We start from the raw sequence: 911717 nt of genomic DNA, 5'->3' as shown, positions 1-911717 counted from the left end.
GACGACGCCTGAGCCCGGACGGCACCGGACGACACCGACACCGACACGCCGCACCGGCTTCCCGAACGAAAGGAACCACGCTCCCTCATGCCCTCCGCACCCACCCGCCCCGTCGACCTGTACCCCACCCGTGGCCCCAAGGAAGAGCTGATCGGCCGCAAGGACCCCGTGGTGTGGTCCGAGCCCGGCATGGCAGGCCCCTTCTGGACGCGCGAACTGGAGGAGTACGACCGCGACGGCTTCCTCACCGTCGACGAGATCGTCACCCCCGACGAGGTCGAGGTGCTCCGGGCGGAGCTGGACCGGCTCGTCTCCGACCCGGTCGTGCGCGCGGACGAGCGCTCCGTCGTCGAGCCCCGCTCGCAGGAGATCCGCTCCGTCTTCGAGGTCCACCGGATGAGCGAGGTCTTCGGCCGGCTCGCCGAGGACCCCCGGATCGTCGGACGCGCCCGCCAGATCCTCGGCTCCGACGTGTACGTCCACCAGTCCCGGGTCAACGTCAAGCCCGGCTTCGGGGCCAGCGGCTTCTACTGGCACTCCGACTTCGAGACCTGGCACGCCGAGGACGGCCTGCCGAGGATGCGGACCGTGTCGGTGTCCATCGCGCTCACGCCGAACCACACCACCAACGGCAGCCTGATGATCATGCCGGGCTCGCACCGGACGTTCCTCGGCTGCGCGGGCGAGACGCCGAAGGACAACTACAAGAAGTCGCTGCAGATGCAGGACGCCGGCACGCCGTCCGACGAGGCGCTGACCACCTTCGCCGAGGCCTGCGGCATCCGCCACTTCACGGGTCCGGCGGGCTCCGCGACCTGGTTCGACTGCAACGCCCTGCACGGGTCGGGCGACAACATCACCCCGTACCCCCGCAGCAACGTGTTCCTCGTCTTCAACAGCGTCGAGAACCAGCCGGAGGCGCCCTTCTCCGCGCCCGTCCGGCGGCCCTCGTACATCGCGGCGCCGTCGTGGGACGGTTCCTGACGCTCCGCGCGCCCCCGAGGGCGACGGCGGACGGCGGTGGAGCCGACCACCGAGGCGTCCGCCACCCCCGTACGGCCCGCTGAGGGGCCGGTGCGGGCCGATTCTCCGGCCCGCACCGGCCCCTCAGCGCGTCCCGCCCTCCTCGGCTCGACCGGTCTTCCGCGGCGCCGTGCGCTCAGGGATCCGGGTTCGCGTACCCCGGCTTCCCGCGGTCACTCCCGGGCCGATCCGGCGGCCCGTTCACGGCAGGGGGGAGGCTTCTTTCCACGCCGACCGGGAAGACGAAACGCATCACCTGATGAGGAAAGCGTCAGAAACAGGAAGAAAGGGATCCGTGATGAAGACCTGGAGCGACACCCTGCCCCCGGCCCTCGGGGCGGACCCGCTCGACGCCGTCGACGAAGGCACGTCGACGGTCCGCACACCCGCCGACGCACGGCAGTTCGTCCGGCACACCCTCGCGGGACTCGGGCCCCTGTGTCCGGCCCAGATCGAGGACCTTCTCCTCGTCACGTCGGAGCTGGTCACCAACGCCCACCTGCACGCCGGCGGCGTCACGGGCTTCGGCATCGGCGTCGAACGCGACCGGGTCACCGTGTCCGTGTCCGACGCCAGCGGGGAGGAGCCCCGGTACCAGCGGGGCGAGCATCTGCACCCCGGCGGCTACGGCTGGCCGATCGTGCTCCGGCTCTGCCGGGAGGTGACCGTGGAGTCGGGACCGGACGGGAAGACCGTCCACGCGGTGGTCACGGTCGACCGCCTGTGACCCCCGCGGCGCGGGCGGGCTGTGGAAGGGTGGACCGATGACCTCACGTTCGTACGACGTCCTCGCCGGCGCCCCGGACTCCCCCGTCCTCCTCCACGTCCCGCACTCCTCCCGCGTCATACCCCCGGACGTGCGCGCGGGCATCCTGCTCGACGACGCGGGCCTGGAGCGGGAACTCGACCACATCACCGACGCGCACACCGCGGAGATCGCCGCGGTCGCCGCGGCCTCGGCGGGCGCGACCCCGTGGCGGTTCGTCAACCGCCTGTCGCGACTGGTGGTCGACCCCGAGCGGTTCCCCGACGAGCGCGAGGAGATGCTGGCCGTGGGGATGGGCGCGGTGTACACGCGCACCACGCACCGCGCCGCGCTCAGGCCCACCGAGTTCGACCCGGCGCCCCTGCTCGACCGCTACTTCACGCCGTACGCCGAGGCGATGGAGGCCGCCGTCGCCGAGCGGCTCGCGGCGACCGGCCGGGCCGTCGTCGTCGACGTCCACTCGTACCCGGCCGACCCGCTCCCGTACGAACTGCACGGCGACGTGGCCCGCCCGCCGATCTGCCTCGGCACCGACGCCTTCCACACGCCGCCCGCCCTGCTCGACGCGGCCCGGAAGGCGTTCGGCGGCTTCGGGGGCCTCGCCTCGGACACCCCGTTCGCCGGGACGTACGTACCGCTGTCCTGCTACGGCAAGGACCCGCGGGTCGCCGCGCTCATGATCGAGATCCGCCGCGACGTCTACCCGAACGGGCCGGGGGGCGGACCGGGCCCCGGGGTCGAGGCGCTCGGGGCGGCCCTCGCGGCCCTCGTCGACGCGGTGCCCTCGCACCCGCCCGCGTAGCGGCTCCCCACCCGGGAGCGGCTGCGCGGGGCCGGTCACGGCGGCCGGTCCGTCAGGCGACCGGCCCAGCTCCACGAGCGCCCGGCCCGAAGGACTGCTGAGCTGTACCGGGACATCTCCGGTGCCGCCCCGTCCGCCCGGAGCGTATGGAGGAGGAATCCGTGCCGGACCCGACGACGTCGTACGCCGACCTGCGCGCCCTGGTGATCAACTGCACCCTGAAGCGCTCCCCGGAGCGCAGCCACACCCAGGGGCTGATCGACCTCAGCACCGGGATCATGGAACGCCAGGGCGTGCGGGTCGACGTGATCAGGGCGGTGGACATCGACATCGCGACCGGTGTCTGGCCGGACATGACGGAGCACGGCTGGGAGACGGACGAATGGCCGGTGGTCTACTCCCAGGTGATGGCCGCCGACATCCTGACCCTGGCGGGGCCCGTCTGGCTCGGGGACAACTCCTCGGTCATGAAGAAGGTGATCGAGCGGCTCTACTCCTGCTCGTCGATCCTCAACGAGCACGGCCAGTACGCCTACTACGGCCGGGTCGGCGGCTGTCTGATCACCGGCAACGAGGACGGCGCCAAGCACTGCGCGATGAACGTCCTCTACAGCCTCCAGCACCTCGGCTACGTCGTTCCGCCCCAGGCGGACGCGGGTTGGGTCGGCCCGGCCGGCCCCGGCCCCTCCTATCTCGACGAGGGCTCGGGCGGGCCGGAGAACGACTTCACGAACCGCAACACGACCTTCATGACCTGGAACCAGCTCCACCTGGCCAGGATGCTCAAGGACGGCGGCGGCATCCCCGCCCACGGCAACCAGCGCGCCGAGTGGGACGCCGGCTGCCGGTTCGACTTCGAGAACCCCGAGCACCGCTGAGCACGGACCGGAGCGGAGGTCCGGAGCGCCGTCGCCCGCGCGTCCCCCGTCAGCCGCGGAGCGCTTCCGCCGGTTGTACGGAGGCGGCGCGGCGCGCGGGGTAGATCCCGGCGACGACCCCGGTCGCGAGGCCGATGAGCGGGGCGGTGGCCGCCGGCGTCTCACAGGATGCCCCCGGCGTACCAGAGCTGGTTGCCACACACCCGCTCCCCGGCCTCCGGCGCCCACCCCCGGTTTTGGATTGTCGGAGGATCATCAATACGATCCGGCGATGATCACGAGAAAACGGCTGGCGACCGGGGCCTGCGCGCTGCTCGCCGCCCTGAGCGTCGCGCTCCTGCCGACGGGCGCGACCGCGGACGCGCCGGCGGAGAAGGAATCCCCCAAGGTCGAGCTGGTCCTCGACGTCAGCGGCTCCATGCGGGCCAAGGACATCGACGGCAAGTCCCGCATGGCCGCGGCCAAGCAGGCCTTCAACGAGGTCCTCGACGCGGTGCCCGAGGAGGTCCGGCTCGGCATCCGGACCCTGGGCGCCGACTATCCGGGCCAGGACCGCAAGCGGGGCTGCAAGGACACCCGGCAGCTCTACCCGGTGGGCCCGCTCGACCGGACCGAGGCGAAGACCGCGGTGGCCACCCTGGCCCCGACGGGCTGGACCCCGATCGGCCCGGCGCTCCTCGGCGCGGCCGAGGACCTGGAGGGCGGTGAGGCCACCCGGCGGATCGTGCTCATCACGGACGGCGAGGACACCTGCGCCCCGCTCGACCCGTGCCAGGTGGCGCGCGAGATCGCGGCGAAGGGCATCCACCTCGTCATCGACACCCTGGGCCTGGTGCCCGACGCCAAGACCCGCCGCCAGCTCACCTGCATCGCGGAGGCCACCGGAGGCACGTACACCTCCGTCCACCGCACCGAGGAGCTCTCGCGCCGCGTCCGGCAGTTGGTCGACCGCGCGGCCGACCCGGTCGTCACCCCCGTGGCCACCGAGGGCGCGCTGCGCTGCGCCGACGCGCCGCAGCTCAAGCCCGGCCTGTACACCGACCGCGAGTCCTTCGGCCAGCACCGCTGGTACCGGGTGGACCTGCTGCCCGGCCAGGAACTCCGGGCCTCCGTCAGCGTGTCGGCCGACCGGGCCGTCAACAACGACTACGGCGTCCTGCTGCGCGCCGTCACCCGGCACGGCCGGGAGATCGTCCGCGGCTCCGAGGCGGGCGACGGGCGCACCGACGTGATCTCGACCGGTCTGCGCTATCCGAAGCCGGAGCTCGACGACCCGGAGGACGGCAAGCCGGCCGCCGAGGCCGTCTGCCTCCAGGTCAGCAACTCGTTCTCCGCTCCCCCGTCGGTCAAGACGACCCCGGGCATGCCCGTCGAGCTGACGGTGGACGTCGTCGACGGCCCGTCGACCGCCTCGGACGTGGCCTCCTTCGGCCTCGGCCGGGGCTGGTGGCTGCTGGGCGCGCTGGTGCTCGTCGGCTTCGTCGCCGGTCTGCTCTGGGGCTGGCTGTCCCGCTGGCGCGTCGCTGTCTGGAGGACCCACTGATGCGTACCGTACGCGCGCTCGCCGCGGCCGCCCTCGCGGGAGCCGCCCTGCTCGGGCCGGTCTCCCCGGCGGCCCTGGCCGACTCGCCGTCCCCCTCGACGTCGTCCGGCGAGGACGGCCGCTCCACGGCGGGGCCGACCGAGGCCGGCACCACGTTCCGCACGGCGGCCCGCTTCCTCCCGGGGCAGCAGGCCACGGCGCAGGCCGCCACGGGTGACTACCTGTACTGGGTGTTCCCCGCGGACACCGGGCAGCGGCCGACGGTGGACGCCACCGTCACCCTGCCCGACTCCGCCCTGCGGCACGGCTCCGCCACCTGGCGGGTCGACGTCTACGACGGGCTGCGGCGCCGTCAGCCCTGCATGTACGGGACCCAGTCCCGTGCCGCGGCGAAGGAGACCGCGACCGTGCGGCTCACCTGCGTGCTGCGGCCGGTCCGCGCCTCCGCCGACGCCTGGTCGGACGATCCGCTGCCCGGCAGCTACTACGTGCGGCTGACCGCGGCCGCGCTGCCGGACGAGGACCTCGGCCAGCCGTTCACGGCGCGGCTCGGCGTCGGCACCGTCGACAAGGGCGGCGCCTACGCGACCGACGGGGCGCTCGCCGCGCCCCTGGTGCCCGGGGCGAAGACGGCCGACCTGGCGGAGGCCGACGAGGAGGCCGGCCGGCCGTCCGCGGTCGAGGCCGCGGCCCCGGAGGACGGCTGGTCCTCCGGCTGGTGGTCCGACCGCTGGCTCTGGACCGCGGCGGGCGGCGTACTCGCGGCCCTCGCCGGCATCGGCGGCTACGTGCTGACGCGCGGCGGAGGCCGCCCGTCGCGGGTCCCGCCGGCTGCCTGACCGGTCGGCCCCGTCCACCCGAAGGCCCCCACCGCATCGGCGCGGTGGGGGCCTTCGGGCCTTCCCCGGGCGCCTCACCGGCGGGCCGGGAAGCCGTGGGCGCGCGCGCCCGCCACGATCGCCACGACGGGGACGAGGAGGACGAGCACGCTCCAGGACAGGGCGCCCGCCCCGAGGGCGTCGAGCAGGACGCCGCCGGCGACGCCGCCCGCCGCCATGGCCGCGTTCCAGAGGCTGACCAGCAGGGTCTGGGCGGTGTCGGCGTGCGCGCCGCCCGCCTCGGCGGCGGCCGTCTGGAGGAGGGTGGGCGCGCCGCCCCAGCCGAGCCCCCAGAGCAGGGCGGCCGCCAGGACGGAAGCGGTGCCGCCGGCCGGGGCGGCGAGCGCGGCGGCCGCCACGGCCACGAGGAGCGTGCCGCCGAGGGTCAGGACCCTGAGCCGGCGGTCGATGTGCCGTCCGGTGAACCAGATCCCGGCGAGCGAGGCCACGCCGAACACCAGCAGGACGAGCCCGGTGGAGCCGGCCAGACCGAGATGGCCGAGGTAGGCGGAGACGTAGGTGTAGAGCACGGTGTGGGCCAGCACGAGGGTGAACGTCACGGCGAGGACGGGGAGGACACCGGGCACCCGCAGCGTCCGGGCGACCGGCGCCCGCCCGCCGCGCTCCCCGCCCGGCAGGTCGGGGACGGCGAGGGCGATCCAGCCGAGGAGTGCGGCGGCGATCACGGTCATGGCGGTGAAGGCGGCCCGCCAGCCCACCGCCTCCCCGAGGAAGGTGCCGGCCGGTACGCCGAGAGAGAGCGCCAGCGGGATGCCGGTCATGGCGACGGCCACGGCGCGGCCCTGGAGGTGCGGCGGGGCGATGCGCCGGGCGTAGCCGGCGAGCAGGGCCCAGGCCACGCCGGCGGCGACCCCGGCGAGGAAGCGGGCGCCCATGGTGAGGACGTACGAGGAGGAGAGCGCCGTGACGGTGTTGGCGGCGGCGAACCCGGCGACGGACGTGAGGAGCAGGCGCTTGCGGCGCCAGGCGGCGGTGCGGGCGGCCAGCGGGACGGCGGTGAGGGCGGTGCCGAGGGCGTAGACGGTGACGGCCTGTCCCATGGCGGCCTCGCCGACCCCGAGGTCGGCGCTCATGGCGGGCAGGACGCCGGCGGGGAGGGTCTCGGTCAGGCTGGTGACGAAGACGGCGGTGGCGAGGGCGAGCAGCGCGAGCAGCGGCAGCCGCCCGGAGGCGGGTGCCGGGGCGGGGGCGATGGTCCGGTCCGCGGCAGCCGGGGCGGGAGCGGTGGTCCGGTCCGCGGCAGCCGGGGCGGGAGCGTCAGAGGGGGCGGCGGGGGCCGGCCCCGCGGCGGGCGGCGCGGCGGGAGTCCGGGCGGCGGGCGCGGCGGAACGGGCCGCCGCTGTCGAGTCGTTGGCCATGGATCTATGCTCGAACCCTCACATCGGTGTGAAGGTCAAGCGAGTCCCTGGAGGGGTGCCCATGCGGATCGGGGAACTGTCGGAACGCACCGGAACACCGCGCCGACTGCTGCGCTACTACGATGAGCAGGGCCTCATCGTCGCGGACCGGCTGCCGAACGGCTACCGGGACTACGACGAGTCGAACCCGGACCGGGTCCTGCAGATCAGGGGCCTCCTGGAAGCCGGTCTGCCGACCCGGATCATCAAGCAGATCCTGCCCTGCCTGGACAAGCCGCGGATCATCCACTTCCCGGACGCCACCCCGGAGATGCTGGCCACCCTGGAGGAGGAGCGGGACCGGATGACCGAGCGGATCCGCTGCCTCACCCGGAACCGGGACGCGGTGGCGGAGTACCTGGACGCGGTACGGGGGAAGGCGGAGGCCCCGGCCTGACCCCCGTCGCGCCGCGGGCGGTCCGTACGCTCCAGCGCCCGCCGTGCCGCTCCAGGGCGAGCGGCAGCCCGAAGCAGGCGCCGACGAGTTCACCGGTGAGCACGTCGCCGACCGGCCCCCGGGCGAGGACCCGCCCGCCGCGGAGGAGCAGGGCGTGGGTGGTGCCGGAGGGGAGTTCCTCCAGGTGGTGGGTCACCGTGACCGTGGCCAGGGAGGGGTGTTCGGCGCCCAGGGCGTCGAGCGCGTCGAGCAGTTGCTCGCGGCCGGGCAGGTCGAGACCGGTGGCCGGTTCGTCCAGGAGGAGGAGCCGGGGCTCGGGCATCAGCGCGCGGGCGATCAGGGCCCGGCCGCGCTCGCCCTGCGACAGGGTGGGCCAGCGGGCGGCCCGCCGGTCGCCGAGTCCGAGGGTGTCGGTCAGCCGGTCGGCCCGTTCCTCCTGGGCGGGCGTCGGCCGCCACCGGGGCGGTCGCTCCACGGAGTTGGTGGCCCCGGTCAGGACGACGTCCCGGACGGCGAGCGCGGAGCGGAGGGGATGCCGGGGCGAGACGTGGCCGATGAGGGTGCGCAGCTCCCGCAGGTCCACCCGGCCCAAGCGCCGGCCGAGGACCTCCACCCGGCCCCGGGTGGGATGGGTCTGGGCGCCGAGGAGCCCGAGCAGGGTGGTCTTCCCGGCGCCGTTGGACCCGAGCAGCGCCCAGTGCTCACCGGGCCGGACGGTGAGCGTGACGTCGTCGAGGATCGGGACGCCGTCCCGTACGACGGTGGTGTTCTCGGCCCGGAGGACCGGCGGAGCGCCCGCGTCCGGGGCGGCCGTCGCCTGGGCCTCGGGGCCGGGCGAAGCGACCGCCGCCGGGAGAGACGGCGGGTTCGTCCGCGCGCCGGGCGGCACCGGCCCGGCCTCGGGTCCAGGGCCGGGCCCGGGGTCGGATCCAGGGCCGGGGCCCAGCTCGGATCCAGGTCCGGACCCGGGGTCGGATCCAGGGCCGGGGTCGGATCCAGGGCCCAGCTCGGATCCAGGGCCGGGGCCCAGCTCGGATCCAGGGCCGGACCCGGGGTCGGGTGCGGGACCGAGGCCGGGGTCGCGCGGGGCGTCCGCGGCGGTCGGCCGCGGGTCTCCCGGTCGCGACGGCTTCGGCGCGAGCCCCGTCATCGGGCGTGCGCCCGGTTCACGGCCGACACCACGGCCTGCACGGAGGCGGTGAGGACGGAGGTGTCCAGGCCCGCTCCCCACGCGGTGCGGGCGCCGACCCGGCACGAGGCGTACGCGGCGGCCTCGCCCCCGCTGCCCTCGCCGACGGCGTGCTGGGTGAAGTCCAGGACGTCCACGGCGATTCCGGCTCCGGCGAGGGCGTCGGTCAGGGCGGACAGCGGGCCGTTGCCCCGGCCCTCCACGGGTGCCCCGCGTCCGTCGACGGTCAGCACCCCCGTGAAGCGGTGCCCGTGCTCCGCGTCGTGGCCGGCGCTCCAGTTCTCCAGCACCACGGGGCCCGCGCCGCGGCCCGGTGCGAGGTAGGAGGCGAGGAAGACCGCGTACAGGTCGTCGGAGGTGGCCTCGCGACCGCTGTCGTCGGTCACGGCCTGGACGGCGCGGGAGACGTCGGGGCGCATCCGCTCCGGCAGGTCGAGGCCGTGGCCGGTGCGCAGGAGGTGGGCCACTCCGCCCTTGCCCGACTGGGAGTTGACGCGGATGACGGCCTCGTAGCCGCGGCCGAGGTCGGCGGGGTCGAGCGGCAGGTAGGGCACGTTCCAGGGGGCGAGCTCGGGTGGGACGCCCGCCTCGGCGGCGTCCTCGGCATGGCGGGCGAGGCCCTTGCTGATGGCGTCCTGGTGGGTGCCCGAGAAGGCGGTGTGCACCAGCTCGCCCGCGTAGGGGTGGCGGGGGTGGACGGGGAGGCGGTTGCAGTACTCGACGACCTCGCGCACGGCGTCGATGTCGGAGAGGTCGAGCATCGGGTCGACGCCCTGCGCGTAGAGGTTCAGGGCGAGGGTCACCAGGTCGACGTTGCCGGTCCGCTCGCCGTTCCCGAACAGGCAGCCCTCGACCCGCTGCGCGCCGGCGAGGACGGCCAGCTCGGCGCAGGCGACGCCGGTGCCGCGGTCGTTGTGCGGGTGGACGGAGAGGATCACCGCGTCGCGGCGGGCGAGGTTCCGGTGCATGTACTCGATCTGGTCGGCGTACACGTTCGGGGTGGCGATCTCGACGGTGGCCGGCAGGTTGTGGGTGACGGGCCGGTCGGGGCTCGCGTCCCAGAGCTCCGTGAGCCCGTCGCAGACCTCCAGGACGTAGTCGGGTTCGGTCAGGTTGAAGGTCTCGGGGGAGAACTGGAAGCGGAGGTCGGCCTCGGGGCGGGCGGCGGCGAGCCGGGCCATGAGGGTCGCCGCCTCCCGTACGGTCCGGTGGACCCCGGCGCGGTCGCGGCCGAGGACCGTGTCGCGCCAGACCGGCGAGGTCGCGATGTAGAGGTGGACGACGGCCCGCGGCAGTCCGTCGATCGCCTCGAAGGTCCGCTCGATCAGTTCGGGACGGGCCGGGGTGAAGACGACGGGCGTGACGTCGTCGGGGACGGCGCCGGAGGCCGTGAGCCGGACGAGGTGGCGGACGAAGTCGAAGTCGGCGCGGCTGGCGGAGGGGTAGCCGACCTCGATCTCCTTGAAGCCGGTGCGCACCAGCAGGTCGAAGAAGCGGTGTTTGCGGTCGGTGTCCATCGGCTCGGCGAGCGCCTGGTTCCCGTCGCGCAGGTCGACGGGCACCCAGAGGGGAGCGCGGTCGATGCGGGCGGCGGGCCACCTCCGGTCGAGCGCGGGCACGTGGACGCGCTCCTGGAAGGGGCGGTAGCGGTGGTACGGCATCGGGCCGGGACGCTGGGGGTTGCGGATCATGGCGGTCACCGTACCCACTCCTCAGCTCCTCAGACAAGTACTCCTCAGACAACTTCCGGGATAGATTCGCGGCAGCGCTCCCCCGCGTTCCCGTGCTTCCGCGATCCGGAGAATCAGGTGACCCCCATGCCGCTCGGCGCCCTGCGTCCCAGCCCCCTCGTCGAGCAGGCCGCCCAGCGGCTGCGCGAGCAGATCACCGGGGGGCACTGGCCCGTCGGCACCCGGCTCCCCGGCGAGACGACCCTCGCCAAGGAACTCGGCGTGGGCCGCTCCACCGTCCGCGAGGCACTGCGCGCGCTCGCGGGCGCCGGTCTCGTCCAGCCGCGGCAGGGCGCGGGGGTCTTCGTGACCGCGACCCGGCCGGCGGAGGACTGGCCGACCCGGCTGCGTGCGGCCGCGGTGACGGACGTGTACGAGGTGCGGATGCTGGTGGAGGTGGAGGCGGCGCGCCTCGCCGCGCTGCGCAGGACCGACGAGGACGTGGCGGCGATGCGGGAGGCCCTCGACGGCCGTCGGAGCGCCGCCGGCGGCGTCGACGACGCGGGGTTCGTGGACGCGGACATCGCCCTGCACGCGGCGATCGTGGCGTCGGCCCGCAACCCCGTCCTCACCGATCTGTTCGCGGAGTTCGCGCCCGTGCTGCGCCAGGGCCTGATCGACCTCCTCGACCTGCTCGACCTGCGGGGGCGGGACCCCCGGCACGGGGAGGAGGCGCACGCGGCGCTGGTCGCCGCGGTGGAGTCGGGCGAGGCGGAGGAGGCCGCCCGGCTCGCCCGTACGGAACTGGAGTCCACGCTGGCCCTGCTCAAGGGCCCCGGCGCGGCTCCGGGCACCCCGGCCTGACCCACCGGTCCGGCGCCGACCCGGCCGGGCCGACCCGGCCGGGTCGGCGTCAGCGAGCGCGTACGGCTGGAGCGTGCGTACGGACACCCCGTCACGCTCGATGTGTACCGCTGGTCACCGGACCGGATCGCCGGCCACCTGGCGGCGGCCGGGTTCGTCGAGTCGGTCCGTCTGGTGCGAGGACCGCACCCCGACGAGAAGACGCCGCAGGGTTTCCTCCTGGCGCGCAAACCGGGGCGCTGACCCGGCCGCCCTGCGGGGGAAACCCGTCGTGCGGGCGGGCCCGGCGAGTGGAGCCGGGTGCGCGACCCGGCGCGGGCGGAGGCCTCCTCGGCCCGCCCGGGCGCGGAGGCGTGCCGCCGAGCGGCGCAGGGCGCTCGGGCGGAGCTGGGCCGGTGCGATCCGCGCACGCTGACCGCCGCCCGCGATCAGTGCGTTGACGGACGCCATCGGGTCGCCGCCCACCGACCGGGCGAGCAACGCGCCGACGACCACCGGGCCGAGGGCGACGGCGAGGGCCGCGCCGGTGGCGGTGGCGCGCTGGAGGGGGCGGTTGCGGCGGACGTCGAAGCTCATGGTCACAGTCCAGCAGGACGCGGGTGGGCGGGGTATCGGTCCGGGTACTCAGACCGGTGCCCCTCGCTACTCAGGCGTGGGTGCGCGGGAACTCCCGCCAGGGCCTCCCGCATACACGCCTCTTCAGCGATGCTCGGGGGTCCGGGCGCACCGCGTGTGCCCGGTGGACGGGTTGAGTCGAGCAGCGGGTCGGGCACCAGGGTGAGCATCGGAGGGGGAGACACCGTGACGACGGAGACGGCAGGGGTTGCGGCGGCAGGGGCGGTGGAAGGGGCCCGCAGGGCACCGGCAGGCGGATCGGCAGCCGAGCACGGGGCCGTGCCTGTGTCCCGGCCCGCCGCCGTCCTCGTCGTGCAGCATGAAGAGGAGGCGGGAGCCGGGATCGTCGGCGAGCGGCTCGCGCGGGGTGGTCTCCGGCTCGACGTCGTGCGCGCCTGGGAGGGCGAGCCACTGCCGGACGACCTCGGCGGCCACGCGGGTCTGCTGATCCTGGGCGGTTCGGTGAACTGCGAGGACGACGCCGCGGCCCCCTGGCTGCCCGGGACCCGGGCGCTCGTCCGCGAGGCCGTCGCCACGGAGGTCCCGCTGCTCGGGATCTGCCTGGGCGGCCAGATCGTCGCCCATGCCCTGGGCGGTTCGGTCGCGCAGCGCCCCCGCGCGCCGGAGGTGGGCGCGGTGCCGCTCCGAAGGCTGCCGGCCGCGACCGGGGACCCCGTGCTCGGCGGGCTGCCGGACGGCGCGCCCGCCGTCCAGTGGCACTGGGACGACGTGGACCGGCTGCCTCCCGGCGGGGTCCCGCTGCTGACCGGCGACGCGTGTGCGCACCAGGCGTTCCGGGTCGGCGCCGCCGCGTGGGCCGTGCAGTTCCATCCGGAGGCGGACGGGGAGACCGTCGCGCGGTGGGCGGCCGAGGACGGCGGTCGGGTCCGGGAGGCCGGCCTCGACCCGGCGGCCGCGGTCGCCTCGGTGCGGGACGCGGAGCCCGTGCTCCGTGCGGTCTGGGGCACGGTGGCGGAGGCCTGGGGCGCGGTGGTCGGAGCCTTCGCGGACCCGCGGCGATAGCACCCGCACCGGGGCACACCCCGCACCACCGCCCCCTCGCCCTCGCCCGCACCCTCGCCCTCGCCCTCGCCCTCGCCGGCGGCTGATCCCCGCCCGTACCAAGGCCGCCCCCGCCCTCTCCGGCGGTTCACCCCAGCCCGTACCAAGGCCGCGCCCCGCACCACCACCCCCGCACGTGCGGCGGCGCGCCCCGGCGGTCGTACCGTACGGGGAGGCACCCCCAACGAAGGAGACCGTCGCCATGGCCGACTACCGGATCGAGACCGTCCGCACCGGGTACCGGAACTGGACCGCCCGGAACGACCGGGGCGCGGAGGTCCGGATGGCCGCCGCGGACGACGCCGACGCGCAGCCCTCGTTCACCCCGGTCGAACTGCTGCTCGCGGCGATGGGCGGCTGCGGCGGGCTCGTCGTCGACCGGACCGCGCGGGCCGTGGACCACGACGACCTGAAGATCGTGGTCGAGTCGGTCTCCGGACCGGAGGACGACGGCCGGATCGGCCGGATCCGGGTCAGCTACGAGTTCGAGCTCCCGGACAGCAACCCGAAGGCGGCGGAGGTCTTCGCCCGCGGAGTGCGGCTGACCCACGAGAAGTTCTGCACGGTCAGCCGCACCGTGGAGCACGGCGCGCGCGTGGAGGCGGTCCTCCCGGACGGCACCGTCGGCTTCGAGGGCTGACCCGCGGGCCGGGGCGGCCGCTTCGCCGAACCCGCCCCGGCGCTCGTCCGTGCTCCCGGCTCACTCCTCGATCGCGCCGCCCGTCGCGCGCAGATGCTGCCGGAAGGTGCGGGCGGGGTCCTCGGCCCGGGCCGCGAGATAGGCGTCGAACCGGGTCTGGGCGCGGAGCGTCTCCCCCGCCCCGATGCGGCGCGCCTGCTCCCGCTCCGTACGCGCCAGGGTGCGCGCCGTCTCCAGCACCTCCCCCACCCGGGCGGCCGACACGAAGAGCACGCCGTCGTCGTCGGCGAGCACGACGTCCTCCGCGGTCACCGTGTGCTCGCCGAAGCGGGCGGCCGTCAGCGCGTCGGCGTCCCGGGGGTCGAGGCGTACCGGGCCGGGCGCGTACCGCCCGTAGGAGAAGACGGGCAGTCCGATGCGAAGCAGGTCGGGGGTGTCCCGGTGCAGGCCCCAGACAGCGACCCCGGCGACGCCCGCGGCTCGTGCCTCCAGGACCGCGAGGTCGCCGATGCAGGCCTCGTCGCGGCGGCCGGCGTTGTCGATGACGAGCACGTCACCGGGTCCGGCCAGGGTGAAGGCCTCCAGGAAGACGTCCACGCTGCCGTAGTGCCGTACCGGCAGGGCCCGCCCGGCGACCCGCTGCCCCGCAGCGATGGGCAGTATCCCGGCGGGAGCGGCGCGCAGCGGTTCCCCGAGGCGCACGCAGGCGTCGGCGACGAGCGGGGTGGAGAGTTCCGTGAAGTCGACCGGATCCTGCGGCATGGGGCGCTCCGTTCGGTGACGCGTGCGGTACGGCGGGCTGCGCGATGCTACCGGGCGCCGTTCCGCGGGCGGCCCGCCGACTCCAGAAGCGCCTCCCGGCCGGGCCGGCCCGCCCACGCCAGGGGCGCCGTTCCGCGGGCGGCCCGCCGGCTCCAGGAGCACCCGGCCGGGACCGGCCCGCCCCGGCCGGGTGCCTCTGGCGTGCAGGCCCGGCGGGGCCTCCCTACGATGAAGTCACCCCTCTCCAGAGCGAGGCACCATGGCCGCAGAGGACGCTTCCCGGCCCGCCGAACGCCCGGCGGGACTGAAGGCGAACGCGATCGGGTTCGTCGACGCCCTCGTCATCGGACTCAACTCCACCTCCCCCGCGTACTCCCTGGCCGCCGTCATCGGCCCGATCGTCGCGCTCGCCGGGATCTACGCGCCCGGCGTGATGTTCGCGTCCTTCGTCCCGATGCTGCTCATCGCGTCCGCGTTCTACTACCTGAACAAGGTCGACCAGGACTGCGGTACGACCTTCTCCTGGGTCACGCGCGCGATGGGGCCGTGGGCCGGATGGCTCGGCGGCTGGGCCATCGCGATGACCGGCGTCCTGGTCGTCGGCTCCCTCGCGGACGTGGCCGTCAGCTTCGCGCTGCTCTCCTTCGGCCTCGACAGCTGGGTGGACAACGACTTCGTACGGCAGTCCCTCACCGTGCTCCTGATCCTGGTGATGACGGCCGTCTGCGTCATCGGCACCGAGCTGTCGGCCCATGTGCAGAACGTCCTCATCCTGGCGCAGGTCGCCTTCCTGCTGGTCTTCGTGGGTGTGGCGCTGTACAAGGTGTACGACGGCACGAGCGCGTACGACTCCGTCGAACCGGCCCTCAGCTGGCTGAACCCCTTCGGCGCCGGAGGCGCGGCGCTGACCGGCGGGCTGCTGCTCGGCGTGTTCATCTACTGGGGCTGGGAGTCCGCGGTCAACCTCACGGAGGAGGTCAAGGACTCCGCGACCGCCCCCGGGAAGGCCGGTCTCTGGTCGACCGTCATCCTGCTCGTCACCTACGTGTCGGTGGGGTTCGCGGTGGTCGCGTACGCCGGTCCGACGTTCCTCGCGGAGAACGCCGGCGAGGAGGAGTTCATCTTCGCCCAGCTCGCCACCGACGTGCTGGGCGGCTGGGACTGGGTCCTGCTGCTGGCCGTCTCCACCTCCGCGATCGCCTCCACGCAGACGACGATCATCCCGGCCTCCCGGACCGCGCTGTCCATGGCCCGCCGGCGCGCGCTGCCCGCGCACTACGGACACATCAGCCCGCGGTTCCGCACCCCCGACGTGAGCACCTGGTGGGTCGCCGGCATCGCCATCGCCTGGTACCTCGTGGTGAACCAGATCAGCACCAACGCCCTCTTCGACTCGCTGACCGCCCTGTCGCTGCTGATCGCCTTCTACTACGCGCTCACCGGCATCGCGTGCGCCGTCTACTACCGGCGCCACCTGTTCGAGAGCGTCCACAACTTCCTGCTGATCGGCCTCGGACCGCTCGTCGGCGCCGGGCTCCTGACCTGGCTCCTGGTGAGGTCGGTCTCCGACATGTCCGATCCCGCGAACTCGTACAGCGGCACCTCGTGGTTCGGCCTCGGGCCGCCGCTCGTCATCGGGATCGGCATCGCCCTCACCGGGGTGGTCATCATGATCGTGTGGCGGCTGCGGTCGCCCGTCTTCTGGGAGGAGCGGCCGGGCGTGGCCGACCCCGACCTGGTGCACGGCAAGGAGCGCTGAGATGTCGGTCGTGCTCGGTTACGACGAGTCCCCCGGTGCGGCCCGCGCGCTGCGCATCGCGGTCGAGGTGGCCGCCGCCTTCGACGAGCGGCTGGTCCTGGTCTACGGCGCGGCGGCGCCCGGTCCGCTGGGCGAGGAGTACCGGTCCCACTACGACGCCATCCGGCAGACCGGTCGCGCGGGCCTGGAGCACGCGGTGACGGAGGCGGACCGCGCGGGTGTCCCGACGGTCGTGGAGGTGCTCGACGAGAACCCGGCCCAGGCCCTCATCGACGCGGCGACCCGTCACGCGGCCCGGGTCATCGTGGTGGGCAGCTGGGGGGAGAGCCCGATGCGCGGCGCGCTGCTGGGCTCCACGCCCCACAAGCTGCTCCACATGTCGACCGTGCCGGTGCTGTGCGTGCCGCCGGAGTCCCGCGCCTGACGGCGCGGGGGCCTCGTCCTCAGTCGAGCCAGAGCGCCCGGACCGGGCCGAGCGGGTCGTCCTCGACGCGGGGTTCCGCGTCCCAGATCCTCGTGGCGCGCCCGCCGGCGGTGTAGCGGGGCCAGTCGGGGCCGGGGTCCTGGTCGGTCACGAACGCGACCCAGGCGCGGTGCATCGCGTCGGCGAGGCCGCGCGGCGGCGCGTCCCCCGCGACGGCCGGGACCCCGTGGGCGTCGAGGAGGTCGAAGGCGAAGGGCAGGTCGACGCAGTGGAAGGCGAGGTTCGCGGCGGGTGAGCGCCAGGCGAACTCGTAGAGCCAGGTGGGCCGGCCGTGGGCGGCGCGGGCCTCGGCGACCGCGAGGTTCGGTGCCCGGAAGGTGGCGTCGGTCAGGGCCTGGCCGAAGAGCCGCTCCGGTCCCGCCTCCGCGTACGCCTCGGCGAAGGCGTCGACCCGGTCCGGGGCGAGGCCGAGTCCGCCGAGCAGGACGGGCAGCGGCGGGCCCTCCGGCCCGGGCGCGGGGAACGGGGTGAACTCGTGCTCGGTGAACCCGAGCATCAGCGGCACGTCCGCACCCGCCCCGCCCGTGGTGAGGGCCTCTTGGACGGGCAGCGGGACGAGCTCGCCGTCGGCGAAGGGGGCGAAGGACAGCATCGGCGGCAGGCCCTCGCGGTCGGGGCCCGGCTCGCCCAGACGGTCCTGGAGCGCGAGGATCTCGTCGTCGGCCAGGTCGCGCAGGGCGGCCGCGGTGGCCGGGACGCCGGTGCGGGCGGTGAGGAGCCGGGCGGCCGCCCGGGCGACCTCGGGGCCGTCGGGCCGCGGGACGGCGCCCGACACCGAGAGGGCGCCGCGGAACAGGCCCCGGGCGGCGGGGACCGCGAGCAGGGTCTGGACCGCGCCGCCGCCCGCCGACTGCCCGGCGACGGTGACCTTTGCGGGGTCCCCGCCGAAGGCCGCGATGTTGTCCCGGACCCAGGAGAGCGCGGCGATCCAGTCGCGCACGCCCCGGTTGTCGGGGGCGTCGTCCAGGTGCAGGAAGCCCTCGATGCCGAGCCGGTAGCCGACCGACACGAGGACGACGCCGTCCCGGTTGAAGGCGGCCCCGTCGTACCAGGGGCTGGCGGCCGATCCGGCGACGTAGCCGCCGCCGTGGATCCAGACGAGGACGGGCAGCCCGGCGGCCGGGTCCGCGCGCGGGGTGAAGACGTTGAGGTTGAGGATCCCGGCGCCCGGCACCGTGGGCTCGGGGATCGTGGTGATCTCCGCGAAGGGCCGGCGCTGGGCCGTCGGGCCGTACGCGGTGGCGTCCAGCGGCTCCGTCCACGGCTCGGGCGGCACGGGCGCCGCGAACCGCAGGTCTCCGACGGGCGGCTGCGCGTACGGGATGCCGAGGAAGCGCAGGCTGCCGTCGGCCCGGCGGGCGCCCCGGACGGGTCCTCGGTCGGTGGTCACGGTGGTGCCGTCGGCGCCGGTGCTCGCGGGAGTGGCAGTGGACGCGGGGGTGCCGGTCGTGGCGGTGCTGCCGGTGCTGCTCATGGGTGCTGCTCCTTCTGCGCGGGGGCACACGAGGCCCGGGCAGGAGCCTGCCATCGTTCAGTTACACGTGTCAACGCCTGTGCTCGCCGCCTGTTCCCGCCGGGGCAGCAGGACAGGCGTCGCGAGCAGCAGGGCACCGGCGAGGCCGATCGCCGCCCGCGGTCCGACCACCGCCGCGAGGAACCCCCAGAGCGCCGTCAGGGCGGCGATCGAGGCCTTCGCCGCGACGGACCAGGCGGTGAGGGTGCGGACGACTCGGTCGGTCGGCGTCAGGTCGAGGCGGTGGGCGGCCAGGACCGGGTTCCACACCCCGATGCAGGTGATCAGCACCAGCTCGACGGCCATCACGAGGACCAGCCCCGTCACCCCCGGGTGCACCAGGACGAGACCGACGGGCCAGCACGCCCGGAGCGCCCCCGAGACCCGCAGGACGCGGTGTCGCCCGTACCGCGCGACGAGCGGCCGGGAGAGCCGCGCGCCCACGAGGCCGCCGAGGCAGGGCACCGCGAAGGCGAGCCCGTACTGCCAGGGGGCGAAGCCGAGCGGACCGAGCATGAGGACGGCGAGCAGCGGCGAGGTCGCCATGATCAGCCCGTTGACCAGGACGGCGTTGAGGAACAGCGGGCGCAGGACGGGCTGGGCGAGGAGGTGCCGCCACCATTCGAGCAGGTCGCCCAGCCCCGCCGCCGGACCCTCCGTGCGGGTGGGGACGGGCTCGTGCGCCCGGATGGCCCGGATGCCCAGCGCCGAGAGCAGATAGCTCACGGCGTCGACGAGCACGGTCGCCACCGGGCCGAGGAGCGCGACCAGCGCTCCCCCGAGCGGCGGGCCGAGGACCGTCGCGGTCCAGGTCGTGGATTCGAGGCGGGCCTGCGCGAGGAGGCGCCCCTCCGCGGGCACGAGGGCCTTGAGGCAGGCGCCGGAGGCCGCGCCGAAGGTGATGTCGGCGGCCGCGACGACGGCGGAGACGAGCAGCAGCTGGGCGAAGCCGAGCCGGCCCAGCGCGTACGCGCCGGCGACGCTCAGGACCGCCGCGCAGCGTACGAGGTCCATGGCGACCATCACCGGGCGCTTGCGGCGGAACTCCACCCAGGGGCCGAGCGGCAGAGCGACCGCCGCACCGACGGCCGCGCCGACGGCGGCGAGCGCGGACACCTCCGCGGAGCCCTCGTGGAGCACGGTGACGGCCAGCAGCGGGAGGGCGTTGAAGGCGACCCAGGTCCCGAGGGTGCCGGCCGCGTACGCCGCCCACAGCCACCCGAAGTCCCGCCCGAGGGACGTTCCGCCCGCCATGCCCGCGCCTCTCCGCCGAAGGTCCGCACCACCGCGCGCCACCGGCCGCCATCAAAGCGAGGGGAGAAGCCGCAGATCAAACAACCGCGGGACGCCTGGGGGACAACCCGTGGTTGTCGGACCGTGCCGGAATGTGTCGCAATGAGGGGAAGCGGGACGTGCGACGTCCGACGGCGGCCCGGGGGGCGTCCTGCCGATCAGGCCGGGCCCCGCGAGCCCGGCCTGATCGACGCGACACCCCTAGGCTGCGGGCATGGACCTCGACGCCGTGCGCACCTTCCTGGCCGTGGTGGACTCGGGGCGGTTCCGCGACGCGGCCGCCGAGCTCGCGGTGACCCAGCAGGCCGTGTCCAAGCGGATCGCCGCGCTGGAGAGGGAGCTGGGCGTGCGCTTGCTCGCCCGTACCGCGCGCGGCGCGGAGGTGACGATCGACGGCCAGGCCTTCCTGCCGCACGCGCGCGCCCTGCTGCACGCCGAGGCGCGGGCGCTGGCCTCGGTGCGGCCCGAGCGGCGGGCGCTGCGGGTCGACGTGATCGGCCGGAGGCTGGCGACGGCGGGTCTGCTGCGGGGGTTCCACCGGGCGCATCCGGAGACCGAGCTGGACGTCGTGACCCTCTTCGACGCCGACGCGGCCGTCGCCGCCCTGGCGGCCGGCACGATCGACGCGTCCTTCCGGGCGGTCACCATGCCGGGCCGGAGCCTGCCCGAGGGCATCGGCGCACGGCCGGTCCTGGACGAGCCGTTGCAGCTCCTGACGGGGCCCGGGCACGCGCTCGCGGGCGCGCGCTCGGTGCCGCTCGCCCGGCTCGCGGGCCATCGGATCTGGATTCCCGGCATCGTCGGGGGGACCGAGTGGGCGGCCTACTACGCGGACCTGGCCGCCGCGTTCGGGCTCACCATCGAGGTGACGGGCCCGGACTTCGGCCCCGAGGCGCTGTTCGACACGATCGCGGACTCCCCCGAGCTGGCGACGTTCGTCGGTGCGGGGACCCGCCTCGTCTGGCCGGCCGGCCACGACCTGCGGCGCGTCCCCGTCCACGGGCCGACTCCGGTCTACCCGCACTCACTTCTGTGGGCCGTGGACAACCCGCACCCCGCGCTCCTCGCCCTCCGCGCGCACCTGGCCGGCTCTCCCGAGGCGCCGGGGGCGACGCCGCCGGACGGAGAGCGGGACGACATCTGGACACCCGACTGGGCGCGGCCCCGCGATCAGCGCTCGGAGCCCTAGGGGGTGTCTTGTCGATCAGGCCGGGCTCGCGGGGGCTGGCACCTCGCCTCGCCGCGTTGTCGTCGGTCGGCATGGTCCCCCGTAGCCCTTCGGGCACGGGAGGTGCCCCCACCGCCATGCCTCCCTCCTCCGCCTTGCGATCCACGGCACCAGCCCCCGCTCCCTGATCCGGCCCGATCGACAAGACACCCCCTAGAATCTCCACGCCCGGGAGAGTCGCGGCGGAGCGGAAGGCGGCCGGTGATGGAGTGGAAGCCCGACGCCGTCGTGGGCGCGCTCGTCTTCCTGCTCGGCGTGGGACTCATCGTGGCCGGAGTGGTCTGGAAGGGGCGCGCGGTGCGGCCGTTCGCCGCCTCGCGGGCGCGATCCGTGGCGCAGCGGGAGTACGCCCGCGACCTGCAGCGGGCCGCGGACCACGTGATCGAGCGGGCCCGCCGGTCCGCCGGCGAGGGCGAACCGGCCATCGTCACCGTGGAGGCGGTCGTGCGCACGACGCAGGACCGCTACGGGTACGCCGAGGTGGAGCGGCGGCACGCGGCGGCCGCGCTGCGCCGGCGGTTCGAGCACGGGCGCTGCGCGGCCGACTGCGTCACGGACGCCTTCGGCTGAACGTCGGCGCCCCGTCAGGGGATCGCTCCGCGGCGGGCGCCGGCGCCTCCGCGGGGTCCCGTCACCGCACGGCAGGGCGCGAACCCGGGCCACCGGGCCACCGGAGCGGCTTCGGGACCGCGGTACCGCCGCGGGCGCCGAGGTGCCGGGACATCGAGGGGCGGCACGGTGCCGGGACGTCGACGGGCGGCACGGTGCCGGGACGTCGACGGGCGGCGCGTGCGCCCGGCTCACTCCCCCGTCGAGCCGTCGAGGCGTTCGCGCAGCAGGTCGGCGTGGCCGTTGTGCCGTGCGTACTCCTCGATCATGTGGGCCAGGACGTAGCGCACGGAGTACGTCTCCTCCTCGTGCGTCCCGGTGACGTCGAGGGAGGGCGCGGCGGCCACGATCGCGCGGGAGTGGTCGCACTCCTTCCGCCAGACGGCGAAGGCCTCGTCCGGGTCGGCACCGTCGACGTCGAACTCGGCCCGGGCGGCGGAGCCGGGCGGGGTCCAATGGCTGGGTATCCCCTCGCCGTTGAGGACGTTGCGGAACCAGCCGCGCTCGACGTCGGCGGCGTGGCGGACGAGTCCGAGAAGCGAGAGTCCGGAGGGGTCGATCGCCCGGCTGCGCAGCTGCTCCGGGGAGAGTCCCCGGCACTTCAGGGCGAGGGTGTCGCGCTGGAAGTCGAGCATGGCGGTGAGCGTGGCGCGCTCGTCGCCCGTGCGGGGCACGGCCGTGCGCTGATCCTGGATGGTCATGCGGGCATTGTGCCGCCGCGATCCTCGCTCCCGCCCGCGGTTTTCGCCGTTCCGGCGACCGGTGCCCCGTCAGCCGCCGCGACGGGTCAGCCGGAGGGCCGGGCGTAGTCGCCGAAGCCCGTCCAGTCCACCGCGACGCACGCCTCGTCGCCGAGGACCCAGGCGTCGTGGCCGGGCTGGACCTCCATGTAGTCCCCCGCGCCGTACTCCGCCGACTCGCCGTCGTCCATGACGACCTTCATCCGGCCGCTGACGACGTACCCGACGTGCGACGCCTGGCAGCTCTCCGTGCCGGCGATCGGCCCGACGTGCTTGGACCACTGCCAGCCCGGCTCGAACACCGCCCGGCCGACCGGGCCGCGTTCCCCGTGGAGCAGGTCGAGCCTGCCCTTGCCGTCCTCGAAGGGGCGGGTCTCGTCCGCTGCGTCGAAGTTCCTTCTGACGATGCCGGTCATCATCGGCTCCCGGCGGTGGAGAGGTCGGGCCCCGAGTCCACCTCCAGGCTACGCCCGGGCTCCGCGGCGCACACGGCCGCGGGAGCGGCCCTTTCGTCTCCTGCCGGGACCTCGCTGAACGGCGGTCGGCCTTTGGTGGATCCACGCATATCCGGAGCTCGAATTCTGTGCATATCCCTTACCGGACAGACCTACACATAAAGGCCAGATAAGAGCACAATGAAGCAGCGGCAGCATTCGCCGCAAGTGCGGTCAGACGTGCATGACGCCAGAAGGAGGCGAGTCGTATGGCCGACGTCTCACACCGTCCCGGCGATATCGCGGGACACCCCGATGCGCCGGAAATGCGGGACCGATATGCCCGTATGCTCCAGACCCGAGGTGTCGCGGCGGTCGAGGAGCTCGTGATCCTCGCCGGCGTCTACGCCGCGATCTCCGCGTGGACGGTCCACTTCTCCGCCACCCAGCCCGCGCTCGCCACCGCGAACCTGGTCGTCGGCATCGCCCTCGCGGTGCTCGGCCTGTGCATGTCGATGGTTCCCGAGCGTTCCCAGGACCTCAACTTCGTCGTCCTGCTGATGGGCGCGTGGCTGATCATCGCTCCGTGGGTGGTCGGGTCGAGCCCCGACACGGGCACCGTCCTCAGCAACGTCATCACCGGCGCGTGCGTCTGCCTGTTCTCCCTCACGGCCGGCGGACTGCTCATGACCAAGCGAAGGACGTGAGGCCGGATCCCCTTCCGGAACGGCGGCCCCTCCTCTCCCGGAGGCGCCGCCGTTCGCTGTTCTCCGCCTCCGGAACGGCCACTGCCCGGTAACGAATTGACCCACGCGGTTTCAGCCACCTAAGTTCTGCGTAAAGCTTGCTCCACAGGGACAGGCTCTCCCGCTCGCATACCCGGTCCTTGGGGGGACAAAGTGAACTGGTACCTCGACGTCATCAAGAAGTACGCCGTCTTCAGCGGCCGGGCACGGCGCAAAGAATTCTGGATGTTCCAGCTGTTCAACATCATCGTCTCGATCGTCCTCGCGATCATCGGCACGGCGATCGACTTCTCGCTGCTGAGCACGCTCTACTCGCTCGCCGTCCTCCTGCCGTCCCTCGGCGTCACCGTCCGCCGTCTGCACGACACCGGCCGCTCGGGCTGGTGGGTCCTCATCGGCCTGGTGCCGCTCGTCGGCTTCATCATCCTCATCGTCTTCACGGCCTCCGAGGGCGAGCAGCAGCAGAACGCCCACGGCCCGAACCCGAAGCTGGCCCCGGCCTACTGACGGTCCCGGCCCCCGACGGGTCCGGGTCGCTCGAAGCCCCGCCCCGCCGAAGGCCACGGTCCGCCGAGGACCCCGGCCCCCTGAAGGCCGCGGTCCTCGGAACGGCCTGCTGAAGGCCCACGTGTACGGCCCCCGGAGAATCCTCCGGGGGCCTTTCCGCGTTCCCTCGCACCCCGGGCCCCGTCACCGTGCGGACCGGTGCCGCATAGAGCCGCCGCGGCGCGTTCGGCCCGGTCCCCTTGTGCAGGATGGCGCACGACCCGGACCGGGCCCCCCGCCTAGCCTCGCCGCAACGGCACCAACGAGGGGCGGTACCACCGGTGAACTGGCACATCCACGACTACCGCGAGAGCGATCTCGCCGCCGTCGTCCATCTGATCGACACGACCGCGGAGCTCGGGCAGGAGTCCGTCTTCTCGCTGGCCGAGTGCATCAGCGCCCTGACCGGTCGCCAGCCGGCCGTGGTGGCCGTCCACCAGGGCGTGCCGATCGGCGCCGCGCTCGCCTCGGTCTCCGGCGAGCGGGCGTGGGTCATGCGCATCGCGATCGCCTCCGCCTGGCGCGGCCGGGGCCTCGCCAGCGCGCTCCTGGTGGAACTGGAGCGGCGGCTGGTCGCGGCCCGGGTCGGGAGGATCGCGTACGTCCTGCCGGAGGAGGAACTCCTCGGCGAGGGCCTCCTCAACGCCGGGTACACCCGCCAGCCGGCCGTGGCGTACTTCGAGAAGGTGGAGCCGCTGCACGGCCCCGCCGCCGGGCTCCTCGACGACCTGGGCGGGCGGCTGCTCCCCGGCGACCTCTGGACCAAGGTCGCCGGCATGGAGCGGGAGAAGGACCTGATCGAACGACGGGTGGTGCTGCCGCTCGCCGAACCGGAGCGGGCCGGCCGGCACGGGGTGCGGCCGCCGCGCGCGATCTGCCTGTTCGGCCCGCCCGGCACCGGCAAGACGACCTTCGCCCGCGCGATCGCCTCCCGGCTCGGCTGGCCGTTCGTGGAGATCCTCCCGTCCCGCCTGGCCGACGAGGGCAACCTCGCCGCCGCGCTGCGGTCGGCGTTCGCCCGGATCGCGGAGCTGGAGCGGGTCCTCGTCTTCATCGACGAGGTCGAGGAGATCGCTCCCGTGCGCTCGGAGCCCGCGCAGCCGGGCGGCATGCACGGGGTGACGAACGAACTCCTCAAGCTGATACCGGGGTTCCGGGAGCGGGACGAACGGCTGCTGGTCTGCGCCACCAACTCGATCCGCTCGCTCGACCCGGCGTTCCTGCGCCCCGGCCGGTTCGACTACCTCATCCCGATCGGCACCCCCGACAAGGCGGCGCGGGCAGCCATCTGGGCCCGGTACACCGACGGCAGGCCGGAGGTCGACATCGACGAACTGGTCCTGGCGAGCGACCTGTTCACCCCGGCCGACATCGAGCACGCCGCCCGGATCGCCGCCCAGGCGTCCTTCGAGCGGGACCTGCTCGCCGTCGGCGCCCGGGGCGGGGACGGTCCGGCACCGGGCGCCAGCACGGCGGACTACCTGGCGGCCATCGGGGAGTGCCGGCCCACGGTGACCCCCGAGATGGTGGAGCAGTTCGCCTCGGACATCACCTCGCACGCCCGGACCTGAGGACGTCCCCCCGGAGCACGGCCTCCAGTTCGGCCCGGTCCGGCGGCTGCGAGCCGGCCCGGGAGACGGTGACCGCCGCCGCGGCCGACGCCCGCCGCAGCAGCGCGTCGAGGTCCTCGGCGCCGAGCGCGCCCAGGGCGTCCCGGCCCCGTCCGGCGAGCCCGTCGAGGACGGCCGACATGAAGGAGTCGCCCGCGCCGACGGTGTCGACGACGACGGCCGGGAGCGCCTCGGCCTCGACCAGGTGCTCCCGGCCGAGGGCGAACGAGCCGGCCGCGCCCCGGGTGACGAGGACGAGGGCGGGCCCGAGGCCCCGCCAGCGGGCGGCGACCGCGCGCGGCTCCTCGTCCGGGTAGAGCCAGGCCAGGTCCTCGTCGCTCGCCTTCACCACGTCGCTCAGCGCGACGCAGCGCTCGACGCGGGCCACGGCCGCCCCGTGCTCGCCCATGAGGGCGGGACGCACGTTGGGGTCGTAGCTGACGGTGGCGTGCGGCCGCAGCCGCTCCGTCTCGGCGAGGACGGCGGCCGCGCCGGGCGCGGTGACGGCGGCGATCGAGCCGATGTGGAGGTGGTCGGGTGCCGGGCCGGCGGGCGCTCCGCCGGTCAGCGTCCAGGCGATGTCGAAGCGGTAGGCGGCCCGGCCGTCCGCGTCGAGCCCGACGACCGCCGAGGGGGTGCGCGGGGGCCGCTCGCCGACCTCCACCCGTACGCCGGCGGCCCTGAGATGGGCCTCGATGAGCCGTCCGGCGTCGTCGTCGGCGAGCTGGGTGAGCAGGGTGACGTCCCGGCCGAGCCGCCCGAGGCCGTGGGCGACGTTGGCGGGGCTGCCGCCCGGGTGGACTCGGTCGGCGGCGCCGGAGCCGGCCGGGGCGGGGACGATGTCGGCGACGCACTCGCCGATCACCAGGAAGGACATGGGTCGCGGCTCCTTGTCGAGGATGCGGTGCCCGTCGAGGCGGACCTCGCCGCGGGCGCCCCTGGCGGACGGTCCGCAGATCGTACGCGGCGGGGGGGCGGGCGCCGCCGGGGCGTCCCCCGCCACGGGCGCCCGACGCCCTATCGTGGTCACCGGCGCTCCCCCGCGGGGTCGGAGCGGCGGCGGGCGGCGCGGAACCGCCACGGCCCGCGCGCGGAACGCGAGGCCGGCGAGGGCCGGCGACGACAGGGGGACCGCTCCGGTGGAGCAGTACGAGGGACTCGACCTGATGACCGTCACCGGGACCGAGGAGCTGGAGGCGTGGCTGGAGGACCACCACGCGGACCGGGCGGGGGTCTGGCTGAGGATCGCGAAGAAGGGCGGGGGCGGTACGTCCCTGACCAATCCGGAGATCCTCGACTGCATGCTCTGCTTCGGCTGGATCGACGGGCAGCGCAGGGGCGGCGACCACGCCTACTACCTCCAGAAGTACACGCCGCGGCGCGCCCGGAGCCTCTGGTCCCAGGTGAACGTCCGCAAGGTCGCGGTGCTCACCTCGGCGGGCCGGATGCGTGAGCCGGGCCTTGCGGAGGTGCGGGCCGCCCAGGCGGACGGCCGGTGGGAGTCCGCCTACCCCTCGCAGGCGGAGGCGACCGTGCCGGACGACCTCGCGGCGGCCCTCGCCGCCGCCCCCGGCGCGAGGGCCTTCTTCGAGGGGCTCGGGAGGACCGATCAGTACCTGGTGATCATGCGGCTCTGGCAGGCCCGTACGGAGAAGGGGCGGGCGCAGCGGCTGGAGCGCATGGTGGCGACGATGGCGGCGGGCGAGAAGGTGCGGTGAGGCGCGCCGGGACGCCTCACCGCAGGCGCCGGTAGAGCACCTGGTGGGCGTCGTGCTCGACGAAGGACGAGACGTGCGTCATGCCGACGGCCTCCAGGAGGCGCCGGGAGCGGACGTTGGCCTCCTGGGTCAGCGCGACCACGCTCGGGGTGTCCCGGAGGGTCGCCTCGACGACGGCGCCGACCGCCTCCCGCGCGTAGCCGTGCCCCCAGTGCTCGGGCAGGAACTGGTACGAGACCTCCGTCTCCCCGTCGCGCGCCGCGGGCTCCACCGTGACGAGGCCGAGCAGGAGGTCGTCGGCCGACCGCACCACCGCGTGGACGCCGGGTGCTCCGACGACCCTCCGCTGCCGGATCCGGACGACCTGCTCGGTGACCGGTCCGCCCAGGTGGCGTCTGACCTCGGGGTCCGTCCACAGCCTGGTGACCGCCGGCACGTCGGCGGTGCGCACCGGGCGCAGCAGGAGCCGCTCCGTGACGAGGGGGGCGGTTCCGGGTGGCGGGGCGGAGGTGGGCGAGGCGGCCATGCCTCCGATCATCTCAGCCCGGGCAGCCGCCCGTCGGCCCCGGTCGTCGACACGGCCCAGGGGGTCTTCCGGACGGGAGAACCGTCGCGGGCTCAGTCCGCCATGCGTCGCGTCAGCGCGGCCAGCGCTCCGGGCCGGCGGCCCGGGACGCGGCGGCGCAGGGCGATGAGCTGGGGGCCGAGGGCGCGGGCCCGCGGCCGGTCGCCGATTCGCTCCCACTGGTGATGGGCGCGGTCCACGGCTCCTTCGACGTCGGTGTCGTCCGTAGGCTGCCCCAGCCCGAGCCGGGCCTCGGCGGCGGAGAGCCACAACTCGCAGCTGCGGGCGGGGTCCCCGGCGAGGCGGGCGAGGTCGGCCCGGACCTCCGTCCAGTGGACGGCCTCCGGGGACCGGGGGCCGTGGCGGCGCAGGGCCTCGCTCTCCCAGGCCGAGGCCACCGCGGACGCCTCGCCGTGGCGTCCCGCCGCCGCGGCGGCCAGGATCGCGGGGTGCGGGTCCTGCTCCACGACCGGCGCGGGGGCGGGAGCCGGCGCGAGGAGGACCGACTCCGGGGAGGCCGCGGCCGTCAGGGCGGCGGACTCCGTGTGGAGGGTGGCGTACGGCAGGCGTGCGCCGGAGCGCCATAGTTCGGCCCAGGCACGCAGATAGGCGGGTGCGAGGGGCTCGCCGCGGCGCGGCGCGGGGACCACCCTCCCGTAGAGAGTCGGTCCGGGTCCCAGCCGCAGGAGACCGGGGTCGGCGGTGAGGCGCTCCCAGACCGCGGGGTCGGCGGCGAGGTCCGCGACGACGGTCGTCGTGCCGGGGGCGCGGACGGCGAGTTCGACGGCGAGCCAGTGCCAGGGCAGGGCGGTGTAGCGGAGGGTGGCCGGGGTGGTCCGGGCCAGGGCGAGGTGGGTCAGCTGCTGTCGGCGGTCGAGATGGAGCTGCCCGGCGAGGCAGACCACCAGCGGGCCGGGGCTCGCCGCCGCGGCCCGCAGACGGGTGAGGACGGTCTGCGGGTCGAGCGGGTCGGCGAGTTCGACGAGGGTCGCGGTGGAGGTTCCGGTGAGGACGCCGGGCGGCACGGCGGCGAGGGCCGGCAGCACGGACGCCGCGTCGATCGCCCGCCCGCGGCCGGCGGGCGCCGCGGCGAGCAGGAACGCGGTGCCGGCGGCCGTCGTCTGCGCCCGGGGCCGGGGCGCCGTTCCCGACGGCGGAGACGCCATGGCCACCGGCGGAGACGGCATGACCACCGGCGTGACACCCGCCACCGGGGCCAGGGGAGCCGCGGGGGTCGCTGCGAGAGTCGTCGGGGCGGGCGGGAGAGTCGTCGGGGTCGCCGGGCCCCCCGGGCCCGTCATCCCCGCCGGTGCCGCCCCACCCTTCGGCACCCCGTTCGCCACACCCGTAACTGCCGTACCGGAGACCCCCGTCGTGCCCGCTCCCGTTCCCGTGCCCGCCCCGCCCGTGGCCGCTGTTCGCGTGCTCACCGTGCCGTTTCCCTCGTCGTTCACCACCCCCGCACCGTAACCCGTCGTCCACCGGCCGAAATTCGCCGGGCCTTTGACATATGCCGGAAGCACCACCGGATCGAGTGTTGCCAAATCCCTTACGGGCCGTCCCGGGCTGTGCAACAGTCGTGTACGGGCCTCACCTTCACACCTGGCCTGGCCGCGCCGCGCCTGTATCGGAGTACGACATGCCGTCCCCACTGTTCGCGGATCACCCCGCCCAGCAGCCGGAGCCGGGCGCGGTGGACGCGCTGATCTCGCAGACCCGCCGCCTGCGCGGCGAGCTCGTCGCCGTGCGCCGTGACGCCGTGGTGAACGACGACGACCCCCAGCAGCGCTGGCAGCGCGCCCTCTGCGACCTGGCCGTCCACCAACTCGACGACCTCGGCGCGCACTTGGGACAGCTCCGGGCGGGCGTTCCCGAACAGACCGGGACCGTGGACACCGAGGATCCCGCGGAGCCGGCCCTCGACACCGCGCGCCCCACCGATCCCGGCACCGCCTACGGCGAGCTGCCCCCGCAGCGCACCGGATCCCTGCTGTCCCGCGTCGGCAGCGCCGAGTGGAACCTCCTGACCGACGAGGTCAGTTGGTCCGAAGAACTGTTCCAGATCTTCGGACGCGCGCGCGAGAACGGCCCCATGTCGCTGGACGAGATGCCCACGATGGTCTTCGTCGAGGACCAGCCCGTCCTCCAGGGCATGGTGACGGACTGCCTGATCGACGGGAGGCCGATCGACGGGGAGTTCCGCATCGTGCGGACCGACGGCTGCGTCCGCACCGTGCACATGACGGGCGAGCCCGTGCTCGACGCCGACGGCTGCACCGCCTCGATGTGGGCCGTGCTGCGCGACGTCAGCGAACTGCGGCGCAGCGAGCGGGCCGTCCGCGAGAGCCGGGACAGCCTGGAGCGCAGCCGCCACATCGAGGAGACCGAACGCCGGGTCGCCGTCGAGCTCCAGGAGGCGGTGCTCCCGCCGTGGCGCGGCTCGCTCCGCTTCGCCCACGACGGCCCCGCGCCCCTCGACGTGGCCGCCCACTACCTCCCCGCCGCCAGCACCGGACTGATCGGCGGCGACTGGTACGACGCCCTGGCCCTGCCCGACGGGGACGCGCTCCTCACCGTCGGCGACCTGACGGGCCACGGGGTCGCCGCGACCTCCTCGATGGCGATGCTGCTCGGCGCCCTGCGCGGGATGGCGGTGGCCGGGATCCGGCCCGGCGCCCTGATGGCCCATCTGAACCAGCTCCTGGAGACCTCCGTCCAGCCCGCTCTCGGCAGCGCGATGTGCTGCCGCTACGACCCGGTCGCCCAGAGGCTGACCTGGGCGCAGGCCGGGCACCCCGCCCCGCTGCTGTTCCGCGACGGGACGGGGCACGTCCTGCGGCGCCCCGAGGGCGTGCTCCTGGGGGCGACGACGGGAACCGTGTACGGCGAGACCGAGACCCCGCTGGTCCCGGGCGACCTCCTCGTCCTGCACACCGACGGGCTCACCCGGGGCAGCGGCCCCGACGACGACACGGGCACCCGACGGCTGCTCGCCCTCGGCGCACGGCTCGTCGGGGCGCGGGACGCCCAGGAGGGCGTCCGCGCGGTGGTCGAGGAGTTCGGCGAGGAGCAGCGCGAGGACGACGCCTGCGTGATGGTGGTCCGGGTAGGCCGCTGAACCACCTCTCCCGCCCGGACACCGACCAGGCGACGACACGGCGCCACGACGACCCGGCAGGCCTCGTCACGGTACGGCGAACCCGCCCGTACAGCGGCGCGGTCCCCGCCGTACCGGCGCGCCACGACGCTGTGGCACGGCAGCACGGATGAGGGCGAGCGCTCCGCCACGGCACTCCTGCCGTCGGGACGTCACACCCGGCGCGGTCCGGCGGGCGGCTTACGGCGGCGGCCCGGCGACGCGCGCGTGCGGCGGCCGCACGAGGGGCCGGCGGCCCGGCACCCGGGCCCTCAGGCCTGCCCCGTCCTCGGCCGGTTGACGGGGGACCGCGGCAGGGCCAGCTCGATCTCCTCGCGCAGGTGCTCGATCCTCGCGTAGCCGGCGTACTGTCCGGTCAGCCGGTACATCTCGCGGAGCCGGTCCCAGGTGCGGTGGGACGAGGTCTCCCCCATGGACATCAGGGCGAGCCGCGCGTACCGGTCCGCCTGCTCGGGGTCGTCGGCGATGAAGCAGGCCGAGGCGAGCGAGATGTGGTCGAAGAGCTTCGAGCGGTCGTGGCCGCCGCGCCGGAGTTCGAGCGCCAGCTTGGCGTGGCGCTGCGCGGGGACGGCGGCGGCGGGATCGTGATCGGCCAGGGTGCGGTAGGCGAGGGCCTGCATGCCGTGCATGTCGGCCTCGTCGAAGTTCTGCATCCAGCTGGGGTTCTCCTCGTCGCGCCGGTCGGACACGAAGAGGTCCTCGGCCTCGCCGAGGGTCCGGCGCATGGCCTGGCCCCGGCCCATCGAGGCCTGCGCCCAGGCCTCGATCGTGTGGAACATGGCCCGGGTCCTGGGCAGGACGCGTTCGCCCGAGCCGTCCTTGGCGAGCTTCATCAGGTCGAGGGCGTCGTCGGGCCGGCCCAGGTGCACCATCTGGCGGGCCGCGCGGGACAGGGCCTCGCCGGCCCTCGGCCGGTCGCCGCCCTCGCGGGCCGCGTGGGCGGCGATGACGAAGTACTTCTGCGCCGTGGGTTCCAGGCCCACGTCGTGGGACATCCAGCCGGCCAGGACGGCCAGGTTGGCCGCGACGCCCCAGAGGCGCCGCTGGAGGTGGTCGGCGTGGCGGTAGGCGAGCATGCCGCCCACCTCGTTGAGCTGGCCCACCACCGCCTTGCGCTGGAGACCGCCGCCCCGGGAGGCGTCCCAGGCACGGAACACCTCCACCGAGTGCTCCAGCGCCTCGATCTCCTCCGACCCGATGGGGGCGGCCTCGTAGCGGTCGAACCCGGCGGGATCGGCGTGGAGGGGATCGGAGGCCCGCTGGGGGACACCCTGGCGAGCGGGGTCGGTCTGCAGCCAGTCGTGCATGGCGTTGCTGAGTACGGAGCCGGCGGCAAGCGCGGCACCCGCGCCCACCAGGCCGCGTCGGTTGAGCATGAGGTCCATTCCCGTGAATTCGGTGAGGACCGCCGCCGTACGATCGGGTGCCCAGGGCAGCCCGTCAGGGTTCTCCGTCTTCCTGACGTCCTGCCGCTTTCCGCTGCGCCCGTGTCGTACGAACCCGAGGTCCTCGATGGTCACGACACGGCCGAGTCGCTCGGTGAACAGTGCTGCCAACACCCGGGGGACCGGATCGCGCGGGGTCTCGCCCCGGTCGATCCACCGCCGCACCCGCGAGGTGTCGGTCGCCAGCTGGGGGTGGCCCATGGCCGCCGCCTGCCGGTTGACCAGTCTCGCGAGTTCGCCCTTGGACCATCCGGCCAGGCCGAACAGGTCTGCCAGGCGGGTGTTGGTTTGTCCGGTCACGTCTAAGCCCCCAGGTTCTCGGCTGAGTTGACAGTAGCCCCCTGTCATAGGCCTGGCGACAATTCGCCAGGCTTCGCCAGGGTGCGCGAGATGTTCCGCCACCCGCGCGCGGGTGTCAGGTAGGAATGCGCCACCCCGCCCCGCCGACCGGCCCTCATTCCCCAGGGTGCGGACCGGGGGCGGGCGGGGCGACGCACGCAACTCGTCGGCACACGAAGGGATCTGTCACCTCCATGTACACAGCATCGTCCTCCGTGTCCGCCCCGCCCCGGCCGCAGCACCGCATCGTCCCGGCCGGCGGCGGACCCTACCTCGCACCCGCCCCGCAGGCCGTACGGCCGCGGCGCTGGGTGGCCGGCACGGGTACCCAGCCGATCAGCGGAAGAATCGATCTGTCAGGCCCCCAGGGGGCGCAGCTGAAGATCGCGATCGCGTCCGTCCACCGCATCTGTCCCGAGTTCAACCCCGTCCAGGTGCTGCGGCGCAGCGGGCGGTCGGTGCTGATCGTCGGGACGACCGGGCGGACGACGGCGGTCGCGAAGTGTTTACTGGACCACTCCCCCGCGTGGGTCGAGCGGTTCCAGCACGAGATAGCGTCCTACCGCTCCTTCGTCCGCCACCGTCCGCCGGTACGGGCGCCACGGCTGATCGCGGCCGACCCGGAGAACTGCACGCTGGTGATCGAGCGGATGCCCGGACGGGCGGCGGCGCTCTCGCGCCACCCCGTCGAGGCGCCGCCCCGGGCCGACGTCCGGGCCGCGCTCGGTGCGATCGCCCGGCTCAACGCCTGGCGCCCGCCGGCGGGGACGTTCGACGCTCCGCTGGACTACGGGGCCCGGATCGCCCGCTACCACGAGCTCGGACTCTTCACCGACCGGGACCGGGACGACCTGCAGAAGCTGCTGCACGGTCTGGCGCACGCGGGCGGACGTCAGGGCATGGGCCAGTTCTGCCACGGTGACGCCCTGCTCTCCAACATCCTCCTCTCCCCCGCCGGACCCGTCCTCGTCGACTGGGAGCACGCCGGCTGGTACCTCCCCGGCTACGACCTGGCGACCCTCTGGGCGGTGCTCGGCGACGCCCCGCTCGCCAGGCGGCAGATCAGCCAGCTCGCCCAGCAGGCGGGAGCGGCGTCCCGGGACGCCTTCCTGGTGAACCTGATGATCGTGCTGACGCGGGAGATCCGGACCTACGAGACGGCGGTGCAGCGCACCATGAAGGAGGCTCCGCCGGCCGGTTCCGTACCGGTGCCCACGGGCGCGCTCGCGCCCGGCGAGGAACAGCGGCTGCTGCTGAGGCGGCTGCACGACGACTGCGCCATGGCACGGCGGGCCGTGCGCGCGGCGGTCGGGACCCGCTGAAGGGCGGCCCGGCCGACGAAACGGGGGGTGCGCCGTGCCCCGGTGCCGACACACCGGGACGCGGCGCACCGGCGTCTCCCGCCCGGCGGGAGACCGGGCCATTGGTCCACGCCACTGACGCGTCCCAGGCCCGGGACCCGTCTCCGCGAAACTCCGCCGGACGGCCTCCATCCCCGCGCTGACGTGGGAACTTCAGCCGTGGGCCACGTGATTGACGGATCGTCCGGGACCCGATACCCCTGTACGGGTTCGGTCCCGCACGCCCCGGTGTCACCCCCCGCCTCTGGAGGCTGCCTTGCCCCGTTCCACGTCCCCGGGTCTCCCGGGATCCGCACCCCGGCGCCGTGCGCCGAGGGCGGCGGGCGTCCTCGCCTGCGCCGCCCTGCTGCTCCCGCTGCTGTCCGCCGCGCCGCCGGCGGGTGCCGAGGCGGCCGAGCCGGGAGCCCTCCAGGACCAGTTCGCGCGGGCGGCCTCGCGGCACGGCGTACCGGAGAGCGTGCTGCTCGCCGTCTCGTACCTCCAGTCGCGGTGGGACGCCCACGGGGGCGCGCCGAGCGTGTCCGGCGGCTACGGGCCGATGCACCTGACGGACGCGGTCACCGCCCTGACCGAGGCTCCGCCGCACCACTCGGAGGGGACGGAGGACGCGCGCGGGGACTCCTCGCGCGGCGTGCGGACCGGCGCGGAGGCGCCCCGGCCCGCCGCCGTCCCGTCGGCCTCCGCCCTGCCCGCGCGGCTGCGCACCCTGGAGCGGGCCTCGGAGCTGTCCGGGATCCCGGCCGAGGAGCTGCGGACCCGCACGGCCGCCAACATCGAGGGCGGGGCGGCGCTGCTCGCCGCCGCCCAGCGGGCGTCGGGCCGACCGGCGAGCACGGACCCGGCCGACTGGTTCGGGGCGGTGGCGGCGTACTCGGGCGCCGACGACTCGGCGACCGCCGCCACGTACGCCGGTGACGTGTTCGACGTGATCCGGTCCGGCGCGTCACGGACCACGGACAGCGGGCAGGTGGTGTCCCTCGCGGCCGCCCCTGCGGTCGCGCCCGACACCGGGCAGCTGGCCGCCCTCGGTCTGCGGCCGCCCGCCGACGGCCCCGTGGAGTGCCCGCGCACGGTGGCCTGCGAATGGATCCCGGCGCCGTACGAGGAGTTCGGCGACGGCGACTACGGCAACCACGACAAGGCGAACCGGCCCGCCTCGCAGTCGATCGACTACATCGTCATCCACGACACCGAGGCCACCTGGGACGTCACCCTGCAGCTGGTGCAGGATCCGACGTACGTCTCGTGGCAGTACTCGCTGCGCTCGTCCGACGGGCACGTCGCGCAGCATCTGGCGCTCAAGGACGTCGGCTGGCACGCGGGCAACTGGTTCGTGAACGCCAAGTCCGTGGGCCTGGAGCACGAAGGGTTCCTCACCGCGCCGGACTCCTGGTACACGGAGGCGATGTACCGCTCGTCGGCCCGGCTCGTGCGCCATCTCGCCGCCCGGTACGGCATCCCGCTCGACCGGCAGCACGTCCTCGGGCACGACAACGTGCCGGGGACGGTGGCGTCCACGATCGCGGGCATGCACACGGACCCGGGGCCGTACTGGGACTGGGCCCACTACTTCGAGCTGCTGGGCCGGCCGATCACGCCGAGCGCCGGTCCCCGGGCCGGCGTGGTGACGATCCGGCCCGACTACGGCGACCACCGGCCGGTCTACACGGGCTGCGTCTCGGCGGGCGAGGCGTGCGCGCCGCACGGCAGCGGGGCGGTGCGACTGCACACCGCCCCGAGCGCCGACGCGCCGCTGGTGAGGGACATCGGTCTGCGGCCGGGCGGGCAGGACTCGACCACCGGGGTCAACGACACGGGGGCCCGCGCCTCGACCGGGCAGAGCTATGCGGTGGCGGAGCGGAGGGGCGACTGGACGGCGATCTGGTACCTCGGGCAGAAGGCGTGGTTCCGCAATCCCGTGAAGGAGCCGACCGCGGTGAACGCGCGGGGGCTCGTCCTGACGCCCCGCGAGGGCCTGGCGTCGGTACCGGTGTACGGGCGGGCGTACCCGGAGGCCTCGGCGTACCCGGCGGGCGTGCCGGTCCAGGCGGTGTCGCCGCTGCCGTACGCGCTGCTCGCCGGCCAGCGGTACGTGGTGGGTGACCGGACCCCGGGCGAGTACTACTTCGCTCCGGTGTTCGACAGCAGCGGGCATACGGTCGTTCGAGGCCAGGAGGAGTACTACCAGATCCAGTTCGGCCATCGCGTGGCCTTCGTCAAGGCTGCTGACGTGCGTGTTTCCCGGGCCTGATCGGGGGCTGGCCGAAAGCGGAGGGGTGGTGCCGGAGGAGCGGTCCGGCACCACCCCTCCGGCGTTCATAGGACTATTCAGGAGATCGCGTGCGCCGTACGGGTCACGGGTAAAGGTGGGCCCGACACACCCCCTGCTCACCGGAAGGCCCACCAGCAGATGCCTCAGCCCTTCGTTATGCCGGATTTCTATGTCCCGTATCCGGCACGGCTCAACCCCCACGTGGAGGCGGCCCGCACCCACACCCGTGACTGGGCGCGGTCGATGGGGATGCTGGAGGGCTCGGGGGTCTGGGAGCAGCACGACCTCGACTCGCACGACTACGCGCTGCTCTGCGCGTACACCCATCCCGACTGCGGCGAGGAGGCCCTGAACCTCGTCACCGACTGGTACACCTGGGTCTTCTTCTTCGACGACCACTTCCTGGAGGTCTTCAAGCGGCCCCAGGACAGGGCGGGCGGCAAGACGTACCTGGACCGGCTGCCGCTGTTCATGCCGGCGGACCCGGCGGCGGGCATGCCCGAGCCGACGAATCCGGTCGAGGCGGGGCTCGCCGACCTCTGGCTCCGGACCGTCCCGTCGATGTCGGAGGGCTGGCGGGTGCGGTTCGCGGAGGCCACCGAGCACCTGCTGAACGAGTCGCTCTGGGAGCTCGACAACATCAACGACGGACGGATCGCCAACCCCGTCGAGTACATCGAGATGCGGCGGAAGGTGGGCGGCGCGCCCTGGTCGGCCGGGCTCGTCGAGTACGCGGCGGGGGCCGAGGTGCCGGCCCGGGTCGCGTACTCCCGCCCGCTGCGGGTTCTCAAGGACGCCTTCTCGGACGCCGTCCACCTGCGCAACGACCTGTTCTCGTACCAGCGCGAGGTGGAGGACGAGGGCGAGAACAGCAACGGCGTCCTCGTGCTGGAGAAGTTCCTCGGCTGTACGACCCAGGAGGCGGCGGACGCCGTCAACGACCTGCTGACCTCACGGCTCCAGCAGTTCGAGAACACGGCCCTCACCGAAGTCCCGCTCCTCGCGGCCGAGAAGGGCCTGGACGCGGCCGAGTGCGCGGCCGTCGCCGCGTACGCGAAGGGGCTGCAGGACTGGCAGTCCGGCGGCCACGAGTGGCACATGCGCTCCAGCCGGTACATGAACGAGGGCATGGTGGGCGGCCCCTCGCACCTCGACGGGGTCCTCGGCACCTCCGCGCTCGACATCCGCACCCTCTTCGGGCGCCCGGCGGCGTCGCGGCTGCGGGCCCTCACCCACGTGCCGCACCAGCGGGTGGGGGCCTCGCTGCTCCCCGAGTTCGACCTGCCCTACCCGCTCGCCCTCAGCCCGCACCACGCCGAGGCGCGCCGGCTGTCCCTCGACTGGGCGGAGCGGTTCGGGCTCCTGGACGACCTCTGGGACCGGCCGACCGCCGAGGGCTTCGACCTGGCGCTCTGCTCGGCGGGGCTCGACCCGGACGCCACCCCGGAGGAGCTGGAACTCAGCGCCGAGTGGCTGACCTGGGGCACCTACGGGGACGACTACTACCCCGCCGTCTTCGGCCGCCCGCGCGACCCGCGGGGCGCGAAGGAGCAGACCGCACGGCTCAAGTCCTGCCTGCCGGTCGAGGATCCGGCCGCGGGCGCCGCGCTCGCCGCCAACCCGCTGGAGCGCTCGCTCGCCGACCTGTGGGCCCGGACCGCGGGTCCGATGACGGCCGGGGCCCGCACGCAGCTCCGCCAGGCGCTCGACGTCATGCTGGACAGCTGGCTGTGGGAGCTGCACAACCAGGCACAGCACCGGGTGCCGGACCCCGTCGACTACATCGAGATGCGCCGCAGCACCTTCGGTTCCGAACTGACCACGCTGATGGCCCGGTTGCGGCACCAGGAGGTGCTGCCGCCGGAGTTGTACCGCTCGGGGACGGTGCGCGCCCTGGAGAACGCGGTGATGGACTACGGCACCCTGATCAACGACCTCTTCTCCTACCAGAAGGAGATCGAGGTCGAGGGCGAGGTCCACAACGGGGTGCTGGTGCTCCAGACGTTCTTCGACTGCGACTACCCGACGGCGGTGGCCATGGTCGACGACCTGATGCGGGGCCGGCTGCGTCAGTACGAGCATCTCAAGGCGCGTGAGGTCCCGGTGATGTACGAGGACTTCGGGCTCGACGCGGCGGGGCGCGCCGCCTTCGAGGCCTACCTGCGGGAGCTGGAGGACTGGCTCGCGGGGATCCTGAACTGGCACCGGAAGGTACGGCGCTACGGGGCGGCGGACGTGCACGCGGGCAGCGGGGCGGCGCTGTTGCGGCGCGGCCCGACCGGGCTCGGCACGTCGGCGGCCCGGATGGCGGACCTGCTGGGCCCGGTGAGGGTCTGAGCGGCGCGGACGGGGTGCGGAGCGGTCCCGTGGACGGCTCCGCCCCCCGGCGGTCAGGAGCTGCGGCCGCGCAGCTCGTCGAGTTCGCGGCGGTCGCGCTTGGTGGGGCGCCCGGCGCCCCGGTCCCGCACGGCGGCCACGGCCACGTGCTCGCGCGGCGGCGGGGGCGGGCTGTTGTCGACGTACGCCTCGACGGCGACCGGCGGGCCGACCCGCTTGGTGTGGAGCTCCTTGACCTCGACGATCCGCTCCCTGCCGCCGTGGAAGACGCGGACCTCGTCGCCGGGCTTCACCGACTGGGCGGGCTTGGCCCGTTCGCCGTTGACCTTGACGTGCCCGGCCCGGCAGGCCGCCGCGGCCTGGGCCCGGGTCTTGGTGAGGCGGACCGCCCAGATCCAGCTGTCGACGCGTGCGCTCATCGGCCCCCGGCCTCCCCGTCAGCCCTGCTGGAACAGCTCGGCGGGCAGCGGCTTGAGCAGCGCGTAGAGGTCGTCGGTGATCGGCCGGTCCCAACTGGCGATCGTCACCAGGACGTTGTCGCTGCGGTCGAACTGGACGCAGGAGATGCGGCTCTCGGAGAGCTTGAGGCGGCGGACGATCAGGAGGTTGTCGCCCTGCATCACGGGGACGTCCTCGGTGTCGAGGACCTCGACCGGCTCGTCGTTCTCCAGGGCGGCGAGGAGCTGGGCCACCTCGAAGGGGACCTGTCCGTCGGCCAGCTCGCGCGCCGGCGAGCCCTCGGGCAGGTTGCCGATGATCATCGCGGGACCGCGGCCGCCGAACAGGTCGTACCGGAGGAAGACGCCCTGGCAGGAGCCGTCGGGCGCGGGCAGCAGGCCGGCGCCGAGATTGCCGGGCCAGTCCCCCGGGTCCATGGCCAGGACATCGAAGTCCGGGCCCGCGGGAGTGGCGGCGCTGCGGCGGCGGAGGAAGGACATACGGCCATGGTACGTGCCCCGGCGCACGATGCGACGCGCCGGGCGGCTCCGGCCGGTCAGCCCTGTCCCGCCGGGTCCCGGGGCTCCCGTCCGGTGTTCCTGAGGGCCTCCGCGAGGCCGGTGCGGTCGGTGCCGAGCTTGCGGTAGACGGCCGAGAGGAGCCGGGCCACGGCAGGGCCGTCGACACCCAGGACGGCGGCCGCGTCCTGGTCGCGGACGGTGAGGTCGGCGGCGGCGCGCTCACGGGCGGTGAGCGTGTCGGTGCCGGCGGGGTGCAGGGCCCGCGGTCGCAGTCCGGCGGCCGCGAGCTCGGCGCGGGCCGTCTCGACGAGCGCGTCGGCCCCGCAGTCCTGGGCGGCCTCCAGCCCCCGGTAGAGGTGCTCGGCGGCCTCCGCCGCCCGCTCGGTGCGCCGCAGGGCCGCGCCGAGGGCGACCAGGGAGCGGGCGAGCTCGTAGGCGGCGGGCGACTGGTCGAGCCAGTCGACGGACTCCTCCAGGAGCTTCACGCGGTCGGCGGGCTCGGACACCTCGGCGGTGACGCGGAGCGCCTGGCCGATCGCGGAGGGCGCGCCGTACTGGCGGGCGCGGGCGACGGCCTCCTGGGCCGTGGCGAGGCCCTTCGCCGGGGAGGTCGCGGCCTCGGCGAGCGCGAGGTGGAGCTGCCAGGGGCAGCAGGAGGGGTTGCGCTTGCCGCGCGGGTCCAGGCGTCGGCCGACGGCGGCCAGCGCCTCGGCCGCCTCCTCGGTGCGGCCCGTGGCGAGCAGCAGTTCGGCGTGGACGGTCTCGCAGTCGGGGATGGTGACCGCGGCGGGGAACGGCTCGCCGAAGTCGTGCTCGCGGGCGACCTCCACGGCCTCGTCGGTGCGGCCGCGGGCGATGAGCACCTCGATCATGACGCCGGTCGCGTACCAGAGCGCCGGGGTGCGGGCGCCGACGCGCTCGGCGAGGCGGAGTCCGGCGCGGGCGAAGTCCTCGGCCTCCATCAGCCGGCCGCGGCGGAAGCGGATGTAGCCGATGAGGGTGTAGGCGAAGGCCAGGTGGGCGCCGCGCCAGCCCTGCTTCTCGAATTCGGCGGTTCCGGCGGCGAACAGCTCCTCCGCGCGGCCGGGCCGGTCGGCGTAGAGGTGGAGGAGGGCGACGAGGACCGGCACCTCGAAGCCGCGGCTCTCGTCGGCCCAGGTGAGGCCGCCTTCGAGGGCGCGCTCCGCCTCCCTGAGGGCGACGGAGGCGGGTTCGGCGCGCAGGGTGGCGTCCCAGGCGCGGAGTCCGATGATGTACCGCTCGGTGACGTCCCGGCCGGTGAGGCGTTCCGCCAGGGCGGCGAGGCGGCGGGACCGGGCGGGCGACTCCGGTTCGTCGGCGCGCAGCGCGTCCCACATGAACTTCTCGGCCTGCATCCGCAGTCGGCTTCGGGCGTCGGTCGCCTTCCGGGCCTCCTCACCGAGGAGCTCGGAGGCCTCGACGAGCCGGTCGCTGTGGGCGAGGACCTGGGCGAGGCGGTAGACGATGCCGTGGCGCAGGGCCGGGTCGGCGACCGGCTCCTCCAGCGCGGCCCGCAGGTGGTTGACGGTGGTGACGGGCTCGGTGAGCAGCGAGGAGCAGCCGAGTTCGTAGAGGACGGCGGCCCGGTCGTCGTAGGCGGGCGGCTCGCGCAGGGCGCGGGCGAGGAAGCGGCGGGCCGCGTCGGGGGCTCCGGCCCGGAGGTTCTCGCCGGCGGCGGCGCGCAGCTGGTTGACGACCCAGGGGTCGCCCTCCGGGTGGGTCTCCAGGAGGTGGCGGGCGGCCGCGGTGGGACCGAGGCCGGCGTCGACGACGGCCCAGGCGGCCTGGCCGTGCAGGGCGACGCGGGTGGCGTCGGGGATGGACCGGTAGACGGTGGTCGCGATGAGGGGGTGGACGAACTGGAGCGGGTCGTCGGCGCCTTCGGCCTCGGCGAGGACGCGTGCCTCGCGGAGGCGGGCGGCGCAGTCGGCGACCGCCTCGCCGCCGAGGGCGGCGACGGCGCCAGCGAGCTGGGGCGAGATCTCGGTGCCGAGGACGGCGCAGGCCCAGGCGAGGCGGACGGTGGCGGGGCCGAGCCGTTCGAGCCGGGTGACGAGTCCGGTGCCCTTGAGGGCGGCGGAGAGGTCACGGAGTTCGTGGGCGCCGTCGGCGGTGGGTTCGAGGCCGCGGTCGCAGACCTTGGCGGCGAGTTCGACCGCCTCGAAGGGGTTGCCCGCGGTGACGGACCAGAAGTCGCGGCAGAAGCTGTCGTCGGCGTGCTCCCCGACCCGGTCGCGGACCAGCTTGGCCACGGCGGACGAGGTCAGCGGGGCGAGTCCGAGGGGGCGCTGCCCGGATCGCCGTCCGGTGAACTCCACTCCCTCCTCGGGGAGTTCGTCGGGCCGGTAGGCGACGACCAGGAGCATGGGCAGCTCCTCGGCGCGCGGGGCGAACGCGGCGAGCCAGCCGAGGGACTCGGGGTCGGCCCAGTGGACGTCGTCCAGGACGACCACGAGGGGCGCCCGTCGTACGGCCAGGTGGGTGAGGACCCAGTCGAGGCCGTCGCGCAGGCCCTGCGGGTCGGGCGGCGAGCCCTCGGCGGAGGCGCGGAGCCCGAGGGCGGGACCGACGATGTCGTACCAGGAGCCGAGGCGTTCGCGCAGTTCGGCGTCGGAGGCGTGGGCCAGCTGGGGCTGGAGGAGCTGCCGGGCGACGTGGAACGCGACCCGCTGCTCCTGGTCGCCGCCGCGCGCGGACAGCACGGTGCAGCCGCGGGCGCCGGCCCGGCGGCGGATCTCGGTGAGCAGGGTGGTCTTGCCGAGTCCGGCGGGGGCGGCGTAGGCGAGGATGCCGCCGCGGCGGACGACCGGGGGTCGGTCGGTGGTCGGGGCGGACGGTCCGGGTACGAGGCCGCCGTCGGGCACGGGCCGGAGGCCGCCCCGGCCGGTGGGGGCCTGGGCGGACTCGGAGTGCGTGCTCCGGGTGCCGGTCGCCGGATCGGGATCCTCGGCGGACGTGCGGTCGGGTACCGCGACCAGGTGCGGGCCGCGCGTCTCGCGCGGCGAGGGTACGGCGACCGGCCACGGCGGCTCGTCCCCGAGACCCGTCAGGAGGTCGAGCGCCTCCTCGGCCGCGGTGAGCGCCGCCTCACGCTCGATCAGGCCGCTTCCCTGCCGGGCCGACCTGCCGTCCTGACGTGCCACGTTCCACCCCCACACAGGGGGCGCGCGCCCGGCGCACGGTCAGGGGCGCCAAGCGGGAAGCCCCGCGAAAGTCCCAGCGTACGCCCGATGGAGTGAGCTGGGACGGTCAAACGGCCAAGCAAAGGCACGCCGTGTCGTCGTCGGCGCGTTCGGCGCGGCGCGCGACGGTGGAGATCACCCGTCCGGCGGCGGTCGCGTTCGCGTCCGCCGTGGTCAGGACGGTGGTGTCGGGCGGGGTGACCTGCCGCTCCCGGCCGGCGGGGGCGGGACGGAACGTCCGATACCCGGCGCGCCGTTCCACGGGCCCGCGCCGGGCCCGAGGGACGTGCCGGTGGCCGAAACGCGACTGCCCCTCGGGGCCGTCGGGGCCGGAGGGGCGTCGGTGCGGTCCTGGCGGGCGCACCGTGCGCCCCCTGCACGCCCAGGGCCTGGCGTCGTGGGGCGGACGGGAGTCGATCCGGCAGAGGGCGGCCTAGGAGTGCCCCCCGTCCGCCGAGAGCCGGTGGAGTACGGCCAAGGCCTGCTGGGCGCGGGCGTGTTCCACGAAGAGGTGGTCGTGGTGGAAGCCCGCCACGACGTTGCAGCTGAGCCCCTCGGCCGCGAGCGCCGCGGCGACGGCGGCGGTCAGGCCGACGGCGTCGAGCGCCGAGTGCACGCGCAGGGTGATCCGCCCCGCCACGTAGTCGTACGGGAGGGCGGTGGCGTCCGCCTCCTCCTGGCGCACCACGAGGGTGAGGCCCTCGTCCTCGGCGACGGTCACCACGGGGGCGACCCCGGCCGGGGCGGGGCCGTCCACCGTGGTGAAGACGTAGCGGGCGGGGTCGAGCTCCGGCCGCATCCCGGCGAGCAGCCGGGTCAGGTCACGTTCCGCGTTCATGGCCGCCAGGGTAGGCGCCCGGAGGCCCGGCGCGGTTCAGCCGGTGGGCGGGGTGTCCCCCACGAGCCACATCGCGAAGAACTGGGCTCCGCCGCCGTAGGCGTGCCCGAGGGCCCGGCGGGCGCCGTCGACCTGGTGCTCGCCCGCCTCTCCACGCACCTGGAGCGCGGCCTCGGCGAAGCGGATCATGCCGGACGCTCCGATGGGGTTGGTGGAGAGCACTCCGCCGGAGGGGTTCACGGGGAGGTCGCCGTCGATCTCGGTGACGCCCGCCTCGGTGAGCTTCCAGCCCTCGCCCTCCTCCGCGAAGCCGAGGTTCTCCAGCCACATGGGCTCGTACCAGGAGAACGGCACGTACATCTCGACCGCGTCGATCTCCCGTCGGGGGTCGGTGATGCCGGCCTGCCGGTAGACGTCGGCCGCGCAGTCGCGGCCCGCCCGCGGCGAGACGAAGTCCTTTCCGGCGAAGAGGGTCGGTTCGCTGCGCATCGCGCCGCCGTGCAGCCAGGCGGGCGGGCGGGGGGAACGGGCCGCGCCCGTCCGGTCGGTGAGGACCATCGCGCAGGCGCCGTCGGACGAGGGGCAGGTCTCGGAGTAGCGGATCGGGTCCCAGAGCATCGGGGAGGCCCGCACCTTCTCCAGGGTGAGGTCGTGCTCGTGGAGGTGGGCGTAGGGGTTCTTGAGCGCGTTGCGCCGGTCCTTGTAGGCGACGAGGGAGCCGATGGCGTCGGGGGCGCCGGTGCGCCGCATGTACGCGCGCACGTGCGGGGCGAAGAAGCCGCCGGCGCCGGCGAGCAGGGGCTGCTGGAAGGGCACGGGCAGCGAGAGGCCCCACATGGCGTTGGACTCCGACTGCTTCTCGAACGCCAGGGTGAGGACGGTCCGGTGGACCCGGGCGGCGACCAGGTTGGCGGCGACGAGCGCGGTGGAGCCGCCGACGGAGCCGGCGGTGTGGACCCGGAGCATGGGCTTGCCGACCGCGCCGAGCGCGTCGGCGAGGGACAGCTCGGGCATCATGACGCCCTCGAAGAAGTCGGGCGCCTTGCCGATGACGACGGCGTCGATGTCCGCCCAGGTCAGTTCGGCGTCCTCCAGGGCGCGGACGGCGGCTTCGCGGACGAGTCCGGCGATGGACACGTCCCGGCGGGCGGCGACGTGCTTGGTCTGGCCGATGCCGACGACGGCCACGGGCTCTTCAGGCATCTGTGTCCCCTTCCAGGACGGCGACCAGGTTCTGCTGGAGGCAGGGCCCGGAGGTGGCGTGGGCGAGGGCGCGGTCGGAGTCGCCCCGGTGGATGCGGGCGGCGGCCTCGCCGAGCCGGATGAGGCCGGCGGCCATGACGGGGTTGGCGGCGAGGGGTCCGCCGGAGGGGTTGATCCGCACCCCGTCGTCGAGGCGGAGGGCCCGGCGGAGGACGACCTCCTGGGAGGTGAAGGGCGCGTGGAGTTCGGCGGTGTCGACGGGTGCCTCGAAGGCTCCGGCGCGTTCGGCGGCGAGGCGGGTGGAGGGCGAGTCGGTGAGGTCGCGGACGCCGAGGGAGTGGGCCTCGATGCGGTGGTCCATGCCGCGGATCCAGGCGGGGCGGGCGCAGAGTTCGCGGGCCAGGTCGCCGGCGGCGAGGATCACGGCGGCGGCTCCGTCGCCGATGGGCGGGCAGTCTCCGGTGCGCAGCGGCCGGACGAGGTAGTCGCCCTGGGGGCGGGCGCCGGGCAGTTGGGCGTGCGGGTTCGCGGTGGCGTCCTCGCGGCTGCGGACGGCGATCGCGGCGAGGGCGGGTTCGTCGGTGGCGCCGGCGTCGAGGAGTGCCTGGGCCTGGAGGGCCGCGAGGGAGACGGAGTCGGGCCAGAGCGGGGCCAGGTAGTAGGGGTCGAGCTGGCGGGTGAGGACATCGCGGACGGAGCCGGGCGAGGCCTTGCCGTAGGAGTAGACGAGAGCGGTGTCGGCCTGGCCGGTGAGCAGCTTCACCCAGGCCTCGTAGAGCGCCCAGGCGCCGTCCGTCTCGACGTGCGACTCGGAGATCGGCGGCCAGGCGCCGACGCCGTCGAGGGCCATGGTGAAGGAGAAGGCGCGGCCGGCCAGGTAGTCGGAGGAGCCCGAGCAGGTGAACCCGATGTCGGAGGTCTTGAGGCCGGTCTGCCGCAGGACCTCGTGGAGGACGGGCATGACCATCTCGACCTCGGAGAGGTCGTCGGTGCGGCGGCGGTGGTCGCTCTGGGCGAAGGCGACGATCGCCACCTCTCGGTCCGGCCGGTGCGGCGTCACAGCAGCTCCTTGTAGGTGTCGTAGTCGGCGTCGGGTTCGCCGGTGGGCCGGTAGTGGTCGGGGTAGCGGCCGTCCTCGCTCCACACTGGCTCGACGCGCAGGCCCATGCGGACCTGGTCGTAGGGGATGCCGCCGATGCGGCCGTGGAGGGCGAGCCCGGCGCCGTCGAGGGCGATGTGGGCGTAGACGTACGGGACCTCGATGTCGAGGTTCGCGGCCTTGATGTTGACGATGCAGTACGTGGTGACGGTGCCGCGGGGTCCGACCTCGACCTGGTCGGTGGTGGCGACTCCGCAGGTGGGGCAGGCGCCGCGGGGCGGGACGTACACCTTGGCGCAGGAGGGGCAGCGCTCGCCGACGGTCCGGCGTTCGGCGAGGGCGCGCAGGTAGCGGGTCTGGGCGCGGCCGGGGCTGTAGGTGTAGTCGAGGCGGGCGGCGGCGACGATGCCGGTGACGGGGTCGGCGAACCGGCCGTCGTGGGGCGCGGGTCCGGCGGCCGGGTCGCCTTCGTACGGCTCGAAGCACGCGATGTCCGTGATGGCGCCGGTCCGTTCGGCGGCCCAGCGGACGCGGACCCGCAGGCCGGTGCGGACCGCTTCGGGGCCGGGGGCGTCGAGGGCGTGCAGGAGTGCGGTGTCGGCGCCGTCGAGGCGGACGAGGGCCCAGGCGAAGGGGGTCGCGAGGGGCTGTCCGGGCCGGGGGGCGGGGTTCCAGGCCCAGGTGGTGACGGTGCCGGTGGTGCCGACCTCGACGAGGTCGCGGAGTTCGGCGGCGGTGGCGGGGTCGTACTCGACGGGCGGGACGAGGACCTCGCCGGTCGCGGTGCGGACGCCGAGGACGGTCCGCTCGCGGAGGCCGGTGAGGAAGGCGGACTGGACGGGGCCCAGGGAGCGGGTGAAGGGGAACTCGACGACGAGGGGGGCGCGGAGGGTCTCCGGCGGGGGTGTCATGGGGACTCCTTGGTGGCGGTCGGTGGTGGGGCGGCCCGGGGCCGCGGTGCGGGGCCCGCGGCCCGTTCACTCGCGCCGGAACCGCGGCGGCCGCTTCTCGGCGAAGGCCCGCGCCCCCTCCTTCGCGTCGGCCGTGTCGAAGACCGGCCAGCCGCGCTTCAGTTCGGCGGCCAGTCCCTCGGCCTCGGTCAGCTCGGCGGTCTCGTACACGGACGCCTTGACCGCCTCGACGGCGAGCGGTCCGCAGGCGTTGATCCGCTCGGCGATGTCGAGGGCCGCGTCGAGCGCGGTGCCGTCGGGGACGACGCGCCCGACGAGGCCGATCGCGGCGGCCTCGGCCGCGGTGTAGGGGCGGCCCGTGAGGAGCATTTCGAGGGCGTGGGTGCGGGCGATCTGCCGGGGCAGGCGGACCGTGGAGCCGCCGATCGGGAAGAGGCCGCGCCGGACCTCGAAGAGGCCGAAGGTGGCCGAGGCGGCGGCGACCCTGATGTCGGTGCCCTGGAGGATCTCGGTGCCGCCGGCGACGCAGTAGCCCTCGACGGCGGCGATCACGGGCTTGCGGGGGCGGTGGTGGCGCAGCATCGCCTTCCAGTGGAGGTCCGGGTCGGCCGTGAGCCGGTCCCGGTACCGCTCGCCCTCCATTCCCTTGCCGGCCAGGGCCTTGAGGTCCATGCCCGCGCAGAAGGAGCCGCCCGCGCCGGTGAGGACGACGGAGCGGATGCCGTCGTCGGCGTCGGCCTCCAGCCAGCCGTCGTGAAGGCCGACGAGCATCGGCAGCGAGAGGGCGTTCTTGGCCTCGGGCCGGTTCAGGGTGAGGACGAGCGTGGCGCCCTCGCGCCGTACGCCGAGGTGTTCGGTGCCGCCAGTGCCACTCATGGGGGTCTCCCGTCTCCAGTTCTGGAACAGGTTGCAGGAGCACGGGGCCCAGTTCAATAGTTTTCTGACACCCAGTCAGATTCTTCTGCGCACCCCCTTCCGCCCTTCGCCGGTCGGCGCTCTAATGACCGCCGAGTCAGTGCGAACCGGGGTCAGGAGGAACGGTGGAGTACAACCTTGCCGACCTGTTCGAATCGGTCGTCGACGCGGTCCCCGACCGCGAGGCGCTGGTGTACGTCGACCATCCGGGGACCGGCGAGGAGCGTCGGCTCACCTACGCCGAGCTCGACGAGGCCGCCAACCGGATCGCGCACCACCTCACCGACGCGGGCATCCGGCCGGGCGAGCACCTCGGGCTCCACCTGTACAACGGCGTCGAGTACCTGCAGACCGTCCTCGCCTGCCTCAAGGCGCGGATCGTGCCGGTCAACGTGAACTACCGGTACGTGGAGGAGGAGCTCGTCTACCTCTACCGGGACGCCGACCTGGCCGCGCTCGTCTTCGACGCCGAGTTCACCGACCGGGTCGCGGCGGCGCTGCCGCAGACGGAGAAGCTGCGGCACCTCGTGCGGGTGGGGACCCCGCCCGAGGGAGCGCCCGCGCTCGACTGCGTCCCGTACGCGGAGGCGGAGGCCGCCGGCTCGCCCGCTCGCGGCTTCGGGCCGCGCTCGGCCGACGACCTGTTCATCATCTACACCGGCGGGACGACCGGGATGCCCAAGGGCGTCCTGTGGCGCCAGGAGGACCTGTTCTTCGCCGGGCTGTTCGGCGGGGACCCCGCGGGCGAGGCCGTGAAGCGCCCCGAGGAGCTGGCCGAGCGGGTCGCGGCCGGCGGCGCCGGCATCACCTTCTTCCCCGCGCCGCCGCTGATGCACGGCACCTCCACACTGACCGCGTTCATCGCCTTCAACTACGGCCAACGGGTCGTCCTGCACCGCAAGTACGTGCCGGAGGAGGTCCTCCGCACCCTGGAGAAGGAGAAGGTCTCCAGCATCTCCCTGGTCGGGGACGCGATGCTGCGACCGCTCGTGGACGCGCTGCGCGGGCCGCTCAAGGGAACGGACCTCTCCGCCCTGTTCAGCCTGTCCTCGTCCGGGGCGATCATGTCCGAGACCGTGCGGGCCCAGCTCCAGGAGCTGATGCCCGACGTGCTGCTGCTCAACAACTTCGGCTCCACCGAGTCCGGTTCCAACGGCCGCGCCACCGACGACTCGGGTCCGGCCAGGGGCTTCCGGCTGCACGTCAACGAACGCACCCGGGTCGTGGACCCGGCGACCCGGACCCCCGTCGCTCCCGGCGAGATCGGCCGGCTGGCCCAGCGGGGCCACGTTCCGCTCGGCTACTACAACGACCCCGGGAAGACGGCCGAGACGTTCTTCGAGGCGGACGGGGTCCGGTGGGTGCTCCTCGGCGACATGGCGACCGTGGACGAGACCGGAGTGGTCACCGTCCTCGGCCGCGGGTCCCAGTGCATCAACACCGGCGGCGAGAAGGTCTACCCGGAGGAGGTGGAGCAGGCGCTCAAGTCCCACCCCGACGTGTACGACGCCCTGGTGGCCGGAGTGCCGGACGCCCGCTGGGGCAACCACGTCGCCGCGGTCGTCCAACTCCGCGCGGACGCGCCCGCGCTCGGCCTGGAGGAGCTCCAGACCCACTGCCGTCCCCGCCTGGCGGGGTACAAGGTCCCGCGCCAGCTGGTGCTCACCGACCACATCCAGCGTTCTCCCAGCGGGAAGGCGGACTACCGCTGGGCCCGCTCCGTGGCCGTGGAGGCGGACCAGGAGGGGGCGTCACCCGCCTGAGGAAGGCCGGCACGGCCGGCCGGCCGCTCCTTGGAGTCGGGCAGGGTGAGAAGCGGCAGGGGCCGGAGCGGGCAAGATCAGGAGCGGATCGGGCCGGCCCCGGACGGAAGGGCCACGGGCCGGCAGGGTCCGCCTCCGGATCCGACCGGCCTCCGGCCCCGGACCGGGACCGGCCCGGCCCCGGACCGGCCCGCCCGGATCAGCCCTGCTCGCTGATGTTCACCATCCACGTGACCCCGAAGCGGTCCGTGCACATGCCGAACACGTCGCCCCACATCTGCCTCTCCAGGGGGACCGACACCGTGCTGCCGGCGGCCAGCCCGTCCCAGTAGCCGCGCAGTTCCCCGGCGTCGTCGCCGCTCAGGCTCACCGCGAAGCCGTTCCCCGGCGTCTGCTCCATGCCGGGCGGGCTGTCCGCGCCCATCAGCGTGAAGCCGCCGGGCGTCTCCAGCATCCCGTGCATGATCTTGTCGGCGTACCCGGGCGGCGCCTCGCCCCCGGCGTCGCCGTAGGTGTTGAGGGTGAGGGTTCCCCCGAGGACCTCCTGGTAGAACTCCATGGCCTGCTTCGCTTCACCGGGGAAGCTGAGGTAGGGGTTGAGACGAGTGGTCACACCTGGCTCCTGTCGTGTCGCGCCGTGGACGGTGCCGGACACACGTCGGGGGCGCCGTCGCTCCGATCCTCCCCCGGCCCCCGCCCGATCGGCCGCGGCGCGCCGCGCGCCTGGCCCGATCGGGCCACGGACCGCCCCGCCGGGCCGCGCGGCGATGCGGTCCGGTGCGGTTCTAGAGGCCGAAGCTCCGCTAGGCGAGGCGGACCCCGTCGACCGTGACGGTGCGGACCTCCGGATCGAGGAAGGCGGCGACGGGCCGGACGAACGCGTCGGCGTCGTCGACCCAGGGGAAGTGCCCGGCGCCGGGCAGGACGACGAGTTCGGCGTTCGGGAAGTAGGCGGCGGCCTCGGCGGCCTTGGCCGGGGTGGGGCCCGGGTCGCGCTCCCCCGCGAGGACGAGGACCGGCGCGGTGAGCGCGGCGAGTGCGCGGCGGGTCGCCTCCGGGGTGTACGCGCCCTCCCCGTGGTAGACGGGGGCGGCCAGGTCGTTCGCCTGCTCGGCCTCGCCGGCGGCGTGCTCCTGGGCGGCCGCGTCCCAGCGGCCGTAGCCGAAGGGGGCGACGATCTCGCGGACGCGGGCCGGCGGGGTGTCCGGGCCGATCGCGTCGAGCGCGGCCCTGGCCCCCGGGTACCAGGGCCGGTCGGCGAAGACCTCGGCGGCCTCGTCCCACTCCTCGTCGGTGGTGAGGACGCCGAGCGCGCGACCGGCGGAGGTGACGACGACGAGCGAGCGGATCCGCTCGGGGTGGGCGGCGGCGTACAGGGTGGCCAGGTTCCCCCCGGCCGAGTGGCCGAGCAGGTCGAGCCGCTCAAGACCGAGATGGCGGCGGAGCGCCTCGACGTCCCCGACCTGCCGGTCGCAGCGGTACGTGCCGGGATCGGCCGGTGCGGCGCTCGCCCCCGTCCCCCGGGCGTCGAGCAGGACCAGGGTGCGGTGCGCGGTGAGCCCGCCCAGGTCCCCGAGGTAGGCGGCGTCGCGCATCGGTCCGCCCGCGAGGCACACCAGGGGTTCGCCCCGTCCCTCGGTCCGGTAGGCGAGTTCGGTTCCGTCGTACGAGGTGAACATCGGCATGCGGCCGATCCTCACCGCCCGCCGACGATCTTCGCAACCGGTTTGGCGGCGGCCGCGATACGGTGGGCGCACCGTCCCCGACCAGCGAAGGAAGCATTCCACGTGCCCGAGACCCGGGAATCCGCGCTGCGGGGCGACTGCGCCTCGTGCTTCGGCCTGTGCTGCGTGGCGCTGCCCTTCGCCAGATCGGCGGACTTCGCCGTGGACAAGGCGCCGGGCGAGCCCTGCCGGAACCTCCGCGAGGACTTCCGCTGCGGCATCCACACCGTGCTGCGGCCGAGCGGTTTCCAGGGCTGCACGGTGTACGACTGCTTCGGCGCCGGGCAGCGGGTCTCCCAGGTGACCTTCGGCGGTGTCTCCTGGCGCGAGGCGCCGGAGACCGCGGGCCTGATGTACGACGTGTTCCAGGTGATGCGCCAGCTCCACGAACTGCTGCGCTACCTCACGGAGGCGCTGGACCGGCCGGCGGCCCGTCCCGTCCACGGCGAGCTGCGCGGGGCGCTGGCCCGGGTCGAGGGTCTCGCCGGAGGCTCGGCGGACGAGCTGGCGGCCCTGGCGGTGCCGGAGGTGCGGGCCGAGGTGAACCGGCTGCTCCTGCGGACGAGCGAGCTGGTCCGCCGCACCGCCGGCGGGAGACCGGGGAGCCGGCGCGGTGCCGATCTGATCGGCAGGCGGCTGCGCGGGGCGAAGCTGCGCGGCACGGATCTGCGCGGGGCGCTGCTGATCGCCGCCGATCTGACGGGTGCCGATCTGTCGCTCACGGATCTGATCGGCGCGGACCTGCGGGACGCCGATCTGTCGGGTGCGGATCTGACCGGTGCGCTCTTCCTGACGCAGCCCCAGGTGAACGCGGCGCGCGGGGACGCCGCCACCCGCCTTCCGGAGGGGTTCGAGCGTCCCGCGCACTGGGCTTCCTGAGCCGCGGCGACCGGTCGGTCAGCCGTACAGGTAGGGGGTCGTGGTGGACAGCGTGCCGAACCCCAGGCGCTCCAGGATGGGGCGGCTCGTGTCGGCCGCGTCGACCTGGACGTAGCGGTGGCCGCGTTCGGCGGCGATGCGGGCGCGGTGGGCGACGAGGGCGCGGTAGAGGCCGCGGCCGCGCCAGCCCTCGACGGTGCCGCCGCCCCAGAGGCCCGCGAAGTCGGTGCCGGGGCAGAGTTCGAGGCGGGCGGCGCTGACGGGTTCGCCGTCGGCGAGGGCGACGACGGCGGTGACGGTGTCGGGGTCGGCAGCGAGCCGGTCCAGGAGCTGTCGTTCGAGCCGGCTGCTGTCGGTGCCGAAGGCGCGCTGGTGGACCTCGGCCACCTGCCGTACCCCCGACGCGTCGGTGACGGCGCGGAGTTCGACGCCGGCGGGCAGCGGTACGGCGTCGGGCAGGGCGGCGGCCTCGGCCGCCATCAGGGTCTCCGGGGGGTCGGCGGTGAAGCCGGCGGCGGCCAGCCGGGCCCCCAGGTCGCCGGGGGTGTCGTGGGCGTACAGCTTCCACTCGAAGGACAGGCCGGCGGCGCGGTAGTGGTCGATCTGAGCGGCGACGGCGCGGTCGGCGTCGGCGGCGGTCAGGCCGGACCAGAGGACGCCGTTCCAGGCGTGCGCGGGTCCCGTCTGGCGGACGACGCCGCCGACGTGCTCGATCCGGCAGCCGGGGCCGTCGGGACGGGCTTCGCGGCGGAGCTGGCGGTCGTACAGGTCACGAAGGTGCTGGGGTTCCATGCCGGTCACTCCAGCACTCCGGTTCAGGCCCGGGCAAAGGGGTTTGGCCGAGTCCTGCGTCTCGCGCCGTCCGCCGTCGGCCGTCCGTCTCCGGTCACCAGGTGACCGGGAGGGCCTCGGGGCCGCGGATGAGGGCCCCGCGCTGCCAGCGGAGCCGGTCCGGGGGCAGGGCGAGCCGCAGGTCGGGGAAGCGGGTCCACAGGGAGTCGACCAGGACCTCGGCCTCGATGCGGGCGAGGGCGGCGCCGGGGCACTGGTGGGGTCCGTGGCCGAAGGCGACGTGCGGGTTGTAGGGGCGGTCGAAGTCGAGGCGTTCGGGGTCGGCGAAGACGGCGGGGTCGCGGTTGGCCGTCAGGTAGGAGACGTAGACCGGGTCGCCGGCCGGGATGGTGACCCCGCCGACCTCGACGTCCTCCAGGGCGATCCGGGAGAGGCCGACGGCATTGCGGTGCGGGATGTAGCGGAGCAGTTCGTCGACGGCGCGCGGGACGAGCGCGGGATCGGCGCGCAGCCGGGCCAGGTGCTCGGGATGGGTGAGCAGCGCGTAGACCATGCCGGCGCTGTTGCCCCGCACGGCGTGGACGCCGCCGATCTGGACGAGGACGGCGAGCCCGACGGCCTCGCGCTCGGTGAGGGTGGCGTCGTCGACGGCGTCCGCGAGGACGGCGGCGAGGGTCTCGCGGCCGGTGCCGTGGCTTCGCCCGATGAGTTCGGTGAAGTAGCGGCCCATGTCGGCCTTGGCCCGCTCGCCCTCCTTGCGGCCGGTGGTGACGGCGGAGCCGATGGTGTCGGACCAGCGGGCCATCAGCGTCTGGTCGCCCTCCGGGACGCCCATCAGGGCGCCGGCGACGGCGAGGGCGAAGGGGCGGTGGACGAGTGCCACCAGGTCGGCGGGGGCTCCGTGCTCGTCGACCCGGTCGAGGAGCCGGTCCATGACCTGCTGGGCGTGGTCCCGGAGGGCCTTCAGCGGCCGGGGGCCGAAGGCGCGGGCGACGACCCGGCGCAGCCGGGTGTGGTCCGGCGGGTCGGCGAAGCCGACGGCGCCCTCCATGGGGACGAAGTGGGGGGCCACCCGGGTGACCGACCGGCCCCGGACGGCCTGGCGGCTGAAGCGGGGGTCTCCGGAGACGAGCTTGACGTCCTCGTACCGGGTGACGAGCCAGGCGTGGCCCTCGCCGTGCGGGAGCCGGACCCGGGTGACCGGGTCCTCGTGCAGCAGCCTGGCCAGCAGCGGGTCGAAGTCGAGTCCGGTGAGGTCGGGGACGGCCCAGAAGTGGGCCTGCGGGGCGTCCGCGTCGTTGGTGGTGGTCACGGGGGCACCCTTCCCCGGCGGGGCCGCCTCCGCTGCCCGGAATGAGGGGAAAGACCCCAAGGTGTGACGGGGACGAGGGCGGGGAACCTCACCCGCGCCTCTTGCCAACCCCCCGGTACCTCCGGTTTTACTGGCCGGGAACGGATCGACCGAATGATCGGTCGTCCGTTTTACGACCGTGGAGGAGTGGCGCGATGACGGAACTGCTGGACAGCGGCGAGCGGCTCGGACGCGAGGAGCTGGCGGCCCTCCAGCTGGAGCGGCTGCGGGCGACCCTGCGGCACGCGTACGAGAAGGTGGACTTCTACCGGCGCTCCTTCGACGCCGCCGGGGTGACCCCCGAGGACTGCCGCACGCTCGCGGACCTGGCCCGCTTCCCCTTCACCGCCAAGACCGACCTCCGCGACCACTACCCCTTCGGGATGTTCGCGGTCGACCAGTCCCGGATCCGGCGGATCCACGCCTCCAGCGGCACCACCGGCCGCCCCACCGTCGTCGGCTACACCGACGGCGACCTCGACCTGTGGGCGGACGTGGTCGCCCGCTCCCTGCGCGCCGCCGGAGCCCGCCCCGGGCACAAGGTGCACGTGGCGTACGGATACGGCCTGTTCACCGGCGGACTCGGCGCGCACTACGGCGCGGAGCGGCTCGGGTGCACGGTGATCCCCGCCTCGGGCGGCATGACGGCCCGGCAGGTCCAGCTCATCCAGGACTTCCGCCCCGAGATCATCATGGTGACCCCCTCCTACATGCTGACCCTGCTCGACGAGTTCGAGCGGCAGGGCGTGGACCCGCGGTCGACCTCCCTGAAGGTCGGCGTCTTCGGCGCCGAGCCCTGGACGGAGGCGATGCGGAAGGAGATCGAGGAGGCCTTCGCGATCGACGCGGTCGACATCTACGGCCTGTCGGAGGTGATCGGCCCCGGCGTGGCGCAGGAGTGCGTGGAGACCAAGGACGGCCTGCACATCTGGGAGGACCACTTCTATCCGGAGATCGTCGACCCCTTCACGGGCGAGGTGCTGCCGGACGGCGCGGAGGGCGAGCTCGTCTTCACCTCGCTCACCAAGGAGGCCATGCCGATCGTCCGCTACCGGACGCGCGACCTGACCCGCCTGCTGCCGGGGACGGCCCGGGTGTTCCGGCGGATGGAGAAGGTCACCGGACGCAGCGACGACATGATCATCCTGCGCGGGGTGAACCTCTTCCCGACCCAGATCGAGGAGATCGTGCTCCGCACCCCGGCGGTGGCCCCGCACTTCCAGCTGCGGCTGACCCGCGAGGGCCGGCTCGACGCCCTGACCGTACGGGCCGAGGCCCGCGCGGACGCGACGTCCGAGCAGCGCGCGGAGGCCGCCCGGTCGATCGCGGCGGCGGTCAAGGACGGGATCGGGGTCTCGGTGGCGGTCGAGGTGGTCGACCCGGAGACGCTGGAGCGCTCGGTGGGCAAGATCAAGCGCATCGTGGACCTGCGGAAGACGCCGTAGCCGGGCCCCGCCGCCCGGTGTGGCGCGGGCGACGGCAGCCTCCCGTACACCGGGACGGCCCGGCGGGAGGACCGGCTCAGCCGGCCCGACCGTCCGCGTACCGGTCGCGGAGGTCCCGCTTGAGGATCTTTCCGCTGGCGTTGCGGGGCAGTTCCGGCAGGAAGTGGACGCGCTTGGGGGCCTTGAAGGCGGCGAGGTGCGCACGCGCGTGGGCGAGGAGTTCCGCCTCGGTGACCTCGCCGCGGGGGACGACCACCGCCGTGACCGCCTCGATCCAGCGGTCGTCGGGGAGGCCGATCACGGCCACCTCGGCGACGCCGGGGTGGGTGTAGAGCGCGTCCTCCACCTGGCGCGAGGCGACCAGCACGCCCCCGGAGTTGATGACGTCCTTCACCCGGTCGACGATCGTGAGGTAGCCCTCGGCGTCGCGGACGGCGAGGTCACCGGAGCGGAACCAGCCGTCCCGGAAGGCCGCCGCCGTCTCCTCGGGCTTGCGCCAGTAGCCGTCGCAGAGCTGCGGGGAGCGGTAGACGATCTCGCCGGGGGTGCCGTCGGGCACGTCGTCGCCCTTCTCGTCGACGACCCTGGCCTCGACGTGCCGGACGGGCCGCCCGCAGGAGTCCATCCGCCCCTCGTGCTCGTCGGGGCCGAGGACGGTGGCGAGGGGGCCGATCTCGGACTGGCCGAAGCAGTTGTAGAAGCGGATTCCGGGGAGCCGGGCGCGCAGCCCTTCCAGGACGGGCACGGGCATGATCGAGGCCCCGTAGTAGGCCTTGCGCAGGGCCGAGAGGTCGCGGTGCGCGAAGTCGGGGTGGCCGGCGAGGCCGATCCACACCGTGGGAGGGGCGAAGAGGCTGTCGGCGAGACCCGCCTCGACCAGGTCGAGGAGCACCGCCGGGTCGGGGCCGTCGACGAGGGTGTTCTCGGCGCCGACCGCCAGGTAGGGCAGCAGGAAGACGTGCATCTGGGCCGAGTGGTAGAGCGGCAGCGCGTGCACCGGCCGGTCGTCCTCGTGGAGGTCCAGCGCCTCGATCGCGCTCGCGTACGCGTGGACGAGGGCGCGGTGGGACATCGCCGCCCCCTTGGGCAGGGCCGTGGTCCCCGAGGTGTAGAGCAGCTGGACGCAGTCCCGGGCGTCGCGGTCGGCGTCGTACTCCTCCGGCTCGGCGAGCGCGTCGAGGAGCGAACCGGGCGCGTCCCGCAGCGCCTTGACCGCGAACCCGTCCGGTACGCGGCCCGCGAGGGCGGGGTCGGCGAGGACCAGGGAGGCCTCGGACTGCTCCAGGAGATACGCCAGGTCCCCGCCCGTCAGGTGGTGGTTGACGGGCACGTGGATCAGCCCTGCCCGGGAGCAGGCGAGGAACGCGATCAGGTAGGCGTCCGAGTTGTGGCCGTAGGTCGCGACCCGGGCGCCCTCCGGCAGGCTCAGCCCGTGGTGCGGCCCGCGCAGGACGGCCGCGGCCGTGGAGACGGCCGCGTCCAGCTCGGCGTACGTCCAGCCCCGGCCGGCGTGGCGGACGGCGACCCGGTCGGGGACGCGCCGGGCGCTCATGCGCAGGACACCGTCGACGGTGCGGCTGAGGAGTCGGTCCATGCCGCGATCCTCCGCGCGCACCCGGCGGAAGGTCAAGTACCGTGCGGCCGCGCCGCACCGGCTCGGACCTCGGATACCGAACGGGATGTTGACACGGGGCCGCGCACCTGCGTGCATGGTCCAACCCGTCCTGCCCGTCCGTCCGTTGGGAGGCACCTTGCACCTCCGCACCCGCCTGAAGCAGTGGGCGCTCACCGCGTCCGCCCTCGCCGTGGTCTCCGCCGCGCTGCCTGGCGCGGCGGTCGCCGACACCGGGGACCGGGGCCACCACCCCTCCGACCGCGGCCTGTCGGCGGTCATCCGGTACACCGAGTACGGCATCCCGCACATCGTGGCCCGCGACTACGCGAACCTCGGGTTCGGGACGGGCTGGGCCCAGGCCGCCGACCAGGTGTGCACGCTCGCCGACGGCTTCCTGACGGTGAACGGGGAGCGCTCCCGGTACTTCGGCACGGACGCCGCCCCGGACGGCTCCCTCTCGTCCGCCGCCACCAACCTCTCCAGCGATCTGTACTTCCGCGGGGTGAAGGACGCCGGGACCGTGGAGGCGCTGCTCGCGACCCCCGCGCCGGCCGGCCCGAGCCGGGACCTGAAGGAGCTCATGCGGGGCTGGGCGGCCGGGTACAACGCCTGGCTGCGCAAGAACCGCGTCTCGGATCCGGCGTGCGCCGGGGCGGACTGGGTCCGCCCGGTGACCGCCCTCGACGTGGCCCGGCGCGGCTTCGCCGTCTCGGTGCTCGGCGGCCAGGGCCGTGCCGTCGACGGCATCACCGCCGCCGCTCCGCCGGCCGCCCCCGCCGCCGGCCGGGCCGGCGCCTCCGGACCGGTCCCCGATCCGGAGCGGGCGGCGGAGGCCGCCCGGGAGCTGTTCGCCGCCGAGAACGCCACGATGGGCTCCAACGCCGTCGCCTTCTCGGGGTCCGCCACCGCGAACGGGCGGGGACTGCTCCTCGGCAACCCGCACTACCCGTGGCAGGGCGGCCGCCGGTTCTGGCAGTCGCAGCAGACCATCCCCGGCGAGCTGAACGTCTCGGGCGCCTCCCTCCTGGGCACGACCGTCGTCAACATCGGCTTCAACGACAAGGTGGCCTGGAGCCACACGGTGGCCACCGGCGTCCCGCTCAACCTGCACCAGCTGACGCTCGTCCCGGGCGACCCGACGGCGTACCTCGTGGACGGGCGGCCGGAGCGGATGACCCCGCGCCGGGTGACCGTCCCGGTCAGGGGCGCGGCCCCGGTCACCCGGACCCAGTGGTGGACCCGGTACGGCCCGGTCGTCGGCGGCCTCGGCGCGCAGCTCCCGCTGCCGTGGACGGCGGGCACGGCGTACGCGCTGAACGACCCCAACGCGAGCAACCTGCGCGGCTCCGACACGGCGCTCGGGTTCGGCCGGGCGCGCTCCACCGCGGACGTCGCCGAGACCCTGCGGCGCACGCAGGGGCTGCCCTGGGTCAACACGATCGCGGCGGACTCCGCGGGCCATTCCTTCTTCAGCCAGTCGCAGGTCCTCCCCCGGATCACCGACGAGCTCGCGGCCCGCTGCTCGACACCGCTCGGCCGGGCCACGTACCCCGCCTCGGGGGTCGCGGTGCTCGACGGCTCGCGGTCGGACTGCGCGCTCGGCTCGGACCCGGACGCGGTGCAGCCGGGTGTCTTCGGTCCGGCGAGGATGCCGGTGCTCCGGGACACCCCGTACGTGGCGAACTCCAACGACAGCGCCTGGCTGACTCACGCGGAGCGGCCCCTCGCGGGCTACGAGCGGATCTTCGGCACGATCGGCACCCCGCGCTCGCTGCGCACGAGGGGCGGGATCGAGGACGTGGCCGCGATGGCCGCGCGGGGCGACCTGACGGTGTCCGACCTCCAGCGCCAGCAGTTCGCCAACCGCGCCCCGGCCGGCGACCTGGCGGCGGCGGACGCCGCGCGGGCCTGCGAGACGGCGCTGCCGGGCGACCCCGAGGCCTGCCGGGTGATCGGGGCCTGGGACCGGACGGTGAACACGGACAGCCGGGGCGCGCTGCTCTTCGACCGGTTCTGGCGGAGGTTCACGGCCACCGTGCCGGCGGCCCGGCAGTGGAAGGTGCCGTTCTCTCCGGCGGATCCGGTCCGCACCCCGAACACCCTCGACACGGACGCCCCGGGCTTCGCGAAGGCCCTGGCGGACGCGGTGGCGGAGCTGCGGGCGGCGGGGATCGCGCTGGACGCGCCGCTGGGCGCCCACCAGTTCGTGGTGCGGAACGGCACGCGCATCCCGGTGAGCGGCGGCACCGAGTCGCTGGGCGTCTGGAACAAGACGGAGCCGGTGTGGAACCCGTCGGGCGGCGGCTACACGGAGGTCGCGCACGGGACCAGCCACGTGCAGGCGGTCGGCTGGGACGGCGGCCGGTGCCCGGTGGCCCGCACCCTGCTCTCGTACGCGCAGTCGTCGGACCCGACGTCGCCGCACTACAGCGACCAGACGCGGCTGTACGCGGGCGGGCGCTGGGTGACCTCCCGGTTCTGCGAGAGGGACATCCTGCGCTCGCCCGCGCTGCGGGTGGTGGTCGTCAGGGGCTGAACGACAGGAACACGAAGGCGGCGAAGATCGAGAGGTGGACGCCGCCCTGGAGGAGATTGGCCCGTCCGGGCACCACGGTCAGGGCGCTCACCACTCCGGTGAGGACGAGCAGGACCATGTGGAGCGGACCCAGGCCCAGGACCAGGGGCCCGGACAGCCAGATCGAGGCGAGCGCGATCGCCGGAATCGTCAGGCCGATGCTGGCGATCGCGGAGCCGTAGGCGAGGTTCAGGCTGGTCTGGACGCGGTCTCTGCGGGCCGCGCGGACGGCGGCGAGGGTCTCGGGCAGCAGCACCATCAGGGCGATGACGACACCGACGACCGCCTTGGGCAGGCCGGCCGACTGGACCCCGTCCTCGATCGTCGGGGAGATCACCTTGGCGTTGCCGACGACGGCGACGAGGGCAACCACGAGGAGCCCGAGGCTGGTCCAGGCGTCGCGCCGGGTCGGCGGGTCCGCGTGGTCGTCCTCCGTGTCCTGGCCGGGACGCGGGACGGGCAGGAAGTAGTCCCGGTGACGGACCGTCTGGACGCCGACGAAGACGCCGTACAGACAGAGGGAGGCGACGGCGGCGAAGGCGAGCTGGACGCCGGAGAACTCGGGACCCGGGTGGCTGGTGGTGAAGGTGGGCAGGACGAGCGTCATCGTGGCCAGGGTGCAGACGGTGGCCAGGGCGCCGCCGGACCCCTCGGCGTTGAACACGGCGATCCGGTTGCGGAGCGCGGCCACGAGGAGGGAGAGGCCGACGATGCCGTTGCAGGTGATCATGACGGCGGCGAACACGGTGTCCCGCGCGTAGGTCGACGTCTTCTCGCCGCCTCCCACCATCAGCGAGACGATGAGCCCGACCTCGATGACGGTGACGGCCACCGCGAGGACGAGCGAGCCGTACGGTTCGCCCACCCGGTGGGCGATGACCTCGGCGTGGTGGACCGCGGCGAGCACGGCGGCGATCAGGCAGAGCGCGATGAACCCGACGGCGAACCCCGGGAGGTCGCGCCCCCAGGCCCCGACAAGCGCAAGTGCGGCCACCACCGGCCCCCAGGTGGTCCACTGCCGTGTCAATGACGCCGTGCTCGAACTCATGATCCGCATCCTGCCACAAAGGGGGCTTTCGCCCGGTTCGGTCAATCCAAGGGGTCGCTGAGGCCGCGCTCGTACGCGGTGAGGGTCTCGAGGAACATCCGCCGCTGCGCCGCGTCGAGCGGCGCGAGGGCGGAGCGCCAGGCGTCGGCGCTCCGGCCGAGCCAGCCGTCGATGGCGGCGGCGTGCGCCGGCGCGATGGAGACGATCTTGCGCCTGCGGTCGGCGGGGTCCTCGACCCGTTCCAGTACGCCCTTCTTCGCCAGGTCGCCCACCATGAGACTCACGGTCGTCGGGGCGATCTCCAGGCGGGCGGCGAGCTCGTTGACGCTCAGCGACCCGTCGAAGAGGAGATAGGCGAGCAGGGACAGGTGACGGGGCGCGAGCGTGAGCGTCTGCAGTTCCTCGGGAATCCTGATGCGCTTCGCCCGCGAGACCATCCGAGGCATGAGCAGCAGCAAGGTGCGCACGGCCTCGTCGAGTTCCGGCCCGGCGGCGGCCTCGTCCCCCTCGTGTGCGGTTGACACCGTGCACCCTCCCTTTTAGCTTTGCTTTCAAAGCAAATAGATCCTTCGGAATCGATGCTACCGGAAGGCACAGCCATGCCTGATCTCAACCGACAGGTCATCGAGGAGTTCCGCGCCAACGGCGGCCGGGTGGGCGGGATGTTCGAGGGCGCGGCCCTGCTCCTGCTCACCACCACGGGCGCCCGCAGCGGACGCCCGCACACCAACCCGGCCGTGTACGCGCGCGATGGGGAGCGGCTGCTCGTCTTCGCGTCGAACGCCGGCGGGCCGAAGCACCCCGCCTGGTTCCACAACCTCGGCGCCCACCCATACGTGACCGTCGAGATCGGCACGCCGGAGGGGACCGTCGAGCGCTTCGGGGCGACGGCGGTGGTGACGGAGGGCGGGGAGCGGGACCGGCTGTACGCGGAGCAGGCCGCCCGCGACCCCGGCTTCGCCGCCTACCAGGCCGCCACGGACCGGATCATCCCGGTCGTCGCCCTGCACCGGGTGGACCTCGGGGACCCGGCCCGGCACCGGGCCATCGCCGACCGCCTGGTCACGGTCCACGCCGAGCTGCGGGCCGAACTGCTGTCGCTGCGGGAGGAGCTGGACTCCGCCGCGGCGGAGGCGGGGAGCCCGGCGGCGCGCGCGGCCTCGGTGGTACGGAGCACCCCGGCGCTCGGCGGGCAGCTCGCCCGCCACTGCCTGACGTTCTGCGGCGCGCTGCACGCCCACCACCACAACGAGGACAGCGCCTTCGACCTCCTGGAGGGCGAGTTCCCCGAGCTGTCCGGGGCGTTGGACCGGATGCGCGAGGAGCACCGGGTGGTCGCCCGCACGGTGGAGGAGCTGGAGGCGCTCCTCGCCTCGGACGCCGCTCCCGCGACCCTCCGGGCGGAGGTGGACCGGCTCGCGGCCCGGCTGGAGGAGCACTTCGCCCACGAGGAGGCGCAGCTGGTGCCGGTGCTGACCCGTACGGGGCCGGTTCCTCGCCCGTAGGTCCGCGGGCGGCGGGCCCGTTCCTCGCCCACAGGTCCGCGGGCGGCGGGCCCGGCCCGGCGCCGGACGCGGGTGCTACCGGGTGCGGAAGCCGCGGAAGGTCACCGGCCGGCGCGTCACGAAGCCCAGCTTCTCGTACAGCGCGATCGCCCCGGTGTTGGCCTCGGCGACGTGGAGGAAGGCCCCCTCGCCCCGCGCCTCGACGCGCGCCGCGAGCGCGCCCACCAGGCGGGCCGCGTGGCCTCGGCCCCGGGCCTCGGGCGCGGTGCAGACCGCGCTGATCTCGGTCCACCCCGGGGGCCGGAGCCGCTCGCCGGCCATGGCCACCAGCTCGCCCCTCTCGCGGATGCCGAGATAGGTGCCGAGCTCGGGTGTGCGGGACCAGAACGGCCCGGGCCTGGTGCGTTCGACGAGTTCCAGCATCTCGGGCACGTCGTCCGCGCCGAGTTCGACCACGGGTCCGTCCGCCTCGTCGCCCGGGGACAGGGCGTCGGCGCCCTCCGGCCGGATCATCTGGCGGCCCTCCAGGACGAAGACGGGCTCCCAGTCGGCCGGCGGAAGGACAGGGCAGCTGAACAGGTCGGCGAACGCGTCCCGGCCGAGGAGTTCCACGAGGTCGGCCCACCGCGCCGGATCCGGGTCCGCGGACACGGCGGCGAAGGTCGAGACGTCCGGCAGATAGGTGGCGGCCCCGCCGACGCGGCGGGCGAGGTGCGCGTGCGGGCCCCGCAGGGACTCCCCCACGGGGTCGTCAAGGACGAAGGGATCGCGATCCGCCATCGTGGGGTGCCTCTCGAACTCCGTGCCGAACGGGAGAGGCGGCCACCCTGGGTGACCCCCTCGCGCACGAAGTCTAGGCCGGACGACCCGGCGGCCCCCGGCCGGGTCGCATGGGGTCCGGTCCGGTCCGGTCGGGTGGGTCGGGTCCCGTACCGCTGTGGCCTCCGTGACCGCGGACGGCCGGAGCGGGCTCCCCCGCGCTTCCGAGCCGCCCCGGCCGCCGTCGTCTAGAGCGGACGCTCCCGCCCCTCCCAGTACGGCTCCCGCAGACGGCGCTTGTACAGCTTTCCGTTGGGGTCCCGGGGCATGGCGGCGACGAAGTCGACCGACTTCGGGCGCTTGAAGCCGGCGAGGCGGTCGGCGCAGTGGGCCAGGATCTCCCCGGCGAGCGCCGCGCCGGGTTCGTGTCCCTCGGCCGGCTCGACGACCGCCTTGACCTCCTCGCCCCAGTCGGGGTGCGGGATGCCGAAGGCGGCGGCGTCGGCGACGGCGGGGTGGGCGAGGAGGGCGGCCTCGATCTCGGCGGGGTAGATGTTGACCCCGCCGGAGATGATCATGTCGATCTTCCGGTCGCGCAGGAAGAGGTACCCGTCCTCGTCGAGGAGGCCGAGGTCCCCGACGGTGAAGAAGTCGCCGATGCGGTTCTTCGCGGTCTTCGCCTCGTCCTTGTGGTACCGGAACCCGCCGGTGTTCATCTTCAGGTAGACGGTGCCGAGTTCGCCGGGCGGCAGCCGGACGCCGTCGTCGTCGAAGACGGCGAGTTCGCTGATGGGCCAGGCCCGGCCGACCGTGCCGGGCTTCTTCAGCCACTCTTCGGCGGTCGCGAAGGCCCCGCCGCCCTCGCTCGCGGCGTAGTACTCCTCCACGCACCGCCCCCACCAGTCGATCATGGCCCGCTTGACGTGCTCGGGGCACGGCGCGGCGCCGTGGATGGCGTGGCGCATCGAGGAGACGTCGTAGCGGTTCCGCACCTCCTCGGGCAGCGCGAGCAGGCGGTGGAACTGGGTGGGGACCATGTGCGTGTGGGTGCAGGCGTGGCGGTCGATCAGACGGAGCATCTCCTCCGGCGTCCACCGGTCCATGAGGACCAGGGGGTGCCCGATGTGCAGGGCCGCGGCGGCGAACTGGAGCACCGCCGTGTGGTAGAGCGGCGAGCAGACGAGGTGGACGTTCCCGTCGGCCGGCCGGATGCCGAAGATGCCGAGGAAGCCGCCGAGGTGGGTCTCCTCGGGGAGCTTCCCGGGGAGGGGGCGGCGGATGCCGCGGGGCCGTCCGGTGGTGCCGGAGGTGTAGTTCATGACCCAGCCGAGGGTGCGGTCGGCGGGCGGCGCCTCGTCCTGGCCGTCGAGCAGGTCGGCGTACGGGCGGAAGCCGGGGATCGCGCCGACGGCGTAGCGGTGGGTGGAGGGGAGCCCGGCCTCGTCGGCGGCGTGGGTCACGGCCTCGGAGAACCGTTCGTGGGCGACGAGGACCTTGGCGCCGGAGTCGGCGACGATCCAGGCGATCTCGGGGGCGACGAAGTGGTGGTTGACCGGGACGAGGTAGAACCCGGCCTGACCGGCCGCGAGATGGGCGGTGAGGAACTCCGGGCCGTTGGGCAGGACGACGGCGAACGCGTCCCCGCGCTCCAGGCCCGCCGCCCGCAGGCCGTGGACCAGCCGGTTGGCCTCGGCGTGGAGCCGGCCCGCGGTCCACTCCTCGCCGTCGGGTGCGACGAGGACCGTGCGGCCGGGGTCGGCGGTGGCCTGCGCCCAGAATCCGGTGGCTGCGGCTGCCTGGCTCATGACTCGCTCCGTCCGGCGATGCGGTTGACGCGGTCGACGGCCTTCTCGAAGCCGCGGGTGAGCTCGTCCACGACCTGCTGGACGCTGCGCTCGGAGTTCATCCGGCCGACGATCTGGCCGACGGGGGTGCCGAGGAGGGGTTCCACCTCGTAGCGCTGGATACGGGAGACGGCCTCGGCGACGAGCAGCCCCTGGAGCGGCATGGGGAGCGGGCCGGGTCCCGCCGGGTCGTCCCAGGCGTCGGTCCATTCGGTGCGGAGCTGGCGGGCCGGCTTCCCGGTCAGCGCGCGGGAGCGGACGGTGTCCCCGGATCCGGCGGCGAGGAGCTTGGCGGTGAGGGCCCGGGAGTGCAGTTCGGCCTCGGTGGTGGTGAGCCAGATCGAGCCGAGCCAGACGCCCTGGGCGCCGAGGGCGAGGCCGGCGGCGATCTGCTCGCCGCTGCCGATGCCGCCGGCGGCGAGGACCGGCAGCGGGGACACGGCGTCGACGACCTCGGGGGTGAGCACCATGGAGGCGATCTCCCCGGTGTGGCCGCCGGCCTCGTAGCCCTGGGCGACGACGACGTCGATGCCGGCGTCGGCGTGGTGCCGGGCGTGCCGGGCGCTGCCGGCGAGGGCGGCGACGAGGACGCCGTGGTCGTGGGCGCGGGCGACGACGTCGGGGGGCGGGGAGCCGAGGGCGTTGGCGAGGAGTCGGATCGGGTAGTCGAAGGCGACGTCGAGCTGGTTGCGGGCGACCTGCTCCATCCAGCCGGTGATGCGCCAGCCGGACTCCTCGCCCTCGGCGAGTTCGGGAACCCCGTGCTTGGCGAGCGTGGCCCGGACGAAGGCCCGGTGCTCCTCCGGGATCATGGCCTCGACCTCGGCCTCCGTGACTCCCTCGACCTTCTTGGCCGGCATCACGACGTCGAGGCCGTAGGGCAGGCCGTCGGTGTGCTCCTGCATCCAGTCGAGGTCGCGGGCGAGGTCGTCGGGGGCGGTGTAGCGGACCGCGCCGAGGACGCCGAACCCGCCGGCTCTGGTCAGTGCGGCGGCCACGGCGGGGAAGGGCGTGAAGCCGAAGATGGCGTGCTCGATCCCCAGGGTGCGACTCAGCTCCGTCTTCATGGGCGGCAGGATGCCGCAGCGGCGCGACGGAGGGAAGAGCTTTTCTGATGGAGCGTCAGATTCTTTGCGGTGCCGCACGCTTCCGCCGTCGCCCCCGACTCCGGTAGGAAAGTTTCAGATCTTTCCGGCGTGGCTGAAGTTTTCTTTCAAGGGACGGTGGGAGAGGGTGGACATGACGGAGGAGTCCGGGTGGGACCGGGGCCCGAGCCGCCGGGCGTTCGGCGGCGGAGTCCTCGCCCTGGGAGGTGCGCTGGTGATCGGAGCGATCCCGGGGGCCGCGGCCGCCTCGCCGGAACCGGGTCCCGGACCGGCACGCGGGGACGGGGCCCGCGAGGGTGCCGCCGGCGCGCGCCGGACCACCCTGCGGCACGGGTCGGCCGCACGGGCGGGGCTGCTGCCGGAGCACCTGGACCGGCTGGTCGCGGACGCCGAGGCCTTCCTCGGCCCCTCCCCCGTCCACCCCTGGTACGCGGGGGCGGTCCTGCTCGCCGGCCGGGGCGGGACGGTGGCCCTGCACCGGCCGATCGGCATGGCCGTCCGGTACGCGGCGTACGACGAGAGGACCGACACCGGCGTGGAACTGCCGGCGGACGAACAGGTCCCGATGGCCGAGGACACCGTCTTCGACCTGGCGTCGGTCTCGAAGCTCTTCACCTCGATCCTCGCCGTGCAGCAGATCGAGCGCGGCACGCTGGAGCTGGAGGCGAGGGTCACCGCGTACCTCCCCGAGTTCGGCGGCGGAGGCAAGCAGGACGTCACGGTCCGTCAGCTCCTCACCCACACCTCCGGGTTCCGGGCCTGGATCCCGCTGTACAAGGCGCCGACGCGGGAGGGGAAGCTGCGGCTGATCTGGGACGAGGAGCCCGCGAACCCGCCGGGTTCGGCGTACCTCTACTCGGATCTGAATCTGATCACGCTCCAGCTGATCCTGGAGGAGATCACGGGTCGCGGTCTGGACTCCCTGCTCCACGACGAGATCACCGCTCCGCTCGGGATGCACCGCACGCGCTTCAACCCACCGCTCTCCTGGCGGCCCGGGATCGCCGCGACCGAGGACGCCCGCCCGCCCTGGTCCGGTCTCGACCGCGGCATGGTGCGGGGCGAGGTCCACGACGAGAACGCCCACAGCCTGGGCGGGGTGGCGGGCCACGCCGGGATCTTCTCCCGCGCCTGGGACCTCGCGATCCTCGCCCGCACCCTGCTCAACGGCGGCGCGTACGGCCGGGCCCGCATCCTCTCCGCCGCCTCGGTGGAGCTGATGTTCACCGACTTCAACACCGGGTTCCCGGGCGACGAGCACGGCCTGGGCTTCGAGCTCTACCAGCACTGGTACATGGGCGCGATGGCCACCCCCCGGACGGCCGGTCACACCGGGTTCACCGGCACCAGCCTGGTCCTCGACCCGACCACCGACTCCTTCCTGATCGTCCTGGGCAACTCCGTGCACCCGGTGCGCTCCTGGCGCTCGGGGTCCGCACCCCGCGTCGCCGCGGCGAACCACCTGGCCCGCGCCGTCCCCGTCCGGCCCGACCGGGGCCGCGCCTCCTGGTTCTCCGGCATGGCGAGCGCCGCGACCGCCACGCTGACCCTCCCGCCCGTGCCGGGCGCCGCCCGCCTGGAGTGCGCGCTGTGGTGGGACACCGAGCCGGGCACCGACCCGGTGGTCCTGGAGGCCTCCGCCGACGGCGGCACCACCTGGCGGCCGGTGCCCTTCACCGCGGACGGCCGCACCGGGCACCCGACGGGCGCCGCGAGCGGCTGGTCGGGGCGCGTCTGGCACACGGTGTCCGCCGCGCTGACCGGGAGCCCGGCCCCGCTGCGCTGGCGGTACACGACGGACCAGCGGTACGTGGGGCGGGGCGTGTACGTGGACCGGTTGCGGCTCCTCGACGCCGCGGGACGCCCGGTGTTCGACGAGGCGCGACCGGCGGACGGAGCCCGGATCGCGGCGGACGGCTGGACCAGGTCCGGCAACTGACCGGCGGGGCCCTCCGTCAGGCGCCGGGACCCGACGCCTCGCCCAGGGCGGTCAGCACCGGGCTGATCAGCGGGTGGTCCTCCGCGCCCCGCCGGACGGCGGCGAAGACCCTGCGGGTCGGGGCGACGCCCTCGATCGGGCGGACCTCCACACCCGCGAGCTCCATGCCGCGGAGTGCCGACCGCGGGACGAGCGCCACCCCGGCCGACGCGGCCGCGAGGGCGACGACGGCCCGGAAGTCGTCGGACGAGTGCTCCGGATTGAGCGTGAACCCGGCGTACTCGCAGGCCAGGACGGTGACGTCGTGGCAGGGGTTGCCCGCGGACTGGCCGATCCAGGCGTCCTTCGCGAGGTCGCCCAGCGCGACCCGCTCCCCCGCCGCCAGCCGATGGCCCGGGGGCAGGACCGCGTCGAAGGGCTCGGCGTAGAGCGGGACGCGGGTGAGGCGGGCGTCGTCCTCGCCCGGCGCGCCCCGGTACTCGACCGCGACGGCCACGTCGACCTGCCGGTCGAGGACCATCATCAGGCTCTCGTCGCCCTCGGCGTCCCGCACCCGGACCCGGATGCCGGGGGCCGTGCCGGCCAGGGCCCTGATGGCCGGGGCCACCACGAGCCCGATGCCGGTGGCGAAGGCGGCCACCGTGACCGTACCGGCCTCGCCGGAGCCGTACGCGGCCAGCTCCGACTCGGCGCGCTCCAGCTGGGCCAGGACGGCGTTGGCGTGGCTGAGCAGGATCTCGCCCGCCGGGGTGAGGCGGGCGCCGCGGGCGCTGCGGTCGACCAGGCGGTGGCCGGTCTCCTGCTCCAGGGCGGCGAGCTGCTGGGAGACGGCGGAGGGGGTGAGATAGAGCGCGGCGGCCGCCGCCGTGACCGTGCGGTGGTCGGCCACCGCACGGAGGATGTGCAACCGCCGCGCTTCGATCATGCCCCCAGTCTCGCAGGCCGGAGGGCCCGCGAGCGCCTCAGCCCCGCAGGGCCGCGCGGGCGTCGACGAAGGCGTCCACGGCCCGGTTCACGTCCTCCGTCGAGTGCGCGGCGGAGAGCTGGACGCGGATCCGCGCCTGGCCCTGCGGCACGACCGGGTAGGAGAAACCGATCACGTACACGCCGCGCTCCAGAAGGAGCTCGGCCATGCGGCCGGCCTCGGACGCGTCGCCGATCATGACGGGGGCGATGGCGTGGTCGCCGGGGAGGATGTCGAAGCCCTCCGCGGTCATCCGGGTCCGGAACAGCTCGGTGTTGGCGCGCAGCCGGTCGCGCAGGTCGCCGGCGGACTCCAGCAGGTCGAGGACCTTGAGGGAGGCGGCGGCGATCACCGGGGCGAGCGTGTTCGAGAAGAGGTACGGGCGCGAGCGCTGGCGCAGCAGGGCGACGATCTCGGCGCGGGCCGCGACGTAGCCGCCGGAGGCGCCGCCGAGGGCCTTGCCGAGGGTGCCGGTGATGATGTCGACGCGGTCCATCACACCGTGCAGCTCGGGGGTGCCGCGGCCGCCGGGGCCGACGAAGCCGACGGCGTGCGAGTCGTCGACCATGACCATGGCGTCGTAGCGCTCGGCGAGGTCGCAGATCTCCTGGAGCGGGGCGACGTAGCCGTCCATGGAGAAGACGCCGTCGGTGACGATCAGCTTGCGGCGGGCGCCGCCCTCCACGGCCTCCTTCAGCCGCTGCTCCAGGTCCGCCATGTCGCGGTTGGCGTAGCGGAAGCGGCGGGCCTTGGAGAGGCGGATGCCGTCGATGATCGACGCGTGGTTGAGGGCGTCGGAGATGACCGCGTCCTCGGGGCCGAGGATCGTCTCGAAGACGCCGCCGTTGGCGTCGAAGCAGGAGGAGTAGAGGATCGTGTCCTCCTGGCCGAGGAACGAGGAGAGGCGCGCCTCCAGCTCCTTGTGCACCTCCTGCGTGCCGCAGATGAAGCGGACGGACGCCATGCCGTAGCCCCAGCGGTCCAGCGCCTCGTGGGCGGCGGCGACGACCTCGGGGTGGTCGGCGAGGCCCAGGTAGTTGTTGGCGCAGAAGTTGAGCACCTCGCCCGGGCGCCCCCCGGACGTCACGGCGACGGTGGCCGACTGGGGGGTGCCGATGACGCGCTCGGGCTTGTGCAGTCCGGCCTTCTCGATCTCGTCGAGGGTGGCGCGGACGTCGTCGCGTACGGAATCGAACATGGGTCAGGCTCCCGCAGTCCAGTCGAGGATGATCTTGCCGCTCTTACCGGAGGCCGCGTCGTCGAAGGCGGCCTCGAAGTCGGTGTACGCATAGCGCCCGGTGACGACGGGCGAGAGGTCGAGCCCGCCCTCCAGGAGCACCGACATGGCGTACCAGGTCTCGAACATCTCGCGGCCGTAGATGCCCTTAATCGTGATCATGGAGGTGACGATCTTCGCCCAGTCGACGGCGAAGTCCTCGCTGGGCAGGCCCAGCATGGCGATCTTGCCGCCATGGGTCATGTTGGCGACCATGTCGCGCATCGCGCGGGGGTTGCCGGACATCTCCAGGCCGACGTCGAAGCCCTCCTTCAGCCCGAGGGTGCGCTGGCCGTCGGCGATGGTGTGCTCCGCGACGTTGAGCGCGAGCGTGACGCCGGTCTTGCGCGCCAGGGCCAGGCGCTCCTCGCTGACGTCGGTGATCACGACGCTGCGGGCACCGGCGTGCTTGGCGACGGCGGCGGCCATGATGCCGATCGGGCCCGCGCCGGTGACGAGCACGTCCTCGCCGACCAGCGGGAAGGACAGCGCCGTGTGCACGGCGTTGCCGAAGGGGTCGAAGATCGCGGCGATGTCCAGGTCGCCGGGGACGCGGTGCACCCACACGTTGGACGCGGGCAGCGCCACGTACTCGGCGAACGCGCCGTCCCGGCCGACGCCGAGGCCGACGGTCGCCCGGCACAGGTGGCGGCGGCCGGCCAGGCAGTTGCGGCACTTGCCGCAGACGAGGTGGCCCTCGCCGCTGACCAGGTCGCCGACGGCGATGTCGGCGACGTCACGGCCGACGGAGACGACCTCGCCGACGAACTCGTGGCCGACGGTCAGCGGCGTGGCGATCGTCTTCTGCGCCCAGCCGTCCCAGGACCGGATGTGCAGGTCGGTCCCGCAGATACCGGTCCGCTGCACCTTGATCAGCACGTCTCCGGGGCCGGTCTCCGGCTCGGGCACGTCCGTGAGCCAGAGTCCCGGCTCCGCCTTCAGCTTGACCAACGCCTTCAATGCCACGGCTCCCGACGTGCGTGTCCTGTGATGTGCGGGTGCGGGCGCGGCAGCGCGCCCAAGATCCCTGGAAGAGAATCTTCCGTACGGAGCGCTCGCGGTCCATCGAGGATTTCTTAACCGCGCTCGCAGATCAGCTTCACACCACAGGCGGGGGCGGGGCGACGTCAACGCGTCCGAACGGAGAGGCCCCCGTCGGGTGGGGCCCCCGGGGCCCTGCGCCCGCCCGTCCCCGGGCGGGCCTCGGCTCGGGGCGGGCGGACGACCGGGGGTCAGTGGCCGAGCGCCGCCATCGCCGCGTTGTGGCCGGGGATGCCGCTGACCCCGCCGCCCCGGACGGCGCCCGCGCCGCACAGCAGGACGTTGGCGTGGCGGGTCCCCACGCCCCACCGGCCCTCGACCGCGTCCCCGTCCTCCTCCGCGTACGGGAAGGACAGGTCGCGGTGGAAGATGTGCCCGCCGGGGAGGCGGAGCTCCCGTTCGAGGTCGAGCGGGGTCTTCGCCTCGATGCAGGGCCGGCCGTCCGCGTCGAGGGCGAGGCAGTCGGCGAGCGGCTCGTCGAGGTGGGCGTCCAGTTGCTCCAGGGTCGCCGCGAGGAGCGTCGCGCGGGTGCCGTCGTTGTCGGCGGCGAACAGCCGGGCCGGGGTGTGCAGGCCGAACAGGGTGAGCGTGTGGTGCCCCGCGGCGGCGAGTCCGGGGCCGAGGATCGTCGGGTCGGTCAGGGAGTGGCAGTAGATCTCGGAGGGCGGCGCGGACGGCAGCCGGCCGGCGGAGGCCTCGGCGTGGGCGGTCGCGAGCTGTCGGTACCCCTCGGCGATGTGGAAGGTGCCGGCGAAGGCCTCGTGCGGGTCGACGGAGCGGTCGCGGAGCTTGGGCAGCCGGGTCAGCAGCATGTTGACCTTGAGCTGGGCGCCCTCGGGGGCGGGCGGCGGCGGGTCGCCGAGGAGCGCGGCGAGGTCGCGGGGCGAGGCGTTCACCAGGACGTGGCCCGCCTCGACGGTGCCCTCGCCGTCGGCGGTGCGGAAGGTGACCGCGGCGCGCCGTCCGTCGGTCTCGATCCGGGTGGCCTCGTGGCCGGTCCGGATCTCCGCGCCGGCGGCGCGGGCGGCGCCGGCCAGCGCGTCGGTGAGGGCGCCCATGCCGCCGACGGGCACGTCCCAGTCGCCGGTGCCGCCGCCGACGACGTGGTAGAGGAAGCAGCGGTTCTGCAGGAGCGTCGGATCGTGGGCGTCGGCGAAGGTGCCGATGAGGGCGTCGGTCAGGACGACGCCGCGGACCAGGTCGTCGGCGAACTCCCGCTCGACGGCGGCTCCCAGGGGCTCCTCGAAGAGCATCCGCCAGGTGTCGGCGTCGTCCACCAGGTCCCGCAGCGCGGCGCGGGTGGGGAGGGGCCCGGTGAGGGTGGGGAAGATCCGGCGGGCGGCTCGGGCGGTGCGGGCGTAGAAGGCCTGCCAGGCCTCGTACTCGCGGTCGGACCCGGTGAGCCGGGCGAAGGAGTCGCGGGTGCGCGCGGCGCCCCCGCCGACGAGGAGGCCCCCGTCGCCTCGGGGGGTGTAGGAGGAGACGGACCGCTTCCGCACGGCGAACCGCAGCCCGAGGTCGCGCACGATCTTCTCGGGGAGGAGCGAGACCAGGTACGAGTATCGGGAGAGGCGCGCGTCGACCCCGGCGAACGGCCGGGTGGACACGGCCGCCCCGCCGGTGGAGCCGAGCCGTTCCAGGAGGAGGACGGAGCGCCCGGCTCGGGCGAGGTAGGCGGCGGAGACGAGGCCGTTGTGTCCCCCGCCGACGACGACGGCGTCGTACGAGCGGGAGGCGGGCCGGCGGTCCGGGAGCGCGTCGGGGGCAGTCATGGCTCATGCTCACACGGGGGCGGCGACCGCGGAAGGGGACGGCGCGGCGGGCCGCCGGGGCCGTGGACGGTGGGGGTTCGGCACGGTCGGTCTCGGCGCCGGGCCCGTGCCGCCGCCCCGGTGCGGTCGGCAGCGGTCGGGGGCCCGTGCTGCCGAGCCGGTGCGTCCGGCCCGGGCCGACGGCCCCTGCCGCAGACGCCCGGGCCCGGCCGGTGCCGTCTGAATCCGTGCTGTCGGCACCACGACCCAGCGCTCTCGCCGGTGCTTCCCGTCGGCCGTGCCCCGGGCGGGGGCGGCCCCGTGCGGCCGACGGGCCGACGGCCCCCGCCGCAGACGCCCGGGCCCGGCCGGTGCCGTCTGGCTCCGTGCTGTCGGCACCACGACCCAGCGCTCTCGCCTCGGTGCTTCCCGTCGGCCCCGGGCGCGGAGCTCAGGACCGCGGTGGGAGGGTGGCCGCTCTCAGGTGGAGGGCGGCGGCCTCCGCGTGGCGGCCCAGGCGCTCCAGGCAGTGCGCCTCGTCGTCCAGGGCGGCGAGGGTGTCGGGATGGGCCGGGCCGAGGAGCCGGGTCCGGGCACCGGCGACCGCGCCGTGCGCGGTGAGCGCCTCCTCCCACCGGCCGAGGCGGCCCAGGGCGACGGCGGTCTCGCGGAGGCTCAGCAGGGTGTCCGGGTGATCCGGCCCGAGGACCCGCCGCCGGTCCGCGTGGACGTCCTCCGAGGCGGTGAGCGCCTCGGGCCAGCGGCCGAGCCGGCCGAGGTTGACGGCGAGCGCGTGCCGGGCGCGGAGCGTCTCGGGCCCGTCGGCGCCCTGGGCGCGGGTGCGGGCGTCGACGAGGTCGCGGCAGACGCCCAGCGCGTCGGCGGCCTGGCCGAGCCGGCCGAGGAGGACGCCGGTCTCGTAGCGGGCGGTGAGGGTGTCCGGGTGGTCGGGTCCGAGGGCGGCGGCGCGCGCGTCGGCGACCGCCCGGTACGCGGCGAGTGCCTCGTCGCCGCGGCCCAGCCGCCCCAGGGTGTGGGCCACTTCGCGGCGCGTCACGAGGGTGTCGGGGTGGTCCTCGCCCAGGAGCCGGGCCCGTGCCTCCGCGACCTCGTGCGCGGCGCGGTAGGACTCCTCCAGGCGGCCCAGGCGGCCCAGGGTGAAGGCCAGGTTGTGCCGGCAGCGCAGGGTGTCCGGGTGGTCGGGGCCCACGGTGCGCTCGCGGGCGGCGAGCACCGTGACGTACAGCTCGTGCGCCTCGGTGTGCCGTCCCAGGCGGCCGAGCGCGTACGCCCGCTCCTGCGTGGCCGCGAGGGTGTCGGGGTGGTCCTCGCCGAGGACGCGCGCGCGGGCGGCGGCGACCGCGCCGAAGACGCGCAGGGCGTCGGCGGGGCGGTCGAGCCGGGCGAGGGCGAAGCCGACCTCGTAGTGGCTGGCCAGGGTGTCCGGGTGGTCCTCGCCGAGGACCTCCGCGCGGTGTTCGGCGACGGACCGGTGCACCGACTCGGCCTCGTCCCAGCGGCCGAGCCGTCCGAGTCCCATGCCCGCCCGGTACCGGCCGGCCAGCACCGCGATCAGCTCGGCGGTGGCGGCGGGGACGGGCGCGGGCAGCGCGCGCGGGGGCGTGCCGGTCCCCGCTCCGGCGGTCGTCCATTCGGTGGTGAGGACGGCCGCGGCGGAGTCGTGCGGGGCCGGGCGAGGGGCGGTGGCCTCGGCCGGGCGGTGTCCGCCGGTGACGGCCCGGAGCCAGGCGGGCATCGGGGCGGTGGCCGCCGGGTCGGCGCCCGGGCCGGGCGGGGGCGTGGACGGGATCCCCGGGCCCGGCACGACGGTCGCCCCGGCGTGCGGGTGCCCTGTCGGACCCGGTCCCGGCAGGGGCGGGGAGATCCGTCCGGTCACGATGCGGCGGCGCAGGTCGCCCGCGTCGGCGGGCCGCTCCGCGGGGGCCTTGGCCAGCAGGTCGACGACGATCCGGTCGAAGTAGTCGGGGAGCTCGGCGCGGTGGGTGCGCGGCGGGCTCGGCACCGTGTCGCGGTGTCCGATGAGGATCGCCCAGGAGTCGCCGAGGTCGAAGGGCGGGACGCCGGTGGCGAGTTCGTACAGCACGCATCCCAGCGAGTAGAGGTCGCTGCGGTGGTCGACCTCGCCGCCGCCGATCTGCTCGGGGGACATGTAGTGGGGCGTGCCCATGGCGATGCCGGTGCCGGTGAGCTTGGACGTGAAGCCCACGTCGGCGCCGAGGCGTGCTATGCCGAAGTCGCAGATCTTCACCGTCCCGTCCCGGAGCCGCATGATGTTGGCGGGCTTGAGGTCGCGGTGCACGACGCCGTGGCGGTGGGTGTACGCGAGGGCGTCGGCGACCTGGTCGGCGATCTCGACGACGTCCTGGACGGGCAGCGGGTGCTGGGCGTTGGCGGCGAGGAGCTGGCTGAGGTTGCGCCCCTCCAGGAGCTCCATGACGAGGAAGAGCACGCCGTCGTACTCGCCGAAGTCGTGCACGACGGTGATGCCCCGGTGCTGGAGCGCGGCGGCCACCCGGGCCTCGCGCCGGAACCGCTCGCGGACCACGGTGAGGACCTGGGGGTCCTGCTGCGGCCCGATCGGCTTGAGGCACTTCACGGCGACCCCGCGGCCGAGCGCCTCGTCGGTGGCGCGCCACACCTCGCCCATGCCCCCGCGGCCGATGACCTCGTGCAGACGGTACCGGCCCTGGATCAGTCTGGAGTCCCCCATCGTGTGCTGCCGCCCCCGTCGATCTCCTACGCCTTCCCCGGCTCTTCCAGTATGGACGGCGGTTCGGACAGTGGGTACGGGGCGGGGTACACGAAGGGGTCGGGCCGGCTGCCCGGGCCGAGGCGGTCCATGGCGCGGAGGATGTGCCGGGGCGGCAGCCGCCAGCGCAGGCGGGCGGGGACGCGGCGCAGCAGGCCCGCCGTGGCGACGAGCCGGCGGGTGACGGTCTCCGGGGGCGGTGCGGGGCGGCCGTAGAGCTCGTGGGCGTAGGGGGGCAGAGTGTCGTACGCGAGGGCGGCGACGCGCCGCCAGATCACCTCGCGCGCCGGTACGAGCACGGGTTTGACGGGCGGCCGGCGCAGGAAGTCCTCGACGGTGCGGGCGTCCTCGGCCGCGGCGAGGCGGGGGCGCGTCCCGTCGAAGTAGGCGGCGAGGGCGGCGGTGGACCCGGGGACGGCGGCGGGGTCGAGTCCGACCAGCCGGGCGGCGGTGCGGTGCTCGTCGACGTACCGGTCGGCCTGCGCGTCGGTGAGGGGGATGCCCGAGCGGCGGGCGACCGAGAGGTAGGAGTCGGTCTCGGCGCAGTGGACCCAGAGCAGCAGCTCCGGGTCGTCCACCCCGAGGCGCCGGTGGATCCCCCGGACTCTCGCCCCGGCCGCCTCGGCGGCCTCGGTGGTCCCGTAGCTCAGGGTCCCGACGAAGTCCGCGGTCCGCATGAGCCGCCCCCAGGGGTCGGTGCGGAAGCTGCTGTTGATCATGACTCCGCGTACGGCGACGGGGTGCAGCGCCTGCAGCCAGAGCGCGCGCACCCCCGCGATCCACATCACCGGGTCGCTGTGCACCTGCCAGGTCACGGAACGGGGTCCGAAGAGCCCCGGGTCGGCACTCATGAAGCGTCCTCGCTCATGCCGTTCAGGCTACGACGGAACCGGCGCGACGGAACCGGTCGTGCACCCGGGCCCGGTGGTTCCGGTCCTGCGGGTCTCCGGTCCTGCCTGGTCAGGGTTCGATGTTCTGGTTGAGGTGGAACAGGTTTCCCGGGTCGTAGGTCCGCTTGGCCTCGACGAGACGGTCGTAGTTCGCCCCGTAGTTGGCCCTGATCCGGCCGCGGTCGTCGTCGGACATGAAGTTGACGTAGCCGCCCTCCTCGGAGTGGGGGGCGGTGGCGGCGTAGTAGTCGCGCACCCAGCCGACGTTGGCCTCGTTGGCGGAGGGGTCCGGCCACATGCCGGCGATGACGGTGGCGAACGACGCGTCCCGGTAGGCGAAGGCCGTGGCGTCCGGGGCGACCCGGTGGCAGGCGCCGTTGATCGGGTAGATGTGGACGGTGGAGTTCACCGCGGGCAGCCCGGCGGCGTGCTCGACGTGGGCCGCGATGGCGGCGTCGGTCAGCTCGGACACGAAGTTGGCCTTCCAGTAGTGCTGGAGGCCGGGCGGCACGAGGGCGTCGAAGGCGCTGTTGAGCGCCGGGTACGGCATGGGCCCGACGTGTTCGGCGACCACCGGCGCGATGTCCCGGAGGGGTCGCAGGGCCTTCTCGCCCTCGTCGAGCGGTCCGGCCCAGCAGGCGACGACGAGGGCGAAGGTGTCGCCGTGGCGGTCCTCCGGGATGAAGGGGAGCGGCGGGGCGATCTGGAAGGCGGGGAATCCGCCCAGTTGCTCCGGGGCGTCGGCGATGTACTCGGCGAAGGAGCGGACGACGGTGGCCGCGTCCTCGAGTTCGAAGAGCATCGGTCCGCCGTAGACGTCCTTGACGGGGGCGAGCCGGTACTCGAACGAGGTCACGGCGCCGAAGTTGCCTCCACCGCCGCGCAGGGCCCAGAACAGGTCGGCGTTCTGCTCCTCGTCGGCGACGAGGAGCCGGCCGTCGGCGGTGACCACGTCGGCGGAGACGAGCGTGTCGCAGCTCAGGCCGAGCCCGCGGGCGAGGTAGCCGATGCCGCCGCCGAGGGTGAGTCCGCCGACGCCGGTGGTGGAGATGATCCCGCCGGTGGTGGCGAGGCCGAAGGGGTACGTGGCGGCGTTGAAGTCGCCCCAGGTCGCCCCGCCCTCCGCGCGGGCCGTGCGTCGCACGGGGTCGACGCGGACGCCCTTCATCCCGGAGAGATCGGCCACCACCCCGTCGTCGCAGGTGCCGAAGCCGGGCACGCTGTGCCCGCCGCCCCGGACCGCGAGGTCGAGCCCGTTCTCGCGGGCGAAGTCGACCGCGGCCATGACGTCGCCCGCGTTGGCGCAGCGCACGACGACGGCGGGCCGTCGGTCGATCATGGCGTTGTGCACCGTGCGCGCCTCGTCGAAGTCCTCGTCGTCGGCCGTGACGACCGTTCCGCGGACCCGTTCGCGCAGCTGGTCGTTCGAGAGCTTGCCCATGGCCACCGCTCCTCGTTCGAATCATCTCCACGCTACGCCGATGGCGCCGGGCCTCAACCGGAGCCCGGGAACCCGGAACGGGGCCGCGCTCGGTCCAGCAGGTGAGACCGGGGCGGTCCGGGATTCGCCGGCTCGCCGCGCGCCCTTACAGTGCCGGTACGCAGGGCCGGAGGCCGCCGCACCCGCGCCCCCGCCGCCCTGTCTGTTCGATTCGTGTGAGGATGCCCATGTTTACGGTCAACGAGTACTTCGACGGCACGGTCACGTCGATCGCGTTCACGCAGGAGCAGGGTCCCGCGACCATCGGCGTCATGGCTCCGGGCGCGTACGAGTTCGGCACCGCCGCCGCGGAGATCATGCACGTGGTCAGCGGCGCGCTCACGGTCCTGCTGCCCGGCGCCGAGGAGTGGGAGACCTTCGCCGCCGGAGACCGCTTCAAGGTCCCCGGCGACAGCCGGTTCCAGCTGCGGGTCGCGGTCGAGACGGCCTACCTCTGCGAGTACCGCTGACGGTCCCGGAGCGCGCGGGCTCCGGTGGACGGCCCCCCGGCGCCTAGCGGGACCCGGGGGCGCCGTTCGGCGCCGGGGTGCCGGCCAGGATCGTCTCCTCCACCGCTTCGTACCGCATGCGCCGGCCGGCCGGGTCGCCTTCGCGGAGCACCGTGCCGAGCCAGCCCGCGAGGAAGCCCAGCGGAGCCGAGAGGATGCCGGACGTGGTGAACGGGAACCAGTTGAAGTCCCGGTGCGGGAAGATCGCCTGGGGCGATCCGGACACCAGGTTGCTGCCCGTCATGAGGAGGAACGCGGAGACGCTGCCCACGATGAGGGTGCAGAGGAGTCCCGTACGGGAGTAGCGGCGCCAGAAGAGGCTGTAGACGAGCGCCGGCGCGACCGCGGACGCGCCGATGCAGAACGACAGCGTGAGCAGTGCCTGAAGGTTCAGGTGCCGTGCGCCGGCGGCGATCGCGATCGCCACGAGTCCCACGCCCGCCGCGGCGACCCGGGCGACGGCCATCTCCGTGGAGCCCTTCAGCCGCGCCTTGCGGCGCAGCCCGTGCGTGATGAGGTCGTGCGCCAGGGTGTTGGCGCAGGCGAGGGTGATCCCGGCGACCGAGGCCAGCAGGGTCAGGAAGACGGCGGTCGCCACGGCCGTGAACAGGAGGGTCTCGACGGTGGTCTGCTCCGCCCCCATGACGGCCTGGCTGACCATGAGGAACGCGGTCTTGCCCTGCGGGTCGCCGGCGACGAGTCCCTGGTGGCCGACGATCGCCGCCGCGCCGAAGCCGATGACGGCGATCAGCAGGCAGGTCACGACGACGGTCGACACGGCCCAGGACATCGAGCGCCGCACGGCTGCCGCGCTGCGCGCGGTGAACATGCGCATGGTGATGTGCGGGAGCACCGCGGCGCCGAGCACGACCGTCAACTGGGTGCTGATCATGTCGAGTCGGTTGCCGCCGAACTGCAGGCCGGAGGCGAGGTAGGCGTCTCCCGCCCCGCTGCCTCGCTTGGCCGCGTCCAGCAGGGAGGGCAGGCTGAAGTCGAACCGGTGGAGGACGAGTGCGGCGATCGCGAGGGACGAGCCGAGCAGGGCGACGGTCTTGACGATCTGGATGAAGGCGGTGCCCTTCATGCCGCCGATGGCCGCGTACGCGATCATCAGCACGCCCAGGAACACGATCGCCCCGGTCTTGAAGCCGTCGGAGTCGAAGCCGAGGACGACCGAGAGGAGGTCTCCGGCGCCCGCGAGCTGGAAGATCACCAGCGGCAGCAGCGCGGTCAGGGTCACCGCGGCCGTGACGATCCGCACGGCCGGTCCGGGCAGGCGCCGGGTGAGGACGTCGCCGATCGTGAACCGGCCCGCGTTGCGCAGGGGTTCGGCGAGCAGGAACATCATCAGGACCAGCGAGAGCACGGTGCTCAGGGCGAGCGTGAGGCCGTCGTAGCCGACGAGCGCGATGATGCCGATGGTGCCGAGCACGGTCCCGGCGGAGATGTAGTCGCCGGCGATCGCGAGGCCGCTCTGCACGGGGGAGAGCGAGCGGTATCCGGTGTAGAAGTCGCCCAGGTCGTCCCGGTCGGGGCCGGTCATCACGCACAGCAGCAGCGTGACGGTGATGACCGCGATGAACGCGATCAGCGACATGGTCTGGGCCTCGGGGCTGAAGCCGGTCATGCGCGGCCACCTCCGGCGGACTGCCATACGGGACGTGCGGATCGGCTCGGGCGTTCCGGCCGGGGCGCGGCCGCCCGTTCGGCGCGTGCGCGGATCGTGGCGGCGAGCGGGTCGACGCGGCGGCGCGCGATCCGCTCGTACACGGCGATCGCGCCGAGTGCCACGGGCAGTTGGAGGAGGCCCAGGACCAGACCGGTGGTGAGGCCGCCGGTGATGCTGCCGGTCATCATCGAGGGGGCGTAGCCGGACAGGAGGAGGAAGACGACGAAGTAGCCGAGCGCGGTGAAGGTGGCGACCCGGCGGAGCCTGCGGTAGGCGGATCGGAGCAGGTACAGATCATCCCGGTCTTCGGCGGCGGGCGGGCGCGGCGGCGGGGGCTCGTCCCAGGGCTGCTGAGCGGAGTCCCAGGCCTGCTGTGCGGAGTCCCGCTGCCGCGCGACGTCCTGGTGGCGCCACGCGGGGTCCCCGTGGTGGGGCGCGTACGCCCAGGCCTGCGGCGCGGGCTCCCCTGCTCGCGCGGACGGCTCCCGGCCTGTCTGCGGATCGGCGTCCCGGGTGGGCGGTCCGCCCTCCCCGAGATGCGGCGCCGCCTCGTGGCGGTGCCGCCCGGCGTTCCGCTGGGGGACGGGCGGTGGGCCGGGGAAAGGCTGGTGGTACGACATCGATCTTGCTCCTTGCCGCCGTGGGGGGCGGGCGGGTGGCGCCGGTGGTCCGCGAACGTTACTCATGGGTATAGCCGTCTCGTAAGGGGATTCCGACCGCTCGGTATGTCGGTTCGGTGACGATCCTGTGCGCGTCGCGACGAAACCGGAGGAAACCCGGCGGTGGATCTTTCCGCAGGTCACGGGCGTGTCTCGGGGCCGTGCCCCGGGTCGGCCCGGGGCCCGGGACGCGACCCGGCCACGGCCCGCCGGCGGAGGCGTGTGCGCGTGCGCGGGCCCCGGGCGCGGCCGCTACCGGCGGACGCGGGGCATGCCCAGGCCGATCCAGGAGATGATCTCGCGCTGGATCTCGTTGTTGCCGCCGCCGAAGGTGAAGATGACGGCGGAGCGGTAGCCGCGTTCCAGTTCACCGTGGAGGACCGCGCCCGCCGAGCCCTCCTTGAGGGCGCCGGCCGCGGCGACGACCTCCATGAGGGCCGCGTACGCGTCGCGGCGGGCCTCGGAGCCGTAGACCTTGACGGCGGAGGCGTCCTGGGGGGTGAGGGTGCCGTTCTGGACGGCGTTCACCATCTGCCAGTTGAGGAGCTTCATCGCGTCGAGCCGGGCATGGGTGCGGGCCAGGGTGCGGCGGACCCAGGGCAGGTCGACGACGCGCCGGCCGTCGGTGAGCGGGGTGACGGCGGCCCAGTGACGGACGTCGTGGAGGGCGCGGATCGCCATGGTGCCGTGGGCGGCGAGGGTCACGCGCTCGTGGTTGAGCTGGTTGGTGATCAGCCGCCAGCCCCTGTTCTCCTCGCCGACCCGGCGGGAGGCGGGGACCTCGACGTCGTCGTAGTAGCTCGCGGTGGTGTCGTGCGAGGCGAGGGTGTTGATGATCGTGCAGGAGTAGCCGGGGTCGCTCGTCGGGACGAGCAGCATCGTGATGCCCTTGTGCGGCGGCGCCTCGGGGTCGGTGCGGACCGCGAGCCAGACCCAGTCGGCGGTGTCGCCGTTGGTCGTCCAGATCTTCTGGCCGTTCACGGTGTACGTGCCGGTGGCCTCGTCGCCCCGCCGGACCGCGCGGGTCTTCAGGGCGGCGAGGTCGGTGCCGGCGTCGGGTTCGCTGTAGCCGATGGCGAAGTCGATCTCGCCGGAGAGGATGCGCGGCAGGAAGTACGCCTTCTGCTCGTCGGTGCCGAAGCGCATGATCGTCGGTCCGACGGTGTTCAGCGCCATGAGCGGCAGCGGGACGCCCGCCTGCGCGGCCTCGTCGAAGAAGATGAACTGCTCCATCGGCGTCAGCCCCCGCCCGCCGAACTCGGCGGGCCAGCCGACCCCGAGCCAGCCGTCGGCGCCGAGCCGCCGCACGGTCTCCCGGTAGAAGCGCTTCTGCGCCGCCGGATCCGCGTAGCGGGTGTGGACGTCCTCGGGGACCAGCGCGGAGAAGTACGCGCGCAGTTCGGCGCGCAGGCTGTTCTGCGCGGGCGTGTATGCGAGGTGCATGGGGCGGGCCTCCCGTGGCGGCTGTCCTGCGGCGGCGGTCCTGCGGGTCCCCGGCGTCACCCGGGTGGTGCGACGCGCGACGGCGGCCACGGTAGAACGTGTTCCATAAATGCGGAAGCCTCGGGGCGGTCCCGGACGGCCCCCGGCCCCGGTTCGCAGCTGCCGAACCGGGGCCGGGGGGGCGGGTCGAGGGGGTGCTTCGGGACCGTCCGCGATCCCGCGGATCGGCGCGGACGGTCGGCGCGGCCTACGGCAGCAGCTCGTCCATGGAGGCGCGACCCTTCTCCGCCATGCGGCGTTCCGCCCAGGCGAGGGTCTTGGGAGTCACGTCACGGCCGGAGGCGAGGACCAGGTCCTCGGCCGTGAACTCGCCCTCCGACCCGGAATGCAGCAGCCGGTCGGGCGTGGGGAAGTCCCCCGGGGACGTCTTGTCGGGCTCAGCGTTCATGCCGCCTCCTACGTGTTCGTCCGGCACTCGCCATTCTCGTGTCCGGCCCGTAGGTCCGCATCCGGGAGCCGTGGGCGCCCCCGCCCGCCCGCGCCGCGCCGGGCGGGCGCCCGGCTGCGGGGTCCCGAGGCCGGGCGGACCGCGGCGGACCCCGCCAGGTAGTCGAACAGGTGATCTAGCATGCTCGGGTGAATCCCCGCCACCGTGCCCGGGCCCTGTCCGTGTTCTGCGTCCTCGCCCTCGTCGCCTTCGGGTGGTACGCCACCCGGTCCGTCCACCCGCCCGACTGCAAGGTCGCCGTCTCCGCGTTCACCGGGAGCGACGGTCAGCCCATCGGCGAGGACGGGGAGCCGACGACCTGGGACGAGCTGAGCGAGGCGGCCTACCGGGACCTGGTCGCCTCGGGGCGCTGCGAGCCGCCCGCGGCCCGCTGGCGCCACTGGCTCGACTGAACCGAGCCGAGCCGGCGTTCGACGGCCACGGGCGGTCCGGGCCCTTCCAGCCGGTCGCGTCTTCGAACGTCCGGTCCGGGTTCTTCCGGCCGACCGGGTCGCTGGACAGCCGGTCCGGGTCGTCCTAGCCGGCCGCCCCGTTGAACGGCTCGTACGGATCGGCCGCCTCGTCCGGCTCGGCCGGGTGGCGGCCCGCCGCCGCCCGGTCCCTGACGAGTTCCGCCGCCGCGCGGAGGGTGAGTCCCCTCCCCTCCCCGTGGCAGTGGGTGTACGCCTCCGGGGCGAGCGTCGCGCGCAGCGTCTCCTCGGCCCGCGCCCTGATCAGGGACTCGGTTCCGGACGTGAAGGGGCGGAAGCCGCCGCCCGTGGACGAGCCGGCGAGGGCGTCGTAGGCGCCCAGGAGCCGCGCCCCGGTCTCCGCGTCGCCCGGCCCGCCCCGCCCGCCGAACGCCCACGCGGCCGTCGCGAACTGGGTGACGAGCAGGTACGGGGCGACCAGATGGGCCAGGGGCGCCACGTCCGCGACGGCGCCGGCCAGCCGCTCCACGGCCCGTCCGTGGGCGCCGTCGAGGCAGTCGAGCCAGGCCGAGGCCCCTCCGGCGAGTCCCAGGAAGAGCGACGGGGTCGACTCCCCGAACTCGCCCGCCAGACGTTCGAGCTGCTCCCGCGCGGGAGCGGTCCGCCCGGTGTGGGCGTAGTGCTGGACGAGCAGCATCCGGGCGGTGCCGGCGGCCTCCGCGCCCCACTCGCCCGCGGCGTCGGCGGCCTCGACGAGCAGCTGCTCGGCCGCCGGGTCCCCCTCCGGGCGGAGCCGCAGCCGTACGGCCGCCAGGCGCGCGGTGGACAGCGGCACCTGGGAGCGCGCATCGGCCCGCTCGGCGGCCTCCGCGGCCCGCCGGTAGTCCTCGGCGGCCTCGGCGAGCCGCCCGGCCCGCTCGTGGGCCTCGCCCCGGGCGGCGAGGGACTCGGCGATGCCCCAGGGGTCGCCCGCGGCCTCGAAGAGGGCGAGCGCCTCGGCCGCGTCGGCGGGGCCGCGCACGACGAGCTTGGCCCGGACGAGCAGGGCGAAGCCCAGGTCCCAGCCGGGGGCGTGGTCGCGGCAGGCGTCGACGACCGCCGTGAGGACCTCGTCGAGGCCGGTGGACTCCCCCGCCATCAGGCGGGCGAAGTGCCACATCGTCCCGGGCTGGCGGCAGGTCTGGGGCAGGCCGGGACGGTACGCGGCGACCACGGCGGCGAGCCGCGCCCGGGTCCCGGGGCGTTCGAAGGCGGCGGCGCCCCGGCCCCCCTCCGTCGCGAGCCCGTAGAGCCGCCCGCCGCGCCGGGCCTCCCGGAGGCGCTCGCCGGTCCACGGCGGCGGAACGTCCGTGCACCGGCCGTCGAACGGCTCGGCCGGGCGCACGGGCTCCCGGAACGGATCGGGTCCGAGCCCGCCCGCCTCCACGGCCCACGCGCGGGCGTCGGCCAGGTGGTGGCGCAGCTGCCAGAACCAGCTGAGGGAGTGGACGAGGCAGAGCACCTCCTGCTCCGCGCCGAGCGCGACGCCCGTCCGCAGGGCGCCGCGCAGGTTGTCGTGCTCCCGTTCCAGGAGGGCGACGGCCTCGGTCTGTCCGGAGCCGCGGAGTGCGGGCTCGGTGGTCCGGGCCAGCTCCCGGTAGTACGTCAGATGCCGCCGCTCGACCTCCGCCTCCTCACCCGACTCCGCCAGCCGCTCCCGCGCGTACTCCCCCACCGTCTCCAGCAACCGGAACCGCATCCCGTCCCCGCCCGGCCGCGCCACCACCAGTGACTTGTCCACCAGGGCACCCAGCAGGTCCAGCACCTCCCCCGCGCCGGCACCCCCGCACACCGCCTCCGCCGCCGCCAGGTCCGCGCCCCCCGTGAACACCGCGAGCCGCCGCAGCACCGTCCGCTCCGGGGCCTCCAGCAACTCCCACGACCAGTCCACCACCGCCCGCAGCGTCTGCTGCCGAGGCAGCACGGTCCGCGCCCCCGACGTCAGCAACCGGAACCGGTCGTCCAACCGCTCCGCGATCTGACCCACCGACAACAACCGCAGCCGCGCCGCCGCCAGCTCGATCGCCAGCGGCAACCCGTCGAGCCGACGGCACACCTCCTCCGCCGCGCCGAGGTCCTCCCCCACCGCGAACCCCGGACGCGCCGCCGCGCCCCGCTCCCCCAGCAGCCGCAACGCCGTCCCCGCCGGCAACGGGCCCAACGGCCGCACCGCCTCCCCCGGCACCCCCAGCGGCTCCCGGCTCGTCGCCAGCACCCGCACCCCCGGACACCGCGCGAGCAGCACGTGCACCAGCTCGGCCGCGGCCGCGACCAGGTGCTCGCAGTTGTCGAGGACGAGCAGCATCCGCCGCCCCGCGCAGTGCTCGACGATCTCGGCGTACGGGTCCTCGGGGTCGGCCGCCACGACCCCCGAGCGGTGCCAGCCGTGCGTACCCCGGGCGCCGATCGCGCCGAGGACGGCCGGGGCGACCCCGGACTCCTCGCGTACGGACGCGAGTTCGGCGAGGTGGACCGCCCCGTCCCGGTACGCCCCGGCCGCTTCGAGGGCGAGCCGCGTCTTGCCGACGCCGCCGGGCCCGGTGAGGGTGACGAGCCGCCGGACGGCCCAGTCCGCGCCGAGGGCGCCCAGCTCCTCCTCACGGCCGATGAACGAGGTGAGCCGGGCGGGAAGACCGGCCGCCGTGCCCGGCCCGGTCGCGAAGGGGCCTCCGGGCCCGCCCGTGGTCGCGCTCCTCGACTGGCACGCCGACGCACCGGCCGACCCACTCACGGCAGCGCCACCCGGCTCACTCGCCGTCGCGCCTCCGGGCCCGCCCGCGGCGGCGCTCGCCCGAACGTCTTCCGCCCCGCCCGCGACAGCGTCCGGGGGAGCGTCTTCCGGCCCGCTCCCGGGCACCCGCGGCGGCCTCGGTGCCGCCTCCGGTGTCGCACCGAGCGCCGTGCGTTCCCCCGCCAGGAGCTCGGCGTACAGGGCGCGCAGTTCGGGTCCCGGGTCCGTGCCCAGCCGGTCCGCGAGCCCCGCGCGGACCTCCTCGTACGCGGCCAGGGCCTCGGCGGGCCTCCCGGCCTCGCGCAGGGCGCGGATCCGCAGCGCCTGGAGGGGTTCGTCGAGCGGTTCTCCGGCCGCCAGGGCGGCGAGCGGCGCGAGGACGTCCGCGGCCCGCCCCAGGGCCAGTGCGGCGGCCAGCCGGTCGCGCCGGGCCTGCGCGTGCCGCAGCTCGACCCGGACGACCAGCGGGTCCGCGTCCCGGCCCGGGAGGTCCGCGAGGGCGGGGCCGCGCCACAGGGCGAGCGCCTCGTCCAGGAGGCGGGCGGCCCGCGCCGGGTCGCCCGCGCCGAGCGCGGCGGCGCCCTCGGCGGCCAGCCGCTCGAAGCGGTGGAGGTCGACCGCGTCCGGCTCCGCGGCCAGCCGGTAGCCGCCGGGGGCGGAGACGACGACGTCGCGGCCCGCCGCCCGGCGCAACCGGCCGACGAGCGCCTGGAGCGCCGCCGTGCGATCCGGCTCCCCGGCGTCGCCGGCACCGCCCCAGACCTGGTCGATCAGCGCGCGGGTGCCCACCGCCCGTCCTCCGGCTGCCGCGAGGGCGGTGAGCAGCGCGCGGAGCCGGGCGCCGCCCAGGACGGCCTCCGTCCCGTCGTCGGTGCGGAGGGCCTGGCACGGACCGAGAACACGGTAGGGCGGCTGCACCGGCCCATTCTGCCCCGGCGGCACGCCGGGGCCCGTGGGGTGCACGTGGTCGCCGGGGCCGGTGCGGCGGGAGCGACCCGCGGGACGCTCCCGCCGCCGGACGCGTGCCGCCTCCGCCGCGAGGAACTCGCGCCACGCCGTGTCATCGCCATGGCGTCGGCGGGGCGCGGGTTCGACAATGGGGAGGATGACCGATGAAGACCGGCGTACGCGCAATGGCGAGATCGGGCCCGCCGAGTGGCTCGCCATGGACCGGACCGGCAGCTTCGACTGGAATCTCGACACGGGCACCATCGATGTCGACGAGGCCGGGCTGCTGGTCTTCGGCGTGGTCCCGGACGCCTACGACGGCCGGCCGGTGACGCTGATCGCCCGGCTCGCGCCCGACGAGCGCGCCCGCCTCGAAGGCGTCGTCCGGCAGGCGGTGACCAGTGGCGAGGTCTCGTACACCGCGCACTTCCCCATCCCCCAGGACGACGGACCACCCCACTGGACGCACGTGCAGGCGCGGATCCTCCGCTCGCCGGACGGGCGGGCCCGGCGGATCGTCGGCGTCGTCCGGGACACGACCGCCGAGCTGACCCGCTTCGCCTTCGTGCAGGAGCTGGAGAAGCGCCGCGAGGTCCAGACGAACATCGTGGAGCGGACCACGGCCGCCCTGTCGCGCGCGGTGACCGTGGACGACGTGACGGCCGCCCTGACCGGCCCGGGCGGGCTCGCCCGGCTCGGCGCGGACGGACTGGCGCTCGGGCTCGTCGAGAACGGCTCGCTGAACATCATCGCGCTCAGCGGCGAGACCCTCGGCGTGCTCGACGACTTCCGGGTCCGCCGGCTCGACCGGGGCATGCCGCTGGCCGAGGCGGTGCTGAGCGGGCGTCCCCGGTTCGCCTCCTCGTTCCCCTCACTCGGGCGCGACTTCCCCGAACTGGCCCCCTACCTGGGCCGGCTCGACTTCCGGGCCGCCTGCTACCTCCCGCTGGTCGCGCAGGCGCGCTCGCTCGGCGGGATGGCCCTGTTCTACCGGGGCCGCACCTCGTTCAACGCCGACGAGCGGAACCTGGCCCTCGGGCTCGCGGCGATCGTCGCCCAGTCGCTCCAGCGGGCGATCCTCTTCGACGAGGAGCGGGAACTCGCCACCGGACTCCAGGCGACGATGCTGCCCCGCCGGATCCCGCAGTTCGCGGGGGGCCAGATCGCCGTGCGCTACCACGCGGCCTGGAGCGGGCGGCAGGTCGGCGGCGACTGGTACGACGTGATCCCGCTGCCCCGCGGCCGGGTCGGGATCGTCGTGGGCGACGTCCAGGGACACGACACGCACGCCGCCGCCATCATGGGGCAGCTCCGCATCGCCCTGCGCGCCTACGCCGGCGAGGGCCACGCCCCCTCGACGGTGCTCGCCCGCGCCTCCCGCTTCCTCGCCGAGCTGGACACCAACCGCTTCGCGACCTGCACGTACGCCCAGGTCGACCTGGGGAGCGGCACGTTGCGCGCCGTACGGGCCGGACACCTGGGGCCGCTGATCCGGCACACCGACGGGCGGGTCGGACGGCCCAAGCTGCGGGGCGGGCTGCCGCTGGGGCTCGCGACGGTCTTCGGCGACGAGGAGTTCCCGGAGACCCGGCTCGACCTCGTGCCCGGCGAGACGCTGGTGCTGTGCACGGACGGCCTCGTGGAACAGCCCGGGTCGGACATCGAGACCGGTCTCGCCGCGCTCTCCGGGGCGATCGGCAGCGGCCCCCCGCAGGCGGAGGCGCTCGCCGACCACCTCTCCGAGCGCCTGTGGGAGCGCTGGGGGTCGGGAGACGACGTGGCGCTCCTCGTGCTGCGCCGCAGCCCGGACCCGGGCACACCCCGTGCGCCGAGGATCCACCAGTACATCCACCAGGCCGACCCGCAGGGCCTGTCGGACGCGCGCGCGGCCGTGGGGCAGGCGCTGCGCGACTGGGGCATGACCGAACTGGCCGACGACGCCGAGCTGCTGACGGGCGAGCTGCTCGTGAACGTGCTGCTGCACACCGAGGGTGGCGCGGTGCTGACGCTGGAGGTGCTCCCCGAACCGGTGCGGCGGGTACGGCTGTCGGTGCAGGACCGGTCGAGCGCCTGGCCCCGTCGGCGTACCCCCGGCGAGGCCGCCACCTCGGGCCGCGGACTGCTGCTGCTCGACGCGCTGGCCTCGCGGTGGGGTGTCGAGCCGCGCGGCGAGGGCAAGGCCGTGTGGTGCGAGATCGGTCCGTCGGAGGTCCCGGCCGACATCGCGAACGGCGTCTGAGGAAGGGAGCAGCACGGTGGATCCCGTGGCCGCCCTGAACCGCATCGCGTTCCTCCTGGAACGCGCCCAGGCACCCGGGTACCGGGCGCGGGCCTTCCGGACGGCCGCCGCCGCGGTCTCCGCCCTGCCGGAGGGAGAGGCGGCCCGGCGCGCGGCGGCGGGCACCCTGCAGTCGGTGAAGGGCCTCGGGCCGAAGACGGCGACGGTGGTGAGCGAGGCGCTGGACGGGCGGGTCCCCGCGTACCTGGCCGGGCTGGAGAAGGAGCTGGAGGAGTCCCTGGGGACCGCCGATCCGGCGGGCGGGGGCCAGGCGCTGCGGGCGGCCCTGCGCGGCGACTGCCATCTGCACTCGGACTGGTCGGACGGCGGCGCCTCGATCGAGGACATGGGACGCGCGGCCGCGTCGCTCGGCCACGCGTGGGCGGTCCTCACCGACCACTCGCCCCGGCTCACGGTGGCGCGGGGGCTCTCGGCCGAGCGGCTGCGGGAGCAACTGGACGTGGTGGCCCGGCTGAACGAGGAGTGGGCGCCGTTCCGTCTGCTCACCGGCATCGAGTGCGACATCCTGGAGGACGGCTCCCTCGACCAGGAGCCGGAGCTGCTCGACCGCCTCGACCTCGTGGTCGGCTCGGTCCACTCGAAGCTCCGGATGGACGCGCGGGCGATGACCCGCCGCCTCGAACGGGCCGTACGCGACCCGCTGATGGACGTGCTCGGGCACTGCACGGGCCGACTGGTGGCGGGCGGGCGGCTGCGGCCGGAGTCGGAGTTCGACGCGGAGCGGGTGTTCGCCGCGTGCGCCGAGTCCGGGACGGCCGTCGAGATCAACAGCCGGCCGGAGCGGCTCGACCCGCCGCGGCGGCTGCTGCGGCTCGCGGTGGCGGCGGGCGCGTACGTCGCGGTGGACACGGACGCGCACGCGCCGGGTCAGCTGGAATGGCAGATCCTCGGCTGCGCACGGGCCGAGGAGTGCGGCGTGCCGGAGGAGCGGGTGATCAACACCTGGTCCGCGGACCGGCTGCTGGAGTGGGCGGGGAGCTGAGCGGCGCCGGTCCTTCGGGCGGTCCGGTGGGCAGGGCGGACAAGCCGGGGCGGACGAGGGGTCGAGCAGGACGCCGGGCCCGGCGGGGTGTCGGGTCCGGGAGGGCGTCGGGTCGGGCGGTGGACGGCGGCGCGCGTGGTCGGGCGGACGGCGCGCGTGGTCGGGCGGACGGCGGGGCGGGGCGGAGCGGCGTCAGGCGCGCTGCCAGACCGTCGTCGCGTTGCAGAACTCGCGGATGCCGTGCCCGGCGAGCTCGCGTCCGTAGCCGGAACGCTTGATGCCGCCGAAGGGGAGGGCGGGGTGCGAGGCCGTCATGCCGTTGACGAACACGCCGCCGGCCTCCAGGTCGCGGACGAAGAAGGCGACGTCCTCCGGGGAGCGGGTCCAGACGCTGGAGCTGAGGCCGAACGGCGAGTCGTTGGCGACGGCCACGGCCTCCTCGATGTCGCCGACCGCGTACACCGTGGCGACCGGCCCGAAGGCCTCCTCCTGGTGGATCCGCATCTCCGGCGTGACGCCGGCCAGGACGGTGGGCCGGTAGTACCAGCCGCGGGCGAGCTCCGGCTCCTCGGGGCGGTGGCCGCCGCAGAGCGCGGTGGCGCCGCGGCGGACGGCGTCGTCCACCAGCTCCTCCAGGTCCGTGCGGCCCTGCTCGGTGGCGAGGGGGCCGACGTCGGTGGACTCGTCGAGGGGGTCGCCGACGGTGAGGGCGTTCATGGCGGCCGTGAAGCGTTCGGAGAAGTCGTCGTAGACGTCCCGGTGGACGATGAACCGCTTGGCGGCGATGCAGGACTGGCCGTTGTTCTGCACGCGCGCGGTGACGGCCGTCTTCACCGCTCCGACGATGTCGGCGGAGGGCATGACGATGAAGGGGTCGCTGCCGCCGAGCTCCAGGACGGTCTTCTTTACCTCGTCGCCCGCGACGGACGCGACGGCCCTGCCGGCGGGCTCGCTGCCGGTGAGGGTGGCGGCGACGACCCTGGGGTCCCGCAGGACGCGTTCCACGTCCCGGGAGCCGATCATCAGGGTCTGGAAGCAGCCCTCGGGGAATCCCGCGCGGCGGAACAGGTCGCCGAGGTAGAGCGCCGTCCGCGGCACGTTGGAGGCGTGCTTGAGGAGGCCGGTGTTGCCCGCCATGAGCGCGGGAGCGGCGAACCGGATGACCTGCCAGAGCGGGAAGTTCCACGGCATGACGGCGAGGATCGGGCCGAGGGGCCGGTAGTGGACCCGCGCGAGGTCGGCGCCGGAGTCCTGGACGTCGCTCTCCGCCGGGTGCTCGTCGGCGAGCAGTTCCTCGGCGTTGCGGGCGTACCAGCGCATCGCCTTGGCGCACTTGGCGGCCTCGGCGCGGGAGGCGGCGATGGGTTTGCCCATCTCGACGGTCATGGTGTGCGCGATGTCCTCGGTGTCCTCGTCGAGGAGACCGGCGGCGGCGCGCAGCAGCCGGGCGCGTTCGGCGAAGGAGGTGGTCCGGTACTGGCGGAAGGCCTCGTGAGCGGCGGCGATGCGCCGCTCGACCTCCTCGGGCCCGTGGGCCTCGTAGACGCGCAGCGTCTCGCCGGTCGCCGGGTTCACGGTGGCGATGGCCATGGCGTGTCTCCTCCTGACATCGGTCCCCGACTGCACGTTTCCGCGAAGCGGCGCCCGGCGCAACAGGGGCGGGGCGGTGGGATGACCGGAAAGCGGCGGCGACCTGCGCGGACACGGCGGTCGAAAGGTGCGGTCCGGGGCGCCCGCCGGGCGCCCTCGGGGATCCTCCGGACGCTGCTCAGGCGGTGAGCCAGGCGAGGGCGCCGGAGAGGTGGGCGCGGAAGGCGGGGTCGCGGTAGGCCTCGGAGGCGTGGCCCAGCGCGGTGAAGAACACCCGCCCGGCGTCGATCTCCCGGCACCAGACGAGCGGGTGGTCGTCCCCGTGGGTGCCGCCCCGGTAGGTGGTCTCGTCGGCTCGGGCGAGGACCCGTGTCCCGGTCCGCCCGGCCCCGTGCGCACCGGGGACGGCGCACCGCCGCGGGTCGGACGTGAAGTTGTACCACTCGTCGGTCCAGGCCCAGCGGGCCGGCAGCGGGGCGGTCGCGGGATGGTCGCGGTCGTCGACGAGGACGAGGCCGGGCTGCACCTCGGGGTGTCCGTCGAAGCGGGTGCCGAGGAGTTCGCCGTAGAAGGGCCAGTCGGGTTCGGCGTTGGCGGCCGCGTGGACGGCGAGCAGGGAACCGCCGCCCCGCAGGTACGCCTCGAAGGCGGTGCGCCCCTCGGGGGTCAGGACGTTCCCGGTGGTGGAGAGCAGGACGACGGCGGAGCACCCGGCCAGCCGCCCGGCGGTGAACACCCCCGGATCCCCGGACACCTCGGCCCCCCGCCCGAGCCCCCGCGCGAGCTCCACGAGCGCGGCGGCCCCGTCGGGGATCGACGCGTGCCGGTAGCCCGCGGTGCGGGTGTAGATCAGGACGTCGGGGCTGGTCACGCGGTGACTCCGGGGCGAGGGTGCGGGAGGGGACGGGGGTGCGGGGCGGGGGTAGTGACCGTGCGGACAGCAAGCGCTTTCTGCTCGTGAGGGTCGACCGTAGCGGCCAAGGCTCCGCAGCCGCAACACCGCCCATCCGCGCATCAGCTGGACCGCCTCGGTACACGTACGGGCGATCCCCCGCCCCCGACGTCGATCCATTGTCGTATCGGATGCGTCTCTGTATCTTCTGGCGCGCCCAGCCCCGTCGGGGCGCGTCCCCGCTTCGGGGTGTCGTCCGGTCATCGAGGAGTCGTCATGAGCACCGTGCCGCCCGCGCTCGCCGCCGCCGTCGGGCCGCTGCCCGAAGGGGTCGTGCTGCCGTTGCCGCCCACCTTCGACTCCGTCGAGGAGGAGCGCAGGTACCGCAAGGAGCAACTCGCCGCCGGTTTCCGGATCTTCGGGAGGTTCGGCGTCTCCGAGGGGGTCGCCGGGCACATCACCGTCCGCGATCCGGGCGACCCGAACGCCTTCTGGGTCAACCCCTTCGGCATGGGCTTCGGCCAGATCAAGGCCTCCGACCTGATCCTGGTGGACCACGAGGGGACCGTCCTGGAAGGGCGCAGGCCCGTGAACCGGGCCGCGTTCGTCATCCACTCGCGGGTCCACGCCGCCCGGCCCGACGCGATCGCCGCGGCGCACTCGCACTCCCTGCACGGCAAGGCGTTCTCCAGCCTCGGGATCCCGCTCGCCCCGATCACCCAGGACGCCTGCGCCTTCTTCGAGGACCACGGCCTCTACGAGGACTACCGCGGCGTCGTCAACGAGACCGAGGAGGGCGAGCGGGTCGCGAAGGCCCTGGGCGGCTTCAAGGCGGTCATCCTCAAGAACCACGGGCTCCTGACCGTCGGGCAGTCCGTCGCCGAGGCCGTGTGGTGGTTCGTCACCATGGAGCGCTCCTGTCAGGCCCAGCTCCTCGCGATGGCCGCGGGCACACCGCAGCACATCGACCGCGAGACGGCCCTGGTCACCCGCGGGCAGATCGGCGGGCATCTCGCCGGCTGGTTCCAGGCGCGCCCGCTGTGGGATCAGATCACGGCGTCGGACCCGGACCTCTTCGACTGACCCCGGTCCCCCGCACCGGTGTCGGCGCCGGGGATCCGTCGCGTCGACGCCTCCAGGAGCGGGACGAGGAACTGACGCTCCAGGCTGCCCGGCGGCAGCTCCGCCGGCTCCACGTAGCTCTGCGCGAGTCCGCCTTCGCGCAGGGCGATGAGGAGCCGTGCGAACCGGTCGGCTTCCACGGTGAGTTCACGCCCTGCCCGGCGCAGGACGAGGGTCAGTCCGCGGGCGATCTCGGCCCGCAGCCGGGCGTCGTGGCGGGCGAGCACCCAGGCGGCCTGCGGGTCTCGGATGGCGTGCAGGGTGAACTCGGTGGTGACGAGGTACCAGTCCCGCTCGTCCGGCTCGACCCGGGCGGCCAGCTCCGCGAGGCGGTCCAGGGTGTACTCGTCGGCGGTCAGCGCGTCGATCGACTCGGCGAGCCGCCGGACGATCCGGTCGCTGTGCTCGTCGAAGAGGGCGAGGAAGAGCTCTTCCTTGCTCGCGAAGTTCGAGTAGTACGCGCCCCGGGTGTACCCGGCCCGCTCGCATACCTGCTCGATCGTCGTGGCGTGGAAGCCGTGCTCGGCGAAGGTCTCCAGGGCGGCCTTCAGCAGCGCCGCGCGGGTACGCGGCCGCCTCCTGGTGACACCTTTCGGCACGGGCGCCTCCTCGTCGTTCCGGGGCCGCGTCCTGCGGCGGACGCCCACCCTACCGGCGGCCCCATCCCGGGCAGGGACGACCACCGGCGGATAAAATTCACGCATGGGAGAGCGGCCCGTCGCGCCCGCGGCGCCCCAGCTGGTCCTCGAGATCGACGGGGACACGACCCGGATGAGTCCGGGCCGTGTCTATCGCATCGGGCGCGACCCCACCAGTGACATCGTGCTCGCCGACGCCCGTGCCTCCTGGCACCACGCGGTGCTCAGCGCGGCCGCCGGACGCTGGACCCTCGTGGACGAGGGCAGCACGAACGGCACCTTCACCGACGGCCTGCGAATGGACGGGCCCCGCGCGGTGGGCCCCGGGACCGTCGTACGGTTCGGGCATCCGGAGGACGGGCCCCGCGCGGTGCTGTCCTCGGGAGCGGCCGAGGCCGCGGCGGGGGCCGCCCCGCAGGATCGGGCCACCGGCGAGACACCGCCCGCCCCGATGGACGTACGCACGCCGGAGGCCGTACCCGCACCGGAGGCGGAGCCCGCCCCACCGCCGCCCGCCGAGCCCCCTCCCGGGCCCGACCCGGACGCGCCGGCCGAGGCGCCCGCAGCCGCGGGACCGGCGCCGGCGGTGCGGCCCGAGCCGGTACGGGCCGCACCGCCGCCCCCCGCTCCGGAGGCCGCCGCACCACCGCCCCCCGTTCCGGAGGCCCCGGAGATCCCGGAGATTCCGGAGGCGACGCCGACTCCGCCGACTCCGCAGGCCCCCGAGGCGCCGGAGCAGGCCTCCGTCCCCATACCGGCGGCCGCCGCCACGCCGGCTCCTCCCCCGGCACCCGCGCCCGCCCCCGGCGTCCTGAGGGACGCGCCCCCGCCCCGCCCCTCCTCCGTCTCCCACCCCGCCGCCACCGGCACCTTCCGGCAGCCGACGTCCGTGCGGCCGCTGCCCGCCCACAGCATCCGGATCGGCCGCGCCCCCGACAACGACGTGGTCGTCCCCGACCTCGTGGTCTCCCGGCGGCACGCCGAACTGCGGGCCCACCCCGACGGCACGTACTGGATCCACGACCTCGGCAGCCACAACGGCACCTACCTCAACGGCGCCCCCGTCGTCGACGCCCGGGTCACCCCCGACGACATCGTCGGCATCGGCCACTGCGCGTTCTGCCTGATCGGCGGCCAGCTGGTCGAGTTCACGGACACCGGCGAGGTCTCCCTCGACGTCCAGTCGCTCGCCGTCACGGTGGACCACGGACGCAAGACGCTTCTCGACGAGGTGTCGTTCCCCGTGGGGCAGAAGTGCCTGCTGGGAGTGGTCGGCCCGTCCGGCGCCGGGAAGTCGACGCTCCTCGGCGCCCTCACCGGGCAGCGCCCCGCCGACCGGGGCACGGTGCTGTACGACGGCCGCGACCTGTACCGGGACTACGCCGAGCTGCGGCAGCGCATCGGGCTCGTCCCGCAGGACGACATCCTGCACCTCCAGCTGAGCGTGCGCCGGGCCCTCGGGTACGCCGCCGAGCTGCGGTTCCCCGAGGACACCGAGCCCGCCGAGCGGCGGGCCCGAGTGGACGAGGTGATCCAGGAGCTGGGTCTCGGCGAGCGCGCGCAGCAGCCGATCCACAGCCTCTCGGGCGGCCAGCGCAAGCGGGTGAGCGTCGCCCTCGAACTGCTCACCAAGCCCTCGCTGCTCTTCCTCGACGAGCCCACGTCCGGCCTCGACCCGGGCATGGACCGGTCGGTGATGCACATGCTGCGGGGCCTCGCGGACGACGGCCGGACGGTCGTCGTCGTCACGCACAGCGTGCTCAGCCTGGACGTCTGCGACCGGCTGCTCGTCCTCGCCCCGGGCGGTCGGGTGGCCTACTACGGGCCGCCCTCGGAGTCCCTGGAGTTCTTCGGCTTCGACCAGTGGCCGGAGGCCTTCGAGGCCTTCGAGAACGACCGGGACCGGGACTGGGCCGGCCTGTACCGGTCCTCCCGCTTCCACCGCCGGTACGTCGCCGACGCCACGGCCCGCCCGAACGTCCCGGTGCCGGGAGCCGCGGCGGAGGAACGCGAGCCCGCCCCGCCGCCCAAGGCGCAGAGCTGGGGCTCCCAGCTGCGGACGCTCGTCCGCCGGTACACGGCCGCGCTCTCCGCCGACCGCACGTTCCTGGCCATCATGATCGCGCTGCCGTTCGTGATGGGCGCGATGGCCCGGGCCCTGTCCGAGGGCGGCTTCAACCAGGAGTCGACGCTCAACGTGCTGCTCATCCTCTGCGTCGGCGGCGTCCTCACCGGCGCGGCGAACGCCGTGCGCGAGCTGGTCAAGGAACGCACGATCTACCGGCGCGAGAGAGCCGTCGGCCTGTCCCGCTCGGCGTACCTCGCCTCCAAGATCGTGGTGCTCGGCACGATCACGGTCGTCCAGGCGGTCGTGCTCACGCTGGTGGCCCTGATCGGGGTCCCGCTGAACGTGCCGGGCGGCAAGGGCGTCCTGATGCCGCCGCTGGTGGAGATCACCCTCGCCGTCGCACTGCTGTCGTTCACGGCGATGATGCTCGGGCTGCTCGTCTCCGCCCTGGTCCGCAAGGAGGAGGTGACGATGCCGCTGCTCGTCCTCCTCGCGATCGTCCAGGTGGTGTTCTGCGGGGCGCTCCTGACCGTGCGGGGGACGCCGGTCCTCGAACAGCTCGCCTGGCTGGTGCCCTCGCGGTGGGCGTTCGCGGCGATGGGTGCCACGGTCGACATCGGGACCGTCTCGCCGAGCGACAAGACGGCGGACCCGCTGATGGACCACACCGCGGCGGCCTGGCTGTTCGACATGGGCATGATGGTGGTGCTCTGTCTCGTCATCGGCCTCCTCGTGGCGCGGCTGCTGCGCCGACACGAGCCGGTCGTCATGCGGAGGTAGGCCCGTGCACGCGGAGGTGGTCAGGTGAGCGTCCCCGTACCCGAGTACGTGCCGGACTTCCGGCCCACCCACGTCGTCCCGCGCGACGGCCTCGAGGCGTGGCAGGCGCCGGACCCGGGGCTGCCGACGACGCCGCTCGACGCGTTCCTGCCGGTGCGCCTGGAGGAGCGGGCCGGCGACTGGGGGCGGGTGCTCTGCTCCAACGGCTGGACCGCCTGGGTCGACGCCCGGCTCCTCGTCACCGTCCCGGACGACCCGCCGGCGGCGGGGCAGCCGACCGCCAGGACCGCCGACCCGCGCCCGCTGATCGCCCGTGCCGAGGACGCGCTCGGCCGCTACCGGCGCGCGGCGGAGGCGCTGGGAGCCGGGCGCCTGGACGGTGAGGACTTCCGGCAGCGGACCCGCGGGCTGCGGGTCGGCATGGTCGTCGACGGCGAGTCGGTGTGGCTGTACGACGCGGAGCACGAGCGGTGGGTCTACTGCGACGGGGTGGGGCTCAGTACGTACGCGGCCTCGTCGGCGCCCTCGATCGCCTCCCCGGCCGTCCCGGGCGACGACGCGACGCGGCCCGGCGGGGCCGACGCAGCGGAGGAGGGCGACGGGGCGGAGGGGGCCGCCGGGGAGGATCGGCCGGCCGACTCCCCGGGGTACGAGCCGACCCAGGTGGTGGTGCTGGGCGACCCGCCGCCGACCCCGGGGAGCGGCCCGCCGGCGGCCCCCACGACCGCCGCGCCGCCGGCCCCCGGCGAGGCCGCCGCGCCGCCGCCCACCCAGGTCGTGGAGCGGCCGCCGCCCCGGAAGGACGGTGAGGGGTGATGGCGGGCGCGGCGGGCGGTGAGCCGGAGCTGCCCGCGGGCCGGGCCTCCGGGCTCCTCGGCAAGGAGATCGCGGGCTACCGCGTGGAGAGCGAGATCGGCCGCGGCGGGATGGCGGTCGTGTACCGGGCGCGGGACCTCCGGCTCGACCGGACGGTCGCGCTGAAGCTGCTCGCCCCCGAACTGGCCCGCAACGACACGTTCCGCAAGAGGTTCGCGCACGAGTCCCGGGTCGCCGCCTCGATCGAACACCCCCACATCGTCCCGGTCTTCGACGCGGGCGAGACGGAGGGCGTGCTCTACATCGCCATGCGGTACGTGGCGGGGCAGGACCTGGTCGCCCTGCTGGACCGCGAGGGACCGCTGCCGCCGGGGAAGGCGGGACGGATCGCCGTACAGGTCGCCTCGGCCCTGGACGCGGCGCACGCCCACGACCTGGTGCACCGGGACGTGAAGCCCGGCAACATCCTGGTCGCCGAGGGCACGGACCGGGACCACCCGGAGCACGTCTACCTCACCGACTTCGGGCTGACGAAGAAGTCCCTGTCCCTGACCGGGTTCACGACGGTGGGCGAGTTCGTCGGCACCCTGGACTACGTGGCCCCCGAGCAGATCTCGGGGAAGCCGGTGGACGGCCGGTGCGACGTGTACAGCCTGGCCTGTGTGGTGTTCGAGACGCTGGTGGGAGCGCCGCCGTTCCGCCGTGACACGGACTGGGCGGTGCTGTGGGCGCAGCAGTACGATCCCCCGCCGCCGCTGTCCGAGGTCCGGCCGGGGCTGCCGGAGGCCGCGGACGCGGTGTTCGCGAAGGCGCTCGCGAAGACCCCGGAGGAGCGGTACGGGACGTGCCTGGAGTTCGTGGCGGAGCTGCGGGGGGCGCTGATCGCGGGGGGTGGCGGGCCGGTCGTGCCGAGGAGCCCCGAGCCGCTGACCCCGCCGCGGGATCCGCCGGTCTGGGCGCGGCCGGTCTTCCGCGGACTGTAGCCGGGCGGTCCGCGGCGATCGGTCGGCCCAGCGCGCGTGCACGAGCCCGCGTGCACCGCCCGCGAGCACCGCCCGCGTGCGTCCCGCGCGTCCGTGCCGCGGCGCCGGGGTCCGGTCGTGGTGGCGGGCCGGTGGCCGGGCGGCGGGCCGGTGGCCGGGCTCCTCTCAGGCCGGGTACGCGGCGCCGCCCCGCCGGTCGTCCCGAGCCGTGCGGCTCCGGGCGGCGGGCGGGGGCGGCTCGCTACGTCGCCGGCGGGGGCGGCGCGCCCTCGGTGTCCTCGATCGCGCCCCTGCGGCGGACGCGGGTGGCGAGCAGGCCGCCCAGGAATCCGAAGAACAGCCCCCAGAGCAGGGCGAAGCCGACCGTCCTCCAGACGTTCGGGCGGAGGATCACCTCGCCGCCGAGGGAGTCCAGTTCGCCGATGCCCAGGACCGAGAGGCCCAGCCGCGCCTCGACCAGGGTCAGGGGTGCCACGACCAGCATGGTCAGGGCGAAGGCGATGCCCAGGTGCAGGGAGTGCTGCCAGAGCCTGATCCTCGCCGGGGAGCGGACCGCGGCGACGAAGGCCGCCGCGAGGACGAGGACGGCGGCCACCGGGAGCAGCCACCACGCGCGCGCGTCCTCCGCGGCCAGCGAGCCCAGGTCGATCGTGGACAGGTCCGTGCGGTCGCCCTGGCGCAGCACCGCGTCCAGGACCTGCGGCATGGGCAGGCCGAACGGGCCGTCGACCCTGCCCTCCCAGGAGCCGCCGATGCCGACGCCGAGGGCGAGCCAGGAGACATTGGGCAGGCCGAGGAGGAGGACCGCGAAGGTCTCCGCCGCGTGGCCCCTCGTCGCGGCGACCACCACCCCGGCGACCAGGCCCACGACCACGTACGCCAGGAGCAGCAGGAGCATCGCGTGCGCCGCGGGCCGTACGGGTTCGTGGAAGCGGACGAGTCGGGGCGGCAGCGGGGTCCTGCGGGAGACGAGGAGCGCGGCCACCAGGACCCCGAGGATCCACAGGACCCCGTAGAAGAGGGTGGGGCCGAGGACGGTACGGAAGCCCACCGTGGGGTTCACCGCGTCGAGCAGCTCCCCGAAGATGTCCGTCAGGGAGCCCTGTTCCTCGCCGCCGCCGAAGGTGAGGGGGAAGTCGTGGCGGGCGACGGCCGAGACCCCCGTCAGGGCGAGGAGCCAGAGGACGACCGTGCTCGCGGCCCGGAGCGCGAGCTCGCGGGTGCCGGCGACGGCGTGGTGGCGCAGGGGCCGCAGGAAGCAGTAGCCGGTGACGAGTGCGCCCACCAGGGTGACGGTCAGCGGCATCGCGGTCAGTTCGGCGCGGGTCCCGGCGAGGGCGCCGGCGTCGCCGGAGAGTTCGACCTGGCCGCCCGAGGCCATGACGACGACGGCGGCGAGGACCGCGGTGAAGCCGCCGGGCAGGTCGGCCGCGCCGGCCGCCCAGAGGCCGAGGGCCGCGGTGACGCCCATGGCGGCGTATCCGGCGACCACCGCGGCCAGGCTCTGCAGGCCGACGCGGGCGAGGGGCCCGGTGCCGGGCTGGGAGGAGGTGGGGAGCCGACTGCTCACCCTGACCACGCTAGTACCGGTCGCGATCGGCCGCTTGCGGGGCGGGGCCGTGCGGGCGGGGCCCCGCCCCGGCGGCGGATCCGGTCGGGTTCCTCCGCTTGCGGGCACCCACCGTTCGGCGCACACAATGGGCCCGGAACGGAAGAAAGGGAAAAAAGTGACGTCCCACCCGCCGTCCGGCCCTCCGTCGGTTCCTCCCGCAGGTCCCCCCTCGGGCCCCCTCTCGGGCCCGGGCGCACGCCCAGGATCCGGCGGTCACCCCCCGCCCCCCGGACCACCCCCCGGCGGCCCGGGCGGCGGTGGTTCCTCGGGCGGACGCCCCGGAGGCCCGTCCGGGGGTTCCGGCGGCGGGAGCGGGTCAGGCGGCACCGGCGGCCCGGGCGGGTCCGGCAACGGCGGCCCCGGCAAGGCCCCGTGGTGGCGGTCCGTACCGAAGGTCGCCTCCGTCACCGCCGTCGTGGTCGCCGCCGTCGCCCTGGTCGTGGTCCTCACCAACAGCCCCGACGACAAGAACGACACGGCGGGCTCCGGGGGCGGCGAGGTCTTCCTCCAGAACGCCGCCGCGACGGGCCCCGACCCGTTCACCAAGTCGACGGCCCGGACGGACACCGCGTCCGCCTCGCCCGCCTCGCTGCCGCCCCGGACCTCGTCGGCGACCACCGAGGTGTCGGGCTCCACCCCCGGCCTCTACGGCGGGACGCGGTCGGTGGCCAGCTGCGACGTGGAACAGCAGGTCCGCTACCTCTCCGCCGAACCGGCCAAGAACGCGGCCTTCGCCTCCACCCTGGGCATCCAGGCGAACCAGGTGCCCGGCTATCTGCGCTCCCTGACGCCGCTCCAGCTCCGGGCCGACACCCGGGTGACGAACCACGGCTACCGGGACGGGGCCGCGACCACCTACCAGTCGGTGCTCCAGGCCGGGACGGCCGTCCTGGTCGACGACCGGGGGGTGCCCCGGGTGCGCTGCGCCTGCGGCAACCCGCTGACCCCGCCGGTGGCGCAGAAGTCGCCGCGGACGACGGGCACGCCCTGGCAGGGCTACAACGCCGACCAGGTGGTCGTGGTGGCGCCCTCGGTGACCGTGGTGAACGTCTTCGTGGTGTACGACGTGCGGGACGACAGCTGGTTCGCGCGGCAGCAGGGGGACCACCGGGGCCGGAAGGACAAGCCGACCGAGCCGCCCAGGCCGCCGTCGACCTCCCCCTCGACCTCGGCCTCGACGTCCCCGTCCGTCTCCCCGTCGTCCCCCGTGCCGTGCGTGACGGTCACGGGCGACGAGACCCCGGCGCCGGTCGATGGCGTGACGCCCTCGCCGTGCCCGGAGACGCTCTCCCCGTCCGTGTCGACGTCCGCGCCGACCTCGCCCTCGGACACGCCCCCGTCGAGCGACACGCCGCCGCCCTCCGAGGACACCACCCCGCCGGACGACACCTCGCCCTCGGCCGACTCGCCGGCTCCGCAGTCGGCGCCGGTCACGGAGAGCTCGGCGGGCCTGTCCAGCGCCTCGACCGGGTCCAGCGCGGCGGGCTCGCCGCCGGCGCCGCCGGGTGCGGACTCCGCCCCGGCCCCCGCGCCCGGTCCGCAGGCCGCGCCGCGGTCCGCCGCCGGGTCGGGCACCCCGTCCGCGGCCTGAGCGGTCGCCCCGGGCCCGCCGCGCGGGCGGGCCCGGGGCCTCCGCGGCCGGCGGCTTATTCGGATGCCCGGCGACCGGGGTCCGTGTACCGTCCATCGAGTGGAACCACTGACCGACAAAGAGATCCGCTCGTCCTTCGTGAACTGCACCAAGGGCGAGGCGGCCCGGCTCAAGCTGCCCCTCGACTTCGGCGAACTCCCGTGGCAGGACCTGGACTTCCTCGGCTGGGTCGACCCCGGTGCGCCGCTCCGCGCCCATCTGGTCGTCCCCCGCGCGGACGGTCCGGTGGGGGTGAGCCTGCGGGTCCCGGCCGCCGGGCGGACCAGCGCCATGAAGTCGAGCATGTGCCAGGTGTGCCTGACCGGGCACGCCTCGTCCGGCGTCACGCTGCTCGTGGCACCCCTCGCCGGCCCGCGCGGCCGCGAGGGGAACACGGTCGGGACCTACCTCTGCGCCGACCTCGCCTGCTCCCTGTACGTGCGGGGCAAGCGGCAGCCGAAGCTGCGCGGCCGGCGCCAGGAGGAGTCCCTGACGGTGGACGAGCAGGTCGCCCGGCTCATGGGCAACCTGGACGCCTTCGTCGACCGCGTGACGGCGGGCTGAATCCTCCCCCCGGGGGCGACCCGCCGGGCCGCCCCCACGGGGCCGGCGGTCAGCGGAAGGCCTGCTCGCCGGTGAGCGCCTTGCCGATGACCAGGGAGTGGACCTCGCTCGTGCCCTCGTAGGTGAGCACCGACTCCAGGTTGTTGGCATGGCGCAGCACCGGGTACTCCAGGGTGATGCCGTTGGCGCCCAGGATCGTCCGGCACTCGCGGGCGATCGCGATGGCCTCGCGCACGTTGTTCAGCTTGCCCACGCTGACCTGCTCGGGGGTGAGGGCGCCCGCGTCCTTGAGCCGCCCCAGGTGGAGGGCGAGGAGCATGCCCTTGCCGAGCTCGACGGACATGTCCGCGAGCTTCTGCTGCGTCAGCTGGTAGGAGGCGAGGGACCGGGCGAAGACGACCCGGTCCCGGGCGTAGGAGACGGCCGTCTCCAGGCAGTCGCGAGCCGCGCCGAGGGCGCCGAAGACGATGCCGAAGCGGGCCTCGTTGAGGCAGCCGAGCGGGCCGGAGAGACCCCGGGCCCCGGGCAGCACGGCGTCGGCCGGGAGGCGGACGTCCTCCATGACCAGTTCGCTGGTGACGCTGGCCCGCAGCGACAGCTTCATCGTGATCTCCGGGGCGCTGAACCCGGGGGTGCCGGCCGGGACGAGGAAGCCACGTACGCCGTCCTCGGTACGGGCCCAGACGACCGCGACGTCGGCCACCGCGCCGTTGGTGATCCACATCTTGGTGCCGTTGAGGATCCAGTCGGACCCGTCACGCTTGGCGTTGGTCCGCATGGCGCCGGGGTCGGAGCCGGCATCGGGCTCGGTGAGGCCGAAGCAGCCGATGTACTCCCCCGCCGCCATCTTCGGCAGCCACCGCTGCTTCTGCTCCTCGGAGCCGTGCTTCCAGATCGCGTACATGGCGAGCGAGCCCTGGACGGAGACGAGGGAGCGCAGGCCCGAGTCGACGGCCTCAAGTTCCAGACAGGCCAGTCCGTACGCGACGGCGTTGGTGCCGGCGCAGCCGTAGCCCTCCAGGTGCATGCCGAGGACGCCGATGCCGCCGAGGGTGCGGGCGAGCTCGCGGGCCGGGATCCGGCCCGTCTCGAACCACTCGGCGACGTGCGGGCGCAGTTCGCGGTCGGCGACGGCGCGCACGGTGCGCCGGATCTCGCGTTCCTCGTCGGTCAGCAGTCCGTCGACGGCGAGCAGGTCGAAGGGGTGGACCGGAGCGGAGCTGGACTGCGACGACGACTGCGGCTGGGACGACTTCACGGACGGCCTCCTGGCGGCTGTGGCAACTCGGCGAGGCGAAGCGTAGCCCCCAGCCGGATATTGGATCCAGTATTGAAAATCCGATATCCCGGCCGTACGGTCCGATCGGATCCGATCGCCAGTGAGGGAGAGCGGGATGCGCGCAGACCAGCCGGGCACGCCGGGGCCGACGCCGGCCGGCGCCCTGTCGGGGATCGTCGTCGCCGACTTCGGCCGGGTCCTCGCGGGGCCGTACATGACGATGCTCCTCGCCGACCTGGGCGCGGACGTGATCAAGATCGAGCGGCCGGGCTCCGGGGACGACACGCGCGCGTGGGGCCCGCCGTTCGCCGGCGGCGAGGCCACCTACTTCCTCGGGGTGAACAGGAACAAGCGCTCCGTCGCACTCGACCTCACCGACCCGGGCGACCTGGCCACGGCGCGCGCGATCGTGGACCGGGCGGACGTCCTGGTGGAGAACTTCCGCCCCGGCACGATGGAGCGGCTCGGGCTCGGCCACGAGGCCGTGCGGGCGACCAACCCGGGGCTCGTCTACTGCTCGGTGACCGGCTTCGGCACCGGCGAGGGCGCCGCGCTGCCCGGCTACGACCTGCTGGTCCAGGCGATGGGCGGGCTGATGAGCGTGACCGGCGAGCCGGACGGTCGGGGGACGAAGGCCGGGGTCGCGCTGGTCGACGTCGTCACCGGGCTGCACGCGGGCATGGAGGTCCTCGCCGCCCTCCGCCACCGCGAGCGCACCGGCGAGGGCCAGCGGATCGAGGTGTCCCTGCTCTCCTCCCTCCTGTCGGCCCTGACGAACCAGGCCGCCGCCCACCTCGGGGCCGGGGTCGTGCCGCGCGCCATGGGCAACCGGCACCCGAGCATCGCCCCGTACGAGGTGTTCGAGGCGCGGGACCGGCCGCTCGTGATCGCCGTGGGCAACGACCGGCAGTTCCGGGTGCTGTGCGAGCGACTCGGCCTGCCCGGGCTCCCCGAGGACCCCCGCTTCGCGACCAACACCGCCCGGGTCGCCCACCGCGACGCGCTGGTGGCCGCGCTCGCCGGGCCGCTCGGGACCCGGACCGCCGACGGCTGGTTCGAGGAGCTGACCGCGGCGGGGGTGCCGTGCGGGCCGATCAACGACCTCGCCGCCGCGTTCGACCTCGCCGACCGGCTGGGGCTCGCCCCGCGGGTGCCGGAGTCCGCGGCCGGCCCCGGCCAGGTCGCCCATCCGATCCGGTTCGGCGCGACCCCGCCGGCGTACCGTGCCGCTCCCCCGCGCCTCGGCGAGCACACGGAGGGGGTGCGCGCCTCCCTCGGGCGGGCCGCGGAGGGGCACGCACCGGAGCGGCCGTGACCACGCGCGCGGGGCGGAGCGAAGGAAGTCCGGGGCCGGCGGGCGGGAACGCGTAGGAAGATGGTCGGCACCGGTGGGGAGATCATCCGGTGCGGTACGAGGAATCGGAAGGTCACAGGCGATGAGCAGCGCGGTGCAGAAGCGGCGGCCGCAGACCGCCCAGCAGTTCGTCCTGGAGGAACTGCGGCGCGCCATCACCAGCGGCGAGCTGCGGCCCGGCGGGCAGATCCGGCAGGACGCGCTCGCCGCCCGGTACGAGGTGAGCCGGGTGCCGCTGCGCGAGGCCCTGAAGGCCCTGGAGGCGGAGGGCCTGGTCGTCCACCACGTCCACCGGGGCTACTTCGTCGCGGAGTTGTCGCTGGCCGACCTGGAGGAGATCTACCGGATCCGCGAACTCCTGGAGACGGAGGCGGTGCGCAGGGCGGTGCGGCTGATGCCGGACGGCATCGTGGCCGCCCTCGAACGGATCCAGCGCGAGGTGGAGCGGGCGGCCGAGGAGGGCGACGTGCCGGCGATGGCCGCGGCGAACCGCCTCTTCCACTTCACTCTCGTGGAGGCGTCGGGGATGCCGCGCCTGGTCCGTCTGATCGCGACCCTCTGGGACTCCACCGACGCCTACCGCTCCCTGTACTACGCCGACGCCCCGCACCGGAAGCAGGCCGTCCGCGAGCACCGCGCCGTCATCTCGGCGCTCCGGCACGGCGACGAGGAGGCCGCGGTCCGCCGGCTGGACGAGCACCGGGCGCACGCGGTGGCGGCCCTGCGCGAGGTCCTGGACCTGGAGCGGGACTGAGCCTCCGGGCCGGGGTGCCGCCGGTGGCGCGGGTGGCGCGGGGCCGCCGGGCGGGCGCCGGACCCGTCCGCGCGGAAACGGCCGGGCGAGCCCGGCCCGACACCCCCTAAGCTCGGTCCATGGAGTACGGGGGACTGGTCAACATCGTGGACGTCGAGGCGACCTGCTGGGACGGGCAGCCGCCGCCCGGCGCCGTCAGCGAGATCATCGAGATCGGACTGACCGTGGTCGATCCCGGTGCGGGCGAGCGGGTCTCGCGGCACCGGATCCTGGTGCGGCCGGTCCGCTCGCGGGTCAGCGCCTTCTGCACCGAACTGACCGGGCTCACCCAGGCGGAGGTCGACACCGGTCTGGACTTCGCCGCCGCCTGCCGGCTCCTCGCGACCACGTACGAGGCGGGGGTGCGGCCGTGGGCGAGCTGGGGCGACTACGACCGCAAGCAGTTCGCCCACCAGTGCCGGGTCTCCGGCACCCCGTACCCGTTCGGGCGCCGCCACACCAACGCCAAGGCGGTGTTCACCGAGGCGTACGGCCTTCCCCGGCGCCCCGGCATGGCACGCGCCCTGGAGGTCGCCGGGCTGCCCCTGGAGGGGCGGCACCACCGGGGCGAGGACGACGCCTGGAACATCGCGGCGCTGGTCCTGCGGCTCGCGGAGCGGGGCGCGTGGCCGGCGGCCGGCGCCGTGGACGTTCCATAGGCGGCTTCGCGGCCTGCGGTTACCCTGGCGCCGGACGCGAGGAGGAACCATGGGGCGGATGCCGTCGGCCGAACGACGCAGGCAGCTGGTCGACGCGGCGATCAGGGCGATGACCAGGGACGGGGTCGCCCGGACCACCACCCGGTCGATCTGCGCGGAGGCGGGGGTGTCGCTGAGCGTCTTCCACTACTGCTTCGACTCCAAGCAGGCCCTGCTCGAAGCGGCGATCGAGACGATCAACAACGACTACGTGGCGCGGGTGATGTCGGCGGTCGAGCCGGGCGCCACCCTGCGCGAGACGGTGCGGGGCGCGCTCCAGACCTACTGGGACCACGTCACGGCCCGTCCCGGTGAGCACATGCTGACGTACGACCTCACCCAGTTCGCCCTGCGGGAGCCGGGGTTCGAGCACCTGGCGCGGGCCCAGTACGAGCAGTACGTGGCGTCGGCGGGCGCGCTCGTCGAGCAGGTCCGCGCGATGCGGGACATCGAACCGGGCGTTCCCGTGGAGACGATCGCCCGGTACCTGGCGGCGGCGATCGACGGCCTCACCCTCCAGTACCTGGTCGTCGGGGACGAGAAGGCGGCGGCGACGCTGCTCGATCTGACGGCGGATCAACTGGTGCTCCTCATCGCGGGGTGACGGTCGGCGTGCCGACCGCGTGGACGTCCCATGACCATCAACAGGTCATCTGTCCCGGACTATTGACTCGGTCCGTCGGCACCGCGATCCTCGGGGCGCCCGGTACTCCCCCACCGTCCGGAGGCATCGCTGACCATGACCCGACCCAATTCGCGCCGGACCGGCGGCAGGCCCGCCCTTCTCGCGCTGTTCCTCGCCCTGGCCGCCGTCCTCTTCGGCTCCGGTCCCGTCCCCGCGGCGGCCGCCGCCGGCGGATGGTGGGAGCCCACGTCACGGCCCGCGGCCGATTCGCAGATCAACGTCACGGGCACGCCGTTCACGGGGACGGACGCGCAGGGCAAGGTGCGCGGCTTCGTCGACGCCCACAACCACCTGATGTCCAACGAGGGGTTCGGCGGCCGGCTCATCTGCGGTCAGACCTTCTCCCCGGCCGGTGCGGCGGAGGCGCTGAAGGACTGTCCCGAGCACTATCCCGACGGTTCGGGGGCGCTCTTCGAGAACATCACCGGCGGGGCCGACGGCCACCACGACCCGGTCGGCTGGCCCACCTTCAAGGACTGGCCCGCGCACAACTCCCTGACGCACCAGCAGAACTACTACGCGTGGGTGGAGCGCGCCTGGCGCGGCGGCCAGCGGGTGCTCGTCAACGACCTGGTGACGAACGGCCTCATCTGCTCGATCCTGCCCCGGGACCGGAGCTGCGACGAGATGACGTCGATCCGCCTCCAGGCCCGCAAGACGTACGAACTCCAGGACTACGTGGACGGGATGTACGGCGGGCCCGGCAAGGGCTGGTTCCGCATCGTCACGTCCGCCGCGCAGGCGCGCTCGGTGGTCGAGCAGGGCAAGCTCGCGGTCGTCCTGGGTGTCGAGACCTCGGAGCCGTTCGGCTGCAAGCAGATCCTCGGCGTGGCCCAGTGCAGCAAGGAGGACATCGACCGCGGCCTCGACGAGCTGTACGGGCTCGGGGTGCGCAGCATGTTCCTGTGCCACAAGTTCGACAACGCGCTGTGCGGTGTCCGCTTCGACTCGGGTGCCATCGGCACCGCGGTCAACATCGGGCAGTTCCTGTCGACGGGCACCTTCTGGGCCACGGAGAAGTGCGCGGGCCCGCAGCACGACAACCCGATCGGGCTGGCGGCCGCGCCGGTGATGGCGGCCAAGCTGCCGCCGGGGGTCACCACGCCCTCGTACGCCGCGGACGCGAAGTGCAACACGCGGGGCCTGACCCGGCTCGGTGAGCACGCCCTGCGGGGCATGATCGACCGCGGCATGATGCTGGAGCTCGACCACATGAGCGTCAAGGCCGCCGGGCGGGCGCTCGACATCCTCGAGTCGGAGGAGTACCCGGGCGTCCTGTCCAGCCACAGCTGGATGGACCTGGACTGGACGGAGCGCCTGTACCGGCTGGGCGGTTTCGTGGCCCAGTACATGCACGGCGCGGAGGGCTTCGTCGGCGAGGCGGGCCAGAAGGCCGCGCTGCGGGCGAAGTACAAGGTCGGCCTCGGCTACGGCACCGACATGAACGGTGTCGGCGGCTGGCCGGCCCCGGTCGGCGACGGGGCGCCGAACGCGGTGAAGTACCCCTTCCGCAGTTTCGACGGCGGCTCGGTGATCGACCGTCAGGTGACGGGCGAGCGCACCTGGGACCTCAACACCGACGGTGCGGCGCACAACGGCCTGGTGCCGGACTGGGTCGAGCAGATCCGGCTCAGCGGCGGGCAGGGCGTCGTCGACGAGCTGGCGCGCGGCGCGGAGTCGTACCTGACCACGTGGAAGGCGACCGAGGACCACGAGCCGGGCGTCAACCTCGCCAGGGGCGCGGCCGGTTCGGCGAGCTCCTCGGAGTGGAACCCGTTCACCAGCTACGCTCCGGGCCGGGCGCTCGACGGCGACACCGGCTCGCGCTGGGCGAGCGACTGGTCGGACGACCAGTGGATCGGCGTGGACCTCGGGGCCGTCCGCCGGGTGGGCAGGGTCACCCTGGACTGGGAGCGCGCGTACGCGCGCCAGTACCGGATCGACGTGTCGGAGAACGGCACGGACTGGCGGACGGTCTGGTCCACGGACGCCGGTGACGGCGGCTACGACACGGCCGCGTTCCCGTCGACGTCCGCCCGTTACGTACGGATCCACGGCGAGCGGCGGGCGACCAAGTGGGGCTACTCGCTCTACGAGGTGGCGGTGCACCGGGCCTGAGCGGTGGGCGGGGCCGGCCGGACCGTCTCCCGGTCCGGCCGGCCCCCGCCGGTTCCCGCCCCCGTCCGTTCTCAGCCCGCGTCCGTTCTCAACGTCCGCTCGGTCCGGCCCAGTCGGCCGGGATGCGGGCGAGCCGTACCCGCTGGGGGTGGTCGCCGACGTCCACGGAGGCCACGCGCAGCCCGGTGGCGAAGTCGATCGCGGTGACCCGGTCGGCGCCGCTCTCGGAGACGACGCAGGAGCGGCCGTCACCGCTCACGGTGGCCCAGTAGGGCTTCGACGCCTCGACGAGCGGGCCCTCCCGGAGGGTGGCGCGGTCGACCACCGTGGCGTAGTCGTCCATCGTCCCCGCGACGCAGAGCCTGCTGCCGTCCGGGCTCATCGAGAGGCCGTGGTGGCGCGAGTCGTTGACCCAGGTGGTGCGGTCGGGGTCGGTCTTCGGGTTGCCGGGGAGGACCTTGGCCCGGGTGATGCGGTCGGTGGTCACGTCGTACTCCAGGAGGCCGTTGTAGAAGGAGACCTGGAGGTAGAGCTTCTTCTCGTCGGGGGTGAAGGCGGCGGGCCGGACGGCGTCGGAGAGGTCCTTGCGGCCGAAGGCGTCGAGCCGCTCGCGCATGTCGATGACGCGGACGGTCCGGAAGGTCGCGGCGTCGACCACCGTGATGCGGCGGTCGCCCTTCGTCCAGTCGAGCCAGGGGGCGTCGAGGGCGGTGGTGACCTCGCCGATGGACATGTTCCACAGGAGTCCGTCGGAGGTGAAGACGTTCTCGTGGGGCTTGTCGCCCGTCGCGAAGGAGCCGACCTGCCGCCCGGTGCCGATGTCGAGGACGTGGACCGTGTTCGCGGTGGACGCGGAGACCGCGACGCGGGTGCCGTCCGGCGAGACGGCCATGTGGTCGGCGCGGTAACCGGCGACGGGGAAGCGCCAGTTGATCCGGCCGGTGCGCAGGTCGAGGGAGACGACGTCGGCGAAGCTGGGCCGGGAGACGACCATGGACGAGCCGTCGGGCGTCGCGTACATGTCGTCGACGAACTGGTCGTGCCCCTCCCCCGGGCCGTTCCGGACCCCGAGGAAGAACGCGAGCTTGACGGGGTTCAGGTAGATCTCGCGGAGCCGCTCCTGCTTGTCGGGGACGACGTCGAGGCGGCCGATCCGGCGGAAGTCGCCCTGGGCCTCGATGACGTCGGCGGTTCCGTCCCAGTTGTTGCCGACGAACATCGCGTCGCGGAGGGCGGCCGCGGGTCCGGGGGCGGCCGGTCCGGGGGCGGCCGCCCCCGTGCCGCCGGCGGTGGCGACGAGGGCGACGGCCGCCGCGAGGGCGGCGGCGAGGCGGCGCCGGCGGCTGGACGGCGTACGGGGAGAGGGCATGCGGTGGTCCTTCTTCCGGTTCGGCGGAACGGCTTCCGGGGAAGCGGCTTACCCGAAGTAACCATGCCCATGACAACACTTGCAAGCCCTTGTCGGCCCCCTCGTCCCGCTCCGGCGTCCGGTAGGAGATCATGGACTCCGGAACGCAGAAGGGACGGAACGGACGATGAGGCACCGCAGTGTCGCCGACCTGATGACGCCGACCGCGGTGGCGGTCCAGCCGGGGACGTCGTTCAAGGAGATCGCGCGGCTCCTCGACGAGTACGGCATCACCGCCGTCCCGGTGGTCGACGACGAGAACCGGCCCGTGGGCGTGGTCTCCGAGGCCGACCTGCTGCGGCGCCACACGGCGAAGGACGGGCCCAGCACCGCGGAGGCGATGATGTCCAGCCCCGTCGTGACGGCCAGGCCCTCCTGGACGGCCGTCGAGGCCGCCCGGCTCATGGAACGGCACCGGGTGAAGCGGCTGCCCGTCGTCGACGCGCAGGGGTGCCTGATCGGGGTGCTGAGCCGCAGCGACCTGCTCCAGCTCTTCCTGCGCCGGGACCGCTCCATCCAGGAGGAGATCCGCGAGGACGTGGTCGTCCGCATCCTGGGGCTCTCCCCGTCGGCCGTCCACATCGACGTCGACGAGGGCCGGGTGACCCTGAGCGGCACCCTGGACCGCGCCGGGATCGGCCCCGTCCTCGTCCGGCTGTGCGAGGCCGTGGACGGGGTGGTGGAGGTCGTGGACCGGCTGGCGTACGAGGACGCGGAGGACGACCTGACGGTGGCGGACACCCCGTAGGAGGGCTCCGCGGGGGCGCGGAGACCGGCCGGGACGCGACGGCCGGGCCGGGCGGCCGGGACGCGGTCGTCCGGGCGCGGCCGGCCGGCCGTCCGGCGGCGGGCCTTCGTGTCGCGGGCCCCGCGGGCTACGCGGGCGGCGGGACGGTCAGGAGACCGCCTCCGGCCAGCCGTAGCCGGGTCCGGTGCGCCGGGGCACCGTGCCGGCGCCGGCCGCCTCCATCTCCCGGTTGGCCTCGCGCATCAGCTTGCCGGCCAGGTCCTTCATCGCCCGGCTCGCCGCCAGCTCGTCACCGATCGCCGGCACGTCGGCGTCCGACGGGTTGCAGCGGGCGGAGCCGTGACCCGTGAGGGTCGAGTTGCCGGTCAGGAGCCGCGCCTCGGCCCTGGTCCTGCCGTCGTCCTCGACCAGCTCCACGCCGACCGTCCATTCCAGGGTGCGGGACATGATCTGCCTCCTCGCACGGCCGGGCCCCTCACGACCGGGCACGGCCCTGCCTCCTCGCACAGCCGGCCCCGCGTGACCGGGGCGCGGCCCCTTCCGATACCTCCAGGATCCACCGGCGCGGGCCGAGCGGCACACCGCGGGACGGGCCGACGCCCCCAGGGGCGTCCTGCCGAGCGGCAGGACGCCTCCTACGGCGCCCGGAAGAGCCGCGGGAATCGGGGGGCGAGCCAGGGCCGGCGCCCCCAGCCGAGCGCCCTGCCCCGGGCGATCACGGGCCAGGGGTCGACCCGGCCCAGCGCGAGAAGCAGGAAGGCCACCGGCTCCGTGAGGATGGTGCAGTCCGGACGGGCGGGCGGCTCGTGGGCGACCTCGACCGCTCCGTCGGCCACGAGGACGCCGAAGGCCGGCCCGCCGCGCAGCCGCACCGCGAAGCGGGCCGTCAGGCCGGCGACGGCGGCCGGGTCGGTCACCCGGGGCATCGCCTCGATCATGAACGGCAGGGTGAGGGCGACCCGGCGCGCGTCCAGCATGTGGGGGCGGCCGACGGCGAGCGCCAGGTCGTAGCCGTGCCCCAGCATGTGCGTCAGGAGGTACGCGCCGAGGACCGCCGGGCGCTGGGCGCCCAGCGGCGTGGCGAGGAGCTGCTCCGGGTCGCGCTCCTCCACGGACGCGAGGAAGGCCTCGGCCCGGTCGGTGATCATCTCGGCGAGCGGGCCGGGTGCCCGCTCCGCGAAACCGGCGAGCGCGCGTTCGTTGGCGGCCGCGAGGCTCCCGGGGGTGCCGTCGCCGTAGGGACGCTCGTGCCCGGCGGCCAGGTCGGCCATCAGCGCGTTGGCCTGGGCCAGGTGCGCGGCGGCCTCCCCCAGGGTCCAGACGGACCGGGGCACGGGACCGTTCCCTCCGGGGGCGGCGCGCAGCACCGCCGCGATGTCCTCGGCCGTCCCCCGTATCGCCTCGGCGAGCCCCTCGGGCAGCACTCCGACCGCCCCCACGCGTTCCACCGTCACCGCACACCCCTCCCGGCCCGGCAGACCCAGGGTGAGCGCCGGTTGGTCAGGGACCGTACCAGTGAGTAGCCCTCTCGGCGCCGGTCGGGGCGGAGGCTTTCCCCCGGTCGTCCCGGGGCCGGGCGCCGTCCGACCCGGCCCCACCGCCCCGTGCCCCGGACGGCCCGGCCCCGGGGCCGCCTACAGGCCGACGTCCCGGGCCCGCAGGTCCTCCGTCGTCTCCCTGCGCACCAGGAGGCGCGCGCGGCCGTCGAGGACGGCGACCACGGGAGGGCGGCCCACGAGGTTGTACGAGGATGCCATCGAGAGGTGGTACGCGCCGGCCACCGGGACCGCGAGCAGGTCGCCCGGGTGGGTGTCGGCGGGCAGCAGCACGTCCTCCGCCAGGACGTCGCCGGCCTCGCAGTGGCGGCCGACGACCGTCACGCGCTCGTCCCCGGCCGGCGAACGGCGGCCGGCCAGGCGGGGCGCGTACCGCACTCCGTACAGCGCGGGGCGCGGGTTGTCGCTCATCCCGCCGTCCACCGCGACGAAGGTCCCGCCGGGGGTGCGCTTGACCGCGAGGACCCGGTAGAGGGCGACCCCGGCCGGGCCGGCGACCGCCCGGCCCGGCTCGATGACGAGACGCGGGACGGGGAGGCCGGCGGCGGCGCAGCTCTCCGCGAGCTCGGCCCGGACCCTGCGGGCCAGGGAGGGGAGGTCGAGGGCCGGCTCGCCGGGGCGGTACGCGATGCCGTGGCCGCCGCCGAGGTCGAGCTCCGGCAGCGTCACCCCGTGGGTGTCCCGGATCCTGGCCATGAGTCCGACGAGCCGCCGGACGGCCAGCAGGTACGGCTTGGCGTCGGTGATCTGGGAGCCCAGGTGGCAGTGCAGGCCCGTGAGTTCGAGCCGCGGCTGCCCCAGGGTCCGGGCGATCGCGTGCCGGGCGTGGCCGTCCCGGAGGGAGAGGCCGAACTTCTGTCCGTCGGCGCCGGTCCGGATCTTGTGGTGGCCGCCCGCGGTGATGCCGGGGGTCACGCGGACCATGACCTTCTGCCGGCCCTCGGGGCCGACCGCCGCGGCGATGCGGGCGATCTCGGCGGGGGTGTCGATGACGATGCGGCCCACCCCGAGACGCAGGGCGGTGGCCAGGTCCTGCGGGGACTTGGCGTTGCCGTGCAGCAGGATCCGGTCGGCCGGGAATCCGGCGGCGACGGCGAGCTCCAGTTCGCCCGCGGAGCACACGTCGAGGCCGAGCCCATCCTCCGCCACCCAGCGTGCCAGGGCGCGGCACAGGAAGGCCTTGGCCGCGTAGTGGACGCCGGCGTCGGGGAAGGCGCCGCGGTAGGCGCGGCAGCGTGCGCGGATCTCGGCCTCGTCCAGGACGTACACGGGGGTGCCGTGGCCCTCGGCGATCTCGGCGAGGGGGACCCCGCCGACGAGGAGGCCGCCGCGGGTGCCCTCGGTGGTGGACGCCGGCCAGACGGAGGGCGCGCCCGGGGCGGTTCCGGCCGCGGCGCGGGGACGGGTGTCGAGCGTGGTCATCTCCGGGTCTCCCGTCAGCTCGCGAGCACGGTCAAGGGCAGGGCCTGCGGCTGCGGCAGGGGTACGCCGGTCGAGCCCGCCCGGGGGGCGGTGAGCACCGGGTCGATCCGCAGTGCGCGTACGTCCAGGGGCGCCACGAGCGCCCGCAGCGCGGGCTCCGCGAGCCCGATCCAGGGCTGGTCGGCGCCCAGGACGGCCCTCAGCCGCGCCGGATCGGTGAACGCGACGGCGGTCCTGCCGCCGACCGGCGTGCGGAACAGACGGGTCACGCAGCCGTGGGCGCCCGGCCGGGAAGGGTTCCCCGGGCTCGGGGTCGTCTCCGTACAGGGCGTCTGCCATGGGTTCCTCCCGAAGAGCGAGAACGGCACCCGGCGCGGTCGCGCCGGGCCGTCTCCGACGCTATGCCCGGCGATCACCACGCCGGAGGCCGTCCTGACGCCCCCCTGACGCCCGGGGGCCGTCTGCATACACCCCGCATACACCCGGGCGGCGCATCCGCGCACCTGTCGTGCTCCGGTTCCCGGCAACCGCGGGCGCGGCCGGGGTCACTCCTCCCGCCCGTCGACGTGCCTGCCGTGCCGGGCCGTCGGGGGGCCGGGGCTCCCCGCGCTTCTCCGCAGGTGGGAGGGGCACACTATTCCCGTCGAGCCATCGGAGTTCCCATGGCAGCCATGGGTTTCCGCATTGGAAAGGTCTCCGGGACGGGGCTACGTTCGAGGACATCGCCGCACCGGCGGCCCGCGAGGGCGCCGGTGCCCCGCTCCTCGGGCCGGAACCCGGCCCGCACCCTCCCGGGAGACCTCATGCCGCAGATCCTCTTCGTGTTGACCGGAACCGACTTCTGGACCCTGGCCGACGGGACGAAGCACCCGACCGGCTTCTGGGCCGAGGAGGCGGCCGCGCCGTACCGGGCGTTCACGGCCGCCGGGTACGAGGTCGTCGTCGCCACCCCCGGCGGCGTCGTCCCGACCGTCGACCGGAGCAGCCTCGCCCCGGAGTTCAACGGCGGCCAGGAGGGCGCCGACGAGGTCGCCGCCGTCCTGGACTCGTTCGCCGCGCTCCGGCACCCGGTCCGTCTGGAGGACGTGGACCTGGCCGACTACGCGGCCGTCTTCTACCCGGGCGGACACGGCCCCATGGAGGACCTCGCGGTCGACGCCGCCTCCGGCCGGCTGCTGGTCGACGCCCTGGACTCCGGCAAGCCGCTGGCCGTCGTCTGCCACGGCCCGGCCGCGCTGCTCGCCGCCGTCAGGGAGGACGGCACCAACGCCTTCGCCGGCTACAAGGTGGCCGCGTTCACCAACGACGAGGAGGCGCAGTCCGGTTTCGCCGACAAGGCGAAGTGGCTGCTGCAGACCCGGCTCGTCGAGGCCGGCGTCGACGTGCAGGTCGGCGAGCCGTGGGCGCCGAAGGTGGTCGTCGACCGCAACCTCGTGACCGGCCAGAACCCGGCGTCCTCGGCCCCGCTGGCGGACCGGGTGCTGAAGGAACTGGGCTGAGACGAACGGCCGCACGGGCCGGCACGGGCCGGGCGGCCCCGGGCGGACCGGCGTTCCGTACCCCGAGGGGTGCGGGGCGTCGGCGTGCTCCCCGCCCGAGAAGGTGCGGGGTGCGGGTGCCTCCGTACCCATAGTGCCGCCGGTAGGCTTCCCATGTGAGGCATACGGATCCTGATGGACGGCCGGGCGGTGCCGCCCGCTCCGGCGCGGCGGCCCACGGAGGCGGCGGCCCGGCCCGCGAAGCCGGTGGCGCGGCCGAGGGAGCCGGTGGCCCCGTTCACGAGGCCGCTGCCCCGGCCCAGGACGCGGGCCGCCCGTCCCACGGCGCGGGTGGGGCGGCGCCGGATCTGAACCTGCTGCGCACCTTCCTCGCGGTCTACCGCTCGGGCTCGTTCACCGCGGCCGCCGGGCTGCTGGGGCTGTCGCAGCCCACGGTGACCACCCAGATCCGCTCCTTGGAGCGGCGGACGGGCCGCGAGCTGTTCGAACGGCTGCCGCGCGGGGCGGCCCCGACCTCCGTGGCCCACGACCTGGCGTCCCGCGTCGCGGCACCCCTCGACGCGCTCGCCGCCGCCACCGGCCAGGACACCGCGCCCGACGAACCGGCCGCGCCCGTGCACCTCGCGGGCCCCGCCGAGCTGCTCTGCACCCGGGTCCTGCCGGCCCTGGCACCCCTGGCGGCGGAGGGCGTGCGGCTCCGGATCACACCGGGCTTGACCGAGCCGCTGCTCGACGAACTCCGCGCGGGGCGCCACGACCTGGTGATCGCGACCTTCCGGCCGCGCGGGCGGGCGCTGACCTCCGTACCCCTGACGGACGAGGAGTTCGTGCTCGTCGCCGCCCCCGTCTGGGCCGACCTCCTGGGGGACCGGGTGGCCGCCGAGGGGCCGGCGGCCCTGCACGCCGTCCCGCTGGTCGCGTACGCCGAGGACCTGCCGATGGCACGCCGGTACTGGCGCCACGTCTTCGGCAGCCGGCTCTCCCGCCCCGCCGCCGTCACCGTGCCCGACCTCCGCGGTGTCCTGGCGGCGGTGGCCGCGGGGGCCGGCTTCACCGTTCTGCCCCACTACCTGTGCGCGGCCGAACTGGCCTCGGGCTCGCTCGTCGCCCTGCACCGGCCGGACGACCCGCCCATCAACACCGCCTACCTCGTCCAGCGTCCGGGACACCCGGCGGCCCCCGGCGTCACCCGCGTCCGCGACCTCCTGATCGAGGCCGGGCGCACCTGGTGACAGTCCGGCAGGGGCCGCAGCGGGCTCGCGCGGGAGGGCGTCAGCAGACCTGGCCGGGGCGTGCCGCCGTCGCCTTCAGGAGGTCGCGCACCAGGTCGTAGTCGATGTGCTCGGGCTTCCTGAAGCGCAGGCACCCCTTCCCCATGTCCTGCCCCGCGAGCCGCTCCGCGAAGGCGTCGCGGACGTCGCCGCGCATCAGGTAGAAGGAGACGTACTGCTTCTGGCCGGCGAAGGCGATCTGGGGGCTGCCGTCCCGCGTGTAGACCGGCATGCCGTACGCCATCGCCTCGGTGAAGCCGTCCAGTTCCCGGCGGCACAGCTCCCGCAGCCGCCGCAGCGCGGCCTGTTGGGGCGCGGGCGCCTCGGCCAGGTACCCGTCGACGTCCTCCGCCTTGCTCTGCACCATGGGACGAGCCTACCGACCGGCGGCCTCCACGGCCCGGCCGGCGAGCACCCCGCATCGTCGCCCGCCCGCCGGCGGGGCACCGCCGGTGGCACGGCACCGCGACGGCGCCCGCACGGGGTGCGGGCGCCGTCGATGACGGTCGCCGTCAGGAGGACGAGTCCGCCGGGGCGGTCCGGGTCAGCCCCGGACGATGTTCTCCGCCTGCGGGCCCTTCTGGCCCTGGGTGATGTCGAAGGTCACGGCTTCGCCCTCGGTCAGCTCGCGGTAGCCGTTGCCCGAGATGTTGGAGTAGTGGGCGAAGACGTCCGGTCCGCCGCCGTCCTGGGCGATGAAGCCGAAGCCCTTCTCGGAGTTGAACCACTTCACGGTGCCGCTGGCCATGCTCGTCCTTCTGGTCAGTCCGGCGACGGTCCGGGGTGGGGCCGTCGCGACGCCCTTCCACGGGCGCCACTCGGGTCTTCCCCCGCCACATCGCCGCCTACACCCACCGATCCGATCTTGTTACATCCGAAGCGGCGGCCGAGGGCCGGCAGGGGTCGGCGGGGGGTCAGCCCGCGGTGCCGCCCGCCGGCGCGGACACGCTCCGCGGGCGGAGCACCATGAGCCCGTCCTCCGGGGTCGCGACCATGGCGAAGGGGAACCGGTCGAGCTCGACGCAGAGGGCGACGTCGTCGGGGTGGGCGCCCTGGCGCACCCCCTGCGTCAGTTCGGCGGCGGCGCGTGACGCGCCCGCCCGGTCGAGGAACGCGGCGGGGTCGGTCGCGGTCCCGGCCGCCCTCCGGGCGATGTACTGCGCGCACGCCAGGTCCTCCTCCGCCCGGCCGCCCTCCCCCGTGACGACGTAGGTGACGCGGTCGTGGCCCCCCGCCCGGAGGACCCGGGCGGTCGCCTCCGCGACGACGAAGCCGGCGCACAGGACCAGGGAGGCGTCCTTGACCGCGAGGGCGCCGACCGTACCGGCGGTGGTCTTCTGCACCACGGTCCGCCCGCCGAGGTCGAGGGTGCGCAGCAGGCCCGGCGAGTTGACGGCGTCGAAGCCGGGCGCGGGCGGGCCGTCCTTGAGCGCCACCCACTCGGGATGGCGGGCCTTGAGGGCGAGCGCGTCGTCGAGCGACTCCGCGAGGACGATCCGCTCCGCCCCTCGCGCGAAGGCCCAGGCGGCCACCGTGTAGGCGCGCATGACGTCGATGACGACCGCCGCCGACGGCACGTCGGCCAGTTCTTCGATCCCGAGGAAGCGAGCGTCCATCCGTCCATGATCGCCCATGCGGACGTCAGCGCGTGCACGGTCCTCGGGACACCGCGCCACGGGCGTACCGCCGGGGTCTCGCGACTGAACGGCCGGTCGGGCGCGACCGCGGCTCACCTGTTCACCTGTTCACGTGTTCACCCGTTCACGATCTTGCGCACGTTCTCGATGTCGCCGCATCCCGAGGCGAGTCGACTGGCGCGCTCCTCCAGGAACGCGGCTGCCAGTTCGGCCCGCCGCTCGTCCGGGACGTTCTCCCGGGCGCCGTTGAGGATCGTGCGCTCCTCCTCGTCGAGGTGGTGTGTGACGGCCTCCACGAGGTCCTCCAGCTTCGCGTCCCACGTCTCGGAGCCGACCTCCTCCACCTCCAGCAGGGCGAGGAGCGCCGCGTTCCCCTCGGCGTGCTCCTCCGAACCGTGCTCCACCTCGTCGTCGTCGATGTCGCGGAAGCGCTTGAGCGCCCCGTACACCTTGGCCTCCTCGGCCTCTCCGTGCGCCACGAGCAGGGCGGAGAACTCCTTCAGCGCGGCGGCGCGGTCGGACTCGACGCTCCGCATGCGGCGGAACAGGTCCTCCATGGTGCGGTGGTCCTCGAGGATGACCGCCACGACATCCTGGGCTTCCTTGCTTCCGTGGCTCACGTCGTTCTCCCTGCTCGTCGGCGATTCCGGTCCCCTCCTGGCGAAGCCATCATGGCCGGGGGTCCTCGGTCCGGCGGTTACCCCCGCGCCTCCGGGTCAATCGCGCCCACCCGTCCGGGTGAGGGGCAGGTGGTAGAGGGCGAAGGCGCGGCCGATCACGGGCTGGGCGACGTTGCGGACGCGGACACCGCCGGCCGTCAGGCCGTGCTCCGTGCCCAGGTGGGCGTGTCCGTGGACGGCGAGGTCGGCGCCGGACGCGTCGATGGCCTCCGCGAGGAGGTAGCTGCCCAGGAAGGGATGGATCTCCGTCGGCTCGCCCGCGAGCGTGTCGGGGACCGGCGCGTAGTGGGTGAGGGCGATCCTGGCCCGGCACCCGTCCGATGCCAGCTCCGCGAGGGCCCGGTGCAGCCCTTCGGCGGCGCGGCGCGCGGTCCGGACGAACTCCTTCATCACGGGTTCGCCGAACTCGCCCGCGCTGCGGCCTGCGAAGCCGCCGCAGAACCCCTTGGCACCGGCGATCCCGACGGTGCCGCCGCCGGCCGGGAGGGTCACGCTCGCGCCCTCCAGCACGCTGACGCCCGCCCCGGTCAGGACGCGGGCCACCTCCTCCTCCTGGTCCGCGTGATAGTCGTGGTTCCCGAGGACCGCGACCACCGGGACACCCAGGTTCCGCACCTCCTCCGCGACCACCTCCGCCTCGGCGACCGTGCCGTGGCGGGTGAGGTCCCCGGCGAGCAGGAGGACGTCGGCGCAGAGCGGCAAGGTCGCGAAGGAGGGCCGCAGCAGCCCCCCGGACTCCTCGCCCAGGTGGATGTCGCCGACGGCCGCCACCCGCACGACGGGCCCCTCGTGCGGCCCGTGGGTTCCGCCGGCCGCCGGTCCTGCGTCCCGTTCGGGCGTACCCGGGTCGCGGGGACTCACCGCAGCTCCTCGAGGCGGTCCGGCGGATCCGCGCCGGCGACCACGAGGTCCTCGTGGCACGGGATCCCCGCCAGCTCGGCCTCCGCGATCCGGAGGATCTCGTCTCGGCGGTCGGCCGTCGGGAGGGTGCCGGTCAGGAGGACCACCTCCCCGCGCACCTCGATACGGACACCGAGTTCCGCCACTTCGCCGTGCGTGAGCCGCTCCCTGAACCGGGCGACCTGGTACCCGTACTCCCCGCCGCTCATCCCGCGCCCCCTTCCCGGGTCGCTCCGGCCTCGCCCGCGCCCCCGGCGCCCACGGTGGCGAACGGCGCCGTACCGAGGTGGTGGAGGAGGTCGGCCGGATCGTCGTACACGGCGACGGCGCCCGCCTCGCGCAGGTCCGCGCGCGGCAGGCCGCCGCACAGGAGGCCGACGGGGACGACACCCGCGTGCCGGGCCGCCTTCATGTCCCAGACGCTGTCCCCGACGAACACCGCCTGCTCCGCCGACGCGCCGACCAGCGAGAGCGCGTGCTCGATCGGGTCGGGCGCGGGTTTGCCCTCCGCCACGTCGTCGGAGGTGGCCGTGGCCGCGATCGCGTCGTCCGCGTCCAGCGCCGCGCGCAGGGCTTTCAGTTCGCGGTCCTTCGCCGAGGTCACCAGGACCACCTGCCAGCCGCCGCCCGCGAGGGTCCGCAGCAGGTCCGCCGCGCCCTCGAAGGCACGGAGCCGCTCGAACCACGTGCCGTACACGGTGTCGTGGGCGGCGCTGAGGCGACCGTCCTCCGACCGGTCCCGGTCGGGGCCGAGCAGGTGGTCCAGCAGCTTCTCGCCGGGCAGTCCGATCGCCCGGTGGACGGCATGCGTGGGGATGCGGTGGCCGCCCTGCCGCAGTCCCTCCCACCAGGCGACGACGTGCAGGGCATTGGAGTCGACGAGGGTTCCGTCGACGTCGAAGAGCGCGGCGCGGTTCATGTCTGCGGCTCCTTGGGGCGGCGGGTGTTCCTGGTCGGCGCGCCCCTCCGGACCGTTCCCGGAGCGGGTACGGGGCACGGGCGGGCCCTTCGTCAGAGCCGGTCGTCGGGCGGGGGCGGCAGCGGCCACGCCTCCTTCGCCTCCTGCGGGGTCGGCCGGACCGGGGTGTCGCCGCCGGTCTCCGGTGCGCTCGCGGGCGCGGCACCGCCGGGGCGGACCGGACCGCGCCGGGCCTCGGGCGCGTGGGCGTGCTCCTCGACATGGCTCTTGAACCGCTTCAGGTCCCCCTTGACGCGGCGGTCCAGCACGCCCATCACATGGGCCGCCTTCTCCGCCATGCCGTGGGGCTCGACCTCCAGGGCGACCCGGACCCGGGTGTGCGCCGCGTCGAGGGACTGGAAGCTGACGACGCCCTCCTGCCGGACGTCTCCGGCCACCGTGCGCCACGCGACGCGTTCGTCGGGGCGCCGGTCGACGATCTCGGTGTCGAACTCGCGGCGCACCCCGGCGACCCTGGTCCGCCAGTGGCAGTGCCGGTCGTCGGTCTGCCGGACCTCCTCGACGCCCTCCATGAACGTCGGGAAGTCCTCGAAACGGGTCCACTGCTCGTACGCGGCCCCGAGCGGGACGTCCACGTCGATCGTCTGCTTCACCGTCGTGCTCATGACCCTTCCTCCTCCGCATGTCACGGGTAGCGGCGGTCACCCCCGCGGCTACCCGTCGCCCCTCCCCTCATGCGTGCCCGCGGGCGGGCGGCGCGCCTGCGGCGATTGGGGACGGGCGATCCGGGAAGTCGCGCGGTGTCGACGCAGTGGCTACGACGGGAGCGGACATGAACCTCGTGGAGGGGCGGACCTCTCAGGGGGAGGGGGGAGCGGGCGACCGCACGGTCGCGCTGCCCGTGGACCACACCCAGGCGATCCTGGAGACGACGAAGGAGGTCGGCGCCGTCCTCAAGGCGTCCGGGCTTCCGTTCGCGCTGGTCGGCAGCGTCGCCGTGTACGCGCACGGCATCCCCGTCCGCCTCCAGCACGACACCGACTTCGCCGTACGGCGAGAGGACGCCGACGCCGTCACCGCGGCCCTGGTCGAGCACGGCGTACGGATCGTCGACCCTCCCGAGGACTGGCTGGTGAAGGCCCGCTCGGGCGGGGAGAACATCGACCTGATCTTCTCCCTCGCGGGTCGGCCGGTCACCGCCGAGCTCCTCGCCAGGGCCGCGACCCTCCCCGTGGACTCCGTCCACATGCCGGTGCTCGACCCCACCGACCTCGTGGTCTCCCGGCTCCTCGCCCTGTCCGAGCACCACTGCGACTTCGGCCCCCTGCTGCCCGTGGCCCGCGGGCTGCGCGAGCGCGTCGCCTGGGCACGCGTACGCGAGGAGACCGACGGCGCGCCCATGGCCGCCGCGTTCCTGTACCTGCTCGAACTCCTCGACGTCCTGCCGCGCCGCGAGGACGCCCCGGAGCACCCGTCCCCCGCACCCCGTCCGCCGGGACCGGTGTTTACGGCGCCGAAAAACGGCTACCCGCGAGACAACGAGACCAGAGAGCGAGGCACACCATGATCCTTCTCGGAGTCATCCTCCTCATCATCGGATTCGCCGCCGGCATCTCGATCCTGTGGACCATCGGCATCGTCCTGGTCGCCATCGGCGCCGTCCTGTGGATCCTCGGAGCCCTCGGACACGCCGTGGGGGGCCGGCGCCACTACTGGTGACCTCCTCCGGCGGGGGCGAGCCCGGTCGGCGGACCGCCGGAGAGTAACCCCGGCCCCGTACAGCCGTTGGGCGTGGCGTGCAGACGTCAGCAGCCCACGCCCCCCAGTCCGTCGCCGCGGTCGGCGAGCCCGCGCCTCCCCCCTTCCTCCTCTCGGAGGAACGGGGGCGGGCGGCCCGCAGACTCCTGGGTCACGTCGCCTCGCTGCCCCTCCCCGGACCCGAGGCCCGGCTCTTCGCCGTCATGGTGACGATCCGGGCCGCGCGGGGCGGCGTGGGCAACGTCACCGGGATGGACCTGAACGCCCTCCGGCTGAGTGATCCGCACGAGGCCGTCACCGCTCTCCGGAGCCTCGGATGGCAGATCGCGGACACGGTCTTCGACAGCGGTCCCGCGGCTCCGCCGACCCCCGTGACCGTCCCCGAACTGTCCACCGAGGACGGGCACCCCCTCCTCCTGGGCCGGGAGAGCCGCTCCCGCGTGTCGGGATGGACGGCGAAGACCATGTCGGCGAAGCCGCTCAAGAAGCTGCCCCCGGCCGCGCGGCTCGCGGCCCTGTACCTCGCAGCCCACGGCACCGCCGGGCGGCTCGCACCCCTTCCCGCGGACCTCCCCGCCGCGTGCCTGCCCACCCTTCCGGCCCTTCTGGAGAAGGGCTTCCTCGCCGAACTCTCCGACGACTCCTACCGCCTCGACCCGCGGGTGGGTCATCTGGCGGGAGTGCGCGTGCCCGCCGAGGACGACGGCGCCGGGGCGGGAGACCGCTCCCCCGCCGCGCGGAGGAGGTTCCGGTTCGACGCGGACGCCTGGGCGGGGTGGAAGGACGCCGCCAGCCCCGCTCTCCGCCGGCACGTCGAGAGCGTGGAGGGCTGCGCCCTGTGCGCGTTCACCGTCCCCGCGGTCGCCCAGGCCTTCACGACGTCCGCCCCGGCCGGACCGGCGGCCCCGCCGGCCCTGGTGCGTCTCCGGCAGTGGCGGGAGGCGCACCCCGACCCGGGCCCGGGGGCCGCCGCGTTCACCGTGGACTTCCGCGCCCGGCACGGGCACGGCCCCTCGTTCCGGCAGCTGGGCAGGGGCATGGACTGGAAGGTGAGCCGCGAGGTCCGCGGCCTCGTCGTCGAGCACCTGGTGCGGGACGGCTGGCTCACGGGTACCGGCAGCGTTCCCTGGACCCTGCGCCCCGGGCACGCCGCCCAGGAGCAGGGCATCACGCTGCCGGCGGCCCGCGCGGCGGAGACCGCGGAGACCCCGGCCTCGCGGCCCTCGTAGCCGCGGGCGGCACGTCCGACGCCCACGGGAGGCTGCGGGCCGGCCGGGCAGGGGCGCGGGGCGGCCGGGGCATGGGTCCGCCGGACCGGGGCAGGCGGAACCCGGGCGGGCGGAGCACCCGCCGCCCACGGAGAAGGGGACGGCGGGCCTCGGCAGCCGGTGTCCCCCGCCGACCGGAGGAGTTGATTGCGCGTGACCGAGAACGTGTGGAGCTACAAGTCCAGCGCGGGCCACCTGTCCGGTATCGATCTGACGGGTTACAAGGTCGAGGCGACCGACGGCAGCATCGGGAAGGTGGACAAGCACTCCGACGAGGTCGACGACGCCTATCTGGTCGTGGACACCGGTGTCTGGATCTTCGGCAAGGAGATCCTCCTGCCGGCCGGCACCGTGGTCCGGATCGACACGGAGGAGCGGAAGATCTTCGTCGACGGGACGAAGGAGCAGATCAAGGACGCGCCCGAGTTCCAGCGCGACCTTCATCTGCACGACCCCGAGTACCGCCGCGAGCTGAGCACGTACTACGTGATGGGCGGTCCGTTCGGCAACCGCCTGGTCTGAGAACGGCGTTCGCCCGGGCGGGTCCGACCCGCGCCGGCCCGATCGCACCGCGGGGCCCGGACTCGTCGAGTCCGGGCCTCCGGCACACCCGCGCCCCCTCCCGCCGTCGTACGGACCCGACGAGATTGGCCTGACAGGTACATGACGGATGGGGTGGTGGCGGCATACCGTCGAGGAGCCCCGGAGGACGGGCGGTCCGACCGCCCCGGGTCGGACGGCACCCGCGCCCGCCTCCCGCACTCCCGGTCCCGCCGGGACCGGGTCCCCCACGAGTGAAGGAGCAGCATGCCGCTCTACACATGGCTGAGGACGGCCACCGCCTCCGTCGCGGTCGTCCTGGCGACGGCGACGGCCACGACGGCGCACGCCGCACCCGTCCCGACGACCGAACCGGCGACGGCGGGCGCCGCCGCCGTGGTGACACTTCGCTACGACGACAGCCGGGCCGGAGGCTGGGAGGCCGCGATCGCCGCGGGCGTCGCCTCGTGGAACGCCAACGTCGACAACGTCAGGCTGGTCGAGGCCGCGCCGGGCACCCGGGCGGAGATCGTGATCGTGGCGACCACCGGATGGCCGCAGGCCCAGCTGGGTCCCGTCCGTCCGGGCCGGCAGGTCCGGGTCGAACTCGGGAGCCAGGCGGTGACCCAGGGGTACGACAGGACCCGCATCGCCGCCCACGAGCTCGGACACAGCCTCGGCCTCCCGGACACCAAGCCCGGCCCGTGCTCGCAGCTCATGTCGGGGTCGAGCGCCGGCACCGCCTGCCTGAACGCCGTCCCCGACGCGACCGAGCAGGCCCGGGTGCAGTCCTTCTACGCGAACGGGGCGGCCGCGCGCTTCGCCGTCGACGGCCGCGTCCTGGTCGACGCCCCGTAGGCCGCAGCCCGTGGTGCGGGGGCGGTGGACCGGCCGGTCCACCGCCCCCGTCCCCCTCCCCCGCCGCCAGGACGCGGGCCGGGAAGCGTCCGGAGGTCCCTAGACGTCCTCGCGCTGCCCCCACGGGGACCCGTAGGCGGTGAGCAGGTCGAGGAAGGGGCGCGGCGGAAGGGCCTCCGGGCCGAGGACGCCCTGCCCGGTCCAGGCTCCGGTGGCCAGCAGCTCCAGGGCGACGACGGGGTTGACGGCCGTCTGCCAGACGACGGCCTGCGAGCCGTACTCCTTCATCGACCACTGGTTGTCGACGACGTGGTACAGGTACGTCTCGCGGGGCGCGCCGTCCTTGGTGCCCTTCACCCAGGTGCCGGCGCAGGTCTTGCCGGTCATCCGCTCCCCCAGCGTCGCGGGGTCGGGGAGGCAGGCCGCGACGACGTCGCGCGGCGAGACCCTCACCGGGCCGTCCCCGCCGGGCACCGTCACCTCGGCGGTGGAGTCGAGGCCGAGTTCGTGGAGGGTCTTGAGCTTGGCGATGAAGTCGTCGCCGAGTCCGTACTTGAAGGTCACGCGGCGCGCGTCGACCCAGCGCGGGACCAGCAGCACCTCCTCGTGCTCCACGTTCACGCACTCCACCGGCCCGATGCCCTCGGGGAAGTCGAACACCTCCGGCTCGCTGAACGGGGCGGTGGTGAACCAGCCCCGCTCCCGCTCGTAGACCACGGGCGGGTTGAGGCACTCCTCGATGGTGGTCCAGATGCTGAAGGACGGGGCGAAGTCGTAGCCCTCGACCGTCAGGTTCGCGCCGTCGCGGATGCCGATCTCCTCGATCTCGTCGAAGAGTTCGTCGGCGGCGTAGCGGGCGAACACGTCGGACAGACCCGGCTCGACGCCCATGCCCACCAGGGCCAGCCGGCCGCTCTCCTCCCAGCGCCCCGCCAGTTCGAACTGCTCGTCGCCGAGCTTCACGCCGCACTCCTCGTACGGGCGGTCCGGATGGGGCGCCGAGAGGGACATGGCCATGTCCAGGTAGTGGGTGCCCGCCTCCAGGGCGGCCCGGAAGAGCGGCATCACGAACCTGGGGTCGGTGGCGTTGAGCAGCACGTCGCAGTCGTGCTCGGCGAGCGCCCGGCGCACCGCCTCCTGGTCGGAGGCGTCCAGGCGGAGCGCGCTGAAGCGGTCGCCGTGACCGCCCAGGGCGGCGACGGCGGCCTCGGCCCGGGCCAGGTCGTAGTCGGCCACCACCATGTGGCCGAGGAAGTCCCTGCGGGCCGCGATGCGGGTGGCGGCGGTGCCGACGCCGCCCGCGCCGACGAGAAGTACGCGCACGTCATTCAACCTTCCTTGCGGGAGGCGGACGCCTCCGGGCAGGGCTGATGCAACGGGAGGAGACAGGTTAAGGTCAATGGCGTTGGCATAAGGCGCGTCGCGGGACGTGTCGCGATCCGGGACCCGCGTTCGGGGGCTCGCGACCGCCGTACGGGTGGCGGGTCCGCCGGGCGGCGGGCGCCCGCGACGGAGGCGAGGGAGAGCGGGCGTGGCGAAGCAGGTGGTACCGGAGGGCGCGCGCCGTCGGCGGCGGCCCACGCACGGCGGGGCCGTACTGTCGGAGGAGATCTACGTGCGGGCGGCCCTGCGCGTGCTGCGCGAGCACGGGGGCGCCGGGTTGACGGCCCGGCGCCTGGGGACGGCGGTCGGCGCCGACCCCAGCACCCTCTACCGGTACTTCGCCGGGATGGACGACCTGACCCGTGCCATCGGCGACGAGCTGATGGGCCGGGCGCTCGACGGCTGGGCGGAGACCGGGGACTGGCGGGCGGACCTGCGGGCCCTCGGGCTGGCCGTCCACGCCTCGTACCTCGCCCATCCGCAGGCGGCGGTGCTCACCGCCAGCCGGGTGAGCGGCCGGCCACGCGAGATCGCGGTCGACGAGGCGGTCCTCGGCATCCTGCGGGGCGCCGGGCTGCCCGACCCGGCGGCGGTCCGCACGTACCACGCGTTCATCGACCAGAGTCTCGCCTTCGCCGCCCTCGACGCGGGTTCACTGGCCCTGACCGACGAGGCGCGCGCCGAGGACGAGGCGATGTGGCGGTCGACGTACGCGCGTCTGCCGGCGGCCTCTCACCCGCACATCGCGGCCACGGCGGAGCACCTCGCCCGGAGCATGCCGCACAGCGCCTACCCGGCGGTCCTGGAGATGCTGCTCGACCACACGGCCGCGCAGCTCGCGCGGGACGGGGCCTGACGTCACGTCCCGGCGCCCGCGGGCGCCAGCGTGTACGTCCGGGAGGACGTGTAGAACCCGAGGGCCGCCCTGCCCTGCTCGCGCGGACCGTGGCCGGACCGCTTCGCCCCGCCGAACGGCAGGTGGAAGTCGACGCCCGTGGTGGGGGCGTTGATCCGGATCATGCCCGTGTCGACGAGGTCCAGCCCGTACAGGACCGCGTCGAGGTCGGCCGTGTGGACCGAGGTGACGAGGCCGTACGGCACGGAGTTGGTGATCCGCACCGCGTGCGCGAGGTCGTCGGCGGGCAGCAGGGCGGCGACGGGGCCGAAGACCTCCTCCTGGAGCAGCCGGTCGCCCGGCGGGACCTTCTCGACCAGGGTCGGGGCCGCGTACCAGCCGGGTCCGTCGGGCACGGTGGCGCCGACGAGGACGGGGAGCCCCTGCCAGGACTCGGCCACCCGGTCCCGCGCGGCCTCGTGCACGAGCGGTCCGCAGACGGTCCCCGGGTCGGCCGGGTCACCGGTCCGGATCGCGCGGAAGGCCTCGGCGAGGGCCTCGCGCAAGGGGTCGAGCGCGGCCCCGACCGCGACGATCCGGCTGGTGGCGGTGCACTTCTGCCCGGCGAACCCGGCGACGGCGGCCGCGATGTGGGCCGCGGCCCGCCCGATGTCCGCGTCTGGCAGGACGATCGCCGCGTTCAGACCGCCCATCTCGGCCTGCGCGGGGACGCCCCGGGCCGTCGCCTCCCGGACGACGGCCCGCCCCACCGGAGTGGAGCCGGTGAAGGAGACGACATCGGCCGTGGAGACGAGGGCGTGGCCCTCGGTGGGTCCGCCGGGCAGCACGGTGAACACCCGCTCCGGCAGGGCCTTCTCGACGATCTCGCCGAGCCGCAGGGCGCACGCGGTGGCCTCGGGCGCCGGCTTGAGGAGGACCGTGTTGCCGACCGCGAGCGCGGGCGCTGCCTTCCAACTCGGGATGGCGAAGGGGAAGTTCCAGGGGGTGACGAGCCCGGCGACACCGTGCGGGCGGCGCCGGTGGAGGAGCAGCCCGGGGCCGGTCGCGGTCTCGTGGACGGACCCGGTGGGCTCGAAGGGCGCCTGGGCGTAGTAGCGCCAGACGGCGATCGTGCGCGCGACCTCGGCGCGGGCCTCGGCGACGGGCTTGCCGACCTCCCGTACGGCGAGGGCGGTGAGTTCGTCGGCGGCGGCCTCCAGCGCGGCGGCGACGGCGCCGAGCCCGGCCGAGCGGGCGGTCGCGCCGGCGCGCAGCCAGCCCGGCTGGGCGGCCCGGGCCCGCTCGACGGCGTCGGCGACGGCGAACGCGCCCGGCGCCGGCAGGCGCAGGAGGACGTCGGCGGGGTCCGACGGATTGCGGGACGTGAGGGTGGACCTGTCGGTGCTCACAGGAGGAAGCCTCCGGGGAAGGGGTCGTCCGGGTCGAGGAAGTACTGGGCGGTGCCGGTGATCCAGGCGCGGCCGGTGACGGTCGGGACGACGGCGGGCAGGCCGCCGACCTCCGTGGCGGCGGTGAGCCGCCCGGTGAACCGGGTGCCGATGAAGGACTCGTTGACGAAGTCGCGGTCGAGCGGGAGTTCGCCGCGGGCGTGGAGCTGGGCCATGCGCGCGCTGGTGCCGGTGCCGCACGGCGAGCGGTCGAACCAGCCGGGGTGGATGGCCATGGCGTGCCGCGAGTGCGTGGCGTCGGAGCCGGGGGCGGTCAGGTAGACGTGCTTGAGCCCGGCGATCTCGGGGCGGACGGGGTGCGCAGGGCGGTCCGGGGAGGCGTTGATCGCGTCCATGACCGCGAGTCCGGCGGCGAGGAGGTCGTCCTTGCGGTCGCGGTCGAAGGGCAGGCCGAGGTCGTCGAGGGGGACGAAGGCGTAGAAGTTGCCGCCGAAGGCGAGGTCGTAGGTGACCTTGCCGTGCCCGGGGACGTCGACCGTGCGGTCCAGGCCGACGCTGAAGGCGGGCACGTTGGTGAAGGTGGCGGACTTCGCCGCGCCGTCCTCGACCCGTACGTCGACGGAGACGAGGCCGGCCGGGGTGTCCAGGCGGACGGTGGTGACCGGTTCGACGACCGGGACCATGCCGGTCTCGACGAGGACGGTGGCGACGCCGATGGTGCCGTGTCCGCACATCGGCAGGAGGCCCGAGACCTCGATGTAGAGGACGCCGTAGTCGGCGTCGGGCCGGGTGGGCGGCTGGAGGATCGCGCCGCTCATCGCCGCGTGGCCGCGCGGCTCGAACATGAGGAGGGTCCGCAGGTGGTCGAGGTGCTCGATGAAGTGGAGCCTGCGCTCGGCCATGGTGGCACCGGGGATCACCCCGACGCCGCCGGTGACGACCCGGGTGGGCATTCCCTCGGTGTGGGAGTCGACTGCGTGGAAGACGTGACGCGTACGCACGGGGTTCCTCTCGGTGGGCGGTCGGGACGGCCGGCGGCCGGGTCTCCCCGACGGGGGCGGCCCGGTCGGGGGCTCCCCGGTGGTCGGCGGGGCCCGCGGGGGTGCCGTCAGCGGTGGCCGTCGGCGACGGCCTTCTCGGTGGCGGTGCGTACGGCGGTCTCGGTCGCGCCGCTGAGCGGGAGGCGCGGGGGGCGGCTGGGACCGCCGCGACGGCCGGCGATGTCCATGGAGAGCTTGATGCACTGGACGAACTCGACCTTGGAGTCCCAGCGCAGCAGGGAGTGCAGCGAGGTGTAGAGCGGTCGGGCGGTGGCCAGGTCGCCGGCCACGGCGGCCCGGTACAGCTCGGCGCAGGTCGCGGGGAGGGCGTTGGGGTAGCCGGCGACCCAGCCGACCGCGCCGGCCGTGGCCAGCTCCAGGAGGACGTCGTCGGCGCCGATCAACAGGTCGAGTTCCGGGACGAGTTCGGCGATCTCGTAGCCCCTGCGGACGTCGCCGCTGAACTCCTTCACGGCGACGATGCTGCCGTCGGCGTGGAGCCCGGCCAGAAGGCTCGGCACGAGGTCGACCTTGGTGTCGATGGGGTTGTTGTAGGCGACGACCGGGATGCCGGCCCCGGCCACCTCCGCGTAGTGGGCGCGCACCGAGGGCTCGTCGGCGCGGTACGCGTTGGGCGGCAGGAGCAGGACGGAGCCGCATCCGGCCGCGGCGGCGTCCTCGGCCCAGCGGCGGGACTCGGCGCTGCCGTAGGCGGCGACGCCCGGCATGACGCGCGCGCCGTCACCCGCGGCCTCGACGGCGGTGCGGACGACGCGGGCGCGCTCGTCGGCGGTGAGGGTCTGGTACTCGCCGAGGGAGCCGTTGGGGACGACGCCGTCGCAGCCGTTGGCGAGGAGCCAGGCGACGTGCTCGGCGTAGGCGTCGTAGTCGACGGAGAGGTCGTCCTTGAAGGGGAGGGTGGTGGCGACCATGATGCCGCGCCAGGGGCGGTCGGCGGTCCAGAGCGTGCTGTTCACGGCGGCGATCCTTTCGATGGGGTGCGAGTGCTGGGGGGTGTCCTGTCGATCAGGGCGGATCAGGGAGCGGGGTCTGGTCGGCACGGCACCCCCTGGCGGGATGAGGGCTCGGCCGGTCCCCCGGCGGGGGCGGGCCGTCGAGCGCGGCCAGCGTCGCCAGGGGGACGGGGACGGCGAACGGGCGCCGTTCGGCCGGTGGTTCGGGGGTGGCGCCGGCGGCCGCGAGGCAGGACACGGCGGTCCCGCACATGCGTCCCTGGCACCAGCCCATGCCGGCGCGGGTGAGGAGTTTGACGGTGCGTGCGTCGCGTGCGCCGAGGTCGGACACGGCCGCCCGGACGGTGCCGGCCGGGACCTCCTCGCAGCGGCAGACGTCCGTGCCGTCGGTCAGCCACTCCGGCCAGCCGGGGCCCGGGGCGTGCGCCGCGGACATGAGGTCGGCGAAGGCCCGCAGGCGGTCCCGGCGCCGCCGGAGCCCCGCGGCCGCCCCGGCTCCGGCGCGGTCGCCGAGGAGCCGGGCGGCGATCGTCCGGCCCGCCAGTTCGCCCTCGGTGCGGGCGAGTTCGGCTCCGCCGACGCCGCCGGTCTCGCCCGCGGCCCACAGGCCCGGCACCGAACTCTCCTGGTGGTCGTCCAGGGCCAGGCCCAGCGTCCCGTCGGGCCGTGCGCGGGTGGCGCAGCCGACGGTCACGGCCAGGTCGATCTGGGGCACCAGGCCGTGCCCGACGGCCAGCGCGTCGCAGGCGATCCGGCGCCCCGTCCCCGGGACGGGGCGCCACGCCCGGTCGACGCGGGCGACCGTGACGGCCTCCACCCGGTGGGTGCCGTGGACCTCGGTCACGGCACTGCCGAGGCGTACGGGGACGCGGTGGCGGACCAGGGCGGCGGTGTGGAGGAGTGCCTCGACCGCCTTGCGCGGGTTGCCGGCGAGCACGCGGGGCGCCCGCCCGTACCGCAGGTACCCCGCCGCCTCGACCAGCGCGGGCACCCGGGCGCCCGCGGCGGCGAGGGAGGAGGCCACGGCGAGCAGCAGCGGTCCGCTGCCGGCCACGACGACGCGCCGGCCGGGCAGGACGAGGCCGGACTTGAGCATGGCCTGCGCTCCCCCGGCGCCGACGACACCGGGCAGGGTCCAGCCGGGGAAGGGCAGGTGGCGTTCGTACGCTCCGGTGGCGAGCAGCAGCGCGCGGGCCCGGATGCGCACGGGGGTGTCCGCGGTGCCGTCGGGGCCGGTGAGGGCGTGGGCCGACCAGGTCCCGTCGGCCTCCCGTACGAGGGACCACACGTGGTGGCCCGCCAGGTGGTCGACGCGGCCGGCCGTGAGGCGGCGGCGCAGATCGGCGAAGGCGGACCAGCCGTGGTGGAGCGCCTCGGGCCGGTTCGCGCCCAGCCCGGGGGCCGGGTGCCGGTAGTACTGGCCGCCCGTCTGCTCGGAGGAGTCCGCGAGGGCGACCGAGAGACCGCGTTCGGCGGCGGTGACGGCGCCGGCGAGCCCGGCGGCGCCCGCGCCGACGACCAGCAGGTCGTAGGGCGCACCCGGGGCGGATGCGGCGGGCGGGGCGGGTGGTGCCCCGCCCTGCGGGTCAGACGCCGAGCCGGTCATGGCCGTGCCCTTCCTGGGTGGTGATCGCGTCGCCGGGGCGGGCCGGTACCAGGCAGGCACGGCGGTTGGGCTCTCCGTTGACGGTGGCGAGGCAGTCGTGGCACTGGCCGATGCCGCAGAACACGCCGCGCGGGCGTGCTCCGTCCCGGGTGGTGCGCCAGGCCAGGATGCCCGCGCCCCACAGGGCCGCGGCGAGGGTCTGGCCCGGCAGGGCGGTGACGGGCCGGCCGTCGAAGGTGATCTCGAACGGCGGGTCGGGCTGTGCCCCGACCAGGCCGACGGGGGTGCGGGCCACGGGCCCTCCTCTCGTGACGGTGGGTGCGGTCCTCAGGGCGCGGCGGTGCCGAACCGCTCGGGGCGGAACGGGTGTGCGTCCAGGGGAGGTCGGGCGCCCGTGAGGGCGGCCGCGACGAGTTGTCCGGTGGCCGGTGCGAGGCCGATCCCGGCGCCCTCGTGGCCGCAGGCGTGCAGCAGTCCGGGGACGCGCGGGTCGGGGCCGATGGCGGGCAGGTGGTCCGGCAGGTAGGGGCGGAAGCCGGGATAGGTCCGGATCGCCCGCACGCCGCCGAGGACCGGGAAGAGCGCGGTGGCACCGGCGGCGAGACGGCGCAGCACCTCGGTGGAGAGCGTCCGGTCGAAGCCGACGCGCTCGCGGCTGGCGCCGATGAGGACGGGTCCCGCGGGAGTGCCCTCGACGACGGCGGAGGTCTGGAGCGCGGCGGAGCCGCTGGCCACGTCGGCGACGTAGTCGGCGGCGTACACCTTGTGCCGGACGACGCGGGGCAGGGGTTCGGTGACGAGCACGAAGCCGCGGCGGGGAAGGACGGGGAGGTGGACCCCGGCGAGGGCGGCGAGGGCGCCGCCCCAGGTCCCCGCGGCGTTCACGACGTGCGGGGCGTGGAGTTCGCGGGTGGCGGTCCGCACCCCTCGGACCCTCCCGCCCGGCTCGGTGAGGAGGCCGGTGACCTCCTCACCGAGCGCGAGGCGGACCCGGTCGCCGGCGGCTCGGAGGAGCTGGGCGGCGGCGTGGGCGGGCATCACCTGGGCGTCCTGGGGGTAGTGGAAGCCGCCGGGGAGGCCCGGTGCGAGGTGGGGCTCCAGGTCGTGGAGCCGGTCACCGGACACCTCGTGGGCGACGACGCCCGCCTTCTCCTGGCGGGCGGCGAACGCGCGCAGGGCGCGCAGTCCCGTGGCGTCGGAGGCGACGACGAGACCGCCCTTGGCCTCGTACTCGACGGACGGCGGGAGCCGCTCGGCGAGTTCGGTCCACAGCGCGGTGGAGAGGAGGGCGAGGTCCAGTTCCGGGCCGGGCTCCTTGTCGGAGACCAGCAGGTTGCCCTCGCCCGCTCCGGTGGTGCCGCCCGCGACGGGACCCCGGTCGACGACGGTGACGGAGAGGCCGGCGAGGGCCGCGTAGTGGGCGCAGGCGGCACCGACGACGCCGGCGCCGATGACGATGACGTCCGAGGTTTCTCTCGTGGGCACGGCAGTAATATTTCACATGGCACTGGCTCTGCCAAGATCCTCGACAGGACTGGTACGGGAGTTCTTCCGTGCGCCGCGCGGCCGGCGACTCCCTTACCGGGGCGGTGCGGGCGACACACCGGGCCGACCCCCTCCCGAGGCGGGGGCCGGCCCGGTCGGGACGGGGCGGGGCGGCTCAGCTGCGGAGGGGGCCCTCACAGCGGTAACTCGACGTGCCGGCGACCCTGTTGGCCCAGATGTCGACGACGCCGAAGGAGCAGTTCATGTCGGCCAGGTTGTTCGAGGCGGCGCCCGCGCGGTCGAGCAGGAAGTAGTCGACCGTCTCGGACATGTCCTTGAAGGTCCGGTCCGCGCTGCCGGCGTCGGACAGGTTGGCGGTGATCCGGCCGGTGCAGACGAAGCGGCGCTTGCCCGGGTCGCCGTTCTCCACGCAGTCGGGGGTGTTGGAGGTGGCGGCGGCGAAGGCGGACCTCACGGAGGCCAGGGCGGAGTCCCTCAGCTGCGCGTTCGGGGTGAACGTGGTGTGGGGGACGAAGAGGCTGTCGACCTGGGCGATCTGGACGTCGAGGAAGCGGTCGTAGGCGCCCTGGAGGCCGGCGTCGCCGCCGAGGCGGGTGCGCCAGGCGTCGTATCCGGCGACGTCGTCGTTCCGCAGGTGGGTGTACATCTCGCGGATCAGCGAGGGCCGTTCGGTCCAGAGGAACTCGAAGAACGTGCCGGCGTAGTTGTAGAAGCGGAAGCCGTCGCCGTCGTAGGTGGCGTTGAGGATCTGCCGGAGGTTCATCCGGGGGCCGCCGCCGGCCGTGTCGCCGATGATGCCGCGGACCAGGGACTTGCGGACCTTGATGCCGTCGTCGCGGGTGGCGCCGTCGAAGAACTCGGCCGTGCCCTCGTCCATGAAGGTGGTCCGGTCGCCCTGGTACCAGGGCCCCTCGCCGAAGAAGCCGGGCACGGCCCAGCGGCCGTTGAGGTAGTGCGTGTACTCGTGGCGGAAGAGCTCCTCGAGCGTCAGGGAGGAGTCCTGCGGGACACGGCGCTGGTAGGTGTAGAAGGTGGCGCCGCGCTCGATGTAGATGCCGCCGTTGTTCGTGTCCATCCCGGTCAGGACGGGGTGGTAGTTCTCGTAGTCGGCACGGGATCCGTACAGGACGATGGTGAGGGTGGTGTTGGGGTCGCCGGCGAGCGGCTGCTCGCTGCCGAGCACGCGGTGGAACTGCGCCTTGACCTGCTTGCTCGCGTAGTACAGCTGGTCGACGGTGGCCCGGTCGAGTCCGGTGCGGACCTTGATCGCACCCTTGTCGTAGGTGTACGTGTACGGGAAGATCTGCGCCTCGATGTCGGCCTTGCAGACGCCGTACGGCTCGCACGCGTCGAAGTAGTTGAGCCAGGAGACGACCTTGGCCCACTGCTGACTGCCCCGGCCGAAGGTGTCGACGACCTGGCCGAGGAGCCCGCCGAGGTCCGCAGTGATGCCGGTCCGCAGGACGGGGATCTCGCCGAAGCGGCCGTACTCCCCCAGTGCGTCGCGGGCGACCCAGTCGTTCGCGGTGCCCTTGAGGTGCGCGTACCCCGCGAAGGCCTTGAAGACGGCGCGGTACGCGGGGTCGGCGGCGGCCGCGGCCTGGAAGGCGGCGTCCTGGTTGCCCGGATAGACCCCCAGGTAGTTGACGGAGAGCGCGGCGAGCGCGGCCCCCGCCCAGGAGGGGTCGAGGTGGGTGGCGGGGTGGGCGGGGTCCATGGTGGCGAGGACCCGCTTGATCAGCCCGAGCTGGTGCTGCCGCAGTCCGGGGGCGCTGGCCGCGTAGAGGGCCTCGCGCAGGGTGAGGGCGTTGCTCTTGGTGACGTCGAAGGTGCGGGCCGCGTCGCCGAAGTCGGCGACGGCCCGGCGGACCGCGTTCACGGTGGGCGCGTCGGTGGTGTCGATCTCGTCGCGCGCGTAGTCGTGGTAGGCGACGGCGTGCAGGTAGGTGAACATCTCCTCCAGGTGGGAGGAGTTGCGGCCGTCGTGGGTCGCGGCCAGGCCTGATATCCGGCGTGCGACGGCCTGGACGTGGGCGTCGGACATGACGGGCGCGAGCCGGGCGTCCCAGGTCCAGACGAGTCCGCGCAGACAGCCGTCGGCGAGGACGGCGGGGTCGGCGAGGAAGTCGGCGAACTGCTCGGGGCCGAGCCCGGTGATCCCGTCGAGGGTGCAGGGGATGCCGGCGGCGGTCGTACGGGGGGCGGCGGTGAGGCTCCGGGCGGCTGTCGCCGCCTCGGCCGGCGCCCGACCCGGCACGCGGCCGGTGGCGAGCATCCCGGGGGCCGGGGCGGGCCCGAAGGTCTTGCGGGGCGCGGTGGCGAGGCGCTCCACCTCGTCGTACGGGTTGCCGCCGTGCTCGGCCCGGGGGCCCGGGGCGCCGGTGGACGCCGCGGGGACGGCGGCGGTACGGGCGTCCGTGTCGACGGCGGACACTCCGCTCTGGCCCGAGGAGGCCAGCAGGGTGACTGCGACGGCGGAGGTGAGCAGGGACGCGCGCACGCGTCTGGGGATGGACAACAGGACTCCATGTGGGGTGGGGGTTCGTCAAGGGGATGTGACGAGAACTGTTGTGGTGCGCACGGTCTTTGACGAGGACTCATCAAACCGTGTGCGGTGTAACATAGTAATGTGAAATTGCACTGACAACCCCTGGGCGCCCATGAGTTACCCGAGGTTCACCGAGGGGGTGTGCGACGCGTCGGAGCTCGGGTCCGCGCCATGGTCCTTTCCGGACGCGGAAAGTGACGATCCGTCGGGTGGCGCCCCGGAGCACGGCACGGGTCATCGGGGCGCGGCCGGAGCACCGCGGGAGGCACCGGGGCGGGGCCGGAGCGTCGTACGACTCACCCGCTCACGGCTCGGGAGGCGTCGCGGGAATCCCTCCCCGGAGAGCGCCCCCGCGGAGCCCTCCCCTCAGAGGACGCCGGCCCTCAGAGGGCGTTGCGCCGCTTCCGTTCGGTCACGGCCGTGTAGTGGTGCGCGAGGGCCCGGGCCATGGCCGTCGACGAGTAGGTGGAGCGGACGAGGCGCTGGGCACGGGCGGCCATCGCCCGGGCCCGGTCGTCCTCGACCTGGACGAGGCGCCGCAGGCCGGCGCCGAGGGAGCCCGCGCCGCCGGTGTCCATCAGGATGCCGTTGTGCCCGTCGACGAGGTAGGCGGGCACACCGCCCCGCAGGGGTCCGGCCACGAGCAGCCCCGCCTCCATCGCCTCCAGGACCGCGAGACCGAACTCCTCCTTGGCGCTCGGGCACACGTACCGGGCGCGGAACCGCCCGGTCGGAGCGGCCAGTGACCGTTCGAGCATGCGCACGTCGGGGTTCGGCAGGGCCGGGAGCAGCAGGAGCCGCTCGCGGGCCTCGTCGCAGGAGGCCAGGGCCTCGTCCATGCGCGCGCGCATGGCGCGTTCGACCGGGTCCGTGGTCGTGGCGCTTCCCCCGACGACCACGAGCAGCGACTCCCGATGGCATCCGGACTCGATCCAGGCGCGGACCAGGAGGTCCTGCTGCTTGACGGAGTGCAGTCGGCCGACGCTGAGCAGCACCACCGGTCTGTCGGCCGGATGCGCCGCCGCCAGGGCGTCGATCCTGCCCAGCACCAGCCCGCTCCGCCGGGCCCGGGCGGCGGACGGCCGGTAGGGGGCGATGCCCTCCGGCGGGGCGCTGAGCACCCCTTCGCGGCCCCGCGCGGCCAGCCGGGGGAAGTACCGCAGGAGCTCCGCCGTGCCCCGGCCCCCGCCGGCGATGCCGACGACCCGGTCGGCCCGCTCGACCAGCCGGTCCGCGACGAACACCCGGTGAAGGTCCTGCCGGAGCGCGACCGGGTCCGGGGCGGCGGTGTCATGACGCTCGGTCACCTGGCGGTGGGGGTCGGGGGTGGCGGTGAAGACCAGGCCGAGTCCCGCCCTCCGCGCGGCCTCGGCGAGGGCGAGGGAGCCGTCGTCGGCGTACCGGACGTGCAGGACGTCGATCGGTCTGCCGATCGACGTGAAGAGCCGCGTCGCCCACCAGGCCATGGCCTCCCGGTGGCGTCCCACCTCGTCGGCCCGCAGGGGGTGGGGGCTGTCCACGGGAATCCTGAGGACCCAGTGGCCGCGGTCGCGCCGGCGCAGGAGGGCGGGGTCCGCCTCCAGGTCCGGAACGCAGGCCGTCACCACCGTGAGGACGCCGCCCACGCGGTCGGTGCGGGCGAGCGCGTCGCCGAGGGAGCCGAGCAGGACGCCGAGCCCTCCGCTCGCCCCCTCGCCGGGCCGGTCGAGGTCGCCCATCAGCATGGACTGCGCGACGAACATCCCGGGGCGGAGGCCGACGGAGCCGGTGAGGCGCAGCGGCGCGTTCCGCAGGGCCTCGTGGAGGAGGCGTTCGTACGCGTCCCCCGGGGCGCCGGTCACGCCCGGTGCCGGGAGGGCCGTGCCGTCGGCGGTGAGCAGCCGCAGGGCCGCGTGCCGTATGCCCCGGTCCCCCGCCGCGCAGAGCGGGAGGAGTTCGGAGGGACGCAGCGGGCGCAGGCCCGTGGCCGCGGCGAGGTCGAGTGCCGGCGCGGTCGCCCGGGATCCGTGCGCCACGAGGAGGCAGCCGCGCAGGGCCCGCGAGGCCCGTTCCGGACCGTGTCGGCGGACGACGTCCGGCCACACGTCGAACACGGCGGCGGCGCCGTGGTCGCAGCCGTCGAGGATCCGGACGCACTCCGCCGGGGACGGGATCCGGCCCGCCCTCACGCGGTGCCGGAAGCGGGCGAGTGCCAGGTCGGCGGCGGTCGCGACCGCGGGAGGGCCGTCGGCTGCACCGTCCGGGCCGTACTCGGCCCGGACGAGTTCGGCGAGCAGGTGGGGCTCGGGGCCGCGCCACGCGGGCGCACCGTGCGCGGCCCCCGTCCGCCCGCCGGCCCGGGCCGCCACGAAGGGGTCGGGCGGCCCCGCCGGGGAACCGGCCGGAGCGCCGCCGGTCACGGCGGGGGCGGAGGGGACTCGTGACATGGGATCTCCTCGACGAGGACGGTCGGCCTGGAGTGATTCGCCGCTGCCCCGCCGCACGGATGCACGAGCGGTGCCCGCGCATGCGCCGCCCGAGGTACGGGCGGGGCGGAGGCGTACGGGGGCCGCGCCGGGTGGGCGGTCGGGGCCCCGCGGGGGTGCCGGGGGGGGTGCGGGGGGGGTGAGAGAGCGCGGGAGCGCGGAAGCGCAGGGGCGCGGAAGCGCAGGGGTGCGGGAGCGCGGAAGCGCAGGGGTGCGGGAGCGCAGGGGTGCATGAGTGCTAGGGGTGCATGAGTGCTGGGGTGCTGGGGTTGCACGGTGCATCCACGGCGTACCGGCGGGCCGAAGGATGCGGCATGAAGCCCTCTCAAGGCGCCGGCGCGGGCCGGGCACCGCGGGTCGCCGTGGTGAGCCCCCCGTTCCTCTCGCACGCGCAGCCGCTGTCGGTCCTGGCCCGTTCGCTCGCCGGGACGGGGGCCGACGTGCTGTTCGTGTCCGCCCCCGCGTTCGCCCCCCTCGCCGAGGCCGCGGGGGTGGGATTCGTACCGCTGACCGTGACGCGCAACGCGAACACCGGAGTCGCGCGGAGCACCCGGCAGGGCGCCCGGGAGGCGGAGCGCCTGGAGGAGTTCCTCGGCTCCACCCGGCAGGGCGCCGTCGCCGCGCTGCTGACCCAGTCGCGCCATCGCGGCGAGGACATGCTGGCGGACCCCGGCGGGGTGCTGGAGGGGATCCGGGAGGTGCAGGAGCGCTGGGCGCCCGACTGGTACGTGGTGGATCAGCTGAGCTACCCCGTGACCCTGGCCCTGCACTGCCTCGGACTCCCGTTCGCCACGTTCTGCCCGGGCCATCCGACGTATCTGCCCCACGCGCCGGAGGCGCTCTTCGGGGTGCCGTACGCCTGGCCGCCGGCGATCCGCCCGACCGAGGACGGTCTCGCCGCACTGCGGCGGGCCGCCCGGGCCAACGACGTGGCGTTCACCCGGCGCTTCGCCGAGGTCGCCCGGACCCACGCCCCGGAACGGCCGCCGGGGCGGGCCTTCGCCCTCGCGTCGCGGCACGCGGTGCTGTTCAACTACCCGAGATTCCCCTGGCTTCCGGAGCGGCCGCGGAGCGGGACCCGCTTCCTCTACGGAGGGCACTGCTCGCCGGTCCGGGAGCCGTCCCCCGGACCGGAGTGGGAGGAGGTGGTGCGGCGGCTGCGGGCGACCCACCGGCACCTGGTGCTGATCGCGCTCGGCACCTTCCTCTCGGCCCGCGCCGACGTGCTGGCCCTGCTCGTCCGGGCGGTCCGCGACCGGGTCCCCGGGTGCGCGGTGGTGGTCGCGGCGGGCGACGGCGCGGCGGACCTCGCGGACCTGTCGGGGCCGGACGTGCACGTCGCGGACGTCGTACCGCAGCGGTGGCTGCTGACCCAGGTCGACGCGATGGTGCACCACGGCGGGAACAACTCCTTCACCGAGTGCCTCGCGTCCGCGACCCCGGCGCTCGTCCTGCCCTTCTCCAGCGACCAGTTCTCGATCGCGCACGACGCCGAACGGGCCGGGCTCGCGCTCGCCCTCGACCCGTCGCGCCTCGACCCGCACACGGTGGGCGCGGCCCTGCGGCGGCTGCTGGCCGAACCCCCCGTCGGCCTGTCGCGCTGGGCGCGGGCGGTGCGGCGCCGGGGACCGGACTGGATGGCCCGGAGCCTGGTGCGGACCATGGCGGGAGCGGGGGTCACGGCCGCCGCGACCGCGGCCCCGGTCCGTCCCGTTCCGTGACGAGCTGGGCGAGGGCCTTCAGCGCGCGGCGGGTGTGGCTCTTCACCGTCCCCAGGGGCAGGCCGAGCCTGCGGGCGATCTCCGGCTGGGTGAGATCCAGGTAGTGAGCGAGGAAGAGGATCTCGCGGCGCCCGGGAGGCAGGGCCGCCGCGGCACCGGTGATGCCGAGCCGTTCGACCGCCCGGGCGCAGTCGTCCACGGGCTCGGCGGGGCGGCCCCGGGCGAGCCGGCGGAACACCTCGTACCGGCGGACGGAGGCGGCGGTCGCGTCGGTCGCCTTGTGGGCGGTGATGCCGTAGAGCCAGGGGCCCAGTTCGCCGCGGCGGGGGCAGTAGCGGGCCGAGTGCAGCCAGGCGTCCGTGAAGACCTGCTGGACGACGTCCTCGGCCTCGTGCGCGTCGGGGCAGCGGCGCCTGGCCCACCGCAGCACCTGCGGGTACCAGTGCGCGTAGATGGCGTCGAAGGCCTCCCGCACGGTGTCGCCGTGCGGTTCCTCCCGGGTGTGTTCTCGGCAGTACCCGCACTCGGGCGGGGGCGGACGTTCGGACACGGGCCGTCTCCGGATGAACCGGGGAAAGGGAACGGGTGCGCGATGCCGCCGGCCGTAGTGGGTCCCTCGGGACGAGGCCGCGGCCCAGGGGTGCCCGCCGGTTCAGCGGACCACGGTCCTCCCGGCCGGCGCCATACGGGCTGGGCCGTTGGTGGGGTGCGCCGGCTTCCGGGGGCGGTACGGGGCGGGGCGCGCATCCGTCGCAGGTCCGCGGGCGGAAAGAGGGATGTCGGCGCCGAGCTCGGCGCCGTCCGCCGGACCTCCGCACGGTGTCCGGAACGGTCTCGACGAAGGGGACAGCCTCATGCACGCGCACATCCTCGACACCTCGGTGCTGGCGGCCGGTGTCTGGCAGTCCGGTCTCGCTCAGGTGCTCGGCGGCCTCATCGTGGTCGCCGTCCTCATCGGCGCCTTCGTGTTCGGCATCAGGGTGAAGAACAAGGAGCTGCCGCCCCCCGACCCCGCGTCCCATCCCCACCGCCCCGACACGGGTGCGCTGCCGGGCGAGGCGACCGAGTACCGCAAGCCCGCGGAGATGCCGCAGACCGACGGCGAGCACCGCCTCATGCCGTACAACCTGAAGAACTCCGGTGAGGCCGACACCGAGCCGCCGAGCGAGGAGAAGCGCAAGTGGCGCGGCATCTCCAGCGGCGGCTTCGGCAGCGGCGGCACGGGGCACGGCGACTGATGCGCGCCCCGCGGAACACGGACGGCAAGACCCCGCGGAACACGGGCGGCCAGACGTCGCCTGCCGGGGAGTGCTGACGGTCGCTCCGTCCCGTGGGGCCGGTACGGGCGGCTGGGCGTCGCGTGCGGCGGAGTACGGGCGGCTGGGCGTCGCCTGCTGGGACGTACGGACGGCCGGGCCGTCACGTGGGACGCGTACGGACGGCCCGGCCGTCGCGTGCGGCGGGTGCCCCCGCGCGCGACGGCCGGTCGAGGTCAGTCCTCCTTCCGTCCGCCTCCGACCGCGACGGGCTCCGGCCGCTCGTCGTCGGTCTCGCGCGCCAGTCGGCTCGGCCACCAGACGGCGGGCCCGATGTCGCGCACCAGGGCGGGCACCAGGAGCGAGCGGACCACGATGGTGTCGAGCAGCACGCCGAAGGCGACGATGAAGGCGATCTGGGCGAGGAAGGCCAGCGGGATGACGATGAGCGCCGCGAACGTGGCGGCCAGCACGACTCCCGCCGACGTGATGACTCCGCCGGTGGCGATCAGCCCGCGGAGCATGCCCTGCCGGGTGCCCAGCTTCAGGGTCTCCTCGCGGACGCGGGACATGAGGAAGATGTTGTAGTCGACGCCGAGGGCGACCAGGAAGACGAATCCGTACAGGGGGACGGAGGCGTCCGTGCCCGAGAAGCCGAACCCGTGCTCGAAGACGATCCCGGCGATGCCGAGGGTCGCGAGGTAGTTGAGGCCCACGGTGGCGACCAGCAGGACGGGCAGGAGCAGCGAGCGGAGCAGCACGATCAGGATCACGAGGATGATCGCGAGGACGACCGGGATGATGAGGTTCTTGTCGTGCTCGGCGGTGCGCTGGGTGTCGTACTGCTGAGCCGTGTAGCCGCCCACCAGGGTGTCCGCGTCGACGGCGTGGACGGCGTCGCGGAGGTCCTGGACCGCCGCCTTCGCGGCGTCGCTGTCCGGGGAGTCGGTGAGGGTCGCGTCGATGCGGACCTTGCCGTCGACGACGAGCGGCTCTCCGCCGGGGGTGCGGGTGACGACCTCGGCGCGGGCCACTCCCGGGGTGCCGGAGGCGGCCTCGCGCACCGCGTCCCGCCGGTCGGCGTCGGCGATGACGACCGCCGGCTGGCCGGAGCCGCCGGGGAAGTGCTTGCCCAGGGTCTGCTGCGCGGCCACGGAGGGGGCGTCGTTGACGAACAGCTCGTCGAGCGGAACGCCCTTGGACTGGAGGGCCGGGAAGAACGCCGCGGCGACGAGGAGGATCGCGGTGGTCACGATCCACAGCTGCCGGGGGCGGGCGTCCACCCGGTGAGCGACGCGCCGCCAGATGCCGTGGCCGCCGGTCTCCGCGTCGGCCGACCTCGGCTTGGCCGGCCAGAACGCGGCCTTGCCCATCAGGGCGAGGACCGCGGGAAGGAACGTGAGGGTCGTGAAGAGGGCGCAGACCACGCCGATCGCGCCGACCGGCCCGAGGGCCCTGTTGTTGGTGAGGTCGCTCAGGAGGAGGGCGAGCAGGCCGAGCGCGACCGTGGCGGCGCTGGCGGTGATGGCCCCGAACGAGCCGCGGGTGGCGGCCCAGGCGGCCGCCGCGCGGTCGCCGGTGGCGGCGAGCTCCTCACGGAAGCGGGCCGTGAGCAGGAGCGCGTAGTCGGTGGCCGCGCCGATCACGAGGATGGACAGGATGCCCTGCACCTGGCCGTCCACCCGGACCACGTCGTGGTCGGCGAGGACGTAGACGATCGCGCTGGCGACGCCGAGGGCGAAGACCGAGCTGATGATGATGAGGAAGGGGAGCAGGATGCTGCGGTACACGAGCAGCAGGATCAGCAGCACCGCCGCCAGCGCCACCCCGAGCAGGATTCCGTCGATGCCGGCGAAGGCGTCGCCGAGGTCTCCCTGGGTGGCGGCCGGGCCCGCGAGCTGGGCCTGGGTGCCGGGCACCTTGTCCGCGGCGGCCCGGATCCCGTCCAGGACGTCGCCGAGTTCCTCGCCGAGGTCGGGTGCGAGCGGCACGACGCCCTGGAGCGCCTCGCCGTCCTCCGAGCGGAAGGCGGGCGAGGGCGGGCCCTCGACGCCCTCCGTGCCCGTGAGCGACCGCAGGGCGGCCGTCGCCGCCTTCTGCTGGGCCGGCGAGACGGCGCCGCCGCCGTCGGCCGTCCAGACCACGATCGCGGGAAGGGTCTCCTGCTGGTTGAAGGCCTTCTGCTGCTCGATCACCCGAGTGGACTCGGCGTTCTGGGGCAAGAAGGCAGCCTGGTCGTTGGTGGAGACCTCGCCGAGCTTTCCTGCGTAGGAGCCGAAGGCTCCTCCGAGGCCGAGCCAGACAACCACCAGGACGAGGGGGACCAGCCATCGGACCGGTCGACGCGCGCTGTTCATCGACTCCCTAACGGGGCGGGTGAGAGAAAACGGGGCGGGGAAGCAAAACCATCTCGACCATAAACTATCTCAATCATTGAGTAACACTATGCTTGAGGTATGCAGCCATCCTCTCCGGATCCGGCCTCTCCGGATCCGCGCGAACAGGCCGACGACCTGTTCGCCTACGCCGTCCTGCTGCGCACGCTCAACCGCGAGCTGAACCGCAGCGCGACGGACTTCGCCCACGCGCACGGGCTGCACGCCACCGACGTCCACGCGCTCGCCGCGATCATGGACCTGTCGGCGGGGCCCGACGGACCCGCGACCCCCTCCCGGCTCCGCGAGGAACTGCGCCTCACCTCCGGAGCGGTGACGGCCTGCCTCGACCGGCTGGAGCGCTCCGGACACGTGCGGCGCGTCCGCGACAGCGCCGACCGCCGAGTCGTCCACCTCGTCTACCCTCCCGAGGCCCGCGCACTCGCCCGCCGGTACTTCGGCCCCCTGGCGCGGGCCACCGAGACGGCGCGCGGCCGCTTCGACGACGAGGAGCTGACGACGATCGCCGCCTTCCTGAGGGCGCTCAACGCCGAACTCGCCGCCCGACACGAGACACCGAACGGGGCGACCTGACCCCCTCGTGCATCCGGAACGGGCCACCGGCCGAAGAACGGGTGAGGCTCACCCCGAGCCGGCGTGCCTACTCCGGGAGGAAGGCCGTGAAACTCCAGGACGAACTCCCCGTGGACCATCACCTGGCCACGGTGTACCGGGCCGGCGCGGCCCTGTGCGGTTGCATCCTGCTCACCTTCGGCGGCCTGGGCTTCGCGAACGCCCTCAGCTCCTTCGACACCTCCGGGGACCGCATCGCGGGCATGACGAGCAACACCGCGCTCAGCGTGATCTCGGTCGTGGTGGGCCTCGCCCTGCTGGCCGGGGCGGTCGTGGGAGGCAACTTCGCCTCCTCCCTGAACATGCTGGTGGGCGGGCTGTTCCTGCTCAGCGGCTTCTACCACCTGTTCGTCCTCGACAAGCCGGCGAACTTCCTCGACTTCGGCATGACCAACGTGGTCTTCAGCTTCGTCATGGGACTGCTCGTCATGACGTTCGGGATGTACGGACGCGTGTCGAGCAAGTTGTCCCACGACAACCCCTACTGGCGCGAGCGGCACGCGCAGGAGGCCGCCCGGGAGACGGGCGTCCGGCACACCGGTCGCGGCCGATGAGACCGACGAGCGGGGGCGCCGCGCCGCCGGCGCGGGACGGCCCCCGTCTGCAAGGGAGAGGGTCATGACGGGCTCCTGGAAACTGGACGGACGCGCCGCGGTGGTCACGGGCGCGGCCCGCGGCCTGGGCGCCGACCTGGCGCGGCAGCTCTCCGACCGGGGCATGCGCGTCGCGCTCCTCGGCAGGGAGGCCTCGACACTGGAAACGGTGGCCGAGACGCTCCGTACGCCGGCCCATGTGGTCGAGGTCGACGTCACCGACGACGTCGCGATGGGATTCGCCGCCGAGAACGTGCAGCGGCACCTGGGCGCCCCGTCGGTCGTCGTCGCCAACGCCGGCGTCGCCGAAGGAGGCCCCTTCGAGACCTCCGACCCGCAGACGTGGCGCCGCGTCGTCGACGTCAACCTCGTGGGGAGCGCCATCACCGCCCGCTCCTACCTGCCCGGCCTGCGCGCGACCCGTGGCTACTTCCTCCAGGTGGCCTCGACCGCGGCCTTCGGGTCGGCCCCAATGATGAGCGCCTACTGCGCGTCCAAGGCCGGCGCGGAGGCCTTCGCACGGTCGCTGCGCGCGGAGGTCGCGCACCTGGGCGTCGGCGTCGGCGTCGCGTACCTCCACTGGACCGACACGGACATGGTCCGCGACGTCGACCGGCACACGGTCCTGCGGGAACTGCGCGGCCACATGCCCGCCCCCGCCCGCCGCGTCTACCCGGTGGCGCAGGTCTCCACCTGGATCGCCCGCGGCATCGACCGCCGCGCCGCCGCCGTCTACGCCCCGCCGTGGCTGCGGCTCGCCCAGCTGGGACGGCCGTTCTTCCCCCTGGCGGTCGACCTGATGTCACGCCGGGAGCTGCCCCGCCTGATGGCCGCCCACCCCTTCGAACAGACCGGTCTCCTCGGCCGCGGCGGCCGGATCGAGGAGGCGTCCCTGGGCCGGCGCACCGCGGAGGACAGCGGCGACGGACGGGAACGCTGAGGGACGGCGGACCGCGGCCTGGCGTGTCGTCGACCGCACGCCGAGCACGGCCTCAGCCCGAAGGGGTGCCCTGCTCGCGTCCGGCGGACCCCTTGTGGAGTTCCGCGGAGAGCTGCGCACCCGTGAGCAGGGCGAGGTTGGACAGCCAGAGCCAGATGAGGAAGACGACGATTCCGGCGAGGGATCCGTACAGGCGGCTGTAGGTGCCCAGCAGGGACGTGTACACGGCGAAGCCGGCGGACACGGTCAGCCACAGCGCGGCCGCGAGGGCGCCGCCGGGCAGGCTGAGGCGGCGGTCCTTGGTCGGAGCGGGCCCCGTGCGGAAGAGGATGACCACCAGGATCGCGACCAGGGCGAGCAGGAGCGGCCACCGCAGGAGGCTCCACACCACGGGAACGGCACTGTCGAGGTGGAGCAGACGCCCGATGGAGGTCACGACGGGTCCGGTCAGGATCAGGATGAGGGCGCTGACGGCGAGGAGCAGCAGCATGGCGAAGGAGGTGACCAGGATGCGGTGGGCCTTGCGCCAGGTGGAGCGCTGATCGGGCACGCGCAGCATGTGGTGCAGAGCGCGCCGGAAGACGGCGACGTAGCTGGAGGCGGACCACAGCGCGCTGGCGGTGCCCGCGGCCAGGAGGGGCCAGGCCGCCGCGTGCCGGTCGAGGGCGCCGACGAGGAGGCCGTGCAGCTCGGTGCCGGATTCGCCGGGTGCGTACTGGGTGACGCCCCCGATGAACTGTTCGGCCGTGTCGGGGCTGAACAGGCCGAAGGCCAGGACGGTGACCAGCAGCGAGGGAAGGATCGCCAGGATCGCGTAGTAGGTGAGAGCGGCCGCGTAGTCGGTGATGTCGTCCTTCCACAGCGTGGCGGGAGTGCGACGCAAGGCCGACCACCAGGTCCGTGAACGGCTGCGGACGGTGTCCGCGGTTCCAGGAGGCGAGGGTCTCGTGTCAGCGGACATGCGGTATCCGATGTGTGGGGTGGATCATGCGTGCACGGGTGTCGATCTTGTGAGGGGACGGTCGCGGGGCTGCGCTCCGACGGCGAGGACCGTGAGCGCTCGGCAGCTGTCGGGCCCCTCGACATCCGGAGCGCAGGTCGAGGATGTGGAGATCAGCCGCTACCGACCCCGTCGATCGTAGCGGCAGCCTGCTCAGCGCGTCCCCGCGCCTCGGCGCCTCCGGCCCTGGAGGCCCTCGGTCGCGGTACCCGCGAGTCCTCCTCGCCGTGGCGAGGGGACCGCCCGGGAACGGGGGCCCGCGGCATTGAGCGACGTCGCCGTGCGGCCGTCCGCCCATGCGGGTGCATCAGGTATCTGTTCGGGTCCTGGGGCGCATGGGCGTTCACGAGGACGGTGCGCGCCGGAGCGGACGGGCATCCAGCCCGCATGGCGGAACACCCTCGCCGCAGTGGAGGCCCGGGGTGTCAGCCCACGGCCGTCACCTCGGGGACGCCGGTGCCCAGGGTGGTGGTGTCGAAGGCGTCGGCGAGCCGCAGCGCCTCCTCGATCAGGGTCTCGACGATCTTCGACTCCGGTACGGTCCTGACGACTTCGCCCTTCACGAAGATCTGGCCCTTGCCGTTGCCGGAGGCGACGCCGAGGTCGGCCTCGCGGGCCTCGCCCGGGCCGTTGACGACGCAGCCCATCACGGCGACGCGCAGGGGCACCTCCATGCCCTCCAGGCCGGCGCTCACCTCGGCGGCGAGCTTGTAGACGTCGACCTGGGCGCGGCCGCAGGACGGGCAGGAGACGATGTCCAGCTTCCGCGGGCGCAGGTTGAGCGACTGGAGGATCTGGTCGGCGACCTTGACCTCCTCGACCGGAGGCGCGGAGAGCGAGACGCGGACGGTGTCGCCGATGCCCTGGCGCAGCAGCGCGCCGAAGGCGACGGCCGACTTGACGGTGCCCTGGAAGGCGGGGCCGGCCTCGGTGACGCCGAGGTGCAGGGGGTAGTCGCAGGCCTCGGCGAGGAGTTCGTAGGCGCGGACCATGACGACGGGGTCGTTGTGCTTCACGGAGATCTTCAGGTCGTGGAAGTCGTGCTCGGCGAAGAGGCCCGCCTCCCACAGCGCGGACTCCACCAGGGCCTCGGGGGTGGCCCTGCCGTGCTTCTTCAGCAGCCGGGCGTCCAGGGAGCCGGCGTTGACGCCGATGCGGATGGGGGTGCCGTGGTCCTTGGCGGCCCGGGCGATGTCCGCGACCCGGTCGTCGAACTTCTTGATGTTGCCGGGGTTGACGCGGACCGCGGCGCAGCCCGCCTCGATGGCGGCGAAGACGTACCGCGGCTGGAAGTGGATGTCCGCGATCACCGGGATCGGCGACTTGGCGGCGATCGCGGGCAGTGCGTCCGCGTCGTCCTGGGAGGGGCAGGCCACCCGGACGATGTCGCAGCCCGCGGCGGTGAGTTCGGCGATCTGCTGGAGTGTGGCGTTGACGTCCGAGGTGAGTGTGGTCGTCATCGACTGCACCGAGATCGGCGACCGGCTGCCCACGCCGACCCTGCCGACCTGGAGCTGGCGGGTGGGGCGGCGGGCGGCGAGTACCGGGGCGGGCATCGACGGGATGCCGAGCGCGACCGTCATGGGGTGTCTCCTGCTCTGGTGGGGGTGGGGGCCGGGCGGTTCACTGGTCGGCGCCGACGGGCTGGGGTGTCAGGTCGCCGACGGAGACGGAGTCGTCGCGGCCGGCGAGGGCCTCGACGACGGCGCGGGCGATGTGGCGGCCGGTCAGTCCGTGGGCGGCGAGGATGTCGTCGCGGCGGCCGTGGTCCAGGAAGCGCTGGGGCAGTCCGAAGGTACGGACGGGTGTGCGGGCGCCCGCGTCGGCGAGGGCCTGTGCGAGGGCGGCCCCGGCGCCGCCGCTGCGGCCGCCGTCCTCGACGGTGGCGACCAGCGAGTGGCCGAGGCCGAGTTCCACGAGGGCGGCGGGGACGGGGGCGATCCAGCGGGGGTCGACGACGGTGACGCCGAAGCCGTGCTCCGCGAGGCGGTCGGCCGCCTCCAGGCACACCCCGGCCATCGCGCCGACGGAGACGAGCAGGACGTCCGGGGCGTCGGAGTCCGCGCGGCGCAGGACGTCCATGCCGTCGAAGGTGGCGACGGCGGGGAGGTCGGGCCCGGTGGAGCCCTTGGGAAAGCGCAGCGCGGTCGGGCCGTCCTGGATCGCGAGGGCCTCGCGCAGGGCGCGGCGCAAGGTGGCGGCGTCGCGGGGGGCGGCCACGCGCAGGCCGGGAACCATCTGGAACAGCGACAGGTCCCACATGCCGTTGTGGGAGGCGCCGTCGTCGCCGGTGACGCCGGCCCGGTCGAGGACGAAGGTGACCGGGGCGCGGTGCAGGGCGACGTCGAGCAGCATCTGGTCGAAGGCCCGGTTGAGGAAGGTGGCGTACACCGCCACGACGGGGTGCAGCCCGCCGAGGGCGAGGCCGGCGGCGGAGGTGACGGCGTGCTGCTCGGCGATGCCGACGTCGAAGGTGCGGTCGGGGAAGCGCTCGGCGAAGGCGGTGAGGCCGGTGGGGGCCAGCATGGCCGCGGTGAGGGCGACCACGTCGGGGCACCGGGCGCCGAGGGCGGCGAGTTCGTCGCCGAAGACGTCGGTCCAGGCGGGTTCCGCGGCGGGGCGGGGCGTGGTGGGGGCCGCGGGGCGGGGGCGTACGGCGTGGAAGCGGTCGGCCTCGTCCTGTTCGGCGGGGGCGTGGCCGCGGCCCTTCTCGGTCAGGCAGTGGACGACGACGGGCCGGCCGAGTCCGGCGGCGTGGCGCAGGGCCGCTTCGAGGGCTTCGATGTCGTGGCCGTCGACGGGGCCGACGTACGCGAGGCCGAGGCTCTCGAAGACGGACCGCGGGGGGCGGTCCTCGGTGCGCAGGCGGGCCAGGTGGGCGGGGATGCCGCCGACGGTCGGGGCGTAGGAGCGGGTGTTGTCGTTGAGGACGACGACGACCGGGCGGTCGGCGCCGTCGGCGAGGTTGTTGAGTGCCTCCCAGGCCATGCCGCCGGTCAGGGCGCCGTCGCCGATGACGGCGACGACGGCGCGGTCGGTGGCACCGGTCAGCCGGTGGGCCTTGGCGAGGCCGTCGGCGTAGGACAGGACGGTGGAGGCGTGGGAGTTCTCGATGAGGTCGTGCGGGGACTCGGTGCGCGAGGGGTAGCCGGAGAGTCAGCCGGGCTGGCGCAGGGTGCCGAAGGCGTCCGCCCGTCCGGTGACGATCTTGTGGGGGTAGGTCTGGTGCCCGGTGTCCCACAGGATGTGGTCGCGCGGGGACTCGAAGACCCGGTGCAGGGCGAGGGTGAGCTCGACGACGCCGAGGCTGGGGCCGAGGTGGCCGCCGGTGCGGGTGACCTCCTCGACGAGGAGGCGCCGGATGTCCGCGGCGAGCTCCTCGGTCTGGGCGGGGGTGAGGGCGCGGAGGTCGTCGGGTCCGTGGACCGATGCGATCGACGTCATGACAGATCCTGTTCTGGTCACAGGGCCTCATCGGCCAGAGGGGTCCGGGGTACCCGGCCGGTGACCGGGTCGGCCAGCCGGGCGGGCATGGAGAAGACGACGTCCTCGGCGATGCCGTCGTCCAGTTCGACGTCGTGCCAGCCGAGTGCGGCGAGCCGGTCGACGAGGCCTCGGACGAGGATCTCCGGGGCGCTGGCGCCGGAGCTGATGCCGATGCTGGACACTCCGGCGAGCCAGGTCTCGTCGAGGTGGCCGGCGTCGGGGACGAGGTGGGCGGCGCTGCCGTGCTCGCGGGCGACCTCGACCATCCGGATCGAGTTGCTGGAGTTGCGGGAGCCGACGACCAGGACGAGGTCGTTGTGGCGGGCGAGGGACTTGACGGCGTTCTGGCGGTTCTGGCTGGCGTAGCAGATGTCGCCGTCGGCGGGGCCGGCGAGGTCGGTGAAGCGAGCGCGCAGGGCGTCGACGACCCGGCGGGTCTCGTCGAAGGAGAGGGTGGTCTGGGTGAGGTAGGCGACGGGTGTGTCGTCCGGGAGGTCGAGGGCGGCGACGTCGTCCTCGTTCTCGACGACGACGGTGCGCTCGGGGGCCTCGCCGCGGACGCCTTCGACCTCCTCGTGCTCGGCGTGGCCGACGAGCAGGATGGTCCGGCCGTCGCGGGCGTAGCGGACGGCGGCCTGGTGGACCTTGGAGACCAGGGGGCAGGTGGCGTCGATGACTTCGAGCCGGCGGTCGGCGGCGCCGCTGCGGACGGCCGGGGAGACTCCGTGGGCGGAGAAGACGCACACGGCGCCCTCGGGCACCTCCTCCTCGCTGTCGACGAAGCGGGCGCCGCGCTTCTCCAGCTCGGCCACGACGTGGTGGTTGTGGACGATCTCCTTGCGGACGTACACCGGGGCGCCGTGGAGGTCGAGGGCGCGTTCCACGATGCCGATGGCACGGCGCACTCCGGCGCAGAAGCCGCGCGGCTGGGCGAGGACGACACGCGGGGGCCGAGGGGCGGCCGGGGCGTCCGGGCCGGCCGGTCGGATGGTGGCGCTCATGAAGCGTTCCGTTCGTAGGAGTCGTGGGTGTCGGTTGCGGGGCGCGGGGCGGGGACCGCCGAGGGTGGCTGCCCCTGCGAGGCACGCCACAGTGCGGCGTAGATCCCGTCCAGGGCGAGGAGTTCGCCGTGGGTGCCGTCCTCCCGGATGCGGCCGTCGTCGACGACGACGATGCGGTCGGCGCGGGAGGCGACGCCGAGGCGGTGGGCGACGATCAGGGCGGTGCGGCCGCTGACGAGGCGTTCGGTCGCCCGGTTGACCAGGGCCTCGGTGGCGAGGTCCAGGGCGGCGGTGGCCTCGTCGAGCAGGAGGACGTCGGGGCGGACGAGTTCCGCGCGGGCCAGCGAGACGAGTTGCCGCTGTCCGGCGGAGAGGTTGTGTCCGCCTTCGGTCACGGGGTGGTCATAGCCGGAGTCGAGGGCACTGAGGGTGTCGTGGGCGCCGACCCGGCGGGCCGCGTCGGTGACCTCGGCGTCGGTGGCGTCGGGCCGGCCGTAGGCGATGGCCTCGCGGACGGTTCCGGCGAAGAGGTAGGGCTCCTGGGGGACGACGCCGAGCCGCTTCCGGTAGGCGGTGAGGTCCAGGTCGCGCAGGTCGGTCCCGTCGACGCGGACGGTTCCGCGGGTCGGGTCGTGGAACCGGGCGGCCAGCTTGACGAGGGTGGACTTGCCGGCGCCGGTGGTGCCGACGAAGGCGACGGTCTGGCCCTGCGGGATGCGCAGCCGGATCCCGGTCAGCGCCCGGCGGCCGTCGCGGTAGTGGAAGTCGACGTCGTCGAAGACCAGTTCGCCGCGCAGGGAGCGGACGGGGCGTGCGTCGGCGGCGTTCGGGGTGGTGCTGCGCAGCCGGAGGAGGTCCCGGATCCGCAGCAGGGACACCTGGGCCTGCTGGTAGCCGTCGAAGAGCTGCGAGAGCTGCTGCACCGGGACGAAGAAGAGGTCCAGGTAGAGGAGGTAGGCGACGAGGGCGCCGACCGTCATGGTGCCCGCGGCCACCCGGTGCGCTCCGACGGCGAGGACGACGGCGGTGACGCAGGCGGCGAGGAGCTGGATGAAGGGGAAGTAGCGGGCGGAGAGGAGCTGGCCGCGGACGCGGGCGCGCCGGTAGGCGTCGCTGTGCCGGGCGAAGGCGGTGACGACGGAGTCCTCGCGGCGGAACGCCTGCACGGTGCGCATGGCGGCCGCGCTCTCCTGGAGGGCTCCGTTGACGACGGCGAGCCGTTCCCGGGCGTCCGCGTAACTGCGGGCGGAGGCCCGGCGGAAGGCGACGGTGGCGAGGGCGATCGGCGGGAGGACGGCGAGGACGACGAGGAGCATCCCGGCGTCGGCGGCGCCGAGCGCGACGAGCACGCCGGCCAGCGTGAGGAGGCTGACGAGGACGCCGATCAGACCGGTCTGGAGGAAGGAGGAGAGCGAGTCGACGTCGGTGGTCATCCGGGTGAGGGTCCGGCCGGACGCCTCGCTCTCGAAGTGGTCGAGCCCCAGGCGGTGCAGGTGCGCGAAGACCCGGATGCGCAGGCCGTACAGCAGCCGCTCCCCCGTGCGTCCGGTGACCCGGACGGCGGCCCACTGGACGGCGTACTGGGCGAGGACGAGCGCCAGCGCGGTGAGGGAGGCCGCGGCGACGACGTCGAGGGCGAGGCGGTGGGCACCGCCCTCGATGCCCTGGCGCAGGACGAGGGGCAGGGTGAGTCCGGCGAGCGCGTCGGCGACGACCAGGGCGAGGCCGAGGGCGAGCGGCAGGCCGTGGCCGCGCAGCAGGTGGCGCAGTCCGAACTCTCCGTCGCCGTGGGTCCGGGGGTCGCGGGCGGCCTCCGCCTCGTCGACGCCGGGGAGGTCGAGGGCCGGCGGCAGCGCCGCGACGCGGGCCTTCATGCGCGCGGCCGCGGAGTGCGGGGCGGTGGCGGTCTTCGGGGTGGTCGGCGCGGGGCGCTTCCGGTGCCCGGCGGGGGCCTGCGGCGGGGCGGCGGCTTCGCCGGCCGGGACCGTGGCCGGATCGTGCTGGAGGATCGTGCGGTAGAGCGGGCAGCGGGCGGTGAGTTCGTGGTCGGTGCCGTGGTCGACGATGCGGCCGTGGTCGAGGACGGCGATCCGGTCGGCGAGGGCGAGGGTGGAGCGGCGGCGGGCGACGATCAGGGTGGTGCGCTCCCCGGCCCGGTCGCGCAGGGCGTCATGGATGCGCTGTTCGACGCGGGCGTCGACGGCGGACGTGGCGTCGTCGAGGACGAGGACGCGGGGGGCGGCGGCGAGGGCGCGGGCGAGGGCGAGGCGCTGGCGCTGGCCGCCGGACAGGGCGCCGCGTTCGCCGAGGACCGTGGCGTAACCGTCGGGCAGGGCGGTGACGAAGGCGTGGGCCTGGGCGGTGCGGGCGGCGGCGTGGATCTCGGCGTCGGTGGCGTCGGGCCGGCCGTAGGCGATGGCCTCGCGGACGGTTCCGGTGAGGAGGGCCGTGTCCTCGGGGACGCCGGCGACGGCGCCGCGCAGGGAGGCGTAGGCCAGGTCGCGGACGTCGGCGCCGCCGATCCGCACGGCTCCCTCGGAGACGTCGTGGAACCGGGAGAGGAGCAGGGCGAGGGTGGACTTGCCCGACCCGGGGGCGCCGACCAGGGCCAGGGTCTCGCCGGGTTCGACGCGGAGGGAGAGGTCGGTGAGGACGGGCCGGCCGGCGCCGTAGGCGAAGGTGACGCGGTCGAACTCGACGCCGAGAGCGCCCTCTTCGGGGAGCCGCGCCGTGCCCTCGGCCAGCAGCGGGCGGGTGTCGATCACTTCGAGGACCCGCTCGATCCCGGCGCCGGCCTGCTGGCCCATGGTGAGCAGCGCGGCGAGGGTCTTGACGGGGCCGACGAGCTGGGCGAGGTAGGAGGAGAAGGCGAGGAGGGCGCCGAGGCTGAGGTCGCCGCGGGCCGCGAGCCAGCCGCCGACGGCGAGGGCGCCGACCTGTCCGAGGGAGGGGACGCACTGGAGGGCGGGCCCGTAGCGGGCGTTGAGCCGTACGGCGCGCATCCGGCCGGCGAAGAGCCGCCGGGCGGCGTCGGCGAGCCGGTCCCTCTCCCGTTGCTCCTGGCCGAATCCCTTGACGACGCGGATGCCGGCGGTGGAGCTGGCGACGACTCCGGCGACGGCGGCGGCCTGGTTCTGGGCGTACCAGGTCGCGGGGTAGAGCCAGGTGCGGCTCCGTCGGCCGATGAACCACAGGGCGGGGACGAGGGCGAGCGCGACAAGGGCGAGGAGCGGGGAGAGCAGGGCGATGAGGACGAGGGAGACGAGCAGGAGGGCCGCGCTGGAGATCGCCGTGGGCAGGGTGGAGACGAGTCCGAAGACCATGTTGAGGTCCCCGGAGGAGCGGCCGAGGAGCTGACCGGTGCTCAGTTCGTCGCGGCGTGTGCCGTCCAGGCGGGAGAGCGAGCGGATCAGGTCGACCCGCAGGTCGTGCTGGACGTCGGCGGCGAGCCGTCCGGCGTGGTGGCGGCGGAGATGGGCGGCGAGGTAGCCGAGCGCGGCGAGGGCGAGCAGGGCTCCGGTCCACAGGGCGGCGGACCGGGCGGGGCGCAGGACGACGTCGTCGACGATCACCATGGTGACGAGGGGGACGAGGGCGCTGGTCGCGGTTCCGAGGAGCGCGGCGAGGACCGCGACGAGCACGCTGCGCCGGTGGCGCAGACAGCGGCGGGCGAGCCGCCCGGTCCAGGAACCCCGGTCGGTGTCGTCGGTGGGGTGCGTCATCCCGGGGCCTCCTCTCGTGAGGGTGGTGGGTGGGGTTGCGGTGGAGGTCATGCCTCGCAGCGGCGCAGGTCGACCGGGGTGCCCGGGGCGCCGAGTCCGGCCACCGCGAGGACGTGCGCGCCGGTGCCGGTGGGCAGGACCGTGCAGGCGGCCCCGGTCGTGCCGGGCAGGGCGCACAGGGCGGGTGGCGTGTCCGCGGCCCGTGGCGGGGGCCAGTGCGCGGGGTGGGGCAGCGGCTGGGTGAGCCCGCCGCGGGCGAGTCCGTGGCCGCGGGCCTTGCCGACGGCCTCCTTCTGGGTCCAGAGCCAGTAGAAGGCGGGGACCCGGTCCGCCGCGGGGAGGCGGCCGACCCAGTCGGCGTCGGCGGGGGCGAGCCAGCGCCGGGCCATGGCGAGGGCGGGTAGCGGCCGTACGGTCTCGATGTCGACGCCGACCGGGGTCCGGGCCAGTGCCACGGCCCGGGCTCCCGGACTGTGGCTCACGCTCACGTGGAGCCGGGCTGCGTCTCCGGTGAGCCGGGGGCGGCCGCCGGGGTCGTGGGCCAACCCGATGCGGTGGAGCGGGCTGCCGGTGAGCTCCGCGGCGGCGCGCAGCAGCGTGGTGTGCGCCGCGCGCCGTTCGCCGGAGGCGACGGGGCCCCAGAGCACCGTGACGGCGTCGGGGCCGGTCACCGGGTCAGGACGCCATCGCGCGGACGAGGCTCTTGGGGCGCATGTCCGTCCAGTGGGCCTCGATGTGGTCGAGGCACGCCTGGCGGTCGCTCTCCCCGAGGGCGACCTCCCAGCCGGCCGGGACCTCGGCGAAGTCCGGCCACAGGGAGTACTGGCCCTCGTCGTTCACGAGGACGAGGTAGCGGCCGTCGGCGTTCTCGAACGGGTTCGTCATTTCTTTTCCCTTTTCCTTTTCCGAAGTGATTTCTTGTTTCCGTCGCCATTCTTTCTAACCAATCACAGAAAGATCGGCAACCCTTTTCAGGGAGAATTCAGCGCATATCCGTGAGGCCGGGTTCCGGCGCGTTCACGAGGACCGCCACGTTGCCGGGCGGCTGCTTGTTCTCGTAGACCATCTGGTGCGCCCGGCCGATCTCGTCGAACGGCAGGGCGAGGCTGAGGCAGGGGTCGATGTGGCCGGCCGCGACGAGCTCGATGATCGCCGCGGTCTGGCGCACGTTGGCGGCGTGCGAGCCCTGCAGCCGCTTCTGGAACATCCAGAGGAACCGCAGGTCGATGTCGCCGTTGTAGCCGCTGGTGCCGGCGCAGGTGACGACCATGCCGGCCCGGTCGCAGACGTAGACCGAGGTGGGGAGGGTGGCCCGGCCCGGGTGCTCCAGGACGATGGCGGGGTCCCTGCGCTCGCCGAGCGCGTCCCAGAAGGCGCGGCCGAAGGAACGGACCCCCGAGAGCCATTCCCGATAGGCGACGGTGTCGCTCGAATCGGGCAGCCGACCCCAGTGGTCGAATTCATTCCGATTGATGACTCCGCGCGCCCCCAGGCGCTTACAGTAGTCGAATTTGTCGTCGTCCGACACCACGGCGACGGGAATTCCGCCGAAGTATTTCACGATCTGTATCGCCATGGAGCCGAGGCCGCCGGCGCCGCCCCAGACGAGGACGGGGTCGCCCGGCCGGACCGTGTGCGGGTGCCAGCCCATGAGCATCCGGTACGAGGTGGAGCCGCCGCCGAGGAAGCAGCCGGCCTCCTCCCAGGTGAGGTGCGGGGGCTTCTTGTGGCACTGGTACTCGTCGGCCACGGTGAACTGGGCGAAGGAGCCGTGGTTCGACTCGTAGCCCCAGGCCCGCTGGGAGCGGGAGGCGGTCGGGTCGGTGCCGAGGCGGATGTCGGGGGCCGACTCGTCCCAGGCGACGCCGCCGACGATGACGTGGTCGCCGACCCGCAGCTGCTTCACCCCCTCGCCGACGGCCCAGACCACCCCGGCTCCCTCGGATCCGGCGATGTGGAAGTCGAGCGGGTCGCCGGCCCGTCGGCGGTCGGCGATGACGTCGGCGGGGGTGCCGAGTCCGGCCCAGACGCCGTTGTAGTTGATGCCTGCGGCCATCACCCAGATGAGGACCTGCCCGCGGCCGACCGGGGGCACCTCCACCGTCTCGACCTGGATCGACTGCTCGGGCGGCCCGTACCGCTCGCGGCGGATCACGCCGGCGTGCATGAAGTGGGGCACCTCGCCCAGGGGCGGTGTCTCCCCCAGCGCGTACAACTCCCGGGTCATCAGATGTCCTTCCGTGTGGTGCGGTTGTTCAGATGGGCGGCGATCGCGCCGCCGACGACGGCCAGCGGTTCGGGCCGCAGCATGTCCTCGTGACGGCAGTCGACCGGGTGGACGGCGATGGTGCCGGCGACGTACGGGCGCCAGCGGTCGGCCTTCTCCGCCGTGGCGGCCGCGGGGAGGGTCTCAGGGCCGGGTCGGGAACCCCGGCCGCCCGCACCGCCGTTCGCGACGAAGAGGATCAGGTCGCCCCCGAAGCGGCGCGGGGCGAAGCCCGCCCGCAGTCCGACGCCGGTGCGGTACGCGTCGACGAGGGCGCCGACTCGGTCGGCGAGCAGCGCCGCGAGCGGTCCGCCGCGGGCCCGCAGGAGCGCGGCGCCCGCCTCGGGGGTGAGCTCCTCGTCGCCTCGGTCCGGGCCGACGCCCGCCGCGTCCAGGAGGGCGCCGAGGACCTGCGGCGCCGGGGGAACGGTCACCGGGTCACCGGTCCGCGCCGGGTAGGAGTCCAGGACCGCGACGGTCGCGACCTCCTCACCCGCCTCCTCCAGGAGGACCGCCGCCGCCTGGGCGACCAGGCCGCCGAGCGACCAGCCCACCAGGTGGTAGGGGCCGGTCGGCCGGACGGCGCGGATCTGCTCCACGTAGTCGGCGGCGGCCTCCTCCAGGCTCGCCGGGCGGTGGCCGGGCTCGGCGAAGGCGCGGGCCTGGAGGCCGTACACCGGGTGGCCGGCCGGCAGGTGCCGCAGCAGGGCCGCGTACCGCCAGCTCAGGCCGCCCGCGGCGTGGAAGCAGAAGACGGGCGGAAGGTCGCCCCGGGTGCGCAGCGGCAGCAGGACGTCGAGTGCTCCGGCGGCGGCCGGGTCCTCGTCGTCGAGGGCGGCGGCGAGTCCGGCGACCGTGGGGGCCAGGAACAGGGCCTGAATGCCGAGTTCGACGCCGAGGACGGCGCGGACGCGGCTGACGAGTCCGGCCGCGAGCAACGAGTTGCCGCCCAGGGCGAAGAAGTCGTCGTCGATGCCGGCCGCGTCGACGCCGAGGACGTCGGCGAACAGGCCGCACAGCAGTTCCTCGCGCGGGGTGCGGGGGCCGCGGCCGGTGCGCGCGGCGCCTTCGGCGGGGGCGGGCAGCGCCGCCCTGTCCAGCTTGCCGTTCGCGGTCAGCGGCAGGACGTCGAGCGGGACGATCCGGGCCGGGACGAGGTAGTCCGGCAGCGTCTCGGCCAGCCGGGCGCGCAGCTCCGCGGGGTCCGGGGCGGGTCCGCCGGGCGCGGGCACGGCATAGGCGACGAGGCGCTTGTCGCCGGGCCGGTCCTCACGGACCAGGGAGACCGCGTGGGCCACGCCGGGCAGGGCCGCGAGGGCGCCGTCGACCTCGGTGAGTTCGATCCGGAACCCGCGGAGCTTCACCTGGTCGTCGGCCCGGCCGACGAACTCCAGGGTGCCGTCCGGGCGGCGGCGGGCCAGGTCTCCGGAACGGTACATCCTCGTCCCCGGGCCGCCGAACGGGTCGGCGACGAAGGAACGGGCGCTGAGCGCGGGGTCGTTCTCGTAGCCGCGGGCGAGCCCGGAGCCGGCGAGGTACAGCTCGCCGACGGCTCCGGCGGGCACCGGCTGCAGTTCCGGGGAGAGCACGTAGGCGGACATCCCGTGCAGCGGGACGCCGATCGGCACGTTGTCCGGGACCCTGTCGCCCGCCCGCATGATGTGGTGGGTGGCGAACACGGTGGTCTCGGTGGGGCCGTAGCCGTTGCTGACGACGGTGCCGGGGCAGGCGGCGAGGACCTTGCGGACGGCGTCGGCGGGGACGACGTCACCGCCGGTGCGCACCTCGCGGACGCCGGCGAAGCAGTCCGGCTCCTCCTCGGCCAGCCAGCGGAACAGGCCGGCCGTCAGCCAGAGTCCGGTGACGCGCTCGTCGACCAGGAGCCGTGCCAGCTCCTTCAGGTCGGTCTCGCCGGGTGGGGCGACGACGACCGTGCCGTGGTTCAGCAGCGGCCCCCACAGCTCCAGCAGGGCGGCGTCCCAGGCGTGCGAGGAGTGGAACAGCATCCGCTCCCGGGCACCCGGGGCCCAGCAGGGCTCGTCGGCGAGCTCGACGACGTCGCGGTGGGTGACCGCCACGCCCTTGGGAACGCCGGTGGAGCCCGAGGTGAACATGACGTACGCCAGCCGCTCCGGCTCGACGGTCACGCCCGGGTCCGTGGGGTCCTGGCGGGACGGACGCGGGTCGGTGTCGACGGCGACGGCCGTCACCCCGTCGTCGGGCGCGCCGGCCCGTTCGGCCGCGCGGGCCGCGTCGGTCAGCAGCAGGCGCGCGCCGGCGCGCTCCAGGACGGTCCGCTGCCGCTGCGCGGGGTGGGCGGGCGCCAGCGGGACGCAGACCGCGCCTGCCTTGAGGACGGCGAGGAAGGCCACGACCAGCAGCGGCGACCGGTCGAGCAGGATGCCGACCCGGTCCTCCGGACCGGTGCCCAGCTCGCGCAGCAGCCGTGCCAGCCGGTTGGCCCGCTCGTCCAGCTCCCGCCAGGTGAGCCGCTCGTCCCCCCGGGAGACCGCCGTGGCGTCCGGGGTGCGGGCGGCGAGGGCGGCGACCCGGCCGTGGATCGTGTCGCCGGGGTCGCCGGGGTCGCCGGCCGCGAGCGGGGTCCGCGTACCGCCGTCGGCGAGCGCGCGCCGCTCCTCCCGGGAGAGCCCCGACACGCGTCCCACCGGCTGCTCGGGATCGGCGGCCACCGACTCCAGGACGCGGGTCAGCCGCTCCAGCAGGGCGGGGGCGGTCGCCTCCCCGAGCACGTCGGGCCGGTGGTCGAGACGGAACCGCAGGCCCTGCGAGCGCAGCGACGCGACGAGCAGCAGCGGGTAGTGGGCGGCGTCGCGGCCCTGCACCGCGGTGGCGCGGAGCCGGGACGGGGAGCGCTCGGTGTCCTCGGGCAGCGGGTAGTTCTCGTAGACGAGGGCGGTGTCGAACAGCGGCCGGAGGCCCGCGATCCGGTGCACGTCGGCGAGGCCGAGGTACTGGTGGGTGCGCAGGGCGGTCTGTTCGTCCTGGACGCGGGCCAGGGCGGCGCTCCAGCGTTCGGAGCGGTCGAAGCGGACCCGTACCGGCAGGGTGTTGATGAACAGGCCGATCATGTTCTCGGCGCCGGGGAGCTCCGGCGGCCGGCCGGAGACGGTGGTGCCGAACAGGACGTCGTCGCGGCCGAGGTGACGGCCGAGGACGAGCGCCCAGGCCGTCTGGACCATGGTGTTCATGGTGACGCCGGCCCGGGCCGCGTGCCCCTGGAGGGTGGCGGTGAGCTCCGGGGACAGGTCGTGCACGAGCTGCTCGGGCAGCGCGGGCCCGGCCGGTCCCCGGCCGGGGGCGAGCAGGGTGGGCTCCTCGACCCCGGCGAGGGTGTCGCGCCAGGCCCGCTCGCTGACCGTGCGGTCCTGCGCGGCGAGCCAGTCGACGTACGCGCGGAACGGGGCGGGGGCGGGCAGGGTGGCCGCGTCGCCGCCGTTCTCGTACAGGGTGACCAGTTCGCGCAGGAACAGCGGCATGGACCAGCCGTCGAGCAGGATGTGGTGCTTGGTGATGACCAGCCGGTGACGCTCGTCTCCGAGGCGGATCAGCAGGAAGCGGACCAGGGGCGGCCGGCTGAGGTCGAACCGGTGGGCACGGGCGGCCTCGGTGAGCGCGACGAGCTCGCTCCGCGCGACGTCGTCGGGCAGCGCGCCGAGGTCCGTCTCGGTCCAGGGCAGGGCCGCGGCGCGCGGCACGACCTGGACGGCCGCGCCGTCCGCGCGGTGGTGGAAGCCCGCCCGCAGGTTGGGGTGCCGGTCCAGGACGGTCTGTCCGGCGGCGCGCAGGGCCGCCGGGTCCAGCGGGCCTTCCAGGTCGAGGACGAGCTGGACGGTGTAGACGTCGGTGCCGCTGTCGTCCGCCTGGAGGGCGTGGAAGAACAGGCCCTCCTGGAGCGGGGTGAGCGCGAAGGCGTCCTCCAGACCGCCGGGGGCGGCGGCGAAGCCGTCGATCTCCGGCTGGGTCAGCCCGGACGTCGGCAGGTCGCCGGGGGTGAACGCGTCGCCGCGCTCGGACTGGCCGGGGTCGGCGAGGGCGCGCAGGGCGGTGAACCACAGCTCGCCGAGCTCCGCCATCTCGGCGCGGTCGAAGAGTCCGGCGGGCCAGGAGTACGTGACGTGGAGCCGCGGCCCGTCGTCGCCGTCCCGGGTGACCGCGTTGATCTCGACGGCGTGGCCGAACGGCATGCCCGGGTCGGCGGGGAGCAGCGGGATGCGCAGGTCGGACGCGCTGGACCAGCCGGCGGGGCCCGCCTCGCCGAGGGTGTCGGCACCGCTGCCGACCCGGCCGAGGTAGTTGAAGCCGATCTGCGGGGTTGCGGCGCCCGCCAGGGCGAGCGCGGTGTCCGCGTTGAGGTAGCGGAGCAGGCCGTAGCCGAGTCCGCTGTCGGGGAAGGCGCGCAGTTGCTCCTTGACCCGTCCGAGGGCGGCGACGGTCGCCGCGCCACCGTCCAGCGCGTCGTCCAGGTCGACGGGGCCGGGGTCGAGCCGCACGGGGAAGCGGCTGGTGAACCAGCCGACCGTGCGGGAGAGGTCGAGGGTCTCGTCGAGCTCCTCGCGGCCGTGGCCCTCCATGTCGACGAGGACCGCGTGGGACGCGTCCTGGGTCCAGCGGCGGCGCCAGCGGGCGACGGCGAGGGTCAGGCCGGTGAGCAGCACGTCGTTGATCTGGGTGCGGAACCGGGCGGGCACGTCGGTGAGCAGCGCCGTCGTCAGGTCCGCGGGCAGGGCTGCCGTCAGGTGCTCGGCGGTCTCCCGGGTGTCGACGGCGGGGTCGAGGCGGCGGGCGCCGAGGAGCGGGTCGTCGCCCTGCGTCTGCTGTCGCCAGAGCGGGAGTTCGGCGATGCGGGCCGGGTTCTGCGCCTCCATGACGAGGGCCTGCGCCCAGCGGCGGAAGGTGGTGCCGACCGGCGCGGGCCGGGGGTCGCGGCCCGCGCGGGCGGCCTGCCAGGCGTCGGCGAGATCGGGCAGCAGGATTCGCCAGGACACGCCGTCGACGACGAGGTGGTGGAGGAGGACGAGGAGGAGGCCCTGCGCGTCCGGGCCGGCGTCGAACCAGACGACCTGGAGCAGGACGCCGTTCTCCGGGTCGAGCCGGCGGCGGGCCTCCTCGCCGTGCGCGGAGACCGCGGCGGCGAGGTCGGCGGCGTCGGCCGCCGCGTCCCGGACGTCGACGCGGGTGACGCAGGTCCGGGCGTCGACGGTGCCGCGCGGGGCGGTCTCCAGGTTCCACGGCAGGCCGAGCGCGGCGCCGGTGAGCCGGGCGCGCAGCACGTCGTGGTGGTCGACGACGGCCTGGACGGCCCGGGTCAGTTCGTCCTGGCCGAGGCCGCCGGGAACCCGGAGCACCACGGACTGGTTGAGGCCCTGGAACGGGCCGCCGAGCTGGTGGAGCCAGCGGACGACCGGGGTGCCGGGGACGGCGCCGACGCCGTCGTCGGCGACGGGCGCGGCTTCCGCGGCGGCGGGACGGATCGCGGTCGCCAGCTCCGCGACGGTCTGGTGCCGGAAGATGTCCCGCGGGGTGAGGACGAGGCCGGCCTGGCGGGCGCGGCCGGCGACCTGGATGGCGTTGATGCTGTCGCCGCCCAGGGCGAAGAAGTTGTCGTCGGCGCCGACGTCGGCCAGGCCGAGGACGTCTCCGACGATCCGGCGGAGCAGGGCCCGCGGGTCGTCGCCGGCGGACGGCTCCGGAGACCCGTTCGCCGCCTGGGCGGCCGGCGCGGTCGCGGGCTGCTCGGGGGCGGGCAGCGCCGCCTTGTCGGTCTTTCCGTTGACGGTCAGCGGAACCCGCTCGATCTCCATGAGGACGGACGGCAGCAGGTGCGCGGGCAGGGTGGCCCGCAGGTGGGTCCGTACCGCTCCGAGGTCGAATCCGGCCCCGGCGTCCGGCACGAGGTAGCCGACGAGCTGACGGACGCCCGGGCGGTCCTCCCGTACGGTCGCCACGGCACGCGCGACACCCGGCGCGGCCGTCAGGGCGGCCTCCACCTCGCCGAGTTCGATGCGGAAGCCGCGCAGCTTCACCTGGCCGTCGGCCCGGCCGACGAACCGCAGCCGGCCGTCGCGCATCCGGCTGACGACGTCGCCGGTGCGGTACATCCGGCTGCCCGCCGTCCCGAACGGGTCGGCGACGAACCGCTCGGCGCTCAGCCCGGGGCGCCGCAGGTAGCCCCGGGCCACGCCGATCCCGGCGACGTACAGCTCGCCGGGGACGCCGACCGGGACCGGACGCAGCCGGTCGTCGAGCACGTACACCCGGGTGTTGGGCAGCGGGCCGCCGATCGGCGGCACACCCGCCTCGGGCGCGAGCGGCCCGGCCATGGTGCAGGAGACCGTGGTCTCCGTGGGGCCGTACGCGTTGAACATACGGCGTCCGGGCGCCCACGTGGCGACCAGGCCGGCCGGGGCGGCCTCGCCGGCCGTCACGAGGGTGCGGACCGTGCGCAGGCTCGCCGGCGTGAGCTGGGCGAGCACCGCGGGCGGCAGGGTCGCGTGGGTGACGCCCTGTTCGCGCAGCAGCGTGGGCAGTTCGGCGACCTGGAGCAGCATGTCGGCCGGACCGAGGACCAGGCACGCGCCGGCGGAGAGGGGGGTGCAGATCTCCGACATCGCGGCGTCGAAGCTGAGCGACGCGAACTGCAGCGCCCTGCTGCCGGGGCCCATGGCGTACGGACCCGTGCGGGCCAGGACGATGTTGGGGATGCCGCCGTGCTCGACGACGACGCCCTTGGGGCGGCCGGTGGAGCCGGAGGTGTAGATGACGTAGGCGGGTGTGCGGGCCGTCAGCGGGGCGGTCCGGTCGGCGTCGACCGGGTTCCGATCCGGCTGGGCGGCGAGCGCGGCCACGGTGTCCGGTGCGTCGACGACGATCCGGCCGGCGGCGGCCGCGGCCGGCACCCGCTCCTCGGCCCGGGTGCCGGTGACGACCAGGCAGGGCCGGGCGTCCTCGAAGAAGTACGCGATGCGGTCGGCGGGGTACTCGGTGTCGACGGGCAGGTAGGCCGCGCCGGACTTCAGCACGGCGAGCACCGCGACGATCATCTCCGGCGAACGCGGCACCGCGATCGCCACGACCGACTCCGGACCCGCACCCCGCCCGATGAGCAGATGCGCCAGGCGGTTCGCCCGCGCGTTGAGCTCCGCGTACGAGAGGGTCACGTCACCCGCGGACAGGGCGGGCGCGTCGGGGGTGCGGGCGACCTGGGCCTCGATCAGTTCGGGGACCAGGAGGTCCGGGAGCGGGCGGGCGGTGTCGTTCCAGCCGTGGAGCAGCAGCTCGCGCTCGGCGGCGCCGAGGATGTCGAGATCCTCGATCCGGCGGTCGGCGTCCGCGACCACGGCCTTCAGGACGGTGACGAACCGCTCCGCCATCGCCTCCACCGTCGACCGGTCGAACAGGTCCGCCGCGTAGGCCACGGTGCCGTGCAGGCCGGCCGGCCCCTCCTCGTCGGAGCGCTGCTCGGAGAGCCGCACCGACAGGTCGAACTTGGCCCGCCCGGCCCCGTCGCCGGACGGCTCACCGACGGCGTCGACGGTCAGCCCGGCGAGGCTCACGTCGGCCCGCGCGACGTTGTCCAGGGAGAGCATGACCTGGAACAGCGGGTGGTGCGCGGCCGACCGGCGCGGCGCGACCGCGTCCACGACCCGCTCGAACGGCATGTCCTGGTGACCGTAGGCGGCGAGGTCGGTCTCCCGGACCCTGGACAGCAGGTCGCGGAAGGACGGGTTGCCGGACGTGTCCGTACGCAGCACCAGTGTGTTGACGAAGAAGCCGACGAGGTCGTCGAGAGCCGCGTCACTCCGCCCGGCCACCGGCGTGCCCAGCGGTACGTCCTCCCCCGCGCCGAGCCGGGTCAGCAGGGTCGCGAGCGCCGCCTGGAGGACCATGAAGACCGTGGTCCGGCTGGAGCGGGCGAGGTCGAGCAGCCCGGCGTGCAGCTCGCCGTCGAGCGTGAGCGGCACGAGTCCGCCCTCGTGGCCCGCCTCCTCCGGGCGGGGCCGGTCGGTGGGCAGCGCCAGCACCTCGGGCAGGCCGGCGAGGGTCCGCGTCCAGTGGGCGAGATGGCGGGCGATCTCGCTGTCGGGGTCGGACTCGTCGCCGAGCACCTCGCGCTGCCACAGCGCGTAGTCCGCGTACTGGACCGGCAGCGGCGCCCACTCCGGCGCGGCGCCCTCGGCACGCGCGGTGTACGCGGTGGCCAGGTCCCGGATCAGGGGCCGCATCGAGGAGGCGTCGCCGGCGATGTGGTGCAGCACCAGGACGAGGACGTGGTCTTCCTTGCCCACCTCCAACAGCTGTGCGCGCAGGGGCAGATCCGTGTCGAGGGCGAAGTCCGTGCGTTGTGCCGCGGCCACGGCCGCCTCGACGTCGGACTCGGCGACCCGGACGACGTGCAGGTACGGCCGCGCCTCGGCCGGGTCGAGCACCACCTGCGTGGGCGTGCCGTCGGACGTCGCGGGGAAGACCGTGCGGAGCGACTCGTGGCGGGTCACCACGTCGGCGAGCGCGGTCTCCAGCGCGACCGCGTCCAGCGGACCGCGGAGCCGGGTGACCATCGGGATGTTGTACGTACCGGCCGTCGCACCGAGCCCGCTCAGGGCCCAGAGGCGCCGCTGCGCGAAGGACAGCGGGACGTCGGCGGGCCGTTGCCGCGCGACGAGGGCGGGCCTGGCCTCCCCTCCCCGCTCCAGGCAGGAAGCGAGGGCGGCGACGGTGGGCGTCTCGAACAGTGCGCGGACGGGGAGTTCGACGCCGAGGACCGTGCGGATGCGGGAGACGAGCCGGGTCGCGAGCAGCGAGTGACCGCCGAGGTCGAAGAATCCGTCGTCGATCCCGACCCGGGACAGACCCAGGATCTCCGCGAACAGACCGCAGAGGATGTCCTCCTGGGCCGAACGCGCCTCACGACTCACGACACCCGAGGCGGTCGGAGCGGGCAGAGCCTTGCGGTCCGTCTTGCCGTTCGGGGTCAGCGGAACCGCGTCCAACACCACCACGGCAGAGGGGACCATGTACTCCGGCAGGAGCCCGGCCACCGCACGACGGACCGACTCCGCCTCCAGCACCGACCCCTCGGCGGGAACCACATAGCCGACGAGCCTGCGATCGTTCGACGTGTCCTCGCGGACCATCGCGACAGCACGGGCGACACCGTCCACCGTCGACAGCGCCGACTCGACCTCACCCAACTCGATGCGGTAGCCCCGCACCTTCACCTGGTCGTCGACACGGCCGACGAACTCCAGCACCCCCGCATCCGTCCAGCGGACCAGGTCACCGGTCCGGTACATCCGGCCACCCGGCTCACCGAACGGATCCACGACGAACCGCTCCGAGGTCAGACTCGGACGACCCAGATAGCCACGGGCCACACCCTCACCCGCGACGTACAACTCACCGGCCACACCAGGCGGAACGAGACGGAGCCGGCCGTCGAGAACATAGACCCGCGTGTTGGCGATCGGCACGCCGATCGGCGTACGACCGTCACCCGTCAACAGAGCGCTGGTCGACCAGATCGTCGTCTCCGTCGGACCGTACATGTTCCACACCGACGCACCGGCCCGCGCCAGCACACCCGCCAGGGCCCCGTCCACGGCCTCGCCACCGACCAGGACCTTGAGCCCCTCCACGGCCTCCGGGTCCGTCTCGGCAAGCGCACGCCACAGGCCGGGCGTCGCCTGCATCACCGCGATGTCCTCGGAACGCACCAGAGCGCCCAGGCGCTGCGGATCACGCACCGCCTCGCGATCCGCGAGGACGACGACGGCGCCGGAGACCAGCGGCAGGAAGACCTCGAGGAGGGAGATGTCGAAGCCGAACGTCGTCACCGCCAGCCACTTCTCCCCCTCCGCCAGACCCACCTGCGAACCCATCGACCACAGGAAGTTCCGCAGCGCGCCGTGCGGCACCACCACACCCTTGGGACGGCCCGTCGAACCCGACGTGTACAGCACGTACGCCGCGTCCTCCGCCGACACCCCGCACCCCACCGCCAGTTCGGCGGCAGGCTCGATGTCGTCCAGCAGCAGTACGGGAACCGCGGACCCTTCCGGCAGCCGGTCGGCAGCCTCGTGGTTCGACAGGATCATCGCGGGCTGGGCGTCGGAGAGGATGTACGCGATGCGGTCCGCCGGGAAGTCCAGGTCCACCGGCAGGAACGCCCCACCCGCAAGACCCACACCCAGCATCGCCACCACCGCATCCACCGAACGCGGCACCGCCAACGCCACCACCGCACCACGACCCACACCACCACGCGTCAACTCATTCGCCACACCCACCGCACGGGACCACAACTCCCCGTACGACAGACGCACCCCCCCACACACCACAGCCGAAGCCCCCGGCACCCGCGCCGCACACTCCGCGAACCACACCGGCAACAACCCCACCGGCACCACCGAACCCGTCCCGTTCACACCACTCACCAACCGCTCACGCTCCACGGCGTCCAGGACGTCGATGTCGCCGATGGAGCGGTCGGGGTGGGCGACGGCGGCGCGGAGCAGGCGCTCCAGGCGGGCGACGACGGTCTCGACGGTGGCGCGGTCGAAGAGGTCGGCGGAGTATTCGGCGACGCCTTCGAGGCCGTTCGGGACACCGTTGGCGGTGTGCCGTTCGCCGAGGCCGAGGGACAGGTCGAAGCGTGCCCAGGAGGACGTGCCGGCCTCGGCGGACACGGTGAGGCCGGGCAGTTCGAGGGCGGCGTCGCGGGAGTTCTGGACGGTGAGCGTCACCTGGAAGAGCGGGTGACGGGTGAGCGAGCGCTGCGGGTTGAGCGCCTCGACGATGCGCTCGAAGGGCAGGTCCTGGTGGGCGTACGCGGCGAGGTCGGTGTCCCGGACGCGGGCGAGCAGCTCACGGAAGGACGGGGCACCGGAGGTGTCGGTGCGCAGGACCAGGGTGTTCAGGAAGAAGCCCACGAGGTCGTCGAGGGCGTCGTCGGTGCGGCCGGCGATCGGGGCGCCGATCGGGATGTCGTCGCCCGCGCCGAGCCGGCTGAGGACGGACGCGAGTCCGGCCTGGAGGACCATGAAGAGGCTGGTGCCCGTCGAGGCGGCGAGGGCCAGGAGCCGGCGGTGCAGCTGGGCGTCGAAGGCGAAGCGCAGCTTCGCTCCCCGCTGGGCGCCGGTCAGCGGCCGGGGCCGGTCGGTGGGCAGGGCGAGCTCCTCGGGCAGACCGGCGAGCACGTCGGTCCAGTGGGCGAGCTGGCGGGCGATCTCGCTGTCCGGGTCGGTCTCGTCGCCGAGCTGTTCGCGCTGCCACAGCGTGTAGTCGGCGTACTGGACGGGGAGCGGCGTCCACTGCGGGGCCTCCCCGCGGAGGCGGGCCCGGTAGGCCGTGGAGAGGTCCGTGGCCAGGGGGGCCAGGGACCAGGCGTCGCCGGCGATGTGGTGGAGGACGAGGACGAGGACGTGCTCGTCCGGGCCGGTGGCGAGCAGCGTGGCCCGCAGCGGGACCTCGCTGGTCAGGTCGAAGCCGTCGCGGAGCAGTGCGGCGATGCGGGCCTGCGGGTCTTCGGGTCCGGCGGAACCGTCGTCCGAGCCGTCCAGGACGGTGAGGCCGACGGGCTGGGCCTCGGCGTCGAGGACCGCCTGGCGGGGTTCGCCGTCGGTGGCCGGGAAGACCGTCCGCAGGCTCTCGTGGCGCTGTGCGAGGTCGGCGAGCGCGGCACCGAGGGCCGCGCGGTCGAGGTCGCCGGACAGGCGCAGGACCATCGGGATGTTGTAGAGCGGGCTCGCCGGGTCCATCTGGTTGACGAACCACAGGCGGCGCTGGGCGAAGGACAGCGGGACGGCGTCGGGCCGCTCGGTCGGGGCGGGGGCCGGGCGGGCCGTGCCGGCTTGGTCGAGGCGCTCGGCGAGGCCGGCGACGGTCGGGGCCTCGAAGAGGGCCCGGATGCCGAGCTGCACGCCCAGGACCGAGCGGATGCGGCTGAGGAGCCGGGTCGCGAGGAGGGAGTGGCCGCCGAGCGCGAAGAACCCGTCGTGGATGCCGATGCGGCCGACGCCGAGGACGTCGGCGAACAGGCCGCACAGGATCGCCTCCTGCGGGGTGCGCGGTTCCCTGCCGCGTACCACCGCGGTCTGCTGCGGTGCGGGCAGGGCCCTGCGGTCGGTCTTGCCGTTCGGGGTGAGCGGCACCGCGTCGAGGGTGACGACCGCCGACGGGACCATGTACTCGGGCAGGGCGGCGGCGACGTGGCGGCGGGCCGTCTCGCCGTCCGGGACGGCGCCCTCCACGGGGACGAGGTAGCCGACCAGGCGGCGGTTGCCGGGGGTGTCCTCGCGGACGGCGGCGACAGCGCGGGCCACACCGGGGACGGTGGCGAGCGCGGCCTCGACCTCGCCGAGTTCGATGCGGTGGCCGCGGACCTTCACCTGGTCGTCGGCGCGGCCGACGAACTCCAGGCTGCCGTCGGCCCGGTGGCGGACCACGTCGCCGGTGCGGTACATCCGCGTGCCGGCCGGGCCGAACGGGTCGGCGACGAAGCGCTGGGCGGTGAGCGCGGTGCGGTTCAGATAGCCGCGGGCCACGCCCTCGCCGGCGAGGTACAGCTCACCGGGGACTCCGGCCGGGACGGGGCCGAGCCGCCGGTCGAGGACGTACGCCTGGGTGTTGCGCAGGGGACGGCCGATGGGCACGGCTCCGTCGGGCAGCTCCTCGCCGGGGGCGGCGCGGTGCTGGACGGCGCTGACGGTGGTCTCGGTGGGGCCGTAGACGTTGAAGACCGCGCCGTCCGGGTGCCGGCGGCGCCAGGGGGCGACCGCGGCGGAGGTGAGGGCCTCGCCGGCGACGAGGAGTTCGGCGCCGGCCTCGGCCGGTCCGACGGAGTCGGCGAGCATGCCGAGGTGGCTGGGCGTCACCTTCACCAGGTGGAAGTCCTGTTCGACGGCCCCTTCGAGGAAGTCGGTGAGCCTGATGCGGCCGCCGACGGTGAGCGGGACGTGCAGCGAGGTCACGGTGGTGTCGAAGGAGACCGAGGAGTGCAGCGGCACGGTGCCGGCGACGCCCCGGTAGTCGGCGCCGGCGCCCGCGACGTAGTCGGCGAGGCCGGCGTGGCGGACGACGACGCCCTTGGGGGTGCCGGTGGAGCCGGAGGTGTAGATCACGTAGGCGGGATGGTCGGCCAGGAGCGGGCCCGTGCGGTCCGCGTCGGCGGGGTCGTCCGCGCGCTGCCCGGCGAGGTCGGCGACGGTCGCCGGAGCGTCGAGTGCGAGGAGGGGCTGGGTGGCGCCCTTGGGCAGGTGCGGCACGACGTCCTGGGCGGTGACCACCAGGGCGGGTGCGGCATCGGCCAGCATGTAGGCGATGCGGTCGGCGGGGTACTCGGTGTCGACGGGCAGGTAGGCCGCGCCGGACTTCAGCACGGCGAGCACCGCGACGATCATCTCCGGCGAACGCGGCACCGCGATCGCCACGACCGACTCCGGACCCGCACCCCGCCCGATGAGCAGATGCGCCAGGCGGTTCGCCCGCGCGTTGAGCTCCGCGTACGAGAGGGTCATGTCGCCGCTGGTCACGGCGGGCGCGTCGGGGGTACGGGCGACCTGGGCCTCGATCATCCGCGGCACGAGCAGGTCGGGCAGCGGGCGGGCGGTGTCGTTCCAGCCGTAGAGCAGCAGCTCGCGCTCGGCGGCGCCGAGGATGTCGAGATCCTCGATCCGGCGGTCGGCGTCCGCGACCACGGCCTTCAGAACGGTGACGAACCGCTCCGCCATCGCCTCCACCGTCGCCCGGTCGAACAGGTCCGTGGCGAACTCGACGAGGGCGTCGAGGCCGGCGGGCGCGCCGTCGGCGGCGAGTCGCTCGTTGAGGCCGAAGGACAGGTCGAAGCGGGCCACACCGCCGCTGCCCGGCTCGGCGCCGATGGTCAGACCCGGCAGCTCAAGGGTGGGCTGCGCGGTGTTCTGCAGGGCGAGGACGATCTGGAACAGGGGGTGGCGGCCGAGGGAGCGGGGCGGGTTCAGGGCCTCGACGAGTCGCTCGAACGGCACGTCCTGGTGGGCGTACGCGGTGAGGTCGGTCTCCCGGACCCGGGCGAGCAGGTCGCGGAAGGACGGGTTGCCGGAGGTGTCCGTGCGCAACACGAGCTCGTTGATGAAGAAGCCGACCAGCTCTTCGACGGCGTCGTCGGTGCGGCCCGCGACCGGGGTGCCGATCGGGATGTCCGTCCCCGCGCCGAGGCGGCTCAGCAGGCTCGCCAGGGCCGCCTGGAGGACCATGAACAGGCTGGTGCCGGACTCCCGCGCGAGGCCCAGGAGCTGTCGGTGCAGCGCGGCGTCCAGCTCGAAGCGGATCCGCTCGCCCCGGTGCGAGGAGGCGTCGGGGCGCGGGCGGTCGGTCGGCAGGGGCAGCTCGTCGGGCAGGCCGGCGAGGGTCCGCGTCCAGTGGGCCAGCTGGCGGGCGATCTCGCTGTCGGGGTCGGACTCGTCGCCGAGCACCTCGCGCTGCCACAGCGCGTAGTCCGCGTACTGGACCGGCAGCGGCGCCCACTGCGGCGCGGCGCCCTCGCACCGGGCGGCGTAGGCGTCGCCCAGGTCGCGGGCGAGCGGTCGCATGGACCAGGCGTCGCCGGCGATGTGGTGCAGCACCAGCACGAGGACGTGCTCGTCCGGTCCGACGGTGAGCAGGGTGGCCCGCAGCGGGGTCTGCTCGGCCAGGTCGAAACCGTGCCGGACCGTCGCGGCGACCTGCGCGGCGACCTCGTCCTCCGTGACGTCGGCGGTGCGCAGGATCCGGCCCGCGACGGTCCCGGCGTCGAGCACGAGCTGCGTGGGCGTGCCCTCAGGAGCGGGGAAGAGGGTGCGGAGCGACTCGTGGCGGGTCACCACGTCGGCGAGCGCGGTCTCCAGCGCGACCACGTCGAGCGGGCCGTGCAGGCGCAGGCCCAGGGAGATGTTGTAGAGCGGGCTGTCGGTGTCGAGCTGGTTGATGAACCACAGGCGGCGCTGCGCGTACGACAGCGGGATCTCGGCCGGCCGCCGCCGGGGCGCGAGGGCGGTGCGGGCGGCCGCCGCGCCGCCGCCGTCGAGGTGACGTGCGAGGGCGGCGACGGTGGGCGTCTCGAACAGTGCGCGGACGGGGAGTTCGACGCCGAGGACCGTGCGGATGCGGGAGACGAGCCGGGTCGCGAGCAGCGAGTGACCGCCGAGGTCGAAGAAACCGTCGTCGATCCCGACCCTGGACAGACCCAGGATCTCCGCGAACAGACCGCAGAGGATGTCCTCCTGGGCCGAACGCGCCTCACGACGCATGACACCCGAAGTGCTGGGAGCAGGAAGGGACTTGCGGTCCGTCTTGCCGTTCGGGGTCAGCGGAACCGCGTCCAACACCACCACGGCAGAGGGGACCATGTACTCCGGCAGGAGCCCGGCCACCGCACGACGGACCGACTCCGCCTCCAGCACCGACCCCTCGGCGGGAACCACATAGCCGACGAGACGACGGTCGTCCGGCGTGTCCTCACGGACCATCGCGACAGCACGGGCGACACCGTCCACCGTCGACAGCGCCGACTCGACCTCACCCAACTCGATGCGGTAGCCCCGCACCTTCACCTGGTCGTCGACACGGCCGACGAACTCCAGCACCCCCGCATCCGTCCAACGGACCAGGTCACCGGTCCGGTACATCCGGCCACCCGGCGCACCGAACGGATCCACGACGAACCGCTCCGAGGTCAGACCCGGACGCCCCAGATAGCCACGGGCCACACCCTCACCCGCGACGTACAACTCACCGGCCACACCAGGCGGAACGAGACGGAGCCGGCCGTCGAGAACATAGACCCGCGTGTTGGCGATCGGCACGCCGATCGGCGTACGACCATCACCCGTCAACAGAGCGCTGGTCGACCAGATCGTCGTCTCCGTCGGACCGTACATGTTCCACACCGACGCACCGGCCTGCGCCAGCACACCCGCCAGGGCCCCGTCCACGGCCTCGCCACCGACCAGGATCCTCAGATTCCGCGCGGCCTCCGGGTCCGTCTCCGTCAGGGCACGCCACAGGCTCGGCGTCGCCTGCATCACCGACACGTCCTCGGAACGCACCAGCTGTCCCAGCTGCGCCGGGTCGCGGACGACGTCGCGATCCGCGATGACGACGACGGCGCCGGAGACCAGCGGCAGGAAGACCTCGAGGAGGGAGATGTCGAAGCCGAAGGTCGTGACCGCCAGCCACTTCTCCCCCTCCGACAGACCCACCTGCGAACCCATCGACCACAGGAAGTTCCGCAGCGCGCCGTGCGGCACCACCACACCCTTGGGACGGCCCGTCGAACCCGACGTGTACAGCACGTACGCCGCGTCCTCCGCCGACACCCCGCACCCCACCGCCAGCTCGGCGCCAGGCTCGACGGAGTCGAGAAGTACCAGCGGGACAGTCGTGTCGGAGGGAAGACGGTCCGCGGTGTCGCGGGTGGACAGGATCATCGCGGGCTGGGCGTCGGAGAGGATGTACGCGATGCGGTCCGCCGGGAAGTCCAGGTCCACCGGCAGGAACGCCCCACCCGCAAGACCCACACCCAGCATCGCCACCACCGCATCCACCGAACGCGGCACCGCCAACGCCACCACCGCACCACGACCCACACCACCACGCGTCAACTCATTCGCCACACCCACCGCACGGGACCACAACTCCCCGTACGACAGACGCACCCCCCCACACACCACAGCCGAAGCCCCCGGCACCCGCGCCGCACACTCCGCGAACCACACCGGCAACAACCCCACCGGCACCACCGAACCCGTCCCGTTCACACCACTCACCAACCGCTCACGCTCCACGGCGTCGAGAACGTCGATGTCGCCGACGGGCCGGTCCGTGTCCATGACCGCGGCACGCAGGACGCGCTCCAGGCGGCGCAGGATCCGTTCGGCCGACGCGTGGTCGAACAGGTCGGGGCGGTAGTCGAGGCGCACCTGCACGCCGGCGGCCGTGCGGGAGACGACGAGGGTGAGGGGGTAGTGGGTGGCGTCACGGCCCTTGGCGCCGACGAGGCGCAGCCCGGAGTCGAGCCGGGTGCCCTCGGCGGCCGGGTCCACGGGATAGTTCTCGACGAGGACGGTGGTGTCGAAGAGTTCGCCGACGCCGGCGAGTGCCTGGATCTCGGCGAGGCCGAGGTGCTGGTGGGGGCCGAGGTCGGCCTGTTCGTTCTGGACGCGGGCGAGGGCCTTCGACCACGGTTCGTCGTGGTCGAGGGCGACGCGCACGGGCACGGTGTTGATGAAGAGGCCGACCATGGACTCGACACCGGGCACCTCGGCCGGACGGCCGGCGACGGTGGTGCCGAAGACGACGTCGTCGCGGCCGGTGAGGCGGCCCAGGACGACGGCCCAGGCGAGCTGGACGACGGTGTTCAGGGTGACCGCGCCGGAGGCGGCGAGTTCAGCGATGCCGTCGCCGAGGTCGGCGGGGAGCAGGGACTCGACGCGCTCCGGCATGCGGGCCTCGCGGCCGGCGTCGGCGGGGGCCAGGCGGGTGGCCTCCTCGACGCCGGCGAGGGTGCGCCGCCAGACCTGCTCGGTCTCCGTGCGGTCCTGGGCGGCCAGCCACCGGAGGTAGTTCTTGTACGGGGTGACGGGGGGCAGGGCCTGCTCGCCCTGCTCGTAGACGGTGAACAGTTCGCGCAGCAGGACCGGCATGGACCAGCCGTCGAGCAGGATGTGGTGGTTGGTGACGACCAGTCGGTGCAGGTCGTCCTCACGGCGGATCAGGAGGCAGCGGATCAGCGGCGGCGCGGCCAGGTCGAAGCGCTCGGCGCGGTCCCGGTCGGCGAGGCGGACGAGTTCGGCCTCCCTCTCCTCCGCCGGCAGTCGGGTGAGGTCGGCCTCGCGCCAGGGCAGGTCGACCTCGCGGAGGAGGAACTGCACCGGCTTCCCGGAGCGTACGGAGCGGAATCCGGCGCGCAGGTTGGCGTGGCGGCGGAGCAGGGCGGCCATCGCGTCCTTGAGGCGGTTCGCGTCGAGCGGTCCCTCCAGGTCGACGGCGAGCTGGACGGCGTAGACGTCGGGGCCTTCGCCGTCGTCGAGCAGGGAGTGGAACAGGAGGCCTTCCTGCAGGGGGGACAGGGGCAGGACGCCCTCGAGTCCGGACGGCTTGCGGGCCGGTCGGCTGGTGTGCGTCACGTCAGATCCTCCAGGTCGGCCAGGTCGGCCTCGAGCTCGTCGATCTCGTCCTGGTCCAGGTCTGCCAGGGAGAGGTCGGATGTCGTCAGACTGCGGGGGGCGCCGCCGGCGGGGGCGGCGTGTGCGGTGCTGTACCGCGTGAGGGCGTCCAGTGCCTCGAACCAGAGGCCGGTGAGGGACTCGACGTCGGCCTCGTCGAAGAGTCCGCCGGGCCAGGTCCAGGTGACGGTCAGTTCGGGTCCGGAGGGACGGTCGTGGGTGACCGCGTTGACCTCCAGGCTGTGGGCGAACGGCAGGTCCGGGTCGGTCGGGGCGATGCGTACGTCCTCGGGCGCGGCGCCCCAGTCGGCCGTGCCGGCGGAGTGGTCGGTGCGGACGCGGCCCAGGTAGTTGAAGCCGATCTGCGGTCCGGCACCGCCCGCGAGGAGCTCGGCGGTGCGCGGGTTGAGGTGGCGGAGCAGGCCGTATCCGGCGCCCTTGGCGGGGACCGCGCGGATCTGGCCGCTCACCCGGCGCAGGGCCTCTCCGGCGGCGGGGGCTCCGCCGCGGACCTCGTGCCATCTGACGCCGGGGTCGAGGCGCAGCGGGTGCATGGTGGTGAACCAGCCGACGGTGCGGGAGAGTTCGGCGCCGTCGTCGTCGCCGCGGCCGTGGCCCTCCACGTCGAGGAGCACGGGTCCGGCGCCGGGCGCGCCGCGCCTGCGGCCGCGCCGCCATTCGGCGAGGGCGAGGGCGAGGGCGGTGAGCAGGATCTCGTCGGGGCTGGTCCCGGTCGCCGTGGGCACCGCGGTGAGCAGGGGCTCGGTGCGGTCGGCGGGGAGGGTGCGGGAGCGGCGGCTGGTGGTGGCGTGGGTGTCGACGGCGGGGTCGAGGGGGCGCCCGGCGAGCAGCGGGTCGGCTTCCGCGGTCATCCGCTCCCACAGCGGGAGTTCGGCCTCGGCGGTGCCGGTGAGGGCGCGGTCGGCGAGGTGGCGGGCCCAGGTGCGGAAGGAGGTGCGGACGGCGGCGACCCGGGTGTCGCGGCCGGCTTCGGCATCGGTCCAGCAGGTCATGAGTTCGGGGACGAGGACGCGCCAGGACACGCCGTCGACGACGAGGTGGTGGGCGAGGATCAGGAGGCGTCCGGCGCGGTCGGGCCCGGCGTCGAACCAGACGGCGCGGAACATGTCCCCGCGGTCGGGGGCGAGGGCCCGGCGGGCCGTCTCGGCGTGGTCGGTGAGGACGGGGGCGAGGGCGTCGTCGGGGACGGCGGTGATGTCGACCCGGGTGACGCGGTCGGCGGCGTCGGTCTTGCCGGCGGGCGGGACTTCCAGGGTCCAGGGGCCGGCCGCGGTCCGGTCGAGGCGGGCGCGGAGCAGGTCGTGTCCGTCGAGGACGGCCTGGGCGGCGGCGATCAGGGCCGGTTCGCCCAGGCCCGCGGGGGTGCGGAGCAGGACGGACTGGTTGAAGCCCTCGACGGGGCCGCCGAGGCCGCGGAGCCACTCCATGATCGGGGTGGCGGGCACGGTGCCGGTGCCGTCGTCGGGGGTGTGCGGGGTGTCGGCGCCCGGGGCGGTCGCGGCGAGGGCGAGGGCCTCGACGGTCTGGTGCTGGAAGATGTCGCGCGGGGTGAGGACGAGTCCGGCCTCGCGGGCCCGGCTGACGAGCTGGATCGAGACGATGCTGTCGCCGCCCATGGCGAAGAAGTTGTCGTCCACGGCGACCTGGGGGACGCCGAGGAGGTCGGCGAAGAGGCCGCAGAGGAGCTGCTCGCGCTCGTTGCGCGGGGCACGGTCGCCGCCGCCCTCGTACCGGGGTGCGGGCAGGGCCCGGCGGTCCAGCTTTCCGGTGCGGGTGAGGGGCAGTTCGGCGAGTTCGACGAACGCGGCGGGCGTCATGTAGTCGGGCAGCAGTGCCGCGACGTGGGTGCGGAGCGCGTCGGGGTCGAGCGGCCGGCCGGTGGCCGGGACGGCGTAGGCGACCAGGCGCTTGTCGCCGGGGCGGTCCTCGCGGACCACGACGACGGTCTGGGCGACGGCCGGGTGGGCGGCGACGGCGGCCTCGACCTCTCCGAGCTCGATGCGGAAGCCGCGGACCTTGACCTGGGCGTCGGCGCGGCCGGCGAACTCCAGGGCGCCGTCGGCCCGCCAGCGGACCCGGTCGCCGGTGCGGTACATGCGTGACCCGGGCGGTCCGTACGGGTCGGCGGTGAAGCGTTCGGCGGTGAGGCCGGGTCGGCCGGTGTAGCCGCGCGCCAGGCCCTCGCCGGCGACGTACAGTTCGCCGGTGACACCGTCGGGGACGGGTCGCAGGGCCGTGTCGAGGACGTAGACGCGGGTGTTGTCGAGCGGGCGGCCGATGGGGAAGGCGTTGCGGGCGACGTCCTCGTCGGTGAGGGCGTGGTGGACGACGCACAGGGTGGTCTCGGTGGGGCCGTAGCTGTTGGTGAGCCGGGCGCCGGTGGTCTGCTCCAGGACCTTGCGGACGGCGGTGGCCGACGCGGTGTCACCGCCGACGTAGATGTCGCGCAGGTCGCGGAAGGCGTCCGCGTGGTTCTCGGCGAGGAGGCGGAAGACGCCCTCGCTGAACAGGCCGACGGTGACGCGGTGCCGGGTCATGGTGGCGGCCAGGGAGGCGATGTCGGTGGCGTCCCCGTCGGTGGCGACGATCCGGGCGCCGTTGAGGAGGGGGCCCCACAGTTCGTAGGTGGAGGCGTCGAAGGACGGCGGGGAGTGCATGAGCACCCGGTCGTCGGCGCCGTGGCCCCAGTAGCGGTCGCGGGCGAGTCCGGCGACGTTGCGGTGGGTGACGGCGACGCCCTTCGGCTCACCGGTGGAGCCGGAGGTGTACATGACGTACGCGAGCCGGTCCGGGTGGATCGCGGGGAGTCCGGCGCCGGGCGCGCCGGCCGGCGGGAGCCCGTCGTCGAGGAGCAGGACGGGCGCGGAGCCGTCCGGGACGCGGCCGGCGGTGGCCGTCTCGGCGAGGACGAGGACGGTCGCGGTGCCGTCGAGGATCCGCCGGGTGCGGGCCTCGGGGCTGCGTGCGTCGAGCGGTACGTACACGCCGCCGGCCTTGGCGACGGCGAGGGTCGCCACGACGTGGGCGGCCCGGTCGGTGAGGAGCAGCGCGATCCGGTCCTCGGGGCGGACGCCCCGGCCGAGCAGGGTGTGGGCGAGCCGGTCGGAGCGCGCGTCGAGTTCGGCGTAGGTGAGGGCGAGGTCGCCGCGGACGAGGGCGACGGCCTCCGGGGTGCGGGCGGCCTGACGGCGGAACAGGTCGGGCAGCGACGCCTCGGGCCGCGGGTGGTCGGTGTCGTTGCGGACGACGAGGAGGTCGTGGAGTTCCGCGTCGTCGAGGACCGCGAGGCCGCTGATCGGCAGCTCGGGAGTGTGGGCGGCGGCGGTGAGGAGCCGCTGGAGCCGGGTGGCGAGGGTTTCCGCGGTGGAGCGGTCGAACAGGTCGAGGGCGTACTCGATCCGGCCGAGGATGCCGTCGGCGGCGCCGTCGGCGGTGTGCCGCTCCCAGAGGCTGACGGACAGGTCGAACTTGGCGACCGGGGCGTCGGCGCCCTCGACCTCGACCCGCAGGCCGGGCAGGTCGATCTCGGCCCGGGCGGTGTTGTGGAGGATCAGCATGATCTGGAAGAGCGGGTGGCGGGCCAGCGACCGCACCGGGTTCAGCTCATCCACCAGCCGCTCGAACGGCAGGTCCTGGTGGGTGTACGCGGCGAGGTCGGTCTCGCGGACCCGGGCGAGCAGGTCGCGGAAGGTCGGGTCGCCGGCGGTGTCGGTGCGCAGGACCAGGGTGTTGACGAAGAAGCCGACGAGTTCGTCGAGGGCGTCGTCGGTGCGTCCGGCGACGGGGGTGCCGATGGGGATGTCGCCGCCGGCGCCGAGCCGGGTCAACAGGGCGGCCAGGCCGGCCTGGAGGACCATGAAGAGGCTGACGCCGTGGGCGCGGGCGAGCGCGGCGAGCGCGGCGTGCGTCTCGGCGTCGAGCTCCAGCGGCACGTTGTCGCCGCGGTAGGTGGCCACTTCGGGCCGGGGCCGGTCGGTGGGCAGGTCGAGCTCCTCGGGGAGGCCGTCGAGGGCGTCCCTCCAGTGGTGGAGCTGGCGGGTGAGCTGGCTGTCGGGGTCGGTCTCGTCGCCCATGACGCCGCGCTGCCACAGGGTGTAGTCGGCGTACTGGACGGGCAGGGGCTCCCACGCGGGCGCGGCGCCGCGGGTCCGGGCGGTGTAGGCCCGGGACAGGTCGGCCAGCAGCGGGGTGAGGGACCAGCCGTCGCTGGCGATGTGGTGGGTGACGAGGACGAGCACGCCGTCGCCGTCGCCGCCGGTGGTGAGCAGGCGGGCCCGCAGCGGCGGCTGGACGGTCAGGTCGAAGCCGCCGAGGACGGTGTCGGTGATCGTCTGCTCCAGCTCGGCGGCCGGGACGGTGTGTTCGTCGAGGACGGCGGCGCCCTCGACGGGGCCGAGGACGTGCTGGCGGGGGACGCCGTCGGTCTCGGGGAAGACGGTGCGCAGGCTCTCGTGGCGGTCGGTGACGTCGCGGAGGGCGGCGCGCAGGGCGGCCCGGTCGGGGGTGCCGGTGAGGCGGAGCACGAGGGGCACGTTGTAGGTGGCGTTGGGGCCTTCGAGCCGGTTGAGGAACCACAGCCGGGTCTGGGCGAAGGAGAGCGGGACGTGGTCGCCCCGGTCGGCGGGGACGAGCGCGGGGCGGGTCTCGCCGGGGGCGGTGAGCCGGGTGGCGACGCCGGCGACGGTGGGGGCGTCGAAGAGCGCCTTGACGCCGACGCGGACGCCGAGGGTGGAGGCGATCCTGCTGAGCAGGCGCATGGCGAGCAGGGAGTGGCCGCCGAGGGCGAAGAAGTCGTCGTCGACGCCGACGCGTGCGACGCCGAGGACGTCGGCGAAGAGGCCGGCGAGGATCTCCTCCTCCGGGGTGCGCGGGGCGCGGGTCACCGGTCCGCCGACGGACTCGGGGGCGGGCAGCGCGGCCCGGTCCACCTTGCCGTTGGCCGTGAGCGGGAGCGCGTCGAGGACGACGACGGCGGTGGGCGTCATGTACTCGGGGAGCACCTCGGCGACGTGGGCGCGGACGCGGTCGGGCACGAGCCGCTCGCCGGGGGCGGGGACGACGTAGGCGGTGAGCCGCTTGTCGTCGGGGTGGTCCTCGCGGACCAGCGGGAGGGCCTGGCGGACGCCGGGGGCGGACAGCAGGGCGGCCTCGACCTCGCCGAGTTCGATCCGGAAGCCGCGGACCTTGACCTGGTGGTCGGCGCGCCCGACGTACTCCAGGACGCCCGCGGAGTTCCAGCGGACCCGGTCGCCGGTGCGGTACATGCGGGCGCCGGCGGGTCCGTAGGGGTCGGCGACGAACCGTTCGGCGGTGCCGGCGGGGCGGCCGAGGTAGCCGCGTGCCAGGCCGGTCCCGGCGATGTAGAGGTCGCCGGTGACGCCGTCGGGCACGGGGAGCAGGGCCGCGTCGAGGACGTAGGCGCGGGTGTTCCACATGGGGCGGCCGAGCGGGACCGGTCCGGCCGCGAGCGGGGCGCCGGCCGGGACTCGGTGGTCGAGGACGCCGACGGTGGTCTCGGTGGGGCCGTAGTGGTTGACGACGGCGACCTGCGGGTGCCGGGCGCGCCAGGCGGCGAGCTGTTCGGCGTGCAGGGCCTCCCCGCCGGTCATCAGCTCGGCGGTCGGGGAGAGGTCGTCGGGCAGGGTGTCGAGGAGGGGCAGGTGGCTGGGCGTGGCCTTGAGGAACGTCAGGCCGCCGGGGACGTCGAGGGTCTCGTCGAGGTCGCCGACGTGGAGGCAGCCGCCGGCGAGGAGGGTGCCGTAGAGCGTGGTGAGGCCGAGGTCGAAGGAGAGCGGCGAGTGGAGCAGGGTGCGTCCGCTCAGGCCGGGGTACTCGGCGGCGCAGCGCACCACGTAGTCCACCAGGGCCCGCTGCTCGACGACGACGCCCTTGGGCGTGCCGGTGGATCCGGAGGTGTAGACGACGTACGCGGCGTCGTGGGGGGTGACGGGCGCGGTGCGGTCGGACGCGGCGGGTGCGTCGGTGCGGGCGCGGTCGAGCGCGTCGACGGTGTCGGAGGCGTCCAGGACGAGGACGCGGGCACCGGCGGCGGCCAGGTGCGGGGCGGCGTCGAGGGTGGCGGCGGTGGTGAGCACGAGGGCGGGCCGGGCGTCCGCGAGGAGCCGGGTGACGCGCTCGCCGGGGTGCTCGGGGTCGAGCGGCAGGTAGGCGGCGCCGGCCTTGCCGACGGCGAGCATGGCCGCGACGGCGTCGGCGGAGCGGGGCAGGGCGAGGGCGACCAGGGTGTCCTGGCCGACGCCGTGTGCCAGGAGCAGGTGGGCGAGGCGGTTGGCACGGGCGTCGAGCCCGGTGTAGCTGAGCCGTTCGTCGCCGCAGACGACGGCGGGGGCGTCCGGGGTGCGGGCGGCCTGCGCCTCGAAGAGCTGCGGGAGGGTGGCGTCGGGGGTGTCGTGGCCGGTGGCGTTGCGGGTGACGAGCAGGTCGTGCCGTTCGCTGCCGTCCATGACGGCGAGCCGGGCGATGGGCCGGTGCGGGTCGCCGAGGGCGGATCGGAGGAGCCGGACGAAGCGGCCGCAAAGGGCCTCGACGGTGGGCCGGTCGAAGAGGTCGGCGGAGTAGCCGGCGGCGGCCTCGACACCCTGCGGTTCACCGTGCTCGTCGTACCGTTCGGCGACGGAGAGGAGCAGGTCGAACTTGGCCATGTCGGGGTCGATCGGCGCGACTTCGGCACGCAGGCCGGGGAAGTCGACCTCGGGGCGGTCCAGGTTCTGCAGCACGAGCTTGATCTGGAACAGCGGGTGGCGGTTGAGCGAGCGGCGCGGGTTGAGCGCCTCCACGAGCCGTTCGAACGGCAGGTCCTGGTGGGCGAAGGCGGCGATGTCCGCGGTGCGGACGCGCTCCAGGAGTTCGGCGAAGGTGGGGTCGCCGGAGGTGTCGGTGCGCAGCACGAGGGAGTTGACGAAGAAGCCGACCACGTCGTCGAGGGCCTCGTCGCCCCGGCCGACGACCGAGCCGCCGATCGGGATGTCGGTGCCGGCGCCGAGGCGGGTGAGGAGGGCGGCGAGCGTGGCGTGCAGCACCATGAAGGGGGTCACGCCGTGGGCGCGGGCGAGGCCGAGCAGGGCGCGGTGGGTCTCGGGGCCGAGCTGGAAGGGCACGAGGCCGCCGCGGTTGCTGGGCAGCGCGGGCCGGGGCCGGTCGGTCGGGAGCGCGAGCTCCTCGGGGAGGCCGGCGAGGGTGTCCTTCCAGTAGGCGATCTGGGCGGAGAGGACGCTGTCCGGGTCGCTCTCGTCGCCGAGCCGTTCGCGCTGCCACAGGGTGTGGTCGGCGTACTGGACGGGCAGCGGGGTCCAGTCGGGCAGGCGGCCTCCGAGGGCGGCGGCGTAGGCCACGCTGAGGTCGCGGGCGAGCGGGGCGGTGGACCAGCCGTCGCCGGCGATGTGGTGGACGACGACGACGAGGACGTGGGTCTCGGGTCCCGTCTCGATGAGGCGGGCGCGGAACGGGGCCTCGCGGGTGATGTCGAAGCCGCGGCCGACGGCTGCGGCGACGAGCGCGTCGGCGTCGGGGCCGGCGGCGGTGACGACGTCGAGGACGGGGCGGGCCCGCTCGGGGTCCAGGACGAGTTGGCGGGGGACGCCGTCGGTCTCGGGGAAGACGGTGCGCAGGCTCTCGTGGCGGGTGGCGACGTCGGCGAGGGCGCGGCGCAGGGCGTCGTGGTCGAGCGGACCGGAGAGCCGCAGCAGCAGGGGGATGTTGTAGGTGCCGTCGGCGGGGTCCATCCGGTTGAGGAACCACAGGCCCCGCTGGGCGTAGGACAGCGGGAGCCGGTCGGGGCGTTCGCGGCGGGCGAGGCCGCCGCGGGCCGGTCCCGCGTCGGCGAGCCGTGCGGCGAGACCCGCGACGGTCGGCGTCTCGAAGATCGCCGCCACCTCCAGGTCCGTGTCCAGGGCGGTGCGGATCCGGGCGACGAGGCGGGTGGCGAGCAGGGAGTGGCCGCCGAGGGCGAAGAAGTCGTCGTCCAGGCCGACCCGGTCGAGGCCGAGCATGTCGGCGAAGACGCCGCACAGGATCTCCTCCTGCGGGGTGCGCGGGGCGCGGCGTTCGGCCGTGGTGAAGTCGGGGGCGGGCAGGGCCTTGCGGTCGGTCTTGCCGTTCGGCGTGAGCGGCATGGCGGGCAGGGCGACGAGGACGGCGGGGACGAGGTGTTCGGGCAGTGCGGCGGCGAGGGCCTCGCGCAGGGCGCGGACGTCGTCGTCGCCGACGACGTAGCCGACGAGGTGGCGGTGTCCGCCGGGTCCGGGGACGACCGCGGCGGCGGCGTCGGTGACGCCGGGCAGGGCCCGCAGGTGGGCCTCGACCTCGCCGAGTTCGATGCGCTGGCCGCGGATCTTGACCTGGGCGTCGCGCCGGCCGATGAACTCCAGCTGTCCGTCGGGGCGGTGGCGGACGAGGTCACCGGTGCGGTACATGAGGCCGCCGCCGGCGGCGAACGGGTCGGGGATGAACGCGGCGGCGGTGCGCTCGGGGTCGCCGAGGTAGCCGAGGCCGACGCCCGCGCCGGCCACGTACAGGTCGCCGGCGGTGCCGGGCGGGACGAGCTGCCGCTCGTCGCTGAGGACGTAGAGGGTGGTGTTGCGGACGGCATGGCCGATGGGGGCGGTGATGCGCCGCTCGTCGAGGGTGTCGGGGGTGAGGACGGCGTGGGTGACGTCGTCGGAGCACTCGGTGGGTCCGTACGCGTTCATCATCGGGATGCCGGGGAAGCGGGCGAACCAGCGGCGGCACAGGTCGGCGGGGAGTTCCTCGCCGGTGACGACGAGCCAGCGCAGGGCGGGCAGGGCGGGGACCTCGGCGCCCTCGTCCCAGGTGTCCAGGGCCGCGCGCAGCAGGGAGGGGACGACCTCCAGGACGGTGACCCCGTCGTGGCCGACGAGGCGGAACAGCCCCAGCGGGTCGGCGGCGAGGAGCCGGCCGACCGCCAGGACGCGGCCGCCGGTGAGCAGCGGGGCGATCATCTGCCAGACGGAGACGTCGAAGGTGAGGGGGGCGTTCTGGACGACGGTGTCGGCGCCGGTGAGGGTGAGGTCCTCGACCTTGGCGAGCAGGTGGTTGTTCATGCCCCGGTGGTGGACCATCGCGCCCTTGGGGCGGCCGGTGGAGCCGGAGGTGAAGATGACGTACGCGAGCTGGTCGGCGGCCGGGGCGGTGGGGTCGGCGGCCGGGGCGGGGCCGGCCGGTTCGTCGACCGCGAGGGCCTGCGTCCCGGTTCCGGCGACGGCGGCGGCGCCGGTCTCCTCGTGGCCGGGGCCGGTGAGCAGCCAGGCGGCGGAGGCGTCGGCGAGCAGGGCGGCGTTCCGTTCGTGCGGCGCGCGGGTGTCCAGCGGGAGGTAGGCGGCGGACGCGGCCTGGATGCCGAGGAAGGCGGTGATCGCGGCGGAGCCGCGGTCGGCGAGGACGGCGACGACGGTGTCCCGGCGGGCGCCGCGGGCGCGCAGCCGGGCGGCGAGCCGGTCGACGCGGTCCATGAGCGCGGCGTAGGTGACGTCGCCGTGGTCGTCGGTGACGGCGACGGCCTCGGGGTGCTCGGCGGCGACGGCGCGGACGCGGCCCACGACGTCGGTCATGGTCTCGGGCGCGGCGGTGTCGTTCCAGGCGACGAGGAGGCGGTGGGTCTCCTCGTCCGAGAGGAGCGGGGCGCTGCCGATGCGGGTGTCGGGGGCGGCCGTGGCGGCGTCGGCGAGCCGGGCGAGGCGGGCCAGGACCGCTTCGGCGGTGGTGCGGTCGAAGAGGTCGGTGCGGAACTCCAGGGCGAGGAACAGCCCGGCCTCGTCGCCGTCGGGGCCGCGGTGCTCGCGGACGTTGAACGACAGGTCGAACTTGGCGGTGCCGGTGGGCACGTCGACCAGGCCGAGGGCGAGTCCGTCGACGGCGGGCAGGGACCGCTCCGAGCTGTCCATGGAGATCATGACCTGGAACAGCGGGTGGTGGGAGGTGGAGCGGGCCGGGTTGAGGACCTCGACCAGCCGCTCGAAGGGGAGCTCCTGGTGGGCGTAGGCGTCCAGGTTGCTCGTGCGGACGCGGGCGAGGAGTTCGGCGAAGGTGGGGTCGCCGGAGGTGTCGGTGCGCAGCACGAGGGTGTTGGTGAAGAAGCCGACGAGGGCGTCGAGGCTGTCCTCGGGGCGGCCCGTGACGGGCGTGCCGAGGGCGATGTCGGTTCCGGCTCCGAGCCGGGTCAGCAGGGTGGCGACGAGGGTCTGGACGACCATGAAGGTGCTGGTGCCGGTGGCGCGGGCGAGCGCGGCGAGGCGGCGGTGGGCGTCCGCGTCGAGGTCGAGGGCGACGAGGTCGGCGGGGGCGGCGGAACCGGCGCCGCGGGGGTGGTCGGCGGGCAGGTCGATGTGGTCGGGCAGGCCGTCGAGCTGCCGCTTCCAGAAGGCGATCTGGCGGGAGGCGGAGCTGTCGGGGTCGTTCTCGTCGCCGAGGGCGCGCCGCTGCCAGGCCGCGTAGTCGGCGTACTGGACGGCGAGCGGGGCCCGGGCGGGGGCGCGGCCGGCGCGGCGGGCCGTGTAGGCGTCGGTGAGGTCGCCGAGCAGCGGGGCGAGGGAGCCGGCGTCGGCGGCGATGTGGTGGAGCAGGAGCAGGAGGACGTGCCGGTCGGGGGCGAGGGCGAACAGGGTGGCCCGCAGCGGGGGTTCGCCGGCGAGGGCGAAGCGGTGGGCGACGGCGGCGGACAGCTCGGCGTCCAGGGTGTCGTCGCGCGCCGTGCGGACGGTGAGCGCGGGCGCGTCGCCGGCGGGCAGGATGTGCTGGGCGGCGACGCCGTCGGTCTCGCGGTAGACGGTGCGCAGGATCTCGTGGCGGTCGGTGAGGTCGCCGAGCGCGGCGTCGAGGGCGGTGCGGTCGAGCGTGCCGTCGAGGGTGAGCACGAGCGGGATGTTGTACGCGGCGCTGGGGCCTTCGAGCTGGTCGAGGAACCACAGGCGCTGCTGGGCGTAGGAGAGGGCGAGGTCTCCGTCGCGGGGCGCGGGGGTGAGCGCGGGGCGCTCGGAGGCCGCTCCTTCGAGGCGGACGGCGAGCCGGCGGACGGTGGGCTCGGCGAAGAGGGCCTCGACGCCGCAGTCCCGGCCGAGCTCGGCCGAGATCCGGCGGGCGAGGCGGGCGGCCATGAGGGAGTGGCCGCCCAGGGCGAAGAAGTCGTCGTCGGCGAGGACGGCGTCCTGGCCGAGGGCGTCGGCGAACAGGGCGGCGAGGGCGTGTTCGAGCGGGGTGCGCGGCTCCCGGCCCGCGCCGGTGGCGGCCGGGCCCGGCTCGGGCAGGGCCTTGTGGTCGACCTTGCCGTTGGGCGTGACGGGGATGGCGTCGACGACGGTGACGGTCGCGGGGACGAGGTAGCCGGGCAGGACCTCGGCGAGCGCGTCGCGGACGGCGGCCGGGTCGGGTCCGGCCGCCGCGCCGGCCGCGGGGACGACGTATCCGGCGAGCGCGGGGGTGCCGTCGGCGGACCGGCGTACGGTCACGGCGGCCTGGGCCACGGAGGGCAGGCGCAGCAGGGCGGCCTCGGCCTCGCCGGGCTCGACGCGGTAGCCGCGGATCTTGGTCTGCTCGTCGGCGCGTCCGACGAACTCAAGTGATCCGTCGATGAGTTGGCGGACGAGGTCGCCGGTACGGTACATGCGCTCGCCGGGCAGGCCGAAGGGGTGGGCGACGAACCGCTCGGCGGTGAGCGCGGAGCGGCCGAGGTATCCGCGGGCGAGGCTGGGGCCGGCGACGTACAGCTCTCCGGTGACGCCGGGCGGCACGGGCAGCAGGGCGCTGTCGAGCACGTACACGCGGGTCTCGGCGATGGGGTCGCCGATGGGGGGCGTGCGGGAGCCGTCGAGGGCCTCGCTCATGGTGGCGCAGACGGTGGTCTCGGTGGGGCCGTAGCCGTTGACGAAGAGCCGGCCGGGCGCCCAGCGGGAGACCAGTTCCTCACCGGCGGCCTCGCCGGCGATGAGGATGGTCATGCCCGGGGGCAGGTCGGCGGCGGGGTCCATGACGGCCAGCGACGACGGCGGCAGGATCGCGTGGGTGATCCCGGCCTCGCGGGCGAACGCGGCCAGCGGGTCGCCGGGCAGCAGCCGGTCGGCGGGGGCGAGGACGAAGGTCGCTCCGGCGAGCAGGCCCATGCACAGCTCGGGCACCATCGCGTCGAAGCCCATGGAGGCGAACTGGAGGACCCTGCTGCCCGGACGGACGTCGAGCCGCCGGACGAAGGTGTCGGCGAGACCCGGCAGTCCGGCGTGGGTGACCACGACGCCCTTGGGGCGGCCGGTGGAGCCGGAGGTGTAGATGACGTACGCGGCGTGCGCGGCGGTCAGCGGGGCGGTGCGGTCCGCGTCGGCGAGGTCGGCGCCGGAGAGCGCCGCCAGCTCGGCGGTGACGGCGGGGTCGTCGAGGGCGAGCGGGGTGCGCCCGGCGGCTTCGGCGACGGCGGCGGTGGAGGCGTCGACGAGCACGCGGACGGGGGCCGCGTCGCCGAGGATGTGCGCGATGCGGGCCTCGGGGTAGCCCGGGTCCACGGGGACGTACGCGGCTCCGGCCTTGAGGACGGCGAGGATCGCGACGACGAACTCGGCGGAGCGCGGCAGCAGCAGGGCGACCCGGTCCTCCGGTCCGACGCCGCGGGCGGCGAGGAGCCGGGCGAGCCGGTTGGCCCGCCGGTTCAGCTCGGCGTAGTCGAGGACGGCGTCCTGGAACGCGAGGGCGGGCGCGTCGGGCGAGGCGAGGACCTGGCGCTCGAACAGGGCGGCGAGCGTGGGGCTGTCGGTCAGGGGCGCGACCGCGGCGGGGCGGCCGAGGGCCGCGTCCCGCTCCTCGTCGCCGAGCAGTCCGATCCGGCCGAGGGGCGTCCCCGGCTCGTCGAGCGCACGGGCGAACCGGCCGACGAACCGCAGGTAGCGGTCCTGGTGGGCGGCGAGCTCGGCAGGGGCGTACAGCTCCGGGTGGGCGTCGAAGTCGACGCGGATGCCGCCGCCGTTGCCCCGGTCGTACACGGAGACGGCGAGGTCCTCGATGAGCCGCAGCGACATGTTGTGGGCGTCGGCGCGCAGACCGGCGAAGCTGAGGTCGTAGTCGAACGGGACGACGTTGAGCAGCGGGCCGAAGAAGCGGCGGTGGTCGTTGGGCAGGCCGAGGTCGCGGCGCAGCTCCTCGCCGCGGTAGCGCTGGTGGGCGACGAGGCCGCGCAGCGCGACCCGGGTGCGCTCCAGGAGTTCGCCGACGGTGGTGGCGTCGTCGACGGCGACGCGCAGCGGGACGACGTTGGCGGCCATGCCGGGCGCGGTGCGGGACCCGGGTCCCGGGCGGGCGGTGACCGGCAGGCCGAGCACGATGTCGGTCAGGCCGGTCATGCGGTGCATGTAGGCGACGGTGGCGGCGATGACGACGCGGGAGCGGGCGGTGCCGGCCTGCTCCGCCGCGCGGACCAGGTCCTCGCGGACGTCCTCGGGCAGCTCGGCGCTGCGCCGGACGAAGTCGGCGGACGGCTTCAGCGGGCGGGTGGAGAGGGCGACCGGCTCGGGCTGGTCGGCGTACCGGCCGCGCCAGAACTCCCGGTCGTCGGCGAGGTCCCCGGACGCGCGGTACGCGGCGTCCTCGGCGAGCAGGGTGCGGACCGAGCCGAAGGGTGTGGGGCCGGCATCGGCTCCGGTGGCGAGCGCGGTGTAGACGTCGGCGACGCGGCGGACCAGGAGGGCGGCTCCGACGCCGTCGAGCAGGATGTGGTGGTAGGCGTGGTACCAGAACCAGCGGTCCTCGGCGGCCTTGAACAGGGCGTAGGTGAACAGCGGTGAGCCGGTCAGGTCGATGCGGCGGCGCAGGTCGCGGCCCATCCACTCCTCGGCGGCGCGGCGGGGGTCGGCCTCGCCGGAGACGTCGACGGTCCGCAGGGTCCAGACGGGCTCGGAGCCGATGATCTGGCGGGGGCCGTCGTCGGTGTCGACGAACCGGATGTGCAGGGCGTCCGCCTCGGCGGTCATCCGGCGCAGCGCCCGCTCGAAGAGCGCGGCGTCCAGCGTGCCGTGGATCTCCAGGTACTCCGCCGCGCGGAAGATCGGGCTGTCGGGTTCGACGGCCTGCGCGAACCACACCCCTGCCTGAGCCCCGGTCAGCGGAAGCCGCTGCTCGCCGTCGGCAAAAGACTGAGACAGGTCCATGATTCCTCGCCATCCACCTATCAGGTGCGCGACAGGCGAGTCCTGGCACACCGCAAGAACAATCAGGTCAGTGGTTTCTCGCAGACGTGGTCTGCACACTGCGCTGAACGGTAGTGCGCGCACCGCCGACCCCTCTGGACAGCGCCTATACGCCAAGCTGCCTCTTTTCGGGGGCGCTCGGGTGTGCGAGAAAGAGCCTGTTGAGGTCTATCCGCCATCAGGAGATCCGTATGTCCATTGCCTTTCCGGTGAGTCCGGAATTCACCGGTGTCGCCGCCCGTGAAACACGCGACCGCGTCCTGGCGCGGGTGGAGCGACGTATTCATGAATTCCTCGCCGAGGAGCGCCGTTCCTGGGCGGCGCTCAACGCGGACTCGGCCGAGCTGATCGACTGCGTGACCCGCATGGTCGGCAGCGGCGGCAAGCGTCTGCGTCCGGCGTTCTGCGTCGCGGGCTATCTCGCAGGCGGCGGCGACCCGGAGGAGCAGGTCGTCGTCGACGTGGCCGCCGCCCTGGAGCTGCTGCACACCTTCGCCCTGCTCCACGACGACGTCATGGACGACTCGGGGCTCCGCCGCAACGAGCCGACCGCGCACATCGTGCACTCGACGCTGCACACCGAGCGGGACTGGCGCGGCGAGCCGCGCCGGTACGGCGAGAGCGTCGCCGTCCTCGCCGGCGACCTCGCGCTGGTGTACGCGGAGCGGCTGCTCGCCGACTGCCCGCCGCACGCCCGCAGGATCTGGGGCGAGCTGTGCACGGAGCTGATGATCGGCCAGTTCCTGGACGTGCGGGCCGCGGCCCGTTTCGTGCCGGACCCGGAACTCTCCAGCTGGATCGCGCTGTTCAAGTCCGGGCGCTACACCGTCTACCGTCCGCTGGCCATGGGGGCGCAGCTCGCCGGCGCGTCGGAGCTGCAGCCCGCGTTCGAGCGGTACGGTCTCGCGCTCGGTGAGGCGTTCCAGCTCCGGGACGACCTGCTCGACGCGTTCGGCAGCTCCGACGTGACCGGCAAGCCCGCCCAGCTCGACTTCAAGCAGCACAAGATGACGCTGCTGATGTCGATCGCGCTGCGCCACGAGGAGGAGGTGCGGGAGCTGGTCGGCGACGACCTCGCCGGCGTCGCCCCCGAGCGGCTGCACGAGGTGCTCGTCCGGACGGGGGTGCGCGACCGGGTGGAGGCGGTGATCGGGGAGCGCATCGAGACCGCGCGGGCCGCGGTGCGCGGAACGCTGGAACCGGACTGGGCCGCCGCGCTCCACACCATGGCGAGGCAGGCCGCCTACCGTGACAAGTGACCTGAGCGTGCCGGCCCCGGCCGCTCCGGTCCGGGCCGGCCAGGGCGCGTCCGCCGACCGCGTGTCCGGAGGCGGCGCGTCCGGAGACGTGGCCGCGTCCGGAGACGTGGCCGCGTCCGGTCGTCGGCGTCCCGCCGTCTCCGGGCGGCTCGCCTCCGAACGGGTCGTCGCGGACTGGGATTTCGCCGTGCCGCCGGGCACGCCGGGATCGTTCTGGGACACGGTCGATCCCGTCGAGGGGCTCGACGTCTTCGCCGGGGCGCTGGCCCGCGGCGCCGGACCGGTCCCCGGCTCCGGGGCGGTCCGGCTGCGGGTGAGGGCGGTGGACGCGTACCGCCCGCCGCCCGGGGAGCCGCCGCCCGCGCGGGGAGGGCCCTGGGCCGCGTACGGCGAGAGCGGGGACGAGCGGTGGATCCACTGGCCGGCCCGGGAGTCCTCGGGCACGGCCGGTCTGCTGACGGCCTCGCCCGACCCCGCCCGCGGGACGGCCGCCGGCGCCCCGCCCGTCGCCGGCCGTGCGCCGGGCACGCTCGTGGAGGTGTCCGCGAGCCACGAGGCGTTCCGGCGCAAGCTGGCGCGGACGGCGTTGATCGCCCCGCTGATGCTGAGCGGCGGAATGGCGCTGATCCACGGTGTGGCCGTCACCCGGGACGACGGGTTCACCGTGCTGCTCGCCGGGGCGTCCGGGTCGGGCAAGTCCACCCTCGGGCTCGCGGCCTTCGCCCACGGCTGGCGGGTCGTCGCGGAGGACCTGGTGTTCGTGACGGCGGACCGGGCCGTCGTCCCGCTGTTCCTGAGCGGCGCGTGGGAGTGCCGGGCGCACCCGGACGACCGGGCCCTCATCGAGCGGGTCACCGGGACGCCGGTCGAGGGGCACGCCTCGGAGCTGCCCGCGGACCACCGGGGGCGGGAGTACCTGTTTCCGGTGCGCCCCGGGGCCGGGCCCCTGCCGGCGCGGCCGCTGCCGGTGGACCTGGTGGTCTTCGTGGACCGGGACGGCGAGGCGCCGGCGTCCGCCGGGGGGCGCGCCGGGCAGGTCCTGGGCGCGGGGCCGCGCAGCACCCTGGGCGCGGTGGCGAAGCTGCTGCGGCTCGACTTCTCCCCGGTCGTCCGGGAGACGGAGGAGACGCTGCGCCGGGTCGTCGAGGGGCTGCCGTCGCGGCGGTTCGCGGCGACCGGCCGGATCGCGCACGACGTGCCGGCGTTCCTGGCCTCCCTCGACCGGTGGGCGTCCTGACGGCCCCTCCCCCACGGTGGACGCCTCGAAGGGCCGGCCCGAGCGGGCCGGCCCTTCGAGGCGTTCCGCGGGTGCGGTCGCGGATCAGGCCATGGCGACCAGGATGCGGCGCTGCCCGGTGAAGGCGCGGCGGCCGTGCGCGACCGCGACGTTGTCGACGAGCAGCAGGTCGCCGACCTCCCAGGCGACGTCCACGGCGGTCTTCATGCCGATCTCCTGGACGTGGGTGATGTGGTCGGCCGGGATGGGGCTGCCGTCGGCGAAGAACGCGTTCTGCGGGAGCTCGTCCTCGGGGATGAGTTCGGCGAGCGCGGCGGCGTCGTCGCCGAGTCCGGCGATGTGCCACTGGTCGGCCTGGTTGAACCAGACCTCCGTGCCGGTGACCGGGTGCTCCAGGGTCGCGCGGCGGAGCTGGGTGACCCGGAGGGTGCCGTCGGGCTGCCAGCTCCACTCGGCCTCCGCCCCGTCGAGGAACGCCTCGACCTCGGCCCTGTCCTCGGTCTCGAAGGTGGCCTGCCAGCTCTTGCCGAAGCCCATGCCGTCATGGAGGTTCTGGGTGTAGCGGACGCCGGGGGCGAAGGCCGCCCGGACCTCGGGGTCGATGGACTCCAGCCACAGGCGGCCGTCGACGAGCGGGGTCGCACCGCCGGTGGCGGCCGCCACGTCGCAGTAGAACAGGATCCGCGAGGGCCAGGTGTGCGCGTACGACATCTCGTTGTGCATGGAGATCTCGAACTCGGCCGGGTACTCGGTGGAGGTGTAGAGGTTGCGGCCGACCTTGGTGCGGGGCGAGTTGCCGTGGACGTACGCGAGCCGGTTGGCCAGCAGCCGGTCGGCGGCGCCGTCGTAGGTGTCGGCGGTGATGCCGAAGCCGCGGAAGTAGACGGCGCGTTCCTCGGCCAGGAGCCGGCCGACGTCGGTGGCCCGCAGGTACTCCTCCAGCCCCTGCGGGGTGGCGTCGGCGCCCACGTCGGCGGGGCGCAGGATCCGGGGCTGCCAGGCGTTCTCGGTGGTCACGCGGGGTTCCTTTCAGGAGGGGGTCGTCGAAGGGACGGCGTCCCCGGCGGGAGGGGGGCTCGTCGGCCGGGCCGCCCCGAAGTCGGGGGCGCGGCGGTCACGGAAGGCGGCGACCGCCTCGTGGACGTCCGGCGAGTGGGCGGCGACGACCTGGACGGGGGCCTCCCGTGCGAGGGCGGCCGCCAGGGAGGGAGCGTCGGTGTTGGCCTGGAGGACCTGCTTGGTGAGGGCCAGCGAGACCGGACTGTGCGCGGCGATCTCGGCGGCGAGGCCGAGTGCCTCGGCGGCGAGTTCGCCGGGGGCGGTCACCCGGCTCACCAGACCGCGGGCGAGGGCCTCGTCGGCGGCCACGAACCGGCCGGTGAGCATCATGTCGGAGGCGAAGCCGAGGCCGGTGAGCCGGGGCAGCAGCCACGAGGCGCCCATGTCGCCGCCGGAGAGCCCCATCTTCACGAAGGAGGCCCGGAAGCGGGCGCCGGGCGCGGCGAGCCGGATGTCGGCGGCGAGCGCCAGGGACAGCCCGGCGCCGACGGCGGAGCCGTCGACGGCGGCGATCACGGTCTGCGGCAGCCCGGTGAGCCCGGTGATCGCCTCGGCCTGCCGGTGCAGCAGGTCGAGCAGGGTGAGCGGGGGCAGCGAGGCGATCCGGCCGACCTCGTCGATGTCGTACCCGGCGCAGAAGGTGTCCCCCGCGCCGGTCAGGACGAGGACCCGGACGGAGGGGTCGGCGCGCAGGGCGGCGCAGAGCTCCGTGAGGCGGGCGAACAGGTCCTCGTTGAGGGCGTTCCTGCGGGCGGGCCGGTTCAGGGAGGCCGTGACGACGCCCGGGAGCGGGCGGGTGACCAGGAGGGAGGGTTCAGATGCGTTCACGGGTCCGCTCCTCCGTGTGGCGGGCGACGAACTCCAGCGAGGCCGGCAGGGCTCCGTCGACGAACCGCCAGTCGTGGCCGCCGGGCCGCTCGTGGTACGTGACCTCGTGGCCGCGTTCGCGCAGCGCGTCGCGGACCCGGCGGTTCATGGCCCGCATCCGGTCGTGGTCCTCGGTGCCGATGTCCAGGTACAGGGCGGGCGGCGGGGTGCCGCTGTCCTGCCCGATGAGGCGGTACGGGTCGTACCGCCGCCGGGTCTCGCTGCCGGGCGGGCCCCAGACCCGCTCGTGGCTCTCCACGGTCGGCATGGCGAAGGCGGGGTCCGAGCGGAAGGCGGCGTACGGGTCCCCGGTCCGCAGCGGCGCCTCGAAGGCCCCGGCGTGCGAGGCGACGGCCCCGAAGGTGTCGGGGTGCCGCAGCCCGAGGAAGAGCGCGGCGGCCCCGCCCATGGAGAAGCCGCCGACGGCCCGTCCCGAGCGGTGGGCGCGGGTGTGGAACCCCGCGTCGATGTCCGGGACCAGTTCGTGGACGAGGTGGTCCTCGTAGCGCAGTCCGGCGTGGTCGTTGACGAACCAGCGGCGACCGCTCTGCGGCAGGACGACGATGGTCCGGCTGTCGCCGACCAGGTCGACGAGGCGGGTGTTGACCAGCCAGGTCTCCTTGCTGCCGCCGTAGCCGTGCAGGAGGTACAGGACGGGGTGGGGCGGTCCGTCCTCGCTGTAGTCGCCGGGCAGGACGACGTTGACGCCCTTGTCGCGGCCGAGGAGCCGGCTGGGCCGGCGCAGGGTGAGCACGCGGGCGGTCACGCGGACTCCCGGAGGGCGGGGGCGGCCAGCGCCCGGCGGTCGACCTTGCCGGTCGAGGTCCGGGGGAAGGAGCCGGCGAGGTGGAAGGCGGCGGGGACCATGTAGCGCGGGAGGGTCGCGGCGCAGTGGGCGCGCAGTTCCGCGGCCTCGGGCACCGCGCCGTCGGCGGGCACCACGTGGGCCCGGAGTTCCTGGTTGCCGTCGGCGTCCGGGACGGCGACGCAGACGGCCTCGTGGACGTCGGGCCGCCGCATCAGCACGGCCTCGATCTCCTCCGGTTCGACCCGGTGACCCCTGATCTTGATCATGTGGTCGCGGCGGCCGAGGTAGAGGTAGCCGCCGCCCTCCAGGGACCTGACGAGGTCGCCCGTCCGGTGGGTCCTGGCCGCTCCCCCGGCCTCGGCGAGCGGGGTGCGGCCCCAGTAGCCGAGCATCACCGAGTCGCCGGTGACGCAGAGTTCGCCCTCGGCGCCGGGGACGTCGGGGACGGCGCGCCCGTCCGGGCCGAGCAGCCGGGTGTCGGCGTAGGGGCAGGGGCGGCCGATGGGCGGGGGCGCGGTGCGTCGGGGCGCGAGGTCGTCGTCGGTGACGCGGTGGTGGGTGCAGACGTTGGTCTCGGTCGGGCCGTAGAGGTTGTGCAGGGACGCTTCCGGCAGCGCCGCGCGCAGCCGCCGCAGGTGCTTCAGGGCGAACGGCTCGCCCGCGAAGAGCACGGTCCGCAGCCGCGACGTCCCCAGCAGGGCGTGGTTCCTGGCGTCGAGCATCCGGATGAGGGCGCCGGGCACCGAGTACCAGACGGTGATGCCCTCCTCGGCGACCAGCCGGTTGAGGGCCGGGCCGAGGGCCCGCTGGTGCTCGGGCACGAGGACGAGGCAGGCGCCGGCGCTCGCGGCGGCGAAGACGTCGAAGACGGACAGGTCGAAGTGGACGGGGGCGTGGGAGGACAGCCGGTCCTCCGCGGTCAGACCGAACTCGGCCACCGTCCAGTCGACGAACGCCGTCGCGTTGCGATGGGACAGCATGACGCCCTTGGGCGTGCCGGTGGATCCGGAGGTGTAGAGGATGTAGGCGAGGTCGTCGGGGCCGACGTCCGCGGGCGTGAACCCTTCCGGCACCGCCCGGTCCACGGCCCGGGCCCAGTTCATCGTGCGGAACGCCGTCCGCTCCGCCCGCGCGGGATCGTCGGCCTGTGCCGGCTCGTCGCCGACGAGGACGGCCGTGCGCAGCGCGGCGGGGAGCCCGTGCTCGTGGAGCAGGGCGAGCCGGGGCGCGTCGGTGACCAGGCAGCGGACGGCGCAGTCGCCGAGGATGTACGCGGCGCGGCCCACGGGCGTGGCCGGGTCGACCGGGACGTACGCGGCCCCGCACTTGAGGATGGCGTGGAGGGTCACGAGGGTCTCGGTCGACTTGCCGAACCACAGGCCCACCCGGTCTCCGGGGCGGACTCCCTGCTCGCGCAGCGTCGCGGCGAGCGCGGTGGCGGCCCGGTCCAGGGCGGCGTAGTCGGTGGAGCGGCCCCGGTGGCGGACGGCCTCGGCGGTGGGCCGGGCGGCCGCGGCGCGGGTCAGCAGCTCATTCAGCGTGCGCATGGAGGGCTCCTGCGGGGCGGGGGGACGCGGCGCGGGCGCGGGTGGTCAGGCCGAGCTTCTCGGCGATGACCAGCCGCTGCATGTCGGAGGTGCCGGAGGAGATCCGGGTGCCGAGCGCGTCGCGCAGATTCCGTTCGACGTCGGTGTCGGTGGTGTAGCCGAGTCCGCCGTACACCTGCAGGGCGTCGAGGAAGGTCTCGACGGCGGACTCGCTGGTGCGGAGCTGGGCGGCCTCGGGGTAGTGCGAGGGGACGTCCCGTCCGAGGTCCCAGGCGGCCCGGTGGGTGAGCAGGCGGGCCTCGTCCAGCCGGATCCGCATCTCGACGACGCGGTGGGAGACGGACTGGAACTTGCCGATGTTCCGGCCGAACTGCTCGCGGGTGCGCGCGTACCGCACGCACTCGTCGATCTGGCGCCCCATGGTGCCGAGCAGCGGGGCGAGGATCAGCGAGCGTTCCCAGGCCATGGTCGCGGAGAGGACGCGGGAGCCCTGCTTCTCCGCGCCGAGCCGGGCCGAGAGCGGGATCCGGCAGCCTTCGAGGGTGATCTCGCCCCAGGGGGCGGTGCGCAGGCCGGCCTTCTCGTAGCGGGTCTCGACGGTGAGCCCCGGCTGGTCGCGGTCGACGAGGAAGGCGGTGACCCCGGTGAATCCGAGGGCCGGGTTGACCGTGGCGTACACGAGGAAGACGTCGGCGAGGGGCGCGTTGGTGACGAAGCGCTTGGCTCCGTCGAGGACGTAGTGGTCGCCGTCGCGGCGGGCCGTGGCCGTCAGGGAGAGGGCGTCGGAGCCGGAGCCGGCCTCGGTGATGGCGTGTGCGCCGATCAGCCGGCCGTCGCAGAGCCCGGGGAGGTAGCGCGTCTTCTGCTCCTCGCTCCCGAAGAGCAGCAACGGGATCTCCGCGGCCCAGATGTGCGCGCCGAGCGCGATCATGAGGCCGTTGTCCCGGCAGCCCTCGCCCAGGCCCTCCAGGGCGAGGGCGCAGGTCAGCGGGTCCAGGCCGAGGCCGCCGTACGCGCGGGGCACGGGGAGGCCGAGGACTCCGGCGTCGGCGCAGCGCTGCCAGTCGCCGGGCTGGAGCGTCCCGGTGCGTTCCCGGGCGGGGAGGTCGGCGCCGAGGTCCCGGCCGAGCAGGCGGAACCGGTCGGCGAGGGCGTTCTGTTCCTCGGTGGGGCTGAGGTTCACGGGTGGCCGCCGACCGCGTCGAGGGTGGGCAGCCCGGCCAGCGAGGCCGCGATGTGGCCGTCGGAGACCACGTGGTCCTCCAGGGTGCCCGCCAGGTACTGGTCGTACGCGGAGAGGTCGAGCAGCCCGTGGCCGCTGACGTTGAAGAGGATGACGCGCGGCCGGTTCTCCTCGCGGGCCCGTACGGCCTCGTCGACGGCGCACTTGACGGCGTGCGCGGACTCGGGGGCGGGGATGAGGTTCTCCGTGCGGGCGAAGAACGCCCCGGCCTCGAACACCTCCTTCTGCCCGTAGGCCACGGCCTCCATGAGGCCGCGGTCGTAGAGGGCGCTCACCAGCGGGGCGGCGCCGTGGTAGCGCAGTCCGCCGGCGTGGACGCCGGGCGCGACGAAGGTGTGGCCGAGGGTGTACATCTTCGTCATGGGGGTGGTGCCGGAGAAGTCGTTGTAGTCCCAGGCGTAGCGGCCCCGGGTCATCTTGGGGCACGCCTCGGGCTCCACGGCGACCAGCCGGGTCCCGGCGCCGGTGCGGAGCTTCTCGCGGTGGAACGGGAAGGCGAGACCGGCGAAGTTGCTGCCGGCGCCCATGGCGCCGATGACGACGTCGGGGAACTCGCCGGCCATCTCCATCTGGAGCAGGGCCTCTTCGCCGATGACCGTCTGGTGCAGCAGGACGTGGTTCTCGCCGCTGCCGACGGAGAAGGCGCCGCGGGTGACGCTCCGGGCGTGTTCGAGGGCCTCGGCGTTCGCGATGGCGACGCTGCCGTCGCCGTCGGGCGAGGCGGCCAGCAGAGCGCGGCCCGCCTCGGTGGTGCCGCTCGGGCTCGGGATGACGCGGGCGCCGTTGAGCTCCATCAGGACCCTGCGGTAGGGCTTCTGCCGGTAGCTGCAGTTGACCATGAAGACGGTGCAGGCGAGGTCGAGGGCGTGGCAGGCCATGGACAGCGCGGTGCCCCACTGGCCGGCGCCCGTGCCGGTGGTGATCTCCTGGACGCCGGCCTTCTTGTAGTAGTGGGCCTGCGCGAGGGCGGAGTTCAGCTTGTGGCTGCCGGAGGCGTTGGCGCCCTCGTACTTGTAGTAGATGTGCGCGGGGGTGTCGAGCGCCTGCTCCAGGCGGTGGGCGCGGATCAGCGGGGTGGGGCGCCAGCGCTGGTACTGCGCGCGCACCGGGTCCGGGATCTTCACGTGGCGCTCGGTGCCGACGCTGCCGCGGTACATGGACAGCGGGATGTTGGCGCCGGTGGAGCCGCGGTCGGCGGTCTGCACGTCGGCGTCCGGTCCCGCGGCGGGCCGGGCCCGGCGGACGTCGGAGGCCGACACGTCGAGGTCGGCGAGGATGTTGTACCAGTGGGTCGGGACGTCGTCCTCGTCGAGCAGGTACTGGTTGCGCACGGCTTTCATGCCGGGGTCTCCGTCCGCAGGCCGGCGACGTGCCGGCGGACGAGCGCGACCAGGTCGCCGACGGTCTCCAGGTCGGCCTCCATGACGTCCTCGTCCTCGATGTGGCCGCCGAACTCGTTCTCCACGGCGAGCAGGAGCTGGAGCAGGTTGAGCGAGTCGAGCTGGATCATCGGCGAGTAGAGCGACACCTGGGGGCCGATGTCCTGGGGGTCGAGGCGGAGATCGAGGGCGTCGACCATGAGCGCGCGGACCTTCGTGGCCACGTCGTCGTCGGGCAGCATGTCGAAAGGCTCCTTGGAACAGGAAATACATCAGGTCGGGGTGACTTCGCGCGGGCCGCGCCGGGACGACACCGGAGGAGAATTCCGTGACGGCCCGGGACCGGGTGCGCGTGGAAGTCGGGGAAAGACGGGAATAGCAGGCGCCGAGGGTCGCCGAGGGTAATCAGCGGGGATCGGCGAGAAGACGGGAGACGTCCGTGACGATCTCGCCCCCCAGTACGAGGGAGAAATGATCTCCGGGGAAGACCCGCAGGGAGAACTCCCCGGACGTCGCGTCCGACCAGGCGGCGGCGTGCGCGACGGGCACGCCCGGGTCGGCGTCCCCCACGTACGCCGTCACCGGCACGGTCACCGGCCGCGCCGCGGTGGGCCGGTAGGTCTCGATCAGCGTCAGGTCGCCGCGGAACGACGGCAGCAGCAGGGCCAGCAGCTCCGGCTCGGCGACCACCGCCGGGTCCATGCCGCCGAGCGCGAGCAGCCCCTCGACCATGGCGTCGTCGTCCTGCAGGTGGAGTGCGCGGCCGCCCCGCGGGCTGAGCGGCGCGCCGTGTCCCGAGACGAACAGGTGGCGCGGACGGGCCCGGTAGAGCGCCTCCAGACGCAGGGTGACCTCGTACGCGAGGGCCGCGCCCATGCTGTGGCCGAGCAGCGCGACCGGCCGGTCGAACAGCGGCAGGAGCTCGCGCGCCACACGGTCGGCGAGCGGCCCCATGGCGCTGACGCACTCCTCCCCGAAGCGGTCCTGCCGCCCCGGGTACTGGACCGCGACGAGTTCCACGTCGTCCGGCAGGGCGTCGGCCCAGCCGTAGAACGCGCCGGCGGTACCGCCCGCGTGGGGCAGGCACACCAGCCGGATCCTCGGCGCGGGCACCGGGCGGGGCCGGCGCAGCCAGCGCCCGTCCGGGCTCGCGGCATGCGGGGCACGTACCGGGCTGGTCATCACTGGCGGCCTGCTTCCCTGGGCTTCTCGAACGGCCTGGAACTCACTCGTCCCGGCATTTCAAGTACCGCACCCTAACGCCATTTCGCGGCTCGTCACCACCCGATTCGGGCGGCAGTTCGCCATACAGAATTCATCCAGTCCGCGGCTGCCCGGACTCCGTACATTGGTCCGCCGTCACGTCGTGAATTCTCTCCCCGCCGCCCGTCGCCGGAGGAATTCAGCTCATTCGATCCTGCCGAAAGAGACCCGTCACGCCATGAATTCCCTCCCTCTGCACCAGGTCTACGTCGGCGGCCGGTGGACCGCCCCGCGCGCCACCGGCACGATCCCCGTGGAGAACCCGGCGACCCTGGGGATCCTCGGGGAGGTCCCGGACTGCGGCAGCGAGGACGTCTGGCACGCGGTGGACGCCGCCCGCCGGGCCCTGCCCGGCTGGTCGGCGACCGGCGTCGAGGAGCGTGCGGCGGCCCTGACGGCGCTGCGCGAGGCCCTGGTGAAGCACCAGGACGAGCTGGCGGAGACCGTCACGCGGGAGATGGGGTCGCCCCTCACGTTCTCCCGGCGCGTCCAGGCGGGCCTGCCCGTGCGGGTGCTCGACGGCTTCACGGCGGAGCTCGCCGCGGCCACCGCCGAGGAGCGGATCGGGCACTCCCTCGTGGTGCGCGAGCCGGTCGGCGTGGTCGGCGCCATCACCCCGTGGAACTACCCGCTGCACCAGGCGGTCGCCAAGATCGGCGCGGCCGTCGCGGCGGGCTGCACGCTCGTGCTCAAGCCGAGCGAACTCGCCCCGCTCTCCTCGTACCTCCTGGCCACGCTCATCGACGGGATCGGGCTGCCGCCGGGCGTCTTCAACCTCGTGCCCGGCAGGGGCGCGACGGCCGGCGCCGCGCTGACCGTCGACGACGGCGTCGACCTGGTGTCCTTCACCGGGTCGCTGGAGGCCGGCCGGAAGGTCGGCGCCGCGGCGGCCCGTACGGTCAAGAAGACCTGTCTGGAGCTGGGCGGCAAGTCCGCCACGGTGGTCCTGCCGGACGCCGACCTGGCCGCCGCCGTCGAGGACGGGGTCCGCAGCGCGCTGCACAACGCGGGGCAGACCTGCACCGCCCGCACCCGGCTGCTGGTGCCGCGGGAGCGGCTGGACGAGGCGCTGGACATCGCCCGTTCGGTCGTCGCCGGCTACGTGCCGGGCGACCCCGAGGACCCATCGACCCTGCTCGGCCCCCTCGCCTCCGCCGGCCAGCGCGAGCGGGTCCTCGGGCATCTGGCGCAGGCCGTCCGCTCGGGTGCCCGCCAGGTCGCCGGCCGGGACGCCGCGGCCGCACTGCCGGCGACCGGGCACTACGTGGCGCCGAGCGTCTGGACGGACGTCGCCCCTTCCTCTCCGCTGGCCCGCGAGGAGGTCTTCGGTCCCGTCCTCGCGGTCATGACGTACGACGGCGACGACGGGGCGGTGTCGCTCGCGAACAGCTCCGAGTACGGCCTCGCCGCCACCGTGTGGTCCGGCGACCAGGACCGCGCGGTCGCCGTGGCCCGGCGGCTGCGGGTGGGCCAGGTCGACGTCAACGGAGCGAAGTTCAACGCCGCCGCTCCGTTCGGGGGCTACAAGCAGTCCGGCATCGGCCGGGAACTCGGCCGACACGGCATCCAGGAGTTCCAGGAGGTCAAGGCGGTCCAACTGCCCTCCTGATCGGAACCGGTGGACTCCGCCGCACCGAGCCCCCCGCCTCCTCCTCCCCCTTCCCTGCACCTCGACTCGAAACGACGGGTGACACCGTGTCCCTGCGCATGCCGCACCTCCAAGCGGAGTTCCCTCCGGAGCTCAGCCCGTTCGCCGACCGGGCGGAGGCGGGAGCCCGGGCCTTCGTGGCCCGCTTCGGCCTCGCCCCCGACGATGCCGCCCGCCGCCATCACGAGCGCTCCCTGCTCGGCACCCTGATGGGCCGGGCGTACCCGCACTCCGGAGCGGAGGAGCTCCAGCTCGTGACCGACTGGATCAGCTGCATGCTGGTCCTGGACGACCAGTTCGACGAGACCTCCCTCGGCACGGAGCCGGAGCGGCTGCGCGAGGTCTGCGACGAGGTGCTCGGCTGGTTCACCGAGGACGGCTCCGTCGACGACGACGCCGGCCCGGCGGCGCACTCCCTCACCGAGGTGTTCCGCCCCGCCTACGCGGACCTGTGGCGCCGCACCGCCCCCCTCACCTCGCCGGCCTGGCGCCGGCGCCTCGCCGCCCACATCGGGGCCTTCTTCGACACCTGCGTGTGGGAGTCGGAGAACCGGCTCACGGGCCGCGTCCCCGGGCTGGACGAGTACATCGCCCACCGCGGCCGCGCACTCATGCCGTACCTCGACCTCATCGAGGTCACCACGCACTTCGAGGTGCCGCAGGAGATCTACGAGCTCCCGGCCTTCGCCGAGATGAACGCGGCGCTGTCCGACGCGGACCTGTGGACCAACGACCTGTTCAGCTGCGAGAAGGAGGCGCTGCTCGGCGACCCGCACAACCTGGTCCTGGTCCACCGGCACGCGCACGGCACGGACCTGCAGACCGCCGCCGACGCCGTCGGGGAGATGGTCCAGGGCCGCTTCGACCGGTTCACCGCGCTCAGCTCCTCCTTCGCGGAGCACCTGACGCCCGCCCAGCGCGCCCTCTTCCCGGCGGACCGCCTGGAGCGCCACCTCGCGGGGCTGCGGAGCTGGCTCACCGGCCAGCTCCAGTGGCGCTTCGAGACCCTGCGGTTCGACCCCACGCGGCCCGAGGTCATCAGCACCGCGGGCTCCACCCCGCTGTAGGCGCGCGTCCTGCACCGACTTCCCCCACCGTGACCCACCGTGAACGGGGTACGCATGCGAGACCGTTACGCGACACTCAGACATCTGGAGACCCTCGACCCCAAGGCGGACCACCAGGAGATCCACCGCACGTCCTCCGACAGCGAGTTCCCCTGGGACTACGGCCGCGGGCTCGAGGTCGCCATCTGGCGCACCTGCTGCGTGCCCGCCATCTCCGACGTCCTGGACGGCAGCGGCGAGTTCGCCCTCCGGGCCCAGAAGCGGTACGACGACACCCGCATCCTGCTCGGCGAACTGGTCCGCGGGGGCTACGACTCCCCGCGGGGGCACCAGGCGATCCGGCAGATCAACCAGGCGCACCGCAGGTTCGACATCGCCAACGAGGACATGCTGTACGTCCTGTCGACCTTCATCTTCGAGCCGGTGCGCTGGATCGACCGCTGGGCCTGGCGGCGCACCTCCGAGACGGAGCGGCTGGCCGCCTTCTACTTCTTCACCGCGGTCGGCAAGCGGATGAACATTCGCGAACTCCCCACCGACTACGCCTCGTTCGAGCAGTTCAACCGCGAGTACGAGCGGGCCCGCTTCCAGCGGGCCGCGAGCAACCACCGCGTCGGCACCAACATCCTGAGCCTGTACGCCTCCTGGTACCGGCGCCCGGTCAGCGACCTGGTCGCGGCCACGCTGCCGTGCCGGCTGGACGCGCCCGCGCTGGACGCCCTCGGCATGTCCGCCCCGCCCCGCTGGGTGCGGGCGGTCCACCGCGCCGGGCTCCGCGGCCACGCGGGGGCCGAGCGCGTCGCGCCGCGGCTGATGGCCCGGCTGATGACCCGGCCGACCGCGCGGACGTACCCGGGCTACCCGCACGGTTACGACCTCGCCGACATCGGTCCCCAGCGGACCGTCCCGCCCGTGCGGCAGCAGCCGACGGCCCGCGTCGACAGCCTCAAGGACTGAGCACCATGACCCACACCACAGTTCCCGCCGCGCCCTTGGCGACGATCGGCGACACGCCCCTGCGGCCGGTCGTCGTCCCGGTCGGCGACCGGACCGTGCGGATCTGGCTGAAGCTGGAGGCCGAGAACCCCTTCGGGTCGATCAAGGCCCGCACGGCGGAGGCCCTGCTGAACGCCCTGGAATCGAGCGGGGCCCTGCGTCCGGGGATGCGGGTGGTCGAGTCGACCTCCGGCAACCTGGGCGTGGCGCTCGCCGGCCTCTGCGCGCAGCGCGGCTACCGGTGCACCCTGGTCGTGGAACCGAGCACGCCGCCGGCCAGCGTCGCGCGGATGCGCGCGTACGGCGCCGACGTCGTGACCGTGCGCGAGGTGCCGGGCGGCCGGACCCTCGGGGCGCGGCTCGACGCCGTCCGCGAGATCGTCTCGGCCGGCTCCGACGCCGTGTGGACCGATCAGTACGCGAGCCCCGCCAACCCCGGGGTGCACGAGTGGCAGACCGCCGCGGAGCTGATGAAGGCCGCGCCCGAGGGCCGGTTCGACGCGGTCGCCGTGGCCGTGTCGACCGGCGGCACGCTGGCGGGCATCGCGCAGTTCTTCCGGGACCACGCCCCGGACACCCAGGTCGTGGCGGTCGACGCGGTGGGCTCCTCGGCGCTCGGCGGCACCCCCGCCGACCGGCCGTTCAAGCTCATGGGCTTCGGCTCCGGACAGGTGTCGGGCTTCGTGGAGCCGCACCACGTCGACCACGTGGTGCGGCTGACGGACCAGGCGGCCGCCGCGGCCTGTGTGCTGATCGCCCGGCGGACCGGGATCTCCCTCGGCGGCAGCGGCGGCGCCGCGGTGCTCGCCGCCGTCTTCCGGGCGCTCGGCGACCCGTCGCTGCGGGAGGTCGCCTGTGTCTGTCCGGACAGCGGGGAGAAGTACCCGCAGTTGCGCGACGCCCCCACCGACGGCGGTCCGGGGTGTGCGGGCGGGATCCGCGCGGCGCTGGACCTGCTGGAACGGGTGCGGGCGGGGGAGCCCGCCGCGCCCGCACCGACGCACCCGCGGAGACTGTCGAACCCCCGGAAGGGAACGCACTGATGACACCGCACGACGACACGCTCACCTATCTGGACAGCGCCGACGTGGCCCGGCTCTGCGACGGGCTGCCCGTCGCCGACCTGGCGCGCGACACGCTCCTCGCCTACCGGCGCAAGGAGGCGGGGCTCACCCCGGAGGCCGCGCTGCGCTGGACCACCCCGTCCGGGGCGTCGGCGCGCAGCCTCGTCCTGCCCGGCTGGGCGGACGGCGCCTACGGCTGCAAGATCATCAACGCCTCGCTGGGCAACCACCTCCTCGGCCGGCCGCGCGCCGCCGGGCTGGTCGTCCTCGACGACCCGGAGACGGCGCGACCGGTCTGCATCATGGAGGGCGGCCGGATCAGCGCGCTGCGCACCGCCGGTGTCTCGATCGCGGCGCTGGGCGCCGTGCGCGACCTGGCGGCCGTCCGGCGGGTGGCCTTCCTCGGCTGCGGCCGGCAGGCGGAGGTCCACCGTGAACTCCTGGCGAGCTCCTGCCCCGGCGTCGAGGAGCTGATCGTCCACGACCGGGACGCGGACCGGGCCGAGGAACTCGCCGCCCGCTGGCGCGCCGCCCACCCGGCGGTCGCCGTCACGGTGACCCCGGACGCCCGCTCCGCCGTCGAGCGCGCCCAGGTGACGGTCGCGGTGACGACGACCACCGAGCCGTACGTGGAGCTGGAGTGGGTGCCGGCGGGCGGCACCTTCGTCAACGTGTCCCTCGACGACGCGGCCGAGAGCCTGCTGCTGGGCTGCGACCACCTGTTCGTCGACGACTGGGACCTGGTCGTCGACGACGACCACCGGCTGCTCGGCAGGCTGGCCCGGGCCGGCCGCGTCTCCGGCCCGGGGACGGCCGCCCCCGCGGGCGGCCGGTCGGTGGACGCCTCCCTGCCGGAGCTGTTCGCCGGCGACTACCCGCGTACGGTCGCCGAGGACGAACGGGTGGTGATCAACCCCTTCGGCATGGGCGTCCAGGACATCGCACTGGCCGCCGCCGTGTACGCGCGCGCCGTCGCGCAGGGTGTCGGCCTCTCCCTGCCGCACTGAACCGGGGCGTACGGCGTCCCCCGCCGTACGGCCCTCCGCCGCTCGCGGTCCCTCACCGCGCCCGGCACCCCCCACGACCGTGGCCCCCGCCGGATCACCGGCGGGGGCCACGGTCGTCCTGCCGCCCTGGATCAGTACGACTTCGGCAGCCCCAGGCTGTGGTGCGAGACGAAGTTGAGGATCATCTCCCGGCTCACCGGGGCGATCCGCGCCACCCGGGAGAGCGTCAGGAGGGAGGCGAGTCCGTACTCGGTCGTCAGACCGTTGCCGCCCAGGGTGTGGATCGCCTGGTCGACGGAGTGGGCGCACGCCTCGGCGGCGGCGTACTTGGCCATGTTGGCGGCCTCGCCGGCGGCCATGTCGTCGCCCGCGTCGTAGAGTTCGGCGGCCCTGCGGGTCATCAGCCGGGCGAGTTCGAGCTCGATGTGGAGCCGGGCGAGCGGGTGGGCGACGGCCTGGTGGGCGCCGATCGGAGCGGACCACACCTGCCGGGTGCGGGCGTAGTCCACGGCCTTGTCCAGGGCGTACCGGCCGAGGCCGGCGGCGAACGCGGCGATCATGATGCGTTCGGGGTTCAGTCCGGCGAAGAGCTGCTGCAGCCCCGCGTCCTCCTCGCCGACCAGCGCGTCGGCGGGCAGCCGCACGTCGTCCAGGACGAGTTCGAACTGCTTCTCCGGGGCGCCGAGTTCCATCGGGATCTCGTGGTGCGCGAAGCCGCGGGCCTCGCGCGGAACCACGAACAGGCAGGGCTTGAGGCGGCCGGTCCGGGCGTCCTCGGTCCGGCCCACGACCAGGGTGGCGTCGGCCTCGTCGACGCCGGAGACGAAGACCTTGCGGCCGGTGAGCAGCCAGTCCGTGCCGTCGCGGCGGGCGGTGGTGGTCAACCGGTGGGAGTTGGACCCGGCGTCCGGCTCCGTGATGCCGAAGGCCATCCGGGAGGAGCCGTCGGCCAGCCCGGGCAGCAGGCGGCGCTTCTGTTCCGGGGTGCCGAAGCGGCTGATGACCGTGCCGCAGATGGCGGGCGACACCACCAGCATGAGCAGCGGGTTGCCGGCCGCGCCGAACTCCTCCATGACGAGGGAGAGTTCGGTGATGCCGCAGCCCCCACCGCCGTACTCCTCCGGGAGGTTGACCCCGAGGTAGCCGAGCCGTCCCGCCGCCGTCCAGAGCTCGCCCGGGGTGCGCGGGTCGGGACCGCCGTCGCCCCGGCCGCGCGCGAACGCGGCGACGGCCGCCCGCAGCGCCCGGTGCTCGGCGCTCTCCGCGAACGTGCCGTGCCCGCTCATCGGACCAGCTCCGCGAGGATCTCGGCGGTGTGCTCGCCGTGCCCGGGGGCAGCGCCGCGCAGCGAGTCCAGTCCCGCGCCGAACAGGACGGGGAAGCGGACCTGTCGGCGCGGCTCCTCGGTCGCCGATCCCGGCAGGGTGCCGACGAGGTCGCGGGCGGCGACGTGCGCGTCGGCGAGGAACGCGTCGGCGGTCTCGTACACCGGCGCCCAGGGCAGGTCCAGGGCGGCGAGTGCGGCGCACCACCAGGCCAGGTCGCGGCGGGCGAAGACACCGGTGAGGAGCTCCCGGATCCGTCCACGGGCGCGGGTGCGCGCCGTACGGCGGTCGTACGCGTCGTCGTCGAGCTCGGGAAACTCGCCGGCGAAGGCCTTGCGGAAGGTCAGCCAGAACTTGTCCTCGAAGGTCGCGAGGGCGATCCGGCCGCCGTCCGCCGCGGTGAACACGTCGTTGTCACCGGTGACCAGAGGGCTCTCGGCCGGGTCGGACAGCGTGCGCAGGGGCAGCGCGAGCGGACCGGCCCAGGCGGCGGCCGCCTCGTGCAGGGACACGTCGAGGTGCTGGCCGTGGCCGGTGGCGCGGGCGGAGGCGACCGCGACCGCGGTGGAGAGGGCCGCGTACATCGCTCCGGCGAGGTCGGCGATCCTGAGGCCCACCCGGTCGACGCGCTCGCCGGGGCGGTGGGGCACGGCGAAGAAGCCGGACAGGGCGAGGAAGTTGAGGTCGTGGCCGGGCCGGGCGGAGTAGGGTCCGTCCTGTCCGAAGCCGGTGACGGAGCAGAGCACCACCTGCGGGTTGGCCTCGCGCAGCCGCGCGTAGCCGAGGCCCATCGCGTCGAGGACGCCGGGACGGTGGCTCTCCACGACGGCGTCGCTGCGCTCCACCAGCCGCAGCAGGGTCTCCCGTTCGGACGGCTCGCGCAGATCCAGGACGAGGGAGCGCTTGTTGCGGTTGAGCGCGGCGAACGTCTCCGGATCGACCAGCCGGCCGTAGTCGCCGCCGTCCGGGCTCTCCACCTTGACCACGTCGGCGCCGAGGTCGGCCATCAGCACCGTGGCGAATCCCCCGGGCAGCAGCCGTGAGAGATCGAGAACCCGTACGCCGTCCAGGGCCGGCCAGCCCGCCGTCACGTCCACCTGCGACTCCTTTCGCTGCCGCGGCCTCCGGTCGAGGGCGGGCACAAGCGGGCGCACGCTACCCGCCACCGGACGGCGGGCCCTGGACGGAATCTGCACGGCTCCTGCCTCCCCCGTGCGGTTCCCTCGCCGGAGGGAACCCCCTCCAGCCGCCGGGGGATCCGGCACCCGGGGCCCGCGGGGTGGGATGGGACCAGCGCCGGACGGACCGGCAGCCCACGCCGAGGAGAGTCACCATGCAGCTCAGCACCGCACCGGCCGCCCCGCGCACCGACATGCCGCTCGACGGGGTTCCGCACCTCGCCGCCCCGCTCGCCGAGTCGCTCCGCCCCGCGGACACCGCGGCGCCGCTCTCGGAGCACACCGTCGGCTCCCTGCTGCGCGCGGTCGCCGCCGACCGCCCGGAGGCGCCGGCCCTGGAGTCGGTCCCCGACGACGGCGCCGCACCGCGCACCTGGACGTACGCCGAGCTGCTCGCCGAGGCCGAGAGCGTGGCGGGCGGGCTGCGGGAGCGCGTCGGACTCGGCGCGCGGGTCGCCCTGTGGGCGCCGAACGTCCCGGAGTGGCCGATCGTGGCGTACGCGGCGGCGCTGGCCGGGGTGACCCTGGTGGCGCTCAACCCGGCGCTGCGGGCCGGCGAGCTCGCCCACGCCCTGCGCACCTCCGAGGCCGAGATGCTGATCCACGCCGACGCCGTCCGGGGCTACGACATGACCGCGACGGTGGCCGCGGTGGCCCCGGACATGCCTGGCCTGCGGCACGTCGTGCCGCTCGCCGCGTGGGAGTCGCTGCGGGGTGCGGCGCCGCTTCCCCCGCAGGAGGAGGTCGCCGCCGTCCCGGCGCAGATCCAGTTCACCTCGGGCACCACCGGCCTTCCGAAGGCGGTGCTGCTCTCCCACCGGTCCGTGGTCAACGTGGCCCGGCTGACCTTCGAGGGTCTCGGCGTCCACGACGGCGCGACCGTGGTCTCCCCGCTGCCGATGTTCCACACCGCGGGCTGTGTCATCTCCTGCCTGGGGCCGCTGTGGAGCGGCGGTGTCTTCACCCTCCTGGAGCGCTTCGACCCCAAGGTCCTCTTCGAGGTGCTGCGCCGCTCTCCCGGCGCGGTGCTCACCAGCGTTCCGACGGTGCTGACCGCCCTGAACGACGTGGCCCGCGCCGCCGACGGCGCGCCGGCCCGGCTCTCCTCCGTCCTCACGGGCGCGGCGCCGGTCCGCCCGCAGCTCATCACCGAGACCGAGGAGCTGTTCTCGACCACGGTGTTCAACCTGTACGGGCAGACCGAGCTGGCGTCCGTGGTCACGCTGACCCGGCCGGACGACACCGCCGAGGACAAGACCAGCACCGTCGGCCGCCCCCTGCCGCACGTCGCGTGCAAGATCGTGGACCCGGACACCGGCCGGGTGCAGCCGCTCGGCGTCCCCGGCGAGATCTGCGCCCGCGGCTACCAGCAGCTCCTCGCCTACTACGGCGACGCGGAGGCCACCGCCCGGAAGGTGGACGCGGACGGCTGGCTGCACACCGGCGACATCGGTTCGATGGACGCGAGCGGCGCGGTCCGGATCGAGGGCCGGCTGAGCGACCTGATCATCCGGGGCGGCGAGAACATCGCGCCCGGCCCCGTCGAGTCCTTCCTCAGCACGCTGCCGGGCGTCCGCGACGCCCTGGTGGTGGGGGTGCCGGACGACCGGTGGGGCGAGATCGTCGCCGCGGTGCTGCTCCCCACCGCCGACCGCCCGCAGGGCCCGGACGTGGAGGAGTGCGTCGCCCACTGCCGCGAGCAGCTCTCCCCGCACAAGATCCCGGTCCGTTGGTACCTCGCGGACGGGCTGCCGCTGACCGCCTCCGGCAAGATCCAGAAGTTCCGGGTCCAGGAGCTGATCGCCGAGGGCTCCCTCCCCCGCCTCGACGCGCCCCGCTCCTGAAGCGCCCCGCGGACCACCTCCCCCGACCTCCCGTCATCCCGCCGACGCACCCGGAGCCCACGCCATGAAGATCTCCATGCAGCTGAAGTACGACACCGACATCGTCGCCGCGGCCGGTCAGGTCGCCGAACTGGAGCGGGCCGGCTTGGACCTGGTCTGGGTGCCGGAGGCGTACGGCTACGACGCCCCCAGCTTCATGGGCTTCCTCGCCGCCCGTACGGAGCGGATCGAGATCGGTTCCGGCATCCTCTCCGTCTTCAGCCGGACGCCCGCCCTGCTGGCGATGACCGCAGCCGGGGTCGACGCCCTGTCCGGCGGACGCTGCCACCTCGGCCTCGGCTCCTCGGGCCCGCAGGTCGTCGAGGGGCTGCACGGGGTGCCGTACGCCGCCCCGGTGACCCGGACCCGCGAGACCATCGAGGTCATGCGCGCCTTCTGGCGACGGGACGAGCCGGTGCGTCACGAGGGGCGCACGGTCACGCTGCCGCTGCCCGAGGGGCAGGGCACCGGCCTCGGCAGGCCGATGCGGCTGCTGACGGCCCCGGTCCGCCCGACCGTCCCGGTGTGGGTGGCGGCGCTGGGCCCGAAGAACGTCCGGATGGTCGCGGAGACCGCCGACGGCTGGCTGCCACTCTTCTTCGTCCCCGAATGGTGCGACCGGGTGTGGGGCACGGCCCTCAAGGAGGGCGCCGCCGCCCGTGGGCCCGAGCTGGGACCGCTCCAGATCTCCGCGGGCGGTCTGCTCGCGATCGGCCCGGACGCCGAGCGGGCCCGGGAGCTGGCCCGCGGCCAGCTCGCGCTGTTCGTCGGCGGCATGGGCGCGCCCGGCCACAACTACTACTACGACCTGGTCAGCCGGTACGGCTATGCCCGTGAGGCGGAGACGATCCAGCGCCTGTTCCGGGCCGGGGACAGGGCCGGGGCCGCGGCCGCCGTGCCCGCCGCGCTGCTCGAGGCCACCACGATCTGCGGTACGGAGAGCTACGTGCGGGACCGTCTGGACGCCTACCGCGAGTCCGGGGTCACCCACCTCCAGGTCGTGCCCGTGCCGCAGGAGGGCGAGTCCGAGGCGACGGTGGTCTCCCGCCTGAAGGACATCACCGGCTGACGGGGCGCCGCCGGCCACGGAGCCCCGAAGCCCCGTCAGGCCCGGAGCACCCTTCCCCCTCGGCCGCCTCAGCCCCCTCGGCCCTGTCGGCCCTGTCGGCTGTCGCCTCCGTCAGCCGACGGCGACGAACCCCGACTCGTACGCAAGGACCACCGCCTGCGTCCGGTCGCGCGCCCCCAGCTTCGCCAGGGTGCCGCTGACATGGGTCTTGACCGTCTGCACCCCCAGGAACAGCCGCTCGGCGATCTCCGCGTTGGACATTCCCTGCGCCATCAGCCGCAGCACCTCCGCCTCCCGCTCGGTGAGCTGGGCGCGGGCCAGCGCGTCCCCGGGCTCCCGGGCCTGACGCCCCCGCACCAGCGAGCGGATCGCGGCGGGGAAGAGCACCGAGTCCCCGGTCGCCACCGTACGGACGGCCTGGACGATCTCGGCGGGCCGGGACCGCTTGAGCAGGAACCCCGACGCCCCTTCCCTGAGCGCCTCGTAGACGTAGTCGTCGCGTTCGAACGTGGTGATCACCAGGACCCTCGGCGGGTCGGGGACGGCGGCCATGAGGTCGCGGGTCGCGGTGATGCCGTCGACGGTGGGCATCCGCACGTCCATGACGACGACGTCCGGGCGCAGCCTGCGGACGAGCGGCACGACCTCGCATCCGTCGGACGCCTCGCCGACCACGGTGATGCCGGGGGCGTTGCCCAGGATGGCGGACATGCCGGCCCGGACGAGCTCCTCGTCGTCGACGAGGAGGACGGAGATTTCCATGATCACGATTCCAAGCGTAGGGGGAGACGGGCGCTGACGGTCCAGCGCCCCGAGGCGGCTCCGGCGCTGGCCCGCCCGCCGAGCAGCGCGGCGCGCTCCCGCAGACTGCGCAGCCCCTTGCCGGTGCCGGAGGCCTGCGGCACCTGCTCGACCAGCCGGTTGGCCACGGTCAGCCTCACCTGTTCGCCGGTGACGGCGAGCTCCACGTCCACGGGTGAACCGGGGGCGTGCTTCATGGCGTTGGTGAGCGCCTCCTGGAGGATGCGGTACGCCTCGCGGGAGACGACGCCCGGCACGGCGTCCACGTCGGCGGCCGTCCGCGAGCGCACCGTGACGCCCGCCGCGCGGCTGGCCTCCAGGAGCTGTCCGATGTCCGCGAGCGTGGGCCGCACGGTGCGGACGCCCTGCTCCTCGTCCTTCAGGTAGCCGAGGGTGCGCTCCAGGTCGTCCATGGCCCGGCGGCCGGTCTCCTCGATCGCCGTCAGCGCCCGGACGACGAAGTCACGGTCGGCGTCGACGAGTTCGCGGGCCGCGCTCGCCTGAAGCACCGTGACGGTGAGGGCGTGGCCGATGGAGTCGTGGAGTTCGCCGGCGAGCCGGTTGCGGGCCAGGAGTTCGTCCGCCCGGCGCTCCGCGACCGCCAGCCGTTCGGCCGTCGAGGGCCCCAGCAGCCTGCGGGCGAGCGCGAGTTGTGCGTTCCCCGCCCACACGATCAGTCCGAACACGGCGACGAGCAGCGGCGGCACGAGGCCCAGGTACCAGATGTGCCGGTGGCCGCCGGGGACGGTGAGGCCGAGGATCGTGCGGGAGCCCTCGACGGCGGGCGCGGACGCCAGCGTTCCGGTGACGGACAGCAGCTGGGCCACGACGCTGGCGACGAGCAGTCCCCACCAGCAGCGCAGCACCAGCCAGACGCTGGTGCGCAGGCGGTCGGAGAGGCTCCGGGCCGGGGCGCGACCGATGTCGTCCTCGTCGTCCGGAACGAGCAGCAGCCGTGCCTGGATCCCCTCCGCCCGCCGCGCCCCGGGCACCAGGCCGAGGAGCAGCAGGGGGACCACCGGCACGAGGGCGCAGGCCGCGAGGGTACGCGCCAGGCTCTCCGTGATGCCGGGCCACATCAGGACGCAGACGGGCCCGACGGCCGCTCCGAGCAGCAGGTGGAGCCCTCGGGCGTACGTACGGCCCTGGCGCAGGGCGTCGTAGAGCGTCGACGGCAGACGTCTCATGGTGGATCAACTCCCTCCCCGGGGGGAGGTGACTCCCGCCGCCGGGGGATCCGTCCGGCACCGCCGCACGGTTGGCTTGAGGACATGAACAGGGACAACGCAACGGCGCACGGTGCGGGCGACGCACCGGCCGTCGACGTACGCGGCCTGGTGAAGGCGTACGGCGACCGGACAGTGGTGAAGGGCCTCACCTTCCAGGTGCGGGCCGGTTCCGTCACCGGCTTCCTCGGCCCGAACGGCGCGGGGAAGTCCACGACCCTGCGGATGATCCTGGGACTGGACCGGCCCACGGCGGGCGAGGTCCTGGTCGCGGGACGGCCGTACGCCCGGCTGGTCGAGCCGCTGCGCCACGTCGGCGCGCTGCTGGACGCGCAGGCGGCGCATCCGGGCAGGACCGCCCGCGACCATCTGCTCTGCGTCGCCCACGCCGGACGCATACCGCCGGGGCGGGTCGACGAGGTGCTGGAGCAGGTCGGCATGGACTCCGCGGCCCGTCGCCGCATCGGCGGCTTCTCGCTGGGGATGCGCCAGCGCCTGGGCATCGCCGCGGCGCTGCTCGGCGACCCCGCGGTGCTGATCCTCGACGAGCCGGTCAACGGCCTGGACCCCGAGGGCATCCGCTGGCTGCGGCACTTCCTGCGGGGACTGGCGGACCGGGGCCGGGCGGTGCTGATCTCCAGTCACCTGATGACGGAGACGGCGCTGCTCGCGGACCGGCTGGTCGTGATCGGCCGGGGCCGGCTGCTGGCGGACGTGTCCATGGCCGAGTTCGCCGCGGAGCACGGCCGGTCCCGGGTGCGGGTGCGGGCCGACGAGCCGGAGCGGCTGCGTGGGGCCCTGGAACGCAAGGGGCTGCGGGTGGTGTCCGGCGACGGCGACGCGCTGGAGGTGTACGCGGCGGAGGCCGCCGACGTCGGCCGCTGCGCGGCTCACGAGGGGGCCGCCGTCCTGGAGCTGGTCCAGGTGGAGGACTCGTTGGAGGAGGCATTCATGCGCATGACCGCCGATTCGGTGGAGTACGGGGGGCGACCCCTCGGAGAGGTGGTCTGACGATGTCTGTCGACGCGGTGCTCCGCTCGGAGTGGACGAAGATCCGCTCGGTGCGTCCGGTCCTGTGGTCGCTGCCGCTGGCCGCGGCCCTGCTCGTCGGCATCGGTGCCGGCGTGACGGGGTCGGTCGGCCCGGAGGAGGCGGACGGCCCCGGCTTCGACCCGGTGCAGCTCGGTTACTACGGCGTCCTGTTCGCCCACGTCGTGGTGATCGCCTTCGCCGTCCTGGTGGTCGGCAACGAGTACCAGAACGGCGCCATCCGGGTGTCGCTGGCGGCGGTGCCCCGGCGCGGTCTGATGTACGCGGCCAAGCTCACCGTCGGGGCGGTGCTGGCCCTGGTGGCCGGCGCGGTCGCCTCCCTGGCGACGTTCCTCCTCTCGCAGCGTCTGCTCGGCGAGCACGGCGCGGCGCTCGGCGACGCCGGCACGGTGCGGGCGGTCGTGGTGGGCGCCCTGTACTTCCCGCTGCTCGCGGTCATGTGCATGGGGTTCACGGCGATGCTGCGCAGTCTGATGCTCTCCATGGGCGTCCTGGTCCCCGTGCTGTTCCTGGTCTCCCCGGTACTGGCGGAGATCCCCGGCCTGCAGGAGCTGGCCTGGTACCTGCCGGACCGGGCGGGCCAGTACGGACTGCGGCTCGACCCCGCCGCCGCCGCGCCCTACGGCCCCATGACCGGGGTGCTGGTCATGGGGGTGTGGGCGGGCGCGGCGGCGGTCGGCGGCTGGCTGACGCTCCGCACACGCGACGCGTGAGCGTCCCGCCGCCGTGAGGGACGCGTGAGGGGACAGGGACGGTGGGCATCGACGACCGTCCCCTCACGCCGTTCACTGTTCCCGGGCGTGCAGGCGCACCAGGGGCGAGAAGGCGTACTCCTCGCCGGTGCCGACCGGGGGTTCGAACAGCTGGTGGTCGACCAGCCGTTCCAGGAGGTCCTCCGCCTGGTGCCCGCCGCACCGCAGCACGGCGGCCGCGCCGTCCGGGGTGAACGCCCGGTCCTCGGACCGGGCGAGGGCGCGCACGGCGTCACGGAGCACGGAATCCAGGCCCTCGTACGCGGACGTCAGCCGTTCCCGCACGGACAGGTCGCCGGCGACCAGCTCCGACAGCCGCCGGTCCTCGTCGGCCAGCCGGTCCGCCAGTCGGGCCAGGGTCCAGTGCGGTCGGGCGGCGAGCCGCATGCCCGCGATCCGCACGGCCAGCGGGATCCCGTCACACAGTTCGGCCAGGGTCTCGGCCGCCGTCCGTTCGGCCAGCACGCGCCGCTCGCCGGCGATCCGGGCGAGCAGGGAGACGGACTGGTCGGCGGTGAAGCGCTCGACGCGGAAGTGCTGGGCGCCCTCCATGCCGGGCAGCGGGGTTCGTCCGGCCAGCAGGGCGGCGCCGCCGGGGCCGGACGGCAGCAACGGGCGGACGGCACGCTCCCCCGGCGCGTCGTCGACGACCACCAGGACCCGGCGGCCGGCCACGGCCTCCTGGTAGAGGGCCGCGAGCTCGGGCAGTCCGGTGGGCAGCCCGGACGCCGGTACGCCGAGGGCCCGGGCGAAGCCGCGCAGCGCCGTACGGACCTCGTCGGGCGCGCCGGAGCGCAGCCGGGCGTGCAGGACGCCGTCGGGGAAGTGGCGGGCGACGGCGGCGGCGATCTGGACGGTCAGGGCGGACTTCCCGACGCCGACCGGCCCGTGGAGGGCGGCGACCGGCGCCGCGCCGAACGCGGCCAGCGGCCCCTGCCCGGTCAGGTACTGACGGACCTGGAAGTGCTCGACGCGGCCCACGAAGTCCCCGACGCTCTGCGGAAGCTGGACGGAGCGCGGGGCGTCGGGAGGGCCGGCGGGCCGCTCCGTGCCCACGGTCCCGGCCCGGGCGTCCTCCCGCAGCACGGCCATCTGGGCCTCGCGGAGTTCGGCGCCGGGCTCGATGCCGCTCTCGGCGCGGAGTCGGCGGGCGACCGCGGCGAACATCTCCAGCGCCTCGGCCCGGCGGCCGGAACCGGCGAGCGCGGCGAGCAGCCGGGCGTGCAGGCCCTCGTGCAGCGTCTCGTGCCGGGCGATCGGCCCGACCTGGGCGAGCACCTCCTCGTGCTGTCCGCGGGCGAGGGCGAGGTCGGCGAGGCGCAGCGCGGAGGCGACGCGCAGCCGGCCGTGCTCGACGGCGGCGGCGTGCCGGGCCAGCCGCGGCGGGGCGCCTTCCAGGAGCCGGCCGCGCCAGAGCCCCAGCGCCTCGGAGAGCAGGGCCTGCTCGTGGACCGGGTCGTCGCCGGCGCGGGCCGACGCGGCCTCGTCCGTCAGCCGGACGAACTCCCGGACGTCGAGCCGGCTGTCCCCCTCGATCCGGAGCTCGTAGCCGCCGCCGTGCCGCACGACCGCGGTGCGGCCGACGTCGGGGAGGGCGTGCGCGTCCAGCGTCAGCCGGATGCGCGAGATGTAGGTGTGGATCAACTGACCGAAGGTGTCGGGCAGTTCGCCGTCCCAGAGGACTTCGATGATCTCGTCGCGTTCGACCACCTGGTGGGCCTTGAGCGCGAGGAGTCCGAGCAGGGTCCGCTGCTTCGGCGTTCCGGTGAGCAGTTCGGCGTCGCCGCGCGTGGCGGACATCCTGCCGAGGATCTTCAGGACCAGCGGGGCGTCCTCGGGGACGTCCTCGTCGGCACCGGTGGTGACTCCGGCCTGCGCCAGCAGGGCGGGTTCGTGCAGGGCTTCGGCGATTCTGCGCAGCGATCCGAATCTCGGGGCCCTGACCCGGCCCCGTTCGATCTCGCGGAGCGTCCGCAGACCGATCCCGGACTTCTCGGCGAGGTCCCGCTGACTGACCCCGTTGCGGGTCCGCGCGGCGCGGACCATGGTGGCGACGTCTCGTTCAGCCAACGCCGTCGCCGGACTACCACCCGTCATGACTCCCCCATGGCATGGTCGTTCGTTTCGCCGTCCGTCCCGTCGTGGGCGACGGACCGCGCCGGCGTGATCAGCCGCGGCTGTCCCACTCGTGGATGTCGTCGATGATCGGACCCTCGGCCGCGACGGTGTTCGTCACGGGCGCCGTGGCCTGGTGCTCGACGACGGCCAGGAGGGAGAGGCCGAGCACCGCGGCGATCGCGACGCAGGCGGTGCGCAGGGCGCGGGTGGTGGGACGGGTGGAGGTGGTGGGACGGGTGGAGGTGGTCGCTCGCATGTGCTCGGTCTTCCGTTCGCTCGTCGTTCGTGCTGGCGAGTCAGACTCTGCCGCCTGCCGATCTACGCTGGATAGATCCTGGATATCCGCTCTGACCTGCGCATATATTCCTGCCGCCGGGGATGCCGGGGCAGGTTCACAGCAGGTCGCCGAGGGCCGTGAGGAGAGCGGCCGCGTGGTCGGCGTCGGGCAGCCCGAGCCGGGTGAAGAGCGTGTGGGCCTGACGGGCGCGGACCACCGCGGCTCCGGTGTCGCCGAGGTCGGCCAGGGTCCGGCCGAGCACCAGAAGGGCGAGCCCCTGGTCGCGTGCCGCACCGCGCTGCTCGCACAGCAGCAGCGCACGCCCCGCCTCCGTGAGGGCCTCCTCCCGGCGTCCCGTGACCCTCAGGGTCTCGGCCAGCCGGTGGCGGGCCTGCGACTCCTGTCCGCGGATCTGCCAGGTCTCGCACAGGTCCAGGCACCGGGTGTAGCTCGCGACCGCCTCGTCGTGCCGGCCCAGTTCGTGCAGGGCCATGGCCTGGACGTACAGCGCGTAGGCGGCGCCGTGGTGGTCCTCGACCTCCCGCAGCGCGGCCAGCGCGTCGTCGCACGCGACGAGCGCCTCCTCCGCACGGCCGCCGCGCAGCCGGGCCTGCGCCGCGTTGAGCCGCGTCACCAGTTCGCCCGAACGGTGCCCGAGCGCGACCGCCAGCTCGATGGCCTGGTCGTAGAAGTGCACCGCGTCCTCGTAGCGGTGCTGGAACTGAGCGATCAGGCCGCGGTCGTTGAGCGTCTGACGCAGGATCACCCGGTCGCCGACCCGCTCGCACGCCTCGGCCGCGAGCCGGGCGAACTGCTCCGCCTCGCCGAGCCGGGCGCTCTGCAGGGCGGCGTTCCCGCAGACGAAGCGGGACCGCCCGGCGACGTGGTCGTCGCCGCGCTGCGCGGCCGTCTCGGCCAGGGCCTGCGCCGCGGAGGCGAGTTGCCCGTACGGGACGTCCTTGCCGAAGGGAGTGAGGGCGATGAGCAGGTCGGCGGCGACCCGCAGGATCCGCGGGGCCGACCCGGCGGGGCTGCGGGCGGCCAGCGTCAGCGCGTGGGTGAGGCATTCGAACTCGGCGGTCACCCAGGCGCGGGCCTCCGCGAGCCCGGCGAAGGGCGGCGCGGGCGCCGGGTCGGAGGTGAGGAAGACGCCGTCCGGGTTGCCGGGCACCATGCACTGGAAGGCGGCGCGGCCGACGGCCAGCAGGTGGTCGAGGAGCGGCGCCAGGACGGGGATGCCGGCCTCGCCGCCGCCGTCGCCGGGCGGCGCGCCGAGCTGGAGCGCGAAGGCCCAGACGAGGTCGTGGTAGCGGTACCGCCCGGGCTGCGGCGCCTCCAGCATGGCGGCGTCGACCAGCGACTCCAGGATCTCCTCGGCGTCGTAGGCGTCGAGGCCGAGGGCCGCGGCGGCCACCTCCAGGCCGATGGTGGGACGGGCCACCGGCGCGAGGAGCCGGAAGACGCACGCCTGTTCCTGCGGGAGCTGGCGGTAGCCGAGTTCGAAGGTCGCCGCGACGGCCAGGTCGCCGGCGCGCAGTTCGCCGATGCGGCGGCGCTCGTCGGCCAGCCGGCGGGTCATGGTGTCCAGCTGCCAGCGCGGCCGGGCGGCGAGGCGGGCGGCCACGATCCGGACGGCGAGCGGGAGATGCCCGCACGCGCTCACCAGTTCGACCGCGGCGTCGGGCTCGGCCTCCACGCGTGCGGCGCCGACGATCGCGGTGAGCAGCTCGATCGCCTCGCCGGTCGCGAAGGCCTCGAGGGCGACGGCGGTCACCGCGCTGGGGATGCCGACGAGCCGGGTCCGGCTGGTGACGATCACGGCGCATCCCGCCGAGCCGGGCAGCAGTGGACCCACCTGCGCGGGGTCCCTGGCGTTGTCGAGGAGCAGCAGCATGCGCCGTCCGTCGAGCAGGGTGCGCAGGAGCCGGGCGCGGTCGTCGGTCATGGCCGGGAGCGCGTGCGGGGCCACGCCCATCGCGGCGAGCATGCTGCCGAGGACGGCCGACGGGTCGGCGGGTTCGAGACCGCTGCCGCGCAGGTCGACGTAGAGCTGCCCGTCGGGGAACTCGTGCTTGATCCGGTGGGCGACCCGCAGGGCGAGGGTGGTCTTGCCGAGGCCGCCCATGCCGCTGATGGACGCGACCGGGAGCGAGGTCCGGTCGGGGGCGGTGAGGACCCGGCTCAGCTCCTCGACCTGTTCGGCGCGTCCGGTGAAGTCGAAGGCGTCGGCGGGGAGCTGGGCGGGGCGGGCGGGGGTCGGCGCGGTGGACTCGGGGTCGGGCGCGGGAGGGGTGCCGGTGGCGGACGGGTCGGCGGCGGGATCGCCGGAGGGGTCCGCGTCGAGGGGCGCCGGGGAGGGTGGTGGATCCTCGGGAGTCGGCGGGCGAGGGGTTTCGGGGACGGCCGCGGCGGGCCGGGTGCCGCGGACCGAGACGTCGAGGAGCGGGTCGCCCGCGAGGACCCGCTCGTGCAGCGCGGTCAGTTCGGGGCCGGGGTCGACGCCGAGCTCCTCGGCGAGGACGCGCCGGGCACGCGCGTAGACCGCCAGCGCGTCCGCCTGCCGTCCGGAGGCGTACAGGGCGCGCATGAGGAAGCCGTACGGCCTCTCCTGGAGCGGGTTCTCCTGGGTGAACACGGTGAGGTCGGGAATGACCGCGCCGTGCCGGCCCGCCTCCAGCTCGTGCGCGAAACGTTTCTCCTCCAGCCCGATCCGCAGCTCCGTGAAGCGGGCCCGTTGCTGCTCGGCGTACGGGCCGGGCACGCCGGCCAGCGGCGCGCCCTGCCAGAGGCCGAGCGCCTCGGCCAGCAGCCGCCCGCAGGCCTCGTCGTCGCCCCCGGCCCGGGCCCGGCCGGCGTCGGCGGCGAGCTGCTCGGCACGGTGCAGGTCCACCGAGAGCGGCGGGGCCACCAAGCGGTAGCCGTCGGGCTGGGAGAGCAGCAGCCGGGGCGCGGTGGAGTCCTCCTCCAGGAGCCGGCGCAGCCGCCACACGTAGGTGCGCAGGCTCGCCAGCGCCGAGTCCGGGGGCTCCTCGCCCCAGACCGAGGCGATCAGTTCCTGGGTGGAGGCGACCCTGCCGCAGCGCAGCAGCAGCGCCACCAGCAGGGCCTGCTGCTGCGGAGAACCGATGGTGACCGGTTTCTCGTCCCGGTACACGGACACGGCTCCGAGCACGCGGAACCGAATCGACCCCCCCATGGATCCTGCCTTCTGCACTCGCGGCTACGCGACCCCCCGTCGCACAGTGACCTGACGCCAGGCGTCAGCCCCGCGATCATTACACGGCCTGCAGGCGAGCGGCACCTGGCATCCGGGATTGTTTCGCAACCCGTGCCCGGCATCGGGCACGAACCGGGCATCAGGGGACGTCAGCCGTCCAGCAGCGTCACATGGACGAGATACGGGAGGAGGCGGACGGCCTGCGGATCGTGGTCGAGCAGCACCGCGACGGGCGTGCGTCCCCGGGCCCGGAGCACCTCGACGAGCCCCGCCCGCCCTGACGCGCCGTCCTCCGCCGGGAGCGGCCCGCCGGCCGTCTCCCTGTCCGGCGTGACGGAGGGGACGGTCGGGACGGCGGGGCCCGAGCCGGTGGGCGGAACGCCCTTCTCCCGGGCGAGCAGGGCTCGTTCGGCTGCGGCAGCGAGGGCCTCGTCCCACGTCGCGGCGACGGCGACGGCGGTGTCGTCCCCGAGCCGGACCGCGCAGGCCGGCACGGAGACCAGCGCGGTCAGGTCGTGGACCACCGGCTCACCCTCCGCGCGCAGCGCGCGGAGGGCGGCGGGGCCTGCGTGGTCGGGAAGCGCGAGCCGGGGGACGCGTACGCCCGGCTGGGCGAGCCGGTGGACCACCAGCGCCTCGCAGTGCGTGGTCAGCGCGGCCTCCACCGCGGCCGCCCAGGTGAGTCCGGCCGCCACGCCCGTCGGCAGCCGGTACGGCGTGCCCGGCGCCGGGGCCGGCGACGCCTCGGCGGCGCGGACCCGGCGCAGCCGGTCCGTGACGAGGTCGAGGCCCCAGACCTCACGACCGCCCCGGGCGTCCGGGGCGGCGGCCAGGGCCCCGTACGCGGCGAGCGCGTCGAGCACCGCCGCGAGGCGGGCGCCGTGCGCGTCCCGTCCGTGACCCCACACCGTGACGCCCGGCGGGTCGGAGGACGGCGGGCCGAACGGGTCGGGCACCGCTACCGCGCACCCCCACAGGCCGGTCGGCCCCGGCGTGGCCTCCGGGACCGGCCCGAGGAGCCCGGTCCTGGCGTCCGCGACCGCCTCGATCCGCTCCAGCAGCCGGGCGGGATCCACGGCCGGACCGCCGATCCGCCCGAGGAACGCGGCCCGCGCCCCCGTCTCGGTGCCCGCGCGGGTGACCGATCGACCGGGCCGGGGGAACGGCACCACGGGGTGCCGGCCACCGGACGACGTCGACAGGTCGGTCCGTACGAGGTAGGGGCCTCCGTCGTCCCCCGGCCCCCCGACGACCCCCGCGTCCGAGGCCCCGGTTCCTCCCGCTCCCGGAGCCGCAGCGCCGCCCGCCCCGGGCCATCCATGGCCTGCCGCGGCTCCGGTGCCCGCCGCCCCCGTGCCGCCGCGGCCCAGCCAGGCGCTCAGGAGCAGGTCGGCGATCCACTCGGCTCGCCCCGGGGCGAGCACGGCGCCGGGGTCGACCGGCGCGGCCCCCGCCGGCGCGGCCGGCCGGACCCGCGGCGGAAGACCGCGCAGGCGCCGCCAGGCCGAGGCCGCCGCGGTGCGGTCCGCGGGACCGAGGGGGCCGGTCCACAGTTCGTCGCCGAGGACCAGCACCTGCCCCAGCCACGCACCGGCGTCGGCGCACCGGTCGGCCGTGGCGGCCAACTCGGCCGTCGACCGCGCGACGTGGAGCACGGCGTCGGCGGCGCCGAGCGTCTCCCCCGCCGTCCACTCGGTGGTGCCGGGCGTCTCCGCGTCGCCCCCGTCCGTCCGGCGGGCCCGGACGTCGCGGCACCCGGCCCGCGTCGCGGCCCCGGCGAGCGCCCGGAGCACCTGGTCCTCGGCGGCGAGCAGCAGCCGCCCGTCCGGCACCGGTCCGGACCCCGCCCCCCTGGCCGGCGGTTCGCCGTGGGCGTCGCCGTCCGCGGCGCCCCGTGGCGCGGCCTCCTCGTGAGGCCTGTCGTCGTCACTCCATCGCGGACGCATGCGTCGGCTCCTGTCCCCTGGATCACTGGCGGTGTCGCGGGGCTGCACGCCCCCGGACTCGATGAAAGGGCACGGGGATAGGCAAACGATCAACGCGGGATATAGCGTGGCCGGTTTCCACCCTGCCGGGGAACACCCGCCGTGCCGGGCGGGGGCCGAGCACCGCACCTCCCCGGCGGGGGCCACAGGGTCGACCCCACCGACGAAGCAGTGGCCGAGGGGGGACCGCGATGCCGGCGAGGGAAACGATGCGCGCCGATCTCGTACAGGGGAGGGCGCAGCAGTTCCGGGTGCCGCTCTACCAGCGGACGTGCTCCTGGACCGAGAAGCAGTTCGGGCAGTCCTCGCCGGGGAGTCCACGGCGACGACTGCATCGCCTGCCGGCTCGTCCGTGACCTGCGCTTCGAGCATGCCTCCCCAAACGGACGCCGGCCATCCGGCCGTTCGCAGGTGAGCCCGGTCCACCGCACGAGGCCTGTCGGCGGAGAACCCGACGTTCACCGAGCCACTCCAACTACCCTGGCCTGCGGGAAGCCTGCTCAGTCACATACCTGCCAGTCCCACCAGGAGGTACCCGTGAGGATGCTCATCAACGTCCCCGAGACCGTCGTCGCCGACGCGCTGCGGGGGATGGCCGCCGCTCATCCCGAGCTCACCGTCGACGTGGAGCGGCGGGTCGTGGTGCGGCGGGACGCGCCCCTGGACGGGAAGGTCGCGCTGGTGTCCGGCGGGGGCTCCGGGCACGAGCCGTTGCACGGGGGGTTCGTGGGGCCCGGCATGCTGGCCGCCGCCTGTCCCGGCGAGGTGTTCACCTCCCCCGTGCCCGACCAGATGGTGCGGGCCGCCGCCGCCGTCGACAGCGGAGCCGGTGTGCTGTTCGTGGTCAAGAACTACACCGGTGACGTGCTCAACTTCGAGATGGCGGCCGAGCTCGCCGAGGACGAGGGCATCCAGGTCGCCAAGGTCCTGGTCGACGACGACGTCGCCGTCACGGACAGTCTGTACACGGCCGGGCGGCGCGGGACCGGCGCCACCCTCTTCGTCGAGAAGATCGCGGGAGCCGCCGCCGAGGAGGGCGCTCCCCTGGAGCGCGTGGAGGCGATCGCACGCCGGGTCAACGAGCGCTCCCGCTCCTTCGGGGTCGCCCTCGGCGCCTGCACGACCCCCGCCAAGGGCAGCCCCACCTTCGACCTCCCCGAGGGCGAGCTGGAGTTGGGCGTCGGGATCCACGGCGAACCCGGTCGCGAGCGGCGCCCGATGATGACCTCCCGGGAGATCGCCGACTTCGCCGTCGACGCCGTCGTCGAGGACCTCCGCCCCTCGGGCCCCGTCATCGCCCTCGTCAACGGCATGGGCGCGACCCCGCTCCTGGAGCTGTACGGGTTCAACGCCGAGGTCCAGCGCGTCCTGGGCGAACGCGGGGTGCCGGTCGCCCGGACCCTCGTCGGCAACTACGTGACCTCGCTCGACATGGCCGGCTGCTCGGTCACCCTGTGCGAGGTGGACGAGGAGCTCCTGCGCCTCTGGGACGCCCCCGTGGCGACGCCCGCGCTGCGCTGGGGCCGGTGAGACGGACGAGGGGACAGGAGCCCGACATGACGCAGACCTTCGACGCCGCCTTCCTCGTGCGCTGGCTGGCCGCCGTGGCCGAGTCCGTGGACCGGGAGGCGGACCGGCTCACCGAGCTCGACTCGGCCATCGGCGACGCCGACCACGGCGCCAACCTGCGGCGCGGTTTCGCCGCCGTGACCACCGCCCTGGGCGAGGACCCGCCCGCGACGCCGGGCGCGGCCCTCACCGCCGCCGGCCGGCAGCTGATCTCCACCGTGGGCGGCGCCTCGGGACCGCTGTACGGCACGCTCCTCCGCCGTACCGGCAAGACCCTCGGGGACGACCCGCGCGTCACCCGGGAGCAGCTGGCGGAGGCGCTCGGTACGGGAGTGACCGCCGTGTCCCAGCTCGGCGGGGCGCAGGTCGGCGACAAGACGATGCTCGACGCGCTCACGCCGGCGGTGGACGGGCTGCGCGATTCGTTCGGCGCCGCGCGCGCGGCCGCCGCGGAGGGCGCCCTGGCGACCGTACCCCTGCGGGCGCGCAAGGGCAGGGCCAGCTATCTGGGCGAGCGGTCGGTGGGGCATCAGGATCCGGGGGCCACGTCCTCGGCGCTGCTCTTCGCCGCCCTCGACGAGGTCGCCCGCGGCGAGGAGCGGCCTGCCGCCGAGGGGACGGCATGAGCGGCGGGAGCGGAACCGGAGGCATGAGCGGCGGGAACAGCACCGGAGGGACGAGCGGCGGGAGCGGGACGGACGGTGTGGGTGGCGTGAGTCGTACCGACGGTGTGCGTGACGTGAGCGGGACCGGCGGCACGGGCCGCGGCCGCCCGGTCGGCATCGTGCTCGTGTCGCACAGCGCGGCCGTCGCGGCCTCCGTCGCCGAGCTGGCCCGCGGGCTCGCCGGGGGCGGCGACCTCGCCCCGATCGTGCCGGCCGGCGGGACCCCCGACGGCGGTCTCGGGACGAGTTCCGAGCTGATCTCCGAGGCGGCGAAGGCCGCCGACCGCGGCGCGGGGGTGGCGCTCCTCGTCGATCTGGGGAGTGCGGTGCTGACCGTGAAGGCCCTCCTCGCCGAGGGCGACGAACTGCCCGAGGGCGCCCGGCTCGTGGACGCGCCGTTCGTCGAGGGGGCGGTCGCCGCCTACGTCACCGCCGGCGCCGGCGGGGACCTGGACGCCGTGGCGGCCGCCGCTGCGGAGGCGTACGCGTACCGCAAGGACTGACGGAGGGAGCGCCCCCGCGGTCGTCCGGTGCCGCCCGGGCCGACTGCGGGGAGTGAGCGCGGGGCCGCGCCCGGTACCGGCCGTGTTGTGATCCAGCAGGTCAACGCACTAATGTCGCAGGGCCTTGGTGTACGGGAAACCGGTGCAGTACCGGTGCGGCCCTCGCCACTGTGATCGGGAGGTCCGGCTCCACCCCCGCGGGGAACGCCCTCGGGGAAGCCACTGGACCACGTCGGGAGACCGTCGTGGTGTGGGAAGGCGGAGTCGGACGGAATGACCGTCAGCCAGGAGACCGGCCAGGGTGCGTTGTCCATCCACGAGGTGCTGGAGAGGGTCTCCCAACCATGCATATAGCCGAGGGGTACCTACCCCCTGTGCACGCGGCCGCCTGGGGCGTCGCGTCCGCGCCGTTCGTCGTCCACGGGGTCCGCGCGCTGACCCGCGAGGTGCGGTCCAACCCGGAGTCCACGCTGCTGCTCGGCGCCGCCGGCGCCTTCACGTTCGTCCTGTCGGCACTCAAGTTGCCCTCGGTGACCGGCAGCTGCTCCCATCCGACCGGTACGGGTCTGGGAGCGATCCTGTTCAGGCCGCCGATCATGGCGGTCCTGGGGACCATCACCCTGCTGTTCCAGGCCCTGCTGCTCGCCCACGGCGGCCTGACCACGCTCGGCGCGAACGTCTTCTCGATGGCGATCGTCGGGCCGTGGGCGGGCTACGGCGCCTACGTGCTGCTGCGCCGGTTCGGCGCGCCGCTGATGGTCGCCGTGTTCTTCGGCGCGTTCGTCGCCGACCTGTCGACCTACTGTGTGACCAGCGTCCAGCTGGCGCTCGCCTTCCCGGACCCGGGCAGCGGCATCCCCGGCGCGCTCGCCAAGTTCGGCGGGATCTTCGCCGTGACGCAGATCCCGCTCGCCGTGAGCGAGGGCCTGCTCACCGTGCTGGTGATGCGCCTGCTCACCCAGTCCAGCAAGGGCGACCTGGTCCGGCTCGGCGTCCTCGCCGGGCGCACGTCGGAGCGACGCGAGGAGGCGGCCGCGCGATGAGCCGGAACGCGAAGATCAACACCCTGCTGCTGCTCGTCGTCGCCGCGCTCGCGGTGCTGCCGCTCGCCCTGGGGCTCGGCGACCACAAGGAGGAGCCCTTCGTCGGGGCGGACGCGGAGGCCGAGACCGCGATCACGGAGCTGCGGCCGGACTACGAACCGTGGTTCAGCCCGCTGTACGAACCCCCGTCCGGGGAGATCGAGTCCGCGCTGTTCGCCCTGCAGGCCGCCCTCGGCGCCGGCGTCCTGGCGTACTACTTCGGCCTGCGCCGCGGCCGTCGGCAGGGGGCGGCGCGAGTCGTCGCGGAGGGGTCCGGAACCGACGTGGCCGACGGGGCCGACGGGGCCGGGGCCGGTGCGGCCGACCTGCCCGGGGCCGGCGCACCCGGAGCCGCCGGAGCCTCCCGGGCCGCCACGACGGCGGCCGAGAGCGGTACCGGCGGAGGGCCGGCCGCCGGTGGAGGATCCGGCCGCGGACCGGGCGCGTAACCGCGGATGCTGCCGATCGACGCGGCGGCGCACAGCAGTCGCTGGCGCCGCCGCCATCCCGCCGAGAAGGCGTTCCTCGGCTTCGGTCTCACCCTGTGCGCGGTCGGCCTGCCGCCGTGGCCGGGCGCGCTGCTCGTGGCGGCGGCCACGCTCGCGGTGCTGCTCGGTCCGGCCGGTGTGCCGGGCCGGGCGCTGTGGCGGGCGTTCCGCATCCCGCTCGGGTTCTGCGTCACCGGCGCGGTTCCGCTGCTCTTCGAGGTGGGCGGCTCCCGCGGGTTCGTCGCCCTCGCTCCCGACGGTCCGGTGCACGCGGGCGAGTTGCTGCTGCGGACGGCCTCGGCGTCGCTCGGCGTGCTCCTCTTCGCCTTCACGACACCGGTGTCCGACGTCCTCCCCCGGCTGGTACGCGCGGGGGTGCCGGCGCCGGTGGTGGACGTGGCGCTGGTGATGTACCGGATCGTCTTCCTGCTGCTCGACGCGATGACCAGGATCCGGGAGGCCCAGGCGGCCCGGCTCGGGCACACCACGCGGGCCGCGACCTGGCGTTCGCTCGCGGGCCTCGGTGCCACCGCGTTCGTGCGGGCCTTCGACCGCGCCCAGCGCCTGCAGTCGGGCCTCGCCGGACGCGGATACGACGGGACCCTGCGGGTCCTGGTGCCCACCCGCGCGGTCTCCCGCCCGTTCCTCGCCGCGACGGGCGGCCTGCTCGCCGGTCTCGTCGCCGCCACCCTCGTACTGGAAAGGCTCCTTCCATGACGTCTCCGACCCCTGTCGTGGAACTGGTGAAGGCCGGCTTCGCCTACGAGGACGGGCCTCCGGTGCTGACCGGTGTGGACTTCGCCGTGGCGGAGGGGCGCGCGGTGGCCCTGCTCGGCCGCAACGGCAGCGGCAAGACGACCCTGCTGCGCCTGCTCAGCGGCGGCCTACGGTGTGCGAGCGGGACCCTGCGTCTGGACGGGGCGGAGGTGGCGTACGACCGGAAGGGGCTGACCCGGCTGCGGACCACCGTCCAGCTGGTGGTGCAGGACCCCGACGACCAGCTGTTCGCCGCGTCCGTGGAACAGGACGTGTCGTTCGGTCCGACGAACCTGGGGCTGCCGGAGGACGAGGTGCGGCGGCGGGTCCGTGAGGCCCTGGCGGCGCTGGACATCACGGCGCTCGCGGACCGGCCGACGCATCTGCTGTCGTACGGGCAGCGCAAGCGGGCGGCGATCGCGGGCGCGGTCGCGATGCGGCCGCGCGTCCTGATCATGGACGAGCCGACGGCGGGCCTCGACCCGCACGGGCAGGAGCGGCTGCTCGACGCGCTCGGGCGGCTGCGGGAGGGCGGCACGACGGTGCTGATGGCCACGCACGACGTGGACCTGGCGCTGCGCTGGGCGGACGAGGCGGCGGTGCTCGCCCCGTCGGGGCTGCGGACCGGACCGGTCGCGGAGCTCCTCGCGGACGACGTGCTGCTCGCCGCGGCCCGGCTGCGCCGCCCCTGGGGCACGGCGGTGGCCCGGCTGCTCCGCGGCCACGGGCTGCTTCCGGAGGGGGCGGCCGAGCCGCGCACCCCGGAGGAACTGGACGCCTGGCTCGGGGCGGCGGCGTCGCGCGGGACGGAGTAGGCCGGGGGCCGCGGCGTCACGCGCCCGCCGCGGCCGGAATCCCGGGGCCGGGCACCGCCCCGTGCTCGACAGGGCGCCCGCCAGGCGCTGCGTACCCGCCCGGCGCCCCGCCCCGGTCCGGTCCGGTCCGGTCCGGTCCGGTCCGGTCCGGTCCGGTCCACCACTGTCCACCCCGCTCCGTCTCGCTCCGCCCCAGTCCCTCCGCCCCGGTCCGGTCACCGCACGGCACCGCGCACACGGCGCCACCCGAGAAAGCTACCGAGTAGTAGAGGTCACATCCCGAATCTTCTGCAACTAGTTGCATAACGAGAGGGGCTCCTCTAGAACTGAGGGCGACGATCCTGCGCGAGGAGGCGCCCGCATGACCCCGTACCCGCACCTGCTGAGCCCGCTCGACCTCGGGTTCACCACCCTGCCCAACCGGGTGATCATGGGATCCATGCACGTCGGGCTCGAGGAGACCGAGCACGGCTTCGAGCGCATGGCGGCCTTCTACGCCGAGCGGGCCCGCGGCGGCGCGGGCCTCATCGTCACCGGCGGCATCGCGCCCAACGACGCCGGTCGCCCCTGGGACGGCGGCGCCAAGCTCACCACCGCGGACGAGGTCGCCGAGCACCGGCTGATCACCGACGCCGTGCACGCCGAAGGCGGCCGGATCGCGATGCAGATCCTGCACTTCGGCCGGTACGCCTACCACCCCGCGCTCGTCGCGCCCAGCGCCCTCAAGGCCCCCATCAGCCCCTTCGTGCCGAACGAGCTGACCGACACCGAGGTCGAGCAGACCGTCGAGGACTACGCCCGCTGCGCCGAGCTCGCCAAGGAGGCCGGATACGACGGCGTCGAGGTGATGGGCTCCGAGGGCTACCTCATCAACGAGTTCATCGCCGCCGCGACCAACCGGCGCACCGACCGCTGGGGCGGCTCCTACGAGAACCGCGTCCGCTTCCCGCTGGAGATCGTCCGCCGGATCCGCGAGCGCGTCGGCGAGGACTTCATCCTGGTCTACCGCCTCTCCATGCTGGACCTCGTGCCCGGCGGCTCCACCCTGGAGGAGGTCGTCCGGCTCGCCAAGGAGATCGAGGCGGCCGGCGCCACCATCATCAACACCGGCATCGGCTGGCACGAGGCGCGCATCCCCACCATCGCCACCTCCGTGCCGCGCGGCGCCTACACCTGGGTCACCAAGAAGCTGATGGGCGAGGTCTCCGTGCCGCTCGTCACCAGCAACCGCATCAACACCCCCGAGGTCGCCGAGGAGATCCTCGCCGACGGCCGCGCCGACCTCGTCTCGCTCGCCCGCCCGTTCCTCGCCGACCCGGACTTCGTCGCCAAGGCCGCGGCCGACCGCGCCGACACCATCAACACCTGCATCGGCTGCAACCAGGCCTGCCTGGACCACACCTTCAACCTGAAGATCACGTCCTGCCTGGTCAACCCGCGCGCCTGCCACGAGACCGAACTGGTCCTCTCCCCCACCCGCCGCACCAAGCGGATCGCCGTCGTCGGCGCGGGCCCGGCGGGGCTGTCCTGCGCGGTCTCGGCGGCCGAGCGCGGGCACTCCGTGACCCTGTTCGACGCGGCCTCCGAGATCGGCGGCCAGCTGAACATCGCGAAGAAGGTCCCCGGCAAGGAGGAGTTCGACGAGACGCTCCGCTACTTCCGCGTCCAGCTCGACGAGCGCGGGGTCGACGTGCGCCTCGGCACCCCGGTCTCGGCCGGCGACCTGGACGACTTCGACGAGGTCGTCGTCGCCACCGGCGTCTCGCCCCGCACCCCCGGCATCGCGGGCGTGGACCACCCGAGCGTCCTCAGCTACCTGGACGTGCTGCGGGACGGCGCGCCCGTCGGCGAGCGGGTCGCGATCATCGGCGCGGGCGGCATCGGCTTCGACGTCGCGGAGTTCCTGACGGACGGCGGGGAGGGCGCGAGCCAGGACCCCGAGACGTACTTCCGCCAGTGGGGCGTCGACACCTCCTACGAGAACCGCGGCGGCCTGCGCACCCCGGAGCGCGCCGCACCGCCGCGCCAGGTGCACCTGCTCCAGCGCAAGGAGTCCAAGGTCGGCGCCGGTCTCGGCAAGACCACCGGGTGGATCCACCGCACCGAGCTCAAGCACCGCGGCGTCGCGATGGTCGCGGGCGTGTCGTACGACCGGATCGACGACGAGGGCCTGCACCTCACGATCGGCGGGGAGCGGCAGCTGCTGCCCGTCGACACCGTCGTGCTCTGCGCGGGCCAGGAGCCGCGCCGCGACCTCTACGAGGAGCTGATCGCGGCGGGCCGCACGGCGCACCTGATCGGCGGGGCCGACGTGGCCGCCGAGCTGGACGCCAAGCGGGCCATCGACCAGGGCACCCGGCTCGCGGCCGGCCTGTGACCGCGGTGGCCGGCCGCTCCTAGGATGCGCTCATGTCCCTCCCGCACGCGATCCTGACCGCCCTGCTCGAGAAGCCGTCCTCCGGTCTCGAACTGACGCGCCGCTTCGACAGGTCGATCGGCTACTTCTGGTCGGCCACGCACCAGCAGATCTACCGCGAGCTGGGCAGGCTGGAGGAGGCGGGGCACATCCGCGCCCTGCCCTCCCCGGTACCGGTGCGGGGGCAGCGCAAGGAGTACGAGGTGCTGCCCGCGGGCCGCGAGGAGCTCGGCGCGTGGGTGGCGAGGTCGGAGGACCCCAAGCCGATGCGGGCCGCGCTGCTGCTCCGGATGCGGGCGGCCGCGGTCGTCGGCGCCTCCGGCCTGCGCGCCGAACTGAACCGCCACCTCGCGCTGCACCGAGAGCAGTTGGACGAGTACCTGGCGATCGAGGTGCGCGACTTCCCGAACGAGCGCCGCCACTCGGAACCCGACCGGCTGCGCCATCTCGTCCTGCGGGGCGGGATCGAGATGGAACGCTTCTGGGTGGAGTGGCTGACGGGGGCGCTGGCGGAGCTGGGCGCGGAGTAGGACCGCCCCCGCGCGGCCGAAACGGTGTGGTGGTGGCGGCCTTCGGCGCGTGGCCCCGTGGATACTGGGACGTGGGAGTTCCACGACACGAAAGGGCGGGTATGGCCGACGACTTGGGGCATCGCGCGACGCGTCACGCGGTGGTCATCGGGGGAAGTCTCGCCGGGCTGCTGGCCGCCCGGGTGCTGGCCGAGCACGCCGAGCGGGTCACGGTCGTCGAGCGCGACCGGTTGCCCGAGGGGCCGGAGGCGCGGGCGGGCGTTCCGCAGGGGCGGCACCTGCACGTCCTGATCGCCGGCGGGCAGCGGGCGCTGGACGAGCTGCTGCCGGGGTTCACGGACGAGCTGGCGGGGCTGGGGGCGCCCGCGGTGGGCGCTCCGGGCGACATGGTCCAGTGGCAGAACGGCAAGTGGTTCCGCCGCACGGCCGCCACCGTCCACCACTACACCGGCTCGCGGCCGCAGCTGGAGTGGCTGGTGCGGCGGCGGGTGCTGGCCGACCCCCGGATCGAACTGATCGAGGGCACCGAGACCGTGGGTCTGACCGGTGACTCCTCGCGGGTCGGGGGCGTACGGCTGCGCGAGCGGGGCAAGGGGGCCGGCGGGGAGACCCGTACGCTCACCGCCGACCTGGTGGTGGACGCCTCCGGGCGGTCCACCAGGGCCGGCGACTGGCTGGCGGGGATCGGCGCGGAGGCGCCGCACGAGGAGACCCTGGACACGGGGCTCGCGTACGGCACGCGGGTGTACCGCGCTCCCGCCGAGGACGGGGGCACCGACGCCCGGGGGTACTACATCGTGCCCAACCCCGCCCAGGTGTACGGCGGTGTGGTGCTTCCCCTGGGCGACGGCCACCACCTGGTGACCCTCTCGGGGCTGCGCGGCGACGAACCGCCCACGGACGAGGTCGCGTTCGAGGAGTTCGCGAAGCGGCTGCCGCACCCGGTGATCAGCGACTGGATGGCGCGGGCCGAGGCGGTGTCCCCGGTGTACGGCTTCCGCAACACCGCGAACGTCCGGCGCCGGTACGACCGTCCGGGCCGCCGTCCGGCCGGCTTCCTGGCCGTCGGCGACGCGCTGTGCTCGTTCAACCCCATCTACGGGCAGGGCATGGCCGTGGCCGCCCTCACCGCGGTCGCGCTGCGCGCGGCGCTCGCGGACCCGAAGCGCACCCCGACGACCCGGAGGGTGCAGCGGGCGCTGCTGGACGCCTCGCGGCAGGCCTGGGACATCTCGGCGGGCGCGGACAAGAAGATGCCCGGGGCGACCGGTGACGCGGCCCGGCCGGGTCCGCTGGACCGGGGCGTCGGCTGGTACCTGGGTCGGGTGGTGGAGCGGGCCGCGGGCGATCCGCAGGTGGGGGCGCCGTACCGTGAGGCGATCACCCTGACGGCTCCGCTGACGCGTCTCTTCGCCCCTTCGGTGGCACGGGCCGTGCTGTTCGGGCCGGCTCCCGGGACGCCTTCGGAGCCGCCCCTGCTGCGGGACGCGTAGCGGCGCGCGGCCGGTCGGGGCCCCTGGTGGGGCCCGGCCGGCGGGCGGCCGCTCCTCAGGCGCCGGGCGCCGCGGTGACCATCCCCGCGGCGATGGCCCCGCCGAGCGCCGCGTAGTCGTCGGCGTTCTGGGTCGCGTAGGAGACGGCGAAGTCGGCGAGCGCGCGGTCGAAGACGTCGGAGCCGCCGAGGTAGGCCGCGATCGCGATGCGGTCTCCGGAGCGGGCGTGGGCGCGGGCGAGGGCGCGTCCGCAGAGCCGCGCGTAGTCCCGCAGCATCGCGGGGGACATGGTCTCGACCTCGGCGGAACCCTTCATGTCGCGGAGCTGGCGCCAGTAGAAGTGGCGTCGCTCGGGGCCGGTCATCCAGCCGAGGAAGATGTCGCTGGCGGCCTGGATGAGGCGCTGCCCGGACACCACGCGGTGCCCCTGGTGGTCGTACGCGCTCGGCTCCAGGTAGGGCTCCAGGACCGACCGGCCGGCCTCCTTGATCTGGAGGATGAGCGGGTCGCCGTCGTCGCGGCCCTCGAGGAGGAGCACGAAGCAGCGGGTGCCGACGCTGCCGACGCCGACGACCTTGCGGGCGGCCTCCAGGAAGCGGAAGCGGTCCAGGAGGACCCGCCGGTCCTCGGCGAGCGAGCTGCGGTAGTCGTTGTAGATCTTGCCGAGGGTGACGCGGTCGACGTCCGTGGTGCGTTCGAGGAGCGGCGGGTCGTCGACGATGTGCCGGGCGCCGGTCGCGTCGGTCTCGGTGAGCTTGGCGAGGGCGTGGAGGCTGGTGCGCCGGCGGGCGCGGGCCAGCCGGTTCTCGAACCGGGCGCGTTCGTCGCGCCGGACCAGCGGGACGAGGTCGTCGGCGGCGATCCGCTCGTACCAGACGGTGAGTTCTCCCAGGTCGGCGAGGCGGCGCATGGTGCTCCGGTACGACTCCACGGCGACGAGCGCCGCGCGGTGCGCCTTGGGCCGGCTGCTGCCGTTCTGGAGGGCGGCGACGGTGACGCTGGCGGCGAGCCTCTTCACGTCCCACTCGAACGGTCCGGGGAGCGTCTCGTCGAAGTCGTTCACGTCGAAGAGGAGCGTCCGTTCGGGTGAGGCGTAGACCCCGAAGTTGAGGAGGTGGGCGTCGCCGCAGAGCTGGACCGTGAGTCCGGTGTGGCGCTGGGCGCCGAGGTCGGCGGCCATGACGGCGGCCGCGCCGCGGAGGAAGGCGAAGGGGGAGGACGCCATCCGCCCGTAGCGGAGGGGTGCCAGCTCGGGCAGCCGGTCGAGGGCCTGGCGTTCGAGCACGTCGACGGGGTCGGGGCGCTGCGAGCTGGGTATCCAGCGGCCGTGGGAGGAGCGGGGGACGCGCTTGCGGGCCGCCCTGCCCCGCTCGGCACGCGCGGACGGTGTCATCATCCGGCCTCACCCGCCTTTCCCGTCGGTCGCGGTCCCACCGCCGTCACCTGGCACCTCATTACAAGGCGACTTGCTCGTTTCGGCCACTCTGCGGGGCGGCACTGGCAAAATGGTTTAGACCAATGATAGGAATTGATCACCCACACGGCCCATGTGGTCACGTTGAGTGAAGAGAGGGTTGAACATGGCCGAGCCCGAATCCGAGGCGGCGGCAGAAGCGCCGCTCTATCTCCGGGTCGCCGCCGCGCTGCGCGAGGACCTCGCCCACCGCCGCATCTCCCCCGGCGCCAGGCTTCCTTCGGAACGATCCCTGTCCCAGCGCTACCACGTCAACCGGCAGACGGTGCGCAGTGCGCTCCAGCTGCTCCGGGACGAGAGACTCGTGGTGACCGACCGGCGCGGCACCTTCGCAGCCTCCGGGACGGAGGGCGGGAGCGAGGCCACCGCCCCGGCCCCCAGCGCCGTCCGGCGGACCTTCCCCGGCGGCCCCCGCGCCGCGGAGGCGCTGGTCCGGGCCTCGCTCACCTGGGAGCCCGCGCCCACGCCGCTGACGGCGCGGCTGATGCTCGCGCCGGGTGAGCCGACGCTGGTCCACCGGCACGTGGTGCTCGGCCCGCAGGGGACGGCGCTCCAGCGGGCGGTGTCCTGGTTCTCCCGGCCGGCACTCACCGAGATCCCGCAGCTCGCCCGCTACCGGCGCGGGCGCGACGGGCGCCGGCAGCCCGATCTCCGGCTGCTCTACCACTGGATGCACCAGGCGGGCCTGCGCGTCACGCACCGGGAGTCGGTCGGCGTGCCGGGCCCGACCGCGACGGCGGCCGGCGGCGCGGCCCGGCTGCTCGTCCACCGGGTGGTGAGCGACCAGCACGGTCACGCGCTGGAGATCACGGACATCGACTTCTCGGCCCAGTCCGCGGCCTGGACGTACGAGTTCAGCGCCTGACGGCGAGCCGGTCCCCGTCCGGTACGGGGACGGGGGCCGGCTCCCCCGACGGCGCGGGTCCGGGCGCGGCCCGGCGCTCCGTCAGATGATGCCCTCGGAGATCTCCGCCTCCTCGCGGGCGTTGCCGTACGTCGTCGGCGTGCCGTACGAGCGGCGTGCGACGTACCACCAGACGCTCGCCAGGACGAGCACGACGGCCAGCGCGATCACGGCGTAGTTCATGGTGTCGACCGTCACCGGGGACTTCTGCGGCAGGCAGAACAGCACGGTCACGCACGCCACCCAGGCGACGGCCGTCCAGCCGATCGGCCTGCTCCAGCGCCCCAGGCTCCACGGGCCGGGGGTGAACCGCTTGCCGGCGCGCAGGCGCAGGTAGATCGGGATGGCGTAGGCGGGCGTGATGCCGATGACGTTGATCGCGGTGACGGCGCCGTACGCGGTGGCGGAGTACAGCGACGGCAGGGCGAGCACCGCCGCGACGGCGACGGAGAGCCAGACGGCCGGGACGGGGGTCTGGGTGCGGCCGCTGACCTTGCGCCAGATCGTCGATCCGGGCAGGGCGTTGTCGCGGCTGAACGCGAAGACCATGCGGCTGGCGGCGGCCACCTCGGCGTTGCCGCAGAAGAGCTGCGCGACGATGACGACAAGGAGCAGGGCGGTGGCGCCGCCGGTGCCGAGCGCGTCCAGGAAGATCTGGGCGGGCGGGACGCCCGTGGCGCTGTTCTGCGTGGCGGAGTAGTCCTGGATGGCGAAGGTCAGCCCGGCGAGGAGGGCGAACCCGGCGAGCCAGGAGACCCAGATCGCCCGCACGATGCCCCGGGAGGCGGCGACGGAGGCGTTCGAGGTCTCCTCGGAGAGGTGCGCCGAGGCGTCGTAGCCGGAGAACGTGTACTGGGCCAGGAGCAGGCCGATCGCGGCCACGTAGAACGGGTTGGCCCAGCCGGTGTCGTTGACGAACTCGGTGAACACGAAGTCGACGGACTGGTGCCGGTCCGGGACGAACGCCAGGGCGCCGACGATGACGGCCACGCCCGCGAGGTGCCACCACACGCTGATCGAGTTGAGCACGCTGACCAGACGGACGCCGAAGAGGTTGAGCACGGCGTGGAGCAGCAGGATCGCGAGGAAGATCAGGAAGGTGGAGCCCGCGGTGGGTTCGAAGCCCCACTGGAGGTTGAGGAAGGCTCCGGTGAAGAGCGCGGCGCCGTAGTCGATGCCCGCGATGGCGCCGAGCAGGCCGAGCAGGTTCAGCCAGCCGGTGTACCAGCCCCAGCGGCGTCCGCCGAGCCGGTCGGCCATGTAGTAGAGGGCGCCCGAGGTCGGGTAGGCGCTGGTGACCTCGGCGAGCGCGAGGCCCACGCACAGCACGAAGAGGCCGACGCCGACCCAGCCCCACAGCATGACGGCGGGGCCCCCGGTGCCCAGACCGAAGCCGTACAGGGTCATGCATCCGGAGAGCACGGAGATGACCGAGAAGCTGATCGCGAAGTTGCCGAAGCCGCCCATGCGGCGGGCGAGGACGGGCTGGTAGCCCAGCTCCCGAAGCCGCGCCTCCTCGTCCTGGGCCGGGGGTGGCTTGCGCAGCGCGTCGGTGGGGTCGGGGGCGGTGCGGGACATGCGTTCCTCCGGGGACGGGGGGTGAGCGGAGTGGGGGCGGTGCGGGGCGGGTGACGGGGGCTCAGCCGCCGAGACAGCGGGCGCGGGCGCGCAGGAAGACCTCTTCCGCGAGCGTGCGGTCGTCCGGACGCGGGGTCCGGTACGCCCACGGGAGGGTCGTGTAGTACGGGCCGAGCGCTTCGAGGACGCGGGCCGCGTCGGCGAAGCGGAGGGCGCCGAAGAGGGCGTGCGCCAGGTGGTTGAGGTCGAGCAGGGAGGCCTCTTCGGTGGCGCAGAAGAGGAACCACGCGTCGAGGGCCCGCTGTGCCTCGCGGACGGCGTCCTCGGCGACCCAGTGCAGGTCGAGGGCGCGTTCGTGGCCGCGCTCGCGCCGGTAGCGCTCGACGCGGACGTACAGCGGGAGCACGTGCAGGGCGGAGCCGACGGGCGCCGAGGAGGCGGCCCAGTGGGCGTAGTTGACGGCCTCGGAGAGGGGGCCGGGCCGTCGGGCGTAGACGAACTGGAGCATCCGGTGGTGCGCCTCGCGGTTGTGCGGGTCGCGCTTCTCGGCCTCGGCGAGCAGGCCCCACGGACCGGGCGGCAGCATGGGGGCCGGCGGGGACAGCCGGTGCTCCTCCATGCGCTGCCGGCCGTCGAGGGCGGCGAGGGCGATCAGGCCGATCCAGGGCACCGGATCGTCGGGGGCCAGGTCGGCGGCCTCCCGGCAGGCGGTCCAGGCCTCCTGCCAGAGCTCCCGGGTGCGGGCGTGGCCGGCGCGGTGGGCCCGGACGGCCCGTTCGACGGTGACGCGGCTGTGCATCACGGTGGCGGCGAGGCTTCCGGGCTGCTCGGTGCGCCACATGTGGACGACGTCGGTGCCGGCGGCGACGGCGGCGAGGACCTGGGTGCGCCGCGTCCAGCCGTCCCAGCCCGTCGTCTCGTCCAGGAGCCGCGCCATCGCCACCCAGCGCCCGGTCCGTAAGTCCTGGACGGCGTTGCGCAGGGCGTGGTCGTGGCCCGCGGGGTGGTAGACGGGTCTGAAGCCGTGACCGGCCATCAGGGGGTGGTGCGTGGTGTGGATGACATGGGTCCTCGGTGGATGGGAGGGGGTGGTCAGTCCCCCGGCGGGCGTCCCGGCCGTTGATCGGCGATCACTATAGAGGGCTCTGGATGCGACCGGTCCACTTTCTTTTGTGACGGTAATTATCAAGCCAACGACTGAATTTGACTTACTGTCAGGTTTGCCGACGGACCTGACGCGGTCGGCCCCCGAGGCTTGACGGGCCGCGGCGAGGACGGCACCCTGACCCTTTTCGGTGACCGGATGATCACCGAACGTCCAGGGACGGGAGCAGCACGATGACGGGCCCGGTACTCGCCGTGGACCAGGGCACCTCGGGCACCAAGGCCCTCGTCCTCTGTCCCCGGCGCGGAGTCCTCGGCAGCGGGACGGCCCCCGTCCGGCCCCGCCATCTGCCGGGCGGCCTGGTCGAGGTCGACCCGCGTGAGCTGTACGACTCCGTGGTCGCCGCGGGGCGTGCCGCACTCGCCGAGGCCGGCACGCCGGTCGTCGCGGTGGGGCTCGCCAACCAGGGGGAGACGGTCCTCGCCTGGGACCCCGCCACCGGCGAACCGCTCACCGACGCCCTGGTGTGGCAGGACCGCAGGGCCGCCTCGGTCTGTGCCGATCTCGCTCCCCACGGGCCCCGGTTGAGGCAGCTGACGGGCCTCCCCCTCGACCCCTACTTCGCCGCGCCCAAGATGGCCTGGATCCGCCGCCACGCCACCGGCGCCGGCGTCGTCACGACGAGCGACTCCTGGCTCGTCCACCGGCTGACCGGCGCCTTCGTGACCGACGCGGCGACCGCGGGCCGCACGGGGCTCCTCGACCTGGACACGGTCGCCTGGTCGGACACCGCACTCGACCTGTACGGCCTCGGCGGCGAGCGTCTTCCCCGGGTCGTGGACTGCGACACCCCGGTCGGCACCACGACCGCCTTCGGCCCGCCGCTGCCGCTGACCGGCCTCCTGGTCGACCAGCAGGCCGCCCTGCTCACGCAGAGCGCCGGCGAACCGGCCGCCGCCAAGTGCACCTACGGCACGGGGGCCTTCCTCCTCGCGCAGACCGGACCCGTGCCCCGGCGCGCGTCCTCGGGCCTGGTGAGCTGTGTCGCCTGGCGGCTCCGCGGGCAGGTCGCCCACTGCCTGGACGGGCAGGTGTACACGGTCGCCTCCGCCGTGCGCTGGCTCACCGACCTCGGTGTCATCGCCGGCGCGGCGGAGATCGACCCGGTGGGCGGCGGGGTCGCGGACTCCGGCGGCGTCGTGTTCGTGCCCGCGCTCGCGGGGCTCGCCGCGCCCTGGTGGCGGGGCGACGTCCGCGGCTCGCTCACCGGCCTCGGCCTCGACACGACACCGGGCCATCTGGTCCGCGCCCTGTGCGAGGGCATCGCCGCCCAGGTCGTGGACCTCGCCTCCGCCGTCGCCGCGGACCGCGGGACCCCGCTGACCTCGCTGCGCGCCGACGGCGGCCTCACCCGGTCCGCGCTGCTCATGCAGACGCAGGCCGACCTCCTCCAACGGCCCGTCGAGGTCTCCTCGCTGCCCGATGCGACGGCGCTCGGGGTCGGCGCCGTCGCCCGGCTCGGACACGACCGGGGACTCGCGATCGGCGAGGCCGTCCCGGAATGGAAGCCCTCGGCGGTCTACGAACCGCGGATCTCCGCCGCGGAGGCGGCCGAACGACTCGGCCGGTTCCGGGCGGAGGTGGCGTCGCTGGTCGAGCGGACGGGCACCGGCGCCGCGTCCGGTGCCGGCGCCGGCACCGGCACAGAAGCCGACGCCGACCCCGGCTCGACGGCCCTCTCCGATGCGGGCCCAGGCTCCGGCTCCGGCTCCTCATGAGCGTCACACGGACCGGCCCCCTCCCCACGGGTGCCGACGCCACGTACGACGTCGTGGTCGTCGGCGCCGGGGTCGTCGGCGCCGCGATCGCGCGGACGCTGGCCCGCCACCCGCTGCGGGTCGCCCTCGTGGAGGCGGCGGACGACGTCGGCGACGGGACCTCCAAGGCGAACACCGCGATCCTGCACACCGGTTTCGACGCCCTCCCTGGCACGCTGGAGGCTCGGCTCGTCCGGGAGGGGCACGGTCTCCTCTCCGCCTACGCGCGGGAGACCGGGATCCCGGTGGAGCCCGTCGGCGCCCTGCTCGTCGCCTGGGACGAGCAGCAGCGCGCCGCCCTCCCCCGGCTCGCGGCGAAGGCCGCGCTCAACGGGCACCGCACCACGGAACCGCTCGGCGCCGCCGAACTCCCCGCCCGCGAGCCGCACCTGGGACCGGGGGCGCTCGCCGCGCTCGCCGTGCCGGGTGAGTCGGTGATCTGCCCGTGGACCACCACGCTCGCGTACGCCACCCAGGCCGTCCGCTCGGGCGTCGACCTGCACCTCGGTTGCCGGGTGGAGGCGGTCCGCACGGGCGATCCGCACCACCGGCTCGTGACACGTCGCGGAGTGCTGCGGACCCGCCATCTCGTCAACGCCTGCGGACTCCACGCCGACTCCTTCGACGCACTGGTCGGCCGCGAGGACTTCGCCGTCACCCCGCGCCGGGGACAGCTCCTGGTCTTCGACAGGTTCGCCCGCGACCTGGTCCGGCACATCCTGCTGCCCGTACCGGGTCCGCTCGGCAAGGGCGTGCTGATCGCGCCGACGGTGTACGGGAACGTCCTCCTCGGGCCCACCGCCGAGGACCTGGACGACAAGACCGCCACCGGCACCACGGCGGAGGGGCTCGCCGGGCTGCGCGCGCAGGGCGGCCGCATCCTCCCCGCCCTGCTCGACGAGGAGGTCACCGCCGTCTACGCGGGGCTGCGCGCCGCCACCGGGCAGGAGGACTACCGGATCGCCGCGCACCCCGGCCTCCGGTACGTCACCGTGGGCGGGATCCGCTCCACCGGACTCACCGCCTCCCTCGCCGTCGCCGAGCACGTCCGCGGGCTGCTCGCCGACTGCGGACTCGACCCCGGCCCCGAGCGGCCGCTCGCCCCGCTCCGGATGCCGAACCTCGGCGAGGCCTTCCCCCGCCCCTACCGGGACGCCGCTCTCATCGCCCGGGACCCGGACTTCGGCGCGGTCGTGTGCCACTGCGAGCGGGTCACCCGCGGGGAGATCCGGTCCGCGCTCGCCTCCACGATCCCGCCGGCCGGCCTCGACGGACTGCGCCGCCGCACGCGCGCGCGTGCGGGCCGCTGCCAGGGCCAGCACTGCGGCGCGGAGGTGCGCGCCCTGTTCGAGGAGCACACGGAGCACCGCCGGGGGACGCGGTGAACCGTACGAGTGAGGCCGCACGGGTACGAGGAGGGTTCCGGTGAACCGCACGGTCGACGTGCTCGTGGTGGGCGCGGGACCCGCCGGACTGGCCGCCGCCGCGCGGCTCGCCGCCGCGGGCGCGGGGCGCGTCGAGGTCCTGGAGCGGGAGCGGGCGGCCGGCGGGGTTCCGCGGCACTGCGCACGCCCGGGGTTCGGCGCGGACGCACGGGGCCGCCCTCTGGACGGTCCCGGATACGCGCGCCGCTCGGTGCGCGCGGCGCTGCGCGCCGGGGCCGCCGTCCGCACGGAGGTGTCCGCCACCGGGTGGGCCGGGCCGCTCACCCTCGACGTCACCGCGCCGACCGGGCTGGAGCGCATCCGGGCCCGCGCGGTCGTGCTGGCCACCGGAGCCCGCGAACGGCCCCGCGCGGCACGGCTGGTGCCCGGCTCACGGCCCGCCGGGGTGCTGACCACCGGCGAGCTCCAGCGGCTGGTGCTCCGCTTCGGGTCCCGGCCCGGACGCATCGGACGGCGGGCGGTGGTCGTCGGCGGCGACCCGGTGGCCCGCAGCGCCGTGCGGACGCTGCGCGCCGCCGGGGTCGAGGTGGTGGCGGTCGTCTGCGAACAGCCGGTGAGGAGGTCGGCGTTCGGGTCCGTGCCGGTGCTCTCCGGTGCGCTCGTGACGGAACTCCTCGGTCGCGGCCGGCTGACCGGGGTCGCGGTGCGGACCGGGGCGGGGCGGGCGGACGGGCACACCCTGCGCTGCGACACGGTGGTCTTCACCGGGGACTGGATCCCGGACCACGAACTGGCCCGGACCGGCGGCCTGCCGCTCGCGCCCGGCACCCGGGGCCCCGCGGTGGACGGCGCCTGTCGGACCGCCGTCCCCGGGGTCTTCGCGGCGGGCAACCTGCTGCGCGGTGCGGAGCCGGCGGTGGCGGCAGCCGCCGAGGGCCGGGCCGCCGCGGCGGCCGTCGCCGAGCTGCTCGCGGGGCGGCCCTGGCCGGAGGGCCGGGTGCCGGTGGGGGTGGTGACGGCGGGTCCGCTGCGGTGGGTGACGCCCGGTCTGCTCGGGCCGGCGGCCTCGCCGCTGCTGGTGCGGCCCGTGCACCGGCTCGTGCGCCCGGTCCTGACCTTCACCCAGGACGGCGGCCCGGTCGGGCGGGTGCGGCTCGACGGTCCGCTCCTCCCCCGGCGCTCGGTGCGGCTGCCGCCCGGGTGGGCGGACGGGGTGGATCCCGCGGGCGGTCCGGTGGTGGTCGGCGCCGAGTGGTGAGGCGCGACCCGCGCCGCGGCGCCCGGTCGGCCAGACTGGACCGCATGTCTGACAAACGCAGTGCGGGCCTGCTGGTCTACCGTCGTACGGCGGACGGTGGCGTCGAGGTGCTGATCGGTCATATGGGCGGGCCCTTGTGGGCTTCGCGCGAGCAGTCGGCCTGGTCGATCCCCAAGGGGGAGTACGAGCCGGACGAGACCCCGGAGGCGGCGGCGAGCCGGGAGTTCGAGGAGGAGCTGGGACTGCCGGCGCCGGAGGGCGAGTGGCTGGACCTCGGCGAGTCCCGGCAGCGCAACGGAAAGCTCGTCACCGTCTGGGCCGTCGAGGGGACGCTCGACCCGGCCGGCATCACCCCCGGCACGTTCACCATGGAGTGGCCGCCCCGGTCCGGTGCGCAGGGGGAGTTCCCGGAGATCGACCGGGTCGGCTGGTTCGCCCCCGAGGTGGCCGCCCCGCTGCTCGTGGAGGGGCAGCGGGTCTTCCTGGAGCGGCTGACGGAGCGGCTCGACGGGCGGGGCTGAGCGCGATTGTCAGACCCGTACGAGAGGGTGGTGAGCGCCGAACTGTCGAGAGGGAGCCCGACATGACCACGACCACGATCACCGCGAGCGAGCGTGCGGCCGCCCAGGCCTACCTGCGGTTGCTCGAATCCACCCAGGCCGTGCTGACCGATCCGCAGCTCGCCCCGTACGCGGGGGTGATGCTCACCCATCCGATGGCCGAGGCGGACGAGGCGCTGCGGGCCGCCGGTCTCGTGGGGAACGAGGCACGTCTGATGCGTCTGGTCTCCTCCCTGCGCACCTCCCCCACGCATGCGCGGGGGAGGGCGGGGTGAGCGGCGCGCGGCGGGCCGGTCCGGTCGCTCGCCGGGCCGTCAGCCGCCCGGCCGGACCGGGAGCGTCCTGACGCTGTTGCCGACGAAGCCGGCGTGGCGGGGCAGCTCGGACTCCGGGACGGCCAGGTCCAGGTCCGGGAAGCGGGTGAAGAGGGCCTCCAGGGCGAGGGTGGCCTCCATCCGGGCGAGCGGGGCGCCCAGGCAGTAGTGGGGGCCGTGCCCGAGCGAGAGGTGCTTCGCCGTCGCCGTGCGGGTCACGTCGAAGCGGTCGGCGTCCGGGCCGTGGGCGCCGGGGTCGCGGCCCGCCGCCGAGTAGCCGGCCAGGACGGGCGTGCCCCGCGGGATCAGGGTGCCGTCGACCGTCAGGTCGCGGGTGGGGTAGCGGAACGGGAAGTAGCTGACGGGGCTGTCCCAGCGGAGGGTCTCCTCCACCACGTCCGCCCAGCTCGCGTGTCCCTCGACGACCAGGGCGAGCTGGTCGCGGTGGGTGCAGAGGGCCCGGACCGCGTTGGTGAGCAGGTTCAGGGTCGTCTCGTGCCCCGCGACGATCAGCAGGAGCAGGGTGCCGATCAGCTCGGCCTGGTCCAGCCGGTCGCCGCCCTCGTCCCGGGCGGCGAGGAGCGCGCTCGTCAGGTCGTCGCCGGGGGCCGCGGCCTTGTCGGCGGCGATGGCGGCGAGGAGTTCGACGAGGTCGCGGTTGGCGGCGACCGCCTGCGCGGGCGTCGTGTCGGTCGCGACGACCAGGGCGGAGAGGCGGTGCAGCCGGTCCTGGTGGGCGGGGTCGACACCCAGCAGTTCGCAGATGACGCCGAGCGGCAGCGGAAGGGCGTAGTGGCGGCGCAGGTCGGCGACGCCGTCGCCGGCGGCGGCCGCTTCGGCGAGCCCGTCGAGGAGCCCGGCGGTGACCGCCTCGACGCGCGGGCGGAGCCGCTCCACCCGGCGGGCCGTGAAGGCGCTGCTCACCAGGGTCCGGAGGCGGCGGTGGTCGGCCCCGTCCGCGGTGATCATGCCCGGCACGGTGGCGAAGGTGCGCAGCGGCCAGCCCTCGGGTATGCGGCCCTCGGCCAGGGCGGTGAAGTGCCGGGGGCCCTTGGCCACGTCGGGGTGGGAGAGGAAGTCCCGGAGGGCGTCGTGGCCGAGGACCGCCATGCCGTCGATCCCGCCGGGCAGGGTCACCGGGGTGACGGCCCCGGCGGCGAGGAGGCGGGCGTTGTCCGCGTGGGGGCAGCCGCCGGCGGGGTCCATGAGGTGGGCCGGGCGCTCGCCCGGGGCGGCGGGGTGCGGGGCGTTCACTGACGAGGTGTCCACGGGCGAGCTCCTGTCGACGGGGGCGCGTGCGGTACGGGAACCAGGGCGCCGCGGTCCCCGGGGACGGGGCCCGCGCGGCGGGAGGGCGGCCTCGCGGACCGCCCCCGGACGCCCCGCGAGGCCGCCCCCGGCGGCGGGCCGGGGTCGGGCGGTCGGTGAAGCCGCATCCTACGGTCAACCCCGCCCCGTTCGTACGGGGTTGACCGGGGGTCGGGGGTCGGGGGACGCGGCGGGGCGGCCGCGGCAGCCCAGGAGTTCGGCCAGGCCCCGGCGGGTGGCCGCCACGACGACCCGGTCCTCGGGTTTCAGGACGCGGCCGGGGTCCAGGCCCCAGTCCCGGCCCGTACCGGGCCTCACGGCCACGCCGTCCAGGGCGATGACGCGCCACTTGCCGGGGTGGAAGGCCTCGGCGACCGTCAGGCCGTCCAGGAGGGGGTGGTCGGCGACGTCCACCGCGGCGAAGAGGAGGACGCGCCGCTCGACGGGGACGGCGCCGAGCACCTGACGGCCCAGCATGGCGCCGGCGAAGGCGGGGGCGGCGAGGTGGGAGACGCTGCGGCTGCGGGTGAGCGCGGCCGGATGGGCGGTGCGGAGGGTGCGGAAGACGGCCGTGGCGAAGTCGTCGTCGTAGAGGCGCAGGACCACCCGGAGTTCGGGGCTGACGGCGCGGGCGGAGAGCGCGGCCTCCAGGTTGGTGATGTCGACGCTGGTCAGGGCGAGCAGGGCGTGGGCGCGGTCGATACGGGCCGCCTCCAGGACACCCTCCTCGGCGACGTCGCCGATGACGGTGGGGACGCGCAGTCGCCGGGCGACCGCGATGCCGCGGGCCTCCGGGTCGGACTCCACGCAGACCACGGGGATGTCCAGCCGGCGGAGCCGGGCGAGGACCCGGGTGCCGACCTTGCCGAGGCCGAGGAGGACGACGTGTCCGGAGAGGCCGCGCGGCGGGCGGCGCAGGGCCGTGGCCGTGCGGAAGGTGCCGAGGCCCTCGATGAGGGCGGCCACGATCACCGGCAGCAGGAGCAGCCCGACGAACCCGGCGAGGATCTGGAGGACCTGGCGGCTGGTCGACTCCCCCACCGCGGGGTCGCCGATGGCGAAGATGTCGAGGAGCGTCAGGTAGGCGGCGTGCAGCGGGTGGTCGCCGGTGGTGACGGTGGAGGCCAGGGCGAGCGCGAGGACGGCGGCGGCCGCCCCGGCGAGCGACCACCTCAGCCGGCGGGAGAAGAGCGAGGCGACCGGGAGCGCGGACGCGGCGATCCGGGCGGCGGCGGGTGCCGGGCCCGCCGCGGTGACCGCTTCGAGGGTGACGGCGGCGCGGCCGGTGGCGGCGGCCACCGTCCGGTCGTCCGGCAGCAGCCGGGGTCCCGCGTCGCCGCTCCGCTCGGACCCCTCGCAGCCCGCCGGGTCGCCGGTGGTGGCGGAGAGCAGGGCCAGCGTGCACCGTCCCGGGTCGGGGGCCGCTCCGGGGGCGGGCAGCCGCTCCACGGCGTGCAGGAGGAGCCCGCCGGCCTGGACCACCTTGCTGGTGCCGGCGACGGCGGCCGCGGCGAGGCCGGGGGCGGCGGTGTCGACGTCCGAGAGGACCGTGGTGGCGGCGTCGAGTTCCTCGGGGTCGAGGCCCGGTTCCGCGACGGCGGCGGCCTGGTCGAGGAGGGTTTCGAGGTGCTGGCCGAGCTTGCGGTTGTAGAGCCGGATGACCAGGCGCAGCCGGGGGTTGAGGCGGCGGGCGGTGAGAGCCGCCCGGATGTTGGTCTCGTCGTCCTCGTGGACGAGGGCCAGGGCGGCGGCCCGCTCCACACCGGCGTCCGTCAGGGCCCGGTCGTCGGCCTCGGCCGACTCGACGACGTGCAGCGCCCCGGCGGGTTCGGCGTCGGCGCCGGGCCCGTGCGGGGCGGCGGTGCCGGGGGTGCCGGTGGTGCGGATGACGGCGGCCGTGACCCGTCCGAAGAGGGCCAGCGCGCGGCCGGTGCGGGCGGCGGGGGTGCGCGGGGCGTCGGGCCGTACCGGGACGAGGAGGGTGACCTGCTCCCCGTACACCTCGTGCAGCTCTCCCGCCAGGCGGTGGGCGAGTGCGTCGTCCCCGCAGACGATCATGTGCCCGGTGCCGGTCGGTGCCGGCGGCCGCTCGGCGCGGACGGCGGGCGCGCCGAAGGGGCCGCCGCCGGAGGCCGGGGGCCCGGCGGGTCCCGGCACGGGCCGGGAGGAGGGTGCGGCGGCGGGCGCTCCGGCGCTCTCGGCCGGAACGGCGTTGCTCTGGTGGGGTGGTGAGGGCACGTCACCAGCATGCCCTGCCCCGCCGACAGCGGGTCACGGCGGGTGGCACCACCCGTGCGGGCGCACGACGCGCCGCCGTCCGCCGCAGCCGCTCCCCCGGTCGGCGCACTTCGATCTGCGGGCGCGGCACCTCCTCCCTACGGTGACTGAATGATCGTCATGTCAGCTGTCCGTCATGCCGCCGCCGGTACCGCGGCGGTGCTGCTCGTGCTGCCCGCTCCCTCGGCCGTGGCGTCTCCCGCCCCGTCGGCCGCGGCTGCCACCTCGACCTCGGCCTTCATGTCCTCCGCGACCGGCGCTCCGCGCGCGGCCTCCGCGGGGGTCCCCTCGTCGCTCCGGTCGCGGGACACCGCCCGTCGGGAGCCCACGCCGCCCGTCCGCCGGCCCGTCGACCGGGCCCGGCTCGACCGGAAGGGCACGCAGGTGCAGCCGCTGCCGGACGCACCGGCCGTGCCCTCGCCGTCCGCGCTGTCCTGGGTCGTCGCGGACGTGTCCACGGGCGAGGTGCTCGCCGCCCGGAACGCGCACCGGAAGCTGCCGCCGGCCAGCACCCTCAAGGCCCTGTTCGCCCTGACGGCGCTGCCCGGACACGAGCCCTCCGAGCAGCACACCGTGGCCGATGCCGAGCTGACCGGGATCGGCGACGGAAGCAGCCTGGTCGGGGTGAAGGAGGGGTACACGTACAAGGTGTCGGACCTGTGGAACGGGGTCTTCCTCAGTTCGGGGAACGACGCGGTGCACGTGCTGGCGGCGATGAACGGCGGCTGGGAGTCGATGGCCCGGCGGATGCAGGAGAAGGCCAGGTCGCTGGGGGCGCTGGACACCCATGTGGTCTCCCCCGACGGGTACGACGCGCCGGGGCAGGTGTCCTCCGCGTACGACCTGGCGGTGTTCGGCAGGGCCGGGCTCCAGGACCCGGCGTTCACCCGGTACTGCTCGACGGCCTACGCCGACTTCCCCGCGGGCAGCTGGTCCTACGGCATCGCCAACACCAACCGGCTCCTGACCGGAGCGGACGGTGTCGCCCGCTACCCGGGGCTCATCGGCATCAAGAACGGCTACACGAGCAACGCGGGCAACACCCTGATCTCGGCGGCCCGGCGCGGCGACCGGACGCTGGTGGTGTCGGTGATGAACCCGCAGGGCGGCGGCGGGCTCGCGGTGTACGAGGAGGCGCGCGAACTCCTCGACTGGGGCTTCGCGGCGGCGGACCGGGTCCGGCCGGTGGGCTCGCTGCTCCCCGAGCAGCCGAAGCCGGCGGCCACCGCGGAGACCCGGCCGGTGTCGGTGGCCCGTGAGGACCGCCCGGCGGGCCCGGAGGGGCGGGCGCCCCGGGCCGGTGCCGAGGCGGTGGCGGTGGCCGCGCCCGCCGAGGCCCCGGCGCAGGGCACGGAGTCCGCGGGCGCGTCGGCCGGCTTCCCGCTGGGCCTGGTGGGCTCGGCCTGCGCGGCCGCGCTGCTCCTGTGGGGGCGGCGGCGCCGGGCGGCCCGGCGGGCGGACTGACCGGTGAACGGCCCACGGTCCCCGTCACCGACGGGGGCCGCGGGCCGTCCGGTCGGTGTCCGGTCGGGCGCCCACGTACGCCGCGAGGTGCTCACCGGTGAGCGTCGAGCGTGCGGCCACCAGCTCCGCGGGGGTGCCCTCGAACACGACCGTGCCGCCGTCGTGGCCGGCCCCGGGGCCGAGGTCGATGATCCAGTCGGCATGGGCCATGACCGCCTGGTGGTGCTCGACGACGATGACCGACTTGCCGGAGTCCACGAGCCGGTCGAGCAGTCCGAGGAGCTGCTCGACGTCGGCGAGGTGCAGCCCGGTGGTCGGCTCGTCGAGGATGTAGACCCCGCCCTTCTCGGCCATGTTCGTGGCCAGCTTCAGCCGCTGGCGCTCGCCGCCCGAGAGCGTGGTGAGGGGCTGGCCGAGACTCAGGTAGCCGAGCCCGACGTCCGCGAGGCGCGCGAGGATGCGCTGGGCGGCCGGGGTGCTCGCCTCGCCGGAGCCGAAGAACTCCACCGCCTCGGACACCGGCATCGCGAGGACCTCGCTGATGTCGCGGCCGCCGAGGAGGTATCCGAGGACCGAGGCCTGGAACCGCTTGCCCTCGCAGTCCTCGCAGGTCGAGGAGACCCCGGCCATCATGCCGAGGTCGGTGTAGATCACGCCCGCGCCGTTGCAGGTGGGGCAGGCGCCCTCGGAGTTCGCGCTGAAGAGCGCCGGCTTCACGCCGTTGGCCTTGGCGAAGGCCTTGCGGATCGGGTCGAGGAGTCCGGTGTACGTCGCCGGGTTGCTGCGGCGCGAGCCGCGGATCGGGCTCTGGTCGATCGACACCACGTCGTCGCTCGCCGGGAGGGAGCCGTGCACCAGCGAGCTCTTGCCGGAGCCCGCGACGCCGGTGACGACGGTGAGGACCCCGAGCGGGATGTCGACGTCGACGTCACGGAGGTTGTGGGTCGTCGCGCCGCGGATCTCCAGGGTGCCGGTGGGTTCCCGCACGGAGTCCTTCACGGAGGCGCGGTCGTCGAAGTGCCGGCCGGTGACGGTGTCGCCGGCCCGCAGCCCGTCGACCGTGCCCTCGAAGCAGACGGTGCCGCCCGCCGTGCCGGCGCCGGGACCGAGGTCGACGACGTGGTCGGCGATCGCGATGGTCTCGGGCTTGTGCTCCACGACGAGCACGGTGTTGCCCTTGTCGCGCAGTTGCAGGAGCAGTTCGTTCATCCGCTGGATGTCGTGGGGGTGCAGGCCGACGGTGGGCTCGTCGAAGACGTAGGTGACGTCGGTGAGCGAGGAGCCGAGGTGGCGGATCATCTTCACGCGCTGCGCCTCGCCGCCGGACAGCGTGCCGGCGGACCGGTCGAGCGAGAGGTAGCCGAGACCGATCTCCACGAAGGAGTCGAGGGTCAGCTGGAGCGCGGTGAGCAGAGGCGCGACCGAGGGCTCCTTGATGCCCCGGACCCACTGGGCGAGGTCGCTGATCTGCAGGGCGCAGGCGTCGGCGATGCTGACGCGCCTGATCTTCGACTCCCTGGCGCCCTCGGCGAGGCGGGTGCCCCCGCACTCGGGGCAGGTGGTGAAGGTGACGGCCCGGTCCACGAAGGCCCGGATGTGGGGCTGCATGCCCTCCTTGTCCTTGGCCAGGAAGGACTTCTGGATCCGGGGGACGAGCCCCTCGTACGTCATGTTGATGCCCGCGATCTTCATGCGGGTGGGCTCGTGGTGGAGGAAGGCCTGGAGTTCCTTCTTCGTGTACTTCCGGATCGGCTTGGCGGGGTCGACGAGTCCGGACTCGCTGTAGAGGCGGTAGTTCCAGCCACCGGGGGTGTAGCCGGGGATGGTGAGCGCGCCCTCGTCGAGTGACTTGGAGTCGTCGTACAGCTGGGTGAGGTCGATGTCGGAGACCGTGCCGCGGCCCTCGCAGTGCGGGCACATGCCGCCGGTGCGGTTGAAGGTGGCCCGGACGGTCTTCTTAGCACCGCGCTCGACGGTGATGGCGCCGCTCGCCCTGACCGAGGGGACGTTGAACGCGTAGGCGCTGGGCGGGCCGATGTGGGGCTTGCCGAGGCGGCTGAAGAGGATGCGGAGCATCGCGTTGGCGTCGGTGGCGGTGCCGACGGTGGAGCGGGGATCGGCGCCCATCCGCTGCTGGTCGACGATGATCGCCGTCGTCAGGCCGTCGAGCACGTCGACCTCGGGCCGGGCCTGGGTCGGCATGAAGCCCTGGACGAAGGCGCTGTACGTCTCGTTGATCAGCCGCTGGGACTCGGCGGCGATGGTGTCGAAGACGAGCGAGCTCTTGCCCGAGCCGGAGACGCCGGTGAAGACGGTGAGCCGGCGCTTCGGGATCTCGATGCTGACGTCCTTGAGGTTGTTCTCCCGCGCGCCGTGGACCCGGATCAGGTCGTGCCGGTCGGCCGGGTGCGGCTGCTTGTCCGCCCTGGGGGCCTTGCTCATCGTCTCTCCAGCTGTCGCGCGGGGCCTGTGGCGGACCGGCGCGGTGCGTCCCGAACGACGGCGGCCGTATCGCGGGGTCCGTGGCAGCCACGCTAGCGGCGGCCGGACGCGGACGCTTCTCGCTTCCTGATCGATGATCCGGTCAGGCTCCCGGGAGTCCCTCCAGCGCCTGGCGCGGCGCCGGGCGGCCGCCCGCCACGAAGCGCTCGGCGGCGTCGGCGGCCTCCCTGGCGGTCCGCTCCCCCATGAGGACGCAGAGCGTGTACGCCGTGTCCTCGAAGCGCCGGCGCGCCGACAGGTCGCACGGCCTGTCCAGCACGGTCCGCTCCTGGGCGCGGTAGTGCCGGAGCAGCCGGTCGACCGTGTTCCTGTCGGGCAGCAGCATGGCGTCCTCCTTCTCCTGAGTCGCTCCATCGTCCCGGTCGTCGGCCACCCCCGCGACCGACACGGACACGCTCCGTGACGGGAGGGGCCGCGGGGTGCCCCCGGAGTGCGGTTCCGGCGCGCATGGCGGAGGGTCGGAGACATGAACCCGAGCGACATCTCGCGGGTGGTCGTCACCGGCGCCACCGGCAACGTGGGAACCAGCCTCGTCCGGCTCCTGGCGCGCGAGCCGCGCGTCGGCTCGGTCCTCGGCCTGGCCCGGCGGCGGCCCGGCCTGGACCTGCCCGGGGTGGAGTGGGCGGAGGTGGACCTGTCGCGGGAGGGCGACGAGCCGCTGCTGGCCCGGCACCTCGCCGACGCGGACGCCGTGGTGCACCTGGTCTGGCGGTTCGGGCCGACCCACGATCCGGTGGAGACCTGGCGGACCAACGTCCTGGGCGCGGTGCGCGTGTTCGACGCGGTCGCGGCGGCGCGGGTGCCGGTCCTGGTGCACGCCTCGTCGGTGGGGGCCTACTCCCCCGGGCCCGCCGACGGCGCCCCGGTGTCCGAGAGCTGGCCGACGCACGGCTGGCCCGGCGCCGCGTACACGCGGGAGAAGGCCTATCTGGAGCGGGTCCTCGACACCTTCGAGCGGGACCATCCGCTGATCCGGGTGGTGCGGATGCGCCCGGCGTTCCTCTTCAAGGAGGAGTCGGCCAGCGGGCAGCGGCGGATCTTCGCCGGGCGCTTCTTCCCGGGGCAGCTGCTGCGGCCCGATCTGCTGCCGGTGCTCCCGGAGTTCGACGGGCTCCGCTTCCAGGTGCTGCACACGGACGACGCGGCCGACGCCTACCGGCGGGCGCTGCTGCGGGACGTCCGCGGCGCGTTCAACCTGGCCGCGGATCCGGTGCTCGACGGCGCGGCCCTGGGCGAACTCTTCGACGCCAGACCGGTGCGGGTGCCGGCGGGCGCCGTGCGGGGCGCCCTGGCGGCGGCCTGGCGGCTGCGCCTCGCCTCGGCGTCGCCCGATCTCTTCGACGCCCTGCGGCACATGCCGCTGCTCGCCACCGACCGGGCCCGCGAGGAGCTGGAGTGGGAGCCGTCGCGCGGTTCCGTGGCGGTGCTGGAGGAGTTCCTGCGCGGGGTCCGCGCGGGGGCGGGCGACGACACGGGTCCGCTGGCGGGTCACCGTATCGGCTGAGCCGGGGGCGCGTCCCCGGCGGCCGGGGTGCGGTGCTAGCGGCGCGCCTCCCGTCGGACGTCCCCGGCGGCGCGACGGGTCAGCCGGTCGCGCCGGACCAGTCGACGAGGCGGATGCCCGCACCGGCGGCCTCGCGGCCCCGGCAGTGGGTGCGGTGGCGGCGGAGGATGCCGTCGATGTCGAGCCGGCGGGCGAACTCGGGTCGGGCGGCGAGGCGTCGGGCGTAGGACCAGAGGGCGGGGTGTCCGGCGACCCGGTCCATGGCGGCGGCGTCGAGGTGCCAGCGGTGGACGGTGTCGAGCTGGACGAGGGTGACCCAGACCTGGACGTCGGCCGCGGTGGGCGCGTCGCCGAGCACGTACGGGTGGTGGGCGAGGCGCCGCTCCAGGGCGGCGAGGGCCGCGAAGAGGACGGTGAGGGGGTCCCGGTGGGCGGCCTCGCCGTCGAGTCCGAGCTCTCCGGCCCGCTGGGCGGCCCGGTTGACGCTGCGCTCGCAGAGGTCGGCGATCGCCTCGATCTCGTCGCGGTGCCGCTCGGGGAGCAGGTCGGGGCCGTCGCCGCGGAAGCGGAGGGCGAGGTCCCGCAGGATGTCGGGGACGTGCGTGCTGACGATCCGTCCGGTCCATCCGTCGCTGAGGACGGGCGCCGCGGCCGGTCCCTCGTAGAGGTGGGCGCTCGCGTCGTACAGCGGGCGGAGGGCGGTGTACCCGCCGTCGGGCGTGTCGGGGGTCTCGGGCAGGACGGACAGCGGGAGCGTGTCGTCGAGGCCGAGCAGGCTGTGGGTCAGGACGATGCTCAGACAGTCGGGGTCGTAGGGGGCGACGTGGAGGCGGTAGCGGTGGGGCACCGCGTAGTGGCCGCTGTGGACGTCGCGGCCGATCCGGCCGCGGAAGGCGGGCACGGCGGAGGCGGGCAGCAGCGAGGACGGGACGACGGACATGCTTCTCCCTTGAGGGTGCTCGGTGCCGGGTCCGGGCGGCGCGCGGTGCGGCGCCGGTCGCGGAGGCGCGACGGCGCCGGCCCCGCGGGGCGCGGAGGCGGCAGAGGTACGGGAAGAGGAGGAGTGGGGCGCGACGCTGCGCCCGCGGGGGCGGCGCCCCTCGGCGGACAGATCCTCAGCCGGCGGGGTGGGCCGTCCGGCGGTGTCGGCGATGCGCCGCGCTGCAGACCCGGAGCAGGTCGATGTGGCGGCGGGACGTGAGGGGCAGGGAGCGCGGGAGGGGTGCGGCGGGTGGCGTGTCGTGTCGCCCGCTGCGTCCCATGGTTTCCTACCTGTTCGCTCGGTTTCCCCGTCCTGAGTGTCCGACCGGCTCCTGGCGGCGTCAAGGGTGCGGTACGGGCCACCTCCGGCGGTGTGCGGAATAATGCGCGCATGCGCATTTCAGCCAGGGCCGACTACGCGGTGCGTGCCGCCCTCCAGCTCGCCGCCGCCCGGGACGCGGGCCCGCTGAAGGCCGAGGCGATCGCCGAGGACCAGGGCATCTCGCACAAGTTCCTCGAAGGGATCCTCGGGGACATGCGCAAGGGCGGTCTCGTGCTGAGCCAGCGGGGTGGCAACGGCGGTTACTGGCTGGCGAGGCCCGCCGAGTCGATCTCGGTCGCGGAGGTCATTCGCTGCGTGGAGGGTCCTCTGGTCTCGGTCCGCGGGGAGCGGCCGCCGGACCTGTCGTACACGGGCCCCGCGGAGTCGCTGCTGACCCTGTGGATCGCGCTGCGGGCCGGTGTCCGCGAGGTCCTCGGGGTCTCGCTGGCGGAGGTCGCGGCGGCCCAGCTGCCGGACACGATCGTCGCGCTCGCGGACGATCCGGAGGCGTGGACCAACCCCTGAGCCCTCGGCCAACCGCCCACGACCTGCGGTGACCTGACTTCTTCTCATCCTCCGAGACGACACTGTCCAGCTTTCGGACGCCCCTTGGGGCGACCACCCCACCTCTGCCACTATCCCTACTGTTCCAGTGGGGATACGGGAAACCATGTGAGGTGACGTGAGTACGCCGAGGAGATCGCCGAAGAGACCAGCGATACGCACCGCCTCCGCACCGGTCGCGGCCCCCGTGCCACGGGCCGCCGAACGGCCGGGTGAGAGCCCGGTCGACCGGCCCGCCGACGACGCCCTGTGGCCCCGCGTCACCCGCGAACTCGCCGACGACCTGGCCGTCGACGCCCTCACCAGGGACCGGGCGGGCAAGGCGCCGTTCGACGAGGTCGCACGGCTCCAGGAGGCCGGGCTCCCCGCCCTCCTGACGGCCCCCGGCCCCAACCGGCGCGGGGCCGAGTGGCAGGCCGCCTGTGCGGTCGTACGGGAGATCTCCGCCTCCGACAGCTCGGTCGGCGAACTCCTCGCCCACCACTACGCGCTGTCCTGGAGCAGCCGCTTCTTCGGCGGCCCGGGACGGGACCCCGGAGCCCTCCTCGGCGACGACCACCCGCTCGACGTGCGGACCACCGAGGGACGCTGGCTGCTCGCCGGGGGCGTCGAGGGGCCGCACTCCGAGGCCGGCACCGGCCTCACGCTCACCCCCGCCGACTCCGGCGGCTGGCTCCTCGACGGGACCCGCGCCTTCGCGTCCGCCGTGACCGTCGCCGACCGGCTCGTCGTCGGGGCCCGCCCCGGCGGGAGCGGCGACCTCTTCGTCGTCCTGGTGGACCCGGCCGAACCCGGGGTGTTCACGGAGCCCGGGGCCGAACGGGTCGGCCAACGGCTCGCCGGCGCGGGCAGCGTCACCTTCGACCGGGTGCCGGTGAGACCGGCGGACGTCCTGGGCGTCCTCCCCCACGACGAGCACGCCGTCGCCCCCTTCTCCACCCTCGCCCCGCTCGCGCTGCGCCTGCTCCTGGTCCACGTCGGGCTCGGCATCGCCGAGGGCGCGCTCGCCGAGGCCCGCGACATCAGCCGCGCCGACCACGCCGGCCCGGCACCGGCGGGCGCGGCCGGGGACGGGACGGCGCCGGGCGCCGGGGACGATCCGTACCTCCTGCTCGCGTACGGGGAGCTGGCGACGGCCGCGCACGCGGCGGCGGCCGTGGTGGAACGCGCGACCGACGCCCTGGCCCACGGGCTGCTCGCCGCGTGGTCGCTCGGGGTGGAGGAACGCGCGGACATCGCCGTCCTGGTGGCGGCCGCCGAGACCGTCACCGGCCGGGCCGCCGTGCACATCACGACGCGCGTCCTCGAACTCGTCGACGGCACGGCGGGCGCCGACGCGCGCTCCGGCGGGCCCGGCTTCGACCGCTTCTGGCGCAACGCCCGGGCGCTCACCGCGCCCACCCAGGCGGCCCACCGGCTCCGCGACATCGGGGACCACTACCTCAACGGCACCCACGCGCGGCTGACCCTGCTGGCCTGACAGGGGCCCGCCCCGCGCCGGCGGGGCGGCGAAGGGACGGACGGACCGGCATGTCGGGACGTCCGGCCCTCTCCCCCGGCGGCCGAAGGGCCCAAGCTGGGAGGTGCGGGTCCGGCCGTCCGGCCGGCCCGGCCCGGCAACCCACGGAGGCAGCCTGATGAGTCGTGAGATCGTCGCAGGAGTGGACGGATCCCCGGAGAGCCTCGCCGCGGCGGACTGGGCCGCCCGGGAGGCGCTCCACCGGGACCTCCCGCTACGGCTCGCGCACGCGTGGCGGTGGGAGCCGCTCGACCTCCCCCTGCTCCAGGACCGCGCCTCGCAGGAGGGCGTCGCGGACGCGCTGCTGAGCGACGCGCGGGAAACCCTGGCCCGCCGCTACCCGGACCTCGCCCTCACGGCCGGGGTGCTCGACGACACGCCGGTCGCCGCGCTCCTCGGCACCGAGGACCGGGCCGAGATGCTCGTGATCGGCTCGCGCGGCCACGGAGCCGTCGCCGGGTTCCTGCTCGGCTCCTACGGGCAGCAGATCATCGCCGGCGCCACCCGTCCCGTGGTGGCCGTCCGGTCCCGCGACGGCGAACCGGCCGAACCGCCCGCCGGCCACGTGCTGGTCGGCCAGCTCGGCAGCCCGGAGGACAGCGCCGCGGCGCTCGGCTTCGCCTTCGCCACCGCCGCCGCCCGCGGGGCGTCCGTACGGGCCGTGCGCGCGTGGAGCCTGCCGACCCTCTACGCGTACAGCCCGGCCTCCATGCGGCTCGCCGACGAGGCGGGCGGGCTCGTCCCGTTCGAGGAGAAGGCGCTGCGGGAGGCCCTGGCCCCTTGGCGCGAGCGCTACCCCGAGGTGCCCGTGACCGAGCACGTCGAGCTGGGCAGCGCCGGACAGGTGCTGCTCTCCTCGGCGGGGGCCGCCCAGCTCCTGGTGGTCGGCCGACGGGCGCGGCGCGGGGCCGTCGGGCCGCGCATCGGCTCCGTGGCGCACGCCGCCCTGCACCTCGCGCCCTGTCCGGTGGCGGTCGTCCCGCAGGGCTGAGAGGGTGCGAAAAGGTTGACGCGCGGGGTTGACGCGTCCTGTTGACGAGGAGTGTCGGGGCGGCCGGGGCCGGACAGTGATACCGCCGTCGCCCCGGTGGCTCTCCCAGCGCCGGCCCGTTCGGCGACCACGGCGAGAGAGCGGAGCTCCATGCGGCACCACGACCGGCCCGGACAGCCCGACCCCGCCCCGCCGCTCGCCGCCGCGGCCGCGCGGGACGGCACGGCGGCGGACGACCGCCCGGGGAGCCGCGCCGGGCGGCACACACCCCCGGCGCGCGAGGTCCCGCCCCGCCAGGTCCAGGCGCGGACCGGCGGGCGGCACCGGAAGGCGGACGGCCACGGGCGGCGGGCCCGGCGCAGGCCCGGCTTCCGGACCGTCGTCACGGTCACCGGGACCGCGGCCGCCGTCCTGACCGTGGCCGCGGGGATGTACGTGGCCACCCTCGGCACCGGCCGGAGCACCGGCGCCCACGCGACGGCCGCGTCCCCCGTGCCGACCCGCTCCTCCGTCGCCGGGGCCGCACACGCCGAGCCGGAGGGCGGACGTCGGGCGGCCGCCGGGGAGACGGGGCCCGGACGGACCGCGGGCGCCGCAGAGCCGGGGGGCGCCCGGACGACGGAGGCCGGCCGACCGGTCCGGACGGCCTCCTCGATCCCGTCCGCGCCCCCGCCCCTCGCCGCACGGACGGTGACCCCGGCCGGCGCCGCGCCCGCGACGCCGGAGACCCCGAAGGCCGAGACGGAGCGGAGGCTCGCTCCACGGGGCGCGCTCCTCCCGGAGCGACCGGGTCCCGAGCCGCCCGGGCTCCCCCGGCCGGCGCCGCAGGGCCCGGCCCCCGTCGCCGCGGCGCCCGCGAAGACGGCCGACCGGTTCGTCAAGGACGTGGTGGCACTGGCCAACGCCGAGCGCGAGAAAGCGGGATGCGGGCCGCTCCGCTCCGAGCGGCACCTGCGGACGGCCGCCCAGCGGCACGCCGACGACATGTCCGCCCGCGACTACTACGAGCACGACGACCCGGAGGGCCGGGACGCGGGCGACCGGATGACCGGCGCCGGGTACGCGTGGTCGACCTGGGGCGAGAACATCCACCGCGGGCCGAAGACCCCGGCGCGCGCGATGGCGGACTGGATGGACAGCCCCGGACACCGGGCGAACATCCTCAACTGCACGTTCGAGGACATCGGCGTCGGGGTGACGCTGACGGCCAACGGCCCCTGGTGGGTGCAGAACTTCGGTGTCCGGCGCTGAGCCGAGCCCGGCGCCGGGCGGTCAGGAGGCGGGAGCGGCGAGCTTCTGCACCCAGACCGTGCCGGCGGGCCCGGGCGCCGACGCCACGCCGGTGTCCCGGTACCGGCAGTCGAGCATGTTCTCCTCGTGCATCGACCCGTCCGTCCAGTCGTCGACGACGGAGGCCGGATCGGTCGTCCCCCGGTCCAGGTTCTCGGCCCAGGCGCTCCAGGAGTAACCGGCGGCCGAGATCCGGGAGTCGGCGTACTCGCCCTCGGGGCTGGCGTGCCCGAAGTAGCCGCGCGCGGCCATGTCGCGGGCGTAGCCGCGGGCCGCCTCGGTGAGGCGGGGGTCGATGCGCAGCGGGGCGCAACCGGCTTCCGCCCGGAGCCGGTTGACGAGGCCGGTGACCCGCTCCTCGCGGCTGGGGGCGGGCGTGGGGCGCGGGGTGCGGCGGGGGGTCGGGGTCGCGGTCGTCGGCGTGGGGGTGGGGGTGGCGGTGCGGGTCGGGCCGGGGGTGGCCGGGGGCGTCGTCGGGGCGGGGGTCGCGGGGGGCGCGGCGACCGGGCTGCCCGGCTCCATGCGCGCGTGCGGCTGGGGTACGAGGAGGGCGACGGCGCCGAGGACGGCCACGGCCGCGGCTCCGGCGACCCCGGCCTTGCGCAGGGGTGTCCAGCGGGTGCCGGTGCCGGTCGCCGCCGGGTCCGGGGCGGACCCGCCGGCCCCGTCGGGGCGGGCGGCGGCCGGGGTCTGCGGGGCGATGGCGGCCGGGTCCGGGGTCCCGAGGCCGGGGGCGGTGGGATCGGGAACGGCGGAGCCGGACGCCGCCGTGTCGTACGCGAGGGCCTCGGGGGCCGACGCCTCGCCGAGCCCGGCGACCAGCGGGGGTACGAGACCGAGGCCGACGAGCAGGCCCTCGACGGGGGCCAGTCCGCTGCGGCCGGACACCCGCGCCGAGCAGGCGGTGCAGTCGCGGACATGGCGGGCGACGCGTTTGCGCCAGAGCGGGGAGGGACGGCCGTCCCAGGCGTCGACGGTGTCCGCGAGGCCCGGGCAGATCGGGACGGCGTCGAGGGCGCGGACGACGGTGCGGCCCGTCTCCAGCCGCTCCTTCATGCGCTGGACGCGGACGGCGGCGTGCTGCGGGGATATCCCGCCGAGGCCCTCGGCGAGCTCGGCGCGGGTCAGCTCGCCGGCGGCCTCCAGCCACCAGAGGGCGAGCAGCTCGCGGTCGTCCTCGTCGAGCCAGCGGGTCGCCCGGGCCACGTCGCGGCGCTGTCCGGACAGACCGAGCCGGAGGATGGTGGCCTCGGTGAAGTCGCCGGCCGCCGGGTCGGCGAGGTCGGCGGCCCGGTCGAGGCCGGGCACGGGAGCCTGCTGGCGTTCGCGCCAGCGGCGGCGGATCCCGTTCATGGCGATGGCGACGAGCCAGGACCGGAAGCGGGCCGGATCGCGGAGGCCGCCGAGGCCGTCGAGGGCGCGGACCATCGTCTCCTGGACGATGTCGTCGGTGTCGGCGTGGCCGTCGAGGGCCCGGCCGACGATGTTGTGGACGAGGGGCAGGTAGGCGCGGACCAGCGCGTCCCTGGCGTGCGCGTCACCGGCCCTCGCGGCCTCCACCAGCACGGTGGTGCGGCGCTCGTCGCTGTGCATGGATCTGCTCCCTCATCCGTGGTGCGAGTCCCCCGTGGTTCGGAGACCCGCGGGCGAGGGAGGGATAACACTTATCGGTGATCGACGCCGGTGTCCGTCAGGCCGGTGGGACGGGCAGGTTCGGGACCGTGGCCCCGTTCCCCTCCCGGACGGCTGCCACGACGGCGTCGTGCAGATCGCGGCTCTCCTCCTCCGACGCGCACGGAACGGGACTGCCCGACATGGTGAACCAGTCGGACGCGCCGCTGTACTGCACGGCCACGCGTGCCTCCCTGTCGGCCCAGGTCGTGTGCACGGTCAGATCTCCCGTGACCACGCCCGCCTCGACGGTCAGCACCCCACCTCGCCCGGTGTAGACACCGGCGGTCGTCCAAGATGCCCAGCTCATCCATCCAGGTTCACACCCGAACGGCGGATGCGCCACCGACGGGACCGCCCCGGTCGGAGGAGTTCCGTCCGGGGCGGCGCCACGCGCGTGCCCACCGGGACGGAGGAGGCGCGGGCCTCCTCCGGCCGGGTCAGACGAGGGCGGCGACGGCCTCGTTGAAGGTGGTGGAGGGGCGCATCACGGCGGCGGCCTTGGCCGGGTCGGGCTGGTAGTAGCCGCCGATCTCGGCCGGGGAGCCCTGGACGGCGTTCAGCTCGTCGACGATCTTCTGCTCGTTGGTCGAGAGGGTCTCGGCCAGCGGGGCGAAGGCCTTGGCGAGCTCCGCGTCCTCGGTCTGGGCGGCCAGCTCCTGGGCCCAGTACAGGGCCAGGTAGAAGTGGCTGCCGCGGTTGTCGATACCACCGAGGCGACGGGTCGGCGACTTGTCCTCGTTGAGGAAGGTGCCGGTGGCGCGGTCGAGGGTGTCGGCGAGGACCTGGGCGCGGGCGTTGCCCGTGGAGGTCGCGAGGTGCTCGAAGCTGGCGGCCAGGGCGAAGAACTCGCCGAGGCTGTCCCAGCGGAGGTAGTTCTCCTTGACGAGCTGCTGGACGTGCTTCGGGGCGGAGCCGCCGGCGCCGGTCTCGAAGAGGCCGCCGCCCGCCATGAGCGGGACGACCGACAGCATCTTGGCGCTGGTGCCCAGCTCCAGGATCGGGAAGAGGTCGGTCAGGTAGTCGCGGAGGACGTTGCCGGTGACGGAGATGGTGTCCTCGCCGCGGCGGATCCGCTCCAGGGAGAAGGCCGTGGCCTCGACCGGGGAGAGGATCTTGATGTCCAGGCCCTCGGTGTCGTGCTCCGGGAGGTACTGCCGGACCTTGGCGATCAGCTGGGCGTCGTGGGCGCGGTTCTCGTCCAGCCAGAAGACGGCCGGGGCGCCGGTGGCGCGGGCGCGGGTGACGGCGAGCTTGACCCAGTCCTGGATGGGCAGGTCCTTGGTCTGGCAGGCGCGGAAGATGTCGCCCGGGGCGACCTCCTGCTCCAGGACGACGTTGCCCTCGGAGTCGACCAGGCGGACGGTGCCGGCCTCGGCGATCTCGAAGGTCTTGTCGTGGGAGCCGTACTCCTCGGCCTTCTGGGCCATGAGGCCGACGTTCGGGACGGAGCCCATGGTCGACGGGTCGAAGGCGCCGTGGGCGCGGCAGTCCTCGATGACCGCCTGGTACACGCCGGAGTAGCTGTGGTCCGGGAGGACGGCGAGGGTGTCGGCCTCCTGGCCGTCCGGGCCCCACATGTGGCCGGAGGTGCGGATCATGGCCGGCATCGAGGCGTCGACGATGACGTCGGACGGCACGTGCAGGTTGGTGATGCCCTTGTCGGAGTCGACCATGGCCAGCGCGGGGCCCGCGGCGAGCTCGGCTTCGAAGGAGGCCTTGATCTCGTCGCCCTGCGGGAGGGACTCCAGGCCCTTCAGGACGCCGCCGAGGCCGTCGTTCGGGGAGAGGCCGGCGCCGGCGAGCACCTCGCCGTACGCGGCGAAGGTCTCGGGGAAGAAGGCGCGGACGACGTGGCCGAAGACGATCGGGTCCGAGACCTTCATCATCGTGGCCTTGAGGTGCACGGAGAAGAGCACGTTCTCGGCCTTGGCGCGGGCGACCTGCTCGCCGAGGAAGGTGCGCAGGGCGGCGGCGCGCATGACGGCGGCGTCGACGACCTCGCCGGCGATGACCTTCAGCGGCTCGCGGAGTTCGCTGGTGGTGCCGTCGGCGGCGGTGAACTCGAAGCGGAGGGTGTCGTCCGCGGTGACGACGACGGACTTCTCGGTGGAGGCGAAGTCGTTGTCGGTCATGGTGGCGACGTTGGTCTTGGACTCGGGGGTCCAGGCGCCCATGCGGTGGGGGTGGTTCTTGGCGTAGTTCTTGACCGAGCCGGGCGCGCGGCGGTCGGAGTTGCCCTCGCGCAGGACCGGGTTGACGGCCGAGCCCTTGATCTTGTCGTAGCGGGCGCGGACGTCCTTGTCCTGGTCCGTCTTCGGGTCGTCCGGGTAGTCCGGGAGGGCGTAGCCCTGGCCCTGGAGCTCGGCGATCGCGGCCTTGAGCTGGGGGATGGACGCCGAGACGTTCGGCAGCTTGATGATGTTGGCGCCGGGGGTCTTGGCCAGGTCGCCGAGCTCGGAGAGGGCGTCGGCGATGCGCTGGCCCTCCTCCAGGAACTCGGGGAAGACGGCGATGATGCGGCCCGCGAGGGAGATGTCCCGCGTCTCGACCGTGACGCCGGCCTGCGAGGCGTACGCCTGGATCACGGGCAGGAACGAGTACGTCGCCAGGGCAGGCGCCTCGTCAGTGTGGGTGTAGATGATGGTCGAGTCAGTCACCGGGTGCTCCGCTCCACGTCTGCGTCTGCGAGATTGCTCGACATCAAGATATCTCGTGATCGAGGTCCTCGGTAAAGGGGCCCACGACCTCGGCGTCGGCGGGTACGCCGGCGGCCTCGGCGTAGGGTCCGCCGAGGCGGTACGGGGTGGGGGCGCCCTCGATGTCGACGCGGCGGAGCAGACCGAGCAGGACGAGGCCGGCTGCGGCGACCACGCCCGCGGCGAGGGCCTGGCCGCAGCGGTGGGCGAGCCTCAGCTCGGCCGGGTCGTAGGGGGCGGTGGCCGGGAGCGTGAGGGTGTCGCCGAGGAGCCAGAGGCCGGCGCCGAGCCCGGCGGCGGCGAGCAGGGCGAGCGGCACGGTGACCGGGAGGCCGGGGGCGGCGGGCCCCCGCCGGGCGCCGGGGCGCACCTTGCCCTTGCGGGCGAGGAGGGCGAGGAGACCGCAGAAGACGGCGAGCACCACCAGGGCGGCGGCGATCACGTCGCCGGGGCGGTGCTGGCCGGCGGCGATGGTGTGGGCGCCGACGGCGACGGCCCAGAGCGTGCCGGCGCCGACGGCGACGCTGCGCAGCCGGTAGGGGACGACGAGGGCCAGACCGAACGCGACGCCGAGGGCGAGGGTGGTCTGGGCGCTGGGGAAGCCGCTGGACAGGAGCCCTCCGGCGTCGGCGGCCCGGGGGCGGGGGGCGTACCGCTGGAGGAGCCCGGTGACGGCGAGGGCGGTGACGACTCCGCCGGCGGCGAGACCGGTGAGGGCGTACCGCCTGCGTATCAGCCCGAGGGCGAGCAGGAGCACGCAGCCGAGGACCAGGGACAGGGTGCCGAGCCCGGTGAGCGAGGGGTGCTCGCGGAGCAGGGTGACGGCGACGCCGTCGGCGCGCCGGCCGGTCATGGCCGCGTCGCCCCAGCGCCGACCGGTCGCGGTGAGGACGAGCCCGGCGTAGACGACGGTGAGGAGGAGCACGGCCCCGAGGCAGCCGCGCCGCGTCCGGGTGCGGACCCGGGTGCTGAACGATCCGGCGGCCTCGCCCGCCACAGCGGCGTACCACCACGTGGCACTGGTCTCCAGCGGCCTCGGGGAGCCGCCCGCGCGGGGCCTGTCGTAGGAAGCCATGCCCCGATTCGAACCCACGCGCGGCGGCCCCGCCCGCTGGACGCACCCGAACGAAGCGGCCCCGGAGCGGGCGGGGTCACGCCACGGCGAGACGGCCCGGACCGGGACGTTCGCGGCGCCGGGTGCCGTACAGCGTGAACGCCGTGTTCACCAGCGCCACGTGGCTCAGCGCCTGCGGCGTGTTGCCGAGCTGACGGCCGGCGACCGGGTCCCACTCCTCGGCGAGCAGGCCGACGTCGTTGCGGACGCCGAGCACCCGCTCGAAGACCGCGCGGGCCTCGTCGGTGCGGCCGGTCATGGCGAGTGCGTCGGCGTACCAGAGCGTGCAGGCGACGAAGGCGCCCTCGGTGCCGCCGAGGTCGTCGAGGTCGTGGGTCCCGCCGTCCCGCACGTCTCCGTAGCGGCGCAGGAAGCCGTGGTCGTCGAGGCGCTCCATCGCCCGGACGGTGCCGAGCACCCGGGGGTCGTCGGCGGGGAGGAAGCCGAGCCGGGGGATCAGCAGGGCGGTGGCGTCGACCTGGTGGCTCCCGTAGTACTGGGTGAAGGACTGCTGCTCGTCGCTCCAGCCGCGGGCGCAGATCTCCGCGCGCAGCTCGTTGCGCAGGGCCTGCCAGCGGCCCAGCGAGCCGCGGAGCCCGGCGACCCGGGCGAGGCGCACGGCGCGGTCGGCGCCGACCCAGGCCATGACCTTGGAGTGCACGAAGTGGCGGCGCGGGCCGCGGACCTCCCAGATGCCCTCGTCCGGTTCCTGCCAGCGCTTGCCGAGGTACTCCAGGAGCGAGGCGACCAGCGACCAGTCGGGGGCGTCCAGCGCGACGCCGGCCCGGACGGCCGAGTAGACGGTGTTGAGGACCTCGCCGTAGATGTCGAGCTGGAACTGGTCGACGGCGGCGTTGCCGAACCTGACGGGGCGTGAACCCTCGTAGCCGGGGAGCCAGTCGGCGTACGTCTCGGGCAACTGCCGCTGGCCCTCGACCCCGTACAGCGGCTGGAGGTCGGCGGGATCGCCCGCGACGGCGCGGACCAGCCAGTCCTTCCAGGCGAGCGCCTCCCTGCGGTATCCGCCGCGCAGCAGGCAGGAGAGGGTGAAGGTGGAGTCGCGCAGCCAGCAGAAGCGGTAGTCCCAGTTGCGCTGCCCGCCCAGGGACTCGGGGAGCGAGGCGGTGGCGGCGGCGACGATTCCGCCCGTGGGGGCGTAGGTGAGGGCCTTCAGGGTGAGCAGGGAGCGGATGACCGCCGCGCGGGCCGGGCCCTCGTAACGGAGCGCGTCGGCCCAGTCGTTCCACAGGGCGAGGGTGCGGGCCAGGGCCGCGTCGAGGTCGGCGGGCGGCGCGGGGGCGGGCACGGGGGCGTGCGAGGGGCGCCAGCCGAGGGAGAAGGCGACGCGCCGGCCGGCCGCGACGGTGAAGTCGGCGGTGGCGCGACCCGGGGTGACGACGGGTTCGACACCGGGCCCGCAGGAGAGGTAGGCGGCGTCGGGTCCGGCGACCCAGGCGACGGTGCGGGGGTCCACCGAGCGGATCCAGGGCACGATGCTCCCGTGGTGGAACCGGACGGTCAGGTCGCTGCGGACGTCGACCCGTCCGGCGATCCCCTCCACCACGCGCACGATGCGCGCCGCTTCCTCGCTCGGGGAGCGCGGGGGCATGAAGTCCGTGACGCGCACGGTTCCGGTGAGGGACTCCCAGACCGTGTCGAGGACGAGCGTGTCGCCCCGGTAACTCCTGCGCGTGCAGCGGGTTCCGCCGACGGGGGCGAGGAGCCAGCGGCCGTGCCCCGGATCCCCGAGCAGGGCCGCCAGGCACGCGGGTGAGTCGAAACGCGGCGCGCACCACCAGTCGACGGACCCGTCGGTCCCCACGAGCGCAGCGGTCTCCAGATCACCGACGAGGGCGTAGTCCTCAATTCGCCCTGCCATGAACGGATTCTATGCCGGAACGCAGGCCGTCGCAGAAGGGCCGCGGGTCATCGATTCGGAGGTCTCCGCATAACCATCCGCGTTTCTTGACGCGGATGGCCGGGCGCAGGATTCTGAAATGCGCGCATTTCTCCGCGCGGAAGGCCGTACCCATGAGTAGAGATCCGCACCCCCTGCGCCGCTCCACCGACCGCGGGCCCGGTTCCGGCACGCGGTCGGTCAGCCTCGTCCTCACGGTCCGGCCCGGCCGCGCGGAGCCCGGGCCCGCGCTCGACCTGCTGCTCGATCAGGTGCCGTCGAGCGTCGGGGACGTGGTCGTCGTCGGCGACCCGCCCGGCGAGCGGCTCGTGCGCCCCGGGCTCACCGTGCGGGGGCTCGGCGCGTGGGACGCGTCCCGCGGCGACGTCCCGCACGCGGGACTGCTCGCGGCGACCGGCGACCTGGTCGTGCTGATGAACGCCGACGGCAGCATGTCGCCGCACGAGATCCCGCACTACCTGCACTACCTGGAGAGCGGCTACGACTTCGTCAAGGGATCCCGCTTCATCGCGGGCGGCGACTTCGCCGACTACCCGCTCTCGCGGCGGCTCGGCCACCGGGCGCTGCTGCGGGTCGCGCACCGGTTGTACGGCCAGCACCTGACCGATCTCTGGTACGGGTTCTGCGCGTTCCGGCGCCCCTTCGTGGATCTGCTCGACCTGCGCGAGGACGGGGTCGAGATGGGGGCGGAACTGGTCGCGCACGCCCTGCACTACGGTCTGCGCGTCGCGGAGGTGCCCAGCCTCGAACGTCCGCGCCCCCACGAGCCGACCCGGCTGAGCACCCTCCGCGACGGGACGCGGATCCTGGGCACGCTGCTGGAGGAGCGGCCGCGCAACGCCCTGTCGCGCCTCGCGCACGGGCGGCGGCCGCGCCCCGCGCGGCCCGCCCCGGGCGGTTCCCCCGGCGGCCGTTCCGGTTGACGAACGTCCTGGGGGGACAGAGGCTGGAAGGTGCAGTGTTTCAGGACAGACCCTCGGCAGGGTCGGTTGCCGGAAGAGGCACGTCGTGACCTCCAGCCAGTTCGACCGGGCGCCGGCGGTCCCCGGGCCGCACCCTCTGCGGCGGGTGACCGACTGGCCGTTCGCGGACGTCCGGCGCGGCCCGCACCAGCGCCGCCGCGCGCCCCGCCCGACCGCCCGTCCGGGCCGCCGGGCCGCCGACCGGATCACCGCCGCCGCCCCGCCGCCGCCCCGGAGCCGTGCGTGCCGACCGCGGGGATCGGCCCGCCGCCGCCGTGCCCGCGCCGTGCGCGCCCGCACGCGCACCGCGCGGCGGAGCCGCGGCCACCGGCCGGCCCGGTCCGAGGACGCGCCGGCCGGCGCACCACGACGAGACGACGCCCTGCCACCGTGCCGTGCTGTCGGCACCGGGAGCGCGGAGTCGTGGTCCGCTGCGGGGGCCGTGCCCGGTTCCCGGGCCGGCAGGGCGGGAGCGGGCGATGCGCCGGGTTGAGCGGCGCCCGCGCGTCCTGCTGCTCACCGCCGGTCCGCTGGACGGGCCGGACGGGGGCGAGGTGCGGCTCGCCGCCGACGTCCTCGACTCCCTCCCCGACGTGGACTTCGTCTGGTTCTCCCAGTGGCCGTCCCGCGGGCTGCTCCGGCCGGAGCGGGGCCGGCCCGTCCGCGTCCTGTCCCGCGACGGGCTGCCGCACCCTCCCGAGCGGGCCCAGGCGGCGCTCGCCTCCACCGTGTGGGCCCGGCGCGTCGACCTGGTGCACGCCTTCCTCGGCGTCGGACGGGCCTTCCCGGCCTTCTCGTGGCTGCGCCCCCTGCTCCTCGGAGGGGGGCCGGTCGTCCACACCGTGCCCGGGGTGCCGGACACCCGCGCCCTGCGGCGCATCCGCCCGCTGGGGACGACGGTCGCCCTGTCGGAGTCGATGGCCCGGCGGCTGAGGGCCTCCCACTTCGGCGACGTACGGGTGATCCCGCCCATGATCGACCTGGCCGAGTGGCCGTACCTCCCCCGCCCCGAGGGGTTCCCGGTCGTGCTGTTCGCGGGACGCCACGAGCCGCGGGGCGGTGCGGAGACGGCCATCGCGGCGGCCGCCGAGGCCCAACGGGCGGGGGCGCGGTTCCGCCTGGTGCTCGCGATGCGCGGCCGGCGGGGGCAGGACAGCGCCATGCTCGACGAGGCCCTGCGGGAACGGGCCGGCGCGGCGGGGCTCAGGGACGTCGAGGTGCGCGGCTACGTCGACGACATGCACGGACTGCTCGCCACCGTCCACGTCCTGCTGTTCCCGCCCACGGCCCTCGGCGGAAAGGTCGACATCCCGCTGACCGTCCTCCAGTCGCTCGCCTCGGGCCGCCCGGCGATCCTCAGCGACCTCCCCCGGTTCGCCGATCTCGGCAACGCGGTGCTCCGGGCGCCGACGGGCGACGACCGCCGCACCGGGCAGCAGTTGGCCTGGCTGCTCGACCGGCCGCGCTCCTGGGAGGTGCTCGCCGAACGGGGCCGGGCGCTCGTCGAGGACCACTTCGGCCCCGAGCGGTTCGCCGCCCGGTACGCGTCCCTCTACCGCGAGCTGCTGTCGTGACCGCCGGGGGCGGCCGGCCGCTCGGCGGTGAGGAGCAGGATGCCGGTGTCCCCGTACTCGGGCAGCGTCGGGTCCTTGGCGACGCGGTCGATCCGCAGTCCGGTGGTACGGGGCGCGAAGACGGCGCGCAGGACGTCCTCGTCGACCGGGCAGGCGGGCCACACCGGACCCGCGCCGATGCGGTAGCTCGGCATGCGTGCCATGAAGGCGGCGAGGAGCCGCCCGCCGGGGCGGACGGCCCGGACGAAGGCGTCGCAGAAGCGGGTGAACTCCTCGAAGTCCTCGGTGACGCTCTCGGCGACGAAGTTCATCGAGGCCAGGTCGTACGTGCCGGGGACCACGTCGTCGACGGAGCCCGGCACCACCCGCACCGGGCGCAGCGCCTCGGCGCAGCTCTCGGGCAGGGCGGGGTCCAGGGAGCGGCACAGGGCGTGGAAGGGCCGCCAGCTGGCGTCCGGGCCCTCGTCGAGCTGCCGGCGCAGATAGCGGAGGTTGGCGGCGCTCGGTTCGAGGGCGTCGATCCGGCGGCTCGCCGCGCCGGCGAGCAGCAGCGGGTACAGGTTGGGGCCGGCGCCGAGTTCGAGGGTGCGGGCCAGGCTGCCGGGGCCGTAGTCCCGGTAGACGGCGGCGTGGTGGTGGATGACGCCGATGTCGCAGGGGTGCAGCAGGCGGTAGTTCTCGGCGAGGTAGTCCGCGACGGGCCAGACGTCCCAGTCGGCGTCCCGGTTCCGGCGCGCCCGGACGGTGCCCATCAGCGCTCCGGGGTCCGGCCGGCCGCGACCGAGGAGGGGTGCGGTGCGTCGGCGCGCTGGAGGGAGAAGCGGCCGGCGAGTTCGGTGAGGGCCGAGCAGAGCACCTCGATCTCCTCGTCGGTGTTGGCGGCGGTGACCTGGACGCGGAAGCCGACCTGGTCGCGCGGGACGAGGGGGTAGGAGGCGAGCGTCACGTAGATGCCGCGCTCCCACAGGAAGGCGGCGACCGCGTCGAGGTCGTCCGCCTCCGCGAGCGGGATCTCCACGATCGGCAGTCCGTCGATGTTGGGGGTGGCGATGCCGAGGGCCCGCACGTGGTCGAGGACGCGGGCCGTCATGCGGTGGAGCGCGGCCCGGATCTCGTCCCCGCGCGCGTCGTTGACGTCGAGGCCGGCGAGGGCGGTGGCGAGCGAGGCCGTCGGCGAGGGCCCGGAGTAGAGGTAGGGGGCCGCCGCCACCTTGAGGTGGTCCTTGAGCCACTTCGGCACGGCGAGGAAGGCGAGCAGCGAGGAGAAGGCCTTGGAGAAGCCGCCGACCAGGACCAGGTCGTCGTAGGTCTCGCCGAGGTGGCGGACGATGCTGTTGCCGCGCGCGCCGTAGGGGCTGGTCTCGTCGGGGCGGCGCTCGCCGATCACGCCGAAGCCGTGGGCGTCGTCGACGTAGAGCAGCGCTCCGTTCTCGCGGGAGATCCGGGCCAGGGTGGGCAGGTCGGGGAAGTTGCCGGTCATGCTGTTGACGCCGTCCATGCAGATGAGCCGGTTCGCGTCACCGGGCGCGCCGCGGAGCAGCGCCTCCAGCTCGTCGGGCCGGTCGGCGTGGAAACGGTGGATCTCGGCGCCCTGGCCGCGGGCGGCGACGCAGCCGTCGTACACCGTGCGGTGGGCCTGTGCCTCCACGAAGACCTGTCCGGTCCCGGCGAGGAGCGGGATGACCGACTGGTGGATGAGGGTGATGGTCGGCAGCAGCAGGGTGTCGGAGGCGCCGAGGAGTTCGGTGAGCCGCTCCTCGATCCGGGGGTAGAGGCGGGGGCTGCCGATGAGCCGGGACCAGCTCGGGTGGGTGCCCCAGCGCCTGACCTCCGGCTCGATCGCGTCCATGACGGCCGGGTCGAGGTCGAGACCGAGGTAGTTGCAGGAGGCGAAGTCGATGAGCCAGTCGTCGCCGACCCTGATGCGGCGTCCGTCGACCTCGTCGATGACGGCGTCGCACATGCGGCTGGTGCGGTGGAGGTGTTCGAGGTCGCGCCAGCGGGACGGGCGCGGCGGGTGGGCCGCCCGGGCGGCGGGCCGGACGGCGGGCCGGGCGGGCGGGCGGGCTCCGGACGGCGGGGCGCGGTGCAGATAGGACTCGGCCTGGTGGGCGGTCATGGGGCGGGCGAAGAGGTAGCCCTGCCCGTAGCGGCAGCCCATGTCGGCGAGCAGGGCCCGCTGTTCCTCGTGCTCGATGCCTTCGGCGACGACCTGGAGGCCGAGGACGTCGGCGATGCGCACGATGCCCTCCACGAGGGCCACCTGCTGCGGGTCGGTGGTGATGTTGTCGATGAACGACTTGTCGACCTTGAGGACGTCGATGGGGAACTCGCGGAGGTAGCTGAGCGAGGAGAACCCGGTGCCGAAGTCGTCGATGGCGATGGAGACGCCCAGGTCCTTCAGGGCGGCCATGGTGGTCCTGATCTGGGCGTCCCTGCGCATCAGGACGCTCTCGGTGAGCTCCAGGACGAGGGAGCCGGGCTCCAGCCCGGAGGAGTGCAGGGTGCGGCGGACGCCTTCGAGGAACCCGGGGTCGCGGAACTGGCGGGCGGAGACGTTGACGCTGGCGTACAGCGGGGACTTCCGCGAGCGGCCGCGCTGCCAGCGGGCGATGTCGAGCGCGGCGTGTTCGAGCACCCAGGCGCCGAGCGGCATGATGTGGCCGCTCTCCTCGGCCAGGGCGATGAACTGGTCCGGCGGGACCATGCCGCGGCGGGCGTGCGGCCAGCGGATGAGCGCTTCGAGGCCGGCCGGTGCGCCGTCCTTGACCTCGACGATCGGCTGGTAGCGCAGGGCGAACGCGTGCTCGGCGATGGCCGTGTCCATGCCTGCCTGGAGTTCGTGGCGGGCGACGAGCCGGGAGTGGAACTCGGGGTGGAAGAGCCGCCAGCGCTTCTTCCCGGCGGCCTTGGCCGCGTACAGCGCGAGGTCGGCGTGGCCGAGGAGTTCCTCGGCGTGGGCGCTGTCGAGGACGGTGGCGACGCCGACGCTGGTGGAGACGGAGACGGCTCCGTCGGCGAGGTGGAACGGCTGGCTCAGGGTGTGCACGATCTCCGCCGCCAGGGCCTCGGCGTCGCGGGGTTCGCGCGCGCCCTCGATGAGGACGGCGAACTCGTCGCCGCCGAGCCGGGCCGCGGTGTCGGTGAGCCGCAGCACGGAGGTGAGGCGGCGGGCGACGGCGACGAGGAGTTCGTCGCCGACGGAGTGCCCCATGGTGTCGTTGACGACCTTGAAGTCGTCGAGGTCGACGAAGAGCATGCAGGTCAGGGTGGATTCGCGGCGGCCCCGGAGCAGGGCGCGCTCGACCCGTTCCAGGAGCAGGACCCGGTTGGGGAGCCCGGTGAGCGAGTCGTGGAACGCCCGGTGGGTCAGCTCGCGTTCCAGTTTCCGCTGCTCGGTCACGTCGCGGAGGGTGAGGACGAGGCCGTGCACGGTGTGCTCGTCACGGAGGTTGCTGACGCGGACCTCCACCTCCAGGTCGGCCGAACCGCCGTGGAGGAGCTTCCAGTCGTCCCGGGCGTCCACCGCGGAGCGGGTACGGGCGTCGGCCAGGACGCGCAGGGCGGCGGCCGTGTCGGCGGGGGCGACGAGGTCGGTGAGGGGGGTGCCGGGGAGCAGGGTGCGGCCGAAGAGGGTCTCGGCGGAGGGGCTGGCGTACCGGACGGTGTCGTCGTCGTCGACGATGAGGATGACGTCCGAGGTGTTGTGCACGAGGGTGCGGAAGTAGGCCTCGCTGGTGCGGCGGTTGACCTCCTCGCTGAGGGCGAAGCGTTCGAGGGCGAGGGCCGCCTGGGAGGCGAGGGACTGGGCGGGGCCGGAGATCTCCGCGAGCTTCTTCTCGGGGCCGGCGATGAGCAGCACGCCGAGCAGCGGTTCGGGGCCTGCCGGGGCCTGGAGTTCCAGGGGGCAGAGGAGGACGTACGGCTCGGGGGCGAGCTCGGCCGCGACGGCCGGGTCGAGCCGGGAGACGGGCAGGAGCCGGGTGCCGTCGGACAGGATCTCGGGCCAGGGGTACCCGGGGTCCTCGGGCGGGGCGCCGGGCGGGTCCGCGGGGTGGTCGCCGGAGCCGTTGCCGGAGGAGGTCCCGGGCCCGCTCGCGCCGTCCGCCGGCCCGGGGTGCGCGGAGGGCGCCGACGGGGTTCCGGGCGGGGGCGGGGCGGCGGACCCGGCGGACGTCGGGGCGGGTCCGGCGGAGGTGGGGCCGGTGCCGGCTCCCGGGGGCACGGGCCCCGCCGGTGGCCGCCGGCGCGGCGCCCCGCGGACCGCGGTCGAGGGCCGGGTCAGCTCGTCCGTCCGGCAGCTCCAGGGGTGGCCGGCGGTGGCCACCCCGGAGAGACCGCCGCGGCGGTCCCGGGTGAGCAGGAGGGTCCGGTGCCCCGTGCCGGGGCCGAAGAGGGTGGCGGACGCGGTCTCCACGGCCCCGGCGACCTCTCGGGGGCTCAGGGCGGCGACGAGGGAGGCGGCGGCCGTGCGGAGGCTGCGCTCGCGCGCCTCGGCCTTGCCGTGGTCGTTCATCATGCCCCAGAGCCGGGCGAGGACCAGCAGGAACATCAGCGCGGAGAAGATCGCGATGACGGCGATGTCCTGGTCACGGTCGTCGCGCAGGGACTGGAAGAGGAGCAGCGCGGGGGCGACCAGCGAGGCTCCCGCGAGCAGGGCCAGGCGCCGCTCGGCCACGTGCGGCGCGGGTTCGGGCGCGCGTTCGGTGAGGCCGGTCATCGACGGGTGGAGGGCCGCGAGGCCCCAGGCGGTGAAGAAGACGACCCAGCCCAGGTCCCAGGGGGTGCCCACCTGCCAGGTGCCGCGCAACTGGAGCGTGCCGTAGATGACGTCGGAGGCGAGGATGCCGCAGGTGCCGAGCGCGAGGAGCTGCACGGACCGGGATCTGAGGCCGCCGGGTACGAGGAGCCGGGCCAGCATCGCCAGCATCAGCACGTCGCCCAGGGGATACGCGATGGAGATGGCCTTCTCGGTCCAGCTCATGTCCTCGCTCCTGGCCAGCGGGGTGATGAGGTTGACCCAGGAGAGCAGGGCGAGGCCCGAGGTGAGGATGAGCGCGTCGAGGACGACGCCGAGGTCGCGGCCGACGGCCCGGTAGCGGATGAAGCCGAACAGACCGATGGCGAAGAGCGGGTAGGTGGCCAGGTACAGGGCGTCGGCGATGGAGGGGAACGGCCTGGTCTGGCCGAAGAAGGCCTCCAGGGCGTTGTACGCGGTGTCGCCGCCCACGAAGGCCAGGTTGGCGGCGGCGAGGACCAGCCAGGGCCAGCGCCGGGAGGGCTTGTGGAGGCGGACGCCGACGAGGATCGCGACGACTCCGCTGAGGCCGATGAGAGCCCACAGGGTGGTGTGCCGTTCCGGGAACTCCAGGTAGGCGACCGTGAGTCCGGCCACGGCCAGGAGGTACAGCAGGGTCCAGCGGCGCAGTGCCCCGGTCGCGGTGTGCGGCCGGTCGGGCTGGCGCAGCGACATCGTCGACCGCCCCCTTGCCGGGTCGGACGGACGCCGTCGGAAGCGCCCTTGTCGTGGGGGGACCCCGTACGGTGTCCATTCTCCGGGGCCCTCGGGGGCCGTGCATCTCGGCGCGGGTCGGGCGGGCCCGGAGGGGGTGCGGGCGGCCGGGGCTCAGGAGGAGGCGCGGACCACGAGCTCCGTGGGGAGCATCCGGCGGGGCTGCTCGGCCGACTCGCCGGGCTCGGCGATCTCCTGGAGGAGCAGCCGGGCCATCGTGCGGCCCATCTCCTCGATGGGCTGGCGGACGCTGGTCAGCGGCGGGTCCATGTGCCGGGCGACGGCCGAGTCGTCGACGCCGACGAGCGCCACGTCCTCGGGGACCCTGCGCCCCGCCTCGCGCAGGACGCCGCGCGCGCCCGCCGCCATGACGTCGGACGCGGCGAAGACGGCGTCCAGGTCCGGTCGGCGCTCCAGCAGCAGCCGCATGGCCTGCCGGCCGCCCTCCTCGGTGAAGTCGCCGGTGGCGACGAGCTCTTCGCCGGCGTCGAGTCCGGCTTCTGCCAGGCCCTCGCGGTAGCCGTCGAGGCGGCAGCGGGCCACGTACATGTCGAGCGGTCCGGTGATCGTGGCGATCGCGCGCCGGCCGCGCCCGGCGAGGTGGGCGACGGCGGCCCGGCCGGCCCCGGTGTTGTCGGAGTCGACGAAGGCGACGGGTTCGTCCTCGGTGCGGCGGCCGTTGAGGACGGCGGGCAGACCGAGGGCGCGGACCTGGTCGGGCAGCGGGTCTGCGGCGTGCACGGAGACGAGCAGGACGCCGTCGACGCGCTGGGCGGCGAGGTACTGCTCGAAGCGCTGCCGCTCCTGCTCGCTGCGGATCAGGGTGAGCAGCAACTGCTTGTCCGCGTCGGCGAGTTCGCTGCTCACGCCGCGGATGATGTCCAGGAAGTACGGCTCCGCGAAGAGCCGTGCCTCGGTTTCGGGGATCACCAGGGCGACGGCGTCGGTCCGGCTGCCGGCGAGGGCGCGGGCGGCCCGGTTGGGGACGTAGCCGAGCTCGGCGACGGCCCGTTCGACGGCGGCCTTGGCCTGCGCGCTCACCCGCGGGGAGCCGTTGATGACCCGGGACACGGTGCCGCGGCCGACGCCCGCCCGGGCCGCGACCTCCTCGAGGGTGGGCCTGCCGGTCTGCCGCCCGCTCACCGCCATGTGCGCTCCCCTCGGGCCGCCCGCCCCGCGTTCGTGTGCACGCGAACCTATCAGGCGGGGCGGGAGTGATCCGTGGGGCGCCGCGGACGCTCGCGGGACGCGTCCACCGGGCGCCGGGGAGGCTCGGGAGCCGGTCCGGCGCGGGGCCGGGCTCCGGGCCGGCCCGGTGGGGGACCCGGCCGGTGCGGGGCTCAGGAAGCGGTCGGGGAAAGCTCCGCCATCGCACCCCAACCCTGCTGCGGCACCTCGACGTTGATGATCTCGGGCGTGGTGGCGATGGCTCCGGCCATGGCGTCGAGGCCGGCCGTGAAGTGCGGGGAGGCGACGTGGGCGGCACCGGCCTCCGCGTCCGCGAAGGCCTCCAGGAGGACGAAGACGTTCGGGTCGTCGACGCTGCGCGACCAGTCGAAGAAGAGGTTGCCGGGCTCCTCGCGGGTGGCGCGGGTGAAGTCGGCCACCAGGTCGAGCCAGCGGTCGGCCTGGTCGGGGCGGGCGGTGAAACGTACGGCGATGAAGATCATGGGGTCAGCCTGCGCCGCCCGGGCCGGGGCGGCCAGTCGGCCCGGTCAGGATTCCGGCAGGGCCGGAAACTCCGGTACCGCCCGGGTGAGGGCGGCCCGGATCCCGCCCTGCAGCCGCGCGAAGTCGGCGGTGGGCAGGGAGACGGAGAGCGCGTGCACGATGCCGTCGCCGCGCTCGGGCAGGGCGACGGCGAGGCAGGTGTACGCGAGGTCCGCCTCGCCCACGGACACGGCGACGCCCTGCTCGCGCACCCGGTCCACCTCGGCCTCGAAGCGGTCGGCCGTGGTGATCGTCCGCTCGGTGAAGCGGGCCATCCCGTGGTCGGCGAGATAGCGGCGGCGGAGCGGCCGCGGCAGGGCGGCCAGCAGCGCCTTGCCGTGGGCGGTGGCGTGGGCGCGCTGCTCGGGGCCCGGCACGAAGGGGTGGGCGGCGTCGGTGACGGGGGCGGTGGTGTCGACCACGGTGATCAGGCCGTCGCGGTAGGCGGTGTGGTAGGCCTCCGCGCCGGTGGCGCGCCGCAGCCGGCCGAGCAGTTCGCCGGTGCCGGCGCCCAGCCCGTGGTGCCGCTGGTGGGAGCGGTGCAGGGCGGGGACGCGGGGCCCTGGGGCGTACCCCTCGGCGGTGCGGACGAGGTAGCCGCGGGCGAGCAGGGGTCCGGCGAGGTGGTAGACGGTCGAGAGGGCGCAGCCGAGCCGTCTGGCCAGCGCCTTCGCCCCGACGGGCCGGTCGGCGTCGGCGACGGCGTCGAGGACGGCGAGGGCCCGGTCGACGGACTGGGGACCGGGACTCGGGGGCGGGGCGGGCATCGCTCCAGCTTAGGCGGGTGGGGCCGGAGGGCGGGACGTCCGGGGCGGCGGCGGTGACTCTCCGCGACTCCGTCGGGCCTCTCGGTATCTCCGCAGGTCAAACCACCCTTATGTGCATAAGACACTCTTTCGGCGTACCGTCGGGTGTTCCCCTGTTCCTCGACGCCACGGGAGAGCGTGTGCCCCGCTCCACGACCCACCATGCCCCGACGCCCCCGCAGGGGCGCCGTCCGCGTCTGCGGACGGCCGCGATCGCGGCGGGCGTCGTCGCCGTCGCGGCGGGCGGCCTGTACGTGGCCGGGCTCGTCGCCACCGGCGACGACATATCCGCCGGCACCCGGGTCGGCGGCGTGGACATCGGCGGCATGAGCCGTGCCGAAGCCCAGGCCAGGCTGGCGGCCGAGGCACCGGCCGCGTGGAGCGCGCCGATACCCGTGCGGGTCGGCGACCGCGCCTCCACGATCGCCCCGGCGTCCGCCGGACTCACCGTGGACGTGGCGAAGACCGCCGAGCTGGCGGCCGACCCGGCCCGCGACCCGTTCACCGTCATCGGGCGGCTCTTCTCGTCCGGTGAGCGCGAGGTCGAGCCGGTCCTCGCGTACGACGCGGACAAGGCGAAGTCCACCGTGGCGGAGCTGGCCCGGAAGAGCGACCGCGCGGTGCGCGAGGGGTCCGTGGCCTTCCGCGCGGGCAAGGCGGTCGAGACCCGGCCCGTGACCGGGCAGAAGCTGGACACCGGGAAGGCGGTCGACGCGCTGCGCGCGGCCTACCCCGCCACCACCGGCGCCGCCCCCGTCGCCCTCCCCGTCGCCGTGACCGAGCCGAAGCTGCCCGCGGCCGAGGTGACCCGCTTCCTCGACACGTACGCGAAGCCGGCCGTCTCCGGCCCGGTGACGCTCACCGCCGGAGCGGACCGGCTGCGGATCTCCGCCGCCACCCTCGGCGACCACCTGACCGTGAAGAACGAGGCCGGCCGGCTCACGGCCGCCCTCGACGCCGAGGCGCTGCTGCGCGACCCGGACGTCGCCGACCCGATCTCCGCCCTGACGGGCGCGCCCGTCGAGGCGACCCTCGGCGTGCGGGACGGCAAGGCGTACGTCGAGTCGGAGGGCAGACCGGGGCACGAGGTGACCGCGAAGGCCCTCGGCGACGCCGTCCGCCCGCTGCTCACCCGCTCCGGCGACGCCGCGCGCACCGCCCCGGTGGCCACGAAGGTCACGCAGCCGGAGCTGACCTCGGAGTCCCTGGCGCGCCTCGGGATCACCGAGCAGATGTCGTCGTTCACGGTGAACTTCCCGACGGCCCCGTACCGGACGACGAACATCGGCCGCGCCGCCGAGCTCATCAACGGTTCGCTCGTGCAACCCGGCGAGGTGTGGAGCTTCAACAAGACGGTCGGCGAGCGCACCCCGGACAACGGCTTCGTCGACGGCACGATGATCCTGGACGGGCAGTACCGCTCCGCGCCCGGCGGCGGCGTCTCGGCGATGGCCACCACCGTCTTCAACGCCATGTTCTTCGCCGGCGTGAAGCCGGTCGAGTACGGCGCCCACTCCTTCTACATCGAGCGCTACCCGGCCGGCCGGGAGGCGACCGTCGCCTGGGGCTCGCTCGACCTCAAGTTCCGCAACGACTCGGGCAAGCCGATCTACATCAAGGCGAACGCGACGGACTCGTCCGTCACCGTGAGCTTCCTCGGGACGAAGAAGTACGACTCCGTGGAGGCGGTCGCCGGAAAGCGCACCAACCTGACGAAGCCCGAGAAGGCCGAGGGCACCGGCAAGGCCTGCGTGCCCCAGCCGCCGCTGGAGGGCTTCGACATCTCGGTGGACCGGGTGTTCAAGAACGACGGCGCCGAGGTCAAGCGCGAGACGTTCAAGACCCACTACACCCCCCGCGACGAGGTCACCTGCAAGCCGGTCGAGGAGCCCGACAAGGAGGCGGACGCCGGGTGACCGGCTGACGTCCGGCGGGAGACGGAGCGCCGGAAGGGTGTCTTCCCGTACCGCCGGGGCATGACTCCGGAGCACGGCCCACCAGGCCAGGGCCGCCCTCAACCGTCCGGAGGCCCGCCTTGGCGCAGCGCAGCGACCCCTTCGAGCGGCTCCTCTCCGACGCCGTGCGCGCGGGCGTCTGCCCGGGCATGGTGTGGGCCGTCGGCGACGCCCGGACGACCCTGTCCGCAGGGGCCGTCGGCCTGCTCGATCCGACGGACCCCGGCGGACCGATGCGGGACGACACCCTCTTCGACGTCGCCAGCCTCACCAAGATCCTCTCGGTGTGGGCCGTCACCGGCGTCCTCGTCGACGCCGGCAAGCTCGACCTGACCGCGCCCCTGGGCGACTACTGGCCCGAGGCCGCGGGCCGGCCGCTCGCGGACGTGACGGCGCACCACCTCCTGACCCACACCGCGGGCCTGCCGCTCCGCGCCAACCTCCGGCACCTGTACGGTTCCGACCCGCAGGACGTGCGGGACGGCGTCCTCGCCGAGCGGCTCCGGCACCGGCCCGGGGAGGCCGTCGCGTACACCGACCGCGCGGCCCTGATCCTCGGCTACCTCGCCGAGCACCTCACCCGCCGCCCGCTCCCCCGGCTCGCACGGGACCTGGTCTGGTCGCCGCTCGGGATGGCGGAGACCCGGTACGGTCCGCTGCCCGCCGACCTCAGGGAGCGGTGCGCGCCCACCGAGTACGACGAGGAGAGCGGCCGGCACCTCAAGGGGACCGTGCACGACTTCTCGACCCGGCTCCTCGGGGGCGCCTGCGGGATCTCCGGGGTGTTCACCACCGCGGGGGACGTCGGCGGCTTCCTCCGCCACCTGCTGGCGCCGCGGCCCGGCACCTTCTCGCCCGAGTGGACGGCGGGATCGCTGCGGGTCCGCACCGGCGGGCTCGAACCGCCCCGCGGCCTGTTCTGGCACCCGGCCCCGTACACGGAGCCCGGGGACGACGTCTGGTCGCACTTCGGCTTCACCGGCACGGGCATGTGGGTCTCGCCGACCCGGGGCCGCTGGGCGGTCCTGCTCACCAACCGCCTCCACCTGACGCGCGACCCCGGTCCGCTGGCGAGGGCCCGCGAGGTGTTCCGGAAGCTGGCCTTCCCGTGACCTTCGCCACCCTCTTGATCGATCAAACGGGCCGGGGGTTAGCATATGAGCGCCGCCTAGCTCGAAAGATAAACTTGTGACTGTCAATGACGACTCGTTCACCAGCTGGAAGAACCGCGAGGAGATCGCGGAGTCGATGATCCCGATCATCGGGAAGCTGCACCGGGAGCAGGACATCACCGTCCTGGTCCACAGCCGCTCCCTGGTGAACAAGTCGGTGGTCAGCATCCTCAAGACCCACCGCTTCGCCCGCCAGATCGCCGGCGAGGAGCTCTCGGTCGTCGAGACGCTGCCCTTCCTCCGGACGCTGACGACCCTCGACCTCGGCCCCTGCCAGATCGACATCGGCGTGCTGGCCGCGGACTACAAGACGGACAACCGCGGTCTCACGGTGGAGGAGTTCACCGCGGAGGCCGTCGCCGGTGCCACCGGTGAGAACAAGATCGAGCGCCGCGACGGACGCGACGTCGTCCTCTACGGCTTCGGCCGTATCGGCCGCCTCGTGGCCCGCCTCCTCATCGAGAAGTCCGGCTCGGGCAACGGTCTGCGCCTGCGCGCGATCGTCGTCCGCGGCGGCGGTGAGCAGGACCTCGTGAAGCGCGCCTCGCTGCTGCGCCGGGACTCCATCCACGGCCAGTTCCAGGGCACGATCACGGTCGACGAGGCGAACAGCACGATCGTCGCCAACGGCAACACGATCAAGGTGATCTACGCCAACGACCCCTCCGAGGTCGACTACACGGCGTACGGCATCGAGAACGCCATCCTCATCGACAACACGGGCAAGTGGCGCGACCGCGAGGGCCTGTCGAAGCACCTGCGCCCCGGCATCGACAAGGTCGTCCTGACCGCGCCCGGCAAGGGCGACGTGCCGAACATCGTGCACGGTGTCAACCACGACACGATCAAGCCGGACGAGCAGATCCTGTCCTGCGCCTCCTGCACCACCAACGCGATCGTGCCGCCGCTGAAGGCGATGGACGACGAGTACGGCGTGCTGCGCGGCCACGTGGAGACGGTCCACTCGTTCACGAACGACCAGAACCTCCTGGACAACTACCACAAGGCGGACCGCCGCGGCCGTTCCGCGCCGCTCAACATGGTGATCACCGAGACCGGTGCCGCCTCGGCCGTCGCCAAGGCGCTGCCGGAGCTCAAGGCCCCGATCACGGGCAGCTCGATCCGCGTCCCCGTCCCGGACGTCTCGATCGCCATCCTGAGCCTGCGCCTGGGCCGCGAGACCACCCGCGACGAGGTGCTGGAGTACCTCCGCGACGTCTCGCTGCACTCGCCGCTGAAGCGCCAGATCGACTTCACCACGGCCCCCGACGCCGTCTCGATGGACTTCGTGGGCTCGCGCCACGCGTCGATCGTGGACGCCGGCGCGACCAAGGTCGACGGCGACAACGCGATCCTCTACCTGTGGTACGACAACGAGTTCGGCTACTCGTGCCAGGTCATCCGGGTGGTCCAGCACGTCTCCGGCGTGGAGTACCCGACCTTCCCGGTCCCGGCGGTCTGATCCCCGGACGCCCCCGGCACCACCGCGCGCCGTACCTCCCCGCGAGGTGCGGCGCGTCGCCGTTCCACCGCCCACGCCGTGGAGGCTCGGCGCCCGGCCCCCGCCCGCACCCCGCCCACACCCCGCTCGCACCCCGCCCACCGGGCGAAACCGTCCGCCGCCGCCCGGCGTCCCTCACCGCATGGACACGTTCACGGCCGGAATGCGCCAGCTGCTGCGGTTCGCGCTGCTGGAGGTGCGGTGCTGCGCCTTCGCCGTCGCGCTCGTCGGGGGGATCGCCGTGTCCTCCGTCCTGCCCGAGCTGCCCGTCGCCCGGTACGACCTCCTGCTGCTGTACGGGATCGCCCTGACCGTCGTCGCCTGGAAGGTCGGATGGGACACCGGGCGGGACATCGCGGTGATCGCCGCCTGCCACGCGACCGGGCTGCTCTTCGAACTGGTCAAGGTGCGGATGGGCTCGTGGAGCTACCCGGAGGAGGCACTGACGAAGATCGGCGGGGTGCCGCTGTACGGCGGATTCCTGTACGCGGCCCTCGGGAGCTACGTCTGCCGGGCCCGGCGCCTGTTCGACCTGCGGCTGACCGGCTACCGCCCGCGGGTGACGGCCGCGCTCGCCGCCGCCGTGTACGTGAACTTCTTCAGCCACCACTGGCTGCCCGACGCCCGCTGGGCCCTGGCCGGACTGCTCCTCGTGGCCACGGCCGGCACCTGGGTGCGGTTCCGGGTGGGCGACCGGGACCACCGCATGCCGCTGGCGCTGTCGTTCGTCCTGATCGGATTCTTCCTCTGGGTCGCGGAGAACGCGGCCACCTATGTCGGCGCCTGGAGCTACCCGCACCAACTGGACGGCTGGCAGCCGGTGTCCCTCGCCAAGTTCGGCGCCTGGGCCCTGCTGATGACCGTCACGTTCGTCCTCGCCATGTCCTCCCGCTCGGTGCGGCAGGAGACGCGACACGAGAATTGAGGAGCAATTCCGTGCACCGGTGCAGGGGCCGTGGTACAGTCGACGACAGTTGCAGTTGTGGTTCCCAAAGAAGCTTACAAGTGCCTTTGACGATTCGACATCGTCAGGCACTTTCTTTGTTTTCGGTGCAGTTTTCCGAACGGGGCAATCATCACGGCGACTCCGGGGTCCGCACAGTGCGGCCCCCTGGGCTACGCCCCGAAGGAGAAATGACATGGCCAACGGCACCGTGAAGTGGTTCAACTCGGAAAAGGGCTTCGGCTTCATCGAGCAGGAGGGTGGCGGCCCGGACGTGTTCGCCCACTACTCCAACATCGCCACCTCGGGCTTCCGTGAGCTCCAGGAAGGCCAGAAGGTGACCTTCGACGTCACGCAGGGCCAGAAGGGCCCCCAGGCGGAGAACATCCTCCCCGCCTGACGTTGACACGTCCGACGCAGCCGGTGTCCTCACCCGTGTGGTGAGGGCCCCGGCTCGTCGCATTTTCCAGGCTTTGCCAACATTTCCCGGGCCATTCACCGACCGGCCGCCGATTTCACCCCCTCGGCACGGCCGGAACCGCACGCCCGAGGCATTCGGTTCGTTCCAGTAATTCATCGGGCCCGCGGCCCCACGCGAATTCCTCGAAGCGCACCGTTTCGAGGAGGACCCATGAACGACACGCACGACACGACGAGCGCCCGGCGGACCGACCGGGCCGGACGCGGCACTCCCGCCGAGGACGCCTGGGCGGCCCTGCCGGCCGGCACCCCCGCCCTGCCGCCCGCCGCGACCTTCGCCGCACTCGACCTGCCGGCCGCGGTCCACGAGGTCCTGGCCCGGCTCGGCGTCGACACGCCATTCCCGATCCAGTCCGCCACCCTGCCCGACGCCCTCGCGGGCCGCGACGTCCTGGGACGCGGACGCACCGGATCCGGCAAGACCCTCGCCTTCGGCCTCCCGCTGCTGGTCCGGCTCGCCGGACGGCGCGCCGAGGCCCGCAAGCCGCTCGGGCTCGTCCTGGTCCCCACCCGCGAACTCGCCCAGCAGGTGACGGACGCGCTCGACCCGTTCGCACGGGCCCTGGGACTGCGACTGGCCACCGTCGTCGGCGGGATGTCGATCGGCCGGCAGGCCACGGCGCTGCGCGACGGGGCCGAGGTCCTCATCGCCACGCCGGGCCGCCTCATGGACCTGGTCGAGCGCAAGGACTGCCGGCTCGACCGGGTGCGCGCCACCGTCCTCGACGAGGCCGACCAGATGGCCGACATGGGGTTCACGGATCAGGTCACCGCGCTCCTCGACCTGGTGCCGGCGGAGGGTCAGCGGCTGCTGTTCTCCGCCACCCTCGACCGCAACGTCGACCTCCTGGTCGAGCGGTACCTCAGCGACCCGGTCGTCCATTCCGTCGACCCCTCGGCGGCGGCCGTCGCCACGATGGACCACCACGTGCTCCACGTGCACGGGCCCGACAAGTTCGCCACCGCCACGGAGATCGCCGCCCGCGACGGGCGGGTCATCATGTTCCTGGCGACGAAGGCGGCCGTCGACCGGTTCACCAAGCACCTCCTCGGCAGCGGCGTGCGCGCCGCCGCCCTGCACGGCGGGAAGTCCCAGCCCCTGCGCACCCGCACCCTGGACCGCTTCCGGTCCGGGGAGGTCCCGGTCCTCGTCGCCACCAACGTGGCGGCGCGGGGCATCCACGTCGACGCGATCGACCTCGTCGTCAACGTCGACCCGCCCGCCGACCACAAGGACTACCTGCACCGCGGCGGGCGCACCGCGCGCGCCGGGGAGTCCGGTCTGGTCGTCACCCTGGTGACCTCCGAGGAGCGGCGCGAGGTGGCCCGGCTGATGGCGGACGCGGGCATCCGCCCCCAGGTCACCCAGGTCCGCTCGGGCGAGGCCGCCCTGAGCCGCATCACCGGCGCCCGGACCCCCTCGGGCGTCCCCGTCGACGGAGCCGCGCCCAGCCAGGAGGGCGTCAGGCGCGGCGGTGCGGCCTTCCGCGGCATGGGCACCGTCCCGGGCCGCCCGGGGCGCGCCAAGAACGAGTCCCGGAAGGCCGCCGAGGCCCGCAAGACGGCCGAGGCGAGGCAGGCCGCGCGCATCCGCCGGGGCAAGTAGGCTCCCCCGGGGCCGGCCCGGGGCCGCGTCCGCCGGCAGCGCAGCAGAGGAGATCCCGTGAGGGAAAACGACCCGTGGGACACGATCCGTTCGCTCGCCGCGCGCTTCTCGGCGCTCGACACCGGGCGGGGCATCTCGGCGGAGGAGCAGTGGTCGCTCCAGGTCCTCAAGCTCGCGGAGGAGGTCGGCGAGGCCGCGCAGGCCGTCATCGGGGTACGGGCGGTGAACCCGCGCAAGGGTCGCAGCCACGACTGGGAGCAGGTGCAGGAGGAGGTCGTCGACGTCGTGGTCACGGGCATGGTGGCCCTCGCGCGGATGCGTCCCGACGACGCACCGGAGTTCTTCGCCTCGGTCCTCGCCCGCAAGTCGGCCAGGTTCCTCCCCGACCCGCCCGAAGGCGGGCCGGTGCCCGCGCCGCGTTGAGCGGCGCCGCCGGGTAGGAGGCGCGGCAGGGTGGCCCGGGCGTCCCGTCAGCTGTCGATCGCCCGGGGGTGACCGCGGCCGTCGGCGACGGTCGCGCCGCTGCGGGACGCGAGGTCGGTGTCGGTCGCGGACGTGCGCGACGCGAGGTCCGCGTCGGTCTCGGTCGCGTCGGGGCAGGAGACGGAATCAGGGTCGGTCTCGGTCAGGCCGGGGCGGGGGACGGAGTCGGGGCCGGCCTCGTCGGGGCGGGGGCCGAGGACGTTCCCGGTCGCGGCCTCGCGCGCCGGTGTCCCGCCGTTGCGCGGTGCGGCCTTGAGCAGATCCAGCAGACCGGTGATCTCGTAGTCGCCCTCCAGGGGGTGACGGAACCGCTTGCCGGGGGCGAGCCGGTAGCGGTTGCGCCGGCCCTCGCGCGCGTGGGTGAGGTACCCGGCGTCCTCCAGATCGGCGACGATCGCCTGCACCGTCCGCTCGGTGACCCCGCACGCCGCGGCCACGTCCCGGAGCCGCACGCCGGGGTCCCGGGCGATCACCACGAGCACCCGGGCGTGGTTCGTCAGGAAGGTCCACGACGGACGCTCACCGGAGCTGCCGCTCATACCCCCATTGTGCGACCCCCCTTTCACGAGCCGCAAGACCGGAAATTCATCTCATGTGATTGTTGACGTGTTATCGGCGAGAAGGGACGATTGATACGAAATGTCGAGTTCAGACTGAGGTTCGGCCGGACGTGGGAGCTCACCATGCACCCCCTTTCCGACAGCTCCACCGCTCCGCGGGCGCTCGCCGACGACACCGGCGTCCTTCCGCCCGCGACCCGCGCGGGCACACGGATGACCGTGGAGACCACACCGGACGGCACCGTCGCCGTCGGCGGCGAGATCGACAGCGCCGGCGCGCCGCGCCTCTACCGGATCCTGCGCGCCGCGCTGGACCGGCACCCCGAGGGCATCAGGCTCGACCTCGGCGACGTCACCTTCTGCGACTGCGCGGGCCTGCGGGCCTTTCTCACCGCCCGGGCCGCGTGGGACGCGCACGCCGCACGGGCCTCCCGGCACCGGCGTCTCGCCGGGCACGCCGCCCCGACCCCCCGGACCCCGTTCATCCTCGGACCCACGAGCCCCAGGATGGCCCGACTCCTCCTGCTCACCGGCACGGGAAGGTCCTTCTCCCCGCCGGAGAGGGGCGGGTCTCAGTGAAGCGGCAGCCGCACCTCGATGATCTTCCCGCCGCCCGGCGGCAGGGTCAGCCTGATCCCGCGGGCGAGCAGCCTGACCAGAGGCCACCCGAAGCCGCCCTCGCCCGGTCCGGAGACCCGCTGGGCCCGCCTCCGGCGCACGTGCGGCAGCTCGCGGCTCGCGTCCGCGACGGTGACCGCCAGCGCGTCCTGGTCGACCTCCACCCGGAATCCGGTGAGGCCGCCCCCGTGCCGCAACGCGTTCGTCACCAGCTCGGACGTCACGAGCAGCGCGTCGCCCACCGCGGTGGCGGACGGCGGACCGCCCGTCGCGGCCGCGGCTCCCGCCAGCGCCTCCGCCACCCGGGCGCGCGCCTGGGAGGCGTCCCGCGGCAGGGTGGGGCGGTCGGTGTCAGGCTTGAGAGGTCCCGCACGATGTCCCATGGCCACTGTGGCACTCCCACTCGCTCGTCGCCCGCCCCTGCCGTCGTCCCACCCCGCCGTTCTGTCCGCCTCTCCCCCGGGCGCATCCCATCGGGCCCCTGCCCCGATGAGCGAGACGCATTCCACACATTTCTCCCTCTTCTCCCGCCAGTCGCACCCGTCACACCGCTTGCGGCCGACGAGAGCGGGTAGAGGCCCATGGGGGCCCTCCGACGAGGAGCCTTGATGACGAACCACCGCACCACCGTCCGTAGCCGCGGCCCGTCGGCCGGCCGGGTCCACCGGGCAGCGCCGAGCGCCCGTGGGTCCGTCCGTCGCGTTCCCGAGCCCCTGGCCGGGCTCCCGGAGATCGCCGACCCGCTGGCGGTGAGCACCGCGGACGCCCGCACGCTGTCGATCGGCCTCTTCGAGCGACTGTGCTCGCTGGAGGAGGGCACGGCGGAGTACTCGTACGTGCGCAACACCCTCGTCGAGCTGAACCTCAGCCTGGTCAAGTACGCCGCGACCCGCTTCCGCCGCTCCAACGAGTCCTGGGAGGACATCGTCCAGGTCGGCACCGTCGGTCTGATCAAGGCCATCAACCGGTTCGACCCCGCGCGGGGCAACGAGTTCATGTCCTTCGCGCTGCCGACCGTGCTCGGCGAGATCAGGCGCCACCTGCGGGACACCGGCTGGAGCGTGCACGTACCGCGGCGGCTCCAGGAGCTGCGGCTCGACCTGGCCAAGGCGGGGGACGCCCTCGAACAGGAGCTGGGACGCCCGCCGACCTCCGCCGAGCTGGGCGACCGCCTGCATCTCACCCAGGCCGAGCTGCGCGAGGGCCGGATCGCCGCGAACGGCTTCACCAGCCGGTCGCTCGACGTTCCCGCGGACGACGACGACAGCGGCCCCGGCATGCTCGCCCGCTCCCTCGGCAGCGACGACGACGCCTTCGAGAAGATCGAGAACCTGGAGGCGCTCAAGCCCCTCGTCGCCGCCCTCGGCGAGCGCGACCGCACGATCCTGGCGCTGCGGTTCGGCGAGGAGCTGACGCAGGCGGAGATCGGTGAACGCCTCGGCCTCTCGCAGATGCACGTGTCGCGCCTGCTCAGCCGCATCCTCGGCGGCCTGCGGACCGAACTGACGGAGGTCTGACGCCGTCCCGGCGGCCCCGGGTGCCCTCCGCACCCGGGGCCGCCGGGCATGTCCGGCCAGGGAGACGGGACCGGGGTCCGGGGCCGCGGAGGTGTCGCGCGCCTCGTCGGGCGGGGTAGCCTCGCGGGCCTCCCCCGGCGGCTCAGCCGGGCTCGGCCCGCGACGCCTCGCCGGCGGGCGGCGGGCCGTTCTCCGGGACCGGGGGCGCCACCTCCATCCAGAAGGCCTTGCCGAGCTCGCCGGTCCCGCCCTCGGCCCGGGGCACGGTCCCCCAGGCCCGGGCGAGCCGGTCGATCACGATCAGGCCGTTGCCGCCGGGCTGGCCCGGCGCACCCCGGGGCCGGAACGCCGGGACCCTGCTGCTCCGGTCGTGCACCTCGATCCGCAGGTTCCCGGCCGAGGGCGCCGCCCCGTCCCCGTCTCCCCGCGGCGGACCGGCGGGGACGAGCCGGACGACGAGCTCCGTGGGACCGCCCGCGTGCAGGCAGGCGTTGGTGACGGCCTCCGAGACGATCAGGAGCACGTCCTCGATCGCGAGGTCCCGCTCCTCCGCCGTAAGCCCGGTGTCCCGCGGTGGGCCGGGCCAGTCCCAGTCGCCGAGCGCCACCCGGCAGAAGTCGCGGCACCGCGCGACCACGGACTCTCCGCTCCGCAGGACGAGCCGCCGGATCTGGCCCCTGGCCCGGACGGGTTCCGTCATGGGTGCCTCCGCCGCGCGCCGCCGTCCTTCGTCACGGCTGCTCCCCCTCGGCCAGCTCCGCGGGCAGCTCGGCGTGCACCGTGAAGACCGCCACGACACCGGTGACGTCGAAGACCCGGTCGACGGGCGGGCGCAGCGCGGCGAGTTCCAGCCGGCTGCCGGCCGCGGTCGCCTCCAGCCGCGTCGTGAGCAGGAGGTTCAGCCCGGTCGAATCGCAGAACGTCAGGAGGGCGCAGTCCACGACGACCCGCTCGGGACGCCGGTCCAGGACCTCGGTGAGCACGGTGTGCAGGAGCGCCTGGGAGTCGCGGTCCAGCTCCCCCGTGACCGTGACGACGGCCGTCTCGCCGCGCCACCGGACCTCGGCCGTCAGGCGGGGTCCCGGGTCGGGCCCGGCCACGTCCGTCCCCGTCGCATCCCTTGGCATCCGGCACCCCGGTTCCCGTCGGCGCAGCTTTCCGAGCTGAGGCCGACGATACGCCGGGGAGTCCGGCCGCGGCGAACGGAGGCCGTCGGCCGTGTGGCGTATCCGCCGCTGCTCGGGCCGGCTCCCGACCGGATTCTTGTACGAACCGACGAAGAGGAGCGCCGGAACGGCTGCGACCGGCCCGATGGGGAACACGCGTGCTACGACCCGGGCCCACACGGGCCCTTCGAACCGGAGGGTGAGACGGATGACGGACCGCGAGCACGGACACGGGGAGACCGTGCGGGTGGAGGAGGACCGGCGTGGAGCCGAGAGATCCTCGCAGGACGGCGGAGGCGCACGTCCCGGAACGGACGACGGCCCCCGCGGGCGCCAGGAGACGCCGGACGAGCGCGCCGACCGCCAGTGGCAGGACCTCCTGCAGGAGATACGCGTCGTGCAGACCGGCGTCCAGATCCTCCTGGGCTTCCTCCTGACGGTCGTGTTCACCCCTCGGTACGCCGAGCTCGGTCCGACCGACGAGGCCATCTACGTCCTGACGGTGGTACTCGGCTTCCTCACCGCCGGCGCGCTGATCGGCCCGGTGTCCTTCCACCGGATCGTCTCGGGGCGGCAGATCAAGCACAAGGCGGTCGACTGGGCCTCCCGGCTGACCTTCACCGGGATCCTGCTGCTGGTCGCCACCCTCACCAGCGCGCTCGTCCTCATCCTCCGGGTCGCCACCGACAACGAATTCGTGCCGTGGCTGGTGGGCGCCGTCCTCGCCTGGTACCTCCTGTGCTGGTTCGCGCTGCCGTTCTGGGCCCGCGCCCGGCACACCGTGGAGCGGGAGGACTGACCCGGCTGCCGGGGGTCCGGTGCGTACGGTCCTCGGCGGCGGGTAGCCGCACGAGTGCCGCCCGGCCACCGGCACGGAGAGCGGTGCACGCGCGACCGGCGCCTACCGGCGGCGGGTCCCACGGGAAGGAGCACGTCATGCCTCGCGGATCGAGCCCCAAGCGGGAGCGGCAGTACGAGCACATCAAGGAGAGTGCCGAGCGGCGCGGCGAGAGCGAGGAGCGCGCCGCGGAGATCGCCGCCCGCACCGTGAACAAGGAGCGCGCCCGGCACGGCGAGTCCGAGACCGCGAGCCGGCTCTCCCTGGAGGACATGTCGTCCGGCGAGCGCGGCGGGCGGCGCTCCCACAGCGGGGCCCGGGGGCGCACCTACGAGCAGCTGTACGAGGAGGCCAGGCGCCGGAACGTCGACGGGCGTTCGAAGATGAACAAGGCGCAGCTGAAGCGGGCCCTCGACGACGCGGGCTGATCGCCCGCGGAACGCGGACCGGCGCGGCCGGGCACCTCGGGGTGCCCGGCCGCGCCGGCCGTGTCAGACGTCCTGGACGCGTCGGAACGGGCGGTCCGCCTCCAGGCCGAACGCGACGTCCAGGAGGGTGCGTTCGCTGCCGGGACGACCGGAGAACATCACCCCGACGGGCAGCCCGTCCTCGGTCGCGGTGGCCGCGGGAACCGAGATCGACGGCGTCCCGACGACGTTGTTGACCGGGGTGAAGGCGACGTAGGCGAGGATCCGCCCCACCAGCGTCGCGTACGGCACGGTCGGGCTGAGGTGGCCGATCCTCGGGGTGGTGTGGGCCAGTACGGGGGTGAGGACGAGGTCGAGTCCGCGGAAGGCCGCCGCGTACGCCTCCTTCGTGCGCCTCAGCCGCCGCAGCACGCCCGGCGTGGTCCGCCAGCCCTTCAGGTACTCCTCGCGCAGCCCCCGGCTGAGGCCGTCCATCCGGCTGCGGTCGAAGCCCTGGCCGAGGGTCCGGCCCGTGACGCCGAGAAGGAACGAGAGCATCCCCCAGTAGGTCAGGAAGTCCTCGGTGAAGCGCGGGTCGAGGCGCAGTTCGACCGGTTCCACGGTGTGGCCGAGCCGTTCGAGCGTGGCGACGGTGTCCAGGACGGCCGCGCGGGTCGCGGCGTCGGCCGGGACGCCGTTCGGCGAGTCGATCAGGTACCCGATGCGCAACCGGCGCCCGGACGGGCCCTCGACGAGCCCCACGGGCGGCAGCTTCGGGTTCCGCCAGTGGGTCTCGGCGGCGGCGAGGAACGCGGCGGTGTCCCGTACGGAGCGGCTGACGATGCCGTCGGAGACGATGTCCAGCGGGAGCCGGCCGCTCTGGGCGTTGGTCACGACCCGGCCGCGGGTCGGCTTGAGGCCGACGAGTCCGCAGCAGGCGGCGGGAATCCGGATCGACCCGCCGCCGTCGTTGGCGTGGGCGATCGGCACCGCTCCCGCGGCGACGAGCGCGGCGCTTCCGCCGGACGAACCGCCCGCCGAGTAGCCGGTGTTCCACGGGTTGCGGACGGGTTCGGCGCCCTCGTACTCGGTGGAGGGGCTGAACCCGAACTCGGGCAGCCGCGTCTTGCCGAGGACCGTGACGCCGCTGCTCAGGAGCTGGCGGGCGAAGGGGGCGTGAGCGCGGGCGGGGCGCGGGGTGAAGGACGCGCTGCCGTGGCCGGTGGGCAGGCCCAGGTAGTCGGTGTTGTCCTTGACGAAGGTCGGCACCCCGGCGAAGGCCCCGGTGGCCGGGGATCCGGCGGGCGAGGGCGCGTCGATGTACGTCTGGACCGCGTGGAGCCGGGATTCGACCTCCCGTACGCGCGCGGCCGCGTCCCGGGCGGCCTCGGCGGCCCCGACCTCGCCGCGGCGGATCGCCGCGGCCAGTCCGACGGCGTCGTGCTCGCCCAGGGCGTCGTCCCGGAACGCGTGCACCGTGGTCTGTTCCTCGAAAGTCGTCACCGCTGCCTCAGCCCCCGGCCGTGTGGATGGTTGGCCGCCAGCATGCCCTACCAACCAGTAACACGCGAGTGGTCGGGGGCGTCCGAGGCGTTCGGGGGACGGGCGCGGCCGGACGGGCGGCACCGCGGGCGGCCGCTCCGGAGGCGCCGGAGGATGAAAAGCAAAAGGGCAAGGAGTTCGAACATCTCCTCGCCACTCTCAAGGTATAGCGCACAGGGGGCCTTGCGGCAAGGCCCCCGTCGTGCTGCAGAATCTGCAGCCGTCGCCGTTGACCTGCGGAGATCGACGGCCCGCGGCCCTCCCGCACGGCAGGGCGCGGGGTGCGCGGGCGACGGCGGCCGAACGGACGCGACCTATCGAAACGGGGCGGTACCCATGTTTGACGTGATCGTTGTGGGCAGCGGTCCGACCGGCTTGATGCTGGCCGGCGAGCTGCGGCTGCACGGCGTCCACGTACTCGTACTGGACAAGGAGGCCGAGCCGACCGTGCAGTCGCGGGCGCAGGGCCTGCACGTGCGCAGCATCGAGGTGATGGCGCAGCGCGGCCTGCTGGAGCGGTTCCTCTCGCTCGGACAGCAGGTCGCGGTCGGCGGCTTCTTCGCCGGGCTGGCGAAGAAGTGGCCGGACGGCCTCGACACCGCCCACTCGTACGTACTGGCCATTCCGCAGCAGGTCACCGAGCGCCTGCTGGCGGAGCACGCCGTGGAGGCCGGCGCGGAGATCCGGCGCGGCCGCGAGGTCGTCGCGCTGAGCCAGGACGCGGACGGCGTGACCGTCGGACTGGCCGGCGGCGAGGAGCTCCGCGCCCGGTACGTCGTCGGCTGCGACGGCGGCCGCAGCACGGTGCGCAGGCTGCTCGGCGTCGCGTTCCCCGGCGAGCCCTCCCGGGTCGAGACACTGCTGGGCGAGATGGAGCTGGACGTCGCGCAGGACGAGCTGACCGCGGTCATGGCGGAGGTCCGCAAGACGCAACTCAGGTTCGGTGCCATGCCCTTGGGCGACGGGGTGTACCGGGTCGTCGTGCCCGCGAGCGGGGTGGCCGAGGACCGCTCGGCCGCGCCGACGCTCGACGAGTTCAAGGAGCAGCTGCGGGCGACCGCGGGGACCGACTTCGGCGCGCACGCACCGCGCTGGCTGTCGCGGTTCGGGGACGCCACCCGGCAGGCCGAGCGGTACCGGGTCGACCGGGTGTTCCTCGCCGGCGACGCGGCGCACATCCACCCGCCGACCGGCGGTCAGGGGCTCAACCTCGGCCTCCAGGACGCGTTCAACCTGGGCTGGAAGCTGGCCGCCGCGGTCGCCGGCTGGGCGCCCGAGGACCTTCTCGACAGCTACCACGCCGAGCGCCACCCGGTGGCCGCGGACGTCCTGGACAACACCCGGGCGCAGATCCAGCTCATGTCGACCGAGCCGGGGGCGCAGGCGGTGCGCCGACTGCTCGCCGAACTCGTGGAGTTCGAGGACGTCAACCGGTACCTGATCGAGAAGATCACGGCGATCTCGGTGCGCTACGACCTCGGCGGGGGCGACGAGCCGGTGGGGAGGCGGCTGCGCGACCTGGAGCTGAAGCAGGGACGGCTCTACGAGCGGATGCACGAGGGCCGCGGCCTCCTCCTCGACCGGACCGGCCTGCTGTCGGCCGGCGGCTGGGCGGACCGGGTCGACGTCGTCGTCGACGCCGACGCGGAACTGGACGCGCCCGCGGTCCTGTTGCGGCCGGACGGGCACGTGGCCTGGGCCGGCGAGGACCAGCAGGAGCTGTTCGCGGGGCTGTCGAGATGGTTCGGCACGCCGACCGGCTGAGGCCTTCGGCCGGTGACAGCTTCGGCAGGTGACCGCTTCGGCCGGCTGCCCGCTCCGGCCCGCCGGCCGCTGCCCGCGCACGCGGGACGGGTCGGGCCGGTCGGCGGCCGGACAGGCCCGGCGGGCCGTGCAGAATGGTGGCATGACCATGGAGACCACCCCCGTACGGGTGCTGCGCGCCGGCGAGGCACCGGAGTCGGCCGTCCTGCCCGTCGCCGACGGAACGGTGGCCCTGTGGCTGCTGCCCATGGCGGAGGACCCCGGCGCACCCGCCCTCCTCGACGCCGAGGAGCACCGCCGGTGGAAGGCCCTGATCCGGGAGGACCACCGGGCCCGCTACCTCGCCGCCCACAGCGGACTCCGGCGGCTGCTCGGGCACTACCTCGGGACCCGGCCGGAGCAGGTGGTGTTCGTCCGGGAGGACTGCCCGGTCTGCGGCGGTCCGCACGGCCGGCCGGCCGTGCGCGGCGGGGGGCTCCACTTCTCGCTGTCGCACAGCGGCGACCTCGCGCTCGTCGGCGTCGCCGCCGCCCCCGTGGGCGTGGACGTCGAGGCGCACCCGGAGGCCGAGGTGTCGACCCTCGTGGCGGACAGCCTCCACCCGAGGGAGCGCGAGGAGTTCGCGCGGCTGCCCGCGGAGGCCCGGCCGGCCGCGTTCGCGCAGTGCTGGGCCCGCAAGGAGGCCTACCTCAAGGGCACCGGGGAGGGACTCGCCGGAGGCCTCGACCGTACGTACACGGGCATGGGCCCCGAGCCGGCCCCGGTACCCGGCTGGTCGCTCACCGACGTGCGGGTCGCCCCCTCGTACGCGGCCGCGGTGGCGCTCGCCCGACCGTAGGTCCCTCACCAGGGGCGGGCCGGCGGCGCCCCGCCGCACCGAGTCGGCGTGGCTCCGCGCTTGACCTTGACACGATGACAAGGTCTTGACTGCGGGCAAGGAGGTGGTCCCCATGACCATGGCCACACACGACACGGGCGTGACACGCGCCCTCCTGGGCCTCGCGGACGACCGCGCGTCGGTGCGGCTCCGGGCGGCGCTCGCGGCCGGTACGGCACCAGACCCGCGGTTCGTCGGCGCCCTCGTCGACCGCTGCGCGGTCGAGCCCGACTTCTCGGTGCGCGAGATGCTCACCTGGGCCCTCACCCGGCACGCGCCGGACCTCACCCTCCCGGGGCTGCTCGGCGAGGTCCGCTCGGAGCGGGCCCAGGCCCGGAGCCAGGCGCTGCACACCCTGTCCAAGATCGGCGACGCGCGCGCGTGGCCGGCGATCACGCACGGGCTGCTGACCGACGCGGACGACGAGGTGGCGCGGAGCGCGTGGCGGGCGGCGGTCGTGCTGGCACCCGAGGAGGAGCGGGCCGCGCTGGCCGGGGCGCTGGCGACGCAGCTGGGGCGCGGTGGGCGGGAGACGCAGCTGAGCCTCAGCAGGGCGCTGATCGCCCTCGGCGAGGCCGCGCTGCCGACGCTGGCGGAGGCGACGGCGCAGGGCTCCCCGGGCGCGCGCCGGCACGCGATCGCCACGGAGCGGCTGCTCCACGACCCGGACGCCGGGTTCGAGTTCGCGATCGAGGAGGCCAAGCGCGTGGCGGTGCTCGGGACGACCGGCCCGGAGGAGCGGTAGCGCATGCGGATCGGCGACGTGGCGCGGCGGTCCGGGGTCAGCGCCCGGATGCTCCGGCACTACGAGTCGCTGGGCCTGGTGCGGCCGACGGGTCGCACCGGGTCGGGCTATCGCGAGTACTCCGGCGAGGACATCCGGCGGATCTTCCACATCGAGAGCCTGCGGTCGCTCGGACTGTCGCTGCGGGAGGTGGGGAGCGCGCTCGACGATCCGGGCTTCGCGCCGGCGGAGCTCGTCGAGGACCTCGTCCGCGGGACGCGGGAGCGCATCGCGGCCGAGACGGCCCTGCTCACCCGGCTGCTCCGGATCGGCGCCGCGGAGCCGTCGGACTGGGAGGAGGTCCTGCAGATCGTGGGCCTCCTGCACGGGCTGGGCTCGGAGAGCGCGGGCCGGCGGCAGCGCGCGGCGCTGTCCTCGGGCGAGGAGAGCGCCGTGCCCGTCGAGGCGCTCGTCGAGGCGGCCCTCACCGAGACGGACCCGCACGTCGCCGGCGCCCTGCGCTGGGCGCTGGCGCAGCCGGGCGGCGGCGCGGCGCTCCCGCTCCTCGCGGAGGGCCTCCGTTCTTCGACGGCCGAGGTGCGGGAGCGTGCGGTGGAGGCCCTGACCGAGATCACCGGCGACGAGGCGACCGCGCTGCTGCACGAGGCCCTCGGGGACACCGACCCCGTGGTCCGCGGGCACGCGGCCGTCGCGCTCGGGGCGCGCGGGGCGGACGAGGCGGTCCCGGCGCTCGTCGACATGGTCGTGGCGGCCACGAACGACGTCGACGCGGCCGACGTGCTCGCCGCGCTGGCGGCGCGCCCCGGGCGGGCGGACGGGATCGCGGCCGGTCTCGTCGCCCGCCTCGCGGCGGCGGGCGACGACCCGGCGGTGCGCCGGCGGCTCGCGCAGGCCCTCGCGGACATCCCGGGGGACACGGCGTCACGCGCCCTGGAGTCCCTGGCGCGCGACGAGGACCGGGCGGTGGCGCTGACGGCGACGTACGTCCGCTCGCTCAGGGAGAGGGCCTAGGGGGTGTCTTGTCGATCAGGCCGGATCAGCGGCGCGGTGCCGGGCTCCGCGAGCCCGGCCCGGTCGGCACGGCACCCCCAGGGCGCCGCGACCGGCTGTCGGTGGCGTGTGCCAGAGTCTGCGCATGCTCGAGATCGTGGTGAAGACGGAGAACGGGGAACGGCACGTCCGCGTGTCCGCCGAGGAACTGGCCGGGCTCGTCCGGCGCATCGGCGAGGAGGGGGACAGGTTCCTGGTGCTCCAGCGGATCCCGGACCTGCCCGACGTCTTCGCCCAGGTCTGGCACCGGACCGGGGGCGACTACACGGTGGAGCACCGGGACGGGGCCGCCGTACGGCACTTCGGGACGACGGCCGAGGAGCCCGCGGACGTCGCCGCGGTGCTGACCCGCTGGGCGCGCGGGGAGAGCGACGCGGTCTCCGGACCGGGATGGTCGCTCCTGGACATGGGACCGGCCCGCGAGGTGCCGCCGCTCGACCTCGGCGAGGCCGAGGCCGTGATGCTGGAGGAGCGCGTCCGGGAGGTGCTGGTCGGCGGCTACGCGGACCGTGCCTTCCTGGCCGAGATCGCCGAGGAGTACCTGGTCGACGAGGGCCGTCGGCCGGTCTCGCGCGAGCAGGCCACGGCGCTGGCCGACCGGATGTGGCTGGAGCGCGTCGCGGAGCAGGCGGACTGGCGGGGCGAGACGGACCCGGAGCGCCTCACCCGGGCCTTCGCGTCCCTCCGGGAGGCCGGCATCACGGCCCGCGAGCACTTCACCTGCTGCCGCACCTGCGGCGAGTCCGAGATCGGGGCGGAGGGTGACCCGGACGCCCGGGGCTTCGTCTACTTCCACACCCAGTGCACGGACTCCGCCGCCGCGGGCCACGGACTGACCCTGCTGTACGGCGGCTTCGACGGCTCCCCCGCGACGACGACCGCCGTGGGGCACGAGGTGGTGACGGCCCTGGAGGCGGTGGGCCTCTCCACCGCGTGGGACCGGACCCCCGGCCGGGCCATCACCGTCACCCCGCTGGACTGGCGCCGCCGGCTGGTCGGCTGAGGTCCGCCGCCCAGGGCCAGCCGGCATGTCGGCCGGATTCGATGAGGGGGATCATCCGGAAGGCCGCGTCCGTCAGCCCGCCGAAGGTGTGGCGGTGCGGACCGGTGGGCGCGTGGGCCGGCCGGTAGCCCGCCAGGTTCCAGGTGTAGACGGGGACCTCCGGCGGGACCGGTTCCGCCGGGCCCCCGGGGAGGCAGGGCGCGGCCTGCTCGTCGGTGACGATCAGGACGCGGTCGTGCCCCCGGTAGTGCTCGCGCACGGCCTTCGTGGTGTGGGTGCCGCCCAGGCGGTGGAAGCGCTTCTGCACGTCCAGGACCGGTTCGCCCCGGGTGAAGGGCACCTCCTTGCTGGACCAGCCGAACTCCACCAGGTCCGCCTGCTCCGCCCGCAGGGCCAGCGCGCTGCCGAACACGGCGGCCGCGGCCGCCCTGGTGAGCTCGGACCGTGCGGAGACGGCGTCCCAGAACATGGAGTCCGAGCGGTCGACCAGGATCAGCGTCCGGCCGGGCAGCGCCGGCACGTTGGCCAGCGAGTGGCCCAGGGCCTCCTCCAGCGCGGCGGCCCAGCGCCGCTTGGGCGCGTTCCTGCGCGCGGCCAGGTAGCGCATGGGGAACTGCCGGGACCTGGCGACCTCGTCGGCGTCCGAGATCCGGGCGGCGACGGAGGCCGCGGCCCCGGCCGAGATCTTCGCGGAGTCGAAGTTGCGCAGGTTCCGCAGGAGGGCCATCGGGCCCATCGCGGGGATCACGGCCTCCCACACGGCGGCGTCGAGCGGGCCGTGCAGCCAGCCCGCCAGGGCCTCCCACGTCATGCCCGCGGCGGCGAGCCGCTCGCTGCCCCCGGGGCCGGTGACCAGGGCGCGCCGCTCGTCCACGGGCAGCTCCATGAGGGCGCGGTGCGCGGTGAGCACGGGGTCCGCCTCCGGCGGCACGGCCGTCTCCGGGTGGTGGCGGCGGTCCAGGGCGTACCGGAAGAGGGCGCCCTGCCAGGGCTTGGCCGGGTCGGGCGCGGCGTGCACCAGGTTGAGCACGTCGCCGAAGCGGAACGCGTGGGACGCGGTGTCGTACTTGACCAGGGACCGCGACGAGTACAGCCTGCGCACGGCGTCGGCGATGCCGCGCTTCACGGGCTGCGGCACGGTCCGCCCGTACGTGGCGGTCCAGTGGGCGAGCAACTCCCCCGGCTCGTCGGCGCGTTGGAGTACGGAGTCGATGACGGACCGGTTGGAGGGGCCGTCGGTCGCCCCGGCCGCCAGCCGGGCCCGTACGTACACGGCGGCGCCCACCAGGGACGCCGTGCGCATGTTGCCCTCGCCGCGCAGCCAGCGCAGCAGTCCGGCGGTCCACGCGGGGTCCGCCACGGCGAGTTCGCCGACGAGCCGCGCGTACCGCCCGTCGCGTTCCGCGCCGCTCTCGTAACCGGCGGGCTGCGAGACGAAGTTCCCGACGGCGAGCAGGAACAGCTCGTCGCGGGGTTCCCTGGTGAAGGTGGGACCGCCCTCGTAGGTGGTCGGGTCCGCGGGGACCGGGGCCGGAGGCGCCGGCCGTACGGGCATCGCGCGGGCGGCCGCCGCGACGTGCGGGGCCACGAGCATCTCGGACCAGGTCTTCGAGACGCGTCGGGTGTAGCGAGGCAGTGAATCCCCCCGGATCCGAGGAAGAGGAAAGGACGGCCCGGGAAGGGTCCACCGGGCCGGGGCGGCCGCGCCGCCGAGATCGGAGGTGGCGGCGGCGTCACTTGGCTTTCGGAAGAAGTAGCCGCAGCCGGGCGCATCGGAGGCGCGGTCGCGGGAACCAACCTAGGCGGGCCGCCGAACCGCACGCCACCGATTATCCCGCCCCCCGGCGAGCCGGCGGCCGCGCACGCGCCTCACGGACCCGTCGCCGTCCCGCCCGCCGCCGTCCCGCCCGCCGCGGATCGGCCGCGGCTTTCGGCGACGTGGCGGCGCAGTCCCGCGACCGAGACCCCTTCCAGGGTCTCCGCGAAGATCCGGCCCGGCCCCCCGGGCACGGGCAGCATGGACGGCACGACGAGGACCGTGCAGCCGGCCGCGTCGGCCGACGCCGTTCCGTCCGGGGAGTCCTCGACGGCCAGGCAGGCCGCCTCCGGGACGCCGAACCGGCGGGCGGCGGCGCGGTAGGGGTCGGGGTGCGGCTTCGTCCGCGCGGTGTCGTCGGCCGAGAGGGTGAAGGCGAAGGGGACGTGCGCGAGCGCACCCCCGACCACCGAGTCGACCACCGGCCGCGGCGAGGCGCTCACCAGGGCGAACGGGACGCCCTCCGCAGCGAGTTCGGCCAGCAGCCGGTCGGCGCCGGGACGCAGCGGCGCTCCCCGGTCGACCCGCTCCTGGAAGGCGGAGGACAGTGCGGCCGCCAGGCCGTCCTCGTCCGTGTGGCCCGTCACGCGGACGAGGTGGGCCGCGGTGTCCGGGACGGCGCGGCCGACGACCTCGGGGGCGTCCGCGTCCGTCAGCCGGTGGCCGATCCGGGCCGCGGTCTCGGCGGTGGCCTCCCACCAGAGAACCTCGGTGTCGACGAGGGTGCCGTCCATGTCGAAGAGGACGGCGGCGAGTTCGGTCACCGCTCCGCCCTCGGCGCGACGAGCGCGGGGTGCGGGGCGAGGCCGAGGGCCGCGCGGGCGCCGGGGACGAGGCCGTCGGCCGTCCGGGAGGAGAGGTCCGCCGTGACGCGCGTACCGGCGTGGTCGAGGTGGACGCGGGTGACGGAGCCGAGGAAGGAGGTGGAGACGACGGTCGCGTCCCCGTCGGCGGCCTCGGTGACGGTGACGTTCTCGGGGCGGACCAGGACGTCGACCTCGCGGAGCCGCGGGGCCTCGCCGTCGACGGGCAGCCGGGTGCCCGCCACCGCCACCTCGCCGGAGTCCGTGAGGAGGCCCGGGAGGCGGTTCATCGTGCCGACGAACTCGGCGACGAAGGGGGTGGCCGGACGGCGGTAGAGCTCGGCCGGGGCGGCGCACTGCTCCAGCCTTCCGGCGTTGAGGACGGCGACGCGGTCGGCCATGGACAGCGCCTCCTCCTGGTCGTGGGTGACGAAGACGGTGGTGATGCCGAGGGAGAGCTGGAGTCGGCGGATCTCCTCACGGAGGCTCAGCCTGACCTTGGCGTCGAGCGCGGAGAGCGGCTCGTCGAGGAGCAGGACGCGGGGGCGGAGGGCGAGCGCCCGGGCGAGCGCGACGCGCTGCTGCTGGCCGCCGGACATCTGGTGCGGGTAGCGGTCGCCGTGCTCGGGCAGGCCGACGAGGTCGAGGAGTTCGGCGGCCCTGGCGCGCCGCTCGGCCGTCCCGGCCTTCCGTACGCGGAGGCCGAAGGCGACGTTCTCGGCGGCCGTCAGGTGGGGGAAGAGGCTGTACGACTGGAACACCATGCCCGCGTCCCGGCGGTTGGCCGGGACGTGGGTGATGTCGGCGCCGTCGACGAGGACGTCGCCGGAGTCGGGGCGCTCGAAGCCGGCCAGGACGCGGAGCGCGGTGGTCTTGCCGCAGCCCGAGGGGCCGAGCAGGGCGAGGAGTTCGCCGGGCTCGACGGTGAGGTCGAGTCCGTCGAGCGCGGTGGTGCCGCCGAACGCGCGGCGCAGGCCCCGGAACTCGACGCGCGCCCCACAGGGGGCGACCGGCTCGGTCCGCTCCGCCGCGGGCGTCGCTGTGGACGAGGACATGGTCAGGACTCCTTGGGCGAGGTGCGGGACGGGTGGGCGGGGCTCGGTGGGCCGGGCGTGCCGGTCGGCGCCGTTCCCGCCCGGGAGAGGACGAGCAGCAGGAGCCAGGTGACGACCAGGCTGAGCAGGGACACGGCGACCGACATGCGGGCGTGGGCCCCCGAGATGGACACGATCCACACGGCGAAGGGCCGGAAGCCGAGCAGCGAGGCGATGGTGAACTCGCCCAGGACGAGGGCCAGGGTGAGGAAGGCGGCGCCCGCGAGGGAGGGCCGGAGGTTGGGCAGGACGACGCGGAGCATCACGTACAGCCGGCCCGCACCGCAGTTGCGCGCGGCCTCCACCAGGGTGGGGACGTCGACGGCGCGCAGTCCGGCGTCGAGGGACCGGTACACGAAGGGCAGGGCCAGCACCGTGTACGCGAGGACCAGGACGAAGGGGAAGCTCTCGTTCTGCACCGCGAGGAACGTCTGGTAGAGCGGCGTCCGGGAGAAGTGGTCGGGACCCCAGCGCAGTACGGTGCTGATGCCGGTGACGAGCGCGATGGGCGGTACCACCAGCGGCAGCATGCACACCACCTCGACGACGGGCCGCAGGCGCGGCGCCCCGAGCCGTACGGCGACCAGGGCGGGCACGACGAGCAGCAGCGCGAGGGCGATCGTCGCGGCCGCAAGGCCGAGGGAGAGCAGGAGGCTCTCCGTGAAGCCGTCGGCGGCGAGCAGTTCGGTGTACGCCTCGAAGGAGACGCCCCGGCCGGGCGTGTGCACGGTGAACACGAACGAGGCGACCAGCGGGACGAGGAAGTAGGCGCCGCCGAGGCCGAGGACGAGTCCGCGCCAGACGCGGGGCCTGCGGCGGGACCGCCCGCGGGCGGGCTGCGGGTCCGCGGGGGCGGCGGGCTGCGGCGCGGCCTCCCGCGCGGTGGGGGTCATCGCAGCCATCGGGCGCTCCTGCGCTGGAGGGGGAGGTGGACGGCCATGACGAGTCCGGCGACGAGGATCATGTCGAGGCCGAGGGCGAGCGCGACGTTCTCCTGGCCGACGAGGACGTTCCCGGAGAGCGCGTCCGCGATCTTGAGGGTGACCAGCGGGACGGAGCCGCCGACGAGGGCGGCCGCGGTGGCGTGCGCGGCGAAGGCGCTGCCGAAGAGCAGTACGAACCCGCCGAGCAGGGACGGCGCGAGGACGGGGATGCCGACGTGGCGCCAGTACTGCCATCCTCCGGCGCCCGCGTTCTGCGCGGCCTCGCGCCACTGGGGGCGCAGGCCGTCGAGCGCGGGGAGGATCACCAGGACCATCAGCGGGACGAGGAAGTACAGGTAGACCACGGCGAGTCCGGTGAACGAGTACAGGTTCCAGCCGAGACGGTCCAGGTCGGCGAGCTGTGTCACGACGCCCGAGATGCCGACGGTCGCGATGAACGCGAACGCGAGGGGGACGCCGCCGAAGTTGGCGAGGACGCCGGAGGCGGTCTGCACGGCGTCGCGCAGGACCCGGGAGCGGGAGGTGACGACCGCCTGGGCGATGAGGACGCCGAGGACGGAGCCGATGAGGGCCGTGAGGGCGGAGAGCTGCACGCTGCCGACGAGCGAGCCCAGGTAGGGGCCCTGGAGGGAGCGGCCGAGGTGCTCGCCGGTCAGGGCGGTGGCGCCGGTGCCGGGGTCGGTGCGGGTCACGGCGCCGTACAGGAGGGCGCCGAGCGGCAGGCCGAAGCAGAGGCAGGTGAAGGCGAGGAGGGGGAGGACGGCGAGCCAGGTGCGCGGGCCGCGCCGCCGGCGGCGGGTGCCGCCGGCGGGTCCCCCGGTGGGGGTGGAGGAGGCGTCGGTCATCAGGAGACGGCCTTGTCCCACTTCTCGGCGAGGGTGGCCTTGGCCTGGTCGAGCTCGGCGGAGGCCGGGAAGGCGGGGGTGCCGGTGACGGCGGGCAGCTTCGCGACGAAGGTCTTGTCGGCGGTGCCGTCGGCGGTCATGGCCGGGAGCAGCACCGGGCGGGCGTAGCCCTTGAGCCAGAGGTTCTGGCCCTCGGTGCTGTAGAGGAACTCCATCCACAGGCGGGCGGCCGCGGGGTGCGGGGCGTCCTTGTTGACGGCCTGCGAGTAGAACTGGGCGTAGACGCCGTCGGTGGGCACGGCCACCTGCCAGTCGACGCCCTTGTCCTTGAACTGGTCGGCGTAGCCGGCGTTCAGGTAGTCCCAGTCGATGCTGATGGGGGTCTCCCCCTTCTCGACCGTGGCCGGGGTGGACTCGACGGGGATGAAGTTGCCGCTCTGCTTGAGCTTGCCGAAGAAGTCGATGCCGGGCTGGATGTCGGCGAAGGAGCCCTTGTTGGCGAGGGCGGCCGCGTAGACGCCGCCGAAGGCGGAGCCGGACTTGGTCGGGTTGCCGTTGAGCGCGACCTTGCCCTTGTACTCGGGCTTGAGCAGGTCGGCGAAGGTCTTGGGGCAGTTCGGGACGCGCTTGGCGTCGCAGCCGATGGAGACGTAGCCGCCGTAGTCGTTGTACCAGCGGCCTGCCTCGTCCTTCTGGGCGGCGGGGATCTTGTCCCAGGCCTCGACCTTGTAGGGGGCGAAGAGTCCTTCGTCGGCGCCGCTGCGGGCGAAGGCGATGCCGAGGTCCAGGACGTCGGGGGCGCGCTTCTGGCCCTTGCGGGACTTGACGGCGGCGATCTCGTCGGCGCTCGCGGCGTCCGGGTTCTCGCTCTCGATCCTGATGCCGTACTTGGCCTCGAAGGTCTTGATGAGTTCGCCGTAGTTGGCCCAGTCCGGCGGCAGCGCGATGACGTGGAGGGCGCCCTCCTTCCTGGCCGCCGCGACGAGGGCGTCCATGCCGCCGAAGTCCTTGGCGGAGGTCGCGGTGGCCGCCTCGGCACCGCCGCCCTCGGCACCGGCCGCGCCCTCGGGTGCGGCGCCGCAGGCGGTGGCGGTGGTCAGGACGGCGGCGCCGAGCAGCACGGCGGCACCGCGGAGAGGGGTTCTGCGCACGGGTTCTCCCAGAGGCGAGTGAAGGAACTTGTCTGAACAAGCCGCCCTCAGTTCGCCTGTGCGCGCTGTCCGCGAAGTGAACGGGGCATGACCGGATCCGGGCGCCTCACGGAAGAGCCGGATGCGGTGAACAGCAGGTGAATGCGGTGCACTTGGGATGATCGGGCGCCTCACGAAAAGACCGTCCGGTCGGGTTAGGCTGATCCCGGGACAGCACATGCCGTGACCGACTGCGCGCAGTCGCGCGAGGGAAGGGGGATGCCGTGACGGCGCTCTACGTGGAGATCGCGGAGGGGCTCCGCCGCTCGATCCTCAGCGGTGAGTACGCCGTCGGGGCCCGGCTGCCGTCCGAGAGCGACCTCGCCGCCCGCTGGGCCGCCTCGCGCGGCACGGTGCGCCAGGCCGTCGCCCTGCTCACCTCGGAGGGCCTCGTCGGTTCCCGCCAGGGCGCCCGCCGCATCGTCCTGCGGCGCGAGCGCCGGCACAGCTTCGCCGAGCTGCACAGCTTCGCCCAGTGGGCCCGGGCCATGGGCTACCGGGCCACCAGCCGCTTCCTGCACCGGGAGCGCCGGCCGGCCGGCCCCGAGGAGGCCCGCCGGCTGGTCCTGCCGGAGGGCGGCGGGGTCCTGGACGTCCTGCGGCTGCGGATGCTGGACGACGAGCCCGTGATGGTGGAGCGCACGGCGTACGCGGGCTGGGTGGCCCCCGTGGTCGAGGCGCTGCCCGTCGACTGCGCCTCGATCATGGACAGCATGGCGGAGGAGGCCGGGATCGTCGCCCACTACGGCGAGCACCTCATCGACGCCGTCCCGGCCGGCAGCGACGACGCCCGGCTCCTCGGGGTCCGTAGGGGAAGCCCGCTGCTGCGCCAGCGGCACCTCACCAGCAACCCGGACGGGCGCCCGATCGAATGGACCGACGACCGCTACCGCGCGGGCAGCGTGACGTTCAACGTGAGCAACTCGGTGGGCACGGCGCCGCTGGTGAGGGACCCGGGCGCGCTGCTGATGTGAGGCGGGCGGGCGGCCGTGCGGCGTGGAGACGGCGAAGCGGTGGCCGGGAGAGCTCCCGGCCACCGCTTCGTACGGCGAACCGTCGTGTCCGAGGGGGGACTTGAACCCCCACGCCCGATAAAGGGCACTAGCACCTCAAGCTAGCGCGTCTGCCATTCCGCCACCCGGACAGGGTGTGCGTCCCGGCGAGTGGTGATCACTCGCGGCGACAAGATGAATATATCAGGGCTCTGACCTGCACTTCACCTTCGTTTCCGGGACGGCCGCGGGGCCCGGCGGGGGCACCCCGCGGCCATGCTCCTCAGCCGCCCGCGAGTTCTCCGCTGAGCCGGCCGTGCAGCGCGGCGCTGGGGTCGTTCAGGCCGGTGATCTCCACCGCCTTGCCGCGCTGCGCGTACTTCGCCTCGATCGCGTCGAGGACGGCGACGGACGAGGCGTCCCAGACGTGGGCCGCCGAGAGGTCGATGACGACCCGGTCCGGATCCGTGGCGTACGCGAACCGGTCCACGAGCCCGTCGACCGACGCGAAGAACAGCGCGCCCGTCACCCGGTAGACCGCGGTCGTGCCGTCGGGACCGGTCACGGCGGTGACCTCGGCGTGGCGGGCCACCCGCCGCGCGAAGATCAGCGCGGCGGTGACCGAGCCGGCGACGACGCCGACGGCGAGGTTGTGCGTGGCGACCACGCACACCACGGTGATCACCATGACGGCGATCTCCCCGGCGGGCATGCGCCGGAGGGTCGCGGGGGCGATCGAGTGCCAGTCGAAGGTCGCGAAGCAGACCATGATCATGACGGCGACGAGCGCGGCCATGGGGATGTCCGAGACGAGCGGCCCGAAGACGAGGCAGAGCACCATCAGGAACGCCCCGGCGAGGAACGTCGACAGCCGGGTCCGGGCGCCGGACACCTTCACGTTGATCATCGTCTGGCCGATCATGGCGCAGCCGCCCATGCCGCCGAAGAAGCCGGTGACGATGTTCGCGACGCCCTGGCCGACGGACTCCCGGGTCTTGTCCGAAGGGGTGTCGGTGATGTCGTCGACGAGCCGCGCGGTCATCAGGGACTCCATCAGACCGACGAGCGCCATCGCGAAGGCGTACGGCGCGATCGTCGTCAGCGTGTCGGCGGTGAACGGCACGTCCGGCAGACCGGGCGTCGGCAGCGCGGACGGCAGCTCGCCCTTGTCCCCCACCGTGGGGACGGCGATCCCGGCGCCCACGGTCACGACGGTGAGGACCACGATGGAGACCAGCGGCGCCGGGACCACCGTGGTGATCCTGGGGAGGAACACCAACAGGAGCAGTCCGGCCGCCAGGAGCGGATAGACCGCCCAGGGGACGTCCGTCAGCTCCGACATCTGGGTGATGAAGATCAGGACGGCCAGCGCGTTCACGAATCCGACCATCACGGAGCGCGGGATGAACCGCATCAGCTTCGCCACCCCGAGCAGGCCGAGCACCACCTGGAAGACGCCGGCCAGGATCACGGCGGCGACCAGGTGACCGAAGCCGTGCTCACGGTTGAGCGGGGCGATGACGAGCGCGACGGCACCGGTCGCGGCGGAGATCATCGCCCGTCGTCCGCCGACGACCGCGATGGTCACGGCCATGGTGAAGGACGCGAAGAGACCGATCGCGGGGTCGACCCCGGCGATGATCGAGAAGGAGATCGCCTCGGGGATCAGCGCGAGGGCGACGACCAGGCCGGCCAGCACCTCGGTGCGCCACACCGCGGGGTCGGCCAGCCAGTCGGGACGCAGGCGCGCGAGGGACGCACGGGCGGGCGAAGAGGACAAGGGAGGGGGAACCTGTCACGCGTGGGCACGCCCCTCGGGGGACGGATCCGGGGCGTGGGGGAACGGGGCCGGGGGCGTCTTCGGCCCCGACATGACGACGGCGGGGCCGCCGTACGCCGCCCACGCCGCGGACGATTCTACGGGACCGGCCCCGGAGACCTCCGGGGCCGGTCCTCGACGGCGGGCCGCTACCGCGCCGTCTCGTACGTCCCCGACAGCGCCTCCACGCGCTGCCAGACCCGGCCCGAGCGGGCCTCGTCGACCACCGGACGGCGGACGGCACCGAGCGCCCAGGCCTGCTGCTGCCCGGTCGCGGAGTCCTTGCCATGCAGTTCCACGGCGTGCGCCGAGAAGTCCCGGACGAGCACGGCGAACAGCTCGTCGAGGACGTCCTCGTCGAGGCCGGTCAGGCGCGCCTGCTCCAGGACCAGCTGGCCGTGGACGACGAGCGCGAAGAGCTGGCCGACGGCGAGCAGGAGGTCGAGGTCGCGGCTCTGCTCCTCGTCGGGCGCGGCGGTGCGCACGAACGCGCAGAGCGCGTCGGCCTGCTCGCGGAAGCGGGCGACGTTCGGCACGGTCGCGTACGCGTCGTACGCTGGCCGCCAGTCGTGGAAGCGGACGGAGCCCAGTCCCCGGGCCGGTCCCTGCCGGAAGAGGAAGGTGTCGTCGGCGGCGTCCAGCCGGGTCGGCACGGGCGCGTACTCGGCCGGGGCGAGGAGGTGGTTCCGCATGAACTTCAGGATCAGCGCCAGGTTGACGTGGACCGTGCCCTCCAGCTTGGGGAGGCCGCGGATCTCGACGGCCGCCTGCGCGAAGTAGGTGTCCTTCTCGAAGCCCTTGGCGGCGATGACGTCCCACATCAGGTCGATGACCTTCTCGCCCTCCGTGGTCACCTTCATCTTCGTCATCGGGTTGAAGAGGAGGTAGCGGCGGTCCTCGGGGCCGGCGGAGCGGAAGTAGTCGACGGCGCGGTCGCTGAACAGCTTCATGCCGACCAGCCGGACGTACGCGTCGGCCAGCTCGCGCCGCACGTGCGGGAAGGCGGTGACCGGGCGGCCGTAGAGGATGCGGTTCTGGGCGTGGGTGACGGCCTCGTACATCGCGTGCTCGCAGATGCCGATCGAGGCGGTGCACAGGTTGAACTTGCCGACGTTGACGGTGTTGAGCGCGGCGTCGAAGGCGGCCCGGCCGGTGTGCAGGACGTCCTCGGCGGCGACCGGGTAGTCCTCCAGGCGGAACTCGCTGACGAACTTGGAGGAGTCGACGACGTTCTTGACCAGGTGGTAGGCCGGGTGGCGGCTGTCGGCGGCGAAGAAGACGTAGCCGTCGGGGCCCTCGACGTCGGTGCGGCGGCCGAAGACGGAGACGAGTCCGGCGGCGTTGCCGTTGCCGATGTAGTACTTGGAACCGGTGGCGCGGAAGCCGCCGTCGGCCTGCGGCTCCAGGAGCATGTCGGTGGAGTAGATGTCGGCGCCGTGGGTCTTCTCGGAGAGGCCGAAGGCGAACACCTCGCCCTGGGCGAGGAGTGCGGCGGCGCGGGCACGGGCGGCGGCGTTGTCGCTCTGCCAGACCGGGCCGAGGCCGAGGATGGTGACCTGCCAGGCGTACCAGTAGTCGAGGCCGTAGAAGCCGAGGATCTCGTTGAGGGCGGCGATCCGGGCGGTGTCCCAGCGCTTGTCCGTCCCGTCCCCGGCGTCGCCGGCCTCGGCGGAGGGCGTCAGGAAGGTCTCGAAGAGTCCCTCCTCGGCGGAGAAGGCGAGGAAGTCGCCGAGCCAGGCGCGGGTGCGGTAGTCCTCGATCAGCCGGCGCTTGCCGCGGGCCTCGAACCAGTCGACGGTGGCGCGGAGCAGCCGCCGGGTCTCCGGGTCGAAGTGCGCCGGGTCGTAGGTGTGCGGGTTGAAGAGCAGCGAGTCGGCCATGGGCTCCGTCTTTCGGTCCGGTGGAGTGCGGTGGGCGTGGCGGTGCGGGGGCGCGCCTCAGCGCGCGGCGGCGAGCCGGTGGAGGGTGGCGAGGACGTCGTCGAGCCAGGCGAGCGTCATCCGCTCGTACGCGATGCCGCCGCGCAGGACGACGTGCTGGAGCTCACGGCCGGCGTCGAGCGGGCCGGTGGCCGCGGGCGCGTCGGGGGCGGGCGGCGCCGGGAAGTCGCGGGCCTCGCCGGCCAGGTAGTGGGCGAGGCGGTCGGTGTGCGCCCGGTGGTGCCGCTCGACCTCCGCGATCAGCGCGGCGGGGTCGTCGAAGGCGGCGCCCCGGATCTTGACCGCGAGGTCGTGCCGGATGCTCTCGGGCTCGATGGGCTCGTGCAGCCAGCTGGACAGGACGGCCTGCCCGAGGTCGGCGACGGTGTACTCCTTCTTGTCCGGACGGCCCTGCTGCGGCACGTCGCGGACGTCGATCCAGCCGTCGTTCTCCATCCGCTTGAGGACGCGGTAGATCTGCTGGTGGCTGGCCGTCCAGAAGTATCCGATGGACCGCTCGAAGCGGCGGGCCAGCTCGTAGCCGGACCCGGGCTTCTCCAGCAGGGACACGAGAATCGCGTGTTCGATCGCCACACCGGAATCCTTCTATGCAACTCGTTGCATAGGCAAGTCCGGGCGCTCCGGTGAGACGCGGCTCACCGCGCACGGGCCCGGTCGCCGCCCCGGGGCACGACGGCTCAGCCCCGCTCGGCGGCCCTGTCCAGTTCCTCGTCGAGGGCCATCGCGGCCGTGATGAGGGCGAGGTGGGTGAACGCCTGCGGGAAGTTCCCGAGCTGTTCGCCGGTGCGGCCGATCTCCTCCGCGAAGAGGCCGACGTGGTTGGCGTAGGTCAGCATCTTGTCCATCGCGAAGCGGGCCTGGTCGAGGCGGCCGGCCCGGGCGAGGGCCTCCACGTAGAGGAAGCTGCAGAGCGAGAAGGTGCCCTCCTCGCCGCGCAGCCCGTCCGGGGACGCCTCGGGGTTGTAGCGGTAGACCAGGCTGTCGGTGACCAGCTCGCGGTCCATGGCGTCGAGCGTGGAGAGCCAGGAGGGCGCCCTCGGCGAGATGAAGCCGACGAGCGGCATGAGCAGCAGGGAGGCGTCGAGCACCTCGCTGTCGTAGTGCTGGACGAAGGCCCGACGCTCGGGGTTCCAGCCTCGCTCCATGACCTGGACCAGGATCGCGTCGCGCTGAGCGGTCCAGCGGACGAGGTCGGCGGGGCGGGCGTACGCGGTGGCGAGCCGGATGCCGCGGTCGAGGGCCACCCAGCACATCATCCGGCTGTACGTGAAGTCCTTGCGCCCGCCCCGTGTCTCCCAGATGCCCTCGTCGGGCCGGTCCCAGTGGTCGCAGAGCCAGTCGAGGAGCGCTGCGAACCCCTTCCACCCCTCGTAGCCGGCGAGCTCGGCCACGTCCGACGAGTGGGTCACGGCGTAGGCGAACTCGCCGTAGATGTCGAGCTGGAGCTGGTCGGCGGCGCCGTTGCCGGCGCGGACGGGGAAGGAGTCGCGGTAGCCGGACAGGTGCTCCAGGACCTCCTCCGAGAGGTGGGGGTCCCCGTCGACCCGGTACATGATCTGCATCGGCTCCCCGCCGGGCGGTCGGGGAGCGCGCCCGCGCCCGCCGAGCCAGCGGCGGAACGCGTCGGCCTCCTCGATGTACCCGAGGTCGAGGAGGACCCGCACCGAGAAGGAGGCGTCGCGGATCCAGGTGTAGCGGTAGTCCCAGTTCCGCTCGCCGCCGATCTGCTCCGGGAGGCCCATGGTGGGGGCGGCGATCGGCGCGCCGGACGGGGCGTAGATGAGCAGTTTGAGGGTGATGGCCGAGCGGTTGACCATGCTCTGCCAGCGTCCCCGGTAGCGGCAGCGGCGCATCCATCCGTGCCAGAAGAGGCGGGTCTCCTCCAGGGCGGCCTCCAGGGCCTCCTCGGTGATCGGCTCGGGGGCGGCGCCTTCCGGTGCGCAGGTCTCCAGGACGATTCCGGCGGTCTCGCCGTGCCGGAGGGTGACGGTGCCGCGGACGTCCCGCCCGTCGGCCTCCAGGGGGATGCTGCTGCGCAGGTGCACGTCGAGGCCGGGGCCGTGGAAGGCGGCGGCGGCGCCGTCGAGGGTGAGGGTGTGCGGCGCGCGGCCGTAGTCGAAGCGCGGCCGGCAGGCGACGTCGAAGGTGAGGGTGCCGCGGACCACCCGCAGGGCCCGCACGAGGCGGTGCCGGTCGGTGGCCGCCTCGGGCCGCGGGCCGACGGGCATGAAGTCGACGACCTCGCCGACGCCCTCCGGGGTGAGGAACCGGGTGATGAGGACGGCGGTGTCGGGCAGGTAGAGCTGGCGGACGGTGACGTCCTCGTGCGCGGGCGCGATGGTGAAGTGGCCGCCGCGCTCCTGGTCGAGCAGCGAGGCGAAGATGCTCGGCGAGTCGAAGCGGGGGGCGCAGAACCAGTCGACGGCGCCGTCGGCGGAGACCAGGGCGGCGGTCTGCAGGTCGCCGATCAGTCCGTGGTTGGCGATCGGAGGGTACTCGGGCACGAGCCACCTCGATTCTCCCGCGGCTCCGGGCCTCCGGTGCCACTGCTCGGATCCACCCAACCCGGCGGGTGGCGGACCGGCAACGCGGAGGGACCGACCGGGCGAACCGCGCCTCGCCGGGGCTTCGGCGTACGCGGCTCCGCGACGACGGGCCAGGGCGCGAACCGGCCATTCGGTCGCCCGGACGGAGGGCACGATTCCGGCATTGAGGGGGCGGTCGCGTCCGGAGCACCGGCGCGGGGACGCCTCTTCGGCACGCGGCGGGAGGTCCGCCCGCGCACCTGGCCCTCGGGTGCCGCGGGGCCCGGCTCTGTGCGGTTGCTACGCCCCCGGCCGGCCGTCGGCGCCCTCACCCGCCCGGCCGCGCCGACGGTGGGCCCCGGGGTGCGGAACCGGCGCGGGGCCGGGGGCTGAACTGGGGCGTCGACATCCGCCCTGCCGCTTCCCGGACGTGTCCTCCCGTCTTCAACCACCGTCCGGAATCGTTCCCCTGAAGGGGTGTCGGCAAGTTTCCGTAAGCACTTGCACACCGCCCCGCGTCCCCCTCCACCGGGACGCCCCCTCCGCCGCGACGACCCCCTCGCGGCGCTCGGGCGCCAGGAACGCGCGTAGATCGGCCGAAAGGAATCCTTGTCGCCGGGCCGCCCGGATTCGAGGATTCCCCTGTCGAGATGACAGGTCCATGGCGAGCTGACTCCCTCGTCCGGGGCCCGCCCGCTCGGCGCCGACGGGACCGCCCACCCAGCGGTTCCCCCCACTCCCCCACCGGAGGATCCAGTGAACCTCAAGCGTCTGTCCCCCCTCGGCGGCGCGGCCAAGGGCGCACGGCTGATCGCCGTGGCCTCGGCCCTGCTCGCCGCCTCGGCGCTTGCAGTCCCCGCCTCGAACGCCGCCACCGCGGTGGAGGGCCGGGCCACCGCCGCCCAACTCGCGGTCGCGGACCAGGCCGTACGCGGAGCCGATGTGCCCGGCACCGCGTGGTACACCGACCAGGCGACCGGGAAGATCGTCCTCACCGCCGACTCCACCGTCTCCGCCGCCGAGATCGCCAAGATCAAGAAGGCGGCGGGCGACCGCGCCGGCAGCCTGGACATCAAGCGGACGCCCGGCACGTTCAACAAGCTCATCGCGGGCGGCCAGGCCATCTACGCGGGCGGCGGACGCTGCTCGCTCGGCTTCAACGTTCGCAGCGGATCCACCTACTACGCCCTCACCGCCGGCCACTGCACCAACATCGGCAGCACCTGGTACACCAACTCGGCCAACACCACGGTGCTCGGCACCCGGGCCGGCTCCAGCTTCCCGACCAACGACTACGGCATCATCCGGCACTCCAACGCCTCGGCGGCGGACGGCCGGGTCTACCTCTACAACGGCAGCTACCGCGACATCACCGGGGCGGGCAACCCCTCCGTCGGCCAGTCGGTGCAGCGCAGCGGCAGCACCACCGGTCTGCGCAGCGGCACGGTCACCGGCCTCAACGCGACCGTCAACTACGGCGGCGGCGACGTCGTCTACGGCCTGATCCAGACCAACGTCTGCGCCGAGCCCGGCGACAGCGGCGGCGCGCTCTTCTCCGGCACCACCGCGCTGGGCCTCACCTCGGGCGGCAGCGGCAACTGCAGCAGCGGCGGCACCACCTTCTTCCAGCCGGTGACCGAGGCGCTGAGCGCGTACGGCGTGAGCGTCTTCTAGCCCCACCCCTCTCGACCGGCGCACCGAGGCCGGCGGTCCCCCACGGACCGCCGGCCTCTCGGCGTCAGCGGTCCAGGTCCCGGTGGGCGGTCTCCGGAAGCCTGAGGTACACCGCCGAGGAGACCAGGCACAGCGCGGCCACGTACCAGGGGAACGCCCCCGGCACGTCCCACTCCTTGAAGAGCGTGCCGACGTACGGCGCCGTGCCGCCGAAGAGCGCCACCGTCAGCGAGTACGGGAAGCCGATCCCGGCCGCCCGCACCCGGGCGGGGAACATCTCCGCGTTGACGGCGGCGGAGATCGAGGTGAAGCCGGTCAGCAGCACCATGCCCGCGCACTGGACGAGGAGCAGCGAGAGGAACGACCCGTCCAGCGAGCGCAGCAGCGGGACGGCGAGCACAGCGAACCCGATGCCGAAGAAGAGCAGCGAGGGCTTGCGGCCGAACCGGTCGGAGAGCAGTCCGCCGACCGGTTGCAACAGAGCGAAGAACGCCAGCGAGAGCGTCCCCGCCAGCAGCGCGTCCGCCTTGTCGATACCGGTGTTGAGCTCGGCGTACGTGGGGAGGTAGGAGGTCCACGTGTAGTACGCGAGCGTGCCGCCGGCCGTGATGCCCCCGATCAGCAGGGAGGCCCGGGGGTGGTGGCGCAGGGCGTCGAAGAGCCCCGGCCGCGGGGCCTCGCGCTGCGCGGCGCTCCGGGTCTCCTCCGCGCCCCGGCGGATCCAGAACCCGGCGAGGCTGAACACCGCGCCGAGCAGGAACGGAATGCGCCAGCCCCAGCCGTTCATCCGGTCCTCGCCGAGCAGGCCGACCAGCAGAGCGGCGATGCCGGAGGCGGCGAGCTGGCCGGCGGAGGTGGAGACGTACTGGAAGGAGGAGAACAGCCCGCGCCGGCCGGGGCCCGCCGACTCGACGAGGAAGGTGGTCGAGGCCGCGAACTCCCCGCCCACCGACAGGCCCTGGAGCAGGCGGGCGATCACGAGCACGACGGGGGCGAGGACCCCGGCCGTCGCGTACGTCGGGGTGAGGCCGACCAGCAGGCTGCTGCCGCCCATGAGCAGGATCGTCGCCGTGAGGGCGGCCCGCCGTCCGCGCCGGTCGGCGAGCGCGCCCATGAGGAGTCCTCCGACGGGGCGCATGAAGAAGCCGACGGCGAAGACGGCGAAGGTCGACAGGAGGGGGACGAGGGAGTTCCCCGAGCTCCGGGGGAAGACCTGGTGCGCGAGGTAGGCGGCGAGGAAGGTGTAGGCGTACCAGTCGTACCACTCCACGGCGTTGCCGACGGAGGCCGCGAGGAGCTGGCGTAACGGACGCCGGGCGGCGGGTGGTCGCGGCGACGGCCCCGCGGTCCCGGGGCCGGGGGCCTCGGCCGGGTACGGCGCGGGGGCGTCGGAGGCGGGGCGGGTGGACGCGTCGGGCGCGGGAGGCGTGTCGGTCATGATCACGCCCTGCCCGCGGTCCCCCCGCCGTACGCCTCAGTCGACCGGCCAGGTGTGGGCCGGCGCGTTCAGGTGCATGAACTCGATGTACTGCTGTGTCATCCGCCGCAGCGCCTCGTGTCGGTCCGCGTGGTCGATGTCGTGGAGGTGATGGAACATCTCGGACTGCCACACCGCTCCGTTGCGACCGCTGACGCACCGCTGCTCGATGACGCCCAGGAGCGGCTCGCGCCGGGACGCCTCCAGGCCCATCCGCTCGAGTCCGCGGTCCGCGAGGGGCAGCAGCCGCCGCAGGACCAGCTCCGTCACCGGCACCTCGCCCATCCCCGGCCAGTACACCTGCGCGTCGATGCCGTGGCGGGCGGCGGTGTGCAGGTTGTCCTCGGCGGTGGCGAAGGACATCCGCGACCAGACCGGCCGGTCCTCGTCGACCAGGGCGCGGACCAGACCGTAGTAGAACGCGCCGTTCGCCAGCGTGTCGGCGACGGTGGGCCCGGCGGGCAGCACCCGGTTCTCCACGCGGAGGTGCGGGACGTCGTCGACCACGTCGTAGACGGGACGGTTCCAGCGGTAGACGGTGCCGTTGTGGAGGGTGAGCTCGGACAGCGTCGGCGCCCCGCCCCGGTCGAGGACCTCCTCCGGGTCCTCCTCGTCGCAGAGGGGCAGCAGCGCCGGGAAGTAGCGCGCGTTCTCCTCGAAGAGGTCGAACACGGAGGTGATCCACCGCTCGCCGAACCACACCCGCGGCCGCACGCCCTGCACCTTGAGCTCGTCCGGCCGGGTGTCGGTGGCCTGCTCGAAGAGGGGGATCCGCGTCTCCCGCCACAACTCCTTGGAGAACAGGAACGGCGAGTTCGCCGCAAGCGCCACCTGCACGCCCGCCACGGCCTGTGCGGCGTTCCAGTAGCCGGCGAACTCGTCCGGGGCCACCTGGAGGTGGAACTGGGTGCTGGTGCAGGCCGCCTCCGGCGTGATCGTCTCCGCGCGGGTGCGCAGCCGCTCCACCCCGTCCACCGAGATCAGCAGGTCCTCGCCGCGGGCGGCGAAGATCTGCTCGTTCAGCAGGTGGTAGCGGGGGTTCTCGGAGAGCGAGGAGGGACCCGCGTCGTCCCGCTCCAGCGTCGGCAGGATGCCGATCATGACCAGGTGCGCGCCGATGCCCGCCGCCTGCTGCTCGGCGTGGTTGAGCGCGTCGCGGATCTCCTGCTCCCAGGAGTCGGGGCCGCCGCCCGCGCTCAGCCGCCGCGGTTCGAGGTTGATCTCCAGGTTGAACCGGCCCAGCTCCGTCGACCAGGCCGGGTCGGCGATCGCGTCGAGCACGTCGGTGCTGCGCATGGCCGGTTCCCCGGTGGCGTCCACCACGTTCAGCTCGATCTCCAGGCCGACCTGCGGCCGCTCGAAGTCGAACCGCGACTCGCGCAGCATCCGCGCGAACACGTCGAGGCACGCGTGCACCTTGTTCCGGAACCGGCGACGGTCTTCCCGGGTGAACTCCTGCGCCGGGACGTCACGTCCCATCGGGCCCTCCCGAGTCTCGTCGGCACGGACCCCCGGCTACCAGCGTCCCACTCCCGGCGCCCGCCAACCACCGAAGCGGCCCGGGGGCCCTTCCCGCGCGGCCCGCGGCGGGCGGTCCGGGCGAAGCCCTCGGTGGGTGTCGGTGCCCGGGCGTAGGCTTCGTCACGCCGCGGGCGAGGCGGGACGGCACGACAGGACGGGGGCGGGGGCGCATGACGCCTGGAACAGCTGGTACGACGGCCGGAGCCGACGGGACGGACGGCACGGCGGGCACGAGCGGGGCGGACGGCACGGCCGGGACCGCGCCGGCGTGGGGATCGGAGCTCGACTCGGTCGTCGTGTACGCGCAGGGGGCGCTCTGCCGCCGCCTGGCGCGGGGCGTCCTGCCCCCGGACGGCCGGGTGCGGGTCACGGGACTGCCGCGCTCGCTCGACCCCGGCTCGCTGCGCGCCCGGGTCCTGGGCGACTCCGGGGTACGGGTCACCGAGGCCCGGCTGCGGATCGAGGCCGAGCCGCTCACCGCCGACCCCGGCGCCTCCGAGAGCCTGCGGCAGGAGGTGGAGCGGCTCACCGAGGCGCACGCGGCGGCCCGGGGGCGGCGGGACCGTCAGCGGGCCCTGATCGCCGAGGTCGCCGGGGTGCGCCCGGTGCCGCCGCCCCGCAAGCGGGACGACCCGCACCGCCGCACCCCGGTCGAGGCCTGGCTGGAGCTCGCCGACTTCGTCGACGAGCGGCTCACCGGGCTGCACGCCCGGCTCGCGGAGCTGGAGGAGGAGCTGGTCCGGGCCGAGCACGCCCGGTCGGTGGCCGCGGACCGGCTCGCCCGTGCCTCCGGCGCCGCCCCTTCGCCCCACGTGGAGACCACCGTGTCCGCCGTCCTCACCCTGGTGGCGGGAACGGGCGGCGCAGCCCCGGCGGACGGCGGGGAGGCCGCGTCGGGGCCGGACGCGCCCGAGGTGCGGCTGGAAGTGGAGTACGGGGTGCCGGGCGCCGTCTGGGTGCCCGCCTACCGGCTCACGCACCGTCAGGGCGACGGCACCGGGCGGCTGGTGCTGCGCGCCTCGGTCGCACAGCGCACCGGCGAGGACTGGAGCGGAGTCCGCATCGCCCTGGCCACGGCCGACCTGCGCCGCCGCACCGACCTGCCGAAGCTCCGCTCGATCCGGATCGGGCGCCGCCAGGAGGCCCCCGCCCCGTCCGGCTGGCGCGAGCCCCCGGCGGGGCTCGCCGACCTCTTCACCGGCTACGCGGCGGCGGGACCGCGCCCCGCCGCGCGGCGCGCACCCCTGGACGGCCCCGCGGTGCCCGTCGCCACCGGAGGAGGGTCCGTCCCCGGTCCGGTCCCGATGCCCCCGGCGGTCTCCGCCGGGCCGCCGGTGCCCCCTCCGGCCCCGCAGCCCTACGGAGCACCGCCTCCGCCCGGGGGGTACGGCTCCGCTCCCGAGGCCTTCGCACGCGCGGCCGCTCCGATGCGGCCGGGCGGCCGGCCGCGGGGCGGCGGTCAGTCGTTCGCGGGCGCTCCGGCCCCCGCCGCCATGGCCCCCGCGGCTCCCGCGCCCCCGGGGGGCGTCCCTGCACCGCCGCCGCCCCCGCCGGGACCGCCGCGCCCGAGCGGCGACGAACTCGACTACGCCGCCCTGGTCCTGTCCGGCCCCGACGAGCCGGCCGCGCGCAGGGGCCGACTGTTCCCCGGCCCGTCCTTCGACGCCGTGGGAGCGGAGTACCGCCGCCGCGCCGACGCCGTGGCCTCGCTGCCGCTGCCCGGCCACGCCGTGCGGCCGCGGGAGTCCGCGGGCTCCTTCGACCACCGCTTCGACGCCGCGGCCCGCGCCGACGTGCCGTCGGACGGGACCTGGCACACCGTCACCGTCGGGGAGATCCCCGTCGGGCTGCGCACCGAGTACCTGTGCGTTCCGTCGGTGGAGCAGACCGTGTACGCGACCCTGGTCCTGTCCAACGCCACGGACCAGGCGCTGCTCGCGGGACCGGTGGAGGTCTCCGTCGACGACGACTTCCTGCTGACCACCGCGCTGCCCACGCTCGCCCCCGGCGGCGTCCGCAGGGTGGGTCTCGGACCGGCCGAGGGCATCCGGGTCACCCGGCGCACCCATCTGAACGAGTCGACCGCGGGCCTGCGGAACAACGTCACCGTGCTCGACCACCGCGTCCACGTCGAGCTGGTCAACGGGCTCGCGCGGCCCGCCCCGGTCGAGATCCGCGAGCGCGTGCCGGTCACCTCCGACGCCGACGTGCGCATCGAGGAGCGGGCCGACTGGACGACGCCCGCGGACGGGGACGCCGAGCGGCACGCCCCGGGCACCCGCGTCTGGCGGGTGGAGCTGCCCGCCGGCGGCACCACCGCCCTCGACGGCGGGTACGAGATCCGCATCCCGGCCGGCAAAGCCCTGGTCGGCGGAAACCGCAGGAGCTGAGGCACCCCATGTCCACCGACTCGAAGACGATCGCCGGAGGCGGCACGGCCGCTCCCGGCGCCCACGGGCCCGTTCCCGTGATCCCCGCTCCCGTCACCGCCGTCACCTGCCTGGAGGACCGCGCCCAGATCGAGCGGGCCGTCGAGCTCGACCTGGCGGGCGGGGTCCAGCGGCTGCGGCTCGGACCGGTCACCGCGCTGGCCGTCGACCGCACCCTGCACGCCGACCAGACCGCCGGCCGTCCCGCCACCGTGCACGACGTCCGGATCGTCCGTTCCTGGGAGCCGCGCGCACCGCGGCCCGGCGACGACGACTCCGCCCTGCGCCACCGCGTCCACGCCCTCGAAGAGGAGCAGGTCGCCCTGGAGCGGCGGCGCGAGCGGCTCAGGACCCGGCTCGACGTCCTCGGCGGACTCGCCGCCGACCTGCTGCGGGACATCGGCGAGGGCGCCGGTTCCGGCGAGGCCGAAGGACCCCGCTGGAGCCGCGCACTGGACCGGGTGGACGCCGAGCGCGACACCTGCGGCGAGCGGCTGCGCGCGGCCGACACCCGGTCGGCCGCCCTCGGGGCCGAACTCGACGAGGTCCTGCGGGCCGTGGACGACGCCGAGGAGGAGCCCGCCGAGCTGGTGGCCCACGTCGAGCTGACCGTGGAGGCGACGGCGGCCGGCCCGGTCGGGCTGGTGCTGAGCCACCTCGTGCCGTGCGCCCTGTGGCGGCCGGCCTACCGGGCGGTGCTCGACGGGCCGGAGGTGACCCTGGAGACGGACGCCATGGTCTGGCAGCGTACGGGCGAGGACTGGAGCGGGGTCGGGCTGACGCTGTCGACCGCCCGGTCGTCCACGGCCACCGAGCCGCCCTCGCTGGACGAGGACCGGCTGGCGCTCAAGGACCGCACGGCGGCCGAGCGCCGTACGGTCGACGTCGAACTGCGCGAGGAGGACGTCAGCGACCTGGGCCCCGTCCCGGTCCTCGGCCTGCCCGGCGTGGACGACGGCGGCGAGACGCGGGTGCTGCACTCCCCCGCGCCGGTCTCGGTGCCCTCCGACGGGCGCGCGCACCGGGTGCCGCTCTCCGTCTTCGGCACGGCCGCGCGGAGCGAGTACGCCTGCTCGCCCGAGGTGTCGCCGCTGGTCACCCAGGTGGTGCGGTTCGACAACCGGTCCGGGCACGTGCTGCTCGCGGGACCCGTGGACCTGGTCCGCGGCGGCGGGTTCGGCGGCCGGGGCACGCTCGGGTTCACCACCCCCGGCGCCCCCGTCGAGATCGCCTTCGGCAGCCGCGACGACCACCGGGTGGTCCGGGAGGCGGAGGAGACCCGGGACACCACCGGGATCACCCAGCGGACGGTGGTGACCCGCACGGTCCGGCTGCACGTGTCCCGGTTCTCGGCCCCCGGGGAGTCGGACGACCGGGTGGTCGTGCTCCGGGAGCGGATCCCGGTCTCGGAGGTCTCGGCGGTGGAGGTGCGGCTCCGCAAGGAGGCCTGCTCCCCGGCGCCCGACACGATCGACGCCGAGGGCATCGCCCGCTGGGACGTCACCCTGCCGCCCGGCGGGCGGCGCACCGTCACGCTGGTGTACGAGCTGTCGGCGAGCTCCAGGGTCGCGGGGCTCTGAGGGAAATGCGGCGGGGGTGCGGGGCGAGGTCGCCCCGCACCCCCGCCGCCTTTTCCGTGGGCCGCTCATAGGATTTCCCTCTTCTCGCACGCATTCCTGGGCCGGGGCGATTCCCGGCCCCGGATTCTCCGCTCGGCCGCCTTTTCGCATTCCGCCCGCCGGTTACGCGGCGGCGCCCTGCGTGTTCTCTTAGCGGTGCGGTCCGCGGTGCGCGACCATACGGACGCCGAGTCGCCGTGCCCGACACCGGAGAAGCGACGTCACGCGCACGCGGCCGGCCGACGGAAACATCGCGACAGGAAGAAGGACGTACGTGTCCGAGAGCGAGAACCCGGCAATCCCCTCCCCGGCCCCGAAGGAGACGCGCCCCAGGACGAACCGGGACTGGTGGCCGAACCAGCTGGACCTCTCGGTCCTCCACCAGCACTCGCCCCAGGCCAGTCCGATGGACGAGGACTTCGACTACGCGGCGGAGTTCGCGACCCTCGACGTCGACGCCCTGAAGCGGGACGTCTTCGAGGTGATGACGGCCTCGCAGGACTGGTGGCCGGCCGACTACGGCCACTACGGCCCGCTCTTCATCCGGATGAGCTGGCACGCGGCGGGGACGTACCGCATCGAGGACGGCCGGGGCGGCGGCGGCTCCGGCGCGCAGCGTTTCGCCCCGCTCAACAGCTGGCCCGACAACGCCAGCCTGGACAAGGCGCGCCGGCTTCTGTGGCCGGTGAAGCAGAAGTACGGCCGGAAGGTCTCCTGGGCCGATCTCCTGGTCTTCGCCGGGAACTGCGCGATGGAGTCCATGGGATTCAAGACGTTCGGATTCGGATTCGGCCGGGAGGACATCTGGGAGCCCGAGGAGGTCTTCTGGGGCCCCGAGGACACCTGGCTCGGAGACGAGCGGTACAGCGGGGACCGGGAACTCACCGGTCCTTTCGGAGCGGTTCAGATGGGCCTGATCTACGTCAATCCCGAGGGCCCCAACGGAAATCCGGACCCGATCGCCGCGGCCCGCGACATCCGCGAGACGTTCGGCCGGATGGCGATGGACGACGAGGAGACGGCCGCGCTGATCATCGGCGGTCACACCTTCGGGAAGTGCCACGGGGCGGTCGACCCCTCGTGCGTCGGGCCGGAGCCCGAGGCCGCCCCCGTCGAGCAGCAGGCCCTCGGCTGGCGCAACACCTGCGGCAGCGGCAAGGGCGCCGACGCGCTCACCAGCGGCCTGGAGGGGGCGTGGACGACCGCGCCCACCCGCTGGGACAACGGCTACCTGGACAACCTCTTCCGGTACGACTGGGAACTGACGACGAGTCCGGCCGGGGCCCGGCAGTGGACCCCCACCGACCCCGCGGCGCGGGACACGGTGCCGGACGCCCACGACCCGTCGAAGCGGCACGCTCCGATGATGCTCACCACGGACCTCTCGCTGAAGCTCGATCCCGTCTACGCACCGATCGCGAAGCGCTTCCACGAGAACCCGGACCAGCTCGCGGACGCCTTCGCCCGCGCCTGGTACAAGCTGCTGCACCGTGACATGGGGCCCGTCTCCCGGTACCTCGGCCCCTGGATCCCGGAGCCGCAGCTCTGGCAGGACCCGGTCCCGGCGGTCGACCACACGCTGGTCTCCGACGCGGACGTCGCCGCCCTGAAGACCCGGATCCTCGACTCGGGGCTCTCCGTCTCCGCGCTGGCCGCCACCGCGTGGGCGGCGGCGGCCGGCTTCCGCGGCACGGACAAGCGCGGCGGCGCCAACGGCGCGCGGATCCGGCTCGCGCCGCAGAAGGACTGGGAGTCCAACGCCGTCCCGGAGGTGACCGAGACGGTGGCCGCCCTCGACCGGATCCGCGGGGAGTTCGACGGCTCCCGCTCCGACGGGGTGCGGATCTCGCTCGCCGACCTGATCGTGCTGGGCGGCTGCGCGGCCGTCGAGCGGGCCGCGAAGGACGCCGGCCACGACATCACGGTGCCCTTCTCGCCGGGGCGCACCGACGCGTCGCAGGAGCAGACGGACGTGGAGTCGTTCGCCGTGCTCGAACCGCGGGCCGACGGCTTCCGCAACTACCTCCGGGCGGGCGAGAAGCTGTCGCCGGAGACCCTGCTCCTCGACCGGGCGAACCTGCTGACGCTGACCGCGCCGGAGATGACGGTCCTCGTCGGCGGCATGCGGGCGCTGGACACCGGCTTCCGCACGTCCCGGCACGGGGTGCTGACCGACCGTCCCGGGGTCCTCACCAACGACTTCTTCGTGAACCTGCTCGACATGGGCACGGAGTGGAAGCCGTCGGCGGCCACCGAGAACGTCTACGAGGGCCGGGACCGGACCACCGGCGAGGTCCGCTGGACGGCCACCGCCGCCGACCTCGTGTTCGGCTCGAACTCGCAGCTCCGCGCGCTGTCGGAGGTCTACGGGTCGCGGGACGGGGGCGAGAAGTTCGTCCGCGACTTCGTGGCGGCCTGGCACAAGGTCATGGAGCTGGACCGGTTCGACCTCTCCTGAGCCGCGCCCCGGGCGCTCTCACTCCTCCAGGAGTCGGCGGGCCTCCGCGAGGAGCCGGAGGAGTTCGGTGCGCGCCGGGTCCTCGGGGGCGGCGGGCGCCGCCCCGCGCGGCGCGTGGGTGGTGAGGACGTGCAGGGCGACGGCGGCCTGCCGGGCGAAGAGGCTCAGCAGGTCCAGCTCGGACAGGCTGGACCGGGCCTGCTGCGAGGGGTCGAGGACCTCCAGTACGCCGAGGACCCGGTCCCCGTGCACGAGCGGCGCGGCCATCAGCGCGTTCGGGACGAAGCCGGTGGAGCGGGCGACGTCCCGGTCGAAGGACGTGCTGTCGTGGAGGTCGTCGACGACCATCGGCTCGCCCGAGGCGGCGACCCAGCCGGCGATCCCCCGGCCCGCCGGGAAGCGTCGGCCCACCAGGAACTCCTGCCCCTGCCCGGAGACGGCCTCGAAGACGAGCTCGTCCGCCTCCGCCTCCAGGAGCAGGATGGAGCTCGCCTCGGCGCCGAAGATGGCGCGCGCGGTGTCCACGACCGACTGCAGAAGCTCCGCCATGGCCGGATCGGGCCGGGGCGCGGGTGACACGGCGGGGGCGATCGTCTGGGCCATGGGGATTCCCTTCCGGCGCCGGTCGTTACCGGCTGTCGTGGACACGGACGTTGGCGGCGGACAGGTACAGGGCGTTCTTCAGCTGGAACGGGGTCAGCCGCGGCCGGACGGACAGGATCCGCGCGCAGAGCCCGGCGACGAACGGGGTGGCGAAGCTGTTGCCCGAGGTGCGGATCGACGTGCCGCCGAGCCACGCCACCTGCACCCGCTGGCCCGGGGCGAAGAACTCCACCGGAGGTTCGGGGTTGTAGAGGTGGAGGTCGGGGTCGTCCTCCTGGTGGCTGCCCACGGAGATCACCGAGGAGAAGCGCCAGGGGAAGCTCTCGACATGGGTGTTGTGCGCGGAGGCGACGATCACGGTCTGCTGGAAGTACGCCTCGTCGGCCAGCCTGCGCAGCTCCTCCACGAAGCGGTCGCGGCTGGTGGAGAGGGAGAGGTTGACGACGTCGAAGCGCTGCCGGACGGCCCACCGGATCCCTTCGAGGAGGATGTCGCCGCTGCCGGAGAAGCGCTCGCCGAGCACCCGGACGCTGGACAGCTCGCAGTCCGGCGCGGTGCGGCGGATGATGCCGGCGCAGGCGGTGCCGTGGCCGCAGGCGTCTCCCTCGTCGGTCTCCTCGACGTGCACGCCGTCGTCGTCCTTGACGACGCGCCAGGACCGGTCGACGGGGCCGACCATGGGGTGGTCCCGCTCGACCCCCGAGTCGACCACGCAGACGCGTACGCCGCGCCCGGTCCCGCCGAGCAGGCCGCCCTCGGGCGGCTCCGGTGGGTGGTCGGCCTCCACGGGCACGTCGGCGGGGCCGCGTCCGCGCAGGCCCCAGGTGAGTCCGGGGGCGGGGGCCGCGGCACGGGCCGCTTGCTGACCGGTGGTCATCGTGGTGCGTCCTTTCCGGTTCCGGCGGGCGCCGGGCCGACGGGCTCGGTCCGGGGCGCTCGGCCCTGGCAGCGCAGGGCGACCTCCTCGGCCCGGCGCGCGGCGGGGAGGTGCCCCTTGGCGGCGAAGCTCCGCCGGGCGCGCGCCGCCGCCTCGCCCGCGTCATCCGTCCGTCCCAGGGCGAGGGACGTCCTGGCCGCGTCCAGGGCGGCGAGGCCCTGGACGATGGGCGAGTCGGTGAGGGCGGCGGTGGCGAGGGCCCGGTCGGCCAGCCGGGCGGCGGCCTCGGCGTCCCCCCGTTCGGCGGCGATCCGGGCGCGCAGGCCGTCGAGGTCGGCCGACTCGGCGCGCGGCCGGGAGGCCTCGGCCGGGCCGCCCGCCTGCTCCAGGGCGGCGAGGATGCCGTGGGCGGTATGCCACTCCCCCAGGTCGAGGCGGATCCGGGTGGCGTCGAGGAGCGCGCTGCGCAGCAGTCCCGTGGCGCCGAGGGCGCGTGCGGCGGTGGCGGCCCGTTCGAGGCCGTCCAGGGCCTCCTCGCGACGCCCGGCGAGCTCGTCGACGGTCGCGGTGAAGAGCGGCAGGAAGGCGTCGGTCTCGGCGTATCCGAGGCGCTGGGCGAGCCGTTCGGCCTCGGCGAGGCAGGCGAGCGCGCCGTCGCGGTCGTCGTGGAGGGCGAGGACGACGGCCAGCGGGCAGTTGAGGGTGAGCCGCACGGCCCGGCGGCCGGCGCCCTGTTCCGCCAGCAGGGCGCGGCAGCGGGTCACGGCGTCCGCGACGGGCAGGGGCCCGCGCCAGAGGGAGACCCCCATCGCTCCGAGGGTCGCGGCCCGCTCCGGCTCGGCGTCGGCCCGTACGGCGTGGCCGAGGGCCCGGTCGAGGAGCCGCTCCGCGTCGCGGTGGCGGCCCTGCTCCTGGGCGTGCTGGGCGAGTCGCAGGCAGGCCCGGGCCTGGCCGAACTCGTCGCCGGCCGCGGCGAAGACGGGCAGCGTGGCGGCGGCGGCGCCGGCCGGGGTCTCGGCGGGGCCGCCCGGCGGCCCGGCGGGCTCGACAGTCGTCTCGGCCGGGTCGCCGGGCGTCTGGGTGGGGTCCATCGGGTCGTGCGCGGCGATCGTGGTCGCCGCCCGTCGCTCCGGGCCCGTCCGCCGGGCGTCCGTTCCTTGGGCGTCCGTGGGATCGCCCGGCGGCGGGCCGACGGACGCCAGGCTCAGTCGGGCGTGGGCGGCCTCCACGGCCTCCACCGTGTCCGTCGCGGCCGTCGGGGGCTCCGCCAGGACCTCTTCGAGCAGCGTCCGGCCCTCCGGGACGCGCCCGAGGTCGAGCAGGGTCTGGCCGAGCCGCCGTCGGGTCGCGGTGCGGCCGGGCTCCCCCTCCGTGTAGCGGGCGGCGGCCCGGCCCAGCAGGTCGGCGGCCCAGACGGGGTCGGCGTGGGCGAGGGCCACGCGGCCGCCCTCGGCGAGGGCGTCGGCGGCGCGGCGGCGCAGTCCGTCGGTGTGCGGGTCCTGGGCGCCCAGCTCGACGCGGTAGCGGTACGCCTGTTCCAGATGGGCGCCGACCGCCGCGCTGCCGCGCCGCCGGACCGTGTCGAGGCGGGCCGCGCGCTCGTGCCGGTCGGCCCGGTCCTGCTTGGACTGGGTGGTGTGGACGACCTCCTGGACGAGCCCTCCGGCGAAGCGGAACGCCCCGCCGTCGGGCCTGATGAGGCGGTGCCGGACCAGTCGGTGCAGGGTGGTGCGGAGCTGGGACGCGGTCCACGTCTCCGCGGGGGGCGCGGCGAGCGCGAGGAGTTCGTCGGAGGTGAAGTCGCCGTCGAGGACGGACGCCAGGCCGAGGGCCTGCTGCTCGGGTGGCGCGAGGGCGTCGATCCGGGCCCCGATCAGGGCCTGGAGCGGCAGCGGGACGCGGTCCGCGTCGACGGGCCCGCCGGCGACCAGCAGTTGCTCCAGGTGCAGCGGGTTCCCGCCGACCCGTGCCAGGACCTGGGGGGCGAGGGGCGCGCTGCCGGCCGTTCGGCCGGTCAGCCCGGCCGCCAGGAGCTGGGCCTCGGCGTCGGAGAGGCCGCCCACCAGGACGGCCCCCTCGGCGAGGGCCGGCCGGGTGTCGAACAGCTGGGGGCGGGTGAGCAGGACGAGGAGCACGGGCGCGTCGGCGAGGGCGCGCAGGAGCCGGTCGAGGGCGTCGAAGAGCGGCGGGGCGGCCCACTGACAGTCGTCGACGACCAGCACGACGGGCTGCGTCCCGGACAGCTCGGCGAGCACCTTGGCGAGGGCGGCGCAGGTGTCCGCGGGGGACGGGTTGGGGGTCCCGTCGAGGAGGAGGCCCTGGTGGAGGAGGTCGAGTTCGGGCGAGGGCGGGACCGTGCCGGCGTTCTTGAGCAGCCCGGCCACGGCGTCGGCGAGGGGTCCGAGGCTGGGCTGGGCGCCCCGGGACCGGCAGCGGCCGACCCCGTGGCGGGGGACGGCGGCGGGGAGGGGCGTGGGCTCGGAGGCCCGGTGCAGCCACTCCCGTACCAGCCGGGTCTTGCCCTGGCCCGCCTCGCCGACCACGACGAGCCGGTCGGCGCTCCGCCCGTGCTCCACCCGGCCCAGTACCTGTGTCATCAGGGCCAGTTCGCGCTCACGTCCGACGAAGCCGACGTCGAAGCGGCGCAGGGCCTCGGGGCCGTCCTCGTCGTCCAGGGCGAGGAGGCGGTGCGCGGCCACCCGGTCGCTCTTGCCCTTGAGGAGCAGGGGGCCCGTCGGCGCGGTGCGGAGGCCGGGTCCGACGGCCGCCAGCGTGTCGGGGCCGAGGAGGATCTCCCCGGCCGCCGCGTTCTGCTCCAGGCGGGCGGCGACGTTCACCACCTCGCCCGAGACCATGGCCTGCCGCTGCGTGGCCGAACCCGTCACGGCCTGACCGGTGTTGATGCCGATGCGCATGTCGAGCCGTACGCCCACGGCCTCCTCCAGGCGCGCGTTGAACCCGGTGAGGGCCTCCCGCATGGCCAGGGCCGCGGAGGCCGCCCTGCGTGCGTCGTCCTCGCGGACCGTCGGCACGCCGAAGACCGCCATCACCGCGTCCCCGATGAACTTCTCCACGGTGCCGCCCTGTTCCTCGATCCGCAGCCGCATCAGGTCGAACCAGCGGAGCGAGACCGATCTCAGGGTCTCCGCGTCGAGGGCCCCCGAGAGCGCGGTGGAGCCGACCAGGTCGCAGAAGAGGACCGTCACGACCTTGCGGCCGGTGGGCCGGGCCGTGACCGGCCCGGGAGCGCACGGGCTGCCGCAGGACGGGCAGAACCGGGCTCCGGGCGGCAGTGCGCTCCGGCACGAGGCGCAGGTCATGGGTTCCTCCGGTCGGCGGGGGTCGGCGGGTTCGGCGGTGGGGCGGGGTGCCGCCCGGGCGGCGGGCGGCCGGGGCGCCGGTGTCAGAAGAGGGCGCCGCCCGCCACGTCCGCGTGGGCCTGGACCTCGGGGGCCGCGGCGTCGAGCCGGCCCCGGATGTCGACGAGCAGGGCGAGCTCCTCCGGGGTCAGTGCCCTGATCACGTCCTGCTGCTCGTCGCTCAGGGCGTGCACGTCGAAGCCCGCGGCGGTCAGCGCCTCCAGGGTGGGCTCCGTGCCGTGTGGGGTGGCGTCGTGGCTCATCGGTGGCCTCCGGGGTCCTCGGCGAGGGAAAGGAACAGACGGGTGAGCAGGTTCGCGGTGTGCAGGGCGCTGACGGCGACGGCGGTCTGCCGGGCCGGGCCGGGCGCGAGCGCGTCGAGGACCCGGTACAGGTCGTCGAGGTGCCCGCCGTCGAGTGCGGCGTGCTCCCTGAGGGTGCGGAACGCGCGGCCCGGCAGCCCGGTGGCCCCGGCCAGGTGGTCGGCGAGCCGGGGGCCGGGGGCGTTGCCCTCCAGGACGGCGATGTAGCCGAGGAGCGCGACGGGGTGCTCGTGCTCGATCCGGTAGTACTGCGCCCCGGCGAGTTCCACGGCGACGGGGTGCGGGACGGCGGCCGGGCCCGCGCCGGCGGCGGCCAGGTCGTCGAGCAGCCAGACGTCGTGGTCGCGCTCCTCCTCGGCGTGGCGGAGGAAGTACGCGGCGAGGAGCCGCGCGGCCGGGTCGTCGGGCCGCTCGGCGCACCGTTCGGCGGCCCGCAGCAGGAGGGGCACCGAGGCGCGTACGAGCGGATGCATGGCGGCCAGGTAGCGCACGTACCGCGGGCGCAGGCCGTCGGGTCGCCACAGAGCGGCGGTGGCGGCCCGGAGGACGGGCGCGGTGGGGGCGAGCTTGGTCCGCAGGGCGAGGGACGCCCGGACCGGAGCGGTGCCCCCGGCCGTCGCCGTGCCGGGCGCCGGGGTGCCGGCCGTCGCGGTGCCGGTCTCCGGGGTGGCGGATCCGGCGGTGAGTGCGGCGGTGGCGTCGGGCGTGGCCGTGTCGGGGGTGGCGGTGGTCGCGGTGGCGAGGGCGTTCATCGGGGGCTTCTCTCCTCTGCGGTGGGCGGCGCTTCGGTGAGCGGTGCGGGGTCCGCGGGCGCGGACCCCTCTCCGGACGAGGGGTCGACCAGGTGCGCGTAGCGCGCGCAGCCCATGCGCCGGACGAGCGCGGCGGGGCCCGCCGCGCGCTGCTCCTGCGTGGTGAGCCGGTCGAGGAGTTCGCCGACCCGGCCGCCGGCGTCGCGGGCCGCGCCGGCCAGGACGGCGGGCCGGTCGGCGAGGGCGTGGCAGCTGCGGCAGTAGCCGTCCGGGGCCGGCGCGGTCTCGTAGCGGGCGTGCAGCCGCCGCGGGCCGACCGCGCGCAGCATCCGCAGCACCGGGGAGCCGAGGGAGCGTTCGCGGACGGTCGGCCAGTCGTCGTCGGCGATGTGTCCGAGGCGCAGGTGCGGGGGGACGGGGCGCCGGTCGACGGTCCACTGGTTGCAGCAGGCGGCGACCGTCCCGTCGAAGGCGACGACCGGCCAGGCGGCGAGGGTGCAGGGGGCCGTCAGGCCGTCGTCCGGGCCGCGCGGTGTCGGCCGGACGAGGCCGGCGGCGCGGCCGAGCGGCCGCACCTCGTTGACCAGGAGGGGCATCCGGGACCCGAAGGCGCGGCGCACGTCGGCGACGACCTCAGCGAGGTACGGGTCCCCGCCGTCCGCTCCGGTGGCGCCGCCGGTCAGGTGGATGCTGGCCGGGACCCCGGCGTCGAGGACGGCGCGGAGGGCGCGCAGGACGTCCGCGCGCGGGACCTCGCGCTCGTGGTGGACGTCCAGACTCGCCGAGAAGTGGTCGAGGGTGGTGATCGTCCGCATGATCCGTTCGGGGACGCGGCCCCCGCGGGCGAAGAACATGCCGCTGAGCAGTGCCACCCGGGAGCCCTTGGCGCGGGCGAGGCCGGCCGCGCGGGCGGCCAGTTCGGGCAGCAGCAGCGGCTCCCCGCCGGTCAGCATGACGACCTCGGGCCGGTCGTCGGCGCCGAACGAGGCGATGAAGTCCAGGAGTCGTCCGCGGTCCGGTTCCTCGGAGGCCGTCATGGAGGAGTTCGTGGAGCAGTGGGCGCAGCTGAGGGGGCAGCGGCGGGTCAGCGCGACCATGAGACCGCCGCAGGGCACCGGCCGCAGGCCGATGAGCTCCGCCAGGTCCATGTCCGCCTCCTCTTCCGTGGGTTCGTCCCGGGCCGGGTGCACGGGCGCGTGCCCCGGCCCACCGCCGGCCGGCGTGCGGTCCGTGACCGCCGCACCCGTGGCGCGCGCGGAGCATGCCCGGATCGTGGCCCGGGGCGGCAGGCTTCCGGTTCACGAACGCCTGGCGATCGGTTAAGTCCCTGGCCGGGAGGGGGCGGACGGGCCGCGGGCGTCCCGGTGCGGCGTCCGGACGGGGGCTCGGGCGCCCGCCGCGGGGGCGTGCCGGGGCCGCGTCGTCGGCGTATACCGGCGTCCAACCGCCGACCAGGCGTTCCCATACCCGCCGTTCGTACGTTTTTCCCAGCCGGCGCAGCGACGCCGCCAAACGAGGAGGACGAACATGCCCGAGAACACGAACCCGAAGCCGGTCGAGGACGAGGACATCGAGGTCGTGGCGCACGGGGAGGCCGAGGAGGACGAGGCCGGCTGCATCATCAACAACTCCAGCGACATCTCCTGACGCGACGCGTCTCGTCCTGAGTACCTCGCGGGCCACCCGGTTCTCGGCGGATCACGCCAGGAACCGGGGGGCCCGCGGCCACTCGCCCGCCCGATCCCGAGGGAGCGCGCACGTCGTGAAGATCCTGCTCTGCCCGCTCAGCGACGGCGGCTACCTCTACCCGGCGCTCGCGGCCGGCCGGGAGCTGCGCCGCCGCGGCCATGACGTCGGCGTGCTCGCCCGGTCCTCCGCCGGGCCCGTCGTGGCCGAGGCCGGACTGCCCTGCGCGACGGCCGAGGACTTCGGCGGCCACCGGGCCTTCTCCGCCACGTGGTGGGGCCGTACCGGTGCCGCCCAGTACCGGGCGGTCCTGCGCGCGGCCCGCGCCGCGCGGGCCGACGCCCTCGTGACCTCGGTGCTGTGCAACGGGGCCCTGCTCGCCGCCGAGACCCTGGACATCCCGGTCGTCGTGGTCGGGCTCTCGGTCCACCTGTGGGACTACCGGAGCGGCGGCGAAGGGGAGCCGTCCCTCGGCAGGACCCGGGAGAGCCGGACCCGGGACAGCCTGGAGCTCCACGCCGCAGTGCGGGAGGAGACCGGGCTCTCGGGGCGGTCCTCCCGCTGGGGGGACGATCCGCTCCTCGGTGACGCGCTCCTGCTCCGCGGCGATCCGGAGCTGGAGTACCCGGGGGCCGAACTGCCCGACCGGGTCCACCACGTGGGGCCGCTGGCCTGGGAGCCGGCGCCGGGTCCCGGCGAGTGGGAGGCGGTCGAGCAGCACCTGGCGCGGACCGGCGGGGACCGGCCCGTCGTCTACGTGCACCTGGGACGTTTCTTCGGCGGCCGGACCCTGTGGCCGCGGCTCAACGAGGCGTTCACCGGCGGGCCGTTCCGGGCGGTGGTCGAGCAGGGCCGTTCGACCGACCCCGCGCCCGCTCCGGACGCCGACATCCTGCTCGTACGGAAGCCGTGGATGGGGCCGCTCGTCGACGCGGCCGACCTGGTGCTGGCCAACGGCACGTCGGCACCGGTCCTGTCGGCCCTGCTGCGGGGCCGCCCCCTCGCGCTCTCCCCCAACGGCTCCGAACAGCCGCTGCTGACCGGCGCCTGCGTGCGGGCCGGCGTGGCCGTGCGCGACCCGAAGACCCCGTCCGTGGACCTGTCGGCGCTGCTGGAGTCGGCGGCGCGCGACGAAGGGCTGCGGACCCGAGCCCGAGCGCTCGGCGACAGGCTGGCCGCGGCGGACGGCGCGGCCCTCGCGGCCGACATCGTCGAGCGGGTGGCTCAGGCATCCGCGATCCCGAAGGAGAACCATGAGTACGCGATCAGTCGGCCTCGATGAGGCCGTGGCGAGCCTGTCCATGGGCGCGCGGCACTGGATAGCGCGGCACGCGGGGTACCTGGACTCCCCCGCCGGGCACGCGGAGCTGCCGGTGACCCCGCGCGTCAAGGCGCTCCTGCAGCTGGCGCTGCTCCGCCGCTACTGGAACGAGTCCGCACCGGACGAGACCGCCCTGCGGGAGACCACCGCGATCGTCGAACGGGCCTTTGAGCGACCCGACTTCCCGCGGCTCCTCACCCTCGACGCGCGGTACGCCCGGCAGTTCGAGCTGATGTACGCGGCGCTCGTCCCCGCGGGGACCGCCGCCGACGCCCCGCGCGCCGTCCTGGCCCGGCTGGCGCGCGACGGCTACCTCGCACCCGGGCGGAAGGCTCCGTACCTCCACCTGGAGGCCCGGTTCTACGCCGATCTCGCGGGCGCGGAGCACACGTTCGCCTCCTACGCGGAGCTGTACGCGGCCAGCCTGACGGCCCGGGCGGCCACCCTCCCCGTGGCCGACCTGGACGCCTGCGTGGTCACCCACACCGTCTTCTACCTCACCGACTTCGGCCTGCGGGACGCGGGCCTCGGCGACGAGGCCCGCGAGCAGGCCCTCCAGGTCGTGGAGCGGCTGACCCACCACTGCCTGGGCCTCGGCGAGTGGGACCTCGTCGGCAAGCTGGTCCTCGCGCAGTACTGCCTGGGCGCGGACCCCCTCGGCACGCCCTCGGGGGCGGCCGGCATCCGCATGCTCGCCGAGGTGCAGGCGCCGGACGGGGCGATCCCCGGGAAGTCCGTCGTCCGGCGCGCCCCGGCGGACGCGACGCCCGTGCAGTACTTCCGGAAGTCGTACCAGGCGACCCTCGTCACCGCGCTCACCACCCTGGTCGTCGGGAGCGGCCGGCCCGCCGCCGCCCTCCGCGGCCCCGCGGCGGGCGGCGTGGGAGGCCCGGCCGGCCCGGGCACCCCCGCGGCGACGGCGGTACGGGAGGCGAGGCGGTGAGCATCGACCAGTCGACGGTCACGGCTCGGGCGGCGGACCCCGCCCCGGCGCCCGGCACCGACCTCGCCTCCTCCGGAGCGCGCCTCCTGCGCGGCGACCGCACCTGGTGGTTCCTCGGCCCGGGCGGCGTCGCCCGGCTCGCCGACCGCCACGTCACCCCCGACGGCGGCCTGCGCCCCGAGGCCGAGCGGCGGCTGCGCGCGAGCGGGATGTTCACCCCGGTCGCGATCCGGTCGTACGCCCTCACCGTCCTCACCAGCACCCACTGCAACCTGGGCTGCGGCTACTGCTTCCAGAACACCGCCCAGGACCTGGCGGGCGGCAGCCGGCCGCCCCGGATCGCCCGGACCCGGCTCACCTCGGAGACGATCACCTCGATCCTCGGGTTCACCGGGGAGCGGATGGCCGAGGCCGGCCTGGAGAAGCTCCGGATCCTGCTGTTCGGCGGCGAGCCCCTGCTCAATCCCCGCGGCTGCCTCGAACTCCTGGAGCGGGCCGCCGGCCTCGCCCCCACCTCCGCCTGGATGATCTCGAACGCCACCCTCCTCACCCCGTCCCTGGCCCGCCGGCTCCACGACCGCGGCCTGACCTCCGTCCAGGTCACCTTCGACGGCGACCGCGACGACCACGACCGGATCAGGGTCGGGCGGGCGGACGGCAGCGGCACCTTCGACAAGATCGTCCGGAACATCGTGAAGGCCTCCGAGGCCACCCCGATCCGCTGGACCCTGCGGGTCAACGTCTCCCAGGAGACCTTCCACGGCGTCGACGCCCTGATCGACCGGCTGGGCGCCGCGCTCGACCCGGCGCGCTGCACGCTGTACTTCGCCCGGATCGGCGACGTCGGCGTCGGCTACGCGAACAGCCTCCTGCACAACGGGGAACTCTCCGCGGCCTTCACCCGCTGGCAGCGCAGGGCCCTCGAACTGGGCTTCGCCGTGAACCGCCCCGGCGGCCGGAAGACCTGCGTCACCTGCGGCCACGCCGACGGGCGCTACGGCGCGGTGGTGAGCGCGGACGGGACCCTGGCCAGTTGCTGGGAGACCGCCGGCAAACCCGACTGGGAGGTCGGCACGGTCACCGACGGCTACCGGCCCGGCGCGGGCACCGGCGACCGGTGGATCGCCTGCCAGGACCTCTACAGCTACGACGAGGACGCCCGTACCCTCGCCAGGTTCCGCGACACGGTCGACACCGCCCTGCTGGACCACCTGCACGAGACGGGGCGCCTGTAGCCATGCCTCCCTCAGCACTGGAGCAGCTCGCCGCCGGCACCCTGGACTGGCTGGTCGGGAACCTCGACCACTTCGACCCGTTCCGGGCGCCCGTCCCCTCGACGCACCACGCGAGGGCCAAGGCGGCGCTGGAGCTCGGCCTGCTCTGCCACCGGGCCGAGCGGCCCGGCGACGCCCCGGATCCGCTGGCCCCGGCGACCGCGCTCGTCCGCAAGCTCTGGCAGGACCCGGACTTCCCCCGGCTCTTCGAGGACAGCCCGGCGTACGCCTCCACGTACCGGCTGGTCTACGCCGCGCTCGCCCCCCACGGCATCGACCCCACCCCCTGCCGCCAGGCCCTCGCGGCACTCGACCCCGGCTTCCTGAGCCCGGAGGGCAAGTCGCCGTACCTGCGCGCCGAGGTCCGGTACTACGCCGACAAGGCGGGGCTCCGGCACGGCATCGAGCCGTACGCGGAGCTGCTCCCGCGGAGCCCGCTCGTCGCCTTCCGGGCCGCCGCACCCGCGGCCCCGGGGGTCCCGACGGCGCCGCTCACCGTCCCGCAGGCGTACGCCCTCACGCACACCGCCTTCTACCTCGGCGACTTCGGCCGCGTCGACCCCGGGCTCTCCGGCGCCGACCTCGACCACGCCCGCTCCCTGACGCACGCGATGCTGGGCCACTGCGTCGCGGAGGACCTCTGGGACCTGGCGGCGGAGCTCGTCCTCACCCAGTTCGTCCTCGGGGAGGACCCAATGCGCACGCCCTCCGGAGCCGCGGCCGTGGAGTGCCTCGCGCGCGCCCAGCGACCCGACGGGGCGCTGCCCGGGAGGTCGCCCGCGCGCGCGGCCGAACCCGGCGCCCCGGCGGGCGCGTTCTTCCGGAGCGCGTACCACACCACCCTGGTGACGGCCCTCATGGCGTCCGTCGTCACGTCGCCGAGGAGGCTCCCATGACGCCGCGCCTCACCCTGATCAACCGCGACTACACGCGCCTCTGGTTCGGCCAGGCCGTCTCCTCCGTCGGGGACGCCGTCTTCAGCACGACGCTGGTCCTGTGGGTGGCGACGGTCCTGGCGAAGGACGAGGCCTGGGCGCCGCTCGCGGTCAGCGGCGTGCTCATGGCGTCGAGCGTCGCCGTCCTCGGCATCGGCCCGCTCGCGGGCGTGTTCGTCGACCGCTGGGACAAGCTGGCCACGCTCCTGCGCACCGAGGTGGTGCGCGGGGCGCTCGTGGTGGTGCTGACCCTCGTCTCCCTGCTGCCGACCGACGCGCTCCCGGTGGGCGTGTGGCTCGCCCTCGTCTACGCGACGGTGCTCCTGCTGCACGCCTCCGGCCAGTTCTTCTCGCCGGCCCGCTTCGCGATCCTCGCCGACCTGGTGAAGGGGGACGCCGACCGCGCCCGCGCCGCCGGCATCGGGCAGGCCACCGGCGAGACCGCCTGGATCATCGGCCCCCCGCTCGCCGCGCCGCTGCTGTTCGCCGCGGGCATCCAGTGGGCCCTTCTGTTCAACGCGGTGTCGTACGCCGTGTCGTACGTCGCGATCCGGTCCATCGAGGTCCCGCCCGCCGCGGCCGGCCGCGCGGCCTCCGCCTCCGGGGCCGCCGCGAGCGGCCCGGCACCGGCGCGCCTCCGGCCCAGCCTGCGCGGCGAGTTCGCGGACGGCGTGCGCTTCTTCGCCCGCAGCCGGTTCCTGGTCGTGCTCCTGCTGCTCGCCGTCATCGGGCAGTTCGGGCTCGGGGCGCTCAGCACCCTGAACGTCTTCTTCACCACCGACAACCTCAACGCCGACGCCCACCTCTACGGCTACATCGGCATGGCGATGGGCATCGGCGGCATCACCGGCGCGCTGAGCGGGGGCCGGGTCGTGCAGTGGCTCGGGGCGCGCCGGAGCACCTGGATCAGCCTGCTGGTCAGCGGTGTGCTGCTGGTCGCCTACTCCCGGCAGACCACCTTCCTGGGCGGCATCGCGCTGCTCTTCGTCTTCACGGTCCCGCTGACCGTCCTCAACACCGCGATGGCGCCGCTGCTGCTCGCGGCGGCGCCCCCGGACCTCCGGGGGCGGGTGATGGCGGTCTTCTACCCGGTCACGAAGCTGGCGTCGATGCTGGCCGCCGTCCTGTCCGGCTGGCTCGCCGGTTCGGTGCTCACCGACGTCGCGGGCTCGGTCGCCGGGGTCCGGTTCGGCCCCATCGACACGATCTTCGCGGTGTCCGGACTCGTCGTCGTCCTGTCGGGCGTCTTCGCGTGGCTCGCGCTGCCGGGGACGGGGACCGCGGCGAAGGACGCCGGGGAGTCCCCCGGGGACGGCGTGGAAGGCGCTCCGGGCGGCGCCGGGGAGCCGGGGGACGAGCCGGAGCCGGCACCGGACGGGGCCGACGCGCTCACGGTCGACGCCACCGCCGCGGCCGGACCGCGCGGCCGCCGTCCGCACGACGACGAACGAGGGAGACCGGAGTGACCACCGACGCCCGACCGACACGGCACCCCTACCCGCACGCGGAGCGGCAGGACGTCGTCGAGGAGCTCCACGGGGTGCGCGTCCCCGACCCGTACCGGTGGCTGGAGGAGGCCGACACCGCCGCGACCCGCCGCTGGAGCGCCGAGCAGGACGCCCTGTACGCGGTGGAGCGGGCGGGCTGGCCCGGTCTGGAGCGGTGGGAGGCGGAGGTCGCCGCGCTCGGCGCCGGCGTCCGGGTCCGGACGCCCGAGGTCCGCGGCGGCAGGGTCTTCTGGCTGCGGCAGGAGCCGGGCCAGGAGCATCCGGTGCTGATGGTGGCCGAGACCGCGGCGGTGGGGAGAGGGGCCGGGGCGGGCGCGGCCGCCGGTCCCGCCCCGGAGACCGCCCTTCCCCCGGCCGCCGCCGGGCGGGTGCTGCTCGACCCCGGCGCCCTCGATCCGACCGGCCGTACGGTGCTCGACGCCTGGGAGCCCTCCGTGGAGGGCGACCTGCTGGCCTATCAGGTGTCGCGGGACGGCACGGAGGACTCCCTGCTGCGGGTGATCGACGTGGCCACGGGGGAGGTCGTGGACGGACCGCTGGACCGGGTGCGGAAGTCGTCGGTCGGCTGGCTGCCCGGCGGACGCGCGTTCTACTACGTCCGCCGGCTCGACCCCCGGCTGCACCCCGGCGAGGAGCGCTACCACCGCCGGGTCTGCCTGCACCGGCTCGGCACGTCCCCGGAGACGGACGCCGTGGTCTTCGGCGAGGGACGCGACCGTACCGAGTTCTACAGCGTCTCGGTGACGGCGGACGGGCGCTGGCTCGGCATCACGGCCACCCTCGGCACCGGCCGCGGGACCGACGTCCACGTGGCCGACCTGTCCGCCGCGCCGGCGGACCGTCCGCCGCTCCGGCCCGTCCAGGAGGGCAGGGGCGCCGCCACCCGGCTGCACGCCGTGCCCGGCACCGGGCCGACGGACCGGATGTGGCTGCGGACCGACCGCGGCGCGGAGCGCGGCCGGGTCGTCGCGTGCCGGCCCGACGCCCTCGAACGCGGCCCCGACGCCTGGGAGGAGGTCGTCCCCGAGCGGCCGGACGCGGTACTGACCCATCTGACGGTGCTCTCCGGTCCCGCACTCGCGCACCCGCTGGGACTCGTCGCCTGGACCCGCGACACCGTGGCCGAGGTGACGCTGCACGACCTGGCCGAGGGCCGGCCGGTCGCCACCGTGCCGCTCCCCGGCACCGGCGCGGTCGGCGACTTCTCGGCGTCGGCCGACGGCCACGAGGCGTGGTTCGCGTACACGGACTTCGTCACCCCCGTGCAGATCCTCCACTTCGACGCGCGGACGCACCGCCTGACCCACTGGGACCCGGACGGTGCCGGGGCCGGCGGGGCCTCCGGTCCCGCCCCGGTGACCCCGGCCGGCGGGTCGGCCGCGGTCGGGGCCGTCACACGCCAGGTCGCGTTCCCCTCGCGCGACGGGACGACCGTGCGGATGTTCGTGATCTCCCCCACCGGACGCCCGGACCGGCCGCGCCCGGCGCTGCTCACCGGGTACGGCGGCTTCGGCCGCACGATGTCACCCCGCTACCGCGCCCAGGTCCTCGCCTGGGTCCGGGCCGGCGGGGTCTTCGCCTGGGCGGGGCTCCGCGGCGGCGGCGAGGAGGGGGAGGCGTGGCACCGGGCCGGGAGCGGCGCGCACAAGCAGAACACCTTCGACGACTTCTCCGCGGCGGCCGACCGGCTCGTCGAGGAGGGCTGGACCGAGCCCGGCCGCATCGCGATCATGGGAGGTTCCAACGGCGGGCTGCTGGTCGGCGCGGCGCTCACCCAGGAGCCGGGGAAGTACGCCGCCGTGGTCTGCTCCTCGCCGCTCCTGGACATGGTCCGCTACGAACGGTCCGGCCTCGGCCCCAGCTGGAGGCCCGAGTACGGCAGCGCGCAGGACCCGGCGGGGCTGCCGGTGCTGCTCGGCTACTCGCCGTACCACCGGATCGCGCCGGGGACCGCGTACCCGGCGGTGCTCCTGACCGCCGCGGACGGTGACACCCGGACCGACCCCCTGCACGCCCGCAAGATGTGCGCCGCGCTCCAGCACGCCACCTCGGGCCCCGGCCCGGTCCTGCTCCGGCTCGAACAGGGCGTCGGCCACGGCGACCGGGCCGCGTCCCGCGCGGCGGCGCTCCAGGCGGAGTGCCTGGCCTTCCTCGCGTCCCACGTGGGCCTCCCGGCCCCGGCCCCGCGGGCGGGCGCCGGGCCCCGGTGACCCCCGGCGGCGGGGCCCGCTCCGGGCCCCGCCGCCGCGTCCGCCCGGGTCCCGGCTCCCCACCCCCCAGGGGGTGTCGTGTCGATCGGGCCGGATCAGGGAGCGGGGTCCGGCGCCGTGGATCGCACGGCGGAGAGGTACCCGCGTACGGGACGTACCCGGGTACCTCGACCACGCGGCGAGGTGCGGCGCGGGTCAGGCAGGATCCGGAAGAGACGGCCTAGGTGAGCACCGGTGTCCCGTGGCCGACGCCGCGGGCGTAGAGCCGGATCAGGTGCGGCATGTCGTACTGCACCGCGTGCGCGGTGACCTCGCCGCCCGGCGACGTGACCATGCCGGCGTCGATGAGCGCCTCCACCACCCGCACCGCGTGCCGTTCGTCGCAGCCGAGCGCCTCCGCCGCCTCCGTCAGGCCGAACGGACCGTCCCCGGTGCCCGCGGCCAGCCGGCCGGCGTCCCGGCCCCGGTCCTCCGGAAGCGCCTCCCAGCCGTGGGCGAGCCGCTGCCGTACGGAGACGTCACCCGCGGTCAGCTCGTCCAGGGCCCCCGCGGGATCCGTCAGCCGGTCGGCGAACTCCCGCAGCGGGACGTGGCGGAGCACCGCGAGCCGCATGCCGCTGACCCGGACCGCCAGCGGCGACCCGCCGCACGCGCGGACGATCCGCAGCGCCGCCTCCCGGTCGGCCCGGACCCGCCGCGGGCCGACGAGCCCGGTGAGCAGCTGCACGGCGTCGGCCGTGTCGAGCGGGGGGACGGTGATCCGGTGGACCGGTGCCAGTCCGCCGAGTTGGCCGCGGGCGGTGAGCAGGACCCTGCCGCGTCCGCCGCACGGGAGCAGCGCGCGCACGGCACGCTCCTCGGGCACGTCGTCGAGGATCACCAGGACGCGGTGGCGGGCCAGCCACTCACGCCAGGCCTCGGGGCTCGGCGGAACGGTCCGCCCCGTCCGCTCGCCGAGCTCCGCGAGGACGGCGGAGAGGGGGCGGGCCGCGCCGTCCGCGTCCCGGAGGGAGACGCAGAGGCGGCCCTCGGGGAACCGGGCGGCGAGGAGGTGGGCGGCCCGCACCGCCAGCGCGGTCTTCCCCGAGCCGGCCGGGCCCGACAGCAGCACGACCCCGCCCGCGTCCCCCGCCGCGCCGCCCCTCCTACCGGCGCCGCCCGGCCCGGCCGGGGCCGGGGCGTCGCCGTCCTCCAGCAGGTCGAGGACGTCGTGGAGTTCCTGGCCGTGTCCCGTGAAGTCGACCAGGTCGGGCGGCAGCAGCACCGCCGGTGCGGGTGGTACGGCGGGTCTTCCGCCGCTCGGCGGGGCGCCGGCGCCCGCGCCCGGCCGGGTGTCGCCGGCGAGGACGTCCCGGTAGCGGGCGGTCATGGCTCCACTGGGCTCCAGCCCCAACTCCCGTGCCAGCAGCTGACGGTAGTCGTCGTAGACGGCGAGCGCCTCGGGCTGCCGGCCCGCGCCGCTGAGCGCGCGCATCCAGGCCGAGCGGAGCCGTTCCCGCAGCGGGTGGCGCTCCACCAGGTCACGCAGCCCCTCGACCACGGCCGGTGCGCCACCGAGCTCCAGTTCGGCCTCCGCCCAGCTCTCGTACGCCGCCACGTGACGCAGCCGCAGGCGCTCGGCCTCCTCGGCCAGGGCGGGCGACTGCCGGAGGTCGTCCCCGAGCGGGGCGCCCCGCCACAGGTCGAGGGCCCGTCCCAGCAGCTGCGCGGCCTCCCGGGGAGGGCGGCCCTCGGCGGCCCGGACCAGGGAGCGGAATTCCAGGAGGTCGAGCTCGTCCTCCGCCGCGCGCAGGACGTAGCCCCCGCACGTGTGGGTGAGCCGCGGCCGGTCGCCCGTGTCCCCTTCGCCCGGGCAGAACAGGGCGCGCAGGGCGCTCACGTACACCTGGATGTTCTTGCGGGCGGTCCGCGGGGGCTCGTCCGGCCAGACCGCCTCGGTCAACGCGTCGACGGAGACGGGCGCGTTGGCGGCGGCGAGCAGGGTCGCCAGCACCATGCGCTGCTTCAACGGGCCGAGGGGCAGGTCCCGGCCGTCCCGATGGACCGCGAGCGGGCCGAGGACGGTGAACCGGAGTGCGCCGGGTGAGGCGGCGGGCTGCGCGGACGGACTCGGCATCGAGCGAACCTCCGTATGGTGACGGGAGTTGGTCGGTCTGCTCGATGATCCGGCGCGCGGAACCTTCACACATCGGTACCGGACCCGCACAGTCGCACCCTCCCCGGCCGCGTCCTGGGGGACGCGACCCCCATGTCGGCCGGAACTCCCCCCATCCCGGGTCCGCGGGGCCCCCACGTCGCGGGCCCCGGCCGTGCACCGCCCGGAGGTGAGGCGTCGCGCGGCCGTTCCGGTCAGGCCGTGGGCCGGTGGACGGCGAGCGCCGCGGGCCCTCCGTCCTCCGCCCGCTCCGCCGACAGGGCGCACAGCGCCGACCGGTCGACGCAGCCGGTCTTGGCCATGAGGCTCGCCATGTGCTTCTCCACCGTCCGGGGCGAGATGCACAGCCGCTGGGCGATCTGCAGGTTCCCCGGGCGTTCCAGGAGCAGCACGAACACCTCGTACTCGCGCGGTGTGACGCCGGCGGTGCGCAGCTCCGCGGGGATCCGCTCGCGGCCGCCCCGGCGCTGCGGCACGCTGACGCCGGCCTGCCGCAGCAGTGCCCGGCAGGCCCCGGCCACCGGTGGGACGCCCGCCTCGTGGAAGTACTCCTCCGCGGTCCGCAGCCAGGCGACCGGTTCGCCCCAGCCGTCCGCGAGCGCGGCCTCGGCGACCAGCCGGAGGGCGAGGTGCCAGGCCTGCGGGAACACCGCCGCCGCACGGCCGGCCTCGTCGACCGCCCGGCGCGCGCCGGCCGGATCCCCTGACCTGCCGCGCAGGACCGCGTCCGCCATCCCGAGGAACAAGCGGTTCCACGCCAGTTGACCGCCCGGCGAGGCGAGCGCCTCCCGGTACGCCTCGCGGCCGCCGTCCCCGCCGTCGGGACCGTCGCCGTCGAGGATCCGCAGCAGGGGGCGGAGACCGTACCGGCCGCTGAGGTAGAAGAAGCTCGGGTGCTCCCGCTCCCAGGCGCGTGCGGTGTCCAGCTCGGCCGCGGCCCGCCCGCGGTCCTCCGCCATGAGCGCCCCGACGGCCTGGCACAGTCCGCGCTGCAGCGGTACGAGCATGGACTCCTCGCCTCCCGCCCGGCGGAACCGGGCGAGGGCGCGCTCCTGTTCGCGGGCCCGGCCCCGGTGGGCGGCGAGCGTGGCGTCCACGAGGAGCAGGTAGCGATGGGCCGAGTGGTTCTGGAGGCGCGCGCTGGCCTCCACGGAGCGGTCGACGATCTCGCGGGCCCGGTCCCACCGGCCGGCGAGGACGCTCTGCATGGCGAGCAGTCCGTCGACGGTCTGGAGCACGGTGAGGGAGCCGAGCTCGTGCGCGGCGGCCCGGGCGGTCTCCAGCTGGGTGGCCTCGCCGGTCCGCATGAAGGCGTTGGTCCCGAGCCGGACCAGGGCCTCGGCCCGCGACACCGCGAGCCGGTGCTTCTCGGCGACCTCCAGCATCCGCGCCAGACAGGCGTCGGCCTCGTCGAAGCCGCGCCGGCGGGACAGCAGGGCGAGGAGCTGCCACGCCTGGCAGGCCACCACGGGACGGCCGCGCTGCTCGGCGGTGAGCGCGGCACTCCTGGCGGAACGTTCCGCCTGCCGCAGCCGGTCCCGGCCGCCCCGCTCCCGGGCCCCGGCCCCGCGGTCCCGGTCGGCGGGGTCCAGGCCGGCCGGCTCGCCGTCGTCCTGATCGGGGAGGAGGGCCAGATGGCCCTCGACGACCACGAGCGCCGCCTCCTGCTCCGGGCGTGGCTCGGCCCCGAGCAGGGCGCGGGCCGCCCGGATCCGGCGGCGGGCCTCCTGCTGCTGCTCGGCCATCGTCGCCACCCAGGCGACCTGGGTGTGCGCCTGGGCCCGCTCCTCCGCCGCGGGGGACCCGGCGGGCACCGGGGCCAGGTCGTCGAGCAGCGCCGACGCCTCGTCGACCCGCCCGGACTCCGCCTGCGCGATGGCGAGTTGTACGGTCACCTCGTCCCGCTCCCCCTCGGCCGCGAGGCCCCGGGCCCGTTCGAGGAGGACGGCCGCGGAGCCCGAGGCCCCGGCGTCGAGCATCTGGCGGCCGACCTGGGCGAACTGCCGGGAGGCCGCGACCTTGTCGCCGGCCGCGAGGCGCAGGGTGGCCACCAGCTGGCTCTGCTCCCCGCTCGTCCCGTCAGCGCCGCCGCCGGTGAGCGACGCCCCGGCGTGCTCCTCGATCGCCGATGCCGCGCGGCGCGCCAGCGCGGCCTGCTCGGCGGGCGGCAGGGACGCCCTGAGCGCGTCCGCGGTCAGGACGTGGCGAAAGGTGTAGTGGTCGTGGGCGGCTCCGTCCGGGGCGATGATCCCTGCCTCGGAGGCGGACCGCAGGTGGGCGAAGAGGGCCCGGTCGTCCAGTCCGGTCACCGCTCTCAGCGCGCCGACCGAGAACCGGCCGCCGAGCGTCGCGGCGATCAGGAGGAGTTCGCGCACCGGCTCGTCGAGCCGGGCGAGCCGGCGCGCCCAACTGCGCACCGCCCCCGTGGGGACCGTCGCCTCGCCGTGGTCGGCGAGGAGCCATCCGTCCTCCGCCCGGCTCAGCCGCCCGAGGTCCAGCAGGTCGGCCAGCAGCACCTCGACCAGGTACGGGTTCCCGCCGGCGCGCTCCGCGAGGTGCCGGTGCGCCGCCGGGGGCACCTCGCCGGGGGCGGCGTCCAGGCAGGCGTCCACCATGGTGCGTACGGCGGTCTCGTCGAGCGGCCCCAGCTCCGTCACCGAGGCGGAGTTGCGCAGTTCGGCGGCGAGCGCGAGGTCGGCCGCCGGTCCGGGGTCGGGCCGGAGCGTCCCGACCAGCAGGACGGGGAGGTCGGCCACGTTGTCGGCGACGTACTCGACGACCGCGATCGTCTCGGTGTCGGAGTCGTGCAGGTCCTCCAGGAGGATCACGCAGCCGCGCTCGCGGCCCAGCACGGCGAGCAGCCTGAGCAGCGCCTCGGCCAGCTCGACGAGCGAGATCGTGTAGCCGGGCGTCGCCGCCGCGGCCCGCCATTCCGGCACGAGGCCGGCCAACGCGGGCCGGTAGGGGTCGAGTTCCGGGTCGTCCGGTGCGCCGGCCGCCCGGAAGCGCGAGGAGAGCGCTTCGGCCAGGGGCCGGAAGGGGACGACGAGTCCGGTGGAGGTGGCGCGCCCGCGGAGCACCGGCATGTCGTGGTCGTAGGCGCGGAGAGCGCACTCACCGGCCAGCCTGGACTTGCCGATCCCCGCCTCGCCGACGAGGAACACGGCCCGTCCGGCCCCCCTCCGGGCGCTCTCCAGGGCATCGTCCAGTAACCCGATCTCGGCGTCCCGCCCCACGATGACCGACGACGTCGCACGCATGTCCGCAGGCTACTTGATCCTTTTCGTGCACGGCAGTGGGCCGGAGGCTCCCGGCCCACACCGCCTTCGCGTCAGGACACGGTGATGGTGCCGGTGGTGTAGGGCATGTCCCACGAGGCGACCGCTTCCACATCGGCCGTGCGGAGCAGGCGGCCGCGCCGCCCGAGCAGGCCGCCGGTCACGAGCGTCACCTCGCCGATCGGGTCGTCCTGGGCCGCGGCCTCCGCGCTGGCGCCGCCGTTGACGTACGTCACCGAGTCACTGATCTGCATGGTCCTCACTCGTCCTTCGTGTCCGCGGGAGTGGTGGTCGTGCCCTTTGGTGCCGGTGGTGCGAGTGGAGCGGCGGTGCTGGTGGTGCAGTCGGTGGGGGTGGAGCGGTCGGTTCGGGTGGTGCAGTCGGGGCGGTCGGCGCCGGTGGAGCGGTCGGGTGCGGCCGGTGGGGCTCCCGGTTCCCGTCCCCCTACGTTCCCCGCAGGAGGAGGAGCGACGGTACGCGTTCCGGGAAGCCCGCCCGGAGGAGCCCGTGGCCGATACCCGCGAGTCCGGTCAGCAGACCGGGATGCGGGACTCCGTCCGGGGCGCCGCTCCTGGCGTCGTTCTCCTCCACGGACGCCAGGAGCGCCCCCGCGCGGCGGATCCAGTGGGCCCGCGCCTCGGGGAGCGCCGGGTGGCCGAGGAGTTCGCACAGACCCGCCTCGCCGTGGCAGAGGCTGTCGTCGGGGGCCGCGCCGCTCCGCCCCAGCCGCTCGGCGGTCGCGCGGGCCCAGGCGGCCGGCCGCGGGTCCGCCAGGGCTCCGGGGGCGTCCAGCACGGCGAGCGCGATGCCCGCGTCCCCCCGGCACCAGGCCGAAGCCCTGGCGGCGGCGGGGCCGGCGTCCGGGAGAGGGGCGGGGACTCCCCTGCGGTCTCCGTCCTCTCCCGGCGCCCGTCCCTGATCATCGGCGCCGACGGCGGCGCGGAGCGCGGACAGTCCCGCGAGCCGGTACCGCTCGGCGGCCGGACGCCCGGTCCCCGCGGCGCCCTCCGGTCCCGCGCCCCCCGCGGCCGGGCCGGCGGCCCGGGCTCCGGCGCCGGTGCGGTCCGGCCCCGCGGCGCCGGCCCCGGCCCGGGCCGCTTCCTCGGCGGCGGCCTCGGCGGCGGCCTCGGCCTCCGCGTACCGCAGGAGGGCCCAGCCGATGCCGGCGGCGCCGTGCGTGAACCCCCGGCCGCGCGGGACGGATCCGGAGTCCGCCGGGCCGGTGGTGGAGCAGGCGGCGAGCAGCCGGTCCGCGCAGGCCCGCGCGGCCCGGGCGAGCCACGCGTCGGCGCCGTCGCCCGTGCCGGCTCGCGCCCCCGCGCGGTTCGCCGCCCCGCGGTCGGTGCGCGCCGGGCGGCCCGCGGAGAGCAGTGCCGCGAGACCGCCGGCGAGCCCCGCGCCCACCCCGTGCTCCGCTTCGGTCGCGGTCGCCGCGGCGGCCAGCCGCAGGGCTCCCTCGGCCCAGTCGCCGACCTCCGGATCGCCCAGCAGGCGCCCCGTCTCGCCGAGGGCGTACGCGATGCCGCCGAGCCCTGAGAGGGCCCCGGAACCCACCGCGCCCAGCTCCTCCGGCCGGGCGCGCAGCACGTCGAGGAGTCCGGGGACCGGCGCCAGGGCCGTACGCGCCGCCTCGGCGTAGTGCGCGGCGCCGGTCAGCGCGGACAACTGGGCGAGGAACAGCGCGGGTCCGGTGTAGCCGCCGGCGAGGTCGGCGGCCATCGGACCGATCTGCCAGTAGCGGTCGTCGAGGAGTTCCAGGCCGATCCAGTTGCTGCGCGGTCCTTCGCGGTAGGCGAGCGAGACCAGCTGGTCGCCGACGGACCGGGCCGCCGAGAGCAGGCGGTCCGGCTCGGGTGCGCGGCCCGCGGTACGGGTGCGCCGGACCGCGGCCGGCCGGTGCGCGGGGACCCGCGAGGTCGTCGCCATCGCGGCCCGCACGATCCACTCCTGGTCCTGCCGGTCGACGGTGTCGAGGGCGCCCAGTCGCGCGGCGACGCGGTCGATCCCCGGCGGCTCCGTCCGGTCGACCGGCGGCCGTCCCGGCGTGCCCCGGAGGCCGGCGCGGCCCGGCCGCGCGGTGAACAGCGGCACGTCGCCCGACCACAGCTGGGCGATCTCCTCGTCGACCACGCGGGACGGGAGGAGGGGGCCGAACTGCTCGGTCCGCAGGGTCTCCAGGACCCGCTGCCGGGCGTCCGCGTCCTTCAGGAGGTCGGGGTGCGTCGACTCGTCGAGCAGGAGCGTGTACACCCAGGTGGGGCGGAGGACCACCCGCACCTCGTCCTCGGCGAAGGCCCGCAGCGGACCGCCGGGGCGCAGCAGTGCGTCGCGGGCCGCGCCCACGGCCGTGTAGGCGGCCCGGAACCCGGCGCAGAGGGAGTCGACATGGGCGCCCGGGTCGACCGGCCCGCCGTCCGCGACGCGGGGCAGGTTGGCGGACTCGCCGAACGTCCCGGCCCTGCGGACGAGCCGCATCCGGTCGGTGCCGGCGTCGGCGAAGTCGGCGCGTTCGACGGGCGAGACGCCCGCGCGGCCGCCGCCGACGGCCGACACGTCCAGGGCGCTGTGGTCGCCGAGCAGGAGCTGTGGGAGCAGCCCGACGCGGTACACCGAGTCGTGCAGCGCGCGGGCGGCCGGGTCGGCGGTGGCGGAGCCCGGCAGCGGCGGGTGGAACAGGGTCTCCACGTCGACGAGTACGGGGTGGGCGCCGGCGGCGATCAGGTTCTCGTGGTGCAGGTCGGTTCCGTCGAGCAGGTGGAGCAGGGCGAGCAGCGCGCCCTGGCGGCGGTAGAAGGTCTCGATCTCCGCCGCGGAGTCGCAGGGGCGTGCGGCGACGAACTCCACCCATCCGTAGGCGCCCCGGTCGAGCAGCCGCAGGGTGCGCAGGTCCGCGGTCCCGGGGAGCGCGTTGAACCGGTCGACGAGCGCGTTGAAGCGGCGGTGCACGGCGAGGGGACGGGGCTTGTAGACGAGCCGCGTGCCGTCGGCGAAGCGCAGCAGCATCACGCTGCGCCCGCCCCGGTGTCCGTCGCCGGCGCCCGGTTCGACGCCGACGAGCGGTCCCGGGTCGCCTGACCCGGCGAGGGGGCCGGAGGCCGTCAGGAGGGCGCGGTCGTCCGCGAGCCGCTCCAGGGCCTCCGCCACGGCGTCCGCGGCGTCGATCGCGGTGCGCCCGAGGATGCGGGCGAGGACCGGGCGGCCGGCCAGCAGGTCGGAGAGGCCGCGCCGGGACGCGGTGCGGGCCAGGAAGTCCCGGAACCGGGCCCGCGGGTCCTCCCCCGCGAGGCGTCCCGCGCCGCGCGCCTCGTGGAGTTCGAGGACGAGGGTGCGTGCCGCGGCCCGTGCCAGTCTGCCGTCGAGCCGCCGCTCCAGGTCGTCGCGTACGGCGGTCAGGTCCACGCGCTCGCGCGCCCCGCGGGACAGGCGCCGCTCCAGCCGGTCCCCCGCGCAGCGGGTGAACGGACGCAGGACCCAGGCGAACCCGCTGAGACCGGGCAGGGGGCCGGTGGGCGGCGCGGCGGCCGGGCCTCGTCCGTCGCTCGCGGGGGCGCGGCCCTCGGGCAAACCGGCGGCCGCGAGGTCACCGTCGGCGGGGGCGGCTCGGGGGGCATCGGCCACGGCCGTCGCCGGGGCGGCGGCCACGGCCTCCTCGGCCAGTTCGGCCCAGTCGGGGCGCTCCTCGGCCGCGTCGCCGCTGACGAGTCCGCCGTCCCACCAGCGCTCGACCGCGGACAGCGGGTTCGCCGCCCGCTCGTGCCCGGCTGTCACCGCCATCGCTCCTCCTCGCACCGCCTCCCGGGCGGGTGCTCCGGGCCGGAACCGATCCTCGTACGGGGTGGGCCCGCGGGGCATGGGGAACGAGCCCCCATGTTTTCGCCGGTGCGCGGCCGGGCGGTCGGCGGCGCCCCCGTCCGTGGGGGACGCCCGGCCGGGGGGGGCTGTGCCCCGGCGGGGGCGGGCCGTCCGTGCGGGGCACCCACGCGCGGCCCGGGGCGGCGCGGCGGTCGGGTGGGCATCGGGGGCGGTCCCCCGTGCCGTGGGTTCGGTGACCGCCGTACCGCGCGTTCAACGGCCGTCGTGCAGCAGGATGTAGGCGTGGCCCTCGTCGGGGTCGCCGTAGGTGACGTACAGCTTCGGTCGTTCGGCGTCGCCCGAGACGAGCCAGTCGTCCATGGTGCAGCCGTCGACGGACACCGTGACCCGCTGGGATGCCGGCCCGGTCCCCGGGTCGTAGGTCCACGTGCCGGCGCCCGTGCACGGGCGCACCCGCGGCTCGAACGGTGCCGCGTGGTCGAAGGTCTCGACGCGGGTGGTCGTGGCCCTGCCGTCCGCCGCGAGGGTGAGCGTCCCGCCCCTGCCGTCGGACCAGGTGCCGGCCACGCGTGCGGCGCTCAGCCGCGGGGGCTCGTATCCGACGCCGGCGTACAGCGCGATCCCGGCGAGCGTGAAGGCCGTGACCACGGCGAGCGTGCCGTACAGCGCCACCCGTCCGAACATCGCCCGGACCGAGAGGCGCGGGCGCCGCGGAGGCAGCATCCCGCGGGCGGCGAGAGCCGGGGCGGTGAGCGCCGCGACCGCCGCGAGCCAGCCGACGAGCGCGGCCACCGGACCGGCCTCCGCCAGGACGGCGAGGACGAGCACCGGTACGGCGGCACCGGCGGCGGCCAGTGTCGGAACCCACCACCACACGTCGCCCGCGGACGTCCGCCGCCCGAGCCACCCGGCAGCGGCCAGGAGCGGCATGACGAGCCCGAGGGACAACGCGGCCCCCACGCCGGCTCCGAGCGGGAACACCACCAACAGCAGCAGGATCCCCAGGGGGTTGTACGTCGGCCCCGGGGCCTCCTGGGTGTCGCCCCAGACGACGAGGGCCGGTACCGCGACCACCGCCTCGACGAACAGCACGGCCATCGAGGTCAGCAGTACCTCACCGAATCTGTCGCCCATCCCGGCCGGACCGGACCCCGCAGTTTCTGAACGCATTCAAATCCCCTCCGGCGCCCATCCTCCCGCATCCCGGACGGGCCCGCTCCACCGGGTCGCCCCACCCGTGGAACGGCGGCTCCGGCGTCCCCTCAGGTCCCGGCGGCGACCGCCGGCTCCTCGCCCCGGGCGATGCCGAGGGTGGCCAGCAGGTCCTCGTGGAGTTCCATCCACACCGTGTGGCAGGAGTCCTCCTTGACCCGGTCGACCCAGGACAGCTCGCCGCGCCGGACCCTCGCGAGCGCGCCCGTGAAGCGGGGACCGTACCCGGCGAAGCGGTCGATCCGGGCCCCCAGCTCCTCCGTCAGCCCCTCGATCACCCGTCCCAGCGCGGTGAGTTCGTCGAGCACCCGCCCGTCCCAGACCGCGTCCCCGTGGTCGTTCACCGCGAGCCGCCCCGTGCCGTCCGCCCGCACCTGCCAGTCCGTGCAGGCCCGGAGACAGCGGGCGTTGTGGGCGAGGAAGGTCTCGTAGCGCTGCCGGACGAAGGGGCCGAGCCCCGCCCGCGCCAGCTCCCCGGCGAGCAGGCGCTCTCCCTCGGCCCGCCCGGAGTCCGTCAGGGTCCAGCCCCGCGTCCCCGCGAACGCGCGCCGGGTCACCCAGCCCCTCGCCTCGTGGTCGAGCAGGGCCTCCCCCACCACCTCGGCGTCGAGCCCGTAGCGCGCCGCCGCCTCCGCGTCGTCGGCCACTCCCTTCAGCCGGACCGCGTGCAGCGCGAGCAGCTCGGGGGCGGAGACGACGGGGCCGGCCGAGGGGTCCTGGAGATCGCTGGGGTTCACCACACGTCAGAGCATAGGTCGCCGGGTCCGGGCCGGGACCTGCCCGGACGGGACGGGCCTCGCCGGATCAGCCCGGCGACGGCCTGCGCACCAGGAGCAGGGCCACGTCGTCGGTGCGGTGGGCGCCGTCCCTGACGTGCAGGGTCAACTCGTCGGCGAGGCTGTCCAGATCGGGCGCGGAGGACACCCCGAGCCGCTCCGCCAGGTCCGCCGTCGCGGTGCCGATGTCCAGGCCCGGCGCCTCCACGAGACCGTCGGTGTACAGGGCGAGGACGGAGCCCGGGTCCCAGGGGAACTCCACCGTCTCGTACGTGACGTCGGTCGCGATCCCGAGGAGCAGCCCCGGCGGGACCGAGAGCACCTCCGCGCCGCCGTCGGCCCGGCGGAGCAGCGGCGGCGGATGGCCCGCGCTCGCCAGCCGCAGCCGGTGCCGGGCGAGGTCGAACTCGGCGACCAGGCAGCTGGTGAAGCGGTCCGCGTCCAGATCGTCGAGGAGCCGGTTGGTGCGCGCCAGGATGTCGCCGGGCGACGCCCCGGCCGTCGCGTGCGCGTGGACGGCGGTCCGCACCTGTCCCATGAGCGCGGCGGCGGTCGTGTTGTGCCCCTGGACGTCCCCGATGACGGCCACCACCGAGGCGGGGGTCGCGCGGACGAGGTCGTAGAAGTCCCCGCCGATGTCCATGCCGTGGCCCGCCGGCAGGTAGCGGGCGGCGACGTCCATCCCCGGCAGCGGGGCCAGGCTGTGCGGCAGCAGCGCGGTCTGGAGGCTGCGCGCCATGGAGTGGTGGGCGTCGTACAGCCGGGCCCGGTCCAGCGCCTGGGCGATGAGCCCGGCCAGCGAGGTGAGCAGCGCGCGCTCCGCGGAGGGGAAGGGGCGCGGCCGTGCGTACGAGAGGATCAGCGAGCCCACGGGACGGCCGGAGGCGATCAGCGGGAGGAAGGCCCAGGCGTGGCGGCCCTCGTAGCGCGGGGCGTGCGGGTGGGCGCGGCGGAGCTCCTCGTAGCTGGGGAAGAAGAGCGGGACGCCGGTGGAGAGCACCTGGGCGTCGGCGACCGGCGCGGTGAGCGGTTTGCCGTCGTAGCGGTCGACGAACGCCCGGCTGTAGCCGCGGTGCCCGATGACCCGGAGCCGGCCCTCGCCCGCGGTCATCACGACGAGGCCCTCCGGACCGAACGCGGGCACGATCTGGTCGGCGACGAGCTCGACCACGTCGCGCACGCCGGCCGCCTCCGCCAGGGAGGCCGCGAGATGCATCAGCTGGTACACGGCGGTGGCACCGACCGGTTCGCCGGGCCGGGTCGGGAGCACCGGGACGGTGCCGGGCGCGTGGCGGGCGGCGGCCCCCGGGAGGGGCGGCGCGCCGGCGGAGGCCGGCGGCCCGGGGGCGGGTGTCGGGTCCGGCGCCGTCGCGGCCGGGGGCGCCGTCGGCGATCCGGACGGGGGTCCGGGGCCGGGCTCGGGTCCGGGGGCGTCGCTCTCGGGAGGCGGGGGCCCGGCGGGCGGCGCGGCCTCCTCCGCCGTGGGGACGATGAGGACGCTGATGCCGGTCGCGTCGGGATAGAGCTCGAAGAGCAGCGGCCGCTCCGGTCGGCGCGCCACGACGAAGGACGTCGGCCGGCGTGTCACGACGGCCGCGCGGTAGCGGTCCTCGAAGGCGGGGTCGTTCAGCCACAGCAGCGTCTCCCAGGGCCGTTTCCCGAGGAGAGCGGCCGCGCCGGCGTTCACCAGCTCGGCGGCGGCGGTGTTGATGAAGGTGATGCGGCCGTCGAGGTCCAGGGCGCAGCACCCCACGGGCAGCCGCTCCGCGAGGTCGAAGGCGGCCGCCGCGAGCGCGGGATCGGCCTCGGAGGGGCGCTCGGGGTGCACGACCAGCGGCTCGGCGGGGTGGGGCGGCGGGGGATCCTGGTCGGCGGCGCGCCGCAGCAGCCGGGCCGCGAGGCGGCAGTGGGCGTCGAGCGTCGCGTGTTCCCGCGCGTCCAGCTGCGGCGGGTGCGACACCGGCCAGAGCAGGACGACACCGCCCCACACGGTCGTGTCGTCGGCGACGGGCGCGGCCGCCAGCATGAAGTCGTAGGGCAACACGATGCCGATCCGCGGATAGCGGTGGGCGATCTCCTCGCGGCCGCCCAGCCACACCGTCCTCCGCTCCCGGATGGCGTCGGCGACCGGGATCGGGGAGTCGGCGGGGATCCGCACCCAGGGGGCGGCGATCTCCCGGGAGAGACCCGAGAGGAGCACCAGGCGCAGCATCCGCTCGCCCGGGACCAGCAGGTAGACCAGCCCCACCGAGGCCTCGGTGTCGCGCATGAGGCCGGTGAGCACGGCGGCCATCCGGCCGTCGGCGAAGACGTCCTCCGGCCCGCTGCCCGCACTCCCGCCCACGGGCCTCACCCGCCCCCGGCGCTCGCCCGCGCGACGCGACGCGGACCGGCGACCGGAGCGCGGCGGGGGTCCGGGGCGGGACCGTGGCACGGGTCGAGAGCAGGAGCGCGGCGCCGGTCGGCGGCCGGAGCGCGGCGCGGGTCCACGGCCGGAGCGCGGCGCGGGTCCACGGCCGGAGCGCGGCACAGGACGGCGACCGGAGCACGACGCAGGACCGCGGCCGGAGCTCCGCGCGGGTCGGCCCACGTCACCGGGCCCGGCGGCCCGGTACGCGGTCGTCGGCGGCACACGCGCCCGTCACGCATATTCGGACGATACGTCGGCCGCCCGGCGACCGCGCGACGGAGCCGGGGCGTCCGGCGGCGCACCCCGAGGCAGCCCCCGGGGCCGCCGCCGGTCCGGCTGCCGCTGTTCGGGGCATCCCAGGAGCGGGCCCGCGCGCGGCGCACGGCCCCGACCGGATGCCTGGCCGTCAATGGGCGGTGGTGGCGGCCGGTGGCGGCCGCCCGTGACGGGAGAGGCGGACACGGTGACCGTACGACCCATCCCCGAGGGGTACCCGCGGGTCACTCCCTACCTCTGCGTCGACGGGGCCGCGGCGGCGATCGACTTCTACGTGGCCGTGCTCGGCGCCGAGGAGCGCATGCGGATGCCGGCCCCCGACGGCAGGATCGGCCACGCGGAGCTCGCGCTCGGGAACTCGGTCCTGATGCTGGCCGACGAGTTCCCGGACATCGGGTTCCGCGCCCCCTCGACGATCGGCGGCACGCCGATCACCCTCCATGTGTACGTGGAGGACGTCGACGCGGTGTTCGCCCGGGCCCTGGCCCGCGGCGCGAAGGAGCTGTCGGCGGTCAGGGACGAGTTCTACGGCGACCGCACCGGCCGGTTCGAGGATCCCTTCGGGCACCGCTGGAACGTCGCCTCCCACGTCGAGGACGTGTCGGACGAGGAGGTGGCCAGGCGGGCCGAGGAGGCGCTGGAGTCCCTGGACACCGGGGCGGACGGCACCTGACCCACCGGTCGTACGGCCCGCGGTCAGCGGCCGTACATGCCCCGGCACAGCTCCGCCGCGCCCATGGGGGCGTCGATGTCCTGGGCCTGGCGGCACAGTCGGCGCATGGCCGGGTCGCCGTCGGCCGCCGGCCGCGACCCGCGCGGGGCGGCGGGCGCCTTCGGGCGGGGTGCCGCCCGGTCCTTCGGCCCGGACGCACGCGGCCTCCCGGCGGACGGCCGCGCCGCCTCACGCTCGGTCCGCGCGGTCCGGCGGGCCGCCGGCGGCGCGGTCCGCCGTTCCGTCGCGGCCCCGGCGGCGGGACCGGCCTGCTCGCGGGATCCCGGCCGGGCCCGCGGCGTGCCGGACGGATCTCCGGGGAGGGGTTCCGTGACGGCGATCTCCTCGTGCGGTACGGGCTGCGCGGGAACCGGCCAGGCGGGAAGGGGGACCGGGGGCCGCTCCGCGGCCGGCGCGGGACGGCCGGGCGCGGGCCGGGGCTCGGGCGACGGCGGACGGGGAACGGCGACGCAACCGGCGGTGAGGAGGACGGACAGCAGCAGGAACGTCGTGCGGCGGGGGTGCATGGGGATCACCGTGCCCGATCCGGCGCGGTGCGCGGGGGCGGCACGGACCGGGTCCACCGTCACGGGTGAACCCGGTCACGGCGGGCTGCCGGCGGGGCGGCGGGATCCGCGGGGTCGTCCGCTCACTCCCCCCGCAGGGTGGTGACCAGCTCCCGGGGCAGGCCGTGCGTGTCGTGGAGGTAGTGCAGGTCCTCCTCGTCCAGCGGGCCGCGGAACCGCGGCCGGGCGAGCACCTGCCGGCCGCGCTCCAGGAGCCGCCGGAACCGGCGTTCCTCGTCGAGGAGCATCCGGCGCACCTCGCCCGGGTCCGTGTCCTGGCGGAAGTGGTCCAGGGTGTGCTCGACGAGCCCGGGCGGCAGGTCCCCGACGCTCCGCGTCGGATCGTCCCGCCACAGGGCGGTGAGCACCCGGCGGACCAGTCGGCGCAGCACGTAGCCGCGTCCGGTGCTGCCCGGGCGCACCCCGTCGCCGCCGATCACGACGGCCGAGCGCAGATGGTCGTGGACGAGCCGCCGGGTCGGTTCGTCCAGGGTCCAGACGCCGGGGACGAGCCGGCGCCAGGGGTCGAAGACGTCGCAGTCGAAGACGGACCGGTTCCCCTGGAGCAGCGAGGCGAGCCGTTCCAGGCCGAGTCCGGTGTCGACGTTGCGCTGCGGCAGGGGGCGGAGGGAGCCGTCGTCGAGGCGCCGGTGGCGCATCGTCACGTGGTTCCACACCTCCACCCAGCGCTCGTCCCGGGTGGGCGTGGAGCGGGGCGGGCTGTCCCCGCTCCACAGGAAGATCTCCGAGTCGGGGCCGCAGGGGCCGGTCGGCCCGTTGGACCACCAGTTGTCGGTGACGGTGAGCTCCACGGGGACGCCGCGGCTCTGCCAGAGTTCCAGCGAGGCGCTGTCCTGCCCGGTCCGCTCGTCCCCGGCGTACACGGTGGCGTGGAGGAGGCCGGGGTCGACCCCGAGCCCCTCGGTGAGCAGGTCGTATCCCCAGGCGAGGCTCTGGGGGCCCTCGTAGTCGCCCAGGGACCAGGTCCCGAGCATCTCGAAGACGGTCAGATGGGTGGCGTCGCCGACCTCGTCCAGGTCCGTGGTGCGCAGGCAGCGCTGCACGTTGACGAGCCGCCGTCCTCCCGGGTGGGGGCGTCCCTCCAGGTAGGGGGTGAGCGGGTGCATGCCGGAGGTGGTGAAGAGGACCGGGTCGCCGGGCGGCGGCAGCAGGGTGGATCCGGTGATGCGGTGGTGCCCGCGCTCCTCGAAGTACTCGACGAACGTGCGGACGAGGTGCTCGGTCTTCATGGGACGACTCCTTCGCGTACGGCAAGGGAGGCGCCGGAGAACGGGCCGGCACGGTCGTCGAAGCGGGCGGAGAGCGCCGCGGAGCCACCGGCGGGCCGTTTCCGGTCGCCGGGGGGAGGGGGGAAGGTCAGGCGGCGGCAACCGGCGAGCTGGTCGCTCGCGCGGTCGCGGTGAGGCTTCGGCCGGTGACGTTCATACGCACGACCGTAGCGCGCCGCCACTCCTCGGGCACCCCGTTTTCGTGTCGCGGGAGGCGGGTCCCTCGGGGCGGGTGCCAGGGGGCGTCCTGCCGGCGAGCCCGGCCCGACCGACGGGACACCGCCTACGGGGTCCCGCCGGGTTCCTTCTCCGCGCGGTGGCCGCGTCGCGCGTCGCGGTCGAAGATGCCGAGGATCTCGCACGGGCCGCCCTCGGCGCCGATGGCGTGCGGCAGCATCGTGGGGAACTCCGCGGCCTGGTTGGTCTCCACGCGGAAGCGGCGGTTGCCGAGCAGCAGGACGGCGGTGCCGGAGAGGACGACCAGCCACTCGCGCCCCGGGTGGGCCCGCAGGCGCGCGGGACTGTCCGGCGGGGGTTCCGTCATCCGCTGGCGTACGACGGTCATGCCGGGCTCCGCCTTGATGGGCCAGCGCATCAGCCCGTGGGCCCCGTCGATCATCGGGCTGGTGACGACGTCGTCGGTGGCCGTCTCGACCAGCTGGTCGAGCGTGGTGTCCAGGGCCCGGGCGAGGGTGACCAGCTGGTCCAGGGCCAGACGTCGCCGGCCGTTCTCGATCCGGCTCAGGGAGGACTGGCTGAGGTTCGCGCGGGTGGCCAGTTCCTCCAGGGACCAGCCCTGGGCGACCCGCAGGGCGCGGATCCTCTTGCGCACCAGGCTGTCCAGCTCGCCGTCTTCTTGCGTCATAGGCATCATCGTATGCCCGCTCCGCAAGGTCTGCCTACCGTCGGGGCATGCATCCGAACCAGCCCGTCCCCCTTCGACGCCCGGCTCGACGGCGTGCCGCGGGAGATCGCCGGCACCGCGCGCGAGGGCGTCGCGAACGCCGTCGAGGCGGCCGGCCGAGCCGGTTCCCACGGACCGGCGGTGCTCCGCGCGGCCCGGGAGTCCTTCGTCGACGGCCGGCAGCAGGCCATGTGGGCGGGCGTCGCCGTGATGGCCGTCCTGCTGCTCTCCGTCCTGGCCCGGCGTCCCCGGTCGTCGGGGGTGGAAACGCCTGGGAAGAATGACGACAGTGTGCGCAGAATTACGGAACGTTCTCCGCAGGGATCGTTTCCTTCCGCATGAAGCTGTTCTGAATACTGGTCAGGAACAGTTGAGGGGTTGACGATCGTGCCTGGCGGGCAGGTTTGGAGGGCCGTGGGCCGGGCATCGTCCGGCGTCACGGCAGTGCGGCCGTCGCCACGAGCGGGAGAACACACAGCCCACCGCGTCCCTCCGCGGCCGAACGAAGAAGGAGGTTGGTCCCCATGACCGTGCGCGCTCCCGAGCAGCCCCGTCTGTGGATGCCCTATCCGCTGCGGGTGAATCCGTATCTGTCGGCCCTGCACGAGGAGAGCGAGACCTGGGCGCGCGCGATGGGCATGCTGGACGGCCCGGAGGGGCCGTCGGACCACCCCCCGATATGGACCCGCGCGCAGTTCCACGCCATGACGGTCGACCAGTTGACCGCCTGGGCCCTGCCCGACGCCTCGTTCGCCGACCTCCGCCTCAACCACCGCTTCAACATCTGGGCACTGGCCTGGGACGACTACTTCGCCGCCGCCTTCAAGCAGACCGGTGACCTGCCCGGCGCCGTGGCCTTCACCGCGCGGCTCCACGAGTTCCTGCGGCCGGACCACGGCACCCGGACGCCCGAGCCGACGAACCCGGTCGAGCGGGGCATCGCCGACCTGCAGCGGCAGTTCTTCCCGCCCCGACTCGCGCACTGGCGGCACGAGTTCAACCGCGCCCTGGTGCGCTACGTCGACGCGGGGGTGGAGGAGCTCGCCAACAGCCGCGGCGGGCGCGTCCCCCATCTGATCGAGTACGCCCCGTTCCGGCGCGAGAGCTTCGCCGCGCACACCGCCCCGTACTCCGTCGAGCTGGCGACCGGGGCCCGCATCCCGGAGCAGATCCGGTACAGCCGGACCGTGCGGGCCCTGCTGGACGCGTTCATGGACTACATGGGACTGGCCAACGACCTCGCCTCGTACGAGCGGGAGGTGCACGAGGAGCACGACGTCAACAACCTGGTCGTCGTCCTCGGGACGTCACTGGGCATCGCCCTGCACGACGCCGTACCTGCCGCGCTCAACCTGGTGAACACCCGGCTGCGCGACTTCGAGCACCTGCGGCAGAGCGAACTGCCGCAACTGGTAAGGCGGTCGGGGCTCGACCACGAGGAGCGGGCGGAACTGGAGACCTGGCTCCAGGGGGCGTGCGGCTTCCTCTCCGGCCTGCACGCCTGGTACACGGGGGCGCCCCGCTACGCCGCCGCCGACCTCTCGGTCCCGGAGCAGCGGCAGCGCTCCTGACGCGCCGAGGGGGACACCGGCGGACCGGGCCGGCAGCCCCCTCGACGGGGGTCCTCACCCCCTGCGGAGCAGGCGCTTGAGCCGCGCCCGCCACGAGGGGCGGGACGCGGGCCGGTGCTCGGGCCCGGCCCCGGGACCGGCCGCGGCGGTCTGCCACGGCGGCGCCTCGGGCATCCCCACGCTCGGCGCCGGCGGTGCCGGCAGCGGGCTGGGGACGTCGAAGTGCTGCGGCGCGCGGGCGGCGAAGCTCACCGGCAGGGCCGTCAGGTGCCGGGCCCAGGTGGAGGAACGCCAGGCGAGGTCCTCCTCGGGGACGGACAGGGCGATGTCCGGCAGCCGGGTGAGCAGGATGTCGATGCCGGTGTCGGCGATGATGCGGCCGATGTCCTGGCCGGGGCACTCGTGGGTGCCGGCGCTGAACGACAGGTGCGCCCGGTTGTGGTGCACCGGCGTCGAGGGGTCGGGCCGGATGGCCTCGTCGACGTTGCCCGCGGCGAGACCGAGCAGGAGCATGTCCCCCGCCTTGATCTGCTGCCCTCCGAGGGTGGTGTCGCCGTTGGCCCAGCGGCCGGGGCACACCATCAGCGGGGGCTCGTCCCAGAGGACCTGCTCCACCGCCTCCGGCAGGGTCATCTGCCCGCCGGCCAGCGAGCCGCGGAAGCGCGGGTCGGTGACGACCATCCGCAGCACGTTGGACATGAGGTTGGCGGTCGTCTCGTACCCGGCCAGGAGGATGAGACGCAGGTGGTGCTGGACCTCCTCGTCCGAGAGGTTCGCCGGGTGCGCCATCAGGGCGGACGCGATGTCCTGCCCCGGGCGGACCCGCTTGGCGTCGACGAGCTGCGCGAGGCTCTCCAGCACGTAGGCGTTGCTGGCGAGCGAGGTCTCGGTGGCCTTGAACAGGTCCCGTGCGGCGTGGACGAGTCGCGGTCCCGCCTCGTCCGACATGCCGAGCAGGTGGGTCAGCGTCAGCATCGGGACGTGCTCGGTGAACTGGCCGACCAGCTCCGCCTCGCCGTCCTCGCAGAACGTGTCGATGACCTGGTGGGCGAAGCGGGTGATGTGGCGGCGGATGCCGCGGTGGTCGAACTGGCTGAGGCCGGCGGTGACCGCGCCGCGCAGCCGCTGGTGCTCCTCGCCGTCCGCGCAGACGCAGTCGGGGCGCCAGCCGATCATCGGGACGAGCGGGGAGGTGGCGGGGTCGATCTCGCCGCTGCGCCAGCCGTGCCAGACCCGCGGGTCGCGGGAGAACTGGGTGGGCCGGCTGGCGACGTCGCGGTTCTCCAGGTAGCCGAGGACGAGCCAGGCGCGGACGTCCCCGTCGAGCAGCACGGGCGCCACCGGGCCGTGCTTGGCGCGCAGTTCCTCGTACAGGCCCATGGGGTCCGTCTCGGCGGCGCCGCCGTAGAGGCGGGTCGCTCCCCCGGGTCCCGTGGCGACGTGGGCCGGACAGCCCGGCGGGGGGATCGTCCCGGGCGTCTCTGTGGTGTGTTCGGCGGGTGGGAGGGTCATACGGTCTCCTGGGCGGCGGCGAGGTTACTCAGGTAGACCATCAGCGAGAGCAGGGCGTCGCGGCAGGACGCCCGGTCCCGTGCGTCACAGGTGACGATGGGCACGGACTCGCTGAGGGCCAGAGCGGTGCGCAGGTCGTCTACGGGGTGGTGCGGGGCCTCCGGGAAGGTGTTGACGGCGACGACGAAGGGGACGCGGCGGTCCTCCAGGCGGGTGATGACCTCGAAGCAGACCTCGATCCTGCGGGTGTCGACGAGCACGACGGCGCCGAGCGCGCCCTCGAAGATGCCGTTCCACAGGAACCAGAAGCGCTCCTGCCCCGGGGTCCCGAACAGGTAGAGGATCAGCTCCTCGTTGATGCTGATCCGTCCGAAGTCCATCGCGACGGTGGTGGTGTTCTTGCCCTGGGCGCCGGGGTTGTGGTCGATGCCCACACCCGCCTGCGTCATGGTCTCCTCGGTGGTCAGGGGCGGGATCTCGCTGACCGCCCCGACCATGGTCGTCTTGCCGACCCCGAAGCCTCCGACGACCACGACCTTGACGCCCCTGGCACTGTGGGGCAGCGGCATGTCTGTGCCGCGTGGGCCGGCATCGCGTACGTCAGAGCTTGCGTAGTCCATGGATCACCGCCTCCAGCAGGCCGCGTTCGGGGAACGCCGCGACGGGCACGGGTGCGATGGCCTCGACCCGTTCGTCCTCGACGAGTTGGGAGAGCAGCGTGGTGACGACGCTGAACGGAAGGCTGAGGTAGGCCGAGACCTCGGCCACCGACAGCGGATAGGCGCACATCGTGAGGATGGCGGCCTGCTCGGGCTGCATCGCCGCGTCGGGCTCGGAGCGCGTCGCGATGAGGGTGACCAGGTTGAAGGTGTTGGCCGCGGAGCCCGAGCCCCCGGTAATGACGTAGAGCGGAACGGGATCGGTTTCATTCCAGGGGTCCTGGTTCTCCGATGTCACATCGCCTGCCCGACGTCCTCACGAGGAGGGCTGGTCATGTGCTGGCCGATCCGCACGACCAGGGTCCGCATGCGGTCGCCGAGCAGACCGGCGTCGACCTGGTCGTCGGCGAGGACCGCGAGGTAGGCGCCGGGCCCGGCCGCCATCAGGGAGAAGTAACCGCCGTCGGCCTCGATCCCGACCATCCGCGTCGAGCCGTCCCCCTCGGGGAACCGCTGGGCGATGGCCCTCGCCAGGCTCTGGATGCCGGAGCAGGCGGCGGCGATCGCGTCGGCCGTGTCGGGCTCCGTGTTCGACTGCCCGATGCACAGGCCGTCCGCCGACAACACGACGACGTGTCGTACGTACGGGACGCCGCCCACGAGCTCCTTGAGCATCCAGTCCATGTTCGGCAGTGGCAGCATGTTACTCGACCTCATCTGAAGGCTCGCTGAGTGAAGGGGAGGGAGCGGCGGCCCCTCGCTTGTCGCCGTTGAAGGCCTCCCACATCAGACCCGGCTGGCGGGTCGTGCCGGTGGGCCGACGGGACGCGGAGGGCGCGGGGGGCGTGGGGCCCACCTGGACGATCGGGGTCTGGACGGGGGTGTCGCGGCGCCGCTGCGGGAGTCCGTTGACGGTCTTCCCGACCTCGGCGGACTCCTTCGGGACGTCGACCGGGGGCGTCGGCCGGGGCAGGACCGGGCCTCCCGTGCGCCGCCGGGCGGGCGGCTGCGGGTAGCGCACGGCGGACTGCGGCACCGTGGTGATCAGATTGCGCGGGACCAGGACCACGGCCCGGACGCCTCCGTAGGCGGAGGTGCGCAGGTCGACCTCGCAGCCGTGCTCGCGGGCCAGCCGGCTGACCACGGGCAGTCCGAGCTGGGTCACCTCGCCGAGTCCGGCCAGGTGGATGCCCGACGCCGACTGGGCCATGATGCGCTCGACGCGCTGCCGGACCTCCTCGGTGAGTCCGACGCCGCGGTCCTCGATCTCGATGGCGATGCCGGAGGGCACCTCGCTCGCGGACACCTCGACCGGGGTGTGCGGGGGCGAGAACGTGGTGGCGTTGTCGAGCAGTTCGGCCAGCAGGTGCATGAGCGGCTCGGCTCCGGGGCCGACGACGGCCACGGCGGTCACCGACTGGAGCTTGACCCGCGGGAAGTCGACGATGCGGGACATGGCTCCGCGCAGGACGTCGTAGAGCGGGATCGCCTTCGACCACTGCCGGCCGGGGCGGGCGTCGCCGAGGACCGCGATGCTGGCCGCGAGGCGGCCGATCAGGGCGGTGCGGTGGTCGACGCCCTGGAGACCGCGGGAGACCACGAGGTCGGTGCCGTGGAGGATCTGCATCGCGTGCAGGTCCTTGGCGAGCTGGTGCACGATCGCCTGGACGCGGCGGGCGACGGCGACGAGGGCGCGCTGCGAGGCGTCCCTGGTGTACTCCTCGGCCTCCACGGCCTCCAGGAGCGTCTGGAGGGCGCCGCGGACGGCTTCGGTGAACTCCTCGTCGAGGTGCTGGCCGAAGTCGACGGACCGCAGGATCTCGGAGGCGGGGTCGCCCTTCTTCATGCGGGCGACCGCGGCCGGGAGCAGTTCCTCGGCGAGCCAGACGGTGGTGGCGCGCTGGTCGGCCAGCCGGCCGAGGAGTGCGGCCTCGCGCTGCGCGTAGTACTCCTGCGCGTCGACGATCGCGCGCTCGTGGCGCGCCGCCTCTCCCGACCGCAGTCGGCGCGCGGTCAGGGCGGACGTGACGGCCGTCAGCGCGACCGCGGCCAGTCCGCACCAGGCGACGGGTGTCCGTATCTGCGCAGAGGAGAAGAGAAACGCCAGGGCAAAGGCTCCGGCCAGAACTCCGGGGGGAAGGAGCCAAACGCGATCGACCGCGGGTGGCCGGGCTCTGGAAAACGAACCTGCACGAACCATCAAGGGGTCCCTAATCAGTCTGGAACGAACGGACTGAGGTGATGCGATGCACCGACCGGAACGAATCGGGCTTCATTCGGGCGAGTGCCCTTTTCCGTCCGCGTACACCACAGCGTTCATGACTCGCTGTGACCGCAGCGCAACACACGGGGGAGCATAGTCAGTTCGGGTTCGCCATGGGCCCGTGCTGGAAGGGCTGCCTCCAGTGGTCAATCTCGACTCATATAACGACCGTTCACTGCTCGGAAAATGCAATGAACCGATCACATCGAGGCGCCTATTCATCAGATTTCACGGCCTCCGAACAGACGACCGCCTTGCGCGCACCCCCCTCCGGGACGCGGGAACGGGCGACTCCCCGACCCGTCCCCTGTGACGTGCGCCACGCCTTAAAAGTCCTTTAAGGAGCAAGGTCGCGAAGAGACCGGTTTGCGGTGGTCGGACGGCAGTTGACGCCCCCTTTGAACGATGGTCAAGATCTCCACGACTTCACCCCACCCCACCCGGCTTCTCCTCATCTGGAGCACTCGATGCGCCACAGGGCTGCCCTGACCACAGCGGTCACGACCGCGCCCCGGGAACCCGCGCACCCGGAGCACCCGTCCGACCACGTCTTCGGGATGATCGCCGGGCCGGACCTCGTCGGCGCGGGGGTACGCGGGCAGGACGTCGAACTCTTCGACGCCCCCGTGACGCTGCCGCGGGCCACCGCGCACGCCGCCGCCCCCTCCTCCGCCCCGCGGCGGTCCCGCGCGGACCGCCCGGCACCGGCCGCGCGGCGGTCGGCCTCGCTGCCGCTGGTGGTCACGGGCGTGGTCTCCGCGGGGCTCGCGGGGGCCCTGACGGTCTGGCTCTCCGCGGAGCCCGAGCCCGGCCCGGACGCGCCGCCCGCCCTCTCCCTGCCGCTCCCCGACCTGGCGACGGCCGTCGCCCCCCGCCCGATCCGCTCGTCCGACGCACCCGCCGCGTCCGCCGCGTCCGGGGCGGGCACGCCCGCGACCTCCGCGCGGATCACCCCGCCCGCGATCCCGGCGCCCTCCACGGCCGCCCCATCGCCGTCGGTTCCGCCCCGCTCCCCGGCCACGCGCACACCGGCCCCCGCCCGCACGACCGCGCCTCCCCCGCCGCGGTCCCCCTCGTACCGCCCCCGGCACTCCCCGCGCCCTCCGCACCCCGGGTCGAGCGATCTCGCCGTGGGCAGCACCGGCCCCGAGGTCGCCGACCTCCAGCGGCGGCTCCAGCGGCTCTCCCTCTACCTCGGTTCGGCCGACGGCGTCTTCACCGCGTACGTGGGCGAGGCCCTGAGCCGCTTCCAGATCGCCCGGAACATCCCGGAGCGGCCGGGCGTCTACGGCCCCCTCACCCGCTCCGCCCTGCGGGCCGAGACCGACTGAGTCCACCCACCACCACCGCACCCCTCGCGCCACCTCCCGCGCCATCCAGACAAGGACCAGCACATGAGCACCACCGGAAGAACGGGCCTTCGGCTGAGCACCGCCGTGGCACTCGGCGTCGTCCTCGGCGCCACCGCCGCGGGCCCCGCCCTCGCCGCGCCCGCCGCCACCCCCGCCCCGGCGGGGAACCGGACCTGCCCGGCCCCCGGCGAGGAACCCGGCATCGGTCACGAACCGCGGTTCACCGACACCAACGTGTCGCTCTTCGCCGGCGGCGACTACACCGCCGACGGCGCGTCCGCCGAGGCCGAGGGCCTGCTGGTCGTCGGCGGCGACGCCACCTTCGCGAAGGCGTCCGGCGGCGTCTTCAACGTCGGCCGTGCCGGGGCGGGTTCGGGCATCGTGCCGCCGGCCGGTTCGGTCATGCTGGCCGTCGGCGGGGACCTGTCGATAGCCGCCGGGACGACGGTCGACGTGGGTCACGGCCTCACCTCCGCCACCGGCCACGGCGGCGCCGTCCGCGTCGGCGGCTCCCTCCACGAGAAGGGCAGGCTGGAGACGAACGGCGGGAGCCGTACGGAGGGCACGGGCGCCGGAGCGGCCCTCGCCCCGTACGACGCGTTCGCCCGCACCGTGCGGGACGAGTCGGCGGCCCTCGGGGCGCTGAAGCCCACGGGCACGACCGCGCGCAGCGGGGACACCGTCACCTTCCGGGGCGGCCCGGCCGCCGACGGACCGCAGGTGTTCGAGATCTCCGCCAAGGAGCTCGACGGCGCCTCGTCCTTCGACTTCCTCACGATCCCCGGGCGGTCCGCCGTGGTCGTGAACGTGACCGGGCGTCAGGCGGTGGGCATCGCCCCGCTGTCCGTCGGGTTCAACGGCGACCGCGTCGACGCCTACTCGTCCGCGCACTTCGGCGAGGCCGCCTCGCGGATCCTCTACAACTTCGAGGCGGCCCCCTCGATCACCCTGCGCGGCGGGGGGAACTTCATGGGGTCGATCCTCGCCCCCGAGGCCTCGGCGGACCTGACCGCCAGCACGAACGGCCGCGTCTACGTCGGCGGGGACCTGCGCACCCACGGCACGGGCAACGAGACCCACAACTACCCGTGGACCGGGTCCTCCACGTTCACCTGCAAGCCCACCCCCGGGGGCCCGACGGCGACCCCGACGCCGACCTCGTCCTCCCTGACGCCCACGACCTCGTCGCCCGCCCCCTCCTCCCCGACGCCCTCGGAGGAGACTCCGGGCGCCCCGGAGACCACCGCCCCCGGCGGCTCCACACCGCCGCCCGGGACGAGCTCCGCCCCCGCCGCGCCCGGGACGACGCCCTCGCCGTCCGCCACCGGACCCGGCGACGGCTCCCTCGCGACCACCGGCGCCCAGCTCACGCCGTACGCCGTCGCCGCCGCGGCCCTGGGCGCGGCCGGCGCCGCGATCCTCGTGGTCGTCCGCCGCCGCCGGGCGGGTGCCCGCCACTGACCGTGACCCGGTGACCCGGTGACGGCCCCTCCCCGGACGGGCCGGCACCACGAGCACGCCACGAGGCCGCCCTCCGGCCGGGACCACGTCCCGACCGGAGGGCGGCCTCGTCCTGCGGGGTGCCCGTACCCCCCACCCCCCTCGGTGCAGATACCTAGGGGGGTATTTGACTTGCCGCGATGCTCCCCCGTACGGTCGAACTCATACCCAGGGGGGTATTCGAGGCTAAGGGATACCCCGATACGTGCATGACACACGAAAGGATCGCCGTGTTCTTCGCCCAGTACTACCTCGACTGCCTCTCCCAGGCGTCCTACCTGATCGCCGACGAGGGCACGGGCCGGGCGGTGGTCGTCGACCCCCGCCGGGACGTCTCGGAGTACCTCGCGGACGCCCGGGCCCACGGCCTGACCGTGGTCGGCGTCGTCAACACCCACTTCCACGCCGACTTCGTCGCCGGCCACCTGGAACTGGCCGACAGCACCGGCGCCTGGATCGGCTACGGCAGCCGGGCGGAGACCGAGTACCCGATCCGCACCCTGTCCGAGGGCGAGCGGATCGTCCTCGGCGATGTCGTCCTGGAGATCATGGAGACGCCCGGGCACACCCCCGAGTCGATCAGCGTCCTGGTGTACGAGCACGCCGAGGACACCGTCCCCTACGGCGTCCTCACCGGCGACGCCCTCTTCATCGGCGACGTCGGCCGCCCCGACCTCCTCGCCTCCGTCGGCGTCACCGCCGAGGAGCTCGGCGCGATGCTCCACGACAGCGTGCAGAACAAGCTGATGGCGCTCCCCGACGCGGTGCGGGTCTTCCCCGCGCACGGGGCCGGATCCGCCTGCGGCAAGAACCTCTCCACCGAGCGGCAGTCCACGATCGGAGCGCAGCGCGCCACCAACTACGCCTGCGCGCCGATGAGCCGTGACGCCTTCGTCGCGCTGGTCACCGCGGGGCAGCCCGCCGCACCGGGCTACTTCGCCTACGACGCCGACCTCAACCGCAGGGACCGGGAGCGCTACGACGCGTCGGCGGCGCGCCCGCTCTCCCGGGCCGAGTTCGCCGGACTGCGGCGCTCGGGCGCGGTCGTCGTCGACGCGCGGACCCCCCAGGACTTCGCGGCGGGCCATGTGCGCGGAGCGGTGAACGTGCCGGCCGACGGCCGGTTCGCCGAACAGGCCGGCACGGTCCTCGACCCGGCCGACGAACTGCTCGTCATCGCCCCGGAGAACCGCGCGGAGGAGGTCGTCACCCGACTCGCCAGGATCGGCCTCGACCGCGTGGCCGGCCACCTGCGCGACCCGGAGGAGGCCCTGGAGGAACTGGCCGACGAGGTCCACCCGGCGAGCCGGCTCACCGCCGTCCGGCTCCGGGCGGCGCTCGCGGGCGACCGCCCTCCCCTGCTCATCGACGTCCGCACCCGCGGGGAGCGCGAGGCGGCCGGCTTCCTCGACGACGCCCTGCACATCCCCCTGAGCGAACTCCCCCGGCGGACCGCCGAGCTGCCCGCGGACCGGCCCCTGGTCGTGCACTGCGCGGGCGGCCACCGCTCCTCCGTCGCGGCGAGCCTGCTGCGTCACCGGGGCTTCGCCGACGTCTCCGACGTCCTCGGCGGATACGCGGCCCTCTCCGCGGCCGCACCCGCCCAGGCCTGACCCCACCCCGTCGACCGCCCGGGGCGGCACCGCTCCCCCGCGGCACCCCTCGGACCCCGCCCGGCGGGGTCCCCACCCCCCAGGAGTCCCGCATGACCGCCACACCCCCGCCCACCAGGCCCTCCCTCGGCGCCGCCGCCCTGCACGGACTCGTCCGGGAAGGACGCGCCCCGCGCCTGCTGGACGTCCGCACGCCCGGGGAGTTCCGCACCGTCCACATCCCGGGCTCGTACAACGTCCCCCTGGACACCCTGCGCGAGCACCGCGCCGAACTCCTCGCCCACCTCGACGAGGAGGTCGTCCTGGTCTGCCGGTCGGGGGCCCGGGCCGCACAGGCCGAGCAGGCGCTCGCCGGGGCGGGGCTGCCGAACCTCCGCGTCCTCGAAGGCGGCGTGAACGCCTGGGAGGCGGCCGGAGCGCCGGTGAACCGCGGCCCCGAGCGCTGGGACATGGAGCGGCAGGTCCGCCTGGTCGCCGGCTCCGTGGTCCTCGCCACCGGCCTCGTCGGCGTCCTGGTGCCGGGCGTCCACCTCATCGGCACGGCGATCGGCGCGGGACTGACCTACGCGGCCCTGAGCAACTCCTGCCTGATGGGCGTCCTGCTCTCCCGACTGCCGTACAACCGCGGCCCCCGCCCGGACGTCCGCTCGGTGATCGCGGAGCTGCGGAGCACGCCGTGACCGTGCTCGTCGTCGGCGCCTCCCTGCTCATCGGCGTCAGCCTCGGCGTGCTCGGCGGCGGCGGGTCGATCCTGACCGTGCCGATCCTCGTGTACCTGGCGGGCCGGGGCACCGAGGAGGCCATCGCCACCTCGCTGTTCGTGGTCGGCGTCACCAGCCTGGCCGCCCTGGTCCCGCACGCGCGGGCGCGGCGGGTCCGCGTGCGCACCGGTCTGCTCTTCGGCGCATTCAGCATGGCCGGCGCCTACGGGGGCGGGCGCCTGGCCGCGTACGTGCCCGGCACCGTCCTCCTGGTCGGCTTCGCGCTGATGATGCTGGCCACGGCGGTCGCGATGCTGCGCAGGCCGCGCGGCGGGTCCGGCGGGGGCGGCGCGGCTTGCGCGGTCGGCGCGGACGCCGGCGGGATCGCGGCGGCGTCCCGGGACGCGTCCGGCGACCCGGAGCGGGCGGAGGAGCGGCGGCCCGCGCTCGGCGGGCTGGCCGTCAAGGGCCTGGCGGTGGGGGCCGTGACCGGGCTGGTCGGCGCCGGCGGCGGGTTCCTCGTCGTCCCCGCTCTGGTGCTCCTCGGCGGACTGCCCGCGGGGGTGGCCGTCGGGACCTCGCTCCTCACCATCGCGATGAACTCCTTCGCCGGGCTCGCCGGCCATCTCGCGGACGTGACGGTCGACTGGGGCCTCGCCCTGACCGTCACCGCGGCCGCCGTGCTGGGCGGGACGTTCGGTGCGCGGCTCGCGGGCCGCATCCCGCCGGACGCCCTGCGGGCCGCCTTCGGCTGGTTCACCGTCGTCATGGGGGCCTCCGTCCTGGCCGGGCAGCTGCCCGCCGCCGCCTGGACGCATCCGGTGACCTGGGGTGTGCTCGGGGCCGGCCTGGGAAGCGGGGTCACGGCACTGGCGGCCTCCCGCCTGCGAAGGGCCCCGCGGTATCCCTGACGGGGGCGCGGGGCCCGGAAGGCCGCCCGTCCTACCGGGGCTCGGTCGCGATCTGGATCAGGTTGCCGCAGGTGTCGTCGAAGACGGCGGTGGTGACGGGCCCCATCTCCAGGGGCTCCTGCGTGAAGCGGACCCCGAGGGCGGTCAGTCGCTCGAACTCCGCCCGCACGTCCTCCACGGCGAACTGGGCGAGCGGGATGCCGTCCTGGGCGAGCGCGTCGCGGTACGGCTTGACCGCCGGGTGTCCGGCGGGCTCCAGGAGCAGTTCGGTGCCGGCCGGCGCGTCGGGCGAGACGACGGTCAGCCACCGGTCCGTGCCGCCCAGCGGCACGTCGTGCTTCTTCACGAAGCCGAGGATCTCCGTGTAGAAGCGCTCGGCCTTGGCCTGGTCGTCGACGAAGACGCTGGTCAGATGGATCTTCATGGGGTGTTCTCCTCCGGTCCGGGCGGATGGGGTGCGGGCCAGCGCTCGGCTATGTGCCGCAGCGGGGCCGTGTTCAGGTCGTGGAACTTGTAGCGCCCCTCCCGCCTGGTCGCGACGAGCCCGGCCGCCTCCAGCACCGCGAGGTGCTGGGAGACGCCCTGACGCGAGAGGCCGAGCTCGTGCTTCATGCTCAGCCGGGCGCAGATCTCGAACAGCGTCTGCCCGGACTTCTGCGTCAGCTCGTCGAGGATGGTCCGTCGGGTGGGGTCGGCCAGTGCCTTGAAGAGATCGTCGGCCACCACGCCAGCATAGGCAAGCGTTCACTTGCCTATCAAGTCGCGGCGGAGCCGTCCGGTCGTCCGGCGGCCTTCGCCGCGGCCGCGTTGTCAGTGCCCCGCGATAGCTTCGATCTTGTTCGATCGGTTGGACGAGAGGGGCGAATCCGTGCGTGTCGAACGTGCGTTGAGGGTGGTGCTGGTCGATGTCAACGACGAGGTGGTGGCCGCCTGGCGGTCCGCGTTCGCGGACACGCCCGAGGTCGAGATCCGGCGGGGATCCCTGCTCGACGTGGACGTCGACGCCTGGGTCTCCCCCACCAACGCCCGGGGCCGGATGGACGGCGGCGTGGACGCCCTCGTCAAGCGGCACCTCGGTGCCGGCATCCAGGTGAGGGTGCAGCGGGCGATCCGCGACCGGTTCGGCGGGAGCCTGCCGGTGGGCAGCGCGGTGTGCGTGCCCTCCGGGGCGGCCGTGCCGCGGTATCTGATCTCGACGCCCACCATGCGGCAGTCCTCGCAGAACGTCAGCGAGACGATGAACGTGGCCCTGGCCTGCGCCGCGGCGTTCCAGGCGATCCACCTGCAGAACCGGGCGAAGCCCGGAAGCATCCGCTCGGTGGCGCTCGTCGGGATGGGCGCGCAGACCGGCCGGGTGCCGGCGGGGGTGTGCGCGAACCTGATGTGGACGGGGTACACCCTCTACCACGACCACGGTTTCGCGGACTACGACGAGCTGCGGGCCGCGGTGCTCGGCCGGCTCGACGACATCGAGGGAGCGGGGTCCGCGCGGCGGGTCCGGATCGACGTCCCGCGGCGTCCCTCCTTTCGCCGCTGACGCCACGCCCCCGCAGACCGGCGCCGCGACGACCGCGAAGACCGCCGGCGCCGGCGCACCCGCATCCGCATCCGCATCCGCACAGCATTCCGGCGCGCCCGCGGCGGCGGCCGGTCCGATCTCAGGGAGTTCCGACCTCGTGAGCGACGCCTCTCCGACCACCGCGGGCGACGCGGGTTCCCCCGCGGGCGACCCCCTGGCCCTCGCGGACCTCTTCACCGGCGGCGGCGAGCCCTGGCTGCCGCTGCTGGCGCCGGTCATCGAGGGACTGCCGGGAGCGGCGGACTTCATCGGCCCCCAGCGCAGTCCGGAGGTCGTACCGGTACGCGAACTGACCTTCCAGGCGCTCAAGCCCCACCCGCCGCACAAGTGGAAGGTGGTCGCCTTCGGGCAGAACCCCTACCCGCGGCCGGAGAGCGCGACCGGCATCGCGATGTTCGACAACACCTTCAACGACTGGAAGGACAGTCAGTTCGGCCGCGTGGTCAGCATCCGCTGCATCATCAAGGCCGCCGCGATGTGGAAGTACGGCATCGTCAAGAAGACCCCGATCGCCGACGTCCGCGCCCTCCTGAAGAAGGAGGACACCGTCGCACCGCCCGAGTGGTTCCAGGCGATGCTGACCCAGGGCGTGCTCCTACTCAACGCCTCGCTCACGGCGAGCGCCGACGGTGCCGTGCCGACCGATCGCCACACCGCCTTCTGGCGGCCGGTGGCCGAGCAGATCGTGGAGGAGATCCTCCGCGCCAAGCAGAACGCCGCGCCGGAGGACCGGGGCGTGGTGTTCGCCTGGTGGGGTGCGCACGCCCGGAGCCTGAAGCGGGTCGTCCAGCGCCTGGAGAAGAAGTACCCGGGTGTCGAGGTGCGGCACCTCGACCACGCGAACCCGGCCGCGCAGGGTGACGCCTTCTGCGAAGGGGACCACTTCGCCCAGGTGAACGACGCCCTGGCGGCGGTGGGCGCCGAGCCGGTCGACTGGCTGCCCGGCAAGGGCTGGGACCGGCAGCCGGCCGGCGCGGGCGGCGCGCCGCGCGGTGACGTCGCCGAGCGGATGGGGGCCTTCATCGCCTCCACCATGGAGCTGCACCAGCTCTATCTGGAGCGGCTCACCAGCGTCAAGGACGAGGGGCTCGTCCTGCCCGCCGTCACCGGGGTGTTCGACACCCCGCTGATGGACTTCCGGACGGCCGTCGAGCCGGTGTCGCGGGTCCTGGCCCGGCTGGACCGCCACATCGAGAGGTCGAGCACGTTCGGCGAGGCGCGGATCGCCGAGGCGGAGGCGGCCGGCGCGGGCGCCGCCGCGGAGGGGCTGTCCGCGGACGCGATCGCGGCCCTGCACCTGTACACCTGCGAGTCGGCGTTCTACCGCGAGATCAACGCCGTCCTGCGGTCCCCGGACCGGCAGCGGCTGGTGCCCTACCTGCCGTACCTGCGGCTGCTGTTCTCGGCGGTGGAGGCGCTCCCGGCGCAGACCCGGCCGCTGTGGCGCGGCGTGGCCCTGGACCTGCGGTCGCAGTACCCGCAGGGGCAGACGGTGACGTGGTGGGGCGTGTCGTCCTGCACGTCCGAGCTGGGCGTCGCGAAGGCGTTCCTCGGCAGCCGCGGCAGGCGGACCCTGTTCGAGGTCACCCCGGCGCGCGCGGTGGCGATCCGCAGGTTCTCCGCGTTCACGGGCGAGGAGGAGTACATCCTCGCGCCGGGCACCCGGTTGAAGGTGACGGAGGTGACGTCCGAGCGCGGAGGACTCTGCACCGTGCGGCTGACCGAACTGGAGGGCCAGGGGCTGGTGTCCTAGGGAGGGCCCACAACGGAGGCGCCTCACCCGCCTGGAGGCGCCTCACCCGCGGGCCGGGCCCGCCCGCCACCGGGGGCCTCACCCACACAGACGCAGATCCGCTCCCGCGGTTCACCCGTCCGGAGCCGCCGCCCCCTCGGGCGGCGGCTCCGGCATGCACGCACGGTGACCCGGGACGATCATCCGTACATGGCAGGTACCTCCCCGCACCCCGAACCGACCGGTCCCGCGGCCGCCCGGGCGCCCCGTCAGAACCTCGCACTGGCGGCCATGCTCTTCGCGGTGTCGATGACCTTCATCGACCAGACCATCGTCTCGATCGCCGCCCCGAACATCACCTCCGAGCTCGGGCTCTCCGCCTCCGGCATGCAGTGGGTCGTCAACGCCTACCTGCTCTCGCTCGCCGCGTTCTTCGCGCTCGGCGGCCGGCTCTCCGACCTCTTCGGACACCGCCTGGTGATGCTGATCGGCACCCTGGTCTTCGTCCTCTCCTCGGTGCTGTGCGGCTGCGTCCCGGCCGGCGACTTCGCGCAGACCTGGCTGATCGTCTTCCGCGCCACCCAGGGCCTCGGCGCCGCCCTGATGTTCCCGGCCGCCCTCGCCGTCGTCATCGCCGTCTTCCCCGTCGAGCGGCGCGGCCGGGCACTCGCCCTCTTCTTCGGGCTCTCCGGCGCCCTCACCGCCGTCGGACCCCTGCTCGGCGGCTGGCTGACCGCGTGGACCTGGCGGGCGATCTTCTGGGTCAACGTGCCGGTGGCCGTCGTCGCCATCGTCCTCGCCCTGCTCGCCCGGATCCCCGAGAGCCGTCGCCCCGAGCGGCTCGACGTCGTCGGGGCGGCGCTCGTCGCCGTCGGCATGGGACTGAGCGTGCTCGGCTTCCAGCAGGCCTCGTCCTGGGGCTGGGGCAGCGTCGCGACCTGGGCCTGCATCATCGGAGGCCTGCACGTCCTCGTCCTGTTCTTCGGCTACGAGCGGCGCACGACGCACCCGCTGATCGACTTCGACGTCTTCCGGGACCGCGCCTTCACCGTGGACAGCCTCGTCCTGTTCTTCGCGATGCTCGCCTTCGTGCCGGTGTTCTTCTTCTCCTCCGTGTACGCCCAGGTCTCGCTGAGCGCCTCGCCGAACCAGGCCGCGCTGTTCCTCCTCTACTTCTTCATCGGCTTCGGCATCGCCTCTCAGTGGGGCGGACGGATCCTCGACAAGCGCGGCGCCCGGCCGGCGATGAAGATCGGCTGTGCGCTCGGCGCGGTCGGGTTCTACCTGTGGGCCCAGAAGATGACCGACCTGTCCATGCACGACCAGTGGCCGTACGCGGCCATGGCCGGCGCCGGCATCGGCTTCCTCCTCGCCCCCGCCTCCACCGACGCCGTCAACCGGGCCATCGGCGCCTCGTACGGCGAGGTCACCGGAATCACCCAGACGATCCGGAACTACGCCGCCGCGATCGGGATGGCCGTCTTCAGTACCCTGCTGGCCCATGTCTCCACGGACCGCATCACCGCCACGCTCCAGGCCCGCGGTCTGCCGCCCGCGGAGGCCTTGGCCACGGCCGAGAAGGTCGCCGAGGCCGTCACCGGCCACCCGGACGGCCAAGGGCCCCCCGGCGACGGGCCGGTGGCGAAGGCCCTGCAGGGGGCCGGGGACGCGATCCGGATGGACTTCGCCGAGGCCAACCAATGGGTGTTCTACGGCATGGCGATCGCCCTGGCCGTGGCGTTCCTGTGCGCGCTCGCCCACCCTGGGACGCGGGTCACCGAGCGCACCCCCGACCGCTGAACCCCGCCCCGCCGCCGACCTCTTCCCCGCAGGAGCCACATGGGCCGCCGCCTGTTCCCCCGATGCCGCTCCCTCCTCGCGACCCGCCGCGGCGCCCCCTCCCGCCGCCGGCGCACGGCCCTCGCCGTCGCGGTGCTCGCCGCCCTGGCGGCGGCCGCGCCGGGGGTCCGCCCCCTGCCGGGCGCCACCGCCTCCGCGGCCGCGCCGCCCGTCGGCCCGTCGGGGGCCCACGGCCCGAGGGCCCTCTTCGACCCCGCGCCCGCCCGGGCTGCCCTGGAGCGCCTGCTGCCGTCCCGGGCCGCGCAGTTCACCCTGGTGCCCGTCGAGGAGTCCGCCTCGGGCGACTCCTTCACGGTCTCGGGCCGGGCCGGGGCGATCGTGGTCCGCGGCACCTCGCCGGCCACACTCCTCACCGGCGTCGGCCGGTACCTGGAGGAGGTCGCGGGCGTGGACCTCGGCTGGCCCGGCTCCAGCGTCGGCCGGCTGCCCACGACGCTCCCCGCGGTCACCGGGACGCTCACCCGCTCGGCGTCCGTGCCCCACCGCTACGCCCTCAACGACACCGACGAGGGATACTCCGGCGCCTACCGCGACTTCGCCTCCTACCAGCACGACATCGACCTGATGGCGCTGCACGGCGTGAACGAGGTCTTCGTCCCGACCGGCGGCGAGTACCCGTACTACCGGGCGCTCCAGGAGTTCGGCTACAGCGCGGCGGAGCTGCGCGCGTGGATCCCCGGCCCGGCCCATCAGGGCTGGTGGCTGCTGCAGAACCTGTCGGGCTTCGCCGGGCCGGTCTCCGAGCAGCTGGTCGAGGCCCGCGCGGCGCTCGGCGCCCGGATCGCCCACCACCTCCGGTCGCTGGGGATGACGCCCGTGCTGCCGGGGTTCTTCGGCACCGTGCCCGCGGACTTCGCGGGCCGGAACGACGGCGCGGTCACCGTGCCGCAGGGCCGGTGGGTGGGCTTCGACCGGCCCGCCTGGCTGGACCCGACCGGACCGGTCTTCGACCGGCTCGCCGCCTCCTACTACCGTTTCCAGCAGGCCCGTTTCGGCCCCAGCGACATGGTCAAGATGGACCTGCTGCACGAGGGCGGCAGCGCGGGCGGGGTCGACGTCGCGGCGGCCGCCGGAGCCGTCCAGCGGGCCCTGGACACCGCGCGTCCCGGTGCCACCTGGGTCATGCTCGGCTGGCAGGACAACCCGGCCCCGGCCCTCCTGAGCGGCGTCGACCGCAGCCGGGTGCTGATCGTCGACGGACTCTCCGACCGGTACGACGGACTCGACCGCGAGGCCCGCTGGGGCGGCACGCCGTACGCCTTCGGCACGATCCCCAACTTCGGCGGGCACACCAGCATCGGCGCCAACACGGGCGCCTGGCTCGACCGCTTCCACGCCTGGCTCGGCAAGGAGGGCAGCGCGCTGCGCGGTATCGCGTACCTCCCCGAGGGCACCGGGGGGAACCCCGCGGCCTTCGACCTCTTCACCGCACTCGCCTGGCGGTCCGGGCCGATCGACCAGAAGAGCTGGTTCGCCGCGTACGCCGCCCGCCGCTACGGCGGCGTGGACCCGCACGCGGCCGCCGCGTGGGAGGAACTGCGCCGCGGCCCGTACACCCTGCAGACCGGCACCTGGAGCGAGCCGCAGGACAGTCTCTTCGCCGCACGGCCGTCGCTGACGGCGTCGACCGCGGCCAAGTGGAGCCCGAAGGCCATGCGGTACGACGCCGCCACGGTCGAGCGGGCGCTCGGCGAACTCCTCCGGGTGGCCGCCCCGCTGCGGACCACGGACGCGTACCGCTTCGACCTCGTGGACGTGGCCCGGCAGGCCCTCACCAACCGCAGCAGGGTCCTGCTGCCCCGCATCAGGACCGCGTACGAGACCAAGGACCTCGACGGCTTCCGGACGCTGGTGCGGGAGTGGCAGGCGCACCACGAGCTGCTCGGCCGGCTCGTCGGCTCCGACCGGCGGTTCCTGGTCGGTCCCTGGCTCGAGGACGCGCGCTCCTGGGGCGCCGATCCGGCGGAGCGCGACCGGCTGGAGTACGACGCCCGCTCGATCCTCACCACCTGGGGCGACCGGGGGCCGAGCGAGACGGGCGGTCTGCGCGACTACGCCAACCGCGAGTGGGCGGGCCTCGTCCAGGACGTCCACGCGCCGCGCTGGGCCGCCTACTTCGCGAGTCTCGACCGGGCACTCGCGACCGGGACGGCGCCGGCCGCGATCGACTGGTTCGCCCGCGACGACGCCTGGGCGCACGGCCGCCAGAGCTATCCGACGGAGCCCGCGGGCGACCCCGTCGCCCTGGCGGGCGAGGTGCGGACGGCACTGGCCGCGGCCCGCCGATGAGTTCCGGCCGTTCCGGAGGTCCCTACCGGTGTCGGCAGTGATACCGACGGACGACGGAGGAGACACCGTGACGGACGACGTCTGGACCCTGGTGCACGCGGAGCGCGCGGCGCTGATCGGCGACCTCGCGCGCCTCGACGACGAGCAGTGGCGGCGCCCGTCGCTCTGCGCGGGATGGACCGTGCACGACGTGCTCGCCCACCTCGTCGACAACGCGCGGGCGACACGCCTGGGGTTCCTCGCGGGCCTGGTGCGCGCGCGGTTCGACTTCGACCGCCTGAACACGCGCGGGGTGGAACGGGAGCGCGGGGCCACACCGGCGGAGACCCTGGACCGGTTCCGCCGGGCGGCGCCGAGGACCTCGGCGCCGCCCGCGCCCCTGGACAGCAGGCTCGTGGAGGAACTCGTCCACGGGGAGGACATCCGCCGCCCCCTGGGCCTCACCCGCTCGTACCCGCCGCGGGCCGTGGAGCGGGCCCTGCGCCTCCAGGCCCGTACCCCGGTCGCCTTCGGCGGTGCGAAGGAACTGCTGTCCCGCGTGCGGATCACCGCGACCGACACCGGCCTGGCACTCGGCGACGGGCCGGCGGCGGAGGGGCCCGCGCTGTCCCTGCTGCTTGCGGTGACCGGGCGCGCGGCGGTGCTGGAGGACCTCCGCGGTCCGGGGACGGCCGTGCTGTCGGCCGGTGCCTGAGCCGGCGCGGGACCGGGCGGTGCCGGCCACCGCCCGGTCAGCCGGAAGACGCCTCCTATACCGCTGGGCACCAGCCACGCGCAAGGTGTCGCCCGGAGAATCCGGGCCGACACACTAGACTGGCGGGCTGTTTGGCGTCGGAACGGAACAACCCGGGCAGACCCGGGCTCCGCCGGCGACCCGGACGTTGCCGGGAACGAGACGCGAGGTCCGATGGCAGCCACACCCGAGCACGGTGAGACCGCTCTGCTCCACGACGCGGACGGCAGGGAGGAGGAGGCCGACAAGTCGGCCCGGTTCTCCGCCGGCCCGGCGGCCCCGGTGCGCACCCTCGTCGACGTCTTCGAGGCGTCGGTACGGGCCCACCCCGACGAACTCGCCCTGGACGACGGCACCGCGCAGCTGACCTACCGGGCGCTCGCCGCCGAGGTGGAGGACCGGCGCCGGGCGCTGGCGGCGGCCGGCGTGGGCCTCGGCGACCGGGTGGGGATCCGGGTGCCGTCCGGGACGAACGAGCTGTACGCGTCGATCCTCGCGGTGCTCGCCGCGGGGGCGGCCTACGTGCCGGTCGACGCCGAGGACCCGGACGAGCGGGCCGGGCTGGTCTTCGGCGAGGCCGGGGTACGGGCGGTCGTCGGCGGCGGAGGCCGGATCGACGCCACCGGCCGCGAGGGCGAGCGCGCCCCGGCCGGACGCCCCGGACCCGAGCACGACGCGTGGATCATCTTCACCTCCGGTTCCACGGGTCGGCCCAAGGGCGTCGCCGTCAGCCACCGCAGCGCCGCCGCGTTCGTGGACGCCGAGGCCGCGCTGTTCCTCGTCGACGAGCCGATCGGTCCCGGCGACCGGGTGATGGCGGGGCTCTCCGTCGCCTTCGACGCCTCCTGCGAGGAGATGTGGCTGGCCTGGCGCTACGGCGCCTGCCTGGTCCCCGTCCCCCGGTCGCAGGTGCGCAGCGGCGCCGACCTCGGCCCCTGGCTGGTGGAGCAGGAGATCACCGTGGTCTCCACCGTGCCGACGCTCGCCGCGCTGTGGGAACCGGAGACCCTGGCCGAGGTCCGGCTGCTGATCTTCGGCGGCGAGGCCTGCCCGCCGGAACTGACCCAGCGGCTGGTCACCGAGGGCCGCGAGGTGTGGAACACGTACGGGCCCACCGAGGCCACCGTCGTCGCCTGCGCCTCCCTGCTGACCGGCGCGGAGCCGATCAGGATCGGTCTCCCGCTGAACGGCTGGGAGCTGGCCGTGGTCGACGAGTCCGGTGAGCCGGTGCCGATGGGCGGCAGCGGCCAGCTGGTCATCGGCGGCGTCGGGCTGGCCCGGTACCTCGATCCCGAGAAGGACGCGGAGAAGTACGCGCCGCTGGAGGCCCTCGGCTGGGAGCGCGCCTACCGCAGCGGCGACCTGGTCCGGGCGGAACCCGAGGGCCTGGTCTTCCTCGGCCGCGGCGACGAGCAGATCAAGCTCGGCGGCCGCCGCATCGAACTGGGCGAGGTGGACTCGGCCCTCCAGGGGCTGCCCGGTGTCGCCGGGGCGGCCGCCGCCGTCCGCACCGCGCGCAGCGGCAACCAGCTGCTCGTCGGGTACCTGGTGACCCAGGAGGGCTGGGACCGCGCCGCCGCGGTCGAGCGGCTGCGCGCCGAGCTCCCGGCGGCCCTGGTGCCGCTCCTCGCCCCGGTCGCCGAGCTGCCCACCCGTACATCGGGCAAGGTCGACCGGGACGCGCTGCCGTGGCCCCTGCCCGACCTGGAGACCGCCGGCCCCGCCGAGCAGCTGTACGGCACGGAGGCGTGGCTGGCCGAGCAGTGGAGCGAGACCCTCGGGGTGGCCGTCACGAGCGCCGCCGACGACTTCTTCGCCATCGGCGGCGGCAGCCTCGCCGCCGCACAGCTCACCACCCGGCTCCGCACCCGCTATCCGAGCGCGGCCGTCGTCGACGTCTACCAGCAGCCCACGCTGCGCAAGCTGGCCCGGCGGCTGGAGCGGTCCGTCCAGGACGACGGGGCCGTCCGGACGATCCCCCCGGTCCCGTTCCGGGCCGGTCTGCTCCAGTCCCTCCTGCTGGTGCCGCTCTTCACCGTCGTCGGACTCCGCTGGACGGTGGCCCTGCTCGCCCTGGGCAACGTGCTGGCGTGGTCCGGGTCCGCGCCGTGGGCGCCGACCGCCTCGTGGTGGCTGGTGGCCGCCGGGGCGGCGCTGTTCTTCAGCCCGCCCGGCCGGCTCGCGATCGCGGCGGGCGGCGCGCGGCTGCTGCTGCGCGGGGTGCGGGCGGGCCGCCATCCGCGCGGCGGCCGGGTGCACCTGCGCCTGTGGACGGCCGAACGGCTCGCCGAGCTGTCCGGCGCGACCTCGCTCACCGGGTCCTGGCTGGAGCGCTACGCGCGGGCTCTGGGCGCCAAGGTCGGGCCCGACGTGGACCTCCACTCGCTGCCGCCGGTCACCGGCATGCTCAAGCTGGGGCGCGGCTGCGCGGTGGAGTCCGAGGTGGACCTCTCCGGGTACTGGCTGGACGGCGACCGGCTGGAGATCGGACCGGTGAAGGTCGGGGCGGGCGCCGTGGTCGGCACCCGCAGCCTGCTGTTCCCCGGGGCGCGGGTCGGCAAGCGGGCCGAGGTGGCCCCCGGGTCCGCGGTGGCCGGGCAGATCCCGACCGGGCAGCGCTGGGCGGGGGCGCCCGCGGGCAAGCTCGGCAAGGCCAAGCGGAACTGGCCCGGGGACCGCCCGGCGCGCCCGCTCCGCTGGCGGGCGGTCTACGGCGCGACCGGCTTCCTGCTCACGCTGCTGCCGGTGCTCGCCACCCTGCCCGCGCTCCTGGTGGCGACCCGGTTCGTGCCCGCCGGCGCCGGGCTCACCGGGGCCCTGCGGGGAGCCCTGGTCGCCGTGGTGCCGGGGGCCCTCGCCTACGGTCTCGCGTACGCGTCGCTGGTGCTCGTGGCCGTGCGGCTGCTCAGCCTCGGGCTGCGGACCGGCAGTCATCCGACGCACAGCCGGGTCGCGTGGCAGGCGTGGACCGTGACCCAGCTGATGGACCGGGCGCGGGAGACCCTGTTCCCGCTGTACGCCGGGCTGATCACGCCGGTCTGGCTGCGGCTGCTCGGCATGCGGATCGGCCGCGGCGCCGAGGTGTCCACGGTGCTGGCCCTGCCGAGCCTCACCACGGTCGGCGAGGGCGCGTTCCTCGCGGACGACACCCTGACCGCCCCGTACGAGCTGGGCGGCGGCTGGGTGCGGATCGGGCACTCCGAGATCGGCCGCCGGGCCTTCCTCGGCAACTCCGGCATGACCGCGCCGGGCCGCACGGTGCCGGACGACGGGCTGGTGGGGGTGCTCTCGGCGACGCCGAAGAAGGCCAAGAAGGGCAGCTCGTACCTGGGCCTGCCGCCGGTCCGGCTGCCCCGGTCCGCGGCGGACTCCGACCTCAGCAGGACGTACGACCCGCCCGCCCGGCTGCTCTGGGCGCGCGGCCTGGTGGAGCTCTGCCGACTGCTCCCGGTGTTCGCCTCGGCCGCCCTGGCGGTCCTGACCGCGGCGACGCTGTGCGCCCTGGCGGCGGTGGCGGGTCTCCCGGCCGCGGCCCTGCTGTCCGGGCCGGTCCTGCTCGGCGCCGGAGCGGCCGCCTGCCTGCTCTCGGTGGCCGCCAAGTGGCTGCTCGTGGGCCGGCACCGGACGGGCGAGCACCCCCTGTGGTCCGGATTCGTGTGGCGCAACGAGCTGGCCGACACCTTCGTCGAGGTCCTCGCCGTGCCGTGGCTGGTCGGGGCCGTGCCGGGCACGCCGCTGCTCACCCTGTGGCTGCGCGGCCTCGGGGCCCGGGTCGGCCGGGGGGTGTGGTGCGAGAGCTACTGGCTGCCGGAGACCGATCTGGTCGCCCTCGGCGACGGGGCCACCGTGAACCGCGGCTGCGTCCTGCAGACGCACCTCTTCCACGACCGGATCTTGAGGACGGATACTGTGGTTCTCCGCGAGGGCGCCACCCTGGGCCCGGGCGGCATCGTCCTGCCCGGCAGTTCGGTCGGGGCCCGCAGCACGCTGGGTCCCGCCTCGCTCGTGATGGCCGGGGAATCCGTCCCCGCCGACACCCGCTGGCTGGGCAATCCGATCGAGGCGTGGCGGCCCTGAACGGGCAGCACGGGCACGGCACAGGGCAGGGAGCGGGAGCGGCAGTGAGCGGCGAGCGGACGACGGCGACGGACCCGTACTTCCCTGACCACGGCGACTCCCGTTACCGCGTGCACCGGTACGAACTCGCTCTGGAGTACCGACCGGGCCCCAACCGGCTGGCGGGGACGGCGCGGCTCAGCGCGATCGCCGGCCGGGCGCCGCTCACCGAGTTCCAGCTGAACCTGTCCGACTTCCGGGTCGGCCGGATCCTGGTGAACGGGCGGGCCCCGCACTACACCCACCGCGGCGGCAGGCTCCGGGTCCGCCCGGCCAAGCCGCTGTCCGCGGGCGCCGCGTTCACCGTGGAGGTGCACTACGCGGGCAACCCCAAGCCGGTGCGGAGTCCCTGGGGCGGGCTGGGCTGGGAGGAGCTGACCGACGGCGCGCTGGTCGCGAGCCAGCCCGTGGGCGCGCCCTCCTGGTACCCGTGCAACGACCGGCCCGCCGACAAGGCCTCGTACCAGATCTCGGTCAACACGCCGTCGGCGTACACGGTGGTGGCGGGCGGGCGGCTGCTCACCCGCACGACCAAGGCCAGTACGACCACCTGGGTGTACGAGCAGGCCGCGCCGACGTCCAGTTACCTGGTGGGGCTCTCCATCGGCATGTACCAGACGGTGCTGCTGGGGGACCCGGGGCTCGGCGGGGTGCCGCAGAGCGCCCATGTGCCGGCGCACCTGCTGTCCCGCTTCTCGCGCGACTTCGCCCGGCAGCCCGCGATGATGCGGTTGTTCGAGGAGCTGTTCGGGCCGTACCCGTTCGGCGAGTACGCGGTGGTCGTCGCCGACGAGGAGCTGGACGTGCCGGTGGAGGCCCAGGGGCTCTCCCTGTTCGGCGCCAACCACGTGGACGGCGTTCGCGGTTCCGAGCGCCTGGTCGCGCACGAGCTCGCGCACCAGTGGTTCGGCAACAGCGTGACCATCGCCGACTGGCGGCACATCTGGCTGAACGAGGGCCTGGCCAAGTACGCCGAGTGGCTCTGGTCGGAGCGCTCGGGCGGCCGGACCGCGCACGAACTGGCGGCCGTCGCGCACCGGTTCCTCGCCGGGCTGCCGCAGGACCTGAAGCTCGCCGACCCGGGGCGCAAGCTGATGTTCGACGACCGGCTGTACGAGCGCGGCGGCCTGACCGTGCACGCGGTCCGCTGCGCCCTGGGCGACGAGGCCTTCTTCCGCATGCTGCGCGACTGGGCGACCGTGCACCGCCACGGCGTGGTGACCACGGCGTCGTTCGCGGCGCACGTGTCCCGCTACGCGGCCGAGCCGGTCGACGCCCTGCTCACGGCGTGGCTGCAGCAGCCGGCCCTGCCGCCCTTCCCGGCCCCGCACGGCTCCCCGTCGGTACCGGCACGCCCCTCGTACCCGCCGACGAACGGCGGATCGGGGGGGCTCGGCAGGGCCTCCGCCTAGGGGGTGGGCTCCCCCGGTGTCAGGCCTCCCGGGCGCCCTCGTACATCGCCTCGACGACGTCGGCGTACGTCCGTTCCACCACGGGCCTCTTGACCTTGAGGCTCGGGGTCAGCTCGCCGTGCTCGACGGTGAGGTCGCGCGGGAGCACCGCGAACCTCTTGATCGTCTGCCAGCGCTGGAGGCCGTCGTTGACCCGCTGCACGAAGCCGTCGATCAGCGCGTGCGCCTCCGGCGACGAGACGACCTCCGCGTAGCCGCGCCCGCCGAGGCCCTCGGCCTCCGCCCAGGGCATGATCACGGTCTCGTCGAGCGCGATCAGCGCGGTGCAGTAGTTCCGGTCGCTGCCGATGACCACGATGTTGCTCGCGTACGGGCAGACGGCCTTGAAGCGGCTCTCGATCTCCGTGGGCGCGATGTACTTGCCGCCCGAGGTCTTGAACAGGTCCTTCTTGCGGTCGGTGATCCGGACGAAGCCGTCCTTGTCGATCTCGCCGATGTCGCCGGTGCTGAACCAGCCGTCGGCGTCCAGCACTTCGGCGGTCCGCTCCGGCAGGTTGTGGTAGCCCCGCATCACGCCGGGCCCCCTCAGCAGGATCTCCCCGTCCTCGGCGATGCGGACCTCGGTCCCGGGCAGGGGCCGGCCGACGGTGCCCACCCGGAAGTCCTCGACCGGGTTGACCGTGACGGCCGCGCTGGTCTCCGTCAGGCCGTAGCCCTCCAGGACGGGCACCCCCGCCCCGGCGAAGAAATAGCCGATGTCGGGGGCGAGCGCCGCGCTGCCGGAGGCGCTGCCGCGGAGCGCGCCGCCGAAGGCCGCCCGGATCCTGCCGTAGACGAGCCGGTCCGCCACCGCGTGCTGCACGGACAGCCACCGGGGCACGGCCCGCCGTCCCGTCGCCACCAGGGTCTCCTGCCCGGTCCTGGCGTGGTCGCGGGCGACCCTCGCCGCCCAGAGGAAGATCCGGTGCTTCAGGCCGCCCTCGGCCCTGGAGCGGGCGGCGAGGCCGTTGTAGACCTTCTCGAAGATCCTCGGCGCGGACGCCATCACGGTGGGCCGGACGGCGGGGAGGTTGGTGATGATGCGGTCGATCCGCCCGTCCACGGCGATCACGCTGCCGGTCTTCACCTGGCCGGCGATCAGGGCGTTGCCGAACACGTGGGAGAGCGGGAGCCACAGGAACTGGACGTCGTCGGGCAGCAGCAGTCCGCTGACCTCCTGCGCGGCGGCCTGGTAGGACCAGCAGTCGTGCGCCAGGCGCACGCCCTTCGGGCGGCCGGTCGTGCCCGAGGTGTAGATGAGGGTGGCGAGCTGGTCGCGGCGGATGGCCCCGACCCGGGTGTCGACCGCGTCCGGGTGCTCCTTCAGGTGCGCCGCGCCCCGCTGCTCCAGCTCGGCGAGGGTGAGCACGTCCAGCCCCTCGGCCCGGGGCGGGTCCGCCGGCGCGTCGATGACGACGGCGGTGGCCAGCGCGGGCAGCCCGGCCGTGTGGGCGGCGACCTTGGCCAGCTGCTCGGCGTTCTCCACGAAGATCGCCCGGCTGCCGGAGTCGGCGAGGATGTACGCCGTCTCCTCGCCGTCGGTGCTCGGGTAGACCGCGGTGGCGGCGACGCCGGCGCACATCATGCCCAGGTCGGCGAGGATCCACTCGATCCGCGTCGAGGAGGAGATGGCCACCCGGTCCTCCGGCGCCAGCCCGAGGGTGAGCAGGCCGGCCGCGATCGCCTTCACGCGCTCGCCGGTCTGCGCCCAGGTCAGCGAGCGCCATTCCTCGGTGCCGGGCGGGCCGTTCCCGGCCGCGACGGGGTGGCGGTAGGCCTCCCGGTCGGGGGTGGCCCCGACCCGGGCGAGGAGGATGTGCGCCATCGACGGCGGGCGGCTTTCGAGCAGGTGCGGCGCGGAACTCAACTCAACCCCCCGGGGCCGGAGCGCCCGGCGACGGTCGGGCGACCGGCCGGTGACGTACGGGCTGTGGCGAGGCTAGGCGGAAGAGCGCCCGGTGCGTAAGGGAGCGGACGGAGAAAGGTCCCCCGGCGGGCTCCCGCGTCCCGGGCGGGCCTCCGCGATCGAACATACGATGGGCGGGAGCCGGCGTCGGCAGCCCGCCGTGCCGGCCGGCCGAGGCGAGCAGGGCGGAGACGCATGGCACAGGCCACCGACGCGGCACGGACCGTCATCCTGACCGTGGACGACGACCCGGGAGTGTCCCGCGCCATCGCCCGCGACCTGCGGCGCCGCTACGGCGGGGGCTACCGCGTCGTGCGCGCCGAATCCGGCGAGGCCGCGCTCGACGCGCTCCGCGAGCTGAAGCTGCGGGGCGACCTGGTCGCCGTGATCCTGGCCGACTACCGCATGCCGCAGATGAACGGCATCGAGTTCCTCGAACAGGCCCTCGGGGTGTACCCGGGGGCCCGCCGCGTCCTGCTGACCGCGTACGCCGACACCGGCGCGGCCATCGACGCGATCAACGTCGTCGACCTCGACCACTACCTCCTCAAGCCCTGGGACCCGCCGGAGGAGAAGCTCTACCCGGTCGTGGACGACCTGCTGACGGCCTGGCGCGCCAGCGACTACCGTCCGGTGCCGGCGACGAAGGTGGTCGGCCACCGCTGGTCGGCGCGCTCCTCGTCGGTGCGCGAGTTCCTGGCCCGCAACCAGGTGCCGTACCGCTGGTACTCCTCCGACGAGCCCGAGGGCCTGCGCCTCCTCGCCGCCGCCGGTGCCGACGACCACCGGCTGCCCCTGGTGATCACCCCCGACGGCACGGTCCTGGTCGAACCGGACGCGCCCGGACTCGCCGCCCACGTGGGGCTCGCGACGACCCCGGCCGCCGACTTCTACGACCTGGTCGTCATCGGCGGCGGACCGGCCGGGCTCGGCGCGGCGGTGTACGGGGCCTCCGAGGGGCTGCGGACCGTGCTGGTCGAGCGGTCGGCGACCGGCGGGCAGGCCGGCCAGAGCTCCCGGATCGAGAACTACCTCGGCTTCCCGGACGGCGTGTCCGGCGGGCAGCTCACCGAGCGCGCCCGCCGCCAGGCGAGCCGCTTCGGCGCCGAGATCCTCACCGCCCGCGAGGTCACCGGTCTGGAGGCCAACGGCGCGGCCCGCGTCGTGCGGTTCTCGGACGGAACCGAGGTCGCCGCGCACAGCGTGATCCTCGCGACCGGGGTGTCCTACCGGCAGCTCCCGGCTCCCGGCTGCGAGGACCTCACCGGTCGCGGCGTCTACTACGGCTCGTCCCTCACCGAGGCGTCCTCCTGCGAGGACCAGGACGTGTACATCGTCGGCGGCGCGAACTCCGCCGGGCAGGCCGCGGTGTTCCTCGCCCGGGGCGCGAAGTCGGTGACGCTGCTCGTCCGCGGGGAGTCGCCGGCGGCGACGATGTCGTACTACCTGATCCAGCAGATCGAGGAGGCGCCGAACATCACCGTGCGTCCCAGGACGGTCGTCGAGGCGGCGCACGGCGCGGAGCACCTGGAGCGGCTGACCCTGCGGGACGCCGTGACCGGCGGCACCGAGGACGTCGACGCCCAGTGGCTGTTCGTCTTCATCGGCGCGGCACCGCTGACCGACTGGCTCGACGGGACGGTGCTGCGCGACGAGCACGGGTTCATCCTGGCCGGCCCCGACCTCACGCCGGACGGGCGGCCGCCGGCCGAGTGGGGCCTCGACCGGCCGCCCTACCACCTGGAGACGAACGTCCCCGGGGTGTTCGTGGCGGGCGACGCGCGCGCCCAGTCCGCGAAGCGCGTCGCCTCCGCCGTCGGAGAGGGAGCCATGGCCGTGATGCTCGTCCACCGCTATCTGGAGCAGTCATGACCGGTCAGGACACGGGCGGTCAGAACACGGGCGGCCGGGTGACGCCCTGCGACCGGCACGAGATCGGCTCGCTGTTCCTGTTCGAGAAGCTCTCGCCGGAGCAGCTCGACCGGCTGTGCGCCGAGGGGCGGGTGGAGCTCTTCGGGCCCGGGCCCGTCTACACCGAGGGCGATCCCGCGACCTGCTTCTACGTGATGATCGAGGGCACCGTCGTGCTGTACCGCCGGGTCGGCGGCGACGACGTCGAGGTGAGCCGGACCGCGCAGCGCGGTGTGTACGCGGGCGCCATGCAGGCGTACCTGGGCGACCGGGTGCCCCAGACGTACAACAACTCCCTGCGGGTGACCGAGCCCACCCGGTTCTTCGTGATGCCGGCGCAGTCGTTCGCGGACATCATGGCCGAGTGGTTCCCCATGGCGGTGCACCTCCTCGAAGGGCTGTTCTTCGGGTCCAAGAACACCCAGCGCGCCATCGGCCAGCGCGAACGGCTCCTGGCCCTGGGCTCGTTGTCCGCCGGCCTCACCCACGAGCTGAACAACCCGGCCGCCGCGGCCGTGCGGGCCACGGCGGCGCTGCGGGAGCGGGTCGGGAAGATGCGGCACAAGCTGTCCGTCATCGCCCGCGGCCCCTACTCCCGGGAGGCGCTCGCCGACCTGATCGAGATCCAGGAGCGCACCGCGGAGCGGGTCGCCAAGGCACCGGCGCTCAGCCCGCTGGAGGCCTCCGACCGGGAGGACGAGCTCGCCGACTGGCTGGAGGACCACGGCATCCGGGAGGGCTGGCGGTACGCGCCCGTCTTCGTCCAGGCCGGTCTCGACACGGACTGGCTGGAGCAGGTGGCGGCGACCGTGGCCGAGGACGTCCTGCCGGGGGCGGTCGGCTGGCTCAACTACACGGTCGAGACCGAGCTGCTGATGGACGAGATCGGCGACTCCACCGACCGCATCTCCCACCTGGTGGACGCGGCCAAGCAGTACGCGCAGCTCGACCGCGCCCCGCACCGCGACGTGGACGTCCACGAACTCCTCGACAGCACCCTGCTGATGCTGTCGAGGAAGATCGGCTCCGGGGTGCGCGTCGTGAAGGAGTACGACCGCTCCCTCCCCGACGTGCCCGCGTACCCGGCGGAGCTGAACCAGGTGTGGACCAACCTCATCGACAACGCGGTGGCGGCCATCCGGAGCACCGGGGGCGAGGGGACCCTGACGGTCCGCACGGCCCGCGAGGGCGACCGGCTGCTCGTGGAGTTCCGCGACACGGGGCCCGGCGTCCCCGAGGAGATCCGCAGCCGCATCTTCGACCCCTTCTTCACCACCAAGCCGGTCGGCGAGGGCACCGGTCTCGGACTGGACATCTCCTGGCGGATCGTGGTGAGCAAGCACCACGGCAGCCTCGAGGTCGAGTCCGTCCCGGGCGACACCCGCTTCCAGGTGCTGCTGCCGCTGACCGCCCCCGGGACCCGGGCGGAGACCGATCCGGAGACCGCCCCGGAGACCGACCCGAAGCCCGGTACCGCCACGGGGACCGGCGCCCGCACCGACGAGGAGCGCGCATGACCGAGATCGAGGGACTCGACCCGAGCGTCCCGCCCAGCGGGACCGGCTGCACGGACTGCGACGCGGTCGGCGGCTGGTGGTTCCACCTGCGGCGCTGCGCCCAGTGCGGGCACGTCGGCTGCTGCGACTCCTCCCCCGCCCGACACGCCACCGCCCACTGGAAGTCCACCGGTCACCCGCTCGTGCAGAGCTTCGAGCCGGGCGAGGACTGGTTCTGGAACTACGCCACCGACGACCTGTACGACGGCGGCCCCGCGCTGGCCCCGCCGGGCGGCCACCCGGCCGACCAGCCGGCTCCCGGGCCGGTCGGCCGCGTCCCGGACGACTGGCGGCAGCACCTGCACCCCTGAGCGGAGGCCCCGCGCCGGGACCCGCGGCCGCCGGCCCGGCGCGGGCCGAACCGGCCGCCGACCGGCCCTGACCGGGGAGCACCGGCCCCCGATCACGCGCCGGTAGGGTCCGGCGTCATGACGAACGACATCACGAACAGCGCGGCGAACGACACGACGGGCGAGGCGGGCGGCTGGCGGTCGGACCGCATCGGCAGTGCGCTGCGCGGTGCGAACCCCTCGGTGCTCCGCCGGCTCGACGCCGGGTTCGCGGTCATCGGGGACGTCCAGTTCCTCCCGGGGTACTCCGTGCTCCTGGTGGACGACCCCGACGTCCAGCGGCTGTCGGAGCTCTCTCGGGACCGGCGCCTGCGGTTCCTCTCCGACATGGACCGCCTCGGGGAGGCCGTCGAGCGCGCCTGCCGGCGGCTCGACCCCGCCTTCCGGCGCGTGAACCTGGAGATCCTCGGCAACACCGACGGCTTCCTGCACGCCCACGTCTGGCCCCGGTACTCCTGGGAGCCGGACGACCTCGTGGGGATGCCGGTGTGGCTGTACCCGAGGGAGCGCTGGAGCGACCAGGCGTACGCGCTCGGCCCGCGGCACGACGCCCTCCGCGACGCGATCGGCGACGAGTTGGACCGCCTCACCGGCCCGTGACCCCCGGTCCGGCCCGGACCGGCGACCGGGCCGCGTCGTAGGGAGGGGGTGCGTCGCCGCGACCGGGGTGTGACCGGCGGTTGACCGGGCGCGGCGGGCCCTGCGTAGAGTACGGCCGGGCGCGGCGCGATCGGATGGAGTTCCTGTGAGCGTGACCAGCCTTGAGCACACCGCCGTCCCCGCCGACACCGGCGAGGTGACCCTCCTCATAGCCCGCCGGGTCGAACCGGGCTACGAGGCGGCCTTCGAGCTCTGGGCGAAGGGCATCCTGGAGAGCGCCGCCGCCTTCCCCGGTCACCTGGGCTACGGCTTCTTCCGCTCCTCCGGCGGCGACGCCCCGTGGTTCCTCGTCCACCGCTTCCGGGACGAGGCCGCGTGCCGGGCGTGGCAGGAGTCGCCGGAGCGGGCGTCCTGGTTCGCCGACTGCGAGGGCCACCACCACACGGAGATCGCCCGGCGGACGCTGACCGGCATGGAGACGTGGTTCGCGAAGCCGGGCTCGACCCGGCCCGCGCCGCCCCGGTGGAAGATGGCGATCAGCGCGACCCTGGCGATCTACCCGATCTCGGTCCTGGGCAGCCTGCTGCTGATCCCCCGGCTGACCGGCCTCCCGCTCCTGGTCAGCAGCGCCGTCGTGGCGTGCGTCTTCAACGTGCTGATGACGTACGTGGCGATGCCCGCCGTGAGCAGGCTGCTGCGCCGCTGGCTCACCCCGTAGCCGCCGCGGGGCCGGACGCCCGGGCGCGTTCGTCATCTAAGATTCAGGGCGGCCTCGGGGCCGACGACGCTGATCACGAAGATCCCGGGGAATCGGGTGACCACCGACGTGCGTCTCACTGGTGCGGAGTTCCCGGCTCATCCGGCTCACCCGCCCGTGCAAGGAAGACTCCCAGGGAGAAGTGAGGTATGTCCGTGATCTGCGTCGGCGGCATGATCGGAATCGGCAAGACGAGTGTGGCCGAGCTGATCGCCAAGGATCTCGGCAGCGACGTCTTCTACGAGAGCGTCGAGGACAACCCGATCCTCCCGCTCTTCTACACGGCGAGCCCCGAGGAGATCCAGGAGAAGCGGTACCCGTTCCTCCTCCAGCTGTACTTCCTCCAGACCCGCTTCGCCGCGATCAAGGAGGCCTACAAGCAGGGCCACAACGTCCTCGACCGGTCGATCTACGAGGACTGGTACTTCGCCCGGGTCAACCACGACCTGGGCCGGATCACCTCCCTCGAGATGCAGGTGTACGAGGGGCTGCTCGGCGAGATGATGCGCGAGATCGACGGTCTGCCCTACCGCAAGGCGCCCGACCTCATGGTCTACCTCAAGGCCGACTTCGCGACCGTGCTGCACCGCATCGGTCTGCGCGGCCGGGACTTCGAGCAGGACGAGGGCCTCGTCGAGTACTACCGGACCCTGTGGTCCGGCTACGACGACTGGGTGCACGAGCACTACTCGGCGAGCGACGTCCTCGTGATCGACATGAACCACACGGACGTCGTCAACAACCCCGAGGACGCGGACCGCGTGGCCCGGGAGGTCAGGGACGCCCTCGCGGCGGCCACCCGCCGGCCCTGACCCCGGCAGGGACCGGCCGGGCCCGGGCCCCCGCCCCGGGGGCCGGGTCACGGCCCCGGGGCGGACGGACCCCGCGCCCGCCGGACCGCCCGCCGCCGCGGTTCAGCAGCTGATCGTGCCCCGCCGCAGGGCGTGGCCGCCGGTGTTGCCGTCGTCGGCCCAGTAGACGGGCTTGCTGCCACCGACGCACTCGTCGGCCCCGGCCGGGGCGAAGCCCTCGTTATTGAGGTCGGGCATGCCGCTCGGGCGCTGGTAGGAGGCCACCGGCGCGAAGGCGCCCGTGGCGTCGATCTTCAGGGTCCGGTGCACGCCGCCGCAGGTGTCGTCGCAGACCACCCACAGCCGGGCGGCCTGCGGCTCCCACTGGAGCTCCATCACGCCGGCCGTGCCGCTCGCGATCGTCGCGACGCGGGTGGCGCCGCCGCCGTCCTGGAGGACGTACGCGTGGACCGCACCGGTGCCCTCCACGCCGAGCAGGAAGACCCCTCCGGTGTGCGCGCCGTACCGGCTCGGGTCGTAGGCCGTGCCCGTCGACTGGTCCTTGAACCCGGCCGCGACGAGGGTGCCGTCGGGGATCCAGGTGATCGCCTCGAAGCCGAGGTTGGCGCCCACCGCCGGGAGGCCGGCGGTCAGGTTCCACTCCTTCGTGGCGGTGAGGGAGCCGCCGGTGCCGGCGGTGACCTCGTAGCGCAGGACGGAGAGCCGGCTGGTCCCGGAGGCGTCGCCGTTGCGCTCGGTGGCGACGTACGCGCCGCCGGCGGCCCCGGCGCCCGTCAGGGTGACGGCCTCGCTGTCGGGGCTGCCGCTGCCGCCGGGGTAGCGCAGGGTCTTGCCGGTGCTCCAGCCGTTCGCGGTGTCCGGGCGCCAGCCGCCGGAGCCGTCGCGGACCAGGCGCCACAGCCTGCCGGAGTTCTGGGCGGCCCAGAGGACGGAGCCCTCCTGGTACAGGCCGCTGAGGTCGCCGCCGAAGACGTCGGTCGCGTCGGCCGTCGCGACCGAGCCGCCGCCGGGCCAGGCGACCGGGTTCGTACCGCCGCCGGAGCCGCAGTCGTTGGGGGCGCCCAGCGTCAGGGCCGCCTTCCCGAAGGCGCCCGTGCCGTCGGGGCAGCGCGACCAGGAGGGGGCGGAGTGCGCGCTCCACGCGAAGCTGTCGACGAGGGTGCTGCCGCCGGGCAGGTAGAGCCGGGCCTTGTCGCCGGATCCGAGGCCGAACGCGGAGGCCACCGTGAAGGCGCGCGCCGCGCCCGGGGCGAGGGTCGTCCCGGCCGGGACGGTGAAGGTGTGGCTCGCGTCGTCGTCCTTGAGGACCCAGCCGGAGAGGTCGACCGCGGCCGCTCCCTTGTTGTACAGCTCGATCGAGTCGTCCACGGCGCCGGTCGTCACCACCTCGTTGATCCGGACGTCATCGGCCGGGGCGGCGTGCGCGGTCGGTGCGACCAGGGAGGCGGCGGCGAGCAGCGTGGCACCGGCGACGGCGACGCGGATCGGGAGGAGGCGACGGCTCCGGGGAGCACGTTCTTCGGGCACGGGGGGTCCGTCCTGGAAGAGGGGCGAAGGGCGTCACGAGAATCACGCCCGACGCCGAACGCCGTTCGGCGTCCGGCCCGTTGTCGGGTGAACGCCTGCCGAACGGCAGGAGGCGCCGCCCACGCCGGGCCGGCCGTGCCGGGTCAGGCCCCCGGGCGGGTCGCCGTCACGAGGTAGTAGTCGAGGTCGCGCCGCTCGTACGCCGTGAGGAAGTTGCGCGGCCAGGTGCCCGGCGCCCACTGGTCCGAGAGCCAGCGGTCCCAGCCCGGCCACACGTCCGGTCCGATGGACACGGCCCGCGCGTCGGTCAGGCCCGCCCGGGTGAGGGCGTCGGTGACGAGGGTGACGGGGCGCGCGATGTCGAGTCCGTCGGCGAACGTCTCCAGGGCGGACGCGAGGCGTGCTCCGCTCTCCGGGTCGGTGCCGGGGGTGAAGAAGCTCGCGACGACCAGCCGCCCGCCGGGGCGCAGCACCCGGGCCGCCTCGCGGGTGAAGGCGGCCATGTCGTCGAAGTGCTGGGCGGCCTCGACGCTGTAGACGCAGTCGAACTCGCCGTCGCCGAACGGCATGTCCTCCGCCGCGCCCTGGACGAAGCGCAGCCCCTGGGGCGACGCCGCCAGCAGCTCGGCGTTGGTCCGGCGGGCCCGCTCCAGCTGCTCGGGGTGGATGTCCATGCCGGTCACCCGCTCCGGGCCGTACTCGCGCAGGGCGAGGGCGCAGCCGACGCCGAGACCGCAGCCGACCTCCGCGATCCGCCGGCCGGTGAGCGGCCCGGCGGCGTCGAGCACCCGGCGGTACAGGTCCTGCTGGCTGCGGACCCGGTCGTCGACCGTGAGGGGCCCGGCGAGGTCGATCGACCGCCAGGAGCCGAAGTTGATGAATCCGCCGGCGAACACCGGCACCGAACTGAGGTCGGCCGGCCCGTACGTCTCCCGGACCGCGGCCCGCATCTCCACCTGCTCCACCCGCGTCACCTCCGGAACCAGTCTGGCGTCGGGTGCCGTCCCTGTCGACGGCGCCGGCCCGGTGCGACCCGAAAGGGTGCACGGGCCGGACGGGTCCCGATGTCGCGGGCCGGCGGCGGCCTGTCGAGCGGGGCGTTCATCAGGCGGCTCGGGCCGGGGGCGCGGGCAGCGGGGTGAGGGAGGCGTACTCCAGGGGTGCCGACGGGTCGATCGAGACGGCGAGCGGGGCGGGCTCGGCGCCGGACCGGACGAGGAGGTCGCCGACGGCCGCGATCATGGCGCCGTTGTCCGTGCAGAGCGTCATCGGCGGCACGCGCAGCTCCACCCCGGCGGCGGCGCAGCGCTGCTCGGCCAGGCCGCGGACGCGGGAGTTCGCGGCGACGCCGCCGACCACGATCAGCGTCCCGACGTCGTACGCCGCGCAGGCGGCGAGCGCCTTGCGGGTCAGGACGTCGGCGACGGCCTCCTGGAGGGCGGCGGCCCCGTCCGCGACGGGCAGGTCGAGACCCTGGGCCCGGTGCTTCTCGACCCAGCGGGCCGCGGCCGTCTTGAGGCCGGAGAAGGAGAAGGCGTACGGATCGTCGCCGGGCCGCGTGAGGGGCCGGGGGAAGTCGACCGCACGCGGGTCGCCGTCCCGGGCGGCCCGGTCGATGGCGGGCCCGCCGGGGTAGGACAGGCCCATGATGCGGGCGACCTTGTCGAAGCACTCCCCCGCCGCGTCGTCGAGCGTGTCGCCGAGGTGCAGGATCGGTTCGCGCACGAGGTCGCGGACGAGCAGGAGGGAGGTGTGGCCGCCGGAGACGATGAGGACGACGCACGGGGTGGGCAGGGGGCCGTGCTCCAGGGTGTCGGCGGCGACGTGACCGGCCAGGTGGTGCACTCCGTAGAGCGGCACGCCCGCCGCGTAGGCCAGGGTCTTCGCCCCGGCGAGACCGACCTGGAGGGCGCCGGAGAGGCCGGGACCGGTGGTGACGGCGACCGCGTCGATCTGCCCCAGCCGCAGCCCCGCCTGTTCCAGGGCTCCCCGCACGACCGGGTTGAACGCCTGGAGGTGCGCCCGCGCGGCGATCTCCGGCACCACCCCGCCGAAGAGGGCGTGCTCGTCCATGCTCGACGCCACGACGTGCGCGAGCAGCTTCCCGTCCCGCACGATCCCCGCGCCGGTCTCGTCGCACGACGACTCGATTCCCAGGACGATCGGTCCACCCACTGCGCCACTCCTTATGCACTCTGCTTGCATCTGCAATATATGTGCAATAAGGAGCCGGGGTCGGCGCCGGTGCCGGTGGGACCGGTCGGCGCCTAGTCGGCCAGGGCGTGCAGGCGCAGTGCCAGCTGGATCTCCAGGGCGCGGGCGGGGGACTGCCAGTCGGTGCCCAGGAGGCGGCCCACCCGTTCCAGGCGCTGCGCCACCGTGTTGACGTGGACGTGGAGCGCGTCCTTGGTACGGGCGGGGCTCATGCCGCTCGCGAAGTAGGCGTCCAGAGTGCGGACCAGGTCGGTGCCCCGCCGCCGGTCGTAGGCGACGACCTGGCCGACCGTGCGGTCGACGAAGCCGTCGATGTCCCGGCTGTCGGCGAGCAGAAGCCCGAGGAAGCCGAGGTCCTCGGCGGCGGCGCCCTGTCCGGAGCGGTGCAGGAGCCGGAGCGCGTCGAGGCAGCGGCGGGCCTCCGCGTACGCCACGGCCACCTGGTCCGGGCGGTCGAGCGGGGCCCGTACGGGGGCGGAGGCGCCCACGGTGACCGGTTCGCGCAGGGTGGAGCCGAGACCGTGCGCGGTCTGCCGGGCGAGGTCGGCGGCGCTCTCGCCGGGGCCGAGGGGCAGCAGCAGGACCGTTCCGCCGTCGCGGGCGGAGGCGAGTCCGCGACGGGTCGCGGCCAGGTGGGTCGCCGCGGACCAGAGGCGCTGCCGGTCGGCGCTCTCGCGGCCGCCGGCGTCCGGCTCGGCCGGGCCGCCGGCCCGGTCGACGCGCGCGGCGAGCACCACGTGCGGGGCCTCGCTGTCGGTGCGGAGCCGGGCCGCCCGCTCGCGGAGCAGCAGCCGGTCGCGGTCGGGGGCGTCGAGGAGGTCGTCGAGGAGCTCGCCCCGTACCCGCTGCTCGGCCTCGCCCGCCGAGCGGCGGGCGAGCAGGAGGAGGGAGGTGACGAGGGCGGCGCGCTCCAGGGTGCGCTGGTCGACGGGGTCGAGCTCCGGTCGGCCGTGCAGGACGAGGGCGCCCAGGGTCTCGCCTCCGGCGGAGACGGCGGCGACCCAGTCGTCGCCCTCGCGGACCGCGTGCCCGTCGGCGCCCGGAGCGGCCCCGGCGCGCTCCTCCGTGAACGCGACGGTGCCGCCGAGGACCTCGGAGACGGCGTGCGCGACGTCGTGGACGCCGCCGCCGTGCAGCACCAGTTCGGAGAGCCGGTCGTGGACCTCGGACGCCCGCTCGATGACGGCGCTGTGCTCGCGGATGATGCCGTTGGCGCGCTCCAGCTCGGCGAGGGCCGAGCGGGTCTCCCCGAGGAGGTTGGCGGTGTCGATGGCGACGGCGGCGTGCGCGGCGAAGGAGCAGAGCAGGGCGACCTGCTCGCGCTCGAAGACCCTGGCCCGGCGGTCGGCGGCGAAGAGGACGCCGATGACCTGGGCGCCGAGGCTGAGCGGTACGCCCAGGATGGCGACGAGGCCCTCGTCCCGTACCGCCGTGTCGATCGTCCGGGTGTGCTGGAAGCGCGCGTCGCCGAAGTAGTCGTCCGTGACGTACGGGCGGGCGGTCTGTGCGACGAGCCCGCCGAGGCCCTCCCCCATGCCGAGGCGCACCTGCTGGAAGCGCGCCGAGACGGAGCCCTCGGTGACCCGCATGTACGTGTCGCCCGCCACCGGGTCGTTGAGGCTCAGATAGGCGACCTCGGTGCCGAGGAGGGACCGGGCGCGCTGGACGATGGCACGCAGCACGGCGTCGAGGTCCCGCAGTCCCGCGAGGTCGTGGGCGGTCTCGAAGAGCGCGGACAGCTCCGCCTCGCGCCTCCGTCGTCCCTCCAGCTCCGCCCGGACCCGCAGGGCGAGCTGCTTGGCCTCTTCGAGTTCGGCCAGCGCCTCGGGGCCGGCGCCGCTCGCGCGGGCGAGCAGCACGGGCCGGTCGTAGGCCTCCGTCGCGGCTCCCCTGGCGAGGAGTTCGAGGAAGGAGGCGGGTTCGTGGGACATGGACACAGGGATACCTGCCGACCATGTGGTCGCACCACCCCTGTGGACGACCTTGACGGGGTCGGCGCGCCGCCGGTCGCGCCGGGGTCGGGTACGGCTCCGAGGGCGGTGAGGAGCACGCGCGCTCCGTGGCCCGGGGAGCGTCCGTTCTCCCGTCGACGCGCCTCGGGCCCGTGGTTCAGTCGGTCGCCGTGGTGCGGAACCAGGTGGGTTCGTCGGCCAGCGCCTTCTCGATCCGCATCAGCGAGAAGCGCTTCATCTCGGGCAGGTCGTCCACGTCGAACCAGCCGACTTCCAGGGACTCGTCGTCGTTGACCCGGGCCTCGCCGCCCACGGCGCGGCAGCGGAAGGTGACGTCCACGAACTGGCACTGGTCGCCGTTGGGGTAGACGACGGGCTTGCGCAGGGTCTCGACGAGCACGATCCGCTCGGCCTCGCAGTGCACGGCCGTCTCCTCGAAGACCTCGCGCACCGCGCAGTCGGCGGGCTGCTCCCCCGGTTCGACGATGCCCCCGACAATCGCCCAGCGCCCGTTGTCGGCGCGGCGGCCGAGCAGCACCCTGCCCCGGTCGTCGAAGACGACGGCGCTCACTCCGGGCAGGAAGAGGAGCTGGTGGCCGGCAGTCTCGCGCAGGGCCCGGATGAAGTCAGGGGTAGCCATGGCACCGACCCTAGATCACCCCCGGGTCCGGCCGCGGACGGCCCTGTCCCGCGGGCCGGGCCACCGGCGGCCAGCCCGCGGGAGGCCCGGTCGGCGCGGTGCACGGGACGGCGCCGTCCCACCGCGTTCTACGGGACGCGGGTGCGCCGGGCCCGTACCGCGCGGAGGGCCGACCAGCCGAGGCCGACGGCGGCGAGGGCCGCGAGAAGGGCCTCGGGCAGGGTGCCCATCCGGGTCGCCGGGGTCAGCGAGGAGCGCAGCGGCACCTTCTCGACCAGGACGTCCGGGGTGAACATCTTCGTCTCCGCGACGATCTCTCCGTCGGGGCGGATGACGGCGCTGACCCCGCTGGTCACGGGGACGACCACCGAGCGGCTGTGTTCGACGGCCCGCACCCGCGACATGGCCAGCTGCTGGTAGGTCATCTCGCTGCGGCCGAAGGTGGCGTTGTTGCTGGGGACGCTGATCAGCTGGGCGCCGTGGGTGACGGTGTCGCGCACGGCCCAGTCGAAGGCGGCCTCGTAGCAGGTGGCGAGGCCGACCTTGGTGCCCGCCAGGTCGAAGACCCCGATCTTCGTGCCGGCCCCGAAGTCGCGGCTCACGCGGTCGACGTTGCTGTTGAAGATGCGGACGAGGGGGCGCATCGGGATGTACTCGCCGAAGGGCTGCACGTGCCGCTTGTCGTAGGTGGCGACGGGACCGCGGTCCGGCTCCCACTCGATGAGGGTGTTCCGGAGCTTGCCGGTCTCGGGGGCGACGACCGCCCCGATCACGGTCGGCACGCCGATCGCGCGGACGGCGCCGTCGATGACCTCGGCCGCGTCGGCGTTCGCGTACGGGTCGATGTCCGAGGAGTTCTCCGGCCACAGCACGAAGTCGGGCTGCGGGGCGCGGCCGGCCTTGACGTCCGCGGCGAGCTCGCGGGTCCGGGCGACGTGGTTGTCGAGGACGGCCCGGCGCTGGGCGTTGAAGTCGAGGCCGAGGCGGGGGACGTTGCCCTGGACGGCGGCGACGGTGGCGGTGCCGTCCTCGGCGGAGTCGTCGACGAGCGGCAGTGCGGCGAGGGCGCCGGTGACGGGGACGAGCACGGCGAGCGCCGCGGCCACGAGCGGTCCGTGCGGGAGCCGTCCGGGCCGGGCTCCGGCCGCCGGCTCGACGCCGCCGTCGGACGCGCCGTCCGGGCGGGCCGGTGCGGCGGCGGTCTCGTCAGGGGTTCCGGTGTGCGTGCCCGCGCCCCGGCGGGCCCGGATCTGCCGGCAGGCCTCGTACAGGCCGAAACCGCAGAGGGCGACGGCGAAGCCGAGCACCGGAGTGCCGCCGACGGCGGCCAGCGGGAGGAAGACCCCGTCGGCCTGGCCGAAGGCGATCTTGCCCCAGGGGAAGCCGCCGAAGGGCACGCGGGCGCGTGCCGCCTCCGCGAGGATCCACACGCCGGCGGCGAAGAACGGCCACCACGGGAGCCGGGAGACCGCGGCGATGCCGAGACCGGCGAGGGCGATGAACAGCGCCTCCACCGCGGCCAGCGCGATCCAGGGGCCGGGGCCGACCTCCTCGCCGGTCCAGACGAGGAGCGGCAGCAGGAAGCCGAGCCCGGCGAGGTAGCCGAGGCCGAATCCGGCGCGGAGCCGGCGGCCCCGCAGGCTCCAGCCCAGCAGGGCGAAGGCGGGCAGCGCGAGCCACCAGAGGGGGCGCGGCGGGAAGCTCAGGTAGAGCAGGAGTCCGGACAGCAGAGCCGCCCCGGGCCGTGCGTACCGCCGCAGCCGGGAGGACGGTGCGGGTGCGGTGTCGGCTGCGGACGCGTCGACGGGGGTGATGGTGGCGCTCACCTTGCGGAGTCTACGGGTCGTTCCTGTCGGCACCGGCGGGCGGGAGTCCCGGGCGTGTGGCCCCGTGAACGGGCTCGGACGGACGCGAACGGAGTCCGACGCGGACTCCGACGGCCTGCGGGATTCCCGCCCTGTCGGGCCGGATCCGGAGCCGGCATCGCGCGGGCCGATGCCCGTGGCCGCGACGCCGGCGGATCAGACGGGGCGGCCGGTCGGGGCGGGCGGCGCGGGCGGGGCCATGCCGCGGAGGCGGTCGCGGATGACGCGTACCGCGGACTCGGCGTCGTCGACGGTGACGGTGAACGTCCGTCCGTCGCCGAGGCGCAGGCTCAGGCCCTCGCCCCGCCGGACGACCACGGCCGTGCCCTGCTCGGGGCGCCAGCGGTAGCCCCAGCCGCCCCAGTGGCGGGGGGTGACGCTCGGCTCGAAGTCGGCGCCGACGACGTGGGAGAGGAGGATGCGGCGGCGCGGCACGCCGATGTGGCCGCAGCGGACCTCCATGGCGCTGTCGTCGACCTTCACGGCCACGTGGACGAAGGCGAGGGTGCCGAAGAGAACCAGCAGTCCGGCGGCGACGCAGCCGATCACGGCCATGAGAAGGGGCGCGATGCCCGAGGTCCAGGCCGACTCGACGGCGATGGCGATGCCGAGGGCCATGCAGGCGGCACCGGCGACCGCCGCGACCCATTGGAAGCGGTTCGTGGCGCGTCCGGTCCAGACGGCGGGCGACCGCTCGTCGGCGTACTGATTCCGGGCAAGGTCCCTCATATCGGGAAGAGTACCCAGGATCGGCCGGAACAGCGCGACGGAGCGAGGTCTTCCGGGCACGCGGGGTGAGCGGGCCCCGACGAGGGGCGGGCGACTCCGTCCGAGGGGTGACCGTTGTCTCGTCCGGGGTCGGGTGACGTCGTCTCGTCCGGGGTCGGGTGACGTCGTCTCGTCCGGGGTCGGGTGACGTCGTCTCGTCCGGGGTCGGGTGACGTGGTCTCGTCCGGGGTCGGGTGACGTGGTCTCGTCCGGGGTGGGCTGACGTGGTCTCGTCCAGGGTCGGATGACGTCGTCTCGCCCGCGGCCGGGTGGAGGGGCGTCGGCGCCGGCGCCCAGCGGACGTCGGAGCCCGCCCGTCCATGGAGGTCGGCGCCCCGCGCTCGGTGGGCGTCGGGGTCGGCGCTCGACGGGCGCCGCGGCCCGGTGGTCGATGGACGTCGGAGTCCGCCGATCCGCGGGCGTCGGGCCCCGCTCGGCAGGCGGCGCCGCCCGGCGGCTCAGTGGGCGGCGGCCGCCGCCGCGAGGAGGCGCCCCTCGGCGTACCCGAGGGCGGTGGCGGGGAGCCGGCCCGGGCGTCCGCCGAGGAGCACCGAGAGGCCGCCGGTGGGGTCCGCGTCGGGCGCGGGCTGCGCGCCGGCCCGGCGCAGCGCCTGCGCCGCGACGGCCTCGGCGGAGCCGTGGAAGACGAGCGGGGGCAGTCCGGCGCGGCCGCGGGCCTGGAGGGCGGCGAGGATCCGCTCCTCCACCAGTTCGTAGTGGGTGCAGCCGAGGACGACGGTGCGGACGTCCCGGGGGGTGAGCGCGGCCGCGGCGACGACGGCGCGGTCCACGGCGTCGGGGTCGGCGTGCTCCACGGCGTCGGCCAGTCCGGGGCAGGGCACCTCGGTGACGTCCGCGCCGTCGGCGAAGTCGCGGATGAGTCCCCGCTGGTAGGCGCTGCCGGTGGTGGCCGGGGTGGCCCAGATGGCGACCTTGCCGCCGCCGGCGGCCGCGGGCTTGATCGCGGGGACGGTGCCGATGACGGGGATGTCCGGTTCGAGGGCCGCGCGGATGGCCGGGAGGGCGTGCACGGTGGCGGTGTTGCAGGCCACGATCAGGGCCTGCGGACGGTGCTCGGCCGCGGCGAGGGCGACGGCGAGGGCGCGCTCCGTGAGGTCCTCGGGGGTACGCGGTCCCCAGGGCATTCCGTCGGGGTCGTTCGAGAGGAGGAGGTCGGCGTCCGGCCGGAGCCGCCGCACCGCGGCCGCTGCCGCGAGGAGGCCGATCCCGGAGTCCATGAGCGCGATCTTCACCCGGTCACCCTAGCCGATGAGCGTTCCGGGGCCCGCGATCTGGGGCAGACTGCCGCGAATGAGCACCCTCGCCTGGTTCGCGCTCGCCTCCCTGGCCGTCTGGGTCTGGCTGCTGTTCGGCCAGGGCTTCTTCTGGCGCACGGACCAGCGGCTGCCGTCCGCGCCCCGGGACGGGCGCCGTCGGGCCTCCGGCGGCGGGGCGGGGCGGGAGGCCGGGGAGCCGGACGGGTGGCCCCGGGTGGCCGTCGTGGTGCCGGCCCGCGACGAGGCCGAGGTGCTGCCGCTGAGCCTGCCGTCGCTGCTCGCCCAGGACTATCCGGGCGTCGCCGAGGTGATCCTGGTGGACGACGGGAGCACGGACGGCACGGGGCGCCTCGCCGGGGAGCTCGCGGTCCGGTGCGGCGGGCTGCCGCTGACCGTGGTGTCGCCGGGCGAGCCGGAGCCGGGCTGGACGGGGAAGCTGTGGGCGCTGCGGAGCGGGATGGCGCTGGCGCGCACGCGTGGGCCCGGGTTCCTCCTCCTGACGGACGCGGACATCGCCCACGAGCCGGACAGTCTGCGCCTGCTGGTGTCGGCGGCGGAGGCGAACGGACTCGACCTGGTGTCGCAGATGGCGCGGCTGCGGGTGGCGAGCCTCTGGGAGCGGCTGGTGGTGCCGGCCTTCGTCTACTTCTTCGCCCAGCTCTATCCGTTCCGCTGGATCAACCGGCCGCGCCCGCTGGCGACGGCGGCCGCGGGCGGGTGCGTGCTGCTGCGGACGGAGACGGCGGTGGCGGCGGACGTGCCGGAGGCGATCCGGCAGGCGGTGATCGACGACGTGTCGCTGGCGCGTGCCGTGCGGCGGACCGGCGGCCGGATCTGGCTGGGCCTCGCGGAGCGGGTGGACAGCGTGCGCCCCTATCCCGGGCTGGGCGACCTGTGGCGCATGGTGGCCCGCAGCGCGTACGCGCAGCTGCGGCACAACCCTCTGCTGCTCCTGGGCACGGTGGCCGGACTCGTGCTGGTGTATCTGGTGCCGCCGGCGGCCCTGTGCGCGGGGGCCGTGCGGGGGGACGGGACGGCGGCGTGGGCGGGGGGCGCGGCCTGGGCGGTGATGACGGGGACGTACCTGCCGATGCTCCGCTACTACCGTCAGCCGCCCTGGCTCGCTCCGCTGCTCCCCTTCACCGCGTTCCTGTACCTCCTGATGACGGTGGACTCGGCGGTCCGGCACTACCGGGGGGTCGGCGCGGCGTGGAAGGGCCGGACGTACGCGCGGCCCGGGGCGGTTACCGGTCGGTGCCGGGACGCCGCTCCGGGCGAGTGACCGTCGCTTCCGCGGCCGGGCCCGGGGGGTGGCGCCGCCTCGGACGGGCGGCACCCCTTAACGGAAATAGTTTTCCCGACACGGGGAGTAGCGCCGTCAATTCGGCGTGTACACATCGCCCCGGAGATCCGCGGATTGACGGTTAAGCATGCCCATGATCACTCCGCGCACCCCTTCCGGGCACCCTTTCTTTATCTGTTCTTCATGCCCGGGCGCGGCCGGGTGGTCCGGGGCTCCGGACCCGCCGGTAACCCCCTCCGAACTCGGCTTTTACATGATCTTGAGACGTTCCGCCGCCCGTTTTTGGCATGTTCGCTCGGATTGGGGATCCGGTTCTTCCGCAAGCCCGTCAAACAACCCTCTAATCAGGCTCCCCAACCAGCACATCGTGGGCTTAACTTATGTGCCATGACCTCCCCCCGCTCCACCTATGGAGGCGGTTACCACACCGCGCCGTCCTTCCCGGACACCCCGATCTACGACTCCCTGGTCGCGGAGCGGGGCACGCCTCAGATCGCCCCGATCCGAGTGCCCGCCGCCTACGACACCGGCAGCGGCTTCCCGGCCACCGGGAGCAGCTTCCCCTCCAGCGGCTCCTACCTGCCGGCGCTCCCCGCGGCCCTGCCCGCCCTCCCGGCGGCTCCCGGCCCGCAGCCCTCCTACGGCAACGGCTACGGATACCCGCAGCCGGCGCAGCAGATGGCCCCCGTGCCCCTGCAGCACGCCCCCACCCCGTACATCCCGCAGCAGCAGGCGGCCCCGCGCGGCTTCCAGGCGGGGCAGTACGCACAGCCGCCGCGCCCCGCCCCCGCGGGGTACGAGGCGATGCGTCCGGCCGCACCCCGGCCGGCGCCCGCGCCGATGCAGTACGAGGACCCGTACAACCGCCCCTACCAGGGCGGGGGCTACTGAGCGGCTTTCACCGTCTGCCGGACGTCGGGTCCGGAGCGGCTGGCAGGATGACGGCATGCCGACTCCTGTGCTCCGCTCCGTCCACGTCCATCCGGTGAAGGCCATGCGCGCGCTGGCCGCCATCGAGGCCGAGGTCCAGCCCTGGGGCCTGGCCGGAGACCGCCGCTGGGCCGTCGTCGACGCGGCGGACAAGGTCGTGACCCAACGCCGTCACCCCCGGATGGCGTTGGCCGCGGCGGAGCCGCTGCCCGGCGGAGCGATCGCCCTCTCCGCGCCGGGTCACGCGCCGCTGACCGTCGAGGTACCGCACCCCTCGTCCACGGTCACGGTCGAGATCTTCGACAAGCCGGTGGAAGCCGTGCCGGCCGGCCCCGAGGCGGCCGGCTGGCTCTCGGCCTTTCTGGAGGGCGAGTTCCGGCTCGTGCACATGGACGCGCCCGAGCACCGGCGCCCGGTCGACCCCGACTACGCGCTGCCCGGCGAGACCGTGAGCTTCGCGGACGGCTATCCGCTGCTCGTCACCACCACGGCATCCCTCGACGCCCTCAACTCCCTCGTCGAGCAGGGGGACCACGCCCACGAGGGCCCCCTCCCGATGAACCGCTTCCGGCCGAACCTGGTCGTCGAGGGGACCGCGCCCTGGGCCGAGGACGGCTGGACGCGCCTCGCCGTGGGTGAGGTCTCCTTCCGCGTCGCCCGCCCGTGCGGGCGCTGCGTCGTCACCACCACCGACCAGGTCACCGCCGCGCGCGGCAAGGAACCGCTGCGCACCCTCGCCCGGCACCGCAGGAGCGACGGCCGGGTCGTCTTCGGCCAGAACCTCGTCCCCGAGCACACCGGCACCGTCCGGGTCGGCGACGAGGTGAAGATCCTGGACTGAGCCCGGTCGGCCGTCCCCGGCCACCGCTCCCCCGTCCCTCCGCCCTTCCGTCGCGCCCGGCCGCCCCGCCTCCGACGGCGGGACCCCCGTCACACTTTCCCGGCCCGACGGGCGGGGAGCCCGCGCCCGGGGCACACTCGTCGAAGGACCGTGGAGGACGAGGGGGTTCGGCGTGCGCGCTGCCATCGGACTCTGGCGCTGGCGGCACAACCCCCTGCGCCGGACCACCGATCTCGCCGAGGCCTGGGTGGCCTTCACGGCCGTGGTGCTGCTCTGCCTCGTGGTGCCCCTGACCGGACTGGCGGCCGGCGCCTCCGCGCACGACTCCCTGCAGCGCGCGGTCCGCGCCCAGCAGGAGCAGCGCCACCCGACGACGGCCCGGGTCCTCGTGGCCGCCGACCGACCCGCGGGCGCCGCCCGGACCGCCGAGGCGGCCGGCGGGGAGCGGTCGCGCCGCTCCGTCGTGGCCGCGTGGACGGCGCCCGACGGGTCGGCCCGTACGGGAACCGTGGCGACGGCCCGGCGGACCTCCGCCCCCGGCTCCGCCTTCCCCCTCTGGACCGACCGGGACGGCCGCCCCGTCTCCCCGCCGATGCGCGCGGACACCGCCCGCGCCCACGCGATCGTGGCCGGTCTCACCGCCGCCCTGTCGGCCGGCCTCCTGGTGGAGGTGGTCCGGCGGCTCGCCGTGCGCCGCCTGGTGCTGACCCGGTACGCCCGCCTCGACCGCGCCTGGGCGGCGGCCGGACCCGACTGGGGACGCACCGGGACCGGCAGCTGACGGCGCGAGGGCTCGCGGGCACGGAGCGGGACCTGTCGCCCGGCGGTCGCGGACCGATCGAGCCCGACCGACCTCGACCATCGGCGACCGTCCCCTGACCGGGCGTGACATGAGCCCGGTGCCCATCCCGTACGGGTGCCCACCCGCGTCCACGACCCGTCAACCCGGTGCCTCCGCGCGCGCTACGGTGGGGCATCGGATCAGCGGCACGGCATGAGGCGGGGGCAGGACACACCCATGGCACAGGGCACGGTCCAGGTGACGCACACCGGCACATCGCGGTGGCGGCGCCGCACGGGTGAGTACCCCTCGCTCGCCGCCGCACTCGAGGCGGCCGGGGACGGCGACGTGCTCACGATCGCCCCCGGCACCTACCGGGAGAACCTCGTGGTGCGGCAGGCGGTCACCCTGCGCGGCCCCGAGGGCGCGATCGGCTCGGTGCGGATCGCCCCGCCGGACGGGGTGCCGCTGACGCTGCGCGCCTCCGTCACCGTCCAGGACCTCCACATCGAGGGCCAGGACGTCGCCGCCCCGGCCCTCCTCGTCGAGGACGGCACCCCCGAGCTCCTCGACCTGCGGATCATGACCCGCTCGGCGGCCGGGATCGAGGTGCGGGGCACGGCCCGGCCGACGGTCCGCCGCTGCACCGTCGACAATCCCGCCGGGGTCGGCATCGCCGTGGTCGACGGGGCGGGCGGGGTGTTCGAGGAGTGCGAGGTGGTCTCCGCCGGGCAGGCCGGCGTCTCCGTACGGGGCGGCGCGCACCCCCGGTTCGAGCGCTGCCGGGTCCACCACGCCTCCGGCGCCGGGATCGCCGTCACCGGCGAGGGCAGCGGGCTGGAGGGCGTCGGCTGCGAGGTGTACGAGATCAAGGGCGCCGGACTCCAGATCGCGGCCCGCGCCACCGCACACCTCTCCGACTCCTCGGTCCACCGCACCTCCGGGGACGGCATCACGCTCGACACCGACGCGGTGCTGACGCTCTCCGACTGCGACATCCACGACGTCCCGGAGAACGCCGTCGACCTGCGCTCCCGCTCCGTCCTCACGCTCACCCGGTCCACCGTGCGCCGCTTCGGCCGCAACGGCCTCTCGGTCTGGGACCCGGGGACGCGGGTGGACGCCAACCAGTGCGAGATCCACGACAGCACGGGTGACTACCCGGCGGTGTGGGTGAGCGACGGGGCGACCGCCGTCCTCGACGCCTGCCGGGTGCACGACGTGCCCGACGCGCTGTTCGTCCTCGACCGCGGGTCGCGCGTGGACGTCGTCGACAGTGATCTGTCGCAGGTGCGGAACACCGCGGTGTCGGTGAGCGACGGTGCCACCGCGCAGCTCGACGACTGCCGGATCAGGGAGGCGTCGACGGGGGCCTGGTTCCGGGACCACGGCAGCGGCGGCACGCTCGGCGGCTGCACCATCGACTCCGTGCAGACCGGGGTCATCGTCACCAAGGGCGCCGACCCCACGATCGACCGGTGCACGGTCACCTCGCCCGCCGAGGCCGGCTTCTACGTGTCGGCGGAGGGCCGCGGCTCCTTCACCGGCTGCCGGGTCACGGGCAGCGGCGGATACGGGTTCCACGTCACCGACGGCTGCCGGACCACCCTGCGCAAGTGCCGCACGGAGCGCTGCGCCCGCGGCGGGTACGAGTTCCCCGAGGAGGGCGCGAGCGCCGAGGACTGCACCAGCGACGAGAGCGCGGTCCGCTCCTCCGTGCCCGAGGGCGGCACGGTCCTGACGGCCACCCAGACGGGCGGCCTGCTCGGGACGGTCCCCGCACCGCGCGTCGTGGCGGCCCCGCCGGTCCCGGACGCTCCGGTCGTGGACGCCCGGTCCTCGCAGGACGTCCTCGGCGAACTGGACGGGCTGGTGGGCCTGGACAGCGTCAAGCTGGAGGTGCGCACCCTCACCAACATGATCGAGGTGGGGCGCAGGCGCCAGGAGGCGGGGCTCAAGGCGGCCTCGGTCCGTCGGCACCTGGTCTTCACGGGCAACCCCGGCACGGGAAAGACCACGGTGGCCCGGCTGTACGGCGAGATCCTCGCCTCGCTCGGCGTCCTGGAGCGCGGGCACCTGGTGGAGGTCTCCCGGGTCGACCTGGTGGGCGAGCACATCGGCTCGACCGCGATCCGCACCCAGGAGGCCTTCGACCGGGCGCGCGGCGGAGTGCTGTTCGTCGACGAGGCGTACGCGCTGTCCCCCGAGGACTCGGGCCGGGACTTCGGCCGTGAGGCGATCGACACGCTCGTGAAGCTGATGGAGGACCACCGGGACGCGGTGGTGGTCATCGTCGCCGGCTACACGGCGGAGATGGAGCGCTTCCTCACCGTCAACCCCGGTGTGGCGTCCCGCTTCTCGCGGACCATCACCTTCGGCGACTACGAGCCGGACGAGCTGCTCCGCATCGTGGGCCAGCAGGCGGACGAGCACGAGTACCGTCTCGCCCCGGGCACCGACGAGGCGCTGCTCGCGTACTTCACGAAGCTGCCCAAGGGCCCGGCCTTCGGCAACGGGCGCACGGCGCGGCAGACCTTCGAGTCGATGGTGGAGCGGCACGCGGGGCGGGTCGCCGAGCTCGCCGAGGCGAGCACCGACGACCTGACCCTGCTCTATCCGGAGGATCTCCCCGAACTCCCCTGATCCGCGGCCGGGTTCGGCTCGCGCTGGTGGGGCACGGCCGGCGGCAGCCGGTCGAGCAGGGCGCCCCGCCGCCGGGCGAACGCCGGGTCGGCCTGGTAGTCGGAGTGGCCGAGGATGGGTTCGGGGAGCGGGTGCGCGCGGGTGCGGCCGTAGGCGACCGGGTCGAGCAGGACCGCCGCGTCGACGGCCGGGCGGCCGTCCTCGGCGGGGACCCGCACGGGTCCGCCGATGGGATCGGTGGCGCGGTGGAGGTTGGTCCAGCAGTGCACCGTGCGGTTGAGCCCGCGGAGCGCCTCGGGGCCGAAGTAGGCCGGGAACCAGCGGCCGTAGAGCCGCTCCAGCGGTGAGCCGTAGGTGAGCAGCGCGACCCGGCCGCGGGTCGCGGGCGGCAGCTGCCAGACCGCGGCGGCGGCGAGGACACTGCCCTGCGAGTGCCCGGAGATGACGAGCCGGCCGCCGGTGCTCCTGGTCCAGGAGCTCATCCGCCAGGTCAGGTCGGGCACCGCCCGTTCCGCGTAGCAGGGCGGGGCGAACGGGTGGGCGGCGCGCGGCCAGAAGGTGCCGACGTCCCAGAGGATGCCGATGGTGCGGCGCGCGGAGGCGTCGCGGTAGGCGCGGCGCCCCCAGGTGACGAAGAGCAGGAAACCGAAGCCGATCATCCAGGAGCCGATGGCCTGGGTGGCGGTGGCCAGCGAGGCGATCGCCGGGTGGGCCCCGTCGAAGGCCCGGCCGGGGACGTTCCCGCTGGCCCAGGCGCCGGCGACGGAGCCCGCTCCGAGGAGGAGGGTGGCCCCGGAGACGACGCCGACGAGGACGGGCGCCGAGTCGGTGAGCGAGGCCCGGGCCCGGCCGGCGGCGATCTGGCCGGTGCGGACGGGGTCGCGCTCGTCGGCCGCGGCGTAGTCGGCCTCGACCAGGGCGCGCAGCCGCCGTCCGGCGAGGACGGTCCGCACGGCGAGGAGGACGGCGGGGACGAGCAGCAGCAGGAGCAGGACGGGGATGACCGAGGCCTGCCAGCTGAGCAGGACGGGCGGGCCGATCCTGGGACCCCGGTCGCCCATGCCGGGCGTGGCGGGCCCGTCGAGCCAGTCGGCGACGCGCTGCGCGACGCCGCCCGACATCACCCCGGCGAGGGCGCAGGCGAGCATGGCGACGGCGGGGCCGCCGAGCCCGCGGAGCGCGGTCCGGCCGCTGTCCGCCCGGGGCCGCTGGAGGAGCACGGCGACGACGCCGAGGGTCACGACGAGGGCGCCCTGGGCGAGGGTGAGCCCGCCGAAGGCGGCGTTGTTGCCGGGGAGCGCCCCCGCGGAGGTCCAGCCGGGCCGCGCCCAGCCCGCGTACAGGACGGCGAGCGCCAGCACGGCGAGCGAGGCGCCGGGCAGCCAGGACACGAGGGCGCGTTCGACGCGGAAGTCGAGGCGGCGCTCGCTGCGGCCGCGGCGGCAGACGACCCAGAGGACGAGCAGCGCGAGGGCGGCCACGGCGGCCAGGAGGGCCCGGCCGAGGACGGCGCCGGCGCCCGGGGCGGTGGCGTCGTGCCGGGCGGCGGCCGTGGCGAGGGCGGCGGCGACGGTGAGGAACCCGGCGGCGGTGTGGGCGGCCCGGAGGCGCGCCACGAGCCGGCGTCCGTACCAGAACCCGGGGCGCCCGAGGGCCGGCCGCGGTCCGACCGGGCCGGGGCCCTCGTCGCCGCGGTCCGCGCTCTCGGTGTCGGCGGACCCGGCCGAGGACGGCGCGCCGGGTTCGTCGTACCCGGTGGGCGGCCGCTGGGCCTCGTAGGCGCTCCACGTCCGGTTCGACAGGTACCAGAGGAGGCCGACCAGCAGGGTCGGCACCAGGGCGGCGAGGGCGAGGCGGCGGCCGGGCGCCGACCACCAGCCGCCCCGGGCCTCGGAGAGGAAGCCGAGCCAGGAGTACGCGTCGGTGCAGGCGGCGCTCGCGGCGCACTGCCAGGCCGTCAGGTCGAGCGCGACCTCGCAGGCCGCGGCGGTGAGCAGCACGGTGAGGGTGAGGGCGACGAGCCGGACGAGGACCCCGTAGAGCCGGACGAGGCCCGGGCGGCCCCGGGACGGCGGGCGCATCCAGTGCGCGAGGTTGGCGACCATGAAGGGCAGCAGGAGCAGCCACAGGGCGCGGGCGCCGTCGCCCGAGGTCAGGTTGGACCAGACGTACGCCTCCGGGACCGGGCGGGCGGCGTACCGCTCCGGGTGGTCCTCGGCGTCCAGGTCCTCGGCGCGCCGGTGCATCGCGGCGGTCCGGTCGCCGGTGATCCGTACGGTCCTCGGGTCGTCGAGCATGTCCTGGGGGGTGGCTCCGCCGACTCCGTGGACGAGGAGTTCGAGCGCCGCGCCGCCGCTCTCCGGAGCGGGTGTGGCAGGGGACACTGAGGGGACTTCCTCTCAGAGTGGGAAGATGCGACGTCGGCACCAGGATCGCGGACGAAGGTGCGCCCGCGCACCGTTCCTCACCGAATCCGACACCCATCCCCTTGTCCCCTGCGGAAGGACCGGCCCCGGCGGTGACTGACAACCAGAACCTCCTCGCGGAGCAGCGGCGCGCCCTGATCCTCGACGAGGTACGGCGGCGCGGCGGTGTACGGGTCAACGAGCTGACCCGGCGCCTCAGCGTCTCGGACATGACGATCCGTCGCGACCTGGACGCGCTGGCCCGGCAGGGCATGCTGGCGAAGGTGCACGGCGGGGCCGTTCCGGTGGTCGAGGCGAGTACCCACGAGCCGGGTTTCGAGGCCAAGTCGGTGCTCGAACCGAGCGCCAAGGACGAGATCGCCCGGGCGGCGGCGGGAATGGTCGCCCCGGGCAGCGCGATCGCCCTGTCCGGCGGCACCACGACGTACGCCCTGGCGCGGCATCTGCTGGAGGTGCCGGACCTGACGGTGGTGACGAACTCGGTCCGGGTCGCGGACGTCTTCCACGAGGCCCAACTGAGCGGGGGCGGCGGGGAATCGCGGCGCGGGGCGGCCACCGTCGTCCTCACGGGCGGGGTGCGCACGCCGTCCGACGCCCTGGTGGGACCGGTGGCGGACCGGGCGGTCCGCTCGCTCCACTTCGACCTGCTGTTCCTCGGGGTGCACGGCATCTCGGTGGAGGCGGGGCTCTCGACGCCGAACCTGGCGGAGGCCGAGACGAACGGCTGCCTGATGCGGTCGGCGCGCCGGGTCGTGGTGGTGGCCGACCACACCAAGTGGGGCACGGTGGGGCTGAGTTCGTTCGCCGGTCTGGACGAGGTCGACACCTGGGTGACGGACCGGGGGCTGCCCGAGGAGGTGCGGACCGAGGTCGCGGAGCACCTGCCGGGGCTCGCGGTGGCGGGCGAGGAGCAGGCATGAGCCTCTTCCGGGTCGAGCGGACCGTGTCACCGGCTCCGGAGGAGGTGTGGCGCAGGCTCACGGACTGGCCGGCGCACGGGCGGCAGGTGCCGCTGACCCGGACGAGGGTCCTGACCCCGGGCCCGAACCGGACGGGGACCCGCTTCACGGCCCGTACCGGCATCGGCCGGCTGTCCTTCGACGACCCGATGGAGGTCGTGCGCTGGGAGCCGCCGGAGGCCGGTCGGCCGGGGGTGTGCCGCCTGGAGAAGTCCGGTCGGGTGGTGCGGGGCTGGGCGCTCGTGGAGGTGTACGGGGCGCCGCACGGCGGGAGCCGGGTGGTGTGGACGGAGGAGCTGACGGTGCGGGGCGTGCCGCGGGTCCTCGACCCGGTGCTCGGCCTGGCGGGGCGGACCCTGTTCGGCCGGGCGGTGGACGGGCTGCTGCGGGACGGGTGAGGCGGGCCACCCTCCGCACCCCCTGTGCTGTTGACAACGCGTCAGCTAGGGTGCCCTTTCGCTTCCGTCCGGTTCCTTCCTGGGGAGGGTTGGTCCATGGCACGCCGACTGAGGCCGGTGGAGCTCGACTTCACCGCGTCCGCACCCGTCCGTCTGGTCTTCTCGGCGACGCTCGCCGCCCCGCCGCCGACCGTCTACCGGTCCCTCGCCGTGGAGGTGGGCAGCATGCCCTCCTGGTTCACGGCGGTGGCCTCGGCCGTCCCGTCGGCCGACGGCGCGGGCCGTACGGTGCGCCTCCGGGGCGGGATCGTCTTCGAGGAGACGATCCTCGCCGCCGAGCCCGACACCCGGTACGCCTACCGGGTCGACTCGACCAACGCGCCCGGCATGGCGGCCCTCGCGGAGGAGTGGACCCTCTCCCCCGCCGGCCGGGGCACCCGGCTGCGGTGGGTCATGGCCGCCGACGGCGCCCCGCCGTTCCGGCTGGCCCTGCGCCTCGCGGGGCCGGGTGTGGGGCTGTCCTTCCGGGACGCCGCACGCCGGCTCGACCGGCGGCTCACTCCGGCCAGGCCCCCGTCGCCAGGAAGCGTTCGATAGCGGCGCTGTACGGGCCGATGTCCAGGCCCTGCGAGGCGAGCCAGTCGTCGGAGTAGTACTTGTCGAGGTACCGCTCGCCGCCGTCGCAGATCAGGGTGACGACACTGCCGGTCCGCTCGTGGGCGACCATCTCGGCGATGATCTTGAAGGCGCTCCACAGGCCGGTGCCGGTGGAGCCGCCCGCCTTGCGGCCGATCGCGGACTCCAGGGCGCGGACGGCGGCGACGCTGGCCGCGTCGGGCACCTTCATCATCCGGTCGACGGCCCCGGGCACGAAGCTCGGCTCCATCCGGGGGCGGCCGATGCCCTCGATCCGCGAGCCGCAGTCGGCGGTGGCGTGCGGGTCGTGGTGCGTCCAGCCGTCGAAGAAGCAGGAGTTCTCGGGGTCGGCGACGCAGATGCGGGTGTCGTGCTGCATGTAGTGGACGTAGCGGGCGATGGTGGCCGAGGTGCCGCCGGTGCCCGCGGTGGCCACGATCCAGGCGGGCGTCGGGTAGCGCTCCAACCTGAGCTGCTGGTACATCGATTCGGCGATGTTGTTGTTGCCGCGCCAGTCGGTGGCCCGCTCCGCGTACGTGAACTGGTCCATGTAGTGGCCGCCGGTGCGCTCGGCGAGTGCGGCGGCCTCCTCGTACATGGTCCGCGAGTCGTCGACGAAGTGGCACTGCCCGCCGTGGAATTCGATCAGCCGGCACTTCTCGGGGCTGGTCGTCCGGGGCATCACCGCGATGAAGGGGACGCCGATCAGCTTGGCGAAGTACGCCTCGGAGACCGCGGTCGAGCCGCTGGAGGCCTCGATGACGGGCTTTACGGGCCGGATCCAGCCGTTGCAGAGCCCGTACAGGAAGAGGGAGCGGGCGAGGCGGTGCTTGAGGCTGCCGGTGGGGTGGGTGGACTCGTCCTTGAGGTAGAGGTCGATGCCCCACTTCTCGGGGAGCGGGAACCGCAGCAGGTGCGTGTCGGCCGAGCGGTTGGCGTCGGCCTGGACCTTGCGGACGGCCTCCTTGAGCCAGGACCGGTAGGCCGGATCGGAGCGGTCGACGTCCACGGTCACCGCCGCCGCGGCGACACCGCTCTCCACGCTGTTCCCGGTGGTGCTCATGCGCGCTTCTCCTCGATCACGTCCCGCGTACTCCCCCACTGCCGACAATACCCCTCCCACCTGGGCAAACGTTTCCTTTGACTGTCCATAGGGATGACTTGAGGACGCCGTCGGAAAGGGCCTCTGGCGCAGGCCGCGACGGCCCGGCACACTGGAGGCGGCAACCGGGTGAAAGGGGCGGATCGGCATGTCGGAACCCGAGTTCAGCGCCAGGCGCGTGCGGATCGACCGCTGGCCGCGTTCGCTGACGCGCGCCGGCGAGGTGCGGATCGAGGACGGGCGGCTCGCCCTCCTCACGAGCTACGGCAGCGAGATCGACAGCGCGCCGGTGACCGCGGTCCGGGCCGGCCGCCCCTGGTTCGCGAAACCCGACGAGGCGGTGGCCACCGTGAACGGCACGCGCTACCGGCTCACCCTGCACAAGGACGGCGGCGACGAGGGCCCCGACCGGGCCGAGGGGTCGGGGCGCTTCCTGGCAGCCCTGAAGCGGGCGGCCCGACGCCGCTGACCTGCACGGCGGGGCCGCGCCGGGGCCGCCGCGCGGAACCGCGGGCCGCCCGGCCTCCCCGAGCCGCGGCCGGGGCCGCCGAGGGCCGCGGGTCGCCGTGAGTTGCGGGAGGTTCACCGCTGGTCCAGGCTGGTAGCACCTCACCGAGGGTTGACCGGTGGTGACACTGAGCTCAGTCCACCACCCTGCTGTACCGCATGTGAGATCCGAATCTTCGTCTTCTTCCGGACTACTTCGGGGAGTCGCAGCCGTGATCAGCGAGCCGAGCAGGTATTACGCGGTGGAGCTCCAGGCCCTGCCGTCGCGGATCGGACAGATCCGCAGAATCGTTTCCGCCCATCTTCGCCACTGGCAGCTCGACGCGCTGGTCGACCATGCCGTGCTCGGTGTCACCGAGCTTCTGACGAACGTCCACCGGCACGCCCGGCCGGACAAGCGGTGCACCGTCGAGATCGAGCTCCTGCTCGACCGCCTCACGGTCTCCGTCCGCGACCACGACCCCCGCATACCGGAGGCGGTCGCCTGCCAGGACCCCCTCGACGCGTACGACCCGGGCGAGGAGCTGGCCACCTCCGGTCGCGGCCTCGCCATCGTCGGCGCGCTCAGCGAGAGTTGGGGCGTCCGCCCGTGCGGAGCCGACGGCAAGGTGGTGTGGTTCACGCTCGCCGCGCCGCCGCCCGCCGCCCCGGCCGAGACCCGCGCCGGCGCCGTGTACGTCCCCGTCGCCGACGGCCTCTTCCCCGCGTACGCGCCCTTCCCGGGCGTCCCGCTCAGCGCTCCGGCCGAACCGGCCGCCGCCCCGGCCCCCGTCCTCGCCCCGGCGACCGCCGTCGCGACGGCCCGCCGGGTGCCGGCGGGCCGCGCGGGCTGACGAACCGGCCCACCCGCGCGGGCCCCGCCCAGGGGAAGTCCACGCTCACCCCGTCGAGGGCCCTGACCTCCGTGCCGCCGCGCCCGTAGACCTCGACGGCGTCGACGACACGGACGGCGGCGGGGGCGGTCCGGAGGTGCGTCCCGGTGGCGGTCATGCCCGCTTCCCCCCGGTGTCGGGACGCCGGCCGAACTGCTCCTCCAGGACGGTCAGCCGGCGCCAGTACTCGTCCTCGTCGATCTCCCCGGCGGCGAAGCGGTGGCCGAGGAGGGCGATGGGCGAGTCGCCGGCGGGTCCGTCGGAACGGCCGGGTCCGCCGTCGCGCCACGGGCCGCGCCCGCGGCGCAGTCCGGCGCGGCGGGCGACCGCGACGATGCCGACGATCGCCGCCGCCCAGACGAGGGGGAAGAAGAGGACCCACGGGCCGGGGCCCGTGTGCGCGAGTGTGTTCATGGGGTTTCAGCTCCTCGGTGCACCGCGGCCGGCGGCCCCGTGGCGGGAGCGCCTCGGCCGGTGCGCTGCGGTGGTCTTGCTCCGTGCTCCGAGACTCCCTCCGGACCGGGTCCCGGCGCGTCGTACGGGCAGCGGCACCGCGTGTACGACACGGGGAGTACGCCGGGGCTCCGCCCCCTGCTTCCGTTCTGTACCTACTGGTATGTACAGTGCGGTCATGAGCACCCCGGAGCGACTGATCGAGGCGACCCGCGCACTCCTGTGGGACCGGGGGTACGTGGGGACCAGCCCCAAGGCCGTGCAGCAGGCGGCGGGCGCGGGTCAGGGCAGCATGTACCACCACTTCGCGGGCAAGTCCGACCTGGCGCTCGCCGCGATCCGGCGGACGGCCGAGGACCTGGGCGCCGAGGTGGAGGCCGTGCTGGGCGGCGGCGGCACGGCGTACTCCCGCGTCGAGGCGTATCTGCTGCGGGAGCGGGACGTGCTGCGGGGCTGCCCGGTGGGCCGGCTGACCATGGACCCCGAGGTCGTCGCCGACCCCGTCCTGCGGGCACCGGTCGACGAGGTGCTCGGGCGGGTGCGCGCACGGCTCGCCGCCGTCGTCCAGGAGGGCCTGGACGACGGCGAGTTCGGCGCCCCGCTCGACGCCGAGGACGTGGCCGCGACCATCCTGGCGACCGTGCAGGGCGGTTACGTCTCGGCGCGCGCGGCGGGGACGCGGGACTCCTTCGACCGCGCGGTGCGCGGACTGCTCGGCCTGCTGGCCCCCCGTACCCCCGGGCACTGACCGCGGCCCGCGCGCCGGCCCCGACACCCCTCCACCCGCGACGACGGGAGCCTTCCGTGCACGTCATGCAGTACGAGATCACCCTGCCCGCCGACTACGACATGGGAATCATCGAGGAGCGGGTGGCCACCCGGGGCCGTCTGCTCGACGCCTTCCCCGGGCTCGGCCTGAAGGCGTACCTGGTGCGGGAGCGCGGGGAGGGGTCGCCGGTGAACCAGTACGCGCCCTTCTACCTCTGGGCCGCTCCCGAGGGCATGAACTCCTTCCTCTGGGGCCCGGGTTTCCAGGGCATCGTGGACGACTTCGGCCGGCCGGTGGTGCAGCACTGGACGGGCTTGGCGTACGAGGAGGGGCCCGCGTCCGGGACGGTGCCGGCCACGGCGACGCGTCGCAGGACGCCGCTCGGTGAGGGCGTCGCGCCCGGCCGGGCCGTGGAGGACGCCCTGGCCCGGCACGCGCGCGAGGCGCGGCGGGACGGGGTGGTGGCGTCCGCCCTGGCGGTCGATCCGCGCCACTGGGAGCTGCTGGCCTTCACCCTGTGGGCCGGGGCCGGGCGGCCCGCCGGGCCGGAGCCGGCCGCCGAGGAGGGCGAGCGCTATCGCGTGCTCCACCTGTCCGCGCCGGACCGCGACCGGCTGGGGACGGGCCGGCAGTGGTGAGCCGGGGGCGTCGGGGAGCCGGCCCCGGCGGGCCGCCGCCCCGCCGTCAGGCGACGGCGACGAGCGTCAGGTAGGCCATGCCGAGGACGCGGCGGTAGCCGTTCACCCAGGTGGAGCGCTGCCGGTCGACGCGCGCGCGGGTCTCCGCGGCGAGCGGGTGGTCGGGGTGGGCGGCGAGCCACCGTTCGGTGCCGTAGCGGTAGCCCGACTCGAACTCCTCCCACTCCTCCGCCGTCGCCGTCTCGATCCACGCGGGCCGGAACCCCGCCGCGACCGCCAGGTCCACCAGGGCGCCGAGGGAGGTGTGCTCCCCCTCGTGCGCGCCGGGCCACATGCCGGCCAGCTCCTCGTCCGTGGGCGGGCGCTCCCAGAAGCACTCCCCGAGCACCACGTGCCCTCCGGGCCGGACGAGACGGCGGAGTTCGCCCAGTGCGGCGGCGAGGTCGTGCGGCTGTCCGGGGTCGGAGAGGGCCTGGCTCGATCCGTGGCAGAGCACCACGTCGGCGGGGCCCCGGCCGGTGCCGAGCGCCGACTCCTCGACGAACGCGACGCGGTCGCCGAGGCCACGGGCCTCGGCGAGGGCCCGGCCGCGGGCGAGATCCTCGCCGTCGACGTCGATGCCGGTGCCGGAGGCGGACGGCGCCGCCGCCACGACGCGGAGCAGCAACTCGCCCCAGCCGCAGCCGATGTCGAGCACGTCGGCGGGCTCCAGGGCGGCGAGCCGCCCGACCATGCGGGCGGCGCGGGCCTCGGAGAGCGGGCCGTGGAAGGTGAGACCGCCGAGACGCGGAGGAGGACCGGATTCGGAAGAGATCATGGAGGGGAACGGTACGGTGTCGGCGCACCCCGGACCACGGGATATCGCACCGGGCGACGGTCCGCGACCGGGCACCGGGGCGAGGAGCGGCAGCGAGGGGGTGGCGGTGACGGGTCGGACGGCGGAGATCGCGGTGCGGTGCGCGTGCGGGAGCGCGGCGGTGCGCCGGGTGAACCAGTTCGTGCTCCACGACGTGCTGTGGTGGGACGCGGAGTTCTCCTGTGGGGCCTGCGGCGCCGCCCTGTGCGAGCACGCGGGGCCGGAGCCGGTGCCCGACGACGTCCGCGCGGCGCTGCTCGCCGCCCACGGACCGGTCCGGTTGCGGCTGGTCGGCCCCCTGCCCTCGCGGGTCCCGGCGTGGAAGGTCCTGCGGGAGGTCCTGTCGGTGTCGCTGCCGCGGGCCCGTGAGCTGGTCGAGGAGCTGAGCCGGGAGGGGCTGGAGGGCACGGCGGCGGAGATGGAGTTCCTCGGCGGCCGGTTGCGGCGCGGCGGTGTTCCCGTGGAGGTCGACCGGTAGCGGTCCGCGGCCGACCCGCCCGGCCGGCGGCCGCGAGGGGTTCCGGGGCGCAGTGTCTCGCGTCGGGGAGGGATTCCGCCTAGCGTGGGAGCCGTGTACACCACGCGCGTGTCCCGCCATGTCGCCGCCCCGCCCTCGGCCGTCTACCGGGCGCTGCTCGATCCCGACGCCGTCGCCCGATGGCGCGTGCCGTACGGCATGAGCTGCGAGGTCCACGCGTTCGACGCGCGCGAAGGGGGGACCTTCCGGGTCTCCCTCACCTACGGCACCGCCGACGGCACGGGCAAGTCGGGGGCCCGCACCGACACGTACCACGGGCGCTTCGTGGAACTGCTCCCGGACGAACGGGTCGTCGAGATCACCGAGTTCGAGACCTCGGACCCGGAGCTCCAGGGGCCCATGACCCTCACCACGACCCTGATCGCCCTGGAGGGCGGCACGGAGGTGGTCCTCCTGCACGAGGGGGTGCCCGACGGCGTGCCCGCCGCCGACAACGAGGCCGGTACGCGGACCGCCCTGGACCGGCTGGCCGCGCTGGCCGAGGGGCGGCCCGACCCGGGGGCGTGACCGCCCGGGTCGCGGCGCAGGTCAGACCGGCTCGCGGCCGAGCGCGGCCAGCGGGTCGTCCAGGACCGGCTGCCACGCCAGCTCGGCCGCGCCGACGAGGCTGTTGTGGTCGAGGGTGCAGGGGAGGATCGGTACGCCGCCGCTGCGGCCCCACAGGCTCCGGTCGGCGACGACGGCACGCAGGCGCTCCGGGTCGGCGTCGAGGAGCTCGCGGTGGAGCCCGCCGAGGATGATCCGGTCCGGATTGAGGATGTTTACCAGGCCCGCGAGACCGAGGCCCAGACGGTCGATCAGCTCCCCCACCGCGACCCGTACGCCCGGGTCGTCGGGGCTGGTGCGCAGCAGGTCCCGGGACTGCTGGAGCAGGGACACCTCGGGCCCGGGGGCACGGCCCGCCGCCGTGAGGAAGGCGAGCGGGTCGGTCTCGACGTCCAGGCAGCCGCGGCTGCCGCAGTGGCAGGGACGGCCCTCCGGGTTGACCGTGAGGTGGCCGACCTCCAGGGCGAGGCCCGCGCTTCCGGTGTGCAGGCGCCCGTCGAGGACGAGCGCGCCGCCGACGCCCCGGTGGCCGGTGGCCACGCAGAGCAGGTCGCGGGCTCCGCGGCCGGCGCCGTGGCGGTGCTCGGCCAGGGCGGCGAGGTTCACGTCGTTGCCGGTGAAGGCGGGGCCGTCGATGCCGGCGGCCCGTACCCGCTCGGCGAAGATCTCGCGGACCTGCGCGCCGGCGGGCCAGGCGAGGTGCAGCGGGTTCAGCGCGGTGCCCTCGGGCTCCGCCACGGCGGAGGGGGCGGCGAGCCCGGCGCCGACGCAGCGGCGGCCGCTGTCCCTGAGCAGGGCGACCCCGGCCTCGACGACCTCGCCGAGGACCTGGGCGGGGTCGGCGGAGACGGTGACGCAGCCGGGGACGGTGGCCACGATGGTGCCGCCGAGGCCGACGAGCGCGGCGCGGAAGCCGTCGGCGTGGACCTGGGCGGCGAGGGCGACGGGGCCCTTCTCGTCGACGGCGAGGCGGTGGGAGGGGCGGCCCTGGGACCCCGCGGCGGCGCCGGGGTTGGAGTCCACGCGGATGAGGCCGAGGGCCTCCAGTTCGGCGGCGACCGCGCCGGCCGTGGCCCGGGTGACGCCCAGCTCGGCGGTGAGGACGGCCCTGGTCGGAGCCCTGCCGGTGTGCACCAGCTCCAGCGCGGGGCCGAGCGCGTTGCGCCCCCTGTCCAGCCGTGTCCGGGTCGTCGTCGCCTTGCCGTTCATGGGGTGGAGTCTCCCATGATCGGAGGGTGGGCCGTCCCCCTGGCCGCCCCGCCCGGGGCCGGCCGCACCCGGGGACGACACCCGCGCCCGGCCGGGAGACCCCGAGTCCGCCGGTGCGCCGCCGCGGGTCGGCGGATCTACGGGGTCGACGACCGTCCGGGAGGCGCCTGGCCGGGGGGGACGAGGTCTGGGCCTCCGGCCGGCAGGGTTCCCGCACCGGGGCCGGCGTTCGGGGCCGACGGCCGGGGACCCGGTCGGGAGACGGAGTCCGGTCATCCCGACGGCCGCGGTCGGCCGGTCACGAACGGCCGGACACGGACGGCCGGACACGGACGGCCGGACACGGACGGCCGGACACGGACGGCCGGACACGGACGGCCGGTCACGGACGGAGTCCGGGCCGCCCGCCGGCCGCGGTCGCGCCCGTGGCGCCGTGCCCCGGCCGCCCCGTCCCGTGCGTCCGCCGGGGCCGTGCGTGCGGGGCGGCCGGATTCCCCGTCCGGCCGCCCCCGACGCGACGTGCTCCGTGCTCCGTGCTCCGGTGCGAGCCGCCCCCGCAGCACGGCGGCCCGGGCGGGGCCTGCGCCCCGCCCGGGCCGACTGCGGCGCCGGGTCAGTGCGCGCCGAGGAAGGCGCCCTCGGGGCCCTTCTCCCAGGCCTTCTCCGAGCAGGAGCCCGTGAAGATCGTTCCGTACACGGCCGGGACGCCGGCCACCGCGCAGTGCGAGCTGAAGCCCGCGCCGCCGGCGGAGAAGTACCCCGCTCCGAATCCGTCGTTGGCGAGCGCGCCACCGGCGCCGCCCAGCAGGATGCCCACGGCCAGGACAGACGCGGCGAGAGAACGCATAGCTACTCCTCAAGATCTCGGAATGACGTGCCGGAAGGTGCTCGTCTGCCGGTCAAACGCCTGCGGAAAAGGCGAGACACGGCGTCTCACTCCAATGCCGGGCAGCCCGCTCCCGGGGCCGCGCTCGCGCAGAAACGATGCTCTCCAACGGCCCGTTGGGCACCGGCCCCACCGCGATGACCTGGCCTTTGTCACCCGGACGGCCGTCACGCCCGCGTGCGTCCCGCCCGGCGTCCGGCGACCGCTCGCTTGATTGCGGCGGGAGGATCCCCCTATCCTGAGTTTGTGCCGCTACTAAACAAAGTACGGACGGTCTCGGGGGGCTCCGGCGGAGACACCGCCACCCACCCCCTGTCCCGCCTCCGCGTCGCCCTGACCCTCTTCTTCGCCCTCGACGGCTTCCTGTTCGCCGGCTGGGTCGTCCGGATCCCCGCCGTCAAGCAGCAGACCGGCGCCTCGGCCGGCGACCTCGGCCTGGCCCTGCTCGGGGTCTCCGCCGGCGCCGTCGTCACCATGACGCTGACCGGACGGCTCTGCCGCCGCTACGGCTCGCACGCCGTCACCGTGGCCACCGCCGTACTCCTGTCCCTGTCGGTCTCCCTGCCCGCGCTGACCCGGTCGCCGCTCGCCCTCGGCCTCGTCCTGCTCGTGTTCGGGGCCGCGTACGGCGGGATCAACGTCGCCATGAACAGCGCGGCCGTCGACCTCGTGACCGCGCTCCGGCGGCCGGTGATGCCCGGCTTCCACGCCGCGTTCAGCCTCGGCGGCGTGATCGGGGCGGGACTCGGCGGACTGCTCGCCGGCGGCCTGTCCCCCACCGCCCACCTCCTCGGCCTGACCGTGGTCGGACTCGCGCTCACGGCCGCCGCCGGGCCCGTCCTCCTGCGCCACCCCGCCCCCGCTCCGCCGCCCGAGTCCCTGGCTCCCGCGGCCGGGCCACGGGACGGGCGGTCCGGCGGATCGCGGCGGATCGTGCTCGTCTTCGGGGTGATCGCGCTGTGCACGGCGTACGGCGAGGGAGCGCTCGCCGACTGGGGGGCCCTCCACCTGGAGCAGGACCTCGGCGCACACCCGGGGGTGGCCGCCGCCGGGTACTCCGTGTTCGCACTGACCATGACCGCCGGACGCCTCTCCGGCACCGCCCTGCTCGAACGCCTGGGCCAGACCCGGACCCTGGTCCTGGGCGGGGCCACCGCCGCCGCCGGGATGCTGCTCGGCGCGCTGGCGCCGAGCATCTGGGCCACCCTCCTCGGCTTCGCGATCACCGGCCTCGGGCTCGCCAACATCTTCCCCGTCGCCGTGGCCCGCGCCGGCGCCGTCGCCGGACCCGGGGGCGTGGCGACCGCGTCCACGCTCGGCTACGGAGGCATGCTGCTCGGCCCGCCGTCGATCGGGTTCCTCGCCGACTGGTTCTCCCTGCCGGTGGCGCTCACGACCGTCGCCGTCCTCGCCGCCGGCGCGGCCGCCATGGGCTACTGGGCGCGGAACGCCGGAGCAGCCCGACCGAGTTGACCGCGCGGCACGCCCCCGGCTGCCAGAATCGGGCCATGGACACCGCCGACGGAGGAACGCCGAGCACCGCCGAGTACACCGAAGCCCTGGAGGCGGCCGGGCGGGCCCTCGGCGACGCGGCGGCCGCGGCCGGGCCGGACGCGGCGGTGCCGACCTGCCCCGGCTGGCGGATCCGGGACCTCCTCCGGCACGTCTCGATGGTGCACCGCTGGGGGACGGACCTCGTGGTCCACGCGCGCACCACGTACCGGCCGGGCGAGGGCGAGACCACGCTCGACGGCGACGCCCTGCTGACCCACTTCCGCGAGGGCCACGCGGACCTGGTCGCCGCCCTGCGCGCGGCGCCCGCCTCCCTCGACTGCTGGACCTTCCTGCCCGCGCCCTCGCCGCTCGCCTTCTGGGCGCGGCGCCAGACGCACGAGACCACCGTCCACCGGGCGGACGCCGAGTCGGCGCTCGCCGCGGGGCCGGGAGCGGTGGCGCCGCCGGTCGCCGTGGACGGCATCGACGAGCTGCTGCTCCGCTTCCACGCGCGGGAGCGCAGCCGGGTGCGGACCGCCGGGCCGCGGACGCTGCGGGTGCGCGCGACCGACACGGGAGACGTGTGGACCGTACGGCTCTCGGCGGACGAGCCGCCGCGCACCGAGCGGAACGCCGCCGAGGGGCCGGCGGACACCGAACTCTCCGGGCCCGCAGGGCGGCTGTACCTCGTGCTGTGGAACCGGCTGCCCGTCGACGCCGTGACGCTCGCCGGCGACGAGGATCTCGCCCGGCTGTGGCGCGAGACCTCCGCGATCACCTGGTCCTGAGGCGGGGAGCGGTCAGACCGCCCCGTCCAGCATCCGGGTCAGCACCTCGCGCTGGATCGGCTTGACCTCGGCGTGCCGGGCAAGCCCCTTCTCCGTCAGCTTCACCTGGACGCCGCGCCGGTCCTCACCGCGTCCCCGCAGGCCGTCCTCGACGACTTCCGGCCGGGCCTCGCCGTCGTCACCGTCATCGCGCTGGCCGGGCTGCTCGTCACCCTGCCGGGCCTGCGGACCCGACGGGAACGGCCGTTCGAAGCGTCGGTCGTCGTGGCCCGCTCCGCGCCGTCCGCGAGCGGCACGGTCGCGGAGCCCGCGAGCGGCGCGGCCGCCGGCGGCTCACCCGCCGGGAGCGCCGCCGCTCGGCGGCGGCCCGGTCGGCCCGCAGCTGCGCCCGCTGCTCACGGCGCACGCGGACGGTCTCGGAGGCCGCGAGCACGGCGACGGCGAACGCGGCCGCGGGCAGCTCCTGCCCCCAGGGGGCCGGACCGTCCCCCGCCGGGGGCAGCCACCGGTACAGCCAGTGCGAGAGCAGCAGATGCCCGGCCCACAGCAGGCCGAGAGCCCAGGCCGCCGCGGTCCGGTGCCCGTGCACGACGGCCGCGAAGCAGGCGACGGCGACCAGGGCGAACACCGGCCCGTACGGGTAACCGGCCAGGAGGTAGCCGAGGGTGACGGCCGCGACGCCGAACACCACCGCCACCGGCCGCCGGTGACGGAGGAGGAGGGGCGCCGCGCCGAGGAGCAGCAGGGCGCGCCCGAGCGCGTCGAGGGCCTCCCGGTCGGGTTGGGCGGCGGTGGCGAAACTCGTCCCCGCCATCACGACAACGCCGATGAGGACCGTGGACCGCCAGGGCAGGCCGCCGTCGCCGGCTCCGCGCTGCCATCGGCCCATCGCGCGACCGGCGGCCCGGGCCGGGCGCGCCTGGCGTTCACGCGTCCGCCGCCCGCCGGGCGCGCGCGTCGTCGGCGTCGGGCCGGCGGGCCCGTTCCCCGGCTCCCGCCTCCGCTCTTGATCCATGTCCGCCACGCTGACCGCGCGGCACCCGTGCGGACGTCAGCCCGACGGGGTGGTCACCCGTACTCCCGGCGGAGTAGACGGTGGTCGGCCCGTGCGGGGTGTCCGTCGCCCGGTCTCAGCCCCGCGGGAGCAGTCCCACGTCCTGACCGAGGCGGCGGGCCGCCGTCACGAAGAAGGTCTCGCGGTCCTCGACGACGTTGTGGAAGTGTCCGAACACCTCGAAGGAGACCAGCCCGAAGAGCTGGGACCAGGCGGCCACGAGCGCGACGGCGAGGGCCGGGGGGAGGTCCGGGGCGACGTCGGCGGCGAGGCGCGCGGCCTCGGGGCGGAGCCCCTCCGGGAGCGGGGGCGGGGCGACGCCCTCCCCCGCGTGCGCGCTCCGCGCCGTCTCGATGAGGACGAGACCGACGCGGGCGGCGGGGACGACCGTGTCCTGGGGCGCGCGGTAGCCGGGGACCGGAGAGCCGTAGATCAGGGCGTACTCGTGGGGGTGGGCCACGGCCCAGGCGCGGACGGCCCGGCAGACGGCGGTCCACCGGTCGAGGGGGCGCTGCCCGGCGGCGCCGGTGGCGGCCTCCTCCGCGGCGGCGCCGATCGCGTCGTACGCGTCGACGATCAGGGCGGTGAGGAGGTCGTCGCGGCTGGGGAAGTAGCGGTAGAGGGCGGAGGAGACCATGCCCAGCTCCCGGGCGACGGCCCGCAGGGACAGCTTGGCGGCGCCCTCGGCGGCCAGCTGGGTGCGTGCCTCGTCCTTGATGGCGGCGGTGATCTCGATGCGGGCGCGGGCGCGGGCTCCTCGGACGGTCGTCATGGAGAGCAGTGTGCCACTTTCGGATCGCCGATACGAAATGAGAGCACTGCTCTTGAATGTGAGCGCCCTTTCCCGCACACTCGAACCAAGCGAGAGCAGTGCTCACACTTTGCTTCCCAGGGTCGTCGCCCCGCCCTCGCCCGGCACCACCCGCACCGGCCCCGCCCCGCACCGCCCACGCCACCCCGGCACCGCCCCGGTACCGGACGTCCGCAGGAGGAACCATGTCCGCACGGCCCACCGGCTCCACCCCCGCCGCCCACGTCATGAAGCCCGGCTGGTTCACCGTGAACGTCCTCAACCCCACGGTCGCCTGGGCGACCCGGCGCGGCATCAGCGTCTGGGGCTCCCGTGTCCTCGCCGTCCGCGGCCGCAAGAGCGGCGAGTGGCGCCGCACCCCCGTCAACCTGCTGACCGTGGACGGGGAGCGCTACCTCGTGGCCCCCCGCGGCCACGTCCAGTGGACCCACAACATGCGGGCCGCCGGCGGCGGGCAGCTGATCCTCGGCAAGCACGTGCAGGACTTCACCGCCGTCGAGGTCGCCGACGACGACAAGCCGGTGCTGCTGCGCGCCTACCTCAAGCGCTGGAAGGCCGAGGTCGGCGTCTTCTTCGGCGGCGTCGGCCCCGACTCCTCCGACGAGGAGCTGCGTGCCGTCGCCCCGAAGCACCCGGTCTTCCGCATCACGCCGACGGGCCCCGCCACTCCCGCCGCGTGAAACCGGCCGGAGCGGCGGAGCCCGTCCGCCTCACTCACTCGACGCGCGTCGGCGCGCGCCGACGCGGGGCGCCCGTGCGCGCCCGCGGTCCGAACCCTCAGACCGCTCCCGGGGTCTCGGGGGCCTCGGGCTTCGCGGAGGCCTCGACCGGCCGCTCCGCGCCCGCGTCCGCAGCGGCTCCCGGCGTCACGTCGGCCGTCGGCTCCGCCTCCGCCGCCGGATCGGCCGCCGCGTCCGCCACGGCCCCGGCCCTCGCCCCGTCCCGCGCCTCCACGGCCCCTTCGCCCTCGGGCGCCGGGCGCTCGGCCCTGCCGACGCCCCGGCCCGCCGGGCCGACGCCCGACGAGGTGTCCATGCGCTTGTCGAGCATCTCCAGGGCCCGCCGCGCCATGCCGTTCGAACGGACCATGCCGCCGAGCGTCGCCGAGCCGCGGGTGATGTCGGCGAAAGCGTTCCAGGCGGGGCGCAGCCCGGTCAGGGTCGCGTGCAGCAGTCCCGGCCGGCGCTCGAAGACGGCGAGCATCCGCCGTCCGACGGCCATCTCGACGCCGAGGCCCGCCTTGATGGCGAAGGCGTAGTTCAGCGCCTGGCGCCGGGCGTCGACCGCGTCGTTCGCCTCGGCGACCCGCACCGCCCACTCGCCGGCCAGCCGACCCGAGCGGAGCGCGTACGAGATGCCCTCGCGGGTCCACGGCTCCAGGAGCCCGGCCGCGTCGCCGCAGACCAGGACCCGGCCGCGGGAGAGCGGCGAGTCGTCCGTGCGGCAGCGCGTCAGGTGGCCCGAGGAGATCGTCGGCTCGAAGCCGGAGAGCCCGAGCCGCGCGACGAAGTCCTCCATGTACCGCTTGGTGGCGGCGCCCTCGCCGCGGGCCGAGATGACGCCGACCGTCAGGGTGTCGCCCTTCGGGAAGACCCACCCGTAACTGCCGGGCATCGGACCCCAGTCGATGAGGACACGGCCCTTCCAGTCCTCGGCCACGGACGGCGGGACGGGGATCTCGGCCTCCAGGCCGAGGTCGACCTGACCGAGCTTCACCCCGACGTGCGCGCCTATGCGGCTGGCACTGCCGTCGGCGCCGACGACCGCGCGGGCCAGCACGGTCTCGCCGTCCGCCAGGACCACGGCGACCGTCCGCCGGTCCGGCACCGCCGGGCCGTGCTGCTCCACCCGGGTCACCGTGACGCCGGTCCGCAGCTCCGCGCCGGCCTTCTGCGCGTGCTCGACCAGCTGGGCGTCGAACTCCGGCCGGTTGATGAGCCCGAAGAGCATCTTCCGCGAGCGGCGCGTCCGGGCGAAGCGGCCGTCCAGGGAGAAGGTGACGGCGTGCACCCGGTCCTGGAGGGGCAGTTCGAAGCCGGGCGGCAGGCAGTCGCGGGACGGGCCGATGATGCCGCCGCCGCACGTCTTGTACCGGGGCAGCTCGGACTTCTCCAGGAGCAGCACCCGCCGGCCGGCCACCGCGGCCGCGTAGGCCGCGGACGCGCCGCCGGGTCCCGCGCCGACCACGACGACGTCCCAGACCTCGGTGTCCGCGTCGTCCGCGTCCTCCGGGGAGGCCGCGGCGGCCACGACGTCCGGGGCCTCCTCGGCCGGGGCTCCGGCGTCCGGCGCCGGGGAGTCCGCGGCGCCCGCGGGCTCGTCCGGCACGGCGTCCGTGAGGCCCTCGGGAGCCGCGCCCCCGGGCGCGGTGTTCTCCGGACCGGCGTTCTCCGCTTGCTCGCTGCTCACGATGTCCTTCTGCTCCTGATCCGACCGGTGGTCTGCTCCTGACGCATCCTACGGCGCGGTAGCCAGAGGCCCGCGCCGTAGGATCGGCGGTGCGTTCGCCGTACCACGACATACGCCGAACACCGTCCCTACGTCGTAAACGTCGCACCCACCAGGAGCGTGCCCATGACCTCGAATCCGATCGCCGAGACCGTCCGGTCCCTGATGCCCCGGGCCAAGGCCGAGCTCACGCAGCTGGTGGCCTTCGAGTCGGTGGCGGACGAGGCCGTGGCGCCCCGCAGCGAGTGCGAGGGCGCCGCGAACTGGGTCGCGGACGCGCTGCGCGCGGAGGACTTCCGGGACGTGGCCCTGCTGGACACCCCGGACGGCTCGCAGTCGGTCTACGGCGTCCTGCCCGGCCCGGCCGGCGCGCCGACCGTCCTGCTGTACGCGCACTACGACGTGCAGCCGAAGCTGGACGAGTCCGCCTGGCTCACCCCGCCGTTCGAGCTGACCGAGCGGGACGGCCGCTGGTACGGCCGCGGCACCGCCGACTGCAAGGGCGGCTTCATCCTGCACCTGCTCGCGCTGCGCGCCCTCAAGGCGAACGGCGGCGTCCCCGTGACGGTGAAGGTGATCGTCGAGGGTTCCGAGGAGCAGGGCACCGGAGGCCTGGAGCGGTACGCGGAGCAGCACCCCGAACTGCTCGCCTCCGACGCGATCGTGATCGGCGACGCGGGCAACTTCCGGGTCGGGCTGCCGACCGTGACCGCGACCCTGCGCGGCATGACGATGATCCGGGTGGGGATCGACACCCTGGAGGGCAACCTGCACTCCGGTCAGTTCGGCGGCGCGGCCCCGGACGCGCTCGCCGCGCTGATCCGCGTCCTGGACTCGCTGCGCGGCCCGGACGGCTCGACCGTCATCGACGGGCTGCCGGGCGACCAGGTGTGGGAGGGACTGCAGTACCCGGAGGAGGACTTCCGCCAGGACGCCAAGGTCCTCGCCGGGCTGACGCTGCCGGGCACCGGAACGGTCGCCGACCGGATCTGGGCGCGTCCCGCCGTCACCGTCATCGGCATCGACTGCCACCCGGTGGCCGGGGCGACCCCGTCGATCCCGTCGTCGGCCCGCGCCCAGATCAGCCTGCGCGTGCCGCCGGGCCTGGACTCGGCCGAGGTGACGAAGCTGCTCTTCGCGCACATCGAGAAGCACACCCCGTGGAACGCCCGGGTCTCGCTCGAACAGGTCGGCCAGGGCCAGCCGTTCCAGGCGGACACGTCGAGCCCCGCGTACGCCTCGATGGCCGAGGCGATGCGGGTCGCGTACCCCGGCCAGGAGATGCAGACGGCGGGCATGGGCGGCTCGATCCCGCTGTGCAACACGCTGGCCTCGCTGTACCCGGAGTCGGAGATCCTGCTCATCGGTCTGAGCGAGCCGGAGGCGCAGATCCACGCGCCCAACGAGTCCGTGTCGCCGGACGAGCTGGAGCGGCTCTCGGTCGCCGAGGCCCACTTCCTGGTCAACTACGCGCGCTCGAAGCAGAACTGACGCGCGACGCCGTTCAGCGTCGGGCGAAGCTCGCGGAGAGCGTAGAGGGGTACGGCGGACCTGCGCGGATGCGTAGGTTCGCCGTATGGCATCCATCGAACCGACCAGGATCACCCCGCGACTGCACCTCCTCGACCACTCCGTCGGCCAGTCCTATCTCTGGCAGGACGACGGGGAGCTGACCCTGATCGACGCCGGCTGGGCCGGCACCGCCGACGGGACGGCGGCGGCGATACGGTCCGCCGGCCTGGACCCCGACCGGCTGCGCCGCATCGTGCTGACGCACTGCCACCGCGACCACGTGGGCGCGGCCCAGGAGCTGGCGGACCGGCACGGGGCCGAGATCCTGGCACACGGCCTCGACGCGCCGGTGATCCGGGGCGAGGCGCCGGTGCCGGAGCCGCACCTGCTGGACTGGGAGGTGCCGCTCTTCGCGCACGGGCTGACCGTCCCGGAGGCCCCGCCGACCCGGGTGGACCGGGAGGTCCGGGACGGCGAGGTGCTCGACTTCGGCGACGGCGCGGTGGTGGTGCACGTGCCGGGCCACACCCCCGGCTCCCTCGCCGTCCATCTGCCGCGCCACGGGGTGCTGTTCGCCGGGGACACGGTGGCGTCGGTGCCGGACGTCATGTTCGGCGTGTTCCACGTCGACCGGGCGGCGGCCGCCGCGTCGATGCGGCTGCTGGCGAAGCTGGAGCCCTCGGTGCTGTGCTGCGGCCACGGTGCGCCGGTGACCTCGGAGACGGCGGCGCGGCTCACCGCTGCGGCGGCCGAGGCGGCGGCCTGACCGTCCCGACGGGAGCCCGGCGGGGCGCCGTCAGCCCACCGGGTTCCCGGCCTCCAGATTGAGCACGGTGCCGCGCTCCCGGGCGCGCAGGGCCCAGCGGAGGCGGCGGTAGCGGACGGGGGGCAGGAGGTCGGCCGCCTCCTCCTCGGTGACGAAGCGCCAGTCGCGGAGTTCGGCGCCGGGCAGCCGGAGGCGTTCGGTGTCGGCCGGGTCGAGGGTGCCGCCGTCGAAGAGGAGCCGGAGCCCGCCGTGTCCCGGGGGCTGGGGGCGCTCCCAGTCGACCAGCAGGAGGCGGGGCACGGTGTCGAGTTCGTGGCCTATCTCCTCGGCGACCTCGCGCATGCCGGCGCGGGCCGGGGGTTCGCCGGTCTCGACGACCCCGCCGGGGAACTCCCAGCCGGGCTTGTACGTGGGGTCGACCAGGAGGAAGCGGTCCCGGTCGTCGAAGAGCAGGACTCCGGCGGCGACGGTCTGGCCGGTGGGTTCCGGGGTCTGGACGATGCCGCAGGGGGCGGCGCGGCCGGCCAGGACGGCGTCGGCGACGGACCGGGCGGCCTCGGCCGCCGTGAGCGCCGAGGTGTCGAGGGTGTACGCGTCCCCGGTGAGCCAGTCGAGCGCGTCCCGGTACGGCTGGAGGTGGCCGTGGCACCACGCGCGGACCCGGGCGTCGACGTCGGGGTCGCCGTACTCGGACCGGCCGTCGATCCGTTGCCGCAGGATCGTTTCCTCCGGGGCGAGCAGCACATGGCGGACGTCGATGCGGCGGGCGGCGAGCCCGCCGAAGATCTCGTCCCGGTACTCCTGGCGCAGCAGGGTCATGGGGACGACCAGGACGCCGCCGACCTCGGCGAGCAGGGCGGCGGCGGTGTCGACCACCAACCGGCGCCAGATCGGCAGGTCCTGGTAGTCCTCGACCTCGGCGAGCCGCTTGGCCGGGAGGAGGCCGCGCAGGCCCCCGCCGGTGACCTCGGGGTCGTACAGCGTGCTGTTCGGGATCAGATCGACCAGCTCGCGCGCGGTGCTGGACTTCCCCGCACCGAACGCACCGTTGACCCAGACGATCACGTTTCCCCCTCTTCGACGGCCCCCTGTGGATTGCCCCCAACACCCTGCCACGAAAACCACGAACGCATGTCCTGGCATATGCGTCCCCGTGGGCATGTGCGTGACACTTCCGCGCGGGTGTCGTTGAGAACGTCGAGCACGAGGGGGTGCGGAGCATGAGCCGTAGGGTTCTGGAGCGCTTTCCGGCCGGCGGCCCGCGGGGCAGTTGGCCGGCGGAGGAGTTCGCCGGTGCGCGGCGGGACGAGGGGGTGCCGGCCCGGGTCGTCATGGACCTGGAGTCCGACACCTTCCTGGTGATCGTCGAGCAGCGGACGCCGGAGCGCGTACGCGAGGAGTGACCCGGGCCGTCCGGCCGGGCCCCCGAGCGGCGGCGGTGGGGCCCCGGCCGCCGGGTCCGGGGACGGGCGGTCGAGCCCCCGCCGGCCGAGCCCGGGTCAGGAGGCCGCCGCGGCGGCGCCCAGGAGGCCCGCGTCGGTGCCCGTGAGGGCCGGGACCACGGTCAGGTCCCGGACGAAGTCGAGGGTGGCGTACGCGGCGAGGAAGCGGCGCAGCGGCGCGAAGAGCACCTCGCCGGCGCCCGCCACCCCACCGCCGACGACCGCGATGTCGATCTCGACGAGGGTCGCCGTCGCGGCGATGCCCGCCGCCAGGGCCTGGGCCGCCCGCTCGAACGAGGCCAGCGCCACCGGGTCGCCCGCGTGCGCGGCCGCGGCCACGGCGGCCGCCGAGGCGTCGCCGCCGGGGCCGGGGCGCCAGCCGTTCTCCAGGGCGCGGCGGGCGATGTGCGGGCCGCCGGCGATGCGTTCGACGCAGCCGCGTCCGCCGCAGGCGCAGGGCTCGCCGTCCAGGTCCACCGCGATGTGGCCGATGTGGCCGGCGTTTCCGGTGGGGCCCGGGTGAAGTCTGCCGTCGAGCACGAGGCCGCCGCCGACCCCGGTGGAGACCACCAGGCAGAGGGCGTTGTCGTGACCGCGGGCGGCGCCCAGCCAGTGCTCGGCCGCCGTCATGGCGACGCCGTCGCCGACCAGGGTGACGGGGCGGCCGCCGGCCGCCTTGTGGACCCGCTCGACGAGCGGGAAGTCGCGCCAGCCGGGCACGTTGACCGGGCTGACGGTCCCCCGGTGCGCGTCGACCGGGCCGGCGCTGCCGATGCCGACCGCCGCGGCGGACTCCCACAGGGGCGAGACCGCGAGCTCGGCGAGCACCTCCTCGACCGCGGCCATCACCGTCTCGCCGTCCTCACGCGCGGGCGTGGGCCGCCGGCCGCGGACGCGGATGCGCCCCGCTCCGTCGACCAGGGCGCCGGCGATCTTGGTTCCCCCGATGTCGAGGGCGACGACGAGGCCGTCGGCGGGGCCCGCGGCGGGATCGGTCTGCATGGGCGAGGGGTCTCCCGTCGGCGGCGGAGGCGGAACCGGGTCCTTCGTGTCCCGTTCCGTCCATTCTCCCCGCCGGTGACAACGTTGTCCAGGCCCTATGATGCGGCCAGGGAGTCGATCGGACGCCCCCGTACGACCGGCCGCACCACTCGCCTCCGGCCGGACGACCCGCCTTCGACGGAGGAACCGCGCACCGTGGCCGACATCGCCCGCCGCACCGAACACCGCTACGGCAACCGGCCCACGATGAAGGACGTCGCCGCGCGCGCGGGCGTCGGCCTGAAGACGGTGTCCCGTGTGGTGAACGGCGAGGCCGGGGTCACCCCGGACACCGAGCGGCGGGTCCAGGAGGCCATCGAGATCCTCGGCTTCCGCCGCAACGACAGTGCGCGGGTGCTGCGCAAGGGCAGGACGGCGACCGTGGGCCTGGTCCTGGAGGATCTCGCCGACCCGTTCTACGGGCCGCTGAGCCGGGCGGTCGAGGAGGTCGCCCGGGCGCACGGGGCGCTGCTCATCAACGGTTCGAGCGCCGAGGACCCCGACCGGGAGCAGGAGCTGGCGCTCGCCCTCTGCGCGCGGCGGGTCGACGGGCTGATCGTCATTCCCGCGGGCGACGACCACCGGTACCTGGAGCCCGAGATCAGGGCGGGCGTGGCCACCGTCTTCGTCGACCGCCCCGCGGGGCGGCTCGACGTCGACGCCGTGCTGTCCGACAGCTTCGGCGGGGCGCGCGACGGGGTGGCGCACCTGATCGCGCACGGCCACCACAGGATCGGCTTCATCGGCGACCGGCCCCGCATCCACACCGCGTCCGAGCGGCTGCGCGGCTACCGCTCGGCGATGGAGGACGCGGGGCTGCCGGTCGACGAGGCCTGGGTCTCGCCGGGCTCCACGGAGCCGGAGCGGGTGGCGGCGGCCGTACGGGGCATGCTGGCGGCCCCGGAGCCCGTGACGGCACTGTTCGCGGGCAACAACCGGGTGATGGTGACGGTGGTCCGCACCCTGGCGGGGCATCCGCGGCCGGTGGCCCTGGTCGGCTTCGACGACATGGAGCTGGCCGACCTGCTCGGCATCACCGTGATCGCCCAGGACGCGGCGGCCCTCGGCCGGACGGCGGCGGAGCGTCTCTTCCGTCGCCTGGACGGGGTCGAGGACGCGCCGGAGCGGGTGGTGCTCGGCACGACGCTGGTGGCCCGCGGCTCGGGCGAGATCCCGCCGACGGCCCGCTGAACGGGGCCCGTCGGGGCCGCCGGCGCGGCGGGCCCCGACGGGGTCCCGGCTACTCGGCGGAGGCCGTCAGGTCACCGCGTCGCGGGGCCGCGAAGCGGTCGAGGGCGGCCCGGTCCATGCCGGTGAGGGCGTCGACCTCGGCGGTGTCGAGGGCGCCGCAGTCGATGCCGCGCAGCAGGTAGGAGCTGAGCGCCTTGGCCGTCGCCGGCTCGTCCATGACGTCGCCGCCGGCGTGGTTGGCGTACGCGGAGAGGCGCTTGGCGGCGGCCTCGAAGCCCTCGCGGTAGAAGGCGAAGACGGCGGCGTAGCGGGTGGGGATGTGCCCCGGGTGCATGTCCCAGCCCTGGTAGTAGGCGCGGGCGAGGGCGCGGCGGGTGAGGCCGTAGTGCAGGCGCCAGGCCTCGTGGACGTGCTCGGTGGAGCCGACCGGCAGGACGTTGGTGGAGCCGTCGGAGACGCGTACGCCGGTGCCCGCGGCGGCGACCTGCATGATCGCCTTGGCGTGGTCGGCGGCCGGGTGGTCGCTGGCCTGGTAGGCGGCGGAGACGCCGAGGCAGGCGCTGTAGTCGAAGGTGCCGTAGTGCAGCCCGGTGGCGCGGCCCTCGGCGGCGCCGATCATGCGGGCGACGGCGGCGGTCCCGTCGGTCGCGAGGATGGACTGGCTGGTCTCGATCTGGATCTCGAAGCCGAGGCGTCCGGCGTCCAGGCCGTGGGCCTTCTCGAACTCCTCCAGGAGGCGGACGAAGGCGGAGACCTGCTCGGGGTAGGTGACCTTCGGGAGGGTGAGGACGAGGCCGTCGGGCAGGCCGCCGTTCTCCAGGAGGCCGGTGAGGAAGACGTCGGTGGTGCGGATGCCCCGGTCGCGAACGGCCGATTCCATGCACTTCATCCGGATGCCCATGTACGGGGCGGCCGTGCCGTTCCGGTACGCCTCGGAGATCAGCCGGGCGGCGCGGGCGGCGTCCTGGTCCTCGTCGGCGCCGGCGTAGCCGTCCTCGAAGTCGACCCGGAGGTCCTCGATCGGCTCGCGCTGCAGCTTGGCCCGTACGCGGGCGTGGACGTCCTCGGCGAGGGCGTCGGAGAGGCCGAGGACGGCCGCGAAGGAGGCCGCGTCGGGGGCGTGCTCGTCGAGCGCGGCGAGGGCCTGGTCGCCCCAGGAGCGGACGGTGCCGGCGTCGAAGAGGTTTCCGGGGACGTAGACCGTGTGGACGGGCTGGCGGGTGCCGGGGTCTCCCGGGTAGCGCCGGTCCAGCTCGGCGTCCACCGCCGCGAGGGAGGCGCTGATGCCCTCGCTGACCGCGCCCGCGAGGCTCGTCGACACCTTCTCCTGCTGACCCATCCCAGATCCTCCATCTTTCCGCTTCACGGAATCAACAATCCGTATGGTGAAGTTAGTAGCCCCTCGGGACCTGAGTCAATGGTTGTCCGAAACGACCGGGGGCCGCGCGGCGATCCTCACCACGCGGCCCCCGGGCCGTACAGAAGCGCAGGTCAGCCCTGCGGAGCAAGATCAGCCCTTGCGGGACTTGACCTCTTCGGTCAGCTGCGGGACGACGTCGAAGAGGTCGCCCACCACGCCGTAGTCGACGAGGTCGAAGATCGGCGCCTCGGCGTCCTTGTTGATCGCGACGATCGTCTTCGAGGTCTGCATGCCCGCGCGGTGCTGGATCGCGCCGGAGATGCCGGAGGCGATGTACAGCTGCGGCGAGACCGACTTGCCGGTCTGGCCGACCTGGTTGGAGTGCGGGTACCAGCCGGCGTCCACGGCGGCGCGCGAGGCGCCGACGGCGGCGCCGAGCGAGTCGGCGAGGGCCTCGATGACGCCGAAGTTCTCGGCACCGTTGACGCCACGGCCGCCGGAGACCACGATCGCGGCCTCGGTCAGCTCCGGACGGCCGGTGGACTCGCGCGGGGTGCGCGCGGTCACCTTGGTGCCGGTGGCCAGCTCGCCGAAGGAGACCGCGAGGGCCTCGACGGCGCCGGCGGCGGGGGCGGCCTCGACGGGAGCCGAGTTCGGCTTGACCGTGATGACCGGGGTGCCCTTGGAGACGCGCGACTTGGTGGTGAAGGAGGCGGCGAACGCGGACTGCGTCGCGACCGGGCCCTCGTCACCGGCCTCCAGGTCGACGGCGTCGGTGATGATGCCGGAGCCGATGCGCACCGCGAGGCGGGCGGCGATCTCCTTGCCCTCGGCGGAGGACGGGACGAGCACCGCCGCCGGGGAGACGGCCGCGTGCGCGGCCTGGAGGGCGTCGACCTTCGGGACGACGAGGTAGTCGGTGAACTCGGGGGCGTCGGCCGTGAGGACCTTCACCGCACCGTGCTCGGCCAGCACGGCCGCGGTGTCGGCGGCGCCGTTGCCCAGCGCGACGGCGACCGGCTCGCCGATGCGGCGGGCGAGGGTCAGCAGCTCCAGGGTGGGCTTGCGGACGGCTCCGTCGACGTGGTCGACGTAGACGAGAATCTCAGCCATGGGACTTCAATCTCCTGCGAACGAAAGGGGCGGTCTGAGGGGCTCGCGCGAGCCTTAGATGAACTTCTGGCCCGCGAGACTGCCTCCTAGATGAACTTCTGCTCCGCAAGGAAGGCGGCGAGCTGCTTGCCGCCCTCGCCCTCGTCCTTGACGATCGTGCCGGCGGTGCGCGCCGGACGCTCGGCGGCGGAGTCGACCGCGGTCCAGGCGCCGGCCAGGCCGACCTCGTCCGCGTCGATGTCCAGGTCGTCCAGCTCCAGGGACTCCACCGGCTTCTTCTTCGCGGCCATGATGCCCTTGAAGGAGGGGTAGCGCGCCTCGCCCGACTGGTCGGTCACCGAGACGACCGCCGGGAGGGAGGCCTCCAGCTGCTCGGAGGCCGTGTCGCCGTCGCGGCGGCCCTTCACGACGCCGTCCTCGACGGAGACCTCGGAGAGCAGGGTGACCTGCGGGACGCCCAGGCGCTCGGCGAGGATGGCCGGGAGGACACCCATGGTGCCGTCGGTGGAGGCCATGCCGGCGATGACGACGTCGTAGCCCGTCTTCTCGATCGCCTTGGCGAGCACCAGCGAGGTGCCCATGACGTCGGTGCCGTGCAGGTCGTCGTCCTCGACGTGGACGGCCTTGTCGGCGCCCATCGAGAGCGCCTTGCGCAGCGCGTCCTTGGCGTCCTCGGGGCCGACCGTCAGCACGGTGACCTCGGCGTCGTCCGCCTCCTCGGCGATCTGCAGTGCCTGCTCGACGGCGTACTCGTCGAGCTCCGACAGCAGGCCGTCGACGTCGTCGCGGTCGACCGTCAGGTCGTCCGCGAACTTACGGTCTCCGGTCGCGTCGGGCACGTACTTCACACAGACAACGATCCTCAAGCTCACGCCGGCTCTCCTACTGCATCGTCATAACGGGGCTGCCTTGTTGCTCGCAGCATAGGCGCCTGAAGGGCGGGTTTCCGGTCGGGGCGCCGGACGCCCCGACCGGAATATTACTCGCCAGTACACCCAGTCCGTTACCAGTAAGCAAGCGCTCAGCGATGTGATCTGCCCAACGCGCGGAGAGCGGCGCGCGCGGGAACTCTCAGTCGCGCAGCGCGTTGAAGCGACCGTGATGGTAGAGCAGCGGCCGGCCGGCCCCGTCCGGGTCCCCGGCGACCGCCTGGGCGATCACGATCCGGTGGTCTCCGGCGGGCACCCGCGCGACCACGCGGCAGACGAGCCAGGCCAGGACGCCGTCGAGCACCGGCACGCCCTCGGGCCCCACGCTCCAGCGCGTCCCCGCGCCGAAGCGGTCGGCCCCGCTGCGGGCGAAGGTGGCCGCGAGCTCCTGCTGGTGCTCGCCGAGTATGTGGACGCCGATGTGCTCGGCCTCGGCGAGCACCGGCCAGCTGGAGGAGGTCGTGCCCACCCCGAAGGAGAGGAGCGGGGGTTCGGCGGCGACGGAGTTGAGCGAGGTCGCGGTGAAACCGACGGGTCGCTCCCCGTGCGCGGTGACGACCGCGACGCCGGCGGCGTGCCGGCGGAAGACGGAGCGGAGCAGATCGGGCGAGGCCTGCCGGGGCGCGCCGACGGTGGGAACGGCGGCGGGTCGGAGATCGGGCGTGACCGTCATGGAGTTGTCCTTCTGCGAGGGCGGCATGAGAGAGGTCCGGGGGTCGTCAGACGCCCGGACAGCGCGCGCTCGCGTTGCGGGCCAGGTCCACATGGGTCCGGCCGTAGAGAAGGAGTTCCTGGGGCACCCCGCCAGAGTGGCGATCGTTGCCGCGTGCAGTCAAGTGCGTACCGGATTGTGGGAGAAGTGTCACGGCGTCAGACCGCCCGCCCGAGGGCCGCGATGACGTCGGCCCGGCGCGGCTGCCCGGCGGCCCGGCGGACGACGCGGCCGTGCCGGTCCAGGACGAGGACGGTGGGGGTCCTGGCGATGCCGAGTCCGCGCACGAGATCGAGCCGTTCCTCGGCGTCGATCTCCACGTGCCCGACGCCCGGGACCATCGCGGCGACCTCGGCGAGCGTGCGCCGGGTGGCCCGGCAGGGCTGGCAGAACGCGGTGGAGAACTGGACGAGGGTGGCGCGCTCCCCCAGCGGCGATCCGAGCACCTCGGGTCCCAGCGTGTCGGTTCCGGGTGTGTCGGTTCCGGGTGTGTCGGTCACCCCTGCCCCCTCTTCCGTCGGCCGTCTCCCCTGGTGCAGCGTCGCACGAGGGCGATCGATTCCCGCCATGGCCACCGCGAGTGACGAGAATCTCCCTGTACGAAGCCGCCTGGGCTGGTCTCGGCGGCCCACATGGGGCACCATCTGCCCAAAGCCGAAAACCTACGGCTGCGTAACTTCGCCGGGAGAACCCTCCCCAGGCACAGAAGAAGGGTTCCTCTCCGATGGCAGAACTCGTGTATCGGCCGGTCATCGGCGCCGCTCTGACGATGTTCAAGGCGCTCGACCTGAAGATCGACACGCAGGGTTCGGAGCACATCCCGCGCACGGGCGGCGCGGTGCTCGTCTCCAATCACATCAGCTATCTGGACTTCATCTTCACGGGCCTGGCCGCGCTGCCGCAGAAGCGCCTGGTGCGCTTCATGGCGAAGGACTCGGTCTTCCGCCACAAGGTCTCGGGGCCGCTCATGCGCGGCATGAAGCACATCCCGGTGGACCGCTCGGCGGGCGAGCACGCCTACCGGCACGCCCTGGAGTCGCTGAAGGCCGGCGAGATCATCGGCGTGTTCCCCGAGGCGACCATCTCCCAGTCCTTCACGCTCAAGGCCTTCAAGACGGGTGCGGCGCGGCTCGCCCAGGAGGCCGGGGTCCCGCTGGTCCCGATGGCGCTCTGGGGCACGCAGCGGGTGTGGACCAAGGGCCGGCCGCGCAACTTCAAGCGCAGCCACATCCCGGTGACCATCCGCGTCGGCGAGCCCATGGAGGCTCCCGCCGACCAGTACGCGGGCGCCATCACCCGGCGGCTGCGCGGGCGCGTCCAGGAGCTCCTGGAAGCCGCTCAGCGGGCCTACCCGGTCCGCCCCAAGGACGCGAACGACACGTGGTGGGTGCCCGCGCACCTCGGGGGCACGGCGCCGACGCCGGCCGAGGTCAAGGACGCCGGCTGACGCACGGCGGGACGCCGGCCGGCGGACGGGACGCGCCGGCCGACGGCGGGGCGGTGCCGGGGGCGGCCCGCCGCATCGTCACTCCGGCGCGTGGACGGTGATCCGGGCTCCCGGGCTGAGCCGCTCCAGCGACTCCGCCAGCTCGGTGCCCGCCGCCAGGAGCTCGTCCCGGGTCATCGGGGGCAGCGCCTCCAGGAGGAAGAAGGCGTCGACGGTGTCGTCGTCGATGCGGGTGCGGGGACCCTGGCGCCAGTTCCACCGGCGGCAGGTCACGCCCTCTTCGTCGCACCAGACGATCTCCCCCGGCTCGGGGTGCTCGACCGTCTCCGCGCCCCCCGCGGCGGTGACGAAGGGTTCGTCGCCGACGGCGCGGACCAGGCGCATGGCGCCCTTGATCCGGCCCAGGTCCTCGCCGCCGACCGGGACGAGGTGGGCGACGCTCACCGCGTTGTAGGCGTCGACGAGGCGGTTGATCCGGGGCAGTCCGCCGTCGGCGAGCGCCCTCCGGGCGAGCGCCTCCGCTGAGTTGCGGGTGCGGGAGGGCTTGGCGCCGAACGCGGAGTACGCGGCGCGCCAGGCGGCGATGTGCGGGTCCTGGTCCGGGGTGCGGCCGTCCAGCCGCGCGGCGAGCCGGCGCGCGGCGTCGTCGAGGAGGGCCGAGGAGGCCTCGTCGCCGGGCCCGTTGACCAGGCCGTGGGCCTCGACCACCAGGGCCGTGAAGCCGGGTACGAGGGTGCGCACCTCGTCGGAGACGGTGAGCGTGGGAGTCATGGTCCGCCGTTCGCTGGTGTCCGGGGTCAGAGCTCGGTGGGGAGCGTCCGCCAGAGGGACGGCCGGTCCGGCGCGGCGCGCAGCGCAGCCAGCACGACCGTAGGCGGTTCAGTGTAGAGCACCGGATAATCCACTTCGTTGCACTCCGGGCGGACGGTCCAGGCCAGCCGCTCCCCGTCCAGGGAGAACCGGGCGTCCAGCCCGGGCCTGTTCCCGCGCACGTCCTGGCGGGCCCAGTGGCGCTCCCCCGGCAGCAGGACGGCCACGAGGCCGTGGAGCACCGGGTGCGAGCCGTCGTCCTCGGCGAGCCGCTGGTAGCAGAGGGCGGCCGGGATGCCGCGGGCCCGCAGGAGGGCGGCGTACGCGATCGACTTGGCGTAGCAGATGCCGGTGCGCAGCTCCAGGACGTCGGAGGCGCGCCAGGTGACCCGGGGGTCGTCGGCGTCGGCGGAGTGCGGGACCGTGTCGCGCACATGCCGGTAGGCCGCCTCCGCGTACGCGTGTGCGTCGGGGTGGTGTTCGGCGAGCCGCCGGACGACGGCCCGGACCACCGGATGCTCGTGGTCGACGGCCTCGCCGGCGGCCAGATAGGCGGTGAGGTCGGGGTTCTGCTGGACGAGTTCGCTGCGCTCCATGCGGGGGGAGCGTACGGAGACGGCCGGACGGAAGTCAATGACTTTCCGTCCGGCCGCATACTCATGCAGACCCTAGCGGGCCAGCTCCTCCTTCAGCGCCTGGAGGAAGGAGTCCACGTCGTCCTCCGTGGTGTCGAAGGCGCACATCCAGCGCACGTCGCCGGCCGCCTCGTCCCAGAAGTAGAAGCGGAACCGCTCCTGGAGCCGGCGGGTGACCTCGTGCGGCAGGCGGGCGAAGACCGCGTTGGCCTGCACGGGGTAGAGGATCTCCACCCCGTCGACCTCCCGCACCCCGGCCGCGAGCCGCTGCGCCATGGCGTTGGCGTGCCGGGCGTTGCGCAGCCACAGGTCCTTCGCGAGGAGGGCCTCCAGCTGCACCGACACGAAGCGCATCTTCGAGGCGAGCTGCATGGACAGCTTGCGCAGGTGCTTCATGTGGCTCACCGCGTCGGGGTTCAGGACCACGACCGCCTCGCCGAAGAGCATGCCGTTCTTCGTGCCGCCGTACGAGATGACGTCGACGCCCACCGCGTTGGTGAAGGCGCGCATAGGCACGTCGAGCGAGGCGGCGGCGTTGGCTATCCGGGCCCCGTCGAGGTGCACCTTCATGCCCTTGGCGTGGGAGTGCTCGACGATCGCGCGGATCTCGTCCACCGTGTAGACGGTGCCCAGCTCGGTGTTCTGGGTGATCGAGACGACCTGCGGCATCGCCCGGTGCTCGTCCTCCCAGCCCCAGGCCTGCCGGTCGATGAGCTCGGGGGTGAGCTTGCCGTCCGGGGTGGGCACGGTGAGCAGCTTGAGGCCGCCCATGCGCTCCGGCGCGCCGCCCTCGTCCACGTTGATGTGTGCGGACTCGGCGCAGACGACGGCGCCCCAGCGGTCGGTGAGCGCCTGGAGGGCGGTCACGTTCGCGCCGGTGCCGTTGAAGACGGGGAAGGCTTCGGCGGTGGGGCCGAAGTGGCCGTGCATGACCCGCTGCAGGTGCTCGGTGTACTGGTCCTCTCCGTAGGCGACCTGGTGGCCGTCGTTGGCGAGGGCGAGGGCCGCGAGGACCTCGGGGTGGGCGCCGGCGTAGTTGTCGCTGGCGAAGCCCCGGACCGACGGGTCGTGGTGACGACGCGCGTCGGTCCTGGGGCCGAGGGCCGCGGTCACGGCTTGGGGGTCAGCCACAGACGCTGTCCATTCACTTCCTGGGCGGGCTTGTCCCAGAGCCCGGCGATCTCGTCGGCCAGGTCCTTCACGTCGGTGAAGCCCGCGAACTTCGCGTTGGGGCGCTCGGCGCGCATGGCGTCGTGCACCAATGCCTTGATCACCAGGATCGCAGCCGCGGCTTGCGGGCCGTCGTCGCCCCCCAGCTTGCGGAACGAGTCGGCCATCGCGAGCGTCCAGGCCTCGGCTGCCGCCTTGCCCGCGTTGTACGCGGCGTTGCCGGCGAGCGGCTTGTGCGCGCCGACCTGGCTCACCAGGGCGTACCGGCCGCGGCCGCCGGCCCGCAGCAGACCGTCGTGGAAGGCGAGCGAGGTGTGCTGGACGGTGCGGATGAGGAGCTTCTCCAGGAAGTCCCAGTCCGCGATGTCCGTCTCCGTGAAGGAGGAGCTGCCGCGCCAGCCGCCGACCAGGTGGACCAGGCCGTCGATGCGGCCGAACTCCTTCTCGGTCTTCGCGGCCCAGTCACGGGTGGCGTCGAGGTCGAGCAGGTCGACGGTGTCGCCGACGACCTTGGCGGCGCCGCCGTGGGCTTCGCCCGCGGCGTCGACGGCCTCCGCGAGGCGCGCCGGGTCGGCGTCGGCGCCGACCACGGTCGCACCGGCCTCGGCCAGGCGCATCAGGGTCGCGCGGCCGGCCGGGCCGGCCGCACCGGCCACCGCGATGACGGCGCCGTCGAGCGGCCCGCCGTTTCCGTTGGCGGTCATGGGCGACTCCTCCGTGTCGTCGGTACGAGCGCTCACGCGGCGGCCCGCTCGGCCTGCTCGGTCCGGGAGACTCCGGCGGCGGTGATCCCCTTCGTGTCGGCGATCACGCCCTTCAGCTTCTTGGCGAGGGCCTCGAAGAACATGCTGAGGGGAAACTCGTCCGGAAGCACGTCGTCGACGAGCTTGCGGGGCGGGAGGGAGAGGTCGAGGGCGTCGGGACCCTTGGCCCACTTCGAGCCCGGGTGCGGGGCGAGGTAGGTGGAGACGAGCTCGTACGCCTTGAACCAGTGGACGAGCTTGGGACGGTCGATGCCGTCGCGGTAGAGCTTCTCGATGTCGGCGCAGAGCTGGTTGGTGACCTCGGGGGCACGCTGCCAGTCGATCTTGAGGGTGTTGTCCGTCCAGCGCACCACGTCGTTCTTGTGGAGGTACGCGAAGAGGAGCTGGCCGCCCAGACCGTCGTAGTTGCGGTTGCGGTCGCCGGAGAGCGGGAAGCGGAACATCCGGTCGAAGAGCACCGCGTACTGCACGTCACGGCCGTGGGTGTTGCCCTCGGCCTCCAGCTTCACGGCCTCCTTGAAGGCGGTGAGGTCGCAGCGGAGCTCCTCCAGGCCGTACATCCAGAACGGCTGGCGCTGCTTGATCATGAAGGGGTCGAAGGGCAGGTCGCCGTGGCTGTGGGTGCGGTCGTGGACCATGTCCCAGAGCACGAAGGCCTTCTCGCAGCGCTCCTGGTCGTCGATCATCGCGGCGATGTCGGTCGGCAGCTCGATGCCGAGGGTGTCGACGGCGGCCTCGGTGACCTTGCGGAAGCGGGCGGCCTCGCGGTCGCAGAAGATCCCGCCCCAGGTGAAGCGCTCGGGGGCCTCGCGGACGGCGATGGTCTCCGGGAAGAGGACGGCCGAGTTGGTGTCGTACCCGGCGGTGAAGTCCTCGAAGGTGATCCCGCAGAACAGCGGGTTGTCGTAGCGGGTGCGCTCCAGCTCGGCGAGCCACTCCGGCCACACCATGCGCAGCACGACGGCTTCGAGGTTGCGGTCGGGGTTGCCGTTCTGCGTGTACATCGGGAAGAGCACCAGATGCTGGAGCCCGTCCACGCGGTCGGCGGCCGGCTGGAAGGCGAGCAGCGAGTCCAGGAAGTCCGGGACGGCGAAGCCGCCCGCGGCCCACCGGCGCAGGTCGGCGACGAGGGCGCGGTGGTAGGCGTCGTCGTGCGGGACGAGCGGGGAGAGCTGCTCGACGGCGGCGGCGACCCGGTCCAGGGTCAGCTCGACCAGGGCCCGGGCGGGCGCGTCCTCGCGCTCGAAGTCGATGGAGCCGTCCGCGCTCTGCCAGGTACGGAATTCCTCCACGGCATTCTTGAGCTCGGGCCAGGCGGGGTGGTCGATCACCCGGGTGGCGGTGGATATCGCCCCACCAGTCACGTCCTGCACAAGAATTTCCGTCATGCCTCTTCCTCCACAGGAGAACCTCGCGTTAAGACACCGTAACCGTGGACGGTTCTCGGCCACAAGAGGGGGCAAGGGAAATTATCCTGCGCCACCCCCCTGATCACAGAAGTTTTTCCTGTCAGCCAGGGGGGGGAAGCCACTCTTCCGTCGCCTTCGTCACCCCAGCGGCTTCACCAGGAGCTCGAACTCCAGGTCGTCGCGCTGGGGCAGGCCGAAGCGGTCGTCGCCGTACGGGAAGGGGGTCATCCGACCCGTGCGCCGGTAGCCGCGGCGCTCGTACCAGGCGATCAGCTCCTCGCGCACGGAGATCACCGTCATGTGCATCTCGCGGGCGCCCCACAGCTCGCGGACCCGGCGCTCGGCCTCCGCGATGATCTGCTTGCCGAGACCCGCGCCCTGGAGCTCCGGGCGGACCGCGAACATCCCGAAGTAGGCGGCCTCGCCGCGGTGCTCCAGCTGACAGCAGGCGACGATTCCGCCGTCGCGCTCGACGACCAGGAGCCGGCTGTCGGGCGCGGTGATCACGGCCGCCACGCCCTCGGGGTCGGTGCGCTGCCCCTGGAGGATGTCCGCCTCGGTGGTCCAGCCGCCCCGGCTGGCGTCGCCGCGGTAGGCCGACTCGACGAGCGGGACGAGGGCGGGGACGTCGTCCAGGACCGCCTCGCGGTAGCTGATCCTGCCGGTCTCCTGCGACGTGGCGGTGTCCATGTGAGCGGGGCTCCCCTCGGTGCTGACGATCGCCGTACGCGATCGTCCCGAGCCTAACGCCCGTCTCTTTCGCTCCCCCTCGTACGCCTGTGCGCGCCCGTGCGCCCGCGTGCGCCCGACCGGCCGCGGGCATCCTCCGGGGAGGGGACGGCGTCGAGGGGGTGGTGTGCCGTGCACGGACCGGCCCTGCCCGGGTGGCTGATGGTCGCGCTCTGCGCGATGACGGGCCTCTCCTGCCTGCTGCGGATGCGTGCCTGCTCCGGGGAGGAGCGGCGGGCGGCGGGCGGCGAGACCGTGATGGGCTTCGGGATGGCGTCGATGGCGCTGCCGTCCGCGGCGCTCTCGCCCCCGGAGTGGAGCTGGGCGGTGTACGCGGCGGTGTTCGGCGGCGCCGCGCTGCACGGCCTCGCCGGGGTCCGGCGCGGCGGCCACCATCTGCACCACGTCGTCGGCTCCCTCGCCATGGTCTACATGGCCGTGTCCATGGCGGCGCCGGGCGCGGGGGCGCACGCGGGGCACACGGCGGGCGGGGCGGGCGGCACCCCCGTCCTCACGGGCGCGCTCCTCCTCTACTTCACGGTCTACGTGCTGCACACGGGCGCGAGGCTCGCGCCCGGCGGGGTGCCCGCGCCTGCGACGGCGGGCGCGGGCACCCCGCCGGGCGGAGTCCCGGCGCCGCGTCGCCCCGGGCCGCGGCCCGCCTGGGCGGCGCGGCCCGAGCTGGCGCTCGCCTGCCGGCTGTCGATGGCGCTCGCGACCCTGGCCATGCTGGTGGCGCTCTGATCCCCACCCTGCGTCCCGCCACCCCCGGAGGGGCCGGCGGGGCCCAACCAAACCGTGGCGTACGTCACTTGCCGCCCCGAGGCATACCCCCGACCAGTACGGCGCTCATAGGCTGGCCGTATGTGGGTCTCCCTCGCGCTGTTCCTGCTCGGCGTCCTGACCGCCCTCGCGGCCCCCCGGCTGCTCTCCCGGGCGGACTGGGTCGAGCGAGAACCCGTGGTGGCCCTCTGGGTCTGGCAGTGCGTGGTCGGCGCCGTGCTGCTGAGCTTCGCGCTCTCCATGACGTTCAGCGCGTCGACCGCCTGGCAGGCCGTGCGGGGCCAGATCTTCGCCCCCGCGCCGCGCGCGGTCATCGACGCGTACCAGCTGGGCACGACCGGCCCCTGGTCCGCGGTGCTCGCGGTGGCGCTGGCCGCCGGCGGGGTCTGGACCGGGGCCATGCTCGGCCGGGAGTTCAGCCAGGCCCGCTCGCGCCGCAGGCAGCGCCGCTGCGAACTCCTCGTCCGCGCGCCCCTGCTCCCCGGCGAGCAGCAGGGCGGCGAGCGCCTCGTGGTCCTGGAGGGCGAGCGGCCGAACGCCTGGTGGCTCGCGGGGAGCACGCCCCAGCTGGTCATCACGACCGCGGCGCTGCGGCGCCTGAAGGGGCGTCAGCTGGACGCGGTCCTGGCGCACGAGCAGGGGCACGCGCGCGCCCGGCACGACTGGCTGCTGCACTCCTCGGCGGCACTGGCCGCCGGATTCCCGGGGATCCCGGTCTTCGCGGCCTTCCGCGAGGAGATGCACCGGCTGGTGGAGCTGGCCGCCGACGATGTGGCCTCGCGCCGGTTCGGGCGGCTCACGATCGCCCTGGCCCTGGTCGAACTCAACGAGGACCGGGGCGTGTTCGGCCCCGGCCAGGCACCGTACGGCGACCTGCCGCGCCGGGTGAACCGGCTGCTGACCGCGGCCCCCCGGCTCACCGCCGGCCGCCGCCTGCGGCTCACGGCGGCGGCCTCCCTCGTGCCGGTGGTCCCGGTGCTCGTGGCCTTCGTCCCCGCGCTCAGCGCGCTGCGCCAGGGGTGACGGCGGGCCCGCCGGTCCGGGCGGGCGCGACGGCGCGCGCGGGGGCGGAGGACGGCCGGGAGGCGGTCATCGGGCAGGATCGACGCATGCGCTCCTCCGCCGTGGTCTCCGGAGTCCTGGCCCTTCTGCTGCTCGCCCTCGTCGCCGTCGGCTGGGAACCCCTGCTCTCCTTCGACCGCGCGGTGGTCGAGGCCCTGCACCGGGACGCGGTGGCCCACCCCGGGTTGACCCGGGTGCACCGCGTGTTCAGCGACTGGGTGTGGGACCCCTGGACGATGCGCGCGCTGGCCGCCGCGGCCGTGGTGCTGCTGTGGTGGGGCCACGAGCGGCGCCTCGCCGTCTGGGTCGGCGTCACGAGCCTGCTCGCGGTCGGGCTCCAGCAGGGCCTCAAGACGCTGGTGGGGCGGGACCGGCCGCAGTGGACCGACCCGGTCGACTCGGCGCGCTTCGCCGCCTTCCCGTCCGGGCACGCGATGACCGCCATGGTGACCTGCGGGCTGCTGCTGTGGGTGCTGTCGCTCCACTGGCGCGACGACCGGCGCGGCTGGGGCGCCCTCGCCACCGCCGCGGTCGTCTCGGTGCTGGGGGTCGGGTGGACCCGGGTCTACCTGGGCGTGCACTGGCCCTCGGACGTCCTCGGGGGCTGGCTGCTCGGCTGGTGCTGCGTGGCCGTGGCGATCCTGACGTACCGCTGGAACGAGCGGCGCCTCTCCCGGGTCGGCCCCGGGGACGCGACCGGTGACGGGAGCAGAATGGGAGACACACGATGAAGCCGCCTGTTCTGGACGATCCCCCGTGTCGCCCAGAACAGACGGCATACCCGGCGGTCTGCCACGCAGGCATGCCGACGGGATGCGCCGAGTATATTGGCTGGCAGCCAGTCAACGCAGGAGTCCAGCATGTCCCCGCGTAGCCCATCGGTCAATGAAGAGCTTCGCCGCAGGTCGCGGGAGCGCATTCTGCAGGCCACGGTGGAGCTGGTCGACACGCGTGGCTACGAGGCGACCACGCTCGGCGACATCGCGGAGCGGGCGGGCTCGGCACGGGGGCTGATCTCGTACTACTTCCCCGGCAAGCGGCAGCTCCTGCAGGCGGCGGTGCACCGGCTGATGCACCTCACCCTGGAGGAGGCGCTGGAGCGCGAGCCGCGCACGGAGGACGGCCGCGAGCGCATGGCGCGTGCGATCGACGCGATCCTGGGGCTGGCTGCGGCGCGGCCCACCCTGATGCGGACGCACATGGCGGGCATCCTGCAGGCCGAGGGGTTCGTGCAGTGCGAGGAGCAGCAGCGCCTGGCGTTCCTGCTGCGGGACACGGTCACCCGGTACGGCTCCGAGGACGTGGACACCGACTACCCGATGCTGCGCGCGCTGCTGATGGGGGCGGTGGTGGCGGTGCTGCTCCCGGGCGCCAAGATGCCGCTGGCGCGCCTGCGGTCGGAGCTGTTCCACCGCTACGACCTGGACTGGGAGGCGGGCGCGCCGCCGGACGGGGGTCCGCCCGACGGCGCGCCCGCGGTCAGGACGTCGACCGGCCGTCGGCGGGCGACGGCCGGCGCTCACGACTCAGGTCAGTCGTCGAAGTCGAAGTAGTCCGGCTGGGTCTGGACGTTGAGCTCGTCCATCCGGATCCGCTTCGCGGGGTCGGTACGGCGGTCGGAGAGCTTCAGGACGTCGAAGCCCTTGGCGATGTCGTTCGAGTAGATGTGGCCGTTGTAGTAGTACGCGGACCACGAGCCGCCGGTGGCGATGGTGGTGGCGGACAGCGGGCCGCGCTCGAAGTAGGCGATCTCCTTGGGCTTGCGGGAGTCGGTGAAGTCCCAGACGGAGATGCCGCCCTGGTACCAGGCCTGGACCATCAGGTCCTTGCCCTTGACCGGGATCAGCGAGCCGTTGTGGGCGACGCAGTTCTCGGTGTCGGCCTGGTGGCGCGGGATCTTGAAGTAGCTGCGGAAGACGAGCTTGCTCTTCTTGCCCTTGCCGACGATGTCGTAGATGCCGTCGGCGCCGCGGTTCGGTCCGACCTCGGCGTTGCAGGTCGCCGCGCCGCCGCCGCCGAGCTCGTCGGTGAAGACGACCTTGTTCGCCTTCTGGTTGAAGGTGGCGGAGTGCCAGAACGCGAAGTTCACGTTGTCCTGGACCTGGTCGATGACCCGCGGGTGCTCGGGGTCCTCGATGTCGAAGAGGATGCCGTCACCCATGCAGGCGCCGGCCGCGAGGTCCTTCTCCGGCAGCACGGTGATGTCGTGGCAGCCCGTGGTCTTGGAGACGCCCGGGTTGGTCGGGCCGCCCGGGTTGCCGCCGCCGTCCGGGCCCTCGCCCGGGAACAGCACCGGGAAGCCGACGAGCGCCGCCTTCTCGGGGGACTTGCGGGGCACCTTGATGACCGAGATGCCGTCGTGCGGGGGCTGGCAGTCGGGGAAGGCGGCGTTCGGCGAGTACGAGGAGACGTACACGTAGACGTCCCGCTTCTTGGGAACCAGCGTGTGGGTGTGCGAACCGCACGCGGTCTCGACGGCGGCGACGTACCGCGGGTTGCGGATGTCGCTGATGTCGAAGATCTTCATGCCCTCCCAGGACTCCTTGACCGTGGCGGGCTGCGACGTGCTGGCGCACGAGTCGTCGCTCCGGGAGGAGTCCGTGGAGAGGAAGAGCAGGTTCCCGGAGACGGAGATGTCGTTCTGGGAGCCCGGGCAGAGGACCTGGGCGACGGTCTTCGGGGACTTCGGGTTGCTGATGTCGAAGATCCGGAAGCCGTCGTAGTTGCCGGCGAAGGCGTACCTGCCCTGGAAGGCGAGGTCCGAGTTGGTGCCCGGGAGGGCGTCCTTCGGGATGTTGGCGAGGTGCTCGATGTTCGAGCTGTGGACGATCTCGTCCACGCCGGGTATCTCACCGCTCTGTATCGCGGAGCGCGCCTCGGCGGCCTGCTCCGAGGACACCTTGCCCTGGACCGGGACGTCGCCGGGGTCGGGGGTCGCGGTGGCGGGGCCCGCCATGAGCAGGGTGGCCATCAGTCCGGCCGCGGCGGATGCCACGCCCAGGCGTCTGAGCCCGGCACGCGGGTCGCGCGTGGTGGCCGTGGTACGCGGGGTACGCAACGAAGTCACTCCGTCCTCCTGGGTGTCCGTTCAGCTGTGAACGGGTGTGGGACCCCGGCAGTATCTTCCTTGCCGTGCACATCTCAACAGATGGCAACACAGACGTAATGAAGGTTTTTGATCGGTAGCCCCGAGAAAAGTGCTAGGAACGGTCACTGTCCCCGCAAGAACATCTGGAGGTCGCGTTGTTGATCCGCCGTCAGCGTGCCGTCGTCGCCGTGGCCCTGTCCGCCGTCGCCGTACTCGGCCTGACCGCCTGCGAGTCGGGGGCGGACAAGGGCGCCCCGGAGGCCGGGAAGTCGGCGGGGACGGTGGTCGCTCCGGGCAGACCCGGTGAACCGGCCCGGCGGATATCCCCCGAGGAGGCCGCCCGGCTGCTGCCGGACGAGAGCCCGAACGGCGCGGACTTCACCTACGCGCAGATGATGATCGTGCACCACCGGCAGGCCCTGGCCATGACCGCGCTCGCTCCGGAGCGGGCGGACTCCCCTCAGGTGAAGAAGGTGGCCGAGCGGATCGCGGCCGCCCAGAAGCCCGAGATCGGCGCGATGGAAGGTTGGCTGAAAAACAACGGCGGGCCGCGCGAACAGGCGGGCCACGACCATCACACGATGCCGGGGATGGCGACGGAGGCCCAGCTGAGACAGCTGGGCGCCGCGAGGGGGAAGGCCTTCGACGAGCTGTTCCTGAAGCTGATGATCACCCATCACGAGGGGGCCGTGACGATGGCGGCCGAGGTGCTGAGCGAGGGCAACAACGTCCTCGTGGAGGAGATGGCGAACGACGTGATCGCCCAGCAGACGGCGGAGATCGGCAGGATGCGGGACCTCTAGGGGGAAGCCGGGGACGGAAGGCCCCGGGCGCGCGGACGCCTGGGGCGGGGCGGGGCCGGCCCCGGCGGTCGCGCGCGAGCCCGGCCCGGCCCGGCCGGGAGTCGACGCCCGAGGCGCCGATACCGGGAGCTAGGCGCCGATACCGGGAGCCCGGGCCGCCGCGTCGCGGTCGGTCTGGGCGACGGCCGCCGCCAGGACCGTGGCGAGCAGGCCGGGGAAGAGCGCTTCGAGGTCGTCCTCGCGCAGGGCGTTGAGCTTGGCCGTACCGCGGTACGTCTGCCGGATGACTCCGCCCTCGCGCAGCACCCGGAAGTGGTGCGTCGTCGTGGACTTGGTGACCGGCAGGTCGAAGTACGAGCAGCTCAGTTCGGTGCGCTCGCGCGCCATGTCCCGCACGATCTGCAGCCGCACCGGGTCGGAGAGCGCGTGGAGCACCGCCTCCAGGCGTATCTGGTCGCGCGCGGGGTGCTCCAGGGCGCGCGGGCTGGTGGCGGTCGTCATGGCGGCGGCTCCACTTCATCCGGGATACCGGCCATTGTACGAGAACCCTCGTAGTTTGACAGATGCCGTACTACGATGGTTACCGTACTAGCGTCCCCACGAGGCACCCCGAACGGAGTCCGTCATGAGCGTCGCCCTCTTCGAGCCCTACACGCTGCGGTCGCTGACCGTCCCCAACCGGGTGTGGATGGCGCCCATGTGCCAGTACTCGGCGGAGACGACCGGACCGCACGCGGGCGTGGCGACCGACTGGCACTTCGCCCACTACGCCTCCCGGGCCACCGGCGGCACGGGGCTGATCCTGGTCGAGGCGACCGCCGTCTCCCCCGAGGGCCGGATCAGCCCGGCGGACCTCGGCCTCTGGAACGACACCCAGACCGAGGCCCTGCGCCGGATCGCCTCCTTCCTCGCCGACCACGGCACCGTGCCCGGCATCCAGCTCGGACACGCCGGGCGCAAGGCCTCCACCGAGCGCCCCTGGGAGGGCCGCGGACCGGTCTCCGCGGACGGCCCCGGATGGCAGCCCGTCGGACCGAGCCCCGTCCGCTTCGCCGAGGGCCACCCGGTGCCGACCGAGCTGACGGTCGACGGGATCCGGGAGATCACCGCGCAGTTCGCGGACGCCGCCCGCCGCGCGCTGGACGCCGGCTTCCAGGTCGTCGAGGTGCACGGCGCCCACGGCTACCTGATCGGCGAGTTCCTCTCCCCGCACAGCAACCACCGCACCGACGCGTACGGCGGCTCCTTCGAGAACCGGACGCGGTTCGCCCTGGAGGTCGTCGACGCCGTGCGGTCCGTGTGGCCCGAGGAACTGCCCGTCTTCTTCCGCGTCTCGGCCACCGACTGGCTGGACGAGCAGGGCTGGACCGCCGACGAGACCGTCCGGTTCGCCGCGCTCCTCCGCGAGCACGGCGTCGACCTCCTCGACGTCTCCAGCGGCGGCAACGGCGGACCGGCCCGGATCCCGGTCGGCCCGGGCTACCAGGTCCCCTTCGCGGCCCGCGTGAGGGCCGAGACCGGGCTTCCGGTGGCCGCCGTCGGGCTGATCACCGAGAGCGACCAGGCGGAGAAGATCGTCGCCAACGGCGAGGCCGACGCCGTCCTCCTCGGCCGCGAGCTGCTGCGGGACGCCTCCTGGGCCCGCCGCGCCGCCCGCGACCTCGGCGCCTCGACGCACGCGGCTCCGCCGCAGTACGCCTGGGCGATCTGAGCCCGGCGGCCGAGGACGGCGCCCGCCGCCGGGCACGGGGCCGGCGGCGGGCGCTCCCGCGGTCGCCGGCGGCCCCGCGCCGGCGGGTTCCGGGAGTGTCCGGAAGACGTTGTCAGTGGCCGGGTGCAGACTGGCCGGAGTCCGCGACAACGGCGTCCTGGAGGTTGGCAGCCATGCCCGACGTACTCCTCACCGTAGGCACCCGCAAGGGACTCTTCATCGGCCGCAGGCACGACGGCCGATGGGAGTTCGACGATCCGGCCTTCCCCGCGCAGGCGGTCTACTCGGTCGCCATCGACACCCGCGGGCCCGCCCCGCGGCTCCTCGTCGGCGGGGACAGCGCCCACTGGGGCCCGTCCGTCTTCCACTCCGACGACCTCGGCAGGACCTGGACCGAGCCGGCGCGGCCGGCCGTGAAGTTCCCCGAGGACACCGGTGCCTCCCTGGAGCGCGTCTGGCAGCTGCACCCGGCGCCGGAGCACTCCCCCGGGGTCGTGTACGCCGGGACCGAGCCGGCCGCGCTCTTCCGCTCCGGGGACGGCGGGGAGTCCTTCGAACTGGTGCGCCCGCTGTGGGAGCACCCCACCCGCTCCGCGTGGGAGCCGGGCGGCGGCGGCGAGGCCGTCCACACCGTGGTCACCGACCGGCGCGACCCGTCGGCCGTCACCGTCGCCGTGTCCACCGCCGGGGTGTTCCGGTCCCAGGACGGCGGGAACGCGTGGGAGCCCTCCAACAAGGGGGTGTCGGCGGTGTTCCTGCCGGACCCGAACCCCGTCTTCGGGCAGTGCGTCCACAAGATCGCCCAGGACGCCGGCGATCTCGACCGGCTCTACCTGCAGAACCACTGGGGCGTCTTCCGCAGCGACGACGCCGGCGCGACCTGGACGGACATCGGCGCGGGGCTGCCCTCGGACTTCGGCTTCGCGGTCGCGGCGCACCCGCACCGGCCGGACACCGCCTACGTCTTCCCCATCACCGCGGACTCCGACCGGGTCCCGGCGGGCCGCCGGTGCCGCGTCTACCGCACGACCGACGCCGGAGCCACCTGGGAGCCGCTGAGCCGGGGGCTGCCCGAGGGCGACCACTACGGCACCGTCCTCCGCGACGCGCTGTGCACGGACGACGCCGATCCGGCGGGCGTGTACTTCGGCAACCGCAACGGCGAGGTGTACGCGAGCGCCGACGACGGCGACAGCTGGCAGCTTCTCGCCGAGCACCTGCCCGACGTGCTGTGCGTTCGGGCGGCGGTCGTCTGAGCCGCCGCCCGATGTGTCGCGGCCCCTCCGCGCCGGAGGGGCCGCGACAGGTCAGGGCAGGCGCCAGTCGACCGGCTGGGCGCCCTGCTCCAGCAGGAGGTCGTTGGCCCGGCTGAAGGGGCGGGAGCCGAAGAAGCCGCGGTCCGCCGACATCGGGGACGGGTGCGCGGACTCGATCGCCGGCAGACTGCCGAGCAGCGGACGGGCGTTGCGCGCGTCGCGCCCCCACAGGATCGACACCAGCGGCTTGCCCCGCGCGGCCAGGGCGCGGATCGCCTGCTCGGTCACCTCCTCCCAGCCCTTGCCCCGGTGGGCGGCCGGCTTGCGCGGGGCGGTGGTGAGCGCCCTGTTGAGGAGGAGGACGCCCTGCCGCGTCCAGGGCGTCAGGTCGCCGTTCGACGGCCGGGGCAGCCCGAGGTCGGTGTGCAGCTCGCGGAAGATGTTCTCCAGGCTGCCCGGCAGCTGCCGGACCTCGGGCGCCACGGCGAAGCTCAGTCCGATCGCCATTCCCGGCGTCGGATACGGGTCCTGACCCACGATCAGGACCCGCACGTCGTCGAAGGGCTGCTGGAACGCCCGCAGGACGTGCTGCCCGGACGGCAGGTAGGTGCGGCCCGCGGCGATCTCCGCCCGCAGGAAGTCGCCCATCTCCGCCACGCGTCCCGCCACGGGGCTCAGAGCCTCCGCCCAGCCGGGCTCCACCAGTTCGTTCAAAGGTCGCGCTGTCACGGTCCGTCACTCTACCGGCCTACAGTGACACCCCGGCTCGCCCGCGGCCGCGGGCCACCCCCTAGACTCCGGCCACTCCCCCGCCCCCGCCTCTCCCGCCCCACGCCCCTCACCCCCCTCACAGCCCGAGGACGGTGCACCGTGCCCCCAGTCCCCTCCGCCGCCTCCGGGTCCGACCCGGCCGACGCCCTCGTCGTCGGCGTCGACTCCGGGGGGTCGGGGCTCCGGATCGCCCTGGCCGGAGCGGCGGACGGCACGGTGCTCGGCGTCCGCTCCTCGCGCGAGCCGGTCCGGACCGGTCCCGCCGGCATCTCCGCCCGTCACCTCCTCGACCAGGTCCTGCCGGCCGTGCGCACCCTGACGGAGTCCCACCGCGGGCGCCCGGTCGTCGCCGTCGCCGTCGGGGCCGCCGGGATGGCGACCCTCGGGGACGAGCTCCGGGCCGAACTGCCCGGCGCCTTCGCCGAGGCCTGGGGGGTGCGGCGGCTCGCACTGGCGGCCGACGCCGTCACCGCCTACGCCGGCGCGCTCGGGCAGCGGCCGGGGGCCGTCGTCGCGGGCGGTACGGGCATGATCGCGCTCGGCACGGATCTCGCGTCCTGGCGGCGGGCCGACGGCTGGGGGCACCTCCTCGGCGACTGCGGCAGCGGGGCGTGGATCGGCCGGGCCGGCCTGGAGGCCGCCCTGCGGGCGTACGACGGGCGGAGCGGCGGATCGGCGGCCCTGCTGGCCCGGGCGGAGAAGGCCTTCGGTCCCGCGGCCGGGCTGCCGGGGGCGGTCTACCCCCGCACCGACCGGCCCGCGGTGCTCGCCTCCTTCGCCCCCGAGGTGGCCCGGTGCGCCGCCGAGGACCCGGTGGCGGCGGACATCCTGGTGCGGGCCGCCCGGCACATCGCCGAGGCCGCCGAGGCCGTGTGCCCGGCCGGGCCGGGTGCCCTGGTGGCACTGACCGGCGGACTGTTCAAGACGGGGGACCCGCTGCTCGTACCGCTGCGGGCGGAGCTCGGCCGACGCCTTCCGGAGGCCCGGACCGCGGATCCCGCAGGGGACCCGCTGGCCGGGGCCGTCGGGCTCGCGGCGGCCCTCGCCACCGGCACGCTGCGGCTTCCGGAGGACCCCTCGCTGCTGCGGCTGTTCGGCGGGGACGTCCCCGAGCGCTGACATCCGCCCAGGTGGGAGACGGTGTGTCGCGCTCCGGCGAGGGCGGAGACCGCATTCCGGACGGAGCCGAGGGGGACATAGGGGGCAGAAGGCGCATGATCGCACCTCAGCCGACGCCGCCCCCGGCGAAGCCAGTAGCATGCGGCGCCATGAGCTCCCCCAATGGGCCTGCTTCCGGCCTGCCTGTACGAATGCCTCGACCCCGTCAGTCCGGGCGGCACCGTCGCCCCGAACCCGCGGCGGCGCCCGAGGGCGCTCCCGCACTGGTTCTCGCTGTGCCCGGCGCGCCCTCCGCCGCCATACTCTCGCTGGCCGAGGAGGTCGTGAGCATCGCCCGTTCCGAGCTGCCCGGCCTCGACGCGCTGATCGGCTTCGTCGAGGGCGACGACAGCGAGTTCCCCTCGCTCGCGACCGTCCTGACGGTCGCCGCCACGCTGCGCACCGAGCGGTACGAGCTGGCCGTGGCCGCCGGCCGCGAGGTCAGCGCGCCCACCGGCCCGTCCGCCGTCGTCGTGCCGCTGCTCGCGGGTCCGGACAGCGCGCAGACGCGGCACATCCGGCAGGCGGTCATGGACGGCGGCAACACCGCCGAGCTCACCGACGTCCTCGGCCCGCACCCGCTGCTCGCCGAGGCGCTGCACGTGCGCCTCTCCGAGGCGGGTCTGGCCCGCGCGGACCGCGCCCGCCTCTTCACGGTCGCGACGGCCGCCGACGGCATCATCCTCGCCACCGTGGGCGGCGAGGAGGCCGTCCAGGCCGCGGGCATCACCGGCATGCTGCTGGCCGCCCGCCTCGCGGTGCCGGTGATCGCCGCCGCGCTCGACCAGGAGGGCTCGATCGCCTCCGTCGCCGAGCAGCTGCGCGGCGCCGGTTCCGAGCAGCTCGCGCTGGCGCCGTACCTCATCGGCCCGGAGCTGGCCGACGGTCTGCTCGACGAGGCCTCGAAGGAGGCCGGCTGCGCTTCCGCCGAGCCGCTGGGGGCCTACCCGGCGATCGGCAAGCTCGTGCTCTCGCAGTACACGGCCGCACTCGGCATCCCGCCGCAGCAGCCGCAGGGCGCGTCCTCGCTCTGAGGGCGCCCGCCATCCCGCCCGTACGCCGAGGGGCCCGCACCGGATGTCCGGTACGGGCCCCTCGGCGTTCCCCGGACGACCGCGCACGGTCCCGGCCGGGCGGGGTCCGGTCTCAGCCGAGGACGACGCAGGAGGCCGCGGGCGCCTCGACGGATCCCGCGCGCGCCGGGATGCCCGTCTCGGGGTCGAGGGCGAACCAGGTCACGTCGCCGGAGCGCTCGTTGGCCGCGTACAGGTACCGGCCGGAGGGGTCCAGGGTCAGGTCGCGGGGCCAGGTGCCGCCGCAGGGCACGGTGGCGACGAGCCTCGCCGCGGCCCCGTCGGGGGCGAGGGCGAGGACGGCGAGGGTGTCGTCGCCGCGCACGGCCGCCCAGAGGAAGCGCCCGTCGGGGGCGGCGACCACCTCGGAGGGGTAGCTGGGGCCGGGGGTGCCCTCGGGGACGACGGAGGTCTCGCCGAGGGGTTCGAGGACCCCGGCCTCGGCGTCCCAGCGGCAGACGGTGAGGGTGGGCGCCAGCTCGTTCAGGACGTACGCGTGCGTCCCGGCGGGGTGGAAGGCGAGGTGGCGCGGTCCGGTGCCGGGACGCAGCGGGGTCTCGGCGTGGAGGGTGAGGGCTCCGGTGGCGGGGTCGAGCGCGCAGATCCGCACGGAGTCGGTGCCGAGGTCCACGCTGACGATCCAGCGGCCGCTGGGGTCGGGGAGCACCTGGTGGGCGTGCGGGCCGGCCTGGCGGGCGGTGACGGGGCCGTCGCCCTCGTGCCGGAGGACGGCCGCGGCGGGGCGGGCGGTGCCGTCCTGCGCCAGCGGCAGGGCGGTGACGCTGCCGGAGGTGTAGTTGGCGGTGAGGAGGTGCCCGGCGGCGAGGGAGAGGTGGGTCGGGGCCTCGCCGTCGACGGGGACGGGGGCGCCGAGCGGCCGGGGCGCCGGACCGGTGACGTCGAAGGCGGCGACGGCGCCCGCCCCGGTCTCGGACACGGCGTGGAGCACCGGACCGGCGAGGGCGAGGAACGAGGGGTCGGCGACGGCGTCGCTGCCGCCGGTGAGGGTCAGCGCCCCCGTCTCCGGGTCGACGTCGGCGGCGAGGACGCCCCGCCCGCCCGCCGAGGTGAAGGAGCCGATGTACGCCCGTACCGCGCTCCGGTCCCGAACCGTCCCTGTGTCGCCCACGGCGCCTCCCCAGTCCCCGCGGCCGGTCGCGGTCGACCGGCCTGCGTGCGGCCGACGGTAGCAGGCGGTCTAGACCAAAGCGGTGGGGTGGGCGGCGGCCCGCCGGCCCCGGCCGGCGGGGCCGGGGTGGGGCGTGCCGGTCAGGAGCGCAGCAGCCACGCGCCCGGCGGGGTCCGCAGCGGGGCGTCCAGCTCCGTGAGCACCCGGGCGAGGCCCCTCGCGTGGGCGAGGGCGGGGGCGCCGGGGTGTACCTCGCCTTCGGTCCGGACGTGGCCGTCCGGCTCGGCCGCGGCCCCCTGGCGGGAGATCAGGGCTTCGACGGCGGCCTCGACCCGCCAGCAGGCGGCGGCCAGGCGGGCGTCGTGGGAGGCGTCCGGGTCGGCGGCCACGGAGACGAGCCCCCGCACCTCGCGGGCGGCCTCGTCGAGGAGCACGAGCACGCGGCGGGCCCGCTGCTTGCGCCCCCTGAAGGGGGTCAGCGGGTGGACCAGCGGGGCGACCGAGAGCCGTACGCGTCCGAGGAGCGCCTCCAGCTCGGCGGCGTGCGGGGTCGGGTCGGCGGCCTCGTCGCCGGCCAGGCGCCGGGCGGCGGCCGAGGTGGCGGACCGGACGCAGAGGAGCGCCCGCTGGATCCAGGTGTCGTTCGTGGTGTGCGTCCGCACGGGGAGGACCAGGGTCACGGCGAGGCCGGCGCAGACGGCGCCGGCGACGGTCTCGGCCACGCGGAGCAGGAGCAGCGGCCCGTCGAGGACGCCCAGGAGGCCGTAGAGCAGGCTGGCCATCACGGTGACCGCGAGGATCATCCAGCTGTAGGACACGGCGGCCGTGTAGAAGATGCCGAACACGCACACGGCGACCAGCAGGGCGGTGGCGACGGGAGTGCCGCCCAGCGGGACGGCGACGAGGAACCCGCCGACGATGCCGGTGACGGTGCCGAGGACGCGGCGGAAGCCCCGGACGAGCGTCTCGCCGCGCGAGGCGGTGTTCACGAAGATCCACCAGACGGTGCCGACGGCCCAGTACCAGCGCTCCTCGGAGAGGAACTGCCCGATGACGAGGGCGGCCCCCGAGGCGACCGTGACCTGGACGGCCTGGCGGGTGGTGGACCGGGCGAAGCCGGTCCCGGGCAGGGCGGCGGGCACGGCCGGCGGCGGGACCCGGCGCTCGATGGGCCAGAGCGCGAAGCGCACGGCCGCGGCCGCGGCCAGGGCGACGCCGGTGGCCGCGTACAGCTCGGGGAGCTGGGCGGGGACGGCGTGCAGGAACTGGGTGACGAAGAACTGCATGAAGGCGAAGATGCCGAGCGCGTGGCCGCGCGGGCCCCAGCGGCGGGCGTAGACGCCGGCGAAGATCACGAGCAGCCAGGCGGCGTCGCGGAGCGTCGGCGTGCCGTGCAGGAGGGTCGCGAGGGCGAGGACGGGGAACCCGGCCGCGGGCAGCAGGGCGGTGGTGACGGCCTGACGGCGGACCGTGGGGTCGGCGACCGTGAAGAGGGCGAGCAGCGCGGCGAGGCCGGCGGTGATCGAGGCGACGAGGGAGAGGCCGAGCAGCTCGGCCAGGGCGACCGCGAGCGCGATGCCGAGGACGGCGCGCAGCGAGACCCTGAGCCGGACGAGCCCCGGGTCCGGGGCCATGAAGTACGAGCGCACGGCGGCCAATCCCGCCCCCCTTGATCTGTGTTCCTCGCCGCGTACGGGCGTCCCCGGGGGTGGTGGGGGCTCGGACACGACGAAGGCACCGCGGGCCGGTCCGGCCTCGTCGCCGGACGGCGCTGCGCGGCGCCGAAGATGTGTGATGGCTACAAGGATAGCCCGAGAGGGGGACGGCGGCTCAACTCGCGGGCCGATGACTGGGCCATCGGCCCGGCTGCCCGCCGGTTCGGGTGACCGCACGGGGGCCATTGGCCCACGCACCGGGACCGCCCGCCGGTCCGCGGCTCCGCGCCAGGGCCGCCCGCCGGTCCGCGGCTCCGCACCGGGACCGCCCGCCGGTCCGCGGCTCCGCGGCGGACCGGCCCGTCGCCGCGGCGCCCCGGCCGCCGTCCCTGGACGGACCCGCCCCGTGCCGCGGGGACCCGTGCCAGAATCCGGCCATGGCAGACCGTGAGCATCTCGACGAGGTGGTCGTGCGCCCCGCGGTGGCGGCGGACGCGGACGCGCTGGTGGAGGTCGACTCGATCGCCGCCGAGGGGGACGCCGAGCGGCGGGCGGGCATCCGCCGGTGGTGCGGGCAGGGCCTGGCCTCGGTGGCGGAGGGCGCCGCGGGCCCGCTGGGCTACTGCGTGGTCGAGTACACCTTCTTCGGGCACGGCTTCGTCACGATGCTGACGGTGGCCCCCGCGGCCCGTGGCGGCGGGGTGGGCCGGCGCCTGCTGGAGGCCGCGGCGGCCTCGTGCACGACGCCGAAGCTGTTCACCTCGACCAACGTCTCCAACCAGCCGATGCAGCGGCTGCTCGGGCGGGCGGGCTGGAGCCCCGTCGGTCTGCTGCACGGCCTCGACGAGGGCGATCCCGAGCTGTTCTACCTGTGCGGGAGTCGCGCCGGATAGGGGGCGCGGCGCGGGGGCGGACGCGCGGGGCGACGCCCGCGGTCGGAGCCGCGCGGTTCAGAAGTGCGTGGCGATGCCGAAGGCGCGGCGCAGCCGGGCCATGTCGTGGAGGTCGCGGTCCCGGGGCTCGTAGCCCTGGTGGAAGAAGACCTGCTGCTCGGCCGAGAGGCACGGCACGGGGGTGCCCTCGATCGCGCCGGTCACGAAGGCCGAGGCCGGGTAGGGGAAGGGCTTCCCGGGTTCGGGCGACGCCTGGACCGCCGAGCCGTCCTCGGCGAAGACAAGCGGGTGGAGGTCGATCTCCCGCCCGTCCGGTGCCGTCATGACGAAGCGGACGGGCCTCTGGTCGAGGGCCTGCGCGAAGCCGGCCCGGCGGAGGGCGGCCACCACGGCCTCCTCCTGTTCCTCGCGGTGCATGAGGTCCAGGTCGTGGTGGTCCCGGGTCTGCTCGCCGATCAGGGCGTCGACGCCCCATCCCCCGCCGGTCCAGACGTCCGCCCCCGCGCGGCGCAGCAGGTCCAGGACTGCTCGTACGTCGTCAGCGCTCATCATCCGACGCAGGCTAGGAGGGTTCGCGCGGCGCCGCGAGCGGTTTACCCCGGGCACGGGGCCGGCGCCCGCCGCTGAATGCGGGGGCGCCGGTGTCCGTGTGCTCGGGAGGTGCGGTTCAGCAGGGGTTGATGTTGATCTTGAAGTTGGTCGTGTTCCGGATGTTCTCGGCGTTGTCCTGGAGGCGCAGGCAGTTGAACGTCACCTCGCCGACGGCCGGGCCCTGACCGGGCTCGGGCATCTCGTTGGCCCAGACGCCGATGCCGGACCTGGCGTCCCAGGCGTCGCCGCTCCGCTTGGCGCCCGTGATGGAGATGTCGGTGAAGACGGTGTCCTTCACCGGGTTCTCGGGCTGCGAGCCGGTGTACTTCGTCTGGAACATGATCCCGCTGTAGGTGGGGTCGACGATGTCCACGTGGCTGACCCGGATCCCCTGGAAGACCTTCGAGGCGGAGAAGACCCAGATCCCGGGGAAGGACTGGTTGCCCCAGAAGTGGCCGCCGGCCCGGACGATCGAGATGTTCTCGAAGTTCGTCGGGATGGTCCCGAAGCCGTTCATCGGGTAGCCGAAGTCCAGCGAGGAGATGGTGATGCCGGAGTACACCAGGGTGTCGGCGATGTGGATGTTCCGGAAGGTGTTGTTGTAGCCGCCGTACACCGCGATGCCCGCGGCGCGCCAGGTGAGCGTCGTGCTGAGGTTCTCGTAGACGTTGTTCTTCATGTCCGCGCCGCCGGCGTCGATCGCCGAGAAGAGCGCGAAGCTGTCGTCGCCGGTCGCGCGGGCGTCGTTGTTCGACACGAGGTTGTCCGTCGACCCGTTGGTCATGTTGACGCCGTCGGCGAACAGGTTCCGGATCCGCGAGTTCTTGATCGTCATCCGGTCGGTGTTGGCGCCCCAGTAGAGGCAGACCATGTGCTCGTTCCAGATGTCGTCGATGACGATGTCCGCGACGTTGGCGAAGTCGAAGACCTTGCCCGGGCCGTCGATGCGGGTGACGTAGTTCCCGAAGTAGGCGAAGCCCTTGAAGAGCGAGCCGTTCGCCGCGGCCTCGGCGCGGAAGCCGATGTCGGTGTTGTCCTGCGTCGAGGGCGCGTGGAACTTCGTGTACCAGGGGCCGGCGCCGACGACCTTGACCGCCTTGCCGTAGACCTGGAACTTGCTGGAGGTCTGGTAGTCACCGGGCGGCAGGTACACGCCGACGAGCTTTCCGGTGGTGTCCATCCGGACCTTGTCCAGCGCGTTCTGCACGTCCTGGTGGCCGAAGCCGGCCGGCACCGTGTAGGTGGCCGGGTCCGGGTTGGCGACCGGCGCGACCTGCTCCAGGTCGACGAAGTCGATCGCGTAGTGGGCGGCGGTGTTGGCGGCGTCCTTCTGGAGCCTGATCCTGCTGCCCGCGGGGATCGTCTCCCCGAACATCAGGTTCGCCTCGTCGTAGATGTGGCGCGGGGCGCCGGAGCCCGGGTCGTTGCCGGGGCCGGCCTCGGCTCCGTACAGCCAGGCGTACTTCGAGGTGAGCGGCAGGGCCTTCTTGAACACGCCGTCGACGTAGACGTTGATGCTGGAGCTGATCCCCCCGCCGCCCGCGGCGTCCGGGATGGAGAAGCGGGTGACCAGGGTGTTCGTTGCCGCGCGGGTGGTGAACTCGACGTACTCGCCGGTCGCGTCCAGGGTGACGGCCTTGCGGCCGGACGCCTCCCCGGCGATGTCGCCGATGGTGCGGTTGGGGCCGACGACCGAGGCTCCGCCGCCGGTGGCGGCGTCCTCCGCCTCGTACGTCGTGTACGGCATGTTCGCGCCGCGGCCGACGAAGAGCGGCTGCGTGCGGGTGTTGTTCCCGCGCTTCACCGGGAGCTCGTTCGCGTCGTCGGCGAGCACGGTGCGGACGGTGTACGAGCCGTTCACCGCGGTCCAGGTGCCGAGGCTCGCCTCGGTCGACGCGCCGGGCGCGAGTGCCCCGCTGTGTGCCCCGGTCAGCGTCTTGACCACGCCGCCCTGGGCGTTGACCAGTTCCAGCGTCACGCCGTGGCTGCCGGCGGTGGTCGCCTCGGTGCCCTGGTTCTTCACGGCGACCTTGAACGTCACGGAGTCCCCGGCGGCCGGGCTGGACGGGACGGTCGTCACCGAGGTGGCGACGAGGTCCGCGCTCGCCAGCGGCTTCACCACGAGGGCGGTGGGACGGGTGTACGCGTTGTTGGTCTCGTTCTGCTCCAGGACCTCGTTGGCCTCGTCCGCGACGGCGCCGAGCTCGTAGGAACCGGCGGCGCGCACGCCGACGGGGACCTGCACGGTGGCCTGCGCGCCGGTGGCGAGGGCCGGGACCTGCCCGGTCGCGACCTTGGTGCCGCCGAGGCGGACGGCGATCCGGCTCGCGGCGGCGGGCGCGGAGCCGTCGTTGCGGACGACCGCGGAGACGGTGATCTCGTCGTCCTCGTCCGGGGCGGCGGGCGTGGTGGACAGTCCGGTGACGGTGAGGTCCGGGTTGGGCGCGGGGACGCCGACGACCTGGAACTCGGCGAGCTGGCCCGCCGGGGCGCCGGAGTTGGCGGTGAACCGGAGCTGGACGTCCGCGAGGCGGCCGGTGAGCGGGACGGTGACGGTGTTGGCGCTCCCGGGGTCGAAGGCGTAGCTCTTGGCCGCGACCTTGCTGGTGAAGCCGGTGGCGCTCTGCTCGCGGCCGAGGACCTCGATGGTCTGGGTGCGGGCCTGCCAGGCCTGGGCAGGGTTGAGCTTCAGCACGAGCCGGTCGACGTCGGCGTTGGCGCCGAGCTTGACGGTGAGGGTCTGCGGGTAGCTGCCACCGCCGCCCTCCCAGTAGGTGGCGGTGTCGTTGTCGTTGGCGTTGGCCGCGGTGAAGCCGCCCGTGGCCGAGGACGCCTCGATCGCCTTGCCGACGGAGAGGTTGGAGCCGCCTCCTCCGCTGCCGTTGCGGGTGACGCTGTTGGAGGCCGCCGAGGTGTTGCCCGCCGCGTCCTTGGCCACCACGTGGTACGTGACGGTGGCGCTCGCCGGCTGGGTGTCCGTGTACGTGGTGACGCTGCCGGAGACGGTGCCGCGCAGGACGTTGTTCGCGTAGACGTCGTAGGCCGTGACGCCCTTGTCGTCGGTGGAGGCGGTCCAGGTCAGCCTGACCTGGCCGCTCGCGGGCTCGGTGAGGCCGAGGTTCGCGGGGGCGGTCGGGGCCTGGGTGTCCCCGGCGTCGCCGACGCGGGTGACGGTGTTGCTGTCGCCGGACTGGTTGCCCGCCGCGTCCTTCGCCCGGACCCGGTACGAGACGGTCTGGCCGGCCGGCCGGTTGTCGGTGAAGGTCGTGACGTCGCCGGCGACGGTGGTGAGCAGGACGTTGTTGGCGTAGACGTCGTACGCGGTGACGCCCTGGTTGTCGGTCGAGGCGTTCCAGGTGAGCTTGATCTGCCCGGTGGCGGGCTGGGTGTAGGCCAGGTTCGCGGGGGCGGTCGGGGCCTGGGTGTCGCCGGTGGCGGGTCCGTAGACCTCCAGCTCGGAGATCTGCGCGGCGGGCTGGACGGTGTTCGCGGTCACCAGGACCCGCACGTAGCGGGTGGTGGTGGAGTCCAGCGTGATCGTCACGGTGTTGTCGTTGCCCGGGTTGAAGGCGTAGGCCTGGGACGCCGAGAGGTCGGTGAAGGCGGTCCCGTTGGTGCTGCCCTGGATCTTCAGGGTCTGGCTGCGGGCGCCCCAGCCGGCCGGCAGCTTCAGGACGACGCGGTTGACGGCGACGGCGGCGCCGAGATCGGCCTGGAGCCATTGCGGCAGGGCGTTGTTGCCGCTCTCCCAGTAGCTGGCCCGGTTGCCGTCGTTGGCGTTGGGCGCGGCGTACACCTCGGTGTGGCTGCTGGCCGTGAGGGTCTTGCCCGCGGCCAGGTTGGCCGAGGAGCCCTCGGCCGCGTGCACCTCCAGCTCGGAGAGCTGGGCCGCCTGCCAGCCGCTGTTGGCGGTGACGTTGACGCGGACGAAGCGGGCCTGGGTCGCCGGGAAGGCGATGGTGACCGTGTTCGCCGAGCCGGGGCTGAAGGTGTAGGTGGCGGAGCTCTTCAGGGTGCTGAAGCTGGTGCCGTCGGCGCTGCCCTGGAGGGACAGGGTCTGGTTCCGGGTCTCCCAGCCGGCCGGCAGCTTGAGCACCACCTCGTCGACGCGGGTGGAGGTGCCGAGGTCGGCCTGGACCCACTGGGGCAGGCCGGCGCCGGCGCTCTCCCAGTACGAGCCCTGGTCGCCGTCCGTGACGCTGCCGGCGCCGTAGCCGGACTGCGCGCTGCTCGCGGCGGCGGCGTCGCCGAGCGCGATGTTGGGTCCGCCGGCCGCCTGGGCGGCCATCAGGGGGCCTCCCAGGCTCAGCAGGCTGGCCGCGATCGCGGCGCTCAGGCACCGTGATCGCCAGGTGGGGGTTCTCATCGTTCCTCGCTTCTCGGTCCCGTGCCCGCCCGGGAGTGCGGGCGGGCACGGAACGGGGGTGGTGGAAGGCGGGGGTGCGGAGGTGCGGGCGGGGCGCCCGGACAGGGATCCGGGTGCCCCGCCGGGGGGCGTCGGCCTCGCTGCCGCGGGGCCGGTCGGATCAGCCCTGGTTGAAGACGAACTGCGTGCCGGGCTGCGAGCAGATGTCGCCCTTGGCGGAGTTCGTGACGGTGACGTTCGTGAGGGTGGCGCTGCCGCGGGCACCGCTCATGGCGAGGACTCCGCAGCCGTTGAGCGACTTGTCGATCTTGACGTTCGTGACCTTGACGTTCGGCATGGCGCCGCCGCCGGTCTTGAACTGGATGCCGTCGTAGGTCGACTCGTGGATCTCGGTGTCGCGGATGGTCACGCCCGGGATGTCCGGCCCCTGGGCGAAGAGGGTGATGGCGCCGAACTCCTGGTCCTCGTTCCAGAACGCGCCGCCCGTGCGGTACAGGGCGTTGTTGGCGATGAGGGTCTGCCCGGTGAAGGGCAGCGGGTCGTGGTCGGTGGCGAGCATGATGCCCGGGTAGTTCATGGTGTCGGCGATCACGTTGTTCTCGATCGTGTTGCCGTAACCGCCGTAGACCGCGATGCCGTTGGCCCGCCAGGGCAGCTGGACGGTGTTGTTGCGGAAGTGGTTGTCGTGGCCGACGTCGACGGAGGTGTCCTTGACGTACTTGCTGGCCCACACCGCGAGGGCGTCGTCGCCGGTGTTGCGGAAGGAGGAGTCGTAGACGGTGGAGTTGCGGGTTCCGTTGGCGAAGTTGATGCCGTCGGCGTAGGTGTTGCGGATCCGCATGCCGGTGAACTCCAGGCCGTCGCCCGGCCCCCACAGCTCGGGGATGTTGGAGTAGTCGCGGCCCGCCCACACGCCGACGTTGGCGTGCTCGATCCAGACGTTGCTGATCTTCGTGTTCTTGCCGAAGCGGCCGTTGAGGCCGACGCCGCCCTCGGCGTTGCCGTCACCGCCGCGGATCGTGCCCGAGCCGAAGATGGCGATGTCCGAGATCTTGGTGTTGTCGTCGATGTCGAAGCCGAAGTTGCCCTCGTGCGGGTGGTTGATGCCGTTCGCCAGGTGCGGCGGGGTCAGCGTGTAGAGCTGGGAGTGCCACATGCCCGCGCCGCGGATGGTGACGTCCCGGATGCCGACCTGGTTGTGGGTGCCGCGGTTCAGCGGGTCGTCGGTGAGGATCTTCTGCTCCTGGCGCCACTGGCCGGCCGGGATCCACACACAGGGGATCTCGCCCTTCTGATCGGCGGTGACGGCGCGCTGGAGGGCGTCGGTGTCGTCGATGCCGTCGTTGGGGACGGCCCCGTACTCGGTGATCGAGACGCACTCGGCGGGCTTGGCGGCCGCGGGTGCGACCTGCTCCAGGTCGATCAGGTCGACGACGTAGAACGCGGCGGTGTCGCCCGCGTCGCGCTGGAGGCGGAACTTCGTGCCGGCCGGGTAGGACTGGGTCAGCAGGGCGTTGGACTCGTCGAAGAGCCGCCGCGCGTCACCGCCGGGGGTGTTGGTGAGCCCCTCCGGCTGGTCGGTGTTGCCGTAGAGCCAGCTGTGCTTGGAGGAGAGGGTCAGCTTCCGCACGAACTGGCCGTTCGCGTAGAGGCTGAGCGTGGCCTCCTGGCCGCCGCCGCCCGGGGCGTCCGGGATGGAGTTCCGTACGACGATGGAGTTCGCGGCGTTGGTGGAGGTGAACTCCACGTAGTCGCCGGTGGAGTTGAGGCGCACCGACTCGCGGCCCGAGGACTCGGTGGCGTAGTTGGTGTGGCCGAACGGACGGGTGGAGTCGGTGTACAGCAGCGAGCCGCGGTAACTGGCCTTCTCCGCCTCGTACTCCGTGTACGGGACGGCCGCGCCGCGCCCCACGACGAGGGAGCGGCCGAAGACGTTGTTGTTCTCGTTCGTCTCGGTCACGGTGCCGGTGGCGTCGGCGGTCGCGGTCAGCGTGACGCCGCCGTTGGTGGCCGTCCACGTGCCGCTGAGGGCGACGTTCGCCGTGTCGCCGGCGGCGATGGCCGGGGTCGTGCCCGACAGGGTGGTCGTCCCGGCCGTGAGCCGGGTGACGCTGCCGGCCGGGACCGCGGAGGTGCCGCGGTTCTTGACGGCGACCGTGAAGGAGACGGGCGCCCCGACGGCGGGGGTGGCCGGGTTGGGGGTGATGCCGGTGACCGTGAGGTCCGGGCCGGGGGTCTGGGTGACCGTCAGCTTGTTCGTCGCGGTCCGGCTGTTGTTGCCGTTGTCGAGCTCGGGCACCGTGTCGGTCGGGTCGACGGCGGCCGAGACCGTGTAGGAGCCCATCGGGCGCTTGCCGATGGGGACGTTCACGGTCGTCGACTGGCCCGCGGCGAGCACGGGCACCGGGGCGGATCCCGCGACCGTGCCCTCGGCGCTGACGTTCACGGTCGTCGCCGCGGCGGCGGCCGTGCCCGCGTTGCGGACGGTGACCTTGGCGGTCACGTCGTCCGCCTCGGACGGGGTGGCCGGCTCCCAGGTCAGGTCGTTGACGACGAAGTCGGGGGCGGGCGCGGCCTTGCCGAGGACCTGGATCTCCGCCACCTGGACGCCCGGGGCGCCGGTGTTGGAGAAGCCGGTGAGCCGCAGGTCGGACACCCGGCCGGTGACCGGGATGGTGACGGTGTTCTGCCCGGCCGAGGGGCTGAAGACGTAGTCGGCGCGCGCCTTCAGCGTGGTGAAGCCGCCGGCCGCCGAGGCCCGGCCGAGGACTTCGAGGGACTGGGTCCGCGGGCCCCAGGCGGCGTCCGGGTTGAGTTTGACGACGACGGCCTCGACGTCGGCGTCCGAGCCCAGCTTGACGGTCAGCGAGCCGGGGAAACCGGCCGACTCCCAGTAGGTGGAGGTGCTGTCGTCGTTGGCGTTGGCCGCGGTGTAGTTCTGGGTCGCGGAGCTGGCCTCGATCGGCTTGTTCCGCGCCAGGTTGGTGCCGGTGACCGGCGGCGGGTCGCCCGGGTCGCCGCCGTCGGCCTCCCCGTAGATCTCCAGTTCGGAGAGCTGCGCGGCGTTCCAGCCCGTGTTGGAGGCCACCTGGACCCGGACGAAGCGGGCCGTCGCGGAGGGCAGGTCGAGGGCGACCGTGTTGGCGGCGGACGGCGTGAACGACCGGGTCTGCGCCGCGGTGATGGTGCTGAAGGTGCTGCCGTCGGCGCTGCCGAGGACGGCGAGGGACTGGTTGCGCGCCTCCCAGCCGGTGGGCAGCTTCAGCGCGAGGCGGTCGAGGTCGACCTGGGTGCCCAGATCGACCTGGACCCACTGCGGGAAGGAGCCCGACGGGCCTTCCCAGTAGGACTGCTGGCTGCCGTCGGTGACGTTGGAGGCCGGGTAGCCGCCGTTCGCACCGCCGGCCGTCGCCGCCCGGCCGAGGGCGAGGTTGGTCTCGCCCGCGGCCTGCGCGGGGACGGGGAGCAGTCCTACGGAGATCAGGCCTGCCGTCAGCAGACCGACCCCCAGACGCCTGCTCGGATGTATGCGTCTCATGGTGACCTCTCCGCGATGCGGGCGTGGCCCGTGGCCCGTCTCCGTGCGTGCGGTCCCCCGGCGCGGCACGCGGCAGGGGAGCTCGGACGAGTTCGACAGGGTCACGCGCCTGGAGCCCGACATGACTCCGACAAGGATCAAATGACAGCTAGCCATCTTCTTGAGTAACTCTGTGACTCATTTGCGCCGTCAGCCCGCAAGGTTTCTACTGGATGACGACTTTGTCAACGGTCCTCGTTCACTTGCAAACATCCGTCATGTTTCGGAAACGCCGACGGCACCGGTGTCGGAGCCGCGCGGGGCGGTGACACCGGTGCCGTCGGGTGAGAGGCGGTCAGTTGTATGGGTCGCGAACGGAGTCGACGATCGTCCGGGGCGGGGTCGGGGCCCGGCGGATCAGCGCGGGGTCGGCGGGGCGGTCGATCCGCGGACGACGAGCTCGGGCTCGAAGAGCAGCTCGCCGGGGTGCTGCTGCGTGCCCCGGATCTGCGCGATGAGCAGGTCGACGGCGGCGCGGCCCATGGCCTCGATCGGCTGACGGACCGTCGACAGCGGAGGTTCCGTGCAGGTCATGAGGGCGGAGTCGTCGAAACCGACCACCGAGACGTCCCCGGGCACGGAGAGCCCGCGCCGCCTGGCCGCCCTGATCGCGCCGAGTGCCAGGGGGTCGCTGCCGCAGGCGATGCCGGTCACCCCGCGGGCCAGGAGGCGCGCGGTGGCGGCCTGCCCGCCCTCCAGCGAGAAGATCGACCGCTCGACGAGGTCGTCGGACCAGGGCATGCCGGCCGCCGCGGCGGCCGCACGGGCGGCCTCCACCTTGCGGCGCGACGGAATGTGGTCCTCCGGGCCCACCACCAGGCCGATCCGCTCGTGACCCAGCGAGCTGAGGTGCCGCCAGGCCTGCTCGATGGCGACGGCGTCGTCGCAGGAGACGCAGGGCAGGTCGAGGCCCTCGATCGACGCGTTGACGAGGACGACGGGGATGCTGCGCTCGGCCAGCCGGTAGTAGTGGTCGTGCGGGGCGTCGGCCTGCGCGAAGAGTCCGCCGGCGAAGACCACTCCGGAGACCTGCTGCTGGAGCAGCAGTTCGACGTAGTCGGCCTCGGAGACACCCCCCTTGGTCTGGGTGCAGAGCACCGGGGTGAGCCCCTGCTGCGCCAGCGCACCACCGATGACCTCGGCGAACGCCGGGAAGATCGGGTTCTGGAGCTCGGGCAGCACGAGGCCGACGAGTCGGGCGCGCTCGCCCCGCAGCTGCGTCGGCCGTTCGTAGCCGAGCACGTCGAGCGCCGTCAGCACGGACCGCCGGGTCGCCTCCGAGACCCCGGGCTTGCCGTTGAGGACACGGCTCACCGTCGCCTCGCTGACCCCCACCTTCTTCGCCACCTGAGCAAGTCGTCGCGTCATACACGCAACTCTAGCGCAAACAACGCAAGAGAATTGCGCCAATCTGACGACCGATGAAACCGGTCAGCGCAAACCGTGCGGTGCTCCGGTACGACCCGCCGTCACCGCCCCAGGGTGGCCGGCGCGTCCGGCGCGGGGCAGATCCTGTCCCCCCGGTGGTCGAAGACGTACAGCCGCTCCAGATCCACCAGCAGCGGGACCTGGGCACCCACCCGCGGCGGCCGCCCCTGGGGTCCGGTCCGCACCACGAGGTCACCGTGCGCACGGCCGCGGCGCTCCCCGTCCGCGAGTCCGCCGGCCGCGTCCCGCTCCTCGGCCCGGGGATGCGGCGGCCCGGCCGGGGCGGTCCCCCTCCGGGCCGCGCCCCGGCCGAACCCGCGCCACCACGGATCGCTCCGGCGCCGGGGCGCCGCGCGGGCGCGGGCCGCCTCCAGGTCGGCCACGGACGCCGGCCGGGAGCCGGTGTCCAGGTGCACCAGCACCTCGTGTCCCTGGTACTCGACGTGCTCCACGACACCGACCAGCGGCACCTCGCCCGGTCGCGCCCGGCCGGGGGCGGCGAGGCGCACGGCCTCCGGGCGCAGTCCGACCGTGATGCGGAGCCCCTGCTGGATGCGGAGCAACTGGTGGTCGACGCTCAGCGGCTCGGGCAGCGCCAGGCTCTGGGGTCCGAGGACGAGCCGCATGGGCCCGTCGAGCGGGGCGTGCACGAGGCCTTCGAGGAGGTTGATGCGCGGAGTCCCGACGAAGGCGGCCACGAACACGTTCGCGGGCCGGGCGTACAGCTCCCTGGGCGGGCTGACCTGCTGGAGGACCCCTTCGCGGATGACCGCGACGCGGTCGCCCAGCGACATCGCCTCCGCCTGGTCGTGGGTGACGTAGACCGTCGTCACGTCGAGCTCCGCGGTCAGCCGCGCGATCTCGGCGCGCAGGTGACCGCGGAGCTTGGCGTCCAGGCTGGAGAGCGGTTCGTCCATCAGGAAGACCGAGGGTCTTCGGGAGATCGCCCGCCCCATGGCCACCCGCTGCCGCTCACCGCCGGACATCTGGCCGGGTCTTCGGTCCAGCAGGTCCTCGACGGACAGCATCCGGGCGGTCGCCACCACACGCGGGTCGGGGTCGGCCGAGGGGTCCTTCAGCCGCAGCGGGAAGCCGATGTTGTCGCGTGCCGTCATGGCGGGGTAGAGCGCGAAGTTCTGGAACACCATGGCGATGTCGCGCTCGCGGGCGGTCATGTGGTTCGCGAGCCGGTCGTCGAGGTACAGCTCTCCCTCGCTGATGTCCTCGAGGCCGGCGATCATGCGCAGGACCGTCGACTTGCCGCAGCCCGAGGGCCCCAGCAGGACGAGGAACTCGCCGGGCCCGACGGTGAGCGAGAGGTTCCGCACCACCGGAGCGCCGGAGTCGGGGAACCTCTTGCTGACGTTCCGTAGCGTGATGGTGCGGCTCATGCGGACCTCCGCCTGGCGTCGGTGGGATGGGAGGGGCGCCGCCCGTCCTGGGAGGCCGCCGCGGGGCCCCGCGGTGGGCGCGGGCGCGGTGCCGCGCCCACCGGAGGATCGGGGGCGTCCCCGCGGGCGGCCGTGCCGTCAGGACCAGGGCGAGGGCGCCGGGGGTGCGACGACCGGCGGCCGGTCGTCGCAGGTGATCGTGTTGGGCAGGAGCCAGGGCGCCAGCCAGCCGCCGTCGTTGCCGCCGCGGTCGGTGAGGGTGAACTCCGAGCCCGTGGAGGGGAAGTGGAACGAGCCGCAGTTGTTGACCCCGACGGCTCCGACGTTGCGGGCGTCGACGTTCTCGAAGGTCGCCGAGCCGGCCGTGCGGGCGCTGACCACGGAGTTCCCGGTGCCGTCGACGCGGATGTCCTTGAAGTGGACCGACGGGATGCCGTAGCGGTCCTTCACCCCGTACTCGCTGACCAGCATGATCGCGTTGTGGGTGGAGTCGAGGTAGTGGTCCCCGGTGACCCGTACGTCGGCGTCGATCGAACCGTCGAGCGCGTAGAACCAGAGGGCTCCGAGTCCGATCCGCCAGTTGAGGTCGAGGGTGCCGGCCCGGACGGTGGTGTTGTCGGTGAAGCGGAGCGTCCCGGTGAAGGGTTCGGCTCCGAAGCGGGCGCCCGCGTGGAGTCCGCTGCCCTCGCGTACGGGGTCGGCGACGAGGTTGCCGGTGACGGTCGTGTCGGCTCCGCCGTAGACGGCGATCCCGTTGGCGAGGGTGGGTGACTGGACGGTGTTGCGGGCGACGGTGTTGCGGGCGTCGGCGGTCTTCTCCGACCAGAGGGCGATGCCGTCGTCGCCGGTGTTGCGGATGAAGTTGTCGCGGACGAGCGAGTCGGTGACCCCGGTGTGGAAGTTGAGGGCGTCGGCGATCTGGTCGGTGACGATGTTGTTCACGACCTTGACGTTCCGCATCGGGCCGTCGAACCAGAGGCCCACCTTGGTGTGGTGGAGGTGGAGGCCGTCGATGGTGGAGTCGCTCATGGCCCCGCCGACGGCGTTCACCTGGTCGGTGTCGACGCGCTCGCGGACGTCGCCCTCGATGGCGAACCCGCGCAGGTGGACGTTGCGGCTGCCGCCCTCGGCCGCGGGCTTCCCGTAGAGGCCGACGCCGGTGTGCCGGGAGCCGTCGGGGGCGGGTTCGGCGAGGGTGACCTGACGGCCCTTGAGGACGGTGTGCCAGTTGCCGGCGCCCACGAGGGTGACGTCGTCGACGACGATGTGCCGGTCGACGCGGAAGGTGCCCGGCGGGAGGTAGACGGGGCGGTCCAGGCGGCGGGCGAGGGCGATGGCCCGCTCGATGGCGGGGGCCGCGTCCCGGCGGCCGGTGGGGTCGGCGCCGAGCAGGCGCACGTCGACGCCGCCCCGCTCGACGTGCGGCGGGGCGACCAGCTCGGTGTCGAGGAGGTCGATGACCGTCCAGGCGGCCGGGCTGCCGGCCGGCACCGTGAGCCGTACCTTCTCCCCCGCGCGGTGGGTCGTGCCGAGGAGCAGGCGCTGCTCGTCGTAGAAGTGGGTGGGCCGGAAGGGCTTGGGGAACTCGGGCGCGGGTGTGGTGGCGGCCGGCACGCAGGAGCACTCGGCGAGCCACCAGTCCGGGTGGAGCAGGTCGGCGCCGGGGTCGTTGGTGAAGGGGTACTGGTTGTAGAGCCAGGAGTACTGCGAGGTGAGCGTCATCGTGCGGCGGTCGCGGCCGGCGGAGACGTCCAGCGGGGCGGTGATCCCGCCGCCGCCGGCCGCGTCGGGGATGCTGTAGCGCACGGTCAGGGCGTTGGCCGCGCGGGGCAGGGTGAACTCGACGTACTGGCCGGGGACGAGCCGGACCGCCTTCCGGCCGGAGGCCTCCGAGGCGAGGGTGTACGGGGTGCGGTCCGGGCCGATGACGGTGCCGGTGGAGCGGGCGTTCTCCGCCTCCTGCTCGTCGAAGGCGACGTCGGCGCCGCGTCCGGCCACCAGCGCGGGGTCGAGTGCCGCACGGGTGGTGACGGGCGTACCGGACCGGGGGGCCGGGGCGGCGCCGGCGGTGGTGACGGCCGTCTGGCCGAGGCAGAGGAGGGCGCAGGCGACGGCGGTGGCTCTGGCACCGGCGCGGACGCGCGGACGGACGCGGCTGGGGATCATCTGGGCTCGCTTCTCGGACGGTGGGGACCCGCGGCGGACGGGCGTCGCCGCGGGTGGGGCGAGGCGCGCGGCGACCGGGTGGGGAGGGTGCGCCGCGCGCACGGAAGCCCCGCTCCCGGCCCCCCACGGAACGGGATCGGGGCTTCCGTCACGGCCGGGTCAGGTCCCGGCCTCGACCACCGTGCGCCGTGGCCGACGGAGTCGGCTGAGCGGCCTCGGCCGCACGGTGGGGTCTTTCCACGGGCCGCCGTCCGCGCCCGCGTGCGGGCGGGGGCGGGGCTGCCGGAGCGGCCCCGGCTCAGGCGCGCAGCCAGGCGGCGGTGTCCGGGGGGAGGGTGCCGTCGGGGGCGAGGGGGCCGCTGGTGAGCAGGAGTGCGGAGTGGGCGGGGAGTTCCGCGGCGTCCGGGGAGAGGTTGACGACGCAGATCAGGCCGTGGTCGCGGGCGAAGGCGAGGACGCCGTCCCCGGCGGGGAGCCAGCTGAGCGGGCCGTCGCCGAAGCCGGGGACGGTGCGGCGCAGTTCGAGGGCGGTGCGGTAGAGGGTGAGCATGGAGTCGGCGTCGGAGCGCTGCCGGTCGACGGCGTAGCGGGCCCAGTCGGCGGGCTGCGGGAGCCACGGGTCCGATCCGGCGCCGAAGCCGTACGAGGGTGCCTCGGCCTCCCAGGGGAGGGGGACGCGGCAGCCGTCGCGGCCGGGGTCGCTGCCGCCGGAGCGGAAGTGCATGGGGTCCTGGATGCGGTCCCGGGGGACGTCGGCCTCGGGCAGGCCGAGTTCCTCGCCCTGGTAGAGGTAGACGGAGCCGGGCAGGGCGAGGGTGAGGAGCGCGGCGGCGCGGGCGCGGCGGGTGCCGAGTTCCAGGTCGGTGGGGGTGCCGAAGGCCTTGGTGGCGAAGTCGAAGGCGGTGTCGGTGCGGCCGTAGCGGGTGGCGGTGCGGGTGACGTCGTGGTTGCAGAGCACCCAGGTGGCGGGGGCGTGGACCGGGGCGTGTTCGGCGAGGGTGTCGTCGATGGTGCGGCGGAGCCGGTCCGGCTCCCAGGGGCAGGCGAGGAAGTTGAAGTTGAAGGCCGTGTGGAGCTCGTCGGGCCGGAGGTAGCGGGCGAAGCGTTCGGCGTCGGGGAGCCAGACCTCGCCGACGAAGACGCCGTCGTACGCGTCGGCTATCGCGCGCCAGGAGCGGTAGACGTCGTGGATCTCGTCCTGGTCGATGTACGGGTGGGGGTCGACGCCCTCGACGAAGTCGCGGAGGTCGGGGTCCTTGGTGAGGAGGGCGGCGGAGTCGATGCGGACGCCGGCGACGCCGCGCTCGAACCAGAAGCGCAGGACGTCCTCGTGCTCGCGGCGGACGTCGGGGTGGGACCAGTTGAGGTCGGGCTGCTCGGGCGTGAAGAGGTGGAGGTACCACTCGCCGTCGGGGACGCGGGTCCAGGTGGTGCCGGAGAACTGGGAGGGCCAGTCGTTGGGCGGGAGTTCGCCGTGCTCGCCGCGGCCGGGCCGGAAGTGGAAGCGGGCCCGTTCGGGGCTGCCGGGTCCTGCGGCGAGGGCGGCGCGGAACCAGGCGTGCTGGTCGGAGACGTGGTTGGGGACGATGTCGACGATGACGCGCAGGCCGAGTTCGGCCGCTTCGGCGATGAGCTTCTCGGCCTCGTCGAGGGTGCCGAAGGCGGGGTCGATGGCCCGGTAGTCGGCGACGTCGTAGCCGCCGTCGACCATCGGCGAGGCGTACCAGGGGGTGAACCAGACCGCGTCGACGCCGAGTTCGGCGAGGTGGGGCAGTCTCGCCCGGACGCCCGCGAGGTCTCCGGTGCCGTCGCCGTCGCCGTCGGCGAAACTGCGCGGGTAGACCTGGTAGATGACGGCGTCGCGCCACCAGTCGGCGGTGCGGGACGGCGAGGAGGCTGCCACGGAACGGTCCTTTCGGGCAGGTCGGGGTTCTTCGCCGCCGTCCCGGAGAGCGGGGGCAGGATGGGCCGGGACGGCGGCGAAGGCTTCGGGAGGAGGGCGGTGGCGCGGGGTCAGCCCTTGAGGCTGCCGGCGGTGAGGCCGCCCATGATGTTGCGCTGGAAGACGAGGAAGACGAGCAGCGTCGGGAGGGACGCGATGGTGAGGGCGGCGATGAGGATGTTCACCGGGACCCCGTTGGAGAGCGAGTAGATGCCCACGTTGAGGGTCTGCTTCGCCGGGTCGGGGAGGGTGAGCATCGGCCAGAGGAAGTCCTTCCACACGCCGACCACCGCGAAGATCGACACCACGCCGAGGATCGGCCGGGAGATCGGGAGGACGATCGACCACAGGATCCGCAGGGGGCTCGCGCCGTCCATGGAGGCGGCGTCGAGGAGTTCCTTCGGGATGGAGTCGAAGAACCGCTTCAGCAGGAAGATGTTGAAGGCGTTGGTGACGGACGGCAGCCAGATCGCCCACGGGGTGTTGAGCAGGTTCCGCTCGACGATCGGGACGTCGAGGACGGTCAGGTACTGGGGGACGACGAGGACCGTCGCCGGGATCATCAGGGTGGCGAGCATCAGTCCGAGGATCGCCTTGCCGAGCACCGGACGCAGCTTGGACAGCGAGTAGGCCGCCGCGACGTCGAGGACGAGCTGGAAGGCGAGGGCGCCGAAGGCGTAGTAGAAGGTGTTGAGCAGCAGCGAGGACAGGTCCATGACCTCCCAGGCGCGGCTGTAGTTCTCGGGGGTGAAGCTCTCCGGCACCAGGCTGGGCGGGGTCCTGACGACCTCCTGGGTGTCCTTGAACCCGCTGGATATCAGCCAGTACAGGGGGCCGAGGAACACCAGGGTGAAGCCGCCGGTGACGAGGGTGAAGGCGCTCCAGTAGAGGCGCTTGCCGCGGCTCTTGGCGAGGACGGCCGGCGAGATGAGCGTACGTGTGGACATGCTGGTCTCCCGGTCCTACTCTTCCTCGGCGCGGCTGAGCTTGACGTACGCCGCCGAGAAGCCGGCGAGCAGTACGAGCAGGAGCAGGCCGAGGGCCGCCGCGGCGCCGTAGTTGTTGAAGTTGAAGGCGTACTGGTAGATGAGGTAGACGACCGTGGTGGTGGACCCCTCGGGTCCGGCGCCGCCGGTGAGCAGGAACGGCTCGACGAAGACCTGCATGGTCGCGATGATCTGCATGAGCAGCATCAGCGAGAGGATGAGGCGGGTCTGCGGGATCGTCACGTGCCAGATCTTGCGGAACAGGCCGGCGCCGTCGAGCTCGGCGGCCTCGTACAGCTCGCCCGGGATGCCCTGGAGCGCGGCGAGGTAGATCAGGGTCGCGCCGCCCATGTTCATCCAGGTCGAGGCGAGGACGAGGGAGAACATCGCGATGTCCGCGTCCTGGAGCCACTGCTGTTCGGGCAGGTGGAGGAGGCCGAGCAGCTCGTTGAGGAGGCCGTAGCCCGGGTCGTACAGGTACTGGAAGAGCAGGACCGCGGCGACCGGCGGGAGCATGACGGGCAGGTAGACCAGGAGCCGCAGGTAGCTCTTGCCGTGCCGGAACTCGTTGATGGTGATCGCCAGGACGAACGGGACGGCGAAGCCGAGGACCAGCGCGAGGGCGGTGTACCAGAGGGTGTTGCCCCAGGCCTGCCAGAAGGCCGGATCGTTGAAGACGGTGCGGAAGTTGTCCAGTCCGACCCAGACGGACTCGCCGCTCTCGGTCTTCTGGAAGGCCAGGAGGAACTCCCTGACCATCGGATACCAGGAGAACAGGGCGAAGCAGACGACGGCGCCGATGAGGAAGCCGTGGGCGGTGAGGTTCCGCCGCAGGTTCTTGGCGAAGGCGCCGCCGGGGGCGCCGGGGCCCTGCTGGCGCGGCGTGGAGTGGCGGGGACGCGCCGCCTTGCTCGGGGTCAGGCTCGGGGCCGACATGCGTGCTCCTCGGTACGGGACTGCCGGGTCTGCCGGCGGGTCGGGCGTTCCGGGCGGGGCGGGCGTGGAGGACGCCCGCCCCGCCCGGTTCCGTCACTGGTTGGCCAGGACCTGGTTGACCTGCGTCTCGGCGGTCGACAGGAGCTTGTCGACGTCGGCGTCCTTGTTGGTGAGGAGACCGGACATCACGTTGTCGAGCACCTTGTAGACCTCCTGGGCCTTCGGCGGCTCGGCCTTGCCGGGGACGGGGCTGTCCATGAACGCCTTGAAGTTGGCGACCGGCATGGTGGCGTTCTGGACGCGGGAGGCGTCGTCCTCGGTCTTGGACTCGTTCAGCCAGAAGTTCGGCTGCGGGAGGCCGACCGGCAGGCTGTCGGCCTTGGTGCGGGCCCAGTCGAACTGTCCCTTGCCGACGGTGGTGAACTTGAAGTTGAGCCAGGCGATGCCGGCCTTGACCTTGTCGGGCGAGATGCCCTTCTTGATCATGTACCCGTTGCCGCCGGCCAGGGTGTTCTTGCCGCCGGGGATCGGGCCCATGCCGAAGTTCTCGTACTTGGCGCCCAGCTGCTGGACCATGTACGTGATGTCGTCGGGGGCGGCGAGGAACATGCCGAGCTTGTCGGTGGCTATCTGCTTCTGCAGGTCGCCCCACTTGAGCAGCTGGGTCTTGCCCATGCTGTCGTCCTCCCAGCGCATGGCGTGGAGGTTCTTCGCGATCTGCTTGCCGAACTCGTTGTTGAACGCCGCCTTCTTGCCGCTCGCGTCGACGATGTCCCCGCCGAGGCTGTACATCTGGGCGGTGAAGTGCCATCCGCCGGTGTTGCCGGCGCTGTACTCGCCGAAGCCCGAGACGCCCTCGCCGAGGCCCGCGATCTTCTTCGCGGCGGCGCGGACCTCCTCCCAGGTCTTCGGCGGGGTGTCGGGGTCGAGCCCGGCGTCCTTGAAGAGCTTGCGGTTGATCAGCAGGCCCATCGTGTAGTTGCTGGTGGGCAGGCCGTACAGCTTGCCGTCCTGCTTGAGGGTGCCGAGGACGTTCGGGTCGATGTCCTTGAGCCCCGGGACCGTCTTGTCGGTCACGTACGCGGAGATGTCCTCGGCGCCGTTCTCCGACAGGACCTGCGGGAGGTCCGTGAAGTAGGTGTAGAAGACGTCCGGCTGCGACTTGGCCTTGAGCATCGCGGTGAAGCGCGGCGGCTCCAGGCACTGACCGGGGGTGGAGCGGCCCTCGATGGTGACGTTCGGGTACGTCTTGTTGAACTCGGCGACGTCCTCCTTCCACTCCTTGAGCTCGGCCGCCTTGGCCGCCGGGGGCATGCAGTCGATCGTGAGGGACACCTTGGTCTTGGGGTCCAGCGGAGCGGAGGCGTCGGACGAGCCGGTCTGCTGCGAAGTACCGCCGCCGTCGTCGTCGCTGCTGCTCGTGCCGCAGGCGGCGAGAGCGGTGAGCGTCATCGCGGAGACGAGGGTGACCGCGCTGGCGCGGCGGGTACGGCGGAGCCTGGCACTTCTCATCGAGTGGTCCCCTTCGGGCAAGAACGTGGAGGTCGCCCCACCGGAGTCGGCGACTGCGTGGTGGGGCGCGGCACACTCAACCACCCCCAACAAGTGAACGCAAGATATCGCGCTCATTTCGTAATTGCTCGACAACTCGATTCCTGTCGGACTGTTGGGGGCAGGGCCCTACGCCACACAGGAGCCGCGCGCCGAGACGCGAGGCCAGGAGCAGCTGGGGCGCGGGACTGTCACCGCACCGAGACCTGCGGAATGCAGTGCATCATTTGCAAGATCTCTTCAAGTTCTTCCAGGCGTCCGTTACCTTGGCGTACCCGACCCACCGCCGCCGACGCACCGTCTCAGCCCCCTGTGCCTCTCCCCCGGCTCCGTCAGGCCCCGTCCCGTCGCTCCAGATCCTGGAGCGCACGGGCCTTCTGGGCGGCGACCCTGCGGGCCTCCCGCAGGGCGTGCTCCGCCGCGGTCACCTCCTTGCCCGCCGCCGTGGCCGCCGTCCGCGCCTCCTGCCTGGCCCGTCGCGCCGCGTGCAGCTCCCGCTCCAGCCGACCGACCCGCTCGGCCGAGGAGTCGGCCTCCTCCACCGCGGCCTGCCGGGCCTCACGCGCCCCGGCGAGCTCGCGCTCCCTCCGGGCGACGTCGCCGTCGGCCTCCCCCGCCTCCGTACGGGCGCGTTCCAGCGCGCGCCGGCGCCGCGCGTCCCCGCCCCGGGCCGGCTTCCGCCCCGCGGCCGAGCGGCCGACGGCTCCGGTCGGCTCCTCGCCCTCCCCCGCGTGGCCGCGCCTCTCCGCCCGGCCCTCCGCCGTCCCGGCTCCGGAGGCCCCGGCGGTCTCCGCCGGCGGGGGGACCGGAGGCCGACGGGGCGGCACGGCCTCCGGCGCGACCGCGGGGAAACCGACGGCCGCCTCGGGCGTCCTGACGAGCCGCCCCCTCGCCCACTGCTCGGCCACCTCCCGGTCGGCGAGGACGGCGTGCAGGGTCTGCTCGATCTCGTGCTGCACCGTGTCGCTCACGGACAGCCCCGCCTCCCCCGCGAGCGCGGCGGCCGTGCGGGCGAGCGCGGCGATCAGCTCCTGCCGCTGCGCACCCGCCGCCCGCAGCTGCTCGGCGTCGAGCGTCCGGTAGGCCTCCCTGAGGGTCGTCCCCAGGGCGAGGAACTGCTGGGCCTCCCGCTGCCGCTGCCGCGCCAGCCGGTTCGCCGCCCACGCGGCGATGGACGGGCGCCGCAGCGCGGCGACGGCCTTGGCGGCCCGCGCGTCCTTGGCCGCGCGGGCCCGGGCTACGTACGTGTCCCGCGCGGCCACGAACTCCGCCGGCCTCAGCCCGTACAGCTCCTCGGCGACTTCCTCGACATCCACGGGCCCACTCTGCGCCGACCGTGCCCGGAGGCGGGGATCCCGCTCGCCGCCTCCGCCGGATGCCCGGTCCGATCACCCTCGCGGGCGGATGATCGGTCGGCCCGTCCCCGGGTGCGGCGCCGGGGCGGCCGGGACGTGTCCTCGGCGCGCGCCGGGGACGGCCGGGTCGTCTCCCCCGGTGCGTCACGGACGGCGAGGGGACCCCGGAGCGGGCGCCCGTGACGGCCGGGTCGTCGCTCAGGTCTCGTCCAGCGGGCGGGTGGCGGGCCCCTGGAGGACGCTGCCGTCGGCCGCGAACCGCGAGCCGTGGCAGGGGCACTCCCAGGTGCCCTCGGTCTCGTCGAAGCCCAGCTCACAGCCCCGGTGGGTGCAGCGCGGGGCCGTCCGCCGACCGGCCGCGTAGTGGCGCGCCACCTCGGACTGGCGGCGGACGACGCCGGGGATCTCCCGTACCGGCAGGTGGCGGCGCGGGTCGACCAGCTCGGTCCAGGCGGGGCGCGGGGCGCCGGTCACATGGGCGGCGAGGAGCGGGCCCGCGGCGATGCCGTTGCTGAGGCCCCAGCCTCCGAAGCCGGTCGCGAGGAACACGTGCTGCGTGTCCGGGTGCTCGTGGCCCACGCAGGGCATCCCGTCCGGCGTGTACACGTCCTGGGCCGCCCACCGGTGGGTCTCCGAGGCCTCGGCGAAGCCCGGCAGACGCCCGCGGGCCCAGGCCTCCAGCCGGTCGTACCGCTCGCGCACGCCCCCGCTCCCCGGCTCGGACGCCTCACCGGCCACCGTCAGCAGGCGCCTGCCGTCCGGCAGCGGGGCCGAACGCACCGAGCGGGTGCCGTCGTCGTCGACGGCCAGGTACATGCCGTACGGGGCGTGGTGCGCGTCCACGGACGCGGCGACGACCAGCTCGCGCCGCACCGACAGACGCACCAGGAGGCTGCTGTGGCAGCGGAGCGGGAAGTGGGTGGCGAGGACGACGTCCCGGGCGTGGACCGAGGTTCCGCCCGCCACGTCCAGTCGGCATGCGGCGCCGTCGTGGAGTCCGGTGACCCGCGTGCCCTCGTGGAGGCGGCCGCCCCGCGCGACGACGTCGTCCGCGAGGGCGAGGAGGAGGCGGCGCGGGTGGAACTGCAGCTGGTCCGCCACCCGCACGGCGGCCGCGACCGGGAACGGGAGCCCGGTCTCCGTGACGAAGGTCGCCTTCAGGCCGGCCTCGGCGGCGGCGTCCGCCTCCTCGCGGATCCCGGCCGCGCGTCCCTCGTCGACCGTGCAGGTGAAGGCGGGCCGGCGTTCGACGTCGGCGTCGACGTCGAGGTCCGCGCAGAGGGCCACGGCCCGGCGCAGGGCGTCCTCCTGCGCGTCGGCGTAGAGGGCGGCGGCCTCGACGTCCAGACGGTGCCGCAGGCGGGCGTAGCAGAGGCCGTGGAGGGAGGTCAGGGCGCCGGCCGCGTGCCCGGTCACCCCCGCCGCGACCCGGTCGGCCTCCAGGAGGACCACGTCGGCCCCGGCCAGGACCAGCTCCCGTGCGGCGCACACCCCGGCCACCCCGGCACCGACGACGGCGACGTCGGCGACGAGGTCGCCGTCCGGGGGCGGGTGGGGGGTGCCGGACGGCGGCGCCGACGTCATCCCGTACGGGGTCCCGGATCCGCGTCGCATGATGGCTCCTCTCCGCGGTGCCCGGCGGCCGGCACGCGGCGTTCCCCCTCTGTCTCCTTCCAGCGTCCGGCCGCCGTCCCGTTCCGGCCACTCCCGTGCGGCCCGGGGGACCCTGGAGGAGCGCGGGCCGTATCGGAGTGAAACGATTCACCACCCAGGTATCCCGTACCGGACCGCTGGACAGAGGAGGCCCCGGAAGCATGGCCGTGGACGAGCTCGACACCCGGATCCTGCGGCTGCTCATCGAGCAGCCGCGCACGAGCGTGCGTGAGTACGCGCGGATCCTGGGCGTGGCACGGGGCACCGTCCAGGCCAGGATCGACCGGCTGGAGCGCGACGGGGTGATCACCTCGACCGGCCCGGTCCTCTCCCCCGCCGCCCTGGGCCACCCGGTGCTCGCGTTCGTGCACGTCGAGGTCACCCAGGGGCACCTCGACGAGGTCGGCGACGCCCTCGCGGCCGTGCCGGAGATCGTGGAGGCCTTCTCCATCACCGGCGGCGGCGATCTCCTCACCCGCGTGGTCGCCCGCGACGCCGGGCACCTGGAGGACGTCATCCAGCGCCTGATCCGACTGCCCGGGGTGGTCCGCACCCGAACGGAGATCGCCCTGCGGGAGCGGGTGGCACACCGGCTGCTCCCGCTGGTCGAGTCGGTCGGCCGACGCCCGGATCCCATCTGAACAGCGGGGCCAGGGGAACCACGGCTCGTCCGCCCCAGGGGCGGGGGGGGGAGCGGCGGGGTCCTCCTTCCACCGGGGGTCCCCAGCGTGCCCCGGCCCCACCCGGGCGCCGACTCGGCTCCTCCGTGCGGGAGCTCAGTCGACCGTGCGGGCCATCAGGATCGCCACGTCGTCCTGCGCGGGCCCCGTCAGGAGCCTCTTGAGGATCTCGTCGCACAGCACGTCCAGCGGGCGCTCCAGGTGCCGCAGCGCGCGGCCGAGCTGGCGCATCCCCTCGTCGAGGTCGCGGTCGCGGGCCTCGATGAGGCCGTCCGTGTAGAGGACGAGCAGACCGCCGGCGCCCAGGGCGACCTCCTGGGTGCCGAAGTCGTGGGCGCCCGTGCCCAGCGGGGTCCCGGGCCGGCCGTGGAGGAAGGTGACCGTCCCGTCCGGGTCGGCCACGGCCGGCGGCGGGTGCCCGGCCCGCGCGATGACCCAGCCGGCGGTGGCCGGGTCGTGGACGGCGTACACGCAGGTCGCCATCGTGTCCTCGCCGATGTCGGCGACGACGGCGTCCAGGGAGCCGAGCATCTCGGCGGGCGGGATGTCGTGGCGGGCCAGGGTGCGTACCGCCGTGCGCAGTTGGCCCATGACGGCGGCCGCGTGGATGCCGTGCCCCATGACGTCGCCGATGACGAGCCCCGTCCTGCCGCCGGGCAGCGCGATGACGTCGAACCAGTCGCCGCCGACGTCGTGGGCGCTCGCGGGAAGGTAGCGTCCGGTGAGTTCGAGCCCGGTGACGGCGGGCAGCTCGCTGTTGGTGAGGCTGCGCTGGAGGGTGAGGGCGGCCTCCCGCTGGGTGGTGTAGAGGCGGGCGTTGTCGATGTTGAGGGCGGCGCGGGCCACCACCTCGTCGATCAGGACGCGGTCCTGGGCGTCGAAGGGCTCGCGGGTGCGCAGCCGGGTCACCGTGACCGAGCCGAGGACCTGGCCGCGGGCCACCATGGGGACGAGGCGGGCCGAGCCGATGCGGGTGGCGAAGTAGGTGCGGAGCGCCTCGGTGCGCGGGTCGGTGAAGAGCTCGGGGATGTCGGTGGTGTGGAGGTCGGTGGGCCGTCCCCGGGCGACGACCTCCTCGTACACGGAGTCCAGCGGGATCTGGAAGGTCTGGCCCGGGACGAGCAGGGCGGTCGGGGCCGTGGGGTCCGGGAAGCGGGCGGCGAGGCGCCGGAGCACTCCGCGGGTGGAGGCGACCGGGTCGTCCGGTTCGAGGACGGACTCCAGCATCTGGACGTCCGCCGAGTCGGCCAGCTGCGGCACGAGGAAGCGGACCGCCTCCTCCGCCGTGCGCTGCAGGTCCAGCGTCGTGCCGATCCGCGCACCGGCCTCGGCGAGCAGGGCGAAGCGGTGGCGGGCCCGTTCGACCTCGGTGTGCGCCTCCTGGCTCTCGGTGATGTCGACGAGGGAGGCGATGAGGCCGAGCGACCGCCGGTCGGCGCGGTCGACCAGCGGGGCGTACGAGCAGGACCAGATGTGGTCGCGGTCGGGGTCGGCGGGGGTGCGGCCGACGCGGCGGGCGTCGACGACGGCGTGCCCGCTCTCCATGACCTGGCGCATCAGGGATTCGAGCGAGGCGGCGTTGACCCCGGGGACGACCTCCGTGAGGCGGCGGCCCACGTGCTCGGGGGCGGGCACCCCGTTCATCCGGGCCAGGGCGTCGTTGACCCGGAGGAACCGCAGGTCGGGGCCGAGCAGGGCGAGGCCGATGGGCGACTGGGTGAAGAGGCTCTCCATCGCCGCGAGGTTCTCCCGCATCCGCAGGACCTCGGAGGTCTCCACCGCGATGAGCAGGGCGCCCGGCCGGCCGTCCGGGTCGGCGGCCGGCACGATCCACATCTCCATGGCGATCGTGTGGCCGTCGCGGTGCCGTACGGGCAGGGTGCCGACCATCGTCTCGCCGGCCTGGACGCGGAGGGTCAGCCGCTCGGCGAGCTCCCGGTTGGCGTCGGGGACGAGGAGCGGCGTGGCGAGCCGTCCGAGCACGTGCTCGGGGCGGTGCCCGAGGAGGTCCTGCGCGGCGAGCGACCACTCGACGATGTGCCCCTCGGCGTCCTCGCGCCACAGGGCGATCGGGAGCAGCTCGCGGAGCACGCCCGCGTCCCCGACGGCCGCCCGGGGCGGCTGCGGAACCCTGCTCGACGGCTCGTGAGTCTCCAACGCATCGACCTACGCATCGGCCCGGCCCCTGGGGGCGCATTCCCTGTCGAATCACCCTAGCCGAGGAGCCGGGGGCGAGCGCTGCCCGGTGCGGCCGATCGATGGGTCGGGCGCGGCGCGTGCGGACGGCGCGGGGCCCGGGTGGGAGAAGGATGCCGGGGACGGGACGGGCCGCCCGGTGCCCGGGGATCGCGCGCGGGGCGGTACGGTCGTCGCCGACACGGAGGCCGGGTCCGCCGCCGGTGCCGGCAGGGGGCGGAGGCGGTGGCCGGCGTCGCGGGCGGTGGCACGGACGGGCCGGGGCCGGGACGGCACCGCCGACCGGGGCCCTGCGGGCCGCCCGGACGCCACCGGGTCGACGTGTACGGCGAAGTGGGCGGGACCGGGCCTCGGCCCGCCGCCCGGGGGGACAGGGGTACGAGTGAACAGAGTGATCGACGGTCGTTTCGAGCTGGTGGAGCGGCTGGGCGGGGGTGGGATGGGGACGGTCTGGCGCGCCCGCGACCTGGCCCTCCACCGCGACGTGGCGGTCAAGGAGGTGCGGCCGCCGGACCCCGCGCTCGCCGAGCACGACGTCGAGGGCGCCCGGACCCTCCGGGAGCGCGTCCTGCGCGAGGCGCGCGCCCTCGCCCGGATCGACCACCCGAACGTGGTGACCATCCACCACATCGTCGACGCCGGCGAGGGCACCTACCCCTGGCTCGTGATGGAGTTGGTCACCGGCGGGTCCCTCCAGGACCGGCTCGACCGCGGCCCGCTGACCCCGGTCGAGGCCGCCGTGCTGGGCCGCGAGCTGCTCTCCGCCCTGCGGGCCGCCCACGAGCGGGGCATCGAGCACCGCGACGTCAAGCCGCCCAACGTCCTGCTGCGCCCCGACGGGCGGCCGGTGCTCACCGACTTCGGGATCGCCGCGATCCGGGAGAACACCGTCCTGACCGCCTCGGGCTCGATCATCGGCTCGCCCGACTACATGTCGCCCGAGCGGATCCGCGGGGGCGGCGGCACCGGTCCGGCCTCCGACCTGTGGTCGCTCGGCATGGTGCTGTACGTGGCGGTCGAGGGCCACCACCCGCTGCGCCGGGAGAACACCCTCGCCACGCTGGCGGCGGTCCTCTCCGACGACGTGCCGCCGCCGCGGCGGGCCGGCGCGCTCACGGACGTCCTGGCCCGGCTGCTGGTGCGGGAGCCGGACGCGCGCCCGGACGCGGCGGAGCTCGACCGCGTGCTCGCGGCGGTCGCGGCGCAGGACCCGGCGGCGGACCGGGTCCCGCCGGGGGACGCCGAATCGGTGCGGGACCGGCCGCCGGCTCCCGCGGACGGCGCCGGCGCGGCACCCTACGGCGGCCCCGCGGGGACCGGGGGCTCGCCTTACGGCGCGGGTGGGACGACCTCGTTCCACCTGGCCCCTCCGGCGGCCGCGGGCGCGGCTCGGGGCTTCGCCGCGTCGCCGTCCCAGGGCGTCCCGGGCTCCTTCGGGCCTCCGCCGACCGTCCCTCCGGCCGGGTTCGCACCCTCCGCCGGCTCCCCCGCGACCGCGCCCTCCGCCGCCTCGGCCGGCGGCGGCCCGCGCAGGCGCACCGGCAAGGTCGTGGGGGCGGCCGCGGCCGTCGTGCTCGCCGTGGGGATACCGGTCGCCGCCCTGTCGTGGGACTGGCGGCCGGAGGATCCGGGGAGCGGGCCGACCGGCACGTCCCCGTCGCACCGGAGCCCGGTCGCCCAGGGGCCCGGCGCGTCCGGGACGCCGACCGCGGGGACGACCCCGTCGACGGAGCCGTCGGAGGACTCCGGGCCGGTGAAGAAGGACCTCCTGACGCCCGCCGGGATCCGGGCCGCCATCGCCGCGATCAAGGAGGCGTCCGGCGGGACCATGGTCACCAGCTTCGTCGTGTACCCCGACTACGCGATCGCCGAGTCGGTGGTCAGGGGCAGTACGAAGCGGTACGACCGGTACATGTACCGGGGCGAGGACGCCGCCGTCCGCCAGGGCTCGGGCACGGCCTTCCCCGGCTCGGTCCCGGTCGACCTGAACGACTTCGACTGGGACGTCCTGCCGGCCCTGATGAAGCGCGCGGACAAGGAGCTGGGGATCGACGAGCCCACCAGCCGGTACTTCCTGCTCAACCCCGCCTCGTCCGTCTTCGGGACCAAGCCGGGCATGAGCGTCTACCTGTCCGACGGGTACGGCTCCGCCTATCTGACGGCCGACGCGAAGGGCCGGGTGACGGCGACCTACCCCCGCGAGAACTGACCCGCGCGGACGCCGCCGGCTTCGCGACGACGCCCGCGCCGAGAACCCGCCCCGCCGCGCGGGAGGACGTACGGTCCCGGCCCGGGCGGCGGTGCACGGCCGGGCGGTCCCCGTTCAGGCAGGGGTGGCCGCGCGGTCGGACGTGCTGCGGAGGACGCAGAACTCGTTGCCCTCGGGGTCGGCGAGGACCGCCCAGCCCGTGCCGTCGGCGTTGCGGTGGTCGGCGGCGAGGGTGGCGCCCAGCGCCAGCAGCCGCTCGACCTCCTCGTCGCGCGAGGTCGTCGGGCGCAGGCACAGGTGGAGACGGTTCTTGACCGTCTTCGCCTCCGGCACCTGCTGGAAGTAGAGGACCGGCCCGTCGGGGAGCTCCACCTGGGTCTCCGGGGAGCCCGGTCCGCTCTCCGGGTCCAGCGGACCGCCCGTCACCCCGCTCCAGAACCGAGCCAGGCCATAGGCATCCGTACAGTCGATCGCCACGTTCTGCACCACTGCGTACATGCTGCTCAGCGTGACGCACGCCCTTGCCCGCCGCCAAGTGGGGGGTATCCGGAGGCGGACCGCGCGTACACGTGCCGGGCGGGGCCCGTCAGGGGTTCTCCTCCCGGGGCGCCGGGGCCCGCAGGTCGTCGAGGAGTTCCGCCCGGCCGGCGAGGACGCCGGAGAGGATCAGCCGTGCGGTCCGCAGCAGTTCGGACACCTGAGGGCTCGTCAGCGCGTAGTACACGGCGGTTCCCTCGCGCCGGGCGACGACCAGGTCGGCCCGGCGGAGGACGGCCAACTGCTGGGAGAGGTAGGCCGGTTCGACGCCGGTGTCGCGGAGCATCTCGGCGACGCCGTGCTCGCGTTCGCTCAGCAGCTCCAGGACGCGGATGCGGACGGGGTGTCCGAGTGTCTTGAAGAACTCGGCCTTCAATCGGTAGAGCGGCACACTCATCGCACCCACCCCGCACGTCGACCCGGCACTCTGCAGCATGCCTCCATCCTCGCCCCTGCCGCGGCGGAAACCCACCAGGGACGGCGCGGGACCGGATCATGGCCGGAACCTGCCAGGTCCGTCCGGCGTCCGGGTGCCCGCCTGACCGGAATCGGACGGTACGTGAGCGGCGCCGGCGGTGCGGATCAGGCGATCGGCCAGGCGTCGCTGCGCCAGGCCCGCTGCTCGGCGCCCGCGTCGCGGTGCGCGGCGAGCGCCGCGGCCAGGTCGCGGTGGATGGGGACGGGGGGTCCCTCGCCCGCCGGAACCAGGGATCCGTCGGCGGGTATCGCGGCCAGTTCGAGGGCGCGGCCCGCCGCCCGCAGCCGGAGCGCGGCCTGCGCGACGGCGACCTGGCCGCCGGCCGACCAGCCCCGCAGCCGGGTCAGGTCGAGGACGACCGGTCCCGTGCCGCGGGCGACCGCCCAGCCCACGGCCCCGCTGAACCGGCTCACGGCGTCGGCTCCGAGGAAGCCGGCCAGGGACAGCACGCCCAGGTCCTGCTGGACGGTGTAACGCCATTCGATGGTCATGTGCGTCGTCATCCTTCTCGTACGGCGGTCGCTGCGGAAGCACGGGTGGGCCGCGGGGGCGGCGGGGCGGAGGCGATCTCGGCGAGGATCCGCCGGGCGGCCCGCATGAGCGGGGCCACGTCGCCGGCGGCGAGGGCGTACACGACGGTGGGGCCCTCGCGGGTGGCGGTCACGATGCCGGAGCGGCGGAGCACGGCGAGCTGCTGCGAGAGCGCGGCCGGCTCGACGTCGATACGGCTGAGCAGGTCCCGGACGGGCAGGGGCCCGCCCTGCAGCAGTTCGAGGACCCGGACGCGCACGGGATGGCCCAGCATGCGGAAGAACCTGGCCTTGGCCTGGTGCAGCGGAACCGGCACGGTGTCCTCCGGGGGCGCGGGGTGCGCGGGCGGTCGCCGCGGTCCGGCGGGCATCCACGGGCGCGGTCCGACCAGGATGTATCGAATTGCAGGAATGTGCAATTTACCTATGTCACGTTCTGAGACGGTCCGGTCGCGGCGGCACGGGAATCAGGCCCGCGCCGCCGGGAACAGACGCCGGGTCGCGGTGGCTGCACCAGAGGACCGGAGCGGGCAGCCGGGACGGAAGACCGGAACGGACAGAAGGAAGCACCATGAAGATCGGCATCATCGGCGCCGGCAACATCGGCGGCAATCTGACCCGCCGCCTCACGGCCCTGGGCCACGACGTGTCCGTGGCGAACTCGCGCGGCCCGGAGACCCTCGCCGCACTCGTCGAGGAGACCGGCGCCCGCGCCGTCACCGCCTCGGAGGCCGCGCGAGGCGCCGAGATCGTCGTCGTGACGGTTCCGCTGAAGAACGTCCCCGACCTCCCGGAGGGGTTCCTCGACGGCGCGGCGGAGGGGTTCGCGGTCATCGACACCGGGAACTACTACCCGCGCGAGAGGGACGGCCGGATCGCCGCGATCGAGGACGAGGGCCTGACGGAGAGCCGCTGGACCGAGCAGCGGATCGGCCATCCGGTCGTCAAGGCGTTCAACGGCACCTACGCGCAGGACATCCTGGACCGGCCGCGCCCGTCGGGTGACGCGGAGCGCCTCGCCCTTCCGGTGGCGGGCGACGACGCGGCGGCGAAGGAGAAGGTGCGGCTCCTCCTCGACGAGCTGGGCTTCGACTCGGTCGACGCGGGCGGGATCGACGACTCCTGGCGCCAGCAGCCCGACACCCCGGTCTACGGCCTGCGGGAGGGCGTGGACGGCGTGGCGAAGGCACTGGCGGAGGCCTCGCCCGAGCGCCCCGAGGGCTTCCGGGGCTGACCGCGCACCGACCGGCGGCGACACGGCGGCCGACACCGGGCCCCCTGCCGCCCCCGCTCCCCCACCGGCCTCAGCCGACGGCCGGGGCGGGGACGGGGGCCGCGAACGTGACGTCGGAGGCCCGCACGGTGATCTCCGCGTCGCTGCCCAGGGCGTAGGCCGCGACCCGGGAGACCGTCGCCGCGGGGACCGCCTCGCTGATGCCGGGCGCCGCCGGCACGTCCTGGGTGGCGTGGGCGTCGTGCGGGACGACGACCCGGTAGTCGCGCGCCAGCGCCGTACGCGCCGTGGCGTACACGCACATCTCGGACATCACGCCGCAGACGGCGATCGCCCGCACCCCGGCGTCGGCGAGCACGTCGCCCAGCGCGGTCTCCTCGAAGCCGTCGTCGTGCGGCTTGCGGATGACGAGCTCCCTCGGCCCGGACTCCACGGGGTGGTGCAGCTCCCAGCCCGGCGTGTGGGGTTCGTCCTCCGCGCCGGGCTCGCCGTCGTTCTGCAGGTGCACGACCAGCGCCCCGTCCCGGCGGGCGCGCGCGAGGAGGTCGGCCGTGCGGTCGACGAGCCGCGCGGCCGCGGGCACCGCCCCGTCACCGGTCACGAAGGCGGCCTGCACGTCCACCACGATCAGGGCGTCCACGGGCGGGAGGTCCGGCGTCTCCCCGGTGGGCGGGGCGGTCTCGGCGTACTGGCTCATCCGGCCATGATCCCGTCCACCGGCCCTTGCTGCCAGGGGATTTCGGACCGTACCGCCGTCGGCCGCGCGCGTTCCCGCGGGCCGCGGACGCCCGCCCGCGTGTATCGCCCGTGTAGGGAAAACCGCATACGCCCCGGCAACCGCCCACCCTCTTCAATGGGGGCATGACCCACCGCACACCTCCGCTCCCTCCGCCCCGCCGCGCCCGCCGCCTCGCGCTCCTCGGCCTGGCGGTCCTCGGAACGGCGGGGGCGCTGTTCGCCCTGCGGGGACCGCTGCTGATGGCCGCCCCCCGCTGCGCGGCCGGGCAGTGGCACGGCTGCCTCGACACGTTCAACGGCGTGGTGCTCGTGACGCTGGCGATGGTGCCCCTGTCTCTCCTCGGGGTCTGGGCCCTGGCGCGCTGGCGCCGGGCCGCCGGCAGGGCCCTGGCGTGGCGGACGTCGCTGGCCGAGGTGGGACTGGTGCACGGGACGGTGCCGTTCCTCTGGCTGACCCTGATGCCGGGCGCCGCGCCCGGCGTCGCCCCCGCCCGGGTGAGCCTGGTCCCGCTGAGGGACCTGGCCACCATGGGGGCGCTCGGGATCACCGGGAACCTGCTGGTCTTCGCCTCGCTGGGCTTCTTCGCCCCGATGCGCTCCGCCGCCCTGGCGTCCGCGCCCCGGATCCTGGCGCTCGGCGCGGGCTGCTCGATCCTGGTCGAGACGGCCCAGTACGCCCTCCGGCTCGACCGGGTGTCCTCGGTCGACGACGTCCTGGTCAACGCCACCGGAGCCGTACTGGCCGCCCTGGCCTCGCGGCGCTGGTGGCGCACCGCGCAGGACGCCCCGCCGGAACCGGTCCGCCCCGCCGTGGCGTCGGCGGCCTGAGCCGTGACCCCCCGGCACCCCGGACACCGCGGCCGGCCTCGCCGCCTTCCGCGCCGCGCACCGCTGCTTAGGCTTCAGTCATGCGTGTACTGATCGTGGAGGACGAGCCCTACCTGGCCGAGGCCGTCCGTGACGGACTGCGGCTGGAGGCGATCGCCGCGGACATCGCCGGAGACGGCGACACCGCCCTGGAGCTGCTGGCCCTCCACTCGTACGACCTCGCCGTCCTCGACCGTGACATCCCCGGCCCCTCCGGCGACGAGGTGGCCCGGCGCATCGTCGCCTCCGGGAGCGGCATCCCCATCCTCATGCTCACCGCCGCCGACCGGATCGACGACAAGGCCTCCGGGTTCGGGCTCGGCGCGGACGACTACCTCACCAAACCGTTCGAGCTGCGCGAACTGGTGCTGCGGCTGAGGGCGCTCGACCGCCGGCGCGCGCACGCCCGGCCCCCGGTCCGCGAGCTCGCGGGTCTGCGCGTCGATCCCTTCCGCCGGGAGGTCTTCCGCGACGGGCGCTACGTCGCCCTCACCCGGAAGCAGTTCGCCGTCCTGGAGGTGCTCGTCGCCGCCGAGGGCGGGGTCGTCAGCGCGGAGGAGCTGCTCGAACGGGCCTGGGACGAGAACGTCGACCCGCTCACCAACGCCGTCCGCATCACCGTCTCCGCCCTGCGCAAACGACTCGGCGAACCGTGGCTCATCGCCACCGTCCCGGGCGTCGGCTATCGCATCGGGACCGCCGCCGACACCCCCGGCACGGTCCGTGGGTAGCCGGCGGGGGCTCAGCGCCCGGATGAAACTGACCCTCAGCTACGCCGGGTTCCTCGCCGTCGCCGGAGCCCTCCTGCTGGCCGTGGTGTGGTGGTACCTGCTGCGCTACGTGCCCGACAACCCGCAGGGACTCCTCGGGGTGTCGCCCAACCGCTACCTCCTCGTCCGCATCTTCTTCCCGGCGGCGGGCACGGCGATGGCCTTCCTCCTCGTCTTCGGGCTCGTCGGAGGGTGGCTCCTCGCCGGGCGGATGCTCGCACCGCTCAGCCGGATCGGGGACGCGGCCCGCCGGGCGGGCGACGGGTCCCTGTCCCACCGGATCCGGATGACGGACCGCGGGGACGAGTTCCGCGAACTCGCCGACGCCTTCGACGCGATGCTCCACCGGCTCGAATCGCACGTCGCGGAGCAGCGGCGGTTCGCCGCGAACGCCTCCCACGAACTGCGCACCCCGCTGGCCGTCTCGGCCGCGCTCCTCGACGTCGCCGCCAAGGACCCCACCGCGGACCGCGGCGAACTCGTGGCCCGCCTGCGGGCCGTCAACACCCGGGCCGTCGCCCTGACCGAGGCCCTTCTGCTGCTCAGCCGCGGCGACACCGGCGCCTTCGCCCGCGAGGACGTCGACCTGTCCCTGCTCGCCGAGGAGGCGGCCGAGACGCTCCTCCCCCTCGCCGAACGGCGCGGGGTCGCCCTCGACGTCACCGGCGGCGCGGCCGCCACCAGCGGATCCGCGGAACTCCTGTTGCACCTGGTGACCAACCTCGTCCAGAACGCCGTCGTCCACAACCTCCCCTCCGGGGGCACCGCGACGGTCCGCACCGCCACGGAGGGCGGCACGGCGGTCCTCACGGTCGAGAACACCGGCCCGCGGCTCCCGGCGGACCTGGTGCCGACCCTGACCGAGCCGTTCCGGCGCGGCGCGGAGCGCGTCCGCACCGACGAGCACGCCGGCGTGGGCCTCGGTCTGGCCATCGTGCAGAGCGTCGTCCGCGCCCACGACGGCTCCCTCGACGTCGCACCCCGCCCGGCCGGCGGCCTCCTCGTCACGGTCCGGCTCCCCGGAACGACACCGGACCGCCCGCGCTAGGAGATGTCTCGTCGGCCTGATCGACAAGCCGTGGACGTTCCCTTCGGGTTCGCGGCCGGCGCTCCGGACCCGGTGCCGGACGGCGCGGCACCCTCCCGGCGGTCGGCGCGGGAGAGCAGCCAGAGACCCGATACCCCGGTCGTGAGCAGCCCGGCGACGAGGGCGACGAGGGAGGCGCCCGGACCCGAGGCCCAGTCGACCGAGCGGAAGTGGACCGCGAGGACGACGGCCGCGGCGAGCGCGATCAGCGGAACCGCCCGCAGCGCGGGACGGATACGGGTCAGGTCGTCCTCGGCGAGCGCGGCGAGGACGCCGACGCCCAGGGCGAGCGCCCACACGCCGAGTCCCTGCGCGTCCGCCCGGTTCACCGTCCACGGCACCAGCGCGCCCCAGAAGCCGGGCAGGACCAGCAGCCCGGCGCCGACGCCGAGCCATCCCGAGCCGACGACGGCGAGCGGCGGCTTCGACCAGCCGGGCAGCGGGACTCCGGTCGGCTCCGCCGCGCCCGCGGAACCGGCCGCCGGGCCCGCCGCCGATGTCGGCGGCCGCCGGTACTGCGCGAGGAGGCAGCCCACCGCCCCCAGGGCGAGCAGTCCGAGCACGGCGACCCAGCCGAGGCTGAAGAGGGCGAGGAACAGCGGACCGCCCTCGATCGCCCGGAGCGAGCGGCCGTTCACCACACTCACCGCGAACAGGCCGACCAGCACGATCACCGTCGGCAGCACCAGGCTCCGTGCCTCCTCCCAGGCGCGGGCCCGCCCGAGGGTGAGGAGCGCGGGCGCCACCCCGGCCATCGCCGCCCCGACCAGTCCGGGGCTCAGCGCCTCCGGGGAGACCCAGGCGCCCGCCGCGTAGCCGAACAGGCTGGTCACGGCCAGCAGCGCGCCCGTCGCGAGGCTGACGCCGCCGACGACGGCGCCGAGGACGACGATCCCGGGCGACAGCTCCCTCCTCGCGGTCATGCGGTGCTCCCCTTCCCACCGGCGCGGACACCGGCGGGAGTCCCGGCACCGGCGCGCGCACCGGCGGCCGTCCCGCCCCCGCCCCCGCCCTCGTCGTCCGGGGCTCCGGTCGTACCGCCGGCCGGCCGGTCGGCGGACCCGCCCCGCCGCCTCAGGACCTCGCGCCCGTGCAGCACCCGCAGGCTCACCACCGTGACCGCGGCGTACGCCAGCATCCCGGCGCCGATCCCGACGCCCGCGATCAGGGACGTGAGCCGGTCGAGGCCCATCGTCCGCTCCAGGACCGGCACGGTCAGCGCCGAGAAGGCGGGCGCCAGGCACTGGGCCGCCAGGTGCAGCCGCCACTCCTCGCGCGCCCAGGCCGCTCCCCGGGCGCGGGCCCGTGCCGCCCGGACCGCGACGACGGCGTAGATCAGGACGTACGGGACGAGGTAGGCCACGAGCATCCGCCGCCCCTGCGTCCCCTGGCCGAGCAGCGCGTGGGCGATCCATCCCAGGCCCGCGGCGCCGAGGACGTGGGCGGCGGCGAGGACCGGGCCGGGGGCCCAGGTGCCGGTCAGGCCGGGGACGTCGGTGCGCCGGTCGAGGGCCCGGGAGGCCAGCAGGGCACCGAAGGCGACGAGGGCGCCGAGGTGCATGATCGCGACGCGGTTGACGTCCTGGAGGGGCAGTCCGGGGTACAGGGCGGGCAGCGCTCCCCACTCCAGGCGCAGCAGCGGAGCGGTCATCAGGAAGCCGTAGCAGAGCAGCAGCCAGCGCTGGTGCAGGTCCGGGAGGCCGCGCAGGGCGGCGAGGACACCGGAGGTCACGCTGCCGACGGTGCCGACCAGGATCGTCGCGAGGACGATCCAGAACGAGGCGCCGCTGAAGGCCTCCTCCGGCGGGGTGCGCAGGAGGTAGAGCGCGGCGCCGGCCATCGACACGTACGCGGTGACGGCGAAGACGGTCCCGAGGACCCGGTGCAGACGGATCCGGCGGCGCACCGCCGACAGGAGCTGCACCGGGCCGAGCAGCATCAGCAGGCCGCCCAGGACGGAGTGGACGATCAGCGGGACCAGACTGCGGGTGTACGGCCCCATCCGGTCGCGGACGGCGTCGGCCACGAACTCCGGGGAGACGGTGCGGCCGAGGAGCCACTCGCCGAGGGCGGGTGCCCCCGGGGTGGCGTACGGCCAGAGCTCGGTCATGGCGATCGGCGCGTACACGAGGCAGACCGCCGTCACGGCGAGCGCGGACACCCGCCCCCACCTGGTCCCCGTGTCGCTCCTCGGACGTCCCACGGCGCATCCCCCTCCCGCAGCCTCGCGTGCCACCCGGGCCGCGATAGTCCTTTCTGGACTATGGAGGAAGGTAGGGCGGGGCGTCGCCGGGGTCAACCGGTCGGTAACGACTGCCCGGCGCGGGACGGGGGATCAGGACTCGCGGCCCTCGACCCAGCCCCAGAAGTCGACCATCATCCGCTCGTACCGGATGCCGAACTCCAGGGCCTCGCGCTGCCCGCGCGTCAGCAGCTCGCCCACCTCGCCGGCGAGGGCCTCGTACGCGTCCAGGGTCCGCCGGTGCTCCTCGATCTGGACCGGGGCGTGGACGGCGGGGCTCGCCCCGAACCACAGCTTGAGGATGCCGCGTTCGCGGGCCTCGACCGGCACGAAGGCGGGGTCGGCCAGCCAGCCCCGGAGCGCCGCCGCCCCCTCGTCGGTGAGCCGCATCAGACGCCGGTTCCGCCCGCCGGGCTGCCTGGCCTCCGAGAGGAGCCCCGCCTCCAGGAGCCGGTCGCACTGGGCGTAGACCTGCGCGTGCGGCATCGACCAGAACGGCGCCACGGTCCGCGCGGCCTCCACCTTCACGTCGTACGGGCTGGCCTCGCCCAGCTTGTCGATGATCCCGAGGACGAGGAAGGAGGGCGTGGTCAGGCGGACTTCAGACATGCGTCGACGGTATCGCGCGGACTACGGGAGGGGGCGGCTCGCGCCGGGGCGGTACGGGCCGGGCCCGACCGGGTCCCAGTGGAGGGCGCCGACCGCCGGCAGTGCGGCCGCCGGCCCCTCCTCCCCGGCGAACGGAAGCACCCCGACCGGATCGCTCTCCGGGCACAGGACCTCGGCGAGCGCGGTCAGGCGGATGAGCCGGAGGATCCGCGGCTGGTCGCAGAGGAGCCGCCAGCGCGCTCCGCGCCGGCGGGTGCCCCCGGCGCACTGGGCGAGCAGGCCGAGCCCGGTGGCGTCGCAGAAGGTGAGGCGCCTGATGTCGACGGTCAGGGCGTCGGACTCCCGCACCAGGGCGTCGAGCTCGGGCCGCAGGTGGCGGACGAGCACCAGGTCGAGTTCGCCCCGGAGGGCGGCGACGGTGACGCCGCCGGTGGAGCGGACGGCCAGATAGGGGTCATGACGGGGGATCAGCTGCATCGGGTGCTCCACAGGGTGGCTCCGTGTGTCGCTTCGAGCCTGGCCGCCCCTCTCCCGGAAGGGACGTTTCGCCTCGGCCGCTGTCACCTGAATCGGTGAATGTGGGCGCCCCTTCCCCTCGTACGGGCGACCGATGTGCGTACGTCTGCGCGCCCAGGGGGCGCGGGGGGCAGCGCCCCCGGGCACGGTCCGGCCGCTCAGTGCCCGCCCTCGGCGGCACCCGCCTCGGCGAGCGCTTCCTCCTTGATGCGGTCGAACTGGGCCCCCATGGCGGCCGAGAGCGCCTGCGCCGCGGAGAGCGGCCTGACCATGACCGTGAAGTCGTCGATCCGCCCGTCCTCGTCGAAGTGGAGGAAGTCGCAGCCGTTGATCTCCATGTCGCCGACCTTCGCGGTGAAGACCAGGGCGTGGTCCCGGCCGTCCTCGCCGGCGATCTCGCGCACGTAGGCGAAGTCGGTGAAGACCCGCATGACCCCGCGCAGGATCGCCGCGGTGATGGCCTTGCCGGGGTACGGCCGGAAGGCCACCGGGCTGGTGAAGACGACGTCCTCGGCGAGGAGGGCCTCGATGGCGGCGTGGTCACGGTTCTCGACGGCGGCGCGGAAGGGATGCATGACAGCTCCTATGCAACTTTTTGATTAGGTGCAGGTGCAGCTAACCTCATCGTCCGGAAGACGTCCAGGGGCCCGATGCCCCCCGCCTCTGCGCCGCGTCGGAAGCCCCACCGCGTACGCCTGCGACGTGATCGTCCGCGAGTGACGACGGGCGGCGGGTCGGCCATACTGGCCCGCGGCATTCCCACGGGGGCGTGCCGCACAGGGGGTGGCGAGTGGACGGCGTCGAGCTGCCGGAGCGCATCGGAGACTACGCCGTGGAGCGCGAGCTGGGTTCCGGCGGTATGGGGACGGTGTACCTGGCACGATCGCGGGGCGGGCGCACCGTGGCGGTCAAGGTGGCACGCCCCGAGCTGGCCGCCGATCCGCACTTCCGTGCCCGGTTCCGCGCCGAGGTCGACGCCGCCCGCAAGGTCGGCGGGTTCCACACCGCCCAGGTGGTCGACGCCGACCCGGACGCGCCCGCTCCCTGGCTCGCGACCGCGTACATCCCGGGACCGACGCTCGCCGGGCTGATCGCCGAGCGGGGCCCGATGGACGAGGCCCGACTGCGGGTGCTCGGCGCGGCGCTGGCCGAGGCACTGCAGGCCATCCACGGGTGCGGCCTGATCCACCGCGACCTCAAGCCCGGCAACATCATCATGGCCGAAGACGGTCCACGGGTGCTCGACTTCGGCATCGCCCGGGCTCTGGAGGCGACCCGGCTGACCTCCACCGGCGCAGCCTTCGGCACCCCCGGCTTCCTGGCCCCCGAGCAGGCCCAGGGGCTCGAGGTGAGCGGCGCGGCCGATGTGTTCGCGCTGGGCGGGGTGCTGGTGGCGGCGGCCGGAGGACAGCCGTTCGGGGAGGGCACCCCCATGATGCTGATGTACCGGGCCGTGCACGAGCCGGCGGACCTGTCGGCGCTCCCGCAGGGCCTCCGCCTGGTGGCGGCCGCATGCCTGGCCAAAGCCCCGGAGCGAAGGCCCACTCCCCGGGCGCTGCTGGACCTCCTTGCCCCGCTGAGCACCGCGGAGCCGGCGCCGGACGCGGCCGCCCACCCGGCGACCGAGGTCTCCCCGGCGACACCCCCGCCGGCACTCTCGCCGGCGACACCCCTGCCGGCGCTCTCGCCGACGCCGACCGCCGTGTCGGCCGCCGTGTCGGCCGCGGCACCGGTCGCAGCCGGAGGCCTCGCCGACGCGGCGACCGTCTCGGCCCGCCCGAAGGCAGCGGCGGAGGTCCCCGGGTCTCCTCCGGACAAGCGGCCCGTCGGTCGGGTCGTCGCCGCTGCCGCCGGCGCCCTGCTCGTGCTCGGCGGTGCGGTGTACGCCGTCTCCTCGTACGACGACAGCTCCTTCCCCCCGGCCACGCACGAGCTCGTGCTGCCCGAATCGATGGTCGACGGCGCCTACGGGCGCGACGTCGAGCACCGGCTTCCCCCGGACCCGCTGCCCGACGACGCGGGCCGGAAGGGGGCGACGCACTATTCCGCCGACTACACCGTCACGAGTACCGGCACCGAGAAGGGGGTCGCGTTCCGCACGGTGGAGGTGTACGGCTCGTCCGGACGGTACAAGGATCCGGAGGAGCACCGGGACGGCCTGATGGACGCGATGACCGTCACGGGCGGCGAGACCGTCGGCGATCCGCCCCGGACGATCAGGCCGCCCGGCTCGGACGTCGACATCCGCTGCACGACGGTGGACGCGAAGACCGTGTGCGGCTGGGGCGACGCCAACTCGGCCGTCGCGATCCGGTTCACCCCGAGCGCCGCCCTCGAAGCGGCGGCGGAGGAGACCCGGAGGATACGCGCCGAGATCCGCAGGCCGATCGCGACCTCGACGGCCTCTCCCTGACCGCCGGGGCCGCGGTCCGCTCCCCGGATCGGGTCAGCCGGCGAAACGCGCCATCCACGACTCGACCTCGGCCGAGGAGCGCGGAAGGCCCGCCGACAGGTTCTCGTGGCCCTCCTCGGTGACGAGCAGGTCGTCCTCGATCCGCACGCCGATGCCCCGCCACTCCTCCGGCACGGTCAGGTCGTCGGGCTGGAAGTACAGCCCCGGCTCCACGGTGAGCACCATCCCCGGCACGAGGACGGCGTCGACGTACTCGCCCGTGCGGGCCTGCGCGCAGTCGTGGACGTCCAGGCCGAGCATGTGCCCGGTGCCGGCCATGGTGAAGCGGCGCTGGAGGCCCAGCGCGTACGCACGGTCGACGGGGCCCTCGATGAAGCCCCACTCCACGAGCCGCGCCGCCAGACTGCGCTGGGCGGCCTCGTGGAAGTCGCGGTACGGCGCCCCCGGCTTGACCGCGGCCATCCCGGCCTCCTGCGCCTCGTACACGGCGTCGTACACCCGGCGCTGGACCGGGGTGAACCTGCCGCTGATCGGGAGCGTGCGGGTGACGTCGGCGGTGTAGAGGGAGCGGGTCTCCACGCCCGCGTCGAGCAGCAGCAGCTCGCCGGGCCGGACCGGGCCGTCGTTCTCCGTCCAGTGCATGATCGTGGCGTGCTCGCCGGCGGCGCAGATGGAGCCGTAGCCGACGGCGTTGCCCTCCAGCCGCGCCCGGCGGAAGAAGGTGCCCTCGATCCACCGCTCGGACGAGGCGACGGCCCGCGACAGCTCGCCGACGCAGTCGGTGAACCCACGCACGGTCGAGTCGACCGCCTTGCGCAGCTCGCCGATCTCCCATGCGTCCTTGACGAGCCGGAGCTCGGACAGCGCCTCCTCCAGCTCGTCGTCCCGGTCCTCGTCCGTGGTGACCGCGGCCTCCAGCGCCGGGTCGACGCCGCGGACGATCCGGGTGGGGACGCCGGTGACGGCGGCCAGGTCCTCGGCGGCCGTGCGGACGTCGCGGCAGGGCAGCCCGAGGACCGTCCCGGCCTCCGCGAGCGAGCGGCGGCGGCCCATCCAGAGCTCGGCCGTGTAGCCGATCCAGAACTCGTCGTCGTCGCGGCCGTCGCGCGGCAGCTGGTAGCAGTAGGCGTCGTGGCCGCCGTCGGCCCGCGGTTCGAGCACGAGGGCGCCGTCGCGCGCCTGGTCCCCGGTCAGGTGGACGTACCCGGTGTACGGGCGGAAGGGGTACGTGTCGTCGTTGGAGCGGGTCTTGAGGTTGCCGGAGGGGATGACGAGGCGCTCGCCGGGGAAGCGCGCGGAGAGCGCCGCACGACGGCGGGCCGCGTACGGCGCCTGCTCGTCGGGCACGAGCCCGTGCCGCTCGGTGTCCGCCCACCCCGACCTCATCAGGGTGGAGAGCTCCTCGGAGACGCCTTCGTAGAGGCCGTTCTTGCGACCCTTCGCCACGTCCTGCACCTTCTTCCGGATGGGATTCCTCGACCGCCGCGGTCCGGCGACCCCCGGAAGGTACTCCCCGCCGCGGCCCCCGGTTGCCGAGAACCGCCACTGGCACGAATCGGCCATCCGGGGGCACGGCGCGGGTGCCGGCCCCGGATCGGGTGAGTCGATAATCGGGGCATGGCGAACGAGAGACTCGGTGAGGCGCTGCGGCTGCTCGGGATCGGGGAGGAGGCCTCCCTGGTGTACCGGGTGCTCCTGGAGTGCGGGCCCGCGCCGTTGCGTTCGGTGGGGGACGCGGCCAGGCTCGGGGAGCGGGCGTCGGCGGAGGCGTACCGCGAGCTGGTCGACTGCGGTCTCGCGAGTGCCGCCGAGGAGGGGTCCGACGTGGTGGCCCCCGTGCCGCCGGCCGCGGGGCTCGAGATCCTCGGGCGGCGGCGGGCGGCCGAGCTGGACGCGTCCCGGATCACCGTCGGGGGCGCGTTCGAGTCGTTCCGGCGGCAGCGGCTCGCCGGGTACCACGACCCCCTGGTGGAGGTCGTGACCGGGGACGCCATCGGACTCCGGATGCGGCAGGCGTGGGCGAGCGCCCGGGAGCAGATCCGGCAGTTCGACTCGCCGCCGTACTTCCCCCTCGTCGGGGCCACGGAGGACGCGCTGGCCACCCTCGCGCGGGGGGTGACCCAGCGGGTCGTGTACTCGCGGGAGTCCCTGGAGCACCCCGGGCGGCTGGAGCACTCGATCGAGCCGTGCGTCGAGGCCGGCGAGCAGGCGCGGGTCCTTCCGTCGGTGCCGGTCAAGCTCGTGATCATCGACGACGCCTACGCCCTGGTCGCCCTGTCGATCAGGGAGACGGACGTGTACAACACGATGCTGGTGGTCCAGCCCTGCGGCCTGCTGTCCGCGCTGGTCGCGCTGTTCGAGCAGGCGTGGCGGAACGCGCTGCCGTTCCACGGGCGTTCGGCCCGGCCGGCGGGGCTGCTGCCCGCCGACCGGCGTCTGCTCCGGCTGCTCGCGGCGGGCGCCGGCGACGAGGTGATCGCCCGGGAGATCGGCGTCAGCCGTCGTACGCTCTTCCGCCGCGTGCAGGTCCTGATGGCCAGGCTCGGCGCTACGAGCCGGTTCCAGATGGCGCTGCAGGCGCAGCGGTCGGGGTGGCTGTGAGCGGTCCGGGGATGGCGGGCGCGGTCGTGCCCGCCGCGAGCCGCTGCCACAGGTAGGTGTGCACGAGCGCGCTGTTGTGGGCGGCCTGTTCGTTGTCCCCGGCGCCCGCGTGTCCCCCGCCGGTGTTCTCGTGGAAGAGGACCCGGTGGCCGAGCTCCCGCAGCCGGGCCGCGGTCTTCCGGGCGTGCCCGGGGTGGACGCGGTCGTCGCGGGTCGAGGTCATCAGCAGGACCGGCGGGTAGTCCCGGTCCGCCGCGATCCGGTGGTACGGGGAGAGTTCGAGCAGGTGGGGGAGGTCGGCCTCGTCGTCCGGGTCGCCGTACTCGGCGATCCAGGAGGCGCCCGCGAGGAGCTTGTGGAAGCGGGTCATGTCGAGGAGCGGGACCTGGGCGACGATCGCGCCGAAGAGCTCGGGACGGCGGGTCAGCATGGCGCCCATGAGGAGGCCGCCGTTGCTGCCTCCCTTGGCGCCCAGCATGGCCGGGGTGGTGATGCCGCGGGCGACCAGGTCCTCGGCGACGGCGGCGAAGTCCTCGAAGGCGCGCGGGCGTTCGGCGCCGAGGGCGGCCTGGTGCCAGTCGGGGCCGTACTCGCCGCCGCCTCGGATGTTGGCGATGACGTGGGTGCCGCCGCGTTCCAGCCAGGCCCGGCCGATCACCCCGCCGTAGAAGGGGGTGAGGGAGACCTCGAAGCCGCCGTAGCCGTAGAGCAGGGTGGGCCCGGGGCCGGGCTCCGCGGTGCGGTCGGGGCCGACGACGAAGTACGGGACGCGCGTGCCGTCCCGGGAGGTCGCGAAGTGCTGGTCGACGGTGAGGCCGGTGGTGTCGAAGCGGTGCGGGGCCTGCTTGAGGACCTCGGAGCCGCCGCCGATCCGGCCGTGGTGGAGGCTGGAGGGCTGGAGGAAGCCGGACACGTCGAGGAAGTACTCGTCGGAGACGTCCGGGTCGGTGTCGACGATGCTCACGGCGGAGAGCGGCGGCACCCCGACGAGCGGCTCGCGGGTCCAGCCGGCCTCTCCGGGGGTGAGCACCTCGATGTGGGTGCTGACGTCCCGCATCGTCTCCAGGAGGAGGTGGTGGCGCGTCCAGGTGTGCCCGGCGAGGGCGGTCCGGGCGTCCGGCGTGAACAGGACCTCGGGGGTGCGGTTGCCGGCCAGGAAGGCGTCGAAGCCGAAGGCGAGCAGCGCGCCGGTGGGCTGCCCGAGCCACGGGGACTTGAGGGTGACGATCAGGTGCTCGCGGTGGGCGTAGGCGCTCGCGTCCTCGGGCACGTCGATCCGGGCGAGGGTGCCGTCGGGCCGCAGGAGGTACGTCTCGCTGCGGTAGAAGTCCAGGGAGCGGCCGACGAACTCCCGCTCGAAGCCGGGCGTCGTGTCCCGGTATCCCCAGGCGGCCACGTCCGCCGGGTCGGCCTCGTAGACGAGGGGCGCGTCCTCGACGGGTGTGCCGCGGCGCCAGCGGCGGACGGTGCGCGGGTAGCCGGAGTCGGTGAGCGATCCCGGGCCCAGGTCCGTACCGACGAGGACGGCGTCGTCTCCGGCCCAGCCGATCCGCGTCTTGGCCTCGGGCAGCGTGAAGCCGTCCGCGGTGAACTCCTTGGCGGCGAGGTCGAACTCGCGCACGACGACGGCGTCCCCGCCGTCCCGCGAGAGCCGCACCAGGGCCCGGTCGCAGGCCGGCCTGCGGACCCGGGCGCCGTCCCAGACCCACTTCTCGTCCTCGGCGGCGGCCAGCGCGTCGACGTCGAGGAGCACCTCCCACTCGGGGTCGTCCGCGCGGTACCGCTCCAGGGTGGTCCGCCGCCAGACTCCCCGCGGGTGGTCGGCGTCGCGCCAGAAGTTGTACAGGTGCTCGCCGCGCCGCACGGTGTACGGGATCCGGTCGGCGGCGTCGAGGACGTCGCGCAGGCGTGCCTTCAGCCCCGCGAACCCGGGGTCGGCGGAGACCTCGTCGGCGGTCTCCGCGTTCCGTTCGGCCACCCAGGCGAGCGCGGCCTCTCCGGAGACGTCCTCCAGCCACAGGTACGGGTCGTGGTCGTTCGGGCTCTGCATGGGTCTACTTCCCGTCCTCGCGTCGCAGCCGGGCCGACAGGTGGTGCTGGAGCCGGTGTCCCACCGCGGCCAGGTCGTGGACGAAGTCCAGGGTGTCCCCGTCCACCGGGGTGTAGCGGCGGCGGGTGGCCTCGACGTTCTTGGCGGTGGGGGCGAGGGCCACGGTGTGGGTGGTGAGGTCGATCGCGCCGTCCTCGACGCGGCCGACCAGGATCTCGGTGATGCCGGTGGGCTGGGTGACGAGGGCCTCGATGGCGCCCTCGGGCTTGAGACGCCACCAGCCGCTCTCCCGGGCCGCGGGGCGGACGGGGGCGCCGTCCGCGTCGATCAGCCAGGCGCGCGCCTCGTAGTGGAGGAAGGGGCGGCCGTCGTGGCTGAAGGTGACCTCCTGCGCGTACGCGAAGTCCTCGTCGAGCGTCGGGTACCCGCCCGTGCCGGTGCCGACCCAGGTGCCGAGGAGCCCGGCGACCGGGACGAGGAGCTCGTGCGGGGCCGGCGCCGCGTCCGGCCGGAGGGCGTCGGGGTACGGGTGCTGCCGGTCGCGGTCGGTCATGGTGCGTACTCCTGGGTCGAGGCCTGTGCCGGAGGGCAGCTTAGGTCGTCCGCCCTCCGGTCCGGCGGCGCGGCGCTCCCCGTGAGCCCGGCCCGATCGGCATGACGCGGCCTAGCCGCGCCGGCTCCGTACCAGCAGGTAGAGGAAGTACGGCGTGCCGATGACCGCCGTCATCAGGCCCGCGCCGAGCTGGGCGGGGGCGATCACCGTGCGGCCCACCAGGTCGGCGGCGCAGACGAGGACCGCGCCGAGGAGGACGGAGACCGGGACCACGCGCGCGTGCGGGCGGCCGACCAGGGCGCGGGCCGCGTGGGGGGCGACGAGGCCCACGAAGCCGATCGTGCCGGCGGCGGCGACGGCGGTGGCGGTGAGCAGGACGGAGAGAACCAGGAAGCCGAGGCGGCCGCGGCCCAGGTTCAGGCCGAGGAGTCGCGGCGTGTCGTCGTCGAGGGACACCAGGTCGAGCTCGGTGCGGCGGGCGGCCGCGACGACGACGCCCACGGCCAGGACGGCGGCGAGGGGGACGATGTCGGGCGTCGTCCGCCCGTACGTGGAGCCCGAGAGCCAGGTCAGCGCCTTGGTCGCGTTGAACGGGTCGGTGAGGATGATGAGGAGGCTGATCAGGGCCGCGGCGCCGGTCGCGACGCCGAAGCCGACGAGGACGAGCCGGTTCTGCCGGAAGCCGTCCTTCGCGGCGAGCCCGAAGACGAGGACGGAGCTGGCGGCGGCCCCGGCGAAGGCGGCGCCCGCCACGCCCCAGGAGCCGACCATGGGCACGGTGGTGACGAGCAGGACCGCGCCGAGCGCGGCTCCGCCGGAGACGCCCAGGATGCTGGGTTCGGCGAGCGGGTTGCGGGTGACGGCCTGGACGAGGGTGCCGGCCAGGGCGAGGGCGGCGCCGGCGAGGAGCGCGGCGAGGACGCGGGGCACCCGGGTCTCGAGGACGAAGGCGGTGGTCCGGCCGGCCTGTCCCTGCGCCCAGTTGAGGAGGTCGCCGAAGAGCAGCTTGGCGTCGCCGAGGAGCAGGGCCGCGACGGTGACGCCGACGAGGGCGACGACCAGGACGGCGGTGGTGGTGAGGAAGGCGGTGCGGCTGCGGAGGCGCAGCCGGTCGGGCGCGGAGGCCGCGGCCGTGTCCCGGGTGCGGGTCGCCATCACGATGAGGAAGACCGCGCCGACGACGCTGGTGACGACGCCCGTGGGGACGGCGACGGCGACGTCCGCGGGCACCAGGACCCGCAGGACGACGTCGGAGCCGAGGACCAGGGCGGCGCCGGTGAGTCCGGCGACCGGGAGGCCGCCGCGGGTCCGCGCGAAGGCGCGGAAGCGCCGCGCGAGCGGCCGCACGAGCGCGGGCGCGCACAGTCCGACGAAGCCGATGGGTCCGGCGAGGGTGACCGCGGTCGTGGAGAGGAGCGCGGCGAGCACCACGGCGGTGAGCCGGGTGGCGCGGACGGGCACGCCGAGGCCGCGGGCGGCGTCGTCGCCGAGGGCGAGGGCGTCGATCCGGCGGCCGAGGAGCAGGAGTCCGACGACGCCGACGACGGCGATCGGCAGCATCTGGAGGACGCCGTCGAAGCCGTTCTGGGCGATGCTGCCCTGGTTCCAGTGGTAGATGCCCTCGGTCTGCTGCGGGAACAGCAGCAGGAGGCCTTCGGTGACGGCGGTCAGGCCGAGCGTGAGGGCGCTGCCGGCGAGGACGAGCCGGACGGTGCCGGTGCCGAGGCCGGACAGGCCGAGGACGACGGCGGCGGCGGCGAGGCCGCCGACGAAGGCGAGGCCGGAGGAGGCGAGCAGCGGCAGCGAGACGCCGGTGGCCGAGGCGAGTCCGAGGACGAAGTAGGAGCCGGCGTTGACCGAGAGGGTGTCCGGTGAGGCGAGGACGTTGCGGCTGACGGCCTGGAGGGCGGCGCCGGCCATGCCGAGCACGGCGCCGACGAGCAGGCCCGCGGCCATCCGGGGCAGCCGTGAGGCGACGACGACGGACGCGTCCGTCGCGTCGGCCTGGCCGGTGAGCGCCTTCCAGACCTCGGCGGCGCCGACCGCGGCCGTGCCCTGGGTGAGGTCCACGACCGCGAGGACGGCGACGAGGAGGACGAGAGCGGCCGTCACCGGGGCCGCGCCCGTCCGGGACGTGGCCGTCGGCGGACGGGTGGCGGGGGTGGTTGCGGTGACGGCCATGGTGCTACTTCGTCAGGGCGGCGACGAGGGAGTCGACGTACTTGTTCATCGAGCCGGGACCGCCGAACATCCAGACGCCGTCGGGCAGGCGGTGGACGTTGCCCTTCTTGACGAACGGCAGCGAGGTCCACACCTTGTCCTTGGCGAGGACGCCGGCGAACGGGTTGCTGGAGGCGTCGCCGTCGTTGCCGATGTAGGCGAACTGCACGTCGCCGATCTTGGTGAGGCCCTCGACGTCGGTGGCGCCGAGACCGTAGGCCGGGTCGCCCTTGACCGTCCAGGCGTTCTTCAGGCCGAGCTTCTCGTTGACGGCGCCGATGAGCGAACCGCTGGTGTAGGGGCGGATGGAGACCTGGTTGGAGACGACGTACCCGTCGGCGAAGGCGTACTTCGCACCGGCGAGCTTCGCGTCGGCGAGGGCCTTGCGGCCCTCCTCCAGCTTCGCCTCGAACTGCTTCTTGAGCTCGGCGGCCTTGTCCGTGGTGCCGGTGGCCTTGGCGATCAGGTCGAGGTTCTCGGTCATCCGGCCGATCGGGTCGGCGGCGTCGGCGGCCTTGACCTCGAGGACCGGGGCGATCTTCCGCAGCTGCTTGACGGCGGCCGGCGGCAGGTCGGAGGTGGCGAGGATGAGGTCGGGCTTGAGGGCCGCGACGGTCTCCATGCTCGGCTCGCCGCGGGTGCCGATGTCCTTGGGCTCGTTCTTCAGCGGGACGGCGGTGTCCCAGGTCTTGTAGCCCTTGACGTCGGAGACGCCCACCGGGTCGACGCCGAGCTCGATGAGGTGCTCGACGACGTTCCACTCGGTGCCGATGACCTTCTTGGCCGGACCGTCGAGCTCCACCTTGGTGCCCGTGGCGTCGGTGAGGGTGATGCGCTCGGTGGTCTTCTTCGCGTCGTCGGCGGCGGGCTCGGTGGTGCCGCAGGCGGTGAGGGTGAGGGCCGCGGTGGTGGCGACCGCCGTGGTGAGGAGGAGGCGTCTCATGAGGTGCTGCTGAGCCTTTCGCTTCGCGAGTGGTGCCGGCCCAGCGCACGGGTGCGGAGCCGGCCGGTGAGGGGATCGGTGTCGACCTCGATGCGGATGCCGTACGTGTCGGTCAGCCGCTCGGGCGTGAGGACGTCCGAGGGGCTGCCGTCGGCGACGACGCGTCCCGTGTCGAGCAGGACGATCCGGTCGGCGACGGCCGCCGCCTGGTCGAGGTCGTGGAGGACGGCGCCCACGGCGATGCCGTGGTCGTCCGCCAGGTCGCGCATGAGGTCGAGGAGTTCGACCTGGTAGCGCAGGTCGAGGTAGGTGGTGGGCTCGTCGAGGAGCAGCACGCCCGTCTGCTGGGCGAGGCAGCCGGCGAGCCAGACGCGCTGGAGCTGGCCGCCGGAGAGGTGCTCGGCGCCGCGCTCGGCGAGTTCGGTGACGCCCGTCATGGCGAGCGCGCGGTCCACGGCGGCCGTGCCGCCCGGGTCGGCCCGGCCCCAGCGTCCCCGGTAGGGGTAGCGGCCGAACTCGACCAGGTCGCGGACGGTCAGCCCGCTGGGGGTGGGGCGTCCCTGGGTGAGCAGGGCGACGTGCCGCGAGAACTCACGGGGGCTCAGCGCGAGGGCGTCCAGGGCCCCGTCGAGCAGGAGCGTGGCGGAGCGCGCCGGCTGCAGCCGCGCGAGGGTGCGGAGCAGCGTCGACTTGCCACTGCCGTTGGGTCCGACGAGGACCGTCACCTCGCCGGGGCGCAGTGTCATGGCGGCGTCGTGGACGACGTCGACGCCTTCGTACGCCACGGTGACGCCCGTGGCCGAGAGTTCATGACCGGGGGGACGGGGAGTCGCGTCGGTCTCTTCACCTGCTTGCACGTCGAGGAGGTTAGCCTAACCTTACCGATCGGCAAAAGGGGGCCTCCGATCCTGGGCGCAAGGCGCATTCCGGCCAAGCTGTCGCCGCTGTCCTGTTCCTCTTGGGTCGTCGTGGCGCGTCCACGCTCCGAGACACCGTTGACCCGGGGCGCGTGCGTCGCTACCTTCGCGCCATGTTGCGTACAGCCCTGCTCACCACGCGCGGTCACATCGACCTGCTGCGGGTGGCCTCCGCCGCGTGTCGCCGCGGCCGCTGACGCCCTTCCACGCCTCCGACGCCCCGTCATTCCCCTGACGCCGCGCGCTCGCACGTCCGGGCGCCGGGGAGCTCGGGCGTGCGCGCCGCAGCCGTACCCCCGCTGACCACCTGACCCTCCGCGCCCGCGCTCGTCCCGCGCCGCCCGCGGTCGCCGAGGCGTACCCCCACGCCCTCTTCCGCCCCACTCCCCCGGAGTCCCGCCATGACGGTCGACCACGCCCCTCCCTCCGCTCCGCCCGACATATCGCCTTTGCCGGATCTGGAGCCCCTCACCCCCGAGCGCGGTCCCGGCCGCGCCCCCGCCGTGCCGCGCTGGCTGCGCCGCACCGTGGGCCCCGTCCTGCTCCTCGCCCTGTGGCAGACCCTCAGCGCCACGGGAGTGCTGCCGCCCGAGGCGCTCGCCTCCCCGGGCACCATCGCCCGCGCCGCCGGCGAGCTCATCGGCGACGGGACCCTGCCCACCGCGATGGGCGTCTCCCTGCGGCGCGTCGCCGCCGGACTGCTGATCGGCGGGATCGTCGGCATCACCCTCGCCCTGGTCTCCGGGCTCTCCCGGCTCGGCGAGGACCTCGTCGACGCCCCCGTCCAGATGCTCCGGACCGTGCCCTGGGTCGGGTTGATCCCGCTCCTCATCATCTGGCTGGGCATCGGGGAGGCCCCCAAGGTGGCGCTCATCGCGCTCGGCGTCGCCTTCCACCTCTATCTGAACGTGTACGCCGGCATCCGCGGCGTCGACGCCCAACTCGTCGAGGCCGGGCAGTCCCTGGGCCTCGGACGCTGGGGGCTCGTCCGGCACGTGGTGCTTCCGGGGGCGCTGCCCGGAGCCATGACGGGCCTGCGCTACTCCCTCGCGACGGCCTGGCTCGCCCTGGTCTTCGGGGAGTCGATCAACGCCGACGCCGGCATCGGCTTCCTCATGAACCAGGCGCGGGAGTTCTTCCGCACCGACGTCATCGTCGTCTGCCTCGTCGTCTACGCCTTCCTCGGCCTGCTCGCCGACGCCGTCGTCCGTACTCTCGAAAGGCTGCTGCTGCAATGGCGACCGACCTTCACCGGGCAGTGACCGTCCAGGGCCTCACCCGGTCCTTCGACGGCCGCCCCGTCATCGACGGGCTCGATCTCACCCTGCGCTCGGGGCAGTTCACCGCCCTCCTCGGTCACAGCGGCTGCGGCAAGTCGACGCTCCTGCGGGTGCTGGCCGGGCTCGACCGGGAGATCTCCGGCACCGTCCTCGTCCCGCGCCGCCGCGCCGTCGCCTTCCAGGCGCCGCGCCTCATGCCGTGGAAGCGGGTCTGGCGCAACGTGCTCCTCGGGCTGCCCGGCAAGCCGGGCCGCGCGGTGGCGGAGCAGGCGCTCGCCGAGGTCGGGCTCGGCCACCGCTCGGGAGCCTGGCCGAAGACCCTCTCCGGCGGCGAGGCCCAACGGGCCTCCCTCGCCCGCGCCCTGGTGCGGGACCCCGACCTCCTGCTGCTCGACGAGCCGTTCGGCGCCCTCGACGCCCTGACCCGGATCACGGCGCAGCGGCTGGTCGCCGAGCTGTGGCAGCGGCGGGGCTGCACGGTGCTGCTCGTCACCCACGACGTGGACGAGGCCCTCCAACTGGCGGACCGCGCCCTGGTCATGCGGGACGGGGTCATCGCCTACGACACCACCGTGGACCTGGACCGCCCCCGCTCACCCGGCGATCCCGCCCTGGCCGCGCTCCGCACCCGGCTGCTCGCCGAACTCGGCGTCCACGAGGGCCGGTCGACCCCCCAGCCGGTCTGATCCGCGGCCCGCGCAGGACGCGCACCGTCCGGTCCACCGCTCCCCTCCCCTCCCCCTTCCGTCCCTCACCCAGGAGAGCCCCCGTGAAGTCCTTCCGCCTGTCCACCGCGGCACTGCTCGTGCCGCTCGCGCTCCTCGCCTCCGCCTGCTCCGGCGCCTCCGCGGCCGGCTCGTCCTCGAACTCCGACGGCAAGGGCTCCCTGGTCCTGAACGTAGGCGACCAGAAGGGCGGGTCCGAGGCCCTGCTGCGGGCCGCCGGCGAACTCGACGACCTCCCGTACCGGATCACCTGGTCGACGTTCACCTCGGGACCACCCCTCCTGGAGGCGGTCAACGCCAAGGCCGTCGACATCGGATCGGTCGGCAACACGCCACCGGTGTTCGCCGCGGGCGCCGACTCGAAGATCACGGTCGTCGCCGCCACCCACGGCGACTCCGCGGGCGAGGCGATCCTCGTCCCGAAGAACTCGCCCGTGCGCTCCGTGGCGGACCTGCGGGGCAAGCGGGTCGCCGTCGCCCAGGGCAGCTCCGCCCACTTCCAGCTCGTCGCCTCGCTCGGCAGGGCCGGCCTGAAGCCGGGCGACGTCCGGGTGTCGCTGCTCCAACCGGCCGACGCCCTGGCCGCGTTCACCAGCGGCAAGGTGGAGGCCTGGGCGACCTGGGACCCGTACACCTCGCAGGTGCTGCTGAGCGGCAAGGGCCGGGTCCTCGCCGACGGGCGCGGGCTCACCAACGGCCTCGGCTTCCAGGTCGCCGCTCCCTCGGCGCTCGCGGACCCCGAGAAGGCGAAGGCCATCGGTGACTTCGTCGAGCGCCTGCGGCGCGCCCAGGACTGGGTGTTCGAGCACCCCGAGGCCTGGGCGAAGGTCTGGGCGAAGGAGACCGGACTGCCCTACGAGGTGGCACTGGCGGCCGTGAAGCGCAGCAACGGCACCCGCATCGCGGTCGCCCTCGACGACGCGGCCGTCGCCTCCGAGCAGAAGATCGCCGACACCTTCGCCGCCCTCAAGCTCATCCCCCGCACGTTCCGCTTCGCCGACTACGTCGACACCCGCTTCAACAAGAACCTGCCGCCGTCCACCACCCCGGCGCGCAGCTACGGAAAGGCCTCCTCGTGACCGTCCACCTGAACTGGTTCCTGCCCACCGGCGGCGACGGCCGGACCCTCGTCGACCGGCACGCCTACACGGACGGCGGGATCACCCGCGACCGCGCCGTGTCCGGGGTGCGGGCGCCCGACATCGACTACCTGATCCAGATCGCCAAGGCGGCCGAACAGCTGGGCTTCGAAGCCGTGCTGACCCCGACCGGCACGTGGTGCGAGGACGCCTGGCTCACGACGGTGGCGCTCGCCCAGCACACCGAGCGGCTCAAGTTCCTGGTGGCGTTCCGGCCGGGGGTGATCTCGCCGGTGCTCGCGGCCCAGATGGCGTCCACGTACCAGCGGATCACCCGCGGCAGGCTCCTGCTGAACGTGGTGACCGGCGGGGACTCGGCCGAGCAGCGCCGCTTCGGCGACCACCTGGACCACGACCGGCGGTACGCGCGCACGGCGGAGTTCCTGTCGGTCGTGCGGGGCGCCTGGAGCGGCCGGCCCTTCGACTACGAGGGCGAGCACTTCCGGATCGAGGGCGGGCTCACGGCGCTGCCGCCGGACCCGCTGCCCGAGATCTTCTTCGGCGGCTCCTCCGCCGCCGCGGGCCCGGTGGCCGCCGAACACGCCGACGTGTACCTGACCTGGGGCGAGCCCCCGTGGCAGGTCAAGGAGAAGATCGACTGGATCCGGGAGCTCGCGGCGGAGCGCGGCCGCACGGTCCGCTTCGGGATCCGGCTCCACACGATCTCCCGCGACTCGTCGCGCGAGGCCTGGGCGACGGCCGACCGGCTCCTCTCCGATCTCGACGCCGAGACGGTCGCCGCCGCGCAGCAGGTCCTGAGCCGCAGCGAGTCGGTCGGCCAGCAGCGGATGCTGGCCCTGCACGAGGGCGGCTCCCTGGGCCGCGACCGGCTGGAGATCTCGCCGAACCTGTGGGCCGGGGTCGGGCTCGTGCGGGGCGGGGCCGGCACCGCGCTGGTCGGCAGCCACGCCGAGGTCGCGGACCGGATCGAGGAGTACCACGACCTGGGCGTGGAGCACTTCGTCCTGTCCGGCTACCCCCATCTGGAGGAGGCGTACTGGTTCGGCGAGGGGGTGCGGCCGGAGCTGGCCGCGCGCGGTCTGCTGCCGACGGCCGTCCCCTCCCCGCTCCTCGGGGTCCCGGCCGCGAACGGCCGGCCGGCCTCCGCGCCGGGCGGCGCCCCGCTGCTCGTGGCGGGCGGGCGGTAGCCGGCAGCCGGCTCACCGGGCGACGAGCCGGGGCGGGGGTGCGGGGAAGATCCGCGCCCCCGCCCCTGTTGGTAGAACCGTGAACGATGACCGGGTCGAAGAGGCAGGGGGCACGGCGGCGCGGCCGCCGAGGCCGGTGGACGTCGTCGTCATCGGCGCGGGGCAGGCCGGACTCTCGGCCGCCTTCCACCTGCGGCGCGGCGGCCTGGAACCGGACCGGGACTTCGTCGTCCTCGACCACGCCCCGCGGCCCGGCGGCGCCTGGCAGTTCCGCTGGCCCTCGCTCACGTACGGCAAGGTCCACGGGATGCACGCGCTGCCCGGCATGGAACTCACCGGCGCCGACCCCGCCCGGCCCTCGTCCGAGGTGATCGGCGGATACTTCGACGCGTACGAGCAGACCTTCGACCTGCGGATCCACCGCCCCGTGGACGTCACGGCCGTACGGGACGGCGAGGCGGGGCGGCTCCTCGTCGAGACCTCCGAGGGGACGTACGCGGCCCGTGCCCTGATCAACGCCACCGGCACCTGGGACCGCCCGTTCTGGCCGCGCTATCCGGGCCAGGAGACCTTCCGCGGGCGTCAGCTGCACACCGCGGGCTACCCCGGTCCCGAGGCGTTCACCGGTCTGCGGGTCCTCGTCGTCGGCGGCGGGGCCTCGGGCACCCAGCACCTCATGGAGATCGCGGACGTCGCCGCCGACACCTTCTGGGTGACCCGGCGCGAGCCGGTCTGGCGCGAGGGGCCGTTCGGGGAGACGGAGGGGCGGGCCGCCGTGGCGCTGGTGGAGGAGCGGGTGCGGCGGGGCCTGCCCCCGAAGAGCGTCGTCTCGGTCACCGGACTCCCCCTGAACGACGCGATCCGCGCGGCCCGCGCGCGCGGGATCCTCGACCGCCTCCCGATGTTCGACCGGATCACGCCGACCGGGGTGGCCTGGGACGACGGGCGGACCGTCGACGTGGACGTGATCCTCTGGGCGACCGGCTTCCGGGCCGCGATCGACCATCTCACCCCGCTGCGGCTGCGCGAGCCGGGCGGCGGCATCCGGGTGGAGGGCACCCGCGCCGTCCGGGACGAGCGCGTCCACCTGGTGGGGTACGGCCCCTCGGCGTCGACGATCGGCGCCAACCGGGCCGGGCGGGCGGCGGTCTCGGACGTACGGCGTCTGCTGCGCCGCGAGACGGCGGCCGGGCCGGCCGTCCCGGCGACGCCTCCGGCGGTCCCGGCCCCGACCCCTCCGACGGCCTTCCCCGGGGGCGCCGTGGCACCCGCTCCGGCGACGGCCGCCGGCTGAACCCCGCTCAGCCCTTCTCGGCGCCCCGGTTGGCGTTGAACTCGGCGACGTTCGCCCGGTGGACCGCGTAGTCGGCGGTGAACCGGGTGTCCCCGGGCGCCACCGTCACGAAGTAGAGCCAGTCCCCGTCCGCCGGGCGGACCACCGCGTCCATGGCCTGGTCCCCCGGATTGCCGATGGGAGTAGGCGGCAGGCCCTTGCGCGCGTAGGTGTTGTAGGGGCTCCGGAGACGGGTGTCCTCCCGCGAGGTGTCCACCGTGCTCCGGCCGAGGGCGTAGTTGAGGGTCGAGTCCATCTGCAGGGCCATGCCCCGGGCCAGCCGGTTGTGGACGACCCGGGCGACCTTGGCCATGTCCTCCGGGTTGTCGGCCTCGGCCTGGACGATGCTGGCCGCGATCACCGTCTCGTACACGCTCATGCCGTGCGCCCGCGCCCCCTCGGCGATCCGGGCGGTCCCGAAGCGCTTCCCCGCCGTGTCCACCATGAAGCGGAGCAGCTCCTCCGGGGTGGTGGCGTCGAGCACGGGATACGTGGCGGGGAAGAGGTAGCCCTCGGGGTTCCCGCCGGCGGCCGCCGGCAGCGGGAGGGCGGTGGCGGACGCGGTCGCGGTCGTGCGGGCGGTGCCCCGGGACAGGCCGAGCGCCCGGTCGACGGCGGTGTAGACCTGGCCGGCCCGCCAGCCCTCGGGGACGAGGAAGGCACGGGGCTGCTCGGCGGGCGGTTCGTCCCGCGTCAGGAGCAGCGGCAGGGTGACGCCCGCGGCCACCGCGACGAGGACTCCGAGGACGAGCGCCAGGCGGCCGCGGCGGGTGAGCCGGGGGCGGCGGCGGGACGGCCGGAGACGGGTGCGGAGGGAGGGGCGGCGGCGTGGGGGTGCGTACGGGGACGGCGGCCGGTACGTCATGGCCGCACGCTAACCCGGCGCGGACGGGAATCCCGGGAGGCCGTGCACACGGCGGCGCCGCCGGTCCCCTGGGACGGGGGACCGGCGGCGCCGGGCACTGCGATCGTCAGACGAGCCAGCCCAGGAAGTGGAGGACGCCGGCGAGCAGGTTGGTGATGACGTTCATGGTGGTGCTTCTCCTCGTACAGGTGCACCGTGGGACCGGTGCGTGATCGGGACCGCGCGGTGACGTTCTGCAGCCCGTCGATCGCGCACCGCAATCATCCGACGCCGTACGTGCCTGGGGCAACGAATTCCGGAGCGATCACACGTTCTGGGGAACAACCGCTCCCACGTTCGCCTGTTCGGCACCGACCCCGGATCCGGCCCCGGTCGCCGTTCCGGCCCCGGTCGCCGCGCCGGCGCTCCGGGCGTCCCGCCTCACGAGGGCCGCGTACTTCCCGTCCAGGGCGAGCAGCTCGTCGTGCGTGCCGCGCTCCGCGATCCGGCCCGCGTCGAGGACGACGATCTGGTCGGCGTCGCGCACGGTGGAGAGCCGGTGGGCGATGGTGACGGTGGTCCGGCCGGCGGACAGGGAGTCGATGGCCTGCTGCACGGCGTGCTCCGTGCGGGTGTCGAGGGCGCTGGTGGCCTCGTCGAGGATGAGGACGGGCGGGTCGCGCAGGATGGTGCGGGCGATGGCGAGGCGCTGCTTCTCGCCGCCCGAGAAGCGGTAGCCGCGCTCGCCGACCAGGGTGTCGTACCCCTCGGGCAGCGAGGCGATGTGGTCGTGGATCTGGGCGGCGCGGGCGGCGGCCTCGATCTCCTCGTCGGTCGCGTCGGGCTTGGCGAAGCGGAGGTTGTCGGCGACCGAGGCGTGGAAGAGGTACGTCTCCTGGGAGACGACGCCGACCGCGCGGGCGAGGGTGTCGAAGTCGAGGTCGCGCACGTCGACCCCGTCGAGGGTGACGCGGCCGCCGGTGACGTCGTACAGCCGCGGCACCAGGTAGCTGAGGGTGGACTTCCCGGAGCCGGTGGGGCCGACGACGGCCAGGCTGCCCCCGGCGGGCACGGTCAGGTCGACGGCGTCGAGGGTGGGCCGTCCGGTGCCCTCCGGGTCGTAGCGGAACTCCACCTTCTCGAACGCGACCTCGCCGCGGATCTCGGGGAGGCGGACGGGCTCGGCGGGCTCCGTGATGTCCACGGGCAGGTCGAGGTACTCGAAGATGCGCTGGAAGAGCGCGAGGGAGGTCTGCATCTGCACGCCGGTGGAGAGCAGGCTGACGGCGGGGCGGAAGAGGCCCTGCTGGAGCGAGACGAAGGCGACGAGGGTGCCGAGCGAGATCGCGGCGCCGCCGGAGCCCAGGGCGATGCCGGCGGCCCAGTAGATCAGGGCGGGCATGGCCGCCATGACGATGCCGATGGTGGACATCCGCCACCGCCCGGCCATGGAGGAGCGCACCTCCAGGTCGACGAGGCGCTCGGACTCCTCGGCGAAGGACGCGGTGAGGGAGTCGGCGCGGCCCATGGTGCGGCCGAGCAGGATGCCGCTGACCGAGAGGGACTCGGTGACGGTCGCGGCCATGGCGGCCATCTGCTTCTGGCGCTGGGTGGTGATGCGCTTGCGCTCGTTGCCGACGCGCCGGCTGATCCACACGAAGACGGGGAGCAGGAGCAGCGAGACGAGGGTGAGCCGCCAGTCGAGGGCGACCATCGCGGCGACGGTGGCGACGACCGCGGTGAGGTTGGAGACGAGGGAGGTGGCGGTGGAGGTCACGGTGGCCTGCATGCCGCCGATGTCGTTGGCGATGCGGGACTGGACCTCGCCGGTACGCGTGCGCGTGAAGAACGCGAGCGGCATCCGCTGGAGCTGCTCGTAGACCCCGGTGCGCAGGTCGTGCATGACGCGCTGGCCGACGGTGGTGGAGATCAGGGTCTGGAGCACGCCGAAGACGCTGGTCAGCACCGCGGTGGCGATCATGCCGAGGGCGAGCAGGCTGAGCAGCCCGGTGCGCCCCTGGGGGATGGCGGTGTCGAGGATCTCCTTGAGCAGGAACGGGGAGGCGACCGTGACCAGCGAGGCGGCGCCGACCAGGAGGCCGACGAGTACCAGGCGGGCGCGGTAGGGGCGGAAGAGCCGCAGGATGCGCCGCAGCTGCGCGGGCTCCTTCGGCTGGCCGGGGTCGCGCGGCGGGGGCGTCCAGTCGGACTGGTCGTGGGGGCGCATGGGCTCCTTCGGGGGTTCGGCGACGTCGTCGAGAGCTTAGCTCATTGTTACCTATGCTCACAATGAACGAGGTCCTGATATTGTTCCCGCATGAGCACCTCCGCCGTTCCGACCGGCTCCGGCCGTTCGGGGGAACCCGACACCGAGGGCGCCGACGGCCTCCTCGCCGAGCAGCTGCTGCGCCTGACCCGGCGCCTGCACCGGATCCAGAAGCGCCACCTGGAGCCGGTCGGCATCACACCCGCCCAGTCCAGGCTGCTCCGCACGGTCGCGCACTTCGGGGAGCCGCCCCGGATGGCCGACCTCGCCGCCCGCCTGGAGGTCGTCCCGCGCGCGGTGACCAGTCTGGTCGACGGTCTGGAGGCCGTCGACCGGGTGCGACGGGTGCCCGATCCGAGCAACCGCCGGGTCGTGCGGATCGAGCTCACGGACGCGGGCCGCGCCACGCTGCGGGAGCTGCGCAGCGCGCGCCGGGCGGCCGCAGAGGACATCCTTGCTCCATTGACCGCCGCACAGCGCGAGGCACTCGGAGGTCTCCTGTCCGCCCTGGTCGACCCCGGCCCGGAGGGCGGCTGCTGACCCCGGGCACGCGGACGCGCGAAGGGGAGCCGTGACATGCCGCTGTTCGAGCCGAACCCGCAGGCCCTCCGCCCCGGCGCGCACCGGAGTCCGTCCCCGGACCGCGTGCCGGAGCTCCAGGCGCGGGGGACGCCGAGGCGGCTGCGCGAGGAGCTCACCGAGCTCCTCGGCCCCGAGAAGGTGCTCTCGAAGATCTCGGACCTCGTGCGGTACGCCTCCGACGCCAGCCCCTACCGCTTCGTCCCGCAGGCCGTGGTGGTCGCCGAGGACATCGACGACATCTCCACGATCCTCTCGTACGCCCACGGCAAGGGCCGCGAAGTGGTCTTCCGGGCCGCCGGGACCAGTCTCAACGGCCAGGCGCAGGGCGAGGACATCCTGGTCGACGTCCGCCGCCACTGGGCCGGCGTCGAGGTCCTGGACGGCGGTGCGCGGGCCCGGATCCGCCCCGGCACCACCGTCGTGCGCGCCAACGCCGCCCTCGCCCCGCACGGACGGGTCCTGGGTCCCGACCCGGCCAGCGCGATCGCCTGCACGATCGGCGGAGTCGTCGCCAACAACGCCTCCGGCATGACGGCGGGCACCACCAGGAACTCGTACCGGACCGTCTCCTCGCTCACCTTCGTGCTGCCGAGCGGCACCGTGGTCGACACCGCCGACCCGGCCGCCGACGAGGAGCTCGCGCACGCCGAGCCGAGACTCTGCGCGGAGCTGATGCGGCTCAAGGCCGAGATCGAGGCGGACCCCGCGCTGACCGCGCGGATCCGCGCCAAGTACGCGATCAAGAACACCAACGGCTACCGGCTGGACGCCTTCCTCGACGGCGACACCCCGGTGCGCATCCTGCGGGGCCTCATGGTGGGCTCGGAGGGCACCTTCGGCTTCATCTCCGAGGTCGTCTTCGACACCCTGCCGCTGGACCGCGAGGTGTCCTCGGCCCTGCTGTTCTTCCCCTCGCTGCCGGCGGCGGCCGAGGCCGTGCCCCTCTTCAACGCGGCCGGCGCGCTGGCCGTCGAGCTCATGGACGGCAACACCCTGCGGGCCTCGGTGAGCGTGGCGGGCGTCCCGGCGGACTGGGCGGAGCTGCCCAAGGAGACGGCGGCCCTCCTCGTCGAGTTCCGCGCGCCCGACGCGGCGGCGCGGGAGGCGTACGAACGGGCGGCGGACGAGGTCCTCGCCGGTCTGCGCCTGGTGGCCCCGGTGGCCTCCGTGGAGAACGCCTTCACCACCGACCCGAAGCGGATCGCCGGCTACTGGAAGGCCCGCAAGGCCTTCGTGACGGCGGTCGGCGGCTCCCGGCCCTCCGGCACGACCCTGATCACCGAGGACTTCGCGGTGCCCCCGGCCCGGCTGGCGGAGGCCTGCCAGGCGCTGCTCGACCTGCAGGCGCGCCACGGCTTCGACGCCGCCGTCGCGGGCCACGCCGCGCACGGCAACCTCCACTTCCTGCTCGCCTTCGACGCGGCCGACCCGGCCGACGTCGAGCGCTACGCGGCCTTCATGGACGAGTTCTGCAAGCTCACCGTGGAGCGCTTCGACGGCTCCCTGAAGGCGGAGCACGCCACCGGCCGCAACATCGCCCCGTTCCTGGAGCTGGAGTGGGGGACCCAGGCGACCGACCTGATGTGGCGGGTCAAGGAGGCCATCGACCCCGACGGGGTGCTGGCCCCCCGGATCGTCCTGGACCGCGACCCGCACGCCCATCTGCGCGGCCTCAAGACGATCCCCGCCGTGGAGCGGATCGCCGATCCCTGCATCGAGTGCGGCTTCTGCGAACCGACCTGCCCCAGCCAGGACCTGACGACCACTCCGCGCCAGCGGATCGTGCTGCGCCGGGAGATGATGCGGCAGCGGGCCGGCTCCCCGGTGGAGGCCCGGCTCCTGGAGTCGTACGGGTACGACGCCGTCGACACCTGCGCCGGGGACTCCACCTGCAAGCTCGCCTGCCCGGTCGGCATCGACACGGGCGCGCTGATGAAGGAGTTCCGGCACGAGCGGCACAGTGCGCGCGAGGAGCGGGTGGCCGCCCTGGCCGCGAGGAACTTCCGGGCGGCGGAGGCCTCGGCGCGGCTCGCGGTCGCCGCCGCCGACCGGATCGGCGACCGGGTCCTGGCCTCGGTGACCGGCCTGGCCCGCCGGGCGGTCAGCCCGGACCTCGTCCCCGAGTGGCTGCCCGAGATCCCCGGAGCGGCGGCCCGGCGGCTGCCCCGCACCCACCGCCCCGCGGCCGTCGCCGTCTACTACCCCGCCTGTGTGAACCGGATCTTCGGCAATCCGGAGGGGATGCGCGGCCCCTCGCTGCCGGAGGCCGTGGTCGCGCTGTCGGCCCGCGCCGGGAGGCCGGTGTGGATCCCCGACGACGTGACCGGAACCTGCTGCGCCACCATCTGGCACTCGAAGGGGTACGAGCGGGGCAACGAGGTGATGGCGAACCGGATCGTGGAGGCGGCCTGGGGGTGGACCGCGGGCGGGACGCTGCCGCTCGTCGTGGACGCCTCCTCGTGCACCCTGGGCATCGCCCACGAGGTCGTGCCGTACCTGACGGAGGAGAACCGGGCGCTGCACGCCGGGATGACGGTGGTGGACTCGCTGGTGTGGGCGGCGGACGAGCTGCTCCCCCGGCTGGAGGTGCGCCGCCGGGTGGGCTCCGCCGTGGTCCATCCGACCTGTTCGATGCGGCATCTGGGCGACGAGGACCGGCTGGCGGAGCTGGCGCGGGCCTGCGCCGACGAGGTCGTCGTCCCCGCCGACGCGGGCTGCTGCGCCTTCGCGGGCGACCGGGGGATGCTGCACCCGGAGCTGACGGCCGCGGCGACGGCCCGGGAGGCCGCCGAGGTGACCGCCCGGCCCTTCGACGCGCACCTCTCGGCCAACCGGATGTGCGAGATCGGGATGGACCGGGCGACGGGCCGCGGTTACGGATCGGTGCTCCTCGCCCTGGAGCACGCGACCCGCCCCTGACGTCCCCCGGTTCCCGACGCCACCTGGTTCCGGGCGTCCCCCGGCGCCCGACGGCCCCTCGCCCTTCGCGGCGAGGGGCCCTTCGTACGTTCGGGTGAGGGTGGGCGCCCGGTGCGGCTCGGTGCGAGATCCGGAACATCACCCGTCGCAGGATGCGTGAGTCAGCCGTGCCACAGCTCCGGGAGGTTCCGTGAACGAGCAGCCACCGCACGAGCCGAGCCGCCGCAAGGTCCTCCGGGCCACCGCTGGCGCGGCCGGGACGGGACTCGCGCTCGGCGCCCTCGGCGCCCCGGCCGCGGAGGCGGCCACCCCGGGCGCCCCGGCCGCCGCGCCGGTCGCCGACCCCGCCGCCGGGCGGCGGCGCCTCGGGGCCACCATGGCGGGCGTCCCCTTCGAACGCCGCTCCACCGTCCGGGTCGGCATCGTCGGCTACGGCAACCGGGGCGCCGGCATGATCGGTCACTTCCTCTCGCTCCCCGGGGTCCGGGTGAACGCCGTCTGCGACCCCGTGCGCGACAAGGCCGAGAAGGCCGCCGCGGCGGTCGCGGCAGCGGGCCAGCCCGCCCCCGCCGTCTACGCGAACGGCGAGAACGACTTCGAGAAGCTCTGCGCCCGCACGGACCTCGACCTCGTGTACGTGGCCACCCCCTGGGAGACCCACTTCCCGATCGCCCGCGCGGCGATGCTGGGCGGCAAGCACGTCGGCGTGGAGTGCCCGGTCGCCATGCGGCTCGACGAACTCTGGGAACTCGTCGACCTGTCGGAGCAGACCCGCCGCCACTGCATGCAGCTGGAGAACTGCTGCTACGGCCGGAACGAGATGCGGGTGCTGCGGATGGCGCACGCCGGGAGGTTCGGCCGGCTGCTGCACGGGGCGGGGGCGTACAACCACGACCTGCGCGCCCTGATGTTCTCCCCCACGTACTACGAGGGCCCGTGGCGCCGGCGGTGGCACACGCAGCTGAAGGGCGACCTCTACCCCAACCACGGCTTCGGCCCCGTCGCCATGTACATGGACATCAACCGGGGCGACCGGGCGGTGAGCATCAGCAGCTTCGGCACCCCGGCGCTGGGGCTCGCCGAGTACCGCCGCGAGCACGTGCCGTCCGGCGACCCCAGCTGGAAGGAGACGTACGTCGGGAGCGACCGGACGATCAGCCTGGTCCAGACGGCCCTGGGCCGGGTCATCCGCCTGGAGCACGACGTCTCCACCCCGCACCCGTACAGCAGGGTGAACAGTCTGGGCGGCACCCGGGGCGTCTTCGAGGACTACCCGGCCCGGATCTACCTGGAGCCGGACCACACGGACGACCAGTGGGCCGACTTCTCGGCATACGCGGCCGAGTTCGACCACTGGCTCTGGAAGGAGCACGCCGACCCGCCGGGCGCCCACGGCGGCATGGACTACCTCATGGTCTACCGCCTGATGCAGTGCATGCGGCTCGGGCTGCCGCCGGACTTCGACGTCTACGACGCCGCCACCTGGACGGCTCCCGTGCCGCTCAGCCACGCCTCGATCAACGCGCAGGGCGCGCCGCAGGAGATCCCCGACTTCACGCGCGGCGCATGGCAGCGGGCCCGCTCGGGCGTGGACTCGGTGAAGCCCGCCTGACGGGCGGGGTGACCGGTCCCGTCGCACGCTGGGGTGCCCGGCCTCCGCGGCCGGGCACCGGCCGGGGTCAGCAGCGGCGCAGGTCCCGGGTGACCGTTCCCTGAACGGTCGTCAGGCTCCGGTCGTAGCAGCCCCCGGAGCCGTACAGCCGGTAGCGCTCGCGCGTGGTGCCGACCGCGTGGCGCTGGTCGCGCGGGACCCCGGTGGTGTACGTGGCGTCCCCGGTGTACGTGTCGTCGAGCCGCGACCAGGACAGGCGGCGGCCGTCGCGCAGGACGGCGGTGTCGGCGCGGTCCCCGAGGGTGAGGACGGTCCGCAGCCGGTCGCCCGCGCCGACGGTGGTCTCGCCGTCCATGGTGTACGTCCGGTCGGTGCGGGTGGCGGTCCGGCCGCGGGTCACGGTCTCGCGGTCGGTCCAGCGCGCGGTGAGGGCGTCCGGGTTCTCGCCCTCGCCCCAGCGGTGCACGGAGCGGTGGGCGACGGTCCGGTCGACGGTGGTGTCGACGCGCCCGTGCGAGGTGTTCAGGTGGCCGGCGACGGTGAGCCGGTGCCCGGCTTCGGTGTCGAGCCGGTGGAGGGCGTCGCCGGTGGCGGGCGTGTGGACGGAGGAGCCGCGCGGCGGGGTCTCCTCGTGGCGGTCGAGGGCCCCGGTGACGACCCGGCTGCCCTCGTCCTGCCAGAGGAGCACGTTGGCGGGGATGGACCAGCCCGACTGCCCGGCCGGGACGCCGGCCACGGAGACCTCCACGCGGTGCGCGCGGCCGTCGTTGAGGACGGCGGCGAAGGGCGTCAGGTCGTAGACGATCGGCTGGACGTCGAAGGCGCGCGGGCCGGGGACGACGTACCAGAGGAAGGGGTTCGACCAGCCCCCGGTCCAGACCGTGGGGAAGGGCGCGGCGATGCCGGCGAGGCGTCCGTCGACGGAGACCCGCACCTCCCGGTGCGGTCCGCCGGTGGCGTGGCAGGAGTAGGGGGCGGCGTCGGGGACGGAGAGGTACCAGTACTCCTCGCAGCCGCCGCCGGAGCCGGTGGCGTAGACCTCGGCGAGGACGCGCTCGGTGTTGCGCGGGGTGGTGAGGGTGGCGCCGGCGAGGGGGATCACCCGGTCGGGCGTACCGGCGGCCGGTTTCACCCGGCCCCGCGCGGTGTGGAAGGTGAGGGTGACGCGGACGTCGAGGACGCCCGTGTAGGTCTCGTTCACGACATTGCCGATGAGCATCTCGACGGCGCCGGGACGGCTGAGGGTGTCGCGGTACCGGGTGACGTCCTTCTCCACGGACCAGGCGATGCCCTCGGGCGAGGGCTGGGGCGTGGAGGTGCGGAGGATCTCCACGCCCCCGACGCCGAGGTGGCCGAGGCGGTCGTACTGGCGGCCCTTGACGCTCCCCTCCAGGCGCAGGACGACCTTGTTCCAGCGCGTGCCGCACTCCTTCGGAGGGGTGTAACTCCCCTGGTAGGGCGTGAAGTCCCGGAACTCGGCGGCGGCGAGGAGGACCTCGCAGCTACGGGTGCCGGGGGTCTCCACGGGCGGGGCGGCGGTGACCGGGTCGTGCCAGTCGCCGGTGAACTCGGCCGGGGGCGTCGGGCCGTGCGGACCGTCGGCGGCGGCCTGCGCGGGGGCGGCGAGGAGCACGCCCGCGGCGAGGACCAGACCGCTGAGCATGCTCATGATCTTGAGTGGTCTCATGGGGCCGGAGTGAAGCGCGCCCGCCCCCGTGCGGTCCAGAGGACGATGAGCGGACATGGCGCGATCTGTTCGCCCCTGTGGAAAATCGATTGCCGCTCCCGGGGGAAGACGCGAACCTTGCACCGCTTTCCCCCGCCGTCGCACCCCCTCGGCGCGCGTTCCCCCAGACCAGACCCGGAGACCCTGGGACGCCATGCAGATTCGAGACCTTCCCTTCGCCGACCCAGGGGTCCCCGATGTCCGCTCGGGCACCCGGTTCCTCGTGTGGCTCGGCCGTCAGCAGCTCGGCGGGCAGGTGAAGTCCATGCTGTGGGGGCTCCTGCACCACCTGGGCATCGCCGGACTGCCCCTCGGCATGGGCATCGCCGTGCAGTCGGTGGTGGACCGCGACGGCGGGCGCCTCGGACTCGCCGGAGTGCTGCTGGTGGTCCTGGGCGCCGCGATCTCGGTGGGTGACGTGATGCTGCACCGCACCGCCGTCACCAACTGGATCACGGCCGCGGCCCGGGTCCAGCAGCTCCTCTCCCGCAAGACCGCCGAACTGGGCTCGCTCCTGACCCGGCGGGTCGCCGCCGGCGAGGTCGTCGCCGTGTCCACCGGCGACGTCGAGAAGATCGGCTGGTTCGTCGAGGCCCTGTCGAGGTTCGCCGCGGGCGCCGTCGTCCTGGTCGTCATCTGCGCCGGCCTCGTCGTCTACCAGCCCGCCCTCGGCGTCGTGGTGGCCGTCGGCATCCCGATCCTCGCCCTCGCCGTCCTGCCGCTGCTCCCCCGCGCCACGCGCCGGGCCGACCTCCAGCGGGAGAAGGCGGGACGGGCCACCGAGCTGGCCTCCGACACCGTCGCCGGGCTCCGCGTGCTGCGCGGCATCGGCGGCGAGGACCTGTTCCTCGGCCGTTACCGCGCCGCCTCCCAGGAGGTCCGCACGGCGGCCGTGCACAGCGCGCGCATGTGGGCGCTGATCTCCGCGATCCAGGTCGTGCTGCCGGGCATCCTGCTCATCGTCGTGGTCGCGTACGGCGCCCGCCTCGCCCTCGACGGGCGGATCACGGTAGGGGAACTGGTCACGGTCTACAGCGCGGTCGCCCTGACCTACCACCCGCTGCGCAACTTCGAGGAGATCGCCATGGCCTTCTCCTTCTCCCGGCCGTCCGCGAAGCGGGCCGCCCGGGTCCTGGCGCTGAACCGCACGACCGGCCCCGCCACGGCGGCGGACGGGGCCGAGGAGCCGACCGGTGACCTCTACGACCCGCTGACCGGACTGCTCGCTCCGGCCGGGCGGTTCACGGCGGTCGTCTGCGGCGACCCGGACGTGGCCGGGCGGCTGGCCGACCGGCTCGGCGGGCACCCGGCGGACCCGGGCGGCGACCACACCTCGGTGCTGCTCGGCGGGGTCCCCCTCGACGAGCTGTCGCTGGACACCGCCCGCACGGCGGTGCTCGTCCAGGACAAGGACCCGGTCCTGCTCTCGGGCACCCTCCGGGAGCTCCTGGACGTGCCCCGCTCCGGCGCGGTGGCGCCGGACCGGGCCCTGGCCGCCGCCGAGTGCGGCGACGTCCTCGACGCGCTGGCCCAGGCGTCCGCGGACTCCGACGGCGACCCGATGCGCACCCGCATCACCGAGCGGGGCCGGTCGCTCTCGGGCGGCCAGCGCCAGCGGCTCGCCCTCGCCCGGTCGCTGGTCACCGACCCGGAGGTGCTGGTCCTCGACGAGCCCACCTCGGCGGTCGACGCGCACACCGAGGCCCGGGTGGCCGGCGGCGTCGGCGCCCTGCGGGCGGGCCGGACCACGGTGGTCCTGGCCTCCTCGCCGCTGCTCCTGGACCGCGCCGACCGGGTCGTCCTGGTCCACGAGGGCCAGGCGGTCGCCGTCGGCACCCACCGCGAACTGCTCGCCCGTGAGCCCCGCTACCGCGCGGTCGTCACCCGCGAGACCGACGAGGAGCGGGCCGTGCCGGCCCCGGCCGGCGCGCTCGACGCGACCGACGCACTCGAAGCACTGGAAGGGGAATCGGCATGATCGGCCTGGCGCCTCCGGAGTACGACCCGGCGGCCCCGACGACGGCGACGACACTGCCCGTCGCCGCCCACGCGACCGTCCGCGACTACGCCCGCGGTCTGCTGCGCCGCCACCGCCGGGCGTTCTCCCTGCTCGTCGGGGTGAACGCGGTCGCGGTGATCGCCTCGATGGCCGGCCCGTACCTGCTGGGCTCGGTGGTCGACCGGCTGGCCTCGGGGGCGCGCGACCTCCATCTGGAGCGCACGGTCGCCCTGTTCGCGGTCGCGCTGCTCGTCCAGACCGTCTTCGTCCGGCTGGTCCGGCTGCGCGGGGCCATGCTCGGCGAGGAGATGCTGGCCGACCTGCGGGAGGACTTCCTGGTCCGTGCGGTCGGCCTGCCGCCGGGCGTCCTGGAGCGGGCCGGCACCGGCGACCTCCTCTCCCGGATCACGACCGACGTGGACCGGCTGTCCAACGCGATGCGCGAGGCCGTGCCCCAGCTGGCCATCGGCGTGGTGTGGGCGGGACTGCTGCTCGGCGGCCTCGCCGTCACGGCGCCGCCGCTCGCACTCGCCGCGCTGGTCGCGGCGCCCCTGCTCGTCGTGGTCTCCCGCTGGTACTTCCGGCGGGCGCCGGCCGCCTACCGCTCGGAGTCCGCGGGGTACGCCGCGGTGGCCGCCGCCCTGGCCGAGACGGTCGACGCGGGCCGCACGGTCGAGTCGCACCGGCTCGGCGCGCGCCGGATCGCCCTGTCGGACCGGCGCATCTCGGAGTGGGTGGCCTGGGAGCGGTACACGCTCTTCCTCCGCTCGGTGCTGTTCCCCGCGGTCAACCTCACCCATGTGACGGTGCTGTGCGCGGTGCTGCTGTTCGGCGGTGTCTTCGTCCTCCAGGGCTGGATCGACGTCGGTCAGCTGACGACGGGCGCGCTGCTGTCCCAGATGCTGGTCGATCCGATCGGCATCGTGCTCCGCTGGTACGACGAGCTCCAGGTCGCGCAGGTGTCCCTGGCCCGGCTGGTCGGTGTCCGCGACATCGAGCCGGAGGCGGGCGACGCAGAGGTGCGGCCCGAGGGCCGGGCCGTCCGGGCCGACGACGTCCGGTTCGGCTACCGCGAGGGCGTCGACGTCCTGCACGAGGTGTCCCTGAAGGTGGCGCCCGGCACCCGGCTGGCCCTCGTCGGTCCGTCCGGCGCCGGCAAGTCCACCCTCGGCCGGCTCCTCGCGGGCATCTACGGGCCGCGGACCGGTTCGGTCACCCTCGGCGCGGCCGAGCTGTCGCGGATGCCGGCCGAGCGGGTGCGCGAGCACGTGGCCCTGGTGAACCAGGAGCACCACGTGTTCGTGGGCTCGCTCCGGGACAACCTGCTGCTGGCCCGGACGGGCGCCTCGGACGCCGAGCTGTGGGCCGCGCTCGCCGCGGTGGACGCGGAGTCCTGGGCGCGCGGGCTGGACGAGGGGCTGGACACCGAGGTCGGCTCGGGCGGCCGTGCGACGACCCCGGCGCAGGCCCAGCAGATCGCCCTGGCCCGGCTCGTCCTGGCCGATCCGCACACCCTGGTCCTGGACGAGGCGACCTCGCTGCTCGACCCGCGGGCGGCCCGGCACCTGGAGCGCTCCCTGGGCCGCGTCCTGGACGGGCGGACGGTCGTGGCCATCGCGCACCGGCTGCACACCGCGCACGACGCGGACCTGATCGCGGTGGTCGAGTCCGGCCGGATCAGCGAACTGGGCAGCCACGCCGAACTCGTCGCGGCGGACGGGGCGTACGCCGCGCTGTGGCGGTCGTGGCACGGCTGACGTACGGGGAGGGACAAGGGGAGGGGCCGCGCCGGAGCACCGGCGCGGCCCCTCCCCCGTGCGCTAGATGAACCCGAGCGCGGCGGCGCCGCCCACCCCGCCGAGCAGCATGAACGCCGGCATCAGGACCTTCAGCTCCACCCAGCTGCCGGCCCGGAAGCGCATGGCCTTGGGCGGGCCGACCGGGTACCAGCGCTTCCGGCCCACCGGGATCGGCCACAGGATCGGGCAGCCGGAGACGGTCAGCGCGTCGCCGATGTCGTGGACCAGGGCGCCGAGCAGGATCGGGAGCCCCAGCCACAGGTACTCCTGGCCGGGGGCGGTGAAGAACCAGTCCGCACCGTTGCCCGGCTGGTCGAGGACGCCCGCCAGGATCCACGCGCTGGTCGCGCCGAGCAGCCAGACCAGGACGTCGCTCGACATCCGGGCGGCCCGCCACAGCAGGCCCTCCACGGCGAGCACCAGGTGGACGAAGAGGATCGCGAGGACCGCCCAGCGGCCGCCGGTGACGGCGGCGGCGGACGCGCCGCCGCCGATCAGGACCGCCCAGAGCCAGGTGTGGGTGAGGGTCCGGTGCCCGCCCGACCTGCGCGGGTCGGTGGTGGAGCGGGTCGCCTTGTAGACGGCGTAGGACAGCTTGTCGACGATCTCGCACAGGGCCTTCGAGACCGGTCCGAAGGCGCGCGAGATCGTCGCCGACTTGTGGTCCAGGTCGGGGGCGAGGGCCGCCCCCGCGCAGATGAGCGCGCCGACGACGAGAACCGGCCACGGCATCGGTCGGTCGTAGGCGGCCGCGGCCGCTCCGACACCCAGCCAGGCCGCCGCTCCGGACAGCGAGTGCGCCGGTCCCATCATGGTTGGCCCGCCCCGTTTCTCCCCTGCCGGCGCCCAGTTGACGACCGGTCGACGGACGAGCCTATCGCCCGTGATCTTCGTAGCGGTGGCCGGTTCCCTCATCCGGTCGGAATCCAGGCAAGATGGGGGTGTGACCCTTATCGATCAGCTGCCGCCGACCGCCGACCCCGACGCCCTCTTCGAGGCCTTCTCCTCCTGGGCCGAGGACCGGGGCATCACGCTCTACCCGGCCCAGGAAGAGGCGCTGATCGAGGTCGTCTCCGGGGCCAACGTGATCCTCTCCACCCCCACCGGATCGGGAAAGTCGCTGGTCGCGGCGGCTGCCCACTTCACCGCGCTCGCGAACGACCAGGTGACCTTCTACACCGCGCCGATCAAGGCGCTGGTGTCGGAGAAGTTCTTCGACCTGTGCAAGATCTTCGGCACCGAGAACGTCGGCATGCTGACCGGCGACGCCTCCGTGAACGCGGACGCGCCGGTGATCTGCTGTACGGCCGAGGTGCTCGCGTCGATCGCGCTGCGGGACGGCAAGTACGCCGACATCGGCCAGGTCGTCATGGACGAGTTCCACTTCTACGCCGAGCAGGACCGCGGCTGGGCGTGGCAGATCCCGATCCTGGAACTCCCCCAGGCGCAGTTCGTCCTCATGTCGGCGACGCTCGGCGACGTGTCGATGTTCGAGAAGGACCTGACCCGGCGCACGGGCCGGCCGACCTCGGTGGTCCGCTCGGCGACCCGGCCGGTGCCGCTCTCCTACTCGTACGTGCTCACCCCGATCACGGAGACCCTGACGGAGCTCCTGGAGACCAGGCAGGCGCCGGTCTACATCGTCCACTTCACGCAGGCGCAGGCCGTCGAGCGGGCGCAGTCGCTGATGAGCATCAACATGTGCACGCGCGAGGAGAAGGACAAGATCGCCGAGCTGATCGGCAACTTCCGCTTCACCACCAAGTTCGGCCAGAACCTCTCGCGTTACGTCCGCCACGGCATCGGCGTCCACCACGCGGGCATGCTGCCGAAGTACCGGCGGCTCGTCGAGAAGCTGGCGCAGGCCGGTCTCCTCAAGGTGATCTGCGGGACGGACACCCTCGGCGTGGGCGTGAACGTCCCGATCCGCACGGTGCTCTTCACCGCCCTCACGAAGTACGACGGCAACCGGGTCCGGACCCTGCGGGCCCGTGAGTTCCACCAGATCGCGGGCCGGGCCGGCCGGGCCGGCTTCGACACCGCCGGATACGTGGTCGCCCAGGCACCCGAGCACGTCATCGAGAACGAGAAGGCGCTCGCCAAGGCCGGCGACGACCCGAAGAAGCGCCGCAAGGTGGTCCGCAAGAAGGCGCCGGAGGGCTTCGTCGCCTGGAGCGACACCACCTTCGACCGGCTCATCGAGGCCGAGCCGGAGCCGCTGACCTCCCGCTTCAAGGTCACCAACATCATGCTGCTGTCGGTGATCGCCCGCCCGGGCAACGCCTTCGAGGCCATGCGCAAGCTCCTGGAGGACAACCACGAACCGCGCAAGGCCCAGCTGCGCCACATCCGCCGGGCCATCGCGATCTACCGCTCCCTTCTCGACGGCGGTGTCGTCGAGCAGTTGGACACCCCGGACGCCGAGGGCCGCACCATCCGCCTCACGGTCGACCTCCAGCAGGACTTCGCGCTGAACCAGCCCCTGTCGACGTTCGCGCTGGCCGCCTTCGACCTGCTCGACCCGGAATCGCCCTCGTACGCCCTGGACATGGTCTCGGTCGTCGAGTCCACCCTGGACGACCCCCGGCAGATCCTCGCCGCCATGCAGAACAAGGCCCGCGGCGAGGCCGTCGGGCAGATGAAGGCGGACGGCGTCGAGTACGAGGAGCGCATGGAGCGGCTCCAGGACATCTCGTACCCGAAGCCGCTGGAAGAGCTGCTCTGGCACGCGTACAACGTCTACCGGACCTCGCACCCGTGGGTCGGCGACCACCCGGTGTCGCCGAAGTCCGTCATCCGCGACATGTACGAACGGGCTCTGACCTTCACGGAGTTCACCTCCTGGTACGAGCTGGCGCGGACCGAGGGCATCGTGCTGCGCTACCTCGCGAGCGCGTACAAGGCGCTCGACCACACCATCCCCGACGACCTCAAGACCGAGGACCTGGAGGACCTGATCGCCTGGCTCGGCGAGATGGTCCGCCAGGTGGACTCCTCGCTGCTCGACGAGTGGGAGCAGCTGGCCAATCCGGAGATCCAGACCGCCGAGGAGGCCCAGGAGAAGGCCGACCAGGTCAAGCCGGTCACCGCCAACGCCCGTGCCTTCCGGGTCCTGGTGCGCAACGCGATGTTCCGCCGCGTGGAGCTGGCCGCCCTCGACAACCTGACCGCGCTCGGCGAGATGGACGCCGAGGCCGGCTGGGACGCGGACGCCTGGGGCGAGGCGATGGACGCCTACTGGGACGAGTACGACGACCTCGGGACGGGCCCGGACGCGCGCGGCCCGAAGCTGCTGGCCATCGAGGAGGACGCGGCCCACGGCCTGTGGCGCGTCCGGCAGACCTTCGCCGACCCGAACGACGACCACGACTGGGGCATCAGCGCGGAGGTGGATCTCGCGGCCTCCGACGAGGAGGGCCGCGCGGTCGTCCGCGTGACGTCCGTCGGACAGCTGTAGAGGAGAGACCGGACGTGACCAATCCCGCCGAGAGGCTCGTCGACCTGCTCGACCTGGAGCAGATCGAGGTCAACATCTTCCGCGGGCGGAGCCCGCAGGAGTCGCTGCAACGGGTCTTCGGCGGGCAGGTCGCCGGGCAGGCCCTGGTCGCGGCGGGCCGCACCACCGAGGGCGACCGGCCGGTGCACTCGCTGCACGCCTACTTCCTGCGGCCGGGGCGGCCGGGGGTGCCGATCGTCTACCAGGTGGAGCGCGTGCGGGACGGCAGGTCGTTCACGACCCGCCGGGTCACGGCCGTCCAGGAGGGCCGGACGATCTTCAATCTCACCGCCTCCTTCCACAAGCCGGAGGACGGCGCCTTCGAGCACCAGCTGCCGCCGCGGCACCTGACGGACCCGGAGAGCCTGCCGAACCTCGCGGACGAGATCCGCGAGCACCTCGGCGCGCTGCCGGAGGCGCTGGAGCGGATGGCCCGCCGGCAGCCCTTCGACATCCGGTACGTGGACCGGCTGCGCTGGACCGCGGACGAGGTCAGGGGCGCGGATCCGCGCAGCGCGGTGTGGATGCGGGCGGTGGGGCCGCTCGGCGACGACCCGCTGATCCACACCTGTGCCCTGACGTACGCCTCGGACATGACGCTCCTCGACGCGGTCCGCATCCCGGTCGAGCCGCTCTGGGGCCCGCGCGGCTTCGACATGGCGTCGCTCGACCACGCGATGTGGTTCCACCGGCCGTTCCGCGCGGACGAGTGGTTCCTGTACGACCAGGAGTCCCCGATCGCGACGGGCGGCCGCGGACTCGCACGGGGCCGGATCTACGACCGCGAGGGGCGGCTCCTGGTGTCGGTGGTCCAGGAGGGGCTGTTCCGCAAGCTCTGAGCCGGTCCCGGGCCCGGGTGGCAGCTCACCACCCGGGCCCGGACCGTCACTCGTACTCGGTGCCGCCCTTGCGGGTCAGGTAGGCCGGGCTGACCGCCTTGGCGATGGCACGGCCCCCGAGGACCGGGCTGTACCGCTCGGTCGCGGGCCGGATCACGACGCCCTCCCGCAGGTGCGCCTCCCGCCCCGAGACGGTCTCCCGGCCGCTCGCGTGGACCAGCACCGTGTCCAGGTCGTAGGGACCGGAGTACAGCCGCGGGACGAGCGGGACCTCGCCGGCCTCCAGGACCTCGGCCGGGTCCAGCCACACCACCCGGCCGTCGATCTCGGCCGACACGTCGAACAGCGCGTAGCCGACGGTCTCGGACCGGGCGTCCGCGCCGTACGCCAGGTCCTGCACCCCGGAGCCGTAGACCTCGCCGAACAGGCCGACCCTGCGGGCGCCGAGCCGCTTCGCCAGCCGCTCGGCGACGGCGGGCAGGCCGTGGCCGTGGACGGCCCGCCAGTACAGGTTGCGCGGGTCCTCCTGGAGGGCGAGGCCCTTCGAGCCGAAGCCCTTGGAGGAGACCTGGACGCGGTCCTCCTCGGCGAGGTACGTCATCAGGCAGGCCGTGCCGTGCAGCTTCTCCGTCAGGACGACCTGCTCCCCCGGCTCGAAGATGTCCGGGTAGCGCTGGAGGTTCTCGATGTCGACCCAGTGCAGCAGGTCGGGCGCGGCCTCCACGTCACCGCTCATCGTCGGCGGTATCGGCGGCACCCACTTCGTGATCCCCAGCGCCTCGGCGAAGTCCGTCCCCTCGGCGGCGGCCCCGGCCAGGTCGACCTCCGCGAGGGCACCGGGCCGGCACACGATCCCCTGCGACAGCTCGCCGCGCAGCCGTACCGCCTTGACCCGGTCCGCCTTCCCGCCGGCCAGCCGCCCCGTGAGTCCCAGCTCCTCGATCAGCGCGGCGGGCAGCACCGACTGCTCGGGGATGTAGACGGCGGCGTCCCCGGTGCGGTACGCGCCCTTGGCGACGACGGCGCGGTAGAGGCCGACCTGCGCCAGCTCCAGGGCGTCGGCGTTCGGATGGGGATGGACGGTCAGGACTTCGGCGGTGACGCGCAGGGTCGACATCTCAGGACTCCGGGTGCTCGGGTTTCGGTTTCATCGGGGCCCACTGTGCCGACCGGGAAAGGGCTGGGCGATCGGGTTTTCCGGCTGCTAGCGTCACGCGGTTCCGGCGCGGTGCCGCTACAGCTCCTGGTCGATGCCGGGAAGCGCGTCCTGGTCGACCTCGTGGCGGCGGGTGCGGACGTCCGGCGCCGGCGGGTGCAGTTTGGCGTCGCAGGTGGGCCCCAGACCGGTGCGGCGGGAGTCGGCGCCGGTGAGGGGCCGGCCGCACAGCCGGCACAGGATCCTGCGCGGTCCTGCCTCCGGTGCGGAATCGATCGAGATTGCCAGTGGTTCGTCTCCCATGCTGAGATCAAACCCTATTCCGACGAGGAGCAGTCCATGAGCCTGTACGACATCCCGCTGAAGACCCTGACCGGCGAGCCGGTCTCCCTTGCCGACTACGGCGACCGCGCGGTCCTGGTCGTGAACGTCGCCTCCAAGTGCGGCCTGACCCCGCAGTACGAGGGCCTGGAGCAGCTGCAGAAGGAGTACGGCGACCGCGGCTTCACCGTGCTCGGCGTGCCCTGCAACCAGTTCGCCGGCCAGGAGCCCGGCAGCGCCGAGGAGATCCAGACCTTCTGCTCGACGACCTACGGCGTCTCCTTCCCGCTCCTGGAGAAGACCGACGTCAACGGCGAGGACCGCCACCCGCTCTACACCGAGCTCGTCAAGGTCGCCGACGCCGACGGCGAGGCCGGGGACGTCCAGTGGAACTTCGAGAAGTTCCTGATCGGCCGCGACGGCTCGATCACCCGCTTCCGTCCCCGCACCGAGCCCGGCGCCCCCGAGATCGTCTCCGCCATCGAGGCCCGGCTTGTCTGACGTCCTGAGCGGCGACGGGGTCGTCGAGCGGCTGCGCGCCGCGGGCTGCGTCTTCGCCGAGGAGGAGGCGGAGCTGCTGCGCGCGGCGGCGGGCGGCCCCGCCGCACTCGACCGCATGGTCGAGCGGCGGGCCGCGGGCCTGCCGCTGGAGCACGTCGTCGGCTGGGCCGAGTTCGCCGGGCTGCGCGTCGAGGTGGACCCCGGGGTGTTCGTGCCCCGGCGCCGTACGGAGTTCCTGATCGGCCACGCCGTGGAGCGGGCCCGCCCGGGCGCCGTCTGCGTCGACCTGTGCTGCGGCTCCGGCGCGGCGGGCGCCGTCCTGCTCGACCGGGTCGAGGGCGCCGAGGTGCACGCCTCGGACATCGAGCCCGCGGCGGTGCGGTGCGCCCGCCGGAACGTCGAACCGCGCGGCGGCCTGGTCCACGAGGGCGACCTGTTCGCCCCGCTGCCCCCGGAGCTGCGGGGGCGCGTCGAGGTCCTGGTCGCCAACGTCCCGTACGTTCCGACCGGCGACATCGGACTGTTGCCCCCCGAGGCCCGCGACCACGAGCCGCTCGTCACGCTCGACGGCGGTCCGGACGGCCTCGACGTGCTGCGCCGCGTCGCCGCCGAGGCCCCGGAGTGGCTGGCGCCGGGCGGCGGCCTGCTGGTGGAGACGAGCGAGCGGCAGGCGGAGCGGGCGGCCGAGGCGGTCGCCGCGCACGGCCTGGAGCCCCGGATCCTCAGCTGCGAGGAGCTCTACGCGACCGTGCTCCTCGCGACCCGGCCGGCCTGACCGGGGCACCGGTCTTCCGGGGCGCGTCGGCGTCGCCGACCGGCGGCGCGACGGCCCGGCAGCGCGACGGCCCGGCGGCGCGACGCCGCCGGTGATGCGCGTCGCCGTGGGATCTGCCTCGCCGCGACCCGGCGGCCCCGGCAGCGGCTCCGCTTCCGTGGCTCGGCGGCTCAGCGGCTCAGCGGCCGAACGTGTCGATGTTCTCGACGAGCCAGCGGCCGTCGCGGCGGACGACGTCCACGGCGAACATCGCGCCCGCGTAGACCCCCTGGTCACCGGTCTTCGTGCCCGCCCCGGCCTTGCCCTTCGCCGGCGTGCCGGCCGTGCTCACGCTGCTCTGGTCGGCGTAGACGAGGACACGGGCGCGGTCGCCGTCGATCCGCTCGACCGCGCTGTCGGTGACCGTCGTCGTGATCACCGTCTTCTGCTGGGCCGCCTTGGCGAGCACCCCGGCGAGCAGCGTCCGGTGCTGGTCGACGGCCTTGCCGGTGAGGAGTGTCCGGCCGGCCCGTTCGAAGGGGGCGGTGTCGGCGTGGTCGTACGAGAAGAGGGCGGCGACGGCGGCGCCCGTCTGGCCCTTGATCTCGCTGGTGCGGGCGACGTCCGTGAGGGCGGTGTTGCCGCGTGCCGGGTCGTCGCGGAGCTCCCCCGCCCGGCTGAACGCCCAGCCGGCGAAACCCCCGAGCAGGAGCGTCAGGACGCACAGGGAGGCGAGCAGGACCCGGCCGGTCCTCGCCCGGCCGGTCCTCTCGGGTCCGGTCCTCTCCCGGCTGCCGCCCTCCCTCCTGCTCGTCTCCCGGCCGGCGCTCCTCCGGCCGCCGCCGTCCCCGTCCGCTCCGCGCCGTGCGGGTCGCTCCGTCCGTTCCTCCCGCCGCTCCCGCTCCTCCCCGTCCGGGAGGGCCGGTTCCGTGAGGACACCGGCGGAGGTCCGTGACCGGAGGGCCGGTGCCGGAGGGTCGGCGAGGGCCTGGCGGCGGCGCTGGCGGTTGAGGTGGTGGCGGGGCGTCGGCATCGTGGGTGTCCTTTCGGGTGCGGGCGGCGGTCTCGGTACGGCCGGCTCAGCCGGCCGCCGAACCGCCCACGGGGGCCTGCCCCAGCGCGCTGAGCTTCCAGCCGCCGTCGGTGCGGGTGAGTTCGCCGAGCATCCGGCTGTCCTTGTCCGAGCTCTTGCTGTCGGCCGTCGTGACGGTGATGCGCAGGGCGACGAGCAGCCGGGCCCGCCCCGCCCGGTCGTCGAGTTCGGTGACGGCGCCGGACAGCACCCGGGCCGTGGTCACCGTCCTGGCCGTGCGGACCTGACCGGTGAACTCCTCGCGTCCCTCGACCAGTTGCTCGTGCAGTTCCCCGGTCGTGGAGGACTCCCACAGGTCGAGGCCCTGCTCCACCCGCCGGTGGTCCAGCGTGTTCAGGTTCTGCACGGCCTGCTCCCCCGCCGCGAGCGCCTCGTCGCGCTGCACGGCGTACGCGGCGGAGTCGTCGTGGGCTGCGGCGTACCAGTCCCGCCCGGCCCAGGCGGCCGAGGCGCCCGCCGCGAGGACGAGCACGAGGGCCGCGGCCAGGGCCGGGCGGCTGCCCGCCGGGGTGCGGACCGGGCGTGTCATGGGGTGCTCCCGTCTCCCGCTCATGCTCAGCGGGCCTTGATGTCGACGATCAGCCACCGGTCGTCCTGGAACCGTGCGGTGACGGTGAGTTGGGCTGCGGCGGACGTGGTCTTCCCGCCGTCACGACCCGATCCCTCCCGGCGCGAGACCTGGTCGAGGAAGACGAGCAGGCGTGCCCGGTCACCGTCGAGCTCGATCACTCCGGTGCGGACGGTCTGCGTGGCGAGGGTGATCCGCTGCTCGACGAGCCGAGCGCGGACCTGGGCGAACAGATCGGTGTACTGACGTGCGGCCCGCCCGGCGAGGACGGTCCCCGCGGAGCGCTCGACGCCGTCGTTGCTCTCGGGGGTGTAGGAGAAGATCCGGGCCAGGCCCTCGCCGACGTCACCGCCGACCCGGGCGGTGGCCCCGGCGTCGGTGAGCGCCTGGTTGCGCGCGGAGGGGGTGTCGGCCAGCCGGTGGGCGCCGTAGAAGAAGGCGCCTCCGGCGAGGAGGAGCACGGCGACGGCCCCGGCGAGCACGGCTCGCCGCCAGGCGACGGGGCGGAAGCGGACGGTGCGCCCCGCGGAGGACTCGCCGTCACCTGCCGGGGCCCCGGACCCGTCCTCGGTGCCGGGGCCGGCCGTGGTTCCGGACCCGGCCGCCGTGCCGGACCCGTCCGCGTCATCGGTCGCGGCCCCACCCTCTGCCCCGTGCTCGTGCTCGTCGGCGGTCGCGGACCCGTCCACCGCCCCGGCGTCGTCCACCGTGCCGGACCCGCCCGCGGTGCCGCCACGTGCCGCCGCCGTCCGCTCGGCCCCCTCCGGGGTCCCTCCAGGCCTTCCGCTCGACCCGGCCGTCGCCGACCTTCGCAGGAGCCGCGTCATTCGTCCTCCCCCTTCTCCGCTCCGGCGACGGGGACGGCGCTCAGCGCCGCGACCCGCCAGGTGTCCTCGCCGGTGCGCGTCAGGACGGCCTCCAGGCGTTTGCGGTCGGTGGACGCCGCGCCGCCGCCGCGCGGGGTGACGTCGACCCGGACCGTCGCGATGAGCTTCGCCGTACCGGCCCGGGCGTCGAGCGCGGTCAGGGCGGCCTCGGTGACCGTCGCGCGGGCCGAGGCGCCCACCGCGGGCGCGGTGCGCCCCAGTTCGGTGCGGAGCGGTCCGGTGGAGGCCTCGCGCCAGGCCCGGATGCCGGCCTCGGCGCGTTCGCGGGTCGAGGCGTCGAGGGTGTGGAGGACCGTGAGGCGGTCCCGGCCCTCGGCGAGTGCCGTGTCGCGCTCGCGGCCGAAGGCCAGGCTCTCGTCGCCACGGGCCTGCGCGTAGGTCCAGGCTCCGGTCCCGCAGAAGCCGAGGGCGGCGACGAGGGCGACGGCGCCGAGGATCCGGCCCCGCCTCATCGCGCGCTCCCGGTGCCCAGGCCGAGGAGGCCCGCCATGTCCGTCGGTCCGCCGTTCTGGCCGGGCAGGGCGAGCGCGCCGGGCAGGGCCTGCCCGGTGCCCCGCGTGGCGCCCGCGGCCCCCGAGGGCAGGGAGCCGGGGCGGGCCGGGGCGGGCACGGGGCCGCCCTTCGGCGCCTGGGCCGAGCCGCGCACGTTGACCCCCGCCGCGGCGGAGCCCGTGCAGGCCGCCCCGGTGTTGAGGGCGGGCGCGGTGCCCAGGTCGAGGCCGTTGCGGTAGCGCGTGGCGCCGTATCCCGCGGTACACGGCAGCGGCTTGAAGAAGGTGACGGCCATGCCGAAGTTCATGCGGCCTCCCTCGACGGCGGTGGCTCCGGCGGACACGGCCGCCGGGTACTTCACGAACAGCTCCTCCATGCCGCGCTGCCGGGTGACCGCGATCTCCGAGGTGGTCAGGAGGTTGGCGAGGACGACGCCCAGGCTCGGGTCGAGATCGCGCAGGAGTCCGCTGACCTGTCCGGTCGCGTCGGGGGTGACGGCCAGGAGGCGGCGCAGGTCGGCGTCGGAGGTCTTGAGGGTGGCGGCCAGGGTGCGGGCGCCGGTGGCGAAGTCCCGGATGGCGCGGCTCTCCTCGGCCTGGGTGCGCAGCACGACCTCGCCGTCCTCGATGAGGCGGGTGGTGGCCGGCAGGGCCGTGTCGGCGGCCTGGACGAAGCGGCTGCCGCTGTCGAGGAGGACCTGGAGGTCGTCGCCGTGGCCCTCGAAGGCCTTACCGAGCTCGTCGACGACCGTGCGGAGGGACTCCAGCGGGACGGAGGAGGTGAGGTCGTTCATGCCGGCGAGGACGTCGGTGACGGGTGCCGGTACGCGGGTGTCGGACTGCTCGATACGGGCGCCGTCGGCGAGGAAGGGGCCGCCGTCGCTCTCCGGGCGCAGGTCGATGTACTGCTCGCCGACGGCGGAGAGGCCGGCGACGACGGCCTGTGCGTCGGCGGGGATCGGCGGGGCGGAGTTCTTGATGCGCAGTTCGGCCACGACGCCGTCGGCGGTGAGGCCGATGTCGCCGACCCGGCCCACCGAGACGCCCCGGTAGGTGACGTCGGAGTGGGTGAACAGACCGCCGGTGCGGGCGAGGTGGACCCGCACGGTGTAGTGGTCGGCGATGCCGGCGTAGCGGCCGAGGTCGGCGTAGCGGACGCCGACGAAGCCGAGGACGAGGACGGCGACGACGAGGAACGCGATGTTCTTGAGCCGTACGGTACGGGTGATCACCGGGACCGCCCTCCGTCCTTCGGCGGGGCCGCCGGAGGCAGCGGCAGGGGCGTGGCGGTGCTCGGGGTCCCGGCGCTCGGCCCGGTTCCGCGGCGGGCGGCCGGCGCCGGGTCGGACGGGGTGGGCGCCGGGGTGGGAGTGGTCCCGGTCCGGGGGATCAGGGGCGGGATCACCTCGGTCCCCGGGGCGGCGGCGAGGTGCAGGTAGGTGTTGAGGTAGTCGCCCTTGACACCGCGCAGCACCTCGTCGGTGAAGGGGTAGGTGAGCAGCACCTGGAGGGAGTCGGGCAGGTCGGCACCGGCGTCCGCGAGTGCGGTGAGGGTGGGGGCGAGGGCCTTGAGGTCGGCGACCATGTCCTTCTTGCTCGCGTCGATGGTGGTGACGGCGACCCCGGACAGGGTGTCCAGGGCGCGCAGCATGGTCAGCAGGGAGCCCCGCTGGTTCTCCAGCGTCCGGAGGCCTGGCGAGAGGTCGGTGAGCACGGTGTCGACGTCCTTCTTGCGGCCGGCGAGGGTGGCGGAGAGCCGGTTGATGCCGTCGAGGGCGCGGGTGATGTCGCCGCGGTGGGCGTCGAGGGTCTTCACGAGGGTGTTGACCCGCCGGAGCATCGAGCGGACCTCGGGTTCGCGTCCGCCGAGCGCCGCGTTGAGTTCGCGGGTGATCGTCTTGAGCTGGTTGACTCCGCCGCCGTTGAGGAGCAGGGACAGGGCGCCGAAGACCTCCTCGACCTCGGTGTTGCGGCTGGTGCGGGCGAGCGGGATGACGCTGCCGTCGGCGAGCCGTCCGCCGCCGTCCTTCGGCGGGGCGACGAGCTGGATGTACTTCTCGCCGAGGAGGCTCGACTGTTCCAGCCGGGCGCCCGCGTCGGCGGGCAGCCGGACGTCGCCGTTGATCTTCAGGGTGACCCGGGCGGACCAGTTGTCGGAGCCGAGTTCGATGGCGGTGACGCGTCCGACGGCGACGTCGTTGACCTTGACCGCGGACTGCGGCACGAGGCTGAGGACGTCGTCGAGTTCCGCGGTGACCGTGTACGGGTGGGGACCGAGGTCGGCTCCGCCGGGCAGGGGCAGGTCCTCGATGCCGTCGAAGCGGAAGGGGTTCCCGGGGGTCGCGCCGAGGACGAGGGCGAGCCCGAGGCCGAGCACGACGGCGCCGGCGGCGCCCGCTCCGACCGCCCGCGGGGTGGGGCCTCTCATCGGTCCCCCTCTCCGGCGGCCGGCGCGGAGGTGCCCGGCGTGGGGCCGCCGGGTCCGGCCGCGCCGCCCGGCCCGGCGGATCCGCCGGTGGACGCGGAGCCTCCGGCGACCGGCAGCGGCAGCAGGGGGCCGCCCATGCTGATCTCGTTGAGGTTGGCCCGGCCGTCGAGGGTGCGGGTGTCCTTGTTGTAGGCGTTGACGACGTTGGCGGCGGCGAGCGGGGCGACGTCGAGGGCCTCGGCGAGGGAGGCGCGCTGGTCGACGAGGGTCTGGGTGAGGGGGACGAGGCGGTCGACGTTCTTCTTGAGCTCGCCGCGGTTGTCCCTGATGAACGCCTTGACCTGGACGAGTGCCCTGCCGAGTTCCTTGAGGGCGCCGGCGAGGTCGTCCTTGTTCTCCGCGAAGTAGCCGACGACCTCGTCGAGGCGTTCCTGCGCGGTGCGGACGTCGCCGTCCTTGTCCTTGAGCATGGTGGTGAAGGTCTGCAGCTGGCCGAGGGTGGTGAAGAGGTCCTCGCTGCTGCCGTCGAGGGTCTTGGCGGCCTTGCCGAACTCCTTGATGGAGGTGCCGATGGAGGCGCCGTTGCCCTTGAGGTTCCTGGCGCCGGTGTCGAGGAGTTCGGACAGGGCGCCGGCGGAGTTGGCTCCGTCCGGGCCGAGGGCCCGGCTCAGTTCGGTGATGGAGTCGTAGAGCTGGTCGATCTCGACCGGGGTGCGGTTGCGGGAGGCGGGCAGTTCGGCGCCGTCGGAGAGGGTCGGGCCGGTGCTGTACGCCGGGCTGAGCTGCACGTACCGGTCGGCGACGATGCTGGGGGCGACGACGAGGGCCCGTGCGTCGGCGGGGACGCGGACGCCCTCGTCGAGGAGGAGCCGGACGCGCACCCGGGTGCCCCGCGGCTCCACGGACTCGACCTCGCCGACCCGCACGCCGAGGACCCGCAGGTCGGAGCCCGCGTAGATGCCGACCGCCCGGTCGAACCAGGCGGTGATACGGGTGCCCTCGTCGTCGAGGACGCGGACGGCGACGAGGCCGCAGGCGGCGAGCACCGCGAGGGCCAGGCCGGCGACGAGGGGCTTTCTGGGACTGGTCATCGTTCACCGCTCCCCTTGGCCGTCGCCTTGGGTCGCGGCGGCAGGCATCCGGTCGTGGGCTGCGAGGTGTCGGGCAGGTAGGCGCGGGGCACCACGCCGCACAGGTAGCTGTCGAACCAGCGGCCGCTGCCGAGGGTGTTGCCGACGAGGCGGTAGTACGGGCCGATCAGCGCGAGCGTCTCGTCGAGCCGGCCGCTGTTCCTCTCCAGGACTCCGGTGACCCGGCCGAGTGCCTTGAGGGTGGGGCCGAGCTGGCGGTCGTTGTCGGCGACCACGCCGCTGAGTTCGGTGCCGAGCGCCCGGCTTCCCTTGAGGAGGGCGCGGATGGCGTCGCGACGCTGCCGGAGTTCGCCGAGCAGGGAGCCGCCGTCCTCGATGAGGGTCTCGAAGCTGGACTTCTTGTCCTCCAGGGTCTTGGTGAACTTCCGGCTGTTCGCGAGGAGCCGGGCCAGTTCGGTGTCGCGTTTCGAGACCGACCGGGAGAGCTCGGAGAGGCCGGTGGCGGCGTTGCGGACGTGCGGCGGGGAGTTCTTGAAGGTGTCGGAGATCGTCTCGAAGCTCTCCGCGAGCTTGGCGGTGTCGATGTCGTCGACGGTGCCGCTGAGATCCTGGAAGGCCTGGGTGACGTCGTACGGGGAGGTGGTGCGGGACTGCGGGATGCGGATGCCCGGGTCCTGCCGCTCGGAGCCCAGGGGGTCGAGCGCCAGGTACTTCTCGCCGAGGAGGGTCTTGATGGCGATGGCGGCGGTGGACCGGTCGCCGACCCAGGCGTCGCCGACCTCGAACGCCACCTTGACCTTGGGTCCGTCGAGGGTGACCTCGGTGACCTTGCCGACCTTGACGCCGGCGATGCGGACCTCGTCGCCGGCGTCGAGTCCGGCGGCCTCGGAGAAGTCGGCGCTGTAGGTGGTGTCGTCGCCGACCAGGGGCAGGCGCTCCACGTTGAACGCCAGCGCGGCGATCAGGGCGAGGAGGACCAGTCCGGCGACGGCGACCGCGACGGGGTTGCGTTCCTTGGCCGGCTTGAACCGGGGGCGGGGGCTCATCCGCGGCACCTCGGTTCGGTCACGGCGATCCCGGTCGGCGGCTTCGAGCCGTCGGAGGTTCCCACGCCGGTCACGCGCGCCTCGCAGAGGTAGAGGTTGAACCACGATCCGTACGAGGACAGCCGGGCCAGGGCGGTCATCTTGGCGGGGGTGTTGGCCAGGAAGGACTCGATGGCGGGGGTGTTCGCGCCGAGGGTGCCGGAGAGCCGGCCGAGTTCGCGGATGTCCTTCTTGAGGGGGGCCCGGGCCTCCTGGAAGAGCCCGGCGGTCGTCGTGGTGAGGGCGCTGACGGCCTGGACGGCCTCGCCGAGGGGTTTGCGGTCGGTGTTGAAGCCGGTGACCAGTTTCCGGAGGGTGACGACGAGGTCGTCGAAGGCGGCCTCGCGGTTGTTGAGGGTGGTGAGGACGGTGTTGAGGTGGGTGACGACCTGGCCGATGACCTCGTCCTTGGCGGCGACCGTGCGGGTCAGGGAGCCGATGTGGCGCAGCAGGCTGTCGACGGTGCCGCTCTCGCCCTGGAGGACCTGCACGAGCGATCCGGCGAGGTCGTTGACGTCGGCGGGCGAGAGTCCCTCGAAGAGGGGCTTGAACCCGTTGAAGAGCAGGGTCAGGTCGAGGGCGGGGGTGGTGCGGTCGAGGGGGATGGTGTCCCCGTCGTGCAGGGTGCCGGTGAGGTCGCCGCTGCCGCGGCCGAGGGAGACGTAGCGCTGCCCGACCATGTTGAGGTACTTGACGGCGGCGGTCGCCGAGCGGGGCACGGAGCGGTCCTCGCGGACCGAGAAGGTGACCTCCGCGGTGCGCCGTTCGACGACGCGTACGCCGGTCACCTCGCCGACCTTGACTCCGGCGATGCGCACCGAGTCGCCCTTGACGAGTCCGGTGACGTCGGTGAACAGCGCCTTGTAGGAGCGGGTGGCGGAGCCGACGCCGGTGTTGGCGATGCTGAGGCCGAGGATCGCGGTTGCCAGCGCCGTGACCAGGACGAACGCGAGGGACTTCAGAACGGTGCCGGTCAGTCCGCGCCGGCGGGTGTGGGCGGGTCGCGTGCTCATCCGAGGGTCACCTCCGCGCCGCGGAACGCCGGTCCGACGAGCGTGCTGCTCCAGTCCGGGAGGTCGCCGGGCCGCTTGCCCGCCGCGGGGGCGAGGAGTTCGTTGACGAGGTCGTTCTCCTGCGGCGAGTTGGCGGGGCCGAGGTCTTGGTCGGCCGCGGCCGCCGCCCGTGCGGCGGGGGCCACCGGGATGCCGAGGTAGGGCACGGGGTAGCAGCGCGGGCCGCCGCCGGAGCCGTACGACGGGGTGTCCGGGCCGGGGACGTACGCGCCGCGCGAGGGCACGGTGGTGACGTCGACGTGCAGTCCCGGCTGGTCGGTGCCCTTGCCGAGGGCCTTGTCCATGGCCGGCACGAACTGGGCGAGGGTGCGCAGGGTGCAGGGGAAGGACGGCGCGTACTCGGCGAGCAGCTCCAGGGTGGGCCGGCCGGTGGCGCTGAGCCGGATGATGTTGTCCTTGTTCTGGCGCAGGAAGGCGGTCAGGTCCTGGGCCGTCCTGGTGGTGGCGCCGAGGGTGCCGGCGAGGTCGGCCTCCTTCTCGGCGAGGGTGCCGCTGGTGGTGGTGAAGTCGGTGAGCGCCGTGACGATGTCGGGGGCGGCGTCGGCGTAGACGTGGCTGACCTTCACGAGTTCTTTCAGGTCGCGGGTGAGGGCGGGCAGTTGGGGGTTGAACTCGCGCAGGTGGGCGTCGAGTTCGGTGAGGGTGTCGCCGAGCGTGTCGCCGCGGCCCTCCAGGGCCCGGGAGACGGCCGACAGGGTCGCCGACAGTTTCTGCGGCTGGACGGCGGTGAGCAGCGGGAGGACGTTGTCGAGGACCTGCTGGAGTTCGACGGCGTTGCTGGAGCGGTCCTCCGGGATGACGGCGCCGGGTGCGAGGGGTGCGGCGGTGGAGTCGCCGGGGGGTACGAGGGCGACGAACCGTTCGCCGAAGAGGGTGGTGGGGAGCATCTGGGCGCGGACGTCGGAGGGCACGTGGCGGAGGGTGCCGGGGCGCATGGCGAGGGTGAGCCGGGCTCCGGCGTCGGTGGCGTCGATGGCGCGGACCTCGCCGATGACGACGCCGCGGAGCTTCACCTCGGCGCCGAGGTGCATCTCGTTGCCGACGCTGCCGGTCTCGACGACGACCGGGTCGGAGTCGGTGAACTCCTTCTCGTAGACGGCGATCGCGAGCCAGGCGAGCAGGGCGGGCACCAGGAGGAAGACCACGCCGGCGAACCGGCGGCGCAGGGTCTCGGCGCGTGGGTCGCTCATGTCACCCCGCCACCTTCACGGTCGTGGTCGCGCCCCAGAGGGCCAGCGACAGGAAGAAGTCGGTGACGCTGATCAGCACGATGGCGTTGCGGACGGAGCGGCCGACCGCGATGCCGACGCCGGCCGGGCCGCCGGAGGCTCGGAAGCCGTAGTAGCAGTGGGCGACGATCACCATCACGCTGAAGATCAGCACTTTCAGCACCGACAGCAGGACGTCGGTCGGTGACAGGAAGAGGTTGAAGTAGTGGTCGTACGTGCCCTGGGACTGGCCGTTGAACAGGACGGTCACGTAGCGGGAGGCCAGGTAGGAGGAGAGGAGGCCGATCGCGTACAGCGGGACGATGGCGACGACTCCGGCGATGATGCGGGTGGTGACGAGGTAGGGCATGGAGCGGATGCCCATGCCTTCGAGGGCGTCGACCTCCTCGTTGATCCGCATGGCGCCGAGCTGTGCGGTGAAGCCGGCGCCGACGGTGGCGGAGAGGGCGAGCCCCGCGACGAGCGGGGCGATCTCGCGGGTGTTGAAGTAGGCGGAGACGAAGCCGGTGAACGCCGCGGTGCCGATCTGCTCCAGGGCGGCGTAGCCCTGGAGGCCGACGACGGTCCCGGTGAAGAGCGTCATCGCGATCATGACGCCGATGGTGCCGCCGATGACGCCGAGTCCGCCGGAGCCGAAGGCGACCTCGGCGAGCAGGCGTTGCACCTCCTTGAGGTAGCGGCGCAGGGTGCGCGGGACCCAGAGCAGGGCCTTGACGTAGAACAGGAGCTGGTCACCGGACCGGTCGAGCCAGACGAACGGGGAGGCCATCGGTCTCAGCCTCCCTTCGGCGGGACGATCTGCAGGTAGATGCCCGTCAGCACCATGTTCACGAAGAACAGCAGCATGAAGGTGATGACGACGGACTGGTTGACGGCGTCGCCGACCCCCTTGGGGCCGCCGCGGGGGTTGAGGCCCCGGTAGGCGGCGACGATGCCGGCGATGAACCCGAAGATGAGCGCCTTGAGTTCGCTGATGTAGAGGTCGGGGAGCTGGGCGAGGGCGGAGAAGCTGGAGAGGTAGGCGCCGGGGGTGCCGCCCTGGAGGATGATGTTGAAGAAGTAGCCGCCGAGCGTGCCGACGACGGAGACCATCCCGTTGAGCAGGACGGCGACGGCCATGGTGGCGAGGACGCGGGGGACGACCAGCCGCTGTACGGGCGAGACGCCCATGACCTCCATCGCGTCGAGCTCCTCGCGGATCTTGCGGGAGCCGAGGTCGGCGCAGATGGCGGAGCCGCCGGCGCCGGCGATCAGGAGGGCGACGATGAGGGGGCTCGCCTGCTGGATGACGGCGAGGACGCTGGCGCCGCCGGTGAACGACTGGGCGCCCAGCTGCTGGGTGAGCGAGCCGACCTGGAGGGCGATCACGGCGCCGAACGGGATGGAGACGAGCGCGGCGGGCAGGATGGTGACGCTGGCGACGAACCAGAACTGCTCGACGAACTCGCGGAACTGGAAGGGGCGTCGGAAGACGGCCCTGGTGACCTCGGCGGCGAGGGCGAAGAGCCGGCCGGTCTGCCGCAGCGCGCCGGTGATCACGAGCCGCTCCCGGTGATCCGCTCCCGCTTGGGCAGGGTGTACACCGTGTCGTCCCTGGCGTAGGTGTCGCGGATGGCGGCCTGGGCGGCGGGCGGCAGTCGGTCGAGCATGCCGAGGACGCGTTCCCGGCGGCGGCCCACGGCGGCGCGCGGCGGGAGGCCGGGGGACGGTTCGAGCTGGGGGACGATGGCGCGGGGCGCCGCGGGCCGGCCGGCGGTGCCGTCGAGTTCGGCGGCGAGGAGGGCCGCGTCCTTCTCCTCGGACATGCCGATCGGTCCTTCGCGGCGGCCGGCCAGGAACTGGGTGACGACCGGTTCCTCGCTGGTGAGGAGGACCTCGCGGGGGCCGAAGGTGACGAGGTTGCGCCGGAAGAACATCCCCATGTTGTCGGGGACCGTGGCGGCGATGTCCAGGTTGTGGGTGACGATCAGCATCGTCGCGTCGATGCGGGCGTTGAGGTCGATGAGCAGCTGCGAGAGGTAGGCGGTGCGGACGGGGTCGAGCCCGGAGTCCGGCTCGTCGCAGAGCACGATCTGCGGGTCGAGCACGAGGGCCCTCGCCAGGCCGGCCCGCTTGCGCATGCCGCCGCTGATCTCGCCGGGGAGCTTCCCCTCCGCGCCCAGCAGGCCGACGAGTTCGATCCGCTCCATCACGATGCGACGGATCTCGGACTCCCGCTTGCGGGTGTGCTCGCGCAGCGGGAAGGCGATGTTGTCGAAGAGGGTCATGGAGCCGAAGAGGGCGCCGTCCTGGAACATGAGGCCGAAGAGTTTCCGGGTCTCGTAGATGTCCCGTTCCGGGCTGCTCACCATGTCGACGCCATTGATGAGAACGCGGCCCCGCTGGGGTTTGAGAAGCCCGATGAGTGATTTCAGGAAGACCGTCTTCCCGGTACCGGAGGGGCCGAGCATCACGCTCACCTCTCCGGCCGGCAAGGTCAGGGTCACGTCCTGCCAGATATTCTGCTTGCCGAAGGACATGGTCAGACCCTCAACGACTACTTCGATTCCCATCCCACCTCCAGCAAGCGTGCGTCGGGGGTGCGCCGCGGGCGCACGTTAAGTCGGTGCGGATCACTTGGACAAGAGGCGTGGCGCAAAATCCTTGATCCGCTCCGCTCTTTGTCACCACGGAGACAAAGTCCTTGTCGTTCTTTGTCTGCGGGGAGACACATGACTGTGCCGACCTGCGGCTCCGTTCGCCGCCCCGGGAACGTTACGGCCGAGTAACCTCCTCCGGCAATACCGGATCCGGAGTTTTCGGCGACAGGTGAGGAGCGGGCCCGTGTTTGTCATTCGGGAGACAATTCCCATTCCCCGCTTGTCACCGGGGAGAGCACTGCTGATTCCAGCCATCCCTGATCGATCAGAATTGTCGACATTACGCACCCCGGAACCAAGGCGATTCCGGCCACCGCTCACCCGCTTGACAGGCGAATAGCCTTCTCAAAAGAATCATGGACTGCGCCATTGTTCAGCTAAGTTTCTCGCAAGTAACGTCAGGTTTCGCGGCCGAGAAATACCGGGCCGCCGGCCGCTCCCCCCACCGCGGTCGCACCCTCAGCTGGTCAATCCACAAGGAGAGTCCGGGACCCATGAAGAAGCAGATCAGAAACCTCGCCGTCGTCGCCGGGGCGGCCACCGCCGCGTTCGCCCTCGCCGCCGCCCCCGCCTCGGCCGTGCCGTCGACGGTCTGGACCGTCAACCCGACGCCCGCCAGCTTCACCGCGACCAACAGCGGCAACGTCGTCCTCAGCGTCAACGGCATCGCGATGACGTGTACGAACTCGAAGGCCTCGGGCACCATGGCGAGCGCCACCGGCAACCCGGCGACCGTCGCCTCCATCAGCGCCATCGCCTTCGGCGCCACCGGCGCGCCCTGCACCAGCGTCCTGGGCAACGTGACCACCGTCGCGACCACCCCGTGGACCGTGGTGGCGCAGGACTACACGGCCGCGACCGGGGTCACCAAGGGCTACGTCGGCAACGTCGACGCCAAGGTGACGGTCGGCGCCTGCGTCTTCCGCGTGACGGGCAAGGCCTCCGGCACGTACACCAACTCGACCGGCAAGCTGGCGGTCAACAGCGTCACCGGCGAGCTCACCGTCGTCTCCTCGACCAACTGCGGCTCCGCCGTCCCGGTCGGCGCCAAGCCGCTCTTCAAGGGCGACTACCTCGTCAAGGTGGCCAACACGACCACCATCCCGACGATCGTCGGCTCCAACCCGTAAGCAGTGCGAGCCCTCGTCCGCCCGGCCGGCGACCCCGGCCGGGCGGACGAGGGCCGTCCGCGCCCCCGACGGACTTCCCTCCCTTCGCGCCCGCGCACCCGACGCCCGCGCGCACTATCCGAGCGGAGCACCAGATGAGAGGCCAGCGAGCCGCCCTGCGGCCCGGCCGCGCCCAGACGCGCGGCGCGGCGATCGCCGCACTGGTGGCACTCGCCCCCCTCCTCCCCGCGGCGGCCGTGGCCCTGGGTCCGCAGGAGGTCGACACCCGGCTCCCCTACCTCTGCACCCTGCCCTCGGGCCCGCAGCCGGCGACGGTGCGGATCAGGGCGACCCTGCCCGACCGGGTGTCCGTCGGCGGGACGATCGAGGCGGCCGACGTCAGCACGACGCTGGAACTCCCGGCCGCGGTCGCGGCCGAACTCACGGCCCTCGAAGCAGCCACCGTACGGGCGGAGACGGCGCTCACGGTCGGCGTGGGCCAGAACGGCGGCAGCACCGAGGTCGGCTGGCTCGGCACGGCCCCGCCCACCCCCGTCCCCGGCGACGGACCGCTCGTCCTCACCGGCACCGGCGACGTCCCCGCCCTCACGACGGACACCGCCGGCGAGCTCACCCTCCGCGCCGGGAACCTCACCGTCGGCCTGGCCCCGAGCAAGGCCGACGGCACGCCGACCGGTCCGGCGTCCCTCGCGGTCAGCTGCGTCCCCGGGCCCGACGCGGAGGACCGGACGCTGCTCGCCTCCATCCCCGTCGCGCCGGGCTCCAGCGCCACCCCGAGCCCCGGCGCGCCGAGCACGCCCCCGACGGTCCCCTCCCCGGCCCCGCCCTCCGTCCCGGCCCGGCCCTCCGCCGCACCCCCCGGACAGACGGGGGCCCCGGCCGGCCGGGAGACGGCGCGCGGGACGACCGGGGCACCGGACCCGGCGTCCCCCGCGGTCCCCGGCAAGGGGCCCCGGGTGGCCACCGAGGACCCGCCCGGCGCCCCCGCCGTCCGGCCGAAGGCGCCGCCCTGCGTCACCGAGAAGCCGACGTCCACCTCGCTCTCCGCGTACATCACCGGCTACTCCAACGTGCGCAAGCTCGACGGGGCCTCGCTCATCCCGGTCTCCTGCGTCCAGCTCGAACAGGGCGAGCCGGTGATCGACTTCCGTCCGGACGGCACCCTGCACCTGCTCCAGAAGTCGGAGGGCTCGCTCCTCTACCAGGGGCGCAAGCAGTCCCCGCCCTTCACGTCCACCTTCCTGACCTTCGGCTTCGCGCCCACCACCGCGACCCTGGTGCTGGAGCAGGCGGGCCCGCTCGTCGTCGAGTCGGACGTCCTCCTGGTCTTCCCCGACAACATCGCGGAGACCTACATCCGGGTGCCCCTCGTGCTGCGCGTGCTCGACGTCGAGGTCAACGGCACCCCGCTGGACGTCGGTCCCGACTGCCGAACGGCCACCCCGCTCGCCTCGCCCGAACCCCAGCCCGACAAGTACCCCGGCGACCACCTGGTCCTGCTCGGCAAGGGCCAGCTGCTCAACGGCACCGACGCCACCGGCTACGTCCTCACCAGCGGCGGGCCGCTCACCGGCGAGGTGACGGTCCCCGCGTTCAAGGGCTGCGGCGCCGGCGGCGAGAACCTCGACCGGCTCCTCACCGCCGCCATCTCCGGGCCCGGCAACCACATCCGCCAGATCCAGGGCCAGACCTGCGCGGTGGGCGTGGAGGTGCCCACCGAGGGCCAGTGCACGGCGGACCGCCAGCCGTACGTGGTCCCCAAGCCCGAGCGCTGAGACCGCGGCCCGGGCCACCCCCGGGCCGTCGCCCCCGAACCCCGCCGCACCGCCCGCCCCACCCCGCCCCGCACCCCCTCAACGAAAGGCATCGCCATGCCCCTCGTCTCCTCCCGGACCCGTCTCGCCACCCTCGCCGCCCTGACCGCGCTCGGCGCCTTCGCCTCCATCGGCTCGGCGACGGCCGCCGCCCCGCAGCTGAACGGCAGTTGGGGGCCGTCCAACCGCTGCCCCGTCGACGCGGCGGCCATGCTGGCGTCCGACGGGCTCGACACCTCGCCGCAGTGCGTCGTGTCGTACTCCGTCAGCGGCTCCATCAAGCTGGGCAACACCACCGTGCCGACCGGCAGCACCAACCTGCAGATCGGCGTCGTCCAGAACGCCGACGGCACCAGCACCGTCGCGGCCCCGGCCGGCGGCGCGCTGATCGCCGCACCGGCCAACGTCCCCGGCGGCCTCCTCGGTCTGATGTGTCCCAGCGACATCCCGTTCATCACCGACATCTGCCGCCAGCTCACGGACGCCAAGCTCAACAAGATCACCGCCACCATGGAGTCGGTCGGCACGCCCTCGGACTTCGACCAGATCGCGGGCGTCCTCACCGACAAGCCGATCGTGTCCATCCCGGTCCGCATCCGCCTGGAGAACCCGTTCCTCGGGAGCAACTGCTACATCGGGACGAAGGCCAACCCGATCATCCTGCGCCCGAGCAACCTCACCTCGCCCGACTTCGGCGTCGAGCGCTTCAACGGCGACGGCTCCCCGAACGAGGAGGGCGACATGAGCCGCCTCAACATCCTCGGCTCCACCCAGAGCGACAAGACCTTCGCCGTCCCCGGCGCCAGCGGCTGCGGCCTCGGCTGGTTCGGAGTGATCGACGCCGCCGTCAACCTGAAGACCGGACTGCCCTCCGCCGCTGGCAAGAACAGCCTCACCCTCAACAACACCCAGACCCACCTCACGGGCCTCTTCGCCCCCGGTCTCGCCGCCCCCGACGCCGGCAAGGCCCTCTCCCGGAACTGGCACTCGGCCGTGCGGTAACAGCCATCCAGGGTCGATTCCCGGCCTACTAGGTAAGCGCGTACCCCTCAGGCACGCCAACTCTTGCGCAACGTGTGTACAGCACAAAGCAGGTGACCTAGCTTCAGCAGATCACGTTGGTACGCACCTGACGACCAAGGCGGCGCCCACCACGCCAGGCTGGGCTCCGCACCGTCGCTCCCCCACCGGTCGCGTAGGAGAGCAAGGGATCGGTTCATGCCCGCAATCACCCAGTCGCCGGACATCGGTGAACCGCTCGAACCGCTCCCCAGGGAGTTCGCCGCCCTGATGAGGCCGGAGATACCCGGCCTCATCAAGGAGATCGGCATGGAGGTCCAGCGGACCTACCCCGTGTACGCCCACCTCTTCAACGGGCCGCACTCGGACGCGATCCGCCAGGGCGTCGAGCAGGCGCTCGCCGCCTTCGTGGAACGGGTGGCCGACCCCGGCACCAATTCGGCCCTCCGTGACGAACTGCTCCGCAAGTTCGGCCGGGTGGAGGCCTACGAGGGCCGCGACCTCGACACCTTACTGGGCGCCTACCGCCTCGGCGCGCGCGTCGCCCTGCGCCGGGCGAAGATCATCGGCCGGACGTACAACCTCTCCCCCACCCTCATCCTCGCCTTCGCCGACGCCCTCTTCGCGTACGTCGACGAGCTGGAGGCCCTGTCGCGCGAGGGCTACGTCATGGTGCAGACCCGCGCGGTGTCCGATGTGGCCGCACTGCGAAGACAGTTACTCCACCTGGTCGTCGCCGGCCCGCCGCTGCCCCGCGCGACGATCGCCGAACTGTGCCGGGACGCCTCCTGGGAGCTCCCCGCCGAGTGCACGCTGGTCGCCCTGCGGCCGCCGCTCGCCGAGCTCGTCCAGGCGGGGCTGGACCGGGACGTCCTCGCCGACCTCAGCCTCCCCCAGCCGTACCTGCTGATCCCCGGCCCGCTCACCGCCGACCGCCTCGCGATGCTCGGCTCCGCCCTGGCCGGCACGTCGGCCGTCGTCGGCCTGACGGTGCCGCCGGCGCAGGCCGCCCACTCCCTCCGCTGGGCCCGCCGGGTCCTCCAGCTCATCGACGACGGCGTGATCGCCGACGCGCCGCTGGTGCACTGCGAGGAGCACCTGACAACGTTGTGGCTGCTCGCGGACACGGCCCTGGTGGACCAGCTGGCCCGCCGCGAACTCGCCCCGCTCGACGAGCTGTCCGGGACCCGGCGCGACCGGCTGATCGAGACCCTGCGGGTCCACGTCTCCACCCGGGCGCCCGCCGAACAGGTCGGCGAACTCCTCGGCGTCCACGCCCAGACGGTCCGCTACCGGCTGCGGAACCTGGACAGCCACTTCGGCGACCGCCTCCTGGACCCCGACCACCGCTTCGCCCTGGAAGCGGCCCTGCGCGCCCTCCACCTGGGCGGCCGCCTCAGGGACTGAACCGGGGAGGGCCCCACGGCCGAGCGGCGGCCGGTGCGAGGGACCTTCCAGCCCCTGCGGCACCCGTCACGGCCGCCTCGGCGTGAGGCGGCAGCGGGCCGGGCCCGCTGCCTGGAGGGTGATGGCGGGGGCCACGGGGACCACCGTGTCGACGGCCTCCAGGTCGTGGCGCTGGAGGATCATCGCCAGGGCGATCACCGACTCCAGCATCGAGAAGTGCTGGCCGATGCAGGCCCGCGGGCCCCCGCCGAAGGGGAACCAGGCGTAGCGGGGGCGGGCGGCCTCCGCCTCGGGCGTGAAGCGGTCGGGGTCGAAGCGCTCCGCGTCCTCCCAGTAGTCCGGGTGCCGGTGGGTGACCCAGGGGGCGACGATGACGTCCGCGCCCGCCGGGATCGCGACGCCGCCGACCACGGTGGCCTCGACGGCCCGGCGGCCGATGACCGGGGCGGCCGGGAAGAGCCGCATGGCCTCCTTCAGGACCCGGGTGACGTACGGCAGCGCGTCGAGGTCCCCGGCGCCGGGGGTGCGGCCGGCCAGCACGCGGTCGACCTCCTCGTGGGCCCGCTTCCGCTCCTCCGGGTGGAGGGCGAGCAGGTGGAGGGCGAAGCCGAGCGAGGTGGCGGTGGTCTCGTGGCCGGCGAGCAGGAAGACGAGGACCTGCTCGCGCAGTTCGGTCGCGTCGAAGCTGCCGTCCTCGGCGCTCTCGGCCTCGACGAGGAGGGTCAGCAGGTCCTGTCCGTCCCCGGGGGCCCCGCCGGAGCTCCGGCGCTCGGCGATGATGCGGTCGCAGACCTCGTAGAGCGCCCGGTGGACGGTGGCGGCGCGGCGGTTGCCCGGGGTGGGCCAGTCGCGGGGGACGTTGAGCGGGGAGTAGCCGCGGCGCAGGACGTACGCGCCGACGTCGGGGAAGTTGTCCTCGACGATCTCGACGGCCGCGTCGACGTCGGTGCCGAAGAGGATGCGGGCGACGGCGCGCAGGGAGAGGCGCGTCATGGCCTGGAGGACGTCGACGGTGCCGGCGCCGGCGTCCCGCCACTCCTCGGTGAGGGCGGCGGTCTCCGCGGCGACGGCGGCGGCGTAGCCGTCGACGCGGCGGCGGGTGAAGAGGGGCTGGACGAGCCGGCGCTGGCGGAGGTAGTCCGCGTCCTGGCTGGTGAGCAGTCCGTTGCCGAAGGACTCCCGGACCTCCTGGTAGAAGGCGTTGTCCTTGCGGAAGTTGGCGGACTCGCCGGCGAGGACCTGCTGCGCGCCCGCGGCGGAGAAGACGCCGTAGACGGTGGTGCGGATGCCGGGCGGGCCGGCGGAGATCCGCACGACGTCGCCGTGGTCGCGGCGGGCGCGGAGGAAGGTGCCCAGGGAGTCGTTCTTGAGGTCGAACAGGGAGCCGAGCAGCGGGAGTCCCGCGAGTTCGGGCGCCTCGGTACCGGTGGTGATGGCCATGAACGTTCCCCTCGATCGTCGCCTGACGGGTGATTGTCCCGCAGCGGGTGACCCACCGGTAGGGATGCTCGAACGGCGGGCCGAATCCGGCCCGGTCGGCTCGAACCGGGCGGTTGTCAGTGCCGTCTGGGAGGCTCGCCGCATGGAGCGACCCGAGATGACCCTGCAACTGACGATCGACTGCGCGGACCCGCAGCGGCTGGTGCCGTTCTGGCTGGAGGCCCTGCGCTACGTGCCCGATCCGCCGCCGGAGGGCCACGCCACCTGGCGGGCGTACTGGGAGTCGATCGGCGTTCCCGAGGACGAACTGGGCGGGGACGCCGGGGAGCTCCCGGAGTCCATCGTGGACCCGGCGGGCGCCGGTCCCCGGGTGTGGTTCCAGCGCGTCCCGGAGCCGAAGACCGTCAAGAACCGCGTCCACCTGGACCTGAAGGTCGGGGGCGGCCGCGGGGTTCCGCTCGCGGTGCGCCGGGAGCGGGTGGACGGCGAGGTGGCGCGGCTCACGGCCCTGGGCGCGACGATCCTGTACACGATGGACGAGCCGAACGGCATGGACTACTACGCGGTGGTCCTCCAGGACCCCGAGGGCAACGAGTTCTGCCTGGTCTGAGGGCGCCCTCCGGAGCGGGCCGGGGCTCGCGGCGGACGTGTCGGACCCCACGTGACCGACACCACCGCGCCGCCCCGTGGCGCCGCGGGGCGGCCTGCGAGCGGCCCGCGGCCCCGCCCGGGACGGCCGGAACGGGGCCGCCGACCGCCGGAGCGTGGCGGAACGCACGCTCGAATGGTGCACGGTTCACCGCTCCCTGGGCCTAGCCTTGTACGCATGTCCGATCGCCACAGAGAGACCCCGAGCCCCGAAGCCCTGAACGACGCCATCCGCACCTTGTGGGCGCGCGCCGGCGAGCAGCGCCGCGCACTGACCGCCGACGAGCAGCGGATCTATCAGGTACTCGTGGCCGCGTGGGCCGAGGCGACGCAGACGGACCAGGGGCTCGCCGCCTAGAGAGGCCGCGCCGGTCGCGGTCGCGGCGTCCGGCGCCTGATCGGGCCTGATCGACGGGACGCCCCCTAGGGTCGCCACTCCGCGCGATAGGCCGGGTGCCCCGCGTACGGCAGGGCGAGGACGCGGAGGGTCCAGTCCGGCGTCACCGGTGGGGCCGCGAACCGGGCGCCGGTGTCGTCTCGGACCCAGCGCCGGCCGTCCGCCTCCTCGACCGGGCCCATCCAGCGGAGCGCGCACGACCCGCCGAACAGGTGCTCGCCGTCCCGGCCGCACGCGGGCGGGCAGGTGACGGCCGAGGCCGCGAGCAACTGCCGCTTCGCGAGGATCTCCGTCAGGACGCGCGCCCGGGCGACCCTCAGGTACGCGCGGCCGCCGCCGTCCCCCGACTCCTCCCGGACGATCTCCCACGGGTGGAGGCCTTCCCCGGTGTCGCCGAGCCGTGCCGCGGCCGCGGTCTCCTCGTCGTAGCGCGCCGTGAGGAAGGCGATCAGTTCGTCCACGGGACCCTCCGGAGGGCGTCCCGCCCCGGTGCGGTGCGCCGGGGCGGGTACGGGTGCCGCGTCGGCGTGCGGACGCGGGCGGATGGCCTCACTGTACGAGCAGCCGGCGGCCCGCCGGGAGCGTTCCGGGGGACCGGGGGTCGGCGCCGCGCCCGCCGTGCGGAACCGGGCCGGATCCGGTGCGGGCCCGGCTACTTGGCGATGGCCCGGCTGATGACCATGCGCTGGATCTCGCTGGTGCCCTCGAAGATCGTGTAGATGGCCGCGTCGCGGTGCATGCGCTCCACCGGGTACTCGCGGGTGTAGCCGTTGCCGCCGAGTATCTGGATCGCCTGGGCGGTGACCTTCTTCGCGACCTCGCTCGCGTACAGCTTGGACATCGAGCCCTCGGCGGCGGTGAAGGGCTTGCCGGCGGTCGCCATCCAGGAGGCGCGCCAGACCAGGAGGCGGGCGGCGTCGATCTGGGTGGCCATGTCGGCGAGCTGGAAGGCGACGCCCTGGTTCTCGATGATCGGGCGGCCGAACTGGACGCGGGTCCGCGCGTAGTCGAGGGCGACCTCGTAGGCGGCGCGGGCCGTGCCGACCGCCATGGCGCCGACCGCCGGGCGGGAGGCCTCGAAGGTGGCCATGGCGGCGTTCTTCACGCGCTCGCCGCCGCCGGCCTTCGCCTTCTCGCGGGCCCGGGCCAGCCGCTCGTCCAGCTTCTCCTTGCCTCCGAGGAGGCAGTGGCCGGGGACGCGGACGTCCTCCAGGACGACCTCGGCGGTGTGGGAGGCGCGGATGCCGTGTTTCTGGAACTTCTGCCCCTGGGAGAGGCCGGGGGTGTTCGGGGGCACGATGAAGGAGGCGTGGCCCTTGGAGCCGAGCTCCGGGTCGACGACCGCGACGACCACGTGGACGTTGGCGATGCCGCCGTTGGTGGCCCAGGTCTTGGTGCCGTTGAGCACCCACTCGTCGGTGGCCTGGTCGTAGACCGCGCGGGTGCGCATCGAGGCGACGTCCGATCCGGCGTCGGGCTCGGACGAGCAGAACGCGGCGACCTTGACGTCGTTCGCGTCGCCGTACATCTGCGGGACCCAGGTGCCGATCTGCTCCTCGGTGCCGTTGGCGAGGACGCCGACGGCGGCGAGGCCGGTGCCGACGATGGAGAGCGCGATGCCGGCGTCCCCCCAGAAGAGCTCCTCCATGGCCATGGGGATGCCGAGGCCGGTGGGGTCGAAGAACTGCTGGGCGTAGAAGTCGAGCGAGTAGATGCCGATCTTCGCCGCTTCCTGGATGATCGGCCAGGGAGTCTCCTCACGCTCGTCCCACTCGGCGGCCGCGGGGCGCATCACGTCGGCGGCGAAGCCGTGGAGCCAGTCGCGGACCTGCTTCTGGTCATCGTTGAGTTCGAGCGTGAACTCGCCCATATTCCCTCCCAGCAGTACGTTACTTGCGGTAACACCAGTCTGTTACCGGTCGGTACGGGCTGTCAACCTGCGGTGGAGCGGTTCGGCCGACCGGCACCGGACACCGGCCGGGTGTTACGTTGCGACAGCCTCACGAATCGCACGGGCGGGGAGACACGCACATGGACATCGCACACCGGACCACCGACCAGCAGACGCCCGCCGAGCAGCGGCGACGCGAACTGCTGGAGGCGGCGGACCGGGTGGTGCTCCGGGACGGCCCCAAGGCCTCCATGAACGCGATCGCGGCGGAGGCCGGCATCACCAAGCCGATCCTCTACCGCCACTTCGGCGACAAGGGCGGCCTCTACCGCGCGCTCGCCATCCGTCACACGGACGCCCTCCTCGCCGCCCTGCGGGCCGCGCTCGACGCGCCGTCCGACCGCCGCCGCCGCGTCGAATCCACCCTCGACACCTACCTCGCCTCGATCGAGGCGATGCCCCAGGTCTACCGCTTCCTCATGCACCCCGCCGAGGAATCCCACCAGACCGAGCAGGGTTTCGACGTCGGCCGGCACTCCGCCCCGCTCCTCCGGCGCATGGGCGAGGATCTCGGCCAGGTCATCGCCGAGCGCATCGACCTGGGCCCCGGCGCCGAGGCCCAGGCCCGGATCTGGGGCCACGGCATCGTCGGCATGATGCACGCGGCCGGCGACTGGTGGCTCGGCGAGCGCCCCTGCTCGCGCGCCGAACTCGTGCGCAGTCTGGCCGACCTCCTCTGGGGCCGCCTCGCCCAGGCGTCCGACCGCCCCGGCGGACCGGGGTTCTAGCCGGGACGGGACGGCGAGGGGGCGACGCCGCCCCCGGCCGGGCCCGGCCTCCCGCCACCGCCGGCGAACCCGGGGGGCGCGGCGGGCGGGGCCCTCGGGCCTCCGGTACCGCCGCCCCGCGGGGGCCTCAGGTCTCCAGCACCCCGACCCCGCCGCCCCACGGCTGCTTGCGGACCGCGCGGATCAGACGTGACTTGCGCCACCCCGTGACGCGGTCCGCGTAGACCCCGCCGTCCAGATGGTCGGCCTCGTGCTGGAGGCAGCGGGCGAAGAAGCCCGTGCCCTCGACCCGGACCGGCGTGCCGTCCAGGCGCACCCCCTCGACCACCGCGCGGTCGTAACGGGGCGTCGGGGCTTCGAGCCCCGGCAGGGAGAGGCAGCCCTCGGGACCCCGCACGACGTCGCCGTCCGCCTCGACCAGGCGCGGGTTCACGACGTGCCCCAGGTGGCGGGTCTCCTCGTCGTCCGGGCAGTCGTACACGAAGACCCGCAGGCCGACGCCCACCTGGTTCGCCGCCAGGCCGACGCCGTTCGCCGCGTACATCGTGGCGAACATGTCCTCGACGAGGCGGGCGAGTTCGGGCCCGAAGTCGGTGACGGGCGCGCAGGGCGCGTGCAGGACGGGGTCGCCGAGCAGAGTCATCGCTCGGACCAGGCCGGAACTGCCGGGGATGGGGCGGTTTCGCATGGCCGTAAGGGTACGGTCCGCCGTGACCTGGCTGTTTCGGGTGTCTCACCACGGTGCCGCTGTTCGGGCTGCTGGCCGGATCTCGATAGGCTGAGCCCGGACCGACGCAAGGAGGAACAAGAACGATGTCAGGACACCCCGGTAATCCAGAGCCGCTGTCGCCGCGCGCCAAGCTGGCCGTGACGGCGGGCAGGGCCGCGGCCGCGGTGTCGCGTGCGGCGGGGCGCGGCAGCGGATCGGTGATCGGCGGCAAGGTGGCGCTGAAGCTCGACCCCGACCTCCTCGGCCGGCTCGCCCAGCATCTGGACGTCGTCCTGGTGTCCGCGACGAACGGCAAGACCACCACGACCCGGCTGATCGCGGAGGCCCTGCGCGCCGCCGGCCCGGTCGTCTCGAACGCCCTCGGCGCCAACATGCCCGCGGGCATCACCTCGGCGCTGGCCGGCGGCTCGGACTCCAAGTACGGCGTCATCGAGGTCGACGAGAAGTACCTGGCCGGCGTCGCCCGCGACACCACGCCCAAGGTGATCGCGCTGCTCAACCTCTCCCGCGACCAGCTCGACCGCGCGGCCGAGACCCGGATGCTCGCCGAGAAGTGGCGCGAGGGCCTCAACGGGACGAAGGCCGTCGTCGTCGCGAACGCCGACGACCCGCTCATCGTGTGGGCCGCCTCCTCCTCGCCGAACGTGGTGTGGGTCGCCGCCGGCCAGGAGTGGAAGGACGACGCCTGGTCGTGCCCCGCCTGCGGCGGTGTGATGCAGCGCCCGGGCGACGACTGGTTCTGCGGCGAGTGCGGCTTCCGCCGCCCCGCCCCGAGCTGGGCGCTCAGCGGCGACCACGTGCTCGACCCGCACGGCTCCGCGTGGCCGATCCGGCTCCAGCTGCCCGGCCGCGCCAACAAGGCGAACGCCGCGACCTCGGCCGCCGTCGCCGCCGTCTTCGGGGTGCCGCCGCAGGTCGCCCTGGAGCGCATGTACGCGGTGCAGGCCGTCGCCGGACGCTACGACGTGGTGTCCTTCCAGGGCCGTGAGCTGCGCCTGCTGCTCGCCAAGAACCCGGCCGGCTGGCTGGAGACGTTCTCGCTCATCGACGGACCGCCGGCCCCGGTGATCCTCTCCGTCAACGCCCGCGGCGCCGACGGCACGGACACCTCCTGGCTGTGGGACGTGGACTACGGCCGGCTCGCCGGGCACCCGATCATGGTGATCGGCGACCGCCGGCTGGACCTCGCCGTCCGCCTGGAGGTCGCGGGTGTGGACTTCCGCGTCTGCGAGACGCTGGACGAGGCCGTCACGATGGCCCCGCCCGGGCAGATCGAGCTGATCGCCAACTACACCGCCTTCCAGGACGTCCGCCGCCGCGTCGGCAACTGACCCGTAGAGGACTTGCAGCATGAGTGACAGCAGCCTGCGCCTGGTCTGGGTCTACCCGGACCTGCTCAGCACCTACGGCGACCAGGGCAACGTGCTCGTCGTCCAGCGCCGCGCCGAACAGCGCGGCCTCAGCGTCGAGCGCGTCGACGTCCGCAGCGACCAGCCGGTGCCGACCTCGGGCGACATCTACCTGATCGGCGGCGGCGAGGACCGCCCGCAGCGGCTCGCGGCCGAGCGGCTGCTCCGGGACGGCGGCCTGTCCCGGGCCGCCTCGAACGGCGCGATCATCTTCTCGGTCTGCGCCGGATACCAGATCCTGGGGCACGAGTTCGTCAACGACGTCGGCGAGCGGCAGCCGGGCCTCGGCCTGCTCGACGTCACCACGACCCGCGGCGAGGGCGCCCGCTGCGTCGGCGACGTCCTCGGCGACATCGACCCGCGCCTCGGCCTCCCCCAGCTGACCGGGTTCGAGAACCACCAGGGCATCACCCATCTCGGCCCGACCGCCCGGCCGTTCGCGCGGACGGTGTTCGGCAACGGCAACGGGACCGGCGACGGCACCGAAGGCGCGTACAACGACACCGTCTTCGGTACGTACATGCACGGCCCCGTCATGGCCCGCAACCCGCAGATCGCGGACCTGCTCCTGAAGCTGGCCCTCGACGTGAACGCGCTGCCGCCGACGGACGACCGCTGGTACGAGGCGCTGCGCGCCGAGCGCATCGCGGCCGCCACGCAGCCCGCGTAGCGGTCCGCACGGCCCGCGCCGGACGGGCCCGGAGAGGCGGCACGCACGGCGCCGGCGGCCTCTCGTACGAACGTACGTTGTCCACTGTGCGGACATCCGGTTCGGCCCCGCCACCCTGCACCGATAGGGTGGCGGGGATCCAGCCGGACGACGTGGTCCGGGAGTCGGCCCACGTTGCAAAGGTTTTTGGGCTATGCGCATTGGCGTGCTCACCTCCGGCGGAGACTGCCCCGGTCTGAACGCTGTCATCCGTTCCGTCGTGCACCGCGCCGTCGTCGACCACGGCGACGAGGTCATCGGCTTCCACGACGGGTGGAAGGGCCTGCTGGAGTGCGACTACCGCAAGCTCGACCTCGAAGCGGTCGGCGGCATCCTGGCCCGCGGCGGCACCATCCTCGGCTCCTCGCGGGTCCAGCCGGCGCACCTGGTCGACGGCGTCGAGCGCGCCCGCGGCCACGTGGCGGACCTCGGACTGGACGCGATCATCCCGATCGGCGGCGAGGGCACCCTCAAGGCCGCGAACCTGCTCTCCGAGGCGGGCCTCCCGATCGTCGGCGTCCCCAAGACGATCGACAACGACATCGCCTCCACCGACGTCACCTTCGGCTTCGACACGGCCGTGACCGTCGCCACCGAGGCCCTCGACCGGCTGAAGACCACCGCCGAGTCGCACCAGCGCGTCCTGGTCGTCGAGGTCATGGGCCGTCACACCGGCTGGATAGCGCTGCACTCCGGCATGGCCGCCGGCGCGCACGCCGTGGTCGTCCCCGAGCGCCCCTTCGACATGGACGAGCTGACGGCCCGGGTCGGCGAGCGCTTCGAGGCCGGCAAGCGGTTCGCGATCGTGGTCGTCGCCGAGGGCGCGAAGCCCCGCGAGGGCTCGATGGACTTCAAGACCGCGGGCACCGACATCTACGGCCACGAGCGGTTCACCGGGATCGCCAACCAGCTGTCCGTGGAGCTGGAGCGGCGCCTCGGCAAGGAGGCCCGTCCCGTGATCCTGGGCCACGTCCAGCGCGGCGGCACCCCCACCGCGTACGACCGCGTCCTGGCGACCCGCTTCGGCTGGCACGCGGTCGAGGCCGCCCACCGCGGCGAGTTCGGCATGCTGACGGCCCTGCGCGGCACGGACATCACCATGGTCCCGCTGGCCCAGGCCGTGGAGAGCCTCAAGACGGTCCCCGCCGACCGCTACGCCGAGGCCGAGTGCGTGATCTGACGCACACCCGCGCGGACGCGCGCGCACGACACCGCCCCCGGTCGCAGTCGCGGCCGGGGGCGGTTCTAGTCTGGTGCGGACAACAAGCGCGAATCGGGCTCCAGGAGTGCACACGATGGATCACAGCGGGCACGGCATGACCATGGATCTGCCGCCGTTCACGCTGGGACGGGGGCTGGAGTTCTCTCCCGACCCCTTCTTCCTGGTCGGCTGCCTCGCGGCGCTCGGTCTGTACGGCTGGGGCGTGGCGCGGCTGCGCGGCCGCGGGGACGCGTGGCCGGTGAGCCGGACGGTGTTCTTCACCGTCGGCGTGCTGACGATCGCGCTCGTCATGTGCACCAGGCTCAACGACTACGGCATGGTCATGTTCAGCGTGCACATGGTCCAGCACATGGTGATCTCCATGCTGTCGCCGATCCTGCTGCTGCTCGGCGCGCCGGTCACGCTGGCCCTGCGGGCGCTGCCGGTGGCGGGCCGCGGCTCGACCGGCCCGCGCGAGCTGCTCCTGAAGCTGCTGCACAGCCGGTACATGAAGGTGATCACGCACCCGGGCTTCACGATCCCGATGTTCATCGCCAGCCTCTACGGGCTCTACTTCACCCCGCTGTTCGACTTCCTGATGGGTTCGAAGCCGGGGCACATCGGCATGATGGTCCACTTCCTGATGGTCGGCGTCGTGTTCTTCTGGCCGATCATGGGCGTCGACCCGGGCCCGCACCGGCCGGGCTACGTGATGCGGATGCTGGAGCTGTTCGCGGGCATGCCGTTCCACGCCTTCTTCGGCATCGCGCTGATGATGGCCTCGGAGCCGATGGTGAAGGCCTACCAGAACCCGCCGGCCTCGCTGGGGATCGACGCGCTCACCGACCAGAACGCGGCGGGCGGCATCGCCTGGGCGTTCAGCGAGATCCCGTCGGTGCTGGTGCTGATCGCGCTGGTCTACCAGTGGTACCACTCCGAGCAGCGGCAGGCGGTCCGCAAGGACCGGGCCGCCGACCGGGACGGGGACAAGGAGCTGGAGGCGTACAACGCGTACCTCGCCTCGCTCCAGGCCCGGCGGTGACGCCCGGCGTGCGGTGAGCGGCCCCCGTCCGGGCCCGGCGCGGGACCTCGTACGGGGTCCGGAGCCGGGCCCGGCGGCATGTCCGGCGCACGCCGGAGCGTCCGGGGAGTAGCGCGCGCCCCGCCTGGGGGGTCACGATGGGCTGGACGGCTTCCACGACCTCGGTCGGGAGGAGGGCGGACTCATGTCCGGTGGCACGAAGACGATGGCGGTGCTCACCTGCGCCGCGGTGGTGCTCACGACCGCGTACACGGTCGCGCTCGGCAGCAGCGGATGGCTCTGGTTCGGCTCGGTGGTGCTCGCGGTGGCGACGATCGGCCTCGCCGCGTCGGACAGCGCGGCCCCGGCGGGCCCGCGCCGCCGCCCGCCGGCCGGTCCCGGACCGGCGAGCCCCTGAGCCCGTCGGGCCGGGGTGCCGCGCGGTCAGCCGCGCGGTGCGAGGACCACCCAGACCTGCCCCGGTGCGAAGGCCAGCGGCGCGCCGTCCGGGGTCGTGAACGCGGTGCCCGACGCCGCCGCCGTGCGGGACCAGCGCGCCTCGTACGCGCGCCCGTCGCGCAGGACCGTCGCGGTGCCGCTCCCGACGGTCTCGGTGTACGGGGAGACCGCGCCGGTGACGTCGTGGAAGCGGGACGGGCGGACGGTGACGTGCTGCACGACCACGGTGGACGGCGCGAGGGGCCCCGTGGCGGTGTCGCGGGCCGGTCGACCGTCCATCGCCACGCGCCAGGTCCGGTCGGAGGCGGACCAGGTGAAGGTGTAGCGGGCCGCCGGGTAGCGGACGGTCTCGGCCGGGACCGCGGTGCCGCCGGCCGGGGCGGGGCCGAAGCGGAAGCCGATGTCCCGGGCCTCCTGGGGCGCGGCCACGGTGTCGAGGGCCCGCCCGGGTCGCAGGTACAGGTTGTGCGGGGCGGCCCGGTCCGCGGAGCGGCGGAAGGCGCCGGGGCTGGTGGACTCGGTGACGGGGTCCAGGGGCGCGGCCCGCAGGAGCGGGTCGAGGGCGGACTGGGCCCCCGAGTAGCCGAGGACCGGTCGGCCGAAGGCGGCGAGCAGCTCCACGTCGGACTCGCGGGCGCTGCGGACGGGTCCGACGCGCTCGGGCAGGCGGGAGGAGTACACCGCGAGGAGCCTGGTCACGCCGCCCTCGACCTGCTCCACGTAGACGACGTCGGCGGCGCCGAGCCCGGTGTGCGGGCGGGCCGCGGCCACGTTGTCGATCTTGACGGCGAGGACGGGGCCGGACCGGGCCGGGAGCCCGGTGAACGGGGAGAGGCCGGAGGCGGCGGGAGGGGTCGTGGCCGGCGGCGCCGTCGTGGGCGGCGGCGCGGTGGTGGCGGGCACGGGTGTGGGCGTGGGGGACGGCTCCGGCCGTCCCGCGTCGGAGCAGCCGTACAGCCCGGCCGCCGCCACAGCGCACAGCAGCGCGGTGAGGACGCGGCCGGGGCGTCCGATTCCTCGCTCGCCGGTCGTCATGACGCTCCCCCACCAGTGGACCACGGGCGCGTGCGCGCGTACAACGGGCATGACGGACGACGAACGGGGGTCGCGGGTGTTCTACCACCTGATGAAGTACGTACTGCTGGGACCGCTGCTGAGGCTGCTCTTCCGGCCGCGCATCGAGGGTCTCGCACACATCCCGGAGGAGGGGGCCGCGATCGTCGCGGGGAACCACCTGTCCTTCTCCGACCACTTCCTGATGCCGGTGGTGCTCGACCGGCGGATCACGTTCCTGGCGAAGCAGGAGTACTTCACGGGGCCGGGGATCAAGGGCCGGCTCACGGCCGCGTTCTTCCGGGCGGCCGGGCAGATCCCGGTGGACCGCTCGGGCAAGGAGGCGGGCAAGGCGGCGATCCGGGAGGGGCTCGGCGTGCTGGACCGGGGTGAGCTGCTCGGCATCTACCCGGAGGGGACGCGCTCGCACGACGGCCGGCTCTACAAGGGCAAGGTGGGCGTGGCGGTGATGGCGCTGACGGCCGGGGTGCCCGTGGTGCCCTGCGCGATGGTGGGGACCTTCGAGATCCAGCCGCCGGGGAAGGTGGTGCCGAGGATCCGCCGGGTCACCATCAGGTTCGGGGAGCCCCTGGACTTCTCCCGCTTCGCCGGGTCGGCCGGCGAGCGGACCGTGGTCCGTGCGGTGACCGACGAGATCATGTACGAGATCCTCCGGTTGTCCGGACAGGAGTACGTGGACGCCTACGCGGCCGACGTGAAGGCGGCGGAGGCGCGGACGGACGACTGAGTCGCCGTCCGGGGTTCCCGGGCGGCGGACGCTGTGAGCGGATCCGCGCTCGGCGCAAACCCCTGGGCCGCCGCACCGGACGGCCGTAGCGTCACGATCATGACCAAGGGAACCGTGTTCGTGCTGGGTGGATCGGGACAGGTGGGGCGGGCGGCCGTGCGGGCGCTCGTCGCGGACGGCTGGGAGGTGACGGCCGCGTCGCGGGGCGGCGGCAGGGACGCGAGGTGGCCGGACGAGGTCCGGTCGGTGGCGCTCGACCGGAACGAGGACGGCGCGCTCGCGGCCGGACTGGGCGAGGGCTGCGACGTGCTGGTGGACGTCGTCGCGTACGACGCGGGGCACGGGCGGCAGGTGACGGGGCTCGCGGACCGGATCGGCTCGGCGGTGGTGGTGTCCAGCGGCGCCGTCTACGAGGACGCGCGGGGACGGAGCTTCGACACCCAGGACCGGCCGGACGGCTTCCCCGACTACCCGCTGCCCATCCCGGCGGACTGGCGGACGGTGGCGCCCGGAGACGGCACCTACGGCACGCGGAAGGTGGCGCTGGAGCGGGAGGTGCTCGCGGCCGGCCCGGCGCTGCCGACGACGGTGCTGCGGCCCGGCGCGATCCACGGGCCGTACTCCCCCGGTCCGCGCGAGCTGTGGTTCGTCAAGCGGATCCTCGACGGGCGGGCGGTGCGCCCGCTGGCGTACGGCGGGGCCTCCCGGTTCCACCCGGTGCACGTGGACAACCTCGCGGAGCTCGTCCGGCTGGCGGCGGCGAGTCCGGGCAGCCGGGTGCTCAACGGCGGGGATCCGGAGGCGCCGACGGTCGCGGAGATCGGGGCGGCGGTCGACGCGGTCATGGGCGTCGAGAGCGAGACGGTGCTGATCGAGGGCGCACCGCCGGGGGACATCGTGGGAGCCACCCCGTGGACGGCCCCGCGGTCCGTGGTCTACGACATGGCGGCGGCGGAGCGGGAGCTGGGGTACCGGCCGGTGGTGTCGTACGCCGACGCGCTGCCGGAGACGGTCGCGTGGCTGACCGAGCGGCTCGCGGGACGGGAGTGGCGGGAGGCCTTCCCGGGACTCGCGAAGTACGGGGTGGACCTGTTCGACTACGCGGCGGAGGACGCCTGGCTGGCCTCCCGGGGGTGACCCCGGTGGGGGTGGGACGGCCGTCCCGCCCCCACCGGGCCGTCAGCCGGTCAGGGCGTCGGGGTGGCGTGCGGGGCGCAGGTCTGGTCCCTGGCGTCCAGCTTGCCGGTCAGCAGGTAGGCCTCGACCTTGGTGTTGAGGCACGGGTTGACCAGGCCGGTGATGCCGTGCGAGCCGGCGTCCCGCTCGGTGATCAGGCGCGAGCCCTTGAACCGCTTGTGCAGCTCGACGGCGCCGGCGTACGGGGTGGCGGCGTCGCGCTCGGACTGGGCGATGAGCACCGGCGGCAGGCCCTTGCCGGTCTTGACCTCGGTCGGGCGCTGGCGGGGCGCGGACCAGGTGGCGCACGGCAGGTTCATCCATGCGTTGGCCCAGGTCATGAAGGGGTACTTCTGGTGGAGCCGGCTGTTGTCCCGGTCCCACGTCTTCCAGCTGGTCGGCCACGGGGCGTCGGCGCACTCGACCGCGGTGTAGACGGCGTTGCCGTTCTCCGAGGCGGCGTTGCCGGCGGTGTCGGTGGGGTCCGAGGCCGCGTTGTCGATGAGCGGCTGCGGGTCGCCCGCGGCGTACGCGCTCCAGGCCTCGGCCACCGGCGCCCACATGGAGTCGTAGTAGGGCGCGTTCTGGAAGAAGCCGATGAGCTCGGCCGGGCCGACCTTGCCGCCGAGGGGCGCCTTCTTGGCGGCGGCCCGCAGGGTCACCCACTGCTGCTGGACCTCGGCGAGGGTGTCGCCGAGGTGGTAGGTGGCGTCGTTCCGGGCGACCCAGGTCATCCAGTCCTTGAGCCGGCCCTCGAAGGCGATGTCCTGGTCGAGGTTGACCTCGTACCAGATCTTCCGGGTCGAGGGGTTCACGACGCTGTCGAGGACCATGCGGCGGACGTGGGTCGGGAAGAGGGTGCCGTAGACCGCGCCCAGGTAGGTGCCGTAGGAGACGCCGACGAAGTTGAGCTTCTTCTCGCCGAGGGCGGCGCGGATGACGTCGAGGTCGCGGGCGGTGTTGGGCGTGGTCATGAAGGGCAGCATGTCGCCGCTCTTCTCGGCGCAGCCCTGGGCGTACTCGGCGGCGAGCTTGCGCTGCGCGCGCTTGTCGGCCTCGCTGTCGGGGACCGGGTCGGGCTTGGGGCCCTTGACGAACTCGGCGGGGTCGACGCAGGAGATGGGGGCGGACTTGCCGACGCCGCGCGGGTCGAAGCCGACGAAGTCGTACGCCTTGGCGGCACCCGCCCAGATGGCGTTCTTGGTGGTGACCCGGCGCGGGAAGCGCAGGCCGGAGCCGCCGGGGCCGCCGGGGTTGTAGAGGAGCGCGCCCTGGCGCTCGGAGGGGGTGCCGGTGGCGTTGATCCGGTCGACCGCGATCTTGATCTTCTTGCCGTTGGGCTTGGCGTAGTCGACGGGGACGGTGACCCAGCCGCACTGGATCGGCTTCTCCAGGCCCCAGTCGGCCGGACAGTCCTGCCAGTCGATGCCCGCCTGGGCGGCGCGCGCCGCGGCGACGGCGACACCGATCGACTCGGCGTCGCGCAGGTGGCGGTTGCTGTCGGCGTTCGCCGCCGGGGCCGCGAGCGCGCCCGCGACGAGCGTGCCCGCTATCAGGGTGCCGGCCGAGCCGAGCATTGCCGTACGTCTCAACGTGTACTCCCCCAGGAGGAGCGCCACCCCCCGTGGCGGCGCTGTGTGTTGGCTGTCCGGGGGATCCTTTCGTCCGGGAGCCTCCCGATGAAAGGGCGAACACGTGTTTCTTTGCCGAACCAATAACCGGTGAACGGTGTACCGCTCAGCGGTGACCTCACCGCACCCTCACAGACCGTCCGAACAGCCTCAGAACGGGGCGAGTTCGGACAGGGCGTCGTCGAGCAGGCGCCGCAGTGCCAGGGCGTCCGGGGCGACGGCGGTGGCGAGGGCCGCCGGGCCGGCGAGCGGGGTGACGGCGGCGTGCTCGCCGATCAGCCGCGGGTGGACCGGCTTCTCCTCGAAGGCCGGATCGACGACGAGGAGTTGCCCGGTGGCCCGGTGACCGCCGAGGACCGCGCCGCCGTCCCAGCCGCCGGGGGCGCCCGGACCGAAGGCCAGCTCCTGGTCGAGGAGGGGCCGTCCGGCGCGGCGGACGGTGAGGCGCGTGACGAGGCTGCCGGGCGGCTCCCCGTGGCGGCCGAGGACCTGCTCCTCGCGGAGCACCAGGCGGGCCGTGGCGGCCAGCTCGACGACGGTCCGCATCCGCAGGTCGGAGCCGCGGACCGAGACCACCTGCTCCGGCAGCCAGCGGAGCACCCCGTCCTCGCCGACGCCGATCCGGACGTCGTACGCGGCCGGTTCGGCGCTCCGGCCCGGCAGGGCGAGGGTGGCGGCGGCCGAGTCGACCAGGAGCCGCGCCCCGGCCCGCACCTCGGTCTCGACGGCGAGCCGGTCCCCGCCGAGCGGCGCGCTCATCGCGCCGACGACGGTGACCCGGGTGTACGGGCCGGCGGCCCTGGTCCGGCGGAGCGCGAGGGGCCCGTCGCTCACGAGCAGCGGCAGGCCGCCGTCGGCGTCGGCGGTGATCCGCGCGGTGGCGCGCAGGCTCACGCGGTCCATGCCCCGAGCTGCGCCCTGACCCAGTCGGCGACCGGGGCGACGCCGCCCTCGGCGCGCAGCGAGGTGAAGGCCACGGGAAGGTCGCCGCGCTGCTCCTCGGCGTCGCGCGCCATCCGCTCCAGGTCGGAGCCCACGTAGGGGGCGAGGTCGGTCTTGTTGACGACGAGGAGGTCGGCGGTGGTGACGCCGGGGCCGCCCTTGCGCGGGATGTCGTCGCCGCCGGCCACGTCGATGACGAAGATCTGGGCGTCGACGAGCCCCTTGGAGAAGGTGGCGGTGAGGTTGTCGCCGCCGGACTCGACCAGGATGAGGTCGAGCGGGCCGACGGCGTCCTCGAGCTCCTCGACGGCTTCGAGGTTGGCGGAGATGTCGTCGCGGATGGCGGTGTGGGGGCAGGCCCCGGTCTCCACGGCCTGGATCCGCTCGGGCGGCAGGACGGCGTTGCGGAGCAGGAACTCGGCGTCCTCGCGGGTGTAGATGTCGTTGGTGACGACGGCGAGGGAGAGGGAATCGCGCAGGAGCCGGCAGAGGGCGGCGACGGTGGCGGTCTTGCCCGAGCCGACCGGTCCGCCGAGGCCGATGCGCAGGGCACGGCGGGTGCCGTCGGGACGGTGGGCGTCGGCGGAGACGGCGCCGTGGTGGGTGTGGCCGTGGTCGAGGTGCATGGGGGAACTCCAGGGGGTCAGGAGGCGAAGAGGCGGACGGGCCAGGAGGCGTGCTGCTCCGCGGTGATGTCGAGGAGGGGCGCGGAGGCCGCGGGCAGGGCGTCGACGCCCTGCCGCGCGGCGCGCGCCGCCTCCTCGGCGACCAGGTCCATGGCGGGGGCGAGGCGGGCGAGGACGGCGGTGGCCTGGAAGGGGTCCAGGCCCAGCAGGCGGACCACCGCGGTGGCGGGGCCGCCGACCGTCTCGTACGCGACGCAGTGGGCGGCGTCCTCGGGGCCGAGCCCGGCGGCGCGGGCGGCGACGCCGAGGACGACCGGTTGGTGGGCGCCGCGCGGGAACGCGGCGGCGAGCGCGTCGAGTTCGGCGCAGGGCCAGGCGGCGCGGGCGGCCCGCATCATCTGGCGGCCGAGTCGGCGGGCGGCGGTGCGCAGGGCGGGCGACGGGGTGCGGGCGTCGGCCGCCGCGTCGAGGTCGACCGGGTCGAGTCCGTGGGCCGCCGCGGCGGCCAGGGCGGCGGAGGTGAGGCCGGTGGTGTGCAGCCGGCCGCGGCAGAAGGCCTCCAGTCCGGCCGCGTCCCGGATGCGGCCGGCCCTGACGGCGGCCTCGGCACCGCCGGAGTGGGCGTGCCCGCCGGCGGGGAACCGCCCGTCGGCGAGCACGAGGAGTGCGGCGCGCCGTGTCATCAGAAGAGGAAGTAACGCTGGGCCATGGGCAGTTCGGCGGCGGGTGCGGGTTCGACCGCGTCGCCGTCGATCGTGACCGTGAAGGTGTCGGCGTCGACCTCGACCCGGGGCATCGCGTCGTTCTCCCTCATGTCCGTCTTGGAGACCCGGCGGGTGCTGCGGATCGGGGTGAACTCCTTGTTCACGCCCAGGCGTTGCGCGAGGTCGTCCTCGATCGCCGCCTGGGCGACGAAGTTGACCGAGCCGGCCGCCGCGGCCTTTCCGAGCGCGCCGAACATCGGCCGGGGCAGGACGGGCTGGGGGGTGGGGATGGAGGCGTTGGCGTCCCCCATCTGGGCGTAGGCGATCTGGCCGCCCTTGAGGACGGTGAGCGGCTTCACCCCGAAGAAGGCGGGTTCCCAGAGCACCAGGTCGGCGAGCTTCCCGGGTTCGACGGAGCCGATGAGGTGGTCCATGCCCTGGGCGACGGCCGGGTTGATCGTGTACTTGGCGACGTAGCGGCGGGCGCGGTGGTTGTCGGCGCGGCCGTCTCCGGGCAGGGCCCCGCGGCGCTTCTTCATGACGTGGGCGGTCTGCCAGGTGCGCAGGACCACCTCGCCGATGCGGCCCATGGCCTGGGAGTCGGAGGAGATGATCGAGATGGCCCCCAGGTCGTGGAGGACGTCCTCGGCGGCGATGGTGGAGGGCCGGATCCGGGACTCGGCGAAGGCGAGGTCCTCGGGAACGGCCGGGTTGAGGTGGTGGCAGACCATCAGCATGTCGAGGTGTTCCTCGATGGTGTTGACGGTGTGCGGCCGGGTCGGGTTGGTGGAGCTCGGCAGGACGTACGGCTCCGAGACCACGGTGATGATGTCGGGCGCGTGCCCGCCGCCGGCGCCCTCCGTGTGGTAGGCGTGGACGGTCCGTCCGGCGATGGCGGCGAGGGTGTCGCCGACGAATCCGGCCTCGTTGAGGGTGTCCGTGTGGATCGCGAGCTGGGCGCCGGTCTCCTCGCACACCCGGAGGCAGGCGTCGATCACGGCGGGGGTCGCCCCCCAGTCCTCGTGGATCTTGAACCCCAGGGCCCCGCCGCGCAGTTGGGAGTGCATGGCCTCCCGGGACATGGTGTTGCCCTTGCCGAGCAGGCCGATGTTGACGGGGAAGACGTCCAGGGCCTCGAACATGCGGGCCGTGTGCCAGGGGCCGGGGGTGACCGTGGTGGCCTTGGTGCCCTCGGCCGGTCCCGTTCCGCCGCCGACGAGGGTGGTGACACCGGTGGCGAGGGCCTGCTCGACGACGGTCGGCGAGATGAAGTGGACGTGGGCGTCGACGGCTCCGGCGGTGACGATCCGGCCGTTGCCGACGATGATCTCGGTCTCGGGGCCGATCACGAGGTCGGGGTGGACGCCGTCCATGGTGTCGGGGTTGCCGGCCTTGCCGAGGGCGGTGATCCGGCCGTCCCGGATGCCGATGTCGGCCTTGACGACACCCCAGTGGTCGATGACCACGGCGCCGGTGATCACCGTGTCGGGGGCGCCCTCGGCCCGGGTGGTGCGGGCCTGGCCCATCGACTCGCGGATCACCTTGCCGCCGCCGAAGACGGCCTCGTCGCCGGCCCGGCCGGGGCCGCCGCTGCGGTCCTCCTCGATCTCGACGAGGAGGTCGGTGTCGGCGAGCCGGATGCGGTCGCCGGTGGTGGGGCCGAACAGGTCGGCGTGGACGGCGCGGTGCAGGTCAGGCACGGTCGGCCCCCTCGGTCTCGGAAGGCTCGGCGGCCGTGTCGACCCGGGGCGCCCCGGCGGGGGTCCGGTCGAGCGGGCCCGCGGTCGCGCCGCGCAGGCCGGGCACGATCCGGCGGCCGGCGAGCGGGACGAGTTCGACCTCGACCGGGATGCCCGGCTCGAAGCGGACGGCGGTGCCGGCGGCGATGTGCAGCCGCAGGCCGTGCGCGGCGGCGCGGTCGAAGTCCAGGCCGGGGTTGACCTCGGCGAAGTGGTAGTGGGAGCCGACCTGGACGGGCCGGTCGGCGGCGTTGAGCACGGTCAGTCGCGTGACGGGGCGGCCCTCGTTGAGGGTCACGGGTCCCTCCGCGTACAGGATCTCTCCGGGGATCATCTGCGCGGCCCGTTCAGACGATGGGGTCGTGGAGGGTGACGAGCTTGGTGCCGTCGGGGAAGGTGGCCTCGACCTGGACGTCGTGGATCATCTCGGGGATGCCCTCCATGACGTCGTCGCGGGTGAGCACCTTGCGTCCCGAGGCCATGAGTTCGGCGACGGTGCGGCCGTCCCGGGCGCCTTCCAGGACGTGGGAGGTGAGCAGGGCGACGGCCTCGGGGTGGTTGAGGCGCACGCCGCGGGCCAGGCGCTTGACGGCCACGTCGGCGGCCACATGGATGAGCAGGCGTTCCTGTTCGTGCGGGCTCAGTTGCACTCTTCCACCTCACAGTCGTCGACCGGGACACCCGGCAGCTGCGGACCCTACCGACCGTCAACACCTTGTTGAACTGCGGAGATGCGGCTCGCGGCCAGACATTGCACGTTAGGGCGGAAGTTTTTCCGGCTCGTTAACTGCGGCTTTGCTCTTTCATGATCGTCCGACCGGATCGACAGACATGGACATCAGTCCGCGCAGACCGTCCTCCAGAACCTCGACGGAGACGTCCCCGAAGAGGGCCTGCTGGGCGATGAAGCCCTGGACGACGGCGATGAGCGTGCGGGCCATGTGGTCGGCGGGGACGTCGGCGGAGAGGACGCCGCTCTCGCGGTACACGGTGACCAGGTCCGTCCAGGCGACCCGCATGCCGTGGTACCCGTCCGCGAGGGTCTTCGCCAGCTGCTCGTTGCGCAGGGTCTCCGTCCACACCTGGATGATCAGCCGGGCGAAGGCCTGCCCGTCGGCGCCCTCGATCCGCTCCTCCAGGAAGAGCCGGAAGACCGCGCCGATCAGCACGTCGGGAGTGGGCGGCGGGGTGGTCCGGGACGCCTCCTCGAAGGCTCCCCGGATCCCGGCGAACGCCTCGGACGCGATGGCTCCGATGATCTCGTCCTTGCCGCGGAAGTACCGGTAGACCGCGCCGGCCGACAGGCCGACCTCGCCCAGCACGTCCTGCATCGACGTGGCGTGGAAGCCGTTGCGGGCGAAGCAGCGCCCCGCCCCGTCGAGGATCTGGCGCCGCCGGGCGTCGAGGTGTTCCTGGGAGACACGAGCCATGCCACGAACCTAAAACGAATATTCATTCTTGACAACTCCCGGGGTCCGCAGGAGTGTGGACACTCGAAAACGAACGATCCTTCTCTTTGAATCGAGGACCCCATGTCCGCCAACGCCACCGCCCTCGGCGCGGGGCGCAGGACCATCGCGGTGATGGCCCTCATCCCCGTCGTCGTCGCCCTCACCCTCTGGGCCTTCGCCTGGCCGGCGGCGCGTACGGCGCCCCGCGACCTGCCGATCGGGGTCGCGGGACCCGCCCCGGCGGCCGCCGCCGTGGAGCGCGGTCTCGCCCGCCACGAAGGCGCCTTCGAGGTCCACCGCTACGAGGACGGGGCCGCGGCCCGCGCCGCGATAGAGGACCGCCGTGTATACGGAGCGGTGGTCGTGACCCCCGGCGGCACGGAGCTGCTCACCGCGTCCGCGGCGAGCCCCGTGGTGGCCGGGCTGCTGCGGGAGGCCTTCGCCGCGCCGACCACCGGCGGCACGCCGGTTCAGGTCACGGACGTGGTCGCCGCCCCGGCGGGCGACCCGCGGGGCGCCGTCCTCTCCTCCAGCCTGCTGCCGCTCGCCCTGGCCGGAGCGGCGGCCGGCGTCGTCGTCACCCTCCTGGGGCTGCGCGGCGGACGGGCGGCGGGCGCGCTCGCGGGTGCGGCGGCGCTCGCCGGCCTCGTCGGTACGGCCCTCGCGCACAGCTGGCTCGGGGCGCTCGGCGGGAACTGGTGGGCGGAGGCCGGGGTCCTGAGCCTCACCGTCCTGGCGATCGGCTCGACCTTCGCGGGGCTCGCGGCGCTGATCGGGAAGCCGGGCCTCGGGCTGGGCGCGCTGCTGATGATCTTGCTCGGCAACCCGTTCTCGGGGGTGGCGAGCGCGCCGGAGCTGCTGCCGAACCCCGTGGGGGTCATCGGCGGCTGGCTGCCCCCGGGCGCGGCGGGTTCGGCCCTCCGGTCCGTCTCGTCCTTCGACGGCGCGGCGGCGGGCGGCCCGCTGCTCGTCCTCGCCCTCTGGGCGGCGGCGGGCCTGGCGGCGACGGTGGCGGGAGGCGTGCGGAGCCGTCCGGCACCGGTGGAGCAGCCGCCCGTGGCGGTCCCGGCCCCGGCACGCGCGGGCTGACCCGCCCGCCCGGCAGGGCGAAGAAGACGGCCGCGTGCCCCCGCTGTAGCGGACGGGGGCACGCGGCTCTTCCGTGTGCGCGGGTGGAGCGTCAGGAGCCGCCCGGTTCGCGGTGGTGCGCGGCGATGCCGAAGCGCCGCTGTTCGCCGGTAGCGGAGTCGAGCGAGTGCAGGCCGGAGACGGAGCTGATCACCTGCTCGTCGGCGGGCTTCTCGGCCGCTTCGAGTTCTTCCAGGTCAGCGGCGGAGACCAGGGCGACGAGCGGCTTCCCGTGGCGGGTGACGACCACGCGCTCGCCGCCGTACACGACTCGGTTGATCAGGTCGGCGAGCTCGGCTCTCGCTTGCGTCACCGGGATCTCGTAGGTCATGCTCCCCATCTTACGGTCTGTACATCCTGTACATTTTTTACCGATGGAGGTACCCGCCATGGAGGCTCGCCACGTCCTGCCCGAGTTCACCGAGCGCACCAGCCACGGAACCCGGACCCTCGACCCCTACTCGAAGCTCCTCGAGTCCCGCATCGTCTTCCTCGGGACGCCGATCGACGAGACGTCGGCCAACGACGTCATCGCCCAACTCCTCTACCTGGACCACGCGGGACCGGACCAGGACGTCTCGCTCTACATCAACTCCCCCGGCGGCTCGGTCAGCTCCATGACCGCGATCTACGACACGCTGCGCTCGCTCCACTGCGACGTCGAGACCACCTGCCTGTGCCAGGCCGTCTCCACCGCCGCCGTGCTGCTCGCCGCCGGAACCCCGGGCAAGCGCATGATGCTGCCGGGCGCCCGGGTGACGCTCCGCCAGCCCGCGATGGACGAGCCGCTCCAGGGCCAGCCGAGCGACCTCGACATCCACGCCCGCGAACTGCTCCGCCTCCGCACGCTGATGACGGGGATGCTGGTCGAGCACACGGGCCGGGAGCGGGACCGCGTCGAGGCCGACCTCGACCGGCTCACGGTGCTGGACGCCCCGGCGGCGCTCGCGTACGGCCTGGTGGACCACGTGATCACGAGTCGGCGCGCGGTCGCCGGCGGCGCGGCGCGGTGACCCGGCCGTGGTCCCCGAGTTGCCGCCGCTGCCCGCGCTGACCCGCGCCGAGGGGGAACTCGTCGACGCCTACCTCGAGGTCGTCGACCTGCTCGGGAAGATCAATCCGTCCCGGGGCACGCACACCTACGGCGCCCTGCGCGCGGCTCAGGCCCTGGTGGGGCGGGCGGAGGCGCTGTTGCGGGCCGTGACGCTGATGCACCTGCGGGGCGAGAGCGAGGTGCACGCGGACACATTGGCGCGCGCCCTGCGGGTGTTGGACGGCGAGCGCAGGACCGGTCGCGTCACCGTCCGGCAGACCCCCGCGAGTTGACAGGACCGCGTGTCGTGTCCAGGTCCGGACGGCCGACGCGCACCGCAGATTCGCTCCCTCGTTCGGCGTAGTCGACGAGTCGACATATGTGCCGGGTGACTTGCACAGCAGGTGTACGCATTTGGCGGAATGGGACGTTCCACCGCTGGTGCGAGGCTCGTCGGCCCCGCCTCCGAAGATCACAAAGGCTCTCTGTCCACCCGAATGGATCAGTCGTGAGGAGCCTCACATATCGCCGTTTCAGCTCGGATTTCGGCCCTGTTGTGGGTCAAGATCCCTGTCGACGACAAGCCCCCGCCACCGCGGCGGGGCGGTCCGGGCGGACGCCGAGTCCTGCCGCTGTCCCGGACGTCTGGTCGACAGAAGTGGATCGGCAGGAGTGGAGGACCCGATTTTTACGGGGCGTACGCGCTGTTCCGGCAGCGGGATCGTCCCTTGGGGTGAAGCCGCGTCAGCGGCCGGGCATCTTCGCCAGCCCGAACCCGACAGGTCATCCTTCGCAGGCGGCTGACGAAGGGTTGCGCATGACTGCGCAGATGCACGTCCCGTCCCTGCTGTCCCGGGCCGGAGCCGTCTCGGCTCTCACCCTCGCCGCCGTCGGCGGCACGCTGTTCGCACCCGGTGCGGCGGTCGAGGCCCAGGCAGCCACCACGCACGCGAACAAGGCACTGAGCGTCGCCGCGTCCAAGAAGGGAGCTCCGTACCGGTACGGAAGCAGCGGGCCCTCCCGGTTCGACTGCTCCGGTCTGACGCTCTACGCGTACAAGAAGGCGGGCAAGTCGCTGCCCCGCACCGCGCAGCAGCAGTACAACAAGACCCGGCACATCTCCGCCTCCACCAGGCAGAAGGGGGACCTGGTCTTCTTCCACTCCGGCGGAAGGGTGTACCACGTCGGCATCTACGCCGGCAGCGGCAAAATCTGGCACTCGCCCAAGACGGGTTCCTGGGTGAAGCTCGACAAGATCTGGTCGTCGAAGGTCTACTACGGCCGCGTCCGCTGATCAGGCGGCGGTAGCGGTTCGTCTGTGGGGGGGGTGCGGTGGCGCCGCCGTACCCCTGACCGACGGAACTCGACCCCGGGAACCCCGGCCGTCCGGGCCGGGTCCTCCTCACGGCCGGCGGGCGGGACCGCGCTCCGGCGGACTAACAGCTGGCCAGCGGGACCGCGGTCCAGGGAAGAGTGATCCAGACCGTCTTGCCCCCGTCGTCCGTCGGCGTGACCGACAGACGGCCGCCGGCCTCCGCGGCCAGGACGCGGATGATGACCATGCCCCGGCCGTTGTCCTGCTGGACCGCCGCCGGGAGACGGCGCGGACGGCGCGGATGGCTGTCCGTGACACCGATGTACAACTGCTCCTCGCGCTCCAGGCGGACGTCGACCGTGAAGGTCGGCGACTGGCCCAGGGTGTGCAGCACGGCGTTGGTCGCCAGCTCGGAGACGATCAGCCGGATGGCGTCCGCGATGTCCGCGGCATCGTCCAGGCCCCAGTCCGCGAGGACCCCGGCGACGTACCGCCGGGCCGTGGGGACCGAGGCGGGATCGCTCGGCAGTGTGACGGATGCTTCCTGGTGATCTGCCATGGCGACGCTGTCCCTTTCCCACCGGGGCCAACGCCCCGGATTGCGCTTCGCGTCAGAGTGCCACCGATCGCGCCGCGCCGTGCGGCGTTCCACCAAGATATGTCCCCATCTGTCGCCCGAAGCGGTGAACTCTGCTGCCCGGGAACGCTCTTGGCCGCTACCCGGCGGAGGGCGCGGTGCGCAGGACCGTCGCCACCGCCGCGTCGATCTGCGCGTCCGTCAGATCGGCCCGCGCCGTGAGCCTCAGCCGCGAGATGCCGTCGGGCACCGACGGGGGCCGGAAGCAGCCGACCGAGAGGCCCTGCTCCCGGCAGTCCGCGGCCCAGCCGAGCGCGGCCTCCGGGGAGGGCGCGCGCACCGACACCACGGCCGCGTCGGGCCGGGCCGCCGTGAGGCCGGCCTCGGTGAGCAGCCGGTGCAGGGTGGCCGCCACGGTGCGGGCCCGCTCGGCGAGACCGGGCTCGGCCCGGATCAGCCCCAGGCTCGCGAGCGCGCCGGCGACGGCGGCCGGGGCGAGGCCCGTGTCGAAGATGAAGGTGCGGGCCGCGTTCACCAGGTGCTCGATCACCCGGGCCGGGCCGAGGACGGCGCCGCCCTGGCTGCCGAGGGACTTGGAAAGGGTCAGGGTCGCGACGACGTCCTCGTCGCCCGCGAGGCCGGCCTCGTGGAGTGCGCCCCGGCCGCCTTCGCCGAGGACGCCGAAGCCGTGGGCGTCGTCCACCAGGAGCCCGGCGCCGTGTGCGCGGCAGGCCTCGGCGAGTTCCGCGAGCGGGGCCTTGTCGCCGTCGACGGAGAAGACGGAGTCGCTGACGACCAGGGCCCGCCGGCCGGGGTGCGCGCCGAGCGTCTTGCGTACGGCCTCGGGGTCGGCGTGCGGCACGACGGACGTCTCGGCGCGGGCCAGCCGGCACCCGTCGACGATCGAGGCGTGGTTGGCCGCGTCGGAGACGAGCAGGGAGTCCCGGCCGCCGAGCGCGGTGAGCGCGGCGAGGTTGGCGGTGTAGCCCGAGGAGAAGACGAGGGCCGCCTCGAATCCGCAGAACGCGGCGAGTTCCCGTTCGAGCCGGGTGTGCAGCCGGGTGGTGCCGGTGACCAGCCGGGAGCCGGTGGCCCCTGCCCCCCACCGGCGGGCCGCCTCGGCCGCCGCCCCGGTCACCTCCGGACGGCGGGTGAGGCCCAGGTAGTCGTTGCCCGCCAGGTCGAGCAGGTCCGAGTCGGCGGCCCGCGGCCGCAGGGTGCGGACGAGACCCGCGTCGGCCCGGCGGCGCGCCTCGGCGTCGGTCCAGTCGAACGCGGTGCGGCGGGCACCCGCGGTCCGTGCGTCCTCGGCCTGTGGCATGCGGCGATCCTTTTGTAGGCAGCGCACAGACCCTAACCGCAGGGTGCCGAGGTCGGGATGTGGTCATCCACACACCTCTCTCGGGGGCGTTTGTTCAGTTCCTCCTTGGCCCGGGGGTGGGCGGTAGGCGAGGATCAGCGCTTATGGACCTGCTGAACACGCTGGTGGACAAGGGGCTGCGGCGCGAGCTGCCGAGCCGTGCAGAAGCACTCGCCGTCCTGGCGACCTCCGACGACGAACTGCTCGATGTGGTGGCGGCGGCCGGGAAGGTGCGCCGCCAGTGGTTCGGGCGACGGGTGAAGCTCAACTACCTGGTGAACCTGAAGTCGGGCCTGTGCCCCGAGGACTGCTCGTACTGCTCGCAGCGGCTCGGCTCGAAGGCCGAGATCCTCAAGTACACCTGGCTGAAGCCGGACGAGGCCTCGCGGGCCGCCGCCGCGGGTGTCGCGGGCGGGGCCAAGCGGGTCTGCCTGGTCGCGAGCGGCCGGGGTCCGACGGACCGGGACGTCGAGCGGGTCGGCAGGACCATCGAGGCCATCAAGGAGGAGAACGAGGGCATCGAGGTGTGCGCCTGCCTCGGTCTCCTCTCGGACGGGCAGGCCGAGCGGCTCAAGGACGCCGGCGCCGACGCGTACAACCACAACCTGAACACGTCCGAGGCGACGTACGAGGGGATCACCAAGACCCACACGTACGCCGACCGGGTGGACACCGTGCAGAAGGCGCACGCCGCCGGTCTGTCCGCCTGCTCGGGCCTGATCGCGGGCATGGGCGAGACGGACGAGGACCTCGTCGACGTCGTCTACGCGCTGCGTGAGCTCGACTCCGACTCGGTGCCGGTCAACTTCCTCATCCCCTTCGAGGGGACGCCGCTCGCCAAGGAGTGGAACCTGACCCCGCAGCGGTGTCTGCGGATCCTGGCGATGGTGCGGTTCGTCTGCCCCGACGTCGAGGTCCGGATCGCCGGCGGGCGCGAGGTGCACCTGCGGTCGATGCAGCCCCTCGCGCTGAACATCGCGAACTCGATCTTCCTCGGCGACTACCTGACGAGCGAGGGCCAGGCCGGCCAGGCCGACCTGGACATGATCGCGGACGCGGGCTTCGAGGTGGAGGGCGCGGGCACGACGACGCTGCCGAAGCACCGCGCGGACGCGCTCGCCGCGGCGGGCGCGACGGAGGGCTGCGGGACGGCGTCCTCGGGCGGCTGCGGCTCCGGGGCCCCGGCCGGCTGCGGCCCGCACGGCGAGGAGGGCGGGGGCTGCGGCCCCTGCGGCGGCCACGCGGCTCCGGCGGCGGCCTCGGCGGGCGACGCCCGCACCGACCTGGTGGCCGTGCGCCGCCGGGGCGCCGGCACGGACCTCGCGCCGAATGCCTGACGGCGCGCCCCTCGGCACCGGCGAACTCCTCGCCCTGGACCGGGCGCACGTCTGGCATCCGTACGGCCCCATGCCGGGCCGCGCGGAGCCGCTGGTCGTCGCGTCCGCGTCCGGCGTGCGCCTCCGGCTCGCCGAGCCCGCCGAGGGCCGGGACGAGCTGGTCGACGGCATGTCCTCGTGGTGGTCGGCGGTCCACGGCTACAACCACCCCGTGCTCAACGAGGCGGTGCGCGGGCAGCTGGAGAAGATGAGCCACGTCATGTTCGGCGGGCTCACGCACGAGCCGGCCGTCCGGCTCGCCGCACGGCTCGTGGAGATCACCCCGGAGCCGCTGCGGCACGTCTTCCTCAGCGACTCGGGCTCGGTCTCCGTCGAGGTCGCGGCCAAGATGTGCCTGCAGTACTGGCGTTCGCTGGGCCGTCCCGGGAAGCAGCGGCTCCTCACCTGGCGCGGCGGCTACCACGGGGACACCTGGCAGCCGATGTCCGTGTGCGACCCGCAGGGCGGGATGCACGAGCTGTGGGCGGGGGTGCTCCAGCGGCAGGTCTTCGTGGACGCGCCGCCGGCCGTCTACGAGGAGTCGTACGCGGAGCTGCTGCGGACCCGGATCGCCGAGCACGCGCACGAGCTGGCCGCGGTGGTCGTGGAGCCGGTCGTGCAGGGCGCGGGCGGGATGCGCTTCCACGACCCGGCGTACCTCCGGGTGCTGCGCGAGGCGTGCGACGCGCATGACGTCCTGCTCGTCTTCGACGAGATCGCGACCGGTTTCGGCCGGACGGGCACGCTCTTCGCCGCCGACCAGGCCGGGGTCTCCCCCGATGTGATGTGCGTGGGCAAGGCGCTGACCGGCGGCTACCTCTCGATGGCGGCGACGCTCTGCACGAGCCGGGTGGCCGACGGGATCTCGCGCGGCGAGGTTCCCGTCCTGGCGCACGGGCCGACGTTCATGGGGAACCCGCTGGCGTCGGCCGTCGCCCTCGCCTCGATCGACCTGCTGCTCTCCCAGGACTGGCAGGTCGAGGTCAAGCGGATCGAGACCGGCCTGCGGGCCGGGCTCGCCCCGGCGGCCGGCCTTCCGGGCGTCCGTGAGGTGCGGGTGCTCGGCGCGATCGGCGTCGTCCAGCTCGACCACGACGTCGACATGGCCGCGGCCACGGCGGCTGCGGTGCGGGCGGGCGTGTGGCTGCGGCCGTTCCGCGACCTGATCTACACGATGCCGCCGTACGTGACGGGCGACGAGGACCTGGCCCGGATCTGCGCCGCCGTGTGCGCGGCGGCGAGCGCGGGCTGACCACCGGCACCGCGGGAACGGACAGGCCGCGGGAACGGACAGGTCGCGGGGACGGGCAGACGGACCGGCGGCCGGATCGAGGAGAACAGTGGGAATCATCGTCGTCAGCGGTACCGGGACCGAGATCGGCAAGACCGTCGTCACGGCCGCCGTCGCCGCGCTCGCCACGGCCGCCGGCCGCACGGTCGCCGTCCTCAAGCCCGCGCAGACCGGCGTCGGGCCGGACGAGCGCGGGGACGCGGACGAGGTCGTCCGGCTCTCGGGCGCGGCGGGCTCCGCCGAACTGGGGCGCTTCCCGGAGCCGCTGGCCCCGGGGACGGCCGCCAGGCGGGCGGGGCTCGCCCCGGTCGGGCCCGGGGAGGTCGCCGAGGCCGCCCGGAAGCTGGCCGGGGAGTACGACCTGGTGCTCGTGGAGGGGGCCGGCGGGCTGCTCGTCCGCTTCGACGAGGACGGCGGCACCCTCGCCGACGCCGCCGCGCTGCTCGGCGCGCCGGTGCTCACGGTGGTCCCGGCCGGTCTCGGGACGCTCAACTCCGCGACCCTGACCGCGGAGGCGCTGCGGGCGCGCGGGATCGCCCAGCTGGGCGTGGTGATCGGCAGCTGGCCGGACGCGCCGGACCTGGCGATGCGCTGCAACCTGGCGGATCTGCCGAGGGAGGCGGGCGCTCCGCTGCTCGGGGCCGTGCCCGAGGGGTCGGGCTCGCTCGACCCCGCGGACTTCCGGGCGGCCGCGGCCGACTGGCTGGGGCCGGAACTCGGCGGCAGGTGGGACGGGGAGGCCTTCCGGGAGCGGTTCACGCAGCCGTACCCCGGAGTCTGAGGGTCCGGCCCGCGACCCGGAGCTCGCCAGCGCACCGCGCGGGGAGTGCACCCGCGGGGAGCGCGGCGGCGAACGCTGCTGGTGACGGGGGACGCCGCTCGTGACGGGGGACGCCGCTCGTGACGGGGACGCGCGCGCCTCCACTCCGTAGGGTGGAGGCATGCGCGCTCACGTTCAGGAGATCGTCTTCGACTGCGCCGACCCGGCGGCCCTGGTCCGGTTCTGGGCCGGCCTCCTCGGTGGCGTCCCGGTCGACCGGAGCGGCGACTGGTCGTACGTGGACCCGCCGGACTTCGTCCGGCTCGCCTTCCAGCGGGTGCCCGAGGGCAAGACCGCGAAGAACCGCGTCCATCTCGACCTGGAGGTCGCGGACCCGGTCCGCGCCGGCGACGAGGCGGTGGCGGCGGGGGCGTCCCTGGTCGGCGGCCCGGTGACCGACGCGCAGGGGTCCTTCCAGGTCGTACGGGACCCGGAGGGCAACGAGTTCTGCTTCGTGACGGGCTGAGGAGACGCCGATGACACCGCCGCGCACCCCGTCGACGCCGCCCGGTCCCCCGGCGCCGTCCGGCGTCCACCATCCGCTGTTCGCCCGCTTCTACGCCCGGTTCAGCGTGTCCGCCGACGTCAAGGGCGGGCTCGGCGCACTGCGGGCGGAGCTGCTCGCCGGGCTGTCGGGCCGGGTGATCGAGATCGGCGCGGGCAACGGTCTGAACTTCGCGCACTACCCGCCCGCCGTCACCGAGGTCGTCGCGCTCGAACCGGAGTCCCGGCTCCGGCGGCTGGCCGGGGAGGCCGCGCTCCGCGCCCCGGTGCCGGTGACCCTGCTCCCGGACACCGCCGAGGCGCTGCCGCTGGAGGACGCCTCCTTCGACGCGGCGGTGGCCTCGCTCGTCCTCTGCACGGTGCGGAACCTCCCGCAGACCCTCGCCGAACTCCACCGCGTGCTGCGCCCCGGCGCGGACCTGCGCTTCTTCGAGCACGGTCGGGCGGACACCCCCGGCCTCGCCCGGGTGCAGCGGGGACTCGACCGGACGGTCTGGCCGCTGCTCTTCGGCGGCTGCCACACCTCCCGCGACCCGCTCGCGGCGATCGAGGCGGCCGGGTTCGCCCTGGGCCCGTACCGCTCCTTCGACGTGCCGGAGCAGGGTCCGCGGCTCCCCTCCTCGCCCTGTGTCCTGGGCTCGGCCCGGCGGTAGCGGGTGCCGTCTCGCGGAACGGAAGTCCTGGCAGCGGACCGACCCGGCGTGATGGGATCCGGCCATGATCGACCTGCAGATACGTCACGCCACCCCCGAGGACGCCGAGGCGGTCCTGGCCTTCTGGAAGGAGTCCGCCGAGGGCACCTCCGTCTCCGACGACCTGGACGGGGTGACCCGGCTCGTCGCCCGCGACCCCGGAGCGCTGCTGCTCGCGATCTCCGACGGCCTCCTCGTCGGGACGCTCATCGCCGGCTGGGACGGCTGGCGCGCCTCCCTCTACCGGCTCGCGGTCCTGCCCGCGTACCGTCGCCGGGGCATCTCCACGGCGCTCCTGCGGGCCGCCGAGGAGCGCTTCGCCGCCCTCGGCGGACGGCGGGTCGACGCCATGGTCCTGGAGGAGAACGAGACCGGCCGGCATCTGTGGGCGGCGGCCGGGTACGAGCGACAGGACCACTGGCGCCGCTGGGTGAAGCCGCTCTCCGACTGAGCCGCGGATCCCGGCCGCTCCCCCGCCGACGTGCCGTTTTGCCGATCCTTTACCATGGTCTCCCATCCGTCCCCCCGACCGAAAGGCGTGAGCGTCCGCCCATGGGCGAGCCTCCCAGTAGTACCGACGCGGGTACTGCTCCCGAAAGCACCGGCCCCGACGGCCGACATCGAGCGTTCCTCCTCCCCCTGACTGATCATGGGACGGAGGTGAACCGATGACCGAAGTGCTTCTGCTCCTCCTGGCGCTCCTCCTCTCCGTCGCGTGCGGCGCGTTCGTCGCGGCCGAGTTCTCGCTGACCACGGTCGAGCGCCGCGAGCTGGAGGACGCCGCGGAGCGCGGCGAGCGCGGCGCGTCCGGAGCGCTCAAGGCCGTCAGGTCGCTGACCTTCCAGCTCTCCGGCGCCCAGCTGGGCATCACCGTCACGAACCTGGTCGTCGGCATGCTCTCCGAGCCCTCGATCGCCAAGCTGATCCGCGGCCCCCTGGAGGACCTCGGCTTCTCCGCCTCGGTCGCCTCCTCCGTGGCGCTGGTCCTGGGCACCGCCCTGTCGACCGTCGTCCTGATGGTGGTCGGCGAGCTGGTCCCCAAGAACTGGGCGATCTCCTCGCCCCTCGCGGTCGCGAAGGTGGTCGCCACCCCGCAGCGGGTGTTCACCGCCGCCTTCAAGCCCCTGATCAGCCACCTCAACAACACCGCGAACCGGATCCTGCGCCGGCTCGGCATGGAGCCGACCGAGGAGCTGGCCTCGGCGCGCTCCCCGCAGGAGCTCGTGGCGCTGGCCCGGCACTCCGCCAAGGAGGGCGCCCTGGAGGCGGACACGGCCGAGCTGTTCGTCCGCACCCTCAACCTGGCGGAGCTCACCGCGGAGAACGTGATGACGCCCCGCGTGCAGGTCACGGCGCTCGACGTGCAGGCCACCGCCGAGGACGTCGCCAACGCGACCCGGGCGACCGGCCTCTCCCGCTTCCCCGTCTACCGGGGCAGCCTCGACGCGGTCGTCGGCATCGCCCACATCAAGGACGTCCTGGCCATACCGGCCGAGGAACGGCGCCACCGCGGGGTGGGCGAGCTGCTGCGCGAGCCGCTGCTCGTCCCCGAGACGCTGACCGTGGACCGGCTGCTCGACCGGCTGTCCGGCCGCCAGACCATGGCCGTCGTCATCGACGAGTACGGCGGTACCGCCGGGGTCGCCACCCTGGAGGACATCGTCGAGGAGGTCGTCGGCGAGGTGCGCGACGAGCACGACCCGCACGAGACGCCGGACCTGGCGCGGGCGGGCGAGGACGCGGACGGGCGCGAGCTCTGGTCCGCCGACGGCGCCGCCCGCACGGACCAGGTGGAGATCATCGGCCTCCGGGTGCCGGACGGACCGTACGAGACGCTCGCGGGCTTCGTCGCCCACGAGCTGGGCCGCATCCCGGCCGTCGGGGACACCGTGGACCTGGACGGCTGGCGGCTCGACGTCGCGGACGCCTCCGGTCGGCGCGCCGCCCGCGTGCAGCTGCACGCCCCCGCGGCGCGGGAGCACGGGGACGAGACCGGGGAGGCCGGCCGATGATCGCGATCCAGTTGTTGATCGGTCTGCTGACCCTGATCGTCAACGCCTTCTTCGTCGGCGCCGAGTTCGCCCTGATCTCGGTCAGGCGCAGCCAGATCGAGCCGCTGGCCGAGGAGGGGAACCGGCGGGCCCGCAGCGTCATCTGGGGGCTCGAGCACGTCTCCGCGCTGCTCGCCGCGGCGCAGCTCGGCATCACCCTCTGCACCCTGGTCCTCGGCATCGTCGCCGAACCGGCCATCGCGCACCTGCTCGAACCGGTCTTCGACGCGGTGGGCGTGCCGCACGGGCTGGTCCACCCGATCTCGTTCGTGATCGCGCTGAGCGTCGCCACGTACCTGCACATGCTGCTCGGCGAGATGGTGCCGAAGAACATCGCCCTGGCGGAGCCCACGCGGACGGCGCTCCTGCTCGGCCCGCCGCTGGTGACGCTGGCCCGCGCGCTGCGGCCGGTGATCTTCGCGATCAACGCCTTCGCGAACGTGCTGCTCAAGCTCCTGCGGGTGGAGGCCAAGGACGAGGTCTCGGCGACGTTCTCGGACGACGAACTGGCCCGGATGGTGACCGACGCCGGTGACGCCGGCCTGCTCGACGACCGGGCGGCGGAGCGGCTGCACGACGCCCTCGAACTGGGCCGCCGGCCCGTGCGGGACGTCGTGATGCCGCCGGAGAAGGTCGTGTACGCGCAGGTGGGCACGACTCCGGAGGAGCTGGAGGCGCTGTCCGCGCGGACCGGCTACTCGCGCTTCCCGACGGTCGACGAGAACCGCCGGATCCTGGGCTATCTGCACGTCAAGGACGCGCTCGACGTCCTGCCGCGCGACGAGCCGTTCCCGGTGTCCGCGCTGCGGCCGGTCGCCCGGGTCCGGGCGGCCACGCCGCTGGACGACGTCCTGACCGCGATGCGCCGCAGCCGGACGCACCTCGCGGCGGTGCTCGACGAGGACGGCAAGCCGGCCGGCCTCGTGGCGATGGAGGACGTGCTGCGGGAACTGGTGGGCCGCCCGGCGGCCCCGTAGCGGCAGGTCACACGGGCGAGGGGCCCCGGGAGCAGGCGCTCCCGGGGCCCCTCCGCCGTGCCCGGCCGGAGGCGGCCGGGCACCGGTCACCGCAGGGCCGGGTCCCCGTCCGGGCTCCGGCGGCGGGCCGCGCATACCGCGCGGTACGATTTCTCCGCCATGGAGATCAATGCCACGTACAACAGTTTCGTCGCACTCGGCGACAGCTTCACCGAGGGGATGTCGGACCGGAAGCCCGACGGTTCCTACCGGGGCTGGGCCGACGTCCTCGCGGACCGGCTGGCCGCCCGGACCACCGACTTCCGATACGCCAACCTCGCCGTGCGCGGCAAGCTCATCGGCCAGATCGTCGACGAGCAGGTCGAGACGGCCGTCGCCATGAAGGCCGACGTCGTGACCCTGGTCGGCGGGCTCAACGACACCCTGCGGCCCAAGGTCGACATGGGGAGGGTGCGCGGACTGCTCACCGAGGCGGTCGAACGGCTCGCCCCCTCCTGCGGACAGCTGGTCCTGATGCGCAGCCCCGGGCGGAACGGGCCGGTCCTGGAGCGCTTCCGCCCCCGGATGGAGGAGCTGTTCGCGCACGTCGACGCGCTCGCCGCCCGGCACGGGGCCCTGGTCGTCGACCTGTACAGCGCCCCCTCGCTCGCCGATCCGCGGCTCTGGGACGTGGACCGGCTGCACCTCACCGGCGAAGGGCACCGGCGGGTCGCCGAGGCCGTGTGGCAGACCCTCGGCATGCCTCCGGAGACGGACTGGCGGGCGGCCCCGCCGCCGACCCCGCAGCCGGGCTGGGCGACCCGCCGGGCGGCGGACGCCCGCTTCGCCAGGGAGCACCTGGGCCCGTGGATCGGACGGCGCCTGACCGGCCGTTCGTCGGGCGACGGCCGCGCGCCCAAGCGCCCCGAGCTGCTGCCCTACGAGCCGACGCGGGAGCCCTAGCCGGGGCCGCTCGCGTCGGAGCCGGGCAACGGCGCCGTCCGCGCCGGTCCGCTCGGGCCCCGTCCGCGCCGGCGGGGGTGCGGGGCCGGTCCTGGTCGATCCGGACCGCGCCGGTCGGGAGGTGGAGCCCTCCGGCGCCGGGCCGTCCGCGGCCGGCCGTCGTGAGCTGCGTCTCGTAGCAACCTCCAGCTCGGGCCGTGGCGCTGGCCTGCAGAAATCGCCAGTAAACTCTGTCCACGTGACTGCTGTGACTGCGAAGCCCCGCATCCCCAACGTTCTGGCCGGCCGCTACGCCTCCGCGGAGCTCGCCGTCCTCTGGTCCCCCGAGCAGAAGGTCAAGCTGGAGCGCCGGCTCTGGCTCGCCGTGCTGCGTGCGCAGAAGGACCTCGGGATCGAGGTTCCGGACGCCGCCCTCGCCGACTACGAGCGCGTGCTCGACCAGGTCGACCTCGGCTCCATCGCGGAGCGCGAGAAGGTCACCCGGCACGACGTGAAGGCCCGCATCGAGGAGTTCAACGCCCTCGCCGGCCACGAGCACGTCCACAAGGGCATGACCTCGCGCGACCTCACCGAGAACGTCGAGCAGCTGCAGATCCGCCTCTCCCTGGAGCTGATGCGGGACCGTACCGTCGCCGTCCTCGGCCGCCTCGGCAAGCTGTCCGCCGAGTACGCGGAGCTGGTCATGGCGGGCCGCTCGCACAACGTCGCCGCCCAGGCCACCACCCTCGGCAAGCGCTTCGCGACGGCGGCCGACGAGCTGCTCGTGGCCTACGCGCGCCTGGAGGAGCTGCTCGGCCGCTACCCGCTGCGCGGCATCAAGGGCCCGGTCGGCACCGCGCAGGACATGCTGGACCTGCTCGGCGGCGACGCCGACAAGCTGGCCGACCTGGAGCGGCGGATCGCCGGTCACCTCGGCTTCGCCCACGCCTTCACCTCGGTCGGCCAGGTCTACCCGCGCTCGCTCGACTACGACGTGGTCACCTCGCTGGTCCAGCTGGCCGCCGCGCCCTCGTCGATCGCCAAGACGATCCGCCTGATGGCCGGCCACGAGCTGGTCACCGAGGGCTTCAAGCCCGGCCAGGTCGGCTCCTCGGCGATGCCGCACAAGATGAACACCCGCTCCTGCGAGCGCGTCAACGGCCTCATGGTCATCCTGCGCGGCTACGCCTCGATGACCGGGGAGCTGGCGGGCGACCAGTGGAACGAGGGCGACGTCTCCTGCTCGGTGGTCCGCCGGGTCGCTCTGCCCGACGCGTTCTTCGCGCTCGACGGCCTTCTGGAGACCTTCCTGACCGTGCTGGACGAGTTCGGCGCGTTCCCGGCCGTCGTCGCCCGCGAGCTCGACCGCTACCTGCCCTTCCTGGCGACCACCAAGGTCCTGATGGGCGCGGTGCGCGCCGGTGTCGGCCGCGAGGTCGCGCACGAGGCCATCAAGGAGAACGCGGTGGCCTCCGCCCTCGCCATGCGCGAGCAGGGCACGGTGCAGAACGAGCTGCTCGACAAGCTCGCCGCGGACGAGCGGATCCCGCTGGACCGCGCGCAGCTCGACGAGCTGATGGCGGACAAGCTGTCCTTCACCGGCGCCGCCGCCGACCAGGTCGCGTCCGTGGTGGCGCGGATCGAGGAGATCCTCAAGCAGCACCCGGAGGCCGCCGCCTACGCCCCCGGCGCGATCCTCTGACCGGGAGCCCCCGGTTCACCAGGGAGCAGCTGGAGGCCGCCCGTGACCGCGTCGTCCCCGACGTCGTCACGGGCGGCCTCTCGGTCTTGTTCTGCGGGATCAACCCGGGTCTCATGACGGCGGCGACGGGCCACCACTTCGCCCGTCCCGGCAACCGGTTCTGGCCGGTGCTCCAGCTGTCCGGCTTCACTCCGCGGCGGCTGCGGCCGGACGAGCAGGAGGAACTCCTGGGGTACGGCCTCGGGATCACCAACGTCGTCGCGCGGGCGACCGCCCGGGCCGACGAGCTGACCCGCGAGGAGTACCGGGAGGGCGGCCGGATCCTCGCCGCGAAGGTGGAGCGGCTCGCGCCCCGCTGGCTCGCGGTCGTCGGCGTCACCGCGTACCGCACGGCGTTCGACGAGCCGAAGGCCGTGATCGGGCCGCAGGAACGCGTGATCGGGTCCACCCGGGTCTGGGCGCTGCCCAATCCGAGCGGCCTCAACGCGCACTGGACGGCGGAGACGATGGCCGCGGAGTACGCGCGGCTCCGCGCGGCCGCCGAGACACCGCCCGGGTAGGTGCGTCGCCCGCCGACGCGGGCCGTCGGCGACGCCGGCGGTCGCCGTGAGCGCTTCCGGGGGCGGGCTTCCGGGGCCGGAGCGGCCGCCCCGGGTGTCAGGCCGGTGGGTCGACCGTGGTGACCACGGCGAGCAGCTGGAACGGGAGTTCCTTGTCCCACTGGGAGACGCCGAGCCCGATCCACTGCCCGTCGGCCCGCCACAGGCGCAGGTTCGGGGTGTGGCAGCTGAGGGTGGCCCAGGGCTCCGGTACCGGCTCGCCCTCCATGCTCCGCTCCAGGACGGGGAAGAGGTCGACGGTGCGGGGCTCGCCCCAGCGGGCGGCCAGCAGGACGCCCAGCCCGTCCCGTTCCGCTTCGTACTGGTCCTCGACGATCTCCCGGCGGGTGCCGTCGTCCTCCCAGAAGTCCTCGCTGGTCGCGAGCTCCGCGAGGTGGTGGTCCCGGCCCTCGTCGTGTCCCCGGGCCCTGAGTAAGTCGATCGCCGCCAGAAGGCCTGCCGTGGTCATGGCTCCAGTAAAGCGGCCCGCACTGACAGTTGGCGCCGCGTCAGGGACGCGACGGTCCCGCGGGCCGGGTCCGGGCCGGGTCCGGAGCCCCGGCGGAGCCTCCGCGGGGGCGGCTTCGAATCCAAAGCGTCATGGGGGCGGCACTCGCCGCGACCGGACCCATTGAGTACCATCCGCCGAAGAGGTGCACGAGCTGGGAGGACACACTGTGGGGCGGCTGACCGGCGGGGATCCGTCTCTGCTGCGGCGGATCAACTCCGCGGTGGTACTCCATGCGCTGCGCGGCGCCGACGCGCCGACGCTCACCGATCTGACCCGGATCACGGGTCTGTCGAGGCCCACCGTCGAAGGGGTCGTCGAGGGGCTCATGGAGGGCGGTCTCGTCGTCGAGGCGGCGCCCGAGGAGGGCGAGGCCCGGCGGCAGGGGCGTCCCGCACGGAGGTTCCGCTTCCGCGCCGAGGCAGGGCATCTGCTGGGCATCGAGATCGGCCCGCACCGGGTGGCCGCGCTGCTCTCCGGTCTGGACGGGCGGATCATCGGGGCCGGCTCGCGCGAGGTGTCGGAGACGGCCCCCGAGGACGAGCGGCTGGACCGGGTCCGTACGGTCGTGGCCGACGTGCTGCGCCGCGCCGGCGTCGCCCGGTCGAACCTGCGGGCCGTCGGCGTCGGCACCCCCGGCATCGTGGAGGCCGACGGCACGGTCCGCCTCGGCACGGCGCTGCCGGGGTGGACGGGGCTCGCGCTCGGCGAGCGGCTGCGCCGCTCCTTCAAGTGCCCCGTCATCGTGGAGAACGACGCGAACGCGGCGGCCGTGGCCGAGCACTGGAAGGGCGCCGCGACCGACTCCGACGACATCGTCTTCGTCCTCGCCGGGCTGAGCCCGGGCGCCGGGTCGCTGATCGGCGGCCGGCTGCACCGCGGTTTCGGCGGCGCGGCCGGGGAGATCGGCGCCCTGCACCTGCTCGGCCGGGGCGTCACCCCCGAGCACCTGCTGTCGACGACGGACGAACCGCTGCACCCGCTGGACGAGCAGGCGGTCGCCGAGGTCTTCGCGCTGGCCCGCAAGGGCGACACGCGCGCGGAGGCGGCGGTCGAGCGTTTCATCCAGCGGCTCGTGCACGACGTGGCCGCGCTGGTCCTCGCGATCGACCCCGAGCTGGTGGTCGTCGGCGGCTGGGCGGCCGGTCTGGACGGCGTGCTCCAGCCGCTCCGCGAGGAGCTGGCCCGGTTCTGCCTGCGGCCGCCGCGGGTGGTGCTGTCCCTGCTCGGCGAGGCCGCGGTCGGGACGGGTGCGCTGCGGCTCGCGCTCGACCACGTCGAGGAGCAGCTGTTCGCGGTCGACGGCACGGTGACGGCCCGCCGCTGAGGAGTACTCGGCGACGGGCCGTCGGGCGCGGTGCGACCGTGTCTAGGAGGCCATGACCAGGTCGACCGAGTCGCCGAAGGTCAGTCGGCAGGTGTCGGCGCGGTAGGTGGCCACGGAGACGGCGGCGGTGCGTCCGCCGGACAGGTAGCGGGTCGTGACGACGAGCACCGGGGCGCCGGGCAGCCGGTCGAGCTCCTTGGCGTCGTCGGCACGGGCGGATCCGAGCTCGACGGAGCGGTCCTGGCCGTCGAGGGCGAGGTGCTGGAGTTCGCGGAGCACCGCGCGGGCGCGGGCGGGTCCGGCGGGGGCGTCGATGGCGCTGAGGCCCGGGACGGACGCGGCCGGCACGTAGAGCAGCTCGGCGGCGACGGTCTGGCCCTGGCTGGCGCGGACCCGTCGGACGATGTGCACCCGCTCCTCGGTGCCGCTCTCCAGGGCACGGGCGACGGCGGCCGGGGCCACGTCGGCGGCGGAGTCAAGGGACTGCCAGGCGTCGTCGCCGACCCCCGGCCAGGCGTGCTGCGTGGTGGAGACGTCGACGCCGACGCGCGGCGGGGCGACGGTGGTGCCGACGCCGCGGCGGCGCTGCAGCCGCCCTTCGAGCTCCAGCTGCTCCAGCGCCTGGCGCAGCGTGGCCCGGGCCACGCCGAAGCGGGCCGCGAGGTCGCGCTCGTTGGGAAGGATCTCCCCGACCGCGAAGTCCGAGTCGAGTGCTTCGCCGATGACTGTCTTGAGGTGCTGGTACTTCGGTTCCGGTACCGATGTCAGCTGCGTGGTCCCCACCCTGATCCTCCGCAATTCGCCGTGTCCCGCGGCGTTTTTCCGCGCCCTTGTTTATTAAAGGTTCCTGCACTAACTCTGTGACCATAAGGCGAGCCCACCCCTTGGTCAAGACCAATCCTCTGTCGAACGCCCCCGAATGTGACCCTCTGACCTAGATCGTTCACAGGACGTTCGCGCCCCCGTGTGCCCGGCGCAGCAAAACACCCCGTCTCCCGGGCGGGAGACGGGGTGGACTTCCGGCCGATCGGCGCGATCGGGCCGGTTCCTCGCGCGGGGCGGCCGCGGGACGGGAGTCCTCGGCCTCGGCGGCGCGGCCGAGTATCCGGTAGGCGACGCCGGGCCACAGGGCCCGGTGCTCCTCGGAGCACGCGGTCGGGGGATCGGTCGGAGGTCGGTGGCCACCCGGTCGTCCCGCCCACCGCGGTGCCGCTGTCCAGTTTCGGGCGGAGGCTTGAACTCAGGGCTACTGATCGGTAATTCTCGTTGACGGGACGTCTGACAGCCTCAGGACAGGGAGTCCGCATGCCCGCACGGATCACGTTCACGATCGGGACCCCGGCGGGTCCCCGCACGGCGTCCCTCACGTACGAACGCCGCGGAGCGGGGGATCCGCTGCTGCTCCTGCACGGCATCGGACACCACTGGCAGGCCTGGGAGCCGGTGCTGGACATCCTGGCCGCCGAGCGGGACGTGATCGCCGTGGACCTGCCCGGGTTCGGCGCCTCCGACCCGCTGCCCGAGGGCTGCCCGTACGACCTGTCCACCGTCGGGAGCGTCCTCGGCGCGTTCTGCGAGGCCCTCGGCGTCGAGCGCCCGCACGTGGCGGGGAACTCGCTCGGCGGGCTGCTCGCCCTGCAGTTGGGGCGGGAGAAGCTGGTGCGCTCGGTCACCGCCCTCTCCCCCGCCGGCTTCTGGTCGGAGGGCGAGCGGCGGTACGCCTTCGCGACGCTCCGGGCGATGCGCGGCGCCGCGCTGTCGCTTCCCGTGCCGGTGATCGACCGCCTCTCCCGCACGGCCGCGGGGCGCACCGTGCTCACCAGCTCGATCTACGCGCGCCCCGCGCGGCGTTCACCGGCGGCCGCCTACGCCGAGACGCTCGCGCTGCGCGGGGCCACCGGGTTCCGGCAGACGCTGGCGGCCGGCGGGAGCGTGCGCTTCCGCGAGGACGTCCCCGGCCTACCGGTCACCGTGGCCTGGGGCGCCCGCGACCGGCTGCTCCTTCCCCGGCAGGGCGTCCGCGCCAAGCACACCGTCCCCGGCGCGCGGCTCGTCCGGCTGCCCGGCTGCGGGCACGTGCCCATGAACGACGACCCGGCTCTCGTCGCGCGCGTCCTCCTGGACGGCAGCCGCGCCTGAGGCGGTGACCGGGACGCGCCGGGCGAACAGGCCGGTGCCCACGGCGGCGCCGGCCCCCACCAGCAGGCTGCCGAACGCCTGCGGGAGACCGAACGAGGCGCCCGCGACCAGGGCCGCGCTCAGGGCGGCGGCGATCGGGATCGCGCCCGTGAAGAGCGTGGCCCGCTCCATGCCGATGCGCTGCACGCCCATGTAGAACAGGACGAATCCGACGACGGTGGCGAGCGCGGCCTGCCAGACCAGCGCGCCCGCCTCCGTGCCCGTCGGCAGCCGCACGACGCCGGCGCCGTCCACGAGCACTCCGATCAGCGCCGCCTCGACCGCGCCGATCCCGCACACGACCGCCGTGAGCAGCTTCGGCCCGAGCAGCCGGAGCACGGGGACGGCCAGCACCGTGAAGCCGACCTCGCCCGCGAGCGCGGCCACCGACCAGCCGATCCCCGCCAGGTCCGTGCGCCCCCATCCCTGCACCGTGAAGGCGCCGGCGGCGACGAGCAGCGCCCCGTACAGCACGGCGGGGGCCGGCCTGCGGCCCTCGGTCAGCGGGACGAGGACGGCGACGACGACCGGGGCGCAGCCGACGAGGACGCCGGGCACCGCGGGTTCGGCGGTGCGCTCGGCGGCGAGGACGGCCAGGTTGAAGCCGACCATGCCGACCCCCGCGAGGGTGGCGAGCCGCAGCCAGTGACGGACGGTCAGGATCCGCAGCGGGGCCGTCCCGCCGCGGCCGAGCAGGGGCAGCAGGAGCAGGCAGGCGGCGGCGTAGCGGAGGGCCTGGCCGCCGGCGTACGGGTAGTCGCCGAGCAGGCTGTTGGCGGTGAAGGAGGCTCCGACGAGGGCGTAGGCGACGGTCACGAGGAGGACCCCGCGCAGGGCGTTGGCGTTCATGGTTCCGACGTTAGGAAGGCGCGCGGTCCTGTTCGGGGTCCACTTCCGCACCGTCATCGGGGACCACTTTCCGCGGCGCGGCATCATGGGCCGCGGCCGGGAGTGCCGGGCCGGGGACGGGGAGAGGGGCCACACGCAGATGACGAGCCACGGGCAGGCGGCCTGGGAGCTGCTCCTGCCGGCCGCCGCCGCTCCCGCGCGGCGGCGCGGCCGGGCCCTCCAGGAGGCGCTGCGGGACGCGGTGCGCTCCGGCCGGCTCGCGCCCGGGACCCGGCTGCCGTCGAGCCGCGCGCTCGCGGCCGACCTGGGCGTCTCGCGGGGCCTGGTCACGGAGGCGTACGAGCAGCTCACCGCCGAGGGCTATCTCCGCAGCGACCGCGGGGCGGGCACCTGGGTGGGCGAGGCGGCGCGGGGCCGGCCGGGCGGCACGCCCGCGCGGGAAGGCGCCGGAACGCCGGCACCGGGTCGGGGCACGGGGACAGCCGGCGGCTCCGGCCCGGCCACGCGCGCGCGGGCGGCCGACGCCCGGGGCACGGGCCACGGGACGCACGCGCGGGGAGGCGCCGGGCCGCACGCGCGGGGAGCGGGGGCACCACGCGTGCGCGTGGACTTCCGCCCGGGGACGCCCGATCTGTCGCTCTTCCCCAGGTCCGCCTGGTCGGCGGCCCAGCGGGCCGTCCTCGCCCGGCTCCCCCACCCCTCCCTCGGGTACCCGGACCCGCGCGGTCTCCCCGAGCTGCGGGAGGCGCTGGCGGCCCTGCTGACCCGGCGCCGGGGCGTGGTGGCCGACCCGGAGCGGCTCGTCGTGTGCTCCGGAGTGGCGCAGGCCTCGACCCTGCTCGGCTTCGTGCTGCGGGCGCGGGGGCACGGCGCGATCGGCGTCGAGGATCCGGGCAGCCCGGAGCACGGGCGGCTGTTCTCCTCGACCGGCCTGGACACGCTGTGGCTGCCGCTCGACGGGGAGGGGCTGTGGCCGGAGCCGCTGGCCGCCTCGGGGGTCCGGGCGGTGGTGGTGACCCCCTCGCACCAGTTCCCGTCCGGGATCAGCTGGTCGGCGGAGCGGCGGGCGGCGCTGCTCGCCTGGGCGCGGGCGGTGGACGGCCACGTCCTGGAGGACGACTACGACGGCGACTTCCGGTACGACCGGGCCCCGGTCGGCGCGCTCCAGGGCCTCGACCCCGAGCGGGTGGTCTACGCGGGCTCGGTCAGCAAGTCGCTCGCGCCCGGTCTGCGGCTCGGCTGGATGCTCGTCCCCGGGGAGCTGCTGGCCGAGGTCGTCGAACGCAAGCGGACGATGGACCTGGGCAACCCGGTGCTCGACCAGGCGGTGCTCGCGGAGTTCGTGACGCGGGGCGCGTACGACCGGCAGCTGCGCCGCTGCCAACGCGCCTACCGGGAGCGGCGGGACGCCCTGCTCGCGGCCCTCGCGGAGCACCTGCCGGGAACGGAGGTGAGCGGCATCGCGGCCGGACTGCACGTCATCGCGCGCGTACCGGGGCGGTACGGCCCGACGGAGCGCTTCCTGGCCCGGGCGGCGGCGGCCGGGGTGGTGCTGCGGCCCCTGGAGGAGTACGGCACGGCACGGCCGGGGGACGGGGACGTGCGGCTGGTGATCGGATACGCGCACCTGGCGCCGTCCGTCGTGGCGGCCGGGATCCGCGCGGTGGCGGCGGCGGTGGGCCGGGGGTGACGCGGCCAGGCCGCGGACACGTGGGTGCGGTGCGCGCTGCGGCGTCTCCGGCGGCGGACAGCGGGTACGGCCTGCGGTGCCAGAGGCCGGACACGGGTACGGCCTGCGGCGGCCCGGATTGGACACCGCGTGCGGCCTGCGGCGGCCCGGGCGAGTGTTCACGCGGGGTTCGTGTGGGCGCCGTGCCCGGCCGCTAGGCATGGGGCGACGCACCGCCGCCCCCGCCCGGACCCCCTCGGAGGACCCGCATGTCCCAGTCCGCACCCGGCCGTTCCCCCTCCCCCGCCCGTCGCGGCGTGCTGCGCGGTTCGCTCGCCGCGTCGGCGGCGCTCGCCCTCGGTGGTTCCGGTCTCGCCGCCCCGGCGTTCGCGCTGTCGGGCCGGCCCCGCGCCGGGTGGGGCGTGCAGACGGGCGACGTCACGTCGTCCTCGGGGCTGGTGTGGGTGCGCTCGGACCGGCCGGCGCGCATGCTCGTGGAGACCTCGGCGAGCGAGTCGTTCCGCCGCGTGCGCCGCCACCACGGGCCGCTGCTCGGCACGGGCACGGACTTCACCGGCACCGTCCCGCTGCGGGGGCTGCCGGCCGGCGAGCAGATCCACTACCGGGTCACGCTCGCCGACCCCGACGACCCGCGGCGGACGGGCGAGCGGATCACCGGCACCTTCCGCACCGCCCCCGAACGGCGCCGGGACGGCGTCCGCTTCCTCTGGTCGGGGGACGTCGCCGGGCAGGGCTGGGGCATCAACCCGGACATCGGCGGCTTCCGCGCGTACGAGGAGATGCGCCGTCTCGACCCGGACTTCTTCCTGTGCAGCGGCGACTCGATCTACGCCGACGGGCCGCTGCAGCCCCGTGTGACGCTGCCCGACGGACGGATCTGGCGGAACGTCACGACGCCCGAGAAGTCGAAGGTCGCGGAGACCCTCGACGAGTACCGGGGGAACTTCCGCTACAACCTCCTCGACCACAACGTCCGGGCGTTCAACGCGCAGGTGCCGACGGTGACGCAGTGGGACGACCACGAGGTGCGGAACAACTGGTACCCGGGCCAGATCCTGGACGACGCGCGCTACACGGAGAAGGACGTGGACGTGCTCGCCGCGCGGGCCCTGCGCGCCTTCGGCGAGTACACGCCGGTGTCGACGCTGCACGCGCGCGTGGGGTCGCGGACGTCCCGGATGCACCGCGTGGTGCGGTACGGGCCGCTGCTCGACGTGTTCGTGCTCGACATGCGCTCGTTCCGGAACGCCAACTCGCCCGGGCGGCAGGCCGACGACACGACCGGCATCCTGGGCGCCGAGCAGCTCGCCTGGCTCAAGCGGGAGCTGGCCGCGTCCACGGCGGTGTGGAAGGTCCTCGCGGCCGACATGCCGCTCGGCCTGGTCGTCCCGGACGGCGCGAACATCGAGGCGGTGGCGCAGGGCGATCCGGGCGCGCCCCTGGGCCGCGAGCTGCAGATCGCGGAGCTGCTGCGGTTCGTCAAGCACCGGAGGATCACCGGCACCCTGTGGCTCACGGCGGACGTGCACCACACCTCCGCGCAGCACTACGCGCCGGAGCGGGCGGCCTTCCAGGACTTCGCGCCGTTCTGGGAGTTCGTCTCCGGGCCGCTGGCCGCGGGCGGGTTCCCGGCCAGCGCGCTGGACGCGACGTTCGGTCCGGAGCGGGTGTTCGTCCGGGCGCCCGAGCGGGGCAACCTGTCGCCGATGGAGAGCCCGCAGTACTTCGGAGAGGTCGACATCGACGGCCACAGCGGGGAACTGACGGTCCGTCTGCGGGCGGAGGGCGGGACCGTGCTGTTCAGCACGGTGCTGCAGCCGGGTCGCGTCGGGCAGTGACGCCTGGTCGGAGGGGGTACGGGGCCGGTTCCCGGCGGCCGCGGAGGCCGCCGTGGAGCCGGCCCCGCGGTGATTGTCAGTGGCGGGTCCTAACGTCCCTCCCATGACGCGATCCGTACAGGCACTCGCCTATGTCCGCCCTTCCGCGCTGGAGTCCACGGGCTCCGGCCGGCTGCTCGGTCTGGAGACGGCGGGGGGTCTCACGCCCCGCGGGGCCGAGGCCCACCCCCGCTTCTTCGCCGGCTTCCTGGCCTCTCCGCAGGTCGCCGCCCGCGGCCTGCTCGCGGTCGCCGACGTGGCCGCGGCCCGCTATCACCAGCGGATACGGCCGGGTTCGCTCGACCCGGTGGTGACGGGGAACGGCGACCGGCTGCGGTTCGAGTCCTTCTCCGGCTGCGGCGGGGTGTACGCCCGCCTGGACGTCCTCGACGAGGGCCTCGGCGGTACGGAGACCGGGCACGGCACCACGAACGTCGACGTCAACGACCCGCTGCGCGAAGCGCTGTCGCGGATGACGGGGGACGACCCGCTGCATCTCCGGGTGGGACCGGAGGAGATGGCGGTGACCACGCTCGCGGGCGCCGTGGTCGAGAAGAAGGTGCCGCTGCCGGACCGCTGGCTGCGGGGCTTCGCCGAGGCGCAGGTCGCCTCCGCCCGGTTCGATCTGCGGGCCGAGCTGAGCGGGGCGGAGGCCGTCCGCTTCCTCCGGTCCCTGCCGCGCAACCAGGCGCGCGGGCGCGGTCCGGTGTGGGTCGTCCAGTCCGGCCGGACGCTGCGGCCGACGACCCGGCCGGGCGCGGGAGCGGTGTGCCTGCCGGGGCCCGACCGGCTGGTCGCCCTGGAGCGGGTGCTGCGGCACGCGAAGGGGCTGCGGGTGTACGGGCCGGTGCCGGACGGCGCCCTGGCCACGGCGAGCGCCTGGGAGGTGCTCCTGCCGGGGATGCGGCTGACGCTGACGCTGTCGCCCGACCCCGCCCGGGGCTTCTCCGGGGAGGGCGGGGTCCTGGAGGCGCTGGCGACGGAGGAGGCCGCGCAGGACGCCGAGCTGGTCGCGGTGCTCCTCGCCTGGGAGCCGCGGGTCGACCCGGCCGACCTCGCGGCGCAGGCCGGGCTCACGATCGACCGGGTGCGGGCGGCGCTGACCCGGCTCGGCACGGCCGGGCGGGTGGGCTACGACGTGGCGGACGCGGCGTACTTCCACCGGGAGCTGCCGTACGACGCGGACCGCGCCGAGCGGCACAACCCGCGCCTGCTGAGCGCCCGCCGGCTGGTCGCGGAGGGCGCGGTGACCGTCGAGGGCGCACTGGCGACGGTGGCCTCGGGCGAGCGGCGCTACCGGGTGCGGGAGTCGGACGGGGTGCTGAGCTGCACCTGCCAGTGGTGGGCCGACTACCGCGGCCGGCGGGGTCCGTGCAAGCACGCGCTGGCGGTGCGGATGGTCCGGCGGGGCGCGGTGCCCGGGCCGGGCGGGGGCGCGGCGGTCGCGGGAGCGGTGCGATGACGGCGAGCGGTGGGGGTGCCGAGGTGACGGACGGCCTGGTGAACAGAGTGGTGGGCGACATGATGACGAAGGTGAGGAGTGCGGTGGTGCGCGGGGCGGGGAAGGGCACGGAGGTCGCGGGCGGTACGGAGGGGGGCACCCCGGTCGAGCAGTTGCTCGCGGCGGTGCGTGCGGGGCGCGCCCACAAGGTGCCGGCCCTGCTGGAGCCGCTGGACGCCGCGGCCCGGAAGAGCGCCCTGGGCCCGCTGAAGGCCCTGCGCTCCGAGGTGCGCGGCTGGGACTGGAAGCGGTGGACCGAGGCGACCGCCGTCCGGCGGGCGCTGTACGTGGCGGGCGCGGGCTGTCAGACGGGTGCCGCGGCGACGGCGGCCTGGCTCGGCGGGCGCGACCTGCTGAGCCGGCGCTCCGAGGACGGGGGCCTGGTCCTGTCGGTGCTCGCCGACCGGGACCCGGCGTGGACGGCGGACGTGGCGCAGCGGCTGGCGGCGCGGACGGCCGTGGCGGAGAGCAGTTACGGGCTGATCCGGGGACTCGTGGAGCGCTCGGGGTGCGCGGTCCCGGCGACCGACGGCTACGTCCTCGCCTGGACGCGGGAGATCACCGACTCGCGGCTGCTCGCGCGGCTGCGGGAGGACGCGCACACGCGGGTGCTGGTGCCGCACGCGCTCGCCATGTCCGAGACGCCCGACCGGCTGACCTGGTCGGTCGGTCCCGAGTCGCCGACGCACTGGCCGACCGCGCTCGCGACGCTCGTCGCGGAGGGCGTGCTCGACCGGGCCCAGGTGGTGGACCTGTGCGTCTCCCGGCTGCTGCGCGGCGGCCGGGCCCGGGACCTGCGGTTCCCGCTGGAGGTGCTGCGGCTCGTCGAACCGGGCGCCGCCGAGCGCCGGGAGCGGGTCCCCGACTGGATCGGGATGACGGCGGACGCGCCGTCCCCGGTCGCGGCGTACGCCCAGGAGGTGCTCGCGGGGCTGGCCGCCGAGGGCGCGCTGTCGGCGGGGACGCTGGCCGAGATGACGGGCGGGGTGCTGTTCCGTACCGAGAAGAAGCTGGTGCGGGCCCAGTTGACGCTGGTCGGGAAGGTGCTGGCGCGGGAGCCCGGTGCGGCGGAGGAACTGCTGCCGGCCGTGGCGGAGGCCTTCGGGCACGAGGACACCACGATCCAGGAGCGGGCGCTGAAGCTGGTGGGCCGCCATGCGGGACGGGTGGAGGCCTCCGTGCGCCGCGAGCTCGCCGAGCAGGCCGGGCTGCTGAGTCCGGTGCACCGTCCGGCGGCCGTCGAGCTGTTCGGGGCGGACCTGGAGGCGGAGGCCGGCGTCCCGTACGAGGAGGTCCTGCCGCCGGTGCCGGAGCGGGAGCCGGTGGCGCCTCCGGCGGCCTCGGTGGAGGAGCTGGTGGAGGAGCTGGTGACGCGGGGCCGGTCCGACGACCCGGCGGCGTTCGAGCGGACGCTCGACGGTCTGGTGCGGCTCGCGCGGCACGACCGGGCGGGGCTGGAGGCGGCGGTCCGCGAGGCGTTCCCGACGGAGCACTGGACCCACGAGTACTACTTCAGCCACTACACGCACGACGCGGAGGTGGTGCTCGCGGGGCTGCTGGGGCTGCTGCCCGGGTGGCGTGTCGACTCCGGGCGTGCGAAGGGGAACGACCGGACGGCCTGCCACCACGAGGCGCTGTCGGGTCTCCTCGAGGCGCGCCTGTGGGAGATGGCCGCTCTGGTCGGCTCGGACGCGCTGCCGTTCCTGCTCGCCGCGCCGACGCTGCACACCGGGGAGATCGCCCCGGAGGTGCTGGTGGAGCGGCTGCGGGCCTACGGGGACGCGGGGGTGGAGCCGGCTCCGGCGGACTTCGCCCAGGCGCTGCTGCGGGTCGGGCGGACCGCGCCCGCGGCGGCGGAGGCGGCCGAGCGGGCCGAGGCGCTGGGCACGGCGGCGGGCCGGCGGCTCGCCGTGTGGCTGCGGACGGAGGAGCCGCTGGGGACGCGGGTGCGGTTCCTGCCCCGGGGGAAGGACCAGGCCTCGCAGAAGTGGTGGCTGGCGGAACGGATCGTCGTCGAGATCGGCGAGCGGGCCGTGCTGCGCGAGGAGTTCCCGGCCGCGTTCCGCTGGCTGGGCGGTGAGCTGCGGGCGACGCCCCGGCGCTGCTACCACTGGCTGGACACGCGGGCGCACTGGTCCGCGGCGCTGCCGGTGGACCGCGAGTTCGTGGCGGCGTGCGTCCTGTCCTCCCTCGCGTCGGGGGCCGACGGCGACCAGCGGGGCCTGGCCGAGCCGCTCACGGCTCTCGCCGAGGCGGGCGGCCCGGTGGGCCGTTCCGTCCATCTGGCGCTGGCGTTCGGTCTGGGCTGCCCGGACGCGGACGACCGGCTGCGCGCGGTGGACGCGCTGCTCGTCCTCGCGTCGCGGGGCGACCTGGACGCCCGCCAGCTCGGTACGGAGCTGGCGTGGCTGGTGCTGGAGGGCTCGGTGAAGCCGAACCGGCTGGCGGACGCGCTGCGGACGTCGGCGGCCACGGGCGCGTACGGCACGGTCTGGGCGGTCCTGGAGCCGCTGCTCCCGGAACTGCTGGGCGCGGAGAAGCAGGTCCGGGGTCTGGGCGAGGTCCTCGCGGTCGCGGCGGACTGCGTGGAGCGGTGCGGGGCCGCGGGCGAGGTGGCCGGGCTGGAGGCGCTGGCCTCGACGCGGAGTTCCGCCCAGTTCGTCGTCCAGGCGAAGCGGCTGTCGGGTGCACTCCGCCGGGAGGCCGATCAGCCTCTGACAGAAACGGTCTGAATCGTTCTTTAAGCCGCTAGATGGGCGCTTAACCCGTCAGTCACAAAGCGTTCGTGATCACGCAACACCGTTGGGTCACAGTGAGGTCATGACCGATGTGACGTCCTCGAAGAGCACCCGCCGTCCGCACCACTGGCGGCACGACCTGATCGAGCTGGCCGCGCTGTTCACCGCGGTGGTGGTGGCCGACACGATCGCCAAGACCATCGCCAAGGGGCCCGACGGCCCCTCGCTCCTGGTGTTCTCGGCGATCGCGCTGGTCGCCACCGCCGCCTTCCACACCTGGTGGGCGCGGAGGCGGAGCCATGCGAGCCATGCCCCGCCCGCCGGACACACCGGCGGGCATCCCGCGGCGGCCCGCCCCGAGGGCGCCGGCGAGGCGCCGGCGGCCGACGGGGAGGCCGCGCCCGCGGTGCCCGTCGAGACCGCGCTGTGGCGGATGCGGACCACCGTCGCGGACGCACCGGGCAGCCTCGCCGCCCTGTGCACGGTCCTCGCCCGCCTGGGCGTGGACATCCTGACCCTCCAGACCCATCCGCTCGCCGACGGCACGGTGGACGAGTTCCTGCTCCGGGCCCCGGCCGACCTGTCCGCCCACGCCCTCACCCGGGAGACCGCAGCGGCCGGCGGCCGCGACACCTGGACCGAACGGGCCGACGCCCACGACCTGGTGGACACCCCCACCCGGGTCCTCGGCCTGGCCACCCGTACGGCGCTGGACGCGGCCGAGCTGCCGCTCGCGCTGCGCCAGCTCCTGGGCCGCTGCACCCTGCACTCCGTGCCCGCCGTCTCGCTCACCGGCCGGCCCACCGGCGAGCACGCCCCGGTCGAGGGCGTGCTGGAGGAGACCGTGATGCGGCTGCGCGACCCCCACGGCGGCACGCTCGTCGTGGAGCGCGCCTACCTCCCCTTCACCCCGACGGAGTTCGCCCGGGCCCGCGCCCTCGTCGAACTCGACGCCCGGCTCGGCCCCCGCGTGCCGCGCAGCCAGGACGTGCTGACCCTCCCCGAGGGCAACGAGATCACCGTCCGCCGGGCCGACCGGCGCGACCTGGCCGCCGCGCGCGCCATGCACGACCGCTGCTCGGCCCGCACGCTCGGACTGCGCTACCACGGCCCGGTCGGCGACGCCGACCGCTACCTCGACCACCTGCTCAGCCCCCGCTTCGGCCGCACCCTCGCCGTCCAGACCGCCTCGGGCCGGCTCGTCGCCCTCGGGCACCTGCTCTGGGACGGCGACGAGACCGAGGTGGCGCTGATGGTGGAGGACGACTGGCAGCGCCGGGGCATCGGCTCCGAGCTCCTCGGCAGGCTGGTGGCGATGGCCGAGGAGGCCGGATGCGCGAGCGTGTACGCCGTGACGCAGTCGTCCAACACCGGGATGGTGGCCGCCATGCGGGCGCTCAACCTGCCCCTGGACTACCAGATCGAGGAGGGCACCCTGGTGATCACAGCCCGGCTGGCCTCGGCACCGCGACCGGCCGACCGGCCGCAGCACCGGGAGACGGAGCAGCAGCCGCGCGAAGGGGCGCGGCCGGCGGAGCGCTGAGCGCCCAGGTCAGGTCCCGCCAGAGGTCCTCGACGTCCTCCAGGCCCACCGACATCCTCAGCAGGCGGTCGCTGACGCCCGCCGAGCGCCGGTCGCCCTCGGCCACGATGCGGTGGCTGATGGAGGCCGGGTGCTGGATGAGGGTGTCGACGCTGCCGAGGCTGACGGCGGGGGTGATGAGCCGGACGCCGGCGATGACGTCGTGCGGGTCGCCGTACACCTCGAAGGCGATCATGGCGCCGCCGATCCGCGGGTAGTGGACCTGCGCGATGCGGGGGTCGGTGGCGAGTCGCCGGACGAGCTCCGCCGCCGTGCCGGACGCGGCCCGGACCCGTACCGGCAGGGTGGAGAGGCCCCGCAGCAGCAGGTAGCCGGCCAGCGGGTGGAGCACCCCGCCGGTGGCGAAGCGGACCTGGCGGAGGGTACGGGCGAACTCCTCGTCGCAGGCGACGACGCCGCCCATCACGTCGCCGTGGCCGCCGAGGTACTTGGTCGCGCTGTGCAGCACGATGCGGGCGCCCTGCTCGACCGGGCGCTGGAGCACGGGCGTCGCGAACGTGTTGTCGACCAGGAGCGGCACGGAGCCGCAGGAGTGGGCGAGGGCGCGGATGTCGGCCTCGGCCAGGGTCGGGTTGGCGGGCGACTCCACCATGACGAGACCGGTGTCGGGCCGGATCGCGTCCGCCACACCCGCGGGGTCGGTCCAGGTCACCTCGGTGCCGAGCAGCCCCGCGTCGAGCAGGTGGTCGCTGCAGCCGTACAGCGGACGGACCGCGACGACATGGCGCAGCCCCTGGCTCGCCCGGGCGAGGAGGACGGCGGTGAGGGCCGCCATGCCGCTGGCGAACGCGACGGCGGCCTCGGCGCCCTCCAGACGGGCGAGGGCCTCCTCGAAGCGGGCGACCGTCGGGTTGTCGAGCCGGGCGTAGACCGGCGGTCCGTCCAGCCGGGCCCCGGTGGTGGCGAACTCGTCGATCCGGGCGGCCTCGGCCCGGGCGTCGTACGAGGGGTAGGTGGTGGACAGGTCGATCGGCGGGGCGTGCAGACCGAGCGAGGCGAGGTCTTCGCGGCCGGCGTGCACGGCTTCGGTGGCGAGCGCCCTCGGGGTGGCCGAGGTGCCGCAGTCCATGGCGTCCATGGCGGCACTGTGAACGGATACCGGGAAGTAGCGGGAATTCGCCGTGCTACGTTCGCCAGATGGCCGATTCTGTCGTACTGGACGCGGTCGATCTGCACATTCTTCGCCTCCTGCAGAACGACGCCCGGACCACCTACCGCGAACTCGCCGCCGAGGTCGGAGTGGCGCCTTCCACCTGCCTCGACCGGGTGGCGCGGCTGCGCCGCACGGGCGTGATCCTCGGACACCAACTACGACTGGATCCGGCCAAACTCGGCCGAGGGCTTGAAGCGCTCCTTCTCGTCCAGGTCCGGCCGCACCGGCGGGAACTGATCGGTCCGTTCGTGGACCGGATCCGGGGCCTGCCGGAGTCCCGGGCCCTGTTCCATCTGACCGGACCCGACGACTACCTGGTCCACGTGGCCGTGGCGGACCCCGCCGACCTGCAACGACTCGTCCTCGACGAGTTCACCTCGCGCCGGGAGGTGGCCCGCGTCGAGACGCGGCTGATCTTCCAGGAGTGGGAGTGCGGCCCGCTCCTGCCGCCCGCTTCGAGCCCCTCCATGTCAGCCGACTGAGCCTCGACGAGGGTGACGCGAGGTGCCGAAGACGCCAGGATGGCCCCCATGCCAGAGACTTCCAGCAGCCCGCTGCCCCGCCAGGTCGCCGACGAACACGTCGACGCACTCATCGCCCTCGACCCGATCACCGGTACGTACCTGGGAGTCAAGGAGAGCGCCGGACTGCTGCCCGACTTCTCGCCGGCCGGCCAGCGGGCGGTGGCCGAGCTCGCCCGCCGGACGCTCGACCGGCTCGACGCGGCGGAGCGCGTGCCGGGCGCGGACAGCGAGGCCGAGCGGCGGTGCGCCCGGCTGCTCCGGGAGCGCCTGACGGCGGAACTCGCCATGTTCGAGGCCGAGGAGGGCCTCTGCACGGTCAGCAATATGCGGTCGCCCGCGCACAGCGTCCGGATCGTCTTCACGGTGATGCCGACGGAGACCGAGGAGGACTGGGCCGCGGTCGCCACCCGGCTCCGCGCCGTCCCGGCCGCGCTGTACGGCTACCGGTCCGCGCTCGCCCTCGGCCTGGAGCACAAGCGCTTCGGCGGTCCGCGCCCCACCGCCACCTTCGTCGGCCAGCTCACCGAGTGGGCCGGCGGGGACGGCGGACGGCCGGGCTGGTTCGAGGAGTTCGCCGGCGCGGCCCCGGCCGACCTCCCCGTGACCCTGCGCGCCGAGCTGGCGGCGGCGGGCCGGGTCGCCACGGAGGCCGTGGCGGCGCTGCGGGACTGGATGCGCGACGTGTACGCCCCGGCCGTGGCGGACGCCCCCGACACGGTGGGCCGCGAGCGCTACCAGCGCTGGACCCGGTACTTCAACGGCACGGACCTGGACCTCGACCAGGCCTACGCGTACGGCTGGACCGAGTACCACCGGCTGCTCGGCGAGATGCGGACCGAGGCCGAGCGGATCCTCCCGGGCGCCGACCCGTGGGAGGCGCTCGCCCACCTCGACGAGCACGGCACCCACGTCGAGGGGGTCGACGAGGTGCGGGTCTGGCTCCAGCGGCTGATGGACGAGGCCGTCGAGGCCCTCGACGGCACGCACTTCGAGCTCGCCGACCGGGTGCGCCGCGTGGAGTCCCGCATCGCCCCGGCGGGCGGCGCGGCCGCCCCGTACTACACCGGCCCGTCCGAGGACTTCTCCCGTCCCGGCCGCACCTGGCTCCCGGTCGACGGCGTGACCCGCTTCCCGGTCTACGACCTGGTGTCGACCTGGTACCACGAGGGCGTGCCCGGCCACCACCTCCAGCTGGCCCAGTGGGTGCACGTCGCCGACCGCCTCTCCCGCTACCAGGCGACCATCGGCAAGGTCAGCGCCAACTGCGAGGGCTGGGCCCTCTACGCGGAGCGGCTGATGGACGAACTCGGCTTCCTGCCCGACGCGGAGCGGCGCCTCGGCTACCTCGACGGGCAGATGATGCGCGCCTGCCGGGTGATCGTGGACATCGGCATGCACCTGGGGCTGGAGATCCCGGCCGACTCCCCCTTCCACCCGGGCGAGCGGTGGACGCCGGAGCTCGCCCAGGAGTTCTTCCAGCGGCACAGCAGCCGTCCGCCGTCCTTCGTGGAGAGCGAGCTGACCCGGTACCTGTCCATGCCCGGCCAGGCCATCGGCTACAAGCTGGGCGAGCGGGCCTGGCTGCTGGGCCGGGCCAACGCGCGGGCGGCGCACGGCGACGCGTTCGACGCGAAGGCCTGGCACATGGCGGCCCTCTCGCAGGGCCCCCTGGGCCTCGACGACCTCGTCGAGGAACTGTCGCGCCTCTGAGGACCACGCCGTGGGATTCCCCGGCCGATCTCTTGATCGGCCGGGGAATCCCCTGCTATGCCTCGGGCATGACCTCCGCATACAGCCCGGACGCCACCGACTGGCGCATCCTCGAAGCCCTCCAGTCCGAGGGCCGCGCCAGCTTCGCCGAGCTCGCCCGGACGGTGGCGATGTCGCCGTCCGCGGTGACCGAGCGGGTACGGCGCCTGGAGGAGGCCGGGGTGATCTCCGGGTACACGGCGATCGTCGACCAGGACCGGCTCGGGCTGCCGATCCTGGCCTTCGTACGGCTGCGCTATCCGCACGGCAACTACAAGCCGTTCCACGACCTGCTCGACGCGACCCCGGAGGTCCTGGAGGCGCACCACGTCACGGGCGACGACTGCTTCGTCCTCAAGGTCGCCGCGCGGTCCATGCGGCACCTGGAGGAGATCACCGGGAAGATCTCCACGCTCGGCTCGGTCACCACCAGCGTGGTCTACTCCTCGCCGCTGCCGCGGCGTTCGCTCAGCCGCTGAGCGCGTCCCCGCCCGTGCGCAGCCGCACGGCCGAGCCCTGCCGCGCCTTGACCACCTCCAGCTGGGCCGGGATCCGGCGGCGCAGGTCGCCGACGTGGCTGACGATGCCGACGCTGCGGTCCCGCTCGCGCAGCGAGTCCAGGACGTCGAGGACCTCGTCGAGCGTCTGCTCGTCGAGGCTGCCGAAGCCCTCGTCGATGAAGAGGGTGTCGAGCCGTACGCCGCCCGCCTCGTCCGTGACGACGTCGGCGAGTCCCAGGGCGAGCGCCAGCGAGGCGAAGAAGGTCTCGCCGCCCGAGAGGGTGGCCGTGTCGCGCTCGTTCCCGGTCCAGGCGTCGACGACGTGCAGGCCGAGTCCGGCCCGCTTGCCGCCGGCGCGCGCGTCGGAGTGGACGAGGGTGTAGCGGCCCGCGGACATCCGCTGGAGCCGGGCGGTCGCGGCGGCGGCGACCTGTTCGAGGCGGGCGGCCAGGACGTACGACTCCAGGCGCATCCGCCGCTCGTTCTCGGCCGAGGTGCCGGCGGTGAGGGCGGCGAGGCGGGCCACCCGGTCGTACTCCTCGCGGAGCGGGCCGAGGCGGCGGACCTCGGCCGCGGCCTGCCGGGCGAGTCCGGCCAGCCCGGTGGCCCGCTCACGGGCCGCGGCCAGCGCGGCGTCCGCCTCGCGCAGGGCGCGTTCGGCGGCGGTGTGGGCGGCGGCGGCCGCGGCCGGGTCGGCCGGCGGCAGCGCGGCGGCGGCCGCGGTGCCGGGCTCGGCGAGCCGGTCGGCGACGGCGGCGGCCTCGGCCTGCCAGGCGTCGACGCGCTGCTGGTGGTCGCGGCGCTCGCCCTCCCGCAGGAGTGCGGCGGCGGCCTCGGCCGGGGTGGCGAAGCCGGCCCGGTAGGCGGCGTCGGCCAGCCGGTCGTCGGCCTCCTTGAGGCGCTGGGCGGCGAGTTCGGCGGCCCGGACGGCGCCGGTGGCGTCGACGAGGAGGGCGATCCGCCGCTCCAGCCGGGTGGCGTGTTCGGCGACGGTGGCGAACGCGCCGCGGCCCCGGGCGAGTTCCTCGTCGAGGGCGAGCTGTTCGCGGTCCAGGGCCTCGCGCCGCGAGGTCCGCGCGGCGACCCGCCGCTCGGCCTCCCGCTGCGCCGCGACCCGCTCCTCGTGCTCGCGATCGGCCCGTGCCAGGGTCTCCCGGGCGCTGTGGGTCTGTCCGGCGAGCGCGTGCGCCTCGGCGTGGAGCGCCGTCAACTCGGCTACCTCGTCGGCGAGTTCTCCGGCAGTGGGCTCGGGCGCGCCGTCCGGGGCGCCGGCCTGGACCTCGGCGCGGGCCGTGGACCAGGACTCGCGGGTGACGGCGAGCGCGCGCTCGGCGGCCGTACGGGTCTCCTCGGCACCGGCGTAGGCGGCGTAGGCGGCCTCCTCGGTGGCGCGGTCGACGTGGTCGGCGGTGGTCCGCGCGGGGGCCGGGTGGGCGGTGGAACCGCAGACCTGGCAGGGGTCGCCGGGGGTGAGGGCGACCGCGAGTTCGGCGGCGATCCCTTCGAGGCGGCGGGACTTGACGTCGAGCCAGCTCTCGTGGGCGGCGTTCCGGCGCTCGCGTGCGTCGCCGAGGCGCGCCTCGGCGGCCCGGGTGTCCTCGGCGAGTGCGTCGCGGCGGCGGGCGGCGTCGCGGCGGCGGCGGGCGGGTTCGAGGCGGCCGGCGAGGTGCTCGGCGCGGGCGGCGGCGTCGCGGGCGGCCTCGACGCGTTCGGCGAGTGCGGCGCGGCGCGGTTCCCAGCCGGTGAGCCAGTCCGCCGTGTCGCGGAGGACGTCGTCGTCGGCGCGGGCCTCGCGGGTCAGCGCGGCGCGCTCGTCGGCGACAGCGGCGGCCCGGCGCTCGGCGCGGCGGGCGGCCTCCAGTCCGCCGAGTTCGGCGCGCAGTCGGTGCTCACGGGCGGCGAGTTGCTCGGCTCCGGCGTCGGCGAGGTCCGGGGGCAGTTGGGCGCGGGAGCGCGCGCGGTCCGTGTGGGCGGCGGAGTGCTCGCGCTCGGCGTCCTGCCGGAGTCCGAGCGCGGGGGCCACCCGGTCCGCCTTGAGGCTGCGGTCGAGGGCGGCCTGGAGCCGGTCGCGCTCGGGGGCGTGGGCGGTGAGCCGCTCGTGGCGTCGGAGGGCGTCGGCGTGCCGGGCCTGGCGGGCGGCCAGGTCGTTCTCGGCGTCGAGTGCGGCGCGGGCCGTCCCGCGCCGGGTCTCGGCCGCGTCGAGCCGTACGCGGGCGATGTCGACCGTCTCGCGTGCCTCCGTGCGGGCGACGGCGGCCCAGGTGAGGACGGCGTCGGCGACTCCGGGGTCGCCGGGCCGTCCGTCGACGGAGGTGCGGGCGACGCCGAGGCCGCCGGCGGCCTGGCCCATCCGGTGGGCGAGGGCGAGGAGCCGCTCGTCGCCCTCCTCGACCTGCTGCTGCGCGGCGCGCCGGAGGTCGGCGAGCCGCTCCTCCACGGCGGCGAAGCGGCGGGTGTCGAAGAGCCGGCCCAGGAGCCGGCCGCGGGCCTCGGCGTCGGCGCGCAGGAAGCGGGCGAAGTCGCCCTGCGGGAGGAGGACGACCTGGCAGAACTGCTCGCGGCTCATGCCGACGAGCTGGGTGATCTCCTCCCCGGTCTCCTGGTGGGAGCGGCTCAGGCCGTTCCACGCGCGGGTGGCGGGGTCGTACTCGCGCAGCCAGGTCTGGGCCTTCTCGGTGGTGAAGCCGTCGCCGCGCTTCTTGGGGCGCTGCTGTGCCGGGCGTCGGGTGATCTCCAGGCGCCGCTCCCCCACGGTCAGTTCGAGGACGACCTCGGTGGGGGTGCCGACGGGTGCGTGGTCGCTGCGCAGGGAGGCGCCGGGGGTCTGCCGGACGCCCGGCACGCTTCCGTAGAGGGCGAAGCAGACCGCGTCGAGGACGGAGGTCTTGCCGGCTCCGGTGGGCCCGTGGAGGAGGAAGAGGCCGGCGGCCGAGAGGGCGTCGAAGTCGACGGTCTGGGTGCCGCCGAAGGGGCCGAACGCGGTGATCTCCAGGCGGTGCAGCCTCATCGGCCCCCCTCGCGTTCGGCCGTGTCGACCCGGACGTCGTCGAAGGCGCCGTGGAGGACGGCCCGCTCGGGGCCGTCGAGGGCCGTGCCGCCGCGGACGTGGGCCACGAAGTCCTCCGCGATCTGCTGGTCGGTGCGGTCGCGGAGCCGCCGTCCGTAGGAGACGTCGGGGTCCTCGGCGGTCCGCTCGGGGTCGAAGACGAGGTTCAGGGTGTGCGGGAAGCGCGCGGCGAGCCGGCTCATCGGCTCGGCGGGGCGTGCCGGGTCGGTGAGCGTGGCCTCGATCCAGGACTGCTCGTGGCGGGCGAGCGCGGGGTCGGCGAGGAGGTCGTCGAGCCGCCCGCGGATCCGGGCGAGGGGGCGCGGGACGGGGCAGTCGAGCCGCTCGGCGGCGGTGATCGCGCCGTCGGGGCCGGTCGGGCCGAGGTCGACGAGCCACATGGTCTTGCGGTGGTCCGCTTCGGAGAAGGAGTACGCGAGGGGGGATCCGGAGTACCGGACGCGCGGGGTGACGGTCTGGCTGCCGTGGAGATGGCCGAGGGCGACGTAGTCGACGCCGTCGAAGACCCCGGTGGGGACGGCCGCGACGCCGCCGACGGTGATGTCCCGCTCGCTGTCGCTGGGCGCGCCGCCCGCGACGAAGGCGTGGGCGAGGACGACGGAGCGGGTGCCGGCGGGCCGTGCGGCGAGGTCGGCGCGGACCCGGTCCATGGCGGCGGCGAGCACCGCCTCGTGCCCGGCCCGCTCGGCGCCGAGCCGTTCGCGGACGAGGGCCGGTTCGAGGTAGGGCAGGCCGTAGAGCGCGACGTCGCCGTGGGCGTCGGTGAGGACGACGGGGGTGCCGACGCCGGCCGGATCGGTGCGGAGGTGGATGCCGGCGCGCTCCATGAGTCCGGCGCCGACGCCGAGGCGGCGGGCGGAGTCGTGGTTGCCGGAGATCATCACGGTGGGCACCCCCGCCCCGGCGAGGCGGTGCAGCGCGGTGTCGAAGAGCTCGACGGCCGACAGCGGGGGCACGGCACGGTCGTAGACGTCGCCGGCGACGAGGACGGCGTCGACCTCGTGCGCGTGGACGGTCGCGACGAGGTGGTCGAGGAAGGCGGCCTGGGCGTCGAGGAGGCCGACGCGGTGGAAGGAGCGGCCGAGGTGCCAGTCCGAGGTGTGCAGGAGCCTCACGATGCCGTCCCACCCCGCATGTGCCCCGCTCCTCACCGCTGTTCCCGTACCTGTGCGCCCTCCACGCTATCCCGCCGGGGGGTGTGGTCGGGGCCGTTCGGCCGCTCCGCCGGGAGGCCTCGGCCGGGGGGGCCGGCGGTCAGGCGTCGCCGTACGCCTCGCCGCCGAGTGCGAACGAGGCCGTGCCCGCGGTGGCGTCGGCGAGCCAGGCGCGGAAGCCGGGGACGTCCGCGTCCGGGAGGCCGATCTCGATCGTGACGGCTTCGCTGTAGCGCACGTCACGGACGGCCCTGCCGGTGGCCCGCAGGTCGTTCTCCAGCTTTCCCGCCCGCTGGTGGTCGACGGTGACCGTGACGATGCGGAAGCGCTGCCGGGTCACCGTGCCGAGCGCGTCGAGGGCCTCGCCGACCACTCCGCCGTAGGCGCGGATGAGGCCGCCCGCGCCGAGCTTCACCCCGCCGTAGTAGCGGGTGACGACGGCGACGACGTACCGCATCTCGCGGCGCAGGAGCATCTGCAGCATCGGGGTGCCGGCCGTGCCGCCGGGCTCTCCGTCGTCGCTGGCCCTCTGGACGGAGGCGTCCGCGCCGAGGACGTACGCGAAGCAGTTGTGGCTCGCGGTCGGGTGCTCCCTGCGGACGCGCGCGACGAACTCCTGCGCCTCCCGCTCGTCGGCGACGGGCGCGAGCGCGCAGAGGAAGCGCGAGCGGTTGATCTCGGTCTCGTGCACACCCTCGCGGGCAGGGGTGCGGTACTGCTCCTGCATCCGGCCAGCCTACGTTCCGCCGCGTCCGCCCGGCTCGGGCGGTCGGGGCGGCCCGCTACCCGGCCTCATGCTCGCGCTCCCCGGCGGCCGGTTCGGGCGGGGTCGCGAGGCCCGCGTAGGGCAGGGCGCGCAGGGCGAGGGCCCAGCCCAGCCGGGCCTCGCCGGATTCGCTGGAGCGGCCGGTGAGCTCCGCGATGCGGCCGATGCGGTTGAGGACGGTGTTGCGGTGGCAGTAGAGCTGGTCGGCGGCCCGCGAGGCCGAGCAGCCGTGGTCGAGCCAGGCGCGCAGGGTGGTGAGGAGCGCGGCGCGCTCCCCGCCGGTGGCGAGCACCGGACCGAGGTGGACGGCGACGATCCGTTCGGCGATGTCGGTGCGCCCGCTGAGGAGCACCTGGGCGAGCCGGTCGTCGAAGACGCCGGCCTCGCCGCTGCCGGCGGGCAGCGTGCGCAGGGTCTGCTCGGCCAGGCGCAGGGCCCGGCCGGCCTTGGAGAGCCGGTCGAACTCCGGCGAGACCCCGGCGGTCGCCCCGGTCCGCTCCCGCAGGGCCGCGAGGAGGGCGCGGACGGCCGGGTCGGCTCCGCCGGGCGGGGTGGTCGCCGCGGCCCGGCCGGCGGGCGCCTCACGCGGCGGCAGCCGGACGATCCCGGCGTAGCGGCCGGAGCGGGGGCGCCAGTACGACCACATGCCCCGGGCCTCCAGGGCGGGCGTGGGGTGCGGCGGGGCGGCCGGGTCCTGGGCGGCGACCACCACGACGTAGCGGTCGACCGGAGGGACGCCGAGCGCGGCCGCGGCGGCGGCCGCGACGGCCGGGTCGTCGGCGCGGCCGTCGAGCAGCGCCTCGAAGAGGGCGACGCGCCGGGTGTCCTGGCGGCTCTGGAGTTCCAGCTGGGCGATCCGGTAGGCGTCGGCCATCGCGACCGAGTAGCGGTCGATGGTCTCCCAGACGCCGCTCGCCATGTCGAGTTCGACGTCCCGGCTGTCGGAGTCCCGCCCGGCCCGGACCCTGAGGTACTCGGCCATCACCTGCCACAGCACCCGTCCGCCGCGCCGGTAGGCCCGGAGCACGGTGTCGAGCGGCACGCCCTGTTCGGCGCGGCGGCGGCCGGTCTCGCGGGCCGCCCACTCGAAGTCGCCGCCGGTCGCGGCGAGCCCGCCGAAGTCCTCCAGGGCCCGCAGCAGGTTGTCGCGGCAGATCTCCCAGAGGTCCTCCCGGGTGACGGGGGCGCCGGAGGCGTACGTGCCGGAGTGGGCGCGGATGTCGTCGACGGCGCGGTCGGTGAGCCGGTCGAGGTCGGCGAGCATCGCCGTGGCCAGCGAGCGGCGGAGCGCGCCGGCGCCGTTCGCGCGCACCGGGGAGGTGCGGTCCGAGCCGGAGTGCGCCCCCGGGGGCCCTCCGGGGGCGTCCGAGCTGTGCGTCATGGCTCGCACCGTAGCGCCGGGATTTGGCGAATGCCACGGGCCGGGCGCGACGGCGGGGCCGCTGCCCAGCTCGACGCGCCGCATGGTGTGCACCTGCACATGGCGCCGGGGCCTGCCCCGGGCGGATTCTGTGCCGTGTCACCGAGCGCCGACGGAGTGGTCGACGCCGCCTATCTGGAGCGTGCCATGTCACTGAGCGTCGCCGGCGTCCTCGGCGAGTCCGCCCGCCACTTCCCCGACCGGATCGCGGTCGTGGAGGGTGCGACCCGGCTGACCTACGACGAGCTGTGGACGGAGGCGCTGCGCTGCGCCGCCGGGCTCCGCGAGGCGGGGGTGAAGCCGGGCGACCGGCTGGCCGTCCTGCTCCCGAACACGATCGAGTTCCTGCGCGTGTACTACGGGGCGCTCGCCGCCGGTGCGACGGTGGTCCCGGTGCACGCGCTGCTCGTCGCCGACGAGGTGCGGTACGTCCTGGAGCACAGCGGCGCGGTGGGCATCGTCAGCGGCGGGCCGCTGTGGGCCGTCGCCGACGAGGCGGCCCGCGCGGCCGGGGTGCGGGCCTTCCAGGGGGCGCCCACGGCTTCGCGCCCGGCGCTCGCGGCCGAGCCGGCGGACCCCTCGGACACCGCGGTGGTCCTCTACACGAGCGGGACGACGGGCCGCCCGAAGGGGGCCCTGCTCACCCATCTCAACATCGTCATGAACGCGGCGGTGACCTCCCAGGACCTGCTCGGGCTGGGCGCGGGGGACGTGGTCCTCGGCTGTCTGCCGCTGTTCCACAGCTACGGCCAGACCTGCGCCATGAACGGGACGCTCCGGCAGGGGGCGACGCTGGTGCTGATGCCGCGGTTCAGCGGCCCGGCCGCCCTGCGGGTGCTGGCCGACGAGGGCGTGACGGTCTTCATGGGCGTGCCGACGATGTACCACGCGCTGGTGGAGGCGGCCGCGGGCTCCGCCGTACGGCCGGAGGGCCTGCGGGCCGCCGTGTCGGGCGGCGCCGCGCTGCCCGTCGCCGTCCTGGAGCGCTTCGAGGAGACGTTCCGCACCCAGGTCCTGGAGGGGTACGGCCTGACGGAGACCTCGCCGGTGGCGACCTTCAACCAGCCGCACCTCGGCCGCCGCCCCGGCACGGTGGGCCACCCCGTCTGGGGTGTGGAGGTCGGCATCGCGGACGCGGCCGTGGACGACGCGGTCCGGCTGCTCGCGGACGGCGGGATCGGGGAGGTCGTGGTGCGCGGCCACAACGTCTTCGCGGGCTACCTCGACGACCCGGAGGCGACCGCGGCGGCGGTGGTGGACGGCTGGTTCCGCACCGGTGACCTGGGCGTACGGGACGCCGACGGCTTCCTGCGGATCGTGGACCGGAAGAAGGACCTGGTCATCCGGGGCGGCTTCAACATCTACCCGCGCGAGGTCGAGGAGGTGCTCGTGCGGCACCCCGCGGTCTCGGAGGTCGCGGTGATCGGCGTCCCCGACGACGCGAGGGGCGAGGAGGTCTGCGCGGTGGTGGTGCGCCGCGGTGACGCGGCCGCGCTCTCGGAGGACGAGCTGGTCGACTGGTCACGCGAGCGGCTCGGCCGGCACAAGTACCCGCGGATCGTACGCTTCGTGGAGGAGCTGCCGCTCGGTCCGACGGGCAAGGTCCTGAAGCGCGCGCTGGTGGCGCAGGCCGGGCCGCGGGCCTGATCCTCCGACGACCCGAGGGAGGGCGGCAGCGATGGCGGATTGCGGACCCGAGGTCCTGACGCGGTACGGAGCCCTGCGCGGCGCGGCGGCGGACGGGGTGGCCGCCTTCCTGGGCGTGCCGTACGCGCGGCCCCCGGTCGGCGCGCTGCGGTTCCGGCCGCCGGAGCCGGTGGAGCCCTGGGAGGGGGTCCGGGAGGCCGCGGCCTTCGGGCCGACCGCGCCGAAGCGCCCGTACGCCCCGCCGCTCGACGCCCTGCTCCCGGACCCCGAGGTCGCGGGCGACGGCTGCCTCAACCTGAACGTGTGGGCGCCCTGGGACGGCGGCGGTCCGGGAGCCGGGCTCCCGGTGATGGTCTGGATCCACGGCGGCTCGCTCGTCCACGGCTCCTCGGCGGTCCCCGTCTACGACGGCACCGCCTTCGCCCGGGACGGGGTCGTCCTCGTCTCGGTCAACTACCGGTTGGGGATCGAGGGGTTCGGTGTCTTCCCCGACGCCCCGGCCAACCTCGGGCTGCGGGACCAGATCGCCGCGCTGACCTGGGTGCGGGACTGCGTCGCGGCCTTCGGCGGCGACCCGGGGCGGGTGACGGTCTTCGGCGAGTCGGCGGGGGCGGTCTCCACGGCGGCGCTGCTCGCCTCCCCGCTCGCGCAGGGGCTGCTCCACCGGGCGGTGGTGCAGAGCGGGGCGCCCGTCGCCCTGCCGCTCGACCGGGCGCGCCGGACGACCCGGGCGATCGCGGCCCGGCTGGGGGTGCCGGCCACGGCGGAGGCCTTCGCGGGGGTGGACCGGGACGGGCTGCTCGCGGCGCAGACCGAGGTGACCGGCAAGGGGTCGCCGCTGACCGGCGGGCACGCGTTCCAGATCGCCGTGGACGGCGAGGTGGTGCCGCGCGACCCGGCGGAGGCGCTCGCGGACGGGGCCTCGGCCGCGGTGGACCTGCTGATGGGCACGACGACCGAGGAGTACCGGCTGTGGTTCGTGCCGAGCGGCGTCACGGACCGGGTGGGCCCGCTGGTCCAGCGGCTCCTGCTGCGCAAGGCGAAGGTGCCGTCCCGGACGGCCCGGGTCTACCGTGCGGGACGTCCGGGGGAGAAGCCGGGCGAGGTCCTGGGCGCCCTCGCCACGGACAAGCTGCTGCGGGTCCCGCTGAACGCCCTCGCCGACGCCCGGCTCCGCGCGGGGGCGGACGCGGGGACGTACCTCTACGAGTTCGGCTGGCGCTCCCCCGTGCTGGATCTGGGGGCCTGCCACGCGCTCGAACTCGGCTTCGTCTTCGACACCCTCGACCTGCCGGAGACCCGGGCCCTGACCGGGCCGGACGCGCCCCGGGAGCTGGCGGCGGCGATGCACGCGGCCTGGGTGTCCTTCGCGGCGACGGGCGACCCGGGCTGGCGCCGGTGGGACCGGAGCCGTCCGGTGATGACCTTCGGCCCGGGCCTCCCGTCCGTGGTGGAGGCCCCGCGCGAGGCGGAGCGGCGCGCCTGGGAGGACCGGGTCCGTCGGCGGGAATCACGGCAGGTGGCGCCCGGTTGACGTGGGGGAAGGGCCACACCGAGGAGAGGCAGCGAGCGCGATGGGCGTCGAGACGAAGACCGCGGGTCCGACCGGTCGTTCCGAGGAGGAGACGGTACGGCGGATCCTCACGTCCACCGGCGACACCTGGGCGGTGGTCGGCCTCTCCACGAACACGCGGCGGGCCGCGTACGGGGTGGCGGCCGTCCTGCAGCGCTTCGGGAAGCGGATCGTGCCGGTGCACCCCAAGGCGGAGACCGTGCACGGGGAGCGGGGGTACGCCTCGCTCGCCGACATCCCGTTCCCCGTCGACGTGGTGGACGTGTTCGTGAACAGCGAGCAGGCGGGCGGGATCGCCGACGAGGCGGTGGAGATCGGCGCGCGGGCCGTCTGGTTCCAGCTGGGCGTCGTCGACGAGTCCGCCTTCGCCCGTACGCGTGCGGCGGGCCTCGACATGGTCATGGACCGCTGCCCCGCGATCGAGATCCCGCGCCTGGGCTGAGGTCGCGGCGGGGGCCTCTCAGGCGGCGGGGAGGCCCAGTCCGTCCAGCACGACCGCGCCCGGGAGTTGGGCGAAGGCCTTGCCCGGCAGGATGAGCTTGCCGCGTCGGCGTCCGCTGCCGACCAGGACCCATGCGGTGTCCAGGACGGCGGCGTCCACGAGGAGGGGCCAGTCGGCCGGGAGGCCGATCGGGGTGATCCCGCCGTACTCCATGCCGGTCTCCCCCGTCGCGGTGTCCACGGGGGCGAACGAGGCCTTGCGCGCGCCGAGGTGCTTGCGCACGACGCCGTTGACGTCGACCCGTGTCGCCGACTTCACGACGCACGCGGCGAGGGTCGTCGTCTCGCCGCGCCGGCCCGCGACCACGACGCAGTTCGCGGACGCGTCCAGGAGGTCGGACCCGTGGTGCTCGACGAAGACGGCGGTGTCGGCGATGGCCGGGTCGGTGTCCACGTACAGCAGGCGATCGGCCGGGACCGGGCCGGTCCAGGACCGGACCGCGGCGGCGACGGGGGCGGTGAGCAGGTCCAGGCAGTCGGGGGCGGGACGGGCTTCGGCGAAGTCTCCGATGGGTGCGCGCATGCGCCGACGCTAACAACGACCGGCCCGCGCCCGGTCCTTCGTCTCACCGTACGGGCCGACCGGCCCGCGGGCGGGTCCCGGGGTGCGGGCCGTCAGCGGACGGGCGGGATGGAGACGGCCATCGTCATCTCGGCGGGCTCGTCGCCGTCGTTGCGGTACTCGTGGCCCGTGTTGGCCTCGAAGACGGCGGAGGTGCCGGCGGGCAGGCGGTGTTCCGCGCCGTCGACGACCAGGGTGAGGACGCCCGCGGTGACGCTGAGGAGTTCGACGGTCCCGTCGGGGTGCGGGTCGGAGGCGCTGCCGTCGCCCGGCATGAGGGTCCAGGACCACAGTTCGAGGGGGCCGCGGGCCTCGGTGCCGACCAGCAGGGTCGTGTGGCTGCCGGTGGAGGTGGACCACATGCGGACGGCCTGGTCCGGGGGGACGATCCGGACCTGGGGGCCCTGCTCGTAGTCGAGGAGGGTCGTGATGGAGACGCCGAGCGCGTCGGCGAGCTTGACGGTCGTGCCGACGCTGGGGTTGGTCCGGGCCTGCTCGATCTGGATGATCATGCCGCGGCTGACGCCGGATCGGGCGGCGAGCGCGTCGAGGGTGAGGGCCCGCTCCTTGCGCCAGCGCTTCAGGTTCCGGGCGAGCGACTGCGTGAGCTGGTCGAGGTCCGACACATTCCCGTCCAATATTTTGGATGACAGAGTTCATTATGCTGAACTACGGTGAGGTGCACCCGATGGTTCACTGCACTGTACTGCCGTCCGTGACTGCGAGGACCCATGACCGCCCTGTTCGCCCTGGCCACCAGCCTGCTCTGGGGCCTCGCCGACTTCGGCGGCGGGCTCCTGACCCGCCGGATCCCCGCCCTCACGGTCGTCGTGGTCTCCCAGCTCCTCGCCGTCGCCGTCCTCGGCACCGTCGTCCTCGCGACCGGCGCCTGGACCGAGGCGGGACCGCAGCTCTGGTACGCGGTGGGGGCGGGCGTCGTCGGCCCGGCGGCCATGCTCGCCTTCTACAAGGCGCTCGCCCTGGGCCCGATGGGCGTGGTCTCCCCGCTCGGCTCGCTCGGCGTCGTCGTCCCCGTCTCGGTCGGCCTGCTCGTCGGCGACCGCCCGGGACTCGTCCAGTTCGCCGGGATCGGCGTGGCGGTCCTCGGCGTGGTCCTCGCCGGCGGACCGGAACTGCGCGGGGCGCCCGTCCAGCGCCAGGCGGTCCTGCTCACCCTCGTCGCCGCCTTCGGCTTCGGCTCGGTGATGGCGCTCATCGCCGAGGCCTCCACGACGGTCACCGGCCTGTTCCTGGCGCTCTTCGTCCAGCGGGTCACCAACGTCCTGGTGGGCGGCGGAGCCCTGTACGCCTCGGTGAGGCGCGGGGGCCGGGCCCTGCCCGAGGGCGGGCCCGGGGTGGTCCGCGCGGCCCTCCCCGCCCTGGCCTTCGTCGGCCTCGCCGACGTCGCCGCGAACGGCACGTACGCCGTCGCGGCCCAGCAGGGCCCGGTCACCGTCGCCGCCGTCCTCGCCAGCCTCTACCCGGTGGTCACGGCCCTGGCGGCCTACGCCGTCCTCAAGGAACGCCTCCGTGCCGTCCAGGCCGCGGGCGCGGGCCTCGCCCTGGTGGGCACGGTGCTGCTGGCGACCGGCTAGGGGGTGCCTTGCCGATGAGGCCGGAGCCCGGCCTCATCGGCAAGCCACCCCTCAGGTCCCGGCCGGGCGATCCGCGGCCTCGCCGCCCGCGATCAGCTCCGCGGCTCCCCTTCGCGTCCCACGGCGGCCGCACCGGGAAGGAGGAGCAGCTTGCCGGTGGTGCGCCGTGCCTCCAGATCGCTGTGGGCCCGGGCCGCCTCGGACAACGGGTAGCGGCCCGTCACGGCGACCTCGAGCGCCTTGGAGCGCACCCACGCGAACACGTCGTCGGCCCGCCGGAGCAGTTCGGACCGGTCGGCGATGAAGTCCCCGAGGCTGGGCCGGATCAGGGTCAGCGAACCGCCGTGGGCGAGCCGCATCGGATCGAACGGCGGCACGGCACCGCTCGCCGCGCCGAACAGCACGAGACGGCCTCGGGCCCGCAGGGCGGCGAGGCTCGCGTCGAAGGTGTGCGCGCCGACGCCGTCGAAGACGACCGGCACCCCCTGCCCGCCGTTGAGCCGCTTCACCTCGGCCGGGAGGTCGTCGACCGCGGAGGAGAGGATCACCTCGGCGGCACCGGCACGCCTCGCCAGCTCGGCCTTCGCCTCGGTCGAGGTCGTGCCGATCACCCTGCCGCCGAGATGGGTGACGAGCTGGGTCAGCAGCAGCCCCATGCCACCGGCGGCCGCGTGCAGGAGCACCGTGTCGCCCTCCTGGACGGGGTAGGCGTCCTTGACGAGATAGTGCGCGGTCATGCCCTGGAGGAGCACGGCGGCGGCCGTCTCGAAGCCGATGTCGTCGGGCAGCGGCACCAGCCGGGAGGCGTCCACGACGGCCCGCTCGGCGTAGGAGCCGGGAACCTCCACCCAGCCGACCCGGTCCCCGACCGCGACGTCGGCGACACCGGGTCCGACCTCGACGACCGTGCCGGCGCCCTCACTGCCCGGGGTGAAGGGCAGCGGGACGTCGTACCGGCCTTCGCGGTGGTAGACGTCGAGGAAGTTGACCCCCGACGCGGCGACCTCCACGACCGCCTCGCCCGGCCCCGGCCGCGGCTGGTCCACCTCGGCCTCCCGCAGCACCTCGGGACCGCCCACTTCGTCCATCCGAATCGCTCGCATGACCCTCCCCTGTCGTCTCGTCCCGCACACCAACCCCGCCGACGGCGATCCGATTCCCGGCAGGCCGACCGATCCGCCGCCCCCGCCGAGAGCCGGGCCGCCGGCTCCGGGACGGGGGCGCGCCCCACCGGTCGGCCCGGCCCGATCGGCACGACACCCCCTAGCGCGCCTGCTCGACCTCCCACGCCGCGAGCGCCGCGAGCTGTTCGGCGGTGACGTGGTCCGGGATCGGGACGGGCGCCGGGGTCCTGAGCGGGGGCTGCCAGCCCTTCTCCGCGTCCCAGCTGCGCACCACTCGGGCCGGGGCGCCGGCGACCACCGCGTGGTCGGGGACCTCGCCGCGCACCACGGCGCCCGCCGCGACGACCACGTTCCGTCCGAGGCGCGCGCCGGGCAGGATCACGGAGCCCGTGCCCAGCCAGCAGCCGGGGCCGATGACGACCGGCTCCGAGCGGGGCCACTGGCGGCCGACCGGCTCGTCCGGGTCGTCGTAACTGTGGTTGGTCGAGGTGATGTAGACGTAGGGACCGCAGTACGTGTCCGAGCCGATGGTCACCTTCGCGTCGGCGATCACATGGCTGCCCCGGCCGAGGACGACGCCGTCGCCGAGCGTCAGCACCGTGTCCGCCCCCAGGTCGAGGCCCGGCAGCATCCCCGCGGTCAGCGTGACCTGTTCGGCGACGATGCAGCACTCGCCGATCTCGATCCAGCGCTCGCCGAAGACGGTGCCCTGCGGGAAGGCCAGCCGGGTGCCCGCGCCGATCCGGCGGAACCTCAGCCGCCCGGGATGCTCGGCCGTGACGGACCCGGTCTCCTGCACCCAGCGCCAGCCGCCCTGCACGGCGCGGTTGAGCATCCGGCGCCGCCAGGCGGCGAGGGACGAGAACGTGTTTCTGTTCCTGGGCACCCGGACACCGTAGTCGGCACCGTCGTACCTGATCACCGCGGTGCGCTGTGATGTCCGTCATGAGCACGGCATAGGGTGCGGCCGGGGACACCCCCGGGCGTGACACGACGGCAGACGATCAGGAGCGAACCATGACAGAGGCGTTGATCAAGGGAGTGGGCGGCAAGGAGCCGCGGATCGACCCGACCGCCTTCACCGCCCCGACCTCCGTGGTGCTCGGCGAGGTGACGCTCGGCGCGCGCACCGGCATCTGGTACCACGCGGTGCTGCGCGCGGACTGCGGCCCCATCGTGATCGGCGAGGACTCCAACGTCCAGGACAACTGCACGGTCCACGTCGACCCCGGCTTCCCGGTCTCGATCGGCGACCGCGTGACCGTGGGCCACAACGCGACGGTGCACGGCTGCGTCATCGAGGACGACGTGCTGGTGGGCATGGGCGCGACCGTCCTCAACGGCGCGCGGATCGGCGCCGGTTCCCTGATCGCCGCGCAGGCCCTCGTCCCCCAGGGGATGGAGGTCCCGCCGGGTTCGCTCGTCGCGGGCGTGCCCGCGAAGGTCCGCCGCCCGCTGACCGAGGAGGAGCAGGCCGGGATCCGGCTCAACGCCGAGATGTACCTGCACCTCGCGAAGGGTCACGCGGAGGCCTTCCGGGACTGAGCCGCACGGCGTCCGGTACGCGAGGAGGGAGGCACCCGCCGACGGGTGCCTCCCTCCTCCGTGTCCGCCGCTCCGGTCTCAGTCCGCGACCGCGACCGGCGCCGGCTCGGGGGTCTCGGCCCGCTCCGCGGCCGCCTTCTTGGCGCGGTTCTTGATGATCAGCATCGAGGCGACGCCGATCAGCACCGCGAGGACGAGCCCGAGCCACGAGAAGCGCTTGAGCCAGGCCTCGGCGACGATGCCGACCGAGTAGATGACGGCCGTGGTGCCGCCGGCCCACAGGATGCCGCCGAAGACGTTGGCGATCAGGAACTTCCAGTACGGCATGTGCAGGACGCCCGCGAGCGGCCCGGCGAAGATGCGGAGCAGGGCGATGAAGCGGCCGAAGAAGACCGCCCACATGCCCCACTTCTGGAAGGAGCGCTCGGCGAGGCCGATGTTGGCCTCGCTGAAGTGCTTGGGGAACTTCTTCCCCAGCCAGGCGAGCAGCGGCCGGCCGCCCCTGCGGCCGATCGCGTAGCCGATCGAGTCGCCGATGATCGCGCCGGCGGTGGCGCACGCGCCGAGCACGTACGGGTTGATGTCGCCGTGCTGCGAGGCGAGCAGCGCCGAACTCACGAGCACGATCTCGCCGGGCAGCGGGATGCCGAGGCTCTCCAGCCCGATCACCACTCCGACGAGGACGTAGACCGCGACCGCGGGGATCGTCTCCAGCCACTCCTGGACGTGCAACGCGGCTTCCTCCCGTTTCGACTGCCCTGCCGCGCCCGGTCCTGGTCGAGGGCCCGCGGCGCCGGCGTGCCCGGCGGCGGGCACGCCGGGGCAGCCTACCGGGTCGGGCCGGGGCGCCCGGCCCGTCGGCCGCCCGGAACGGGACCGCCCCCGCCGCCCCGGGAGCGGGGTACGGGGGGCGGTCCGGGGCGCGGCCGGTCAGGCGTTCGGACGGAGCGTCCACACGACGGTCATCTCGCCGGTCACGGCGCCGTCCGCGCGGGTGATCTCGATGCGCACGGGGAACTCCGGGCGCTCGCCCGCGTCGAGCTCGGCGACGACCTCGGCGGCCGGGCGGCCCAGGGTGGCGGTGGCCGTGACGACGCCCATCGCGAGCTTCTTGTAGCCGATCTCGGCGCTGACGGCGAGCGGCACGGCGCGGCTCAGCTGGTCGCCGAACGCGGCGAGCACGATGGCGCCGCTGGCGGACTCGGCGAGCGTGAACATCGCTCCGGCGTGCGGGCCGCCGACGTGGTTGTGGTAGGCGGGCTGGTCCGGCAGGCGCACGACGGCGCGCTCGGCGGTGGTCTCCAGGAACTCCAGGTTCAGGGTTCCGGCCATGGGCACCGTGGCGGCGAGCATCTCGCCGACGGTCATCTGGTCTGCGCTCATGCCCGTGATGTTACCCACCAGTAGCAGCCTTGGCCATCCCTCACGCGCACGCTGTGCGGGGGCGGACGTGGTCGCGGAGGCTCCGCACCTCTATGGTTACTGGCCATGTGGCCAGGACAGCAGCCGCCCGGGGGCGAGCAGAACCCGCAGGACCAGAGTCAGAACCCCTACCAGCAGTCGGGGTACCAGCAGCCGAACCCATATCAGCAGCCGCCTGCCCAGCCCGGGTACCCGCAGCCGCCGACGCAGCCCGGCTACCCGCAGCAGCCGCCGACCCAGCCCGGCTATCCCCAGCAGGGGTACGGCCAGCCGCAGGGTTACGGCCAGCCGAACCCGTACCAGCAGCCCACCGTGGCGCAGCAGTACGCGGCGCCGGGCCCCGTGCCGCCCGGCGGGCCCGGCGGCGGCAAGAAGAAGACGACGCTCGTGGCGATCGTCGCCGCGACCGCCGTCGTCGTCGCGGCCGGTGTCACCGGCTTCCTCGTCCTCGGCAAGGACGACGACAAGAAGACGTCCGCCGACCCGAAGCCGCCGGCGTCGTCCGCGCCCGCCGACCCGACGACCGACCCGTCGACCATCCCCAGCGACAGCCCGTCCGGGATCGCCAACCCGCGGGACGGCGCCGCCCAGCAGCCGACGATCCCCGGCTGGAAGGTCGTCTACAACCCGAAGTACGGCACCCTCTTCGACGTCCCGCCGGAGTGGGAGGTGCTGAAGCCGGGCATGATCACCTTCTTCGAGGACGAGAAGAAGAACGACGGCAGCCCGCTCGTCACCATGTCCTCGCCGACCCGCCTCAAGAGCGAGTGGTGCACCTACGACACGGACAAGAACGGCAGCAAGGAGACCTGGGGCCTGAGCACCGCCGGCACCAAGGGCGGCCAGGGCGCCAAGAACACCTCGGACGCCGCGCGCAGCGAGGCCGGCACCTGGGTGTGGGGCGGCTACGCCCAGCACATGCCGCAGAGCACCATCAAGATCTCCAAGCCGGTGCCGTACACCACGAAGTCGGGTCTCACCGGCCACATGGCGACCGCGACGGCCCCGGGCGTCAAGAAGCGCAACAAGTGCGAGACGGACGGCAAGTCGATCGCCTTCACCTTCAAGAACGCCAAGGGCGACTTCGCGACCTGGGTGCTCTACGGGGCCGACGGCGTCGCGGACGAGCTGCCGGACGACACCATCAAGCAGATCCTGTCGACGGTCCGGCTCGCGCCGGCCTCCTGACCGGACGGCCGCCGACGCCCCGGCCCCGGCCCGCGGCCCGTCCACGCGCCGGGGCCGGTCCGCGTCGGGGTCCGCTCACCGGGGCCGGCCCGCGTCGGGGCCCGCTCACGACCGGGGCCGGTCCGCGTAGGGGTCCGCTCACCGGGGCCGGCCGGCGCCGGTCCCGTCCCGGTCCGCCGTCCTGCCGGGCCACGTCCGGCCCCCAGGGCGCCCCGTCCGGATATCGGGTTGGCATCCGGGCGGCCCGACAGGGATAGTCCCGGGGTGAACAGTCCCACCACCGCGCCCCGCCGGGCCTCCCGCCGCCCCGAATGGGCCGGGCGCAACTACGTCCTCCTGACCGCCGCCACGATCGTGACGAACCTCGGCACGCACGGCGCGCTGATCGCCACCACCTGGGCGGTGTTCGAGTCCGGGGGCGACGCGGGCGACGTGGGACTCGTGGCGATGGCGCGGTTCCTGCCGCTCGTCCTCTTCCTGCTGATCGGCGGCGCGGTCGCCGACCGGGTGCCCCGGCACCGCGTGATGGTCGCGGCGAACGTCCTCAACTGCGTCTCCCAGGCCGTCTTCGCCGCGCTCGTGCTCGCGGGCACGGCGCAGATCTGGCAGATGATGGTGCTCACCGCGCTCTGCGGCACCGGACAGGCCTTCTTCAACCCGGCCGCCGAGGGCATGCTGATGGCCAGCGTCACCGGGGAGCAGGCGGGCCGGGCGTTCGCCGTCTACCGCATGGCCATGCACGGCGCCTCGATCGGCGGCGCGGCCCTCGGCGGCGCGCTCGTCGCGTTCGTCGGACCGGGCTGGGTCCTGCTGATCGACGCCGTGGCCTTCGCGGTCGCGGGCGGGCTCCGCGCGTTCCTGGACGTCGGCGGCATACCCGACCGCGGTCCGGGCGGCGGCCTCTTCGCCGACCTCCGCGAGGGCTGGCACGAGTTCGTCGGCCGGCCCTGGCTGTGGTCGATCGTCGCCCAGTTCTCCGTCGTGGTGGGTCTCATCGGAGCGGTCGAGGCGGTGTACGGGCCGCTGGTCGCCAAGGCCGAGCTGGGCGGTGCCCGCCCCTGGGGCATCGCGCTCGCCGCCTACGGCGTGGGAACGCTCGCGGGCGCCTTCCTGATGGCCCGCTGGAAGCCCCGCCGGATGCTGTTCGTCGGGACGCTCTGCGTCTTCCCGATCGCGCTGCCGTCCGCGGCGCTCGCGGTGCCCCTCGACGCGGTGGGGCTCACGGCCGCGATGTTCGTCAGCGGCGTGGCCATCGAGGTCTTCGGCGTCTCGTGGATGACGACCATGCACCAGGAGATCCCGGAAGAGAAGCTCTCCCGGGTGTCGGCGTACGACTGGTTCGGCTCGACGGCCCTGCTGCCGCTGACGACCGCCCTCGCCGGGCCGGCCGAGGGCGCCTTCGGCCGGAGCACGGCGCTGTGGGGCGCGGCGGGCCTGATGGTGCTGGTCACCGCGCTCGTCCTGCTGGTGCCGGACGTCCGGAACATGACCCGGCGTCCGCACGCGAAGCCGGTGGCCGGGCCGGCACCCGCCGCGGCGACGGCCGGCTCGGCCTCCGCGAACCCTCCGACGGCCGCCTTCCTGCCGGCGCCCCCGTCAGCCGATGCCGAAGGCGCCGTCCGGCGGGACGGGTGAGGGCACGGCCCCGGCGTCGGGGACGGGTTCCGCGGCGCCCGTGAAGCGCCTCAGGGAGTCCCCGTGCTCCACCCGCGCGGGGAACGCGTCCGCCGCCGCCCGGCGCGCGAGGCGGGCGGTGTCGATCTCGCGGCCGGAGGCCACCAGGACCGCGTTCCCGAACCGGCGGCCGCGCAGCACGCCCGGTTCCGCGACCAGCGCGAGCTCGGGGAAGACGGCGGCGAACGTGGCGAGCTGGGAGCGGAGGAACGCGAAGGGCGCCCCGTCGGCCAGGTTGGCGGCGTAGAGGCCGCCGGGCCGCAGCACGCGCCGGACCTCGCGCGCGTACTCCACCGAGGTGAGGTGGGCGGGCACGCGGGAGCCGCCGAAGACGTCGCCGACGACCAGGTCCGCCGAGGTGGCGGGCGCGGCCTCCAGCCAGCTCCGGGCGTCCGCGCCGTGCACGGTGATCCCCGACCCCTCGGGCAGCGGGAGGTGCGCGGCGACGAGCGCGAGCAGTCCCCGGTCGGCCTCGACCACCTCCTGGCGCGAGCCGGGCCGGGTGGCGGCCACGTAGCGGGGCAGGGAGAGCGCGCCCCCGCCGAGGTGCAGGACGTCCAGCGGCGCGCCGTCCCCGGCGGCGCCGTCGACGACGTGGGCGAGCCGGCGCGCGTACTCGAACTCCAGGTACGCCGGGTCGTCGAGGTCGACGTACGACTGCGGTGCGCCGTCGACCGTCAGGAGCCACGCCCGCTCCCGGTCCACGTCGGGCATGAGGCGCGCGGTGCCCTGGTCGACCTCGCGGACGACGGGAATCTGCTCTGTCACGCCCTCATTGTGCCGGGGCGGTCCGGGCGGGCCGTCAGAGGTGCTTGAGGGCCTCGCGCACCGAGAGGGGCGAGAGCCGGCCGGTGTGCGCGGCGACGAAGGAGCGGACCTCGGCCGGGGCCGTCTTGCCGTACTCGCGCAGGCTCCAGCCGATGGCCTTGCGCAGGAAGAAGTCGGTGTCGCCGGCGCGGCGCAGGCAGTGGGCGAAGAGCCGGTCCGCGTCGGTGGCCTCCTTGAAGCGCAGCTGGTGGAGGATGGCCGTCCGGGCCACCCACGGGTCCTCGTCCCCGATCCACTCGTCCATGCGCGCGCCGAGGGCCGGATCGGCGGCGACGAGGCCGCCGACGACGTGGGCGGCCAGGTGGTCGACGGTGTCCCACCACGAGACGGTGGTGACGAGCCGGCGGGCCACGGGCAGGAAGTCCGACGAGCAGCGCTTCACGTGGCGGCGCAGGTAGTCGACGGCGAAGTAGTGGTACTCGCGCTCGGGCAGGGCGAAGCAGCGCAGGGCCACGGCGGCGCAGTCGTGCTCGTCGGGGCGGGGTGTGCCGTCGAGGACGGTCCGCGACAGGGCGCGGCGCTCCGGGGTGCGGATCCCGAGGAAGGGCGCGACGCCCTTCATGTAGGCGACCATCTCCTGGGCCCGGAAGGGGTTTCCCGCGGCGGGGTAGACCGTGGTGAGCCGTTGGAGGACGGTGTCGGCGAGGACGCTGTCGGGGACGTCCGTCGGCGCGGTCTCGGTCATGGGGCCCTTCCGGGGTGGGTGCGTCCGGGGGTCGGCCGCCCCGCGGACGGTGCCGGGCCGGCCGAGTGCGCGCCGCCGCTCGGGCGGAAGCGGAGAACCGTCCCCCCGGGCGGACATGACGCACATTACGGCGATCATACGGACGCGTCCGTTACTCTCCCCGAATGCTCGCTCCCGTGCCCCGGCCGCCGGGCTCCCTCGCCGTCCGCTGCTCCCGGGCCCTGCTCGCGCCCCGCGCCCGGCTCTCGCTGCTCGCGCTGCTGCTGCTCACGGCGGCGGCCCTCGTCGTGCTGTACGAACCGCAGCGGCTGCTGTCCTCGGGCTGGCCGCGGCAGTCGGAGGGCACGGGCGCGGTGATGCTCTTCGGTCTGGCGTACGGCGTGTGCACGGCGGCGTTCGTCCCGCGGCCGGTGCTCAACCTGGCGGCGGGCGCGCTGTTCGGCTCGGCCTTCGGGCTGACCGCGGCGATCGCGGGGACGGTGCTCGGCGCCGGGATCTCCTTCACCCTCGGCCGCTTCCTGGGGCAGGACGCGCTGCGGCCGATGCTGCGGGGCCGCTGGCTGACGGCGGCGGACGGGCAGCTCAGCCGGCACGGTTTCCGCTCGATGCTGGCCATCCGGCTGTTCCCGGGGGTGCCGTTCGCGGCGGCCAACTACTGCGCCGCCGTCTCCCGCATGGGGTACGTGCCGTTCCTGGTGGCGACGGCGCTCGGCTCGGTGCCCAACACCGCGGCGTACGTCGTGGCGGGGGCGCAGGCGGGTGAGCCCGGTTCTCCTGCGTTCCTCGCGTCGGCGGGCTTCATCGCCCTGTCCATGGCGGCGGCGGCCGTGGTCGCCTGGCGCAAGCGGCACCACCTGCGGGCGCCGGCCGCGGCCGTGGCCGCGGAGCCGGAGCCGGAGCCCGCGGTGGTGGGCGGCCCCCGCTAGCGAGGGCGCGCAGACCGCCGCGTCGGGTTCTCCAACCCGCCAAGGCCGGTGAGTTGGATTCCCCAACTCACCGGGCGCGCGCTGCCCTACTCTTGATCCATGAAGGCCGCCCCCCGCCCCTGCTCGATCGCCGACACCCTGGCGCTCGTCGGCGAGAAGTACTCCCTGCTGGTGCTCCGCGAGGTATCCCTCGGCGTGCGCCGCTTCGACCGGATCGCCCGCAACACCGGCGCGCCCCGCGACATCCTCACCACCCGCCTCAAGCGGCTCGTCGAGGCCGGAGTCCTGGAGAAGGTGCAGTACAGCGAGCGCCCCCAGCGCTTCGAGTACCGGGCCACGACGGCCGGCGAGGAGCTCGGACCGGTCCTGATGACCCTGATGGCCTGGGGCGACCGCCACCTCAACGCCGACGACCGGCCGGTCGTCCTGGAGCACCGGTGCGGCGAGGTCCTCGCTCCCCGGATCGTCTGCGCGCACTGCGGGGACGAGGCCGACCGCGACAGCCTCACCGCCCACGTACGGGCCCCCGGCTGGACGGCCGCGGGCCCGACGACCCCCCGCGAGGCCTGAGCACGGTCCCGTCATCTCGGGGCGGTACGCTGCGCACGACCTTCTGACCGCACACGTACATAACGGGACGGCTTTAGCCCCATGAGTTGGTTCGAATCGTTCATCCTCGGACTCGTCCAGGGGCTGACGGAGTTCCTTCCCATCTCCTCCAGCGCGCACCTCCGTCTCACCGCGGCGTTCGCGGGCTGGGAAGACCCGGGTGCGGCCTTCACCGCCATCACCCAGATCGGCACGGAGACCGCCGTGCTGATCTACTTCCGCAAGGACATCGCCCGGATCGTATCGGCCTGGTTCCGCTCCCTCACCGACAGGTCGATGCGCTCCGACCACGACGCCCAGATGGGCTGGCTGGTGATCGTCGGCTCGATCCCGATCGGCGTCCTCGGCATCACGCTCAAGGACCAGATCGAGGGCCCCTTCCGCGACCTGCGGCTGATCGCCACCACCCTGATCGTCATGGGCGTCGTCCTCGGCATCGCGGACCGGCTCGCGGCGCGCGACGAGATCGGCGGCCGCCACCGCGTCGTCCGCGAGCGCAAGACGCTCAAGGAACTCGGCGTCAAGGACGGCCTGATCTTCGGCCTCTGCCAGGCGATGGCCCTGATCCCGGGCGTCTCCCGCTCCGGCGCGACGATCTCCGGCGGTCTGCTCATGGGCTACACCCGCGAGGCGGCCGCGCGGTACTCGTTCCTCCTCGCGATCCCCGCGGTGCTCGCCTCCGGCGCCTACGAACTCAAGGACGCGGGCGAGGGGCACGTCTCCTGGGGCCCGACGATCTTCGCCACGATCATCGCCTTCGCCGTCGGCTACGCGGTGATCGCGTGGTTCATGAAGTTCATCACCACGAAGTCCTTCATGCCGTTCGTGATCTACCGGATCCTGCTCGGCATCCTGCTGTTCGTGCTGGTCGGGACGGACGTCCTGAGCCCGCACGCGGGCGAGTCGGGACAGTGACCCGGCCGCCCCGCGCGGGCGGCACCACCGGCGTGCCGGGCCCCGCTCGCGGGGTCCGGCACGGTGCGTTCCGGCCAGGCGCGCCGGACCCCGGGACTCCCCCCGCGCACACCCCTTCTCCCCTGGCCGCGCCTGCCCGACACTGATCCGATGACGCAGCGCGTGGACCTCGCGACCGTGATGGACCGACTCGCCGTCGACGACCTGGTCACCGGGTACGCGGCGGCCGTGGACGACGCCGACTGGACCGCCTACCGTGCCCTGTTCTCCCCGGACGGCAGGGCCGACTACCGAGGCTCGGGCGGCATCGAGGGGCCGGCGGCCGAGGTCGCCGACTGGCTCGCCGAGACCCTCACGCTCTTCCCCGTGCGCCAGCACCTCATCGTGAACCGCCGCGTCCTCTTCCGCGGGCCCGCCGGGTACCCGGAGAGCGGGGACACCGCCGAGATCCGGGCCGACTACGTCAACCCGATGCGCTTCACCTCCGGCGAGGACTTCGTCTGCGGGGGCAGATACGCCTTCGGGGCGGTCCGGACCGCCGACGGCTGGCGCCTCACCTCGGTCGTCGTTGAGGAGCGGTGGCGCCGGCACGGCTGACCGCCGCGGGCCGGACCACCGGGCGCCGGCCCGTCCGGCGCCCCCTCCGACGCCGGTCCGGGAGACGTCGGGCACGGGGTCACCACGACGGACCGCCCGAGCCGCGCCCCACCCGGTCACGCCCGACACTGAAGGCAAGGGCGGAGGCATGCCATGCGAAATCCGTTCGTGCGACGGGGACGGCCGCGGGACCGCGGCCCGGCCGAGGACGGCCACGAGGACCGGGACCGCGGCCGCGAGCCCGGCGCCGACCGGGACCGGCCCGGGGACCGGGAGCGGCGCCCCGCCCGTCGGCGCGCCCTCGTCCGGTCCCTGCTCGCGGTCGGCTTCGGCGCGCTGCCCGCGCTCGCCTTCCCCGCACCCGGCCTCTGGTGGTGGGCGTACCTGGCGCTCGTCCCCTGGCTGCTCCTGATCCGGACGGCTCCGGGAGCGCGCCGGGCCGCCCTGGACGGCTGGCTCGGCGGAATCGGGTTCGTCCTCGCCGTCCACCACTGGCTGCTGCCCAGCCTGCACGTCTTCCTCCTGCCGGTCTCCGCGCTGCTCGGCCTGCTGTGGCTGCCCTGGGCCTGGCTCGTGCGGTCCCTGCTCGGGGGGACGCCGTCGGCGCTGCGGGCCGCCGTCGCGCTGGTCGCCGTGCCGTCGGGCTGGCTGCTGATCGAGCTGGTGCGGTCCTGGGAGGGGCTCGGAGGCCCCTGGGGGCTGCTCGGGGCCAGCCAGTGGCAGGTGCCGGCGGCGCTGCGGCTCGCCTCGGTCGGCGGGGTCTGGCTGGTGACCCTGCTCGTGGTGGCCGCCAACACGGCCGTGGCCCTGCTCGTGGCCGCGCCGGGGCTCCGCGCCGTCGGCGTCGCGGGGATCGCGGGCTGCGCGCTCGTGGCCGGTACGGCCGCCTGGGGGGTGGGGGCCCCGCGCGTGACCGGGACGGTGCGGGTGGCCCTCGTACAGCCCGGGGTGTTCGGCGGGGCGGACGGGGCGGAGCGGCGGTTCGACCGCGCCGAGGAGCTCACCCGTTCGCTCTCCGGGCAGCGCCTCGACCTGGTGGTGTGGGGCGAGAGCGGGGTCGGCGCCGACCCGGCCGGACGGCCCGATCTCGCCGCCCGGCTCACCGCCCTGTCCCGGGAGGTCGGCGCGCCGCTGCTGGTCAATGTGGACGCGCGCCGGAGCGACCGCCCGGGCATCTACAAGAGCGCGGTCCTGGTCGGCCCGGCGGGGCCGACGGGGCAGCGCTACGACAAGATGCGGCTCGTGCCGTTCGGCGAGTACATCCCGGCGCGCGGGGTCCTGGGCTGGGTGACGTCGTTCGGCAAGGCCGCCGCCGAGGACCGCCGGCGGGGCACCGAGCCGGTCGTGATGACCCTGCCCGCGCCGGCCGGAGGCGACGGCACCCCGCCGCCGCTGGTCGGCCCGCTCATCTGCTTCGAGTCCGCCTTCCCCGACATGAGCCGCCGCCTGGTCCGGGACGGTGCCGGGCTGCTCGTCGTCCAGTCGGCGACGAGCACCTTCCAGGACAGCTGGGCGCCCGCCCAGCACGCCTCCCTGGCGGCGCTGCGGGCCGCGGAGACCGGCCGGCCGGTGGCCCACGCGACGCTCACCGGGGTCAGCGCGGCGTACGGGCCGGACGGACGCAGGATCGGTCCGGTGCTCGGGACGGACGCCAGTGCCGCCGCCGTCCGCGAGCTGCCGCTCTCGGACGCGACGACGGGCTACGTCCGCTGGGGCGACTGGCCCCTGTACGGGGCGCTGGCCGTGGTGGGCACGGTGTGCGCCGCCGAGGGCGCGGGCGCGTTCAGGAGGCCTGGCTCAGCGCCTCGCGCACGACGCGCTCGCACAGCTCGTGGGTCAGCAGGGCGTCCCGGGCACTGAGCACCCGCCCGTCGCGGACGGCGTCGAGGAAGGCCAGGACGGCCTGCTCGATGCCGCGCTGACGGGAGACCGGCACCCAGTCGCCGCGCCGCCGCAGGGTCGGCTGGCCCTTGTGGTCGACGACGTCCGAGAGGTTGACGACCTGGCGCTTGGTGTCCTGCCCGGAGACCTCCAGGACCTCCTCGGTGGAGCCGTTCATCCGGTTCATCATGCCGATGGCGGTGAAGCCGTCGCCGGAGAGCTGGAGCACGACGTGGTGCATGAGCCCCTCGCGGACGCGGGCGCGCACGTCGACGTGCTCGATCTCGCCGGGGAGCAGGAACCGCAGGGTGTCGACGACGTGGATGAAGTCGTCGAGGACGAAGGTGCGGGGGTCCTCGGGGAGGCCGACGCGGTTCTTCTGCAGGAGGATCAGCTCGCGCGGGTGCTCGACGCACTGGGCGTACGAGGGGGCGAGGCGGCGGTTGAAGCCGACGGCGAGGCCGACCGAGCGCTTCTCGGCCAGTTCCACGAGGCCCTCGGACGCGGCGTACTCGTAGGCGAGGGGCTTGTCGACGTACGTGGGGACGCCGGCGTCGAGGAGCCGGCCGGCGATCTCGGCGTGCGAGGCGGTCGGCGCGTGGACGAAGGCGGCGTCGAGTCCCGCGGCGAGCAGCGAGTCGAGGTCGCCGTGGCGCTGCGCGGCGGGCAGGTGGAGGGTGTCGGCGACCCGGTCGAGCGTCGTCGGGGTGCGGGTCTGGAGGTGGAGCTCGACCCCGGGGAGGGTGGAGAGGACCGGAAGGTAGGCCTTCTGAGCGATGTCGCCGAGTCCGATGCAGCCGACCTTCACGGGTTCTCCCTTGTCCACACGCCCCGGCACGGGGAGGGGCGTTCGCGCCGGTCAGCTTACGCGGACCGGCCGGGGGCCACCGGGGGCCGCCAGTCGGCGATGCCGTCGAACCCGCGCAGGACGAGCCCGGGGCCGAAGCGGGAGACCGCGCCGACGAGCGTGGACCGGAGCGCGACGGCGGGCCGGGCCGCGAGCAGGGTGACGGCGCCGGTGCGGGCGGCCTTGCGCACGATGGCGGTGGTACGGGGGAGCCGGTCGGCGGTGTACGCGGCGAGGGCGCGGTCCGGGGCGGAGCCGGTGCCGTGGGCGTCGGCGGGGCCGAGGTGGTGGGCGAGGACGACGGCGTCCTCGATCGCCTGGTTCCCGCCCTGGCCGAGGCTCGGCATCATCGCGTGCGCGGCGTCGCCGAGGAGGGCGACGCGGCCCCGGTGGAAGGCCGGCAGCGGGTCGGGCAGGTGGTGGACGTCGTGGCGGAGGACCTGGTCGGGGTCGACGGCGGCGAGGATCTCGGGGACGGGGTGGTGCCAGTCGCCGAAGAGGCGCAGGAGTTCGGCCTTCTCGTCGTCGGGCGCCCGCCCGCCGGCCGGGGCGGCGGCCATCGCGTATGCGTAGATCCGGCCGTCCTTGAGGGGCTGAGTCCCCCACAGGCGTCCGGCGCCCCAGGTCTCGTGCGGGGCGAACGGCCGCTCGGGGGCCGGGACGACGACCCGCCAGGTGGTGCAGCCGGCGTACCGCGGGCCGGGGTGCGCGGGGAAGAGGGAGTGCCGGACGGTGGAGCGGATGCCGTCGGCGGCGACCACGAGCGGGGCCTCGATCTCGCCGTCGGGGGTGGCGAGCCGGGCGGGGCGCCGGTCGCCGCCGGGGTCGACGAGGGCGGCGGCCGCGCCGGTGCGGACGGTGCCGTCGGGCAGGGCCGAGGTGAGGAGGTCGACGAGGGTGGCCCGGTGGAGGAGGACCAGCGGCCCGCCGAAGCGGGCGGCGGCAGCCGCGGCGTTCGTCCGGGCGAGCCAGCGGCCGCCGGGGGCCCGCATGCCGCCGTCGCCCTGCCAGGCGGCGAGGTCGCGGACGCGGTCGCCGAGGCCGATGACGTCGAGGGCGCGCTGGGCGTTGGGGGCGAGGCCGATGCCGGCGCCGACGGGGGCGAGGTCGGCGGCCCGCTCCAGGACGGTGACCCGCCAGCCGTTGCGGTGGAGGGCGACGGCGGCGGTGAGGCCGCCGATGCCGGCTCCGACGATCACGGCACGGTGCTGTTCCATGGCTGCTCCCCGGATCAGGCGACTACAGGTGTAGTGCGCTCGCTGATCCGACCGTACTACAGCTGTAGTGAGGCGGGAAGCGGGCCGCTGTAGGTTGTCCCCATGACCTCTGCGACACCCTCCGCCGCCCCCCTCGGTCCGCGGGGCTCCCAGGGGGCCGCCGACGCCCCCGCCTCCCGCGCGGACCGGATCGGCGACGCCGCCCTCGACCTCCTCGTGGAGCGCGGCATGCGGGGTCTGACCCACCGGGCCGTGGACGAGCGGGCGGGACTGCCGCAGGGCTCGACCTCCAACCACGCGCGCACCCGGCAGGCCCTCCTGGAGACGGCCGTCCGGCGCCAGGTGCAGCTGGAGTCACGGGTCCTGACACCGGACGAGCTGCCGGGCGCCGCGGGGCCCGGGCCGGCGGACCGCCCCGACGCGGCGGCGGCGCACGGCGGACCGGACGCGGGGACCGGGACAGCGCACGCTGGGGCCGGGGCTGCCCCAGCGCACGCGGGGGCCGGGGCGGCCCACCCGGGGGCGGGGGCGGGGACGCGCTTCGATGCCGACGCCCTCGTGGACGCGCTCTCGCTGGCCCTGCACCGGTACCTCACCGACCACCGCGCCCTGCTCGTCTCCCGCTACGAACTGGCCCTGGAGGCCACCCGCCGCCCCGAGCTCCGCGCCTTCTTCGACACCGCGGGCTCCGTCTTCCACCGCCCCCTGGTCGCGATGACGGCGGCGGCCGGCTCGACGGATCCCGAGCGCCACGCGCTCTCGCTCATCGCCTGGTGCGAGGGGCTGATGTTCTCCTGCGCCGCCGGCTCCTTCCACGCCGCCGTACCGAGCCGGGCGGAACTGCGCACCGGGTTCGAGGAGTTGCTGCGGGGGATGCTGGGCCCCGGGCCCGGTCCGGGGCAGCCGGAAAGCGGTGGCGCGGCCGATGGCCGTGGGGGACGATGCCGCGCATGACCATCGAACGCACAGAGACCTCACCCCGTGTCGACCCGTCCACCACCTCGGGCGAACGCGAGGCCCTGGAGCAGTGGCTCGACTTCCACCGCGCGACCCTGGCGCAGAAGTGCGAGGGGCTCGACGACGCCCAGCTGCGCACCCCGTCCGCCCCGCCGTCCGAGCTCAGCCTCCTGGGCCTCGTCCGTCACATGGCGGAGGTCGAGAACGGCTGGTTCCGCAACGTCCTGGGGGCCGAGAAGGCGGGCTGGGTCTACTCGACCGAGGAGGACCTCGACCGGGACTTCCACCCCGGCGAGGAGGACACCTTCGAGGAGGCCCTCGCGACCTGGCAGGAGCAGATCGCGCACGCGCGCACCCTGGCCGCCGCCCACGACCTCGACCATGTGGCCGAGGGCGGGCACCACTCGGGCAAGCGCTACAACCTGCGCTGGATCTATCTGCACATGATCGAGGAGTACGCCCGCCACAACGGCCACGCGGACCTCATCCGGGAGCGGATCGACGGGGCCACCGGCGACTGAGCCGCCTCCGCCGGGGAGCGACCGTGCCGCGGCACCCCCGCGGGGCACCCCGGCGACACCGGGCCGAGCGACGGCCGCGCCGCGGAGCGCGCGACCCGCGCCCGGCCTCACCGTGCCGCGCGAGCGCCACGCCCGGCGCCCCGCCCGGCGGGTCAAGGCCGGTCGCGCGTCGGCTCACCCGTGCGGGGCATTCCCCGTCGGTAGGGGCGCGAAGATCCCCACCGGGACAGCAGAGTGGCGCGGTGCATGGAACCCGAACCACAGTGAAGATCCTGGTCGGGGCGGCCGTGGCCGCCCTCGCGGGCTGCGTCTCGGTGGACGCCGCCCCGCCGCCGCCACCCGCCCCCGCGCCCGCCGCGGAGACCTTGGGGCAGGGTCGCGACGCGGCCCCGCAGATCCTCCAGGGACCGGCCCTGGAGGCCCTCGAAGCGGCGTTACCCGCTCCCCCGCCGTCGGCCGCACCACGCCCGGCGCCCTCGCCCGGGGCGCGGCGGAAGGAGGCGTCCGCGCCCCGCCCGTCGACGACCCGGCCCGGACCCGCGCCGCGGGAGCCGGAGCGTGCGGCGCCCGGCACCCGGCCGCCCCTGCCCGTACTGCCCTCGGCGGCGGACGGATCGTCGGCGAGGCCGCCGCTGTCGAGGGCGGACGTCTGCGCGCTGGGCGAGCGGTACGGCGGCTGGGCGCCCGGCAGCGATCCGTCCCGCATCTGCCACGGCACGTACGGCCGCTGAGGCTCCGCGCGGACCGCATGGGCGCCCGGTGCGCGGCGCCGGCGGGCGGGACGGCCGACCGCCGGCCCGGTCGTCACATGGCGCGGAGCCGCAGCTCCAGGCGCTCGATCGCGGCCCGCACCCCGTTCCCGTAGCCGTCGTCGTCGAGGTGGTCGGAGGCGGTGCGGGCCCGGTCCAGATGGACCCGCGCGGCGTCGGGACGCCGGAGTTTGACGTAGTCGGCGGCCAGGTTGAGGTGGAGCGAGGGGTAGAGCGCGCGGAGGGCCACCGCCGAGCTGTGCTCGGCGAGCCGCTCCTCCGCCAGGCCCTCGGCCGCGCTCAGGGCCCGGAGGTCCCAGGCCAGCTCGGTGTCGGGGTCGTCCTGGGCGTCGGCCATGTAGTGCGCGAGGGTGCACCGGTGCAGCGGGTCCCCGTCCGGGCCGATCTGCTGCCAGATCAGCCCGAAGCGGTTGCGCGCCTCCTCGCGGTCGCCGCCGTGGAGCAGCATCATCGCCTGCCCGATCCTGGTCATGACCCCGTCGTCCGACACCTGCTGCTGCTCCGTCACGCGACCTCCACCCGCTCACCCACTGGGAGAGCCGACGCTAGCCGCACCGCGGCCGGATCGGGCCGAGGCTCAGCCGAGGTCCGGAATGCGCCAGTCGATCGGCTCGTGTCCCTGGGCCGCGACGGCGGCGTCGATCTGGGTGAAGGGCTTCGATCCGAAGAACTTCTTCGCCGAGAGGGGCGAGGGGTGGGCCCCCTTGACCACCACGTGCCGCTCCTCGTCGATGAGGGGCAGCTTCTTCTGGGCGTAGTTGCCCCAGAGGACGAAGACCGCGGGGTCCGGCCGCGAGGCGACGGCGGTGATCACCGCGTCGGTGAACTTCTCCCAGCCCTTGCCCTTGTGGGAGTTCGCCTCGCCGGAGCGGACCGTCAGCACGGCGTTGAGCAGGAGGACGCCCTGCTCGGCCCACGGCATCAGATAGCCGTTGTCCGGCACCGGGTGGCCGAGCTCGGCCTGCATCTCCTTGTAGATGTTCCGCAGGGAGGGCGGGGTCTTCACCCCGGGCCGGACGGAGAAGCAGAGGCCGTGCCCCTGGCCCTCGCCGTGGTAGGGGTCCTGACCGAGGATCAGGACCTTCACCTTGTCGTACGGGGTGGCGTCCAGGGCGGCGAACACCTCGTCCTTCGGCGGGAAGACCGGCCCCTGGGCGCGCTCCTGCTCGACGAACTCGGCGAGCTGGGCGAAGTACGGCTTGCGCAGCTCCTCGCCGAGGACACCCCGCCAGGACTCGGGCAGCATGCTGGTGTCGGTCACGGTCAACAACCTCCGGTGGACGTTCCTTCAACTCCGTCCCCGAACCTACCGGGGGCCACTGACAGTGACCCCCGCGGGCTCCCGGCGGCCGGCCGGACCGGCTGCTACCAGCTGGCCCGGCGGCTCAGCTCCCAGAGCTGCATGACGGTCTGCGGGTCGAGCGCGCCCTCGCCGCCGCCGATGTCGTCCTGGGCCGCGATGTACAGCTTGCCCTGCCACAGGGGCAGCAGCCGGACGTCCTGGACCATGACCTCCTGGGCCTCGACGAACTCGTCCGTGACGGTCCCGCGGTCGCTCTCGCGGCGGGACTTCGGGAGCAGTTCGCCGGTGATCCGGGGGCTCTCGTACGGCGTGCCGAGGACGTTCTCCTTGCCGACGAACGGCGCCACGAAGTTGTCCGGGTCCGGGAAGTCGGGGAACCAGCCGCGGCCGAAGACCGGGTACTCGCCCTTCTGGTAGCCCGCCTGGAAGTCCTTCCAGGGCTTGCCCTCGATGGTGACCTCGAAGAGCCCGGTCTCCTCCAGCTGGCGCTTGAGCTCCTTGAACTCGGCGGCCGTCGAGGAGCCGTAGCGGTCCGTCGTGTACCAGAACTTCAGCTCGACGGGGTCGGTGATGCCGGCCTCGCGGAGGATCTTCTTCGCCTTCTTGGCGTCCGGGTCGCCGAACCGGTCGAAGAACTTGGTGGTGTGACCGGCGATCCCCTTGGGCACCATGGAGTACAGGGGCTCGGCGGTGCCCTGGTAGACCTTGCTGACCAGCTCGTCGCGGTCGACGACCTGGGCGATGGCCTTGCGGACCGCGGGCTTGGCGATCGTGGGGTCCTGGGTGTTGAAGACCAGGTAGCGGATGTCGGCGCCGGTCGACTCGACGATCTGGAGACCCTGGTTCTCGGGCTTGTCGTCCTGGAGTTCGATGACCTCCTCGGCGGTGAGGCCGCGGTACGTGGCGTCGATCTCCTTCTTCTTGAGCGCCGTGACCATGGCCTCGGACTCGTCGAAGTACCGGATGGTCACGCCGCCGTTCTTGCGGTCGGCGAAGCCCTTGTAGGTGGGGTTCTTGGTCAGCTCGGCCGACTCCCCGTCGGTGTACGAGTCGAGGACGTACGGCCCCGAGCCGACGAGCTTGCCGTCCTTGCGCAGGCGGTCGGCCGGGTACTCGGCCGGGTCCACGAGGGACATGGCGGGGGTGGCCAGGACCATCGGGAAGGTGGCGTCCGGCTTGTTCAGCTTGAAGACGACGGTCCGGTCGCCGACGGTCTCGATCTTGTCGAGCGAGCCGAGCATGCCGTTCGGGCCGCCCTTGTGGTTGATCGTGCGGATGCGCTCGATCGAGTACTGCACGGCCTTGGCGTCCAGCTTGTGCCCGTTGGAGAACGTGAGGCCCTCCACGAGCTTGCACTCGAAGACCCGGCTGGAGGTGTCCGAGAACTTGCAGTCCGCGGCGTCGGAGGCCGGGGTGGTGCTGCCCGTCGGGAAACTCACCAGCGTCTGGAATACGTTCCGGAAGAGCTCCCACGAATTGTCCCAGGCGGCAGCCGGGTCAAGCGTGGTGGGAGAGCTCGTCGTACCGACGACGATTCTCTGATCCCCGGCCGAATCACTGTCAGAGAAGACACTGCATCCGGTTACCAGGGATATGGACACAAGGGCTGCAGCGGCCTGCAGACTGGTCCGGTTGAACACGTGCACGCTCCTCGTTCAGCCACGGGTCGGCCGACGATACCGCAGCACCCCGTCAGGTCAATGTTCGAGCCTGACGGGGCACTTGAGGCATTCGACGTATAACCGGGCTCAATCCGGACACGAAATCCGGAAAGTGTCCGATAATCGGTCAGCCCACTCCGGCGTTCAGGAAAATCCCGCCGTCGACCACGAGGGTCTGGCCGGTGATCCACTCCGACTGGGACGAGGTGAGGAAGGCGGCGGCGCCGCCGATGTCCTCGGGCTCGCCGAGCCGGCCGAGCGGGTAGGCGGCGGCCGCCTCCGCCTCGCGGCCCTCGTACAGGGCCTGCGCGAATTTCGTCTTCACGACCGCGGGGGCGATCGCGTTGACCCGCACCAGGGGGGCGAATTCATGGGCCAGCTGAATGGTCAGATTGATCATCGCGGCCTTGCTGATCCCGTACGCGCCGATGAAGGGCGAGGCGGAGACCCCGGCGACCGAGGCGATGTTCACGATCGCCCCGCCGTGCTCCTTCTGCCAGGCGTGCCAGGTCCGCTGGGCGAAGCCGAGGGCGGAGACCACGTTGGTCTCGAAGACCTTGCGGGCCACCCCGAGGTCCAGGTCGGCGATGGCGCCGAAGACCGGGTTCGTGCCGGCGTTGTTGATCAGGAAGTCCACCCGGCCGAAGCCGTCCATCGCCGCCTCCACCGCGGCGGCCTGGTGGGCCTCGTCGTGGGCCTTGCCGGGGACGGCGATGGCCCGGTCGGCGCCGAGGCGCTCGACGGCCTCCTTGAGGGCCTCCTCGCCGCGTCCGGTGATGACGACCCGGTCGCCGCGGGCGACGAGCGCCTCGGCGATGCCGTAGCCGATGCCCCGGCTCGCGCCGGTGACGAGGGCGACCTTGCCGGACAGCTCCGGCCGTGCCTGTGCGGTCATGTCTGCCGTACTCCTCTCGGTGCCGGTCGTCAGTTGAGGGGGCCGCCGGCCACGTACATGACCTGGCCGGAGACGAAGCCGGCGTCGTCGCCGGTGAAGAACGCGATCGCGTTGGCGACGTCCTCGGGGCGGCCGACCCGCTGCACCGGGATCATCGACGCGGCGGCGGCCTGGAAGTCCTCGAAGCCCATGCCGACGCGCTCGGCGGTCTGCGCGGTCATCTCGGTGACGATGAAGCCGGGGGCCACGGCGTTGGCGGTGACGCCGAACTTCCCGAGCTCCTTGGCGAGGGTCTTGGTGAGGCCCTGGAGACCGGCCTTCACGGCCGAGTAGTTGGCCTGGCCGCGGTTGCCCAGGGCCGAGGAGGAGGAGAGCGAGACGATCCTGCCGAAGCCCGCGTCCACCATGTGCTTCTGGCAGGCCTTCGCCATCAGGAAGGCGCCCTTGAGGTGCACGTTCATGACGAGGTCCCAGTCGGACTCCGACATCTTGAAGAGCAGGTTGTCGCGGAGCACACCCGCGTTGTTGACGAGGATCGTCGGCGCGCCGAGCTCGGCGGCGACGCGCGCGACGGCCGCCTCCACCTGGGCGCCGTCGGACACGTCGCAGCCGACCGCGAGGGCGGTGCCGCCCGCGGCGGTGATCTTCTCGACGGTGTCCTTGCAGGCCGCCTCGTCGAGGTCGAGTACGGCGACGGCGCGGCCCTCGGCCGCGAGACGGAGCGCCGTGGCGGCCCCGATGCCCCGTGCGGCACCCGTGACGACGGCTACGCGCTGCTCGGTGGTGGACATGCTGGTTCTCCTCGCCCTTGGTTCGTCCCTGGTCGCGGTCGAACCGGTCGCGCGCTCCTGCGTCCCGCACGTGAGCGACCGCTTAGTATCGTCCGCAGAACGAGACGCTAGAAGCCCTGGCACCCGGTGTCAACGGCCCACCGGGTGCACCCGGTCACTCCCCGTCGCCGGGCGCGGAGGCGGGCGGCCGGGAGGGGCCGCACGACACGCGCGGGAGGGGCCGCGCGGGGCCCGGGACGCCCTGCCGGCCGAACGGGCCCGCGGGGCGCGGCGCTCTCGGGGGGGCTCAGCGCACGAGCAGGTCGAGCAGCCGCTCGACCTCGGCCTCCGGGTCGGCGGTGAGTCCCGTGTGGACCGGACCGGGCTGGACGACCGTGGAGCGCGGGGCGATCAGCCAGCGGAAGCGGCGGCCGGCGTCGTCGCCCGCGGCCTGACCGGCGGCTTCGCCCCCGAGGCAGACCCCCTCGACGGCGCGGAGGGCGGCCCGGACACCGGTCACGTCGGCCGCCGGGTCCAGGACGGAGAGCTTGGCCTCGTCCAGATGGGTGCGGGCGGCCACGTAGGAGCGGGCGCGGCAGTAGACGACCACGCCCGCGTTGAAGCACTCGCCGCGCTCGACCCGCGGCACCACGCGCAGCAGCGCGTACTCGAAGACATCGCGGTCGGTCACGGGGTGGCGTCCTTCTCGGTGGAGTGCGTCCGGGGCGCGAGGCGTTCGGCGAGCCAGCCGGGCGGCTGCTGCGGCCGGTGCTCGGTCCGCGGGCCGAGCGTGATGCGCTCGTGGATGGTGGCGGCGCGCGGCAGCAGCGCCTCGACGTAGGCGGCCCGCACCTCGTCCGGGCCGTCGAAGCCGGGTTCGTCGACGAGCCATTCGTCGGGCACGTCGGCGGCGACCTCGTCGAGGAGTCCGCGGGTGACGAGCGGGGCCAGTTCGGCGGCCGCGGCGGCGACGTCCGGCGCGTAGCGGGCGAGTACGTGGTCCGAGGCGTCGTACGGCTTGGCCGCGGAGGCCTGGGCGCCGGGCCAGTTGTGGTGCCAGATCATGGTGGCGCCGTGGTCGATGAGCCACAGGTCGCCGTGCCAGACGAGCATGTTGGGGTTGCGCCAGGACCGGTCGACGTTGTTGATCACGGCGTCGAACCAGACGACCCGGCCCGCCTCCCCCGGGTCCACCTCGTACGCCAGCGGGTCGAAGCCGAGCGAGCCGGGCAGGTAGTCCATGCCCAGGTTCAGCCCGCCGCTGGCCTTGAGGAGCTCCTGGACCTCCTGGTCGGGCTCGGAGAGTCCGATGACGGGGTCGAGCTGGATGGTGACGAGCTCGGGCACCCGCAGTCCGAGCCGGCGGGCGAGCCCGCCGCAGATGACCTCGGCGACCAGGGTCTTGCGCCCCTGGCCCGCGCCGGTGAACTTCATGACGTACGTGCCGAGGTCGTCGGCCTCGACGATCCCGGGGAGCGAGCCACCCTCACGCAAGGGCGTGACATAGCGGGTTGCAGTGACCTCTGTTAGCATTTTCACAGGCTATCGCAGGGCTGAACCAAGCATTCAAAGGTTCAGCCCTTTTCTGTGGGCGCGCCTCGACGATCTTGCCAATCTACACCGGAGGGCGGCCCGCCGGGCGCCCACCCGTCGGCGGGACGGTCGGAACGTCGGTCGGGACGCCCGGTCGGTGCGGGGTCCTCCCCGCGCCGGCCGGACGTCCCTCGGGTTCTCCGCGGGCCCGCTCCGGGCCCTCCGCGGCCGGGCCCCGTCCGCTAGCGGACGGGCTGCTGCTGGGTGACGCAGTGGATGCCGCCGCCCCCGGTGCCGAGGCGGTCGATGTTCAACTGCTCGACGACACGGTCGGGATAGAGGTTCTGCAGGGTCGCCTTCGCCGCCTGGTCGGCGCGCGTGTCGCCGAAGTGGGCGCTGATGACGGCCCCGTTGCAGAGGTAGAAGTTGGCGTAGGAGGCCAGGAAGTCCGGGTTGGTGGAGCGGATCTTGTAGTAGTCCGGGCCCTGGAGGCGCATGGTGTCCATCGGGACGCCGTTGGCGGTCGTGGAGGCGGACAGGACGCTGAACTGCTGGCGGGCGTCCCGGGCGTAGGCGTCCGTCTCGGAGGCGAGGGGCAGCTGGACGAGGGCCTCGCCGGGGGCGAGGAAGCGGGACGTGGCGTCGACGTGGTCGTCGGTGATGTCCTGGCCGCGGACGCCGTCGAACCAGATGACCTTGGACGCGCCGTACGCCTTGCACATGGCGGCCTCCAGCTGCCGCTCGGTGACCCCGGGGTTGCGGTTGCGGTTCACGAGGCTGCTGCGGGCGGCCATGAGGGTGCCGGCGCCGTCCTGCTCGATGGCGCCGCCCTCACCGACCATGTCGGCGTACGTGATGGGGACGCCCACGTACGAGGCGACGCGTCCGGCGACCAGGGCGTCCTTGGCGTGGGTCTGCTTGTTGCCCCAGCCGTTGAAGTTGAGGCCGATCGCGTCCAGGCCGCCGGCCCCGTCGGTACGGAAGACGGGTCCGGAGTCGCGCATCCAGCAGTCGTCGACGGGGATCGTGGTGATCACGGTGACCGTGGAGCCGCACAGCTGGCGGGCCTTGGCGGCGGCGCCGGAGTTGGCGCACATCACGACGGGCTCGTACTTCGCGACGGTGCGGGCGATGAGGGCGATGTCCGTCTGGACGCCGCTCAGCTTGTTGCCCCAGATCGAGGTGCTGTCCGGCCAGGCCATCCACGTACGGGTGTGGCAGACGTCCTCGACCGGGACCCGGAAGGCGGCGGCCGCGGGGGCGGCGCCGGCCTGGAAGCGGGTCGTCGCGAGGGCGGCGCCGGCGGCGGTCGCACCGGCCGCGGCGAGGAACCCGCGGCGGCTCAGGCTCCGGCGTGCGTGACGGCTGGGTTCGGGTCGGCTCACGTGTGCCTCCTGCTTGAACTCCCCGCGGGGGGTCCGCGGTTGGCTGGAAATCTAAAACTGACCGAGCGCTCGGTCAACATTGCGCGCAGCATTGCGCGGAACCGGTGGACGGCCCCCCGCCGCCCCGGTCGACGGGGCGGCGAAACCCGCAGATCGCGGGCGTGGAGCGTGGCTAGAGTGAGCGCATGGCAGCATCCGCGCAGGACTCTCCGCCCCCGACCGCTCCCCCGACCCGCCCGGCCGGCCGGTCACGGGCCTCGGCGAAGGGCGAGCAGACCCGGGCCCGGTTGATCGCGGCCGCGCGCACGCTGCTCGCGGGCGAGATGAGCGAGCGGTTCACCACCCGGAACGTGGCGGCCCTGTGCGGGGTGTCGCACGGGATGTGCCACTACCACTTCCAGGACCGCACCGATCTGGTCCTCGCCGTCGTCACGGACATCCGTCCCGAGTGGATCTCCCCTCTCGAGGAGGCCGTGGCCGACCCGGGGACCTTCGCCGAGCGCGCCGAGCGGGTGCTGGACCTGCTCGGCAGGCCGGAGAAGGCCGACCTGGCCCATCTGCACTCCGCCCTGCACTGGCACGCCCTGAACGACGACCGGGTGAGGGAGGCCCTGGAGACGGAGTACCGGCGCTGGCGCGCCTGCTTCGTCGCCCTCTTCCAGGTGCTGTCCGACGAGCGCGGCGGCGGTCTCGACCCCCGGCCGCTGGGCGAGGCCGTCGCCGCGGCCGTCGACGGGCTGGCCGCGGTGGAGTCCCTGGACGCCGACGTGGACGCGGGCGCGGTCCTGCGGACCCTGGTCCACACGCTCGCCGCCGGCGTCTGAACGGCCCGGGCCGCGCCGGCCCCGTCGTCGCGCTCCCGGCCCGGGGCCCGTCCTACAGGGCCCGGCGGGCGGCCGCGATCCGCTCCGGATCCCAGCCCGGGCGCGGCACGGACTCCCTGAGCAGCCGGGTGTAGGGGTGCCGGGGCGCGGCGAGCACCTCCTCGGTGCGGCCGGCCTCCACCACCGCGCCGTGGCGCATGACGATGACGTCGTCGGTGACGCACCGGACCACGCCCAGGTCGTGGGTGATGAAGAGGTAGCCGATCGAGGTCTCCTCCCTGATGTCGGCGAGCAGGTTGAGGATCTGCGCCTGCACCGACACGTCGAGGGCGGCGACCGCCTCGTCCAGGACGAGGACGGCCGGCTCCACCGCCAGGGCGCGGGCGATGGCCACGCGCTGCCGCTGGCCGCCGGAGAGCCGGCGCGGCAGCGCGTCGCCGGCGCGCGTGCCGAGTCCGACCTGGTCGAGGAGCTGCCTCACCCGCCGGTCGTGGTCCCGCTCGGGGAAGTGGAGCCGCAGCGTCTCGCGGAGGGCCGCCTCGACGCTGGTCCGCGGGTCGAGGGACTGCAGCGGGTCCTGGAAGACCATCTGGACCTCGCGCGCCCGGGCGAGGCGCTGCGCGCGGCCGCGCCGTCGCTCGGTCCGGGACCGGCCCCGTACGAACACCTCCCCGTCGTCCGCCTGCTCCAGGCCGACGACGATCCGCGCCGTGGTGGTCTTGCCCGAGCCGGACTCCCCCACGATGCCGAGGGATCCGCCGTGCGGCAGGGTGAAGGACACGTCGTCCACGGCCCGTACGGATCCGTAGGTCCTGCGCAGGCCCTTGACGACCAGGACGGCTTCGGCGTCCTCTCCGTACCGGGTGCTCCCGGCCTCGCCCGAGGCACCGGCGCTGGTGCCCGGTGCGGTCCCGGTGTCCACGGCGGTCCCGGTGTCCACGGCGGTCTCGGTGTCCACCGTGCTCTCGGTGTCGTCAGGCATCGACGGTGCTCCCTTCGAGCCGGTCGCTGTGGTGGCAGGCGGCCTGGTGGCCCGGCCGGCCGGGGACGGGCAGCGACACCGGGGCCTGCCTCTCGCAGAGTTCGGTGGCGAACGGGCAGCGGGCGGCGAAGGCGCAGCCGCTGAGCGCCGCGCGGAGGTCGGGGGGCTGGCCGTCGATGGCGGCGAGCCGGCCCCTGGGGTTCTCCAGGCGGGGGGTGGACGCCAGCAGGGCCGCCGTGTACGGGTGGCGCGGCCGCGCGAAGAGCTCCTCGGCGGGGCCGCTCTCGGCGATCCGTCCGGCGTACATGACGTACACCCGGTCGCTGATGGCGGCCGCGAGGTCGAGGTCGTGGGTGACGAAGAGCAGGCCGGTGCCGAACCGTTCGCGCAGGGTGCCCAGGAGGGCGATGACCTCGGCCTGGGTGGTGACGTCCAGGGCGGTGGTCGGCTCGTCGGCGAGCAGCAGGGTCGGTTCCCCCATCAGCGCGGCGGCGATCATGACGCGTTGCAGCATGCCGCCGGACACCTGGCCGGGGTACTTGGCGAGGGCGGTGCGGTCCAGGCCCACGGCGTCGAGGAGTTCGACGGCCCGGCCGGTCGCCTGCGCGGCGGTCATCCTCCTGGTCGCGCGGACGCTCTCGGTGAGGAAGTCGCCGATGCGCCGGAGCGGGTTGATGGCCGCTCGCGGGTCCTGGAAGATCATGGCCGCGGTGCCGGTGCGCAGGGCGCGCAGCCGGTCGGCGTCGAGGCCGAGGACGTCCTGTCCGTCGACGAGGACGGTGCCCTCGGTGACGGCGCCCGGCGGCAGCAGGCGCAGGGCGCTGCGCGAGGTGAGGCTCTTCCCGGAGCCGGACTCGCCGACGAGGGCGACGGTCTCCCCGGTGGCGACGGTGAGGTCGATCCCGTCGAGGACGGGGCGGGCGGTGCCGGGCAGGGTGATCCGGAGGCCCCGGATGTCGAGGGCCGGCCCGTCGGGCGCGGGCACCGGCCTGTCGGTCGTGTTCATCGGTCTCTCCTGGCGACGCGGTCGGCCCAGCGCTCTCCGACCACGTTGAACGCGACGACGGTGAGGACGATCAGGACGCTGGGCAGGATCGCGGACAGCGGGTAGCCCTGCTGGACGGCGGTCTGCCCGTCGAAGACCATGCGGCCCCAGTCCGGGGTGAGCGCCGGGACGCCCAGGCCGAGGAAGGAGAGGCCGGCGAGGTCCATGAGGGCGTAGCCGAAGTTGATGGTGGACTGGGCGAGGACGACGGGGGCGATGTTGGGGAGGATGTGGCGCAGGCAGATCTGGAGCGCCGAGTGCCCCTGGACCAGGTAGGCGCTGACGTACGGCCGGGCGCGTTCGGCGAGGACGAGGGAGCGCGTCAGCCGGCTGACGTAGGGCAGGTAGGCGACGGCGAGGGCGATGACCGGGGCCAGGAGGCCCTCGCCGTAGATCGAGATGATGAGGATCGCGAGCAGCATGCCCGGGAAGGCGAAGACCAGTTCGGTGCTGCGGGAGAGGACCGAGTCGAGCCAGCCGCCGCGCCAGGCCGCGGCCGTGCCGATCACGACGCCCGCGATCGTGGAGAAGAGGACCACGCCGAGGGGGCCGAGGAGCGAGGTCCGGGCGCCGAGGAGGAGGCGGGAGAAGGTGTCGCGACCCGCCGCGTCCACACCGAGGAGGTGCTCGGCGGAGGGTCCGGCGAGTGCGTTGCCGAGGTCGACGGCGTTGGGGTCGTAGGGCACGACGAGGGAGGCGAGCAGGGCGCCCGCGACGACGAGGACGACGAAGCCCAGGCAGACGAGGTGGAGCGGCGACCGGGCCGTGCGGAGCTTGGCGAGGCCGGGCCGGCGGGTGAGGACGGCGGTCATGCGGAGGTGCTCCTCGATCCGAGGGTGATCCGCGGGTCGACCAGCGGGAGGAGCAGGTCGACGATGAGGTTCACGATCATGAACAGGGCGACGACGATCAGCGAGATGGCCTGGACGGTCGGGAAGTCCTTGGTGGTCGTGGACAGTTCCAGGAGCTGGCCGATGCCGCCGATGCTGAACGCGGTCTCGACGAGGATCGTGCAGACCAGCAGGGTCGAGACGATCAGTCCGCCGGTGGTCAGGACGGTGCCGAGCGAGTTCCGGAAGACGTGGCGGGCGATCACCCGGCGTTCCGGGACGCCCCGGCTGCGGGCGACGGTGACGTGCTCGCTGTCGAGGGCTTCGAGCATGGCCGAGCGGGTGACCCGGGCGAGCATGCCGATCAGGTAGAGGGCGAGGGCGATCGCCGGCAGGGTCAGGTGCCAGAGCGTGTCGAGGAGGCCTTCGCCGGCGCCGCCGCTGGGGAACCAGCCGAGGTTCACCGCGAAGAGGGCCTGGAGCAGGACGGCCGCGACGAAGGACGGGGTGCCGACGGCGAAGGTGGTGGTGACCAGGACGGCCGAGTCGGTCGCCCCGCCGCGTACGGCGGAGATCCAGCCGAGCAGCAGGCCGATGACGACGACGACCACCAGGGCCATCGCGATCAGCAGGAGCGTGGTCGGGAGCCGGTCGGCGAGCAGCCGGGACACGTCGACGCGGTAGGTGATGGACCGCCCGAAGTCGCCCTGGAGCATGTCCCCGAGCCAGCTGAGGTAGCGGACGAGGAAGGGGTCGTCGAGGTGGTACTGGGCGTTGATCGCGGCGAGTGCCTCCGGGGAGGCCGAGCGGCCGGAGAGCAGGAAGCTCGCGGGGCTGCCCGGCGCCAGGTACATCGCGCCGAAGACCACGAACGACGCCACCAGGAGGGTGACGGCCATCTCCGTCACCCGCCGGACGGCGAATCTGGCGAAGTTCACTGCGCGGCCCCCACGTCGGCGGCCCACGGGTAGTACATGTACGCGATGGTGGTGGGGGCTCCGGTGATCCTCTTGTTGAGGAAGACGGCCGTGGGCCATTCCGCGACCGGGATCCACAGCAGGTTCTCCGCGGCGTGCTTCTGCAGCTCCGTCTCGATCACCAGGCGCTTGTCCGGGTCGTACTCGGCGGTCGCCCGGGCGACGCCCGCGTCGTAGGCCTGGTCGCTGTAACCGGCGAAGTTCATGTAGGCGCCGGTCTTGAAGTTCTGCAGCAGGTCCAGCGGGTCGGTGATGGAGTCGTAGTAGGTGAGCGGGAACATGTCGATGCCCTCGCGGGCCTCGGGGTCGGTGAACAGGGCGGTGAACGCGTTGGGCGCGATGGTCTTGAGCCGGATGTCGAGACCGATCCGGGCGCCCGCCGCCTGCACGGCGGTGGCGAGCAGGGAGACGTCCTGGCCGATGGAGCTGGTGGCGACGGTCAGGGTCTTCCCGGTGGCGCCCGCCTCCTTGACCAGTGCGGTGGCCTTCGCGATGTCGGGCGTGATCCGGGGCAGGGCGTCGAGCGCGTTCTTCCGGGTCTGCTCGGAGCCGGCCGCCCAGGCGGCGCGGGTGGTGAGCGAGTTGGTGACGGTGCCGGCTCCCCCGAGGCCCGCCTTGACGAAGCCGGAGCGGTCGAGGGCGAGGGAGAGGGCGCGGCGGACGCGGACGTCGCCGAGCGGGCCCTTCATGTTCGTGATGTTGACGTTGACGGTGCTGAGTCCCTCGCCGAAGTGGAGGGTGCCGACGCCGCTGTCCTTGAGCCGGCCGTAGCTCTCGGTGGGGATGAGGTAGCCGCCGTCGGCCTCGCCGCTGAGCATGGCGTTCGTACGGGCCGAGGGGTCGGTCATGAACCGGAAGACGACCTTGCCGGACCTGGCCTTCCTGCCCCAGTAGCCGTCGAAGCGGTCGAGCTCGACGGACTGGCCCTTGTTCCAGGTGCCGAGGGAGAACGGTCCGGTGCAGGCGAGGCCTCCCGAGGTGCCGTAGTCCTTGCCGGCCGCCTCGACCCCGGCCTTGGAGGCGATCACGCCGGCGGCGGTCGCCATGTACTGGGGGAACTGGGAGTCGGGCTTCCTGAGCTTGACGGTGACCTGGAGCGGGCCGGTCTTGCGTACGGAGGCGACGTTCTCGAAGTTCTGCGCCCAGGCGGCGGCGTTGTCCGGGTCGCGCTGGCGGCCGAGGCTGAAGACGACGTCGTCGGCGGTCATCGTCCGGCCGTCGTGGAAGCGCACCCCGCTCCGCAGGTCGTAGACCCAGGTGGTCGGGTCGGGGTTGGCGGCCCTGCGGGCGAGTCCGGGTTCGAGCGTGAGGCCGGGGGTCCAGCGCATCAGGCTCTCGCACACGTTGGAGAGGATGGTGTTCTGCGGGTAGTCGAACGCCACGGTGTAGTCGAGCGTCGGCGGCTCGGCGTACACGGCCCACGTGAAGGAGTCGATGTCGCCCTTGGCGGCGGGCGTGGTCTTCGAGAGGGTGACGCCGCCGGCGCCCGCGACGCCGTCCTTGGGCGGTCCCGAGCAGGAGACGACCAGGGCGGCCGTGGTCAGGAGGGCTGCCGCGGCCGCGCGGCGGCGGCCGGACGGACGGCCCCGGGCGGCACCGCGGCGTCTGCCGGGGCGGGGTACGGCTGTGGTCATCGTCGCGCTCTCTTTCCGTACGGTCTCGTGCGTACGCGATGGGGGAGGCCGCCGGACCGCGGGGACGGTCCGGCAGGAGCGATCGGTCCGGGTCAGGCGAGCGGGCGGGCGACGGGGATCTGCTGCGTGATGCAGTGCACTCCCCCGCCGCCGAAGGCGATGGCGAGCGCCTGCACCCCGACGACCTTGCGGCCGGGGTGGGCCGCCGCGATCACCGCGAGCGCCTCGTCGTCCTGGGGCAGGCCGGCCACGGGGACGACGACACCGCCGTTGGCGACGTAGTAGTTCAGGTACGAGACCTCCACCTCGCCCTCGGCCACGTCGACGAAGGCCGTCTGCGGCACGTCGACGATCTCCAGGGACCGGCCCCGGGCGTCGGTGGTGGCCTCCAGGACCGCGCGGTTGGCCCGCATCCGGGCGTAGTCCGGGTGGTCGGGGTCGTCGGGCAGCGACACGACGACCCGGCCGGGTGCGGCGAAGGCGCAGACGCCGTCGACGTGCCCGTCCGTCTCCGTGTCCAGGAGGCCTCCGTACGGGAGCCATACGACCTTGGTGACGCCGAGCCGCGATTTCAGCTCGGCCTCGATCTCGTCCCGGTTCATGCCGGGGTTCCTGTTGGGGTGCAGCAGGCACTGCTCGGTCGTGATCAGCGTGCCCTCGCCGTCGACCGTGATCGCCCCGCCCTCCAGGATCATCTCGGAGGCGACGCGGTCGACGCCGAGGTGCTCCAGGAGCAGTGCGCTGATCCGGTCGTCGGAGTCGTACGGGTGGTGTTTGCGGCCCCAGGCGTTGAAGCGGAAGTCGACGCCGGCGCGGCGCCCGTCCCCGTCGAGGACGAAGAGCGGGGCGGAGTCGCGGAACCAGGAGTCGTCGAGGGGGAGCTCCACGACGGTGATCCCGCTGCCGCAGTGGGTGCGGGCGTCGTCGCCGTGGCCGACGGGGGCGACCATCGTCACCGGCTCGAACGCGGCGATGGCCTTGGCCACGTTCGCGTACTCCTCCTTGACGTCGGCCAGCACGCTGCCCCAGAGGTCGGGGCGGGTGGGCCAGGCCATCAGGCAGCCCTCGTGCTCGGACCACTCGGCGGGCATACGGAATGCGGTCATTCGAGGACTCTCTTCTCTCGCCAGAGATACCGGTCGGCGGCCGGGAGCCGGCCCGGGGGCCGGATCGCGCCGTGGACGGGTACGTGGTGGTGGGAATCTTCCCCTCGACTGAAATTTCAGTCAAGAGCGAATTCAACGGGCGTTCACTGGGAAGCGGAACGATGGGGCAGGGAGGGGTGAAGGGGTCGCCGCCGGGCGGCGGGCCGGGTCACGACCCCGGAGACCGCGGGGGCGACGGGAGGGCCGAGGGGATCTCGGCCGACTGGGAAGGCCGGCGCTACGGAAGCGTGAGCGGTCCGTTCTCGGCGATGGCTCCACTCTGGCATTGACTGAAAAAACAGTCAACGGCTGGAGCGGAACATGGGGCGGGATGATCCGGAGCCCCGGGCCGCCTGGGGGGTGCGGGGCGCGACGGGCGGGGGGGGCGGCGTACGAGGCGCGACGGGCGGGGGCGCGAGAGGCCGGCGGCGGCCGCGGGGCCTGGCGGCCCGGGCCGCGAGGCCTCGGGTGGGCCGGGCCCCAGGCCGCCGGGCCGCCGGGCCACCAGGCCGCCGGGCCTCGGGTCGGCCGGGCCCCGGACCGCCAGTCCCCCGGGTCGCCGGGCCCCAGGCCGGCCGGCCCCGGGCCGCCAGGCCCCAGGCCCCAGGCCGCCAGGCCCCAGGCCGCCAGGCCGCCAGGCCCCAGGCCGCCGGTTCACTGGAAGGCGACTCAGTGGAGGGCGGTCAGTTCGGCCTCGACGGCCCCCCGCAGCAGCGCCCGCGCGTGGTCGATCTCGACGCCGCCCCCGAGCCAGCGCATGCTCAGCCCCTCGAGGAGAGCGGTGAGCCGCTCACCCGCCGCCGCCAGCGCGGACGCCGAGGCCATGGGACGCACCTGGCCGAGCAGGACGGCGACGTCCTGGGACCACACGAGGGTGGCTCGGGCCAGGTCCTCGCGGAGCAGTTCGTCGAAGACCGCGCTCGCCCTCAGCTCCCCCCAGGCCGCGCTGTTCTCCCGCACCTCGGGGGTGTCCTGGAGCTCCAGGAGGAGCGTCCCCTCCAGTTCCTCGCGCGGGCTCGGCGGCGGGGCGTCCGGGGCGCGGTCGCTCGTGTAGCGCTCGGCACGCCGGCTGGTGAACTCCAGTGTGTGGCGCAGGATTCCGGCGCGGTCCTTGAAGTAGTAGTAGACGAGGGCCGTGGAGACGCCCGCCTCCGCGGCGAGTTCCTCCACCCGCAGGCCGCGGATCCCCCGGCGGGCGATGACCCGCGCGGCCGCTTCGAGGATCCGGGTGCTACGCGTCGCCATGCCCGCACCCCGTCCGGCGGGTTCGCCGTCCCCCGTGCCGCCCGGGGAGGGCCGAAGGGGTTCCGGGCCGCGCCCCGCCGGAGACGGCGGGTCCGGATCCCGGCGTCATCCGTCGCGCCGGTGGTGGTCGAGGACGACCGTCACCGCCCCGCCGCCGTCGGCCGCCTCGGCCAGGCGGGCGATCACGATCTGCTTCTGGTCGGCGCTGCGCACGCAGAAGGGCCGCTCGTCGGCGAGTTCGGCGAAGTTCAGCGTCGTCACCGGCTCCGACTCGATCCCGCGGACGCACTCGGCCGGACTCAGCTCGTCCCCGGACGCGATGAAGGCGTCGCTCTCCTCGGACAGGACGAACGCCGAGTCCGTACGGGCGAGATACCAGGCCGCGGTCTCCTCGGGCACGACCTTGCCCGCCTTGAGGTCGAACTCGTAGGTGGTGTCGGGGGAAGTGAGCTCGACGCCCGCGTACCCGGGTCTGTAGGGGGTCGCGCCGGACGGGGACGGGGCGGCGCTGGAAGGCTGCGGTCCCACGGTGACGGGCGGTCGGGCGGAGGGGGCGCCGGTCGCCCCGGCGGGGTCCGCCCCGTCCTCCGGCGGGGGGTCGAGGTAGTAGACGGCCGCCCCGCCCAGGACGAGCGCGAGGAGTGCCACGAGGACGGTGACCAGGAGCCGGCCGCCGCGGCGGGGCGCCCGGCGCGATCCGGGGGCGCGCTCCGATGAGCCCGCGGGAGAGGCCCCCGCCCCGCCCGGCGGGGGTGTGCCGGTGCCGGAGGGAGGAGCGGTACCCGCGTCGCCGGTACGGCCCGGCCCCGCGCCGGCCCCCGGGTGGGGGTTTCGCGAGGCGAACGCGGTGGCCGTGACCGTGGGCCGGACGTGGGCCGGTTCCGGTCCGGCCGCGTGACCCGCGAGGTCGGCGCTGACGGGGTGCGGCAACCAGTCGTCGGCGAACCCGGGCCGCGGCCCCACGGCGGGATGGGCGTGGACGGCGGCGATCAGTTCGGCGGTCGTGGGGCGGTCCTCGGGGCGCTTGGCCAGACAGCGCCCGAGCAGGTCGCGCAGGGCGGCGGGGACGGGGGTCAGGTCGGGCGCCTCGTGGACCACGCGGTAGAGCGCGGCGGACTCGGGTCCGCTGCCGAAGGGCGGCGCCCCGCCCGAGACGTACACGGCGAGCGCGCCGAGGGCGAACACGTCGGTCGCCGCCGTCGCCGGGAGTCCCAGTGCCTGCTCGGGCGCCATGAAGGCCGCGGTGCCGATCCGCAGGCCCGTGCCGGTCAGCGCGGCGGCGTCGGCCGCGCGCGCGATGCCGAAGTCGATCACCCGGGGGCCGTCCGCGGCGATCAGCACGTTGGCGGGCTTGAGGTCCCGGTGCACGACGCCCACGCCGTGGATCCCCTGGAGGGCCTCGGCTATGCCGGCCACGAGGAGGAGGACGGTGCGGACCGGCAGCGGTCCGTGGCGCTGGACCACCTGCTGGAGGGTGGGGCCCGGGACGTACGCCGTCGCCAGCCACGGCGTACGGGCGTCCACGCCGTGGTCGACCACCTGCGCGGTGAACAGGCCGTGGATCCGCCGGGCGCTGGCCACCTCCTGGGCGAAGCGCTCGCGGAACTCTGGGTCCGCGGCGAACTCGGCCCGCACCGCCTTCAGCGCGATCGGGCGTCCCCCGGGGGTGTACGCCAGGTAGACGACGCCCATGCCGCCCGCGCCCAGCCTGGCGTGCAGGCGGTACCCGCCGATCTCGCGGGGGTCGTCGTCGGACAGAGCCGTGGGGGCGGGTTGTGCACCGGGCAGCTGAGCGGACATGCGGTGGCTCTTTCGGCGAGGTGGAACGGGGCGGCGCGCGGAGCGACGCGGGCGGTGGGCCGGTGCGCCGGTGCGCCGACCGAGCGGCGGCGGGTGGGCCCCTGTCGCAGGGACGGTCCCCGCATCGTGCCCTTAACTAAAGTTTCAGTCAATATGAGACGATGGCGGGCGCGATCGGCACGTCCCCGCGGTACCCGCCCGACCCGGTCGCGACCGCCCCGGACCGACGACGAAGGAACCCCTCATGGCGACGGACCGCAGAACCGCGATCCTGGAGGCGGCCGCCCGCACCATCGCCCGGCGCGGCGTGCGCGGCCTCCGCACGGAGGAGCTGGCGGCCGAGGCCGGGGTGTCGACCGCGCTGGTCTACTACCACTTCAAGGACCGGGCCGGCCTCCTGCGGCACACCCTCGGCTTCATCACCGACCGGGCGCGGCAGCACGCCGTGCACCCGGGGGCCGAGCTGCCGGCGGACCCGGTGGAGCTGCTCGGGGCGGCCCTCCAGCTGGAGTTCCAGGACCTCCCCGAGGTGCGGGAGAACGCCACGGCCTGGGGGGAGCTGCGGGCCGGCGCGATCTTCGAGCCCGAGCTCCGCGGGGCGCTGTCCGAGGCGAGCGCGGCCTGGGTCCGGCACGTCGCGGGGCTCCTCGCCCTCGCGAGGCCGGAGGCGGACGCGGCGGAGACCGCCGCCTCCGGCGAGCGCCTGACCGCCCTGCGCGAGGGGCTGAACGCCCGCCGGCTCAGCGGAGTCCTGCGGCCGGAGCACGCCCGCGAGCTGCTGGGCGAGGCGATCACGGTGGAACTCGCGCACCTGGCCGCGCGCCGGGGCGCGACCGGCTGACTCCCGGCCCGCCCGGGGCGACGGCGGGCGCGCGCCACCGCGCATCCGCCGGCGGTCGACGCCCCGAGGCGGCATCCGGGCCGCCCTCCCCCGCCCTTGGACGCCGGTACACCGCCCCTGGATGTCGGCACCCCACCCTCGTCGTTTGACTGAAATTCCAGTCAGTGTCAGAGTGCTTGACATGAGGCCGCCGCCGCTCCCACGGCGCCGCGCGGTCGCGGTGCGGATGATGCACCCTCTGAAGCAGGACTCGCGTGACGGTTCTGCCGCCCCTCTCCCCGCGCCCCCCACCGCGGCCGGACGCCTCCGTCCCGCCAGTCCACGATCGGAGTCCACGATGACCTTCCTCCCGTCCCGGCGTTCCGCCCTCCGCTCCTTCGCCGGAATCACAGCGCTCGTCCTCGGCGCCTCGGCGTGCGGACCCGGCGACCCCGGGCCGTCCCCCTCCTCGGGCGGCGCGAAACCGCGCGGAGGGCACGGCGGGGAGCGCCGGCTCGGCGCGGAGTGGGAGAGCCACACCCGTACCTTCATGTCCTGGCCGGCGCTGGAGTCGGTGTGGGGGGAGGACCTCTCCTACGTACGGAAGGACATCGCGCGGATCGCGCGGGAGATCGCCGAGTACGAGGAGGTCGTCATGATGGCCCGGCCCGCGCAGGCGAAGGCCGCGCAGCGGGCGTGCGGATCCCTCGTCGAGGTCGTCCCGCTGGACGTCGACGACCTGTGGGCCCGTGACACGGTGCCCCTGTTCGTCGAGGAGGAGGGCGAGGTCGTCGGCGTCGACCTGAACTTCAACGGCTGGGGCGAGAAGCAGGACCACGAGAACGACGGCCTGGTCGGCGAGACCCTGCTCGCGAAGTACCGGATCCCCCGCGTCGAGGCCCCGCTGGTCGCCGAGGGCGGCTCCTTCGAGACCGACGGCGAGGGCACGCTGCTCATCACCGAGAGCTCGATCGTCAACGACAACCGCAACCGGGGCATGAGCCGGGACGCGATCGAGGACGAGCTGATCGAGACCCTGGGCTTCGAGAAGGTGGTCTGGCTGGCCGGCGTCCGCGGCGAGGACATCACCGACGCGCACGTCGACAGCCTGGTCCGCTTCGTCGCCCCGGGCGTGGTCCTGCTGGACCAGGCGTTCCCGGGCACTCCCCCGGACTCCTGGTCCCGCTCGGCCGACCAGGCCCGCTCGGTCCTCAGCCGGGCCACCGACGCCCGCGGCCGGCGCTTCGAGATCATCGACCTCCCGCAGCCCGACCTCGACCGGATCACCGGCGAGGGCGACGACTTCGTCTCGACGTACGCCAACTTCTACATCGCCAACGACGCCGTCTTCCTCCCCAAGTTCGGCGACCGGAAGGCCGACAACCGGGCGAAGGGCATCCTCCAGGAGCACTTCCCCAAGCGCGACATCAGGATGGTCCCCATCGACACGATCGCCTCCGGCGGCGGCGGGATCCACTGCTCCACCCACGACCAGCCGGGCAAGCCCGCCGCCTGACACGGCCGTCGTCGCGACGACGACCGCCGCCGACACCCGGGAACGCGGCCACCGCCCCGGCCCCTCACGGGCCGGGGCGGTCGTCGTTCTCCGCCGACGGCACCCGGCTACAGGCGCTCGGCGCTCCGCGGCCCCTTCGCGTAGAAGCCCCCGCCGTCGAGCCGGGCGGTGCCGCCCAGGTCCCCGGCGGACACCGGAGCGGGGCCCCGGATGCGTGGCGGGGGTGGTGTCCTGTTGAATCGGCGGTCATGCGGTCTTCGTTCATCTCCGGTTCAGCTCCTCGGCCAGGTGGGGGTGCCGTGCGCCGTGACCCGCGGGCCCGGGCCCGTGGCGCGGCGTCCGTCCGGTCTGCCCGTGCCGCGGCGCTCGCGGCCCTGCTGTCCCTCGGCGTGCTCGGCGCGGCCGGGTGTTCCGACGGCGCGGGCGACTCCGACGGCTCGTCGCCGGGGCCGCGTCCCTCCGGGTCAGGGTCCACGACCGGGAAGGTCGTGGACCTCAGGAAGCGGATCACCGCGTTCACCGGTCGACTGTCCGCGGACGGTGGCTACCGGGGTCCGGGGCTCGCGCAGCGCCGTGCGGTGGCGGACGGCGTCCGCCTCACGCTCGACGGCGACCTGGCGGCGGCGCGCGAGCGGCTCGCCCCGGTCGGCTGGACCGTGCGGACGCTGCGGGACCGGGCCGGCGGCCGCGAGTTCGCCGAGCTGGCCGACGCGGACTCCGCGACGGCCCGGGAGCGCGGCTGGGGGCGTGTGTACGTCGGCCTGGGCGGCGGACGGGCGCGCTGGAGCGTGCAGGCCCCCCATCCGGTGGCCGACCTGCACAGCGAGCGGCTCGCCGTGGACACCCTCCTCGCGGCGCCTCGCGGCGTCCTGGTGCTGGCCGGGGCGCACCGCGACGCGGGCTCCGGGGACGGCGCGGACGTCGCGCACCGCGAGGACACCGTGTTCGACGCGGTCTGCGACCTGCTCGCCGGACAGGGGATGCCCGCGATCCAGGTCCACGGCTTCGCCGACGACTCGCTGCCGGGCGAGGACGTGGTCGTCTCGACCGGCCGCGGGGACGCGGCGCGGCAGCCGGCGGAGCGGCTGGCGGACGCCCTCGACCTGCGCGGCTTGGCGGTGTGCCGGGCCGACCGGGAGGACTGCGGCGATCTGGAGGGCCGCCGCAACGTGCAGGGCGTACGGGCCGACACGCTGCACGTGCCGTTCCTGCACGTCGAGTTCAACCGCTCGGTGCGCGGCGACGACGAGTCGGCCGAGGACGCGGTGGGTGCGCTCGGTGAGGTGGCGCGGTCCTGGTCCGAGGCCCCGGGCGCGGACGCGTCGGTCGCGCCGCCGTCCTGAGGCGCCGGGGCTCGTCCCGGCTGGTCGGCCCGGCTCTCCGGGGCGCGGGCCGCCGGGCCCGCGGGGTGACGGGCTGCGCTGATCGGGCGGGCTCCGCCGGTGGGGCGGGGTGCCGTGGGCGGGGTGGGTTCCGCCGGTGGGGGCGGTGCCGCGTCGGACGGGGTACGCCCCCGGGCGCAGTGATCCCCGTGGTTCCTGTGGTTCCTGTGGTTCCTGTGGTTCCTGTGGTTCCGTACGGCGACCGTGGGGTGCGCACCGTGTCGCCCTTCACGAGGTGGCTGTCGCCATGCGTACGACGCGCCGGTCGCCGGTGAGGACGGCGACCGGCGCGTCGAGTGCCGGAGGATCCTCCGGTCAGGCCGCCGGGGGGACGACCGGCTGCGACTGGGTGGCGCAGTGGATGCCGCCGCCGCCGCTCGCGATGTTGTCGATGTTGAGCTGCACGACGTTCCGGCCGGGGTACGCGGCCTGGAGGATCGCGTAGGCGACCCCGTCGGCGTACCCGTCGCCGAACTGCGGCACGAGGACGGCGCCGTTCGCCGTGTAGTAGTTGGTGTAGCTGGACAGGAACTCGGTGCCGCGGCCGCGGATGTACCGCCGGTCCGGGCCGGGCAGTTCGGTGACGGCCAGCCGTCGGCCCCGGGCGTCGGTGGCGCCCTGCAGGATCCGCCGGGTCTCCTCGTAGACGGCGATCCACTTGGGGTCGGTGCCGGGGCCCGGCTTGTCGAGGATGACCCGCCCAGGTGCGGTGAAGCGGGCCAGGCAGTCGATGTGCGCGTCGGTGATGTCCTGGCCGGCGAGGCCCGGCACCCAGATGACCTTGTCGGCGCCGAGCACGGACCTCATTCCCTGTTCGACCTGGTCCTGCGTCATGCCGGGGTTGCGGTTGGCGTTGACCAGGGAGCTGACCGTGGCCAGCAGGGTGCCCTCGCCGTCGGTCTCCAGCGATCCGCCCTCGCCGACGAACGGCGCCCGGACGCGGTCGATCCCGTACTGGCCGAGGAGCGTCGCGGCCGCGACGGCGTCGTTGGCGTACGGCTGCGCGTAGGAGGTGCCGGTCTTGCCCCAGCCGTTGAAACGGGTGTCGACCCCGGCGACGGCGCCGGGAGCGACGACGAAGGTGGGGCCGAAGTCGCGGATCCAGAGGTCGTCGTTGGGGATCTCGACGACGTCGATGCCGTAGTAGGCGCCGCTCCCGCAGGTGTAGCGGGCGTCGGCGGCCTGGTCCGGGCGGGCGAGCAGGACGACCGGCTCGTACCGCGAGATCTCGTGCGCGACGGTGGCGATGTCCCGGCGCACCGCGCCGAGGTTGCTGGACCACACCGAGGACAGCGCGGGCCAGGCCATGAAGGTGCGCACGTGGTGGTCGGTCTCAGCGGGCATCCGCAGAGTGGCGCCGGACGGGCCGTCGCCGCGCGGGCGACCGACGGCAGTGCGGTGCCGAGGGCGACGAGCGGCAGGGCCGCGGCGCCGAAGCGGAGCAGTCGGCGGCGCGTCGTGAGGGGCATGTCCATGGAACTCCCTAGCGGTGGGACCGGTGGGTGCCCGGCCATCCTGGCGTGAACTGAACATTCAGTCAAACAGGAGACGCGTTCGCCTCGGCGATCCGCGGAGTCACGCGGCAGCCCGCCGACGAGGCCGCGGTGATCCCGGAACTCGGCGGCGCACCCGCACCACTGCCCCTCCCGTCCGACTCGGCCCCCTTGGGTCGGATCCAACTAAAGATTCAGTCAGCATGAGATACTGCGAGCGACGAAGAGGAGGCACCACGTGGCCACAGACCGCCGAACCGCGATCTTGGAAGGTGCAGCGCGCGTCATCGCGCGGCGCGGGGTCCGCGGACTGCGGGTGGAGGAACTGGCGGTCGAGGCCGGAGTGTCCACCGCGCTGATCTATTACCACTTCAAGGACCGCGCGGGCATCCTGCGCCACACGTTGGAGTTCATCAGCGACCGGGCGGACCGGTACACGGCGGCCGACGAGGGCGCGGCCGAGGGGTTCGACCCCCGCGGCGAGCTGGAGCGCTCGCTGCTGCTGGAGTTCCAGGACCTCCCCGAGGTCCGGGAGAACAGCACGGCCTGGGGCGAGCTGCGGGCCAGCGCCGTGTTCGACCCGGAGCTGCGGCGCGAGCTCGCCAGGACCGGCCTCGCCTGGGTCCACGACGTGGCGGCGCTCTTGGGCGAGGCCTGCCCGACCGTTCCCGCGCCGACGCTCACGGCGTCCGCGGAACGCCTGACCGCCCTCACGGAGGGGCTCAGCACGCGCTGGCTCAGCGGCGGGCTGCCCGTGCACCGCGCACGGGAGCTGATGCGGGCGGCGATCTCCGTGGAGCTGGAGCAGCTGGCCCGCCGCCGGCCGCCGGAGCCGTGGAGCAGCGGGGAACCCGAGCCGCCGGGCGGCAGGGCTCCCGAGCCGCGGCCGGCCCCCGAGCCCGGCGCCGCCCCGCGCTGACCGCCGCCGGGCACCCGCCGCCGCCCGAAGCCTCCACTCTGGGCTCCGGGCCGCCCGGGCGGCCCCTCCCTCCCCTGGGGCGCCCGCCCCGCCGAGAGCGAACATCCTTGGATCCGAGGCCCGTTGGGGTAAGGCTGGGCGGACACACCACGGATCCGGAGGCTCCCGATGACCGCCGAGCACCCGCACACCCTGTACGAGGCCGTGGGCGGCGCCGACGCGCTGCGCCGGCTCTCCGGGACGTTCTACGAGGCCGTCCTCGCCGACCCCGTCCTCGCCCCCGTCTTCGCCGACTTCACCCCCGCCCACGTGGAACACGTCGCCGTCTGGCTGGCGGAGGTGTTCTCGGGCCCCGCGGCGTTCACCGCCGAGCTCGGCGGGCACCAGGCCCTGCTCCGGGCCCACCTCGGGCTCGCCATCACCGAGGAACAGCGCCTGCGCTGGATGGAGTTGATGACGGCGGCCGTGGAGAAGGAGCTGCCGGACGACGCGCTGCTGCGCCGCCGCGTGGTCGAGTACTTCGACTGGGGCACCCGGCTCGCCAAGGACGTCTCGGCCTCCGCGCCCGGCACGGACCTCGGGGAGCCGGGCCCCACACCGCGGTGGGGCTGGGACGGCCTGGCCTGAGCCACGGTCGCCCACCGCGCCCGCACCGCCCCCGCCGGCCCGTCGCCGCCCGGGCCCCGCGCCGCCCGGCGCGGTGCCGTGCCCCTAAGGTGCGGGGGTGGCTACCCGAACCCTCCTGACCAGCCCGTCTCTCGCCGACGCGGCCCTGCTCGCCCACACCGAGCAGGGCCGGACGTGGCCGCTGCTGGCATGGGCACCGGGTCCGGGGGTCCGCATGGTGTCGAGCGCGGTGCTGGGCGGCGGCATCGGCGAGCGGGAGTGGGTGCTGAACGCCCAGGTCCCGCCCGGCTACGACCGGCTCGATCCCGCCGCCCACCTCCGCGAGCTGGCCGCCGGTGCGGGACTCACCGGCCCGGGCGTGGGCCTGATGACGGCCGCCTCGGTCGCGGACCTGCGCCACGCCGAGGACGGCGGCGCCCGGGCCGTGGTCACCGCGGGGATCGGCGTACGGGGCTGGGCGGCGGAACCGGGCGTGGGCGACACGGCGGTCCCCCGCCCCGGCACCATCAACATCGTCGTGTCGCTGCCGGTCCCCCTGACGGACGCGGCCCTGGTGAACGCGGTCGCCACCGCCACCGAGGCGAAGGTGCAGGCCCTGGTGGAACTGGGCGCCGACGCCTCCGGGACCCCGACGGACGCGGTGTGCGTCGCGGCTCCCGTCCCCACTGCGGGCGCGGTCCAGCCCTTCGCCGGGCCGCGCTCGCTGTGGGGCGCCCGCCTGGCCCGAGCGGTCCACGCGGCGACCCGGGCGGCCTGCGCGGAGCTGATCACTCCCCAGGGGCCACTCGGGACCGGGTCCCGAGTGGCGTGAGGAAGGCGCCCGGGGCCGCGTCCCACCCGGCGCCAAAGACCCCAGCCACGTCCCACCCCGCATCGAGAGGGACCCCGCCAACCTGCGCGGGCGCCCTCCCCGCCCGAACCGGCGGTCGCCGCCCTCACCCGTGCGACAGCAGCGCCGCCGTGAGTTCGGCCGCCCGGCGGTGCCACAACTGAGCGCCCCGCAGCATCGCGTGGCCGCCCGTCGGCATCGGGATGCCCGCCGCGTCCGCCCCCGCCGCCCGGGCCCTGCGGACGAAGTCCCAGGAGGCGCGGGCCGAGGTGACGCGGTCGCTCTCGTCGTGCAGCAGATAGAGGCGTCGGCCGCCCAGGTGGTCGACGGGCTCGTCGGTGGGGCACCAGGGCGCGAGGGCGACGACTCCGCGGACGGCGGGGTCGCCCGCCGCGGCGAGGGCCGCGCGGCCCCCCATCGAGTGGCCGATGAGGACGACGGGGACGGGCCCGGCCTGTCCCCGGAGGCGTACGAGCGCGCTCTCCGCGTCCCGAGCGGCGTCGGCGCTCGCGCCGTTCCAGCCGCGGTGCCGGTAGCGCACCTCGGCGATCAGCACGTCACGGCCCCGGACGGCGCGGTTCACGGCGGCGGCGAAGGGCCGCATGCGCAGCGCGGGCAGGTTGAGGGCGGGCGGCGGCTCGGGGCCGTCGGCCCGCCCGCCGTGGAGCAGCAGCACGGCCGCGGTCGGTACGGCCGGCGTGCTCCGGACGACGAACGCGCCGGGGTCGGCCCGGCGGGTGGGGCACAGCGTCATCGGCTGCTCGCCCCGCTCCCGGGACGGTGCGGTGGCCGGTGGGGCCGTCCGCTGGTGCGGACCGCCGGCCGTCCGGGCTGCTGCGCCATGAGGGGCCTCCAGGAATCGCCTGCCGCCTCCCCGGTGGAGCGGCCCGCTCACGCCACGGGGACACGACGCTGAGACCCGAAGTCTGCCAGGTCGCACGGTCCGTCAGATACGGGCCCCGGCGGACGGCCGGGCGGCCGGGGGTCACGGCGTGCCCGGGGTCCCGACGGGTGCCGCCGGGGCGGGGCAGGCGACCGTACCCGGCCGGACGGAGAGCGTGAGTTTCGGCGTGGTGAGGAGGCCGGGGATCTGGAAGTCCTGGGCGGTGCCGACGATCCGGTCGAACTTGGCGTACCGCGCCTGGATCCCGAAGCGGTGCTGCGGGCTGCCCAGCGGGTTCACCACGTACGCGCCGCTCGCGTCCTTGACCGTCTTCACGTCGGCGCCGTTGGTGTTGAGGTCGACCACGCCGTCCATGTCGAGGACGCCGGTGGCGTTCCGCAGGTCGAGGACGGTGTTCCTGGTCCGGATCTCCCAGGAGCGCGGGTCGTCGTCCCCGAGGGTGAGGAGCAGGGTGTACGCGGCTCCCGCGATCTCCTGCCGCCGGCTGATGCAGAGGCCGTTGATGACACCGTCGGCGAAGCCCATCCGGAGGACCCGCACGGTCCCCGTGGAGCCGTCGGGCCGCACGACCGCCTGGTCGACTACGGCGGCGCCGTACTGCGTCCCGTACAGGCTGCTGGTGGTGAAGTCGACGGGCCGGTCCTGGATGCGGAGGCCGACGGCGAGTGCGCCGCTCGCCATGGCCGAGCCGAGGCCGCCGGCCGCGAGGAGGGCGGGCACGGCGACAGCGAGCGAGCGCCGCCAGCGGGTCCGGCCCTCCGCTCCCCGGCCGGCGGGGTTCCGGGGGTGTCCGGGCCGGCGGGGGCGCCCGGCGTGCTCGTCGCGTGCCGGGGTCCGGGGGGCCTCGGTGGGCTCGGGGCTCATGGAGTGGTCACCGTGATGGTTCCGGGGAGGTGGACGGGGTTGTCGGTGGAGTCGAGGGCCGCGTGGTCGTCGACCGTGCGGATGGCGTAGACGTCCCCGACGAAGTCCTCGGCGCCGGCCGTGAGCGGGATGAGGGAGCCGAAGAAGTCGAGCAGGCCCTGCACTCCGCAGATCCTGACGAGGACGCGGACGCAGACGTTCGAGATGGTGCCCCACATCGTGGTCGTCTCGGGCCTGCCCGCGCGGTCGTAGCCGCCGAGGGACCCCTCGCCGGGGACGTCGATGGTGACGGTGTGACCGGCCGCCCGCTGCGTCACGTTCATGTGCGAGCGGATCTTGAGCTTGGTGAAGGTGTACTGGTTCGTGACCCGGGTCGTGCCGTCGGAGAGCCGGACGGTGACGTTCTTCTCGACGGTCATGGAGACGGCGACCATGCTGGCGATGGTGACGCGGAGCGGGTCCGGGGACGGCAGGAAGGGCGCGCCCAGGGGCTCCACTGCGGGCGCCTCCCCCGCGGCCCGGCTCGGCTGCCCGGACCAGAGGGCGGTGACCACGGCGAGGAGGAGCGCGGCGGCGACGGCCGCCGCCCTGTGCGGCGCCCCGGTCCGGCGCCGGGCGGGCGGCCTCATCCCTCCGCCTCCGCCGGTGCCCGGCGGCGGGGCCTGCGGACGCCCCAGCCGACCGTCATGGAGCCGCCGAGGACGCCGAGCAGCATGCCGAGGAGGAAGCCACCGAGGTTGGACACGACGAGCGAGACGACCGCGAGGACCGTGCCGATGAGGCCGAAGGTGTAGCGCTGGCCGGGCAGTGCCAGCGGGATGAGTCCGCACAGGATCATCCCGCCGCCGACGAGGTAGCCGGCCACTCCCCCGAATCCCGTGCTCACGATCAACTGCAGGGAGCTGAGGGAGAACTTGAGGACGGTCCATCCCCCGGCGATCAGCCACAGCCCGCCCCAGAAGGGCCGGGTGCGCCGGAAGGCCCGGAACCAGGCGCGCGCGTGCGCCGCCCGGCTCAGCACGTGGTGGCCGTTCCGGCGACGACCCTGATCCTGAGGTCGGGCAGGACGAGGGCGCCGGCCATCTCGGCGTCGTACGCGGTGGCGTCGAGTCCGTGGAGCGTGATGGAGCTTCCGCCCTCGCCGCCCGCCGAGCCGAGCCCGAACCCGCCGGGGACGGCGCCGGTGAGCGGTCGGCCGGCGACGGTGACCTGGTCGGCGGACTGGCCGAGGACGGCGTTCTGGAGGGTGGTCCTGCCGTACGCCCGCAGTTCGGTGGCCTGGATGTAGAGGTTCGAGGCGTCGATGTCGGTGGTGAAGGCGGTGGGCGGGGTGGCCGCCACCTTCTGACCGCCGGTCAGGAGCAGCGAGTACGGGACGCCCGCGATGGTCTGGTGGACGACCCCGCAGAGCCCGGCGAGCCCGGCGCTGGCGAAGCCGACGCGGGCCATCGCGGTGTCGGTGGTGGTGCTGCCGTCCGGGCGTCCGACGGCGGGGGTGTTGACGATGGCGCCGAAGCCGGTGCCCTCGACTCCGTTGGACGTCAGGGTGAAGGGCTGCCCCGTGACGCTGAAGTTGGCGGCGAGCGCGCCCTGCGCCAGGGCGGTGCCGAGGACGCCGATGGCGAGGGCCGAGGGGGCGAGGGCGAGGGCGCAGCGCCCCCAGCGGGTGCCGCGCCGTCGGCCGTCGGCCGCCTCGGCGAGCATCCGGGCGTTCCAGTCGGCGGCGGCCCGGGGGCCGGCCGTGCGCATCCGGGCGAGGGCCGGGCCGATGCGGCGGGGAAGGGACGGGGTCTGCGTCATGCGGATCCGCTCCTCACGGACACGGGCGGTACGGAGGGGCCGCCGGGTCCCGAGGCTCCGCCGGTCCGGTCGGCGGGCCGGCCGCGGCGCGGGAGCCCGCGACGCGGGGCGGGCTTCTCGGGGAGCCAGGCGAAGGCCATGGAGCCGCCGAGGACGGAGAGGACCATGCCGGCGAAGAGTCCGCCGAGGTTGGACAGGGGGAAGGAGGCGACTCCCGCGATCACGGCGATGACTCCGGCGGTGTGCCGCTGACCGGGCATGAACAGCATGAGCAGGGCCATCGCCATGAGGACGACGCCGCCGGCCATGCCCGCGACGCCTCCGACGCCGACCTGGAGGATCTTGCCGAGCGGGGCCATCGGCAGGAAGAAGATGACGAATCCGCCGAGCGCGGTCCAGACCGTCGCCCAGAACGGCCGGGTGCGCCGCCAGCGGCGGAAGGCCGCGCGGGCCCCGCGGGTGCCTCCGGCGGGACCGGGGGGAGCCGGTGCGGCGGATTCGCCTGCTCCGACGGGGTGTTCGGGCGGTTCGGGCGGTGGATCCGTGGTCATGGGTGCCTCGCAGCTGGGGTCGGGGCGGGAGGGGCCGGAGGCCGGTTCCGCCGGGGACTCGGCCTCCGGGTGGGCGGGATCGGGCCGGGATCCGTTCGGGTCAGCAGCCCTTGTCGCCGTGGGCGATGCCGATGGCGAGGTCCGGCAGGGTGATGGCGCCCGAGATGGTGGCGCCGTTGGCATCGGCGTTGAGGTTCTTGATGTCGGTGCGGCCGCCGGTGGCGTCCAGGCCGAACTGGCCCGGGGTGCCGTCGGTGATGCCGCTGCCCTTGATCCCGGCGCCGTCGGCGGCGGCGCCGATGACGTTCGGGGTGGTGGTGCTCGCGTTGAGCGTGGCCGTGGCGGCCTTCAGCGACTGGGCGTCCAGGACCAGCTTGTTGGCCTGGAGTCCGGCGCCGGCGACGAGTTGGTCGCTGGTCAGCGGGGTGGCCGCCGCCGGTGAGGAGATGTTGAGCGACCAGGTGCCGAGGCTGCCGATCACCGGGAGGTCGACAGACTGGACGGCGTGCACGCAGATGCCGTCCAGTCCGGCCTTGGCGATGCCGACCTCGGCGGCCCCCTTGGAACCGCCGGCGTCGATGGTGTGCATCACGGCGCCGATGCCCTGCGGGGCGGCGACCGTCTTCGAGCTGAGGGTGAAGGGGACGCTGGTCAGCGAGAGGTTCGCGGCGAGCGCGCCCTGCACCATGGCCGTGGCCATGGCGGCGACCGCCGCCGTGGCCGGCACGGCGAGGAAGGCGGATCTGCGCCAGCGGGTGACGCCTCGGGGCTCGTGCTGCATGTGGTCTCCAACCGTCGTCCCGCACGAGTCGCGCGGGGGGATCCGGATGCGGCCGCGCGCCCCGCGGCCGGTGCGGCCGGTGTGCCGGCCGTTGAGGCCGACCGGAGCGGTGACACTTCACGGCTACCTGTTCGAGAATTGGACACTCTTATAAAGAGTGTCAATAGTTCGGACGATCCTGGGAAGAAATGCGACTGGACTAGGCTTGCCCGATGCCACGGTTCAGGGAGACGGTCCGGACACTGCTGCGCGAGCGGCTGCTGGACGCCGCGTACGAGGCGGTCGCCGACCGCGGCTTCGACAAGCTCCGGATGTCCCACCTGGCCGGCGCGGTCGGGGTCAGCCGTCAGACGCTGTACTCGGAGTTCCCGTCCAAGGAGGCCGTCGGCGAGGCCCTCTTCCAGCGCGAGCTGGAGCGCTGCCTGGTCGGCATCCAGGAGGGACTGGACGCCCACCGGGACGACCTGAGGGCGGCGGTCGAGGCGTCCGTCGGCTTCACGCTCACGCTGGCCGGCCGGAACCCGCTGATCAAGGCCATGCTGACGAGCACCGGCGAGGACGGCCTCCTCCCCTATCTGACGACCCGCTCGGCGGCGGCCTTCGACCTCGCGACGGCGATGGCCGACGCGTACGTCACGGAGGCCTGGCCGACGATCGACCCGGTGGCTCGGGAGCTGGCCGTGGACGCGGCGGTGCGCCTGACGGCGAGCCACATCGTCCAGGCGACCTCCTCTCCGGAGGAGTCCGCCCGGCGGATCGCGGACACCGTCGTCCGGGTCGCGCTGAGCACGGGCACCGAGCGGGTGCCGGAGGCCGCGCCCCCGGCCTGACCGACGGCGGTTCCCGGGCCGGGTCCGGCAGGGCCACGCCCGGCTCGCGACGCCCGGCCCGGCCGGCGGGACACCCCTAGGGGGCAGGCCCCGCATAGGCCTCCAGGACGGGGCGGTTGCCGATCTCCGCGGACGCGGAGACCGGAAAGGCCCGTACCCCGACCCGGCCCTCGATCCGCGCGATCTCGCCCCAGCCGTACGCCCGCGAGTCGTCCGACAGGTCGGGGTTGTCACCGAGGTAGAAGAACGACCCCCCGGGCACGGTCCGCAGCGCGGACCGCGCGGAACGCGCCCCGTCGGGACCGCAGCACGCCCCCGTACGACGGGCCTGCGCCGCCCACTGCGGTGCCGCGACCCGCCGGAGCGGGCCTTCGCCCGCCTCCTGCAGCAGCACCTGGAACGGCTCCTCGGGCGTGGACACGATGGCGACGCGGTCACCGGGCAGTCCGATCACCCGCTTGACCAGGAGCGTGTCCCTTCCGGTGGCCCGGAGCAGGACGACGTCGAAGCGGCGCGCCGCCGCCTCGGAACCCGGCGCCGCGAGCACCCGGTCCCCCGGCTGGAGGGTCGGCGCCATGCTCGTGCCGTCGACCCGCACGCCGAGGGACGTCACGGCCACCACCGCCACCAGGCAGAGCACCACTCCGGCACCGAGGGCGGCGGCCGCCGCCCGGCGCACGGTCACCGGGACCCGCTCCGGGCGCGGGGACGCCCGCGGCCGCCACGGGAACCGGCACGGAGGCGACCGTGGGGACGGTCGCGGGGAGTGCCGCGGGGGCGGGCACGAGCAGCGCAGCCCGGCCGGCCGCGGGGAGTGCCGCGGGGGCGTCCGTCGTCGGGACGGCCGTCCCGGACGTCCGGCAGCCGTACGCCGCCGGACCGTTCGATCTCGGTCATGCCGGGACGGTAGGACGGGCGGCGGACGGCGGCCGTGACCGTACCGCTCAGGGTTGTTGACCGGGCGCCGGGACCGGGCGGGCGCGCTGGTCCGCGGACCCGGCCCGGGCCCGGTAGGCCCGGGGCGTCTCGCCGGTCCACCGGCGGAACGCCCGGTGGAACGCGCTGGGTTCGGAGAATCCGAGCCGGTGCGACAGACGCTCGATGGAGATCCGGCCGCCGGCCAGCTCGGCGAGGGCGTGGTCGCGCCGCACCTGGTCGCGGAGCCGCTGGTACGTGGTGCCCTCGGCGGCCAGCCGGCGGCGGAGGGTCTGCGGGCTGACGGACAGCAGGGCGGCGAGATCCTCGGGGGTCGGGACCGGACCGGCGGGCAGGGACCTGCCGATCAGGTGCCGCACCCGGCCGGTCGCCGTGCTCTCGTGGTCGACGCGGACGAGCACGTCGACGGGGGCCCGCCGGAGGAAGACCCGGAGCGCGGCCGCGTCCCGCAGGACCGGCTCGTCGAGGTCCGCGCGGTCGAGGACGGCGGCCGTCCGCGGGGCGCCGAACACGCAGGGCGCCCCGAACAGGAGGGCGCACTCGCCGGCGTGGCGGGGTTCGGGGTGGGCGAACTCGACCCGGCGCAGCCCGACGCTCCGCCGGACGAGCCAGCCGGCGAAGCGGTGCGCGACCAGCACCGTGGCCTCGGCGCCGAAGTGGAGGGGGTCGTCGTACCCGGAGAGGTCGAACTCCAGCAGCGCCTCGTCGGCGTCGCCGGTCGCGCCGGCCGTCCCCGCCGGTTCGACGAGGCGGAGGCGCGGCCCGCCCGGGAAGAGGGCGTAGAAGGCCCCGGCCCGCCGGAGCGCCTCGCGCAGGTCACGGCTGCCGTGGACCACCGCGTGGGCCATCATCGCGAAGGTCCCCACCTTGCTCGGGGCGCCGCCGAAGCCGATGAGTTCGTCGTCGAGGGCGGTCCAGAGCATTCTGACGAGCTGTCCGAACCGCTCCGCCGGAACCCGCTCCGCGGTCCCGGGGTCCTCGGCGAGTGCGGCGGGCAGCCCCGCGCGGGCGAGCAGCGGCCCGGTGGGGACGCCGCGCCGCTCGGCCGCCAGCAGCACGGCCCGTACGTGACGGGCGCTCACCGACTGCGTCAGCATGCCCGCCACCCCCTCCCCCGTGGACAGTTCGACCCTTACTTGTCCAGGATCAGACACTCTAGTCAGAACTGTAAGGCGGAGAACGTCCGATCCTGTGAACGGGACACAGGTCACAGCCGTACCTTCGGGCTGGGGCGGAAACGCCCCGAACGCACGAGGGAAGAGGGGCAGCAGATGAGCGGAGTGGCACGCCGGACCGTGGTCGCGGCGGCGGGCGGTACGGGACTGGTCGCGGTTCTGGCCGCCTGCGGGAGCGGCGGCACCGCCGACGGGGACGGCGGCGGCACCGGGGGCGCGGCGAGCGGCGGGACGGACGACGGCGGCGCGACCCCCGAGGCCGAGACCCTCGCGCAGACCGGGGACATCCCGGTGGGCGGCGGGAAGGTCATCGCCGGCAAGGGCGTGGTGATCACCCAGCCGAAGGCCGGCGAGTTCAAGGCCTTCTCGTCGAAGTGCACCCACGCGGGCTGCGCCGTCGGCAGCGTCCGGGACGGGGTCATCGTCTGCCCCTGCCACCAGAGCCACTTCGACGTGTCGGACGGCAGCGTGAAGTCCGGCCCGGCCGGCTCCCCGCTGCCGCCGACGCCGATCCAGGTGATCGGCGACGCGATCAGCTTCGGCTGACGGCGCCCCCGGCGCCCGGCGACCTCCCCGCGACCCCGGACCGCCGGGGGAGCTTCCAGCAGGCGAGCACGTCGTCGGTCGTGGTGATCGTGGCGACGAGCGCCAGGGTGTGGCGGATCATCGCGGGGGTGTAGTCGGCCGGCACCCCCGCGATGGCGTCCGCGGGCACGACCACGGTGTAGCCGAGGTTGACGGCGTCGAAGACGGCGTTGGGCACGGCCACGTTGGCGGAGACACCGGTGACGATCAGGGTCCGGCAGCCGAGGTTGCGGAGCAGCGGGTCGACGCCGGTCCCGGCCAGGGGCGAGAGCCCGTGCAGCCGCCGTACGACGAGGTCCTCCTCGGCGACCTGGATCGGTTCGGCGACGCGTACCGCCGTGCTCCCGCTGTGCTGCTGGACGGGAAGCCGGGCCGCGGCCCGGAAGAGCCGGGCGTTGCTGCCGGCGCCCCGCCCGTCGGGGCGCCGTTCGGCGACGGCGTGGATGACCTGGACGTCCGTCTCGTGGGCGGCGGCCACCAGTCGTGCCACGTTCCGCAGCGCGCCCGACGCGCGTGCGGCGGCGGCCAGTTCGGGCAGGGCGCTGTCCGGTCCCACGACCCCCTGCTGGCATTCGACGGTGAGCAGCACGACACCTCCGTCCGGCCTGATCCGCTCTCCGAGCCGCTCTCTCGCAGTCCGCTCCATGGCCTCTCCCCTTGCACGCGCGCGAATGGCCCTCCATGCTTTCTGACGTCTCATCAGAAATCTAGAAGGGTGCGGACGATGACCGTCGCACAGCGCCGTGGACGCCGGATCATGATGACCCCGGCGGAGCTCGACTCCTTCCTCGCCGAACAGCGCACCTGCCGGGTCGCGACCGTCTCCGCCGACGGCCGCCCGCACGTGAGCGCGCTCTGGTTCGCCTGGGACGGCTCCTCGCTCTGGCTGTACTCGCTGACCCGCAGCCGGCGGTGGGCGGAGCTGCGCGCCGACCCGAGGATCGCCGTCGTGGTGGACGACGGGGTGGAGTACGGCGAACTGCGCGGCGCGGAGCTGTCGGGCACGGTCGAGTTCGTGGGCGAGGCGCCGCGCACGGGCGAGCCGTGCCCCGAACTCGACGTGCCCGAGCAGCTGTTCGCCGCCAAGAACTTCGGGCTCGACGCGATGCCGCACGACGGCAGGCACGCCTGGATGCGGCTGACACCGGACGCGATCGCCTCCTGGGACTTCCGCAAGCTCGCGGGCCTCTGACCGGAGCCCGGTCAGCTCCCCAGCGGCCCGGCCGCCTCCCGCAGCGCCCCGACCACCGCCCGTACGGACGGCCTGCGCCCCGCGTCGGAGCGCCAGGTGGCATAGATGTGGCGCCGCACCGGCTGCCGTACGGGGACGAAGACGACCCCTTCCGGCACCGGGCGCCCGAGCCGGGGCGTGACGCACACGCCGAGGCCCGCCGCGACGAGCGCCAGCTGGGTGTGGTGCTCCCCCGCCAGATGTCCGATGCGCGGCTCGATGCCCTGCGAGCGCAGGGTGAACATCAGCCAGTCGTGGCAGAACTCGCCCTCGGGCCAGGAGACCCACTCCTCGTCGGCGAAGTCCACCAGGTCCACCGCCTCGCGGCCGGCGAGCCGGTGCCCGGCGGGCAGGGCGACGTCGGCGGCGTCGTCGAGGAGGTGGGCCCGTTCGAGCCCCCCGGGCACGGGTGCCCGCTTGTTGCTCCAGTCCAGGACGAGCGCGAGGTCCGCGTCGCCGCGGAGCACCGCGCGCACCCCGCCCTCCGGCTCCAGCTCCGTCGTGCGGACCCGCAGGTCGGGGTGCCCCTCGCGCAGGGCGGCGAGCGCGGCGGGGAACAGGCCCCGGGCGGCGGTGGGAAAGGCGGCGACCCGCACCTCGCCCACCACCTGGCCGCGCTGGGCCTCGATGTCGGCCTGGGCCATCTGGACCTGGGAGAGGATCCGGGCGGCATGCTCGGCGAGCAGCATCCCGGCGTCGGTGAGCCGCACCCCCCGGCCGTTCTTGGCGAGCAGCTGCTGGCCCACCTCGCGCTCCAGTTTGGACAGCTGCTGGGAGACGGCGGAGGTGGTGACGTGCAGGCCGTCGGCCGCGCCGCTGACCGAGCCGTGCCGGGCGACGGCGTCGAGGGTGCGCAGGCGCTCCAGATTCAACATGTAAGCGATTCTAAGGGGAGGGGTCGAGGAATTCTCGCTTGTTCTAAGAGGTCGCCGCCGCCACTCTGAGTGCATGAGCCCCGCAGCCCCGCTCCCGCCCGCATCCCCTCCCGCCGCCTCCCGTCTGCTCGACTGGCGCGTCCGCTTCGGCGTCCTGGCCCTGATCTGGGGATTCAGCTTCGTCTTCATCAAGGTCGGCACGGAGGGCTTCGCCCCGTTCCAGGTGACCTTCGGGCGACTCCTCTTCGGTACGGCGGTGCTCGCCGTGGCCCTGGCCGTGAAGCGCGACCGGCTGCCGCGCGGCGCCCGCGTCTGGGGCCATCTGACCGTCGCGGCCTTCCTGCTCAACGCCCTGCCGTTCTCCCTCTTCGCGTACGCCGAGCTGACCATCCCGTCGACCCTGGCGGGCATCTGCAACGCGACGACACCGCTGTGGGGCATGCTGCTCTCCCTCGTGGCGCTCTCCGAGGACCGCCCCACCCGGGTCCGCGCGGCGGGCCTCGGGATCGGTTTCGTCGGGGTGCTGACGGTGCTCGGCGCCTGGCAGGGCTTCTCGGGCGTCGACGTGACGGGCACGGCGCTGGCCCTGCTCGCGTCCCTCAGCTACGCCGTCGGCTGGATCTACGTCCGCAGGACGCTGAGCGGCACGGGCGCCTCGAACCTCTCGCTCGCCGGCTCGCAGGTCGGTCTCGCGACGCTGCAACTGGCGGTCGTCACACCGCTGTTCACGTCTGTTCCGACCTCCGTCGAGGTGCTCCCGCTGCTCGCCGTGATCGCGCTCGGCGCGCTCGGCACGGGATACGCGATGCTGCTCCAGTACGGGGTGGTGGCGGAGGTCGGCCCGACGACGGCAGCGATGGTCACGTACTTCATCCCGGTCATCGCGACAGTGGCGGGCGTCGCCCTGCTCGACGAGCAACTCGCCTGGAACACCCCGGTCGGCGCGATCGTGGTCCTGGCGGGAGCGGCCCTCACCCAGACCCGCCGAACCCCCCGACGGGCCGCCACCCCCACCCCCTTCACGCCCCCGGCGAACAGCACCCCTCCCCACCCCGTCGCGGCCAACACACCCGCCACGCACAGCAGCCCTCCCACTCCCGTCGCGGGCAGCGCGCCCGCCGGGAACGGCACCCCCACCCACCCCGTTGCGGCCATTCGTTCCTGAGGCGAAGCGGGCCCCTCACCCCCAACTCCGGGCCACCACCGGCCCCACCGCCCCCACCACCGCCTCGGCCAGCGGTTCCACGTCCGCGAGGGCGAGGCCCGAGACGGTGATCCGGACGGCCGGCCCCGTGTCCATCCGGAACCGTGCCCCCGGCGCGACCGCCCAGCCCGCGGCGAGCAGCCGGGCCACCGCCCCGGTCTCGTCCGGCACCGGGATCCAGACGTTCATGCCGCTGCGCCCGTGGGCCTCGACGCCCCGCCGGGCCAGGGCCCGGACGAGTCCGTCGCGCCGCTTCCCGTAGGCGCGGGAGACGACCGCCGGGTCCACCGCCTCCGCGGCCCAGAGGTGGGCGACGGTCCGCTGGAGGAGCTTGCTGACCCAGCCGGGCCCCAGCCGCTGCCTCCCGAGCACCCGGTCGACGGTCTCGGCGTCGCCGGTGAAGGCGGCGACCCGCAGGTCGGGACCGTAGGCCTTGGCCACCGAGCGGATCAGTACCCAGTGGTCGCCGCCCCCGGCCAGCGGGTGCAGGGGCTGCGCGACGATCCCGTGGCCATGGTCGTCCTCGATCAGCAGCACACCCGGATGCCGGGCGAGCACCCGCCGCAGCTCCTCGGCGCGGGCCTCGGTCACACACGCCCCGGTGGGGTTCTGCGCCCGGTCCGTCACGATCACCGCCCGCGCCCCGTCCACGGCGAGCGCCCGCTCGACGGCCTCCGGCCTCGGCCCCTCCTCGTCCACGGCCATCGGTACGGGCCGCAGCCCGAGCGCGGGCACGAGGTCGAGGAGGCTCCCCCAGCCGGGGTCCTCGACCGCGACGGCGTCCCCGGGCCGCAGGTGCACGGCGAGCACGCGCTCGACCGCGTCGAGGGACCCGGAGGCGACACCGACGGGACCCTCGGGCACCCCGTCGGCGTCGAAGGCGGCGCGCGCGAGGCGCGCGAACTCCTCGTCGACGGGGGCCTCCCCGTACATGCCGGGCCGTTCGGCGTACCGACGCGCGACCTCGGCGAAGGCCTCCCCGAGCGGGGGCAGCAGCGCCGGGTCGGGGCTGCCGTTGCTGACGTCCCGGACCCCGGCCGGGGCCTCCACCCGGATCGATCCGCGGGTGGTCGTGGCGGGGCGCGGGCGCACCCGGCTGCCCCGTCGCCCGTCGGTCTCGATGACCCCGCGTTCGCGCAGGGTGCGGTAGGCGGCGGCGACGGTGTTCGGGTTCACCCCGAGCGTGACGGCCAACTCCCTCATGGGAGGCAGGAGTCGCCCGGGCTCCAGAGCCCCGAGCCCCACCCCGCGCTCCACGCTGGCGGCGATGTCCGATGCGCGACGACCTTCGATCCGATACTCTCCTAGCACAAACATTAGTATGCACTAGTGCAATGGAGAGCGCAATGAGCACCACCGCCGACACGGTCCCCGCCGAGACCCCCGGAACCTCCGCCGGCGCGTACACGCCGACCGACCGGACCGTCCCCACCCGCTCGCGGCAGCGCGCTTCGTACGACAAGGCACTGGTGCACTCGATACTCGACGAGGCCTACGTCTGCCACCTCGGGTTCGTGCGGGACGGCGCGCCGGTCGTGCTCCCGACGCTCTTCGGACGGATCGGCGACCGCCTCTACGTGCACGGATCCACCGGCTCGCGTCCGCTGCGGGCGGCCGGCGACGGCACGGCCTCCCCCGGGCTGCCCGTCTGCCTCACCGTGACCCACGTCGACGGTCTCGTGCTCGCCCGTTCCGCCTTCCACCACTCCCTCAACTACCGCTCGGTCGTGGTGCTCGGCACCGCCCACCAGGTCACCGACCCCGAGGAGCTGCGGACCGCCCTGGACGCCCTCGTCGACCAGGTCGTCCCGGGACGCTCCGCCGACTCGCGCCCGGCGAACGCCAAGGAGCTCGCCGCCACGGCCGTGATCCGGCTCGACCTGAACGAGGTCTCGGCGAAGGTCCGCACCGGCGGACCCAACGACGACGCCGAGGACCTCGCCCTCCCCCACTGGTCCGGCGTGGTCCCGGTGCGGGGCGGCTACGGCACCCCGGTCCCGGCCGACGACCTCGACCCGTCCATCGGCCTGCCCGGCTACCTGGCCGCGCTCTAGCGGACGGCGGAAGGCGAAGGGACGGACCGACGATGCCGAGGACGGACACCCCATGCTGATCCACCCCTGGGACGCCCCCCGCGACGAGGACGAGTGGCGCACCTGGCTCTCCCGGCACGACTTCGGCCAGCTCGCCGTCAACGGACTGCCCGGAGAACCGCCGTGGGTGCAGCCGGCGCACTTCCGGTACGAGGCCGAACCCGGCCCGTACGGCCGGGTGCTCACCCACCTGGCCCGCCCCAACCCGCTGTGGCGCGCCCTGGAGGCCGATCCGGCGGTCCTCCTCAGCGTGGTCGACGACTACGTCTTCGTGCCGGGCACGTGGACGGCCCCGGAGGGGACGCCGGCCTCCCACGGCACACCGACCTCGTACTACGCGGCGGTGCAGCTGCACTGCACCGCGCACGTGGTCGACGATCCGGCCGAGAAGGCGGAGCTGCTCAACCGCCAAGTCGCGCACTTCCAGCCGGACGGCGGTACGGCCCCCGCGGTCCCCGGCGAGGCCCCCTTCGGCCGGCTGCTGGCCGGGATCCGGGTGCTGCGGCTGGAGGTCACGGACGTGCGGGCCAAGTTCAAGTACGCGGGGAACAAGCCGCCGGAGGTCCAGGACCGGGTCATGGACCGGCTGGCCGAACGCGACGGCCCCCGCGACCGGGCGGCGCGCGGGCACCAGCTGCGCCGCCGCACCGCCGGCTGAACCGCGGCGGGGCCCGGCGCCGGTGCCCGGCGGCTCCTACACCGCGACGGCCTCCCGGCGCCGTTCCGCCGTCGCCGTCCGCGCCTCGGCGAACGCGAGGCCGGTGACGGCGGTGAGCAGCAGCAGCGTGCCGAGGACGACGGCGGCGGTGAGCCGCTCGCCGAGCAGGCCCACGGCGATCACGGCCGCGCTCACCGGTTCCAGGAGCATGATCACGGAGACGGTCGCGGCCCGGACGACCGCCGCCCCCGCGAAGTAGAGCGCGTAGGCGAGCGCGGTCGGCACGGCGGCCACGTAGCCGAGCAGGAGCAGCACCTGCAGCGGCGCGTCCGTGTGCGGTACGAGGCCCTCCGCGAGCGCCGCCGGCAGCAGCCCGACGGCCCCGATCGCGAAGGCCCAGGTCGTGGTGGACAGCGCGTCGGTGCGGCCGCCGTCGCGGCCGAGGTAGCGGGTCAGCAGGGTGATCGCCGCGTAGCCGGCGGCCGAGACGACCGCGAGGACGACCCCCAGCGGGCGGACCTCGGCGGCTCCTCCGCCGAGGACGAGGACGAGGAGCCCGGCGAGCGCGCCGGTGACGGCGGCGATGCCGCCCCGGCCGAGGCGCTCGCCCATGGTGATCCGGGCGCCGACCGCGATGAGGACGGGGCCCGCGCCCAGCGTGACGACCGTGCCGACGGCCAGCCCGGTGGCCTGGACGGCGGCGAAGTAGGCGCTCTGGAAGACGGTGAGTCCGATCCCGGTGCCGAGGATGCGGGCGGTGCGGCGGCCGCGCGGTTCCGCCGCCGGACGGAGGATGCGGCGCCGGGGGCGCAGCGCGAGTGCCCCGAGGAGCAGGACGAGGCCGCCGACGCAGCGCCAGAAGGAGAGGGCGAGGGGGCCCATGTCGCTGCTGCGGAAGATCAGTGAGGCGGCGGCGCCGGCCGTGCCCCAGGCGACTCCGGCGACGATCAGATAGAGCAGGCTGCGTCCGACGGACAGGGCGGACGGCGAGGACTTCGACACGTGGGTGCTCCGAGGAGGACGGAAGGAAGGGTGGTCGCTGGGCTCCGCGCGCGGGCAGCGACGAACCGCTCGGGGGCGGGGGTCCGCCCGGCCGAGCCCGGTCTCCGTCGGGAGTGTCTCCGCGCGCCCTAGGCGGCGGGAGGCGGAAGCACGGTCGCATGCATGATCGGCACCCTAGGTGTCGGCCCGCCCGGCGGGCAAGCCGGTCCTCCGCTCGTCGTCCACGCCGCCCTCCAGCGGCACCGCGCCGGCCGCCGTCACCTCCGCCGCGGACCCCGCCACCGGTCCGGCGGCCGGCGCCTTCGGCGTCGAGGACTGGGCGATGAAGGCGCCGACCAGGACGACCACGCCGCCGATGATCTGCGGGGCGTCGAGGTACTGCCCGAGCAGCACCCAGGCGAGGACCGTGGCGATGACCGCCTCCAGGCAGGCCACGACGCCCGCCACCTGGGGCGAGAGCCGGCGGACCGAGACGACGCCGGTGACGTACGCGAGCACGGTGGCGATCAGCACGATCCAGCCGAGCAGCAGCCACGCGGGGACGGAGGTGCCGTCCATGTCGGCGCGGCCCCCGAGCAGGGACCAGTCCATGCCCCACGGGCGGGCGACGACGGTGAGCACGGCGGCGCCGATGAGGAGCCCGTAGGCGATGACGCCGATCGGGTCCGCCTGCTCGGCCTCGCCCGAGCCCTGGTCGGACAGGACGAAGTAGCCGACCTGGCAGCAGGCGGCGGCGAGCGCCAGGAGGAGTCCGACCAGGTCGAAGGTGAGCCCGGACCAGACCTGGACGACGCAGGCGAGACCGCCGACGGCCAGCACGACGCCGAGGGCGGCGGCCCGGGTGACGGGCCGGCGCTGGACGAAGCGGACCCAGCCGAGGACGAGGGCCGGGGCGAGGTACTCGATGAGGAGCGCGACGCCGACCGGGATGCGGGAGATCGAGGCGAAGTAGAAGGCCTGGACGCCGGCGACGGCGAGCAGTCCGAAGCCCACCAGGAGGGCCGGCTTGCGGCGCAGGAGGTCGCGGTGGCGCCAGGCCACCGGGAGCATGACGAGTGCGGCGCCGGCGACCCGGAGCCACACCACGTGGAGCGGGTCGAGGCCCGCCTCGATCAGCGGCTTGGCCGCCACTCCTGAACCACCGAATGCGAAGGCCGAGGCCAGGGCGAGTCCCAGGCCGGCGCTTCTCCCCTGAGACGCGTGCATCGGGCCATGATGACAGGACGCGGTCAGGGGCGTAACCCCCGTTACACCTGTTGAGACGACTCCCCGTCAGCCCATGGAACGGAACCTTCCGCCAGGGCAGCGGCACCGCCGCCGGCGAGGTCTCCGGCGCGTGCTCCGGCCCGGGTGCTCAGGGTGCCGGGATCGACGCCGGCGCGCCGCAGCACCTCGGCGGCCCGGCTCTCCGGGTCGGCCGCGACGACCGCGAGCAGGTCGAGGCCGCGGGCCTGCGGATCCCCCCGCTCGGCGGCCCGCCGGAAGGCCTCCTCCAGGACCGCGGCCGCGGCAGGCGACCAGCCGGAGCCGCGGCCGCCGTGGACCTCGGGCGCGCGCACGGCGGGCAGTCGGCGTCCGGCGCCGGACTCCTCGACCGAGCGCTGCCAGCGCAGTCCGTATCCGATGGAGCGCTGCACGAGGTAGCCGAGGACGCGGGCGCGCCGGCCTCCCTCGAAGGCGGCGGCGACCTCGGGGTCGGACTCGATGAGCGCGTGCAGCAGGTGGGCGGTGTCGATCTGGCGGTCGCCGTCCCGGAGAGCTCTTCGGCGCGCCCCCGTGACGACCGTCATGAGGGACGGCGTCAGACAGGGCGCGAGCTCCGCCCGCGGGGCGGCGGGCGGCCCGAGGGGCTGCTGGTGGAACGGGACGGGACGGTGCACCCTCTCACCTCATCAGGCGCGGGCCGCCGGGGCATCGCCGGGGAGAAGCATGTCCGCATCCCACCGGAGTCGGGCACGCGTGCACGGTTCCTCCTCCTTACGGATGAGATCGCGCGCGTCGACCGCCCGGGGCGCGCGCCGCCTTGCCCCGCGCCCCCGACGCAACCACGGGGCGCGCCGCCCACGTCCTCCGGTCGTGTTCTGGATGGTGGCCCTGCCCGCGCGCGACGGGCGGCAGTACGTCTACCGGGTGTACGCGCCCCGGGACGCCCTGCCGGCCGATCTGTTCTGGGCGGCCTTCCACCACCACGAGGAGGCCGGGGGACCTCGCGCCTCCGACCGGTTCGACGCCTCCGAGATCTGGTGGGTCGGCGGCGGGGCGGGTCCGGCCGCCGCAGAACTGACGGTTCATCAGTATTGAATGTTCACGGTCCTCCGGCTACGTTCCGCGACACCGGAACCCAGCAGGCACGCGTGAAGGGGTGGTCTCATGGCCGAAGTCAGCGCGGAGGCACGGATCGAGGCACCGGCCGGAAAGGTCTGGGCCCAGCTCATGGACTTCCCCTCGTACGGCGAGTGGAACGCCACCCACACCGACTTCCCGAACGGCGGTCCGGCGACCCTGGAGGAGGGCGCCACCTTCACCGAGAACATGAAGCTGATGGGCTTCCCCGCGGAGGTGCTCTGGACGGTCGAGGAGCTGGAGTCCGAGCGCGCCTTCGCGATCAAGGGCAAGGGCCCGATGGGCGTGCTGGTCACCACCCGCTACTCGCTCGCGGCGGACGGGGACGCCACCGCGGTCCGGATCGACGGCGAGTTCACCGGCGCGGCGGTCTCCCTGATGGCGGGCAAGCTCAGGGACTCGGCGACGGCCGCCCTGACCGAGTCGCTGCGCAAGCTCTCGGGCCTGGTGGCCTGAGAAGGACATCCCGTACACCCGAGAAGGGCCCCGCGGCGGGTGCCGCGGGGCCCTTCGGCCGACTCCGGTCCCACCGGGCACCGGTCAGTCCTCGTCGGCGAGGATCAGGTACAGCTTCTTGCGGGCCTCGTTGATCACGCCGACCGCCTTCTTGCGCTGCTCGGCGCTGCCGGCCTTCCAGACCTGCCCGAACGCCTCCATCAAGCCGAAGCCGGCCTGGCGGATCTCGTTCATGGCCTCCCAGTCGACCCCGCGCCCGGCGTCCTGCCAGGGCGCCTCGGGCCCGCCGTCGGCCTCGGCCCGTCCGGTGTCGGTGAGCGTGAACAGCTTCTTGCCGCCCTCACTCTCGCTGACGATCAGGCCCTCGTCCTCCAGCATCTGGAGGGTGGGGTAGACGGAGCCGGGACTGGGCCGCCAGGCCCCGTCGCTGCGCTCGCCGATCTCCCTGATCATCTCGTAGCCGTGCATCGGGCGGTCCTTGAGGAGCGCCAGGATCGAGGCGCGCACGTCGCCGCGCCGCGCCCGTCCCCGACCGCCGCCGTGACCGCGTCCGCCCCCGAAGGGGCCTCCGCCGCCGAAGCCCGGCCCGAAGGGGCCGAAGGCCGCGCGCCGCCCCTCGAAGTCACCGCGGGGGCCGGGGCCGAAGCCTCCACGGCCGGCCCCGCGTCCGTTTCCGTATTCGTGTCCATGTGAACGCATCGCAACGCTCCTTCCATCGGGATTCACTCGCTGAACTGTCGCGATGTCTCAACGATATATCGGAACTGTTCGGCTGACAAGCATCGGCGCCCGACCCGGAGCCGCGCCCGGCCGCCCCGGGCCCCCCGGCGCCTGCGGTCCGCCGGGCCGCGCGCACGATCCGCCCAGGTCACGGACGCGGCGGCGCGCGCAGTGCCGGCGCGCGGCCGTCCGGTCCAGGTGTCCGTGATCCGGTCCAGTCGTCCGCGATTGGCCTTGGCCCGCCCGATTCCGGCCCCGGTACGGTCGGCGCCATGAAGATCCGCATCGTCGACGCCTTCACCGACCGGCCCTTCTCCGGCAACCCCGCCGGAGTCCTGCTCCTGGACGCCTTCCCGGACGACGCCTGGCTCCAGCGGGTCGCCGCCGAGGTCAACCTCTCCGAGACGGCCTTCGCCCACCCGCTGCCCGCCGGCGGCGTGGCCGACTGGGCCCTGCGCTGGTTCACCCCCACCACCGAGGTCGACATGTGCGGCCACGCCACCCTGGCCACCGCCCACGTCCTGCACTCCACGGGCACGGCGAGCGGCGCCGTCCGCTTCGCGGCGCGCTGCGGCGTCCTCGGCGCCACCACCGAGACCGACGGCACCGTCACGCTGGACTTCCCGACCTCCTCCCTGACCCCCGTCGCCGTCCCCGACGGACTGGAGAAGGCCCTCGGCGCCGAGGTCGTCGCCGTCCACGACACGGCCGAGCACATCGGCGACCTCGTCGTCGAGCTGCGCGACGAGCCCACCGTGCGGGGCCTCGCCCCGGACCTCGCCGCCCTCAAGGCGCTGTCGACCCGGGGCGTCATCACCACCGCCGCCGCCCAGGACCCCGGCAGCGGCCACGACTTCGTCTCCCGCGGCTTCTTCCCCGCCGTCGGCATCGACGAGGACCCGGTGACCGGCAGCGCCCACACCGCGCTCGCCCCCTTCTGGTCGGCCCGCTTCGGCCGCGACGACCTGGTCGGGCTGCAGGGCGGCGCCCGCACCGGCATCGTCCGCACCCGACTGCGCGGCGACCGCACGCTCCTGAACGGCCACGCGGTCACCGTCATCGAGGGCGAACTGCACGCCTGACGCCCGCGGCGGAACGCGTGAGGGGCGTACGGAGAACCCGTACGCCCCTCACGTCCCGCCGGCGGCCCGGCCGGGCCCCTCACACGGTCGGCAGCCAGCCCACCTTGCCCGCGAGCAGCCCGTAGCCGACGAAGGCCACGATGTCGAGCAGCGCGTGCGCCACCACCAGCGGCCCGACCCGACCCCACCGCCGGTACAGCAGGACGAAGACCACGCCCATCACTACGTTGCCGATGAAGCCGCCGATCCCCTGGTAGAGGTGGTACGAGCCGCGCAGCACCGAACTCGCCACCAGCGCGGCCATCGGCGTCCACCCCAACTGCCCCAGCCTGCGCAGCAGGTAGCCGACGACGATGACCTCCTCCAGCACGGAGTTCTGGATCGCCGACAGGATCAGCACCGGGTACTTCCACCACACGTCGGGCAGCGACTCGGGCACCACGGTGAGGTTGAAGCCGGTCGCCCGCGCCGCCAGGTAGAAGGCGAGGCCCGCGCTGCCGATGCCCGCCGCGACCAGCGCCCCGCGCCCGAGGTCGGGCCAGGGCCGCGTCCGGTCGAAGCCGATGGCGCGCAGTCCCGAACCCTCCCGGAGCAGCAGATGGGCGACCAGCAGGACCGGCACCAGGGCCGACGCGATCCCGAAGAGCTGCCAGGACAGGTCCAGCCACGGCCGCCCCGGCGCGTACGAGCCGTTGAGGGTGGCCGCCTGCTCCTTCAGCGCACCGGACTTCGTCAGCGAGCCGACGAAGCTGATGAGGGAGGACAGGGCGCTGGCGCCGAGCGAGAGCGCGAGGACGATGAGCGTCTCGTTGCGCAGCACCGGGCGCGACAGTCCGTCGGGGGGCAGGGAAGCGTCACCGACTCGTTGCACCGACACCACACCTGTCTCCACTTCCCGGTCGCGGACCGACGCCGATCGGGCGGCATCCCGATCACTGTGCCATGACCGGCCACCGCCGCGGCCCGCGACCCCGGGCGCCGCGCTCAGTCGATCCCGACCGGCCAGGTGTGCACCGGCTCGCCCGCGTGCATGAGGGTCCGGTAGCGGCGGGTGGTCGCGGCGAGCGCCGCCTCCCGGTCGAGCCCCGACTCCAGCGCCCGGTGGAAGGTGTCGGCCTGCCACGAGGCCCCGTTCACCTTCCGCAGGCACCGCTGCTCGATCACCCCGAGGTAGAAGTCCCGGTCGGCCGGTTCGATGTGCCAGGCGTCGAGTCCGGCCGCGGCGAGCGGCAGCAGCTCGTCGAGGACCAGCCGCACCGCGGGGACGGTCGCGACGCCGCCGGCCCGTCCCGACCGGGGCCAGCGCAGTTCCGCCTCGATGCCGTGCCGGCAGGCCGTGTCGAAGTTGGCCTCCGCGTCCTCGAAGGCCATCCGCTTCCACACGGGCCGCGGGTCGTCGGCGAGGGAGCGGACGAGCCCGTAGTAGAAGGCCGCGTTGGCGATGACGTCGGTGACGGTCGGCCCGGCCGGCAGGACCCGGTTCTCGACGCGCAGGTGCGGGACGCCGTCGACCCAGCCGTACACCGGCCGGTTCCAGCGGTAGACCGTGCCGTTGTGCAGGACGAGTTCCTGGAGCCGCGGGACGCCGCCCCCGTCGAGGACGAGCAGCGGGTCCTCCTCGTCGCAGATCGGCAGCAGCGCGGGGAAGTAGCGCAGGTTCTCCTCGAAGAGGTCGTACACCGAGTCCACCCACCGCTCGCCGAACCAGGTGCGCGGCCGCACGCCCTGTGCCTGGAGTTCCGGCGGGCGGGTGTCGGTGGCCTGGGTGAAGAGCGGGGGCCGGGACTCGCGCCACAGCTCGCGCCCGAAGACGAAGGGAGCGTTGGCGCCGAGCGCGATCTGCACGCCGGACACCGCCTGCGCCGCGTTCCACACGGCGGCGAAGCGGGCCGGTGTCACCTGGAGGTGGAGCTGCACCGAGGTGCAGGCCGCCTCGGGCACGATCGACTCCGAGGTGCAGAGGAGCCGTTCGACCCCGTGGATGTCCAGGGTGAACTCCTCGCCCCTGGCGGCGAGGATCTGGTCGTTGAGGAGGGTGTAGCGGTCCGCCGCCGAGAGGTTCTCCGGGACCAGGTCGTCCTGCGTCAGGGTCGGCAGTATGCCGATCATGACGACGCCCGCGTCCAGTTCCGCGGCCTTGCGGTCGGCGTATCCGATTCCGGTGCCGATCTCCTCGGCGAGCCGGTCGAATACGCGCCCGTCGAGCTGGTGGGGCGCGATGTTCACTTCGAGGTTGAACAATCCGAGTTCCGTCTGGAAATCGGCGCTCGCGATCTTTTCCAGAACCGGTCCGTTCAGCATGCGGGGCAGTCCGTCGGCACCGGCGAGATTGAGTTCGATCTCCACTCCCATGAGATTGCGGGGACGGTCGAACCTCTTCTCCGCCAGCAGCCTCGCGAGCCCCGCGAGGCACTGCTGGAGCTTTCTCCGGTACTGCTGCCGGTCGGACGGGCCGAACCCGTCGGCCACGACCTTCTCCCCCATCGAAGCGTCCCTCCACGTGTGGGCGGCCGTCAGGGGGCCGCGCGTCTCGGACCATATGCCCAGCGCGCTGATCCACAACGCCTGCGGAGGAGGGCCGCCGGAGGATAGGCTGGATGCAGCACCCCTCCGTCACATCCCGATGGCACGGAACAATCGACATATACCAATGTCCTATTGTCCCCCAACCCGGGGAGTCAATTCGGCCGTCCGACTTCGCGAGGAATACGCAGGTGGGGGCACTGATACCCGTGGATTCCGCTTCCGCAGCCGCTGTTTTACGGCCTGATGAAGCCTTGCCAGGAATATCGCCGACGTCTAGCGGAAACACTCCGTGAACACGTGTCGTATAAACTCCGCGGACGAGGCAGAGTGTTGGCGCCCGGTCATGGCCACATGGCACTCCTCTGGCCCCGCCGCCGACAGCGCCGTCGTACCTGCCCACGCGTCACCGTGTCTCCTGAGCGAGAGGCGACCCACCATGCTCCGACCCTCCCCGGCCCCTGCGCCGGCCCTCCGCAGCGTCCTCGCGGCCCTCGGCTCGCCGACAGCCGTCCGCGAGCCGCGAACGCCCGCCCTGCGGGCCGCGCAGGGACCGCTGAGCCCCGAACTCCCCCTGCCCGTCCACGTGCTCGGCGTCGCCGGGACACCCGGGCAGGCCCCCCGCACCCGCCTCGCCGGCTGGCGCTTCCTCATCAGGAACGGGGGCCGGACCATCGCCGCCGCGGACACCATGATGACCCCGGACGGCTGGTCCTTCTCGCACTTCTTCGAGGGGCCGTACGTCACCGCGACGGAGCGGGCGCTGCACCAGGCCGAGGCACTGCCCGGCCCGTACCAGCCGCGGCTGCTCTCGGTACCGGAGCTCTACATGCTGACCCTCTGGCTGCACGCCGACCCGGAGGCGGACGGAGCCGCCGGCGGTCCGGGCGCGGCGGACCTGATGGTGCCGCTCGCGCCCGCCCCGCCGGGGATCGCGGCCCACCGCCCGTACCAGGTCGCCGACCTCCTGCCCGTGCTCAGCACCCGCCTCGCGCCGCCGCCCCTGCTGGGCTCGGCGGCGCCCGCCTGATCCACCGCACGAGCGTCGCCGCCCCGTGACCCCCGCCCGGGTCACGGGGCGCACTGCTGTCCGACGTTCCGGCCCGAACACCGCGCCCGAACACCCCTCCCGGACGGACTAGCCCACTGGGACCACTCCGAACCACCCAAAGAGACGGTGCAGTTGACCTGAACCGCCCCTGCGGGTGATGCGTCTTCCCAGGAAAGGACGAGCTGCCGCGAAATCCCTGCGGAAGACCGTCCATGGGGCAAGACTGGGATCGGAACCGAACCGACCGACGGGGGCGGCGATGAGCGCGAAGAGCCGCAGGACATCCACTACGACGCAGCGAAAGAACCCACCCATGTGCCAGCACCAGCCTGCCTGTCCCACTGCCGAATCCGCCGACCGTGAGGCGGCCCGACTGACGGCACACCACCCGGAGCAGGGCTGGAGCCTGCTGTGCAACGGCGTCCTGCTCTTCGAGGACACCGGGGAACTGCTGCCGGACGGGCAGATCATCGCCCCGCACCGGCCGTTGTCGGCGGGCCAGGTGACGACCGCCGCCTGAGGGGACCGCGCGACGCCGAGGGCCGGCCCGGAGACTCCTCCGAACCGGCCCTCGTTCGCATGCCCGGCCGCCGTACCCGGCCGGGCCCGTGATCAGTTGTCGTACTCGTCCAGCGGCGGGCAGGAGCAGACCAGGTTCCGGTCGCCGAACGCGCCGTCGATGCGGCGGACCGGCGGCCAGTACTTGTCGGCGGCCGAGACGCCGGCCGGGAAGACGGCCTCGTCGCGGGTGTACGCGTGGTTCCACTCGCCGCCCAGCGCCGCCGCGGTGTGCGGGGCGTTGCGCAGCGGGTTGTCGTCGGCGGGCCACTGGCCCCCGGCGACCTTCTCGATCTCGGCGCGGATCGCGATCATCGTGTCGCAGAAGCGGTCGAGCTCGGCCAGGTCCTCGGACTCGGTGGGCTCGATCATCAGCGTGCCGGCCACCGGGAACGACATCGTCGGCGCGTGGAAGCCGTAGTCGATCAGGCGCTTGGCGATGTCGTCGACCGTGACGCCGGTGGCCTTGGACAGCGGGCGCAGGTCCACGATGCACTCGTGGGCGACCAGTCCGGCCGGACCGGTGTAGAGCACCGGGAAGTGCGGCTCCAGGCGCTTGGCGATGTAGTTCGCCGCGAGGACGGCGACCTGGGTGGCCCGCTTGAGGCCCTCGCCGCCCATGAGGCGCACGTACGACCACGAGATCGGCAGGATGCCCGCGGAGCCCCACGGGGCGGCCGAGATCGGGCCCACGCCGGTCTCCGGGCCCGCGGTGGGCTGGAGCGGGTGGTTCGGCAGGTACGGGGCCAGGTGCGCGCGGACGCCGACCGGGCCGACGCCGGGGCCGCCGCCGCCGTGCGGGATGCAGAAGGTCTTGTGCAGGTTCAGGTGCGAGACGTCGCCGCCGAAGTGGCCGGGCTTGGCGAGGCCGACCAGCGCGTTGAGGTTGGCGCCGTCGACGTACACCTGGCCGCCGGCCTCGTGGACCTCGGCGCAGATGTCGGCGACGTGCTCCTCGAAGACGCCGTGCGTCGACGGGTAGGTGATCATGAGCACGGACAGCTCGTCGCGGTACTGCTCGATCTTGGCGCGCAGGTCCGCGACGTCGACCTCGCCGTCGTCGGCGGTCTTGACGACGACGACCTTCATGCCGGCCATCACCGCGGAGGCGGCGTTGGTGCCGTGCGCGGAGGACGGGATGAGGCACACGGTGCGCTGCTCGTCGCCGTTGGCGCGGTGGTAGGCGCGGACGGCCAGCAGGCCGGCCAGCTCGCCCTGCGATCCGGCGTTCGGCTGGATCGACACCTTGTCGTAGCCGGTGACCTCGGCGAGGCGCTCCTCCAGCTCGGTGATGAGCGTGACGTAGCCCTGGGCCTGCTCGACCGGGGCGAAGGGGTGCATCTGGCCGAACTCGGGCCAGGTCACCGACTCCATCTCGGTCGTCGCGTTCAGCTTCATGGTGCAGGAGCCGAGCGGGATCATGCCGCGGTCGAGCGCGTAGTCGCGGTCGGCGAGCTTGCGCAGGTAGCGCAGCATCGAGGTCTCGGACCGGTGCGCGTGGAAGACCGGGTGGGTCATGAACGCGTCGGAGCGGAGCAGACCGGAGGGCAGGGTGTCCTCGGTGGCGGCGTCCAGGGCCTCGATGTCGGCGGTCACGCCGAAGGCGCCCCACACGGCGGTGAGCTGGGCGCGGCCGGTGGTCTCGTCGCAGGACATGGAGACGTGGTCGGCGTCGACGCGGTGGAGGTTCACACCGGCCTCGCGGGCCGCGGCCACGACCGTGTCGGCCTTGCCGGGCACGCGGGCGGTGAGGGTGTCGAAGAAGGCGCCCTGGGTCAGCTCGACGCCGCCCGCGGTGAGGCCGGCGGCGAGGATCGCGGCGTACCGGTGGGTGCGGCGCGCGATGCCCTGGAGGCCCTCGGGGCCGTGGTAGACGGCGTACATGCCGGCCATGACGGCGAGCAGCACCTGGGCGGTGCAGATGTTGCTGGTGGCCTTCTCGCGGCGGATGTGCTGCTCGCGGGTCTGCAGGGCCAGGCGGTAGGCACGGTTGCCGTCGGCGTCGACGGAGACGCCCACGAGGCGGCCGGGCAGCGAGCGCGCGTGCTTGTCCTGGACGGCCATGTAGCCGGCGTGCGGACCGCCGAAGCCCATCGGGACGCCGAAGCGCTGGGTGGTGCCGACGGCGATGTCGGCGCCGAGCTCGCCGGGCGAGGTGAGCAGGGTGAGCGCGAGGAGGTCGGCGGCGACGGTGACGATCGCGCCGAGCTCGTGGGCGGCGTCGATCAGCGGCTTGATGTCGCGGACGGCGCCGGAGGCGCCGGGGTACTGGAGCAGCACGCCGAAGACGCCGCGCTCGGCGACCTCGGCCGGGATGCCCTCGCTGAGGTCGGCGACGACGACCTCGACGCCGGTCGGCTCGGCGCGGGTCTCGATGACGGCGATCGTCTGCGGCAGGGCGTCCGCGTCGATCAGGAAGACGCCGTTCTTGACCTTGCCGACGCGCCGGGCGAGCGCCATGGCCTCGGCGGCGGCGGTGCCCTCGTCGAGCAGCGAGGCGCCGGAGGTGGGCAGCCCGGTCAGGTCGGCGACGACGGTCTGGAAGTTCAGCAGGGCCTCGAGGCGCCCCTGCGAGATCTCCGGCTGGTAGGGCGTGTACGCCGTGTACCAGGCGGGGTTCTCCATCACGTTCCGGAGGATCACCGGCGGCGTGAAGGTGCCGTAGTAGCCGAGGCCGATCATCGGCGCGAGGACCTGGTTGCGGTCGGCGAGCGCCCGCAGCTCGGCGAGCACCTCGGCCTCCGTGCGCGCGGCCGGCAGGGCCAGCGCCTCGGTGTTCTTGATGACGTCCGGCACCGCGGCGGCCGTGAGCTCGTCGAGCGAGCCGTAACCGACCTGGGCGAGCATCTTGGCGCGCGCCTCGGCGTCGGGCCCGATGTGCCGCTGCTCGAACGGGATGCCCTGTTCGAGTTCGGAGAGCGGAATGCGGTTGGCGGTCATGTACGGAGGCCTCCTGGTCGTCACGACCTGCGAGGGGCACCACGGCGCGGGTACCCGGACGGCCTCCCCCTCTGTCATCTCAACCTGAGAGTTTCACCGGCCCGCCTCACGGCACACCGGCTTTCACCGTCGGTGAGAGCGCGTGCCGTGGGACACCGCTCTGCTTTCCAGAGTGACCTCGTCCGCGCGGTACAGGGGCCTGAGAGATTCCGGGGAGGATTTGCTCCTTCGGCGCCCACCGGAAGTGATCTCCGGGGGACTCTCCCGCACGGGGTCGCCAGCCACACCCAGCCTACCAGCGAGGTTCCGGCTTCCATCGCTCAAGTGGCCGACATCCCAGTTGTGCACTTTCGTAGGGGTGTAGGGGTGGGTGCAGAGCAGTTGCGACCTGTTGGAGGGACCGTGCAGACCGATATCGATCCGCGCAGCCTGATCGGCCGCAAGGCGTACGACCGGAACGGACACAAGATCGGCACCGTGGACGAGGTGTACCTGGACGACGCGACCGGCATCCCGGAATGGGCGGCCGTCCGCACCGGCCTGTTCAGCCGGGACGCCTTCGTCCCGCTCGAACCGAGCGAACTGATCGACAACGGCCTCCACATCCCGTACGAGCGGGCCCTCATCAAGGACGCCCCCGACTTCGGCGTGGGGCGCCACCTCTCCCCGGAACAGGAGCTGCAGCTCTACCGCCACTACAGCCTCGCGCTCCCCCCGCCCCCGACCGACAGCCCGGACACCGACTTCGGCCGCCTGGCGGGTCAGTAGACCACCGCGGCGGCCTCGCCGCGCGCACCCGGCGGCCGACGGGCCGCCGGGCCACCACGAGGGCGCCCGTGGACGCCGGCCCCCTCCCGGGAGCACGCCGCCCGAAGCCCGGCACCGCACGGTCCGGCGGTGGTCCCGCAGAGCCGCGGCCCCGCGCCCCTAGGAGCAGCCGCAGCCCCGCAGTCCCGCAGTCCCGCAGTCCCGCAGCCCGAGGCTCCTCCTATCCCTCGCCCTCCACCAGCGGCAGCGCCTCCCCCGGCTCCAGCTCGGGATCGTCCACGGCGAAGGTCCGCACCCTCCCGGGCTTCGACCCCGGTTCCTCGAACCGCACCGTGACCCGCCCGACCCCGCTGCCCTGCACCCACCCCGCGCCGTACACGGCGTGCCGGACGTCGTGCCCCGGGGCCCAGTGCCGGACGGCGCGCTCGTCGGCCCCTCCCTCACCGGCGGTCGAGGGGGCGTCCCCACCCGAGTCGACGGGGACCGCCGCCACCCCGCCCCCCGCCTCCACCGAGGCCGCGGCGACCTCCGCCTCCGCCTGCGCGAAGAGGTCCTCCTGCGTGTAGTCGGCGAGTCCGCTCACCCCGACCCCGAGCAGCCGGACGCCCCCGGTGGTGTCCACCGCCTCCAGCAGCCGCCCCGCGGCCTCCCGCACCACCACCGGATCGTCCGTGGGCCCCCGGAGCGTCTCGGACCGCGTCAGCGTGGAGAAGTCGAAGCGCCGCACCTTCAGGACGATGGTCCGCCCGGAGTGGCCGGAGGCCCGCAGCCTCCCCACGCACCGCTCCGCGAGCCGTTCGACCTCGACCCTGATCCGCACCCGGTCGTGCAGGTCGACGTCGAAGGTGTCCTCGACGGAGACCGACTTGGCGTCCCGCTCGGCCACCACGGGCCGATCGTCGAACCCCCGGGCCATCCGGTACAGCGAGGCCCCGTGCGCCCGCCCGAGCAGTCGTACGAGCTCGTCCTCGCCCGCCTCCGCCAGATCGGACACGGTGGTCATCCCGGCACGCCGCAGGTGCTCCCCGGTCGCCGGACCCACCCCCGGCAGGATCCGCACCGACCGCGGGGCCAGGAGCTCCCGCTCGGTCCCGGGTTCGATCAGGACGAGGCCGTCGGGCTTCGCCTCCTCGGAGGCGATCTTCGCGATCATCTTGGATCCCGCGAGCCCCACGGACCCGGTGAGCCCCGTCGTCGCCAGGATGTCGACCCGCAGCCGCTCGCCGGCCGTGCGGGCGCTCGCGCTGTCGTGGGCCGCTCCCCCGGCCTCCAGGTCCACGAAGGCCTCGTCGAGGCTGAGCGGCTCCACGAGCGGCGAGAGCCGGCCCAGCAGCTCCATGACCTGCTCGCTGATGGACCGGTAGAAGGAGAAGCGGGGCACGAGGTAGGCCGCGTTCGGCGCGAGCCGCCGCGCCTGACCCATGGGCATGGCCGAGTGGACTCCGAAGCGGCGCGCCTCGTAGGAGGCGGTGGCGACCACGCCCCGGGGCCCGAGGCCGCCGACGACCACGGGCTTTCCGCGCAGGCTGGGCTTCGACGCCTGCTCGGCGGCGGCGAAGAAGGCGTCCATGTCGAGATGGAGGATGGTGGGCGCGGCTCTCACAGCTCCGATGCTGCCTCACACCACTGACAACGGGCCCCGCAACACCGTGGAGGGACCAGGGCCGTCCTCGGAGCCCCACCGGCGCCGTGAGCCGTCCTCGAAGCCCCACCCGGGGCGGGGGCGGCGACCTTCAAGCCCCACCACGGGCCGGAAGCGATCCTCGAAGCCCCACCGCGGGCCAGGCCCGATCTCGGAGCCCCGGGGTTCGGGGCCGGGCCGGGAAAGGCCGCGACGGGCCCCGCGGGCCTCAGACCGCCCTGTCCCGCCGCCTGCGCGCCAGTTCGTCCCCCGGGTTGTGCCCCACGAGCGTCTCGCCCGTGTCGACCCGCTCCCCGTGCAGCTGCGACAGCGCCGCCTCGACGTCCCGCCAGACCACGCCCACGGCGATGCCGAAGACGCCCTGGCCGCCCTGGAGCAGGTCGACGACCTCGTCCGGCGAGGAGCACTCGTAGACCGTGGCACCGTCGCTCATCAGGGTCATCCGCTCCAGGTCGCGAAAGCCCCGCGCCCGCAGGTGCTGCACGGCGGCCCGGATGTTCTGGAGGGCGACCCCGGTGTCCAGGAACCGCTTGACGATCTTCAGCACGACGACGTCGCGGAAGCTGTAGAGCCGCTGGGTCCCCGAGCCGTAAGCCGGCCGCACGCTCGGCTCCACGAGGCCGGTACGAGCCCAGTAGTCCAGCTGGCGATAGGTGATACCGGCCGCGGCGCAGGCCGTGGGTCCGCGGTAGCCGACCTTCTCGCTCGCCGCGTCCGGGCCGCCGGAGGCGCCCCCGGGGCCCCCACCGGTCTCCGTACCGAAGTCGCCGACACTGCCGTGAAGCGGGTACGGGCCGCTCTCCCCGGACACACGTCCGAGCGAGCTCCCTGCCGTACCGTCCGCGCTGCTCATCACGCCGACCCTCCGTCCTTGACCTGCCCACACGAAGGTAGGCAGTCACTCGGGGTGCGTCAACGATCGCCACACTCGGCACGCCGAGTGATAATCACCCTGAGGGTGGTTTCCCGACCCTCTCGCCGGGGAAAGGCTAACCGAATGCGCTGACGTCGCCCCGCGAACGGCCCGTGGCCGCGCCGCTACGACTCACTGGCTGTTGGTCCCGAAATCCTCCGGTGAGATCTGGTCGAGGAACTCGCGGAACTTCTCCACCTCGTCCTCCTGCTCGTCCGGAATCGCGATACCGGCGTCGTCCAGCACACCGTCACTGCCGTAGATCGGCGTTCCGGTCCGCAGGGCCAGTGCTATCGCGTCCGAAGGCCGCGCGCTCACCTCGACGCCGCTGGCGAAGACCAGTTCGGCGTAGAAGACCCCGTCACGCAGATCCGTGATGCGGACTTCGGTGAGTTCCTGACCCACGGCCTCCAGCACGTCCTTGAACAGGTCGTGCGTCAGCGGCCGCGGCGGGGCCATCCCCTGCTGGGCGAAGGCGATCGCGGTCGCCTCACCCGGTCCGATCCAGATGGGGAGGTACCGATCGCCTCCCACTTCACGCAGGAGCACGATCGGCTGGTTGGAGGGCATTTCCACCCGGACACCCACAACGTCGAGCTCGTTCACACAGCAACCCTAGGACGTGCCCGACCGGTTTGGATAGTCGGGCCCCTCCCGAGCACGGCACGAACCCGCCCCGAGCCGGGTACGAACCGGCCCGGATCACGCCCCGGAGAGCCCGAACGGGCTCACTGCGGCCGGATCCCCAGCGCGCTCCGCACCAGGGCCGCGTGCAGCCGCACCGACTGTGCGGCGAGCTCCTGGGCGGTGGCCTCGGCATGGGCCCTGGTCTGCGGGTTGCGATGCCGGCGCAGCGGCGCGACGACCTGCTCGATCAGCCCCGCCTCCCGGTCCGCGGCGGCCTTCACGGCCCGCAGGTGCCGGGGTTCGAGGCCGAAGCGGCCCAGATCCGCGACCAGCCGCGCGACGGTCACGGACTCCGGGTCGTAGCCGCCGCCGTCCGACTCGGTGATCAGGCCGTACGACTCCCACTCGAGCAGCTCCGCCTCGGTGACCTCGGCGGCCGCCAGCAGTTCCGCCCGCCCGATCCGCGCCGCGGTGGGGGGCTCGGCGTCCTGCTCCCAGGCCCCTTCGACGAGGTCGCGCCTCCGGCCGGGAGCCGGCAGCCTCACCTGCTCGCCCCGGGCGAGGGCGTCGAGGTGCTCGCGGATGACCTTCAGCGGAAGATAGTGGTCCCGCTGCATCCGCAGGATCTGAGCGAGCCGCTCGACGTCCTGCGGGCTGAACTTCCGGTACCCGGAGGCCGTGCGCCGGGGCTCCACGAGCCCCTCGGCCTCCAGGAACCGGATCTTGGAGATCGTCACTTCGGGAAATTCGTCGCGCAGCTGGTTCAGCACCGTGCCGATGCTGACCAGCCGGTCGCCCGCGGCGGCGGTGCCGGATCCGGCACCGCCCGTCGGTGTTCGCAGCATGGACCTTCCCTGAAGGCTTCTCCGAGGCGCTACACGCCCCGCTGGCTCGAGTAGAAGACCAGGCGGTACTTGCCGATCTGCACCTCGTCGCCGTTCGACAGAACGACCGAGTCGATCGGCTCGCGGTTGACGTAGGTGCCGTTGAGGCTGCCGACGTCCGAGACGGTGAAGCTGCCGTCCTGGGCCCGCCGGAACTCGACATGGCGACGGGAGACCGTGAAGTCGTCCAGGAAGATGTCGCTCTGCGGGTGGCGGCCGGCCGTCGTCAGCTCACCGTCGAGCAGGAACCGGCTGCCGGAGTTCGGCCCGCGACGCACCACGAGGAGCGCGGAACCGAGCGGCAGGGCCTCGACGGCCGCCAGCGCCTCGGGAGAGAGCGAGGGCAGCTGGGTCTGACCGGTGACCTCCGCGTCGTAGGCCTCCAGACCCGAGATGGAGATCGTGGACGTCGTCTCGGAAGCCCGCTCGGGTGCGACTCCGCCCCGCAGCGGCGTACCGCAGTGGGAGCAGAAACGGCTGTCGGCCGCGTTGCGGTGACCGCACCTCGTACACACCGGCATGGACGCATCCTCCTGCCGCGGCTGCCCCGCCGAGGTCTGTGTCGCGTACGGATCGGGGGTAAACCCTCCACCCGTACTTGAGGTTGATGGTTCTCCGAAACCTATGCGGGCGGCCCCGGCGGGGTCAACAGACGACGCGCCGTACGCGCCCGGAGCCTCACCGCCCTGGCCACCGACCTCGTCGCGGAACAGCGGGCGCTCGCCGCCCTGCTCCTCGCTCTGGGCGTGGCGCGACGCGCGGTGCTTGGCGTTACCGCCGTCCTCGCGTCCGCTCTTGCCGAACAACTTCGCAAAAAAACTCACGGGCGATTCCCCTTGACCGAAACAGACCCGCCCGTGGGGCAGGACGAACCGAAATCCATCACACCTGCCGACCCGGACACCTTCACAACGTCCGTATCCCCCGGACAGTTTCCACCACGCACCACCGATGTGGTGCGCCGACCCCCCGCAACGTCGTGCCCATGTCGCGGGACCCCCTGTGTCTCCCTCTCACTGCGAGGACGACTGAGCGTAGTCAGGCCGCTTCGCCGGTCGCAAGGCGTCGACGACGATCTTCGCCGACCGCTCCACCGTGGCCGTGGCCTGCTCCTTCTCCAGGGTCTGCACGACACCGCCGGGGATGTTGAGCGCGGGCTCGAGATCCTCCGGCTTGCCGATGACCTTGAAGACGTACGGAGCGGTCACCTTCGTTCCATCGATTCGCATGTCATCACCGCCACCGGTGAAATAGCTGTCCGCGACCACCCGCACACCGTTGACCTGGATGGCCTCGGCGCCCGCCGCACGCAGCTCCTGGATGGCGTCGAGCAGCATGTCCGACTCGACGGCCCCGCTCGGGTCGCCGACGGTCAGCGTGATGCCGGGGCCCTCCGCGGCGACCGTGCCGGCGAGGATGCCGAGCTGCTGCTCCCGCTCCTGGGTCTGCCTGCGCGCCTCCTCGGCCTGGTCCGAGCTCGACTCCAGCTCGGTGCGCTGCTTCTCCAGCCGGGCCTTCTCGTCCTCCAGCCGCTGGGTGCGGTCGTCGAGCTCGTCGAGGATCCGCACCAGGTCCTCCTGGCGGGCCCCGCGCAGGGCGCTGTTCTCGCTGGTGGAGGAGACCTGGATGGCCAGGCCGAGACCGAGGACGAACAGCAGGAGCGCGACGACGAGCTGGGCCCGGGTCACCCGCGGCGGCCACAGCGCGGAGCCGAGCCGCCGGCGCCCGCTCGGCTCGGCGCCGGGGTCGACCGGCGGCACGGCCACCCGGACGTCGTGGTCGGCGCCGGTGTCGTGGACGGAGTCGGCGGACTCCTCGGGCTCCCCCGGGGCGCCGCCACGCGCGGCGGCGCCCGCGCCCTGCGGCGTCCTGGTGCCCGTCGGCTTCCCGAGGCCGACGCCGGGGTGCGGCGCGCCCTCGGGAGCGCGGGGCGCCTCGGGCCGCTGCGGGGGCCCGGCGGGACTCCCCGCGTTCCCCGCGTCGGCGGGACGCGCGGGGTTCTCCGCGTTCCCGGGGTCGGAGGGGTTCCTCGGGTTCTCCGGGTTCTCGGGGTACTCGCTCATCGGCCTCACGCCCGGAAGACGTGGCGCCGGATGGCGGCCGCGTTGGAGAAGATGCGGATGCCGAGCACGACGACGACGCCGGTCGACAGCTGCGCGCCGACGCCCAGCTTGTCGCCGAGGAAGACGATCAGCGCGGCCACGACCACGTTCGACAGGAACGAGACCACGAAGACCTTGTCGACGAAGATCCCGTCGAGCATGGCCCGGAGGCCGCCGAAGACCGCGTCGAGGGCGGCGACCACGGCGATCGGGAGATAGGGCTCCACCACCGCCGGGACTTCGGGTCGGACCAACAGTCCGACCACGACTCCGACGATCAGGCCCAGTACGGCGATCACGATGTGCCCTTCCCTGTGTCGGCCGTGGCCCGACCGGACGGCGTCGCCGCCCCGGCCCCCCTCGGCTCTGCGGTACGTACGGTCAGGCTCGGCGCGGCCGGCAGACTGACGTCGCCCTCGGCCGTGATCCCGCTCCTGATCCCGAAGTTCTCCACCAGCGCGTGCAGGTACTGCCCGTCGGCGCTGTCCTGGAACGCGGTGCTCAGCCGCTGTCCGTCCCCGATGGCGAGGATGGTGTACGGCGGCACCAGCGGCTTGTTGTCGACCAGTATGGCGTCGCCCGCGGCCCGGATGGCGGACAGCGAGGTGAGCCGCTGGCCGTTGATGGCGACGGCCTCGGCGCCGGACTCCCAGAGCCCGTTGATGATCCGCTGCATGTCCCGGTCGCGCACCCGGCCCGTGTCGGCGAAGCCGCTGCTCTCCCGCGGTCCGCCTCCCCCGCTCTCGGTGTCCTTGGCGTCGTTGACGACCAGCTTCACGCCGGGTCCGTGCACGGGCGCCGCCCCCGAGAGCAGGCCCAGGAGCTCGGCCTGGCCGCCGCCCTGCTGCCGGAGTGCCGCCCGCTGCCGCTCGCCGACCTCGGACCGGATCCGCTCGACGTCCTTCTCGAGCTGGTCGGCCGAGGACGTCTCGTCCTCGATCCGGTCGATCAGGTCCTGGCGCTCCTTGGCGACGACCGGCGCGGAGATCCGTGCCTCCGCGGCGCCGACGGTCACGACGGCCGCGGCGAGCAGCAGGCCGGCGGCGACGCCGAGCTTGGCCCGCAGGCTGCGGGGCAGACCGGCGCCCTCGGCGGCCCGCCGGGCGGTCGCCTCCGCGTATCCGTCGTCGAGCGCGTGGTCTATCACGTTGTTCAGCAGCGACATCGACGCGTCCGGGCGCGGCGGTGGTGATCCGGTGCTCCGAACGGGGGGCTGCTGCGACATGCCGCACATCGTCGCACGTCGCACGGCCTACCGCCGAATGGCCCCTCCCGGCCGGCGGGGACGCGCCCGTGGCGCGCTCCCCGCCGGCCGGCCGATCGGGTCAGCTACCTGCGCTGTCGACCACCGCGGCCCACTCGTCGAGCAGGGCCTGGGCGGAGGCGTCGTCGGGTCCCTCGGCCCACAGATGGGTGACGGCCTCGGCGGGGTCGGGCAGCACCATCACCCAGCGCCCGTCGGCCTCGACCACCCGCACGCCGTCGGTGGTGTCGACGGAGCGGCTGCCCGCCGCCTCCACGACCCGGCGCATCACGAGGCCCTTCACGGCCCACGGCGTCGCGATGTCCCGCTTGAGGACGTGCGCCCGCGGAATCCGCGCGTCGATCTGGCTGAGCGTGAGCTGGGTCCGGGCGACGAGTCCGATGAGCCGCACGAAGGCGGCGGCCCCGTCGAAGACGCTGCTGAACTCGGGCACGATGAAGCCGCCGCGCCCGTCGCCGCCGAAGATCGTCGACTCCTCGCGACCGACCCGGGTGAGGTCGTCCGGCGAGGTGGTCGTCCACTCCACCTGCGTGCCGTGGTACGCGGCGACCTGCTCGGCGATCCGGGTGGTGGTGACCGGCAGGGCGACCCGTCCCGAGCGCCGCTCGGCGGCCACCAGGTCCAGCATCACGAGCAGGGCCCGGTCGTCCTCGATGATCCGTCCCCGCTCGTCCACGAGCGAGAGCCGTTCGCCGACGGGGTCGAACCGCACCCCGAACGCGGCCCGCGCCGAGGCCACGATCTCCCCGAGGCGGACGAGCCCGGCCCGCCGGCTCTCGGCCGACTCCGTGGGTCTGGACTCGTCGAGCCCGGGGTTGATCGTCAGCGAGTCGACCTGGAGTCGCCCGAGGAGGCTGGGCAGGACGAGTCCGGCACTGCCGTTGGACGCGTCCACGACGACCTTCAGCCCGGCCTCGGCGATCCCGGAGGTGTCGACGTTCCGCAGCAGGGACCCGGTGTACGAGTCGAAGACGCTGGCCGGGAAGGAGAGGTCGCCGATCTCGCCGGGGAACGCGCGCCGGTACTCCTGCCGCGCGAACACGCGGTCGAGCTTGCGCTGGCCGCCCTGCGAGAGGTCGGCTCCGCGTTCGTCGAAGAACATGATGTCGACGGAGTCGGGGACGCCGGGCGAGGTACGGACCATGATGCCGCCGGCGCTGCCCCGCGCGGTCTGCTGCCGTGCCACCGGCAGCGGCACGTTCTCCAGGTCCCGTACGTCGATGGCGCTGGCCTGAAGCGCGGAGATCACGGCTCGTTTGAGTGCCCGCGCGCCACGCGAGTGGTCACGGGCGGTGGTGACGGTCGAGCCCTTCTTCAGGGTCGTGGCGTACGCCCCCGCGAGCCGGACGGCCAGTTCCGGGGTGATCTCCACGTTGAGGATGCCGGAGACACCGCGGGCCCCGAAGAGGTGGGCCTGGCCGCGGGACTCCCAGATGACCGAGGTGTTGACGAAGGCGCCTGCCTCGATCGTCTTGAACGGGTAGACGCGGACGTTGCCCTGCACGATCGATTCCTCACCGATCAGGCACTCGTCCCCGATGACGGCTCCGTCCTCGATCCGGGCGGCCCGCATGATGTCGGTGTTCTTTCCGATCACGCAGCCGCGCAGATTGCTCTGCTGTCCGACGTAGACGTTGTCGTGGACGACGGCCTTGTGCAGGAAGGCTCCGCTCTTCACGACGACGTTCGAGCCGACGACGGTGTGCTCGCGGATCTCGGTGCCGGCCTCCACCTTGGCGTAGTCGCCGATGTAGAGGGGCCCGCGCAGCACGGCGTCGGGGTGCACCTCGGCGCCTTCGGAGACCCATACGCCCGGGGAGATCTCGAAACCGTCGATGTCGACCTGGACCTTGCCCTCGAGGACGTCCGCCTGGGCCTTCACATAACTCTCGTGGGTGCCCACGTCCTCCCAGTAGCCCTCGGCGACATAGCCGTAGATCGGCTTGCCCTCCTTCATCAGCTGCGGGAAGACGTCACCCGACCAGTCGACCGAGGTGTCCGCCTGGACGTAGTCGAAGACCTCGGGCTCCATCACGTAGATGCCCGTGTTCACCGTGTCCGAGAAGACCTGGCCCCAGGTGGGTTTCTCCAGGAAGCGCTCGACCTTGCCCTCTTCGTCGACGATCGTGATGCCGAATTCCAGCGGGTTCGGGACCCGGGTCAGGCAGACCGTGACGAGGGCGCCCTTCTCCTTGTGGAAGGCGATGAGGTCGGTGAGGTCGAAATCGGTGAGTGCGTCACCGGAGATGACGAGGAAGGCGTCGTCCTTCAACGCTTCCTCGGCGTTCTTCACACTTCCCGCTGTACCGAGTGGCTTTTCCTCGTTGGCATACGTGAGCTCCATGCCGAGCTCCTCGCCGTCGCCGAAGTAGTTCCTGACGAGCGAGGCGAGAAACTGCACGGTGACGACGGTCTCGTTGAGACCGTGCCTCTTGAGCAGTCGTAGGACGTGCTCCATGATCGGCCGGTTCACCACCGGCAGTAGAGGCTTGGGCATGCTCGAGGTCATCGGGCGAAGTCGGGTTCCTTCGCCACCGGCCATCACGACGGCCTTCATGTCGGAAGCGTCCTCCTTGAAGAGACGACGGTCCTGCCGACTTCACCTGTCCACTCGGTCGCCCTGGGACGTCCTCGATGTTGCCGGCGACGCTGCTCGGCACAGGACGGACGGGCTCAATCGGCCTCGGTATCCGCCTTCACGAGTCGACGGACCTGGACCACGTAGAGGATCCCTGCCCACCAATACAGAGTTGTACCCCATCCGGCGAAGGCCCACCCGAAAACTTCAGCGAGTGACGAAAGCCAGCCCGTTCCGTCACTGAGAAGCAGCAACGGGAACGCGTACATCAGGTTGAATGTCGCAGCTTTGCCGAGGAAGTTCACCTGCGGCGGCGGGTAGCCGTGCCTGCGGAGGATTCCGACCATCACCAGCAGCATCGCCTCCCGTGCCAGGAGTGCGGCGGTCAGCCACCACGGCAGGATCTCGCGCCAGGTGAGACCCACGAGCGTGGACAGGATGTACAGCCGGTCCGCGGCAGGATCGAGCAGTCGGCCGAGGTTGCTGATCTGGTTCCAGCGCCGGGCCAGTTTGCCGTCGAGATAGTCGCTGACGCCGCTGAGCATCAGGACGAGAAGCGCCCAGCCGTCGCTGTTGGGGCCACCGAACTCCGGACGGAGAATCAACCACAGAAACAGCGGCACGCCGGCGAGACGCGCCATGCTGAGAATGTTGGGGATGGTGAGGACCCGGTCGGTCTGAACGCGAGTCTCCTGGACCTCCACCCGGGGGCCTCCTGCTGGGAACGTACGGACGATGCCCCCTGACCTTACCCTCAGCCACCACGCCCGGCTGCACAGGGGGCGCCGGGCCGGCCCTGAACGCAGAAATGCCTCAACCCCCGGACGAAGTCCGGGGGTTGAGGCTAAAGATTGTTCGGCGGCGTCCTACTCTCCCACAGGGTCCCCCCTGCAGTACCATCGGCGCTGAAAGGCTTAGCTTCCGGGTTCGGAATGTAACCGGGCGTTTCCCTAACGCTATGACCACCGAAACACTATGAAGTTGAACTCGACCGGCAAAGGGAGTTCATTGCTTCAGAACTAACACAGTGGACGCGAGCAACTGAGGACAAGCCCTCGGCCTATTAGTACCGGTCAGCTCCACCCATTACTGGGCTTCCACATCCGGCCTATCAACCCAGTCGTCTACTGGGAGCCTTACCCTCTCAAGGAGGTGGGAATACTCATCTCGAAGCAGGCTTCCCGCTTAGATGCTTTCAGCGGTTATCCCTCCCGAACGTAGCCAACCAGCCATGCCCTTGGCAGGACAACTGGCACACCAGAGGTTCGTCCGTCCCGGTCCTCTCGTACTAGGGACAGCCCTTCTCAATATTCCTACGCGCACAGCGGATAGGGACCGAACTGTCTCACGACGTTCTAAACCCAGCTCGCGTACCGCTTTAATGGGCGAACAGCCCAACCCTTGGGACCGACTCCAGCCCCAGGATGCGACGAGCCGACATCGAGGTGCCAAACCATCCCGTCGATATGGACTCTTGGGGAAGATCAGCCTGTTATCCCCGGGGTACCTTTTATCCGTTGAGCGACGGCGCTTCCACAAGCCACCGCCGGATCACTAGTCCCGACTTTCGTCCCTGCTCGACCCGTCGGTCTCACAGTCAAGCTCCCTTGTGCACTTACACTCAACACCTGATTGCCAACCAGGCTGAGGGAACCTTTGGGCGCCTCCGTTACCCTTTGGGAGGCAACCGCCCCAGTTAAACTACCCATCAGACACTGTCCCTGATCCGGATCACGGACCGAGGTTAGACATCCAGCACGACCAGAGTGGTATTTCAACGGCGACTCCACCATGACTGGCGTCACGGCTTCAAAGTCTCCCACCTATCCTACACAAGCCGAACCGAACACCAATATCAAACTGTAGTAAAGGTCCCGGGGTCTTTCCGTCCTGCTGCGCGAAACGAGCATCTTTACTCGTAGTGCAATTTCACCGGGCCTATGGTTGAGACAGTCGAGAAGTCGTTACGCCATTCGTGCAGGTCGGAACTTACCCGACAAGGAATTTCGCTACCTTAGGATGGTTATAGTTACCACCGCCGTTTACTGGCGCTTAAGTTCTCAGCTTCGCCCTGTCGAAACAGAGCTAACCGGTCCCCTTAACGTTCCAGCACCGGGCAGGCGTCAGTCCGTATACATCGCCTTACGGCTTCGCACGGACCTGTGTTTTTAGTAAACAGTCGCTTCTCGCTGGTCTCTGCGGCCACCCCCAGCTCACGGAGTAAATCCGATCACCAGTGATGGCCCCCCTTCTCCCGAAGTTACGGGGGCATTTTGCCGAGTTCCTTAACCATAGTTCACCCGAACGCCTCGGTATTCTCTACCTGACCACCTGAGTCGGTTTAGGGTACGGGCCGCCATGAAACTCGCTAGAGGCTTTTCTCGACAGCATAGGATCATCCACTTCACCACAATCGGCTCGGCATCAGGTCTCAGCCTTAATGTGTGACGGATTTGCCTATCACACGGCCTACACCCTTACCCCGGGACAACCACCGCCCGGGCTGGACTACCTTCCTGCGTCACCCCATCGCTTACCTACTACCACCTTGGGTCGACGGCTCCACCACTTTCCATTCCCCGAAGGGTCCGGAACGGCTTCACGGCCTTAGCATTAATGGGCTCGATATTGGGCGTTTCAAAGCGGGTACCGGAATATCAACCGGTTGTCCATCGACTACGCCTGTCGGCCTCGCCTTAGGTCCCGACTTACCCTGGGCAGATCAGCTTGACCCAGGAACCCTTAGTCAATCGGCGCACACGTTTCTCACGTGTGTATCGCTACTCATGCCTGCATTCTCACTCGTGAACCGTCCACAACTCGCTTCCACGGCTGCTTCACCCGGCACACGACGCTCCCCTACCCATCACAACACCCGTTGGGGCTTAACGCTGCAATGACACGACTTCGGCGGTACGCTTGAGCCCCGCTACATTGTCGGCGCGGAATCACTTGACCAGTGAGCTATTACGCACTCTTTCAAGGGTGGCTGCTTCTAAGCCAACCTCCTGGTTGTCTCTGCGACTCCACATCCTTTCCCACTTAGCGTACGCTTAGGGGCCTTAGTCGATGCTCTGGGCTGTTTCCCTCTCGACCATGGAGCTTATCCCCCACAGTCTCACTGCCGTGCTCTCACTTACCGGCATTCGGAGTTTGGCTAAGGTCAGTAACCCGGTAGGGCCCATCGCCTATCCAGTGCTCTACCTCCGGCAAGAAACACACGACGCTGCACCTAAATGCATTTCGGGGAGAACCAGCTATCACGGAGTTTGATTGGCCTTTCACCCCTAACCACAGGTCATCCCCCAGGTTTTCAACCCTGGTGGGTTCGGTCCTCCACGAAGTCTTACCTCCGCTTCAACCTGCCCATGGCTAGATCACTCCGCTTCGGGTCTTGAGCGCGCTACTGAATCGCCCTATTCGGACTCGCTTTCGCTACGGCTTCCCCACACGGGTTAACCTCGCAACGCACCGCAAACTCGCAGGCTCATTCTTCAAAAGGCACGCAGTCACGAGAGCCCGAAGGCTCCGACGCTCCCACGGCTTGTAGGCACACGGTTTCAGGTACTATTTCACTCCGCTCCCGCGGTACTTTTCACCATTCCCTCACGGTACTATCCGCTATCGGTCACCAGGGAATATTTAGGCTTAGCGGGTGGTCCCGCCAGATTCACACGGGATTTCTCGGGCCCCGTGCTACTTGGGTGTCTCTCAAACGAGCCGTCAATGTTTCAGCTACGGGGGTCTTACCCTCTACGCCGGACCTTTCGCATGTCCTTCGCCTACATCAACGGTTTCTGACTCGCCTCACAGCCGGCAGACTGTGAAAGAGAGATCCCACAACCCCGCATGCGCAACCCCTGCCGGGTATCACACGCATACGGTTTGGCCTCATCCGGTTTCGCTCGCCACTACTCCCGGAATCACGGTTGTTTTCTCTTCCTGAGGGTACTGAGATGTTTCACTTCCCCTCGTTCCCTCCACATGCCCTATGTGTTCAGGCATGGGTGACAGCCCATGACGACTGCCGGGTTTCCCCATTCGGAAACCCCCGGATCAAAGCCTGGTTGACGGCTCCCCGGGGACTATCGTGGCCTCCCACGTCCTTCATCGGTTCCTGGTGCCAAGGCATCCACCGTGCGCCCTTAAAAACTTGGCCACAGATGCTCGCGTCCACTGTGTAGTTCTCAAACAACGACCAGCCACCCATCACACACCACCGAAGTGACGCTTTACTGGGGCCGGAATCTTGAAGGACGACCAACCGGCCGTACCCTCAGACACCCAACAACGTGCCAAGCGTGAGCCACCCTCCGTGTCCTTCTTTCCACGCCGAAGCAGTACTCGAAGAACCATCAGGTTCACTCACGCCAACTAATCAACGTTCCACCCATGAGCTGACCGTGCAGAACGTTTGCCTGCAATCGGTACTGTGCTCCTTAGAAAGGAGGTGATCCAGCCGCACCTTCCGGTACGGCTACCTTGTTACGACTTCGTCCCAATCGCCAGTCCCACCTTCGACAGCTCCCTCCCACAAGGGGTTGGGCCACCGGCTTCGGGTGTTACCGACTTTCGTGACGTGACGGGCGGTGTGTACAAGGCCCGGGAACGTATTCACCGCAGCAATGCTGATCTGCGATTACTAGCAACTCCGACTTCATGGGGTCGAGTTGCAGACCCCAATCCGAACTGAGACCGGCTTTTTGAGATTCGCTCCGCCTCGCGGCATCGCAGCTCTTTGTACCGGCCATTGTAGCACGTGTGCAGCCCAAGACATAAGGGGCATGATGACTTGACGTCGTCCCCACCTTCCTCCGAGTTGACCCCGGCGGTCTCCTGTGAGTCCCCATCACCCCGAAGGGCATGCTGGCAACACAGGACAAGGGTTGCGCTCGTTGCGGGACTTAACCCAACATCTCACGACACGAGCTGACGACAGCCATGCACCACCTGTATACCGACCACAAGGGGGGCACTATCTCTAATGCTTTCCGGTATATGTCAAGCCTTGGTAAGGTTCTTCGCGTTGCGTCGAATTAAGCCACATGCTCCGCTGCTTGTGCGGGCCCCCGTCAATTCCTTTGAGTTTTAGCCTTGCGGCCGTACTCCCCAGGCGGGGAACTTAATGCGTTAGCTGCGGCACCGACGACGTGGAATGTCGCCAACACCTAGTTCCCAACGTTTACGGCGTGGACTACCAGGGTATCTAATCCTGTTCGCTCCCCACGCTTTCGCTCCTCAGCGTCAGTAATGGCCCAGAGATCCGCCTTCGCCACCGGTGTTCCTCCTGATATCTGCGCATTTCACCGCTACACCAGGAATTCCGATCTCCCCTACCACACTCTAGCCTGCCCGTATCGGATGCAGACCCGGGGTTAAGCCCCGGGCTTTCACACCCGACGTGACAAGCCGCCTACGAGCTCTTTACGCCCAATAATTCCGGACAACGCTTGCGCCCTACGTATTACCGCGGCTGCTGGCACGTAGTTAGCCGGCGCTTCTTCTGCAGGTACCGTCACTTTCGCTTCTTCCCTGCTGAAAGAGGTTTACAACCCGAAGGCCGTCATCCCTCACGCGGCGTCGCTGCATCAGGCTTTCGCCCATTGTGCAATATTCCCCACTGCTGCCTCCCGTAGGAGTCTGGGCCGTGTCTCAGTCCCAGTGTGGCCGGTCGCCCTCTCAGGCCGGCTACCCGTCGTCGCCTTGGTAGGCCATTACCCCACCAACAAGCTGATAGGCCGCGGGCTCATCCTTCACCGCCGGAGCTTTCAACCAGCCCCCATGCGGAAGCCGGTGTTATCCGGTATTAGACCCCGTTTCCAGGGCTTGTCCCAGAGTGAAGGGCAGATTGCCCACGTGTTACTCACCCGTTCGCCACTAATCCACCCCGAAGGGCTTCATCGTTCGACTTGCATGTGTTAAGCACGCCGCCAGCGTTCGTCCTGAGCCAGGATCAAACTCTCCGTGAATGTTTACCCGTAATCGGGTGACACTCGCGTTGAGCGGGACGGTCATGCCGGAATGTGGCCGACCGTCCACAGCGTCCTCGCTGTGTATGTCGCCTACCAACCACAAGGGCCGGCAGGACTTTCAAAGGAACCTCGCCATCCGAAGATGGACGGGGTATCAACTAATCTGGCGTTGATTTTTGGCACGCTGTTGAGTTCTCAAGGAACGGACGCTTCCTTCGTACTCACCCTCTCGGGTTTTCCTCCGGGCTTTCCCTTCGGTATTTCGTGTTTCCAGCCTAGCAGATCCGATTTTCCGTTTCTGCCACCCGCTGGACCGGGTTCACCGGGCAGGAATTCACTTTCGTGCTTTCCGTTCCCGGCGGGGTTGAACATTACCAGGCTTTCTCGGTCCCCCTGACCACGTCCCTGCGAGCACGCAGAGGTGTAGACCACTGGGGTTAGGATCTGGCTTGATAGGTGCTGCCGACCCGCGACCCAAAGCCGCGTTGGGGTCAGGCAGGAGTACGACAGTACATCCCACCGTCAGTAGAGGCAAATCGTTTCCGGTAGTCCCTAGCTCCGCCCAACTGGTACGTCTCGTGCGGAACCGGGACTTCTTATGACTTACGCTTCTGAACAGTACGCCGTCCAGGACAGGTAGTGACGGCGCCACACAATCTCCGCCCCTGGGAGGCTTCCCATGACAACCGTGACGTCGCCGCTTGCCGGACGCGCCATCGGTCTCGCCGCAGTTCCCGACCCGGTCTTCTCCGGTGCGATGGTCGGGCCCGGCACCGCCATCGATCCCGTACGTGAGGCCTCCGAGGCCGTCTCCCCCATCGACGGGGTCATCGTCTCCATGCACCCGCACGCCTTCGTCGTCGTCGACGGCGAGGGCCACGGTGTGCTGACCCACCTCGGGATCGACACCGTTCAGCTCAACGGCGAGGGCTTCGAGCTCCTCGTGAGCAAGGGTGACACCGTCACGCGCGGCCAGGCCGTCGTGCGCTGGAACCCCGCCGCGGTCGAGGCCGCCGGCAAGTCCCCCATCTGTCCCATCGTGGCCCTGGAGGCCACCGCGGACTCGCTCTCCGACGTCGTCGAGGACGGCGAAGTGAAGGCCGGCGACCAGCTCTTCGGCTGGAGCTGAGCCGGATCGTCCCCGTGACGACCGCGAGTTCGACATTCATCGCGGCGGCAGGTGCCGCCGCTCTATGGGAGACGGGTGAGATGGAGACAACGCTGCGAGGCGTCGGCGTCAGCCACGGTGTGGCGATCGGCGAGGTCCGGCACATGGGCACGGCGGTCCTCGAACCGCCGGCCAAGCAGATCCCGGCGGACGAGGCGGAGCGCGAACAGGGGCGCGCCCGCCAGGCCGTCGAGGCTGTCGCCGCCGACCTCAATGCGCGCGGCAACCTGGCGGGCGGCGAGGCCCAGCACGTGCTGGAGGCCCAGGCGATGATCGCCCAGGACCCGGAGCTCATCGCCGACGTGGACCGCCGCATCGCCGTGGGCAGCACGGCCGAGCGCGGCATCTACGACGCCTTCTCGCACTACCGTGAGCTGCTCGCGGGTGCCGGCGAGTACATGGCCGGGCGCGTCGCCGACCTCGACGACGTCCGGAACCGGATCGTGGCGCGCCTCCTCGGTGTGCCGATGCCGGGCGTGCCGGACAGCGACGAGCCGTACGTGCTCATCGCGCGGGACCTGGCGCCGGCCGACACCGCGCTGCTCGACCCCGCGCTGGTGCTCGGCTTCGTGACCGAGGAGGGCGGGCCGACCAGCCACAGCGCCATCCTCGCGCGGGCGCTGGGTGTGCCGGCCATCGTCGCGCTGCCGGGCGCCGGCGAGCTCGCCGAGGGCACGATGATCGCGGTCGACGGTTCGACCGGTGAGATCTTCGTGGACCCGAGCGAGGACAAGAAGGCGGAGCTGACCAAGGCCGCCGCCGCGCGCAAGGCCGCGCTGGCGACGTCCAGCGGTCCCGGCGCCACCTCGGACGGGCACAAGGTGCCGCTGCTCGCCAACGTCGGCGGTCCCGCGGACGTCCCGGCGGCGGTCGAGGCCGGTGCCGAGGGCGTCGGCCTGTTCCGTACGGAGTTCCTCTTCCTGGACGACAGCAAGAAGGCTCCGTCCGAGGAGAAGCAGGTCGAGGCGTACCGCCAGGTGCTGGAGGCGTTCCCCGAGGGCCGTGTGGTCGTGCGGGTGCTCGACGCCGGTGCGGACAAGCCGCTGGACTTCCTGACCCCGGCCGACGAGCCGAACCCGGCGCTGGGCGTGCGGGGTCTGCGGTCGCTCCTGGACCACCCGGAGGTCCTGCGGACCCAGCTGACCGCGCTCGCGAAGGCGGTCGAGGGCCTGCCGGTGTACCTCGAGGTCATGGCTCCGATGGTGGCCGACCGTACGGACGCCAAGGCCTTCGCCGACGCGTGCCGCGAGGCGGGGCTGCGGGCGAAGTTCGGTGCGATGGTCGAGATCCCCTCGGCCGCGCTGCGGGCGCGCTCGATCCTCCAGGAGGTCGAGTTCCTCTCGCTCGGCACCAACGACCTGGCGCAGTACACCTTCGCGGCGGACCGTCAGGTCGGTGCGGTGTCGCGGCTCCAGGACCCGTGGCAGCCGGCGCTGCTCGACCTGGTGGCGCTGTCCGCCGAGGCGGCGAAGGCCGAGGGGAAGAGCTGCGGCGTCTGCGGTGAGGCCGCGGCCGACCCGCTGCTCGCCTGTGTGCTGACCGGTCTGGGGGTCACCTCCCTCTCCATGGGTGCGGCGTCGATCCCGTACGTGCGGGCGACGCTGGCCAAGTACACGCTGGCGCAGTGCGAGCGGGCGGCCGCCGCGGCGCGTGCCGCGGACACGGCGCACGAGGCGCGCGTGGCCGCTCAGGCGGTGCTGTCCGGGGAGTGATGTCCCGGATGTGAGCGACGAAGGGGCTTTCCGTCACGGAGGTGGCGGGGAGCCCCTTCGGCGTGCCCGGGGTCAGTGGTGGGTGGTCCAGTCGTCGTCGGGGTCGGGGGTCACGGGGAAGCCAGCCAGGTGGTCGACTCCCGGTTCCGGGGAGAGGGGTTCTCCGGTGCGGGCGTCGGTGCAGTAGGCGGCGAAGACCTCGGCCGCGGTGAGGGGGGTGAGGGTGCCGCCGGTGAGGCGCCAGCCGTGGAGGCGGTCGCGCGCGCCGGGCCGGCTGGTGCGCAGGACGAGTCCGCCGGGTGCTCCGAGGACGATGCCGGCCGCGAGGACGGCGGTGAACTCGGCGGCCGCCGCGTCCTCGATGTCCGTGTGCGGGCTGCCGCCGTCGGCGTGGAGGACGGCGAGGAGTCGGTCGTCGGCGGCCGGGACGCTGCAGACGAGGTGGTGGGTGCCGGTGCCGGCGGCTTCCAGGAGCCGGGCGAGGAGGCGGGCGGCGCGCTCGAAGGAGGCCCTGCCGATGTCCTTGCCGCAGGTGGCGCAGTCGCCGGCGGTGGTGAGGACGGTGGTGGCGTACTCCCAGGTGGCCTGGCGGACCGCGGTGTCGACCAGCTCGGGCAGGAGGGTGCTGAGGGGTTGTCCGGTGTAGGTGACGCGGGCGCCGGTGGCGGCGAGGTGGGCGGTGAAGCGGCTGCGGCTGGTGGGGTCGTCGGGGTCCAGGTCCGTCTCCGCGCAGTACGCGGCGAACTCCTCGGGGTCGAAGAGGGTGACGGTGGTGTGGCCGCCGCGGGCGGCGAGGCTCCTCAGGAGGGCCTCGACGTGGCGGAGGTAGGTGGGGTGGTCGTCGAAGGCGAAGGTGCGGTAGCGGCGCATGGCCGTGAAGTCGTGCTCGTCGGCGAGGAGGCCGACGGTGCTGGGGACCTCGCGGCGCAGGGCGCGCCGGAGGTCTGCCGTGGTGGTGCCGGTCCGTGTCATGTCTCCCCCTGGGTACGGTCCGATCAGTGCTCACTCACCGTAACCTTCGCCACTGACAGTGACGGTCGGGGGAGGCGTCGGCGGACGAGTCGGTTCTGGGCGGCGGTGGTGGCGACGAGGGTGGCGCCGAGGAGGGGCCAGGCCAGGGGGCCGGCGGAGACGAGGCCGGTCATGAGGAGGGGGCCGACGAAGCGCTGGGTGGACTGCGCGAGACCGTGGACGCCGAGGTAGGCGCCCTGTGCGTCGTCGGGGGCGAGGGCGACGGAGATCTCCCAGGAGGCGATGGTGTGGATCATCTCCGCGAAGGTGAGGGCGACGGCCGCGGTGAGGAGCGCGGCGACGGCGAGGTTCCGGCCGCCGAGGGCCGAGACGGCGAGGGCGAGCGTGCCGACGGCGAAGAGGGCCGCGAGGGGTGTGAGCAGGCGGCGGGCGGCCTCGGTGGAGGAGCCGAGGCGGGAGAGCGGCACCTGGAAGAGCACGACCAGGGCGCTGTTGGCGACCATCAGGAGCGGGGCGAGTCCGACGGGGGCCTCGGTGGCGTGGACGATCCAGAGTGGCAGGGCGACCTGGAGGATCGAGTCGTGGAGGTAGAAGACCGAGTCCGCGGCGGTGAAGCCGAGGAAGCCCCGGTCGCGCCAGGGGGTGGGCGGCTTGGCGGCCGGGGCGGGATCGGTGGACGCGGCGGCGATGCGGGAGGCCGCGGGGGACGGGGGTTCGGCGCAGCGGAGGGTGAGCGCGGCCATCACGAGGTAGGAGAGGGCGTCGCCGATGAGCAGGAGGTGGAAGGCGGTGCTGGTGCCGACGGCGAGGGCGGCGGCGGCGCCCAGGCCGCCGAGGGTCCAGCCGATGTTGGAGGTGGTGCGGTTGATGGCCTGGTAGCGGATGCGGTCGGGGCCGGCGACGCGGGCGGCGTAGAGCTTGGTGAGGACGTTGGTGGCGCGGTCCGGGAGGGCTCCCGCGGCCGAGAAGAGGACGAGCAGCGGGAAGTCGTCGGTGGTGAGGAGGGCGAGGAGGGCGGCGGCGCGGAGGAGTTGGGTGCAGATGATGACGCGGACGAGGGGGAAGCGGTCGGCGAGCCGTCCGCCGAGGGGGGCGCCCGCGATGCCGGCGGCGCCGGAGGCGGCGATGAGGAGGCCGACCTGGCCGAGGTCGAGTCCGGTGACGAAGGTGAAGTAGAGGGCCATGGCCGTGGACCAGAGCCCGGTGCCGCACTTGTCGATGAAGCCGATGACGAGCATGCGGCGGCCGTCCCGGCCGCCGGGGATGCGTTCCTTGAAGGGTGTTCGGGTGGTGTGGGTGGAGCGGCTCATCGGATCCCCCTTGCGAACTGCTTTGTATTGATACATACTTGAGTACGTGGCAGCACAATATTCGATCGACGGCACGACAGCCAAGGGGATTGCCGCGTCCGTGGAGCGGGGCGTCGCCGAGGGCGGCCTCTCCCCCGGCGACGCCCTGCCGCCCGTGCGACGGCTCGCCGACGAGCTGGGGGTGAGTCCGGGGACGGTCGCGACGGCTTACAAGGAGTTGCGGCAGCGCGGACTCGTCGTCACGCGGGGACGGGGCGGGACGGTCGTGGCGGAGACGCCGTCGGTGGCCTCACGCCGTCCGCCGCGGGTGCCGCAAGGCCTGGTGGACCTGGCCGGCGGCCATCCCGACCCCGCCTTCCTTCCCGTACTGCGTCCGCCGTCGCCCGTCACCCCGGTGTACGGCTCCCATCGCGCCGCCCCGCGCCTCGCCGCGCTGGAGGAGGCGACCCGGCAGTGGTTCGCGCGCGACGGGGTCCCGGCACGGCACGTGACCTTCGCGCACGGAGCGCTCGACTGCATCGCCCGGCTCCTCTCGACCGAGCTGCGGCCGGGCGACGCGGTGGCCGTCGAGGATCCGGGCTTCCACCATCTGCTCGACCTGGTCCCCGCGTTGGGGCTGCGGACCGTCCCCGTGACCGTGGACGGCGAGGGTCTCGTACCGGAGTCGCTGCGGGCGGCACTGCGGGGCGGCGTGCGCGCCGTGGTGTGCAGTCCGCGGGCCCAGTGTCCGACCGGGGCCTTCTTCAGCCGGTCGCGACGGGACGAACTGGTCGCGGTGCTGAGGGACTTCCCCGAGGTGCTGGTCGTCGAGGACGACCACAACGCGGAGATCGGCGGCGCTCCGGCGCACACGCTCGCGGCGGCCGGGCTCGAACGGTGGGCCCAGGTGCGGACGGTGTCGAAGCACCTCGGGATCGACCTCCGCTGGGCCGGGGTGGCGTGCGACGCGATCACGCTGGCGCGGCACGACGGCAGGATGCTGATGACCTCGGGCTGGGTCAGCCACGTCCTCCAGGAGACGGTGTCCGGCCTGCTGCGCGACGGGGCGGTGCGCGCGCTCGTGGCGGACGGCGAGGCGGCGTACGCGGAGCGGCGTGCGGCGCTGATCGGCGCGCTCGGCGACCACCGGATCCGATCGGTCGGGGCGAGCGGGCTGAACGTGTGGGTGCCGGTGCGGGACGAGTCCGCGGTCGTCAACGGACTGCGGACACAGGGCTGGTGGGTCGCCGCGGGGGCGCGGTTCCGGATCGCCTCCCCGCCGGCCGTGCGGATCACCGCCTCGACGCTCGCTCCCGCCGACGCGGTGCGCCTGGCGGCGGACTTCGCCGAGGTACTGGGGGACGCGCAGGCGACGTACGGCGGTTGACGCCGTGACGGGACGCGGCGGGCCGCCGCGCGCGGGAGCTCCGGTGAGGGCGGGCCTCCCCGGCGCTCCGGTTCACCTCGGGGAGCGCACCGTCCTCACCGGAACGACGTCCGCGGGGCCCGCATGGGCCGTCCTCGCGGTGTCCGCCGTCCTGGGCGAGGCGGCGGTCGGCGCCCCCGGCGAGCTGCCGGGGGCGCCGAAGGGGTAGCGCGGGTCAGGCCCGGCGGGCGGCCGCCAGGGTCTCGTAGAAGCGCAGGAGGCCGAGGTCGTCGACCGAACCGGCGTTGACGGCCTTGGCCAGGGGGGTGCCCTGGAGGAGGCGCTTGACCGGGACCTCGATGCGCTTGCCCGTGAGGGTGTGGGGGACGCCCGGTACCTCGATGATCTCGTCGGGGACGTGCCGGGGGGACAGTTCGGTGCGGATCGTCCGCTTGATGCGGTCGGTCAGCTCCTCGTCCAGGGTGGCGCCGTCGACGAGGTGGACGAAGAGCGGCATCCAGTAGCCGCCGTCCGGCTCCTCCAGGCCGATCACGAGGGACTCGCGGATCTCGGGGAGCCGCTCGACGGCCTCGTAGATGTCGGCGCTGCCCATCCGGACGCCCTGGCGGTTCAGGGTGGAGTCGGAGCGGCCGTGGATGACGACCGAGCCCCGGTCGGTGAGGGTGATCCAGTCGCCGTGGCGCCAGACGCCCGGGTACATCTCGAAGTAGCTGTCGCGGTAGCGGCTGCCGTCCGGGTCGTTCCAGAAGTGGATCGGCATGGAGGGCATGGGGTTGGTGACGACGAGTTCGCCGACCTCCCCGATCACGGCCTTGCCGGACGCGTCCCAGGCCTGGAGGTCGGTGCCGAGGCCGGCCGCCTGGAGTTCGCCGATGTGGACCGGGAGGGTGGGGACGGCCCCCGCGAAGCAGGAGCAGACGTCGGTGCCGCCGCTGACGGAGGCGATCCAGAGGTCCTCGCGGACCTCGTCGTGGAGCCAGCGGAAGCCGTCGGGCGGCAGCGGGGAGCCGGTGGTGGCGACGCACCTGACCGCCGACAGGTCGAAGTCGCGCCCCGGGTGCACGTCCGCCTTGGCGCAGGCCATCACGTACGCGGCGGAGGTGCCGTACAGGGTGGCGCGGGTGCGTTCGGCGACCCGCCACTGGGCGGCGGTGTCGGGGTAGCCGGGACTCCCGTCGTACAGGACGACGGTCGAGCCGGTGAGCAGGCCGGAGACGAGGAAGTTCCACATCATCCAGCCGGTGGAGGTGTACCAGAAGAACACGTCCTCGGGGCCCAGGTCGCAGTGCAGGCCGAGCTGCTTGAGGTGCTCGACGAGGATGCCGCCCTGGGACTGAACGATCGCCTTCGGCAGACCCGTGGTGCCGGAGGAGTACAGGACCCAGAGCGGGTGCGCGAACGGGACCTGCTCGTAGACCGGCTCGACGTCCCCGGCGACCAGGTCGTCCCAGGCCAGGGTGCCCTCGGGGGCGGGGGTGCCGAGCAGCGGGATGTGGACGACCGCGCGGACGGTGGGCAGCTCGGCGCGCAGCTCGGCGACGGTCTCGCGGCGGTCGTGCTCCTTCCCGCCGTAGCGGTAGCCGTCGACGGTGAAGAGGACGACCGGCTCGACCTGCTGGAAGCGGTCGAGGACGCTGCGGGCGCCGAAGTCGGGGGCGCAGGAGGTCCACACGCCGCCGACCGCGGCGGTGGCGAGGAGGGCCACGACGGACTGCGGGACGTTCGGCAGGTAGCCGCTGATCCGGTCGCCGGGGCGGACGCCCAGGGCGCGGAGCTCGGCGGCGAGGGAGCCGACCTGGCGGCGGAGCTCGGCCCAGGTGATCGGCGCGGGCTCGTGGGTTTCGTCCACATGGAGCAGGGCCGTGTCGTGGGGGCGCTCGGCGGCGGCGCGCAGGGCGTGCTCGGCGTAGTTCAGGGTGGCGCCGGGGAACCAGTCGGCGCCGGGCATCGAGCGGTCGCCGAGGACGCGCTCGTACGGGGTGGAGAAGCGGATGTCGAACCACTCGACGACCGCCTGCCAGAAGGCTTCGAGCTCCTCGACCGACCAGCGGTGGAGCGCCGGGTATCCGCCCTGGGCCGGGGCGCCGTGGTGCTCGGCGGCCCAGGTCTGGAAGCGGGTCACGGCGGCCGAGGCGATGTGCTCCTCGTCCGGCTGCCAGAGCGGCGGCTCGGTGTGCGCTGATGTCATGGGGCGGCTCCCTGGCTGTACGCGGGGTCGGCGTGTGTCCGGCGCACGTGCTGGGGTGTGCGCGTGACGCGGCTGACAGGACGATGCCATGTGATCGTCATTCGCACCAGGGCTGCCCGCCCATGGTCGGGTAGTTGAATATGTGCTCCCACCACGGGTGAACGCCGGTTGAACGGAGCCTGTTCGGCGCCCGGCGGGTGGCAGGGTGAGCCGCATGGACGGTCGTGGACTGGTGCGTTCGATGAAGGTGTTCGGCTCCGTGCGGGGGTTGCGGACGGTGCGGACGGCGTGGCGCCGGCACCGTGCCGACGCGCGGGCGCTGCCGCCGAGGGGGGCGGAGCGGGCCCGGGTGCCGGGGCCCGCGACGGACGCGGAACCCGCCCCCGGTGGGGGGATCGTCCGGTTCGCCCGGTCCTCGCTGCGGATCACCGTGTCCTCGGGGGGCACCGTCTTCTGGGGATGGGACGGGGCCGGGCCGCTGCCCTCGTACGCCGTGGCCGGAGAGGGGCCGGAACCGGATCCGCGGGCCGCCCTGGAGCCCGACACGGACGGCGGCTGGCGGATCGTGGCGGAGCGGGTCACCGTCGCGGTGTCCCGGCACGGGGCGGTGGAGGTCAGGACGCCGGGCGGGGTGATGCTGCGCCGGGACCTGCCGCCGCGCTGGTGGGAGCCGGTGGCGGGCGGCGCTCCGGCCGGTGCGGGGACGGCCGGGGACGCCGCGGGCGGGGGCTCGGCGGCCCGCGGGACGGCGCGCTGGGTGCAGCGCAGCGAGGTGCCCGCGGACGCGCGGTTCTTCGGGCTGGGCGGGCGGTCGGCCGGTCCGCGGCTGCGGGACGGCTCGTACCGCCTCTGGAACACCGACCCCGGAGGGAGATTCGGTCCGGGGGACGATCCGCTCTCCATCACCATGCCGGTGCAGTTCGTCGTCTCGGACGCGGGGACGCACCTGGCCTTCCACGACAACTCCTGGGACGGCCGGGTCACGCTGGCCGAGGGCGAGGAGGGCGCGGGCTCCGGGCACGACCGGCCGGGGACCAGCGAGGTCCGGATGGGCGGCGGTCCGCTGCGCTGCTGGGTGGTGGTCGGCACCCCCGCGCGCGTGCTGCACGGCTGGGCGGCGCTCACCGGGGCGCCCGCGCTGCCGCCGGACTGGGCGCTGGGGCCGCAGCACGCACGCTGGGGGTTCGGCAGCGAGCGCGAGGTGCGGCGGATCGTGGCGGGCTACCGCGAGCGGGGGCTGCCGCTGTCCGCCGTCCACCTGGACATCGACCACTACGACGGGCACCGGGTGTTCACGGTCGACCGGGAGCGCTTCCCCGACCTGCCGGGCCTCGCGAAGGAGCTGCGGGAGCAGGGCGTGCGGCTCGTCTCGATCGTGGACCCGGCCGTGAAGGCCGAACCGGGGAACGCGGTCTACGACGACGGCCGGGCGGCCCGGGCCTTCGTCCGGGACGCGCGGGGCGACGAGGTCCGCGGGATGGTGTGGCCGGGCGAGTGCGCGTATCCCGACTTCACCGATCCGGCGGTACGGGAGTGGTGGGGGCGGCTGTACGAGGAGCGGCTCCGGCAGGGCTTCGCCGGGGTCTGGCACGACATGAACGAGCCGGTGTCGTTCGCGCCGTTCGGCGACACGACGCTGCCGCGTTCGGCGCGGCACGCCCTGGACGGGCGGGGCGGCGACCACCGCGAGGCGCACAACGTGTACGGACTCGCGATGGCGCGCGCCGGGTACGAGGGGCTGCGCCGGCTGCGGCCCGACGAGCGGCCCTTCCTCTTCTCCCGTTCCGGCTGGGCGGGGATGCAGCGGTACGGGGGCACCTGGTCCGGGGACGTGGCGACGGGCTGGCCGGGGCTGCGGGCCTCGCTCGCCCTGGTGCTGGGGCTCGGGCTGTGCGGGGTGCCGTACTCCGGTCCGGACGTGGGCGGCTTCGACGGCACTCCGACCCCGGAACTGTTCCTGCGCTGGTACCAGCTGGGGGCGTGGCTGCCGCTGTTCCGCACCCACGCGGCGATCGACGCGGGGCGGCGCGAACCGTGGGAGTTCGGGCCGGAGGTGCTGGAGCACGCGCGCGCGGTCCTGGCGGAACGGGAGCGGCTGCGGCCGTACTTCACGACGCTGGCGCGGCTCGCCCGGATGACGGGTGCGCCGTACGTCCGTCCGCTGTGGTGGGGGACGCCGGAGGACCGGGTGCTGCGCGACTGCGAGGACGCCTTCCTGCTGGGCGACGCGCTGCTGGTGGCGCCCGTCCTGACGGCGGGGGCCGACCGGCGGGCGGTGCGGCTGCCGCGCGGGCGCTGGTACGACACGGCGACGGGCCGGGCGTACGAGGGTCCCGGGCAGGTGCTGCTCGACGCGCCGCTCTCCCGGGTGCCGGTGCTGGCGCGGGCGGGGGCGGTGCTCGCGGTCCGCGGTGAGGACGGGGAGCCGGCCCTGGAGGTGTGGGCGCCCGCCGCCGGGCGCACGGGCGGCGGGCTCGTCGTACGGGACACGGGGGACGGCTGGGAGACGGCCGAGATCGAGCGGTACCAGTCGCGGCGGGTGGACGGCCGGGTGGTCGTGGAGCGGGTGACGGACGAGGGGGTGGAGGCGGTGGGGCTGCCGGTGCGGGTGCGGGGGACGTGATCCGCGGCGGGGACGGGTGGGGGCGCGCCGGCCGGTCGGGCCGCCGCGTCCCGACCGAAGCGGGCGACTCGACCGTCGTGGCCCTGCCGTCGCGCCGTGCTCCGCTACGGCCCGGCTCGCCTCACCGTCCGGTTCCGGTTCCTCCGTACTCCCCCGCGAACCACTTGCGCACCGCCTCCGTGTGGAGCGGGAACGCGAGGTCCCCGGGGGCGCGGAGGACGTGGTGGCCGCTCGTCTCGTCCGTCGGGGAGGAGGGCGGGAGCGCGGCGGCCGGACGGGGCGGGAGCAGGCCGAAGAGGAGCAGGTGGCCGGCCGGGGAGCTCAGCGCGTCCGCGAGGCGCACCTCCTCGGCGGCGGCCTGGATCCCGGTCTCCTCGCGCAGTTCGCGGGCCACGGCGGCGCGCCAGTCCTCGCCGTGGTCGATGAAGCCGCCGGGCAGGGCGATCCCGCCGCGTGCGGGTTCGATGGTGCGGGTGATGACGACGAGCCCGGTGCCCTCCCCGTCGGTGACGGGGAGGAGGGCGACGGCGACGGGCAGCGGATTGCGGTAGGCGGTCTGTCCGCAGGCCGGGCAGGTGCGGGGCCAGCCGGCGTCGGCGGAGTGGGCGGCGCCGCAGAACGTGCAGTGGGAGTCCTTCACGGGCCGACCGTATGCGATCACCCTTTCCCGGCGCTGCCGGAACTGGCAGACGGGCTTTTCCGGTGCCGGCTGGAACTGGTAGACGGGCTTTTCCGATGCCGGCCGGAACTGGCAGACGGGCTTTTCCGGTGCCGGCCGGAACTGGCAGACGGGCTTTTCCGGTGCCGGCTGGAACTGGTAGACGGGGCGCATGACAGCACTCGCCTCCGTCTTGCGCACCCTCGCGGTCACGGCCGCGGCCGGACTGCTCGCCGTCACCGGAGCCGTCGCCGCGCCCCCTCCGGCGGCGTCCGCCGCGCCGGAGCCGAAGGCGCCACGGGAGTTCGTGGCCCTCGCCTCGGTGGACCGGACGATCCTCCAGGAGATCCGCTACTCCACGCCGCACAACTTCACGGGCGTCCCGGTGGACGGCTACCGGCAGCCCCTGTGCATCCTCACCCGGCCGGCCGCCGAGGCCCTGCACCGCGCCCAGGTGCGGCTGCTGGCCCGGGGCTACACGCTCAAGGTGTACGACTGCTACCGGCCGCAGCGGGCCGTCGACCACTTCGTACGCTGGGCGAAGGACCTGTCGGACGAGCGGATGAAGAAGGAGTTCTATCCGCTCGTCGACAAGTCGAGGCTGTTCGCCGACGGTTACATCGCGGAGAAGTCCGGGCACAGCCGGGGCTCGACGGTGGACGTGACGATCGTCCGGCTCCCGGCCGTGCCCACGCGCGCGTACGTGCCGGGCGAGCCGCTGACGGAGTGCTACGCGCCGCGCGCGGAGCGATTCCCGGACGCCTCCGTGGACATGGGGACCGGGTACGACTGCTTCGACACGCTCTCGCACACCGCGGATCCCCGGATCGGGGGCGCGCAGCGGGCCCACCGGCAGCTGCTGGGCAACGCGCTCGCGGAGCAGGGCTTCGTGAACCTGCCGGAGGAGTGGTGGCACTTCACCTTCGGGCCGGAGCCGTTCCCGGGCACGTTCTTCGACTTCCCGGTGGCACGGAGGTCGGTGGCCGGCCGCTGACTCCTTTCGCCCGCGGGGCTCCCGTGTCACACTTCTGACGCTTCGTCAGATCAGTGGTCGGCAGCGGGCACGGGAGGCCTCGATGGCACGGACGCGCACACCTGTGGTGGCCGGGTGGTTCACCGACGACACCGTCCCGGAGGCGGAGTTCCGGCTGCTCGGGACGCGGTGCACGGCCTGCGCGTCGGTCTTCTTCCCACGGGCGGACGACGGGTGCCGCAATCCGGTCTGCCCGGGCGGCGGGGAGCAGCTGGAGCACCCGCTCTCGCGGCGCGGCCGGGTCTGGTCGTACACCGACGGACGCTACCGGCCGCCCGCCCCGTACGTCTCCGATCCGGCGGCGCCCTGGGAGCCGTACACCCTCGTGGCCGTGGAGCTGGCGGCCGAGGCGATGGTCGTCCTCGGGCAGGCCTCCCCCGGGGTGACGACGGCCGATCTCGAGGTCGGGACCGAGGTCGAGCTGGTGCCCGGCGTCCTGAACGAGGACGACGACCACGTCTGGACCACCTGGAACTGGCGGCCCGTCGCACGGGAGGAGCGGTCGTGAACGACATCGCGGTCCTCGGGGCGGGGATGCACCCCTGGGGCAAGTGGGGTCGGAGCTTCATCGCATACGGGACCGCCGCCGCCCGCGCCGCGCTCGCGGACGCCGGTCTCGACTGGACGGACGTGGGCTCCGTCGTCGGGGCGAACACCCTGCGCTGCGGATACCCGGGCCAGGTGGCAGGCGCGACCTTCGCCCAGGCCCTCGGCTGGCAGGGGGCCCGGGTGACCAGCGTGTACGCGGCCTGCGCCTCGGGTTCCCAGGCCATCGGGACCGCCCGGGCCCAGATCCTGGCGGGGCTGGCGGACGTGGTCCTGGTGGTCGGCGCGGACGCGACGCCGAAGGGCTTCCTCGCCCCGGCGGGCGGCGAACGCCCCGACGATCCGGACTGGCTGCGGTTCCGGATCCTCGGGGCCACCAACCCCGCGTACTTCGCCCTCTCCGCGCGCCGCCGGACGGCCCTGTACGGGGACACGCCGGAGGACTTCGCCCGGGTGAAGGTGAAGAACGCGGCGGCCGGCGCGCTCAACCCGCTGGCCCGCTACCGCGCGCGCGTGAGCGCCGAGGAGGTCGCCGCCTCGGCCGTCGTCGCCGACCCGCTGCGGCTCCTGGACATCTGCGCCACCTCGGACGGGGGCGCCGCTCTCGTGCTGTCCGGCATGGACTTCGCGCGCGCCCACGGGCACCCCGACCCGGTGCGGATCCGGGCCGTGTCGACGGTCTCCCCCGTCTACCCGAAGGCGGTGCTGGACCTGCCGGACATCGCGACGGACTCGGCGGCGACGGTCCCGCCCGCCGCGCACCCCTTCCGCGCCTCCATCGCGCGGGCCGCCTACGAGGAGGCCGGGATCGGTCCCGAGGACCTGTCGCTCGCGGAGGTGTACGACCTGTCGACCGCTCTGGAACTGGAGTGGTATGAGGACATCGGGCTGTGCCCGGCCGGCGAGGGGGCCAAGCTGCTGCGGGAGGGGGCGACCGCGCTCGGCGGGCGGGTGCCGGTCAACACCAGCGGCGGGCTGGCGTCGTTCGGGGAGGCCGTGCCGGCCCAGGCGATCGCCCAGGTCTGCGAGCTGACCTGGCAGCTGCGGGGTACGGCGGGCGAGCGGCAGGTGCCCCGGGCGCGGGTCGGGATCACCGCGAACCAGGGGCTGTTCGGTCACGGATCGGCCGTGGTGGCGGTCCGCTGAGGTGGGCCGGGGTTCCCCGGCCCACCGTGGTCAGGGTCCGACCGTCGCGTGGCTGCGGTCCGCCAGGACGAGCGCGTGCTCGACGACGGCGACGAGGACGTTCTTCACGGACTCGCGGTCCCGCGCGTCGCACATCACGAGCTCCACCTCGGGGTCGAGGTCCAGGGCCCCGCGGACGCTCTCCGCCGGGAACCTGCGGGCGCCCTCGAAGCAGTTGACCGCGACCGTGAACGGGATGCCGCGCCGTTCGAAGTAGTCGATGGCGGCGAAGCTGTCCTCCAGGCGGCGGGTGTCCGCGAGGACGACCGCGCCCAGCGCGCCCTGGGCCAGCTCGTCCCAGAGGAACCAGAAGCGGTCCTGGCCCGGCGTGCCGAACAGGTACAGGACGAGGTCCTCGCGCAGGGTGATCCGGCCGAAGTCCATGGCGACCGTCGTGGTCGTCTTGGCCTCGACGCCGTGCAGGTCGTCGACGGGCCGCCCCGCCTCGCTGAGGACCTCCTCGGTCCGCAGCGGCCGGATCTCGCTGACCGCGCCCACCAGCGTCGTCTTGCCGACCCCGAACCCGCCGGCGACGAGGATCTTCAGGGTCACCGGCTCGACGTACGACCTCTTGCGGCTAGAGCGCCCGAAGGCCATTGATCACCTCGCGGAGAATGCTCACGTCCGGCAGCTCGGCCGGCGGAACGGGGCGGGTCACGTGGACGAGTTCGTCCTCGACGAGGTCGCCGACGAGGACCCGGACCACCCCGACGGGGAGGTCGAGTCCTGCGGCGAGCTCGGCGATCGACTGGGGCTGCTCGGAGCAGCGTTCGACGATCTCCACGTGCTCGGGGGAGAGCGTCTGGTCCCGGCCGGGATCGTCGGCGGCGGGCTCGGGCACGACCACCGCGATCAGGTCGAGCCGGTGGCGGGTGGCGGCGCTCGTCCGGCCGCGGGTCATCGCGTACGGACGGACCACGGGTCCGGCCTCGTCGTCGAACCAGTGGTGGTGGGCCTGGCCCGCGCTCTGGTCCTGCTCCGTGTGCCGGTTCTCCTGGTTCAGCTGGTTCCGCTCGGCTGCGTCACTCATGCCGTCCCACTCACCCTCCCGCGGGCAGACCGGTCCGGGGTGCCGTCGCGAGGTGGGCCCCGACCCGCTTCACCATCAGCGTCATCTCGTAGGCGACCTGGCCGACGTCGGAGTCGGCGTCGGCGAGCACGGCCAGGCAGCTGCCGTCGCCGGCGGCCGTGACGAACAGGAAGGCGTCCTCCAGCTCGACGACGGTCTGGCGGACCTTGCCCGCCTCGAAGTGGCGGCCGACGCCCTTGGCGAGGCTGTGGAAGCCGGAGGCCACGGCGGCCAGGTGCTCGCCGTCCTCCCGGGTCAGGTCGTGGGAGGCGCCGGTGGGGAGGCCGTCGCTGGAGAGCACCAGGGCCTTCCGGATGGAGGCGACGCGCTGCACGAGTTCGTCGAGGAGCCAGTTCAGCTCGCCGTTTCCGGAGGTGGTGCTGGGTGCTGCGGCGTTCGGTGCGGTCATCGACCGTCCCCCTCGGGTGTCGTTCCAGGTGCTGTCGGGTCGTCAGGGTCGGTGGTGTGCCGCCGGCCGCGCTGCCAGCCGCGCTGCATGGCGGCCATGCGGGCGCGTACCTCCTCGGCGTCGCGCTCGAAGGAGTCGGCGTCCGCGGGTGCGGCGGCGCCGCTCGCACGGGTGTCGGCGCGCTCGGCCGGGCCGTCCGTGGCGCGCAGCTGGGGCGCGAGGCTGGCCTGGCGGACGCGGCGGGGCAGTCCGCCGAACGGCTCGGGGGTCTCCGGCGGTACGGGGACGAGGGTCGGGCCGGTTCCCCGCGGGGCGGGGGGCAGACCGTGCCGGCGGCCCGTGCCGCGCGGGGGGACGGGCTGGTCGCCCGGACGTCCGGTGCCGCCGGGGGGCACCGGGCGTTCGTCCCGGCCGCCGTGGGCGTGGTGTCCGGGGGCGGCCGGCGTCCGGCCGGTGCCGTCGGTCACCCGGCCCGGGACGGGGTGCGCGCGGCCGGTGGGCGCGGGATCCGCGTCGGGGAGCGGGTGCGCCCGGTCGTCGCCGCGGCGCCGGTCCGGTCCGTCGGTGCCGCGGTCGTGGCCGTCCGCGGCTCGGCCCCGGTCCGGTGCGTCGAGGCGGCGGCCGTGGTCCACGACGAGGGTCGGGGTGCGGCGGCGCGGCAGCGGGACGGGCTCGGTGGTCGCGGCGTCGGCGGGCTTGTCCTCGTCGCCGCGGTCCCCCGGCCGGTCGGGGGTCTGCTGGTGCTGCTCGCCCGCGGGGGCGAGTCCGGCCCGGCGGCTCCGGGGCCGGAAGAGGCCGCCGCGTTCGCTCTCGGTGTCGAGGAGGTCCGCCGCGCCGTCGAGGAGGACGTCGTACTCCTCGCTTCCGAGCGGGCCCTCCAGTTCGACGGGTCCGTCGAGGGGGGCGGGCGTCCCGGTGACGTCCGGGACCCTGGCGAGCGCGGGGCGGCGGCTCGGCAGGACGCCGTCGGCGGCGGTCTCCGGGTCGGCCGGGCCGGGACGCTCCAGGGTCTTGCGGTCGAGGCGGAAGCCGGCGCCCTGGGTCTCAGGCGCGTCGGTGAGCAGTGCGGCCGGGATGAAGACGACCGCGGTGGTCCCGCCGTACGGGGAGGTCTGGAGCGAGACGCGGACGTTCTGGCGCTGGGCGAGCCGGCTGACCACGAAGAGGCCGAGCCGGTCGGTGTCCGAGAGCTCGAACTCGGGGGTCTCGGCGAGCCGGAGGTTGGCGTCGAGCAGGGCGTCGGGGTTCATGCCGAGGCCTCGGTCGTGGATCTCCAGGGTGAAGCCGTTGGCGACCCGCTCGCCGAGCACCTGCACGGCGGTGTGCGGGGGTGAGAACACCGTGGCGTTCTCCAGGAGTTCGGCGATGAGGTGGGTGAGGTCCGCGACGGCGGGGCCGCCCACGCCGAGGCGCGGGAGGCGGCGGACCTCGATGCGCTCGTAGTCCTCGACCTCGGCGACGGCGGCACGGACCACGTCCATGAGCTGGACGGGCTTGCGCCACTGCCGGGAGGGCGCGGCGCCGGAGAGGATGACGAGGCCCTCAGCGTGGCGGCGCATGCGGGTGGTGAGGTGGTCCAGCCGGAAGAGGTCGGCGAGCTCGTCGGTGTCCTCGGTGCGCCGTTCCATGGTGTCGAGGAGGGTGAGCTGGCGGTGCAGGAGGACCTGGTTGCGGCGGGCGAGGTTGACGAACACCTCGGAGACGCCGCGCCGGAGCTCGGACTGCTTGACCGCGGCCTCGACGGCGGCGCGCTGGAGGGTGTTCAGCGCCTGGCCGACCTGACCGACCTCGTCCGGGCCGTAGCCGAGGTGGGGCACCTCGGTGCCGACGTCGACCTGTTCGCCCGCGGCGAGCCTGCGCATCACGCTGGGCAGCCGTACGCCGGAGACCTCCTGGGCCTCCTTCTGGAGGCGGCGGAGGTCGCGGACGAGGTCGCGGCCGATGCGGACGGAGATGACGAGGGAGGCGAGCAGGGCGAGGAAGCCGACGACCCCGGCGACGCCGGCCTTGAGCAGAACGCTGTAGGCGGCGGGCTGGACGCGGTCCTGGTAGCGGTCGCCGGCCGCGGTGTTCTCCCTGGCCAGGTCGTCGAGGACGGGGCTGGCGTTGTCCTGCCAGTAGGCGGGGGTGACGGCACGCGGGTCGTCGGTGGGGCCCTGTTCGATGATCGCGTTCTCGGCGGTGCGCAGCGGCTGGCTGGCCGGGCTGCGCCAGTACTTCTCGAAGCGGTTGCGCTCGGCGGCCGGCAGGAGTTCGAGGTTGACCTCGTAGAACAGCTTCCGGTTGGCGACGAGGTCGGATATCGCCCGGATCTCCTGGGCGGTGACGCGGTCCGCGACGAGCGCGGACAGGACGAGGGCGTCCTCGCGGGAGAGCAGTTCACGCGCGCGGGTGATGCCGACGAGGGCGCGGCCCTGCTTGTCCATCTCCACGTTCTCGAGGGCGTGGAGGGTGACCAGGAAGCTGTAGCAGGGGTCGACGAGCCGGTTGTAGAACTCCAGCGCCTGCATGCGGCCGATGTCGCGCTCCTCCACGGAGCGGCGCAGGGAGGTGAGGCCCTCCAGGGCTTCGAGGAGGGAGCCGAGCCGCTGGGCGGTGACGGGGCGCATCTCCTCGCGGACGCCGGGGTCGGCGGCGTTGGCGCGGATCCGGGCGATCTGGCGGTCGGTCGCCCTGCGGGTCTCCTTGAGGGAGCCGAGCGCGTCGGTGCCGCGGGGGTCGGCGAGGTAGACGAGGGACTGGCGCCGTTCGAGCTGGATGACCCGGGCGGTGTCCTCCAGGGGGTAGCCGACCTTGTCGACGATGTAGCCGACGTCGAGGAGTTGGTCGGCCTCACGTCCGGTGAGGACCGTGGAGAAGCCCCAGAGGCAGGTCAGGGAGACGAGCGGTACGAGCAGCAACGCCACGATCTTCCGGCGGATGGACTTCCCGCGAAAGCGCATGGCCTCCCCCAGCTCGACCTCCGTGTCCCCGGAGGTCCTTCACGTCCGTGACGTCCGGCGTCAACACGCGGCGTCAACCTTGAGATTCAACAAACGGCGGCGCGAGCCTACTACTGCATCACGGCCATCCCGAAGGCATGTCCGGGCTATTTTCAGCCTGTCGAGTGAGTCTTGATCATGAGATGTCCGGGTATTCGGGGAGTTGGGGTTGGTCAATGTGGCGTAGGACACCTGACGATGCGCCATTTCTCCGGCCTGCGGAGATGGCTGGAATTGTGTGTTCCGGTCCCCTGCCGCTCAGGTTCGTCCCCGATCGGACGAAACCTTTTCCCTCACTCGTGCGTCATTAAGTACGGGGTGGACCCTGTCCGTGTATAGGCGCTCAAGACGGGCAGACGCTCCTGGAGTCGGTCAGTGGTGGGGAGTGACAGGACAATGGAACACGAGGCGCGGTCGTCAGGGCAGTTGTGGGTGGAGGACGAGCGGGCACACCGGCGCATGCCGGACCCCGTGCGCACCGCCGCCGTACGGGCCGTGATGATCACATCGGTGACGCTCATCCAGGCGGTCGTCGCGTTCTTCAGCTCCGTGACGGGCTCGTGGCTGGCGTTCCCGGTGACCGTCACCGCGGTGGTCTCCACCGTGGTGGCCACCTGGAGCGTGCTCGACGTCTGGATCACCCGTCAGGTGTGGCGCCAGCGCAACGGCGTGGTGTCGGAGCCCAGCAGCGCGGCCCGGCCGCCGATCCGCGCGAAGCGCGAGGAGGAGCGGGCGGAGGCAGCCTCGCTGCCCGAGGCGGCCTGAGCCTTCGAGGAGAAGCGACAACGGTGAGTGGCCGGGCCCCCCTTCGAAGGGGGGCCCGGCCACTCACCGTTGTGCCGGGCGTCGGTTCCGATCCGCCCGACGCCTCCTAGGAGGACACCGTCGCGCCGGGTTCGTCGGCCGTGTGCCGGCGGAACATCCTCGTCGCGGTGATCTCCCCGTGGATCGTCTCGCCCTCGGCCGCCGTCTGCGGAAGGCCCGGGCGCAGGTGCTCCTCCACGCTGATGTACTTCAGGCCGGCCCGCAGGTCGGCGTCGTTGCGCAGCCGGATCACCAGCGGGAACTCCGCGAGCGCCGTCGTGTCGAAGAGGCCCGTCGTGTAGAGGAGCTGCACGCCCAGCGCGTCCGACACGGCCCGCTGGAGCTCTAGGAGGTACGTGGCGTTCGCGCGGCCGATCGGGTTGTCCAGGAACAGCGTGCCCGCGTGCCGGTGCTTGTCGCGGCCCCGGTCGTTGGAGCGGAGCGCCGCCATCGTGCAGTACAGGGCGATGGCCGCGGTGAGCAGCTGCCCGCCGGAGAAGACGTCGCCCATCTGCCCGACGGGCACCCGCTCGGCGCGCAGCACCGCGTCCGGCTTGAGGATCTCGACGGAGACCCCCTTCGGTTCGAGGGCCGCCTGGACCCCGCGGAGCAGCAGGGACATGCCGTCGCGGCGCAGGTCGGAGTTCTTCTTGACGGCCGCGCGGGTCGCCTCGTCGACGACCTCGCCCAGCCGCTCGGCGAGGGTGGCCTGGTCGGGCTCCTCGAAGCGGATCCGCAGGAACTCCTGGCCCGACCACTCGCCGAGGCCCTCGGGAAGGCGGGAGAGCCGCTGCGCCGAACGGAGCGTCGCGAGCGAGGACTCCACCAGGCCCCGCAGCCGGTCGACGATGGAGTCGCGGTTGCGCTCCAGCTGCTCCAGCTCGTCGGTGAGGACCCTCAGCCGCGGCGCGAAGGCCTCGGCCCACTTCGCGGCGTGCTCGGGCAGCGCGGAGGCGGGGAGTTCGCGGATCTGCTGGCGGGCCGGGGTGCGGACCTGCTCGTAGCGGGTGGAGTTGGCGTGGCGTACGAGGATGTCGCTCGCCTCGCGGACGGCCGCGTCGGCCGACGACAGCTCCGCCGTGCAGGCGCGCAGGGCGCGGCGCGCCTCGCCGGCCGTCGTACGGGCCTCCTCCAGGCTGCCGGGGTACGGCTCGGCCTCCTCCCGCTCCTCGTCCGCGTGGTCGCGGAGCAGGTCCCGCAGCAGGGCGGAGGTCTCGTCGAAGCCGCCCCCGGCGTCCTCGGCGGCCCGGTGGTCGCGGAGCAGACGGGTGTGGGCGGCGCGGGCCGCCTCCAGGGCGTCGGTGCGGGCGGCGAGCTCGGCGGTGGCGGTCCGCAGCAGGGCCTGGGCGCGGTCGGCGTCGCCGGGGACGAGGTCCTCGGGCAGCTCGGTGTGCCGCTCGCCGTCCTCGGGGGCGAGCCGCTCGGCCTCGCCGCGCAGACGTCCGAGCTTCTCGCTGGCCTCCGACGCCCGCGTCTCCAGCATCTGGACGAGGGCCTCGGCGCGGGCCGCGGCGGCCTGCCGGGAGGGGCCGTCGGCGCCGTCGGTGGACTCCAGGAGCTGCTCGGCGCGGGTGCGGACCTTGTTGGTGAGGCGGTCGAGTTCGGCGAGGGCGGCGGACTCGTCGCCCTCGGCCCGGGCCTGCTCGGCGCGCAGGTCGGCGCCGACGCCGACCTTCTCGTACAGCTGGGACGCGGCCCGGTAGGCCTCGCGCAGGGTGGGCAGCGCGGCGCGGGGCGGCGGGGTGTCGCTCTCCGGGAGGGTGTCGGGAGCACCGGCGATCTCGGCGCGCTCGGCCCGCAGGGCGCGGGCGGTGCGGTGGGCGTCGTCGGCGGATCGCTGGGCCGCGCGGCGGTCCTCGTCCGCGGCCCGTGCCCGGTCCAGGCAGGTCTGGGCGCGGGCCTCGGCCTCGGTGGCGTCGTCGGCGAGTTCGCGGAGCTTGGCCTGCCAGGCGGACCGCTCGCGGAGCCGGAAGGCGAGGCCCGCCAGGGCGTCGGCGACGCGGCGGGCGCGCTGGGCGGCCTCCTGGCGCTCGTCGCGCACCTGGGCGGCTTCGGCGGCGGTCTCGTCGGCCTCGGCGCGCGCGGTGCGGGCCTCCTCCAGGGTGGCGGTGGCGGCCTCGGCGGTCTCGCGCGCGGTCGTGGCGACGGCGGCGAGCTCGGCGAGCATGCCGGGCGGGCAGTCGGCGCGCCAGGAGCCGATCCGGGCCGCGAGGGAGCGGTCTCCGGCGAGGCGGGCGGCGAGGGCGCGGATCTCCTCGTCGCGTGCGGCGGCGCGGGCGCGCAGGGCGTGCCGCTCCTCGTCCGCCGCGTGCTCGTCGTGCATGGCCGGGTTCGGCGGGACGAGGAAGACGCCCGTGTCGTCGCCGGTGCTCTGGGCCGGTACGGGGGCGAGGAGGGCGGCGGCCGTGCCGACGGCGACGGCGGAGCGGGGCAGCAGGGCCGCGGCGCCGAGGACCTCGCGGGCGCGCCCGTACGAGACGGGGTCGGTGATGACGACGCCGTCGACGAGCTCGGGGCGGGCGGCGAGGACGCGCGCGTGGTCGGCGGGGTCGACGGCCTGGGCGAGGTAGCGCCAGCCGGGGAGGGCGGGGATGCCGTGCTCGCCGAGGTACTCGACGGTGGCGAGGACGTCGGGTCCCGGGGGCAGCAGGCCGCCGTCGCCGAGGGCGCCGAGGATGCGGGAGTCGTCGGCCGCGGCGGTGCGCAGGTCGAAGAGCTGGCGCTCGGCGGAGGTGACGGCCTGGTCGAGCATGCCGCGCAGCTCGTCGGCGTACCGGTCGAACTCGGTCACGGTGAGCGGGCCCTGGGGCTCCCCGGCGGCGTCCGCGCCCGTGTCCTCGCCGGTGTGGGTGCCGGGGGCGGCGGCGCGCTGCCCGGGCAGGGGCGAGCCGGCGGCGGGCCGGGCGGGTCCGGTGGACGGCAGGCTCAGGAGTTCGGCGAGCCGCTGCTCCCCGGCGAGGAACTCGGCGGCGCGGCGCTCGGCGTCGTAGGCGTTCCCTGCGGCCTCGGCGGCGTCCGAGGCGCGGGCGGCGGCGAGTTCGGCGCGGGCCTCGGCCCCGGCGGCCTCGCGGGCGCGGTCCGCCGCCGTGCGGGCGGCCTCGCGTGCGGTGTCCCAGGCGGCGACCGTCGTCTTCTCGGCGTCGCTCGCGGCGAGCGCGGCGCGGGCGGGGTCGGCGTCGGGGGCGGTGTCGTCGAGCCAGCCGGCCCGTACGGCCTCGGAGGTCTCCTGCTCGACCTCGGCGAGGCGCTGGCGGAGGTGTCCGGCCTCGCTGCGGGCGCGCTGGGCCTCGGTCGCGGCGGCGGTGGCGTCGCGGTGGGCGGTCTCGCCGACCTCCTGGAGGGCGGTGGAGCGCTCCTCCTCCTCGGCCGCGTGCCGCTCGCCCTCCTCGGCGGCGGCGGACAGGGCGCGTACGAGGTCGGCGGCGGCCTCGGCGCGGGCCGCGAGGGCCGGGGCGGCGTCCCGCTCGGCCTCGCGGATCGCCGCGGCCACGCGCGCGGAGCGGTCGCCCGCGGCGCGGTGGCGCAGCACGACCTCGGCCGCCTGCCAGGCGGAGTGCACGGTGCGGGCGTCGGTGAGTTCCCGGCGCTGGGACGCGGCGCCCTTCTCGGCGGCGGTGAGCGCCAGGGAGGCGTGCCGGTAGGCGAGTTCGGCGGCGATGAGGGCGGCGCGCCCGCGCGCGGTCTCGGCCTCGGCGACGGCGTGGCCCGCGGAGGTGACCTGCTGGGCGAGTTCGGCTCCGCGGGCGCGTTCCACGCCGGCGCGGGCGGAGAGCCGGCGGGCGAGGGTCCGGGTGCGGCGCTCGGCCGCCGTGTGGACGTCGCGCGCGGTGGAGCGGGTTCCGGCCGCCTCGACGATCCGGTTGAGGAGGTCCACGGAGCCGGCCGTGAAGTCGCGCTCGGCGGTGAGCTCGGCGCGGCGGCCGAGCTTGTTGCCGAAGCCTCCGACGAGGTCGGCGAGGCCGTCGGTGTCCCGGGTGTCGGTGACGGCGCGCAGCAGCAGGTCGGTGAAGTCGGAGTCCTTCTTGACCGCGAAGAGGCCGGCCGCCTCGCCCTCGTCGGCGTTCATCTCGCGCTGGTAGCGGAAGAGTTCGGGGTCGAGTCCCAGGTCGCCGAGGTGCTCGTTCCAGCGGTCGTGGATCTCCTCCCAGAAGACCTCCAGGTGCGGGTACGCCTTGCCCGCCTCGGTGATCGCGTCCCGGAAGCCCTTCATCGTGCGGCGGCGGCCGGTGGCGCCCGAGGCGCCCTCGACGGGGGCGCGGACGGACGTGGCCTCGGCGACGGGGAGGTTGTCCAGGCTGAGGCCGGGACCGGGACGGAACGAGTACCAGGCCTCGGCGAACTTCCGCGGGTCGGACGAGACCTGCCGGCCGCGCCACTCGCTGGCCTTGCCGACGACGACGAGTTCGCCGGTGAGGGTGTGCTGCCACTCCAGGGCGACGTGCCCGCAGTCGTCGGCGAGGAGGAACTTGCGCAGGACGCCGGAGCTGGCGCCGCCCAGGGTGTTGCGGTGGCCCGGGAGCATGACCGAGAAGATCAGCTTGAGGAGGACGGACTTGCCGCCGCCGTTCTCCAGGAAGAGCACGCCGGCGGGCGCGGGGCGGCGCGGCGGGCCGACCGGCTCCTCCTCGAAGAACTCCGCCTGGGTGGGGGCGGGGTGGGGCACGGGCGCGCCGACCCCGCGCAGGTCCAGGACGGTGTCGGCGTAGCGCGCACCGGCGGGACCGATGGAGTACAGGCGGACCCGGGACAGCTCGTACATGGCGAGGGACTCTCGTGCTCTCGTGCTCGGGAAGAACGGTTACGCGGGGCGGTGCGGGGCGGTGGCGCGGGCCGGCGGTGCCGGGGGGTGCGCGCGGGCGGCGGGGCCGCGGGGCGCCGTCACGCGCGCGGTGGCGCGTGGAAGGGCAGGCCCGCGTCGGCCGCGATCTCCAGGTCGTCGCCCTGCGGCGGCGGCAGGAGGGTCGCGGAGCCGTCGCTGACCGGGACGACCCCGAGGTCGAGGAGCTCCGCCATGGCGGCCGATCCGGCCATGTCGCGGACCTGGAGCTGGTAGCGGGCGGTGGTGCGGTAGGAGCCGCCGCCCTCGTCGCCGGTGCGCTGGAGGAAGCCGGAGTCGGTGAGGAAGGCGGCGGCCTTGCCGACGATGCCGGTGGTGGATCCGGCCAGGCGGCGGGCGTCCTTCGTGGCGCCGGTGGCGCTGCGGCGGGCGTAGATCCGCCAGGCGGCCTCCAGGCCGGGGGCGTCGGACGCCGGGTCGGTGTTCTCGCCCTGCTCCTCGGCGCGCTGCTCCAGCCGGTGGCACGCCTGGCGGACGAACGCGTCCACGCCGTTGACGGTGAGCCGGCCGATGTACGCGTCGTCCGCGAGGTCCTCGGGCCGGGGGAAGGCCATGGCGGCGACGGCGAGGTGGGCCAGGCCGTGCAGGAAGCGGTCGGCGGAGTCGGTGGAGGCGCGGCGCGCGTAGTCGCCCATGCGGACGGCGAAGACGGAGTCCTCGTCGGCGGTGACGGCCATCCCCGCGCGCGGGGAGACCTCCAGGACGATCAGGCCGAGGCCGGTCGCGACGGCGTCCGCGAGCCGCGCGAAGGCGGGGTCCTCGCGGTAGCGGCGGAGCAGCTCGGCGTACTCCGCGTCGCGGGCGGGGAGCAGCTTGGGCTGGAGGCCGAAGGAGACGAGTCGGGCCGCGTCGGAGGCGTCGGCGGGGGTGACGGCTCCGCCCGTGGGGGCGGCCGGGGGCTGCGGGGGCTCCTGCTCGCCCCACGCGTCGGCGTACTCGGCGTGGGTTTCGCTCACGGCTGGGGCTCCTCGGTACGGCTCTCGGTCGGTGGGGGGACTGCGGGGGCGGTGGGGCGGGGTACGGGCAGCGGGACCGGGGTGACCGCCGCCGGGCGCTCTCCGGCGCCGGGGTGGGCGGCGGGTGCGCTCCCGGGGTCCGCGAGGCGTACGGGACGCACGGACGGGGTGCCGGTGCGCCGGTCGGGCGTCGCGCGGGCCGGCGGGGGCACCGCCACGACGCCGAACCGGGGCGGTCTGCCGGGCGTGCTCGGGGTCGGGCCGTCCGTCCCGGTCCGCCCCGGAGCCGGCGCGTCGACCCGGACGGGGCTCAGTCGCGGGCCGGGAGCGGGGGCGTCCGGCTCGCGGGGCTCCGGCGCGGTCCCGGACTCCGGCGCCGGCCGCGGCTCGCCCGCCGGCTCGGGCTCCTGGTCCTGATCCGGCCCGGCCTCCGGCTCCCGCGCCTGCGTCGGCCCGGCCTCGGGCTCCCCGTCCTGCGTCGGCTCCGGTCCGGCCGCGCGGGGCGGCGGTACCGGCAGGCCGGGCGCGGCGGGCGGGGTGTGCGCGTCGCGGGCCTCCGGGAGACGGGAGGCGGCGGCGTCCAGCACGGCGCAGTCGACGACGGCGGCGTTCGCGGCGGCGTTCGCCGCGTCGGCACCGGCTGCGGCACCGTCCAGGGGCGCGGCGTCCACGACGACGGCGCTCACGACGGCGGCGTCCGGGGCGGCGACGTCAGCGGCAGCGGCACCCACCACGACGGCGGCGTCCCCCACCGTGCGGTCCACGGGGGCGGCTTTCCCGGCGGCCTTCTCCTCGGAGCTGAGGACGGCCGTCGGGACGGGCGGGACGAGGGTCACGAGGCCTCCGTGCGGCCGGCGGCCATGCCCGCGGCGTCGAGCAGGGCCGTACCGACGACGAGGTCGGCGCCGCCGAACTCGGGGTCGTCGAGCGGGGTCCCGTCGTCGACGGCGAAGAGCAGGCGCTCCTCGCCCTGGCGGTAGGCGGTGCCGACCGGGGGGCTCGCCGCGTGGACCGCGAGGAGGGCCACCAGGTACGGCAGGTCGGCGTCGAGCTCGCGGGCCTCGGCCAGCAGACCGGAGAGGCGCCGGGGCGCGTCGTGCTCCAGGTCGAGCAGGCGCATGGCGTTCGCGAGCTGCTCCTCGCTGAAGCGGGAGTCGTCCGGGGTGGCGATGAGGTCGGGCTCGGGCATCTCGGCGCCGAGGTGCTCGCGCTCCACGGGCGGGGTCAGCAGCAGGTCGACCAGGTCGCCGAGGCGGACCGAGGCCGGGGTCCGCAGACCGGTGCCGCGGGCGAAGAACGCGTCGGTGACCCGGGCGGCCTGCTCGACGGGGAGCGGCAGGGTCGGCGCCACCAGCTGCCCGTACAGGTCGAGGCCGGTGTACGACGTGGGCGCGGCGAAGGCCTGCCTGTCCTGCTCGGCGCGGAAGAGGGGCCCGGCGTCCAGGAGGCGGGACTGGAGCTGGGTGTGGCGCCGGATGCAGTCCTTCACTATGTCCACGAGCTCGGCGGCGCGCCGCTTGTGCTCGGCCGTCTTCGCGTCGGACGCGGCCTCGGCCTCGTCGCGGGCCTTGCGGATGTTGGTGAGGATCGCGTTCTCGTGGCGGTAGCGGTCGGCGACGTGGTCGAGCGCCTCGGCGATCATGTCCGGCACGGTCTGGAGCCAGTCCACCGCGCGGACGTTGCGCCGGGTGGCCTCCAGGGTCTTGCGGAGCGTCTCGGCGTACTGGACGGTCCGGTACCGGGCCTGCTCGGCGGCGAGCTGGGCGTCGGCGAGGCGGCCCCGGTTGATGAGGACCTCCAGCTTCACCTCGGCGGCGATCTGGGCGCTGGTGACGTCGGTGTCGAGCGCGCCGACCAGGACGTTGACCGCCTCGTCGGTGGTCCGGAGGTAGACGCCGCCGCCGTATCCCGGGACCTCCTCGATGAGCTTGAAGTCGTAGTCCCTGCGGACGTAGACGCCGTCGGTGCCGAAGGTGCCGTAGACGGCGCGGAAGCCGCGGTCGACGCTGCCGACGTTGATCAGGTTCTCCAGGACCCAGCGGGCCACGCGCTCGTGCTCGGCGGCGGGGCGGTCGGGGGCCTGGGCGGCGACGCGGGGCAGCAACCGGGCGACGATCTGCTCGTGGTCGGCGCCGGTGTCGAAGTCCATGTTCAGCGTGATGAGGTCGATGGCCGAGAGGGCCACCTCCGCCATCGCGTAGACCGTGTACTCCCCCGCCAGGTTCGCCTTGCGGGCGTCCAGGTCGTGCAGCGGGGCGGTGCACGCGAGCGCGCGGAGGCGCCGCGCGAGCCCTTCGTCGGCGGCCGGGCCCTGCGCGGGCCGCGGCCCCGCGCTGAGCTGGGGCGGAGCGAGGTCCGTCGAGGCAGGCGAAGTCACGGTGGACAGATTAGGTCCTCGAACTGACAACGGTCGAAACGGCGCAGATGCGACCGGCCTCTCCCGGGGGCCACGGGCGGTCGGTCCGCCGGGCCCCGGGCGGTCGGCTCGACGGACCCGGGCAGGTCGGCACGGCGCCCCCGGGAGCCCGGACCGGCGGCTTCGGGGGCGGCCGGTACGACGCCCCCGGCCGGCCGGTACGACGCCCCGGGGCGGTCGGGCCGGCGGCTCCGACGGTCAGTCCCGCGGGGCCTTCGGGGCGTCGACGGCCCGGGCGTACGCGGCGGCGACCCGGTCGCGGGAGTCGTCGAGGTAGCGGGCGAGGAGCCGCTCGGCCGCCGTGCGGTCCCCGGCGCGCAGGGCGTCCAGGATCTCGCGGTTCCGCGCCAGGAACGGCTCGTGCAGGGAGCGCGGGTCGTCGACCACGTGGAACGCGAGGCGGAGCTCGGCGAGGACGCCCCGCATCAGCTCGTCGGTGCGGGCGCTGCCCGCCAGGGCGACGAGTGCGCGGTGGAAGCGGATGTTGGCCGTGGCGGCGCCGGGCCAGTCGCCCGCGAGCGCGGCGCGTTCGCCGTCCGCGACGGCGGCGGAGAGGGCGCCGAGGGCGTACGGGGGCCGGCCGAGGCCGCGGACGACGGCGCACTCGACGAGGCGGCGGGTCCGGTGGATGTCGTCCACGTCGTCGACCGCGAGGACCCGGACGAAGACGCCCCGGTTGAGCTCGTGGACGAGCAGACGCTCGTGGGAGAGGAGCCGGAAGGCCTCCCTGAGGGTGTTGCGGGACACGCCGAGCGCGCCCGCGATGCCCTCCTCGGAGAGCCGGGTGCCGGGCGGGAAGTACCCCTCGGCCACCCGGTTGCGCAGGATGTCCGCGACCCGCTCCGCCGTGCTGGTGCGGCCGAGCAGCGCACGATCGTCGGTGAGGTCCCCGGCTTCGCTCGCGGTCACGGCGCTCCTTGTCGGATCGTTCAACAATCCTCTACCTTGACGGCATCGTACGGTCCCCGTGCCGCGCCCCGGCACTCCCCTCTGCTGCGAGGTGCAGATGCGCACGCCCCCGGACCAGAGCCCGGCCGAGGCCCTGATCGACCTCAACGCCGATCTCGGCGAGGGCTTCGGACGCTGGACGCTCACCGACGACGAGCAGCTCCTGTCCGTGGTGACGAGTGCGAACGTCGCGTGCGGTTTCCACGCCGGGGACGCGGCGACCATGCGGCGGGTCTGCGAGCTCGCCGCCGCGCGCGGGGTGCGGATCGGGGCCCAGGTCTCGTACCGGGACCTGGCGGGTTTCGGACGGCGCTCGATGGACGTGCCGGCGGCGGAGCTGGCCGCCGAGGTCGCGTACCAGATCGGCGCCCTCCAGGTCTTCGCACGCGCGGCGGGCGCGCGCGTGGCGTACGTGAAGCCGCACGGCGCGCTCTACAACCGGGTGGTCCGGGACGAGGAGCAGGCGGCGGCGGTGGTCGAGGGCGTGCTGCTCGCGGACCGCACCCTGCCGGTCCTGGGGCTGCCCGGGTCGCGGCTGCACGAGGCCGCGTCGGAGGCCGGACTGCCGGTCGTGACCGAGGCCTTCGGGGACCGGGCCTACCGGGCCGACGGCACGCTGGTGCCGCGCGGGCGGGCGGGGGCGGTCGTCAGCGATCCGGACGCCGTGGTGGAGCGTTCGGTGGCCCTGGCCCGGTTCGGCGTGGTCACCGCGGACTGCGGCGGCTCCGTCGCGGTCCGGGCCCGGTCGCTGTGCCTGCACGGCGACACCCCGGGCGCGGTGGACCTCGCCCGGCGGGTGCGGGAGCGGCTGACGGAGGCCGGTGTGCGGGTGGAGGCCTTCGCATGAGCGCGGCCGCCCCGCGCGTGTTGCGCGTGGGCGAGCGGGCCCTGCTGGTGGAGCTCGCCGGGGGCGAGGAGACGGAGGCCTTCCACGCCGAGCTGCTGCGGCGGCGGGCGGCCGGTGCGCTGCCCCCCGTCTGCGAGATCGTGCCGGCGGCGCGCACGGTGCTGCTCGACGGGGTGGCGGAGCCGGACCGGCTCGCGGCCGAGCTGGAGGGCTGGGAGGTGGCGCCGCTCCCCGCGCGCGTGGGCGGGGCGGTGGAGCTGCCGGTCCGCTACGGCGGACCCGACCTCGCGGAGGTCGCCGCGCTGTGGGGCGTGTCGGTCGAGGCGGCGGTACGGATCCACACGGCGACCGAGTTCCGGGTCGCGTTCTGCGGCTTCGCCCCGGGCTTCGGCTATCTGACGGGGCTCGGCGAGCGGTACGCGGTGCCGCGGCGGGCCACGCCGCGCACGCACGTCCCGGCGGGCTCGGTCGCGCTGGCGGGTCCGTACACGGGCGTGTACCCGCGCTCCTCCCCCGGCGGCTGGCAGCTGATCGGCACGACCGCCGCGGTCCTCTGGGACACCGCGCGGGAGCCGGCCGCGCTGCTGACCCCCGGCACGCGGGTCCGCTTCACCGCGGACGACGCCCCGGCAGGGGTCGGACGATGACCGACCGGGCCGTCGTCGTGGTCCGGGCCGGTGCCCTGACCACCGTGCAGGACCTGGGGCGTCTCGGCCACGCGCATCTCGGGGTGCCCCGCTCGGGCGCCCTCGACCCGGCGGCCGCCCGCCTCGTCAACCGGCTCGTCGGCAACCCGGAGGCCGCGGCCGTCCTGGAGACCACCGTCGACGGCTGCGCCCTGCGCCCCCGGTGCGCGGTCACGGTGGCGGTGGGCGGCGCGCCCTGCCCGGTACGGGTGGACGGGCGTCCGGCCGCCTGGGGCAGGGCGGTGCGCGTCCCCGCCGGGTCGGTCCTGGAGGTCGGCGCGGCCACGCACGGGCTGCGCGCGTACGTGGCGTTCGGCGGCGGGGTCGATGTCGAACCGGTCCTCGGGAGCCGCTCCACCGACCTGCTGTCCGGGCTCGGTCCGGCGCCGCTGACGGAGGAGACCGTCCTGCCCCTGGGGCCGGACGCGGCGGCGCGCTCGGCGGAACGCGGTGCGGCCGACGCGCCCCCGTGGCCCGGCCCGCCCCGGGAGCTGGTCCTGCGGGTCCGGCTCGGGCCGCGCGAGGACTGGTTCACGGCGGCGGCGCTGCGCACCCTGACCACGCGCGCGTACCGCGTGTCCCCCACCGGCAACCGCATCGGCCTTCGCCTCGACGGACCCGCCCTGGAACGGGCCCGCCACGACGAGCCGGCCAGCGAGGGCATGGTCCTGGGCGCGGTCCAGGTGCCGCCCGACGGGCGGCCCGTGGTGTTCCTCGCCGACCACCCGACGACCGGGGGCTATCCGGTGGTCGGGGTGGTGCGGGAGGCGGACCTGGGCGCGGCGGCGCAGGCCGTGCCGGGGACTCCGGTCCGGTTCGTACGGGTGCGCTGAGGGCGCCCGGCCGCCGCGGCGGGGTCCGGGCCGGTTGGAGCCGCCCGGGCCGTCACTCCTCCTCGGGCGGCGGGCCGTAGCCGCCGCCTCCGGGTGTGCGGAGGACGAGGACGTCGTCGGGCCCCACCTCGGTTGTGGCCGCGCCGCCGAGGTGCTCGACGGTCCCGTCCGCGCGTTCCACCAGGTTCTCGCCGAGGGCTCCCGGTTCGCCGCCCGCCATGCCGTACGGGGGGACCCTGCGGTGTCCGGTGAGGAGGGCCACCGTCATCGGCTCCAGGAACCGGATGCGGCGCTCCACCCCGTGGCCGCCCCGCCAGCGGCCGCGGCCGCCGCCGTCCTCCCGTACCGCGAAGGCGTCGACCCTGACCGGGTGGCGCCACTCCAGGACCTCGGGGTCGGTGAGCCGGGAGTTGGTCATGTGGGTCTGGACGGCGTCGGCGCCGTCGAATCCGTCGCCGGCGCCGGAGCCGCTCGCGACCGTCTCGTAGTACTGGGTGCGCGCGTTGCCGAAGGTGACGTTGTTCATGGTTCCGGAGCCCTCGGCCTGGACGCCCAGGGCGGCGTACAGCGCTCCCGTGACGGCCTGGGAGGTCTCGACGTTGCCCGCGACGGTGGCCGCGGGCGGTTCGGGGGCGAGCATGGAGCGGGGCGGGACGCGGACCTCCAGGGGCTCCAGGCAGCCGCTGTTGAGCGGGATGTCCTCGTCGACGAGGGTCCGGAAGACGTAGAGGACGGCGGCCAGGACGACGGCCGTGGGCGCGTTGGCGTTCCCGGGCAGCTGCGGGGAGGTGCCGGTGAAGTCGAGGACGGCGGAGCGCCGTTCGCGGTCGACGCGGACGGCGACCCGGATGACCGCGCCGTCGTCGGTCTCGTAGCGGTACGCGCCGTCGTCGAGGCGGGCGACGATGCGGCGCACGGACTCCTCGGCGTTGGCGCGGACGTGCCGCATGTAGGCCTGGACGACGTCGAGGCCGAACTCGTCGACGGCCCGGCGGAGTTCCTCGATTCCCTTCTCGTTGGCGGCGATCTGGGCGCGGAGGTCGGCGAGGTTGGTGTCCGGATCGCGGGAGGGGTGGGCGGCGCCGGTCAGCAGGGCCCGGGTCTCCGCCTCGCGCAGGTGTCCGTCCCGCACGAGCAGCCAGTTGTCGAAGAGGACGCCCTCCTCGTCGACGGTCCGGCTGAAGGCGGGCATGGAGCCGGGGGTGATGCCGCCGATCTCGGCGTGGTGGCCGCGGGAGGCGACGAGGAAGCGGAGGTCGGTGCCCGCGTCGTCGAAGACGGGGGTCACGACCGTGACGTCGGGCAGGTGGGTGCCGCCGTGGTACGGGTCGTTGATCGCGTACACGTCGCCGGGGCGCAGGTCGGCGCCGCGGCGCCGCAGGACCTCCTTGATGGACTCGCCCATGGAGCCGAGGTGGACGGGGATGTGGGGTGCGTTGGCGACGAGGTTGCCCGCGGCGTCGAAGAGCGCGCAGGAGAAGTCGAGGCGTTCCTTGATGTTGACGGACTGGGAGGTGTTCTCCAGGCGGACGCCCATCTGTTCGGCGATCGCCATGAAGAGGTTGTTGAAGACCTCCAGGAGGACGGGGTCGACGTCGGTGCCTGCGGCCACGCGCGCGGGGCGGGGGGCGACGCGGCGCAGGAGGAGGTGGCCGGTGCCGGTCGCCGCGGCCCGCCAGCCGCTGTCGACGACGGTGGTGGCGTCGGGTTCGGTGACGATCGCCGGCCCGTCCACGGTGTCGCCGGGCCGCAGGTCGGCGCGCCGGTGCAGGGCGGCGTCACGGGGTGCTCCGCCGCTGAACATCCGGACGGTGGCGGGCGGGGCCGCGGGCCCGCCCGCGGGGTCGTGCGGGGCGTCTGCGGGGTCGTGCGGGTCGTCCGCGGGGTCGGCGTGGACCGGTCCGTGCGGTCCCGCCCGGCCGACGGCCTCCACCGACACGGCCTCGACGACGAGCGGCCGGTCCAGGGTGAAGGCGTACCGCGTGCGGTGCAGCGCCGTGAACGCGGCCTCCATGGCGTCGGGGGTCGCGAGGTCGACCTGGAGGCTCGCGTCGGTGCCCGCGTAGCGCAGGAGTACGCGTGCGTGGGTCGTGATCGCCTCGTCGGGCAGCCCGTCGGCGCGCAGCTCCGCGCGCGTGCCGTCGGCGAGTTCGGCGCAGAGGGCCGCCACGCGCGCGTGCAGTCCGGGGGTGTCGAGCTCGGCCTCGACGGACCGCTCCCGCATGGCGGTCGCGTCGGCAAGTCCGATGCCGTACGCCGAGAGCACGCCGGCGAGCGGGGGCACGAGCACGGTGTCGACGCCCAGGGCGTCGGCGACGGCGCAGGCGTGCTGGCCGCCCGCGCCGCCGAAGCTGGTCAGCGCGTAGCGGGTGATGTCGTGGCCGCGCTGGACGGAGATCCTCTTGACCGCGTTGGCCATGTTGAGGACGGCGATCTCCAGGAACCCCGCGGCGACCTCCTCGGGGGTGCGGCCGCCGCCGACCGCCTCGGCGAGGGCCGTGAACCGCTCCCGTACGACGTCGGCGTCGAGGGGCAGGTCGCCGCTCTCGCCGAACACGGCGGGGAAGCGGGCGGGCTGGACGCGGCCCAGCATGACGTTGGCGTCGGTGACCGTGAGCGGGCCGCCCCGGCGGTAGCAGGCGGGACCGGGGACGGCGCCCGCGGAGTCGGGGCCGACGCGGTAGCGGCGTCCGTCGAAGTGCAGGACGGAGCCGCCGCCCGCCGCGACGGTGTGGATGCTCATCATCGGCGCCCGCATGCGCACCCCGGCGACCTGGGTGCCGAGTTCCCGCTCGAAGGCGCCCGCGTAGTGCGAGACGTCGGTGGAGGTGCCGCCCATGTCGAGGCCGACGACCCGGTCGTGGCCCGCGAGGGCCGCGGTGCGGGCCATCCCGACGACGCCGCCCGCGGGCCCGGACAGGACGGCGTCCTTGCCCCGGAAGTGCGCGGCCTCGCGCAGTCCGCCGTTGGACTGCATGAACATGAGGCGGATTCCGGCGAGTTCGCGGGCGACCTCGTCGACGTACCGGCGGAGGATCGGCGAGAGGTAGGCGTCGACGACCGTGGTGTCCCCGCGCGGGACGAGCTTGATCAGCGGGCTCACCTCGTGGGAGGCGCTGACCTGTGTGAAGCCCGTGGCGCGCGCGAGGGACGCGACCCGGGCCTCGTGCGCCGGATGGCGGTAGCCGTGCATGAGGACGACCGCGGCCGACCGGAGCCCGTCGCGGTGGGCGGCGGCGAGGGCCTCGGTGACGGCCGGCTCGTCCAGGGGGCGGACGACGCGGCCGTGGGCGTCGACCCGCTCGGGAACCTCGGCCACGCGCGCGTAGACCGCTTCGGGGAGCACGATGCGGCGGTCGAACAGCCGGGGCCGGTTCTGGTACGCGATGCGGAGCGCGTCCCGGAACCCCTCGGTGACGAGGAGGAGCGTCGGCTCGCCGCGCCGCTCCAGGAGGGCGTTGGTGGCGACCGTGGTGCCCATCTTGACGACGGCGATCCGGTCGGCCGGTACGGGCTCGCCGGGCCGGAGGCCGAGGACGAGGCGGATTCCGGCCACGGCGGCGTCGTGGTGGCGGGCGGGGTCGTGGGAGAGCACCTTGCGGGTGACGAGCCGGCCGTCGGGCCGGCGGCCCACGACGTCGGTGAAGGTTCCGCCCCGGTCGATCCAGAACTCCCAGCGCCCGTTCATCTCTCCATTGTGGCCGTGAGGGCCGCGGCGAGGGCGGTGTCGGCGCGCGCGTCGAGGGGTGCCGTCCCGGTGCCGTCCGCCCAGTGGCGCAGTTCCACGCCGGCGAGCAGCAGCAGCTGCGGGAGCAGGTCGTGGCTGCGCCGCAGGAGCCATCCGGTGCCCGCCGTGGCGAGCCAGAGCACGGTGTCCGCCCGGCTCGGCGGCGGCTGGGCCGGCTCCGGCGCGGGCGGGACGCCGTGGGCGAGTCCCCGGTCGGCGAGGAGCCGGTGGAAGCCCCGGGCGACGGCCCGGTGGCCGCGCTCGCCGGGGTGGCTCGGGACGACGGCGTCCGCGGCGGCCCGGGCCCGGACGGCGCCCGGGGCGGCCGTCCGGTCCGGGGTCATCGCCGTGCCTCCTCGGGGAGGCGCGCCCCGGCGGCCGGGAGGGCGTCGTGGGCCGCGAGGAAGGCGGTGACGGATCGCTCCCAGGTGAAGGCCTCCGCCCGCGCGCGTGCGGCGCGGCGGCGGGCGTCCTCCGGCGCCGCGAGCAGACCCCGTACGGCGGAGGCGAAGGCCCCGGGGGTGTCCACGGCGGCGGCGCCCGCGGCACCGACGACCTCCGGGAGCGCGGAGGACGCACTGACGACGACCGGCGTCCCGCAGGCGAGGGCCTCCAGGGCGGAGAGCCCGAACGTCTCGGCCGGCCCCGGGGCCAGGCACACGTCGGCCGCCGCCTGGAGGTCCGCCAGGGCGTCCCGGTCGGCGACGTGCCCGAGGAACCGCACCGGGAGCCGGTGCTCCCGCGCCCGCCGTTCCAGAGCGCCCTTCAGCGGCCCATCGCCCGCGACCACCAGCGCGGCCGCCACGCCGGCGCTCCGGAGCTCGGCGAGGGTGTCCAGGGCGGCCCCGGGCCGCTTCTCGACCGAGAGGCGCGAGCAGAGCAGCAGCAGCACCCGCTCCCCGTCCGCGTACCGGTCCCTGAGCAGGGCGCTGCGGCGGCCGGGCCGGCAGCGTTCCAGGTCCACGCCGAGCGGAGCTCGTACGACGTTGCGCGCCCCGATCCGGAGGAACTCCCGCTCCGCCCACGCGGTGGTGCAGACGATCCGGGCGAACGCCCAGGCCGTGCGGCGGTTGAGCCGGTCCGCGGCGCGGGCCGCGACGGGGGCCGGCAGGCCCCAGGTGCGCAGGACGCCGTCCGCGGTCTCGTGGGAGACCATCACCGAGGGCACGCGGGCGCGTCGCGCCCACTCCCCCGTCCACCGCAGGGTCGTGCGGTCGGAGACCTCGATCCGGTCCGGCGCGAGGTCTTCGAGGAGGCGGCGCACCCGGTGCCGGTCGGCGAGGACCCGGTAGCCGCCGGTGCCGGGCAGCACCGGGCCGGGGAGGGTGATGACGCGGCCCTGCGCCATGCGGACGTCGCTCGCGCGCTCCCCCGGGACGACGAGGACCGGTTCGTGACCGGCCTCGCGGTAGCCGCGGCCGAGCCGGTCGAGTGCGGTACGGAGGCCGCCCGACGTGGGGGTGACGAAGTTCGCGAGCCGCACGATGCGGAGCCCGCCGCCGTGCCGACCGCGGACCGGGCCGACGGCACCGGCGGCGTGGACCGGGCCGACGACCCTGCCGTCGTGGACCGGGCGGACCGTCCCGCCGTCGTGCACGGCACCGACCGCCCCGCCGCCGTGAACGGCACCCACCGCCCCGCCGCTGTGAACCGGATCAACACGCGTTTCCCGGTGAACGGGGTCGGCGCAGGACCGCTCCCCGTCCTTCTTGACGTGTTCGACGCTCATGCCGCCACCGCCGTCCGCTCCCGCAGGACCTCGGTGTAGTGCCCGATCAGTTCGTCCCCGAGCGCCTCCCAGGTACGGCCCTCGACGGCGGCGCGCCCGGCCCTGCCGTACGCGGCGCGCCGTGCGGGTGACGCGGCGAGGCAGGCGACGGCCGTGCGCAGGGCCTCCGGGTCCCCCGGAGGCACGAGGACCCCGGTGCGCCCGTGGTCGACCAGGTCGAGCGGCCCCCCGGCCGCCGGGGCGACGACCGGGAGACCGCTCGCCATCGCCTCCTGGACCGTCTGGCAGAAGGTCTCGAACGGGCCGGTGTGGGCGAACACGTCGAACGAGGCGAAGATCCGGGCGAGGTCGTCGCCGGTGCGGCGGCCGAGGAACCGGGCGTCCGGCAGGGCGCCGCGCAGGGCGGGTCCGCTCGGGCCGTCCCCGACGATCACCAGCCGTACGCCGGGGAGGCTCCCTGTTCCGGCGAGGAGGTCGACGCGCTTCTCCGGGGCGAGGCGGCCCACGTAGCCGACGAGGAGCTCGCCGTCCGGGGCGAGCTCCCGGCGCAGGGCGTCGTCGCGCAGCTCCGGGCGGAAGCGGACGGTGTCCACCCCGCGGCCCCAGAGCCGGATGCGGCCGATGCCGTGGGCCGCCAGGTCGCGGGCCGCGGCGGAGGAGGGGGCGAGGGTGCGGTCGGCGGCCCCGTGGACGGTGCGGAGGCGTCGCCAGGCGGCGCTCTCCCCCGTGCCCACGTAGGTGCGGGCGTATCCGGCGAGATCGGTCTGGTAGACGGCGACGGCGGGGATGCCCAGGCGGGCGGCGGCGGTCATGCCGCGCACCCCGAGGACGAACGGTCCGGCGAGGTGCACGAGGTCGGCGCGGTGGGCGGCGATGGCAGCGGCGACGCGGCGGCTGGGCAGGGCGACGCGTACCTGCGGATAGCCGGGGAGCGGGAGCGACGGCACCCGGACGACGGCGCAGGGGGCGTCGGCGTCCGCGGCCGGGTCGGCGACGGCGGGGGCGATGACGAGCGGGGTGTGGCCCCGCCGAACGAGGTGGCGCGCGGTCTGCAGGGCGCAGTGCGCCACACCGTTGACGTCGGGAGGGAAGGATTCGGTGACGATGACGACACGCATACGGGTGTTGTCGTCGCGTTCGGCGTGTCCCCGCCGACGTCGATCTGGACGGGGAGGGAACGTCCCATGAGCGTTTCGCGCGGGCCGCGCGGACGACCAGGGGCCGAGCGTTTCGCGCGGACGGCCGGGGGCCGGCACGACGGAGCCGTCACGGGGAGGGACCACACCGGGGGCCGCACGACGCGGGGCATCACGGCGAGGGGCCGTGCCGGGGACATCCGGGGGGCCGGCACGATCGGGCCGTCGCCGGGAGGGACCACACCGTGGCCGCACGACGCGGTGCATCGCGGCGAGGGGCCGTGCCGGGCGCTCCGGGGGCACGATCGGGCCGTCGCGGGGAGGGATCGCACTGAGGGGCTCGCGCCCTGTGGTCCCTCGCCCTTCACCGCACTCTGCCGCGCCGGAGGCCGGTGGCCCCGGGTCCGCCGCGGGGGCGGGCCGCACCCGTGGAGCCCGCCGCGGACGTACGCGCCCGGCCCGCGGCCGTACATCCCGGCCGAGTCCCTAGGCGGCACCGCCGTCCGTGAGCGGCACCGCCGGCCGTACGTCCCCGAGCCCGGCGTACGTCTCCGTCCCCCACCGGTCGTCCGGGGCGGGGCCTCGCGCGGCGGGTTCTCCGCCGGGGGCCGCGCCGCCCCGGAGCCGGGTGGCGGGGACGACCGGGTCCGGCCGCGGGGCCGGGCGCCGGACGGGCCGGGTCAGACCTGGAGGTCGGGCCCTATGCGGTTGCGTACCGCGGTCTGGACCTCGGCCTCCTCGGCCGGGTCCGCCGCGAGGCGGCGCAATCGCTCGGCGACGCGCACGTCACCGGTCTCGGCGTGCAGGGCCGCCACCTCGCGGGTGGTCTCCTCGCAGTCCCAGAGGCATTCGACGGCGAAGCCGGTCGCGAAGGTGGGGTCGGTGGCCGCGAGGGCGCGGGCCACGCGCCCGCGGAGCTGGGACGAGGCCGTCTCGCGGTAGACGTGGCGCAGCACGGGGGCCGCGCAGGCGATGCCGAGGCGGCCCGCGCCGTCCACGAGGCCGCCGAGCGCGGGCGCGTCGGGGCCTTCCGCCTGGATGGTGCCGCGGAGTGCGCCGAGGACGGAGGGGGAGTCCTGGGCGGTGCCGCGGCAGGCGAGCACATCGGCGGCGGCGGCGCCGAGGGCGTCGGTCCGGCGGACCCACGCGCGGGCGCGGGCGACGGCGTCCTCGCCGCACATGCGGCGGTACGCGGCGATCGCGGCCTCGGCGGCCTCCGCGGAGTCGCCGTCGGCGGCCGCCTCGACGAGGTCGAGGACGGCGGGGTCCCGTGACTCGGCGAGGTGGTGCAGCGCGGCGCCCCGGGCGCCCACGGAGCCGTGGCGGGCGGCGGCGAGCAGTTCGGGCCGGTCCTCGGGGCCCGCGACCGCGGTGAGGCAGCGGGCGGCGGGCCCGTGGAGCACGGCTCCGCGCTCGTAGCCCTCCTGCGCCCAGTCGAGGACGGCGCGGACGCTCCAGCCGGGGCGGGGTCCGGCCGGACGCATCTGGCGCTGCCAGCGGTCGAAGGAGCCCTGTTCCTGGGCGGCCCTGACCCGGGCGCCGACGGCGTCGCGCTGGTCCTCGGCCCACAGGCGCCAGGGCCGGGGCTCGAAGGCGTCGCGGACGACCCCGGCCAGCTCGGCGTCGCCCTCGGCGTCGGCCGGGAAGCGGGCCAGCACCGGGCCGGCGAGGGCGCGGAGGCCGGCGTCGTCGTCGCGGAGCGCCAGCTCGTCCAGGGCCCATGCCCAGTTGGTGCCGGTCGCCGCGTACCGCCTGAGCAGCAGCAGGGCGTCCTGGCGTCCGTAGGACGCGAGGTGCCCGAGGACGGCGAGCGCGAGCCCGGTCCGGGACTCCTCGGTGTCGAGGACGTCCTCGGCGCCGAAGAGGTGCGCCTCGATCTCGTCGAGGCCTCCGTGGAGGTCCAGGTAGAGACGGGCGTAGTAGAGGGAGCGGTTCTCGACCCGCCAGTCGTGGCGGGGATCGGCGAGAACGCAGTGGTTGAGGGCCGCGAGGGCCTCGGCACGTGGCGCGGCGAGCGCGTGCAGGGTGCCGTCGCCGCGGCCCCGCTGCAGCAGGCCGAGCAGGGTGCCGCTCGGCGCTATGACTGGATCGAACATGGGGAGACGCCTCACATCAAGCTGTCGACACGACCGGGGGATACCGGGATGACCCGGGTCGGGCGGTACATCGCCCGTACGCCTAGGCCGTGCGCCGACATGTCGGGCCGCTCGTCGTCCATCGCCTGCCAGTGACCATCTTCCTCAGCCTCTCGTCGGTGGCCCGTTTTGCCGGGCCCGACGTCATGATGACCCACCCATTTCGCCACCGCGACCACATTTACGACGCCGCTCTCACCTGGGGTTCAGCGCCCGTTCACCGGGATCCGAAGAGTTCCAGGAGTTCGGCCTTGCCGAACATCCGCGCGGTGTCGACGGCGGACGGAGTCCCGGCTTCCGGATTCGCGCCGCCGTCGAGGAGGGCGCGGACGACGGCGTCCTCGCCCTTGAAGACGGCTCCGGCGAGCGGGGTCTGGCCGCGGTCGTTGGCGCGGTCGGCGTCGGCGCCGCGCGCGAGGAGCGCGGCGACCGCGGGGGCGTGCCCGTGGTAGGCGGCGAGCATGACGAGGGAGTCGCCCTTGTCGTTGGTGAGGTTCGCCGGGACCCCGGCGTCGACGTAGGCGGCGAGCCCGTCGGCGTCCCCGGTGCGCGCGAGGTCGAAGACCTTGGACGCCAGTTCGATGACCTCGGGGTCCGGAGTCTCGCTCATCGGGTGGGCCCGCCCTTCTCGTGTGTCGACGACGTGCGCACGGCAAGCGCGGCCGTACGAGTGAATCGACAGGGTACTGCCCGTTCAGTGACATGACCGCGCCCGGCCGAGGCAAACATCACGGCAGTCCGGAGTCGGCGGCGCCTCTAGCGCACGCCGGGCATTTCGCCACTCGACAGCTCGTTCGACGTCCGCCGGTCAAGTGAAATCACCGGTTTTTCACCCCAATGCACCTTTAGTCACATAGATACTCGCTGTGAACCTGGAAGGACTGATGGTGACTGTCCCCTCACCCAGGAGAACAACCAATGATCCTGTCCATCTCAGGCGTGGTCCTGCTCGGCATCATCTGCTTCCTGTTCTTCAAGAAGGACGGGATGAAGGCCTCGCACGCCCTCGTCAGCGCGCTGTTCGGCTTCTACCTCGCGGGTACGGCCATCGCCCCGAGCATCACGGCGGGCGGGCAGAGCCTCGCCGGCCTCCTGGGCGGGATCAAGTTCTGACGCCCCTCCGTCCCTTCCACCACCTCAGGAGTACTTCGTGGCCCGGCGACCACTCCCCCGCATTCTGAGCAGCGGCAGCGCACAGATCGCTCGCAGTCGAGAGATCGCGCGCACGGCCGCCGACAGCGCCACCGACGTGCTCCATCCACTGATCACGGTCTCCCGTGGTCTGCGGAAGCTGGCCGCGTCCGCGCGCGCCAGGTGGGCCGCGACCCCCAAGGAACGGCGTGGACCGACGCTGCTCCTGGTCGCGGCCTGCGTCCTGGTCGTCGCCCTGATGCCGTACGGGCCGCTCCTCGCGCTCGTCACGCTCATGGCCGCGGCCGCGTGGAAGGGACGCGTGCGTCCCGTCGTCAGGACCGGCCCCGACGACGACGAGGTCGCACGGCTCAAGGGCCTGTACGAGGCCCTCGTCCCCTACTTCTCCGTCCCCGAGGACCCCGCCCCGCTCTTCACCCACGGAGGCGACTGGAGCGGCGCCCTCTCCGAGTACGCCTTCGACGAGGACGGGCGCCCCACCCGGCTTCGCATCGCCTACCCGCCGTACTTCGCCGACGGCGAGCCCGCCGCACGCGCGCGCATCGAGCAGCTGCTCCACGCCAAGTCCGGCCGCGGCCGCGAGTACCGCTTCGACTGGGACGAGGAGGGCAACCGGCTCGCCATGAGCGTGCTGCCCGCCCTGCCCACCACCATCGCCGCCCAGCGCTTCGTCACCGTGCCGGGCGAGACCGTCCTGGGCTTCACCGACGCGGACGCCGTGCAGCGGACCGTGCCCGTGGTCGCCTCCGACGGCACCGAGGACGCACCGGCCGTCGTCTGGCGCACCGGCCCCCGCTCCACCGAGCCGCACCTGCTCGTGGTCGGCCAGCCGGGCAGCGGCACCACCTCGCTGCTGCGTTCGATCGCCCTCCAGGCCCTCCCCCACGGCGACGTCCTGATCGTCGAGGGCGGCGGCACCGGCGAGTACGCGTGCCTCGCCGGACGCGACGGCGTCCTCGCCGTCGAGTGCGGGCTCGCCGGCGCGCTGACCACCCTGGAGTGGGCGGCGCACGAGACGGAACGGCGGCTGATCGCCGCCAACCGGGCCCGCCAGGCGGGCGGGCCGGTCCCGGAGGACACCCGGCGGCCGCTCTGGATCCTGCTCGACCGGCCGGGCGTCCTGGCCGACCTCGCCGCGGCCGACGGCCGCCCCGACCCGCAGGAACTGCTCCAGGTGCCCCTGCGGCACGGCCGGGCCGCCCAGGTCACCGTGGTGGTCGCCGAGCAGTTCGACAGCACGGACACCCTCACCGAGGCGGTACGGAGCCACACCAGGGCCCGGATCGCGCTCGGCCCCGCCGCCCCCGACCAGATCGCCGCCGTCCTCGGCGCCGAACCGCACACCACCCCGACCCCGCACGTCCCCGCGGGCCGCGGGTACGCCCGCCTCGGCGGCGGACCGGTGCTGCGCCTCCAGGTGCCGGCGACGCCCGACCCGTACGACGAGGAGACGAGCGAGGCGCACCGCCAGGCGGTGCTGGCCCTCCTCCCCGAGCGCCGGGCGGCGGCGACCATGGCGATCGAGAAGATCACCCTGAAGAGCCCCGAACCGGCCCCGGCACCCCGCGCCGAACCGGACCCCGGGCCCGCCCCGCTGCACGCCCCCGTCCCCGCGGAGGGCTGAGCGGCGCCACGCGCGCGTGAGGAGGCCGGTACGGACCCCGTCCGTACCGGCCTCCTCACGTGTGGGCGCCCGCGCTACGCCACGAACGAGCGCGGGGGCTCGGTGCCCCCGCCCGCGCCCGACTCGACCAGCCGGGCCGCGGCCGCCAGCCGGACGGCGGCCTCGTCGGCGACCGGCCCGCCCACCGTGAACGGCAGCCGGACGAAGCCCTCGAAGGCCCCGTCCACCCCGAACCGGGGACCCGAGGGGACCCGGACGCCGACCCGCTCCCCCGCCTCGGCCAGGCGCGAGCCGGAGAGGCCGCCGGTGCGGACCCAGAGGGTGAGGCCGCCGCGCGGCACCGAGAACTCCCACTCCGGGAGCTCCCTGCGGACGGCGGCGACGAGCGCGTCCCGGTTCTCCCGCGCCTGCTCCCGGCGGAGCGCCACGGCCTCCTCCCAGCCGCCCGTGCGCATCAGCCAGTTCACCCCGAGCTGTTCGAGCACGGGGGTGCCGAGGTCGGCGTACGCGCGCGCGGCCACCAGGGAGCGGATGACGTCGGGCGCCGCCCGGACCCAGCCGATGCGCATGCCCGCCCAGAACGCCTTGCTCGCCGAGCCGACGGTGAGGACCGTGGAACCCGCCGGGTCGAAGGCGCAGACCGGCCGCGGCATCTCCACGTCGTCGTCCAGGTGGAGCTCGGCCATGGTCTCGTCGACGACGAGGACGGTGCCGGCCGAGCGGGCGGCGTCCACGAGCTGCCGGCGCTGGTCCTCGTCGGCGAGGGCCCCGGTCGGGTTGTGGAAGTCGGCCACCACGTACGCGAGGCGGGGAGCCGCGTCCCGGAGCACCTGCCGCCAGCGGCCCAGGTCCCAGCTGCCGAGCCCCTCCGACATGGCGACGGGGACCAGCCGTGCCCCGGCCTCCCGCATCAGCTGGAGGATGTTCGCGTACGAAGGGGACTCGACGGCGATCCGCTCGCCCCGCCCCGCGAAGAGGTGGCAGATGGCGTCGATGGCCCCCATGGCGCCGGTCGTGACCATGATCTGCTCGGGCATCGTGGGGATGCCGCGCGCGGTGTACCGGTCGGCGAGCATCTGCCGCAGCGTGGGCAGCCCCGCCGGGTAGTCGCCGTGCGTGTGCGCGTACGGGGGCAGCTCCTCCAGGGCGCCCTGGACACCGCGGGTGAGCCACGGCTCGGGCGCGGGCAGCGCCGCGCAGCCGAGGTCGATCATCGAACCGAGGGACTCCGGGGGCAGGGGTTCGAGGCCCCGCGCGGGCAGCGGGTTCCCCGCCGGCACCGCGGTCCAGCTGCCGGCTCCCCGCCGCGACTCCAGGAAGCCCTCGGCGCGGAGCGCCTCGTAGGCCGCCGCCACCGTGGTGCGGCTGACGGTCAGGGCCAGGGCGAGTTCGCGCTCGGCGGGCAGCCGGGCGGCGACCGGGACCCGGCCCTCCAGGACGAGCAGGCGGATCCCGTCGGCCAGTGCGCGGTAGGCGGGCGGCTTCCGGGTCCCGGGCCCGGCGGGCCGCGCCTGCTGTGCCTGGAGCTGTCGGGCGAGCTGCGCCGGACCCACCGCCGAAGTCCACTGGGCCATCGAAATCAGTCCACCTTCGTCGAATTGGCCATGGTTGGCATCTCTTCCCCCGCCACAGAGTGTCATGAGTCAGTCCACTACCACCACCCTGGGGGAAGTCCCTTGTCCATCGCCTCCGGCCTCCACGGCCGGCACCTCACCCGGCGGCTCGTCCAGCTCTACGCGGGGCTGACGCTGTACGGGGTCAGCTCGGCCCTGCTGGTGCGCAGCGGTCTCGGCCTGGAGCCCTGGGGCGTGCTCCACCAGGGCCTCGCCGAGAAGACGGGCCTGACCATCGGCGTGGTGTCGATCATCGTCGGGGCCGTGGTGCTGCTGCTGTGGATCCCGATCCGGCAGCGGCCGGGCCTCGGCACGGTGTCCAACGTGTTCGTGATCGGTCTGGCGATGGACGGCACCCTGGCGCTCGTCCCGGACGTGCACGGTCTGGCCGGGCGGATCCCGCTGCTCGCGGCCGGCATCGTCCTCAACGGGGTGGCGACCGGCCTGTACATCGCGGCGCGGTTCGGGCCCGGCCCGCGCGACGGCCTGATGACCGGTCTGCACCGGCTCACGGGCCGGTCGATCCGGCTGGTGCGCACGGCGATCGAGGTGGCGGTGGTCGCCACCGGCTTCCTGCTGGGCGGCTCGGTCGGCGTCGGCACGGTGCTGTACGCGCTGGCCATCGGGCCCCTCGCGCAGTTCTTCCTGCGCTGGTTCGCCGTCCCCGGGCCGGAATCCGGAAGCACCGCGGTCGCCCCCGCGCCACCGGAAGGCGCCATACTGCGGCGGTGACTCGCGTACGCCACCCCTACCTCGACCATCCCGCGCCCCTCCCGTTCGCTCACCGCGGCGGCACGGCGAACGGCCTGGAGAACACCGCGGCCGCCTTCCGCCGGGCCGCCGCCGCGGGCTACCGCTACTTCGAGACCGATGTGCACACGACGTCGGACGGGGTCCTGGTCGCCTTCCACGACGCGACCCTCGACCGCGTCACCGACACCTCGGGCCGGATCGCCGACCTGCCCTGGGCGGCGGTGCGGGAGGCGCGGGTGGCGGGCAAGGAGCCGCTGCCGCTCTTCGCCGACCTCCTCGACGAGTTCCCGGAGGCCCGCTGGAACGTGGACCTCAAGGCCGAGTCCGCCCTCCACCCGCTGGTGAACCTGATCCGCAAGAAGCGCGCCTGGGACCGGGTCTGCGTGGGCTCCTTCACCGAGGCCCGGGTCGTGCGGGCCCAGCGGATGGCGGGCCCCGCCCTGGCCACCTCGTTCGGCGTCCGGGGGGTCGTCGGGCTGCGGCTGCGCTCGCTCGGCGTCCCGGCCTCGGTCCGGGCCGGGGCGGTCGCCGCCCAGGTGCCCGAGCGGCAGGGCGGCATACCCGTGGTGGACCGCCGCTTCGTCCGGGAGGCGCACGCGCGCGGGATCCAGGTCCACGTGTGGACCGTGAACGATCCGGCCCGGATGCACTCTCTCCTCGACCTGGGGGTCGATGGCATCATGACCGATCAACTGGAGACGCTGCGCTCGGTGCTGACCGAGCGGGGCGTGTGGGTCTGAGCGCGCGTCCCGGTGCCTCCGGACCCGGATCACCGGGCCCGGCCACGGGGACGAACGAGGGGGCGCGGCCTTGACCGCTGGAACCACCGAACCGGAGGAGTACGCCACCGATCCCGCCGCGCGGAAGCGGGAGCAGCGGGGCTGGTACTTCTACGACTTCGCCTGCTCGGTGTACTCGACGAGCGTGCTGACCGTGTTCCTCGGCCCCTATCTGACCTCGGTGGCGCGGGAGGCGGCCGACGCGGAGGGCTATGTGCACCCGCTCGGGATACCCGTGCGGGCCGGCTCGCTCTTCGCGTACGGGGTGTCCGCCTCGATCGTGGTCGCGGTCCTGCTGATGCCGCTGGTCGGCGCGATCGCCGACCGTACGGGCCGGAAGAAGCCGCTGCTCGCGGCCGCGGCCTACACGGGCGCGGCGGCCACGGCCGGGATGTTCCTCCTCGCGGGCGACCGGTACCTGCTGGGCACGTTCCTGCTGATCGTGGCGAACGCCTCGATCTCGGTGTCGATGGTGCTCTACAACGCCTATCTGCCGCAGATCGCGGAGCCGGACGAGCGGGACGCGGTCTCCTCGCGCGGCTGGGCCTTCGGGTACACCTCGGGCGCGCTGGTCCTGGTGCTGAACCTGGTCCTCTACTCGGGCCACGACTCCTTCGGCCTCACCGAGGGTGAGGCAGTCCGGATCTGCCTGGCCTCGGCCGGCGTCTGGTGGGGCGCCTTCACCGTCGTGCCGCTGCGGAGGCTGCGGGACCGCCGGATCGGCCCGGAGGGCCGGGAGGGTGCCGGCGGCGGGGCGGTCGGCAGCGGCTGGCGGCAGCTGCGGGAGACCCTCAAGGACATGCGCCGGCACCCGCTGACGCTCTCCTTCCTGCTCGCCTACCTCGTCTACAACGACGGCGTGCAGACGGTGATCTCGCAGGCGTCGGTGTTCGGCTCGGAGGAGCTCGGCCTCGACCAGACCACGCTGATCACGGCGGTCCTGCTGGTCCAGGTGCTCGCCGTGGCGGGCGCGCTCGGCATGGGGCGACTCGCCCGGACGTACGGCGCCAAGCGGACGATTCTGGCGTCGCTCGCGGTCTGGACCCTGATCCTGGTGGCCGGCTACTTCCTGCCGGCCGACGCGCCCGCGTTCTTCTACTGCCTGGCGGCCGCGATCGGCCTGGTGCTGGGCGGGAGCCAGGCCCTGTCGCGTTCGCTGTTCTCCCATCTGGTGCCGCGCGGCAAGGAGGCGGAGTACTTCTCGGCGTACGAGATGAGCGATCGGGGGCTCAGCTGGCTCGGTCCGCTCGTGTTCGGTCTCGCGTATCAGCTGACCGGGAGCTACCGGGATGCCATCATCTCCCTGGTGATCTTCTTCGTGGTCGGCTTCGCCCTGCTCGCCCGGGTGCCGGTGCGGCGCGCGGTGGAGGCCGCCGGGAACCCGATACCCGACCGTATTTAGACGTGGCAGTGAAAGGGCGGTAGTGTACGCGTTTGGCCTGCCAGGCGGACCGTTACTGCGTGCTGCTTTAGTGAAATCACCGGGTCACATCTGCCGTCAGATGTGACAAAACGGGCACTGGTGGGTACAACAAGGGGCGGCACGACGGGCGACGCATGACCCGGCACGGGAATCTTTACCGCCGACCGGACGTTGACCGGATAACGACGACAGCGACACCTGTCCTGTGGGCGACAAGCCCGGGAGGCACGATTCATGAGTGAGCGAGCTCTTCGCGGCACGCGCCTCGTGGTGACGAGCTACGAGACCGACCGCGGCATCGATCTGGCCCCGCGCCAGGCCGTGGAGTACGCATGCGAGAAGGGCCATCGTTTTGAGATGCCCTTCTCTGTGGAAGCGGAAATTCCGCCGGAGTGGGAATGCAAGGTCTGCGGAATCCAGGCTCTCCTGGTGGACGGGGACGGACCTGAGGAGAAGAAGGGCAAGCCTGCGCGTACGCATTGGGACATGCTCATGGAGCGGCGCACGCGCGAGGAGCTGGAGGAGGTCCTCGCCGAGAGGCTGGCCGTCCTTCGTTCCGGCGCCATGAACATCGCCGTGCATCCGCGCGACAGCCGCAAGTCCGCCTAGCGGACCCATCGGCGGAAGAACGCCGCGGGGCCCGGTACACGCATCGTGTACCGGGCCCCGCGGCGTTTCCGTGTAGCCGTCCACCCGCCGTCCACGCCGCCCTCGGTCCGCCGTCCGGCCGCCGCTCCTGTCACCCTCCGTCTGCCGGGAGCCCATCGTGACCGGTGCCCGCGAAAACGCCCGTCGCCCCGCTTCGGCGGGGGGACGGGCGTCGGTCCGGCGTCAGGGCAGCAGGGGCGGGCGGGGCTCGTCGGCCCGACGGGCGCCCTGGGCAGCGTCCTCGCGGATCACTTCGCCCTGGACGACCTTGCCGTCCGGGCGGTGGATGCGGGCCTGCTGGAAGGCGTCCTGGAGGCTGCCGGGAGGGGCCGCGGCCATCCGCCGCTCGGCGGCCCGGTCCGCGTACCGCCCGAGGACGGAGCGGACCGGCGGGATCAGCAGGAGCAGGCCGAGGACGTCCGAGATCAGGCCGGGGAGCATCAGGAGCATGCCGCCGAGCATCAGGAAGCCGTTGCGGTCCTCCGCGCCCGCCCGCTCGGGCGCCTGGGGCACGGCGCCCGCCTGCGCGGCGGCCTGGGCCTGCTGGAAGGTCGACGTGAGGTTGCGGAAGGCACGGCGGCCGGCCCGCTTGACGACGGTGGCACCGAGCACGATGCCACCGACGAGCAGGGCGAAGACGGTCAGTCCGCCCGCCGCGTCCGCCACCACCGTGAGCAGCCAGATCTCGAGGACCAGCCAGGCGGCGACGGCGAGCGGAAGGAAGGTACGCGCGCGGGAGCGCTGGGGGGCGAGGGGAGGCGTTGCGCCGGTCGTCATGGTCCCCAGTGTGCCTGGCGCCCCGCCGGAACGTCGTAAAGGAAAGATCAGTGCGGGACGCCCCGGCCGGGGATCAGGAGGTCTTGCGGCCGAGCTTCCTGCCGACCTTCTCGGCCCGGGCCGAGAGGCCCCAGCCGGTGACCCGCCAGAGCGCCTCGACGACGATGTTCCGGCTCATCTTCGAGTCGCCGATCTCGCGCTCCACGAAGGTGATGGGGACCTCGACGACGTGGAAGCCGGCGGCGACCGCGCGGCGGGCCAGGTCGACCTGGAAGCAGTAGCCGGCCGAGGCCACGTCCTCCAGGCCCAGGCCCTCCAGGGTCTCCTTGCGGAAGGCCCGGTAGCCGCCGGTGACGTCGCGGATCGGCACGTCGAGCATCACGCGGGAGTAGAGGCTGCCGCCGCGGGAGATGAACTCGCGGGACTTCGGCCAGTTCACGATGCGGCCGCCCGGCACCCAGCGGGAGCCGAGGACGAGGTCCGCGCCCTTGAGGGCGGTCAGCAGCCGCGGAAGCTCCTCGGGCTGGTGGGAGCCGTCGGCGTCCATCTCGACGAGGACGTCGTACCCGTGCTCGATGCCCCAGCGGAAGCCGGCCAGGTAGGCGGCGCCGAGGCCCTCCTTGCCCTTGCGGTGCAGGACGTGCACGTGGTCGTCCTCGGACGCGATCTCGTCCGCGAACTTGCCCGTGCCGTCGGGGCTGTTGTCGTCGGCGACGAGGATGTGCACCTCGGGTACGGACTCCCGCACCCGCGCGACGATCGGCTTGATGTTCTCCGCCTCGTTGTAGGTCGGAATGATCACCAAGGCCTTGCCGAGCGGGCCGTAACGCCTCTGGCCACCGTCGTTCACTACTGCCCCTTCGGATACATACGCAGGCCCCCACCATAGCGAGGTCCCCGGAGTGCTCCGGCGCGGCGGGTCGGCTGCGAGGGGCGGACGTGCGGTGCGGGGCCCGTCGTCCTTCGGTCCGACCTGGGATCCGCTGGCGGCGGATCGACCGAGAGCCGTTGTCTACTGAACGTCCGGGCCCCACCCGGGTCGCACCTTCCGCCGGAGAAACCTTCCCTCGCGGCCGAGGCGCGGGCGGCGTACGGCGAATGCGTGGAGATGCTGTCCGGTCGGACGTCCTGTGGTGGACGCGGAGAACCTACCCGCCCCGGACGGTCGACTGTCAACACCCGTTTGACCTGCGAAGACTCCCCAAAAGCCCAGGCCGGAGGGGAAGATCCGCAGGTCGGGGACAAGCGTGCGGGACCGCCCTCCCGGTGGGACATATCCCTACATCACTCGTTCGGCCGTACGAACACCGTCTGCCCGTGCACCACCGTCCGCAGGCACACCGGCAGCTCCGCGCCAGGAGACAGATCGGGCAGACCGGGCGTCCCGGAGCGCGGGTCGGTGGACCAGCGGGCCACCCGGTCGTCGGGGGCCTGGACGACGAGCTCCTCGGTGCGCCAGACCGCGTAGTCGGCGGGGGCGCCGGGCACCAGGGTGCCCGCGTCGTCCCGGCCCACGGCGCGCCAGCCGCCCCGGGTGTGGGCGGTGAAGGCGGCCCGGGCGGAGATCCGGTGCTCCGGGGTCCGGTGGAAGGCGGCGGCCCGGACGGTGCCCCAGGGGTCGAGCGGCGTCACCGGGCTGTCCGAGCCGAAGGCCAGCGGCACTCCGGCGCGCAGCAGGGCCGCGTACGGGTTGAGGGTGCGGGCCCGCTCGGCGCCGAGCCGGTCGGCGTACATCCCCTCCTCGCCTCCCCAGAAGGCGTCGAAGGCCGGCTGGACGGACGCGGTGAGGCCGAGCTCGGCGAAGGCGGCGATCGTCTCGGGGGTGAGCATCTCGACGTGCTCGACCCGGTGCCGGGCGGCCCGGACGCGGCCGAGGCCGAGCTTCTCCGCGGCGGCCCTGACGCCCTCCACGACGGCGGTCACGGCGGCGTCTCCGATGGCGTGGAAGCCGGCCTGGAGGCCCGCCTCGGTGCAGGCCACGACATGGAGGGCGATGGTCGCCGCGTCGAGGTGGGCGGCTCCCGTGTGGCCGGCGTCGGCGTGATCGGCGTACGGCTCGTGCAGACAGGCGGTGTGCGAGCCGAGGGAACCGTCGGCGAACAGGTCGCCGGCCGCGCCCAGGGCGCCGAGGGCGCGGGCGCGCTCGACGTCCAGATCGGCCCAGTAGCCGACGACGCGCGGCCCGGCCTCGTCGCGGGCCAGGTCCAGGAGTCCGGTGAAGTCGTCCTCGGACGAGATCCGGGGGCCTCCGCACTCGTGCAGGGTGCCGATGCCCAGGGCGGCGGCCCGGTTCCGGGCGGCCCGCTGCGCCTCGGTGCGCTGGCGGTCGGAGACGGCGCCGAAGGCGGCGGCCCGCACGGCGTGGTGGGCGTCCCCGGTGAGCGGCTGCCGGCCGTCGTGGAAGCCGTCCAGTCCGCGGACGCCCGGAACGAGGTCGAGGAGCGCGGTGGTGACGACGGCCGAGTGGACGTCGATGCGGGTGAGGTAGAGCGGTCGGCCACCGGTGAGTTCGTCGAGTTCGGCGCGGGCGAGCGGGCGGCGCTCGGGCCAGCGCGCGGCGTCCCAGCCGTGGCCGATGAGGATGCGGTCCTCGGGGCGGGCCGCGGCGTGCGCGCGGATCAGTTCGGCCGCCTCGGCGAGCGAGCCGGCGGCCGACAGGTCGAGCCCGGTGAGGGCGAACCCGGTGGCGGTGGTGTGGACGTGCGCGTCGACGAACGCCGGGGTGACGAGCGCGCCCTCCAGGTCCACCACCTCGTCCACGCCGGTGGCGAAGGCGTCGGCCGCGCCCTCGGAGCCCACCCAGGCGACGTGCCCGCGCTCCACCACCATGGCGGTGGCGAAGGGATCGGCGGGACTGTGGACCTCTCCACCGCGCAGCAGCACGGTGCGGTCTTCGGCGGAAGAGGCGGGGGGCGTGGACTCACTCATGCGACCAGGCTAGGACCTGCCGGGACCCGGTTTGTCCGGCAGGTCCCCCTCGGGGGAGGCGCGTGGGGTGCGGCACGGCGCCTCGCGCGCGTGGGCGGGCTCCCGGGGGGGGCGGCGAGCCGCCGTCAGATGCGCGGGGGCCTGGCCTCGTACGGGGTGGAGAGGACGACGGTGGTGCGGCTGGAGACGCCGGCCTGGGAGCGGATCCGGCTGAGCAGGTGCTCCAGCTCCAGCGGGGTGGCGACGCGGACCTTGAGGATGTAGTTCTCGTCGCCGGCGACGCTGTGGCACGCCTCGATCTCGGGGATGTCGGCGAGGCGGTCGGGGGTGTCGTCGGGGGCGCTGGGGTCGAAGGGTTTGACCGAGATGAAGGCGGTCAGCGGCAGGCCGACGGCCTCCGGGTCCACGACGGCGGCGTAGCCGCGGATGACTCCGCGCTGCTCGAGCCGGCGGACGCGCTGATGCACCGCCGACGTGGACAGGCCCGTGGCCTTGCCCAGGTCGGTGTAGCTCATGCGCCCGTCCTTGACCAGCAACTCGACGATCTGACGATCCAGCTCCTCCATGCGGTGACCTTATTGCTCCCGGGGAGGTGCGGCACCGGCGGGGTCGACCGCAATCGGGCGGTATGGGTCATCCCGACACGACCGCGGCGGGCGTGTGACGAACGCCACAGGCATTCGTCCGGCCTTGGGTACTGCCACACGATTATGCGGACGGCCGCATGGGAAGTGCTTGCTGTGGTCGAGGCCGCACAGATCCGGCCGACCCACCCGAGGGGGAGATTCTCCATGCAGGAGCCTGTTGATTCGGTCGACACGTCCGATGAGCTCGACGCGTACGACACCTTTGAGATGTTCCGGGTCATCTGCCCGGAGTGCGTGCAGCCGATCGCGCTGCTCGCGGACGAGGACGCGCTGCCGGAGCACGCGCTCTGCCCGACGCCGTGGAACCCCTTCGTCCTGACGGTCTGCCGGGGCACAGGCCTCGCGGCGGCCGAGGCCCGGCCGGCCGACGACACCCTGGAGGTCCAGGAGCAGGACACCGCCCTGCTCCTGACGCTCCCCCAGGGCCTCGACTGGCGTACGCAGCCCTTCTCTCACGTCGGCGGACCGGGCTCGCGCCCGATCCGGGTGACGCAGCTGCGGCGCGCGGCCTGAGGCAGGTCCGGACGGGGCCCGGGGGCCCCTCCGCTCACCAGTAGCGTCCCTGCACCATCGCCGCCAGGGTGGCGTGGTGCAGGATCAGCCCGTCGGGGTCCGCGGGCACCTCGACCTCGCCGAAGTGGGCCTGCCGGTAGGCGATCCTGAGCATGACGATCGCGTGTCGCAGTGCCGCGTAGAGCGTGTGGAACTCCATGTCGCGCGGGGTGTGCCCGGTCAGTTCGGCGTAGCGCCGTTCGACCGCGTCGCGCCGCAGGAGGTCGGGCAGCCCGGGCTGCCCGAAGCCGACGGTCAGGTCCTGGAAGAAGCGGTGCAGGTAGACCGTCCAGCCGAGGTCCACCTCGCGCGGGACGCAGGCGGCCATCTCCCAGTCGAGGACGGCCGCGGGGGTGAATCCGTCGTAGACGATGTTCCCGATGCGCGCGTCGCCCCAGCCCAGGACCGCCGGCCCTTCGTCCGCGGGCCAGTGCGCCTCCAGCCAGTCGAAGGCCGACTCGATGAGCGGCGAGGGCGCGAGCCCCGCCACCACCCAGGCGTAGTAGGCGCGTTGGGCGTCGACATGGCGGCGCAGCGGGGTGCCCTGCCCGTCGGGCAGCAGGAACTCGGCCTCCTTCGCGGGGAACTGGTCGTGCAGCCGGGCGATCACGGCGACGGACTCGGCCTCCAGCAGGGCGCGTTCCCCGTCGGTGGCGTCGTGCAGCCAGTTCCCCTCGTACGTGTAGGGCATCACGTCCGGCGGGACCCGGCCCTCGGCGCGGGCCATCACGAAGAAGGACGCGCCCAGCGGGCCGTGGTCCTCTTCGAACCACAGCACGCGCGGTACGGGGACGTCGGTGTGCTCGCCGACCAGACGCATGACCCGGTGCTGGCGGGCCATGTCGTAGACGGGGAAGACGGTGTACGCCTCGGGGTCGGCGGCCAGCCGCAGGGCGCAGCCGCGGACCGGTGCGTCGGGGTGGTCGAGGTCGAAGAGCAGGGTCTCGCTGGACATGCCGTTGGAACCGGGTACGGCGAGTCCGGTCACCCGGGCGCCCGGCAGCCGCCGGTCCAGCCAGCGGGTGAGCCGGCGGCCGAGCTCCTCGGGGTCGCGGGTGGTGGTGCGGGGACGGGGCGCAGCGGTCACGGGGGCTCCTCGGTGGGCTGTTCGGCGCGGCCTGCGGCAAGGGGGGTTCAGCGGGCCGTCGAGGTGTGGTCGGCGAAGCCGCTGGGGTCGTGGCGGCCGAACGAGCCGTGTTCGAAGATGCCGTGGCCGATGCGGCCGTCGAGGGTGAAGCGGGCGGCGTGGTCGGTGACGCCGTACGCCGCCATGGGGTGCGCGGCGGGGTCCGTGAGGTCGTAGACGCGCCGGTCGGTCCAGCCGCGGCCCTGCCAGGTGCCGTGCTGCCAGTCGGTGGCGGGCGGGTAGCCCGCGCCGACGGCGAGCGGGGAGGAGGCCAGGATCTCGACGCCGACCTCCAGGGGCTTGCCGCTCGGGTCGGTGAGGTGGACCGCGGCCCGTTCCGGGTGGCGGGTGCCCGGGCGGTACGTGATCTCGGTGCGGGGCCAGCCGAGTTGGGTGTCGCGGTGGCCGTTCCGTACGAGCAGGGCCTCGTTGAGGGTGCGGTAGCCGTCGGCGTCCTCCTGCGCGATCACCATGAGGAAGCGGTCCTCGAAGCGCATCGGTATCCAGAGCCAGTGGAAGCCCTCGGGGCGGAACTCGGCGGCGCGGCCCGGCTCCTCGCCGGGGATCGGGCGGACTCCCCAGCTGCGGTCGCGAGTCCCGGTCCACTCCCCCGGGGTCACCCGGAACTCCTCGCCGCCGGCCCTGACGGTCCCCGCGCAGTGCCCGGCCTGGACGAAGCGCCGCCCTTCGAGGGTGAGCCGGCCGCCGTGGCGCTGGGTGTGGTGGGGTTCCCAGACGGCGGGGAAGTCGCCGGTCCAGCTCAGGTCGTACGAGAGGCCCTCGGGGTCGTCCGGGTCGGCGGCGCAGCGCAGGGAGAGGCGCTTGAGGGGCTCGTCGACCGTGATGGCGAAGGGGCCGACGGAGAGGTCCGTCCGGTCGTCGCCCAGTGCGTCGGAGGCGCGGACGGCGTGCAGCCGGTCGCCGACGCGGAGGGTGGCGTAGGCGTCGACGACCCCGGTGTTCGGGTAGACCCCGAGGCCGGCGATGAGCAGGGCGCGGCCGGAGTGGTCGAAGACGTGGAAGATGCACCGGTCGTAGGCGTTGCGGTCGCCGCTGACGTGGTGCTTCATCGAGAGCGGGGCCTGGTGCACGGGGTATTCGTCGAGTGGGACGGGCCGGTCGTCGACGTGCCGGTGCACGGACATGGCTGACCTCCTGGTCGGCGAGCGCGTGTCTTCCGCGGAAGAATCTGACGGTACGTCAGCCGTGCTCCGCGCGGCCAGAGTCGTGCACCGGGTACCGGACGAACTGCCGCACGATTCCGCTCGGCGGTGACCACGGGCCGCCGGGGGGCGTTGGTCAGGGCATGACCACGCTGTACACCACTCCCAGCGGGATCGGTCGGCATCGACAGGCCGAGCCGCGCCGCGAAGAATCGGTTCCGCAGTCGTCGGCGCCGATGCCGGTGGCCGCCCCCCTCCCGGCGCCCGTACCCCGCCCCGTGGCCCCGCAGGCCCCGGCGCCGATGCCGGTGGCCGCCCCCGTACCGGCACCCGCGCACCGACCCGTGGCCCCGCAGGCCCCGGCGGCACAGCCGCCCGTGCCGGTCCCCGTGCCCGTGCCCGTGCCCGTGCCCGTCCAGGGTCCCGCCCCGGCGGCGCACCTCCCCGCGGACCCGCCCATCTACAAGGCCGTGCTCTCCCTCTGGGCGAGCCAGGGCCGCACCCTCCCGGGCCACCGCGACCAGGAGTGGGCCCGGCTCGCCGCCGGCCCGGTCTGGGCGGACCGCACGGTACGGGTCAGCGGCACGCTGGTCCGGCCGGGCGACGGGGCGATGACCGCCCGCCGGATCTGAGAGAGCGTCCCCGCCTGATCTGAGTGAACGCCCCCGCCGAACGCCGTCCCGCGGACCGGCAGCGCGACGGGGCGATCCGGCCTGCCCGGAACGGAACCGCGCGCCCGCGCGCCTCTCGCGGCGCGGTCCTGACCTCGCGGCGCGGCCCTGACCTCAGGACGGACCCGATCGCGGCCCCCTCGGTGCCGGGCCACTCGGAACCGGGCCCCGGCATGCACGCCGGCCCCGCGCCCGCCGCGCCCCCTCGCGCGCCTCGCGCCCGTGCGCCCGCACGCGCCCGCACGCGCCCGCTCGACGGGTCCCGTGCGGAGGCGGGTCCGACCACGCCCGCCGCTAGCCGCCCTGCAGCAGGGACCGGCTGATCACGACCCGCTGGATCTGATTGGTGCCCTCGACGATCTGGAGCATCTTCGCCTCCCGCAGGTACCGCTCCACGGGGAACTCCGCCGTGTACCCGTACCCGCCCAGCACCTGGACCGCGTCGGTCGTGACCGCCATGGCGGCGTCCGAGCAGAACAGCTTGGCCATCGCCGCGCGGCGGCCGAAGGGCCGCCCCTCGTCCCGCAGCCGCGCCGCCTCCAGGTACAGCGCACGGCCGGCCTCGATCCGGGTCGCCATGTCGGCGAGGAGGAAGCGCAGGCCCTGGAAGTCGGAGATCGGCCGGCCGAACTGGCGGCGCTCCACGGCGTAGGCGACGGCAGCGTCGAGGGCGGCCTGGCCGAGCCCGACGGCGCAGGCGGCGATGCCCAGCCGGCCCGAGTCCAGCGCGTCGAGGGCGATGGCGAAGCCCTGTCCCTCGGCGCCGAGGCGCCGCGCGTCGGGCACCCGTACCCCGTCGAAGTGGAGCTGGGCGGTCGGCGAGCCCTTCATGCCCATCTTCCGTTCGGGCGGGGCCGCGCTCAGCCCGGGCGCGTCGCCCGGCACGAGGAAGGCGGTGATGCCCCGGGGGCCCTCCTCGCCGGTGCGGGCCATGACCGTGCAGAAGTCGGCGATGCCGCCGTGGGTGATCCAGGCCTTGGTACCGTCGATCGCCCAGTCGCCGCCGTCGCCGTCCCGGACGGCCCGGGTCCGGAGGGCGGCCGCGTCCGAGCCGGCGGACGGCTCGGAGAGGCAGTACGCGCCGAGCAGGCCGCCGCCGAGCATCGCCGGCAGGTGGGCGGTGCGCTGCGCGTCGGTGCCATACCGGGCGAGCGCGTGGCAGGAGAGGCTGTGGACGCTGACGCCGAGTCCGACGGTGAGCCGCGCGGCGGCCAGTTCCTCCAGGACCTGGAGGTACACCTCGTACGGCTGACCGCCCCCGCCGTACTCGGGGTCGTAGGGCAGTCCGAGCAGTCCGGAGCGGGAGAGCAGGGTGAACAGCTCGCGGGGGAAGTGCCCGGCGTCCTCCTCCTCGGCGGCGCGCGGGGCGATCTCCCGCCGGGCGATGTCCCGCGTCAGGGCGAGCAGCTCGCGGGCCTCGTCGGTGGGCAGCCGGCGCTCGACGCCGTCCGGGGTGCTGTCGGCCATGGCCGGGCGCTCCTCCCTGCCGGGCGCGCACGGGCACGGGCGTGCGGGGGCGCGCGGGGTCGCGGGCAGTATGCCCGTTCGGGGCGACGGGATCACCCGGCGATCGGGGGATCGCGGGGGCGGGGGGCGGGGGTCCGCCCCCCGGTCACATGAGGCCGGCGCGGGTGACCAGCACGGCGAGGAGCACGACCAGGGTCCAGCCGAGGACGTGCTCGAGGAGCTTGGGGCCCCGGTCGTCCTGCGGGCCGCCCGTGCGGGCGCGGAGGAGGAGTCGGGTGGCGGCGGAGGTGGAGGTCATGGCGACCACCTTGCGACACGGGGGCGACCCCGGGGTAGAGACGTCGGTCACGTCCCCCGGGCCCGCCGCGCCGCGCCGGACGTCCCCGGGCGCGGCGAGGGCCTTGTGCCGCACGGGCGAGGGCGGGTCGGGGAGGCGGAGGCGGCAGAAGCCGCCTGTGCCGGAGACCACGTTCCCACCGAGCCGGAGATCACGTTCCCACTCGCGGCGGCACCGCCGCGCGGAGCCCCGACCCGTCGTGAGCGCACCACCCGGGACGCCCGCCGGACCACCCCCCGCTCACACCAGACCGAGCGCCTGCAGTGCGCGGCGCTGGCGTGGTGTCGGCCGCACCGGCCAGAAGACGTAGCAGACCCCGCCCGTACCGCTCCTCACCTTGCCGTTCGCGTCGTAGCGCTTCGTACGGAGCCAGATGTTCTCCCACTCGTGCCGCCGGTAGACCCGGCGGACGGCCTCGTTGCTGGGGGACGCGGGGTCGTTGGCGATGATGTCGCCGTCCGGCGTGATGCCGATGACGGTCATCAGGTGGCCGGAGGTGCCGTAGCCGGCCCCGGTCAGTTCCTCCTGGCGGAACGACTGGGACGTTATGGCCGGGATGCCGGCGCTGATCAGGCTCTCCAGCTCGGTGAGCGAGCGGAGCCGGGTGACCACGGCGTTCATGTCGGGGTACGTGGCGGCGTACGCCGCGTTGAAGGGCCAGTTGCCGCAGCCCTCGTACTGGTGGTCGAAGGTGTGGCGGGCCGCGTGGCAGACCTGCGGGTCGGCGAAGTCCGGGTTCACCCAGGCCAGCTCCTCGGCCGACGGCCTGCGGCCCCAGTACTCGACGATCATCTGCGAGGAGGTCGGGCTGCACCACGCCTCGCCGCCGTTGTCGTACTCGGGGTACTGCCCGACGTGGGTGTTCTGCGAGTAGCGCGGCACGGCCAGCTCGCGCGCCGCGCCCGGCTCGGAGGCGGGCACGGTGAAGCGGTCCGGGACGTCGGAGGCCATCGCGCCGAGCCGCCACACCGTGGGCGTGAGGCCGCTGCCGGGGACGCGGTACAGCGTCAGGCGGAGCCGGTACGAGGCGAGCCGGAGTCCGCTCGCCGTGTCGTCGATCGCGAGGGTGTCGGTCCAGACGGTGCTCCGGCCGTCGGTCTGGTCGTCGACCGACGTCCGCCGGATGTCGCCGTCCCCGGAGGCCCAGCGCCCCAGCACGTACCAGGGGGTGGCGGTCGTGTCGGTGTAGGTGCCGGACAGCTCGACCTGGAGCCAGGTGCCGGGCGGCGTACGGGCGTTCCACGAGGCGATGACCTCGGTGGCGGGCACGGCCGGGGTGTGTTCCGGGGAGGTCCAGCTCGCGTACTCCCAGGCCGAGGTCCGACCGGTGTGCGGGTCGGTGTAGTCGGTGCGCCCCGCCGGGTGGGCGAGGACCAGACCGGGGCGGCGCCCCGCGACCGCCTTCGTCCCGGCCGCGCCGCCGCACCTCCAGTCCGTGTACGAGGACCAGAAGCGGTTGTCGACGAGACCCGGTCCGGAGTCGTGGTCCCGTCCGGCAGCCGCGGCCGGGGCCGCTCCGGCCCCGGCGGGCGGGGCGGCGGGGCCCTCCGGAACAGCGGCCGCGGCGGGAGCGGCCGCGGCCGTTCCGGCGGCGGCGAGAGCCGCTGCGAGAACGGTTCTGCGCGGGGTGGAGCTGGTCATGGGCGGTGACCCCCAGTCGAGAACGGTGGGCGTACGGACCTGCGGACGAACCGGGCGAGCCGGCAGAGGAAGGAGGCGGAGGAAGAGGGTGGGAGCAGGTGGGAGGGGGTGGGGGGGTGGAGGGGCGGCGACGGTACGCGGTGGGCCGGCGGGTGCTTCGGGCGGACCTGGTGGCGTCCGAGCACGCCGGTACAGGGGCCGACGGACACGCGGACCTGGGCGGACACGGGCACACGGGCGTACGGGCCTCCGCGCGCCGGAAGCCCGGGTGGGGCGCGCCCGGGCGGACCGGGCGCGCCCCACTATCGCGGCTTCCGGTACGCCTCCGCCAGCACTTCGCCCCGCGTCGCCGCACCAATATTGGTCTCTACCACTGACGGTGGTACCTCCCTGACCTGCGAAGGTCCCCCACTCCCCTACCCTGGCCCCATGAACGACCTCGATCGCGCCGCCCACGCGCTGCTCCGACTCCCGCCCTCCTGCGGGCCGGTCCGGCTGATCGCGGTCGACGGGCACGCGGGCTCCGGCAAGTCCACGCTCGCCACCGGGCTCGCCGCCGCCCTGGGCGGCGCGCCCGTCCTCCGCCTCGACGACCTCGCCACGCACGAGGAGCTGTTCGAGTGGACCGGGCGCCTGCGGGAGCAGGTCCTCGACCCCCTCGCGCACGGCGAGAACGCGTCGTACCGCCCCTACGACTGGCACCTGCGCCGGTTCGGCGGGGCGCGCGAACTGCCGGCGGCTCCGGTCGTCCTCGTCGAGGGGGTGGGTGCGGGCCGGGCGGCGGTACGGCCGTTCCTGGCGTGGCTGCTGTGGATGGAGCGCGGTCCCGGGGAATCCTGGGTGCGGGGCCGCCATCGGGACGGACCGGAGCAGGCGTCCTTCTGGGACGGCTGGACCGTGGCGGAGACTCGCCATTTCGCCGGAGACCCCTCCCGACCCTTCGCCGACACCCTGGTACAGGAGTGCGACGAGGGATACGAATGGCTCCCCGGGCCGGGTGTGACAGCGGGCGCGGACCAGATCATCACGCACCGTGACGGCTTCATGTCCGTGAACTGAGGGGGTGGAAGTCCGCTTCCGCAAGTGCCTCAACTCCGCTTGACCCAAGGGGCGTACAGGTCTTACGTTCTGAATGTGCGGCTTTTCGAAGCCGCCGCGGACGCGAGGCCCCCGGTTGTTCCCCCGTGATCGGGGGCTTCGTTCTGCCCCTCAACACCCTCTCCGACGCCTCCGGCGACCCCTGACGCTCACCCAGGGTCACCGGTTCCGGATCATGCGCTTCTCCTTAATCGCGCACCCCCTGCGCAGGTACGATGCCCCCAGGTGCGGTCAAATCCCGTCCATGCGAAGACGGTTGTGGGGGACCCGATGGACATCGGCACGCAGGGCGCGCAGGCCCCGGCCGAACTCGCCTGGCTGCGCGGAATCGACGCCTACACGATGGGTGCGTATCCGCAGGCGGAGGACGAGTTCCGGACGGCGGTAAGGCTCGACCCCGGGATGGCGGACGCCTGGCTCGGGCTGCACGCGCTCCGGGCCGACACCACGACCGCGCTGCTGCGCATGTACCGCAACCGCGACCGCTTCGGCGAGCAGCGGACCCGGTACCGGCGCCCGCTGAACTCCTGGTACTGGCTCGGCTGGTGGGTGCAGCCGGTCCTGGAGAGCCCCCGCGACCTGCTGCTCGCGCACGCCTCCCACTGGCTCGACGGGCGCCACGTACCCGAGCTCGACCGGGCCCTCGCGGGCCTCCCCCCGGTCGACACCGACCCGCAGGTGCGCTTCCTGCACGCCTGCCGGGCCTATCTCGTCAAGGACTGGGACCAGCTGGTCCGGCACACCGAGACGCTCGTCGACGACCCGCTGCTCGGCATCGAGGCGGGGCTGTTCGGCGGCATGGCCCGGGTGCGCCTGGAGATGTACGGGCAGGCCGAGCCGCTGCTGTCGGCCGCGCTGATGCGCTGTCGCAGCGAACAGCCCCAACGCAAGGAGCTGCGCTACTGGTTGGCCCGCGCCCACGAGGGCACCGGACGCAGCGCCGCCGCCCTGCCGCTCTACCGCGCCGTGCACCGGATCGACCCGGCGTTCATGGACACGGCCGCCCGGCTCGCGGCGATCGCCGAGTACGACGGCTTCGAGGGGTACGAGGGGATCGACGACCCCGCCGGGCTCGCGGCGGTCGCCCTGGGCACCGTCGGCGGCGGGCTCGGGCAGGACGCCTCGGACACCGCGCCGGGCACCGAGCCCGAGGCGGCCGGGCCGCTGGGCGACGGGGTGCGGCTCGCCCCCGATCCCGTCCCGCCGGCGCCCGCCCCGCCGCCGGAGACCGTACGGCAGAAGACCCCGCTGCCGTCCCAACCGGTGCCGCCGCGCTTCCCCGAGGGGCCCACCGATCCCGTGCTGCTCGCGGAGGCACTCGCCGAGCTGGAGGGCATGGTCGGCCTGGAACCGGTGAAGCGCCAGGTCAAGGCGCTGTCGGCGCAGCTTGAGATGGCGCGCCTTCGCGCGGGGCAGGGCCTGCCGGTGCAGCCGCCCAAGCGCCACTTCGTCTTCTCCGGGCCCTCCGGCACCGGGAAGACCACGGTCGCCCGGATCCTGGGGCGGGTGTTCTACGCCCTCGGGCTCCTCGGCGGCGACCATCTGGTGGAGGCCCAACGGGCGGACCTCGTCGGCGAGTTCCTCGGACAGACCGCGGTCAAGGCGAACGAGCTGATCGACTCGGCCGTCGGCGGCGTGCTCTTCGTGGACGAGGCGTACGCGCTCTCCAACACCGGATACAGCAAGGGCGACGCCTACGGGGACGAGGCCCTCCAGGTGCTCCTCAAGCGGGCCGAGGACAACCGCGACCACCTCGTGGTCATCCTGGCCGGCTACCCCGAGGGCATGGACCGGCTGCTCAGCACCAACCCCGGGCTCTCCTCCCGTTTCACCACCCGGGTCGACTTCCCCTCGTACCGACCGCTGGAGCTCACCGCGATAGGAGAGGTCCTCGCCGCGGCCAACGGCGACGGCTGGGACGACGAGGCCCGCGACGAGCTGCGCTCGATCAGCGGGCACGTCGTCGAACAGGGCTGGATCGACGAACTGGGCAACGGCCGCTTCCTGCGCACCCTGTACGAGAAGTCCTGCGCCTACCGCGACCTGCGGCTCTCGGGCTACGCCAGCACCCCGACCCGGGAGGATCTGGCGACCCTGCGGCTGGGCGACCTGATGCAGGCGTACGGAGAGGTCCTGTCGGGCCGGGGCCCGGTCGACCGCGGCCCCCAGCAGGAGCCACCGGGCTACTAGGGGGTGTCGGACCGCGGTCGGAGGCCGGGGCGGACCACGCCGGACCGGTGGGCCGGACCGGACCCGACCCGACCGCATCCCCCCGACGGTTCCGCTCCCGCCCGACAGGAACGGGCCCGGTCGGGGAGCGGCGTGCGCCGCTCCCCGACCGGGCCCGTTCCGTCGCGGTGGGACCGCCCGTCAGACCCCGGCGCCCGCCGACACCGTCCTCAGCCGGTGGGCTGGGTCGCGGACCTCGCCCACCAGCATCTCCAGGACGTCCTCCAGGGCGACCAGGCCGAGCACCCGGCCCGAGCCGTCCGCGACCTGCGCCAGATGCGTCGCGGCGCGGCGCATCACCGTGAGGGCGTCGTCGAGGGGGAGTTCGGCGCGGAGCGTGGCCATCGGGCGCCACAGCCGCTGCGGGACCGCCCGCTCCCTTTCGTCCAGGTCGAGGACGTCCTTCACGTGCACGAAGCCCAGGAAGGCCGAGCCCTCCGCGGCACGGACCGGGAAGCGCGAGTACCCGGTCCGCACGGTCAGCTCCTCGATCTCCCGCGGAGTGACCGTCGGTGCGACCGTGACCAGGGAGGACGGGGGGATCAGGACCTCCGTCACCGGGCGGGTGCCCAGTTCGAGGGCGTCCTCCAGGCGCTCCTGCTCGGCCGGGTCGAGCAGACCGGCCTGGCCGGCGTCCTCGACGAGGCGGCCGAGCTGGACGCTGGTGAAGACCGCCTCCACCTCGTCCTTGGGCTCCACCTTGAACGCCCGCAGGACCAGCCGGGCGCAGGCGCCGAGCGCGGCCGTCACGGGACGGCAGAGCCGGGCGAAGCCGACGAGGCCGGGGGCCAGCCAGAGCGCGGTCCGCTCGGGCGCGGCCATCGCCAGGTTCTTCGGGACCATCTCGCCGATGACGAGGTGGAGGACGACGACCGCGGCGAGGGCGATCACGTAGCCGAGCGGGTGGACCAGCCCGTCCGGGACGCCGACCGTGTGGAAGACGGGTTCGAGGAGCCGGGCCACGGTCGGCTCCGCGACGGCCCCGAGCGTCAGGGAGCAGACGGTGATGCCGAACTGCGCGGCCGCCATCATCTGCGGCAGGTTCTCCAGTCCGTGCAGGACCTGCTTGGCGCGGGCGCCGCCGAGCGGCTCGATCTGGCTGCGGCGGACGGAGACGAGCGCGAACTCGGCCCCGACGAAGAAGCCGTTGGCCAGCACGAGCAGGACGGCGAAGAGCAGCGGAAGGGTACTCATCGGACCGCCTCCGCAGCCACCGGGACGGGCACGTCGGCAGGGGGCGGGAAGGGCTCGGACACCGGGTCGGCGGTCTCGGCGACCGCCCGTCCGGAGGCGGGTCCGGCCACCGGCTCGGGCACCGGTTCCGTCCGGACGATCCGGACGCGCTCGGCGCGGTAGCGGTCGACCTCGCGGACCGAGAGGCACCAGCCGGGCAGCTCGGCCCGGTCGCCCGGGGCGGGGATCCGACCCAGGAGGTCGGCGACGAGCCCGGCGACGGTCTCGTACGGCCCGTCGGGCACGTCGAGGCCTATCCGGCGCAGCGCGTGGACCCGGCAGGAGCCGTCGGCGTCCCAGGCGGGCCGCCCGTCCTCGGCGGGCGCGGCGGCCAGCTCGGGCCGTCCGTCGGCAGCCGTGTCGTGCTCGTCGCGGACCTCGCCGACGAGCTCCTCCACGATGTCCTCCAGGGTGACGACCCCGGCCGTGCCGCCGTACTCGTCGACGACGACCGCGATGGGCTGTTCCCGGCGCAGCCGCTCCAGCAGGGCCTGGGCGGGCAGCGACTCGGGCACCAGGAGCGGCGGGACCGCGATCCGCCCGACGGGGGTCCGCAGCCGGGCGTGCGGCGCGACGGCGAGCGCGTCCTTGAGGTGGACCATGCCGACGACCTCGTCGATGCGGTCCCGGTAGACGGGGAAGCGCGAGAGGCCGGTGGCCCGGGTGAGGTTGAGGACGTCGGCCGCGGTGGCGTCCCACTGGAGGGCGTTCACCTTCACGCGCGGGGTCATGACCTGCTCGGCGGTGAGGCCGCCGAGGGACAGGGTCCGTACGAAGAGGTCGGCGGTGTCCTGTTCGAGGGCGCCGGCCTCGGCGGAGTGCCGGGCCAGGGAGACCAGTTCGCCGGGGGTGCGGACGGAGTCCAGCTCCTCGGTGGGCTCGACGCCCAGGAGCCGGACGAGCCGGTTCGCGACCCGGTTGAGCAGGGAGATCACCGGCCGGAAGAGGGCGGAGAAGGCGCGCTGCGGGGTGGCGACGAAGCGGGCCACCTGCAGCGGCCGGGAGACCGCCCAGTTCTTCGGGACGAGCTCGCCCACCACCATCTGGACGGCGGAGGCGAGGAGCATCCCGATCACCACCGCGATCCCGGAGACGGCCCCGGCGGGCAGTCCGGTCGCGGTGAGCGGTCCGTGCAGCAGGCCGGCGAGCGCGGGCTCGGCGAGCATGCCGACGACGAGGGAGGTGATGGTGATGCCCAGCTGGGTGCCGGAGAGCTGGAAGGACAGCTCGCGCAGCGCGGTGACGACGGTGCGGGCGCGCCGGTCGCCGTCGGCCGCGGCCCGCTCGGCCTCGGCGCGCTCGACGGTGACGAGGCCGAACTCGGCGGCCACGAAGAATCCGTTGGCGAGGATCAGGACGAAGGCCGCGAAGAGCAGCAGAAGGGAGACGATCATGCCGCCGCCTCCTGGGAGGGGGCGGCGCAGGTACTACCGGACGATCCGTCCATTGCTGGAGGGAGTCACTCCTCGGGTCGAAGGGGGTGCCTCGCGGGCCGCCGTACGGGGGCCCTGCACACGCGAGGCGGTGGTGCCGCTCGGCACCACCGCCTCCAGAGTAGTCACGCGGAGCCCGCGAGGGGCAGGGGGTCGGCCCCGGATGGGGGACGGAACACGTCCGTCCGCCCCACGGAGCGGCCCGTCAGGCCTTCGCCTGCTCCGTGCCCGTGCCGTGGCTCTCGGCCAGGGCCCGCAGGGCACGGGCGTCCCGGATGGCCGACTCCTTGGCGATGCCGGGCTGGATGCCCAGCGCCGGCAGGCTGGTGCCGTCGCTCAGGTCGAGGAAGACCCAGGGGTCGCCGGGCCGCAGGTTGACCTTGAGGATCTCCGCCCAGGCCAGCCGACGGGTGCGGGTGATGTTGACGACCGTGACGCCCTCGTCGTCGGCGACGATCTTCGGGCGGCTCAGCAGGACGAGGATCCCGAGCAGGAGCGCCGCGGTGAAGACGAAGCTGAGGCGCTCCCCCGGTCCCAGCCGCTCCAGCATCAGCGCGACGGCGGTGACGACGACGAACATCAGGACGCCCAGGGTCAGCAGCACGGCCCGGGTGCGCCCGGGACGGAAGGTGACCGGAAGTGCGGGCGTCGGTGCCTGGGACATCGGGGGTTCCTCGGGGCCTTCGGTGCGGGCGGTCCGTGCCGTCAGAGGCGGCAGGCGTGGATGGCGGTGGTGAGGATGGCGCGGGCACCGATCTCGTAGAGGTCGTCCATGATCCGCTGCGCCTCCTTGGCGGGGACCATCGCGCGGACGGCGACCCAGCCCTCGTTGTGCAGCGGGGAGACGGTCGGCGACTCCAGGCCCGGGGTGAGGGCGACGGCCTGCTCCAGGTGCTCGGCGCGGCAGTCGTAGTCCATCATCACGTACGAGCGGGCGACGAGGACGCCCTGGAGTCGGCGCATGAACTGCTGGACCTGCGGGTTGTCGTCGGTGGCGCCGTGGCGGCGGACGACGACGGCCTCGGAGGTCAGGATCGGCTCGCCGATGACCTCCAGGCCGGCGTTGCGCAGGCTGGTGCCGGTCTCCACGACGTCCGCGATGATCTGGGCGACGCCCAGCTGGATCGCGGTCTCCACGGCCCCGTCCAGGTGCACGACGGAGGCGTCGATGCCCTGGTCCGCGAGGTGCTTGGCGACGATGCCCTCGTAGGAGGTGGCGATCGTCATGCCGCCGAAGTCCTCGGGGCCGTTCGCCGTGCCCGGGCGGGTGGCGTAGCGGAAGGTGGAGCGGCCGAAGTTCAGCGCGAGGATCTCCTCGGCGCTGGCGCCGGAGTCCAGGAGCAGGTCACGGCCGGTGATGCCGATGTCCAGCTTCCCGGAGGCGACGTAGATCGCGATGTCCTTCGGGCGCAGGTAGAAGAACTCGACCTCGTTGTCGGGGTCGATGACGACGAGCTCCTTGGACTCCTTGCGCTGGCGGTAGCCGGCCTCATGGAGCATTGCCGACGCAGGTCCGGAGAGGGAACCCTTGTTGGGAACGGCGATGCGCAGCATGGGGTGAGCTTCCTTTGCCTGGGAGTGGTGGGAGTCCGGTTCCGTGCGCCGGAGGACGTGCCTCCGGGGACGGCTGTGCTCAGAGGTGGGCGTAGACGTCGTCGAGCGAGATCCCGCGGGCGACCATCATCACCTGGACGTGGTACAGCAGCTGCGAGATCTCCTCGGCGGCCGCGTCCTTGCCCTCGTACTCGGCGGCCATCCAGACCTCGGCGGCCTCTTCGACGACCTTCTTGCCGATGGCATGGACGCCCTTGTCGACCAGCTCCGCGGTGCGGGAGGTGGCCGGGTCGCCGGTCTCGGCCTTGAGCTTGAGCTCGGCGAAGAGCTCTTCGAAGGTTTTGCGGGTTCCGTTCGCCATGATGGTCCTAAGAGTACGGGGTGAGGGTCGCGTCATCAGCGCCAGGGTTCGCTCACCGTGCGCAGCGTGGTCGCGGTCGCGACGGCGGCGGTGACGGCCTCGTGGCCCTTGTCCTCGGTGGATCCCTCGAGGCCGGCCCGGTCGAGCGCCTGCTCCTCGGTGTCGACGGTGAGGACCCCGAATCCGACGGGTACGCCGGTGTCGATCGAGACCTGGGTGAGGCCGTGGGTGACGCCCTGGCACACGTACTCGAAGTGCGGCGTTCCGCCGCGGATGACGACGCCGAGCGCCACGATGGCATCGTAGCCGCGCCCGGCGAGGACCTTCGCCACGACCGGGAGCTCGAAGCTGCCGGGGACGCGCAGGAGGGTCGGCTCGTCGATGCCGAGCTCGCTCAGGGCGCGCAGGGCGCCGTCGACGAGTCCGTCCATGATCTTCTCGTGCCACTGCGCCGCGATGACCGCGACCCGCAGGTCGCCGCAGTTCTTCACGCTGAGGACGGGTGCGCCCTTGCCGCTCATGATTCTCCTTGCCGGTGGATCCGTACGTGGTGGGTGGATGCGTCCGCGGTCACTGGTTGCCGCAGGTGGACGTCTGGGAGCCGTCCAGCCAGGGCAGGTCGTGGCCCATCCGGTCCCGCTTGGTGCGCAGGTACCGGAGGTTGTGCTCGCCGGCCGTGACGGGCATGGGCTCGCGGCCCCTGACCGTGAGGCCGTGCCGGGTCAGGGCGTCGATCTTGTCGGGGTTGTTGGTCATCAGGCGCAGGCTGCGGACGCCGAGGTCGACGAGGATCTGCGCGCCGGCCGCGTAGTCGCGGGCGTCGGCGGGCAGCCCGAGTTCCAGGTTGGCGTCGAGGGTGTCGCGGCCCTGCTCCTGGAGCTCGTACGCGCGGAGCTTGGACAGCAGGCCGATGCCGCGGCCCTCGTGGCCCCGGAGGTAGACCACGACGCCCCGGCCCGCCTCGGTGATGCGGTCCATGGAGGCCTGCAGCTGGGGGCCGCAGTCGCAGCGCAGCGAGTGGAAGATGTCGCCGGTCAGGCACTCGGAGTGGACCCGGACCAGGACGTCCTCGGCGCCGCCTGCGGCGATGTCGCCGTGGACGAGGGCGACGTGCTCGACCCCGTCCACGGTGGAGCGGTAGCCGTAGGCGGTGAAGTCGCCGTGCGCGGTGGGGAGCCGGACCTCGGCCTCGCGGCGCACGGTCGGCTCGGCGGAGCGCCGGTAGGCGATCAGGTCCTCGATGGAGATGATCGTGAGGCCGTGCTTGCGGGCGAAGGGGACCAGCTCCGGGAGGCGCAGCATGACGCCGTCCTCGCCGGCGATCTCGACGATCGCGCCGGCCGGGCGGAGGCCCGCGAGGCGGGCGAGGTCGACGGCGGCCTCGGTGTGCCCGTTGCGGGCGAGGACGCCGCCCTCCTTGGCGCGGAGCGGGAAGATGTGGCCGGGGCGCACGAAGTCGGAGGGCTCGTGGCGGCCGCTCGCCAGCATCCGCAGGGTGGTGGCGCGGTCGGCGGCGGAGATGCCGGTGGTGACGCCGTGGGCCGGAGCCGCGTCGACGGAGACCGTGAAGGCGGTGCGCATCGACTCGGTGTTGTGCGCGACCATCTGCGGGAGCTCCAGGCGCTCCAGCTCGTCGTGCTCCATGGGGGCGCAGATCAGGCCGCGGCACTCGCTCATCATGAAGGCGACGACCTCGGGGGTGGCCTTCTCGGCGGCGATGACGAGGTCGCCCTCGTTCTCGCGGTCCTCGTCGTCGACGACGACGACGGGCCGGCCGGCGGCGATGTCGCGGATCGCCTGCTCGACGGGGTCGAGGGCCAGGTCGGTGGCGTCCCAGATCGGCAGCGCGCTCATGCGTGGGCTCCTTCCAGAGCGGTGGCGGAGGTCGTGCGCGTCCGGAGCCACCAGTCGCGCATGCCCCAGACGACGAGGGCGAAGTAGATGACGTAGACCAGGCCGGAGAAGGCGAGGCCGCTGTTGAAGGCGAGCGGGACGCCGACGAGGTCGACGAGGAGCCAGGCGAACCAGAACTCGACCAGGCCGCGGGCCTGGGCGATCATCGCGACGAGGGTGCCGACGAAGATGTACGCGTCGGCCCACGGGCTCCAGGAGAGCGACGGGTAGAGGGTGAAGAGGCCGCCGACGGCGAGGGTGCCGAGGGCCGCTCCGGCGAGGAGCAGCGCGCGCTCCTTCCAGGTGGCGAAGCGGACCGCGATGGAGCCGTCCTGGGCCTGCTGCCGGCCGCGGTTCCACTGCCACCAGCCCCAGGCGGCGACGCCGATGACGAGGAGCTGCTTGCCGACGCCGCCGGCGAGGTGGGCGGAGGCGTAGGCGCCGACGAGGATCAGGCCGGAGAGCAGCTGGGCGGGCCAGGTGAGGATGGACCGGCGCCAGCCGAGCGCGAGGGCGATGAGGCCGATCGTGTTGCCGATCATGTCGGACCACAGGATGTGCTGGCCGAACGCGCTGAAGGCCTCGGAGTTGAGCCAGTTCACTTGTCGCCCTCCCCGGCGTTCGGGCCGAGCAGCCGCTCGACGTACTTGGCGATGACGTCCACTTCGAGGTTGACCGGGTCGCCGGACCGCTTGATGCCGAGCGTGGTCAGGTCGAGGGTGGTCGGGATGAGGCTGATGGTGAACCAGTCGTCGGCGACCTCGACGACGGTGAGGCTGACGCCGTCGACCGTGATGGAGCCCTTCTCGACGACGTAGCGGGAGAGGTGGGCGGGCAGGCCGACCTTGACGAGTTCCCAGTGCTCGGACGGGGTGCGCTCCAGGATCGTGCCGGTGCCGTCCACGTGGCCCTGGACGATGTGTCCGCCGAGGCGGCCGCCGACGGCCATGGGCCGCTCCAGGTTGACGCGGGAGCCGGTCTCCAGGGCGCCGAGGCTGGACCGCTTGAGGGTCTCGGCCATGACGTCGGCGGTGAACTCGCCGTCGGCGGTCTCGACGACCGTGAGGCAGACGCCGTTGACGGCGATGGAGTCGCCGTGCCGGGCGCCCTCCGTGACCAGGGGGCCGCGCAGGCGGAAGCGGGAGGCGTCCGCCAGCTGCTCGACGGCGGTGACCTCGCCCAGCTCTTCGACGATTCCGGTGAACACGGTCAGGCTCCCTTGGGGACGGCGGTGGGGTGCGGGGCGGCGGTGACGCGGAGGTCGGGTCCGATGCGGACGGTGTCGGTGACGTCGAGCCGCAACGCTTCGGTGATGGTGGTGATTCCTGCGTCGGCGAGGGCGTTCGGGCCGGCGCCGAGGAGGACGGGGGCGAGGTAGCCGACGACCTGGTCGACGGCGCCGGCGGCGACGAAGGCGCCGGCGAGGGTGGGGCCGCCCTCCAGGAGGACGGAGCGGACGCCGCGCGCGTGGAGGGCGTCCAGGAGGGCGGGTACGGACAGGCCGCGGTCCGCCCTGGGGAGGCGGAGGACGCGGGCGTCGTCGAGGCCGGTCGCGGCGTCCCGCGCGATCGCGATCAGGGTCGGGGCCGCGTCGTCGAGGATCCGGGCGCCGGGCTTCACGGCGGTCCCCTCGGTGTCGACGACCACCCGGAGCGGCTGGACGGCTCCCTCGACGCCGCGGACGGCGAGGTGGGGGTCGTCGGCGCGGGCGGTGCCGGAGCCGACGACGACGGCGTCGGCCTCGGCGCGCAGCCGGTGGACGTCGGCGCGGGACTCCGGGGAGGTGATCCAGCGGGAGGTGCCGTCGGCGGCGGCGATCCGGCCGTCGAGGGTGGCGGCGTACTTCCAGCGGACGAAGGGGCGGCCGTGGCGTACGGAGGTGAGCCAGGCGATGTTGCCGGCCTCCGCCTCGGCCTCCAGGAGCCCCTGCCGGACCTCGACGCCGGCGGCGCGCAGCGTGTCGGCGCCTCCGGTGGCCTGCGGGTTCGGGTCGCCGACGGCGTAGAGGACGCGGCTGATCCCGGCCTCGATCAGGGCCTGCGCGCAGGGGCCGGTGCGGCCGGTGTGGTTGCAGGGTTCGAGGGTGACGTAGGCGGTGGCGCCGCGGGCGAGGGCGCCCGCCTCGCGCAGGGCGTGGACCTCGGCGTGGGGGCCGCCGGCGCGCCGGTGGTAGCCCTCGCCGACCACGTGTCCGGCGGCGTCGGTGATGACGCAGCCGACGACGGGGTTGGGGCTGGTGGCGCCGAGACCGCGTGCGGCGAGCTCGACGGCGCGTCGCATGGCGGTGATGTCGGCCTGCTGGGCCACCGGGTCCTCCTGCCTCTTCGGGCACGGACTCCGGGGCCTGTCGATGACGACAGAGAGCGGGACGACGCTTCGCGCAGGGTGCGCCGGGGCCGCGGTCGCACGGGTACGCCGATCGGTGTCGATACGGCGACCAGCGGACGTACGGCCGGCACACCCCGGAAAGGGGTCGCCCGCCGCGCACTGCCTCCCATCCGGACTTTCACCGTCGGTCCAGGAATCTCACCTGGTCAACCGGCCGCTGGCTGCGGACGGGTCGCGGACTATACCGCCGGTTCGGAATTACACCGACCCCGGAGTGCGCTGCTGCTGATACAGGGCCAGTGTGCCACGACCCGCGAGGGGCGTCGTGGCCGGATTCCTGTGGTCTGGCTCACAGGGTCCCATAGAACCCTTCTTTGGTCCAGACCTATTGACGCACTGGTCTAGTCCTCTTAATCTCCGTGTCACCTCCGAGGAACGGTCCGGCGGGGTGCGCACCCCACGGGCCCAACACGACCCACCCCCTTGTTCGTTGTGTTCTCCCACCTCCCCAGGAGGAACCGATCGTGTTGTCCCCCACCGCGAAGAGAGCCTCGCTGCTCTCGTCCGGCGCAGCCGTCGCCGGACTGCTGCTCAGCTCGCTCTCCGGCGGCGTCTCGTACGCGGCCGACAACGAGTCCTGTCGCCCCGACGGGCTCTACAAGACGGCCGGCGTCGACGTGCCGTACTGCTCGGTCTACGACACCGAGGGCCGCGAGAAGATGGGCGCGGACCACCAGCGCCGGGTCATCGGCTACTTCACCGGCTGGCGCGACGGCAAGAACGGCCAGCCCGCGTACCTGGCCAAGGACATCCCGTGGGAGAAGATCACCCACATCAACTACGCCTTCGGGCACATCGGCTCGGACAACAAGCTCTCCGTCGGCACGGACGGTCCGAACAACGCCGCCACCGGGATGACCTGGCCCGGTGTCGCAGGCGCCGAGATGGACCCGGCGTACGCCTACAAGGGCCACTTCAACCTGCTCAACAAGTTCAAGAAGCAGCACCCGAACGTGAAGACGCTGATCTCGGTCGGCGGCTGGGCCGAGACCGGCGGCTACTTCGCGGACAACGGGAGCCGGGTGAACTCCGGCGGCTTCTACTCGATGGCGACCAACGCCGACGGTTCGGTCAACCAGGCCGGGATCGACACCTTCGCCGCCTCGTCCGTCGACTTCATCCGCAAGTACGGCTTCAACGGCGTCGACATCGACTACGAGTACCCGACGACCATGAAGGACGCCGGCAACCCGCTCGACTGGCAGATCGCCAACGCGCGCCGCGCCGGGCTCGTGCAGGGCTACGCGGCCCTCATGAAGTCCCTGCGCGAGAAGCTGGACGTGGCCGGCGCCGCCGACGGCAAGCACTACCTGCTGACCGTCGCCGCCCCCTCCTCCGGCTACCTGCTGCGCGGCATGGAGACCTTCCAGGTGCAGAAGTACCTGGACTACGTCAACATCATGTCCTACGACCTGCACGGCGCCTGGAACGAGTACGTCGGACCCAACGCCTCCCTCTTCGACGACGGCAAGGACGGCGAGCTCGCCGCGGCCAACGTCTACGGCTCCGCGCAGTACGGCAACATCGGGTACCTCAACACCGACTGGGCCTACCACTACTTCCGCGGCTCGATGCCGGCCGGCCGCATCAACATCGGCCTGCCGTACTACACCCGCGGCCACAAGAACGTCCAGGGCGGCACCGACGGCCTGTGGGGCAAGGCCACCGCGACCACCTGCCCGGCCGGCGCCGGTCTGACCAAGTGCGGTGACGGCGCCACCGGCATCGACAACCTGTGGCACGACAAGGACACCAACGGTGTCGAGTCGCCCGCCGGCTCCAACCCGATGTGGCACGCCAAGAACCTCGAGAAGGGGATCGTCGGCGATTACGTCACCCAGTACGGCTTCCCGGCGAACACCACGCTGACCGGCACCTACACCCGCAAGTACGACTCGACCCTGGTCGCGCCGTGGCTGTGGAACGCGCAGAAGAAGGTCTTCCTCTCCACCGAGGACGAGCAGTCGGTGGCCGCGAAGGCCGACTACGTGGTCAACAAGGGCATCGGCGGCACGATGGTCTGGGAGATGGCCGGCGACTACGACTGGAACGCCACCAAGGGCCAGTACGAGATCGGCGACACCCTCACCTCGCTGATGTACGACAAGTTCAAGGCGGCCACCCCGTACGGCGCGAAGAAGTCCAACGCGACGCTGCCGACCAAGGCCGTGAAGATCGACGCGCAGTTCACCGAGTTCAAGCTCGGCGACTCGAACTACCCGATCACCCCGAAGATCAAGATCACCAACAACACGGCGGCCACCCTCCCGGGCGGCACGGAGTTCCAGTTCGACTACGGGACCTCGGCCCCGGCGAACGCCTCAGACCAGTCGGGCTTCGGCACCAAGGTGATCAGCAGCGACCACACGGGCAGCAACGTGGGCGGCCTGAAGGGCGACTTCCACCGAGTCTCCCTGAAGCTCCCGGCCTGGCAGTCGCTGGCCCCGGGCGCCACGGTCGACCTCGCGTTCAACTACTACCTGCCGGTGTCCACCCCCTCCAACTGGACGGTGAGCATCAACGGCACGACGTACGCCCTCGCCGGTGACCTGGCGCGCGGCACGACGGTGGTGGAGCCGGGCACCACGACCCCGCCGACCACGCCGCCGACGACTCCGCCCACCACGCCTCCGACGACCCCGCCCACGACTCCCCCGACCACGCCTCCGACGACGCCGCCCACCGGCTGCGGCACGGTCCCGGCGTACGTCGCGGGCACGGTCTACAACGCGGGCAACGAGGTCTCCCACAACGGCCGCAAGTACAAGGCCCAGTGGTGGACCCAGAACGAGACGCCGGGCACGACCGGCGAGTGGGGCGTCTGGAAGGACCTCGGTCCCTGCTGACGCACCCCCTCCGAGACCCCCGGCGGCGGAACATCACGGCCCTTGCCGCCGCCGGGCTCCCCCAGCGCCGCGCCCCCCTGTCCGGGGCGCGGCGCGCTCGCGTCTCCGGGGCCGTACGGGAGGGGCACGGCCACCGCCTCAGCTCCCGAGCCCCGCGGCCGGTGCACCGAAGAGCTCGTCCTGGGCCGCGTCGCGGGCGAGGAGCAGGGCTCCGCGCAGCACCGCCGTGTCGCCCAGGTCCGTCGCGCGGACCTCGGCGCGGAGCGGGGAGAGGGCGGCCAGTTCGGCCTCCACGCGCGCGGCGAGCGCGGCGCCGCCCTGGTGGCCCGTCTCCCCGGCCAGGACCACGCAGCCGGGGTCGAGGACCGAGACGACGGCCGCCGCGCCGATCGCGAGGCGGCGGGCCAGGGCGTCGAGGAAGGGGCCGGGGCCCGAGGCGAGCGCCTCGGCCGCGGTGAGGCCGTGGTCGGCCGCCAGCGCCTCCACGGCGGCCGCGCAGGCCAGCTCGTGGAAGCCGCCGTCGCAGCCGGTGGCCGAGGGGAGGCCGGATGTGCCGGGCACCGGCAGGAAGCCGATCTCGCCCGCGCCGCCGGAGGCGCCGCGGCGCAGCCGCCCGCCGAGCACGACCGCGGCACCGACGCCCTGACCGAGCCAGAGCAGGACGAAGTCCTCCCGCTCGCGGGCCGCGCCCTCGCGCAGTTCGGCGACGGCGGCGAGGTTGGTCTCGTTCTCGACGAGGACGCGCGCGGGCAGCCGTTCCTGGAGGACGCCGACCAGCCGCCGGTGCCAGGCGGGCAGGCCCGAGGAGTCGCGGAGTTCGCCGGTGGCCGGGTCGATCAGGCCGGGGGCGCCGACGGCGACGGTGTGCAGCCGGTCGGCGCCCGCCTCCCGCACGGTCCGCTCCAGGAGCGCGACGGCCTTCTCCACGGCCGGCCCGGTGTCGCTGTCGTCGCCGACGGGCACGGCGGCCTCGGCGAGGGTGGCGCCGAGCAGGTCGGTGACGGTGACGGAGACCGACCGCGTCCGGACGTCGAGGGCGGCCAGGTGCGCGCGGTCGGCGACCAGCCCGTACAGCTTGGCGTTGGGCCCCCGCCGCTCCGCTCCGGACTCGCCGACGACATGGACGAGCCCGGAGCCCCGGAGGCGCTCGACGAGATCGGCGACGGTGGGCCGGGAGAGCCCGGTGAGCGTCTTGAGCTGAGTGGCCGTCAACGGTCCCTCGTCCTGGAGCAGTCGCAGGGCGAACCGGTCGTTGATGGCTCGTGCGGTGCTCGGGGATGCGGCCATGCGGCGATCCTCTCAGACGCGTCCGGGTGCGGAGGACGTTCCGCGGTCTATTTATCAGGCAGGGTTCCTGATAGTTTACGGCCGCACCCGTTCGACGACACCACACCACCCAGGGAGGGCCCATGGCGGCGGAGACCGTCACCCGCACCGATCGCCTGCGGCGGGCACGCTTCGCCGTCGCCGCAGTCTTCTGCGTCCACGGCGCCGTGACCGGCAGCTTCGCCACCCGCATCCCCTGGATCCAGGAGCACGCGGGCGTGAGCGCGGGCCAGCTCGGGCTCGCGCTCGCCTTCCCCGCGCTCGGTGCCTCCCTCGCGATGCCGCTGGCCGGGGCCGTCTCGCACCGCCTCGGGGCCCGGACGGCGCTGCGCGGCCTGCTCGCCCTCTGGACCCTCGCCCTGACCCTGCCCTCGCTCGCCCCGAACGTCTGGGGCCTGTGCGCCGCCCTCTTCGTGTACGGCGCGACCGCCGGCATGTCCGACGTGGCGATGAACGCGCTGGGGGTCGAGACCGAGAACCGGCTCGGCAGGTCCATCATGTCGAGCCTGCACGGCATGTGGAGCGCCGGCGCCCTCATCGGGTCCGCCGCGGGCACGGTCGCCGCGCACCTGGGCGCCGACGCCCGGCTCCACCACCTGATCGCGGCCCTGGTGCTCACCGCCCTCGGCCTGGTCTTCTGCCAGGGCGTCCTGGACGTGCACAGCACCCCGGACGGGGAGGCGCCGCCCCGCTTCTCGCTGCCGCCCAAGTCCGCGCTGATCATCGGCGCGGTCGGCTTCTGCGCGGTCTTCGCGGAGGGCGCGAGCCTCGACTGGTCGGCCGTCTACCTCCGGGACGAGCTGGGCGGCTCGGCCGGGCTGGCGGCCGCCTCCACGACCGCCTTCGCGCTGACCATGACCGTCGCCCGGCTGGCCGGCGACCGGGTCGTGGACCGCTTCGGCGCGGTCCGCACGGTACGGGTGGGAGGCGCCGTCGCCACCCTCGGCGGGGTCATGGTCGTCGCCGCCCCGCACGCCGCCGTCGCCATGGCCGGTTTCGGCTTCATCGGCCTCGGGGTCGCGGTCGTCGTCCCGCTGGCCTTCGCGGCGGCCGGGCGCAGCGGCCCGAACCCGAGCCAGGCCATCGCGGGGGTCGCCACCATCACGTACACCTCGGGGCTCATCGCCCCCTCGGCGATCGGCGGCATCGCCGACGCGACCTCGCTGGTCTTCTCGTTCGGCCTGGTCACCCTGCTCGCCCTGGGGCTCGTCCTGGGCGCGGGCGTCCTCCGCTCCGGCGGGCGGGAGTCCGCGCCGGCGGAGGCCGCCCCGGAGCGGACCCCGGGCCCCGTCGGCTAGACGGCCCCTCAGCGGCCCCGGTCCGGACGGACGGCGCCGCCGGAGGCCGGGGCGCCCGTCCCCGGCCTCCGGCGGCGCATACCATGTGGCTGATCTTTTGCGGTCGCGACGCGGCCGCCTGAACCGTAGAACGGGAGCCACCTCATGAACCTCGGCGTGCGCTGGACCCTGCACGGCGACGGGAAGACACCCGCTCCCGGAGCCGTCGTCCGCCCGGACGAACGGCTCTCCTGGCCCCGCACGGTCGGCCTCGGCGCGCAGCACGTCGTGGCGATGTTCGGCGCCTCGTTCGTCGCCCCGGTCCTCATGGGCCTGGACCCCAACCTCGCGATCATGATGTCGGGATTCGCGACCGCGATCTTCCTGCTCGCGACCCGCGGCACGGTCCCCTCCTACCTGGGCTGCTCGCTCTCCTTCGTCGGCGTCGCCGCCGCCATCCGGGCCGCGGGCGGCACCAGCGCCACCGTGACGGGCGCGGTGTTCGTCGTCGGCGCGGTGCTCTTCCTCGCCGGTCTCGCGGTGCGGCGGTTCGGCGCGCGCATCATCCACGCGGCGATGCCGCCGATCGTGACCGGCGCCGTCGTGATGCTGATCGGCTTCAACCTGGCCCCGGTCACCGCGGCCACGTACTGGCCGCAGGACCAGTGGACGGCGCTCCTCACGATGCTGTTCACCGGCCTGGCCGTGGTGTGTCTGCGCGGCTTCTGGTCCCGCATCGCGATCTTCCTCGGCCTGATCTTCGGCTACGCCGTCTCGTGGATCTCCGACCTGGTCTTCGGCACGATCCACTCGATGTCCGCGAGCGGCGAGGTCACCGACCACTGGCGGCTCGACCTCTCCGCGGTCGGCCGGGCCGACTGGGTCGGACTGCCCTCGTTCCACGCCCCCAGCTTCGAGTGGTCCGCGATCCTCGTCGCGCTGCCCGTCGTCATCGCGCTGATCGCCGAGAACGCCGGACACGTGAAGGCCGTCGGCGAGATGACCGGCAAGCCGCTGGACGACCAGCTCGGCACCGCGATCGCCGCCGACGGCGCCGCCTCGATGCTGTCGACGGCCGTGGGCGGCCCGCCGAACACCACGTACTCGGAGAACATCGGCGTCATGGCCGCCACCCGGGTCTACTCCACGGCCGCCTACTGGGCCGCCGCCTGCTTCGCCCTCCTCTTCGGCCTCTGCCCGAAGTTCGGCGCGGTCGTCGCCGCCATCCCCGGCGGCGTCCTCGGCGGCATCACCGTCATCCTGTACGGCATGATCGGCCTGCTCGGGGCCCAGATCTGGATCAACGCCAAGGTCGACCTGCGCAACCCGCTCAACCTGGTCCCGGCGGCCGCGGGCATCATCATCGGCGTCGGCGGGGTGAAGCTGACCTTCACGGACACCTTCGAGCTGGGCGGCATCGCGCTCGGCACGATCGTGGTCATCACCGGCTACCACGTGCTGCGGGCCTTGGCCCCGGCCCACCTCAAGCAGCAGGAGCCGCTGCTGGACTCCGGCACCAGCTCGTACGAGAGCACGTCCGGGGACGAGCCGCCGTCGAAGAGCTGAGGGATTCGCCCGTTCTGGGGAAGCCGGGCCGGAGGAGTTCCCTCCCGGGCCCGGCGGCTGGGAGCCTGCCCGCATGGCGCAGACCCAGCAGATCGGGCAGAGCGAACAGACACGGCGGGTCGGGCGGCAGCCCGGCCCGTTCCTCGCGGTCGACCCCGTGGTGGACCGGATGCGGGCGTTCCGCGCGGCCTGGCATCCGGCCGACGGGGTCGCCGTCTTCAACCGGGTCTACCTCACCGTCACGGAGGAGATCGGCCACGCGATCGAGGCGGGCGGCTTCGCCGACCGGCGGGCCGCCGCCACCCTCGACGTGCGGTTCGCCGAGCGGTACCTGGCCGCGGTGGACGCGGCGGCCACCGGACTCCCCTCCCCCGCGTGCTGGCGGCCGCTGTTCCGCTACCGCCGCCATCCCGGGGTGCGGCCGCTGCAGTTCGCGCTGGCCGGGATCAACGCCCACATCGGCCACGACCTGGCGCTCGCGGTGGTCGACACCTGCCGGGTCCTGGAGTGCGCGCCCGCCGATCTGGAGGACGAGTTCGACCGGGTCGGCGACGTCCTGGTCCTCCTGGAGGAGCGCATCCGGGAGGAACTGATGCCGGGCCCGGACCTCCTGGAGGTCGCGGACCCGCTGACGCATCTGCTCGGCTGCTGGAGCCTCGACCGGGCCCGCGACGGGGCCTGGCTGGTGGCGCGCTCGCTGTGGCAGCTGCGCGGCCTGCCCGAGCTGGCCGAGGAGTTCACGGAACGCCTCGACCGCTCGGTGGGCCTGGTGGGGCGGATGCTCCTCACCCCCCTGACCATGCCCTGAGCACGCTCCGAACCGGCCGGGCCTCCACGGCCCCGGCCGGACGGCTCAGTCCTCCGGCAGCTCGACCGGGGCGATCTCGTCGTACACGTCGCCCGGACCGGGGTTCGTCCCGTCGGTGGCGCCGCCGAAGTGGTGCATCACGCCCCACACCGCGTTGAGCGCCGTCTGCACCGCGCCCTCGGCCCAGCCGGCCGTCCACGAGATGTCGTCGCCCGCGAGGAAGATGCCCCGCTTGTCCTCGGGCAGCCGGTCCTGCATGAAGTGCGTGAAGAGGCGCCGCTGGTAGCGGTAGTGACCGGGCAGGTTCGCCTTGAACGCGCCCATGAAGTAGGGCTCGTTCTCCCAGGAGACCGTCACCGGGTTGCCGATGATGTGCTTCCGGATGTCGACCTTCGGGTAGATCTCGCCCAGCGACTTCAGCATGACCTCCATCCGCTCGTTCGCGGACAGCGGCAGCCACTTCAGGCTGTCGTCGCACCAGGTGTACGAGAGGCAGATGGTGGCGGGCTTGTCCGGGCCGTCGTCCAGGAGGTACGTGCCGCGGGTCATCCGGTCGGTGAGCGTCATCGACATGACGTCCCGGCCGGTCGGGTTCCCCTCGTCGTCGACGGCCTTGTCCAGCCAGAACGGCCGGTCGACCGGGACGAACAGCTTCGAGCTCTCCATGTAGTGGGTGCGCTCGATCGCCGTCCAGTGGTCGATCGGGAAGAGCGAGTCGTCGCAGGCGATCTTGGAGAGCAGCATCCAGGACTGGGCGGTGAAGATCGCCGCCTGGAAGGTGCGGATGTCGCCGGAGGCGTCGGTGACGGTGATCCGGTTGCCGGCGGTCCGGTTCAGCCGGGTCACGGCCGGCTTCGGGGCGCCGTCGTGCAGGGAGCTGAGCGAGGTGCCCGGCGCCCAGTGGACGATCTTCTCCGGCTCGCGCTCCCACAGGCGCAGCGGCAGCTGCTGCGAGCCGCCGACGATGCCGCGGTGGTGGTCGTCGGCCTCGGTGTAGACGACGCGGAGGATCTCCAGGATGGAGTTGGGGAAGTCGGTGTCCCAGCCGCCGGTGCCGAAGCCGACCTGGCCGAAGATCTCGCGGTGCCGGAAGGACTTGAAGGACTCCGACTCGCAGAGGAAGCCGTAGAAGGTCTGGTTGTCGAGCTTCTCGACGAGCTTCGACCAGATCTCGCGGATGCGCGGGACGTCGCGCTCGCGCATGGCCTGGTTCATGTCGGAGAAGTCGGCGCCCTCGTCGAGGCAGGCGTTCCACGCGTTCATCACGTCGCGGTAGACCTGCGGGAGGTCGTCGACGGTGGTGGCGTAGTGCGACTCGCCCTTGAGGTCGACGACGGTCGAGGGGGTCGTCTCGGCCAGCGGGTTGGGGAACGGCGTGGTCTCCAGGCCGACGAGGTCGATGTAGTGCTGGAGCGCGGTCGACGAGGGCGGGAAGCGCATGGCGCCCATCTCGGCGGTGAGGCCCTCGGTGGCGGTGCCCTCGAAGCCCACGGTCCGCAGCCGGCCGCCGATCTGGTCGGCCTCGTACACGACGGGCTTGAGGCCCATCTTCATCAGCTCGTAGGCGGCGATGATGCCGGACAGGCCGCCGCCGATGACCGCGACCTCGGTGCCGTGCTCGGTCGCCGGTATCTGGCCGAGGCCGGCCGGGTGGGCCAGGAAGTCGTCGTAGGCGTACGGGAAGTCCGGCCCGAACATGGTGATCGGCGGCTGGCCGTCGCTGTGGGGGACGGCGGTCGTGGGCACCGTGGACGTCATGGGGTACGGACTCCTTGCACGGAAAAAGGGTGAGACTGGGCGACTGCGCGGGGCGGGGGGCGGCTCAGACGAGGGAGCCGTAGAGCCCCGGGCGCCGGTCGCGGAGGTAGGGGTTCTCCTCGCGGGAGGCCGCGAGGAAGGCGGGGTCGACATCGCCGAGGACGAGGTCCTCGCCGCGGCCGGCCCGGGCCCGGGCGGTGCCGTCGGGCCCCACGAGGGTGGAGAGGCCGACGAACTCGAAGTCGCCCTCGGGTCCGGTCCGGTTGGCGTACGCGATGTACAGCTGGTTCTCGAAGGCGCGGACCGGGAGCACGGACAGGGGCACGATCTCGGCGGGGTGCATGAGCGCGGTCGGCACGAGGAGGAGGTCCGTGCCGGCCAGCGCGTGCGCCCGTACGTTCTCGGGGAACTCGACGTCGTAGCAGATCATCATGCCGACGGTGAGTCCGCCGAGCTCGGCCTGGACGACGGGCCGGTCGCCGGGGGTGAACCAGGTCGTCTCGAATCCGCCGAAGAGGTGGGTCTTGCGGTAGTCGGCGAGCGGTTCGCCGTCGGCGCCGACGAGCCGCGCCGCGTTGTACAGGACGCCGTGCCGCTCGGTGTCGCGCTCCGGGTAGCCGTAGCCGACGGCGAGGCCGTGGCGGACCGCGACGGCCGCGACGGCGCGGGCGGACGGACCGTCGGCGGGCTCGGCCAGCCGCGCCATGTCGGCGCCGATGGCGTACCCCGTGAGGAAGAGCTCGGGGGCGAGCAGCAGGTCCGCTCCGGCGGCGGCGGCGCGGCCGGCCGCCTCGTCGAGGATCTTGAGGTTGGCGGCCACGTCACCGAGCTCACCGGAGTTCTGGAGCAGGGCGGTGCGCAGCGCGGGCATGCGTGATCCTCGGAGGTCGGAGTACAGGGGGAAGACGTCAAAAACGGTACGGTTTCGCGCTCGGTCGGGACAAGACGGCAGCGTTGCGGACCGACCGTCGAACCGTTGCGCGATCGACGGGTGCGGCGGCGATTCGTTGCGTACGGCTCCGCCCGGAGTCGGGGTCCGTCTCCGCCGCGCGGCGGAGGGGGAACCGTCCTGCGGCGCGACGCCGGGCGGCGGGCGCCGCGGAAGAGTGGTGGTCGTCCGGTTGACCTGCCGAAAGGACCGAAACGACCATGAACCGCCGCACGAAGACCGTCGCCGTCGCCGCCGCCGTCCTGCTCACGCTGGGAGCCGGAGGAATCGCCGTCGCCTCGGCGGACGTCGAGCAGGGGCACGGCCCGCGCGTGTCCCGGGAGGCGGCCGCGCTGACCGGCACGGCCAAGCTCTACCGGCCCGCCGGCGACGACATCACGTTCGCCTTCGACGCCCGTCTGGCGAAGAAGGACGTCAAGGACCCGCAGGCGGCCACGGGCACCTTCCGGTTCAGCCACTACAAGGACGGGAAGGGCGGCTACGCCGTGGCGAAGGTGGACTGCCTCGTCACCGGCGGCCGGGTCGCCGTGGTGACGGGCGTGGTCACGGAGACCGACCTGGACCACCTCCGGGGCAAGCGGGTCGGCGTCTCGGTGAACGACGACGGCCGGCGCGACCGGCTCGGCTACAGCTGGGTCGGCCGTGCGTCGGATCTCGAAGTGCCCCCGTGCCTGAGCTCGGCCCCGTTCGAGAAGGTGAAGGCCGGTACGGGTGACTTCCACGTGGTGCCGTGGAACGTCCCGTACCCGACCGAGTAGACCGCCCCACGGGGGTGGGCGGGCGGGGGCGGCGCGGGAACCACGGCCCGCGCCGCTCCTATCGCCCGGGGCCGCACGGCCCCGGACCCCCGAGCCGCCGGGCGCTACGCGGGCGAGCCCGAGGAGAAGCGCCGGAGCAGGGGCGACAGCACCAGGACGGACTTGGTGCGCTCCACGAAGGGCTCGCCCGCGATGCGTTCCAGGACCCGCTCGAAGTGGCGCATGTCCGAGGCGAAGACCTGGACGACGGCGTCCGCGTCGCCGGTGACGGTCGACGCGGACACCACCTCGGGATACCGCTCCAGACCCCGCCGGATGTCGTCCGGCGAGGTGTTGTGGCGACAGTAGATCTCGACGAAGCCCTCGGTCTCCCAGCCGAGCGCCGCCGGGTCCACCCGTACGGTGAATCCGGTGATGGCGCCCTCGGCCCGGAGCCGGTCCACGCGCCGCTTCACGGCGGGGGCGGAGAGGCCGACGAGCGAGCCGATGTCGGCGTAGCTGCGGCGGGCGTCCTCCGCGAGGGCGTGGACGATGCGTTCGTCGAGGTCGTTGAGTCGCACTACGGGTGGATCACTTCTCTGCTGAGGTCTCTGCCACGGCCGGCGCGGAGGCCAGCCGGGAGCGGCGCATGCCGTACAGGAAGTAGAACACGAGGCCCGCCGCCATCCAGCAACCGAAGACCACCCAGGTGACCGCGTCGAGGCTGAACATGTTGTAGACGCAGAACAGGAAGCCCAGGACGGGGAAGGTCCAGCCGAGCGGCACGCGGAAGGTGCGGTCCATCGTCGGGCGGGTGCGGCGCAGCACGATGACCGCGATGTTGACCAGGGCGAAGGCGAACAGGGTGCCGATGCTGGTGGCGTCGACGAGCTTGCCCAGCGGGATGACGGAGGCGAGGGCGCCGCAGAACAGCGACACGATGACGGTGTTGATGCGGGGGGTGCCGGTCTTGGCGTTGACCTTGCCGAAGGCCTTGGGCACGAGACCGTCGCGGGACATCGCGAAGAGCACGCGGGTCTGGCCGTAGAGGACGGTGAGCACGACGCTGGCGATCGAGATGACGGCGCCGGCGGCGAGCAGGGTGCCCCAGAACTTCTGGCCGCTGACGTCGTTCATGATCGCGGCGAGGGTGGCCTCGGAACCGTCGAAGTCCTTCCAGTTCCACGCGCCGACGGCGACGGCCGCGACCAGGACGTAGAGGACCGTGACGATCAGCAGCGAGAGCATGATCGCGCGGGGCAGGTCGCGCTTCGGGTCCTTGGCCTCCTCGCCGGCGGTGGAGGCGGCGTCGAAGCCGATGTACGAGAAGAAGAGGCTGGCTCCGGCGGCGCTGACGCCCGCCATGCCGAGCGGCATGAAGTCCTCGTAGTTGCCGGACTTGAAGCCCATGAAGCCGATGGCGCAGAAGAGCACCAGCGCGGCGATCTTCACGAAGACCATGATGGTGTTGACGACGGCGGACTCGCGGGCGCCGCCGAGCAGGAAGACCATCGCGAGCAGGACGACGATCAGGCCCGGCAGGTTGATGAAACCGCCCTCGCCGGGGGCCGAGGAGACCGCCGCCGGGAGCGTGACGCCGATCGTGCCGTCGAGGAGTTCGTTGAGGTACTCGCCCCAGCCGACGGCCACGGCGGCGACCGAGACGCCGTACTCCAGGACCAGGCACCAGCCGCAGACCCAGGCGACGAGTTCACCCATCGTTGCGTACGCGTACGAGTACGAGGAGCCCGCGACCGGTATGGAGCCGGCCAGCTCGGCGTAGGAGAGCGCGGAGAAGAGCGCCGTCAGACCGGCGATGACGAAGGCGACGGTGACCGCCGGGCCGGCCTTCGGAACGGCGTCGCCGAGGACGACGAAGATGCCGGTGCCCAGCGTGGCGCCAATGCTGATCATGGTCAGCTGCCACATGGAGAGCGAGCGGCGGAGACTGCCACCCTCACCCTGTCCACCCTCTGCGACCAGCTGTTCCACCGGCTTGCGCCGGGTCAGTGCGCCGAGAGCGGAGGTCTTGCGGGTGGTCGATTCCTCGACCGGTGGGGCTGCGCCGTGGTCCAGCACTGCGGAGGCTCCTTATCGCTGCCTGTCGTCGTGACGCGGGGACCGCAGCGGTACGCGGGCATCACCGAAGACGCCCACGGGGGAGGGGAACCGCCGAGCAGACGGTCCACGCCACTCCTGGTACGAGGCACGAGCCTAAGGGTCAGAGGTTCGCACTCGTAATGCAGGGTTGTTGCGCACTGCCGGATGATCATTGCGCGCTGGGATCGCAGACGGGGAAACATTGCGCTCCCCCGCATGAATCCACCCATTGGGGGCAGGTGAACCACCTCCCTCGCGCATTGACTCCTCGGGCCCCATGACCCACGCTGCGAGGGCTCCACGACCCCCTCGATCGGAGGCCCCGGTGGGCTGGCTCGACCCGGCGCCCTTCCTGCGCGGCACGGCCTGGCTGGACGGGAACAGGCCGGTCCGCGCCGACCCCGACGACCTCGGGCGACTGCCGTGGGACATCGCCGAGCGGGCCGCGCTGCCCATCGGCGTACGGCTGGAGTTCACCGCCGCCCCCGGCACGCGCGCGGTGCGGCTGCGCTACCGGGCGGCCGTCCCGGAGGCCGACGACCCGCTCGCCGGGCTCCGCCACTGCTTCGCCCTGTGGAGCGGTACGCGGCTCGTCGGCGAGGCCTGCGCCGCCCCGGCCGCCGAGGCCACCGTGACGCTCCCGCTGCCCCCCGGAGGCGGCGTCTTCACCGTCCACCTCCCCGAGGGACAGGCACCGGTGCCGCTCGCCCTCCAGCCCCTCGGCGGGGCGCTGTCCCCCGCCCCCGCCCAGCCCCGCTGGCTGGTCCACGGCGACTCGATCACCGAGGGCTGGTGGTCGACCCGCCCCGCGCACTCCTGGCCCGCCACGGCGGGCCGGCTGCTGGGGCTGGACGCGGTGAACCTCGGGTTCGCGGGAGGGGCGCGCGGCGAACTGCCGCTCGCGGAGCATCTGGCGCGGCTGCCCGGCGAGGTGATCACCCTGGCGTTCGGCACCAACTGCTGGTCGACGGTCCCGGCGACGGCCGAGTGGCTCTACGCCACCGTCCGGGCCTTCGTGGGCCTGGTGCGCCGGGGCCACCCGGAGACCCCGCTGCTGCTCGTCTCGCCCGTGCTGCGCCCGGAGGCGGAGCACACCCGCAACGCCCTCGGAGCGACCCTCACGGAGCTGCGGCGGGCGATGGAGCGGGCCGGCCGGGACCTGGCGGCGGAGGGCGACGGGCACCTGCTGCTCCTCCCGGGGCGGCCGCTGCTCGACGCGGAGGACCTCGCGGACGGCCTGCACCCCAACGACCGCGGCCACGCCAGGATCGCGGCGGCCGTCGTGGAGGCCCTCAGCGGCGTCCTGGACGGGGCGCGGCCCGCCGGGCGTCCGCTTCCTCCAGGGTCCTGACGAGGAAGGTGCAGGCGTCGGCGTCGGCGTGCGTCCGGCCCTCCGGGTCGGTCCAGGTCCAGCGGTCCGTGTAGGCGACGACCGGCGTGTAGCCGAGCCGGGCGTAGAGCGCCGCCGCCCGGGGGTTGCCGTGTCCCACACCGAGCCCCAGGACGGTCCCGCCGCGCTCGCGCACCAGCGCCTCGGCCGCGCGGACCAGGGCCGTGCCGATGCCCTGCCCGCGGAGCCCCTCCCGGACGTCGAGGCCGTTGAACTCCGGGCACTCCCCCACCGCGGCCCGTACCTCCGGGGCCGCGCAGCCGTCCCAGCGGACCTGCCCGTGGCCGACGGGCACCCCGTCCCGCCAGGCGAGGAGGTACGTGCCCGCCCCGGCCTCCTGGCGGGCGAACCGGTCCGCGTGCCGGGTCGGCGCCCCGGGCGCGGGAAGGTGCCGGTCGAGCAGGGGCAGGTCGGCGGCGCGGCAGGGCCGGATCTCGGTACGGTCCACAGGGTCCATGCGGTGACCGTACGGGACGGCGGCGGGCCCCCGGGAGGGAGTTCCCGGGGGCCCGCACCTGTCACCGAACGCTCGGGACTAGCTCCAGCTGGCGTGCAGCGGCTTGCCCTCGGCGTAGCCCGCGGCGGACTGGATGCCGATCACGGCCTTCTCCTCGAACTCGGCGAGCGAGCCGGCACCGGCGTAGGTGCAGGAGGAGCGGACGCCCGCGATGATCGAGTCGATCAGGTCCTCGACGCCCGGCCGGGCCGGGTCGAGGAACATGCGCGAGGTGGAGATGCCCTCCTCGAAGAGGCCCTTGCGGGCGCGGTCGTAGGCCGACTCCTCGCTCGTGCGGTTCTGCACGGCGCGGGCCGAGGCCATGCCGAAGGACTCCTTGTAGGGGCGGCCGTCGGCGGTGTGCTGGAGGTCGCCCGGGGACTCGTACGTCCCGGCGAACCAGGAGCCGATCATCACGTTCGACGCGCCGGCGGCGAGCGCCATGGCGACATCGCGCGGGTGCCGGACGCCGCCGTCGGCCCAGACGTGCTTGCCGAACTTCGCGGCCTCGGCGGCGCACTCCAGGACGGCGGAGAACTGCGGGCGGCCGACGCCGGTCATCATGCGCGTGGTGCACATGGCGCCGGGGCCCACGCCGACCTTGATGATGTCCGCGCCGGCCTCGATGAGGTCGCGCACGCCCTCGGCGGCGACGATGTTGCCCGCGACGATCGGGACGTGCGGGTCGAGGGCGCGCACGGCCTTGATCGCGGCGATCATCGACTCCTGGTGGCCGTGCGCCGTGTCGATGACGAGCGTGTCGACGCCCGCGTCGAGGAGCTGCTTGGCCTTGCCCGTGAAGTCGCCGTTGATGCCGACGGCGGCGGCGATGCGCAGCTTGCCCTCGGCGTCGGTGGCGGGGGTGTACAGGGTCGCGCGGAGCGCGCCCTTGCGGGTCAGGATGCCGACCAGGCGGCCGTCCTTGTCCACGGCCGGGGCGTAGCGGCGGTTCGCGTGGTCGAGGGTGTTGAACGCGTCGCGCGGCTCGATGTCGGCGTCGAGGAGGAGCAGGTCCTTCGACATGACCTCGGAGAGCCGGGTGAAGCGGTCCACGCCGGTCAGGTCGGCGTCGGTGACGACACCGACCGGGCGGCGGTCCTCGTCGACGACGACGCCGGCGTCGTGGGCCCGCTTGGGCAGCAGCGACAGCGCGTCGGCGACGGTCTGGTGGGGGGCGAGGACGATCGGGGTGTCGAGCACGTGGTGGCGGCTCTTGACCCACGAGATCACGTCGGTGACGACCTCGATCGGGATGTCCTGCGGGATGACGACCAGTCCGCCCCGGCGGGCGACGGTCTCGGCCATGCGACGGCCGGCGATGGCGGTCATGTTGGCCACGACCAGCGGGATCGTGGTGCCGGTTCCGTCCGGCGAGGAGAGGTCCACCGCCTGGCGGGAACCGACGGCCGAGCGGCTCGGCACCATGAACACATCGTCGTACGTCAGGTCGTAGGGCGGCTTGACGTCATTGAGGAAACGCACGTGCTGACATCCCAGTCGTTCGGATCGGCCCCTAGGCATTTCAGCCAGGGGAAAAAGCACGTAGTTCATTGTCCCACGCCTGTACGAATACCAGCCCCGGGCGAATCATCCGAGGCTTGCGGCAGGGGGTTCGTGGGATCCTCCGAAGGCCTGCCCCAGGGAGAGGAGGACCGCGAGGCGGGTGGGGCGCTCGTCCACGGCTGCGGCGAAGACGTCCTGGGCGGTCCGCCAGTCGCGCGGGTGTCTCCCGGCGTACTCCCGCCAGCCCGTGACGACGAGCGTGACCGGCTCGGGCAGGTCGGACAGGCAGTCGGCGAGGGCGTCCCAGTTGCGGCCGAACCAGTCGGGCAGGGCGAGGGCCGCGGCGCACCGGTCCATGAGTCCGGCCTTGTCCGTGACGCCGGTCAGGTCGAGGACGACGGGTTCGTCAATCCCCATCCGTGATCACCTCCCGGAAACTCGCGTAGTGGTCGTCGGTCCAGTAGATCTCGCCTTCCCGGCCGGTGACGATCCGACGCGCCCCCCGGTCGCGCTCCCCCGGGGTCTTCACCGTGAACTCGCGGTAGTACCCGCGCGGCTCGCGGGGCAGCAGCCGTTCGAAGTTGGAGAAGACGGCGCCGTCCTTGGCGTACGGGAAGGGGCCGCCGCGGGCGATGAGGTCCAGCGTCCGGCGTGCCTCGGGCGGCAGGTCGGCGGCCCGGACGGCGGGCAGTCCGGAGTCCCCGGTGGGGGCGGGCGCCTCGGCGGTGGCGCCGGCGCTGGTGCGGGCGGGCGCGGCCGGTGCGGCACCGCCGCCCGACGTGGAGCACCCGGCCAGGAGGACGCAGAGGAGGAGCGCGAGGAGCATGCGCGAGGGCCGGAGCGACATGTCCCGCAACCTACCGGCACGGGACGCTCCGGCCCTCGAACGACCCGGAACGCCGGGTCCTCGTTCAGACGCCGTCGGGGTCCGTCCGGTCGAGCGCCGGGTGGGTGCCCGGGCTGGACTCGGTGAGCAGGTAGTCCGCCGCGGCGCGGTCGGTGACCAGGCTCGTGACGAGGCCGGAGCGGAGCACCGCGCCGATCGCCGCCGCCTTGCGCTGGCCGCCGGCGATGGCCACGACCTCGGGGATCCGGCGCAGCCGGTCGGCCTCGACGGTGATGCAGCGCTCGCCCAGGTCGCGTCCGACCCGGCGGCCCTCGGCGTCGAAGAGGTGCGCGGACATCTCGGCGGCGACGCCGAGCGAGGCGTAGTGGGCGCGCTCCTCGTCCGAGAGCATGTCGTGGACGGTGGAGATGCCCGGCTCCCAGGAGCCGATGGAGACGCAGGCGACGGTCACCTTGTCGAAGTACTCGAAGGCCCGCGCGATGCCGGTCTGGCTGCGCAGCGCGGCCGCGGTCGCCGGGTCGGGCAGCAGCATGGGCGCGTAGATCGGGTGGGCCTCGCCGCCGGAGACCTGGGCGGCGCGGCGGACGGCCTCGACGGAGCCGCGCTCGGCGGTCCCGGCGTCGTACACGCCGGTGAGCTGGACGACGGTGCACGGGGGCAGCCGGTCGAGCGCCGCCGCCATGTGGATCGTGGAGCGGCCCCAGGCGAGGCCCAGGACGTCGCCCTCGGTGACCAGCTCGCCGAGCAGGTCGGCCGCGACCTCGCCGAGGTTCTCCGGGTCGGGCGACTCGTCCTCGCCCTCCGCCGGGGACTCGACGACGACGGCGTGGCGGAGCCCGTAGCGGGCGCGGAGCGCGTCGGAGCGCTCGGCGTCCAGCTCGGCCGGTACGCGGATCTCGATGCGGACGAGATCGCGCTCCAGGGCGGTCTCCAGGACCCGGGCCACCTTGAAGCGGCTCACGCCGAACTCCTCGGCGATCTGGATCTTGGACTTGCCCTCGAGGTAGAAGCGACGGGCCATGGCCGCCGCCTGCACCAGCTCCGCGGGGCCCATCCGCAGGGCTGACCGTCCCGCCGACATACCCGCCACCGCGATCTCCTCACCTGTTCTCGTACCGCTGTTCACGTACCGACGTCCACGTCACGCCGTTCGCGTGCCGTTGTCGTTCACACTCTGGACTCGCCGTCCATCCTGTCAGATACGGCGGGCCTTGATCAGTCCCGTCGACGACCCGACGGACCGCGTTCACCGACCGGAGGCTCAGTGGCCACACGCCCACGGGGCGGTGGCCGTGACGGCCTCCGCCCGGGCCCGCAGCGAGGCGACGGCGGCCGCGGGGTCGGCCGCGCCGTAGACCGCGGAACCGGCCACGAAGACGTCCGCACCGGCCTCGGCGCACCGCTCGATGGTGGACTCGGCGACCCCGCCGTCGACCTGGAGCCACAGCTCCAGACCGTGCTTGGAGATCAGCTCCCGGGTGCGGCGGATCTTGGGCAGCATGATGTCGAGGAAGGCCTGGCCGCCGAAGCCGGGCTCGACGGTCATGATCAGCAGCATGTCGAGCTCGGGGAGCAGGTCCTCGAACGGCTCGATGGGCGTGGCCGGCTTGAGCGCCATCGACGCGCGCGCGCCCTTGGCCCGGATCTCCCGCGCGAGCCGGACGGGCGCGGCGGCCGCCTCGACGTGGAAGGTGACCGAACCGGCGCCCGCCTCGACGTACTGGGGCGCCCAGCGGTCGGGGTCCTCGATCATCAGGTGGCAGTCGAGCGGGGTGTCGGTCGCACGGGCGAGCGACTCCACGATCGGCACACCGAGGGTCAGGTTGGGCACGAAGTGGTTGTCCATCACGTCGACGTGGAGCCAGTCGGCCCCCTCGACGGCCCGCGCCTCATCGGCGAGCCGGGCGAAGTCCGCGGACAGGATGCTGGGGTTGATCTGCGCCATGTGCCAAGCCTCCCACGTTCTTGGGTACTTCTTTGCCGCCGAGCGGTTTCGGATCCGGTCCAGACCATTTTCGGTGCGAAGCGACGAGTCGGGACCGGATCAGACCGGGAGATTACGGTCAGGTGATCGAAGGGTCGGCGGAGCCCGGCGTCACGCCGTGCGGCGGATCGGCGGAGCCCGGCTTCACGCCGTACGGCGGACGAGGGCGAGGTACATGGCGTCCGTGCCGTGCAGATGCGGCCAGAGCTGGACGTCGGGACCGTCGCCGAGCGCCGGCACCCCGGGCATCAGCGGGCGGGCGTCGATCAGCTCGGCGCCGCCGACCTTCTTCAGGACGTCGTCGACGACCACCCGCGTCTCGGCCAGGTGCGGCGAGCAGGTCGCGTACCCGACGACCCCGCCGACGCGGACCGCGGCGAGCGCCTCCGTGAGCAGGGCCCGCTGGAGGGGCGCGAAGCCGTCCAGGTCCTCGGGGCGCCGCCGCCACCGCGCCTCGGGCCGGCGGCGGAGCGCGCCGAGACCCGAGCAGGGGACGTCCATGAGGACGCGGTCGAAGGAGCCGGGGCGCCACGGCGGCCGGGTGCCGTCGGCGGCGATCACCTGGTACGGGCCGGGGTTCCCGGCGAGGGCGCGCTCGACGAGGCGCGCGCGGTGCGGCTGCTTCTCCGAGGCGAGCAGGGCGGCCCCCCGCTCGGAGGCGAGGGCCGCCAGGAGCGCGGCCTTGCCGCCGGGGCCCGCGCAGCCGTCGAGCCAGCGGGTGTCCGGGCCGTCGAGCGGCGCGGCCGCGAGGGCGAGCGCCACGAGCTGGCTGCCCTCGTCCTGCACGCCGGCCCGGCCCTCCTTGACCGCCTCGATGGCGCCGGGCTCGCCGCCCTCGGCCATCCGGACGGCGTAGGGGGACCAGCGGCCCGGCAGGGTCTCGGTGGCCTCGGCGAGCTCGGTGGTGGTCGAGCGGCCGGGGCGGGCCACGAGGGTGACCTCGGGGCGCTCGTTGTCGGCCTCCAGGAGGTCCTCGATCCCGGCGCGGCCGCCGCCCAGCGCGTCCCAGAGCGCCGAGACGACCCAGCGGGGGTGCGAGTGGACGACCGCCAGGTGGTCCTCGGGGTCCGCGTCGTACGGCGGGGCGACCTGGGCCACCCAGGCGTCCAGGTCCTGCTGCGAGATCTTCCGCAGGACCGCGTTCACGAACTTGGCCCGCCCGTCACCGAGCACGACCCGTGCCAGCTCGACGCTGGCGGAGACGGCGGCGTGGGTGGGGATCCGGGTGCCGAGCAGCTGGTGGGCGCCGAGCGACAGCACGTCGAGCACCGGCGGGTCGACCTCGCGGAGCGGCCGGTCGATGCAGGCCGCGATGATCGCGTCGTACGTGCCCTGGCGGCGCAGCGTCCCGTACACCAGCTCCGTGGCGAGCGCCGCGTCCCGGCCGTCGAAGCTCCCGCCCTCACGGGCCTTCTTGAGCAGCGGCGGCAGCACCAGGTTCGCGTAGGCGTCGCGCTCGTCCACCGCCCTCAGCGCCTCGAAGGCGAGCATCCGGACGGGGTCCTTCTGGGGCCGCCGGTAGGGCTTGTGGGGACGGCGACGTGCCTGCTCGCTCAAAGGTGCTCCGCGTGACGAAATGAGGGGTCGAACCACCTCAGCGTACGTCCGTCGGCGCCAGCCGGGGAAAACGCCCCCGGCGGACCGTCCGGGCCCCGCCGGCGGCCGGCCCGACCCCGCGGCCGTGCCGCCGGTCCCGCCGCGGCGGGACCGGCGGCGCCGTCAGACGCCGAGGCGCTCGCCCTCGGCGATCCGCACGCCGCGGGCCCAGTCCGCGGCCTTCATCGGCTTCTTGCCCTGGGGCTGGACCCAGAGGAGCTCCACGGCGTACGAGCCGGTGCCCGCGTACACGTTGTTCTTCCCCACGGCGAGCTGCCCCGGGGCGAGCTCGGTGCGGTCGGGCAGCGGGGCGACCTGGATCAGCTTGAGGCGCTCGCCCCGGAAGACGGTCCAGGCGCCGGGGGCCGGGGTGCAGCCGCGGACCACGCGGTCCACCCGCAGGGCGGGGGCGGCGAAGTCGACGTGGGCGTCCTCCACCTGGATCTTCGGGGCGAGGGTGATCCCCTCGACCGGCTGCGGGACGGCCTGGAGCGCGCCGTCCTCGATGCCGTCCATGGTCGCGGCGAGCAGCCCGGCACCCGCGAAGGCGAGCCGGGTGAGCAGGTCGCCGCTGGTGTCGGTCGGCCGGATGTCCTCGGTGACCACGCCGTAGACCGGTCCGGAGTCCAGGCCCTCCTCGATGAGGAAGGTCGACGCGCCCGTCACCTCGTCGCCCGCCATCAGCGAGTGCTGCACGGGCGCGGCGCCGCGCCAGGCCGGCAGCAGCGAGAAGTGCAGGTTGACCCAGCCCCGGGCGGGGATGTCCAGGGCCACCTTGGGCAGCAGGGCGCCGTAGGCGACGACCGGGCAGCAGTCGGGGGCGATCTCCCGCAGCCGGGCCAGGAACTCCTCGTCCCGCGGCCGGGCCGGCTTGAGGACCTCGATGCCCGCCTCCTCCGCCCGCTGGGCCACCGGGCTCGCGACCAGCCGCCGGCCGCGTCCCGCCGGGGCGTCCGGGCGGGTGACGACGGCGGCCACCTCGTGCCGGCCGGAGGCGAGCAGGGCGTCCAGGGCGGGAACGGCGACCTCGGGGGTGCCTGCGAAGACGAGCTTCATGGGTGGCGACTGCCTGTCTCTCCGGGGGCTTTACGGGCAGCGCACCAGTCTAGGCGTCCCCGGCGGAGGGGGCGTACGGAAGGACGAGCGCCCCGCGCATATGCGTGTACGCCCCCGCAGCGTGACCCAACCCCGGGTGGCGCGTTGGTCAAGAGAGATTGACCGAATCGGGTCGCCGTTCCCCCCTGCGGCCCTTCCCCTACATGCCGGTTCGAGAGGCTTTCACATGGCCGACCACGCCACCCACGACGCCCAGGCTCGGGCGAGTCTGCACCTGCTGGTGCGGGACATCGAGCGGGTCCGGCGGCAGGTGGACGCACTGCGCACGCTCACGGCCCAGCTGGGCAATGTCTACCGCCCTCGCCGCTCCGGCCCGTCCACGGGCTTCGTCGTCTACGGGCGGGCCCCCGCCCCCACCGTCCGTCTCGCCCAGGAGCTGCGGGACAGCGTCGAGACCCTGGTGACCGCCGCGGTCGACTTCGACCGCTCGCTCGGCTTCTCCTGGGACGCGGTGGGCTCCGCCCTCGGCGTCACCAAGCAGGCCGTCCACCGCCGTTACGGTGCCCGGCGCGCCCCCCAGCCGGGCGTCGGCGTCGACCAGGACCCCATCGTGGAGCCGAGCGCGCCCCGCCCCCTGCCCTCGGTGCCGGCCGCCCGCTCGATGCCCCCGCAGCCGACCTCGGGCAGCGCCGCGCTCCGCGAGGAGCCGCGCCCCTCGGCCTTCCCCGGCCCGCGCAACGGCTGATCCGCGCACGCCCCCGGGCCGCCCGTCCCCCACCGGGGCGGGCGGCCCTCGCCGTCCCTGGGCGGGGCGGACACGCTGCCGCGCCCCCGCCGCTCAGCCGATGTCCGGGGGATCCACCCGGATCCGTACGGGGTCGCCGCCGCCCCGCGTCAGCCGGCTCGCCCGGGCCTGCTTGAGCGCGGCCGCCAGGGCCGCACCGCTGCCCGGCGGGACCCGCACCAGCGCCCGTTCCCACTGCTCCCCCGGCGGCGGGTCGCCCGGTCTGCGGGGTCCGCCGGGGCGGACCACCGGCAGCGGCACCGGCCCGAGGACCTCGGCGTCGGAGGGCAGCCCGGCCGCCGCGAGGAGGCCTTCGACGGCCTCCGGCGGACCGGTGACCGCCGCCATCCGGGAGACCGGCGGAAAGCCCAGCTCGGCCCGCTCGGCCAGCTCGCGCTGGGCGTGCCCGACCGGGTCCCAGCGGACCAGCGCCTGGACGGGCCGGAGCGTCGGCTCGGCGACCACGACCACGGTGCCGCCCTCGGGCTGGCCCCGGACGAGCGAGGCCGCGTCGATCCAGCGGCGCAGGGCCTCCTCGCCCGCGCGCAGGTCCGGACGGCCGAGCATCGCCCAGCCGTCGAGGAGCAGCGCGGCCGCGTAGCCGCCCTCGGCGACCGGCTCCGCGCCGGGAGTGGAGACGACGAGCGCGGGGCGCCCGGGCACGGTGTCGAGGACGTGGTCGCGGCCGGAGGTCCTGACCGGCACCGCGGGGAAGGCCCGGCCCAGCTCCTCCGCCGTCCGGCGTGCGCCGACGACCTGGGCCCGCAGTCTGGTCGAGCCGCACTCGACGCAGTGCCAGTCGCCCGCTCCGCGCCCGCACCAGCCGCAGCGCAACTCCTGCTGCTCTGGGGCCTCCAAGGGCCCGGCGCAGCGCCGGCAGCGGGCGGGCGTCCGGCACCGCTCGCAGGCGAGCCGCGGTACGTACCCCCGGCGGGGCACCTGGACCAGGACCGGGCCCGTCTTGAGCCCCTCGCGGACGGTCTGCCAGGCCAGCGAGGGCAGCCGGGCGGCCCGGGCGGCCTCGTCGCGGGCCAGTTCGCCGTCGCCCACGGTGCGGATCAGCGGGGCCGCCCTGCGCACCTGCTCCCGTCCGGCGAACAGCCCCTTGGCCCAGCCGGACTCGACGAGCTGGGCGGCCTCGACGGTGCAGGCGGTGCTGCCGAGCAGGAAGCCGCAGCGGTCGTGGGCGGCGCGGAGCAGCAGCACCTCGCGCGCGTGCGGCTGCGGGGCGTGCGGCTCGCTGTGGCTTCCGTCGCCGTCGTCCCAGAGGGCGACCAGCCCGAGGTCCCGTACGGGGGCGAACATCGCGGCCCGGGTGCCGACGACGGCGCGGACGGCGCCGCGCCGCACGGCGAGCCACTGCGCGTACCGCTTCTCGGGGCCGGCGTCGGCGGTGAGCAGGGCGTGCCGCCCCTCCCCCAGGACGGCGGTCAGGGCCGCGTCGACCCGGCCCGCGGCGCGGCCGTCGGGCACGACGACGAGGGCGCCCCGGCCGGACGCCAGGGTGGCGGCGACGGCGCGGGCGATCTCCTCGGCCCAGTGCGGTCCCGGCAGGGCGTTCCACACGGCCCGTGGCGTCCCGCCGCGGGCGAGGGAGTCGAGGAACGCGGGCCCCCGCTCGTACCGCGTCCAGCTCGCCGGTTCCGGCGCGGCGGGCGGTGGCAGCGGCTCCGGCGAGGGCCGCCCCTCGGCGCGGGCGCTGCGCGGCGGCACGGCCAGCTGGAGCACGTCGGCGAGGCTCCCGGCGTACCGGTCGGCGACGGCGCGGGCGAGCCCGAGGAGGTCCGGGCCGAGGACCGGCTCCGGGGAGACCACGTCGGCGAGCGCGGCGAGCGGTCCCGAGTAGTCGGAGGTGGCCCGGCGCTCGACGAGGAAGCCGTCGATGAGCCGCCCGCCCTCCCGGCGCCCGTTCTTGACCTGGTGGGCCCCCGCGCCGAAGCGCACCCGGACCCTGACACCGGGCCGGGCCGCCTCGTCCAGCTCCTCGGGGACCGCGTAGTCGAAGAACTGGTCGAGGTGGAGCGATCCCTTGTTGACGACGACCCGGGCGACGGGCAGCTCCTTGGCCAGCGCGGCACCGCGCCAGGTCCGCGGCTTGGCCCGCGGCACCTTCGCCGTCCGCACGGTCTCCCGGATGAGCGCGAGCTGCTCGGGCTCATGGGCCGCGCCGGGACTCTCCTTCTCGCTGCTCACAGCCTCATACCTACCAGACGCCACCGACAGCCGGGCAGGCCGAAGCCCGGTGCCCCCGCGGGGGTACCGGGCTTCGGCGCGGTGCGACGGGTGCGCTACAGGCCGGCGGCCTGCTTCAGGGCGTCCACGCGGTCGGTGCGCTCCCAGGTGAAGTCCGGCAGCTCGCGGCCGAAGTGGCCGTAGGCGGCGGTCTGGGAGTAGATCGGGCGGAGCAGGTCGAGGTCGCGGATGATCGCGGCCGGGCGGAGGTCGAAGACCTCGGCGATGGCGTTCTCGATCTTCTCGTTGTCGACGGTGTTGGTGCCGAAGGTCTCGACGAAGAGACCCACGGGCTCGGCCTTGCCGATCGCGTAGGCGACCTGGACCTCGCAGCGCGCGGCGAGGCCGGCGGCGACGACGTTCTTGGCGACCCAGCGCATGGCGTACGCGGCCGAGCGGTCGACCTTGGACGGGTCCTTGCCCGAGAAGGCGCCTCCGCCGTGGCGGGCCATGCCGCCGTAGGTGTCGATGATGATCTTGCGGCCGGTGAGGCCGGCGTCGCCCATCGGGCCGCCGATCTCGAAGCGGCCGGTCGGGTTCACCAGGAGGCGGTAGCCGTCGGTGTCGAGCTTGATGCCGTCCTCGACGAGCTGCTTGAGCACGTGCTCGACGACGAACTCGCGGATGTCGGGCGCGAGCAGCGACTCCAGGTCGATGTCGGACGCGTGCTGCGAGGAGACGACGACCGTGTCGAGGCGGACGGCCTTGTCGCCGTCGTACTCGATGGTGACCTGGGTCTTGCCGTCGGGGCGCAGGTACGGGATGGTCCCGTTCTTGCGGACCTCGGTCAGCCGGCGGGACAGCCGGTGCGCGATGTGGATCGGCAGCGGCATCAGCTCGGGGGTCTCGTCCGAGGCGTAGCCGAACATCAGGCCCTGGTCGCCGGCGCCCTGCTTGTCCAGCTCGTCCTCGTCGCCCTCGACCCGCTGCTCGTAGGCGGTGTCCACGCCCTGGGCGATGTCCGCGGACTGAGATCCGATGGACACCGACACGCCGCAGGAGGCGCCGTCGAAGCCCTTCTTCGAGGAGTCGTAGCCGATCTCGAGGATCTTGTTCCGTACGAGGGTCGGAATGTCCGCCCACGCCTTGGTGGTCACCTCGCCGGCGACGTGCACGAGGCCGGTCGTGATCAGGGTCTCGACGGCGACGCGGGAGGTGGGGTCCTCCCGGAGCAGCGCGTCGAGGATGGTGTCGCTGATCTGGTCAGCGATCTTGTCGGGGTGTCCCTCGGTGACGGACTCCGAGGTGAACAGACGACGGGACACAACGCTCCCTGGGGTTGCAGCGGCTGCTGGCTCTTCGTTGACGGACCGGCAGGGGGCTGCGCCCCAAGACGTTCCGCGGACAGTCTATCGGTCGTGGTCGCGGGATGGACCAGGTGTCTCGCCTGGCGAATGCCCTGAGCGGGTGATTCCTGCCCCTTCCCGGCGGACGAACGCCCTGATGGGGCGTACGTCACACGCCTCGCGCTGGATTCCTGGTCCGCTCGGGTGAGATGCGTCAGGTCGCGGGGCGCAGCCGGGGCAGGACCAGGTCCCAGACGGTCTCGGCGAGCGCCTCCTTCGGACCGTACGGTACGGGGGTCTCGGCGCCGTCCGCGGCGAGCACCACGGCCTCGTTCTCCTCGGAGCCGAAGGTCTTGCGCTCCCCCACCTCGTTGACGACGAGGAGGTCGCAGCCCTTGCGGCGGAGCTTCTCGCGGCCGTGGGCGAGGACGTCGTCCGTCTCGGCGGCGAAGCCGACGACCACCTGGCCGGGCAGGGCGCGGTCGGCGGAGATCTCGGCGAGGATGTCGGGGTTGCGGACGAGTTCCACGGTGGGGGCGCCGCCGTCGTCCTTCTTCTTGATCTTCCCGGTGGCGTAGACGGCCGGCCGGAAGTCGGCCACGGCGGCCGCCATGACCACGGCGTCGGCGTCGGCGACGGCCTTGAGGACGGCCTCCCGGAGCTGGACGGCGGTGCCGACGTGGACGACGTCGACGCCGGCCGGGTCGGGGATGCCGGTGTTCGCCTCGACGAGGGTGACCCGGGCGCCCCGGGCGGCGGCCGCCCGCGCGAGCGCGTAGCCCTGCTTGCCCGAGGAGCGGTTGCCGAGGTAGCGGACGGGGTCGAGGGGCTCGCGGGTGCCGCCGGCGCTGACCACCACGTGGCGGCCGGCGAGGTCGGGGGCGGCCGTGCCGCCGGTGAGGGCGTGCCGGTTCAGGACGCGGCGGCAGATCTCGAAGATCTCCGCCGGGTCGGGGAGCCGGCCCTTGCCGGTGTCGACGCCGGTGAGGCGGCCGACGGCGGGCTCGATGACGACGGCCCCGCGGCGCCGGAGCGTCGCCACGTTCTCCTGGGTCGCCGGGTGCTCCCACATCTCGGTGTGCATGGCGGGGGCGAAGACGACGGGACAGCGTGCGGTGAGCAGGGTGTTGGTGAGGAGGTCGTCGGCGAGGCCGTGGGCGGCCTTGGCCAGCATGTCGGCGGTGGCCGGGGCGACCACGACGAGGTCGGCGGCCTGGCCGATGCGGACGTGCGGCACCTCGTGGACGCTGTCCCACACCTCGGTCGAGACGGGGTGGCCGGAGAGCGCGGACCAGGTGGCGGCGCCGACGAAGTGGAGGGCGGAGTCGGTGGGGACGACGCGGACGTCGTGGCCCGACTCGGCGAGCCGCCGCAGCAGCTCGCAGGCCTTGTAAGCGGCGATGCCGCCGCTGACCCCCAGAACGACCTTCGGCTTGGTCACCACTGCCACTCCCCGCACTCGGTTGCCTACGACTCCATGAGACACCACAGGCCCGGCGGATGTTCCGCCGGGCCTGTGGTGCAGGAACGTGCCGTGCTTACGTGGCCGGGCCCTCGATGGCCTCGGACGTGAGCAGACCCGCGTTGATCTCGCGCAGGGCGATCGAGAGCGGCTTCTCGTGGACGTGGGTGTCGACCAGCGGACCCACGTACTCCAGCAGGCCCTCGCCGAGCTGGGAGTAGTACGCGTTGATCTGACGCGCGCGCTTGGCCGCGTAGATCACGAGGCTGTACTTCGAGTCCGTGGCCTCGAGCAGCTCGTCGATCGGCGGGTTGATGATGCCCTCGGGCGCGGTGATGGAAGAGGACACGCTCTACCTTCCGAAGATGGAAAAAGGATCGGACAGCCGGTGGGTGTCCGGGGGGGGGGAAACAGTGGGTCATTCCCCAGAAGTCAACAGCATCAACGTTAGCAGCTCACGCGCGACGTCCTCGACGGAGGTGTTGACGAGCGTGGTGTCGAACTCCGCCTCGGCGGCCAGCTCGACCTTCGCGGCGGCGAGGCGGCGCTCGATGACCTCGGGCGACTCGGTGCCGCGGCCGGTGAGGCGGCGGACCAGTTCCTCCCAGCTCGGCGGGGCGAGGAAGACCAGCTGGGACTCGGACATCGAGTCCTTCACCTGGCGGGCGCCCTGGAGGTCGATCTCCAGGAGCACCGGCTCCCCCGCGTCGAGGCGGTCGAGGACCGCGCGCCGCGGGGTGCCGTAGCGGTTGCCCGCGAACTCGGCCCATTCGAGGAGCTCACCGTTGGCGATCAGCTTGTCGAACTCGTCGTCCGTCACGAAGAAGTAGTGGACGCCGTGCTTCTCGCCGGGGCGGGGCTTCCGTGTCGTCGCCGACACCGAGAGCCAGACCTCGGGGTGGACCTTGCGCATATGAGCGACGACCGTGCTCTTGCCGACCCCGGAGGGGCCGGAGAGCACGGTCAGCCGCGGACGTACCTCTGCTGCCATGCAGCGATTATTCCAGCTTCACCGGGGTGCCCGGGACGCGTGTCCCGGATCGGAAGCCGGACCGGCACCCGGATCAGGCGCCGGTGCTGCCGAACTCGCGCTCCAGGGAGGCGATCTGGTTGGAACCGAGACCGCGCACGCGGCGGCTCTCGGAGATGCCGAGGCGCTCCATGATCTGCTTGGCGCGGACCTTGCCCACGCCCGGCAGGGACTCGAGAAGGGCGGAGACCTTCATCTTGCCGATGACGTCGTTCTCCTGGCCGGTCTTGATGACCTCGTGGAGGGAGGCGCCGGAGTGCTTGAGTCGATTCTTGACCTCGGCCCGCTCCCGGCGAGCCGCGGCGGCCTTTTCGAGCGCGGCTGCGCGCTGTTCAGGGGTAAGGGGCGGAAGAGCCACGCCTACGTCACCTCGGATGTCGATCTGTCGGATACGGACCGGTGAGGAACCTCGCGCCCCACACCAGTGGAGCAACGCTCAACGAAGTGGCCGTTGAACGCCTGCTCTGCCCCGGAGACTAGCGGCCGAGACCGCTCCAGTCAGCGAGAACGAAGGAAAAGTCCTGGTCAGCATCGACCGACCGGGACTTTTCCGGCATATCGACCCGGTTTTGAGCCAAGTTTTCGTCAAGGAGCGGGACGGCCCGGCGGGACGGGTCGTCCCACCGGGCCGTGACACCGCCCGCATCGGGGTCGATCCGCTCCGACCTGCGGAGAGACCCCGGAGCCCGTCAGCCGCCGACGGCCGCGCGGATCTCGTCCGCGTACCGGTGCGCCGCGTCCCGCAGGGCGGCCGCGTCCGGACCGTGCCGCAGGACACCGCGGCTGACGTTCGGGACGACGTTGCCGACGGCCGCGCCGAAGACGGCGGGGAGATCGGCCGGGGTCGCGCCCTGGGCGCCGATGCCGGGGGCGAGCAGCGGACCGTTGATGTCCAGCGCGAACGAGGACAGGTCGCCGAGGGTGGCGCCGACCACCGCGCCGAAGGAGCCCATCGGGGTCTCGCCCGCGTTCTCCGCGGCCAGGTGGCCGAGCATGGTCGCGGCGATCGTGCGGCCGGCCGGGTCGTCGGTGCGCACGGCCCGCTGCACCTCGGCGCCCTCCGGGTTGGAGGTCAGGGCGAGCACGAAGAGGCCGGCCCCGGACTCGCGCGCCAGGTCGACGGCCGGCTTCAGGGAGCCGTAGCCCAGGTACGGGGAGACCGTGAGCGCGTCGGAGAACAGCGGGGAGTCCTCGCGCAGGTACGTCTCGGCGTACGCGGCCATGGTGGAGCCGATGTCGCCGCGCTTGGCGTCCATGACGACCAGGCCGCCCGCCGCGCGCAGATCGGCGACGGCGCGCTCCAGGACGGCGATCCCGCGCGAGCCGAAGCGCTCGAAGAAGGCGGACTGCGGCTTGAAGACGGCGACGGTGTCCGCGAGCGCCTCGACCACCGTGAAGGTGAAGCGCTCGAGACCGGCGACGTCGTCGGTCAGCCCCCACGAGGCGAGGAGGGCGGCGTGCGGGTCGATGCCGACGCAGAGCGGGCCGCGCTCGTCCATGGCGGAGCGCAGGCGGGTGCCGAAGGCGAGGGGCCGCCCGGAGGGCGTCGTCGAGGGGCGGTGGTCGGGCGACGGGAGGGCGGTCACTGGGCGGCCTTTCGGTTGGCTGCGCCGACGGCTTCGGCGAGGGTGGCGTACGGGGAGGCCGCGAGGCGGGCGGCCAGGCCCTTGTGGATCGCCCGGGCGTAGAACGGGCCCTCGTAGATGAAGGCGCTGTAGCCCTGGATCAGGGTGGCGCCGGCCAGGATGCGCTGCCAGGCGTCCTCGGCGTTCTCGATGCCGCCGACGCCGACGAGGACCAGGCGGTCGCCCACGCGCGCGTGGAGGCGCCGCAGGACGGCGAGGGAGCGCTCCTTGACGGGCGCGCCGGACAGCCCGCCCGTCTCCCCGACCAGCGCGGGGTCGGACCTCAGGCCGAGTCCCTCGCGGGCGATGGTGGTGTTGGTGGCGATGATGCCGTCGAGGCCGAGTTCCAGGGCCAGGTCGGCGACCGCGTCGACGTCCTCGTCCGCCAGGTCGGGCGCGATCTTCACCAGGAGCGGGACGCGGCGGCCGGTGACCGCGCGGTCGGCGGCCTCGCGCACGGCCGTGAGCAGCGGGCGCAGGGACTCGGTGGCCTGGAGGTTGCGCAGCCCGGGGGTGTTCGGCGAGGAGACGTTCACGACGAGGTAGTCGGCGTGGGCGGCGAGGCGCTCGGTGGACTTCACGTAGTCGGCGGCGGCCTCGGCCTCCGGGACGACCTTGGTCTTGCCGATGTTGACGCCGACGACGGTGCGGAAGACCGGTGTGCGGGCGGCCAGGCGCGCGGCGACGGCGGCGGAGCCCTCGTTGTTGAAGCCCATGCGGTTGATCAGGGCGCGGTCCGGCACGAGCCGGAAGAGGCGCTTCCTGGGGTTGCCGGGCTGGGCCTCGCCGGTGACCGTGCCGATCTCGATGTGGTCGAAGCCGAGCATCGACATGCCGTCGATGGCGACGGCGTTCTTGTCGAAGCCGGCGGCGAGCCCGAAGGGGCCGTGCATCCGCAGGCCGAGGGCCTCGGTGCGCAGCTCCTGGTACCGGGGCGCGAGGACGGCGGCGACGAAGGTCCGCAGCACGGGGACGCGGGCGGCCAGCCGGATCCAGCGGAAGGCCAGGTGGTGGGCCTCCTCGGGGTCCATGCGCTTGAAGACGACGTTGAAGAAGAACTTGTACATGTGCTCCGGTCCGGGTCTGCTCATGACGAGGGGGACACCGCAGATCCTGCCGGTGTCCCCCTCCTCTGACGGGCTGCTAGTCGCGTGCCGCGATCAGGTGCTCCGCGTGCTCCTGGAGCGAGCGGACGCCGACGTCGCCGCGGTTGAGCGCGTCGATGCCCTGGACGGCGGCGGCGAGCGCCTGCACCGTGGTGAGGCACGGGACGCTGCGGGCCACCGCGGCCGTACGGATCTCGTAGCCGTCGAGGCGGCCGCCGGTGCCGTACGGGGTGTTGACGATCAGGTCGACCTGGCCGTCGTGGATGAGCTGGACGATCGTCTTCTCGCCGTTCGGGCCCTCGCCCTCGCTCAGCTTGCGCACGATCGTGGCGTTGAGGCCGTTGCGCTTGAGGACCTCGGCGGTGCCCGAGGTGGCGAGCAGCTCGAAGCCGTGGGCGACCAGCTCGCGCGCCGGGAAGATCATCGAGCGCTTGTCGCGGTTGGCGACCGAGATGAACGCGCGGCCCTTGGTGGGCAGCGGGCCGTAGGCGCCGGCCTGCGACTTGGCGTACGCCGTGCCGAAGACCGCGTCGATGCCCATGACCTCGCCGGTGGAGCGCATCTCCGGGCCGAGGACCGTGTCGACGCCGCGGCCGTGCACGTCGCGGAAGCGCGACCACGGCATCACGGCCTCCTTGACGGAGATCGGCGCGTCGAGCGGCAGGGTGCCGCCGTCGCCGGTCCTGGGCAGCAGGCCCTCGGCGCGCAGCTCGGCGATGGTGGCGCCGAGCGAGATGCGGGCGGCGGCCTTCGCGAGCGGGACGGCGGTCGCCTTCGAGGTGAAGGGCACGGTCCGGGAGGCCCGCGGGTTCGCCTCCAGGACGTAGAGGATGTCGCCGGCCATGGCGAACTGGATGTTGATCAGGCCGCGCACGCCGACGCCCTTGGCGATGGCCTCGGTGGAGGCGCGCAGGCGCTTGATGTCGAAGCCGCCGAGGGTGATCGGGGGCAGGGCGCAGGCCGAGTCGCCGGAGTGGATGCCGGCCTCCTCGATGTGCTCCATGACGCCGCCGAGGTAGAGCTCGTGGCCGTCGTAGAGGGCGTCGACGTCGATCTCGATGGCGTCGTCGAGGAAGCGGTCGACCAGGACCGGCCGGGTGGGGCTGATCTCGGTGGACTCGGCGATGTACGACTCCAGGCGGGCCTCGTCGTACACGATCTCCATGCCGCGGCCGCCGAGCACGTACGAGGGGCGTACGAGGACGGGGTAGCCGATCTCGTCGGCGATGGCCTTGGCGCCGGCGAAGGTGGTCGCGGTGCCGTGCTTGGGGGCCGGGAGGCCGGCCTCGGCGAGGACCCGGCCGAAGGCGCCGCGGTCCTCGGCGGCGTGGATGGCCTCCGGGGAGGTGCCGACGACCGGCACGCCGTTGTCCTTGAGCGCCTGCGACAGGCCCAGCGGGGTCTGGCCGCCGAGCTGGACGACGACACCGGCGACGGGGCCGGCCAGCGTCTCCGCGTGGACGATCTCCAGCACGTCCTCGAGCGTCAGCGGCTCGAAGTACAGGCGGTCGGAGGTGTCGTAGTCGGTGGAGACGGTCTCCGGGTTGCAGTTGACCATCACGGTCTCGTAGCCCGCGTCGCTCAGGGCGAAGGAGGCGTGGACGCAGGAGTAGTCGAACTCGATGCCCTGGCCGATGCGGTTCGGGCCGGAGCCCAGGATGATCACCGCGGGCTTCTCGCGGGGCGCGACCTCGGACTCCTCGTCGTAGGAGGAGTAGAAGTACGGCGTCTTGGCGGCGAACTCGGCGGCGCAGGTGTCGACCGTCTTGTAGACCGGGCGGACGCCGAGGGCGTGCCGGACCTCGCGGACGACGTCCTCGCGCAGCCCGCGGATCTCGGCGATCTGGGCGTCCGAGAAGCCGTGGCGCTTGGCCTCGGCGAGGAGCTCGGGCTCGAGCTTCTCGGCGGCGCCGAGCTCGTCGGCGATCTCCTTGATCAGGAAGAGCTGGTCGACGAACCACGGGTCGATCTTCGTGGCGTCGAAGACCTCCTCGGGGGTGGCTCCGGCGCGGATGGCCTGCATGACGGTGTTGATGCGGCCGTCGGTCGGGCGGACCGCCTCGCGGAGCAGCTCGGCCTTGTCGCCGGGCTCGCCGACGAAGGTGAACTGCGAGCCCTTCTTCTCCAGGGAGCGCAGGGCCTTCTGGAGGGCCTCGGTGAAGTTGCGGCCGATGGCCATGGCCTCGCCCACCGACTTCATGGTGGTGGTGAGGGTGGAGTCGGCCTGCGGGAACTTCTCGAAGGCGAACCGCGGGGCCTTGACGACGACGTAGTCGAGCGTGGGCTCGAAGGACGCCGGGGTCTGCTCCGTGATGTCGTTCGGGATCTCGTCCAGCGTGTAGCCGACGGCGAGGCGCGCCGCGATCTTGGCGATCGGGAAGCCGGTGGCCTTGGAGGCGAGGGCCGAGGAGCGGGAGACGCGGGGGTTCATCTCGATGACGATGATCCGGCCGTCGACCGGGTCGATCGCGAACTGGATGTTGCAGCCGCCGGTGTCGACGCCGACCTCGCGGATGATCGCGATGCCGATGTCGCGGAGGCGCTGGTACTCGCGGTCGGTGAGGGTCATCGCCGGGGCGACGGTGATCGAGTCACCGGTGTGGACGCCCATCGGGTCGAAGTTCTCGATGGAGCAGACGACCACGACGTTGTCGGCCTTGTCGCGCATCAGCTCCAGCTCGTACTCCTTCCAGCCGAGGATGGACTCCTCCAGGAGCACCTCGGTGGTCGGGGAGAGCGTGAGGCCCTGGCCGGCGATGCGGCGCAGCTCCTCCTCGTCGTGGGCGAAGCCGGAGCCGGCGCCGCCCATGGTGAAGGAGGGGCGGACGACGACGGGGTAGCCGCCGAGGGTGTCGACGCCCTTGATGACGTCGTCCATCGTGTGGCAGATGACCGAGCGGGCCGACTCGCCGTAGCCGATCTTGGCCTTGACGGCCTCGACGACGCCCTTGAAGAGGTCGCGGTCCTCGCCCTTGTTGATGGCCTCGACGTTGGCGCCGATGAGCTCGACGCCGTACTTCTCCAGGACGCCCTGCTCGTGCATGGAGATCGCGGTGTTGAGCGCGGTCTGGCCGCCGAGGGTGGGCAGGAGGGCGTCGGGGCGCTCCTTGGCGATGATCTTCTCGACGAACTCGGGGGTGATCGGCTCGACGTACGTGGCGTCGGCGATCTCCGGGTCGGTCATGATCGTGGCCGGGTTGGAGTTGACCAGGATCACCCGCAGGCCCTCGGCCTTGAGGATGCGGCAGGCCTGGGTGCCGGAGTAGTCGAACTCGGCGGCCTGGCCGATGACGATCGGGCCGGAGCCGATGACCAGGACGGACTGGATATCGGTGCGCTTAGGCACGCTCGGCCTCCATCAAAGAAGTGAAACGGTCGAAGAGGTACGCGGCGTCGTGCGGGCCAGCGGCCGCCTCGGGGTGGTACTGCACCGAGAAGGCCGGCTGGTCGAGCAGCTGGAGGCCCTCCACGACGTTGTCGTTCAGGCAGACGTGCGAGACCTCGGCACGCCCGTAGGGGGTCTCGGAGACCGTGTCGAGGGGCGCGTCGACGGCGAAGCCGTGGTTGTGCGCGGTGATCTCGACCTTGCCGGTCGTACGGTCCTGGACCGGCTGGTTGATGCCCCGGTGGCCGTACTTCAGCTTGTAGGTGCCGAAGCCGAGCGCGCGGCCGAGGATCTGGTTGCCGAAGCAGATGCCGAAGAGCGGGGTCTTGCGCTCCAGGACGGCCTGCATGAGGGCGACGGGGCCGTCCGCGGTGGCCGGGTCGCCCGGGCCGTTGGAGAAGAACACGCCGTCCGGGGCGACCGCGTACACGTCCTCGACGGTGGCGGTGGCGGGCAGGACGTGGACCTCGATGCCGCGCTCGGCCATGCGGTGCGGGGTCATGCCCTTGATGCCGAGGTCGATCGCGGCGACGGTGAACCTCTTGGTGCCGATCGCGGGGACGACGTACGTCTCGGTGGTGGCGACCTCGGCGGAGAGGTTCGCGCCCTTCATCTGGGGCTGGGCCTTGACCTTGTCGAGGAGGGCCTCGTCGCGGATGCCGGACCAGGCCTCGCCGGAGAAGATGCCGACGCGCATGGCGCCGCGCTCGCGCAGGTGGCGGGTGAGGGCGCGGGTGTCGACGCCGGAGATGCCGACGACGCCCTGGCGCTCCAGCTCCTCGTCCAGCGAGCGCTGGGCGCGCCAGTTGGAGGAGACGCGGGCGGGGTCGCGGACCACGTAGCCGGAGACCCAGATCCTCGCGGACTCGGGGTCCTCGTCGTTGACGCCCGTGTTGCCGACGTGCGGGGCGGTCATGACGACGACCTGGCGGTGGTACGACGGGTCGGTGAGGGTCTCCTGGTAGCCGGTCATGCCGGTGGAGAACACGGCCTCGCCGAAGGTCTCCCCCACGGCCCCGTAGGCGCGGCCGCGGAAGATGCGGCCGTCCTCCAGGACGAGTACGGCGGGAACCTTGCTGGTTCCCCGGGTGGAGGTCGTCATCGTGCGATGCCTTCCGTCGTGGTGGTCATGGAGTTGATGGCCTCGACCCAGGCGGCGTGCTCGGCCGCCCGGTCGGACCGGAAGCCGGAGTCGAGCAGCGTGCCGCCGTGCGTCCAGGTGACGATCAGCAGGCCGCCCTCGGCGAGGACCTTGCCCGCGATGCCCTTGTCGAGGCGTGCCTCGCGCAGGGCCCCGGCCGGGACGAAGAAGTCGTTCGCCCCGGGGCGCACGACGACCAGTCCGGCGTCGGTGAGGGTCAGCTCGACGCGGCTGCGGGTGCCGAGTCCGTGGGCCACGATCCGGTCGAGCCACTGCCCGGCGGTCGTGGACCCGTGGTAGCGCCCGCTGAGGGTCAGTCTCGCCTCACCGGCGGCCTCGGGCGCGGTGGGGAGCTCGGGGAGGTCCGACTGGAGGCTGCCGCGCCACTTCCAGCCCTGGCGCATCAGCCAGTACACGAAGGCGATGAAGAGGAGCAGTCCGGCGACCCAGCCGAGCCGTCCGGCCCAGTCGGTCACCTCCGCCGACTTCTGCTCGGCAGCCTCTGCGGCGATTGCGATGAGTGGTGTCACGCCAGCTTCCCGTCCACGACCGTTGCCCGGCCCCGCAGGAAGGTGTGGGTGACGCGTCCCGGCAGCTCGCGGCCCTCGTAGGGGGTGTTGCGGCTGCGGGAGGCGAAGTCCGCGGGGTCCACGACACCACGGTAAGCCGGATCGACCAGCGTCAGGTTCGCGGGCTCACCAGCCGAGACGGGTCGTCCGTGGCCGGTGGCCCGTCCGATGCGGGCGGGGGCGAAGGACATCCGGTCGGCGACGCCGGCCCAGTCGAGGAGGCCGGTCTCGACCATCGTCTGCTGGACGACGGAGAGCGCGGTCTCCAGGCCGACCATGCCCATGGCGGCCGCGGCCCACTCGCAGTCCTTGTCCTCGTGGGGGTGCGGGGCGTGGTCGGTGGCGACGATGTCGATCGTGCCGTCGGCCAGCGCCTCGCGGAGCGCGAGGACGTCCTTCTCGGTGCGCAGCGGCGGGTTGACCTTGTAGACCGGGTTGTAGCTCCGGACCATCTCGTCGGTGAGGAGGAGGTGGTGCGGGGTGACCTCGGCGGTGACGTCGATGCCGCGGGACTTGGCCCAGCGGACGATCTCGACGGAGCCGGCGGTGGAGAGGTGGCAGATGTGGACGCGGGAGCCGACGTGCTCGGCGAGGAGGACGTCGCGGGCGATGATCGACTCCTCGGCGACGGCGGGCCAGCCGCCGAGTCCGAGCTCGGCCGAGACGATGCCCTCGTTCATCTGGGCGCCCTCGGTGAGGCGGGGCTCCTGGGCGTGCTGGGCGACGACGCCGTCGAAGGCCTTCACGTACTCCAGGGCGCGGCGCATGATCACCGCGTCGTCGACGCACTTGCCGTCGTCGGAGAAGACGGTGACGCCGGCGGCGGACTCGTGCATGGCGCCCAGCTCGGCGAGCTTCTTCCCCTCCAGGCCGACGGTGACGGCGCCGATGGGCTGCACGTCGCAGTAGCCGGACTCCTTGCCGAGCCGGTAGACCTGCTCGACGACGCCGGCGGTGTCGGCGACCGGGTGGGTGTTGGCCATGGCGAAGACGGCCGTGAAGCCGCCGGAGGCGGCGGCGCGGGTGCCGGTGAGGACGGTCTCGGAGTCCTCGCGGCCGGGCTCGCGCAGGTGGGTGTGGAGGTCGACGAGGCCGGGCAGCAGGATCAGGCCCTCGGCCTCGATGACGGTGGCGCCCTCGGCGGAGAGGCCCGTGCCGACCTCGGCGACGGTCTCGCCGTCGACGAGGACGTCCTGGACGGCGCCGCCGAGCACCTGCGCACCACGGATCAGGATCTTGCTCATGGTCACTTGCTCTCCTCGGTGCGGGGGGTGCTGGGGGCGGGGGCGGCGGAGTCGTTGCCGCCGAGCAGCAGGTAGAGGACGGCCATCCGGACGGACACCCCGTTGGCGACCTGCTCGACGACCGTGCAGCGGTCGGAGTCGGCGACCTCGGCGGTGATCTCCATGCCGCGGACCATGGGGCCGGGGTGCATGACGATGGCGTGCTCCGGCATCTTCGCCATGCGCTCGCCGTCGAGTCCGTACCGGCGCGAGTACTCGCGCTCGGTGGGGAAGAAGGCGGCGTTCATCCGCTCGCGCTGCACCCGCAGCATCATGACGGCGTCGGACTTCGGCAGCACGCGGTCGAGGTCGTACGAGACCTCGCAGGGCCAGGTCTCGACGCCGACGGGGACCAGGGTGGGCGGGGCCACCAGGGTGACCTCGGCGCCGAGGGTGTGCAGCAGGTCGACGTTGGAGCGGGCGACCCGGCTGTGGAGGACGTCGCCGACGAGGGTGATCCGCTTGCCCGCGAGGTCCTGGCCGAGTCCAGCGTCCCGGCCGACCAGGCGGCGGCGCATCGTGAAGGCGTCCAGGAGGGCCTGGGTGGGGTGCTGGTGGGTGCCGTCGCCGGCGTTGATGACGGGGGCGTCGATCCAGCCGGAGGTGGCGAGGCGGTACGGGGCGCCGGAGGCGCCGTGGCGGATGACGACCGCGTCGACGCCCATGGCCTCCAGGGTCTGCGCGGTGTCCTTGAGGGACTCGCCCTTGGAGACGCTGGAGCCCTTGGCCGCGAAGTTGATGACGTCGGCGGAGAGGCGCTTCTCGGCGGCCTCGAAGGAGATCCGGGTCCGGGTGGAGTCCTCGAAGAACAGGTTGCAGACGGTCCGGCCGCGCAGGGTCGGCAGCTTCCGGATGGGCCGGTCGGCCACCCGGGCCATCTCCTCGGCGGTGTCGAGGATCAGGACGGCGTCGTCGCGGGTGAGGTCGGCGGCCGAGATGAGGTGACGCATCATCGGTGTGTCTCTCCGTGGTGGGGAGGTGTGAGGGCATGCGGGGGCGCAGGGGGGGTGCCCCGGCCCCGCGGGGGAAAGCCGGTCCGGCTAGGCGGTGGGCCGGGCGCCGAGCAGGACGGTGTCGCGACCGTCCTCTTCGGCGAGCTGGACCTTGACCGTCTCCCGCAGCGACGTGGGGAGGTTCTTGCCGACGTAGTCGGCGCGGATCGGAAGCTCGCGGTGGCCGCGGTCGACGAGGACGGCGAGCTGGACCGCGCGGGGGCGGCCGATGTCGCCGAGGGCGTCGAGGGCGGCGCGGATGGTGCGCCCGGAGAAGAGCACGTCGTCGACGAGGACGACCAGGCGGCCGTCGACGCCGTCACCGGGGATCTCGGTGCGGCCGAGGGCGCGGGCCGGCTTCAGCCGCAGGTCGTCCCGGTACATCGTGATGTCCAGGGAACCGACCGGGGTCTTGGTGCCGGTGATCGATTCGAGCTTCTCGGCGAGCCGGCGGGCGAGGTAGACGCCGCGGGTCGGGATGCCGAGGAGGACCACGTCGTCGGCGCCCTTGGCGCGCTCGACGATCTCGTGGGCGATGCGGGTCAGTACCCGCGCGATGTCCGGGGCCTCCAGAACGGGCCGCGCGTCGTCGCCGTACTTCTGCTGGGTGTCCATGAAGAAACGGACCTCCTTCTCCGCCTCACGGGACGGTTCTTAAAGGACGTCGGATGTGCGTCGACCACGATACCAGGGGCGCGCGGAGGCTTCAGGGGCGCCCCCGCCCCCGCCGCGGGCACCGTCCCTCGGGAGGGGGCGGTACGGACCTTTCGGCTTGACGGGAAAGAGTAACGCTGCGTAACCTCACAGTGAGTTACCAGCCGCGCGGCGCAGCCGCATGTCGTCACAGCGTCCGGGAGCGTTATGTCCAGCGAATACGCAAAGCAGCTCGGGGCCAAACTCCGTGCCATCCGCACCCAGCAGGGTCTCTCGCTCCACGGGGTGGAGGAGAAGTCCCAGGGCCGCTGGAAGGCCGTGGTGGTCGGTTCGTACGAGCGCGGCGACCGCGCGGTGACCGTGCAGCGTCTTGCCGAGCTGGCCGACTTCTACGGTGTGCCGGTCCAGGAGCTCCTGCCGGGCACGACGCCGGGCGGCGCGGCCGAGCCGCCGCCGAAGCTCGTTCTGGACCTGGAGCGCCTGGCGCACGTCCCCCAGGAGAAGGCGGGCCCGCTCCAGCGCTACGCGGCGACGATCCAGTCGCAGCGCGGCGACTACAACGGCAAGGTGCTGTCGATCCGCCAGGACGACCTGCGCACCCTGGCCGTCATCTACGACCAGTCGCCCTCGGTCCTCACCGAGCAGCTCATCAGCTGGGGCGTCCTCGACGCGGACGCGCGCCGCGCGGTCGCCCACGAGGAGAACTGACCCCTTCGGGGGAGCCAGCAGAAACGTACCGCCGGGCCCGTGGCCGTCATCCGACGTCCACGGGCCCTTCGCGTTCCACCGCGCCGCGAGCGCCGGGCTCCCCCGCGCCGGCGGGGCCGGCGGGCGCCGTCTCCCGGACGACGGCCCGCGGAGACGCCGAAGGGGCCCGCAGCACGTGTGCTGCGGGCCCCTTCGACTGCCGGTGACGTCTGCGGACTCAGACGTCCGCGTCCCGGCGCAGACGCGGCTTCAGGTCCTTGAAGCGCGCCAGCAGACCGTTGACGAAGGTCGGGGACTCGTCCGTGGAGAACTCCTTGGCGAGCTGCACCGCCTCGTCGATCGCGACCGCGTCCGGCGTGCCGTCCTCCCAGATCAGCTCGTACGCGCCGAGGCGCACGATGTTCCGGTCGGCGACCGGCATCCGGTCGAGGTCCCAGTCCACCGCGTAGGTCGCGATGAGCTCGTCGATCCGGGCCACGTGGGACGCGTAGCCCTCGACCAGCTGCATGGTGAAGTCGTTCACCGGCGGCTGGCGGTCGTCCGACCGCGCGTGCCGGACCTGGTCCGCGAGGACCTCCTGGACGGAGGCACCGCGCTGGTCCGCCTCGAAGAGGATCTGGAAGGCGCGCTTGCGGGCGTTGCTCCGAGCGGCCACGCTACTTGTTCACCCGGCCGAGGTAGTCGCTGGTGCGGGTGTCGACCTTGATCTTCTCACCGGTGGTGATGAAGAGCGGGACCTGGATCTCGTGGCCGGTCTCCAGCGTGGCGGGCTTGGTGCCACCGGTGGAGCGGTCGCCCTGGACACCCGGGTCGGTGTGCTTGATCGTCAGCTCGACGGCGGCCGGGAGCTCGACGTAGAGCACCTCGCCCTCGTGCTGCGCGACCGAGGCGGTGAAGCCCTCGATGAGGAAGTTGGCGGCGTCGCCGACGGACTTGCGGTCGACCATCAGCTGGTCGTAGGTCTGCTCGTCCATGAAGACGAAGTAGTCGCCGTCCATGTAGGAGAACTGCATGTCGCGGCGGTCGATGGTGGCCGTATCGACCTTCACGCCGGCGTTGAAGGTCTTGTCGACGACCTTGCCGGACAGCACGTTCTTGAGCTTGGTGCGCACGAAGGCCGGGCCCTTGCCGGGCTTGACGTGCTGGAACTCGACGACGGACCAGAGCTGGCCCCCGTCGAGCTTGAGCACCATGCCGTTCTTGAGGTCGTTCGTGGAAGCCACGGTTGCGGAATCTCCTGGACTGACGTGGGACCTCGGAGACGTACGCGCCCTACAGCGCGAGCAGCTCCTTGGTCGTGATGGTGAGTAGCTCGGGTCCGCCGTCCGCCTCCTGGCGCACGACGAGCGTGTCATCGATCCGGACCCCGCCCCGTCCCGGGAGGTGAACCCCCGGTTCGACGGTGACCGGCACACAAGCGTCCAGTTTACCCATGGCCGAGGGTGAGAGCTGCGGGTCCTCGTCGATTTCGAGCCCCACCCCGTGCCCGGTGAGGGGGACGGCGGCCTCTCCGTGCCCCGCGGAGTGCAGGATCTGACGGGCAGCCCGGTCCACGTCGCGGTACTCGGCGCCCGGGGCGAGGGACTCCCGGCCGGCCCGCTGAGCGGCGAAGACGAGCTCGTACAGCTCGATCTGCCAGTCGGCCGGCGTCGTTCCGATGACGAAGGTGCGGCCGATCTCGCACCGGTAGCCGCGGTAGTCGGCGCCGAGGCAGACCGAGAGGAAATCGCCCTCCTCGACCCGGCGGTCGGTGGGCCGGTGCCCACGGCGCCCGGAGTGCGGGCCGGTCGCGACCGAGGTCGGGAAGGCCGCCCCGTCGGCGCCGTGGTCGACGAGCCGCCGCTCCAGCTCCAGGGCGAGGTGCCGCTCGGTCCGCCCCACCAGGATCGACTCCAGGAGCTCGCCGAGGGCCTGGTCGGCGATCTCCGCGGCGATCCGGAGGCAGGCGATCTCGTCCTCGTCCTTGACGATCCTCAGCTGCTCGACGGCGCAGGCCAGGTCGGCGAGCCGCAGTCCGGGCGAGACGGCGCCCATGGCGCGGTGCCGGGCCACGGTCAGATCGTGCTCCTCGACCGCCAGCGCGTCGGCGCCGGCCCGGCGGGCGAGGTCGACCGCGGCGACGGCCGGATCACCGCCGCCCGCCGAGAGCACCTGGCGGCGCAGGAGTTCGTCGAGCCGTCCGTCGGCCGGTTCGCCGGTCGGCGCGACCGGGCAGAGCAGGACGTCCGCCTCGGGCTCGGGCCCGACCAGGAGGACGGCGCCCGCGGGCGAGCCGCCCGCGAGATAGCGGACGTTGGCGGGGCGGGAGACCAGGGCCGCCGGGCTGCCCGCGGCCGCGCACCGGTCGCGCAGCCGTACACGGCGGTCCGCATACACCTCTGACATGCTCCGAGCCTACGAGCAGCGGGGCGGGGCGGCCTGTTCAGGACGTCCGACCGGGCGGGGCCGCGCCGGGCGGCACGCGCGCACGGGACGGCCCGGCCTCCCCCGGCCCGGTCGGGCCCGGGGGCGAGTCACCAGGTGGGCGGGCTGGCGATCGCGCGGGCCAGGACGTCGTCGAGCACCCGGGCGGTGGTCTCGACGTCGTACGTGGAGTTGTCGATGATCGGCAGTCCCGAGCCGTACCAGCCGGCCATCCGCCCGTGGATGGCGGCGACCTCCTCGTCCGAGAGGCGGCGGTTGCCGCTGCGCTCGGCGTTGCGCTCCAGGACGATCTCCAGGCCGGGCAGGAGCACCACGGGCAGCAGACCGGGGCCGACGTGGCGCTTCCAGCCGCCGAGGCCGACGACGGGCCGGTCGGGGAAGACGGCGTCGTCGACGATGCAGGAGATGCCGTTGGCGAGGAAGTTGCGCGCGGCGAAGCCGCAGGTGCGGCGGGCGAGCCGGTACTGCGCCTCGGAGTGCTCGTTCCAGCCGGACTGCGGGTCGGCGAAGCCGGAGCAGACCCACTCGCGGACGTCGTCGAGGCTGATGTGCGCGGTGGGCACCCGGCGGCGCTGCGCCCAGTGCCGGGCGACGGTCGTCTTGCCGGCTCCCGCGGGGCCGATGAGCAGCACGGCGAGGGTCGCGGCGCCGGTTCCTCCGCCCTGCTCCACGGCGGGCGCGAGCGGCGCGCTCACGGGCGGCAGCGGCACCTGGCCGGTGAGGTCGGCGCGCGGGGACCGACCGCCGGGATACGGCGATCCGCCCGGGTGGTGGGAACCGCCGGACGGCGGCACCGCTCCGGAACCGCCCCAGCCGGACGTCCCGGGCCCGGCGGGGGGCGCGGGGTGCGGGCGCCCGGGCGTGCCGCCCTGGACGGCCGGGTGCACGCCGAGCCGGGAACCGGCCGGCGGCCCCTGGTACGGGGCGCCGGGCGGAGGCGGCGGTATCGGCGGCAGTCCGCCGGGCGCACCGGCGGTCGGCCCGGCGCCGGGCACTGCGGACGCGGGTCCCGGCCCCGTTCCGGCTCCACGGTCCGGTCCTGCCCCTGTGCCGCCGGCTCCGGTGCCGCCACCCGGTCCGGTCGCCGTCCCGGGGACGCCCCCGGTCGGGACGGCGGAACCGGGGACGGGCCCCGGGCCGGTGCCGGGACCGGTCGCCCGGCCCGATCGCTCCGGCGGTGGCAGCGGACCCCCCACTGCGTGCTGCATCCGGTCCCACTCCGTCTCGTACGCCTGTTGTAGCCGGTGTATCCGGTGCGCCGGAACGTTACCGCCCCCGGCCCCCGCCAGGGGAACGGCCGGGGCGTCCTTCTGGTGCCCTGTCAGTCCGTCAGTTCCTCGGCGAGCGCCCGCAGGGCCAGCCGGTAGGAGCCGATCCCGAACCCGGCGACCGTCCCGGTGGCCACGGCCGCGACGACCGAAGTGTGCCGGAACTCCTCCCGGGCGTACGGGTTCGAGAGGTGGACCTCGATCAGCGGCGCGGTCCGCTGGGCGGCCGCGTCGCGCATCCCGTACGAGTAGTGCGTGAACGCACCCGGGTTGATCACGACGGGGATCGAGCCGTCCGCCGCCTCGTGCAGCCAGCGGATCATCTCGCCCTCGTCGTTCGTCTCCCGCACGTCGACGTCGAAGCCGAGCTCCGCGCCGAGGGTCGTGCAGGACTCGACGAGCCCCTTGTAGCTGGTGGCGCCGTAGATGTCGGGCTCGCGGGAGCCGAGCCGCCCCAGGTTGGGGCCGTTGAGCACCAGGACCGGACGTGACCCGCTCACGCGGACACCTCGCCGTAGGCCGCGATCAGCACCGCCGGGTCGGGGCCCTCCAGGACGGTCGGCTTGCCGATGCCGTCCAGGACGATGAAGCGCAGCAGGTCCCCGCGGGACTTCTTGTCGACCCGCATGGTCTCCAGGAGCTTGGGCCACTGGTCGCCGCGGTAGGTGAGCGGCAGGCCGACGGACTCCAGGATCGCGCGGTGCCGGTCGGCGGTGGCGTCGTCGAGGCGGCCGGCGAGCCGGCCCAGCTCGGCGGCGAACACCATGCCGACGGAGACGGCGGCACCGTGGCGCCACTTGTACCGCTCGTTCTTCTCGATGGCGTGCGCGAGGGTGTGCCCGTAGTTGAGGATCTCCCGGCGGCCGGACTCCTTGAGGTCGCCGGAGACGACCTCGGCCTTGACCCTGATCGAGCGGACGAGCAGCTCGGCGGTGTGCGGGCCGGCCGGGGTGCGGGCGGCCTGCGGGTCCTCCTCGATGAGGTCGAGGATGACGGGGTCGACGATGAAGCCGGCCTTGATGATCTCCGCGAGACCGCTGACGTAGTCGTGCACCGGCAGCGAGTCGAGCGCGGCCAGGTCGCAGAGGACCCCGGCGGGCGGGTGGAAGGCGCCGACGAGGTTCTTGCCCTCGGCCGTGTTGATGCCGGTCTTGCCGCCGACGGCCGCGTCGACCATCGCGAGGACGGTGGTCGGCACGGCGATCCAGCGGACGCCGCGCAGCCAGCTCGCGGCGACGAAGCCCGCGAGGTCCGTCGTGGCTCCGCCGCCGACGCCGACGATGACGTCGCTGCGGGTGAAGCCGGTCTGGCCGAGCGCCTTCCAGCAGTAGGCGGCGACCTCGACGGTCTTCGCCTCCTCGGCGTTCGGCACCTGGATGGCGACCGCCTCGTAGCCCTGCTCGGCGAGGTCCGCGCGGAGCGCCTCTCCGGTGTCGGCGAGCGCCTCCGGGTGGATCACCGCGACCCGCTTGGCCTGGGTGCCGATGAGGGCCGGGAGTTCGCCCAGCAGCTGCCGGCCGACCAGCACCTCGTACGGATCCGTGCCGGCGCTGCCCCCGACGTGGATACGGGTGACTTCCTGGTCCGTCGTCATGCGTCCTTCTTCAGATCCAGTGCCGCGAGGACCGCGTCCGCGACCTCTTCGGGGGTGCGGTCGTCGGTGGTGACGACGGTCCGGGCGACTTCGGTGTACAGGTGGCGCCGGGCGTCCATCAGCTCGCGCCACTGCCGGCGCGGGTTGACGGCGAGCAGCGGGCGCGCGGTGTTGAGGCCGACGCGGCGGACCGCCTCCTCGACGTCCATCGACAGGTAGACGACGGGCAGCCCGGCGAGCAGGGCGCGGGTCCCGGCGTCGAGGATCGCGCCGCCGCCGAGGGAGAGGACGCCCTCGTGCCCGGCGAGGGCCGCGGCGACCGCGTCCCGCTCCAGGGCGCGGAAGTGCTCCTCCCCGTCCTCGACGAAGATGTCGGAGATCTCACGGCCCTCGGCGGCGACGATGTCGGCGTCGGTGTCCCGGTAGGGCGCGCCCAGCCTCTCGGCCAGGAGCGCGCCCACCGTGGACTTGCCGGAGCCCATGGGCCCGACGAGGACGACCAGGGGACCGCCGGTCACCGGATGTGCAGGTTGTCGAGGTACGACCGGACGTTGCGGCGGGTCTCGGGGACGCTGTCGCCGCCGAACTTCTCGACGACGGCGTCCGCGAGGACCAGGGCGACCATGGCCTCGGCGACGATGCCGGCCGCGGGGACCGCGCAGACGTCGGAGCGCTGGTGGTGGGCCTGGGTGGCCTCGCCGGTGACGACGTCGACGGTGGCGAGGGCGCGGGGCACGGTCGCGATGGGCTTCATCGCGGCGCGGACGCGCAGCAGCTCGCCGGTGGTCAGGCCGCCCTCGGTGCCGCCGGAGCGGCCGGAGGCGCGCTTGATGCCCTCGTCGGTCTTCACGATCTCGTCGTGGGCCTTGGAGCCGGGCACGCGGGCCAGGTCGAAGCCGTCGCCGACCTCGACACCCTTGATGGCCTGGATGCCCATGAGGGCGGAGGCGAGCCGCGCGTCGAGGCGGCGGTCCCAGTGGACGTGGGAGCCGAGGCCGACGGGGACGCCGTACGCCAGCACCTCGACGACGCCGCCGAGGGTGTCGCCGTCCTTGTGGGCCTGGTCGATCTCGGCGACCATCGCCTTCGACGCGTCGGCGTCGAGGCAGCGGACCGGGTCCGCGTCGAGCTTCTCGACGTCGGCGGGGGTCGGGTAGACGCCGTAGGGCGCCTTGGCCGCGGCCAGCTCGACGACGTGCGAGACGATCTCGATGCCGGCGGTCTCCTTGATGAAGGAGCGGGCGATCGCGCCGAGGGCGACGCGGGCGGCGGTCTCGCGGGCGCTGGCGCGCTCCAGGATCGGCCGGGCCTCGTCGAAGCCGTACTTCTGCATGCCGGCGAGGTCGGCGTGACCGGGACGCGGCCGGGTCAGGGGGGCGTTGCGGCCCGTCTCCTTGAGTTCGGAGGGGTCGACGGGGTCGGCCGCCATGACCTTCTCCCACTTCGGCCACTCGGTGTTGCCGACCATGACGGCGATCGGGGAGCCCAGGGAGAGCCCGTGCCGGACTCCGCCCAGGAAGGTGATCTCGTCCTGCTCGAACTTCATCCGGGCGCCGCGCCCATAGCCGAGGCGTCGCCGCGCGAGGTGGTCCGCCACCAGCTCAGTGGTGACCGGGACACCGGCGGGGAGGCCCTCCAGTGTCGCGACCAGCGCGGGTCCGTGGGATTCCCCAGCGGTCAGCCAACGCAACCTGCTCAACGATGCTCCTCATGCTCGCGCCTGGGTACTGCGACGGCGCGACCGGGTGCGCGGCCCTGGCCCGCCACCACTGATCCTCCCACGTCCGCGGGACGAACCCGTCCTCCGGTCCAGCTGTCGGACGCGGCACCCTCCGTTCCCGGACGCCGCGGAGACCGGACACCAGCCGATCGGCGGCCCGATCGGGGCACCGATCGGGCCGCCGACCTCTAGCGGGCGGCCAGCGCCCGCTCGCCCGCCGCGCGCATCGCGGCCAGCGGCGCCCGGGGGACGCCGGTCATCTGTTCGACCTGGAGGACGGCCTGGTGGACCAGGAGGTCGAGCCCCCCGACGACCTTGCCGCCCCGGTCGGACCAGGCCGCGGCGAGCGCCGTCGGCCAGGGGTCGTACAGGACGTCGAAGAGGGTCCCGACGGCGTCGGGAACGGCACTCGCGAGGGCGTTCGTCGTACCGGCGGGCGTGGTGGCGACGACCAGCGGGGCCGCGAAGGCCTCCCTCGCGTCGTCCCAGGCGGCCGTCCTGACCTCCACACCGAGCCGCTCGCCCCAGCCGCGCATCTCCTCGGCGCGCGCCTCGCTGCGCACGTACGCGGTGACCGGTCCGTCGCAGATCCGGGCGAGCGCGGCGAGCGCGGAGGAGGCGGTGGCGCCCGCGCCGAGGACCGCCGCGGACTCCACCTTCTCGACGCCCCGCTCCCGCAGGGCGGCGAGCATGCCGGGGATGTCGGTGTTGTCGCCGGTCCTGCGCCCGTCCTCGTGGAGGACGACCGTGTTGACGGCCTCGACCGAGGCGGCCGTGTCGGTGATCCCGTCGAGGAGCGGGATGACCGCCCGCTTGAGCGGCATGGTCAGGGACAGGCCGGCCCAGCTGCCGTCCAGCTCGCCGACGAAGCCGGCCAGCCCGGCCTCGTCGACCTCGAAGCGGTCGTACGACCAGTCGCCGAGCCCGAGCGCGGCGTACGCGGCCCGGTGCAGGACCGGGGAGAGCGAGTGCGCGATCGGCGATCCCAGGACCGCCGCGCGCCGTGCTGCCGCCATCAGTTCTTCCTCGACTCGTTGAACTCGTCGACGAGCTTCTGGTGCTCGGCGTTCGTCCGCGTGAACTTGGAGCTCTTGCCGTCGAGCGAGATGAAGTAGTACCACCCGTCGTGCGTCGGGTTGAGCGCGCCCTGCAGGGCTTCGAGACCGGGGTTGCCGATCGGCCCGGGCGGCAGGCCCTTGACGAAGTACGTGTTGTACGGGCTGTTGTACTTCCGGACCTCCGCCAGCGAGAGGTCCAGCTTGCTCTGGTTCTTGATGTAGTTGTACGTCGAGTCGAACTCGAGACCGCCGTAGGTCTGCGGGTTCGACGGCTTGAGCCGGTTGTAGACGACCTCGCCCATCTTGCGGAAGTCGTCGTGCGAGGTGCCCTCCGCCTGCACGAGGCTCGCGATCGTGACGAGCTCCCAGGGGCTGTCGACGCCGAGCTGCTGCGCCTTGGCGTCCAGTTCGAGCTTGTCGTACTCCTGGCTCGCGCGGCTCACCATCTTGCGCAGCGCGTCCTCGGGCTTGCTGCCCTTCGCCACGGGGTAGCTCGCCGGGAAGAGGAATCCTTCCAGCGGGTCCTTGACGTTCTTGTGGCCCTTCGCCCAGTCCGGGAGTCCCAGGGTGTCGGCCTTCGTCTTCGCGATGTCCTTCGTCGTACCGGGGTCGAGACCGAGCTTCTTGTCGATCTGCTCGTAGACCCAGACGTTCCGCCGGCCCTCGGGAATGACGAAATTGCTCTGGCTCGCCGGGTCGAGCATCATCGTGACGGCGCTCTCCGCCGACATCTCCTTCTTGAGCGTGTAGACGCCCGCCTGGATCGACGTGCCCTTGGGGTTCCGCTGCTGCGCGGAGACGAAGGCGTCGACGCTCTTGACGACGCCGGCCTTCTTCAGGATGTTGCCGATCTCGTTGCCGAACGCGCCCTTGGGGATCTCGACCTGGACGTCCCCGCTGCCGCTGCCCGCGTAGTCCTCCGCCGCACCGAACTGGCCCTGCCAGAACTGGTAGCCGAAGTAGCCGACGCCGCCGACGCCGCCGGCCAGCACGATCGCGACGACGAGGCAGGCCACGCCGTTCTTGCCCTTGCGCTTGTTGTCCTTGCTCCGGCGCTCCCGGTCGCGGTCGTCGCCGCGGGAGCCCCGGCCGCGGCCGGGCTCCTCCTCGTACGCGTCGTCGTCCGGGTCCTCCCCGCCGGTGAAGAAGGGGTGCTTCTCCTCCTCCGGCTCGGGGCGGGACTCCTCCTCCGGGGCCCAGTCGACGACGGGCTCCGGCGGGTTCTGCCGACGGCCGGGGGGCTGGGGCGGGGGGTACGCCTCGGGCGTGCCGTACAGGTCGGGGTTCTGGCCGCCGTACGGATCGGCCGGGGTCCCGCCGTACGGCATCGCCGCCTGGCCCGTCTCCCAGTTGCCGTCGTACTGCTGTCCGAGGTGCCCGGGCGTGTCGTACCCGCCCTGGTACCCCGTCCCGTACTGCTGCTGGTGCTGCTGGTACTGCTGCTGCGCCTGCTGCTCGTACTGCGTCTGCGGATCGACGTACCCCTGCGGCTGCTGCTGGTACTGCTGGGCATGCTGCTGGTAGGGGTCGGCCTCGTACCCCTGGGGAACCTGGCCGTTCTGGCCGCCCTGCCCGTACGGGTCCTGGTAGCCCTGGCCGTACTGGTTTGCCTGCTGCGGGTGCGGGTAGTGCTGCTGCTGGCCCTCCCACCCCTGGTCCCCGTACAGCGGGTCCCCGGGGTGCCACGGTTCGGAGCCGGGGCTCCGGCCATACTCAGTCATCGATCCCCAAAACAGCCGCGAGGCTTCCGGACGATCCGCCTCTACGTAGTGCGGCAGCTGTTCGAACACCGCCGCATCGCGCGGAACGTTACCGTATCGCGATCAGATGACCACTTCGACGCCCTCACCGGGCGGATTACCTGATACCCGTTCGGACTCAAGAGCGTTCTGAAGGATGATCACAGCGGCGGCCTGGTCGATGACGGACCGCCCCTTCTTGGCCTTCACGCCGGAGGCGCGCAGCCCCTGGGTCGCGGTGACCGTGGTCATCCGCTCGTCGACCAGGCGGACCGGCACGGGCGCGATGCCCTTGGCCATCTCCCCCGCGAAGGCGCGGACCTTGGTGGCGGCCGGCCCCTCCCGCCCGCTGAGCGAGCGGGGCAGGCCCACGACGACCTCGATCGGCTCGTACTCCGCGACGATCTGGCGGAGCCGCCGGTGGGCGGCCGGGACGTCACGTCCCGGCACGGTCTCCACCGGCGTGGCGAGGACCCCGTCGGGGTCGCACGAGGCGACCCCGATCCGGGCGTCCCCGACGTCCACCGCGAGACGGCGGCCGCGACGCATCGTCACGCCGTCTCCACCACGAGGCGCTCGACGGCGGCGATGGCCTCGCCGACGGCCTCCGGGTTCTGACCGCCGCCCTGGGCGACGTCCGGCTTGCCGCCGCCACCGCCACCGAGGGTCTTGGCCGCCGTGCGGACCAGCTCGCCGGCCTTGAGGCCGCGCTCACGGGCGGCCTCGTTGGTGGCGATGACCGTGAGGGGCTTGCCGTTCACCGTGGTGAAGAGGGCCACGACGGCCGGGCGGTCCGAGGGGATGCGGCCGCGCACGTCCAGTACCAGCTTGCGCAGGTCGTCGGCGCCGGTGCCGTCCTGGACCTTGCCGGTGACGAGGGCCAGTCCGCGGATGTCCCGGGCGGACTCGACGAGGCCGGCGGCGGCCTGGAGGACCTTCTCCGCGCGGAACTTCTCGATCTCCTTCTCGGCGTCCTTCAGCTTGCCGAGCATGGCGGAGATCTTCTCGGGGAGCTCCTCCGGACGACCCTTGACCAGCTCCTGGAGCTGGGCGACGACCGTGTGCTCACGGGCGAGGAAGTTGTACGCGTCGACGCCGACGAGGGCCTCGATGCGGCGCACGCCGGAGCCGATGGAGGACTCGCCGAGCAGCTTCACCAGGCCCAGCTGGGCGGTGTTGCCGACGTGCGTGCCGCCGCACAGCTCCTTGGAGAAGTCGCCGATGGTGACGACGCGGACCTGCTCGCCGTACTTCTCGCCGAACTCGGCGATGGCGCCCTGGCGCTTGGCCTCGTTGATCGGCATGACCTCGGCGTGGACCTCCAGCTCGCGCGAGAGGACCTCGTTGATCTTCTGCTCGACGTCGGTGAGGACCGTGCCGGGGACGGCGTTCGGCGAGCCGAAGTCGAAGCGGAAGCGGCCCGGCTGGTTCTCGGAACCGGCCTGGGCGGCTGTCGGGCCGAGCGCGTCGCGCAGCGCCTGGTGGGTCAGGTGGGTGGCCGAGTGGGCGCGGGCGATGGCCCGGCGGCGGCGCACGTCGATGGTGGCGTAGGCGCTGGCGCCCACGGTGACCTCGCCGACCTGCACGGAGCCCTTGTGCACGGAGACGCCGGGGACCGGCTGCTGGACGTCGCGGACCTCGATGACCGCGCCGCTGTGCAGCCTGATCCGGCCCTGGTCGGCGATCTGGCCGCCGCCCTCGGCGTAGAAGGGAGTGCGGTCCAGGACGACCTCGACGTCGTCGCCCTCGGTGGCGGCCGGCGAGGGGACGCCGTTGACGAGGAGGCCGACGACCGTGGTCTCGCCCTCCAGGTTGGTGTAGCCCGTGAACTCGGTGGCGCCGCTGGTGTCGGCGATCTCCCGGTACGCGGTCATGTCGGCGTGGCCGGTCTTCTTCGCCTTGGCGTCGGCCTTGGCGCGGTCCCGCTGCTCCTTCATCAGGCGGCGGAAGCCGTCCTCGTCCACGGAGAGGCCCTGCTCGGAGGCCATCTCCAGGGTGAGGTCGATCGGGAAGCCCCAGGTGTCGTGGAGCAGGAACGCCTTGTCGCCGGAGAGGACCGTGCCGCCGGCGGCCTTGGTCTCGGTCACGGCGGTGTCGAGGATGTTCGTGCCGCCCTTGAGGGCCTTCAGGAAGGCGGCCTCCTCGGCGAGCGCGACGGTCTCGATGCGCTTGCGGTCGGTGATCAGCTCCGGGTACTGCTCGCCCATGGTGTCGATCACGGTGTCGACGAGGTCCTGGACGACCGGGCCGGTGGCGCCGAGCAGGCGCATGTTGCGGACGGCGCGGCGCATGATGCGGCGCAGCACGTAGCCGCGGCCCTCGTTGCCGGGGGTGACGCCGTCGCCGATCAGCATGACGGAGGTCCGCATGTGGTCGGCGACCACACGGAGCGAGACGTCGCTGTCCTTGGCCTTGCCGTAGGCGACGCCGGTGAGCTCGGTGGCCTTGTCGATGACGACCTGGAGGGTGTCCGTCTCGTACATGTTCTGGACGCCCTGGAGGATCATCGCCAGGCGCTCCAGGCCGAGGCCCGTGTCGATGTTCTTCGACGGCAGCTCGCCGAGGATCGGGAAGTTCTCCTTGTCGGAGCCCTCGCCGCGCTCGTACTGCATGAAGACCAGGTTCCAGATCTCCACGTACCGCTCGTCGTTGACGGCCGGGCCGCCCTCGACGCCGAACTCGGGGCCGCGGTCGTAGTTGATCTCGGAGCAGGGGCCGCAGGGACCGGGGACGCCCATCGACCAGTAGTTGTCCTTCTTGCCGAGGCGCTGGATGCGCTCGGCGGGCACGCCGACGACGTCGCGCCAGATCTGCTCGGCCTCGTCGTCCTCCTGGTAGACGGTGATCCAGAGCTTCTCCGGCTCCAGCCCGTAGCCGCCGTGCTCCACCGGGGTGGTCAGCAGCTCCCAGGCGAGCTTGATGGCGCCTTCCTTGAAGTAGTCGCCGAAGGAGAAGTTGCCGCACATCTGGAAGAACGTGCCGTGGCGGGTGGTCTTGCCGACCTCTTCGATGTCGGGGGTCCGCACGCACTTCTGCACGCTGGACGCGCGCGTGAAGGGCGGCTTGACCTCACCCAGGAAGTAGGGCTTGAACGGCACCATGCCGGCCGGGACGAGCAGCAGAGTCGGGTCGTCCGCGATGAGCGACGCCGAAGGGACGACGGTGTGCCCGCGCTCCTCGAAGAAGCTCAGCCAGCGGCGGCGGATTTCAGCCGACTCCATCAGTGGTCCTCATTCCGGTTGTACGAGATCGTGGGAAGTACGTGCGTGGTCGGGTTCGGGGTGCGCCCGAGCGCACCCCGGCGGCGGGGCTCCGGAAGCTCCCCGGCCCGGGCCGGGTGCGGCTCGGCGGGAGCGTCGAGGCCGAGCGCCTCCTCCAGTTCGGCCTCCCGCTGGACCATGCCCGCCCTCACGTCGAGGGCGAAGTCCTTGAGGCGGTGGCCGGTCTCGATCGCCTTGTCGGCCGCCTGGGCGGCGAGGCTCTCGGGGGTCAGCTGCTTCAGCTTCCGGTTGACCTTGGCGGTGGCCCACACGCCGGCGGCTGCGCCGGCCGTGAACCAGAACGTGCGGCGGAACATCTCGGCTCAGCCCTTCTGCTTCCGGCGTCGCGAGGACGGCACGGTACGGCCGACGATCACAGTACGTCGCGAGGATCCCCGCGGCACGTCCGCGCCGTCCCCGCCCCGGCCGAGCGCCTTGCGCACCCCGTAGCCGAAGGCGGCGACCTTGACGAGCGGACCGCCGAAGGTGGACGCGACGGTGGAGGAGAGCGCGGAGGCGTTGGAGGTGACCTCCTGGACGTCCGAGGCGATGGCGTCGACCCGGTCGAGCTGGGTCTGGGCCGAGCGGACGGTCGCGGAGGCGTCTGCCAGGAGGGGAACGGCCTGCTCCGTCACGTCCGCCACCATCTTGGTGGTCGCCCTGAGCGTCTGCGCCAGCCTCGCCAGAACCACGGCGAGGAAGGAGACCAGGATCGCCCAGAAGACGGCCACCAGGATCCCGGCAACCTCTCCACCGGTCACTCTGCACCGCTCTCTGCTGTCGTTGGGCCCTTGCTGGAAGTCGTCCCCCGACCCTATCGCGCCCGGGCTGCGGCCCCGTACCGCATTACCGCGCGGGAGACGGGAGTTACGCGAACCGATTGTACGGAGCGCGCAGGGGTGAGTACGCTCCGTGTCCCATGCGACGGAGCAATCTCCCGGCGGAGCTCAACCGGTTCGTCGGACGGACCACCGAGCAGGCCGCACTGACGGCGCTCCTCGGGACGTCCCGCCTGGTCACGGTCGTGGGCGTGGGCGGGGTCGGCAAGACCAGGCTCGCGCTGAGGACCGCCGCCGACGTGCAGAAACGCTACGGCGACGGAGTCCGGCTGGCCGGTCTCGCATCCCTGCGCGACCCCGCTCTGATCGAGTACGCCCTGGTCGAGGCGCTCGACCTGACCGACCACACCCCCCGGCCGCCGCGCGAGGTCCTCCTGGAGCACCTGGCGGAGCGGCGGACCCTGCTGGTCGTGGACGGCTTCGAGCACCTCGTGGAGCACTGCGCTCCCCTCGTGCGGGAACTCCTGGAGCACGCGCCCGGCCTGACCGTCCTCGCCACGGGCCGGCGACCGCTGCGGGTGACGGGCGAGGCGGTGTTCGCGCTGGCGCCGCTGTCCGAGGCGGAGGCGGTGGAGCTGCTGGCGGAGCGGGCCGCGGAGGCGGGAGCGCCCGGCCTGCCGGGGACGGCGGGCGCGGACACGGCGGCCCGGCTCGGTGCCGAAGCCCTGACGGGCGCCCCCGCCCGTCCCGGCGCGGCCCCGCCCGACCTCCCGGGTCGGGGAGCCGCGTCCCCGGCCCGCCCCGGGGGCGGGGACGCCGTACGCGAGGTGTGCCGCCGTCTGGACGGCATCCCGCTCGCGCTCGAACTGGCGGCGGGACGGCTGCCGCTGCTCTCCGTCGAGCAGTTGCTGCGGCGCCTCGACGACCGCTTCCGGCTGCTCGCCGACGGCACGCGCGGGGCCCTCCCCCGCCACCGGACGCTGCGCACCGCCATCGGCTGGAGCCACGAGCTGTGCACTCCGGAGGAGCGGCTCCTCTGGGCGCGGCTCTCCGTCTTCCCGGGCGCCTTCGACCTGGAGGCGGTGGAGTACGTGTGCGGGGGCCCGGAGCTGCCGCCGGAGCGGATCCTCGATCTGCTCGGCGGGCTGCTCGCCCAGTCGCTGCTCGTCCGGGACGACACCCCGGCGGGGACCGCGTACCGGATGCTCGACACGGTCGCGGCCTACGGGGCGGAGTGGCTGGCGGCCCTGGACGACACGGAGCGGATGCGGCGGCGGCACCGCGACTGGTACATGGGCCTCGCCACCTGGTGCGAGCTGGAGTGGTACAGCCCGCGCCAGCCCGAGGTCGCGGTCCTGACCGAGGCGGCGCTCCCTCATCTGCGGGCGGCCCTCGACCTGTGCCTGGAGCAGCCGGAGGACGCGCATCTCGCCCAGCACCTGGCCGGCACGCTGTGGTTCGCGTGGGTGGGGTGCGGACGCCTCTCGGAGGGGCGGCACTGGCTGGACCGGGCGCTGGCGCTCGCGTCCGGTCACGAGGAGGCGCGGCTCAAGGCGCTCTGGGTGCTCGGGTACGTGGCGGTCCTGCAGGGCGACGGAACGGCGGCGGTGGCCGCCCTGCACGAGTGCCGGGAGCGGGCGGAGGCCTCGCGGAACGCGCTGGCGCAGGCCTACGCGACGCACCGGATGGGCTGCCTCGCGCTGCTCACGGACGACATGCCCCGGGCCGAGGAGCTGATCGGCCGCGCGCTCGACGCGTACCGGGAACTCGGCGAGCTGAACAGCAACGTGCTGATGGCGCAGGTCGAGCTGGCGATGGCGCGGGCCTTCCTCGGCGACCGGGAGGGGGCGGGCGCCCTCTCCCGGGAGGTGCGGGAGGTCTGCGAGGAGCGGGGCGAGCTGTGGACGAAGGCCTACGCCCTGTACGTACTCGGGTATCTCGCGTGGGCCGGGGGCGCGTACGGCGAGGCACGGGAGCTGCTCACCGACTGCGTGTCGATCAACGACGGCTTCCGCGACCTGGTCGGGCTCGTCCTCGCGGTCGAGCTGCTCGCCCTGGTGACGGTGAGCGAGGGCGATCCGGTGGAGGCCGCGGTCCTCCAGGGGGCGGCGGTCCCGGTGTGGGACGCGGTGGGCGTGCGGCTGTTCGGCTCGGAGGCGTTCGACGTGCCGAGGGCGCTGTGCGCGCGGCGGGCCGAGGAGGCGCTGGGGGCGGAGGCGTACGGCGCGGCGTTCCGGGAGGGTCGGGGACTGTCGGCGGCCCAGACCGTGGAGCGCGCGCTGCTGGCCGGCCGGGACCCTGCCGTCGGCCGCTCCGCGGAGGGGTCCGCGCCCCGCCCGTTCCGTACGGCGGGCCCGGCGCGGGTCCCGGGAACGCGGAAGCCCGCCGGCTCCCCCACCGGTCAGGGCGGGGAAGCGGCGGGCTGAACACCGCGGAGGTGGTACTACGGCGCCAGGATCAGCGGGCGTAGTACTCGACGACCAGCTGCTCGTCGCAGATGACCGGGATCTCCTTGCGGTTCGGGTCGCGGTCGAGGCGGAAGGCCAGGGCCTTCAGGTTGACCTGCAGGTAGCGCGGGGTCTCACCGTCGGCGGCGAAGCCACCCTCACGGGCGACCTCGAACAGCGGCTTGGTGCGGCTGCGCTCGCGGACCATCACGACGTCGTCGGGACGGACGCGGAACGACGGCTTGTCGACCTTGCCACCGTTGACCTGGATGTGGCCGTGGACGACCATCTGACGGGCCTGGTAGATGGTGCGGGCGATGCCCGAACGCAGGACCAGGGCGTCGAGGCGACGCTCGAGCTCGACGACCAGCGCCTCGCCCGTCTTGCCCTCGGCCTTCTTGGCGCGGTCGTACGCGCGGGCCATCTGGCGCTCGCTGATGTCGTACTGGGCGCGCAGACGCTGCTTCTCGAGCAGACGGACCTTGTAGTCCGAGTTCTGCTTGCGGCCGCGGCCGTGCTCGCCCGGCGGGTAGGGGCGGGCCTCGAAGTACTTGACGGCCTTGGGGGTCAGCGCGATGCCGAGGGCACGCGACTTCTTGACCTTGGGACGGGACTGGTTCGGCATGAACCAACCTCTCTACTGGTACGAAACGGCTTCACCAGGGTTAGGGGAGGTCGCATCCGCAGCCCGGGAAACCCGTCGGGTCCGTCCAGGACGGACCGTGCCGGGCAGCCGCTCCCAGGTCTGGGCACGTACGTGCAGCACGCGAACGACCCACCGCCGCTTCCGGGATCCCGGGTGGTGGTGGGTGGCACGCGACACCTTCGAAGGTGCGCGACGCTCCTGGAAACCCACCCGAGGGGCGGGTCTCCGGCTGACTGTCCCGTTCTGGTGGTGCCGACCGGAGCCGGACACGGGACGCAGCGATCCGGACCAGTGTACCCGCTCCGCGGGACCCGCTCGCACGCGGTCCGGCGGCCTCATCCGCAGCCGGCGAGCAGCTCCTCGACGGCCTTCTTCTCCGGCGCGGAGACCGTGAGCCCGTACTTCGCCTTGATCCCGGTCCAGCGCCTGCCGTACTCGCACCCGTACGCGCTCCGCGGCGGACGCCAGGTGTCCGGGGTCCTGCTGCTCTTGTCCTGGTTGGTCTGCTTGTCGGTGGCGAGCAGCACGTCCAGGTCGTTGGCGTAGGCCAGCCGCCGCCCGGGCGTCCACGCCCAGGCGCCCGCGCGCCAGGCCGCCCCGAGCGCGACGACGTGGTCGGTCTGGATCTGGGACGCCCTGCGGTACGAGTAGGGCAGCTCCTTGCCCGTGTACGGGTCGTGCAGGACGCCGGAGAGGACGACGCAGGGGTTCCGGTCGCCGAGGCGGACCTCGTCGAGGTCCCTGCGCAGCACGTCGTCCCGGGTGTCGCAGCCGTTGCGCCCACCGGGTGCGTCGGTCTCGTCCGACCAGCCGTCCCCGAACTTCGCGCGCTCGTACGTCTGCCCGTTCTCGCCGCGGGCGACCCGGAGGCCGGCGAGCAGCGTCCGCGCCCGGGCCGCGGTGGGCGGGAAGCCGGGACTCGCCAGGGGCACGGCGGGGACGGAGGGCGGTGCGGTGCGCGCGCCACCGCCGGGTGCGCAGGCCGCGGCGGTGAGGGCCAGGAGCAGGAGGCCCGCTGTACGCATCATGGGGCGAGGCCAGACGGACGGGGCGCCGGGGGCGGCGCAGCGCACCGGGCGGGGACCGGTCGTCGGCGGGCCGGCGTCCCTCACTCGCCGCCCTTGAGCCGCGACCGCACCCGGTCCACCACGTCCGCGTACCGCGCCTCCGCTCCGTAGCGGGTGGGTTCGTAGTACTGCCTGCCGTGGATCGTGTCCGGCGCGTACTGCTGGGCCGCGATGCCGCCCGGGACGTCGTGGGGGTAGACGTAGCCCTGGGCGTGGCCGAGCTTGGCCGCGCCCTTGTAGTGCCCGTCGCGCAGGTGCGGCGGGACCGCTCCCGCGAGGCCGTTGCGGACGTCCGCGAGGGCGGCGCCGATCGCGGTGGTCGCCGCGTTCGACTTGGGGGCCAGGGCCAGGGCGATCGTCGCGTGGCTCAGGGTGAGGGCGGCCTCGGGGAAGCCGATCATCGCGACGGCCTGGGCGGCGGCGACCGCGATCGGCAGTGCGTTCGGATCGGCCAGTCCGATGTCCTCGCTCGCGGAGATCATGAGACGGCGGGCGATGAAGCGCGGGTCCTCCCCCGCCTCGATCATCCGCGCCAGGTAGTGCAGGGCCGCGTCCACGTCCGAGCCGCGGATCGACTTGATGAGGGCGCTGGCGACGTCGTAGTGCTGGTCGCCGTCCCGGTCGTACGTCACCGCGGCGCGGTCGACGGTCTCCTCGACGGTCTCCAGGGTGATCTCCGGCTCGCCCTTGGCGATGGCGGCGCCGGCCGCCGCCTCCAGGGCGGTCAGGGCGCGCCGGGCGTCGCCGCCGGCGACCCGCAGGAGGTGGGCCTCGGCGTCCTCCGGGAGGGTCACGGCGCCGCCGAGTCCGCGCTCGCCGGTGAGCGCCCGGGCCATCAGCCCGCGCAGGTCCTCGTCGGTCAGCGGCTCCAGGGTCAGGAGCAGGGAGCGGGAGAGCAGCGGGGAGATCACCGAGAAGTACGGGTTCTCGGTGGTGGCGGCGATGAGCGTCACCCAGCGGTTCTCGACGGCGGGCAGCAGCGAGTCCTGCTGGGCCTTGGAGAAGCGGTGGATCTCGTCGAGGAAGAGGACGGTCTCCTTGCCGTAGCCGCCGACCGCGCGCCGGGCCCCCTCGATGACGGCGCGGACCTCCTTGACGCCCGCGGTGATCGCCGACAGCTCCACGAACCGCTTGTTCGTCGCCTTGGAGACCACGTACGCCAGGGTGGTCTTGCCGATGCCGGGCGGGCCCCAGAGGATCACCGAGGAGGCCCCGGCGGGACCGCCGTCGCCGTCGCCGACGAGCCGGCGCAGGGGCGACCCGGGCTTGAGCAGGTGCTTCTGGCCCACCACCTCGTCCAGGGTGCGCGGGCGCATCCGGACGGCCAGCGGGCTGCCGGCGGGGTCCTTCTCCTGGCGGTCTTCGGCTGCTGCGGTAAAGAGGTCGGGCTCCACGTCATGAAGCCTAGGACACGCCACCGACAGCGCCGTCCCCGCCGGCCGGGGCCCGGCGGGCGGTCAGCTGATCCAGAAGTCCCACCAGCGGGTCAGGATCAGCATGCCGATGATCCCGATGTGCAGGACGGGCAGGACCCAGGTGAACTCGTCGAAGAAGGTCCGGAGGCCGCGGGGGGCGGGGATGACACCGCTGCGCACGTTGTGCGAGGTCACGTACCAGAACATGACGATGGTGGCGGCCCAGGCCAGGCAGCACCACAGGCAGAGCGAGTTGATCTCGTACAGCGACTGGTACATGAGCCAGGTGCAGAAGCCGACGCCGAAGAGGGTGCCGGCGTTGAGACCGAGCCAGTACCAGCGGCGGTGGCGGGCCCCGGCGAGCAGCGCGACGCCGATCGCGATCACCATCGCGTAGGTGACGAGGCCGAGCATCGGGTTGGGGAAGCCGAAGACCGAGGCCTGCTCGCTCTTCATGATGTTGCCGCAGGAGACGATCGGGTTGAGGCTGCACCCGGGGACGAAGTCGGGGTCCTCCAGCAGCTTGAACTTGTCGATGGTGATGACCCAGGCGGCGAGCAGTCCGGCCGCTCCGGTGATCACGAGCATCCAGGCGAAGGCCCTGCTCGCCCCGATCGTGCCGTCGTCCTGCCGGTCGGACGCGGCCTCGTCCACCGCTGCCTTCGTCATGTCGCCTTTTCCCTCGCTCGCGGGCCTTGTGGGCAGGGGTCATTCTGCCGTACGGGGCGGGGCGCCCACCGTTCGCGGGAGATAAGTGAGCGGGACGTAAGGACGGGAAGCGGCGGGGGCCGGGACCACGCGTGCGCGTGGTCCCGGCCCCCGCCGTCGAACGGTCCGTCAGGCCAGCTTGGCCCGTACCGCGTCGAGCAGCGCGTCCACGGCGACCGCCTGCTGCTCGCCGGACTCCATGTCCTTGAGCTGGACGACGCCCTCGGCCAGGTCGCGCTCGCCGGCCACGACGGCGAGGCGGGCGCCCGAGCGGTTGGCGTCCTTCATCGCGCCCTTGAGGCCCTTGCCGCCGAAGGAGAAGTCCGCGGAGACGCCCTCCCGGCGCAGCTCGGTGACCTTGCCGAAGAGGATCCGGCGGGCCTCCTCGCCGATGGCCACCGCGAAGACGCTGGTGACGGCGGGGAGGTCGAGCTCGATGCCCTCGGCCTCCAGGGCGAGGACCGTGCGGTCCACCCCGAGGGCCCAGCCGACGGACGGCAGCGCGGGGCCGCCGATCATCTCGGAGAGGCCGTCGTAGCGGCCGCCGCCGCCGACCGCCGACTGCGAGCCGAGACCGCCGTGGACGAACTCGAAGGTCGTCCGGGTGTAGTAGTCCAGGCCGCGCACCAGCTTGGGGTCGTCCTCGAACTCCACGCCCGCCGCGGTGACCAGGGCGCGCACCTCCTCGTGGTACGCCTTGCACGCGTCGCAGAGGTAGTCGCCGAGCAGCGGGGCACCGACGAGCTGCTTCTGGACGGACTCGCGCTTGTCGTCGAGGACCCGCAGCGGGTTGATCTCGGCGCGGCGCAGGGTCTCCTCGTCGAGGTCGAGCCCGCGCAGGAAGCCCTGGAGCGCCTCGCGGTAGACGGGGCGGCACTCCTTGTCGCCGAGCGAGTTCAGCAGGATGCGGAAGTCGCGCAGGCCCAGGGAGCGGTACGCCTGGTCGGCCAGGATGATCAGCTCGGCGTCGAGGGCCGGGTCCTCGGCGCCGATGGCCTCGGCGCCGACCTGCGAGAAGTGGCGGTAGCGGCCCGCCTGGGCCCGCTCGTAGCGGTAGTACGAGCCGGAGTACCAGAGCTTCACGGGGAGGTTGCCCTGCTTGTGCAGGTTGGCCTGGAGCGCCGCGCGCAGCACGGACGCGGTGCCCTCCGGACGGAGGGCGAGGTGGTCGTTGCCCTTCGTGGTGAGGGTGTACATCTCCTTGGTCACGATGTCGGTGGACTCGCCGACACCGCGGGAGAACAGCTCGACGTTCTCGAAGCCGGGCGTCTCGATGTAGCCGTAGCCGGAGTTCCTCAGCGGCGTGGAGATCGCGTCCCGGACCGCCAGGAAGGTGGCGGAGCGGGGCGGGATCAGGTCGTACGTGCCCTTGGGGGCCTGAAAGGTGCTCACGAAAGTCTGGTCACATTCCTCGTCGGGGAGCGTCCGTGCTGCCGCTCCCATGGCGGCTCGCGGCCACGTCCCGCAGATAGGGGTTCGTGGCGCGCTCCTGGCCGATGGTCGTCTGGGGACCGTGTCCCGACAGCACCACGGTCGAGTTGTCGAGCGGCAGGCACACACGCGCCAGCGAAGCGAGCATCTCGTCCATGTCACCGCCGGGCAGGTCGGTGCGTCCGACGGAGCCGGCGAACAGCAGGTCCCCGGAGAAGAACACGGAGGGGATCTCCGTGGTCTCCGGCATCCTGAAGGTCACCGACCCCTTGGTATGACCGGGCGCATGGGCGACGGAGAAGTCCAGACCGGCGAGCTTCAGCTCGGCGCCGTCCGCCAGCTCCCGCACGTCGTTGGGCTCTCCCACGGTCAGCTCGCCCATGAGGGGCATCCCGATGGAGCGGCCGAGGGCCTTCTCCGGGTCGCTCATCATGTAGCGGTCGGACGGGTGGATCCACGCGGGGACGTCATGGGCGCCGCACACCGGGACGACGGAGGCGACGTGGTCGATGTGTCCGTGGGTGAGGACGACGGCGACGGGCTTGAGCCGATGCTTGCGCAGCGTCTCCTCGACACCCTGGGCGGCCTGGTGGCCCGGGTCGATGATCACGCACTCCTCGCCCGCGGCGGGGGCGACCACGTAGCAGTTGGTCCCCCAGGCCCCGGCGGGGAACCCGGCAATCAGCACGTTCGTCCTTAGATGTCGTCCGGCAGGGGCCGCGGGATTCGCGGAGAACACGGAATGCGGCAGATCAGAGCCTACCGGCGGTGCCGGTTCCACAGCCAACCCGTATACGGTACGGGCACACCCGGCCAGGACAGGAACAGACGAGCGACAGGAGCGGAACCGGTGGTCACCAGCGATCAGCGGCGGCGGCAGCTTGCCAGGGAGAAGTACGCGCGGCAGCAGCAGCGGCGGGAGGAGGCGCGGCTCAGGGCGAAGCGCCGCAACACCGTCGTCGCGGCCTCCCTCGCGGTGGTCCTCGCGGCGGGCGGCGCGGTGTACGCGTCCGTCAAGCTGACGGGCGACGACACCAAGGACAACGCGAACCCCGAGAAGCCGGCGAGCAGCTCCTCCGCCGACCCGACGCCCTCCCGGAGCGAGTCGGCGAGCGCCGAGCCGAAGATGTCGGTGGACGCCGAGGCCACGTACGCCATGGCGCTCAAGACGAACGAGGGCGACATCACGATCACCATGGACGCGGCGAAGACCCCGCGCACGGTGAACTCCTTCTCGCACCTCGCCGGGAAGAAGTACTTCGACGGGACGAAGTGCCACCGCCTCACCACCAGCGGGATCTTCGTGCTCCAGTGCGGCGACCCCAAGGGCGACGGCACCGGCGGTCCGGGCTACACCATCCCGGACGAGAACCTGGACGCCCTGGGCAAGGCGGGCGCGGACGGCTCGGTCACCTACCCCGCGGGCACCGTGGCGATGGCGAACACCGGGCAGCCGGGCAGCGGCGGCTCGCAGTTCTTCCTCGTCTACAAGGACACCAAGCTGCCGCCCAGCTACACGCCCTTCGGGAAGATCGACCCGGCCGGCCTCCAGGTGGTCGAGGACGTCGCCGCGGCCGGTGTCGCGGGCGGCGCCGGCGACGGCGCCCCGAAGAAGGCCGTCACCATCGAGAAGGCGACCGTCGCGAAGAAGTGAGCCGGGGTCCGCACGCGCGCGTCACCGCGAATCTCGGTCGCGCTGAGTGCGGACAGCCGGGCCGCGGTTCGCCTAGATTGGCGTTGTGCAGCGTTGTGCCGTCGGCCGCGCTGCGGAAGGCGGGCGAGGCCCGCCGGGAAACTGTGGACGATGCCCGGGGGGTACCACCCCCCGACGGCATCATGGTGAGGAGGCGCTGTGAGCAGCGACCCGTGGGGCCGCGTCGACGAGACGGGCACCGTGTACGTGCGGACGGCCGAGGGCGAGAAGGTCGTCGGATCGTGGCAGGCCGGCACCCCTGAGGAGGCCCTGGCCTACTTCGAGCGCAAGTACGAGGGCCTGGTGGTCGAGATCGGCCTCCTCGAGAAGCGGGTGAAGACCACCGACCTCTCGGCGAAGGACGCCACCGCGGCGATCGAGCACATCCGGCAGCAGATCGACGAGCACCACGCCGTCGGCGACCTCGCCGCGCTCGCGACCCGTCTCGACAAGCTCGTCGAGACGGTCGACTCGCGCCGCGAGGAGCGCAAGGCCCAGAAGGCCAAGCAGACCGACGAGGCGCGCTCCGCCAAGGAGAAGCTCGTCACCGAGGCCGAGGAGCTGGCCCAGAGCGAGCAGTGGCGCTCCGCGGGCGAGCGGCTGCGGGCGCTCGTGGACACCTGGAAGGGCCTTCCCCGGCTCGACCGCAAGTCCGACGACGAGCTGTGGCACCGCTTCTCGCACGCCCGCTCGGCGTTCTCGAAGCGCCGCAAGGCCCACTTCGCCTCGCTGGACGCCCAGCGCGAGGACGCCCGCAAGGCCAAGGAGCGTCTGGTCGCCGAGGCGGAGTCGCTGTCGAACTCCACCGACTGGGGCGCCACGGCGGCCCGGTACCGCGACCTGATGACCGAGTGGAAGGCCGCCGGCCGCGCCCAGCGCGAGCACGAGGACGACCTGTGGAACCGCTTCCGCGGCGCCCAGGACGTCTTCTTCGCGGCGCGCAGCGAGGTCTTCGCCGAGCGGGACGCGGAGCAGACCGAGAACCTCAAGCTCAAGGAGGAGCTCGCGACCGAGGCCGAGAAGCTGCTGCCGGTGTCGGACCTGAAGGCGGCGCGTGCCGCCTTCCGCTCCCTCAACGAGCGGTGGGAGGCCGTCGGCCACGTCCCGCGTGACGCCCGTCCCAAGGTCGAGGGCCGGATGCACACGGTGGAGCGGGCCATCCAGGAGGCCGAGGAGAGCGAGTGGCGCCGGACGAACCCGGAGGCACGCGCGCGTGCCGCGGGTCTGACCGGCCAGCTCCAGGACGCCGTCGAGAAGCTCCGCAAGCAGATCGACGCGGCCCGTGCCGCCGGCAACGACGCCAAGGCCGACAAGCTCGCCCGCGAGCTGGAGGGCCGCCAGGCCCTGCTCGACCAGGCCATGAAGGGCCTGGAGGAGTTCGGCGGCTGATCGGCCGCCCCGTACGAGGAAGGCCCCCCGGCCGTGCGCCGGGGGGCCTTCCTCGTGTCCTCCGTACCGCCGGCTACGGCCTGCGGGCCGAGGTCACGCGGTACACGTCGTAGACGCCCTCCACGCCCCGCACGGCCTTCAGGACGTGACCCAGGTGCTTGGGGTCGCCCATCTCGAAGGTGAAGCGCGAGGTGGCCACCCGGTCGCGGGAGGTCTGGACGGCCGCGGACAGGATGTTGACGTGCTGGTCCGAGAGGACCCGGGTGACGTCCGAGAGCAGCCGCGACCGGTCCAGCGCCTCGACCTGGATGGCGACGAGGAAGACGGAGGACTGGGTGGGCGCCCACTCGACCTCCAGGATCCGCTCCGGCTCCCGGGAGAGGGACTCCACGTTGACGCAGTCGCTGCGGTGGACCGACACGCCGCTGCCGCGGGTGACGAAGCCGATGATCGGGTCGCCGGGCACGGGCGTGCAGCAGCGGGCCAGCTTCACCCAGACGTCCTCGACGCCCTTGACGACGACACCCGGGTCGGCGCTGGAGCGGCGCTTGGAGCGGCCGCGGGCCGGCGGGGCGACCTCCTCGATGTCCTCGGTGGCGGCCTCCTCGCCGCCGAGCGCCTGGACCAGCTTCTGCACGATGGACTGGGCGGTGACGTGGCCCTCGCCGATCGCCGCGTACAGCGAGGAGATGTCGGTGTACCGCATCTCGTGGGCGAGGGTGACGAGGGAGTCGCCGGTGAGGATCCGCTGGATCGGCAGGTTCTGCTTGCGCATGGCCCGCGCGATGGCGTCCTTGCCCTGCTCGATGGCCTCGTCGCGGCGCTCCTTGGAGAACCAGGCGCGGATCTTGTTCCGGGCGCGCGGGGACTTGACGAAGCCCAGCCAGTCGCGCGAGGGCCCGGCGCCGGCTGCCTTGGAGGTGAAGACCTCGACCAGGTCGCCGTTGTCGAGGGTCGATTCGAGCGGCACGAGCCGTCCGTTGACCCGCGCTCCTATGGTGCGGTGGCCGACCTCGGTGTGGACGGCGTACGAGAAGTCGACGGGGGTGGCGCCGGCGGGCAGCGCGATGACGTCGCCCTTGGGCGTGAAGACGAAGACCTCGTTGCGCGAGAGGTCGAAGCGCAGGGACTCCAGGAACTCGCTGGGGTCCTCGGTCTCCTTCTGCCAGTCGAGCAGCTGGCGCAGCCACGCCATGTCGTTGAGGTGGTCGTCCTTGCCGCCCTTCCTGGGGACGTCGGCACGGACCTTGGAGGCGCCGGCGACGGCCTCCTGCTTGTACTTCCAGTGCGCCGCGATGCCGTACTCGGCGCGGCGGTGCATGTCGAAGGTGCGGATCTGCAGCTCGACGGGCTTGCCGTTGGGTCCGATGACCGTCGTGTGCAGCGACTGGTACATGTTGAACTTCGGCATCGCGATGTAGTCCTTGAACCGGCCGGGGACCGGGTTCCATCGCGCGTGGACGGTGCCGAGGGCGGCGTAGCAGTCGCGCACCGTGTCGACCAGGACGCGGATGCCCACCAGGTCGTAGATCTCCGCGAAGTCGCGACCGCGGACGATCATCTTCTGGTAGACGCTGTAGTAGTGCTTGGGGCGGCCGGTGACGGTGGCCTTGATGCGGGCGGCACGCAGGTCGGTCTGGACCTCGTCGGTCACTATCGCGAGGTACTCGTCCCGCTTCGGGGCGCGCTCGGCGACGAGCCGGACGATCTCGTCGTACATCTTGGGGTAGAGGATCGCGAAGGCGAGGTCCTCCAGCTCCCACTTGATGGTGTTCATGCCCAGCCGGTGGGCCAGCGGCGCGTAGATCTCGAGGGTCTCGCGGGCCTTCTTCTCCTGCTTCTCCCGCTTGAGGTAGCGCATGGTGCGCATGTTGTGCAGGCGGTCGGCGAGCTTGATGACCAGGACGCGCGGGTCCTTGGCCATGGCGACGACCATCTTGCGGACGGTCTCGGCCTGGGCGGCCTCGCCGAACTTGACCTTGTCGAGCTTGGTGACGCCGTCGACGAGCAGCGCGACCTGGTCGCCGAAGTCGCGGCGCAGGGTGTCCAGGCCGTACTCGGTGTCCTCGACGGTGTCGTGGAGCAGGCCGGCCATCAGGGTCGCCGGGTCCATGCCGAGCTCGGCGAGGATGGTGGTCACGGCGAGCGGGTGCGTGATGTACGGGTCGCCGCTCTTGCGCTTCTGGCCGCGGTGCCAGCGCTCGGCGACCTGGTACGCCCGCTCGACCTGGCGGAGCGTCGCCGTCTCGATCTTGGGGTCGTTGGAGCGGACGATCCGCAGCAGCGGTTCGAGCACCGGGTTGTACGGGGAGGAGCGCTGGACGCCGAGGCGGGCGAGGCGGGCGCGGACGCGGTTGGACGAGCCGCCCGAGCGCGCGGGCGCCGCCGGGGCGGGGCGCGTGGGGGCCGGGGCCTCGGGGGCCGGGGCCTTGGGAGCCTGCGACGCGGCAGGCGGGGGCCCGGTCTCCGCGGGCTTGTTCTGGGGCGTGCCGGTCCCGGGCGCGGCCTTCTCGGCCTTCGGGTCGGGCTGCGCGGCGGAGAGTGACTGGGCCTCGTCTGGCAAGAGCGCTCCTCTGGGGTCCCCCCGGACGGAGTCTGGGGGAGGCACCGGGTCCCCCGGTCAGGCCCGGAAAGGCCATGGTATCGAGCCCGGACACGCGCTGCTCACGCGGCCGGGGCGCGGACGGGTCCGGCGGGGGTGCGCCGGACCCCGGCGGTCCGCGGACCTGGGCACTCGGGAAAACCGGCGGGGCGCCCCGGGGATTCCCCGGAGCGCCCCGTGCGGGGTGGAGCCCGATGTCAGACGGTGATCAGCGCCGTGAGCGGGGCGCCGTTCAGGGCCGGCTCCAGCCGGGCCCGGCCCGGCAGGAAGCCGAGCTCCATCAGGACCGCGACGCCCGCCACCTCGGCGCCCGCGCGGCGGATGAGCTCGACGGAGGCCTCGGCCGTGCCGCCGGTGGCGAGGACGTCGTCGATGACCATGACGCGGTCGCCCGCGGCCAGGTCCTCGGCGTGCACCTCGATCTCGGCGGTGCCGTACTCCAGCTCGTACGCCTGGCGGAGCGTGGCCCCGGGGAGCTTGCCGGCCTTGCGGACCGGGACGAAGCCCAGGCCCGCGCGGACGGCCACCGGGGCGGCCAGGATGAAGCCGCGCGCCTCCAGGCCGACGATCTTCGTCGCGCCGTGCGCGGAGCACAGCCCGGCGAGGGCGTCGGTGAGGGCCGTGAACGCCTCGGGGTCCGCGAGCAGCGGCGTGATGTCCTTGAACAGCACGCCGGGCTTCGGGTAGTCCGGTACGTCGCGGATGCGGCTGAGCAGGAGGCCGGTGACGTCCTGGGCCTCGGCGGTCATCCTCGCTGCTCCGTGGAGCGGCCGCGACGGCTCGCCCGCGGGCCGACGACGGCGATCTCGGTGTCGTCGGCGCGGTCGTCCGCTCCGTCGTACGCCTCTCCCTTGGCGGCCGCACCGGCCCGCTTCGCGAGGACGCGCTTCTTCAGGGCCTTGATCGCCGGGTCGCGCTCCTTGAGGTCGGCGACCAGCGGGGTGGCGATGAAGATCGAGGAGTACGCACCGGCCGCGAGGCCGACGAACAGCGACAGCGAGATGTCGTTCAGCATGCCGGCGCCGAGGACGCCGCCACCGATGAAGAGCAGGCCGGCGACCGGCAGCAGCGCGACGACGGTGGTGTTGATGGAACGGACGAGGGTGCCGTTGATCGAGCGGTTGGCCAGCTCGCTGTACGTGAAGCGGGTCTGCTTCGTGATGTCCTTCGTCTGCTCCTTGAGGGAGTCGAAGACGACGACTGTGTCGTACAGCGAATAACCGAGGATCGTCAGCAGACCGATGACCGTGCCGACGGTGACCTCGAAGCCCACCAGCGAGTAGATGCCGACCGTGATCGTGAGGTCGTGGATCAGCGCGATGAGCGCCGCGACCGCCATTCTCCACTCGAAGGCGATGGCCAGGTAGATCACCACGAGGATCATGAAGACCCCCAGGCCGGTCCAGGCCTTGGTGGCGATCTGCTCGCCCCAGCTGGGACCGACCAGCTCCGCCGCGATCTTGTCCTCGGCGACGTTCAGGTCCTTGGCGAGCTCCGTGCGGACCTTGTCGGACTGCGCGGTGTCGAGGCCGCCGACCTGGATGCGGAGGGTGCCGTTGCCGAGCTGCTGGACGATCGCGTCGTGGCCGGAGGCCTCTTCCGCGTACTCCTGGGCCTGGCTGACGGTGACGTCCGACTTCGGGGTCGTGAAGACGGCGCCGCCCTGGAACTCGATGCCCATGTTGAGGCCGCGGACGGCCAGGGCGACGATGGCGGTGATGGTGATCAGGATGGACAGGCCATACCAGATCTTGCGGTTGCCGATGAAGTCGTAGCCGACCTCACCACGGTGGAGCCGGGCGCCGAGATCGCCGAGCTTCGACATCTCACGCCTCCTTCGGGTCGACAGGGCCAGCGGCAGAGGCATTGGCACGGCGGGTGCGGCGCAGCGGCGGCTTGGCGCCGAGCCGCTTCGGGTCCAGTCCGGACCAGGCGTGGCCGTCGCCGAAGAACTTGGTCCGCGCGAGGAGCGTCATGACCGGCTTGGTGAAGAGGAACACCACGACGACGTCGAGCAGCGTGGTCAGGCCGAGCGTGAACGCGAAGCCCTGGACCTTGCCGACGGTGACGATGAAGAGCACCGCCGCGGCCAGGAACGACACGAAGTCGGAGACCAGGATGGTGCGGCGGGCGCGCGGCCAGGCGCGCTCGACGGCCGGGCGGAGCGTGCGGCCCTCGCGGAGCTCGTCGCGGATGCGCTCGAAGTACACGATGAACGAGTCCGCGGTGATGCCGATGGCGACGATGGCGCCGCAGACGGCCGGCAGGTTCAGCGCGAAGCCGATGGCCGGGCCGAGCAGGGCCATGATCACGTAGGTGAGCAGTGCGGAGACGCCGAGGCTCAGGATGGCGATCAGCGACAGGCCGCGGTAGTAGGCGACCAGGTAGATGATGACCAGACCGAGGCCGATGGCGCCGGCGATCAGACCGGCCTCCAGCTGCTCGCCGCCGAGCGCGGCGGTGACCGTGTCGACGCTCTGCGTCTCGAAGGTCAGCGGCAGGGCACCGTACGACAGGATGTTGCCGAGGTCCTGGGCCGACTGCTGGTTGAAGTTGCCGGAGATCTCGGCACTGGCGCTCAGCGTCTGGCGCACGGACGGGGCCGAGACGACCTCGCCGTCCAGGACGATCGCGAAGCGGTTCTGCGGGTCGGCCTGCGAGGAGAGCTTGCCGGTGATCGCCTGGAACTTCTTCGAACCGGCGTCCGTGAAGTCCATGGTGACGATCCACATGCCGCGCTGCTGGTCGAGCTGGCCCTTGGCGTCGTCGACGTCGCGGCCCTCGACCTCGGCCGGGCCGAGGAGGTACTTCGACCAGACGCCGGGGGCGTCCTCGCCGCAGGCGACGGTCGGCTCGCTGGGCTTGACGCCCTGGCCGGCGGAGGTGCGCTGCTTGGGGTCGAGGCAGTTCAGGGAGGTGTACTTCTCCTGGAGCGCCGCGGTGGCGGCGTCCGGCGTCGGGGTCGCCGACGGGGTTCCACTGGCCTTCGGGGTCTCGCCGGCCTTCGGCGTCCCGGAGGCGCCGCCGGTCGGCGTGGGGGTGGGGCTCGGGGCCTTGAGGGCCTCGGTGAGCGCGCGGCCCTGGGCGGAGCCGGTGGCCGACGGGGTGGCCGGCTTCTCGCCCACGGTCGAGCCGGAGGCGGAGGAGGAAGGCTTCGGCGTGGCGGAGGGAGAACCGGAGGAGCCGGCGGTGGGCGCCGGGGCGGGTCCGCCGTTCGTCACCGCGAGAACGGGCCGGAAGTAGAGCTGGGCGGTGGTACCGACCTGCTCCCGGGCCTGCTTCTCGTTCGTCCCGCGAGGGATGTTGACGATGATGTTCTCTTTGCCCTGCGTCTGGACCTCGGCCTCGGAGACACCGAGACCGTTGACCCGGCGCTCGATGATGCCGACGGCGGTGTTCATGTTGGTCTCGTTGACCGCCGACTCCAGGCCGGGCTCAGCCTTGGCCTTGAGCGTGATCGACGTACCGCCGGCGAGGTCGATGCCCAGGCGCGGGGTGGTGTGCCCCGACCAGAACATGCCGCCGGTGAGCGCGACCATGGCGATCAGGATGAGTGCCAGGGCGCGGCCCGGCCGACTCTGTCCCCCCGCCGGCCTTCGGCCCTTCTTCGGTGCTGCCACCTGTCGTATCTCCCTGTCCAACCGTCCCGCGCCGGGTGTGCGCGGGACGGCCACGAAGTGTGTGTGGGGACCTTCCCCCGCAGACGTGGAACCGTTCCGAGAACCGCGCACGCCGGTGGGCGCGCGCGGTGTCCTCGGCCGCGACTACTTCGCGTCGGTCTCGCCGTCGGCCTTGCCGTCCTTCTGGCCCTCCGCGGCGTCGGCGACGTCCGACTTCTTCGTCAGATCGGCCTTCGGCGCGTCCTCGACGGTCTCCGCGTCCTCGACGGTCCCGGTCAGCGACGACGCGTCGTCCGGCACGACGGTGCCGGTGTCCGCGTCCTCGTCGTCACCGTGGACGATGCGGTTGTACTCGGAGTCCTGGAGGACGGCGCCGATCGCGTTCTTCGCGTAGACGGCGTGCACGCCGGGCGCGACCTCGAGGAGGACGGTCTCGTCGCCGATCTCCTTGACGGTGGCGTACATCCCCCCGATCGTCCGTACGCCGGTGCCGGGCTGCATCTCGTCGCGCATCTGCGCCGCCGCCTGCTGCTTCTTCTTGGCGGAGCGGGTCATCAGGAACATGGCCCCGATGAGGACGATGAAGGGGAGGAGGGTCACGATGCTCACGGGACGGGTTTCCTTCGCACGGTCGCGGAGAACCCGCGGCCTGATCTTCGGGGGTGGGCGCGCCGACCAGAAAGGGCGGCAACGGCGGAGTCTAGGCGAGTCCGCATCGACTGAACAACGTCCAGCATCGCACCCCGGTTCCTGTCCGGGCGAGTGTCAGCACCGTCACGCCCCGAAGAGCCCCTGTTGTCCCTTTCCCGGAGCGCTCCCGGGGATTCCCGGGCCCGCTGCCTGCGGTGGAGCCAGTCCGAGGTGCGCCCATGCCGCGGGAGTGGCGACCCGGCCACGGGGCGTACGGGCCAGCAGACCCTCCCGTACGAGGAAGGGTTCGGCGACCTCCTCTACGGTCTCGCGCTCCTCCCCCACCGCGACGGCGAGGGTCGAGAGACCGACCGGGCCACCGCCGAAGAGCTTGAGCAGGGCCTCCAAGACGGCCCGGTCGAGCCGGTCGAGGCCACGGCCGTCGACCTCGTAGACGCTGAGGGCGGCCTCGGCGATCTGCCGGGTGATGGCGCCGTCCGCCTTGACCTGGGCGTAGTCGCGGACGCGGCGGAGCAGCCGGTTGGCGATGCGGGGGGTTCCGCGGGAGCGGCCGGCGATCTCGGCGGCCCCGGCCGGGTCGATCTCGACGTCGAGGAGTCCGGCGGAGCGGTGGACGACCCGCTGGAGCTCGGCCGGTTCGTAGAACTCCATGTGGCCGGTGAAGCCGAAGCGGTCGCGCAGCGGCGGCGGCAGGAGTCCGGCCCGGGTGGTGGCGCCGACCAGGGTGAACGGCGGGAGTTCGAGCGGGATGGCGGTGGCGCCGGGGCCCTTGCCGACGATGACGTCGACACGGAAGTCCTCCATCGCCATGTAGAGCATCTCCTCGGCGGGCCGGGACATCCGGTGGATCTCGTCGAGGAAGAGGATCTCGCCCTCCTGGAGGGAGGAGAGGATCGCGGCGAGGTCGCCGGCGTGCTGGATGGCGGGGCCCGAGGTGATGCGGATCGGGGCGTTCATCTCGGCGGCGATGATCATCGACAGGGTGGTCTTGCCGAGGCCGGGGGCGCCGGAGAGCAGCACGTGGTCGGCGGTGGCACCGCGCTGGCGGGCGGCCTTGAGCACCAGGTCGAGCTGCTGGCGGACCTTCTCCTGGCCGACGAACTCGCTGAGGTCCTTGGGCCGCAGGGCCGCCTCGACGGCCTGGTCGTCCCCCTCGGCCGATGCCCCGACGATGCGCGCCTCGTCGTCGCCGGTGGTCTCGTCGTCCCAGTTCACGGATGTTCTGCCTTCTCGGTGGTGGTGCGGTGGTCTGTGCGGCGGGGCGGCGGTCCCGGCGGGGCGGCTCCCCCGCCCCGCGCGGCCGGTCCCGTCAGCGGGCGCGGTTCAGGGACTGCAGGGCCGCCCGCAGCAGCTGCGGCACCGGCGCCGAGCCGCCCGCTGCGAGGGCCTCCTCCGCCTGCGGCGTCACCGCCGCCACCGCCTCCTCCGCCTCGCGGGAGGCGTAGCCGAGGCCGATGAGGGCGGCGGCCAGCTGCTCCGTCCACGGCGCCGGGCCGGCGGCCGCGGCCCGCTGCGCGCCGACCATGCCGCTGCTGCCGAGCGGGGCGCCGAGCTTGTCCTTCAGTTCGAGGAGGAGTTTCTGCGCGCCCTTCTTGCCGATGCCGGGGACGGCGGTGAGGGCCTTCTCGTCGCCGGTGGAGACGGCGACGCGCAGGGCGTCGGGGCTGTGCACCCCGAGCATGGCCTGGGCGAGGCGGGGGCCGACGCCGCTGGCGGTCTGGAGGAGCTCGAAGACCTGTCGCTCGTCGTCGTCGGCGAAGCCGTACAGGGTGAGGGAGTCCTCCCGTACGACGAGGGAGGTGGCGAGCCGGGCGTCCTCGCCGATCCGGAGTGCCGCGAGCGTGCCCGGGGTGCACTGGACGGCCATGCCCACGCCGCCGACCTCGATGACGGCCGTGGTGGGGGCGAGCGCGGCGACCGGGCCGCTGACGAAGGCGATCATCGGGTTCGGCCTTTCACTGCGGCCGCCTGCCGGGCGACCGCCTGCTGGAGGCGGTTCTCGGCGACGGCCTGCTGGAGACGGTTCTGGGCGGGGGCGCGCCAGATGTGGCAGATGGCGAGGGCGAGGGCGTCGGCGGCGTCGGCCGGCTTGGGCGGCGCGGAGAGCCGGAGCAGCCGGGTCACCATGGCGCCGACCTGGGCCTTGTCGGCGCGCCCGCTGCCGGTGACGGCGGCCTTGACCTCGCTGGGGGTGTGCAGGGCGACGGGGATGCCGCGGCGGGAGGCGCAGAGCATGGCGACGGCGCTGGCCTGGGCGGTGCCCATCACCGTACGCACGTTGTGCTGGCTGAACACCCGCTCCACCGCGACGAGTTCGGGCGAGAAGCGGTCGAGCCACTCCTCGATGCCGCGCTCGATGCCCACCAGGCGCAGCCCGATGTCGTCGTCCGCGGCGGTCCGCACCACCCCCACGTCGAGCATGGTGAGGGGACGTCCGGCCACCCCCTCGACGACGCCGACGCCGCACCGGGTCAGGCCCGGGTCCACCCCGAGAACACGCACGCCGCGCCCCCTTCTCGCTCACCTGTTTGTGCAGGCTATCGGCTGCCACCGACAACGCCGTACGAACGACAGCGGGCCGACGGGGGCGTGTCCCCGTCGGCCCGCTGTGCGGCCGCCTCGCTCGGCGGCCCCGATCAGGCGTCGACCTTCGCCATGACCTCGTCGCTGACGTCGAAGTTGGCGAAGACGTTCTGCACGTCGTCGCTGTCCTCCAGCGCGTCGATCAGCTTGAAGATCTTGCGCGCGCCCTCTTCGTCGAGCTCGACCTGCATGGTCGGGACGAAGCTGGACTCGGCCGAGTCGTAGTCGATGCCGGCCTCCTGGAGCGCGGTGCGGACCGCGACCAGGTCGGTGGCCTCGCTGATGATCTCGAAGGACTCGCCGAGGTCGTTGACCTCCTCGGCGCCGGCCTCCAGCACCGACTCCAGGACGTCGTCCTCGGACAGCTCGCCCTTGGGGAGCACGATGACGCCCTTGCGGTTGAACAGGTACGAGACCGAGCCCGGGTCGGCCATCGAGCCGCCGTTGCGGGTCATGGCCACGCGCACGTCGGAGGCGGCGCGGTTGCGGTTGTCGGTGAGGCACTCGATGAGCACCGCGACACCGTTCGGACCGTAGCCCTCGTACATGATCGTCTCGTAGTCGGCGCCGCCGGCCTCGAGACCCGCGCCGCGCTTGAGCGCGGAGTCGATGTTCTTGTTCGGGACCGACTGCTTCTTCGCCTTCTGGACGGCGTCGAACAGCGTCGGGTTGCCGTCCAGGTCGGCGCCGCCCGTGCGGGCCGCGACCTCGATGTTCTTGATCAGCTTCGCGAAGAGCTTGCCGCGCTTGGCGTCGATCACGGCCTTCTTGTGCTTCGTCGTAGCCCATTTAGAGTGGCCGGACATCTGCCTGTCTCCTTCGCGTAACCCATTTCTGAACGAACCCCAGAGATCCTACCGGGATCGGATCAGCGTGCCGCGCGCACCATGTCGACGAACAGGGCGTGAATGCGGTGATCCCCGGTGAGCTCGGGGTGGAACGAGGTGGCGAGCACCCGGCCCTGCCGTACGGCCACGATGTGGCCGTCGTGCTCGGCGAGCACCTCGACCTCGGCGCCGACGGACTCCACCCAGGGGGCCCGGATGAAGACGCCCTCGACGGGGCCGTCCTCGATGCCCGCGACGGTGACGCCGGCCTCGAAGGACTCGTTCTGCCGCCCGAAGGCGTTGCGGCGGACGATCATGTCGATGCCGCCGAAGGTCTCCTGGCCCGAGCGCGGGTCGAGGATCTTCTCGGCGAGCATGATCAGACCGGCGCAGGTGCCGTAGACCGGCAGGCCGGCGGCGATGCGCTCGCGCAGCGGCTCCGCCATGCCGAACAGCTCGGCCAGCTTGGAGATGGTGGTGGACTCCCCGCCGGGGATGACCAGACCGTCGATCTCGGCCAGCTCTTCGGGGCGCCGGACCGGCCTGGCCACGGCGTCAGCCGCGGCCAGGGCGATCAGGTGCTCCCGTACGTCGCCCTGGAGTGCCAGGACACCGATCACGGGTGTGCTCATCAGTGGTTACCAGCCGCGGTTGGCGTAGCGCTCGGACTCGGGGAGGGTGTCGCAGTTGATGCCGACCATGGCCTCGCCCAGGTTGCGGGAGGCGTCCGCGATGATCTTCGGGTCGTCGTAGAAGGTGGTGGCCTTCACGATGGCGGCGGCGCGCTTGGCCGGGTCGCCGGACTTGAAGATGCCGGAGCCGACGAAGACGCCCTCGGCGCCGAGCTGGCGCATGAGCGCGGCGTCGGCGGGGGTGGCGACACCACCGGCGGAGAACAGCACGACCGGGAGCTTGCCGAGCTCGGCGACCTCCTTGACCAGCTCGTACGGGGCGCGCAGGTCCTTGGCGGCGGCGAAGAGCTCGTTGTTGTCGAAGCCGCGCAGCTTGGCGATCTCGTTCTTGATCTGGCGCAGGTGGCGGACGGCCTCGACGACGTTGCCGGTGCCGGCCTCGCCCTTGGAGCGGATCATGGCCGCGCCCTCGGCGATGCGGCGCAGGGCCTCGCCCAGGTTGGTGGCACCGCAGACGAAGGGGGTCGTGAAGGCCCACTTGTCGGAGTGGTTGACCTCGTCGGCCGGGGTGAGGACCTCGGACTCGTCGATGTAGTCGACGCCGAGGGACTGCAGGACCTGGGCCTCGACGAAGTGGCCGATGCGGGACTTGGCCATCACGGGGATGGAGACCGCGCCGATGATCTCCTCGATCATGTTCGGGTCGGACATGCGGGCCACGCCGCCGTCCTTGCGGATGTCCGCGGGGACCCGCTCCAGGGCCATGACGGCCACGGCGCCGGCGTCCTCGGCGATCTTCGCCTGCTCGGCGTTGACGACGTCCATGATCACGCCGCCCTTGAGCTGCTCGGCCATGCCGCGCTTCACACGGGCGGTGCCGGTCTCGGGGGACTGGGGGGAAACGGAAGGCGTGGTGGACACGGGGACCTCACTCGTGACAACGGGGGTTGACGACTAGGTCGAGGAAACAGTCCACCTGCAGTCCACAGCAAGGGCCAATGTGGACCCGGTGGATCGTTTTCGCAGGCTGAGAGCGTCAGGCCGGGCGGTCGGCAAGGGCCACCGGCGCTTCGTCGTCCATTTCGAAGGCCAGCGGGAAGGGCGCGTGGCCCGCGAGCCGGAGCCAGCGGACTGTGCGGTGGCGCCGCAGGGCGCGCGCGGCGCGGACGGCGTCGTTGTGGAAGCGGCGGGCCATCGGCACCCGGCGGACGGACGCCGCCAGCTCCTCCGCGGCCTCCACCCCGCCCGGGGCCTCCCGTACGAGCTCCACCTGCTCGGGCTCGCCGAACACCACCCGCAGGGCCTGGCTCAGCTCGCTCTCGGCGACCTCCCGGTGGTCCTCCTCGGCCTGCCGCGCGGCGTGCGCGGCCTCGTACAGCACGATCGAGGCGGCCGGATCGAGGACGCCGGAGGTGGCCAGTTCCTGGGTGACCGAGGCCCGGCGCAGCAACTGCGCGTCCAGGGCTGCGCGGGCGGCGTCGATGCGGGAGTGCAGCCGGTCGAGCCGGCCGGCGGTCCAGCTGAGGTAGACGCCGACGAGGATCAGCGCGACGACGGTCCAGATCAGGGTTTCGGTCACGGGCCGAAAGGCTACCGGGGCGGCGGCAGCACCCCTTCCCACAGGGCGTGGTCGTGGGCGAACAGGACGCGTGCGGGGCGGCCCGCGCCGAGCTCGGCGAGCCGGTCGAGCCACGGGCGGCGGGGGACGCCGAACTCGTGCGCGAAGTCGTACGCCTGTCCCGCGAGGACCGTGACGCGGTCGCCGTGGTCGAGGAACAGCGACTGGTGCCCCGCGGTGTGGCCGGGGGTGGGCACGATCAGCACACCCGGCGCGATCTCGTGCTCGCCGTCGAGCTCCCGGTAGCGGACGCCGGGCAGCAGCGAGTCGATGGTGTGCCCGCCGGCGCGGGCCAGGGCGAGCTCGGTGCGCTGGACGAGGACGGGGGTGTCGGGGAAGCGCTGGTTGCCGCCGATGTGATCGAAGTGCAGATGGCAGTTCACGACGGTGTCCACGTCCCCGGGACCGACGGCGAGCGGCTTGCGGACGGGCCGGTAGTGGGCATCGGTCTCGGCGGAACCGGTGCCCATGCCGGTGTCGAAGAGGAGCGCGCCGCGGCGGTGCCGCACGAGATAGCCGAGCACGGGCTCCCCGCGGGGGTGGGGGCCGCCCCACTCGGCGGCGGGGCGGGTGAAGTGCCCGAGATCGAGCGTGTCGACGAGGATCATGCGCGGAGCCTGCCCGGGCGTGGTGGCGGCAACCACGAGCACGCGGAACCGGCACTGCGGGCGCGGGCCGCGCGGGCGTGCCTGCGTGCGGGCTGCGCGGACGTCCCCGCTGCCCGGCGGACGTCCCCGCTGCCCGTATGTGCGCTGCGCCCTCGGCCCACGCCAGCTGCCTGCGCCGCCCGCGCGGGCATACGCCGCGCAGGCTTGCGCGCGCCGCCCGCCGTGCGACCTGTGCCCACCGCCCGTGTGGGCAATCGTCCCGCAGGGCGGGACGGGTGGGCACACGGGACGGCGCGCTCTGGCGGCGCCTCCGCCCCTTGTGCCTGGACCCGCACCAGTTGTGCGGCGGGCACGGGGTGCGGGTCAGGGCGCGGAAGCCTAGGCCCGGCAACGGGCGCCGTTCCGTTGTGCCCACCCGTTCCTCCCCCAAGGACTTCGTCCAGGGGGGACCCCCAAGCGGAACGAATGCCCACAACGGGGGTGGGTGGGGTGGGCACCGCCCCGGCGGAACAGGTGCCCTCAACGGGGTGGGCGGCGGGCATCGCCCCGGCGGAACACATGGCCGCAACGAGGGCTCCCAGCCGACGCAGCGGCACGCGACGAAGGGACCCGGGCCCGCAGGACCGGGCTGCGCGGGGCGCCGACGGGCGCCGCGGCCTACACGCCCAGCGGCCGACAGGCGCAGCTACAGGCCCAGCCGGGCGCGGAGGCCCACGCGTTCGTCGGTGTCGACCGCCGCCGCCCCGTCCGTCACCGTCTCGTAGACCGCCAGGATGTCCGCGCCGACCGTCGACCAGTCGAAGCGCCGCACGTGCGCCGATCCCCGCAGGCTCAGCGCCGCGCGGCGCTCCTCGTCGCCGAGGAGCCGGATCGCCGCGTCCGCGAGCGCGTCGGCGTCCTCGTTGGCGAAGAGCTCCCCCGCCGCGCCCTGGTCCAGGACCTGCGCGAAGGCGTCCAGGTCGGAGGCGAGGACGGGCGCGCCGGCCGAGAGCGCCTCGACGAGGATGATGCCGAAGCTCTCGCCGCCGGTGTTGGGCGCCACGTAGACGTCGACGCTGCGGAGCAGCCGCGCCTTGTCCTCGTCGCTGACCATGCCCAGGAACTCCACCCGGGACCGCATCTCGCGCGGCAGCGAGGCGACCGCCTCCTCTTCGTCCCCTCGCCCGGCGACCAGGAGCCGCGCCCCCGGCCGCTCGGTGAGGATCCTGGGCAGCGCCCGCATGAGGACCGGCAGGCCCTTCCTGGGCTCGTCGATGCGCCCGATGAAGCCGAGCGTCTCGCCCTGCCACTCCTTCTTCGGCTCGGCGCGCGCGAAGAAGTCGACGTCGACCCCGTTGGGGATGACGACGGCGTCGCCGCCCAGGTGCTCGACGAGGGTCCGCCGCGCGTACTCGCTCACCGCGATGCGCGCGCTGATCTTCTCCAGCGCCGGCTGGAGGATCGGGTACGCGGCGATCATCGCCCGCGAGCGGGGGTTCGAGGTGTGGAAGGTCGCCACGATCGGACCCTGCGCGGCCCAGCAGGTCAGCAGCCCGAGCGACGGCGAGGTCGGCTCGTGGATGTGGACGACGTCGAAGGTGCCGTCGTGCAGCCAGCGGCGGACCCGCGCGGCGGAGAGGAAGCCGAAGTTCAGCCGCGCCACCGAGCCGTTGTACGGCACCGGGACGGCCCGGCCCGCCGACACCACGTACGGCGGCAGCGGCGTCTCGTCGTCGGCGGGCGCGAGGACCGAGACCTCGTGGCCGAGCCTGATCAGGTGCTCGGCGAGGTCGCGGATGTGGAACTGGACGCCGCCCGGCACGTCCCACGAGTACGGGCAGACGATCCCGATCTTCACGCGCCCCGCTCCCCGTCCCGATCGGCGCCCGCGGCCCCGGCGTCCCCGCCGGTCCCGGGGCGTTCCTCCAGGTCCGCGAGCCACAGTCGTTGCAGCATGTGCCAGTCCTCCGGGTGTTCCGCGATGCCGGAGGCGAAGGCGTCGGCCAGCTCCTGGGTCATCACGGAGGTCTTCTCCGCGCGCGTGCCCGACCCGGGCACGGCGATCGGCGCGTGGATGCGCCCCCGCATGACGGACGCGTCGCCGTACCAGAGCGTCACGGGGAGCAGCAGCGCGCCCGTCTGCTGGGCGAGGATGGCCGGTCCCGCGGGCATCCTGGCGGTGTCGCCGAAGAAGGTCACCTCCGTGCCGGAGGCCGACAGGTCGCGGTCGGCGACCAGGCAGACCAGGCCGCCGGCGCGCAGGCGACGCGCGAGCGTGCCGAAGGCGGAGCCCCCGGTGTGCGGGAGGACCTCCATGCCGAGGGACTCGCGGTAGGCCACGAAGCGGTCGTAGAGCGTCTCCGGCCTGAGCCGCTCGGCGACGGTGGTGAACGGCACGCCGAGGGAGCGGGTCACCCACACGCCCGCGAGGTCCCAGTTCGCCAGGTGCGGCAGGGCGAGGACGACGCCGCGTCCGGCGGCGAGGCCCTCCTGGAGGTGGTGGACGCCCTCGATGTCTATCCCGCGCTCGACGCGCTCCCTGCTCCAGGTGGGCAGCCGGAAGGACTCCATCCAGTACCGCATGTACGAGCGCATGCCGGCCTTCGACAGCTCGGCGAGCCGCTCGGGGGTGGCGTCCGGCACCACGCGCGCGAGGTTGGACTCCAGGCGCAGGACGCTCTTGCCGCGCCGCTTCCACGTGAGGTCGGCGATCCTGCGGCCGAGCCCGGCGGCCACCGGCTCGGGCAGCTTCTTGACCGTCGCCCAGCCGGCGCCGTACAGCCCGTCGCTCAGCCGCTCCCTGAACGTGCCGCCGCCCGACGCGCCGCCCTCCGGGACGCCGCCGGCGGGCCGGCCGGCCGCGGGGGATCCGCCGCCCTCGGGGGTGCCGCCCTGCGGCGCCCCGTCCTTCACCGTGCTCACGTCGCCGCCCCGCTCCCGCCGGCCGCGGCGGCGTCCGCCTCGGCCGATTCCCGCCGTACGGTCACCACACGCTGGCCCAGGGTGACGGCGCTGCCGACGGCCACGATCCACAGGGCGATCGGCAGGAGCACCTGCACCCCGGGGACGCCGAAGGCGTGCAGTCCGGCCAGGCCGGCCGCGACCAGCGAGATCACCAGGCGCTCGGCGCGCTCGATCAGGCCGTTGACGGCGACGGGCAGCCCGATCGACTCGCCCCGGGCCTTCGTGTACGAGACGACCTGACCGCTCGCCAGGCAGAAGATCGCCACGGCGCACAGCACGTTGTCGTCGCCCTTGCCCGCGTACCAGAGCGCGAAGCCGCCGAAGATGGCGCCGTCGGCGACCCGGTCGAGGGTCGAGTCGAGGAAGGCTCCCCAGCGGCTGGAGATCCCCGCCTGCCGGGCCATGTTGCCGTCGACGAGGTCGGAGAAGACGAAGAGGGTGATGACGATGGTCCCCCAGAAGAACTCCCCGCGGGGGAAGAACACCAGTGCGCCGGCCATCACCCCCGCCGTGCCGATGAGCGTGACCGCGTCGGGGCTGACGCCCCTGCGGAGCAGAAACGCGGCGAACGGTGTGAGGACACGCGTAAAGAATGCACGCGCGTACTTGTTCAGCATGGCCTTCCCGGTGTTCGGTGGGCCGCGGCCCCTACGACCACCGGCTCACCCATCGTAGCCACGCGCGCCCCGGCGCACGGGTGGCACCCGCCCCGCGGCGCCCGCGTCCCCCGCGAGGGCCCTCCCCGTGTACGACGTATGGACGCCTCCCCGCGTCGGTGCAAAGCTCGAAGGACCACCGCGGGCCCCCGGCCGGAGCCGTACCGCGAGAGACCACTCCCCCCGTGGCACCCGCCGTACCACCCCACCGTGCGAGCAGCCGGGAGGAACACATCATGGGTGAGAAGGCGAACACGGCCGCCGGAGCCGCCGGAAGGGCTCTGACGGCCGACCGGCCCGCGGCCGTACGGAACGTGGTGCTGGTCGGCCACAGCGGATCCGGCAAGACGACCCTGGTCGAGGCGCTGGCCCAGACCGCCGGGGCGCTCAACCGGGCGGGCCGCGTCGAGGACGGCGGCACCGTCTCCGACTACGACGAGATCGAGCACCGCCAGCACCGCTCGGTGCAGCTCTCCCTCGTTCCGGTCGGCTGGGACGGGTACAAGATCAACCTCATCGACACCCCCGGGTACGCCGACTTCGTCGGGGAGCTGAGGGCCGGTCTGCGCGCGGCGGACGCGGCCCTCTTCGTCGTCTCGGCCGCCCAGGAGGCCGACGCCGTCGCCGCGTCCACCCGGATGGTCTGGGAGGAGTGCGCCGCCGTCGGCATGCCGCGGGCCATCGTCGTCACCCACCTCGACACCGCCCGCACCGACTTCGGCGAGCTGACCGGGGTCTGCGCCTCGCTGTTCGGCCACGACGACCCGGACGCCGTCCTGCCCCTCTACCTCCCGGTGCGCGGGGCCGAGGGCGCCGACGGGCACGCGCCCGCCACCGGTCTGGTCGGCCTGCTCTCGGAGCGGATCCTCGACTACTCGACGGGTGTGCGGACGGAACGCCCTCCCGACGAGGAGCAGCGGCCGCTGATCGCGGAGGCCCGCGCCCGGCTGATCGAGGGGATCATCGCCGAGAGCGAGGACGAGACCCTCATGGACCGCTATCTCGGCGGTGAGTCGGTCGACGTGCAGACGCTCGTCGGCGACCTGGAGAAGGCGGTGGCCCGCGGGGCCTTCCATCCGGTGCTCGCGGCCGCCCCGGCGGCTGCCGGCGGGTCGCAGGGGCTGGGCACGCTCGAAATCCTGGAGCTGATCACGGGCGGCTTCCCCTCGCCTCTCGAGCACGAGCCGCCCATGGTGACCACCCCCGACGGGCAGCCCCGTCCGCCCCTGGCCTGCGACCCGGAGGGCCCGCTCGTCGCCGAGGTCGTCAAGACCTCCTCGGACCCCTATGTGGGCCGGGTGTCCCTGGTCCGCGTCTTCTCCGGCACCCTGCGCCCCGACGAGACCGTCCACGTGTCGGGGCACGGCCTGGCCGACCGGGCGCACGCGGACCGGGACCTGCACGAGGCGGACGAGCGGGTCGGCGGCCTCACCTCGCCCTTCGGCAAGCAGCAGCGGCCCATGGCGCACTGCGTCGCCGGGGACCTCGCCTGTGTGGCCCGGCTGGGCCGGGCCGAGACCGGCGACACGATCTCGGCCAAGGACGACCCCCTCCTGATCGAGCCCTGGAGCATGCCGGAGCCGCTGCTCCCGCTGGCCGTGCAGGCCCACGGGAAGGCCGACGAGGACCGGCTCTCGCAGGGCCTCGCCCGGCTGGTCGCCGAGGATCCCGCCCTGCGGCTCGAACAGAACCCGGACACCCGTCAGATGGTCCTGTGGTGCCTGGGCGAGGCCCACCAGGACGTCGTCCTCGAACGCCTCCGCGGCCGGTACGGGGTCCAGGTCGACGCCGTGCCGTACAAGGTGGCGCTGCGCGAGACCTTCGGCGGCGCGGCGGCGGGCCGGGGCCGGCACGTGAAGCAGTCCGGCGGCCACGGCCAGTACGCCGTCTGCGAGATCGAGGTGGAGCCGCTCCCGCCGGGCAGCGGCGTCGAGTTCGTCGACAAGGTGGTCGGCGGCGCGGTGCCCCGCCCGTTCATCTCCTCCGTCGAGAAGGGCGTTCGCGCCCAGGCCGCGCGCGGCGTCGCGGCCGGGTACCCGCTCGTCGACGTCCGGGTCACCCTCAGGGACGGCAAGGCGCACTCGGTGGACTCCTCGGACGCCGCCTTCCAGACGGCCGGCGCGCTCGCGCTCCGCGAGGCCGCGGCCGACGTCCCCGTGCACCTCCTGGAACCGGTCGCCGAGGTGCGGGTGACGGTGCCCGACGAGTACGTCGGTCCGGTGATGAGCGACCTGTCGGGCCGGCGGGGCCGGGTCGTGGGCACGGACCAGGCCGGGTCCGGCCGGACGGTGGTGCGGGCCGAGGTGCCGGAGATCGAGATCGGACGGTACGCGATCGACCTGCGGTCCGTGTCGCACGGCACGGGCCGCTTCGACCGCGCGTACGCCCGGCACGAGCCGATGCCGCCGCACCTGGCGGAGAAGGTCCGGGCGCAGGGCTGAGGGAGCACTGCGCCGGGGCGCTGCCGGCGACGGGCGTCCGGCCGGCCCGGCCCGGGCGGACGCCCGCGCGTGCGTCATTCGGCCTCGCTGTCCACAGGCGGTGACGCACACGACGGTCCCCGGTTACTCTGTGGTGCCCAGCTCAGAAGGTGTGCGGGGCGCGGCAGTTGGGAACAGCCCGCACTAGGAACCGCGGCGATGGGGGCGGCAGTGTCGATCGATGGCTTCGGACCCGGGGCGCAGGTCCCCCTCACGGGCACGGGCGGGGGCACGGGGGCGACGAACGCGCTCGCGTCCGCCGCGTACCGGGACAGCGAACTGAAGACGATTCAGGAAGCGGACAACGAGCTCTACAAGACGACCCTCAAGGGCGGGAAGTGGGAGAAGCTCTTCCGCCCCGACCTGGGCGAGGCCTTCTCCCGGGCGGTCCAGGTCCGCATGCTCGGCGGCGGTCGCGCCGCGCTCATCCAGTCGTTCGGCGCCGAGCCGCAGCCGGTCGTCGAGCACTGCCTCGCGGCCACCCACATCCGCCGCCAGCGGGACACCAAGCTGACCCTGATCACCTTCGTCTGCGGCGTCCTCTTCCTGCCCGGCCTGCTGCTGTGGCTCGGCATCATCCAGCTGCGCCGGCTGGCGGCCGGCTCCGACAACAGGCGCACGAGCGTCGTCGGCACGGTGCTGCTGTGGGCGGCGGGCATCTTCGCCGCGCTCGTGCTCCTCAAGCTGCCCCTCGACGGGATCCTGCCGAACTACCTGCGCGCCATGATCGTGGCCCCGGTCATCGGCTGGTTCCTGGCCCGCCGGGTCTGCGACCGCTCCGCCGTGGACCTGCGGGAGCGCTGGGCGGGGCTGCTCAGCGGCGGCGGCGCAGGACCGCAGATCCCCAAGTCCGTCCCGCAGGACCCGGGCGAGAAGTCGGCGGAGGAGCTGCGGCTGAACCTGGAGAAGCTCTCCGCCGAGCAGCAGTCCAACATCGCGTTCTACGCCGGGCCCAAGGGCATCCTCGGTCTCGGCACCCGCTGGGGCAGCTGGACCCTCGCGGAGGAGCTCGTGCCGGTGGCCGGCCGGGAGATCCACGACTTCCGCGCCTGGGACGTCATCCGCAAGATCCACGACCAGCTCGCCCTGCTCGAGCGCGGCTCCCTCAAGACCGGCTTCCCGAAGCCGACGGTCAAGCACTGGATCGTCTCCGCGGTCGGCGAGGGCGCCGACTCCGTCACCCGCCCCGAGGGCGACAACATCGTCCACTTCCAGGTCAAGCCGCACGAGATACAGCGCATCTGCAACGACCAGCAGTTCGGCGCGGGCAACCGGCACTACCTGGGAGTCCAGTTCACGCTCTGGGACGGGAACCTGGTCCTGACCATGATGGTCACGGTGACCTCGCTCCACCACACGCTCCGGATCGAGGTCACCGGCCACGCGCTGGGCCCGGTGCACGGCCTCTTCGGCACGAAGCCCGCGGCCAAGACCCGGGAGGTCTCGAAGACCGTCCGGTTCTGGGAGACGAAGTCGATCCAGCAGCCGCTGCTCACCACCGACGACGTCGTCCGGCTGGCGGTGCGCGCCCCGCTCACCTGGTACCCGCCGGTGCTGGAGTTCCTCGGCGGCAAGATGGTGCTGCCCGAGCCCTTCGGCCTGCGGCACGTGTGGGCCGGGCCGCTCTGGAAGAACCGCTTCATGGCCGACGACGCCATACGGATGGCGACGCCGGTGCTGCGCGCGGTGCACTCCGCGACCCTGAAGTTCCTCGACGAGCACAACGTGGACACGGAGCGCTTCACCAACCGCTCGCTGGTCCTCAGCGGCGGCATCCAGGAGCCGGGCCCCAAGAAGGCCGACGTCTACGACACGTGACGGGGCCGCGCGCGAGGACCCCGGGCGGCCGGGGGCGCGGACGGCGAAGGGCCCGGGCCACGACGGCGGCCCGGGCCCTTCGCGTACGGGTCAGACGGCGGCGGGCCAGGCGTCGGCCAGCATCTTCCGGGTGTCCGCGAGGAGCTGCGGCAGCACCTTGGTGTGCCCGACGACCGGCATGAAGTTGGTGTCGCCGCCCCAGCGGGGCACCACGTGCTGGTGCAGGTGGGCGGCGATCCCGGCGCCCGCGACGGCGCCCTGGTTCATGCCGATGTTGAAGCCGTGGGCGCCGGAGGCCGCCCGCAGCGCGACCATCGCGCGCTTGGTGAGGTCGGCGAGCTCCGCCGTCTCCGCCGCGTCCAGGTCCGTGTAGTCGGCGACATGGCGGTAGGGGACGACCATGAGGTGACCGCCGTTGTACGGGTACAGGTTGAGGACCGCGTACACGCTCCGGCCCCGGGCGATCACCAGACCGTCCTCGTCCGACTTCGACGGAATCGAGCAGAACGGACAGCCGTCCTCGGCACCCGGCCCGGTCGGCTTGTTCTCGCCCTGGATGTACGCCATTCGATGAGGCGTCCAGAGGCGCTGGAACGCGTCCCGCGTCCCCACTCCGATCTGCTGCTCCGGCTCAGTCGTCATGCTGTGCAGCATATTGCGTCGCCCGTTCGGAACGTGTCGCCGGGGCGGAAGATCCGTGCAGCGGCCATGCTGAGGCGATGAGCGACAGGCCCCCGAAACCACCGCGTCAGGAACGCTGGGACCGTCTCATGGAGCTGCCGCTCGCGGTGGCCTCCCTCCTCTACCTGGCGAGCTACGCGGTGCGCATCCTCGCCCACGACCACCTTCCGCAGGAGTGGCTCGACGTCTGCCTCACCGTCACCTTCGTCTCCTGGGGCGTCTTCGTCGCGGACTACCTGGTGCGCCTGCGCCTCAGCGGTCTCGGCCCCTTCCGCTTCCTGCGCACCCACCTCCTGGACACGGTCGTCCTGCTCCTGCCGCTTCTGCGGCCGGTGCGGATGGTGAGCACGTACGACCAGGTGCAGCGCCGCCGGGACCAGCCGCGCCTCACCCTCTACGCGCGCGTGATGGTCTACGCCGGTCTCACCGTGGCCCTGCTCGGCTTCGCCGGCGCGCTCACCGTCTACCACTACGAGGCCGGCGCCCCCGGGGCCTCGATCGTCACCTTCGGCGACTCGGTCTGGTGGACCTGCGCCACGCTCGCGACCGTCGGGTACGGGGACGTCGTCCCGGTGACGCGGATGGGCCGGGTGACCGCGGTGGGGCTGATGGCCTGCGGGCTCGCGCTGCTCGGCGCGGTGACGGGTTCGTTCTCGTCCTGGCTGATCCAGTCGTTCACCCGGGACGACGAGAAGGACGGCGGGAGGCCCCCGGGGGGATTCCCGGGGGCCTCCTGAGCCGCGCCCCCGGGTCCGTCGGACCCGGGGGCGCGGGGGTGCCGCTCGATCAGACCTGGACGCGGTCCTCGACGATCTTGGCGATCTTGGCGATGGCCTCGTCGACGGGGATGCCGTTCTCCTGCGAACCGTCGCGGTAGCGGAAGGAGACGGCGCCTGCGGCCATGTCCTCGTCGCCCGCGATGATCATGAACGGGACCTTCTGCTTCTGCGCGTTGCGGATCTTCTTCTGCATCCGGTCCGAGGACGAGTCGACGTCCACCCGCAGCCCCTGCTTCTTCGCCTTGGCGGCGAACTCGTGCAGGTAGTCGACGTGCGCGTCGCCGATCGGGATGCCGGTCGCCTGGACGGGGGCCAGCCACGGCGGCATCGCGCCCGCGTAGTGCTCCAGGAGCACGGCGAAGAAGCGCTCGATCGAGCCGAACAGCGCGCGGTGGATCATGACCGGGCGCTGCTTGGTGCCGTCCGGGGCGGTGTACTCCAGGTCGAAGCGCTCCGGCAGGTTGAAGTCGAGCTGCACGGTCGACATCTGCCAGGTGCGCCCGATGGCGTCCCGCGCCTGGACGGAGATCTTCGGGCCGTAGAACGCGGCGCCGCCCGGGTCGGGGGTCAGCGGGAGGCCCTGCTTCTCGGCGACCTGCTGGAGGACCGCGGTGGCCTCCTCCCAGACCTCGTCCGAGCCGACGAACTTCTCCGGGTCCTTGGTGGAGAGCTCCAGGTAGAAGTCGGTCAGACCGTAGTCGCGGAGCAGGTTGAGGACGAAGGTGAGGGTCTTGTCGAGCTCCTCCGCCATCTGCTCCTTGGTGCAGTAGATGTGCGCGTCGTCCTGGGTGAAGCCGCGGGCGCGGGTCAGACCGTGCACGACGCCGGACTTCTCGTACCGGTACACGGTGCCGAACTCGAAGAGCCGCAGCGGGAGTTCACGGTACGAACGGCCGCGCGCGTCGAAGATCAGGTTGTGCATCGGGCAGTTCATGGGCTTGAGGTAGTAGTCCACGCCCTCGTCGAGCTGCATGGGGGGGTACATGCCCTCGGCGTACCAGTCGAGGTGGCCCGACTTCTCGAACAGCTTGCCCTTGGTGGCGTGCGGCGAGTAGACGAACTCGTAGCCCTCCTCCTCGTGGCGCTTGCGCGAGTAGTCCTCCATGACCCGGCGGATGATGCCGCCCTTGGGGTGGAAGACGGCGAGGCCGGAGCCGATCTCGTCCGGGACGGAGAAGAGGTCGAGCTCGTTGCCGAGCTTGCGGTGGTCGCGCTTCTCGGCCTCGGCGAGGAAGTCGAGGTGGGCCTTCAGCTCGTCCTTCGACGGCCAGGCGGTCCCGTAGATGCGCTGGAGCATCGGGTTCTTCTCGCTGCCGCGCCAGTAGGCGGCGGCGTTGCGCATCAGCTTGAACGCCGGGATGTTCCGGGTGGTGGGCAGGTGCGGACCGCGGCAGAGGTCCTTCCAGCACAGGTCGCCGGTCTTGGCGTCGATGTTGTCGTAGATGGTCAGCTCGCCGCCGCCCACCTCGACGCTGGCGCCGTCGTCGGTCGACGCGGAGCCCTTGATGCCGATGAGCTCCAGCTTGTACGGCTCGTCGGCCAGCTCGGCGCGGGCGTCCTCGTCGGTCACCACGCGGCGGGCGAAGCGCTGGCCGCGCTTCTGGATCTCCTGCATCTTCTTCTCGATGACCTTGAGGTCCTCGGGGGTGAAGGGCTTCTCGACGTCGAAGTCGTAGTAGAAGCCGTCCCGGACCGGCGGGCCGATGCCCAGCTTGGCCTCGGGGAAGAGCTCCTGCACGGCCTGGGCCATGACGTGTGCGGTCGAGTGGCGCAGGATGTCGAGACCGTCCGGGGAGGAGATCTCGACGCCCTCGACGACATCGCCGTCGGCGAGCTCGTACGACAGGTCCTTCAGCTCGCCGGCCACGCGGGCGGCGATGACGGTGCGGTCGTCGGCGAACAGCGCGCCGGCGGTGGTGCCCGCGCTCACCGCCCTCTCCTCTGCTTCCGAGGCGGACTGGACGGTCACACGGACTTCAGACACGGGTACTCCGTACATAGGGGCGCAAGCAGACACGAGGTGCCTGCGCCGGCGGTGCACGACAGGTACGAGGTGCCGCGCACGGCCGATCCTACCGAGGGGTCCGGGCGGCCCGCGAAACGGTTTCCCGGCCGCCGGACCACGCCCGGCGGCTCACTCCCCGTCCGGACCGCCGTCCTCGTCGAGGAAGTCCGCGTCCTCGGCGGTCCCCCGGAGCGACTTCAGCAGCCGGTCCCGCTCGGTCTCGTCGACCTGGACGGGGACGACCCCGGACGCGTCCGTGAGCCGGCGGAAGCCGCCCCGGCTCTCCAGCCGGCCCACCACCCGGATCGGGAGCCCGGCGAGATGGGCGTGCCCTGCGGTGCGGTACGCCTCCTCGTCCAGGCCGACCCGGACGTGCGGGACCTCCGCCCCGCCGAGGACCCGGAGCCGTACGGTCCCCTCCCCGCGCGGTCCGGAGCGGCGCATGCGGACGACGGTGCCGGTCAGCCGGACCGGCACGGAGGGCTCGTCGGTCAGGTAGCGGGCGCTCGCCTCGCGCAGCGCGGGCAGGTCGCCGGGCGAGAACTCGACGGGTGCGGGCCGGGCGGCGCACCCCTCGGGGGCCCCGGCGGAGGGGGCCCACTCCAGGGCGATCCTGGCTCCCTCGGTGCCCCGCACCAGGGCCACGAGCGCCTCGGTGAGCTCACGGCTGACGCCCGCCTCGACGGCGGCGTCGAAGGCCTCCATCCCGCCGGTGGCCCGCTGGTAGTCGGTGGCCTCGCGGGCCGCGTGGAGGGCGTGGTAGAGCCGCACGGCGATGGGGCGGCCGGGTGCGACGGGCAGGAACGCGGTGAGGCCGCGCCCGCCGGGGGCCGCGCCGACGACGACGGTCTCCAGGGAGGCCTGGGCGGGGCGCCGGTGCCGGGCCCCGTAGTAGCCGGCCCGGCCGCGCACGGCCAGGGCCCCGGCGAGGAGGAGCTGGCGGGCGGCGGACCGGAGCTGCTCCTGCACGGTCCAGGGGACGACGCCCGCCGGGCCCGGGGGGACGTCGCGCCACCAGCGGATCTCGTCGCTGGGCACGGCGAGGCCGGTGAGGACCTCCCGGGCGGAGGGCGTGCCGCTGCGGGCGAGGGCGGTGAGCGCCTCGCCGAGCAGGTCCTCGCAGTCGGGGAAGGCCCGGCTCTCCGGGACGAGGAGGCTGGTGCCGGTGCTGCCGGGCGGGGTCCAGCGGCTGTACCGGCCGGCCGCGCCGCCCCGCCGCCGCCAGCCGTGGCGGGCGAGCAGGGCGCCGAGGACCCGCGGGTCGACCCTGCCGGGGTCGGGTGCGCCCTGGCTGTCGGCCCAGGGTCCGGCGGGCGGACCGGGGACCCCGGTCCAGGGCCCGGGGAGGTCCCCGGGCGCCGGGTGGGGGCGGTAGGGCGGGGGAACGGAGACGGGGCCGTGTCCGGCCCCGTTCCCCTCGTCCCCGAACGTCGGTTCGTCGATCGGCCGGTGCATCAAGGTCTCCCTCCCCCGCCGACCCGGGTCATGATCTCGCAGAGCGCCCGGTCGTCGAAGATCCGCGTCGTCGGCACGCGCACGGTGGTCCGGCGCCGTCCGGTGACCGGGTGTCCGGCCAGGTTGATCCAGTAGCAGCAGTGCCGCAGGTCGAGCCGGTCGTGACTCGCCCTCAGCCAGTCGTCCTGCGACCTCGGTACGAGCATCACGACGAGGATCTTGTGGACGGACACCGGGGTCCTGGCGAGCTTCACCAGGTGGTCGTTGTCGAGGGTGAACGAGAAGGTCTTCCCGGGCGGGCCCGGCGGGATCTGGTAGGTGCACTTGAGCTGCACCTTGATGGTCACCTCGTCGTCGACCGTGTGGGCGGGCGAGCCGTGGCTCACGTGCCAGTCGATGCCGTTGTCCGGAAAGGGCTGGGACAGCGAGCAGCCGGCCGCGGCGGCGACGGCGTGCAGGTATCCCACCTGGAGGGTCTCCATGCAGGCGGTGGTGGCGAGTGAGCCGCGCGTCGGTGCCAGCCGCTGGGGCGGCAGCCCTCCCGACTCGGGCTGGGCGAGCGCCATGTGTTCTTCCTTCCCCGTCCCTTGTGTTGTGACCGGTCCGCGTACGGCGCAAACAGTCCGGGTATCACCGTTTCGGGGCAGGGGGTTGGCCATCTGCCGCACGTGTGCGAGGAGTTCAGGGATGACGATGCACTGGTACGAAGGGCCCCTGGCCGCTTTCGACACGGAGACCACCGGAGTCGACGTCGAGGGCGACCGGATCGTGTCCGCCGCCCTGGTCGTCCAGGACACGGTGGGGGCGCGTCCGCGGGTGACGCGCTGGCTGGTCAATCCGGGCATACCGGTGCCCGCGGGGGCCACCGCCGTGCACGGGCTGACGGACGATCACCTCCAGCGGTACGGCCGGTGGCCGTCGCCGGTGATGGAGGAGCTGGCGCGGGCGCTGGCGGAGCAGAGCGCGGCGGGGCGTCCGCTGGTGGTGATGAACGCGCCGTTCGACCTGACGATCCTCGACCGCGAGCTGCGCAGGCACCGGGCCTCCACGCTCGGCGACTACCTCGGGGGGAACCCGCTGTGCGTCCTGGACCCGCGGGTGCTGGACAAGCACCTGGACCGGTATCGCAAGGGCCGCCGGACGCTCACGGACCTGTGCGCCCACTACGAGGTGGAGCTGACGGGGGCGCACGACGCGGCGGCGGACGCGACGGCGGCGCTCGACGTCGTACGGGCGGTGGCGCGGCGCTTCTCGTCGCGGCTGGAACGGCTGACACCGGCCGAGCTGCACACGCTGCAGGCGGTGTGGCACGCGGCCCAGGCGCGGGGTCTCCAGGCCTGGTTCACCCGGCAGGGCACTCCGGAGACGGTGGACACGTCGTGGCCGCTGCGGCCGGAGCTCGGCACGGCGGCCTGAACCGGGCCCGGATTCCCGGCACATGACAGAGGCCGGCCCGTCTTTCGACGGACCGGCCTCTACCCGGTGGGCGATACTGGGATCGAACCAGTGACCCCTTCGGTGTGAACGAAGTGCTCTCCCGCTGAGCTAATCGCCCGGGAACGGGTTGAACCATACAGGCCCCGGAGCCCTTCGTTCAAACCGGTCGCAGCCGGGCGGCGATCCCCCGGCGCCCGCCCCGCATCATGAGGGCGTGGTTGGCGCGGAACAGGGGACGGCCGGGGACGGCGAGGGCGCGCAGCAGGCGGGCCCGGACCTCGACCTCCTGCTCGTAGAGGACGCGGGTCCCGGTCCCGTCCGGGGCGAGGGTCCAGCGGGCCCAGCCCTCCAGGTCGCCGCCGAGCCCGATCTCCAGGACCCGGGCCCCGGGGTCGCGGCGCAGGGCGCGGGCGGTGACGACGATGTCGTACGGGAGCAGGGAGCGGAAGCGGGCGGTGCCGGTGGTGTCGTCGACGGGGACGACCTCGCGGACCTGGGGCCACCACCGGGGGTACTCGTCGGCCCGCTCCAGGACGGCGTAGACGGCGTGGGGCGGCGCGGCGAGGCGCCAGACGCTGCGGAAGCGGTAGTGGCACCAGTCCATGCACCCAGTGTGGACGTACTCAGGCCACGGGGACCGGAAAGATGAGTACCCGGACGCATTCCGGGCGGTTGCGGCCGGGGCCACACTCCGGTCATGGACAACTCCCTGCCGCCCGCTGACGAGCTGGTGCTCGTCGACCGTGAGCTGGCCCGACTCGACGCACGTCGGTCCCAGTTGCTGACCCGACGGGCCTGGCTCGTCCGGGCGCTGTACGCGCCGGCCGCGCCCGCGGCGCCCGGTCCGCGCCCGCCGGTGGCGGACTCGACGCCGCGGAGCGCGCAGAACGTGCTGCTGACGCTCGGCGGCACCCTGCTGACGATCGCGGCGATCGCGTTCACGCTGGTGAGCTGGGGATCGATGGGGATCGGGGGCCGGGCCGCCGTCCTGTTCCTGGTGACCTCGGCGGCGCTGGCGGCGCCGGTGGCGCTGCTGCGCCGGGGGCTGGTGTCGACGGCCGAGTCGGTGGCGGCGCTGGGCCTGGTCCTGATGGTGCTCGACGCGTACGCGCTGCACCGGGTGGCCCTGCCGGGGGCGGACGGACTCGGGTACACGGCGGTGGCCGCCGCGGTCCTCGCGGGCGGGTGGACGGCGTACGGCTCGGCGCTGTCCCGGCTGCGGATCCCGCTGCCGGCGGCGGTGGTCGCGGGGCAGCTGCCGCTGCCGCTCGGCGTGCTGGCGGCCGGCGGCGGACCGACGGCCTTCGCGTGGGCGGCTCTCGCGACGGCGGCGGCGGACGGCGCGGTGATCCTGTGGACCCGCCCGGCCCCGGTGCGGATCACGGCGGCGGTCGGTGCCGCGGCCCTGGGCGGCTGGGCCCTCCTGACGGGCGGCTGGCTCTCCCTCGTCTCCCCCTGGAGCGGTGCGCCGCTGCTGCTGGCGGCCGCGGCGATCGCCCTGTACACGGCGTGGCGCACGTCCGCCCCGGCGGTGGCGGGCGCGGTGGTCGCGGGCCTGGCGGTGGTCACGGCCGCGGGCGGTCTGCTGCGCTCGGCGGTGTCCTCGGACTGGACGGTCCCGGTGTATGTGCTGTGCGGCCTGGCCGTCGCGTCGGTGTGGCTCACCGGCCGCCGGGAGGCCCCGCCGGAGGCCCGGGGCCGGCGCGCGCTGCCGGACGGCGTCCGGCTGGGGCTCGCCTGCGCGGGTGCCGGCGCCGCGGCGCTGGGTGTCGTGTGGGCGCTGCCGCCGGTGGCGGCCGGGCTGCTGGGGCCGATGGCCCGGACGACCGGGGTGTGGTCCGGCGAGCACGCGGGACGGCCGCTCGCCTCGTTCCCGGGGACGGCCGCCCTGGTCCTGGCGGTCGCGGCGGCCGTGCTCGCGGCGGTCCCCCGGCTGTGGGCCCGCTGCGGTGCCCTGGCCCTGGCCTGGGCGCTCCTGACCGCGCTCCCGGTCGCCCTCGGGCTGCCGTACGCGGCGACGCTCGCCCTCCAGCTCCTGACGACCGCGGCGGCGCTGGCCGGCGCGGTCCGCCCGGGACCGCTGACGCGCGGCCTGCGCCGCCCCGAAGCCGCACCGGAGGCCGGGGCGGCGGGTGCGGGCCGACCCGAAGCCGCCCCGGATGACCCGGCGGCCGCGCCCGGCACCCCCTGGGCCGCCTGGGCGCCCTCCCGGCCCCGTCCGCGGGCCTCCGGCGCGGAGGCCGGGACCACCCTGGGCCGGATCGCGTACGCCCTCGGGCTCGGGTCCGCCGTGAGCGCGGTCGCGCTCTCCCTGGACGTGCGCGGAGCCACGTTCGCGACGCTCGGCGTGCTGCTGGTCCTGCTCGGGGGCGCGGCCGCGTTCGGCACGGGCGCGCGCCGGGTGGTCGCCGCCTGTGCCGCGGTGCTCACCGCGACCGGGCTGGTGGTGGCCTCGGCCGCCGCCGGCGGATTCGAGGACCACTGGACGGCGCTCGCCCTGCTGGGGGTCACGGCGGCCACGGCCGCGGTCGGCGCCAAGGCCCGCCCGGTGGCCCTGCCGGTCGAGATCACCGGTGCGGTCGCGGCGCTCCCGGCCTTCGCGCTCGCCGCGCCCCGGCCCGCGTTCCTGGCGCTGACCCTCGCCCTGGGCGGGGTGGTCGCGGCGGCGACGGCGGTGCGTCCCGAGCGGCGGCGGTTCGCCTCGTGGACGGCCGCGGTGCTCTTCCTGCTGGCCGCCTGGGTGCGGCTCGCGGCGTGGGAGGTGACGACCCCGGAGGCCTACACCCTGCCGGTGACCGTGCCCGCCCTCGTCGTCGGGTTCCTGCGGCGGCGCCGGGACCCGGAGGCCTCGTCCTGGACGGCGTACGGCCCGGGTCTCGCCGCGACCCTGCTGCCGAGCCTCGTCGCGGCTTGGACGGACCCGGAGTGGCCGCGCCCGCTGGCCCTGGGGCTCGCGGCGCTGGCCGTGACGCTGCTCGGGGCGCGGTTCCGGCTCCAGGCGCTCCTGGTCCTGGGCGGCTCGGTGCTGGCCCTGGACGGGCTGCACGAGCTCGCGCCCTACGTGGTACAGGCGGTGGGCGCGCTGCCGCGCTGGCTGCCCCCGGCCCTCGCCGGGCTCCTGCTGCTCGCGGTGGGCGCCACGTACGAGCAGCGGCTGCGGGACGCCCGCAGGCTCCGGGACCGGGTCGCGCGGATGCGGTGACGGGCGGGACGGCGGGGGGCCGTCACGCCGAAGGCCCGAGACGGTGTTCCGTCTCGGGCCTTCGGACCGGGTGGTGGGCGATACTGGGTTCGAACCAGTGACCCCTTCGGTGTGAACGAAGTGCTCTCCCACTGAGCTAATCGCCCCGGTGCACCGCAAACATTACCGCATGTCAGCGGGGCTCCCGCACCACCCGCGGGTCACTCGTCGATCTTCCACGGCATGACGAGGCCGAACTTCCACAGGTAGACGCCGAGCAGGGCGGCGATGATCACCAGCCCGACGGTGGTGAGGATGATGTTCCTGCGGCGGACCTTGGGGTCGAGGGCGCGCTGCGCGGCCTCCGTGACCTTGCGCTTGGTCCAGCGGAGCACGAGCTGCGCCCAGACGAACTCGGTCGCCCAGATCGCCATGCCGGCGAAGATGACCAGCCAGCCGGGTCCCGGCAGCGGCAGCATGACCACTCCGGCGCCGACCACGGCGAGTCCCACGATGAAGACGCCGACCTGCCAGCTCAGATGGAGGCCCCGTCGGGACTTGATGAACTCCGGTGCGCGGGATCCCAGTTCGGCGTCCTTGCCGTCTGCGGACTCCCCGGTGCGCTCGTCACTCTCCGCATTCATGGTCACCAACTTACCGGACGCGGAGCCCTCACCGGAATGGAGGTATTACCGCAGGTCACACGCCCCCGATCGAGCGACCTGAACGATCACAAAACCGACAGAGGGGTTTACAACGGCACCGGAGGTGGCATGTCGATTTCGCCGACGTGCGAATCCCCGAGCGCACACTGAGCGAAAGGCCCTGGCGCTTATGAACACCACGGTCAGCTGCGAGCTGCACCTGCGCCTCGTTGTGTCGAGCGAGTCCTCACTGCCTGTACCCGCGGGCCTGCGGTATGACACGGCCGATCCCTATGCCGTGCACGCCACCTTCCACACCGGAGCCGAGGAGACGGTCGAGTGGGTCTTCGCCCGCGACCTTCTCGCCGAGGGGCTGCACAGGCCCACCGGCACGGGCGACGTCCGCGTCTGGCCGTCGCGTAGTCACGGCCAGGGAGTCGTCTGCATCGCGTTGAGCTCCCCCGAGGGAGAAGCCCTGCTCGAGGCCCCGGCGCGGGCCCTGGAGTCGTTCCTGAAGCGGACCGACGCCGCCGTGCCACCGGGCACCGAGCACCGGCACTTCGATCTCGATACGGAGCTCTCCCACATCCTGGCGGACAGCTGAGCCAGGCCGAGAGCCGTACGGCGCCGTCCGACTCGGGGCGACGGCGCCGCGCGGGCAGCCATCCAGGCACGACACCGGCGCTCCCCGCCGCGCAGCCGGCGCGGTGGAGGGCGCCGTTGTCCTTTTCCCGGTCGCGCTAAAGTCAGCGCCATTCCGCGGGAGCCCGCCCGCGGCCGGCCAGGGAGCGAATCGTGCTGATCCCCCACGACACCCGGATCGCCCTCGACACAGTCGTCGATCTGATGAACACCGCGCCGCAGGGCGACCGGGCCGACGAGCTCGCGGACATCCAGGGGCTGCGGACCTTCGTACGCGCGCACAAGATCAGCGACGTGGGCGACCTCGGGGCGGCCGACCTGCGGGCGGTGCGCGAGGTGCGCGAGAAGTTCGCGGCGGTCTTCTCCGCCCCCGAGGCCCGGATCGCGGCCCCCCTGATCAACCAGCTGGTGGCGGGCGCGGGGACGACGCCCCAGCTCACCGACCACGACGGCTACGACTGGCACGTGCACTACTTCGCGCCGGGCGCGTCGGTGGCCGACCACCTCGCGGCCGACTGCGGCATGGCGCTGGCGTTCATCGTGGTGGCGGGCGAGCAGGAGCGGCTGCGGCGCTGCGAGGCACCGGACTGCGGCCGGGCCTTCGTCGACCTCTCCCGCAACCGCTCGCGCCGCTACTGCGACAGCCGCACCTGCGGCAACCGGCTGCACGTGGCCGCCTACCGGGCGCGCCGCAAGGAGGCGGCGGGCTGACGGCCCCGGCGACCGGGGCCCGATCCGGGCCGGGCCCGTCACAGGACGAAGAGATCGTGCACGGCGGCCATGAGGAGCAGACAGCCGATCACCCCGAGAAAGATCATCAACGGGGGTTGCGAGAGCGCGAACAGGCAGCCGCGCGGCTCTTCGGCGGGGGCATCGGGGGCGGCGGGGACGGTCTCCCGCGAGGTATCCAGCATCTCGGGGGGATGATCGCGCACGCCGGACCCCGGAAATGCGCAACACGCATCATCGGAAGGGGTGTTCACCCCTTCCCGTGGATCGGCGGACGATCACGGAAGCGGGAACGGCCAGAAGCGGTCAGATTCCGTGCTTCTTCAGAATCGCCTCGATGTCGCTGAAGTCCTCGCCCGCGGGCGCGCCGGTCCGCGGCTTCGCCGTGACGGCACGCGAGGGCGACGAGGCGGCGGGCGCCACGGCCCCCGGCTCCGGCGCGCCCTCGACCCGCCGGCGTCCGCCACGACGCCGTTCGACGGCCCGGGTGGACAGGAAGAGCAACCACGCGGCGCCCAGGACGCCGAAGCCGGCCCAGGCGACCGGGCTGAACGCCGTGTCCGCGAGCCATTCGACGGCCCCCGTCATGACCAGGCCGATGGGCACCAGGGAGTAGGCCGCGATCCGGGCGGCGGACAGGAACCGCTTCCGGTAGGCCGTGATCGCGGCGATGCCCAGGCCGGCCGCGGACACCGCGGAGCAGATGGTCTCGGCGAGCATGCGGTCCTCCAGGTCCCGGGTGATACGTCCCTTCCATCCTGCACCGGGGAGGCGCTCCGGGGCCACGTCCCGGGCCCGGTCTCAGGGAGATCTCCGGGTCGCCCGGACCCGGTCTCCTCCCCTGGTCCCGGTGCGGGGACCACCCGCTCCTCCCCGGTGAGGGAGACTGCTGCCATGAGCGACTCCACCACCGCACCCGCCTCCCCCGTCGTCGTCGAGGCGTGGTTCGACCTCCAGTGCCCCGACTGCCTCCGGGCGCTCGACGACGTCCGCGCGCTGCGCGAGAAGTACGGCGACCGGCTCGACGTGCAGCTGCGGCACTTCCCGCTCGCCAAGCACAAGCACGCCTACGCCGCGGCGCAGGCGGCCGAGGAGGCCTTCGCCCAGGGCGGCGGCTGGCCGTACGCCGAGGCGCTGCTCGCCAGGACCGCGGAGCTGGGCGAGCGGGGCGAGCCGGTGCTCCTGGAGGTCGCCGCCGAACTCGGCCTGGACGCGGAGGAGTTCGACACGGCGCTGATCGACGGGCGGCACCTGCTGACGGTGGACGCGGACGAGGCCGAGGGCAAGGCGATCAAGGTCACCGGCACGCCGACGTACGTGGTCGACGGCGAGCGGCTGGACGGCGGCCAGAGCCAGGACGGGCTGCGCGCGCGCATCGAGGAGATCGCCGACCGCCTCCTGAAGGGCTGAGGACCGGGGCGCCGGAGACGCGTCGGCCGGACGTACGGGACGGAGAGACGCGCGAGACCCGTGCGCGCGGGGCCCTAGCGGGCGGAACGGAGACGCGGGCGCCCGGACGCCCGGCCAGGAGGGCGCGGACGTACGGACCGGAGACGCGCGGCCCTTCCCGCCGCGCCCCGACGTCCGGCCCGGTGGCGCCGGGGGCCTCCCGCCGTCGCCCCCCTACCGCAGCTCCTTCGCGCTGTTGACGTACGTCGTGCGGTAGCCCAGCGACTCGTACAGCCGGAGCGCCGGGGTGTTGCCCGCGAAGACGTGCAGTCCGATCCGGGTGTCCCCGGCCTCCCGCGCGACCCGCTCGGCCAGCAGCATCAGCGCCCGCCCGTAGCCGTGGCCGCGCTGCGCCTCGTCGACCTCGATGTCGTACACGAAGGCCGCCCACAGTCCCGGCTCCAGCTCGATCCGGCCGGTCCACAGGTGCCCGGCGGGCCGGCCGTCCCGGACGACGACGTGGATCGCCACGCCCGGGGTGGCGAGCCCCTCCGGGAGGTACTTCGCGTGGCTGCTCTCGGCCTTGGCGCGGGCCTGCTCCTCGGGCACGCCGCGGTCCGTCCAGCTGCGCGCGAAGCCCTCCTTGGCCCGCACCTCCCAGGCCGCGTACTCGGCCTCCGTCATCGGCCGCACCTCGACGCCCTCCGGCAGGACCGGCGGCTCGGCGGGCAGTTCCTTGACCATGTTCCGGCTGCGCTCGGTGTACCCGAGGGCGCCGGCCATCCGCAGCGCCGGTCCGGCGTCGGCGGGCACGGAGATCTGCACCTCGACGCAGCCCCAGCCCCGCAGGACCTCCTCCGAGGCGAGCGCCGCGACGGTGCCGCGGCCCCGCCCCCGGTCCGGCTCCAGGACCCCGAGGCGGCTGATCACGCCGGAGGCGGCGCCGAAGCCGGGGTCGGTGGAGAGGTGCACGGAGCCGACGCGGCGGCTGTTCACACACACGTCGTAGGTGCGGGAACGGCCGCCGTCGGGCGTCTGCTGAAGCGGCTCGGCCGGCCGCAGGGTGGTGGTCATCCACCGTGTTCTACCCACCCGCGGGCCGTCCGTCATCAGGTTTTGCGCGGGCGGCTACCCGAGCCGCGGATCCCGGTCCCGCGCGGCGTGCTCGTCGAAGATCCGCATGGCCTTGGCGGTGACCGGACCCGGCACGGGCGACAGCTCGCGGCCGTCGACGCGGTGCACGGCCTGCACGTCGCGGAGCGTCGAGGTCAGGAAGACCTCGTCGGCGCTCTCCAGGACGTCCAGCGGCAGGTCGGCCTCCTGCGCGCCCGTCCACTCCACGGTGAGGGCCCGGGTGATGCCGGCGAGGCAGCCGGAGGCGACGGGCGGGGTGAGGATCCGGCCGCCGACCACGACGAAGACGTTCGAGCCCGTGCCCTCGCAGAGCCGCCCGACCGTGTTGGCGAACAGCGCCTCCGAGGCGCCCTGCTCGCGCGCCCGGGCCAGGGCGACGACGTTCTCGGCGTACGACGTGGTCTTGAGCCCGGTGAGGGCGCCCCGCTCGTTGCGGGTCCACGGCACGGTGATCACGGCGGTGGAGTCGGCACGGCGGGCGGTCTCCCCCAGGCCGACGACCAGGCCGGTCCCCGCCTCGCCCCGCTCGGAGCCGAGCGGCGAGACGCCGCCGGTGTACGTGATGCGGAGCCGGCCCAGCTCCATCGGGTTGGCCTCCAGGACGGCGGCGCAGGCGCGGCGGACCTCGTCCAGGTCCGGATCGGGCAGGCCGAGTCCGCGGGCGGACCGGGTCAGGCGCTCCAGGTGGAGGGTGAGGGCGAAGGTTCCGCCTCGCTCCGCCTTCACCGTCTCGAAGACGCCGTCGCCGACGGTCAGTCCGTGGTCCAGTACGGAGACCGTGGCGGCCTCCGCGTCGTGCAGCCCGCCGTTGACCCAGATCTTCATCGGGAAGTGGCCTTTCCGGTCGCCTCGAGGGCGCCTGACTCGTGAGCGCCCGACGCTATCGCGACCAGCCGGGACGCCTTCAGCTCGGTCTCCTCCCACTCGCGCTCCGGGTCGGAGCCCCAGGTGATCCCCGCGCCGGTGCCGAAGCGGAGCACGCCCTCGGCGCGGTCGATCCAGAAGGTCCGTATGCCGACGGCCAGCTGCGCCGTGCCCGCGTCGGCGTCGACCCAGCCGAGGCCTCCGCAGTACGGGCCGCGGGGGGCGGTCTCCAGGGCCTCGATGATCCGCAGCGCACTGGACTTGGGCGCCCCGGTCACGGAGCCGGGCGGGAAGGTGGCGCCCAGCAGCTCCGGCCAGCCGGCGTCCTCCCGCAGCAGTCCGGTGACCGTGGAGACGAGGTGGACGAGGCCGGGGTGCTCCTCGACGGCGCAGAGGGCGGGCACGGCGACGGAGCCGGTCTCGCTGACGCGTCCCAGATCGTTGCGGACCAGGTCGACGATCATCACGTTCTCCGCGTGGTCCTTGGGCAGGAGGTCCGCCGCGGTGCGGCCGGTCCCCTTGATGGGACCGGAGGAGATCAGGGCCCCCTCCTTGCGGAGGTACAGCTCGGGAGAGGCGGTGGCGATCTCCACCCCGTGCGCGGGCAGCCGGATCGTGCCCGCGTAGGGGGCGGGGTTGCCCCGGGCGAGGAGCGCGGTGAGGGCGTCGACGTCGGCGGCGGCCGGGTCCGGCAGCGGCGCGGTCAGCACCCGGCAGAGGTTCGCCTGGTAGACCTCCCCGCGCGCGATGTGCTCGCGCACCCGCCGGACGCCCGCGATGTACGCGGCGCGGTCGAGCGAGGACGTCCAGTCACCGGCGGCGGGGCCGCGCCAGCCGCCGGGGACGGGCGCGGGAACCGGGTCGGCGCGCACGTCGCCGAAGCGGGCGCAGGTCAGCCGTCCCTCGAAGTCCGCGCAGACGGCCCAGAAGCCGGCGGAGTCCAGGGCCTCGGGGTCGTGGGTGACGTCCCGGAGGTCGGTCGCGAGGAGGCCGCCGAAGCGGGCCAGCGGAGCAAGGTCGTACACGCATCGAGTCTAGGTCCGCCCGAGGAGGGGCACCGGGGGCGCGGGGGACGGGGCTCCCCGCCACCCCGGGAACACGGCGAGTGAACGCGGCGCGAACCCTCCGGGACACCCGGCCGGGCACCCTGATCGGCCCGCAGGTCAGCACGCTGCGGAAACGCGTTTTTGTGCTGGCCCAGGAATCCGCTAGAGTTCAACACGTCGCCGGGACGCGCAAGCGAAACGGAAACGACAAGCGGACGTGGCTCAGTTGGTAGAGCATCACCTTGCCAAGGTGAGGGTCGCGAGTTCGAATCTCGTCGTCCGCTCGATGTGGGGGATCTTCCCGAACCCCCGTATTCACTCCTGGTGGAGTGGCCGAGAGGCGAGGCAACGGCCTGCAAAGCCGTCTACACGGGTTCAAATCCCGTCTCCACCTCCAAGCGCGATTAGCTCAGCGGGAGAGCGCTTCCCTGACACGGAAGAGGTCACTGGTTCAATCCCAGTATCGCGCACGCAGAACAACCGAAGATCCGGTCCGCATGGACCGTCCCGCGCGATTAGCTCAGCGGGAGAGCGCTTCCCTGACACGGAAGAGGTCACTGGTTCAATCCCAGTATCGCGCACGCAGTACGCAGTACCTTCGGGTACGCCGTGTGCACCACCCGCGCGATTAGCTCAGCGGGAGAGCGCTTCCCTGACACGGAAGAGGTCACTGGTTCAATCCCAGTATCGCGCACCATCCGGGAAGCCCCCGGCCGCATCGCGGTCGGGCGCTTCTTCGTGCCCGGGGCGGGAGGAATGCACCGGGAGGCCCGGTGCACCGCGTCACCCGGTCAGGAGGAGAAGAGCATCCGGCCGAAACCGCGCTGCCGGTAGTGACCGCCGTGGTGGCCGCCGTGGTGCGGGGCGCCCCAGGCGGGAGCGGCGGGCTGCGCGGCCGGGTAGGCCTGCGGGGCCGGCGGCGCGGGCGGGGCCTGCTGGACCCACTGGGACTCCAGGCGGGTCAGGGCCTCCAGCTCGCCGTAGTCCAGGAATATGCCGCGGCAGCCGCTGCACTGCTCGATCTGGACGCCGTTGCGGTTGTACGTGTGCATGGCCGCGTGACACTTGGGACACTGCATGGTCGGCTCAACTCCCTGACTTCGCCGTTCGAATGGTGGCCTCACCCTACGTGGACGCCACCGCGGCCGAGTCGGTTCGATGCCCGGCGATACGGGCGCAGGTGTCGATCATCACGTCCTCGACCTCGTCCAGCGCCCGGCCCTCCGCCGTCGACTTCGCGACGGCGAGCGCGGCCGTCTGCACCGTCAGGGCGCGGGCGGGCACGTCGAGTTCGGCCCACGGGTCGGCGCCCACCGCGGGACCGCCCGCCGCCCGGTACGCGTCGAGGAAGCGGGACCAGACCTCCGGGGGCAGGATGCCGGCGGCGAACCAGGCGGCGGGCCGGGCGAGATCCCAGGCGGGGTCGCCCAGGCCGGCGTCGTCCACGTCGATGAGCAGCCAGGAGCCCGGGCCCGGGGCTCCCGGGCCGCGGACCAGCTGGCCCAGGTGGAAGTCCCCGTGGCAGAGGAGGCGCGGACCGTCCGCCGGGGCGCGGTCGGGGACAGACCGCCAGGCGGCCAGGACGGTCGCGGCGGCCGGATGGTCCGGTGCGGTCCGGCGCATCCGGTCGACGGCGAGGGCGACCTTCACGGGCGCCCGCATGGCGGGGAGCGGGCCCGCCGCCGGGCCCTCGGGCGGCGGCGTGCGGTGCAGCAGGGCGAGGAGGGCCGCCGCCTCCTCCCAGGGAGCGTCGTCGGGGTCGGCCGGGTCGACGGGCGCGCCGTACGGCCACAGGCTGACCGGCCGGCCGTCGGGTTCGCCGTGCCCGGGCCCCGGGAGGGGCGCGAGGAGGATCCCGCGGAGGTCCGGATGGGCGGCGAGCGCGATCCGCGCGCGGTGCTCCGCGGGGTCGGTGCCCGGGGCGTGGGCCTTGGCGACGAGGTGCCCGTGCCGGACCACCGTTCCGTCGTCCCGGTCGGCCAGCACCCCGACGCGTCCGCTCGCGCAGCGGCAGGGCGTGCCCGGGAGGTGGGCGGCGGTGTGCGCGTACGCGGCGAGGGCGTCGCAGAGGGGCCGGTCGGGGAGGTCCACGGGGGTGAGCGTACGGGGCGGGAACGCGCGAGGGCCGGTCAGCTCCCCAGCTGACCGGCCCCACGCTGCCGTCCGCCGCACCCCCGTCCCCACGGGGCTGATGGCCGGATGTCCCGACCCGGGCCGCTCTCCCGGGTCCGGGGCGCTGGTCAGCGCCCCAGCATCACGCCCACGGACGACGCCTGTGTGACCACTGCCTCCCAGCCGCCGAAGACGACCACGAGCAGGGCCGCGAGAGGGAGGACCATGGCGGTGGCGACCAGCGGGTGACGCCGGCTCGAAGGCTGGGTGCTCGTCCGCGATGCCGTGAGGGCCATGGTTCCTCTCCTGTCGTGTCTGGCGCGGCGGGTGCGTGACCTCGGGGGACGAGTGCTGCACCCGCCGCTTGACCTCAACACTAGGGATCCGGGGGCGGCCGGACGTCATGCCCGCGTACCGACTTGCGGGCCTCCCGGAGGATGACGTGCGGCCGTACGGCGTACTCCCCTGGGTGGAGACGGCCGTGCGGAAGCCGGGGTCATCCCTGAGGCGCCCCCCGGAGACCTCCGGAGGGCCGGCCGGGGCGTGACTTCGATCACGTGCCGAGGCGTCGTGCGAACGCCCTGGTCGGAGGGGGCCGGTGCGTCTCCCCGGGGGCCCGGAGGGCTTCTTCGACAGATCGTCAACTGAATTGCCCCACCAGGGGGTTGGGGTGACCACCGGACGCGGCCCGCGCCGTGTCCGCGCCTCGGCGTCGACAATCGATCCGGGCGCGAGGGCGCGGCCTATGAGCGCGTGCGGGCGCCACTACGTAAGCTGTGCCACGTCGAACGGACGAGGGGACGGACATGGCGATGATGCGGCTCCGGCGCGAGGATCCGCGGATCGTCGGGTCGTTCCGGCTCCACCGCAGGCTGGGGGCCGGCGGGATGGGCGTCGTGTACCTGGGGTCCGACCGGCGCGGCCAGCGCGTGGCGCTCAAGGTGATCCGGCCCGACCTGGCCGAGGACCAGGAGTTCCGGTCCCGGTTCGCCCGGGAGGTCTCGGCCGCCCGACGGATCCGCGGCGGCTGCACGGCCCGGCTCGTCGCCGCCGACCTGGAGGCCGAGCGCCCCTGGTTCGCCACCCAGTACGTGCCCGGCCCCTCCCTGCACGACCGGGTCGCCGAGGAGGGCTCGCTCCGTGCCGCCGACGTCGCCTCCATCGGGGCCGCGCTGTCGGAGGGGCTCGTCGCCGTCCACGAGGCCGGGGTCGTGCACCGCGACCTCAAGCCCTCGAACATCCTGCTCTCCCCCAAGGGCCCCCGCATCATCGACTTCGGCATCGCCTGGGCGACCGGGGCCAGCACCCTGACCCACGTCGGCACCGCCGTCGGCTCCCCCGGCTTCCTCGCCCCCGAGCAGGTGCGCGGCGCGGCCGTCACCCCCGCCACCGACGTGTTCTCGCTCGGGGCCACGCTGGCGTACGCGGCGATGGGCGACTCGCCCTTCGGGCACGGCAGTTCCGAGGTCATGCTCTACCGGGTGGTGCACGAGGAGCCGCAGCTGCAGGGCGTACCGGACGCGCTGGCGCCCCTCGTCCGGGCCTGTCTCGCGAAGGACCCCGAGGACCGGCCCAGCACCCTCCAGCTGTCGATGCGGCTCAAGGAGATCGCGGCGCGCGAGGCGCAGGGCCTGCCGGTCGCGCGGCCGCCGGTGCAGCGGGAACGCGCCGAGGAGCGGAACACCGTGCGGCCGACGGAGCGGTACACCGACCGGGACGTGCCGGGGCGCGGGCCGGAGCGGGGGTCCGAGCGGAACACGGAGCGCGGCGGGCGGGGTCCCGGTCCCGCGTCCCGGCCCTCTGCCGGTCCCCGGACCGGGGGCCGTCCGGCGACCCGGCCGGGTGCGCGGTCGACGTCCACCGGCCGCCGGCCCGCCAACCCGCGGCTGCTGCGGCAGCGCCTCTTCGTCTTCGTGGTGGTGACGCTGGTGGTGGCGCTGGGCATCGCCGCGGCCCAGGCGCTCCAGGGCTGAGCCCCCTCGTCCCCGGGTGCCCGCCCTCCGGGCCTCAGGACTCCGGGCGGCCCGTCGCCACCGCGTAGAAGGCGACCGCCGCCGCGGCGCCCACGTTCAGCGAGTCGACACCGTGGGCCATCGGGATGCGGACCCACTCGTCCGCCGCCCGCAGGGCCTGCGTGGACAGTCCGTCGCCCTCCGCGCCCAGCATCAGGGCCACCCGGTCCATCCGGTGCGGGGCGGCCTCGTCGATCGACATCGCCTTCTCCGCCGGCGTCAGGGCCAGGAGCTTGAAGCCCGCCTCGCGGACCGCCTCCAGACCCCGCGGCCAGGTGTCCAGCCGGGCGTACGGCACGGAGAACACCGCACCCATCGACACCTTCACCGAGCGGCGGTACAGCGGGTCGGCGCAGTCCGGCGACAGCAGCACGGCGTCCATGCCGAGCGCCGCCGCGCTGCGGAAGATCGCACCGATGTTGGTGTGGTCGTTCACCGACTCCATGACGACCACCCGGCGGGCGGCGCCGAGCAGTTCCGCGGCGTCCGGGAGCGGCTTGCGCTGCATGGAGGCCAGGGCGCCCCGGTGCACGTGGTAGCCGGTGACCCGCTCGGCGAGGTCCGGCTGGATGGCGTAGACCGGCGCGGGCACCTCGTCGATGACATCGCGCATCGCGTCGACCCACTTGGCGGAGAGCAGCATCGACCGCATCTCGTACCCGGCCTGCCGGGCCCGGCGGATGACCTTCTCGCCCTCCGCGATGAACAGGCCCTCGGCCGGCTCCCTCCTGCGGCGGAGTTCGACATCGGTCAGACCGGTGTAGTCCCGCAGGCGCGGGTCGTCGGGGTCGTCGATCGTGATGAGTTCGGCCACGAGGTGATACTGCCTTGTCCGGGGTGTGGTGCCAATGTGTGTGCCGCTGTGCGTCGCCCGTCCGCGACCGGTGCTAGGAGACCAGGCGGTCCGGGCCCTCCGCGACGACCTCGCCGATCACGATGACCGCCGGCGGACGGACCTCCTGGGTCCGGACCGTCTCCGCGACCGTCGCCAGCGTCGCGTCCACCCGGCGCTGGGCCGCCGTCGTGCCCTCCTGGACCAGGGCCAACGGGGTCTCGGGGGCCTTGCCGTGCGCGATCAGGGCCTCCGCGATCTTTCCGATCTTGTCCACGCCCATCAGGATCACCAGCGTGCCCGTGAGCTTCGCCAGCGACGCCCAGTCGACCAGCGAGCGCGGGTCGTCCGGGGCCACGTGCCCGCTCACCACCGTGAACTCGTGCGCGACGCCCCGGTGCGTCACCGGGATGCCGGCGGCGCCCGGGACCGAGATGGAGCTGGAGATGCCCGGGACCACCGTGCAGGCGATGCCCTCGGCGGCGAGCGCCTGCGCCTCCTCCATCCCCCGGCCGAAGACGAACGGGTCGCCGCCCTTGAGCCGGACGACGGACCGGCCCGCCTTGGCGTGCTCGATCAGGGCGTTGTTGATGGCCTCCTGGGCCATGAACCGGCCGTACGGGATCTTCGCCGCGTCGATCACCTCGACGTGCGGGGGCAGCTCGTCCAGCAGGTCGCGGGGGCCCAGGCGGTCCGCGATCACCACGTCCGCCTCCGTCAGCAGACGGCGGCCCCGGACCGTGATCAGGTCCGGGTCGCCCGGGCCTCCGCCGACCAGGGCCACGAAGGGGGTGCGCGCGCGGTGCTGCGGGGCCGCGATCGAACCGTCCCGCAGGCCCTCGACGATCGCGTCGCGGACGGCGGCGGAGCGGCGCGGGTCGTGGCCGGTGAGCACCGCGACGGTCACGCCCTCGCTGCGGCCCGTCGCCGGGGTCCAGGCGGTGGCGGCCTCGGCGTCGTCGGAGCGCACGCACCAGGTCTTGGTGCGCTCGGCCTCCGCGGAGGCGGCGGCGTTCGTGGCCGCGTCGGTGGTCGCGACCAGGACGTACCAGGCGTCGGCGAGGTCGCCCTCCTCGTACCTGCGCTTGATCCAGGTGATCTCACCCGTCTCCGCCATGACGTCCACGGACGGGGTCGCCGAGGGGGAGATCAGCGTGATGTCCGCGCCCGCGGCGATCAGGGCGGGGAGGCGTCGCTGGGCGACCTGGCCGCCGCCCAGGACGACCACGCGGCGGCCGGCCAGGCGCAGGCCCACCGGGTAGGCGGGGTGCGTCGACGGCTGGGCGGTGTGCTCGGCGTGCTCGGCCATGGGTGAGCGGCTCCTCGGAGGGCGGGTGCTGGCCGCTGCTGCGATGAAGCGGCTGGTGGGCGGCGGCGGGGCGCCTGCGACCAGGATATCTGTGGCGGGGTCACGTCACGCTGTGACGGATCTCCCCGTCGTGGAGGGTGACGTGGGGGCCACTCCGGAACAGGGTTCGGGACTGCATGATTTACGGCGCCCCGGGCCCTGGGAACGCTGAGCCGCTTGTCGCGCCACAAATCACGCTTTACGTCCCGAACCCTGTTCCTGCGCGGCCCCCACTCCCGTACGTGGGTGGGGGCCGCGCCGGTGGTGCTACTTCTCGGTGACGCCCGCCGAGTCGAACGTGGCCACCTCGTGCATCGCGCGGGCCGCGCTCTGCACCAGCGGGAGGGCCAGCAGGGCGCCCGTCCCCTCGCCGAGACGGAGGTCCAGGTCGACCAGGGGGCGCAGGCCCAGCTTGTTGAGCGCGGCCACGTGGCCCGGCTCGGCGCTGCGGTGGCCGGCGATGCACGCCGCGAGCGACTCCGGTGCGATCGCGCGGGCGACCAGGGCCGCCGCGCCGGTGGACACGCCGTCGAGGATCACCGGGGTACGCAGGGAGGCCGCGCCCAGGATCAGGCCGACGAGGGCCGCGTGCTCCAGGCCGCCGACCGCCGACAGGACGCCGATCGGGTCCGCCGGGTCCGGCGTGTGGAGCTCCAGGGCGCGGCGGACGACGTCCACCTTGCGGGCGTGCGTCTCGTCGTTGATGCCGGTGCCGCGGCCCGTGACCTCGGTGGGGTCGACACCGGTGTAGACGGAGATGAGCGCGGCGGACGCCGTGGTGTTCGCGATGCCCATCTCGCCCGTGAGCAGGGCCTTGTTGCCGGCCGCCACGAGGTCGCGGGCGGTCTCGATGCCCACCTCGATCGCGGCCAGCACCTCCTCGCGGCTCATCGCGAGGCCCGTGGTGAAGTCGGCGGTGCCGGGGCGGACCTTGCGGGGCAGCAGGCCGGGGGTCGCCGGGAGTTCGGTCGCCACGCCCACGTCGATGACGCAGACCTCCGCGCCCACCTGGTTGGCGAAGGCGTTGCAGACCGCTCCCCCGCCGAGGAAGTTGGCCACCATCTGGCCGGTGACCTCCTGCGGCCAGGGCGTGACGCCCTGGGCGTGGACGCCGTGGTCGCCGGCGAAGATCGCGACGGCGGCCGGCTCCGGGATCGGCGGCGGGCACACCCGGGAGAGCCCCGAGAGCTGCGCCGCGATGATCTCCAGCATGCCGAGCGCGCCGGCCGGCTTGGTCATCCGCTTCTGGCGCTCCCAGGCCTCGCCGAGCGCCTTCGCGTCCAGCGGGCGGATGTTGGCGACGGTCTCCTGGAGCAGGTCGTGCGGCTCCTCGCCGGGCAGCGCGCGGCGGCCGTACGTCTCCTCGTGCACGACCCAGGCCAGCGGGCGGCGCTTGGACCAGCCCGCCTGCATCAGCTCGGGCTCCTCGGGGAACTCGTCGACGTATCCCACGCAGAGGTACGCGACCACTTCGAGGTGCTCGGGCAGGCCCAGGGTGCGGACCATCTCGCGCTCGTCGAAGAAGCTCACCCAGCCGACGCCGAGGCCCTCGGCGCGGGCGGCGAGCCAGAGGTTCTCGACGGCGAGCGCCGAGGAGTACGGGGCCATCTGCGGCTGCGTGTAGCGGCCGAGGGTGTGCCGGCCGCCGCGGGTCGGGTCCGCCGTCACGACGATGTTGACCGGGGTGTCGAGGATGGCCTCGATCTTCAGTTCCTTGAACTGCTTCGCCCGCGCCTTCGGCAGCGACTTGGCGTACGCCTCGCGCTGTCGCCGGGCCAGCTCGTGCATCGACTGCCGGGTCTCGGCGGAGCGGATGACGACGAAGTCCCAGGGCTGCGAGTGGCCGACGCTGGGGGCCGTGTGGGCGGCCTCCAGGACGCGGAGCAGCACCTCGTGCGGGATCGGGTCGGAGCGGAAGCCGTTGCGGATGTCGCGGCGCTCGCGCATCACGCGGAGGACGGCCTCGCGCTCGGCGTCGTCGTAGCCGGGGGCGGGGGCCGACGCGGCCTCCGGCAGGGCCTGCGGGCCCTCCGGGTCGTCCGCCGCCGGGGTGCCCTCCGTGGTCTGCGGCGCGTCCGCGGCCGCGGGGACCGCCACGTCCTGGGCGTCCTGGGCGTCATCGGCGGCTGCGACCACGGGCGCGGCTTCGGCTTCGGCTTCGGCTTCGGCTTCGGCTTCGGCTTCGGCTTCGGCTTCGGGGAGCGTCTCCGGCTGCGCCTCGGCGGCCACGGCCTCCGCGGGAGCGGCCTGGGCGACGGACTGCTCGTCCGCGACGGGCTCCTCCGACACCGGCTGCGCCGACGGCTCCTCGCCCGGGGCCTCGGCGACGGGCTCCTCGGCAACGGCCTCCGGGGCCGGCTCGGGGGTGGCCTCGGGGGCCTGCTCCGGGGCCTCCTCCGGTACGAACGGGATCTCGTCGGCGACCGCCTCCACGGGGGCCTCCTCGGAGACCTGCTCCTCCGCGGGCTGCGCCTCGGACACGGCGAACGCCTCGGCCGGGGTCTCGGCGACCGCCTCCGCGACGAGCGCCTGCTGCTCCTCGGGACGGGCCTCCGGGGCCTGCTCGGCCACGGGCGCGGCCTCGGCCTCCTCCGGCTCCGCGGGCGCGGTGGCCTCGGCGGCCGGCTCGCCCTCGCGCGGGGCGGGAACGGTGGCCTGGACCTGCGCCTCGGCGGGGGCCTCCGGCGCGGTCTCCTCAGCGGCGGCCGGGGCCTCTTCGGCGACCGGCGCCTCGGGCTGGACCTGCTGCTGCTCCGGCTCCGCGTGCGGGGCCGCGGCGACGGCGCCGTCGACCTGGACGAACGGTCCGTCCTGCGGGACGACCGTTTCTGCGGGGACGGCCGGGGCCTCGGGCTGCTGCGGCTGGGCGCCCCACGGCTCGGCGCCCTGCGGCGCGAGCTGCTGGTCCTGGGCGATCTCGAAGTACTCGGGGCCGCCGGTCGGCGGGCCCGGCGTGCGGACCGGCACCGGTGCGGGGCCGGTGGCCACGAGCGGCTCGGGCGCGGGGGCCTGCGCGGGCTGCGGGGCGGGCGCGGCGGCGGGACCGCGGTCGGCCAGCGAGAGGACGACGCCGCCGGCCTCGGGCACCGGCGGGCCCATGTGCAGCGGGCGGCGGGCCTGCTGCGGGGCGGGGGCCGGCGGGGGCACTCGTACGCCGCCGAGGTCGACCGAGCCGGAGTCGCGGCCCGCGGCCTCGTGCGCGCCGGTGTCGAGGATGCCGGGCTCGTAGCCGTGGTCGGTCGGCACCGTCTCCTGCGGGGCGGGGACGCCGTGCGCGGGGGTTCCCGTGGTGTGGTCGAACGGGACGCCGTGCGCCGGGGTGCCGGTGGCGTGGTCCAGCGGGACACCGTGGGCGGGCGTGCCCTGCGGCTGCTCCGGCGGAACGCCGTGCGCCGGGGTGCCGGTGGTGTGGTCCAGCGGGACACCGTGGGCGGGCGTGCCCTGCGGCTGCTCCAGCGGAACGCCGTGCGCCGGGGTGCCCTGCGGAGGGGTCTGGTGCTGCTGCGGGGCCGTGAGGACGTCGCCGAGGGCGACGGAGTCCAGGGGGGCCGTGAGCGGATCGGTGAGCGGGTCGCCGATCGGGGCCGGCGCCTCGGCGGGTGCCGGGTGCCCGCCCGGCACGCCCTGGTGGGGGGCCTGCTGGTGCGGGACGACGGGTGCGGCCGGCGGCGGCACGGCCACCGGGGGCGCGGGCGCGACGCCCGGCGGGTGCTCGCTCCAGGCGCCCTGGGCGCCCGGCATCAGGAGCAGGTCGTCGTCCTCTGCGGTGTGCTCGGAGGGGTCCAGGAAGGTGTACGCGCCCGGTGCGGGGATGCCCGGCTGCTCGACCATGCCTGCGTTCTCCGGCAGCCCCTCGCCCGGGACCTGGCCGGTGTCCGTCATGCGTACCCCTCGCCCATCATGTGTGCTCCTTCAGACCTGCGCCCGTCGACAACAACGAGCGCGCGCGCCGCGCGGCACGAAGGACACGCGGACACCCGCACATTGTCGCGGCCCCGGGCCCTCGTGGCAGGGAGATTTGCCACGGTGCGCTGTGGACTGCGCCACGTCGCGCGGTCCCCCCTTGTCGCGTACCGCCGAACATCCGGATGCGGTACAACAATCGGCCAGCCTACCTGGCCAGACGGGACGAACGGTCACGGGTGGGGGGTGCCCGGACCGGGTCAGGGGGGTACCGGGGCGCGGCCCGGAGGGTGTCGCGCCGATCCGGCCGGATCGAGGGGCGGCGTGATCGGCGGGACGCCGCTCAGGGGGCGTCGGTCCTGCGTCCGGAGAGCAGGAAGACGACCGAGCGCTCGCGTTCCGACCAGTCGTGCGGATCGAGTCCGACGGTCTGGAGGAGGAGGCTCTCCACGGTGTAGCCGCCGTCGGCGAGTGCGGCGCCGATCGCCTCGGCCTCGTCCCGGGTGGAGGCGTGGGCCACGATCCGTTCGGGACGGCGGTCGGTGCAGGCGGTGACCAGGGCGGCGCCGCCGGCCGCGATGCGGACGACGTCGGGTTCGGGAAGGGTCTCCAGGACGTGCGGGGCCCGGCCGCGCACCGTCTGGAGGCGTACGCCGTGGCGGCGGGCGGCCTGCTCGGTGCGGGCGCAGGCGGTCGCGTCGACGTCCACGGCGATGACGGCGGCGCCGAAGCGGGCGGCCTCGACGGCGAAGGCGCCGCCCGCGCAGCCGATGTCCCAGACGAGGTCGCCGGTGCGGGGGCCGAGGCGGGCGAGCTGGGCGGCGCGCAGGGAGGGGTCCTCGCCCGCCCGGGCCGGTGTGCCGTCCGCGGCGGGGTCGTACTCCTCGGCGGGCAGGCCCCAGCCGCGGACCGCGGGCGCCGCCGCGTCCAGGCCCATCAGCCAGGGGGCGGAGGGGGCTCCGCCCGAGGTGCCGCCGATGACGAGGACCACGTTCGGGTCGCGCCAGCTGTGGTCGGCGGCCTTGTCGGAGGTGAGGACGGAGACCTGTTCGCGGGAGGTGCCGAGCTCCTCGCAGACGACGAAGGTGCGGTGCACGCCGTCGAGCAGCAGGGCCAGTTCGGCGGGTCCGGCGCCGGGCGAGGTGAGGACGGCGACCTTGGGGTGGGCGCGGCAGACGTTGACGGCGCGCCGCAGGGTGCGCTGGTGGGCGACGACGATCCGGGCGTCCTCCCAGGGCATCCCGGCGCGGGCGAAGGCGGCGGCGACGGAGGAGACGGCGGGGACGACCTCGACCTCCAGGCCGTGCTCGGGGGCCCGCAGGGTGCGGACGACGCCGAAGAAGCCGGGGTCGCCGTCGGCCAGGACGACGGCGGTGCCCCGGTGGCCGGCGATGCGGCGGGCGGCGAGGTCGACGCTGCCGAGGCGGATGCGCTCGGCGCCGGGCGGGATCTCGGGCAGCGCCAGGTGGTGGGCCGCCCCTGCCACCAGGGTGGCGGCGGAGAGCGCGGACCGGGCCGCGTCGGTGAGGGGCGAACCGTCCCAGCCGATCACCGTGACGCGGTCGGCCATTCGTCGTCTCCTGGTGTCGTCGCAGGTCGGGGGCGTGCCGAGCGTACCCCGGGTGGGGGCGCGGGAGTCAGCTCCAGTCGGTGTACGAGGAGTATCCGGCCTCGGCCATCTGGTCGGCGACACCGTCGAGGTCCTCCGGGAGGAGGCCCCAGACGATGTAGTCGGTGCGCAGTTCGGTCCAGCCGCCGTCCTCGGTGCGGGTGCGGGCTATGCACGCGTTGCGCAGGACGCCCTCGCTGATGCAGCCGATCTTCTGGGCGACCTGCTGGGAGGCGGTGTTGTCGGCGGCGGTGCGCAGCTCGATGCGCTCGAACTTCTGGTCGCCGAACAGCCACTGGGCGGTGGCGAGGGCGGCTTCGGAGGCGTATCCCTCGCCGCGGGCCCAGGGGGCGACGATGTAGGAGATCTCGGTGGAGCGGACCTTCCAGTCCGTCTTGGCCAGCTGGACGATGCCGACCAGGCGCTGGGTGAGGAACTCGGTGACGGCGAGGTCGATGCCCCGGCCCGCGGCGCGTTCGGAGGGGGCGTGCTCGGTGATCCAGCGGCGGGCGGCGGCCTCGGTGTAGGGCTGGGGCACCGCGGTCCAGGCGCCGACGAGTTCGTCGTTCATCATCTCGGCGAGGGCGGGGGCGTCCGCCTCCTCCAGCGCGCGCAGCACCAACCGGTCCGTGTTGATGGAGATGTCCGGAAAGGTGGTAGTCATGCGCAGCTCCATGCCGTGGACCGTCCGAATCGACCGTGAACGCACAGCATGCAGCATGCGGCCGCCGGTGCGCATGGCCGGGTCGGTGTCGGGTGGGGGGTGTGGCGAAGGCCCCCGCACCGGACGGGGTGCGGGGGCCTTCTGCTCAAGGACTGTACGGGGGTGCCGTTCTGACGGCCCCTCGGACGCCGGAGCCTACTGGGCGGCGCCGAAGGCCGGGATGACCGAGCCCTTGTAGGTGTCCTCGATGTACTTCTTCACCTCGGGCGAGTTGAGGAGCTTGGCGAGCTTCTGCACGCGGGCGTCCTTCTCGTTGCCCTCCTTGACGGCGAGGAAGTTGGCGTACGGGTTGCCGTCCGCCTTCTCCAGGACGAGGGCGTCCTTGGCCGGGGAGAGCTTGGCCTCGATGGCGTAGTTGCCGTTGATGACGGCGGCGTCCACGTCGTTCAGGGCGCGGGGCACGGTGGCGGCCTCCAGCTCCTTGAACTCCAGGCCCTTCTTGTCGGTGATGTCGGAGATCTTGGCGTTGGTGCCGACACCGGGCTTGAGGGTGATCAGGCCGTTCTCGGCGAGCAGCTGGAGCGCGCGGCCGCCGTTGGTGGTGTCGTTGGGGACCGCGACGGTCTGGCCGGCCTTGATGTCCTTCACCGACGTGAGGCTCTTGGAGTAGAGGCCCAGCGGCTCCAGGTGCACGTTGACCACCGGGACGATGGTGGTCTTGTTCTTCTTGTTGAAGTCGTCGAGGTACGGCTTGTGCTGGAAGAAGTTGGCGTCGACCTGGCCGGACTGGGTGGCGGTGTTCGGCAGGACGTAGTCCGTGAACTCCTTCACCTCCAGCTTCAGGCCGGCCTTCTCGGCCAGGTGGTCCTTGACGTAGTTGAGGATGTCGGCGTGCGGCGTCGGGGACGCGGCGACGACGAGCGGCTTGTCGGCGGCGCCTGCCGCGTCCTTGGAGGAGGACGGGTCCGAGGAGGTGCCGCAGGCGCTGATGCCGAGGGCCAGGGCGGCGGCGGTGGCGATACCGGCGGTGAGCTTGATGTTCTTACGCACGAAGAGTGCCTCTTTCCGGTGGTGCGGTGGTCGCCTGGACAACAAGTCCGGGCCGTGTTCTTCGAGGGGACGAAGTCTGGGGTGGCCGGGGGCGGTTACGCGGTGCGGCCCCGGCGGGCGAGGAGTCGTACGACTCCGTCGCCGATGAGCTGGACGACGGTCACGATCAGGACCAGGACGACGACGGTGACCAGCATGAACGTGGTGTCGAAGCGCTGGTATCCATAGGTGACGGCCTTGGAGCCGAGGCCCTCGCCGCCGACCGCGCCGGCCATCGCCGAGTAGCCGATGAGGACGATGACCGTGGTGGTGACGCCCGAGATCAGCGACGGCAGGGCCTGCGGGAGCAGCACCTTGCGGACGATGGTGGGGATGCCGCCGCCCATGGCCTGGACGGCTTCGACGAGCCCGTGGTCGACCTCGCGGATGGAGGTCTCGACGAGGCGCGCGAAGAAGGGGATGGCGCCGATCGCGAGCGGGACGATCATCGCGGTGGGGCCGATGAAGGTGCCGACGACGAGGGTGGTGAAGGGGATCAGGGCGATCAGCAGGATGATGAACGGCAGCGAACGCCCGATGTTCACGATCGCACCGACGACCTTGTTGACCGGCAGGTTCTGCAGCAGTCCGCCCTTGTCCGTGAGGACGAGGAGGATGCCGAGCGGGAGGCCGCCGAGGACGGTGACGACGGTGGCCCACAGGACCATGTAGAGGGTGTCGACGGTGCCCTGCTCCAGCAGCGGCTGCATCTCGGACCAGGTCACTTGGCACCTTCCTTCACGAGCAGGGTGGCCGCGTCCTGGACAACCGTTTCTTCGGTGGGCGTCTCCTCGACGACCTCGACCTGGAGGCCCTGCTCGCGCAGGAAGCCGACGGGGACGACGTTCTCCTCGTACCGGCCGGGGAGTTCGATCCGCATCCGGCCGATCTGCCTGCCGCCGACGGTGTCCATCGCCGCCCCGAGGATCGAGATGTCGATGTTGTACGTGCGGGAGAGCTGCGAGATCACCGGCTGGTTCGCGGCGTCGCCGTGGAAGGTGACGTCGACGACCGTGCGGTCGGGGCCGGTGTGGGCGCCGCTGACCGGGAAGAGCTCGGCGGCCAGCTGGGAGCCGGGGGTGGCGAGCAGCTCGCTCACGGTGCCGGACTCGACGATCCGCCCCTTCTGCATCAGCGCGGCCGAGTCGCAGATCGTCTTCACGACGTCCATCTCGTGTGTGATGAGGAGGACGGTCAGACCGAGCTGCCGGTTGAGGTCGCGCAGCAGCTGGAGGATGGAGCGGGTGGTCTCCGGGTCGAGGGCGCTGGTGGCCTCGTCGGAGAGGAGGACCTTGGGCTCGCCGGCGAGGGCGCGGGCGATGCCGACGCGCTGCTTCTGGCCGCCGGAGAGCTGGCCCGGGTAGGACTTGGCCTTGTCGGCGAGGCCGACCAGGTCGAGGAGTTCCAGGGCGCGGCGGGAGCGCTCGGCTCCGGAGACGCCGAGGATCTCCAGGGGGAGCTCGATGTTGTCCTTCACCGTGCGGGAGGACAGCAGGTTGAAGTGCTGGAAGACCATGCCGATGCTGCTGCGCGCCCGGCGCAGGTCCCTGCCCGCGCGGCGGCCCCTGCCCGCGAGGGCGGTGAGGTCCACGCCGTCGACGGTCACGGTGCCGGAGGTGGGGCGCTCCAGGAGGTTCACGCAGCGGATGAGCGAGGACTTGCCGGCGCCGCTCTGGCCGATCACGCCGAACACCTCGCCCTCGCGGACGTGGAGGTCGACACCGTCCAGAGCGGTGACCTGGCGGCCGCGCGACTCGTAGACCTTGGTCAGGCCCGAAGTGGTGATCACAGGGGGTTTCCGTCACTGTCGAGTGCGCGACGCGGGGTCCGTCGTGCACGGGGCATTCGTCTTCGGACAGTCAGGCGCACGGAGGCCGGTTCCGGCGGGTGGCCGGGGGTCGGCGGGTGCGCGGGGCGGGCGCGGTCCACCGCCGCGAGGCGGGTGGCACGGCACGGCCGTCGGTCCCGCTTCGGGGCGCGGGACGCGGGCGGGGGCCCTCAGATGGCGCACATTCGACACATACAACGAGCACCGGGCGTCATGGTCGCCTCGGTCGCAAGGGTGCGGCTGCTCGTCGTGGTCATGTCTGCAAGTAAAGCATGCGCAGGTGCGAACGAAAGGGGGCTGTCCGAATAGCGGACGCCATTGAGACGCCATGCGGACACCGCGGAGGTGCTCGTTCCGCCCGTTCTGCCCGTGCGGCCTGCGGGGACGGGCGCCCTCCGGCGGGGTGCGCGCGGGGTGCGCCGGAGTCCTCGCGGGCGCCCCGGTGTGGCCAAGGCCACGGTCCGCGCGGGGTGCCGGGCGACGGCTCGGGGGGCGGGCGCGGGGAGGGGCGCGCACCGTAATACCCTCGGGCGCATGCTTGACGCCCTGACGGTCGCGGTCTCCGTGGCCGCGCTCGCCCTCGCCGCCTGGTGCGGCTTCGCCGCCTTCCGCGACCAGTCGACCAAGGACTGGCACTTCATCGGCATGGCCGTGGTGACGTTCCTCGTCCTGGTCCAGCTGGTCGTCGGGATCGTGCAGCTGGCGCGCGGCGAGAAGGCCGAGGAGGGCGCGACGATCTTCGTCGCCTATCTGCTCGGGGCGCTGTGCGCGGTGCCCATCGCCGGCTTCATGTCGCTGGCGGAGCGCAGCCGGTGGGGTTCGGCCACGGTGGCCGCGGGCGCGGTCGTCCTGGCCGTGCTGGAAGTGCGTCTCTACGACATCTGGACGGTGGGCTGACCATGACCGAGACGCAGCGGAAGGCGGCGGTGGGCGCGCGGGCGCGGCTCGTCTCCGGTCCCGGCATCCTGCTGGTGTGGCTCTACGGCGTCATGTCGGTCGGCGCGGTCTCGCGCTCGATCTACCAGATCGCCACCGAGTTCGACCGGGCGCCGCTCGCGTACACGCTGTCGGCGGTGGCCGCGGTCGTCTACGCCTTCATCACGTACACGCTGGTACGGGGCGGGGAGAAGGCCCGCAGGGCGGCGCTGGTGTGCTGCGCCGCCGAGCTCGCGGGCGTACTCGTCGTCGGGACCTGGACGCTGGTCGAGCCGTCCGCCTTCCCGGACGCGACGGTCTGGTCGGACTACGGCTACGGCTACCTGTTCATCCCGGTCCTGCTGCCGCTGAGCGGCATCTGGTGGCTGCGCCGGTCGCGCGCCGCGACGGCCGGCTGAGTCAGGCCGCCGTCTTCTCCAGGGTCACCAGGGTGAGCTTCGGGCCGAGCTCCCGGGTGGCGACCTGCGCGTAGCCCTTGCTGCGGTAGAGGCGCAGATTGCCCTCGCTGCGGTGGCCGGTGAAGAGCTGGAAGCGCTTGGGCGACGGGGCCTCGCGGAGGACGGCCCCGTCCGTCCCGGCGAAGTGGCGCTCGATGCCGTCGAGGAGGCGGCCGCCGAGGCCGTGCCGCTGCATCCGGGGGTGCACGATGAGCTTGGCGATCCGTACGGTGCCGTCCTCGTCGATCCTGGCCCGCACGGAGGCGACGACCTCGTCGCCCAGCCGCGCCACCAGGCCGTGCCCCTCGGCCAGTTCGGCGCGCAGGGCGTCGAGCGACTGGGTGAGCGGCTCGATGGACCAGTCCCCGTAGAGCTCCGCCTCGCTCTGGTAGCAGAGGTACTGCAGCTTCAGGATGTGCTCCGCGTCCGCCGCGTCCGCCGCTGAGATGGTCACACTCAGGCCCATGTGTGCACGCCTCCCGCTCATCTGTCGATCATCGGTTTACCGCACCCTTCCCCTTCGGCCGGGGGCGGGAACCTCTGCCGCCAGCATTCTGCGCAGGCATCCCAGGCAACGGGAACGCATCGGCCCCAGACTGCCCTGTGAGATACCCAACTCTCCTGCGATTTCGCGGTACGTGGGGTCCTCGGGATCGAGCATCGCCGCCAGCACCCGGGGGCAGCGGCCGGGGGTCCGGGTGACGGCGTCCCGCAGCGAGCGGCGGCCCTCGGCGGCCATCAGCGCGTGCTCGGGGGACCCCTCGGGCTCCCCCGCGCCGGTTTCGCGGCCGGGTTCGTCGCGGTAGGGGCGTTCGCGGTCGCCGGTCCTGCGGGCGCGGCGGGCCTCGGCCCGGACGGCGCGGCGCAGCCATTCGGCGGGACGCTCGGGGGCGGCTCCGGTGTCGCGGAGCCGCTCCAGGAGGCGGAGCCAGACGGCCTGCTCCAGGTCGCCGGCCTCGATGCCGGCGGCCGGTGCCTCGGCGTCCGACTCGGCGGCGAGCAGCGGGGCGAGGGCGGCGAGGAGTCCGGGGGCGGTGTCCGGGTGCCCGGCGGGGGCGGAGTCCCGGGCGGCGGCGGAGTCCCGGGCGGGCGTCGGGAGGCCGGTCCGGGTGGGTGCGGGAGTGGTCACGGGGGTGGTCATGCACCGGACCATGCCGGGGCACGCGGGCTTGGTTGCGCTTCGGGCGCCAAACCACCCGGGAGGGCGGTGTGCGGGTCCGGTCGGCGGACCCGCGCGCCGCTCGGGCCGCTCAGTCGCGGCCGGTGAGGTCCGCCGCGCCCAGCAGGGCCGTGTCCGGGTTGTCGGAGAAGATGCCGTCGATCCCGGTGGCCAGGTACCGCCGCAGCGCCCCGAAGGAGTCCCCGTAGGCCGCCGGGTCGGTTCCCCTGCGGAACTCCACGGGCAGGAAGGAGTTCTCGTTGCGGTGGGTGTACGGGTGGAGGATCAGGCCGGCCCGGTGCGCGTCGCGGACCAGGGTGGTCGGGTCGCCGAGGCGGCCGCTCGCGTCCTTCGGGATCACCAGGTCGAGCGAGGGGCCGATGCCCTTGGCGTACGAGGCGATCCAGCGCAGGCCCTCGGGGGTGACCAGGTCGGCGACGGTGCGCGGGTCCCCCGCCTCGACGAAGTCCCAGGGGCGGCTCGTGGGGCCGGAGAGCAGGACGACACCGGGCGGGTCGACCAGCTCGGCGAGCCGCCGGACGCTGGTCGGCTCGAAGGACTGGAGGAAGACCGGGGAGTCGGCGCGGTCGCGGCCGTACCGGCGCAGCAGCCGGGCGAGGCGCTCTTCGAGGCCGAGGCCGAGGGAGCGGAAGTAGGTGGGGTGCTTGGTCTCGACGTGGAGCCAGATCCGGCGGCCCCGGCGGCGGCCCTCCTCCTCGGCCCAGCGCAGCACCTCCTCGAAGGTGGGGATCGTCCAGCGGCCGTCGTACAGGGTGTTCTCCTGGCGGACGGCCGGGATGCGCTCCTCGGCCCGGAGGGTCTTCAGCTCGGCGAGCGTGAAGTCCTCGGTGAACCAGCCGGTGAGGGCGACGCCGTCGACGCTCTTGGTGGTCCTGCGGGACGCGAACTCGGGGTGGTCGGCGACGTCGGTGGTGCCGGTGATGTCGTTCTCGTGGCGGCAGACCAGGTGCCCGTCCCTGGTGGGGACGAGGTCCTGTTCGATCACATGGGCGCCGAGGTCCAGGGCGTGGCGGTAGGAGCCCAGGGTGTGCTCGGGCCGGTAGCCGCTGGCGCCGCGGTGGGCGATGACGGTGGGGACGGGGAGGGAGCGGTAGCCGCGGTCCCGGCCCGCCGCGGCGGACGCGGCCCCGGCGGTGTCCGGCGCCGCCTGCGCCGCGCCGCCGGTGAGGGCCGTGGAGGCGCCGAGGACCGTGGCGCCCGCCGCTCCGAGAACCGTGCGCCGCGCCGGGATCCGGCGTTCGCCCTGGGTCATGTGGTGTCCTCCTGTGTCATGTCCCGCACCTGTCGACGGGTGCCCCCGACGCTAGGCACCGGGGCCCACCGCGCGGCAGACCTACGCCGAACATGGCGGAAACACACGTCAACACTGCGTATCCGGTCGGTGAACCCGATGTGCGCACGGACGTGACCCGCGAGTATCGTCGCCAGCTGCACCGTCAGCTCGACTGACCCGCATCCCACCGGAGGAACCGTTGTCCCGTCTCGCGATCATCAAGGCAGTGCTCGGGCCGGTCATGCGCCTGATGTTCCGCCCCCGCGTGGAGGGCGCCGAGAACATCCCGGGGACCGGTCCCGTCATCCTCGCGGGCAACCACCTGACCTTCATCGACTCGATGATCATGCCGATCTGCCTGGACCGCCCGGTCTTCTTCATCGGCAAGGACGAGTACGTGACGGGCAAGGGCCTCAAGGGCCGCGCGATGGCCTGGTTCTTCACCAGCGTGGGCATGATCCCGGTGGACCGGGACGGCGGCCGCGGCGGCGTGGCGGCCCTGATGACCGGCCGCCGGGTGCTGGAGGAGGGCAAGATCTTCTCGATCTACCCGGAGGGCACCCGCTCCCCCGACGGCCGGCTGTACCGCGGCCGTACGGGCATCGCGCGTTTGACGCTGATGACCGGCGCCCCGGTGATCCCCTTCGCCATGATCGGCACCGACAAGATCCAGCCGGGCGGCGCGGGCATCCCGCGTCCGGGCCGGGTGACGGTCCGCTTCGGCGAGGCGATGGAGTTCTCCCGCTACGACGGGATGGACCGCGACCGCTACGTGCTGCGGGCCGTGACCGACTCGGTGATGGCCGAGGTCATGCGGCTCTCGGGCCAGGAGTACGTGGACATGTACGCCACCAAGGCGAAGGCGGCGTGACGCCGCGACCGTGACGGCAGGGGCGTGCCCCGTACAGCCCGGCTGTACGGGGCACGCCCCTGTGCGGGAGCGTCAGTGCTCGACGCCGTCCTCCAGCTTCTGGCCCCTGAGCAGGAACCAGGCCGCGACCGCCGTCGCGAGGAGGACCGCGGCGCCGACGCCGGCCGCGATCCGCAGACCGTCGACGAAGGCCTCCTGGGCGGCGGACACCAGCGCGGTCGCCGTGTCCGGGGCGAGGGCGCCGGAGGCCTCGACCGCGCCGCCGAGGGACTCGTGGGCGGCGGACGCGACATCGGAGGGGACGTCGGCCGGGGTGGCGAAGCCCCGGTAGACGCCGGTCACGATCGACCCGAGGACGGCGATGCCGAGCGCGGCGCCCAGTTCGTACGCGGTCTCGGAGACGGCGGAGGCCGAGCCGGCCTGGTCCTTCGGGACGCTGGAGAGGATCACGTCCGCGGTGACGGTGAAGGCGAACCCGGCGCCCACGCCGACCACGAGGAGCGCGGCGCCCAGCAGCGGGTAGCCGGTGTGCTGGTCGAGCGTGGTCAGGACGGCCAGGGAGAGGCCGACCGCCGCGAGACCGCCGGCGACCACGGACCGCACGGAGAAGCGCCGGGCCACGACGCCCGCGATCAGACCGGCCGTGACCGCGCCGACCGCCGCCGGGAGTTCGGCGAGTCCGGCCTCCAGCGGCTGCCTGCCCTGCACCAGCTGGAAGAACTGGGACAGGAAGAAGACCAGGCCGGAGAGGCCCAGGATGGTCAGCAGGTCGGCGAGCACCGCGCCCGAGAAGCCGCGGTGGCGGAAGAGCCGCATGTCCAGGAGCGGCGCGGGCAGGGTCAGCTGCCGGCGGACGAACCAGGTCAGGGCGCCCGCTCCGAGGAGGGCGGCGAGGCCCGCGTCGGCGGAGCGGCCGTGCGAGGCGAGTTCCTTGATCGCGTATACGATCCCGATCAGGCCGATCAGGGAGAGTCCGACGCTCGGCAGGTCCCAGGGACCCGGGTTCGGGTTCCTGGACTCCGGGATCAGTTTGATGCCGACGACGACCAGGACGGCCATCACGGGCAGGTTGATCAGGAAGACCGAGCCCCACCAGAAGTGCTCCAGGAGGAAGCCTCCGACGACCGGTCCGACGGCGGCGCCCGCCGACGCCATGGCACCCCAGATGCCGATGGCGAGGCTGCGCTCGCGCGGGTCGTGGAAGAGGTTCCGGATGAGCGCCAGCGTGGACGGCATCAGGGTCGCGCCGGCGACGCCGAGCAGGGCGCGCGCCACGATCATCATCTCGGGGCTGGTCGCGTAGGCGTTCAGCACGGAGACGGCGCCGAAGGCGGTGGCGCCGATCAGGAGCAGCTTCTTGCGGCCGATGCGGTCGCCGAGGCTGCCCATGGAGACCAGGAGTCCGGCGATGACGAAGGAGTAGACGTCGCCGATCCAGAGCAGCTGGGTGCCCGAGGGCTTCAGGTCCTCGGAGAGGAAGGGGGTGGCGAGGCCCAGCACCGTGGCGTCGACCGCCACGAGCAGGACGGCCAGGACGAGGACGGAGAGGGCGAGCCACCGGCCGGGGCGGCGCACGCCCTCGGTATGGCCCGTGGTGTTGAGGGTGCTGGTGGTCACTTCTCCACGCTCCTGCGCGCTCCGCCGAGCAGCAGCTCGACGATCATGTACTGGAAGTCCTTGGCGGCGACCCGGCCGTCCTGTACGGCCCAGGCGCCGGAACCGATGAGCCCGTAGAAGGCCTCGGTGAGCCAGGCGGGGGTCAGGTCGATCCGGAAGACGCCGTCCTCCTGGCCGCGCCGGAAGAGCGCCGAGACGCGGGCGTCGATGCGGGCCCAGCCCTCGTTCTGCTGGTCGCCCTCGAAGAGCTGGTTCTCGGTGACGAGGAAGGACAGCAGCGGGGCGAGGTGCTCGACCTCGGCCACGATCCGGCGCACCGCCTCGTCGGCGGACCCCGCCTCGGGCTCGGCCCGTTCGAGCGCGGCCTCGATCTCCTGCAGCCCGTGCTCCTCGAGCGCCCGCACGAGCGCGTCCCGCCCGGCGAAGTGCCGGTGCAGCGTGGCCCGGCCGATCCCGGCGGACCGGGCGACCTCGTCCATCGTGGCGGTCGCCTTGCGGGAGAGCAGGGCCGCGGCTGCGTGGAGCACCTGGGTGCGATCGACTGACATGAGACGACCATACACCCGATGAGACATCTATGTCTCATTCAATAATTCGACGCCTCACTCGGGGCAGGAGCGGAATGCTGTGAACATGACGAAGCCACTGCTGCTGCTCGACGTCGACGGGCCGCTGAACCCCTACGCGGCGCAGCGCGAGCGGCGCCCCGAGGGGTACACGACCCACCGGATGAGGCCCGGCGGCTGGTTCGAGACGAAGCCGCTCCGGGTGTGGCTGAACCCCGGGCACGGGGGCGAGCTGCGCGCGCTGGCGGAGGCGTACGAGCTGGTCTGGGCAACGACCTGGAAGGGCGAGGCGAACGACTGGATCGGGCCGCACCTCGGGCTGCCCGCGCTGCCGTTCATCGACTGGCCCGTGATGCACGGAAAGGCCCCTCGCGGGACCTTCTGGAAGACGCAGTACATCCTGGAGTACGCGGCGGGGCGGCCGTTCGCCTGGGTGGACGACGACATCACCCGGTACGACCGGGAGTTCGTGGAGCAGAACCACCTCGCCGCCGCCCTGCTGCTGCACGTCGACCCCCGGTTCGGACTGCTCCGGCCGGACTTCGACGCGCTCGCGGACTGGGCGGCGGCGCTGTGACGCCCCGAGGGCGGCGCGCTACTTCTTCTTGGCGGCGGCCCAGGCGTGCTGGATCACCAGATCGGCCTTGACCTCGACGAGCTGGACGGCGACCGCGGAGGGGGCCGTGCCGCCGCGGCCACTGCGGGAGGCGAGGGCGCCCGGGACGTTGAGGACGGTGCGGACCTCGGGGGTCAGGTGCTCGGAGATCTTGGCGAACTGCTCGTCCGTCAGCTCGTCGAGCTCCTTGTCCTCGGACTCGGCGACCTTCACGCACTCGCCGGCGACCTCGTGGGCCACCCGGAACGGCACGCCCTGCTTGACCAGCCACTCCGCGATGTCGGTGGCGAGGGAGAAGCCGGCCGGGGCCAGTTCCTCCATGCGCTCCCGGTTGACGGTGAGCGTGGCCATCATGCCGGTGAAGGCCGGCAGCAGGACCTCCAGCTGGTCGCAGGAGTCGAAGACCGGCTCCTTGTCCTCCTGAAGGTCGCGGTTGTAGGCGAGCGGCAGCGCCTTGAGCGTGGCGAGGAGGCCCGTGAGGTTGCCGATCAGGCGGCCCGACTTGCCCCGGGCGAGCTCGGCGATGTCCGGGTTCTTCTTCTGCGGCATGATCGACGAACCGGTGGAGAAGGCGTCGTGGAGGGTCACGAAGGAGAACTCCTTCGTGTTCCAGATGATGATCTCCTCGGCGATCCGCGACAGGTTGACGCCGATCATCGCGGTGATGAAGGCGAACTCGGCGACGAAGTCGCGGGAGGCCGTGCCGTCGATCGAGTTGCCGACCGAGCCGCGCTCGAAGCCAAGGTCCCTGGCGACCGCCTCCGGGTCCAGCCCGAGCGAGGAGCCGGCGAGGGCGCCGGAGCCGTACGGGGAGACCGCCGTGCGGGTGTCCCACTGCCGCAGCCGCTCGGCGTCCCGCGCGAGGGACTGCGCGTGGGCCAGCACGTGGTGGGCGAAGAGCACCGGCTGGGCGTGCTGGAGGTGCGTACGGCCGGGCATGGCGACGTCGGGGTGCGCCTCGGCGAGCCCGACGAGGGCGTCCTGGAGGTCGGCGACGAGGCCGCCGATGATCCGGGCGTGGTCGCGCAGGTACATCCGGAAGAGGGTGGCGACCTGGTCGTTGCGGGACCGGCCGGCCCGCAGCTTGCCGCCGAGGTCCTGACCGACGCGCTCCAGGAGCCCGCGCTCCAGGGCGGTGTGGACGTCCTCGTCCGCGATGGTGCCGACGAGGGTGCCGTCGGCGACGTCCACCTCCAGCCGGTCGAGACCCGCGAGCATGCGGGTCAGCTCGTCCTCGGTGAGGAGCCCGGCCTTGTGCAGCACGCGCGCGTGGGCACGGGAACCGGCGATGTCGTACGGCGCGAGGCGCCAGTCGAAGTGCACCGACGCGGACAGCTTCGCCAGGGCCTCGGCGGGCCCGTCGGCGAACCGTCCGCCCCAGAGCCGCACGTCACCGTTGTTGCTGCTCACAACTGCTCCTCAGTCTTCGCGACCATCGATATGCATGAGTATGCAGAACTCTGCATGATTCGTCAATCTGGCCGGGTCGGCTCCGTCCGCGGGCGGGATATTCGCAGGTGGGCGGGGCCTCGGACCACTACAGTCCCGCGCATGACACCGCCCGAGCCCCTGCCGCCCCTGCTGCCGACCCGGCACCGCTCCCCCGGAGAACGACTGCTGCACGGGAAGGGCGTCGCCGCGGCGGCGGACGGAGTCCGCGCCGAGGACTGGACGGGGCTCGACCAGAGCGCCCACGTCGCCACCTGGTGGACGGGGTCCGCGCGGTCGAGCGGTCGCGTCCGGGTCGGCTTCCACTGGTTCGACAGCCGCGAACTGGACGCCCACGGCGCACCCCCGCACTGGCACGAGGCGGGGCCGGACGGACGCCCGGCCGGGGTCGCCTGGTCCCGGCCGCCCACCGAGTCCGAGATCGCGCTGGCCCTCTGCCACGACGACCCGCGGCTCCGCGCGGCCGCGCTCCGGCTCTCCGCCGACGGGACGCTGCCCGCCGCCGCCCTGCCGCTGGTCCTCCTCCGGTGCGCCGACACGGACGGGACCGTCCGCGGGCTCGCCCGCCCGGTCCTCGGCGGGATGCTCGACACGGCCGGGGACGCGACCGTACGGGCCCTCGCCCCGCTCGCGCTGCTCCTGGACCTGCGGCGGCACGGCGGCTGGGCCCGGGAGGCCGTCCTCGCCCGGACCGGCGGCATCCCGGCCGACGCGGTGGCCGAACTGCTGGCGAGCCGCCGGCCGGAATGCCGCACCGCCGGGGTGCGGGCCGCGGAGTCGGCCGGACTGCTGGACGCGGCCGGGGCCTACGCGATGGCGGAGTCCGAGGCCGACGTGAGCGTCGCCGGCCATGCGGCGCGCGCCGCGGCGCGCCTGACCCGCCGGGCCCTCGACACCCCGGGCGGCCCCACCCGCGCGACGGCGCTCGCCCCGTTCCACGCCTTCATGGCCGCCCGCCGGGACCCCGATCTCGGCCGGGCCGCCCTCACCGCCGCCCACGCGTCGGGGCTCCTGCGGGCCGAGGACCTGGCACGGCTGGCCGTCGGCCATCCCGAACCGAGAGCGCGTCGGCACGCCCTCGGCACGCTGCTGGCCGAGCACGACCCGACCCCGTACCTCGACGCCCTGGCGGACGCCCGCGACGCGGCCGTCCGGAGGGCCGCCGTCGCCCGGCTGCGGTCCGCCGGCCGGGCCGGCGAACTCACCCGGCACCTCACGGACCCGAACGCCTCGGTGCGCGCCGTCGCGCGCCGCGAGTTGGAGGCCGACGGGGGCGACGCGCACCCGGTGTACCGCGCCCTGTGCGCGGACCCGGCGGCCGTCACCCCGGCCGCCGTCACGGGGCTCGCGGAGCGCCCGGGCCCCGGGGACCCGGCGCTGCTGCACGCCCTGACCCGCCATCCCCGCGGCCCGGTGCGCGCTCGCGCGGTGGGCGCGCTGCGCATGCTCGGCGCGCTGCCCGGCGGCGCGCCGGTCGCCTTCGCCGACGACCCCGACCGGGCCGTGCGGCACACCGCCCTCCGGGCCGTACGCCGCCTCCCCGACGCCCTGCGCGCCTGCCTGGCCACCGCCCACGGGGACGTGCGGGCGGCGGCGCTCGACCTGCTGGCCTCCCGGCACGGGCTCGACTGGCGGGAAGCCGTCCCCTTCCTGGAGGACCCCGATCCGCGGGTGACACGGGTGGCGCGGCGGGTGGTGGGGTGGAACGCCTCCGAGCTGCCGCTCCCCTTCCTGCTCGGCCTCGCGGCCCCCGGCCGCCCGCTCGCCCAGCGCGCGGTCGGGCTGGCCCTGGTCGGCCACCACGATGACGCTGGGGCGCTGCTCGCCGCCCTCCGGCTGGCCGACGACACCGACCCCGCGCTGCGCGGGGAGGCGCGGCTCAGGGCCGTCCGCGCCCTGCGGCGGCTGGACGAGGAGGTCGGCGGTCCGCACGGGGAGGAGATCCGGCGGCTCGTGGAACGCCATGCCGCCGCGCTGCCGCTCTGGTACGAGGAGATACGGCGGCGGAACCGGGCGGCGCGGCGGCGCTGAGGTCCGGCCACGGACCGGACCGGCTTCGCGTCGGAGCCGCCGTTCCGAAAGAATCCCGACCATGGGAAAAACGTACGAGCGGATCGACGGACGTCTCCGTGCCTTCATCGAGGCCCAGCCGGTGTACTTCACCGCGACCGCCCCCCTCTCCGGGGACGGCCATGTCAACCTCTCCCCCAAGGGCCGCCGCGGCACCCTCGTGGTGCTCGACGAACTGACGCTCGCCTACGTCGACTTCGGGGGCAGCAGCGCGGAGACGGTCGCGCACCTGCGGGAGCCGGGCAACGGGCGGATCACCCTGATGTGGACGGCGTTCTCGGGGCCGCCGACCGTCGTGCGGGTGCACGGGACCGGGGAGGCGGTGTTCCGTGACGACCCGCGCTGGGCGGAGCTGTTCGCGCGGTTCCCCGCGGAGGCGGTCGAGGGCCAGGGCAGCGCGCGGGCGATCGTCCTCGTGCACGCGCGGCGGATCAGCGACGCGTGCGGGTTCGCGGTCCCGCTGATGGAGTACCAGGAGGACCGGGGGATGCACGCCGAGTACTTCAACCGGAAGACCGACGAGGAGTTCAACGCGTACTGCGAGCGCAAGGACCACATCGGCACCAGCCTCGACGGCCTCCCGGCGCTGCCGCTCCCGCTGCCGCCGCAGCCGCACACCGCCGGATAGCCGCGCCCCGCGAGCGCGGAGTGGGGGGCGGCCCTAGGGTCGCGGCCATGCGCACCGGACTTCCCCGCACCCTTGCCGTCCTCGCGGTCGCCCTGCTGTCACTCGGCGCGGGGCCCGCACCCGTGCCGCTGCCCGCCCGCATGGCGGACACCGGCGGCGGCTCCCAGCTGATCACCGCCGAGGCCGCCGGGACCGGTTCCACCACGGGCACCCTGACCTGGTGGGACCGGCGCGGCGGCCGGTGGGTGAAGGCGGGGTCGGCGCCCGCCCGGTTCGGCGCGAAGGGGCTCGTCGAGGGCGCGCGGCGGCGGCAGGGCACGAACACCACCCCCACCGGGCTCTACCGGCTGCCGTACGCCTTCGGGATCGAGGCCGCGCCGCCGGGGACCTCGTACCGCTACGCGCGCGTGACGCCGCGCTCCTGGTGGTGCCAGGACGGCGACTCGCGCGCGTACAACCGCTGGGTCGAGGGGCTGCCGCGGGACTGCCGGGCCGCCGAGGCCGAGCACCTGGTCACCTACCGGCGGCCGTACGCGCACGGGCTCGTCATCGGTTTCAACTACGACCGGCCGGTGCGCGGGCGCGGCGCCGGAATCTTCCTGCACGTCAACGGGCGGGGCGCGACGGCCGGTTGCGTCTCCGTACCGGCGGAGGCGATGCGTGCGGTGCTCACCTGGGCCGATCCCTCGCGCCGGCCGCACATCGCCGTCGGAACGCGCGGCGGTCCGACGGCGATCACCCGCTACTGAGGCCGGGCTACTGCTGCGCGAGCTTCAGCAGGTGGTCGGCGAGCGCCTGGCCGCCCGCCGGGTCGCGGCTGATGAGCAGCAGGGTGTCGTCCCCCGCGATCGTGCCGAGGATCGCGTGGAGTTCGGCCTGGTCGATGGCCGACGCGAGGAACTGGGCGGCGCCCGGCGGGGTCCGCAGGACTACGAGGTTCGCGGACGCCTCGGCGGAGATCAGCAGTTCGCCGGAGAGGCGCCGCATGCGCTCCTCCTTCGCGGACTCGCCGAGCGGGGCCTGCGGGGTGCGGAAGCCCCCCTCGCTCGGCACCGCGTAGATCAGCTCGCCGCCGGTGTTGCGGATCTTGACCGCGCCCAGCTCGTCGAGGTCGCGGGAGAGCGTCGCCTGGGTGACGCTCAGCCCGTCGTCCGCGAGGAGCTTGGCGAGCTGGCTCTGCGAGCGCACCGGCTGCCGGTTGAGGATGTCGACGATCCTGCGGTGGCGTGCGGTGCGGGTCTGCGGAACGGACGGCCCGCCGTGCTCATTTTCCTGCGCGTCGGTCATCGTCGTCTCATTCTCCGGTTCGTCCTTGCCCGTTCACCACGTCGAGGACTCCGGGCAGGGCCTGGAGGAAGGCGTCCGCCTCGGCGTCGGTGAGGAGCAGCGAAGGCATGATCCGTACGACATCGGGGGCGGGCGCGTTCACCAGGAGGCCGGCGTCCTGAGCCGCCTGCTGCACCTGGGGTGCGAGGGACTCCGTGAGCACGATACCCAGCAGGAGGCCCGCACCACGGACGTGGGAGACCAGCGGGTGGCCGAGACCCTCGATTCCCTGCCGCAGCCGCTCGCCGACCGCCTTCACGTGGTCGAGGGCCGCGTCGGCGCCGAGGGTGTCGAGAACGGCGATCCCGGCGGCACAGGCGACCGGGTTCCCGCCGAAGGTGGTGCCGTGGTGCCCGGGTCCGAGGAGGTCGGCCGCGGGGCCGAAGGCGACGGTGGCGCCGATCGGGAGGCCGCCGCCGAGCCCCTTGGCGAGGGTCACGACATCGGGGTCGACGCCCTCGTGCGCCTGGTACTCGAACCAGTGGCCGCAGCGGCCGATGCCGGTCTGCACCTCGTCGAGGACGAGGAGGGTGCCGGTGGCGCGGGTGATCTCCCGCGCCGCCTTGAGGTAGCCGAGGGGCGGGACGACGACGCCGTTCTCACCCTGGATCGGCTCGATGACCACGAGGGCGGTGTCCTCGGTGACGGCGGCGCGGAGCGCCTCCGCGTCCCCGTACGGCACATGGGTCACATCGCCGGGGAGCGGCAGGAACGGAGTCTGCTTGGCGGGCTGCCCGGTGAGCGCGAGGGAGCCCATGGTGCGGCCGTGGAATCCGCCCCGGGTGGCGACCATGTGGGAGCGGCCGGTGAGCCGGCCGATCTTGAAGGCGCCTTCGACGGCCTCGGCGCCGGAGTTGCAGAAGAAGACCTTGCCGGGCCTGCCGAAGAGGGCGAGGAGCCGCTCGGCGAGGGCGACGGGCGGCTCTGCGACGAACAGGTTGGAGACGTGGCCGAGGGTGCCGATCTGCCGGGTGACGGCCTCGACGACGGCCGGGTGGCCGTGGCCGAGGGCGTTCACGGCGATGCCGCCGACGAAGTCCAGGTACGTGTTGCCGTCGGCGTCCCAGACCCGGGCGCCCTCGCCGCGGACGAGGGGCAGCCGGGGGGTGCCGTAGTTGTTCATGAGCGAGCCCTGCCACCGTGCGGTGAGCTGCTCGTTCCCGGTCTGCGTGGTGCCGCTCATCAGTCCCCCTGTCCGTCCGGCACGACCATCGTGCCGATGCCCTCGTCGGTGAAGATCTCCAGCAGGATGGAGTGCGGGACCCGGCCGTCGATCACGCGGGCCGTGGTGACCCCGTTCCGCACGGCGTGCAGGCAGCCCTCCATCTTGGGGACCATGCCGCTGGAGAGCTCGGGCAGCAGCTTCTCCAGCTGGCTCGCGGTGAGCCTGCTGATGACCTCGTCGCTGTGCGGCCAGTCCTCGTAGAGGCCCTCGACGTCGGTGAGGACCATCAGGGTCTCGGCGCCCAGCGCCGCAGCGAGTGCCGCAGCCGCCGTATCAGCATTGACGTTGTAGACATGTCCGTCGTCCTGGGAGCGGGCGATGGAGGAGATGACCGGGATCCGGCCGTCCTCCAGGAGGGCCTGGATCGCGCCGGTGTCGATGGCGGTGATCTCGCCGACGCGTCCGATGTCGATGTGCTCGCCGGCCACGAAGGGGCGGTGCCGGGTGGCGGTGATGGTGTGGGCGTCCTCGCCGGTGAGGCCGACGGCGAGCGGGCCGTGCTGGTTGAGCAGCCCGACGAGTTCGCGCTGGACCTGTCCGGCGAGGACCATCCGCACGACGTCCATGGCGTCCTCGGTGGTGACCCGGAGGCCCGCCTTGAACTCGCTGACGATGCCGTGCCGGTCGAGGGCGGCGCTGATCTGGGGGCCGCCGCCGTGCACGACGACGGGCTTGAGGCCGGCCTGGCGCAGGAAGACGACGTCCTGGGCGAAGGCGGCCTTGAGGTCCTCGTCGATCATGGCGTTGCCGCCGAACTTGATGACGACCGTCTTGCCGTTGTGCCGGGTGAGCCAGGGCAGGGCCTCGATGAGGGTCTGCGCCTTGGGGAGCGCGGTGTGCTTCCGGGTCGTGCTCTCGGGGTTCCTGGGGTCGCTCATGACGAGTACGCGCTGTTCTCGTGGACGTAGTCGGCGGTGAGGTCGTTCGCCCAGATGACGGCGGACTCGTCGCCGGCGGCGAGGTCGGCGGTGACGGTGACCTCCCGGTAGCGCATGTCGACGAGGTCGCGGTCCTCGCCGACGGAGCCGTTCTTGCAGACCCAGACGCCGTTGATGGCGACGTTCAGCCGGTCGGGCTCGAAGGCGGCCCGGGTGGTGCCGATGGCGGAGAGCACCCGGCCCCAGTTGGGGTCCTCGCCGTGGATGGCGCACTTGAGGAGGTTGTTGCGGGCGATGGACCGGCCCACCTCGACGGCGTCGTCCTCGGTGGCGGCGTTGACCACCTCGATGCGGATGTCCTTGCTGGCGCCCTCGGCGTCGCCGATGAGCTGGCGGGCGAGGTCGTCGCAGACCTCCCGCACGGCCGCGGTGAACGCGTCCTGCTCGGGCGTC

Annotated in this window: 770 protein-coding genes, 8 tRNA genes, 3 rRNA genes, 3 pseudogenes and 4 riboswitches (2 of these 788 only partly in view); of the genes and pseudogenes, 324 read left to right on the top strand and 460 right to left on the bottom strand. The window is 74.1% G+C overall.

Annotated elements, in window-relative coordinates; genetic code table 11:
* From ACY0MR_RS33205 to ACY0MR_RS33185, 5 genes are all read left to right on the top strand, one after another.
* Positions 1-12, top strand: the 3' end of a protein-coding gene (locus tag ACY0MR_RS33205; RefSeq protein ID WP_361861533.1) for an ectoine synthase. It extends 405 nt beyond the left edge of the window; only the last 12 of its 417 coding nucleotides appear in the window; its start codon lies off the left edge, out of view; the stop codon is at positions 10-12.
* A 75-nt stretch (positions 13-87) separates the two neighbouring features.
* Positions 88-984: an ectoine hydroxylase gene (gene thpD / locus ACY0MR_RS33200; protein WP_361861536.1), complete on the top strand. Its 897-nt coding sequence runs from the start codon at positions 88-90 to the stop codon at positions 982-984.
* Between the two features lie 337 nt (positions 985-1321).
* Positions 1322-1750: an ATP-binding protein gene (locus ACY0MR_RS33195; RefSeq protein ID WP_473557128.1), complete on the top strand. Its 429-nt coding sequence runs from the start codon at positions 1322-1324 to the stop codon at positions 1748-1750.
* Positions 1751-1787: 37 nt separating this feature from the next.
* Positions 1788-2591, top strand: coding sequence for an N-formylglutamate amidohydrolase (locus ACY0MR_RS33190; RefSeq protein WP_473557125.1), 804 nt, complete (start codon positions 1788-1790; stop codon positions 2589-2591).
* Between the two features lie 161 nt (positions 2592-2752).
* Entirely contained in the window at positions 2753-3469 is a 717-nt protein-coding gene (locus ACY0MR_RS33185; protein ID WP_473557124.1) for a flavodoxin family protein, read from the top strand.
* A 49-nt stretch (positions 3470-3518) separates the two neighbouring features.
* Here ACY0MR_RS33185 and ACY0MR_RS33180 read toward each other — a convergent pair whose 3' ends face one another.
* Positions 3519-3668 (bottom strand): ABC transporter permease, encoded by a 150-nt coding sequence (locus ACY0MR_RS33180; protein ID WP_473557122.1) that lies wholly within the window; start codon positions 3666-3668, stop codon positions 3519-3521.
* Positions 3669-3740: 72 nt separating this feature from the next.
* Between ACY0MR_RS33180 and ACY0MR_RS33175 the strand changes: the two genes are divergently transcribed.
* Together ACY0MR_RS33175 and ACY0MR_RS33170 are read left to right on the top strand one after the other, a co-directional pair.
* On the top strand, positions 3741-5012 hold the full coding sequence (locus ACY0MR_RS33175) for a VWA domain-containing protein (protein ID WP_473557119.1): 1272 nt from the start codon (positions 3741-3743) through the stop codon (positions 5010-5012).
* On the top strand, positions 5012-5851 hold the full coding sequence (locus ACY0MR_RS33170; RefSeq protein WP_388797250.1) for a hypothetical protein: 840 nt from the start codon (positions 5012-5014) through the stop codon (positions 5849-5851). Before ACY0MR_RS33175 ends, ACY0MR_RS33170 begins: the two co-directional genes overlap by 1 nt.
* A gap of 74 nt (positions 5852-5925) precedes the next feature.
* Here ACY0MR_RS33170 and ACY0MR_RS33165 read toward each other — a convergent pair whose 3' ends face one another.
* On the bottom strand, positions 5926-7269 hold the full coding sequence (locus ACY0MR_RS33165) for an MFS transporter (protein WP_473557117.1): 1344 nt from the start codon (positions 7267-7269) through the stop codon (positions 5926-5928).
* Between the two features lie 61 nt (positions 7270-7330).
* Between ACY0MR_RS33165 and ACY0MR_RS33160 the strand changes: the two genes are divergently transcribed.
* Positions 7331-7705, top strand: coding sequence for a MerR family transcriptional regulator (locus tag ACY0MR_RS33160; RefSeq protein ID WP_473557114.1), 375 nt, complete (start codon positions 7331-7333; stop codon positions 7703-7705).
* Here the strand turns inward: ACY0MR_RS33160 and ACY0MR_RS33155 are convergent.
* The gene (locus ACY0MR_RS33155; protein ID WP_473561957.1) at positions 7635-8444 is read right to left on the bottom strand and encodes an ABC transporter ATP-binding protein; all 810 of its coding nucleotides are present in this window, start codon (positions 8442-8444) and stop codon (positions 7635-7637) included. The genes ACY0MR_RS33160 and ACY0MR_RS33155 overlap by 71 nt on opposite strands.
* A 407-nt stretch (positions 8445-8851) precedes the next feature.
* Positions 8852-10585 (bottom strand): 2-isopropylmalate synthase, encoded by a 1734-nt coding sequence (gene leuA, locus ACY0MR_RS33150; RefSeq protein ID WP_473557112.1) that lies wholly within the window; start codon positions 10583-10585, stop codon positions 8852-8854.
* Between the two features lie 126 nt (positions 10586-10711).
* On the opposite strand from leuA, the gene ACY0MR_RS33145 reads away from it, so the two are divergent.
* Positions 10712-11428 (top strand): FadR/GntR family transcriptional regulator, encoded by a 717-nt coding sequence (locus tag ACY0MR_RS33145; protein WP_392866009.1) that lies wholly within the window; start codon positions 10712-10714, stop codon positions 11426-11428.
* A gap of 114 nt (positions 11429-11542) precedes the next feature.
* Here ACY0MR_RS33145 and ACY0MR_RS33140 read toward each other — a convergent pair whose 3' ends face one another.
* The gene (locus ACY0MR_RS33140; protein WP_473557109.1) at positions 11543-12004 is read right to left on the bottom strand and encodes a hypothetical protein; all 462 of its coding nucleotides are present in this window, start codon (positions 12002-12004) and stop codon (positions 11543-11545) included.
* A 318-nt stretch (positions 12005-12322) separates the two neighbouring features.
* On the opposite strand from ACY0MR_RS33140, the gene ACY0MR_RS33135 reads away from it, so the two are divergent.
* Entirely contained in the window at positions 12323-13066 is a 744-nt protein-coding gene (locus tag ACY0MR_RS33135) for a type 1 glutamine amidotransferase (protein ID WP_473557108.1), read from the top strand.
* A 241-nt stretch (positions 13067-13307) separates the two neighbouring features.
* Positions 13308-13745: an OsmC family protein gene (locus tag ACY0MR_RS33130; RefSeq protein WP_361862819.1), complete on the top strand. Its 438-nt coding sequence runs from the start codon at positions 13308-13310 to the stop codon at positions 13743-13745.
* Between the two features lie 60 nt (positions 13746-13805).
* Here the strand turns inward: ACY0MR_RS33130 and ACY0MR_RS33125 are convergent, their stop codons facing one another.
* A complete protein-coding gene (locus tag ACY0MR_RS33125) occupies positions 13806-14507 on the bottom strand; it encodes an RraA family protein (protein WP_404083636.1) in 702 nt (233 codons plus the stop codon).
* 259 nt (positions 14508-14766) lie between these two features.
* On the opposite strand from ACY0MR_RS33125, the gene ACY0MR_RS33120 reads away from it, so the two are divergent.
* Positions 14767-16266 (top strand): APC family permease, encoded by a 1500-nt coding sequence (locus ACY0MR_RS33120; protein WP_388797230.1) that lies wholly within the window; start codon positions 14767-14769, stop codon positions 16264-16266.
* A gap of 1 nt (position 16267) precedes the next feature.
* Entirely contained in the window at positions 16268-16690 is a 423-nt protein-coding gene (locus tag ACY0MR_RS33115) for a universal stress protein (RefSeq protein WP_361857311.1), read from the top strand.
* A gap of 19 nt (positions 16691-16709) precedes the next feature.
* Here ACY0MR_RS33115 and ACY0MR_RS33110 read toward each other — a convergent pair whose 3' ends face one another.
* Together ACY0MR_RS33110 and ACY0MR_RS33105 are read right to left on the bottom strand one after the other, a co-directional pair.
* Positions 16710-18224, bottom strand: coding sequence for a carboxylesterase/lipase family protein (locus ACY0MR_RS33110; protein WP_473557103.1), 1515 nt, complete (start codon positions 18222-18224; stop codon positions 16710-16712).
* 57 nt (positions 18225-18281) lie between these two features.
* On the bottom strand, positions 18282-19517 hold the full coding sequence (locus tag ACY0MR_RS33105) for an MFS transporter (protein ID WP_473557101.1): 1236 nt from the start codon (positions 19515-19517) through the stop codon (positions 18282-18284).
* Positions 19518-19770: 253 nt separating this feature from the next.
* On the opposite strand from ACY0MR_RS33105, the gene ACY0MR_RS33100 reads away from it, so the two are divergent.
* Both ACY0MR_RS33100 and ACY0MR_RS33095 read left to right on the top strand, forming a co-directional pair.
* A complete protein-coding gene (locus tag ACY0MR_RS33100; RefSeq protein ID WP_388797221.1) occupies positions 19771-20745 on the top strand; it encodes a LysR family transcriptional regulator in 975 nt (324 codons plus the stop codon).
* Positions 20746-20988: 243 nt separating this feature from the next.
* Positions 20989-21354, top strand: coding sequence for a hypothetical protein (locus tag ACY0MR_RS33095; protein ID WP_388797218.1), 366 nt, complete (start codon positions 20989-20991; stop codon positions 21352-21354).
* A gap of 230 nt (positions 21355-21584) precedes the next feature.
* On the opposite strand, the gene ACY0MR_RS33090 is transcribed toward ACY0MR_RS33095, so the two are convergent.
* Positions 21585-22094 carry a DinB family protein gene (locus ACY0MR_RS33090; protein WP_404083623.1) on the bottom strand — a complete coding sequence of 170 codons (510 nt, stop codon included), beginning with the start codon at positions 22092-22094 and terminating at the stop codon, positions 21585-21587.
* An 86-nt stretch (positions 22095-22180) separates the two neighbouring features.
* The gene (locus ACY0MR_RS33085; RefSeq protein WP_361857329.1) at positions 22181-22549 is read right to left on the bottom strand and encodes a cupin domain-containing protein; all 369 of its coding nucleotides are present in this window, start codon (positions 22547-22549) and stop codon (positions 22181-22183) included.
* A gap of 365 nt (positions 22550-22914) precedes the next feature.
* Between ACY0MR_RS33085 and ACY0MR_RS33080 the strand changes: the two genes are divergently transcribed.
* The 3 genes from ACY0MR_RS33080 (at position 22915) to ACY0MR_RS33070 (ending at position 25430) form a co-directional block, all read left to right on the top strand.
* Positions 22915-23274 carry an SPW repeat protein gene (locus ACY0MR_RS33080; RefSeq protein ID WP_388797209.1) on the top strand — a complete coding sequence of 120 codons (360 nt, stop codon included), beginning with the start codon at positions 22915-22917 and terminating at the stop codon, positions 23272-23274.
* Between the two features lie 192 nt (positions 23275-23466).
* Complete coding sequence (locus ACY0MR_RS33075; protein WP_361857334.1) at positions 23467-23820, top strand: DUF805 domain-containing protein; 354 nt, start codon at positions 23467-23469, stop codon at positions 23818-23820.
* A gap of 320 nt (positions 23821-24140) precedes the next feature.
* Positions 24141-25430, top strand: coding sequence for an ATP-binding protein (locus ACY0MR_RS33070; RefSeq protein WP_388797206.1), 1290 nt, complete (start codon positions 24141-24143; stop codon positions 25428-25430).
* Here the strand turns inward: ACY0MR_RS33070 and ACY0MR_RS33065 are convergent.
* Positions 25408-26346: a carbohydrate kinase family protein gene (locus ACY0MR_RS33065; RefSeq protein WP_473557095.1), complete on the bottom strand. Its 939-nt coding sequence runs from the start codon at positions 26344-26346 to the stop codon at positions 25408-25410. The genes ACY0MR_RS33070 and ACY0MR_RS33065 overlap by 23 nt on opposite strands.
* A gap of 289 nt (positions 26347-26635) precedes the next feature.
* Between ACY0MR_RS33065 and ACY0MR_RS33060 the strand changes: the two genes are divergently transcribed.
* Positions 26636-27187, top strand: a complete 552-nt coding sequence (locus ACY0MR_RS33060; protein ID WP_404083712.1) for a YdeI/OmpD-associated family protein — start codon at positions 26636-26638, stop codon at positions 27185-27187.
* 16 nt (positions 27188-27203) lie between these two features.
* Here ACY0MR_RS33060 and ACY0MR_RS33055 read toward each other — a convergent pair whose 3' ends face one another.
* A complete protein-coding gene (locus ACY0MR_RS33055) occupies positions 27204-27713 on the bottom strand; it encodes a GNAT family N-acetyltransferase (RefSeq protein ID WP_392866362.1) in 510 nt (169 codons plus the stop codon).
* 92 nt (positions 27714-27805) lie between these two features.
* Positions 27806-28918 (bottom strand): hypothetical protein, encoded by a 1113-nt coding sequence (locus ACY0MR_RS33050; protein WP_404083709.1) that lies wholly within the window; start codon positions 28916-28918, stop codon positions 27806-27808.
* Positions 28919-29391: 473 nt separating this feature from the next.
* Between ACY0MR_RS33050 and ACY0MR_RS33045 the strand changes: the two genes are divergently transcribed.
* Complete coding sequence (locus ACY0MR_RS33045) at positions 29392-30870, top strand: PP2C family protein-serine/threonine phosphatase (RefSeq protein ID WP_473557092.1); 1479 nt, start codon at positions 29392-29394, stop codon at positions 30868-30870.
* Between the two features lie 290 nt (positions 30871-31160).
* Here the strand turns inward: ACY0MR_RS33045 and ACY0MR_RS33040 are convergent, their stop codons facing one another.
* A complete protein-coding gene (locus ACY0MR_RS33040; protein ID WP_361863058.1) occupies positions 31161-32654 on the bottom strand; it encodes a DNA-binding protein NsdB in 1494 nt (497 codons plus the stop codon).
* A gap of 233 nt (positions 32655-32887) precedes the next feature.
* On the opposite strand from ACY0MR_RS33040, the gene ACY0MR_RS33035 reads away from it, so the two are divergent.
* The 3 genes from ACY0MR_RS33035 to ACY0MR_RS33025 all read left to right on the top strand — a co-directional run bounded on the left by ACY0MR_RS33035 (position 32888) and on the right by ACY0MR_RS33025 (position 38663).
* Positions 32888-34015 carry an aminoglycoside phosphotransferase family protein gene (locus ACY0MR_RS33035; RefSeq protein WP_361863061.1) on the top strand — a complete coding sequence of 376 codons (1128 nt, stop codon included), beginning with the start codon at positions 32888-32890 and terminating at the stop codon, positions 34013-34015.
* Positions 34016-34310: 295 nt separating this feature from the next.
* Positions 34311-36305 (top strand): N-acetylmuramoyl-L-alanine amidase, encoded by a 1995-nt coding sequence (locus ACY0MR_RS33030; RefSeq protein WP_473557088.1) that lies wholly within the window; start codon positions 34311-34313, stop codon positions 36303-36305.
* 159 nt (positions 36306-36464) lie between these two features.
* Positions 36465-38663 (top strand): terpene synthase family protein, encoded by a 2199-nt coding sequence (locus ACY0MR_RS33025; protein ID WP_473557086.1) that lies wholly within the window; start codon positions 36465-36467, stop codon positions 38661-38663.
* Positions 38664-38716: 53 nt separating this feature from the next.
* Here the strand turns inward: ACY0MR_RS33025 and ACY0MR_RS33020 are convergent, their stop codons facing one another.
* The 8 genes from ACY0MR_RS33020 to ACY0MR_RS32985 all read right to left on the bottom strand — a co-directional run bounded on the left by ACY0MR_RS33020 (position 38717) and on the right by ACY0MR_RS32985 (position 47752).
* Entirely contained in the window at positions 38717-39082 is a 366-nt protein-coding gene (locus ACY0MR_RS33020; protein ID WP_361851320.1) for an RNA-binding S4 domain-containing protein, read from the bottom strand.
* Positions 39083-39100: 18 nt separating this feature from the next.
* The gene (locus tag ACY0MR_RS33015; protein WP_388797191.1) at positions 39101-39601 is read right to left on the bottom strand and encodes a hypothetical protein; all 501 of its coding nucleotides are present in this window, start codon (positions 39599-39601) and stop codon (positions 39101-39103) included.
* Positions 39602-39657: 56 nt separating this feature from the next.
* A complete protein-coding gene (locus ACY0MR_RS33010; protein ID WP_388798088.1) occupies positions 39658-42432 on the bottom strand; it encodes an ATP-binding protein in 2775 nt (924 codons plus the stop codon).
* A gap of 826 nt (positions 42433-43258) precedes the next feature.
* Positions 43259-43663 carry an ACT domain-containing protein gene (locus tag ACY0MR_RS33005; RefSeq protein ID WP_388797189.1) on the bottom strand — a complete coding sequence of 135 codons (405 nt, stop codon included), beginning with the start codon at positions 43661-43663 and terminating at the stop codon, positions 43259-43261.
* Between the two features lie 36 nt (positions 43664-43699).
* Entirely contained in the window at positions 43700-44866 is a 1167-nt protein-coding gene (locus ACY0MR_RS33000; RefSeq protein ID WP_473557082.1) for a thiolase domain-containing protein, read from the bottom strand.
* Positions 44859-45926: a thiolase domain-containing protein gene (locus ACY0MR_RS32995; protein ID WP_473557080.1), complete on the bottom strand. Its 1068-nt coding sequence runs from the start codon at positions 45924-45926 to the stop codon at positions 44859-44861. The genes ACY0MR_RS33000 and ACY0MR_RS32995 overlap by 8 nt, the downstream gene beginning before the upstream one ends.
* The gene (locus tag ACY0MR_RS32990; RefSeq protein ID WP_404083592.1) at positions 45923-46876 is read right to left on the bottom strand and encodes an OB-fold nucleic acid binding domain-containing protein; all 954 of its coding nucleotides are present in this window, start codon (positions 46874-46876) and stop codon (positions 45923-45925) included. The genes ACY0MR_RS32995 and ACY0MR_RS32990 overlap by 4 nt, the downstream gene beginning before the upstream one ends.
* A 66-nt stretch (positions 46877-46942) precedes the next feature.
* Positions 46943-47752, bottom strand: a complete 810-nt coding sequence (locus ACY0MR_RS32985; protein ID WP_361851308.1) for a crotonase/enoyl-CoA hydratase family protein — start codon at positions 47750-47752, stop codon at positions 46943-46945.
* Between the two features lie 164 nt (positions 47753-47916).
* Between ACY0MR_RS32985 and ACY0MR_RS32980 the strand changes: the two genes are divergently transcribed.
* Positions 47917-49554, top strand: coding sequence for an acyl-CoA synthetase (locus ACY0MR_RS32980; RefSeq protein ID WP_388797180.1), 1638 nt, complete (start codon positions 47917-47919; stop codon positions 49552-49554).
* 199 nt (positions 49555-49753) lie between these two features.
* Here ACY0MR_RS32980 and ACY0MR_RS32975 read toward each other — a convergent pair whose 3' ends face one another.
* Complete coding sequence (locus ACY0MR_RS32975) at positions 49754-50167, bottom strand: VOC family protein (RefSeq protein WP_388797177.1); 414 nt, start codon at positions 50165-50167, stop codon at positions 49754-49756.
* Between the two features lie 190 nt (positions 50168-50357).
* Positions 50358-51239: an alpha/beta fold hydrolase gene (locus ACY0MR_RS32970; RefSeq protein ID WP_473557076.1), complete on the bottom strand. Its 882-nt coding sequence runs from the start codon at positions 51237-51239 to the stop codon at positions 50358-50360.
* 102 nt (positions 51240-51341) lie between these two features.
* Here ACY0MR_RS32970 and ACY0MR_RS32965 point away from each other — a divergent pair, with 102 nt between their 5' ends.
* Entirely contained in the window at positions 51342-52157 is an 816-nt protein-coding gene (locus ACY0MR_RS32965; protein WP_388797171.1) for a pentapeptide repeat-containing protein, read from the top strand.
* A gap of 18 nt (positions 52158-52175) precedes the next feature.
* Here the strand turns inward: ACY0MR_RS32965 and ACY0MR_RS32960 are convergent, their stop codons facing one another.
* Entirely contained in the window at positions 52176-52949 is a 774-nt protein-coding gene (locus ACY0MR_RS32960; protein ID WP_473557074.1) for a GNAT family N-acetyltransferase, read from the bottom strand.
* 94 nt (positions 52950-53043) lie between these two features.
* A complete protein-coding gene (locus ACY0MR_RS32955; RefSeq protein ID WP_473557071.1) occupies positions 53044-54261 on the bottom strand; it encodes a cytochrome P450 in 1218 nt (405 codons plus the stop codon).
* 194 nt (positions 54262-54455) lie between these two features.
* On the opposite strand from ACY0MR_RS32955, the gene paaK reads away from it, so the two are divergent.
* The gene (gene paaK, locus ACY0MR_RS32950) at positions 54456-55745 is read left to right on the top strand and encodes a phenylacetate--CoA ligase PaaK (protein WP_473557069.1); all 1290 of its coding nucleotides are present in this window, start codon (positions 54456-54458) and stop codon (positions 55743-55745) included.
* A 76-nt stretch (positions 55746-55821) separates the two neighbouring features.
* On the opposite strand, the gene ACY0MR_RS32945 is transcribed toward paaK, so the two are convergent.
* On the bottom strand, positions 55822-57339 hold the full coding sequence (locus ACY0MR_RS32945; protein ID WP_473557067.1) for a fatty acyl-CoA synthetase: 1518 nt from the start codon (positions 57337-57339) through the stop codon (positions 55822-55824).
* A gap of 157 nt (positions 57340-57496) precedes the next feature.
* Here ACY0MR_RS32945 and ACY0MR_RS32940 point away from each other — a divergent pair, with 157 nt between their 5' ends.
* Complete coding sequence (locus tag ACY0MR_RS32940; protein WP_473557065.1) at positions 57497-59896, top strand: penicillin acylase family protein; 2400 nt, start codon at positions 57497-57499, stop codon at positions 59894-59896.
* Here ACY0MR_RS32940 and ACY0MR_RS32935 read toward each other — a convergent pair.
* Together ACY0MR_RS32935 and ACY0MR_RS32930 are read right to left on the bottom strand one after the other, a co-directional pair.
* Complete coding sequence (locus ACY0MR_RS32935) at positions 59886-60983, bottom strand: calcium:cation antiporter (protein WP_388797153.1); 1098 nt, start codon at positions 60981-60983, stop codon at positions 59886-59888. The two genes, ACY0MR_RS32940 and ACY0MR_RS32935, sit on opposite strands and share 11 nt — an antisense overlap.
* A gap of 41 nt (positions 60984-61024) precedes the next feature.
* Positions 61025-61429 carry a MarR family winged helix-turn-helix transcriptional regulator gene (locus ACY0MR_RS32930; protein WP_073903872.1) on the bottom strand — a complete coding sequence of 135 codons (405 nt, stop codon included), beginning with the start codon at positions 61427-61429 and terminating at the stop codon, positions 61025-61027.
* Positions 61430-61582: 153 nt separating this feature from the next.
* Here ACY0MR_RS32930 and ACY0MR_RS32925 point away from each other — a divergent pair, with 153 nt between their 5' ends.
* On the top strand, positions 61583-62488 hold the full coding sequence (locus ACY0MR_RS32925) for a nitroreductase/quinone reductase family protein (RefSeq protein ID WP_388797150.1): 906 nt from the start codon (positions 61583-61585) through the stop codon (positions 62486-62488).
* Positions 62489-62563: 75 nt separating this feature from the next.
* On the opposite strand, the gene ACY0MR_RS32920 is transcribed toward ACY0MR_RS32925, so the two are convergent.
* The 3 genes from ACY0MR_RS32920 to ACY0MR_RS32910 form a co-directional block, all read right to left on the bottom strand.
* Positions 62564-63268 carry a GNAT family N-acetyltransferase gene (locus ACY0MR_RS32920; protein WP_403310743.1) on the bottom strand — a complete coding sequence of 235 codons (705 nt, stop codon included), beginning with the start codon at positions 63266-63268 and terminating at the stop codon, positions 62564-62566.
* 227 nt (positions 63269-63495) lie between these two features.
* Entirely contained in the window at positions 63496-65052 is a 1557-nt protein-coding gene (locus tag ACY0MR_RS32915; RefSeq protein WP_473557061.1) for an acyl-CoA synthetase, read from the bottom strand.
* Positions 65049-66158 carry an NAD(P)H-dependent flavin oxidoreductase gene (locus tag ACY0MR_RS32910; protein WP_473557058.1) on the bottom strand — a complete coding sequence of 370 codons (1110 nt, stop codon included), beginning with the start codon at positions 66156-66158 and terminating at the stop codon, positions 65049-65051. Before ACY0MR_RS32910 ends, ACY0MR_RS32915 begins: the two co-directional genes overlap by 4 nt.
* A gap of 172 nt (positions 66159-66330) precedes the next feature.
* On the opposite strand from ACY0MR_RS32910, the gene ACY0MR_RS32905 reads away from it, so the two are divergent.
* Positions 66331-68136, top strand: coding sequence for a serine hydrolase domain-containing protein (locus tag ACY0MR_RS32905; RefSeq protein ID WP_473557056.1), 1806 nt, complete (start codon positions 66331-66333; stop codon positions 68134-68136).
* A gap of 16 nt (positions 68137-68152) precedes the next feature.
* Here ACY0MR_RS32905 and ACY0MR_RS32900 read toward each other — a convergent pair whose 3' ends face one another.
* The 7 genes from ACY0MR_RS32900 to ACY0MR_RS32870 form a co-directional block, all read right to left on the bottom strand.
* Positions 68153-69061 (bottom strand): LysR family transcriptional regulator, encoded by a 909-nt coding sequence (locus ACY0MR_RS32900; RefSeq protein ID WP_392866394.1) that lies wholly within the window; start codon positions 69059-69061, stop codon positions 68153-68155.
* Positions 69062-69098: 37 nt separating this feature from the next.
* Positions 69099-70298 carry a glycine C-acetyltransferase gene (locus ACY0MR_RS32895; protein ID WP_388797132.1) on the bottom strand — a complete coding sequence of 400 codons (1200 nt, stop codon included), beginning with the start codon at positions 70296-70298 and terminating at the stop codon, positions 69099-69101.
* Between the two features lie 3 nt (positions 70299-70301).
* On the bottom strand, positions 70302-71336 hold the full coding sequence (gene tdh / locus ACY0MR_RS32890) for an L-threonine 3-dehydrogenase (RefSeq protein WP_473561954.1): 1035 nt from the start codon (positions 71334-71336) through the stop codon (positions 70302-70304).
* Positions 71337-71608: 272 nt separating this feature from the next.
* Positions 71609-73189 (bottom strand): phytoene desaturase family protein, encoded by a 1581-nt coding sequence (locus ACY0MR_RS32885; RefSeq protein ID WP_473557053.1) that lies wholly within the window; start codon positions 73187-73189, stop codon positions 71609-71611.
* Positions 73190-73619: 430 nt separating this feature from the next.
* Positions 73620-75899, bottom strand: coding sequence for a serine/threonine-protein kinase (locus ACY0MR_RS32880; RefSeq protein ID WP_473557051.1), 2280 nt, complete (start codon positions 75897-75899; stop codon positions 73620-73622).
* Positions 75900-75925: 26 nt separating this feature from the next.
* Complete coding sequence (locus ACY0MR_RS32875; protein ID WP_392203374.1) at positions 75926-76789, bottom strand: oxygenase MpaB family protein; 864 nt, start codon at positions 76787-76789, stop codon at positions 75926-75928.
* A gap of 109 nt (positions 76790-76898) precedes the next feature.
* The gene (locus ACY0MR_RS32870; RefSeq protein WP_392866401.1) at positions 76899-78269 is read right to left on the bottom strand and encodes an FAD-binding oxidoreductase; all 1371 of its coding nucleotides are present in this window, start codon (positions 78267-78269) and stop codon (positions 76899-76901) included.
* A 227-nt stretch (positions 78270-78496) separates the two neighbouring features.
* On the opposite strand from ACY0MR_RS32870, the gene ppnP reads away from it, so the two are divergent.
* Positions 78497-78778, top strand: a complete 282-nt coding sequence (ppnP, locus tag ACY0MR_RS32865) for a pyrimidine/purine nucleoside phosphorylase (protein ID WP_361858580.1) — start codon at positions 78497-78499, stop codon at positions 78776-78778.
* Positions 78779-78821: 43 nt separating this feature from the next.
* On the opposite strand, the gene ACY0MR_RS32860 is transcribed toward ppnP, so the two are convergent.
* From ACY0MR_RS32860 to ACY0MR_RS32845, 4 genes are all read right to left on the bottom strand, one after another.
* Positions 78822-80444 carry a sodium/solute symporter gene (locus ACY0MR_RS32860; protein ID WP_388797118.1) on the bottom strand — a complete coding sequence of 541 codons (1623 nt, stop codon included), beginning with the start codon at positions 80442-80444 and terminating at the stop codon, positions 78822-78824.
* Positions 80441-81106: a DUF485 domain-containing protein gene (locus ACY0MR_RS32855; RefSeq protein WP_473557047.1), complete on the bottom strand. Its 666-nt coding sequence runs from the start codon at positions 81104-81106 to the stop codon at positions 80441-80443. The genes ACY0MR_RS32860 and ACY0MR_RS32855 overlap by 4 nt, the downstream gene beginning before the upstream one ends.
* A gap of 291 nt (positions 81107-81397) precedes the next feature.
* The gene (locus ACY0MR_RS32850; protein ID WP_361858589.1) at positions 81398-82588 is read right to left on the bottom strand and encodes an acyl-CoA dehydrogenase family protein; all 1191 of its coding nucleotides are present in this window, start codon (positions 82586-82588) and stop codon (positions 81398-81400) included.
* 247 nt (positions 82589-82835) lie between these two features.
* Positions 82836-83036, bottom strand: coding sequence for a hypothetical protein (locus tag ACY0MR_RS32845; RefSeq protein WP_361858592.1), 201 nt, complete (start codon positions 83034-83036; stop codon positions 82836-82838).
* A gap of 188 nt (positions 83037-83224) precedes the next feature.
* Here ACY0MR_RS32845 and ACY0MR_RS32840 point away from each other — a divergent pair, with 188 nt between their 5' ends.
* Positions 83225-83488 carry a hypothetical protein gene (locus tag ACY0MR_RS32840; RefSeq protein WP_403310723.1) on the top strand — a complete coding sequence of 88 codons (264 nt, stop codon included), beginning with the start codon at positions 83225-83227 and terminating at the stop codon, positions 83486-83488.
* Between the two features lie 124 nt (positions 83489-83612).
* On the opposite strand, the gene ACY0MR_RS32835 is transcribed toward ACY0MR_RS32840, so the two are convergent.
* Complete coding sequence (locus ACY0MR_RS32835; protein WP_473557044.1) at positions 83613-87194, bottom strand: AfsR/SARP family transcriptional regulator; 3582 nt, start codon at positions 87192-87194, stop codon at positions 83613-83615.
* A 187-nt stretch (positions 87195-87381) separates the two neighbouring features.
* Here ACY0MR_RS32835 and ACY0MR_RS32830 point away from each other — a divergent pair, with 187 nt between their 5' ends.
* The gene (locus ACY0MR_RS32830) at positions 87382-89463 is read left to right on the top strand and encodes a SpoIIE family protein phosphatase (RefSeq protein WP_473557041.1); all 2082 of its coding nucleotides are present in this window, start codon (positions 87382-87384) and stop codon (positions 89461-89463) included.
* Positions 89464-89479: 16 nt separating this feature from the next.
* Positions 89480-90505, top strand: a complete 1026-nt coding sequence (locus ACY0MR_RS32825; RefSeq protein ID WP_473557039.1) for a PHP domain-containing protein — start codon at positions 89480-89482, stop codon at positions 90503-90505.
* A gap of 192 nt (positions 90506-90697) precedes the next feature.
* On the opposite strand, the gene ACY0MR_RS32820 is transcribed toward ACY0MR_RS32825, so the two are convergent.
* Both ACY0MR_RS32820 and ACY0MR_RS32815 read right to left on the bottom strand, forming a co-directional pair.
* Positions 90698-92095: an NADP-dependent succinic semialdehyde dehydrogenase gene (locus tag ACY0MR_RS32820; RefSeq protein ID WP_388797101.1), complete on the bottom strand. Its 1398-nt coding sequence runs from the start codon at positions 92093-92095 to the stop codon at positions 90698-90700.
* A 178-nt stretch (positions 92096-92273) separates the two neighbouring features.
* A complete protein-coding gene (locus ACY0MR_RS32815; RefSeq protein WP_451059487.1) occupies positions 92274-92966 on the bottom strand; it encodes a ThuA domain-containing protein in 693 nt (230 codons plus the stop codon).
* A 297-nt stretch (positions 92967-93263) separates the two neighbouring features.
* Between ACY0MR_RS32815 and ACY0MR_RS32810 the strand changes: the two genes are divergently transcribed.
* A complete protein-coding gene (locus ACY0MR_RS32810) occupies positions 93264-94070 on the top strand; it encodes a class II aldolase/adducin family protein (protein WP_473557035.1) in 807 nt (268 codons plus the stop codon).
* Here the strand turns inward: ACY0MR_RS32810 and ACY0MR_RS32805 are convergent.
* The gene (locus tag ACY0MR_RS32805) at positions 94034-94708 is read right to left on the bottom strand and encodes a TetR/AcrR family transcriptional regulator (protein WP_404083525.1); all 675 of its coding nucleotides are present in this window, start codon (positions 94706-94708) and stop codon (positions 94034-94036) included. The genes ACY0MR_RS32810 and ACY0MR_RS32805 overlap by 37 nt on opposite strands.
* Before the next feature lie 103 nt (positions 94709-94811).
* Between ACY0MR_RS32805 and ACY0MR_RS32800 the strand changes: the two genes are divergently transcribed.
* From ACY0MR_RS32800 to ACY0MR_RS32790, 3 genes are read left to right on the top strand one after another with little or no spacing between them, the layout of a single operon-like run.
* Positions 94812-97595: an FHA domain-containing protein gene (locus tag ACY0MR_RS32800; protein ID WP_473557032.1), complete on the top strand. Its 2784-nt coding sequence runs from the start codon at positions 94812-94814 to the stop codon at positions 97593-97595.
* A 24-nt stretch (positions 97596-97619) separates the two neighbouring features.
* A complete protein-coding gene (locus ACY0MR_RS32795) occupies positions 97620-98411 on the top strand; it encodes a hypothetical protein (protein ID WP_388797087.1) in 792 nt (263 codons plus the stop codon).
* Positions 98411-99394 carry a serine/threonine-protein kinase gene (locus tag ACY0MR_RS32790; protein WP_473557029.1) on the top strand — a complete coding sequence of 328 codons (984 nt, stop codon included), beginning with the start codon at positions 98411-98413 and terminating at the stop codon, positions 99392-99394. The genes ACY0MR_RS32795 and ACY0MR_RS32790 overlap by 1 nt, the downstream gene beginning before the upstream one ends.
* A gap of 241 nt (positions 99395-99635) precedes the next feature.
* On the opposite strand, the gene ACY0MR_RS32785 is transcribed toward ACY0MR_RS32790, so the two are convergent.
* Positions 99636-100973, bottom strand: coding sequence for a streptophobe family protein (locus ACY0MR_RS32785; RefSeq protein ID WP_473557027.1), 1338 nt, complete (start codon positions 100971-100973; stop codon positions 99636-99638).
* Positions 100974-101121: 148 nt separating this feature from the next.
* Between ACY0MR_RS32785 and ACY0MR_RS32780 the strand changes: the two genes are divergently transcribed.
* Both ACY0MR_RS32780 and ACY0MR_RS32775 read left to right on the top strand, forming a co-directional pair.
* The gene (locus tag ACY0MR_RS32780) at positions 101122-102597 is read left to right on the top strand and encodes a DUF6777 domain-containing protein (RefSeq protein WP_473557024.1); all 1476 of its coding nucleotides are present in this window, start codon (positions 101122-101124) and stop codon (positions 102595-102597) included.
* A gap of 99 nt (positions 102598-102696) precedes the next feature.
* Positions 102697-103200 (top strand): FBP domain-containing protein, encoded by a 504-nt coding sequence (locus ACY0MR_RS32775; protein WP_388797076.1) that lies wholly within the window; start codon positions 102697-102699, stop codon positions 103198-103200.
* A gap of 49 nt (positions 103201-103249) precedes the next feature.
* Here ACY0MR_RS32775 and ACY0MR_RS32770 read toward each other — a convergent pair whose 3' ends face one another.
* Positions 103250-104458 (bottom strand): acyl-CoA dehydrogenase family protein, encoded by a 1209-nt coding sequence (locus ACY0MR_RS32770; protein ID WP_404083508.1) that lies wholly within the window; start codon positions 104456-104458, stop codon positions 103250-103252.
* A 136-nt stretch (positions 104459-104594) separates the two neighbouring features.
* Between ACY0MR_RS32770 and ACY0MR_RS32765 the strand changes: the two genes are divergently transcribed.
* From ACY0MR_RS32765 to ACY0MR_RS32745, 5 genes are all read left to right on the top strand, one after another.
* On the top strand, positions 104595-105794 hold the full coding sequence (locus ACY0MR_RS32765; RefSeq protein ID WP_473557020.1) for a CaiB/BaiF CoA transferase family protein: 1200 nt from the start codon (positions 104595-104597) through the stop codon (positions 105792-105794).
* A gap of 121 nt (positions 105795-105915) precedes the next feature.
* On the top strand, positions 105916-106587 hold the full coding sequence (locus ACY0MR_RS32760; RefSeq protein ID WP_388797067.1) for a GntR family transcriptional regulator: 672 nt from the start codon (positions 105916-105918) through the stop codon (positions 106585-106587).
* A gap of 119 nt (positions 106588-106706) precedes the next feature.
* Positions 106707-107285, top strand: coding sequence for a 3'-5' exonuclease (locus tag ACY0MR_RS32755; RefSeq protein WP_388797064.1), 579 nt, complete (start codon positions 106707-106709; stop codon positions 107283-107285).
* A gap of 49 nt (positions 107286-107334) precedes the next feature.
* Complete coding sequence (locus ACY0MR_RS32750) at positions 107335-107928, top strand: TetR/AcrR family transcriptional regulator (RefSeq protein ID WP_392866434.1); 594 nt, start codon at positions 107335-107337, stop codon at positions 107926-107928.
* Between the two features lie 135 nt (positions 107929-108063).
* Complete coding sequence (locus ACY0MR_RS32745; RefSeq protein ID WP_473557017.1) at positions 108064-110127, top strand: galactose-binding domain-containing protein; 2064 nt, start codon at positions 108064-108066, stop codon at positions 110125-110127.
* A gap of 88 nt (positions 110128-110215) precedes the next feature.
* On the opposite strand, the gene ACY0MR_RS32740 is transcribed toward ACY0MR_RS32745, so the two are convergent.
* The gene (locus ACY0MR_RS32740) at positions 110216-111496 is read right to left on the bottom strand and encodes a YncE family protein (RefSeq protein ID WP_473557015.1); all 1281 of its coding nucleotides are present in this window, start codon (positions 111494-111496) and stop codon (positions 110216-110218) included.
* A gap of 166 nt (positions 111497-111662) precedes the next feature.
* On the opposite strand from ACY0MR_RS32740, the gene ACY0MR_RS32735 reads away from it, so the two are divergent.
* Positions 111663-112283 carry a CBS domain-containing protein gene (locus ACY0MR_RS32735; protein ID WP_361861813.1) on the top strand — a complete coding sequence of 207 codons (621 nt, stop codon included), beginning with the start codon at positions 111663-111665 and terminating at the stop codon, positions 112281-112283.
* 147 nt (positions 112284-112430) lie between these two features.
* Here ACY0MR_RS32735 and ACY0MR_RS32730 read toward each other — a convergent pair whose 3' ends face one another.
* The 4 genes from ACY0MR_RS32730 to ACY0MR_RS32715 form a co-directional block, all read right to left on the bottom strand.
* Complete coding sequence (locus ACY0MR_RS32730) at positions 112431-112730, bottom strand: DUF1876 domain-containing protein (RefSeq protein WP_361861810.1); 300 nt, start codon at positions 112728-112730, stop codon at positions 112431-112433.
* 188 nt (positions 112731-112918) lie between these two features.
* Positions 112919-113731: a maleylpyruvate isomerase family mycothiol-dependent enzyme gene (locus tag ACY0MR_RS32725; protein WP_473561952.1), complete on the bottom strand. Its 813-nt coding sequence runs from the start codon at positions 113729-113731 to the stop codon at positions 112919-112921.
* A gap of 186 nt (positions 113732-113917) precedes the next feature.
* On the bottom strand, positions 113918-115261 hold the full coding sequence (lysA, locus tag ACY0MR_RS32720) for a diaminopimelate decarboxylase (protein WP_473557013.1): 1344 nt from the start codon (positions 115259-115261) through the stop codon (positions 113918-113920).
* A 14-nt stretch (positions 115262-115275) separates the two neighbouring features.
* Complete coding sequence (locus tag ACY0MR_RS32715) at positions 115276-115530, bottom strand: SAV_915 family protein (RefSeq protein ID WP_473557011.1); 255 nt, start codon at positions 115528-115530, stop codon at positions 115276-115278.
* A gap of 534 nt (positions 115531-116064) precedes the next feature.
* On the opposite strand from ACY0MR_RS32715, the gene ACY0MR_RS32710 reads away from it, so the two are divergent.
* On the top strand, positions 116065-116760 hold the full coding sequence (locus ACY0MR_RS32710) for a type 1 glutamine amidotransferase domain-containing protein (protein WP_404083494.1): 696 nt from the start codon (positions 116065-116067) through the stop codon (positions 116758-116760).
* Between the two features lie 347 nt (positions 116761-117107).
* Positions 117108-117992, top strand: coding sequence for a LysR family transcriptional regulator (locus ACY0MR_RS32705; protein ID WP_473561950.1), 885 nt, complete (start codon positions 117108-117110; stop codon positions 117990-117992).
* Positions 117993-118032: 40 nt separating this feature from the next.
* Here ACY0MR_RS32705 and ACY0MR_RS32700 read toward each other — a convergent pair whose 3' ends face one another.
* The 8 genes from ACY0MR_RS32700 to ACY0MR_RS32665 all read right to left on the bottom strand — a co-directional run bounded on the left by ACY0MR_RS32700 (position 118033) and on the right by ACY0MR_RS32665 (position 122832).
* Positions 118033-118398, bottom strand: a complete 366-nt coding sequence (locus tag ACY0MR_RS32700) for a DUF1801 domain-containing protein (RefSeq protein ID WP_473557008.1) — start codon at positions 118396-118398, stop codon at positions 118033-118035.
* A 177-nt stretch (positions 118399-118575) separates the two neighbouring features.
* The gene (locus ACY0MR_RS32695) at positions 118576-118779 is read right to left on the bottom strand and encodes a cold-shock protein (RefSeq protein ID WP_030213732.1); all 204 of its coding nucleotides are present in this window, start codon (positions 118777-118779) and stop codon (positions 118576-118578) included.
* Positions 118780-118945: 166 nt separating this feature from the next.
* Positions 118946-119647, bottom strand: a complete 702-nt coding sequence (locus ACY0MR_RS32690; RefSeq protein WP_473557005.1) for a 2-phosphosulfolactate phosphatase — start codon at positions 119645-119647, stop codon at positions 118946-118948.
* 137 nt (positions 119648-119784) lie between these two features.
* Positions 119785-120288 carry a hemerythrin domain-containing protein gene (locus ACY0MR_RS32685; protein ID WP_473557003.1) on the bottom strand — a complete coding sequence of 168 codons (504 nt, stop codon included), beginning with the start codon at positions 120286-120288 and terminating at the stop codon, positions 119785-119787.
* Between the two features lie 96 nt (positions 120289-120384).
* Positions 120385-121125: a metallophosphoesterase family protein gene (locus ACY0MR_RS32680; protein WP_404083701.1), complete on the bottom strand. Its 741-nt coding sequence runs from the start codon at positions 121123-121125 to the stop codon at positions 120385-120387.
* Positions 121126-121205: 80 nt separating this feature from the next.
* A complete protein-coding gene (locus ACY0MR_RS32675; protein WP_473557000.1) occupies positions 121206-121457 on the bottom strand; it encodes a hypothetical protein in 252 nt (83 codons plus the stop codon).
* A complete protein-coding gene (locus ACY0MR_RS32670) occupies positions 121454-122167 on the bottom strand; it encodes an HAD family hydrolase (protein ID WP_451061281.1) in 714 nt (237 codons plus the stop codon). Before ACY0MR_RS32670 ends, ACY0MR_RS32675 begins: the two co-directional genes overlap by 4 nt.
* A 92-nt stretch (positions 122168-122259) precedes the next feature.
* A complete protein-coding gene (locus ACY0MR_RS32665; protein ID WP_392866450.1) occupies positions 122260-122832 on the bottom strand; it encodes an SRPBCC family protein in 573 nt (190 codons plus the stop codon).
* Between the two features lie 167 nt (positions 122833-122999).
* On the opposite strand from ACY0MR_RS32665, the gene ACY0MR_RS32660 reads away from it, so the two are divergent.
* The 5 genes from ACY0MR_RS32660 (at position 123000) to ACY0MR_RS32640 (ending at position 126591) form a co-directional block, all read left to right on the top strand.
* Positions 123000-123734 carry a nucleotidyltransferase family protein gene (locus ACY0MR_RS32660; protein WP_451061279.1) on the top strand — a complete coding sequence of 245 codons (735 nt, stop codon included), beginning with the start codon at positions 123000-123002 and terminating at the stop codon, positions 123732-123734.
* Positions 123731-123886: a DUF6131 family protein gene (locus ACY0MR_RS32655; RefSeq protein WP_361858868.1), complete on the top strand. Its 156-nt coding sequence runs from the start codon at positions 123731-123733 to the stop codon at positions 123884-123886. Before ACY0MR_RS32660 ends, ACY0MR_RS32655 begins: the two co-directional genes overlap by 4 nt.
* Before the next feature lie 77 nt (positions 123887-123963).
* Positions 123964-125154 carry a hypothetical protein gene (locus ACY0MR_RS32650; protein WP_473556997.1) on the top strand — a complete coding sequence of 397 codons (1191 nt, stop codon included), beginning with the start codon at positions 123964-123966 and terminating at the stop codon, positions 125152-125154.
* Between the two features lie 192 nt (positions 125155-125346).
* The gene (locus tag ACY0MR_RS32645) at positions 125347-125715 is read left to right on the top strand and encodes a PRC-barrel domain-containing protein (protein WP_388797014.1); all 369 of its coding nucleotides are present in this window, start codon (positions 125347-125349) and stop codon (positions 125713-125715) included.
* Positions 125716-126000: 285 nt separating this feature from the next.
* Positions 126001-126591, top strand: a complete 591-nt coding sequence (locus tag ACY0MR_RS32640) for a snapalysin family zinc-dependent metalloprotease (RefSeq protein ID WP_473556995.1) — start codon at positions 126001-126003, stop codon at positions 126589-126591.
* A gap of 99 nt (positions 126592-126690) precedes the next feature.
* Here ACY0MR_RS32640 and ACY0MR_RS32635 read toward each other — a convergent pair whose 3' ends face one another.
* Positions 126691-127914 (bottom strand): saccharopine dehydrogenase family protein, encoded by a 1224-nt coding sequence (locus ACY0MR_RS32635; RefSeq protein ID WP_473556993.1) that lies wholly within the window; start codon positions 127912-127914, stop codon positions 126691-126693.
* A 208-nt stretch (positions 127915-128122) separates the two neighbouring features.
* Between ACY0MR_RS32635 and ACY0MR_RS32630 the strand changes: the two genes are divergently transcribed.
* Positions 128123-128830, top strand: coding sequence for a TetR/AcrR family transcriptional regulator (locus ACY0MR_RS32630; RefSeq protein WP_388797005.1), 708 nt, complete (start codon positions 128123-128125; stop codon positions 128828-128830).
* 2 nt (positions 128831-128832) lie between these two features.
* Here the strand turns inward: ACY0MR_RS32630 and ACY0MR_RS32625 are convergent, their stop codons facing one another.
* The 8 genes from ACY0MR_RS32625 to ACY0MR_RS32590 form a co-directional block, all read right to left on the bottom strand.
* On the bottom strand, positions 128833-130218 hold the full coding sequence (locus ACY0MR_RS32625) for an aldehyde dehydrogenase family protein (RefSeq protein ID WP_473556990.1): 1386 nt from the start codon (positions 130216-130218) through the stop codon (positions 128833-128835).
* Positions 130215-131219, bottom strand: a complete 1005-nt coding sequence (locus ACY0MR_RS32620; RefSeq protein WP_388797000.1) for a proline racemase family protein — start codon at positions 131217-131219, stop codon at positions 130215-130217. Before ACY0MR_RS32620 ends, ACY0MR_RS32625 begins: the two co-directional genes overlap by 4 nt.
* A 107-nt stretch (positions 131220-131326) precedes the next feature.
* Complete coding sequence (locus ACY0MR_RS32615) at positions 131327-132190, bottom strand: dihydrodipicolinate synthase family protein (protein ID WP_388798076.1); 864 nt, start codon at positions 132188-132190, stop codon at positions 131327-131329.
* Positions 132191-132284: 94 nt separating this feature from the next.
* The gene (locus ACY0MR_RS32610) at positions 132285-133838 is read right to left on the bottom strand and encodes an FAD/NAD(P)-dependent oxidoreductase (protein ID WP_473556988.1); all 1554 of its coding nucleotides are present in this window, start codon (positions 133836-133838) and stop codon (positions 132285-132287) included.
* Entirely contained in the window at positions 133819-134133 is a 315-nt protein-coding gene (locus ACY0MR_RS32605; RefSeq protein ID WP_388796994.1) for a (2Fe-2S)-binding protein, read from the bottom strand. Before ACY0MR_RS32605 ends, ACY0MR_RS32610 begins: the two co-directional genes overlap by 20 nt.
* 32 nt (positions 134134-134165) lie before the next feature.
* Positions 134166-135323 (bottom strand): NAD(P)/FAD-dependent oxidoreductase, encoded by a 1158-nt coding sequence (locus ACY0MR_RS32600; RefSeq protein WP_473556985.1) that lies wholly within the window; start codon positions 135321-135323, stop codon positions 134166-134168.
* Between the two features lie 175 nt (positions 135324-135498).
* Complete coding sequence (locus ACY0MR_RS32595; protein WP_473556983.1) at positions 135499-137862, bottom strand: collagenase; 2364 nt, start codon at positions 137860-137862, stop codon at positions 135499-135501.
* Between the two features lie 413 nt (positions 137863-138275).
* The gene (locus ACY0MR_RS32590) at positions 138276-140318 is read right to left on the bottom strand and encodes a glycosyltransferase (protein ID WP_473556980.1); all 2043 of its coding nucleotides are present in this window, start codon (positions 140316-140318) and stop codon (positions 138276-138278) included.
* Positions 140319-140671: 353 nt separating this feature from the next.
* Between ACY0MR_RS32590 and ACY0MR_RS32585 the strand changes: the two genes are divergently transcribed.
* A complete protein-coding gene (locus ACY0MR_RS32585; RefSeq protein WP_473556978.1) occupies positions 140672-142078 on the top strand; it encodes a glycosyltransferase in 1407 nt (468 codons plus the stop codon).
* On the opposite strand, the gene ACY0MR_RS32580 is transcribed toward ACY0MR_RS32585, so the two are convergent.
* Entirely contained in the window at positions 142035-142628 is a 594-nt protein-coding gene (locus ACY0MR_RS32580) for an RNA polymerase sigma factor (RefSeq protein WP_392043513.1), read from the bottom strand. The genes ACY0MR_RS32585 and ACY0MR_RS32580 overlap by 44 nt on opposite strands.
* A gap of 304 nt (positions 142629-142932) precedes the next feature.
* Between ACY0MR_RS32580 and ACY0MR_RS32575 the strand changes: the two genes are divergently transcribed.
* Positions 142933-143316 carry a DUF6479 family protein gene (locus ACY0MR_RS32575; RefSeq protein WP_361850988.1) on the top strand — a complete coding sequence of 128 codons (384 nt, stop codon included), beginning with the start codon at positions 142933-142935 and terminating at the stop codon, positions 143314-143316.
* 254 nt (positions 143317-143570) lie between these two features.
* Here the strand turns inward: ACY0MR_RS32575 and ACY0MR_RS32570 are convergent, their stop codons facing one another.
* On the bottom strand, positions 143571-145691 hold the full coding sequence (locus ACY0MR_RS32570) for an MMPL family transporter (protein ID WP_392866474.1): 2121 nt from the start codon (positions 145689-145691) through the stop codon (positions 143571-143573).
* A 99-nt stretch (positions 145692-145790) separates the two neighbouring features.
* Here ACY0MR_RS32570 and ACY0MR_RS32565 point away from each other — a divergent pair, with 99 nt between their 5' ends.
* The 3 genes from ACY0MR_RS32565 to ACY0MR_RS32555 all read left to right on the top strand — a co-directional run bounded on the left by ACY0MR_RS32565 (position 145791) and on the right by ACY0MR_RS32555 (position 147875).
* Positions 145791-146303, top strand: a complete 513-nt coding sequence (locus ACY0MR_RS32565) for a MarR family winged helix-turn-helix transcriptional regulator (RefSeq protein WP_473556975.1) — start codon at positions 145791-145793, stop codon at positions 146301-146303.
* Positions 146304-146389: 86 nt separating this feature from the next.
* Complete coding sequence (locus ACY0MR_RS32560) at positions 146390-146896, top strand: DUF4383 domain-containing protein (protein ID WP_388796971.1); 507 nt, start codon at positions 146390-146392, stop codon at positions 146894-146896.
* A gap of 64 nt (positions 146897-146960) precedes the next feature.
* The gene (locus ACY0MR_RS32555; protein WP_388796968.1) at positions 146961-147875 is read left to right on the top strand and encodes an SDR family oxidoreductase; all 915 of its coding nucleotides are present in this window, start codon (positions 146961-146963) and stop codon (positions 147873-147875) included.
* A gap of 52 nt (positions 147876-147927) precedes the next feature.
* Here the strand turns inward: ACY0MR_RS32555 and ACY0MR_RS32550 are convergent, their stop codons facing one another.
* The 10 genes and pseudogenes from ACY0MR_RS32550 to ACY0MR_RS32505 form a co-directional block, all read right to left on the bottom strand.
* Positions 147928-148836, bottom strand: coding sequence for a YihY/virulence factor BrkB family protein (locus tag ACY0MR_RS32550; RefSeq protein ID WP_473556972.1), 909 nt, complete (start codon positions 148834-148836; stop codon positions 147928-147930).
* A 464-nt stretch (positions 148837-149300) separates the two neighbouring features.
* Entirely contained in the window at positions 149301-150458 is a 1158-nt protein-coding gene (gene ispG, locus ACY0MR_RS32545; RefSeq protein WP_388796963.1) for a flavodoxin-dependent (E)-4-hydroxy-3-methylbut-2-enyl-diphosphate synthase, read from the bottom strand.
* A 40-nt stretch (positions 150459-150498) separates the two neighbouring features.
* A pseudogene (locus ACY0MR_RS32540) lies at positions 150499-152319 on the bottom strand (1-deoxy-D-xylulose-5-phosphate synthase).
* A gap of 17 nt (positions 152320-152336) precedes the next feature.
* Positions 152337-153362 carry a 4-hydroxy-3-methylbut-2-enyl diphosphate reductase gene (locus ACY0MR_RS32535; protein WP_361851002.1) on the bottom strand — a complete coding sequence of 342 codons (1026 nt, stop codon included), beginning with the start codon at positions 153360-153362 and terminating at the stop codon, positions 152337-152339.
* A complete protein-coding gene (locus ACY0MR_RS32530) occupies positions 153359-157084 on the bottom strand; it encodes an ABC transporter ATP-binding protein (RefSeq protein ID WP_473556969.1) in 3726 nt (1241 codons plus the stop codon). The genes ACY0MR_RS32535 and ACY0MR_RS32530 overlap by 4 nt, the downstream gene beginning before the upstream one ends.
* 47 nt (positions 157085-157131) lie before the next feature.
* Complete coding sequence (locus ACY0MR_RS32525; RefSeq protein ID WP_473556966.1) at positions 157132-157755, bottom strand: 4'-phosphopantetheinyl transferase family protein; 624 nt, start codon at positions 157753-157755, stop codon at positions 157132-157134.
* A gap of 4 nt (positions 157756-157759) precedes the next feature.
* Positions 157760-157969, bottom strand: a complete 210-nt coding sequence (locus tag ACY0MR_RS32520; protein WP_148001029.1) for an MbtH family protein — start codon at positions 157967-157969, stop codon at positions 157760-157762.
* A 97-nt stretch (positions 157970-158066) separates the two neighbouring features.
* Positions 158067-159311 carry a crotonyl-CoA carboxylase/reductase gene (gene ccrA / locus ACY0MR_RS32515; protein ID WP_473556964.1) on the bottom strand — a complete coding sequence of 415 codons (1245 nt, stop codon included), beginning with the start codon at positions 159309-159311 and terminating at the stop codon, positions 158067-158069.
* Entirely contained in the window at positions 159311-177508 is an 18198-nt protein-coding gene (locus ACY0MR_RS32510) for a non-ribosomal peptide synthase/polyketide synthase (RefSeq protein WP_473556961.1), read from the bottom strand. Before ACY0MR_RS32510 ends, ccrA begins: the two co-directional genes overlap by 1 nt.
* Positions 177505-191727: an amino acid adenylation domain-containing protein gene (locus ACY0MR_RS32505; protein ID WP_473556959.1), complete on the bottom strand. Its 14223-nt coding sequence runs from the start codon at positions 191725-191727 to the stop codon at positions 177505-177507. The genes ACY0MR_RS32510 and ACY0MR_RS32505 overlap by 4 nt, the downstream gene beginning before the upstream one ends.
* A 230-nt stretch (positions 191728-191957) precedes the next feature.
* Between ACY0MR_RS32505 and ACY0MR_RS32500 the strand changes: the two genes are divergently transcribed.
* Positions 191958-193025, top strand: coding sequence for a polyprenyl synthetase family protein (locus tag ACY0MR_RS32500; protein ID WP_392043537.1), 1068 nt, complete (start codon positions 191958-191960; stop codon positions 193023-193025).
* A complete protein-coding gene (locus ACY0MR_RS32495) occupies positions 193015-194262 on the top strand; it encodes a hypothetical protein (protein ID WP_473556957.1) in 1248 nt (415 codons plus the stop codon). Before ACY0MR_RS32500 ends, ACY0MR_RS32495 begins: the two co-directional genes overlap by 11 nt.
* A gap of 84 nt (positions 194263-194346) precedes the next feature.
* Here ACY0MR_RS32495 and ACY0MR_RS32490 read toward each other — a convergent pair whose 3' ends face one another.
* The 8 genes from ACY0MR_RS32490 to ACY0MR_RS32455 all read right to left on the bottom strand — a co-directional run bounded on the left by ACY0MR_RS32490 (position 194347) and on the right by ACY0MR_RS32455 (position 202347).
* The gene (locus ACY0MR_RS32490) at positions 194347-195279 is read right to left on the bottom strand and encodes a TauD/TfdA family dioxygenase (RefSeq protein ID WP_404083424.1); all 933 of its coding nucleotides are present in this window, start codon (positions 195277-195279) and stop codon (positions 194347-194349) included.
* A 12-nt stretch (positions 195280-195291) separates the two neighbouring features.
* Complete coding sequence (locus tag ACY0MR_RS32485) at positions 195292-196149, bottom strand: enoyl-CoA hydratase/isomerase family protein (protein ID WP_473556954.1); 858 nt, start codon at positions 196147-196149, stop codon at positions 195292-195294.
* Positions 196136-196954, bottom strand: a complete 819-nt coding sequence (locus ACY0MR_RS32480; protein ID WP_388796930.1) for an alpha/beta hydrolase — start codon at positions 196952-196954, stop codon at positions 196136-196138. The genes ACY0MR_RS32485 and ACY0MR_RS32480 overlap by 14 nt, the downstream gene beginning before the upstream one ends.
* Positions 196951-198543, bottom strand: a complete 1593-nt coding sequence (locus ACY0MR_RS32475) for an amino acid adenylation domain-containing protein (RefSeq protein WP_473556952.1) — start codon at positions 198541-198543, stop codon at positions 196951-196953. Before ACY0MR_RS32475 ends, ACY0MR_RS32480 begins: the two co-directional genes overlap by 4 nt.
* Entirely contained in the window at positions 198527-199726 is a 1200-nt protein-coding gene (locus ACY0MR_RS32470; protein WP_388796924.1) for an acyl-CoA dehydrogenase family protein, read from the bottom strand. Before ACY0MR_RS32470 ends, ACY0MR_RS32475 begins: the two co-directional genes overlap by 17 nt.
* Positions 199723-201126 (bottom strand): TrpB-like pyridoxal phosphate-dependent enzyme, encoded by a 1404-nt coding sequence (locus ACY0MR_RS32465; RefSeq protein ID WP_473556949.1) that lies wholly within the window; start codon positions 201124-201126, stop codon positions 199723-199725. The genes ACY0MR_RS32470 and ACY0MR_RS32465 overlap by 4 nt, the downstream gene beginning before the upstream one ends.
* Entirely contained in the window at positions 201123-201407 is a 285-nt protein-coding gene (locus ACY0MR_RS32460) for a phosphopantetheine-binding protein (RefSeq protein WP_388796919.1), read from the bottom strand. The genes ACY0MR_RS32465 and ACY0MR_RS32460 overlap by 4 nt, the downstream gene beginning before the upstream one ends.
* Positions 201408-201570: 163 nt before the next feature.
* Positions 201571-202347: a thioesterase II family protein gene (locus tag ACY0MR_RS32455; protein WP_403310619.1), complete on the bottom strand. Its 777-nt coding sequence runs from the start codon at positions 202345-202347 to the stop codon at positions 201571-201573.
* A gap of 259 nt (positions 202348-202606) precedes the next feature.
* On the opposite strand from ACY0MR_RS32455, the gene ACY0MR_RS32450 reads away from it, so the two are divergent.
* The 5 genes from ACY0MR_RS32450 to ACY0MR_RS32430 all read left to right on the top strand — a co-directional run bounded on the left by ACY0MR_RS32450 (position 202607) and on the right by ACY0MR_RS32430 (position 208210).
* Positions 202607-204037: an aldehyde dehydrogenase family protein gene (locus ACY0MR_RS32450; RefSeq protein WP_473556947.1), complete on the top strand. Its 1431-nt coding sequence runs from the start codon at positions 202607-202609 to the stop codon at positions 204035-204037.
* 98 nt (positions 204038-204135) lie between these two features.
* On the top strand, positions 204136-205143 hold the full coding sequence (locus ACY0MR_RS32445) for a terpene synthase family protein (RefSeq protein WP_388796910.1): 1008 nt from the start codon (positions 204136-204138) through the stop codon (positions 205141-205143).
* Positions 205144-205197: 54 nt separating this feature from the next.
* Complete coding sequence (locus tag ACY0MR_RS32440) at positions 205198-206100, top strand: oxygenase MpaB family protein (protein WP_404083412.1); 903 nt, start codon at positions 205198-205200, stop codon at positions 206098-206100.
* Positions 206101-206105: 5 nt separating this feature from the next.
* Positions 206106-207182: a PLP-dependent cysteine synthase family protein gene (locus ACY0MR_RS32435; protein WP_473556944.1), complete on the top strand. Its 1077-nt coding sequence runs from the start codon at positions 206106-206108 to the stop codon at positions 207180-207182.
* Positions 207182-208210: an ornithine cyclodeaminase gene (locus ACY0MR_RS32430; RefSeq protein ID WP_404083407.1), complete on the top strand. Its 1029-nt coding sequence runs from the start codon at positions 207182-207184 to the stop codon at positions 208208-208210. The genes ACY0MR_RS32435 and ACY0MR_RS32430 overlap by 1 nt, the downstream gene beginning before the upstream one ends.
* Before the next feature lie 131 nt (positions 208211-208341).
* Here ACY0MR_RS32430 and ACY0MR_RS32425 read toward each other — a convergent pair whose 3' ends face one another.
* Complete coding sequence (locus ACY0MR_RS32425) at positions 208342-209496, bottom strand: acyl-CoA dehydrogenase family protein (protein WP_473556942.1); 1155 nt, start codon at positions 209494-209496, stop codon at positions 208342-208344.
* A complete protein-coding gene (locus ACY0MR_RS32420; RefSeq protein ID WP_404083401.1) occupies positions 209493-210632 on the bottom strand; it encodes a CaiB/BaiF CoA transferase family protein in 1140 nt (379 codons plus the stop codon). The genes ACY0MR_RS32425 and ACY0MR_RS32420 overlap by 4 nt, the downstream gene beginning before the upstream one ends.
* Positions 210633-210868: 236 nt before the next feature.
* Between ACY0MR_RS32420 and ACY0MR_RS32415 the strand changes: the two genes are divergently transcribed.
* Together ACY0MR_RS32415 and ACY0MR_RS32410 are read left to right on the top strand one after the other, a co-directional pair.
* A complete protein-coding gene (locus tag ACY0MR_RS32415) occupies positions 210869-212557 on the top strand; it encodes a class I adenylate-forming enzyme family protein (RefSeq protein WP_403310608.1) in 1689 nt (562 codons plus the stop codon).
* A 64-nt stretch (positions 212558-212621) separates the two neighbouring features.
* Positions 212622-213665 carry an LLM class F420-dependent oxidoreductase gene (locus ACY0MR_RS32410; protein ID WP_473556939.1) on the top strand — a complete coding sequence of 348 codons (1044 nt, stop codon included), beginning with the start codon at positions 212622-212624 and terminating at the stop codon, positions 213663-213665.
* 111 nt (positions 213666-213776) lie between these two features.
* Here the strand turns inward: ACY0MR_RS32410 and ACY0MR_RS32405 are convergent, their stop codons facing one another.
* Both ACY0MR_RS32405 and ACY0MR_RS32400 read right to left on the bottom strand, forming a co-directional pair.
* A complete protein-coding gene (locus tag ACY0MR_RS32405) occupies positions 213777-214427 on the bottom strand; it encodes a response regulator (RefSeq protein WP_388798073.1) in 651 nt (216 codons plus the stop codon).
* Between the two features lie 2 nt (positions 214428-214429).
* Positions 214430-215653 (bottom strand): sensor histidine kinase, encoded by a 1224-nt coding sequence (locus ACY0MR_RS32400; RefSeq protein ID WP_473556937.1) that lies wholly within the window; start codon positions 215651-215653, stop codon positions 214430-214432.
* An 84-nt stretch (positions 215654-215737) separates the two neighbouring features.
* Between ACY0MR_RS32400 and ACY0MR_RS32395 the strand changes: the two genes are divergently transcribed.
* Both ACY0MR_RS32395 and ACY0MR_RS32390 read left to right on the top strand, forming a co-directional pair.
* Positions 215738-216703, top strand: a complete 966-nt coding sequence (locus ACY0MR_RS32395; protein ID WP_388796884.1) for an ABC transporter ATP-binding protein — start codon at positions 215738-215740, stop codon at positions 216701-216703.
* A gap of 2 nt (positions 216704-216705) precedes the next feature.
* A complete protein-coding gene (locus ACY0MR_RS32390; protein ID WP_388796881.1) occupies positions 216706-217455 on the top strand; it encodes an ABC transporter permease in 750 nt (249 codons plus the stop codon).
* Positions 217456-217527: 72 nt separating this feature from the next.
* On the opposite strand, the gene ACY0MR_RS32385 is transcribed toward ACY0MR_RS32390, so the two are convergent.
* The 4 genes from ACY0MR_RS32385 to ACY0MR_RS32370 all read right to left on the bottom strand — a co-directional run bounded on the left by ACY0MR_RS32385 (position 217528) and on the right by ACY0MR_RS32370 (position 225052).
* Entirely contained in the window at positions 217528-219564 is a 2037-nt protein-coding gene (locus tag ACY0MR_RS32385) for a BTAD domain-containing putative transcriptional regulator (RefSeq protein ID WP_473556934.1), read from the bottom strand.
* Positions 219565-219661: 97 nt separating this feature from the next.
* On the bottom strand, positions 219662-219868 hold the full coding sequence (locus ACY0MR_RS32380; RefSeq protein ID WP_361850774.1) for a hypothetical protein: 207 nt from the start codon (positions 219866-219868) through the stop codon (positions 219662-219664).
* Between the two features lie 136 nt (positions 219869-220004).
* Positions 220005-223085 (bottom strand): AfsR/SARP family transcriptional regulator, encoded by a 3081-nt coding sequence (locus tag ACY0MR_RS32375; protein WP_473556932.1) that lies wholly within the window; start codon positions 223083-223085, stop codon positions 220005-220007.
* Positions 223086-223255: 170 nt separating this feature from the next.
* Complete coding sequence (locus tag ACY0MR_RS32370) at positions 223256-225052, bottom strand: hypothetical protein (RefSeq protein WP_473556930.1); 1797 nt, start codon at positions 225050-225052, stop codon at positions 223256-223258.
* Positions 225053-225628: 576 nt separating this feature from the next.
* Here ACY0MR_RS32370 and dhaK point away from each other — a divergent pair.
* From dhaK to ACY0MR_RS32320, 10 genes are all read left to right on the top strand, one after another.
* Positions 225629-226621, top strand: a complete 993-nt coding sequence (dhaK, locus tag ACY0MR_RS32365; RefSeq protein ID WP_361861664.1) for a dihydroxyacetone kinase subunit DhaK — start codon at positions 225629-225631, stop codon at positions 226619-226621.
* 26 nt (positions 226622-226647) lie between these two features.
* On the top strand, positions 226648-227286 hold the full coding sequence (dhaL, locus tag ACY0MR_RS32360) for a dihydroxyacetone kinase subunit DhaL (RefSeq protein WP_473556927.1): 639 nt from the start codon (positions 226648-226650) through the stop codon (positions 227284-227286).
* 86 nt (positions 227287-227372) lie between these two features.
* Entirely contained in the window at positions 227373-227828 is a 456-nt protein-coding gene (locus ACY0MR_RS32355) for a PTS-dependent dihydroxyacetone kinase phosphotransferase subunit DhaM (RefSeq protein ID WP_473556925.1), read from the top strand.
* Between the two features lie 108 nt (positions 227829-227936).
* A riboswitch (cobalamin riboswitch) is annotated at positions 227937-228143 on the top strand.
* A gap of 29 nt (positions 228144-228172) precedes the next feature.
* Complete coding sequence (locus ACY0MR_RS32350) at positions 228173-228871, top strand: energy-coupling factor ABC transporter permease (RefSeq protein ID WP_361861655.1); 699 nt, start codon at positions 228173-228175, stop codon at positions 228869-228871.
* On the top strand, positions 228868-229359 hold the full coding sequence (locus ACY0MR_RS32345; RefSeq protein ID WP_404083375.1) for an energy-coupling factor ABC transporter substrate-binding protein: 492 nt from the start codon (positions 228868-228870) through the stop codon (positions 229357-229359). Before ACY0MR_RS32350 ends, ACY0MR_RS32345 begins: the two co-directional genes overlap by 4 nt.
* A gap of 6 nt (positions 229360-229365) precedes the next feature.
* Complete coding sequence (gene cbiQ, locus ACY0MR_RS32340; protein ID WP_473556921.1) at positions 229366-230115, top strand: cobalt ECF transporter T component CbiQ; 750 nt, start codon at positions 229366-229368, stop codon at positions 230113-230115.
* The gene (locus ACY0MR_RS32335; protein WP_404083369.1) at positions 230112-230969 is read left to right on the top strand and encodes an energy-coupling factor ABC transporter ATP-binding protein; all 858 of its coding nucleotides are present in this window, start codon (positions 230112-230114) and stop codon (positions 230967-230969) included. The genes cbiQ and ACY0MR_RS32335 overlap by 4 nt, the downstream gene beginning before the upstream one ends.
* A gap of 361 nt (positions 230970-231330) precedes the next feature.
* On the top strand, positions 231331-233346 hold the full coding sequence (locus tag ACY0MR_RS32330) for an FAD-dependent oxidoreductase (RefSeq protein WP_473556919.1): 2016 nt from the start codon (positions 231331-231333) through the stop codon (positions 233344-233346).
* A gap of 32 nt (positions 233347-233378) precedes the next feature.
* A complete protein-coding gene (locus ACY0MR_RS32325) occupies positions 233379-233915 on the top strand; it encodes a PadR family transcriptional regulator (RefSeq protein ID WP_404083363.1) in 537 nt (178 codons plus the stop codon).
* Between the two features lie 101 nt (positions 233916-234016).
* A complete protein-coding gene (locus ACY0MR_RS32320) occupies positions 234017-235408 on the top strand; it encodes an FAD-dependent oxidoreductase (RefSeq protein ID WP_473556916.1) in 1392 nt (463 codons plus the stop codon).
* Positions 235409-235463: 55 nt separating this feature from the next.
* Here the strand turns inward: ACY0MR_RS32320 and ACY0MR_RS32315 are convergent, their stop codons facing one another.
* Positions 235464-236804, bottom strand: a complete 1341-nt coding sequence (locus tag ACY0MR_RS32315; RefSeq protein WP_388796846.1) for a DUF2252 domain-containing protein — start codon at positions 236802-236804, stop codon at positions 235464-235466.
* 184 nt (positions 236805-236988) lie between these two features.
* On the opposite strand from ACY0MR_RS32315, the gene ACY0MR_RS32310 reads away from it, so the two are divergent.
* Entirely contained in the window at positions 236989-237747 is a 759-nt protein-coding gene (locus tag ACY0MR_RS32310; protein ID WP_473556914.1) for a GntR family transcriptional regulator, read from the top strand.
* A gap of 81 nt (positions 237748-237828) precedes the next feature.
* On the opposite strand, the gene ACY0MR_RS32305 is transcribed toward ACY0MR_RS32310, so the two are convergent.
* Both ACY0MR_RS32305 and ACY0MR_RS32300 read right to left on the bottom strand, forming a co-directional pair.
* Positions 237829-239364, bottom strand: coding sequence for an amino acid permease (locus tag ACY0MR_RS32305; RefSeq protein ID WP_361857898.1), 1536 nt, complete (start codon positions 239362-239364; stop codon positions 237829-237831).
* Between the two features lie 61 nt (positions 239365-239425).
* Complete coding sequence (locus ACY0MR_RS32300) at positions 239426-240400, bottom strand: hypothetical protein (RefSeq protein WP_388796840.1); 975 nt, start codon at positions 240398-240400, stop codon at positions 239426-239428.
* A gap of 302 nt (positions 240401-240702) precedes the next feature.
* Here ACY0MR_RS32300 and ACY0MR_RS32295 point away from each other — a divergent pair, with 302 nt between their 5' ends.
* From ACY0MR_RS32295 to ACY0MR_RS32275, 5 genes are all read left to right on the top strand, one after another.
* A complete protein-coding gene (locus ACY0MR_RS32295) occupies positions 240703-242247 on the top strand; it encodes an FGGY family carbohydrate kinase (RefSeq protein ID WP_473556911.1) in 1545 nt (514 codons plus the stop codon).
* Positions 242244-243671 (top strand): FAD-dependent oxidoreductase, encoded by a 1428-nt coding sequence (locus tag ACY0MR_RS32290; protein WP_473556909.1) that lies wholly within the window; start codon positions 242244-242246, stop codon positions 243669-243671. Before ACY0MR_RS32295 ends, ACY0MR_RS32290 begins: the two co-directional genes overlap by 4 nt.
* Before the next feature lie 40 nt (positions 243672-243711).
* Positions 243712-244929 carry an FAD-dependent oxidoreductase gene (locus tag ACY0MR_RS32285; protein WP_473556906.1) on the top strand — a complete coding sequence of 406 codons (1218 nt, stop codon included), beginning with the start codon at positions 243712-243714 and terminating at the stop codon, positions 244927-244929.
* A gap of 44 nt (positions 244930-244973) precedes the next feature.
* The gene (locus ACY0MR_RS32280) at positions 244974-245450 is read left to right on the top strand and encodes an NUDIX hydrolase (RefSeq protein WP_404083349.1); all 477 of its coding nucleotides are present in this window, start codon (positions 244974-244976) and stop codon (positions 245448-245450) included.
* Between the two features lie 62 nt (positions 245451-245512).
* Positions 245513-245764: a hypothetical protein gene (locus ACY0MR_RS32275; protein WP_361862774.1), complete on the top strand. Its 252-nt coding sequence runs from the start codon at positions 245513-245515 to the stop codon at positions 245762-245764.
* A 39-nt stretch (positions 245765-245803) separates the two neighbouring features.
* Here the strand turns inward: ACY0MR_RS32275 and ACY0MR_RS32270 are convergent, their stop codons facing one another.
* Positions 245804-247009: a cytochrome P450 family protein gene (locus tag ACY0MR_RS32270; protein WP_473561947.1), complete on the bottom strand. Its 1206-nt coding sequence runs from the start codon at positions 247007-247009 to the stop codon at positions 245804-245806.
* 237 nt (positions 247010-247246) lie between these two features.
* A complete protein-coding gene (locus ACY0MR_RS32265) occupies positions 247247-249169 on the bottom strand; it encodes an NAD-binding protein (RefSeq protein WP_473561945.1) in 1923 nt (640 codons plus the stop codon).
* A gap of 330 nt (positions 249170-249499) precedes the next feature.
* Here ACY0MR_RS32265 and ACY0MR_RS32260 point away from each other — a divergent pair, with 330 nt between their 5' ends.
* Entirely contained in the window at positions 249500-250852 is a 1353-nt protein-coding gene (locus ACY0MR_RS32260; RefSeq protein WP_473556903.1) for a D-alanyl-D-alanine carboxypeptidase family protein, read from the top strand.
* Between the two features lie 24 nt (positions 250853-250876).
* Here ACY0MR_RS32260 and ACY0MR_RS32255 read toward each other — a convergent pair whose 3' ends face one another.
* Together ACY0MR_RS32255 and ACY0MR_RS32250 are read right to left on the bottom strand one after the other, a co-directional pair.
* A complete protein-coding gene (locus ACY0MR_RS32255; RefSeq protein WP_473556900.1) occupies positions 250877-253294 on the bottom strand; it encodes an ATP-binding cassette domain-containing protein in 2418 nt (805 codons plus the stop codon).
* A 142-nt stretch (positions 253295-253436) separates the two neighbouring features.
* Positions 253437-253679: a DUF5133 domain-containing protein gene (locus tag ACY0MR_RS32250; RefSeq protein WP_361862261.1), complete on the bottom strand. Its 243-nt coding sequence runs from the start codon at positions 253677-253679 to the stop codon at positions 253437-253439.
* A 141-nt stretch (positions 253680-253820) separates the two neighbouring features.
* On the opposite strand from ACY0MR_RS32250, the gene ACY0MR_RS32245 reads away from it, so the two are divergent.
* Positions 253821-254858 carry an NAD-dependent epimerase/dehydratase family protein gene (locus ACY0MR_RS32245; RefSeq protein ID WP_473556896.1) on the top strand — a complete coding sequence of 346 codons (1038 nt, stop codon included), beginning with the start codon at positions 253821-253823 and terminating at the stop codon, positions 254856-254858.
* A 79-nt stretch (positions 254859-254937) separates the two neighbouring features.
* Here the strand turns inward: ACY0MR_RS32245 and ACY0MR_RS32240 are convergent, their stop codons facing one another.
* The gene (locus ACY0MR_RS32240; RefSeq protein ID WP_473556894.1) at positions 254938-255798 is read right to left on the bottom strand and encodes a glutathione S-transferase C-terminal domain-containing protein; all 861 of its coding nucleotides are present in this window, start codon (positions 255796-255798) and stop codon (positions 254938-254940) included.
* Positions 255799-256230: 432 nt separating this feature from the next.
* On the opposite strand from ACY0MR_RS32240, the gene ACY0MR_RS32235 reads away from it, so the two are divergent.
* The 4 genes from ACY0MR_RS32235 (at position 256231) to ACY0MR_RS32220 (ending at position 260486) form a co-directional block, all read left to right on the top strand.
* Positions 256231-256686 carry an RrF2 family transcriptional regulator gene (locus ACY0MR_RS32235; RefSeq protein ID WP_361862946.1) on the top strand — a complete coding sequence of 152 codons (456 nt, stop codon included), beginning with the start codon at positions 256231-256233 and terminating at the stop codon, positions 256684-256686.
* A gap of 226 nt (positions 256687-256912) precedes the next feature.
* Positions 256913-258205, top strand: a complete 1293-nt coding sequence (locus tag ACY0MR_RS32230) for an acyl-CoA dehydrogenase family protein (protein WP_473556891.1) — start codon at positions 256913-256915, stop codon at positions 258203-258205.
* A 157-nt stretch (positions 258206-258362) separates the two neighbouring features.
* Entirely contained in the window at positions 258363-259235 is an 873-nt protein-coding gene (locus ACY0MR_RS32225) for a universal stress protein (RefSeq protein ID WP_404083328.1), read from the top strand.
* Between the two features lie 150 nt (positions 259236-259385).
* Complete coding sequence (locus tag ACY0MR_RS32220; protein WP_404083325.1) at positions 259386-260486, top strand: CAP domain-containing protein; 1101 nt, start codon at positions 259386-259388, stop codon at positions 260484-260486.
* Positions 260487-260507: 21 nt separating this feature from the next.
* On the opposite strand, the gene ACY0MR_RS32215 is transcribed toward ACY0MR_RS32220, so the two are convergent.
* From ACY0MR_RS32215 to ACY0MR_RS32195, 5 genes are all read right to left on the bottom strand, one after another.
* The gene (locus tag ACY0MR_RS32215; RefSeq protein ID WP_473556888.1) at positions 260508-262118 is read right to left on the bottom strand and encodes a sigma-70 family RNA polymerase sigma factor; all 1611 of its coding nucleotides are present in this window, start codon (positions 262116-262118) and stop codon (positions 260508-260510) included.
* 97 nt (positions 262119-262215) lie between these two features.
* Positions 262216-262506: a hypothetical protein gene (locus ACY0MR_RS32210; protein ID WP_361860344.1), complete on the bottom strand. Its 291-nt coding sequence runs from the start codon at positions 262504-262506 to the stop codon at positions 262216-262218.
* Between the two features lie 130 nt (positions 262507-262636).
* Positions 262637-264856, bottom strand: coding sequence for an NADP-dependent isocitrate dehydrogenase (locus ACY0MR_RS32205; protein WP_361860347.1), 2220 nt, complete (start codon positions 264854-264856; stop codon positions 262637-262639).
* A gap of 43 nt (positions 264857-264899) precedes the next feature.
* Positions 264900-265970: a phosphatase PAP2 family protein gene (locus ACY0MR_RS32200; RefSeq protein ID WP_473556885.1), complete on the bottom strand. Its 1071-nt coding sequence runs from the start codon at positions 265968-265970 to the stop codon at positions 264900-264902.
* 76 nt (positions 265971-266046) lie between these two features.
* A complete protein-coding gene (locus ACY0MR_RS32195) occupies positions 266047-267888 on the bottom strand; it encodes a glycoside hydrolase family 15 protein (protein ID WP_473556882.1) in 1842 nt (613 codons plus the stop codon).
* Positions 267889-268040: 152 nt separating this feature from the next.
* On the opposite strand from ACY0MR_RS32195, the gene ACY0MR_RS32190 reads away from it, so the two are divergent.
* A complete protein-coding gene (locus tag ACY0MR_RS32190; RefSeq protein WP_473556880.1) occupies positions 268041-268850 on the top strand; it encodes a glycosyltransferase family 2 protein in 810 nt (269 codons plus the stop codon).
* Positions 268851-269368: 518 nt separating this feature from the next.
* On the top strand, positions 269369-270463 hold the full coding sequence (locus tag ACY0MR_RS32185; RefSeq protein WP_388796798.1) for a glycosyltransferase family 4 protein: 1095 nt from the start codon (positions 269369-269371) through the stop codon (positions 270461-270463).
* Here the strand turns inward: ACY0MR_RS32185 and ACY0MR_RS32180 are convergent.
* The 5 genes from ACY0MR_RS32180 to ACY0MR_RS32160 form a co-directional block, all read right to left on the bottom strand.
* Positions 270442-271215, bottom strand: a complete 774-nt coding sequence (locus ACY0MR_RS32180; protein WP_473556877.1) for a class I SAM-dependent methyltransferase — start codon at positions 271213-271215, stop codon at positions 270442-270444. The two genes, ACY0MR_RS32185 and ACY0MR_RS32180, sit on opposite strands and share 22 nt — an antisense overlap.
* Positions 271215-275936 (bottom strand): aminotransferase class I/II-fold pyridoxal phosphate-dependent enzyme, encoded by a 4722-nt coding sequence (locus ACY0MR_RS32175; protein ID WP_473556875.1) that lies wholly within the window; start codon positions 275934-275936, stop codon positions 271215-271217. The genes ACY0MR_RS32180 and ACY0MR_RS32175 overlap by 1 nt, the downstream gene beginning before the upstream one ends.
* Positions 275937-276089: 153 nt before the next feature.
* Positions 276090-277124, bottom strand: a complete 1035-nt coding sequence (locus ACY0MR_RS32170; RefSeq protein WP_388796789.1) for a LacI family DNA-binding transcriptional regulator — start codon at positions 277122-277124, stop codon at positions 276090-276092.
* A 191-nt stretch (positions 277125-277315) separates the two neighbouring features.
* Entirely contained in the window at positions 277316-277645 is a 330-nt protein-coding gene (locus ACY0MR_RS32165) for a putative quinol monooxygenase (RefSeq protein WP_388796786.1), read from the bottom strand.
* A gap of 45 nt (positions 277646-277690) precedes the next feature.
* The gene (locus ACY0MR_RS32160) at positions 277691-278452 is read right to left on the bottom strand and encodes an IclR family transcriptional regulator (RefSeq protein WP_473556872.1); all 762 of its coding nucleotides are present in this window, start codon (positions 278450-278452) and stop codon (positions 277691-277693) included.
* 179 nt (positions 278453-278631) lie between these two features.
* Here ACY0MR_RS32160 and ACY0MR_RS32155 point away from each other — a divergent pair, with 179 nt between their 5' ends.
* The 7 genes from ACY0MR_RS32155 to ACY0MR_RS32125 all read left to right on the top strand — a co-directional run bounded on the left by ACY0MR_RS32155 (position 278632) and on the right by ACY0MR_RS32125 (position 286571).
* The gene (locus ACY0MR_RS32155) at positions 278632-280407 is read left to right on the top strand and encodes a VanW family protein (protein ID WP_473556870.1); all 1776 of its coding nucleotides are present in this window, start codon (positions 278632-278634) and stop codon (positions 280405-280407) included.
* 119 nt (positions 280408-280526) lie between these two features.
* On the top strand, positions 280527-281558 hold the full coding sequence (locus tag ACY0MR_RS32150) for a serine hydrolase domain-containing protein (RefSeq protein WP_473556868.1): 1032 nt from the start codon (positions 280527-280529) through the stop codon (positions 281556-281558).
* Between the two features lie 76 nt (positions 281559-281634).
* Entirely contained in the window at positions 281635-283080 is a 1446-nt protein-coding gene (locus ACY0MR_RS32145) for a glyceraldehyde-3-phosphate dehydrogenase (protein WP_361856938.1), read from the top strand.
* Between the two features lie 181 nt (positions 283081-283261).
* Positions 283262-284044 carry a DUF817 domain-containing protein gene (locus ACY0MR_RS32140; RefSeq protein ID WP_388796774.1) on the top strand — a complete coding sequence of 261 codons (783 nt, stop codon included), beginning with the start codon at positions 283262-283264 and terminating at the stop codon, positions 284042-284044.
* A 214-nt stretch (positions 284045-284258) separates the two neighbouring features.
* Positions 284259-284462, top strand: a complete 204-nt coding sequence (locus tag ACY0MR_RS32135; RefSeq protein ID WP_015031667.1) for a cold-shock protein — start codon at positions 284259-284261, stop codon at positions 284460-284462.
* Between the two features lie 231 nt (positions 284463-284693).
* Positions 284694-286148, top strand: a complete 1455-nt coding sequence (locus ACY0MR_RS32130) for a DEAD/DEAH box helicase (RefSeq protein WP_392866617.1) — start codon at positions 284694-284696, stop codon at positions 286146-286148.
* A gap of 57 nt (positions 286149-286205) precedes the next feature.
* On the top strand, positions 286206-286571 hold the full coding sequence (locus tag ACY0MR_RS32125) for a MazG-like family protein (protein ID WP_404083298.1): 366 nt from the start codon (positions 286206-286208) through the stop codon (positions 286569-286571).
* 47 nt (positions 286572-286618) lie between these two features.
* Here ACY0MR_RS32125 and ACY0MR_RS32120 read toward each other — a convergent pair whose 3' ends face one another.
* Positions 286619-287170 carry a helix-turn-helix transcriptional regulator gene (locus ACY0MR_RS32120; protein WP_473556863.1) on the bottom strand — a complete coding sequence of 184 codons (552 nt, stop codon included), beginning with the start codon at positions 287168-287170 and terminating at the stop codon, positions 286619-286621.
* A gap of 144 nt (positions 287171-287314) precedes the next feature.
* Here ACY0MR_RS32120 and ACY0MR_RS32115 point away from each other — a divergent pair, with 144 nt between their 5' ends.
* Positions 287315-287770 carry an STAS domain-containing protein gene (locus ACY0MR_RS32115; protein WP_404083292.1) on the top strand — a complete coding sequence of 152 codons (456 nt, stop codon included), beginning with the start codon at positions 287315-287317 and terminating at the stop codon, positions 287768-287770.
* On the opposite strand, the gene ACY0MR_RS32110 is transcribed toward ACY0MR_RS32115, so the two are convergent.
* On the bottom strand, positions 287764-288192 hold the full coding sequence (locus tag ACY0MR_RS32110; protein WP_473556860.1) for an ATP-binding protein: 429 nt from the start codon (positions 288190-288192) through the stop codon (positions 287764-287766). The two genes, ACY0MR_RS32115 and ACY0MR_RS32110, sit on opposite strands and share 7 nt — an antisense overlap.
* A gap of 225 nt (positions 288193-288417) precedes the next feature.
* Here ACY0MR_RS32110 and ACY0MR_RS32105 point away from each other — a divergent pair, with 225 nt between their 5' ends.
* Complete coding sequence (locus tag ACY0MR_RS32105; RefSeq protein WP_473556857.1) at positions 288418-289326, top strand: SigB/SigF/SigG family RNA polymerase sigma factor; 909 nt, start codon at positions 288418-288420, stop codon at positions 289324-289326.
* 142 nt (positions 289327-289468) lie between these two features.
* On the opposite strand, the gene ACY0MR_RS32100 is transcribed toward ACY0MR_RS32105, so the two are convergent.
* Together ACY0MR_RS32100 and ACY0MR_RS32095 are read right to left on the bottom strand one after the other, a co-directional pair.
* Positions 289469-290026 carry an ATP-binding protein gene (locus ACY0MR_RS32100; RefSeq protein WP_473556855.1) on the bottom strand — a complete coding sequence of 186 codons (558 nt, stop codon included), beginning with the start codon at positions 290024-290026 and terminating at the stop codon, positions 289469-289471.
* 31 nt (positions 290027-290057) lie between these two features.
* Positions 290058-290453 (bottom strand): STAS domain-containing protein, encoded by a 396-nt coding sequence (locus ACY0MR_RS32095; protein ID WP_473556853.1) that lies wholly within the window; start codon positions 290451-290453, stop codon positions 290058-290060.
* 247 nt (positions 290454-290700) lie between these two features.
* On the opposite strand from ACY0MR_RS32095, the gene ACY0MR_RS32090 reads away from it, so the two are divergent.
* Both ACY0MR_RS32090 and ACY0MR_RS32085 read left to right on the top strand, forming a co-directional pair.
* The gene (locus tag ACY0MR_RS32090; protein WP_473556850.1) at positions 290701-291291 is read left to right on the top strand and encodes a DUF6328 family protein; all 591 of its coding nucleotides are present in this window, start codon (positions 290701-290703) and stop codon (positions 291289-291291) included.
* A gap of 137 nt (positions 291292-291428) precedes the next feature.
* Positions 291429-291758, top strand: coding sequence for a plasmid stabilization protein (locus ACY0MR_RS32085; protein WP_361863393.1), 330 nt, complete (start codon positions 291429-291431; stop codon positions 291756-291758).
* Between the two features lie 63 nt (positions 291759-291821).
* Here the strand turns inward: ACY0MR_RS32085 and ACY0MR_RS32080 are convergent, their stop codons facing one another.
* A complete protein-coding gene (locus ACY0MR_RS32080) occupies positions 291822-293240 on the bottom strand; it encodes an amidase (protein ID WP_404083280.1) in 1419 nt (472 codons plus the stop codon).
* A gap of 375 nt (positions 293241-293615) precedes the next feature.
* Between ACY0MR_RS32080 and rox the strand changes: the two genes are divergently transcribed.
* The 5 genes from rox (at position 293616) to ACY0MR_RS32055 (ending at position 298718) form a co-directional block, all read left to right on the top strand.
* The gene (rox, locus tag ACY0MR_RS32075) at positions 293616-295043 is read left to right on the top strand and encodes a rifampin monooxygenase (RefSeq protein WP_473556848.1); all 1428 of its coding nucleotides are present in this window, start codon (positions 293616-293618) and stop codon (positions 295041-295043) included.
* Positions 295044-295185: 142 nt separating this feature from the next.
* Positions 295186-295881 (top strand): 4'-phosphopantetheinyl transferase family protein, encoded by a 696-nt coding sequence (locus ACY0MR_RS32070; protein WP_473556845.1) that lies wholly within the window; start codon positions 295186-295188, stop codon positions 295879-295881.
* A gap of 112 nt (positions 295882-295993) precedes the next feature.
* A complete protein-coding gene (locus ACY0MR_RS32065; protein ID WP_388796736.1) occupies positions 295994-296665 on the top strand; it encodes a HEAT repeat domain-containing protein in 672 nt (223 codons plus the stop codon).
* Between the two features lie 3 nt (positions 296666-296668).
* Complete coding sequence (locus ACY0MR_RS32060; RefSeq protein ID WP_473556843.1) at positions 296669-297676, top strand: HEAT repeat domain-containing protein; 1008 nt, start codon at positions 296669-296671, stop codon at positions 297674-297676.
* 124 nt (positions 297677-297800) lie between these two features.
* A complete protein-coding gene (locus ACY0MR_RS32055; protein ID WP_403310497.1) occupies positions 297801-298718 on the top strand; it encodes a DUF6891 domain-containing protein in 918 nt (305 codons plus the stop codon).
* On the opposite strand, the gene ACY0MR_RS32050 is transcribed toward ACY0MR_RS32055, so the two are convergent.
* The 6 genes from ACY0MR_RS32050 to ACY0MR_RS32025 all read right to left on the bottom strand — a co-directional run bounded on the left by ACY0MR_RS32050 (position 298681) and on the right by ACY0MR_RS32025 (position 305371).
* Positions 298681-300273: a TROVE domain-containing protein gene (locus ACY0MR_RS32050; RefSeq protein ID WP_473561943.1), complete on the bottom strand. Its 1593-nt coding sequence runs from the start codon at positions 300271-300273 to the stop codon at positions 298681-298683. The genes ACY0MR_RS32055 and ACY0MR_RS32050 overlap by 38 nt on opposite strands.
* Before the next feature lie 314 nt (positions 300274-300587).
* On the bottom strand, positions 300588-301298 hold the full coding sequence (locus ACY0MR_RS32045) for an HAD family hydrolase (RefSeq protein WP_473556840.1): 711 nt from the start codon (positions 301296-301298) through the stop codon (positions 300588-300590).
* Complete coding sequence (locus tag ACY0MR_RS32040; RefSeq protein WP_392866649.1) at positions 301295-302392, bottom strand: ABC transporter ATP-binding protein; 1098 nt, start codon at positions 302390-302392, stop codon at positions 301295-301297. Before ACY0MR_RS32040 ends, ACY0MR_RS32045 begins: the two co-directional genes overlap by 4 nt.
* 2 nt (positions 302393-302394) lie before the next feature.
* Complete coding sequence (locus ACY0MR_RS32035; protein WP_473556838.1) at positions 302395-303333, bottom strand: ABC transporter permease; 939 nt, start codon at positions 303331-303333, stop codon at positions 302395-302397.
* A complete protein-coding gene (locus tag ACY0MR_RS32030) occupies positions 303321-304220 on the bottom strand; it encodes an ABC transporter permease (RefSeq protein ID WP_473556836.1) in 900 nt (299 codons plus the stop codon). Before ACY0MR_RS32030 ends, ACY0MR_RS32035 begins: the two co-directional genes overlap by 13 nt.
* A complete protein-coding gene (locus ACY0MR_RS32025) occupies positions 304220-305371 on the bottom strand; it encodes an ABC transporter substrate-binding protein (RefSeq protein ID WP_403310491.1) in 1152 nt (383 codons plus the stop codon). The genes ACY0MR_RS32030 and ACY0MR_RS32025 overlap by 1 nt, the downstream gene beginning before the upstream one ends.
* A 263-nt stretch (positions 305372-305634) precedes the next feature.
* On the opposite strand from ACY0MR_RS32025, the gene ACY0MR_RS32020 reads away from it, so the two are divergent.
* Positions 305635-306384, top strand: a complete 750-nt coding sequence (locus tag ACY0MR_RS32020) for a GntR family transcriptional regulator (RefSeq protein ID WP_388796712.1) — start codon at positions 305635-305637, stop codon at positions 306382-306384.
* 85 nt (positions 306385-306469) lie between these two features.
* Here the strand turns inward: ACY0MR_RS32020 and ACY0MR_RS32015 are convergent.
* From ACY0MR_RS32015 to ACY0MR_RS31995, 5 genes are all read right to left on the bottom strand, one after another.
* Positions 306470-306554, bottom strand: a tRNA-Leu gene (locus ACY0MR_RS32015).
* Between the two features lie 131 nt (positions 306555-306685).
* Positions 306686-308182: a SulP family inorganic anion transporter gene (locus tag ACY0MR_RS32010; RefSeq protein ID WP_473556832.1), complete on the bottom strand. Its 1497-nt coding sequence runs from the start codon at positions 308180-308182 to the stop codon at positions 306686-306688.
* 188 nt (positions 308183-308370) lie between these two features.
* On the bottom strand, positions 308371-310101 hold the full coding sequence (locus ACY0MR_RS32005) for an acyl-CoA dehydrogenase family protein (protein ID WP_388796707.1): 1731 nt from the start codon (positions 310099-310101) through the stop codon (positions 308371-308373).
* Positions 310102-310158: 57 nt separating this feature from the next.
* Positions 310159-310734, bottom strand: a complete 576-nt coding sequence (locus ACY0MR_RS32000) for a PadR family transcriptional regulator (RefSeq protein ID WP_388796704.1) — start codon at positions 310732-310734, stop codon at positions 310159-310161.
* A gap of 104 nt (positions 310735-310838) precedes the next feature.
* Positions 310839-312665: a glycoside hydrolase family 15 protein gene (locus ACY0MR_RS31995; RefSeq protein WP_473556828.1), complete on the bottom strand. Its 1827-nt coding sequence runs from the start codon at positions 312663-312665 to the stop codon at positions 310839-310841.
* A 777-nt stretch (positions 312666-313442) separates the two neighbouring features.
* Here ACY0MR_RS31995 and ACY0MR_RS31990 point away from each other — a divergent pair.
* Complete coding sequence (locus ACY0MR_RS31990; RefSeq protein WP_361861742.1) at positions 313443-314360, top strand: S1 family peptidase; 918 nt, start codon at positions 313443-313445, stop codon at positions 314358-314360.
* Positions 314361-314424: 64 nt separating this feature from the next.
* Here the strand turns inward: ACY0MR_RS31990 and ACY0MR_RS31985 are convergent, their stop codons facing one another.
* Positions 314425-315798: an MFS transporter gene (locus ACY0MR_RS31985; protein WP_404083250.1), complete on the bottom strand. Its 1374-nt coding sequence runs from the start codon at positions 315796-315798 to the stop codon at positions 314425-314427.
* Positions 315799-315834: 36 nt separating this feature from the next.
* Complete coding sequence (locus ACY0MR_RS31980; RefSeq protein WP_473556824.1) at positions 315835-317316, bottom strand: glutamate-cysteine ligase family protein; 1482 nt, start codon at positions 317314-317316, stop codon at positions 315835-315837.
* Between the two features lie 212 nt (positions 317317-317528).
* Here ACY0MR_RS31980 and ACY0MR_RS31975 point away from each other — a divergent pair, with 212 nt between their 5' ends.
* The 3 genes from ACY0MR_RS31975 (at position 317529) to katG (ending at position 323864) form a co-directional block, all read left to right on the top strand.
* Entirely contained in the window at positions 317529-319748 is a 2220-nt protein-coding gene (locus tag ACY0MR_RS31975) for a DUF4139 domain-containing protein (protein ID WP_473556821.1), read from the top strand.
* 8 nt (positions 319749-319756) lie between these two features.
* Positions 319757-321367 carry a DUF4139 domain-containing protein gene (locus ACY0MR_RS31970; protein ID WP_473556819.1) on the top strand — a complete coding sequence of 537 codons (1611 nt, stop codon included), beginning with the start codon at positions 319757-319759 and terminating at the stop codon, positions 321365-321367.
* 337 nt (positions 321368-321704) lie between these two features.
* Positions 321705-323864: a catalase/peroxidase HPI gene (gene katG, locus ACY0MR_RS31965; protein ID WP_388798058.1), complete on the top strand. Its 2160-nt coding sequence runs from the start codon at positions 321705-321707 to the stop codon at positions 323862-323864.
* A gap of 18 nt (positions 323865-323882) precedes the next feature.
* On the opposite strand, the gene ACY0MR_RS31960 is transcribed toward katG, so the two are convergent.
* From ACY0MR_RS31960 to ACY0MR_RS31935, 6 genes are all read right to left on the bottom strand, one after another.
* Positions 323883-324467 carry a GAF domain-containing protein gene (locus tag ACY0MR_RS31960; RefSeq protein WP_361862290.1) on the bottom strand — a complete coding sequence of 195 codons (585 nt, stop codon included), beginning with the start codon at positions 324465-324467 and terminating at the stop codon, positions 323883-323885.
* Positions 324468-324492: 25 nt separating this feature from the next.
* Positions 324493-325344 carry a S8 family peptidase gene (locus ACY0MR_RS31955; protein WP_388796688.1) on the bottom strand — a complete coding sequence of 284 codons (852 nt, stop codon included), beginning with the start codon at positions 325342-325344 and terminating at the stop codon, positions 324493-324495.
* On the bottom strand, positions 325341-328664 hold the full coding sequence (locus ACY0MR_RS31950) for an adenylate/guanylate cyclase domain-containing protein (RefSeq protein WP_473556818.1): 3324 nt from the start codon (positions 328662-328664) through the stop codon (positions 325341-325343). Before ACY0MR_RS31950 ends, ACY0MR_RS31955 begins: the two co-directional genes overlap by 4 nt.
* An 83-nt stretch (positions 328665-328747) precedes the next feature.
* Positions 328748-328966: an aroma-sacti cluster domain-containing protein gene (locus ACY0MR_RS31945; RefSeq protein ID WP_404083236.1), complete on the bottom strand. Its 219-nt coding sequence runs from the start codon at positions 328964-328966 to the stop codon at positions 328748-328750.
* The gene (locus tag ACY0MR_RS31940) at positions 328963-329778 is read right to left on the bottom strand and encodes an iron-containing redox enzyme family protein (protein WP_473556815.1); all 816 of its coding nucleotides are present in this window, start codon (positions 329776-329778) and stop codon (positions 328963-328965) included. The genes ACY0MR_RS31945 and ACY0MR_RS31940 overlap by 4 nt, the downstream gene beginning before the upstream one ends.
* Positions 329775-330926, bottom strand: coding sequence for a radical SAM protein (locus tag ACY0MR_RS31935; RefSeq protein WP_473556812.1), 1152 nt, complete (start codon positions 330924-330926; stop codon positions 329775-329777). Before ACY0MR_RS31935 ends, ACY0MR_RS31940 begins: the two co-directional genes overlap by 4 nt.
* Before the next feature lie 614 nt (positions 330927-331540).
* Between ACY0MR_RS31935 and ACY0MR_RS31930 the strand changes: the two genes are divergently transcribed.
* The 6 genes from ACY0MR_RS31930 to ACY0MR_RS31905 all read left to right on the top strand — a co-directional run bounded on the left by ACY0MR_RS31930 (position 331541) and on the right by ACY0MR_RS31905 (position 339655).
* Entirely contained in the window at positions 331541-332746 is a 1206-nt protein-coding gene (locus tag ACY0MR_RS31930; protein WP_473556810.1) for a glycosyltransferase, read from the top strand.
* Positions 332718-333728, top strand: coding sequence for a DUF6895 family protein (locus tag ACY0MR_RS31925; RefSeq protein WP_473556808.1), 1011 nt, complete (start codon positions 332718-332720; stop codon positions 333726-333728). Before ACY0MR_RS31930 ends, ACY0MR_RS31925 begins: the two co-directional genes overlap by 29 nt.
* 86 nt (positions 333729-333814) lie before the next feature.
* Complete coding sequence (locus ACY0MR_RS31920) at positions 333815-334963, top strand: radical SAM protein (protein WP_473561941.1); 1149 nt, start codon at positions 333815-333817, stop codon at positions 334961-334963.
* A gap of 2 nt (positions 334964-334965) precedes the next feature.
* Positions 334966-335898, top strand: a complete 933-nt coding sequence (locus tag ACY0MR_RS31915; protein WP_473556807.1) for a DUF6895 family protein — start codon at positions 334966-334968, stop codon at positions 335896-335898.
* Complete coding sequence (locus tag ACY0MR_RS31910; protein ID WP_473556804.1) at positions 335895-337403, top strand: MFS transporter; 1509 nt, start codon at positions 335895-335897, stop codon at positions 337401-337403. Before ACY0MR_RS31915 ends, ACY0MR_RS31910 begins: the two co-directional genes overlap by 4 nt.
* Positions 337400-339655 (top strand): prolyl oligopeptidase family serine peptidase, encoded by a 2256-nt coding sequence (locus ACY0MR_RS31905; protein ID WP_473556802.1) that lies wholly within the window; start codon positions 337400-337402, stop codon positions 339653-339655. The genes ACY0MR_RS31910 and ACY0MR_RS31905 overlap by 4 nt, the downstream gene beginning before the upstream one ends.
* A 220-nt stretch (positions 339656-339875) precedes the next feature.
* Here ACY0MR_RS31905 and ACY0MR_RS31900 read toward each other — a convergent pair whose 3' ends face one another.
* The 7 genes from ACY0MR_RS31900 to ACY0MR_RS31870 form a co-directional block, all read right to left on the bottom strand.
* Positions 339876-341771 (bottom strand): AfsR/SARP family transcriptional regulator, encoded by a 1896-nt coding sequence (locus tag ACY0MR_RS31900; protein ID WP_473556799.1) that lies wholly within the window; start codon positions 341769-341771, stop codon positions 339876-339878.
* Between the two features lie 233 nt (positions 341772-342004).
* Positions 342005-345070 (bottom strand): helix-turn-helix transcriptional regulator, encoded by a 3066-nt coding sequence (locus ACY0MR_RS31895; protein WP_404083212.1) that lies wholly within the window; start codon positions 345068-345070, stop codon positions 342005-342007.
* Between the two features lie 71 nt (positions 345071-345141).
* Positions 345142-345342, bottom strand: coding sequence for a hypothetical protein (locus ACY0MR_RS31890; protein ID WP_473556797.1), 201 nt, complete (start codon positions 345340-345342; stop codon positions 345142-345144).
* Between the two features lie 190 nt (positions 345343-345532).
* Positions 345533-348862, bottom strand: coding sequence for a type 2 lanthipeptide synthetase LanM family protein (locus ACY0MR_RS31885; protein WP_473556794.1), 3330 nt, complete (start codon positions 348860-348862; stop codon positions 345533-345535).
* A gap of 291 nt (positions 348863-349153) precedes the next feature.
* Positions 349154-350035 (bottom strand): hypothetical protein, encoded by an 882-nt coding sequence (locus tag ACY0MR_RS31880; RefSeq protein WP_473556792.1) that lies wholly within the window; start codon positions 350033-350035, stop codon positions 349154-349156.
* Between the two features lie 128 nt (positions 350036-350163).
* Entirely contained in the window at positions 350164-350853 is a 690-nt protein-coding gene (locus ACY0MR_RS31875; protein WP_404083204.1) for a transcriptional regulator, read from the bottom strand.
* Between the two features lie 64 nt (positions 350854-350917).
* On the bottom strand, positions 350918-353182 hold the full coding sequence (locus ACY0MR_RS31870; protein WP_473561939.1) for a SpoIIE family protein phosphatase: 2265 nt from the start codon (positions 353180-353182) through the stop codon (positions 350918-350920).
* A gap of 580 nt (positions 353183-353762) precedes the next feature.
* On the opposite strand from ACY0MR_RS31870, the gene ACY0MR_RS31865 reads away from it, so the two are divergent.
* Complete coding sequence (locus tag ACY0MR_RS31865; protein WP_473556788.1) at positions 353763-354248, top strand: VOC family protein; 486 nt, start codon at positions 353763-353765, stop codon at positions 354246-354248.
* 23 nt (positions 354249-354271) lie between these two features.
* Here ACY0MR_RS31865 and ACY0MR_RS31860 read toward each other — a convergent pair whose 3' ends face one another.
* From ACY0MR_RS31860 to ACY0MR_RS31850, 3 genes are all read right to left on the bottom strand, one after another.
* Complete coding sequence (locus tag ACY0MR_RS31860) at positions 354272-354814, bottom strand: hypothetical protein (RefSeq protein WP_392862530.1); 543 nt, start codon at positions 354812-354814, stop codon at positions 354272-354274.
* A 122-nt stretch (positions 354815-354936) separates the two neighbouring features.
* On the bottom strand, positions 354937-356103 hold the full coding sequence (locus ACY0MR_RS31855) for an alanine--tRNA ligase-related protein (RefSeq protein ID WP_473556786.1): 1167 nt from the start codon (positions 356101-356103) through the stop codon (positions 354937-354939).
* Positions 356104-356425: 322 nt separating this feature from the next.
* A complete protein-coding gene (locus ACY0MR_RS31850) occupies positions 356426-357007 on the bottom strand; it encodes a helix-turn-helix domain-containing protein (RefSeq protein ID WP_388796636.1) in 582 nt (193 codons plus the stop codon).
* Between the two features lie 12 nt (positions 357008-357019).
* Here ACY0MR_RS31850 and ACY0MR_RS31845 point away from each other — a divergent pair, with 12 nt between their 5' ends.
* Together ACY0MR_RS31845 and ACY0MR_RS31840 are read left to right on the top strand one after the other, a co-directional pair.
* Positions 357020-357388: a hypothetical protein gene (locus ACY0MR_RS31845; protein WP_473556783.1), complete on the top strand. Its 369-nt coding sequence runs from the start codon at positions 357020-357022 to the stop codon at positions 357386-357388.
* Positions 357389-357570: 182 nt separating this feature from the next.
* A complete protein-coding gene (locus tag ACY0MR_RS31840) occupies positions 357571-358617 on the top strand; it encodes a terpene synthase family protein (protein WP_473556781.1) in 1047 nt (348 codons plus the stop codon).
* 54 nt (positions 358618-358671) lie between these two features.
* Here the strand turns inward: ACY0MR_RS31840 and ACY0MR_RS31835 are convergent, their stop codons facing one another.
* Genes ACY0MR_RS31835 through ACY0MR_RS31815 form a run of 5 tightly spaced genes read right to left on the bottom strand, consistent with a single transcriptional unit; the run spans position 358672 to position 362988 of the window.
* Positions 358672-360129: a cytochrome P450 gene (locus ACY0MR_RS31835; protein ID WP_361858635.1), complete on the bottom strand. Its 1458-nt coding sequence runs from the start codon at positions 360127-360129 to the stop codon at positions 358672-358674.
* Positions 360126-360749 (bottom strand): GTP-binding protein, encoded by a 624-nt coding sequence (locus ACY0MR_RS31830; RefSeq protein ID WP_361858632.1) that lies wholly within the window; start codon positions 360747-360749, stop codon positions 360126-360128. The genes ACY0MR_RS31835 and ACY0MR_RS31830 overlap by 4 nt, the downstream gene beginning before the upstream one ends.
* Positions 360730-361086: a DUF742 domain-containing protein gene (locus ACY0MR_RS31825; RefSeq protein ID WP_361858629.1), complete on the bottom strand. Its 357-nt coding sequence runs from the start codon at positions 361084-361086 to the stop codon at positions 360730-360732. The genes ACY0MR_RS31830 and ACY0MR_RS31825 overlap by 20 nt, the downstream gene beginning before the upstream one ends.
* Positions 361083-361490 carry a roadblock/LC7 domain-containing protein gene (locus ACY0MR_RS31820; RefSeq protein WP_229312772.1) on the bottom strand — a complete coding sequence of 136 codons (408 nt, stop codon included), beginning with the start codon at positions 361488-361490 and terminating at the stop codon, positions 361083-361085. The genes ACY0MR_RS31825 and ACY0MR_RS31820 overlap by 4 nt, the downstream gene beginning before the upstream one ends.
* Before the next feature lies 1 nt (position 361491).
* On the bottom strand, positions 361492-362988 hold the full coding sequence (locus tag ACY0MR_RS31815) for an ATP-binding protein (protein WP_388796631.1): 1497 nt from the start codon (positions 362986-362988) through the stop codon (positions 361492-361494).
* 530 nt (positions 362989-363518) lie between these two features.
* Between ACY0MR_RS31815 and ACY0MR_RS31810 the strand changes: the two genes are divergently transcribed.
* From ACY0MR_RS31810 to ACY0MR_RS31790, 5 genes are all read left to right on the top strand, one after another.
* The gene (locus ACY0MR_RS31810; RefSeq protein ID WP_473556776.1) at positions 363519-364382 is read left to right on the top strand and encodes a peptidoglycan-binding domain-containing protein; all 864 of its coding nucleotides are present in this window, start codon (positions 363519-363521) and stop codon (positions 364380-364382) included.
* Positions 364383-364445: 63 nt separating this feature from the next.
* Positions 364446-365864, top strand: a complete 1419-nt coding sequence (locus ACY0MR_RS31805; protein WP_473556774.1) for a choice-of-anchor A family protein — start codon at positions 364446-364448, stop codon at positions 365862-365864.
* A 269-nt stretch (positions 365865-366133) separates the two neighbouring features.
* Entirely contained in the window at positions 366134-367516 is a 1383-nt protein-coding gene (locus ACY0MR_RS31800; protein ID WP_473561937.1) for an MBL fold metallo-hydrolase, read from the top strand.
* A gap of 92 nt (positions 367517-367608) precedes the next feature.
* Positions 367609-368196, top strand: a complete 588-nt coding sequence (locus ACY0MR_RS31795; protein ID WP_404083177.1) for a rhodanese-like domain-containing protein — start codon at positions 367609-367611, stop codon at positions 368194-368196.
* Positions 368193-369128, top strand: a complete 936-nt coding sequence (locus ACY0MR_RS31790) for a sulfite exporter TauE/SafE family protein (RefSeq protein ID WP_473556771.1) — start codon at positions 368193-368195, stop codon at positions 369126-369128. Before ACY0MR_RS31795 ends, ACY0MR_RS31790 begins: the two co-directional genes overlap by 4 nt.
* Before the next feature lie 31 nt (positions 369129-369159).
* Here the strand turns inward: ACY0MR_RS31790 and ACY0MR_RS31785 are convergent, their stop codons facing one another.
* The gene (locus tag ACY0MR_RS31785; RefSeq protein WP_388796617.1) at positions 369160-369552 is read right to left on the bottom strand and encodes a VOC family protein; all 393 of its coding nucleotides are present in this window, start codon (positions 369550-369552) and stop codon (positions 369160-369162) included.
* Positions 369549-369851, bottom strand: coding sequence for an ArsR/SmtB family transcription factor (locus ACY0MR_RS31780; protein WP_388796614.1), 303 nt, complete (start codon positions 369849-369851; stop codon positions 369549-369551). Before ACY0MR_RS31780 ends, ACY0MR_RS31785 begins: the two co-directional genes overlap by 4 nt.
* Before the next feature lie 145 nt (positions 369852-369996).
* On the opposite strand from ACY0MR_RS31780, the gene ACY0MR_RS31775 reads away from it, so the two are divergent.
* The 7 genes from ACY0MR_RS31775 to ACY0MR_RS31745 all read left to right on the top strand — a co-directional run bounded on the left by ACY0MR_RS31775 (position 369997) and on the right by ACY0MR_RS31745 (position 382849).
* A complete protein-coding gene (locus tag ACY0MR_RS31775) occupies positions 369997-370665 on the top strand; it encodes a macro domain-containing protein (RefSeq protein ID WP_361861694.1) in 669 nt (222 codons plus the stop codon).
* A 139-nt stretch (positions 370666-370804) separates the two neighbouring features.
* A complete protein-coding gene (locus ACY0MR_RS31770) occupies positions 370805-372460 on the top strand; it encodes an ADP-ribosyltransferase domain-containing protein (RefSeq protein WP_403310424.1) in 1656 nt (551 codons plus the stop codon).
* Between the two features lie 189 nt (positions 372461-372649).
* Entirely contained in the window at positions 372650-374239 is a 1590-nt protein-coding gene (locus ACY0MR_RS31765; protein ID WP_473556766.1) for an MFS transporter, read from the top strand.
* Between the two features lie 39 nt (positions 374240-374278).
* Positions 374279-376588: an alpha-N-acetylglucosaminidase gene (locus ACY0MR_RS31760; protein ID WP_473556764.1), complete on the top strand. Its 2310-nt coding sequence runs from the start codon at positions 374279-374281 to the stop codon at positions 376586-376588.
* A 67-nt stretch (positions 376589-376655) separates the two neighbouring features.
* Positions 376656-377282 (top strand): maleylpyruvate isomerase family mycothiol-dependent enzyme, encoded by a 627-nt coding sequence (locus tag ACY0MR_RS31755; RefSeq protein ID WP_388796599.1) that lies wholly within the window; start codon positions 376656-376658, stop codon positions 377280-377282.
* A 213-nt stretch (positions 377283-377495) separates the two neighbouring features.
* Positions 377496-381398: a Pls/PosA family non-ribosomal peptide synthetase gene (locus ACY0MR_RS31750; RefSeq protein WP_473556761.1), complete on the top strand. Its 3903-nt coding sequence runs from the start codon at positions 377496-377498 to the stop codon at positions 381396-381398.
* A gap of 44 nt (positions 381399-381442) precedes the next feature.
* Entirely contained in the window at positions 381443-382849 is a 1407-nt protein-coding gene (locus ACY0MR_RS31745; RefSeq protein ID WP_473556759.1) for a M1 family metallopeptidase, read from the top strand.
* 19 nt (positions 382850-382868) lie between these two features.
* Here ACY0MR_RS31745 and ACY0MR_RS31740 read toward each other — a convergent pair whose 3' ends face one another.
* Positions 382869-384755 carry an AMP-dependent synthetase/ligase gene (locus ACY0MR_RS31740; RefSeq protein WP_473556757.1) on the bottom strand — a complete coding sequence of 629 codons (1887 nt, stop codon included), beginning with the start codon at positions 384753-384755 and terminating at the stop codon, positions 382869-382871.
* Between the two features lie 234 nt (positions 384756-384989).
* Here ACY0MR_RS31740 and ACY0MR_RS31735 point away from each other — a divergent pair, with 234 nt between their 5' ends.
* The 6 genes from ACY0MR_RS31735 to ACY0MR_RS31710 all read left to right on the top strand — a co-directional run bounded on the left by ACY0MR_RS31735 (position 384990) and on the right by ACY0MR_RS31710 (position 390780).
* Complete coding sequence (locus ACY0MR_RS31735) at positions 384990-386666, top strand: NAD(P)/FAD-dependent oxidoreductase (protein WP_473556755.1); 1677 nt, start codon at positions 384990-384992, stop codon at positions 386664-386666.
* Entirely contained in the window at positions 386663-388222 is a 1560-nt protein-coding gene (locus ACY0MR_RS31730) for an ATP-binding protein (RefSeq protein WP_473556753.1), read from the top strand. Before ACY0MR_RS31735 ends, ACY0MR_RS31730 begins: the two co-directional genes overlap by 4 nt.
* Positions 388219-388572 (top strand): UBP-type zinc finger domain-containing protein, encoded by a 354-nt coding sequence (locus ACY0MR_RS31725; protein WP_388796582.1) that lies wholly within the window; start codon positions 388219-388221, stop codon positions 388570-388572. The genes ACY0MR_RS31730 and ACY0MR_RS31725 overlap by 4 nt, the downstream gene beginning before the upstream one ends.
* 117 nt (positions 388573-388689) lie before the next feature.
* Positions 388690-389211, top strand: coding sequence for an HIT family protein (locus ACY0MR_RS31720; protein WP_404083149.1), 522 nt, complete (start codon positions 388690-388692; stop codon positions 389209-389211).
* Positions 389212-389362: 151 nt separating this feature from the next.
* Positions 389363-389929, top strand: a complete 567-nt coding sequence (locus ACY0MR_RS31715; protein ID WP_392043818.1) for an antibiotic biosynthesis monooxygenase — start codon at positions 389363-389365, stop codon at positions 389927-389929.
* A gap of 188 nt (positions 389930-390117) precedes the next feature.
* The gene (locus ACY0MR_RS31710) at positions 390118-390780 is read left to right on the top strand and encodes a deoxynucleoside kinase (RefSeq protein ID WP_361850577.1); all 663 of its coding nucleotides are present in this window, start codon (positions 390118-390120) and stop codon (positions 390778-390780) included.
* Positions 390781-390882: 102 nt separating this feature from the next.
* Here the strand turns inward: ACY0MR_RS31710 and ACY0MR_RS31705 are convergent, their stop codons facing one another.
* From ACY0MR_RS31705 to ACY0MR_RS31670, 8 genes are all read right to left on the bottom strand, one after another.
* Positions 390883-392238, bottom strand: coding sequence for a lamin tail domain-containing protein (locus ACY0MR_RS31705; RefSeq protein WP_404083678.1), 1356 nt, complete (start codon positions 392236-392238; stop codon positions 390883-390885).
* A gap of 212 nt (positions 392239-392450) precedes the next feature.
* Positions 392451-393272: a class I SAM-dependent methyltransferase gene (locus ACY0MR_RS31700; protein WP_473556749.1), complete on the bottom strand. Its 822-nt coding sequence runs from the start codon at positions 393270-393272 to the stop codon at positions 392451-392453.
* Positions 393273-393411: 139 nt separating this feature from the next.
* Positions 393412-394512, bottom strand: coding sequence for a tRNA (adenosine(37)-N6)-threonylcarbamoyltransferase complex transferase subunit TsaD (gene tsaD, locus ACY0MR_RS31695; protein ID WP_473556747.1), 1101 nt, complete (start codon positions 394510-394512; stop codon positions 393412-393414).
* A 62-nt stretch (positions 394513-394574) separates the two neighbouring features.
* Entirely contained in the window at positions 394575-396452 is a 1878-nt protein-coding gene (locus ACY0MR_RS31690) for a helix-turn-helix domain-containing protein (protein ID WP_473556744.1), read from the bottom strand.
* A gap of 178 nt (positions 396453-396630) precedes the next feature.
* Positions 396631-397113 (bottom strand): NUDIX hydrolase, encoded by a 483-nt coding sequence (locus tag ACY0MR_RS31685; protein ID WP_388796567.1) that lies wholly within the window; start codon positions 397111-397113, stop codon positions 396631-396633.
* Between the two features lie 128 nt (positions 397114-397241).
* Positions 397242-398939 (bottom strand): apolipoprotein N-acyltransferase, encoded by a 1698-nt coding sequence (gene lnt, locus ACY0MR_RS31680; protein ID WP_473556742.1) that lies wholly within the window; start codon positions 398937-398939, stop codon positions 397242-397244.
* Between the two features lie 195 nt (positions 398940-399134).
* Complete coding sequence (locus ACY0MR_RS31675; RefSeq protein ID WP_388796561.1) at positions 399135-399707, bottom strand: hypothetical protein; 573 nt, start codon at positions 399705-399707, stop codon at positions 399135-399137.
* A gap of 497 nt (positions 399708-400204) precedes the next feature.
* Positions 400205-400999, bottom strand: coding sequence for a glutamate racemase (locus tag ACY0MR_RS31670; RefSeq protein WP_473556740.1), 795 nt, complete (start codon positions 400997-400999; stop codon positions 400205-400207).
* A 58-nt stretch (positions 401000-401057) separates the two neighbouring features.
* Here ACY0MR_RS31670 and ACY0MR_RS31665 point away from each other — a divergent pair, with 58 nt between their 5' ends.
* From ACY0MR_RS31665 to ACY0MR_RS31645, 5 genes are all read left to right on the top strand, one after another.
* The gene (locus ACY0MR_RS31665; protein ID WP_473556737.1) at positions 401058-402305 is read left to right on the top strand and encodes a glycosyltransferase; all 1248 of its coding nucleotides are present in this window, start codon (positions 401058-401060) and stop codon (positions 402303-402305) included.
* 408 nt (positions 402306-402713) lie between these two features.
* Positions 402714-403217, top strand: coding sequence for a DUF6643 family protein (locus tag ACY0MR_RS31660; protein WP_388796552.1), 504 nt, complete (start codon positions 402714-402716; stop codon positions 403215-403217).
* A 55-nt stretch (positions 403218-403272) separates the two neighbouring features.
* A complete protein-coding gene (locus ACY0MR_RS31655) occupies positions 403273-404097 on the top strand; it encodes an MOSC domain-containing protein (protein WP_473556735.1) in 825 nt (274 codons plus the stop codon).
* Between the two features lie 172 nt (positions 404098-404269).
* Positions 404270-404878, top strand: a complete 609-nt coding sequence (locus tag ACY0MR_RS31650) for an Rv1733c family protein (protein ID WP_473556732.1) — start codon at positions 404270-404272, stop codon at positions 404876-404878.
* A 237-nt stretch (positions 404879-405115) separates the two neighbouring features.
* Positions 405116-407521, top strand: a complete 2406-nt coding sequence (locus ACY0MR_RS31645) for a right-handed parallel beta-helix repeat-containing protein (RefSeq protein ID WP_361856329.1) — start codon at positions 405116-405118, stop codon at positions 407519-407521.
* Here the strand turns inward: ACY0MR_RS31645 and ACY0MR_RS31640 are convergent.
* A complete protein-coding gene (locus tag ACY0MR_RS31640) occupies positions 407491-409905 on the bottom strand; it encodes a hypothetical protein (protein ID WP_473556730.1) in 2415 nt (804 codons plus the stop codon). The two genes, ACY0MR_RS31645 and ACY0MR_RS31640, sit on opposite strands and share 31 nt — an antisense overlap.
* A 134-nt stretch (positions 409906-410039) precedes the next feature.
* On the opposite strand from ACY0MR_RS31640, the gene ACY0MR_RS31635 reads away from it, so the two are divergent.
* The 3 genes from ACY0MR_RS31635 (at position 410040) to ACY0MR_RS31625 (ending at position 411901) form a co-directional block, all read left to right on the top strand.
* Complete coding sequence (locus tag ACY0MR_RS31635) at positions 410040-410867, top strand: DeoR/GlpR family DNA-binding transcription regulator (RefSeq protein ID WP_388796537.1); 828 nt, start codon at positions 410040-410042, stop codon at positions 410865-410867.
* Positions 410864-411304, top strand: coding sequence for an SRPBCC family protein (locus ACY0MR_RS31630; RefSeq protein ID WP_388796534.1), 441 nt, complete (start codon positions 410864-410866; stop codon positions 411302-411304). The genes ACY0MR_RS31635 and ACY0MR_RS31630 overlap by 4 nt, the downstream gene beginning before the upstream one ends.
* 96 nt (positions 411305-411400) lie before the next feature.
* Positions 411401-411901, top strand: a complete 501-nt coding sequence (locus tag ACY0MR_RS31625) for an SRPBCC family protein (RefSeq protein WP_388796531.1) — start codon at positions 411401-411403, stop codon at positions 411899-411901.
* Here ACY0MR_RS31625 and cds1 read toward each other — a convergent pair.
* Positions 411861-413003, bottom strand: coding sequence for an L-cysteine desulfhydrase Cds1 (cds1, locus tag ACY0MR_RS31620; protein WP_473556727.1), 1143 nt, complete (start codon positions 413001-413003; stop codon positions 411861-411863). The genes ACY0MR_RS31625 and cds1 overlap by 41 nt on opposite strands.
* Before the next feature lie 187 nt (positions 413004-413190).
* Between cds1 and ACY0MR_RS31615 the strand changes: the two genes are divergently transcribed.
* Positions 413191-413511 carry a hypothetical protein gene (locus ACY0MR_RS31615; protein WP_404083122.1) on the top strand — a complete coding sequence of 107 codons (321 nt, stop codon included), beginning with the start codon at positions 413191-413193 and terminating at the stop codon, positions 413509-413511.
* A 250-nt stretch (positions 413512-413761) separates the two neighbouring features.
* On the top strand, positions 413762-414382 hold the full coding sequence (locus tag ACY0MR_RS31610) for an ATP-binding protein (protein ID WP_473556725.1): 621 nt from the start codon (positions 413762-413764) through the stop codon (positions 414380-414382).
* Here the strand turns inward: ACY0MR_RS31610 and ACY0MR_RS31605 are convergent.
* Positions 414354-414539, bottom strand: a pseudogene (locus ACY0MR_RS31605) (hypothetical protein); the annotation flags it as partial. The gene ACY0MR_RS31610 and the pseudogene ACY0MR_RS31605 sit on opposite strands and share 29 nt — an antisense overlap.
* On the bottom strand, positions 414536-414835 hold the full coding sequence (locus ACY0MR_RS31600) for an SHOCT domain-containing protein (RefSeq protein ID WP_473556722.1): 300 nt from the start codon (positions 414833-414835) through the stop codon (positions 414536-414538). The pseudogene ACY0MR_RS31605 and the gene ACY0MR_RS31600, both read right to left, overlap by 4 nt.
* A 202-nt stretch (positions 414836-415037) precedes the next feature.
* On the opposite strand from ACY0MR_RS31600, the gene ACY0MR_RS31595 reads away from it, so the two are divergent.
* Together ACY0MR_RS31595 and ACY0MR_RS31590 are read left to right on the top strand one after the other, a co-directional pair.
* Complete coding sequence (locus ACY0MR_RS31595; RefSeq protein WP_404083116.1) at positions 415038-415622, top strand: TetR/AcrR family transcriptional regulator; 585 nt, start codon at positions 415038-415040, stop codon at positions 415620-415622.
* Between the two features lie 56 nt (positions 415623-415678).
* Positions 415679-416281, top strand: a complete 603-nt coding sequence (locus tag ACY0MR_RS31590) for a DUF4865 family protein (protein ID WP_404083114.1) — start codon at positions 415679-415681, stop codon at positions 416279-416281.
* Positions 416282-416327: 46 nt separating this feature from the next.
* Here the strand turns inward: ACY0MR_RS31590 and ACY0MR_RS31585 are convergent, their stop codons facing one another.
* Positions 416328-417098: an SAM-dependent methyltransferase gene (locus ACY0MR_RS31585; protein WP_473556719.1), complete on the bottom strand. Its 771-nt coding sequence runs from the start codon at positions 417096-417098 to the stop codon at positions 416328-416330.
* Between the two features lie 106 nt (positions 417099-417204).
* Here ACY0MR_RS31585 and ACY0MR_RS31580 point away from each other — a divergent pair, with 106 nt between their 5' ends.
* A complete protein-coding gene (locus ACY0MR_RS31580; RefSeq protein ID WP_392862572.1) occupies positions 417205-417615 on the top strand; it encodes a hypothetical protein in 411 nt (136 codons plus the stop codon).
* Positions 417616-417708: 93 nt separating this feature from the next.
* Positions 417709-418182, top strand: coding sequence for an SRPBCC family protein (locus tag ACY0MR_RS31575; protein ID WP_451061352.1), 474 nt, complete (start codon positions 417709-417711; stop codon positions 418180-418182).
* 21 nt (positions 418183-418203) lie between these two features.
* On the opposite strand, the gene ACY0MR_RS31570 is transcribed toward ACY0MR_RS31575, so the two are convergent.
* Positions 418204-419430: an ROK family protein gene (locus ACY0MR_RS31570; protein WP_361861784.1), complete on the bottom strand. Its 1227-nt coding sequence runs from the start codon at positions 419428-419430 to the stop codon at positions 418204-418206.
* 613 nt (positions 419431-420043) lie between these two features.
* Positions 420044-420277, bottom strand: coding sequence for a hypothetical protein (locus tag ACY0MR_RS31565; protein ID WP_388796505.1), 234 nt, complete (start codon positions 420275-420277; stop codon positions 420044-420046).
* Positions 420278-420562: 285 nt separating this feature from the next.
* Here ACY0MR_RS31565 and ACY0MR_RS31560 point away from each other — a divergent pair, with 285 nt between their 5' ends.
* The 3 genes and pseudogenes from ACY0MR_RS31560 to ACY0MR_RS31550 form a co-directional block, all read left to right on the top strand.
* Positions 420563-421789 carry an MFS transporter gene (locus ACY0MR_RS31560; protein WP_404083106.1) on the top strand — a complete coding sequence of 409 codons (1227 nt, stop codon included), beginning with the start codon at positions 420563-420565 and terminating at the stop codon, positions 421787-421789.
* A 35-nt stretch (positions 421790-421824) separates the two neighbouring features.
* Positions 421825-422598, top strand: a complete 774-nt coding sequence (locus tag ACY0MR_RS31555) for a maleylpyruvate isomerase family mycothiol-dependent enzyme (protein WP_473556715.1) — start codon at positions 421825-421827, stop codon at positions 422596-422598.
* 129 nt (positions 422599-422727) lie between these two features.
* Positions 422728-422886, top strand: a pseudogene (locus ACY0MR_RS31550) (MFS transporter); the annotation flags it as partial.
* 842 nt (positions 422887-423728) lie between these two features.
* Here ACY0MR_RS31550 and ACY0MR_RS31545 read toward each other — a convergent pair.
* Positions 423729-424424 carry a TetR/AcrR family transcriptional regulator gene (locus tag ACY0MR_RS31545; protein WP_404083094.1) on the bottom strand — a complete coding sequence of 232 codons (696 nt, stop codon included), beginning with the start codon at positions 424422-424424 and terminating at the stop codon, positions 423729-423731.
* 224 nt (positions 424425-424648) lie between these two features.
* Here ACY0MR_RS31545 and ACY0MR_RS31540 point away from each other — a divergent pair, with 224 nt between their 5' ends.
* Positions 424649-425143, top strand: coding sequence for a nitroreductase family deazaflavin-dependent oxidoreductase (locus ACY0MR_RS31540; RefSeq protein WP_388796487.1), 495 nt, complete (start codon positions 424649-424651; stop codon positions 425141-425143).
* Between the two features lie 97 nt (positions 425144-425240).
* On the opposite strand, the gene ACY0MR_RS31535 is transcribed toward ACY0MR_RS31540, so the two are convergent.
* Positions 425241-426713 (bottom strand): geranylgeranyl reductase family protein, encoded by a 1473-nt coding sequence (locus ACY0MR_RS31535; RefSeq protein WP_473561935.1) that lies wholly within the window; start codon positions 426711-426713, stop codon positions 425241-425243.
* Positions 426714-427037: 324 nt separating this feature from the next.
* Between ACY0MR_RS31535 and ACY0MR_RS31530 the strand changes: the two genes are divergently transcribed.
* Both ACY0MR_RS31530 and ACY0MR_RS31525 read left to right on the top strand, forming a co-directional pair.
* Positions 427038-428402 (top strand): M20/M25/M40 family metallo-hydrolase, encoded by a 1365-nt coding sequence (locus tag ACY0MR_RS31530; protein WP_473556712.1) that lies wholly within the window; start codon positions 427038-427040, stop codon positions 428400-428402.
* An 85-nt stretch (positions 428403-428487) separates the two neighbouring features.
* The gene (locus ACY0MR_RS31525; protein WP_392862579.1) at positions 428488-429189 is read left to right on the top strand and encodes an MBL fold metallo-hydrolase; all 702 of its coding nucleotides are present in this window, start codon (positions 428488-428490) and stop codon (positions 429187-429189) included.
* Positions 429190-429219: 30 nt separating this feature from the next.
* Here the strand turns inward: ACY0MR_RS31525 and ACY0MR_RS31520 are convergent, their stop codons facing one another.
* Positions 429220-430254 carry an NUDIX hydrolase gene (locus ACY0MR_RS31520; protein WP_388796479.1) on the bottom strand — a complete coding sequence of 345 codons (1035 nt, stop codon included), beginning with the start codon at positions 430252-430254 and terminating at the stop codon, positions 429220-429222.
* 155 nt (positions 430255-430409) lie between these two features.
* Between ACY0MR_RS31520 and ACY0MR_RS31515 the strand changes: the two genes are divergently transcribed.
* Entirely contained in the window at positions 430410-430592 is a 183-nt protein-coding gene (locus ACY0MR_RS31515; RefSeq protein ID WP_148001444.1) for a hypothetical protein, read from the top strand.
* Positions 430593-430688: 96 nt separating this feature from the next.
* On the opposite strand, the gene ACY0MR_RS31510 is transcribed toward ACY0MR_RS31515, so the two are convergent.
* On the bottom strand, positions 430689-431633 hold the full coding sequence (locus tag ACY0MR_RS31510) for an ROK family protein (RefSeq protein ID WP_404083080.1): 945 nt from the start codon (positions 431631-431633) through the stop codon (positions 430689-430691).
* A gap of 195 nt (positions 431634-431828) precedes the next feature.
* On the opposite strand from ACY0MR_RS31510, the gene ACY0MR_RS31505 reads away from it, so the two are divergent.
* Positions 431829-432863 carry a LacI family DNA-binding transcriptional regulator gene (locus ACY0MR_RS31505; protein WP_473556708.1) on the top strand — a complete coding sequence of 345 codons (1035 nt, stop codon included), beginning with the start codon at positions 431829-431831 and terminating at the stop codon, positions 432861-432863.
* 49 nt (positions 432864-432912) lie between these two features.
* Here the strand turns inward: ACY0MR_RS31505 and ACY0MR_RS31500 are convergent, their stop codons facing one another.
* The 5 genes from ACY0MR_RS31500 to ACY0MR_RS31480 form a co-directional block, all read right to left on the bottom strand.
* A complete protein-coding gene (locus ACY0MR_RS31500; protein ID WP_473556706.1) occupies positions 432913-434202 on the bottom strand; it encodes a DUF6986 family protein in 1290 nt (429 codons plus the stop codon).
* Between the two features lie 171 nt (positions 434203-434373).
* Positions 434374-435336 (bottom strand): electron transfer flavoprotein subunit alpha/FixB family protein, encoded by a 963-nt coding sequence (locus tag ACY0MR_RS31495; protein WP_392862584.1) that lies wholly within the window; start codon positions 435334-435336, stop codon positions 434374-434376.
* Positions 435337-435422: 86 nt separating this feature from the next.
* Positions 435423-436208: an electron transfer flavoprotein subunit beta/FixA family protein gene (locus ACY0MR_RS31490; RefSeq protein ID WP_392862586.1), complete on the bottom strand. Its 786-nt coding sequence runs from the start codon at positions 436206-436208 to the stop codon at positions 435423-435425.
* Positions 436209-436407: 199 nt separating this feature from the next.
* The gene (locus ACY0MR_RS31485) at positions 436408-436938 is read right to left on the bottom strand and encodes a flavin reductase family protein (RefSeq protein WP_361860198.1); all 531 of its coding nucleotides are present in this window, start codon (positions 436936-436938) and stop codon (positions 436408-436410) included.
* A 197-nt stretch (positions 436939-437135) separates the two neighbouring features.
* Positions 437136-437477 carry a TlpA family protein disulfide reductase gene (locus ACY0MR_RS31480; RefSeq protein ID WP_451060420.1) on the bottom strand — a complete coding sequence of 114 codons (342 nt, stop codon included), beginning with the start codon at positions 437475-437477 and terminating at the stop codon, positions 437136-437138.
* 224 nt (positions 437478-437701) lie between these two features.
* Between ACY0MR_RS31480 and ACY0MR_RS31475 the strand changes: the two genes are divergently transcribed.
* Positions 437702-438424: a lysophospholipid acyltransferase family protein gene (locus ACY0MR_RS31475; RefSeq protein WP_392203625.1), complete on the top strand. Its 723-nt coding sequence runs from the start codon at positions 437702-437704 to the stop codon at positions 438422-438424.
* Positions 438425-438502: 78 nt separating this feature from the next.
* Here ACY0MR_RS31475 and ACY0MR_RS31470 read toward each other — a convergent pair whose 3' ends face one another.
* The 6 genes from ACY0MR_RS31470 to ACY0MR_RS31445 form a co-directional block, all read right to left on the bottom strand.
* A complete protein-coding gene (locus ACY0MR_RS31470) occupies positions 438503-439195 on the bottom strand; it encodes a B3/B4 domain-containing protein (protein ID WP_473556702.1) in 693 nt (230 codons plus the stop codon).
* A gap of 26 nt (positions 439196-439221) precedes the next feature.
* Positions 439222-439830, bottom strand: a complete 609-nt coding sequence (locus ACY0MR_RS31465) for a transglutaminase-like domain-containing protein (RefSeq protein ID WP_388796459.1) — start codon at positions 439828-439830, stop codon at positions 439222-439224.
* Between the two features lie 72 nt (positions 439831-439902).
* Entirely contained in the window at positions 439903-440982 is a 1080-nt protein-coding gene (locus tag ACY0MR_RS31460) for a threonine aldolase family protein (RefSeq protein WP_361860209.1), read from the bottom strand.
* On the bottom strand, positions 440979-441743 hold the full coding sequence (locus ACY0MR_RS31455) for an SDR family NAD(P)-dependent oxidoreductase (protein WP_388796456.1): 765 nt from the start codon (positions 441741-441743) through the stop codon (positions 440979-440981). The genes ACY0MR_RS31460 and ACY0MR_RS31455 overlap by 4 nt, the downstream gene beginning before the upstream one ends.
* A gap of 32 nt (positions 441744-441775) precedes the next feature.
* Positions 441776-443191, bottom strand: a complete 1416-nt coding sequence (locus tag ACY0MR_RS31450) for a DUF6421 family protein (RefSeq protein ID WP_388796453.1) — start codon at positions 443189-443191, stop codon at positions 441776-441778.
* Between the two features lie 159 nt (positions 443192-443350).
* Positions 443351-443902 carry a GNAT family N-acetyltransferase gene (locus tag ACY0MR_RS31445; RefSeq protein WP_473556698.1) on the bottom strand — a complete coding sequence of 184 codons (552 nt, stop codon included), beginning with the start codon at positions 443900-443902 and terminating at the stop codon, positions 443351-443353.
* 171 nt (positions 443903-444073) lie between these two features.
* Between ACY0MR_RS31445 and ACY0MR_RS31440 the strand changes: the two genes are divergently transcribed.
* From ACY0MR_RS31440 to ACY0MR_RS31425, 4 genes are all read left to right on the top strand, one after another.
* Complete coding sequence (locus ACY0MR_RS31440) at positions 444074-444685, top strand: DUF5134 domain-containing protein (protein WP_473556696.1); 612 nt, start codon at positions 444074-444076, stop codon at positions 444683-444685.
* A 120-nt stretch (positions 444686-444805) separates the two neighbouring features.
* A complete protein-coding gene (locus ACY0MR_RS31435; protein ID WP_388796447.1) occupies positions 444806-445747 on the top strand; it encodes a M56 family metallopeptidase in 942 nt (313 codons plus the stop codon).
* 86 nt (positions 445748-445833) lie between these two features.
* Positions 445834-446517: a phosphatase PAP2 family protein gene (locus tag ACY0MR_RS31430; RefSeq protein ID WP_388796444.1), complete on the top strand. Its 684-nt coding sequence runs from the start codon at positions 445834-445836 to the stop codon at positions 446515-446517.
* Positions 446518-446646: 129 nt separating this feature from the next.
* Positions 446647-447339: a TetR/AcrR family transcriptional regulator gene (locus ACY0MR_RS31425; RefSeq protein ID WP_403310342.1), complete on the top strand. Its 693-nt coding sequence runs from the start codon at positions 446647-446649 to the stop codon at positions 447337-447339.
* On the opposite strand, the gene ACY0MR_RS31420 is transcribed toward ACY0MR_RS31425, so the two are convergent.
* The gene (locus ACY0MR_RS31420; protein WP_388798037.1) at positions 447318-448757 is read right to left on the bottom strand and encodes an LVIVD repeat-containing protein; all 1440 of its coding nucleotides are present in this window, start codon (positions 448755-448757) and stop codon (positions 447318-447320) included. The two genes, ACY0MR_RS31425 and ACY0MR_RS31420, sit on opposite strands and share 22 nt — an antisense overlap.
* 272 nt (positions 448758-449029) lie before the next feature.
* Here ACY0MR_RS31420 and ACY0MR_RS31415 point away from each other — a divergent pair, with 272 nt between their 5' ends.
* The gene (locus ACY0MR_RS31415; protein WP_473556692.1) at positions 449030-449677 is read left to right on the top strand and encodes a DUF305 domain-containing protein; all 648 of its coding nucleotides are present in this window, start codon (positions 449030-449032) and stop codon (positions 449675-449677) included.
* Between the two features lie 129 nt (positions 449678-449806).
* Here ACY0MR_RS31415 and ACY0MR_RS31410 read toward each other — a convergent pair whose 3' ends face one another.
* A complete protein-coding gene (locus ACY0MR_RS31410) occupies positions 449807-450178 on the bottom strand; it encodes an ArsR/SmtB family transcription factor (protein ID WP_388796435.1) in 372 nt (123 codons plus the stop codon).
* Positions 450179-450302: 124 nt separating this feature from the next.
* Between ACY0MR_RS31410 and ACY0MR_RS31405 the strand changes: the two genes are divergently transcribed.
* Both ACY0MR_RS31405 and ACY0MR_RS31400 read left to right on the top strand, forming a co-directional pair.
* Positions 450303-451388, top strand: coding sequence for an NADH:flavin oxidoreductase/NADH oxidase (locus ACY0MR_RS31405; RefSeq protein ID WP_403310339.1), 1086 nt, complete (start codon positions 450303-450305; stop codon positions 451386-451388).
* A 173-nt stretch (positions 451389-451561) separates the two neighbouring features.
* Positions 451562-452644: a WD40/YVTN/BNR-like repeat-containing protein gene (locus tag ACY0MR_RS31400; RefSeq protein ID WP_361857818.1), complete on the top strand. Its 1083-nt coding sequence runs from the start codon at positions 451562-451564 to the stop codon at positions 452642-452644.
* Between the two features lie 51 nt (positions 452645-452695).
* On the opposite strand, the gene ACY0MR_RS31395 is transcribed toward ACY0MR_RS31400, so the two are convergent.
* Positions 452696-453373 carry a uracil-DNA glycosylase gene (locus ACY0MR_RS31395; RefSeq protein ID WP_388796429.1) on the bottom strand — a complete coding sequence of 226 codons (678 nt, stop codon included), beginning with the start codon at positions 453371-453373 and terminating at the stop codon, positions 452696-452698.
* A gap of 141 nt (positions 453374-453514) precedes the next feature.
* Between ACY0MR_RS31395 and ACY0MR_RS31390 the strand changes: the two genes are divergently transcribed.
* Together ACY0MR_RS31390 and ACY0MR_RS31385 are read left to right on the top strand one after the other, a co-directional pair.
* On the top strand, positions 453515-454534 hold the full coding sequence (locus tag ACY0MR_RS31390; RefSeq protein WP_473556688.1) for an N-acetylglucosamine kinase: 1020 nt from the start codon (positions 453515-453517) through the stop codon (positions 454532-454534).
* Positions 454535-454683: 149 nt separating this feature from the next.
* Positions 454684-455607: a sirohydrochlorin chelatase gene (locus tag ACY0MR_RS31385; RefSeq protein WP_473556685.1), complete on the top strand. Its 924-nt coding sequence runs from the start codon at positions 454684-454686 to the stop codon at positions 455605-455607.
* Between the two features lie 112 nt (positions 455608-455719).
* Here ACY0MR_RS31385 and ACY0MR_RS31380 read toward each other — a convergent pair whose 3' ends face one another.
* Complete coding sequence (locus ACY0MR_RS31380) at positions 455720-456775, bottom strand: lactonase family protein (protein ID WP_473556683.1); 1056 nt, start codon at positions 456773-456775, stop codon at positions 455720-455722.
* 140 nt (positions 456776-456915) lie between these two features.
* Complete coding sequence (locus ACY0MR_RS31375) at positions 456916-458409, bottom strand: FUSC family protein (protein WP_473561933.1); 1494 nt, start codon at positions 458407-458409, stop codon at positions 456916-456918.
* 458 nt (positions 458410-458867) lie between these two features.
* Between ACY0MR_RS31375 and ACY0MR_RS31370 the strand changes: the two genes are divergently transcribed.
* Positions 458868-459323, top strand: coding sequence for a GNAT family N-acetyltransferase (locus tag ACY0MR_RS31370; protein WP_403310330.1), 456 nt, complete (start codon positions 458868-458870; stop codon positions 459321-459323).
* Positions 459324-459380: 57 nt separating this feature from the next.
* On the opposite strand, the gene ACY0MR_RS31365 is transcribed toward ACY0MR_RS31370, so the two are convergent.
* The 12 genes from ACY0MR_RS31365 to ACY0MR_RS31310 form a co-directional block, all read right to left on the bottom strand.
* Positions 459381-459872: a nucleotidyltransferase domain-containing protein gene (locus ACY0MR_RS31365; protein ID WP_473561932.1), complete on the bottom strand. Its 492-nt coding sequence runs from the start codon at positions 459870-459872 to the stop codon at positions 459381-459383.
* Between the two features lie 118 nt (positions 459873-459990).
* On the bottom strand, positions 459991-464280 hold the full coding sequence (locus tag ACY0MR_RS31360) for a discoidin domain-containing protein (RefSeq protein WP_473556680.1): 4290 nt from the start codon (positions 464278-464280) through the stop codon (positions 459991-459993).
* Positions 464281-464440: 160 nt separating this feature from the next.
* Positions 464441-467818 (bottom strand): CARDB domain-containing protein, encoded by a 3378-nt coding sequence (locus ACY0MR_RS31355; protein WP_473556678.1) that lies wholly within the window; start codon positions 467816-467818, stop codon positions 464441-464443.
* A 396-nt stretch (positions 467819-468214) separates the two neighbouring features.
* A complete protein-coding gene (locus tag ACY0MR_RS31350) occupies positions 468215-469225 on the bottom strand; it encodes a LacI family DNA-binding transcriptional regulator (protein ID WP_388796412.1) in 1011 nt (336 codons plus the stop codon).
* Positions 469226-469326: 101 nt separating this feature from the next.
* Positions 469327-470676, bottom strand: a complete 1350-nt coding sequence (locus ACY0MR_RS31345) for an ABC transporter ATP-binding protein (protein WP_473556675.1) — start codon at positions 470674-470676, stop codon at positions 469327-469329.
* A 138-nt stretch (positions 470677-470814) separates the two neighbouring features.
* Positions 470815-472842, bottom strand: a complete 2028-nt coding sequence (locus ACY0MR_RS31340) for a glycosyl hydrolase family 28-related protein (protein ID WP_361851179.1) — start codon at positions 472840-472842, stop codon at positions 470815-470817.
* 298 nt (positions 472843-473140) lie between these two features.
* A complete protein-coding gene (locus ACY0MR_RS31335; protein ID WP_388796403.1) occupies positions 473141-474745 on the bottom strand; it encodes a glycoside hydrolase family 13 protein in 1605 nt (534 codons plus the stop codon).
* Positions 474746-474855: 110 nt separating this feature from the next.
* Positions 474856-475731 (bottom strand): carbohydrate ABC transporter permease, encoded by an 876-nt coding sequence (locus tag ACY0MR_RS31330; protein ID WP_388796400.1) that lies wholly within the window; start codon positions 475729-475731, stop codon positions 474856-474858.
* A 15-nt stretch (positions 475732-475746) separates the two neighbouring features.
* Positions 475747-476706, bottom strand: a complete 960-nt coding sequence (locus ACY0MR_RS31325) for a carbohydrate ABC transporter permease (protein ID WP_361851185.1) — start codon at positions 476704-476706, stop codon at positions 475747-475749.
* A 93-nt stretch (positions 476707-476799) separates the two neighbouring features.
* Positions 476800-478218: an extracellular solute-binding protein gene (locus ACY0MR_RS31320; protein ID WP_388796396.1), complete on the bottom strand. Its 1419-nt coding sequence runs from the start codon at positions 478216-478218 to the stop codon at positions 476800-476802.
* A gap of 371 nt (positions 478219-478589) precedes the next feature.
* Entirely contained in the window at positions 478590-479573 is a 984-nt protein-coding gene (locus tag ACY0MR_RS31315; protein WP_473556671.1) for a hypothetical protein, read from the bottom strand.
* A gap of 237 nt (positions 479574-479810) precedes the next feature.
* Positions 479811-481226 carry an FAD-dependent oxidoreductase gene (locus ACY0MR_RS31310; protein WP_473556668.1) on the bottom strand — a complete coding sequence of 472 codons (1416 nt, stop codon included), beginning with the start codon at positions 481224-481226 and terminating at the stop codon, positions 479811-479813.
* A 200-nt stretch (positions 481227-481426) separates the two neighbouring features.
* On the opposite strand from ACY0MR_RS31310, the gene ACY0MR_RS31305 reads away from it, so the two are divergent.
* Positions 481427-481906 carry an Lrp/AsnC family transcriptional regulator gene (locus tag ACY0MR_RS31305; protein ID WP_361862270.1) on the top strand — a complete coding sequence of 160 codons (480 nt, stop codon included), beginning with the start codon at positions 481427-481429 and terminating at the stop codon, positions 481904-481906.
* A gap of 135 nt (positions 481907-482041) precedes the next feature.
* Here ACY0MR_RS31305 and ACY0MR_RS31300 read toward each other — a convergent pair whose 3' ends face one another.
* Entirely contained in the window at positions 482042-484102 is a 2061-nt protein-coding gene (locus ACY0MR_RS31300) for a SpoIIE family protein phosphatase (RefSeq protein ID WP_388796387.1), read from the bottom strand.
* Between the two features lie 478 nt (positions 484103-484580).
* Between ACY0MR_RS31300 and ACY0MR_RS31295 the strand changes: the two genes are divergently transcribed.
* Positions 484581-486350 (top strand): serine/threonine-protein kinase, encoded by a 1770-nt coding sequence (locus ACY0MR_RS31295; protein ID WP_473561930.1) that lies wholly within the window; start codon positions 484581-484583, stop codon positions 486348-486350.
* A gap of 114 nt (positions 486351-486464) precedes the next feature.
* On the opposite strand, the gene ACY0MR_RS31290 is transcribed toward ACY0MR_RS31295, so the two are convergent.
* The 4 genes from ACY0MR_RS31290 to ACY0MR_RS31275 form a co-directional block, all read right to left on the bottom strand.
* Entirely contained in the window at positions 486465-486848 is a 384-nt protein-coding gene (locus tag ACY0MR_RS31290) for a VOC family protein (RefSeq protein WP_473556665.1), read from the bottom strand.
* An 88-nt stretch (positions 486849-486936) separates the two neighbouring features.
* Entirely contained in the window at positions 486937-487284 is a 348-nt protein-coding gene (locus ACY0MR_RS31285) for an ArsR/SmtB family transcription factor (RefSeq protein ID WP_388798028.1), read from the bottom strand.
* A 185-nt stretch (positions 487285-487469) separates the two neighbouring features.
* On the bottom strand, positions 487470-487856 hold the full coding sequence (locus tag ACY0MR_RS31280) for an anti-sigma factor antagonist (RefSeq protein WP_473556663.1): 387 nt from the start codon (positions 487854-487856) through the stop codon (positions 487470-487472).
* Between the two features lie 8 nt (positions 487857-487864).
* A complete protein-coding gene (locus ACY0MR_RS31275; protein ID WP_473556661.1) occupies positions 487865-488212 on the bottom strand; it encodes an ArsR/SmtB family transcription factor in 348 nt (115 codons plus the stop codon).
* 86 nt (positions 488213-488298) lie between these two features.
* Between ACY0MR_RS31275 and ACY0MR_RS31270 the strand changes: the two genes are divergently transcribed.
* The gene (locus tag ACY0MR_RS31270) at positions 488299-489129 is read left to right on the top strand and encodes an NADPH-dependent F420 reductase (protein WP_473556659.1); all 831 of its coding nucleotides are present in this window, start codon (positions 488299-488301) and stop codon (positions 489127-489129) included.
* 70 nt (positions 489130-489199) lie between these two features.
* Here the strand turns inward: ACY0MR_RS31270 and ACY0MR_RS31265 are convergent, their stop codons facing one another.
* Entirely contained in the window at positions 489200-489826 is a 627-nt protein-coding gene (locus ACY0MR_RS31265) for an isochorismatase family protein (RefSeq protein WP_473556656.1), read from the bottom strand.
* A gap of 164 nt (positions 489827-489990) precedes the next feature.
* On the opposite strand from ACY0MR_RS31265, the gene ACY0MR_RS31260 reads away from it, so the two are divergent.
* The 3 genes from ACY0MR_RS31260 to ACY0MR_RS31250 all read left to right on the top strand — a co-directional run bounded on the left by ACY0MR_RS31260 (position 489991) and on the right by ACY0MR_RS31250 (position 492552).
* The gene (locus ACY0MR_RS31260; RefSeq protein WP_473556654.1) at positions 489991-490695 is read left to right on the top strand and encodes a VanZ family protein; all 705 of its coding nucleotides are present in this window, start codon (positions 489991-489993) and stop codon (positions 490693-490695) included.
* Between the two features lie 80 nt (positions 490696-490775).
* Positions 490776-491465 carry a response regulator transcription factor gene (locus tag ACY0MR_RS31255; RefSeq protein ID WP_388796366.1) on the top strand — a complete coding sequence of 230 codons (690 nt, stop codon included), beginning with the start codon at positions 490776-490778 and terminating at the stop codon, positions 491463-491465.
* Between the two features lie 22 nt (positions 491466-491487).
* Positions 491488-492552 (top strand): sensor histidine kinase, encoded by a 1065-nt coding sequence (locus ACY0MR_RS31250; RefSeq protein WP_392862630.1) that lies wholly within the window; start codon positions 491488-491490, stop codon positions 492550-492552.
* On the opposite strand, the gene ACY0MR_RS31245 is transcribed toward ACY0MR_RS31250, so the two are convergent.
* The 5 genes from ACY0MR_RS31245 to ACY0MR_RS31225 all read right to left on the bottom strand — a co-directional run bounded on the left by ACY0MR_RS31245 (position 492549) and on the right by ACY0MR_RS31225 (position 496533).
* Positions 492549-493514 (bottom strand): hypothetical protein, encoded by a 966-nt coding sequence (locus ACY0MR_RS31245; protein WP_473556651.1) that lies wholly within the window; start codon positions 493512-493514, stop codon positions 492549-492551. The genes ACY0MR_RS31250 and ACY0MR_RS31245 overlap by 4 nt on opposite strands.
* On the bottom strand, positions 493511-494752 hold the full coding sequence (locus ACY0MR_RS31240; protein WP_473556649.1) for a DUF2306 domain-containing protein: 1242 nt from the start codon (positions 494750-494752) through the stop codon (positions 493511-493513). Before ACY0MR_RS31240 ends, ACY0MR_RS31245 begins: the two co-directional genes overlap by 4 nt.
* 174 nt (positions 494753-494926) lie before the next feature.
* A complete protein-coding gene (locus tag ACY0MR_RS31235; RefSeq protein WP_392862635.1) occupies positions 494927-495442 on the bottom strand; it encodes a PadR family transcriptional regulator in 516 nt (171 codons plus the stop codon).
* A gap of 21 nt (positions 495443-495463) precedes the next feature.
* Positions 495464-495919: an STAS domain-containing protein gene (locus tag ACY0MR_RS31230; RefSeq protein WP_473556646.1), complete on the bottom strand. Its 456-nt coding sequence runs from the start codon at positions 495917-495919 to the stop codon at positions 495464-495466.
* A 197-nt stretch (positions 495920-496116) separates the two neighbouring features.
* Entirely contained in the window at positions 496117-496533 is a 417-nt protein-coding gene (locus tag ACY0MR_RS31225) for a nuclear transport factor 2 family protein (RefSeq protein ID WP_451061527.1), read from the bottom strand.
* A gap of 215 nt (positions 496534-496748) precedes the next feature.
* Between ACY0MR_RS31225 and ACY0MR_RS31220 the strand changes: the two genes are divergently transcribed.
* Entirely contained in the window at positions 496749-498371 is a 1623-nt protein-coding gene (locus tag ACY0MR_RS31220) for a serine/threonine-protein kinase (RefSeq protein WP_473556643.1), read from the top strand.
* Between the two features lie 33 nt (positions 498372-498404).
* On the opposite strand, the gene ACY0MR_RS31215 is transcribed toward ACY0MR_RS31220, so the two are convergent.
* Positions 498405-499817, bottom strand: coding sequence for an aminopeptidase P family protein (locus ACY0MR_RS31215; protein ID WP_473556641.1), 1413 nt, complete (start codon positions 499815-499817; stop codon positions 498405-498407).
* A gap of 171 nt (positions 499818-499988) precedes the next feature.
* Here ACY0MR_RS31215 and ACY0MR_RS31210 point away from each other — a divergent pair, with 171 nt between their 5' ends.
* Complete coding sequence (locus ACY0MR_RS31210) at positions 499989-500972, top strand: LuxR family transcriptional regulator (protein WP_473556638.1); 984 nt, start codon at positions 499989-499991, stop codon at positions 500970-500972.
* Here ACY0MR_RS31210 and ACY0MR_RS31205 read toward each other — a convergent pair.
* The 5 genes from ACY0MR_RS31205 to ACY0MR_RS31185 all read right to left on the bottom strand — a co-directional run bounded on the left by ACY0MR_RS31205 (position 500920) and on the right by ACY0MR_RS31185 (position 507595).
* Positions 500920-503022, bottom strand: a complete 2103-nt coding sequence (locus tag ACY0MR_RS31205; RefSeq protein WP_473556636.1) for a prolyl oligopeptidase family serine peptidase — start codon at positions 503020-503022, stop codon at positions 500920-500922. The two genes, ACY0MR_RS31210 and ACY0MR_RS31205, sit on opposite strands and share 53 nt — an antisense overlap.
* Before the next feature lie 4 nt (positions 503023-503026).
* Entirely contained in the window at positions 503027-503575 is a 549-nt protein-coding gene (locus tag ACY0MR_RS31200; protein WP_388796334.1) for a nitrobindin family protein, read from the bottom strand.
* A 111-nt stretch (positions 503576-503686) separates the two neighbouring features.
* Complete coding sequence (locus tag ACY0MR_RS31195; RefSeq protein WP_388796331.1) at positions 503687-505756, bottom strand: iron ABC transporter permease; 2070 nt, start codon at positions 505754-505756, stop codon at positions 503687-503689.
* Between the two features lie 4 nt (positions 505757-505760).
* Entirely contained in the window at positions 505761-506738 is a 978-nt protein-coding gene (locus ACY0MR_RS31190; protein WP_473556633.1) for an iron-siderophore ABC transporter substrate-binding protein, read from the bottom strand.
* Positions 506735-507595, bottom strand: a complete 861-nt coding sequence (locus tag ACY0MR_RS31185) for an ABC transporter ATP-binding protein (RefSeq protein ID WP_388796325.1) — start codon at positions 507593-507595, stop codon at positions 506735-506737. Before ACY0MR_RS31185 ends, ACY0MR_RS31190 begins: the two co-directional genes overlap by 4 nt.
* Positions 507596-507768: 173 nt before the next feature.
* Between ACY0MR_RS31185 and ACY0MR_RS31180 the strand changes: the two genes are divergently transcribed.
* The 6 genes from ACY0MR_RS31180 to ACY0MR_RS31155 all read left to right on the top strand — a co-directional run bounded on the left by ACY0MR_RS31180 (position 507769) and on the right by ACY0MR_RS31155 (position 513241).
* Positions 507769-507852: a putative leader peptide gene (locus tag ACY0MR_RS31180; protein ID WP_352027631.1), complete on the top strand. Its 84-nt coding sequence runs from the start codon at positions 507769-507771 to the stop codon at positions 507850-507852.
* Positions 507853-508056: 204 nt separating this feature from the next.
* Positions 508057-508917 carry an ABC transporter permease gene (locus ACY0MR_RS31175; protein ID WP_388796323.1) on the top strand — a complete coding sequence of 287 codons (861 nt, stop codon included), beginning with the start codon at positions 508057-508059 and terminating at the stop codon, positions 508915-508917.
* Positions 508890-509621, top strand: coding sequence for an ABC transporter ATP-binding protein (locus tag ACY0MR_RS31170; RefSeq protein WP_473556630.1), 732 nt, complete (start codon positions 508890-508892; stop codon positions 509619-509621). Before ACY0MR_RS31175 ends, ACY0MR_RS31170 begins: the two co-directional genes overlap by 28 nt.
* A gap of 83 nt (positions 509622-509704) precedes the next feature.
* Positions 509705-510739 carry an ABC transporter substrate-binding protein gene (locus tag ACY0MR_RS31165; protein WP_473556627.1) on the top strand — a complete coding sequence of 345 codons (1035 nt, stop codon included), beginning with the start codon at positions 509705-509707 and terminating at the stop codon, positions 510737-510739.
* Positions 510736-511947 (top strand): LLM class flavin-dependent oxidoreductase, encoded by a 1212-nt coding sequence (locus ACY0MR_RS31160; protein WP_388796313.1) that lies wholly within the window; start codon positions 510736-510738, stop codon positions 511945-511947. Before ACY0MR_RS31165 ends, ACY0MR_RS31160 begins: the two co-directional genes overlap by 4 nt.
* Before the next feature lie 136 nt (positions 511948-512083).
* Entirely contained in the window at positions 512084-513241 is a 1158-nt protein-coding gene (locus ACY0MR_RS31155; RefSeq protein ID WP_404083666.1) for an NAD(P)-binding domain-containing protein, read from the top strand.
* A gap of 7 nt (positions 513242-513248) precedes the next feature.
* Here ACY0MR_RS31155 and mltG (ACY0MR_RS31150) read toward each other — a convergent pair whose 3' ends face one another.
* Both mltG (ACY0MR_RS31150) and ACY0MR_RS31145 read right to left on the bottom strand, forming a co-directional pair.
* Positions 513249-514145: an endolytic transglycosylase MltG gene (mltG, locus tag ACY0MR_RS31150; protein ID WP_404082971.1), complete on the bottom strand. Its 897-nt coding sequence runs from the start codon at positions 514143-514145 to the stop codon at positions 513249-513251.
* 304 nt (positions 514146-514449) lie between these two features.
* Positions 514450-516351, bottom strand: a complete 1902-nt coding sequence (locus ACY0MR_RS31145; protein WP_473556624.1) for an ABC transporter ATP-binding protein — start codon at positions 516349-516351, stop codon at positions 514450-514452.
* Positions 516352-516441: 90 nt separating this feature from the next.
* On the opposite strand from ACY0MR_RS31145, the gene ACY0MR_RS31140 reads away from it, so the two are divergent.
* The 3 genes from ACY0MR_RS31140 to ACY0MR_RS31130 all read left to right on the top strand — a co-directional run bounded on the left by ACY0MR_RS31140 (position 516442) and on the right by ACY0MR_RS31130 (position 521503).
* Positions 516442-516930: a MarR family winged helix-turn-helix transcriptional regulator gene (locus tag ACY0MR_RS31140; RefSeq protein ID WP_361861572.1), complete on the top strand. Its 489-nt coding sequence runs from the start codon at positions 516442-516444 to the stop codon at positions 516928-516930.
* A gap of 36 nt (positions 516931-516966) precedes the next feature.
* Positions 516967-519891, top strand: coding sequence for an FAD-binding and (Fe-S)-binding domain-containing protein (locus ACY0MR_RS31135; RefSeq protein ID WP_388796304.1), 2925 nt, complete (start codon positions 516967-516969; stop codon positions 519889-519891).
* A gap of 190 nt (positions 519892-520081) precedes the next feature.
* Positions 520082-521503: a Gfo/Idh/MocA family protein gene (locus tag ACY0MR_RS31130; protein ID WP_404082963.1), complete on the top strand. Its 1422-nt coding sequence runs from the start codon at positions 520082-520084 to the stop codon at positions 521501-521503.
* Between the two features lie 67 nt (positions 521504-521570).
* On the opposite strand, the gene ACY0MR_RS31125 is transcribed toward ACY0MR_RS31130, so the two are convergent.
* A complete protein-coding gene (locus ACY0MR_RS31125) occupies positions 521571-523190 on the bottom strand; it encodes a peptide-N4-asparagine amidase (protein WP_473556620.1) in 1620 nt (539 codons plus the stop codon).
* 193 nt (positions 523191-523383) lie between these two features.
* On the opposite strand from ACY0MR_RS31125, the gene ACY0MR_RS31120 reads away from it, so the two are divergent.
* Both ACY0MR_RS31120 and ACY0MR_RS31115 read left to right on the top strand, forming a co-directional pair.
* A complete protein-coding gene (locus ACY0MR_RS31120; RefSeq protein ID WP_473556618.1) occupies positions 523384-525207 on the top strand; it encodes an ABC transporter transmembrane domain-containing protein in 1824 nt (607 codons plus the stop codon).
* Positions 525204-526985 (top strand): ABC transporter ATP-binding protein, encoded by a 1782-nt coding sequence (locus tag ACY0MR_RS31115; protein WP_388796292.1) that lies wholly within the window; start codon positions 525204-525206, stop codon positions 526983-526985. Before ACY0MR_RS31120 ends, ACY0MR_RS31115 begins: the two co-directional genes overlap by 4 nt.
* Positions 526986-527048: 63 nt before the next feature.
* Here the strand turns inward: ACY0MR_RS31115 and ACY0MR_RS31110 are convergent, their stop codons facing one another.
* Positions 527049-527840, bottom strand: a complete 792-nt coding sequence (locus ACY0MR_RS31110) for a metal-dependent hydrolase (RefSeq protein ID WP_388804770.1) — start codon at positions 527838-527840, stop codon at positions 527049-527051.
* Between the two features lie 70 nt (positions 527841-527910).
* On the opposite strand from ACY0MR_RS31110, the gene ACY0MR_RS31105 reads away from it, so the two are divergent.
* Together ACY0MR_RS31105 and ACY0MR_RS31100 are read left to right on the top strand one after the other, a co-directional pair.
* Positions 527911-530484, top strand: a complete 2574-nt coding sequence (locus ACY0MR_RS31105; protein WP_404086186.1) for a DEAD/DEAH box helicase — start codon at positions 527911-527913, stop codon at positions 530482-530484.
* Between the two features lie 14 nt (positions 530485-530498).
* The gene (locus tag ACY0MR_RS31100; protein WP_361859114.1) at positions 530499-531362 is read left to right on the top strand and encodes an acyl-CoA thioesterase; all 864 of its coding nucleotides are present in this window, start codon (positions 530499-530501) and stop codon (positions 531360-531362) included.
* A 46-nt stretch (positions 531363-531408) separates the two neighbouring features.
* On the opposite strand, the gene ACY0MR_RS31095 is transcribed toward ACY0MR_RS31100, so the two are convergent.
* Together ACY0MR_RS31095 and ACY0MR_RS31090 are read right to left on the bottom strand one after the other, a co-directional pair.
* Complete coding sequence (locus ACY0MR_RS31095; protein WP_388804777.1) at positions 531409-532479, bottom strand: RNA ligase (ATP); 1071 nt, start codon at positions 532477-532479, stop codon at positions 531409-531411.
* A 117-nt stretch (positions 532480-532596) separates the two neighbouring features.
* Positions 532597-532821, bottom strand: coding sequence for a DUF6011 domain-containing protein (locus ACY0MR_RS31090; RefSeq protein WP_388804780.1), 225 nt, complete (start codon positions 532819-532821; stop codon positions 532597-532599).
* Between the two features lie 36 nt (positions 532822-532857).
* Here ACY0MR_RS31090 and ACY0MR_RS31085 point away from each other — a divergent pair, with 36 nt between their 5' ends.
* Both ACY0MR_RS31085 and ACY0MR_RS31080 read left to right on the top strand, forming a co-directional pair.
* The gene (locus tag ACY0MR_RS31085; RefSeq protein ID WP_361859123.1) at positions 532858-533340 is read left to right on the top strand and encodes a glutathione peroxidase; all 483 of its coding nucleotides are present in this window, start codon (positions 532858-532860) and stop codon (positions 533338-533340) included.
* Complete coding sequence (locus ACY0MR_RS31080; protein WP_473556614.1) at positions 533333-534115, top strand: putative protein N(5)-glutamine methyltransferase; 783 nt, start codon at positions 533333-533335, stop codon at positions 534113-534115. The genes ACY0MR_RS31085 and ACY0MR_RS31080 overlap by 8 nt, the downstream gene beginning before the upstream one ends.
* 178 nt (positions 534116-534293) lie before the next feature.
* Here ACY0MR_RS31080 and ACY0MR_RS31075 read toward each other — a convergent pair whose 3' ends face one another.
* The 13 genes from ACY0MR_RS31075 to ACY0MR_RS31015 all read right to left on the bottom strand — a co-directional run bounded on the left by ACY0MR_RS31075 (position 534294) and on the right by ACY0MR_RS31015 (position 546591).
* The gene (locus ACY0MR_RS31075) at positions 534294-535127 is read right to left on the bottom strand and encodes a hypothetical protein (protein WP_473556611.1); all 834 of its coding nucleotides are present in this window, start codon (positions 535125-535127) and stop codon (positions 534294-534296) included.
* Positions 535128-535173: 46 nt separating this feature from the next.
* Positions 535174-535716 carry a nuclear transport factor 2 family protein gene (locus ACY0MR_RS31070; protein WP_361859132.1) on the bottom strand — a complete coding sequence of 181 codons (543 nt, stop codon included), beginning with the start codon at positions 535714-535716 and terminating at the stop codon, positions 535174-535176.
* Between the two features lie 26 nt (positions 535717-535742).
* On the bottom strand, positions 535743-536462 hold the full coding sequence (locus tag ACY0MR_RS31065) for a hypothetical protein (protein WP_473556609.1): 720 nt from the start codon (positions 536460-536462) through the stop codon (positions 535743-535745).
* Positions 536463-536578: 116 nt separating this feature from the next.
* Complete coding sequence (locus tag ACY0MR_RS31060) at positions 536579-537094, bottom strand: hypothetical protein (RefSeq protein WP_361859137.1); 516 nt, start codon at positions 537092-537094, stop codon at positions 536579-536581.
* Positions 537091-538365, bottom strand: coding sequence for an MCE family protein (locus ACY0MR_RS31055; RefSeq protein WP_473556605.1), 1275 nt, complete (start codon positions 538363-538365; stop codon positions 537091-537093). Before ACY0MR_RS31055 ends, ACY0MR_RS31060 begins: the two co-directional genes overlap by 4 nt.
* Positions 538362-539561, bottom strand: coding sequence for an MCE family protein (locus tag ACY0MR_RS31050; RefSeq protein ID WP_388804800.1), 1200 nt, complete (start codon positions 539559-539561; stop codon positions 538362-538364). Before ACY0MR_RS31050 ends, ACY0MR_RS31055 begins: the two co-directional genes overlap by 4 nt.
* The gene (locus tag ACY0MR_RS31045; RefSeq protein ID WP_361855763.1) at positions 539558-540652 is read right to left on the bottom strand and encodes an MCE family protein; all 1095 of its coding nucleotides are present in this window, start codon (positions 540650-540652) and stop codon (positions 539558-539560) included. Before ACY0MR_RS31045 ends, ACY0MR_RS31050 begins: the two co-directional genes overlap by 4 nt.
* A complete protein-coding gene (locus ACY0MR_RS31040; RefSeq protein ID WP_473556603.1) occupies positions 540649-541698 on the bottom strand; it encodes an MCE family protein in 1050 nt (349 codons plus the stop codon). Before ACY0MR_RS31040 ends, ACY0MR_RS31045 begins: the two co-directional genes overlap by 4 nt.
* Positions 541695-542750 (bottom strand): MCE family protein, encoded by a 1056-nt coding sequence (locus tag ACY0MR_RS31035; protein WP_473556600.1) that lies wholly within the window; start codon positions 542748-542750, stop codon positions 541695-541697. Before ACY0MR_RS31035 ends, ACY0MR_RS31040 begins: the two co-directional genes overlap by 4 nt.
* Entirely contained in the window at positions 542747-544000 is a 1254-nt protein-coding gene (locus ACY0MR_RS31030) for an MCE family protein (protein WP_473556598.1), read from the bottom strand. The genes ACY0MR_RS31035 and ACY0MR_RS31030 overlap by 4 nt, the downstream gene beginning before the upstream one ends.
* Position 544001: 1 nt before the next feature.
* Positions 544002-544808 carry an MlaE family ABC transporter permease gene (locus tag ACY0MR_RS31025; RefSeq protein WP_073902099.1) on the bottom strand — a complete coding sequence of 269 codons (807 nt, stop codon included), beginning with the start codon at positions 544806-544808 and terminating at the stop codon, positions 544002-544004.
* A 5-nt stretch (positions 544809-544813) separates the two neighbouring features.
* Complete coding sequence (locus ACY0MR_RS31020) at positions 544814-545578, bottom strand: MlaE family ABC transporter permease (protein WP_030316734.1); 765 nt, start codon at positions 545576-545578, stop codon at positions 544814-544816.
* Positions 545575-546591 carry an ABC transporter ATP-binding protein gene (locus ACY0MR_RS31015; protein WP_361855749.1) on the bottom strand — a complete coding sequence of 339 codons (1017 nt, stop codon included), beginning with the start codon at positions 546589-546591 and terminating at the stop codon, positions 545575-545577. The genes ACY0MR_RS31020 and ACY0MR_RS31015 overlap by 4 nt, the downstream gene beginning before the upstream one ends.
* A gap of 581 nt (positions 546592-547172) precedes the next feature.
* On the opposite strand from ACY0MR_RS31015, the gene ACY0MR_RS31010 reads away from it, so the two are divergent.
* The 4 genes from ACY0MR_RS31010 (at position 547173) to ACY0MR_RS30995 (ending at position 552049) form a co-directional block, all read left to right on the top strand.
* Positions 547173-547808 (top strand): hypothetical protein, encoded by a 636-nt coding sequence (locus ACY0MR_RS31010; RefSeq protein WP_361855746.1) that lies wholly within the window; start codon positions 547173-547175, stop codon positions 547806-547808.
* A gap of 134 nt (positions 547809-547942) precedes the next feature.
* Entirely contained in the window at positions 547943-549583 is a 1641-nt protein-coding gene (locus tag ACY0MR_RS31005; protein ID WP_473556594.1) for a DUF6801 domain-containing protein, read from the top strand.
* Positions 549584-549679: 96 nt separating this feature from the next.
* Positions 549680-550624: a hypothetical protein gene (locus ACY0MR_RS31000; protein ID WP_388804819.1), complete on the top strand. Its 945-nt coding sequence runs from the start codon at positions 549680-549682 to the stop codon at positions 550622-550624.
* A gap of 216 nt (positions 550625-550840) precedes the next feature.
* Entirely contained in the window at positions 550841-552049 is a 1209-nt protein-coding gene (locus ACY0MR_RS30995; protein WP_473556592.1) for a PucR-like N-terminal domain-containing protein, read from the top strand.
* Positions 552050-552115: 66 nt separating this feature from the next.
* Here ACY0MR_RS30995 and ACY0MR_RS30990 read toward each other — a convergent pair whose 3' ends face one another.
* On the bottom strand, positions 552116-553489 hold the full coding sequence (locus ACY0MR_RS30990; RefSeq protein ID WP_392862665.1) for a cytochrome P450: 1374 nt from the start codon (positions 553487-553489) through the stop codon (positions 552116-552118).
* Positions 553490-553631: 142 nt separating this feature from the next.
* Here ACY0MR_RS30990 and ACY0MR_RS30985 point away from each other — a divergent pair, with 142 nt between their 5' ends.
* On the top strand, positions 553632-554099 hold the full coding sequence (locus tag ACY0MR_RS30985) for a VOC family protein (RefSeq protein ID WP_361855731.1): 468 nt from the start codon (positions 553632-553634) through the stop codon (positions 554097-554099).
* Positions 554100-554315: 216 nt separating this feature from the next.
* Positions 554316-554495, top strand: coding sequence for a hypothetical protein (locus ACY0MR_RS30980; protein WP_361860112.1), 180 nt, complete (start codon positions 554316-554318; stop codon positions 554493-554495).
* Between the two features lie 65 nt (positions 554496-554560).
* On the opposite strand, the gene ACY0MR_RS30975 is transcribed toward ACY0MR_RS30980, so the two are convergent.
* The gene (locus ACY0MR_RS30975) at positions 554561-554995 is read right to left on the bottom strand and encodes a DUF6221 family protein (RefSeq protein ID WP_404086165.1); all 435 of its coding nucleotides are present in this window, start codon (positions 554993-554995) and stop codon (positions 554561-554563) included.
* A 191-nt stretch (positions 554996-555186) separates the two neighbouring features.
* A complete protein-coding gene (locus ACY0MR_RS30970; protein ID WP_392044079.1) occupies positions 555187-556404 on the bottom strand; it encodes an acyl-CoA dehydrogenase family protein in 1218 nt (405 codons plus the stop codon).
* 161 nt (positions 556405-556565) lie between these two features.
* On the opposite strand from ACY0MR_RS30970, the gene ACY0MR_RS30965 reads away from it, so the two are divergent.
* Positions 556566-557213, top strand: a complete 648-nt coding sequence (locus ACY0MR_RS30965) for a TetR/AcrR family transcriptional regulator (protein WP_473556588.1) — start codon at positions 556566-556568, stop codon at positions 557211-557213.
* Between the two features lie 127 nt (positions 557214-557340).
* On the opposite strand, the gene def is transcribed toward ACY0MR_RS30965, so the two are convergent.
* The gene (def, locus tag ACY0MR_RS30960; RefSeq protein WP_392862667.1) at positions 557341-557901 is read right to left on the bottom strand and encodes a peptide deformylase; all 561 of its coding nucleotides are present in this window, start codon (positions 557899-557901) and stop codon (positions 557341-557343) included.
* Between the two features lie 125 nt (positions 557902-558026).
* On the opposite strand from def, the gene ACY0MR_RS30955 reads away from it, so the two are divergent.
* The 5 genes from ACY0MR_RS30955 to ACY0MR_RS30935 all read left to right on the top strand — a co-directional run bounded on the left by ACY0MR_RS30955 (position 558027) and on the right by ACY0MR_RS30935 (position 562701).
* Positions 558027-559274, top strand: coding sequence for a Mur ligase family protein (locus ACY0MR_RS30955; RefSeq protein WP_388805131.1), 1248 nt, complete (start codon positions 558027-558029; stop codon positions 559272-559274).
* Positions 559275-559293: 19 nt separating this feature from the next.
* Entirely contained in the window at positions 559294-560022 is a 729-nt protein-coding gene (locus ACY0MR_RS30950) for a type 1 glutamine amidotransferase (protein WP_361860097.1), read from the top strand.
* Positions 560023-560215: 193 nt separating this feature from the next.
* Positions 560216-561241 carry a 6-phosphofructokinase gene (locus ACY0MR_RS30945; RefSeq protein ID WP_361860094.1) on the top strand — a complete coding sequence of 342 codons (1026 nt, stop codon included), beginning with the start codon at positions 560216-560218 and terminating at the stop codon, positions 561239-561241.
* Between the two features lie 115 nt (positions 561242-561356).
* Complete coding sequence (locus ACY0MR_RS30940; RefSeq protein WP_361860091.1) at positions 561357-562304, top strand: cytochrome c oxidase assembly protein; 948 nt, start codon at positions 561357-561359, stop codon at positions 562302-562304.
* Between the two features lie 184 nt (positions 562305-562488).
* On the top strand, positions 562489-562701 hold the full coding sequence (locus ACY0MR_RS30935) for a hypothetical protein (RefSeq protein ID WP_388805490.1): 213 nt from the start codon (positions 562489-562491) through the stop codon (positions 562699-562701).
* A 26-nt stretch (positions 562702-562727) separates the two neighbouring features.
* On the opposite strand, the gene ACY0MR_RS30930 is transcribed toward ACY0MR_RS30935, so the two are convergent.
* A complete protein-coding gene (locus tag ACY0MR_RS30930; RefSeq protein WP_392862670.1) occupies positions 562728-563828 on the bottom strand; it encodes a DUF3048 domain-containing protein in 1101 nt (366 codons plus the stop codon).
* Between the two features lie 25 nt (positions 563829-563853).
* Here ACY0MR_RS30930 and ACY0MR_RS30925 point away from each other — a divergent pair, with 25 nt between their 5' ends.
* Both ACY0MR_RS30925 and ACY0MR_RS30920 read left to right on the top strand, forming a co-directional pair.
* Positions 563854-564543, top strand: coding sequence for a lysophospholipid acyltransferase family protein (locus ACY0MR_RS30925; protein ID WP_404086191.1), 690 nt, complete (start codon positions 563854-563856; stop codon positions 564541-564543).
* A 99-nt stretch (positions 564544-564642) separates the two neighbouring features.
* Positions 564643-565680 carry an NAD-dependent epimerase/dehydratase family protein gene (locus tag ACY0MR_RS30920; RefSeq protein ID WP_473556582.1) on the top strand — a complete coding sequence of 346 codons (1038 nt, stop codon included), beginning with the start codon at positions 564643-564645 and terminating at the stop codon, positions 565678-565680.
* A 50-nt stretch (positions 565681-565730) separates the two neighbouring features.
* Here ACY0MR_RS30920 and ACY0MR_RS30915 read toward each other — a convergent pair whose 3' ends face one another.
* The 8 genes from ACY0MR_RS30915 to ACY0MR_RS30880 form a co-directional block, all read right to left on the bottom strand.
* Positions 565731-567311: an alpha/beta hydrolase gene (locus tag ACY0MR_RS30915; protein WP_388805144.1), complete on the bottom strand. Its 1581-nt coding sequence runs from the start codon at positions 567309-567311 to the stop codon at positions 565731-565733.
* Positions 567312-567500: 189 nt separating this feature from the next.
* The gene (locus tag ACY0MR_RS30910) at positions 567501-568244 is read right to left on the bottom strand and encodes an urease accessory protein UreD (protein WP_392862815.1); all 744 of its coding nucleotides are present in this window, start codon (positions 568242-568244) and stop codon (positions 567501-567503) included.
* Entirely contained in the window at positions 568241-568918 is a 678-nt protein-coding gene (gene ureG / locus ACY0MR_RS30905; protein ID WP_361857032.1) for an urease accessory protein UreG, read from the bottom strand. Before ureG ends, ACY0MR_RS30910 begins: the two co-directional genes overlap by 4 nt.
* Positions 568919-568935: 17 nt before the next feature.
* A complete protein-coding gene (locus ACY0MR_RS30900; protein ID WP_404086157.1) occupies positions 568936-569601 on the bottom strand; it encodes an urease accessory protein UreF in 666 nt (221 codons plus the stop codon).
* The gene (locus ACY0MR_RS30895) at positions 569601-571322 is read right to left on the bottom strand and encodes an urease subunit alpha (protein WP_473556578.1); all 1722 of its coding nucleotides are present in this window, start codon (positions 571320-571322) and stop codon (positions 569601-569603) included. Before ACY0MR_RS30895 ends, ACY0MR_RS30900 begins: the two co-directional genes overlap by 1 nt.
* Positions 571315-571695, bottom strand: coding sequence for an urease subunit beta (locus tag ACY0MR_RS30890; protein WP_388805156.1), 381 nt, complete (start codon positions 571693-571695; stop codon positions 571315-571317). The genes ACY0MR_RS30895 and ACY0MR_RS30890 overlap by 8 nt, the downstream gene beginning before the upstream one ends.
* A 13-nt stretch (positions 571696-571708) precedes the next feature.
* Complete coding sequence (locus tag ACY0MR_RS30885) at positions 571709-572011, bottom strand: urease subunit gamma (RefSeq protein WP_361857021.1); 303 nt, start codon at positions 572009-572011, stop codon at positions 571709-571711.
* 153 nt (positions 572012-572164) lie between these two features.
* Entirely contained in the window at positions 572165-572791 is a 627-nt protein-coding gene (locus ACY0MR_RS30880) for a TetR/AcrR family transcriptional regulator (RefSeq protein WP_473556575.1), read from the bottom strand.
* A gap of 102 nt (positions 572792-572893) precedes the next feature.
* On the opposite strand from ACY0MR_RS30880, the gene ACY0MR_RS30875 reads away from it, so the two are divergent.
* Entirely contained in the window at positions 572894-573901 is a 1008-nt protein-coding gene (locus tag ACY0MR_RS30875; protein ID WP_473556573.1) for an ABC transporter permease, read from the top strand.
* A gap of 91 nt (positions 573902-573992) precedes the next feature.
* On the opposite strand, the gene ACY0MR_RS30870 is transcribed toward ACY0MR_RS30875, so the two are convergent.
* Positions 573993-574271: a type II toxin-antitoxin system Phd/YefM family antitoxin gene (locus ACY0MR_RS30870; protein WP_388805166.1), complete on the bottom strand. Its 279-nt coding sequence runs from the start codon at positions 574269-574271 to the stop codon at positions 573993-573995.
* Positions 574272-574314: 43 nt separating this feature from the next.
* On the opposite strand from ACY0MR_RS30870, the gene ACY0MR_RS30865 reads away from it, so the two are divergent.
* The 3 genes from ACY0MR_RS30865 (at position 574315) to ACY0MR_RS30855 (ending at position 576267) form a co-directional block, all read left to right on the top strand.
* Positions 574315-574953: an ATP-dependent Clp protease proteolytic subunit gene (locus tag ACY0MR_RS30865; protein ID WP_473556570.1), complete on the top strand. Its 639-nt coding sequence runs from the start codon at positions 574315-574317 to the stop codon at positions 574951-574953.
* A 7-nt stretch (positions 574954-574960) separates the two neighbouring features.
* Positions 574961-575266: a hypothetical protein gene (locus tag ACY0MR_RS30860; protein ID WP_361857006.1), complete on the top strand. Its 306-nt coding sequence runs from the start codon at positions 574961-574963 to the stop codon at positions 575264-575266.
* Positions 575267-575656: 390 nt separating this feature from the next.
* Positions 575657-575787: riboswitch (cyclic di-AMP (ydaO/yuaA leader) on the top strand.
* A gap of 3 nt (positions 575788-575790) precedes the next feature.
* Complete coding sequence (locus tag ACY0MR_RS30855; RefSeq protein WP_388805170.1) at positions 575791-576267, top strand: C40 family peptidase; 477 nt, start codon at positions 575791-575793, stop codon at positions 576265-576267.
* A gap of 142 nt (positions 576268-576409) precedes the next feature.
* Here the strand turns inward: ACY0MR_RS30855 and ACY0MR_RS30850 are convergent, their stop codons facing one another.
* Both ACY0MR_RS30850 and ACY0MR_RS30845 read right to left on the bottom strand, forming a co-directional pair.
* Positions 576410-576847 (bottom strand): ATP-binding protein, encoded by a 438-nt coding sequence (locus ACY0MR_RS30850; protein WP_361857000.1) that lies wholly within the window; start codon positions 576845-576847, stop codon positions 576410-576412.
* A gap of 157 nt (positions 576848-577004) precedes the next feature.
* Positions 577005-578186, bottom strand: a complete 1182-nt coding sequence (locus tag ACY0MR_RS30845) for an 8-amino-7-oxononanoate synthase (RefSeq protein WP_473556568.1) — start codon at positions 578184-578186, stop codon at positions 577005-577007.
* A gap of 143 nt (positions 578187-578329) precedes the next feature.
* On the opposite strand from ACY0MR_RS30845, the gene bioB reads away from it, so the two are divergent.
* From bioB to mug, 11 genes are all read left to right on the top strand, one after another.
* On the top strand, positions 578330-579562 hold the full coding sequence (gene bioB, locus ACY0MR_RS30840) for a biotin synthase BioB (protein WP_473556565.1): 1233 nt from the start codon (positions 578330-578332) through the stop codon (positions 579560-579562).
* On the top strand, positions 579555-580853 hold the full coding sequence (locus ACY0MR_RS30835; RefSeq protein WP_361859949.1) for an adenosylmethionine--8-amino-7-oxononanoate transaminase: 1299 nt from the start codon (positions 579555-579557) through the stop codon (positions 580851-580853). The genes bioB and ACY0MR_RS30835 overlap by 8 nt, the downstream gene beginning before the upstream one ends.
* Positions 580854-580941: 88 nt before the next feature.
* Positions 580942-581673 carry a dethiobiotin synthase gene (gene bioD / locus ACY0MR_RS30830; RefSeq protein WP_473556563.1) on the top strand — a complete coding sequence of 244 codons (732 nt, stop codon included), beginning with the start codon at positions 580942-580944 and terminating at the stop codon, positions 581671-581673.
* A gap of 160 nt (positions 581674-581833) precedes the next feature.
* Positions 581834-582178 carry a VOC family protein gene (locus ACY0MR_RS30825; protein ID WP_388805185.1) on the top strand — a complete coding sequence of 115 codons (345 nt, stop codon included), beginning with the start codon at positions 581834-581836 and terminating at the stop codon, positions 582176-582178.
* Between the two features lie 10 nt (positions 582179-582188).
* On the top strand, positions 582189-582869 hold the full coding sequence (locus ACY0MR_RS30820) for a class I SAM-dependent methyltransferase (RefSeq protein WP_392862679.1): 681 nt from the start codon (positions 582189-582191) through the stop codon (positions 582867-582869).
* Between the two features lie 64 nt (positions 582870-582933).
* Complete coding sequence (locus ACY0MR_RS30815) at positions 582934-583359, top strand: GNAT family N-acetyltransferase (protein WP_473556559.1); 426 nt, start codon at positions 582934-582936, stop codon at positions 583357-583359.
* 217 nt (positions 583360-583576) lie between these two features.
* Entirely contained in the window at positions 583577-584920 is a 1344-nt protein-coding gene (locus ACY0MR_RS30810; RefSeq protein ID WP_361859963.1) for a hemolysin family protein, read from the top strand.
* A complete protein-coding gene (locus tag ACY0MR_RS30805; RefSeq protein ID WP_388805197.1) occupies positions 584917-585936 on the top strand; it encodes a hemolysin family protein in 1020 nt (339 codons plus the stop codon). Before ACY0MR_RS30810 ends, ACY0MR_RS30805 begins: the two co-directional genes overlap by 4 nt.
* A 159-nt stretch (positions 585937-586095) precedes the next feature.
* Positions 586096-586878, top strand: coding sequence for an SGNH/GDSL hydrolase family protein (locus ACY0MR_RS30800; protein WP_473556556.1), 783 nt, complete (start codon positions 586096-586098; stop codon positions 586876-586878).
* A gap of 238 nt (positions 586879-587116) precedes the next feature.
* Positions 587117-588559, top strand: coding sequence for an adenylosuccinate lyase (gene purB / locus ACY0MR_RS30795; RefSeq protein WP_388805203.1), 1443 nt, complete (start codon positions 587117-587119; stop codon positions 588557-588559).
* A 29-nt stretch (positions 588560-588588) separates the two neighbouring features.
* Complete coding sequence (gene mug / locus ACY0MR_RS30790; protein ID WP_388805481.1) at positions 588589-589119, top strand: G/U mismatch-specific DNA glycosylase; 531 nt, start codon at positions 588589-588591, stop codon at positions 589117-589119.
* Between the two features lie 97 nt (positions 589120-589216).
* On the opposite strand, the gene ACY0MR_RS30785 is transcribed toward mug, so the two are convergent.
* Positions 589217-589627: a hypothetical protein gene (locus ACY0MR_RS30785; RefSeq protein WP_361860326.1), complete on the bottom strand. Its 411-nt coding sequence runs from the start codon at positions 589625-589627 to the stop codon at positions 589217-589219.
* A 208-nt stretch (positions 589628-589835) separates the two neighbouring features.
* Here ACY0MR_RS30785 and ACY0MR_RS30780 point away from each other — a divergent pair, with 208 nt between their 5' ends.
* Positions 589836-590993, top strand: coding sequence for an ROK family transcriptional regulator (locus tag ACY0MR_RS30780; protein WP_388805207.1), 1158 nt, complete (start codon positions 589836-589838; stop codon positions 590991-590993).
* Between the two features lie 42 nt (positions 590994-591035).
* Here ACY0MR_RS30780 and ACY0MR_RS30775 read toward each other — a convergent pair whose 3' ends face one another.
* Positions 591036-591776, bottom strand: a complete 741-nt coding sequence (locus tag ACY0MR_RS30775; protein WP_361860329.1) for a GntR family transcriptional regulator — start codon at positions 591774-591776, stop codon at positions 591036-591038.
* A 522-nt stretch (positions 591777-592298) separates the two neighbouring features.
* On the opposite strand from ACY0MR_RS30775, the gene ACY0MR_RS30770 reads away from it, so the two are divergent.
* The 6 genes from ACY0MR_RS30770 to ACY0MR_RS30745 all read left to right on the top strand — a co-directional run bounded on the left by ACY0MR_RS30770 (position 592299) and on the right by ACY0MR_RS30745 (position 603369).
* On the top strand, positions 592299-593132 hold the full coding sequence (locus tag ACY0MR_RS30770; RefSeq protein WP_388805211.1) for an alpha/beta fold hydrolase: 834 nt from the start codon (positions 592299-592301) through the stop codon (positions 593130-593132).
* Between the two features lie 1027 nt (positions 593133-594159).
* Positions 594160-595710 carry a MocR-like pyridoxine biosynthesis transcription factor PdxR gene (gene pdxR, locus ACY0MR_RS30765; protein ID WP_473556552.1) on the top strand — a complete coding sequence of 517 codons (1551 nt, stop codon included), beginning with the start codon at positions 594160-594162 and terminating at the stop codon, positions 595708-595710.
* Between the two features lie 248 nt (positions 595711-595958).
* Positions 595959-597548, top strand: coding sequence for an alkaline phosphatase D family protein (locus ACY0MR_RS30760; protein WP_473556549.1), 1590 nt, complete (start codon positions 595959-595961; stop codon positions 597546-597548).
* A 103-nt stretch (positions 597549-597651) separates the two neighbouring features.
* Positions 597652-599049, top strand: coding sequence for an SWIM zinc finger family protein (locus tag ACY0MR_RS30755; protein ID WP_473556547.1), 1398 nt, complete (start codon positions 597652-597654; stop codon positions 599047-599049).
* Positions 599046-601820: a DUF7824 domain-containing protein gene (locus tag ACY0MR_RS30750; RefSeq protein WP_473556545.1), complete on the top strand. Its 2775-nt coding sequence runs from the start codon at positions 599046-599048 to the stop codon at positions 601818-601820. Before ACY0MR_RS30755 ends, ACY0MR_RS30750 begins: the two co-directional genes overlap by 4 nt.
* Before the next feature lie 88 nt (positions 601821-601908).
* Complete coding sequence (locus ACY0MR_RS30745; protein ID WP_388805226.1) at positions 601909-603369, top strand: GNAT family N-acetyltransferase; 1461 nt, start codon at positions 601909-601911, stop codon at positions 603367-603369.
* On the opposite strand, the gene ACY0MR_RS30740 is transcribed toward ACY0MR_RS30745, so the two are convergent.
* Positions 603269-604507 (bottom strand): trans-sulfuration enzyme family protein, encoded by a 1239-nt coding sequence (locus tag ACY0MR_RS30740; RefSeq protein WP_361857617.1) that lies wholly within the window; start codon positions 604505-604507, stop codon positions 603269-603271. The two genes, ACY0MR_RS30745 and ACY0MR_RS30740, sit on opposite strands and share 101 nt — an antisense overlap.
* 59 nt (positions 604508-604566) lie before the next feature.
* On the opposite strand from ACY0MR_RS30740, the gene ACY0MR_RS30735 reads away from it, so the two are divergent.
* The 3 genes from ACY0MR_RS30735 (at position 604567) to ACY0MR_RS30725 (ending at position 607334) form a co-directional block, all read left to right on the top strand.
* On the top strand, positions 604567-605064 hold the full coding sequence (locus tag ACY0MR_RS30735) for an Lrp/AsnC family transcriptional regulator (protein ID WP_361857619.1): 498 nt from the start codon (positions 604567-604569) through the stop codon (positions 605062-605064).
* Positions 605065-605112: 48 nt separating this feature from the next.
* Positions 605113-606816, top strand: coding sequence for a DUF885 domain-containing protein (locus tag ACY0MR_RS30730; RefSeq protein ID WP_388805232.1), 1704 nt, complete (start codon positions 605113-605115; stop codon positions 606814-606816).
* A gap of 68 nt (positions 606817-606884) precedes the next feature.
* Positions 606885-607334, top strand: a complete 450-nt coding sequence (locus ACY0MR_RS30725; RefSeq protein ID WP_361857624.1) for an Lrp/AsnC family transcriptional regulator — start codon at positions 606885-606887, stop codon at positions 607332-607334.
* Here ACY0MR_RS30725 and ACY0MR_RS30720 read toward each other — a convergent pair.
* From ACY0MR_RS30720 to ACY0MR_RS30705, 4 genes are all read right to left on the bottom strand, one after another.
* Positions 607324-610362 (bottom strand): AAA family ATPase, encoded by a 3039-nt coding sequence (locus ACY0MR_RS30720; protein ID WP_473556541.1) that lies wholly within the window; start codon positions 610360-610362, stop codon positions 607324-607326. The two genes, ACY0MR_RS30725 and ACY0MR_RS30720, sit on opposite strands and share 11 nt — an antisense overlap.
* Positions 610359-611537, bottom strand: coding sequence for an exonuclease SbcCD subunit D (locus tag ACY0MR_RS30715; protein WP_473556539.1), 1179 nt, complete (start codon positions 611535-611537; stop codon positions 610359-610361). The genes ACY0MR_RS30720 and ACY0MR_RS30715 overlap by 4 nt, the downstream gene beginning before the upstream one ends.
* Positions 611538-611676: 139 nt before the next feature.
* The gene (locus tag ACY0MR_RS30710; RefSeq protein WP_473556536.1) at positions 611677-612303 is read right to left on the bottom strand and encodes a YigZ family protein; all 627 of its coding nucleotides are present in this window, start codon (positions 612301-612303) and stop codon (positions 611677-611679) included.
* A 55-nt stretch (positions 612304-612358) separates the two neighbouring features.
* Complete coding sequence (locus ACY0MR_RS30705; RefSeq protein ID WP_473556534.1) at positions 612359-613723, bottom strand: PucR family transcriptional regulator; 1365 nt, start codon at positions 613721-613723, stop codon at positions 612359-612361.
* 186 nt (positions 613724-613909) lie between these two features.
* Here ACY0MR_RS30705 and ACY0MR_RS30700 point away from each other — a divergent pair, with 186 nt between their 5' ends.
* From ACY0MR_RS30700 to ACY0MR_RS30690, 3 genes are read left to right on the top strand one after another with little or no spacing between them, the layout of a single operon-like run.
* Positions 613910-615409: a long-chain-fatty-acid--CoA ligase gene (locus ACY0MR_RS30700; RefSeq protein WP_473561927.1), complete on the top strand. Its 1500-nt coding sequence runs from the start codon at positions 613910-613912 to the stop codon at positions 615407-615409.
* A 31-nt stretch (positions 615410-615440) separates the two neighbouring features.
* Positions 615441-616943 (top strand): carboxylesterase/lipase family protein, encoded by a 1503-nt coding sequence (locus ACY0MR_RS30695; RefSeq protein ID WP_473556531.1) that lies wholly within the window; start codon positions 615441-615443, stop codon positions 616941-616943.
* Positions 616944-616983: 40 nt separating this feature from the next.
* Positions 616984-617424, top strand: coding sequence for a CoA-binding protein (locus ACY0MR_RS30690; RefSeq protein ID WP_473556529.1), 441 nt, complete (start codon positions 616984-616986; stop codon positions 617422-617424).
* Between the two features lie 18 nt (positions 617425-617442).
* Here the strand turns inward: ACY0MR_RS30690 and ACY0MR_RS30685 are convergent, their stop codons facing one another.
* On the bottom strand, positions 617443-618006 hold the full coding sequence (locus tag ACY0MR_RS30685) for a YbaK/EbsC family protein (protein ID WP_404086117.1): 564 nt from the start codon (positions 618004-618006) through the stop codon (positions 617443-617445).
* Between the two features lie 92 nt (positions 618007-618098).
* Positions 618099-618671 (bottom strand): helix-turn-helix domain-containing protein, encoded by a 573-nt coding sequence (locus tag ACY0MR_RS30680; RefSeq protein ID WP_361861076.1) that lies wholly within the window; start codon positions 618669-618671, stop codon positions 618099-618101.
* Between the two features lie 105 nt (positions 618672-618776).
* Between ACY0MR_RS30680 and ACY0MR_RS30675 the strand changes: the two genes are divergently transcribed.
* A complete protein-coding gene (locus ACY0MR_RS30675; RefSeq protein ID WP_392044170.1) occupies positions 618777-619640 on the top strand; it encodes an EamA family transporter in 864 nt (287 codons plus the stop codon).
* Between the two features lie 92 nt (positions 619641-619732).
* On the opposite strand, the gene ACY0MR_RS30670 is transcribed toward ACY0MR_RS30675, so the two are convergent.
* Positions 619733-620743, bottom strand: a complete 1011-nt coding sequence (locus tag ACY0MR_RS30670; protein ID WP_473556525.1) for a quinone oxidoreductase family protein — start codon at positions 620741-620743, stop codon at positions 619733-619735.
* Positions 620744-620903: 160 nt separating this feature from the next.
* A complete protein-coding gene (locus tag ACY0MR_RS30665) occupies positions 620904-621650 on the bottom strand; it encodes an acyltransferase (protein ID WP_361863002.1) in 747 nt (248 codons plus the stop codon).
* A 131-nt stretch (positions 621651-621781) separates the two neighbouring features.
* On the opposite strand from ACY0MR_RS30665, the gene ACY0MR_RS30660 reads away from it, so the two are divergent.
* Positions 621782-622309: a gamma carbonic anhydrase family protein gene (locus tag ACY0MR_RS30660; protein WP_361862999.1), complete on the top strand. Its 528-nt coding sequence runs from the start codon at positions 621782-621784 to the stop codon at positions 622307-622309.
* 78 nt (positions 622310-622387) lie between these two features.
* Here the strand turns inward: ACY0MR_RS30660 and ACY0MR_RS30655 are convergent, their stop codons facing one another.
* A complete protein-coding gene (locus ACY0MR_RS30655) occupies positions 622388-623041 on the bottom strand; it encodes a DedA family protein (protein ID WP_361862996.1) in 654 nt (217 codons plus the stop codon).
* A 198-nt stretch (positions 623042-623239) separates the two neighbouring features.
* On the bottom strand, positions 623240-623677 hold the full coding sequence (locus ACY0MR_RS30650) for a DUF4442 domain-containing protein (protein WP_148005362.1): 438 nt from the start codon (positions 623675-623677) through the stop codon (positions 623240-623242).
* A 120-nt stretch (positions 623678-623797) separates the two neighbouring features.
* Here ACY0MR_RS30650 and ACY0MR_RS30645 point away from each other — a divergent pair, with 120 nt between their 5' ends.
* Positions 623798-624919, top strand: coding sequence for a DUF8017 domain-containing protein (locus tag ACY0MR_RS30645; protein ID WP_392044182.1), 1122 nt, complete (start codon positions 623798-623800; stop codon positions 624917-624919).
* A gap of 264 nt (positions 624920-625183) precedes the next feature.
* A complete protein-coding gene (locus ACY0MR_RS30640) occupies positions 625184-626554 on the top strand; it encodes an MFS transporter (protein WP_473556521.1) in 1371 nt (456 codons plus the stop codon).
* On the opposite strand, the gene ACY0MR_RS30635 is transcribed toward ACY0MR_RS30640, so the two are convergent.
* Both ACY0MR_RS30635 and ACY0MR_RS30630 read right to left on the bottom strand, forming a co-directional pair.
* Positions 626516-627361 carry a spermidine synthase gene (locus ACY0MR_RS30635; protein ID WP_473556519.1) on the bottom strand — a complete coding sequence of 282 codons (846 nt, stop codon included), beginning with the start codon at positions 627359-627361 and terminating at the stop codon, positions 626516-626518. The genes ACY0MR_RS30640 and ACY0MR_RS30635 overlap by 39 nt on opposite strands.
* 34 nt (positions 627362-627395) lie before the next feature.
* Positions 627396-628106 carry a DNA alkylation repair protein gene (locus tag ACY0MR_RS30630; protein WP_473556517.1) on the bottom strand — a complete coding sequence of 237 codons (711 nt, stop codon included), beginning with the start codon at positions 628104-628106 and terminating at the stop codon, positions 627396-627398.
* A 164-nt stretch (positions 628107-628270) separates the two neighbouring features.
* On the opposite strand from ACY0MR_RS30630, the gene ACY0MR_RS30625 reads away from it, so the two are divergent.
* From ACY0MR_RS30625 to lnt (ACY0MR_RS30605), 5 genes are all read left to right on the top strand, one after another.
* A complete protein-coding gene (locus ACY0MR_RS30625; protein ID WP_451060326.1) occupies positions 628271-629032 on the top strand; it encodes a TVP38/TMEM64 family protein in 762 nt (253 codons plus the stop codon).
* Positions 629033-629131: 99 nt separating this feature from the next.
* Positions 629132-629602, top strand: a complete 471-nt coding sequence (locus ACY0MR_RS30620) for a winged helix-turn-helix transcriptional regulator (RefSeq protein ID WP_388805279.1) — start codon at positions 629132-629134, stop codon at positions 629600-629602.
* Between the two features lie 81 nt (positions 629603-629683).
* The gene (locus ACY0MR_RS30615) at positions 629684-630556 is read left to right on the top strand and encodes an undecaprenyl-diphosphate phosphatase (RefSeq protein ID WP_388805282.1); all 873 of its coding nucleotides are present in this window, start codon (positions 629684-629686) and stop codon (positions 630554-630556) included.
* A gap of 150 nt (positions 630557-630706) precedes the next feature.
* Entirely contained in the window at positions 630707-631153 is a 447-nt protein-coding gene (locus ACY0MR_RS30610) for a nuclear transport factor 2 family protein (RefSeq protein WP_388805285.1), read from the top strand.
* Positions 631154-631306: 153 nt separating this feature from the next.
* A complete protein-coding gene (lnt, locus tag ACY0MR_RS30605) occupies positions 631307-633013 on the top strand; it encodes an apolipoprotein N-acyltransferase (protein WP_473556514.1) in 1707 nt (568 codons plus the stop codon).
* Here lnt (ACY0MR_RS30605) and ACY0MR_RS30600 read toward each other — a convergent pair.
* Together ACY0MR_RS30600 and ACY0MR_RS30595 are read right to left on the bottom strand one after the other, a co-directional pair.
* Positions 632937-633842 (bottom strand): Gfo/Idh/MocA family protein, encoded by a 906-nt coding sequence (locus ACY0MR_RS30600; protein WP_388805291.1) that lies wholly within the window; start codon positions 633840-633842, stop codon positions 632937-632939. The two genes, lnt (ACY0MR_RS30605) and ACY0MR_RS30600, sit on opposite strands and share 77 nt — an antisense overlap.
* A gap of 56 nt (positions 633843-633898) precedes the next feature.
* On the bottom strand, positions 633899-635098 hold the full coding sequence (locus ACY0MR_RS30595) for an FAD-dependent monooxygenase (RefSeq protein WP_473556512.1): 1200 nt from the start codon (positions 635096-635098) through the stop codon (positions 633899-633901).
* Between the two features lie 102 nt (positions 635099-635200).
* Here ACY0MR_RS30595 and ACY0MR_RS30590 point away from each other — a divergent pair, with 102 nt between their 5' ends.
* The 3 genes from ACY0MR_RS30590 to ACY0MR_RS30580 all read left to right on the top strand — a co-directional run bounded on the left by ACY0MR_RS30590 (position 635201) and on the right by ACY0MR_RS30580 (position 637307).
* Positions 635201-636052: a TetR/AcrR family transcriptional regulator gene (locus tag ACY0MR_RS30590; protein ID WP_473556510.1), complete on the top strand. Its 852-nt coding sequence runs from the start codon at positions 635201-635203 to the stop codon at positions 636050-636052.
* Complete coding sequence (locus tag ACY0MR_RS30585; RefSeq protein ID WP_388805300.1) at positions 636040-636576, top strand: DinB family protein; 537 nt, start codon at positions 636040-636042, stop codon at positions 636574-636576. Before ACY0MR_RS30590 ends, ACY0MR_RS30585 begins: the two co-directional genes overlap by 13 nt.
* A 242-nt stretch (positions 636577-636818) precedes the next feature.
* Positions 636819-637307, top strand: a complete 489-nt coding sequence (locus ACY0MR_RS30580; protein ID WP_404086102.1) for a hypothetical protein — start codon at positions 636819-636821, stop codon at positions 637305-637307.
* 73 nt (positions 637308-637380) lie between these two features.
* Here the strand turns inward: ACY0MR_RS30580 and ACY0MR_RS30575 are convergent, their stop codons facing one another.
* The 8 genes from ACY0MR_RS30575 to ACY0MR_RS30540 all read right to left on the bottom strand — a co-directional run bounded on the left by ACY0MR_RS30575 (position 637381) and on the right by ACY0MR_RS30540 (position 644893).
* Positions 637381-637854 carry a hypothetical protein gene (locus tag ACY0MR_RS30575; protein ID WP_388805306.1) on the bottom strand — a complete coding sequence of 158 codons (474 nt, stop codon included), beginning with the start codon at positions 637852-637854 and terminating at the stop codon, positions 637381-637383.
* 69 nt (positions 637855-637923) lie between these two features.
* A complete protein-coding gene (ung, locus tag ACY0MR_RS30570) occupies positions 637924-638607 on the bottom strand; it encodes a uracil-DNA glycosylase (RefSeq protein ID WP_388805309.1) in 684 nt (227 codons plus the stop codon).
* Between the two features lie 104 nt (positions 638608-638711).
* Positions 638712-640289 carry an ABC transporter substrate-binding protein gene (locus ACY0MR_RS30565; RefSeq protein WP_361857206.1) on the bottom strand — a complete coding sequence of 526 codons (1578 nt, stop codon included), beginning with the start codon at positions 640287-640289 and terminating at the stop codon, positions 638712-638714.
* Between the two features lie 148 nt (positions 640290-640437).
* Positions 640438-641205, bottom strand: coding sequence for an SDR family oxidoreductase (locus tag ACY0MR_RS30560; RefSeq protein WP_361857209.1), 768 nt, complete (start codon positions 641203-641205; stop codon positions 640438-640440).
* Between the two features lie 29 nt (positions 641206-641234).
* Positions 641235-641996 carry a 3-oxoacyl-ACP reductase FabG gene (gene fabG, locus ACY0MR_RS30555; protein WP_361857212.1) on the bottom strand — a complete coding sequence of 254 codons (762 nt, stop codon included), beginning with the start codon at positions 641994-641996 and terminating at the stop codon, positions 641235-641237.
* A gap of 286 nt (positions 641997-642282) precedes the next feature.
* On the bottom strand, positions 642283-642666 hold the full coding sequence (locus ACY0MR_RS30550; protein WP_318206646.1) for a DUF3037 domain-containing protein: 384 nt from the start codon (positions 642664-642666) through the stop codon (positions 642283-642285).
* Entirely contained in the window at positions 642663-643508 is an 846-nt protein-coding gene (locus ACY0MR_RS30545) for a HipA family kinase (protein WP_473556504.1), read from the bottom strand. The genes ACY0MR_RS30550 and ACY0MR_RS30545 overlap by 4 nt, the downstream gene beginning before the upstream one ends.
* 242 nt (positions 643509-643750) lie before the next feature.
* Positions 643751-644893 (bottom strand): agmatine deiminase family protein, encoded by a 1143-nt coding sequence (locus ACY0MR_RS30540; RefSeq protein ID WP_473556502.1) that lies wholly within the window; start codon positions 644891-644893, stop codon positions 643751-643753.
* Positions 644894-645078: 185 nt separating this feature from the next.
* Between ACY0MR_RS30540 and ACY0MR_RS30535 the strand changes: the two genes are divergently transcribed.
* On the top strand, positions 645079-645717 hold the full coding sequence (locus ACY0MR_RS30535) for a TetR/AcrR family transcriptional regulator (RefSeq protein WP_473556500.1): 639 nt from the start codon (positions 645079-645081) through the stop codon (positions 645715-645717).
* Positions 645718-645769: 52 nt separating this feature from the next.
* Here the strand turns inward: ACY0MR_RS30535 and ACY0MR_RS30530 are convergent, their stop codons facing one another.
* The 8 genes from ACY0MR_RS30530 to ACY0MR_RS30495 form a co-directional block, all read right to left on the bottom strand.
* The gene (locus ACY0MR_RS30530; RefSeq protein WP_473556498.1) at positions 645770-646699 is read right to left on the bottom strand and encodes an ABC transporter ATP-binding protein; all 930 of its coding nucleotides are present in this window, start codon (positions 646697-646699) and stop codon (positions 645770-645772) included.
* A complete protein-coding gene (locus ACY0MR_RS30525; protein WP_473556495.1) occupies positions 646692-647705 on the bottom strand; it encodes an ABC transporter ATP-binding protein in 1014 nt (337 codons plus the stop codon). Before ACY0MR_RS30525 ends, ACY0MR_RS30530 begins: the two co-directional genes overlap by 8 nt.
* Positions 647702-648556: an ABC transporter permease gene (locus ACY0MR_RS30520; protein WP_473556493.1), complete on the bottom strand. Its 855-nt coding sequence runs from the start codon at positions 648554-648556 to the stop codon at positions 647702-647704. Before ACY0MR_RS30520 ends, ACY0MR_RS30525 begins: the two co-directional genes overlap by 4 nt.
* Positions 648553-649512, bottom strand: a complete 960-nt coding sequence (locus ACY0MR_RS30515) for an ABC transporter permease (protein WP_388805334.1) — start codon at positions 649510-649512, stop codon at positions 648553-648555. The genes ACY0MR_RS30520 and ACY0MR_RS30515 overlap by 4 nt, the downstream gene beginning before the upstream one ends.
* Positions 649509-651185: an ABC transporter substrate-binding protein gene (locus tag ACY0MR_RS30510; protein ID WP_388805337.1), complete on the bottom strand. Its 1677-nt coding sequence runs from the start codon at positions 651183-651185 to the stop codon at positions 649509-649511. Before ACY0MR_RS30510 ends, ACY0MR_RS30515 begins: the two co-directional genes overlap by 4 nt.
* Before the next feature lie 92 nt (positions 651186-651277).
* Positions 651278-652291, bottom strand: coding sequence for an agmatine deiminase family protein (locus tag ACY0MR_RS30505; protein ID WP_392862721.1), 1014 nt, complete (start codon positions 652289-652291; stop codon positions 651278-651280).
* 708 nt (positions 652292-652999) lie between these two features.
* The gene (locus ACY0MR_RS30500; protein WP_473556489.1) at positions 653000-653575 is read right to left on the bottom strand and encodes a TetR/AcrR family transcriptional regulator; all 576 of its coding nucleotides are present in this window, start codon (positions 653573-653575) and stop codon (positions 653000-653002) included.
* Between the two features lie 105 nt (positions 653576-653680).
* Complete coding sequence (locus tag ACY0MR_RS30495; RefSeq protein WP_473556488.1) at positions 653681-655375, bottom strand: serine/threonine-protein kinase; 1695 nt, start codon at positions 655373-655375, stop codon at positions 653681-653683.
* Positions 655376-655619: 244 nt separating this feature from the next.
* Here ACY0MR_RS30495 and ACY0MR_RS30490 point away from each other — a divergent pair, with 244 nt between their 5' ends.
* The 3 genes from ACY0MR_RS30490 to ACY0MR_RS30480 all read left to right on the top strand — a co-directional run bounded on the left by ACY0MR_RS30490 (position 655620) and on the right by ACY0MR_RS30480 (position 659054).
* Positions 655620-656216, top strand: coding sequence for a TetR/AcrR family transcriptional regulator (locus ACY0MR_RS30490; protein WP_392862725.1), 597 nt, complete (start codon positions 655620-655622; stop codon positions 656214-656216).
* A 337-nt stretch (positions 656217-656553) separates the two neighbouring features.
* Positions 656554-657711, top strand: a complete 1158-nt coding sequence (locus ACY0MR_RS30485) for an agmatine deiminase family protein (RefSeq protein ID WP_473556485.1) — start codon at positions 656554-656556, stop codon at positions 657709-657711.
* Positions 657712-658199: 488 nt separating this feature from the next.
* Positions 658200-659054, top strand: coding sequence for a hypothetical protein (locus ACY0MR_RS30480; protein WP_473556483.1), 855 nt, complete (start codon positions 658200-658202; stop codon positions 659052-659054).
* Positions 659055-659408: 354 nt separating this feature from the next.
* Here the strand turns inward: ACY0MR_RS30480 and ACY0MR_RS30475 are convergent, their stop codons facing one another.
* Entirely contained in the window at positions 659409-660437 is a 1029-nt protein-coding gene (locus tag ACY0MR_RS30475; RefSeq protein WP_473556481.1) for an agmatine deiminase family protein, read from the bottom strand.
* A gap of 387 nt (positions 660438-660824) precedes the next feature.
* Here ACY0MR_RS30475 and ACY0MR_RS30470 point away from each other — a divergent pair, with 387 nt between their 5' ends.
* From ACY0MR_RS30470 to ACY0MR_RS30460, 3 genes are all read left to right on the top strand, one after another.
* Positions 660825-661505: a TetR/AcrR family transcriptional regulator gene (locus tag ACY0MR_RS30470; protein ID WP_392862731.1), complete on the top strand. Its 681-nt coding sequence runs from the start codon at positions 660825-660827 to the stop codon at positions 661503-661505.
* Between the two features lie 168 nt (positions 661506-661673).
* Entirely contained in the window at positions 661674-662132 is a 459-nt protein-coding gene (locus tag ACY0MR_RS30465) for a group II truncated hemoglobin (RefSeq protein WP_473556477.1), read from the top strand.
* 97 nt (positions 662133-662229) lie between these two features.
* On the top strand, positions 662230-662943 hold the full coding sequence (locus ACY0MR_RS30460; protein ID WP_473556475.1) for an adenosylcobinamide amidohydrolase: 714 nt from the start codon (positions 662230-662232) through the stop codon (positions 662941-662943).
* Positions 662944-663067: 124 nt separating this feature from the next.
* Here ACY0MR_RS30460 and ACY0MR_RS30455 read toward each other — a convergent pair whose 3' ends face one another.
* The 7 genes from ACY0MR_RS30455 to ACY0MR_RS30425 form a co-directional block, all read right to left on the bottom strand.
* Positions 663068-663715: an alpha/beta fold hydrolase gene (locus ACY0MR_RS30455; protein ID WP_473556472.1), complete on the bottom strand. Its 648-nt coding sequence runs from the start codon at positions 663713-663715 to the stop codon at positions 663068-663070.
* A 231-nt stretch (positions 663716-663946) separates the two neighbouring features.
* Complete coding sequence (locus ACY0MR_RS30450) at positions 663947-664729, bottom strand: DUF6230 family protein (RefSeq protein WP_404086062.1); 783 nt, start codon at positions 664727-664729, stop codon at positions 663947-663949.
* The gene (locus ACY0MR_RS30445) at positions 664726-665358 is read right to left on the bottom strand and encodes a hypothetical protein (RefSeq protein WP_473556469.1); all 633 of its coding nucleotides are present in this window, start codon (positions 665356-665358) and stop codon (positions 664726-664728) included. The genes ACY0MR_RS30450 and ACY0MR_RS30445 overlap by 4 nt, the downstream gene beginning before the upstream one ends.
* The gene (locus tag ACY0MR_RS30440) at positions 665355-665750 is read right to left on the bottom strand and encodes a DUF6114 domain-containing protein (protein WP_388805379.1); all 396 of its coding nucleotides are present in this window, start codon (positions 665748-665750) and stop codon (positions 665355-665357) included. Before ACY0MR_RS30440 ends, ACY0MR_RS30445 begins: the two co-directional genes overlap by 4 nt.
* On the bottom strand, positions 665744-666529 hold the full coding sequence (locus tag ACY0MR_RS30435; RefSeq protein ID WP_473556467.1) for a DUF6230 family protein: 786 nt from the start codon (positions 666527-666529) through the stop codon (positions 665744-665746). The genes ACY0MR_RS30440 and ACY0MR_RS30435 overlap by 7 nt, the downstream gene beginning before the upstream one ends.
* A complete protein-coding gene (locus ACY0MR_RS30430) occupies positions 666526-667080 on the bottom strand; it encodes a DUF6114 domain-containing protein (protein WP_473556464.1) in 555 nt (184 codons plus the stop codon). The genes ACY0MR_RS30435 and ACY0MR_RS30430 overlap by 4 nt, the downstream gene beginning before the upstream one ends.
* Before the next feature lie 100 nt (positions 667081-667180).
* Positions 667181-667861, bottom strand: coding sequence for a cholesterol esterase (locus tag ACY0MR_RS30425; RefSeq protein WP_388805388.1), 681 nt, complete (start codon positions 667859-667861; stop codon positions 667181-667183).
* 212 nt (positions 667862-668073) lie between these two features.
* Between ACY0MR_RS30425 and ACY0MR_RS30420 the strand changes: the two genes are divergently transcribed.
* Positions 668074-668691 (top strand): TetR/AcrR family transcriptional regulator, encoded by a 618-nt coding sequence (locus ACY0MR_RS30420; protein ID WP_404086050.1) that lies wholly within the window; start codon positions 668074-668076, stop codon positions 668689-668691.
* 76 nt (positions 668692-668767) lie between these two features.
* Here ACY0MR_RS30420 and lepB read toward each other — a convergent pair whose 3' ends face one another.
* Together lepB and ACY0MR_RS30410 are read right to left on the bottom strand one after the other, a co-directional pair.
* Complete coding sequence (lepB, locus tag ACY0MR_RS30415; RefSeq protein WP_473556462.1) at positions 668768-669376, bottom strand: signal peptidase I; 609 nt, start codon at positions 669374-669376, stop codon at positions 668768-668770.
* Between the two features lie 259 nt (positions 669377-669635).
* Complete coding sequence (locus ACY0MR_RS30410; protein ID WP_392862740.1) at positions 669636-670724, bottom strand: AraC family transcriptional regulator; 1089 nt, start codon at positions 670722-670724, stop codon at positions 669636-669638.
* A 174-nt stretch (positions 670725-670898) separates the two neighbouring features.
* On the opposite strand from ACY0MR_RS30410, the gene ACY0MR_RS30405 reads away from it, so the two are divergent.
* On the top strand, positions 670899-671348 hold the full coding sequence (locus tag ACY0MR_RS30405) for a Rieske (2Fe-2S) protein (RefSeq protein ID WP_388805400.1): 450 nt from the start codon (positions 670899-670901) through the stop codon (positions 671346-671348).
* Here ACY0MR_RS30405 and ACY0MR_RS30400 read toward each other — a convergent pair.
* Entirely contained in the window at positions 671335-672033 is a 699-nt protein-coding gene (locus ACY0MR_RS30400) for a cysteine hydrolase family protein (RefSeq protein ID WP_403310107.1), read from the bottom strand. The two genes, ACY0MR_RS30405 and ACY0MR_RS30400, sit on opposite strands and share 14 nt — an antisense overlap.
* A gap of 78 nt (positions 672034-672111) precedes the next feature.
* On the opposite strand from ACY0MR_RS30400, the gene ACY0MR_RS30395 reads away from it, so the two are divergent.
* Entirely contained in the window at positions 672112-672579 is a 468-nt protein-coding gene (locus ACY0MR_RS30395) for a pyridoxamine 5'-phosphate oxidase family protein (protein WP_148001315.1), read from the top strand.
* Positions 672580-672590: 11 nt separating this feature from the next.
* Here the strand turns inward: ACY0MR_RS30395 and ACY0MR_RS30390 are convergent, their stop codons facing one another.
* Positions 672591-673493 carry a LysR family transcriptional regulator gene (locus ACY0MR_RS30390; RefSeq protein WP_388805409.1) on the bottom strand — a complete coding sequence of 301 codons (903 nt, stop codon included), beginning with the start codon at positions 673491-673493 and terminating at the stop codon, positions 672591-672593.
* A gap of 73 nt (positions 673494-673566) precedes the next feature.
* On the opposite strand from ACY0MR_RS30390, the gene ACY0MR_RS30385 reads away from it, so the two are divergent.
* Positions 673567-674658, top strand: a complete 1092-nt coding sequence (locus ACY0MR_RS30385) for a DMT family transporter (protein ID WP_473556458.1) — start codon at positions 673567-673569, stop codon at positions 674656-674658.
* Between the two features lie 15 nt (positions 674659-674673).
* Here the strand turns inward: ACY0MR_RS30385 and ACY0MR_RS30380 are convergent, their stop codons facing one another.
* Entirely contained in the window at positions 674674-676008 is a 1335-nt protein-coding gene (locus ACY0MR_RS30380; protein WP_388805415.1) for an aminotransferase class I/II-fold pyridoxal phosphate-dependent enzyme, read from the bottom strand.
* A gap of 35 nt (positions 676009-676043) precedes the next feature.
* On the opposite strand from ACY0MR_RS30380, the gene ACY0MR_RS30375 reads away from it, so the two are divergent.
* Together ACY0MR_RS30375 and ACY0MR_RS30370 are read left to right on the top strand one after the other, a co-directional pair.
* Positions 676044-676751: a pyridoxamine 5'-phosphate oxidase family protein gene (locus tag ACY0MR_RS30375; protein ID WP_388805418.1), complete on the top strand. Its 708-nt coding sequence runs from the start codon at positions 676044-676046 to the stop codon at positions 676749-676751.
* 52 nt (positions 676752-676803) lie between these two features.
* Positions 676804-677448 (top strand): FMN-binding negative transcriptional regulator, encoded by a 645-nt coding sequence (locus ACY0MR_RS30370; RefSeq protein WP_388805421.1) that lies wholly within the window; start codon positions 676804-676806, stop codon positions 677446-677448.
* Positions 677449-677484: 36 nt separating this feature from the next.
* Here the strand turns inward: ACY0MR_RS30370 and ACY0MR_RS30365 are convergent, their stop codons facing one another.
* From ACY0MR_RS30365 to ACY0MR_RS30355, 3 genes are all read right to left on the bottom strand, one after another.
* Positions 677485-678450 (bottom strand): DMT family transporter, encoded by a 966-nt coding sequence (locus tag ACY0MR_RS30365; RefSeq protein WP_392862747.1) that lies wholly within the window; start codon positions 678448-678450, stop codon positions 677485-677487.
* Between the two features lie 174 nt (positions 678451-678624).
* Positions 678625-679656 (bottom strand): EamA family transporter, encoded by a 1032-nt coding sequence (locus ACY0MR_RS30360; RefSeq protein ID WP_388805427.1) that lies wholly within the window; start codon positions 679654-679656, stop codon positions 678625-678627.
* 41 nt (positions 679657-679697) lie between these two features.
* Complete coding sequence (locus ACY0MR_RS30355) at positions 679698-680330, bottom strand: Clp protease N-terminal domain-containing protein (RefSeq protein ID WP_473556454.1); 633 nt, start codon at positions 680328-680330, stop codon at positions 679698-679700.
* Positions 680331-680526: 196 nt separating this feature from the next.
* On the opposite strand from ACY0MR_RS30355, the gene ACY0MR_RS30350 reads away from it, so the two are divergent.
* Positions 680527-680751 carry a hypothetical protein gene (locus ACY0MR_RS30350; RefSeq protein ID WP_388805433.1) on the top strand — a complete coding sequence of 75 codons (225 nt, stop codon included), beginning with the start codon at positions 680527-680529 and terminating at the stop codon, positions 680749-680751.
* A gap of 69 nt (positions 680752-680820) precedes the next feature.
* Entirely contained in the window at positions 680821-681249 is a 429-nt protein-coding gene (locus tag ACY0MR_RS30345) for a type II toxin-antitoxin system Rv0910 family toxin (protein ID WP_388805436.1), read from the top strand.
* A gap of 84 nt (positions 681250-681333) precedes the next feature.
* Here the strand turns inward: ACY0MR_RS30345 and ACY0MR_RS30340 are convergent, their stop codons facing one another.
* A complete protein-coding gene (locus ACY0MR_RS30340) occupies positions 681334-681948 on the bottom strand; it encodes a PadR family transcriptional regulator (protein ID WP_473556452.1) in 615 nt (204 codons plus the stop codon).
* Positions 681949-682241: 293 nt separating this feature from the next.
* On the opposite strand from ACY0MR_RS30340, the gene ACY0MR_RS30335 reads away from it, so the two are divergent.
* On the top strand, positions 682242-683051 hold the full coding sequence (locus ACY0MR_RS30335) for a PhzF family phenazine biosynthesis protein (protein ID WP_404086030.1): 810 nt from the start codon (positions 682242-682244) through the stop codon (positions 683049-683051).
* A 79-nt stretch (positions 683052-683130) separates the two neighbouring features.
* Here the strand turns inward: ACY0MR_RS30335 and ACY0MR_RS30330 are convergent, their stop codons facing one another.
* Entirely contained in the window at positions 683131-683922 is a 792-nt protein-coding gene (locus ACY0MR_RS30330; protein ID WP_392862752.1) for a CPBP family intramembrane glutamic endopeptidase, read from the bottom strand.
* 113 nt (positions 683923-684035) lie between these two features.
* On the bottom strand, positions 684036-685535 hold the full coding sequence (locus ACY0MR_RS30325) for a glutamate-cysteine ligase family protein (RefSeq protein WP_388805447.1): 1500 nt from the start codon (positions 685533-685535) through the stop codon (positions 684036-684038).
* Between the two features lie 478 nt (positions 685536-686013).
* Here ACY0MR_RS30325 and ACY0MR_RS30320 point away from each other — a divergent pair, with 478 nt between their 5' ends.
* Complete coding sequence (locus ACY0MR_RS30320; protein ID WP_388805450.1) at positions 686014-686604, top strand: hypothetical protein; 591 nt, start codon at positions 686014-686016, stop codon at positions 686602-686604.
* A gap of 334 nt (positions 686605-686938) precedes the next feature.
* Complete coding sequence (locus ACY0MR_RS30315) at positions 686939-687145, top strand: DUF5999 family protein (protein ID WP_361859001.1); 207 nt, start codon at positions 686939-686941, stop codon at positions 687143-687145.
* 92 nt (positions 687146-687237) lie between these two features.
* On the opposite strand, the gene gcvP is transcribed toward ACY0MR_RS30315, so the two are convergent.
* On the bottom strand, positions 687238-690123 hold the full coding sequence (gene gcvP, locus ACY0MR_RS30310; protein ID WP_388805453.1) for an aminomethyl-transferring glycine dehydrogenase: 2886 nt from the start codon (positions 690121-690123) through the stop codon (positions 687238-687240).
* A gap of 177 nt (positions 690124-690300) precedes the next feature.
* A riboswitch (glycine riboswitch) is annotated at positions 690301-690400 on the bottom strand.
* A 125-nt stretch (positions 690401-690525) separates the two neighbouring features.
* Between gcvP and ACY0MR_RS30305 the strand changes: the two genes are divergently transcribed.
* Positions 690526-690891, top strand: a complete 366-nt coding sequence (locus tag ACY0MR_RS30305) for a PRC-barrel domain-containing protein (RefSeq protein ID WP_388805456.1) — start codon at positions 690526-690528, stop codon at positions 690889-690891.
* Between the two features lie 220 nt (positions 690892-691111).
* Here the strand turns inward: ACY0MR_RS30305 and ACY0MR_RS30300 are convergent, their stop codons facing one another.
* From ACY0MR_RS30300 to ACY0MR_RS30240, 13 genes are all read right to left on the bottom strand, one after another.
* Positions 691112-692494 carry a DNA polymerase IV gene (locus tag ACY0MR_RS30300; RefSeq protein ID WP_473556447.1) on the bottom strand — a complete coding sequence of 461 codons (1383 nt, stop codon included), beginning with the start codon at positions 692492-692494 and terminating at the stop codon, positions 691112-691114.
* Between the two features lie 247 nt (positions 692495-692741).
* A complete protein-coding gene (gene bldO / locus ACY0MR_RS30295; protein WP_361859013.1) occupies positions 692742-693386 on the bottom strand; it encodes a whiB transcriptional repressor BldO in 645 nt (214 codons plus the stop codon).
* A gap of 192 nt (positions 693387-693578) precedes the next feature.
* Positions 693579-694052, bottom strand: coding sequence for a bifunctional nuclease family protein (locus tag ACY0MR_RS30290; protein WP_015032172.1), 474 nt, complete (start codon positions 694050-694052; stop codon positions 693579-693581).
* Positions 694053-694174: 122 nt separating this feature from the next.
* Entirely contained in the window at positions 694175-694918 is a 744-nt protein-coding gene (gene ftsR, locus ACY0MR_RS30285) for a transcriptional regulator FtsR (protein ID WP_473556444.1), read from the bottom strand.
* A 29-nt stretch (positions 694919-694947) separates the two neighbouring features.
* Positions 694948-695910: an FHA domain-containing protein gene (locus tag ACY0MR_RS30280; protein WP_404086188.1), complete on the bottom strand. Its 963-nt coding sequence runs from the start codon at positions 695908-695910 to the stop codon at positions 694948-694950.
* A 60-nt stretch (positions 695911-695970) separates the two neighbouring features.
* Entirely contained in the window at positions 695971-697020 is a 1050-nt protein-coding gene (locus ACY0MR_RS30275; protein WP_473556442.1) for a DUF881 domain-containing protein, read from the bottom strand.
* Between the two features lie 5 nt (positions 697021-697025).
* The gene (locus tag ACY0MR_RS30270; protein ID WP_015032176.1) at positions 697026-697358 is read right to left on the bottom strand and encodes a small basic family protein; all 333 of its coding nucleotides are present in this window, start codon (positions 697356-697358) and stop codon (positions 697026-697028) included.
* Positions 697355-698284, bottom strand: a complete 930-nt coding sequence (locus ACY0MR_RS30265; RefSeq protein WP_473556438.1) for a DUF881 domain-containing protein — start codon at positions 698282-698284, stop codon at positions 697355-697357. Before ACY0MR_RS30265 ends, ACY0MR_RS30270 begins: the two co-directional genes overlap by 4 nt.
* Before the next feature lie 100 nt (positions 698285-698384).
* Positions 698385-700880, bottom strand: a complete 2496-nt coding sequence (locus ACY0MR_RS30260; protein WP_388805472.1) for a sugar phosphate nucleotidyltransferase — start codon at positions 700878-700880, stop codon at positions 698385-698387.
* Between the two features lie 116 nt (positions 700881-700996).
* On the bottom strand, positions 700997-701605 hold the full coding sequence (locus ACY0MR_RS30255; protein ID WP_056555572.1) for a CDP-alcohol phosphatidyltransferase family protein: 609 nt from the start codon (positions 701603-701605) through the stop codon (positions 700997-700999).
* 149 nt (positions 701606-701754) lie between these two features.
* Positions 701755-701871: ribosomal RNA gene (gene rrf, locus ACY0MR_RS30250) — 5S ribosomal RNA — on the bottom strand.
* Between the two features lie 73 nt (positions 701872-701944).
* Positions 701945-705060, bottom strand: a 23S ribosomal RNA gene (locus tag ACY0MR_RS30245).
* A gap of 284 nt (positions 705061-705344) precedes the next feature.
* Positions 705345-706870 (bottom strand): 16S ribosomal RNA (locus tag ACY0MR_RS30240).
* Together the 16S, 23S and 5S rRNA genes form the textbook arrangement of a ribosomal RNA operon.
* 682 nt (positions 706871-707552) lie before the next feature.
* Here ACY0MR_RS30240 and ACY0MR_RS30235 point away from each other — a divergent pair.
* Together ACY0MR_RS30235 and ptsP are read left to right on the top strand one after the other, a co-directional pair.
* Positions 707553-708002, top strand: coding sequence for a PTS sugar transporter subunit IIA (locus ACY0MR_RS30235; protein ID WP_361855985.1), 450 nt, complete (start codon positions 707553-707555; stop codon positions 708000-708002).
* 80 nt (positions 708003-708082) lie between these two features.
* Positions 708083-709753 (top strand): phosphoenolpyruvate--protein phosphotransferase, encoded by a 1671-nt coding sequence (gene ptsP / locus ACY0MR_RS30230; protein ID WP_361855988.1) that lies wholly within the window; start codon positions 708083-708085, stop codon positions 709751-709753.
* Positions 709754-709825: 72 nt separating this feature from the next.
* Here the strand turns inward: ptsP and ACY0MR_RS30225 are convergent, their stop codons facing one another.
* Together ACY0MR_RS30225 and ACY0MR_RS30220 are read right to left on the bottom strand one after the other, a co-directional pair.
* Complete coding sequence (locus tag ACY0MR_RS30225; protein WP_403316953.1) at positions 709826-710725, bottom strand: hypothetical protein; 900 nt, start codon at positions 710723-710725, stop codon at positions 709826-709828.
* A gap of 23 nt (positions 710726-710748) precedes the next feature.
* Complete coding sequence (locus ACY0MR_RS30220) at positions 710749-712035, bottom strand: MFS transporter (RefSeq protein ID WP_403316950.1); 1287 nt, start codon at positions 712033-712035, stop codon at positions 710749-710751.
* Positions 712036-712081: 46 nt separating this feature from the next.
* Between ACY0MR_RS30220 and ACY0MR_RS30215 the strand changes: the two genes are divergently transcribed.
* Together ACY0MR_RS30215 and ACY0MR_RS30210 are read left to right on the top strand one after the other, a co-directional pair.
* Positions 712082-713401, top strand: a complete 1320-nt coding sequence (locus ACY0MR_RS30215; protein WP_473556434.1) for a GntR family transcriptional regulator — start codon at positions 712082-712084, stop codon at positions 713399-713401.
* Positions 713402-713444: 43 nt separating this feature from the next.
* Positions 713445-713609 (top strand): hypothetical protein, encoded by a 165-nt coding sequence (locus tag ACY0MR_RS30210; RefSeq protein WP_473556430.1) that lies wholly within the window; start codon positions 713445-713447, stop codon positions 713607-713609.
* Positions 713610-713615: 6 nt separating this feature from the next.
* Here the strand turns inward: ACY0MR_RS30210 and ACY0MR_RS30205 are convergent, their stop codons facing one another.
* Positions 713616-715589: an acetoacetate--CoA ligase gene (locus ACY0MR_RS30205; RefSeq protein ID WP_388806292.1), complete on the bottom strand. Its 1974-nt coding sequence runs from the start codon at positions 715587-715589 to the stop codon at positions 713616-713618.
* Positions 715590-715803: 214 nt separating this feature from the next.
* Between ACY0MR_RS30205 and ACY0MR_RS30200 the strand changes: the two genes are divergently transcribed.
* Complete coding sequence (locus ACY0MR_RS30200) at positions 715804-718212, top strand: glycoside hydrolase family 31 protein (RefSeq protein ID WP_473556426.1); 2409 nt, start codon at positions 715804-715806, stop codon at positions 718210-718212.
* A 121-nt stretch (positions 718213-718333) separates the two neighbouring features.
* Here the strand turns inward: ACY0MR_RS30200 and ACY0MR_RS30195 are convergent, their stop codons facing one another.
* Entirely contained in the window at positions 718334-718852 is a 519-nt protein-coding gene (locus tag ACY0MR_RS30195; protein ID WP_473556424.1) for an NUDIX domain-containing protein, read from the bottom strand.
* A 190-nt stretch (positions 718853-719042) separates the two neighbouring features.
* On the opposite strand from ACY0MR_RS30195, the gene ACY0MR_RS30190 reads away from it, so the two are divergent.
* The 3 genes from ACY0MR_RS30190 (at position 719043) to ACY0MR_RS30180 (ending at position 721595) form a co-directional block, all read left to right on the top strand.
* Positions 719043-719864 (top strand): M15 family metallopeptidase, encoded by an 822-nt coding sequence (locus ACY0MR_RS30190; RefSeq protein ID WP_388806298.1) that lies wholly within the window; start codon positions 719043-719045, stop codon positions 719862-719864.
* 82 nt (positions 719865-719946) lie between these two features.
* Positions 719947-720411, top strand: a complete 465-nt coding sequence (locus ACY0MR_RS30185) for a Zn-ribbon domain-containing OB-fold protein (protein ID WP_388806300.1) — start codon at positions 719947-719949, stop codon at positions 720409-720411.
* Between the two features lie 26 nt (positions 720412-720437).
* A complete protein-coding gene (locus ACY0MR_RS30180) occupies positions 720438-721595 on the top strand; it encodes a lipid-transfer protein (RefSeq protein ID WP_473561924.1) in 1158 nt (385 codons plus the stop codon).
* 30 nt (positions 721596-721625) lie between these two features.
* On the opposite strand, the gene ACY0MR_RS30175 is transcribed toward ACY0MR_RS30180, so the two are convergent.
* Genes ACY0MR_RS30175 through ACY0MR_RS30160 form a run of 4 tightly spaced genes read right to left on the bottom strand, consistent with a single transcriptional unit; the run spans position 721626 to position 726054 of the window.
* Positions 721626-722231, bottom strand: coding sequence for a GTP-binding protein (locus tag ACY0MR_RS30175; RefSeq protein WP_388806302.1), 606 nt, complete (start codon positions 722229-722231; stop codon positions 721626-721628).
* Positions 722212-722664 carry a DUF742 domain-containing protein gene (locus ACY0MR_RS30170; RefSeq protein ID WP_361856018.1) on the bottom strand — a complete coding sequence of 151 codons (453 nt, stop codon included), beginning with the start codon at positions 722662-722664 and terminating at the stop codon, positions 722212-722214. Before ACY0MR_RS30170 ends, ACY0MR_RS30175 begins: the two co-directional genes overlap by 20 nt.
* 10 nt (positions 722665-722674) lie before the next feature.
* On the bottom strand, positions 722675-723112 hold the full coding sequence (locus ACY0MR_RS30165) for a roadblock/LC7 domain-containing protein (protein ID WP_388806306.1): 438 nt from the start codon (positions 723110-723112) through the stop codon (positions 722675-722677).
* Positions 723109-726054: a sensor histidine kinase gene (locus ACY0MR_RS30160; protein WP_473556420.1), complete on the bottom strand. Its 2946-nt coding sequence runs from the start codon at positions 726052-726054 to the stop codon at positions 723109-723111. The genes ACY0MR_RS30165 and ACY0MR_RS30160 overlap by 4 nt, the downstream gene beginning before the upstream one ends.
* 435 nt (positions 726055-726489) lie before the next feature.
* Between ACY0MR_RS30160 and ACY0MR_RS30155 the strand changes: the two genes are divergently transcribed.
* Positions 726490-726858, top strand: a complete 369-nt coding sequence (locus ACY0MR_RS30155; RefSeq protein WP_388806309.1) for a hypothetical protein — start codon at positions 726490-726492, stop codon at positions 726856-726858.
* Positions 726859-726964: 106 nt separating this feature from the next.
* On the opposite strand, the gene ACY0MR_RS30150 is transcribed toward ACY0MR_RS30155, so the two are convergent.
* From ACY0MR_RS30150 to ACY0MR_RS30130, 5 genes are all read right to left on the bottom strand, one after another.
* Entirely contained in the window at positions 726965-731656 is a 4692-nt protein-coding gene (locus tag ACY0MR_RS30150; RefSeq protein ID WP_473556417.1) for a hypothetical protein, read from the bottom strand.
* 119 nt (positions 731657-731775) lie between these two features.
* Complete coding sequence (locus tag ACY0MR_RS30145; RefSeq protein ID WP_404084255.1) at positions 731776-732690, bottom strand: hypothetical protein; 915 nt, start codon at positions 732688-732690, stop codon at positions 731776-731778.
* On the bottom strand, positions 732687-733526 hold the full coding sequence (locus tag ACY0MR_RS30140) for a hypothetical protein (protein ID WP_473556415.1): 840 nt from the start codon (positions 733524-733526) through the stop codon (positions 732687-732689). The genes ACY0MR_RS30145 and ACY0MR_RS30140 overlap by 4 nt, the downstream gene beginning before the upstream one ends.
* Positions 733523-735067 (bottom strand): hypothetical protein, encoded by a 1545-nt coding sequence (locus tag ACY0MR_RS30135; protein WP_361862487.1) that lies wholly within the window; start codon positions 735065-735067, stop codon positions 733523-733525. The genes ACY0MR_RS30140 and ACY0MR_RS30135 overlap by 4 nt, the downstream gene beginning before the upstream one ends.
* 237 nt (positions 735068-735304) lie before the next feature.
* Positions 735305-736015, bottom strand: coding sequence for a GntR family transcriptional regulator (locus ACY0MR_RS30130; protein WP_388806315.1), 711 nt, complete (start codon positions 736013-736015; stop codon positions 735305-735307).
* A 97-nt stretch (positions 736016-736112) separates the two neighbouring features.
* Here ACY0MR_RS30130 and ACY0MR_RS30125 point away from each other — a divergent pair, with 97 nt between their 5' ends.
* The 3 genes from ACY0MR_RS30125 to ACY0MR_RS30115 are packed head-to-tail and all read left to right on the top strand — an operon-like array spanning position 736113 to position 738420.
* The gene (locus ACY0MR_RS30125; protein WP_388806317.1) at positions 736113-736901 is read left to right on the top strand and encodes a LamB/YcsF family protein; all 789 of its coding nucleotides are present in this window, start codon (positions 736113-736115) and stop codon (positions 736899-736901) included.
* Positions 736898-737548: a 5-oxoprolinase subunit PxpB gene (gene pxpB / locus ACY0MR_RS30120; protein WP_473556411.1), complete on the top strand. Its 651-nt coding sequence runs from the start codon at positions 736898-736900 to the stop codon at positions 737546-737548. Before ACY0MR_RS30125 ends, pxpB begins: the two co-directional genes overlap by 4 nt.
* Positions 737545-738420: a 5-oxoprolinase subunit C family protein gene (locus tag ACY0MR_RS30115; protein WP_473556409.1), complete on the top strand. Its 876-nt coding sequence runs from the start codon at positions 737545-737547 to the stop codon at positions 738418-738420. Before pxpB ends, ACY0MR_RS30115 begins: the two co-directional genes overlap by 4 nt.
* Before the next feature lie 52 nt (positions 738421-738472).
* Here ACY0MR_RS30115 and ACY0MR_RS30110 read toward each other — a convergent pair whose 3' ends face one another.
* The 6 genes from ACY0MR_RS30110 to ACY0MR_RS30085 form a co-directional block, all read right to left on the bottom strand.
* Positions 738473-742108 carry a hydantoinase B/oxoprolinase family protein gene (locus ACY0MR_RS30110; protein WP_473556406.1) on the bottom strand — a complete coding sequence of 1212 codons (3636 nt, stop codon included), beginning with the start codon at positions 742106-742108 and terminating at the stop codon, positions 738473-738475.
* The gene (locus ACY0MR_RS30105) at positions 742105-742491 is read right to left on the bottom strand and encodes a hypothetical protein (protein WP_473556403.1); all 387 of its coding nucleotides are present in this window, start codon (positions 742489-742491) and stop codon (positions 742105-742107) included. The genes ACY0MR_RS30110 and ACY0MR_RS30105 overlap by 4 nt, the downstream gene beginning before the upstream one ends.
* On the bottom strand, positions 742488-743876 hold the full coding sequence (locus ACY0MR_RS30100; RefSeq protein ID WP_473556401.1) for a glycosyltransferase: 1389 nt from the start codon (positions 743874-743876) through the stop codon (positions 742488-742490). Before ACY0MR_RS30100 ends, ACY0MR_RS30105 begins: the two co-directional genes overlap by 4 nt.
* Positions 743873-744994: a glycosyltransferase family 4 protein gene (locus tag ACY0MR_RS30095; RefSeq protein ID WP_473556399.1), complete on the bottom strand. Its 1122-nt coding sequence runs from the start codon at positions 744992-744994 to the stop codon at positions 743873-743875. The genes ACY0MR_RS30100 and ACY0MR_RS30095 overlap by 4 nt, the downstream gene beginning before the upstream one ends.
* A 698-nt stretch (positions 744995-745692) precedes the next feature.
* Positions 745693-747108, bottom strand: a complete 1416-nt coding sequence (locus ACY0MR_RS30090; protein WP_392865516.1) for a HEAT repeat domain-containing protein — start codon at positions 747106-747108, stop codon at positions 745693-745695.
* A 256-nt stretch (positions 747109-747364) separates the two neighbouring features.
* A complete protein-coding gene (locus ACY0MR_RS30085) occupies positions 747365-747757 on the bottom strand; it encodes an ankyrin repeat domain-containing protein (protein WP_361862654.1) in 393 nt (130 codons plus the stop codon).
* A gap of 308 nt (positions 747758-748065) precedes the next feature.
* Between ACY0MR_RS30085 and ACY0MR_RS30080 the strand changes: the two genes are divergently transcribed.
* A complete protein-coding gene (locus ACY0MR_RS30080; RefSeq protein WP_015032212.1) occupies positions 748066-748260 on the top strand; it encodes a hypothetical protein in 195 nt (64 codons plus the stop codon).
* Between the two features lie 37 nt (positions 748261-748297).
* Positions 748298-749923: a hypothetical protein gene (locus ACY0MR_RS30075; protein ID WP_473556395.1), complete on the top strand. Its 1626-nt coding sequence runs from the start codon at positions 748298-748300 to the stop codon at positions 749921-749923.
* A 74-nt stretch (positions 749924-749997) separates the two neighbouring features.
* Here ACY0MR_RS30075 and ACY0MR_RS30070 read toward each other — a convergent pair whose 3' ends face one another.
* The gene (locus ACY0MR_RS30070; protein WP_361855982.1) at positions 749998-751497 is read right to left on the bottom strand and encodes an SCO1417 family PLP biosynthesis transcription factor; all 1500 of its coding nucleotides are present in this window, start codon (positions 751495-751497) and stop codon (positions 749998-750000) included.
* A gap of 102 nt (positions 751498-751599) precedes the next feature.
* Here ACY0MR_RS30070 and yczE point away from each other — a divergent pair, with 102 nt between their 5' ends.
* The 4 genes from yczE to ACY0MR_RS30050 all read left to right on the top strand — a co-directional run bounded on the left by yczE (position 751600) and on the right by ACY0MR_RS30050 (position 755100).
* Positions 751600-752268 (top strand): membrane protein YczE, encoded by a 669-nt coding sequence (gene yczE / locus ACY0MR_RS30065; protein ID WP_451060293.1) that lies wholly within the window; start codon positions 751600-751602, stop codon positions 752266-752268.
* Positions 752265-753029, top strand: a complete 765-nt coding sequence (locus ACY0MR_RS30060; RefSeq protein ID WP_388806339.1) for a glycerophosphodiester phosphodiesterase family protein — start codon at positions 752265-752267, stop codon at positions 753027-753029. The genes yczE and ACY0MR_RS30060 overlap by 4 nt, the downstream gene beginning before the upstream one ends.
* Positions 753030-753099: 70 nt before the next feature.
* A complete protein-coding gene (locus ACY0MR_RS30055) occupies positions 753100-754470 on the top strand; it encodes an MFS transporter (RefSeq protein WP_388806341.1) in 1371 nt (456 codons plus the stop codon).
* 255 nt (positions 754471-754725) lie between these two features.
* The gene (locus ACY0MR_RS30050; protein WP_015032218.1) at positions 754726-755100 is read left to right on the top strand and encodes an RNA polymerase-binding protein RbpA; all 375 of its coding nucleotides are present in this window, start codon (positions 754726-754728) and stop codon (positions 755098-755100) included.
* A gap of 222 nt (positions 755101-755322) precedes the next feature.
* On the opposite strand, the gene fxsA is transcribed toward ACY0MR_RS30050, so the two are convergent.
* The 4 genes from fxsA to ACY0MR_RS30030 form a co-directional block, all read right to left on the bottom strand.
* Positions 755323-755916 (bottom strand): FxsA family membrane protein, encoded by a 594-nt coding sequence (gene fxsA, locus ACY0MR_RS30045; RefSeq protein ID WP_473556391.1) that lies wholly within the window; start codon positions 755914-755916, stop codon positions 755323-755325.
* 73 nt (positions 755917-755989) lie between these two features.
* Positions 755990-756766 carry a polyprenol monophosphomannose synthase gene (locus ACY0MR_RS30040; RefSeq protein WP_361855967.1) on the bottom strand — a complete coding sequence of 259 codons (777 nt, stop codon included), beginning with the start codon at positions 756764-756766 and terminating at the stop codon, positions 755990-755992.
* Positions 756767-757200: 434 nt separating this feature from the next.
* The gene (locus tag ACY0MR_RS30035) at positions 757201-758844 is read right to left on the bottom strand and encodes an amidohydrolase (RefSeq protein WP_473556388.1); all 1644 of its coding nucleotides are present in this window, start codon (positions 758842-758844) and stop codon (positions 757201-757203) included.
* Between the two features lie 125 nt (positions 758845-758969).
* Positions 758970-759410 (bottom strand): Lrp/AsnC family transcriptional regulator, encoded by a 441-nt coding sequence (locus tag ACY0MR_RS30030; RefSeq protein WP_017242178.1) that lies wholly within the window; start codon positions 759408-759410, stop codon positions 758970-758972.
* A gap of 225 nt (positions 759411-759635) precedes the next feature.
* Between ACY0MR_RS30030 and ACY0MR_RS30025 the strand changes: the two genes are divergently transcribed.
* Positions 759636-760004 (top strand): hypothetical protein, encoded by a 369-nt coding sequence (locus ACY0MR_RS30025; RefSeq protein WP_388806348.1) that lies wholly within the window; start codon positions 759636-759638, stop codon positions 760002-760004.
* Between the two features lie 34 nt (positions 760005-760038).
* On the opposite strand, the gene ACY0MR_RS30020 is transcribed toward ACY0MR_RS30025, so the two are convergent.
* Together ACY0MR_RS30020 and ACY0MR_RS30015 are read right to left on the bottom strand one after the other, a co-directional pair.
* Positions 760039-761130: a phosphotransferase family protein gene (locus tag ACY0MR_RS30020; RefSeq protein WP_473556385.1), complete on the bottom strand. Its 1092-nt coding sequence runs from the start codon at positions 761128-761130 to the stop codon at positions 760039-760041.
* A 47-nt stretch (positions 761131-761177) separates the two neighbouring features.
* Positions 761178-762314 carry an Rv3169 family protein gene (locus tag ACY0MR_RS30015; RefSeq protein ID WP_388806352.1) on the bottom strand — a complete coding sequence of 379 codons (1137 nt, stop codon included), beginning with the start codon at positions 762312-762314 and terminating at the stop codon, positions 761178-761180.
* A 161-nt stretch (positions 762315-762475) separates the two neighbouring features.
* On the opposite strand from ACY0MR_RS30015, the gene ACY0MR_RS30010 reads away from it, so the two are divergent.
* The gene (locus ACY0MR_RS30010) at positions 762476-762964 is read left to right on the top strand and encodes a hypothetical protein (protein WP_473556383.1); all 489 of its coding nucleotides are present in this window, start codon (positions 762476-762478) and stop codon (positions 762962-762964) included.
* A 333-nt stretch (positions 762965-763297) separates the two neighbouring features.
* On the opposite strand, the gene ACY0MR_RS30005 is transcribed toward ACY0MR_RS30010, so the two are convergent.
* The 3 genes from ACY0MR_RS30005 to ACY0MR_RS29995 form a co-directional block, all read right to left on the bottom strand.
* The gene (locus ACY0MR_RS30005) at positions 763298-764470 is read right to left on the bottom strand and encodes an acyl-CoA dehydrogenase family protein (protein ID WP_473556381.1); all 1173 of its coding nucleotides are present in this window, start codon (positions 764468-764470) and stop codon (positions 763298-763300) included.
* 145 nt (positions 764471-764615) lie between these two features.
* Positions 764616-764768 carry an SCO1431 family membrane protein gene (locus ACY0MR_RS30000; RefSeq protein ID WP_148001713.1) on the bottom strand — a complete coding sequence of 51 codons (153 nt, stop codon included), beginning with the start codon at positions 764766-764768 and terminating at the stop codon, positions 764616-764618.
* A 279-nt stretch (positions 764769-765047) separates the two neighbouring features.
* Positions 765048-766448 (bottom strand): peptidase C39 family protein, encoded by a 1401-nt coding sequence (locus tag ACY0MR_RS29995; RefSeq protein WP_473556380.1) that lies wholly within the window; start codon positions 766446-766448, stop codon positions 765048-765050.
* Between the two features lie 429 nt (positions 766449-766877).
* Here ACY0MR_RS29995 and ACY0MR_RS29990 point away from each other — a divergent pair, with 429 nt between their 5' ends.
* Both ACY0MR_RS29990 and ACY0MR_RS29985 read left to right on the top strand, forming a co-directional pair.
* On the top strand, positions 766878-767507 hold the full coding sequence (locus ACY0MR_RS29990) for a uridine kinase family protein (RefSeq protein WP_388806362.1): 630 nt from the start codon (positions 766878-766880) through the stop codon (positions 767505-767507).
* A gap of 309 nt (positions 767508-767816) precedes the next feature.
* Positions 767817-769736, top strand: coding sequence for an AAA family ATPase (locus tag ACY0MR_RS29985; protein WP_404084291.1), 1920 nt, complete (start codon positions 767817-767819; stop codon positions 769734-769736).
* Positions 769737-769916: 180 nt separating this feature from the next.
* On the opposite strand, the gene ACY0MR_RS29980 is transcribed toward ACY0MR_RS29985, so the two are convergent.
* From ACY0MR_RS29980 to ribD, 10 genes are all read right to left on the bottom strand, one after another.
* The gene (locus ACY0MR_RS29980; RefSeq protein WP_473556376.1) at positions 769917-770969 is read right to left on the bottom strand and encodes a hemolysin family protein; all 1053 of its coding nucleotides are present in this window, start codon (positions 770967-770969) and stop codon (positions 769917-769919) included.
* Entirely contained in the window at positions 770966-772402 is a 1437-nt protein-coding gene (locus ACY0MR_RS29975; RefSeq protein WP_473556374.1) for a hemolysin family protein, read from the bottom strand. The genes ACY0MR_RS29980 and ACY0MR_RS29975 overlap by 4 nt, the downstream gene beginning before the upstream one ends.
* A gap of 244 nt (positions 772403-772646) precedes the next feature.
* On the bottom strand, positions 772647-773105 hold the full coding sequence (locus ACY0MR_RS29970; RefSeq protein ID WP_388806370.1) for a PH domain-containing protein: 459 nt from the start codon (positions 773103-773105) through the stop codon (positions 772647-772649).
* A gap of 41 nt (positions 773106-773146) precedes the next feature.
* On the bottom strand, positions 773147-773995 hold the full coding sequence (gene hisG, locus ACY0MR_RS29965) for an ATP phosphoribosyltransferase (RefSeq protein WP_073919056.1): 849 nt from the start codon (positions 773993-773995) through the stop codon (positions 773147-773149).
* A 79-nt stretch (positions 773996-774074) separates the two neighbouring features.
* Positions 774075-774356 (bottom strand): phosphoribosyl-ATP diphosphatase, encoded by a 282-nt coding sequence (locus tag ACY0MR_RS29960; protein WP_361856457.1) that lies wholly within the window; start codon positions 774354-774356, stop codon positions 774075-774077.
* A 35-nt stretch (positions 774357-774391) separates the two neighbouring features.
* The gene (gene ribH / locus ACY0MR_RS29955; RefSeq protein ID WP_015032243.1) at positions 774392-774877 is read right to left on the bottom strand and encodes a 6,7-dimethyl-8-ribityllumazine synthase; all 486 of its coding nucleotides are present in this window, start codon (positions 774875-774877) and stop codon (positions 774392-774394) included.
* A gap of 49 nt (positions 774878-774926) precedes the next feature.
* Positions 774927-776210, bottom strand: a complete 1284-nt coding sequence (locus tag ACY0MR_RS29950; protein WP_473556370.1) for a bifunctional 3,4-dihydroxy-2-butanone-4-phosphate synthase/GTP cyclohydrolase II — start codon at positions 776208-776210, stop codon at positions 774927-774929.
* Positions 776207-776791 (bottom strand): nicotinamide mononucleotide transporter family protein, encoded by a 585-nt coding sequence (locus ACY0MR_RS29945; RefSeq protein ID WP_388806529.1) that lies wholly within the window; start codon positions 776789-776791, stop codon positions 776207-776209. The genes ACY0MR_RS29950 and ACY0MR_RS29945 overlap by 4 nt, the downstream gene beginning before the upstream one ends.
* 56 nt (positions 776792-776847) lie before the next feature.
* Positions 776848-777456, bottom strand: coding sequence for a riboflavin synthase (locus tag ACY0MR_RS29940; protein WP_361856464.1), 609 nt, complete (start codon positions 777454-777456; stop codon positions 776848-776850).
* Positions 777457-777458: 2 nt separating this feature from the next.
* Positions 777459-778556 carry a bifunctional diaminohydroxyphosphoribosylaminopyrimidine deaminase/5-amino-6-(5-phosphoribosylamino)uracil reductase RibD gene (ribD, locus tag ACY0MR_RS29935; RefSeq protein WP_473556367.1) on the bottom strand — a complete coding sequence of 366 codons (1098 nt, stop codon included), beginning with the start codon at positions 778554-778556 and terminating at the stop codon, positions 777459-777461.
* 173 nt (positions 778557-778729) lie between these two features.
* A riboswitch (FMN riboswitch) is annotated at positions 778730-778859 on the bottom strand.
* A 242-nt stretch (positions 778860-779101) separates the two neighbouring features.
* On the opposite strand from ribD, the gene ACY0MR_RS29930 reads away from it, so the two are divergent.
* Positions 779102-781483: a chitinase C-terminal domain-containing protein gene (locus tag ACY0MR_RS29930; RefSeq protein ID WP_473556364.1), complete on the top strand. Its 2382-nt coding sequence runs from the start codon at positions 779102-779104 to the stop codon at positions 781481-781483.
* Positions 781484-781621: 138 nt separating this feature from the next.
* Here the strand turns inward: ACY0MR_RS29930 and ACY0MR_RS29925 are convergent, their stop codons facing one another.
* Positions 781622-782770, bottom strand: coding sequence for an ROK family transcriptional regulator (locus tag ACY0MR_RS29925; protein ID WP_473556362.1), 1149 nt, complete (start codon positions 782768-782770; stop codon positions 781622-781624).
* 122 nt (positions 782771-782892) lie between these two features.
* On the opposite strand from ACY0MR_RS29925, the gene ACY0MR_RS29920 reads away from it, so the two are divergent.
* The 3 genes from ACY0MR_RS29920 (at position 782893) to ACY0MR_RS29910 (ending at position 786460) form a co-directional block, all read left to right on the top strand.
* Positions 782893-784107, top strand: coding sequence for an MFS transporter (locus tag ACY0MR_RS29920; RefSeq protein ID WP_404084305.1), 1215 nt, complete (start codon positions 782893-782895; stop codon positions 784105-784107).
* Between the two features lie 144 nt (positions 784108-784251).
* Positions 784252-785652 (top strand): uracil-xanthine permease family protein, encoded by a 1401-nt coding sequence (locus tag ACY0MR_RS29915; RefSeq protein ID WP_473556359.1) that lies wholly within the window; start codon positions 784252-784254, stop codon positions 785650-785652.
* Between the two features lie 73 nt (positions 785653-785725).
* Positions 785726-786460: a DUF5995 family protein gene (locus tag ACY0MR_RS29910; RefSeq protein ID WP_473556357.1), complete on the top strand. Its 735-nt coding sequence runs from the start codon at positions 785726-785728 to the stop codon at positions 786458-786460.
* A 45-nt stretch (positions 786461-786505) separates the two neighbouring features.
* Here ACY0MR_RS29910 and ACY0MR_RS29905 read toward each other — a convergent pair whose 3' ends face one another.
* Positions 786506-788218 (bottom strand): flavin monoamine oxidase family protein, encoded by a 1713-nt coding sequence (locus tag ACY0MR_RS29905; RefSeq protein ID WP_388806388.1) that lies wholly within the window; start codon positions 788216-788218, stop codon positions 786506-786508.
* A 64-nt stretch (positions 788219-788282) separates the two neighbouring features.
* Positions 788283-789089, bottom strand: coding sequence for a carbon-nitrogen hydrolase family protein (locus tag ACY0MR_RS29900; RefSeq protein ID WP_473556354.1), 807 nt, complete (start codon positions 789087-789089; stop codon positions 788283-788285).
* A 278-nt stretch (positions 789090-789367) separates the two neighbouring features.
* Here ACY0MR_RS29900 and ACY0MR_RS29895 point away from each other — a divergent pair, with 278 nt between their 5' ends.
* Positions 789368-789925 carry a Repetin gene (locus ACY0MR_RS29895; protein WP_388806392.1) on the top strand — a complete coding sequence of 186 codons (558 nt, stop codon included), beginning with the start codon at positions 789368-789370 and terminating at the stop codon, positions 789923-789925.
* 104 nt (positions 789926-790029) lie between these two features.
* On the opposite strand, the gene ACY0MR_RS29890 is transcribed toward ACY0MR_RS29895, so the two are convergent.
* Together ACY0MR_RS29890 and ACY0MR_RS29885 are read right to left on the bottom strand one after the other, a co-directional pair.
* Positions 790030-790485 carry an Lrp/AsnC family transcriptional regulator gene (locus tag ACY0MR_RS29890; RefSeq protein WP_015032260.1) on the bottom strand — a complete coding sequence of 152 codons (456 nt, stop codon included), beginning with the start codon at positions 790483-790485 and terminating at the stop codon, positions 790030-790032.
* A gap of 10 nt (positions 790486-790495) precedes the next feature.
* The gene (locus ACY0MR_RS29885; RefSeq protein WP_388806394.1) at positions 790496-791983 is read right to left on the bottom strand and encodes an amino acid permease; all 1488 of its coding nucleotides are present in this window, start codon (positions 791981-791983) and stop codon (positions 790496-790498) included.
* Positions 791984-792329: 346 nt separating this feature from the next.
* On the opposite strand from ACY0MR_RS29885, the gene ACY0MR_RS29880 reads away from it, so the two are divergent.
* Entirely contained in the window at positions 792330-793355 is a 1026-nt protein-coding gene (locus ACY0MR_RS29880) for a GDSL-type esterase/lipase family protein (protein ID WP_404084315.1), read from the top strand.
* Here the strand turns inward: ACY0MR_RS29880 and ACY0MR_RS29875 are convergent.
* From ACY0MR_RS29875 to fmt, 8 genes are all read right to left on the bottom strand, one after another.
* Entirely contained in the window at positions 793297-793851 is a 555-nt protein-coding gene (locus ACY0MR_RS29875) for a GNAT family N-acetyltransferase (protein ID WP_473556350.1), read from the bottom strand. The two genes, ACY0MR_RS29880 and ACY0MR_RS29875, sit on opposite strands and share 59 nt — an antisense overlap.
* Positions 793852-793929: 78 nt before the next feature.
* On the bottom strand, positions 793930-795372 hold the full coding sequence (locus tag ACY0MR_RS29870; protein WP_361855289.1) for a GuaB1 family IMP dehydrogenase-related protein: 1443 nt from the start codon (positions 795370-795372) through the stop codon (positions 793930-793932).
* 105 nt (positions 795373-795477) lie between these two features.
* Positions 795478-795810 (bottom strand): barstar family protein, encoded by a 333-nt coding sequence (locus ACY0MR_RS29865; protein WP_388806401.1) that lies wholly within the window; start codon positions 795808-795810, stop codon positions 795478-795480.
* A complete protein-coding gene (locus tag ACY0MR_RS29860) occupies positions 795800-796240 on the bottom strand; it encodes a guanyl-specific ribonuclease (protein WP_388806403.1) in 441 nt (146 codons plus the stop codon). Before ACY0MR_RS29860 ends, ACY0MR_RS29865 begins: the two co-directional genes overlap by 11 nt.
* Before the next feature lie 64 nt (positions 796241-796304).
* Entirely contained in the window at positions 796305-797321 is a 1017-nt protein-coding gene (locus ACY0MR_RS29855; protein WP_030316333.1) for a sugar-binding transcriptional regulator, read from the bottom strand.
* A 180-nt stretch (positions 797322-797501) separates the two neighbouring features.
* A complete protein-coding gene (gene rpe / locus ACY0MR_RS29850; protein ID WP_361855298.1) occupies positions 797502-798185 on the bottom strand; it encodes a ribulose-phosphate 3-epimerase in 684 nt (227 codons plus the stop codon).
* Positions 798186-798368: 183 nt separating this feature from the next.
* Complete coding sequence (locus tag ACY0MR_RS29845) at positions 798369-799781, bottom strand: RsmB/NOP family class I SAM-dependent RNA methyltransferase (RefSeq protein WP_404084321.1); 1413 nt, start codon at positions 799779-799781, stop codon at positions 798369-798371.
* Positions 799782-799943: 162 nt separating this feature from the next.
* Positions 799944-800876 (bottom strand): methionyl-tRNA formyltransferase, encoded by a 933-nt coding sequence (gene fmt, locus ACY0MR_RS29840; RefSeq protein WP_361854841.1) that lies wholly within the window; start codon positions 800874-800876, stop codon positions 799944-799946.
* Between the two features lie 226 nt (positions 800877-801102).
* Between fmt and ACY0MR_RS29835 the strand changes: the two genes are divergently transcribed.
* A complete protein-coding gene (locus tag ACY0MR_RS29835; protein ID WP_388806409.1) occupies positions 801103-801621 on the top strand; it encodes a hypothetical protein in 519 nt (172 codons plus the stop codon).
* Positions 801622-801714: 93 nt separating this feature from the next.
* Here the strand turns inward: ACY0MR_RS29835 and ACY0MR_RS29830 are convergent, their stop codons facing one another.
* From ACY0MR_RS29830 to pyrR, 14 genes are all read right to left on the bottom strand, one after another.
* Positions 801715-803853, bottom strand: coding sequence for a primosomal protein N' (locus ACY0MR_RS29830; RefSeq protein ID WP_473556346.1), 2139 nt, complete (start codon positions 803851-803853; stop codon positions 801715-801717).
* A gap of 95 nt (positions 803854-803948) precedes the next feature.
* Positions 803949-805157 carry a methionine adenosyltransferase gene (metK, locus tag ACY0MR_RS29825; RefSeq protein WP_361854832.1) on the bottom strand — a complete coding sequence of 403 codons (1209 nt, stop codon included), beginning with the start codon at positions 805155-805157 and terminating at the stop codon, positions 803949-803951.
* Positions 805158-805392: 235 nt separating this feature from the next.
* Positions 805393-806619: a bifunctional phosphopantothenoylcysteine decarboxylase/phosphopantothenate--cysteine ligase CoaBC gene (gene coaBC, locus ACY0MR_RS29820; RefSeq protein WP_392865473.1), complete on the bottom strand. Its 1227-nt coding sequence runs from the start codon at positions 806617-806619 to the stop codon at positions 805393-805395.
* 97 nt (positions 806620-806716) lie between these two features.
* On the bottom strand, positions 806717-806989 hold the full coding sequence (gene rpoZ, locus ACY0MR_RS29815; protein WP_030316319.1) for a DNA-directed RNA polymerase subunit omega: 273 nt from the start codon (positions 806987-806989) through the stop codon (positions 806717-806719).
* 69 nt (positions 806990-807058) lie between these two features.
* A complete protein-coding gene (gmk, locus tag ACY0MR_RS29810) occupies positions 807059-807631 on the bottom strand; it encodes a guanylate kinase (protein WP_361854825.1) in 573 nt (190 codons plus the stop codon).
* 73 nt (positions 807632-807704) lie between these two features.
* Positions 807705-808028, bottom strand: a complete 324-nt coding sequence (locus ACY0MR_RS29805) for an integration host factor (protein WP_030204477.1) — start codon at positions 808026-808028, stop codon at positions 807705-807707.
* A gap of 331 nt (positions 808029-808359) precedes the next feature.
* Positions 808360-809181, bottom strand: coding sequence for an orotidine-5'-phosphate decarboxylase (gene pyrF, locus ACY0MR_RS29800; RefSeq protein WP_473561922.1), 822 nt, complete (start codon positions 809179-809181; stop codon positions 808360-808362).
* A gap of 71 nt (positions 809182-809252) precedes the next feature.
* Positions 809253-810362 (bottom strand): quinone-dependent dihydroorotate dehydrogenase, encoded by a 1110-nt coding sequence (locus tag ACY0MR_RS29795; protein WP_473561920.1) that lies wholly within the window; start codon positions 810360-810362, stop codon positions 809253-809255.
* Between the two features lie 76 nt (positions 810363-810438).
* Positions 810439-813747 carry a carbamoyl-phosphate synthase large subunit gene (gene carB, locus ACY0MR_RS29790; RefSeq protein WP_361854821.1) on the bottom strand — a complete coding sequence of 1103 codons (3309 nt, stop codon included), beginning with the start codon at positions 813745-813747 and terminating at the stop codon, positions 810439-810441.
* Complete coding sequence (gene carA, locus ACY0MR_RS29785; protein WP_403316855.1) at positions 813740-814888, bottom strand: glutamine-hydrolyzing carbamoyl-phosphate synthase small subunit; 1149 nt, start codon at positions 814886-814888, stop codon at positions 813740-813742. The genes carB and carA overlap by 8 nt, the downstream gene beginning before the upstream one ends.
* Positions 814885-815457 (bottom strand): PH-like domain-containing protein, encoded by a 573-nt coding sequence (locus ACY0MR_RS29780; protein ID WP_392865468.1) that lies wholly within the window; start codon positions 815455-815457, stop codon positions 814885-814887. The genes carA and ACY0MR_RS29780 overlap by 4 nt, the downstream gene beginning before the upstream one ends.
* Positions 815454-816740, bottom strand: coding sequence for a dihydroorotase (locus tag ACY0MR_RS29775; protein WP_361854812.1), 1287 nt, complete (start codon positions 816738-816740; stop codon positions 815454-815456). The genes ACY0MR_RS29780 and ACY0MR_RS29775 overlap by 4 nt, the downstream gene beginning before the upstream one ends.
* A gap of 2 nt (positions 816741-816742) precedes the next feature.
* Positions 816743-817732: an aspartate carbamoyltransferase catalytic subunit gene (locus ACY0MR_RS29770; protein ID WP_361854809.1), complete on the bottom strand. Its 990-nt coding sequence runs from the start codon at positions 817730-817732 to the stop codon at positions 816743-816745.
* Positions 817733-817819: 87 nt separating this feature from the next.
* A complete protein-coding gene (pyrR, locus tag ACY0MR_RS29765; RefSeq protein ID WP_341624765.1) occupies positions 817820-818386 on the bottom strand; it encodes a bifunctional pyr operon transcriptional regulator/uracil phosphoribosyltransferase PyrR in 567 nt (188 codons plus the stop codon).
* Positions 818387-818632: 246 nt separating this feature from the next.
* Here pyrR and bldD point away from each other — a divergent pair, with 246 nt between their 5' ends.
* Entirely contained in the window at positions 818633-819133 is a 501-nt protein-coding gene (gene bldD / locus ACY0MR_RS29760) for a transcriptional regulator BldD (RefSeq protein WP_015032294.1), read from the top strand.
* 217 nt (positions 819134-819350) lie between these two features.
* On the opposite strand, the gene nusB is transcribed toward bldD, so the two are convergent.
* From nusB to ACY0MR_RS29690, 14 genes are all read right to left on the bottom strand, one after another.
* Positions 819351-819788: a transcription antitermination factor NusB gene (nusB, locus tag ACY0MR_RS29755; protein WP_361863073.1), complete on the bottom strand. Its 438-nt coding sequence runs from the start codon at positions 819786-819788 to the stop codon at positions 819351-819353.
* 1 nt (position 819789) lies between these two features.
* On the bottom strand, positions 819790-820356 hold the full coding sequence (efp, locus tag ACY0MR_RS29750) for an elongation factor P (RefSeq protein WP_361863070.1): 567 nt from the start codon (positions 820354-820356) through the stop codon (positions 819790-819792).
* A 49-nt stretch (positions 820357-820405) separates the two neighbouring features.
* Entirely contained in the window at positions 820406-821518 is a 1113-nt protein-coding gene (locus ACY0MR_RS29745; protein ID WP_392047237.1) for an aminopeptidase P family protein, read from the bottom strand.
* A gap of 128 nt (positions 821519-821646) precedes the next feature.
* Positions 821647-822552 carry an AAA family ATPase gene (locus ACY0MR_RS29740; protein ID WP_473556338.1) on the bottom strand — a complete coding sequence of 302 codons (906 nt, stop codon included), beginning with the start codon at positions 822550-822552 and terminating at the stop codon, positions 821647-821649.
* A 326-nt stretch (positions 822553-822878) separates the two neighbouring features.
* Positions 822879-823325: a type II 3-dehydroquinate dehydratase gene (aroQ, locus tag ACY0MR_RS29735; RefSeq protein ID WP_473556336.1), complete on the bottom strand. Its 447-nt coding sequence runs from the start codon at positions 823323-823325 to the stop codon at positions 822879-822881.
* Entirely contained in the window at positions 823322-824419 is a 1098-nt protein-coding gene (aroB, locus tag ACY0MR_RS29730; protein WP_361852369.1) for a 3-dehydroquinate synthase, read from the bottom strand. The genes aroQ and aroB overlap by 4 nt, the downstream gene beginning before the upstream one ends.
* Positions 824416-824937, bottom strand: a complete 522-nt coding sequence (locus tag ACY0MR_RS29725; RefSeq protein ID WP_388806433.1) for a shikimate kinase — start codon at positions 824935-824937, stop codon at positions 824416-824418. Before ACY0MR_RS29725 ends, aroB begins: the two co-directional genes overlap by 4 nt.
* Positions 824934-826118 (bottom strand): chorismate synthase, encoded by a 1185-nt coding sequence (gene aroC / locus ACY0MR_RS29720; protein WP_361852374.1) that lies wholly within the window; start codon positions 826116-826118, stop codon positions 824934-824936. Before aroC ends, ACY0MR_RS29725 begins: the two co-directional genes overlap by 4 nt.
* 209 nt (positions 826119-826327) lie before the next feature.
* The gene (locus tag ACY0MR_RS29715; protein WP_392206197.1) at positions 826328-827155 is read right to left on the bottom strand and encodes a shikimate dehydrogenase; all 828 of its coding nucleotides are present in this window, start codon (positions 827153-827155) and stop codon (positions 826328-826330) included.
* Positions 827155-828918 (bottom strand): endolytic transglycosylase MltG, encoded by a 1764-nt coding sequence (mltG, locus tag ACY0MR_RS29710; RefSeq protein WP_473556332.1) that lies wholly within the window; start codon positions 828916-828918, stop codon positions 827155-827157. Before mltG (ACY0MR_RS29710) ends, ACY0MR_RS29715 begins: the two co-directional genes overlap by 1 nt.
* 102 nt (positions 828919-829020) lie before the next feature.
* On the bottom strand, positions 829021-829485 hold the full coding sequence (ruvX, locus tag ACY0MR_RS29705) for a Holliday junction resolvase RuvX (RefSeq protein ID WP_361852417.1): 465 nt from the start codon (positions 829483-829485) through the stop codon (positions 829021-829023).
* 2 nt (positions 829486-829487) lie between these two features.
* Positions 829488-832157 (bottom strand): alanine--tRNA ligase, encoded by a 2670-nt coding sequence (gene alaS / locus ACY0MR_RS29700; protein ID WP_388806439.1) that lies wholly within the window; start codon positions 832155-832157, stop codon positions 829488-829490.
* Entirely contained in the window at positions 832157-832513 is a 357-nt protein-coding gene (locus ACY0MR_RS29695) for a DUF6167 family protein (protein ID WP_361852385.1), read from the bottom strand. Before ACY0MR_RS29695 ends, alaS begins: the two co-directional genes overlap by 1 nt.
* A 6-nt stretch (positions 832514-832519) precedes the next feature.
* Positions 832520-832957, bottom strand: a complete 438-nt coding sequence (locus ACY0MR_RS29690) for a DUF948 domain-containing protein (protein ID WP_361852388.1) — start codon at positions 832955-832957, stop codon at positions 832520-832522.
* A 158-nt stretch (positions 832958-833115) separates the two neighbouring features.
* On the opposite strand from ACY0MR_RS29690, the gene ACY0MR_RS29685 reads away from it, so the two are divergent.
* Positions 833116-835401: an ATP-binding protein gene (locus ACY0MR_RS29685; RefSeq protein ID WP_473556328.1), complete on the top strand. Its 2286-nt coding sequence runs from the start codon at positions 833116-833118 to the stop codon at positions 835399-835401.
* 31 nt (positions 835402-835432) lie between these two features.
* Here ACY0MR_RS29685 and rpsD read toward each other — a convergent pair whose 3' ends face one another.
* The 6 genes from rpsD to ACY0MR_RS29655 form a co-directional block, all read right to left on the bottom strand.
* Complete coding sequence (gene rpsD, locus ACY0MR_RS29680; RefSeq protein ID WP_024758279.1) at positions 835433-836047, bottom strand: 30S ribosomal protein S4; 615 nt, start codon at positions 836045-836047, stop codon at positions 835433-835435.
* A gap of 356 nt (positions 836048-836403) precedes the next feature.
* On the bottom strand, positions 836404-837096 hold the full coding sequence (locus ACY0MR_RS29675; protein WP_473556325.1) for an HNH endonuclease family protein: 693 nt from the start codon (positions 837094-837096) through the stop codon (positions 836404-836406).
* An 80-nt stretch (positions 837097-837176) separates the two neighbouring features.
* Positions 837177-838529 (bottom strand): replication-associated recombination protein A, encoded by a 1353-nt coding sequence (locus ACY0MR_RS29670; protein ID WP_388806449.1) that lies wholly within the window; start codon positions 838527-838529, stop codon positions 837177-837179.
* Positions 838530-838592: 63 nt separating this feature from the next.
* Positions 838593-839219, bottom strand: coding sequence for a vitamin K epoxide reductase family protein (locus ACY0MR_RS29665; protein WP_404084339.1), 627 nt, complete (start codon positions 839217-839219; stop codon positions 838593-838595).
* 168 nt (positions 839220-839387) lie between these two features.
* Positions 839388-840650, bottom strand: a complete 1263-nt coding sequence (gene hisS, locus ACY0MR_RS29660) for a histidine--tRNA ligase (protein ID WP_361852402.1) — start codon at positions 840648-840650, stop codon at positions 839388-839390.
* A gap of 10 nt (positions 840651-840660) precedes the next feature.
* On the bottom strand, positions 840661-841377 hold the full coding sequence (locus tag ACY0MR_RS29655) for an MBL fold metallo-hydrolase (protein ID WP_473556322.1): 717 nt from the start codon (positions 841375-841377) through the stop codon (positions 840661-840663).
* A 162-nt stretch (positions 841378-841539) separates the two neighbouring features.
* Between ACY0MR_RS29655 and ACY0MR_RS29650 the strand changes: the two genes are divergently transcribed.
* Positions 841540-842343: a peptidylprolyl isomerase gene (locus ACY0MR_RS29650; RefSeq protein ID WP_388806454.1), complete on the top strand. Its 804-nt coding sequence runs from the start codon at positions 841540-841542 to the stop codon at positions 842341-842343.
* Between the two features lie 198 nt (positions 842344-842541).
* Positions 842542-843771, top strand: a complete 1230-nt coding sequence (locus tag ACY0MR_RS29645) for a DUF349 domain-containing protein (protein ID WP_388806456.1) — start codon at positions 842542-842544, stop codon at positions 843769-843771.
* Positions 843772-843844: 73 nt separating this feature from the next.
* On the opposite strand, the gene ACY0MR_RS29640 is transcribed toward ACY0MR_RS29645, so the two are convergent.
* From ACY0MR_RS29640 to pgsA, 16 genes are all read right to left on the bottom strand, one after another.
* On the bottom strand, positions 843845-846334 hold the full coding sequence (locus ACY0MR_RS29640; RefSeq protein WP_388806458.1) for a RelA/SpoT family protein: 2490 nt from the start codon (positions 846332-846334) through the stop codon (positions 843845-843847).
* Positions 846335-846570: 236 nt separating this feature from the next.
* The gene (locus ACY0MR_RS29635) at positions 846571-847122 is read right to left on the bottom strand and encodes an adenine phosphoribosyltransferase (RefSeq protein WP_361846472.1); all 552 of its coding nucleotides are present in this window, start codon (positions 847120-847122) and stop codon (positions 846571-846573) included.
* Positions 847119-848198: a protein translocase subunit SecF gene (gene secF, locus ACY0MR_RS29630; RefSeq protein WP_388806460.1), complete on the bottom strand. Its 1080-nt coding sequence runs from the start codon at positions 848196-848198 to the stop codon at positions 847119-847121. The genes ACY0MR_RS29635 and secF overlap by 4 nt, the downstream gene beginning before the upstream one ends.
* Before the next feature lies 1 nt (position 848199).
* Complete coding sequence (secD, locus tag ACY0MR_RS29625; protein WP_473556319.1) at positions 848200-849993, bottom strand: protein translocase subunit SecD; 1794 nt, start codon at positions 849991-849993, stop codon at positions 848200-848202.
* A gap of 144 nt (positions 849994-850137) precedes the next feature.
* Complete coding sequence (yajC, locus tag ACY0MR_RS29620; protein ID WP_404084348.1) at positions 850138-850602, bottom strand: preprotein translocase subunit YajC; 465 nt, start codon at positions 850600-850602, stop codon at positions 850138-850140.
* 165 nt (positions 850603-850767) lie between these two features.
* Positions 850768-851859 carry a Holliday junction branch migration DNA helicase RuvB gene (ruvB, locus tag ACY0MR_RS29615; protein ID WP_361846479.1) on the bottom strand — a complete coding sequence of 364 codons (1092 nt, stop codon included), beginning with the start codon at positions 851857-851859 and terminating at the stop codon, positions 850768-850770.
* Positions 851860-851953: 94 nt separating this feature from the next.
* Positions 851954-852586, bottom strand: coding sequence for a Holliday junction branch migration protein RuvA (gene ruvA, locus ACY0MR_RS29610; protein ID WP_361846480.1), 633 nt, complete (start codon positions 852584-852586; stop codon positions 851954-851956).
* Positions 852583-853146 carry a crossover junction endodeoxyribonuclease RuvC gene (gene ruvC, locus ACY0MR_RS29605; RefSeq protein ID WP_473556315.1) on the bottom strand — a complete coding sequence of 188 codons (564 nt, stop codon included), beginning with the start codon at positions 853144-853146 and terminating at the stop codon, positions 852583-852585. The genes ruvA and ruvC overlap by 4 nt, the downstream gene beginning before the upstream one ends.
* Before the next feature lie 134 nt (positions 853147-853280).
* A complete protein-coding gene (locus ACY0MR_RS29600) occupies positions 853281-854033 on the bottom strand; it encodes a YebC/PmpR family DNA-binding transcriptional regulator (RefSeq protein WP_361846484.1) in 753 nt (250 codons plus the stop codon).
* Positions 854034-854095: 62 nt separating this feature from the next.
* Entirely contained in the window at positions 854096-854686 is a 591-nt protein-coding gene (pdxT, locus tag ACY0MR_RS29595) for a pyridoxal 5'-phosphate synthase glutaminase subunit PdxT (RefSeq protein ID WP_361846486.1), read from the bottom strand.
* 6 nt (positions 854687-854692) lie between these two features.
* On the bottom strand, positions 854693-855607 hold the full coding sequence (gene pdxS / locus ACY0MR_RS29590; protein WP_209493853.1) for a pyridoxal 5'-phosphate synthase lyase subunit PdxS: 915 nt from the start codon (positions 855605-855607) through the stop codon (positions 854693-854695).
* 115 nt (positions 855608-855722) lie between these two features.
* The gene (locus ACY0MR_RS29585; protein WP_361846488.1) at positions 855723-856265 is read right to left on the bottom strand and encodes a hypothetical protein; all 543 of its coding nucleotides are present in this window, start codon (positions 856263-856265) and stop codon (positions 855723-855725) included.
* An 11-nt stretch (positions 856266-856276) separates the two neighbouring features.
* Positions 856277-856912, bottom strand: coding sequence for an MBL fold metallo-hydrolase (locus ACY0MR_RS29580; protein WP_473556311.1), 636 nt, complete (start codon positions 856910-856912; stop codon positions 856277-856279).
* 685 nt (positions 856913-857597) lie between these two features.
* Positions 857598-858749, bottom strand: a complete 1152-nt coding sequence (locus ACY0MR_RS29575; protein WP_361846490.1) for a glycosyltransferase family 4 protein — start codon at positions 858747-858749, stop codon at positions 857598-857600.
* Positions 858746-859684, bottom strand: a complete 939-nt coding sequence (locus tag ACY0MR_RS29570) for a phosphatidylinositol mannoside acyltransferase (protein ID WP_473561918.1) — start codon at positions 859682-859684, stop codon at positions 858746-858748. Before ACY0MR_RS29570 ends, ACY0MR_RS29575 begins: the two co-directional genes overlap by 4 nt.
* A 125-nt stretch (positions 859685-859809) precedes the next feature.
* Positions 859810-860472, bottom strand: coding sequence for a phosphatidylinositol phosphate synthase (gene pgsA / locus ACY0MR_RS29565; protein ID WP_361846492.1), 663 nt, complete (start codon positions 860470-860472; stop codon positions 859810-859812).
* A gap of 275 nt (positions 860473-860747) precedes the next feature.
* Between pgsA and ACY0MR_RS29560 the strand changes: the two genes are divergently transcribed.
* Together ACY0MR_RS29560 and ACY0MR_RS29555 are read left to right on the top strand one after the other, a co-directional pair.
* Positions 860748-862952, top strand: a complete 2205-nt coding sequence (locus tag ACY0MR_RS29560; RefSeq protein ID WP_473556308.1) for an elongation factor G-like protein EF-G2 — start codon at positions 860748-860750, stop codon at positions 862950-862952.
* Positions 862953-863150: 198 nt separating this feature from the next.
* Positions 863151-864809, top strand: a complete 1659-nt coding sequence (locus ACY0MR_RS29555) for a hypothetical protein (RefSeq protein ID WP_473556306.1) — start codon at positions 863151-863153, stop codon at positions 864807-864809.
* 90 nt (positions 864810-864899) lie between these two features.
* On the opposite strand, the gene ACY0MR_RS29550 is transcribed toward ACY0MR_RS29555, so the two are convergent.
* Positions 864900-865463 carry an HIT family protein gene (locus ACY0MR_RS29550; protein WP_361846498.1) on the bottom strand — a complete coding sequence of 188 codons (564 nt, stop codon included), beginning with the start codon at positions 865461-865463 and terminating at the stop codon, positions 864900-864902.
* A gap of 65 nt (positions 865464-865528) precedes the next feature.
* Between ACY0MR_RS29550 and ACY0MR_RS29545 the strand changes: the two genes are divergently transcribed.
* A complete protein-coding gene (locus ACY0MR_RS29545; protein ID WP_473556303.1) occupies positions 865529-866227 on the top strand; it encodes a potassium channel family protein in 699 nt (232 codons plus the stop codon).
* A 49-nt stretch (positions 866228-866276) separates the two neighbouring features.
* On the opposite strand, the gene thrS is transcribed toward ACY0MR_RS29545, so the two are convergent.
* From thrS to ACY0MR_RS29530, 3 genes are all read right to left on the bottom strand, one after another.
* A complete protein-coding gene (thrS, locus tag ACY0MR_RS29540) occupies positions 866277-868253 on the bottom strand; it encodes a threonine--tRNA ligase (protein ID WP_392046967.1) in 1977 nt (658 codons plus the stop codon).
* Positions 868254-868403: 150 nt separating this feature from the next.
* On the bottom strand, positions 868404-869729 hold the full coding sequence (locus tag ACY0MR_RS29535) for a hypothetical protein (RefSeq protein WP_361846504.1): 1326 nt from the start codon (positions 869727-869729) through the stop codon (positions 868404-868406).
* Complete coding sequence (locus ACY0MR_RS29530; RefSeq protein WP_473556299.1) at positions 869729-870295, bottom strand: DUF4365 domain-containing protein; 567 nt, start codon at positions 870293-870295, stop codon at positions 869729-869731. The genes ACY0MR_RS29535 and ACY0MR_RS29530 overlap by 1 nt, the downstream gene beginning before the upstream one ends.
* A 121-nt stretch (positions 870296-870416) precedes the next feature.
* Between ACY0MR_RS29530 and ACY0MR_RS29525 the strand changes: the two genes are divergently transcribed.
* Entirely contained in the window at positions 870417-871145 is a 729-nt protein-coding gene (locus ACY0MR_RS29525; protein ID WP_361846506.1) for a 3'-5' exonuclease, read from the top strand.
* 67 nt (positions 871146-871212) lie between these two features.
* Here ACY0MR_RS29525 and ACY0MR_RS29520 read toward each other — a convergent pair.
* Together ACY0MR_RS29520 and ACY0MR_RS29515 are read right to left on the bottom strand one after the other, a co-directional pair.
* Positions 871213-871284: transfer RNA gene (locus ACY0MR_RS29520), tRNA-Val, on the bottom strand.
* A 39-nt stretch (positions 871285-871323) separates the two neighbouring features.
* Positions 871324-871770, bottom strand: coding sequence for an SRPBCC family protein (locus ACY0MR_RS29515; RefSeq protein WP_392865431.1), 447 nt, complete (start codon positions 871768-871770; stop codon positions 871324-871326).
* Positions 871771-871863: 93 nt separating this feature from the next.
* Here ACY0MR_RS29515 and ACY0MR_RS29510 point away from each other — a divergent pair, with 93 nt between their 5' ends.
* Positions 871864-874368, top strand: coding sequence for an SCO7613 C-terminal domain-containing membrane protein (locus ACY0MR_RS29510; RefSeq protein WP_473556296.1), 2505 nt, complete (start codon positions 871864-871866; stop codon positions 874366-874368).
* 71 nt (positions 874369-874439) lie between these two features.
* On the opposite strand, the gene ACY0MR_RS29505 is transcribed toward ACY0MR_RS29510, so the two are convergent.
* Positions 874440-874514 (bottom strand) — tRNA-Val (locus tag ACY0MR_RS29505).
* A 54-nt stretch (positions 874515-874568) separates the two neighbouring features.
* Complete coding sequence (locus tag ACY0MR_RS29500) at positions 874569-874991, bottom strand: TIGR02611 family protein (protein ID WP_388806487.1); 423 nt, start codon at positions 874989-874991, stop codon at positions 874569-874571.
* Between the two features lie 190 nt (positions 874992-875181).
* Between ACY0MR_RS29500 and ACY0MR_RS29495 the strand changes: the two genes are divergently transcribed.
* Both ACY0MR_RS29495 and ACY0MR_RS29490 read left to right on the top strand, forming a co-directional pair.
* Positions 875182-875595: an SsgA family sporulation/cell division regulator gene (locus ACY0MR_RS29495; RefSeq protein WP_015032345.1), complete on the top strand. Its 414-nt coding sequence runs from the start codon at positions 875182-875184 to the stop codon at positions 875593-875595.
* 191 nt (positions 875596-875786) lie between these two features.
* Entirely contained in the window at positions 875787-876344 is a 558-nt protein-coding gene (locus ACY0MR_RS29490) for a CGNR zinc finger domain-containing protein (protein WP_361846513.1), read from the top strand.
* 38 nt (positions 876345-876382) lie between these two features.
* Here the strand turns inward: ACY0MR_RS29490 and ACY0MR_RS29485 are convergent, their stop codons facing one another.
* Both ACY0MR_RS29485 and ACY0MR_RS29480 read right to left on the bottom strand, forming a co-directional pair.
* Positions 876383-876547: a hypothetical protein gene (locus ACY0MR_RS29485; protein ID WP_167346850.1), complete on the bottom strand. Its 165-nt coding sequence runs from the start codon at positions 876545-876547 to the stop codon at positions 876383-876385.
* A gap of 121 nt (positions 876548-876668) precedes the next feature.
* On the bottom strand, positions 876669-877082 hold the full coding sequence (locus ACY0MR_RS29480) for a hypothetical protein (protein WP_361846515.1): 414 nt from the start codon (positions 877080-877082) through the stop codon (positions 876669-876671).
* Between the two features lie 174 nt (positions 877083-877256).
* On the opposite strand from ACY0MR_RS29480, the gene ACY0MR_RS29475 reads away from it, so the two are divergent.
* Positions 877257-877772, top strand: a complete 516-nt coding sequence (locus tag ACY0MR_RS29475; RefSeq protein WP_388806491.1) for a DsbA family protein — start codon at positions 877257-877259, stop codon at positions 877770-877772.
* A 213-nt stretch (positions 877773-877985) separates the two neighbouring features.
* On the opposite strand, the gene ACY0MR_RS29470 is transcribed toward ACY0MR_RS29475, so the two are convergent.
* The 3 genes from ACY0MR_RS29470 to ACY0MR_RS29460 are packed head-to-tail and all read right to left on the bottom strand — an operon-like array spanning position 877986 to position 880774.
* Entirely contained in the window at positions 877986-878825 is an 840-nt protein-coding gene (locus ACY0MR_RS29470) for a GNAT family N-acetyltransferase (protein ID WP_392865424.1), read from the bottom strand.
* A 54-nt stretch (positions 878826-878879) separates the two neighbouring features.
* Entirely contained in the window at positions 878880-879710 is an 831-nt protein-coding gene (locus ACY0MR_RS29465; protein WP_473556290.1) for an aminotransferase class IV, read from the bottom strand.
* A complete protein-coding gene (locus tag ACY0MR_RS29460; RefSeq protein WP_388806497.1) occupies positions 879707-880774 on the bottom strand; it encodes a chorismate-binding protein in 1068 nt (355 codons plus the stop codon). The genes ACY0MR_RS29465 and ACY0MR_RS29460 overlap by 4 nt, the downstream gene beginning before the upstream one ends.
* 232 nt (positions 880775-881006) lie before the next feature.
* Here ACY0MR_RS29460 and ACY0MR_RS29455 point away from each other — a divergent pair.
* The 5 genes from ACY0MR_RS29455 to ACY0MR_RS29435 all read left to right on the top strand — a co-directional run bounded on the left by ACY0MR_RS29455 (position 881007) and on the right by ACY0MR_RS29435 (position 881492).
* Positions 881007-881079, top strand: a tRNA-Gly gene (locus ACY0MR_RS29455).
* A gap of 39 nt (positions 881080-881118) precedes the next feature.
* Positions 881119-881192, top strand: a tRNA-Cys gene (locus ACY0MR_RS29450).
* 1 nt (position 881193) lies between these two features.
* Positions 881194-881265: transfer RNA gene (locus ACY0MR_RS29445), tRNA-Val, on the top strand.
* 39 nt (positions 881266-881304) lie between these two features.
* Positions 881305-881376 (top strand) — tRNA-Val (locus tag ACY0MR_RS29440).
* Between the two features lie 41 nt (positions 881377-881417).
* Positions 881418-881492, top strand: a tRNA-Val gene (locus ACY0MR_RS29435).
* Between the two features lie 94 nt (positions 881493-881586).
* Here the strand turns inward: ACY0MR_RS29435 and ACY0MR_RS29430 are convergent.
* The 3 genes from ACY0MR_RS29430 to ACY0MR_RS29420 all read right to left on the bottom strand — a co-directional run bounded on the left by ACY0MR_RS29430 (position 881587) and on the right by ACY0MR_RS29420 (position 883203).
* Positions 881587-881874 (bottom strand): TFIIB-type zinc ribbon-containing protein, encoded by a 288-nt coding sequence (locus ACY0MR_RS29430; RefSeq protein ID WP_361846525.1) that lies wholly within the window; start codon positions 881872-881874, stop codon positions 881587-881589.
* A gap of 46 nt (positions 881875-881920) precedes the next feature.
* Positions 881921-882886 carry a phosphotransferase gene (locus ACY0MR_RS29425; RefSeq protein ID WP_473556289.1) on the bottom strand — a complete coding sequence of 322 codons (966 nt, stop codon included), beginning with the start codon at positions 882884-882886 and terminating at the stop codon, positions 881921-881923.
* 149 nt (positions 882887-883035) lie between these two features.
* On the bottom strand, positions 883036-883203 hold the full coding sequence (locus tag ACY0MR_RS29420) for a hypothetical protein (protein ID WP_198955955.1): 168 nt from the start codon (positions 883201-883203) through the stop codon (positions 883036-883038).
* A 510-nt stretch (positions 883204-883713) separates the two neighbouring features.
* Here ACY0MR_RS29420 and ACY0MR_RS29415 point away from each other — a divergent pair.
* Positions 883714-884880: a serine/threonine-protein kinase gene (locus ACY0MR_RS29415; protein WP_473556286.1), complete on the top strand. Its 1167-nt coding sequence runs from the start codon at positions 883714-883716 to the stop codon at positions 884878-884880.
* Positions 884881-884914: 34 nt separating this feature from the next.
* Here the strand turns inward: ACY0MR_RS29415 and ACY0MR_RS29410 are convergent, their stop codons facing one another.
* From ACY0MR_RS29410 to ACY0MR_RS29375, 8 genes are all read right to left on the bottom strand, one after another.
* A complete protein-coding gene (locus tag ACY0MR_RS29410) occupies positions 884915-885733 on the bottom strand; it encodes a TrmH family RNA methyltransferase (RefSeq protein ID WP_388806503.1) in 819 nt (272 codons plus the stop codon).
* Between the two features lie 73 nt (positions 885734-885806).
* The gene (cobA, locus tag ACY0MR_RS29405) at positions 885807-887060 is read right to left on the bottom strand and encodes a uroporphyrinogen-III C-methyltransferase (RefSeq protein WP_404084368.1); all 1254 of its coding nucleotides are present in this window, start codon (positions 887058-887060) and stop codon (positions 885807-885809) included.
* A 306-nt stretch (positions 887061-887366) separates the two neighbouring features.
* Positions 887367-890981, bottom strand: coding sequence for a nicotinate-nucleotide--dimethylbenzimidazole phosphoribosyltransferase (gene cobT / locus ACY0MR_RS29400; RefSeq protein ID WP_473556282.1), 3615 nt, complete (start codon positions 890979-890981; stop codon positions 887367-887369).
* A gap of 364 nt (positions 890982-891345) precedes the next feature.
* Positions 891346-892572 carry a precorrin-6y C5,15-methyltransferase (decarboxylating) subunit CbiE gene (gene cbiE, locus ACY0MR_RS29395; RefSeq protein ID WP_388806509.1) on the bottom strand — a complete coding sequence of 409 codons (1227 nt, stop codon included), beginning with the start codon at positions 892570-892572 and terminating at the stop codon, positions 891346-891348.
* Positions 892573-892639: 67 nt separating this feature from the next.
* Positions 892640-893275 (bottom strand): GNAT family N-acetyltransferase, encoded by a 636-nt coding sequence (locus tag ACY0MR_RS29390; protein WP_404084372.1) that lies wholly within the window; start codon positions 893273-893275, stop codon positions 892640-892642.
* 195 nt (positions 893276-893470) lie between these two features.
* A complete protein-coding gene (locus tag ACY0MR_RS29385) occupies positions 893471-894325 on the bottom strand; it encodes a MetQ/NlpA family ABC transporter substrate-binding protein (RefSeq protein WP_473556279.1) in 855 nt (284 codons plus the stop codon).
* A 95-nt stretch (positions 894326-894420) separates the two neighbouring features.
* Positions 894421-895089, bottom strand: a complete 669-nt coding sequence (locus ACY0MR_RS29380; RefSeq protein ID WP_266889786.1) for a methionine ABC transporter permease — start codon at positions 895087-895089, stop codon at positions 894421-894423.
* Positions 895086-896153 (bottom strand): methionine ABC transporter ATP-binding protein, encoded by a 1068-nt coding sequence (locus ACY0MR_RS29375; RefSeq protein WP_388806514.1) that lies wholly within the window; start codon positions 896151-896153, stop codon positions 895086-895088. Before ACY0MR_RS29375 ends, ACY0MR_RS29380 begins: the two co-directional genes overlap by 4 nt.
* A 573-nt stretch (positions 896154-896726) precedes the next feature.
* Here ACY0MR_RS29375 and ACY0MR_RS29370 point away from each other — a divergent pair.
* Positions 896727-897089 (top strand): hypothetical protein, encoded by a 363-nt coding sequence (locus ACY0MR_RS29370; protein ID WP_209493878.1) that lies wholly within the window; start codon positions 896727-896729, stop codon positions 897087-897089.
* Positions 897090-897091: 2 nt separating this feature from the next.
* Positions 897092-897526: a hypothetical protein gene (locus ACY0MR_RS29365; RefSeq protein ID WP_388806517.1), complete on the top strand. Its 435-nt coding sequence runs from the start codon at positions 897092-897094 to the stop codon at positions 897524-897526.
* Position 897527: 1 nt separating this feature from the next.
* Here ACY0MR_RS29365 and ACY0MR_RS29360 read toward each other — a convergent pair whose 3' ends face one another.
* The 3 genes from ACY0MR_RS29360 to ACY0MR_RS29350 all read right to left on the bottom strand — a co-directional run bounded on the left by ACY0MR_RS29360 (position 897528) and on the right by ACY0MR_RS29350 (position 899997).
* Positions 897528-898031 (bottom strand): GNAT family N-acetyltransferase, encoded by a 504-nt coding sequence (locus ACY0MR_RS29360; RefSeq protein ID WP_388806519.1) that lies wholly within the window; start codon positions 898029-898031, stop codon positions 897528-897530.
* Positions 898032-898067: 36 nt separating this feature from the next.
* Positions 898068-898706, bottom strand: a complete 639-nt coding sequence (locus ACY0MR_RS29355) for a sigma-70 family RNA polymerase sigma factor (RefSeq protein ID WP_473556275.1) — start codon at positions 898704-898706, stop codon at positions 898068-898070.
* A gap of 109 nt (positions 898707-898815) precedes the next feature.
* Positions 898816-899997, bottom strand: coding sequence for a glycerophosphodiester phosphodiesterase (locus tag ACY0MR_RS29350; protein ID WP_473556273.1), 1182 nt, complete (start codon positions 899995-899997; stop codon positions 898816-898818).
* A 220-nt stretch (positions 899998-900217) separates the two neighbouring features.
* Here ACY0MR_RS29350 and ACY0MR_RS29345 point away from each other — a divergent pair, with 220 nt between their 5' ends.
* Entirely contained in the window at positions 900218-900889 is a 672-nt protein-coding gene (locus tag ACY0MR_RS29345) for a lysophospholipid acyltransferase family protein (RefSeq protein ID WP_388806525.1), read from the top strand.
* Between the two features lie 72 nt (positions 900890-900961).
* Here ACY0MR_RS29345 and ACY0MR_RS29340 read toward each other — a convergent pair whose 3' ends face one another.
* Positions 900962-902506: an MFS transporter gene (locus ACY0MR_RS29340; protein ID WP_473556271.1), complete on the bottom strand. Its 1545-nt coding sequence runs from the start codon at positions 902504-902506 to the stop codon at positions 900962-900964.
* Positions 902503-903054 carry a TetR/AcrR family transcriptional regulator gene (locus tag ACY0MR_RS29335; protein WP_388804718.1) on the bottom strand — a complete coding sequence of 184 codons (552 nt, stop codon included), beginning with the start codon at positions 903052-903054 and terminating at the stop codon, positions 902503-902505. Before ACY0MR_RS29335 ends, ACY0MR_RS29340 begins: the two co-directional genes overlap by 4 nt.
* 85 nt (positions 903055-903139) lie before the next feature.
* On the opposite strand from ACY0MR_RS29335, the gene ACY0MR_RS29330 reads away from it, so the two are divergent.
* Positions 903140-903649, top strand: a complete 510-nt coding sequence (locus tag ACY0MR_RS29330; RefSeq protein ID WP_404084381.1) for an HAD domain-containing protein — start codon at positions 903140-903142, stop codon at positions 903647-903649.
* Between the two features lie 18 nt (positions 903650-903667).
* Here ACY0MR_RS29330 and argH read toward each other — a convergent pair whose 3' ends face one another.
* A complete protein-coding gene (gene argH / locus ACY0MR_RS29325; RefSeq protein ID WP_473556267.1) occupies positions 903668-905098 on the bottom strand; it encodes an argininosuccinate lyase in 1431 nt (476 codons plus the stop codon).
* Positions 905099-905239: 141 nt separating this feature from the next.
* Here argH and ACY0MR_RS29320 point away from each other — a divergent pair, with 141 nt between their 5' ends.
* From ACY0MR_RS29320 to ACY0MR_RS29310, 3 genes are all read left to right on the top strand, one after another.
* Positions 905240-907168, top strand: a complete 1929-nt coding sequence (locus ACY0MR_RS29320; RefSeq protein WP_473556264.1) for a hypothetical protein — start codon at positions 905240-905242, stop codon at positions 907166-907168.
* A gap of 61 nt (positions 907169-907229) precedes the next feature.
* Positions 907230-907835 carry a pyridoxamine 5'-phosphate oxidase family protein gene (locus tag ACY0MR_RS29315; RefSeq protein ID WP_388804706.1) on the top strand — a complete coding sequence of 202 codons (606 nt, stop codon included), beginning with the start codon at positions 907230-907232 and terminating at the stop codon, positions 907833-907835.
* A 47-nt stretch (positions 907836-907882) separates the two neighbouring features.
* Positions 907883-908584 carry a L,D-transpeptidase family protein gene (locus ACY0MR_RS29310; RefSeq protein WP_473556262.1) on the top strand — a complete coding sequence of 234 codons (702 nt, stop codon included), beginning with the start codon at positions 907883-907885 and terminating at the stop codon, positions 908582-908584.
* A gap of 7 nt (positions 908585-908591) precedes the next feature.
* Here ACY0MR_RS29310 and ACY0MR_RS29305 read toward each other — a convergent pair whose 3' ends face one another.
* The 4 genes in view from ACY0MR_RS29305 to argJ are tightly spaced (at most 7 nt apart) and all read right to left on the bottom strand, a layout consistent with a single transcriptional unit that may run on beyond the window.
* Complete coding sequence (locus ACY0MR_RS29305) at positions 908592-909122, bottom strand: arginine repressor (RefSeq protein ID WP_148004907.1); 531 nt, start codon at positions 909120-909122, stop codon at positions 908592-908594.
* A 7-nt stretch (positions 909123-909129) separates the two neighbouring features.
* Positions 909130-910344 (bottom strand): acetylornithine transaminase, encoded by a 1215-nt coding sequence (locus tag ACY0MR_RS29300; RefSeq protein ID WP_473556259.1) that lies wholly within the window; start codon positions 910342-910344, stop codon positions 909130-909132.
* Positions 910344-911264, bottom strand: a complete 921-nt coding sequence (argB, locus tag ACY0MR_RS29295) for an acetylglutamate kinase (protein ID WP_361853674.1) — start codon at positions 911262-911264, stop codon at positions 910344-910346. Before argB ends, ACY0MR_RS29300 begins: the two co-directional genes overlap by 1 nt.
* A protein-coding gene (gene argJ / locus ACY0MR_RS29290; protein WP_388804697.1) for a bifunctional glutamate N-acetyltransferase/amino-acid acetyltransferase ArgJ crosses the window boundary here: on the bottom strand, positions 911261-911717 show its 3' portion. 722 nt of this gene lie beyond the right edge of the window; 457 of the gene's 1179 nt are visible here — the last part of the coding sequence; its start codon lies off the right edge, out of view — the gene reads right to left on this strand; its stop codon occupies positions 911261-911263. Before argJ ends, argB begins: the two co-directional genes overlap by 4 nt.

This window comes from Streptomyces sp. JN8, assembly GCF_055808075.1.
Note: the sequence above shows the minus strand (reverse complement) of the source record. Positions and strands in the feature narration are given on the sequence as shown.

Excerpts from the sequence above, each read along its gene's own strand:
- thpD (WP_361861536.1), top strand. The coding sequence starts at position 88 with ATGCCCTCCGCACCCACCCGCCCCGTCGACCTGTACCCCACCCGTGGC.
- ACY0MR_RS33195 (WP_473557128.1), top strand. The coding sequence starts at position 1,322 with ATGAAGACCTGGAGCGACACCCTGCCCCCGGCCCTCGGGGCGGACCCG.
- ACY0MR_RS33190 (WP_473557125.1), top strand. The coding sequence starts at position 1,788 with ATGACCTCACGTTCGTACGACGTCCTCGCCGGCGCCCCGGACTCCCCC.
- ACY0MR_RS33175 (WP_473557119.1), top strand. The coding sequence starts at position 3,741 with ATGATCACGAGAAAACGGCTGGCGACCGGGGCCTGCGCGCTGCTCGCC.
- ACY0MR_RS33170 (WP_388797250.1), top strand. The coding sequence starts at position 5,012 with ATGCGTACCGTACGCGCGCTCGCCGCGGCCGCCCTCGCGGGAGCCGCC.
- ACY0MR_RS33165 (WP_473557117.1), bottom strand. The coding sequence starts at position 7,269 with ATGGCCAACGACTCGACAGCGGCGGCCCGTTCCGCCGCGCCCGCCGCC.
- ACY0MR_RS33160 (WP_473557114.1), top strand. The coding sequence starts at position 7,331 with ATGCGGATCGGGGAACTGTCGGAACGCACCGGAACACCGCGCCGACTG.
- leuA (WP_473557112.1), bottom strand. The coding sequence starts at position 10,585 with ATGATCCGCAACCCCCAGCGTCCCGGCCCGATGCCGTACCACCGCTAC.
- ACY0MR_RS33145 (WP_392866009.1), top strand. The coding sequence starts at position 10,712 with ATGCCGCTCGGCGCCCTGCGTCCCAGCCCCCTCGTCGAGCAGGCCGCC.
- ACY0MR_RS33140 (WP_473557109.1), bottom strand. The coding sequence starts at position 12,004 with ATGAGCTTCGACGTCCGCCGCAACCGCCCCCTCCAGCGCGCCACCGCC.
- ACY0MR_RS33130 (WP_361862819.1), top strand. The coding sequence starts at position 13,308 with ATGGCCGACTACCGGATCGAGACCGTCCGCACCGGGTACCGGAACTGG.
- ACY0MR_RS33125 (WP_404083636.1), bottom strand. The coding sequence starts at position 14,507 with ATGCCGCAGGATCCGGTCGACTTCACGGAACTCTCCACCCCGCTCGTC.
- ACY0MR_RS33120 (WP_388797230.1), top strand. The coding sequence starts at position 14,767 with ATGGCCGCAGAGGACGCTTCCCGGCCCGCCGAACGCCCGGCGGGACTG.
- ACY0MR_RS33115 (WP_361857311.1), top strand. The coding sequence starts at position 16,268 with ATGTCGGTCGTGCTCGGTTACGACGAGTCCCCCGGTGCGGCCCGCGCG.
- ACY0MR_RS33110 (WP_473557103.1), bottom strand. The coding sequence starts at position 18,224 with ATGAGCAGCACCGGCAGCACCGCCACGACCGGCACCCCCGCGTCCACT.
- ACY0MR_RS33105 (WP_473557101.1), bottom strand. The coding sequence starts at position 19,517 with ATGGCGGGCGGAACGTCCCTCGGGCGGGACTTCGGGTGGCTGTGGGCG.
- ACY0MR_RS33100 (WP_388797221.1), top strand. The coding sequence starts at position 19,771 with ATGGACCTCGACGCCGTGCGCACCTTCCTGGCCGTGGTGGACTCGGGG.
- ACY0MR_RS33095 (WP_388797218.1), top strand. The coding sequence starts at position 20,989 with ATGGAGTGGAAGCCCGACGCCGTCGTGGGCGCGCTCGTCTTCCTGCTC.
- ACY0MR_RS33090 (WP_404083623.1), bottom strand. The coding sequence starts at position 22,094 with ATGACCATCCAGGATCAGCGCACGGCCGTGCCCCGCACGGGCGACGAG.
- ACY0MR_RS33085 (WP_361857329.1), bottom strand. The coding sequence starts at position 22,549 with ATGACCGGCATCGTCAGAAGGAACTTCGACGCAGCGGACGAGACCCGC.
- ACY0MR_RS33080 (WP_388797209.1), top strand. The coding sequence starts at position 22,915 with ATGCTCCAGACCCGAGGTGTCGCGGCGGTCGAGGAGCTCGTGATCCTC.
- ACY0MR_RS33065 (WP_473557095.1), bottom strand. The coding sequence starts at position 26,346 with ATGTCCTTCCTGGTGATCGGCGAGTGCGTCGCCGACATCGTCCCCGCC.
- ACY0MR_RS33060 (WP_404083712.1), top strand. The coding sequence starts at position 26,636 with ATGACCGTCACCGGGACCGAGGAGCTGGAGGCGTGGCTGGAGGACCAC.
- ACY0MR_RS33055 (WP_392866362.1), bottom strand. The coding sequence starts at position 27,713 with ATGGCCGCCTCGCCCACCTCCGCCCCGCCACCCGGAACCGCCCCCCTC.
- ACY0MR_RS33050 (WP_404083709.1), bottom strand. The coding sequence starts at position 28,918 with ATGGCGTCTCCGCCGTCGGGAACGGCGCCCCGGCCCCGGGCGCAGACG.
- ACY0MR_RS33045 (WP_473557092.1), top strand. The coding sequence starts at position 29,392 with ATGCCGTCCCCACTGTTCGCGGATCACCCCGCCCAGCAGCCGGAGCCG.
- ACY0MR_RS33035 (WP_361863061.1), top strand. The coding sequence starts at position 32,888 with ATGTACACAGCATCGTCCTCCGTGTCCGCCCCGCCCCGGCCGCAGCAC.
- ACY0MR_RS33025 (WP_473557086.1), top strand. The coding sequence starts at position 36,465 with ATGCCTCAGCCCTTCGTTATGCCGGATTTCTATGTCCCGTATCCGGCA.
- ACY0MR_RS33020 (WP_361851320.1), bottom strand. The coding sequence starts at position 39,082 with ATGAGCGCACGCGTCGACAGCTGGATCTGGGCGGTCCGCCTCACCAAG.
- ACY0MR_RS33015 (WP_388797191.1), bottom strand. The coding sequence starts at position 39,601 with ATGTCCTTCCTCCGCCGCCGCAGCGCCGCCACTCCCGCGGGCCCGGAC.
- ACY0MR_RS33005 (WP_388797189.1), bottom strand. The coding sequence starts at position 43,663 with ATGAACGCGGAACGTGACCTGACCCGGCTGCTCGCCGGGATGCGGCCG.
- ACY0MR_RS33000 (WP_473557082.1), bottom strand. The coding sequence starts at position 44,866 with ATGCCTGAAGAGCCCGTGGCCGTCGTCGGCATCGGCCAGACCAAGCAC.
- ACY0MR_RS32990 (WP_404083592.1), bottom strand. The coding sequence starts at position 46,876 with ATGACACCCCCGCCGGAGACCCTCCGCGCCCCCCTCGTCGTCGAGTTC.
- ACY0MR_RS32985 (WP_361851308.1), bottom strand. The coding sequence starts at position 47,752 with ATGAGTGGCACTGGCGGCACCGAACACCTCGGCGTACGGCGCGAGGGC.
- ACY0MR_RS32970 (WP_473557076.1), bottom strand. The coding sequence starts at position 51,239 with ATGCCGATGTTCACCTCGTACGACGGAACCGAACTCGCCTACCGGACC.
- ACY0MR_RS32960 (WP_473557074.1), bottom strand. The coding sequence starts at position 52,949 with ATGGAACCCCAGCACCTTCGTGACCTGTACGACCGCCAGCTCCGCCGC.
- paaK (WP_473557069.1), top strand. The coding sequence starts at position 54,456 with ATGACGGAACTGCTGGACAGCGGCGAGCGGCTCGGACGCGAGGAGCTG.
- ACY0MR_RS32945 (WP_473557067.1), bottom strand. The coding sequence starts at position 57,339 with ATGGACCGACTCCTCAGCCGCACCGTCGACGGTGTCCTGCGCATGAGC.
- ACY0MR_RS32935 (WP_388797153.1), bottom strand. The coding sequence starts at position 60,983 with ATGAGTTCGAGCACGGCGTCATTGACACGGCAGTGGACCACCTGGGGG.
- ACY0MR_RS32930 (WP_073903872.1), bottom strand. The coding sequence starts at position 61,429 with ATGCCTCGGATGGTCTCGCGGGCGAAGCGCATCAGGATTCCCGAGGAA.
- ACY0MR_RS32925 (WP_388797150.1), top strand. The coding sequence starts at position 61,583 with ATGCCTGATCTCAACCGACAGGTCATCGAGGAGTTCCGCGCCAACGGC.
- ACY0MR_RS32920 (WP_403310743.1), bottom strand. The coding sequence starts at position 63,268 with ATGGCGGATCGCGATCCCTTCGTCCTTGACGACCCCGTGGGGGAGTCC.
- ACY0MR_RS32915 (WP_473557061.1), bottom strand. The coding sequence starts at position 65,052 with ATGAGCCAGGCAGCCGCAGCCACCGGATTCTGGGCGCAGGCCACCGCC.
- ACY0MR_RS32910 (WP_473557058.1), bottom strand. The coding sequence starts at position 66,158 with ATGAAGACGGAGCTGAGTCGCACCCTGGGGATCGAGCACGCCATCTTC.
- ACY0MR_RS32905 (WP_473557056.1), top strand. The coding sequence starts at position 66,331 with ATGACGGAGGAGTCCGGGTGGGACCGGGGCCCGAGCCGCCGGGCGTTC.
- ACY0MR_RS32900 (WP_392866394.1), bottom strand. The coding sequence starts at position 69,061 with ATGATCGAAGCGCGGCGGTTGCACATCCTCCGTGCGGTGGCCGACCAC.
- ACY0MR_RS32895 (WP_388797132.1), bottom strand. The coding sequence starts at position 70,298 with ATGTTCGATTCCGTACGCGACGACGTCCGCGCCACCCTCGACGAGATC.
- ACY0MR_RS32885 (WP_473557053.1), bottom strand. The coding sequence starts at position 73,189 with ATGACTGCCCCCGACGCGCTCCCGGACCGCCGGCCCGCCTCCCGCTCG.
- ACY0MR_RS32880 (WP_473557051.1), bottom strand. The coding sequence starts at position 75,899 with ATGGGGGACTCCAGACTGATCCAGGGCCGGTACCGTCTGCACGAGGTC.
- ACY0MR_RS32875 (WP_392203374.1), bottom strand. The coding sequence starts at position 76,789 with ATGAGTGCCGACCCGGGGCTCTTCGGACCCCGTTCCGTGACCTGGCAG.
- ACY0MR_RS32870 (WP_392866401.1), bottom strand. The coding sequence starts at position 78,269 with ATGGGCAAGCTCTCGAACGACCAGCTGCGCGAACGGGTCCGCGGAACG.
- ppnP (WP_361858580.1), top strand. The coding sequence starts at position 78,497 with ATGTTTACGGTCAACGAGTACTTCGACGGCACGGTCACGTCGATCGCG.
- ACY0MR_RS32860 (WP_388797118.1), bottom strand. The coding sequence starts at position 80,444 with ATGACCGGCTTCAGCCCCGAGGCCCAGACCATGTCGCTGATCGCGTTC.
- ACY0MR_RS32855 (WP_473557047.1), bottom strand. The coding sequence starts at position 81,106 with ATGTCGTACCACCAGCCTTTCCCCGGCCCACCGCCCGTCCCCCAGCGG.
- ACY0MR_RS32850 (WP_361858589.1), bottom strand. The coding sequence starts at position 82,588 with ATGCACCTCGCATACACGCCCGCGCAGAACAGCCTGCGCGCCGAACTG.
- ACY0MR_RS32845 (WP_361858592.1), bottom strand. The coding sequence starts at position 83,036 with ATGAACGCTGAGCCCGACAAGACGTCCCCGGGGGACTTCCCCACGCCC.
- ACY0MR_RS32830 (WP_473557041.1), top strand. The coding sequence starts at position 87,382 with ATGACCGATGAAGACCGGCGTACGCGCAATGGCGAGATCGGGCCCGCC.
- ACY0MR_RS32820 (WP_388797101.1), bottom strand. The coding sequence starts at position 92,095 with ATGGCCATCGCCACCGTGAACCCGGCGACCGGCGAGACGCTGCGCGTC.
- ACY0MR_RS32810 (WP_473557035.1), top strand. The coding sequence starts at position 93,264 with ATGAGCACCGTGCCGCCCGCGCTCGCCGCCGCCGTCGGGCCGCTGCCC.
- ACY0MR_RS32800 (WP_473557032.1), top strand. The coding sequence starts at position 94,812 with ATGGGAGAGCGGCCCGTCGCGCCCGCGGCGCCCCAGCTGGTCCTCGAG.
- ACY0MR_RS32790 (WP_473557029.1), top strand. The coding sequence starts at position 98,411 with ATGGCGGGCGCGGCGGGCGGTGAGCCGGAGCTGCCCGCGGGCCGGGCC.
- ACY0MR_RS32765 (WP_473557020.1), top strand. The coding sequence starts at position 104,595 with ATGCGCGCAGACCAGCCGGGCACGCCGGGGCCGACGCCGGCCGGCGCC.
- ACY0MR_RS32760 (WP_388797067.1), top strand. The coding sequence starts at position 105,916 with ATGAGCAGCGCGGTGCAGAAGCGGCGGCCGCAGACCGCCCAGCAGTTC.
- ACY0MR_RS32755 (WP_388797064.1), top strand. The coding sequence starts at position 106,707 with ATGGAGTACGGGGGACTGGTCAACATCGTGGACGTCGAGGCGACCTGC.
- ACY0MR_RS32750 (WP_392866434.1), top strand. The coding sequence starts at position 107,335 with ATGGGGCGGATGCCGTCGGCCGAACGACGCAGGCAGCTGGTCGACGCG.
- ACY0MR_RS32745 (WP_473557017.1), top strand. The coding sequence starts at position 108,064 with ATGACCCGACCCAATTCGCGCCGGACCGGCGGCAGGCCCGCCCTTCTC.
- ACY0MR_RS32740 (WP_473557015.1), bottom strand. The coding sequence starts at position 111,496 with ATGCCCTCTCCCCGTACGCCGTCCAGCCGCCGGCGCCGCCTCGCCGCC.
- ACY0MR_RS32735 (WP_361861813.1), top strand. The coding sequence starts at position 111,663 with ATGAGGCACCGCAGTGTCGCCGACCTGATGACGCCGACCGCGGTGGCG.
- ACY0MR_RS32730 (WP_361861810.1), bottom strand. The coding sequence starts at position 112,730 with ATGTCCCGCACCCTGGAATGGACGGTCGGCGTGGAGCTGGTCGAGGAC.
- lysA (WP_473557013.1), bottom strand. The coding sequence starts at position 115,261 with ATGACCACGCTCGACACCCGTCCCCGCGCCGCGGCCGGAACCGCCCCG.
- ACY0MR_RS32710 (WP_404083494.1), top strand. The coding sequence starts at position 116,065 with ATGCCGCAGATCCTCTTCGTGTTGACCGGAACCGACTTCTGGACCCTG.
- ACY0MR_RS32700 (WP_473557008.1), bottom strand. The coding sequence starts at position 118,398 with ATGGTGCAGAGCAAGGCGGAGGACGTCGACGGGTACCTGGCCGAGGCG.
- ACY0MR_RS32695 (WP_030213732.1), bottom strand. The coding sequence starts at position 118,779 with ATGGCCAGCGGCACCGTGAAGTGGTTCAACTCCGAGAAGGGCTTCGGC.
- ACY0MR_RS32690 (WP_473557005.1), bottom strand. The coding sequence starts at position 119,647 with ATGGACGCTCGCTTCCTCGGGATCGAAGAACTGGCCGACGTGCCGTCG.
- ACY0MR_RS32675 (WP_473557000.1), bottom strand. The coding sequence starts at position 121,457 with ATGAGCGGCGGGGAGTACGGGTACCAGGTCGCCCGGTTCAGGGAGCGG.
- ACY0MR_RS32670 (WP_451061281.1), bottom strand. The coding sequence starts at position 122,167 with ATGAACCGCGCCGCGCTCTTCGACGTCGACGGAACCCTCGTCGACTCC.
- ACY0MR_RS32665 (WP_392866450.1), bottom strand. The coding sequence starts at position 122,832 with ATGAGCACGACGGTGAAGCAGACGATCGACGTGGACGTCCCGCTCGGG.
- ACY0MR_RS32660 (WP_451061279.1), top strand. The coding sequence starts at position 123,000 with ATGAACCTCGTGGAGGGGCGGACCTCTCAGGGGGAGGGGGGAGCGGGC.
- ACY0MR_RS32655 (WP_361858868.1), top strand. The coding sequence starts at position 123,731 with ATGATCCTTCTCGGAGTCATCCTCCTCATCATCGGATTCGCCGCCGGC.
- ACY0MR_RS32640 (WP_473556995.1), top strand. The coding sequence starts at position 126,001 with ATGCCGCTCTACACATGGCTGAGGACGGCCACCGCCTCCGTCGCGGTC.
- ACY0MR_RS32615 (WP_388798076.1), bottom strand. The coding sequence starts at position 132,190 with ATGGTCGCCACCACCCTCCCCTTCAAGGACGACCTCTCCGTCGACTAC.
- ACY0MR_RS32610 (WP_473556988.1), bottom strand. The coding sequence starts at position 133,838 with ATGACCGGCTCGGCGTCTGACCCGCAGGGCGGGGCACCACCCGCCCCG.
- ACY0MR_RS32590 (WP_473556980.1), bottom strand. The coding sequence starts at position 140,318 with ATGTCACGAGTCCCCTCCGCCCCCGCCGTGACCGGCGGCGCTCCGGCC.
- ACY0MR_RS32585 (WP_473556978.1), top strand. The coding sequence starts at position 140,672 with ATGAAGCCCTCTCAAGGCGCCGGCGCGGGCCGGGCACCGCGGGTCGCC.
- ACY0MR_RS32575 (WP_361850988.1), top strand. The coding sequence starts at position 142,933 with ATGCACGCGCACATCCTCGACACCTCGGTGCTGGCGGCCGGTGTCTGG.
- ACY0MR_RS32570 (WP_392866474.1), bottom strand. The coding sequence starts at position 145,691 with ATGAACAGCGCGCGTCGACCGGTCCGATGGCTGGTCCCCCTCGTCCTG.
- ACY0MR_RS32565 (WP_473556975.1), top strand. The coding sequence starts at position 145,791 with ATGCAGCCATCCTCTCCGGATCCGGCCTCTCCGGATCCGCGCGAACAG.
- ACY0MR_RS32555 (WP_388796968.1), top strand. The coding sequence starts at position 146,961 with ATGACGGGCTCCTGGAAACTGGACGGACGCGCCGCGGTGGTCACGGGC.
- ACY0MR_RS32550 (WP_473556972.1), bottom strand. The coding sequence starts at position 148,836 with ATGTCCGCTGACACGAGACCCTCGCCTCCTGGAACCGCGGACACCGTC.
- ispG (WP_388796963.1), bottom strand. The coding sequence starts at position 150,458 with ATGACGGTCGCGCTCGGCATCCCGTCGATGCCCGCCCCGGTACTCGCC.
- ACY0MR_RS32535 (WP_361851002.1), bottom strand. The coding sequence starts at position 153,362 with ATGAGCGCCACCATCCGACCGGCCGGCCCGGACGCCCCGGCCGCCCCT.
- ACY0MR_RS32530 (WP_473556969.1), bottom strand. The coding sequence starts at position 157,084 with ATGACGCACCCCACCGACGACACCGACCGGGGTTCCTGGACCGGGCGG.
- ACY0MR_RS32520 (WP_148001029.1), bottom strand. The coding sequence starts at position 157,969 with ATGACGAACCCGTTCGAGAACGCCGACGGCCGCTACCTCGTCCTCGTG.
- ccrA (WP_473556964.1), bottom strand. The coding sequence starts at position 159,311 with ATGACCCGGGAGTTGTACGCGCTGGGGGAGACACCGCCCCTGGGCGAG.
- ACY0MR_RS32505 (WP_473556959.1), bottom strand. The coding sequence starts at position 191,727 with ATGGACCTGTCTCAGTCTTTTGCCGACGGCGAGCAGCGGCTTCCGCTG.
- ACY0MR_RS32500 (WP_392043537.1), top strand. The coding sequence starts at position 191,958 with ATGTCCATTGCCTTTCCGGTGAGTCCGGAATTCACCGGTGTCGCCGCC.
- ACY0MR_RS32475 (WP_473556952.1), bottom strand. The coding sequence starts at position 198,543 with ATGCGCACGCTGAATGAGCTGCTGACCCGCGCCGCGGCCGCCCGGCCC.
- ACY0MR_RS32465 (WP_473556949.1), bottom strand. The coding sequence starts at position 201,126 with ATGAAAGCCGTGCGCAACCAGTACCTGCTCGACGAGGACGACGTCCCG.
- ACY0MR_RS32460 (WP_388796919.1), bottom strand. The coding sequence starts at position 201,407 with ATGCTGCCCGACGACGACGTGGCCACGAAGGTCCGCGCGCTCATGGTC.
- ACY0MR_RS32455 (WP_403310619.1), bottom strand. The coding sequence starts at position 202,347 with ATGACCAGCCCGGTACGTGCCCCGCATGCCGCGAGCCCGGACGGGCGC.
- ACY0MR_RS32450 (WP_473556947.1), top strand. The coding sequence starts at position 202,607 with ATGAATTCCCTCCCTCTGCACCAGGTCTACGTCGGCGGCCGGTGGACC.
- ACY0MR_RS32445 (WP_388796910.1), top strand. The coding sequence starts at position 204,136 with ATGCCGCACCTCCAAGCGGAGTTCCCTCCGGAGCTCAGCCCGTTCGCC.
- ACY0MR_RS32440 (WP_404083412.1), top strand. The coding sequence starts at position 205,198 with ATGCGAGACCGTTACGCGACACTCAGACATCTGGAGACCCTCGACCCC.
- ACY0MR_RS32435 (WP_473556944.1), top strand. The coding sequence starts at position 206,106 with ATGACCCACACCACAGTTCCCGCCGCGCCCTTGGCGACGATCGGCGAC.
- ACY0MR_RS32430 (WP_404083407.1), top strand. The coding sequence starts at position 207,182 with ATGACACCGCACGACGACACGCTCACCTATCTGGACAGCGCCGACGTG.
- ACY0MR_RS32425 (WP_473556942.1), bottom strand. The coding sequence starts at position 209,496 with ATGAGCGGGCACGGCACGTTCGCGGAGAGCGCCGAGCACCGGGCGCTG.
- ACY0MR_RS32415 (WP_403310608.1), top strand. The coding sequence starts at position 210,869 with ATGCAGCTCAGCACCGCACCGGCCGCCCCGCGCACCGACATGCCGCTC.
- ACY0MR_RS32410 (WP_473556939.1), top strand. The coding sequence starts at position 212,622 with ATGAAGATCTCCATGCAGCTGAAGTACGACACCGACATCGTCGCCGCG.
- ACY0MR_RS32405 (WP_388798073.1), bottom strand. The coding sequence starts at position 214,427 with ATGGAAATCTCCGTCCTCCTCGTCGACGACGAGGAGCTCGTCCGGGCC.
- ACY0MR_RS32400 (WP_473556937.1), bottom strand. The coding sequence starts at position 215,653 with ATGAGACGTCTGCCGTCGACGCTCTACGACGCCCTGCGCCAGGGCCGT.
- ACY0MR_RS32395 (WP_388796884.1), top strand. The coding sequence starts at position 215,738 with ATGAACAGGGACAACGCAACGGCGCACGGTGCGGGCGACGCACCGGCC.
- ACY0MR_RS32390 (WP_388796881.1), top strand. The coding sequence starts at position 216,706 with ATGTCTGTCGACGCGGTGCTCCGCTCGGAGTGGACGAAGATCCGCTCG.
- ACY0MR_RS32380 (WP_361850774.1), bottom strand. The coding sequence starts at position 219,868 with ATGCGAGCGACCACCTCCACCCGTCCCACCACCTCCACCCGTCCCACC.
- ACY0MR_RS32375 (WP_473556932.1), bottom strand. The coding sequence starts at position 223,085 with ATGGGGGGGTCGATTCGGTTCCGCGTGCTCGGAGCCGTGTCCGTGTAC.
- ACY0MR_RS32370 (WP_473556930.1), bottom strand. The coding sequence starts at position 225,052 with ATGCGTCCGCGATGGAGTGACGACGACAGGCCTCACGAGGAGGCCGCG.
- dhaL (WP_473556927.1), top strand. The coding sequence starts at position 226,648 with ATGACGCAGACCTTCGACGCCGCCTTCCTCGTGCGCTGGCTGGCCGCC.
- ACY0MR_RS32350 (WP_361861655.1), top strand. The coding sequence starts at position 228,173 with ATGCATATAGCCGAGGGGTACCTACCCCCTGTGCACGCGGCCGCCTGG.
- ACY0MR_RS32345 (WP_404083375.1), top strand. The coding sequence starts at position 228,868 with ATGAGCCGGAACGCGAAGATCAACACCCTGCTGCTGCTCGTCGTCGCC.
- cbiQ (WP_473556921.1), top strand. The coding sequence starts at position 229,366 with ATGCTGCCGATCGACGCGGCGGCGCACAGCAGTCGCTGGCGCCGCCGC.
- ACY0MR_RS32335 (WP_404083369.1), top strand. The coding sequence starts at position 230,112 with ATGACGTCTCCGACCCCTGTCGTGGAACTGGTGAAGGCCGGCTTCGCC.
- ACY0MR_RS32330 (WP_473556919.1), top strand. The coding sequence starts at position 231,331 with ATGACCCCGTACCCGCACCTGCTGAGCCCGCTCGACCTCGGGTTCACC.
- ACY0MR_RS32325 (WP_404083363.1), top strand. The coding sequence starts at position 233,379 with ATGTCCCTCCCGCACGCGATCCTGACCGCCCTGCTCGAGAAGCCGTCC.
- ACY0MR_RS32320 (WP_473556916.1), top strand. The coding sequence starts at position 234,017 with ATGGCCGACGACTTGGGGCATCGCGCGACGCGTCACGCGGTGGTCATC.
- ACY0MR_RS32315 (WP_388796846.1), bottom strand. The coding sequence starts at position 236,804 with ATGATGACACCGTCCGCGCGTGCCGAGCGGGGCAGGGCGGCCCGCAAG.
- ACY0MR_RS32310 (WP_473556914.1), top strand. The coding sequence starts at position 236,989 with ATGGCCGAGCCCGAATCCGAGGCGGCGGCAGAAGCGCCGCTCTATCTC.
- ACY0MR_RS32305 (WP_361857898.1), bottom strand. The coding sequence starts at position 239,364 with ATGTCCCGCACCGCCCCCGACCCCACCGACGCGCTGCGCAAGCCACCC.
- ACY0MR_RS32300 (WP_388796840.1), bottom strand. The coding sequence starts at position 240,400 with ATGGCCGGTCACGGCTTCAGACCCGTCTACCACCCCGCGGGCCACGAC.
- ACY0MR_RS32295 (WP_473556911.1), top strand. The coding sequence starts at position 240,703 with ATGACGGGCCCGGTACTCGCCGTGGACCAGGGCACCTCGGGCACCAAG.
- ACY0MR_RS32290 (WP_473556909.1), top strand. The coding sequence starts at position 242,244 with ATGAGCGTCACACGGACCGGCCCCCTCCCCACGGGTGCCGACGCCACG.
- ACY0MR_RS32280 (WP_404083349.1), top strand. The coding sequence starts at position 244,974 with ATGTCTGACAAACGCAGTGCGGGCCTGCTGGTCTACCGTCGTACGGCG.
- ACY0MR_RS32275 (WP_361862774.1), top strand. The coding sequence starts at position 245,513 with ATGACCACGACCACGATCACCGCGAGCGAGCGTGCGGCCGCCCAGGCC.
- ACY0MR_RS32270 (WP_473561947.1), bottom strand. The coding sequence starts at position 247,009 with ATGGACCCCGCCGGCGGCTGCCCCCACGCGGACAACGCCCGCCTCCTC.
- ACY0MR_RS32265 (WP_473561945.1), bottom strand. The coding sequence starts at position 249,169 with ATGATCGTCTGCGGGGACGACGCACTCGCCCACCGCCTGGCGGGAGAG.
- ACY0MR_RS32260 (WP_473556903.1), top strand. The coding sequence starts at position 249,500 with ATGATCGTCATGTCAGCTGTCCGTCATGCCGCCGCCGGTACCGCGGCG.
- ACY0MR_RS32255 (WP_473556900.1), bottom strand. The coding sequence starts at position 253,294 with ATGAGCAAGGCCCCCAGGGCGGACAAGCAGCCGCACCCGGCCGACCGG.
- ACY0MR_RS32250 (WP_361862261.1), bottom strand. The coding sequence starts at position 253,679 with ATGCTGCTGCCCGACAGGAACACGGTCGACCGGCTGCTCCGGCACTAC.
- ACY0MR_RS32245 (WP_473556896.1), top strand. The coding sequence starts at position 253,821 with ATGAACCCGAGCGACATCTCGCGGGTGGTCGTCACCGGCGCCACCGGC.
- ACY0MR_RS32240 (WP_473556894.1), bottom strand. The coding sequence starts at position 255,798 with ATGTCCGTCGTCCCGTCCTCGCTGCTGCCCGCCTCCGCCGTGCCCGCC.
- ACY0MR_RS32235 (WP_361862946.1), top strand. The coding sequence starts at position 256,231 with ATGCGCATTTCAGCCAGGGCCGACTACGCGGTGCGTGCCGCCCTCCAG.
- ACY0MR_RS32225 (WP_404083328.1), top strand. The coding sequence starts at position 258,363 with ATGAGTCGTGAGATCGTCGCAGGAGTGGACGGATCCCCGGAGAGCCTC.
- ACY0MR_RS32220 (WP_404083325.1), top strand. The coding sequence starts at position 259,386 with ATGCGGCACCACGACCGGCCCGGACAGCCCGACCCCGCCCCGCCGCTC.
- ACY0MR_RS32215 (WP_473556888.1), bottom strand. The coding sequence starts at position 262,118 with ATGCACAGCGACGAGCGCCGCACCACCGTGCTGGTGGAGGCCGCGAGG.
- ACY0MR_RS32210 (WP_361860344.1), bottom strand. The coding sequence starts at position 262,506 with ATGAGCTGGGCATCTTGGACGACCGCCGGTGTCTACACCGGGCGAGGT.
- ACY0MR_RS32200 (WP_473556885.1), bottom strand. The coding sequence starts at position 265,970 with ATGGCTTCCTACGACAGGCCCCGCGCGGGCGGCTCCCCGAGGCCGCTG.
- ACY0MR_RS32195 (WP_473556882.1), bottom strand. The coding sequence starts at position 267,888 with ATGGCAGGGCGAATTGAGGACTACGCCCTCGTCGGTGATCTGGAGACC.
- ACY0MR_RS32190 (WP_473556880.1), top strand. The coding sequence starts at position 268,041 with ATGAGTAGAGATCCGCACCCCCTGCGCCGCTCCACCGACCGCGGGCCC.
- ACY0MR_RS32185 (WP_388796798.1), top strand. The coding sequence starts at position 269,369 with ATGCGCCGGGTTGAGCGGCGCCCGCGCGTCCTGCTGCTCACCGCCGGT.
- ACY0MR_RS32180 (WP_473556877.1), bottom strand. The coding sequence starts at position 271,215 with ATGGGCACCGTCCGGGCGCGCCGGAACCGGGACGCCGACTGGGACGTC.
- ACY0MR_RS32175 (WP_473556875.1), bottom strand. The coding sequence starts at position 275,936 with ATGTCGCTGCGCCAGCCCGACCGGCCGCACACCGCGACCGGGGCACTG.
- ACY0MR_RS32170 (WP_388796789.1), bottom strand. The coding sequence starts at position 277,124 with ATGGCGGTGAGCGGGCGGCAGACCGGCAGGCCCACCCTCGAGGAGGTC.
- ACY0MR_RS32165 (WP_388796786.1), bottom strand. The coding sequence starts at position 277,645 with ATGATCTTCATCGCCGTACGTTTCACCGCCCGCCCCGACCAGGCCGAC.
- ACY0MR_RS32160 (WP_473556872.1), bottom strand. The coding sequence starts at position 278,452 with ATGCCCGCCCCGCCCCCGAGTCCCGGTCCCCAGTCCGTCGACCGGGCC.
- ACY0MR_RS32140 (WP_388796774.1), top strand. The coding sequence starts at position 283,262 with ATGGACACGTTCACGGCCGGAATGCGCCAGCTGCTGCGGTTCGCGCTG.
- ACY0MR_RS32135 (WP_015031667.1), top strand. The coding sequence starts at position 284,259 with ATGGCCAACGGCACCGTGAAGTGGTTCAACTCGGAAAAGGGCTTCGGC.
- ACY0MR_RS32130 (WP_392866617.1), top strand. The coding sequence starts at position 284,694 with ATGAACGACACGCACGACACGACGAGCGCCCGGCGGACCGACCGGGCC.
- ACY0MR_RS32120 (WP_473556863.1), bottom strand. The coding sequence starts at position 287,170 with ATGAGCGGCAGCTCCGGTGAGCGTCCGTCGTGGACCTTCCTGACGAAC.
- ACY0MR_RS32115 (WP_404083292.1), top strand. The coding sequence starts at position 287,315 with ATGCACCCCCTTTCCGACAGCTCCACCGCTCCGCGGGCGCTCGCCGAC.
- ACY0MR_RS32110 (WP_473556860.1), bottom strand. The coding sequence starts at position 288,192 with ATGGGACATCGTGCGGGACCTCTCAAGCCTGACACCGACCGCCCCACC.
- ACY0MR_RS32105 (WP_473556857.1), top strand. The coding sequence starts at position 288,418 with ATGACGAACCACCGCACCACCGTCCGTAGCCGCGGCCCGTCGGCCGGC.
- ACY0MR_RS32100 (WP_473556855.1), bottom strand. The coding sequence starts at position 290,026 with ATGACGGAACCCGTCCGGGCCAGGGGCCAGATCCGGCGGCTCGTCCTG.
- ACY0MR_RS32095 (WP_473556853.1), bottom strand. The coding sequence starts at position 290,453 with ATGCCAAGGGATGCGACGGGGACGGACGTGGCCGGGCCCGACCCGGGA.
- ACY0MR_RS32090 (WP_473556850.1), top strand. The coding sequence starts at position 290,701 with ATGACGGACCGCGAGCACGGACACGGGGAGACCGTGCGGGTGGAGGAG.
- ACY0MR_RS32085 (WP_361863393.1), top strand. The coding sequence starts at position 291,429 with ATGCCTCGCGGATCGAGCCCCAAGCGGGAGCGGCAGTACGAGCACATC.
- rox (WP_473556848.1), top strand. The coding sequence starts at position 293,616 with ATGTTTGACGTGATCGTTGTGGGCAGCGGTCCGACCGGCTTGATGCTG.
- ACY0MR_RS32070 (WP_473556845.1), top strand. The coding sequence starts at position 295,186 with ATGACCATGGAGACCACCCCCGTACGGGTGCTGCGCGCCGGCGAGGCA.
- ACY0MR_RS32065 (WP_388796736.1), top strand. The coding sequence starts at position 295,994 with ATGACCATGGCCACACACGACACGGGCGTGACACGCGCCCTCCTGGGC.
- ACY0MR_RS32060 (WP_473556843.1), top strand. The coding sequence starts at position 296,669 with ATGCGGATCGGCGACGTGGCGCGGCGGTCCGGGGTCAGCGCCCGGATG.
- ACY0MR_RS32055 (WP_403310497.1), top strand. The coding sequence starts at position 297,801 with ATGCTCGAGATCGTGGTGAAGACGGAGAACGGGGAACGGCACGTCCGC.
- ACY0MR_RS32050 (WP_473561943.1), bottom strand. The coding sequence starts at position 300,273 with ATGCCCGTACGGCCGGCGCCTCCGGCCCCGGTCCCCGCGGACCCGACC.
- ACY0MR_RS32040 (WP_392866649.1), bottom strand. The coding sequence starts at position 302,392 with ATGTCCTCGTCCACAGCGACGCCCGCGGCGGAGCGGACCGAGCCGGTC.
- ACY0MR_RS32035 (WP_473556838.1), bottom strand. The coding sequence starts at position 303,333 with ATGGCTGCGATGACCCCCACCGCGCGGGAGGCCGCGCCGCAGCCCGCC.
- ACY0MR_RS32030 (WP_473556836.1), bottom strand. The coding sequence starts at position 304,220 with ATGACCGACGCCTCCTCCACCCCCACCGGGGGACCCGCCGGCGGCACC.
- ACY0MR_RS32005 (WP_388796707.1), bottom strand. The coding sequence starts at position 310,101 with ATGGCCGACTCGCTGCTCTTCAACCCGCACACCTACGACCCGGCGCAC.
- ACY0MR_RS31985 (WP_404083250.1), bottom strand. The coding sequence starts at position 315,798 with ATGACCGACACGCCTCCCGCGCCCGACGCGTCCACCCGCCCCGCCTCC.
- ACY0MR_RS31980 (WP_473556824.1), bottom strand. The coding sequence starts at position 317,316 with ATGGGACGTGACGTCCCGGCGCAGGAGTTCACCCGGGAAGACCGTCGC.
- ACY0MR_RS31975 (WP_473556821.1), top strand. The coding sequence starts at position 317,529 with ATGACGCCTGGAACAGCTGGTACGACGGCCGGAGCCGACGGGACGGAC.
- ACY0MR_RS31970 (WP_473556819.1), top strand. The coding sequence starts at position 319,757 with ATGTCCACCGACTCGAAGACGATCGCCGGAGGCGGCACGGCCGCTCCC.
- ACY0MR_RS31960 (WP_361862290.1), bottom strand. The coding sequence starts at position 324,467 with ATGGCCCAGACGATCGCCCCCGCCGTGTCACCCGCGCCCCGGCCCGAT.
- ACY0MR_RS31955 (WP_388796688.1), bottom strand. The coding sequence starts at position 325,344 with ATGACCACCGGTCAGCAAGCGGCCCGTGCCGCGGCCCCCGCCCCCGGA.
- ACY0MR_RS31950 (WP_473556818.1), bottom strand. The coding sequence starts at position 328,664 with ATGACCTGCGCCTCGTGCCGGAGCGCACTGCCGCCCGGAGCCCGGTTC.
- ACY0MR_RS31945 (WP_404083236.1), bottom strand. The coding sequence starts at position 328,966 with ATGAGCCACGACGCCACCCCACACGGCACGGAGCCCACCCTGGAGGCG.
- ACY0MR_RS31940 (WP_473556815.1), bottom strand. The coding sequence starts at position 329,778 with ATGAACGCCCTCGCCACCGCGACCACCGCCACCCCCGACACGGCCACG.
- ACY0MR_RS31935 (WP_473556812.1), bottom strand. The coding sequence starts at position 330,926 with ATGGACCTGGCGGAGCTCATCGGCCTGCGGCCGGTGCCCTGCGGCGGT.
- ACY0MR_RS31925 (WP_473556808.1), top strand. The coding sequence starts at position 332,718 with ATGAGTACGCGATCAGTCGGCCTCGATGAGGCCGTGGCGAGCCTGTCC.
- ACY0MR_RS31915 (WP_473556807.1), top strand. The coding sequence starts at position 334,966 with ATGCCTCCCTCAGCACTGGAGCAGCTCGCCGCCGGCACCCTGGACTGG.
- ACY0MR_RS31910 (WP_473556804.1), top strand. The coding sequence starts at position 335,895 with ATGACGCCGCGCCTCACCCTGATCAACCGCGACTACACGCGCCTCTGG.
- ACY0MR_RS31900 (WP_473556799.1), bottom strand. The coding sequence starts at position 341,771 with ATGCCGAGTCCGTCCGCGCAGCCCGCCGCCTCACCCGGCGCACTCCGG.
- ACY0MR_RS31895 (WP_404083212.1), bottom strand. The coding sequence starts at position 345,070 with ATGCGTGCGACGTCGTCGGTCATCGTGGGGCGGGACGCCGAGATCGGG.
- ACY0MR_RS31890 (WP_473556797.1), bottom strand. The coding sequence starts at position 345,342 with ATGCAGATCAGTGACTCGGTGACGTACGTCAACGGCGGCGCCAGCGCG.
- ACY0MR_RS31885 (WP_473556794.1), bottom strand. The coding sequence starts at position 348,862 with ATGGCGGTGACAGCCGGGCACGAGCGGGCGGCGAACCCGCTGTCCGCG.
- ACY0MR_RS31880 (WP_473556792.1), bottom strand. The coding sequence starts at position 350,035 with ATGGGCGACAGATTCGGTGAGGTACTGCTGACCTCGATGGCCGTGCTG.
- ACY0MR_RS31870 (WP_473561939.1), bottom strand. The coding sequence starts at position 353,182 with ATGGCCGCCGTGCTCACCGGCCTCATGCGCGACACCGAGGCCTCGGTG.
- ACY0MR_RS31860 (WP_392862530.1), bottom strand. The coding sequence starts at position 354,814 with ATGCACCCCCGCCGCACGACGTTCCTGCTGCTGTCCGTCCTCCTCACC.
- ACY0MR_RS31855 (WP_473556786.1), bottom strand. The coding sequence starts at position 356,103 with ATGAAGACCGAGCACCTCGTCCGCACGTTCGTCGAGTACTTCGAGGAG.
- ACY0MR_RS31850 (WP_388796636.1), bottom strand. The coding sequence starts at position 357,007 with ATGACGCAAGAAGACGGCGAGCTGGACAGCCTGGTGCGCAAGAGGATC.
- ACY0MR_RS31845 (WP_473556783.1), top strand. The coding sequence starts at position 357,020 with ATGCCCGCTCCGCAAGGTCTGCCTACCGTCGGGGCATGCATCCGAACC.
- ACY0MR_RS31840 (WP_473556781.1), top strand. The coding sequence starts at position 357,571 with ATGACCGTGCGCGCTCCCGAGCAGCCCCGTCTGTGGATGCCCTATCCG.
- ACY0MR_RS31835 (WP_361858635.1), bottom strand. The coding sequence starts at position 360,129 with ATGACCCTCCCACCCGCCGAACACACCACAGAGACGCCCGGGACGATC.
- ACY0MR_RS31830 (WP_361858632.1), bottom strand. The coding sequence starts at position 360,749 with ATGGACTACGCAAGCTCTGACGTACGCGATGCCGGCCCACGCGGCACA.
- ACY0MR_RS31820 (WP_229312772.1), bottom strand. The coding sequence starts at position 361,490 with ATGCTGCCACTGCCGAACATGGACTGGATGCTCAAGGAGCTCGTGGGC.
- ACY0MR_RS31815 (WP_388796631.1), bottom strand. The coding sequence starts at position 362,988 with ATGGTTCGTGCAGGTTCGTTTTCCAGAGCCCGGCCACCCGCGGTCGAT.
- ACY0MR_RS31810 (WP_473556776.1), top strand. The coding sequence starts at position 363,519 with ATGCGCCACAGGGCTGCCCTGACCACAGCGGTCACGACCGCGCCCCGG.
- ACY0MR_RS31805 (WP_473556774.1), top strand. The coding sequence starts at position 364,446 with ATGAGCACCACCGGAAGAACGGGCCTTCGGCTGAGCACCGCCGTGGCA.
- ACY0MR_RS31795 (WP_404083177.1), top strand. The coding sequence starts at position 367,609 with ATGACCGCCACACCCCCGCCCACCAGGCCCTCCCTCGGCGCCGCCGCC.
- ACY0MR_RS31785 (WP_388796617.1), bottom strand. The coding sequence starts at position 369,552 with ATGAAGATCCATCTGACCAGCGTCTTCGTCGACGACCAGGCCAAGGCC.
- ACY0MR_RS31765 (WP_473556766.1), top strand. The coding sequence starts at position 372,650 with ATGGCAGGTACCTCCCCGCACCCCGAACCGACCGGTCCCGCGGCCGCC.
- ACY0MR_RS31760 (WP_473556764.1), top strand. The coding sequence starts at position 374,279 with ATGGGCCGCCGCCTGTTCCCCCGATGCCGCTCCCTCCTCGCGACCCGC.
- ACY0MR_RS31750 (WP_473556761.1), top strand. The coding sequence starts at position 377,496 with ATGGCAGCCACACCCGAGCACGGTGAGACCGCTCTGCTCCACGACGCG.
- ACY0MR_RS31735 (WP_473556755.1), top strand. The coding sequence starts at position 384,990 with ATGGCACAGGCCACCGACGCGGCACGGACCGTCATCCTGACCGTGGAC.
- ACY0MR_RS31730 (WP_473556753.1), top strand. The coding sequence starts at position 386,663 with ATGACCGGTCAGGACACGGGCGGTCAGAACACGGGCGGCCGGGTGACG.
- ACY0MR_RS31725 (WP_388796582.1), top strand. The coding sequence starts at position 388,219 with ATGACCGAGATCGAGGGACTCGACCCGAGCGTCCCGCCCAGCGGGACC.
- ACY0MR_RS31720 (WP_404083149.1), top strand. The coding sequence starts at position 388,690 with ATGACGAACGACATCACGAACAGCGCGGCGAACGACACGACGGGCGAG.
- ACY0MR_RS31710 (WP_361850577.1), top strand. The coding sequence starts at position 390,118 with ATGTCCGTGATCTGCGTCGGCGGCATGATCGGAATCGGCAAGACGAGT.
- tsaD (WP_473556747.1), bottom strand. The coding sequence starts at position 394,512 with ATGCAAGCAGAGTGCATAAGGAGTGGCGCAGTGGGTGGACCGATCGTC.
- ACY0MR_RS31690 (WP_473556744.1), bottom strand. The coding sequence starts at position 396,452 with ATGTCCCACGAACCCGCCTCCTTCCTCGAACTCCTCGCCAGGGGAGCC.
- ACY0MR_RS31685 (WP_388796567.1), bottom strand. The coding sequence starts at position 397,113 with ATGGCTACCCCTGACTTCATCCGGGCCCTGCGCGAGACTGCCGGCCAC.
- ACY0MR_RS31675 (WP_388796561.1), bottom strand. The coding sequence starts at position 399,707 with ATGAGGGACCTTGCCCGGAATCAGTACGCCGACGAGCGGTCGCCCGCC.
- ACY0MR_RS31665 (WP_473556737.1), top strand. The coding sequence starts at position 401,058 with ATGAGCACCCTCGCCTGGTTCGCGCTCGCCTCCCTGGCCGTCTGGGTC.
- ACY0MR_RS31660 (WP_388796552.1), top strand. The coding sequence starts at position 402,714 with ATGACCTCCCCCCGCTCCACCTATGGAGGCGGTTACCACACCGCGCCG.
- ACY0MR_RS31655 (WP_473556735.1), top strand. The coding sequence starts at position 403,273 with ATGCCGACTCCTGTGCTCCGCTCCGTCCACGTCCATCCGGTGAAGGCC.
- ACY0MR_RS31645 (WP_361856329.1), top strand. The coding sequence starts at position 405,116 with ATGGCACAGGGCACGGTCCAGGTGACGCACACCGGCACATCGCGGTGG.
- ACY0MR_RS31630 (WP_388796534.1), top strand. The coding sequence starts at position 410,864 with ATGAGCCTCTTCCGGGTCGAGCGGACCGTGTCACCGGCTCCGGAGGAG.
- ACY0MR_RS31625 (WP_388796531.1), top strand. The coding sequence starts at position 411,401 with ATGGCACGCCGACTGAGGCCGGTGGAGCTCGACTTCACCGCGTCCGCA.
- cds1 (WP_473556727.1), bottom strand. The coding sequence starts at position 413,003 with ATGAGCACCACCGGGAACAGCGTGGAGAGCGGTGTCGCCGCGGCGGCG.
- ACY0MR_RS31615 (WP_404083122.1), top strand. The coding sequence starts at position 413,191 with ATGTCGGAACCCGAGTTCAGCGCCAGGCGCGTGCGGATCGACCGCTGG.
- ACY0MR_RS31600 (WP_473556722.1), bottom strand. The coding sequence starts at position 414,835 with ATGAACACACTCGCGCACACGGGCCCCGGCCCGTGGGTCCTCTTCTTC.
- ACY0MR_RS31595 (WP_404083116.1), top strand. The coding sequence starts at position 415,038 with ATGTACAGTGCGGTCATGAGCACCCCGGAGCGACTGATCGAGGCGACC.
- ACY0MR_RS31585 (WP_473556719.1), bottom strand. The coding sequence starts at position 417,098 with ATGATCTCTTCCGAATCCGGTCCTCCTCCGCGTCTCGGCGGTCTCACC.
- ACY0MR_RS31570 (WP_361861784.1), bottom strand. The coding sequence starts at position 419,430 with ATGAACGGCAAGGCGACGACGACCCGGACACGGCTGGACAGGGGGCGC.
- ACY0MR_RS31565 (WP_388796505.1), bottom strand. The coding sequence starts at position 420,277 with ATGCGTTCTCTCGCCGCGTCTGTCCTGGCCGTGGGCATCCTGCTGGGC.
- ACY0MR_RS31555 (WP_473556715.1), top strand. The coding sequence starts at position 421,825 with ATGGACACCGCCGACGGAGGAACGCCGAGCACCGCCGAGTACACCGAA.
- ACY0MR_RS31545 (WP_404083094.1), bottom strand. The coding sequence starts at position 424,424 with ATGACGACCGTCCGAGGAGCCCGCGCCCGCGCCCGCATCGAGATCACC.
- ACY0MR_RS31540 (WP_388796487.1), top strand. The coding sequence starts at position 424,649 with ATGTCCGCACGGCCCACCGGCTCCACCCCCGCCGCCCACGTCATGAAG.
- ACY0MR_RS31530 (WP_473556712.1), top strand. The coding sequence starts at position 427,038 with ATGACCTCGAATCCGATCGCCGAGACCGTCCGGTCCCTGATGCCCCGG.
- ACY0MR_RS31525 (WP_392862579.1), top strand. The coding sequence starts at position 428,488 with ATGGCATCCATCGAACCGACCAGGATCACCCCGCGACTGCACCTCCTC.
- ACY0MR_RS31515 (WP_148001444.1), top strand. The coding sequence starts at position 430,410 with ATGAGCCGTAGGGTTCTGGAGCGCTTTCCGGCCGGCGGCCCGCGGGGC.
- ACY0MR_RS31510 (WP_404083080.1), bottom strand. The coding sequence starts at position 431,633 with ATGCAGACCGATCCCGCCGCGGGCCCCGCCGACGGCCTCGTCGTCGCC.
- ACY0MR_RS31500 (WP_473556706.1), bottom strand. The coding sequence starts at position 434,202 with ATGGGTCAGCAGGAGAAGGTGTCGACGAGCCTCGCGGGCGCGGTCAGC.
- ACY0MR_RS31495 (WP_392862584.1), bottom strand. The coding sequence starts at position 435,336 with ATGGCTGAGATTCTCGTCTACGTCGACCACGTCGACGGAGCCGTCCGC.
- ACY0MR_RS31485 (WP_361860198.1), bottom strand. The coding sequence starts at position 436,938 with ATGACGGTCACGCCCGATCTCCGACCCGCCGCCGTTCCCACCGTCGGC.
- ACY0MR_RS31475 (WP_392203625.1), top strand. The coding sequence starts at position 437,702 with ATGGCAGAACTCGTGTATCGGCCGGTCATCGGCGCCGCTCTGACGATG.
- ACY0MR_RS31470 (WP_473556702.1), bottom strand. The coding sequence starts at position 439,195 with ATGACTCCCACGCTCACCGTCTCCGACGAGGTGCGCACCCTCGTACCC.
- ACY0MR_RS31465 (WP_388796459.1), bottom strand. The coding sequence starts at position 439,830 with ATGGAGCGCAGCGAACTCGTCCAGCAGAACCCCGACCTCACCGCCTAT.
- ACY0MR_RS31455 (WP_388796456.1), bottom strand. The coding sequence starts at position 441,743 with ATGACCGCCAACGGAAACGGCGGGCCGCTCGACGGCGCCGTCATCGCG.
- ACY0MR_RS31450 (WP_388796453.1), bottom strand. The coding sequence starts at position 443,191 with ATGACGGAAATTCTTGTGCAGGACGTGACTGGTGGGGCGATATCCACC.
- ACY0MR_RS31445 (WP_473556698.1), bottom strand. The coding sequence starts at position 443,902 with ATGGACACCGCCACGTCGCAGGAGACCGGCAGGATCAGCTACCGCGAG.
- ACY0MR_RS31435 (WP_388796447.1), top strand. The coding sequence starts at position 444,806 with ATGTGGGTCTCCCTCGCGCTGTTCCTGCTCGGCGTCCTGACCGCCCTC.
- ACY0MR_RS31430 (WP_388796444.1), top strand. The coding sequence starts at position 445,834 with ATGCGCTCCTCCGCCGTGGTCTCCGGAGTCCTGGCCCTTCTGCTGCTC.
- ACY0MR_RS31425 (WP_403310342.1), top strand. The coding sequence starts at position 446,647 with ATGTCCCCGCGTAGCCCATCGGTCAATGAAGAGCTTCGCCGCAGGTCG.
- ACY0MR_RS31420 (WP_388798037.1), bottom strand. The coding sequence starts at position 448,757 with ATGGCCACCCTGCTCATGGCGGGCCCCGCCACCGCGACCCCCGACCCC.
- ACY0MR_RS31410 (WP_388796435.1), bottom strand. The coding sequence starts at position 450,178 with ATGACGACCGCCACCAGCCCGCGCGCCCTGGAGCACCCCGCGCGCGAC.
- ACY0MR_RS31405 (WP_403310339.1), top strand. The coding sequence starts at position 450,303 with ATGAGCGTCGCCCTCTTCGAGCCCTACACGCTGCGGTCGCTGACCGTC.
- ACY0MR_RS31400 (WP_361857818.1), top strand. The coding sequence starts at position 451,562 with ATGCCCGACGTACTCCTCACCGTAGGCACCCGCAAGGGACTCTTCATC.
- ACY0MR_RS31385 (WP_473556685.1), top strand. The coding sequence starts at position 454,684 with ATGAGCTCCCCCAATGGGCCTGCTTCCGGCCTGCCTGTACGAATGCCT.
- ACY0MR_RS31375 (WP_473561933.1), bottom strand. The coding sequence starts at position 458,409 with ATGGCCCCGGACCCGGGGCTCGTCCGGCTCAGGGTCTCGCTGCGCGCC.
- ACY0MR_RS31370 (WP_403310330.1), top strand. The coding sequence starts at position 458,868 with ATGGCAGACCGTGAGCATCTCGACGAGGTGGTCGTGCGCCCCGCGGTG.
- ACY0MR_RS31365 (WP_473561932.1), bottom strand. The coding sequence starts at position 459,872 with ATGAGCGCTGACGACGTACGAGCAGTCCTGGACCTGCTGCGCCGCGCG.
- ACY0MR_RS31360 (WP_473556680.1), bottom strand. The coding sequence starts at position 464,280 with ATGAGAACCCCCACCTGGCGATCACGGTGCCTGAGCGCCGCGATCGCG.
- ACY0MR_RS31355 (WP_473556678.1), bottom strand. The coding sequence starts at position 467,818 with ATGAGACGCATACATCCGAGCAGGCGTCTGGGGGTCGGTCTGCTGACG.
- ACY0MR_RS31350 (WP_388796412.1), bottom strand. The coding sequence starts at position 469,225 with ATGACGCGACGACTTGCTCAGGTGGCGAAGAAGGTGGGGGTCAGCGAG.
- ACY0MR_RS31345 (WP_473556675.1), bottom strand. The coding sequence starts at position 470,676 with ATGAGCCGCACCATCACGCTACGGAACGTCAGCAAGAGGTTCCCCGAC.
- ACY0MR_RS31340 (WP_361851179.1), bottom strand. The coding sequence starts at position 472,842 with ATGATCCCCAGCCGCGTCCGTCCGCGCGTCCGCGCCGGTGCCAGAGCC.
- ACY0MR_RS31330 (WP_388796400.1), bottom strand. The coding sequence starts at position 475,731 with ATGTCCACACGTACGCTCATCTCGCCGGCCGTCCTCGCCAAGAGCCGC.
- ACY0MR_RS31325 (WP_361851185.1), bottom strand. The coding sequence starts at position 476,706 with ATGTCGGCCCCGAGCCTGACCCCGAGCAAGGCGGCGCGTCCCCGCCAC.
- ACY0MR_RS31320 (WP_388796396.1), bottom strand. The coding sequence starts at position 478,218 with ATGAGAAGTGCCAGGCTCCGCCGTACCCGCCGCGCCAGCGCGGTCACC.
- ACY0MR_RS31310 (WP_473556668.1), bottom strand. The coding sequence starts at position 481,226 with ATGCGACGCGGATCCGGGACCCCGTACGGGATGACGTCGGCGCCGCCG.
- ACY0MR_RS31305 (WP_361862270.1), top strand. The coding sequence starts at position 481,427 with ATGGCCGTGGACGAGCTCGACACCCGGATCCTGCGGCTGCTCATCGAG.
- ACY0MR_RS31295 (WP_473561930.1), top strand. The coding sequence starts at position 484,581 with ATGGGGACGGTCTGGCGCGCCCGCGACCTGGCCCTCCACCGCGACGTG.
- ACY0MR_RS31290 (WP_473556665.1), bottom strand. The coding sequence starts at position 486,848 with ATGTACGCAGTGGTGCAGAACGTGGCGATCGACTGTACGGATGCCTAT.
- ACY0MR_RS31285 (WP_388798028.1), bottom strand. The coding sequence starts at position 487,284 with ATGAGTGTGCCGCTCTACCGATTGAAGGCCGAGTTCTTCAAGACACTC.
- ACY0MR_RS31280 (WP_473556663.1), bottom strand. The coding sequence starts at position 487,856 with ATGACCATCGAATGGCGTTACACCGTCCAGCAGGACCTGGGCGTGCTG.
- ACY0MR_RS31265 (WP_473556656.1), bottom strand. The coding sequence starts at position 489,826 with ATGAGCCAGTACGCCGAGACCGCCCCGCCCACCGGGGAGACGCCGGAC.
- ACY0MR_RS31260 (WP_473556654.1), top strand. The coding sequence starts at position 489,991 with ATGACCCACCGCACACCTCCGCTCCCTCCGCCCCGCCGCGCCCGCCGC.
- ACY0MR_RS31255 (WP_388796366.1), top strand. The coding sequence starts at position 490,776 with ATGCGTGTACTGATCGTGGAGGACGAGCCCTACCTGGCCGAGGCCGTC.
- ACY0MR_RS31250 (WP_392862630.1), top strand. The coding sequence starts at position 491,488 with ATGAAACTGACCCTCAGCTACGCCGGGTTCCTCGCCGTCGCCGGAGCC.
- ACY0MR_RS31245 (WP_473556651.1), bottom strand. The coding sequence starts at position 493,514 with ATGACCGCGAGGAGGGAGCTGTCGCCCGGGATCGTCGTCCTCGGCGCC.
- ACY0MR_RS31235 (WP_392862635.1), bottom strand. The coding sequence starts at position 495,442 with ATGTCTGAAGTCCGCCTGACCACGCCCTCCTTCCTCGTCCTCGGGATC.
- ACY0MR_RS31230 (WP_473556646.1), bottom strand. The coding sequence starts at position 495,919 with ATGCAGCTGATCCCCCGTCATGACCCCTATCTGGCCGTCCGCTCCACC.
- ACY0MR_RS31225 (WP_451061527.1), bottom strand. The coding sequence starts at position 496,533 with ATGCATCCCTTCCGCGCCGCCGTCGAGAACCGTGACCACGCCGCCATC.
- ACY0MR_RS31210 (WP_473556638.1), top strand. The coding sequence starts at position 499,989 with ATGGCGAACGAGAGACTCGGTGAGGCGCTGCGGCTGCTCGGGATCGGG.
- ACY0MR_RS31205 (WP_473556636.1), bottom strand. The coding sequence starts at position 503,022 with ATGCAGAGCCCGAACGACCACGACCCGTACCTGTGGCTGGAGGACGTC.
- ACY0MR_RS31200 (WP_388796334.1), bottom strand. The coding sequence starts at position 503,575 with ATGACCGACCGCGACCGGCAGCACCCGTACCCCGACGCCCTCCGGCCG.
- ACY0MR_RS31195 (WP_388796331.1), bottom strand. The coding sequence starts at position 505,756 with ATGGCCGTCACCGCAACCACCCCCGCCACCCGTCCGCCGACGGCCACG.
- ACY0MR_RS31190 (WP_473556633.1), bottom strand. The coding sequence starts at position 506,738 with ATGAGACGCCTCCTCCTCACCACGGCGGTCGCCACCACCGCGGCCCTC.
- ACY0MR_RS31180 (WP_352027631.1), top strand. The coding sequence starts at position 507,769 with ATGTTGCGTACAGCCCTGCTCACCACGCGCGGTCACATCGACCTGCTG.
- ACY0MR_RS31175 (WP_388796323.1), top strand. The coding sequence starts at position 508,057 with ATGACGGTCGACCACGCCCCTCCCTCCGCTCCGCCCGACATATCGCCT.
- ACY0MR_RS31170 (WP_473556630.1), top strand. The coding sequence starts at position 508,890 with ATGGCGACCGACCTTCACCGGGCAGTGACCGTCCAGGGCCTCACCCGG.
- mltG (WP_404082971.1), bottom strand. The coding sequence starts at position 514,145 with ATGACGTACCGGCCGCCGTCCCCGTACGCACCCCCACGCCGCCGCCCC.
- ACY0MR_RS31145 (WP_473556624.1), bottom strand. The coding sequence starts at position 516,351 with ATGCGCCCCCACGACCAGTCCGACTGGACGCCCCCGCCGCGCGACCCC.
- ACY0MR_RS31140 (WP_361861572.1), top strand. The coding sequence starts at position 516,442 with ATGAGCACCTCCGCCGTTCCGACCGGCTCCGGCCGTTCGGGGGAACCC.
- ACY0MR_RS31135 (WP_388796304.1), top strand. The coding sequence starts at position 516,967 with ATGCCGCTGTTCGAGCCGAACCCGCAGGCCCTCCGCCCCGGCGCGCAC.
- ACY0MR_RS31125 (WP_473556620.1), bottom strand. The coding sequence starts at position 523,190 with ATGAGACCACTCAAGATCATGAGCATGCTCAGCGGTCTGGTCCTCGCC.
- ACY0MR_RS31120 (WP_473556618.1), top strand. The coding sequence starts at position 523,384 with ATGCAGATTCGAGACCTTCCCTTCGCCGACCCAGGGGTCCCCGATGTC.
- ACY0MR_RS31115 (WP_388796292.1), top strand. The coding sequence starts at position 525,204 with ATGATCGGCCTGGCGCCTCCGGAGTACGACCCGGCGGCCCCGACGACG.
- ACY0MR_RS31110 (WP_388804770.1), bottom strand. The coding sequence starts at position 527,840 with ATGATGGGACCGGCGCACTCGCTGTCCGGAGCGGCGGCCTGGCTGGGT.
- ACY0MR_RS31095 (WP_388804777.1), bottom strand. The coding sequence starts at position 532,479 with ATGTCGACCCTGCGCGTCACCGCCGAAGTCCTGACCGTCCATCCCCAT.
- ACY0MR_RS31090 (WP_388804780.1), bottom strand. The coding sequence starts at position 532,821 with ATGGGAGACGAACCACTGGCAATCTCGATCGATTCCGCACCGGAGGCA.
- ACY0MR_RS31085 (WP_361859123.1), top strand. The coding sequence starts at position 532,858 with ATGAGCCTGTACGACATCCCGCTGAAGACCCTGACCGGCGAGCCGGTC.
- ACY0MR_RS31075 (WP_473556611.1), bottom strand. The coding sequence starts at position 535,127 with ATGCCGACGCCCCGCCACCACCTCAACCGCCAGCGCCGCCGCCAGGCC.
- ACY0MR_RS31070 (WP_361859132.1), bottom strand. The coding sequence starts at position 535,716 with ATGACACGCCCGGTCCGCACCCCGGCGGGCAGCCGCCCGGCCCTGGCC.
- ACY0MR_RS31060 (WP_361859137.1), bottom strand. The coding sequence starts at position 537,094 with ATGAGGCGGGGCCGGATCCTCGGCGCCGTCGCCCTCGTCGCCGCCCTC.
- ACY0MR_RS31050 (WP_388804800.1), bottom strand. The coding sequence starts at position 539,561 with ATGAGAGGCCCCACCCCGCGGGCGGTCGGAGCGGGCGCCGCCGGCGCC.
- ACY0MR_RS31045 (WP_361855763.1), bottom strand. The coding sequence starts at position 540,652 with ATGACCAGTCCCAGAAAGCCCCTCGTCGCCGGCCTGGCCCTCGCGGTG.
- ACY0MR_RS31040 (WP_473556603.1), bottom strand. The coding sequence starts at position 541,698 with ATGAGCCCCCGCCCCCGGTTCAAGCCGGCCAAGGAACGCAACCCCGTC.
- ACY0MR_RS31035 (WP_473556600.1), bottom strand. The coding sequence starts at position 542,750 with ATGAGCACGCGACCCGCCCACACCCGCCGGCGCGGACTGACCGGCACC.
- ACY0MR_RS31030 (WP_473556598.1), bottom strand. The coding sequence starts at position 544,000 with ATGAGCGACCCACGCGCCGAGACCCTGCGCCGCCGGTTCGCCGGCGTG.
- ACY0MR_RS31025 (WP_073902099.1), bottom strand. The coding sequence starts at position 544,808 with ATGGCCTCCCCGTTCGTCTGGCTCGACCGGTCCGGTGACCAGCTCCTG.
- ACY0MR_RS31015 (WP_361855749.1), bottom strand. The coding sequence starts at position 546,591 with ATGGGAATCGAAGTAGTCGTTGAGGGTCTGACCATGTCCTTCGGCAAG.
- ACY0MR_RS31010 (WP_361855746.1), top strand. The coding sequence starts at position 547,173 with ATGAAGAAGCAGATCAGAAACCTCGCCGTCGTCGCCGGGGCGGCCACC.
- ACY0MR_RS31005 (WP_473556594.1), top strand. The coding sequence starts at position 547,943 with ATGAGAGGCCAGCGAGCCGCCCTGCGGCCCGGCCGCGCCCAGACGCGC.
- ACY0MR_RS31000 (WP_388804819.1), top strand. The coding sequence starts at position 549,680 with ATGCCCCTCGTCTCCTCCCGGACCCGTCTCGCCACCCTCGCCGCCCTG.
- ACY0MR_RS30995 (WP_473556592.1), top strand. The coding sequence starts at position 550,841 with ATGCCCGCAATCACCCAGTCGCCGGACATCGGTGAACCGCTCGAACCG.
- ACY0MR_RS30990 (WP_392862665.1), bottom strand. The coding sequence starts at position 553,489 with ATGGCCATCACCACCGGTACCGAGGCGCCCGAACTCGCGGGACTCCCG.
- ACY0MR_RS30985 (WP_361855731.1), top strand. The coding sequence starts at position 553,632 with ATGGAGCGACCCGAGATGACCCTGCAACTGACGATCGACTGCGCGGAC.
- ACY0MR_RS30980 (WP_361860112.1), top strand. The coding sequence starts at position 554,316 with ATGTCCGATCGCCACAGAGAGACCCCGAGCCCCGAAGCCCTGAACGAC.
- ACY0MR_RS30970 (WP_392044079.1), bottom strand. The coding sequence starts at position 556,404 with ATGGGCGAGTTCACGCTCGAACTCAACGATGACCAGAAGCAGGTCCGC.
- ACY0MR_RS30965 (WP_473556588.1), top strand. The coding sequence starts at position 556,566 with ATGGACATCGCACACCGGACCACCGACCAGCAGACGCCCGCCGAGCAG.
- def (WP_392862667.1), bottom strand. The coding sequence starts at position 557,901 with ATGCGAAACCGCCCCATCCCCGGCAGTTCCGGCCTGGTCCGAGCGATG.
- ACY0MR_RS30955 (WP_388805131.1), top strand. The coding sequence starts at position 558,027 with ATGTCAGGACACCCCGGTAATCCAGAGCCGCTGTCGCCGCGCGCCAAG.
- ACY0MR_RS30950 (WP_361860097.1), top strand. The coding sequence starts at position 559,294 with ATGAGTGACAGCAGCCTGCGCCTGGTCTGGGTCTACCCGGACCTGCTC.
- ACY0MR_RS30945 (WP_361860094.1), top strand. The coding sequence starts at position 560,216 with ATGCGCATTGGCGTGCTCACCTCCGGCGGAGACTGCCCCGGTCTGAAC.
- ACY0MR_RS30940 (WP_361860091.1), top strand. The coding sequence starts at position 561,357 with ATGGATCACAGCGGGCACGGCATGACCATGGATCTGCCGCCGTTCACG.
- ACY0MR_RS30935 (WP_388805490.1), top strand. The coding sequence starts at position 562,489 with ATGTCCGGTGGCACGAAGACGATGGCGGTGCTCACCTGCGCCGCGGTG.
- ACY0MR_RS30930 (WP_392862670.1), bottom strand. The coding sequence starts at position 563,828 with ATGCCCGTTGTACGCGCGCACGCGCCCGTGGTCCACTGGTGGGGGAGC.
- ACY0MR_RS30920 (WP_473556582.1), top strand. The coding sequence starts at position 564,643 with ATGACCAAGGGAACCGTGTTCGTGCTGGGTGGATCGGGACAGGTGGGG.
- ureG (WP_361857032.1), bottom strand. The coding sequence starts at position 568,918 with ATGCACCTCGACCACGGCCACACCCACCACGGCGCCGTCTCCGCCGAC.
- ACY0MR_RS30900 (WP_404086157.1), bottom strand. The coding sequence starts at position 569,601 with ATGACACGGCGCGCCGCACTCCTCGTGCTCGCCGACGGGCGGTTCCCC.
- ACY0MR_RS30890 (WP_388805156.1), bottom strand. The coding sequence starts at position 571,695 with ATGATCCCCGGAGAGATCCTGTACGCGGAGGGACCCGTGACCCTCAAC.
- ACY0MR_RS30880 (WP_473556575.1), bottom strand. The coding sequence starts at position 572,791 with ATGGCTCGTGTCTCCCAGGAACACCTCGACGCCCGGCGGCGCCAGATC.
- ACY0MR_RS30875 (WP_473556573.1), top strand. The coding sequence starts at position 572,894 with ATGTCCGCCAACGCCACCGCCCTCGGCGCGGGGCGCAGGACCATCGCG.
- ACY0MR_RS30870 (WP_388805166.1), bottom strand. The coding sequence starts at position 574,271 with ATGACCTACGAGATCCCGGTGACGCAAGCGAGAGCCGAGCTCGCCGAC.
- ACY0MR_RS30865 (WP_473556570.1), top strand. The coding sequence starts at position 574,315 with ATGGAGGTACCCGCCATGGAGGCTCGCCACGTCCTGCCCGAGTTCACC.
- ACY0MR_RS30855 (WP_388805170.1), top strand. The coding sequence starts at position 575,791 with ATGACTGCGCAGATGCACGTCCCGTCCCTGCTGTCCCGGGCCGGAGCC.
- ACY0MR_RS30850 (WP_361857000.1), bottom strand. The coding sequence starts at position 576,847 with ATGGCAGATCACCAGGAAGCATCCGTCACACTGCCGAGCGATCCCGCC.
- ACY0MR_RS30845 (WP_473556568.1), bottom strand. The coding sequence starts at position 578,186 with ATGCCACAGGCCGAGGACGCACGGACCGCGGGTGCCCGCCGCACCGCG.
- bioB (WP_473556565.1), top strand. The coding sequence starts at position 578,330 with ATGGACCTGCTGAACACGCTGGTGGACAAGGGGCTGCGGCGCGAGCTG.
- ACY0MR_RS30835 (WP_361859949.1), top strand. The coding sequence starts at position 579,555 with ATGCCTGACGGCGCGCCCCTCGGCACCGGCGAACTCCTCGCCCTGGAC.
- ACY0MR_RS30825 (WP_388805185.1), top strand. The coding sequence starts at position 581,834 with ATGCGCGCTCACGTTCAGGAGATCGTCTTCGACTGCGCCGACCCGGCG.
- ACY0MR_RS30820 (WP_392862679.1), top strand. The coding sequence starts at position 582,189 with ATGACACCGCCGCGCACCCCGTCGACGCCGCCCGGTCCCCCGGCGCCG.
- ACY0MR_RS30815 (WP_473556559.1), top strand. The coding sequence starts at position 582,934 with ATGATCGACCTGCAGATACGTCACGCCACCCCCGAGGACGCCGAGGCG.
- ACY0MR_RS30810 (WP_361859963.1), top strand. The coding sequence starts at position 583,577 with ATGACCGAAGTGCTTCTGCTCCTCCTGGCGCTCCTCCTCTCCGTCGCG.
- ACY0MR_RS30805 (WP_388805197.1), top strand. The coding sequence starts at position 584,917 with ATGATCGCGATCCAGTTGTTGATCGGTCTGCTGACCCTGATCGTCAAC.
- ACY0MR_RS30800 (WP_473556556.1), top strand. The coding sequence starts at position 586,096 with ATGGAGATCAATGCCACGTACAACAGTTTCGTCGCACTCGGCGACAGC.
- ACY0MR_RS30785 (WP_361860326.1), bottom strand. The coding sequence starts at position 589,627 with ATGACCACGGCAGGCCTTCTGGCGGCGATCGACTTACTCAGGGCCCGG.
- ACY0MR_RS30770 (WP_388805211.1), top strand. The coding sequence starts at position 592,299 with ATGCCCGCACGGATCACGTTCACGATCGGGACCCCGGCGGGTCCCCGC.
- pdxR (WP_473556552.1), top strand. The coding sequence starts at position 594,160 with ATGACGAGCCACGGGCAGGCGGCCTGGGAGCTGCTCCTGCCGGCCGCC.
- ACY0MR_RS30760 (WP_473556549.1), top strand. The coding sequence starts at position 595,959 with ATGTCCCAGTCCGCACCCGGCCGTTCCCCCTCCCCCGCCCGTCGCGGC.
- ACY0MR_RS30755 (WP_473556547.1), top strand. The coding sequence starts at position 597,652 with ATGACGCGATCCGTACAGGCACTCGCCTATGTCCGCCCTTCCGCGCTG.
- ACY0MR_RS30750 (WP_473556545.1), top strand. The coding sequence starts at position 599,046 with ATGACGGCGAGCGGTGGGGGTGCCGAGGTGACGGACGGCCTGGTGAAC.
- ACY0MR_RS30745 (WP_388805226.1), top strand. The coding sequence starts at position 601,909 with ATGACCGATGTGACGTCCTCGAAGAGCACCCGCCGTCCGCACCACTGG.
- ACY0MR_RS30740 (WP_361857617.1), bottom strand. The coding sequence starts at position 604,507 with ATGGACGCCATGGACTGCGGCACCTCGGCCACCCCGAGGGCGCTCGCC.
- ACY0MR_RS30735 (WP_361857619.1), top strand. The coding sequence starts at position 604,567 with ATGGCCGATTCTGTCGTACTGGACGCGGTCGATCTGCACATTCTTCGC.
- ACY0MR_RS30730 (WP_388805232.1), top strand. The coding sequence starts at position 605,113 with ATGCCAGAGACTTCCAGCAGCCCGCTGCCCCGCCAGGTCGCCGACGAA.
- ACY0MR_RS30725 (WP_361857624.1), top strand. The coding sequence starts at position 606,885 with ATGACCTCCGCATACAGCCCGGACGCCACCGACTGGCGCATCCTCGAA.
- ACY0MR_RS30720 (WP_473556541.1), bottom strand. The coding sequence starts at position 610,362 with ATGAGGCTGCACCGCCTGGAGATCACCGCGTTCGGCCCCTTCGGCGGC.
- ACY0MR_RS30710 (WP_473556536.1), bottom strand. The coding sequence starts at position 612,303 with ATGCAGGAGCAGTACCGCACCCCTGCCCGCGAGGGTGTGCACGAGACC.
- ACY0MR_RS30705 (WP_473556534.1), bottom strand. The coding sequence starts at position 613,723 with ATGACGCACAGCTCGGACGCCCCCGGAGGGCCCCCGGGGGCGCACTCC.
- ACY0MR_RS30700 (WP_473561927.1), top strand. The coding sequence starts at position 613,910 with ATGTCACTGAGCGTCGCCGGCGTCCTCGGCGAGTCCGCCCGCCACTTC.
- ACY0MR_RS30695 (WP_473556531.1), top strand. The coding sequence starts at position 615,441 with ATGGCGGATTGCGGACCCGAGGTCCTGACGCGGTACGGAGCCCTGCGC.
- ACY0MR_RS30690 (WP_473556529.1), top strand. The coding sequence starts at position 616,984 with ATGGGCGTCGAGACGAAGACCGCGGGTCCGACCGGTCGTTCCGAGGAG.
- ACY0MR_RS30685 (WP_404086117.1), bottom strand. The coding sequence starts at position 618,006 with ATGCGCGCACCCATCGGAGACTTCGCCGAAGCCCGTCCCGCCCCCGAC.
- ACY0MR_RS30675 (WP_392044170.1), top strand. The coding sequence starts at position 618,777 with ATGACCGCCCTGTTCGCCCTGGCCACCAGCCTGCTCTGGGGCCTCGCC.
- ACY0MR_RS30670 (WP_473556525.1), bottom strand. The coding sequence starts at position 620,743 with ATGCGAGCGATTCGGATGGACGAAGTGGGCGGTCCCGAGGTGCTGCGG.
- ACY0MR_RS30660 (WP_361862999.1), top strand. The coding sequence starts at position 621,782 with ATGACAGAGGCGTTGATCAAGGGAGTGGGCGGCAAGGAGCCGCGGATC.
- ACY0MR_RS30650 (WP_148005362.1), bottom strand. The coding sequence starts at position 623,677 with ATGACCGTCGGCGAGATGCTCGCCGCCACGGTGCCCATGGCCGGAACC.
- ACY0MR_RS30645 (WP_392044182.1), top strand. The coding sequence starts at position 623,798 with ATGTGGCCAGGACAGCAGCCGCCCGGGGGCGAGCAGAACCCGCAGGAC.
- ACY0MR_RS30630 (WP_473556517.1), bottom strand. The coding sequence starts at position 628,106 with ATGACCGAGACCGCGCCGACGGACGTCCCCGACAGCGTCCTCGCCGAC.
- ACY0MR_RS30625 (WP_451060326.1), top strand. The coding sequence starts at position 628,271 with ATGCTCGCTCCCGTGCCCCGGCCGCCGGGCTCCCTCGCCGTCCGCTGC.
- ACY0MR_RS30620 (WP_388805279.1), top strand. The coding sequence starts at position 629,132 with ATGAAGGCCGCCCCCCGCCCCTGCTCGATCGCCGACACCCTGGCGCTC.
- ACY0MR_RS30615 (WP_388805282.1), top strand. The coding sequence starts at position 629,684 with ATGAGTTGGTTCGAATCGTTCATCCTCGGACTCGTCCAGGGGCTGACG.
- ACY0MR_RS30610 (WP_388805285.1), top strand. The coding sequence starts at position 630,707 with ATGACGCAGCGCGTGGACCTCGCGACCGTGATGGACCGACTCGCCGTC.
- lnt (WP_473556514.1), top strand. The coding sequence starts at position 631,307 with ATGCGAAATCCGTTCGTGCGACGGGGACGGCCGCGGGACCGCGGCCCG.
- ACY0MR_RS30595 (WP_473556512.1), bottom strand. The coding sequence starts at position 635,098 with ATGGAACAGCACCGTGCCGTGATCGTCGGAGCCGGCATCGGCGGCCTC.
- ACY0MR_RS30590 (WP_473556510.1), top strand. The coding sequence starts at position 635,201 with ATGACCTCTGCGACACCCTCCGCCGCCCCCCTCGGTCCGCGGGGCTCC.
- ACY0MR_RS30585 (WP_388805300.1), top strand. The coding sequence starts at position 636,040 with ATGCCGCGCATGACCATCGAACGCACAGAGACCTCACCCCGTGTCGAC.
- ACY0MR_RS30560 (WP_361857209.1), bottom strand. The coding sequence starts at position 641,205 with ATGACCGCACAGGCACGGCCGGAGCTGTCCGGCAAGGTCGCCCTCGTC.
- fabG (WP_361857212.1), bottom strand. The coding sequence starts at position 641,996 with ATGTCCACCACCGAGCAGCGCGTAGCCGTCGTCACGGGTGCCGCACGG.
- ACY0MR_RS30545 (WP_473556504.1), bottom strand. The coding sequence starts at position 643,508 with ATGCTAACAGAGGTCACTGCAACCCGCTATGTCACGCCCTTGCGTGAG.
- ACY0MR_RS30535 (WP_473556500.1), top strand. The coding sequence starts at position 645,079 with ATGGCAGCATCCGCGCAGGACTCTCCGCCCCCGACCGCTCCCCCGACC.
- ACY0MR_RS30530 (WP_473556498.1), bottom strand. The coding sequence starts at position 646,699 with ATGCCTGACGACACCGAGAGCACGGTGGACACCGAGACCGCCGTGGAC.
- ACY0MR_RS30525 (WP_473556495.1), bottom strand. The coding sequence starts at position 647,705 with ATGAACACGACCGACAGGCCGGTGCCCGCGCCCGACGGGCCGGCCCTC.
- ACY0MR_RS30520 (WP_473556493.1), bottom strand. The coding sequence starts at position 648,556 with ATGACCGCCGTCCTCACCCGCCGGCCCGGCCTCGCCAAGCTCCGCACG.
- ACY0MR_RS30510 (WP_388805337.1), bottom strand. The coding sequence starts at position 651,185 with ATGACCACAGCCGTACCCCGCCCCGGCAGACGCCGCGGTGCCGCCCGG.
- ACY0MR_RS30505 (WP_392862721.1), bottom strand. The coding sequence starts at position 652,291 with ATGACCGCATTCCGTATGCCCGCCGAGTGGTCCGAGCACGAGGGCTGC.
- ACY0MR_RS30500 (WP_473556489.1), bottom strand. The coding sequence starts at position 653,575 with ATGGCGACGCGTAGCACCCGGATCCTCGAAGCGGCCGCGCGGGTCATC.
- ACY0MR_RS30495 (WP_473556488.1), bottom strand. The coding sequence starts at position 655,375 with ATGTCCGCTCAGCTGCCCGGTGCACAACCCGCCCCCACGGCTCTGTCC.
- ACY0MR_RS30490 (WP_392862725.1), top strand. The coding sequence starts at position 655,620 with ATGGCGACGGACCGCAGAACCGCGATCCTGGAGGCGGCCGCCCGCACC.
- ACY0MR_RS30485 (WP_473556485.1), top strand. The coding sequence starts at position 656,554 with ATGACCTTCCTCCCGTCCCGGCGTTCCGCCCTCCGCTCCTTCGCCGGA.
- ACY0MR_RS30475 (WP_473556481.1), bottom strand. The coding sequence starts at position 660,437 with ATGCCCGCTGAGACCGACCACCACGTGCGCACCTTCATGGCCTGGCCC.
- ACY0MR_RS30465 (WP_473556477.1), top strand. The coding sequence starts at position 661,674 with ATGACCGCCGAGCACCCGCACACCCTGTACGAGGCCGTGGGCGGCGCC.
- ACY0MR_RS30455 (WP_473556472.1), bottom strand. The coding sequence starts at position 663,715 with ATGACGCTGTGCCCCACCCGCCGGGCCGACCCCGGCGCGTTCGTCGTC.
- ACY0MR_RS30450 (WP_404086062.1), bottom strand. The coding sequence starts at position 664,729 with ATGAGCCCCGAGCCCACCGAGGCCCCCCGGACCCCGGCACGCGACGAG.
- ACY0MR_RS30445 (WP_473556469.1), bottom strand. The coding sequence starts at position 665,358 with ATGAGGCCGCCCGCCCGGCGCCGGACCGGGGCGCCGCACAGGGCGGCG.
- ACY0MR_RS30435 (WP_473556467.1), bottom strand. The coding sequence starts at position 666,529 with ATGACGCAGACCCCGTCCCTTCCCCGCCGCATCGGCCCGGCCCTCGCC.
- ACY0MR_RS30430 (WP_473556464.1), bottom strand. The coding sequence starts at position 667,080 with ATGACCACGGATCCACCGCCCGAACCGCCCGAACACCCCGTCGGAGCA.
- ACY0MR_RS30425 (WP_388805388.1), bottom strand. The coding sequence starts at position 667,861 with ATGCAGCACGAGCCCCGAGGCGTCACCCGCTGGCGCAGATCCGCCTTC.
- ACY0MR_RS30420 (WP_404086050.1), top strand. The coding sequence starts at position 668,074 with ATGCCACGGTTCAGGGAGACGGTCCGGACACTGCTGCGCGAGCGGCTG.
- ACY0MR_RS30410 (WP_392862740.1), bottom strand. The coding sequence starts at position 670,724 with ATGCTGACGCAGTCGGTGAGCGCCCGTCACGTACGGGCCGTGCTGCTG.
- ACY0MR_RS30405 (WP_388805400.1), top strand. The coding sequence starts at position 670,899 with ATGAGCGGAGTGGCACGCCGGACCGTGGTCGCGGCGGCGGGCGGTACG.
- ACY0MR_RS30400 (WP_403310107.1), bottom strand. The coding sequence starts at position 672,033 with ATGGAGCGGACTGCGAGAGAGCGGCTCGGAGAGCGGATCAGGCCGGAC.
- ACY0MR_RS30395 (WP_148001315.1), top strand. The coding sequence starts at position 672,112 with ATGACCGTCGCACAGCGCCGTGGACGCCGGATCATGATGACCCCGGCG.
- ACY0MR_RS30390 (WP_388805409.1), bottom strand. The coding sequence starts at position 673,493 with ATGTTGAATCTGGAGCGCCTGCGCACCCTCGACGCCGTCGCCCGGCAC.
- ACY0MR_RS30385 (WP_473556458.1), top strand. The coding sequence starts at position 673,567 with ATGAGCCCCGCAGCCCCGCTCCCGCCCGCATCCCCTCCCGCCGCCTCC.
- ACY0MR_RS30375 (WP_388805418.1), top strand. The coding sequence starts at position 676,044 with ATGAGCACCACCGCCGACACGGTCCCCGCCGAGACCCCCGGAACCTCC.
- ACY0MR_RS30370 (WP_388805421.1), top strand. The coding sequence starts at position 676,804 with ATGCTGATCCACCCCTGGGACGCCCCCCGCGACGAGGACGAGTGGCGC.
- ACY0MR_RS30360 (WP_388805427.1), bottom strand. The coding sequence starts at position 679,656 with ATGCACGCGTCTCAGGGGAGAAGCGCCGGCCTGGGACTCGCCCTGGCC.
- ACY0MR_RS30345 (WP_388805436.1), top strand. The coding sequence starts at position 680,821 with ATGGCCGAAGTCAGCGCGGAGGCACGGATCGAGGCACCGGCCGGAAAG.
- ACY0MR_RS30340 (WP_473556452.1), bottom strand. The coding sequence starts at position 681,948 with ATGCGTTCACATGGACACGAATACGGAAACGGACGCGGGGCCGGCCGT.
- ACY0MR_RS30335 (WP_404086030.1), top strand. The coding sequence starts at position 682,242 with ATGAAGATCCGCATCGTCGACGCCTTCACCGACCGGCCCTTCTCCGGC.
- ACY0MR_RS30325 (WP_388805447.1), bottom strand. The coding sequence starts at position 685,535 with ATGGGGGAGAAGGTCGTGGCCGACGGGTTCGGCCCGTCCGACCGGCAG.
- ACY0MR_RS30320 (WP_388805450.1), top strand. The coding sequence starts at position 686,014 with ATGCTCCGACCCTCCCCGGCCCCTGCGCCGGCCCTCCGCAGCGTCCTC.
- ACY0MR_RS30315 (WP_361859001.1), top strand. The coding sequence starts at position 686,939 with ATGTGCCAGCACCAGCCTGCCTGTCCCACTGCCGAATCCGCCGACCGT.
- gcvP (WP_388805453.1), bottom strand. The coding sequence starts at position 690,123 with ATGACCGCCAACCGCATTCCGCTCTCCGAACTCGAACAGGGCATCCCG.
- bldO (WP_361859013.1), bottom strand. The coding sequence starts at position 693,386 with ATGAGCAGCGCGGACGGTACGGCAGGGAGCTCGCTCGGACGTGTGTCC.
- ftsR (WP_473556444.1), bottom strand. The coding sequence starts at position 694,918 with ATGCTGCGAACACCGACGGGCGGTGCCGGATCCGGCACCGCCGCCGCG.
- ACY0MR_RS30275 (WP_473556442.1), bottom strand. The coding sequence starts at position 697,020 with ATGAGCGAGTACCCCGAGAACCCGGAGAACCCGAGGAACCCCTCCGAC.
- ACY0MR_RS30265 (WP_473556438.1), bottom strand. The coding sequence starts at position 698,284 with ATGTCGCAGCAGCCCCCCGTTCGGAGCACCGGATCACCACCGCCGCGC.
- ACY0MR_RS30260 (WP_388805472.1), bottom strand. The coding sequence starts at position 700,880 with ATGAAGGCCGTCGTGATGGCCGGTGGCGAAGGAACCCGACTTCGCCCG.
- ACY0MR_RS30235 (WP_361855985.1), top strand. The coding sequence starts at position 707,553 with ATGACAACCGTGACGTCGCCGCTTGCCGGACGCGCCATCGGTCTCGCC.
- ptsP (WP_361855988.1), top strand. The coding sequence starts at position 708,083 with ATGGAGACAACGCTGCGAGGCGTCGGCGTCAGCCACGGTGTGGCGATC.
- ACY0MR_RS30225 (WP_403316953.1), bottom strand. The coding sequence starts at position 710,725 with ATGACACGGACCGGCACCACCACGGCAGACCTCCGGCGCGCCCTGCGC.
- ACY0MR_RS30220 (WP_403316950.1), bottom strand. The coding sequence starts at position 712,035 with ATGAGCCGCTCCACCCACACCACCCGAACACCCTTCAAGGAACGCATC.
- ACY0MR_RS30205 (WP_388806292.1), bottom strand. The coding sequence starts at position 715,589 with ATGACATCAGCGCACACCGAGCCGCCGCTCTGGCAGCCGGACGAGGAG.
- ACY0MR_RS30200 (WP_473556426.1), top strand. The coding sequence starts at position 715,804 with ATGGACGGTCGTGGACTGGTGCGTTCGATGAAGGTGTTCGGCTCCGTG.
- ACY0MR_RS30190 (WP_388806298.1), top strand. The coding sequence starts at position 719,043 with ATGACAGCACTCGCCTCCGTCTTGCGCACCCTCGCGGTCACGGCCGCG.
- ACY0MR_RS30185 (WP_388806300.1), top strand. The coding sequence starts at position 719,947 with ATGGCACGGACGCGCACACCTGTGGTGGCCGGGTGGTTCACCGACGAC.
- ACY0MR_RS30180 (WP_473561924.1), top strand. The coding sequence starts at position 720,438 with ATGCACCCCTGGGGCAAGTGGGGTCGGAGCTTCATCGCATACGGGACC.
- ACY0MR_RS30175 (WP_388806302.1), bottom strand. The coding sequence starts at position 722,231 with ATGGCCTTCGGGCGCTCTAGCCGCAAGAGGTCGTACGTCGAGCCGGTG.
- ACY0MR_RS30170 (WP_361856018.1), bottom strand. The coding sequence starts at position 722,664 with ATGAGTGACGCAGCCGAGCGGAACCAGCTGAACCAGGAGAACCGGCAC.
- ACY0MR_RS30165 (WP_388806306.1), bottom strand. The coding sequence starts at position 723,112 with ATGACCGCACCGAACGCCGCAGCACCCAGCACCACCTCCGGAAACGGC.
- ACY0MR_RS30160 (WP_473556420.1), bottom strand. The coding sequence starts at position 726,054 with ATGCGCTTTCGCGGGAAGTCCATCCGCCGGAAGATCGTGGCGTTGCTG.
- ACY0MR_RS30155 (WP_388806309.1), top strand. The coding sequence starts at position 726,490 with ATGGAACACGAGGCGCGGTCGTCAGGGCAGTTGTGGGTGGAGGACGAG.
- ACY0MR_RS30150 (WP_473556417.1), bottom strand. The coding sequence starts at position 731,656 with ATGTACGAGCTGTCCCGGGTCCGCCTGTACTCCATCGGTCCCGCCGGT.
- ACY0MR_RS30125 (WP_388806317.1), top strand. The coding sequence starts at position 736,113 with ATGCGCACGCCCCCGGACCAGAGCCCGGCCGAGGCCCTGATCGACCTC.
- pxpB (WP_473556411.1), top strand. The coding sequence starts at position 736,898 with ATGAGCGCGGCCGCCCCGCGCGTGTTGCGCGTGGGCGAGCGGGCCCTG.
- ACY0MR_RS30115 (WP_473556409.1), top strand. The coding sequence starts at position 737,545 with ATGACCGACCGGGCCGTCGTCGTGGTCCGGGCCGGTGCCCTGACCACC.
- ACY0MR_RS30110 (WP_473556406.1), bottom strand. The coding sequence starts at position 742,108 with ATGAACGGGCGCTGGGAGTTCTGGATCGACCGGGGCGGAACCTTCACC.
- ACY0MR_RS30105 (WP_473556403.1), bottom strand. The coding sequence starts at position 742,491 with ATGACCCCGGACCGGACGGCCGCCCCGGGCGCCGTCCGGGCCCGGGCC.
- ACY0MR_RS30100 (WP_473556401.1), bottom strand. The coding sequence starts at position 743,876 with ATGAGCGTCGAACACGTCAAGAAGGACGGGGAGCGGTCCTGCGCCGAC.
- ACY0MR_RS30095 (WP_473556399.1), bottom strand. The coding sequence starts at position 744,994 with ATGCGTGTCGTCATCGTCACCGAATCCTTCCCTCCCGACGTCAACGGT.
- ACY0MR_RS30090 (WP_392865516.1), bottom strand. The coding sequence starts at position 747,108 with ATGTTCGATCCAGTCATAGCGCCGAGCGGCACCCTGCTCGGCCTGCTG.
- ACY0MR_RS30085 (WP_361862654.1), bottom strand. The coding sequence starts at position 747,757 with ATGAGCGAGACTCCGGACCCCGAGGTCATCGAACTGGCGTCCAAGGTC.
- ACY0MR_RS30080 (WP_015032212.1), top strand. The coding sequence starts at position 748,066 with ATGATCCTGTCCATCTCAGGCGTGGTCCTGCTCGGCATCATCTGCTTC.
- ACY0MR_RS30070 (WP_361855982.1), bottom strand. The coding sequence starts at position 751,497 with ATGGCCCAGTGGACTTCGGCGGTGGGTCCGGCGCAGCTCGCCCGACAG.
- ACY0MR_RS30050 (WP_015032218.1), top strand. The coding sequence starts at position 754,726 with ATGAGTGAGCGAGCTCTTCGCGGCACGCGCCTCGTGGTGACGAGCTAC.
- fxsA (WP_473556391.1), bottom strand. The coding sequence starts at position 755,916 with ATGACGACCGGCGCAACGCCTCCCCTCGCCCCCCAGCGCTCCCGCGCG.
- ACY0MR_RS30035 (WP_473556388.1), bottom strand. The coding sequence starts at position 758,844 with ATGAGTGAGTCCACGCCCCCCGCCTCTTCCGCCGAAGACCGCACCGTG.
- ACY0MR_RS30030 (WP_017242178.1), bottom strand. The coding sequence starts at position 759,410 with ATGGAGGAGCTGGATCGTCAGATCGTCGAGTTGCTGGTCAAGGACGGG.
- ACY0MR_RS30025 (WP_388806348.1), top strand. The coding sequence starts at position 759,636 with ATGCAGGAGCCTGTTGATTCGGTCGACACGTCCGATGAGCTCGACGCG.
- ACY0MR_RS30015 (WP_388806352.1), bottom strand. The coding sequence starts at position 762,314 with ATGTCCGTGCACCGGCACGTCGACGACCGGCCCGTCCCACTCGACGAA.
- ACY0MR_RS30010 (WP_473556383.1), top strand. The coding sequence starts at position 762,476 with ATGACCACGCTGTACACCACTCCCAGCGGGATCGGTCGGCATCGACAG.
- ACY0MR_RS30005 (WP_473556381.1), bottom strand. The coding sequence starts at position 764,470 with ATGGCCGACAGCACCCCGGACGGCGTCGAGCGCCGGCTGCCCACCGAC.
- ACY0MR_RS30000 (WP_148001713.1), bottom strand. The coding sequence starts at position 764,768 with ATGACCTCCACCTCCGCCGCCACCCGACTCCTCCTCCGCGCCCGCACG.
- ACY0MR_RS29995 (WP_473556380.1), bottom strand. The coding sequence starts at position 766,448 with ATGACCAGCTCCACCCCGCGCAGAACCGTTCTCGCAGCGGCTCTCGCC.
- ACY0MR_RS29990 (WP_388806362.1), top strand. The coding sequence starts at position 766,878 with ATGAACGACCTCGATCGCGCCGCCCACGCGCTGCTCCGACTCCCGCCC.
- ACY0MR_RS29985 (WP_404084291.1), top strand. The coding sequence starts at position 767,817 with ATGGACATCGGCACGCAGGGCGCGCAGGCCCCGGCCGAACTCGCCTGG.
- ACY0MR_RS29980 (WP_473556376.1), bottom strand. The coding sequence starts at position 770,969 with ATGAGTACCCTTCCGCTGCTCTTCGCCGTCCTGCTCGTGCTGGCCAAC.
- ACY0MR_RS29975 (WP_473556374.1), bottom strand. The coding sequence starts at position 772,402 with ATGATCGTCTCCCTTCTGCTGCTCTTCGCGGCCTTCGTCCTGATCCTC.
- ACY0MR_RS29970 (WP_388806370.1), bottom strand. The coding sequence starts at position 773,105 with ATGTCCCAGGCACCGACGCCCGCACTTCCGGTCACCTTCCGTCCCGGG.
- hisG (WP_073919056.1), bottom strand. The coding sequence starts at position 773,995 with ATGCTGCGCATCGCCGTTCCCAACAAGGGTTCCCTCTCCGGACCTGCG.
- ACY0MR_RS29960 (WP_361856457.1), bottom strand. The coding sequence starts at position 774,356 with ATGGCGAACGGAACCCGCAAAACCTTCGAAGAGCTCTTCGCCGAGCTC.
- ribH (WP_015032243.1), bottom strand. The coding sequence starts at position 774,877 with ATGAGCGGCAAGGGCGCACCCGTCCTCAGCGTGAAGAACTGCGGCGAC.
- ACY0MR_RS29950 (WP_473556370.1), bottom strand. The coding sequence starts at position 776,210 with ATGAGCGCGCTGCCGATCTGGGACGCCACCGACCTGGCCCTCGACCCC.
- ACY0MR_RS29945 (WP_388806529.1), bottom strand. The coding sequence starts at position 776,791 with ATGATCGGCAACACGATCGGCCTCATCGCCCTCGCGCTCGGCTGGCGC.
- ACY0MR_RS29925 (WP_473556362.1), bottom strand. The coding sequence starts at position 782,770 with ATGGCCGCATCCCCGAGCACCGCACGAGCCATCAACGACCGGTTCGCC.
- ACY0MR_RS29920 (WP_404084305.1), top strand. The coding sequence starts at position 782,893 with ATGGCGGCGGAGACCGTCACCCGCACCGATCGCCTGCGGCGGGCACGC.
- ACY0MR_RS29915 (WP_473556359.1), top strand. The coding sequence starts at position 784,252 with ATGAACCTCGGCGTGCGCTGGACCCTGCACGGCGACGGGAAGACACCC.
- ACY0MR_RS29910 (WP_473556357.1), top strand. The coding sequence starts at position 785,726 with ATGGCGCAGACCCAGCAGATCGGGCAGAGCGAACAGACACGGCGGGTC.
- ACY0MR_RS29905 (WP_388806388.1), bottom strand. The coding sequence starts at position 788,218 with ATGACGTCCACGGTGCCCACGACCGCCGTCCCCCACAGCGACGGCCAG.
- ACY0MR_RS29900 (WP_473556354.1), bottom strand. The coding sequence starts at position 789,089 with ATGCCCGCGCTGCGCACCGCCCTGCTCCAGAACTCCGGTGAGCTCGGT.
- ACY0MR_RS29895 (WP_388806392.1), top strand. The coding sequence starts at position 789,368 with ATGAACCGCCGCACGAAGACCGTCGCCGTCGCCGCCGCCGTCCTGCTC.
- ACY0MR_RS29875 (WP_473556350.1), bottom strand. The coding sequence starts at position 793,851 with ATGGACCCTGTGGACCGTACCGAGATCCGGCCCTGCCGCGCCGCCGAC.
- ACY0MR_RS29865 (WP_388806401.1), bottom strand. The coding sequence starts at position 795,810 with ATGGGGATTGACGAACCCGTCGTCCTCGACCTGACCGGCGTCACGGAC.
- ACY0MR_RS29860 (WP_388806403.1), bottom strand. The coding sequence starts at position 796,240 with ATGTCGCTCCGGCCCTCGCGCATGCTCCTCGCGCTCCTCCTCTGCGTC.
- ACY0MR_RS29855 (WP_030316333.1), bottom strand. The coding sequence starts at position 797,321 with ATGTCGGCGGGACGGTCAGCCCTGCGGATGGGCCCCGCGGAGCTGGTG.
- rpe (WP_361855298.1), bottom strand. The coding sequence starts at position 798,185 with ATGGCGCAGATCAACCCCAGCATCCTGTCCGCGGACTTCGCCCGGCTC.
- fmt (WP_361854841.1), bottom strand. The coding sequence starts at position 800,876 with ATGAAGCTCGTCTTCGCAGGCACCCCCGAGGTCGCCGTTCCCGCCCTG.
- ACY0MR_RS29835 (WP_388806409.1), top strand. The coding sequence starts at position 801,103 with ATGGCCGACCACGCCACCCACGACGCCCAGGCTCGGGCGAGTCTGCAC.
- gmk (WP_361854825.1), bottom strand. The coding sequence starts at position 807,631 with ATGGCAGCAGAGGTACGTCCGCGGCTGACCGTGCTCTCCGGCCCCTCC.
- ACY0MR_RS29795 (WP_473561920.1), bottom strand. The coding sequence starts at position 810,362 with ATGTACAAGTTCTTCTTCAACGTCGTCTTCAAGCGCATGGACCCCGAG.
- carA (WP_403316855.1), bottom strand. The coding sequence starts at position 814,888 with ATGACGACCTCCACCCGGGGAACCAGCAAGGTTCCCGCCGTACTCGTC.
- ACY0MR_RS29775 (WP_361854812.1), bottom strand. The coding sequence starts at position 816,740 with ATGAGCAAGATCCTGATCCGTGGTGCGCAGGTGCTCGGCGGCGCCGTC.
- ACY0MR_RS29770 (WP_361854809.1), bottom strand. The coding sequence starts at position 817,732 with ATGATGCGTCACCTCATCTCGGCCGCCGACCTCACCCGCGACGACGCC.
- pyrR (WP_341624765.1), bottom strand. The coding sequence starts at position 818,386 with ATGGACACCCAGCAGAAGTACGGCGACGACGCGCGGCCCGTTCTGGAG.
- bldD (WP_015032294.1), top strand. The coding sequence starts at position 818,633 with ATGTCCAGCGAATACGCAAAGCAGCTCGGGGCCAAACTCCGTGCCATC.
- ACY0MR_RS29745 (WP_392047237.1), bottom strand. The coding sequence starts at position 821,518 with ATGTCAGAGGTGTATGCGGACCGCCGTGTACGGCTGCGCGACCGGTGC.
- aroB (WP_361852369.1), bottom strand. The coding sequence starts at position 824,419 with ATGACGACGGACCAGGAAGTCACCCGTATCCACGTCGGGGGCAGCGCC.
- ACY0MR_RS29715 (WP_392206197.1), bottom strand. The coding sequence starts at position 827,155 with ATGGCGGCAGCACGGCGCGCGGCGGTCCTGGGATCGCCGATCGCGCAC.
- mltG (WP_473556332.1), bottom strand. The coding sequence starts at position 828,918 with ATGACTGAGTATGGCCGGAGCCCCGGCTCCGAACCGTGGCACCCCGGG.
- ruvX (WP_361852417.1), bottom strand. The coding sequence starts at position 829,485 with ATGCGTCGCGGCCGCCGTCTCGCGGTGGACGTCGGGGACGCCCGGATC.
- alaS (WP_388806439.1), bottom strand. The coding sequence starts at position 832,157 with ATGGAGTCGGCTGAAATCCGCCGCCGCTGGCTGAGCTTCTTCGAGGAG.
- ACY0MR_RS29695 (WP_361852385.1), bottom strand. The coding sequence starts at position 832,513 with ATGTTCCGCCGCACGTTCTGGTTCACGGCCGGCGCAGCCGCCGGCGTG.
- ACY0MR_RS29685 (WP_473556328.1), top strand. The coding sequence starts at position 833,116 with ATGCGACGGAGCAATCTCCCGGCGGAGCTCAACCGGTTCGTCGGACGG.
- rpsD (WP_024758279.1), bottom strand. The coding sequence starts at position 836,047 with ATGCCGAACCAGTCCCGTCCCAAGGTCAAGAAGTCGCGTGCCCTCGGC.
- ACY0MR_RS29675 (WP_473556325.1), bottom strand. The coding sequence starts at position 837,096 with ATGATGCGTACAGCGGGCCTCCTGCTCCTGGCCCTCACCGCCGCGGCC.
- ACY0MR_RS29665 (WP_404084339.1), bottom strand. The coding sequence starts at position 839,219 with ATGACGAAGGCAGCGGTGGACGAGGCCGCGTCCGACCGGCAGGACGAC.
- ACY0MR_RS29635 (WP_361846472.1), bottom strand. The coding sequence starts at position 847,122 with ATGACCGCCGAGGCCCAGGACGTCACCGGCCTCCTGCTCAGCCGCATC.
- secF (WP_388806460.1), bottom strand. The coding sequence starts at position 848,198 with ATGTCGAAGCTCGGCGATCTCGGCGCCCGGCTCCACCGTGGTGAGGTC.
- ruvA (WP_361846480.1), bottom strand. The coding sequence starts at position 852,586 with ATGATCGCCTTCGTCAGCGGCCCGGTCGCCGCGCTCGCCCCCACCACG.
- ACY0MR_RS29600 (WP_361846484.1), bottom strand. The coding sequence starts at position 854,033 with ATGTCCGGCCACTCTAAATGGGCTACGACGAAGCACAAGAAGGCCGTG.
- pdxT (WP_361846486.1), bottom strand. The coding sequence starts at position 854,686 with ATGAGCACACCCGTGATCGGTGTCCTGGCACTCCAGGGCGACGTACGG.
- ACY0MR_RS29580 (WP_473556311.1), bottom strand. The coding sequence starts at position 856,912 with ATGATCCTCGTCGACACGCTCGATCTCGGGCACTTCACCCGCCCCGCC.
- pgsA (WP_361846492.1), bottom strand. The coding sequence starts at position 860,472 with ATGCTGAACAAGTACGCGCGTGCATTCTTTACGCGTGTCCTCACACCG.
- ACY0MR_RS29560 (WP_473556308.1), top strand. The coding sequence starts at position 860,748 with ATGGGTGAGAAGGCGAACACGGCCGCCGGAGCCGCCGGAAGGGCTCTG.
- ACY0MR_RS29555 (WP_473556306.1), top strand. The coding sequence starts at position 863,151 with ATGGGGGCGGCAGTGTCGATCGATGGCTTCGGACCCGGGGCGCAGGTC.
- ACY0MR_RS29550 (WP_361846498.1), bottom strand. The coding sequence starts at position 865,463 with ATGCTGCACAGCATGACGACTGAGCCGGAGCAGCAGATCGGAGTGGGG.
- ACY0MR_RS29545 (WP_473556303.1), top strand. The coding sequence starts at position 865,529 with ATGAGCGACAGGCCCCCGAAACCACCGCGTCAGGAACGCTGGGACCGT.
- ACY0MR_RS29535 (WP_361846504.1), bottom strand. The coding sequence starts at position 869,729 with ATGCACCGGCCGATCGACGAACCGACGTTCGGGGACGAGGGGAACGGG.
- ACY0MR_RS29530 (WP_473556299.1), bottom strand. The coding sequence starts at position 870,295 with ATGGCGCTCGCCCAGCCCGAGTCGGGAGGGCTGCCGCCCCAGCGGCTG.
- ACY0MR_RS29525 (WP_361846506.1), top strand. The coding sequence starts at position 870,417 with ATGACGATGCACTGGTACGAAGGGCCCCTGGCCGCTTTCGACACGGAG.
- ACY0MR_RS29515 (WP_392865431.1), bottom strand. The coding sequence starts at position 871,770 with ATGGACTGGTGCCACTACCGCTTCCGCAGCGTCTGGCGCCTCGCCGCG.
- ACY0MR_RS29510 (WP_473556296.1), top strand. The coding sequence starts at position 871,864 with ATGGACAACTCCCTGCCGCCCGCTGACGAGCTGGTGCTCGTCGACCGT.
- ACY0MR_RS29500 (WP_388806487.1), bottom strand. The coding sequence starts at position 874,991 with ATGAATGCGGAGAGTGACGAGCGCACCGGGGAGTCCGCAGACGGCAAG.
- ACY0MR_RS29495 (WP_015032345.1), top strand. The coding sequence starts at position 875,182 with ATGAACACCACGGTCAGCTGCGAGCTGCACCTGCGCCTCGTTGTGTCG.
- ACY0MR_RS29485 (WP_167346850.1), bottom strand. The coding sequence starts at position 876,547 with ATGCTGGATACCTCGCGGGAGACCGTCCCCGCCGCCCCCGATGCCCCC.
- ACY0MR_RS29480 (WP_361846515.1), bottom strand. The coding sequence starts at position 877,082 with ATGCTCGCCGAGACCATCTGCTCCGCGGTGTCCGCGGCCGGCCTGGGC.
- ACY0MR_RS29475 (WP_388806491.1), top strand. The coding sequence starts at position 877,257 with ATGAGCGACTCCACCACCGCACCCGCCTCCCCCGTCGTCGTCGAGGCG.
- ACY0MR_RS29470 (WP_392865424.1), bottom strand. The coding sequence starts at position 878,825 with ATGACCACCACCCTGCGGCCGGCCGAGCCGCTTCAGCAGACGCCCGAC.
- ACY0MR_RS29465 (WP_473556290.1), bottom strand. The coding sequence starts at position 879,710 with ATGAAGATCTGGGTCAACGGCGGGCTGCACGACGCGGAGGCCGCCACG.
- ACY0MR_RS29430 (WP_361846525.1), bottom strand. The coding sequence starts at position 881,874 with ATGCAGTGTCCCAAGTGTCACGCGGCCATGCACACGTACAACCGCAAC.
- ACY0MR_RS29420 (WP_198955955.1), bottom strand. The coding sequence starts at position 883,203 with ATGGCCCTCACGGCATCGCGGACGAGCACCCAGCCTTCGAGCCGGCGT.
- ACY0MR_RS29415 (WP_473556286.1), top strand. The coding sequence starts at position 883,714 with ATGGCGATGATGCGGCTCCGGCGCGAGGATCCGCGGATCGTCGGGTCG.
- cobA (WP_404084368.1), bottom strand. The coding sequence starts at position 887,060 with ATGGCCGAGCACGCCGAGCACACCGCCCAGCCGTCGACGCACCCCGCC.
- cobT (WP_473556282.1), bottom strand. The coding sequence starts at position 890,981 with ATGACGGACACCGGCCAGGTCCCGGGCGAGGGGCTGCCGGAGAACGCA.
- cbiE (WP_388806509.1), bottom strand. The coding sequence starts at position 892,572 with ATGGCCGACCGCGTCACGGTGATCGGCTGGGACGGTTCGCCCCTCACC.
- ACY0MR_RS29390 (WP_404084372.1), bottom strand. The coding sequence starts at position 893,275 with ATGACTACCACCTTTCCGGACATCTCCATCAACACGGACCGGTTGGTG.
- ACY0MR_RS29370 (WP_209493878.1), top strand. The coding sequence starts at position 896,727 with ATGCTTGACGCCCTGACGGTCGCGGTCTCCGTGGCCGCGCTCGCCCTC.
- ACY0MR_RS29365 (WP_388806517.1), top strand. The coding sequence starts at position 897,092 with ATGACCGAGACGCAGCGGAAGGCGGCGGTGGGCGCGCGGGCGCGGCTC.
- ACY0MR_RS29360 (WP_388806519.1), bottom strand. The coding sequence starts at position 898,031 with ATGGGCCTGAGTGTGACCATCTCAGCGGCGGACGCGGCGGACGCGGAG.
- ACY0MR_RS29355 (WP_473556275.1), bottom strand. The coding sequence starts at position 898,706 with ATGACCACCCCCGTGACCACTCCCGCACCCACCCGGACCGGCCTCCCG.
- ACY0MR_RS29350 (WP_473556273.1), bottom strand. The coding sequence starts at position 899,997 with ATGACCCAGGGCGAACGCCGGATCCCGGCGCGGCGCACGGTTCTCGGA.
- ACY0MR_RS29335 (WP_388804718.1), bottom strand. The coding sequence starts at position 903,054 with ATGTCAGTCGATCGCACCCAGGTGCTCCACGCAGCCGCGGCCCTGCTC.
- ACY0MR_RS29330 (WP_404084381.1), top strand. The coding sequence starts at position 903,140 with ATGACGAAGCCACTGCTGCTGCTCGACGTCGACGGGCCGCTGAACCCC.
- ACY0MR_RS29320 (WP_473556264.1), top strand. The coding sequence starts at position 905,240 with ATGACACCGCCCGAGCCCCTGCCGCCCCTGCTGCCGACCCGGCACCGC.
- ACY0MR_RS29315 (WP_388804706.1), top strand. The coding sequence starts at position 907,230 with ATGGGAAAAACGTACGAGCGGATCGACGGACGTCTCCGTGCCTTCATC.
- ACY0MR_RS29310 (WP_473556262.1), top strand. The coding sequence starts at position 907,883 with ATGCGCACCGGACTTCCCCGCACCCTTGCCGTCCTCGCGGTCGCCCTG.
- ACY0MR_RS29305 (WP_148004907.1), bottom strand. The coding sequence starts at position 909,122 with ATGACCGACGCGCAGGAAAATGAGCACGGCGGGCCGTCCGTTCCGCAG.
- ACY0MR_RS29300 (WP_473556259.1), bottom strand. The coding sequence starts at position 910,344 with ATGAGCGGCACCACGCAGACCGGGAACGAGCAGCTCACCGCACGGTGG.
- argB (WP_361853674.1), bottom strand. The coding sequence starts at position 911,264 with ATGAGCGACCCCAGGAACCCCGAGAGCACGACCCGGAAGCACACCGCG.